803 protein-coding genes, 6 tRNA genes, 1 other RNA gene and 9 pseudogenes (1 of these 819 only partly in view) are annotated in these 872,097 nt (G+C 68.4%); 397 read left to right on the top strand and 422 right to left on the bottom strand.

What is annotated here, in order from left to right; genetic code table 11:
- Positions 1 to 33: 33 nt before the first annotated feature.
- From ugpA to GXN78_RS20500, 5 genes are all read left to right on the top strand, one after another.
- Positions 34 to 915, top strand: a complete 882-nt coding sequence (ugpA, locus tag GXN78_RS20520) for a sn-glycerol-3-phosphate ABC transporter permease UgpA (protein ID WP_106556561.1) — start codon at positions 34 to 36, stop codon at positions 913 to 915.
- 63 nt (positions 916 to 978) lie between these two features.
- Positions 979 to 1,827: a sn-glycerol-3-phosphate ABC transporter permease UgpE gene (gene ugpE / locus GXN78_RS20515; RefSeq protein WP_106556562.1), complete on the top strand. Its 849-nt coding sequence runs from the start codon at positions 979 to 981 to the stop codon at positions 1,825 to 1,827.
- A 22-nt stretch (positions 1,828 to 1,849) separates the two neighbouring features.
- Positions 1,850 to 2,857 carry a sn-glycerol-3-phosphate import ATP-binding protein UgpC gene (locus GXN78_RS20510; RefSeq protein ID WP_106556563.1) on the top strand — a complete coding sequence of 336 codons (1,008 nt, stop codon included), beginning with the start codon at positions 1,850 to 1,852 and terminating at the stop codon, positions 2,855 to 2,857.
- Entirely contained in the window at positions 2,854 to 3,594 is a 741-nt protein-coding gene (ugpQ, locus tag GXN78_RS20505; protein WP_106556564.1) for a glycerophosphodiester phosphodiesterase, read from the top strand. Before GXN78_RS20510 ends, ugpQ begins: the two co-directional genes overlap by 4 nt.
- A gap of 115 nt (positions 3,595 to 3,709) precedes the next feature.
- Positions 3,710 to 6,115, top strand: coding sequence for a DUF3772 domain-containing protein (locus GXN78_RS20500; protein ID WP_239142834.1), 2,406 nt, complete (start codon positions 3,710 to 3,712; stop codon positions 6,113 to 6,115).
- A 21-nt stretch (positions 6,116 to 6,136) separates the two neighbouring features.
- Here GXN78_RS20500 and GXN78_RS20495 read toward each other — a convergent pair whose 3' ends face one another.
- On the bottom strand, positions 6,137 to 6,415 hold the full coding sequence (locus GXN78_RS20495; protein WP_106556566.1) for a hypothetical protein: 279 nt from the start codon (positions 6,413 to 6,415) through the stop codon (positions 6,137 to 6,139).
- Positions 6,416 to 6,495: 80 nt separating this feature from the next.
- Here GXN78_RS20495 and hemA point away from each other — a divergent pair, with 80 nt between their 5' ends.
- From hemA to GXN78_RS20460, 7 genes are all read left to right on the top strand, one after another.
- Positions 6,496 to 7,767 (top strand): glutamyl-tRNA reductase, encoded by a 1,272-nt coding sequence (gene hemA, locus GXN78_RS20490; protein WP_106556567.1) that lies wholly within the window; start codon positions 6,496 to 6,498, stop codon positions 7,765 to 7,767.
- Between the two features lie 81 nt (positions 7,768 to 7,848).
- Entirely contained in the window at positions 7,849 to 8,937 is a 1,089-nt protein-coding gene (gene prfA / locus GXN78_RS20485; RefSeq protein ID WP_106556568.1) for a peptide chain release factor 1, read from the top strand.
- Positions 8,934 to 9,794, top strand: a complete 861-nt coding sequence (prmC, locus tag GXN78_RS20480; protein ID WP_239142782.1) for a peptide chain release factor N(5)-glutamine methyltransferase — start codon at positions 8,934 to 8,936, stop codon at positions 9,792 to 9,794. The genes prfA and prmC overlap by 4 nt, the downstream gene beginning before the upstream one ends.
- A gap of 29 nt (positions 9,795 to 9,823) precedes the next feature.
- Entirely contained in the window at positions 9,824 to 10,150 is a 327-nt protein-coding gene (grxD, locus tag GXN78_RS20475; protein ID WP_068680044.1) for a Grx4 family monothiol glutaredoxin, read from the top strand.
- Positions 10,151 to 10,287: 137 nt separating this feature from the next.
- Complete coding sequence (locus GXN78_RS20470) at positions 10,288 to 10,782, top strand: cupin domain-containing protein (RefSeq protein WP_106556570.1); 495 nt, start codon at positions 10,288 to 10,290, stop codon at positions 10,780 to 10,782.
- Positions 10,783 to 10,881: 99 nt separating this feature from the next.
- The gene (locus tag GXN78_RS20465) at positions 10,882 to 11,889 is read left to right on the top strand and encodes an AAA family ATPase (protein WP_106556571.1); all 1,008 of its coding nucleotides are present in this window, start codon (positions 10,882 to 10,884) and stop codon (positions 11,887 to 11,889) included.
- A 127-nt stretch (positions 11,890 to 12,016) separates the two neighbouring features.
- Positions 12,017 to 13,330 carry a hemolysin family protein gene (locus GXN78_RS20460; protein ID WP_106556603.1) on the top strand — a complete coding sequence of 438 codons (1,314 nt, stop codon included), beginning with the start codon at positions 12,017 to 12,019 and terminating at the stop codon, positions 13,328 to 13,330.
- A gap of 3 nt (positions 13,331 to 13,333) precedes the next feature.
- On the opposite strand, the gene GXN78_RS20455 is transcribed toward GXN78_RS20460, so the two are convergent.
- Together GXN78_RS20455 and GXN78_RS20450 are read right to left on the bottom strand one after the other, a co-directional pair.
- Complete coding sequence (locus GXN78_RS20455) at positions 13,334 to 13,978, bottom strand: lytic transglycosylase domain-containing protein (RefSeq protein ID WP_106556572.1); 645 nt, start codon at positions 13,976 to 13,978, stop codon at positions 13,334 to 13,336.
- Positions 13,975 to 15,720, bottom strand: a complete 1,746-nt coding sequence (locus GXN78_RS20450; protein ID WP_106556573.1) for a proline--tRNA ligase — start codon at positions 15,718 to 15,720, stop codon at positions 13,975 to 13,977. The genes GXN78_RS20455 and GXN78_RS20450 overlap by 4 nt, the downstream gene beginning before the upstream one ends.
- 123 nt (positions 15,721 to 15,843) lie before the next feature.
- On the opposite strand from GXN78_RS20450, the gene GXN78_RS20445 reads away from it, so the two are divergent.
- Positions 15,844 to 16,503: an RNA pyrophosphohydrolase gene (locus tag GXN78_RS20445; RefSeq protein ID WP_106556574.1), complete on the top strand. Its 660-nt coding sequence runs from the start codon at positions 15,844 to 15,846 to the stop codon at positions 16,501 to 16,503.
- Positions 16,490 to 17,044 (top strand): CNP1-like family protein, encoded by a 555-nt coding sequence (locus GXN78_RS20440; RefSeq protein WP_239142781.1) that lies wholly within the window; start codon positions 16,490 to 16,492, stop codon positions 17,042 to 17,044. The genes GXN78_RS20445 and GXN78_RS20440 overlap by 14 nt, the downstream gene beginning before the upstream one ends.
- Positions 17,045 to 17,048: 4 nt before the next feature.
- Here the strand turns inward: GXN78_RS20440 and proB are convergent, their stop codons facing one another.
- From proB to rplU, 4 genes are all read right to left on the bottom strand, one after another.
- Positions 17,049 to 18,179 carry a glutamate 5-kinase gene (gene proB / locus GXN78_RS20435; RefSeq protein WP_106556576.1) on the bottom strand — a complete coding sequence of 377 codons (1,131 nt, stop codon included), beginning with the start codon at positions 18,177 to 18,179 and terminating at the stop codon, positions 17,049 to 17,051.
- Between the two features lie 16 nt (positions 18,180 to 18,195).
- Positions 18,196 to 19,248 (bottom strand): Obg family GTPase CgtA, encoded by a 1,053-nt coding sequence (cgtA, locus tag GXN78_RS20430; protein WP_106556577.1) that lies wholly within the window; start codon positions 19,246 to 19,248, stop codon positions 18,196 to 18,198.
- A 68-nt stretch (positions 19,249 to 19,316) separates the two neighbouring features.
- Complete coding sequence (rpmA, locus tag GXN78_RS20425) at positions 19,317 to 19,574, bottom strand: 50S ribosomal protein L27 (protein ID WP_106556578.1); 258 nt, start codon at positions 19,572 to 19,574, stop codon at positions 19,317 to 19,319.
- 12 nt (positions 19,575 to 19,586) lie between these two features.
- Positions 19,587 to 19,898, bottom strand: coding sequence for a 50S ribosomal protein L21 (gene rplU, locus GXN78_RS20420; RefSeq protein WP_106556579.1), 312 nt, complete (start codon positions 19,896 to 19,898; stop codon positions 19,587 to 19,589).
- Positions 19,899 to 20,082: 184 nt separating this feature from the next.
- Here rplU and GXN78_RS20415 point away from each other — a divergent pair, with 184 nt between their 5' ends.
- The 6 genes from GXN78_RS20415 (at position 20,083) to GXN78_RS20390 (ending at position 23,066) form a co-directional block, all read left to right on the top strand.
- On the top strand, positions 20,083 to 21,075 hold the full coding sequence (locus GXN78_RS20415) for a polyprenyl synthetase family protein (protein ID WP_106556580.1): 993 nt from the start codon (positions 20,083 to 20,085) through the stop codon (positions 21,073 to 21,075).
- A gap of 52 nt (positions 21,076 to 21,127) precedes the next feature.
- Positions 21,128 to 21,204 (top strand) — tRNA-Pro (locus tag GXN78_RS20410).
- A 202-nt stretch (positions 21,205 to 21,406) separates the two neighbouring features.
- Positions 21,407 to 21,820 (top strand): DUF3574 domain-containing protein, encoded by a 414-nt coding sequence (locus tag GXN78_RS20405; RefSeq protein WP_106556581.1) that lies wholly within the window; start codon positions 21,407 to 21,409, stop codon positions 21,818 to 21,820.
- A gap of 45 nt (positions 21,821 to 21,865) precedes the next feature.
- A complete protein-coding gene (locus tag GXN78_RS20400) occupies positions 21,866 to 22,165 on the top strand; it encodes a DUF2277 domain-containing protein (RefSeq protein WP_106556582.1) in 300 nt (99 codons plus the stop codon).
- Between the two features lie 64 nt (positions 22,166 to 22,229).
- The gene (locus tag GXN78_RS20395) at positions 22,230 to 22,637 is read left to right on the top strand and encodes a PaaI family thioesterase (RefSeq protein ID WP_106556583.1); all 408 of its coding nucleotides are present in this window, start codon (positions 22,230 to 22,232) and stop codon (positions 22,635 to 22,637) included.
- A 15-nt stretch (positions 22,638 to 22,652) separates the two neighbouring features.
- Complete coding sequence (locus GXN78_RS20390; protein ID WP_204162237.1) at positions 22,653 to 23,066, top strand: GFA family protein; 414 nt, start codon at positions 22,653 to 22,655, stop codon at positions 23,064 to 23,066.
- An 18-nt stretch (positions 23,067 to 23,084) separates the two neighbouring features.
- Here the strand turns inward: GXN78_RS20390 and GXN78_RS20385 are convergent, their stop codons facing one another.
- The gene (locus GXN78_RS20385; RefSeq protein ID WP_106556584.1) at positions 23,085 to 23,294 is read right to left on the bottom strand and encodes a hypothetical protein; all 210 of its coding nucleotides are present in this window, start codon (positions 23,292 to 23,294) and stop codon (positions 23,085 to 23,087) included.
- A 189-nt stretch (positions 23,295 to 23,483) separates the two neighbouring features.
- Between GXN78_RS20385 and pbpC the strand changes: the two genes are divergently transcribed.
- The 9 genes from pbpC to GXN78_RS20340 all read left to right on the top strand — a co-directional run bounded on the left by pbpC (position 23,484) and on the right by GXN78_RS20340 (position 34,414).
- Positions 23,484 to 25,712 (top strand): penicillin-binding protein 1C, encoded by a 2,229-nt coding sequence (gene pbpC / locus GXN78_RS20380; protein ID WP_106556585.1) that lies wholly within the window; start codon positions 23,484 to 23,486, stop codon positions 25,710 to 25,712.
- A 74-nt stretch (positions 25,713 to 25,786) separates the two neighbouring features.
- Positions 25,787 to 26,620, top strand: a complete 834-nt coding sequence (locus GXN78_RS20375) for a MurR/RpiR family transcriptional regulator (protein WP_106556605.1) — start codon at positions 25,787 to 25,789, stop codon at positions 26,618 to 26,620.
- A 167-nt stretch (positions 26,621 to 26,787) separates the two neighbouring features.
- Entirely contained in the window at positions 26,788 to 26,979 is a 192-nt protein-coding gene (locus GXN78_RS20370; RefSeq protein ID WP_146163033.1) for a hypothetical protein, read from the top strand.
- 42 nt (positions 26,980 to 27,021) lie between these two features.
- Complete coding sequence (locus GXN78_RS20365) at positions 27,022 to 29,280, top strand: phospholipase C, phosphocholine-specific (protein ID WP_106556586.1); 2,259 nt, start codon at positions 27,022 to 27,024, stop codon at positions 29,278 to 29,280.
- 82 nt (positions 29,281 to 29,362) lie between these two features.
- Positions 29,363 to 30,112 (top strand): aspartate/glutamate racemase family protein, encoded by a 750-nt coding sequence (locus tag GXN78_RS20360; RefSeq protein WP_106556587.1) that lies wholly within the window; start codon positions 29,363 to 29,365, stop codon positions 30,110 to 30,112.
- Positions 30,096 to 30,983, top strand: coding sequence for a LysR substrate-binding domain-containing protein (locus GXN78_RS20355; protein ID WP_106556588.1), 888 nt, complete (start codon positions 30,096 to 30,098; stop codon positions 30,981 to 30,983). The genes GXN78_RS20360 and GXN78_RS20355 overlap by 17 nt, the downstream gene beginning before the upstream one ends.
- 121 nt (positions 30,984 to 31,104) lie before the next feature.
- Positions 31,105 to 32,259: a mandelate racemase/muconate lactonizing enzyme family protein gene (locus tag GXN78_RS20350; RefSeq protein ID WP_106556589.1), complete on the top strand. Its 1,155-nt coding sequence runs from the start codon at positions 31,105 to 31,107 to the stop codon at positions 32,257 to 32,259.
- A gap of 38 nt (positions 32,260 to 32,297) precedes the next feature.
- Positions 32,298 to 33,281 (top strand): tripartite tricarboxylate transporter substrate-binding protein, encoded by a 984-nt coding sequence (locus GXN78_RS20345; protein ID WP_106556590.1) that lies wholly within the window; start codon positions 32,298 to 32,300, stop codon positions 33,279 to 33,281.
- Complete coding sequence (locus tag GXN78_RS20340; RefSeq protein WP_106556591.1) at positions 33,278 to 34,414, top strand: alpha-hydroxy acid oxidase; 1,137 nt, start codon at positions 33,278 to 33,280, stop codon at positions 34,412 to 34,414. The genes GXN78_RS20345 and GXN78_RS20340 overlap by 4 nt, the downstream gene beginning before the upstream one ends.
- Positions 34,415 to 34,494: 80 nt before the next feature.
- Here the strand turns inward: GXN78_RS20340 and GXN78_RS20335 are convergent, their stop codons facing one another.
- From GXN78_RS20335 to cynS, 10 genes are all read right to left on the bottom strand, one after another.
- Positions 34,495 to 36,231 (bottom strand): IS1634 family transposase, encoded by a 1,737-nt coding sequence (locus tag GXN78_RS20335; RefSeq protein WP_106561502.1) that lies wholly within the window; start codon positions 36,229 to 36,231, stop codon positions 34,495 to 34,497.
- 226 nt (positions 36,232 to 36,457) lie between these two features.
- Entirely contained in the window at positions 36,458 to 37,810 is a 1,353-nt protein-coding gene (gene deoA / locus GXN78_RS20330) for a thymidine phosphorylase (protein WP_106554957.1), read from the bottom strand.
- 1 nt (position 37,811) lies between these two features.
- Positions 37,812 to 38,591 (bottom strand): deoxyribose-phosphate aldolase, encoded by a 780-nt coding sequence (gene deoC, locus GXN78_RS20325; protein ID WP_106554958.1) that lies wholly within the window; start codon positions 38,589 to 38,591, stop codon positions 37,812 to 37,814.
- A gap of 146 nt (positions 38,592 to 38,737) precedes the next feature.
- Positions 38,738 to 39,166 (bottom strand): cytidine deaminase, encoded by a 429-nt coding sequence (locus GXN78_RS20320; protein ID WP_239142780.1) that lies wholly within the window; start codon positions 39,164 to 39,166, stop codon positions 38,738 to 38,740.
- 1 nt (position 39,167) lies between these two features.
- A complete protein-coding gene (locus GXN78_RS41970; RefSeq protein ID WP_275407575.1) occupies positions 39,168 to 39,629 on the bottom strand; it encodes an ABC transporter permease in 462 nt (153 codons plus the stop codon).
- Positions 39,512 to 40,114 carry a hypothetical protein gene (locus GXN78_RS41965; protein WP_275407574.1) on the bottom strand — a complete coding sequence of 201 codons (603 nt, stop codon included), beginning with the start codon at positions 40,112 to 40,114 and terminating at the stop codon, positions 39,512 to 39,514. The genes GXN78_RS41970 and GXN78_RS41965 overlap by 118 nt, the downstream gene beginning before the upstream one ends.
- Entirely contained in the window at positions 40,107 to 41,246 is a 1,140-nt protein-coding gene (locus GXN78_RS20310; protein ID WP_106554959.1) for an ABC transporter permease, read from the bottom strand. The genes GXN78_RS41965 and GXN78_RS20310 overlap by 8 nt, the downstream gene beginning before the upstream one ends.
- Before the next feature lie 58 nt (positions 41,247 to 41,304).
- Entirely contained in the window at positions 41,305 to 42,855 is a 1,551-nt protein-coding gene (locus GXN78_RS20305) for an ABC transporter ATP-binding protein (RefSeq protein ID WP_239142779.1), read from the bottom strand.
- Positions 42,852 to 43,823: a BMP family ABC transporter substrate-binding protein gene (locus tag GXN78_RS20300; RefSeq protein ID WP_106555121.1), complete on the bottom strand. Its 972-nt coding sequence runs from the start codon at positions 43,821 to 43,823 to the stop codon at positions 42,852 to 42,854. The genes GXN78_RS20305 and GXN78_RS20300 overlap by 4 nt, the downstream gene beginning before the upstream one ends.
- Before the next feature lie 158 nt (positions 43,824 to 43,981).
- Complete coding sequence (gene cynS / locus GXN78_RS20295) at positions 43,982 to 44,425, bottom strand: cyanase (protein WP_106554961.1); 444 nt, start codon at positions 44,423 to 44,425, stop codon at positions 43,982 to 43,984.
- 131 nt (positions 44,426 to 44,556) lie between these two features.
- Between cynS and GXN78_RS20290 the strand changes: the two genes are divergently transcribed.
- The 4 genes from GXN78_RS20290 (at position 44,557) to GXN78_RS20275 (ending at position 47,990) form a co-directional block, all read left to right on the top strand.
- Positions 44,557 to 45,714 (top strand): alpha-hydroxy acid oxidase, encoded by a 1,158-nt coding sequence (locus GXN78_RS20290; protein ID WP_106554962.1) that lies wholly within the window; start codon positions 44,557 to 44,559, stop codon positions 45,712 to 45,714.
- A 100-nt stretch (positions 45,715 to 45,814) separates the two neighbouring features.
- Positions 45,815 to 47,140 (top strand): MFS family transporter, encoded by a 1,326-nt coding sequence (locus GXN78_RS20285; protein WP_106554963.1) that lies wholly within the window; start codon positions 45,815 to 45,817, stop codon positions 47,138 to 47,140.
- 134 nt (positions 47,141 to 47,274) lie between these two features.
- A complete protein-coding gene (locus GXN78_RS20280) occupies positions 47,275 to 47,496 on the top strand; it encodes a DUF3606 domain-containing protein (protein ID WP_106554964.1) in 222 nt (73 codons plus the stop codon).
- Positions 47,497 to 47,552: 56 nt separating this feature from the next.
- The gene (locus GXN78_RS20275; RefSeq protein WP_106554965.1) at positions 47,553 to 47,990 is read left to right on the top strand and encodes a PPC domain-containing DNA-binding protein; all 438 of its coding nucleotides are present in this window, start codon (positions 47,553 to 47,555) and stop codon (positions 47,988 to 47,990) included.
- Between the two features lie 10 nt (positions 47,991 to 48,000).
- Here the strand turns inward: GXN78_RS20275 and GXN78_RS20270 are convergent, their stop codons facing one another.
- The 3 genes from GXN78_RS20270 to GXN78_RS20260 are packed head-to-tail and all read right to left on the bottom strand — an operon-like array spanning position 48,001 to position 51,060.
- Positions 48,001 to 49,242 carry an AI-2E family transporter gene (locus GXN78_RS20270; RefSeq protein WP_106554966.1) on the bottom strand — a complete coding sequence of 414 codons (1,242 nt, stop codon included), beginning with the start codon at positions 49,240 to 49,242 and terminating at the stop codon, positions 48,001 to 48,003.
- Entirely contained in the window at positions 49,239 to 49,988 is a 750-nt protein-coding gene (locus GXN78_RS20265) for a LytTR family DNA-binding domain-containing protein (RefSeq protein WP_106554967.1), read from the bottom strand. Before GXN78_RS20265 ends, GXN78_RS20270 begins: the two co-directional genes overlap by 4 nt.
- 7 nt (positions 49,989 to 49,995) lie before the next feature.
- Positions 49,996 to 51,060, bottom strand: coding sequence for a histidine kinase (locus tag GXN78_RS20260; RefSeq protein WP_106554968.1), 1,065 nt, complete (start codon positions 51,058 to 51,060; stop codon positions 49,996 to 49,998).
- Positions 51,061 to 51,109: 49 nt separating this feature from the next.
- On the opposite strand from GXN78_RS20260, the gene argH reads away from it, so the two are divergent.
- The 5 genes from argH to GXN78_RS20235 all read left to right on the top strand — a co-directional run bounded on the left by argH (position 51,110) and on the right by GXN78_RS20235 (position 57,470).
- The gene (gene argH, locus GXN78_RS20255) at positions 51,110 to 52,507 is read left to right on the top strand and encodes an argininosuccinate lyase (RefSeq protein WP_106554969.1); all 1,398 of its coding nucleotides are present in this window, start codon (positions 51,110 to 51,112) and stop codon (positions 52,505 to 52,507) included.
- 224 nt (positions 52,508 to 52,731) lie between these two features.
- Positions 52,732 to 53,616, top strand: coding sequence for a glycosyltransferase family 2 protein (locus GXN78_RS20250; RefSeq protein WP_106554970.1), 885 nt, complete (start codon positions 52,732 to 52,734; stop codon positions 53,614 to 53,616).
- 9 nt (positions 53,617 to 53,625) lie between these two features.
- On the top strand, positions 53,626 to 54,597 hold the full coding sequence (locus GXN78_RS20245) for a UDP-glucuronic acid decarboxylase family protein (protein WP_106554971.1): 972 nt from the start codon (positions 53,626 to 53,628) through the stop codon (positions 54,595 to 54,597).
- A 7-nt stretch (positions 54,598 to 54,604) separates the two neighbouring features.
- The gene (locus tag GXN78_RS20240; protein WP_106554972.1) at positions 54,605 to 55,978 is read left to right on the top strand and encodes a UDP-glucose/GDP-mannose dehydrogenase family protein; all 1,374 of its coding nucleotides are present in this window, start codon (positions 54,605 to 54,607) and stop codon (positions 55,976 to 55,978) included.
- Positions 55,979 to 56,003: 25 nt separating this feature from the next.
- Complete coding sequence (locus tag GXN78_RS20235; protein WP_106554973.1) at positions 56,004 to 57,470, top strand: rhomboid family intramembrane serine protease; 1,467 nt, start codon at positions 56,004 to 56,006, stop codon at positions 57,468 to 57,470.
- Between the two features lie 50 nt (positions 57,471 to 57,520).
- Here the strand turns inward: GXN78_RS20235 and GXN78_RS20230 are convergent, their stop codons facing one another.
- Entirely contained in the window at positions 57,521 to 58,813 is a 1,293-nt protein-coding gene (locus tag GXN78_RS20230) for a hypothetical protein (RefSeq protein ID WP_106554974.1), read from the bottom strand.
- Positions 58,814 to 58,897: 84 nt separating this feature from the next.
- Complete coding sequence (locus GXN78_RS20225) at positions 58,898 to 59,446, bottom strand: DUF3455 domain-containing protein (protein WP_106554975.1); 549 nt, start codon at positions 59,444 to 59,446, stop codon at positions 58,898 to 58,900.
- Between the two features lie 187 nt (positions 59,447 to 59,633).
- Here GXN78_RS20225 and GXN78_RS20220 point away from each other — a divergent pair, with 187 nt between their 5' ends.
- The 3 genes from GXN78_RS20220 (at position 59,634) to GXN78_RS20210 (ending at position 61,827) form a co-directional block, all read left to right on the top strand.
- Positions 59,634 to 60,209 (top strand): sigma-70 family RNA polymerase sigma factor, encoded by a 576-nt coding sequence (locus GXN78_RS20220; RefSeq protein WP_181360489.1) that lies wholly within the window; start codon positions 59,634 to 59,636, stop codon positions 60,207 to 60,209.
- 13 nt (positions 60,210 to 60,222) lie between these two features.
- Positions 60,223 to 60,975 (top strand): anti-sigma factor, encoded by a 753-nt coding sequence (locus GXN78_RS20215; RefSeq protein ID WP_106554977.1) that lies wholly within the window; start codon positions 60,223 to 60,225, stop codon positions 60,973 to 60,975.
- A gap of 126 nt (positions 60,976 to 61,101) precedes the next feature.
- Positions 61,102 to 61,827: an SGNH/GDSL hydrolase family protein gene (locus tag GXN78_RS20210; RefSeq protein WP_239142778.1), complete on the top strand. Its 726-nt coding sequence runs from the start codon at positions 61,102 to 61,104 to the stop codon at positions 61,825 to 61,827.
- Here the strand turns inward: GXN78_RS20210 and opgC are convergent.
- Positions 61,791 to 62,945 (bottom strand): OpgC domain-containing protein, encoded by a 1,155-nt coding sequence (gene opgC / locus GXN78_RS20205; protein ID WP_106554979.1) that lies wholly within the window; start codon positions 62,943 to 62,945, stop codon positions 61,791 to 61,793. The genes GXN78_RS20210 and opgC overlap by 37 nt on opposite strands.
- Positions 62,946 to 62,988: 43 nt before the next feature.
- Positions 62,989 to 64,230 (bottom strand): glycosyltransferase, encoded by a 1,242-nt coding sequence (locus GXN78_RS20200; protein ID WP_106554980.1) that lies wholly within the window; start codon positions 64,228 to 64,230, stop codon positions 62,989 to 62,991.
- Positions 64,231 to 64,316: 86 nt separating this feature from the next.
- Here GXN78_RS20200 and GXN78_RS20195 point away from each other — a divergent pair, with 86 nt between their 5' ends.
- The 9 genes from GXN78_RS20195 (at position 64,317) to GXN78_RS20155 (ending at position 78,691) form a co-directional block, all read left to right on the top strand.
- On the top strand, positions 64,317 to 70,286 hold the full coding sequence (locus tag GXN78_RS20195; RefSeq protein ID WP_106554981.1) for an MG2 domain-containing protein: 5,970 nt from the start codon (positions 64,317 to 64,319) through the stop codon (positions 70,284 to 70,286).
- A 251-nt stretch (positions 70,287 to 70,537) separates the two neighbouring features.
- Complete coding sequence (pilB, locus tag GXN78_RS20190; protein ID WP_106554982.1) at positions 70,538 to 72,271, top strand: type IV-A pilus assembly ATPase PilB; 1,734 nt, start codon at positions 70,538 to 70,540, stop codon at positions 72,269 to 72,271.
- A gap of 15 nt (positions 72,272 to 72,286) precedes the next feature.
- On the top strand, positions 72,287 to 73,510 hold the full coding sequence (locus tag GXN78_RS20185; protein WP_106554983.1) for a type II secretion system F family protein: 1,224 nt from the start codon (positions 72,287 to 72,289) through the stop codon (positions 73,508 to 73,510).
- Positions 73,510 to 74,475: an A24 family peptidase gene (locus tag GXN78_RS20180; protein ID WP_106554984.1), complete on the top strand. Its 966-nt coding sequence runs from the start codon at positions 73,510 to 73,512 to the stop codon at positions 74,473 to 74,475. The genes GXN78_RS20185 and GXN78_RS20180 overlap by 1 nt, the downstream gene beginning before the upstream one ends.
- Positions 74,433 to 75,071, top strand: a complete 639-nt coding sequence (coaE, locus tag GXN78_RS20175; RefSeq protein WP_106554985.1) for a dephospho-CoA kinase — start codon at positions 74,433 to 74,435, stop codon at positions 75,069 to 75,071. Before GXN78_RS20180 ends, coaE begins: the two co-directional genes overlap by 43 nt.
- Before the next feature lie 84 nt (positions 75,072 to 75,155).
- Entirely contained in the window at positions 75,156 to 76,649 is a 1,494-nt protein-coding gene (locus GXN78_RS20170) for an MBOAT family protein (protein WP_106554986.1), read from the top strand.
- An 8-nt stretch (positions 76,650 to 76,657) separates the two neighbouring features.
- On the top strand, positions 76,658 to 77,674 hold the full coding sequence (locus GXN78_RS20165) for an HAD family hydrolase (protein WP_106554987.1): 1,017 nt from the start codon (positions 76,658 to 76,660) through the stop codon (positions 77,672 to 77,674).
- Between the two features lie 37 nt (positions 77,675 to 77,711).
- On the top strand, positions 77,712 to 78,467 hold the full coding sequence (zapD, locus tag GXN78_RS20160) for a cell division protein ZapD (RefSeq protein ID WP_106554988.1): 756 nt from the start codon (positions 77,712 to 77,714) through the stop codon (positions 78,465 to 78,467).
- Positions 78,468 to 78,475: 8 nt separating this feature from the next.
- A complete protein-coding gene (locus GXN78_RS20155; RefSeq protein WP_106554989.1) occupies positions 78,476 to 78,691 on the top strand; it encodes a DNA gyrase inhibitor YacG in 216 nt (71 codons plus the stop codon).
- Here the strand turns inward: GXN78_RS20155 and mutT are convergent.
- From mutT to secA, 4 genes are read right to left on the bottom strand one after another with little or no spacing between them, the layout of a single operon-like run.
- Complete coding sequence (gene mutT / locus GXN78_RS20150) at positions 78,685 to 79,110, bottom strand: 8-oxo-dGTP diphosphatase MutT (RefSeq protein ID WP_106554990.1); 426 nt, start codon at positions 79,108 to 79,110, stop codon at positions 78,685 to 78,687. The genes GXN78_RS20155 and mutT overlap by 7 nt on opposite strands.
- Positions 79,111 to 79,118: 8 nt before the next feature.
- Entirely contained in the window at positions 79,119 to 79,988 is an 870-nt protein-coding gene (locus GXN78_RS20145) for an ATP-binding protein (protein ID WP_106554991.1), read from the bottom strand.
- Positions 79,985 to 81,214, bottom strand: coding sequence for a bifunctional glutamate N-acetyltransferase/amino-acid acetyltransferase ArgJ (gene argJ, locus GXN78_RS20140; RefSeq protein ID WP_106554992.1), 1,230 nt, complete (start codon positions 81,212 to 81,214; stop codon positions 79,985 to 79,987). The genes GXN78_RS20145 and argJ overlap by 4 nt, the downstream gene beginning before the upstream one ends.
- 22 nt (positions 81,215 to 81,236) lie before the next feature.
- Positions 81,237 to 84,020 (bottom strand): preprotein translocase subunit SecA, encoded by a 2,784-nt coding sequence (gene secA / locus GXN78_RS20135; RefSeq protein ID WP_106554993.1) that lies wholly within the window; start codon positions 84,018 to 84,020, stop codon positions 81,237 to 81,239.
- Between the two features lie 177 nt (positions 84,021 to 84,197).
- On the opposite strand from secA, the gene GXN78_RS20130 reads away from it, so the two are divergent.
- The 3 genes from GXN78_RS20130 to GXN78_RS20120 are packed head-to-tail and all read left to right on the top strand — an operon-like array spanning position 84,198 to position 86,202.
- Positions 84,198 to 84,503, top strand: coding sequence for a hypothetical protein (locus GXN78_RS20130; protein WP_106554994.1), 306 nt, complete (start codon positions 84,198 to 84,200; stop codon positions 84,501 to 84,503).
- 11 nt (positions 84,504 to 84,514) lie between these two features.
- Positions 84,515 to 85,348, top strand: coding sequence for an alpha/beta fold hydrolase (locus GXN78_RS20125; RefSeq protein ID WP_106554995.1), 834 nt, complete (start codon positions 84,515 to 84,517; stop codon positions 85,346 to 85,348).
- A gap of 8 nt (positions 85,349 to 85,356) precedes the next feature.
- On the top strand, positions 85,357 to 86,202 hold the full coding sequence (locus GXN78_RS20120) for a hypothetical protein (protein WP_239142777.1): 846 nt from the start codon (positions 85,357 to 85,359) through the stop codon (positions 86,200 to 86,202).
- Here GXN78_RS20120 and GXN78_RS20115 read toward each other — a convergent pair.
- The 10 genes from GXN78_RS20115 to petA (GXN78_RS20070) form a co-directional block, all read right to left on the bottom strand.
- Complete coding sequence (locus GXN78_RS20115) at positions 86,093 to 86,731, bottom strand: hypothetical protein (RefSeq protein ID WP_239142776.1); 639 nt, start codon at positions 86,729 to 86,731, stop codon at positions 86,093 to 86,095. The two genes, GXN78_RS20120 and GXN78_RS20115, sit on opposite strands and share 110 nt — an antisense overlap.
- Positions 86,732 to 86,762: 31 nt before the next feature.
- Entirely contained in the window at positions 86,763 to 87,521 is a 759-nt protein-coding gene (locus GXN78_RS20110) for a thioredoxin family protein (RefSeq protein ID WP_106554996.1), read from the bottom strand.
- Positions 87,518 to 88,213, bottom strand: a complete 696-nt coding sequence (locus GXN78_RS20105; protein ID WP_106554997.1) for a hypothetical protein — start codon at positions 88,211 to 88,213, stop codon at positions 87,518 to 87,520. The genes GXN78_RS20110 and GXN78_RS20105 overlap by 4 nt, the downstream gene beginning before the upstream one ends.
- A 46-nt stretch (positions 88,214 to 88,259) precedes the next feature.
- Positions 88,260 to 89,480, bottom strand: coding sequence for a helix-turn-helix domain-containing protein (locus GXN78_RS20100; protein ID WP_106554998.1), 1,221 nt, complete (start codon positions 89,478 to 89,480; stop codon positions 88,260 to 88,262).
- Positions 89,481 to 89,543: 63 nt separating this feature from the next.
- Positions 89,544 to 89,619, bottom strand: a tRNA-Thr gene (locus GXN78_RS20095).
- A 60-nt stretch (positions 89,620 to 89,679) separates the two neighbouring features.
- On the bottom strand, positions 89,680 to 90,252 hold the full coding sequence (locus tag GXN78_RS20090; RefSeq protein WP_106554999.1) for a ClpXP protease specificity-enhancing factor: 573 nt from the start codon (positions 90,250 to 90,252) through the stop codon (positions 89,680 to 89,682).
- Between the two features lie 27 nt (positions 90,253 to 90,279).
- Positions 90,280 to 90,891, bottom strand: coding sequence for a glutathione S-transferase N-terminal domain-containing protein (locus tag GXN78_RS20085; RefSeq protein ID WP_068684852.1), 612 nt, complete (start codon positions 90,889 to 90,891; stop codon positions 90,280 to 90,282).
- Between the two features lie 95 nt (positions 90,892 to 90,986).
- Entirely contained in the window at positions 90,987 to 91,742 is a 756-nt protein-coding gene (locus GXN78_RS20080; RefSeq protein ID WP_106555000.1) for a cytochrome c1, read from the bottom strand.
- Between the two features lie 20 nt (positions 91,743 to 91,762).
- Entirely contained in the window at positions 91,763 to 93,163 is a 1,401-nt protein-coding gene (locus tag GXN78_RS20075) for a cytochrome bc complex cytochrome b subunit (protein WP_106555001.1), read from the bottom strand.
- Positions 93,164 to 93,177: 14 nt separating this feature from the next.
- Positions 93,178 to 93,792, bottom strand: coding sequence for a ubiquinol-cytochrome c reductase iron-sulfur subunit (petA, locus tag GXN78_RS20070; RefSeq protein WP_106555002.1), 615 nt, complete (start codon positions 93,790 to 93,792; stop codon positions 93,178 to 93,180).
- A gap of 156 nt (positions 93,793 to 93,948) precedes the next feature.
- On the opposite strand from petA (GXN78_RS20070), the gene mscL reads away from it, so the two are divergent.
- Positions 93,949 to 94,377 carry a large conductance mechanosensitive channel protein MscL gene (gene mscL, locus GXN78_RS20065; RefSeq protein ID WP_106555003.1) on the top strand — a complete coding sequence of 143 codons (429 nt, stop codon included), beginning with the start codon at positions 93,949 to 93,951 and terminating at the stop codon, positions 94,375 to 94,377.
- Here the strand turns inward: mscL and pdxA are convergent.
- Both pdxA and GXN78_RS20055 read right to left on the bottom strand, forming a co-directional pair.
- Entirely contained in the window at positions 94,364 to 95,410 is a 1,047-nt protein-coding gene (pdxA, locus tag GXN78_RS20060) for a 4-hydroxythreonine-4-phosphate dehydrogenase PdxA (RefSeq protein WP_106555004.1), read from the bottom strand. The genes mscL and pdxA overlap by 14 nt on opposite strands.
- Positions 95,407 to 96,183: a Nif3-like dinuclear metal center hexameric protein gene (locus GXN78_RS20055; RefSeq protein WP_106555005.1), complete on the bottom strand. Its 777-nt coding sequence runs from the start codon at positions 96,181 to 96,183 to the stop codon at positions 95,407 to 95,409. The genes pdxA and GXN78_RS20055 overlap by 4 nt, the downstream gene beginning before the upstream one ends.
- Before the next feature lie 191 nt (positions 96,184 to 96,374).
- On the opposite strand from GXN78_RS20055, the gene GXN78_RS20050 reads away from it, so the two are divergent.
- Complete coding sequence (locus GXN78_RS20050) at positions 96,375 to 97,532, top strand: trypsin-like peptidase domain-containing protein (RefSeq protein WP_106555006.1); 1,158 nt, start codon at positions 96,375 to 96,377, stop codon at positions 97,530 to 97,532.
- A gap of 10 nt (positions 97,533 to 97,542) precedes the next feature.
- Here the strand turns inward: GXN78_RS20050 and tatC are convergent, their stop codons facing one another.
- The 41 genes from tatC to GXN78_RS19845 all read right to left on the bottom strand — a co-directional run bounded on the left by tatC (position 97,543) and on the right by GXN78_RS19845 (position 136,007).
- On the bottom strand, positions 97,543 to 98,346 hold the full coding sequence (gene tatC / locus GXN78_RS20045) for a twin-arginine translocase subunit TatC (RefSeq protein ID WP_106555007.1): 804 nt from the start codon (positions 98,344 to 98,346) through the stop codon (positions 97,543 to 97,545).
- A gap of 64 nt (positions 98,347 to 98,410) precedes the next feature.
- A complete protein-coding gene (gene tatB / locus GXN78_RS20040) occupies positions 98,411 to 98,869 on the bottom strand; it encodes a Sec-independent protein translocase protein TatB (RefSeq protein ID WP_106555008.1) in 459 nt (152 codons plus the stop codon).
- A gap of 13 nt (positions 98,870 to 98,882) precedes the next feature.
- Positions 98,883 to 99,122: a Sec-independent protein translocase subunit TatA gene (gene tatA / locus GXN78_RS20035; RefSeq protein ID WP_106555009.1), complete on the bottom strand. Its 240-nt coding sequence runs from the start codon at positions 99,120 to 99,122 to the stop codon at positions 98,883 to 98,885.
- Positions 99,123 to 99,189: 67 nt separating this feature from the next.
- Complete coding sequence (locus GXN78_RS20030) at positions 99,190 to 99,549, bottom strand: histidine triad nucleotide-binding protein (protein ID WP_106555010.1); 360 nt, start codon at positions 99,547 to 99,549, stop codon at positions 99,190 to 99,192.
- Positions 99,539 to 99,928 (bottom strand): hypothetical protein, encoded by a 390-nt coding sequence (locus GXN78_RS20025; protein ID WP_106555011.1) that lies wholly within the window; start codon positions 99,926 to 99,928, stop codon positions 99,539 to 99,541. Before GXN78_RS20025 ends, GXN78_RS20030 begins: the two co-directional genes overlap by 11 nt.
- 28 nt (positions 99,929 to 99,956) lie before the next feature.
- Entirely contained in the window at positions 99,957 to 100,319 is a 363-nt protein-coding gene (locus tag GXN78_RS20020; RefSeq protein ID WP_106555012.1) for a phosphoribosyl-ATP diphosphatase, read from the bottom strand.
- 83 nt (positions 100,320 to 100,402) lie between these two features.
- Entirely contained in the window at positions 100,403 to 100,804 is a 402-nt protein-coding gene (hisI, locus tag GXN78_RS20015) for a phosphoribosyl-AMP cyclohydrolase (RefSeq protein ID WP_106555123.1), read from the bottom strand.
- Positions 100,805 to 100,830: 26 nt separating this feature from the next.
- Positions 100,831 to 101,610 carry an imidazole glycerol phosphate synthase subunit HisF gene (hisF, locus tag GXN78_RS20010; RefSeq protein ID WP_106555013.1) on the bottom strand — a complete coding sequence of 260 codons (780 nt, stop codon included), beginning with the start codon at positions 101,608 to 101,610 and terminating at the stop codon, positions 100,831 to 100,833.
- 23 nt (positions 101,611 to 101,633) lie between these two features.
- Positions 101,634 to 102,476 carry a D-hexose-6-phosphate mutarotase gene (locus GXN78_RS20005; RefSeq protein ID WP_106555014.1) on the bottom strand — a complete coding sequence of 281 codons (843 nt, stop codon included), beginning with the start codon at positions 102,474 to 102,476 and terminating at the stop codon, positions 101,634 to 101,636.
- A gap of 101 nt (positions 102,477 to 102,577) precedes the next feature.
- The gene (locus GXN78_RS20000) at positions 102,578 to 104,926 is read right to left on the bottom strand and encodes an autotransporter outer membrane beta-barrel domain-containing protein (protein ID WP_239142775.1); all 2,349 of its coding nucleotides are present in this window, start codon (positions 104,924 to 104,926) and stop codon (positions 102,578 to 102,580) included.
- A gap of 393 nt (positions 104,927 to 105,319) precedes the next feature.
- A complete protein-coding gene (gene hisA, locus GXN78_RS19995; RefSeq protein ID WP_106555016.1) occupies positions 105,320 to 106,063 on the bottom strand; it encodes a 1-(5-phosphoribosyl)-5-[(5-phosphoribosylamino)methylideneamino]imidazole-4-carboxamide isomerase in 744 nt (247 codons plus the stop codon).
- Positions 106,064 to 106,115: 52 nt separating this feature from the next.
- Entirely contained in the window at positions 106,116 to 106,772 is a 657-nt protein-coding gene (gene hisH / locus GXN78_RS19990) for an imidazole glycerol phosphate synthase subunit HisH (RefSeq protein WP_106555124.1), read from the bottom strand.
- Positions 106,769 to 107,404: an imidazoleglycerol-phosphate dehydratase HisB gene (gene hisB / locus GXN78_RS19985; RefSeq protein WP_106555017.1), complete on the bottom strand. Its 636-nt coding sequence runs from the start codon at positions 107,402 to 107,404 to the stop codon at positions 106,769 to 106,771. Before hisB ends, hisH begins: the two co-directional genes overlap by 4 nt.
- Complete coding sequence (gene hisC / locus GXN78_RS19980) at positions 107,401 to 108,495, bottom strand: histidinol-phosphate transaminase (RefSeq protein ID WP_106555018.1); 1,095 nt, start codon at positions 108,493 to 108,495, stop codon at positions 107,401 to 107,403. The genes hisB and hisC overlap by 4 nt, the downstream gene beginning before the upstream one ends.
- A gap of 5 nt (positions 108,496 to 108,500) precedes the next feature.
- Positions 108,501 to 108,866 (bottom strand): hypothetical protein, encoded by a 366-nt coding sequence (locus GXN78_RS19975; RefSeq protein ID WP_106555019.1) that lies wholly within the window; start codon positions 108,864 to 108,866, stop codon positions 108,501 to 108,503.
- 10 nt (positions 108,867 to 108,876) lie between these two features.
- The gene (gene hisD, locus GXN78_RS19970; RefSeq protein ID WP_106555020.1) at positions 108,877 to 110,241 is read right to left on the bottom strand and encodes a histidinol dehydrogenase; all 1,365 of its coding nucleotides are present in this window, start codon (positions 110,239 to 110,241) and stop codon (positions 108,877 to 108,879) included.
- Positions 110,242 to 110,243: 2 nt separating this feature from the next.
- A complete protein-coding gene (hisG, locus tag GXN78_RS19965) occupies positions 110,244 to 110,885 on the bottom strand; it encodes an ATP phosphoribosyltransferase (RefSeq protein ID WP_106555021.1) in 642 nt (213 codons plus the stop codon).
- Positions 110,882 to 112,168, bottom strand: a complete 1,287-nt coding sequence (gene murA / locus GXN78_RS19960) for a UDP-N-acetylglucosamine 1-carboxyvinyltransferase (protein ID WP_106555022.1) — start codon at positions 112,166 to 112,168, stop codon at positions 110,882 to 110,884. Before murA ends, hisG begins: the two co-directional genes overlap by 4 nt.
- Before the next feature lie 19 nt (positions 112,169 to 112,187).
- Positions 112,188 to 112,430, bottom strand: coding sequence for a BolA family protein (locus GXN78_RS19955; RefSeq protein WP_106555023.1), 243 nt, complete (start codon positions 112,428 to 112,430; stop codon positions 112,188 to 112,190).
- 13 nt (positions 112,431 to 112,443) lie between these two features.
- Positions 112,444 to 113,208 (bottom strand): ABC transporter permease, encoded by a 765-nt coding sequence (locus tag GXN78_RS19950; RefSeq protein WP_106555125.1) that lies wholly within the window; start codon positions 113,206 to 113,208, stop codon positions 112,444 to 112,446.
- A complete protein-coding gene (locus GXN78_RS19945) occupies positions 113,208 to 114,155 on the bottom strand; it encodes an ABC transporter ATP-binding protein (protein ID WP_106555024.1) in 948 nt (315 codons plus the stop codon). Before GXN78_RS19945 ends, GXN78_RS19950 begins: the two co-directional genes overlap by 1 nt.
- A gap of 63 nt (positions 114,156 to 114,218) precedes the next feature.
- Positions 114,219 to 114,491 carry an STAS domain-containing protein gene (locus GXN78_RS19940; protein ID WP_106555025.1) on the bottom strand — a complete coding sequence of 91 codons (273 nt, stop codon included), beginning with the start codon at positions 114,489 to 114,491 and terminating at the stop codon, positions 114,219 to 114,221.
- A gap of 6 nt (positions 114,492 to 114,497) precedes the next feature.
- On the bottom strand, positions 114,498 to 115,148 hold the full coding sequence (locus GXN78_RS19935; protein ID WP_106555026.1) for an ABC transporter substrate-binding protein: 651 nt from the start codon (positions 115,146 to 115,148) through the stop codon (positions 114,498 to 114,500).
- A 124-nt stretch (positions 115,149 to 115,272) separates the two neighbouring features.
- Positions 115,273 to 116,019 (bottom strand): VacJ family lipoprotein, encoded by a 747-nt coding sequence (locus GXN78_RS19930; RefSeq protein ID WP_106555027.1) that lies wholly within the window; start codon positions 116,017 to 116,019, stop codon positions 115,273 to 115,275.
- Entirely contained in the window at positions 116,016 to 116,504 is a 489-nt protein-coding gene (mlaD, locus tag GXN78_RS19925; protein ID WP_106555028.1) for an outer membrane lipid asymmetry maintenance protein MlaD, read from the bottom strand. The genes GXN78_RS19930 and mlaD overlap by 4 nt, the downstream gene beginning before the upstream one ends.
- Before the next feature lie 16 nt (positions 116,505 to 116,520).
- Positions 116,521 to 117,303 (bottom strand): lipid asymmetry maintenance ABC transporter permease subunit MlaE, encoded by a 783-nt coding sequence (gene mlaE, locus GXN78_RS19920; protein WP_106555029.1) that lies wholly within the window; start codon positions 117,301 to 117,303, stop codon positions 116,521 to 116,523.
- Entirely contained in the window at positions 117,300 to 118,124 is an 825-nt protein-coding gene (locus GXN78_RS19915) for an ABC transporter ATP-binding protein (RefSeq protein WP_106555030.1), read from the bottom strand. The genes mlaE and GXN78_RS19915 overlap by 4 nt, the downstream gene beginning before the upstream one ends.
- 124 nt (positions 118,125 to 118,248) lie before the next feature.
- Positions 118,249 to 119,727 carry a glutamate synthase subunit beta gene (locus tag GXN78_RS19910; RefSeq protein ID WP_106555126.1) on the bottom strand — a complete coding sequence of 493 codons (1,479 nt, stop codon included), beginning with the start codon at positions 119,725 to 119,727 and terminating at the stop codon, positions 118,249 to 118,251.
- Positions 119,728 to 119,764: 37 nt separating this feature from the next.
- Complete coding sequence (locus GXN78_RS19905) at positions 119,765 to 124,507, bottom strand: glutamate synthase-related protein (RefSeq protein ID WP_106555031.1); 4,743 nt, start codon at positions 124,505 to 124,507, stop codon at positions 119,765 to 119,767.
- 186 nt (positions 124,508 to 124,693) lie between these two features.
- A complete protein-coding gene (locus tag GXN78_RS19900) occupies positions 124,694 to 125,386 on the bottom strand; it encodes a transposase (protein WP_106555032.1) in 693 nt (230 codons plus the stop codon).
- 8 nt (positions 125,387 to 125,394) lie between these two features.
- On the bottom strand, positions 125,395 to 126,261 hold the full coding sequence (locus GXN78_RS19895) for an SAM-dependent methyltransferase (protein ID WP_106555033.1): 867 nt from the start codon (positions 126,259 to 126,261) through the stop codon (positions 125,395 to 125,397).
- A complete protein-coding gene (locus GXN78_RS19890) occupies positions 126,258 to 126,833 on the bottom strand; it encodes a DUF1415 domain-containing protein (RefSeq protein WP_106555034.1) in 576 nt (191 codons plus the stop codon). The genes GXN78_RS19895 and GXN78_RS19890 overlap by 4 nt, the downstream gene beginning before the upstream one ends.
- Positions 126,830 to 128,095, bottom strand: coding sequence for an MFS transporter (locus GXN78_RS19885; RefSeq protein WP_106555035.1), 1,266 nt, complete (start codon positions 128,093 to 128,095; stop codon positions 126,830 to 126,832). Before GXN78_RS19885 ends, GXN78_RS19890 begins: the two co-directional genes overlap by 4 nt.
- Entirely contained in the window at positions 128,092 to 129,222 is a 1,131-nt protein-coding gene (locus GXN78_RS19880; protein ID WP_106555036.1) for a deoxyguanosinetriphosphate triphosphohydrolase, read from the bottom strand. Before GXN78_RS19880 ends, GXN78_RS19885 begins: the two co-directional genes overlap by 4 nt.
- A 16-nt stretch (positions 129,223 to 129,238) precedes the next feature.
- Positions 129,239 to 130,333, bottom strand: a complete 1,095-nt coding sequence (gene aroB / locus GXN78_RS19875; RefSeq protein ID WP_239142773.1) for a 3-dehydroquinate synthase — start codon at positions 130,331 to 130,333, stop codon at positions 129,239 to 129,241.
- A 43-nt stretch (positions 130,334 to 130,376) separates the two neighbouring features.
- Positions 130,377 to 130,922: a shikimate kinase gene (locus GXN78_RS19870; protein WP_106555038.1), complete on the bottom strand. Its 546-nt coding sequence runs from the start codon at positions 130,920 to 130,922 to the stop codon at positions 130,377 to 130,379.
- A 25-nt stretch (positions 130,923 to 130,947) separates the two neighbouring features.
- Positions 130,948 to 133,092, bottom strand: coding sequence for a type IV pilus secretin family protein (pilQ, locus tag GXN78_RS19865; protein WP_106555039.1), 2,145 nt, complete (start codon positions 133,090 to 133,092; stop codon positions 130,948 to 130,950).
- Positions 133,089 to 133,631, bottom strand: coding sequence for a pilus assembly protein PilP (locus GXN78_RS19860; RefSeq protein ID WP_106555040.1), 543 nt, complete (start codon positions 133,629 to 133,631; stop codon positions 133,089 to 133,091). Before GXN78_RS19860 ends, pilQ begins: the two co-directional genes overlap by 4 nt.
- Complete coding sequence (locus GXN78_RS19855) at positions 133,628 to 134,302, bottom strand: type 4a pilus biogenesis protein PilO (protein ID WP_106555041.1); 675 nt, start codon at positions 134,300 to 134,302, stop codon at positions 133,628 to 133,630. Before GXN78_RS19855 ends, GXN78_RS19860 begins: the two co-directional genes overlap by 4 nt.
- 8 nt (positions 134,303 to 134,310) lie before the next feature.
- Positions 134,311 to 134,931, bottom strand: a complete 621-nt coding sequence (locus GXN78_RS19850) for a PilN domain-containing protein (RefSeq protein ID WP_106555042.1) — start codon at positions 134,929 to 134,931, stop codon at positions 134,311 to 134,313.
- Positions 134,928 to 136,007: a pilus assembly protein PilM gene (locus tag GXN78_RS19845; RefSeq protein ID WP_106555043.1), complete on the bottom strand. Its 1,080-nt coding sequence runs from the start codon at positions 136,005 to 136,007 to the stop codon at positions 134,928 to 134,930. Before GXN78_RS19845 ends, GXN78_RS19850 begins: the two co-directional genes overlap by 4 nt.
- A gap of 243 nt (positions 136,008 to 136,250) precedes the next feature.
- On the opposite strand from GXN78_RS19845, the gene GXN78_RS19840 reads away from it, so the two are divergent.
- Positions 136,251 to 138,662: a penicillin-binding protein 1A gene (locus tag GXN78_RS19840; protein WP_106555044.1), complete on the top strand. Its 2,412-nt coding sequence runs from the start codon at positions 136,251 to 136,253 to the stop codon at positions 138,660 to 138,662.
- 6 nt (positions 138,663 to 138,668) lie between these two features.
- Here GXN78_RS19840 and cyaY read toward each other — a convergent pair whose 3' ends face one another.
- On the bottom strand, positions 138,669 to 139,001 hold the full coding sequence (gene cyaY / locus GXN78_RS19835) for an iron donor protein CyaY (RefSeq protein ID WP_106555045.1): 333 nt from the start codon (positions 138,999 to 139,001) through the stop codon (positions 138,669 to 138,671).
- A 260-nt stretch (positions 139,002 to 139,261) separates the two neighbouring features.
- Between cyaY and lysA the strand changes: the two genes are divergently transcribed.
- Complete coding sequence (lysA, locus tag GXN78_RS19830; RefSeq protein ID WP_106555047.1) at positions 139,262 to 140,545, top strand: diaminopimelate decarboxylase; 1,284 nt, start codon at positions 139,262 to 139,264, stop codon at positions 140,543 to 140,545.
- A 6-nt stretch (positions 140,546 to 140,551) separates the two neighbouring features.
- On the opposite strand, the gene GXN78_RS19825 is transcribed toward lysA, so the two are convergent.
- From GXN78_RS19825 to GXN78_RS19805, 5 genes are all read right to left on the bottom strand, one after another.
- On the bottom strand, positions 140,552 to 141,196 hold the full coding sequence (locus GXN78_RS19825) for a protein-methionine-sulfoxide reductase heme-binding subunit MsrQ (RefSeq protein WP_106555048.1): 645 nt from the start codon (positions 141,194 to 141,196) through the stop codon (positions 140,552 to 140,554).
- A gap of 7 nt (positions 141,197 to 141,203) precedes the next feature.
- A complete protein-coding gene (msrP, locus tag GXN78_RS19820) occupies positions 141,204 to 142,202 on the bottom strand; it encodes a protein-methionine-sulfoxide reductase catalytic subunit MsrP (protein ID WP_106555049.1) in 999 nt (332 codons plus the stop codon).
- A 116-nt stretch (positions 142,203 to 142,318) separates the two neighbouring features.
- Positions 142,319 to 143,635 carry a c-type cytochrome biogenesis protein CcsB gene (ccsB, locus tag GXN78_RS19815; RefSeq protein ID WP_106555050.1) on the bottom strand — a complete coding sequence of 439 codons (1,317 nt, stop codon included), beginning with the start codon at positions 143,633 to 143,635 and terminating at the stop codon, positions 142,319 to 142,321.
- Positions 143,632 to 145,767: a cytochrome c biogenesis protein ResB gene (locus tag GXN78_RS19810; RefSeq protein WP_106555051.1), complete on the bottom strand. Its 2,136-nt coding sequence runs from the start codon at positions 145,765 to 145,767 to the stop codon at positions 143,632 to 143,634. The genes ccsB and GXN78_RS19810 overlap by 4 nt, the downstream gene beginning before the upstream one ends.
- Positions 145,768 to 145,870: 103 nt before the next feature.
- Positions 145,871 to 146,548, bottom strand: coding sequence for a c-type cytochrome (locus tag GXN78_RS19805; protein ID WP_106555052.1), 678 nt, complete (start codon positions 146,546 to 146,548; stop codon positions 145,871 to 145,873).
- Between the two features lie 72 nt (positions 146,549 to 146,620).
- Between GXN78_RS19805 and yihA the strand changes: the two genes are divergently transcribed.
- Complete coding sequence (gene yihA, locus GXN78_RS19800) at positions 146,621 to 147,358, top strand: ribosome biogenesis GTP-binding protein YihA/YsxC (RefSeq protein WP_106555053.1); 738 nt, start codon at positions 146,621 to 146,623, stop codon at positions 147,356 to 147,358.
- The gene (locus GXN78_RS19795; protein WP_106555054.1) at positions 147,355 to 148,269 is read left to right on the top strand and encodes an alpha/beta hydrolase; all 915 of its coding nucleotides are present in this window, start codon (positions 147,355 to 147,357) and stop codon (positions 148,267 to 148,269) included. The genes yihA and GXN78_RS19795 overlap by 4 nt, the downstream gene beginning before the upstream one ends.
- Here GXN78_RS19795 and GXN78_RS19790 read toward each other — a convergent pair.
- Together GXN78_RS19790 and GXN78_RS19785 are read right to left on the bottom strand one after the other, a co-directional pair.
- Entirely contained in the window at positions 148,263 to 149,147 is an 885-nt protein-coding gene (locus GXN78_RS19790; protein ID WP_106555055.1) for a lipid A biosynthesis acyltransferase, read from the bottom strand. The two genes, GXN78_RS19795 and GXN78_RS19790, sit on opposite strands and share 7 nt — an antisense overlap.
- Positions 149,144 to 150,037: a lysophospholipid acyltransferase family protein gene (locus GXN78_RS19785; RefSeq protein WP_106555127.1), complete on the bottom strand. Its 894-nt coding sequence runs from the start codon at positions 150,035 to 150,037 to the stop codon at positions 149,144 to 149,146. The genes GXN78_RS19790 and GXN78_RS19785 overlap by 4 nt, the downstream gene beginning before the upstream one ends.
- A 183-nt stretch (positions 150,038 to 150,220) precedes the next feature.
- Here GXN78_RS19785 and metK point away from each other — a divergent pair, with 183 nt between their 5' ends.
- Complete coding sequence (metK, locus tag GXN78_RS19780; protein WP_106555056.1) at positions 150,221 to 151,402, top strand: methionine adenosyltransferase; 1,182 nt, start codon at positions 150,221 to 150,223, stop codon at positions 151,400 to 151,402.
- Between the two features lie 10 nt (positions 151,403 to 151,412).
- On the opposite strand, the gene GXN78_RS19775 is transcribed toward metK, so the two are convergent.
- The 5 genes from GXN78_RS19775 to GXN78_RS19755 all read right to left on the bottom strand — a co-directional run bounded on the left by GXN78_RS19775 (position 151,413) and on the right by GXN78_RS19755 (position 157,735).
- Entirely contained in the window at positions 151,413 to 152,066 is a 654-nt protein-coding gene (locus tag GXN78_RS19775; RefSeq protein WP_106555057.1) for a phosphoribosyltransferase, read from the bottom strand.
- Between the two features lie 28 nt (positions 152,067 to 152,094).
- Positions 152,095 to 154,212, bottom strand: a complete 2,118-nt coding sequence (locus GXN78_RS19770) for a TonB-dependent receptor (protein WP_106555058.1) — start codon at positions 154,210 to 154,212, stop codon at positions 152,095 to 152,097.
- Between the two features lie 74 nt (positions 154,213 to 154,286).
- On the bottom strand, positions 154,287 to 154,481 hold the full coding sequence (locus GXN78_RS19765; RefSeq protein ID WP_106555059.1) for a hypothetical protein: 195 nt from the start codon (positions 154,479 to 154,481) through the stop codon (positions 154,287 to 154,289).
- Positions 154,478 to 155,668 carry a PepSY domain-containing protein gene (locus GXN78_RS19760; RefSeq protein ID WP_106555060.1) on the bottom strand — a complete coding sequence of 397 codons (1,191 nt, stop codon included), beginning with the start codon at positions 155,666 to 155,668 and terminating at the stop codon, positions 154,478 to 154,480. The genes GXN78_RS19765 and GXN78_RS19760 overlap by 4 nt, the downstream gene beginning before the upstream one ends.
- 18 nt (positions 155,669 to 155,686) lie before the next feature.
- Positions 155,687 to 157,735 (bottom strand): TonB-dependent siderophore receptor, encoded by a 2,049-nt coding sequence (locus tag GXN78_RS19755; protein ID WP_239142772.1) that lies wholly within the window; start codon positions 157,733 to 157,735, stop codon positions 155,687 to 155,689.
- A gap of 214 nt (positions 157,736 to 157,949) precedes the next feature.
- Between GXN78_RS19755 and GXN78_RS19750 the strand changes: the two genes are divergently transcribed.
- The 3 genes from GXN78_RS19750 (at position 157,950) to GXN78_RS19740 (ending at position 160,511) form a co-directional block, all read left to right on the top strand.
- Positions 157,950 to 159,539 (top strand): phospholipase D family protein, encoded by a 1,590-nt coding sequence (locus tag GXN78_RS19750; RefSeq protein ID WP_106555062.1) that lies wholly within the window; start codon positions 157,950 to 157,952, stop codon positions 159,537 to 159,539.
- Between the two features lie 91 nt (positions 159,540 to 159,630).
- A complete protein-coding gene (locus tag GXN78_RS19745; protein ID WP_146162981.1) occupies positions 159,631 to 160,113 on the top strand; it encodes a hypothetical protein in 483 nt (160 codons plus the stop codon).
- Positions 160,086 to 160,511, top strand: coding sequence for a hypothetical protein (locus tag GXN78_RS19740; protein WP_164255561.1), 426 nt, complete (start codon positions 160,086 to 160,088; stop codon positions 160,509 to 160,511). The genes GXN78_RS19745 and GXN78_RS19740 overlap by 28 nt, the downstream gene beginning before the upstream one ends.
- Here the strand turns inward: GXN78_RS19740 and GXN78_RS19735 are convergent.
- Positions 160,474 to 160,992, bottom strand: a complete 519-nt coding sequence (locus GXN78_RS19735) for an Lrp/AsnC family transcriptional regulator (protein WP_106555064.1) — start codon at positions 160,990 to 160,992, stop codon at positions 160,474 to 160,476. The two genes, GXN78_RS19740 and GXN78_RS19735, sit on opposite strands and share 38 nt — an antisense overlap.
- Positions 160,993 to 161,119: 127 nt before the next feature.
- Between GXN78_RS19735 and GXN78_RS19730 the strand changes: the two genes are divergently transcribed.
- Positions 161,120 to 162,136 (top strand): 1-aminocyclopropane-1-carboxylate deaminase, encoded by a 1,017-nt coding sequence (locus GXN78_RS19730; RefSeq protein ID WP_106555129.1) that lies wholly within the window; start codon positions 161,120 to 161,122, stop codon positions 162,134 to 162,136.
- 42 nt (positions 162,137 to 162,178) lie between these two features.
- Here GXN78_RS19730 and GXN78_RS19725 read toward each other — a convergent pair whose 3' ends face one another.
- The 3 genes from GXN78_RS19725 to GXN78_RS19715 are packed head-to-tail and all read right to left on the bottom strand — an operon-like array spanning position 162,179 to position 164,492.
- On the bottom strand, positions 162,179 to 162,868 hold the full coding sequence (locus tag GXN78_RS19725) for an FCD domain-containing protein (RefSeq protein WP_106555065.1): 690 nt from the start codon (positions 162,866 to 162,868) through the stop codon (positions 162,179 to 162,181).
- Positions 162,869 to 162,872: 4 nt separating this feature from the next.
- Positions 162,873 to 163,415 carry a cupin domain-containing protein gene (locus tag GXN78_RS19720; protein WP_106555066.1) on the bottom strand — a complete coding sequence of 181 codons (543 nt, stop codon included), beginning with the start codon at positions 163,413 to 163,415 and terminating at the stop codon, positions 162,873 to 162,875.
- A gap of 12 nt (positions 163,416 to 163,427) precedes the next feature.
- Positions 163,428 to 164,492, bottom strand: a complete 1,065-nt coding sequence (locus GXN78_RS19715; RefSeq protein WP_164255559.1) for an alcohol dehydrogenase catalytic domain-containing protein — start codon at positions 164,490 to 164,492, stop codon at positions 163,428 to 163,430.
- A 177-nt stretch (positions 164,493 to 164,669) separates the two neighbouring features.
- On the opposite strand from GXN78_RS19715, the gene GXN78_RS19710 reads away from it, so the two are divergent.
- The gene (locus tag GXN78_RS19710; protein ID WP_106555068.1) at positions 164,670 to 166,286 is read left to right on the top strand and encodes a bifunctional 3-(3-hydroxy-phenyl)propionate/3-hydroxycinnamic acid hydroxylase; all 1,617 of its coding nucleotides are present in this window, start codon (positions 164,670 to 164,672) and stop codon (positions 166,284 to 166,286) included.
- Here the strand turns inward: GXN78_RS19710 and GXN78_RS19705 are convergent.
- On the bottom strand, positions 166,283 to 166,648 hold the full coding sequence (locus tag GXN78_RS19705) for a hypothetical protein (RefSeq protein ID WP_106555069.1): 366 nt from the start codon (positions 166,646 to 166,648) through the stop codon (positions 166,283 to 166,285). The two genes, GXN78_RS19710 and GXN78_RS19705, sit on opposite strands and share 4 nt — an antisense overlap.
- A gap of 278 nt (positions 166,649 to 166,926) precedes the next feature.
- On the opposite strand from GXN78_RS19705, the gene groES reads away from it, so the two are divergent.
- Positions 166,927 to 167,220, top strand: coding sequence for a co-chaperone GroES (groES, locus tag GXN78_RS19700; RefSeq protein WP_106555070.1), 294 nt, complete (start codon positions 166,927 to 166,929; stop codon positions 167,218 to 167,220).
- Between the two features lie 85 nt (positions 167,221 to 167,305).
- Positions 167,306 to 168,958 (top strand): chaperonin GroEL, encoded by a 1,653-nt coding sequence (groL, locus tag GXN78_RS19695; RefSeq protein WP_106555071.1) that lies wholly within the window; start codon positions 167,306 to 167,308, stop codon positions 168,956 to 168,958.
- A gap of 84 nt (positions 168,959 to 169,042) precedes the next feature.
- On the opposite strand, the gene GXN78_RS19690 is transcribed toward groL, so the two are convergent.
- From GXN78_RS19690 to tal, 3 genes are all read right to left on the bottom strand, one after another.
- Positions 169,043 to 169,381 (bottom strand): DUF805 domain-containing protein, encoded by a 339-nt coding sequence (locus GXN78_RS19690; protein WP_106555072.1) that lies wholly within the window; start codon positions 169,379 to 169,381, stop codon positions 169,043 to 169,045.
- 87 nt (positions 169,382 to 169,468) lie between these two features.
- Positions 169,469 to 171,016: a glucose-6-phosphate isomerase gene (gene pgi, locus GXN78_RS19685; protein ID WP_106555073.1), complete on the bottom strand. Its 1,548-nt coding sequence runs from the start codon at positions 171,014 to 171,016 to the stop codon at positions 169,469 to 169,471.
- Positions 171,013 to 171,966, bottom strand: a complete 954-nt coding sequence (gene tal / locus GXN78_RS19680; protein WP_106555074.1) for a transaldolase — start codon at positions 171,964 to 171,966, stop codon at positions 171,013 to 171,015. Before tal ends, pgi begins: the two co-directional genes overlap by 4 nt.
- A gap of 107 nt (positions 171,967 to 172,073) precedes the next feature.
- Here tal and GXN78_RS19675 point away from each other — a divergent pair, with 107 nt between their 5' ends.
- Positions 172,074 to 172,748, top strand: a complete 675-nt coding sequence (locus GXN78_RS19675) for a lipocalin family protein (protein ID WP_106555075.1) — start codon at positions 172,074 to 172,076, stop codon at positions 172,746 to 172,748.
- Here GXN78_RS19675 and GXN78_RS19670 read toward each other — a convergent pair.
- A complete protein-coding gene (locus tag GXN78_RS19670) occupies positions 172,694 to 173,359 on the bottom strand; it encodes an HAD family phosphatase (RefSeq protein WP_106555076.1) in 666 nt (221 codons plus the stop codon). The genes GXN78_RS19675 and GXN78_RS19670 overlap by 55 nt on opposite strands.
- Positions 173,360 to 173,498: 139 nt before the next feature.
- Between GXN78_RS19670 and zwf the strand changes: the two genes are divergently transcribed.
- On the top strand, positions 173,499 to 174,974 hold the full coding sequence (zwf, locus tag GXN78_RS19665) for a glucose-6-phosphate dehydrogenase (protein ID WP_106555077.1): 1,476 nt from the start codon (positions 173,499 to 173,501) through the stop codon (positions 174,972 to 174,974).
- A gap of 9 nt (positions 174,975 to 174,983) precedes the next feature.
- Here zwf and GXN78_RS19660 read toward each other — a convergent pair whose 3' ends face one another.
- The 8 genes from GXN78_RS19660 to GXN78_RS19625 form a co-directional block, all read right to left on the bottom strand.
- Positions 174,984 to 175,979, bottom strand: a complete 996-nt coding sequence (locus GXN78_RS19660; RefSeq protein WP_106555078.1) for a dipeptide ABC transporter ATP-binding protein — start codon at positions 175,977 to 175,979, stop codon at positions 174,984 to 174,986.
- Entirely contained in the window at positions 175,976 to 176,968 is a 993-nt protein-coding gene (locus GXN78_RS19655; protein WP_106555079.1) for an ABC transporter ATP-binding protein, read from the bottom strand. The genes GXN78_RS19660 and GXN78_RS19655 overlap by 4 nt, the downstream gene beginning before the upstream one ends.
- A 17-nt stretch (positions 176,969 to 176,985) precedes the next feature.
- Positions 176,986 to 177,897: an ABC transporter permease gene (locus GXN78_RS19650; RefSeq protein WP_106555080.1), complete on the bottom strand. Its 912-nt coding sequence runs from the start codon at positions 177,895 to 177,897 to the stop codon at positions 176,986 to 176,988.
- Positions 177,898 to 177,957: 60 nt separating this feature from the next.
- Positions 177,958 to 179,556 carry an ABC transporter substrate-binding protein gene (locus tag GXN78_RS19645; protein WP_106555081.1) on the bottom strand — a complete coding sequence of 533 codons (1,599 nt, stop codon included), beginning with the start codon at positions 179,554 to 179,556 and terminating at the stop codon, positions 177,958 to 177,960.
- Positions 179,557 to 179,581: 25 nt separating this feature from the next.
- On the bottom strand, positions 179,582 to 180,838 hold the full coding sequence (locus GXN78_RS19640; RefSeq protein ID WP_106555082.1) for a M20 aminoacylase family protein: 1,257 nt from the start codon (positions 180,836 to 180,838) through the stop codon (positions 179,582 to 179,584).
- Between the two features lie 2 nt (positions 180,839 to 180,840).
- A complete protein-coding gene (locus tag GXN78_RS19635; protein ID WP_106555083.1) occupies positions 180,841 to 181,821 on the bottom strand; it encodes an ABC transporter permease in 981 nt (326 codons plus the stop codon).
- A 116-nt stretch (positions 181,822 to 181,937) separates the two neighbouring features.
- A complete protein-coding gene (locus GXN78_RS19630; protein ID WP_106555084.1) occupies positions 181,938 to 183,524 on the bottom strand; it encodes an ABC transporter substrate-binding protein in 1,587 nt (528 codons plus the stop codon).
- 186 nt (positions 183,525 to 183,710) lie between these two features.
- Positions 183,711 to 184,952, bottom strand: a complete 1,242-nt coding sequence (locus GXN78_RS19625; RefSeq protein WP_106555085.1) for a porin — start codon at positions 184,950 to 184,952, stop codon at positions 183,711 to 183,713.
- 282 nt (positions 184,953 to 185,234) lie between these two features.
- On the opposite strand from GXN78_RS19625, the gene coq7 reads away from it, so the two are divergent.
- The gene (coq7, locus tag GXN78_RS19620; protein WP_106555130.1) at positions 185,235 to 185,864 is read left to right on the top strand and encodes a 2-polyprenyl-3-methyl-6-methoxy-1,4-benzoquinone monooxygenase; all 630 of its coding nucleotides are present in this window, start codon (positions 185,235 to 185,237) and stop codon (positions 185,862 to 185,864) included.
- 18 nt (positions 185,865 to 185,882) lie between these two features.
- Here the strand turns inward: coq7 and GXN78_RS19615 are convergent, their stop codons facing one another.
- Entirely contained in the window at positions 185,883 to 186,332 is a 450-nt protein-coding gene (locus tag GXN78_RS19615) for an OsmC family protein (RefSeq protein ID WP_106555086.1), read from the bottom strand.
- A 255-nt stretch (positions 186,333 to 186,587) separates the two neighbouring features.
- Between GXN78_RS19615 and ilvA the strand changes: the two genes are divergently transcribed.
- A complete protein-coding gene (gene ilvA, locus GXN78_RS19610; RefSeq protein WP_106555087.1) occupies positions 186,588 to 188,141 on the top strand; it encodes a threonine ammonia-lyase, biosynthetic in 1,554 nt (517 codons plus the stop codon).
- Between the two features lie 6 nt (positions 188,142 to 188,147).
- Here the strand turns inward: ilvA and GXN78_RS19605 are convergent, their stop codons facing one another.
- Positions 188,148 to 188,687, bottom strand: a complete 540-nt coding sequence (locus GXN78_RS19605) for a type II secretion system protein N (protein WP_106555088.1) — start codon at positions 188,685 to 188,687, stop codon at positions 188,148 to 188,150.
- Between the two features lie 65 nt (positions 188,688 to 188,752).
- On the opposite strand from GXN78_RS19605, the gene gspG reads away from it, so the two are divergent.
- From gspG to gspE, 10 genes are all read left to right on the top strand, one after another.
- Entirely contained in the window at positions 188,753 to 189,193 is a 441-nt protein-coding gene (gene gspG / locus GXN78_RS19600; RefSeq protein ID WP_106555131.1) for a type II secretion system major pseudopilin GspG, read from the top strand.
- Positions 189,168 to 189,674 carry a prepilin-type N-terminal cleavage/methylation domain-containing protein gene (locus GXN78_RS19595; protein ID WP_106555089.1) on the top strand — a complete coding sequence of 169 codons (507 nt, stop codon included), beginning with the start codon at positions 189,168 to 189,170 and terminating at the stop codon, positions 189,672 to 189,674. The genes gspG and GXN78_RS19595 overlap by 26 nt, the downstream gene beginning before the upstream one ends.
- Positions 189,675 to 189,732: 58 nt before the next feature.
- Positions 189,733 to 190,098, top strand: a complete 366-nt coding sequence (gspI, locus tag GXN78_RS19590; protein ID WP_106555090.1) for a type II secretion system minor pseudopilin GspI — start codon at positions 189,733 to 189,735, stop codon at positions 190,096 to 190,098.
- Positions 190,098 to 190,766 (top strand): prepilin-type N-terminal cleavage/methylation domain-containing protein, encoded by a 669-nt coding sequence (locus GXN78_RS19585; protein ID WP_106555091.1) that lies wholly within the window; start codon positions 190,098 to 190,100, stop codon positions 190,764 to 190,766. Before gspI ends, GXN78_RS19585 begins: the two co-directional genes overlap by 1 nt.
- On the top strand, positions 190,763 to 191,854 hold the full coding sequence (gene gspK, locus GXN78_RS19580; RefSeq protein WP_106555092.1) for a type II secretion system minor pseudopilin GspK: 1,092 nt from the start codon (positions 190,763 to 190,765) through the stop codon (positions 191,852 to 191,854). The genes GXN78_RS19585 and gspK overlap by 4 nt, the downstream gene beginning before the upstream one ends.
- Positions 191,855 to 191,983: 129 nt before the next feature.
- Positions 191,984 to 193,192: a type II secretion system protein GspL gene (gspL, locus tag GXN78_RS19575; protein WP_106555093.1), complete on the top strand. Its 1,209-nt coding sequence runs from the start codon at positions 191,984 to 191,986 to the stop codon at positions 193,190 to 193,192.
- Positions 193,189 to 193,758, top strand: coding sequence for a type II secretion system protein GspM (gspM, locus tag GXN78_RS19570; RefSeq protein WP_106555094.1), 570 nt, complete (start codon positions 193,189 to 193,191; stop codon positions 193,756 to 193,758). The genes gspL and gspM overlap by 4 nt, the downstream gene beginning before the upstream one ends.
- A 10-nt stretch (positions 193,759 to 193,768) precedes the next feature.
- Positions 193,769 to 194,569, top strand: a complete 801-nt coding sequence (gene gspN / locus GXN78_RS19565) for a type II secretion system protein N (RefSeq protein ID WP_106555095.1) — start codon at positions 193,769 to 193,771, stop codon at positions 194,567 to 194,569.
- Positions 194,570 to 194,571: 2 nt separating this feature from the next.
- Entirely contained in the window at positions 194,572 to 196,884 is a 2,313-nt protein-coding gene (gene gspD / locus GXN78_RS19560) for a type II secretion system secretin GspD (RefSeq protein ID WP_239142771.1), read from the top strand.
- A 10-nt stretch (positions 196,885 to 196,894) separates the two neighbouring features.
- Positions 196,895 to 198,316: a type II secretion system ATPase GspE gene (gspE, locus tag GXN78_RS19555; RefSeq protein WP_106555097.1), complete on the top strand. Its 1,422-nt coding sequence runs from the start codon at positions 196,895 to 196,897 to the stop codon at positions 198,314 to 198,316.
- 17 nt (positions 198,317 to 198,333) lie between these two features.
- Here gspE and GXN78_RS19550 read toward each other — a convergent pair whose 3' ends face one another.
- Positions 198,334 to 198,906, bottom strand: a complete 573-nt coding sequence (locus GXN78_RS19550; protein ID WP_106555098.1) for a hypothetical protein — start codon at positions 198,904 to 198,906, stop codon at positions 198,334 to 198,336.
- A 95-nt stretch (positions 198,907 to 199,001) separates the two neighbouring features.
- Between GXN78_RS19550 and gspF the strand changes: the two genes are divergently transcribed.
- The 3 genes from gspF to GXN78_RS19535 all read left to right on the top strand — a co-directional run bounded on the left by gspF (position 199,002) and on the right by GXN78_RS19535 (position 203,012).
- A complete protein-coding gene (gene gspF / locus GXN78_RS19545; protein ID WP_106555099.1) occupies positions 199,002 to 200,234 on the top strand; it encodes a type II secretion system inner membrane protein GspF in 1,233 nt (410 codons plus the stop codon).
- Between the two features lie 14 nt (positions 200,235 to 200,248).
- Positions 200,249 to 201,148, top strand: a complete 900-nt coding sequence (locus GXN78_RS19540) for a 5'-nucleotidase (protein WP_106555100.1) — start codon at positions 200,249 to 200,251, stop codon at positions 201,146 to 201,148.
- A gap of 106 nt (positions 201,149 to 201,254) precedes the next feature.
- Positions 201,255 to 203,012, top strand: a complete 1,758-nt coding sequence (locus GXN78_RS19535; protein WP_106555101.1) for an ABC transporter ATP-binding protein/permease — start codon at positions 201,255 to 201,257, stop codon at positions 203,010 to 203,012.
- Here GXN78_RS19535 and queC read toward each other — a convergent pair.
- From queC to GXN78_RS19510, 5 genes are all read right to left on the bottom strand, one after another.
- On the bottom strand, positions 202,991 to 203,692 hold the full coding sequence (gene queC / locus GXN78_RS19530) for a 7-cyano-7-deazaguanine synthase QueC (protein WP_106555102.1): 702 nt from the start codon (positions 203,690 to 203,692) through the stop codon (positions 202,991 to 202,993). The genes GXN78_RS19535 and queC overlap by 22 nt on opposite strands.
- A 25-nt stretch (positions 203,693 to 203,717) precedes the next feature.
- Positions 203,718 to 204,155: a TA system VapC family ribonuclease toxin gene (locus GXN78_RS19525; RefSeq protein WP_164255557.1), complete on the bottom strand. Its 438-nt coding sequence runs from the start codon at positions 204,153 to 204,155 to the stop codon at positions 203,718 to 203,720.
- A complete protein-coding gene (locus GXN78_RS19520; RefSeq protein ID WP_164255554.1) occupies positions 204,152 to 204,379 on the bottom strand; it encodes an antitoxin in 228 nt (75 codons plus the stop codon). The genes GXN78_RS19525 and GXN78_RS19520 overlap by 4 nt, the downstream gene beginning before the upstream one ends.
- Positions 204,380 to 204,452: 73 nt before the next feature.
- A complete protein-coding gene (locus GXN78_RS19515) occupies positions 204,453 to 204,920 on the bottom strand; it encodes a DUF1854 domain-containing protein (RefSeq protein ID WP_181360490.1) in 468 nt (155 codons plus the stop codon).
- Positions 204,920 to 207,190, bottom strand: coding sequence for an ABC transporter ATP-binding protein (locus GXN78_RS19510; RefSeq protein WP_106555105.1), 2,271 nt, complete (start codon positions 207,188 to 207,190; stop codon positions 204,920 to 204,922). Before GXN78_RS19510 ends, GXN78_RS19515 begins: the two co-directional genes overlap by 1 nt.
- Before the next feature lie 73 nt (positions 207,191 to 207,263).
- Here GXN78_RS19510 and cphA (GXN78_RS19505) point away from each other — a divergent pair, with 73 nt between their 5' ends.
- From cphA (GXN78_RS19505) to GXN78_RS19485, 5 genes are all read left to right on the top strand, one after another.
- The gene (cphA, locus tag GXN78_RS19505) at positions 207,264 to 209,558 is read left to right on the top strand and encodes a cyanophycin synthetase (RefSeq protein WP_106555132.1); all 2,295 of its coding nucleotides are present in this window, start codon (positions 207,264 to 207,266) and stop codon (positions 209,556 to 209,558) included.
- A 46-nt stretch (positions 209,559 to 209,604) separates the two neighbouring features.
- Complete coding sequence (cphA, locus tag GXN78_RS19500) at positions 209,605 to 212,172, top strand: cyanophycin synthetase (RefSeq protein ID WP_106555106.1); 2,568 nt, start codon at positions 209,605 to 209,607, stop codon at positions 212,170 to 212,172.
- A 171-nt stretch (positions 212,173 to 212,343) separates the two neighbouring features.
- On the top strand, positions 212,344 to 212,733 hold the full coding sequence (locus GXN78_RS19495; protein ID WP_106555107.1) for a hypothetical protein: 390 nt from the start codon (positions 212,344 to 212,346) through the stop codon (positions 212,731 to 212,733).
- 106 nt (positions 212,734 to 212,839) lie between these two features.
- Positions 212,840 to 213,091: a hypothetical protein gene (locus GXN78_RS19490; protein ID WP_106555108.1), complete on the top strand. Its 252-nt coding sequence runs from the start codon at positions 212,840 to 212,842 to the stop codon at positions 213,089 to 213,091.
- 31 nt (positions 213,092 to 213,122) lie between these two features.
- Entirely contained in the window at positions 213,123 to 214,640 is a 1,518-nt protein-coding gene (locus GXN78_RS19485; protein ID WP_106555109.1) for a CYTH and CHAD domain-containing protein, read from the top strand.
- 3 nt (positions 214,641 to 214,643) lie between these two features.
- Here GXN78_RS19485 and GXN78_RS19480 read toward each other — a convergent pair whose 3' ends face one another.
- The gene (locus tag GXN78_RS19480; RefSeq protein ID WP_106555110.1) at positions 214,644 to 215,612 is read right to left on the bottom strand and encodes an AraC family transcriptional regulator; all 969 of its coding nucleotides are present in this window, start codon (positions 215,610 to 215,612) and stop codon (positions 214,644 to 214,646) included.
- A gap of 142 nt (positions 215,613 to 215,754) precedes the next feature.
- On the opposite strand from GXN78_RS19480, the gene GXN78_RS19475 reads away from it, so the two are divergent.
- From GXN78_RS19475 to GXN78_RS19435, 9 genes are all read left to right on the top strand, one after another.
- Entirely contained in the window at positions 215,755 to 216,657 is a 903-nt protein-coding gene (locus GXN78_RS19475) for an NAD(P)H-binding protein (protein WP_106555111.1), read from the top strand.
- A 149-nt stretch (positions 216,658 to 216,806) separates the two neighbouring features.
- On the top strand, positions 216,807 to 217,157 hold the full coding sequence (locus GXN78_RS19470; RefSeq protein ID WP_106555112.1) for an alpha/beta hydrolase: 351 nt from the start codon (positions 216,807 to 216,809) through the stop codon (positions 217,155 to 217,157).
- A gap of 210 nt (positions 217,158 to 217,367) precedes the next feature.
- A complete protein-coding gene (gene glgB / locus GXN78_RS19465) occupies positions 217,368 to 219,257 on the top strand; it encodes a 1,4-alpha-glucan branching protein GlgB (RefSeq protein ID WP_106555113.1) in 1,890 nt (629 codons plus the stop codon).
- On the top strand, positions 219,250 to 221,295 hold the full coding sequence (locus tag GXN78_RS19460; RefSeq protein WP_106555114.1) for an alpha-1,4-glucan--maltose-1-phosphate maltosyltransferase: 2,046 nt from the start codon (positions 219,250 to 219,252) through the stop codon (positions 221,293 to 221,295). The genes glgB and GXN78_RS19460 overlap by 8 nt, the downstream gene beginning before the upstream one ends.
- 11 nt (positions 221,296 to 221,306) lie before the next feature.
- Complete coding sequence (treS, locus tag GXN78_RS19455) at positions 221,307 to 224,642, top strand: maltose alpha-D-glucosyltransferase (protein WP_106555115.1); 3,336 nt, start codon at positions 221,307 to 221,309, stop codon at positions 224,640 to 224,642.
- 41 nt (positions 224,643 to 224,683) lie between these two features.
- A complete protein-coding gene (locus GXN78_RS19450) occupies positions 224,684 to 225,394 on the top strand; it encodes a hypothetical protein (RefSeq protein WP_106555116.1) in 711 nt (236 codons plus the stop codon).
- Complete coding sequence (gene glgX, locus GXN78_RS19445) at positions 225,391 to 227,565, top strand: glycogen debranching protein GlgX (protein WP_106555117.1); 2,175 nt, start codon at positions 225,391 to 225,393, stop codon at positions 227,563 to 227,565. The genes GXN78_RS19450 and glgX overlap by 4 nt, the downstream gene beginning before the upstream one ends.
- The gene (treZ, locus tag GXN78_RS19440) at positions 227,562 to 229,412 is read left to right on the top strand and encodes a malto-oligosyltrehalose trehalohydrolase (RefSeq protein ID WP_106555118.1); all 1,851 of its coding nucleotides are present in this window, start codon (positions 227,562 to 227,564) and stop codon (positions 229,410 to 229,412) included. The genes glgX and treZ overlap by 4 nt, the downstream gene beginning before the upstream one ends.
- Complete coding sequence (locus GXN78_RS19435; RefSeq protein WP_181360491.1) at positions 229,405 to 234,534, top strand: malto-oligosyltrehalose synthase; 5,130 nt, start codon at positions 229,405 to 229,407, stop codon at positions 234,532 to 234,534. Before treZ ends, GXN78_RS19435 begins: the two co-directional genes overlap by 8 nt.
- Before the next feature lie 52 nt (positions 234,535 to 234,586).
- On the opposite strand, the gene GXN78_RS19430 is transcribed toward GXN78_RS19435, so the two are convergent.
- From GXN78_RS19430 to GXN78_RS19410, 5 genes are all read right to left on the bottom strand, one after another.
- A complete protein-coding gene (locus tag GXN78_RS19430) occupies positions 234,587 to 235,048 on the bottom strand; it encodes an autotransporter outer membrane beta-barrel domain-containing protein (RefSeq protein ID WP_343231023.1) in 462 nt (153 codons plus the stop codon).
- 375 nt (positions 235,049 to 235,423) lie between these two features.
- Positions 235,424 to 237,385 (bottom strand): autotransporter-associated beta strand repeat-containing protein, encoded by a 1,962-nt coding sequence (locus tag GXN78_RS19425; protein WP_164255550.1) that lies wholly within the window; start codon positions 237,383 to 237,385, stop codon positions 235,424 to 235,426.
- Entirely contained in the window at positions 237,357 to 238,832 is a 1,476-nt protein-coding gene (locus GXN78_RS19420; protein WP_164255548.1) for an autotransporter-associated beta strand repeat-containing protein, read from the bottom strand. Before GXN78_RS19420 ends, GXN78_RS19425 begins: the two co-directional genes overlap by 29 nt.
- Before the next feature lie 684 nt (positions 238,833 to 239,516).
- Positions 239,517 to 239,876, bottom strand: a complete 360-nt coding sequence (locus GXN78_RS19415; protein WP_164255546.1) for an ESPR domain-containing protein — start codon at positions 239,874 to 239,876, stop codon at positions 239,517 to 239,519.
- A gap of 241 nt (positions 239,877 to 240,117) precedes the next feature.
- Positions 240,118 to 240,315: a hypothetical protein gene (locus GXN78_RS19410; protein WP_106557437.1), complete on the bottom strand. Its 198-nt coding sequence runs from the start codon at positions 240,313 to 240,315 to the stop codon at positions 240,118 to 240,120.
- Between the two features lie 171 nt (positions 240,316 to 240,486).
- Here GXN78_RS19410 and GXN78_RS19405 point away from each other — a divergent pair, with 171 nt between their 5' ends.
- The 3 genes from GXN78_RS19405 to GXN78_RS19395 are packed head-to-tail and all read left to right on the top strand — an operon-like array spanning position 240,487 to position 242,332.
- Entirely contained in the window at positions 240,487 to 241,080 is a 594-nt protein-coding gene (locus GXN78_RS19405) for a cytochrome b (RefSeq protein ID WP_106557438.1), read from the top strand.
- Positions 241,077 to 241,637, top strand: a complete 561-nt coding sequence (locus GXN78_RS19400; RefSeq protein ID WP_106557439.1) for a YceI family protein — start codon at positions 241,077 to 241,079, stop codon at positions 241,635 to 241,637. Before GXN78_RS19405 ends, GXN78_RS19400 begins: the two co-directional genes overlap by 4 nt.
- Positions 241,637 to 242,332, top strand: a complete 696-nt coding sequence (locus GXN78_RS19395; RefSeq protein WP_106557440.1) for a YceI family protein — start codon at positions 241,637 to 241,639, stop codon at positions 242,330 to 242,332. Before GXN78_RS19400 ends, GXN78_RS19395 begins: the two co-directional genes overlap by 1 nt.
- Before the next feature lie 19 nt (positions 242,333 to 242,351).
- Here the strand turns inward: GXN78_RS19395 and GXN78_RS19390 are convergent, their stop codons facing one another.
- Together GXN78_RS19390 and GXN78_RS19385 are read right to left on the bottom strand one after the other, a co-directional pair.
- The gene (locus GXN78_RS19390; RefSeq protein ID WP_106557441.1) at positions 242,352 to 243,857 is read right to left on the bottom strand and encodes a tripartite tricarboxylate transporter permease; all 1,506 of its coding nucleotides are present in this window, start codon (positions 243,855 to 243,857) and stop codon (positions 242,352 to 242,354) included.
- Entirely contained in the window at positions 243,857 to 244,279 is a 423-nt protein-coding gene (locus GXN78_RS19385; RefSeq protein ID WP_181360564.1) for a tripartite tricarboxylate transporter TctB family protein, read from the bottom strand. The genes GXN78_RS19390 and GXN78_RS19385 overlap by 1 nt, the downstream gene beginning before the upstream one ends.
- 367 nt (positions 244,280 to 244,646) lie before the next feature.
- Between GXN78_RS19385 and GXN78_RS19380 the strand changes: the two genes are divergently transcribed.
- On the top strand, positions 244,647 to 251,075 hold the full coding sequence (locus GXN78_RS19380) for a non-ribosomal peptide synthetase (protein ID WP_164255544.1): 6,429 nt from the start codon (positions 244,647 to 244,649) through the stop codon (positions 251,073 to 251,075).
- 69 nt (positions 251,076 to 251,144) lie between these two features.
- Here GXN78_RS19380 and GXN78_RS19375 read toward each other — a convergent pair whose 3' ends face one another.
- Positions 251,145 to 252,437 carry an SUMF1/EgtB/PvdO family nonheme iron enzyme gene (locus GXN78_RS19375; RefSeq protein WP_106557443.1) on the bottom strand — a complete coding sequence of 431 codons (1,293 nt, stop codon included), beginning with the start codon at positions 252,435 to 252,437 and terminating at the stop codon, positions 251,145 to 251,147.
- A 153-nt stretch (positions 252,438 to 252,590) separates the two neighbouring features.
- Here GXN78_RS19375 and GXN78_RS19370 point away from each other — a divergent pair, with 153 nt between their 5' ends.
- From GXN78_RS19370 to GXN78_RS19360, 3 genes are read left to right on the top strand one after another with little or no spacing between them, the layout of a single operon-like run.
- On the top strand, positions 252,591 to 253,130 hold the full coding sequence (locus GXN78_RS19370) for a TRAP transporter small permease subunit (RefSeq protein ID WP_106557444.1): 540 nt from the start codon (positions 252,591 to 252,593) through the stop codon (positions 253,128 to 253,130).
- 36 nt (positions 253,131 to 253,166) lie between these two features.
- On the top strand, positions 253,167 to 254,711 hold the full coding sequence (locus GXN78_RS19365; RefSeq protein WP_106557445.1) for a TRAP transporter large permease subunit: 1,545 nt from the start codon (positions 253,167 to 253,169) through the stop codon (positions 254,709 to 254,711).
- The gene (locus GXN78_RS19360) at positions 254,708 to 255,175 is read left to right on the top strand and encodes a hypothetical protein (RefSeq protein ID WP_106557446.1); all 468 of its coding nucleotides are present in this window, start codon (positions 254,708 to 254,710) and stop codon (positions 255,173 to 255,175) included. The genes GXN78_RS19365 and GXN78_RS19360 overlap by 4 nt, the downstream gene beginning before the upstream one ends.
- 105 nt (positions 255,176 to 255,280) lie before the next feature.
- Here GXN78_RS19360 and GXN78_RS19355 read toward each other — a convergent pair.
- The 3 genes from GXN78_RS19355 to hrcA all read right to left on the bottom strand — a co-directional run bounded on the left by GXN78_RS19355 (position 255,281) and on the right by hrcA (position 256,535).
- Positions 255,281 to 255,357 (bottom strand) — tRNA-Arg (locus tag GXN78_RS19355).
- 61 nt (positions 255,358 to 255,418) lie between these two features.
- A tRNA-Ile gene (locus GXN78_RS19350) sits at positions 255,419 to 255,495 on the bottom strand.
- A gap of 35 nt (positions 255,496 to 255,530) precedes the next feature.
- Positions 255,531 to 256,535: a heat-inducible transcriptional repressor HrcA gene (gene hrcA, locus GXN78_RS19345; protein WP_106557447.1), complete on the bottom strand. Its 1,005-nt coding sequence runs from the start codon at positions 256,533 to 256,535 to the stop codon at positions 255,531 to 255,533.
- A 28-nt stretch (positions 256,536 to 256,563) separates the two neighbouring features.
- Here hrcA and GXN78_RS19340 point away from each other — a divergent pair, with 28 nt between their 5' ends.
- The 3 genes from GXN78_RS19340 (at position 256,564) to rapZ (ending at position 260,160) form a co-directional block, all read left to right on the top strand.
- The gene (locus GXN78_RS19340; RefSeq protein WP_106557448.1) at positions 256,564 to 257,460 is read left to right on the top strand and encodes an NAD kinase; all 897 of its coding nucleotides are present in this window, start codon (positions 256,564 to 256,566) and stop codon (positions 257,458 to 257,460) included.
- 142 nt (positions 257,461 to 257,602) lie between these two features.
- Entirely contained in the window at positions 257,603 to 259,285 is a 1,683-nt protein-coding gene (gene recN / locus GXN78_RS19335; protein WP_106557449.1) for a DNA repair protein RecN, read from the top strand.
- Positions 259,282 to 260,160, top strand: a complete 879-nt coding sequence (rapZ, locus tag GXN78_RS19330) for an RNase adapter RapZ (RefSeq protein WP_106557450.1) — start codon at positions 259,282 to 259,284, stop codon at positions 260,158 to 260,160. The genes recN and rapZ overlap by 4 nt, the downstream gene beginning before the upstream one ends.
- Here the strand turns inward: rapZ and mutY are convergent.
- The 3 genes from mutY to mutM form a co-directional block, all read right to left on the bottom strand.
- A complete protein-coding gene (gene mutY, locus GXN78_RS19325; RefSeq protein ID WP_106557537.1) occupies positions 260,157 to 261,194 on the bottom strand; it encodes an A/G-specific adenine glycosylase in 1,038 nt (345 codons plus the stop codon). The two genes, rapZ and mutY, sit on opposite strands and share 4 nt — an antisense overlap.
- Before the next feature lie 25 nt (positions 261,195 to 261,219).
- The gene (locus GXN78_RS19320; RefSeq protein WP_106557451.1) at positions 261,220 to 263,181 is read right to left on the bottom strand and encodes a dynamin family protein; all 1,962 of its coding nucleotides are present in this window, start codon (positions 263,179 to 263,181) and stop codon (positions 261,220 to 261,222) included.
- 71 nt (positions 263,182 to 263,252) lie between these two features.
- Positions 263,253 to 264,068: a bifunctional DNA-formamidopyrimidine glycosylase/DNA-(apurinic or apyrimidinic site) lyase gene (gene mutM, locus GXN78_RS19315; protein ID WP_106557538.1), complete on the bottom strand. Its 816-nt coding sequence runs from the start codon at positions 264,066 to 264,068 to the stop codon at positions 263,253 to 263,255.
- Positions 264,069 to 264,149: 81 nt separating this feature from the next.
- Here mutM and GXN78_RS19310 point away from each other — a divergent pair, with 81 nt between their 5' ends.
- The 8 genes from GXN78_RS19310 (at position 264,150) to GXN78_RS19275 (ending at position 270,478) form a co-directional block, all read left to right on the top strand.
- A complete protein-coding gene (locus tag GXN78_RS19310) occupies positions 264,150 to 265,973 on the top strand; it encodes a tetratricopeptide repeat protein (RefSeq protein ID WP_106557452.1) in 1,824 nt (607 codons plus the stop codon).
- Entirely contained in the window at positions 265,970 to 266,461 is a 492-nt protein-coding gene (locus tag GXN78_RS19305; protein WP_106557453.1) for a lipoprotein insertase outer membrane protein LolB, read from the top strand. The genes GXN78_RS19310 and GXN78_RS19305 overlap by 4 nt, the downstream gene beginning before the upstream one ends.
- On the top strand, positions 266,458 to 267,321 hold the full coding sequence (ispE, locus tag GXN78_RS19300; RefSeq protein WP_106557454.1) for a 4-(cytidine 5'-diphospho)-2-C-methyl-D-erythritol kinase: 864 nt from the start codon (positions 266,458 to 266,460) through the stop codon (positions 267,319 to 267,321). Before GXN78_RS19305 ends, ispE begins: the two co-directional genes overlap by 4 nt.
- A 69-nt stretch (positions 267,322 to 267,390) precedes the next feature.
- A tRNA-Gln gene (locus GXN78_RS19295) sits at positions 267,391 to 267,467 on the top strand.
- Between the two features lie 68 nt (positions 267,468 to 267,535).
- Positions 267,536 to 268,510: a ribose-phosphate pyrophosphokinase gene (locus GXN78_RS19290; RefSeq protein WP_106557455.1), complete on the top strand. Its 975-nt coding sequence runs from the start codon at positions 267,536 to 267,538 to the stop codon at positions 268,508 to 268,510.
- Positions 268,511 to 268,609: 99 nt separating this feature from the next.
- Complete coding sequence (locus tag GXN78_RS19285; RefSeq protein ID WP_106557456.1) at positions 268,610 to 269,272, top strand: 50S ribosomal protein L25/general stress protein Ctc; 663 nt, start codon at positions 268,610 to 268,612, stop codon at positions 269,270 to 269,272.
- 86 nt (positions 269,273 to 269,358) lie between these two features.
- Positions 269,359 to 269,991 (top strand): aminoacyl-tRNA hydrolase, encoded by a 633-nt coding sequence (gene pth, locus GXN78_RS19280; RefSeq protein WP_106557457.1) that lies wholly within the window; start codon positions 269,359 to 269,361, stop codon positions 269,989 to 269,991.
- A gap of 37 nt (positions 269,992 to 270,028) precedes the next feature.
- Complete coding sequence (locus GXN78_RS19275) at positions 270,029 to 270,478, top strand: hypothetical protein (protein ID WP_106557458.1); 450 nt, start codon at positions 270,029 to 270,031, stop codon at positions 270,476 to 270,478.
- Here GXN78_RS19275 and GXN78_RS19270 read toward each other — a convergent pair.
- A complete protein-coding gene (locus tag GXN78_RS19270) occupies positions 270,475 to 270,768 on the bottom strand; it encodes a YfhL family 4Fe-4S dicluster ferredoxin (protein WP_106557459.1) in 294 nt (97 codons plus the stop codon). The genes GXN78_RS19275 and GXN78_RS19270 overlap by 4 nt on opposite strands.
- A 63-nt stretch (positions 270,769 to 270,831) precedes the next feature.
- Between GXN78_RS19270 and GXN78_RS19265 the strand changes: the two genes are divergently transcribed.
- The 6 genes from GXN78_RS19265 (at position 270,832) to GXN78_RS19240 (ending at position 277,504) form a co-directional block, all read left to right on the top strand.
- Positions 270,832 to 271,782, top strand: coding sequence for an ABC transporter permease (locus tag GXN78_RS19265; RefSeq protein ID WP_106557460.1), 951 nt, complete (start codon positions 270,832 to 270,834; stop codon positions 271,780 to 271,782).
- Entirely contained in the window at positions 271,779 to 272,660 is an 882-nt protein-coding gene (locus GXN78_RS19260) for an ABC transporter permease (RefSeq protein ID WP_106557461.1), read from the top strand. Before GXN78_RS19265 ends, GXN78_RS19260 begins: the two co-directional genes overlap by 4 nt.
- A 12-nt stretch (positions 272,661 to 272,672) precedes the next feature.
- On the top strand, positions 272,673 to 273,659 hold the full coding sequence (locus GXN78_RS19255; RefSeq protein ID WP_106557462.1) for an ABC transporter ATP-binding protein: 987 nt from the start codon (positions 272,673 to 272,675) through the stop codon (positions 273,657 to 273,659).
- Positions 273,660 to 273,717: 58 nt separating this feature from the next.
- Positions 273,718 to 274,521: an ATP-binding cassette domain-containing protein gene (locus tag GXN78_RS19250; protein ID WP_106557463.1), complete on the top strand. Its 804-nt coding sequence runs from the start codon at positions 273,718 to 273,720 to the stop codon at positions 274,519 to 274,521.
- An 86-nt stretch (positions 274,522 to 274,607) separates the two neighbouring features.
- Entirely contained in the window at positions 274,608 to 276,101 is a 1,494-nt protein-coding gene (locus GXN78_RS19245; protein WP_106557464.1) for an ABC transporter substrate-binding protein, read from the top strand.
- The gene (locus tag GXN78_RS19240; protein WP_106557465.1) at positions 276,098 to 277,504 is read left to right on the top strand and encodes an amidase; all 1,407 of its coding nucleotides are present in this window, start codon (positions 276,098 to 276,100) and stop codon (positions 277,502 to 277,504) included. The genes GXN78_RS19245 and GXN78_RS19240 overlap by 4 nt, the downstream gene beginning before the upstream one ends.
- A 15-nt stretch (positions 277,505 to 277,519) precedes the next feature.
- On the opposite strand, the gene GXN78_RS19235 is transcribed toward GXN78_RS19240, so the two are convergent.
- On the bottom strand, positions 277,520 to 278,383 hold the full coding sequence (locus tag GXN78_RS19235) for a LysR family transcriptional regulator (protein ID WP_106557539.1): 864 nt from the start codon (positions 278,381 to 278,383) through the stop codon (positions 277,520 to 277,522).
- 111 nt (positions 278,384 to 278,494) lie between these two features.
- On the opposite strand from GXN78_RS19235, the gene GXN78_RS19230 reads away from it, so the two are divergent.
- A complete protein-coding gene (locus GXN78_RS19230) occupies positions 278,495 to 278,893 on the top strand; it encodes a tautomerase family protein (protein ID WP_106557466.1) in 399 nt (132 codons plus the stop codon).
- Positions 278,894 to 278,942: 49 nt separating this feature from the next.
- On the opposite strand, the gene GXN78_RS19225 is transcribed toward GXN78_RS19230, so the two are convergent.
- Positions 278,943 to 279,470 carry a hypothetical protein gene (locus GXN78_RS19225; RefSeq protein WP_106557467.1) on the bottom strand — a complete coding sequence of 176 codons (528 nt, stop codon included), beginning with the start codon at positions 279,468 to 279,470 and terminating at the stop codon, positions 278,943 to 278,945.
- A gap of 189 nt (positions 279,471 to 279,659) precedes the next feature.
- Here GXN78_RS19225 and GXN78_RS19220 point away from each other — a divergent pair, with 189 nt between their 5' ends.
- Positions 279,660 to 281,006: a tetratricopeptide repeat protein gene (locus GXN78_RS19220; protein WP_106557540.1), complete on the top strand. Its 1,347-nt coding sequence runs from the start codon at positions 279,660 to 279,662 to the stop codon at positions 281,004 to 281,006.
- 20 nt (positions 281,007 to 281,026) lie between these two features.
- Positions 281,027 to 281,653: a LysE family translocator gene (locus tag GXN78_RS19215; protein WP_106557468.1), complete on the top strand. Its 627-nt coding sequence runs from the start codon at positions 281,027 to 281,029 to the stop codon at positions 281,651 to 281,653.
- A 15-nt stretch (positions 281,654 to 281,668) separates the two neighbouring features.
- Here the strand turns inward: GXN78_RS19215 and GXN78_RS19210 are convergent, their stop codons facing one another.
- Positions 281,669 to 282,031, bottom strand: a complete 363-nt coding sequence (locus GXN78_RS19210; protein ID WP_106557469.1) for an SPW repeat protein — start codon at positions 282,029 to 282,031, stop codon at positions 281,669 to 281,671.
- 151 nt (positions 282,032 to 282,182) lie between these two features.
- Here GXN78_RS19210 and GXN78_RS19205 point away from each other — a divergent pair, with 151 nt between their 5' ends.
- Complete coding sequence (locus GXN78_RS19205; RefSeq protein WP_106557470.1) at positions 282,183 to 285,185, top strand: transglycosylase domain-containing protein; 3,003 nt, start codon at positions 282,183 to 282,185, stop codon at positions 285,183 to 285,185.
- A gap of 117 nt (positions 285,186 to 285,302) precedes the next feature.
- Here the strand turns inward: GXN78_RS19205 and GXN78_RS19200 are convergent, their stop codons facing one another.
- Positions 285,303 to 285,974: a histidine phosphatase family protein gene (locus GXN78_RS19200; RefSeq protein ID WP_106557471.1), complete on the bottom strand. Its 672-nt coding sequence runs from the start codon at positions 285,972 to 285,974 to the stop codon at positions 285,303 to 285,305.
- 81 nt (positions 285,975 to 286,055) lie between these two features.
- Here GXN78_RS19200 and GXN78_RS19195 point away from each other — a divergent pair, with 81 nt between their 5' ends.
- Complete coding sequence (locus tag GXN78_RS19195; RefSeq protein WP_181360565.1) at positions 286,056 to 286,766, top strand: alpha/beta fold hydrolase; 711 nt, start codon at positions 286,056 to 286,058, stop codon at positions 286,764 to 286,766.
- Here the strand turns inward: GXN78_RS19195 and pcp are convergent.
- The 9 genes from pcp to GXN78_RS19150 form a co-directional block, all read right to left on the bottom strand.
- Positions 286,763 to 287,413 carry a pyroglutamyl-peptidase I gene (gene pcp, locus GXN78_RS19190; RefSeq protein ID WP_239142769.1) on the bottom strand — a complete coding sequence of 217 codons (651 nt, stop codon included), beginning with the start codon at positions 287,411 to 287,413 and terminating at the stop codon, positions 286,763 to 286,765. The two genes, GXN78_RS19195 and pcp, sit on opposite strands and share 4 nt — an antisense overlap.
- Before the next feature lie 12 nt (positions 287,414 to 287,425).
- Positions 287,426 to 288,166, bottom strand: coding sequence for a 5-oxoprolinase subunit PxpA (gene pxpA / locus GXN78_RS19185; RefSeq protein WP_106557472.1), 741 nt, complete (start codon positions 288,164 to 288,166; stop codon positions 287,426 to 287,428).
- A complete protein-coding gene (locus tag GXN78_RS19180; RefSeq protein WP_239142768.1) occupies positions 288,156 to 289,160 on the bottom strand; it encodes a biotin-dependent carboxyltransferase family protein in 1,005 nt (334 codons plus the stop codon). Before GXN78_RS19180 ends, pxpA begins: the two co-directional genes overlap by 11 nt.
- 35 nt (positions 289,161 to 289,195) lie before the next feature.
- Positions 289,196 to 289,852: a 5-oxoprolinase subunit PxpB gene (gene pxpB, locus GXN78_RS19175; RefSeq protein WP_106557474.1), complete on the bottom strand. Its 657-nt coding sequence runs from the start codon at positions 289,850 to 289,852 to the stop codon at positions 289,196 to 289,198.
- On the bottom strand, positions 289,849 to 290,352 hold the full coding sequence (coaD, locus tag GXN78_RS19170; RefSeq protein ID WP_106557475.1) for a pantetheine-phosphate adenylyltransferase: 504 nt from the start codon (positions 290,350 to 290,352) through the stop codon (positions 289,849 to 289,851). Before coaD ends, pxpB begins: the two co-directional genes overlap by 4 nt.
- Before the next feature lie 36 nt (positions 290,353 to 290,388).
- On the bottom strand, positions 290,389 to 291,039 hold the full coding sequence (locus GXN78_RS19165) for an RsmD family RNA methyltransferase (RefSeq protein ID WP_106557543.1): 651 nt from the start codon (positions 291,037 to 291,039) through the stop codon (positions 290,389 to 290,391).
- Entirely contained in the window at positions 291,032 to 291,847 is an 816-nt protein-coding gene (locus GXN78_RS19160; protein WP_106557476.1) for a TIGR00266 family protein, read from the bottom strand. The genes GXN78_RS19165 and GXN78_RS19160 overlap by 8 nt, the downstream gene beginning before the upstream one ends.
- Before the next feature lie 61 nt (positions 291,848 to 291,908).
- A complete protein-coding gene (locus GXN78_RS19155; RefSeq protein ID WP_106557477.1) occupies positions 291,909 to 293,249 on the bottom strand; it encodes a pitrilysin family protein in 1,341 nt (446 codons plus the stop codon).
- A 20-nt stretch (positions 293,250 to 293,269) separates the two neighbouring features.
- Positions 293,270 to 294,733: a pitrilysin family protein gene (locus GXN78_RS19150; protein WP_106557478.1), complete on the bottom strand. Its 1,464-nt coding sequence runs from the start codon at positions 294,731 to 294,733 to the stop codon at positions 293,270 to 293,272.
- Positions 294,734 to 294,762: 29 nt separating this feature from the next.
- Here GXN78_RS19150 and ftsY point away from each other — a divergent pair, with 29 nt between their 5' ends.
- From ftsY to rpoH, 3 genes are all read left to right on the top strand, one after another.
- The gene (ftsY, locus tag GXN78_RS19145) at positions 294,763 to 295,944 is read left to right on the top strand and encodes a signal recognition particle-docking protein FtsY (RefSeq protein ID WP_164255542.1); all 1,182 of its coding nucleotides are present in this window, start codon (positions 294,763 to 294,765) and stop codon (positions 295,942 to 295,944) included.
- A gap of 61 nt (positions 295,945 to 296,005) precedes the next feature.
- Positions 296,006 to 296,467, top strand: coding sequence for an Mpo1-like protein (locus tag GXN78_RS19140; RefSeq protein WP_106557480.1), 462 nt, complete (start codon positions 296,006 to 296,008; stop codon positions 296,465 to 296,467).
- 161 nt (positions 296,468 to 296,628) lie between these two features.
- On the top strand, positions 296,629 to 297,564 hold the full coding sequence (gene rpoH, locus GXN78_RS19135; RefSeq protein WP_106557481.1) for an RNA polymerase sigma factor RpoH: 936 nt from the start codon (positions 296,629 to 296,631) through the stop codon (positions 297,562 to 297,564).
- A 55-nt stretch (positions 297,565 to 297,619) separates the two neighbouring features.
- Here rpoH and GXN78_RS19130 read toward each other — a convergent pair whose 3' ends face one another.
- The 6 genes from GXN78_RS19130 to GXN78_RS19105 are packed head-to-tail and all read right to left on the bottom strand — an operon-like array spanning position 297,620 to position 302,576.
- Positions 297,620 to 298,447, bottom strand: a complete 828-nt coding sequence (locus GXN78_RS19130; RefSeq protein WP_106557482.1) for a DNA alkylation repair protein — start codon at positions 298,445 to 298,447, stop codon at positions 297,620 to 297,622.
- Positions 298,448 to 298,460: 13 nt separating this feature from the next.
- Entirely contained in the window at positions 298,461 to 299,069 is a 609-nt protein-coding gene (locus GXN78_RS19125) for an SCO family protein (protein WP_181360566.1), read from the bottom strand.
- A gap of 8 nt (positions 299,070 to 299,077) precedes the next feature.
- Positions 299,078 to 299,983, bottom strand: a complete 906-nt coding sequence (cyoE, locus tag GXN78_RS19120; protein WP_106557484.1) for a heme o synthase — start codon at positions 299,981 to 299,983, stop codon at positions 299,078 to 299,080.
- Complete coding sequence (locus GXN78_RS19115) at positions 299,980 to 301,164, bottom strand: COX15/CtaA family protein (protein ID WP_106557485.1); 1,185 nt, start codon at positions 301,162 to 301,164, stop codon at positions 299,980 to 299,982. Before GXN78_RS19115 ends, cyoE begins: the two co-directional genes overlap by 4 nt.
- A 19-nt stretch (positions 301,165 to 301,183) precedes the next feature.
- A complete protein-coding gene (locus tag GXN78_RS19110) occupies positions 301,184 to 301,909 on the bottom strand; it encodes a hypothetical protein (protein WP_106557486.1) in 726 nt (241 codons plus the stop codon).
- A complete protein-coding gene (locus GXN78_RS19105; RefSeq protein WP_106557544.1) occupies positions 301,851 to 302,576 on the bottom strand; it encodes an SURF1 family protein in 726 nt (241 codons plus the stop codon). Before GXN78_RS19105 ends, GXN78_RS19110 begins: the two co-directional genes overlap by 59 nt.
- A 99-nt stretch (positions 302,577 to 302,675) precedes the next feature.
- On the opposite strand from GXN78_RS19105, the gene GXN78_RS19100 reads away from it, so the two are divergent.
- Positions 302,676 to 302,897: a twin transmembrane helix small protein gene (locus GXN78_RS19100; protein WP_181360567.1), complete on the top strand. Its 222-nt coding sequence runs from the start codon at positions 302,676 to 302,678 to the stop codon at positions 302,895 to 302,897.
- Positions 302,898 to 302,968: 71 nt separating this feature from the next.
- Here the strand turns inward: GXN78_RS19100 and GXN78_RS19095 are convergent, their stop codons facing one another.
- From GXN78_RS19095 to GXN78_RS19065, 8 genes are all read right to left on the bottom strand, one after another.
- Complete coding sequence (locus GXN78_RS19095) at positions 302,969 to 303,850, bottom strand: cytochrome c oxidase subunit 3 (protein WP_106557487.1); 882 nt, start codon at positions 303,848 to 303,850, stop codon at positions 302,969 to 302,971.
- Positions 303,851 to 303,903: 53 nt separating this feature from the next.
- On the bottom strand, positions 303,904 to 304,116 hold the full coding sequence (locus GXN78_RS19090) for a DUF2970 domain-containing protein (protein WP_106557488.1): 213 nt from the start codon (positions 304,114 to 304,116) through the stop codon (positions 303,904 to 303,906).
- A complete protein-coding gene (locus GXN78_RS19085) occupies positions 304,113 to 304,745 on the bottom strand; it encodes a cytochrome c oxidase assembly protein (RefSeq protein ID WP_106557489.1) in 633 nt (210 codons plus the stop codon). The genes GXN78_RS19090 and GXN78_RS19085 overlap by 4 nt, the downstream gene beginning before the upstream one ends.
- Positions 304,746 to 304,769: 24 nt before the next feature.
- Positions 304,770 to 304,880 (bottom strand): cytochrome oxidase small assembly protein, encoded by a 111-nt coding sequence (locus GXN78_RS41330; protein WP_219910073.1) that lies wholly within the window; start codon positions 304,878 to 304,880, stop codon positions 304,770 to 304,772.
- 13 nt (positions 304,881 to 304,893) lie between these two features.
- Positions 304,894 to 306,534, bottom strand: coding sequence for a cytochrome c oxidase subunit I (gene ctaD / locus GXN78_RS19080; protein ID WP_106557490.1), 1,641 nt, complete (start codon positions 306,532 to 306,534; stop codon positions 304,894 to 304,896).
- A 51-nt stretch (positions 306,535 to 306,585) separates the two neighbouring features.
- The gene (gene coxB, locus GXN78_RS19075) at positions 306,586 to 307,764 is read right to left on the bottom strand and encodes a cytochrome c oxidase subunit II (RefSeq protein ID WP_106557491.1); all 1,179 of its coding nucleotides are present in this window, start codon (positions 307,762 to 307,764) and stop codon (positions 306,586 to 306,588) included.
- A 65-nt stretch (positions 307,765 to 307,829) separates the two neighbouring features.
- Positions 307,830 to 308,306: a DUF2244 domain-containing protein gene (locus GXN78_RS19070; protein ID WP_106557492.1), complete on the bottom strand. Its 477-nt coding sequence runs from the start codon at positions 308,304 to 308,306 to the stop codon at positions 307,830 to 307,832.
- A gap of 144 nt (positions 308,307 to 308,450) precedes the next feature.
- Positions 308,451 to 309,368, bottom strand: coding sequence for a class I SAM-dependent methyltransferase (locus GXN78_RS19065; protein ID WP_106557493.1), 918 nt, complete (start codon positions 309,366 to 309,368; stop codon positions 308,451 to 308,453).
- 22 nt (positions 309,369 to 309,390) lie between these two features.
- On the opposite strand from GXN78_RS19065, the gene GXN78_RS19060 reads away from it, so the two are divergent.
- Both GXN78_RS19060 and GXN78_RS19055 read left to right on the top strand, forming a co-directional pair.
- The gene (locus GXN78_RS19060; protein ID WP_106557494.1) at positions 309,391 to 310,113 is read left to right on the top strand and encodes a ComF family protein; all 723 of its coding nucleotides are present in this window, start codon (positions 309,391 to 309,393) and stop codon (positions 310,111 to 310,113) included.
- A 14-nt stretch (positions 310,114 to 310,127) separates the two neighbouring features.
- The gene (locus tag GXN78_RS19055) at positions 310,128 to 310,589 is read left to right on the top strand and encodes a tRNA (cytidine(34)-2'-O)-methyltransferase (protein WP_106557495.1); all 462 of its coding nucleotides are present in this window, start codon (positions 310,128 to 310,130) and stop codon (positions 310,587 to 310,589) included.
- 16 nt (positions 310,590 to 310,605) lie between these two features.
- On the opposite strand, the gene GXN78_RS19050 is transcribed toward GXN78_RS19055, so the two are convergent.
- The 3 genes from GXN78_RS19050 to GXN78_RS19040 all read right to left on the bottom strand — a co-directional run bounded on the left by GXN78_RS19050 (position 310,606) and on the right by GXN78_RS19040 (position 312,686).
- Positions 310,606 to 311,499: a LysR substrate-binding domain-containing protein gene (locus GXN78_RS19050; RefSeq protein ID WP_106557496.1), complete on the bottom strand. Its 894-nt coding sequence runs from the start codon at positions 311,497 to 311,499 to the stop codon at positions 310,606 to 310,608.
- Positions 311,500 to 311,534: 35 nt separating this feature from the next.
- Positions 311,535 to 311,993 carry a MaoC family dehydratase gene (locus tag GXN78_RS19045; protein WP_106557497.1) on the bottom strand — a complete coding sequence of 153 codons (459 nt, stop codon included), beginning with the start codon at positions 311,991 to 311,993 and terminating at the stop codon, positions 311,535 to 311,537.
- A gap of 72 nt (positions 311,994 to 312,065) precedes the next feature.
- Positions 312,066 to 312,686, bottom strand: coding sequence for a ParA family protein (locus GXN78_RS19040; protein ID WP_106557498.1), 621 nt, complete (start codon positions 312,684 to 312,686; stop codon positions 312,066 to 312,068).
- Between the two features lie 84 nt (positions 312,687 to 312,770).
- Here GXN78_RS19040 and GXN78_RS19035 point away from each other — a divergent pair, with 84 nt between their 5' ends.
- On the top strand, positions 312,771 to 313,412 hold the full coding sequence (locus GXN78_RS19035) for an NAD(P)H-dependent oxidoreductase (RefSeq protein ID WP_106557499.1): 642 nt from the start codon (positions 312,771 to 312,773) through the stop codon (positions 313,410 to 313,412).
- Positions 313,412 to 315,262, top strand: coding sequence for a glutathione-regulated potassium-efflux system protein KefC (gene kefC, locus GXN78_RS19030; protein ID WP_106557500.1), 1,851 nt, complete (start codon positions 313,412 to 313,414; stop codon positions 315,260 to 315,262). Before GXN78_RS19035 ends, kefC begins: the two co-directional genes overlap by 1 nt.
- 25 nt (positions 315,263 to 315,287) lie before the next feature.
- Here the strand turns inward: kefC and GXN78_RS19025 are convergent, their stop codons facing one another.
- Entirely contained in the window at positions 315,288 to 316,154 is an 867-nt protein-coding gene (locus GXN78_RS19025; protein WP_106557501.1) for an amidohydrolase family protein, read from the bottom strand.
- Positions 316,155 to 316,270: 116 nt separating this feature from the next.
- Here GXN78_RS19025 and GXN78_RS19020 point away from each other — a divergent pair, with 116 nt between their 5' ends.
- The 7 genes from GXN78_RS19020 (at position 316,271) to GXN78_RS18990 (ending at position 324,729) form a co-directional block, all read left to right on the top strand.
- The gene (locus GXN78_RS19020) at positions 316,271 to 317,047 is read left to right on the top strand and encodes a crotonase/enoyl-CoA hydratase family protein (RefSeq protein ID WP_106557502.1); all 777 of its coding nucleotides are present in this window, start codon (positions 316,271 to 316,273) and stop codon (positions 317,045 to 317,047) included.
- Positions 317,044 to 318,912 (top strand): feruloyl-CoA synthase, encoded by a 1,869-nt coding sequence (locus tag GXN78_RS19015; protein WP_106557503.1) that lies wholly within the window; start codon positions 317,044 to 317,046, stop codon positions 318,910 to 318,912. The genes GXN78_RS19020 and GXN78_RS19015 overlap by 4 nt, the downstream gene beginning before the upstream one ends.
- Positions 318,909 to 319,673, top strand: coding sequence for an SDR family NAD(P)-dependent oxidoreductase (locus GXN78_RS19010; protein ID WP_106557504.1), 765 nt, complete (start codon positions 318,909 to 318,911; stop codon positions 319,671 to 319,673). Before GXN78_RS19015 ends, GXN78_RS19010 begins: the two co-directional genes overlap by 4 nt.
- 90 nt (positions 319,674 to 319,763) lie before the next feature.
- The gene (locus GXN78_RS19005; protein ID WP_106557505.1) at positions 319,764 to 320,753 is read left to right on the top strand and encodes a tripartite tricarboxylate transporter substrate-binding protein; all 990 of its coding nucleotides are present in this window, start codon (positions 319,764 to 319,766) and stop codon (positions 320,751 to 320,753) included.
- A gap of 38 nt (positions 320,754 to 320,791) precedes the next feature.
- Positions 320,792 to 322,471, top strand: a complete 1,680-nt coding sequence (locus GXN78_RS19000; protein WP_106557546.1) for a tannase/feruloyl esterase family alpha/beta hydrolase — start codon at positions 320,792 to 320,794, stop codon at positions 322,469 to 322,471.
- The gene (locus GXN78_RS18995; RefSeq protein WP_106557506.1) at positions 322,468 to 324,195 is read left to right on the top strand and encodes an acyl-CoA dehydrogenase family protein; all 1,728 of its coding nucleotides are present in this window, start codon (positions 322,468 to 322,470) and stop codon (positions 324,193 to 324,195) included. Before GXN78_RS19000 ends, GXN78_RS18995 begins: the two co-directional genes overlap by 4 nt.
- 48 nt (positions 324,196 to 324,243) lie before the next feature.
- The gene (locus GXN78_RS18990) at positions 324,244 to 324,729 is read left to right on the top strand and encodes a MarR family winged helix-turn-helix transcriptional regulator (protein WP_106557507.1); all 486 of its coding nucleotides are present in this window, start codon (positions 324,244 to 324,246) and stop codon (positions 324,727 to 324,729) included.
- A 124-nt stretch (positions 324,730 to 324,853) separates the two neighbouring features.
- Here the strand turns inward: GXN78_RS18990 and GXN78_RS18985 are convergent, their stop codons facing one another.
- The 5 genes from GXN78_RS18985 to GXN78_RS18965 form a co-directional block, all read right to left on the bottom strand.
- Positions 324,854 to 325,072: a hypothetical protein gene (locus GXN78_RS18985; RefSeq protein WP_106557508.1), complete on the bottom strand. Its 219-nt coding sequence runs from the start codon at positions 325,070 to 325,072 to the stop codon at positions 324,854 to 324,856.
- Between the two features lie 97 nt (positions 325,073 to 325,169).
- Positions 325,170 to 325,928 carry a sulfite exporter TauE/SafE family protein gene (locus GXN78_RS18980; protein WP_106557509.1) on the bottom strand — a complete coding sequence of 253 codons (759 nt, stop codon included), beginning with the start codon at positions 325,926 to 325,928 and terminating at the stop codon, positions 325,170 to 325,172.
- A 130-nt stretch (positions 325,929 to 326,058) separates the two neighbouring features.
- Entirely contained in the window at positions 326,059 to 327,096 is a 1,038-nt protein-coding gene (gene rtcA / locus GXN78_RS18975; RefSeq protein WP_106557547.1) for an RNA 3'-terminal phosphate cyclase, read from the bottom strand.
- Positions 327,097 to 327,136: 40 nt separating this feature from the next.
- Positions 327,137 to 327,535 (bottom strand): zinc-ribbon domain containing protein, encoded by a 399-nt coding sequence (locus tag GXN78_RS18970; protein ID WP_106557510.1) that lies wholly within the window; start codon positions 327,533 to 327,535, stop codon positions 327,137 to 327,139.
- A 35-nt stretch (positions 327,536 to 327,570) separates the two neighbouring features.
- Complete coding sequence (locus tag GXN78_RS18965; protein ID WP_106557511.1) at positions 327,571 to 328,797, bottom strand: RtcB family protein; 1,227 nt, start codon at positions 328,795 to 328,797, stop codon at positions 327,571 to 327,573.
- 217 nt (positions 328,798 to 329,014) lie between these two features.
- On the opposite strand from GXN78_RS18965, the gene rtcR reads away from it, so the two are divergent.
- Together rtcR and GXN78_RS18955 are read left to right on the top strand one after the other, a co-directional pair.
- Positions 329,015 to 330,616: an RNA repair transcriptional activator RtcR gene (gene rtcR / locus GXN78_RS18960; protein ID WP_106557512.1), complete on the top strand. Its 1,602-nt coding sequence runs from the start codon at positions 329,015 to 329,017 to the stop codon at positions 330,614 to 330,616.
- Positions 330,617 to 330,624: 8 nt separating this feature from the next.
- Positions 330,625 to 331,593 carry an ornithine cyclodeaminase family protein gene (locus GXN78_RS18955; protein WP_106557513.1) on the top strand — a complete coding sequence of 323 codons (969 nt, stop codon included), beginning with the start codon at positions 330,625 to 330,627 and terminating at the stop codon, positions 331,591 to 331,593.
- On the opposite strand, the gene GXN78_RS18950 is transcribed toward GXN78_RS18955, so the two are convergent.
- The 4 genes from GXN78_RS18950 to GXN78_RS18935 all read right to left on the bottom strand — a co-directional run bounded on the left by GXN78_RS18950 (position 331,565) and on the right by GXN78_RS18935 (position 335,241).
- Positions 331,565 to 332,563 carry a tripartite tricarboxylate transporter substrate binding protein gene (locus GXN78_RS18950; RefSeq protein ID WP_106557514.1) on the bottom strand — a complete coding sequence of 333 codons (999 nt, stop codon included), beginning with the start codon at positions 332,561 to 332,563 and terminating at the stop codon, positions 331,565 to 331,567. The two genes, GXN78_RS18955 and GXN78_RS18950, sit on opposite strands and share 29 nt — an antisense overlap.
- A gap of 94 nt (positions 332,564 to 332,657) precedes the next feature.
- Positions 332,658 to 333,863 carry a 3-oxoadipyl-CoA thiolase gene (gene pcaF, locus GXN78_RS18945; RefSeq protein ID WP_106557515.1) on the bottom strand — a complete coding sequence of 402 codons (1,206 nt, stop codon included), beginning with the start codon at positions 333,861 to 333,863 and terminating at the stop codon, positions 332,658 to 332,660.
- A 29-nt stretch (positions 333,864 to 333,892) separates the two neighbouring features.
- Positions 333,893 to 334,537 (bottom strand): 3-oxoacid CoA-transferase subunit B, encoded by a 645-nt coding sequence (locus GXN78_RS18940; protein ID WP_181360569.1) that lies wholly within the window; start codon positions 334,535 to 334,537, stop codon positions 333,893 to 333,895.
- A 2-nt stretch (positions 334,538 to 334,539) separates the two neighbouring features.
- The gene (locus GXN78_RS18935; protein WP_106557517.1) at positions 334,540 to 335,241 is read right to left on the bottom strand and encodes a 3-oxoacid CoA-transferase subunit A; all 702 of its coding nucleotides are present in this window, start codon (positions 335,239 to 335,241) and stop codon (positions 334,540 to 334,542) included.
- Positions 335,242 to 335,366: 125 nt separating this feature from the next.
- On the opposite strand from GXN78_RS18935, the gene GXN78_RS18930 reads away from it, so the two are divergent.
- The gene (locus tag GXN78_RS18930) at positions 335,367 to 336,149 is read left to right on the top strand and encodes an IclR family transcriptional regulator (RefSeq protein WP_106557518.1); all 783 of its coding nucleotides are present in this window, start codon (positions 335,367 to 335,369) and stop codon (positions 336,147 to 336,149) included.
- A 9-nt stretch (positions 336,150 to 336,158) separates the two neighbouring features.
- Here the strand turns inward: GXN78_RS18930 and GXN78_RS18925 are convergent, their stop codons facing one another.
- The 7 genes from GXN78_RS18925 to GXN78_RS18895 form a co-directional block, all read right to left on the bottom strand.
- Positions 336,159 to 336,548, bottom strand: coding sequence for a nuclear transport factor 2 family protein (locus tag GXN78_RS18925; protein ID WP_106557519.1), 390 nt, complete (start codon positions 336,546 to 336,548; stop codon positions 336,159 to 336,161).
- Positions 336,549 to 336,684: 136 nt separating this feature from the next.
- Entirely contained in the window at positions 336,685 to 337,050 is a 366-nt protein-coding gene (locus GXN78_RS18920; RefSeq protein WP_106557520.1) for an HU family DNA-binding protein, read from the bottom strand.
- Positions 337,051 to 337,185: 135 nt separating this feature from the next.
- A complete protein-coding gene (locus tag GXN78_RS18915) occupies positions 337,186 to 338,085 on the bottom strand; it encodes a DMT family transporter (protein WP_106557521.1) in 900 nt (299 codons plus the stop codon).
- Between the two features lie 133 nt (positions 338,086 to 338,218).
- Positions 338,219 to 339,817: an MFS transporter gene (locus GXN78_RS18910; RefSeq protein ID WP_106557522.1), complete on the bottom strand. Its 1,599-nt coding sequence runs from the start codon at positions 339,815 to 339,817 to the stop codon at positions 338,219 to 338,221.
- Between the two features lie 2 nt (positions 339,818 to 339,819).
- Positions 339,820 to 341,709, bottom strand: coding sequence for an amidohydrolase (locus tag GXN78_RS18905; protein ID WP_239142832.1), 1,890 nt, complete (start codon positions 341,707 to 341,709; stop codon positions 339,820 to 339,822).
- Between the two features lie 101 nt (positions 341,710 to 341,810).
- Positions 341,811 to 342,104: a XapX domain-containing protein gene (locus GXN78_RS18900; protein WP_106557524.1), complete on the bottom strand. Its 294-nt coding sequence runs from the start codon at positions 342,102 to 342,104 to the stop codon at positions 341,811 to 341,813.
- A gap of 20 nt (positions 342,105 to 342,124) precedes the next feature.
- Positions 342,125 to 342,778, bottom strand: a complete 654-nt coding sequence (locus tag GXN78_RS18895) for a hydrolase (protein ID WP_106557525.1) — start codon at positions 342,776 to 342,778, stop codon at positions 342,125 to 342,127.
- Positions 342,779 to 343,003: 225 nt separating this feature from the next.
- Here GXN78_RS18895 and GXN78_RS18890 point away from each other — a divergent pair, with 225 nt between their 5' ends.
- Entirely contained in the window at positions 343,004 to 343,918 is a 915-nt protein-coding gene (locus GXN78_RS18890; RefSeq protein WP_106557548.1) for a LysR family transcriptional regulator, read from the top strand.
- Here GXN78_RS18890 and GXN78_RS18885 read toward each other — a convergent pair.
- The gene (locus GXN78_RS18885) at positions 343,904 to 344,512 is read right to left on the bottom strand and encodes an alpha/beta hydrolase (RefSeq protein WP_181360568.1); all 609 of its coding nucleotides are present in this window, start codon (positions 344,510 to 344,512) and stop codon (positions 343,904 to 343,906) included. The two genes, GXN78_RS18890 and GXN78_RS18885, sit on opposite strands and share 15 nt — an antisense overlap.
- Positions 344,513 to 344,522: 10 nt before the next feature.
- Positions 344,523 to 345,374, bottom strand: coding sequence for a TauD/TfdA family dioxygenase (locus GXN78_RS18880; protein WP_204162263.1), 852 nt, complete (start codon positions 345,372 to 345,374; stop codon positions 344,523 to 344,525).
- Between the two features lie 185 nt (positions 345,375 to 345,559).
- Here GXN78_RS18880 and GXN78_RS18875 point away from each other — a divergent pair, with 185 nt between their 5' ends.
- The 3 genes from GXN78_RS18875 (at position 345,560) to GXN78_RS18865 (ending at position 348,830) form a co-directional block, all read left to right on the top strand.
- On the top strand, positions 345,560 to 346,591 hold the full coding sequence (locus tag GXN78_RS18875; RefSeq protein ID WP_106557527.1) for an AraC family transcriptional regulator: 1,032 nt from the start codon (positions 345,560 to 345,562) through the stop codon (positions 346,589 to 346,591).
- Positions 346,592 to 346,762: 171 nt separating this feature from the next.
- Entirely contained in the window at positions 346,763 to 347,836 is a 1,074-nt protein-coding gene (locus GXN78_RS18870; protein ID WP_106557528.1) for a 3-keto-5-aminohexanoate cleavage protein, read from the top strand.
- Between the two features lies 1 nt (position 347,837).
- Positions 347,838 to 348,830 carry a tripartite tricarboxylate transporter substrate binding protein gene (locus GXN78_RS18865; RefSeq protein ID WP_106557529.1) on the top strand — a complete coding sequence of 331 codons (993 nt, stop codon included), beginning with the start codon at positions 347,838 to 347,840 and terminating at the stop codon, positions 348,828 to 348,830.
- A gap of 4 nt (positions 348,831 to 348,834) precedes the next feature.
- On the opposite strand, the gene GXN78_RS18860 is transcribed toward GXN78_RS18865, so the two are convergent.
- The 3 genes from GXN78_RS18860 to GXN78_RS18850 all read right to left on the bottom strand — a co-directional run bounded on the left by GXN78_RS18860 (position 348,835) and on the right by GXN78_RS18850 (position 351,948).
- Positions 348,835 to 350,046, bottom strand: coding sequence for a CaiB/BaiF CoA-transferase family protein (locus GXN78_RS18860; RefSeq protein WP_106557530.1), 1,212 nt, complete (start codon positions 350,044 to 350,046; stop codon positions 348,835 to 348,837).
- A 25-nt stretch (positions 350,047 to 350,071) separates the two neighbouring features.
- Entirely contained in the window at positions 350,072 to 351,013 is a 942-nt protein-coding gene (locus tag GXN78_RS18855) for a tripartite tricarboxylate transporter substrate binding protein (RefSeq protein WP_239142831.1), read from the bottom strand.
- Positions 351,014 to 351,105: 92 nt separating this feature from the next.
- Positions 351,106 to 351,948 carry a TauD/TfdA family dioxygenase gene (locus tag GXN78_RS18850; protein ID WP_106557532.1) on the bottom strand — a complete coding sequence of 281 codons (843 nt, stop codon included), beginning with the start codon at positions 351,946 to 351,948 and terminating at the stop codon, positions 351,106 to 351,108.
- Between the two features lie 217 nt (positions 351,949 to 352,165).
- Between GXN78_RS18850 and GXN78_RS18845 the strand changes: the two genes are divergently transcribed.
- The gene (locus GXN78_RS18845; RefSeq protein WP_106557533.1) at positions 352,166 to 353,200 is read left to right on the top strand and encodes an AraC family transcriptional regulator; all 1,035 of its coding nucleotides are present in this window, start codon (positions 352,166 to 352,168) and stop codon (positions 353,198 to 353,200) included.
- Between the two features lie 3 nt (positions 353,201 to 353,203).
- On the opposite strand, the gene GXN78_RS18840 is transcribed toward GXN78_RS18845, so the two are convergent.
- The 3 genes from GXN78_RS18840 to GXN78_RS41960 form a co-directional block, all read right to left on the bottom strand.
- The gene (locus GXN78_RS18840) at positions 353,204 to 354,262 is read right to left on the bottom strand and encodes a 3-keto-5-aminohexanoate cleavage protein (protein ID WP_106557534.1); all 1,059 of its coding nucleotides are present in this window, start codon (positions 354,260 to 354,262) and stop codon (positions 353,204 to 353,206) included.
- 159 nt (positions 354,263 to 354,421) lie between these two features.
- Positions 354,422 to 355,369: a universal stress protein gene (locus GXN78_RS18835; protein ID WP_106557535.1), complete on the bottom strand. Its 948-nt coding sequence runs from the start codon at positions 355,367 to 355,369 to the stop codon at positions 354,422 to 354,424.
- Between the two features lie 111 nt (positions 355,370 to 355,480).
- Positions 355,481 to 355,603, bottom strand: a complete 123-nt coding sequence (locus tag GXN78_RS41960) for a hypothetical protein (RefSeq protein ID WP_258187007.1) — start codon at positions 355,601 to 355,603, stop codon at positions 355,481 to 355,483.
- Positions 355,604 to 355,835: 232 nt separating this feature from the next.
- Between GXN78_RS41960 and GXN78_RS18830 the strand changes: the two genes are divergently transcribed.
- The 11 genes from GXN78_RS18830 to GXN78_RS18780 all read left to right on the top strand — a co-directional run bounded on the left by GXN78_RS18830 (position 355,836) and on the right by GXN78_RS18780 (position 367,550).
- Positions 355,836 to 357,197 carry an IS1380 family transposase gene (locus GXN78_RS18830; protein WP_106561504.1) on the top strand — a complete coding sequence of 454 codons (1,362 nt, stop codon included), beginning with the start codon at positions 355,836 to 355,838 and terminating at the stop codon, positions 357,195 to 357,197.
- A gap of 365 nt (positions 357,198 to 357,562) precedes the next feature.
- Positions 357,563 to 357,826: a hypothetical protein gene (locus GXN78_RS18825; protein WP_106554782.1), complete on the top strand. Its 264-nt coding sequence runs from the start codon at positions 357,563 to 357,565 to the stop codon at positions 357,824 to 357,826.
- Positions 357,823 to 358,143, top strand: coding sequence for a type II toxin-antitoxin system RelE/ParE family toxin (locus tag GXN78_RS18820; RefSeq protein WP_106554783.1), 321 nt, complete (start codon positions 357,823 to 357,825; stop codon positions 358,141 to 358,143). Before GXN78_RS18825 ends, GXN78_RS18820 begins: the two co-directional genes overlap by 4 nt.
- Before the next feature lie 137 nt (positions 358,144 to 358,280).
- Positions 358,281 to 359,231, top strand: coding sequence for a MurR/RpiR family transcriptional regulator (locus GXN78_RS18815; RefSeq protein WP_106554784.1), 951 nt, complete (start codon positions 358,281 to 358,283; stop codon positions 359,229 to 359,231).
- Entirely contained in the window at positions 359,228 to 360,184 is a 957-nt protein-coding gene (locus GXN78_RS18810; protein WP_106554785.1) for an isoaspartyl peptidase/L-asparaginase, read from the top strand. The genes GXN78_RS18815 and GXN78_RS18810 overlap by 4 nt, the downstream gene beginning before the upstream one ends.
- Before the next feature lie 88 nt (positions 360,185 to 360,272).
- Positions 360,273 to 362,168, top strand: coding sequence for a dipeptide ABC transporter ATP-binding protein (locus GXN78_RS41955; RefSeq protein WP_106554786.1), 1,896 nt, complete (start codon positions 360,273 to 360,275; stop codon positions 362,166 to 362,168).
- Positions 362,169 to 362,208: 40 nt separating this feature from the next.
- Positions 362,209 to 363,744 carry a glutathione ABC transporter substrate-binding protein GsiB gene (gene gsiB, locus GXN78_RS18800; RefSeq protein ID WP_106554787.1) on the top strand — a complete coding sequence of 512 codons (1,536 nt, stop codon included), beginning with the start codon at positions 362,209 to 362,211 and terminating at the stop codon, positions 363,742 to 363,744.
- A 19-nt stretch (positions 363,745 to 363,763) separates the two neighbouring features.
- Positions 363,764 to 364,684: a glutathione ABC transporter permease GsiC gene (gene gsiC, locus GXN78_RS18795; protein WP_106554788.1), complete on the top strand. Its 921-nt coding sequence runs from the start codon at positions 363,764 to 363,766 to the stop codon at positions 364,682 to 364,684.
- A gap of 7 nt (positions 364,685 to 364,691) precedes the next feature.
- Positions 364,692 to 365,615: a glutathione ABC transporter permease GsiD gene (gsiD, locus tag GXN78_RS18790; RefSeq protein WP_106554789.1), complete on the top strand. Its 924-nt coding sequence runs from the start codon at positions 364,692 to 364,694 to the stop codon at positions 365,613 to 365,615.
- 28 nt (positions 365,616 to 365,643) lie between these two features.
- Positions 365,644 to 366,735, top strand: coding sequence for a P1 family peptidase (locus tag GXN78_RS18785; protein ID WP_106554790.1), 1,092 nt, complete (start codon positions 365,644 to 365,646; stop codon positions 366,733 to 366,735).
- Positions 366,732 to 367,550 carry a M55 family metallopeptidase gene (locus GXN78_RS18780; RefSeq protein WP_106554791.1) on the top strand — a complete coding sequence of 273 codons (819 nt, stop codon included), beginning with the start codon at positions 366,732 to 366,734 and terminating at the stop codon, positions 367,548 to 367,550. The genes GXN78_RS18785 and GXN78_RS18780 overlap by 4 nt, the downstream gene beginning before the upstream one ends.
- A gap of 36 nt (positions 367,551 to 367,586) precedes the next feature.
- Here GXN78_RS18780 and GXN78_RS41310 read toward each other — a convergent pair whose 3' ends face one another.
- The 3 genes from GXN78_RS41310 to GXN78_RS18765 all read right to left on the bottom strand — a co-directional run bounded on the left by GXN78_RS41310 (position 367,587) and on the right by GXN78_RS18765 (position 370,118).
- The gene (locus GXN78_RS41310) at positions 367,587 to 368,489 is read right to left on the bottom strand and encodes a transglutaminase-like domain-containing protein (protein WP_239142767.1); all 903 of its coding nucleotides are present in this window, start codon (positions 368,487 to 368,489) and stop codon (positions 367,587 to 367,589) included.
- Positions 368,490 to 368,570: 81 nt separating this feature from the next.
- Positions 368,571 to 368,864, bottom strand: coding sequence for an RHS repeat domain-containing protein (locus tag GXN78_RS18770; RefSeq protein WP_204162236.1), 294 nt, complete (start codon positions 368,862 to 368,864; stop codon positions 368,571 to 368,573).
- A gap of 120 nt (positions 368,865 to 368,984) precedes the next feature.
- The gene (locus tag GXN78_RS18765) at positions 368,985 to 370,118 is read right to left on the bottom strand and encodes a DJ-1/PfpI family protein (protein WP_106554793.1); all 1,134 of its coding nucleotides are present in this window, start codon (positions 370,116 to 370,118) and stop codon (positions 368,985 to 368,987) included.
- Between the two features lie 38 nt (positions 370,119 to 370,156).
- Here GXN78_RS18765 and GXN78_RS18760 point away from each other — a divergent pair, with 38 nt between their 5' ends.
- From GXN78_RS18760 to GXN78_RS18730, 7 genes are all read left to right on the top strand, one after another.
- Entirely contained in the window at positions 370,157 to 371,473 is a 1,317-nt protein-coding gene (locus GXN78_RS18760) for an AraC family transcriptional regulator (protein ID WP_239142766.1), read from the top strand.
- Positions 371,445 to 371,795, top strand: a complete 351-nt coding sequence (locus tag GXN78_RS18755; RefSeq protein ID WP_164255539.1) for an STAS domain-containing protein — start codon at positions 371,445 to 371,447, stop codon at positions 371,793 to 371,795. Before GXN78_RS18760 ends, GXN78_RS18755 begins: the two co-directional genes overlap by 29 nt.
- A 7-nt stretch (positions 371,796 to 371,802) precedes the next feature.
- Complete coding sequence (locus tag GXN78_RS18750; protein WP_106554796.1) at positions 371,803 to 372,246, top strand: ATP-binding protein; 444 nt, start codon at positions 371,803 to 371,805, stop codon at positions 372,244 to 372,246.
- Between the two features lie 85 nt (positions 372,247 to 372,331).
- Positions 372,332 to 372,970 carry a hypothetical protein gene (locus tag GXN78_RS18745; RefSeq protein WP_204162235.1) on the top strand — a complete coding sequence of 213 codons (639 nt, stop codon included), beginning with the start codon at positions 372,332 to 372,334 and terminating at the stop codon, positions 372,968 to 372,970.
- 103 nt (positions 372,971 to 373,073) lie between these two features.
- Positions 373,074 to 374,933, top strand: coding sequence for an OmpA family protein (locus GXN78_RS18740; protein WP_106554797.1), 1,860 nt, complete (start codon positions 373,074 to 373,076; stop codon positions 374,931 to 374,933).
- Positions 374,934 to 374,946: 13 nt separating this feature from the next.
- Entirely contained in the window at positions 374,947 to 375,441 is a 495-nt protein-coding gene (locus tag GXN78_RS18735) for a Rab family GTPase (RefSeq protein ID WP_106554798.1), read from the top strand.
- Positions 375,442 to 375,443: 2 nt separating this feature from the next.
- Positions 375,444 to 376,658 carry a SpoIIE family protein phosphatase gene (locus GXN78_RS18730; protein ID WP_106554799.1) on the top strand — a complete coding sequence of 405 codons (1,215 nt, stop codon included), beginning with the start codon at positions 375,444 to 375,446 and terminating at the stop codon, positions 376,656 to 376,658.
- 3 nt (positions 376,659 to 376,661) lie between these two features.
- On the opposite strand, the gene GXN78_RS18725 is transcribed toward GXN78_RS18730, so the two are convergent.
- The gene (locus tag GXN78_RS18725; protein WP_146162977.1) at positions 376,662 to 377,630 is read right to left on the bottom strand and encodes a GAF domain-containing protein; all 969 of its coding nucleotides are present in this window, start codon (positions 377,628 to 377,630) and stop codon (positions 376,662 to 376,664) included.
- Between the two features lie 149 nt (positions 377,631 to 377,779).
- Here GXN78_RS18725 and GXN78_RS18720 point away from each other — a divergent pair, with 149 nt between their 5' ends.
- The 19 genes from GXN78_RS18720 (at position 377,780) to GXN78_RS18630 (ending at position 396,404) form a co-directional block, all read left to right on the top strand.
- Positions 377,780 to 378,961: a CaiB/BaiF CoA-transferase family protein gene (locus tag GXN78_RS18720; RefSeq protein WP_106554801.1), complete on the top strand. Its 1,182-nt coding sequence runs from the start codon at positions 377,780 to 377,782 to the stop codon at positions 378,959 to 378,961.
- Between the two features lie 103 nt (positions 378,962 to 379,064).
- Complete coding sequence (locus tag GXN78_RS18715; RefSeq protein ID WP_106554802.1) at positions 379,065 to 380,078, top strand: AraC family transcriptional regulator; 1,014 nt, start codon at positions 379,065 to 379,067, stop codon at positions 380,076 to 380,078.
- A 449-nt stretch (positions 380,079 to 380,527) separates the two neighbouring features.
- Positions 380,528 to 382,030 carry an AMP-binding protein gene (locus GXN78_RS18710; RefSeq protein WP_106554803.1) on the top strand — a complete coding sequence of 501 codons (1,503 nt, stop codon included), beginning with the start codon at positions 380,528 to 380,530 and terminating at the stop codon, positions 382,028 to 382,030.
- Positions 382,031 to 382,134: 104 nt separating this feature from the next.
- The gene (locus tag GXN78_RS18705; RefSeq protein ID WP_258186952.1) at positions 382,135 to 382,533 is read left to right on the top strand and encodes a PaaI family thioesterase; all 399 of its coding nucleotides are present in this window, start codon (positions 382,135 to 382,137) and stop codon (positions 382,531 to 382,533) included.
- Entirely contained in the window at positions 382,530 to 383,495 is a 966-nt protein-coding gene (locus GXN78_RS18700) for a tripartite tricarboxylate transporter substrate binding protein (RefSeq protein WP_106554804.1), read from the top strand. Before GXN78_RS18705 ends, GXN78_RS18700 begins: the two co-directional genes overlap by 4 nt.
- A gap of 5 nt (positions 383,496 to 383,500) precedes the next feature.
- Positions 383,501 to 384,316 (top strand): SDR family oxidoreductase, encoded by an 816-nt coding sequence (locus GXN78_RS18695; protein ID WP_106554805.1) that lies wholly within the window; start codon positions 383,501 to 383,503, stop codon positions 384,314 to 384,316.
- The gene (locus GXN78_RS18690; RefSeq protein ID WP_106554806.1) at positions 384,313 to 384,747 is read left to right on the top strand and encodes a PaaI family thioesterase; all 435 of its coding nucleotides are present in this window, start codon (positions 384,313 to 384,315) and stop codon (positions 384,745 to 384,747) included. Before GXN78_RS18695 ends, GXN78_RS18690 begins: the two co-directional genes overlap by 4 nt.
- Positions 384,748 to 384,846: 99 nt before the next feature.
- A complete protein-coding gene (locus tag GXN78_RS18685) occupies positions 384,847 to 386,043 on the top strand; it encodes a lipid-transfer protein (protein WP_106554807.1) in 1,197 nt (398 codons plus the stop codon).
- Positions 386,040 to 386,483, top strand: a complete 444-nt coding sequence (locus tag GXN78_RS18680) for a MaoC family dehydratase N-terminal domain-containing protein (RefSeq protein ID WP_106554808.1) — start codon at positions 386,040 to 386,042, stop codon at positions 386,481 to 386,483. Before GXN78_RS18685 ends, GXN78_RS18680 begins: the two co-directional genes overlap by 4 nt.
- Before the next feature lie 333 nt (positions 386,484 to 386,816).
- Positions 386,817 to 387,245: a MaoC family dehydratase gene (locus tag GXN78_RS18675; RefSeq protein WP_106554809.1), complete on the top strand. Its 429-nt coding sequence runs from the start codon at positions 386,817 to 386,819 to the stop codon at positions 387,243 to 387,245.
- 22 nt (positions 387,246 to 387,267) lie between these two features.
- Complete coding sequence (locus tag GXN78_RS18670; protein ID WP_106554810.1) at positions 387,268 to 388,095, top strand: SDR family NAD(P)-dependent oxidoreductase; 828 nt, start codon at positions 387,268 to 387,270, stop codon at positions 388,093 to 388,095.
- Between the two features lie 17 nt (positions 388,096 to 388,112).
- Positions 388,113 to 389,246, top strand: coding sequence for an acyl-CoA dehydrogenase family protein (locus GXN78_RS18665; protein WP_106554811.1), 1,134 nt, complete (start codon positions 388,113 to 388,115; stop codon positions 389,244 to 389,246).
- Positions 389,243 to 390,922 (top strand): long-chain-fatty-acid--CoA ligase, encoded by a 1,680-nt coding sequence (locus GXN78_RS18660; RefSeq protein WP_239142764.1) that lies wholly within the window; start codon positions 389,243 to 389,245, stop codon positions 390,920 to 390,922. Before GXN78_RS18665 ends, GXN78_RS18660 begins: the two co-directional genes overlap by 4 nt.
- A complete protein-coding gene (locus tag GXN78_RS18655; RefSeq protein WP_106554812.1) occupies positions 390,919 to 391,722 on the top strand; it encodes an enoyl-CoA hydratase/isomerase family protein in 804 nt (267 codons plus the stop codon). Before GXN78_RS18660 ends, GXN78_RS18655 begins: the two co-directional genes overlap by 4 nt.
- A 14-nt stretch (positions 391,723 to 391,736) precedes the next feature.
- Positions 391,737 to 392,642, top strand: coding sequence for an SDR family NAD(P)-dependent oxidoreductase (locus GXN78_RS18650; protein WP_106554948.1), 906 nt, complete (start codon positions 391,737 to 391,739; stop codon positions 392,640 to 392,642).
- An 8-nt stretch (positions 392,643 to 392,650) separates the two neighbouring features.
- Positions 392,651 to 393,055 (top strand): OB-fold domain-containing protein, encoded by a 405-nt coding sequence (locus tag GXN78_RS18645; RefSeq protein WP_106554813.1) that lies wholly within the window; start codon positions 392,651 to 392,653, stop codon positions 393,053 to 393,055.
- On the top strand, positions 393,052 to 394,230 hold the full coding sequence (locus GXN78_RS18640; protein ID WP_106554814.1) for a thiolase: 1,179 nt from the start codon (positions 393,052 to 393,054) through the stop codon (positions 394,228 to 394,230). The genes GXN78_RS18645 and GXN78_RS18640 overlap by 4 nt, the downstream gene beginning before the upstream one ends.
- 10 nt (positions 394,231 to 394,240) lie before the next feature.
- The gene (locus tag GXN78_RS18635; protein WP_106554815.1) at positions 394,241 to 395,395 is read left to right on the top strand and encodes an acyl-CoA dehydrogenase family protein; all 1,155 of its coding nucleotides are present in this window, start codon (positions 394,241 to 394,243) and stop codon (positions 395,393 to 395,395) included.
- A 31-nt stretch (positions 395,396 to 395,426) separates the two neighbouring features.
- Complete coding sequence (locus GXN78_RS18630) at positions 395,427 to 396,404, top strand: tripartite tricarboxylate transporter substrate binding protein (RefSeq protein WP_106554816.1); 978 nt, start codon at positions 395,427 to 395,429, stop codon at positions 396,402 to 396,404.
- Between the two features lie 36 nt (positions 396,405 to 396,440).
- On the opposite strand, the gene GXN78_RS18625 is transcribed toward GXN78_RS18630, so the two are convergent.
- Positions 396,441 to 397,412 (bottom strand): LysR family transcriptional regulator, encoded by a 972-nt coding sequence (locus tag GXN78_RS18625; RefSeq protein ID WP_106554817.1) that lies wholly within the window; start codon positions 397,410 to 397,412, stop codon positions 396,441 to 396,443.
- A gap of 245 nt (positions 397,413 to 397,657) precedes the next feature.
- Between GXN78_RS18625 and paoA the strand changes: the two genes are divergently transcribed.
- Genes paoA through paoC form a run of 3 tightly spaced genes read left to right on the top strand, consistent with a single transcriptional unit; the run spans position 397,658 to position 401,480 of the window.
- Complete coding sequence (gene paoA, locus GXN78_RS18620; RefSeq protein ID WP_239142763.1) at positions 397,658 to 398,329, top strand: aldehyde dehydrogenase iron-sulfur subunit PaoA; 672 nt, start codon at positions 397,658 to 397,660, stop codon at positions 398,327 to 398,329.
- Positions 398,326 to 399,276: a xanthine dehydrogenase family protein subunit M gene (locus GXN78_RS18615; protein ID WP_106554818.1), complete on the top strand. Its 951-nt coding sequence runs from the start codon at positions 398,326 to 398,328 to the stop codon at positions 399,274 to 399,276. Before paoA ends, GXN78_RS18615 begins: the two co-directional genes overlap by 4 nt.
- 2 nt (positions 399,277 to 399,278) lie before the next feature.
- Positions 399,279 to 401,480, top strand: a complete 2,202-nt coding sequence (gene paoC / locus GXN78_RS18610) for an aldehyde oxidoreductase molybdenum-binding subunit PaoC (protein WP_106554819.1) — start codon at positions 399,279 to 399,281, stop codon at positions 401,478 to 401,480.
- Between the two features lie 595 nt (positions 401,481 to 402,075).
- Here paoC and GXN78_RS18605 read toward each other — a convergent pair.
- Positions 402,076 to 403,044 carry an AraC family transcriptional regulator gene (locus tag GXN78_RS18605; RefSeq protein ID WP_106554820.1) on the bottom strand — a complete coding sequence of 323 codons (969 nt, stop codon included), beginning with the start codon at positions 403,042 to 403,044 and terminating at the stop codon, positions 402,076 to 402,078.
- A gap of 111 nt (positions 403,045 to 403,155) precedes the next feature.
- The gene (locus GXN78_RS18600; RefSeq protein WP_106554821.1) at positions 403,156 to 404,067 is read right to left on the bottom strand and encodes a LysR family transcriptional regulator; all 912 of its coding nucleotides are present in this window, start codon (positions 404,065 to 404,067) and stop codon (positions 403,156 to 403,158) included.
- A gap of 106 nt (positions 404,068 to 404,173) precedes the next feature.
- Here GXN78_RS18600 and GXN78_RS18595 point away from each other — a divergent pair, with 106 nt between their 5' ends.
- The 4 genes from GXN78_RS18595 to GXN78_RS18580 are packed head-to-tail and all read left to right on the top strand — an operon-like array spanning position 404,174 to position 408,657.
- Positions 404,174 to 405,142: a tripartite tricarboxylate transporter substrate binding protein gene (locus GXN78_RS18595; protein ID WP_106554822.1), complete on the top strand. Its 969-nt coding sequence runs from the start codon at positions 404,174 to 404,176 to the stop codon at positions 405,140 to 405,142.
- A gap of 49 nt (positions 405,143 to 405,191) precedes the next feature.
- A complete protein-coding gene (locus GXN78_RS18590) occupies positions 405,192 to 406,562 on the top strand; it encodes an MmgE/PrpD family protein (RefSeq protein ID WP_106554823.1) in 1,371 nt (456 codons plus the stop codon).
- A 26-nt stretch (positions 406,563 to 406,588) separates the two neighbouring features.
- Entirely contained in the window at positions 406,589 to 407,671 is a 1,083-nt protein-coding gene (locus GXN78_RS18585; protein ID WP_106554824.1) for an isocitrate/isopropylmalate family dehydrogenase, read from the top strand.
- A 5-nt stretch (positions 407,672 to 407,676) separates the two neighbouring features.
- A complete protein-coding gene (locus GXN78_RS18580; RefSeq protein WP_106554825.1) occupies positions 407,677 to 408,657 on the top strand; it encodes a zinc-binding dehydrogenase in 981 nt (326 codons plus the stop codon).
- A 37-nt stretch (positions 408,658 to 408,694) separates the two neighbouring features.
- Here the strand turns inward: GXN78_RS18580 and GXN78_RS18575 are convergent, their stop codons facing one another.
- Genes GXN78_RS18575 through GXN78_RS18535 form a run of 9 tightly spaced genes read right to left on the bottom strand, consistent with a single transcriptional unit; the run spans position 408,695 to position 417,725 of the window.
- Positions 408,695 to 409,246: a nuclear transport factor 2 family protein gene (locus GXN78_RS18575; RefSeq protein ID WP_106554826.1), complete on the bottom strand. Its 552-nt coding sequence runs from the start codon at positions 409,244 to 409,246 to the stop codon at positions 408,695 to 408,697.
- On the bottom strand, positions 409,243 to 409,611 hold the full coding sequence (locus GXN78_RS18570) for a VOC family protein (protein WP_106554827.1): 369 nt from the start codon (positions 409,609 to 409,611) through the stop codon (positions 409,243 to 409,245). The genes GXN78_RS18575 and GXN78_RS18570 overlap by 4 nt, the downstream gene beginning before the upstream one ends.
- Positions 409,608 to 410,366 (bottom strand): glucose 1-dehydrogenase, encoded by a 759-nt coding sequence (locus GXN78_RS18565; protein ID WP_106554828.1) that lies wholly within the window; start codon positions 410,364 to 410,366, stop codon positions 409,608 to 409,610. The genes GXN78_RS18570 and GXN78_RS18565 overlap by 4 nt, the downstream gene beginning before the upstream one ends.
- A complete protein-coding gene (locus GXN78_RS18560) occupies positions 410,363 to 412,528 on the bottom strand; it encodes an acetate--CoA ligase family protein (protein WP_239142762.1) in 2,166 nt (721 codons plus the stop codon). Before GXN78_RS18560 ends, GXN78_RS18565 begins: the two co-directional genes overlap by 4 nt.
- Positions 412,529 to 412,537: 9 nt before the next feature.
- Positions 412,538 to 413,299, bottom strand: a complete 762-nt coding sequence (locus GXN78_RS18555; RefSeq protein ID WP_106554830.1) for an enoyl-CoA hydratase/isomerase family protein — start codon at positions 413,297 to 413,299, stop codon at positions 412,538 to 412,540.
- Positions 413,296 to 414,423, bottom strand: coding sequence for an acyl-CoA dehydrogenase family protein (locus GXN78_RS18550; RefSeq protein WP_106554831.1), 1,128 nt, complete (start codon positions 414,421 to 414,423; stop codon positions 413,296 to 413,298). The genes GXN78_RS18555 and GXN78_RS18550 overlap by 4 nt, the downstream gene beginning before the upstream one ends.
- A 3-nt stretch (positions 414,424 to 414,426) precedes the next feature.
- The gene (locus GXN78_RS18545) at positions 414,427 to 415,614 is read right to left on the bottom strand and encodes an acyl-CoA dehydrogenase family protein (RefSeq protein WP_106554832.1); all 1,188 of its coding nucleotides are present in this window, start codon (positions 415,612 to 415,614) and stop codon (positions 414,427 to 414,429) included.
- A gap of 26 nt (positions 415,615 to 415,640) precedes the next feature.
- Complete coding sequence (locus GXN78_RS18540) at positions 415,641 to 416,615, bottom strand: flavin reductase (RefSeq protein ID WP_106554833.1); 975 nt, start codon at positions 416,613 to 416,615, stop codon at positions 415,641 to 415,643.
- An 18-nt stretch (positions 416,616 to 416,633) separates the two neighbouring features.
- Positions 416,634 to 417,725: an LLM class flavin-dependent oxidoreductase gene (locus GXN78_RS18535; RefSeq protein ID WP_106554834.1), complete on the bottom strand. Its 1,092-nt coding sequence runs from the start codon at positions 417,723 to 417,725 to the stop codon at positions 416,634 to 416,636.
- 95 nt (positions 417,726 to 417,820) lie between these two features.
- Here GXN78_RS18535 and GXN78_RS18530 point away from each other — a divergent pair, with 95 nt between their 5' ends.
- The 5 genes from GXN78_RS18530 to GXN78_RS18515 all read left to right on the top strand — a co-directional run bounded on the left by GXN78_RS18530 (position 417,821) and on the right by GXN78_RS18515 (position 422,253).
- Positions 417,821 to 418,744: a LysR family transcriptional regulator gene (locus GXN78_RS18530; protein ID WP_106554835.1), complete on the top strand. Its 924-nt coding sequence runs from the start codon at positions 417,821 to 417,823 to the stop codon at positions 418,742 to 418,744.
- A 177-nt stretch (positions 418,745 to 418,921) separates the two neighbouring features.
- A complete protein-coding gene (locus GXN78_RS41305) occupies positions 418,922 to 419,155 on the top strand; it encodes an ESPR domain-containing protein (RefSeq protein ID WP_239142761.1) in 234 nt (77 codons plus the stop codon).
- The gene (locus tag GXN78_RS18525; protein ID WP_239142760.1) at positions 419,086 to 420,039 is read left to right on the top strand and encodes a filamentous hemagglutinin N-terminal domain-containing protein; all 954 of its coding nucleotides are present in this window, start codon (positions 419,086 to 419,088) and stop codon (positions 420,037 to 420,039) included. The genes GXN78_RS41305 and GXN78_RS18525 overlap by 70 nt, the downstream gene beginning before the upstream one ends.
- Positions 420,027 to 421,607, top strand: coding sequence for a DUF637 domain-containing protein (locus tag GXN78_RS18520; RefSeq protein ID WP_106554836.1), 1,581 nt, complete (start codon positions 420,027 to 420,029; stop codon positions 421,605 to 421,607). Before GXN78_RS18525 ends, GXN78_RS18520 begins: the two co-directional genes overlap by 13 nt.
- A gap of 1 nt (position 421,608) precedes the next feature.
- Complete coding sequence (locus GXN78_RS18515; RefSeq protein ID WP_146162978.1) at positions 421,609 to 422,253, top strand: Imm52 family immunity protein; 645 nt, start codon at positions 421,609 to 421,611, stop codon at positions 422,251 to 422,253.
- 423 nt (positions 422,254 to 422,676) lie between these two features.
- On the opposite strand, the gene GXN78_RS18510 is transcribed toward GXN78_RS18515, so the two are convergent.
- On the bottom strand, positions 422,677 to 423,561 hold the full coding sequence (locus GXN78_RS18510; RefSeq protein ID WP_106554837.1) for an SMP-30/gluconolactonase/LRE family protein: 885 nt from the start codon (positions 423,559 to 423,561) through the stop codon (positions 422,677 to 422,679).
- 131 nt (positions 423,562 to 423,692) lie between these two features.
- On the opposite strand from GXN78_RS18510, the gene GXN78_RS18505 reads away from it, so the two are divergent.
- The 3 genes from GXN78_RS18505 to GXN78_RS18495 all read left to right on the top strand — a co-directional run bounded on the left by GXN78_RS18505 (position 423,693) and on the right by GXN78_RS18495 (position 426,855).
- Entirely contained in the window at positions 423,693 to 424,919 is a 1,227-nt protein-coding gene (locus tag GXN78_RS18505; protein ID WP_106554838.1) for a CoA transferase, read from the top strand.
- A 159-nt stretch (positions 424,920 to 425,078) separates the two neighbouring features.
- Positions 425,079 to 426,038 carry a tripartite tricarboxylate transporter substrate binding protein gene (locus GXN78_RS18500; RefSeq protein WP_106554839.1) on the top strand — a complete coding sequence of 320 codons (960 nt, stop codon included), beginning with the start codon at positions 425,079 to 425,081 and terminating at the stop codon, positions 426,036 to 426,038.
- 64 nt (positions 426,039 to 426,102) lie between these two features.
- Positions 426,103 to 426,855: an alpha/beta hydrolase gene (locus GXN78_RS18495; RefSeq protein WP_106554950.1), complete on the top strand. Its 753-nt coding sequence runs from the start codon at positions 426,103 to 426,105 to the stop codon at positions 426,853 to 426,855.
- 28 nt (positions 426,856 to 426,883) lie between these two features.
- Here the strand turns inward: GXN78_RS18495 and GXN78_RS18490 are convergent, their stop codons facing one another.
- Positions 426,884 to 427,795 carry a LysR family transcriptional regulator gene (locus GXN78_RS18490; RefSeq protein ID WP_106554840.1) on the bottom strand — a complete coding sequence of 304 codons (912 nt, stop codon included), beginning with the start codon at positions 427,793 to 427,795 and terminating at the stop codon, positions 426,884 to 426,886.
- A gap of 118 nt (positions 427,796 to 427,913) precedes the next feature.
- Here GXN78_RS18490 and GXN78_RS18485 point away from each other — a divergent pair, with 118 nt between their 5' ends.
- Genes GXN78_RS18485 through GXN78_RS18475 form a run of 3 tightly spaced genes read left to right on the top strand, consistent with a single transcriptional unit; the run spans position 427,914 to position 431,093 of the window.
- On the top strand, positions 427,914 to 428,855 hold the full coding sequence (locus GXN78_RS18485; RefSeq protein ID WP_106554841.1) for a hydroxymethylglutaryl-CoA lyase: 942 nt from the start codon (positions 427,914 to 427,916) through the stop codon (positions 428,853 to 428,855).
- Positions 428,852 to 430,057 (top strand): CaiB/BaiF CoA-transferase family protein, encoded by a 1,206-nt coding sequence (locus GXN78_RS18480; protein ID WP_106554842.1) that lies wholly within the window; start codon positions 428,852 to 428,854, stop codon positions 430,055 to 430,057. The genes GXN78_RS18485 and GXN78_RS18480 overlap by 4 nt, the downstream gene beginning before the upstream one ends.
- A 46-nt stretch (positions 430,058 to 430,103) precedes the next feature.
- On the top strand, positions 430,104 to 431,093 hold the full coding sequence (locus tag GXN78_RS18475) for a tripartite tricarboxylate transporter substrate-binding protein (RefSeq protein ID WP_106554843.1): 990 nt from the start codon (positions 430,104 to 430,106) through the stop codon (positions 431,091 to 431,093).
- Between the two features lie 48 nt (positions 431,094 to 431,141).
- Here the strand turns inward: GXN78_RS18475 and GXN78_RS18470 are convergent, their stop codons facing one another.
- Positions 431,142 to 432,053, bottom strand: coding sequence for a LysR family transcriptional regulator (locus GXN78_RS18470; protein WP_106554951.1), 912 nt, complete (start codon positions 432,051 to 432,053; stop codon positions 431,142 to 431,144).
- A gap of 131 nt (positions 432,054 to 432,184) precedes the next feature.
- Here GXN78_RS18470 and GXN78_RS18465 point away from each other — a divergent pair, with 131 nt between their 5' ends.
- From GXN78_RS18465 to GXN78_RS18420, 10 genes are all read left to right on the top strand, one after another.
- Positions 432,185 to 433,138 carry a hydroxymethylglutaryl-CoA lyase gene (locus GXN78_RS18465; protein WP_106554844.1) on the top strand — a complete coding sequence of 318 codons (954 nt, stop codon included), beginning with the start codon at positions 432,185 to 432,187 and terminating at the stop codon, positions 433,136 to 433,138.
- 22 nt (positions 433,139 to 433,160) lie between these two features.
- Complete coding sequence (locus tag GXN78_RS18460; RefSeq protein WP_106554845.1) at positions 433,161 to 434,315, top strand: CaiB/BaiF CoA-transferase family protein; 1,155 nt, start codon at positions 433,161 to 433,163, stop codon at positions 434,313 to 434,315.
- 40 nt (positions 434,316 to 434,355) lie between these two features.
- Entirely contained in the window at positions 434,356 to 435,333 is a 978-nt protein-coding gene (locus GXN78_RS18455; protein WP_106554846.1) for a tripartite tricarboxylate transporter substrate binding protein, read from the top strand.
- A 32-nt stretch (positions 435,334 to 435,365) separates the two neighbouring features.
- Positions 435,366 to 436,460: a 4-hydroxyphenylpyruvate dioxygenase gene (hppD, locus tag GXN78_RS18450; protein WP_106554847.1), complete on the top strand. Its 1,095-nt coding sequence runs from the start codon at positions 435,366 to 435,368 to the stop codon at positions 436,458 to 436,460.
- Between the two features lie 234 nt (positions 436,461 to 436,694).
- Complete coding sequence (locus GXN78_RS18445; RefSeq protein WP_106554848.1) at positions 436,695 to 437,450, top strand: SDR family oxidoreductase; 756 nt, start codon at positions 436,695 to 436,697, stop codon at positions 437,448 to 437,450.
- A gap of 87 nt (positions 437,451 to 437,537) precedes the next feature.
- Positions 437,538 to 439,001, top strand: a complete 1,464-nt coding sequence (locus tag GXN78_RS18440) for an efflux transporter outer membrane subunit (protein ID WP_106554952.1) — start codon at positions 437,538 to 437,540, stop codon at positions 438,999 to 439,001.
- A complete protein-coding gene (locus tag GXN78_RS18435) occupies positions 438,998 to 440,566 on the top strand; it encodes an MFS transporter (RefSeq protein WP_204162234.1) in 1,569 nt (522 codons plus the stop codon). Before GXN78_RS18440 ends, GXN78_RS18435 begins: the two co-directional genes overlap by 4 nt.
- A gap of 6 nt (positions 440,567 to 440,572) precedes the next feature.
- Positions 440,573 to 441,646, top strand: coding sequence for an HlyD family secretion protein (locus tag GXN78_RS18430; RefSeq protein WP_106554849.1), 1,074 nt, complete (start codon positions 440,573 to 440,575; stop codon positions 441,644 to 441,646).
- Between the two features lie 24 nt (positions 441,647 to 441,670).
- A complete protein-coding gene (locus GXN78_RS18425; RefSeq protein ID WP_106554850.1) occupies positions 441,671 to 442,309 on the top strand; it encodes a TetR/AcrR family transcriptional regulator C-terminal domain-containing protein in 639 nt (212 codons plus the stop codon).
- Entirely contained in the window at positions 442,290 to 443,306 is a 1,017-nt protein-coding gene (locus tag GXN78_RS18420; protein WP_164255537.1) for a TetR/AcrR family transcriptional regulator C-terminal domain-containing protein, read from the top strand. Before GXN78_RS18425 ends, GXN78_RS18420 begins: the two co-directional genes overlap by 20 nt.
- 17 nt (positions 443,307 to 443,323) lie before the next feature.
- On the opposite strand, the gene GXN78_RS18415 is transcribed toward GXN78_RS18420, so the two are convergent.
- The 9 genes from GXN78_RS18415 to GXN78_RS41300 form a co-directional block, all read right to left on the bottom strand.
- Positions 443,324 to 444,286, bottom strand: a complete 963-nt coding sequence (locus GXN78_RS18415; RefSeq protein ID WP_164255535.1) for an ABC transporter substrate-binding protein — start codon at positions 444,284 to 444,286, stop codon at positions 443,324 to 443,326.
- Between the two features lie 211 nt (positions 444,287 to 444,497).
- Complete coding sequence (locus GXN78_RS18410; RefSeq protein WP_106554853.1) at positions 444,498 to 445,277, bottom strand: isocitrate lyase/phosphoenolpyruvate mutase family protein; 780 nt, start codon at positions 445,275 to 445,277, stop codon at positions 444,498 to 444,500.
- Between the two features lie 95 nt (positions 445,278 to 445,372).
- Positions 445,373 to 447,748, bottom strand: coding sequence for an ATP-binding protein (locus GXN78_RS18405; RefSeq protein ID WP_106554854.1), 2,376 nt, complete (start codon positions 447,746 to 447,748; stop codon positions 445,373 to 445,375).
- A 139-nt stretch (positions 447,749 to 447,887) separates the two neighbouring features.
- Positions 447,888 to 448,850, bottom strand: a complete 963-nt coding sequence (locus GXN78_RS18400; RefSeq protein ID WP_239142829.1) for a tripartite tricarboxylate transporter substrate-binding protein — start codon at positions 448,848 to 448,850, stop codon at positions 447,888 to 447,890.
- Between the two features lie 45 nt (positions 448,851 to 448,895).
- Positions 448,896 to 450,296, bottom strand: a complete 1,401-nt coding sequence (gene gorA, locus GXN78_RS18395) for a glutathione-disulfide reductase (RefSeq protein WP_106554856.1) — start codon at positions 450,294 to 450,296, stop codon at positions 448,896 to 448,898.
- 18 nt (positions 450,297 to 450,314) lie between these two features.
- Positions 450,315 to 451,583 carry a CoA transferase gene (locus tag GXN78_RS18390; RefSeq protein ID WP_106554857.1) on the bottom strand — a complete coding sequence of 423 codons (1,269 nt, stop codon included), beginning with the start codon at positions 451,581 to 451,583 and terminating at the stop codon, positions 450,315 to 450,317.
- A gap of 18 nt (positions 451,584 to 451,601) precedes the next feature.
- Positions 451,602 to 452,315, bottom strand: a complete 714-nt coding sequence (locus GXN78_RS18385; RefSeq protein WP_106554858.1) for a glutathione S-transferase N-terminal domain-containing protein — start codon at positions 452,313 to 452,315, stop codon at positions 451,602 to 451,604.
- Complete coding sequence (locus tag GXN78_RS18380; protein WP_106554859.1) at positions 452,312 to 452,947, bottom strand: 2-hydroxychromene-2-carboxylate isomerase; 636 nt, start codon at positions 452,945 to 452,947, stop codon at positions 452,312 to 452,314. Before GXN78_RS18380 ends, GXN78_RS18385 begins: the two co-directional genes overlap by 4 nt.
- Before the next feature lie 120 nt (positions 452,948 to 453,067).
- The gene (locus GXN78_RS41300; RefSeq protein WP_239142759.1) at positions 453,068 to 453,388 is read right to left on the bottom strand and encodes a hypothetical protein; all 321 of its coding nucleotides are present in this window, start codon (positions 453,386 to 453,388) and stop codon (positions 453,068 to 453,070) included.
- Between the two features lie 36 nt (positions 453,389 to 453,424).
- Between GXN78_RS41300 and GXN78_RS18375 the strand changes: the two genes are divergently transcribed.
- Positions 453,425 to 454,105, top strand: coding sequence for a LysR substrate-binding domain-containing protein (locus GXN78_RS18375; RefSeq protein ID WP_239142758.1), 681 nt, complete (start codon positions 453,425 to 453,427; stop codon positions 454,103 to 454,105).
- Positions 454,106 to 454,208: 103 nt separating this feature from the next.
- Positions 454,209 to 455,441: a CoA transferase gene (locus tag GXN78_RS18370; protein WP_106554861.1), complete on the top strand. Its 1,233-nt coding sequence runs from the start codon at positions 454,209 to 454,211 to the stop codon at positions 455,439 to 455,441.
- 71 nt (positions 455,442 to 455,512) lie between these two features.
- Here the strand turns inward: GXN78_RS18370 and GXN78_RS18365 are convergent, their stop codons facing one another.
- The 7 genes from GXN78_RS18365 to glmS all read right to left on the bottom strand — a co-directional run bounded on the left by GXN78_RS18365 (position 455,513) and on the right by glmS (position 462,334).
- Complete coding sequence (locus GXN78_RS18365) at positions 455,513 to 456,244, bottom strand: GntR family transcriptional regulator (protein WP_106554862.1); 732 nt, start codon at positions 456,242 to 456,244, stop codon at positions 455,513 to 455,515.
- A 40-nt stretch (positions 456,245 to 456,284) separates the two neighbouring features.
- Entirely contained in the window at positions 456,285 to 456,950 is a 666-nt protein-coding gene (locus GXN78_RS18360; RefSeq protein ID WP_106554863.1) for an amino acid ABC transporter permease, read from the bottom strand.
- Positions 456,951 to 456,956: 6 nt separating this feature from the next.
- Positions 456,957 to 457,637: an amino acid ABC transporter permease gene (locus tag GXN78_RS18355; RefSeq protein ID WP_106554864.1), complete on the bottom strand. Its 681-nt coding sequence runs from the start codon at positions 457,635 to 457,637 to the stop codon at positions 456,957 to 456,959.
- 24 nt (positions 457,638 to 457,661) lie between these two features.
- The gene (locus GXN78_RS18350) at positions 457,662 to 458,507 is read right to left on the bottom strand and encodes a transporter substrate-binding domain-containing protein (RefSeq protein ID WP_106554865.1); all 846 of its coding nucleotides are present in this window, start codon (positions 458,505 to 458,507) and stop codon (positions 457,662 to 457,664) included.
- Positions 458,508 to 458,541: 34 nt separating this feature from the next.
- Positions 458,542 to 459,483: an aminotransferase class IV gene (locus GXN78_RS18345; protein ID WP_106554866.1), complete on the bottom strand. Its 942-nt coding sequence runs from the start codon at positions 459,481 to 459,483 to the stop codon at positions 458,542 to 458,544.
- A 29-nt stretch (positions 459,484 to 459,512) separates the two neighbouring features.
- Positions 459,513 to 460,298, bottom strand: a complete 786-nt coding sequence (locus GXN78_RS18340; RefSeq protein WP_106554867.1) for an amino acid ABC transporter ATP-binding protein — start codon at positions 460,296 to 460,298, stop codon at positions 459,513 to 459,515.
- A gap of 155 nt (positions 460,299 to 460,453) precedes the next feature.
- On the bottom strand, positions 460,454 to 462,334 hold the full coding sequence (gene glmS, locus GXN78_RS18335; protein WP_106554868.1) for a glutamine--fructose-6-phosphate transaminase (isomerizing): 1,881 nt from the start codon (positions 462,332 to 462,334) through the stop codon (positions 460,454 to 460,456).
- 139 nt (positions 462,335 to 462,473) lie between these two features.
- Between glmS and GXN78_RS18330 the strand changes: the two genes are divergently transcribed.
- Positions 462,474 to 462,953, top strand: a complete 480-nt coding sequence (locus GXN78_RS18330) for an Lrp/AsnC family transcriptional regulator (protein ID WP_106554869.1) — start codon at positions 462,474 to 462,476, stop codon at positions 462,951 to 462,953.
- Here GXN78_RS18330 and glmU read toward each other — a convergent pair.
- Positions 462,950 to 464,383, bottom strand: a complete 1,434-nt coding sequence (gene glmU / locus GXN78_RS18325; protein ID WP_106554870.1) for a bifunctional UDP-N-acetylglucosamine diphosphorylase/glucosamine-1-phosphate N-acetyltransferase GlmU — start codon at positions 464,381 to 464,383, stop codon at positions 462,950 to 462,952. The two genes, GXN78_RS18330 and glmU, sit on opposite strands and share 4 nt — an antisense overlap.
- Here glmU and GXN78_RS18320 point away from each other — a divergent pair.
- Together GXN78_RS18320 and GXN78_RS18315 are read left to right on the top strand one after the other, a co-directional pair.
- Positions 464,382 to 465,266: a DUF6279 family lipoprotein gene (locus GXN78_RS18320; RefSeq protein ID WP_239142757.1), complete on the top strand. Its 885-nt coding sequence runs from the start codon at positions 464,382 to 464,384 to the stop codon at positions 465,264 to 465,266. The two genes, glmU and GXN78_RS18320, sit on opposite strands and share 2 nt — an antisense overlap.
- 67 nt (positions 465,267 to 465,333) lie before the next feature.
- Positions 465,334 to 466,266, top strand: a complete 933-nt coding sequence (locus GXN78_RS18315) for a hypothetical protein (RefSeq protein WP_106554872.1) — start codon at positions 465,334 to 465,336, stop codon at positions 466,264 to 466,266.
- Here GXN78_RS18315 and GXN78_RS18310 read toward each other — a convergent pair.
- Positions 466,251 to 467,552 carry a hypothetical protein gene (locus tag GXN78_RS18310; protein WP_106554873.1) on the bottom strand — a complete coding sequence of 434 codons (1,302 nt, stop codon included), beginning with the start codon at positions 467,550 to 467,552 and terminating at the stop codon, positions 466,251 to 466,253. The genes GXN78_RS18315 and GXN78_RS18310 overlap by 16 nt on opposite strands.
- Before the next feature lie 117 nt (positions 467,553 to 467,669).
- The gene (locus GXN78_RS18305; protein ID WP_106554954.1) at positions 467,670 to 468,371 is read right to left on the bottom strand and encodes a Crp/Fnr family transcriptional regulator; all 702 of its coding nucleotides are present in this window, start codon (positions 468,369 to 468,371) and stop codon (positions 467,670 to 467,672) included.
- 158 nt (positions 468,372 to 468,529) lie between these two features.
- On the opposite strand from GXN78_RS18305, the gene GXN78_RS18300 reads away from it, so the two are divergent.
- Positions 468,530 to 468,919: a BLUF domain-containing protein gene (locus GXN78_RS18300; RefSeq protein ID WP_106554874.1), complete on the top strand. Its 390-nt coding sequence runs from the start codon at positions 468,530 to 468,532 to the stop codon at positions 468,917 to 468,919.
- Between the two features lie 7 nt (positions 468,920 to 468,926).
- Here GXN78_RS18300 and GXN78_RS18295 read toward each other — a convergent pair whose 3' ends face one another.
- A complete protein-coding gene (locus GXN78_RS18295; RefSeq protein ID WP_106554875.1) occupies positions 468,927 to 469,262 on the bottom strand; it encodes a DUF2917 domain-containing protein in 336 nt (111 codons plus the stop codon).
- 149 nt (positions 469,263 to 469,411) lie between these two features.
- Between GXN78_RS18295 and GXN78_RS18290 the strand changes: the two genes are divergently transcribed.
- Complete coding sequence (locus tag GXN78_RS18290; protein WP_106554876.1) at positions 469,412 to 470,395, top strand: LysR substrate-binding domain-containing protein; 984 nt, start codon at positions 469,412 to 469,414, stop codon at positions 470,393 to 470,395.
- Between the two features lie 3 nt (positions 470,396 to 470,398).
- Here GXN78_RS18290 and GXN78_RS18285 read toward each other — a convergent pair whose 3' ends face one another.
- Complete coding sequence (locus tag GXN78_RS18285) at positions 470,399 to 471,016, bottom strand: 5-formyltetrahydrofolate cyclo-ligase (RefSeq protein WP_106554877.1); 618 nt, start codon at positions 471,014 to 471,016, stop codon at positions 470,399 to 470,401.
- A gap of 9 nt (positions 471,017 to 471,025) precedes the next feature.
- Here GXN78_RS18285 and GXN78_RS18280 point away from each other — a divergent pair, with 9 nt between their 5' ends.
- From GXN78_RS18280 to otsA, 7 genes are all read left to right on the top strand, one after another.
- Positions 471,026 to 473,047, top strand: a complete 2,022-nt coding sequence (locus GXN78_RS18280) for a lytic transglycosylase domain-containing protein (protein ID WP_106554878.1) — start codon at positions 471,026 to 471,028, stop codon at positions 473,045 to 473,047.
- Positions 473,047 to 473,604, top strand: coding sequence for an MgtC/SapB family protein (locus tag GXN78_RS18275; RefSeq protein ID WP_106554879.1), 558 nt, complete (start codon positions 473,047 to 473,049; stop codon positions 473,602 to 473,604). Before GXN78_RS18280 ends, GXN78_RS18275 begins: the two co-directional genes overlap by 1 nt.
- A 90-nt stretch (positions 473,605 to 473,694) precedes the next feature.
- Positions 473,695 to 474,378, top strand: a complete 684-nt coding sequence (locus GXN78_RS18270) for a glutathione S-transferase family protein (protein ID WP_106554880.1) — start codon at positions 473,695 to 473,697, stop codon at positions 474,376 to 474,378.
- A 42-nt stretch (positions 474,379 to 474,420) separates the two neighbouring features.
- A complete protein-coding gene (locus GXN78_RS18265) occupies positions 474,421 to 475,698 on the top strand; it encodes a multifunctional CCA addition/repair protein (RefSeq protein ID WP_106554881.1) in 1,278 nt (425 codons plus the stop codon).
- Between the two features lie 49 nt (positions 475,699 to 475,747).
- Complete coding sequence (otsB, locus tag GXN78_RS18260) at positions 475,748 to 476,509, top strand: trehalose-phosphatase (RefSeq protein WP_106554955.1); 762 nt, start codon at positions 475,748 to 475,750, stop codon at positions 476,507 to 476,509.
- Positions 476,506 to 478,452 carry a glycoside hydrolase family 15 protein gene (locus tag GXN78_RS18255; RefSeq protein ID WP_106554882.1) on the top strand — a complete coding sequence of 649 codons (1,947 nt, stop codon included), beginning with the start codon at positions 476,506 to 476,508 and terminating at the stop codon, positions 478,450 to 478,452. The genes otsB and GXN78_RS18255 overlap by 4 nt, the downstream gene beginning before the upstream one ends.
- 22 nt (positions 478,453 to 478,474) lie before the next feature.
- Positions 478,475 to 479,860 carry an alpha,alpha-trehalose-phosphate synthase (UDP-forming) gene (otsA, locus tag GXN78_RS18250; RefSeq protein ID WP_106554883.1) on the top strand — a complete coding sequence of 462 codons (1,386 nt, stop codon included), beginning with the start codon at positions 478,475 to 478,477 and terminating at the stop codon, positions 479,858 to 479,860.
- On the opposite strand, the gene GXN78_RS18245 is transcribed toward otsA, so the two are convergent.
- Entirely contained in the window at positions 479,857 to 480,174 is a 318-nt protein-coding gene (locus GXN78_RS18245) for a hypothetical protein (protein WP_106554884.1), read from the bottom strand. The genes otsA and GXN78_RS18245 overlap by 4 nt on opposite strands.
- Before the next feature lie 112 nt (positions 480,175 to 480,286).
- On the opposite strand from GXN78_RS18245, the pseudogene GXN78_RS18240 reads away from it, so the two are divergent.
- Positions 480,287 to 481,702: pseudogene (locus GXN78_RS18240) on the top strand (PLP-dependent aminotransferase family protein); the annotation flags it as partial.
- A 94-nt stretch (positions 481,703 to 481,796) separates the two neighbouring features.
- Here GXN78_RS18240 and GXN78_RS18235 read toward each other — a convergent pair.
- Positions 481,797 to 482,693 (bottom strand): LysR family transcriptional regulator, encoded by an 897-nt coding sequence (locus tag GXN78_RS18235; RefSeq protein ID WP_164255533.1) that lies wholly within the window; start codon positions 482,691 to 482,693, stop codon positions 481,797 to 481,799.
- Positions 482,694 to 482,816: 123 nt separating this feature from the next.
- On the opposite strand from GXN78_RS18235, the gene GXN78_RS18230 reads away from it, so the two are divergent.
- Positions 482,817 to 483,584 (top strand): SDR family oxidoreductase, encoded by a 768-nt coding sequence (locus GXN78_RS18230; protein ID WP_106554886.1) that lies wholly within the window; start codon positions 482,817 to 482,819, stop codon positions 483,582 to 483,584.
- Here GXN78_RS18230 and GXN78_RS18225 read toward each other — a convergent pair.
- Entirely contained in the window at positions 483,581 to 484,507 is a 927-nt protein-coding gene (locus GXN78_RS18225) for an ROK family protein (RefSeq protein ID WP_106554887.1), read from the bottom strand. The two genes, GXN78_RS18230 and GXN78_RS18225, sit on opposite strands and share 4 nt — an antisense overlap.
- A 4-nt stretch (positions 484,508 to 484,511) precedes the next feature.
- Positions 484,512 to 484,706: a DUF2905 domain-containing protein gene (locus GXN78_RS18220; protein ID WP_086924150.1), complete on the bottom strand. Its 195-nt coding sequence runs from the start codon at positions 484,704 to 484,706 to the stop codon at positions 484,512 to 484,514.
- A 104-nt stretch (positions 484,707 to 484,810) separates the two neighbouring features.
- On the opposite strand from GXN78_RS18220, the gene GXN78_RS18215 reads away from it, so the two are divergent.
- Positions 484,811 to 485,044, top strand: coding sequence for a hypothetical protein (locus GXN78_RS18215; RefSeq protein WP_106554888.1), 234 nt, complete (start codon positions 484,811 to 484,813; stop codon positions 485,042 to 485,044).
- A 22-nt stretch (positions 485,045 to 485,066) separates the two neighbouring features.
- On the opposite strand, the gene GXN78_RS18210 is transcribed toward GXN78_RS18215, so the two are convergent.
- Complete coding sequence (locus GXN78_RS18210; protein WP_164255531.1) at positions 485,067 to 485,975, bottom strand: helix-turn-helix transcriptional regulator; 909 nt, start codon at positions 485,973 to 485,975, stop codon at positions 485,067 to 485,069.
- Between the two features lie 178 nt (positions 485,976 to 486,153).
- On the opposite strand from GXN78_RS18210, the gene petA (GXN78_RS18205) reads away from it, so the two are divergent.
- On the top strand, positions 486,154 to 486,762 hold the full coding sequence (gene petA, locus GXN78_RS18205) for a ubiquinol-cytochrome c reductase iron-sulfur subunit (protein WP_106554890.1): 609 nt from the start codon (positions 486,154 to 486,156) through the stop codon (positions 486,760 to 486,762).
- A gap of 17 nt (positions 486,763 to 486,779) precedes the next feature.
- Here the strand turns inward: petA (GXN78_RS18205) and hisN are convergent, their stop codons facing one another.
- Positions 486,780 to 487,562: a histidinol-phosphatase gene (gene hisN / locus GXN78_RS18200; protein WP_106554891.1), complete on the bottom strand. Its 783-nt coding sequence runs from the start codon at positions 487,560 to 487,562 to the stop codon at positions 486,780 to 486,782.
- A 113-nt stretch (positions 487,563 to 487,675) separates the two neighbouring features.
- Between hisN and GXN78_RS18195 the strand changes: the two genes are divergently transcribed.
- Positions 487,676 to 488,062, top strand: a complete 387-nt coding sequence (locus GXN78_RS18195) for a DUF5329 family protein (RefSeq protein WP_106554892.1) — start codon at positions 487,676 to 487,678, stop codon at positions 488,060 to 488,062.
- On the opposite strand, the gene GXN78_RS18190 is transcribed toward GXN78_RS18195, so the two are convergent.
- Both GXN78_RS18190 and GXN78_RS18185 read right to left on the bottom strand, forming a co-directional pair.
- A complete protein-coding gene (locus GXN78_RS18190) occupies positions 488,063 to 488,947 on the bottom strand; it encodes a TauD/TfdA family dioxygenase (RefSeq protein WP_106554893.1) in 885 nt (294 codons plus the stop codon). It abuts the gene before it with no gap.
- A gap of 89 nt (positions 488,948 to 489,036) precedes the next feature.
- Entirely contained in the window at positions 489,037 to 490,134 is a 1,098-nt protein-coding gene (locus GXN78_RS18185; protein ID WP_106554894.1) for an SAM-dependent methyltransferase, read from the bottom strand.
- 20 nt (positions 490,135 to 490,154) lie between these two features.
- Here GXN78_RS18185 and GXN78_RS18180 point away from each other — a divergent pair, with 20 nt between their 5' ends.
- The 12 genes and pseudogenes from GXN78_RS18180 to GXN78_RS18135 all read left to right on the top strand — a co-directional run bounded on the left by GXN78_RS18180 (position 490,155) and on the right by GXN78_RS18135 (position 508,796).
- Entirely contained in the window at positions 490,155 to 490,946 is a 792-nt protein-coding gene (locus GXN78_RS18180; RefSeq protein ID WP_106554895.1) for an SDR family oxidoreductase, read from the top strand.
- Positions 490,943 to 491,335 (top strand): dihydroneopterin aldolase, encoded by a 393-nt coding sequence (locus GXN78_RS18175; RefSeq protein ID WP_106554896.1) that lies wholly within the window; start codon positions 490,943 to 490,945, stop codon positions 491,333 to 491,335. Before GXN78_RS18180 ends, GXN78_RS18175 begins: the two co-directional genes overlap by 4 nt.
- A complete protein-coding gene (gene ttcA, locus GXN78_RS18170) occupies positions 491,335 to 492,249 on the top strand; it encodes a tRNA 2-thiocytidine(32) synthetase TtcA (RefSeq protein ID WP_106554897.1) in 915 nt (304 codons plus the stop codon). The genes GXN78_RS18175 and ttcA overlap by 1 nt, the downstream gene beginning before the upstream one ends.
- Positions 492,250 to 492,283: 34 nt before the next feature.
- Complete coding sequence (locus GXN78_RS18165) at positions 492,284 to 492,919, top strand: DUF4136 domain-containing protein (protein WP_106554898.1); 636 nt, start codon at positions 492,284 to 492,286, stop codon at positions 492,917 to 492,919.
- A 31-nt stretch (positions 492,920 to 492,950) separates the two neighbouring features.
- On the top strand, positions 492,951 to 493,589 hold the full coding sequence (locus GXN78_RS18160) for a histidine phosphatase family protein (RefSeq protein ID WP_106554899.1): 639 nt from the start codon (positions 492,951 to 492,953) through the stop codon (positions 493,587 to 493,589).
- 371 nt (positions 493,590 to 493,960) lie between these two features.
- Positions 493,961 to 496,234 (top strand): annotated as a pseudogene (locus GXN78_RS41295) (amino acid adenylation domain-containing protein); the annotation flags it as partial.
- Positions 496,235 to 496,370: 136 nt separating this feature from the next.
- Positions 496,371 to 499,022, top strand: coding sequence for a type I polyketide synthase (locus GXN78_RS41290; protein ID WP_239142756.1), 2,652 nt, complete (start codon positions 496,371 to 496,373; stop codon positions 499,020 to 499,022).
- Positions 499,023 to 499,138: 116 nt separating this feature from the next.
- Positions 499,139 to 501,316 carry an aminotransferase class III-fold pyridoxal phosphate-dependent enzyme gene (locus GXN78_RS41285; RefSeq protein WP_239142755.1) on the top strand — a complete coding sequence of 726 codons (2,178 nt, stop codon included), beginning with the start codon at positions 499,139 to 499,141 and terminating at the stop codon, positions 501,314 to 501,316.
- Positions 501,313 to 506,325 (top strand): non-ribosomal peptide synthetase, encoded by a 5,013-nt coding sequence (locus GXN78_RS18150; protein ID WP_106554901.1) that lies wholly within the window; start codon positions 501,313 to 501,315, stop codon positions 506,323 to 506,325. Before GXN78_RS41285 ends, GXN78_RS18150 begins: the two co-directional genes overlap by 4 nt.
- An 11-nt stretch (positions 506,326 to 506,336) precedes the next feature.
- On the top strand, positions 506,337 to 507,053 hold the full coding sequence (locus GXN78_RS18145) for a 4'-phosphopantetheinyl transferase superfamily protein (protein ID WP_106554902.1): 717 nt from the start codon (positions 506,337 to 506,339) through the stop codon (positions 507,051 to 507,053).
- Complete coding sequence (locus tag GXN78_RS18140) at positions 507,050 to 507,856, top strand: alpha/beta hydrolase (RefSeq protein ID WP_106554903.1); 807 nt, start codon at positions 507,050 to 507,052, stop codon at positions 507,854 to 507,856. Before GXN78_RS18145 ends, GXN78_RS18140 begins: the two co-directional genes overlap by 4 nt.
- Positions 507,849 to 508,796 (top strand): alpha/beta hydrolase, encoded by a 948-nt coding sequence (locus GXN78_RS18135; RefSeq protein ID WP_164255529.1) that lies wholly within the window; start codon positions 507,849 to 507,851, stop codon positions 508,794 to 508,796. The genes GXN78_RS18140 and GXN78_RS18135 overlap by 8 nt, the downstream gene beginning before the upstream one ends.
- Here GXN78_RS18135 and GXN78_RS18130 read toward each other — a convergent pair.
- Positions 508,793 to 509,728: a LysR family transcriptional regulator gene (locus GXN78_RS18130; RefSeq protein WP_106554905.1), complete on the bottom strand. Its 936-nt coding sequence runs from the start codon at positions 509,726 to 509,728 to the stop codon at positions 508,793 to 508,795. The genes GXN78_RS18135 and GXN78_RS18130 overlap by 4 nt on opposite strands.
- Positions 509,729 to 509,826: 98 nt before the next feature.
- Here GXN78_RS18130 and GXN78_RS18125 point away from each other — a divergent pair, with 98 nt between their 5' ends.
- Positions 509,827 to 510,270 (top strand): VOC family protein, encoded by a 444-nt coding sequence (locus tag GXN78_RS18125; RefSeq protein ID WP_106554906.1) that lies wholly within the window; start codon positions 509,827 to 509,829, stop codon positions 510,268 to 510,270.
- Positions 510,271 to 510,427: 157 nt separating this feature from the next.
- On the opposite strand, the gene GXN78_RS18120 is transcribed toward GXN78_RS18125, so the two are convergent.
- Positions 510,428 to 513,583, bottom strand: coding sequence for an efflux RND transporter permease subunit (locus GXN78_RS18120; protein WP_106554907.1), 3,156 nt, complete (start codon positions 513,581 to 513,583; stop codon positions 510,428 to 510,430).
- A gap of 58 nt (positions 513,584 to 513,641) precedes the next feature.
- Positions 513,642 to 514,904: an efflux RND transporter periplasmic adaptor subunit gene (locus tag GXN78_RS18115; protein WP_106554908.1), complete on the bottom strand. Its 1,263-nt coding sequence runs from the start codon at positions 514,902 to 514,904 to the stop codon at positions 513,642 to 513,644.
- Between the two features lie 211 nt (positions 514,905 to 515,115).
- Here GXN78_RS18115 and GXN78_RS18110 point away from each other — a divergent pair, with 211 nt between their 5' ends.
- The 7 genes from GXN78_RS18110 (at position 515,116) to mdoH (ending at position 522,985) form a co-directional block, all read left to right on the top strand.
- On the top strand, positions 515,116 to 515,589 hold the full coding sequence (locus GXN78_RS18110) for a hypothetical protein (protein ID WP_239142754.1): 474 nt from the start codon (positions 515,116 to 515,118) through the stop codon (positions 515,587 to 515,589).
- Between the two features lie 89 nt (positions 515,590 to 515,678).
- The gene (gene miaB / locus GXN78_RS18105) at positions 515,679 to 517,058 is read left to right on the top strand and encodes a tRNA (N6-isopentenyl adenosine(37)-C2)-methylthiotransferase MiaB (RefSeq protein WP_106554909.1); all 1,380 of its coding nucleotides are present in this window, start codon (positions 515,679 to 515,681) and stop codon (positions 517,056 to 517,058) included.
- Positions 517,058 to 518,485, top strand: a complete 1,428-nt coding sequence (locus GXN78_RS18100; RefSeq protein WP_106554910.1) for an ATP-binding protein — start codon at positions 517,058 to 517,060, stop codon at positions 518,483 to 518,485. Before miaB ends, GXN78_RS18100 begins: the two co-directional genes overlap by 1 nt.
- 74 nt (positions 518,486 to 518,559) lie before the next feature.
- Positions 518,560 to 519,177, top strand: coding sequence for a hypothetical protein (locus tag GXN78_RS18095; protein WP_239142753.1), 618 nt, complete (start codon positions 518,560 to 518,562; stop codon positions 519,175 to 519,177).
- The gene (locus GXN78_RS18090; RefSeq protein ID WP_106554912.1) at positions 519,174 to 520,598 is read left to right on the top strand and encodes a sigma 54-interacting transcriptional regulator; all 1,425 of its coding nucleotides are present in this window, start codon (positions 519,174 to 519,176) and stop codon (positions 520,596 to 520,598) included. The genes GXN78_RS18095 and GXN78_RS18090 overlap by 4 nt, the downstream gene beginning before the upstream one ends.
- A gap of 181 nt (positions 520,599 to 520,779) precedes the next feature.
- A complete protein-coding gene (locus GXN78_RS18085; RefSeq protein ID WP_106554913.1) occupies positions 520,780 to 520,983 on the top strand; it encodes a hypothetical protein in 204 nt (67 codons plus the stop codon).
- 7 nt (positions 520,984 to 520,990) lie between these two features.
- Positions 520,991 to 522,985: a glucans biosynthesis glucosyltransferase MdoH gene (gene mdoH, locus GXN78_RS18080; RefSeq protein WP_106554914.1), complete on the top strand. Its 1,995-nt coding sequence runs from the start codon at positions 520,991 to 520,993 to the stop codon at positions 522,983 to 522,985.
- 80 nt (positions 522,986 to 523,065) lie between these two features.
- Here mdoH and ffh read toward each other — a convergent pair whose 3' ends face one another.
- The gene (gene ffh / locus GXN78_RS18075) at positions 523,066 to 524,454 is read right to left on the bottom strand and encodes a signal recognition particle protein (RefSeq protein WP_106554915.1); all 1,389 of its coding nucleotides are present in this window, start codon (positions 524,452 to 524,454) and stop codon (positions 523,066 to 523,068) included.
- An 88-nt stretch (positions 524,455 to 524,542) separates the two neighbouring features.
- Between ffh and ccsA the strand changes: the two genes are divergently transcribed.
- The 8 genes from ccsA (at position 524,543) to GXN78_RS18035 (ending at position 534,733) form a co-directional block, all read left to right on the top strand.
- Entirely contained in the window at positions 524,543 to 525,349 is an 807-nt protein-coding gene (ccsA, locus tag GXN78_RS18070; RefSeq protein ID WP_106554916.1) for a cytochrome c biogenesis protein CcsA, read from the top strand.
- A complete protein-coding gene (locus GXN78_RS18065; protein WP_106554917.1) occupies positions 525,346 to 525,594 on the top strand; it encodes a PP0621 family protein in 249 nt (82 codons plus the stop codon). The genes ccsA and GXN78_RS18065 overlap by 4 nt, the downstream gene beginning before the upstream one ends.
- A 14-nt stretch (positions 525,595 to 525,608) precedes the next feature.
- Positions 525,609 to 527,303, top strand: coding sequence for an ATP-binding protein (locus GXN78_RS18060; RefSeq protein WP_106554918.1), 1,695 nt, complete (start codon positions 525,609 to 525,611; stop codon positions 527,301 to 527,303).
- 4 nt (positions 527,304 to 527,307) lie between these two features.
- A complete protein-coding gene (locus tag GXN78_RS18055) occupies positions 527,308 to 528,825 on the top strand; it encodes a sigma-54 dependent transcriptional regulator (protein WP_106554919.1) in 1,518 nt (505 codons plus the stop codon).
- Positions 528,803 to 529,411, top strand: coding sequence for a 1,6-anhydro-N-acetylmuramyl-L-alanine amidase AmpD (gene ampD, locus GXN78_RS18050; RefSeq protein WP_106554920.1), 609 nt, complete (start codon positions 528,803 to 528,805; stop codon positions 529,409 to 529,411). Before GXN78_RS18055 ends, ampD begins: the two co-directional genes overlap by 23 nt.
- Positions 529,412 to 529,760: 349 nt before the next feature.
- Positions 529,761 to 532,682: a ribonucleoside-diphosphate reductase subunit alpha gene (locus tag GXN78_RS18045; RefSeq protein ID WP_106554921.1), complete on the top strand. Its 2,922-nt coding sequence runs from the start codon at positions 529,761 to 529,763 to the stop codon at positions 532,680 to 532,682.
- A 149-nt stretch (positions 532,683 to 532,831) separates the two neighbouring features.
- Complete coding sequence (locus tag GXN78_RS18040) at positions 532,832 to 534,061, top strand: ribonucleotide-diphosphate reductase subunit beta (protein WP_106554922.1); 1,230 nt, start codon at positions 532,832 to 532,834, stop codon at positions 534,059 to 534,061.
- A 195-nt stretch (positions 534,062 to 534,256) separates the two neighbouring features.
- Positions 534,257 to 534,733 carry a histone H1-like DNA-binding protein gene (locus GXN78_RS18035; RefSeq protein WP_102905180.1) on the top strand — a complete coding sequence of 159 codons (477 nt, stop codon included), beginning with the start codon at positions 534,257 to 534,259 and terminating at the stop codon, positions 534,731 to 534,733.
- A 70-nt stretch (positions 534,734 to 534,803) separates the two neighbouring features.
- Here the strand turns inward: GXN78_RS18035 and GXN78_RS18030 are convergent, their stop codons facing one another.
- From GXN78_RS18030 to GXN78_RS18000, 7 genes are all read right to left on the bottom strand, one after another.
- On the bottom strand, positions 534,804 to 535,706 hold the full coding sequence (locus GXN78_RS18030) for a carbohydrate kinase family protein (RefSeq protein WP_106554923.1): 903 nt from the start codon (positions 535,704 to 535,706) through the stop codon (positions 534,804 to 534,806).
- 45 nt (positions 535,707 to 535,751) lie between these two features.
- The gene (locus tag GXN78_RS18025; RefSeq protein WP_106554924.1) at positions 535,752 to 537,065 is read right to left on the bottom strand and encodes a DUF3426 domain-containing protein; all 1,314 of its coding nucleotides are present in this window, start codon (positions 537,063 to 537,065) and stop codon (positions 535,752 to 535,754) included.
- 43 nt (positions 537,066 to 537,108) lie between these two features.
- Positions 537,109 to 537,993, bottom strand: a complete 885-nt coding sequence (gene prmA, locus GXN78_RS18020) for a 50S ribosomal protein L11 methyltransferase (protein ID WP_106554925.1) — start codon at positions 537,991 to 537,993, stop codon at positions 537,109 to 537,111.
- Positions 537,994 to 538,006: 13 nt separating this feature from the next.
- A complete protein-coding gene (gene accC / locus GXN78_RS18015) occupies positions 538,007 to 539,356 on the bottom strand; it encodes an acetyl-CoA carboxylase biotin carboxylase subunit (protein WP_106554926.1) in 1,350 nt (449 codons plus the stop codon).
- Positions 539,357 to 539,358: 2 nt separating this feature from the next.
- Complete coding sequence (accB, locus tag GXN78_RS18010) at positions 539,359 to 539,826, bottom strand: acetyl-CoA carboxylase biotin carboxyl carrier protein (protein ID WP_106554927.1); 468 nt, start codon at positions 539,824 to 539,826, stop codon at positions 539,359 to 539,361.
- A gap of 133 nt (positions 539,827 to 539,959) precedes the next feature.
- Entirely contained in the window at positions 539,960 to 540,490 is a 531-nt protein-coding gene (locus GXN78_RS18005) for a TlpA disulfide reductase family protein (protein WP_106554928.1), read from the bottom strand.
- Positions 540,487 to 541,080 carry a hypothetical protein gene (locus GXN78_RS18000; protein ID WP_106554929.1) on the bottom strand — a complete coding sequence of 198 codons (594 nt, stop codon included), beginning with the start codon at positions 541,078 to 541,080 and terminating at the stop codon, positions 540,487 to 540,489. Before GXN78_RS18000 ends, GXN78_RS18005 begins: the two co-directional genes overlap by 4 nt.
- 66 nt (positions 541,081 to 541,146) lie before the next feature.
- Between GXN78_RS18000 and mpl the strand changes: the two genes are divergently transcribed.
- A complete protein-coding gene (mpl, locus tag GXN78_RS17995; RefSeq protein WP_106554930.1) occupies positions 541,147 to 542,559 on the top strand; it encodes a UDP-N-acetylmuramate:L-alanyl-gamma-D-glutamyl-meso-diaminopimelate ligase in 1,413 nt (470 codons plus the stop codon).
- Positions 542,560 to 542,563: 4 nt separating this feature from the next.
- Complete coding sequence (locus tag GXN78_RS17990) at positions 542,564 to 543,064, top strand: cupin domain-containing protein (protein WP_106554931.1); 501 nt, start codon at positions 542,564 to 542,566, stop codon at positions 543,062 to 543,064.
- 7 nt (positions 543,065 to 543,071) lie between these two features.
- On the opposite strand, the gene GXN78_RS17985 is transcribed toward GXN78_RS17990, so the two are convergent.
- The 3 genes from GXN78_RS17985 to rodA form a co-directional block, all read right to left on the bottom strand.
- Positions 543,072 to 544,190 (bottom strand): 3-deoxy-7-phosphoheptulonate synthase, encoded by a 1,119-nt coding sequence (locus GXN78_RS17985; protein WP_106554932.1) that lies wholly within the window; start codon positions 544,188 to 544,190, stop codon positions 543,072 to 543,074.
- Positions 544,191 to 544,405: 215 nt separating this feature from the next.
- Complete coding sequence (gene tldD, locus GXN78_RS17980) at positions 544,406 to 545,866, bottom strand: metalloprotease TldD (RefSeq protein ID WP_106554933.1); 1,461 nt, start codon at positions 545,864 to 545,866, stop codon at positions 544,406 to 544,408.
- Between the two features lie 33 nt (positions 545,867 to 545,899).
- The gene (rodA, locus tag GXN78_RS17975) at positions 545,900 to 547,057 is read right to left on the bottom strand and encodes a rod shape-determining protein RodA (protein WP_106554934.1); all 1,158 of its coding nucleotides are present in this window, start codon (positions 547,055 to 547,057) and stop codon (positions 545,900 to 545,902) included.
- An 88-nt stretch (positions 547,058 to 547,145) separates the two neighbouring features.
- On the opposite strand from rodA, the gene GXN78_RS17970 reads away from it, so the two are divergent.
- The 5 genes from GXN78_RS17970 to mtgA are packed head-to-tail and all read left to right on the top strand — an operon-like array spanning position 547,146 to position 552,304.
- A complete protein-coding gene (locus GXN78_RS17970; protein WP_106554935.1) occupies positions 547,146 to 547,742 on the top strand; it encodes a YqiA/YcfP family alpha/beta fold hydrolase in 597 nt (198 codons plus the stop codon).
- A 39-nt stretch (positions 547,743 to 547,781) separates the two neighbouring features.
- A complete protein-coding gene (locus tag GXN78_RS17965; RefSeq protein ID WP_106554936.1) occupies positions 547,782 to 549,842 on the top strand; it encodes an RNB domain-containing ribonuclease in 2,061 nt (686 codons plus the stop codon).
- Positions 549,839 to 550,705, top strand: a complete 867-nt coding sequence (locus GXN78_RS17960; protein ID WP_106554937.1) for a TonB C-terminal domain-containing protein — start codon at positions 549,839 to 549,841, stop codon at positions 550,703 to 550,705. Before GXN78_RS17965 ends, GXN78_RS17960 begins: the two co-directional genes overlap by 4 nt.
- Positions 550,706 to 550,715: 10 nt before the next feature.
- Positions 550,716 to 551,558 carry a shikimate dehydrogenase gene (aroE, locus tag GXN78_RS17955; RefSeq protein WP_106554938.1) on the top strand — a complete coding sequence of 281 codons (843 nt, stop codon included), beginning with the start codon at positions 550,716 to 550,718 and terminating at the stop codon, positions 551,556 to 551,558.
- The gene (gene mtgA, locus GXN78_RS17950) at positions 551,555 to 552,304 is read left to right on the top strand and encodes a monofunctional biosynthetic peptidoglycan transglycosylase (RefSeq protein ID WP_106554939.1); all 750 of its coding nucleotides are present in this window, start codon (positions 551,555 to 551,557) and stop codon (positions 552,302 to 552,304) included. Before aroE ends, mtgA begins: the two co-directional genes overlap by 4 nt.
- A 37-nt stretch (positions 552,305 to 552,341) precedes the next feature.
- Here mtgA and GXN78_RS17945 read toward each other — a convergent pair.
- A tRNA-Gly gene (locus tag GXN78_RS17945) sits at positions 552,342 to 552,417 on the bottom strand.
- 91 nt (positions 552,418 to 552,508) lie between these two features.
- Here GXN78_RS17945 and GXN78_RS17940 point away from each other — a divergent pair.
- The 4 genes from GXN78_RS17940 (at position 552,509) to GXN78_RS17925 (ending at position 556,077) form a co-directional block, all read left to right on the top strand.
- A complete protein-coding gene (locus GXN78_RS17940) occupies positions 552,509 to 553,294 on the top strand; it encodes a lysophospholipid acyltransferase family protein (protein ID WP_106554940.1) in 786 nt (261 codons plus the stop codon).
- Positions 553,295 to 554,365, top strand: coding sequence for a phosphatidate cytidylyltransferase (locus tag GXN78_RS17935; protein WP_106554941.1), 1,071 nt, complete (start codon positions 553,295 to 553,297; stop codon positions 554,363 to 554,365).
- 13 nt (positions 554,366 to 554,378) lie between these two features.
- Positions 554,379 to 554,927 carry a crossover junction endodeoxyribonuclease RuvC gene (ruvC, locus tag GXN78_RS17930; protein WP_106554942.1) on the top strand — a complete coding sequence of 183 codons (549 nt, stop codon included), beginning with the start codon at positions 554,379 to 554,381 and terminating at the stop codon, positions 554,925 to 554,927.
- A 112-nt stretch (positions 554,928 to 555,039) separates the two neighbouring features.
- Complete coding sequence (locus GXN78_RS17925; protein WP_146162979.1) at positions 555,040 to 556,077, top strand: transglutaminase family protein; 1,038 nt, start codon at positions 555,040 to 555,042, stop codon at positions 556,075 to 556,077.
- A gap of 281 nt (positions 556,078 to 556,358) precedes the next feature.
- Here the strand turns inward: GXN78_RS17925 and GXN78_RS17920 are convergent, their stop codons facing one another.
- The gene (locus GXN78_RS17920; RefSeq protein WP_164255526.1) at positions 556,359 to 556,961 is read right to left on the bottom strand and encodes a hypothetical protein; all 603 of its coding nucleotides are present in this window, start codon (positions 556,959 to 556,961) and stop codon (positions 556,359 to 556,361) included.
- Positions 556,962 to 557,109: 148 nt separating this feature from the next.
- A complete protein-coding gene (locus GXN78_RS17915) occupies positions 557,110 to 557,748 on the bottom strand; it encodes a hypothetical protein (protein WP_164255524.1) in 639 nt (212 codons plus the stop codon).
- A gap of 915 nt (positions 557,749 to 558,663) precedes the next feature.
- Here GXN78_RS17915 and GXN78_RS17910 point away from each other — a divergent pair.
- Positions 558,664 to 558,966 carry a hypothetical protein gene (locus GXN78_RS17910; RefSeq protein WP_146163102.1) on the top strand — a complete coding sequence of 101 codons (303 nt, stop codon included), beginning with the start codon at positions 558,664 to 558,666 and terminating at the stop codon, positions 558,964 to 558,966.
- Positions 558,967 to 559,092: 126 nt separating this feature from the next.
- On the opposite strand, the gene GXN78_RS17905 is transcribed toward GXN78_RS17910, so the two are convergent.
- From GXN78_RS17905 to GXN78_RS17770, 29 genes are all read right to left on the bottom strand, one after another.
- Entirely contained in the window at positions 559,093 to 559,353 is a 261-nt protein-coding gene (locus tag GXN78_RS17905) for an AbrB/MazE/SpoVT family DNA-binding domain-containing protein (RefSeq protein WP_106558528.1), read from the bottom strand.
- A gap of 33 nt (positions 559,354 to 559,386) precedes the next feature.
- Complete coding sequence (locus GXN78_RS40860) at positions 559,387 to 559,563, bottom strand: hypothetical protein (RefSeq protein ID WP_181360608.1); 177 nt, start codon at positions 559,561 to 559,563, stop codon at positions 559,387 to 559,389.
- Between the two features lie 13 nt (positions 559,564 to 559,576).
- On the bottom strand, positions 559,577 to 560,500 hold the full coding sequence (gene lpxC, locus GXN78_RS17900; RefSeq protein ID WP_181360609.1) for a UDP-3-O-acyl-N-acetylglucosamine deacetylase: 924 nt from the start codon (positions 560,498 to 560,500) through the stop codon (positions 559,577 to 559,579).
- Between the two features lie 79 nt (positions 560,501 to 560,579).
- Entirely contained in the window at positions 560,580 to 561,785 is a 1,206-nt protein-coding gene (ftsZ, locus tag GXN78_RS17895) for a cell division protein FtsZ (RefSeq protein WP_106558530.1), read from the bottom strand.
- A gap of 157 nt (positions 561,786 to 561,942) precedes the next feature.
- On the bottom strand, positions 561,943 to 563,172 hold the full coding sequence (gene ftsA, locus GXN78_RS17890; protein ID WP_106558531.1) for a cell division protein FtsA: 1,230 nt from the start codon (positions 563,170 to 563,172) through the stop codon (positions 561,943 to 561,945).
- 16 nt (positions 563,173 to 563,188) lie between these two features.
- Positions 563,189 to 563,980, bottom strand: a complete 792-nt coding sequence (locus GXN78_RS17885) for a cell division protein FtsQ/DivIB (RefSeq protein WP_106558532.1) — start codon at positions 563,978 to 563,980, stop codon at positions 563,189 to 563,191.
- Positions 563,980 to 564,939 (bottom strand): D-alanine--D-alanine ligase, encoded by a 960-nt coding sequence (locus tag GXN78_RS17880; protein ID WP_106558533.1) that lies wholly within the window; start codon positions 564,937 to 564,939, stop codon positions 563,980 to 563,982. Before GXN78_RS17880 ends, GXN78_RS17885 begins: the two co-directional genes overlap by 1 nt.
- A complete protein-coding gene (murC, locus tag GXN78_RS17875) occupies positions 564,936 to 566,369 on the bottom strand; it encodes a UDP-N-acetylmuramate--L-alanine ligase (protein ID WP_106558534.1) in 1,434 nt (477 codons plus the stop codon). Before murC ends, GXN78_RS17880 begins: the two co-directional genes overlap by 4 nt.
- Positions 566,366 to 567,430, bottom strand: a complete 1,065-nt coding sequence (gene murG / locus GXN78_RS17870) for an undecaprenyldiphospho-muramoylpentapeptide beta-N-acetylglucosaminyltransferase (RefSeq protein WP_106558535.1) — start codon at positions 567,428 to 567,430, stop codon at positions 566,366 to 566,368. Before murG ends, murC begins: the two co-directional genes overlap by 4 nt.
- Positions 567,427 to 568,725 carry a putative lipid II flippase FtsW gene (gene ftsW, locus GXN78_RS17865; RefSeq protein ID WP_106558536.1) on the bottom strand — a complete coding sequence of 433 codons (1,299 nt, stop codon included), beginning with the start codon at positions 568,723 to 568,725 and terminating at the stop codon, positions 567,427 to 567,429. Before ftsW ends, murG begins: the two co-directional genes overlap by 4 nt.
- 61 nt (positions 568,726 to 568,786) lie before the next feature.
- The gene (gene murD, locus GXN78_RS17860) at positions 568,787 to 570,598 is read right to left on the bottom strand and encodes a UDP-N-acetylmuramoyl-L-alanine--D-glutamate ligase (RefSeq protein ID WP_106558537.1); all 1,812 of its coding nucleotides are present in this window, start codon (positions 570,596 to 570,598) and stop codon (positions 568,787 to 568,789) included.
- A gap of 5 nt (positions 570,599 to 570,603) precedes the next feature.
- Positions 570,604 to 571,782 carry a phospho-N-acetylmuramoyl-pentapeptide-transferase gene (mraY, locus tag GXN78_RS17855; RefSeq protein WP_106558538.1) on the bottom strand — a complete coding sequence of 393 codons (1,179 nt, stop codon included), beginning with the start codon at positions 571,780 to 571,782 and terminating at the stop codon, positions 570,604 to 570,606.
- Between the two features lie 25 nt (positions 571,783 to 571,807).
- Positions 571,808 to 573,250, bottom strand: coding sequence for a UDP-N-acetylmuramoyl-tripeptide--D-alanyl-D-alanine ligase (murF, locus tag GXN78_RS17850; protein WP_106558539.1), 1,443 nt, complete (start codon positions 573,248 to 573,250; stop codon positions 571,808 to 571,810).
- Complete coding sequence (locus GXN78_RS17845) at positions 573,247 to 574,749, bottom strand: UDP-N-acetylmuramoyl-L-alanyl-D-glutamate--2,6-diaminopimelate ligase (protein ID WP_106558540.1); 1,503 nt, start codon at positions 574,747 to 574,749, stop codon at positions 573,247 to 573,249. The genes murF and GXN78_RS17845 overlap by 4 nt, the downstream gene beginning before the upstream one ends.
- On the bottom strand, positions 574,749 to 576,503 hold the full coding sequence (locus GXN78_RS17840; RefSeq protein ID WP_106558541.1) for a penicillin-binding protein 2: 1,755 nt from the start codon (positions 576,501 to 576,503) through the stop codon (positions 574,749 to 574,751). Before GXN78_RS17840 ends, GXN78_RS17845 begins: the two co-directional genes overlap by 1 nt.
- A gap of 55 nt (positions 576,504 to 576,558) precedes the next feature.
- Positions 576,559 to 576,915: a cell division protein FtsL gene (gene ftsL / locus GXN78_RS17835; protein WP_106558542.1), complete on the bottom strand. Its 357-nt coding sequence runs from the start codon at positions 576,913 to 576,915 to the stop codon at positions 576,559 to 576,561.
- Positions 576,916 to 576,917: 2 nt separating this feature from the next.
- On the bottom strand, positions 576,918 to 577,841 hold the full coding sequence (gene rsmH / locus GXN78_RS17830) for a 16S rRNA (cytosine(1402)-N(4))-methyltransferase RsmH (RefSeq protein ID WP_106558543.1): 924 nt from the start codon (positions 577,839 to 577,841) through the stop codon (positions 576,918 to 576,920).
- A gap of 8 nt (positions 577,842 to 577,849) precedes the next feature.
- On the bottom strand, positions 577,850 to 578,278 hold the full coding sequence (gene mraZ / locus GXN78_RS17825; protein ID WP_068683908.1) for a division/cell wall cluster transcriptional repressor MraZ: 429 nt from the start codon (positions 578,276 to 578,278) through the stop codon (positions 577,850 to 577,852).
- A 260-nt stretch (positions 578,279 to 578,538) separates the two neighbouring features.
- Positions 578,539 to 579,861: an ATP-dependent protease ATPase subunit HslU gene (gene hslU / locus GXN78_RS17820; protein ID WP_106558544.1), complete on the bottom strand. Its 1,323-nt coding sequence runs from the start codon at positions 579,859 to 579,861 to the stop codon at positions 578,539 to 578,541.
- Positions 579,862 to 579,878: 17 nt separating this feature from the next.
- Complete coding sequence (gene hslV / locus GXN78_RS17815) at positions 579,879 to 580,424, bottom strand: ATP-dependent protease subunit HslV (protein ID WP_106558545.1); 546 nt, start codon at positions 580,422 to 580,424, stop codon at positions 579,879 to 579,881.
- Between the two features lie 142 nt (positions 580,425 to 580,566).
- The gene (locus GXN78_RS17810; protein WP_106558546.1) at positions 580,567 to 582,156 is read right to left on the bottom strand and encodes an STAS domain-containing protein; all 1,590 of its coding nucleotides are present in this window, start codon (positions 582,154 to 582,156) and stop codon (positions 580,567 to 580,569) included.
- 32 nt (positions 582,157 to 582,188) lie between these two features.
- Positions 582,189 to 583,115 (bottom strand): RNA polymerase-binding protein DksA, encoded by a 927-nt coding sequence (dksA, locus tag GXN78_RS17805; protein WP_239142752.1) that lies wholly within the window; start codon positions 583,113 to 583,115, stop codon positions 582,189 to 582,191.
- A gap of 238 nt (positions 583,116 to 583,353) precedes the next feature.
- The gene (locus GXN78_RS17800; protein ID WP_106558548.1) at positions 583,354 to 584,400 is read right to left on the bottom strand and encodes a GTP-binding protein; all 1,047 of its coding nucleotides are present in this window, start codon (positions 584,398 to 584,400) and stop codon (positions 583,354 to 583,356) included.
- 99 nt (positions 584,401 to 584,499) lie between these two features.
- A complete protein-coding gene (locus GXN78_RS17795; protein ID WP_106558549.1) occupies positions 584,500 to 585,702 on the bottom strand; it encodes a class I SAM-dependent methyltransferase in 1,203 nt (400 codons plus the stop codon).
- Positions 585,699 to 586,694 carry a tyrosine recombinase XerC gene (locus tag GXN78_RS17790; protein WP_106558550.1) on the bottom strand — a complete coding sequence of 332 codons (996 nt, stop codon included), beginning with the start codon at positions 586,692 to 586,694 and terminating at the stop codon, positions 585,699 to 585,701. Before GXN78_RS17790 ends, GXN78_RS17795 begins: the two co-directional genes overlap by 4 nt.
- Positions 586,678 to 587,295, bottom strand: a complete 618-nt coding sequence (locus tag GXN78_RS17785) for a YdcF family protein (RefSeq protein WP_239142751.1) — start codon at positions 587,293 to 587,295, stop codon at positions 586,678 to 586,680. The genes GXN78_RS17790 and GXN78_RS17785 overlap by 17 nt, the downstream gene beginning before the upstream one ends.
- Positions 587,292 to 587,981, bottom strand: coding sequence for a DUF484 family protein (locus GXN78_RS17780; protein ID WP_106558551.1), 690 nt, complete (start codon positions 587,979 to 587,981; stop codon positions 587,292 to 587,294). The genes GXN78_RS17785 and GXN78_RS17780 overlap by 4 nt, the downstream gene beginning before the upstream one ends.
- A 7-nt stretch (positions 587,982 to 587,988) precedes the next feature.
- Positions 587,989 to 588,864, bottom strand: a complete 876-nt coding sequence (gene dapF, locus GXN78_RS17775) for a diaminopimelate epimerase (protein WP_106558552.1) — start codon at positions 588,862 to 588,864, stop codon at positions 587,989 to 587,991.
- A 31-nt stretch (positions 588,865 to 588,895) separates the two neighbouring features.
- Positions 588,896 to 589,519 (bottom strand): 2-hydroxychromene-2-carboxylate isomerase, encoded by a 624-nt coding sequence (locus GXN78_RS17770; protein ID WP_106558553.1) that lies wholly within the window; start codon positions 589,517 to 589,519, stop codon positions 588,896 to 588,898.
- Positions 589,520 to 589,540: 21 nt separating this feature from the next.
- Here GXN78_RS17770 and GXN78_RS17765 point away from each other — a divergent pair, with 21 nt between their 5' ends.
- Both GXN78_RS17765 and GXN78_RS17760 read left to right on the top strand, forming a co-directional pair.
- A complete protein-coding gene (locus GXN78_RS17765) occupies positions 589,541 to 591,088 on the top strand; it encodes an NAD(P)/FAD-dependent oxidoreductase (protein WP_106558554.1) in 1,548 nt (515 codons plus the stop codon).
- The gene (locus GXN78_RS17760; protein WP_106558555.1) at positions 591,088 to 591,978 is read left to right on the top strand and encodes a LysR family transcriptional regulator; all 891 of its coding nucleotides are present in this window, start codon (positions 591,088 to 591,090) and stop codon (positions 591,976 to 591,978) included. The genes GXN78_RS17765 and GXN78_RS17760 overlap by 1 nt, the downstream gene beginning before the upstream one ends.
- Here the strand turns inward: GXN78_RS17760 and GXN78_RS17755 are convergent.
- The 6 genes from GXN78_RS17755 to GXN78_RS17730 form a co-directional block, all read right to left on the bottom strand.
- Positions 591,966 to 592,955, bottom strand: a complete 990-nt coding sequence (locus tag GXN78_RS17755) for a tripartite tricarboxylate transporter substrate binding protein (RefSeq protein WP_106558556.1) — start codon at positions 592,953 to 592,955, stop codon at positions 591,966 to 591,968. The two genes, GXN78_RS17760 and GXN78_RS17755, sit on opposite strands and share 13 nt — an antisense overlap.
- Positions 592,956 to 593,002: 47 nt before the next feature.
- A complete protein-coding gene (locus GXN78_RS17750) occupies positions 593,003 to 593,815 on the bottom strand; it encodes an amidohydrolase family protein (RefSeq protein ID WP_106558557.1) in 813 nt (270 codons plus the stop codon).
- Entirely contained in the window at positions 593,808 to 594,683 is an 876-nt protein-coding gene (locus tag GXN78_RS17745; protein ID WP_106558558.1) for an isocitrate lyase/phosphoenolpyruvate mutase family protein, read from the bottom strand. Before GXN78_RS17745 ends, GXN78_RS17750 begins: the two co-directional genes overlap by 8 nt.
- A gap of 2 nt (positions 594,684 to 594,685) precedes the next feature.
- Positions 594,686 to 595,621: a tripartite tricarboxylate transporter substrate binding protein gene (locus GXN78_RS17740; RefSeq protein WP_239142827.1), complete on the bottom strand. Its 936-nt coding sequence runs from the start codon at positions 595,619 to 595,621 to the stop codon at positions 594,686 to 594,688.
- 176 nt (positions 595,622 to 595,797) lie between these two features.
- The gene (locus GXN78_RS17735) at positions 595,798 to 596,817 is read right to left on the bottom strand and encodes a tripartite tricarboxylate transporter substrate binding protein (RefSeq protein ID WP_106558560.1); all 1,020 of its coding nucleotides are present in this window, start codon (positions 596,815 to 596,817) and stop codon (positions 595,798 to 595,800) included.
- 106 nt (positions 596,818 to 596,923) lie between these two features.
- On the bottom strand, positions 596,924 to 597,613 hold the full coding sequence (locus GXN78_RS17730) for a hypothetical protein (protein WP_106558593.1): 690 nt from the start codon (positions 597,611 to 597,613) through the stop codon (positions 596,924 to 596,926).
- 152 nt (positions 597,614 to 597,765) lie between these two features.
- Between GXN78_RS17730 and GXN78_RS17725 the strand changes: the two genes are divergently transcribed.
- Positions 597,766 to 598,584 (top strand): alpha/beta hydrolase, encoded by an 819-nt coding sequence (locus GXN78_RS17725; RefSeq protein ID WP_106558561.1) that lies wholly within the window; start codon positions 597,766 to 597,768, stop codon positions 598,582 to 598,584.
- Here GXN78_RS17725 and GXN78_RS17720 read toward each other — a convergent pair.
- Both GXN78_RS17720 and GXN78_RS17715 read right to left on the bottom strand, forming a co-directional pair.
- Positions 598,576 to 599,880, bottom strand: coding sequence for a cyanate transporter (locus GXN78_RS17720; RefSeq protein ID WP_239142750.1), 1,305 nt, complete (start codon positions 599,878 to 599,880; stop codon positions 598,576 to 598,578). The genes GXN78_RS17725 and GXN78_RS17720 overlap by 9 nt on opposite strands.
- Positions 599,877 to 601,085, bottom strand: a complete 1,209-nt coding sequence (locus tag GXN78_RS17715; protein ID WP_106558563.1) for an amidohydrolase family protein — start codon at positions 601,083 to 601,085, stop codon at positions 599,877 to 599,879. The genes GXN78_RS17720 and GXN78_RS17715 overlap by 4 nt, the downstream gene beginning before the upstream one ends.
- Before the next feature lie 176 nt (positions 601,086 to 601,261).
- Between GXN78_RS17715 and GXN78_RS17710 the strand changes: the two genes are divergently transcribed.
- Positions 601,262 to 602,020: a GntR family transcriptional regulator gene (locus GXN78_RS17710; protein WP_106558564.1), complete on the top strand. Its 759-nt coding sequence runs from the start codon at positions 601,262 to 601,264 to the stop codon at positions 602,018 to 602,020.
- On the opposite strand, the gene corA is transcribed toward GXN78_RS17710, so the two are convergent.
- From corA to GXN78_RS17680, 6 genes are all read right to left on the bottom strand, one after another.
- Positions 602,017 to 602,994, bottom strand: coding sequence for a magnesium/cobalt transporter CorA (corA, locus tag GXN78_RS17705; protein ID WP_106558565.1), 978 nt, complete (start codon positions 602,992 to 602,994; stop codon positions 602,017 to 602,019). The genes GXN78_RS17710 and corA overlap by 4 nt on opposite strands.
- 80 nt (positions 602,995 to 603,074) lie before the next feature.
- Positions 603,075 to 603,851: a slipin family protein gene (locus tag GXN78_RS17700; protein WP_106558566.1), complete on the bottom strand. Its 777-nt coding sequence runs from the start codon at positions 603,849 to 603,851 to the stop codon at positions 603,075 to 603,077.
- Positions 603,852 to 603,862: 11 nt separating this feature from the next.
- On the bottom strand, positions 603,863 to 605,239 hold the full coding sequence (locus tag GXN78_RS17695; protein WP_106558567.1) for a nodulation protein NfeD: 1,377 nt from the start codon (positions 605,237 to 605,239) through the stop codon (positions 603,863 to 603,865).
- Positions 605,240 to 605,318: 79 nt separating this feature from the next.
- Positions 605,319 to 606,629: a dihydrolipoamide acetyltransferase family protein gene (locus GXN78_RS17690; RefSeq protein ID WP_106558568.1), complete on the bottom strand. Its 1,311-nt coding sequence runs from the start codon at positions 606,627 to 606,629 to the stop codon at positions 605,319 to 605,321.
- A gap of 4 nt (positions 606,630 to 606,633) precedes the next feature.
- Positions 606,634 to 607,647, bottom strand: coding sequence for an alpha-ketoacid dehydrogenase subunit beta (locus GXN78_RS17685; protein WP_106558569.1), 1,014 nt, complete (start codon positions 607,645 to 607,647; stop codon positions 606,634 to 606,636).
- Positions 607,648 to 607,651: 4 nt separating this feature from the next.
- The gene (locus GXN78_RS17680; RefSeq protein ID WP_106558570.1) at positions 607,652 to 608,902 is read right to left on the bottom strand and encodes a 3-methyl-2-oxobutanoate dehydrogenase (2-methylpropanoyl-transferring) subunit alpha; all 1,251 of its coding nucleotides are present in this window, start codon (positions 608,900 to 608,902) and stop codon (positions 607,652 to 607,654) included.
- 169 nt (positions 608,903 to 609,071) lie between these two features.
- Here GXN78_RS17680 and GXN78_RS17675 point away from each other — a divergent pair, with 169 nt between their 5' ends.
- On the top strand, positions 609,072 to 609,542 hold the full coding sequence (locus GXN78_RS17675; RefSeq protein ID WP_164255522.1) for a tetratricopeptide repeat protein: 471 nt from the start codon (positions 609,072 to 609,074) through the stop codon (positions 609,540 to 609,542).
- Positions 609,543 to 609,590: 48 nt separating this feature from the next.
- Here the strand turns inward: GXN78_RS17675 and GXN78_RS17670 are convergent, their stop codons facing one another.
- Positions 609,591 to 610,583, bottom strand: coding sequence for a tripartite tricarboxylate transporter substrate binding protein (locus GXN78_RS17670; RefSeq protein WP_106558572.1), 993 nt, complete (start codon positions 610,581 to 610,583; stop codon positions 609,591 to 609,593).
- Between the two features lie 133 nt (positions 610,584 to 610,716).
- On the opposite strand from GXN78_RS17670, the gene GXN78_RS17665 reads away from it, so the two are divergent.
- Entirely contained in the window at positions 610,717 to 612,381 is a 1,665-nt protein-coding gene (locus GXN78_RS17665) for an MBL fold metallo-hydrolase (protein ID WP_106558573.1), read from the top strand.
- Entirely contained in the window at positions 612,378 to 613,085 is a 708-nt protein-coding gene (locus GXN78_RS17660; protein WP_106558574.1) for an RNA pseudouridine synthase, read from the top strand. The genes GXN78_RS17665 and GXN78_RS17660 overlap by 4 nt, the downstream gene beginning before the upstream one ends.
- Before the next feature lie 10 nt (positions 613,086 to 613,095).
- On the opposite strand, the gene GXN78_RS17655 is transcribed toward GXN78_RS17660, so the two are convergent.
- Positions 613,096 to 614,124 carry an AraC family transcriptional regulator gene (locus GXN78_RS17655; RefSeq protein ID WP_106558594.1) on the bottom strand — a complete coding sequence of 343 codons (1,029 nt, stop codon included), beginning with the start codon at positions 614,122 to 614,124 and terminating at the stop codon, positions 613,096 to 613,098.
- A gap of 46 nt (positions 614,125 to 614,170) precedes the next feature.
- Between GXN78_RS17655 and GXN78_RS17650 the strand changes: the two genes are divergently transcribed.
- Positions 614,171 to 614,983 (top strand): methyltransferase domain-containing protein, encoded by an 813-nt coding sequence (locus GXN78_RS17650; protein ID WP_106558575.1) that lies wholly within the window; start codon positions 614,171 to 614,173, stop codon positions 614,981 to 614,983.
- Positions 614,984 to 614,993: 10 nt separating this feature from the next.
- Here the strand turns inward: GXN78_RS17650 and rnpB are convergent.
- An RNA gene (gene rnpB, locus GXN78_RS17645) (RNase P RNA component class A) lies at positions 614,994 to 615,320 on the bottom strand.
- Positions 615,321 to 615,410: 90 nt separating this feature from the next.
- Between rnpB and cysK the strand changes: the two genes are divergently transcribed.
- From cysK to GXN78_RS17620, 5 genes are all read left to right on the top strand, one after another.
- Complete coding sequence (gene cysK / locus GXN78_RS17640) at positions 615,411 to 616,331, top strand: cysteine synthase A (RefSeq protein WP_106558576.1); 921 nt, start codon at positions 615,411 to 615,413, stop codon at positions 616,329 to 616,331.
- Between the two features lie 117 nt (positions 616,332 to 616,448).
- Complete coding sequence (locus GXN78_RS17635) at positions 616,449 to 618,092, top strand: NAD(P)/FAD-dependent oxidoreductase (RefSeq protein ID WP_106558577.1); 1,644 nt, start codon at positions 616,449 to 616,451, stop codon at positions 618,090 to 618,092.
- A gap of 31 nt (positions 618,093 to 618,123) precedes the next feature.
- Positions 618,124 to 618,375 carry a type II toxin-antitoxin system ParD family antitoxin gene (locus GXN78_RS17630; RefSeq protein WP_106558578.1) on the top strand — a complete coding sequence of 84 codons (252 nt, stop codon included), beginning with the start codon at positions 618,124 to 618,126 and terminating at the stop codon, positions 618,373 to 618,375.
- Entirely contained in the window at positions 618,372 to 618,698 is a 327-nt protein-coding gene (locus GXN78_RS17625; RefSeq protein ID WP_106558579.1) for a type II toxin-antitoxin system RelE/ParE family toxin, read from the top strand. The genes GXN78_RS17630 and GXN78_RS17625 overlap by 4 nt, the downstream gene beginning before the upstream one ends.
- 168 nt (positions 618,699 to 618,866) lie before the next feature.
- Positions 618,867 to 619,679 (top strand): class I SAM-dependent methyltransferase, encoded by an 813-nt coding sequence (locus tag GXN78_RS17620; RefSeq protein WP_106558580.1) that lies wholly within the window; start codon positions 618,867 to 618,869, stop codon positions 619,677 to 619,679.
- A gap of 116 nt (positions 619,680 to 619,795) precedes the next feature.
- Here GXN78_RS17620 and htpX read toward each other — a convergent pair whose 3' ends face one another.
- Both htpX and GXN78_RS17610 read right to left on the bottom strand, forming a co-directional pair.
- Complete coding sequence (htpX, locus tag GXN78_RS17615) at positions 619,796 to 620,671, bottom strand: protease HtpX (protein ID WP_106558581.1); 876 nt, start codon at positions 620,669 to 620,671, stop codon at positions 619,796 to 619,798.
- Between the two features lie 175 nt (positions 620,672 to 620,846).
- The gene (locus tag GXN78_RS17610; RefSeq protein ID WP_106558582.1) at positions 620,847 to 621,647 is read right to left on the bottom strand and encodes an IclR family transcriptional regulator C-terminal domain-containing protein; all 801 of its coding nucleotides are present in this window, start codon (positions 621,645 to 621,647) and stop codon (positions 620,847 to 620,849) included.
- 86 nt (positions 621,648 to 621,733) lie between these two features.
- On the opposite strand from GXN78_RS17610, the gene GXN78_RS17605 reads away from it, so the two are divergent.
- Genes GXN78_RS17605 through GXN78_RS17585 form a run of 5 tightly spaced genes read left to right on the top strand, consistent with a single transcriptional unit; the run spans position 621,734 to position 626,456 of the window.
- On the top strand, positions 621,734 to 622,702 hold the full coding sequence (locus GXN78_RS17605) for a tripartite tricarboxylate transporter substrate binding protein (RefSeq protein ID WP_106558583.1): 969 nt from the start codon (positions 621,734 to 621,736) through the stop codon (positions 622,700 to 622,702).
- Between the two features lie 11 nt (positions 622,703 to 622,713).
- Entirely contained in the window at positions 622,714 to 623,955 is a 1,242-nt protein-coding gene (locus tag GXN78_RS17600; RefSeq protein ID WP_106558584.1) for an aromatic ring-hydroxylating dioxygenase subunit alpha, read from the top strand.
- A gap of 28 nt (positions 623,956 to 623,983) precedes the next feature.
- Positions 623,984 to 624,448 (top strand): nuclear transport factor 2 family protein, encoded by a 465-nt coding sequence (locus GXN78_RS17595; RefSeq protein WP_106558585.1) that lies wholly within the window; start codon positions 623,984 to 623,986, stop codon positions 624,446 to 624,448.
- Positions 624,445 to 625,425 carry a 4-hydroxythreonine-4-phosphate dehydrogenase PdxA gene (locus tag GXN78_RS17590; RefSeq protein ID WP_106558586.1) on the top strand — a complete coding sequence of 327 codons (981 nt, stop codon included), beginning with the start codon at positions 624,445 to 624,447 and terminating at the stop codon, positions 625,423 to 625,425. Before GXN78_RS17595 ends, GXN78_RS17590 begins: the two co-directional genes overlap by 4 nt.
- Positions 625,422 to 626,456 carry a 2Fe-2S iron-sulfur cluster-binding protein gene (locus GXN78_RS17585; RefSeq protein WP_106558587.1) on the top strand — a complete coding sequence of 345 codons (1,035 nt, stop codon included), beginning with the start codon at positions 625,422 to 625,424 and terminating at the stop codon, positions 626,454 to 626,456. Before GXN78_RS17590 ends, GXN78_RS17585 begins: the two co-directional genes overlap by 4 nt.
- On the opposite strand, the gene GXN78_RS17580 is transcribed toward GXN78_RS17585, so the two are convergent.
- The 3 genes from GXN78_RS17580 to pyrC are packed head-to-tail and all read right to left on the bottom strand — an operon-like array spanning position 626,428 to position 628,957.
- A complete protein-coding gene (locus tag GXN78_RS17580) occupies positions 626,428 to 627,192 on the bottom strand; it encodes a DUF3025 domain-containing protein (protein WP_106558588.1) in 765 nt (254 codons plus the stop codon). The genes GXN78_RS17585 and GXN78_RS17580 overlap by 29 nt on opposite strands.
- Positions 627,189 to 627,920, bottom strand: coding sequence for an NYN domain-containing protein (locus GXN78_RS17575; protein WP_239142749.1), 732 nt, complete (start codon positions 627,918 to 627,920; stop codon positions 627,189 to 627,191). Before GXN78_RS17575 ends, GXN78_RS17580 begins: the two co-directional genes overlap by 4 nt.
- A complete protein-coding gene (gene pyrC, locus GXN78_RS17570) occupies positions 627,917 to 628,957 on the bottom strand; it encodes a dihydroorotase (protein ID WP_106558596.1) in 1,041 nt (346 codons plus the stop codon). Before pyrC ends, GXN78_RS17575 begins: the two co-directional genes overlap by 4 nt.
- A 137-nt stretch (positions 628,958 to 629,094) precedes the next feature.
- Here pyrC and GXN78_RS17565 point away from each other — a divergent pair, with 137 nt between their 5' ends.
- On the top strand, positions 629,095 to 629,382 hold the full coding sequence (locus GXN78_RS17565; RefSeq protein WP_106558589.1) for a type II toxin-antitoxin system RelE/ParE family toxin: 288 nt from the start codon (positions 629,095 to 629,097) through the stop codon (positions 629,380 to 629,382).
- Between the two features lie 11 nt (positions 629,383 to 629,393).
- Entirely contained in the window at positions 629,394 to 629,711 is a 318-nt protein-coding gene (locus GXN78_RS17560) for an addiction module antidote protein (protein ID WP_106558590.1), read from the top strand.
- A gap of 234 nt (positions 629,712 to 629,945) precedes the next feature.
- Here GXN78_RS17560 and GXN78_RS17555 read toward each other — a convergent pair whose 3' ends face one another.
- Positions 629,946 to 632,201 carry an ATP-binding protein gene (locus GXN78_RS17555; protein ID WP_164255520.1) on the bottom strand — a complete coding sequence of 752 codons (2,256 nt, stop codon included), beginning with the start codon at positions 632,199 to 632,201 and terminating at the stop codon, positions 629,946 to 629,948.
- 165 nt (positions 632,202 to 632,366) lie between these two features.
- On the opposite strand from GXN78_RS17555, the gene GXN78_RS17550 reads away from it, so the two are divergent.
- The 3 genes from GXN78_RS17550 (at position 632,367) to GXN78_RS17540 (ending at position 639,080) form a co-directional block, all read left to right on the top strand.
- Complete coding sequence (locus GXN78_RS17550) at positions 632,367 to 633,116, top strand: response regulator (RefSeq protein ID WP_239142748.1); 750 nt, start codon at positions 632,367 to 632,369, stop codon at positions 633,114 to 633,116.
- Positions 633,117 to 633,224: 108 nt separating this feature from the next.
- Positions 633,225 to 634,208 (top strand): intradiol ring-cleavage dioxygenase, encoded by a 984-nt coding sequence (locus GXN78_RS17545; RefSeq protein ID WP_106560522.1) that lies wholly within the window; start codon positions 633,225 to 633,227, stop codon positions 634,206 to 634,208.
- A 72-nt stretch (positions 634,209 to 634,280) separates the two neighbouring features.
- Positions 634,281 to 639,080 (top strand): FkbM family methyltransferase, encoded by a 4,800-nt coding sequence (locus GXN78_RS17540; protein ID WP_106560523.1) that lies wholly within the window; start codon positions 634,281 to 634,283, stop codon positions 639,078 to 639,080.
- Positions 639,081 to 639,129: 49 nt separating this feature from the next.
- On the opposite strand, the gene GXN78_RS17535 is transcribed toward GXN78_RS17540, so the two are convergent.
- The 4 genes from GXN78_RS17535 to GXN78_RS17520 are packed head-to-tail and all read right to left on the bottom strand — an operon-like array spanning position 639,130 to position 643,116.
- Positions 639,130 to 640,356: a Glu/Leu/Phe/Val dehydrogenase dimerization domain-containing protein gene (locus GXN78_RS17535; protein WP_106560524.1), complete on the bottom strand. Its 1,227-nt coding sequence runs from the start codon at positions 640,354 to 640,356 to the stop codon at positions 639,130 to 639,132.
- Between the two features lie 43 nt (positions 640,357 to 640,399).
- Positions 640,400 to 641,194 (bottom strand): ABC transporter ATP-binding protein, encoded by a 795-nt coding sequence (locus GXN78_RS17530; protein WP_106560525.1) that lies wholly within the window; start codon positions 641,192 to 641,194, stop codon positions 640,400 to 640,402.
- Positions 641,194 to 642,123 carry an ABC transporter permease gene (locus GXN78_RS17525; protein WP_106560526.1) on the bottom strand — a complete coding sequence of 310 codons (930 nt, stop codon included), beginning with the start codon at positions 642,121 to 642,123 and terminating at the stop codon, positions 641,194 to 641,196. The genes GXN78_RS17530 and GXN78_RS17525 overlap by 1 nt, the downstream gene beginning before the upstream one ends.
- Before the next feature lie 15 nt (positions 642,124 to 642,138).
- Positions 642,139 to 643,116, bottom strand: a complete 978-nt coding sequence (locus GXN78_RS17520) for an ABC transporter substrate-binding protein (protein ID WP_106560527.1) — start codon at positions 643,114 to 643,116, stop codon at positions 642,139 to 642,141.
- A 201-nt stretch (positions 643,117 to 643,317) separates the two neighbouring features.
- On the opposite strand from GXN78_RS17520, the gene GXN78_RS17515 reads away from it, so the two are divergent.
- Positions 643,318 to 643,791, top strand: coding sequence for an Lrp/AsnC family transcriptional regulator (locus GXN78_RS17515; RefSeq protein WP_106560528.1), 474 nt, complete (start codon positions 643,318 to 643,320; stop codon positions 643,789 to 643,791).
- A 31-nt stretch (positions 643,792 to 643,822) separates the two neighbouring features.
- On the opposite strand, the gene GXN78_RS17510 is transcribed toward GXN78_RS17515, so the two are convergent.
- On the bottom strand, positions 643,823 to 645,283 hold the full coding sequence (locus GXN78_RS17510; RefSeq protein ID WP_106560529.1) for a cytochrome P450: 1,461 nt from the start codon (positions 645,281 to 645,283) through the stop codon (positions 643,823 to 643,825).
- 232 nt (positions 645,284 to 645,515) lie between these two features.
- Between GXN78_RS17510 and GXN78_RS17505 the strand changes: the two genes are divergently transcribed.
- Complete coding sequence (locus GXN78_RS17505) at positions 645,516 to 645,908, top strand: nuclear transport factor 2 family protein (protein WP_106560530.1); 393 nt, start codon at positions 645,516 to 645,518, stop codon at positions 645,906 to 645,908.
- Between the two features lie 87 nt (positions 645,909 to 645,995).
- Here GXN78_RS17505 and GXN78_RS17500 read toward each other — a convergent pair whose 3' ends face one another.
- The 3 genes and pseudogenes from GXN78_RS17500 to GXN78_RS17490 form a co-directional block, all read right to left on the bottom strand.
- Positions 645,996 to 646,613, bottom strand: a complete 618-nt coding sequence (locus tag GXN78_RS17500; protein WP_106560531.1) for a cold shock and DUF1294 domain-containing protein — start codon at positions 646,611 to 646,613, stop codon at positions 645,996 to 645,998.
- Positions 646,614 to 646,644: 31 nt separating this feature from the next.
- Positions 646,645 to 646,809, bottom strand: a pseudogene (locus tag GXN78_RS17495) (helix-turn-helix transcriptional regulator); the annotation flags it as partial.
- A gap of 65 nt (positions 646,810 to 646,874) precedes the next feature.
- Positions 646,875 to 647,018, bottom strand: a pseudogene (locus GXN78_RS17490) (type II toxin-antitoxin system RelE/ParE family toxin); the annotation flags it as partial.
- A gap of 103 nt (positions 647,019 to 647,121) precedes the next feature.
- On the opposite strand from GXN78_RS17490, the gene GXN78_RS17485 reads away from it, so the two are divergent.
- Positions 647,122 to 648,117 carry a hypothetical protein gene (locus tag GXN78_RS17485; protein WP_106560534.1) on the top strand — a complete coding sequence of 332 codons (996 nt, stop codon included), beginning with the start codon at positions 647,122 to 647,124 and terminating at the stop codon, positions 648,115 to 648,117.
- 32 nt (positions 648,118 to 648,149) lie between these two features.
- Positions 648,150 to 648,647 carry an NAD(P)H-dependent oxidoreductase gene (locus GXN78_RS17480; protein ID WP_106560545.1) on the top strand — a complete coding sequence of 166 codons (498 nt, stop codon included), beginning with the start codon at positions 648,150 to 648,152 and terminating at the stop codon, positions 648,645 to 648,647.
- 106 nt (positions 648,648 to 648,753) lie between these two features.
- Here the strand turns inward: GXN78_RS17480 and GXN78_RS17475 are convergent, their stop codons facing one another.
- Complete coding sequence (locus GXN78_RS17475; protein WP_106560535.1) at positions 648,754 to 649,743, bottom strand: LysR substrate-binding domain-containing protein; 990 nt, start codon at positions 649,741 to 649,743, stop codon at positions 648,754 to 648,756.
- 143 nt (positions 649,744 to 649,886) lie between these two features.
- Here GXN78_RS17475 and GXN78_RS17470 point away from each other — a divergent pair, with 143 nt between their 5' ends.
- Positions 649,887 to 650,873, top strand: coding sequence for a tripartite tricarboxylate transporter substrate binding protein (locus GXN78_RS17470; RefSeq protein WP_106560536.1), 987 nt, complete (start codon positions 649,887 to 649,889; stop codon positions 650,871 to 650,873).
- Positions 650,874 to 650,896: 23 nt separating this feature from the next.
- On the top strand, positions 650,897 to 652,312 hold the full coding sequence (locus GXN78_RS17465; RefSeq protein WP_239142826.1) for an amidohydrolase: 1,416 nt from the start codon (positions 650,897 to 650,899) through the stop codon (positions 652,310 to 652,312).
- A 66-nt stretch (positions 652,313 to 652,378) separates the two neighbouring features.
- Here the strand turns inward: GXN78_RS17465 and GXN78_RS17460 are convergent, their stop codons facing one another.
- The 3 genes from GXN78_RS17460 to GXN78_RS17450 all read right to left on the bottom strand — a co-directional run bounded on the left by GXN78_RS17460 (position 652,379) and on the right by GXN78_RS17450 (position 656,103).
- A complete protein-coding gene (locus GXN78_RS17460; RefSeq protein WP_106560537.1) occupies positions 652,379 to 653,113 on the bottom strand; it encodes an ABC transporter substrate-binding protein in 735 nt (244 codons plus the stop codon).
- An 18-nt stretch (positions 653,114 to 653,131) separates the two neighbouring features.
- On the bottom strand, positions 653,132 to 655,024 hold the full coding sequence (locus GXN78_RS17455; protein ID WP_181360685.1) for a HipA domain-containing protein: 1,893 nt from the start codon (positions 655,022 to 655,024) through the stop codon (positions 653,132 to 653,134).
- 131 nt (positions 655,025 to 655,155) lie between these two features.
- Positions 655,156 to 656,103: a LysR family transcriptional regulator gene (locus GXN78_RS17450; protein ID WP_239142747.1), complete on the bottom strand. Its 948-nt coding sequence runs from the start codon at positions 656,101 to 656,103 to the stop codon at positions 655,156 to 655,158.
- Between the two features lie 146 nt (positions 656,104 to 656,249).
- Between GXN78_RS17450 and GXN78_RS17445 the strand changes: the two genes are divergently transcribed.
- The 9 genes from GXN78_RS17445 to GXN78_RS17405 all read left to right on the top strand — a co-directional run bounded on the left by GXN78_RS17445 (position 656,250) and on the right by GXN78_RS17405 (position 667,155).
- Complete coding sequence (locus tag GXN78_RS17445; RefSeq protein WP_106560538.1) at positions 656,250 to 658,373, top strand: 3-hydroxyacyl-CoA dehydrogenase NAD-binding domain-containing protein; 2,124 nt, start codon at positions 656,250 to 656,252, stop codon at positions 658,371 to 658,373.
- A 23-nt stretch (positions 658,374 to 658,396) separates the two neighbouring features.
- The gene (locus tag GXN78_RS17440) at positions 658,397 to 659,587 is read left to right on the top strand and encodes an acetyl-CoA C-acyltransferase (protein ID WP_106560539.1); all 1,191 of its coding nucleotides are present in this window, start codon (positions 658,397 to 658,399) and stop codon (positions 659,585 to 659,587) included.
- Between the two features lie 11 nt (positions 659,588 to 659,598).
- Entirely contained in the window at positions 659,599 to 660,807 is a 1,209-nt protein-coding gene (locus GXN78_RS17435) for an acyl-CoA dehydrogenase family protein (protein ID WP_106560540.1), read from the top strand.
- A gap of 10 nt (positions 660,808 to 660,817) precedes the next feature.
- Positions 660,818 to 661,969, top strand: a complete 1,152-nt coding sequence (locus tag GXN78_RS17430) for an acyl-CoA dehydrogenase (RefSeq protein ID WP_106560541.1) — start codon at positions 660,818 to 660,820, stop codon at positions 661,967 to 661,969.
- Between the two features lie 71 nt (positions 661,970 to 662,040).
- Positions 662,041 to 663,987 (top strand): acyl-CoA synthetase, encoded by a 1,947-nt coding sequence (locus GXN78_RS17425; protein ID WP_106560542.1) that lies wholly within the window; start codon positions 662,041 to 662,043, stop codon positions 663,985 to 663,987.
- A gap of 42 nt (positions 663,988 to 664,029) precedes the next feature.
- Positions 664,030 to 665,025 (top strand): tripartite tricarboxylate transporter substrate binding protein, encoded by a 996-nt coding sequence (locus GXN78_RS17420; protein WP_106560543.1) that lies wholly within the window; start codon positions 664,030 to 664,032, stop codon positions 665,023 to 665,025.
- 10 nt (positions 665,026 to 665,035) lie between these two features.
- Positions 665,036 to 666,013, top strand: coding sequence for a nitronate monooxygenase family protein (locus GXN78_RS17415; RefSeq protein ID WP_106560544.1), 978 nt, complete (start codon positions 665,036 to 665,038; stop codon positions 666,011 to 666,013).
- Positions 666,014 to 666,089: 76 nt separating this feature from the next.
- Positions 666,090 to 666,569 (top strand): winged helix-turn-helix domain-containing protein, encoded by a 480-nt coding sequence (locus GXN78_RS17410; protein WP_164255518.1) that lies wholly within the window; start codon positions 666,090 to 666,092, stop codon positions 666,567 to 666,569.
- On the top strand, positions 666,547 to 667,155 hold the full coding sequence (locus tag GXN78_RS17405) for an IS630 family transposase (protein ID WP_164255517.1): 609 nt from the start codon (positions 666,547 to 666,549) through the stop codon (positions 667,153 to 667,155). The genes GXN78_RS17410 and GXN78_RS17405 overlap by 23 nt, the downstream gene beginning before the upstream one ends.
- A gap of 2 nt (positions 667,156 to 667,157) precedes the next feature.
- On the opposite strand, the gene GXN78_RS17400 is transcribed toward GXN78_RS17405, so the two are convergent.
- Positions 667,158 to 667,739 carry a TetR family transcriptional regulator gene (locus GXN78_RS17400; protein WP_239142746.1) on the bottom strand — a complete coding sequence of 194 codons (582 nt, stop codon included), beginning with the start codon at positions 667,737 to 667,739 and terminating at the stop codon, positions 667,158 to 667,160.
- A 96-nt stretch (positions 667,740 to 667,835) separates the two neighbouring features.
- On the opposite strand from GXN78_RS17400, the gene GXN78_RS17395 reads away from it, so the two are divergent.
- Positions 667,836 to 669,002 (top strand): FAD-dependent oxidoreductase, encoded by a 1,167-nt coding sequence (locus GXN78_RS17395; RefSeq protein ID WP_106561424.1) that lies wholly within the window; start codon positions 667,836 to 667,838, stop codon positions 669,000 to 669,002.
- Between the two features lie 12 nt (positions 669,003 to 669,014).
- On the opposite strand, the gene GXN78_RS17390 is transcribed toward GXN78_RS17395, so the two are convergent.
- On the bottom strand, positions 669,015 to 669,959 hold the full coding sequence (locus GXN78_RS17390) for a LysR family transcriptional regulator (protein ID WP_106561423.1): 945 nt from the start codon (positions 669,957 to 669,959) through the stop codon (positions 669,015 to 669,017).
- A gap of 89 nt (positions 669,960 to 670,048) precedes the next feature.
- On the opposite strand from GXN78_RS17390, the gene GXN78_RS17385 reads away from it, so the two are divergent.
- The 7 genes and pseudogenes from GXN78_RS17385 (at position 670,049) to GXN78_RS17355 (ending at position 676,560) form a co-directional block, all read left to right on the top strand.
- Positions 670,049 to 670,792, top strand: coding sequence for a dienelactone hydrolase family protein (locus tag GXN78_RS17385; RefSeq protein ID WP_106561422.1), 744 nt, complete (start codon positions 670,049 to 670,051; stop codon positions 670,790 to 670,792).
- Positions 670,793 to 670,826: 34 nt separating this feature from the next.
- Positions 670,827 to 671,405 carry a cupin domain-containing protein gene (locus GXN78_RS17380; RefSeq protein WP_164255514.1) on the top strand — a complete coding sequence of 193 codons (579 nt, stop codon included), beginning with the start codon at positions 670,827 to 670,829 and terminating at the stop codon, positions 671,403 to 671,405.
- Between the two features lie 38 nt (positions 671,406 to 671,443).
- Complete coding sequence (locus tag GXN78_RS17375) at positions 671,444 to 672,820, top strand: MFS transporter (protein WP_164255513.1); 1,377 nt, start codon at positions 671,444 to 671,446, stop codon at positions 672,818 to 672,820.
- The gene (locus GXN78_RS17370) at positions 672,817 to 673,551 is read left to right on the top strand and encodes a fumarylacetoacetate hydrolase family protein (protein ID WP_106561419.1); all 735 of its coding nucleotides are present in this window, start codon (positions 672,817 to 672,819) and stop codon (positions 673,549 to 673,551) included. The genes GXN78_RS17375 and GXN78_RS17370 overlap by 4 nt, the downstream gene beginning before the upstream one ends.
- Positions 673,552 to 673,645: 94 nt before the next feature.
- Positions 673,646 to 674,198 (top strand): annotated as a pseudogene (locus GXN78_RS17365) (TRAP transporter small permease).
- A complete protein-coding gene (locus GXN78_RS17360; protein WP_106560638.1) occupies positions 674,195 to 675,493 on the top strand; it encodes a TRAP transporter large permease in 1,299 nt (432 codons plus the stop codon). Before GXN78_RS17365 ends, GXN78_RS17360 begins: the two are co-directional and overlap by 4 nt.
- A gap of 32 nt (positions 675,494 to 675,525) precedes the next feature.
- Complete coding sequence (locus GXN78_RS17355; RefSeq protein ID WP_106560639.1) at positions 675,526 to 676,560, top strand: DctP family TRAP transporter solute-binding subunit; 1,035 nt, start codon at positions 675,526 to 675,528, stop codon at positions 676,558 to 676,560.
- Between the two features lie 81 nt (positions 676,561 to 676,641).
- Here the strand turns inward: GXN78_RS17355 and GXN78_RS17350 are convergent, their stop codons facing one another.
- The 7 genes from GXN78_RS17350 to GXN78_RS17320 form a co-directional block, all read right to left on the bottom strand.
- Positions 676,642 to 677,379 (bottom strand): amino acid ABC transporter ATP-binding protein, encoded by a 738-nt coding sequence (locus GXN78_RS17350; RefSeq protein ID WP_106560666.1) that lies wholly within the window; start codon positions 677,377 to 677,379, stop codon positions 676,642 to 676,644.
- Between the two features lie 30 nt (positions 677,380 to 677,409).
- Positions 677,410 to 678,081, bottom strand: coding sequence for an amino acid ABC transporter permease (locus GXN78_RS17345; RefSeq protein WP_106560640.1), 672 nt, complete (start codon positions 678,079 to 678,081; stop codon positions 677,410 to 677,412).
- Position 678,082: 1 nt separating this feature from the next.
- Positions 678,083 to 678,808 carry an amino acid ABC transporter permease gene (locus GXN78_RS17340; protein ID WP_106560641.1) on the bottom strand — a complete coding sequence of 242 codons (726 nt, stop codon included), beginning with the start codon at positions 678,806 to 678,808 and terminating at the stop codon, positions 678,083 to 678,085.
- Between the two features lie 96 nt (positions 678,809 to 678,904).
- Positions 678,905 to 679,807, bottom strand: coding sequence for a transporter substrate-binding domain-containing protein (locus GXN78_RS17335; protein WP_106560642.1), 903 nt, complete (start codon positions 679,805 to 679,807; stop codon positions 678,905 to 678,907).
- Positions 679,808 to 680,150: 343 nt separating this feature from the next.
- Entirely contained in the window at positions 680,151 to 681,134 is a 984-nt protein-coding gene (locus GXN78_RS17330) for a LysR substrate-binding domain-containing protein (RefSeq protein ID WP_106560643.1), read from the bottom strand.
- Positions 681,135 to 681,171: 37 nt separating this feature from the next.
- On the bottom strand, positions 681,172 to 682,110 hold the full coding sequence (locus GXN78_RS17325; RefSeq protein ID WP_106560644.1) for a 2-hydroxyacid dehydrogenase: 939 nt from the start codon (positions 682,108 to 682,110) through the stop codon (positions 681,172 to 681,174).
- 29 nt (positions 682,111 to 682,139) lie between these two features.
- The gene (locus GXN78_RS17320) at positions 682,140 to 683,975 is read right to left on the bottom strand and encodes an ABC transporter ATP-binding protein/permease (protein ID WP_106560645.1); all 1,836 of its coding nucleotides are present in this window, start codon (positions 683,973 to 683,975) and stop codon (positions 682,140 to 682,142) included.
- Positions 683,976 to 684,016: 41 nt separating this feature from the next.
- On the opposite strand from GXN78_RS17320, the gene GXN78_RS17315 reads away from it, so the two are divergent.
- A complete protein-coding gene (locus GXN78_RS17315; RefSeq protein ID WP_106560646.1) occupies positions 684,017 to 684,433 on the top strand; it encodes an acyl-CoA thioesterase in 417 nt (138 codons plus the stop codon).
- Between the two features lie 28 nt (positions 684,434 to 684,461).
- Here the strand turns inward: GXN78_RS17315 and GXN78_RS17310 are convergent, their stop codons facing one another.
- The 20 genes from GXN78_RS17310 to GXN78_RS17215 all read right to left on the bottom strand — a co-directional run bounded on the left by GXN78_RS17310 (position 684,462) and on the right by GXN78_RS17215 (position 707,444).
- Entirely contained in the window at positions 684,462 to 685,226 is a 765-nt protein-coding gene (locus GXN78_RS17310) for an enoyl-CoA hydratase (RefSeq protein ID WP_106560647.1), read from the bottom strand.
- A gap of 59 nt (positions 685,227 to 685,285) precedes the next feature.
- Positions 685,286 to 686,119, bottom strand: a complete 834-nt coding sequence (locus GXN78_RS17305) for a thioesterase family protein (protein WP_106560648.1) — start codon at positions 686,117 to 686,119, stop codon at positions 685,286 to 685,288.
- A gap of 24 nt (positions 686,120 to 686,143) precedes the next feature.
- Positions 686,144 to 687,049 carry an alpha/beta fold hydrolase gene (locus tag GXN78_RS17300; RefSeq protein ID WP_106560649.1) on the bottom strand — a complete coding sequence of 302 codons (906 nt, stop codon included), beginning with the start codon at positions 687,047 to 687,049 and terminating at the stop codon, positions 686,144 to 686,146.
- Positions 687,050 to 687,095: 46 nt separating this feature from the next.
- Positions 687,096 to 688,295 carry an acetyl-CoA C-acyltransferase gene (locus tag GXN78_RS17295; RefSeq protein WP_106560650.1) on the bottom strand — a complete coding sequence of 400 codons (1,200 nt, stop codon included), beginning with the start codon at positions 688,293 to 688,295 and terminating at the stop codon, positions 687,096 to 687,098.
- A gap of 10 nt (positions 688,296 to 688,305) precedes the next feature.
- The gene (locus GXN78_RS17290; protein WP_106560651.1) at positions 688,306 to 690,705 is read right to left on the bottom strand and encodes a 3-hydroxyacyl-CoA dehydrogenase/enoyl-CoA hydratase family protein; all 2,400 of its coding nucleotides are present in this window, start codon (positions 690,703 to 690,705) and stop codon (positions 688,306 to 688,308) included.
- Positions 690,706 to 690,728: 23 nt separating this feature from the next.
- Positions 690,729 to 691,160: a DUF2147 domain-containing protein gene (locus tag GXN78_RS17285; protein ID WP_106560667.1), complete on the bottom strand. Its 432-nt coding sequence runs from the start codon at positions 691,158 to 691,160 to the stop codon at positions 690,729 to 690,731.
- A 5-nt stretch (positions 691,161 to 691,165) separates the two neighbouring features.
- Complete coding sequence (locus GXN78_RS17280) at positions 691,166 to 692,962, bottom strand: acyl-CoA dehydrogenase C-terminal domain-containing protein (RefSeq protein WP_106560652.1); 1,797 nt, start codon at positions 692,960 to 692,962, stop codon at positions 691,166 to 691,168.
- 46 nt (positions 692,963 to 693,008) lie between these two features.
- Complete coding sequence (locus tag GXN78_RS17275; RefSeq protein ID WP_106560653.1) at positions 693,009 to 693,695, bottom strand: TetR/AcrR family transcriptional regulator; 687 nt, start codon at positions 693,693 to 693,695, stop codon at positions 693,009 to 693,011.
- A gap of 175 nt (positions 693,696 to 693,870) precedes the next feature.
- On the bottom strand, positions 693,871 to 695,349 hold the full coding sequence (locus GXN78_RS17270) for a glycosyltransferase family 87 protein (RefSeq protein ID WP_106560654.1): 1,479 nt from the start codon (positions 695,347 to 695,349) through the stop codon (positions 693,871 to 693,873).
- A gap of 21 nt (positions 695,350 to 695,370) precedes the next feature.
- Positions 695,371 to 696,804, bottom strand: a complete 1,434-nt coding sequence (locus GXN78_RS17265) for a UbiA family prenyltransferase (RefSeq protein WP_106560655.1) — start codon at positions 696,802 to 696,804, stop codon at positions 695,371 to 695,373.
- Between the two features lies 1 nt (position 696,805).
- On the bottom strand, positions 696,806 to 697,180 hold the full coding sequence (locus GXN78_RS17260; RefSeq protein WP_106560656.1) for an SMR family transporter: 375 nt from the start codon (positions 697,178 to 697,180) through the stop codon (positions 696,806 to 696,808).
- A gap of 155 nt (positions 697,181 to 697,335) precedes the next feature.
- Complete coding sequence (locus GXN78_RS17255) at positions 697,336 to 698,202, bottom strand: isocitrate lyase/phosphoenolpyruvate mutase family protein (protein WP_106560657.1); 867 nt, start codon at positions 698,200 to 698,202, stop codon at positions 697,336 to 697,338.
- Entirely contained in the window at positions 698,192 to 699,619 is a 1,428-nt protein-coding gene (locus GXN78_RS17250; RefSeq protein WP_106560658.1) for an FAD-dependent oxidoreductase, read from the bottom strand. The genes GXN78_RS17255 and GXN78_RS17250 overlap by 11 nt, the downstream gene beginning before the upstream one ends.
- Positions 699,616 to 700,230, bottom strand: a complete 615-nt coding sequence (locus GXN78_RS17245; protein WP_106560659.1) for a cysteine hydrolase — start codon at positions 700,228 to 700,230, stop codon at positions 699,616 to 699,618. Before GXN78_RS17245 ends, GXN78_RS17250 begins: the two co-directional genes overlap by 4 nt.
- The gene (locus GXN78_RS17240) at positions 700,227 to 702,287 is read right to left on the bottom strand and encodes a hydantoinase/oxoprolinase family protein (protein WP_106560660.1); all 2,061 of its coding nucleotides are present in this window, start codon (positions 702,285 to 702,287) and stop codon (positions 700,227 to 700,229) included. Before GXN78_RS17240 ends, GXN78_RS17245 begins: the two co-directional genes overlap by 4 nt.
- Positions 702,284 to 703,972, bottom strand: a complete 1,689-nt coding sequence (locus GXN78_RS17235) for a hydantoinase B/oxoprolinase family protein (protein WP_106560661.1) — start codon at positions 703,970 to 703,972, stop codon at positions 702,284 to 702,286. The genes GXN78_RS17240 and GXN78_RS17235 overlap by 4 nt, the downstream gene beginning before the upstream one ends.
- Positions 703,969 to 704,469 carry a 3-isopropylmalate dehydratase gene (locus GXN78_RS17230; RefSeq protein WP_106560662.1) on the bottom strand — a complete coding sequence of 167 codons (501 nt, stop codon included), beginning with the start codon at positions 704,467 to 704,469 and terminating at the stop codon, positions 703,969 to 703,971. Before GXN78_RS17230 ends, GXN78_RS17235 begins: the two co-directional genes overlap by 4 nt.
- The gene (locus GXN78_RS17225) at positions 704,466 to 705,740 is read right to left on the bottom strand and encodes a 3-isopropylmalate dehydratase large subunit (RefSeq protein WP_106560663.1); all 1,275 of its coding nucleotides are present in this window, start codon (positions 705,738 to 705,740) and stop codon (positions 704,466 to 704,468) included. The genes GXN78_RS17230 and GXN78_RS17225 overlap by 4 nt, the downstream gene beginning before the upstream one ends.
- Complete coding sequence (locus tag GXN78_RS17220; protein ID WP_106560664.1) at positions 705,737 to 706,696, bottom strand: tripartite tricarboxylate transporter substrate binding protein; 960 nt, start codon at positions 706,694 to 706,696, stop codon at positions 705,737 to 705,739. The genes GXN78_RS17225 and GXN78_RS17220 overlap by 4 nt, the downstream gene beginning before the upstream one ends.
- A gap of 37 nt (positions 706,697 to 706,733) precedes the next feature.
- Positions 706,734 to 707,444 carry an ABC transporter ATP-binding protein gene (locus GXN78_RS17215; protein WP_106560665.1) on the bottom strand — a complete coding sequence of 237 codons (711 nt, stop codon included), beginning with the start codon at positions 707,442 to 707,444 and terminating at the stop codon, positions 706,734 to 706,736.
- 428 nt (positions 707,445 to 707,872) lie between these two features.
- Here GXN78_RS17215 and GXN78_RS17210 point away from each other — a divergent pair, with 428 nt between their 5' ends.
- The gene (locus GXN78_RS17210) at positions 707,873 to 709,084 is read left to right on the top strand and encodes an IS110 family transposase (RefSeq protein ID WP_106561508.1); all 1,212 of its coding nucleotides are present in this window, start codon (positions 707,873 to 707,875) and stop codon (positions 709,082 to 709,084) included.
- Positions 709,085 to 709,095: 11 nt separating this feature from the next.
- Here the strand turns inward: GXN78_RS17210 and GXN78_RS17205 are convergent, their stop codons facing one another.
- From GXN78_RS17205 to GXN78_RS17185, 5 genes are read right to left on the bottom strand one after another with little or no spacing between them, the layout of a single operon-like run.
- Positions 709,096 to 709,863, bottom strand: a complete 768-nt coding sequence (locus GXN78_RS17205; RefSeq protein ID WP_106557422.1) for an ABC transporter ATP-binding protein — start codon at positions 709,861 to 709,863, stop codon at positions 709,096 to 709,098.
- Entirely contained in the window at positions 709,856 to 710,842 is a 987-nt protein-coding gene (locus GXN78_RS17200) for a branched-chain amino acid ABC transporter permease (RefSeq protein WP_106557421.1), read from the bottom strand. Before GXN78_RS17200 ends, GXN78_RS17205 begins: the two co-directional genes overlap by 8 nt.
- 58 nt (positions 710,843 to 710,900) lie before the next feature.
- On the bottom strand, positions 710,901 to 711,773 hold the full coding sequence (locus GXN78_RS17195) for a branched-chain amino acid ABC transporter permease (protein ID WP_106557420.1): 873 nt from the start codon (positions 711,771 to 711,773) through the stop codon (positions 710,901 to 710,903).
- A gap of 3 nt (positions 711,774 to 711,776) precedes the next feature.
- Positions 711,777 to 712,979, bottom strand: a complete 1,203-nt coding sequence (locus tag GXN78_RS17190) for an ABC transporter substrate-binding protein (RefSeq protein WP_106557419.1) — start codon at positions 712,977 to 712,979, stop codon at positions 711,777 to 711,779.
- Positions 712,980 to 713,002: 23 nt separating this feature from the next.
- Positions 713,003 to 713,785 carry a GntR family transcriptional regulator gene (locus GXN78_RS17185; protein WP_106557436.1) on the bottom strand — a complete coding sequence of 261 codons (783 nt, stop codon included), beginning with the start codon at positions 713,783 to 713,785 and terminating at the stop codon, positions 713,003 to 713,005.
- Positions 713,786 to 713,902: 117 nt separating this feature from the next.
- On the opposite strand from GXN78_RS17185, the gene GXN78_RS17180 reads away from it, so the two are divergent.
- Entirely contained in the window at positions 713,903 to 714,661 is a 759-nt protein-coding gene (locus tag GXN78_RS17180; protein WP_106557418.1) for a tetratricopeptide repeat protein, read from the top strand.
- A 9-nt stretch (positions 714,662 to 714,670) separates the two neighbouring features.
- Here the strand turns inward: GXN78_RS17180 and GXN78_RS17175 are convergent, their stop codons facing one another.
- The 6 genes from GXN78_RS17175 to GXN78_RS17150 form a co-directional block, all read right to left on the bottom strand.
- The gene (locus GXN78_RS17175) at positions 714,671 to 715,288 is read right to left on the bottom strand and encodes a response regulator transcription factor (RefSeq protein WP_106557417.1); all 618 of its coding nucleotides are present in this window, start codon (positions 715,286 to 715,288) and stop codon (positions 714,671 to 714,673) included.
- 19 nt (positions 715,289 to 715,307) lie between these two features.
- Complete coding sequence (locus GXN78_RS17170; protein ID WP_106557435.1) at positions 715,308 to 715,535, bottom strand: hypothetical protein; 228 nt, start codon at positions 715,533 to 715,535, stop codon at positions 715,308 to 715,310.
- 56 nt (positions 715,536 to 715,591) lie between these two features.
- Entirely contained in the window at positions 715,592 to 715,999 is a 408-nt protein-coding gene (locus tag GXN78_RS17165; RefSeq protein WP_106557416.1) for a response regulator, read from the bottom strand.
- Positions 716,000 to 716,085: 86 nt separating this feature from the next.
- On the bottom strand, positions 716,086 to 716,712 hold the full coding sequence (locus tag GXN78_RS17160; RefSeq protein ID WP_164255510.1) for a response regulator transcription factor: 627 nt from the start codon (positions 716,710 to 716,712) through the stop codon (positions 716,086 to 716,088).
- Positions 716,712 to 719,528, bottom strand: a complete 2,817-nt coding sequence (locus GXN78_RS17155) for a PAS domain S-box protein (RefSeq protein WP_146163069.1) — start codon at positions 719,526 to 719,528, stop codon at positions 716,712 to 716,714. Before GXN78_RS17155 ends, GXN78_RS17160 begins: the two co-directional genes overlap by 1 nt.
- 187 nt (positions 719,529 to 719,715) lie before the next feature.
- Entirely contained in the window at positions 719,716 to 720,654 is a 939-nt protein-coding gene (locus GXN78_RS17150; RefSeq protein WP_106557414.1) for a LysR family transcriptional regulator, read from the bottom strand.
- 111 nt (positions 720,655 to 720,765) lie between these two features.
- On the opposite strand from GXN78_RS17150, the gene GXN78_RS17145 reads away from it, so the two are divergent.
- On the top strand, positions 720,766 to 722,292 hold the full coding sequence (locus GXN78_RS17145) for a CoA-acylating methylmalonate-semialdehyde dehydrogenase (protein ID WP_106557413.1): 1,527 nt from the start codon (positions 720,766 to 720,768) through the stop codon (positions 722,290 to 722,292).
- Between the two features lie 43 nt (positions 722,293 to 722,335).
- Here the strand turns inward: GXN78_RS17145 and GXN78_RS17140 are convergent, their stop codons facing one another.
- Genes GXN78_RS17140 through GXN78_RS17130 form a run of 3 tightly spaced genes read right to left on the bottom strand, consistent with a single transcriptional unit; the run spans position 722,336 to position 724,684 of the window.
- Positions 722,336 to 723,184 carry a fumarylacetoacetate hydrolase family protein gene (locus tag GXN78_RS17140; protein WP_106557412.1) on the bottom strand — a complete coding sequence of 283 codons (849 nt, stop codon included), beginning with the start codon at positions 723,182 to 723,184 and terminating at the stop codon, positions 722,336 to 722,338.
- A 22-nt stretch (positions 723,185 to 723,206) separates the two neighbouring features.
- The gene (locus tag GXN78_RS17135) at positions 723,207 to 723,953 is read right to left on the bottom strand and encodes an SDR family NAD(P)-dependent oxidoreductase (protein ID WP_106557411.1); all 747 of its coding nucleotides are present in this window, start codon (positions 723,951 to 723,953) and stop codon (positions 723,207 to 723,209) included.
- The gene (locus GXN78_RS17130) at positions 723,950 to 724,684 is read right to left on the bottom strand and encodes an SDR family oxidoreductase (RefSeq protein WP_106557410.1); all 735 of its coding nucleotides are present in this window, start codon (positions 724,682 to 724,684) and stop codon (positions 723,950 to 723,952) included. The genes GXN78_RS17135 and GXN78_RS17130 overlap by 4 nt, the downstream gene beginning before the upstream one ends.
- A 128-nt stretch (positions 724,685 to 724,812) precedes the next feature.
- On the opposite strand from GXN78_RS17130, the gene GXN78_RS17125 reads away from it, so the two are divergent.
- Genes GXN78_RS17125 through GXN78_RS17100 form a run of 6 tightly spaced genes read left to right on the top strand, consistent with a single transcriptional unit; the run spans position 724,813 to position 731,131 of the window.
- Positions 724,813 to 725,547, top strand: a complete 735-nt coding sequence (locus GXN78_RS17125) for a FadR/GntR family transcriptional regulator (RefSeq protein WP_106557409.1) — start codon at positions 724,813 to 724,815, stop codon at positions 725,545 to 725,547.
- On the top strand, positions 725,544 to 726,530 hold the full coding sequence (locus GXN78_RS17120; protein WP_106557408.1) for a sialic acid TRAP transporter substrate-binding protein SiaP: 987 nt from the start codon (positions 725,544 to 725,546) through the stop codon (positions 726,528 to 726,530). Before GXN78_RS17125 ends, GXN78_RS17120 begins: the two co-directional genes overlap by 4 nt.
- 12 nt (positions 726,531 to 726,542) lie before the next feature.
- Positions 726,543 to 727,100 carry a TRAP transporter small permease gene (locus tag GXN78_RS17115; RefSeq protein WP_106557407.1) on the top strand — a complete coding sequence of 186 codons (558 nt, stop codon included), beginning with the start codon at positions 726,543 to 726,545 and terminating at the stop codon, positions 727,098 to 727,100.
- Positions 727,101 to 727,103: 3 nt separating this feature from the next.
- Positions 727,104 to 728,498, top strand: a complete 1,395-nt coding sequence (locus tag GXN78_RS17110) for a TRAP transporter large permease (protein ID WP_106557406.1) — start codon at positions 727,104 to 727,106, stop codon at positions 728,496 to 728,498.
- Between the two features lie 33 nt (positions 728,499 to 728,531).
- On the top strand, positions 728,532 to 730,058 hold the full coding sequence (locus GXN78_RS17105; protein ID WP_106557405.1) for an altronate dehydratase family protein: 1,527 nt from the start codon (positions 728,532 to 728,534) through the stop codon (positions 730,056 to 730,058).
- A gap of 14 nt (positions 730,059 to 730,072) precedes the next feature.
- Positions 730,073 to 731,131 carry a malate/lactate/ureidoglycolate dehydrogenase gene (locus GXN78_RS17100; RefSeq protein ID WP_106557404.1) on the top strand — a complete coding sequence of 353 codons (1,059 nt, stop codon included), beginning with the start codon at positions 730,073 to 730,075 and terminating at the stop codon, positions 731,129 to 731,131.
- A gap of 9 nt (positions 731,132 to 731,140) precedes the next feature.
- Here GXN78_RS17100 and GXN78_RS17095 read toward each other — a convergent pair whose 3' ends face one another.
- Both GXN78_RS17095 and GXN78_RS17090 read right to left on the bottom strand, forming a co-directional pair.
- Positions 731,141 to 732,676, bottom strand: coding sequence for an ATP-binding protein (locus GXN78_RS17095; protein ID WP_239142745.1), 1,536 nt, complete (start codon positions 732,674 to 732,676; stop codon positions 731,141 to 731,143).
- Positions 732,673 to 734,121 (bottom strand): ATPase domain-containing protein, encoded by a 1,449-nt coding sequence (locus GXN78_RS17090; RefSeq protein ID WP_106557433.1) that lies wholly within the window; start codon positions 734,119 to 734,121, stop codon positions 732,673 to 732,675. Before GXN78_RS17090 ends, GXN78_RS17095 begins: the two co-directional genes overlap by 4 nt.
- A gap of 279 nt (positions 734,122 to 734,400) precedes the next feature.
- On the opposite strand from GXN78_RS17090, the gene GXN78_RS17085 reads away from it, so the two are divergent.
- Positions 734,401 to 734,721, top strand: a complete 321-nt coding sequence (locus tag GXN78_RS17085; protein ID WP_106557402.1) for a hypothetical protein — start codon at positions 734,401 to 734,403, stop codon at positions 734,719 to 734,721.
- A 79-nt stretch (positions 734,722 to 734,800) separates the two neighbouring features.
- Positions 734,801 to 736,312 carry an NAD(P)-binding domain-containing protein gene (locus tag GXN78_RS17080; RefSeq protein WP_106557401.1) on the top strand — a complete coding sequence of 504 codons (1,512 nt, stop codon included), beginning with the start codon at positions 734,801 to 734,803 and terminating at the stop codon, positions 736,310 to 736,312.
- On the opposite strand, the gene GXN78_RS17075 is transcribed toward GXN78_RS17080, so the two are convergent.
- Positions 736,293 to 737,690 (bottom strand): PLP-dependent aminotransferase family protein, encoded by a 1,398-nt coding sequence (locus GXN78_RS17075; RefSeq protein ID WP_308812413.1) that lies wholly within the window; start codon positions 737,688 to 737,690, stop codon positions 736,293 to 736,295. The two genes, GXN78_RS17080 and GXN78_RS17075, sit on opposite strands and share 20 nt — an antisense overlap.
- A gap of 106 nt (positions 737,691 to 737,796) precedes the next feature.
- Here GXN78_RS17075 and GXN78_RS17070 point away from each other — a divergent pair, with 106 nt between their 5' ends.
- Positions 737,797 to 738,210, top strand: coding sequence for a cupin domain-containing protein (locus GXN78_RS17070; RefSeq protein ID WP_106557400.1), 414 nt, complete (start codon positions 737,797 to 737,799; stop codon positions 738,208 to 738,210).
- A gap of 14 nt (positions 738,211 to 738,224) precedes the next feature.
- Positions 738,225 to 738,680: a carboxymuconolactone decarboxylase family protein gene (locus GXN78_RS17065; protein WP_106557399.1), complete on the top strand. Its 456-nt coding sequence runs from the start codon at positions 738,225 to 738,227 to the stop codon at positions 738,678 to 738,680.
- Between the two features lie 22 nt (positions 738,681 to 738,702).
- Here the strand turns inward: GXN78_RS17065 and GXN78_RS17060 are convergent, their stop codons facing one another.
- Positions 738,703 to 739,131 carry a VOC family protein gene (locus GXN78_RS17060; RefSeq protein WP_106557398.1) on the bottom strand — a complete coding sequence of 143 codons (429 nt, stop codon included), beginning with the start codon at positions 739,129 to 739,131 and terminating at the stop codon, positions 738,703 to 738,705.
- 245 nt (positions 739,132 to 739,376) lie between these two features.
- On the opposite strand from GXN78_RS17060, the gene GXN78_RS17055 reads away from it, so the two are divergent.
- The 4 genes and pseudogenes from GXN78_RS17055 to GXN78_RS17045 all read left to right on the top strand — a co-directional run bounded on the left by GXN78_RS17055 (position 739,377) and on the right by GXN78_RS17045 (position 741,397).
- Positions 739,377 to 739,748 (top strand): nuclear transport factor 2 family protein, encoded by a 372-nt coding sequence (locus GXN78_RS17055; RefSeq protein ID WP_106557397.1) that lies wholly within the window; start codon positions 739,377 to 739,379, stop codon positions 739,746 to 739,748.
- 15 nt (positions 739,749 to 739,763) lie between these two features.
- Positions 739,764 to 740,000, top strand: a pseudogene (locus GXN78_RS41275) (alcohol dehydrogenase catalytic domain-containing protein); the annotation flags it as partial.
- A 358-nt stretch (positions 740,001 to 740,358) separates the two neighbouring features.
- Positions 740,359 to 740,694, top strand: coding sequence for a zinc-binding dehydrogenase (locus GXN78_RS41270; protein ID WP_239142744.1), 336 nt, complete (start codon positions 740,359 to 740,361; stop codon positions 740,692 to 740,694).
- A gap of 19 nt (positions 740,695 to 740,713) precedes the next feature.
- A complete protein-coding gene (locus GXN78_RS17045; protein ID WP_275407568.1) occupies positions 740,714 to 741,397 on the top strand; it encodes a YafY family protein in 684 nt (227 codons plus the stop codon).
- 64 nt (positions 741,398 to 741,461) lie between these two features.
- Here GXN78_RS17045 and GXN78_RS17040 read toward each other — a convergent pair whose 3' ends face one another.
- The 3 genes from GXN78_RS17040 to GXN78_RS17030 all read right to left on the bottom strand — a co-directional run bounded on the left by GXN78_RS17040 (position 741,462) and on the right by GXN78_RS17030 (position 744,237).
- Entirely contained in the window at positions 741,462 to 742,586 is a 1,125-nt protein-coding gene (locus GXN78_RS17040; RefSeq protein WP_106557395.1) for a hypothetical protein, read from the bottom strand.
- A 40-nt stretch (positions 742,587 to 742,626) separates the two neighbouring features.
- Positions 742,627 to 743,586: a hypothetical protein gene (locus tag GXN78_RS17035; protein ID WP_164255509.1), complete on the bottom strand. Its 960-nt coding sequence runs from the start codon at positions 743,584 to 743,586 to the stop codon at positions 742,627 to 742,629.
- Positions 743,587 to 743,922: 336 nt separating this feature from the next.
- Positions 743,923 to 744,237: a hypothetical protein gene (locus GXN78_RS17030; protein ID WP_164255507.1), complete on the bottom strand. Its 315-nt coding sequence runs from the start codon at positions 744,235 to 744,237 to the stop codon at positions 743,923 to 743,925.
- 595 nt (positions 744,238 to 744,832) lie between these two features.
- Here GXN78_RS17030 and ydiK point away from each other — a divergent pair.
- Together ydiK and GXN78_RS41265 are read left to right on the top strand one after the other, a co-directional pair.
- Positions 744,833 to 745,915 carry an AI-2E family transporter YdiK gene (gene ydiK, locus GXN78_RS17025; protein WP_106557392.1) on the top strand — a complete coding sequence of 361 codons (1,083 nt, stop codon included), beginning with the start codon at positions 744,833 to 744,835 and terminating at the stop codon, positions 745,913 to 745,915.
- A gap of 149 nt (positions 745,916 to 746,064) precedes the next feature.
- Entirely contained in the window at positions 746,065 to 749,778 is a 3,714-nt protein-coding gene (locus tag GXN78_RS41265; protein ID WP_164255505.1) for a patatin-like phospholipase family protein, read from the top strand.
- A gap of 7 nt (positions 749,779 to 749,785) precedes the next feature.
- On the opposite strand, the gene GXN78_RS17015 is transcribed toward GXN78_RS41265, so the two are convergent.
- On the bottom strand, positions 749,786 to 750,778 hold the full coding sequence (locus tag GXN78_RS17015; RefSeq protein ID WP_239142743.1) for a 4-hydroxythreonine-4-phosphate dehydrogenase PdxA: 993 nt from the start codon (positions 750,776 to 750,778) through the stop codon (positions 749,786 to 749,788).
- Between the two features lie 21 nt (positions 750,779 to 750,799).
- Complete coding sequence (locus tag GXN78_RS17010; protein ID WP_106557390.1) at positions 750,800 to 751,789, bottom strand: tripartite tricarboxylate transporter substrate binding protein; 990 nt, start codon at positions 751,787 to 751,789, stop codon at positions 750,800 to 750,802.
- A gap of 115 nt (positions 751,790 to 751,904) precedes the next feature.
- Here GXN78_RS17010 and GXN78_RS17005 point away from each other — a divergent pair, with 115 nt between their 5' ends.
- Positions 751,905 to 752,930, top strand: a complete 1,026-nt coding sequence (locus GXN78_RS17005) for a LysR family transcriptional regulator (protein WP_164255504.1) — start codon at positions 751,905 to 751,907, stop codon at positions 752,928 to 752,930.
- 14 nt (positions 752,931 to 752,944) lie between these two features.
- Here the strand turns inward: GXN78_RS17005 and GXN78_RS17000 are convergent, their stop codons facing one another.
- Positions 752,945 to 753,577, bottom strand: a complete 633-nt coding sequence (locus GXN78_RS17000; protein WP_106557389.1) for a LysE family translocator — start codon at positions 753,575 to 753,577, stop codon at positions 752,945 to 752,947.
- A 184-nt stretch (positions 753,578 to 753,761) separates the two neighbouring features.
- On the opposite strand from GXN78_RS17000, the gene fusA reads away from it, so the two are divergent.
- From fusA to GXN78_RS16985, 3 genes are all read left to right on the top strand, one after another.
- Positions 753,762 to 755,822, top strand: coding sequence for an elongation factor G (gene fusA / locus GXN78_RS16995; protein WP_106557388.1), 2,061 nt, complete (start codon positions 753,762 to 753,764; stop codon positions 755,820 to 755,822).
- Between the two features lie 126 nt (positions 755,823 to 755,948).
- A complete protein-coding gene (locus GXN78_RS16990) occupies positions 755,949 to 756,221 on the top strand; it encodes a hypothetical protein (RefSeq protein ID WP_106557430.1) in 273 nt (90 codons plus the stop codon).
- Positions 756,218 to 756,736, top strand: a complete 519-nt coding sequence (locus GXN78_RS16985) for a BON domain-containing protein (protein WP_106557387.1) — start codon at positions 756,218 to 756,220, stop codon at positions 756,734 to 756,736. Before GXN78_RS16990 ends, GXN78_RS16985 begins: the two co-directional genes overlap by 4 nt.
- Before the next feature lie 9 nt (positions 756,737 to 756,745).
- Here the strand turns inward: GXN78_RS16985 and slmA are convergent, their stop codons facing one another.
- Positions 756,746 to 757,408 carry a nucleoid occlusion factor SlmA gene (gene slmA, locus GXN78_RS16980; protein ID WP_106557386.1) on the bottom strand — a complete coding sequence of 221 codons (663 nt, stop codon included), beginning with the start codon at positions 757,406 to 757,408 and terminating at the stop codon, positions 756,746 to 756,748.
- A 121-nt stretch (positions 757,409 to 757,529) separates the two neighbouring features.
- On the opposite strand from slmA, the gene galE reads away from it, so the two are divergent.
- The gene (galE, locus tag GXN78_RS16975; protein ID WP_106557385.1) at positions 757,530 to 758,546 is read left to right on the top strand and encodes a UDP-glucose 4-epimerase GalE; all 1,017 of its coding nucleotides are present in this window, start codon (positions 757,530 to 757,532) and stop codon (positions 758,544 to 758,546) included.
- 104 nt (positions 758,547 to 758,650) lie between these two features.
- Here the strand turns inward: galE and argB are convergent, their stop codons facing one another.
- Both argB and GXN78_RS16965 read right to left on the bottom strand, forming a co-directional pair.
- Positions 758,651 to 759,544: an acetylglutamate kinase gene (gene argB, locus GXN78_RS16970; RefSeq protein ID WP_106557429.1), complete on the bottom strand. Its 894-nt coding sequence runs from the start codon at positions 759,542 to 759,544 to the stop codon at positions 758,651 to 758,653.
- A gap of 145 nt (positions 759,545 to 759,689) precedes the next feature.
- Entirely contained in the window at positions 759,690 to 760,727 is a 1,038-nt protein-coding gene (locus GXN78_RS16965) for a glycosyltransferase (RefSeq protein WP_164255502.1), read from the bottom strand.
- A 115-nt stretch (positions 760,728 to 760,842) separates the two neighbouring features.
- On the opposite strand from GXN78_RS16965, the gene GXN78_RS16960 reads away from it, so the two are divergent.
- Positions 760,843 to 761,610, top strand: coding sequence for a glycosyltransferase family 2 protein (locus GXN78_RS16960; protein ID WP_106557383.1), 768 nt, complete (start codon positions 760,843 to 760,845; stop codon positions 761,608 to 761,610).
- Here the strand turns inward: GXN78_RS16960 and GXN78_RS16955 are convergent, their stop codons facing one another.
- Genes GXN78_RS16955 through GXN78_RS16945 form a run of 3 tightly spaced genes read right to left on the bottom strand, consistent with a single transcriptional unit; the run spans position 761,611 to position 766,438 of the window.
- Complete coding sequence (locus tag GXN78_RS16955) at positions 761,611 to 762,591, bottom strand: glycosyltransferase (RefSeq protein ID WP_181360561.1); 981 nt, start codon at positions 762,589 to 762,591, stop codon at positions 761,611 to 761,613.
- Positions 762,591 to 764,456: a glycosyltransferase family 2 protein gene (locus tag GXN78_RS16950; RefSeq protein ID WP_106557381.1), complete on the bottom strand. Its 1,866-nt coding sequence runs from the start codon at positions 764,454 to 764,456 to the stop codon at positions 762,591 to 762,593. Before GXN78_RS16950 ends, GXN78_RS16955 begins: the two co-directional genes overlap by 1 nt.
- Positions 764,457 to 764,482: 26 nt before the next feature.
- Complete coding sequence (locus tag GXN78_RS16945) at positions 764,483 to 766,438, bottom strand: acyltransferase family protein (protein WP_343231022.1); 1,956 nt, start codon at positions 766,436 to 766,438, stop codon at positions 764,483 to 764,485.
- A gap of 229 nt (positions 766,439 to 766,667) precedes the next feature.
- Between GXN78_RS16945 and GXN78_RS16940 the strand changes: the two genes are divergently transcribed.
- Genes GXN78_RS16940 through GXN78_RS16930 form a run of 3 tightly spaced genes read left to right on the top strand, consistent with a single transcriptional unit; the run spans position 766,668 to position 769,649 of the window.
- Entirely contained in the window at positions 766,668 to 768,089 is a 1,422-nt protein-coding gene (locus tag GXN78_RS16940) for a mannose-1-phosphate guanylyltransferase/mannose-6-phosphate isomerase (protein WP_106557379.1), read from the top strand.
- Positions 768,086 to 768,889, top strand: a complete 804-nt coding sequence (locus GXN78_RS16935) for an ABC transporter permease (protein ID WP_106557378.1) — start codon at positions 768,086 to 768,088, stop codon at positions 768,887 to 768,889. Before GXN78_RS16940 ends, GXN78_RS16935 begins: the two co-directional genes overlap by 4 nt.
- Positions 768,890 to 768,896: 7 nt before the next feature.
- A complete protein-coding gene (locus tag GXN78_RS16930) occupies positions 768,897 to 769,649 on the top strand; it encodes an ABC transporter ATP-binding protein (RefSeq protein WP_106557377.1) in 753 nt (250 codons plus the stop codon).
- Here GXN78_RS16930 and GXN78_RS16925 read toward each other — a convergent pair.
- From GXN78_RS16925 to GXN78_RS16905, 5 genes are all read right to left on the bottom strand, one after another.
- Complete coding sequence (locus GXN78_RS16925) at positions 769,612 to 771,597, bottom strand: glycosyltransferase family 4 protein (protein ID WP_239142741.1); 1,986 nt, start codon at positions 771,595 to 771,597, stop codon at positions 769,612 to 769,614. The genes GXN78_RS16930 and GXN78_RS16925 overlap by 38 nt on opposite strands.
- A gap of 183 nt (positions 771,598 to 771,780) precedes the next feature.
- A complete protein-coding gene (locus tag GXN78_RS16920; protein ID WP_239142740.1) occupies positions 771,781 to 775,743 on the bottom strand; it encodes a glycosyltransferase in 3,963 nt (1,320 codons plus the stop codon).
- A 117-nt stretch (positions 775,744 to 775,860) separates the two neighbouring features.
- Positions 775,861 to 778,716 (bottom strand): glycosyltransferase, encoded by a 2,856-nt coding sequence (locus GXN78_RS16915; protein ID WP_146163068.1) that lies wholly within the window; start codon positions 778,714 to 778,716, stop codon positions 775,861 to 775,863.
- Positions 778,717 to 778,921: 205 nt separating this feature from the next.
- Positions 778,922 to 779,959 (bottom strand): GDP-mannose 4,6-dehydratase, encoded by a 1,038-nt coding sequence (gene gmd, locus GXN78_RS16910; protein WP_106557373.1) that lies wholly within the window; start codon positions 779,957 to 779,959, stop codon positions 778,922 to 778,924.
- Positions 779,960 to 780,177: 218 nt separating this feature from the next.
- Positions 780,178 to 780,738 carry a class I SAM-dependent methyltransferase gene (locus tag GXN78_RS16905; protein ID WP_239142739.1) on the bottom strand — a complete coding sequence of 187 codons (561 nt, stop codon included), beginning with the start codon at positions 780,736 to 780,738 and terminating at the stop codon, positions 780,178 to 780,180.
- Positions 780,739 to 781,309: 571 nt separating this feature from the next.
- Between GXN78_RS16905 and GXN78_RS16900 the strand changes: the two genes are divergently transcribed.
- The 8 genes from GXN78_RS16900 to GXN78_RS16865 all read left to right on the top strand — a co-directional run bounded on the left by GXN78_RS16900 (position 781,310) and on the right by GXN78_RS16865 (position 789,731).
- On the top strand, positions 781,310 to 782,308 hold the full coding sequence (locus GXN78_RS16900; protein WP_106557372.1) for an NAD-dependent 4,6-dehydratase LegB: 999 nt from the start codon (positions 781,310 to 781,312) through the stop codon (positions 782,306 to 782,308).
- 13 nt (positions 782,309 to 782,321) lie between these two features.
- The gene (locus GXN78_RS16895; RefSeq protein ID WP_106557371.1) at positions 782,322 to 783,035 is read left to right on the top strand and encodes a sugar phosphate nucleotidyltransferase; all 714 of its coding nucleotides are present in this window, start codon (positions 782,322 to 782,324) and stop codon (positions 783,033 to 783,035) included.
- A complete protein-coding gene (locus tag GXN78_RS16890; RefSeq protein ID WP_106557370.1) occupies positions 783,032 to 783,895 on the top strand; it encodes an NAD-dependent epimerase/dehydratase family protein in 864 nt (287 codons plus the stop codon). Before GXN78_RS16895 ends, GXN78_RS16890 begins: the two co-directional genes overlap by 4 nt.
- Entirely contained in the window at positions 783,882 to 784,826 is a 945-nt protein-coding gene (locus GXN78_RS16885; protein WP_106557369.1) for a glycosyltransferase family 2 protein, read from the top strand. Before GXN78_RS16890 ends, GXN78_RS16885 begins: the two co-directional genes overlap by 14 nt.
- A complete protein-coding gene (locus GXN78_RS16880) occupies positions 784,819 to 785,502 on the top strand; it encodes a class I SAM-dependent methyltransferase (protein ID WP_106557368.1) in 684 nt (227 codons plus the stop codon). Before GXN78_RS16885 ends, GXN78_RS16880 begins: the two co-directional genes overlap by 8 nt.
- The gene (locus GXN78_RS16875; protein ID WP_106557367.1) at positions 785,499 to 785,879 is read left to right on the top strand and encodes a GtrA family protein; all 381 of its coding nucleotides are present in this window, start codon (positions 785,499 to 785,501) and stop codon (positions 785,877 to 785,879) included. The genes GXN78_RS16880 and GXN78_RS16875 overlap by 4 nt, the downstream gene beginning before the upstream one ends.
- Before the next feature lie 130 nt (positions 785,880 to 786,009).
- A complete protein-coding gene (locus GXN78_RS16870; RefSeq protein WP_164255501.1) occupies positions 786,010 to 788,184 on the top strand; it encodes a YfhO family protein in 2,175 nt (724 codons plus the stop codon).
- A 344-nt stretch (positions 788,185 to 788,528) separates the two neighbouring features.
- The gene (locus GXN78_RS16865) at positions 788,529 to 789,731 is read left to right on the top strand and encodes an acyltransferase (RefSeq protein WP_164255499.1); all 1,203 of its coding nucleotides are present in this window, start codon (positions 788,529 to 788,531) and stop codon (positions 789,729 to 789,731) included.
- 34 nt (positions 789,732 to 789,765) lie between these two features.
- Here the strand turns inward: GXN78_RS16865 and GXN78_RS16860 are convergent, their stop codons facing one another.
- Complete coding sequence (locus GXN78_RS16860; RefSeq protein ID WP_106557364.1) at positions 789,766 to 790,464, bottom strand: class I SAM-dependent methyltransferase; 699 nt, start codon at positions 790,462 to 790,464, stop codon at positions 789,766 to 789,768.
- 487 nt (positions 790,465 to 790,951) lie between these two features.
- On the opposite strand from GXN78_RS16860, the gene GXN78_RS16855 reads away from it, so the two are divergent.
- Positions 790,952 to 791,998: a hypothetical protein gene (locus GXN78_RS16855; protein WP_106557363.1), complete on the top strand. Its 1,047-nt coding sequence runs from the start codon at positions 790,952 to 790,954 to the stop codon at positions 791,996 to 791,998.
- A gap of 175 nt (positions 791,999 to 792,173) precedes the next feature.
- Positions 792,174 to 792,935 (top strand): hypothetical protein, encoded by a 762-nt coding sequence (locus tag GXN78_RS16850; protein ID WP_146163067.1) that lies wholly within the window; start codon positions 792,174 to 792,176, stop codon positions 792,933 to 792,935.
- A 31-nt stretch (positions 792,936 to 792,966) separates the two neighbouring features.
- Here GXN78_RS16850 and GXN78_RS16845 read toward each other — a convergent pair whose 3' ends face one another.
- The 5 genes from GXN78_RS16845 to rfbB are packed head-to-tail and all read right to left on the bottom strand — an operon-like array spanning position 792,967 to position 797,455.
- On the bottom strand, positions 792,967 to 794,031 hold the full coding sequence (locus tag GXN78_RS16845; protein WP_106557361.1) for a class I SAM-dependent methyltransferase: 1,065 nt from the start codon (positions 794,029 to 794,031) through the stop codon (positions 792,967 to 792,969).
- 20 nt (positions 794,032 to 794,051) lie between these two features.
- Positions 794,052 to 794,600, bottom strand: coding sequence for a dTDP-4-dehydrorhamnose 3,5-epimerase (gene rfbC / locus GXN78_RS16840; protein ID WP_106557360.1), 549 nt, complete (start codon positions 794,598 to 794,600; stop codon positions 794,052 to 794,054).
- Positions 794,597 to 795,484 carry a glucose-1-phosphate thymidylyltransferase RfbA gene (rfbA, locus tag GXN78_RS16835; RefSeq protein WP_106557359.1) on the bottom strand — a complete coding sequence of 296 codons (888 nt, stop codon included), beginning with the start codon at positions 795,482 to 795,484 and terminating at the stop codon, positions 794,597 to 794,599. Before rfbA ends, rfbC begins: the two co-directional genes overlap by 4 nt.
- Before the next feature lie 22 nt (positions 795,485 to 795,506).
- On the bottom strand, positions 795,507 to 796,397 hold the full coding sequence (gene rfbD, locus GXN78_RS16830) for a dTDP-4-dehydrorhamnose reductase (protein ID WP_106557358.1): 891 nt from the start codon (positions 796,395 to 796,397) through the stop codon (positions 795,507 to 795,509).
- On the bottom strand, positions 796,394 to 797,455 hold the full coding sequence (gene rfbB, locus GXN78_RS16825; protein ID WP_106557357.1) for a dTDP-glucose 4,6-dehydratase: 1,062 nt from the start codon (positions 797,453 to 797,455) through the stop codon (positions 796,394 to 796,396). The genes rfbD and rfbB overlap by 4 nt, the downstream gene beginning before the upstream one ends.
- A 216-nt stretch (positions 797,456 to 797,671) precedes the next feature.
- Between rfbB and GXN78_RS16820 the strand changes: the two genes are divergently transcribed.
- The 6 genes from GXN78_RS16820 (at position 797,672) to GXN78_RS16795 (ending at position 804,220) form a co-directional block, all read left to right on the top strand.
- Positions 797,672 to 799,489, top strand: a complete 1,818-nt coding sequence (locus tag GXN78_RS16820; RefSeq protein ID WP_106557356.1) for a hypothetical protein — start codon at positions 797,672 to 797,674, stop codon at positions 799,487 to 799,489.
- A 77-nt stretch (positions 799,490 to 799,566) separates the two neighbouring features.
- A complete protein-coding gene (locus tag GXN78_RS16815) occupies positions 799,567 to 800,058 on the top strand; it encodes a phasin family protein (RefSeq protein ID WP_106557355.1) in 492 nt (163 codons plus the stop codon).
- Between the two features lie 114 nt (positions 800,059 to 800,172).
- Positions 800,173 to 800,847: a TetR/AcrR family transcriptional regulator gene (locus GXN78_RS16810; protein WP_106557354.1), complete on the top strand. Its 675-nt coding sequence runs from the start codon at positions 800,173 to 800,175 to the stop codon at positions 800,845 to 800,847.
- Positions 800,848 to 800,854: 7 nt separating this feature from the next.
- Complete coding sequence (locus tag GXN78_RS16805; protein WP_181360560.1) at positions 800,855 to 801,685, top strand: hypothetical protein; 831 nt, start codon at positions 800,855 to 800,857, stop codon at positions 801,683 to 801,685.
- An 819-nt stretch (positions 801,686 to 802,504) separates the two neighbouring features.
- Complete coding sequence (locus tag GXN78_RS16800; protein ID WP_146163066.1) at positions 802,505 to 803,815, top strand: site-specific integrase; 1,311 nt, start codon at positions 802,505 to 802,507, stop codon at positions 803,813 to 803,815.
- A 150-nt stretch (positions 803,816 to 803,965) separates the two neighbouring features.
- Entirely contained in the window at positions 803,966 to 804,220 is a 255-nt protein-coding gene (locus GXN78_RS16795) for an acyl-CoA-binding protein (RefSeq protein WP_106557352.1), read from the top strand.
- Positions 804,221 to 804,238: 18 nt separating this feature from the next.
- Here GXN78_RS16795 and GXN78_RS16790 read toward each other — a convergent pair whose 3' ends face one another.
- The 3 genes and pseudogenes from GXN78_RS16790 to GXN78_RS16780 form a co-directional block, all read right to left on the bottom strand.
- Complete coding sequence (locus GXN78_RS16790) at positions 804,239 to 804,583, bottom strand: polyhydroxyalkanoic acid system family protein (RefSeq protein WP_106557351.1); 345 nt, start codon at positions 804,581 to 804,583, stop codon at positions 804,239 to 804,241.
- The gene (locus tag GXN78_RS16785; protein ID WP_106557350.1) at positions 804,576 to 805,718 is read right to left on the bottom strand and encodes an aminopeptidase; all 1,143 of its coding nucleotides are present in this window, start codon (positions 805,716 to 805,718) and stop codon (positions 804,576 to 804,578) included. Before GXN78_RS16785 ends, GXN78_RS16790 begins: the two co-directional genes overlap by 8 nt.
- A 9-nt stretch (positions 805,719 to 805,727) precedes the next feature.
- A pseudogene (locus GXN78_RS16780) lies at positions 805,728 to 807,759 on the bottom strand (molybdopterin oxidoreductase family protein).
- Between the two features lie 75 nt (positions 807,760 to 807,834).
- Between GXN78_RS16780 and GXN78_RS16775 the strand changes: the two are divergent.
- Complete coding sequence (locus GXN78_RS16775) at positions 807,835 to 808,959, top strand: ABC transporter substrate-binding protein (RefSeq protein WP_106557348.1); 1,125 nt, start codon at positions 807,835 to 807,837, stop codon at positions 808,957 to 808,959.
- A 57-nt stretch (positions 808,960 to 809,016) separates the two neighbouring features.
- Here GXN78_RS16775 and GXN78_RS16770 read toward each other — a convergent pair whose 3' ends face one another.
- From GXN78_RS16770 to GXN78_RS16760, 3 genes are read right to left on the bottom strand one after another with little or no spacing between them, the layout of a single operon-like run.
- On the bottom strand, positions 809,017 to 810,108 hold the full coding sequence (locus GXN78_RS16770) for a M14 family metallopeptidase (RefSeq protein WP_106557347.1): 1,092 nt from the start codon (positions 810,106 to 810,108) through the stop codon (positions 809,017 to 809,019).
- Entirely contained in the window at positions 810,105 to 811,319 is a 1,215-nt protein-coding gene (locus tag GXN78_RS16765; RefSeq protein ID WP_106557346.1) for a M20 aminoacylase family protein, read from the bottom strand. The genes GXN78_RS16770 and GXN78_RS16765 overlap by 4 nt, the downstream gene beginning before the upstream one ends.
- A 55-nt stretch (positions 811,320 to 811,374) precedes the next feature.
- Positions 811,375 to 812,592, bottom strand: coding sequence for a glycerophosphodiester phosphodiesterase (locus GXN78_RS16760; RefSeq protein ID WP_106557345.1), 1,218 nt, complete (start codon positions 812,590 to 812,592; stop codon positions 811,375 to 811,377).
- A gap of 93 nt (positions 812,593 to 812,685) precedes the next feature.
- Here GXN78_RS16760 and argE point away from each other — a divergent pair, with 93 nt between their 5' ends.
- Both argE and GXN78_RS16750 read left to right on the top strand, forming a co-directional pair.
- A complete protein-coding gene (gene argE, locus GXN78_RS16755) occupies positions 812,686 to 813,897 on the top strand; it encodes an acetylornithine deacetylase (protein WP_106557427.1) in 1,212 nt (403 codons plus the stop codon).
- Positions 813,898 to 813,986: 89 nt separating this feature from the next.
- A complete protein-coding gene (locus tag GXN78_RS16750) occupies positions 813,987 to 815,114 on the top strand; it encodes a DUF445 domain-containing protein (protein WP_239142738.1) in 1,128 nt (375 codons plus the stop codon).
- Between the two features lie 41 nt (positions 815,115 to 815,155).
- Here the strand turns inward: GXN78_RS16750 and GXN78_RS16745 are convergent, their stop codons facing one another.
- From GXN78_RS16745 to GXN78_RS16735, 3 genes are read right to left on the bottom strand one after another with little or no spacing between them, the layout of a single operon-like run.
- The gene (locus GXN78_RS16745) at positions 815,156 to 816,004 is read right to left on the bottom strand and encodes an ABC transporter permease (protein ID WP_106557344.1); all 849 of its coding nucleotides are present in this window, start codon (positions 816,002 to 816,004) and stop codon (positions 815,156 to 815,158) included.
- A gap of 11 nt (positions 816,005 to 816,015) precedes the next feature.
- Positions 816,016 to 816,951, bottom strand: a complete 936-nt coding sequence (locus tag GXN78_RS16740) for an ATP-binding cassette domain-containing protein (RefSeq protein WP_106557425.1) — start codon at positions 816,949 to 816,951, stop codon at positions 816,016 to 816,018.
- 37 nt (positions 816,952 to 816,988) lie between these two features.
- Positions 816,989 to 817,873, bottom strand: coding sequence for a LysR family transcriptional regulator (locus GXN78_RS16735; RefSeq protein WP_106557343.1), 885 nt, complete (start codon positions 817,871 to 817,873; stop codon positions 816,989 to 816,991).
- A gap of 107 nt (positions 817,874 to 817,980) precedes the next feature.
- Here GXN78_RS16735 and GXN78_RS16730 point away from each other — a divergent pair, with 107 nt between their 5' ends.
- Positions 817,981 to 818,616: a glutathione S-transferase gene (locus tag GXN78_RS16730; RefSeq protein ID WP_106557342.1), complete on the top strand. Its 636-nt coding sequence runs from the start codon at positions 817,981 to 817,983 to the stop codon at positions 818,614 to 818,616.
- Positions 818,613 to 819,569: a pyridoxamine 5'-phosphate oxidase family protein gene (locus tag GXN78_RS16725; protein ID WP_106557341.1), complete on the top strand. Its 957-nt coding sequence runs from the start codon at positions 818,613 to 818,615 to the stop codon at positions 819,567 to 819,569. The genes GXN78_RS16730 and GXN78_RS16725 overlap by 4 nt, the downstream gene beginning before the upstream one ends.
- A gap of 85 nt (positions 819,570 to 819,654) precedes the next feature.
- Here the strand turns inward: GXN78_RS16725 and GXN78_RS16720 are convergent, their stop codons facing one another.
- Positions 819,655 to 820,812 (bottom strand): cytochrome P450, encoded by a 1,158-nt coding sequence (locus GXN78_RS16720; protein ID WP_106557424.1) that lies wholly within the window; start codon positions 820,810 to 820,812, stop codon positions 819,655 to 819,657.
- Between the two features lie 51 nt (positions 820,813 to 820,863).
- Between GXN78_RS16720 and GXN78_RS16715 the strand changes: the two genes are divergently transcribed.
- The gene (locus GXN78_RS16715; RefSeq protein ID WP_106557340.1) at positions 820,864 to 821,550 is read left to right on the top strand and encodes a helix-turn-helix transcriptional regulator; all 687 of its coding nucleotides are present in this window, start codon (positions 820,864 to 820,866) and stop codon (positions 821,548 to 821,550) included.
- 15 nt (positions 821,551 to 821,565) lie between these two features.
- Here GXN78_RS16715 and GXN78_RS16710 read toward each other — a convergent pair whose 3' ends face one another.
- From GXN78_RS16710 to GXN78_RS16675, 8 genes are all read right to left on the bottom strand, one after another.
- On the bottom strand, positions 821,566 to 822,561 hold the full coding sequence (locus GXN78_RS16710) for a tripartite tricarboxylate transporter substrate-binding protein (RefSeq protein WP_106557339.1): 996 nt from the start codon (positions 822,559 to 822,561) through the stop codon (positions 821,566 to 821,568).
- 119 nt (positions 822,562 to 822,680) lie between these two features.
- Positions 822,681 to 824,198: an AMP nucleosidase gene (locus GXN78_RS16705; protein ID WP_106557338.1), complete on the bottom strand. Its 1,518-nt coding sequence runs from the start codon at positions 824,196 to 824,198 to the stop codon at positions 822,681 to 822,683.
- A 46-nt stretch (positions 824,199 to 824,244) separates the two neighbouring features.
- Positions 824,245 to 825,603: a glutathione-disulfide reductase gene (gene gorA, locus GXN78_RS16700; RefSeq protein ID WP_106557337.1), complete on the bottom strand. Its 1,359-nt coding sequence runs from the start codon at positions 825,601 to 825,603 to the stop codon at positions 824,245 to 824,247.
- A gap of 73 nt (positions 825,604 to 825,676) precedes the next feature.
- Positions 825,677 to 827,665 carry a DUF6600 domain-containing protein gene (locus GXN78_RS16695; RefSeq protein WP_106557336.1) on the bottom strand — a complete coding sequence of 663 codons (1,989 nt, stop codon included), beginning with the start codon at positions 827,663 to 827,665 and terminating at the stop codon, positions 825,677 to 825,679.
- Between the two features lie 126 nt (positions 827,666 to 827,791).
- Positions 827,792 to 828,745, bottom strand: a complete 954-nt coding sequence (locus GXN78_RS16690; protein ID WP_239142737.1) for a PHB depolymerase family esterase — start codon at positions 828,743 to 828,745, stop codon at positions 827,792 to 827,794.
- Between the two features lie 58 nt (positions 828,746 to 828,803).
- A complete protein-coding gene (locus tag GXN78_RS16685; RefSeq protein ID WP_106557334.1) occupies positions 828,804 to 830,777 on the bottom strand; it encodes a TRAP transporter large permease subunit in 1,974 nt (657 codons plus the stop codon).
- Entirely contained in the window at positions 830,774 to 831,394 is a 621-nt protein-coding gene (locus GXN78_RS16680) for a TRAP transporter small permease subunit (protein WP_106557333.1), read from the bottom strand. The genes GXN78_RS16685 and GXN78_RS16680 overlap by 4 nt, the downstream gene beginning before the upstream one ends.
- Before the next feature lie 68 nt (positions 831,395 to 831,462).
- A complete protein-coding gene (locus tag GXN78_RS16675) occupies positions 831,463 to 832,578 on the bottom strand; it encodes a TRAP transporter substrate-binding protein (RefSeq protein WP_106557332.1) in 1,116 nt (371 codons plus the stop codon).
- 172 nt (positions 832,579 to 832,750) lie between these two features.
- On the opposite strand from GXN78_RS16675, the gene GXN78_RS16670 reads away from it, so the two are divergent.
- Positions 832,751 to 833,215 carry a rhodanese-like domain-containing protein gene (locus tag GXN78_RS16670; protein ID WP_106557331.1) on the top strand — a complete coding sequence of 155 codons (465 nt, stop codon included), beginning with the start codon at positions 832,751 to 832,753 and terminating at the stop codon, positions 833,213 to 833,215.
- Positions 833,216 to 833,647: 432 nt separating this feature from the next.
- Here the strand turns inward: GXN78_RS16670 and lysM are convergent, their stop codons facing one another.
- Entirely contained in the window at positions 833,648 to 834,112 is a 465-nt protein-coding gene (gene lysM / locus GXN78_RS16665) for a peptidoglycan-binding protein LysM (protein WP_106557329.1), read from the bottom strand.
- 118 nt (positions 834,113 to 834,230) lie between these two features.
- Here lysM and GXN78_RS16660 point away from each other — a divergent pair, with 118 nt between their 5' ends.
- The 6 genes from GXN78_RS16660 (at position 834,231) to GXN78_RS16635 (ending at position 840,972) form a co-directional block, all read left to right on the top strand.
- Positions 834,231 to 835,004, top strand: a complete 774-nt coding sequence (locus GXN78_RS16660) for a type III pantothenate kinase (RefSeq protein ID WP_106557423.1) — start codon at positions 834,231 to 834,233, stop codon at positions 835,002 to 835,004.
- A gap of 26 nt (positions 835,005 to 835,030) precedes the next feature.
- Positions 835,031 to 836,677 (top strand): hypothetical protein, encoded by a 1,647-nt coding sequence (locus GXN78_RS16655; RefSeq protein ID WP_239142736.1) that lies wholly within the window; start codon positions 835,031 to 835,033, stop codon positions 836,675 to 836,677.
- Between the two features lie 172 nt (positions 836,678 to 836,849).
- A complete protein-coding gene (locus GXN78_RS16650; RefSeq protein ID WP_106560593.1) occupies positions 836,850 to 837,614 on the top strand; it encodes an MHYT domain-containing protein in 765 nt (254 codons plus the stop codon).
- Between the two features lie 46 nt (positions 837,615 to 837,660).
- Positions 837,661 to 838,953 carry an acyl-CoA dehydrogenase family protein gene (locus tag GXN78_RS16645; RefSeq protein ID WP_164255497.1) on the top strand — a complete coding sequence of 431 codons (1,293 nt, stop codon included), beginning with the start codon at positions 837,661 to 837,663 and terminating at the stop codon, positions 838,951 to 838,953.
- A gap of 5 nt (positions 838,954 to 838,958) precedes the next feature.
- Positions 838,959 to 839,447 (top strand): tripartite tricarboxylate transporter TctB family protein, encoded by a 489-nt coding sequence (locus GXN78_RS16640; RefSeq protein ID WP_106560591.1) that lies wholly within the window; start codon positions 838,959 to 838,961, stop codon positions 839,445 to 839,447.
- Between the two features lie 13 nt (positions 839,448 to 839,460).
- Positions 839,461 to 840,972, top strand: coding sequence for a tripartite tricarboxylate transporter permease (locus tag GXN78_RS16635; RefSeq protein ID WP_106560590.1), 1,512 nt, complete (start codon positions 839,461 to 839,463; stop codon positions 840,970 to 840,972).
- Between the two features lie 57 nt (positions 840,973 to 841,029).
- On the opposite strand, the gene GXN78_RS16630 is transcribed toward GXN78_RS16635, so the two are convergent.
- The 4 genes from GXN78_RS16630 to GXN78_RS16615 all read right to left on the bottom strand — a co-directional run bounded on the left by GXN78_RS16630 (position 841,030) and on the right by GXN78_RS16615 (position 843,628).
- Entirely contained in the window at positions 841,030 to 841,275 is a 246-nt protein-coding gene (locus GXN78_RS16630) for a hypothetical protein (protein WP_106560589.1), read from the bottom strand.
- Positions 841,275 to 841,802, bottom strand: a complete 528-nt coding sequence (locus GXN78_RS16625) for a helix-turn-helix domain-containing protein (RefSeq protein WP_164255495.1) — start codon at positions 841,800 to 841,802, stop codon at positions 841,275 to 841,277. The genes GXN78_RS16630 and GXN78_RS16625 overlap by 1 nt, the downstream gene beginning before the upstream one ends.
- Before the next feature lie 222 nt (positions 841,803 to 842,024).
- Positions 842,025 to 842,882, bottom strand: a complete 858-nt coding sequence (locus GXN78_RS16620; RefSeq protein ID WP_106560598.1) for an alpha/beta hydrolase — start codon at positions 842,880 to 842,882, stop codon at positions 842,025 to 842,027.
- A gap of 35 nt (positions 842,883 to 842,917) precedes the next feature.
- Entirely contained in the window at positions 842,918 to 843,628 is a 711-nt protein-coding gene (locus GXN78_RS16615; protein WP_106560587.1) for a TetR/AcrR family transcriptional regulator, read from the bottom strand.
- Between the two features lie 171 nt (positions 843,629 to 843,799).
- Here GXN78_RS16615 and GXN78_RS16610 point away from each other — a divergent pair, with 171 nt between their 5' ends.
- From GXN78_RS16610 to GXN78_RS16545, 15 genes and pseudogenes are all read left to right on the top strand, one after another.
- The gene (locus GXN78_RS16610; RefSeq protein WP_106560586.1) at positions 843,800 to 844,666 is read left to right on the top strand and encodes a fumarylacetoacetate hydrolase family protein; all 867 of its coding nucleotides are present in this window, start codon (positions 843,800 to 843,802) and stop codon (positions 844,664 to 844,666) included.
- A gap of 12 nt (positions 844,667 to 844,678) precedes the next feature.
- A complete protein-coding gene (locus GXN78_RS16605) occupies positions 844,679 to 845,476 on the top strand; it encodes an alpha/beta hydrolase (protein WP_106560585.1) in 798 nt (265 codons plus the stop codon).
- A 4-nt stretch (positions 845,477 to 845,480) separates the two neighbouring features.
- Positions 845,481 to 846,770 (top strand): amidohydrolase family protein, encoded by a 1,290-nt coding sequence (locus GXN78_RS16600; RefSeq protein WP_106560584.1) that lies wholly within the window; start codon positions 845,481 to 845,483, stop codon positions 846,768 to 846,770.
- Between the two features lie 9 nt (positions 846,771 to 846,779).
- Positions 846,780 to 848,063, top strand: coding sequence for an amidohydrolase family protein (locus tag GXN78_RS16595; protein ID WP_106560583.1), 1,284 nt, complete (start codon positions 846,780 to 846,782; stop codon positions 848,061 to 848,063).
- Positions 848,060 to 849,007, top strand: a complete 948-nt coding sequence (locus tag GXN78_RS16590; protein ID WP_106560582.1) for a branched-chain amino acid ABC transporter permease — start codon at positions 848,060 to 848,062, stop codon at positions 849,005 to 849,007. Before GXN78_RS16595 ends, GXN78_RS16590 begins: the two co-directional genes overlap by 4 nt.
- Positions 849,004 to 850,143: a branched-chain amino acid ABC transporter permease gene (locus GXN78_RS16585; protein ID WP_204162232.1), complete on the top strand. Its 1,140-nt coding sequence runs from the start codon at positions 849,004 to 849,006 to the stop codon at positions 850,141 to 850,143. The genes GXN78_RS16590 and GXN78_RS16585 overlap by 4 nt, the downstream gene beginning before the upstream one ends.
- The gene (locus GXN78_RS16580) at positions 850,140 to 851,393 is read left to right on the top strand and encodes an ABC transporter substrate-binding protein (protein ID WP_204162231.1); all 1,254 of its coding nucleotides are present in this window, start codon (positions 850,140 to 850,142) and stop codon (positions 851,391 to 851,393) included. The genes GXN78_RS16585 and GXN78_RS16580 overlap by 4 nt, the downstream gene beginning before the upstream one ends.
- Before the next feature lie 13 nt (positions 851,394 to 851,406).
- The gene (locus GXN78_RS16575) at positions 851,407 to 852,228 is read left to right on the top strand and encodes an ABC transporter ATP-binding protein (RefSeq protein WP_204162230.1); all 822 of its coding nucleotides are present in this window, start codon (positions 851,407 to 851,409) and stop codon (positions 852,226 to 852,228) included.
- A pseudogene (locus GXN78_RS41950) lies at positions 852,228 to 852,728 on the top strand (ATP-binding cassette domain-containing protein); the annotation flags it as partial. The gene GXN78_RS16575 and the pseudogene GXN78_RS41950, both read left to right, overlap by 1 nt.
- Positions 852,729 to 853,277: 549 nt before the next feature.
- Entirely contained in the window at positions 853,278 to 854,510 is a 1,233-nt protein-coding gene (locus GXN78_RS40845) for a Tm-1-like ATP-binding domain-containing protein (RefSeq protein WP_239142825.1), read from the top strand.
- 5 nt (positions 854,511 to 854,515) lie between these two features.
- Positions 854,516 to 855,346 (top strand): phosphoenolpyruvate hydrolase family protein, encoded by an 831-nt coding sequence (locus GXN78_RS16565; protein ID WP_106560579.1) that lies wholly within the window; start codon positions 854,516 to 854,518, stop codon positions 855,344 to 855,346.
- Positions 855,347 to 855,360: 14 nt separating this feature from the next.
- Positions 855,361 to 857,058 carry a flotillin domain-containing protein gene (locus GXN78_RS16560; protein ID WP_106560578.1) on the top strand — a complete coding sequence of 566 codons (1,698 nt, stop codon included), beginning with the start codon at positions 855,361 to 855,363 and terminating at the stop codon, positions 857,056 to 857,058.
- Between the two features lie 3 nt (positions 857,059 to 857,061).
- Positions 857,062 to 857,502, top strand: coding sequence for an SRPBCC family protein (locus GXN78_RS16555; protein ID WP_106560577.1), 441 nt, complete (start codon positions 857,062 to 857,064; stop codon positions 857,500 to 857,502).
- Positions 857,502 to 858,959 (top strand): SRPBCC family protein, encoded by a 1,458-nt coding sequence (locus GXN78_RS16550; protein ID WP_106560576.1) that lies wholly within the window; start codon positions 857,502 to 857,504, stop codon positions 858,957 to 858,959. The genes GXN78_RS16555 and GXN78_RS16550 overlap by 1 nt, the downstream gene beginning before the upstream one ends.
- Positions 858,960 to 858,981: 22 nt before the next feature.
- Entirely contained in the window at positions 858,982 to 859,359 is a 378-nt protein-coding gene (locus tag GXN78_RS16545) for a VOC family protein (protein ID WP_106560575.1), read from the top strand.
- Between the two features lie 21 nt (positions 859,360 to 859,380).
- Here the strand turns inward: GXN78_RS16545 and GXN78_RS16540 are convergent, their stop codons facing one another.
- The 8 genes from GXN78_RS16540 to GXN78_RS16505 all read right to left on the bottom strand — a co-directional run bounded on the left by GXN78_RS16540 (position 859,381) and on the right by GXN78_RS16505 (position 867,780).
- Positions 859,381 to 860,208 (bottom strand): HDOD domain-containing protein, encoded by an 828-nt coding sequence (locus GXN78_RS16540; protein WP_106560574.1) that lies wholly within the window; start codon positions 860,206 to 860,208, stop codon positions 859,381 to 859,383.
- A gap of 74 nt (positions 860,209 to 860,282) precedes the next feature.
- Positions 860,283 to 861,455: an ABC transporter substrate-binding protein gene (locus GXN78_RS16535; protein WP_106560573.1), complete on the bottom strand. Its 1,173-nt coding sequence runs from the start codon at positions 861,453 to 861,455 to the stop codon at positions 860,283 to 860,285.
- 26 nt (positions 861,456 to 861,481) lie between these two features.
- Entirely contained in the window at positions 861,482 to 863,338 is a 1,857-nt protein-coding gene (locus tag GXN78_RS16530) for an AMP-binding protein (protein WP_106560595.1), read from the bottom strand.
- Positions 863,339 to 863,343: 5 nt separating this feature from the next.
- A complete protein-coding gene (locus tag GXN78_RS16525) occupies positions 863,344 to 864,123 on the bottom strand; it encodes an ABC transporter ATP-binding protein (RefSeq protein WP_106560572.1) in 780 nt (259 codons plus the stop codon).
- Positions 864,120 to 864,938 carry an ABC transporter ATP-binding protein gene (locus tag GXN78_RS16520; RefSeq protein WP_106560571.1) on the bottom strand — a complete coding sequence of 273 codons (819 nt, stop codon included), beginning with the start codon at positions 864,936 to 864,938 and terminating at the stop codon, positions 864,120 to 864,122. The genes GXN78_RS16525 and GXN78_RS16520 overlap by 4 nt, the downstream gene beginning before the upstream one ends.
- Positions 864,935 to 866,011 carry a branched-chain amino acid ABC transporter permease gene (locus tag GXN78_RS16515; RefSeq protein WP_106560570.1) on the bottom strand — a complete coding sequence of 359 codons (1,077 nt, stop codon included), beginning with the start codon at positions 866,009 to 866,011 and terminating at the stop codon, positions 864,935 to 864,937. Before GXN78_RS16515 ends, GXN78_RS16520 begins: the two co-directional genes overlap by 4 nt.
- Positions 866,011 to 866,889, bottom strand: coding sequence for a branched-chain amino acid ABC transporter permease (locus GXN78_RS16510; RefSeq protein WP_106560569.1), 879 nt, complete (start codon positions 866,887 to 866,889; stop codon positions 866,011 to 866,013). The genes GXN78_RS16515 and GXN78_RS16510 overlap by 1 nt, the downstream gene beginning before the upstream one ends.
- Positions 866,890 to 866,982: 93 nt before the next feature.
- Positions 866,983 to 867,780 (bottom strand): AraC family transcriptional regulator, encoded by a 798-nt coding sequence (locus GXN78_RS16505; RefSeq protein ID WP_308812453.1) that lies wholly within the window; start codon positions 867,778 to 867,780, stop codon positions 866,983 to 866,985.
- Between the two features lie 216 nt (positions 867,781 to 867,996).
- Between GXN78_RS16505 and GXN78_RS16500 the strand changes: the two are divergent.
- The 4 genes and pseudogenes from GXN78_RS16500 to GXN78_RS16490 all read left to right on the top strand — a co-directional run.
- Positions 867,997 to 869,112: pseudogene (locus tag GXN78_RS16500) on the top strand (glycerophosphodiester phosphodiesterase); the annotation flags it as partial.
- Positions 869,113 to 869,191: 79 nt separating this feature from the next.
- A protein-coding gene (locus GXN78_RS16495; protein WP_106561507.1) for an IS3 family transposase occupies positions 869,192 to 870,753 on the top strand; the annotation gives its coding sequence in 2 pieces (ribosomal slippage) (positions 869,192 to 869,630 and positions 869,630 to 870,753; 1,563 coding nt in all).
- 17 nt (positions 870,754 to 870,770) lie between these two features.
- Positions 870,771 to 870,905 (top strand): hypothetical protein, encoded by a 135-nt coding sequence (locus GXN78_RS41945; RefSeq protein WP_258187070.1) that lies wholly within the window; start codon positions 870,771 to 870,773, stop codon positions 870,903 to 870,905.
- Positions 870,902 to 871,264, top strand: coding sequence for a hypothetical protein (locus GXN78_RS16490; protein ID WP_146163116.1), 363 nt, complete (start codon positions 870,902 to 870,904; stop codon positions 871,262 to 871,264). The genes GXN78_RS41945 and GXN78_RS16490 overlap by 4 nt, the downstream gene beginning before the upstream one ends.
- A 49-nt stretch (positions 871,265 to 871,313) precedes the next feature.
- Here the strand turns inward: GXN78_RS16490 and GXN78_RS16485 are convergent, their stop codons facing one another.
- On the bottom strand, positions 871,314 to 872,097 hold the 3' portion of the coding sequence (locus GXN78_RS16485) for a hypothetical protein (RefSeq protein WP_106559030.1). The gene runs 137 nt beyond the window's last position; the window shows 784 of its 921 coding nt (coding positions 138–921); its start codon lies beyond the right edge, outside the window; it ends in the stop codon at positions 871,314 to 871,316.

The raw sequence follows: 872,097 nt of genomic DNA, 5'->3' as shown, positions 1-872,097 counted from the left end.
GCGGGCGTTTCGTTTTTTAGGGTTTGGAGGGATATGGAGAAACGCGTTCTTTTCCGGTCGGCCTGGCTGCCCTGGCTGCTGGTCGCGCCGCAGATGGCGGTGATCCTGGTGTTCTTCTTCTGGCCGGCAAGCCAGGCCATCTGGCAATCGCTGCAGTCGGAAGACGCCTTCGGCACCTCCACCGCCTTCGTCGGCCTGGAGAACTTCCAGACCCTGTTCGACGATCCGGCCTACGTCGAATCCTTCAAGGTCACGGCGCTCTTTTCAGTGCTGGTGGCCGGCAGCGGCATCGCGCTGTCGCTGATGCTGGCCGTCTTCGCCGACCGCATCCTGCGAGGCGGCCTGGTCTACAAGACCTTCCTGATCATTCCCTACGCCGTGGCGCCGGCCATTGCGGGCGTGCTGTGGGTGTTCATGTTCTCGCCCAGCATCGGGGTGGTGTCGTACTTTCTGCGCTACATCGGTGTGGACTGGAACCATCTGCTCAACTCCAACCAGGCGCTGACGCTGATCGTGGTGGCCGCCGTGTGGAAGCAGATCTCCTACAACTTCCTGTTCTTCCTGGCGGGCCTGCAGTCCATCCCCAAGGCACTGATCGAGGCCGCCTCCATCGACGGCGCCGGGCCGCTGCGGCGCTTCGTCACCATCCAGTTCCCGCTGCTGTCGCCCACCACCTTCTTCCTGCTGGTGATCAACATCGTCTACGCCTTCTTCGACACCTTCGCGATCGTGCATGCGACGACCGAAGGCGGGCCGGGGCGCGACACCGCGATCCTGGTCTACAAGGTGTGGCACGACGGCTTCAAGGCGCTGGACCTGGGCGGCTCGGCCGCGCAGTCCGTGGTGCTGATGGTGATCGTCGTCGTGCTGACGGTGATCCAGTTCCGCTACGTTGAAAAGAAGGTCCAGTACTGATGGCCGCCAATTCCGTCGCAGATTCCGTCGCCCCTTCCCTCCCCTTTCCCCAGAGGCAACGCCATGGTTGAACGCCGCCCCGGCCTCACCGTCCTGTCGCATGTGGTGCTGATCCTGGGCATCGCCATCGTGGCCTTCCCCATCTACCTGGCCTTCGTCGCCTCTACGCACACGCGCGACGCGATCCTGCAGGTGCCCATGCCGCTCCTGCCGGGCGGCCACATGGTCGAGAACTACACCGCAGCCTTGCTGGGCGCCGACACCCAGGGCGCGCGCGTGGTGGTGGGCCGCATGATGTGGATCAGCCTGGTCACGGCGCTGGTCATCAGCATCGGCAAGATCGCGATCTCGCTGCTGTCGGCCTTCGCCATCGTGTACTTCCGCTTCCCGTTCAAGAAGATCGTCTTCTGGATGATCTTCGTGACCCTGATGCTGCCGGTGGAGGTGCGCATCCTGCCCACCTACAAGGTGCTGGCAGACCTCAACATGCTCAACACCTACGCGGGGCTGACGGTGCCGCTGATCGCGTCGGCCACCGCCACGTTCCTGTTCCGCCAGTTCTTCCTGAGCGTGCCCGACGAGCTGGTGGAAGCGGCACGCATGGACGGCGCCGGGCCGATGCGTTTCTTCAAGGACATCCTGGTGCCGCTGTCGCAGACCTCGATCGCGGCGCTGTTCGTGATCCAGTTCATCTACGGCTGGAATCAATACCTGTGGCCGCTCCTGGCCACCACCAGCGAGGACATGTACCCGGTGGTGATCGGCATCAAGCGAATGATCGCTTCGGGCGACGCCGCGGTGGACTGGAACCTGGTGATGGCCACGGCCATCCTGGCGCTGGTGCCGCCGGCGATCGTGGTGGTGCTGATGCAGCGCTGGTTCGTCAAGGGCCTCGTGGATACCGAGAAATAACCGACAAAGAAGCAACGACGCAATGGCTGCCATCTCTCTTCGCAACGTCATCAAGCGCTACGGCCACGGGGCCAAGGCCAACCAAGTCATCCACGGCGTCTCGGCCGACGTCAAGGACGGCGAATTCGTCGTCATCGTCGGTCCCTCGGGCTGCGGCAAATCCACGCTCCTGCGCATGGTCGCGGGCCTGGAGGAAATCAGCGCGGGCGAGATCGCCATCGGCAACCGCGTGGTGAACGACATCGAACCGGCCCGGCGCGACATCGCGATGGTGTTCCAGAACTACGCGCTCTACCCGCACATGTCGAACTTCGACAACATGGCCTATGGGCTCAAGATCGCGAAGGTGCCCAAGGAGGAGATCAAGGCGCGCGTGGACAAGGCCGCCAAGATCCTCGAGCTCGGCCACCTGCTCGATCGCAAGCCGCGCGAACTTTCCGGCGGCCAGCGCCAGCGCGTGGCCATGGGCCGTGCGATCGTGCGGCAGCCGCAGGTCTTCCTGTTCGACGAGCCACTGTCCAACCTGGACGCCAAGCTGCGCGCACAAACCCGCCTGGAGATCCAGAAGCTGCACCGCGAGCTGGGCATCACCTCGCTCTTCGTCACCCACGACCAGGTCGAGGCGATGACGCTGGCGCAGCGCATCATCGTGATGAACGCCGGCGTGATGGACCAGTTCGGCACGCCCGAGGAGGTGTATGCGCGCCCCGCCACCACCTTCGTCGCCAGTTTCATCGGCTCGCCACCGATGAACCTGCTCAAGCACGCGCCGGGCGTGCGCCCCGGGATGATCCTCGGCATCCGTCCGGAGCACCTCACGCTCGACGCGAGCGGCTGGTCGGTGCAGGTCGAGTATGTCGAGCTGCTGGGCGCCGAGCGGCTGATCTACGGCCGCGTCGGCGACGAGCAGCTGGTGGTGCGTGCCGACGAAAGCCAGCCGGCGCCGGTGGCCGGCGACACGGTGAAGATCGCGGCGCGGCAGGACAAGCTGCACTGGTTCGACGCCGGCTCCGGCAAGCGCGCCGCATGAAACCCTGGCCCTACCCTTTCTGGATCGCGCATCGCGGCGCCGGCAGGCTGGCCCCGGAAAACACCCTCGCCGCATTCCGCCTGGGCGCCGATCACGGCTATCGCATGTTCGAGTGCGATGCCAAGCTCAGCGCCGACGGCGTGCCCTTCCTGCTGCACGACAGCACCCTGGAGCGCACCAGCAACGGCCATGGCATCGCGGGCGAGCAGCCGTGGAGCGCGCTCGCCCAGCTCGATGCCGGCGGCTGGCACTCGCGCCGCTACGCCGGCGAGCCGATGCCCACACTCGAAGCGCTGATCCGCTTCTGCCTGGCCAATCGCCATCTGCTCGACATCGAGATCAAGCCCACGCCCGGCATCGAGCGGCGCACCGGCGAGGCGGTCGCGAAGCTGGCGGGCAGGCTCTGGACGGCCACCGATCTTGCGCCGCCCTTCCTCACCTCCTTCTCGCCCAAATCCCTCGAGGGCGCACACTCGGCACAGCCCGGCCTGCCGCGCGGACTGCTGCTCGATACCTTGTGGGACGGCTGGCTGGCCACCGCGCGCCGGCTGGACTGCGCGGCGATCGTCTGCAACTACGCGCTGTGGGACACCGCCATCGTGGCCCAGGTGCATGCCGCCGGCATGCGCGCGCTGAGCTACACCGTCAACGACGAATCGGTGGCCCGCTGGCTGACCGGGCTCGGCACCGACGGCGTCGTTACCGACCGCGTCGACCGCTTCAGCCCCGGCGCGTGATCGCGCGGCGCCCGGGCCCGCGCCCGCGGCCTTCTATGATCGGCTCATGAGACGCAGGGCCGTTCCCAAGGCGAATAGCACCGCAGCCGCAGGCGAAGGTACTTCAGTGAGCTGGATGCCCCGTCTCGCGGCCCTGCTGCTGGCCGCCGTCCTCGGCAGCGCCGTCTTCGCGCAGGGCGCCGCCGCGCCGGCGGAAGCGACGGTGGCCGAGCTGCGGACCCGTCTCGACACCGTTCCCACCTCGGTCGAGAGCAACGCCGAGGTGCGCGAACTGCTCGACCGCATCAACGCGATCGGCACCCAGGCGGACAAGTTCGTCGCCTCGCGCAACACCCGGCTCAGCGACCTCAACGCGCGCCTGGGCGAACTGGGCAATCCGCCGGCCGCCGGCGCGCCGCCCGAAGACCCCGACATCACCGCCCAGCGCGCCGCCCTGCTGAAGGAACGCAACGCGCTCGACGCCGACATCCGCCTGGCGCGCCTCATCACCGTCGATGCGCAGCAGCGCGGCAGCGAGCTGCTCGCCAAGCGCCGCAAGCTGTTCGAGGCCCAGCTCACCGAGCGCGCGCCCTCGCCGCTGGGCCGCCAGTTCTGGTTCGACATCAGCGACGCCTGGCCCGCCGACGTGGAGCGCCTCGCGAGCCTGCGCGACGAGCTGCGGGCCGGCGTCGACATCGCTCTGCAGCCGGCGCACCGCATATCGGTGCTGGCCAGCCTGGCCGCGGCATTGCTGCTCGCGCTCCTGGGCAACTGGGCGGCCGAGCACGGTCTGGTGCGGCTGGCCGCGCGCGTGCTGCCGTCCGGCCGGCTGCGCCGCTCGCTGCTGGTGATTGCGGTCGTGGGTGTCAACGTGGTGCTGATCGCGCTGGCGGCGCAGGGCGTGTTCGCCACGCTCGACCGCCACGGAATCCTCGGGCCGCAGATCCGGAAGCTCGGCCAGGCGGTGGTGCAGTCCATCATCTTCATCGCCTTCGTGGTCGGCCTCGGCCGGGCTCTGCTTTCCAATCGCCGGCCGTCGTGGCGGCTCCCGCCGATCCCCAACACGATGGCCCGGCGCCTCGCCCCCTTCCCCTGGCTCACGGCCCTGATCGCGGTGCTGGTCTGGGTGCCGAGCCAGATCAACGCGATCGTGGACGCGAGTTTCGCGGCGGTGGTCGCCACCCACGTGGTCACCGCGCTGGCGCTGACGGCACTGATCGCCACGATGCTGCTGCGCCTGCACGAACCCGCCGGCGCCGCCCCTGCCGATGCCGCCGCCAAGGAGGGGGCCGAGCTGCCGCCCGCCGAGCCCGAGCGCCCGCTGTGGATCAGCTTCCTGCTGAGCGCCGTGGCACTGGCGGCGATCGTGATCTGGGTGCTGGTGGGCATCGGCTATGTCGCGCTGGCCAGCTTCCTGGCCAACCAGCTGACCTGGACCGGCATCGTCGCCTCGGCCTTCTACCTGCTCTTCAAGTTCGCCGACGACCTGTTCATGGCCACGGTGGCCTCGAAGAGCGGCCTCGGCCAGAAGCTGCAGAAGAGCTTCGGCTTCGCGCCGCGCACGCTGGACCAGGCGGCGGTGGCGCTCTCGGGCCTGGCGCGGGTCGCGCTCTTCTTCTACATGCTGATCGCGCTGGCCACGCCGCTGGGCACCAGCCCGGGCGAGGTGTTCCAGCGCAGCGGCCAGTTCGGAACCGGCGTCAAGGTCGGCGAGTTCCAGCTGGTGCCGGGCGCGATCTTCACCGCCGTCGCGGTGCTGGCCGTCGGCTTCCTCGCGCTGCGCGTGTTCAAGAAATGGCTGGGGGCACGCTACCTGCCGGAGACCTCGCTCGAGCCCGGCATGCAGAGCTCGATCACCACGCTGCTCGGCTACGTGGGCGGCATCGTGGTGATCGCGGTGGCGATGTCGGCGCTGGGCATCGGCGTCGAGCGCATCGCCTGGGTGGCCAGCGCGCTGTCGGTGGGCATCGGCTTCGGCCTGCAGGCGATCGTTCAGAACTTCATCTCGGGGCTGATCCTGCTGGCCGAGCAGCCGGTCAAGGTCGGCGATTGGGTGGTGCTGGGCACGACCGAGGGCGACGTGCGGCGCATCAACGTGCGTGCCACCGAGATCCAGCTGGCCGACCGCTCCACGCTGATCGTGCCGAACTCGGAGTTCATCACCAAGACCGTGCGCAACATGACCCTCACCAACGCCGAGGGCCGCCTGCTGATTCGCCTGCCGATGCCGCTGTCGACCGACGCCAAGCTGGCGCGCGACCTGATGCTGTCGGCCTGCGCCGACCATGGCGGCGTGCTGGTCGCGCCCGCGCCCTCGGTCTCGCTCGAGGGCATCGAGAACGGCATGCTGATCTTCCAGGCCATCGCCTTCGTGCAGAGCCCGCGCCTGGCCGGCGGGGTGCGCAGCGATGTGCTGTTCACAATGCTGGAGCGCTTCAAGCAGGCCGGCCTGCCGCTGGCGGCGCCGACCGTGGTGGTGTCGCAGACCGAGCTGCCGGCACCGCCCGCGCCGGCACCGCCGACGCCGCCGCTGACCGCGTGAGCGCGCCGGCGCCCTCGGCTATCAGCCGCGCCAGCCGCGCAGCAGCCACCACTGCGCGCTGCCGCAGACCACGACCAGCGCGGCATAGGTCGCCATGCGCCCGTCGCGGCCGAACCAGGCCAGGCCGGCCACCAGCACAAGCAGCCCGGCGGCAAAAGTGACCGCCACTTGCACCCAGAGGCTCACCGCCGCGCTGCGCCTGTGCAGGGCGAGGCGGAACAGCAGGGCGAGAACGAGGGCCACGAAGAAGGCCGGCGCCGCGAAGTTGAGCAAATGGATCAGCAGGTCGAGCGCGGACATGAGAGGCAAGGGAGTGGCGGTCCGGGGTCATCCGTAGAGCGGAGGACTGCTACCGGCCGCGGATTTTATAATCCCCCGTTATGTCAGTCTGGGCCCTCGGCTTGAACCACACGACCGCGCCGCTCGATCTGCGCGGTCGCTTCGCGTTCGCCATCGACCAGATCGCGCCCACGCTGCACAGCCTGCGCAGCTCCTTCGGCGCCCACCGGCATCCCGATGTCGAGGCGGCCATCATCTCGACCTGCAACCGCACCGAGATCTACTGCGCCGCCGACCACCTGGCCCTCGACCACACGGTCGACTGGCTGGCCCAGAGCGGCGGCGTGGCACCGGCCTTGCTCCGCTCCCACGCCTACACCCTGCACGACGACAACGCGGCGCGCCACGCCTTCCGGGTCGCCAGCGGGCTCGATTCGATGGTGCTGGGCGAGGCCCAGATCCTTGGCCAGATGAAGGACGCCGTGCGCGTTGCCGAGACCGCCGGCTCGCTCGGCAGCACGCTGAACCAGCTGTTCCAGCGCTCCTTCGCGGTCGCCAAGGAAGTGCGCACCGCCACCGAGATCGGCGCCCATTCCATCAGCATGGCCGCCGCCGCCGTGCGCCTGGCGGCCCAGCTGTTCGAGGACCTGAAGCAGACGCGCGTGCTCTTCGTCGGTGCCGGCGAGATGATCGACCTGGCCGTGACGCACTTCGCGGCCAAGGAGCCCAAGTCCATCGTCATCGCCAACCGCACGCTGGAGCGCGGCGAGAAACTGGCCTCGCGCTTCGGCGGCGAGGCGATGCGGCTGGCCGAGCTGCCGGGGCGCCTGGCGGAATTCGACATCGTGGTGAGCTGCACCGCCAGCACGCTGCCGCTGATCGGGCTGGGCGCGGTGGAGCGTGCGCTCAAGCTGCGCAAGCACCGCCCGATGTTCATGGTCGACCTGGCCGTGCCGCGCGACATCGAGCCCGAGGTCAAGGCGCTCGAAGACATCTATCTCTACACCGTCGACGACCTGGCCCAGGTGGTCCAGCAGGGCCATGCCAGCCGCCAGGCCGCGGTGGCCGAGGCCGAGGTGATCATCGACGCCGGCGTGCGCAGCTTCATGCACTGGCTCGACCAGCGCGGCAGCGTGCCGCTGATCCAGCAGCTCAACGCCCAGGCCGACGAGTGGCGCGCCGCGGAGCTGGCCCGCGCGCGCAAGCTGCTGGCCAAGGGCGAGCCGGTCGAGGCGGTGCTGGAGGCCCTGTCCCGCGGGCTCACGCAGAAGATGCTGCACGGCGCCATGGCCGAGCTGCATGCCGGCGACACCACGGCGCGCGAGCACACGGCGCAGGCCATCTCGCGGCTGTTCCTGCGCAAAGAGCGTTAGCGGCGCCCGGGGCGCGCTGCCCTCCTCCCCGCTCCTGCCGCATCGCGGCACGGCTCCCTTCCCCGATTTCCCGTTCTTTCCGTGAAACCCTTCCTGCGTCAACAACTCGAGCGCTTTGCGCAACGCCTCGGCGAGCTGGACTTCCTGCTCTCGCGCGAGGACATCATGTCGGACATGACGCAATACCGAAGCATCTCGCGCGAGCATGCCGAGGTGACACAGGTGGCGGGCCGCTACCAGCGCTACCTGCAGCGCGAGTCGGACCTGGCGGCCGCGCGCGAAATGCTGGACGACCCGGACATGGCCGAGATGGCCCGGGAAGAGATCGCCGGCGCCGAGGCCGAGCTGGTCTCGCTCGAGGACGAGCTGCAGCGCCTGCTGCTGCCCAAGGACCCGGAGGACACGCGCAACGCCTTTCTCGAGATCCGCGCCGGCACCGGCGGCGACGAATCTGCGCTCTTCGCCGGCGACCTGCTGCGCATGTACACGCGCCATGCGGAGCGCGCCGGCTGGCGCTGCGAGATCGTGAGCGCCAGCGAGAGCGAGCTGGGTGGCTTCAAGGAAGTGGTGGTGCGCGTGGTCGGCAACGAGGTCTTCGGGCAGCTGCGCTTCGAGTCCGGCGGCCACCGGGTGCAGCGCGTGCCCGCGACCGAGACCCAGGGCCGCATCCACACCAGCGCCTGCACGGTGGCCGTGCTGGCCGAGCCGGACGAGGCGCAGGCGGTGCAGATCAACCCGGCCGACCTTCGCATCGACACCTACCGCGCCAGCGGCGCCGGCGGCCAGCACATCAACAAGACCGATTCGGCGGTGCGCATCACGCACATTCCCACCGGCATCGTGGCCGAGTGCCAGGACGACCGCAGCCAGCACCGCAACAAGGCCAAGGCGCTGCAGGTGCTGTCGGCCCGCATCCAGGAGAAGGAGCGCAGCGAGCGCGCCGCCGAGGATGCGGCGCTGCGCAAGGGCCTGATCGGCAGCGGGGACCGTAGCGACCGCATCCGCACCTACAACTTCCCGCAGGGGCGGCTCACCGACCACCGCATCAACCTCACGCTCTACAAGCTGCAGACGATCATGGAAGGCGACCTGCGCGAGGTGCTGGACGCCCTGCGCGCGGCGCGCGAGGCCGAGCAGTTGGCCGAGCTGGAAGCCAGCCTGCCGGCATGAGCATGAAGCCCGAGCACGGCCGCTCGCCATCGACCGCGGCGCAGATGCTGGCCGCGGCCGCCGCGCTGGGCGTGGAGCGGCTCGACGCCCAGCTCTTGCTGCTGCATGTGCTGGGCCGGCCCTCGGGTGATCGCGCCTGGCTGCTGGCGCACGACACCGACATCCTCGCCGACGCCGTCTGGCCAGCTTTCGCCCGGCTGTGCGCCCGCCGCGTGGCCGGCGAGCCGGTGGCCTATCTGGTGGGCGAGAAGGAATTCCACGGCCTCGGCCTGCAGGTCGACGCCCGCGTGCTGGTGCCCCGGCCCGACACCGAGACCCTGGTCGAGTGGGCACTGCAATGCCTGCAGGGCCGCACGGCGCCCTCGGTGCTCGATCTGGGTACCGGAAGCGGCGCGATCGCGCTGGCGATCCGGCATGCCCGCCCCGATGCGCGGGTTGCAGCAGTCGACCGCAGCGCCGCGGCCCTGGCCGTGGCCCGCGCCAACGCGCAGCGCCTGGGGCTGGCCGTCCGGTTCGCCGAGGCCGACTGGCTGGAAAGCGCCGACACGGACCTGGACCTGGTCGTTTCCAACCCACCCTACGTCGCCGCCAGCGACCCGCACCTCGCCGCCCTGCGCCACGAGCCCCTGAGCGCGCTGGTGTCGGGGGCGGACGGGCTGGACGACATCCGCCGCATCGTCGACGACGCGCCCGCGCACCTGCGCGAAGAGGGCTGGCTGCTGCTCGAGCACGGCTACGACCAGGCGGCAGCGGTGCGCGCCCTGCTGGCGCGCCGCGGCTTCGCCGAGGTGCAAAGCCGCGACGACCTGGCAGGCATCGCGCGCTGCTCGGGCGGGATCTGGCGCGCGGTGAAATAATCCGCCCAACTCATTTTTTGGAGAGGCCCATGTCCGAAGTCCAGCAGCGCATCGACGATCTCGTCAAGACCAACGATCTCGTGCTCTTCATGAAGGGCAACGCCAGTTTCCCGATGTGCGGCTTTTCGGGCCGCGCGATCCAGATCCTCAAGGCGGTGGGCGTCGACACCCGCACGCTCAAGACCGTCAATGTGCTCGAGGACGAAGGCATCCGCCAGGGCATCAAGGAATACAGCAACTGGCCGACCATCCCGCAGCTGTACGTCAAGGGCGAGTTCGTCGGCGGCTCGGACATCCTGATGGAGATGTACGAATCGGGCGAGCTGCAGCAAATGCTGAACGGCAGTCCCGCCTGAATGTTGCTCGCCCCCAGGTTGCCCGCACTTCGTGTCGGGCGCCCACCCCCTACCGGGGGCAACACCAGCGGCCCGGCAAAGCCGGTTCCGCGGTGTTTCACCAACGGGCCTGGCTTCGCCGGCCATGAGGGCGCATCGTGAGCCACGAACATTCCGATCATGATCACAACGACGCCGCATGGAAGCACGACGGCGTGCGGGTGATCCCCGGCAACCAGCTCGACACCAACACCGCGCAGACGCCGGGCATGAACCGCGCCGCGGCCATCAACTTCGCGCGCGTCGGCGCGCAGAAGCTCTGGGCCGGCACGGTGACCATCCACCCCGATGCGAAGACCGGCGCCCATCACCACGGCCACCTGGAATCCGTGATCTACGTGGTGCGCGGGCGCGCCCGCATGCGCTGGGGCGAGCAGCTCGAGTTCACCGCCGAGGCCGGGCCGGGCGACTTCATCTACGTGCCGCCCTACGTCCCGCACCAGGAAATCAACGCCAGCCCGACCGAGGCCCTCGAGTGCGTGCTGTGCCGCAGCGACGGCGAGGCGGTGGCCGTCAACCTCGACATCGAGCCGGTCGAGAAGCCGGAATCGGTGCTGTGGGTCGACCCGACCCATCCCAAAGGCGGCGTCTGAGGCCTCGTTTCAAAAGCCTCCGAAGCGAGAAAACATAGACAAGCGCCGACACCGGGCACGGCTTATGCTGTGCCAAAGTGTGTGCTATCGGAGGTGTCCATGGATTCCCGCCCATCCCGCGACCTGGTTCCAGCATCCACGTCGTCCTTCCGGCTGCCGGTGGCGCACTTGCGCAGCGTGTTCCGCACGCACGATGTCGAGCGCAAGCTCGCCAAGCTCCCCGAACGCGACCACGAACACCTGCGGACCACCTACGAGCGCATGCTCGAGCGCGGCCCCGAGCGCTTCCAGGTCAAGCCCAGCGGCGTGCCCGAGATGGCCGCCCTCTACGCCGAGCTGCCCAACTTCACCGACGTGCTCGACGACGTGCGGCGTCATGTCGCGCTGGCGCAGGACAGCCGCGACGGCCTGGAGGTCACGCCCATGCTGCTGCTCGGCCCGCCCGGCATCGGCAAGACCCATTTCGCCAAGCGGCTGGCCGAGCTGCTGGGTACCGGCATGTCGCTGGTGCCGATGAGCTCGATGACCGCCGGCTGGCTGCTCTCGGGCGCCTCCTCGCAGTGGAAGGGCGCCAAGCCCGGCAAGGTGTTCGAGGCCCTGGTCGACGGCCAGTACGCCAATCCGGTGATGGTGATCGACGAGATCGACAAGGCCGGAGCCGACGTGCAGTACGACCCGCTGGGCGCGCTCTACAGCCTGCTGGAGCACGACACCGCCCATGCCTTCGTCGACGAGTTCGCCGAGGTGCCGATCGACGCCAGCCAGGTGATCTGGGTGACGACGGCGAACGACGTGCGCGGCATTCCCGAGCCGATCCTCAACCGGATGAACGTGTTCGAGATCGACGCCCCCTCGCCCGAGGCGGCGCGGCAGATCGCGCGCCAGCTCTATGCCTCGATCCGCGAGGGTCACGACTGGGGCCGCCGGCTGGCCGAGGAGCCTTCGGCCGACGTGCTCGACCAGCTGGCCACGATGGCGCCACGCGAGATGCGGCGCGCGCTGATGACCGGCTTCGGCAATGCGCGCCTGGCCGGGCGCGATGAGGTGCACGTCGAGGACCTGCCACGCACCGGCCCGGGCCGCAGCCGGATCGGCTTCGTGCAGTAGCGCAGGCGGCGCGGCGGCAGCGCCGGGTGCGGCTCACTGGAGTACCTTCGCCTGCGGCTACGGTGCTATGAGCCTTCGGAGCGGCCGTGCGGCTCATGGCACCATGTCGGTCTTCCCCGACCGACCCATGACGCTGACCCAAAGCCTTCTCATCATCGCCCTCCTAATCGCGACCAGCGCCTTCTTCTCGCTGGCCGAGATCTCGCTGGCCGCCTCGCGCCGCCTGCGGCTACGGCAGATGGCCGACGAAGGCGATGCGCGCGCTGAGCGCGTGCTGCGCATCCAGGAACAGCCGGGCCACTACTTCACCGTGGTCCAGATCGGACTCAATGCGGTGGCCATCCTGGGTGGCGTGGTCGGCGAAGGCTCGCTCAGCCCCTACTTCGCGCGGCTCTTCGAGCTCTGGTTCACGGTCCAGACGGCGCAGACCGCCGCCTTCCTGGCTTCCTTCGTCACCATCATCGCGGTGTTCCTGGTGTTCGCCGATCTGTTCCCCAAGCGCCTGGGCATGAACGACCCCGAGCGCCTGGCGATGCGCATGGTCGGGCCGATGCAGGTGCTGATCACCGTGATGAAGCCACTGGTCTGGCTGTTCACCCACTGCACCGACCTGCTCTTCAAGCTGCTGGGCTTGCCCATGCAGCGCGACGACAAGATCACCTCGGCCGACATCCTCGCCATGACCGAGGCCGGCGCCCGCGCCGGTATCCTGGCCGTGCGCGAGCAGCAGGTGATCGCCAACGTGTTCGAGCTCGACACGCGCCTGGTCAGCAGCGTGATGACCTCGCGCGATCGCATCGCCTGGTTCCAGAAGGACGACCCCGAGGCGGTGCTGCGCGCCCGCATCGTGGCCGAACCCTTCTCGGCCTACCCGGTGTGCGAGGGCGACATCGACCATGTGCTGGGCTACGTGGACGCCAAGGACATGTTCCAGCGCGTGCTCAGCGGCCAGCCCCTGGCCTTCGGCCAGGGCCTGCCGCTGCACAAGGCGCTGATCATCCCCGACCGGCTCTCGCTCACCGAGGTGCTGGAGCAGTTCCAGCAGGCGCACGAGGACTTCGCGATCATCGTCAACGAATACGCGCTGGTGGTGGGCGTGATCACGCTCAACGACGTGATGAGCACGGTCATGGGCGACCTGGTCGGCGTGCAGGACGAGGAGCAGCAGATCGTCCGGCGCGACGAGAACTCATGGCTGATCGACGGCGTGACGCCGATCCAGGACGTGCAGCGCGCCCTCGACATCGACGAGCTGCCGCATGCCGACGAGTACGAAACGCTGGCTGGCTTCCTGATGGTGATGCTGCGCCGCATGCCCAAGCGCACCGACACCGTGAGCTGGGGCGGCTTCACCTTCGAGGTGATGGACGTGGACAGCCACCGCATCGACCAGGTGATGGTGACGCGCGGCGGCGCCGTGGCGGCCACGCCGGTGGCCTAGTGGCTAGCCGCTGTCGTCGCGCCGGTCGTTGAAGGCCCAGAGCCGCTGGTTGGAGAACACCGCATTCGGGTACGGCGCACGGCCGCGGCTGCCGTTGTAGCGCCCCAGCGTCATGAACAGGTCGCCGGCCTCGCGATCGAGGTAGTGGCGCAGGATCACGCAGCCGAAGCGCAGGTTGGTCTGCATGTGGAACAGCTTGGAGGAATCGCCGTCGCCGATCACGCGGGTCCAGAAGGGCATGACTTGCATGAGGCCGCGCGCGCCCGCGCTCGACACGGCGAACTTTCGGAAATTGCTTTCGACCTGGACGAGACCCAGCACCAGGCTGACGTCCAAACCCGCACGCCTGCTCTCGTACCAGACGGTCTGCAGAAACTCGAGGCGTTCCTGATGCCCGGGAATCTTCTTCTTCAGGCGCTCGCTCATCTCACCCAGCCAGCGGAGGAAGGCGAGGCGCGAGGCGGTATTGCTGAACTCGGGCTTTGGCGGAGCGCTGCTCCGTACGGCAGAGATCAGAGCGTTGCGCACCGAATCGATCAGCGGCTCCTCGATCTGCGCGCCGGCATGGGCCGTGCGCGGCAGCAGCGAGAACGGCAGCGTTCCGGCGGCGGCGCCCGCCAGGAGGCACGAGCGCCGGGAAAGGCTCATGCGGCCAGTTTTCCCTTGATGAAGGCTGCGACCTCGGCCACGGGCACCTTGGTCGCCGCCGTGTCGCGGCGGTGCTGGTACTCGAACTGGCCGTCCTTCAGGCCGCGGTCGGAGATGACCACGCGGTGCGGCACGCCGATCAGCTCCCAGTCGGCAAACATGGCGCCGGGGCGCTCGCCGCGGTCGTCGAGCAGCACATCGGCACCGGCGGCCAGCAGCTCGCCGTAGAGCGCCTCGGCCGCCTGCTGAACCTCCGCGCTGCGGTCCATGCCGATCGGGCACAGCACCACGGTGAAGGGTGCGATGGCGTCGGGCCAGATGATCCCGCGCTCGTCGTTGTTCTGCTCGATCGCGGCCGCGGGCAGGCGCGAGATGCCGATGCCGTAGCAGCCCATCTCGAGGAACTGCGGCTTGCCGGCCTCGTCGAGGAAGGTGGCGTTCATCGGTTTGCTGTACTTGGTGCCGAGCACGAACACATGGCCGATCTCGATGCCGCGCTCGATCGCCAGCACGCCCTTGCCGTCGGGCGAGAGGTCGCCGGCCACGACGTTGCGCAGGTCGGCCACCAGCTCGGGCTCGGGCAGGTCGCGGCCCCAGTTGACGCCGGTCATGTGAAAGTCGACCTCGTTGGCGCCGGTGATCCAGTCGGCCATCACCGCCACCTCGCGGTCAGCCACCAGCTTCACGGGCTTCTTCAGGGCGAGCGGGCCGAGGTAGCCGGGCTTGCAGCCGAAGTGCTCGTCGATCTCGGCGCTGGTCGCGAAGCGGAAGCCCTGGTCCAGGCCCGGCACCTTGCTCACCTTGATCTCGTTCATATCGTGATCGCCGCGCACCAGCAGCAGCCAGACCTGGGAGCTCTCGACCTGGCCGTCGGCGCCGAGCTTGTCGGTGGCCAGCACCAGGGACTTGACGCTGGTCGAAAGCGGCACGCTCAGCAACTCGGCAACCTCCTCGCAGGTGGCCTTGCCCGGCGTGGGGGTCTTGGCCAGCGCCTGGGCCGCCGCGGGCCGCGGGCCGGCAGGGGCCAGCGCCTCGGCCTTCTCCATGTTGGCCGCGTAATCGCTGCCGGGGCAGTAGACGATCGCGTCCTCGCCGGTGGCGGCGATCACCTGGAATTCCTGGCTGACGTCGCCGCCGATCGCACCGCTGTCCGCGGCCACCGCGCGGTAGCGCAGGCCGAAGCGGTCGAAGATCTTGCGGTAGGCGTCCGCCATGACCTGGTAGCTGGCCTTGGCGCTTTCGAGGTCGCGGTCGAAGCTGTAGGCGTCCTTCATGATGAACTCGCGCCCACGCATCAGGCCGAAGCGCGGACGGCGCTCGTCGCGGAACTTGGTCTGGATCTGGTAGAGGTTCTTGGGCAGCTGCTTGTAGCTGCGGATCTCCTGGCGGGCGATGTCGGTGACGACCTCCTCGCTGGTCGGCTGCACGACGAAGCCGCGCTCGTGCCGGTCCTTGATACGCAGCAGCTCGGGGCCGTAAGCCTGGAAGCGGCCGCTCTCCTCCCACAGCTCGGCCGGCTGGACCACCGGCATGGCAAGCTCGACGGCGCCGGCGCGGTTCATCTCCTCGCGCACGATGGCCTCGACCTTGCGGATCACGCGCAGCCCCATGGGCATGTACGTGTAGATGCCGGTGCCCAGCTTCTTGATCATGCCGGCGCGCATCATGAGCCGGTGGCTCGCGACTTCGGCGTCAGCCGGCGCTTCCTTGAGGGTGGAGATAAAGAATCGGGAAGCTTTCATCGGTCGCGCAGAAAAGGAATCCAGGTAGGGGAGGAACGCCCGGCGGCGCCCCGGAACCGGTCGCTTTGCCGAGGGCGACCCGGCATGCATAATCGACTCAGTTCAAAAAATTGGGGTTTGATTATGCTCGACCGCGACGGCTTCAGGCCCAACGTCGGCATCATCCTGCTCAACCAGAAGAACCAGGTTTTCTGGGGCAAGCGCATCCGGACCCATTCCTGGCAGTTCCCGCAAGGCGGCATCGATCGCGGCGAGAGTCCCGAACAGGCCATGTTCCGGGAGCTGCACGAAGAAGTCGGACTCCATCCGGAGCATGTGCGCATCGTGGCCCGTACCCGCGACTGGTTGCGCTACGAGGTGCCGGACCGGTTCATTCGCCGTGACGCACGGGGTCACTACAAGGGCCAGAAGCAGATCTGGTACTTGCTGCAGCTGACCGGCCACGACTGGGACCTGAACCTGCGCGCCACCGACCACCCCGAATTCGACGCCTGGCGCTGGCACGACTACTGGGTCCCGCTTGACGTGGTGGTCGAGTTCAAGCGCGGCGTCTATGAAATGGCGCTGACCGAACTGGCCCGCTACCTGCCCCGGCAGGACTTCCGCAACCGTTTCCTGCGCAGCAACGTGCGCGCTCGCGAGTTCGAGCGCCATCCGCCCGGCGCAGGCCATGAAACCCACTTCGAATTGCCTCCCGGGGCGAGCTTCGACCCGAATCCCAATGCCCCTCATCCCGCATCCGACCCGTCTTCGACCAACGACCCTCTTCATGCGCCGCGCTAAGCCGGCTCTTGTGCTCGCCCTGGCGGGCGTCCTGGCCGCCTGCGGCTCGACCCCCAGGGACACCGACAACCCGGACTGGGCCCAGGCCGGGATGCCGCCACCGCCCAAGGTGACCGCCCAGGCCGACGAATGGAAAGAGGCCGAGGTGCCGCCGCCCCCCGCCTTCAGCGAGAGCCGGCTGATTCAGATCGAGATGCCGCCCTACTCGACGCTCAAGTTCGGCGTCGACCCGGCCACCCTCAGCGTCACGGGCGACGGCGTGGTCCGTTACGTGGTGGTGGCCAGCAGCAAGACGGGCGGCGGTGGCACCAATGCCTTCTACGAAGGGATCCGCTGCGCCTCGGAGGAGGTCAGGCAATACGCGCGCTACAGCCAAGGGGCTTGGCAAGTCGTGAAAACAGCGGAATGGAAGCGCATCGACGACCGCACGCGCTATGCCAGGGAGCTGTCACGGCAGGGCGTCTGCCGCGACCACGCGCCGCGCGCCTCGGTGCGTGAGATGCTCCAGCAGATGAAGAACCCGCTGCGCGAGCTCCCCTGAGACTTCAGACGGGCATCAGGACCATGTTGTCCCGGTGCACCATTTCCGGCTCAGCCGCGTAGCCCAGCAGACGCTCGAACTCGGCCGAGGGCTTGCGGCACAGCAGTCGCGCCTCGGCGCTGGAGTAGTTGGCCAGCCCGCGGGCCAGCTCGATGCCCGCGGCGTCCCGAACGGCGATCACGTCCCCGCGCGAGAACTCGCCCTCGACCCCGGTCATGCCGATCGGAAGCAGGCTCTTGCCCTCGCCCCGCACCTTGGCGGCGGCGCCGGCGTCCACCGTGACCGAGCCGCGCATCTGCAGGTGATCGGCCATCCAGCGCTTGCGCGCCTGATGCTTGGCAGTCTGCGCCACCAGCAGGGTGCCAATGGACTCGCCGCGCGTCAGGCGCAGCAGGGCATCGGGCTCGCGGCCCCAGGCGATCACGGTCGAAGCGCCCGACCCCGCGGCGCGCTTGGCGGCCAGGATCTTGGTGATCATGCCTCCGCGGCCGATGCTGCTGCCCGCGCCGCCGGCCATGGCTTCCAGCGCGGGATCGCCCGCGGCCGCCTCGTGCACGAAGCACGCGTCCGGGTCCTTGCGCGGGTCGGCGGTGTAGAGGCCCTTCTGGTCGGTCAGGATCACCAGCGCATCGGCCTCCACCAGGTTGGCGACCAGCGCGCCCAGGGTGTCGTTGTCGCCGAACTTGATCTCGTCGTTGACCACCGTGTCGTTCTCGTTGATGACCGGCACCACGCCGAGCGCGAGCAGGGTCACCAGCGTGGAGCGGGCATTCAGGTAGCGCTCGCGGTCGGCCAGGTCGGCATGGGTGAGCAGCACCTGGGCGCTGCCCAGTCCGTTCTCGCGCAGCTTGGTCTCGTAGATCTGGGCCAGGCCCATCTGCCCGACCGCTGCCGCGGCCTGCAACTCGTGAACCTCGTGCGGGCGCGTGCGCCAGCCCAGGCGCTTCATGCCCTCGGCGATGGCGCCGCTTGAGACCATCACCACCTCACGGCCATCGCGCACCAGGGCCGCGAGCTGGCGGCACCACTCGCCGATGGCCTGGTCGTCCAGGCCCCGGCCTTCGTTGGTGACCAAGCTGGAACCGACCTTGACCACGAGGCGGCGGGCATCGCGCAGGACGGTAGAGGTAGTCATCGGCGTGGAAGTCCTGTCAGGCGAAACGCGGATCGATCTCGGCGGGAGGCTGCTCCGCCACCTGCTGCGCCTTGACATGCTGGTAGACCGACTGCACCAGCGTCTCGCAGCCTTCACGGGTCAGCGCAGAGATCTCGAACACGGGACCCTTGAAGCGCAGACGCTTGACGAAATCCTTCACCTTCGCGGCCCGCTCCTCGACCGGAATCATGTCCAGCTTGTTGAGCACCAGCCAGCGCGGTTTCTCGTAGAGCGCCGGGTCGTACTTCTTGAGTTCGCCGACGATGGCCTTGGCCTGCGCAACCGGATCGGTATCGTCGAAAGGCGCAAGGTCCACCACGTGCAGCAGCAGGCGGGTGCGCTGCAGATGGCGCAGGAACTGGTGGCCCAGGCCGGCGCCCTCGGAGGCGCCTTCGATCAGGCCCGGCAAATCGGCAATCACGAAACTCTGCTCCGGCCCCACCCGCACCACGCCCAGGTTCGGGTGCAGCGTGGTGAAGGGGTAGTCTGCAATGCGCGGGCGCGCGTTCGACACCGCGCTGATGAGGGTGGACTTGCCCGCATTGGGCATGCCCAGCAGGCCGACGTCGGCCAGCACCTTGAGTTCCAGCTTGAGGCTCTTGCGCTCGCCAGCCCAGCCCGGCGTCTTCTGGCGCGGCGCGCGGTTGATGGCGCTCTTGAAGCGCAGGTTGCCGAAGCCGCCGTCTCCACCCTTGGCGATGATGGTGACCTCGCCCGGAGTCAGCAGTTCGAACAGGACTTCGCCGGTCTCGACATCGCTGATGATGGTGCCCACCGGCATCTTGAGCGTGATGTCGTCGCCGGCCGCGCCGAACATGTCCGAGCCCATGCCGTGCTGGCCGCGCCTGGCCTCGTGGCGGCGCGAGAAGCGGAAGTCCACCAGCGTGTTGAGGTTGGGGTCGGCCACCGCGAAGACATGGCCGCCGCGGCCGCCGTCGCCGCCATCGGGGCCGCCGAATTCCTTGTACTTCTCATGGCGGAACGACACGCAGCCGTTGCCGCCATCGCCGGCGGCGATGTCGATGAAGGCTTCGTCGACGAACTTCATGAGATGTCCAGTTTACAAATGAAGAAGCCCCGGCAAAGCGGGGCTTCGAGCGGATCGAAGTGACGGGCTCAGGCCGGCGTCACGTTGACCGTTTGCTTGTTGAGCGCGCCCTTAACACCGAAGGACACATGGCCGTCCACCAGGGCGAACAGCGTGTGGTCCTTGCCCACGCCGACGTTGGTGCCGGGGTGGAACTGGGTGCCGCGCTGGCGCACGATGATCGAGCCTGCGCTGATCAGTTCGCCGCCGAAAGCCTTCACGCCGAGCATCTTGGGCTTGGAATCGCGCCCGTTTCGCGTAGAGCCGCCGCCTTTTTTCTGTGCCATGGTGTCAGCTCCTTAGCCGGCGATCGCGCCGATTTGCAGCTCGGTGAACTGCTGGCGATGGCCTTGACGTTTCTGATAGTGCTTGCGACGGCGCATCTTGAAGATGCGGACCTTGTCGTGCTTGCCATGCGACAGCACGGTGGCTGTGACCGTTGCACCGGACACCAGGGGCGTACCGACCTTGAGAGCGCTGCCGTCGCCGACTGCGAGCACTTGGTCGATCACGATTTCCTGGCCTACGTCCGCAGCAATCTGTTCTACTTTAATTTTCTCGCCGGAAGCAACGCGATACTGCTTGCCGCCGGTTTTTATGACCGCGTACATGTAAACCTCTTGAGGAAGATGGCTCCGCGGCGAATTCCGCAGAGCCCAAGATTCTAGCACGGCGGGCGGTTTCTGCCATTGACGCGGGCCCGCAGGGGCGTCCGAGGCACCTGGCTCCCTATAATCTGCGCGTTCCGGCCCCGGCCGGCCGTACTTTCCCAAGCAGCGCACGAGCGCCTTCGCCTTGTCAGTTCCCCCCGCCGATAACTCCCCCGCCGCCGCCGTGCTCAGCCTGATCGCCGAGGACATGGCCGGGGTCGATCTCGTGATCGCCCGCCGCCTCGACACCGGCGTCCCGCTGGTGCGCCAAGTGTCGCAGTACATCATCTCGGCCGGCGGCAAGCGGCTGCGCCCGGCGCTGCTGCTGCTCATGGCGGGCGCCCTGGGGTACCGCGGGGAACAGCGCTTCAACCTGGCTGCGGTGGTGGAGTTCATCCATACCGCGACCCTGCTGCACGACGACGTGGTCGACGAATCCACGCTGCGGCGCGGCCGCCCCACCGCCAACGAGTCCTTCGGCAACCCCGCCAGCGTGTTGGTCGGCGACTTTCTCTATTCCCGGGCCTTCCAGATGATGCTGGACGCCCACGACATCCGCGTCATGGAGATCCTGGCCGACGCCACCAACGTGATCGCCGAGGGCGAGGTGCTGCAGCTGATGAACATGCATGACGCCTCGCTCGACGAGGAGGCCTATCTGCGCGTGATCCGCTCGAAGACAGCCAAGCTGTTCGAGGCCAGCACCCGCCTGGCCGCGGTGCTCGCCGGCGCCACGCCGGAAACGGAAGAAGCCTGCGCCGCGTACGGCCAGGCCCTCGGCACCGCCTTCCAGGTGATCGATGACGTGCTCGACTACGCCGGCGATGCCAACGAGACCGGCAAGAACGTCGGCGACGACCTGCGCGAAGGCAAGACCACCCTGCCGCTGATCCTCGCCATGCAGCGGGGCACGGCGGCACAGCGCGATCTCATTCGCGCCGCCATCGAGGCCGGCGACACGACGCAGCTGCCGCAGATCGTCGCCATCGTGCGCGAAACCGGCGCGCTCGACGCCACGCGCGAGGCCGCCGCGGCCGAGGCGCAGCGCGCGATCGATGCACTCGCCGGCTTCCCCGTGAATCCGCACTCCGCGGGTTTGCTACAATTAGCGGCTCAGTTGCTGGAGCGACGCGCCTGATACCTCACGATGTGAGGCCACCAAGGTCGAATCTTTTTCTCGCAACCACCATCGGGGTGTAGCTTAGCCTGGTAGAGCGCTACGTTCGGGACGTAGAGGCCGGAGGTTCGAATCCTCTCACCCCGACCAGATTGATTGCTGAATCCGCCACATCGGCGCGGACTTCGGCAGAGGCAGCGGAGGCGCAGTTACGATGCGTCGAATCCACGACTCCCGCCCAGCATGACGAACGTCTCCTCCCCAAAGAAGATCGCGGCTTCGCCTGTCGTCAACGCGAAGACGCGCGCCTTCGACAAACTGCTGCGGCCGGTCTGAAGGCCTCGCGAGTGTCATGCGCATCGCCCGCATCACGCTTGTCGCCAGCCTCCTCGCCTTGCTCGCCGGCTGCGCGCCCATGCAGCGCAGCGGCTGCGAAGACGGAGAACAGGCACTCGTCCACGACACGCTGTACTTCGGCACCGGCAAGCCGCGCGGCGGCGTGGTGACGCCCGCGGAATGGAGCGAATTCCTGAAGAGCACCGTCACGCCGCGATTCCCGCAAGGCCTGACCGTGTCGCCCGCCTCCGGCCAATGGCGCGGCGCCGACGGCGCGATCGTCCAGGAGGCCTCGCAGGTGCTTCAGCTCATCCATCCCGACGACGCGGCCAGCGAGAAGGCGGTGCAGGCGCTCGTGGCCGCGTACAAGGCGCAGTTCCAGCAGGAAGCCGTCCTGCGCGTCAAGGCGCGAACCTGCGTATCCTTCTAGCCTTCGCCGCAGACCCCGCCGATCCATCCATTCCATGGAGCGACCATGTGCCGAAACATCAAGACCCTCTTCAATTTCGAACCGCCCGCGACGGATGAGGAAATACGGTCCGCATCGCTGCAGTTCGTGCGCAAGCTCAGCGGCTTCAACAGCCCCTCGAAGCTCAACCAGGAGGCCTTCCAGCGCGCCGTGGAAGATGTCGCGAGCGCGGCGCGGGTGCTGATCGATTCGTTGGTGACGACGGCCGATCCGCGCGACCGCGAGATCGAAGCCGAGCGAGCGCGGGCCAAGTCGGCGAACCGATTCGGAACGCAGCCTTACAGGCCCCTCGAGGCAGACGCATGAGTGATCAAAGCGCTTCTCGTGCATCGAAGCGCTGCCACCGAATGAACACGAAGAAGGCCGCCCCATGACCATCCCTTCCGTCGAAGCCGTCCAGCAAATCCTGGACCCGATATTTCCCGGCCTCATGGGCGTTCGCCTCCTGACGCTCGATCCGGAGCGCGTGATCGCGGAGCTGGTCGTGCGCCCTGACCTCTGCACCGCCGGCGGCATCCTGCACGGCGGCGCCTACATGGCCTTCGCCGACACCCTCGGCGCGGTCGGCACCATCGTCAACATGCCGCAGGGGAAGCGGACGACGACCACCGACTCCAGCACCAAGTTCATTGGAAGTGCGCGCGTCGACACCACGGTCACCGGCGAGAGCATCGCCCTGCACCGAGGCCGGACCACGATGGTGTGGCAGACCACGGTCCGTTCTGCCGAAGGCAAGCTGTGCGCCGTCGTCACGCAGACGCAGCTCATCCTGGACTAAGCAAAGGAGCAACCCGTGTCGAATCCCTCCGTTCTGGAAGGCGGCTGCCAGTGCGGCGCGGTCCGCTACCGCATCAGCGGCGATCCCGTCATGGCGGCACTGTGCCATTGCTCGATGTGCCGCCGCGCGAATGCGGCACCAGCCGTGGCCTGGGCCATGTATGCCGAATCGCAGGTGGCCTTTCCCGCGGGCCCACCGACCGTCTATGAATCGTCGCCGGGCGCGCGCCGCGGCTTCTGCGCCCGCTGCGGAACGCAGATCAGCTTCACGGCCGACTACATCCCCGGGCTCATCGACATCACCATCGGCAGCCTCGACGACCCGGCGCGCGTGGCACCGAGCTTGCACTACTGGGAGTCGAAGCGCCTGCCCTGGGTGCATTTCGCCGACGACCTGCCGCACTATCCGGAGTTTCCGCCCCAGGAATAGCGCGCAGGGCGCCCACCCTCAATAGCGGTTGGGATTGTTCGGGCGGCTGTCGTAGCGATTCGGCACGCCGTCGTTGTCGCGGTCGCGGTCGTACCGGTTGGGCACGCCGTCGCGATCGCGATCCGCGTAGCCGGCATGCGGCGGCGGCCGGCCGCTGTCGTAAGGCACCGCCACGCAGCCAGCCAGGGCGGCGGATGCGGCGATCAGCAGGGCAGCAAGTGTTTTCATGCGTTCTCCTTGATACACGATGTGCCTCCACGATGCCCGGTGCGGGGCTGCCGCCAACCGCCACCCGCGCCCGTTCGAAAGTAGGTCCAGACCGCGTTCGCATGCCGGGCATGCATCTTTTGCCCAACGCATGCCAACCCCTCGCGACAAAGCACCGCGGTATGCCGCCTGTGGCAAGCTAGCGGCCCCATGCCGCGCACCCGAAACGCCCTCCTGGCGCTGAGCCTGCTTGCCGCCCTGGCCGGCCCGGCACGGGCGCTGCCGGCCTTCGAGGAGGTGAAGCGCGACTTCCGCCCCTCCGACATCCAGGTGCTCGACCGCGACGGCGAGTTGCTGCAGCGCGTGCGCACCGACGCCCGCGTGCGTCGCGGCCGGTGGGTCGCGCTGGCCGAGGTCTCGCCGGCCCTGCGCACCGCCATGCTGCTCAGCGAGGACAAGCGCTTCTACGAGCACAGCGGCGTCGACTGGCGCGCGGTCTCGGCCGCTGCCTGGGGCAATCTGTGGAACACGCGCACGCGCGGCGCCTCCACGATCACCATGCAGCTCGCCGGCCTGCTCGATGACGAGCTGCGCCGCGGCAGCGGCGGGCGCGACCTGGCGCAGAAGCTGGGGCAGACCGTGGCGGCGCAGCAGCTCGAGCGCCAGTGGCGCAAGGATCAGATCCTCGAGGCCTACCTCAACACCGTGCCTTTCCGCGGTGAGCTGGTCGGCATCGATGCGTTGTCGCGCACGCTCTTCGGCAAAGCGCCGCACGGGCTGGATGCGCGCGAGGCGGCGGTGGCGGCCGCGCTGGTGCGTGCGCCCAACGCGAAGCCGGCGCTGGTCGCGCAACGCGCTTGCGAGGTGATGCGCGCCATGGAGGCAGACACCAGGATGGATTGCGAGGCGCTGGACATGTTCGCGAGCGCGGCCTTGCAACGCAGGGCCTTCGAGGCGAGCGAAGGCATCGCGCCGCATCTGGCGCGGCGGGCGTTGAGGGAGGCCGAGGCCTCGTCGAGCGCTCGCGCCCTCACCCCCGCCCTCTCCCGGAGGGAGAGGGAGCAAGACGGGGACATCCGCACCACGCTGCGGGCGCCACTGCAACGCTTTGCGCTCACGACCCTGCAGCGCCACCTGAAGGAGCTGCGCGGCCGCAATGTCGAGGACGGCGCAGCGGTGGTGCTCGACAACGCCAGCGGAGAGGTGCTGGCCTGGATCGGCTCCTCCGGAACGCTGAGCCGCGCAGCCGAGGTCGACGGCGTGCTCGCGCAACGCCAGCCGGGCTCCACGCTCAAGCCGTTGCTCTATGCGCAGGCGATCGCCGAGCGACGGCTTACCGCGGCCTCGCTGCTCGACGATTCCTCGGCCCAGATCAGCACCGCCAGCGGCCTCTACATCCCGCAGAACTACGACCGGCAGTTCAAGGGCCATGTCTCGGTACGCACCGCGCTCGCGGCCTCGCTCAACGTGCCGGCGGTGCGCACGCTGGTGATGGTGTCGCCCGAGGCGTTCGCGCGGCAGTTGCGCGCGGCGGGGCTGGGGCTGGCGCAGAACGGGGACTACTACGGGTATAGCCTGGCTCTGGGGAGCGCGGAGGTGTCGCTGCTGGGGTTGGCGAATGCGTATCGGACGTTGGCGAATGGGGAGAGGTTTGGGGAGACGCGCATCCTGCGAGCGCCCACACCCTCACCCCAACCCTCTCCCGCAAGCGGGAGAGGGAGTGAAGCGCGCGCGTTCGATCCGCGGGCGAGCTTCATCGTGGGCGACATCCTCAGCGATGCCAACGCCCGCGCCCCCACCTTCGGCCTCGACAGCGTGCTCGGCACCCGCTTCTGGAGCGCGGTAAAGACCGGCACCAGCAAGGACATGCGCGACAACTGGGCCGTGGGCTGGTCCGAGCGCTACACCGTGGGCGTGTGGGTGGGCAACGCGAGCGGCGCGCCGATGTGGGATGTGAGCGGCACCAGCGGCGCCGCGCCCGTGTGGGCCGAGCTGATGGGCTTCCTGCACCGCCGCGAAGCCAGCCGCGCGCCGGCGCCGCCGACGGGCGTGGTGCGTGCGTACGTGCGCTTCGGCGACGACCTCGAGGCGGCGCGCGACGAATGGTTCATCGCCGGCACCGAGCAGGCCCGCTTCGAGCTGCCGGCCGCCGCGGCCGTTGCCGAGCCGGCGCCGCGCATCACCGCGCCGACGGACGGCACCATCATCGCGCTGGACCCCGACATCCCCCCACGCCACCAGCGCGTGCGCTTCGAGGCGCAAGGCAGCGGCCTCGCCTGGCGCATCGACGGCAAGCCCTTCGCGCGCGGCGCCAGCGCCCAGTGGCTGCCCTGGCCCGGCCGGCATGTGGTGGAGCTGCTCGACGCGCGCGGCCGCGTGGTGGACCAGGTCAAGCTCGAGGTGCGCGGCGCCGGCGTGAAGAGCGCAGCGGCCAAGTAAGCTCTGCGCCCATGAAGCAGCAGCCTTCCCGAAAGCCGGCCAGGACCGAAGCGCCGCACGGCCAGATCTCGGCCGTGCTGGCGCGCATCGAAACGCTCTGGCCCTCGCTCGGACCGGTCGGTCGGCGCATCGCCGAGTTCATCGTCACGCACCCGCAGGACGTGGTTCACATGTCGGTCAGCGAGGTGGCGGAGCGCACGGGTTCGAGCGAAGGTAGCATCGTCGGCTTCTGCAAGAACCTCGGCGCCACCGGCTTCCAGCAGATCAAGATCACGCTGGCGCAGGAGATCGTGCAGCCGGTGCAGTTCATCCACGAGGACCTGGAGCCCGGCGACAAGGCCGAAGCCACCATCCGCAAGATCTTCCAGAGCAACGTGCAGACCCTGCACGACACCCAGGCCGCGCTGGACGTCAAGGCGATGGAGAAGGCGGTGCGGCTGATCAAGAAGGCGAAACGCGTCGAGATCTACGGCATCGGCAGCGCCGCGACCATCGCCGAGGACGCGCACTACCGCATGCTGCGCATCGGCCTCGATGCCAAAGTGGTGGTCGACTCGCACGTGCAGGCGATCAGCGCCTCGCTCACCGGCCGGGACGTGGCGGTGCTGACGATCTCGCATTCCGGCAGCACGCACGAGACGGTGACGGCCACGCGCCTGGCCAAGGAGGCGGGCGCCACGACCATCTGCATCACGAACCTCGGCAAGTCGCCGATCCAGGCCTTCTGCGATGTGCTGCTCTTCACCATGGCGCGCGAGACCAGCTTCCGCACCGAGGCCATGACCAGCCGTCTCGCGCAGCTGGCCATCATCGATGCGCTGATCGCCTGCCTCGCGCTCTCGGACTACGAACGCTCGGTCCGGACGCTGCGCCAGACCTTCGACGTGCTCTCTCTCAAGCGCTACTGAGCGAAGCGCCTGCGCCGCAGCGCCGCCGGGGCGTCTGCGCGCCTGGGCACACCCTCCCCCTTGAATTGAACGAATCTCAAGTTCTATCCGCCCATTCATTGAGCAAACTTCATTTTCTTGTCATCTCCGATTCCTAAGCTCTTCGAGTGCAACCAAGGAATCCCACCATGACACCTCACCTTTTTATCCGCGGTCTTTGTGCCGCCGCGCTCCTGCTCAGCCTCGCAGCCTGCGGCGGCGGCTCCGATGGCGGTTCGCTGGGCGCGCCGGCGGCAAGCAGCCAGACAACGGCAACGCAGAAGGCCGACGGCTCGACGGACGACCCGTCCTCATCGACATCCACGAGCTGGGCGCCCTGAACCTTCCATCCCCTTCTCGCCCCTCCTCATCGAGCTGAAACCATGACCACGAACATTCCCCCACGACGCGACTTCCTCCGCAAGACCGCCGGCACCCTGGGTGCCGCGACCGCGCTCACCGTGCTGCCGCCCTCGATCCGTCGCGCACTGGCGGTCGAGGCGCACAACAAGCACCGCAGCATCGAGGACGTCCAGCACATCGTCATCCTGATGCAGGAGAACCGCAGCTTCGACCACTACTTCGGCACCATGCGCGGCGTGCGCGGCTTCGGCGACCGCTTCCCGATTCCGCTGGCGAGCGGCAAGTCGGTATATTTCCAACCCAACCCCACCGGCGGCGCGGAGATCCAGCCCTTTCGCCGCGATTCCAGGACCGGCAGGGCGCTGATCGGATCCGGCACGCCGCACAATTTTCCCGATCAGCAGGCGGCGTGGAACCAGGGGAAGATGAATCGCTGGATTCAGTTCAAGAACCAGGCGACCATGGGCTACTTCCTGCGCGAGGACATTCCATTCCAGTTCGCGCTGGCCGACGCCTTCACGATCTGCGACGGCTATCACTGTTCCATCCTCACCGGCACCGACCCGAACCGCATCGTGTTCTGGTCGGGATCCAACTTCAACCCGGAACTGCGCAAGCTGGGCATCAACAGCACGCACACTGATTCCGAGCCCGTCAACTCGCGCTGCTGGCCCAACCCATCCAGATGGGTCGCGGACAGGGCGCAGCAGGCAGACGGGTCGGGTCAGATCGATCCCGCAACGGGTACCTACAACTACAAGTACGTCAACAACGCCTTCAAATGGGCGACGTTGCCGGACGTCCTGCAAAAGGCGGGCATCAGCTGGCACATCTACCAGAACATGAACAACAACTGGACGGGGGCCATGCACGGATGCCTGGCCTTCCAGAGTTTCCGCACCGCGCAGCCGGGTTCGCCGATCTATGAGCACGGCCTGACGGGCGGCCCCGCGACGGCTGACGGCGCTGTCAATTTCCTCGCCCAGCTCAAGCAGGACGTGATCAACGACACCCTGCCGCAGGTCTCGTGGGTGCTGCCTACGCAGGCCCTCGCCGAGCATCCCGGCAGCAGCGAAGGCACTGCGGGCGCCGCCGACTTCATTTCGGACGTGCTGGACGCGCTGACGTCCAATCCGAAAGTCTGGAGCAAGACCGTCCTTTTCGTGACCTTCGACGAGAACGACGGCTTCTTCGACCATTTGGCGATGCCGGCAGTGCCGTCGTATGACGCCAATGGCAACCTGATGGGCAAGTCCACCGTGGCGCTGGACGGCGAGTATTTCGACGCCTCCGTGGGCAACTACCTGAACGTCAACGACACCACCAGCGGCAAGATTCGCCCGTGGGGCCTGAGTTCGCGCGTGCCGATGTACGTGGTGTCGCCGTGGAGCAAGGGCGGCTGGGTCGATTCGCAGGTGTTCGACCACACCTCCGTGGGCATGTTCCTGGAGCAGCGTTTCGGCATCACGGTGGACGCCATCAGCCCGTGGCACCGCGCAGTCTGCGGCGACCTCACCTCCTGCTTCGACTTCGTCAACCCGAACGACCCGGTCTTCCCCAAACTGCCCGACACGAGCAACTTCCCCGCGATCAATGCGGCGCAGAGGCTGCTGCCCACGGCCCCCATCACCACTGCGCCCGCCACGCCGCAGCCGCTGTTCCAGGAGACCGGCGTGCGCCCGTCGCGGGCGCTCCCCTACGAGCTGCACACCAGCGCGCGGGTGGAGTCGCGCGGCATGCTCTCGCTGGTGTTCGCCAACAGCGGCAAGCAGGGTGCGGTCTTCCACGTCTACGACAAGCTGCACCTGGACCGCATCCCGCGCCGCTATACCGTGGAGGCCGGCAAGACGCTCACCGACACCTGGAACACGGGCCTCTCCGACAGCGGCAAGTACGAGCTATGGGTCTACGGCCCCAACGGCTTCGTGCGCAGCTTCAAGGGCGATGCGCTGTTCCACGACACCGCGGACTTCCAGCCCGAGATCCAGATCGGCTACCAGGCCCACAGCGGCGATCTCCACCTGAGGGTGCGCAACAGCGGCAAGGAGGCCGGCAGCGTGACGATCACGTCCAACGCCTACCGCGACGATGGCCCGTGGACGATGAAGAAGATCAAGCCGGGCGAGACCGAGGCGCAGCACTGGAACCTCAAGAAGAGCGGCGACTGGTACGACTTCACCGTCACTTCCAGGAACTTCGAGCGCCGCTTCGCCGGCCGCGTCGAGACCGGCAAGCCGGGCGTCAGCGATCCCGCCATGGCGCTGCACCTGCAGGGCTGAAGCCGAGGCTCCAGGGGCCGCTGCCGCTTGCCGCACAATCCGGCGCTCGAGCCAACTCGAGCATTCATCCGGAGACATCGACATGAAGACAAGCACCCTGGGCCTCATCGTGCCGCCGGCCGCAGGCCTCGTTCCGATCGACGGACAGGCGCTCTACGGCGGGCGCGACGTGCGCTTCATCGCGCGCGGCCTCGGCATCCCGGGCATCTCGCCCGAAGGCTTCGACACCGTGGTGGACCGCATCCTCGCGCTCGCGGCCGAGCTGCGCGACGCCGGCGCCGAAGCCATCTCGCTGATGGGCACCTCGCTGAGCTTCTACCGCGGCCTGGCATTCACCGACGCACTGCGCGAGCGCATGCAGGAGGCCACCGGCCTGCCCTGCACCACCATGAGCCACGCGATCGTCGACAGCCTGCGCGCGCTCGGCATCCGGCGCGTCGCAGTGGCCACCGCCTACATCGACACCCTCAACCAGCGGCTGGTGGATTACCTGGCGAGCTGCGGCATCACGGTGACGCACATCGAGGGCCTCTCCATCACCGGCGTCGAAGCCGTCGGCCAGGTGCCGGGAGAAACGCTGATGGCGCTGGCCGAGCGCACCGTGGCTGCCGACCGCTCGGCCCAGGGCTTGCTGATCTCCTGCGGCGGCCTGCTGACCTTGGACCTCCACGTGCCGCTGGAGCGCCAGCTCGGCATTCCCGTCACCTCGAGCTCGCCCGCCGGCTTCTGGGACCTGATGCGCACCGGCGGGCTCGACCCCGCCTCGCCCGGCCACGGCCGCCTGTTCGCACCCGAGTCCGCGCCCGAGTCCGCGCTTGAACGAGCCGCTTGACCTCGCCACGCTGCGCGTGATCGTCGCGGCGGCGGAGCTCGGCTCCATCAGCGCCGCCGGCGACCGCCTGCAGCTCGCCGTGGCGGCCGCGAGCGCGCGCATCACCGCGCTCGAGGAGGCGCTGGGCCTGCGCGTCTTCGAGCGCTCCTCGCGCGGCGTGCGGCTCACGCCCGCCGGCCAGATGCTGGTGCGGCGCGGCCGCGAGATCCTGGTCGACATGGACCGCCTGTCGGTCGACCTGCACGACTACGCCAAGGGCCTGCAAGGCCACGTGCGGCTGGCGGCCAACACCTCGGCCATGCTGGAAGTGCTGCCGGCCAAGCTCGACCGCATGGCGCGCGAGCATCCGCTGATCCGCATCGATGTGGTGGAGCACGGCAGCCTGGACATCCCGCTGCTGCTGCTCGAAGGGCGAGCCGACCTCGGCATCGTGGACATGGCGCATGCCCCGCACGGCATCACCCTGACCGACTGCTTCTCCGACACGCTGGTGCTGGTGGTGCCGGCCGGCCACGCGTTGGCCGGCGCCGCGCCGCTGGCGCTGGAGCAGGCGCTGGACGAGCAGTTCATCGCCCTGCACGACGGCACCGCGCTCTCCAGCCGGCTCATGCGCTCGGCCTCGCAGGCCGGCAAGGCGCTGAAGATCCGCATGCAGATGCGCAGCTTCGACGCCGTCTGCCGCATGGTCGCGGGCGGCCTGGGCGTCGCCGTGCTGCCGCTGCAGGCGATAGGCCCGCAACTCGCCAGCCTGCCGCTGGCCGCGGTGCCGCTCACCGACGCCTGGGCCGCACGCACGCACCGCATCGCGCTGCGCAGCGGGGTCGAGCCCTCGCCGGCCACGCTGACGCTGATCGACTTCCTGCTGCGCTGACCGCCCGCCCGCTCCGGGCAAACCCTTGATTTCGTGCTTCGCGAAAGCAGGCTTCGCGCAGGATGCTTGTGAGCGCCGGGACGGCCTTCCTACACTGCGCCCAACCCTGGAGACACGCCCCATGAAGATCACCCGCGTCGCGGCCACGCCCCTGCACCTGCCGGTTTCGGTGGAGGCGGCGGGCCGCAGCAAGACCACCTCGCTCTCGCTGTGCCTGGTCGACGTCGAGACCGACGAAGGCCTGGTCGGCACCGGCATGACCGCCATCACCGAGGAGGAGGTGATCGCCTCGGTGGTCAACGACATCGCCGCCCATGCGCTCGTCGGCATGGACCCGCTGCGCCACGAGCAGATCTGGGAGCGGCTCTACTGGCTGCTCACGCCGCGCGGCCAGTCGGGCTATGCGAGCCATGCCATCGCCGCGCTCGACCTTGCCCTGTGGGACCTGAAGGGCAAGGCCCTGGGCCAGCCCTGCTGGCGCCTGCTGGGCGGCGCGCGCGCCGAGGTGCCGGTGTACGCCACCTTCGGCTTCGCCTTCTTCGAGCGCGACGAGCTGGCCGCGGCGGCGCAGAGCTGGGTCGAGCGCGGCTTCAAGCGCCTGAAGATGACGGTGGGCCACCATGGCCTGGCGCGGCGCGACGAGCCGCGCCCGCTGGACGCGCTGATCGCCGAGGACGTGCAGCGCATCCGCGCCGTGCGCGAAGCGGTGGGGCCCGAGGTGCAGCTCTACATCGACGCCAACTGCAGCCTCGACTACTTTCACGCGCTCTCGCTGGCGCAGCGCATCGAGGAGTACGGCATCAGCTTCTTCGAGGAGCCGGTGTCGCAGAACGACATCCCCAACCTGGTGAAGCTGCGGCAGAAGACCTCGATCCCGCTCGCCGCGGGGCAGAACGAAGGCCAGGCCAGCCGCTTCCGCGACATGCTGGTGGCGCAGGCGGTGGACGTGGTGCAGCCCAATGCCTGCATCACCGGCGGCTTCACGCAATGCATGCGCATCGCCGGCATGGCCTCGGCCTTCAACGCGCGCTTCGCCAACGGCGGTGCCTGGCCGCACCACAACATGCACCTGCATGCGGGGCTGGCCAACGGCTCGCTGGTGGAGTACCACTCGGTGGCGGTGGACTGCTGCAAGCTGGTCTTCGATGACCTGCCGGTGCCGAGCCAGGGCGTGCTCGCGCTGCCCGAGAAGCCGGGCCTGGGCTTCGAGCCCAACCGCAAGCGCGTGGCCGAGCTCGCGAAGCGGCCCGGCTCCCGCGGCGCCGGCAAAGCCTGAGAACTCACGAGCGACAACAAGATTCCGGAGACAAGACGATGAAGCCATTCACTCCTCACCGCCGCGCGCTGCTCGCACTGGCCGCCACCCTGCTGGCCGGCCACGCAGGCCTCGCCGCGGCACAAGGCGCCTACCCCGACCGCCCGATCCGCCTGCTGGTGGGCTACTCCGCCGGCGGCGGCGTCGATGCAATGGCGCGGCTCATCGCGCCGCGCCTGTCGGCCCTCTTGGGCCAGCAGGTGGTGGTGGAGAACCGCGCCGGCGCCGCGGGCGTGATCGCGGGCGACGCGGTGGCCAAGGCCGCGCCCGACGGCTACACGCTGCTGCTGGGCGACAGCTCGACGCTGATTGCGAAGTACATGCAGGCCAAGCTCACGTTCGACCCGGTCAAAAGCTTCGTGCCGGTGGCGGGCCTGTTCAAGTCACCGCTGCTGATCGTGGCCGGCAACGACTTCCCTGCCACCAATCCGCGCGAGCTGGTGGCGGCGCTCAAGGCCAGGCCCGGCTTCTATTCCTTCGCCACTTCGGGCGTGGGCACGGTGCAGCACCTGGGCTTCGAGATGATGAAGGGCCAGTCGGGCACCTTCGCGCTGCACATCCCCTACCGCGGCGCGGCGCAGATCGTGCCCGACGTGATCAGCGGCCAGGTGCCGCTCGGCGTGGTCAGCGCGACCGCCGGCCTGGCGCAGGCCAAGGCCGGCAAGCTGCGCGCGCTGGCGATGATGAGCAACGACAAGCTCCCGGGCGCCGAAAACGTGGCCGCCCTTTCGACCGCGGTGCCCGGCATCGACGTGGCACCGCGCCTCTTCCTGCTGGCACCCGCCGGCACGCCCGATGCCATCGTCGACAAGCTGGGCGAGGCGGCGCGCAGCGCCATGAGCGCACCGGACCTCCCGCAGGCAGCGGCGCTGCAGGGCGCCGTGCCGGACTTCATGCCCTCCGCTGCGCTGGCCACGGCGATGGCGCAGGAATCGGCGCGCTGGGGCAAGCTGATCAGCGAACAGAAGATCTCGGCCCAGTGAGCGTCATCACGAACATCGAGGACCTGCGCGTCCTCGCGAAGAAGCGCGTGCCGCGGATGTTCTACGACTACGTGGACTCCGGCTCCTGGACCGAGGGCACCTACCGCGCCAACGCCGCCGACTTCGGCCGCCTCCAGCTGCGCCAGCGCGTGGCGGTGAACATCGAGCAGCGCAGCACGCGCACGACGATGGCCGGCATCGAGGTCGCGATGCCGGTGGCCATCGCGCCCACCGGCATGACGGGCATGCAGCATGCCGACGGCGAGATCCTGGCGGCCAGAGCGGCGGAGAAGTTCGGCATCCCCTTCACGCTCTCGACCATGAGCATCTGCTCCATCGAGGACATCGCGGCGGCCACGAGCCGGCCCTTCTGGTTCCAGCTCTACGTGATGCGCGACCGCGACTTCATGGCGCGCCTGATCGACCGCGCCAAGGCCGCAAACTGCTCGGCCCTGGTGCTCACGCTCGACCTGCAGATCATCGGCCAGCGTCACAAGGACTTGCGCAACGGCCTGTCGGTGCCGCCGAAGCTGAGCCTGGCCAATCTCGCGAACATGGCGAGCAAGCCGCGCTGGTGCCTGGGCATGCTGGGCACGAAGCGACGCAACTTCGGCAACGTGTTCGGGCATGTGAAGGGCATCGAGACCATGCGCTCGCTGTCGGAGTGGACCAACCGGCAATTCGATCCCACCCTCTCATGGGCGGACATCGACTGGATCCGCAAGCGCTGGGGCGGCAGGCTGATCCTCAAGGGGATCCAGGACGTGGAGGACGCACGGCTGGCCGTGGATTCGGGCGCCGATGCGCTGATCGTCTCCAACCACGGCGGCCGCCAGCTCGACGGCGCGCCCTCCTCCATCTCGGCGCTGCCCGCGATCGCCGAGGCCGTGGGCCACCGGATCGAGGTGCACATGGACGGTGGCATCCGCAGCGGGCAGGACGTGCTGAAGGCGCGGGCCCTCGGCGCCCGCGGCGTCTACATCGGCCGCTCGATGCTCTACGGGCTGGGTGCGATGGGCGAGGCCGGGGTGACGCGGGCCCTGCAGATCCTCCATCGCGAGCTGGACCTCACGATGGCCTTCTGCGGGCACACCGATATCGAGAAGGTGGACGGGCGGGTGCTGTTGGCCTAGGCCGAGATTCCCCCAAGCGCGAAGCGCGTTTGCCTTTGCACGACAAGGACTTGGCGTGAGATCGGGGTTCCGACTTCTGTCTACAGGCGGATCTGCTGGATGAGGTCGAGCGCGCGCTGCTGCTTGGCGTTGGGCGTGGTGAGGACCTCGAAGGTCGGCGCCTCGGGGCCGGCCTGTGGGGCTCGGCAGGTATTGCGCGCGATGGTGGCGAGCTCGGCCATCAGGGTGGAGAAGCTGTGCACGGGCGTGCCGTCGTCCAGGGTGTGGCGGGCTGCCTTGGCCAGCGCCGCCTTGGAACGCGTGGCCGGCGCCACCGGGTCACGCGTGGCCTTGGCGCGCCGGTCGGTGTCGGCGAACATCAGCGGCGCCCAAGCCTCGCGCATGTGCCACTCGACGTAGTAGGCCAGCATGCACAGGAAGATGTGAGCCCGTACCCGATCGGCGGTGCGGTGGTGGATCGGGCGCACCTTTAGGTCGATCGTCTTGAGCGAGCGGAACGCGCGCTCGACGTTGGCGAGCGCCTTGTAGTTGCGCACGCAGTCGGCCGAGTCCATCTGTGTGGGCGGCACCGACGTACGGATGATGTAAATGCCGTCCAGCGCCGCCTCGGCGGCAATGGCGTCTGTCTTGCGCGCGAAGGTAAAGGCGGTGTCGCCGATGGCCAACTCGAAGTGCTTGGCCATCTTGTACTGGTTGATCACCTTGCCCACGCGCAAGCCGATCTCATCCTTCCCGGCGAGCTTGCCCGCGTCCACGCGGGCCTTGATCTTCTCGAGGTTGGCCTCGGTGGCCGCCAGTAACTCCTCGCGCTTGTGCGTGCGCAGCTTGGCAAGCTCCGGATTGCGGCATGCCACCAGGCGCTCGCCCGGATAGTCCGGCGAGCTCAGCTCGAGCAGATTGCGCTCGTCGAACAGGTCCAGTTGCAGCTGCCCTTGCTCGACCAGCGCGCGGATCGAGACGCTCTTCAGCGCCGTGATCCAGGCGATGCCGTCGCTCTCGCGCATCTCGTCAATGGCCTTGTTCGAGATCATTCCGCGGTCGCCCACCATCACCAGCTGCTCGATGCCGAAGTCCTCGCGCAGCCGCTTGACCTCGGGCATCAAGGTCTGGCTGTCGGCGACGTTGCCCTCGTGCACCGACACGGCCAGCGGGCAGCCGCGCGCATCGGTGAGCAGGCCGTAGTTGACCTGCAGCAGGCCCTTCTTGCCATCGCGGCTGTAGCCAAGCTTGGCCAGCGGACAGCAACTGCCCTCGAAGTAGCTGGAGGACAGGTCGTACAGCACCAGGCCACCGGGGCTCAGATGGCGCGAGGCGAGCTTCTTCTGGATGCGATCCTGGCGCTCGAGCAGCCAGTCCATCGCCGCATACAGATCATCCTCATCGGCGTCGGCGACACCGAAGTCCTCGGCCAGTGTCGTGGTGTGCCACCAGCGCGTGGTGGCGAGCTTCGTGTGCGGGGCGACGATGCGCGCGGCCACCATGGCCAGCACCAGCGCACGCTCGGCGCAGGGCTTGGAGGCCAGCAGCGAGGCCATCTCCAGGCTGGCCATCGCGGCGCCTGCTGCCTGCACATGGCCGTGGGGACGCGAGCGCGTGATCTGGAACGCCGAGGACACGGGCACGAAGGTCTCGCCCTGCAGCGAGCGCCGGATGATCTCGATGAGCTCATCGGGCAGGTGCGACAGGTTGCCCAGGGTCTCGTTCTTGACCTTGCCGTCCTCGCGGTAGCTGCGGCGCAGCAGATGGGTGCGATAGACCTGGTCCTTGTAGGTGCGCGTCGTAGTGACGACATGAGCGGTACCGGTTCGGGCTGCCATGGAAACAACTCTAGTCACATATCATCAAACTTCAAGTCAATTTAGTGACTACATGTATCATCCAAAAAAATCCTCCAGAGAGGAGGATTCATCAGCAGCGACAAGCACTTGCCGTAGTTGGAGTAACTACAGAGGGCGGGAACTTCGGCCTAGGCAGCGCCGGCCCGCACATGGGTCAGCGAGACTTACCCGGCAGCCCCACGCGGCCGCAGGGGTGAGGGTTGAATCAGACGGAACGCGGCGATGGTGCCTGCGTGATCTCTTCGCAGATCACCGGGCCGGGCGCAGGAAGCGCCGCGGGCCCTCGCGGGTTCTCGTCGATGTGCATGGCGGCCTGCAGCGCGGCGACGGCCGCCTCGGCATCGCCCTGGCTGGCAGCATGCACGCGCGCGAGCGGCTGGCCCTTCCGGACGCTGGCTCCCAGCGGCAGCACCTGCGTGAGCCCGACGCGCGTATCGATGCGATCGCCGGCGCGACGCCGTCCGCCGCCCAGCGCAACGATGGCCAGCCCGATGGCGCGCACATCCGTCGCCGCCAGCACACCGTCCTGCAGTGCCGGCACATCGCATTGCACGGGCGCAGCCGGCAGCTGCTGCACGGCCTGCCGCAGGTCGCCCGCCCCGCCCAGGCCTGCCACCATGCGCGCAAAGCGCTCGGCAGCCGCGCCGCTGTCGAGCGCACGCAGGGCCTGCGCCCGGGCCTCGGGCATGCCGGCCGCGAGGCCGCCCAGGCATAGCAGCCGCGCCGCCAATGCCAGGGTCACTTCGAGCAGACGCGGTTCGCGCTCGACGCCGCTCAGGAAATCGATCGCCTCCCGCACTTCGACCGCGTTGCCCGCGCTGTGGCCCAGCACTTGATTCATGTCGGTGATCAGCGCCTGCGCCGGCAGGCCGGCACCCGATGCCACTGCCACCAGGCTGCCGGCCAGCGCGCGTGCGTCGTCGAGCCCCGGCATGAAGGCGCCGTTGCCGACCTTGACGTCGAGCACCAGCCCCTGCAGGCCGGCCGCGAGCTTCTTGGAGAGGATGCTGGCGGTGATCAAGGGCACCGATTCGACCGTGGCCGTCACGTCGCGAATCGCATAGAGCCGTTTGTCGGCGGGCGCCAGCGTGGGGCCGGCGCCGACGATGGCGCAGCCGGCGTCGCGCAGCACCGCGAGCAGCGTCTCGCGCGACGGCTCGACGCCGTAGCCGGGAAGCGATTCGAGCTTGTCCAGCGTGCCGCCGGTATGGCCCAGGCCGCGGCCGGAGATCATCGGCACCACGCCGCCGCAGGCCGCGACGATCGGCGCCAGCATCAGGCTCACTTTGTCGCCCACGCCGCCGGTGGAATGCTTGTCGAGCACGGGGCCCGGCATGTCGGGCCAGCGCAGCACTTCGCCGGAATGCGTCATGGCGCGGGTCAGGGCCACGCATTCGCCGGGATCCATGCCGTTGAGCAGGATCGCCATCGACAGCGCCGCCGCCTGGCCCTCGCTCCAGCTGCCGTCGATCAGGCCGCGCACGAAGGCCTCGATCTGCGCCGGCGCGAGCGCATGGCGGTCGCGCTTGGCGCGGATGACCTCGGCCGGCAGCAGCATCTCAATAGTCCCCTGGCGCGGATGGCTTGCCGGCGCTGCCCTGCTGCAACAGCACCGCCTCGATGTCGGCCAGCAAGCTGCTGGCGCCGAAGCGCAGGCGCGTCGGCGTGAGAGCCGGCTCGCCCAGCAGCTCGCGCACCAGCGCGATGTAGACCGCCGCATCGGCCACCGTGCGCACGCCGCCCGAGGCCTTGAAGCCAACGGCGTCCCGCCGCGCATGGGCGGCGATGGTCTCGAGCATCAGGCGCGCGGCCTCCGGGGTTGCGCCCGTGCCCGTCTTGCCGGTGCTGGTCTTGAGGAAGTCGACGCCGGCGTCAAGCCCGATGCTGCAGGCCTGGCGGATCAGCTCGGGCGCCGGCAGCTCGCCGGATTCGATGATGAGCTTGAGCGTCTTGCCCACGCATGCCGCGCGCACGGCCGCGACCAGCGCCGCAGGGCCGGCCGCATCGCCCGCAGCGAGCGCGCGCCAGGGCAGCACCAGGTCCACCTCGTCGCCACCGGCATCGAGGATGGCCTGCGTCTCGCGCAAGGCGCGCCCGGTGTCGAGCGCGCCGTCCGGAAAGTTGGCCACGGCCGCGACCCGGATCGATGCCGGCAGCGCGGCCCTGGCCTGCGCCACGAAGCGCGGCCACACGCACAGCGCAGCCGGCGAGCCCGCCGGGCCTTGCGCCTTGGCGCACAGGGCATCGATGGCGGCCGCATCGTCGTTGTCGTCGAGGCTGGTCAGGTCCAGGCAGGCCAGTGCGAGGCGGGCGTCGCGAATCATGTCTTGCGGGCTCATGGTCTAGTGTGCTGTCCCGCGAATAGCTCCACATGAAATCGCGCCTTTCGCGCCATGGCGGCGTTGCAAATCCTCGCGATACCTTCGGGTATCGCTGCGGTTTGCGCCTTGCCCTGGCACGAAATGCATCGATTTCATTTGTGGAGCTATTTGCGGGACAGCACACCGGGAAGATGCATCGGGCCGAAGCTCGCGGGCAGCAACTCGCCCAGGGTATAGCGGCCACGCACCGCTTGCAGGTCGGCAGCCCATACCGGCGTGTCGTCATCCGCGAACTCGCGCAGCTTCTGGCGGCAGCCACCGCACGGGGTGACGGGCGCATCGGCCACGCCGACCACCACCGCCGCCAGCACCCGCGTGCCACCGGCCAGCACCAGGTGCGCGAGCGCCGATGCCTCGGCGCACTGGCCCTGCGGGTAGGCCGCGTTCTCGATGTTGCAGCCCGCGTGGACACGGCCGTGTTCGTCCAGCAGCGCGGCACCCACCGCGAACTTCGAATAAGGCGCATAGGCGCGCTCGCGGGCGGCGCGTGCCGCGTCGATCAACTGCGCCATCGAGGTCTGCGAAACGGCCACGTCATCGCTCCTTCACATACGGGATGCCCAGCGCCTTGGGCGCTCGCGCCTTGCCGACGAAGCCGGCCAGCAGCACCACCGTCAGCACGTAGGGCAAGGCCTGGATCGCCTGCACCGGCACGGCGCCGACCAGCGGCAACGCAACGCCTTGCAGCCGGATCGACACCGCATCCAGAAAGCCGAACAGCAGGCAGGCCAGGAAGGCGCCGACCGGATGCCACTTGCCGAAGATCATGGCGGCCAGCGCCATGTAGCCGCGGCCGGCCGTCATGTGCGGCATGAATGCAGGATTCTGCGCCAGCACCAGGTAGCTGCCGGCCAGCGAGCACAGCACGCCGTTCAGCATCAGCGCGCGATAGCGCAGCGCGGTGATGGAGACGCCCGCCGCATCGACCATGGCCGGGTTCTCGCCGGTGGCGCGCAGGCGCAGGCCGAAGCGCGTGCGGAACAGCAGCCACCACACGGCCGGCACCAGGGCGATGGCCAGGGCACCAGCACCCGCTTCCGAACCTCAGCAGCGCACCGACGGCGAGCAGGCTCGCCTCGCCGGCGTCGCCCCACGGCGCGGATCGCCATGTCGGGCAGCGGGGGCGTCTGGCCGCCCTGCTGGAACCAGGCGATGCCCAGCACTACCGTCAGGCCCGCGGCCGTCATCGTGATGGCCATGCCCATCACGACCTGGTCGCCGCGATGGGTCACGCAGCCGAAGCCCTGCAGCAGCGACAGCGCCACGCCGACGAGGAGCGACACCGCCAGGGCCAGCGCCAGCGAGCCGCTCAGCGCGGCGACGCTGCCGGCGGCGAAGGCGCAGGAAAGCATCTTGCCTTCGAGGCCGAGATCGATCACGCCCGAGCGCTCGGCCAGCGTGCCGGCCAGCGCGCACAGGATCAGCGGCGTCGCCACGCGCAGGGTCGAGGCGAGCAGCGTGCCGAGCGCGACTTCATCCATCGCTGCTCCCTTGCGCTGCAGCAGCGCGCGGCGCACGGCGCGTCGCGCGCCACAGCCGCGCCAGCGTCGGCGCGGCCACCTGCGACAGCGCACCGGAGAACAGCACGATCAGCCCCTGCAGCGTGAACACCATGTCGCGGCTGAAGCCGGGGATCTCGAAGGCCAGCTCCGAGCCGCCCTGGTAGAGCGCGCCGAACAGCAGCGCCGCCAGCACGATGCCCACCGGGTGGTTGCGCCCGATCAGCGAGACCGCGATGCCGGCGAAGCCCGCGCCCACCACGTACTCCAGCAGCAGCCGGCCGTGCACGCCCGCGATCTCGTTGATGCCCACCAGCCCGGCCAGCGCCCCCGACAGCGCCATCGACACCATGATCTGCACCCGCGGCCGCATGCCGCCGTAGTGCGCCGCCTCCGGCGCATGGCCGACGGCGCGGATGGCGTAGCCGGCCTGCGAGCGCCACAGCAGCAGGTACACCGCCACGGCACTGGCCAGCGCCAGCAGCACGCTCAGGTTGAGCGGCGAGGCCGGCCACTCGATGCCGATGGCGGCGAGCGCCTCGTGCATGCCGGGCACGCGCGCCGAGGGCGCGAAGGCGCGGCTCTCCACCGTCATGTTGCCGGGCTCCTTGAGCACGTCGACCAGCAGGTAGGCCAAGAGCGCCGAGGCGATGAAGTTGAACATGATGGTGGTGATCACCACGTGGCTGCCGCGCCAGGCCTGCAGCGCCGCCGGCACCGCGGCCCAGGCCATGCCGAACAGCATGGCGGCGCCGATCATCAGCGGCACCATGGCCCAGCCCGGCAGGTACTCGTCGAAGGCCAGGGCCGCCAGCGCGGTGCCCAGGCCGCCCATCATGGCCTGGCCTTCGCCGCCGATGTTGAAGAGGCCCGCATGGAAGGCGACCGCGACCGCCAGGCCGGTGAAGACGAAGGTGGTCGCGTAATACAGCGTGTAGCTCAGGCCCATGCGGCTGCCGAAGGCGCCCTCCACCAGCAGCGCGAGCGCCTGCCAGGGGTCGTAGCCGACCACGGCGACCACGATGCCGCAGGCCAGCAGGGCCAGCGCGAGGTTGACCAGCGGCAGGACCAGGAGGTCGATCCAGCGCGGCAGCTCGGCGGCGGACGAGCTCACCAGGCAAGCTCCGCGCCATGCGCTGCGGTGCTATTCGACTTGGGAGCGGTGCGGCGTCTCATTCCACGGCGACCTCGTCCCCGGCGCCGCACATCAGGCGGCCCAGCGTGGTCTCGTCGCACAGCGCGACCGGGCGCTCGCCGACGATGCGGCCAACCGCCATCACTAGCACGCGGTCGGCCAGGGCCAGGATCTCGTCGAGCTCGGAGGACACGACCAGTACGGCGCCGCCGCCAGCGGCCATGGCGCGCAGGCGGCCGTGGATGAACTCGATGGCACCGATGTCGACCCCGCGCGTCGGCTGGCCCACCAGCAGCACGCGCGGCTTGGGCGCGGCCTCGCGCGCCAGCACCAGCTTCTGCTGGTTGCCGCCTGAGAACTTCGCGCTGCCGAGGCGCGCATTGCGCGGGCGCACGTCGTACTCGTCCATCATCTGCGCGGTGTCGGCCTGCATGGCCGCGTGCCGCATCCAGCCGTGGCGGTTGTAGCGCGGCCGGCGCTGGTAGCCGAGCACGGCCGATTCCCAGGCCGCGAAGGGCAGCACCAGGCCGCGCCGGTGACGGTCTTCCGGCACATGGGCAAGGCCGGCCTCGCGCGCGGCCTCGGGGTCGAGCCAATGCTGCGGTGTGAAGGTCTGCGCCCCCAGCGCCAGCGTGCCGGCCTGCGGCACCAGCATGCCCGACAGCACCTCCAGCAGCTCGCTCTGGCCGTTGCCCGAGACGCCCGCGATGCCGACGATCTCGCCCGCGCGCAGCTGCAGCGAGACATCGGCCAGCCGCGGCGTGCCTTGCGCGTCGCGCCAGCCCAGGCCGCGCGCATCGAGCAGCGGCGCTCCGCTCGCCGCCTGCGCGGCACCGGCCACCCGCCCCGTCTGCACACGGCGCCCCACCATGGCCTGCGCGAGCGCGTCGACGCTGGTGTCGGCGATGGCGCAGTCCAGCACCACGGCGCCCGCGCGCATCACCGTCACGGCGTCGCACAGCGCCATGATCTCCTTGAGCTTGTGCGTGATCATCAGCACCGTGGTGCCGCGCGCGCGCAGGGCGCGCAGCGTGTCGAAGAGCTGCTCGGTCTCCTGCGGCGTGAGCACCGCGGTCGGCTCGTCGAGGATCAGGATGCGCGCGCCGCGAAAAAGCGTCTTGAGGATCTCCAGCCGCTGCCGCTCCCCCACCGGCAACTGCTCGACCGGCAGGTCCAGCCGCACCTGCAAGCCGCTGCCCTGCATCAGCGCCTCCAGGCGCGTGCGCACCTGCGCGCGGGCGCTCGGCAGCCGCCAGTGCGGCTCGGCGCCGAGCAGGATGTTGTCGAGTGCGGAAAAGGGTTCGACCAGCATGAAGTGCTGGTGCACCATGCCGATGCCCAGGGCAATGGCGTCGTTCGAGCCGCGGATCTGCACGGGCTTGCCTTCGATCTCGATCTCGCCGCTGTCGGCCTGGTAGAAGCCGTAGAGGATCGACATCAGCGTGCTCTTGCCGGCGCCGTTCTCGCCCACCACGCCATGCACGGTGCCGGCCGGCACGTTCAGCGTGACTTCGCGGTTGGCGTGGACCGCGCCGAAGCGCTTGTCGATGCGCGTCATGCGCACCGCGGGCGCGGGCCTCTCGCTCAAAGCTTGCAGCTGTTGTCGGCCATGTAGTCGACCACCTTGATCTTGCCGGCAATGATGTCGGCCTTGGCGGCGTCGACCTTGGCTTTCATGTCGGCGCTCACGAGCTTGGCGTTGTGCTCGTCCAGCGCGTAGTCGACCCCGCCTTCCTTCAGGCCCAGTGCGGTGACCCCAGGCGTCGGCTTCTTCGCGGCGTTGTACACCGCCACGTCGACGCGCTTGACCATCGAGGTCAGCATGGTGCCGGGCTGCATGTGGTTCTGGTTGCTGTCGACGCCGATGGCCAGCTTGCCCGCATCCTTGGCGGCCTGGTAGACGCCCGAGCCGGTGCCGCCGGCGGCGGCGAAGACCACGTCGACGCCCTTGGCGAACTGCGCCTTGGCCAGCTCGCTGCCGCGCGTCGGGTCGCTCCAGGCGGCGGGCGTGGTGCCGGTCATGACCGAGCTCAGCTCGACCTTCGGGTTGGCGTACTTCGCACCCTGCTCGTAGCCGCACTGGAACTTGCGGATCAGCGGGATGTCCATCCCGCCCACGAAGCCGACCTTGCCGCTCTTGCTGGCCAGCGCCGCCATCATGCCGACGAGGAAGCTGCCCTCGTGCTCCTTGAACACGATCGATTCGACATTGGGCAGCTTGACCACCGAATCGATGATCGCGAAGTTGAGCTTGGGGAATTCCTTGGCCACCTTCTCTAGGCTGCTGCCCTGCGAGAAGCCGATGCCGATCACCGGGTTGGCGCCGCGTCCCGCCATGCGCCGCATGGCCTGCTCGCGCTGTGCCTCGTTGGCGATCTCGAAGTCGAGATAGGGCTTGCCGCTTTCCTTCTTCCACATCTCGGCGCCGCGGTAGGCCGCCTCGTTGAAGGACTTGTCGAACTTGCCGCCCATGTCGTAGACGATGGCGGGCTCGGCGCCTGCGAGGGTGGCGGCGCAGGCCGCGAGAGCGAGGACGAGGGCCTTGTCGAGTTTCATGGTGCGCATCCCCAGCAATCCGGCTGTTAAGAATTTCTGCCGCGTTGCACCTCTGCCGTCGAGGCCCGCCGCAGGCCCCCAAGGAGCCCCGGGGCAGGATAGCAAGACTTGCGCCGAGTCAAACCGGGGAGCACCCTATGCGCCGCTCCCTGCCCGGTTCAGTAGGTCTTGTAGGGCAGGAACTTCCCGGACAGCACCACGTTCACCCGATCGCCCTTCGGATCGGCCTGCCGCTGGATGTCCATGCTGAAGTCGATCGCGCTCATGATCCCGTCGCCGAATTCCTCGTGGATCAGCTCCTTGATGGTGGTGCCGTAGACGTTCACGATCTCGTACCAGCGGTAGATCAGCGGATCGGTGGGCACCGCCGAGGGCAGCGAGCCCTTGTAGGGCACCACCTGCAGCCACTTCTGCTCCTCGGCCGTGAGGCCGAAGATCTCGCCGACGATGGCGGCCTGCTTCTCGTCGAGCGTCATCTGGCCGAGGCAGGCGGCCGTGGTCCATTCCTTCGAGAGGCCGACCTGCTCGGCGACCTCGGCCCACTGGATGCCCTTGGCCACCTTGGCGGTGACGATCTTCTCGGTGACGTCGTTGCGATTCATGCGCATGCTCCTGTTGGAAGTGGGGAAGGACGCGTCGCGCCGTCCATGTGCCGGAGGCAAGCAACAGGCGTGCCGACTTGGTGCGCCGCGATAATCGGGCACCCAGCGCACCCCAAAGAAGGAGACCCCGAGTGCCCGACCTTTCCCAGATCACCTGCATCGAAGACCTGCGAGTGATCGCCCAGTCGCGCGTGCCGCGCATGTTCTACGACTACGCCGACTCCGGCGCCTGGACCGAGGGCACCTACCGCGCGAACGAGGCCGACTTCCACAAGATCAAGCTGCGCCAGCGCGTGGCCGTCAACATGGAAGGCCGCTCGACGAGGAGCACCATGATCGGCCAGGAAGTCGCGATGCCGGTGGCCATCGCGCCCACCGGCCTCACGGGCATGCAGCACGCCGACGGCGAGATCCTGGGCGCGCGAGCGGCCAAGGCCTTCGGCGTTCCCTTCACGCTGTCGACCATGAGCATCTGCTCGCTGGAAGACATCGCTGAAAGCACCGACCGCCATCCCTTCTGGTTCCAGCTCTACGTGATGCGCGACCGCGAGTTCATCGAGCGGCTGATCGAGCGCGCCAAGGCCGCCAACGTCTCGGCACTGCAGCTCACGCTGGACCTGCAGATCCTGGGCCAGCGGCACAAGGACATCAAGAACGGGCTAACGGCGCCGCCCAAGCCCACGCTGAAGAACCTGATCAACCTCGCGACCAAGCCGCGCTGGTGCCTGGGCATGCTGGGCACGAAGCGGCGCAGCTTCGGCAACATCGTGGGCCATGCCAAGGGGGTGGGGGACCTGTCCTCGCTGTCCTCCTGGACGGCCGAGCAGTTCGATCCGGCGCTGAGCTGGGCCGATGTGGAATGGATCAAGAAGCTCTGGGGCGGGCCGCTGATCCTCAAGGGCATCATGGACGTGGAAGACGCGCGCCTGGCCGCTTCCAGCGGCGCCGATGCGCTGATCGTGTCGAACCACGGCGGCCGCCAGCTCGACGGCGCGCCCTCCTCCATCGAGGCGCTGCCGGCGATCGCCGAGGCGGTGGGCACGGAGATCGAGGTCTGGATGGACGGCGGCATCCGCAGCGGCCAGGACGTGCTGAAGGCGCGTGCGCTCGGCGCGCGCGGCACGCTGATCGGGCGCAGCTTCCTCTACGCGCTGGGCGCCTTCGGCGAGGCCGGGGTGACGCGGGCGCTGCAGATCATTCAGAAGGAACTCGACATCACGATGGCCTTCTGCGGGCGCACGCAGATCGACGAGGTGGATTCGAGCATCCTGCTGCCGGGCACCTTCTAGACCCGGGTCGAGGTGCGGGTAAGTCCTCATCCGACAGCGTGATTGAGCGCTGCGGCACAGAATCGATCGGGCCATAACAACACTCCAAGACCCGATCATCATGAGTGCAGTCACGCCCGTTTCCGGCCTACCCCAGCAGCCCACACCCCACTACACCCCCGAAGAAAAACGCCGCAGGATCTTCGCCATCGTCGGCGCCTCCTCCGGCAACCTGGTCGAGTGGTTCGACTTCTACGTCTACGCCTTCTCGGCGATCTACTTCGCCTCCTCCTTCTTCCCCAAGTCCGATCCCACCGTTCAGCTGCTGAACACCGCCGGCGTGTTCGCGGCCGGCTTCCTGATGCGGCCGATCGGCGGCTGGCTGTTCGGCCGCATCGCCGACCGCAAGGGCCGCAAGACCTCGATGGTGATCTCGGTCACGATGATGTGCGCCGGCTCGCTGGCCATCGCCTGCCTGCCGACCTACGACAGCATCGGGGCCTGGGCGCCGGCGCTGCTGCTGGTCGCGCGGCTGTTCCAGGGCCTCTCGGTGGGCGGCGAGTACGGCACCACCGCAACCTACATGAGCGAGGTGGCGCTCAAGGGGCAGCGTGGTTTCTTCTCTTCCTTCCAGTACGTCACGCTGATCGGCGGCCAGCTGCTCGCGGTGCTGGTCATCGTGCTCCTCGAGCAGCTGCTGAGCGAGGCCGAGCTCAAGGCCTGGGGCTGGCGCATCCCCTTCGTGATCGGTGCCCTCACCGCCGTGGTGGCGATGCAGCTGCGCCGCCAGCTGCACGAGACCTCGAGCTCCGAGAGCCGCGGCAACCAGGAGGCCGGCACCCTCGCGGGGCTGTTCCGCCACCACAAGGCGGCCTTCTTCACGGTGCTGGGCTTCACAGCGGGCGGCTCGCTGATCTTCTACACCTTCACGACCTACATGCAGAAGTACCTGGTCAACACGGTGAAGCTGCCGATCAAGACCACCAGCTACGTGATGACCTGCGCCCTGTTCGTCTACATGTGCCTGCAGCCCGTTTTCGGCGCGCTGTCGGACCGCATCGGCCGGCGCAACAACATGCTGCTGTTCGGTGCGCTGGGGGCTCTTTCGACGGTGCCCATCCTCACGGCGCTGCAGCACGTGACGAACCCGGTGGCGGCCTTCGCGCTCATCATCCTGGCGCTGGCGATCGTGAGCTTCTACACCTCGATCAGCGGCATCGTGAAGGCCGAGATGTTCCCGCCCGAGGTGCGCGCCCTCGGCGTGGGCCTGGCCTATGCGGTGGCCAATGCGATCTTCGGCGGCTCGGCCGAGTACGTCGCGCTGGGGCTCAAGGCGATGGGGCACGAGTCGGCCTTCTTCTGGTACGTCACGGCGATGATGGCGATCGCCTTCGTCGTGAGCTGGCGGCTGCCGCGGCAGGCGAGCTACCTGCATCACGACCATTGAATTCTTCCGGTTGCGATGGCCGTCCCCGGTTCAAGTAGGAATTCTCGCTGCACCGGTTGCGCCTCGCGCCGACATGGTTTCCCATGCCGTGTCCTAGCTTGGCAAGCAGCCCGACCCATTTAAAGGACCCCCATATGCCGCAGCATGAAGCCTCGTCACAAGCCGAAAGCATCGACGTCAGTTCCGCCAGCGCGGTGGAAGATCTTGCCAAGCGATTCGACGCAACACCCCAGCAGATCCGGGAAGCGGTCAAGGCCGTTGGAAGCCGCATCGCGGACGTGGAGCTTCACTTGAAGGGAACTCGCAGTTCGAGCAACGAACAACGGGTGGACAGCAAGCCTGAAGGCCTGACATGAAACCGGGGCGCACTCGGCGTACCCGCCCGGTCCATGGCCTCACAGGAGATCGATCGATGAAAGCCAAGATGCTCAATGAAGCCCCAGAGCGCACCATTGCGCTCATCTTCGAAAAGGGCGACGACGTCGTCCCCATCCTCGAGCGGTTCGCGAAAGAGCATGCGTTGTCGGCCAGCCGCTTCAGCGCGATCGGCGCGTTGCAGGGCGCGGTTCTCGGGTACTTCGATTGGGAGCGAAAGGACTACGACCGAATACCCGTGAAAGAGCAAGTCGAGGTGCTCTCTCTCAACGGCGATATCGCGTTGGATGGCGATGCGCCGAAGGTCCATGCCCATGCCGTCCTTGGGCGGCGCGACGGCAGCACGATCGGCGGCCACTTGCTGCAGGCTACTGTGCGCCCGACGCTCGAAGTGTTGCTGATCGAGTCGCCAGGCTATCTGCGCAAGACGTGCAACCGCGAGACGGGGTTGGCACTGATCGACATCGACGCCTGAGGCGAGAACCCTAGTCGCCCAGCAGTTCCCCAATCGGCTGCAGATCCTCCACCCGATCGCAGACAGCCTTCACGACCATCATGATCGGGATGCCCAAGAGCAGCCCCCAGATGCCCCAGAGCCAGCCCCAGAAGATCACGCCCACGAACACGGCCACCGGGTTCATGCGGCTGGTGCGGCTGGTGAGCCAGGGCACCAGCAGGTTGCCCACGAGGGTGTGGATCAGCAGCGAGGCACCGCCGACCAGCAGGGCCAACTGAATGCTGTTGAACTGCAGGAAGGCCACCAGGCCGGCGGCGGCCATCATGATCACCGAGCCGATGTAGGGGATGAGATTGGTCACCCCGGCGAGGATGCCCCACACGGCCGCGTTTTCCAGGCCGATGGCCCAGAAGGCCAGGCCGGTCGCGACGCCGACCACCGCGCTGGTGAGGATCTGCACCAGCAGGTAGCGCTCGATCTGCTTGGTGATGTCGTCCAGCACGTTCACCGTGATCCTCTTCTTCTGCAGGCCAGGCCCCGTGATCTTTACCAGCTTGCGCCTGAAGGTGTCGCCCGAGCCGAGCGCGAAGTAGGTCAGGAAGGCCACCAGCGTGAGCTGCCCGATGGCGCCGATCAGGCCCACCGTGCCGCTCACGAGGTAGTCGCGCACGTTGAAGGGCGGCCGCTCGATGACCACGCGCGCCACGCCGCGGCGCGAGGCCACCCTGGCGGAGTTCTCGTCCGCCGCCTGCTCGAGCTGCTGGGCGGCCTTCTGCACGGTGTCGAGCGCGCTGGGGTCGCTTGCCCGGCTGCCGCTGCGCATCGCCACGCGCAGCTTCTGCGCCGCGACCGGCAGCGAATCGAGCAGCTCGGTGGCGCTGCCGGAGAGCGAGTAGCCAGTCCAGCCGACCCCACCGCCGAGCCCGAGCAGGATCACGGCAGCACCGATCCAGCGGGAGATCCTCCAGCGCTCGAGCAGGCCGACCAGCGGCTCGAGCGCGTAGGTCAGCAGCAGGCTCAGCATCAGCGGGACGAACACGGCCTTGGCCCAATGCAGCGTGAACACCACCGCGAGCACGCTGAGCACGACCAGCGCGGCGCTGCGCACGTCGACCGGCATCTGCAGCAGCACGCGCTCCGGCTCGGGCGCAGGGGCGGACGGCTCCGGCTCCAGCGTCGGCTCCTGCCTCGGCTTCGGCTCGGGCTCAGGCTCCGGCTCCGGAGGAGCCTGGGGCCGCTCGACCTTGTTCTGCTCAGCGCCGTCGTTCATCGCGGATCCTTGAGCACCTCGCGCACCGCCGCCAGCTGGCGGCGCGACACCACCACCGGCTCCGGAATGCCGTCGAGCCGCAAGGCCCAGCCCTCGGCGTCCTCGCCGTCGTCGTACTTCTCGAGCGCGCGGATCGCCTGGCGCGCCACCAGCGCATTGCGGTGCACGCGCACGAAGCGTGCCGGATAGCGCTCCTCGAACTCGGCCAGCGACCCATCGTAGATATGGCTGCGCGCCGCGGTGCGCACCGTGAGGTACTTGAACTCCGACTTGAGATAGACCACCTCGGACAGCAGCACCCGCTCGGTGCGGCCGCGATCCTGGATCAGCAGCACCTCCTGCGGCACCTCGGTCATCGGGCCGCGCCGCTCCCGCAGCGACCGCTCCGCCTTCTGCAACGCCTGCTGCAGCCGCTCGGCCCGCACCGGCTTGGTCAGGTAGTCGACCGCCTCGAGCTCGAAGGCCGTCACGGCATGGGCCGCGTGGGCGGTGACGAACACCACCGCCGGCGCACCGGCGCGCTGGCGCAGGCTGCGCGCCAGCTCGATGCCGTCGATGCCGGGCATGTGGATGTCGAGCAGCACCAGGTCGAGGTCGGCCGTGAGCAGTTGCGCCTGGGCGTCGGCGCCGTTTGAGGCCTCGGCCACCACCTCGGCCCCCGGCGCGTGGCACTCGGCCAGCAGCGTGCGCAGCCGCGACCGGGCCAGCGTTTCGTCGTCGACGATCAGGGTGCGCAGAAGATTCATGGACTCCTCAAGTTCCGACAGGAATGGCGATGCGCACGCGATAGGCCTTCTGGTCCATGCCGGCGCTGAACTGCGCCTGCACATCGTGCAGCAGGCGCAGCCGGTCGCGCACGTTGGCCAGGGCGATGCCGTGGCCGCGCGGCAGGGGCTCGTCGGCCCAGCGCAGCGGCGGCAGGCTGTTGACCACCTCGATCACCGCCATGCTGCCGCGGCGCTCGGTGCGGATGCGGATCTTCGCGCCCTCCGGGCTGGGCTCGACGCCATGCTTGACCGCGTTCTCGACCAGCGGCTGCAGCAGCAAGGGCGGCAGGCGCGCACCGTTGGCCGCGGGGTCGATGTCCCAGCGGATGCGCAGGCGGTCGCCGAAGCGCACCTGCTCGATCGCCAGGTAGCGCTCGGCCAGCGCGATCTCGTCGGCCAGGGTGACCGATTCGCCCGCATCGGCCAGGGCGTGCCGGAACAGCTCGCTCAGGTCTTCCAGCATGGCCTCGGCCTTGGCCGGCTCCTCGCGCACGAGCGCGATGGCGCTGTTCAGCGTGTTGAAGAGAAAGTGCGGGCGGATGCGCGACTGCAGCTCTTCCAGCCGCGCCGTCGTGGCCGCCGGCGTCTGGCCGCGCGCCCGCAGCACCAGCGCGGCCATTACCAGTGACGCGAACATCGCGCCGGCCAGGGCGCTCGCGATCCAGGGCGCGCTGGCAAGCACGCCCGTCAGCCGCAGCAGGCCGCAGCCATAAAGCGCGGACAGCGCCCCCAGCACGATGCCGGCGCCGTACTGCCCGGCGCGCGGCAGGCGGCCCAGCAGCTTCTTGAGCCAGCAGGCCGCGAGCAGCCACAGCAGCGTGGCCGGCAAGGCGCCGCCGGTCACGGTGGCCAGCAGCATCAGCCACTCGGCCGGTGTGGGCGCCTGGAACAGCGTGACGACCGCCACCACCGACTCGACGAACATCACGGTGCGCAGCACCACGCCGATCTGGCAGGCATCGAAGAGCGCGGCACCGGCACGTGCCGGCGCGCGGGCCCGTGCCGGGGACGGCGCCTGGGGGGTGGTCGATAAAATCGATGGGCTGCGCATCAAGCAAATCGGGTGCAAACCCATTATTGCCTCCCAACCGGTTCACCCCATGACCCACAACCAACTCGACAAGAAATCCGAAGCCTGGTCCGCCCTGTTCTCCGAACCGATGAGCGACCTGGTGAAGCGCTACACCGCGAGCGTCTTCTTCGACAAGCGGCTGTGGCAGGCCGACATCCAGGGCTCGCTCGCGCATGCGGGCATGCTGGCGGCGCAGGGCGTCATCGGCGCCGACGACCACGCCGCCATCGAGCGCGGCATGGCGCAGATCCGCGGCGAGATCGAGTCCGGCGCCTTCGACTGGAAGCTCGACCTCGAGGACGTGCACCTGAACATCGAGGCCCGCCTCACCCAGCTGGTCGGCGATGCCGGCAAGCGCCTGCACACCGGCCGCAGCCGCAACGACCAGGTGGCCACCGACGTGCGGCTCTGGCTGCGCGGCGAGATCGACCTGATCGGCGGGCTGCTGGTCGACCTGCAGAAGTCGCTGGTGGCCATCGCCGAGAAGAACGCCGAGGTGATCCTGCCGGGCTTCACGCACCTGCAGGTGGCGCAGCCGGTGAGCTTCGGCCACCACATGCTGGCCTACGTCGAGATGTTCTCGCGCGATGCCGAGCGCATGGCCGACGTGCGCGGCCGCGTCAACCGACTGCCGCTCGGCGCCGCGGCGCTGGCCGGCACCAGCTACCCGCTGGACCGCGAGCTGGTGGCCCGCACGCTGGGCATGGACGGGGTGTGCGAGAACAGCCTGGACGCGGTGAGCGACCGCGACTTCGCGATCGAATTCAGCGCCGCTGCCTCGCTCGCGATGGTGCACATCAGCCGGCTCAGCGAGGAGCTGGTGCTCTGGACCAGCCAGGCCTTCGGCTTCATCGACATCGCCGACCGCTTCTGCACGGGCAGCTCGATCATGCCGCAGAAGAAGAACCCGGACGTGCCCGAGCTCGCGCGCGGCAAGACCGGCCGCGTGGTGGGCCACCTGATGGGACTGATCACGCTCATGAAGGGCCAGCCGCTGGCCTACAACAAGGACAACCAGGAGGACAAGGAGCCGCTGTTCGACACCGTCGACACGCTCAAGGACACGCTGCGCATCTTTGCCGAGATGGTGGGCGGCATCACGGTCAAGGCCGAGGCGATGGAGAACGCCGCGCTGCGCGGCTACGCCACCGCCACCGACCTGGCCGACTATCTGGTGAAGAAGGGCCTGCCCTTCCGCGACGCGCACGAGACCGTGGCGCACGCGGTCAAGGCCGCGATCTCGCACAAGGTGGACCTGTCGGAGCTGCCGCTGTCGGTGCTGCAGACCTTCCATCCGAAGATCGAGAAAGACGTCTACGACGTGCTGAGCCTGCGGGGTTCGCTGTATGCGCGCAACATTCTGGGCGGCACGGCGCCGGCCCAGGTGCGCAAGCAGATCGCCCGCCATCGCGCCAGGCTCGGCTGAGAAATATTTGGGGTTTACCCCGAATAGCTGCTAAAACCCTTTCCGGCTCTTGCTCAGGCGCTATCGATTGAATAGCGCTTTCCCCAGCAGGTACGACCTATGGCAGGGCTCTACGCCGTAAGTTTTGTGGCCAGTTGTAAAACTGTAGTGCTAAAGTTTGGCATTGCATTGCAGCAAAGTGCCCGGCAACCTGTGTTGCCGAAGCACCCCAGCCGCCCGAATCCATGGAAAAAGCCCCCTGCGTCGTCGTCATCCTGACCTTCAATTCCGCCTCGATCATCCGGGAGACCGTGTCGCAGGCGAAGAAGGTGAGCCCCAAGGTCTTCGCGGTCGACTCGCATTCGTCCGACAGCACCGTCGCCATCCTCGAGGAACTGGGCTGCACCGTGGTGCAGCGGCCCTTCTCCAACTACAGCGACCAGCGCAACTGGGCGATCTCGCAAGTCGAGGCCGCCTACGGCTGGCAGCTGCACCTGGATGCCGACGAGGTGCTGGACGAACAGGCGGTGGGCGAAATCCGCGCCCTGCTCGCCGGCACGCCGCGCTTCGACGCCTACATGCTGCGCCGGCGCGACTACTTCATGGGCAAGATGCTGCGCTTCTCGGGCGTCAACCCCTGGCACCTGCGGCTGTTCCGCTCGGGCGCCGGGCGCTGCGAGGCGCGGCTCTACGACCAGCACTTCATCAGCAGCGCCACGCCGGGGCGCCTGCAGGGCTTCATGCACGACAAGAACTCGGCGCGGCTCACCGACTGGATCAACAGCCACAACCGCTGGAGCGACGCCGAAGCCAAGGAGAAGCTGGGCCCGCGCATGGCCGCCGACAACGTGCTCCAGCCGCGGCTGATGGGTGACGCGCGCGAGCGCACGCGCTTCATCAAGGAGCTCTACTACAAGCTGCCGACCGGCCTGCGCTCGCTCAGCTATTTCGTCTACCGCTACGTCTTCCGGCTCGGCTTCCTGGATGGCACCACCGGCTTCTACTTCGCGTTCTTCCAGGCACTGTGGTTCCGCATGCTGGTCGACGCGAAGATGTACGAGCAACGCTCAGCGCAGCGCCCGCCGGCCGAACTGAAGGCCACCACCCACCCGATTCCCCCTATGGAGTGAACTCGCAACATGCGGCAATACAACGCTTCCAAGAAGGTCCTGGTCACCGGCGGCGCCGGCTTCCTCGGCAGCCATCTGTGCGACCGGCTCATCGAGCACGGCCACGACGTCCTGTGCGTGGACAACTTCTTCACCGGCACCAAGCGCAACATCGAGCACCTGCTGGGCCACCCGCGCTTCGAGCTGATGCGGCACGACGTGACCTTCCCGCTCTACGTGGAGGTGGACGAGATCTTCAACCTGGCCTGCCCGGCCTCGCCCATCCACTACCAGCACGACCCGGTGCAGACCACCAAGACCAGCGTGCATGGCGCCATCAACATGCTGGGCCTGGCCAAGCGGGTGCGCGCGAAGATCCTGCAGGCCTCCACCAGCGAGGTCTACGGCGACCCCGAGATCCATCCGCAGGTCGAGGCCTACTGGGGCCGCGTCAACCCGATCGGCATCCGCAGCTGCTACGACGAGGGCAAGCGCTGCGCCGAGACGCTGTTCTTCGACTATTACCGCCAGCACAAGCTGCGCATCAAGGTCGTGCGCATCTTCAACACCTACGGTCCGCGCATGCACATGAACGACGGGCGCGTGGTGTCCAACTTCATCGTGCAGGCGCTCAAGGGCGAGGACATCACCATCTACGGCGACGGCCAGCAGACGCGCAGCTTCTGCTACGTGGACGACCTGGTGGAGGCGATGCTGCGCATGATGGGTACCGGCGACGAGGTGCCCGGCCCGATCAACATCGGCAACCCGGGCGAGTTCTCGATGCTGGAGCTCGCCAACAAGGTGATCGAACTGACCGGCTCCAAGAGCCAGCTGATGCGCATGCCGCTGCCGGCGGACGACCCCAAGCAGCGCCGCCCCGACATCACCCTGGCCCAGCAGGAGCTCGACGGCTGGGCGCCGAAGACCCAGCTCGAGGAAGGCCTGAAGAAGACCATCGCCTACTTCGACAAGGCGCTGTCCGAAACCACCGCAGACTGAACAACGCATGAACGTCACCATCATCGGTACCGGCTATGTCGGGCTCGTCACCGGCGCCTGTCTCGCCGACATCGGCAACAACATGCTGTGCGTGGACGTCGATGCGCGCAAGATCGACACCCTCAACGCGGGCGGCATCCCGATCTACGAGCCGGGCCTGGGCGATCTGGTCGAGTCGAACATGGCGGCGAAGCGCCTCGCCTTCTCGACCGACATCGAGGCCTCGGTGGCGCACGGCGACGTGCAGTTCATCGCCGTAGGCACCCCGCCCGACGAGGACGGCAGCGCCGACCTGCAATACGTGCTGGCGGCGGCGCGCAACATCGGCAAGTACATGAACGGCTTCAAGGTCGTGGTCGACAAGTCGACGGTGCCGGTGGGCACGGCCGACAAGGTTGCGGCCGTGATCCAGGAAGAGCTCGACAAGCGCGGCCGCTCCGACCTGCGCTTCTCGGTGGTGAGCAACCCCGAGTTCCTCAAGGAAGGCGCGGCGATCGAGGACTTCATGCGGCCCGACCGCATCGTCATCGGCTACAGCGACGACGAGGACGGCCGCGAGGCGCTGGCCGCGATGCGCAAGCTCTACGCGCCCTTCAACCGCAACCACGAGCGCACCCGCGTGATGGACGTGCGCTCCGCCGAGTTCACCAAGTACGCGGCCAACGCGATGCTCGCCACCCGCATCAGCTTCATGAACGAGCTGGCCAACCTGGCCGACCGCGTGGGCGCCGACATCGAGGCGGTGCGCCAGGGCATCGGCTCCGACCCGCGCATCGGCTACAGCTTTCTCTACGCGGGCACGGGCTACGGCGGCAGCTGCTTCCCCAAGGACATCCAGGCGCTCACGCGCATCGCGCGCGACAACGGGCAGGCGTTGCGGGTGCTGGAGTCGGTCGAGGCGGTCAACGACGAGCAGAAGCGCGTGCTGACGCAGAAGGTGCTCGACCGCTTCGGCCCCGACCTCAGCGACCGCAGCTTCGCGCTGTGGGGCTTGGCCTTCAAGCCCAACACCGACGACATGCGCGAGGCCCCGAGCCGAGTGGTGCTCGATGCGCTGCTGCGTGCCGGTGCGCGCGTGGTGGCGCACGACCCGATCGCGGTCGACGAGACCCGGCGCGTGCTGCAGCTGGACTTCGCCGATGCGCCGGCGCTGCTGGAGCGCATCAGCTTCTCCTCGGCCAAGGACCCGATGGAAGTGCTGGCCGACGCAGACGCGCTGATCATTGTCACGGAGTGGAAGGCCTACCGCAGCCCCAACCTGGAGCGGCTCAAGGCGCTGATGAAGTCGCCGGTGATCTTCGACGGCCGCAACCTCTACGAGCCCGGCGTGATGAAGGAAGCCGGCGTCATCTACCAGGGCATCGGGCGCAACAGCCGCTGAGCACGCTGCCTTAGCGTCCGGCAGCGTGTTCTACGCAATCCCTCTCGAGAGCCGGCCGAGCTGGCGCAACCCGCCCTGGGTGACGGTGCTGCTCATCCTGGTGAACATGCTGGTCTTCTGGGGACCGCAGCGCGCGGAAGACGCGGCGCAGGAGCGGGCCGCGCAGTTCTACCTTCAGAGCGGCCTGCCGAAGCTGGAGCTGCCGCCCTTCGTGGCCTGGCTGCAGGAGACCGGCTCGCCGCGCGCGACTGTGGCCCGGCGGCTGCTGGCGCGCGAGCGCTACGGCGAGCTGCTCGAAGGCCTGCAGCAGGAGCAGGCCTTCCTGCGCAAGCTGCACGCCGACCAGATCATCAAGCCCGCCCAAGCTCAGTACGCGGACTGGAAGCGCGAGCGGCAGCGCTACGAGGCCCAGCTGCCGGCGCCCTTCACCACCCGCTGGGCGCAGGACCACAACCCGGACGCCGAATCCAAACCCTGGACTTGGCTCACATCGGCCTTCTTGCACGGCAGCACCAGCCACCTGCTGGGCAACATGCTCTTCCTCTTCCTGTTCGGCTTCTCGGTCGAGCTGGCGCTGGGCCGCAGCCTCTACCTGGGCTTCTACCTGCTGGGCGCGGCCGGCGCCTCGGCGCTGGCGGCGTGGGCCTATGCGGGTCAGGGCGGCTACGGGCTGGGCGCCTCGGGCGCGGTGTCGGCGCTGATGGGCATGTACGCGGTGATGTATCGCCTCCGGCGCATCCGCTTCTTCTACCAGCTCTTCTTCTACTTCAACTACGTCACCGCGCCGGCGCTGATCCTGCTGCCGGCCTGGATCGCCAACGAACTGCTGCAGCATCTCGTCGGCGGCAAGGGCATCGCCTACATGGCGCACCTGGGCGGGCTGTTGACCGGCGCGCTGCTGATGGCGATCGCGATGCGGTGGCGCCGGCTGCGCCTGCCCGAAGCGCCGGCCGAGAAGGCGCCGGACCCATTCGAGCAGCATGTGACCGCGGCGCGGCGCCTGGCCGGCGAGATGAAGTTCGAGCAGGCCTGCACTCAGTGGCGCGCCGCCGCGAAGCTGCGCCCCGGGGATGCGGACACGCTGCGCGCCTGGTTCAACACCGCCAAGCTCTGGCCCGCCGGGGAAGACTTCCATCGCGCAGCGCACCGCATCTTCCAGCTCCGGCCGCAGGACCCCGCCACGCTGGAACTGCAGCATGCGAGCTACAAGACCTACCTCGACCACGCCAAGCCGGGTGCGCGCCTGCGGCCCGAGGACATGGCGCGGCTGGCGCGCCGCTTCACGCGCGCGCAGCAGTTCGCCGATGCGGAGCGCCTGTGCCAGGCGCTGATGAAGACGGCGCCGGAACATCCGGAGCTGGCCGAGACCGTGGCGCTGTGCGCCAACGGCCTGCTGCAGGCCGGGCGGCGCGACCAGGCGCTGGGCTGGCTGCCGCACCTGCTGCGGCTGGCGCCCGAGGCCATGGTGACGCGAATGCTTCAGAAGGCCTGAGCGGCCTTGTCCTCTTCCCGACTTGCTCCCTCTCCCCCTGGGAGAGGGAGTCAGACCACCTCGCGCATGAGCCAGCGCACTTCCTGCGTCTGCTCGCTGTCCGGATAGCGCCGTTCGAGCGTCTTCAGGATCGGCCGCGCCATGTCGCGCCGGTCCAGCCCCTGCACCAGCACCCGCGCCGCCAACTCGTAGGCCTGCGGAATCGCCGCATGCCCGCGGAAGCGCTTGTCGAAGCCGGTCAGCAGCGCGAGCGCGGCTTTCGCCTCGCCGTTGCGCCACTCGGCGCGTGCCAACGCGATGGTCGTCGCGGGATCGTCGAGCACGAAGCCGGCGTCCTTCTCGCCGCAGGCCTTGTAGACCTTCAGCGCCTCCGACGGGAGATCGCGCGCGGCGAGCATGCCGATCAGCCGCCGCCCATGGTCCAGCAGGGTGGCCGTCTTGTCGGGTGCCAGCAGCAGCACGCGGTGGTAGCGCCGCTGCGCGGCCAGGTCGTCCGGCTTGGTGCGCTGCTCCTCGTAGGCCAGCGCCAGCGCGCCGGCCACGTCGCCGTCGGTCACCATCTGCGCCACCAGCGCATCGGTCTGCTGCTGCGCGATCTGGGCCGGGGTTCGGGTGTCGATCGCACGCTCGTCGGCACCGGCACCGGGCAGCAGGTCGATGCCGAGCGCCGCATGGTTCTGGTACATCACGTAGCCCAGCAGGCTGGCCATGACCCAGCCGAAATAGATCATCACGAAATTGAAGAGCGGCAGCGCGATCCAGCCCTTGAAGACGGGCAGCAGCATGACCAGCGCCAGCTGCGCGCCGGAATTCAGCAGGAACAGGAAGAGGCACAGCAGCACGTAGGGCCAGCCGATGGCGCGCAGGGTCTCCCACACCAGGCCCGGGTTCAGCGCCTGCCAGAAGCTGCCCGACTGCACCAGGACCATGGTCGTGGCCGGCAGCGTGAACGAGAGCACGAAGATCGCGATGTAGCCGAGTGCCGGATTCAAGGCGCCGATGAGGCCGCCCACCATGCCCTGCAGCACCAGCAGCGCGAACAGCTTCCAGGGCAGGTTCGTCCACTCCTCGTCCAGCATGCGCGGAAAATCGGCGGCCCGCACGATGCCGCGCGCGCCGAGCGCCATCACCTTGAAGCCGTAGCGGCTGGCCGCGAGCACGATGCCCAGCTCGACCAGCAGCAGCGTCAGCGCTTGCGGCAGGAAGAAGAACAGGTGGATGAGCAGGCTGGCGCCCGCGAGCAGCAGCGCATAGCCGAGCGGCTGCAGCTGGAAAGGGAAGGCGAAGAAGGTGTTCAGGCGATGCCAGAACGGGCGGGGTGCGGGACTTCCGGGCTCTTGCATGGACGCTCCAACGAGGAGCGCCCAGTATATGTTTCAAGTTGTTGCACAACGGCCACGCACTGCGTCGCCGCCGTGCAGGACCGCTCACATCGCTCGATAAAAAATGTAGTCGGCCTGGTACTTCACCACCTGTTTCCGGCCCATCGAGTCTGCGCCACAGGCCATGGCCGGCGCCGTCCCGCCCTGGGTGGCCACGCGCTGGATGTAGCTCACGCCCTGCATCGCGCCGCTGCCCATGGCCGGGTTGGCCTTCACCAGCTGGTAGGGGATGTTGGCGCTGCCATTGGGCGCGACCGCGACCTGGGTGCCCGTGAGCTTGGAGCCGTCCATGCTTTCCCAGGTGGCCGGCGGGCCGTAGTACTTGCCGACCTGCTTGCCGCCGCGGTCCATGAGGCGGGCGTCGGGGCCGACGAAGACCCATTCGTGCTGCCCGGGGGCGTTGGCCTTGGCGCGGCATTCGTAGGTGATGTCGCCGGCGCCGACCGTCTCCATCGCGACCCGGTGGCCGGCGGGCACCTTGACGGCATCGGGGAGGCTGGCCTGGGAGTACGCCATGGGCTTGTTCATGCCCATGCCGGAGCAGGCGGCGAGGCTGGCGGCGGCCGCGAGGAGGCCGAGGTTGCGCAAGGTCATGGTCTGTTCCTTTCGTGTCGATTCGGATGCTGAGGTGCTTGGCGGACGCTGTTGTTCGCAGACTGGCGGCCTCCATCCCCGGTACGCGGCGGGGGCGCGATCGGATTCAGCGATCGGCAGCGCCTGAATCCGCCGGCCGCCTTGCGCCGTATCGCCTGTGTGACGACCGATGCTCCACAATCCGCGCATGCCCGAAGCCAGCCCCGACGCCGAACTGATGGCGCTGATCGACCGCATCGGCCGCCGGGACGAGACCGCCCTGCGCCTGCTTTACGAGCGCACCTCGCCCAAGCTCTTCGGCCTGGCGATGCGGGTGGTGCGCCAGCGCGAATGGGCCGAGGACGTGCTGCAGGAATCCTTCCTCACCATCTGGCGCGTCGCCGGCGACTACCGCAGCACGCTGAGCCCGCCGATGGCCTGGCTGGGGCTGATCGTGCGCAGCCGCTCGCTGGACTTCCTGCGGCGCCGGACCGCCGACCGCGCCCAGCTCACCCAGGAATTCGACGAACTGATGGCCGAGACCTTCGAGTCCGATGCCGCGAACCCGATGGACACCGCCGATGCCAGCGAGCAGGCCCGCGCCCTGCACCAGTGCCTGAGCCGGCTCGAGGGCCGGCAGCGCGAGGTGCTGAGCCTGGCCTACCTGCGCGAACTCAGCCACGGCGAGCTGGCCGAGCAGCTCAAGCTGCCGCTGGGCACGGTCAAGACCTGGATCCGGCGTGGGCTGGACAAGCTGCGCATCTGCATGCAGCAGTTGGCGTGAAGGCAGCTTCGCAATGAATCTTTCCGCCCATCCCGAACTGCTGGAGATGCTGGCCGCGAGCCACGCGCTGGGCACCCTGCGCGGCGGCGCGCGCAGGCGCTTCGAAGTCCTGGCGCGCGAGCAGGCGCCGGTGCGGGCCGCCGCGCTGGTCTGGCAGAGCCGGCTCGCCAGCATGGCCGAGCTGCAGTCGCCGGTGGTGCCGGATGCGGCCGTGTGGACCCGCATCCGTAACCTGATCGCCGCCGAGCAGGAGCAGGAAGCCATCGCACGCCAGCGCACCACGCTGCCGCCCGAGACGCCCGCGCGCGGCGGCTGGCTGCGCAGCCTCGCGCTGTGGCGCAGCGCCGCAGCCGCCGGCGCACTCGCTACCGTGGTGGCCGCCTTCGTCGGCCTCAACCTGAGCGAGCAACTGCGCAATGCGCCGGCCGTGCAGTATGTGGCCGTGCTGTCGGACGATCAGGCCGCGGCCTCGATGCTCGTGACTTTCGACCCGAAGAAGCGCCAGCTGGTGCTGCAGCGCGTCGGCGGCTACCGCGAGGGCGAGGACAAGTCGCTGCAGCTGTGGGCGCTGCCGCCCGGCGGCGCGCCGCGTTCGCTGGGCGTGCTGGGCCGCGACCCGGCGCTCAGGCTGACTGCGCAGGAAGCCGACGTGCGTTCGGTGCCGGCGCTGGCCATCAGCCTCGAGCCCAAGGGCGGCGTTCCCAGCGAGCGCGGGCCGACCGGGCCGGTGCTGTTCAAGGGCGCGCTGATCGAGAAGACCCTTTGAGGGCCGTTAACATCCTGCGACGCATCGGCGGGGACTCGACCGCATGATGAGGTCGAAGGTCTTCTCTCGAATTTCATGCTTGTGATGAACGTTGCTCCCGCCTCCGGGGCGGCTCGCCGGACCCTGTTGCCGATCGCACTCTTCATTGCGGCGTGCGCTTCGCAGGCCGAACCCGTCGGGGTCGACGCCGCCCCCTCCCCCGCCTACCTCGCAGCGCAGACACGCTGGCGCAGCGAGCTCTCGGCCTTCGATGCCGCCGACCGGCAGCAGTGGCCCAGCGAGGGCGGCGTGGTCTTCGTCGGCAGTTCCACCATCCGCTTCTGGACCCGCCTCGCGCAGGACTTCCCGCAACTGCCGGTGGTCATCAACCGCGGCTTCGGCGGCTCGACCATGGCCGACTGCAGCTTCTTCGCGCGCGAGCTGGTGCTGCGCTACAAGCCGCGCCATGTCCTGGTCTACGCCGGCGACAACGACCTGGCCGAGGGCCGCACGCCGATCCAGATCCTGGAAAGCTTCGCGCAGTTCGCCAACACCGTGCGCGCCGAGCTGCCCGAGGCGCGCATCAGCTACATCTCGATCAAGCCCAGCCCCTCGCGCGAGAAGCTGCTGCCGCGGATGCGCGAGACCAACGACATCATTGCCGCCTATCTGCGGCGGCTGCCGAACAGCGACTACATCGATGTCTTCACGCCCATGATGGGCACGGACGGGCGCGCGCGGCCCGAGCTGTTCCGCGGCGACCAACTGCATCTCAACGACGAGGGCTATCGGCTGTGGCGCTCGGTCATCGGCGCGCAGCTGGCGCGGCCCGTGGATCAGACCGAGCTGTCAATCGCGCCGGTGTCGCGGTAGCCGTCCCGACTGCGCCGCCGCTCGCCCCACCAGAGCGCCACCCGGGCCACGCCATAGAGCCCCGCGAACACCACGGCCAGCAGCAGCAGATCGCCCCACCAGGGCCGCGCGGTCTGGCTGTCGCCGTAGAACGCCAGCACCAGCAGTACCGCGACCAGGTGCGCGCAGAACACCGGCAGCGAGGCCGAGCCCATGGCCTCCAGCGCGTGCAGGCGCGGCAGGCGCCGCATGAGCGCCGGCCCGAAGCGCACGGTGACGATGCCCAGCACCACCAGGTTGAGGATGCGCAGCGGCCCGAGCTGCCACTTGTCGAACAGCAGGTTCATCTCCTCGTCGCCGCCGAAGGGCGCCTGGCCATTGATGCCATGGTGCCGCCACCAGAGCCCGTAGAGCGCAGCCCCCACCGCCAGCGCCACCAGCAACGTAGGAAAGCGGAAGGGCTCGGCATCGGGCGCATGCCGGCTGGCGCCCATCCACAGCCCCGCGAACCACAGGAACTGCCAGGCGAAGGCATTGAAGGCGCCCATCTCGCGGAAGGGCACGGGCATGTGCAGGTGGTGCACCGCCAGCCCGTACAGCCATTCGCTGAAGCCGAACTGGGCCAGCCCCCACAGCGCCGCGCTGGCAGCCATCACGCCGGTCCAGCCGTGGCGCAGCGCGAAGGCGAGCACCCAGGGGCTCATCAGCATGAAGAAGATGTACATCGGCAGGATGTCGAGCAGCGCCGGCTCGTACACCAGCAGCAGCGAGTAGCCGAAGCCCTCGAGCGGATGCGCGAGGTAGAAGGACAGCAGGTTCTTCACGGCCGGCTGATCGATGCGCAGCCCCACCCGCGTGATGATGGTGAAGAGGAACAGCAGCGTCGCCGCCTGCGCCAGGTAGACCTTGAGCGCACGCTGCCAGAAGGCACGGCGCATCGCATCGACGCCGCGGCTGTCGCTGATGCGGGTGTAGACCAGGCCGGCGACGAAGGCCGAGAGCAGCACGAAGCCTTCGGCTGCCGAGACGAAGCCGAAGGGCTGCCCCAGCGGATCGGTGAACCGCGTGGGCAGGTGGGTGAAGGTCATCAGCACGAGCATCAGCCCGCGCAGTGCGTCGATTTCCCAGTAGCGCTTCATGGGGGCTCGGCACCCGGCGTATGCGGCGGGGCCGCTTTCGGTGCTACGCCAGCTTGCGGATGGCGTCGATCACGACCTCGCTGTACTTCTTCCAGGTGTAGCTGGCCGCATGCTGCACGGCGGCCTCGCTCATGGCCGGGAGTTCCTGCCGGTTCTGGTTGAACCAGGCGAGCTTCTCGGCGATCTTCTCGGGCGAGCGGATCGGCACCAGGAAGCCGGTCTTGCCCTCGATCACAAGGTCGTCGCCGCCGGTGTTGGGCGTGATCACGATCGGCAGGCCCTGGCTCATCGCCTCCTGCATCACCAGCGCGCGGCCTTCGTAGAGCGAGGGCAGGCAGAACACGTCGCAGCTGCGCATCAGGGCCAGCACCTCGGCATGGGGGCGCCCCTTCTCGAGGGTGAAGTCGGCGTACTGGCCGCGGTAGAAGGCAGGCTCGTTCAACAGCGAGCCCATCACGACCAGCTCGATGTTCTCGCCCTTGAGCAGGTGCATGGCCTGGAACAGGTCGCCCAGGCCCTTGCGCTGCCCCATCGAGCCCACGAAGAGCACGCGCAGCGGCTTCGAGGGGTCGACCACCTTGCGCGCGGGCGCGATCGGCGGCAACGGCGAGCCGAAGGGCGACAGCACCCGGGTCTTCTGCCCGGCCCAGGCGGGCAGGGAGTCGGCCACGAATCGGCTGGGCACCACCACCAGGTCGGCCAGCTCCAGCTCGCGCGCCTTGCGCTCCAGCTTGGCCGGCGAATCGGCCATGCCGCCGCCCAGTGCATGGGCCCAGGCCGGCAGGCGCTGGACCTCCTCTTCCATCAGCTTGCGGCCGACCTCCCAGTACGAGATGGGCAGGTCGTACACGCATTTCAGGCCCAGGTCCTTGGCGGCCCGGAAGGTGTCGAGCGCGGAGTCCTCGTAGGTGTAGACGGCGCCGAGGCCGAGGCGCCGGTGCAGCCTTGGCAGGGCGCGGGCGCTGAAGCGGTCGAAGTCCTGCAGCACGCCGTCGATGGAGGCGAAGCCCTGCTCGTGGCGCAGCCAGTAGTTCCAGCCGGCCCGGGAGCAGACGGCCCGCGCCAGCTCGCGCCAGGGGTGCTGAAGGATCTTCTCGCGCGGGATGTTGAAGCGCCGCCGCAGCAGGTCACGGCTCAGGCCCTGGGGCACCAGTTTCAGGGCCATGTTGTCAGGCTCGACCGCCAGGGTGGTCGTGAAACGCGCGAGCATTCCGGCGGCCTCCAGCCCGTCGAGCATGGCGCGCACGTTCTGGTTGCCTGCGGGGTGGCTGAACAGCAGTTTCATATCGATCGATCATAGTGGACGCCTGTGGCGCTCCAGAGTTGCGCTACCCTGCGCACCCGAAGGAGAAGCCCTTGAAAACGAGAACAATGACGCGGACCTTTGCAGTCGCCGCCCTGACCCTTTTTTGCAGCCTCGGCGCCCATGCGCTGCAGATCGCCAGCCTCACGCCGCAGGGTGAGGTGGCCCGGATCCGGCAAGTGGTCGCGAAGTTCGACCAGGCGGCCGTCAACTTCGGCGACCCCAAGGCGCCCGCCCCGCTCGCCGTCAGCTGCAGCGACGCGCAGGCCGGCAAGGGCACGGGCCGGTGGACCGGCGAGAAGCAGTGGGTCTGGGACTTCGAGAACGACCTGCCGCCGGGCGTGCGCTGCACGGTCACGCGGATCGCGGGCTTCAAGTCGGCCTCGGGGGCGGACCTGACGGGGCCGGAGCGCTACCAGTTCTCGAGCGGCGGCCCCTTCGTGCGCAACTGGCAGCCCAGCTACGGCAAGATCGACGAAGAGCAGCAGTTCATGCTGGAGCTCAACGGCCCGGCCACGCTGGAGAGCGTGCGCGACAACATCTGGTGCCAGGCCGACGGCGTGGGCGAGCGCATCCCGGTGCGCCTGGTCGAGGGTGCGCAGCGCCAGGCCCTGCTCAAGGCCTTCGGCCGCGACAAGGAAGCCGAGAAGGCGCCGCTGCGCTTCGTCACGCTGCAGTGCAATCGCCGGCTGAGCCCGGGCGGGCGTCTGCAGCTGGTGTACGGCAAGGGCGTGGCCACGCCCTCCGGCGTGGCCAATGCGGTCGAGCGGCGCCTCAACTTCGAGGTGCGCGAGCCCTTCGCGGTCTCCTTCAGCTGCGAGCGCGAGAACGCGCAGTCGGCCTGCCTGCCGCTCAAGCCGATGGTGCTGCAGTTCAACGCGCCGGTGGCGCGCAAGCTGGCGGCACAGATCACCCTGCAGGGCGGGGGCAAGACTCTCAAGCCCAGGTTCGACGACGAGAACACGTCCAAGGACGAGGACGCGGTGGTCGATTCGGTGAGCTTCCCGCCGCCCTTCGCGGAGCAGACGCCCTTCACCATCACGCTGCCGGCCAAGTTCGAGGATGCTTCGGGCCGCGCCCTGGCCTCGCCCGACAGCTTTCCGCTGAAGGTCGCGACCGGCGCCATGCCGCCGCTGGCCAAGTTCGCGGCCTCGCCCTTCGGCGTGATCGAGCGCCTGGCCGAGCCCGGCGGCACGGCGCTGATGCCGGTCACGGTGCGGCGCGTCGAGCCGGCGCTGCAGGTGCAGGCGCTGACGCCTGGCAAGGTCAGCGACATGAATCCGCGGACCGACGCGGAAATCATCGCCTGGTTCCGCAAGGTGCGGCGCTACGACAGCAACTACACCCTCTCGCGCACGCAGGCGGCGCGCGACGTCAAGGGCGCGCTGCCCAAGGTGATCGACAAGGACGACCGCGACAGCGTCCAGACCCGCATGGTGTCGCTGCTCGGCGGTCAGTCGGGCGTGAAGACCCTCGACATGCCCCAGGCCGAAGGCGGCGACCCCCGGCCCTTCGAGGTGATCGGCATCCCGCTCACGCCGGGCTTCCACGTGCTGGAGATCGCCTCGCAGAAGCTGGGCGACACGCTGCTGGACGAGCGCTACGGCGCCGGCCGCACGATGTACGTGCGCACCACGGCGCTGGCCACCAACCTGGCGGTGCATTTCAAGCTGGGCCGCGAGAACGCGCTCGCCTGGGTCACGACGCTGGACAAGGGCAAGGTGGTGGCCCATGCCGCTGTGCGCGTTTCGGACTGCAACGGCAAGGAGGTCGCGTCGGGCACCACCGACGCGCGCGGGCTGGTGCAGCTGGCGGGCATCCCGCCCAGCCCGCCGAGCTGCTCCAGCGAGGAGGACTACAGCAGCGACGCCTGGTTCGTCAGCGCCCGCGCCAAGGACGAGGCCGGCGTGGAAGACCTCGCCTTCACCTGGAGCGACTGGCAGCGCGGCATCGAGCCCTGGCGCTTCAACGTGCCCACCAGCCTGGAGCCGGAGCCCGACCGCGTGGCCCACACCATCTTCGACCGCACGCTGCTGCGCGCCGGCGAGACGGTGTCGATGAAGCACCTGATCCGCACCCAGACCCGCGAAGGCTTCGGCCTGCCGAAGACGCTGCCCGACACCCTGATCGTGACGCACGTGGGCAGCGGCCAGCAGTACACCCAGCCGCTCCAATGGCGCAAGACCGCGACCGGCGGCCAGAGCGGCGAGAACACCTTCGCGATCCCGCCGGCAGCCAAGCTCGGCCTCTACCAGGTCGAGCTGCGCAACGGCAAGGACGCCAGCGCCGGCGATGGCGAGGACGGCGGCCGGCGCAGCTACGGCACCGGCCAGTTCCGCGTCGAGGAATTCCGCCTGCCGGTGCTCGAGGGCCGCATCGCGCCGGCCGAGAAGAAGCCGCTGGTGGCCGCGACCTCGCTGCCCACCGACGTGCAGATCAACTACGTGGCTGGCGGCGGCGCGGTCCACCTGCCGGTGCGCGTGTCGGCGGCGGTGCGGGCCAAGAGCCTCGCCTTCGCCGACTTCGACAGCTTCAGCTTCGCGCCGCCACGCAAGGACGGGACGGCCGCGGCCGACGCCGAGGAGGCGGATTCGGCCTCGCAGGAGCTGCGCGTGGTGGCCGACAAGCTGCCGCTCACGCTCGACAAGGACGGCGCGGGCAAGCTCACCATCGAGAAGATCCCGCTGGCCAAGGCGACGCCGCGCGAGCTGCTGCTCGAAGCCACCTACGCCGATCCCAACGGCGAGGTGCAGACGCTGCGCAGCGTGCAGGCGCTGTGGCCCGCGGCCGTGATCGCCGGCGTCAAGACCGAGGGCTGGGTCTCGACAGGCCAGAAGCTGAAGTTCCAGGCCCTGGCCCTGGACCTCGCCGGCAAGCCGCAGGAAGGCGTGACGCTCAACGTGCGCGCCATCGCGCGCATCACCGCCACCAGCCGCAAGCGCATGGTGGGCGGCTTCTACACCTACGACAACAAGACCGAGGTGAAGGAGATCGGCACGGTCTGCAGCGGCAAGAGCGATGCGCGCGGCCTGCTGCTGTGCGAGGCCGAGCTCAAGGAGTCCGGCCAGGTCGAGCTGATCGCCAGCGCCACCGACAAGGATGGGCGCGACAGCCGCGCCGCGAGCTCGGTCTACGTCACCCGGCAGGGTGAGCTGTGGTTCGGCGGAGAGGACCACGACCGCATCGACGTCTTGCCCGAGAAGAAGAACTACCAGCCCGGCGAGACCGCCCGCTTCCAGGTGCGCAGCCCCTTCCGCTTCGCGACCGCGCTGGTGTCGGTCGAGCGCGAGGGCGTGATCGAGACGCAGGTCGTGCGGCTGGACGGCAAGGACCCGACGGTCACGCTGCAGGTCAAGCCCGAATGGGGCCCCAACGCGTACGTGAGCGTGCTCGCGCTGCGCGGGCGGCTGCGCGAGGTGCCGTGGTACAGCTTCTTCACCTGGGGCTTCAAGGCGCCGCGCGAATGGTGGACCGCCTTCTGGTACGAGGGCAAGGAGTACGTGGCGCCGACCGCGCTCGTCGACCTCAGCAAGCCGGCCTTCCGGCTCGGGCTGGCCGAGATCCGCGTCGGCACGCAGGCCCACCAGCTCGACGTGAAGGTGGCGAGCGACAAGCCCAGCTACCCGGTGCGCGGCAAGGCGCTGGTCACGATCTCGGCCAAGCTGCCGGATGGCAAGCCCGCCGCGGGCGCCGAGGTGGCGCTGGCGGCGGTCGACCAAGCCCTGCTGGAGCTGATGCCCAACGACAGCTGGAAGCTGCTCGAGGCCATGCTGCAGCGGCGCAGCTGGGGCGTCTCCACCTCCACCGCGCAGATGGAGATCGTGGGCCGCCGGCACTACGGCCGCAAGGCGGTGCCGGCCGGCGGCGGCGGGGGCAAGGGCCAGACACGCGAGCTGCTCGACACGCTGCTGTTGTGGAATCCGGCCGTGGTGCTGGACGCCAATGGCCAGGCGACGGTGACGGTGCCGCTCAACGATGCGCTGACCACCTTCAAAATCGTCGCGGTGGCGGATGCCGGCACGGGCCTGTTCGGCACCGGCCAGGCCTCGATCCAGGCCACGCAAGATCTGCAGATCGTCAGCGGCCTGCCGCCGCTGGTGAGGGAGGACGATCAGTTCCGCGCCCAGATCACCTTGCGCAACACCACCCAGAAAGCCATGAAGGTGGAGGCGGCACCACGCGCCACGCTGTTGAAGCTGGAACCGCAGATAGTCGACGTTCCGGCCGGCGCGGCCCGCGAGCTGGCCTGGATGGTGACCGCGCCGGCCCAGCTTGCGCAGACGCGTGCCGAGGCCCTCCTGTGGGAGATCGAGGCCAAGGACCAGATCGGCGGCGCGCGCGACGCGCTCAAGGTGCGCCAGCGCATCGTGCCGGCCGTGCCGCTTACGGTGCAGCAGGCCACGCTGGTGCAGTTGGACGGCCCCTTCACCCTCGACGTCGCGCCGCCGGCGGACGCCCTGCCCGGCCGCGGCGGGCTCAGGCTCTCGCTGCAGCCGCGGCTGGCCGAGGGCCTGACCGGGGTTCGCGACTGGTTCGCCGCCTACCCTTACGCCTGCCTGGAACAGAAGACCAGCAAGTCCATCGGCCTGCGCGACGGCAAGGCCTGGCAGACCGTGGCCGCACAGTTGCCCAGCTACCTGGACGGCGACGGCCTGGCCAGCTACTTCCCGCCGCGCGACGGCGAGGCCAACCGCGGCAGCGACATCCTGACGGCCTACCTGCTCGCGGCCACCCACGAGGCGGCCGCGCTCGATGCGGCCTTCGCCCTGCCCGACGCGGCGCGGGCGCCGATGGAACAGGGCCTGATCGCCTTCGTCGAAGGCCGCATCCAGCGCGAGTTCTGGAGCCCGCGCAAGGACCTGGACGTGCGCAAGCTCGCGGCCCTGGAAGCGCTCTCGCGCTACGGCAAGGTGCAGGGCCGCATGACCAGCAGCATCGCCATCGCGCCCAACCAGTGGCCGACCGGCGCGGTGCTCGACTGGATCAACATCCTCAAGCGCGTGCCGGACGTGCCGCAGCGCCAGCAGCGGCTCGAGGAAGCGAACAACGTGCTGAAGGCGCGCCTGAGCTACCAGGGCACCAAGTTGATCTTCAGCACCGAGCGCGACGACTACTGGTGGTGGCTGATGGCCAATGGCGACGTCAACACCGCGCGCCTGCTGCTCACCGTGCTGGACGACCCGGCGTGGAAGGACGACATCGGCCGGCTCGCCGTCGGCTTCATCGGCCGCCAGCAGAACGGCGCCTGGCACACCACCACCGCCAACCTCTGGGGCGGCCTGGCGCTCGAGAAGTTCTCGAAGCAGTTCGAGAGCGCACCGGTCGCAGGCGTCACCGCGGCCAACCTGGGCGGCACCAAGGCCCAGGTGGACTGGAGCAAGGTCGAGCGCATCAAGGCCAGCGACCCGGCCGGCGCGCCGAACCAGCGCACTGCCTTCGGCGCGCCCGCCGCACCCGGCAACCTGCGCAACAACAGCATGTTCCTGCCCTGGCCGGCGGCGGCCCCGGCCGCACGCGATACGCTGCTGGTCACGCAGAGCGGCAGTGGCAAGCCGTGGCTCACGCTGCAGTCCATCGCGGCGGTCCAGCTGAAGGCGCCTTTCGCGGCCGGGTATGCGATCAAGAAGACCGTCACGCCGGTCGAGCAGGCGATCCAGGGCGTCTACACGCGCGGCGACGTGCTGCGCGTCAGCCTGGAGGTCAATGCCAGCGCCGACATGACCTGGGTCGCGATCACCGACCCGATCCCGGGCGGCGCCACCATCCTGGGCAGCGGGCTGGGCCGCGACTCGCAGATCGCGACCCAGGGCGAGAAGCGCTCGGGCACCGGCTGGCCGGCCTTCGAGGAGCGCAGTTTCGAGGCCTTCCGCAGCTACTACGAGTACCTCCCCAAGGGCGTGGTCAAGATGGAGTACACGGTGCGGTTGAACAACGTGGGCGAGTTCGCGTTGCCGCCCAGCCGGGTCGAGGCCTTGTATGCGCCGGAGATGTTCGGGGAACTCCCGAACGAGCGTGTGAAAGTGCAGGCGGCCAGATAGCGGGGCGCGAGCACTCGCCTCGAACGACGAAGCGGCAGCCCGGTTTAGGCCTAAACTGGCGCCTCGTTTCGAGCGCTGAAAGTCGAGAATTTTCAGCAGGAGCCATTCACCCGAAGGCATTCATTTCGACGCGTCTTTCCGGCTGCAAGTGCAAAATGCTCCGCACCCTGGGCCGGCGGCGCGGTTTACAGCCCCTGGGTGATCGGCGATGATCGTGACGCACTTTTTCACGTCTTGTTACATTCCACTGAATGGCTGCCGCTGAACCTCTCATCAAAGAAAGCTCGTCCATCGCCCTGCCCGGCCTGGCGCGCGCCTTGATCTCCGCCGGCAAGCTGCCGGCGAAGACCGCGGAGGAGATCTACCAGAAGTCGCTCAGTGGGCGCAGCAGCTTTATTGCCGAGCTGACCGGCACCGGCGCCGTCTCGGCGGCCGATCTCGCCCATACCCTGTCGAGCGCCTTCGGCGCCCCCCTGCTCGACCTCGATGCAATCGATCAGCAGCGCCTGCCCAAGGACCTGCTGGACTCGAAGTTGTGCCAGGCCTACCGGGTCGTGGTGCTGAGCAAGCGGAACAATCGTCTCATTGTTGCAACAGCCGACCCCTCCGATCAGCAGGCGGCGGAAAAAATAAAGTTCGCCTCGCAAATGGGCGTGGACTGGGTCGTCGCCGAGTACGACAAGCTCTCCCGCATGATCGAGGCGGCGGCGGCCAGTGCCGCCGAAACCATCGACAGCATCGTCGGCGCCGAGTTCGAGTTCGACGACTCCTCGATCGCCGAAAGCGCCGACGCGAGCGAAGCGGCGGTCGCCGAGGTCGAGGACGCACCGGTCGTCCGCTTCCTGCACAAGATGCTGCTCGACGCCTTCAGCATGCGCGCATCGGACATCCACTTCGAGCCCTACGAGCACCAGTACCGGGTGCGCTTCCGGGTCGACGGCGAGCTGCGCGAGATCGCGGCGCCGCCCACCGTCATCAAGGACAAGCTGGCCTCGCGCATCAAGGTGATCTCGCGCCTGGACATCTCCGAGAAGCGCGTGCCGCAGGACGGCCGCATGAAGCTCAAGATCGGCCCCGACCGGGTGATCGACTTTCGCGTCAGCACCCTGCCCACGCTGTTCGGCGAGAAGATCGTGGTGCGTATCCTCGACCCGAGCAGCGCACGCCTGGGCATCGACGCCCTGGGCTACGACCCCGACGAGAAGGAGCGGCTGCTGCAGGCCATCGGCCGCCCCTACGGCATGGTGCTGGTCACCGGGCCGACGGGCTCGGGCAAGACGGTGTCGCTCTACACCTGCCTGAACCTGCTGAACAAGCCGGGCGTCAACATCGCCACGGCCGAGGATCCATCCGAAATCAACCTGCCCGGCGTCAACCAGGTCAACGTCAACGACAAGGCAGGCCTGACCTTCGCGACCGCGCTGCGCGCCTTCCTGCGCCAGGATCCGGACATCATCATGGTCGGCGAAATCCGCGACCTGGAAACCGCCGACATCTCGATCAAGGCCGCGCAGACCGGCCACCTGGTGCTCTCCACCCTGCACACCAATGACGCCCCGACCACGCTGACTCGGATGCGCAACATGGGCATCGCGCCCTTCAACATCGCCTCCAGCGTGATCCTGATCACCGCGCAGCGGCTGGCGCGCCGCCTGTGCACCGTGTGCAAGGCGCCGACCGAGGTGCCCAGGGAAGCCCTGCTCGAAGCCGGCTTCAAGGACCGCGAGATCGACGGCACCTGGAAGCCCTACAAGCCCGTCGGCTGCTCGGCCTGCAACGGCGGCTACAAGGGCCGCGTCGGCATCTACCAGGTGATGCCGATCTCCGAGGAAATCCAGCAAATCATCCTGCGCGACGGAAGCGCGCTCGATATCGCCAAGCAGTCCGAAGCCGAGGGCGTGCGCTCCCTGCGCCAGTCCGGACTCCGGAAGGTCATGCAGGGCCTGACTTCGCTCGAAGAAGTGCTCGCGGTCACCAACGAATAGAGAAGCGGACATCGAATGGCAACGGCAGCAGCATCCCGGGCAACGCTCAAGGAATTCGTCTTCGAATGGGAAGGCAAGGACCGCAACGGCAAGGTGGTGCGCGGAGAGATCCGCGCCGCCGGAGAGAACCAGGTCCAGGCCGCGCTGCGGCGCCAGGGCGTGCTGGCCTCGAAGATCAAGAAGCGGCGCATGCGCTCCGGCAAGGCCATCAAGCCCAAGGACATCGCCATCTTCACGCGCCAGCTGGCGACCATGATGAAGGCGGGCGTCCCACTGCTGCAGGCTTTCGACATCGTGGGCCGCGGCAACGCGAACCCGAGCGTGGCCAAGCTGCTCAACGACGTCCGCAGCGACGTGGAGACCGGCACCTCGCTGTCTTCCGCCTTCCGCAAGTTCCCCAGGTACTTCGACAGCCTCTACTGCAACCTGGTGGAAGCCGGGGAGGCCGCGGGTATCCTGGAAGAACTGCTCGACCGCCTGGCCACCTACATGGAGAAGACGGAGGCCATCAAGTCGAAGATCAAGTCGGCGCTGATGTACCCGACCTCGGTGGTGGTGGTGGCCTTCGTGGTGGTGGCGATCATCATGATCTTCGTGATCCCGGCCTTCAAGCAGGTGTTCACCTCCTTCGGCGCCGACCTGCCGGCGCCGACGCTCTTCGTCATGGCCCTGAGCGAGTTCTTTGTCGCCTACTGGTGGCTGATTTTCGGCGTGATCGGCGGCGGCCTCTACTTCTTCTTCCAGGCCTGGAAGCGCAACGAGAAGGTCCAGCGCTTCATGGACCGCCTGCTGCTGCGCGTGCCGATCTTCGGCACGCTGATCGACAAGTCGTGCGTCGCGCGCTGGACCCGCACGCTGGCCACCATGTTCGCCGCCGGCGTGCCGCTGGTCGAGGCGCTCGACTCGGTGGGCGGCGCCTCGGGCAACACGGTGTACAGCGATGCCACGGTCAAGATCCAGCAGGAGGTCTCGACCGGCACCAGCCTGACCATGGCCATGACCAACGCCAACCTCTTCCCCTCGATGGTGCTGCAGATGACCGCCATCGGCGAGGAGTCCGGTTCCATCGACCACATGCTGGGCAAGGCGGCCGACTTCTACGAGTCGGAGGTCGATGACATGGTCGCGGGCCTGTCGAGCCTGATGGAGCCGATCATCATCGTGTTCCTCGGCGTGATCATCGGCGGCATCGTGGTCTCGATGTACCTGCCCATCTTCAAGCTCGGCCAGGTCGTCTGATGCTGCCGTCGCAGGGGGTCGACGCCGCGCTGGCCGGCGTGCTGGGGCTGCTCGTCGGCAGTTTCCTCAACGTGGTGATCTACCGCACGCCGATCATGATGTACCGGCAGTGGCTGGGCGAGGCCGTGGGCAACCTAATGAGGGTCGATGGCGTGCCTTCGCTGTGGAGCCTGGTGTTCGGCCCGAAGACGAACACGCCCCCCCCGCTCGAGGCAGCCGTCGGCGAAGCGGCCAAGGCGGTCGAAGCCCTGCCCCCGTTCAGCCTGGCGCGTCCGGCCTCGCGCTGCGGACACTGCGGCCACGCGATCCGCTGGTACGAAAACGTGCCGGTGCTCAGCTATCTCTTCCTGCGCGGACGCTGCAGCGCCTGCAAGGCATCGATCAGCCCGCGCTACCCGCTGGTGGAACTGGTCATGGGGGCGCTGTTCGCGCTGTGCGCCTGGCGCCACGGACTGTCGCCGACCGCGGCACTGTGGGCCGCCTTCGCCGCGCTCCTGGTCTGCCAGTTCCTGATCGACCTGGACACGCAGTACCTGCCCGACTCGCTCAACTATGCCCTGCTCTGGCTGGGCCTCATCGGCGCGGCGGCGGGCCTGACACGCGTGCCGCTGGCGTCCGCGGTCTGGGGCGCCGTGTTCGGCTACCTGAGCCTGTGGCTGGTCTACCACGCTTACCGCCTCGCCACCGGCAAGGAGGGCATGGGCTATGGCGACTTCAAGCTCCTGGCGGCGTTGGGCGCCTGGCTGGGCGCCGACTACCTCATCGCCATCGTGCTGGTGTCGTCCCTGGTGGGCGCCATCCTCGGCAGCCTGCTGCTGCTGATCGGCAAGCTGGCCCACAAGGACGTTCCCATCTCCTTCGGCCCCTTCCTGGCGGGCGCCGGGCTCGTGTGCCTCGTCGCCGGGCCCGATACTGTGCGGCAATGGATCCCCTTCGCCTTTCCCCTGGGCGCACTGACGTCCTGAGCCTGCGCATCGGCCTGACCGGCGGCATCGGCAGCGGCAAGAGCACGGTCGCGTCCATCCTGGTCGCGGACGGCGCCACGCTGATCGACACCGACGCCATCGCGCGCGCCATCACCCAGCCGCAAGGCGCCGCGATGCCGGCGATCGCGGCCGCCTTCGGCCCCTCGGTCGTCGCTGCGGACGGCAGCATGGACCGCGCGCGGATGCGTGCGCTGGCGTTCGCCGACCCCGCGGCCAAGCAGCGGCTCGAGGCCATTCTTCACCCCGCGATCGGCGCCGAGTGCGAGGCCCAGGCGGCCGCTGCCGGCCCGGGCCTGATCGTCTTCGACGTGCCCCTGCTGGTCGAATCGAGGCGCTGGCGCGCGCTGGTCGACCGCGTGCTGGTGGTCGACGCCACCGAAGAGACCCAGCTGCAGCGCGTGATCGCCCGCTCGGGCTGGACCCCCGAGGCGGTGCGCGCCGTCATCGCCCAGCAGGCGCAGCGCAGCGCGCGGCGCGCAGCCGCCGACGCGGTGATCTTCAACGAAACGCTCTCGCTCGAGGAACTCGCGCTGGAAGTCCGCGCTCTGTCCTGGCACCCGGCTGCCCAGCGATAATGCGGGGTTTGCTGCCCCGGCGGCGGATCCCCCACCGAACAGAAGAAGGCGGCGCGCGAGGCCAGCGTGCACGCCCCCTCCGAGATGCTTTTCAATTCGCACGCGTTTCTCTTTGTCTTTTTTCCGATCGTCCTGTTCGGCTTCTTCCTGATCGGTCAACGCAACGCGCGCGCCGCGGCCGGCTTCCTGGCCCTCGCCTCGCTCTTCTTCTACGGCTGGTGGAGCGTCAAGGCGATGCCGCTCCTGATCGCCTCGATCTGCATCAACTACTGGTTCGGCCTGCGCCTCACGCCCGGGCCGGGCCGCGACGACGCCCAGCGCAAGCGCCTGCTGATCGTCGCCCTGGTGGTCAACCTCGGCGTGCTGGCGGTCTTCAAGTACGCGAACTTCTTCGTGTCGAACGTCAACGAGGGGCTGGCGGCGAGCGGCTTCTCGCCCATCCCGATGCTGCACATCGCGCTGCCGATCGGGATTTCCTTCTACACCTTCACGCAGATCGCCTTCCTGGTCGACTGCTGGCAGGGCAAGGTGCATGAGCGCAGCTTCGTGCATTACGCGCTCTTCGTCACCTACTTCCCGCACCTGATCGCGGGCCCGGTCCTGCACCACGCGCAGATGATGCCGCAGTTCGCCAACCCGGAGACCTACAAGGCCGACCCGCGCAAGGTGGCGCTGGGCCTGGCGATCTTCAGCTTCGGCCTGGCCAAGAAGCTGCTGATCGCCGACCCGATGGGCCAGTACTCCGACCTGATGTTCAACGGGGCGCACAGCGGCCTCGCGCCCACGCTCTACACGGCGTGGTTCGGCGTGCTCGCCTACACGCTGCAGATCTACTTCGACTTCTCGGGCTATTCGGACATGGCGGTCGGCCTGTCGATGTGCCTGGGCGTGCAGCTGCCGCTCAACTTCCGCTCGCCCTACAAGTCGACCAACATCATCGAGTTCTGGCGCCGCTGGCACATCTCGCTGTCGACCTTCCTGCGCGACTACCTCTATGTGCCGCTGGGCGGCAACCGCAAGGGCGAGGCCAGGCGCTACCTGAACCTGTTCCTCACCATGCTGCTGGGCGGGCTCTGGCACGGCGCGGCCTGGACCTTCGTGATCTGGGGCGCGCTGCACGGTGCCTACCTGATGGTCAACCACCTCTGGAACGCCAAGGTGCGGCGCAACGTTCCGGCGGGGCCCATCGCACGCGTGTTCGGCTGGCTGCTCACCTTCCTCTGCGTGATGATTGCCTGGGTGGTCTTCCGCGCCGACGGCATGCACACGGCGGTGGCGGTCTACAAGGGCATGCTGGGCCTGCACGGCGCGCCGCCCACCGCCTTCAGCGAGATGGGCCTGGTGCCCTACCGCAAGTCCGAGTTCTTCAGGACGATGCTGATAGGCGTGCTGATCTGCCTGGCCTTCCCGCCCACCATCTCGCTCGAGCGCTGGGTGCCCCATCCGCAGGCCGTGGCCGGCAGCCGGGTGCTGGCCCTGGGCTCGACCGTGCTGATTGCCGCCGGCAGCTTCCTGATGTTCGCCTGGGCGGTGTCGAAGCTGGGCGGCTACAGCCCCTTCCTGTACTTCCAATTCTGAAAACCGCCATGACGCTCGCAAAAGTCTGGCTCCGCATCTTCGTCACCGGCTACGTGGCCGTGTTCGTGATGTGGCTCGTCTCGCTCACCAGTCTCCCGCCCTATGGCGACCTGACCCGCATCGGCCACCTGGCGGAAGAGGATTTCGGCTGGACCAAGCCGGCCCCCACGGTCGCCCCCGCCTACCTGAAGGCCGCGCCGGTCGACCAGGCTGACATCCTGGTCATCGGCGACAGTTTTTCGATGACGCTCTACTGGCAGTCCTCGCTGGCGAAGGCCGGCTACCGCGTCGCCACCACCTACTGGGGCCAGTACGGCACGGTGATGTGCAAGGATTTCGACCAGTGGATCCAGCGCGCGGGCTTCAAGGGGAAGCTGATCATCTTCGAAAGCGTAGAGCGCCTGCTCGACGAGCGGACGGTGAGTGGCCAGACCTGCGAGAAGGTCATCAAGCCCTTCTCATCCCAGCTCGAGCCTTTCGTGAAGCCCGCCGAGCTTCCGGGCCCCGATGCCCTGCCGAACTGGAGCGCGCGCTTCGACACCGGCCCGGCCGCCTACTACAACTCCTGGCGCGCGAGGAACTCGGCTGTCGATCTCCTGTTCAACAAGAACACCTGGGTCCGGCCGCTGCCGGACGGCTGCAAGTACTTCTCCCACCGCGAGTGCAACAAGCTGCCGGTCTTCGTCGACGACGAGGGCAACGGCCCGCTGACCACGGGCACGCTGGACCGGATCAAGGGCTTTGCCGCGCAGCACCAGGCCATCCCGCAGCTGTGGATGGTGATCCCCAACAAGACCACCGTCTTCCTCAGACCCGACTTCTCGAAGGACTTCGTTCACGGCTTCCGCGAGGCGAAGCTCGGGCCCGACCTCTACGCCTTCGCGCGCGAAAAGGGCCACCAGATGCAGGACTTCTATTTCTCGAACGACACCCACCTGTCCATGCACGGACAGCTGGCGCTGGGCGAGTACATGCTGGGCGTGGTGCGCGAAGTGCTGCCCGTCCCACAGACGAAGGCGCCGTGAGAGGCTTATCATCCCGCGACGGGAAACCCACAGACACGTGATCCTCTACGAATACCCCTTCAACGAGCGCATCCGGACCTACCTGCGGCTGGAGCACCTGTTCCGCCGCCTCGGTGAACTGGTCCCTGCCGACTCGGCCCTGTCCCATCACTACGCGCTGGTGACGATCTTCGAGATCATGGACGTGGCCGCACGCGCCGACCTGAAGGCCGACGTGATGCGCGACCTCGACAAGCACAAGAACGTCTTCAACAGCTATCGCGGCAACCCCGCGATTTCCGAGGCCGTGCTGGACCAGGTGGTCGGCAAGCTCGAAACCAACTTCGCGACGCTCAACACGATTGCCGGCAAGGCCGGCCAGGCGCTGACCGAGAACGAGTGGCTCATGAGCATCCGCAGCCGCGCCAGCATTCCCGGCGGCACCTGCGAGTTCGACCTGCCCGCCTACTACGCCTGGCAGCACCGCCAGGCCCACGAGCGCCGGGCCGATCTGGAACGCTGGTCCTCCACGCTCGCGCCGCTGGCTGAATCGATCTACCTGCTGCTGAAGCTGCTGCGCGACACCGACGTGCCCTACAAGGTGATCGCGACGAACGGCCAGTTCCAGCAGAACTTGCCGCAGGGCCGCAGCTTCCAGCTGCTGCGGCTGCGCATCGATCCGCGGCTGGGGCTCATCCCCGAGATCAGCGGCAACCGGCTCATGGTGTCGGTGCGGCTGATGCGGCACGAGGCCGACGACCGGCTACACCAGAGCGCGGAGGACACGCCCTTCGAGCTCACCCTCTGCGCCTGAGTGTTTCGATGAGCACGAGCAGGAAGACGGCTGCCGGCGAGCGCATCGTGCGCTGCCCTGCGTGCGGCAAAGACAGCGTCTACGGGCCGAGCAACCCCTATCGCCCCTTCTGCAGCGCGCGCTGCAAGGGCATCGATCTCGGCGCCTGGGCCACCGAGGAATTCCGCATGCCGGCGGATGCCCCGCCCGACGACGAGGCCTTCGGCGACCCCAAGCTTCAGTAGGCGGCCCCGGGCAGGCCGCGCTCCTGCGCCAGCCAGTCGAGCACCGGCAGCGCACCCGGCAGCACGGGCGTCACCGACAGCGGCAGTTGTTGCCAGCGCATCGCCTGGCCCTCGCGCATCTCGAACTCGCCTTGCCACGCACGCACCTTGCACCAGTGCAGGCGCACCAGTGCGTGCGGGTAGTCGTGCTCGGTGGTCTTCCAGACCTCGGCGGCATCGATGGTGATGCCGAGCTCCTCGTGCAGTTCGCGCCGCAGCGCCTGCTCGATCGATTCGCCGCTCTCGATCTTGCCGCCCGGGAATTCCCAGTAGCCGGCATAGGGCTTGCCTTCGGGGCGGGTGGACAGCAGCAGCGCCTCGTCCTGCTCGCGGATCAGGATTCCGACCGCCACCTCGGTGTGCTTGCGTGCGTCCGCCACGGCCGTGCTCAGTGCCGCCCGGCGTAGTCGCGCGCGAACTGGTAGGCCACGCGGCCGCTGCGCGAGCCGCGCTCCAGCGCCCAGACCAGCGCCTCGGCGCGCGCACCTTCGATGGTCTTGGCATCGGCGCCGAAGGAAGACAGCCACTGCGCGACGATCGCCAGGTACTCGTTCTGGCTGAAGGGATAGAAGCTCACCCAGAGGCCGAAGCGCTCCGACAGAGAGATCTTCTCCTCGATCACCTCGCCGGGATGAACCTCGCCGTCCTCGGTGTGGGTGTAGCTGAGGTTGTCCTTCATGTACTCGGGCAGCAGGTGGCGCCGGTTGCTGGTCGCATAGATCAGCACGTTGGGCGTGGCCGCGGCCACCGAGCCGTCGAGGATGGACTTGAGCGCCTTGTAGCCCGGCTCGCCCTCGTCGAAGCTCAAGTCGTCGCTGAAGACGATGAACTTCTCGGGCCGCTGCGACACCACCTCGACGATGTCGGGCAGGTCGGTCAGCTCGGCCTTGTCGACCTCGATCAGTCGCAGCCCCTGCGGTGCATAGGCGTGCAGGCAGGCGCGGATCAGGGAAGACTTGCCGGTGCCGCGAGCACCGGTCAGCAGCACGTTGTTGGCCGGCTTGCCCTCGACGAACTGGCGGGTGTTGCGCTCGATCTTTTCCTTCTGGACGTCGATTTCCTTCAGCGCATCGAGCGGCATGGGCGCCAAGTGGCGCACCGGCTCCAGCGTGCCATGCCCCGAGCTGCGGCGGCGGTAGCGCCAGGCAATCGAGGCGTTCCAGTCGGCGGGGGCGGACAGCGGCTGGGGAAGGATGGATTCGATGCGGCCGATCAACTGCTCGGCACGCTCGATCAACTTTTCGAACTTCTCATTCATGACCTGTAGTCGGCGTTGATGGACACATAGTCGTGGCTCAGGTCGCAGGTCCACACGGTGTCGGCGGCTTCACCGCGGCCGAGCGCGATGCGCACGGTGATCTCGCTCTGCTTCATCACGCGCTGGCCATCTTCCTCGCGGTAGGACGGATTGCGCCCGCCCTTGACGGCCACATGCACGTCGTCGAGGTAGAGATCGATGCCCGTCTGATCCAGGTCGGAGATCCCGGCATACCCGACTGCCGCCAGGATGCGGCCGAGGTTCGGGTCGCTCGCGTAGAACGCCGTCTTGACCAGCGGCGAATGCGCGACCGCATAGGCCACCTGCCGGCATTCGGCAGCGTCGCGGCCGCCCTCCACGCGCACGGTGATGAACTTGGTCGCGCCCTCGCCGTCGCGCACGATGGCTTGGGCCAGCTGGCGCGCGACCGCCTGCATCGCCTCGACCAGCGCACGGCCCTCGGCCGAGTCCAGCGAGTCGATGGTGGCATGCGCGGCCTGCTGCGTCGCGATCACCACGAAGGAGTCGTTGGTCGAGGTGTCGCCGTCGATGGTCACGCGGTTGAAGGAGGCCTCGGCCAGCGCCTTGGCCAAGGGCTGGATCAGGGCCGGCGCGATCTTCGCGTCAGTCGCCATGAAGCCCAGCATGGTCGCCATGTTGGGCCGGATCATGCCGGCGCCCTTGCTGATGCCGGTGACGGTGACGGTGGCTCCGCCGATCTGCAGCTGCCGGCTGAAAGCCTTGGGCACGGTGTCGGTGGTCATGATGCCCTCGGCCGCACGCGCCCAGTGGGCGGGTTGCGCATCGGCCAGCGCGGCCGGCAGGCCGGCCTCGATGCGGTCGATGGGCAGCGGCTCCATGATCACGCCGGTCGAGAAGGGCAGGATCTGCTCCGGCGCCACGTTGAGCTTGCGGGCCAGCGCGATGCAGGTGGCGCGCGTGCGTGCCAGCCCGTCCTCGCCGGTGCCGGCGTTCGCGTTGCCGGTGTTGATCAGCATCGCGCGGATGCCGAAGTCCTTCTGCAGGTGCTCGCGGCAGACCTGCACCGGCGCGGCGCAGAAGCGGTTCTGCGTGAAGACGCCGCCGACCGCGGCGCCCTCGTCGATCAGCACCACCGTCAGGTCCTTGCGGTTGGCCTTGCGCACGCCCGCTTCGGCCACGCCGATGCGAACGCCGGGCACCGCGTGCAGCGCGGCGGGATCGGGAGCGGAAAGATTCACGGGCATGGCGGGGGTTTCCGTTCGGCTATCAGGTGAGCTTGCCGTGGCAATGCTTGAATTTCTTGCCGCTGCCGCAGGGGCAGGGATCGTTGCGGCCCACGCGCGCGAAGGCAGCGGCGCCGGTCGCATGGCCGGTGGCGATCGCCGCCAGGCGGCGCTGGCTTTCCTCGTCGACGCGGACTTCGACCTCGCCGGTCTCGGTCGGCGCGCTGTAGGTGATGTTGGCCAGGTTCTCGCCGCGGCTTTCCATCGCCTCGGCGGCCTGCTCCAGCTGCTCGGTGGACTGAACGCGCACCGTCATCAGCTGGCGTGTGACTTCGTTCTTCACCGAATCGAGCAGCTGGCCGAAGAGCTCGAAGGCCTCGCGCTTGTATTCCTGCTTGGGCTGCTTCTGCGCATAGCCGCGCAGGTGGATGCCCTGGCGAAGGTAGTCCAGCGAGGCCAGATGCTCGCGCCAATGCGTGTCGATGCTCTGCAGCAGCACCATGCGCTCGAACTGCGTGAAGTTCTCCTGGCCGATCAGCGCCACCTTGGCGTTGAAGGCCTCGTTGGCCGCAGCGATCACTTTCTCGACGACGTCATCGTCGGTCATGGCAGTGGCGGCCTCCACTTCCTTCTGCAGCGGGAGGTCGATAGTCCATTCGCCGGACAGCGTCTTCTCGAGGCTGGCCAGGTCCCACTGCTCCTCGACCGATTCGGCCGGCACGTACTGGCGGACCAGGTCGGTGAAGCAGCCCTCGCGCAGGGCCTCGATCTGCGCCGTCAGGTCGCCGGCGTCGAGGATGTCGTTGCGCTGCTGGTAGATCACCTTGCGCTGGTCGTTCGACACGTCGTCGTACTCGAGCAGTTGCTTGCGGATGTCGAAGTTGCGCGCCTCGACCTTGCGCTGCGCGCTCTCGATGCTGCGGGTGACGATGCCGGCCTCGATCGCCTCGCCGTCCGGCATCTTGAGGCGGTCCATGATGGCCTTGACGCGGTCGCCCGCGAAGATGCGCATCAGCGGATCGTCCAGGCTCAGGTAGAAGCGCGAGGAGCCGGGGTCGCCCTGGCGGCCCGAGCGGCCGCGCAGCTGGTTGTCGATGCGCCGCGACTCGTGGCGCTCGGTGGCGATGATGCGCAGGCCGCCGACCGACTTGACGAACTCGTGGTCCTTGTCCCACTCCGCGCGCAGGCGCGCGATCTCGGCGGCCTTGGCCGAGGGGTCGAGTTCCTCGTTCGCCTCGACCGTTTCGATCACCTTTTCGACGTTGCCGCCGAGCACGATGTCGGTGCCGCGACCCGCCATGTTGGTCGCGATGGTGATCATCTTGGTCCGCCCCGCCTGCGCCACGATGTCGGCTTCGCGCGCGTGCTGCTTGGCGTTGAGCACCTGGTGCGGCAGGTCGGCCTTGACGAGCAGGCCGTCGATGATCTCGGAGTTCTCGATCGAGGAGGTGCCCACCAGCACCGGCTGGCCGCGCTCGTAGCACTCGCGGATGTCCTGGATGGCGGCCTCGTACTTCTCGCGCGTGGTCTTGTAGACGCGGTCGAGCTGGTCATCGCGCTTGCTCGGACGGTTGGGCGGAATGATCACGGTCTCCAGGCCGTAGATCTCCTGGAACTCGTAGGCCTCGGTGTCGGCCGTGCCGGTCATGCCGGCGAGCTTGGCGTAGAGGCGGAAGTAGTTCTGGAAGGTGATCGAAGCGAGGGTCTGGTTCTCGGCCTGGATCTCCACGCCTTCCTTGGCTTCCACGGCCTGGTGCAGGCCGTCGCTCCAGCGCCGGCCCGTCATCAGCCGGCCGGTGAATTCGTCGACGATCACGACCTCGCCCTGCTGCACCACGTAGTGCTGGTCGCGGTGGTAGAGATGCCGCGCGCGCAGCGCGGCATTGAGGTGATGCATCAGCGTGATGTTGGCCGGATCGTAGAGCGAGGCACCGTCGGGCAGCAGCTTGAACTCGGAGAGCACCTGCTCCGCCTTCTCGTGGCCGTCCTCGGTCAGGAACACCTGGTGCGTCTTCTCGTCGACCGTGAAGTCGCCCGGCTTGGTGACGCCCTCGCCGGTGCGCGGGTCGGCCTCGCCCTCCTGACGGGTGAGCAGCGGCACGACCTTGTTGATCGCCAGATACAGATCGGTGTGGTCCTCGGCCTGGCCGCTGATGATCAGCGGGGTGCGCGCCTCGTCGATCAGGATCGAGTCCACTTCGTCGACGATGGCGTAGTTCAGCCCGCGCTGCACCCGGTCCTGCGTCTCGTAGACCATGTTGTCGCGCAGGTAGTCGAAGCCGTACTCGTTGTTGGTGCCGTAGGTGATGTCGCTGCCGTAAGCCTGCTGCTTCTCCTCGCGCGGCATCTGCGGCAGGTTGATGCCGACCGTGAGCCCGAGGAAGTTGTAGAGGCGGCCCATCCAGCGCGCGTCGCGGTTGGCGAGGTAGTCGTTCACCGTCACCACATGCACGCCCTTGCCGGTCAGCGCATTCAGGTACACGGGGAGCGTGGCGGTCAGCGTCTTGCCTTCGCCGGTGCGCATCTCGGAGATCTTGCCGTAGTGCAGCGCCATGCCGCCGAGCAGCTGCACGTCGAAGTGGCGCATCTTCATCACGCGCTTGGAGCCCTCGCGCACGACGGCGAAGGCTTCGGGCAGCAGGTCGTCCAGCGTCTCGCCACGCGTCACGCGGTCCTTGAATTCCTGCGTCTTGGCCTGCAGCGCCTCGTCGCTGAGCTTTTCGAAGTCCGGCTCGAGCGCATTGATGCGCTCGACCGTCTTGCGATACTGCTTGAGGAGCCGGTCGTTGCGACTGCCGAAGATCTGGGTCAGGAAGTTGGTGGCCATGCGAGCGGGTCGACAGCGACCCCATGGCATGCGGGTCCGCGACCGAAATTCCTAAGATAGTGAAAGCAGGTGGGCGCGCCTGGCGCAAAATCAACACGCCAAATGGCACGCGCCCCGCCGGCACGAATGCCGGCAAACCGGGCATTTTAGCCGCGTTGCCATTTCCACTACCTAGTCATGAACCGTCGTTTGCACCCCGTCACCTTGCAGCAGGCTGCCGAGGATTCGCCCACGCTGGCGAGCCTGATCGCGCGGGCGCGCGACGCCTCCGAACGGCTTCAGGCGATCCAGGAACTGATCCCGCCCGAGATGCGCGCCGCGGTCCAGGCCGGGCCGGTGGAAGGGGACAGCTGGTGCCTGCTGGTGCGGGGCAGCGCCGCGGCGGCCAAGCTGCGGCAGCTGGTGCCTGCGCTGCAGGCGCGATTGAAGTCCAGAGGGTGGCCTGACGTGACCCTGCGCCTGAAAGTCCACACCCGCCATTGAGAAGCAGAACCTTGTCATCCAGAGTCTCTCGCATTGCACTATCGGCTTCGGCAGCTGCCATCGGCAGCATTGCGGCCTACTGGGCCCTCCTGGCGGCACGCCAAGGCCACATCCTGTTCAACGCCCGCAAGCACCCCGTCGTCCACCTGTCCGACGACTTCTCCACGTACTCGCACACCGTGCCGGGCGGGATGGTCCGGGGGTACGTCTACCACCCGCATGGCGAGGAGGCGCTGCAGGACCTGTTCATCTACTTCGCGGGCCGCGGCGAGGACGTTCGCGCCACGGCGCAGGCGCTGCACTGGCTTCCGGAAGGCTTCGGCTTTGCCGCAATCAACTATCGCGGGGTGGCCGACTCCGAGGGACACCCTTCCGAACTCGCCTCCGTGCAGGACGCGAGCCAGTTCGCCAATCACTTGCGCCGAGCCCTCCCGCACGCCCGCCTGCACGTCGTCGGCCGGAGCCTGGGCACGGGCGTGGCCATCCAGTTGGCGGCGCGACAGGAGATCGCGAGCCTGCAGCTGGTCACGCCCTACGACTCGATGCTGGAGGTGGCGAAGCGGCGCTTCCCGCTGGTTCCGCTTTCCCTGTTGCTGCGGCACCAGTTCAACTCCCTGGCGCACAGCAAGGAGGTCGCGGCGAAAACCCAGGTCCTCCTGGCCGAGCAGGACGATGTCGTGCTGCCGGAGCGCTCGCAGAAGCTCATCGCTGCCTGGCCGACGCCCATCAGCGTGCAGACCATCGCCGGCTCCGACCACCACAACATCATGGGCCTCGAGGCGACCTGGCTCCATCTCGTCGACTTCGCCCTGACGGCCATCCTCCCGGAGCCGAAGGCGGCTTGAGTTCCACCATGCTGCGTCGTCCGTCGCTCTCGCATCGCGAATGGGCACTGCTGGTTCTGCTCGCCTTGCTGCTGGCGGCCGCCTTCGTCGGACCTGATCTGCCCACCCCTGAACCGGCTGCCGCGCCCTTTGCCGACGACCGTGCCTGGTACGGGCTGCCGAACGCGATGGACGTGCTGAGCAATCTGGCCTTCGCGGCGATCGGCATCTGGGGCCTGCTCCAGCTGTACCGGCTGGACCGGACACGGGAGGCCGCCCAGGACACTGTGCCGCCGCCCGCGGCGACAAGGCAGGCGAGCGACAACGCACTCGATTGCGCCTGGCTGTTCTTCGCGGGCCTGATCCTCACCGCCGCCGGGTCGGCCTTCTATCACCTGCATCCCGACAGCCTGCGGCTGGCCGCGGATCGTGCCGGCATGGCCATCGCGTTCGCCGGCATCGTGGGCGTTGCGGTCTGCGACCGGGTGAGCACGCGCGCCGGCTGGCCGGCGGCCTGGTTCACTTTGGCCGGCGGCTTGCTGGCGGTGGGCGTCTTTCACGAGACCGGCAACGTGCTGCCATGGGCGTTGGTCCAGTTCGGCGGCATGGTGCTGCTCCTGGCGCTGGCGCTTGCCAAGCCGATGGGCAGCGGCATCGGGTTCAAGCCCGGTTGGGTGATCTTCTTCTACGGCCTGGCCAAGCTGTTCGAGCTTTCGGACCACGCAATCTTCGAGGCGACGCACGCGCTGATCTCGGGTCACACCCTCAAGCATCTGACTGCGGCGCTCGCGGCACTTCCCGTGCTGCACGCGGTTCGGGCAATGGGAAAGCGGCCTTTGCGACAGGATCCGGGCACACCCGCCATGACCGCCTGAGAAAGCCGCGGCAAATCCCGGTGGCGATCACGCCGGTGACAGCGAGCATCGCCGCGGTGTGGACGCCGACGGCCGCGAACGCCAGGGCCAGCGAACCCGCTGCGCCGACCTCCCCGGCCGACGCGTCGCCCAGGCAGAGCGGGATCAGCGCCGGCACCAGCATCAAGCCGGCACCGTGCGCGGTGGACATCATGAAGGACCAGAGCGCCAGTCCCGCATGTCCCGCCGGCGCGCGCGCCCGCTGGGGTGTGTGGCCCGACATGTGAAGCAGCGCGGCGACGATCAAAAGCCCGCCCGCCACCGCTTGCAGCACCACGCGATCCATCGACAGGCCGAAGGCCACCGCGGCCGCCACCAGCGCGACCGACGCGGCGTGCCCGAGCGCGATGGGCACCAGCGCCCGCAGCGCTTGCGCCCGATCGCGCGAACGCACGCCCCAGGCGGCAGCCCACATCCAGCCGGTGGCAGGATTCAGCCCGTGGAGGGCGCCGGCTCCTGCGACCGCCAGCCATGGCCAGAGGCTTGCCACGACATGTGCTCCGGCTCAGGCCGCGCGCCCGTCAATCGTGCACGCAGCACGAATGGGCGGCCGGCTTCGCCGCCGGTTCCGGCTCGTAGCGGTCGTGGTGGCGCACCCAATCCATCTTGTAGGGTCCGTCGCCCTCGTCGCGGCCCTTGGGCGTGAGGTCCAGCATGTTGTAGGTGCCCATCATCACTTCCACGCCACGCCCGTAGGTCGAGTAGGTGTGGAAGATTTCGCCCGCATCGTCCTTGTAGAACACGCTGATGCCGGGCCACTCCTCCGACGCCATCGGCCACTCGCCGTAGTTGTAGTGGAGCTTGCCCCGCGCCACCTCCTCCGGCGTGAAGCTGACACCGAAGTCGTGGTTGAAGTCGGTGCCATGCGAGGACACCCACTTGAACTGCCAGCCCATGCGCCGGCGAAAGCGCTCGATCTCTGCCAGCGGTGCGCGCGACATGGCCACGAAGCTGACGTCGCGATACGCCAGGTGCACGTTCATGCCGTCGGCGTGGTCGGCCATGAACGAGCAGCTCGGACAACCCTGCTCCCACCCCGGCGCGAGCATGAAGTGCTGCACCAGCAGCTGCCGGCGGTCTCCGAACAGCTCGGCCAGCGTGCGCCGGCCCTCGGGGGCTTCGAAGACGTAGTCCGCCTCGACACGCTCCCACGGCAGCGCGCGGCGTTCGCGCGCAATCTGATCGCGCAGGCGCGTCAGTTCTTTTTCGCGCGCCAGCAGGGTCTTGCGCTGCGCAATCCACTGCGCCTTCGACACGACGGGATGGTTCACTGTGTTCATGACGGGCTCCTGTCGTTGTTCGATGCGCTTCTGGGGCGCCGCACGGCGCGGACCTTTCCGCTCGCGCCGCCGCCGGCATAGAAGAGATCGGCCCCGTCGGACTCGAGCCCGCTGACGCCGGCGCCGCGCGGCATCTCCAGCCGCTCGAGCACAGCGCCGCTGGCCGGGTCGATGCGGCGGATGTCGCTCTCGTCTCCTTCCCACGTTCCATGCCACAGCTCGCCATCGACCCAGGTCACGCCTGTGACGAAGCGGTTGGACTCGATGGTGCGAATCACAGCACCGGTCGTGGGGTCGATCTGGTGGATCTTGCGGTCGCGGTACTGCCCCACCCACAGGCTGCCCTCGGCCCAGGTGAGCCCCGAGTCGCTCCCGCTGCCCGGCGCCGGGATCGACGCCACCACTTCGCCGGTGGCCGGATCGATCTTGTCGATGCGCGACTCGGCGATCTGGTAGAGGTGCTTGCCGTCGAAGGCGGTGCCGGCGTCGCCGGCGCAGGCCAGCGTGCGCGTGGGCTCGCCGCTTTCGGGGTCGAAGGCGATCAGCCTCGCGCCGGTGGCGGCCCAGACGCGCTGGCCGTCATGGGTCACGCCGGCCACCTGGTCGACTCCGGGAAAGGGACCGTACTCGCGGACGATCTCGGCCGCATGCACCGCGACCTGGGGTCTGCCCTTGCTTGTCTTGCTGCTCATCGCTGCTCCTTGTGGTGCGCCTCGGGATCGGCGCCTGGAGACAACTCTATTCAATCGGCAGCGCAGCAGGGAGTAACAAGATCGTCGTGAATCCGGCGAGCGGCGGGGCCAGCCAGCGCTGGGCCCGGGCCCGGCCGATGGAGCGCACGCGCCCCTCCGACTCGAGCTCGACCAGCGCGCGCTGGACGGTGCGCTGGCTGGCCCCCAGGGCCAAGGCCAGGGCCGAAGTCGACCAGGCCGCGCCATCGGAGAGCAGCGCCACCAGCGAAGCCTGCTCGCCGTCGATGGGCGGCGCGAGCACGACGACGGCGCGCTCGTCGCGTGGCCTGAGGACGAAGCCGCGCTGCGTCGACTCGATGTGCGCGAGCGTCCCGACGAGTGCGCGCAGGCGGCCGATTTCGACCCGCAGGCGCGCCCGATGCGTCTCGTCGGGGTACTGGGTGCGGAATGCGCAGGCAATCAAGGCTTCGCGATCCACATCCCCGGGCCACGCCTCGGCGAGCGCGCGCGCCAACGCGAACAGCACTGGCCGCCGCGCCAGCAGCCGCCATTCGGCATCGGCACCCAGGCCGCGCCGGCAGGCGTCGACCACCAGCGCGCCGGAGTCCAGGAGCGCGGCCACCTCGTCGAGGCGCAGCGCCTGCTCGCCGCCGGCGAAGAGGCGCCGCGCGGCAGGACGATCGAGCACCGCGCTCGCCTCCGCCACCTCGGCCTGGAGCGCCGGCACGCGTGCGCGATCGGCCGCTTCCTGCGCGCGGGCGAGCGCCGCCTGGGCCGGGCCGGTGCGCAGCGAGCGCAGCGCCAGCTCGGCCGTGCTCAACTCGGCCACCGCCGCCAGCGACGGCGGCAGGCCGCGCGCATCGAGGCCTGCCAACGCAGCCGCGGCTTCGTCGAGACGACCGAGCAGCAGCAGCCGGCGCGCCGCAATCAGCCGTGCCTGCAGCGCGTTGGCGTGATCGCCGCGTGCCTCGAGCGTGGCCGCAGCGGCCGCCAGCGAGCGCGGCGAGCCGCCGAGGTCGCGCATGGCCAGCGCCACCTCGGCCTCGGCAACGAGACAACGGGCGCGCGCCAGTTCCTCGTGGGCGCCGAAGCCGCGGGCGGCGCGCCGCAAGAGCTCGCGCGCTCTCGGATGCTCGCCGAGCTGGGCCATCGCAATGCCGCGCAGGGCCAGCGCCGGGGGGTCCTCGCGCAGGGCGACACGCTTGAGGGCGCCGAGCGCGTCGCCGGCAGCGAGGGCGCGCGCGGAGGCGGCGATGAGGGAATCCATGGCGACAGGCTACCAGCGCGCCGATGTCGCGCGCCGCCTTGCCGAGATGGGGGAGATGTTCGATGGTGCCGCTTGTCGGAATCGAACTGACGACCTACCGCTTACAAGGCGGTTGCTCTACCAACTGAGCTAAAGCGGCACGGGAATGGGCGTTGATTCTAACTTCGCCCCTGCACGCGCCGCTCCCCTGCTCCTGCGGCTACTTGATGCGCTTGAGCGAAGGACGCGAGCCGCCGCTGCCCGGCGGGCGGGGCGGATCCTCGGGGTCGGTCGGCGTGGACGCGGTGGTTGCCGTGCTGTCCTCCGTCGCGCCTTCGCCGCTGATCAGGTGCACCACTTTGCCGGGATCGGCTTCCGCGCCGCGGGAGGCATCACGCAGCGGCAGGCGCGCCGCGGGCGCTGCCGCACCGCCGGAGGTGCTGCCCGCATCGGCCGACGTCGCGCTCGGCGCTGGCGCGGGAAAGGCCATGCCCTGGCCGTTCTCGCGCGCATAGATCGCGATCACGCGGCCCACCGGCACGCTGATCTCGCGCGCGGTGCCGGCGAAGCGGGCCTTGAACTCGATGAAGTCGTTGCCCAGCTTGAGCGAACTGGTCGCATCGAAGCTGATGTTCAGCACGATCTCGCCGTTCTTCACGTACTCGCGCGGCACCTGCACGGTGTCGTCGACCTGCACCGCCACGTAGGGGGTGAAGCCGTTGTCCGTGCACCACTCGTAAAGCGCCCGGATCAGGTAGGGGCGGGTCGAAGAGGACTCCAGCGCATTGATCATGAAAAAAGCAGCAGCAGCATTCGGCGTTTACTTGCGCATGACCTTTTCGGAAGGCGTCAGCGCCTCGATGTAGGCGGGGCGCGAGAAGATGCGCTCGGCGTACTTCAGGAGCGGGGCGGCGTTCTTGCTCAGGTCGATGCCATAGTAATCCAGGCGCCAGAGCAGCGGCGCAATGGCGACATCCAGCATCGAGAAATTGTCGCCAAGCATGTATTTGTTCTTGAGGAACACGGGCGCGAGCTGGGTCAGGCGGTCGCGGATGTGCGAGCGGGCCTTTTCCAGCGCCTTCTCGTTGCCCTTGGCGCTGCGGTTCTCGAGCGTGGACACGTGCACGAACAGTTCCTTCTCGAAGTTGAGCAGGAACAGGCGCACGCGGGCGCGGTCGACCGGGTCGCCGGGCATCAGTTGCGGATGCGGGAAGCGCTCGTCGATGTACTCGTTGATGATGTTCGACTCGTACAGGATCAGGTCGCGCTCGACCAGGATCGGCACCTGGCCGTACGGGTTCATCACGCTGATGTCCTCGGGCTTGTTGTAGAGATCGACGTCGCGAATCTCGAAGTCCATGCCTTTTTCAAACAGCACGAAGCGGCAACGATGGGAGAAGGGGCAGGTCGTTCCTGAATACAAGACCATCATGGCTTAAGGCTCCTAAAAACTAAAAAGAGTGGGTAGCTCTCGGCAACCCACTCCGCAAGGACGCGCGCCGGCAAAGGCCGGCCGCGTTCCGTCCGTTACTTCACGTCTTTCCAATACGAGGCGTTGAGACGCCACACGAAGACGAGTGCCAACACCAGGAACAGCAGGACCCAGACGCCGACGCGGATGCGGGTGTTCTGCGCCGGCTCGGCCATCCACTGCAGGTAGGCCACGAGGTCGCCCATGGCCTGATCGAACTGAAGCGGCGTCATGGTGCCGGGCGAGACCTGCTCCCAACCCTTGAAGACCTCGGTCGCGTGACCGTGGGCTTCGACCTTGTCGAACACCGGGCGGCGATCGCCCTGCAGTTCCCACAGCGCATGGGGCATGCCGACGCTCGGGAACACCAGGTTGTTCCAACCGGTCGCCTTGGTGTCGTCGCGGTAGAAGGTGCGCAGGTAGGTGTACAGATAATCCGCCCCGGTGCCGCCGTGGCCGGCGCGCGAGCGCGCGACCAGCGTGAGGTCGGGCGGGACGCCGCCGAACCAGGCCTTGGCCTGGGCCGGGTCGAGGTTGGCCTTCATGGTCTCGCCGACCTTGTCGGTCGTGAACAGCAGGTTGTCCTTGATCTGCTGCTCGGTGATGCCGATGTCCTGCAGCCGGTTGTAGCGCATGAACGCCGCCGAATGGCAATTGAGGCAGTAGTTGACGAACAGCTTGGCGCCGTTTTGCAGGGCGGCCAGGTCGTTGGTCTTGTTCGGCGCCTTGTCCCAGGCGATGCCGCCCTCGGCGGCATGCGTGCCGGCCACGATGCCGAGCGCTGCGATCAACGTGAGGATCAGTTTCTTCATTGTTGTGTGCTCCGGCTCTCTCAGTGCGCGTGGAAGGTCACGCGCTCGGGCACCGGCTTGAATTCGCCGAGGCGGCTCCACCACGGCATCAGCAGGAAGAAACCGAAATAGAAGAGCGTACCGACCTGCGACACGCGCTCGCCGGTCGGCGAGGGCGGCTGGACGCCGAGGTAGGCGAGGACCACGAAGTTGATGACGAACAGGCCGTACAGGTACCAGTGCCAGGTCGGGCGGTAGCGGATCGAGCGCACCGGGCTGTGGTCCAGCCAGGGCAGGAAGAACAGGATGATGACCGCGCCTCCCATCACCACCACACCCCAGAACTTGGCGTCGATCGTCAGCATCATGGCGGCGACGCCGACGGCGACGATCACGATGACGGCCTTGAAGACCGCGGCGAGGTGCGCCTTCCAGACGCCGAAGGCAGCACCCGCGACCACGCAGGCGATCAGCGCATACATCATCTCGCTGGTGATGGCGCGCAGCATCGAGTAGTAGGGCGTGAAGTACCAGACCGGCGCGATGTGGTTCGGCGTCTTCAGCGAATCGGCCGGGATGAAGTTGTTGTACTCCAGGAAGTAGCCGCCGGCCTCGGGCGCGAAGAAGATCACGGCCGAGAAGATGGTGAGGAACACCACCACGCCGAAGATGTCGTGCACCGTGTAGTAGGGATGCGAAGGAATGCCGTCCAGCGGATGGCCGTCAGGGCCGCGCTTGGCCTTGATCTCGATGCCGTCCGGGTTGTTCGAGCCCACCTCGTGCAGCGCGATCAGGTGCGCGACCACCAGGCCGAGCAGCACCAGCGGCACCGCGATCACGTGGAAGCTGAAGAAGCGGTTGAGCGTGGCGTCGCTCACCACGTAGTCGCCGCGGATCAAGAGCGCCAGGTCGGGGCCGACGAAGGGGATGGCGGAGAACAGGTTGACGATCACCTGCGCGCCCCAGTAGCTCATCTGGCCCCAGGGCAGCAGATAGCCCATGAAGGCTTCGGCCATCAGGCACAGGAAGATGGCGCAGCCGAAGATCCAGATCAGCTCGCGCGGCTTGCGGTAGCTGCCGTAGATCAGGCCGCGGAACATGTGCAGGTACACCACGATGAAGAAGGCCGAGGCCCCCGTCGAGTGCATGTAGCGGATCAGCCAGCCCCAGGGCACGTCGCGCATGATGTACTCGACCGAGGCGAAGGCCAGCGTCGCGTCGGGCTTGTAGTGCATCACGAGGAAGATGCCGGTCACGATCTGGATCACGAGGACCAGCATCGCCAGCGAGCCGAAGATGTACCAGAAGTTGAAGTTCTTCGGCGCGTAGTACTGGCCCCACTGGTCGTTCCAGAGCTTGGTCAGCGGGAAGCGGTTGTCGACCCAGTTCAGCAGCTTGTCGCCGGCGGGGGCGTTGGGCGAGATTTCCTTGAATTCAGCCATGTTCCTTTTGCTCCTCAGGCCTTCTTGTCTTCGCCGATCAGAAGGCGCGTGTCGGAGAGGTACATGTGCGGGGGCACCGGCAGGTTGTCGGGCGCGGGCTTGTTCTTGAAGACGCGGCCGGCCAGGTCGAAGGTCGAGCCGTGGCAGGGGCAGAGGAAGCCGCCTTCCCAGTTGTCGGGCACCGAAGGCTGCGGGCCGGGTTGGAGCTTGTCGATGGGCGAGCAGCCGAGGTGGGTGCAGATGCCCACGACCACCAGGACCTCGGGCTTGATCGAGCGCGCCCCATTGCGCGCGTATTCGGGCGTGAACTCGTCGGGGTTGCGCTTGGACTGCGGATCGGCGAGCTGGCCGTCCAGCTTGGCCAGTTCGGCGACCTGGGCCGGCGAGCGCTTGAGGATCCACACCGGCTTGCCGCGCCATTCGACGGTCATCTTCTCGCCGGGCTGAAGACCACCGATGTCCACCTCGACGGGTGCGCCGGCGGCCTTGGCTTTTTCAGAAGGCTGGAAGGTGCTGACGAACGGGATGGCGGTGGCCACTCCGCCCACTGCGCCGGCACAGCCTGATGCGATCAACCACGTCCGCTTGCTGCTGTCGATCCGCTGGCGGCCGACGGAGATGTCACTCATGGGGGTCCTCAATCTTCTTCGCTGGGGGCTTGGGGGTCAGCCGGCGATTGTAGCGGAGCGTCACAAGCCGATTCAACGCGAGCGCGAGGCGTGGCCGCGAGCCACGCGCCCCTCTATACTGACCCGGACCAACAACAAGCACGCGAGGTAGGCCTCATGAGTTTTCTTAAGGAATTTCGCGAGTTCGCCGTCAAGGGCAACGTGGTCGACCTGGCAGTCGGCGTGATCATCGGCGCCGCTTTCGGCAAGATCGTCGACTCGATCGTCGCCGACATCATCATGCCGATCGTGGGCCTGGTGTTCGGCAGGCTCGACTTCTCGAACCTCTATGTGGTGCTGGGCACGATACCGCCGAACGTGGCAAACAACCTGGCAGACCTCAAGAAGGCCGGCGTGCCGGTGCTGGCCTACGGCAACTTCATCACCATCGTGGTCAACTTCGTGATCCTCGCCTTCATCATCTTCATGATGGTCAAGCAGATCAACAAACTGCGCAGGACGCAGGAGGAAGCACCCGCGCCGGCTGCGCCGCCCGAGGACATCGTGCTGCTGCGCGAGATCCGCGACAGCCTCAAGCGCCCCTGAACGCCAGCGCGCGCGCCATCCGGATCGCCTCGATCAGGCTGGACGCGTCGGCCCGCCCGCTGCCGGCGATGTCGAAGGCGGTGCCGTGATCGGGGCTGGTGCGCACCAGCGGCAAGCCCAGCGTCACGTTCACGCCCTTCTCCACGCCCAGGTACTTGACGGGGATCAGGCCCTGGTCGTGGTACATCGCGACGACCACGTCGAATTCGCCGGCGCGCTGCGCGGTGGCGCGGGCGCGCATGAAGACGGTGTCGGGCGCATGCGGTCCATCGGCGTCGATGCCCTGCGCGCGCGCGGCCGCGATGGCCGGCGCGATGATCTCGCGCTCTTCCGTGCCGAACAGGCCGCCCTCCCCTGCATGCGGATTCAGGCCGGCGACGCCGATCCTCGGCGCGCGCCCCAGCAGCGCCGACAGCGAATCGTGCGTGATGCGCAGTGTCTGCAGCACGCCCTCGAGGCTGACGGCCTCGATCGCCGCACGCAAGGACATATGGATGCTCACGAGCACGGTGCGCAGCTCGTCGTTGGCCAGCATCATGCGCACCGGCACGTCCGCCAGCGGCCGGCCCAGGTGGGCCGCGGCCTCGGCCTGCAGCAGCTCGGTGTGACCGGGGAAGGGATAGCCGGCTGCCGCCAGCGCCTCCTTGTGCAGCGGCGCGGTCACGATGCCCGCCACTTCGCCGCGCAGGGCGGCGCGCGCCGCCCAGACCACGCAGTCGCCGGCGATGCGGCCGGCGACCGCACTGATCGCACCGGGCGCGATCGCCTCGCCGGGTGGGGCCACGACCTGCACAACGGGAATGCAGTGCGGCGGCACGGCGAGCGCCTCGGCCGGCGCCTCGATCAGCGCGACCGGCAGCGCGGGCCGTCCCGGCGCCTCGAGCGCCTGCGCCGCCCGGCGCACGAGCCCCAGGTCGCCGGCCACGAAGCAGCCCCGCGCGAGCTCGGGCGCGTCGCGAAAGGCACGCGCGATGATCTCGGGGCCGATGCCCGCGGGATCGCCCAGGGTGATGGCGAGGGCCTGGCTCTTCACGCCGGGTTGTCGATGTCGATGAACTGATGCGCGAGGCCCAGCTGCGCGGCCACATGATCTGCCACCGCGGGCGCGCCGTAGCGCTCGGTCGCATGGTGGCCGCAGGCCAGGAAAGCCACGCCCATCTCGCGCGCATAGTGGGCCTGGGGCTCCGAGATCTCGCCGGTGATGAAGGCGTCCGCGCCGGCAGCGATCGCGGCCTCGAAGTAGCCCTGCGCCCCGCCGGTGCACCAGGCGATGTTGCGGATGGGCCGCGGCTTCGGCACGTCGACCAGCGTGATCTTCTTGCCCAGCGCCTGCTCCACGTGCGCGGCCAGCGCACGGGCGTGGTCGAAGCTCTCGCCATTGCCGGGCGCGCCGAGGAAGCCGATCTCCTGCTCGCCGAAGCGGCCGGTCGAGCCCGCGTGTGCGACCAGGCCCAGCTTCAGCCCGAGCTGGGCGTTGTTGCCGAGCTCGGGATGGGCATCCAGCGGCAGGTGGTAGGCGAACAGGCTCACGTCGTCGCCGAGCAGCAGGCCCAGCCGCTGCTTCATCCAGCCGGTCACGCGGCCGTCCTGGCCGCGCCAGAACAGGCCGTGGTGGACGAAGATCGCGTCGGCTTCGGCATGGATGGCGGCCTCGATCAGCGCGCGGCTCGCGGTCACGCCGGAGACGATCTTGCGCACCGAGGTGCGGCCCTCGACCTGCAGGCCGTTGGGTCCGTAGTCCTTGAAGCGCTCGGGCGCGAGCAGCAGGTCGAAGGCGTGCAACAGCTCGTGTCGGGTGGTGCTCATCGCGCCATTGTGGACCCGCTCGCGGCCAGGGGCGCGCAATCGTCAGGGTTTCCCCTAGATGGACAGGAGCCGGAATAGCCCCGCCGCGCGCAGGCGCACCGGAACGGCCCGGACCTTGAGGGACAATGCAACTCCTCGACGCCGGCTTTGCACGGCAACGCTGCAACCCTCCTTCTCCTCCCTGCTTTTTCATGAAACGCACCTGGCTGCTGTTCGCCCAAGCCGTGACCGTGATGCTCGCGGCCTATTTCGTCGTCGCCACGCTCAAGCCCGAATGGATCGGCCGGCGCGCCACATCGCTGGGCGGCGTTGTGTCGGTGATCGAGGCGCCGGCGTCCAACCCCTCGGCGATGACACCCGGCAGCCTGAGCGCGGCTGCCAAGAAGGCCTCCCCGGCCGTGGTCAGCATCAACACCAGCAAGGCGGCGCGGCGCAGCCCGCGCAGCGACGACCCGTGGTTCCGCTTCTTCTTCGGCGACCAGGGCGACCAGCCGCAAATCGGGCTGGGCAGCGGCGTGATCGTGAGCGCCGACGGCTACATCCTCACCAACAACCATGTGGTGGAGGGCGCCGACGAGATCGACGTCACGCTCAACGACAGCCGCCACGCACGCGGCAAGGTGATCGGCACCGACCCCGACACCGACCTCGCGGTGCTCAAGATCGAGCTCGACAAGCTGCCCGTGGTCGTGCTGGGCAACTCGGACAACCTGCAGGTGGGCGACCAGGTGCTGGCCATCGGCAATCCCTTCGGCGTCGGCCAGACCGTGACCAGCGGCATCGTCTCGGCGCTGGGGCGCAACCAGCTGGGCATCAACACCTTCGAGAACTTCATCCAGACCGATGCCGCCATCAACCCCGGCAACTCGGGCGGCGCGCTGATCGACGTGAACGGCAACCTCGAGGGCATCAACACCGCGATCTACTCGCGCTCGGGCGGCAGCATGGGCATCGGCTTCGCCATCCCGGTCTCCACCGCCAAGCAGGTGCTGGAAGACATCGTCAAGGAGGGCAAGGTCACGCGCGGCTGGATCGGCGTCGAGCCGAACGACCTCTCGCCGGAGCTGGCGGAGACCTTCGGCGTCAAGGCCCGCAAGGGCGTGATCATCACCGGCGTGCTGCAGAACGGCCCGGCCGCGCGGGCGGGCGTCCGCCCCGGGGACGTGATCACCGGCGTCGGCGAGAAGCAGATCGGCAACGTGCAGGAGCTGCTGACGGCGGTCGCGGGGCTCAAGCCCGGCGGCGCCACGCGCTTCGCGCTTCAACGCGGCAGCGACAAGATGGAGCTGGACGTCACGCCGGGCCTTCGGCCCCGCAGTCCGGTGCGCCGCGCGCCGCAGACCGAGTAGTCGACGCCGGTCAGGGCTGCGGCGAGTCGGCGCTTTCGCTTTCGTCGGGTGCCTTGCTGTGCTTGACGAAGTAGCGCGCGGCGACGATGCCGACTTCATAGAGCACACACATCGGGATCGCCAACGCGAGCTGCGAGACCACGTCGGGCGGCGTGAGCACCGCCGCCACCACGAAGGCCAGCACGATGAAGTAGCCGCGGAAGCTCTTCAGCTTCTCGATGGTGACCATTTCGAAGCGCACGAGCAGCATCACGACGATCGGCACCTGGAAAGCCACGCCGAACGCAAGATAGAGCGACAAGATGGCTTCGACGTACGACGCGATGTCAGGCGTGGCCGCCACCGCCTCAGGCGTGAATTTCTGGATGAAGCCGAACATCTTGTCGAGCACGAAGAACTGCACGAAGGCGATGCCGGCATAGGCCAGGAAGCTGCCGAAGATGATGAGCGGCAGCGCGAACTTCTTTTCGTGGCTGTAGAGGCCGGGCGCGACGAACATCCAGGCTTGATACATGAGCCAGGGGAGGGTCAGCAGCACCGCCGCCATCATCAGCGCCTTCAGCGGCACGAAGAAGGGCGAGAACACGCCCACCGCGATCAGCTTGGCATCGGGCGGCATGTGGGAGCGGATCGGCACCGCGATCAGGTCGATCAGGCCGCTCGGGCCGGGCCAGATCGCCAGCAGGACGCCTGCGATCGCGAGCCCGTAGACGCAGTAGAGCAGGCGGTCGCGCAGCTCCATCAGGTGCGCGACGAAAGGCTGCTCGGTGCCGGCCAGCTCGTCTTCTTTATTCTTGTCGGGGGAATCGGCCATGTGGGGGCGCTGCGGGCGAAGTTGGGGGGGCGCGCTGCGCGCGGCCGGAACGAGCGGACGGCTCTCAGTTGATCTTGTGCGGGCGGTAACGGGCCACGCGCGCTGCGCCCGAAAGCGCCCGAGTGCGGACGCCGTTGCGTGCCTTGTACCACTGCGGCATGGCGCCCTGCTTCAGGCGCCACTTCTTGCGGGGGTGCTTGTACTCGGGGTAGCTCGGTGTCGGCTCGGTCAGCTCGGAGCTGGTTTGGCCGACTTCGGAGAACTGCTTCTCGAACTCGCTGGCGCCGGTCTGAATGCTGTGCTCGACGTCACGGGCGGCATCCTGGACCGTGTCCTTCATCTTGCGCAATTCGTCGAGGTCCATCGAGCGATTGACCTCGGCCTTGACGTCGTTCACGTAGCGCTGGGCCTTGCCCAGCAGCGTGCCGACGGTGCGCGCCACCCGCGGCAGCTTTTCGGGGCCAATCACGATCAGCGCGACGGCGCCGATCAACGCCAGTTTCGAGATGCCGAGGTCGATCACGGAGGCAGCGTGCTCAGGACTTCTGGCGCGCTTCGACGTCGATGGTCGACTTGTCGGCGTTGCTGGCGTTGGCGCTTACCTGGGGATTGGGGGTGGCGGGCGTCTCGGGCGTCGAGCCGTCCTTCATGCCGTCCTTGAAGCCCTTGACGGCGCCGCCCAGGTCGGAGCCCATGTTGCGCAGCTTCTTGGTGCCGAAAATCATCACGACGACGAGCAGCACGATCAGCCAGTGCCAGATGGAAAGTGAACCCATGGATTACTCCTGAAGAATGTTCGATTTTAGTCGGCGCGAGAGGCGGCCTCCGGCGCAGAACGGAATATCAACCCTTGAGCCAGGGGCGGGGTCCGCCCATGACATGGACATGGAGATGGTGAACCTCCTGCCCGCCCTCGGCGCCCGTGTTCACAACGATTCGGTAGCCGCCCTGCGGATAGGGCCGGCAGCCCTGCTCGAGGGCCAGCTTGGGGGCCAGGGTCATGATTCGGCCGAGCAGCGCCGAGTCTTCCGGCGTGACCTGGGCCATCGAGGGAATGTGGCACTTGGGCACCAGCATGAAGTGCACGGGCGCCCAGGGCGCGATGTCGTGGAAGCCGAACAGCTCGTCGTCCTCGTAGACCTTGCGCGAGGGGATCTGGCCCGCAACGATTTTGCAGAAGATGCAGTTCGGATCAGAGGACATTCGAAGGCTCCATGGAACGGCCCGCATTCATGCGCACCATCCCCTTGACGATGCGATAGAGGAACCACAGTGAAATCAGCGCCCAGGCGATCCAGCCGGGCAGCAGCAACAGCAGCCAGAGCCAGGAGGTCAGGATGTAGGCCAGGCCGGCCCACAGCACCGAGCGGATGCGCCAGCTGAAATGCGAGGCCTGCCAGGTGCCGGCGGCATCGTCGCGCTTGACCAGGTCGATGACCAGCGCGATCAGCAGCAGTGCGATGGAGGCTTGCGTACCGGGCAGCACGGCGCCTACGGCGACGACCAGATGCAGGATGTAACTGATCCAGCCCCAGGTCTTGAGCGACGAATCGGGCTCGACGGTCACGATGTCGTTGGGCATGGCGTCCTCTCAGTCTCGGTCGTTGGACTCAATCGTTGGAAACTTCGCGGTCCTGCGCCTTGCGCAGGGCCTTTTCCTCGATGCCGCTGGTGCCTGCGCGCCGCTCCAGCTCGGCGACCACGTCGCGCGGCGAGAAGCCGTAGTGGGCCAGGGCCACCATGCTGTGGAACCAGAGATCGGCCACTTCGTTCACTATTTTCGTGCGTTCGCCGCCGTGGTCGGCGTCCTTGGCGGCCATCACCACCTCGGTGGCCTCCTCTCCGATCTTCTTGAGGAAGGCGTCGGGGCCGCGGTGCAGCAGGCGCGCGACATAGCTCTTGTCGGGATCGCCGCCGTGGACGGGCAGACGGCTCTCGATCACGGCGGCCAGGCGGGCCAGTGCGTCTTCCATCGGATGTTGCGGGGCGTCAGTGCTCAAAAGGCGACCTTCGCCTTCGGCTGCGGTGCGAGCACCTTCGGTTGGCCGTGCGGTGCTCATCGGGGTGAGGCGGAGTAGATCATTGCGGGGTCCTTCAGGACCGGTTCGGTCACGGTCCACCGGCCGTTCTCGTACTTGCTGAAGAAGCAGCTGTGGCGGCCGGTGTGGCAGGCGATGCCGGGCTCGTGGCCGGTCTGCGTGACCTCGAGCAGCAGGACGTCGTTGTCGCAGTCCATGCGGATCTGGTGCACGGTCTGCACATGGCCCGACTCCTCGCCCTTGAACCAGAGTTTGCCGCGCGAGCGGCTGAAGTACACGGCGCGGCCCAGCGCGGCCGTCTTTTCCAGGGCCTCGCGGTTCATCCAGGCGAACATCAGCACGTCCTTGCTGCCCTGTTCCTGCGCGATCACCGGCACCAGGCCGTTCGCGTCCCACTTCACTTCGTCCAGCCAGTTCATCTTGGTCATTGTCGGGGATGTTTGTTTCACATCCGCACGGGAATCCCGCGCGCCGCCATGCAGGCCTTGGCCTCGCCGACGGTGTATTCGCCGTAGTGGAAGATGCTGGCCGCCAGCACTGCGTCGGCGCCGCCGGTCTGGATGCCGTCGGCCAGATGGTCCAGGTTGCCGACGCCGCCCGAGGCGATCACCGGCACGCTCACCGCGTCGCTCACCGCCCGTGTCAGCGCGAGGTCGAAGCCGCTCTTGGTGCCGTCGCGGTCCATGCTTGTCAGGAGGATCTCGCCGGCGCCGCGGCGCGCCATCTCCACCGCCCACTGCACCGCGTCCAGGCCGGTGTTCTTGCGGCCGCCGTGGCTGTAGACGTCCCAGCCCTCGCCGCGCCGGCCCGCGTCCTCGGCGGAACGGCGCTTGGCGTCGATCGCGACCACGATGCACTGGGCGCCGTACTTGCGCGAGGCGTCCTCGATGACCTGCGGATTCGCGATGGCGGCCGAGTTGAAGCTGGTCTTGTCGGCGCCCGCATTGAGCAGCCGGCGCACGTCCTCGACGGTGCGCACGCCGCCGCCGACCGTCAGCGGGATGAAGACCTGCGAGGCGACGGCCTCGATGATGGGCAGGATCAGGTCGCGGCCGTCGCTGGTGGCCGTGATGTCCAGGAAGGTCAGCTCGTCGGCGCCCTGGGCGTTGTAGCGCGCCGCGATCTCGACCGGATCGCCGGCATCGCGCAGTTCGACGAAGTTGACGCCCTTGACGACGCGGCCGCCGGTGACGTCGAGGCAGGGAATGATGCGCTTGGCAAGCATGTGGGTTCAGCTCGGGAAGGAGTTCAGAGGACGGTGAGCAGCTGCCAGCCTTGCCAGCTGCCGCCGGGCGCCAGCAGCACCTGCTCGTCGATGCGCGCGGCCTCGACGCAGAGCATGTGGCGCCAGCCGTCGTCGGGCAGGTCCGCCAACTGGGCGCTCAATTCGGGGCCGGGGTTCCAGACCACCGTTTCGGTGCAGCTCGCGCTCTGCGCGATCTCGAGCGTGCCGGAAGGCTGCACCAGGTGCAGCGGGCGGGCCGGCGCCGCGTAGACGCTGTCGAATTCGGTGCCGAAGCGAAGCGCGGGCGCGAGGTCGACATGGCGGTCGTCGCGCACTGCGTCCCAGCGGTTGGCGCCCTGCAGGCCTTCGAGCGTCGCCTGGTCGATATCGTCCACGCGCAGGTAGCTGTGCAGTGCGGCGGCGAAGGACCAGGGCGCACCGCCGGTGTTGTCGATGGTGAGCGCGATGCGCAGCGAATGCGGGGCCAGGGTCACCGCCAGCTTGGCGTGGAAGGCATGCGGCCAGATCGCGCGCGTGGCCTCGTCGTCGTGCAGCGCGAGGACCAGGGTGTCGGCCTTGCCGGCGGCGCCGGCCGGGTCGGCTCGCCAGGCGACGTTGCGCACGAAACCGTGCTTGGGCAGCGGTCCGCGCTGGTTGAACTGGGGCCAGCAGAGGGGCACGCCGCCGCGGATCGCGCTCTGGCCGTCGAAACGCGCTTCCGGGCTGAGGTACAGGCGCTCGGTGCCATCCGCCGTGGTCCAGGACAGCACATGGGCGCCGTGCAGCGCTACGGTGCAGGCGCCGCCCTCAGGCAGGGCGAGGCGCAGCGCGGGCTGGCCGTGGAAATCGAGCTCTTGGAGAGACATGGCCCCATTCTAGGTTTTGGCGTGCGACCGCCGAGGGGCACCACGGATGCTGAAGTGTCGCCAGCATCGAGCGCGTCAAGCGCGTCAAGCGCGCCTTCAACCTACCATCGCACCCGCAGCCCCGCCGAGGCGTTGAGCTGCGACTTCACGCGGGTGTCGCCTCCTGTTGCCCACAGCTTGCCGAGCTCGCCGTAGAGGCTGGTCGATTCGCTCAGGCCCAGCGTGAAGCCTGCGGCGAGTTCGGCGGAGGTGCTGCCGTTGCTGCTGACAATGGTCGTGATGGCAGCCGGGGTGATGAAGCGCGTGGCGTCATCGCCACCTCCGGTACGGTACAGGTTCACGCGCGCATAGGGTTGCAGCCGACCTGCGCTCGTGCTTATGTCGCCCTTCACGCGCACGCCCACGCGGGCGAGCCAGCTGACGTCGCTCTCCTGGTGCATGCGCGTGGCCGCGAGGTGGACGTCGTCGAATTCGACGTCCTGGTGCACCAGTTGCGCCTGTGGCTCGATCTGCCAGCCTTCGCCAAGCGCGAAGGACTGGCCGATCTCCAGCGAAGCACTCAGGCTGCTGGCCTTGCCCTTGGTGCGCAGGGCGGTCTGGGGCTTGACCTCGTAGCGGTGGCGGCCCAGTTGCAGCACGGCGTCGAGATAGAAGCCGTTGTCGATGCCATAGGTGGCATAGCCGCCCAGGTACTGGCTGCGCAGGTCGTTGCTGCCGACGGCCAGGTTGGCGATGCCGCGGGCGAAACCCTTGACCTGGAACTCGCCGTCGAGCTGGCCGACGTAGGCGCCGGCGCGCCAGTGGGCGTCGGTCCACAGGTCGGTGCCGGCCTGCAGGCCGCTCAGGCGGCCATCGCTTTGCGGGCTGACGGTGCCGCTTTGCTGGATGTTCTGGCGGGTGCTAAGGACGCGGCCCCAGGCGCGGCGCTCGCCGGTGGTGGGCGTTGTCGCGCTGCCTTGGGCGCCGGCAGCTGTCTTGACGTCATCGTCGCCGATGCGCTGGTGCAGGTTGCCGAGCATGGCCATGTTGCCCTGGCGCAGGTGCCCGGGCAGGGCTGCGAAGAGAGGCACTTCGGCTCGGTAGGTAGGCACCTCGATGGGTGGCGCCGGTGGTGCCGGCGGGCCGGGCGGAATGATGGTGCTGGTGGAGCGCAGGTACCAGTTCTCTCCGGCGCCTGCAGCATCGCCGGCCTGCAGGCTGTATTCGTAGGCACCCGCATCCACATGGCCGCCCTGCAGGGCGAAGGCGTCCTTGGTGCTCTGCGCGGTGGTAGTGGCGCCGTTGAGGGCGCTCACGAGCTCGATGCCGTTGCCGGTGGTGAGGGCACCCAGGCCGCCGAGGTTGACGACCTGCACGGTCGTGTGGCCACTGGCGACTGCACTTGGGCCGCTGAGGATGAGCCGGTCACTCGCGCTGGCGCTGCCGTCCAGGAAGGTGCCCAGGCGCAGGAGGCCGTTGTTGCCCACGTAGGGGCCGGTGACGGTGAGGGTAGTCCCAGGAGCAGCGCCGATGAGCGAGACGGTGCCGGCGTTGGTGAGCGCGGCGATGCCTTGGCTGAAGCCGGCGAGATCGAGCGTGGCGCCCGCGGCGACGCTGTGGGCCGAGGCCGGGCTGAAGGTGTTGGGCGCACCAGCACGCAAGGTGCCTTCGGTGACGGCAGTGGCCCCGGTGTACGTGTTGGCGCCCGAGAGGATGAGGGTGCCGCTGCCGATCTTGCTCAGGTCGCCAGGGCCCGTGATGGCGCCGGAGAGCGTGGCGGTGAAGGGGCCGGTATCGATGAAGGGATCGACGGCGTCGGTGAAGGCGATGGGGTTGGCCAGGGTGAGGCCATCGGCGGCGAAGAGCAGGATGGTGCCTTCGTGCATGGCGAGTTCGCCGGTGCCCAGGGCGCGGTCGTTGCCGACGGCGAGGCGGCCTTGCTTGAGGTTGGTGCCGCCGCTGTAGCTGTTCTCGCCGGTGAGGATGAGGGTTGCGGACCCGGTCTTGGTCAAGGCCCCCGCGCCGCTGACGACGCCGGTCGCCGCAAGATCGCTGTAGGTCTGCAAGGTGCCCCCGCCCGCCTCGAGGTCAATGTTTCGCCCGGTGGCGAAGGCACCGGTGGTGCGCAGGCCGCCGCCATTGAACCTCAGCGCACCCGATGCCTCCCCCAAGCTGGCATCAGCTGCAACGGCCAGCACCCCGGCGTTGAGCCGCGTGCCTCCTCTGTAGGTGTTGGCACCCTTCAGGATGGTCGTGTCGCCGCTGTAGGTGTTGTCGCCGGCGAGGGTCAAGGTACCGGCACCATCCTTGAACAGAGCGCCCGGCAAGAAGTCATCCGAGATCACACCGGTGGAGGTCAGGTCGGCGTCGGTCTCGATGCTGCCTCCGGACCATCCGAGGAAGATGTCACGCGAGGTGGTGACGGCCGCCGTGTTCCGCAGCGTGCCGCCCAGAAGGCTTGCCTCGCGCACTGGCGTTCTCGGGGGCGGCGACCCAGGCGCCCAGTGCGGAGTTCCAAAGGCTGCGATGCGTTCTGTTCATGAGGGGAATTCACGGGTCGTTCAGGGACCCACGCGCGCGGCGCGCACGTGGCGGGCAATGCCACTTGAGCGTGCGCCGTGCGCCCCCGTACACACGCCGGAAGCTCAGGCCGCAGTTCGTGAAACCCGGAGGAATCAGCGGCCGAGGAATGCTAGGAATTTCTGGAAGCGCAGTCGTACTGACGCAACAAAAAGCGAGAAATGACTCGCAGGCCAGTGCACCGATGCCCGAACACCGGCGCATGCAGAAAAAGAAAAACGGCACGCCTCCCTAGGCGTGCCTTGCCAAGCGCGTGGCGAAGTGCGCGACGCTTTGGCGCAGGACTACTGTTCGGCCAGCTCGTCGGCTCGCGCCTGCGCGGCCGCGAAGTCCAGGTCGCCCGAATAGATCGCACGCCCGCAGATCACGCCCTCGATGCCATCGGCCTCGACGGCGCAGAGCTTGTCGATGTCGGCCATGTTCGACAGCCCGCCCGACGCGATCACCGGAATGGTGAGTGCCTGTGCCAGCTTCACCGTCGCATCGATGTTGATGCCCGAGAGCATGCCGTCGCGGCCGATGTCGGTGTAGATGATCGACTCGACGCCGTAGTCCTCGAACTTCTTGCCCAGGTCAGCCACCTCGTGGCCGGTGAGCTTGCTCCAGCCGTCGGTGGCGACCTTGCCGTCCTTGGCGTCGAGGCCGACGATGATGTGGCCGCCGAAGGCGCTGCACGCGTCCTTCAAAAAGCCGGGATTCTTGACCGCGGCGGTGCCGATGATCACGTAGCGCAGGCCGTCGTCGATGTAGCGCTCGATGGTATCGAGGTCGCGGATGCCGCCGCCCAGCTGCACGGGGATGTCGTCGCCCACCTCCCGCAGGATCGCCTTGATCGCGGCGTGGTTCTGCGGCTTGCCCGCGAAGGCGCCGTTCAGGTCGACCAGGTGCAGCCGCCGCGCACCGGCCTCGATCCACTGGCGCGCCATGGCGGCCGGGTCTTCACTGAAGATGGTGGACTGGGCCATGTCGCCTTGCTTGAGGCGAACGCAGTGGCCATCCTTGAGGTCAATCGCGGGAATAAGGAGCATGGTGCGGGATTTGCGCAGGGCGCGAGCGATGAAGCGCAGCGAAAAAACTGCTTCAGGGATTCCAGTGGAGAAAGTTTCGGTACAGCTGCAACCCATGGTCCGCGCTCTTCTCGGGGTGGAACTGGGTCGCAAAAATATTATCGCGTGCAATGGCGGCGGTAAAGCGCTCGCCGTATTCCGCCTCGCCCGCGCTGTGGAGGGCATCGGCCGGCCGGGCGTAGAAACTGTGCACGAAATAGAAGTAACTGCCGTCCGGCACCCCCGCCCACACAGGGTGCGGCCGGGTCTGCAGCACCTGGTTCCAGCCCATCTGGGGAACCTTGTAGCGGCTGCCGTCGGGCTGGGTGCGGCCGGCCAGCTCGAACTTGAGCACCCGGCCGGGGATCAGGCCCAGGCCCTCGGTCGGGCCCTCGTCGCTGGCCGAAAGCAGCATCTGCATGCCCACGCAGACGCCGAAGAGGGGCTTGGAAGCCGCCGCCTCCAGCACCGACTCTTGCAGGCCGGAGTCGCGCAGCTCGCGCATGCAGTCGGGCATGGCGCCCTGGCCCGGCAGCACCACGCGGGTGGCGCGGCGCACCACCTCGGGGTCGGCGGTCACGAAGACCTCCACCCCGACCTGGTCGGCCGCATGCTGCACCGCCTGCGAGACGGAGCGCAGGTTGCCCATGCCGTAGTCGACGACGGCGACCGTGTTTTTGCTGCTGCTCAGAGGGAACCCTTGGTCGAAGGAATGACGCCGGCCGAGCGCGGATCGAGCTCGAGCGCGGCCCGCAGTGCGCGCGCGAAGGCCTTGAAGACGGTCTCGCACTGGTGGTGCGCATTGACGCCCTTGAGGTTGTCGATGTGCAGGGTGACGAAGGCGTGGTTGGCGAAGCCCTGGAAGAACTCGTAGGTGAGCTGGCTGTCGAAGCCGCCGATCATGCCGCTGGTGAAGGGCACATGCATCACCAGGCCGGGCCGGCCGGAGAAATCGATCACCACGCGGCTGAGCGCCTCGTCCAGCGGCACGTAGGCATGGCCGTAGCGGCGGATGCCCTTCTTGTCGCCGACGGCCTTGGAGACGGCCTGGCCGAGGGTGATGCCCACGTCCTCCACCGTGTGGTGGCCGTCGATGTGCAGGTCGCCCTGGCAGTCGATCTCGAGGTCGATCAGGCCGTGGCGGGCGATCTGGTCCAGCATGTGGTCGAAGAAGCCGATGCCGGTCGAGAGCTTCGAGCGGCCGCTGCCGTCGAGGTTGACCGAGACCGTGATCTTCGTCTCGGCCGTGTTGCGCGTGACGGAAGCGGTCCGCGCGCCAGCAGCGGCGGAGACGACGGGTTCGGGGGCCGAGGGGGTGTTCATAGCGAGGCTTCGAGGACCGCGAGCATCCGGGCATTCTCGTCGGCGGTTCCGACGGTCAGGCGCAGGCAGTTCGCGAGCAATGGGTGCATTTTAGAAACGTTCTTGATCAGCACTCCGCGCGCCTTCATGCCCTCGAAGGTCCTGGCGGCATCCGGCACCCGCACCAGGATCATGTTGGCGTCGCTGGGCCAGCTCTTGACCGCCGGGAGGCGGGCCAGCGCCCGGGCGATGCGGGCGCGCTCAGCGCGAATTTGGGCCGCCTGCTCCGCGAACACCTCGGCATGCTCGAGCGCGAATAGCGCGCACTCGCAGTTCAGCACGCTGATGTTGTAGGGCGGGCGAACCTTGTCCACCTCGGCGATCAGCGCCTGGGGCCCGATCAGGTAGCCCAGCCGCACGCCCGCCAGCCCGAACTTGCTGAGCGTGCGCATCAGCAGCACATGGCCGTGGCGCGCGACGCGGTCGATGTAGCTGCGGGCCGCGAAAGGCTGGTAGGCCTCGTCGATCACGACCAGGCCGCCCTGGACGCCCTGGGCCTCGATGATCTTCTCGATCACGGCGTCGTCCCACAGGTTGGCGGTCGGGTTGTTGGGATAGGCCAGGTAGACGATGGCCGGCTTCTCGCGCGCGATGGCCGCGAGCATGGCGGCCTCGTCGAGCTCGAAATCGGCCGTGAGCGGCACGCCGACGAAGCGCAGGCCCTGCAGCCGGGCGCTCATCGCGTACATCACGAAGCCAGGCTCGGGCGCGAGCACGGCGGCCCGGGGAAGGTCGCAGGCCATGGCGAGCAGCGAAATCAGCTCGTCCGAGCCGTTGCCGAGCATCAGGCCGAAGCCTTCCGGCACGCCGGCGTAGGCCGCCAGCGCGCGCTGCAGGTCGGCGCCGCGCGGGCCGGGATAGCGGTTCAGCGCCAGCGCACCCAGGCGCTCGCCCAGCGCGGCCTGCAGCGCGGGCGACAGGCCGTGAGGGTTCTCCATGGCGTCGAGCTTGAGCAGGCCACGCGCGTCCTGCACGGCGTAGGCATGCATGGACTGGACGTCGGCGCGGATGCGGCCCAGGGCGCGGGTGGTGTCGTCGGAAGCGGAAGTCATTCGATTCAAGGACAGCGGTAGCTGTTGCGCAGGGCGGCGGAGATCACCAGTTGCACCGGCATGTCGGCCTCGTAGCTGTCGGCGTTGCGTGTCAGCTCGGTCTGGTAGAGCGTGCGCGCCATCGCGGGCTCGAGCCGGCGGCCGCTGACGCAGAACAGCGGCTTCTGTCCGGCGCGCTGCTCAGCCTCGCTGGCTTCGCGCAGGCCCTCGACCACGCCGACCAGGTAGTAGTTTGCGTAAAGCTTGCCGTCCTTCTCGTTGGCTTCGAGCAAGCGCAGTTCGCGGATGCTCATGGCCTGGCAGGCGGCACCGGCGGCCGCCAGGCCCAGGAGGACCATGCAGCGGACGGACCGGAGCGTCAGGATCGCCATGTCCGCCCCCTTAACGCAGACGCATGCGGGCGGCCTCGGCGTGCGCCGGCAGGCCCTCCCCTTCGGCCAGGGTCACAGCGATGCGGCCCAGCGGCTGCGCGCCGGCCTCGCTGACCTCGATCAGGCTGGATCGCTTCTGGAAATCGTAGACGCCCAGCGGCGAGCTGAAGCGCGCGGTGCCGCTGGTGGGCAGCACGTGGTTGGGGCCGGCGCAGTAGTCGCCCAGGCTTTCGCTGGTGTAGGCGCCGAGGAAGATCGCTCCGGCATGCCGGAGCAGCGGCTCCCAGCGATGCGGCTCGCGGCTGCTGACCTCCACGTGCTCGGGCGCGATGCGGTTGCTGATAGCGCAGGCCTCTTCCATGCTCTTGGTGTGGATCAGCGCGCCACGGCCATTGAGCGAGGCGGCGATGATCGCGGCACGCGGCATCGTGGGCAGCAGGCGGTCGATCTCCTGCTGCACTTGCTCGATGTAGGCGGCGTCGGGACACAGCAGGATGCTCTGAGCGAGCTCGTCGTGCTCGGCCTGGCTGAAGAGATCCATCGCAACCCACTCGGGCGGCGTGCTGCCGTCGGCCAGGACCAGGATTTCGCTCGGGCCGGCGATCATGTCGATGCCCACGGTGCCGAACACGCGACGCTTGGCGGCCGCCACGTAGGCATTGCCGGGGCCGGTGATCTTGTCGACGGCCGGGAGGGTGGCGGTGCCGTAGGCCAGCGCGGCCACGGCCTGCGCGCCGCCGATGGTGAAGGCGCGCGTCACGCCGGCGACGTGGGCGGCGGCGAGCACGAGAACATTGCGCTCGCCCTTGGCGGATGCCTCGTTGCCCGAGCCCCCGGTGGCGACGCTTCCCTTGGCCGGCGTCGGGACGGCCATGATGATCTCGGCCACGCCGGCCACGTGCGCGGGAATCGCGTTCATCAACAGGCTGGACGGATACGCCGCCTTGCCGCCCGGTACATAGATGCCCACGCGATCCAGCGGCGTGACCTTCTGGCCCAACAGCGTGCCGTCGGCGTCGCGGTAGCTCCAGCTCTCGCCGCTGGCCTTCTTTTGTGCCTCGTGGTAGCTGCGGATCCGCTCGGCCGCCATGCGCAACGCGTCGCGCTGCACTGCGGGGAGCGAATCGAAGGCGGCCTTGAAGTCCGCTTGCGTGAGCTCCAGCTGCTGCACCGACCCGGCCTCCAGGCCATCGAAGCGCCGCGTGTACTCGAGCACCGCCGCATCGCCGCGCCGGCGCACATCGGCCAGGATGTCGGCCACCACCTGCTCGATCGCGGCATCGGTGTCGGCCGACCAATGCAGCCGCGCCTGGAAATCGGCTTCGAAGCCGGTAGAGGCGGTCGACAGGCGTGCGGGAGTGGCTTTCACGTTCATTTTCAGGCGGAGGGGATGGCTGAGGCGAAGGCGTCGATGATGTGCCGGATCGGCGCCTGCTTGAGCTTGAGCGCGGCCTGGTTGACCACCAGGCGCGCGCTGATGTCCATGATGCGCTCGACCTCGACCAGGTGGTTGGCCTTGAGCGTGTTGCCGGTCGACACGAGGTCGACGATGGCATCGGCCAGGCCGGTGAGCGGCGCCAGTTCCATGCTGCCGTAGAGCTTGATCAGGTCCACGTGCACGCCCTTGCTGGCGAAGAACTCGCGCGCCAGGCCGACGTACTTGGTCGCGACCTTGATGCGCGAGCCCTGGCGCACGGCCGAGGCGTAGTCGTAGTCGGCGCGCACCGCCACGCTCAGCCGGCAGGCGGCGATGCGCAGGTCCAGCGGCTGGTACAAGCCCTGATTGCCGTGCTCGAGCAGCACGTCCAGGCCGGTCACGCCCAGGTCGGCGCCGCCGTACTGCACGTAAGTGGGCACGTCCGAGGCGCGCACCAGCACGACGCGCACCTCGGGGCGGGAGGTCGCGAGGATGAGCTTGCGCGATTTCTCGGGGTCCTCGCTGACCTCGATGCCGGCCGCCGCCAGCAGCGGCAGCGTCTCGTCGAAGATGCGTCCCTTGGACAGCGCGAGCGTGATCACGGCTGGTACTCCGCCGGGCCGGCCACGCGCTCGATGTCGGCGCCCAGGCCGCGCAGCTTGCTTTCCATGCGGTCGTAGCCGCGGTCCAGGTGGTAGATGCGGTCGACCAAGGTCTCGCCCTCGGCCACCAGGCCGGCAATCACCAGGCTGGCGGAGGCGCGCAGGTCCGTCGCCATCACGGTGGCGCCGGAGAGCTGGTGCACCCCCTCGATCACCGCCACCTTGCCGTCGGTCTGGATCTTGGCACCCAGGCGCAGCATCTCGTCCACGTGCATGAAGCGGTTCTCGAAGATCGTTTCGGTCACGGTCGAGGTGCCGTCGGCGATCACGTTGAGCGCCATGAACTGGGCCTGCATGTCGGTCGGGAAGCCCGGGTACTCGGTGGTGCGGAAGCTCTGCGCCTTCAGGCGGCCGTGGCTGCGCACGCGGATGCCCTCCTCCACTGCATCCACTTCCACGCCGGCCTCGCGCAGCTTCTCGATCACGGCGTCGAGGTGGTCGGCGCGGCCGTGGCGCAGCAGCACCTCGCCGCCGGTGGCGGCCACGGCGCAGAGGAAGGTGCCGGCCTCGATGCGGTCGGCCACCACGCGGTGGTTGCAGCCCTGGAGCTTCTCCACGCCCTGGATGCGGATGCGGCTGGTGCCGTGGCCTTCGATCTTCGCGCCCATCTCGATCAGCATCTCGGCCAGGTCGGTGATCTCGGGTTCCTGCGCGGCGTTCTCCAGCACGGTCTCGCCCTCGGCCAGCGCAGCGGCCATCAGGAAGTTCTCGGTGCCGGTGACGGTCACCATGTCGGTGGTAATGCGCGCGCCGTGCAGGCGCCGGCGACCGCCGCCGATGCTCGCCACCATGTAGCCGTGCTCGACGACGATCTCGGCGCCCATGGCCTGCAGGCCCTTGATGTGCTGGTCGACCGGGCGCGAGCCGATGGCGCAGCCGCCGGGCAGGGAGACCCGGGCCTTGCCGAAGCGGGCCAGCAGCGGCCCGAGCGCGAGCACCGAAGCTCGCATCGTCTTCACCAGCTCGTAGGGTGCCTCGGGCGTGTGCAGCGGGCCGGCGTCGAGGCGCACGGTGCCGTTGTCGTCGCGCTCGGCCGCCACGCCCATGTTGCGCAGCAGCTTGAGCATGGTCGAGACGTCGTTGAGCCGCGGCACGTTGTGCAGGGTGACCGGGCGGTCGCTCAAGAGCGCCGCGCACAGCTCCGGCAGGGCCGCGTTCTTCGCGCCGGAAATGAGCACTTCGCCGCGGAGCTGGCGCCCGCCGCGAATCAAGAGTTTGTCCATGAAAGATCCAGCGAGCGAACTAGGAGTTTTGAGCCGCCCATTCGGCGGGCGTGTAGGTCTTCATCGAGAGCGCATGCACTTCGTCCGTGTGCATTTTGGCACCGAGGGTGGCGTAGACGCGCTGGTGTCGCTGGATCGCGCGCTTGCCCTCGAACTCGGTGGACACGATGGTGGCATACCAGTGGCGGCCATCGCCCTCGAGCGTGATGTGCTCGCAGGGCAGGCCGGCCTGGATGATGGATTGCAGCTCTTCGGCAGTCATGTCGTGGAAGGGTTCAGCCCCGGATCTTGTAGCCGATGCGCAGCAGGTGGATGGCGATCGCGCTCACCACCAGCCAGGCGCCGCCGACGATGGCCAGGCTCACCCAGGGCGAGATGTCGCTGACCCCGAAGAAGCCATAGCGGAAGCCGTCGATCATGTAGAAGAAGGGGTTCAGGTGGCTCACCGTCTGCCAGAAGGCCGGCAGCGAATGGATGGAATAGAACACGCCCGAGAGGAAGGTCATGGGCATGATCAGGAAGTTCTGGAACACGGCCATCTGGTCGAACTTCTCGGCCCAGAGCCCGGCGATCAGGCCCAGCGTGCCGAGGATCGCGGCACCCAGAAAGGCGAAGACCACGATCCACAGCGGTGCGACGAAGCCGGGCACGGCGAAGAAGGCCGTCACCGCGAACACACCCAAGCCCACCACCAGCCCGCGCACCACGGAGGAACCGACGTAGGCCAGGAACCACCCCCAGTGCGACAGGGGCGTGAGCAGGATGAAGACCAGGTTGCCCATGATCTTGCTCTGGATGATCGAGGACGAACTGTTCGCGAAGGCGTTCTGCAGCACGCTCATCATCACCAGGCCGGGCACCAGGAAGGCGGTGTAGCTGACCGAGCCGTAGACGGTGACGCGGCCCTCCAGCACATGGCCGAAGACCATCAGGTAGAGCAGCGCGGTGAGCACCGGTGCGCCCACGGTCTGGAAGCCGACCTTCCAGAAGCGCAGCGTTTCCTTGTAGAGGAGTGCACGCCAGCCGAGTGCATGAACCATCATCGCGCGACCTCCAGGGGTGTCTGCTCACCCGCCATGAGGTCGATGAACACGTCCTCCAGATCAGCCTTGCGCATCTCCACGTCTTCCACGTCGAGACCGGCCTCGCGAATGGCGGCCAGCAACTGCTCGACCTCACGCGCGTTCTGCGCCGGCAACTGCACGATGCGCCCCGTGATTCGCGCATGCTGGGCCAGCTCCCAGGGCAGCATGCCGTCGGTCTTGAAGCGCAGCACGTTGCTGGCGGCCGAGCGCAGCAGCTCGCTGGTGCGGTCCAGCGCGATCACGCGGCCCTGCTTGAGCATCGCGATGCGGTTGCACAGCGCCTCGGCCTCTTCGAGGTAGTGCGTGGTCAGGAGCACGGTGCTGCCCTGCTTGTTGAGCTTGGCGACGAACTGCCACAGGGTCTGCCGCAGCTCGACGTCGACGCCGGCGGTGGGCTCGTCCAGCACGATGACCGGCGGCTTGTGCACCAGCGCCTGCGCCACCAGTACGCGCCGCTTCATGCCGCCGGAGAGCTGGCGCATGTTGGCGCCGGCCTTGTCGGCCAGGCCCAGGCTGCTCAGAAGTTCGTCGATCCAGTCGTCGTTGTTCTTGATGCCGAAGTAGCCCGACTGGATGCGCAACGATTCGCGCACGTTGAAGAAGGGATCGAAGACCAGCTCCTGCGGCACCACGCCGAGCGTCCGGCGTGCCTGCCCGTATTCGCGCTGGACGTCGAAGCCGTGGACGCTGATGGTGCCCGCGCTCGGCCTGGACAGGCCGGCCAGCATGCTGATCAGCGTGGTCTTGCCGGCGCCGTTGGGGCCCAGAAGACCGAAGAACTCGCCCTCCTCGATCTGGAACGTGACCCCGTCGACGGCACGCAGCCCGGGTTTTCCCTGGGCACGCTGTTGGCGCGAGGCAGGATAGGTCTTGGAGACCGATTGGAAGGAGATCGCAGGCATGGGAGCCCGCGATTTTAGGGCCCTGCCGTTTTTCCGCTTCCGGGCGCGATAAAGGCCCGCCGATCAGGGCGCAGCGGGAAGAAGCCCTGCCACGCCGTACAGCGACGCGAGTTCGCGCAGCCGCGGCGGCAGCCCCTTCACCGCGAAGCCGCGGCCCAGTGCGCTGGCTTCGCGCCGGCATTCGAGCAGCACCGCGAGAGCCGACGAATCGAACTGCGCGAGCGCGCTGGCATCGACCACCATGGACGAGGCGGCCTGCCCCGCGAGCCCCTGGCGCAGCATGAGCACGCAGGCCGGCGCTTCGTCATGCGTGAGCTTGGGCGGCAGGACCAGCATCGGGCTTCAGCTCTTGCCGTTGCGCTTGTTGCGCTCCGTCAGCGCAGCGATCAGGCCGTCGATGCCCTTGGCGTTGATCTCCTGCGCGAACTGGCTGCGGTAGGTATCGACCAGCCACACGCCCAGCACGTTGAGGTTGTAGATCTTCCAGCCGCCCGCTTCGCCGGGCGTCTTCTCGAGCCGGTAGTCGAGCTGCACCGGGTCGCCGCTGCCGCGGACTTCCGTGCGCACCAGCACTTCCTTGTCGTCAGGCGAGCCGCGGAAGGGACGCACGACCACGCTCTGGTCGCTGACCTGGTCGAGCGCGCCGGCATAGGTGCGCACCAGCAGCTTCTTGAACTCTTCCTGCAGGCGCTGCTGCTGCTCGGGAGTGGCCTGGCGCCATGCCGGACCGACGGCGGAGGCGGTCATGCGCTGGAAGTTGACGTTCGGCATGATCTTGGTGTCGACCAGGACCATGATCTTGCTGACGTCGCCGGCCTTGATCGACTTGTCGGCCTTAATGGTCTCGAGCACGTCGGTCGACAGCCGCTTGACCAGCGCGTCCGGCGTCTCGTCGGCGGCGTGGACCGGCCGCACGAAGGCGGCGGCGCCCGCGAGCAGCAGGCCGGCCAGCATCAGGCGTCCGACGGAGCGTCGTTGCAGGATCTGATTCATCGATGATTCCCTTGTTGAAAGTTTCGGATCTTTGCGACCCGTGGCGAATTGGAGCCGAGGCCTGTGAACGGCGTTCCCGCTCCCGTGCAAAGCGCGCAACGGGATGCAAGCGCCGGATGCATGGTCAATTGCCCTCGTTCGGCAGGTCCCCGTCATGCACCTCGTTCTTTCGGCGCTGCAGGTAGGCATCGCGCGTGAACGTGTACTTGTCGAGCGCCGCGTTGTCGAGCAGCTGGCTCGCACGCAGGAAGTTCGAGCGCGCGTCGATCACGCGAACAAAGTAGAGCGAGTTGCGCCACGGGACGTCGTGGATCTGGTTGAGCAGGTCGCCCTGCCGATCGACCGTCAGGGCAGCCGTGTCGCGCACAGTCGAGGAACCCAGCAGCGGCAGCACCAGGTACGGGCCGCTCGGTACGCCCCAGCGCCCCAGGGTCTGGCCGAAGTCTTCGGAGTGGCGGTCGATGCCGGCCTCGGTGGCGACATCCAGCAGCCCGCCGAGTCCGAAGACGGTGTTGACGTTCACGCGCATGAAGGTCTGGGCACTGTGCTCCAGCTTGAGCTGCAACACGCTGTTGGCAAAACTCCACACATCGGACAGGTTGCCGAAGAAGTTGTTGACCCCCGTGCGCACGAAGGAAGGCAAGGCCCGGCGATAGGCCGTTGCAGCCGGCACCAGCACGGCGTCGTCCACGACGTCGTTGAAACGCATGACCCCGCGGTTGAGGGGTTCGAACGGGTCGGCCGGATTGGCCTTGGGCCCGGAGGCGCAGCCGGTGGCCAGCGCCAGCGCCGCAATGGCGCCCAGGCCGCGCACGGCCGAGGCAGTGCCGCGCAGCGTGCGCGGCAGATCATGGGGGAATCGTGGTTTCATTTCTTGTTGCTGCTGCCCGATGGCGTGCTGCCGTCAGCCGCCTTGCTGTAGAGAAACTGTCCGATCAGGTTCTCCAGCACGACCGCCGACTGCGTCGCTGTGATGGTGTCACCGGCTTGAAGGGTCTTCTCCTCGGCGCCCGCCTCGATCCCGATGTACTGCTCGCCGAGCAAGCCGCTGGTCAGGATCTTGAGGGAGCTGTCCTTGGGGAAACTGTAACGGCTCTGCAACGCGAGCGTGACGCTGGCCTGGAAATTCTTGTCGTCGAACGTGATCGATTCGACACGGCCGACCACCACGCCCGCGCTCTTGACTGCGGTCTGCGGCTTGAGCCCGCCGATGTTGTCGAAGCGGGCGCTGACGGAGTAAGTCTTCTGGAAGTTCAAGCTCAGCAGATTGGCGGACTGCAGCGCGAGGAACAGCAGCGCTGCCGCGCCGATGAGCACGAACAGGCCGACCCAGACGTCATTCTTGGAACGTTGCATGGAGTGCCTTTGTTTTCTAGATACTGAACATCATGGCGGTGAGCAGGAAGTCGAGCCCCAGCACCGCGAGAGAGGCGACGACCACCGTGCGGGTGGTCGCACGCGAAACGCCCTCGGGTGTCGGCTGGGCCACGAAGCCCTGCAGCAGTGCGATGAAGGTGACGGTGAAGCCGAAGACGATGCTCTTGACCACGCCGTTGCCCACGTCGCGCCAGACATCGACGCCGCCCTGCATCTGGCCCCAGAAGGCGCCCGGGTCGACGCCCAGCATCAGCACGCCGACGACCCAGCCGCCGATCACGCCGACCGCGCTGAACACGGCCGCCAAGAGCGGCATGGTGATCACGCCGGCCCAGAAGCGCGGCGCCAGGATGCGCTGCACCGGGTCGACCGCCATCATCTCCATGGCGCTGAGCTGCTCGCCGGCTTTCATGAGGCCGATCTCCGCAGTCAGCGAGGTGCCCGCGCGGCCCGCGAAGAGCAGGGCCGAGACCACGGGGCCGAGCTCGCGCACCAGGCTCAGCGCCACCAGCAGGCCCAGCGCTTCGGAGGAGCCATAGCGCTGCAGCGTGTAATAGCCCTGCAGCCCGAGCACGAAGCCGACGAAGAGGCCGGAGACCGCGATGATGGCCAGCGAGTAGTTGCCGAGAAAGTGGATCTGGTCGCGCACCAGGCCGAAGCGGCGCAGGCTGCGCGCGCCGCGCAGCGTGAGGCGCAGGAACAGGCGCGCGCCCATGCCGAGATCGCTCAGCTTGGAGCGCGCGGCGAACCCCAGATCGGCAGGCCGATACCAGCTCATCCTCGTTCCCCATGCGCGTTGTTGCCGAAGTCCTGCTCCACCGGGACGCCCGGGTAGTGGAAATGCACCGGCCCGTCGGGCAGCGCATTGACGAACTGGTGGACCAGCGGATCGCCGCTCGCGCGCACCTCCTCGGGCCGGCCCTGTGCGGCGATGCCGCCGTTGGCCAGGATGATCACGTGGTCGGCAATGCGGAAGGTCTCTTCCAGATCGTGCGACACCACGACGCTGGTCAGTCCCAGCGTGTCGTTGAGCTGGCGGATCAGGCGCGCCGCAGTGCCCAACGAAATCGGGTCGAGGCCGGCGAAGGGCTCGTCGTACATGACCAGGTCGGGGTCGAGCGCGATCGCCCGGGCCAGCGCCACGCGTCGGGCCATGCCGCCGGAGACCTCGCTGGGCATCAGCTGGCGTGCGCCGCGCAGGCCGACGGCGTCGAGCTTCATGAGCACGATGTCGCGCACCAGCGCCTCGGACAACTGCGTGTGCTCGCGCAGCGGGAAAGCGACGTTGTCGAACACGCTCATGTCGGTGAACAGCGCACCGAACTGGAACAGCATGCCCATGCGGCGACGCGCGGCATAGAGTGCGTCGCTGCCCAGCTTGCCGATGTCCTGGCCGTCGAACAGCACCTCGCCGCGCTGCGCGCGCACCTGGCCGCCGACCAGGCGCAGCACGGTGGTCTTGCCGCCGCCGGAAGCACCCATGAGCGCCGTCACCTTGCCGCGGGGCACGGTGAAGGAGACGCCGTCGAGGATCGCCCGCTCGCCGTAGCCGAAGCGGACATCGCGAAATTCAACCAGTGAGGACTCGGGTGGGTTCATGGACAACAGAAAAGCCGGGGCGCCTGAGGCATCCCCGGCTCGCGGTAGCCATCCATGATAAATGAAGCACAGGATGTGCCCATCCACCGAAGTAAGGGGCTAATCTCCGCCTAATTCAGCGCACTCAACGAGGCAGGTCGCTGTAGCCCATGAGAAACTCGTCGACCGCGCGCGCTGCCTGGCGGCCTTCGCGGATTGCCCACACCACCAGCGACTGGCCGCGGCGGATGTCGCCGGCGGCGAACACCTTGGGCACGTTGGTCGCATAACCACCGACGAAGTCGAGGCTGGCCTTGGCGTTGCCGCGGGCGTCCTTCTCGACCCCAAAGGCATCCAGCACGCCGGCGACGGGGCTCACGAAGCCCATGGCCAGCAGCACCAGGTCGGCCTTCAGCACCGTCTCGGAGCCGGGGACCTCGACCATCTTGCCGTCCTTCCACTCGACGCGCACGGTCTTGAGGCCGGTGACCTTGCCCTTCTCGCCGATGAATTCCTTGGTGGAGATCGCGAACTCGCGCTCGCAGCCCTCTTCGTGGCTGGAACTGGTGCGCAGCTTGTAGGGCCAGTAGGGCCAGGTCATCGGCCGGTTTTCTTCTTCCGGCGGCTGCGGCATCAGCTCGAACTGGGTGACGCTGGCGGCGCCATGGCGGTTGCTGGTGCCCACACAGTCGGAGCCGGTATCGCCGCCGCCGATCACGATCACGTGCTTGCCATCCGCGCGGATCTGGCCCTTGACCTTGTCGCCTGCGTTGATCTTGTTCTGCTGCGGCAGGAATTCCATCGCGAAATGGATGCCGTCGAGATCGCGCCCCGGCACCGGGAGGTCGCGCGACTGCTCGGCGCCGCCGGTGAGCACTACGGCGTCGAATTCCTTGTCGAGCTGCTCGGGCGTCACCGTCTCCTTGGCCCAGTTGGTGACCTTGGAGCCCTTGCCCAGCGGGTCCTTGGCGGCGCCGACCACCACGCCGGTGCGGAACACCACGCCCTCGGCCTTCATCTGCTCGACGCGGCGGTCGATGTGCGTCTTCTCCATCTTGAAGTCGGGGATGCCGTAGCGCAGCAGGCCGCCGATACGGTCGTTCTTCTCGAACAGGGTGACGTCGTGGCCGACGCGGGCGAGCTGCTGCGCGGCCGCCATGCCGGCCGGGCCGGAGCCCACCACCGCGACTTTCTTGCCGGTCTTGTGCTTGGCCGGACGCGGCACGACCCACTCTTCCTGCCAGGCGCGGTTGACGATCGCGTGCTCGATGGACTTGATGCCGACCGGATCGTCGTTCACGTTGAGCACGCATGCTGCTTCGCAGGGCGCGGGGCAGATGCGGCCGGTGAACTCGGGGAAGTTGTTGGTCGAGTCCAGCACCGCGAAGGCGCTCTGCCAGTCGTTGCGGTAGACCAGGTCGTTGAAGTCCGGAATGATGTTGTTGACCGGACAGCCGCTATTGCAGAAGGGCGTGCCGCAGTCCATGCAGCGCGCGCCTTGCACCTTGGCCTGCTGCGCATCGAGGCCGATGACGAATTCCTTGTGATGCTTGACGCGCTCCTCGACGGGCTTGTAGCCCTCCTCGATGCGCTCATGCTCCATGAAGCCGGTGATCTTTCCCATCGTGATGTCCTGGTTCTTTTCTTCGTTCAAGCGGCGCTCAGGCCGCCACCGCCGGCTTCGTCATCGCGTGCGGCTCGAGGCCCACGTGCGCGTTGTTGCCGCTGCTGGTGAGCTCGACCTTGCGGTCGTGGATCTCGGCCAGCGCGCGCTTGTACTCGTTCGGGAAGACCTTGACGAAGCGCGTGCGCGCCACGGCCCAGGTGTCGAGCAGCTCGCGCGCGCGCTTGCTGCCGGTCCAGCGGTGGTGGTCTTCCAGCAGCTTTTTGAGCCTGGCCTCGTCGGTCTCGCCCTCGTGCCAGATCTTGCGATGCACGCTGGCGGTCTGCTCGGCCGAGGTCAGCACCTTGTCGAGCGAAACCATCGCCAGGTTGCAGCGCGAGGCGAACTGGCCGTCCTCGTCGTAGACGAAGGCGACGCCGCCGCTCATGCCGGCCGCGAAGTTGCGCCCGGTCTTGCCCAGCACCACCACCGTGCCGCCGGTCATGTACTCGCAGCCATGATCGCCCGTGCCTTCGACCACGGCGGTGGCGCCCGACAGGCGCACCGCGAAGCGCTCGCCCGCGACGCCGCTCAGGAAGGCCTCGCCGGTGGTCGCGCCGTAGAGCGCGGTGTTGCCGACGATGGTGTTGCGCGTGGCCTCGCCGCGGAAGTCCAGGCTGGGGCGCACCACCACGCGGCCGCCCGAGAGGCCCTTGCCGGTGTAGTCGTTGGCGTCGCCGATCAGGTAGAGCGTGATGCCGCGCGCCAGGAAGGCACCGAAGGACTGGCCGCCCGTGCCCTCGAGCTGGATGCGGATCGAATCGTCGGGCAGGCCCTGCGGATGCACCTTGGTCAGCGCGCCCGAGAGCATGGCGCCCACCGAGCGGTTGACGTTGCGCGCCACCTCGATGAACTGCACCTTCTCGCCCTTCTCGATGGCCGGACGCGACTTCTCGATGAGCTTGTTGTCCAGGCTCTTCGCGAGGCCGTGGTCCTGCGCCTCGACGTGGAAGCGCGGCACCTCGGCCGGCACGTTGGGCTGCGCGAACAGGCGGCTGAAGTCCAGGCCACGGGCTTTCCAGTGCTCGATGCCCTTGCGGGTGTCGAGCAGGTCGGCGCGGCCGATCAGGTCGTCGAACTTGCGGATGCCCAGCTGCGCCATGATCTGGCGCACTTCTTCCGCGACGAAGAAGAAGTAGTTCACCACGTGCTCGGGCCTGCCCGAGAACTTCTTGCGCAGCACCGGATCCTGCGTTGCGACGCCGACCGGGCAGGTGTTGAGGTGGCACTTGCGCATCATGATGCAGCCCTCGACCACCAGCGGCGCGGTCGCGAAGCCGAACTCGTCGGCGCCCAGCAGCGCGCCGATGGCGACGTCGCGGCCGGTCTTCATCTGGCCGTCGGCCTGCACGCGGATGCGGCCGCGCAGGCGGTTGAGCACCAGGGTCTGCTGGGTCTCGGCCAGGCCGATTTCCCACGGGCTGCCCGCATGCTTGATCGATGACCAGGGCGAGGCGCCGGTCCCGCCGTCATGGCCGGCGATCACGACGTGGTCGCTCTTGCACTTGGCGACGCCCGCCGCGATGGTGCCCACGCCGACCTCGCTCACCAGCTTGACGCTGACGCTGGCATGCGGCGCGACGTTCTTCAGGTCGTGGATCAGCTGCGCCAGGTCTTCGATGGAGTAGATGTCGTGGTGCGGCGGGGGCGAGATCAGGCCCACGCCGGGCACCGAGTAGCGCAGCTGGCCGATGTAGTTGGAGACCTTGCCGCCGGGCAGCTGGCCGCCTTCGCCAGGCTTGGCGCCCTGCGCCATCTTGATCTGCAGCTGGTCGGCCGAAGAGAGGTACTCGGCCGTGACGCCGAAGCGGCCGGAGGCCACCTGCTTGATCTTCGAGCGCAGGGAGTCGCCGTCTTCCAGCGGCAGGTCGACCTCGACGTTGGCCTCGCCGATTACGCTCTTGAGCGTGTCGCCCTGCTTGATGGGGATGCCCTTGAGCTCGTTGCGGTAGCGCGCCGGGTCCTCGCCGCCCTCACCGGTGTTGCTCTTGCCGCCGATGCGGTTCATCGCCACCGCCAGCGTCGAGTGCGCCTCGGTGCTGATCGAGCCCAGCGACATGGCGCCGGTGGCGAAGCGCTTGACGATCTCGCTTGCGGGTTCGACCTCGTCCACGGAAATCGCCTTGGCCGGGTCGATGCGGAACTCGAACAGCCCGCGCAGCGTGAGGTGGCGCCGGTTCTGGTCGTTGATGAGCTGCGCGTATTCCTTGTAGGTGTTGAAGTTGTTGGCGCGCGTGCTGTGCTGCAGCTTGGCGATGGCGTCCGGCGTCCACATGTGCTCCTCGCCGCGGGTGCGCCAGGCGTATTCGCCGCCGGCATCCAGCATGTGGGCGAGCACCGGGTCGTCGCCGAAGGCCGCCTTGTGCATGCGGATGGCTTCCTGCGCGATCTCGAACACGCCGATGCCCTCGACGCGGCTGGCGGTTCCGGTGAAGTACTTGCCCACGGTGTCGCTGTTGAGGCCGATGGCCTCGAAGAGCTGGGCGCCGCAGTAGCTCATGTAGGTGCTGACACCCATCTTCGACATGATCTTGGACAGACCCTTGCCGATCGCCTTGACGTAGTTGTAGATCGCCTTTTCGGCGCCGAGGTCGCCGGACAGGTCCTCGTGCATCGCGGCCAGCGTTTCCATCGCGAGGTACGGATGGACCGCCTCGGCGCCGTAGCCGGCGAGCACGCCGAAGTGATGCACCTCGCGCGCCGAACCGGTCTCGACCACCAGGCCGGCGGTGGTGCGCAGGCCCTCGCGCACCAGGTACTGGTGGATGGCCGAGAGCGCGAGCAGCGCGGGGATGGCGATCTGCGTGGCGCTGACCGCGCGGTCGCTCACGATCAGGATGTTGTGGCCGCCCTTGATCGCATCGACCGCCTCGGCGCACAGCGAGGCGAGCTTGGCTTCCACGCCCTCCTCGCCCCAGGCGAGCGGGTAGGTGATGTCCAGCGTGTAGCTCTTGAACTTGCCCTGCGTGTAGGTGCCGATGTCGCGCAGCTTCGCCATATCGGCGAAGTCGAGGATGGGCTGGCTCACCTCCAGCCGCATCGGCGGGTTGACCTGGTTGATGTCCAGCAGGTTCGGCTTCGGGCCGATGAAGGACACGAGCGACATCACGATCGCCTCGCGGATCGGGTCGATGGGCGGGTTCGTGACCTGCGCGAACAGCTGCTTGAAGTAGTTGTAGAGCGGCTTGTTCTTGTTGGACAGCACGGCCAGCGGGCTGTCGTTGCCCATGGAGCCGATGCCCTCCTCGCCGGCGGCGGCCATCGGGCTCATCAGGAACTTGATGTCTTCCTGCGTGTAGCCGAAGGCCTGCTGGCGGTCGAGCAGCGCGACCTGGCTCAGCGGCGGCTGCACGGCCTCGGCCTCGACGCTGTCGAGCTTGATGCGCAGGTTCTCGATCCACTGCTTGTAGGGCTTGCTGTTGGCGAGGGTGGCCTTGACCTCCTCGTCGTCGATCATGCGGCCCTGCTCCAGGTCGATGAGGAACATCTTGCCGGGCTGCAGGCGCCACTTGCGAACGATCTTCTGCTCGGGCACCGGCAGCACGCCGGACTCGGAGGCCATGATGACCAGGTCGTCGTCGGTCACGCAGTAGCGCGAGGGGCGCAGGCCGTTGCGGTCGAGCGTGGCGCCGATCTGGCGGCCGTCGGTGAAGACGATCGAGGCCGGGCCGTCCCAGGGCTCCAGCATGGCCGCGTGGTATTCGTAGAAGGCGCGGCGGCGCGGGTCCATGGTCGCGTGCTGCTCCCAGGGCTCGGGGATCATCATCATCACGGCCTGGCTGATCGGGTAGCCGGCCATGGTGAGCAGTTCGAGGCAGTTGTCGAAGGTGGCGGTGTCCGACTGGTCGGCGAAGCTGATCGGGTAGAGCTTCTGCAGGTCGGTGCCCAGCACCGGCGAGGACATCACGCCCTCGCGCGCCTTCATCCAGTTGTAGTTGCCCTTGACGGTGTTGATCTCGCCGTTGTGGGCGACGTAGCGGTACGGGTGGGCCAGCGGCCACTCGGGGAAGGTGTTGGTCGAGAAGCGCTGGTGCACCAGGCCCAGGGCCGAGATGCAGCGCTTGTCCTGGAGGTCGAGGTAGTAGGTGCCGACCTGGTCGGCCAGCAGCAGGCCCTTGTAGACCACCGTGCGGCTCGACATGCTGGGGACGTAGTACTCCTTGCTGTGCTTGAGCTTTAGGCGCTGGATGGCGGCACTGGCGGTCTTGCGGATCACGTAGAGCTTGCGCTCCAGGGCGTCCTGCACGATGACGTCGTTGCCGCGGCCGATGAAGATCTGGCGCAGCAGCGGCTCCTTCTTGCGCACGGCCGGCGACATCGGCATCTCGCGGTTGACCGGGACGTCGCGCCAGCCCAGCAGCACCTGGCCTTCGGCCTTGACGGCGCGCTCCAGTTCCTGCTCGCAGGCTTCGCGCGAGGCGTGCTCCTTGGGCAGGAAGACCATGCCGACGCCGTATTCGCCGGGCGGCGGGAGCGCGACGCCCTGTTTGGCCATCTCATCGCGGTAAAGGACGTCGGGCAGCTGGATCAGGATGCCGGCCCCGTCGCCCATCAGCTTGTCAGCGCCCACTGCGCCGCGATGGTCGAGATTCTCGAGAATCTTCAAGCCCTGGAGGACGATCGAATGGCTCTTCTCGCCCTTGATGTGGGCCACGAAGCCGACACCGCACGAATCGTGCTCGTCGGCGGCGGAATAAAGACCGTGTTGTTGGAGATGCTCGATCTCGGCAGCCGTCGTCATGGGCGCGCTCCTTCAGTTTTTCGCAGGGAGGGGAAGGATATTGCGTTGCACAAATAATGCCAAGTGTTTTATTTGGGGTCAGATTCTCATTAAATCTTGAGTCTTTGGCTCGGATAAAAAATAGGGACATATTAAAAATGCCGCAGAGGCGCCATCCTTTCATACACCGTGAGCGCAGCTGTTCTGTCAGCCTCGGTCGGAGGGAGGACGCCCGGGCCGCGCCTTCAGGACCCGTCGCGACGTGTTCTTCTGCAGCGCCTCGAGGAAGTCCCGATCGCCCGCCGCCCATCCGTGCAGCGTGGCCTCGGTGAGCAGGGTCTGATCGGCACCTGCCACGCCGCCACGCACCATCTCGGCGTAGGCGGCCTCGCGGGCGAAGGGCGTGTTGCCCAGCGACCAGTAGAGCGGGTGCGGCGTCAAGAGCTTGTCGTGCCGCAGCCCGGCGTAGTGCGCATGGCTGGACCAGGGATAGTCGCGGGCCTCGGCGACCATGCCGGCGCGCACCGGGTTGAGGTCGATGTAGGCCATGCAGGTCAGCAGGTAGCGCTCGGTCTGGATCAGCGTGGACTTGTAGCGGCCTTCCCACAGGGTGCCGGTGCGCCCGTGCCGGTCGTTGAAGTAGCGCACGTAGCGCCGGCCCACGGCCTGCATCCACAACGGGAGCCCGTCCGCGCTCGCCGGCGTGGCAAGCAGGTGGTAGTGGTTGTCCATCAGCACGTAGGCATGCAGCGCGATGCCGAAGCGCGCCGCGTTCTCGCCCAGCAGCGCCAGCACCATCTCGCGGTCGACGTTGTCGACGAAGATGGCCTGGCGGTTGTTGCCGCGCTGTATCACGTGGTGCGGCTGCTCGGCCAGCGTGAGACGTGGAAGGCGGGCCATGGCGAGGATCAGCCCGGGCGGAAGCGCGTCTCCAGCAGCGCCTCCAGCCCGAACTGGGCGAGCAGTTCCTGGAGCCGGGCCGCGGCGCTGGCTTTGCGCTGGCCGGTACGGCGCGCAATGATCAGCTCGTTCTTCAAACTGTGCTCCCAACCCACCAGCTCGGTGACAGTGACCTGGTAACCGTTGGCCTCCAGATAGAGGCAGCGCAGGACGTTGGTGAGCTGGCTGCCGATCTCGCGCGTGTGCAGGGGATGGCGCCAGAGTTCGGCCAGGGGCGTGCGCGAGAGCGACAGCGCCTTGGTCTGGCGCAGGCAGGCCGCGACCTCGGCCTGGCAACAGGGCACCAGCACCATGAAGCGTGCCTGCTTCGCGAGTCCGAATGCGATGGCGTCGTCGGTGGCGGTGTCGCAGGCATGCAACGCGGTCACCACGTCGACCTGGGCCGGCAGCTCTGCCGCGTCGGCGGATTCGGCCGCGCTGATATTGAGGAAGACCATGCGGTCGAAGCCCAGCCGCCTCGCCAGCGCGCGCGATTTGTCGACCAGGTCGGCCCGCGTTTCGATGCCGTACACCCGCCCCCCGCCGCGCGGGCCGAAGAACAGGTCGTAGAGGATGAAGCCGAGATAGGACTTGCCGGCGCCGTGGTCGGCCAGGCTGGCGTGCGCGCCCTCCTCCGGCAGCTCGAGCAGCAGCTTCTCGATGAACTGGAACAGGTGGTAGACCTGCTTGAGCTTGCGGCGCGAGTCCTGGTTGAGCCGCCCTTCGCGCGTGAGGATGTGCAGTTCCTTCAGCAGCTCCATCGACTGGCCCGGGCGCAGGACCTCCTGCAGTTCGGCTTCGGCCTTCGAGGCCTTGGCGACGGCCTTTCCGTTCATCGCGGCGCTCCGCCCGGCCCGACGTCCAGGGCCGACCAGCCCTCGGCGCCGAGCTGCTGCAGGATCTGCATGTTGCGCCCGAAGATGGCCTGCGCATCGGGAAAGGCCTCGACGGCGCGGCTCACGCTGTCCTCGCGCAACAGGTGCAACGTCGGGTAGGGGGCGCGATTGGTCGCATTCGTGATGTCTTCGGGCTCGGTTCCGGCGAACTGGAAACGCGGATGGAAGCTGGCCAGCTGGAACTCGCCCTCGAAGCCCGCACGCGCCAGGCGGCGCTCGGCACGGGCGGTGAAATCGTTGAAGTCCAGGAAGTCGGCCAAGGTGTTGGGTGCGATCAGGAGGGTGGTGTCGCGCTCGGAAGCGCCGCAGGCCGCCAGCGCGCGCGCCTCGTCGAGCAGGGCGTCGATCAAGCCGCCCTGCTCGTCCTGCAGGTACAGCGCATAGTGGATCTGGCCTCGCGCATGCACGGCCTTGGCGAAGGGGCAGAGGTTGAGGCCGATCACGGCACGCTCGATCCAGCGCTGCGTGTCCGCCCGTGCTTGCTCGGCAGTGATGAGAGGATGGTTGTTCATGTCGCGGTGCCCGTACGGGATCTTGCGGGCGCCACGCGCGCCGCCAGCGCCAGGCCCGCCATGGAGCAGGCGAGGGTCACGACCCAGGTCCATTGCCAGCCCCCGGCCCGATGGGCAATCCAGGCGACCACCGGCGGGGCGATGAACTGGCCGAGCGAGGAGGCCTGCTGCATCATCCCCACGGTCGTCGAGACCGTCGAGGGACCTGGCGCAAGCCGGATGGAAAGCATGAAGAGCGTCGCCGGAATCATTCCGCCGGCCAGCGAGAACAGGCACACGGCGAGGTAACGCAGCGCGGGCGGCAGGCTCGCGGCGCTCCCGGCCGGGCCGATCTGGGCAAAGGCCGCGACGCTGCCCAGCGCCATCGCGACGAAACCCCAGCGCAGCAGGCGCTCGGGCGCGACGCCGTGCTGCAGGAAGCGGCCGCCGCTGACGTTGCCGACGATGTTCATCGCGGCGGCGAGCGCGGTCAACGCCGCGTTCCAGGCGGCCGGCACGCCGGCGTCGGCATAGATCGCGGGCAGAAAACCGATCACGGCCATCCATTGCGAGGAATAGACGGCGAAGGCCGATGCCAGTGTCCAGGGGCCGCTGGAGCGGGCCGTATCGAACAAGCGCGCCGACCAGCGCGAAGACGAAGGCGTTCCCGGCGCGACGGGTGGCCGCCTGTCCGCCGGCACGACGAGCAGCACCCACAGCGCCACGGCAGCCGAGACCAGGGACAACACCCACCACCAGCCCGGCCAACCGCCCCAGGCGATCAAGGCCGGACCGAGCAGGAGCGCCAGCGCCACGCCCAAGGGCATGTAGGCGCCCCAGAGGCCGAGGGCCTTCTTCTCTGCGCTCGGCGGCGCGAGCGAGCGGATCAGCCCGGGCCCGGGCATCACCGCCAGCAGGAAGCCCAGGCCTTCGAGCGCGCGCAGGGCGAACAGCCAGCGAACGGCGCTGGGGCCGGCATCGGCCGTGCTCCCGACGAGGCCGCCGAGCACGCTCGCAACGGTCACCACGGTCAGGCCTGTCAGCATGCTGCGCCGCAAGCCGATGGCGTCGGCCATCAGGCCGAACACGATGCCCAGGCACATGCCCGCGACCTGCACCAGCGACAGCAGGAATCCCGCTTCGACCAGGTCGATGCCCAGCGTCGCCTGCAGCGCCGGCACTGCCGGCGGCAGCTTGCCCAGGTGCAGGGCCGCGGCCACGCCGGCCAGCACCACGGCCAGCGCGGCGGCGGGGATGCGTGCATGCGAAGACATGGCGCTCATTCGCTCCACGGCCGTCCCGTGATGCGTTCGTGCTCGCGGATCGCGAAGCGGTCCGTCATGCCGGCGATGTAGTCGGCCACCGCGCGATGTCGATCGTCGCGTTGCGCATAGGACGCCGGCATCTGCTGCGCATCGTCGATGTAGGCCGCGAACAGCTCGCGCACCACATCCTTCGCCCGGCTCGTGGTTTGCATGACGCGCGGATGCCGATAGAGGTTGCTGAAGAGAAACTGCTTCAGCTCGGTGGACTGGGCGCGCATGGTCTCGCTGAAGAGCACCAGTGGCGCGGCACGGCGCACCGCGTCCGCATCGGCGGGCGCCGTCGCCTCGAGCGCGCTGTGCGTGGCGTCGATCACGTCGTAAACCTGAGCGCTCAGCATGCGGCGGATGGCTTCGTAGAGCACGCGCCGGCCCTGCAGCTGCGGATGCTCGTCGAGCGTCTCGCGCAGGTAGCGGCTGAACAGCGCGACCTCGCCCAGCCGTTCGAGGCCGATGAGCCCCGAGCGCACGCCGTCGTCGATGTCATGCGCGTTGTAGGCGATCTCATCGGCGAGGTTGCACAGCTGTGCCTCGAGACTCGGCTGCGTGCGATCGCGGAAACGCCGCCCTACCCCGCCCGGCTCGGCTGTCTCCAGGCGCTCGGCATTGGCGCGCGAGCAATGCTTGAGGATGCCCTCGCGCGTCTCGAAGCTCAGGTTGAGCCCGTCGTACTGTGGATAGCGATGCTCGAGCGCATCCACCACCCGCAGGCTCTGCAGGTTGTGCTCGAAGCCGCCGTGTTCCGCCATGCAGGCATCCAGCGCGTCCTGCCCCGCATGGCCGAAGGGCGTGTGGCCCAGGTCGTGCGCCAGTGCAATGGCTTCCACCAGGTCCTCGTTGAGGCGCAACGAGCGCGCAATGGAGCGGCCGAGCTGGGCGACCTCGAGGGAATGCGTGAGGCGGGTGCGGAACAGATCGCCCTCGTGGTTGAGGAAAACCTGGGTCTTGTAGACCAGTCGCCGGAAGGCCGTGGAATGAACGATGCGGTCGCGGTCTCGCTGGAAGGCGTCGCGCGTGGGGGCCGGCGTCTCGGCATGGCGCCGGCCGCGGGACTGCGCCGGATGGCTGGCGTAGCGTGCCAGGCTCATCGCCCTGCTGCCCGATTCAGTCCGCACAGCACTGCGCCAGCACCTCGCGCACCACGGCGTCAGGGGCGCTGCGCATGACGGCCGAGCCGGGCTTGTCGATCACCACGAAGCGGATCTCGCCGGCTTCCGATTTCTTGTCGATGCGCATCAGCTCTAGGTAGCGCTCGGCGCCGAGCGCGGGGGCGGTCACCGGCAGGCCCGCCCGCTCGACCAGCGCCGACAGCCGCTGGACAAAGGCCGCATCGACGCCGCCGAGGCGTTGCGACAGATGGGCAGCCAGGATCATGCCGCATCCGACCGCTTCGCCGTGCAGCCAGCGGCCGTAGCCCATGCCGGCCTCGATGGCATGGCCGAAGGTGTGGCCGAAGTTCAGGATCGCCCGCAAGCCGGTCTCGCGCTCGTCCTGCCCTACGACCGCGGCCTTGATCTCGCAGCTGCGCCGGACCGCATGCGCCAGCGCCGCCGGGTCTCGGCCCACCAGCGCTTCGATGTTCGCCTCGATCCAGTCGAAGAAAGCCATGTCGTAGATCGGGCCGTACTTGATGATTTCGGCCAGGCCCGCGCTGAGCTCGCGCGGCGGCAGCGTGGCCAGCGTGGAGAGGTCGCACAGCACGAGGCGCGGCTGGTAGAAGGCGCCGATCATGTTCTTGCCGAGCGGATGGTTGATCGCCGTCTTGCCGCCCACGGACGAATCGACCTGCGCGAGCAGCGTGGTGGGCACCTGGACGAAGGGCACGCCGCGCATGTAGCTGGCTGCGGCGAATCCGGTCATGTCGCCCACCACCCCGCCACCGAGGGCGAAGAGCACCGTCTTGCGGTCACAGCCATGACTCAGCAAGGCGTCGAAGATCAGGTTCAGCGTCGGCCAGTCCTTGTGCGTCTCGCCGTCGGGCAGTTCCAGCAGATGCACGGCCCGGAAGCGGCCGGCCAGCGTCCGGCGCAGGGCTTCGCCATAGAGCGGCGCCACGGTGGTGTTGGTGACGATCAGGGCCGTGGCGGCTGCGGGCACGGCATCGAAATGAGTTGAGTCGCCGAGCAGGTCGCTGCCAATCAGGATCGGATAGCTGCGCTCGCCGAGCTGGATCTCGACGCATTCGGGGGAGGCGGACACTCGCATGGCTCCGAGTTTAGGCGCACGGCGCCCAGACCCCGGCTCAGCCCGGCGGATCGCTTTGGGAGCCGGGGGGTATGAGGCCGGCCAGCTCCAGCTGCATCACGATGATGTTCACCAGCATCGCGACCGAAGGCCGGCCGGTCTCGACCACGTCGTGGGCGGCCTCGCGGTAAAGCGGATCGCGGGCGCTGTAGAGCTCGTGCAGGCGGCCCAGCGGATCGGCCACCTGCAGCAGCGGCCGCTTGACATCGTGGCGAAGGCGCCTGAACAGGTCCTCGGGCGAGGAGCGCAGGTAAATCACGTGGAAGTTCGTATGCAGCTGGACCCGATTGGCCTCGCGCAGCACGGAACCGCCACCGGTCGACACGATGCCCTGGGCCGACGCCGCGAGCTCGGTGATCACGGTCTGCTCGAGGTCGCGGAAGCTCTGCTCTCCCTCGCGCTCGAAGTAGTCGCGGATGGAACAGCCAATGCGCCGCTCGATCAGGTCATCGCTGTCGATGAAGGGGAGCTGGAGCCGTTGGGCCAGGCGCCGGCCCACCGCGGATTTTCCGGCGCCGGGCAGACCGACGAGTGCGACCGCCACGCGGTGCTGCGAACGCCCGCGCGCTTCAGCGCGCGGCGTTACGGTCGGTAATCATCTTCGGGGTGATAAAGACGAGCATTTCGGTCTTGTTGGCAACGCGATTGCGTGTGCGGAACAGCGCCCCGACATAGGGCACTTCACCCAGCACCGGCACGCGCGATTCGTCGCTGGTTTCGGTGAGCTCGAAGATACCACCGATAACCACGGTTCCGCCGTTCTCGACCAGCACCTCGGTCTGCACGTGCTTGGTGTTGATAGCGAAGCCCGCGGTCGTCGCCTGGCCGACCGTGTCCTTGTTGACGTCCAGTGTCAGGATGATGTTGCCCTCGGGCGTGATCTGCGGCGTGACTTCGAGCTTGAGGTTGGCCTTGCGGAAGGCGATCGAGGTGGCACCGCTGGAGGTGGCGACCTGGTAGGGCAGTTCCGTACCCTGCTCGATCAGCGCCTTGGTCTGGTCGGCCGTCACCACGCGGGGGCTGGACACCACCTTGCCCTTGCCGTCGGCTTCGAGGGCCGAGATTTCCAGATTCAGCATGCGCGAGAAGCTGGAGTTGAAGAGCGAGATGGCGAAGGTTCCCGGCGCGTTGCCGTTGCCGGACACGCCGGTCGAGGGCAGGTTCACGAAATTCGAGTTCGTGAAGGTGGTGAGCGCGCTGGCCGGGGTGGTCGCGGTGGCCGCCGTCACGACGGGGATCGCACCGATGTTGCCGAACACCGGGCGGCCGTTGTTGGAGCCCACCGAGCCGCCGGCGAGGCCGCCGCCCAAACGGACGCCCAGGTTTTTGCCGAAGGTGTCCGAAGCCTCGACGATGCGCGCCTCGATCAGGACCTGACGCACCGGCACGTCGAGTTTCTGGATCAGCTCGGCGACCTGCTGGAGGCGGGAGGGGATGTCCGACACGAAGAGCTGGTTGGTGCGCGATTCGGCGATCACGCTGCCGCGCGGGCTCAGGATGCGGGTGGTGGTGCCGGAGCCGCCGCCGCTGGCCTGGCCGGTGCCCGTGAGGCCCTGCGCGATCGTGACCGCCTTGGTGTAGTTCAGCTGGAAAGACTGGGTGCGCAGCGGCTCCAGGTTCTGGATCGCGGCTTGCGCCTCGAACTCGAGCTTTTCCTTGGCGTTGATCTCGTCCTTGGGCGCGATCCACAGCACGCTGCCGTTCTTGCGCATGCCCAGGTTCTTCGCCTGCATGATGATGTCCAGGGCCTGGTCCCAAGGCACGTCCTTCAGGCGAAGGGTCAGCGCGCCGGTCACCGAATCCGAGGTCACGATGTTGAAGTTGGTGAAATCGGCGATCACCTGCAGCAGGGAGCGGATCTCGATGTTCTGGAAGTTCAGCGACAGCTTCTCGCCGGTGTAGCCCACGCCTTGGGTCAGCTTGGTCGGGTCGACCTTGCGCTGGCGCACCTCGACCACGAACTGGTTCTCGCTCTGGTAGGCGCTGTGCTCCCAGTCGCCCTTGGGCTCGATGGTCATGCGCACGCGGTCGCCGGCCTGCTGGGTCGTCACGGTCTGCACGGGGGTGCCGAAGTCCGAGACGTCGAGGCGGCGGCGCAGGCCTTCGGGCAAGGTCGACTTGGTGAATTCCACCACCAGGTTGCGGCCTTGCTGACGGATGTCGACGCCCACCTGGTTGTTGGCTAGGTCGACCACCACACGGCCGGTGTTGTCCGAACCCAGGCGGAAATCGACGTCGCGCAGCGGCAGGGTGTCGCGGTTGCGGTTCTCGGCGAAAGCCTGCGGGGTCGAGGCGACCAGCGCGGCACCGGGAACTGGCTCCAGCGACACCAGGAGCGACTTGCCCTGGATCTCGGCCTTGTACGCCGTGGCCTGCTTGAGGTTCAGCACCAGGCGCGTACGCTCACCGGCCTGCACCACATTGATGGAGCGAAGGTTGCCCTGGTTGACGTCGATCGCCGAGCGGCCGATGGCATTCGTCACGCCCGGGAAGTCGAGCGCGATGCGCGCCGGCGTCTGGATGGCGAAGCCCGTGGGCGCCGCGGCCAGCGGTTGACTCAGGTCGATCCGGATGACTTCGGCGCCCGATTGCATCGAGGTGGTGACCGACTCGATCGCGTTCTGCGCATGTGCCGCCGCGACCGCGCCGAGCGCGAGCAGGCTGACACCGACCACGCGCAGCCACTGCGCGAACCTTGAATTCTTGGGTTTCATTTCGACCTCTCTTGCAACTGCAGCGTCGCCACGCGTTCGATCCATTCACCGGCGGCGTCCTGCACGATTTCACGCAAGCCGAGTTCGGTTTCGCTGATACGGGTGATGCGCCCGTAGTTGAGTCCCAGATAGTTCCCCACCCGAACCTGGTAGAGAAGCTTGTCGACGGTGACCAGGGCCACCGGCTGTCCATTGCGGTTCATGCTGCCCACCATGGCCATCGAATCGAGCGGGAAAGCCTCCAGCGCTTCCTTGCGGCGTGCCAGCTCCGGCGCGATGAGGCCCGAAGTGCTCGGCTGGGCCGAATCACGGCGCAGGGCCTGCGTGAGCTTCTGCATGTTGAAGGGCTCGAACGCGTTGCCTTCGGTGTAGGCCTGGGGCGTGAACTTCTTGGGCTCCGTGATGGGCGGCACGGTGGGGCGCACCTGCGCCCGCTGCTCGGCCATCCACTGCTGAAGTTCATCCTGTTCAGAGCCGATGCAGCCGCTCAGGCCGACGGCCGCTGCACCGATGCACAGCACAAAGGCAAGCCTGCTCATTTCTTTTGTGCTCCCGCCGCGGCGCGCTTCTGCGCCGCCTGCTCTTCCTCGTCCAGATAGCGGAAGGTCCGCGCCGTGGCGTCCATCGTCAGGACGCCGTCTTTACCGGGCGTGACGGCCAGGTTGTTCAAAGTCACGATGCGCGAGAGATTGGCGACGTCTGCGGCGAAGGCACCCATGTCGTGGTAGCGCCCTGTGACGCGCACGGCGATCGGCAGCTCCGCGTAGTAGTCCTTCACGACGATCTGCCCCGGACGGAACAGCTCGAACTGCAGACTGCGGCCGAGGCCGGCCTGGTTGATGTCGGAGAGCAAGGCATCCATCTCGGCCTTGCTCGGCAGTTGCTTTTCGAGCAGCGTCACGTACTGCTGCACCTGCTCGCGCTGCTTCTTGAGCAGCTCGAGATTGGCGGCCTGCCCCACCTTCTTCTGGTAGTCGGCCCGGAGCGTGATTTCCTTGGCCCGCTCGGCCTCGAGCTCATCGTTCGAATTGGTGAGCCAGACGAACCAAAGGGCCACCAGGACCAGAGCAGTGACCACCACGCACAGCGCGTAGCGCGGCATCGGTGGCCAGACCGAAGGATCGTTCGGATTCAGCCCCCGGAACTGGTCGCCGAAGCGCTGCAGGGCGGCGCCGATGTCGATGTTGGAGGATGCGCGTTGGGTTGCCATGATGACGCTCAGCCTTTGCCTGCGGCCGATGTCGCCGCGCCTGCGCCGGTCGCGGCCTTCTGCGCATCGGTGGGCCGCTTGAGCCCGATGCGCATCGTGAAGTTCGCCACGCGACGCTGGTCGCGCGCGCTCAGGTTGACATTGCCGGAAGTAATTTCGATCAGCTCCGGCTTGACCAGCCAAGGGCTGTTGTTGCCCAGGTTGCGCAGCAGTTCCGAGACCCGCTCGTTGGACTGCGCTTGGCCGAGAAGCGTGACGGTCTGGTTGTCCTGCTTCATGCTCGTCAGGTAGACGCCATCGGGCAGTTGCCGCACGAGTTCGTTGAGCAGGTGCACGGGCATGTTGCGGTCGCCCTGCAGGTCCTCGACGGCCTGCTGGCGGGCGCGCAAGGCGGCGATTTCGGCCTGCAAGGTAGAAATTTCCTTGATCTCGGCCTCGAGTTTCTTGATCTCGGCCTGGAGGAAGCTGTTCTTGCCCTGCTGACTGGAGATCTGGGCCTGGTACCAGAGATAGGCGCCGCCCGCGATCAGGAAGCCCGCCACGGCCGAGGCACCGAGGGTGGCATAGAAGGTTTCGCGCCGGCGCTTGCGTGCAGCTTCCCGGTGCGGGAGCAGGTTGATCAGGATCACTGCAGGAACCTCCGCATGGCAAGCCCGCACGAGGTCAGGTATGAGGGTGCCTCGCGCCGGACCTTCTTCTCGCGGATGCCGCTGCCGATCTCCATGCCGTCGAAGGGATTGACCAGCGAGCAGGCGAAGGAGGTCTGCCGCGTCACGGCACTGGTAAGGCCCGGCAGCGCGGCCGAGCCGCCGGCCAGCAGCACGTAGTCGACGCGGTTGTGCGGCGTACTGGTGAAGAAGAACTGGAGCGCCCGCGCGATTTCCTGCGCGATGCTCGCCACGAAGGGCTTGAGCACGCCCGAGCCGTAGTCGTCCGGCAGGTCGCCGCTGCGCTTCTTGGTCTCCGCCTCTTCGGCGGAAAAGCCGTACTGCCGCACGATCAGCTGCGTGAGCTGGGCGCCACCGAAGGCCTGGTCACGGTCGTAGAGCACTTCCTGGTTGCGCAGCACCTGCATGCTGGTGGTGAAGGCGCCCACTTCAAACAGGGCCACCACCGCGTCGCGGCCCTGGCCGGGCAGTTGCTCGATCAGCCGCGCCGTCGCCAGTCGCGAGGCATAGGACTCGACATCGAGAATCACGGCCTTGAGGCCGGCGGCTTCGGCCAGGCCCTGGCGGTCTTGGACCTTTTCCTTGCGCGAGGCGGCGATCAGGACCTCGACATCGCCCGCCGCGCTGGCACTCTGGCCGATGACGCAGAAATCCAGGCTGACCTCGTCGAGCGAGAAGGGGATGTATTGATTGGCCTCGGACTCGACCTGGATCTCGAGCTCCTGCTCGCTCATGCCCCCAGGCAGGACAATCTTCTTCGTGATGACAGCCGAGGGTGGCAGGGCCAAGGCAGCGTTCTTGGTTCGGCTGCCGCTCTTGCGCACGGCACGACGGACCGCCTCGGCCACTTCATCGAATTTCTCGACGTTGCCATCGGTGATCCAGCCGCGCTCCAGTGGCTCGATCGCGCAACGTTCCAGAATCAACTTGCCGCTGGCGTCGCGGCCGAGCTCGACCAGCTTGACACTGGAGGAGCTGACGTCCAACCCGAGCAGAGGCGCGGGTTGACGGCTAAACAGCGATCCCAAAGCAGCCAAGTTATATCCCGTTGTGTTTGTAACGATTGGAAATATTTGCGTGTGGTTGCATGCTATCAGGACGTGTAGCGCCAACCAAGCGCCTTGGCCCCAACTGTGGCACCAAGCGTTGTCAAAAGGGAACGTAACAGCGCCGATTCACAACTTACGTCACAAATGCGAGTACTTGGGTTTTATCTGGCTTCAATGAGCCGCCCGGAGGGGCTCGCTTTTTATAATTGCGGCTGACTTCACCCTCGCTTCATGCCCGAAAAAACTCGCCCCAACGGGCCCGCCAAGACTCCCCCGCCTCCTCAGCGCCCTGCCTGGCTGACTTGGCTTCTGCGCTTCGTGATGTGGGGACTGGGCATCGCCGCGGCCGGTGCGGTGTCCATGATCTGCGTGGTCGCCGTGGCCCTGGCCGTGGCCTATCCGAACCTGCCGGACATCTCCGAGCTGGCGGACTACCGGCCCAAGCTGCCGCTCCGGGTGTTCTCCTCCGAAGGCATCCTGATCGGCGAGTTCGGCGAGGAGCGCCGCAACCTGACGCCCATCGCGACCATCCCCAAAGTGATGAAGGACGCCGTGCTGGCCGCCGAAGACACCCGCTTCTACGATCACGGCGGGGTCGACTACAAGGGCTTGCTGCGCGCCGGAATTGCGAACATGAACCGCGTGAAGAGCCAGGGCGCCTCCACCATCACCATGCAGGTGGCGCGCAACGTCTATCTGAGTTCCGAGAAGACGCTGACCCGCAAGATCTACGAGGTCCTGCTCACCTTCAAGCTCGAGCACCTGCTCAGCAAGGACCAGATTTTTGAGATCTACCTCAACCAGATCTATCTGGGCAATCGCGCGTACGGCTTCGCGGCCGCCTCGGAAGCCTATTTCGGCAAGCCGCTCAAGGACATCAGCATCGCCCAGGCTGCGATGCTCGCCGGCCTGCCGAAGGCGCCGGGCGCGAACAATCCGGTCAACAATCCGACGCGTGCGCGCGGGCGCCAGCTCTATGTGATAGACCGCATGCAGGAAGCCGGCTTCATCACCGCCGAACAGGCGGCCGAGGCCAAGAAGGAAGAGCTGCACTTGCGCGACGGCGCCGACCCCACGCGTCTGCATGCCGAATACGTGGCGGAGACCGTGCGCCAGCTGATGTACGCGCAGTACGGCGACAGCACCTACACCCGCGGCCTCAAGGTCTACACCACACTGGTGGCTGCCGACCAGGCGGCAGCCTACAAGGCGCTGCGCAAGGGCATCATGGACTACGAGCGCCGCCAGATCTACCGCGGCCCCGAGAAGTTCGTCGACCTGCCCAACGATCCCAAGGAAGTGGACGAGGCCGTCGATGACGCGCTGGCCGAGCATCCCGACAACGGCGACGTGATGTCGGCCGTGGTGCTCAAGGCCAACGCCAAGGAAATCAACGCCGTGCGTGCCAACGGCGACACCGTGCAGATCATCGGCGAGGGGCTGCGCCCGGCGCAGTCGGGCCTGTCGGACAAGGCACCGCCCAACATCAAGATCCGCCGCGGCGCGGTGATCCGCGTCGTCAAAACGCCGAAGAACACTTGGGAGATCACCCAACTGCCCGAGGTCGAGGGTGCCTTCATTGCGCTCGATCCACGCGATGGCGCCGTCAAGGCCATGATCGGCGGCTTCGACTTCGACAAGAACAAGTTCAACCACGTGACGCAGGCCTGGCGCCAGCCGGGCTCGAGCTTCAAGCCCTTCATCTACTCGGCGGCACTGGAGAAGGGCTTCACGCCCGCGACGGTGGTCAACGACGCGCCGCTGTTCTTCGACGCCGGCACCACCGGCGGCCAGCCTTGGGAACCCAAGAACTACGACGGCAACTTCGAGGGCCCGATGTCCCTGCGCCGCGCGCTCGCCAAGTCCAAGAACATGGTGTCTATCCGCGTGCTGCAGTCGATCGGCACGCGCTACGCGCAGGACTGGATCGGCAACTTCGGCTTCGAGCGCGAGAAGCATCCGGCCTACCTGCCGATGGCGCTGGGTGCCGGCGCGGTCACACCGATGCAGATGGCAACCGCGTACTCGGTGTTCGCGAACGGCGGGTATCGCGTCAATCCCTACCTCGTGACGCGCATCACCGATCACAAGGACAAGGTGCTCGTGGAAACGCAGCCGCCGCTGCTCAACGAGACCATGCGCGCCATCCCGCAGCGCAACGCCTTCATCATGGACAGCCTGTTGCAGGAGGTGGCCCGCAGCGGCACCGCCGCCAAGGCGCAGGCCACGCTGAAGCGCCCCGATCTGTACGGCAAGACCGGCACCACCAACGACTCGCTGGACGCCTGGTTCGCCGGCTTCCAGCCGACGATGGCGGCGGTGGCCTGGATGGGCTACGACACGCCGCGCAAGCTCGGCGACCGCGAGACCGGCGGCGGCCTGAGCCTGCCGATCTGGATCAGCTACATGGAGACCGCCATCAAGGGCGTGCCGGTGACGGAGCTGACTGCCACGGCCCCGTCCGGCGTGGTCAACGTGGGCGGCGAGTGGTACTACGACGACTATGCGCCGGGCCGCGGTGTCGCGAATCTCGGCGTCGAGGCCGGCCCGACGCAGCCGGTCGAGGCGATTTCTGGCGCGCCGATCGGTGCGCCGCCGCCGCCGGAAGAGCGCAACCGCATCCTCGAGCTCTTCCGCAACTGATCGCCTTCAGCCGGCCGAGAACTGCAGCGGCAGACCGGCCTGCGCGCTCGCCTCGCGCGACAGCTGGCCGAAGAACTCCTCGCGGGTCTTCGTATCCACCCACGCGCGGCCGTCATGCCGGTAGTGGTAGCCGCCGGAGCGCGCGGCCAGCCAGATCTCCTGCAAGGGCTTCTGCAGATTGATGATCAACTGGCTGCCGTTGCGGAAGGTGATGGTGATCATGCCCCCCACGCGCTGGTTGTCGATATCGGCATCGGTCGCATCGTTGATGCGGTCGCAGCCGCGTTCGATGGCGGCCAGCACGGCCTCGGCGCAGTCCATGTACTCGGGATCGGTCATTACAATTTCGTCATGCTGAATGTTCGTCAAATTCTAGTGAGCGCGATTGGCCTCGCGCTCGTCGGGGTCGCACTGGTGGGCTGCGGCCAGAAGGGTGCGCTCTACCTGCCTACGGATCCGGCCGCGAAGAATCGCGCCACGCTCCCGGGCCTGCTCATGCCCGGCTCGGGCAGTGCAGATGATGCTACGAGTTCCGGGGGAGCGGCCGCGCCCGCCCCTGCCGCCGCCAGCAGTGCGCCCGCGACCAGCGAAGGAACGAAGTGACGAACCCCGAACGCCTCCCCGGGCATCCCCACATTGCCTACCGGAACGGCACGCTGCACGTCGAGGGCGTGGCGTTGCGAGACGTGGCCCGCGAGCACGGCACGCCGCTTTTCGTCTATTCGAAGCAATGGATGCTCGACGCGCTGGCCGCCTACCAGCGCGGCTTCGAAGGGCGCGACGCGCTGGTCTGCTATGCCATCAAGGCCAACTCCTCGCTGGGCGTGCTGCGCGTCTTCGCCGCGGCGGGCTGCGGCTTCGACATTGTCTCCGGCGGCGAGCTCGCGCGCGTGCTCGCGGCGGGCGCCGATCCGGCCAAGGTGATCTTCTCCGGTGTGGGCAAGACGAAGCAGGAGATGCGGCAGGCGCTGGCGGCCGGCATCGGCTGCTTCAACGTGGAGAGCGAAGCGGAGATCGACGTCCTCAACGCGGTCGCGCTCGAAACGGGGCACCGTGCCGCGATCAGCGTGCGCATCAATCCCAACGTCGATCCGAAGACGCACCCCTATATCTCCACCGGCCTGAAGGGCAACAAGTTCGGCATCGCGCATGACCGCGCGCTCGCCATCTACCGACATGCCGCGTCGCTGAAGGGCCTGCAGGTGGTCGGCATCGACTGCCACATCGGCTCGCAGATCACCGAGGCCGCGCCCTACCTCGAGGCGCTGGAGCGGGTGCTCGACCTGGTCGAGGCTATCGAGAAGGCCGGCATCGCGCTGCATCACCTGGACTTCGGCGGCGGCCTGGGCATCGACTACAACGGCGACACGCCGCCCGCGGCCGATGCGCTGTGGCAGCAGCTGCTCGCGCGCCTCGACGCACGTGGCTTCGGCAAGCGCCGGCTGATCGTCGAACCCGGACGTTCGCTGGTGGGCAATGCCGGCGTCTGCGTGACGGAAGTGCTCTACACCAAGCCGGGCGAGGCCAAGAACTTCTGCATCGTCGATGCGGCCATGAACGACCTGCCGCGGCCCGCGATGTACCAGGCCTTCCATCGGATCGTCCCCATCGCCCCGTGCCAGGGCGAGGCCGTGAGCTACGACGTCGTCGGGCCGGTCTGCGAGAGCGGCGACTGGCTCGGCCGCGACCGCGCGCTCGACGTGCAGGCCGGAGACCTGCTGGCGGTGCTGTCGGCCGGTGCCTATTCGATGGCGATGGCCAGCAACTACAACACCCGCGGCCGCGCGGCCGAGCTGCTGGTCAGCGGCAACGGCGCCACGCTGATCCGCCGCCGCGAGAGCATCGAGGACCAGCTGCGCAGCGAGCAGTTCGACGGCGGCTGAGCGCCCTCACTTGCTCAGCTGCACCCGCCCGGCCGGTACGGGCCGCGGCGCTCTCTTGTTCCGCGCGAAGTTCCAGACCCGCCAGCCCAGCAGCGCCGCGATGATGGCGGCATAGACGAAGACTTCGGCGAAGTCGTTCTTCCCCGCCCGCATCCAGAAGAAATGCAGCAGGCCCAGGCCGGCGATCACATAGACCAGCTTGTGCAGCGTCTGCCAGCGCTTCGCGCCCAGCGCCTTGATCGCGCGGTTGAACGAAGTGGCCGCGAGCGGCGTGAGCAGCACGAAGGCCGTGAAGCCCACCAGGATGAAGGGTCGCTTGGCGATGTCCTTGGCGATCTCCTGAATGTCGAAGCCCATGTCGAACAGGCTGTAGCTCAGCAGGTGGACCACCACGTAGAAATACGCGAACAAGCCCAGCATGCGGCGAAAGCGCGCCAATGCGTTGGTCTTCGTCATCACGCGCAGCGGGGTGACCGCCAGCACGATGCAGATGAAGCGCAGCGTCCAGTCGCCGGTCGAGCGGATCAGGTACTCGGCCGGATTGGCGCCCAGTCCGTCGGTGAACGCGCCCCAGGCCAGCCAGGCAAAGGGCAGCAGGCACAGCACGAACACCGCCGGCTTGGCGGCCGGGTGAAGCAACAGCTTGTTCATGATGGGCTCAATAGAACTTCTTCAGGTCCATGCCGGCGTAGAGCTGGCCGACCTGCGCCTCGTAGCCGTTGAACATCAGCGTCTTGTGGCGCTTGGCGAACAACCCGCTGCCGTCGCCGATGCGCCGCTCGGTCGCCTGGCTCCAGCGCGGATGGTCGACGTTGGGATTGACGTTGGAGTAGAAGCCGTACTCCTGCGCCGCCGCCTTGTTCCAGGCCGTCCCCGGCTCCTTCTCGACGAAGCGGATCTTGACGATCGACTTGGCGCTCTTGAAGCCGTACTTCCACGGCACCACGATGCGCACCGGCGCGCCGTTCTGGTTGGGCAGCACCTCGCCGTACATGCCGAAGGTGAGCAGCGTCAACGGATGCATCGCCTCGTCCATGCGCAGCCCTTCGGCGTAGGGCCAATCGAGGACGCGCGAGCCGACGAAGGGCATGGTCTTCGGGTCGGCCAGCGTGACGAACTCGACGTACTTGGCATTGCCCTGCGGCTCGACCCGCTTGATGAGTTCGGCCAGCGAGTAGCCAACCCACGGGATCACCATCGACCAGCCCTCGACGCAGCGCAGGCGGTAAATGCGTTCCTCCTGTGCGCTGAGCTTGATCAGGTCCTCGATCGAGTACTTGCCAGGCTTCTTGACCAGCCCCTCGACCTCGACGGTCCAGGGCCGGGTCTTCAGCGTGCCGGCGTTCTTGACCGGATCGCCCTTGTCGGTGCCGAACTCGTAGAAGTTGTTGTAGCTGGTGGCGTCCTTGTGTTCGGTGAGCTTCTCCATGGTCTGCGCACCGGCCACCGCCGACTTCTCGCCTTTCAACGCAGCCAGCTTGCCCGGCGCGGCGGCCTGGGCCAGTGCCTCACGCCCGGCCCAGGAGGCGATGGCCGCGCCGGCGACGCCGCTGGCCAGCAGCTTGAGCATGTCGCGCCGCCCTTCGTAGGCCGCGCGCGGTGTGATCTCGCTCGGATGCGGATGGATGAAACCCTGGTCCTTGGATCGAATCAACATGAATCGCCTTTCGCGTGTTTTGTCGTACTGGGATCTATTCGTTCCCAATGCTGATTCGGTTACGCACCGGGCGTTCAATCGGTTTCACCCGGCCACCGCCCCGTGGCAGGCGCGCGCTACAGGGTCCCGTAGCTGTGCAGGCCGCTCAGGAACATGTTGACGCCCAGGAAGGCGAAGGTGGTCACCGCCAGCCCACCCAGCGCCCACCAGGCCGCCACGGTGCCGCGCAGGCCCTTGACCAGGCGCATGTGCAGCCAGGCCGCGTAGTTGAGCCAGACGATCAGCGCCCAGGTTTCCTTCGGGTCCCAGCTCCAGTAGCCGCCCCAGGCATCGGCCGCCCACAGCGCACCCAGCACGGTGGCGATGGTGAAGAAGGCGAAGCCCACGGTGATGGACTTGTACATCACGTCGTCCAGCACCTCGTTGGCCGGCAGCCGTGCCGCGATGCGCTTGCGGCCCAGCAGGATGCCGGCGGCGATCAGCGCCGAGATGGCCGCGTAGACGAACCAGTAGCTGCCGCCGGCCTCCTGCACCCGCTGGCGGAAGGCCACCGGCACGAAGCACAGCGCCACGCCCAAGAGCCACATCGGCGTGAGCTTGTACCAGCGCGTCTCCTGCGCCTGCTCCTTGATGAGGTAGGCGAAGGCGACCATTGCCGCCAGCGCGAAGGTGCCGTAGCCGATGAAGTTGGCCGGCACGTGCAGCTTCATCCACCAGCTTTGCAGGGCCGGCACCAGCGGCTGGATCTCGTGGGCCTCGCGTACCAGCGTGTACCAGAGCAGGAAGCCGACCGCGGCGCTCACCACCAGCATCACGAAGGCGCCCAGCGCGCGCGTGCCGTAGCGCGATTCGAAGTACAGGTAGAAGGCCGCCGTCAGCCAGCAGAACAGCACGAAGACTTCGTAGAGGTTGCTGACCGGGATGTGGCCGATGTCCGGACCCAGCTGGTGGCTTTCGTACCAGCGCACCATGGAGCCGATCAGCGCCATCGTGACCGCCGCCCAGGCCAGGCGCGAGCCGATCAGGTCCATGGCGTCGGCCTGACGGCCGCCGAAGAAGCCGATCCAGTAGAACAGCGTGCTCATGAAGAAGAGCACGCTCATCCAGAGGATGGCCGACTGGCTGGACAGGAAGTACTTGAGCCAGAACACGGTGTCGGCGCGCGCCAGGTCGCCCTGGTAGGAGACGATGCCCAGCAGCGCCGCCGCGGCCACCACGATGGCCAGCACGCGCAGCGGCCGCCAGAACCAGCCCAGCCAGATGGCGAAGGGCACGGTCGCCAAAAGGATGACCTTCTCGTAGATGTCCATCGCGCCCGCATAGCGCGAGAAGGCGAAGAGGCCACCGGCCACGACCAGCGCGGCGAACACCCAGTCGAAGGCGTTGCGGCGCGAGAACCAGCTCTCGTTGAGCGTGAGGGTGGTGGTGTTCATGATCCACTGTCCTTCCTGAGGGCGAGCAGCCTGTCTTTCAGGCGCTCGAATTCGCGGTCGCTGTCGATGGTCTTGCGGTTGACCGAGTAGGCCATGGTGGCCGCCGTGCCGCCGGCGCCCGCGTCCTTCGCGAGCCACACCCAGAGCCTGCGCTCGCGGACGTACAGCATGGCAAAAATGCCCACGATCAGCAACAGGCAGCCCAGGTAGACGATGTTCTTGCCGGGGGCACGGGCGACCTGGAACACGCTGGCCTGCACCTGTTTGAAGTCGGTCATCATCATCGCCACCGGCGCGGGGTAGAAGTAGGCGTCGCTGGCGGCCAGCACCGCCTGCGTCAGGAAGGCCTGTGCCTTCTCGTCGGCCGGCAGCGCCGCCAAGCCTGCCTGCTCGCGGCTGAGGTTCAGCACCTCGAACAGCACGTCGTTGAGGATGCGCACCAGCACGGCGCCGGCCCGCTCCCGGTCGGCCTCGGGCACGTTGGCCTCCATGAATTCGGCGATCGCCTGCCAGCCGCCGCTGCTCACCGCGTCGGCCTTGGCGCGCTCGGCGCCCGCGAACAGCGCGAGTGCGCGGCCGGCCGAGATGCGCAGCTGCCCGGCCAGCTCGGGCCGCTTGGGATCGATGCTGCGCGCGATGTAGCGCTCGATGGCACGCGTGCGGATGTCGGCGTCGGCCAGGGCCGCGCGCATGCGCACGAAGCCGTCCATCGAGCCCTGCTCGTCGGCCGGCACGCGCAGATAGCGGAAGGGCTCCTCCGGCCGCTCGCGCATGCCGAGCAGGAACACCGGCTGGCCGTCGCCGGTATCGACCGGCACCATGTAGTTCTGGTACTCGCGGGCCTGGCCGGCGGCGTCGCGCAGCTTGTAGCCGATGCTCGGGCCGATGTTGCGCAGCACCTTGGGCTTGTTGGTCTTGTTGGCCGCACCCAGGCGCGACTCGATGTCGTTGCGCAGGTCGACCTTGCGCACGTCGGCGCCGCTCGTCATGGCGCCGGCATCGCCGAAGTTCTCGACGTTGATCACGCGCAGCGCCGTGTACTCCAGCGTCAGCCGCTCGCTGCCGTTGGTGATCTCCGAGCTGTTGCCGATGATGCCCTCGATCTCGAAGGGCTTGGATGCGGCCGCCATCGGCACGGCCTTGAGCTTCACGCTGGAGCCGCCATCGTCGAAGCTGGACTGGTAGATCTCGATGCCCTTGTAGCTGGCCGGATGATTCACCTCGATGCGCGCCGGCACTTGCTGGCCGGTCGCGCGGTCATGCAGCACCACCTCGCTGGCGAACAGCTTGGGCATGCCGGTCGAGTAGTAGTCGACGATGAACTTCTTCAGCTCGATGGAGAAGGGCAGGTCCTGCAGCAGCACGCCATCGGCCTGGTTCAGGATGGCGACGCTGCCCTGGCCGCCCTCGGGCACGAGGATGTTGCCGCGGAAGGTGGGATTGTTGGGTGACAGGCGATGCTGCGGCGCCACATCGGCGATCAGCCCGCCGCCGGTGTAGACGCTCTTGCCGTTGAACCAGGTCTGGGCGCGCACCACGAGGTCACCGTCGAGCAAGCCGCCCAGGCACACCAGCACGATGGCGCCGTGCGCCGCGATGTAACCGAGCTTGTGGGCGCCGCCCGCGCGCGCAGCCACCATCCAGCCGTCGCCATCGCGGTGCTGCAGCTTGACCTTCCAGCCGCCGCCCGCGAGCAGCTGTCCGATGCGGTTGGCCGCGCCGTCCGGCGACTCGTCGAGCCGGGTCTCGGCGCGCTGGCCGAAGGCACGCAGGCTCTGGACGCGGATGCTCTCCTTGAAGTTCTTCAGGTCGGCAAGGATGCGCGGCGTGTTGCGCGCGATGCACAGCGAGGTGCTGATCACCAGGAAGGCCAGGATCAGCAGGAACCACCAGGCGCTGTAGATGGAATCGAGCTGCGCCGCGCGGAACACCTCGGCCCAGAAGGGGCCGAACTGGTTGACGTAATTGTTGACCGCCTCGCGCTGCTTGAGCACGGTGCCGATGATGGAGGCGATGCAGATGACCGTCAGCAGCGCGATCGCAAAGCGCATCGACGACAGCAGTTCCACCGCCGCGCGGACCGCGTGGGGACCGCGGCGCACGCGTAGACCGTGGGTGGAGACTGCTGACATGGAAGCGATCGGTGGAAAGCAAAAAGGCGGGCCATCCTCGCTGGATCGGCCCGCCCTGTTGGGGTTTTTTATCGGCGGTTAGTTCACGCTGGCGCCGGGGGCATCAACGCAGGCCGGCTATGTAGTCGGAAACGGCCTTGATCTCGCGGTCGTTGAGCTTGGCGGCCACGCCGGTCATCTGCAGGCTGTTCTGGCGGGTGCCGTCGCGGAACTGGTTGAGCTGGACCGTGGTGTAGTCGGCATGCTGGCCGCCCAGGCGCGGGTACTGGGCCGGGATACCGGCGCCGTTCGGGCTGTGGCAGCCGGCGCAGGCGGGGATCTGGCGCTCGCCGATGCCGCCGCGGTAGATCTTCTCGCCCAGGGCGACCAGGTCCTTCTCTTTCGAGAAGCCGGTTTTGACCTTCTTGGAGCCGACGAACCAGGCGACGTTGCGCATGTCCTCTTCGGACAGGGCCGCGGCCAGCGGCTTCATGATCGCGCTCTTGCGCTTGCCGGACTTGAAGTCCTGCAGCTGCTTGAGGATGTATTCGGGGTGCTGTTGCGCCAGCTTGGGGTTGGCCGCGATGGCCGAGTTGCCGTCGGCGTTGTGGCACGAGGCGCAGCTCTGACTGTTGGCCGGGGTGTTGTTGAAGATGGTGTCGCCCTTGGCCGGATCGGGCTTGGCGGCCTTGGCGGGGGCCGCGGCGGCAGCGGGCTTGCTTGCCGGATCGTCGGCCGCGAAGCTGGCGCTGGCGGCGGCGCCCATGAGGGCTGCAAGCAGGAGACGGGCAAACAACTTCATATCGGGGGCTCTGGATTTATGGCGCAAAACCGCGCGATTCTACAATGGCGCCCCGCAACCGAGGCTCCACCCATGACCACCCCGAGCCGCAAGCCGGCCGCCCCTTTCTCCCGCCCGGCAGTTGCCGTGGACGGCGCGGCCGCCGAACGCATCCGCATCGCACGCGGCTGGCTGCATACCGCCCACTTCCTCACCAGCGCACCGCAGCTGGAGCACCTGCCCTCCCTCGAGTTGCCGGAGATCGCCTTCGTCGGGCGCTCGAACGCCGGCAAGTCGACCGCCATCAACACCCTCACCCAGCAGACCCGCCTGGCCTTCGCCTCCAAGACGCCCGGCCGCACCCAGCACATCAACCTGTTCGGTGTCGGCAAGCAGAAAGTGGACGACGCGGTGCTGGCCGACCTGCCGGGCTACGGCTACGCGGCCGTGCCGCGCGAAGCCAAGCTGCGCTGGCAGCGCGTCATGGGCAACTACCTGATGACGCGCGAGAGCCTGCGCGGCGTGGTGCTGATGTGCGACCCGCGCCACGGCCTCACCGAGCTCGACGAGATCCTGCTGGAAGTGATCCGCCCGCGGGTCGAGCAAGGCCTGAAGTTCCTCGTGCTGCTGACCAAGGCCGACAAGCTCACGCGCTCGGACGGCGCCAAGGCGCTGTCCATCGTGCGACTGCAGGCCGGCGGCGGCGAGGTCAAACTGTTCTCGGCCTTGAAACAACAGGGAGTGGACGAGGCGGCGGAACTGCTGTGGCGCTGGGCCCATCCGCAGGACGAACCGCCCGCAGAACCGAAAGAAGGAGACAGCCCGCCATGATCCAGACCTTTGCCCGCGCACTGCCCAACGGCACCACGCTCAGCTGCCGTGCTGCCGGCGAGCCCGGCCGCCCCTTGATGGTGTTCCTGCACGGCTTTCCGGAAGCCGCGTTCATCTGGGACGAGCTGCTCGCGCATTTCAGCCAGCCGGAGCACGGCGGATACCGCTGCGTGGCGCCGAACCTGCGCGGCTTCGAGAAGTCGAGCGCCCCCACCGAGGTGTCGGCCTATCGCGCGCACCTGCTGATCCAGGACATCGAGCAGCTCGCCCAAAGCGAGCGTGACGATGGCCGCATCGAGGTGCTGGTCGCGCACGACTGGGGCGGCGCCTTCGGCTGGGGCTACGGCAACCAGCATGGCGACAAGCTGGGCCGCCTGGTCATCATCAACTCGCCGCATCCGGGCACCTTCATGCGCGAGCTGCGCAGCAACCCGGCCCAGCAGGCCGCGAGCGCCTACATGAACTTCCTCGCGCGGCCCGACGCCGAAGCGCTGATGTCGGCCGACGACTACAAGCGCATGTGGCTCTCGTTCACGCAGATGAAGGCGGGGCCGGAGGGCTATGGCTGGCTGACCGAGGACATCAAGGCCAAGTACCGCGAGGTGTGGGACCACGGCCTCACCGGCGCCTTGAACCTCTACCGCGTGACGCCGATGAAGCCGGCCATCCCCGGCAAGCCTCCCGCCGAGATCCCCGAGCTGCCACGGGAGCGGCTGGTGGTGGAGGTGCCCACCTTCGTCTTCTGGGCCCTGGACGACGCGGCGCTCCTGCCAGGGCTGCTCGAAGGCCTGGAGGACTACGTGCCGAAGCTCGATCTGAAGAAAGTGCCCGACGCCACACACTGGATCGTGCACGAGCAGCCGGAGTTCGTGGCGCGCGAGATCGAGGCCTTCCTGCAGCGGACTCAGTAGACCGGCGCCGCGCCCTCGGGGCGCGTCTTGAAGCGCCGGTGCACCCAGTAGTACTGCGAGGGCATGGTGTCGATGTAGCCCTGCAGGCGCTGGTTCATCAGCGCTGTGTCGGCCACCACGTCCTCGGTCGGGAAGTCCTGCCAGGCCGGCAACACCTCGATCTCGTAGCCGGTGGGCGTGAGCTTCGAGACGATCGGCACCACCTTGGCCCGCCCCAGCCGGGCGAAGCGCGATAGCGAGGGCACGGTGGCCGCCGGCACGCCGTAGAAGGGCACGAAGACGGTCTGGTCGCGGCCGAAGTCCATGTCGGGCAGCAGGTACAGCAGGCCGCCCTTGCGCAACCCCGCAATGATCGGCTTGATGCCGTCGACCCGGTTGAGCGTGATCACGTTGCCGAAGCGCTTGCGGCCCTCGCGGATCCACTCGTCCACCATCGGATCGCGCTGCGTGGTGTAGATGGTGGTGGAGGGCCGCGCCGTGTGCATGGTCAGCGCGGTGGCCGCCGCATCGAGGCCGTAGAAGTGCGGCGCGAAGAGGATCATCGGCTCCTTGCCGTTGGCGATCTCGTCGATCTCCTCCGGCGAGCCCTTCACCTGCAGCCGCGCGGCCACGGTTTCTTCGGGCGCATGCCAGAGCCAGCTGCGGTCCAGCCACGACTGCGCCACGTAGACGAAGGTCTCGCGCGCGATGCGCCGCCGCTCGGCCGGCGACTTGTCCGGGAAGCACAGCGCCAGGTTGGCGTCGACCACGCGCCGGCGCGGCGCGGCGACGGCGTGCAGCACGTGGCCCAGGGCGGTGCCGAAGCCGCGCGCCAGCGGCAGCGGCACATGGGCCAGGGTGCGCATGAAGACGATGCCGAGACGGGAAAACACGCTCATCGCGCGGCCTCCGCCTCGGCCACCGCGGCTGCTTCGCCGCGCGGCTGCTTGTAGCGCGCGTAGTCCCAGACGTACTGGCCCGGCAGCGCGCGGATCAGCGCCGCGATGCCCTCATTCATCGCGGCAGCAGCGGCTTCCGGCGTGGCCTTCGGGTCGCCCAGGGCGGTGCCGTCGAAAGGCATCAGACGGATCGCATAGCCCGCGCCGCGCGGCAGCCGCTCGCACACGCCGAAGAAGACGCGCGCCCCGGTTTGCTGCGCCAGACGAGGCAGCAGGGTCATGGTGTAGGCCGGCCGGCCGAGGAAGGGCGCCCAGACGCCCTGCCCCAGCGGCGGGACCTGGTCCGGCAGGATGCCGGTGTAGCCGCCCGCCCGCAACGTGCGAATCAACCCGCGCACGCCGGCGACGCTGGTGGGCAGCGTCTGCAGGCCGCGCCGCTCGCGCGAGCCGGCACCGATCAGCTCGGCCATCCATTTCTTGCGCGCTGGCCGGAACAGGGCCGTGATCGGGCCGTAGGCGTCGACGAAGCGCTCGCCGAGCGCCTGCCCCAGGATCTCCCAGCAGCCGACATGCGGCGAGGCGACGATCACGCCCTTGCGCGCCGCCAGCGCCGCCTCCAGTTCGGCCGCACCCTCCCATCGCACGATGCGAGGCAGCACGCTCTCGCCCTGCGGCCGGGCCCACAGCCAGGGCAGCTCGGCCGCCATGGCGCCGGCGGCGCCGATGGCCGGGCGGTACTGCGCGGGCGTGAAGCCGGCGCCCTCGGCGTTGTCCTTGAAGCGCTGGCGATAGGTGGGCGAGCCCCACCACACCAGCCAGCCCAGGCAGCGGCCGGCGGCATGCATCCAGCGCAGCGGCACATGGGCGAGCAATCGAAACAGAAGGATCATCCGGTTGGAGGGGGTGAATACCAGGACGCGCACGCGGGCTATCGCGCGGCTCGAATACAATCGAAATTGTCGCTGAGTTATGGAACTACTTGCAGGGCGACGTTAAACATCACTGCTAAAGCGTTCGCCGCACTCCAAATGGATTGGCAACGCGCCTATTCAACTGCTTGGAGTTTCATCAACATGGCGAACGACTTTCTCTTCACTTCCGAATCGGTCTCCGAAGGCCATCCCGACAAGGTCGCGGACCAGATCTCGGATGCCATCCTCGACGCGATCTTCGCCCAGGACCCGCGCAGCCGCGTGGCCGCCGAGACGCTCACCAACACCGGCCTCGTGGTGCTCGCCGGCGAGATCACGACCAACGCACATGTCGACTACATCCAGGTCGCGCGCGACACCATCAAGCGCATCGGCTACGACAACACCGACTACGGCATCGACTACAAGGGCTGCGCCGTGATGGTCTGCTACGACAAGCAGTCCAACGACATCGCCCAGGGCGTGGACCACGCGAGCGACGACCACCTCAACACCGGCGCCGGCGACCAGGGCCTGATGTTCGGCTATGCCTGCGACGAGACGCCCGAGCTGATGCCCGCGCCGATCTACTACGCCCACCGCCTGGTCGAGCGCCAGGCCCAGCTGCGCAAGGACGGCCGCCTGCCCTTCCTGCGCCCCGATGCCAAGAGCCAGGTGACCATGCGCTACGTGGACGGCAAGCCGCACAGCATCGACACCGTGGTGCTCTCCACCCAGCACCACCCCGACCAGAGCGAGACGCCGACCAAGATGAAGGCCTCGTTCAACGAAGCCATCATCGAGGAGATCATCAAGCCGGTGCTCCCCAAGGAATGGCTGAAGGACACCAAGTACCTGATCAACCCGACCGGCCGCTTCGTCATCGGCGGCCCGCAGGGCGACTGCGGCCTGACGGGCCGCAAGATCATCGTCGACACCTACGGCGGCGCCTGCCCGCACGGCGGCGGCGCTTTCTCGGGCAAGGACCCGAGCAAGGTGGACCGCTCGGCCGCCTATGCCGCGCGCTACGTGGCCAAGAACATCGTGGCCGCGGGCCTGGCGCGCCAGTGCCAAATCCAGGTCGCCTACGCGATCGGCGTGGCACGCCCGATGAACGTGACGGTCTACACCGAAGGCACCGGCGTGATCTCCGATGCCAAGCTCGCGGAGCTGGTGCAGGAGCATTTCGACCTGCGTCCCAAGGGCATCATCCAGATGCTGGACCTGCTGCGCCCGATCTACGGCAAGACCGCGGCCTACGGCCACTTCGGCCGCGAAGAGCCGGAGTTCACCTGGGAAGACACGAGCAAGGCCGCGGCGCTGCGAGCCGCTGCCGGGCTGTAAGCCCACCCCTTCAATCGGGCTGGGCGCCCTCGCCCTGCAGCAGCCCGCGCACCTCTTCGTCGCTGGTCTGCCCGAAGTCCTCGTACCAGAGGCCGACCGCACGGAAGGGCTCGGGCAAGTGGACGCAGACCACCTCGTCGGCCACCGTGTTCAGCAGCTGCACGGCCTCCCTCGAGCCGACGGGGACCGCCACCACGATCCGCTGCGGCTGCATCGCGCGCACCGCGAGCGCGGCCGCATGCATGCTGGCGCCGGTGGCGAGGCCGTCGTCGACCAGGATGGCAATGCGCCCGGCCAGCGCCAGCGGGGCGCGCTCGCCGCGGTAGAGCCGCTCGCGGCGCGCCAGCTCGTCCTGCTCGCGTTGGACCACCTTCTCCACTTCGGCGTCGGACACGGGCCACATGCGCGGGATATCGGACATCACGCGCACGCCGCCGGGCCCGATCGCGCCCATCGCGAGTTCCTCCTGGCCGGGGAAGCCGAGCTTGCGCACCACCAGCACGTCGAGCGGTGCCTCCAAGGCCTGGGCGACCTCCCAGGCCACCGGCACGCCACCGCGCGGCAGCGCCAGCACCACCACCTCGGGCCGGCCGCGCCAGGCCGCCAGCGCCTTCGCGAGCACCCGGCCCGCATCGTGTCGATCCCTGAATTCCACCTGAGCCATTTGCGCTCCTCGTCGTGGCAGTCGCAACTCAGAAACGATACGCCGCTCCCATGCCGAGCGTCCAGCTGCGCCCCGGGGCGGGCTCGAAGTAGCGCGCATTGCCCTCGTTGACGATCACCGAGCCGATGTAGCGCCGGTCGAACAGGTTGTCCACGCGCAGGAAGGCATTGAAGTCCCATTGCGCCCAGCGCTTGACGTAGCCCGCGTAAAGCGCCGCCACCGCATAGCCCGGCGCGCCGGCGGTGTTGCGGTCGTTGGCTTCGATGTGGCCGAGCGCGCGCAGCTCGGCGCCGGCGCGCCAGCCCTCGGGCGGCACCCAGCCGAAGGAGGCGTAGAGCGCGTGCTCGGCAATGCCGGGGATGCGGTTGCCCGCCGCCACCGTGCTGCCCGTGCCGCAGGGCGAAGGCGAGCAGAAGGCATCGCGGTAGCGCGCGTCGAGCCAGGTGTAGGCCAGCTGCGTGCGCCAGTGATCGGCGGTCTCGTGCTGCCAGGCAAGCTCGAAGCCGTCGCGCTTCGTGCGGCCGGCGTTCTGGAAGGTGGAACGGCCGCCGACGTTGGTGTTGGTCACGATCTCGTCGCGCGTGCGGGTTTGGAACAGGGCCGCGGTGAGCAGGCCGCCCGCCAGGCGCGCCTTGGCGCCGACCTCGACGCTGGTGTTAACCGAAGGCTGCAGTCCGAAGTTGAGCCCGCCGATGCCGTCGGGCCGGTAGGACAGCTCGTTGAGCGTGGGCGTCTCGAAGCCGCGCCCGGCCGAAGCGTAGAGCGCCAGGTCGGACGTGGCCTGGTAGCGCAGCGAGGCCACCGGCAGGGTCTTGCCGTAGCGCGCGCTGCCGCTGTCGTCGCGGTTGGGGCCTCCGATGTAGAGGTCGTGCGAAGAAAAGCGCACGTTGCTGCGGCGCAGGCCGGCTTCCAGCGTCCATGCGTCGGCAAAGCGCCAGCTGCCCTGCACATAGGGATCGAGATTGCGCACTTCGTTGCGCTCGTCGCGGCGCAGCCGGCCCTGCACGCCCAGGGCCAGCGGCGCGGCGGCCCGGCCGAAGAAGTTCTCGAAGCCGCGGCGCTCTTCGCGCAGGTTGTCGTAGGCCAGGCCGGCGACCAGGTCGAAGGGCCGGTCGGCCAACTGCAGCTTCGCGCTCCAGCGCAGGTCCACGCCGCCGTAATCGCGCGCCAGGTCGATCACCCCGCCGGCATGCAGCGGGTTCAGTTGCGCCGAGGGCGGGATGGACTGGAACTGCACGGTGCTGCGCTGGCCGCCGTAGACCATCAGGCGCAGCGTGTTGGTCGCATCGATGCGGCGCTCGTAGCTGAGGCCGAGCTGCTGCTGGTCCACCGTCTTGCGCGTGTCGAACTGCGTCGCCAGGTCGGCGCCCCGCGGGTTGATGGCGTACTGCTGCACCGACAGCCCCAGCGGATCCTGGGCGTAGACATGCACGCTGTTGAAGACGAGCGTGAGCTTGCTGCCGTCGTCCAGCCGGAAGCCCAGCTTGCCGTTCTGGATCTCGCGGTCCGCCGCGCTGTGCTCGCGCCAGCCGTCGGTGTGGAAGCGGCTGGCGCTCAGGGTGTAGTCGACGGCGCCGGCGGAGCCGCCGAGCTTGCTGCCGACGCGCCAGGTGCCGAAGCTGCCGCCGGCCCCCGAGAAGCCCAGGGTCGGCGGCCCCTCGCCGTCCTCGGTGAAGACCTGCACCACGCCGCCCGAGGAATTGCCGTAGAGCGCCGAGAAAGGCCCGCGCAGGATCTCGACGCGGTCGGCCGAGCCGATGTCGATGTTGGAAGTCTGGCCCTGGCCATCGGGCAGCGTGGCCGGGATGCCGTCCACGTACAGGCGCACGCCACGCACGCCGAAGGTGGAGCGCGCGCCGAAGCCGCGGATGGACAGCTGCAGGTCCTGCGCATAGTTCTGGCGGTTCTGGACCTGCAGCCCCGGCACCGAGCCCAGGCTCTCGGAGAGGTTCACACCCAGGCGCGCATCGCGCATTTCGCTGCCCTCGACCCGGTCGACCGAACCCGGCACGTCGAAAGGCCGAATTTCGCCACGCGGGGTGGAAACGGTGACCTCCCGCAACGTGGGCGCGGATGGGGCGTCCTGCGCAGGGGCGGCGCAGGAAGCGGCGGCGAGCAGGCCGGCCGTGGCGAGGCGGGATTTCATCGCGGCGATTCTGCGGCCACCCGCTGACCCGCCGCGGCGGGCAAGACCCTATGGCGCAGGGCGCGCCATTGAAACTAGGAACGCCTCGGCACGCGCCGCCAGCCGTACCAGAAGCCAATCACCGTGGGGATGCCGAGCGCGACCCAGGCCACCGCATCGCCCAGGCCGCCGTCGCTGAACAGCGCCGACACCAGTCCGACGGAGGTGAGCACACCCAGCACGATCGGCCAGCCCCACAGGTGCCAGAAAGAATGGCGCACCTTCGTCATGACCCCGCCTTGGCGGTCACGGCCGGCCGCGCGATCGGCGCCGCCGGCGCGCCCTTGGCGGAAGCTTCCCCTGGCGCCGCGGCAGGCACGGCCTTGCCGCGCTTGAGCCACAAGTAGAGGCCGCTGCCCAGCACGATGATGGTGGCGATGTCCAGCAGCGCCCAGAGGATCTGCATCGGCATGCCGCCGTAGTCGCCGAAGTGCAGCGGCTGCGAGACCAGCAGGGCCGTGAGATACCAGGGCAGTTGCGGACTGGCAGTCACCTGGGCAGTCTTGGCATCGACCAGCACCGGCTGCAGCAGGCGCGAGGTGAAAGGCTCGTTGCCGCGCAGGAAGACCGTGTTGTGGTGCGGGCTCGAGAAGGCCGTGCCCGGGAAGGCGATGAAGCTGACCTTCATCCCCGGCGCGCGCTCGAGCGCAACATCGAGCGAGCGCTGCACCGAGCCGCGCTCGGCCTTCGGCGTCTCGGGCTGGCCCTTGTAGGGAGCAAGCAGCGCGCTCAGCTGGTCGTACTGCCAATACTTGATCACCAGGTCGGCCCAGGTGTTGATCATGCCGGTGGCGCCCACCGTGAAGGCCCACACCAAGGTCACGATGCCCAGCAGGTTGTGCAGGTCCAGCCACTTGAGGCGCGGCCGGCGCTCGCGCCGCACGGTGCCGAAGTCCAGCTTGCGCATGAAGGGCGCGTAGAGCACCACACCGCTGACGATGGCCACCAGCAGCAGCAGGCCCATGAAGCCCAGGAACAGCTTGCCGGGCAGGCCGGCGAACAGGTCCACGTGCAGCTTGAGCATCACCCACATGAAGCCCTCGTCGAACTTGGGCTGCGCCAGCACCTGGCCGGTGCGCGCGTCGACCGCCACCGACTTGAAGTCGTCGGTGGGCGCCGGCGTGGGCGTGAGGGTGACGAACCAGAGGCCGTCGTCGTCCTCGGGCTGCGACACGAACTGCACCACGCGCTCGGGATGCAGCGCATGCGCCGTCGCGATCACGCGGTCGAGGCTGGCGCGCGGCGTGCCGGCCGGCATCTTCGGCGCGTCGACCTCGGTGCCCAGCAGGTGGCCGATCTCGTGGTGGAAGATCAGCGGCAGCCCGGTGATGCACAGCAGCAGCATGAAGACCGTGCAGATCAGACTGCTCCACTTGTGCACCCAGGCCCAGGCCTTGATTCTTCGGCTGTTGCTCATCGCGGGGATTCCTCGGGTCTAGAAGCGGTAGGTGGCGCTGGCCACGACGTTGCGGCGCGTGCCCCACCAGCAGTCGCCGCGCGCGAGGCAGGTGCTGAAATACTCCTTGTCCGTCGCGTTGTTGATGTTGAGCGCATAGCGCCACTTCGCGGTCTCGTAGGCGAACACCAGGTCCAGCAGCGTCACGCTGGGGATGCGGGGGCCGTAGCCGCCGAAGGACACGTCGCGGAAGGAGCCCATGTAGCGCACGCCCGCGCCGGCCGAGAAGCCCGGCACGCCTGCGATCGCGAAGCGGTACTTGGTCCACACCGCGGCCTGGTGGCGCGGCAGGCCTTCGATCTGCGGGTCGAGGTCGGTGTAGTTGTAGTGCGCCGTCACGTCGAGGTTGGGCGTGATCGAGCCCCTGGCCTCGAGCTCGAGGCCGCGGGTCTTGGTCTGGCCGAGCTGCGTATAGACGTTGGGGATCGGCTGTGCGATCTGATTCTTCTCGCGCAGGTCGTACGCGGCGGCGCTGAATGCCATGCTGCGCCCGACCGGCTCGTACTTCACGCCGACCTCCCACTGCTCGCCTTGCAGGGGCCTGAACACCTGTCCTTGCTGCGGCGACTGGGGCGTGAAGGATTCGGCGTAGCTGACGTAAGGCGACCAGCCGGAGGGGAAGGCGTAGAGCACGCCGAAACGCTTGCTGGTCGCGCTGTTCGTGGCGTCCTCGCCGCCCTCGGCGCCCGAGACCACACGGTCGCGCCGCAGGCCGGCGATGAAGTTCCAGCGGTCCAGCTTGATCTGGTCCTGAATGTAGACGCCGGTCGCGCGCTGCTTGGTACGGGGGAACGCCACGCGCTCGGGCTCGACCCTGTTGCCGTACAGCGGTGCATAGGCGTCGATCTCGCTGTAGGTGGTGGCGCCCCAGACGTTCTCGCGCTGGTGCGAGTAGTCGGCGCCGATCAGCAGCGTGTGCTTCAGCGCGCCGGTGGCGAAATGGCTTTCGAGATGGTTGTCCAGCGTGTCGATGCGGTTGCGCGTGAGGTAGCTGTCGAGGAAGCGGCCGATGCGGCGCTTGAAGATCGGGTCAGCGCCCCAGCCGCCGGCGATCGAGAAGGAATCGCCGTAGTGGTAGCTGTTGTCGTTCTCGTTCTCCGAGTGGCGGAAGTTCTGGCGGAAGGTGAAGTTCTCGTTGAACTTGTGCTCGAACAGCCAGCCGAAGGTCTTGCGCTCGCTGTCGTAATGGTCGCCGGGCTCGCCGATGAAGCGGCGGGTCGGCAGGCGGCCGTTCGGGTTCGGCAGGATCGTGCCCTCCCACGGGAAGAACTGCGAGGTCGTGCCGCTCTTGTCCTTCTGGTAGAGGCCTTGCAGCGTGAGCGAGGTGGCCGCATTCGGGCGCCAGGTCAGCGAGGGCGCGATAAGCCGGCGGTCGTCCGGCACGAAGTCGACCTGGGTATCGGCCTCGCGCGCGACCGCGATCAGGCGGTACGACCACTGGCCGTCGGCCGTCAGCGGGCCGGTCAGGTCGGCCTGGAGCTGGCGGCGGTTCCAGCTGCCCAGCTGCACGCCCACTTCACGCTGGGCCTCCTGCAGCGGCCGCTTGCTCACCATGTTGACGATGCCGGCCGCGGTGCCCGACCCGAACAGCATGCCCGAGGGCCCGCGCAGCACTTCGAGGCGCTCCAGCGTGTAGGGCTCGGTGCGGGTGGTGCTGGTGTAGTAGCCGTAGGCCTGGCGCAGGCCGTCGAGGTAGACGTCGGGATAGGCGCCGCGCACGCGGACCGAGTCGGTGCGCGCATCGAGGCCGTAGGCGTCGGAGCGAACGCCGGCCGCGTAGTTGAGCGCGTCCTGCAGGTTGGTGGCGCCCTGGTCGACGATCTGGTCGCGCGTGACCACCGTTACCGCCTGCGGCGTCTCCGCCAGCGGGGTGTCGGTCTTGGTCGCGGTGGCGGCGTTCTTGGCACGGTAGCCGATCACCGGGGTGGTGGCGGTCTCTTTCTCCGCGTTCGCATCGACGCGCACCTCGGGCAGAGCGCCGCCGCTGCTCGTTTGCGCAAACACCGTCGATGAAGCGGTAATGGCCATGTACCCTGCCAAAAGCGATGCGGCCTTTCGCCGCCCGGAAAAGCTGGAAGTCAATTCTCCGACCCAATTGTTGTTGAGAGTGATTCGCATTCTAGTAGTTAATTGTTCTACTTTGAAACCATTTCCCCTCGATTCGCCTGCGTTTTTGGCCGTTGCCGCCGCAACTACGACGCGCTTCGATGCGTCCTCCTTGCGGCGCAGCGCGATGACTCCCATGGCCACCGTCCTTGTCTGCACCTTGCCGTTGCTCCAGCGCTGCGCCGCGATCGCCCTCGCCTGTTTTGCCGCCGGCTGCGCCAGCCTGCCGCCGCTCGAAGCGCTGGCGCCCGAGGCGGCGATCCCGGCCTCAACGGCCACCGAGCTCGGCCGCGTGACCGCCTCCATCCGCGGCGCGGCCGACGCGCTCTCTGCCGTGCGCCCGCTGCCGCAGGCCAACTTCGCCCTGGACGCCAGGCTCGAGCTGATTCGCCGCGCCCAGGCTTCGCTGGACGTGCAGACCTACCAGCTCGGCAACGACAAGACCGGCCGGCTGATCCTGCGCGAGCTGCGCGACGCGGCCCGCCGCGGCGTGCGCGTGCGCCTGCTGCTGGACGACTTCTACACCGCCGGCCTCGACCCCCTGCTGCTGGCGCTGGCGGCCGAACCGAAGGCGCAGGTGCGCCTCTTCAATCCCTTCGCGAACGGGCGCGAGCACATGGCCACGCGCTGGCTCGACTTCTTTACCGACTTCCGGCGGCTCAACCACCGCATGCACAACAAGCTGTTCATCGCCGATGGCGCCCTCGCGATCGCGGGCGGCCGCAACCTGGCGGACGAGTACTTCCTGCGCAGCGAGCTCGCGAACTTCATCGACTTCGAGCTGCTGATGGCCGGCCCGGTGGTGCCCGAGTCCGCGCGCTTCTTCGACAGCTACTGGAACAGCGACGTGGTCTATCCGCTGCAGCGGGTGGTGCGCTCGGCGCAGCCCCAGGAAGCGCTGGTTGCCGCCTTCGACGCCGCCACCTCCGAGCGCGAGGCGCCGCGGCCCGAGGCGCCGCCCGACACCGACGTCTTCGGCGAGCCGCGCCTGGCCGCGCAGCTGGCCCGCGGCGAGCTGCACTGGATGCGCGCCGACGCCCACGCGCTCGCCGACAGCCCCAACAAGGCGCTGGGCACCCGCCCGCCCGGCACCTGGACGCTGGCCCAGCAGTTCCACACGACGCTGGGCAATACGGCGCAATCGCAGGTGCTGGTGATATCGCCCTATTTCATTCCCGGCGACGAAGGCATGGCGCGCATCCGCGCCGCCCGCGCGCGCGGCATCCGCATCACGGTGGTCACCAACTCGCTGGCCGACAGCGACGAGCCGCTGGTCAACATCAACTACAACCGCTACCGCGTCGCGATGCTGCAGGAAGGCGTGGAGCTGCTCGAGGTCAGCACCCGCCAGCTCAAGCGCAGCGCGCAGATGCGCCGCCTGCTGCGCCAGGCGCGCGGTCGGCTGCATGCCAAGCTGGCCCTCCTCGACCGCGAATGGGTGCTGCTGGGCTCGATGAACCTCGACCCCCGCTCGGAGCGGCTCAACACCGAGTTCGGCGTGAAGGTGCGCAGCTTCGAGCTCGCGCAGGCCCTGCTGTTCGCCTATTCGCTGGACCATCTGGAAGGCGTCTACCGCGTGGTCCTCAAGCCCGACGGCCGGAACGTGCAATGGGTGGGCACCGGCGACGAGGTGAACGAGGTGCTCGACGACGAGCCCGACTCGAGTCTCCTCACGCGCTTGCAGCTGCTGTTGTTCTCATGGTTCGTCCCGACGGACCAGCTCTAAAAAAACCCGCCCGCTCGCCGATATCCATCAGACAAGGCTGCCTCTGCCCGGAGGCGGCCTGCCCTGCTCGCCCACGTTGCGAAGATCGAAGATGGATATTTCTCGTTCGAAGGCTTCGGCCTCGTTGGACCTGCATGGCCTGCGCCGCCAGGCCGACACCTGGATGATGGGCGCGCTCGCCCTGGGCTGCCTGGTCGCGGTCGCCCTCGGCTTCGTTCAGGGCCTTGCGGGGCTGGCGCTCGCGTGCGCGGGCATGCTCCTGGCCGCCGGGCTGCTGCTCTACACGGCTGCGCGCGGCACCCTGCTCGCGCGCTGTGCCTTCCCGGTGCTGCTGATGGGCGCGGTCGCCCTGCAGATCCAGCTCGGCATGGGGCGCATCGAATACCATTTCGGCGTCTTCGTCACCCTCGCCTTCCTGCTGCTCTACCGCGACTGGAAGCCGCTGGCCATCGGTGCCGGCGCCATCGCCCTGCACCACATCGCCTTCGACCGGCTGCAGGCCCTGGGCTTCCGGTCTACTGCACCACCGAGCCGGACTTCGCCATCGTGCTCCTGCACGCGGGCTACGTCGTAGTGCAGACCGGCTTCGAGATCGTGATCGGCGAGCGCATGCGCCGCGACGCAGTCCAGGGCCATGAGCTGCTGCAGCTGGTGAGCCGCCTGGACCAGGGCGAGCGTCTGGCACTGGACGGCGCGGCGCTGGAAGCGCGCTCGCCCGCCGTCTCCGCCGTCGAGCGCGTGACCGGGCTGATGGCCGAGCTCAATGCCTCCACCGCCGGGCAGGGCGACAGCATCGGCCAGGTGAACCAGGCCATCGCCCGGCTCGACGAGATGACGCAGCAGAACGCCGGCCTGGTCGAGCAGTCGGCCGCTGCCTCCCAGTCGCTGCGCGAGCAGGCGGCCGGACTGGACGAGGTGGTGAAGGTGTTCCTGATCACAGGGGGATCTGCGTCGTCGAGAGCACCTGCTTGAGCACGATGAAGGACCGGATCTGCCGCACGCCCGGCAGGTAGAGCAGTTGCTCTGCGTGCAGGCGGTTGAAGCTCTCGCCGTCGCGCGTGCGCACGAGCATGAAGTAGTCGAACTCGCCGGTCACGACATGGCATTCCATGCAGCCGGAGATCTTCGCCGCCGCCTTCTCGAAGGCGCTGAAGGACTCCGGCGTCGAGCGGTCGAGCACCACGCCGATCATCACCAGCATGCCGGCGCCGAGCGCCTGGGGATTCAGCAGCGCCACGGTCGCATCGATCAGCCCCGCGCGCTTGAGGCGATCGACCCGGCGCAGGCAGGCCGGCGGGCTCAGGTGGACCTTGTCGGCCAGCGCCACGTTGGAGATGGACGCGTCGGTTTGCAGCGCCCGCAGGATCGCCTTGTCGGTGCGATCGAGCGCGGGCGAGGGCGAGCCAGGCGCCTCAGGGCGAGGACGAACTTTTGTTGCACGGGATGTGGACATTGTGCAATTAGACCCTTCATGAATCGATCGTCGATGCTCGATCGTGCGTGAGTGGATCGATATTCGCAACCCTGTGAACGCGCCTTTTTCCTACGATGCAGTCGTCACCACATCGAGGATCACCGCCATGCAACTGAAGCGCTTCCCCCGCCATCCCCTGACCTTCGGCCCGTCGCCGATCCAGCCGCTGAAGCGCCTGAGCGCGCACCTGGGCGGCAAGGTCGAGCTCTACGCCAAGCGCGAGGATTGCAACAGCGGCCTGGCCTTCGGCGGCAACAAGACGCGCAAGCTGGAGTACCTGATCCCCGAGGCGCTCGCGCAGGGCTGCGACACGCTGGTGTCCATCGGCGGCATCCAGTCCAACCAGACGCGCCAGGTCGCCGCCGTCGCGGCCCACCTGGGCATGAAGTGCGTGCTGGTGCAGGAGAACTGGGTCAACTACTCGGACGCCGTCTACGACCGCGTGGGCAACATCGAGATGTCGCGCATCCTGGGCGCCGACGTGCGGCTGGACGCGGCCGGCTTCGACATCGGCATTCGGCCGAGCTGGGAGCAGGCCATGGAAGACGTGCGCAGCGCCGGAGGCAAACCCTTCCCCATCCCCGCGGGCTGCTCCGAGCATCCCTACGGCGGCCTGGGCTTCGTCGGCTTCGCCGAGGAGGTGCGCGAACAGGAGGCCGCGCTCGGCTTCAAGTTCGACTACATCGTGGTCTGCTCCGTCACCGGCAGCACGCAGGCCGGCATGGTGGTCGGCTTCGCGGCCGACGGGCGCGCGCAACGGGTCATCGGCATCGACGCATCCGCCAAGCCGGAGCAGACGCGCGAACAGATCCTGCGCATTGCGCGCAACACCGCCGCACTGGTGGAACTGGGCCAGGACATCAAGGACGAGGACGTGGTGCTCGACACCCGCTACGGCGGCCCCGAATACGGCCTGCCCAACGAGGGTACGCTGGAAGCCATCCGCCTGTGCGCGCGCCAGGAAGGCATGCTGACCGACCCGGTGTACGAGGGCAAGTCCATGCACGGGATGATCGACAAGGTGCGCCGCGGGGAGTTCGAGCCCGGCTCGAAGGTGCTCTATGCGCACCTGGGTGGCGTGCCGGCGCTGAATGCCTACAGCTTCCTGTTCCGCAACGGCTGAGGTGCGCTCACTCGCCGCCGGGTGAGGCGTGCGAACAGGCCATCAGGCCTCGGCTGCAATCAAAGCCGACTGCACGTTGCGCTGCGTGCTTAGGATGTGTTCCTCCAGCAGCGCACACGCGGTGTCGGCGTCGCGCCGCAGGGTCGCCTCCATGATCTTCCGGTGCTCGTTCGATTTGCGGCGCGCCGCCTCGCGAAAACGCGCCGAGAAGCGCCGGTAGCGCTCGGCCTGGTCGAACAGGCTCGCGCTCCAGGCACGTTGGCGCTCCGAGGGACAGGACGCGATCAGCGCGAGATGAAAGGCCCGGTGCAGCTCGCTCCAGCTGTCGTCCAGGACCACCGGCCCATCGCCGAGGCGCGACTCCGCCTTCTCCAGGCGGTGGTAGGCGGCCAGGATCGCAGCCTCCCAGGCGTCGTCGCCATGCGCGATCGCTTCGCGCAGCGCCGGCACGTCCAGCATCACCCGCATGCGGGTGATGTCGGCCAGGTCCTCGGCGGAGATCGCCGCGACGCGAAAGCCCCGGCGCTCGTCGGCGCGCACCAGGCCTTCCTGCGCAAGCCGGCTCAGGGCCTCGCGCAAGGGGCTGCTGGAGAAGCCATAGGCGTTCTGCAGTTCATCGAGCTTGAGCTTCGCGCCGGCGGCGTGGGTCCCCGCCAGCACATCCTGGCGCAGGCGCCCGAAAGCCTGTTCGACGAGGGTGGGGGTGTAGTCCGTCGCTTCGCTGCCGTGCATGGCGCTAGCTCCTTCGCGGAGCGCCGACCAGCACGAAGAGCATCGTCGCCGGCCGGTCGGACAGGTTGCGCCACGCATGCCGGTTGCCGTGCTGCACGACCACGTCGTGGCGGCGCAGCGGCACCTGCACGCCGTCGTCGAGCTCCAGCGTGATCTCGCCGTCCAACACGATGTCGTAGTCGATGCTGTCGGTGGTGTGCATGCCCGGGTGCTCGGGCTCGAACTTCTCGGCCAGGCCCGGAACCCGCTGCGCGAACTCGGCGCCGAACGCGGCCGCATCGAAGTCGGCACGCATCATCACGGCGTCGGGCGGGAACACGACCGTCATCAGCCGGGTGCCGCCGGCACCGGGCACGAAACCCACGTCCACCGTGCGATCGGCCGGCGCGCCGGCGCCGACGGTATCGGAAGCCTCTGTCGCCCAGAGGAGCGCGTTGGCGAAGCCCGGCACGGTTTCGAACGCGCCTGCACGCGGCGCCGGCCCGTCCGACATCACGACCGCCTTGCCATCCGGGCCCGTGCCCGTCACCACTCGTCGGATCTTCATGGCGGGCCTCGCTCAGGGGTTGATGACGAAGTTGCTGAAGCCGCCGTTGCGCGTCGCGATGCCCGAGATCGCCTCGTTCACGCGGTCCAGCGGATAGCAGACATGCTCGAAGACCGACAGGTCCAGCGTGCCGGCCTCGGCCATGTCGGCCATGTCCTGGCCTTCGCCCGCGGTGAACCAGGCCGAGCCCTCGATGCTCTGCTGCTCGTCCATCATGGTGTGCAGGTCCATCCCGACCATGCCGGCGATGGCGCCGATGTTGAAGGCGCGGCCGCCGCGCTTGAGCGCACGGACGCCCTGCTGCATGGTCTCGTGCGGCGCACCCGGGCCGAGCGCGTCGATGAAGGTGTCCACGCCCAAGCCGTCGGTGCGCGCCTTGGCCCATGCGTCGATGGCCTCGCCGTTCGCGTTCGAGAACACCTCGATGCGATCCGGCGCCAGCGCCTTCACGCGCTCCAGCAGCGCCTGGTTGCGCCCGGTGCCGAGGATGTGCGTGGCGCCCATGGCCAGGCCGAACAGCGCGCCGCCGAGGCCCAGCGTGCCGCTGATGCCGTTGATCAGCACGCTGCGGCCCGGCCCCACCTTGGCCTTGCGCATGGCCGAGTACATCGTGCCCAGGTAGCCGAAGCGCGCCGCCTGGTTGAAGCTGACGTTGTCGGGCAGCTTCACCAGCGCGTACTGCGGCGCGATCATGTACTCGGAGAGGCCGCCGTACGGGTAGTTCTTGTAGAGCTTGAGCGAGTTCTGCGAGAAGCCGAAGTAGCCGCTGAAGGCGTAGTGCGTGCAGTTGATCAGGTCGCCGTTGCGGCAGGCGCGGCAGCCGCCGCAGTACAGGCTCGGGTTCACGTACACGCGGTCGCCGGGCTTCCAGGTGTGGACGTGCGAGCCGACCGCCGTCACTTCGCCGGCCGGGTCCAGCCCGAAGACCGCTGGCAGCGGCGGCAGCGGCAGCTCGGGGAACCAGGTGGTCCAGTTCGCCAGGATGTTGCCCAGGTTCGGCACGATGCCGCAGGCATGCACCCGCACCTGCACGTCGTTGGCGGCGGGCTGGGGGATGGGCAGCTGCTCGATCTCCATCGGGGCGCCGACCTTGTGCAGTCGCGCGGCTCATCATCGGCATGGAGTCTCGCCGGCATCTTCGATTTTTGTGCATTTTTCAGCAGCAGCCCGCCGGCCCGGCATCGGAGGAACCCGCCGGTGCGCAAATTATTATTTTATGCACAATTTTCCATTTCTGCATTCGGAGAGCGCCCAATGAATCCCATTCCCGGCCCACCCGTGGAGGTGGCCATCGTCGGCTTCGGCCCCGTCGGCGCCACGCTGGCGGCACTGCTGGGCCGGCGCGGCCGGCGCGTGGCCGTGTTCGACAAGTCGGAGCAGATCTATCCGCTGCCGCGCGCCTTCGCCCTGGACCACGAGGCGATGCGCACCTTCCAGGAGATCGGCATCGCCGGGGCACTGGCGCCGCACATGACGCCCTACCGCCCCACGATCTACCAAGGCGCGGACGGCGAGCCGATCCAGCACTTCGACATGGGGCCCTCGCCCTACCCGCTGGCCTGGGCACCGTCCTATACCTTCAACCAGCCGGCCCTCGAGGCGTCGCTGCGCCGTGCCGTGGGGCTGATGCCCTCCGTGTCGGTCCACCTGGGCCATGAAGTCGGCTTCATCGAGGACGAGGGCGAGCAGGTGCGGCTGTCCGTGCGCGCGCCGGACGGCAGCTCGGGCGAGGTCCGCGCGCGCTACGTGATCGCCTGCGACGGTGGAACCAGCCCCGCGCGCAAGCAGCTCGGGCTGCAGCTCAGGAGCCTGGACTTCGACGAGCCCTGGGTGGTGATCGACATGCACATCGACGAGGACGTGCTCGAGCGCCTGCCGGCCACCAATATCCAGTACTGCAACCCGGCCCGGCCCTGCACCTATGTGGTGGGGCCCGGCACGCACCGGCGCTGGGAGTTCCTGCTGCTGCCGCACGAGACGGGGCAGCGCGACATGCCGCACGAGGCGATCTGGAAGCTGCTGGCGCCCTGGCTGGCCCCGCACGAGGCGCGCATCTGGCGCGCCGCGACCTATCGCTTCCACGCCGTGGTCCTCGACCCCTGGCGCCGGGGACGCGTGCTGCTCGCCGGCGATGCGGCGCACCAGATGCCGCCTTTCCTCGCCCAGGGCATGTGCCAGGGCCTGCGCGACGCGACCAACCTGGCCTGGAAGCTGGACTGGGTGCTGCGCGGCAAAGCCCCCGAGTCGCTGCTGGACAGCTACGGGACGGAGCGCGGCCCGCAGGTCGAGGAAACCACCCGCACCGTCAAGCGCCTGGGCCAGATCATCTGCGAGCGCGATCCCGCGCGCGCCGCGCAGCGCGACCAGGGCCTGCGGGCGCAGCAAGGCGGCGAGGTCCGGGTGCAGCTGCGGCAAAGCCTGCTGCCCGGCGTGCGCCACGGCCTGGTCGAACCCGGCCACGACGCCGCCGGGACGCCGTTCCCGCAGGCGGTGGGCAGGGTCGGCGCCCATGGCGCCGCGGAGATGATGGACGACCTGCTGCCCCGGGGCTTCTTGTTGTTCCTGCGCGAGGCACCCGCGCCGGCTCAGCTCCAGGCGCTGCAAAGCGGCTTGGATGCACTCGATGCCAAGGCCGTGTGCCTGCACGACGCCAATGGCATCGAGGGCCTGCTCGGCTTGGCCGAGGCCGACGGCGTGCTCGCCCGCTGGTTCGAGGCGCAGGGCTGCGGCGCGGCGCTGGTGCGTCCCGACCACATCGTCTACGGTGTGGCTGCGGACATCGGCGGCGCCGCAGAGCTGCTGGAGTGGGCGCGCCAGTCGGCCGGCTTGCGAGAGCCTTGTTCGCTGTCGGCCGACGCCGCTTCGGGTTAGGAGGCGAGCGGGTCTTGTTCGGCGTACTCCCGGTCGAGCAGGCCGCCGGTCGCCTTGAACCAGCAGATCGAGTCGTGCGCGGCGACGACTGCCAGCTTGATCTGCTCGGACGCACCTGGGTCGGCCAAAGCCGCCCACTTGGCGCTATCGGCCGCCTGTTCGAGCTCGAACACGGCCTCGCGTTGACCGGGGACAGCGTCGCCTTCCACTGCGGGCCGCGTTTTCGCAAACTTCCGCCGAAACTCCGCGACGACCGCCACGAGAACGGGGGATGCCATGCCGCCGGTCGCCAGCACAGCTTCAGCCGCGGTCAATCGGCTGTCGAGCTGGAGGCAAACCTGTTGCGCAATCGCTGTCGTCATGATGGTCTCCCGGTGAGGCCGGCCGCCCCTCTGAAAAACAGCTCTGCGGCCCGCCCTCCGAAAGTTAGGTGGCGCGTTCACGAATGTCCAGTGGTCGCTCCTCAAGAACCGACAACTGCAAGCGCGCCGCGCCCTCGCCCGCTTGAAAGCGTCAGAATTGCCCTTATCATTAGCACTCGCTGAAGAGGAGTGCTAACAACACCCGCTTCCAGTGGCAGGGCAGGTGGCCATCAGGCCGCAGCCCAAAACCGAACCCCGTTTCTTATCCAGGAGATGCAATGAAACTTCGTCCTTTGCACGATCGCGTGATCGTCAAGCGCATTGAAAGCGAAACCAAGACCGCCTCGGGCATCGTGATCCCCGACAACGCCGCCGAAAAGCCCGACCAGGGTGAAGTGCTGGCCGTCGGTCCTGGCAAGAAGACCGACAAGGGCGAGCTGGCTCCCATGAGCGTCAAGGTCGGCGACCGCGTCCTGTTCGGCAAGTACAGCGGCCAGACCGTCAAGGTCGACGGCGACGAGCTGCTGGTCATGAAGGAAGACGACCTGTTCGCGGTCGTTGAAGCGAAGTGATTTTGCGGGACAGACCAGGCGAGCGCGAAGCGATCGCTGCTCTGTCCCCAACTGACTGGATCATCATTTTTTTCGGAGATATCTCATGGCAGCAAAAGACGTAGTCTTCGGCGGCGAAGCCCGCGCACGCATGGTCGAAGGCGTGAACATCCTGGCCAACGCGGTCAAGGTGACCCTGGGCCCCAAGGGCCGCAACGTGGTGCTCGAGCGCTCCTTCGGCGCCCCCACCGTGACCAAGGACGGCGTGTCGGTCGCCAAGGAAATCGAGCTCAAGGACAAGCTCCAGAACATGGGCGCCCAGCTCGTGAAGGAAGTGGCCTCCAAGACCTCGGACAACGCCGGTGACGGCACCACCACCGCGACCGTGCTGGCCCAGGCCATCGTTCGCGAAGGCTTCAAGTACGTGGCCGCGGGCATGAACCCGATGGACCTGAAGCGCGGCATCGACAAGGCGGTCACCGCCCTGGTCGAAGAGCTGAAGAAGGCTTCGAAGGCCACCACCACCTCGAAGGAAATCGCGCAGGTCGGCTCGATCTCGGCCAACAGCGACGAGACCATCGGCAAGATCATCGCTGACGCGATGGACAAGGTCGGCAAGGAAGGCGTGATCACCGTCGAAGACGGCAAGTCGCTCGACAGCGAACTGGAAGTCGTCGAGGGCATGCAGTTCGACCGCGGCTACCTGTCGCCCTACTTCATCAACAACCCCGAAAAGCAAAGCGCGATCCTCGAGAACCCGTTCGTGCTGCTGTTCGACAAGAAGATCAGCAACATCCGCGACCTGCTGCCCACGCTGGAGCAAGTGGCCAAGGCCGGCCGTCCGCTGCTGATCATCGCGGAAGAAGTCGAAGGCGAAGCCCTGGCGACGCTGGTGGTCAACACCATCCGCGGCATCCTGAAGGTCGTGGCCGTCAAGGCGCCTGGCTTCGGCGACCGCCGCAAGGCCATGCTGGAAGACATCGCCATCCTGACGGGCGGCAAGGTCATCGCCGAAGAAGTGGGCCTGACCCTCGAGAAGGTGACGCTGGCTGACCTCGGCCAGGCCAAGCGCATCGAAGTGGGCAAGGAAAACACCATCCTCATCGACGGCGCCGGCGCTGCAGGCGACATCGAAGCCCGCGTGAAGCAGATCCGCGTGCAGATCGAGGAAGCCACCAGCGACTACGACCGCGAGAAGCTGCAAGAGCGCGTGGCCAAGCTGGCCGGCGGCGTGGCGGTGATCAAGGTCGGTGCCGCCACCGAAGTCGAGATGAAGGAAAAGAAGGCCCGCGTCGAAGACGCCCTGCACGCCACCCGCGCGGCAGTGGAAGAAGGCGTGGTGGCCGGCGGCGGCGTGGCGCTGCTGCGCGCCAAGCAGGCCCTGGGCGACAAGGTCAAGGGCGACAACGCTGACCAGGACGCCGGCATCCGCCTGGTGCTCAAGGCCATCGAAGCGCCGCTGCGCGAGATCGTGTTCAACGCCGGCGGCGAAGCCAGCGTGGTGGTGAACGCGGTGCTGGCCGGCAAGGGCAACTACGGCTTCAATGCGCAGAACGACACCTACGGCGACATGCTCGAGATGGGCATCCTGGACCCGACCAAGGTGACCCGCACGGCGCTGCAGAACGCCGCTTCCGTGTCTTCGCTGCTGCTGACGACCGAAGCCATGGTCGCCGAAGCGCCGAAGGACGAAGCGCCTGGCGGCGGCGGCATGCCCGACATGGGCGGCATGGGTGGCATGGGCGGCATGGGCATGTAATCAGCCCGGCGCTTCAGCCAACAAAAAACCCCGCGGTGCGAGCCGCGGGGTTTTTTCATTTGGGGCGATTGAAGGCGTCGGGCCTCAGGCCACGGCGAGCGGCGGTGCGCCGTATTCGTTGCTCTCGGGCTGGCTCGGCTGCACCGCGAAGTACAGCAGCACCAGGTTCACCAGCGGGATCAGGCCCAGCAACAGCCACCACCCGCTCTTGCCGATGTCGTGCAGGCGGCGCGCGCCGGCCGACAGCATCGGCAGCAGGAAGGCAAGGATGACGAGGCCATAGACGATCTCGTGAATGAAGCCGGCCACGATCGCGACGATCACATAGGCCAGCACGAACCACCAGTACTCGGACCGCGAGGCGCGGCCGCTGAAGTCCACGTACTTGCTGAAGCAGGTCTTGACGGCTTCTTGAAAATTCATCGAACAGCTCCTCTTGATAGTTCCCACGGGAAAACTCCCGCGGCCATCATAAAGGGCGGTCCGCCGGCTTTTGATGACGACGTGCGTCTAGCGCAACCGGGCCAGCAGGCCGGCGGTGGAGGCATCCAGCCCCGCGGTGTCACCCGAAGCCAGCCGCGGCTCGATGTCCTTGGCCAGCACCTTGCCGAGCTCCACGCCCCACTGGTCGAAACTGTTGATGCCCCACAGCGCGCCGCTGGTGAACACCCGGTGCTCGTACATCGCGAGGAAGGCGCCCAGAGCCTCCGGGTTCAGCTGGTCGAAGACGAAGAAGCTGCTCGGCCGGTTGCCCGGGAAGTTGCGGTGACCGCCCGCGTCCTGCTTGCCGACCATCAAGGCCTGGGCCTGCGCGAGCGCATTGGCCAGCAGCTTGGGGTGGTGGCCTTCCAGGTCGTGCGCCGGCTCGCGCACGGCAATGAACTCCAGCGGGATCACGTCCGTGCCCTGGTGCAGCATCTGGAAATAGGCATGCTGCCCGTTGGTGCCAGGCTCGCCCCACAGCACCGGCGAGGTGCCCAGCGGCAGTGCGGCGCCGCTGGCGTCGACCTGCTTGCCGTTGCTCTCCATCTCGAGCTGCTGCAGGTAGGCCGGCAGGCGCTGCAGCGCGCTGTGATACGGCGCGATGCTGCGGCTGGTGAAGCGGTGGAAGTTGCGGTACCAGACGTCGAGCAGCCCCAGGCGCACAGGCAGGTTCTGCACCAGCGGGGCGGTTCGAAAATGCTCGTCCATCGCGTGGGCGCCGGCCAGCAGGCGGCGGAAGCCCTCGGGGCCGATGGCCAGCGCGATCGGCAGCCCGATGGAAGACCACAGCGAATAGCGCCCGCCCACCCAATCCCAGAAGCCGAAGGTGGTCTCGATGCCGAAGGCGCGCGCCGCCTCGACGTTGGTGGTGAGCGCGGCGAAATGGTGGGCGATGTCGACGTTGCCGGACTGCTCGAACCAGCGCTTGGCCGAGTGCGCGTTGGCCATGGTCTCGGCCGTGGTGAAGGTCTTGGAGGCGACCAGGAACAGCGTGTGCTCGGGCGCCAGGCCGCGCAGCACCCCGGCGAGTTCGTGGCCGTCGACGTTGGAGACGAAATGGAAGCGCTTGCCCGGCGCCACGTAGGCATCGAGGGCGCGCACCACCATCTGGGGCCCCAGGTCCGAGCCACCGATGCCGATGTTGACGACGTCGGTGATGGTGTGGTCGGCGCGCACCCGCTCGGCATAGGCCAGCATGGCGTCGAGCGTGGCGTGCACCTGGGCCAGTTCGCCCGCCAGCGAGGGCGGCACGGTCATCGAGGCCGGCGCACGCAGCAGCGTGTGGAGCACGGCGCGGTCTTCGGTGGCATTGATGTGCTCGCCCGCGAACATGGCGTCGCGATGCGCCTCGAGGCCGGCCTCGCGGGCCAGCGCCAGCAGCAGTTCCTCGGTCTTCGCGTCGATCAGGTTCTTGGACAGATCGGCGAAGAGATGCGGCGCGGACTGGCTGAAGGCTCCGAAGCGCTGCGGATCGGCGGCAAAGGCCTCACGCAGGTCGAAGCCGCGGCCGGCCGTGTCGTAATGCGCCTGGAGCCGGCCCCACGCCGGCGTGCGATCGCAGCGTGTTCGTGTCATGCGACCTCCTCCATCAGTTTTTCCAGCTTGACCGCGTCGGCCGCGAAGGCGCGGATGCCCTCGGCCAGCTTCTCGGTGGCCATCGCGTCCTCATTGAGGGCGAAGCGAAAGGCCGGCTCGTCGAGCACCAGCTTCGGGATGTCGAGCGCCCGCGCGGGGTCCGCGTCCAGCGCGTGCGCCAGCGGGGCCTCACTGGCGGCGAGCTCGCCCAGCAGCTCGGGGCTGATGGTGAGCAGGTCGCAGCCCGCCAGCGCCGCGATCTGGCCCATGTTGCGGAAGCTCGCGCCCATCACCTCGGTGCGGATGCCGTGCTTCTTGTAGTAGTCGAAGATCTGGCGCACCGACTGGACGCCGGGGTCGTTGGCGCCCGCGCGGGCCGCTTCGTCCCAGGCGCTGCCGGCCGCCTTCTTGTGCCAATCGTAGATGCGGCCGACGAAGGGCGAGATCAGCTGCACGCCCGCCGCACCGCAGGCCACCGCCTGGGCAAAGGAGAAGAGCAGCGTGAGGTTGGTGTGGATGCCCTTCTGCTCCAGCTGGCGCGCCGCCTCGATGCCTTCCCAGGTGGCGGCGATCTTGATCAGCACGCGCTTCTCGGTGTCGACGTCCTCGGCACGGTAGAGCGCCACGATGCGCTCGGCCCGCGCCACGGTGGCGGCGGTGTCGAAGCTGAGGCGCGCATCCACCTCGGTGGAGACCCGGCCCGGGATGAGCGACAGGATCTCGGTGCCGAAGCGCACCAGCAGGCGGTCGATGATCTCGTCGGTCGCCAACTGGCCATGCTTCTTCACCGCCTCGTCGAGCAGCGGCCGGTACTCGGCCTTCTGCACCGCCTTGAGGATGAGGGACGGATTGGTGGTCGCGTCCTGGGGCTTGAACTGGGCCAGTTGGCGGAAATCGCCGGTGTCGGCCACCACGGTGGTCCACTGTCGGAGGGCATCGAGTTGGTTCATGCGGCCATTATCCCGCCGCAAAACTACAGTTCGTGTGGTCCCTGGCTGACGGAGCCGGCGAGCGCCCGCGGCTACGGTCGGACTTCGACCGAATCGAAGGAATGCCCATGCCCCGCCGCCAACTGCCTGCCTCGCGACCCCGCGTCGTCTTCGACGACCGCGTCCACAGCGCGTCGATCGGGACCCTTGCCACGGCCTTTTGCGTCGGCGGCGTGCTGACGCTGCTGGCCTTCAACACCGCCCGAACCGCCCGCACCGCGCGTCTGGCCGGCCCGGCCGACGGAGCGCCGCTGATGCGCGCGCCGCTGCAGGTGGTCGCCCCGGTCGACCTGCAACGCTACGTGGGCCTGTGGCACGAGCAGGCGCGCCTGCCGAACCGTTTCGAGAGACGCTGCGCCGGTCCGGTCACGGCCGAATACACGCTGAAGGAGGATGGCAGCGGCCTGCAGGTGCTGAACCGCTGCATCCTGCCGGACGGCCGCTTCGACGAGTCGAGCGGCGTGGCGCGCGTCGCGCCGGTCGCCGGGCAGCCCGGCGCCGGCCGGCTCGAGGTGTGCTTCGCACCGGAGTGGCTGCGCTGGCTGCCCCTGGTCTGGGGCGATTACTGGATCCTCAGGCTCGACCGGGACTATCAGGTCGCGCTGGTCGGCACGCCGGACCGCAAGTGCCTATGGGTGCTGTCGCGCGCGCCGCGGCTGGAGGACGCTGCGCTGCAGGCCGAGCTCGACTACGCGCGCTCGCTGGGCTTCGAAGTCGACAAGGTCGAGCGCACCGGCAGATAGGGCGCCAGCTGCGCCGGCAGCGCGCTCGGCGCCTCGCAGTGGATGGCCTGCCAGCCGAGCGACCGCGCGGCCAACACGTTGGCGGCCGAGTCGTCGATGAACACCGTCTCTGAGGCTTGCAGGCCGTAGCGCGCGGCGAGCAGCTCGTAGATCTCGGGCTGCGGCTTGATTATGCGAACGTCGCCCGAGAAGATGCCGCCGTCGAACCAGTCGAAGAAGGCATGGCGCTGCTCGAGCACGCGCGCATAGGGCACCGGCATGTTCGACAGGTAGAAGAGTCTGAGCGCCTCGCCGGCGTCGCGGCGCGCGCGCAGCTCGCCCAGCAGCTCGATGGTGACTGCGATCGGCTCCAGGCGCTCGCCCATCGGCGCGAGCGTGGTGCTGAGCCGCTCCGCCGGCAGCGACAGGCGCAGCGCCATGCGCCCGATGGCGTCCTCCAGGCTGTGCGTGCCGCGGTCGAAGCCCAGCCAGTCCTCGTGATGGAACATCTCGCGCGCCAGGGCGTGCGCGGCCTGCGCCGTGGGCGTGTGCGGCGCCAGCACCGCATGCACCAGCGACACCGGCTCCCAGCTCAGCAGCACCGCGCCGAGATCGAACACAACGTTCTTCATGCCTGCTCGTTCAAAAACAAAAAGGTCCCCGGGGACCGGCCCGAAGCTTAAGCGAAGTCGCCGGCGCGACAGCGTCCGTTAACATTCGCAGGCGGGCTTCAAGCGCGAAACATCACCACGACAACACGGGTTTTTATCCATGAGTTTCGATCTCGTCCTCTTTGGCGGTACCGGCGACCTCGCGTGGCGCAAGCTGATGCCGGCACTGTTCCAGGCCTTTCGCCACGGCAGCCTGCCCGAGGACGGCCGCATCATCGGCGTGGCGCGCGACGAGCTGTCCGACGACGGCTACCGCGAGCTGATCCAGTCGCGCTTCGCGGCGGTCGAGGGTGCCAAGCGGCCGAGCCCTGAGGAGTTCAAGAAGTTCGCCTCGATGCTGTACTACCTGCGCATGGACCTGTCGAGGGCGCAGGACTACGCGAAGCTCGCCGACCTGCTCAAGCAGCGCGACGCGAGCACGGTCGTGATGTACCTCGCCACCGCGCCGGCTCTTTTCACGCAGGTGGTGGAGCAGATCGCCGCGGCCGGGCTCAACGGCCCCAAGACGCGCGTGGTGCTCGAGAAGCCGCTCGGCCACGACCTGGCCTCCAACCGCGCCATCAACAAGGCGGTGTGCAAGGTGCTCGCCGAGCACCAGGTGTTCCGCATCGACCACTACCTGGGCAAGCCCTCGGTGCAGAACCTGTTCGCGATGCGCTTCGGCAACGCGCTGTTCGAGCCGATCTGGCGCCGCGAGCACATCGCCAACATCGAGATCACGATCGCCGAAGACCTGGGTGTCGAGAAGCGCGGCGCCTTCTACGACCAGACCGGCGCGCTGCGCGACATGGTGCAGAACCACGCGCTGCAGCTGGTCTGCGCCATCGGCATGGAGCCGCCGATCAACGCCCATGCCGACGCCATCCGCGACGAAAAGCTCAAGGTGCTGCGCGCGCTCAAGCCGTGGACGGCGGAATCCATCGGGCTGCACGCGATCCGCGGGCAGTACGCCGCCGGCACGGCCTACGGCGAGCGCGTGCAGGGCTACCGCGACGAGCCGGGCGTCGACCCCGAAAGCCGCACCGAGACCTTCGTCGCGCTGCGCACCGAGATCGCCAACTGGCGCTGGGCCGGCGTGCCGCTCTACATCCGCACCGGCAAGCGGCTGGCCTCGCGCGATGCGCACATCACGGTCAACTTCAAGCCGACGCCGCACGCGATTTTCCGGGCGCCGACCAACGCCTTCAACAAGCTGGTGATCAACCTGCAGCCCAGGGACGGGCTGGAGCTGCACATGCTCGCGCAGGCGCAGGACGGCCGCCACCGCAGCGGCAACGGTCCCCGCTACGCCGGGCCGCAGCTGGCACCGGTGCAGCTGGACCTCGACTTCGACAAGCGTTTCGGCTCCGAGCGCGTGGGCGCCTACGAACGCCTGCTGCTCGATGTGATCGACGGCCGGCTCAACCTCTTCGTGCGCAGCGACGAGCAGGAAGAAGCCTGGCGCTGGGTCGAGCCGCTGATCGACAGCTGGGCCTCGGACGGGCCGCCGCGCCCTTACGCAGCGGGCACCTGGGGGCCCAGCGCATCGAGCGCGATGATTGCGCGCGATGGGTTTGCGTGGAGCGAAGAGCAGTAGGTACCGCTCTCAGATCCTGCCTTCCTCCACGGCGTGGCAGGCCACCTGCACGCCGCGCAGCATCTGCAGCGGCGGACGCTCGGCCTTGCAGCGCGCATTGGCATGCGGGCAGCGCGGATGGAATGTGCAGCCGGTCGGCGGGTTGAGCGGGTTGGGGACCTCGCCCTGCACCGGGATGCGCGCATCGCCCGCGTGCTTCATCTTGGGGATGGCCTCCAGCAGCATGCGGGTGTAGGGGTGCTGCGGCGCCTCGAAGAGCTTGGCCTTGTCGGCCACCTCCACCAGCCGCCCGAGGTACATCACGCCGACCTGGTCGGCCACATGGCGCACCACGGCGAGGTTGTGCGAGATGAAGAGATAGGTCAGGCCGCGCTCGCGCTGCAGGTCCTTCATGATGTTAAGGACTTGGGCCTGCACGCTGACGTCCAGCGCAGAGGTGGGCTCATCGCACACCAGGAACTCGGGCTGAGTGGCCAGGGCCCGGGCGATGGAGATGCGCTGGCGCTGGCCGCCGGAGAACTGGTGGGGGTACTTGACCATGTCCAGCGGGCTCAGGCCGACGGACTGCAGCAACTCGCCGACGCGCGCCTTCAGCGCGGGGCCTTCCTTCAGGATCTCGTGCTCGCGCAGGGGCTCGCCGACGATGTCCTCCACCAGCCAGCGCGGGTTGAGGCTGGCATAGGGGTCCTGGAAGATCATCTGGATGCGGCGGCGCAGCTTGCGGCCCTCGGCACTCTTGAAGGCGGCATGGGCGTCCTGGCCATCGAAGTGCATGCCGCCGCGGGTGGGCTCGTACAGGCCCACGAGCAGGCGCGCGACGGTGCTCTTACCGCAGCCGGATTCGCCGACCAGGGCCAGGGTCTTGCCGCGCTCGATGGAGAAGCTCACGCCGTCCACCGCGCGCAGCAGCAGCCGCGGCTTGCGTTCGAGCACGCGGTTGAGCCAGGGCGGGGAGACGTCGAAGACCTTGGCCAGATCGTTGGCCTGGACCAATTCACTACTCATGCTGCGATCCCATCGACCGATGACGTGCTGTGCGCATCGTGCAACCAACAGGCGGCCCGGGTCGCGCCGGCGTTGAGCAGGTCGGGCCGCTCGACCAGGCAGCGGTCGAAGACGCGCGGGCAGCGCGGGTTGTAGGCGCAACCGCGCGGAATGGCGTTCAGGCGCGGCATGGCGCCGTCGATCTGGTTGAGGCGTTCGCGGTCCATCGTCATGTCGGGGATGGCGGCCATCAGGCCCGAGGTGTAGGGATGCGCGGGCTGGTGGATCACCTCCTGCACCGGGCCGATCTCGGCGATGCGGCCTGCGTACATCACGGCCACGCGGTCGCAGGTCTCGGCAATCACGCCCATGTCATGGGTGATCAGCATCACCGCCGCGCCGCGCTCTTTGCAGATGCGCTTGAGCAGCGTGATGATCTGCGCCTGGATCGAAACGTCCAGCGCGGTGGTCGGCTCATCCGCCACGATCAGCTTGGGCTCCGCGGCCAGGGCCAGGGCAATCACCACCCGCTGGCGCATGCCACCGGAGAACTGGTGCGGAAAGTGATCGATGCGCTGCGCGGCGCCGGGGATGCCGGTGTCCTGCAGCAAGCCAATGGCGCGTCGGCGCGCTTCCTCCTCTCCCACGGGCAGGTGGGTGCGGATGGTCTCGGTCAGCTGCCGGCCGATGGTGTAGAGCGGATTCAGGGAGGTCAGCGGATCCTGGAAGATGGCGCCGATCTTGCGCCCGCGGATGTGGCGCATGGCCTCATGGCCCAGGTTGTCGATGCGCTGGCCCTCCAGCACGATCTGCCCGGCGGCCACGCGCCCGGGCGGCTCCAAGAGGCCGATGATGGCCGCGCCGGTCAAGGACTTGCCCGCGCCCGACTCGCCCACCACGCCCAGAATCTCGCCCGGCGCGATCTCGAAGCTGATGTCGTCCAGCGCGCGCAGCGTGCCGCGGCGGTGCGGGAATTCGACCATCAGGTTGCGGACTTGCAGAAGACTCATTCGGTGTGCTCCTGGCTTCAGCGCAGTCGGGGGTTGAGGGCGTCGCGCAGCCAGTCGCCCAGGAGGTTCACGCTCAGCGCGATCAGGATCAGCATCAGGCCGGGGAAGACGGTGATCCACCATTCGCCCGAGAACAGGTAGTCGTTGCCGACGCGGATCAAGGTGCCCAGCGAAGGCGAGGTCGGCGGCACGCCCACGCCCAGGAAGGACAGCGTCGCCTCGGTGATGATCGCGGTCGCGACCTGGATGGTGGCCAGCACCAGCACCGGCCCCAGCACGTTGGGCAACACGTGCCGGCGCATGATGCGAAGCGGTGCGACGCCCGTCACGCGCGCGGCCTGCACGTACTCCTTGTTGCGCTCGACCATGGTCGAACCGCGCACGGTGCGCGCGTACTGCACCCAGCCGGTGAGCGAGATCGAGATGATCAGCACGCTGAAGGCGACCGTGTCGTGCGCATTGGGGAACAGCGCGCGCCCCACGCCGGCGATCAGCAGCGCGACCAGGATGGGCGGGAAGGACAGCATCACGTCGCACACGCGCATCAGGAAGGCATCGAGCCATCCGCCCCAGAAGCCGGCCAGCAGCCCCAGCAGCACGCCGACCATGACCGACAGCACCACCGAAACCATGCCGACGACCAGCGAGATGCGTGCGCCGTAGATCAGCGCCGACAGGATGTCGCGGCCCTGGTCGTCGGTGCCCAGCAGGTACTTGGTCGTGCCCTCGGCCTCCCAGGCGGGCGGCAGGCGCGCATCGCCGAGCTCGAGCGCGGCAAGGTCGAAGGGGTTGTGCGGCGATACCCATCCGGCGAAGACCGAACAGAAGACGCAGACGAAGGCGATTGCCGCCGCGAGCATCGCGACCGGCGAGGTGCGGAAACTGTGGCCGATGTCGCTGTCTAGCCAGCGGGCCAGTGTCTTTTTCATCGGGAGGCCTAAAAAGCGGGCCTGCATCGCAGGCCCCCGGAGTCATGTGCCGTCAAGCCCTCAGGGCTTGGCGGGGCCCTGGATGCTCATCCACTTGAAGGGCATGAAGTTGTCGGCCCGCTGCGTCAGCGCGACCTTCTTGCTCACGCCCCAGGCCAGCGACTGCTGGTGCAACGGCAGGTGGCCGATTTCGTCCGCATGGATCTTGAAGGCTTCCTGGATCATCGCCATGCGTTCCGTCTTGTCGGTGCTCGACTTGATCTTTCCGATCAGTTCGTCGAGCTTGGGATTGCAGTACGAGCCGAGGTTGAACTGGCCGTCGCCCGTCTTGTCGTCGGGGCAGCGCATCAGCGCGTCGAGCGCGTTGTGCGAGTCGTAGGTGGTCGGCGTCCAGCCGAGCAGATAGAAGCTGGTGTCGCGGCGCAGGATCTTGGGGAAATACGTGCCCTTGGTCTCGGCCGCGAGATTGATCTTCACGCCGATCCGCGCGAGGTTCGCGGCCACCGATTGGCAGATCTGCCCGTCGTTGACGTAGCGGTCGTTGGGGCAGTTCATCGTCACCTCGAAGCCGCTCGGGTAGCCGGCGTCCGCCAGCAGCTTCTTGGCGCCCTCGACGTCCTGCGGCAGGCGCTTGTCCTGCGCCTCGGTCCAGCCATTGATGCCGGGGCCCACCATCAGTCCCGTGGGCCGCGAGGCGCCGCGCATCACCGTGCGCTGGATCCCCGTGATGTCGATGGCCTGGTAGAAGGCCTGGCGCACGCGCTTGTCCTTGAAGGGGTTCTTGCCCTTGACGCTCGAGTACAGCAGCTCGTCGCGCTTCTGGTCCATGCCCAGGAAGATGGTGCGCAGCTCGGGGCCGACCACCACCTGCGCGTTCGGGCTGGCATTGATGCGCGCGATGTCCTGCACCGGCACCGGCTCCATCACGTCGATCTCGCCCGACATCAGTGCCGCCACGCGCGTCGCCGAATTGGCGATGGGGGTGAAGATCACCTCCTGCACGTTGCCGTCGATCTTGCCCCAGTAGGTGTTGTTGCGCACGAAGACGGTGCGCACATTGGGCTGGCGCTCGCGCACGCGGAAGGGCCCGGTGCCGTTTGCCTTGAACGAGGCGGTGTTCTCGATGCCCTTGCGGCGGTCGACGGGCTTCTCGGCCTTGTTCTCCTCGCACCACTTCTTGCTCATGATCGCGAGGTCCGACAACACGTCCGGCAGGATCGGGAACGGCCCCTTGGTCTCGATGTCGACCGCATGGTCGTTGACCTTTCGCACTTCCTTGATGTCGTTCACCTTGGCCTTCACGTCCGAGCCGTCGCCGGCCGCACGCGTGATGCTGAAGAGGACGTCATCGGCGGTGAATGGCGTGCCGTCGTGAAACTTGACGTTCTTACGCAGCTCGAAGCGCCACACCGTCGGCGATGTCTGCCGCCAGGAGGTGGCCAGCGATGGCGCGAGGCTCAGGTCCTTGTTGCGATCGGTCAGCGCGTCGTACACGTTGAGATCGACCGAGAGCTGCAGCGACTCGTTGAGCGAGTGCGGATCGAGCGAAAGCGCATCACCCTGATTCGCGACGCGGATCGTCTGCGCGCCCGCGGGGAGGCAGAGCGCGCCCAGCGCGGACATGACGGCCATCGCGGCCAGCTTGTTTCTCAGGTTCATGGAAGCACTCCTCGGTTGAAAACGTTCAGGACGCCGCGGATGCAACCACGCTCTTGGCGGGCCGGTCCACGGCGTTCAGGGGCATGCCCTGCTCGATCAGGCCGGCATGCAGGGCGGCGCCGAGCGGCAGGATCTCGTCATTGAAGTCGTAGCGGCTGTTGTGCAGGAATGCGCCGCCGCGAGCGTCCTGGCCGATGCGCATGTAAGCGCCGGCCTTCTTCTGCAGCATGAAGGAGAAATCTTCGGCGCCCATGCTCGGCTCCATGTTGCGCTCGACGTTGTGCGCGCCCACCAGGGACTGCGCGACGTCGCCGGCGAACAAGGCCTCGGGCGCGGTGTTGATGGTGGCGGGGTAGATGCGCTCGAACTTGACCTGCGCCGTCGCGCCGAAGCCGGCCGCGACCGCGGAGCACAGTTCCACCAGCCGCTGCTCGACCTGCGCCTGCACGCGGATGCTGAAGGTGCGCACCGTACCCACCAGCGTCGCCTTGCCGGGCACCACGCTCATGGCGCCGAGGTCGCCGGCCTGCACCGCGCAGATGCTGATCACGGCCGCGTCGATGGGTCGCACATTGCGCGAGACGATGGTCTGCACGGCTGTGATGATGTGGGCCGACACCAGCACCGGGTCGACCGTGAGGTAAGCATGCGCGCCGTGGCCGCCCTTGCCCGTGATCTCGATGGTGATGCGGTCGGCCGCCGCCATCATCGCGCCGCGGTTGATGCCCACCGTGCCGGCGGGCAGGCCGGGCCAGTTGTGCATTGCGTAGACCGCGCTGACCGGGAAGCGGTCGAACAGACCGTCCTCGATCATCGCGCGCGCGCCGGCGAAGCCTTCCTCGCCGGGCTGGAAGATCAGCACGGCGGTGCCGTCGAAGTCGCGCGTCTCGGCCAGGTAGCGCGCGGCGCCGACCAGCATGGCGGTGTGGCCGTCGTGGCCGCAGCCGTGCATCAGGCCCTTCTTCGCGGAGCGCCAGTTGAAGTCGTTGTCCTCGCACATCGGCAAGGCGTCCATGTCGGCGCGCAGGCCGATCATGCGGCCGCTGGCCGTGGAGCGGCCGCGGATCACGCCGACCACGCCGGTCTTGCCGATGCCCGGATGGATCTCGTCGACGCCGCAGGCCCGCAGCGACTCCTGCACGCGGCCGGAGGTATAGATCTCCTCGAAGCCGAGCTCCGGGTGGGCATGCAGGTCGCGCCGGAAGGCGGTGATCTCGGGATGGAAGCGCGCGATGTGCGCGAAGGCCCGTCCGGAAGCCTGGAAGCGGGGGCTGCTGTCCATCGTCAATGCCCTCCCGCCCTGCCGATGCGCAGCCGCGGGTCGACCACGAAGTACAGCAGGTCCACGACCAGGTTGATGACGACGAAGATCAGCGCGATCAGGCACAGGTAGGCGGCCATCACCGGGATGTCGGCGAAGGTCACGGCCTGGATGAAGAGCAGGCCCATGCCGGGCCACTGGAAGACCGACTCGGTGATGATGGCAAAAGCGATCAGGCCGCCGAGCTGCAGGCCGGTGATGGTCATCACCGGCACCAGCGTGTTCTTGAGCGCATGGCCGAAGTGGATGGCCCGGTCCGACAGGCCGCGGGCGCGTGCGAACTTGATGTAGTCGGTGCGCAACACCTCCAGCATCTCGGCGCGCACCAGCCGCATGATCAGCGTGAGCTGGAAGATGGCGAGCGTGATGGCCGGCAGCACGATGTGCATCCAGCCGTCGGCGCGCAGCAAGCCGGTGCTCCACCAGCCCAGTTGCACCGTCTCGCCGCGACCGAAGCTGGGGAACCAGCCGAGCAGCACGGCGAAGACCAGGATCAGCAGGATGCCGATCAGGAAGGTGGGCAGCGAGACGCCCAGCAGCGAGATCGTCATGAACACCTGGCTCATGAAGGTGCCGCGCCGCAGCGCCGTGTAGACGCCCATCGGGATGCCGACCGCGAGCGCGAGGAAGGCGGCGACGAGTGCCAGCTCGAGCGTCGCCGGGAAGCGCTCGCCGATCAGGCGCGAGACCTTGCTGCCCTGGCGCAGGCTCAGGCCGAACTCGCCCTGCGAGGCGTTGACCAGGAAGTGCCAGAACTGCACGAAGAAGGGTTTGTCCAGCCCGAGGCCGGAGCGCAGTTCGCGGATCTGCTCGGGCGTCGCATCCTGGCCGAGCAGGAACACGACCGGATCGCCCACGTACTGGAACAGGAGAAAGGCGATGAAGGCAACCGCGACCATGACGATCACGGCCTGGATCAGGCGGCGCAGTACGAAAGCAATCATTCAGCAGAGCACGTGTTCAAGAATGCTAGCAGAGCAAGCCGCATGCCCAAGAGGTGGTTCCCCGGGTTGCGGCGCGCCCGGGGCTCGACAGAAATGCGGCAGGCTCTGGGCGCGGATCAGTTCACCTTGATGAGGCGCCAATCGAGCCGGTTATCGGCGCGATGGACCACCTCGATGTTCTTCTTCATCGCCCAGGGGATGATCTGGTTGTGCAGCGGGATGTGCGACACGTCGTCGTTCTGCAACTGCAGCGCCTCGGTCAGCAGGCGGTCGCGCACCGGGATGTCGGTCTCCGTCTTTACGCGGTCGACGAGCTGGTCCATCTTCGGATTGCTGTAGCGCCCGACGTTGTAGTTGCCGTCGCCGCCGCCGCCCACCGAGCGCGTGAGCGACTGCAGGCTGTAGAGCGCGTCGAAGGTCGGCACGCCCCAGCCGAGCATGTAGATGCTGGCCTCGAAGCGCTGGATCATCGGGAAGTAGGTCACCAGCGGCAGCGTGCGCAACTTGGCCTTGATGCCGACGCGCGCCCACATGGCGGTCACCGCCTGGCAAATTTCCTCGTCGTTGATGTAGCGGTTGTTCGGGCATGCGAAATCGACCTCGAAGCCGCCGGGATAGCCGGCGTCCGCCAGCAGCTTCTTGGCAGCCTCGACGTCATAGGGATGGCGCTTGTGCACCCCTTCGCTCCAGCCGTTGACCTGTGGTGCCACCAGGGCGCCGGTGGGCTGGCTCAGGCCGCGCATGGTCACGCGGGTCAGGCTCGCGATGTCGATGGCCTGGTACAGCGCCATGCGAACACGCTGGTCCTTCAGCGGATTCTTGCCCTTGACGCTGGAGCCGGGCAACTCGTCGCGGAACTGGTCCATGCCGAAGAAGATGGTGCGGTTCTCGATGCCGTCGACGACCTTCAGGTTGCCGCTCTGCCGCAGACGGCCCAAGTCCTGCGGGCTGGGGTCGAGCACGAAGTCGACCTCGCCGGAAAGCAGCGCCGCCGCGCGCGTGGCTTCCTGCTTGATCGGGGTGTAGACCACCTCGGTCACGTTCGAATCGTTCTTGCCCCAGTAGTGCGGGTTCTTCACCAGCACCAGGCGCTGGTCCGGCAGCCATTCCTTGACCATGAAGGCGCCGGTGCCCATGGCATTGCGATGGGCGTAGCTTTCCTCGGGGGTCTTGATGTCCTTCGGCTCGACGGACTTGTTCTTATCCGCCCAGGCCTTGCTCATGATGCGAAGCTCGGTCAGCTGGTTCAGCAGCACCGGATTGGGGCCCTTGAGCAGGATATCGACCGTGTTCTCGTCGATCTTGACCACCTTGTCGATGCCCTGGGCATAGACCGCGTAATTGGAGGTCTTGGCCATTGCGCGCGTCAGCGAATACACGACGTCATCGGCTGTGAGCGCAGACCCGTCGCTGAACTTGACGCCGCTGCGCAGGGTGAACCGCACCTGCGTCGGGGACACATTCTTCCAGCTGCTCGCCAGTTGGGCCTCGGGCTTGAAGGTCTTGCTGTTGTAGTAGACCAACGAGTCGTAGATGGCCGCATGCACACCATTGCCCAGGGCATTGTTCTGCGAGTGGATGTCGAGCGTGGGGATGTCGCTCGCACTCGACCATTTGAAGGTCTTGGCATGCACCACAGGGGTCGCCAACGCGGCGGCCGCGAGGGCGAGGGCAATGGGAAACAGTACGCGCTTGGAACCCATGGTTAACCTTCCGTCACAAGTCAAAACGCGGACTATGCAACACCCGCGCCAGCTTGAGAGACGGGAGAACGCTGACCCAAGGGATATCCCTGTTCGCGAAAGCCCGGAAAAGAAAAAAGCCGCCCGACTTTCGTCGGGCGGCTTTCAAGAACTTCCCATTCAAAGCTGGCTTACGCCAGCTTCAGATCAGAAAGCGTGACGGATACCGAAGTCGTAACCCGTCGAGGTCTTCGGCAGGTAGGCCGCGCCGCCGGAGGTCGTCACGAAGGACGGGCCACCCAGGGTCAAGCCAGCGCCGTTCTTGTTGCGGATGCGAGCCACCGTCGCGTACAGGGCCGTACGCTTCGACAGGTTGTGCACGTAGCCGATGGCGAACTTGTTGGCCTTCGGATCGTCGGTCGTGGTGAACAGCGTGGCCGGCAGGTTGAAGTCGTACTTGACAGCAGAGTACGCAACACGGATCAGGCCGGGGCCGACGGGCACGGTCGCGCCGAGAAGCCAACCCTTCAGGTCCACGTCGGTCGGCTGGGCGATGAACGAGTTGTCGGTGTCGACTTCGTTCTTGGCCTTCGACAATTCACCGAAGAGCTTCACGACGCCGAAGTCGTACGAAGCGCCCAGGTTGAAGGTCTTCACGTTGGTCGTGGTGCCGACGAAGAAGTTGTCGCCGATGGTGCTTTGACCGTAAGCGGCAGCCACGTCCAGCGGGCCGTTGGCGTAACCGAAGCGGCCGCCGACGTAACGACCGGTGCGCTGGGTGTTCAGCGCGGTCGGCGTCAGAGTGCCCGGATCGAACTTGTCACGCTCGTGGAAGGCGTACATCACTTGGCCATAGAAGCCACCGAGGTTCGGGGGCAGGAAATAGCCGATGGAGTTGCTGGCACGAACGTAGTTGCTGCCGGTCACGTTGGTGAAGCCGGGGACGCTCGTGGTGCCGCCGCCGAGCCAAGTACCGAAGCCGGTGTTCGCGGTGCTGATCAGGTTGGTGCCGACGCCGTTGGTGCCGAAGGGGTCGAACACGGTGTCGTTCCAGAACGTCGGGGTGTAGTCACGGCCCAGACGGAGTTCACCGAAACCACCCGACAGGCTCACGGTCGAGCGACGGGCGAAGGTCGCAACGCCTTGCTGGCCGTCGTCGTTGGAGATCGGGGCTTCGAGCCAGAAGCTGGCTGCCAGGCCACCACCGAGGTCTTCCGTACCGCGGAAGCCCAGACGGCTGGAGTTGTAACCCGAGTTCGCCAGAACGGTGCGCTTGACCTTGATGCTGTCAACCAGGAAGGGGTTGGTCAGGGACGGGATCGCGAGATCCGACTTGTTCGAGTAGCTGCTGACAGAAGCGTCAACCACGCCGAACAGCGTCACGGACGACTGCGCCGAGGCAACACCGGCAACAGCCAGAGCAGCCAGGGCAACTAGAGATTTTTTCATTGCAAGTTTCTCCAAGGTTAAACATAGGGCTCCGGTGCGAAGGGCTCACCGTGACTGGCACTTCTGTGCACCCACCGGACCCCGGGCCAACCTCCTTTTGGGAAGTTGTCGCTATTGCACCAGAGCGGCTTCGTCTGGGCAAAACAAATCGCCCGAAAACACAGCCGGCTCCGCCGTTTCGTTGCAGTAGTGCAACAAAGCACTAACTGCCTGCAAGATCTCGCGATATGAAACAAGACCTGCTGTGCAAGTGACCTATTGCGCATCGGTTCCAATCGCCCCATGACCTTCTCGCTCGACGCCGTCCTCGGCACCGCGGATGCAGCCCTGCGCACCCTGTTTGCCAAGCCCCATGCGACGCGCGCCGCGCCGCTGCCGGACAGCTCGGACAGGGAGCTGAGCGAAGGCGAGCGCCGGGAAGCCGGGGCGTTGATGCGCGTGAATCATGTCGGGGAGGTTTGTGCCCAGGCCTTGTATACAGCGCAGGCGGCCGTCACGCGCGATCCCAAGCTGCGGGCGCACTTCGACGAGGCTGCACGCGAGGAAACCGATCACCTCGCCTGGACGCAGCAGCGGCTCGAGGAACTGGGTGCACACCCGTCGGTGCTCAATCCGCTCTGGTATCTGGGCGCATTCGGGCTTGGCCTCGTGGCCGGCCGGCTCGGCGACCCGCTGAGCCTGGGTTTCGTGGCAGAGACCGAGCGGCAGGTCGAGGCCCATCTGGATGGCCACCTCGACCGTCTTCCCGCAGGCGATACGGCCTCGCGGGCGGTAGTCAATCAGATGAAGCTGGACGAGGCGCGCCATGCGGCGCAGGCCTGGAGCGCCGGCGCACAGGAACTGCCGGCGCCGGCCAAGGCCCTGATGCGCTTGGCCTCGCGCGTGATGACCACGGTCGCCCACCGCATCTGAGCGACGCCGGGGTCGCGCTCAGGCTTCGATCAGGTCGAAGCTGGTCGTGATCTCGGCCGTCTTGGCCAGCATGACGCTGGCCGAGCAGTAGGTATCGTGGCTCAGGGCGATCGCGCGCTCGACCGCTGCGGCCGGAATGCCCTTGCCTGCCACGGTGAAGTGCATGTGGATCTTGGTGAAGACCTTCGGATCTTTCTCTGCCCGCTCGCTGCTCAGCTTGACACTGACGCGCTCGACTTGGTGCCGGCCGCGCTTGAGGATCAGGACCACGTCGTAGGCGGTGCAGCCGCCGGTGCCGGCCAGCACGGTTTCCATCGGCCGGGCCGCCAGGTTCTGCCCACCGTTCTCCGGCTTCGACGGGTCCGGCGCGCCATCCATCATCAGGACATGGCCGCTGCCGGTCTCGGCGACGAAGCCCATGGCCGATCGCGCCCCCGCGTTGCCGGTCCAGCTCACTGTGCATTCCATCCTTGCAGACTCCAGAAGTCGCGACGCACGGCAAGAAAAATCACGTCGGCGTCGATTTGTGTTGGAAAAGAGTCACTCGCTTGTTGCATTGCAACAATGAGTCGGTATACTTTATTTCATCGCACACGAACTCGTGTGCACCGGTTGTCTCCTCCACCCTCCCAATTGGTGGATTTAGCCCCGAGCCGCAAGGCCCGGGGCTTTTTTCTTGCCCGCGCCTGCGGGCAAGGATGGCAGGCCTATGATCGCGGCCCTATGTCCACACCGCCCGCTCCGCTTTCGCCCGCCGACTACCTGAAGAAGATCCTCACGGCCCGTGTCTACGATGTGGCGGTGGAGTCCGCGCTCGAGCCGGCGCAGGCCCTGAGCGCGCGGCTCGGCAACACGGTGCTGCTCAAGCGCGAGGACCAGCAGGAGGTCTTCAGCTTCAAGCTGCGCGGAGCCTACAACAAGATGGCGCACCTGAGCCCGGAGCAGCTCTCCAAGGGCGTGATCTGCGCATCGGCCGGCAACCATGCCCAGGGCGTCGCGCTCAGCGCCCGCAAGCTCGGCGCGCGCGCTGTGGTGGTGATGCCCGTGACCACGCCGCAGCTCAAGATCGACGCCGTGCGCGGGCTCGGCGGCGAAGTGCAGCTGCACGGCGACAGCTACTCCGACGCGTATGGCTACGCGCTGGAACAGCAGAAGCTGCACGGCCTCACCTTCGTTCACCCCTTCGACGACCCCGATGTCATCGCTGGCCAGGGGACGATCGCGATGGAGATCCTGCGCCAGCACCAGGGCCCGCTCGATGCGGTCTTCGTCGCCATCGGTGGCGGCGGGCTGATCTCGGGCGTTGCCAACTACATCAAGGCCGTTCGGCCCGAGATCAAGGTGATTGGCGTCCAGATGAACGACTCCGACGCGATGATGCGCTCCGTCGCCGCGCGCGAACGGGTGACGCTGCCCGACGTAGGCCTTTTCTCCGACGGCACCGCGGTCAAGCTGGTCGGCGAGGAGACCTTCCGGATCTCACGCGAACTGGTGGACGAATTCATCACCGTCGACACCGACGCCGTCTGCGCAGGCATCAAGGACGTGTTCATCGACACACGCAGCATCGTCGAGCCCGCCGGAGCGCTGGCAGTGGCAGCGATCAAGCAATACGTCGAGTCGCACGGCACGCAGGGCCAGACCTACGCGGCCATCCTGTGCGGCGCGAACATGAACTTCGACCGGCTGCGTTTTGTCGCCGAGCGCGCCGAGGTGGGCGAGGAGCGCGAAGCCCTGTTCGCGGTCACCATCCCCGAGGAGCGCGGCAGCTTCCGGCGCTTCTGCGAGCTGATCGGCCAATTGCCGGGCGCCTCGCGCAGCGTGACCGAGTTCAACTATCGGATCAGCGACGCCAAGGAGGCGCATGTGTTCGTGGGTCTGACCACCCAGACGCGCGGCGAGTCGAAGACCATAATGGAGACCTTCCTCGCCCACGGCTACGGCTGCATCGACCTCACGCACAACGAGCTCGCCAAGGAGCACATCCGCCATCTGGTGGGCGGCCGAAGCAACCTGGCGCACGACGAGCGGCTGCTGCGCTTCGTGTTCCCCGAGCGGCCCGGCGCGCTGCTCAAGTTCCTGAGCCTGATGCGGCCGACTTGGAACATCAGCCTCTTCCACTATCGCAACCAGGGCGCCGACTACGGCCGCATCCTGGTCGGGCTGCAGGTTCCGGCGGTCGACCACGCGGCTTTCGAGGAATTCCTGCGGACGCTCGCCTATCCCTTCGTGGAGGAAACCGGCAACCCGGTCTACCGGCTGTTCCTGCAGGCCTAGAGGCCTTTAGCGCCGGACGCCGCCCCGTGGAGGTGGCGGCGGCGCCACCACGGGCGGGGGAGCGTCGGCCGCGGCCGGCGGCGGTGCATTGACGGCCAGCGGCTGCGTCGGCAGTTGCAGCGTGAAGGCCGGCGCCGCGTCGACGCTCGCGCCGAGCGAGGCGGCACGGGCGCTGACCGAATGCAGCACATAGCCATCGGCCACCTTGGCGCCGACGCGGAAGGGCCGCGGCGGCTTGCCGTCCACGACGATCAGCGCCGCCCCCTGTTGATCGGCGTCGGCCACCACGCCCAGCAGTTGGAAGCGGCTGGCGGCGTCCGGTGTGGCCACGACCGCGGCCTGGCTCGGCACCGCTCCCAGCATCTGCGCGACCGCTGCCGGATCCACGCTTGCCGCAGCGTTGCTGCTCAGCGCGGGCGGCGCGACGGCATCCGACGGTGACATCAGCCGCAGCCCCCAGAACACGACACTCGCGGCGGCCAGCGCCCACAGGGCGGTCGTCGCGGTGGCCGAAGGCCAGCGGGCGGGGGCGTAGGAAGCTGACATGGGGCCGGATTATCATGCAGCACAAGCGCCAACGCGCATTCTTCCCAGTCCCTCCTCCCACCTTCATGCCCTTTCCTCACCGCCCTCTCGCGCGCGCCGTGCAGCGCGGCTTCACGCTGATCGAACTGATGGTCGTGCTGGTCATCATCGGCGTGCTCGCAGCCCTGATCGTGCCGAACGTGATCGAGCGTGCCGACGACGCGCGCGTGACCGCCGCGCGGACCGACGTCAACAACCTGATGCAGGCGCTCAAGCTCTACCGCCTCGACAACCAGCGCTACCCGACGGCCGAGCAGGGCCTGCAGGCACTGCTTGCGCGCCCGACCACGGGACCGGCCGCACCCAACTGGAAGCCTTACGTCGAAAAGCTGCCCAACGATCCCTGGGGCCGTCCCTACCAGTACATGAACCCCGGCCTGAAGGGCGAGATCGACGTGTTCTCGCTCGGCGCCGACAGCCAGCCCGGCGGCGAAGGCAAGAATGCCGACATCGGCAGCTGGCAATAGGCGCGTCGCTCCCCGCTGCCTGGGCGCCCGCCACCGCCACGCCGGCGGCTTCACCCTGATCGAGCTGCTGGTGGTGATCGCGATCATCGCGATCGCCACCGCGGGCGTCGGACTCGCGCTGCGCGACACGGGCCAGGAAAGCCTGGACCGCGAAGCCGAGCGCCTTTCGGCCCTGCTCGAAGCGGCGCGCGCCCAGTCGCGCGCCAGCGGCATGGCGGTGCGCTGGCGCGTCACACCGCAAGAGGCGGCCAACTTCAGCTTCGACGGCCTGCCGTCCGGCACCTTGCCCACCCAATGGCTTTCCGCCGGCATCACGGCGCAGCCGCTGATGGCGGACGGCTCGCCGGTCGCGGCGCTGCAGTTGGGCCCCGATCCGATCATCGCGGCGCAGCAGGTTCTGCTCACGGCGGAGGGCCCGCCGGCGCGCACCCTGCGCATCGCGACCGATGGCCTGCGGCCCTTCGCGGTGGCTTCGCCATGAGACGCCAGGCGGCCGCCAAGTCGAACAGCACCGCAGCGCATAGCGCGGAGCTTGTCCAATGAAGCGCAGCGCAAGCCGCGGCTTCACCCTAGTCGAGGTGCTGGTCGCGCTCGGCATCATCGCGATCGCACTGGCGGCTGGCACCCAGGCCACAAACGCGCTCACCCGCAATGGACAGCGCCAGTCGGACCTGCTGCTGGCCCAGCTTTGTGCAGAAAACGAGCTGATCAAGGCCCGCCTCGCGCGCCAGATGCCCGCGATCGGCGATGCCGGCTTGGTCTGCACCCAGGCCAACAACAGCTTCGCCGTCACCGTCTCGACCACGCCCACGCTGAACCCGAACTTCCGCCGCGTCGACGTGCAGGTGCGCGACGCGTTCGATGCGCCAGTGCTGCGCCTCTCCACCGTCGTAGGACGCTTCTGATGGCAACGACGCGCGCCACCCGCGGCTTTACGCTGATCGAACTGCTGGTGGCGATCGCCATCATGGCGCTGCTTGCGCTGGTCAGCTGGCAAGGCCTCGAAGGTATGGCGCGCGCCCAGTCCATCAACCGCGAGCGCAGCGACGCCGTGCTCACGCTGCAAACCACGCTGTCGCAATGGACGGCCGACCTCGACGCCACGGTGGCTCTGTCGCAGACGCGCCCCATCGACTGGGACGGCCGTGTGCTGCGCCTCACGCGGCGCAGCACCGACACGGCCCTGCCCGCGGTCTACGTGGTGGCCTGGACCCTGCGGGCCGATGCGACCGGCACGGCACGCTGGTACCGCTGGCAATCGCCCGGCTTCACGACGCGCCCCGAATGGCAGCAGGCCTGGGACCGCGCCGCCGCCTGGGCCCAGGACGGCGGCGGCAGCACCAACGAACTGCGCGGAACCGAACTCGGCCTGGTGCCGCTGGAAGCCTGGCAGCTCTTCTACTTTCGCAACGACGCGTGGGGTCCGGCCGTCGGCGCCGCCGCACTCGGCACCAACACGCCGCTGCCCGATGGCGTGCGCCTCGTGCTGAGCCTGCCGCCCGGCCCGGCGCTCGCCGGCCTGCTCACGCGCGACTGGGTCCGACCCACCGCCTCGGCGGCCAAATCCTCATGAAGCCGCCTGCCCGCACCGCATCACGACGCTCCCGCGGCGCGGCGCTGCTGACGGCCATGCTCACCGTCACGCTGGTCGCCACCTTCGCCGCGGCGGCGCTCTGGCAGCAATGGCGCGCCGTCGAAATCGAGGCTGCCGAGCGCGGACGGGTGCAATCGTCGTGGGTGCTGATCGGCGCGCTCGACTGGTCGCGCCTGATACTGCGCGAGGATGCCCGCGCCACCACGGCCGCCGGCGGCGGCGCGGACCACCTGGCCGAGCCCTGGGCCGTGCCACTGGAGGAAGCCAAGCTGTCGAGCTTCCTCGCGGCCGAGAAGAACATCGCCAGCGATGCGCTCGAAGGGCTGCCCGAGGCTTTTCTGCAGGGCCGCATCGTCGACGCCCAATCCAAGATGAACGTGATGAACCTGGTGGTGAACGGCGTCCCGGTGCCGGCCGAGATCGCCGCCTTCACCAAGCTGTTCGAGCTGCTGGGGCTACCCGCGCAGGAGGTGCCGGTGCTTGCGGCCCAGCTCAGGCGCGCCCTGCCCCCGGCTGCTGCCACGGGTACGGGTACGGGCACGGGAACCACCACCGGTACCACCACCACTACGACCACTACCGGCACCGGCACCACCACCGGCGCGCAGGCCACCACGGACAGCTCGGCATCCGGCCCGCTGCTGCCGCAGCGCACCGCCCAACTGGTCTGGCTGGGGCTGTCGCCGTCCACCGTCGCTGCGCTGGAGCCCTACGTCACCATCCTGCCCGAGCGCATGCCGCTCAACATCAACACCGCCAGCGCCGAAGCGATGGCCGCCAGCGTGCCCTCGCTCGACCTGGCGACGGCCAAGCGCGTGGTCGCGCAGCGCGCGTCGCGCTACTTCCGCACCCTGGAAGACGCCAACAAGGTCATCGCCCAAGGCTCAGGCCAATTCAACAGCACCCAGCACGCCGTGGCGACTCGCTTTTTCGAAGTGCAAGGCCGGCTGCGGCTGGACAATGCCTGGGTCGAGGAGCACTCGCTGCTCCAACGCGACAACCTCGAGCTTCGCATCGTCTGGCGCGAACGTGGTGCCGGCGCCACGTCGACGGCGCCGAAGTCTTGAAGCGGAAACCTTTGGTCACGCTTATCGGATTAAATGCGTCGAAGCGCCCACGCCGCGTGCTGAAGACGCTATCAAGTTTGTAGCGAGAGATGTGAACCATCCTCCTACAATGGCGACCCCCTATTCATCATGGCCCTGCTGCTCGTCACCGCCCCTCTTCCCCCTGCGCCTGCCGGCGGCGACTACGGCTGGGCGCTGTGGTCCAGCGACGGCCGCAAGCTGCGCTCCCAGGGCAGCGCGCCGCCGGCCCTGCTGCCGAGCGGCGACGAGCTGACCCTGGGCGTGCCGGCGGCCGCACTGTCCTGGCACCAGCTCACGCTGCCGCAAGGCAGCATGAGCGGCAACGTGCGCCTGCGCTCGGTGCTCAATGGTCTGCTCGAAGACCGGCTGCTCGACGATCCCGAGCAACTGCACTTCTCGCTGGAGCCCGACGCCCGCGCGGGCGTTCCCGTGTGGGTGGCCGCCTGCAATCGGCTTTGGCTGCGCGGCGTGGTGCAGGCGCTCGAGGGCGCGGGCCGCCGCGTCACCCGCATCGTTCCGGAGTTCACGCCGCAGCCGGCGGGCGCGCCGCCCATGATCTTCGCCATCGGCGAGCCCGGTACCGCCCAGCTGGTGGTCTGCGACACCGAAGGCGTCACCCCTTTGCCGCTCGATGCCGCCGGCGCCGCGCTGGTCGGCACGGTGCCCGAAGGCACAGCCATGCTGGCCGAGCCGGCCGTGGCCGAGCTCGCGGAAAGCTTGCTCGGCCGCCGCGTGCCGATCGTCAAGCCGGCCGCGCGCTGGCTGCAGGCCAGCCGCTCGCCCTGGGACCTCGCGCAGTTCGATCTCGCCTCCACTGGCCGTGCCCGCGCAAGCAAGAAGCTGGCGGCGATCTGGCGCGCGGCGTGGCACGGCCCCGAATGGCGGCTCGCGCGCTGGGGCGCGCTGGTGCTGGTGCTGACGCAGCTCATCGGCCTCAACGCCTGGGCCTGGAAGGAGCGCAGCGCGCTCGACAGCAAGCGGGCCGCAGTGAACAACATCCTGAAGCAGACCTTCCCCTCGGTGCAGCTGGTGGTCGATGCACCGGCCCAGATGGTGCGCGAGGTGGCGACGCTGCAGCAGGCCACGGGCGGCGTGTCCGCGATCGACCTCGAGCCCATGCTCGGCGCCGTCGCCACCAGCCTGCCGCCGGGCCGGGTCCCCAGCGCCATCGACTACACCGCCGGCCAGCTGCGCCTGCGCGGGCTGGGTCTGCAGCCCTCGGAGGCCGGCAACGTCGCGGCCACCCTGTCGGCTCGCGGCTACAGCGCCCGCAGCGAGGGCGACCTGCTGCTGGTCCAGGCGGAGGCACCGCGATGAACTGGATCGAAACGCTCGAAGCGCGCTGGCAGGCCTGGTGGCCCGAGCTGGAATCGCGCGAACAGCGACTGATCGGCGCGGCAGCCGCGCTGGTGCTGCTGGCCCTGCTGTGGTGGGTGGGGCTGGCCCCGGCCCTGCGCACCCTGTCCGCGGCACCGGCGGAGCACGCCAAGCTCGACGCCCAGCTGCAGCAGATGACCACCCTGCAGACCCAGGCCAAGGCGCTGCAAGCCCAGCCCCGCGCCAGCCGCGACGACGCGGTACGCGCACTCGAAAGCTCGGTGCGCCAAAGCCTCGGGCCCAACGCGCAGTTGCAACCCGCTGCCTCGGGCGAAGGCGTCACGGTCGCCGTGCGCACGGTACCGGCCGACACCCTGGCCCAGTGGCTTGGGCAGGCCCGCAGCAACGCGCGTGCCGTGCCGCGCGAGGCGCACCTCGCGCGCACCGCGCAAGGCGCACCCGACGCGCCGGCGGCGGGCGGCGCTGCCGCGGCGCGCGCCAGGAACGGCGAGCGCCCTGCCGTGCGCTGGGACGGCACGCTGGTCATGGGCCTGCCGGCCCGTTGAGCAATTTTCGATGGCCACGCGAAGCGACCCCTCCGCCCCCCGTGCCGCCACCGGTCGCGGCTGGGCATTGCTGGGCGTGCTGCTGGGCGCGCTGCTGGCGTTCGCGCTCTATGCGCCGGCGCGCTGGCTGGCCGCGGGCCTGGCGAGCTGGAGCGACGGCCATCTGCAGCTGGTCAACGCGCGCGGCACGGTCTGGAACGGCACCGCAGGCGTCGTGTTCGCCAGCGGCGCGGGCGGCGTCGAATCGATCTCCCTGCCGGGCACGCTTGCCTGGACCCTGCGCCCGCGCTGGGACGGCGTCGCTGCGGCGCTCGATATCCCCTGCTGCGCCCCCCAGCCGCTGCAATTCAGAGCCCGGCCGCGCCCCAGCGGGCTACAGCTGGCGTGGGAGGACGGCCGCTCGCGCTGGCCGGCCGCCCTGCTCAGCGGCTTCGGCGCGCCCTGGAACACGCTCAAGCCCGAGGGCGTGCTCGATGTGTCGATGCAGGCCTTCGCGATGCAGTTCAGCGGCCCGCAGCTGCGGCTGGCCGGCCGCGCCACGCTCGACGCCACCGACATCTCCTCCAGCCTGTCGACGCTCAAGCCGATGGGCAGCTACCGCATCACCCTCGAAGGCGGGCCCTCGCCCACCTTGCTGCTGACCACGCGCGAGGGCAGTCTGCAGCTCAATGGCAGCGGCCGATGGAACGGCCGCGCCCTGCGTTTCGACGGCGAGGCCAGCGCCGCGCCGGGGCGCGAGGACGCACTGTCGAACTTGTTGAACATCATCGGGCGACGCGAGGGCGCGCGCTCGATCATCACTCTGGGTTGACCATGAAATCACCATCCCACAGCGCCATGCGCCTCTGCACCGTCGCCCTCGCGGTGCATCTGCTGGCCGCCGCCTGCATGCCGGCCGCCTTCGCGCAGGAAGCCGCCCCGCCGCCGCGCCGCGGCGAGCCGATCACGCTGAATTTCACCAACGCCGAGATCGAATCGGTGGCGCGCACCATGGCCGTGGTGACCGGACGCGACGTGGTGGTCGACCCGCGCGTCAAGGGCACGATCAACCTGCAGACCGACCGCCCGATCTCGCCCAACGCCGCCTTCAACCAGTTCGCCGCCGCGCTGCGCCTGCAGGGCTTCGCGATCGTGCAGTCCGAGGGGCTCTACAAGGTGGTGCCCGAGGCCGACGCCAAGTTGCAGAGCAACGCGGTGACCACCTCGACGTCCGCCACCGCCAGCCTCTCCGGCAACCAGATCGTCACCCAGGTCTTCAAGCTCAACTACGAATCGGCGAACAACCTGCTGCCGGTTCTGCGCCCGCTGATCGCGCCCAACAACACGATCAACGTGAATCCGGGCAACAACTCGCTGGTGGTCACCGACTACGCCGAGAACATGCGCCGGCTGGCGCGCATCATCGCGGCGCTGGACGTGCCCAATGCCTCCGAGGTCGAGGTCATCCCCCTCAAGTATTCGGTCGCGACCGACCTCGTGCCGGTGATCACGCGGCTGGCCGAGGGCGGCTCCGCCACCGGGCCGGGGCAGCCCGCCGCCGCGCCTGGCACTGCCGATGCCTCCTTCCGCACCACCCTGCTGGCCGAGCCGCGCAGCAACGCGATCATCCTGCGCGCGGCCAACCCGGCGCGCTCGCAGCTGATCCGCACGCTGATCGCCCGCCTCGACCGCCCGCCCGTCGACACCGGCAACGGCGCCGCCGGCAACATCTACGTGGTCTACCTCAAGAACGCCGACGCGGTGCGCATGGCCACCACGCTGCGCGCCGCCCTCGCAAGTGCACAGGCCGGCAACCTGAGTGCCCAGGGCACCGCCGGCGCGACCCCGGTCGCCGCCGGGGGGCAGCAACAGCAGCAGCAACAGCAGCAGCTCAGCCAGCTGGCCGGCGCGGGAGGCGGGCTGAGCGGCGCCACGACGCCGGTCAGCACCACCCCGCCGCCTTCCACCGGCGGGCAGATCCAGGCCGATCCGGCCACCAACTCGCTGATCATCAGCGCGCCCGATCCGCTCTACCGGCAGCTCCGCGCGGTGATCGACCGGCTCGACAGCCGCCGCGCGCAGGTGCTGATCGAAAGCCTGATCGTCGAGGTCAACGCCGACAAGGCGGCCGAGTTCGGCATCCAGTGGCAGACCGGCATCGGCAGCAGCGGCGACCGCAACGTCGGCGTGATCGGCACCAACTCGAGCTTGGGCGGCGCCAACATCATCGACCTGGCGGTCGGCCTCGCGACCCGCAACACGGCGACCCGGCCCTCCAGCGGCTTCAACTTCGGCATCGGCCACCGATACGGCGACAACGGCCAGTACGTGCTGGGCTTCCTGGCCCGCTTCCTGGCCAGCAACGGCGAGGGCAACGTGCTGTCCACGCCCAACCTCCTGACGCTGGACAACGAGGAAGCCAAGATCGTGGTCGGCCAGAACGTGCCCTTCGTCACCGGCCAGTACACCAACACCGGCAGCAACACCAACACCGTCAACCCCTTCCAGACCATCGAGCGCAAGGACGTGGGCTTGACGCTGCGTGTGCGTCCGCAGATCAGCGAGACCGGCACGGTCAAGATGCAGATCTTCCAGGAGGTCTCCAGCGTGGTCGCCTCCACCGTGAACAATGTCAACGGCCCGACCACGACCAAGCGCTCGATCGAGTCGAACGTGCTGGTCGACGATGGCAACATCATCGTGCTGGGCGGCCTCCTGTCCGACGAGTACTCGAACTCCCAGGAGAAGATTCCCGGCCTGGGCGACGTGCCGGTGCTGGGCAACCTGTTCAAGAGCGAGGTGCGCAGCCGCAGGAAGACCAACCTGATGGTGTTCCTGCGTCCCTCGGTCGTGCGCGACCAGCTCTCCGGCGACGCTATCACCGCCGACCGCTACGACGCGCTGCGAGCGTTGCAGCAGACTCAGCAGCCGGCGACCGACAACCCGATGCTCAACTCGGTGCGCGATTCGGCGATCCTTCCGCCGCTCCCGACCATCAGGCAGGGCGACCCCACGCGCCGCATCGAGGGCACCCAGCTGATCCCGCCGCCGCTGCCGCCGCAGCATGTGCCGTTGCCGCCGGGCGGTTCGCTCAAGGGCGCGCTCCCGCCCACCGCCGACCCCTCCACGCAGCGCGAACTGCCCTGAGGTCCGAGCCATGCGCTATCCCCTGCCCTATGCCTTCGCGCGCGGCCAGCAGCTGCTGCTGGAAGAAGCGGACGACGGCGCCCTCACCCTCTGGATGCCGCAGACGCCGCCCAAGAGCGCGCTCAGCGAAGTGGTGCGCAAGTACCCGGTCAAGGCCTTCGAGCCGCTGACCCCCGTCGAGTTGGCCCAGCGCATCTCGGCCGCCTACGCAAAGGGCGAATCGAACGCCGCCGCGGTGGTGAGCGAGGTGCAGAGCGATGCCGACCTGTCGCGCATGATGCAGGAGCTGCCGGCGGTCGAAGACTTGCTGGAAAGCGCCGGCGACGCGCCCATCATCCGCATGCTCAACGCGCTGCTCACGCAGGCGGCGCGCGACGGCGCCAGCGACATCCACATCGAGCCCTACGAGCGCACGTCATCGGTGCGCTTTCGCATCGACGGCACCCTGCGCGAGGTGGTGCAGCCCAACCGGGCGCTGCATGCGGCGCTGATCTCGCGACTGAAGATCATGGCCGACCTCGACATCGCCGAGAAGCGCTTGCCGCAGGACGGGCGCATCAGCCTGCGCATCGGCACGCGCGCGGTCGACGTGCGGGTCTCGACCCTGCCCTCGGCGCATGGCGAGCGCGCCGTGCTTCGCCTCCTGGACAAGTCCGAGAGCAAGCTCACGCTGGAATCGGTCGGCATGCAGGGCGACACGCTGGCGCGCTTCCTGCACCTGATCAATCAGCCGCACGGCATCATCCTGGTCACCGGCCCGACCGGTTCCGGCAAGACCACCACCCTCTATGCCGCGCTGGGTCGCCTGGACAGCGCCCACAGCAACATCATGACGGTCGAGGACCCGATCGAGTACGAGCTGCCCGGCGTCGGCCAGACCCAGGTCAACGCAAAGATCGACCTCACCTTCGCCAAGGCCCTTCGCGCCATCCTGCGGCAGGACCCGGACGTGATCATGATCGGCGAGATCCGCGACTTCGAGACCGCGCAGATCGCGATCCAGGCCTCGCTCACCGGCCACCTCGTGCTGGCCACATTGCACACCAACGATTCGGTCAGCGCGGTGACGCGGCTGACCGACATGGGGGTAGAGCCCTTCCTGCTGAGCTCGTCATTGCTGGGCGTGCTGGCGCAGCGCCTGGTGCGCCGCCTCTGCCCCGTGTGCGCCGTGCCCACCGCGGCCGGCGACGAGGCCGGGCCCGTGGGCTGCGAGACCTGCGGCCAGACCGGCTACCAGGGCCGCACAGGCATCTTCGAGCTGCTGGTCGCCGACGACACGATCCGCTCGCTGGTGCACAACCGCGCGCCCGAGAGCCAGCTCTTCGTGGCGGCCGAGCGCGGCGGCCTGCGCTCGATGCGCGAGGACGGGGAGCGGCTGGTCAAGTCCGGCGTGACCTCGCGGGCCGAGCTGCTGCGGGTGACGCGGGACTGATCCCGCATCCCTGCGCTTCACTCCAGCACGACCAGGTTGCGCGTCTGCGCATCCGTCTCCACGGCACGCACGCGGCCGGCGTTGTCGAACAGCACCTGGAACTCGCTGAAGCTGCCCAGCCACATGCGCCAGATCGGCGCGTCGAGGTTCGGGTTCTCGCTGCTGATGGGGTAGCCCACCGACATTGCGACCTGCTCGCGCGTCATGCCCTTGGTCACGCGCGCCGACTTGATGGCCTCGCGGATCTTGGGCGGGAAGCCCGCGATGCGGGCCGCCGGATCCTCCGTCACCACGTAGCGCTTGGCGAAGGCGCCCAGGTCCAGGTCGCGGCTGTAGTCGTTGCCGATGTCCTGCTTCTTGCCGTCGATCAGCACATTGACACGCTGCCGGCCATAGCCCGTCACGCGCGTCGGCGTGCCGACCGGGATGATGCGTTTGCCGCTCTCGGCGTAGTTGCTGTCGCTGATCCAGCTGCCGTCGGTGCGCAGGTTGCAGCAGAGAAAGCCATCGAAAGCGGGCTGGGCAGCGGCGGGCAGCGACAGCGCGCCCAGCAGCGCGGCGACGGCAAGAGCGGAAGTACGAAGCGGCATGAAGACTCCTCGGTTTGCTGTTGTGAAGGCCGCGTGACGAAAAGGCAGCGCCAAACGTCGACAATGCGGACTCGCGCATTTTGCCGCCAGTCCCCATGCCCGCCTATTCGTTCGAAGCCATAGACCAACAGGGCCAGCCCCGCAAGGGCGTGCTCGAAGCCGACACCGCGCGCAGCGCGCGCGGCCTGCTGCGGGCGCAAGCCCTGATCCCGCTGTCGGTGACGGTGGTCGGCAGCGCCGAGGGCGGCCCCGCCGCCTCGGGCGGCTGGCTCCGCTTCCTGGGCGGCAGGCGCATCTTCAATTCCACCACCCTTGCGGTCTGGACCCGGCAGCTCGCGGGGCTGGTCTCCTCGGGCCTGCCGCTGGAACGCGCGCTCACCGCACTGACCGACGAAGCCGAGACCGAGGAGCAGCGCAACCTGGTCGCCTCGCTCCGGGCGGACGTCAACGCGGGCTCGCCCTTCGGCCGCGCGCTATCGCAACATCCGCGCGAGTTCTCCCCCATCTACACCGCGGTGATCGGCGCCGGCGAGCAGAGCGGCAACCTCGGCCTGGTGCTGGAGCGCCTGGCCGACGACCTGGAGCAGCGCCAGGCGCTGCAGCAGAAGCTGGTCGGCGCGGCCCTATACCCCGCGATCGTGACCCTGGTCGCGATCGTGATCGTGGTCTTCCTGGTCAGCTACGTCGTGCCCCAGGTGGCCAACGTCTTCGCCGGCACCAAGCGCGCGCTGCCGATCCTGACCGTGATCATGCTGAAGATGAGCGACTTCGTCCGCAACTACGGCTGGCTGATGCTGGGCGTCGTCGTGCTGGCGGCGATCGGCATGCGCATGGCACTGGCGCGCGCCGCCTTCCGCGAGCGCTTCGATGCCACCTGGCTCGAACTGCCGCTGGTGGGCCGCCTCTCGCGCGGCTACAACGCGGCGCGCTTCGCCAGCACGCTGGCCATGCTGGCCACCGCCGGCGTGCCGATCCTGCGCGCGCTTCAGGCCGCCTCCGAGACGCTGGGCAACCGCGCGATGCGCGCCGATGCGCTCGATGCGCTGGTGCTGGTGCGCGAAGGTGCGCCGCTGGCCTCGGCGCTGGCGCAGAAGAAGCGCTTCCCCGGCATCGTCTCGATGTTCGCGCGCCTGGGCGAGCAGACCGGCACCCTGCCCCTGATGCTGCAGCGCGCCGCTACCCAGCTGGGCGCCGAGGTGCAGCGCCGCGCGATGCACCTGGCCACCATCCTCGAGCCCCTGCTGATCGTCGCGATGGGCGCGGTGGTCATGCTGATCGTGCTGGCGGTGCTGATGCCGATCATCCAGCTGAACCAGTTCGTCAAGTAGTCGGGTCCTCAACCATGCCGGTCTCCCTGGACGACAAGCTGGTGGTCGCGATCTCGTCCCGCGCCCTGTTCAATCTGGAAGAAGAGAACCGCCTATTCGATGCCGGCGACCCCGACGCCTACATGCGCCTGCAGCTCGAGCGCCTCGACGTGCCGGCCGCACCCGGCATCGCCTATTCGATGATCCGCAAGCTGCTGCGCTTCAACGACGACGGCGTCCAGCGCGTCGAGGTCGTGATCCTGTCGCGCAACGACCCGGTGTCCGGCATGCGCATCTTCAACTCGGGCGCCGCGGCGGAGCTGCGCGTGCAGCGCGGCGTGTTCACGCAAGGGCGACCTCCCTACCGCTACCTCCGGCCGCTCAACGCCGACATCTTCCTGTCGGCCAACGCATCGGACGTGCGCGAGGCGCTGGTCGCCGGCTTTCCCGCCGCGCACGTGCGGGTCGATGGGGCCTTGGCCAGCGCGCTTCACCCCGACGAGGTCCGGATCGCCTTCGACGGCGATGCGGTCCTTTTCTCCGACGAGGCGGAAAAGGTGTACCAGATGGAAGGCCTGGATGCCTTCCAGGCGCACGAGACCAGCAAGGCCGCGGTGCCGCTGGGTGCCGGACCGTTCAAGCCCTTCCTCGTGGCCCTGCACCGCCTGCAGCAGGCTTCGAGCACCGGCATGCGGGTGCGCACCGCGCTGGTGACGGCGCGCGGCGCTCCCTCCCATCGCCGCGCGATCCAGACGCTGATGGACTGGAACATCCGCGTCGACGAAGCCATGTTTCTCGCCGGACTGTCCAAGGGCGAATTCCTGCGCGAGTTCGAGCCCGACTTCTTCTTCGACGACCAGACCGGCCATGTCGATTCAGCCGCACGGCATGTGCCGGCGGGGCATGTGTCCAGCGGGATCAGCAATCCGCGCTGAGCTTCGGTACGAGCGGCGTTTCAGACCCGCCTAAGAAAGCGGCCGGCGCCGGCGCTACGATGGCCTGGAAGGCGCTGCTTCCAGCCCCAATCCAGGCCCCACGTCCATGAACGATCCCGCCCACTCCACGAGCATGCTCGTCACGCTGCGCCGCATCGGGGCGCTTGCCGCGCCCTACTTCCGCTCCGAGGACCGATGGAAGGCACGCGGCCTGCTTCTCGTGATCATTGCGCTCAACCTCGGCACGGTCTACATGGCGGTGCTCAACAACCAGTGGTTCGGCCGCTTCTACAACGCGCTCGAGAACCGCGACCAGGCGGTGTTCTGGCGCGAGCTGGGCTTCTTCTGCTGGATCGCCTTCGGCGCCATCACCATCGGCATCCTGAAGTTCTACCTGACCCAACTGCTGCAGATCCGCTGGCGCGCCTGGATGACGCGCAGCTACCTCACCCGCTGGATCGCCGATCGCACCTTCTACCGGCTCGAACTCGCGCGCTATGCCGGTGACAACAACCACTCGCCTGACAACCCCGACCAGCGCATCCAGGAAGACCTGCAGATGTTCACCGACTACACGGTCACGCTGTCGATGGGGCTGCTCAACGCGGTGGTCACGCTGGTGAGCTTCATCGGCATCCTGTGGGGCCTGAGCGGCGTCGTCGACTTCCAGCTTAGCGGCAGCACCTACCAGGTCGCGGGCTCGATGGTCTGGCTCGCGCTCGCCTACTGCGTGGTCGGCACCGTCATCACCCACTACATCGGCCGGCCGCTGATCGGCACCAACTTCAGGCAGCAGCGCTTCGAAGCCGACTTCCGGCATCACCTGGTGCGGGTGCGCGAGTACAGCGAGGCGATCGCGCTGGACCGCGGCGAGCGCGTCGAGCACGCCCAGCTGGAGCAGCGCTTCGGCGCGGTGCTGCGCAATTACCTGACGCTGATCAAGCAGCAGAAGAACCTGGTCTCCTTCACGCTCTCCTTCAGCCAGGCGGCCGCCGTGTTCCCCTTCATCATCGCCGCGCCGCGCTTCTTCGGCGGCGCCTTCCCGCTCGGGCAGCTGATGCAGATCGTCACCGCCTTCGACAAGGTGCAGACGCAGCTGAGCTGGTTCATCGACAACTACGACCGCGTCGCCATCTGGCGCGCCACCGCCGACCGTCTCACCAGCTTCGACGACGCCATGCGTGCCCATGCAACGCCCGATGGCGCGCTGGTGCATGACAGCGCGAGCTCGCTGCACACCCAGGATCTCGACATCGCGCTGCCCAACGGCACCCCGCTGCTCGCGAAGACCGCGCTGAGCGTCAATCCGGGCGACCACGTTTTGCTGCAAGGTCCTTCGGGAAGCGGCAAGTCGACGCTGTTCCGTTCCTTCGCCGGCATCTGGCCCTTCGCGCACGGCAAGGTCTCGATGCCGGAGAACGCGATGTTCATTCCGCAGCGACCCTATGTGCCCGACGGCAAGCTGCGCGACGCACTGGCCTATCCGCAGTCCGCGAGCGACTACACCGACGCGCAGCTGAAGCAGGCGCTCGAGGACGCCCTCCTTCCCGGGCTCACCGACCGGCTCGACGATGCCGACGCCTGGAGCCAGAAGCTCTCCGGCGGCGAGCAGCAGCGGCTGGCGATCGCGCGCGTGCTGCTGAAGAAGCCGGCCTGGCTGTTCGCCGACGAGGCGACCAGCGCGCTCGATGCGCAGGCCGAGGAGACGCTCTACAAGCGCCTGGCCGAGGGCGTGCGCGCGGCCGGCGGGGCCATGGTGTCCATCGCCCACCGCGCGTCCGCCGCTGCCTTCCACGACAAGCGCTGGACCCTGGTGCCGCAGCCCGAAGGCGCGAGCGCGCGCTACCGGCTCGAAGCGGCGTAGCGCTCCCAGCCGCGGGCGCGCAGCTCGCAGGCCGGGCAGTGGCCGCAGCCGTAGCCCCAGGGATGGCGCTGGCCGCGATCGCCGAGGTAGCAGGTGTGGGTGTCCTCGATGATCAGCTCGACCAGCGCATCGCCGCCCAGCCGCTGCGCCATCGCCCAGGTCGCGGCCTTGTCGATCCACATCAGCGGCGTCTCGATCACGAAGCGCCGGTCCATGCCCAGCGAGAGCGCGAGCTGCATCGCTTTCATGGTGTCGTCGCGGCAGTCGGGGTAGCCCGAGAAGTCGGTCTCGCAGACGCCGGTGACGATCACCGCCAGCCCGCGCCGGTAGGCCAGCGCGCCGGCCAATGTGAGGAACAGCAGGTTGCGGCCCGGCACGAAGGTGTTGGGCAGGCCGTTGGCCTGCATCTCGAAGGCGATGTCCTGCGTCAGGGAGGACTCGCTGATCCGGCCCAGCACGTCGACGTTGATCAGGTGGTCCTCGCCCAGCCGCGCCGCCCAGTGCGGGAAGCGCTCGCGCAGATGCGCCAGCACGGTGCGCCGCGCTTCGAGCTCGATGCTGTGGCGCTGGCCGTAGTCGAAGCCGATGGTCTCGACGCGCTCGTACTTGTCGAGCGCCTCGGCCAGGCAGGTGGTGGAGTCCTGGCCGCCGGAGAAGAGAACGAGTGCGGTGGTGTGCATGGCGTGATCGGCGTGCTGGGCTTGGCTAGGCGGGCAGGTGCAAATAGCGCTCGCGCTCTTGAGCGGTCGCCAGCAGCTGTGCAATGCCTCCGTCGAAGGTCACAAGCTTGGATTGGTTGCGCATCGCCAGTGTGAGCAACCAAGCATCGGTGATCTGGCGGTGCCCGCGCAGTCCCCCGGTGCATAAGCCCAGCACCGCCTCGATCCCGAAATCCAGCGACAGGAAACGGTGTCGAGGATGTGCGGTGTTGCGAAGCAGCACCTCGGCAATTTCGCCTACTCTCAGCGCCTGACCTGAAAAGGCCGGTTGCGAGATGATGCGAACAAAAGCAGCCTGCGTCAGGGCGCTGGTGGCCCAGCCATGGCGGGCGTGAGCCTTGAACCAGCGAATCATGCGTTCGTGGTGCTCATGCGCCGGCCAGCCCAGGGCAATCAGGGCATTGGCATCGAGCAAATAGCTCAAGACTCGTCTTCCAGCAGTTCCTTGACCTGCCGTGCCGTGACTCTCGGCGCGTCGGCGGGCAGGTCGAAGACCCAGACGCCCGACTCTTTTCGTACCGGCAGGCGCTCGCCGCTGCCTCGCCGGATCAACTCCGAAATGGCTTGTCCGAGTTTCAACGCACGCGCCTGTGCATAAGCCTGCGCTGCGGCAAAAGCGTCGTCCTCCAAAGTGATGGTGGTTCGCATATTTGATGCCGTTTCTGTGATTTGATGCAGTTTATCGCATTTGATGCATCCACCAGGCGTGGATTCCGTGGGGCTACAGGAACCGTTCCAGCAGCTTGCGCGACGCCCGATCCAGCGCCTTCGCATCCGGAATGCGGAACTGCACCCCGTGCGCGCTCGCGATCAGCAGCGCGCCGCCTTCGAGCCGGCGGATGTCCTCCTCGGCCTTGAGCACGAACCGGGTATCGCCGCGGTCGGTGCTCACGGTCCAGGTGCTGGGCACGCCGAAGCTCGAGACCTCGTGCAGCTTCAGGAGCCTCGGCGCGAAGTCGCGCGCAGCGAGGTCTTCGGCAAGCAGCGCGCGCGTCGGCTCGGGCAGGTCGGCCACGCGGTCGATCCACAGCAGCTCGCGGCCTTCGCTGCCGACCAGCGACAGGCCCTCGCCGGGCGCACTGAGCGGGAAGGCACGCACGGGCACCACGCCGACGTGACGTACTCCTTCGGCCTCGATCAGGACGAGGTGGCCGAAGGCATCGCGTTCCAGCTTGAAACTGCTGCTCATCATGCCTCTCCCGCCGGATGCGCCGCATGCCCGCCGAAGGCCAGCGCGGCACCGGCCCGCTCGTCCGCGGAGCCGGGGCTCTCGTCATCGGCCTGGCGCAGCTGCGCCTGGTAGAGCCGCCAGTAGGCGCCCTGCTTCTCCATCAGCGCGTCGTGCGGCCCGACCTCGACGACCTCGCCGCGGTCCATCACCACCAGCCGGTCGGCCTTGCGCAAGGTCGAGAGCCGGTGCGCGATGGCGATGGTGGTGCGGCCCTGCACCAGGTTGTCCAGCGCCTTCTGGATCTCCTTCTCGGTCTCGGTGTCCACCGCGGAAGTTGCCTCGTCGAGGATCAGGATGCGCGGGTCGATCAGGAGCGCGCGCGCGATGCTGATGCGCTGGCGCTCGCCGCCCGACAGCCCCTGCCCGCGCTCGCCCACCAGCGAGTCGTAGCCGTGCGGCAGGCGCAGGATGAAGTCGTGCGCATGGGCGGCGCGCGCCGCGGCCACGATCTCCTCGCGCGTCGCTTGGGGCTTGCCGTAGGCGATGTTCTGGGCGATGGTGCCGAAGAAGAGGAAAGGCTCCTGCAGCACCAGCCCCACGTGGCGCCGGTAGTCGGCCACGGCGAAGCGGCGGATGTCGGTGCCGTCGACCAGGATGGCGCCGTCGGTCACGTCGTAGAAGCGGCAGATCAGGTTGACCAGCGTGCTCTTGCCGGAGCCGCTATGGCCCACCAGGCCGATCATCTCGCCCGGCTCGATCACGAGGTCCAGGTCGCGGATCACGGCGCGGCTGCCGTAGCGGAAGCCCACGTCGCGCATCTGGATGCGGCCCTGCACGCGCTCGATCTTCACCGGGTCGGCCGGCTCGGGCACGTTGCTCACGTGGTCGAGGATGTCGAAGATGCGCTTGGCCCCGGCCGCTGCCTTCTGCGTGACCGAGACGATGCGGCTCATCGAATCCAGCCGCGTGTAGAAGCGCCCGATGTAGGCGATGAAGGCGGTCAGCACACCCACCGTGATGTTGTGGCGCGCTACCTGCCAGATGCCGAAGGCCCAGACCACCAGCAGGCCGATCTCGGTCAAGAGCGACACGCTGGGCGTGAACAGCGACCAGGTCTTGTTGAGCTTGTCGTTGACCTGCAGGTTGTAGAGGTTGGCAGCGTGGAAGCGGCCGGCCTCGCGCTTCTCCTGCGCAAAGGCCTTGACCACCCGGATGCCGGGGATGGTGTCGGCCAGCACGTTGGTCACCTCGCTCCAGACGCGATCGATCTTTTCGAAGCCGGTGCGCAGCCGGTCGCGCACCACGTGGATCATCCAGGCGATGAAGGGCAGCGGCACCAGCGTGACTACCGCCAGCAGCGGGTTGATGGAGACCAGGATGATGGCGGTCATCGCGATCATCAGCACGTCGGTCAGGAAGTCCAGGGCGTGCAGCGACAGGAACACGTTGATGCGGTCGGTCTCCGAGCCGATGCGCGCCATCAGGTCGCCGGTGCGCTTGCCGCCGAAGTAGTCGAGCGGCAAGGTCAGCAAGTGTTCGTAGGTGGTGGTGCGCAGGTCGGCGCCGATGCGCTCCGAGACCAGCGCCAGCAGGTAGGTGCGGGCCCAGCCCAGCGCCCAGCCGGCAAGCGCCGCGATCAGCAGCAGGCCCAGGAAGAGCGCGACCTTCTCGACCGCGATCTGCTGCCCGTTCTGGAACGGGATCAGGATGTCGTCCATCAGCGGGATGGTCAGGTAGGGCGGCACCAGGGTGGCAGCGGTCGAGGCCAGCGTGAGCAGAAACCCGGCGATCAGCTGCTTGCGGTAGGGCCGGGCGAAGCGGCCCAGGCGCAGCAGCACCCAGGTGGAGGGCGGGGTCTGGAGCTCGGGCTCGGCCAGGGGGCCATCGTCGGCGTCGGCTTCTGTCGCGGGCGCGACACCGGCAGCCTGCAGGCCGAAGAGCTTCTGCAGCCGCAGCGCCGCAGCCTGGTGTGAAAGGGTGTAACGCCAGCGGGCCAGCCGGCCGCGGTCGTCCTGCAGGTCCAGGGTGCCGATGCCGGCATGGTCGGCCAGCTGCAGTTCCAGCCCCGGATGGGCCAGCGGCCATTCGGCCCAGGCGCCCTCGGCGTCCCTGGCCAGCAGGCGCCGATCGGTCAGCGCGAGCAGTCCGGTGCTAAACCGAAGTTCTCCATCGAGGTCAACCGGGACCGTCGCCAGCACGTTTTCGGCAGTTCCGAGCCGGCTTTTCAGGGCAACCGAAGCCTCCTCTTCTTCGCCCTCCGGGGCCTCGACTGGATCGTGATGTTGCATTGTGTTTCTGTGTCTCTGGCCCGTCGCGGGCCGCCTCATGGCGCTCGCCGGGCGCCGATTCTGACCGATGGCCATGGGCGCGCTTGAGGGCGCCGCCGTGCTCGGCCAAAGCACAACGAACGTTTGCATGACCCGTTTCGACGACATCCGCCTGCTGCGCGTCAACTATCTGCGCGGCCCGAACCTCTGGACCTACCGGCCCGTGCTCGAAGTCTGGCTCGACCTCGGCGCCCTGGAGGACTTCCCTTCCAACAAGATCTCCGGCTTCACCGAGCGCCTGACCACGCTGCTGCCGGCCCTGATCGAGCACCACTGCGGCGTCGGCGAGCGCGGCGGCTTCATCCAGCGCCTGAACGAAGGCACCTGGGCCGGTCATGTGCTCGAACATGTGGTGATCGAGCTGCTCAACCTGGCCGGCATGCCCACCGGCTTCGGCCAGACCCGCAGCACCTCGCAGCACGGCGTCTACCGCATGGTGTTCCGGGCGCGCGACGAGCAGGTCGCCCGGGTCGCGCTGGCCGAGGGCCATCGCCTGCTCATGGCGACCATCAACAACGCCCCCTTCGACGCCGCCGACGTGCAGCGCGCGGTCGACGCGGTCAAGGCCAAGGTCGAGGATTGCTACCTCGGCCCGAGCACCGCCTGCATCGTCGGCGCCGCCACCGATCGCGGCATTCCGCACATGCGGCTGAACAGCGGCAACCTGGTGCAGCTGGGCTACGGTGCCAACCAGCAGCGCATCTGGACCGCCGAGACCGACTACACCAGCGCCATCGGCGAGTCCATCGCCAGCGACAAGGAGCTCACCAAGACCCTGCTGTCCGGCTGCGGCGTGCCGGTGCCCGAAGGCCAGGTGGTCGCCAGCGCCCAGGAGGCCTGGGAAGCCGCCGAGGACATCGGCCTGCCGGTGGTGGTCAAGCCTTCCGACGCCAACCACGGCCGCGGCGTCTCGCTCGAGCTGAACACCCGCGAGGAGGTCGAGGCCGCCTTCGCGGTGGCCGAGCCCGAGGGCAGCGACGTCATGGTCGAGCGCTTCATCCGCGGTCATGAGCACCGCCTGCTGGTGGTGGGCGGCCAAGTGGTGGCCGCCGCCCGCGGCGAGATCATCACCGTGACCGCCGATGGCCAGGCCACTGTCGCGCAGCTGATCGACAGCCAGCTCAACAGCGACCCGCGGCGCGGCGTCGAGGAAGAATTCCCGCTCGACTTCCTGAACGTCGCGACCGACCCCAAGCTGCAGCTCGAGCTCAAGCGCCAGGACCTGGACGCCGCGGCCGTGCCCGAGGCCGGCCGCGTCATCACCATCCAGCGCAACGGCAACATGGCCATCGACTGCACCGACCAGGTCCACCCCGAGGTCGCGCATGCCGCCGTGCTGGCCGCGCGCGTGGTCGGCCTGGACATCGCCGGCGTCGACCTGGTGGCGCAGGACATCGCCCGCCCGCTGGGAGCGCAGGGCGGTGCCATCGTCGAAGTGAACGCCGGCCCCGGCCTGCTGATGCACCTGAAGCCCGCCGTGGGCTCGCCGCGCCCGGTGGGCCGCGCGATCTGCGACCACCTGTTCCCCGACGACGCACCCGGCCGCATCCCGGTGGTGGGCGTGTCCGGCTCGCGCGGCACCGCCGTGCTGGCGCGCCTGGTCGCCTGGCTCGTGGGCCTGGGCGGCCGCCATACCGGCCTGGCCTGCCGCGACGGCCTGTTCCTCGAGCGCCGGCGCGTCGATGCACGCGACAGCGCCAACTGGGACGCCGGCCGCCGCCTGCTGATGAACCGCGCCGTGCAGGCCGTGGTGATCGAGAACGGCGCCGAAACCATCCTGCGTCACGGCCTGGCCTATGACCGCTGCGAGGTCGGCATCGTGACCGATCTGGAAGGCGCCGAGGACCTGGCCGAGTTCGACATCACCGAGAGCGACCAGATGGTCAAGGTGCTGCGCACCCAGGTCGACGTGGTGCTGGCCGAAGGCACGGCCGTGCTCAACGCCGCAGACCCGCGCGTTGCAGGCCTCGCGCCGCTGTGCGACGGCGACGTGATCCTCTACTCGGCCGACCCGCAGGCCGAGGCGTTGTCCAAGCACCAGCAGGCGGGCGGCAAGGCCGTCCTCGTGCGGCAGGACCGCGTGGTGCTGGCCAACGGCAGCAGCGAATCCTTCCTGCCCGGGCTGGGGCGCCTGACCATCTGGCGTGCCACCCATGCGGGCGTGGGCCTCGAAAGCCTGCTGGCCGCGGTCGCCGCCGCCTGGGCCATGGGCATTCCGCTGAGCCTGATCGGCGCCGGCGTCGAAGCCTTCGAAGCCGACCTGCAGGCCGCGCTCGCCTCGCTGCAGCTGTCGCAGACCCTTCTTTCGCCCGAACAACAACTGGCTTGACCGGCAACGCCCGGTCCTTCCGCATCGCCCCCTCAGTCTCAACGCCATGGACGTCAAACGCATTCGCGCGCTGCGCGGGCCCAATCTCTGGAGCCGCCACACCTGCATCGAGGCCATCGTCACCTGTAGCGGCGACGAGAACGCCGTCGGGCGGCTGCCCGGCTTCGAAAGCCGCCTGCGCGCCCTCTTCCCCACCATCGGCGAGCTGCACCCGATCGTGCTCGGCCAGCCGCTGGCGCTGGCCCATGTGCTGGAGAACGCCGCCGTCGCGCTGCAGGCCCAGGCCGGCTGCGCGGTGAACTTCGGCCATACCGCGCGTACGGTCGATGAAGGCGTCTACCAGGTCACCTTCCAGTACAGCGAGGAGGCCGTCGGCCGGCGTGCGCTGGAACTGGCCGAGCAGTTGATCGCCGCCGCGCAGAACGGCAACGGCTTCGACGCCACCGCCGCCATCACCGAGCTGCGCGACCTCGACGAATCCGAGCGCCTCGGCCCGAGCACCGGCTCGATCGTCGATGCCGCCGTGGCGCGCGGCATCCCCTACCGCCGCCTCACCAGCGGCAGCCTGGTGCAGTTCGGCTGGGGCTCGAAGCAGCGCCGCATCCAGGCCGCAGAAGTCGACAGCACCAGCGGCGTGGCAGAGTCGATCGCGCAGGACAAGGAGCTCACCAAGCAGCTGCTCAACGCGGCCGGCGTGCCGGTGCCCCTGGGCCGCCCGGTCACGAGCGTCGACGACGGCTGGGCTGCGGCGCAGGAAGTCGGCTTGCCGGTGGTGGTGAAGCCGCAGGACGGCAACCAGGGCAAGGGCGTCACCGTCAACATCAGCACGCGCGAGCAGCTGAGCGCCGCCTACGACTCGGCCGCAGCCTACGGCGAGGTGATGGTCGAGAAGTTCCTGCCGGGCTTCGACTTCCGCCTGCTGGTGGTCGGCGACCGGCTGATCGCCGCCGCCCGCCGCGATCCGCCGCAGGTGATCGGCGATGGCAGGCAGACGGTGCGCCAGCTGGTCGACCTGGTCAACCTGGACCCGCGCCGCGGCGAAGGCCATGCGACCTCGTTGACCAAGATCCGGCTGGACGACATCGCCATCGGCCGCCTCGAGGCGCAGGGCCTCGCGCCCGACAGCGTGCCCGCGCTGGGCCAGCGCGTGGTGCTGCGCAACAACGCCAACCTCTCCACCGGCGGCACTGCCACCGACGTGACCGACACCGTGCACCCCGAGGTGGCGGCGCGCGCCGTCGATGCGGCCCAGATGGTCGGCCTGCACATCTGCGGCGTCGACATGGTCTGCGAGAACGTGCTGCGCCCGCTCGAGGAGCAGCACGGCGGCGTGGTCGAGGTCAACGCCGCGCCCGGCCTGCGCATGCACATCTCGCCCTCCTTCGGCCGCGGCCGCGCGGTCGGCGAGGCGGTGATGGACACCCTCTTCGCGCCCGGCGACGACGGCCGCATCCCCGTGGTGGCCGTGACCGGCACCAACGGCAAGACCACCACCGCGCGCCTCATCAACCATCTGCTCGCCGGCAGCGGCCTGCGCACCGGCATGACCAACACCGACGGCGTGTACGTCGACGGCCGCCAGACCGACAGCGGCGACTGCAGCGGCCCCAAGAGCGCGCGCAACGTGCTGCTGCATCCCGATGTCGATGCCGCCGTCTTCGAGGTGGCGCGCGGCGGCGTGCTGCGCGAGGGCCTGGGCTTCGACCGCTGCCAGGTCGCGGTGGTCACCAACATCGGCAGCGGCGACCACCTGGGCCTCAACTACATCACGACGGTGGAAGACCTCGCGGTGCTCAAGCGCGTGATCGTGCGCAACGTGGCGCCCGACGGCTATGCGGTGCTCAACGCCGCCGACCCCAACGTGGCGGCGATGGCCACCAGCTGCCCCGGCAGCGTGATCTTCTTCACCCACGACCGGCAACACCCGGTGATGGCCACCCATCGCGCCCAGGGCAAGCGCACCGTCTACGTCGACCAGGACACGCTGGTCGCGGCCGAGGGCTCGTGGCGCGAGCGCATTGCGCTGCGCGACGTGCAGATCACGCGGAACGGCACCATCGGCTTCCAGGTCGACAACGTGATGGCCGCCGTGGCCGCCGCCTGGGCCGTGGGCCTGGACTGGGACAGCATCCGCCGCGGCCTCGCCAGCTTCAAGAACGACGCGGCCGGCGTGCCGGGCCGCTTCAACGTGATGGACTACCGCGGCGCCACCGTGATCGCCGACTATGGCCACAACACCGACGCCATGCGCGCCCTGGTGGCCGCGGTCGACACCATGCCCGCGAAGAAGCGCTCGGTCGTGATCAGCGGCGCCGGCGACCGCCGCGACTGCGACATCCGCGACCAGACCGCCATCCTCGGCCAGGCCTTCGACGACGTCATCCTCTACCAGGATGCCGCCCAGCGCGGCCGCGCCGACGGCGAGGTCATGGCCCTGCTGCGCCAGGGCCTCGAAGGCGCCACCCGCACGCGCAGCATCGACGAGATCCGCGGCGAGTTCATCGCCATCGACACCGCGCTCGCGCGGCTGCAGCCGGGCGACCTGTCGCTGATCCTGGTCGACCAGGTCGAGGAAGCGCTCGCTCACCTGGCCAAGCGCATCGCCGAAGCCTGAGGGGCGAAGGCCGGGCCGGTTCGGGCCCCGCCCTGCCAGACCCGTCCGACATGAAGCCGCGGCCCGGGTGCCGGGCGGCGAGCCGCGCTGTCCCACAGCCCGGGCTCCTCGGGCCTTGGACACTGCCCCACCGGACGGCGCACGCTGCGCCGCCCCGAAAGGAGTGCCTTCATGAACAGGACCATTCGTTCCACCCTCGCGCTGGTGCTTGCCGCCAGCGGCCTCGCGGCACCGGCCTTGACCAGTGCCCAGGGCACAGACCCCACCTACCTGCGCGAACGCGCCGTCTGCGACAGTGGCCTGCAGGACCGCAGCGCCTGCCTGCGCGAAGCCGGCGCCGCACGCTACGAAGCCAACCGCGGCGGTTTGACCAGCGCCGCACCGACGACCTACGAGCAGAACGCGCTCGCCCGCTGCGCGCTGCAGCCTCCGGCCGATCGCTCCGCTTGCGAGGCCCGGATGCGCGGCACCGGCATGACCTCGGTCGAGGGCAGCGTGCTGGGCGGCGGCTTGATCCGCGAGACCGTGACGCCGATAGCGGTGCCGGCGCAGGTTCAGTGAGCCAACCCGTCAAGCGAGAACCAAAGACCTACGCTGTCACACGACTGTCACAAAAGGGTAAGTAGGGATGGCTATAGTTCCGGGTCCATTAGGAGGAACCCAGCCCATGAACGCCATCAAGGTCGCCCGCCGCTTCATCGAGACGGACCCGGCCAACGAATCGGCCCAGATTCTCGCCCGCCTGGTCCTGGCCCTCGAGTCCGAGCGGAGCTTCGAGCTGGTCACGCTCTATGCGCTCGACTATAAGAGCTTCCAGCTGGCGATGGACATCTTGAAGGAATGGCGTCTGGACCGCTACTACGCGAGCAAGTCCAAGCTGTTCGACTTGTCGCTGCAAGTCAGCGAGCTGCCGGGCTGAGCGCGTCGCATCCGGGGTGGCGTCAGAAGACGTGACCGAATTCGAGCTCAAGTTCCAGGTCGACCCCCAGCACCGGGCTGCCGTCGAAAGCGCGGTGGCGCGCGGCAACTCGCGGCGGGAACGCCTTCAGGCGCGCTACTACGACACCGCGGACGGCGCCCTGGCGGCGAAGCGCATCGTCCTGCGCATCCGCAAGGAAGGCCGCCGCTGGGTACAGACCGCCAAGGCGCCGGGCGGCAACGCGCTGGAGCGCCATGAGCACAACGTCGAGATCGAGACCGCCAAGGCCAGCGACGTGCCGCTGCCGCGGCTGGAGCGCCATGCCGGCACGCCCGTCGGCGCGCTGATCGACAAGGCGCTGCGGACCGCCGGCCAGGCGCCGGCCGAAGTCCTGCTCATGCCGACCTACGGCACCGACATCCGCCGCACCACGCGCGAGATGCGCACCGGCGATGCGCGGGTGGAACTCGCGTTCGACCGCGGCGAGGTGCGCGCGGGCGATCGCTCCCATCCCGTGTGCGAGCTCGAGATCGAACTCAAGAGCGGCAGCCCGCAGTCCTTGCTCGAGCTGGCGCGGCGCTGGCGCATGCGCTATGGGCTCTCGCTGGACACCGTGTCCAAGGCCGCGCGCGGCGAACGCCTGGCGAAGGGCATCGAGTACGGCGAAGCGGTCAAGGCAGAGCCGCCCTCGGTGGACGAGGACATGGACGGGCCGCAAGTCTTCCGCGCGGTGATCGGCGCCTGTTTGGCACAGATGCTGCCCAATGCCAGCGAAGTGGCGGCCGGCAGCCCCGACCCCGAGCATGTGCATCAGTTGCGCGTCGGCATCCGCCGCCTGCGCACGGCGCTGCGCGAGATGGCCGATTTCGCGCCGGCCATCGATCCCGCCTGGGAGCCCGCCCTGGTCGACGCCTTCCGCGCGTTGGGCCGCCAGCGCGACCGCGAGCACCTGCAGAAGACCGTGCAACCGCAGATCGAAGCGGTCGGCGGCCCGCCGGTGGCCTGGCCCGAGCCGGCCGAGCCCGAGCCGGCACCGGCCGCCGTGGTGCGCGAGCAGGCCTTCCAGCTGGTGCTGATGAGCCTGATCGCCGCCTCGCTGCCGCCCGAGGAACAAGCTGCCGACGCGCCGCCCCCGGAGCAGCAGCAAGACGCCGAGCCGGCCCGCAAGCCGCTGCGCGCGCGCCTCGCGAAGCTGCATCGCCAGGTGGTGCGCGACGGCCGGCACTTCGAGGCGCTGGAGCCCGAGGCGCAGCACCGCGTCCGCAAGCGGCTCAAGCGCCTGCGCTACCTGGGCGAGTTCGTCGCGCCGATCTTCGGGGAGGGCCGCGCCGCGCGCTACCTGAAGGAACTGAAGCCGGCCCAGGATGCTCTGGGCGAGCACAACGACGCGGCGGTGGCGATCGACGCCTACCGCGAGGCGGCGAGCCAGGACGGCAGCGCCTGGTTTGCCGTCGGCTGGCTCTCGGCGCGGCAGCCGCAAAACGCGCTCGAATGCCGCGCGGCGCTGGACAAGATCGCGCAGGCGCGGCGGTTCTGGAAGGGCTCGTAGCCTTCAGAATGCACCCGGCACGACAACCCGCCCGCGCCGCGCCGCGCCCGGCGAGATGCCGACATAGCGCTTGAACGACCGGCTGAACGCCGCCTCCGACTGGTACCCCAGCTGGCTGGCCAGCTCCACCGGACGCGCGTTCTTCTCCTGCAGCAGCGTGAGCGCGATGTGCATGCGCCAGCGCGCCACGTACTGCATCGCCGGCTCGCCGACCAAAGCCGTGAAGCGGGCCGCGAAGGCAGAGCGCGACATCGCGGCCTCGGCCGCCAGCGAGGCCACCGTCCACGGCCGCGCCGGCTCGCGGTGGATGAGCGAGATGGCGCGGCCGATCTGCCGATCCTGCAGCGCGCCGAGCCAGCCGGTGCGCGCGGCCGGATCGCGCGCCATCCATGAGCGGATGGCCTGGATCACGAGGATGTCGGCCAGCCGGGTGATCACGGTCTCGCCGCCCGGTCGCAGGGCTTTGGCCTCGGCCGCCATGAAGCGCAGCGTGCTGCCCAGCCATTCGGCCTCCGGCGAGCGCTCGGCGTCCATGCGGATCACGGCCGGCAGCAGGCGGACCAGGCGCTGCGCCGCCGGATGGTCGAAGCGCACCGCCCCACACACCAGGCCGGTGGCCGCGCCCCCGCCGCCATGGCGCAGCACTTCGTAGCGTTCGCTGAGCTGCTCGCGCGGCAGGTCGAAGAGCCCGGCTGCCTCCGCGCCCGGCTCGCTCACCAGCCGATGACCGGCGCCGTGCGGCACCAGCGCGAACTCGCCCGGCGCGAGCCGTTGCGGCTCGAGGCCTTCGACCTCGAGCCAGCAGGGGCCGGCCGTCACCACATGGAACATCAGGCAGCCCTCCATCGGCGGCAGCGCCAGCCCCCAGGGCGCGCTGAACTCGGAGCGGCAGTAGAAGACGCCGTTCATGCGCAGGAAATGCAGGGCTTCGCCCAGGGGGTCTACGGGGATGAAGGCGTCGGCGATCTGCATGGGGCGAGTATGGGCGGCTCCATACTCATCGTCCAGGCCGATTGGACGAGTGAGCATTGATTAGCGCTTTTTGAACATTGATAAGCCTCTATGGGCCGACGATAGTAGACGCCATGTCCCACCCACTCCAGGAGTACCGATCATGACCACCACCCCTCTCCTTACCGTCATGGGCGCCACCGGCCACACCGGCGGCAAGATCGCCCGGCGCCTGCTGGCCCCTGGCGCCCGGGTCCGCGCCATCGGCCGCAATCCTGACAAGCTGGCCGCGCTGGCGAGCGCCGGTGCCGAGGTGCTGGCCGGCGACAGCCGCGACGCGGCCTTCCTCGCGCAGGCCTTCGGCGGCGCCGATGCGGTCTACACCCTGCTCGCCACCGATCGCCAGGCGCCCGACTACGCGGCCCGGCAGGACGAGGAAGGCGAAGTGATCGCCGCCGCCCTGCGCGCCAGCGGCGTGCGCCGCGTCGTCGCGCTCAGCAGCTTGGGCGCGGACGTGCCCGAGGGCACGGGCGTGATCGCCGGCCTGCATCGCCAGGAGCAGCGCCTGCGGAAGATCGCCGGCATCGACCTGCTGCTGCTGCGCCCGGCCTCCTTCTTCGAGAACCTCCACGACTCGCTCGGCACGATCAAGGGAGCGGGCATGCTGGCCGACACCGTCGCCCCCGACTTGGCCGTGCCCATGATCGCGACCGACGACATCGCCGCGGTCGCTGCCCAGGCCCTGCTGGCGCGCGACTGGACCGGCGTCGCGGTGCGCGAGCTGCTGGGCCAGCGCGACATCAGCCATCGCGAAGTCGCGCACCTGATCGGTGAAGCCATCGGCCAACCGGCGCTGCCCTATGTGCAGTTGCCCGAGGCCGACATGGGCGAAGCGCTCGTCGGCGCCGGCCTGTCGCCCAGCTTCGTGGCGCTCTATCTGGAGATGACGCGCGCCTTCAACGAGGAGCGGGTCGGCTCCCGCGAAGGCCGCACGCCCGCGAATACGACGCCCACCCGCTTCGAGGACTTCGTCCCCGAACTCGGCGCCGCCTACCGGCAGATCTGAATACGGCCGGATACCCCACGTCCCAAAAGTTCCGCTTCATTGTTTCCAGCGTGTGAACACCGTGATTCGATTTCTCCGGGTTTCCACCTAGTTTTCCGCGGCAGACTGCGTACCCGAACCATCCAAAGCCACTGAAGAAGGAACGAAAAATGAAGACCTCCAAGATCATCGCCGCCGCCGCCCTGTCGCTGCTCGCCGCCGCCGGCGCCCAAGCCGAAACCTATGAAGGCGTGCAAGCGCCCGTGTCGACCTTCAGCCGCGCCGAAGTGAACGCCCAAGCCACCGAAGCCGCCCGCGCCGCCAACCCCTATGCCGACGGCGCCGCTGCCGGCGTTGCACCGGTGATTGCCAGCGTGCGTGACCGCGCCGCCGTCGAGGCCGAGGCCGTTGCCGCCGCCCACGACGGGACGCAGAGCCTGGACCGCAAGGCCTTCGTGAACAGCGTGATCCCGTCGCAATACAAGATCGAGCGCAGCAACACGCGCCAAGCCGGCCTGTAATCACCGGCGGATTCGTCCAAAAAATCGGGCCTTGCGCAAGCGGGGCCCGATTTTTTTTGCTCGCAAGGACCAAGACGCGTCGCTGTCCGACAGGCCGAAAGGCACAGGGTGCTTGCCGCGGCGCTGCTACGCCTCTACAAAGAGCGGTCCAGGCCCGTCCGGCCGTGCTGTTCGCACGGCCGTGGGGTCGAACGCCCAAGGACGTCCGCAGTGCCCATCACCACCACCGCCTTCAGTGCCCAGGACCGCTACTTCTTCGGCGAGGGCACGCACTCCCGTCTCTACGATCAACTGGGCTGCCACCTGCGCGCCGACGGCGGTGCCCGCTTCGCGGTCTGGGCGCCGAACGCCGCATCGGTCTCGGTGGTCGGGGACTGGAACGGCTGGAACGGCGACGCCCATCCGCTGGAGCCGCACGAAGACACCGGCATCTGGACCGGCTCCGCCTGCGAGGTCGAGCCCGGCCAAGCCTACAAGTACCGCATCCGCTCGCGCCACAACGGCTACCAGGTCGACAAGGCCGATCCCTTCGCCTTCTTCTGCGAGCCGCCGCCGGCCACCGCCTCGCGCGCCTGGTCCCTCGACTACACCTGGGGCGACGGCGACTGGATGACCAACCGCGGCCCGCGCAACGCGCTGGACGCGCCCATGTCGATCTACGAGATGCACCTGGGCTCCTGGCAGCGCCGCGACGGGCGCTTCATCGGCTATCGCGAGCTCGCGCCCCTGCTGGCGGACTACATGCACGAGATGGGCTTCACGCATGTGGAGCTGATGCCCGTCACCGAGCACCCGTTCTACGGCTCCTGGGGCTACCAGACCACCGCGTACTTCGCGCCCACCTCGCGCTACGGCACGCCGCAGGACTTCATGTACTTCGTCGACCACCTGCACCAGCGCGGCATCGGCGTGCTGCTGGACTGGGTGCCCTCGCACTTTCCCACCGACGAGCACGGCCTCGGCTATTTCGACGGCACCCATCTCTACGAGCATGAAGACCCGCGGCAGGGCTTCCACCCGGACTGGAAGTCCAGCATCTTCAACTACGGTCGCCACGAGGTGCGCAGCTTCCTCATCTCTTCCGGCCTCTTCTGGCTGGAGAAGTACCACCTGGACGGCCTGCGCGTCGATGCGGTCGCTTCCATGCTCTACCTCGACTACGGCCGCGCGCACGGCGAGTGGATTCCCAATCGCCACGGCGGCCGCGAGAACCTGGAAGCCATCGAGTTCCTGCAGACCCTCAACCGCACCGTCTACCGCGAGCACCCCGACACCCTCACCATCGCCGAGGAATCCACCGCCTGGCCGCGCGTCTCGCGCCCCACCGACATGGACGGCCTGGGCTTCGGCATGAAGTGGAACATGGGCTGGATGCACGACAGCCTGGCCTACATGCACGAGGACCCGGTGCACCGCCGGTATCACCACCACCAGCTGACCTTCTCGCTGGTCTACGCCTTCAGCGAGAACTTCGTGCTGCCGCTCTCGCACGACGAGGTGGTGTACGGCAAGGGTTCGCTGCTCGGCAAGATGCCGGGCGACAACTGGCAGCAGTTCGCCAACCTGCGCGCGCTCTTCGGCTTCATGTGGGGGCATCCGGGCAAAAAGCTCCTGTTCATGGGCGGCGAGTTCGGCCAGCGCCGCGAATGGACGCACGACGGCGAGCTCGAATGGTGGGTCGCCGCGCTCGAGGACCACGCGGGGCTGCAGCGCTACGTGGCCCAGCTCAACCACGTCTACCGCGCCACGCCCGCGCTGTACGAGCTGGACTTCTCCGGCGCCGGCTTCGAATGGGTCGCCGCCGACGATGCCGAGCGCAGCGTGTTCGCCTTCCTGCGCAAGCCGCGCGAAGGGGCGCCCGTGCTGATCGTGAGCAACATGACGCCGGTGCCGCGCACCAACTACCTGCTGGGCGTGCCCAGGGCGGGCTTCTGGCGCGAGCGCCTCAACAGCGATGCCAGCGAGTTCGGCGGCGCAGGCTGGGGCAACTTCGGCGGGGTCGAGGCCTCGCCGGTGCGCGCCCATGGCCGCATGCACTCGCTGTGCCTGACGCTGCCTCCGCTCTCCACCCTGATCCTGGAGCACGACCCCCATGCCTAAGGCCGCCACATCGCCTGCCCCGAAGATCGAACGCGCGGACGGCGAGGACGGCCGCGTGCGCGCCGTCATCGATGCCGTGCTGCCCAACGTCGACGGCGGCCGCTTTGCCGTCAAGCGCGTGGCCGGCGAGACCCTGCGCGTGCACGCGCACTGCTTCGCCGACGGCCACGACGTGCTGCGCGTGTTCCTGCGCTGGCGCCCCGAAGCCGACACCGACTGGACCGAGCTGCCCATGAAGCCGCTGGGCAACGACGTCTGGGAGGCCGAGTTCGTCCCGCCCGCCATGGGCCGCTACCGCTACACCGTCACCGCCTGGGTCGATGCCTTCGAGTCCTGGCGCCACGACATGGCACGCCGCATCGACCCAGAGGACATCCGCATCGCCTCGCAGGTGGGCGCGCAGGAAATCGCCGCCGCGGCCGGGCGCGCGAAGGGCGCCGATGCCCAGGCGCTGGCCCGCTGGAGCAGCGAGCTGAAGACCGCGGCGATCGAGAACACCATGGAAGCGCCCGCCCTCAAGGCCTTCGCGCTGGACGAGGCCCTGTGCACCCTGGCCGAGCGCTATCCCGACCGCCGCCTGGCCACGCAGCACCCGGTGGAGCTTCCGCTGGTCGCCGACCGCGAGCGCGCCCGCTTCAGCACCTGGTACGAGCTCTTCCCGCGCTCCACCGCGCCCGAGGGCGACCGGCACGGCACCTTCAAGGACGTGGAGGCGCGCCTGCCGGCCATCGCGGCCATGGGCTTCGACGTGCTCTACTTCCCGCCCATCCATCCGGTCGGCCGCATCCAGCGCAAGGGCAAGAACAACGCGCTCGCCGCGCAGCCCGGCGACGTGGGCAGCCCCTGGGCCATCGGCGCCGAGGAAGGCGGCCACAAGTCCATCCTGCCCGAGCTGGGCACCCGCGAGGACTTCCAGCACCTGCGAACCGAGGCGCAGCGCCATGGCCTGGAGATCGCGCTCGACATCGCCTTCCAGTGCGCGCCCGACCATCCCTACGTCAAGGCCCATCCCAGCTGGTTCCGCTGGCGGCCCGACGGCACCGTGCAATACGCCGAGAACCCGCCGAAGAAGTACCAGGACATCTATCCCTTCAACTTCGAGACCGAGGACTGGCAGGGCCTCTGGACCGAACTCAAGAGCGTGTTCGAGCACTGGATCGGCGAGGGCGTGAAGATTTTCCGCGTGGACAACCCGCACACCAAGGCCTTCCCCTTCTGGGAATGGGCGATCACCGAGCTCAAGCGCGATCACCCCGACGTGCTGTTCCTGGCGGAGGCCTTCACCCGGCCCAAGGTGATGCACCGGCTGGCCAAGCTGGGCTACTCACAGTCCTACACCTACTTCACCTGGCGCAACACCAAGCACGAGCTCACCGAATACTTCACCGAGCTCTCGCAGGGCCCCGGCAGCGAGTACTTCCGCCCCAACGTGTGGCCCAACACGCCCGACATCCTGCACGAGCGGCTGCAGGGCGGCGAGACCGCCGTCTTCATGGCCCGCCTGGTGCTCGCCGGCACGCTGGCCGCGAGCTACGGCATCTACGGCCCCGCCTTCGAGCTGCGCGAGCACCTGCCGCGCGAGCAGGGCAGCGAGGAATACCTCGACTCCGAGAAGTACCAGCTGCGACGCTGGAACCACGACGACCCGCAAAGCCTCGCGCCCTTCATCTCCCGCGTCAACCACATCCGGCGCGAGAACCCGGCCCTGCATGCGGACCGCGGCCTGCGCTTCTTCACCATCGACAACGACGAGCTGCTCGCGTATGCCAAGCGCTCCGACGACGGCAGCAACGTGATCGTGACAGTGGTGAACCTCGACCCGCACAATGTGCAGTCCGGCTGGCTCGAGCTGGACCTGGCTTTCATCGACTGCGACTCCGCGCACCCCTTCCAGATGCACGATCTGCTGAGCAACCAGCGCTTCCTCTGGCAGGGTGGCCGTCATTTCATCCGGCTCGACCCGCACAGCGTGCCGGCACATGTCTTCGTTGTGCGGCGGCGGGTGCGCGACGAACGCGACTTCGACTACTTCCTGTGAGGCTGGCACCCATGAATGCACCGGTATCGCACCTGCTCCTCGAGACCGTCGAAATCGACAGCAGCGACGATCCGCAGTGGTACCGCGATGCCGTCATCTACCAGCTCAACGTCAAGGCCTTCTTCGACTCCAACGACGACGGCTACGGCGACTTCAAGGGCGTCACCGCCAAGCTCGACTACGTGAAGGACCTGGGCGTCAACACCATCTGGCTGATGCCCTTCTACCCCTCGCCGCTGCGCGATGACGGCTACGACATCGCCGGCTACGAGGACGTGCACCCGCACTACGGAACGCTCGCCGACTTCAAGATCATGCTCGACGAGGCCCACAAGCGGGGCCTGCGCGTGATCACCGAGCTGGTCATCAACCACACCTCCAGCGACCATCCGTGGTTCCAGGCCGCGCGCCGCGCGCCGCCGGGCTCGCCCGAGCGCGAGTTCTACGTCTGGAGCGACACCGACCAGCTCTACCAGGGCACCCGCATCATCTTCACCGACACCGAGACCTCCAACTGGGCCTGGGACCCGGTGGCCAAGGCCTACTACTGGCACCGCTTCTTCAGCCACCAGCCCGACCTCAACTTCAACAACCCGCAGGTGCTGGAGGCGGTGTTCAAGACCATGCGCTTCTGGCTGGACATGGGCGTGGACGGCTTCCGCCTCGACGCCATCCCCTACCTCTGCGAGCGCGACGGCACCAGCAACGAGAACCTGCCCGAGACCCACGTGGTGATCAAGCAGCTGCGCGCCGCCATCGACGCGCAGTACAAGAACCGCTTCCTGCTGGCCGAGGCCAATATGTGGCCCGAGGACGTGCGCGAGTACTTCGGCGACGCCGACGAATGCCACATGGCCTACCACTTCCCCCTGATGCCGCGCATGTACATGGCGATCGCGCAGGAGGACCGCCACCCGATCGTCGAGATCATCCAGCAGACGCCCGAGATCCCCGAGGGCTGCCAGTGGGCCATCTTCCTGCGCAACCACGACGAGCTGACGCTGGAGATGGTGACCAGCAAGGAGCGCGACTACATGTACCTCATGTACGCCGCCGACATTCGCGCCCGCATCAACGTCGGCATCCGGCGCCGGCTCGCGCCGCTGATGGAAAACGACATGGACCGGCTCAAGCTGATGAACGCCATGCTGCTGTCGATGCCGGGCTCGCCCATCATCTACTACGGCGACGAGATCGGCATGGGCGACAACTTCTTCGTGGGCGACCGCAACGGCGTGCGCACGCCGATGCAATGGAGCCCCGACCGCAACGCCGGCTTCTCGCGCGCCGATCCGCAGCGCCTCTACCTGCAGCCGATCATGGACCCCATGTACGGCTACGAAGCCCTGAACGTCGAGGCGCAGGCGCGCGACGCCAGCTCGCTGCTGAACTGGACGCGCCGCATGCTCGCCGTGCGCAAGACCAGCCATGCCTTCGGCCGCGGCAGGCGCGTGTTCCTGCGGCCCGGCAACCGCAAGATCCTCGCCTACCTCAGCGAATACGAGGACGACACCATCCTCACCGTGTTCAATCTCTCGCGTGCCGCGCAGCCGGTGGAGCTCGACCTCTCCGCCCACAAGGGCCGCGTCCCGGTCGAGATGCTGGGCCGCACCTCCTTCCCGCCGATCGGCGAGCTGCCCTACCTGCTGACCCTGCCCTCCTACGGCTTCTACTGGTTCCGGCTCGCGCAGGATGCCGAGATGCCCAGCTGGCACCAGGAAGGCGTGGGCCTGCAGGACCGGCCGACGCTGGTGCTCTTCGACGGCTGGACCAGCTTCTTCCGCGACCGCGTGATGCCGTGGCGCATCGGCATGGCCGAACGCATGCGCACGCAGTTCGAGATCGACACGCTGCCGCGCTTCATGGAGATCCAGCGCTGGTACGGCGCAAAGGGCTCGGCCGTCGCGCGCGCGCGCCTGGTGGACCATGCGGTGTGGGAGAGCGACGGCTTCAGCTGGATGCTGCCTTTGGTCTCGCTGGACGGGCCTGCGGAGGAGTCGACCTACTTTGTCCCGCTCGCACTGGCCTGGGAGGAACAGGACGAAGACCGCCTCAACCGCCTCATGCAGGCCGGCGTCGCCAAGGTGCGGCAGCAGGCCAATGTCGGCGTCATGGCCGATGCCTTCTACGACGAGGCCTTCTGTCGCGCCATGGTGCGCGCCGTGCGCGGCGGCATGGAACTGCCGGCCGCCAAGGGGCGCCTGCGCTTCACGCCCACAGAGGCCTTCCGCCGCATCGAAGGCGACCTCGACGCGATGCCGGTCGGCCGCCCCGGCGCGCAGAGCAGCAACACCGTCGTGACCTTCGACGAGACGCTGTTCCTCAAGGCCTACCGCCGCGTGCGCGACGGCATCAATCCCGAGGTGGAGATGGGCCGCTTCCTCACCAGCGTGGCGCGCTACCCGCACTGCGTGCCGGTGCTGGGCGCGCTCGAATACATCGGCGACGACGGCCGCATCGCGACCCTGGCGATGGTGCAGCGCTACGTGACCAACCAGGGCGACGGCTGGGTCTACACCCTGGGCTACGTCGAGCGCTTCCTCGAGGAACTGCGCACCGCGGCCGATACGCTCGGCGCCGTCGCGCCGGCAGAAGCGCATGGCGGCTTCAGCGTGCTGATGCAGGTGCTCGGCCGCCGCACCGCGGAGCTGCATCTTGCGCTCGCGCAACGCACCGGCGATCCGGCCTTCGACCCCGAGCCCCTGGCGTCCGAGGACATCGAGGCCATGCGCGAGCATGCGAGCGCCGACGTCGCGACCACCCTGGCCCTGCTGCGCGAGCGCCTGCCGCAGCTGCCGGCACCCGCGCAGGAAGACGCGCAGGCGCTGCTCGCACAGGAGAGCCGGCTTGCGGCACGCGCCACCGCGGCGATCGAGAACGGCCACGGCCTGAAGACCCGCTTCCACGGCGACTACCACCTGGGCCAGGTGCTGGTGAGCGACAACGATTTCGTCATCATCGACTTCGAGGGCGAGCCCACGCGCACCTTCGAGGAGCGCCGCGCCAAGGGCTCGCCGCTGCGCGACGTGGCGGGCATGCTGCGCTCCTTCAACTACGCGCGCTGGTCGGCGCTCAAGCGCGTCGCGCAGAACGCCGACGAGCTGCAGCGCCTGGCGCTGCCCGTGCGCGACTGGGAGACGACGAGCCGGGAGGCCTTCCTCTCCGCCTACCTCGGGACCATGAAGGAAGGCGCGCCCGCGATCCCTGTCGACCTGCAACTGCTGGACTTGTTCGAACTTGAAAAGGCGCTGTACGAGCTGCGCTACGAACTGAACAATCGCACCGACTGGGTCCAGGTCCCGCTGCAGGGCCTGCTGGCGCTGACGGGCCGCGACACCACATCCTGACCACGCCCGCCGCGCGCGCCCGGGCCAACGGAGAAAGCATCATGGAAAGCTTCGGAATCCACCTGGAGCCCTTGCGGGCCATCCTGTTTCAGATCGGCGCCTTCCTGCCACGGCTGCTCTTCGCGATGGTGGTCGTGGTCGCCGGCTGGCTCCTCGCCAAGCTGGCGCGCTTCACCGTCGTGAAAGGGCTGCACGCCATCAACTTCAACGTGCTCACCGAGCGCGCCGGCCTCGACGGCTTCCTGCGCCAGGGCGGCATGCGCGGCGACACCACCAGCCTGTTCGGTGTGCTGGTGTACTGGCTGGTGATCCTGGCCTCGCTGCTGATCGCCTTCAACGGCATGGGCCTCACCTACATCGCCGACCTGATCGGCAAGGTGCTGTGGTTCGTGCCCAACGTCTTCGTCGCGCTGCTGGTGCTCGCCTTCGGCTCCTACTTCGCGCGCTTCGTCGGCGACACGGTCACCGCCTACGGCCGCAACGTCAAGCTGCAGGACGCCGTCTTCCTGGGCAAGCTGGCGCAGTACGCCATCATGGTCTTCGTGGTGCTGATCGCGCTCGACCAGATCAAGGTCGGCGGCGACATCGTGCGCGAGAGCTTCCTGGTCATCCTGGCCGGCATCGTGTTCGCCCTGGCCCTGGCCTTCGGCCTCGGCGGCAAGGACTGGGCGGCCGAGCGCATCGAGCAGTGGTGGCCGCGCGAACACAAGGACCCGGCCGAGCACATCGAGGAGCGCAAGTTCCGCCGATGAAGACCAACGAGCTGATCACAGCGGTCTGGCCCGGCCGGCCCTATCCACCCGGCGCCCACTGGGATGGCGAGGGCGTCAATTTCGCCCTCTTCTCGCAGCACGCGCAGAAGGTGGAGCTGTGCATCTTCGACGAGAAGGGGCGCCACGAGCGCCACCGCATCGTCATGCGCGAGCGCACCGACGACATCTGGCACTGCTACCTGCCCGAGGCCCGGCCCGGCCTGGCCTACGGCTATCGCGTGCATGGCCCCTACAAACCCGAGGAAGGGCACCGCTTCAACCCGCACAAGCTGCTGATCGACCCCTACGCCAAGGACCTGGTCGGCCAGCTGCGCTGGAGCGACGCGCTGTACGGCTACACCGTCGGCAGCAAGCGGGGGGACCTGTCCTTCGACCGGCGCGACAGCGCGCCGCTGATGCCCAAGGGCCGGGTGCTGGAGCCGGCCTTCACCTGGGGCAACGACCGCCGGCCGCAGATTGCATGGCGGGACATGGTGATCTACGAGATGCACGTGCGCGGCTTCACCATGACGCATCCGGACGTGCCGCCGCAACTGCGCGGCACCTACGCCGGGCTCTGCTCCGCGCCCGTCGTCGACTACCTCAAGCGCCTCGGCGTCACCACCGTCGAGCTGCTGCCGGTCCATGCCTACCTCAACGACCACCGCCTCGCGGAGAAGGGCCTGCAGAACTACTGGGGCTACAACTCCCTGTGCTACTTCGCGCCCGAAATGCGCTACAGCGCTTCGCTCAAGGTCAAGGAATTCAAGACCATGGTGAAGACGCTGCACACCGCCGGCATCGAGGTGATCCTCGACGTGGTCTACAACCACAGCTGCGAGGGCAACCAGATGGGCCCGACGCTGTCGCTGCGCGGCGTGGACAACGCCTCCTACTACATCACCAACGCCGAGAACCGCCGCTTCTACGACGACTTCACCGGCTGCGGCAACACCGTCAACCTCGAGCATCCGCGCGCCCTGCAGCTGGTGATGGATTCGCTGCGCTACTGGGTGGAGGAGATGCATGTCGACGGCTTCCGCTTCGACCTCGCGGCGGCGCTGGCGCGCGAGTCGGGCAAGGTGGAGAATCTGGGCGGCTTCTTCGACGCCATCCGCCAGGACCCCACGCTCAACCGCGTGAAGCTGATCGCCGAGCCCTGGGACCTGGGGCACGGCGGCTACCACGTGGGCAACTTTCCCTACGGCTGGGCCGAATGGAACGACCGCTACCGCGACGGCGCGCGCGCCTTCTGGAAGGGCGACAACAGCACCCTGGGCGAGCTCGGGCAGCGCCTCACCGGCTCGCAGGATCTCTACGGCTGGTCGGGCAAGCGGCCCGACGCGAGCATCAACTTCGTGACCGCCCACGACGGCTTCACGCTGCAGGACCTGGTCTCCTACAACGAGAAGCACAACGAGGCCAATGCTGAGGACAACCGCGACGGCCACAACAACAACCTCTCGTGGAACTGCGGGGTCGAAGGGCCGACGGACGATCCCAAGATCCTCGCGCTGCGCGAGCGGCAGAAGCGCAACCTGCTCGCCACCGTGCTGCTGTCGCAGGGCGTGCCGATGCTGCTGGCCGGCGACGAGCGCGGGCACACGCAGGTGGGCAACAACAACGGCTACTGCCAGGACAACGAGCTGTCCTGGCTGGACTGGCGTCCCGACGCAGGCAGCGAGGCCCTGACCACCTTCGTGCAGCGCCTGATCACGCTGCGCCGGGCCCACCCCACCTTTCGCCGCCGCAACTTCTTCCACGGCAAGCCGATGGAGGGCAGCGGCGTCAACGACGTGTGCTGGCTGCGGCCCGACGGCCACGAGATGACGCCGGAGGACTGGAACGACTCCAACGCCCGCAGCTTGGCCATGGTGATCTCGGGCCTGGGCATCACGGACCGCGGGCCGCGCGGCGAGGCGCTGCGCGACGACGACTTCCTGCTGCTCTTCAACGCGCACCACGAGGCCCTCGAATTCAAGCTGCCGGTCGAGCACGGCGGGTGGCGGCTCCTGCTCGACACGGCCACCGGCGTGCTGCCGCCCGAGGACAACCTGTGCGACCTGCCGCAGGCCTGGGCGCAGAACAGCTATCCGCTGCAGTCCCGCTCCTTCGCGCTGATGAGCCGCCCGACGCAGCCGCCGCCCAAGCCGCGGGAGGAGCCCGAGTGAATCAGGCGCACGACATGCCTTTCGGCGCCAGCCTGATGGAAGGCGGCGGCGTGCGCTTCGCGCTGTGGGCGCCGGCCGTCGAGCAGGTCGTGCTGGAGCTCGGCGCGGCGCCCTCTTCACACCCGATGCGGCGCGACACCGGAGGCTGGCATCGGATGGAGCTGCGCGACGCGCGGCCCGGCGACGCCTACCGCTTCCGGCTGCCCGACGGCCTGCGCGTGCCCGACCCGGCCTCGCGCTTCAATCCCGACGATGTGCATGGTGCGAGCCGCGTGGTCGATCCGATGGCCCGCGCCTGGCAGCACGAGGACTGGCGCGGCCGCCCCTGGGAAGAGGCCGTGCTCTACGAACTGCACGTCGGCACCTTCACCGCCGAAGGCACGTTCGCCGCTGCCCAGGCCCGGCTGCGCGCCCTGGCCCAATTGGGCATCACCGCGATCGAGCTCATGCCGCTGGCCGATTTTCCGGGCCGGCGCAACTGGGGCTATGACGGCGCCCTGCTCTTCGCGCCCGATGCGAGCTACGGCACGCCCGAAGAACTCAAGGCGCTGGTCGACGCCGCCCACGGCCTCGGCCTGATGGTGCTGATCGACGTGGTCTACAACCACTTCGGGCCGGAGGGCAACTACCTGCATGCCTACTGCCCGCAGTTCTTCAACGCCAGGCACCAGACGCCCTGGGGCGCGGCCATCAACTACGACGGCGAGGGCGCGCGCACAGTGCGCGACTTCTTCATCCACAACGCGCTCTACTGGGTCGAGGAGTTCCGCTTCGACGGCCTGCGCATGGACGCGATCCATGCGATCCGCGACGACTCGGCCCAGCACATCGTCCACGAGATCTGCCACGCGCTGCATGCCGGCCCCGGCCAGGAACGCCATGTGCACGTGGTGCTCGAGAACGATGCCAACCAGGCCTCCTTCCTCGCCCGCGACCCGCGCGGCCTCCCGCTGTGCGGCACGGCCCAATGGAACGACGACCTGCACCACGCAGCCCATGTGCTGGCCACCGGCGAGACCGACGGCTACTACACCGACTTCGCCGACGACCCGGTGGCGCAGTTCGGCCGTGCGCTGGCGCAGGGCTTCGTCTACCAGGGCCAGCCCTCGGCCTTCCGCGGCGGCAAGCGGCACGGCGAGGACGCCAGCCGTCTGCCGCTGGGCGCCTTCGTCTCCTACCTGCAGACCCATGACCAGGTCGGCAACCGCGCCTTCGGCGAGCGCATCCAGGCGATCGGCGAGCCTGCGTTGATACGCGCCGCCTGGACCTGCCTCGTGTTCTCTCCGCATGTGCCGATGTTCTTCATGGGCGAGGAGTTCGAGGCCTCCACGCCCTTCCAGTACTTCTGCGACTTCGGGCCCGAGCTGGCCGCCGCGGTGTCCAATGGCCGGCGCGAGGAGTTCGGCCGCTTCAAGGCCTTCGCCGACGAAGCGGCCCGCGCGCGCATACCCGATCCGAATGCCGAATCGACCTTCCTGGCCTCCAAGCTGCGCTGGGAGGAATGCGACGATCCCCTGCACGAGGCCTGGCGCGTCCAGCTGGGCGAGATGCTGGCGCTGCGACGGCAGCGGCTGGTGCCGCTCTTCGCCGGCCAGCGCGGCCCGGGGCGCTTCGAGGCCGAAGGCGGCCTGCTGCGCGTCGAGTGGACGCTGGCCGACACCACGCGCGGCCTGGACGGGCCACGCCTGCACCTCCTCGCCCACTTCGGCGAGGCGCCGGTCGACGGCGTCGCGCCGCCGCCGGGCGAGCCCTTCTACATCAATGCAGTCGAGCGTGACGACGCCGGCGCGCTGCGCCTGGCGCGCGGCGCCGTCTTCGTGACGCTGCAGGAGCCCGGTCTTGCCTGAAGGCGCGCACGGCGGCGCATCGGAAGCGATCGCCCGGCTCTGCGCACACTTCGGCATCGCGCTCGACTACCACGACATGTGGGGTGTACATCGCCCGGTGCCACGCGAGACCCTGCTCGCGCTGCTGGCCGAGTTCGGCGTGCGCCTGGACGACAGCGCGCAGGCCGACGAACTGCTGGAGGCCGCGCGCCGTGCGAGCTGGTCCCGCGGCCTGCCGCCCGTGCAGGTGATCCGGGCCTCGGACGCCGGCTGGACACTGCCCTTGCGCATGCCGGCGTCGATGTCGCGCCTGCGCTGGCAGCTCTGCGAAGAGAACGGCGCGCATCATCAGGGCGAGCTCGACGCGCACGCGCTGCCGGAGACGGCCGGTATCGAGATCGACGGCGAGCGCTGGTGCGAACGCCAGCTGCCCTTCGCACGAAGCCTGCCGATGGGCTACCACCGCCTTCGCATCGAAGGGCTCGAGGGCGAGACCCTCCTCATCAGCGCGCCCGAGCGCTGCTGGCGCCCGGCCGCACTGCGCGACGGGGCCCGGGCCTGGGGCCCGGCGCTGCAGCTCTACGCGCTGCGCTCGCACCGCAACTGGGGCATCGGCGACTTCGGCGATCTGGTGCAGCTGCTCACGCAGATGGCGCCGCGCGGCGCCGACATCGTGGGCCTCAATCCGCTGCATGCGCTGTTCCCGCACAACCCGGCGCATGCGAGCCCGTACAGCCCGTCGTCGCGGCGCTGGCTCAACGTGCTCTACATCGACGTCGAGGCGGTGCCGGGCTTCGCCGGCTGCGAGGCCGCGCGACGGTTGGTGGCCTCGCTCGAATTCCAGACCCGGCTCGCGGCACTGCGCGAGCTGCCGCTGGTGGACCATGCCGGCGTCGCGCGCGCGAAGTTCGAGGTGCTGGAGCTGCTGTTCGCGCACTTCTGCGTCAGCCACTTGTCGGAGGACAGCGAAAGTGCCAAGGATGACAGCGGCGCCGCCTTCCTGGCCTTCGTCGCGCAGGGCGGCGAGTCGCTGCGGCGCCATGCGCTGTTCGAGGCGCTGCAGGCGCACTTCCACGCGGCCGACCCGTCGATCTGGGGCTGGCCGCTCTGGCCCGAGGACCATCGCGACCCCACCAGCCCCGCGGTCGAGGCCTTCGCGCAGCAGCATGCCGGGCGCGTGCAGTTCCACCAGTACCTCCAGTGGCTGGCTGCCGGTCAGCTGGCGCGCGCCAATGCGCACTGCAAGGCGCTGGGACTGGGCATCGGCCTGTACCTCGACCTCGCGGTGTCGAGCGACCGGGGCGGCTCCGATGTCTGGAGCGAAGGCGCGCTGTTCGCCGCCGATGCGAGCGTGGGTGCGCCGCCGGACGACTTCAATCCGGGCGGCCAGGGCTGGGGGCTTCCGCCGCTGCGGCCCGACCGCCTGCGCGCCGGGCGCTACCGCTTCTTCATCGACACGCTGCGCGCCAACATGCGCCATGCCGGAGCCCTGCGCGTCGACCACGTGATGGGGCTGATGCGCCTGTTCTGGATTCCCGCGGGGCGCAGCGCGCGAGAGGGCGGCTACGTGCACTACCCGCTGGAAGAGATGCTGGCCATCGTCGCGCTCGAAAGCCAGCGCCACCGCTGCCTGGTGATCGGCGAGGACCTCGGCACCGTCGCGCCCGAGGTGCGCGAGGCGCTGGCGCGCTTCGACGTGCTGTCCTACCGGCTGCTCTTCTTCGAGCGCGAGGGCGACGGCGCCTTCAAGCCCGCTGCCGCCTATCCCGCGCAGGCCCTCGCCGCGGTAGGCACACACGACCTGCCGACGCTGGCCGGTTGGTGGGCCGGCGAGGACCTGCGCCTGCGCCTGCAGCTCGGCCTGATCCCCGACGAGGCGCGGCTCGAGCAGCAGTTGCTCGATCGCGCGCGCCACCGCGTGCAGCTGCTGCTGGCGGTGCGGCACGCGGGCCTGCTGAGCGCCGAGGAGGTCGCGCAGGCGACCAGCGAGGCGCAGCTCGCGCCGCGCACCATCGAGGCCGTGCATGCCTTCCTGGCCGAGGCGCCCGCCCTGCTCATGATGGTGCAGCTCGAGGACGTGCTGGGCGTCGTCGAGCAGGCCAACATGCCCGGCACCGTCAGCGAGCAGCCCAACTGGCAGCGCAAGCTGCCGGCCGACCTGCAGGCGCTGGCCGCCAGCACGGAGATGGATTCGCTCGGCCGCACGCTGGCCCGCCTGCGGCCGCGCACGAACCCCGCCGCCCAGGCGCAGCACGCGCCGATGCAGACGCGCATCCCGCGCGCCACCTACCGGCTCCAGTTCCACAAGGGCTTCGGCTTCGACGATGCGATCCGCGTGCTGCCCTACCTCGCGCGCCTGGGCATCAGCCACGTCTATTGCTCACCGATCCAGCGCGCCCGCGCGGGCAGCATGCACGGCTACGACGTGGTGGCGCACGACCAAGTCAACCCCGAGCTCGGCGGACGCGAGGGCTTCGAGCGCTTCGTCGCGGCGCTGCGCGCGCAGGGCATGGGCCAGCTGCTGGACCTGGTGCCCAACCACATGGGCGTGATGGGCGCCGACAACGCCTGGTGGATGGACGTGCTGGAGAACGGCCCCGCCTCGCTTTACGCCCAGCACTTCGACATCGACTGGCAGCCGCTCAACCCCGAACTCGCGGGCAAGGTGCTGGTGCCGGTGCTGGGCGACCACTACGGCGACGTGCTCACCAGCGGCGAGCTGGCGCTGCGCTTCGAGGAAGGCAGCGGCAGCCTGGCGGTGTACTACTTCGAGCACCGCTTTCCGCTCGCGCCCGAGAGCTATCCGCGGGTGCTCGGCGGCGCCGCGGCGCAGCTCGAGGAGGCGCAGCTTGCGGCCCAGCTGGCGGGCATCTCTTCCGCCTTCGGCCGGCTGCTGGGGCGCGATGCGAGCGACGACCACGCCAGAGCCGAGCAGGCGCGCGACAAGGAGCTGCTCAAGACCCAGCTGGCGCAGCTCGCGGCGCGCCAACCGGCCGTCGCGCGCGCCATCGTCGCGCGCGTGGCCGAGCTCAACCTGCCGAGCGCGCGCGACGAGCTGCATGCGCTGATCGAGGCCCAGGCCTGGCGGCTCGCGTACTGGCGCGTGGCCGGGGACGACATCAACTACCGGCGCTTCTTCGATATCAACTCGCTGGCCGGGCTGCGCATGGAGCATGAGGCGGTGTTCGAGGCCACGCAGTCCTTCGCGCTCGACCTGGCAGCCTCGGGCCAGGTCAGCGGGCTGCGCATCGACCACCCGGACGGCCTCTACGACCCCGCACGCTATTTCCGCCAGCTGCAGGAAGGCTATGCGCGGCGCGCTGGCCAGGTGTTGGCCGAGCGCGATGCCGACGGGCGCCCCCCGCGGCCGCTCTACGTGGTGGCGGAGAAGATCAAGGCCGAGGACGAGGAAGTCCCCGAAGACTGGGCGGTGCACGGCACCACCGGCTACCGCTTCGCCAACGTGGCGAACGGCGTGCTGATCGACACCGGCGCGGCGGAGAAGTTCGAGAAGATCTGGCGCAACTTCACCGGCGTGCGCGACAGCTTCCAGGCGCTGGCGCGCGCCGGCAAGCGCGACATCATGCGCAGCGCGCTGGCCTCGGAGCTGACCGTGCTGTCGACCGAGCTGCTGCGCATTGCACGCGCCGATCGGCGCACGCGCGACTACACCTTCAACGCGCTGCAGCGCGCGCTGGGCGAGGTCGCGGCCTGCCTGCCGGTCTACCGCACCTACATCATCGAGGCGCCCTCCGCGCAGGACGAGCGCTTCATCACCTGGGCCGCTCGCGAGGCGCAGCGCAACAGCCGGGAGGCGGACCTCACGATCTACGACTTCGTGCAGCAGACCCTGCTCGGCCGCGCCGTGCCCGGTGCCGACGAGGCGCTGCAGCGCAGGGCGCTGCACCTGGCGATCCGCTTCCAGCAGTTCAGCGCGCCGGTCACGGCCAAGGGCGTGGAGGACACCGCCTTCTACCGCTACTTTCCGTTGAGCGCGCTCAACGAAGTGGGCGGCGAGCCGGCGCGCTTCGGCATGACGGTGGACGAGTTCCACGCGGCCGGCACCGACCGCGCGCGGCATTGGCCGCACACGATGCTGGCCAGCTCCACCCACGACAACAAGCGCTCCGAGGACGTGCGCTGCCGCATCGACGTGCTGTCCGAGATGCCTGGCACCTGGCGCCTGGCGCTGCGGCGCTGGCGCGCACTGACGCGCGGGATTCGCCGAAGGCTGGAAGCCGGCGGCGCGCCCTCGGGCGCCCCCTCGGCCACGGACGAATACCTGCTCTACCAGACCTTGCTCGGCACCCTTCCCGCCGACGGCCTGGACGACAGCACCCGCGAGGCCTACATCGAGCGCATCGTGCGCTACATGCAGAAGGCGGCGCGCGAGGCGAAGCTCCATACGCGCTGGACCAATCCCGACGAGGCCTACGAGCAGGCGCTGGAAGGCTTCGTGCGCGCGGTGCTGAGTTCGCGGGCCGACCCGCGCTTCGTCGACGAGCTGCAGACGCTGGCCCGCACGCTGGCCTGGTTCGGCGCGCTCGACAGCCTGTCGCTCATGCTGCTGAAGTTCGCTTCGCCGGGCGTGCCTGACGTCTACCAGGGCAACGAGCTGATGGACCTGAGCCTGGTCGATCCCGACAACCGGCGGCCGGTGGACTACGCACTGCGCGTGCGCTGCCTGGACGAGCTCGAGGCGATGGCGCAGGCTGACGACCTGCCGGCCCGCGTCGCCGCGCTGGTGCCCGCTGCCGCCGGCGATGGACGCGCCAAGCTATGGGTCTGCTGGCGCATGCTGTCGCTGCGGCGCGAGCAGCCCGCGCTGTTCCGCGAAGGCGACTACCGGGGACTGCAGGCCGAGGGCGCGAAGGCCGCGCACGTGGTCGCTTTCGCGCGGCGGCATGAGGATCAGATGCTGGTGCTGATCGCGGCGCGCTTGTTCAGTTCGCTCGCAGCGTCGGGGGAGGCGCCGGTGGGCGAGCTGTGGGGCGACACGGTCGTGCGCCTGCCGGAGGTCGCCGAGGGCATGCGCTTCGAGAACGTGTTGACCGGGGAGATGCTCGCGGTGCATGAGGGCGTGATCCGCGTCTCGGCTGCGTTCGCCCATTTTCCGGGTGCGGCGTTGCGGGCGAAGACCTGACGGAATCGCTGCTCAACCGGCGCTTGCACGGCCCGTTCCATTCACGAAACTGCTACCAGCGCACTCGCAGGCCCGCCGAGGCATTGAGCTGCGACTTCACGCGGGTGTCTCCTCCCGATGCCCACAGCTTGCCGAGCTCGCCGTAGAGGCTGGTCGATTCGCTCAGGCGCAGCGTGAAGCCTGCGGCCAGCTCGGTGGAGGTGCTGCCGGTGCTGCTGGCGATGGCCGTGCTGGCGGCCGCGTTGATGAAGCGGGTGCTGTCGTTGCCGCCCGAGGCGCGGTACAGGTTCACCCGCGCATAGGGCTGCAGGCGGCCTGCACGCGTGGCGATGTCGCCCTTCACGCGCACGCCCACGCGGGCGAGCCAGTTGCCATCGCGCTCCTGGCGCACGCGGGCGCCGGTGATGTCGACGTCGTCGAGGTCCAGGCGCTGGTGCACCAGTTGGACCTGGGGCTGGATCTGCCAGCCTTCGCCGAGCGCGAAGGACTGGCCGATCTCCAAGGAAGTGCTCAGGCACTGCCCTTACCCCGCGCTTGGTGCGCAGGGTGGTCTGCGGCTTGACCTCGTAGCGGTGGCGTCCCGCCTGCAGCACGGCATCGGCGTAAGCCGCTGTCGTTTGCTGTAGGTAGCGTAACCACCCAGGTAGCTGCGCAGGTCGTTGCTGCCGACAGCAGGTTGTCGATACCGCAGGCGAAGCCCGCCCGACAGAGCTCGCCGTCAGGCTGGCTGAAAGCCGACGTAGAGGCAAAGCGCGCCAGTTGAGGGCGGTCCACAGGTCGGTGTTGCCGGCCGCGAAAGGCGCTGAGCGGCCATCGCTTTGAGGGCTGACGGTTCCGGCTTGCTGGATGTTGAGGCTAGTGCTGAGGACGCGGCTGAGCGCGGTGGCGCTCACCAGTTGGGGGTTGCAGCGCCGCCAGCGGGCGCCGGCAGCCGCGTCTTCACATCGTCGTCGCCGATGCGCTGATGCAGGTTGCCGAGAACGTGGCCAGGTTGCCTGGCGCAGCTGCTCGGAGCGGGAGGCTGCTGAAGAGGCACTTTCGAAAAGCACGGTAAAGTGGAAGGGCGCCTGGATGGGGCCGCAGTTGGAACCGAAGCGGTGGGGAAGGCGGAACCGCGGGTGCTGGAAGGTTCCCCGGGCGCCGGCAGGACCGGGGTGCCCGGGGAGGTACCCAGGCGGGGCCGGCGGCGGCATGATCGTGCTGGTGGGCGCAGATGCACCAGTTCTCTCCTGTACCCGCAGCATCGCCAGCCTGCAGGCGGTATTCGTGAGCGCCCGCGTACGCTGGCCGCCCTGCAGCGCGAAGGCATCGCGCCAATTGCTCTGCGCAAAGTAGTGGTGGCGGCGCCATTGAGGGCACTGACAGGCTCGATGCCGTTGCCGCTGGTGAGGGCACCCAGGCCGCCGAGATTGACGACCTGCACGGTCGTGTTTCCGCTGGCGGTGGCGCTCGGGCCGCTGAGGACAAGCCGGTCGCTCTCGCTGGCGCTGTCGCCCAGGAAGGTGCCCAGGCGCAGGAGGCCGTTGTTGCCCACGTAGGGGCCGGTGACGGTGAGGGTGGTGCCAGGCGTGCTGCCGATGAGGGAGACAGTGCCGCTGTTGGTGAGGCCGGCCACGCTCTGGCTCAAGCCGGCGAGGTCGAGCGTGGCCCCGGAGGCGACGCTGTGGGCCGAGGCCGCGCTGAAGGTGTTGGAAACACCAGCGCGCAAGGTGCCTTCGGTGACGGCAGTGGCGCCGGTGTAGGTGTTGGCGCCCGAGAGGATGAGGGTGCCGCTGCCGATCTTGCTCAGATCGCCAGGCCCGGTGATGGCGCCGGTGAGGGTGGCGGTGAAGGGGCCGGTGTCGACGATGGGATCGACAGCATCGGTGAAGGCAATGGCGTTGTCCAGGGTGAGCCCATCGGCGGCGAAGCGCAGCATGGTGCCTTCGTGCATGGCGAGCTCCCCGGTGCCGAGAGCGCGGTTGTTGCGCACGGCGACACGGCCCTCCTTGAGGTCGGTGCCGCCGCTGTAGGTGTTCTCGCCGGCAAGGGTCAGGGTACCGGTGCCGGTCTTGGTGAGAGCACCAGCTCCGCCGACCACGCCTTGATGAGTCAGCGTCGTGCTCACGAGCGTGTCGATCGTGCCGCCCTGCGAATCGAGCGTGGTAGCACGATTCATTGTGATATCAGCGGTGGTCTGCAAAGTGCCCCCGCCGAACGCAAGACCGCCAGCCGCGTCGCCGAGGTTGGCATTGCTGGAAACGGAGAGCACGCCCGCGTTGAGGCGCGTACCGCCCAAGTAGCTGTTGTCGGCGGTCAGAACAGTGGTCCCGGTGCCGGTCTGGCTGAGCCCGCCCGCGCCGCTGATCGTGTCGCCGAGCGTCAGCGCGTTGGAGCGGTTGATGGCCAGCGTGCCGTTGGTGTCGATCGGCCCCGCGATCGAGCCGAACGTGCCGCCGTTGCCGAGCTGCAGCGTGCTGTCCGCCGCGATGGTCGTGCTCGCCGGAGCGAGGTCCCCGTCAATGATCCACGTTCCGCCGCCTTGCCCGACCAGCTTGCCGGCGAACTGAATGCCATCAGTCACCGCGTTCGAAAGCAGTTGCTGGCCTGATCCATCCAGCACCAGGCTCGATGCCGTGTTGGCGCCCATGTCCAGATTGCCTTGCAGCGACGAGCCGGTGAACAGCGTTGCCGTGTTGACGAAGCCCGTGCGATCGGGATCGAACACGACGCGCCCGACCAGGGCGCCCTTGTTGACAAGCGTCGCGTCACCGCCATCGATGTAGACGGAGCCCGCCCTGATGGAGGAAGGAAGGTCTTGGCTCCGGATCGTCGAATTGACATCATTGACCACAGTGCCGCCGTTGAGCATAAGGACGCCAATGACCTCGCCAGTGATGGTTCCACCAGCTTCGTTGACGACTGTGACAGGCCCCCCGCACACCGATGCCATTGCCTCCCTGGATCAGGCCGCCGGTATTGGTGACAGCCCCGGCCCCACCCTCCAGCGTCACGCCAGCACCATCTCCAATGATGGTCCCGGTCGCGGAGTTGTTGACTGTGCCACCACGCACCGCAACCGCGACGCCTGGCCCGGCGGGATTGCTCGCCGCGATCGCACCGGAATTGTTGAGCGTGCCCTGATTGCTGACGAACACCGCGTTGTCGATATGAACGCCGGCATCGACCTGAAGCGTGGCATTCCGATTGGCGCTGTTGTCGACCGTGATGTCTCCGGAGCCAGCCGCGCCGGTCGTTGCGAGCTCGAGCGTACCGCCGGCGACGGTGGTGCCACCGGTGTGGCCGTTGGCTCGCGTCAGCTTCAGCGTTCCGGTCCCGGTCTTGGTCAGGATGCCGCTGCCGGTGATGGTGTTGGCGAAGGTGGCGTCACCGGACTGATCGATCCGCAGCGCAGCGTTGTTGGTGATGGTGCCGCTGCCGAAGTTTCCGGCGCTGCCGACCAGCGTGCCGGCGCTGATGGTGGTGCCGCCCATAAACGTGTTGGCACCCGACAGCACCAGCGTGCCTGCGCCTTCCTTCCTCAAGGAACCGAACTTGGTCAGCGCCTGACCGACGCTGAAGGTCGCGTCGCCCTCGACGATGTCGAAGCCCCCGCCGTCCGACCCCCAAATGACGAAGCGCGACGTGGACGTGAAAGCTGTGCCGGTGACTTGCAAAGTGCCGCCGTCGAAGGCGAGCGGGCCGAATGCGCCCAGATTGGCATCGGAAGACACCGACACCTTGCCGCCCCACAGGCTGGTCCCGCCGCTGTAGGTGTTGACCCCGGCAAGGGTCAAGGTGCCGGCACCGGTCTTGGCCAGGCTACCCGTCCCCGAGATGACGCCGGTGGCGGTCAAGTCGGCATCGGTCTGGAAGCCGGCCCCGTTTCCGATCGTGATGGCCCGCGCCGTCGCGACGGCCGCCGTGTTCTGCAATATGCCGGCATCGAGTGTCAGGGTGCCCGACACCGCGCCGAGGTTGTGGTCTGCGGCGATCGACAGCGTACCGCCGGTGACCCTGGTACCGCCGCTGTAGGTGTTGGCTCCCGAGAGAACCAGGCGTCCATCGCCGCCCTTGACCAGGCCGATGCTGCCGGCATTGGCACCGGTGCCGCCGGAGCCGGTCTGGTCGGCGATGGCATCGGCGAAGGTCTGTGTGGCGCCGCCGCCGGGCACGAAGGTGAGTGTGCTGCTGCCCTGCATGAAGATGCCGGCGCCGAAGGCCGAACCGGCTTGAGCGCCATTGCCGCCGCTCGCGCCGCCCGTCACGCTGTTGCCGCGCACCTCGGTGTTGCCGCCGATGGTGAGCGCCCTCTCCATGACGAAGATGGTTCAGCTCGCGGCACCGCTGCCGCCTGTCGACAGTAGATCCGCCAGCCCCAAACCTCGGACGCCAGCGACCAGGGCTGGCATTAGCTGCCGGCGCCTCCCGCTGCAAAACCATCACCCGCCCCGCCGACGGTGCCGCCGCCGCCTCCTCCTCCAAAGCCACCCTGGCTCTGTTTTGATGGCCACCGCTGCCTCCCGCCGGTGCCACGCCACCGTTTCCGCCAGAGACGCGGTTGCCAAAACCCCCCGCCGCCGCTCGCCAAGCCCCACCAAGTCGGTGCCGCTGACGCCCGAAGACCGCCCGCCCCACTGGTCCTCCGCCATTGCCGCCAACCAGAGCCACGCTACGGAGCCATCGTCGAACAAGCCGCCGCCGCCATCACCCTGAACGGTTGCCGTCTCCCGCTTCCGCCGCTACCATTGCCGCCGCATCCGCCTCCCGCCATTACTGGCGCGTTATTGGGGTCATGCGCCGATACCAAGGCCACCGACGATCGCAGCGTTATTGTCGACGCATTTAATCATTGCCGTCACCGTTCAGGCTGGCCGTGGCCTGGTGGCCTGAAACACTGCACTACTCGCGCAGCCCAGGCCGCTGCTCCCGAATTGCGTCGTCCCCCTGCCCCCCCTGGGCCCGCAGGCGGTTCTGCATCAGTCGCAACCCATTGACGGTGGTCAAACCGAGCCACGAAGAAGCCCCCGGAACTGGCCAGCGCCATCAAGCACGAAGCGCTGGCCGTACAAGCCCTGTCCGTTGATGGTTACGTCGCGCTCCAGCACCGGCAGATGTCCGCTCAACGTGATGGAGGCCGTGAGATCGATGACCGCATCGTTGCCTGTGATGCAGGCGGCCAGCTCGGCTGTGCTGCCTGCGGTACATGCATGGGCGGCGGGCATGCCGCCGCACAAGATGGCGGCGGTCAACGCGCAAGCCCTCGCGACACGACTGCGCTTGCCTCGCGCACGGGCATTCTCCGGAGCAGCCACCCAGGCGCCCAGCGCTCGGTTCCAAAGGCTGCGATGTGTTCTGTTCATGGGGGAGGTCTCGGTCGTTCAAGGACCCACGCGGGCGAGCCGCACGTGGCAGGCAATGCCGCCTCGAGCCGTGGCCATGCTCTTCGAACGCCGGAGCCGTTCTTCGACAAAGCGCATGGAACCCCGGAGGGCTCGGCGACCGTCGAATGCTAGAAATGCCTTGGGGCGGCGTCAGGCGAATGCGACAAAAAGCGAGAATTGGCTCTCGTTCATCGCTGCCCCCCTCCCGCTCACGACCGCCTCAGCGCCCCTGGTTCAGGCGGCTGAGCCCCAGGTCGGTCAGCATGCAGGTGCCTTGGCGGTCGGTGGTCACCAGGCCGTTGGAGCGCAGGCGGCTGGAAACCTTGATGGTCTCGGTGGGGTGCCGCTTGGCAATGGCGTCGCGCAGCGCTTCGAGCGTGCGCCACTGTTCGTCGTTGAGCTGGATCTTCTTCGTCATGCTTCCGGGGGTCCTCGGGGCAGGAGTGTCGCGCGCAGGCATGCCAGGCGCCTCCTTCAGAAGTGCTCTTGTCAAACGAGCCGAATCTGGTTATAGACACGGCAAAAAAACCAAGGCCCGTCGACGCCGGCAGCCCTTGTACGCAGGCGGCACAGCCGGTACAAGCGCAGCATGCGGCCCAAACCCAGCTCCATCGACGCCCGCCGCCGTGCCGGGCCGGCGCCTGCCGCCTGGAACGGCGGCGTCAAGTTCTTCCACTGGCTGATTGCGCTGCTGATCCTCGTCCAGTTCGCGCTCGGCTGGCTGGCGGTCGGCTGGCGGCTCTCCCCGACCAAGCTGGATCTCTTCGTCTGGCACAAGTCAATCGGCGTGCTGGTGCTCGCGCTGGTGTTGCTGCGCCTCGCGTGGCGGCTGCTCGCGCCGCCGGCACCCGCCCTGCCCGCGCACATGCCCGCGTGGGAACGCATCGCGGCGCACGCCAGCCACGTGCTGCTCTATGTGCTGATGCTCGCGCTGCCGCTCAGCGGCTGGGTCGTGCAGTCCACCTCCGGCATGCCCTTCCGCATCTTTTGGCAATGGCCGCTGCCGGTGATCGCGGCAGCCGACAAGGCCGCGACCGATCTTGCGGCGATCGTGCATCTCTCGCTGGGCATCGCCCTCGCCGCCCTGCTCGTCGTGCACATCGGCGCGGCGCTGCGGCATCACTTCATCCAGCGCGACGAGGTGCTCACGCAGATGCTGCCCACCAGGAGACGCGCTTCATGACCCGCCTGGCCTGCCTCACCCTGCTGCTCGCCTCGGCCGCGCTGGCGCCCGCCTTCGCCGCCGACTGGAAGATGGACCCGGCCGCGAGCCGGCTCGATTTCGCCGCGACCTTCGAGGGAACCCCGGCACCGGGCGTGTTCAAGAACTTCGAGGTGCGGCTGGACTTCGACCCCGAGCGTCCGGCCGACGGCCGCCTCGAGGTTCGCATCGGCGTCGCGAGCGCCGACATGGCGAACGCGGACATCAACAAGGCCATCGCCGGTCCCGAATGGTTCGACTTCGCGCGCCATCCGCAGGCCGAGTTCCGCACCACCGAGATCCGCCGCGTGCAGGGCAACAGCTACCTCGCGCGCGGCACGCTGAGCCTGAAGGGGGTGCATCAGGCCGTCGAGGTGCCCTTCAGCTGGAGCGGTGCGGCCGATGGCGCGAGCATGCAGGGCGAGTTCATCGTGAAGCGGCTGCCCTTCGGCATCGGCACCGGCGAGTGGGCGGCGACGAACGTCATCGGCCTTGACGTGACCATCAAATTCCGCATCCGACTCCGCAAGGCCTCCTGATGCCGCGGCGAGCTCTCTGCGCCCTCGCCCTGCTGGCCACGCTGCTCGCGGCCTGTACGCCGCCACTGCGCGAGGCCGCGCCCCAGGCGCCCGCCACGGCTCCGGCCGAATTCCCGCGGGCGTTCTACGAGCAGGCGCTGTCGCGCGGGCAGCCGGTCTATCGCATCGAGCCCGCGCGCTCGCTGGTCGCCATCACCGTGCGCCGCGGCGGATCGCTGGCGCGGCTGGGGCACGACCACGTCGTCGCCAGCCGCGGCGTGCAGGGCCTGGTCGCACTCGGGGACGGCCGCGCCGACGTGTACCTGCCGCTGGCCGAGCTCTCGGTCGACGAGCCGGCGCTGCGCGCCGAGGCGGGCCTGGACACCCAGCCCGGCGAGGCCGACATCGCGGCGACGCGCACCAACATGCTCGACAAGGTGCTGGAGGTGCAGCGCTTTCCCTTCGCGCTGATCGGTGTGAAGACACGCGCCGACGCGCGGCTGGATGTGGCCATCACGCTGCACGGCCAGACCCGCCACTTCGAGGTGCCGGCGCGAGTCGCTGCGGGACGCGGCGAGATGCGGGTCAGCGGCGAGCTGGAATTCGACCAGTCCGAATTCGGCATCGTGCCCTTCTCGGTGCTGGGCGGCGCCATCCAGGTGCAGGACCGCCTGAGCCTGCGCTTCGACCTGCATGCCACGGAGACCGCGCCGTGATTCATGTGTCGACAGGTCCCTATACCACCGGCTGCTGCAGGGCGCTCCTCTTCCGGGCCTGGAGGAAGAACGCGAGCACCTGCCAGGTGACGAAGACGCCGATCAAGGCCAGCAAGGTGCCGCTGATGGGCCGCGTGAAGAACATCGTGAAGCTCCCGCGGCTCAGCAGCAGCGCGCGACGGAAGTTCTCTTCCAGCATCGGGCCGAGGATGAAGCCGAGCATCAGCGGCGCGGCATCCAGCTCCAGCCGCATGAACATGTAGCCGATGAAGCCGAACCCGGCCGTGATGAAGACGTCCTCCAGGTTGTTGTTCACGCTGTAGGTGCCGATGCAGCAGAAGAACAGGATCGAAGGGAACAGCACGCTGTAGGGGATCTTGAACACCGACAGCCAGTAGCGAACCAGCGGCACGTTCAGCACCAGCAGGAAGACGTTGCCCACCCACATGCTGGCCACCAGGCCCCAGAACAGGTCGGGGTGGCTGGCGATCATGTTCGGCCCCGGCTGGATGCCCTTGATGACGAAGGCCGCCAGCATCAGTGCCATCACCGGGTTCTCGGGGATGCCGATGCTCATCAGCGGAATGAAGCTGGTGCGCGCTGCCGCTTCGTCGGCCGCGGCCTGGCCGGCCACGCCTTCGATGCAGCCGGTGCCGATCTCGTGCTTGTACTTGCTGACCTTCTTGTCGAGCGCATACGCGGCGAACTGGGCGATGGTCGGGCCGCCGCCGGGCAGGATGCCCAGGAAGGAGCCGATCGCCCCGCCGCGCAGGGCGCTGGGGAGGATCCGCTTGAACTCCTGCCAGGTCGGGATCAGGTGGATCTTGCCGTTGAAGGGCGAGCGCTCCTCGCGGGCGTCGAGGTTCTTTGTGATCTCGGCAATGCCGAAGCAGCCCAGCGCGATGCTCACGATGCCGACGCCGTCTATCAGGAAGGGCAGGTCCATGGTGAAGCGCGCGGTGCCGCTGTTCACGTCGGTCCCGATCTGGCCCAGCAGCACGCCGATCAGGCACATGGCCAGGCCGTTGAGCAAGCTGCCGGTGGTGACGAAGCTCACGCACACGAAGCCCACCAGCATCATGGCGCAGTAATCCGCGGGCCCGAACAGGAAGGCCACTTCGCCCAGCATGGGTGCCATCCACGCGAGCACCACGATGGCGATCGTGCCGCCGATGAAGCTGGAGACGCCGGCGGTGAACAGGGCCAGGCCGGTCTTGCCTTTCAGCGTCATCGCGTAGCCGTCGATGCAGGCCACGATGCTGCTGGCGTGCGGGATCTTCATCGTGATGGCGCTCACGCTGTCCCCGTACTGCGCGCCGTAGTAGATGCCGGCCAGCATGATGAGCGCGCCGCCGGTCGGGATGGAATAGGTCAGCGGCAGCAGCAGGCTGATGGTGGCCAGCGGCCCCAGGCCGGGCAGCAGGCCGACGAGCGTGCCCACCGTGCAGCCGAGGGCGCAGAACATCAGGTTCTGAATGGTCAGGGCGTGCGAGAAGCCGAACGCCAGGTTGTGCAGGACGTCCATCAGTAGAGCGGCAGGTTCAGGCCGAGGAGTTTTTGAAGCACCAGGGCCATGGTGACCAGGCCGGCGGCGATCTTGACGTTGCGCCACCACGAATAGGAGGTGCCGGCCAAGGTGGAGAAGAACACCATGAAGACGATGCCCGCGATCATGTTCACGACCATCGAGATCACCGCGAATCCGCAGAGGCTCCCAATGATGATGGCGATGTTCTTGAAGTTGAGGTCCAGGTGCACGCGCTCGACGAAGCGCGAGCGGATCACGGTCGCCAGGCCGATCAGGAAGAGCAGGAAGCTCACCAGGGCCGGGAACAGCCCGGGCCCGGCGCGGCTGAAATCACCGATCGGGTAACGCAAGGATTGCAGGCCGAAGGCGAGCGAGATCGCGATGAGGAAAAGTCCTCTGGAAAGATTTCGGTTGTTCATGGGCTAGCTGCGTGTTGTCTCCGGTTCTCGGCGGCAACCCATGCGTGAGAACAGGGCGCCGTGCGTTCATGCGCCCGGCCGGGAACTGCCGGGCGGTCCGATGCTCGTGCGCCGGCACTGAACGGAATCTGACCTGCCGGTGCGGGGAAATACGTACCGGGACGCGGGGTTGGCGCGCATGAGGCGGGGTCTGACGAGGTCGCTCGACGGCGTTTTCTCCGAGATGGTTTTAACGTTTTCACCTACTCATCAACCTCGCAAAACGTGTCAAAACCGTGATCGGAGGGAGTGCAGCGAATCCGGCGAACACGGTCATGCATGCACGCCTGTTGCTTGCGCGCGTCTCGTTGCATTCCCGAGGTTTCTCTTGACGATTTCTCCTGCCTTCGCTCCCAGGCCTTCGAACGAGCAGCGCGAACGCCGGCTGCCCCTGTCGGCGCAACTGAGGCTGTGGCTGCTGGACCAGATCGACGCGGGCGTGCAGGACGCCTACCACATCTCGGGCGCACTGGAGTTCCGGGGGCGGCTCGACGAAGAAGCCCTGAGGCACAGCCTCGATGCCCTGATGGCGCGGCACGACGTGCTGCGCGCCACTGTCATGGAGATCGACGGCCGGGCGATGCAGCGCATTCCGCCCGCGCTGCGTTTCGCATGGCGCACGGAGGATCTTCGCCACCTGTCGGGCCCGGCCCTGGAGGCCGAACGCCACCGCCAGATCGAGGAGGAATGCGGCGCACGCTTCGACCTGCGCGCCGGTCCGCTGATCCGCGGCCGTCTGTTGCGCATCGCCGCCGACCGCCACACGCTCGTGCTGGCGCTGCATCACATGGTGACCGACGGCTTGTCGACGGCGATCCTGATGCGCGATGTCGCCGCCTTCTACACCGCCTTCGTCCAGGGACTCCCCGACCCGCTGCCGCCGCTGCAGGCGCAGTACGCGGACCACGTGCAGGAGGAGCGCGAACGCGCCTCGTCGAGCACGCGCCAGACCCGGCTCGACTTCTGGCGGCGCCAGCTGCAGGGCGCGCCCGAGCTGCTCGAGCTGCCCACCGATCGCCCCCGCCCGCCGCTGCAGAGCCACGCGGGGGACCGGGTCGACATGGTGTTCCCAGCGCCCCTGCTCGAGGCCCTGCGCGCCTGGGCCCGGCGCCGCGACGCCACCTTGCCGATGGTGCTGCACGCGGGGCTGTCGGTCCTGCTCGCGCGCCTGAGCGGCCAAGGCGACATCGTGATCGGCATGCCGGTGGCCAACCGGCGCCGCGCGGCCTATCGGCAGCTGATGGGCTTCTTCGTCAACACCATCGCGCTGCGCGTCGACCTCGCCGACAACCCGAGCGCCGCCGAGCTGGTGGAGCGCGTGCGCGGCGTCGCGCAGGCCGCCTACCTGCGGCAGGACGTGCCTTTCGAGCAGATCGTCGAAACGGTCCAGCCCGCGCGCAATCCGAGCCACAGCCCGATCTTCCAGGTGCTGCTGGTGATGCACAACTTCGACACCGAAGTCATCGAGCTGCCGGACGCAACCCTGCAGCTGGTCGAGGTCCCGCCCCAGAGCGTGCCCTGGGACCTGGCGGTGGTCCTGCGCGAGACGGCCGAGGGAATGGTGGGCCGCTTCGCCTATGCCACCGGGCTGTTCGACCGCGAGACGGTGCAGCGCTGGACCGGCTACTTCCTGCGTCTGCTCGGCGCCATGGCCAGCGACGAAACCCGGCGCGTCGCCGACCTCGAGATGCTCGACGATGCGGAACGCGCGCTGCTGCTCGGCGGCTTCGGCGATGCGCCGGCGCCGCTGCCCGTGCAGCCGCGGGTGCACGCCCTGTTCGAGGCACAGGCGGCGCGCACGCCCGAGGCCCTCGCTCTGGTCGACGAGCAGCGCAGCTGGCGCTACGCGGAGCTCGAGCGCGAGGCGAATCGGCTGGCGCAACGGCTGCGCGCCGCCGGCGTGGTCGCGGACGACCGCGTGGCCCTGTTCGTGGCCCGCGGCGCCGAGCTGGTGATCGCGATGCTGGCCGTGCTCAAGAGCGGCGGCGCCTACGTCCCGCTGGACCCGGCCGATCCGCCGGAGCGCATCGCCCGCATGCTGGGCGACGCGAAGCCGCGCGTCGTGTTGACGCAGGAACGGCTGCGCAGCGTGCTGCCGCCCTTGCGCGCGCGGCTCATGCTGCTGGAGGCCGAGGCCAAGGCCCCGGAGATCTCGCCCTCGAAGGACCCGCCTGCCGCAGCTGCGCGGGATCCCCTGGCCTACGTGATCTATACCTCCGGCTCTACCGGAGATCCGAAGGGCGTGGCGATGCCGCACTCGGCACTGGTCAACTTCATCGAGTGGCAGGCCCGCCAACGGCCGCAGCGCAGCGCCCCGCGCACTCTGCAATACGTGGCGATCGGCTTCGACGTCGCGTTCCAGGAGATCTTCACCACGCTGTGCGCCGGCGGCACGCTGGTGACGGTGCGCGAAAGCACGCGCCGCGACATGGGTGCGCTGCTGCGCCTGCTGCGCGAGCAGCACATCGAGCGCTTGATCCTTCCCTTCATCTCGCTGCAGCACCTGGCGGAAGAGGCCGCGGTGACGAAGGCGCCGCTGCCCGCGCTGCGCGAGGTGATCACCGGCGGCGAGCAACTACGCATCGGCACCGAGATCCGCGACCTGTTCAAGCGCCTGGGCGACTGCCGGCTGCAGAACCAGTACGGCCCGACCGAGTACCCGGTGGCCACCGCGCTGGACCTGGACGGTCCGCCCGAGGGCTGGCCGCTGCTGCCGCCCATCGGGCGCCCCATCGCGAACACCCGCGTTCGCGTGCTGGACGCGCAGCGCCGGCTGCAGCCGATCGGCGTCAAGGGCGAGATCTACCTCGGCGGCGCCGGCATGGCGCGCGGCTACCTGCTTCAGCCGGGGATCACCAGCGCCAGCTTCGTGGCCGACCCCTTCGACGCCCGGCCCGGAGCGCGCCTCTACAAGACCGGCGACATCGGCCGCTGGCGCGCCGACGGCCTCCTCGAATACCTGAGCCGCGAGGACGACCAGGTGAAGCTGCGCGGCTTTCGCATCGAGCTGGGCGAGATCGAGGCGCAGATCGGACGCCATCCCGCGGTCGGCGACGTCGCCGTGGTGCTGCGCGAGGACAGGCCGGGGGACAAGCGCCTGGTCGCCTACGTGGCGAAAGCGCCCGGATCGCCCCACGACGAAAACAACCTGGTCAAGCGCCTGCGCACGCACCTGCGCCACCTGCTGCCGGACTACATGCTGCCGGGCGCCTACGTCGTGCTGCCCGCCCTGCCCCTGACCGCCAGCGGCAAGCTCGACCGCCGCGCACTGCCGCCGCCGCAGGCACACGCGGGCCGCGAGCGGGTGATGCCGCGCCATCGCACCGAAGAAATGATCTGGGAGATCTGGCGCGACGTGCTGCACAGCACGGCCTTCGGCGTGGAAGACAGCTTCTTCGAACTGGGCGGCCATTCGCTCATGACCATGCAGGTGGCGTCGCGCGTGCGCGAGCGGCTCGACCTCGACATGCCGCTGGCCACGCTCTTCGAGCACGTCACCATCGCCGAGCTCGCAGCGTGGATCGACCATCAGCTGGCCGGCAAGCCCTCGGCGGCGCTGGCCTCGATCCCGCGCGTGCCACGCGGCGGCCCGCTGCCGGTGTCGCTGTCGCAGCGGCGCATGTGGGTGATCCAGCAGTTCGATCCGGCCTCGGTGGCCTACAACGTGGCCGTCACGCTGCGCCTGCGCGGCCCGCTCGACCGCGATCTGCTGCAGCGCGCACTCGATGCACTGGTCGAACGCCACGAAGGCCTGCGCACCCACTTCGTGCTGCACGAGGACGAGCCGGCGCAGGTCATCGCGCCGGCTGCCGGCGCGGCGATCGACCGCGTCGATCTTCGGATGCTGCCGTCCGGCGAGCGCGTGGCCGCGGCGCGGTCGGTCCTGCGCGACCGGGTGGCGACGCCTTTCGAGCTCACGAAGGCGCCGCTGCACCATGCGACGCTGGTGCTGCTCGGCGATGAAGACCACGTGCTGCTGTGGCTCCTGCACCATGCCATCACCGACAACTGGTCGGTGGCGATCCTGATGCGCGAGCTGCTGGAGGTGTACGCGAGTCTGAAGGCGGGCCATGCACCGGAGCTGCCCGCGCTGCGCATCGAGTACGCCGACTACGCCGCCTGGCAGCGCTCGCCCGAGGCGGTGGCGCAGCGCCACCACGAGATGGACTACTGGGTCGGGCGCTTGCGCGGCCTGCAGCGGCTCGACCTGCCGACCGACTACCCGCGGCCGCAGCTGCCCACCTTCCGCGGCAGCCTGGTCGCGGCGACCCTGCCGCAGACGCTGCGCGAGCACCTACACGACTTCTGCGGCCGGCACGGGACGACGCCCTTCGTCGTCCTGCTCGCGGCGTTCAAGCTGATGCTGGCCCGGCACGCGAACAGCAGCGACATCGCGGTCGGCACGCCCATCGCCAACCGGCACCGCCTCGCCACCGAACAGCTGGTCGGCACCCTGGTCAACACGCTGGTGATGCGCACCGACCTGTCGGGCGACCCGGACTTCGTCGAGCTCGTGCAGCGCGTGCGCAAGACGGCGCTGGATGCCTATGCCCACCAGGATGCGCCCTTCGACGAGCTCGTCGAGGTGCTGGGGCAGGACCGCGTCGCGCAACCCGAAGGGCTGGTGCGCACGCTCTTCAACGTGCTCAACGCGCCGCTCGGACGGCTGACCCCGGTCGAGTTCAGCGCCGAGGAATTCGAGCTGGAGCACACCGCCGCGCAGTTCGACCTGTCGATGCACGTCGACACCGAATTCGGCCATCGCATCTACCTCGAATACTCGACCGACCTGTATGCGCGGGAGAGTGCGCAGCGGATGCTCGAGAGCTACCTGGCGCTGGTCGAGGACGCCCTGGCCGATTCCGCGCGTCCCCTGTCGCGCTACTCCATGGTGACGCCGGCGCAATTGGCCTTGCTGCGCGATGGATGGAATGCCACGCAGCACCCGCTGCCGCCGCAGCTGCTGGTGCATCGGCATCTGCGCGTCGGCGAAGCCGGGCTGCGCGACCGCGTCGCGGTGGTCGATGCCGCCGGCCGCGCCACGGGCTACGGCCAGCTCGAGGCCCGCTCGAACGTGCTGGCGCATGCCCTGCGCGCACGCGGCATCGGCCGCGGCCACCGCGTCGGGTTGTGTGTCGCGCGCGATGCGGGCATGGTCGCGGCGCAGCTCGGCGTGCTGAAGTCGGGCGCAGCCTACGTGCCGCTGGACCCGGCCTTTCCGGTCGAGCGGCTGCGCTACATGGCGTCCGACGGGGCGCTGTCTGCCATCCTGGTGCCGCCGGAGCTGGCGCCTCCCTTCGCGGATGCCGGCGTGCCGCTGGTGGATCCGCACGATCCGGCCTTCATCGCGGGCGCCTCGAGCGAGCCCTTGCCGCCCGACGCCGCGCGCGACGCCAGGCCGATCGATGCCGCCTACATGATCTACACCTCCGGATCGACCGGCAAACCCAAGGCGGTGGCCGTTCCGCATCGGGCGGTGGTCAACTTGCTGGCCGCGATGGCGCGCACGCCGGGGCTGCTCGAGACCGATCGGCTGCTGGCCGTCACCACGCTCTCCTTCGACATCGCGGTGCTGGAGCTGCTCCTGCCGCTGGCGGTCGGTGCGCAGATCGTCATCGCCGACCGCGAGCAGGTGAGTGACCCGGCGCAGTTGCACGCGCTGCTGGAGCGCCATGGCGTGACGGTGATGCAGGCCACGCCTTCGGCCTGGCGTTCGCTGATCGAGGCCGGCTGGACCGGTGCGGCCGGCTTCCGCGCCCTGATCGGCGGCGAGCCGCTTCAGCCGGCGCTGGCCGACCAGCTGATGGAGCGCACGGCCGCGCTGTGGAACATGTACGGCCCGACCGAGACCACTGTCTGGTCCACTTGCTGGCAGGTGCAATCGCCGCGAGAGGGCATCTCGATCGGCCGTCCGATCGCCAACACCTCCGTGTGGATTCTCGACGCCAACGGCCAGCCTTGTCCGATCGGGGTGCCGGGCGAGGCCTGCATCGGCGGCTTGGGCGTGGCCCTCGGCTACCACGGGCGCGAGGCCCTGAGCGCGGAGCGCTTCGTGCCTGATCCGTGGGGCGACGAGCCCGGCGCGAGGCTGTACCGCACCGGCGACCTTTGCCGCTGGCGTCACGACGGCGTGCTCGAGCACATGGGGCGGCTCGACCACCAGGTCAAGGTGAGGGGTTTCCGCATCGAGCTGGGCGAGATCGAATCGGTGCTGCTCGGCCATCCGGCGGTGGCGCAATGCGTCGTCGTCACGCGGGCCGAGCGCGAGGACGATGTGCGGCTGGTGGGCTACGTGGTGCTGCGCGAGGGCGACGGCAAGGGCAAGGGCAAGGGCGAGGGCGAGGGCGATGGCAGCGGCGATACGAAAGCCCTGCGCGAGCACCTGCGCTCGCAACTGCCCGAATACATGGTGCCGCAGCACCTGGTGGCCTTGCCTGCGCTGCCCCTGCTGCCCAACGGCAAGATCGATCGCGGCGCGCTGCCGGCGCCTGACATCGAGGTGGCCCGCCCGGCGTCGCTTGTGTGGCTGGCGCCCAAGACCGACGAGGAAAAAGTCATCGCTGCCATCTGGGCGGAGCTGTTGGGAATCGACCGCGTTGCGGCCACCGACAACTTCTTCGACCTGGGCGGACATTCGCTGCTGGCGATGCGCGCGGTCATCGCGGCGGAGAAACGGCTGGGGTGGCGGATCGCGCCGCGACGGCTGGTGTTCGAGACGCTGCGGCAGGTCGCGAATCCGGAGCATGGGAAGCGGTGATCCAACACCCTCTGCCATCTGCATAGGTGCCGATCCCGGTTCCCCAGCGCGCGCCTGCCGAGGCGGCAATCAGAACGCGCAGGTGCGAAATCCGAAGAACCCGTCGTCCCGCTCCGGCCAGGCAAAGCCGCGGCGCTTGGGTGAACGCAGGCGCGCGCGGGTCGCAGCAGAAGCGCCGCGCAGCACGCGCGCCGTGCCGAAAGCAGGCTGCGGGTCGAACTCGGTGCCCGCGCTCCAGGGATCGGCGCGGAAGTCGGGCCAAGGCTGCAGGGTGCCCGCGGTCCACTCGTGCACGTCGGCCCAGCGGAAGCCGCGCCGCGCGGCCTGGTGCGCGGCGATCTCCCATTCGACCTCGGTCGCGAGACGGCGCCCGGCCCAGCGCGCCCAGGCGTCGGCCTCCCACCAGCTCACATGCACCACGCTCTGGTTGCCGGCCGCGCGCATCGGGCGGCCGAAGCGCTGCTGCAGCACCGAGCCGCCGCTGCCGCGGCGCGCCGCGCCGATCTGCTCCACATGGCGCGGGCCGCGCCGGCCCTCGGTCTGGGCCGCGAGCCAGGCGAGCCCGCCCGGCAGCCAGAATTCTTCGCGGTCGTAGCCACCGTCGTCGACGAACTCCACGTACTGGCTCCAGGTGACGGGCTGGGCATCGATCTCGAATTCCGGCACCTCCAGCGTGCGCCGGCCGCGCTCCTGCGCGAAGGCGAAGCCGGCCTCGTCGAAACCGAGCGTCCATGCGGTGGCCGGCAGCACCAGCGGCTCGTGCTCCACCGGCGCGGGCCGCGCCTCGATGCCCAACGGCAGGCCGAGGGTCTGCGCCATCACCACCAGCTGCTCGCCGCGCAGGTCTTCGTGGAACAGCGCCAGCCGATAGAAGTAAAGGCCGGCATCGGTCTCGACCGCATGCTCCAGCAGTTCCAGCGTGCTCTCCAGCGTGTCGAGCAGGTAGGCCTTGGTTTGCTCGAGGTCGGGCAGCTCCAGCGACCAGCGCTGCTTCGCCTCGACCTGCGCCGGGTTCCACCAGCCGTCGGCCTCCGGCTCGATGGCGGCCAGGCGCGTGGGCCGCACCGGGCATTCGGCACCGAAGGCACGCTGCGTGTTGCGCGCGATCCACCACTCGGCGAACCAGCCGATGTGGCCGGCCAGCCAGAGCGGCGGATCGATGTCCTCCTGCCGCGGCACGGCCAGTGTTCCCGAGCCCAGTGCCTGCTCGTAGAGCGACAGCAGGTGCAGCGTGTGGTTGCGCGCGTCGATCAGGGCCAGCGAGAGCAGCTCGCGGCCTGCGCGGCGCATCTCGGGCGAATCGATGGAATGAGGCAGGCCGGAAGCGCCGAAAGGCGTGCCGGACGGCGGGCTCGAAGGCATCGGCCATTATGGCCACGCGCGCGATGCGGAGGGACTTCCCCGGGTAAACCCGCCGCTCGCCTTCGGCCGGCGTTCGGCAGCGGCGCGGTAACATTGCCGGCTTTGCGCCGACCCTACCCGACTGGCGTCGAAACCACCCCAAAGAGACATACCTTGTCCGCATTCCTCAAGTTCGCGCTGGCCATGGACTGGATCAGCGCACAGCTCGGCAAGCTGGCGGCCTGGGCCGTGCTCGCCGCCTCCTTGATCTCCGCCGGCAATGCCTTCGTGCGCTATGGCCTGGACTTCAGCTCCAACGCCTGGCTCGAGATCCAGTGGTATCTGTTCGCCGCCACCGTGATGCTCGGTGCGCCGCTGGTACTGAAGCTCAATGAGCACGTGCGGGTGGACATCATCTACGGCAAGCTCAAGCGCCACGGGCCGGTGTATGTCGATCTCTTCGGCCTGATCTTCTTCCTGCTGCCCGTGATGGGCCTGCTGTTCTGGCTCACGCTCCCCTTCTTCCTCGGCATGCTGAGGAGCGGCGAGATGTCCGGAAACATTGGTGGCCTAATCCGCTGGCCGGCCGCGCTGATGATGCCCGTGGGCTTCGGCGCCGTGTTCCTGCAGGGCGTGGCCGAGGTGATCAAGCGCATTGCCTACCTGCGCGGCCTGATCGAGATGGACACGCACTACGAGAAGCCGGTGCAGTAAGCACCACCCCAACCGCACCGCTTCCCAGGATAAGAAATGCAGATGGAAAATTTCGCCCCGATCATGTTCGCGGGGCTGGTGGTGATCATGCTGATCGGCTTCCCGGTGGCGTTCTCGCTGTCGGCGCTGGGCCTCCTCAGCGGCTTCATCGCGATCGAGATGGGCTGGTTCCCGCCGGGCTTCATGGCCAACCTGCCGCTCAACGTGTTCGGCATCCTGTCCAACGAGACGCTGCTGGCCATCCCCTTCTTCACGCTGATGGGCGCGGTGCTCGAGAAGTGCGGCCTGGCCGAGGACATGCTCGACTCCATGGGCCAGCTCTTCGGTCCGGTGCGCGGCGGCCTGGGCTACTCGGTGATCATCGTGGGCTTCATCCTCGGCGCCATCACCGGCACCGTGGCCGGCCAGGTGATCGCGATGGCGATGATCTCGCTGCCGGTGATGATGCGCTACGGCTACAACATGCGCTACTCCGCCGGCGTGCTCGCGGCCTCGGGGACCATCACGCAGCTGGTGCCGCCCTCGCTGGTGCTGATCGTGATGGCCGACCAGCTCGGCACCGACGTGGGCCAGATGTACAAGGGCGCCTGGGGGCCGTCGATCCTGCAGGTGCTGATCTTCGCGATCTACACCTTCCTGATCTCGCGCATCCGCCCGAGCTACGTGCCGGGCGTGCCGGCCTCGGCGCGTACGCTGGAGGGCTGGGCGCTGTGGGGCAAGTGCCTGCGCGGCATCATCCCCTCGGCGATCCTGATCTTCGCGGTGCTGGGCTCGATGGGCGGTCTGCCCTTCATGGACCACGCGATCGCGACGCCGACCGAAGCCGGCGCGATGGGTGCGGTGGGCTCGCTGATCCTGGCCGCCATCCACCGGCGGCTGAACTGGCCGATGCTCAAGGAGGCAATGAACGGCACCATGCGGCTCACCGCCATGGTGGTCTTCATCCTGATCGGCTCGCGCGTGTTCTCGCTGGTGTTCCAGGGCGTCGACGGCGCCAAGTGGATCGAGCACTTGCTCTCGGGCCTGCCGGGCGGGCAGATCGGCTTCCTGATCGCGGTCAACGTCTTCGTCTTCTTCCTGGCCTTCTTCCTGGACTTCTTCGAGATCGCCTTCATCATCCTGCCGATGCTCGGGCCGGTCGCTGCCAAGCTGGGCATCGACATGGTGTGGTTCGGCGTGCTGCTGTGCGTGAACATGCAGACCTCGTTCATGCACCCGCCCTTCGGCTTCGCGCTGTTCTATCTGCGCGGCATCGCCGACACGCTGTTCAAGAACGGCGCGCTGCCGCGCAAGATCGAGTCTCGCGACATCTACCTGGGCGCCATTCCCTGGGTCGGGCTACAGCTGCTGCTGGTGGCGATCGTGATCTTCTTCCCGCAGACCGTCACCGTGTTCCTCGACAAAAAGGTCGAGGTCGACATCGACAAGGTCAAGCTGGAGATGCCGGCCGATCTGCAAAGCCCCGACAGCGGCGGCATCAACATGGACGACCCCTTCGGCAACAAGAAATCCACCGAGCCGGACGCGCTGCCGATGCCGGAGCCCGAAGCGCCGGCGCCCGGGACCGACAGCAAGCAGTGAGCGCACCCGAGGCCGACGCAGGTGGGCCGCTCGAGAGCCCCGCCTATCCGCCTTTGGTGCGGATCCTGGCGGTGGTGCTGATCGTCGACCTGATCGGATTCGGGCTGTGGAGCCTGCCTGCGCTGCGAAGCGCCGAGTGGTCGACGCCGGGCCTGTTGTTGTTCGGCGGCGCCGCGGTCTGCATCGCGTGGGTCGGCTACTGGATCGTCTACAGCCGCACGCGGCTCGAAGGCGACGTGCTCACGCAGACCTGGCTGTGGAACAAGCGCGAAAGCGCAGCGAACGTGGCGCAGCTCAAGCTGGTGCACTGGCCTTGGGTCGACCGCATCATCGCGCCCCGCCTGCTGGTGCGGCGCCGCAACGGCGCCGTCACGTGGTTCCATTCGGCCGACGCGCGTCTTCTGACCGGCTTTGCGGAACGCGTGGCCTTGCGCCTCGCCTCGGACCGACGCCATTCTTCATAGCAGCGGCCGCCCAGATGGAACTGGCGCGGCCCCCCAAAAGTCCCCACGCAAAGAAAAACGGCTTAGAGGGATAAGCCTCTAAGCCGTTGATTCACAGTGAAAAAGTGGTGCGGCTGGCAGGATTCGAACCCACGACCCCTTGGTTCGTAGCCAAGTACTCTATCCAACTGAGCTACAGCCGCACAGCTTGCGAGTATAGCATGCTCGCGAGGCCTCTTCGCCGGAGGTCATGCAAACATGCAGTGGTAGGCCGTGCTGGGATTGAACCAGCGACCAACGGATTATGAGTCCGCTGCTCTAACCAGCTGAGCTAACGGCCCACGCAGTCGGGATTCTAGTGGCGCGCCGCCCCGCCCTATTTGCGGTGACTCAGCGCGTTGGTGACCAGCTTCGACGTGATGTCGACGATCTGGATCATGCGGTCGTAGGGCATGCGTGTCGGCCCGATCACGCCGAGCGTTCCGACCACCTCGCCGTCCACCTCGTAATTCGCGCTCACGATCGAGAGATCGTCGAAGGGCACGACCTGGCTTTCCCCGCCGATGAAGATGCGCACGCCCTCGGCCTTGCTCGAGACGTCGAGCAGGCGCAGCAACTGCGCCTTCTGCTCGAAGAGCTCGAAGGCGCGGCGCAGGTGGCTCATGTCGCTGGAGAAATCGGTGACCGACAGCAGGTTGCGCTCGCCGGCGATCACCACTTCGTCCTGCGCCTCCGTGAGCACCTCGGAGCTGACCTGCACCGCCGCCTGCATGAGCGCCGCGATCTCGCCGCGCAGTTGCTCCATCTCGGACTGCAGCCGGTCGCGCACCTGCTCGATCGAAAGGCCCGCGAAGTGCGCGTTGATGTAATTCGAAGCCTCCACCAGTTGCGACTGCGAATAGTCGACCTCGGGAAAGATCACCCGGTTCTGCACATCGCCGTCGGGCGAGACGATGATCACCAGCAGGCGGCGCTCCGACAGGCGCAAGAACTCGATCTGCCGGAATGCCGAGGCACGGCGCGGCGCCATCACGACGCCGACGAACTGCGACAGGTTCGACAGCAGATTGGCGGCATTGGCGATCACCTTCTGCGGCTGATCGGGCGGCAGGCTGGGCGCTGCGAAATGCTCGCGCTGCGCGGTCAGCATGGTGTCGACGAACAGCCGATAGCCACGCGCCGTCGGAATGCGACCGGCCGAGGTGTGAGGACTGACGATGAGCCCGAGCCCTTCGAGGTCGGACATCACATTGCGAATGGTCGCAGGCGACAGCTCGAGTCCCGAGGCACGGGAGAGCGTACGGGAACCCACAGGCTGCCCTTCGGCGATGTACCGCTCGACCAATGTCTTGAGCAGCAACTTGGCGCGGTCGTCCAGCATTGAAAGATTTTAGTGTTGTAATTTACAGATGACATCCAGCTTCCGGCGCGTCGCATTGATCGGCAAGTACCAGGCTTCCGGCGCGCGCGTGCCGGCCGGTGCGCTGGACGAGGTCATGGAAGGCATCGGCGCCTTTCTCGAATCTCAGGGCTGCGAGGTCTTCGTCGAGCAGGCGGACGAAGGCGAGCGGGCGCGGACCCGTTACGCCGCCCTGTCGGTCGACGAGATCGGCCGGCGATGCGACCTGGGCCTGGTGGTCGGCGGCGACGGAACCATGCTCGGCATCGGGCGCCAGCTCGCCTGCTACGGCCTGCCGCTGATCGGCATCAACCGCGGGCGGCTGGGGTTCATCACCGACATCGCGCTGAACGACTACCAGAGCGTGCTGATCCCGATGCTGGCCGGCGAGTACGAGGAAGACCATCGCAGCCTGATGCAGGCGAATGTGGTGCGCAAGGGCGTCTCGGTGTTCGATGCGCTCGCCATGAACGACGTGGTCGTCAACCGCGGCGCCACCTCGGGCATGGTGGAGCTGCGGGTTTCGGTGGGCCATCACTTCGTCGCCAATCACCGCGCCGACGGCATGATCATCGCCTCGCCCACCGGCTCGACCGCATATGCGCTGTCCGCCGGCGGCCCGCTGCTGCATCCAGCGGTGCCGGGCTGGGTGATGGTGCCGATCGCACCCCACTCGCTCTCCAACCGCCCGATCCTGCTGCCGGACGCGGACGAAGTCTCGATCGAGCTGGTCGGCGGCCGTGATGCGAGCGCCAATTTCGACATGCAATCGCTGGCGACCATGGCCATCGGCGACCAGATCGTGGTGCGGCGCTCCGAGTACCGTGTGCGCTTCCTGCATCCCCGGGGCTGGAGCTATTTCGACACGCTACGCAAGAAACTGCACTGGAACGAAGGAGGTTCCTGATCCATGAGCCGCACGGCCGCCCCGAACGCGAATAGCACCGTAGCCGAAGGCGAAGGTACTCCGATGAGCCCGCACGCTCGACCTGTTCGTCGCCCCTCGCGGGCGCCCTCCGAGCCCTTCGGCATTCTGGGCGGGCATTGACATGGCGCTGCGTCGCATCGCCTTGCGCGATTTCGTGATCGTGCGCGCGCTCGAACTCGATCTGGCCGCCGGCTTTACCGTGCTCACCGGCGAAACCGGCGCCGGCAAGTCGATCCTGATCGACGCGCTCCAGCTGGCGCTCGGCAATCGCGCAGACGCCGGTGCGGTGCGCGAAGGCGCCGACCGCCTCGACGTCAGTGCCGAATTCGATGCCGATCCGGCCCTCGCGGCCTGGCTGGACGAAGGCGGCTTCGAAGCCGGCGATGCGCTGCTGATGCGCCGGACGGTCGATGTCCAAGGTCGCAGCCGCGGCTGGATCAACGGCAGCCCCGCCACCGCGACCCAGTTGCGCGAACTCGGCGACCGGCTGCTGGACATCCACGGCCAGCATGCATGGCAAAGCCTGACGCGCCCCGAGGCCGTGCGCGGATTGCTCGACGCCTATGCCGGCGCCGACGATGCAGCACTCGCGCAAGCCTGGCAAAGCTGGCGCCAAGTCATCGCGGCGCTGGACAAGGCACGCTCGGCCCAGGACTCGCTGCAGCGCGAGCGCGAGCGTCTCCAGTGGCAGGTGAGCGAGGTCATGAAGCTCGCGCCGGGCGTCGACGAATGGGACGAGCTCTCGGCCAGCCACACCCGCATCTCCAACGCCCAAGCGCTCATCGATGCGGCCGAGGGTGCCTGCAGCGCGCTGGAAGACGACGAGAGCGGCGCGCTCGCCGCGCTGAGCCGGGCCGTCACGCTCCTGCAGAACTGCGAGCACATCGAGCCGGCTTTCAAGGAGCTGGGCGAGGTGCTGGCCTCGAGCGTGGCCCAGGCCTCCGACGCCGCGCACTCCCTGCACGGCTATCTGCGCCAGGCCGACACGGACCCGGAACGGCTCGCCGAGCAGGACGAGCGGATGGGCCTCTGGATGTCGTTGGCCCGCCGCTACAAGCGCACGCCGGCCGAGCTGCCCGCCCTGCTGGCCGGCTGGCAAGCCGAGCTGCAGACGCTGGACGCACAGAGCGACTTGGAGGCGCTGGAACGCGCCGAGCAGGCCGCGCAGCAGGCCTACATGAAGGAGGCCAGAGCCCTGGGCAAGACGCGCAAGCAGGCCGCCCCGCGGCTGGCACAGGCAGTGACACTGGCCATGCAGGGCCTGGGTATGCAAGGCGGCCGCTTCGAAGTCGTTCTGGAAGCGCTGGCCGAACCCGCCCGGCACGGGCTCGAGGACATCGCCTTCCTGGTCGCGGGCCATCCGGGCAGCACGGCGCGGGCGATCGGCAAGGTGGCTTCGGGCGGCGAGCTCTCGCGCATTGCGCTGGCGATCGCCGTCACCACAAGCCAGCTCGGCACCGCGCAGACGCTGATCTTCGACGAGGTCGATGCCGGTGTCGGTGGCGCCGTGGCGGAGACCGTCGGCCGCCTCATGAACCAATTGGGCCGAGACCGGCAGGTGCTGGCCGTCACCCACTTGCCGCAGGTAGCCGCCTGTGCCGACCACCATCTGCTGGTCGCCAAGCAGCAGACCAGCGCCAGGACCAAAGACGGCATCCGCACGGAAAGCAGCGTGTCGGTGCTCGACGACGACACCCGCACCCGCGAGATCGCACGCATGCTGGGCGGCGAGCGCATGTCGCAGACCTCGCTCGCGCACGCGCGCGAAATGCTGGGCAAGAAGGCGCCGGAGACCTCGTCATGAGCCTTGAACTCGTGCTGATCACCGGCATGTCCGGCTCGGGCAAGTCCGTTGCCCTGCACGCGCTGGAAGATGCGGGCTACTACTGCGTCGACAACCTGCCGCCCGAGCTGCTCATGCCCTTCGTCGCCCTGCAGCGCGAGCAGCAGGCAGAACGTGTGGCGATCGCGATGGACGTGCGCAGCGGCGTCTCGCTGCCGCTGGTGCCGCAGCAGCTGGACCGGCTGCGGCAAGAGGGCGTGTCGCTGCGCTCGCTGTTCCTGGACTCGACCACCGACGCGCTGGTGCGCCGCTATTCGGAGACTCGGCGGCGCCATCCCCTGTCGCGCCACGATGGCCGCACCGATGCGCCGGAGCAGCAGCGCGTGCTGGTGCAGGCCATCGAGCTCGAACGCGAGCTGCTGGCCGAGCTGCGCGACGGCGCCGACGTCATCGACACCAGCATCATCCGGCCGGCGCAGCTGCAAAGCTACATCAAGGCGCTGATCGCGGCGCCCGAGAGCGCGCTCACGCTGGTCTTCGAATCCTTCGCCTTCAAGCGTGGCGTGCCGCTCGATGCCGACTACGTGTTCGACGTGCGCATGCTTCCCAATCCGCACTACGTGCCCGCGCTGCGGCCATTGACCGGCCGCGACGCGCCCGTGATCGAGTGGCTGCGCGAGCACGACGATGTCGCGCGCATGTACGGCGACATCGAGCAGTTCCTTCTTCGTTGGCTCGATGCATTGGCGCGCGACCATCGCAGCTACGTGACCGTGGCGATCGGCTGCACTGGCGGCCAGCACCGCTCGGTGTTCCTGGTGGAGCAGTTGGCCCGCGGCTTCAGCACGCGCTGGGCCGCGCTCAAGCGGCATCGCGAGCTGGACGCCCTGGGTTAGTCGCCGGCGACCAGCAGCTTGCGCACCGGCGCCGGCAGGCCGAGCGCCGACCATTCGACGGCGGCGAACCAATTGCCCGACTCGGTCGGCGGGCGCTCGGCCGCACACGCCACCGACACCGGGTGCAAGTGCAGGTCCTTGTGCGTGAGCACGTGCAGGAAAGCCGGGGCATCCTCCGCGGTACGGCGCGCATCGGGCGCCAGCTCGTCCAGCAGCAAAGCGCGGCTCTCATAGACCGGCAGGCAGTAGAGCCCGGCCCAGATGCCGCGCGAAGGGCGCTTCTCGAGCCAGACGCGCCCCTTCGAATCGAGTGCCTTCAGCATCCACAGGGACTGCGCGCTGCGACGCAGCTTGCGTGTCTTGACCGGAAAGCGCTCGGGTGCGCCCTCGCGCCGGCCCACGCACAGCGCGCTGACCGGGCAGATCATGCAGCTGGGCTTGCGCGGCAGGCACACGGTGGCGCCGAGGTCCATGAGGCCCTGCGTGTAGCCGGCGATGGCGCGCCGCTGGGCCGCCGGCGGAAGCAGCTCCGTCGCCAGCGCCCACAGGGCCTTCTCCTGCGCGGCGGACGCCAGGTCGCCTTCGAAGCCCAGCACCCGCGTCAGCACCCGCTTCACGTTGCCATCGAGGATCGCGACCCGCTCGCCGAAACAGAAGGCGGCGATGGCGGCGGCGGTCGAACGGCCGATGCCCGGCAGCGTCTGCAGCTCGGCGGCCGTGCGCGGGAAAGATCCGCCGAAGCGCGCGACCACGTCCTGGGCGCAGCGGTGCATGTTGCGCGCGCGGCTGTAGTAGCCCAGGCCGCTCCACAGGCCCAGCACTTCGTCCTCGGTGCCAGCGGCCAGCGTCTGCACGGTGGGAAAGCGCTCGAGGAAGAGGGCGAAGTAGCCCAGCACGGTCGAAACCTGGGTCTGCTGGAGCATGACCTCCGACAGCCAGACGCAATACGGATCCTGGGTGTTCTGCCATGGAAGCTCGCTGCGGCCGTGGCTGCGCTGCCAGTCGACGACGCGCGCGGCGAAATCCGCCGGCAGCCGCTGGGCCGCCGGTTCCAGATCTTCAGGCAGCACTGAGTTCGCTGCGCGCCGCAGCCGCGGAGGGCGCCTCGTTGCTCGTGAGCAGCGCCGTGAACTCCCGCAGGCGCACGTGCAGCTCGGCCAGCCCGGCCTCCTGGGTGGCGAGCTCGGCCAGGCGCTCGTCGAGGTTGCCCGCGGCGCCCTGGATGCGCTCGACCGCCTCGATGCGCTTGGTGAAATTGCGGCGGCGCTCCTTGAGCTGCGCGTCGAGCTGCGCGCCGGCGCCCTTGCTCCAGCGTTCCACCTCGGTCATGGCCGCCTCGTTGACCACCCGCAGCCGACTCGCCAGCGCACGCACCAGCTTGTCGCAGAAGTCGGGCTGCGCCAGCTTCAGCAGGTTGCCGATGCCGAGGTAGTGGATGTGGCTGTTCTCGATCTGGCTCAGCTGCTCCTGGAAACCCGTCAAATCAGGCTCGGCCGGCGCCTGCAGCGCGAAGCCGTGCTCGGCGTTGAGCTGGCGGAACGTGGCGTGCAGCATCGACTGGATCTCGGCGGTGGTCGCCTGCACCTCGCGCAAGTTGTTGCGCAGCGCGTCGAAGGTCGCACCGTAGACCTTGCGCACGTTGAACTTGATGCCGGGCCGCTTGAGCGAGGCCGACAGGCGGGCCATGTCGGCCTTGAGCGCGGTGCTGCCCAGCACCGCGTACACCTCGCGCAGCAACTTGCCCTGTACCGAGCGCAGCGCCAGGATGCGCGTGTTGCTACCCTCGAACTCGGCCTGCTCCTGCTCGATGCGGGTGCGCATGTGGCGAATGACCGAGACGTTCTTGCCGCGCAGGCCCTGCAGCTCGAGCGCCTGTTCCGACAGGTCGCGCTGGCGCACCTTCAGGATGCGCGCCGCCTCGGCCTGGAGGGCCGAGATGCCGGCGTCCACCGCCAGCCGCAGCATGCGCTCGCGCTTGCCGAGCAGGCCCTCGCCCAGCACGGACTCGAGCGCGGGCAGCCGGCTCGCCTGCAGCAGCGGCACGTCGCGGCGGATCTTGGCCTGCAGACCCTTCTGCGCCGATACCGGGAGGACCTGCGTGAGCGGTACGCCCAGCAGTTCGGCCGCGCCCTTGCGCTGGCGCTGGATCTGGGCATCGATCTGGGCCGGCGTGCTCAGCGTGTCCCACATGGTGTCGATCTTGTTGAGCACCACGATGCGCGTTTCGCCCGGATCGCCCTCGGTGATCAGGTGCTCGCGCCAGATCGCGAGATCGGAACGGGTCACGCCTGTGTCCGCACCGAGGATGAAGACCACGGCGTGGGCCTGCGGAATCAGGCTCACCGTCAGCTCGGGCTCGGCGCCGATCGCGTTGAGACCGGGGGTGTCGAGGATCACCAGCCCCTGCTCGAGCAGGGGGTGCGGCATGTTCAGCAGGGCATGGCGCCAGCGCGGGATCTCGACCTGGCCCTCGGCGTCGGGCACGGGATTGTCGTCCGGCGATTCGTCGCTCCAGAAGCCCAGCGAACGCGCCTCGGCCAACGGCACGCGCCGGACCTCGGCCACCTTGTTCATGGTCTGCGAGAGCTGCTCGGCGTCTTCGACGTCGATCGGGATCTCGGTCCAGTGCCCGGCCTTGTCGCGCCAATGGGCGAGCGAATGCGGCTCGAGCCGGGTTTCGATGGGCAGCAGCCGCAGGCAAGGGAGGAAGGAGGTGTCGTAGCCCAGCTCCGTGGGGCACATCGTCGTGCGGCCTGCGCTGGCCGGCATGATGCGGCGGCCGTAGGCGGCGAAGAAGATCGCGTTGATCAGCTCCGACTTGCCGCGCGAGAACTCGGCCACGAAGGCAACCATGACCTTGCTGGTGCGCATCTGCGACTCAAGCTCGCGCAGGCGCTCGGCCACGCTCTGGTCCAGCAGTTCGTTCTCATCCAGCCAGCGCGACAGCCACTTGAGGCGGTGCGCGAAGTTGCGTCGCCAGGCGCCATGCTGGTCGAATTGCTGATTGAAGGAACGGGTCAAGGGCGTGTAAGGGTTGCTTACAAAATATTAGCACCCACATGGCGCTGGCGTGGCAGTAGTCTGCCGGGCTTTCAGTACTTTTGGCACGTCGGGCAAAAATAAGTCGAGCGCTGACCCTGCCGCACCTGCCGCACCGGGGCGCCGCATACCCGGCAAGGCTCGCCGGCGCGGCCGTAGACGGCCGCCTCCAGCTGGAAGTAGCCACTCTGCCCGTCGACATTGGAGAAATCGCGCAGCGTGCTGCCGCCGCGCTCGACCGCTCTGGCGAGAATCTCCCGCACTGCCGCGTGCAGCCGCAACGCGCGCGGGCGGCTGATGCGGGAAGCGGAGACGCTCGGACGAATGCCGGCCAGGAACAGCGCCTCGGAGGCGTAGATGTTGCCGACGCCCACCACCACGTCGCCGGCCAGCAACACCTGCTTGATCTGTGCCTTGCGGCGCCTGAGGCCCGCATGGAAGCGATCGGCATCGAAGGACGCCTCCAGCGGCTCCATCCCCAGGCCACCCAGCAGCTTGATCGCCAGGGGCGACGTTTCGTCCTCCACGTACACCACTGCGCCGAAACGCCGCGGGTCGTTGAGCCGCAGGGTGCCGAGGCTGGTCACCAGGTCGAAATGATCGTGAACGCCGGGCGCGGGCAGGCGGGTGTCGAAGCGCAGGCTGCCGGACATGCCCAGGTGCATCAGCAGCAGGCCTGCGTCCATATCGACCAGAAGATATTTGCCGCGCCTGCGCACGGCGCGCACCGTGCGGCCCACCAGTACCGCGGGCTCCACTGACAGGGCCCAGCGCAGCGGCTTGCCGAGCCGCACCGCTTCGATGCGCGCACCCGCGATGCGCTCGGCGAAACCGCGCCGCGTGACTTCGACTTCGGGTAGTTCAGGCATGGAGGAAGGCTGACACGAAAACAAGGCGAGATCGAAGCCCCGCGCGGCCATCGCTCGAAAACCTTGGATTATTATGGCTCGATGATCCCCTCGCTCCGCCGATCCCGCCTTGCGGCGGCCGCGCTCTTGGCCCTTGTTTCCTTGGCTGCGCAAGCGCAGCCCAACACGCCCGCCCCCGCGGCACCGACCAGCCCCGCGCCCCTCATCGAACCGGCAGCACCGCCCGTGACGACCGCTGCCGCCAGCGTCCCGCGCGAAGAGAAAGCGCAGCCCTCGGCGATGACGGCCGAGCTCTTCTACGAAGTGTTGATGGGCGAGCTGACGGCGCGCTCCGGCGACCCCGGTTCGGGCTATGCGCTGGTGCTGGATGCCGCACGCCGCTCGCGCGACCCCAAGCTGTTCCAGCGTGCCGTGGAAATCGCGCTCCAGGCGCGTTCCGGCGATGCCGCCCTGGCCGCATCGCGTGCCTGGAAGGAAAGCCTGCCCCAGTCGCGCGATGCGCGCCGCTTCGAGCTGCAGATCCTGATCGCGCTGAACCGCATCTCCGAAACCGTCGAGCCGCTCAAGGCCGAACTGGCGTCCACGCCCCAGGTGGAGCGGCCCTTCCTGATGGCCATCATCGCGCGCAACTACGCCCGGGCCACCGACAAGAAGCTTGCCGTTTCGGTCGTCGAACAGGCGCTGGCGGACGACCTCAAGAGCCCAGCCACCGGCGGCGCAGCCTGGGCCACCGTGGGCCGCCTGCGGCTGGCGGCGGGCGACGCAGCCGGGGCGCTGGAAGCCGCGCGGAAGGGCCAGGAGATCGACCCCTCCGCGGATGGCCCGGCCATGCTGGCCCTCGAATTGGTGGACCCCGCCCTGCCCGAGGCCGAAGCGCTGGTCAAGCGCTACTTGGCCGGCCCCAAGGTCCTGCCCGAGATGCGCATCGCCTATGCGCGCGTGCTGGTGGAAGGCCGCCGCTACACCGATGCGAGCGCGGAACTCGCCGCGCTGACCGCGGCACGCCCCGAATTGCCCGAGCCCTGGCTGCTGCTGGGCAGCCTGCAGACCCAGGCACGGCAGGATGCGGCGGCCGAAACCTCCCTCAAGCGCTATGTCGCGATGGCCGACACGCAGCCCGATGCCGAAGCGCGCGGCCGCGGCCAGACCCAGGCCTTCCTGCTGCTGGCGCAACTGGCGGAACGCCGCAAGGACTTCGTGGGCGCCGAGCACTGGCTGTCGCGCATCGACAGCACCGAAGACCTGGTGGGTGCGCAAACGCGGCGCGCGGCGCTGCTGGCCCGCCAGGGCAAGCTGCCCCAGGCCCGGGAGCTGGTCCGGGCCCTGCCAGAGCGCACCGAGGACGACAAAAAGCAGAAGTTCATGGCCGAAGTCCAGTTGCTGCGCGATGCCAAGCAGTACCAGGCCGCCTACGACATGCTGTCGCAGGCCAGCTCGGCCAAGCCCGAGGACACGGACCTGATCTACGACAAGGCCATGGTGGCCGAAAAGCTGAATCGTCTCGACGAGATGGAACGCCTGCTGCGCCGCCTGATCGAGCTCAAGCCCGACAACCAGAACGCCTACAACGCGCTCGGCTACTCGCTGGCCGATCGCAAGATCCGGCTCGAGGAGGCGCGCACGCTGATCAAGAAGGCCGTGCAGTTGGCGCCCGAGGATCCGTTCATCGCCGACAGCCTGGGTTGGGTCGAGTTCCGGCTCGGCAACACCGACGAAGCCATGCGCATTCTCGAGGCCGCGTACAAGCGCAGGCCCGACCCCGAGATCGGGGCGCACCTGGGCGAGGTGCTCTGGGCCAAGGGCCAGCGCGATCGCGCTATGTCGATCTGGAAGGAAGCTTTCCTGACCGATGCGGACAACGAGACGCTGCAGGAGACGCTCAAACGCCTGCGCGTGAAGCTTTGAAGCGTCGCCTTGCCCTCTGTGCCGGCTGGGCCGGCCTGCTGCTGGCCGCGGGCTGCGCCAGCCCCGCAGGCCCGCCGGGCGCGGCCGCCGGTGAGGCCTGGAGCGGGCGGCTTTCGCTGCGCGTCGACAGCGAGCCGGTACAGACCTTCTCGGCACTGTTCGAGCTGCGCGGCGCCCCGCAGGCCGGCGAGCTCATCCTCACGAGCCCGATCGGCAATACCTTGGCCCAGCTGCACTGGGCGCCGGGCGAGGCCTTGCTGAGGAACGGCAGCCAGACGAGGCGCTTCGAGTCGGTCGACGCGCTGATCGAAGCCGCCACCGGCGCCGTGATCCCGGTCGGCGCACTGTTCGGCTGGCTGGCCGGCCGCGAAGAACGGGTGCCCGGCTGGCGGCCGGATCTGTCCCAGGTCGGCGCCGGCCGGCTGCAGGCCACGCGCGATTCGCCACAGCCGCGGGCGGATCTGCGCATCGTCTTCGAACGCGCATGAAGGCGCTCTACGACCTTCTGGCGCCGGCCAAGCTCAATCTCTTCCTGCACATCACCGGCCGGCGTGCGGACGGCTACCACCTGCTGCAGTCGGTGTTCATGCTGATCGATTGGTGCGACACCCTGCATGTGGAAAAGCGCAGCGACGGCCAGCTCACGCGGGAGGACCTCACAACCCCCCTGCCGCCCGATGACCTCGTGCTGCGCGCTGCGAAGGCGCTCCAGGTTTTTTCGGGAACGACGCAGGGCGCCCATATCGGCATCGCCAAGCAGGTTCCGGCGCAGGCCGGCATGGGGGGCGGCTCCTCAGACGCAGCCACCTGCCTGCTGGCGCTCAACCGCCTGTGGGGCCTGAACCTGCCGCTATCCGAACTGGCGCAGATCGGCGTCGCGCTGGGCGCCGACGTGCCCTTTTTCCTCCGCGGGCGCAACGCCTGGGTGGAAGGCATCGGCGAGCAGATCACGCCGATCGAGCTGCCGCAGGGGCGCTTCGCCGTCGTCAAGCCGCCGGAAGGGCTGGATACCCGTCTTATTTTTGCAGCGCCGGATCTTCAACGCGCAACACCTGCTGCTATAATTTCTGGCTTTGCTGCATGCGCTGAACAAGACGGGGGCGAGATCAAGAGTCTCGGCTTCGGTCGCAACGATCTGCAGCCGGTTGCTGAGAGGCTCTGTCCCGCCGTCACCGATGCCATTGCCTGGCTCGGTCGCCAAGGACTCCAGGCTCGCATGACCGGTTCGGGAAGTTCGGTGTTCGCGGCAATGCCGCATGACGTAGAACTTGCCGGTGCGCCCTCGGGCTGGCAGGTTCGCAAATGCAGCAATCTGGCCATCCACCCCCTCGTGGGTTGGGCGGTCTAGAAGGTCAGAGCGCTTTTGTGGTCTGATGCGACATATATCGGTGGGTGGCTTCTGGCCGCCAACCTGTGTAGGGGAGTCGCCAAGCTGGTTAAGGCACTGGATTTTGATTCCAGCATGCAAAGGTTCGAATCCTTTCTCCCCTGCCAAATCCTCACATTCACGAGAGTATTGGCGGCCCCTCAAACGGGCCATTTCCTTTTTTGCCGGGACGCTCATGCAGGCTCACCATCCTGATTTCATGGTTTTCACCGGCAATGCCAACCCGGGCCTTGCCGCCGAGATCGCGCAGAACCTCGGCACCTCGCTGGGTGCCGCCCGCGTCGGCCGCTTCTCCGACGGCGAAGTCACTGTCGAGATCAATCAGAACGTGCGTGCGCGCGACGTGTTCGTGGTCCAGTCCACCTGCGCGCCGACCAACGAGAACCTGATGGAGCTGCTCATCATGGTCGACGCGCTCAAGCGCGCCTCGGCCGAGCGCATCAGTGCCGTCATCCCCTACTTCGGCTATGCGCGCCAGGACCGCCGTCCGCGCTCGAGCCGGGTGCCGATCTCGGCCAAGGTGGTGGCCAACCTGCTCGAAACCGTGGGCGTGGCCCGTGTGCTGACCATGGACCTGCACGCCGACCAGATCCAGGGCTTCTTCGACATCCCAGTCGACAACATCTACGCCTCGCCCGTGCTGCTCGGCGACCTGCGCCTGAAGAACTACGAAGACCTGATCGTGGTCTCGCCCGACGTCGGCGGCGTGGTGCGCGCCCGCGCACTGGCCAAGCAGCTCGACTGCGACCTCGCCATCATCGACAAGCGCCGCCCTCGCGCCAACGTGAGCGAGGTCATGCACGTGATCGGCGAGATCGACGGCCGCAATTGCGTGATCATGGACGACATGATCGACACGGCCGGCACACTGGTGAAGGCGGCCGAAGTGCTGAAAGAACGCGGCGCCAAGAAGGTCTACGCCTATTGCACGCACCCGATCTTCTCGGGCCCCGCCATCGAGCGCATCGCCAAGGGCAGCGCGCTCGACGAAGTCGTCGTGACCAACACGATCCCGCTCAACGACGGCGCAACGGGCTGCACCAAGATCCGCCAGCTCTCCGTGGCGCCGCTGATCGCAGAGACGATCCAGCGCATCGCCAAGGGCGAGTCGGTCATGAGTTTGTTCTCGGACCAGGAGAACCTCTTCTGAGGGTTCTCCTGGCCTGAGCAAGAAGCCGGGCGCCCTCCGCGGCGCCCTTTTTGAAACCGGAGTCGCACTGGTCGCGGTCGACTTCCACAGGAGTGAGTCATGAAATTCGTCGCTTACGAGCGCGCCAAGCAGGGCACGGGTGCGAGCCGCCGTCTCCGCATTTCGGGCAAGACGCCCGGTATCGTCTACGGGGGCGACGGCCAGCCCCAGCTGATCGAACTCGATCACAACGCGCTGTGGCATGCCCTCAAGAAGGAAGCCTTCCACTCGTCCATCCTCGAGATGGAACTGGCCGGCGCCACCAGCAAGGTGCTGCTGCGCGACGTGCAGTACCACCCCTTCCGCCCGCTGGTGCAGCACGTGGACTTCCAGCGCGTCGATGCCCGCACGCGCATGACCGTCAAGGTGCCGCTGCACTTCAAGGGCGAGGAAGAGTCCACCGCCGTCAAGCTGGACCACAACCTCGTGAACCACGTGATGACCGAGCTCGAAGTCAACTGCCTGCCCGCTGACCTGCCCGAGTTCATTGAAGTGGACCTCACCGGCCTGACCAAGAACGCGACGCTGCACGTCAGCGACATCAAGCTGCCCAAGGGCCTGAAGTACATCAGCCACGGCAGGGGCAACCCGGTGGTGGTGTCGGCCGTGTCGCCGCTGGTGGCCGAAGAAGCCGCGCCGGCGGAAGGTGCTGTCGAAGGCGCCCCGGCCGCTGCCAAGACGGACGCCAAAGCACCCGCCAAGGCGCCCGCGAAGAAGAAGTAATCGCGCCTCGCGCCTGCTTCGCCACCACGGCCCGCCTCGCGCGGGCCGTTTTATTTTGGCGAGCGGCGACCCGATAATCCCGCCCCATGATCAAGTTGTTCGTCGGCCTCGGCAATCCCGGTCCCGAGTACGAAGCCACGCGGCACAACGCGGGCTTCTGGTGGATCGACGCGTTGGCGCGCGAGCGCAAGCTCACGCTGGCGCCGGAGCGCAGCTACCACGGGCTGGTGGCCCGCATGCAGGTGGGCGGCCAGCCGGTGTGGCTGCTCGAGCCGCAGACCTTCATGAACTTGTCGGGCAAGTCGGTGGCCGCGCTGGCCCGCTTCTTCAAGATCGAGCCCCACGAGATCCTGGTGGTGCATGACGAGCTCGACGTGGTGCCGGGTCAGGCCAAGCTCAAGCGCGGCGGCAGCCATGCCGGGCACAACGGCCTGCGCGACATCCATGCGCAACTGGGCACCGGCGACTACTGGCGGCTGCGCCTGGGCATCGGCCATCCGGGCGTGAAGTCCGAGGTGATCGGCTGGGTGCTGAAGAAGCCCCTGAAAGAACAGCGCGAGGCGATCGAGGACGCGATCGCCCGCACGCTGCACGCCTTCCCGGCCCTGGTCGCCGGCGAAATGGACAAGGCGACCCTGCTCATCCATACGAGCAAGCCGTCGCGTCCCAAGCCGCCGCGGCGCGAGCCGGGCGAAGGCGAACCGCCCGCTCCGGCCTGAGCGCAACCCTCGAAGCCCAAGGGAGAGAGAAAGAAGAATGAAGAACTCGACATCCAAAATCGCCATCCTGGCGATGGCGCCCTGCGCCTTGTGGGCCTCGCCTGCTGCCGCGGCCGGCACCGCCGCCTGGCGCTGCGGCAATACCTACTCCGACCAGCCTTGTCCGGAAGGCAAGCCGCTCGCTCTCGACGATGCGCGCGATGCCACCCAAAAACGTGACGCGGATCGCACGACCCGCGAGGCCCTGGCCGCCGGCGACAGGCTGGAACGCGAGCGCCTGCGCCAGGAAAAGGCCCAGGCCGGCCGCCACCCCACGCTCATCGACAGCCGGCCTGCGGCGCCCAAGCCGGAGGCCGACAGCGCCAAGAAAAAGAAGAAGGGCAAGAAGGAGCCCGACTACTTCAGCGCCCACGACCCCGTGGCCACGGCGAAGAAGAAAGCGGAGAAGGCAGAAAAAGCCGGCCGCCGCAGCGCAGACAAAAGCTAGGCCTGCGCGGCCGCGGGCGGCTTGCCTTCAGCGCCGGCCGCCTTGGCCGCAGTCAGCCGCTCGAACTTCTGCCACAGGGTCTCTTGGGACTCGAGGTGGGCCGGGTTCTTGGGAATGCAAGCCACGGGACAAATCTGCACGCACTGCGGCTCGGCGAAGTGGCCCACGCATTCGGTGCACTTGTGCGGGTCGATCTCGTAGATCTCCTCGCCCATGTAGATCGCATCGTTGGGGCACTCGGGCTCGCAGACGTCGCAGTTGATGCATTCGTCGGTGATCATGAGGGCCATGGGCCGCATTATCGGCCCCGGGCATGGTCATTGCGTCTGTCGGGTTATGCTGCGGCCCGCCCCATGAGCCTCTTTCTGTTCAAGCGCTTCGTGACGCTGATCGCCACGCTGATCGGCGCCTCCGTCATCGTCTTCCTCGTGCTCGAGATCCTGCCCGGCAATGCCGCGCAGATGCTCATGGGCCCCGACGCCTCGCCCGACGCGGTGGCGGCCCTGGCCACCAAGCTGGGCCTGGACCAGCCCGCCTGGACCCGCTACTGGCACTGGATCGGCGGCCTGCTCACCGGAAACCTCGGCGACAGCTACGCCTACAGCACCCCCGTGGTCGAGCTGGTCCTCGAGCGGCTGGCGCTGACCGTGCCCCTGGCCCTGCTCGCAATGGCCTTCACCACTGTGCTCGCGCTGCTCGTGGGCGTGACCGCCGCGGCGCGCCACAACAAGCTGGGCGACGTCGGCCTGATGGGGCTGACGCAGGTGGGCATCGCCATCCCCAACTTCTGGTTCGCCATCCTGCTGATCCTGGTCTTCTCGGTGCAGCTGCAGTGGTTCTCGGCCGGCGGCTTCGAGGGCTGGGACGACGGCGTGCTCGCCGGCCTCAAGGCGCTGCTGCTGCCCGCCCTCTCACTCGCGGTGGTACAGGCCGCGATCCTGGCGCGCATCACCCGCTCGGCGGTGCTGGAGGTGATGCGCGAGGACTTCGTCCGCACCGCGCGCGCCAAAGGCGTCTCGCAGCGCGCCGTGCTGTGGACCCATGTGCTGCGCAACGCGCTGATCCCGGTGATCACCGTCATGGGCATGCAGTTCTCCGAGCTGCTGGCCGGCACCATCGTGGTGGAGAACGTGTTCTACCTGCCGGGCCTCGGCCGTCTGATCTTCCAGGCCATCAGCAACCGCGACCTGATCGTGGTGCGCAACTGCGTGATGCTGCTGGCGGCGATGGTCGTCATCGTCAACTTCGTGGTCGATGTGCTCTATGCGGTCATCGACCCTCGCATCAAGGCCTCCGACATATGAGCGCCGTTCCCAGCACCGTGCCCAGCGCGGCAGCCTTCAAGGTGCCAGGCTTCTGGCGCCGCGCCCTCCACCACCGCAGCTTCGTCATCGGCGGCGTTCTCACGCTGCTGCTGGTCCTCGCCGCCGCCGTCTCCCTGGTCTGGACGCCCTGGTCGCCCTACGAGATGAACATGGCCGACAAGCTCAAGCCGCCCACCGGCGCGCACTGGCTGGGCACCGACACCTTCGGCCGCGACGTGGCCTCGCTGCTGCTGGTGGGCGCGCGTGCGTCCATCCTGGTGGGCGTGATCGCGGTCGGCATCGGCCTGGTGGTGGGCACGGCGCTGGGCCTGCTGGCGGCCGCGCGGCGCGGCTGGGTGGAAGAAGCCATCATGCGCTTCGCCGATTTCTCGATGGCCTTCCCCGCCATCCTCTCGGCCATCATGATGACGGCGGTGTTCGGCGCCGGCATCGTCAACGCGATCATCGCGATCGGCATCTACAACATCCCGACCTTCGCGCGCATCACGCGGGCCTCGGCCAACGCGATCTGGTCGCGCGAGTATGTGGCCGCCGCGCGCGCCTGCGGCAAGGGGGCGTTCGCGATCACGATGCAGCATGTGCTACCCAACATCTCGGCGGTGCTGATCGTGCAGTCCACCATCCGCTTCGCGATCGCGATCCTGGCCGAGGCCGCCCTCTCCTACCTGGGCCTGGGCACGCAGCCCCCGCAGCCTTCGTGGGGCCGCATGCTCAGCGAGGCCCAGACCATGATGTTCCAGGCCCCCTTGCTCGCCGTGTTCCCGGGCATGGCGATCGCGCTCGCCGTGCTCGGCCTCAACCTGCTCGGCGACGGCCTGCGCGACCTGCTCGACCCGCGCCTCGCACGCGCCCGCTGACCCTTGCCCTCCATGCCCTTGCTCGAAGTCGACGATCTCCATGTCCAGCTGCAGACGCAGCGCGGCCCCGCCGAGGCCGTGCGCGGCATCGGCTTCACGCTCGAGCGCGGCGAGACGCTCGGCATCGTCGGCGAATCGGGCTGCGGCAAGTCGATCACGGTGCAGTCGCTGATGGGCCTGCTGCCTTCGACCGCCAAGGTCACGGGCAGCATCCGCTTCGACGGCACCGAGCTCGTGGGCCTGCCCGAGCGCGCAATGTGCGACATCCGCGGCAACCGCATCGGCATGATCTTCCAGGAGCCGATGACGGCGCTGAACCCGCTCCACACCATCGCGCGCCAGGTCGGTGAGCCGCTGCGGCTGCATCGCGGCCTGTCGCGCGCCGAAGCCCGCAAGGAGGCGCTGGCCCTGCTGGAGCGCGTCGGCATCCCCGACGCGGCCTCGCGCCTCGATGCCTACCCCCACCAGTTCTCGGGCGGGCAGCGCCAGCGCATCGGCATCGCGATGGCACTGGCCTGCGGGCCCGACCTGCTGATCGCCGACGAGCCCACCACCGCGCTCGACGTGACCATCCAGAAGCAGATCCTCGAGCTGATCCAGGGCCTGGTGGACGAACGCGGCATGGCGCTGATCCTGATCTCGCACGACCTGGGCGTGATCGCGCAGAACGTCTCGAAGATGCTGGTCATGTATGGCGGCAGCGTGGTCGAGAGCGGGCCCACGGCGGCCGTCTTCGCCGAGCGCGCCCACCCCTACACGCAGGGCCTGTTCGCCGCCCGGCCGGCGCTCGGCGCGGAGCGCGGGCAGAAACTGTCCACCATCCGCGGCAGCGTGCCCGATCTGGTCGACCTGCCGGGCGGCTGTCCCTTCGCCGGGCGCTGCCGCTTCACCATCGACGACTGCCACGCGACGCGGCCGCCGCCCACGCCCATGCCGCACGGGCACGAGGTTCGCTGCATTCGCCTTGGCGAAGTGCTCGCCGAAGGGACATTGGCATGAGCCGCCGGGCCGCTCCCAAGCCGAATGGCACTGCAGCGCGTAGCGCGGAGGTTTTCCAGTGACGCCATTGCTCGAAGTCGACAATCTGGTGCGCCACTACAACCTGCCGCGCGAGCGCCTCTTCGGCCCGCCGCCCACGGTCAAGGCGCTCAACGGCGTGAGCTTCAGCCTGCAGCCCGGGCGCAGCATGGGCATCGTCGGCGAGTCGGGCTCAGGCAAGTCGACCATCGCCCGCCTGGTGATGGCGCTCGACACGCCGACGGCCGGCACGGTGAAGCTCCTCGGCCGCAACCTCCATGCCCTGCCCAGGCACGAGCTGCGCGCCGCGCGCCGCGATGTGCAGATGGTGTTCCAGGACCCCTACGGCTCGCTGGACCCGCGCCAGACCGTGGCGCGCATCGTCGCCGAGCCGCTGGAAGCGCTGGCCGAAACCACCCGCGCCGAGCAGCGCGAGCGCGCCGGCGAATCGCTGGCCGCCGTGGGCCTGCGCAGCGGCGACCTCGACAAGTACCCGCACGAGTTCTCCGGCGGCCAGCGCCAGCGCATCGCTATCGCCCGCGCGCTGATCACGCGTCCCAAGCTCATCGTGGCCGACGAGCCGGTGAGCGCGCTCGACGTTTCGGTGCAGGCGCAAGTACTGAACCTGATGCAGGAGCTGCAGCAGAAGTTCGGCATCAGCTACCTGCTGATCAGCCACGACCTTGCGGTGGTGAACCACCTGTGCGACGAGGTCTGCGTGCTGCACCGCGGCCTGGTCGTCGAGCGCGGCGCGCCGCAGCAGCTGTTCGCGCATGCGGAGCACCCGTACACGCAGGCCCTGCTCGCGGCGGTGCCGCGCGCCGAGCCCACGGCGCTCGCCTGAGCAGGTGCTTCCCCCGAGCACGCGCCGCCCACGCATGATGTAACGTCGTATTTCCCCTTCTCAGCTTTTTGCCTGGAGCCTCGACCATGTTGAAACGCCGCACCCTCCTGACCACCGCCGCACTCGTCACCGTGCCGCTCGCCCTGCCGCAGGCGGCGCTGGCGCAGGGCCGCAAGGACGCGTTGGTGATTGGCATGACGCTCGAGCCGCCGGGCCTGGACCCGACCACCGGCGCGGCGTCCGCCATCGCGGAAATCACCCACTACAACATCTACGAGACGCTGACGAAGATCAACGCCGACGGCAAGGTGACGCCACTCCTGGCCGAAAGCTGGGAGGTCTCGCCCGACCTCAAGACCTACACCTTCAAGCTGCGCCGCGGCGTGAAGTTCCAGAATGGCGAGCCGTTCAACGCGCAGGCCGTCAAGTTCTCGTTCGATCGCGCCGGCGCCGAGAAAAGCACCAACAAGGACAAGCGAACCTTTGCCAACCTGAGCACGCAGGTGGTCGACGACACCACCGTGGTGCTGATCAACAAGGAGATCGATCCGGACCTGCCCTTTCTACTGGGGCAGGCGACCGCCATCATCGTCGAGCCCAAGAGCGTGGACACCAACGCCACGAAGCCCGTCGGCACCGGCCCGTACAAGCTCGACAGCTGGGCCAAGGGCTCCTCGGTCGTCGTGAGCAAGTGGGACGGCTATCGCAATCCGGGCGAGGCCAAGCTCCGGCGCGTCACTTTCCGATTCATTTCCGACACCGCCGCGCAGGCGGCAGCGCTGATGGCGGGCGATGTCGACGTGTTCAAGCCCATCGGCACGCGCGCGGTAGCGCAGTTCAAGAACAATCCGCAGTTCCAGGTCATCCAGGGCGGCTCTCGCGCCAAGACCATCCTGGCGATCAACAGCAAGAAAAAGCCGCTCAGCGATGTGCGCGTGCGCCGCGCCATCCTCGCCGCCATCGACCGCAAGGCGGTGATCGAGGGCGCTGCAGACGGCTTCGGCACGCCCATCGGCAGCCACTACGTGCCCGGCGCCCCCGGCTATGTGGATACCACCGCCATCAACCCTTACGACGTCGAGAAGGCCAAGAAACTCCTGGCCGAAGCGGGCGTGAAAACGCCGCTCGAACTCACGATGACGCTGCCGCCACCGCCCTATGCGCGCCAAGGCGGGGAAGTGATCGCGGCCGAGCTTGCCAAGATCGGCATCAACGTGAAGATCCAGAACGTCGAATGGGCGCAATGGCTCAGCAACACCTACGGTGGCGCACACGACTACGACCTCACCATCGTGTCGCACGTCGAACCCTTCGATCTGGGCAACTATGCCAAGCCGGACTACTACTGGGGCTACGACTCCAAGGAGTTCACGGCGCTCTACGCCAAGATCAAGAGCACCGCCAACGCGGCCGAGCGCAACAAGCTCCTGGGGGATGCGCAGAAGCTGCTGGCCACCGACGCAGCGAACGGATTCCTCTACCAGCCCCAATTTCCCAGCGTCGCCAAGAAGGGCGTCAAGGGGCTCTGGAAGGAAAGCCCGATCTTCGTCAACGACCTTGCGGCGCTGTCCTGGTCGTGAGCAAGGCGCTTCACGACCTGTCGGCACGGGAACTGCTCGACGCCTACCGCGACGCCAGCCTCTCGCCGGTCGAGGCCACGCAGGCGGTGCTCGACCACATCGCGCGCTGGGAACCGAAGCTGCAGGCCACCTGGCTGCTGCGTCCCGAGGCCGCGCTCGAGCAGGCGCGCGCCTCCGAGGCGCGCTGGCGACGCGGCGAGCCGCAGGGCCTGCTCGATGGCGTGCCGACCACGATCAAGGAAAACATCGCCACGCAGGGCGACCCGATGCCTGCCGGCACGGCCGCGGTCGAGCTTCGGCCGGCCGCCGCCGACGCACCGCCGGCCGCGCGGCTGAAGGAAGCAGGCGCGGTGATCTTCTCGAAGACCACCATGCCCGACTACGGCATGCTGTCCTCCGGCCTCTCGAGCTTCCACACGCTGGCGCGCAATCCCTGGGACCTGACGAAGACGCCGGGTGGTTCGAGCGCCGGCGCCGGCGCCGCCGCGGCGGCCGGCTACGGGCCGCTGCACATCGGCACCGACATCGGCGGCTCGCTCAGGCTGCCGGCCAGCTGGTGCGGCATCTTCACGCTCAAGCCCAGCCTGGGCCGCATCCCGATCGACCCGCCCTACATGGGCCGCGCCGCCGGTCCGATGACGCGCAGCGTCGCCGATGCCGCGCTCATGATGCAGGTGCTGGCCCAGCCCGACGCGCGCGACAGCATGAGCCTGCCGGCGCAGGACATCGCCTGGTCGTCCTTCGACGTCGGCGCGGAGCATCTGCGCGGCCTGCGCATCGGCCTGCTGCTCGACGCGGGCTGCGGCCTGGCGGTCGACGCCGAGATCCGTGCGGCCGTCGAGGAGGCGGCCCGCTTGTTCGAGCGGGCCGGCGCCGTCGTCGAGATCCTGCAGCCCTTCATGTCGCAGGCCATGCTCGACGGCATGGACCACCTCTGGCGCATGCGCTCGCTGGTGGACATCAATGCCCTGCCGGCGGAGCGGCGTGCCAAGGTGCTGCCCTACATCCGCGCATGGGCCGAGAGCGCGGCCGGCTTCGGCGGCGAGCATGTGTTCCGGGCCTTCAGCCAGTTCCACGCGACCCGCTTGGCGGCCGTGGCAGCCTGCGCGCAATACGACTACGTGATCTCGCCCACCGCGCCCAACCTGCCGTCGGACGCCGAGCTGCCATCGCCCACCAACGATCCCCTGCGGCCGCTGGAGCACATCGGCTTCACCGTACCCTTCAACATGTCGGAGCAGCCTGCGGCGTCGATCAATTGCGGCTACAGCCGCGCAGGCCTGCCGATCGGCCTGCAGATCGCGGGCCATCGCTTCGACGACCTGGGCGTGCTGAAGGTCTCGCGCGCCTTCGAGCTGATCCGCGGGCCGCAACGGCCCTGGCCGCAGCCGCCCGGTGCCTGAAGCGCGTCTCGCAGCTCAAACGAGCTGCGAGGCCAGCAGCTCGCGCGCACGCGTCACGAACGCCGACTCGCCGCGCCGCGGCGGCAGGAACTGGAAGGCCACGCGCGGCAGCGCAGGCAGCCCATGCGGCAGTGCCAGGCGCGCCACGCCCTCGCACAGGGAGGATTCGTTGAGGCAGGCCACGCCCAGTCCCGCGGCCAAGGCCGACTGAAGACCTGCGACGCCCGAAGCGACATGCGCCACGGTGAAGGGCACGCGCCGTTGCTTCAGCAGCTTGACCGTGAACTGGTGCAGCGAGCAGGTGTCGGGCAGGACCAGCAGCCGCAGCGGCTCGCCGCGCACGGGGCGCAGGCCCGTCGCCCCCATCCAGGCCAGCGATTCGCGGCGCAGCGCCGGCGCCTTCGATGAAGCAGAGTCGCCTTGTCCCGTGATGCGCATCGACAGGCCCACGTCGAACTGACCCTGCGCATAGCCCGCCTCGATCGCGCCGCTCTTCATGACGCTCACATGCAGCCGCACCTGCGGGTAGCGCTCGCCGAGGCGGCCCAGCAGCCGCGCCAGCTCGCCCGGCCTGAAATAGTCGGTCACCGCCAGGCGAAGCTCGCCCTGCAGCGTGTCGCCCCGCAGGTCGCGCAGCGCCTCGTCCGCGAGCGCCAGCAGGCGTTGCGCATGCCCCAGAAGCCGCGTGCCGGCGACGGTGGGCGCCACGCCGGCCTTGCTGCGCGTCAGCAGCGACTGGCCGGCGCGCTCCTCGAGCTTGCGCATCTGTTCGCTGACGGCGGATTGCGACAGGAACACCTGCGGCGCGGCCGCGGTGAGGCTGCCCGCCTCGACAACGGCGACAAAAGTTCTGAGCTGCTCCAGGTCGAAGGTCTGCATGGCCGCATCCATCCATTCGATAAACCGATGGCATCCATCATATCTTCCCGCTTTGCCGATGGACTACAACTTTCCACAATGAAGTCCTCAACGATTCGAAAGGAAAGCGCCATGCCCCATATCGTGATTCACCTCTCCGGCCAGCCCGACGCCCAACTCACCCGCCGCGTGGTCGATACCGTCGCCGAACTGACCCAGGGCGTGCTGGGCAAGAAGCTGCCGGTGATCGCCACCACCGTGCAGTACATCGCGGACGACGCCTGGTTCATCGGCGGCCGGTCGCTGGCCGAGCTCGGCAAGTCGGCCTTCCACCTGGACATCAGCATCACCGACGAGACCAACACCAAGGCGGAGAAAGCGCGCTACCTGCGCGAGATCTACGGCGCGATGGCGGCGCTGCGGAAGAACCTCCACGAGGTCTCGTACGTGCATCTGATCGACGCGCGCGCCGCAGCCTACGGCTACGGCGGGTTCACGCAGGAGTACCGCCACCAGCAGGCGGGGGTCTAGAAGCCAGCCGCGTTCCGAAGCGCTTGACACGGCCTCACCTCCGCGGTCGCTACCCGAGCAACCCCAGCACCCGGCCTTCGCCCACGAACGATTCGGCCACCAGCATCCGGAATGCCGTGTCGCGCGGGAAGCGCTGCAATGCGATCGCCGGTTTCAGGAACTCGACGTGAAGCGTTTGCGCCATTCCGCGACGAAACGCTTGACCCGGCGCCACGACCCAGCGTGCCGAAAAGCCTTCGTTGTCCACCACGAGCACGCAGCGGTGCTCGCCCACGGGGATCGGCAAGTCTTCGGACGGGAGCTGGGGCGCGCGCAGCGTGAGCTCGACGAGCGCATGGGGGTGGAAAGTGCTGCCGGGTTCGAAACCCGCGGGCTCTGCAGCCAGCGGGCGCCGCAGCTTGGCAATGAGCCAGGCGATGACGTTGCCGATGATTGGCAGCCATAGCAGCATCAACAAGGTGCCGACGTCGCGGGCCGTCGAACCGGGCTCGGACAGCTGTCGCAGCAGTGCGCCCCCCACGGCCACGCACAGCAGCGCAATGACGATGAACCTGCGCTTGGCCTGAATGCCGCTCATGGCGCCGTGTTGCTCACGTCTTCAGTCGCCGCCTTGTGGTGGGCGGACCTTGTCAGAACCCGCTCGGGCTCCTTTCTGTCGAGACGCAGCAGGAATGTCCTTTTCATGGGTGATCGTAGCGCGTCAGCGCTCCGCCACGATGTCAGCGGCTCACAGGACAAGGTGCAGATCCTGGGCAAAAATGCGCCCATGCAAGACAGCTTGGGCAACCCGATCACCCTGACCGATCCAGCCAGCCAGCGCGCGGTCAACGAGTTCGTCGAGGGCTTCATTGCCTGCGAGGCGCGCGCCGCCGACGTGCTCGCGGCGGCGGAGGACGACAACCCCCTCGTGCAGGCCTACTGCGCGACGCTGCACCTGTTCGCCGAGTCGCGCGATGCAGCCGCCAACGCGCGTCCCTTCATCGAACGCGCACAGGCCGGCGCCTCGCGCACCAGCCCGCGCGAGCGGCGCTACATCGAGGCCATCGCGGCCTGGGCCGAGGGCGACATCGCGCGTGCGATCGCCCTGCATCACGAGCAGGCCCACGAGCATCCGCGCGACCTGGCCTCGCTCAAGCTGGGCCAGTACCACTGCTTCAACATCGGCGACTGCCCCGGCATGCTGCGGCTCGCGCTGGCGGCGCTGCCTACCGCCGCCGACGTGGCCTATCTGCACGGCATGGCGGCCTTCGGCTACGAGCAATGCCACCGGATGCGCGAGGCCGAGGCCAGCGCGCGCCGCGCGATCGCGATGGAGCGCAAGGAGCCCTGGGCCCACCATGCGCTCGGCCACGTGATGCTGACCGAGGGCCGGCTCGCCGAGGGCCTGGACTTCATGCGGGGCGTGAGCGACAGCTGGGTCGGCCTCAACTCCTTCATGGTCACCCACAACTGGTGGCACGTGGCGCTGTTCCTGATCGACCTGGGCCGCGACGCGGAAGCGCTCGCGGTCTACGACGAGCAGGTGTGGGGCGTGGTCAAGGACTACTCGCAGGACCAGATCGGCGCCGTGTCGCTGCTGGCACGCCTCGAGCTCGCGGGCATCGACGTCGGCGAGCGCTGGCAGGCGCTGGCAAGCTACCTGGGGCAGCGGCTCGACGACCACGTGCTGCCCTTCCTCGATCTGCAATACCTCTACGGCCTGGCGCGCGCCGGCCGGCCCGAGGCCGAGCGCCTGCTTCGCAATATCGAGGCCTTCGCGCCACAGGCGGCGCCTTCGACGCGGGCCGCCTGGCAGCGCGTCGCCGTGCCGGCTGCACGCGGCCTCCTGGCCCACGCGCGCGGCGACGCCGCCGGCGCCATCGAAGGGTTGGGCCTGGCGCTGCCGCGCCTGGTGGAAATCGGCGGCAGCCATGCGCAGCGCGACCTCTTCGAGCAGCTGTACCTCGATGCACTGATCGCCAGCGGCACCTCGACGGCGCTGGCGAGCGCCCAGGGGCTCCTGCAGCAGCAGGTCAATGCCCAGCCGGAGTCGCTGCGCCTGCGGCGCCAGGCCGACGCGGTCTATGCGGCACTGCGACTGCCGCAACTGGTGTCAAATGCCACCAACCCCTGATCTCCCGAGGAGCCCATCCCGTGTCCATTGAAATCTGGCTTGCCTTCGTCGCCGCGTCCGCGGTGCTGCTGATCATTCCCGGCCCGACCATCCTCACTGTCATCAGCTACTCGATGGCGCACGGCCGCCGCGCCAACGTGCCGCTGGTGGCGGCCGTGGCGCTGGGCGATTCGACCGCTTTGCTGGTCTCCCTGCTCGGCCTCGGTGCGCTGCTGGCGGCCTCGGCCTTCTGGTTCACGGTGGTGAAGTGGGTCGGCGGCCTGTACCTGCTGTACCTCGGCATCAAGCTGCTCAGGGCCGGCGTGTCCTCCACCGAGCTGGCGGCGCCGGCCGTGCCGGGCTCGCGCTGGCGGCTGTTCGCCAACACCTGGCTGGTGACCGCCCTCAACCCCAAGGGCATCGTGTTCTTCGTGGCCTTCCTGCCGCAGTTCATCCGGCCGGGCGAGGACGTCTCGCGCCAGCTCTGGATCCTCGCCCTCACCTTCGTGGCGATGGCGACGCTCAACGCCACGCTGTATGCGGTGTTCGCTGCCGCGGCGCGGCGTCTGTTGAGCTCGCCGCGCGCGCAGCGGCGCTTCCACCTGGCGGGCGGCTCGCTGCTCTCGGCCGCAGGCGTGTGGGCGCTGCTGGCCAAGCGCCCCGCCTAGAAGCGCGGACCGCGCTCAGTGCGCGGCGCGGTGCCACCAGCGGCTGTATTCCTCGTCGGTCAACAGCGTCCACGCCGCCAGCACCAGCACCACCAGACCCGTGATGACCGCGGCGAGCATGGCGTCGGCGTTGCCGTTGAAGCGCAGCACCCAAGGCGACGCCATCAGCCACAGGCCGAGCGCCGCTTCGGTCCACTCCTCCCAGGCGCGGGGAAGCAGCATGGCGCCGAGCGCGGCAGCGATCAGCGCGACGCCGACGATCACCGCATTGGGCATCGCGGCCGCCTCGCCGTTGTAGCCCAGGATCCAGGGCGAAAGAAGCAGCCAGGCACCCAGCGCCCCATTCACAGGGTCTTGCCAATGTTTCACTTGGAACATGGTTCATACCTCCTGCCGGCAGGAAGGCCGGTTCTGCTTGGAGCCTTGCACGGCGCTGCGGGTTCCGGGCTGCCCGTTCCCCCAAACAGCCCGCGAAAGGAGCATCATCCGGACTGAAGAACCCGGGTACGGGCTCACAGCGAGGCAGGTCGTGGCAAGGCTCAGGACGGTCTTCTGGCTCGGTGCGGGGCTCGCCGCGATGGCCGCGCTCGTCGCCGTCACCGTGGACGAGCTCAGGACTTCGAGGCTGCAGTCGGCCTTTTGGCGCGACTTGGGGCGCGATGCGCACTTCAGCATGGAGGCCGGCCCCAGCGACACCATCCGCTTCCCGCATTCGGGGCCCTACGACGCTCGGCTCGGCTACCGCCAGCTGCCTGAGTTCATCGAGCGTCTGCAGGCGCGCGGCTACGAGGTGACGCAGCAGGCCCGCATGTCGCCGCGGTTGATCGAGCTGCACGAACACGGCCTCTACGGCCCCTACCGCGACAAGAACCAGGCGGGCCTGACGGTGCGCGACTGCCGCGCCCGCATCCTGTCGCAATCGCGCGTCCCCCAACGCGTGTACGAGCGTTTCGAGCAGGTCCCGCCGCTGCTGGTGGACGCGCTGCTCTTCGTCGAGGACCGCCACCTGCTGGACGCGCAGCCGGCCCAGCGCAATCCCGCGGTCGACCCGGAGCGCTTCGCGAAGGCGACGCTGGAGCAGTTGCACCGGGCGGTCGGCGCGCGGCAATCGGCTTCCGGCGGCAGCACCCTGGCCACCCAGATCGAGAAGTACCGCCACTCGCCCCAGGGCCGCACCGTGTCGATCGGCGACAAGCTGCGCCAGATGGCGTCGGCCTCGCTGCGCGCCTACCAGGAAGGCGAGGACACGCAGGCGCGGCGGCGCCAGGTGGTGGTCGACTACCTCGACACCGTGCCGCTGGCCGCGCGGCCGGGATTCGGCGAGGTGCACGGCCTCGGCGACGGCCTGTGGGCCTGGTACGGCCGCGACGTGCGCGAGGTCAACCGGCTGCTGTCCGACAACGCGGAGGGATCCCCGCCGTCCGACGAGGTGCTGCGGCGCCAGGCCGAGGCCTTCAAGCAGGCGCTGTCGCTGATGATCGCGCAGCGCCGGCCCTCGCAGCACCTGCTGGACAACGGCGAGAGCCTGGCCCGGCTCACCGACAGCTACCTGCGGCTGATGGCCGAGGCGGGCGTGATCGCGCCCTCCCTGCGCGATGCGGCGCTGCAAGTCTCCCTGCAGCGGCAGGCCGGGCGGCCCGCGACGCCGCGGCCCGATTTCGTCGAGCGCAAGGGCTTGAACGCCATGCGCGGCGAAGTGTCTGCCCTGCTCGGCGTGCCGCGCGCCTACGACCTCGAGCGGCTCGACCTCGAGGTGGACGGCAGCATGGACAGCGAGGCGCAGGCGATCGCGGCGCGGGCGCTGGCCGCACTGCGCACGCCGGCGGGCGCGAAGGCGGCGGGCCTGTACGGCCATCACCTGCTCGACCCGGGCAACGACCCGCGCCACCTGGTCTACAGCTTCACGCTGTACGAGCGCGGCGCGCTCGCCAACCTGCCGCGCATCCAGGCCGACAACATCGACCAGCCCTTCGACGTGAACCAGGGCGCGCGTCTGGACCTCGGCTCCACCGCCAAGCTGCGTACGCTGGTGAGCTACCTCGAACTCGTCGCCGAGCTGCACGAGCGCTGGGCCGGGCGCGATGCATCCGCCATCGCCGCATGGCCGCCGAGCAAGCGCGATCCGCTGGGCACCTGGGCACGCGACTACCTGCTGCGCAGCCGGGACCACAGCCTTGCTCCGATGCTGGAGGCGGCCATGCAGCGCCGCTACTCGGCGGGCGAGGGCGAAGCCTTCTTCACCGGCGGCGGCCTGCACAGCTTCAGCAATTTCGATCGCACGCGCGGCGGGCCGATGACGGTGCAGGAAGCCTTCAGGCACTCGGTCAACCTGGTGTTCATCCGCGTGATGCGCGACATCGTGCGCCACCGGATGTACGGCGACGAGGCCGCCGGGCGCAGCATGCTGGAAGACCCTTCCGACCCGGGCCGGCGGGAGATGCTGGTGCTCTTCGCCGACCGCGAGGGCTCGGCGTATCTGACGCGCTTCCACCGGAAGTACGCGGGCAAGTCGCCGGCCGAGGCCGAAGCGCTGCTGCTGAAGGGCGTGCGCCCCTCGGCGCCTCGCCTCGCGAGCGTGCTGTTCACCCTCGAGCCCGAGGCCAGCGAGGCGCAGCTCGAGGACCTGCTCACGCAGCGCCTGGGACGCGGGGCCAGTTCGCCGCGCGCGCTGCGCACGATGCACAAGACCTACCCGGGCCTGTCGCTGGCCGATCGCGGCTACGTGGCGCGCGTGCATCCGCTGGAGCTCTGGCTGGTCGGCTACCTGCGGCGCCACCCCGGCGCGACGCTGACCGAGGCACTGGACGCGAGCGTGCAGGTACGGCAGGACGCCTACGCCTGGCTCTTCAGGACGCGCCACAAGAATGCGCAGGATCGGCGCATCCGCGAGTTGATCGAGCGCGACGCCTTCGCCCAGATCCATCGCTCATGGCAGCGCCTGGGCTATCCCTTCGCCTCGCTGACGCCCTCGTACGCCAGCGCGATCGGCGCCTCGGGCGACCGGCCGGCGGCGCTGGCCGAGCTGATGGGCATCCTGGCCAACGACGGCAGGCGGCTGCCGCAACAGCGTGTGAGCGTGCTGCACTTCGCGCGCGACATGCCCTACGAGACGCGGCTGGAGCAGCGCGGCGCGGCATCGCAGCAACTGCTCGCGCCGGAGGTGGCGCAGGCCGCCCGCCGCGCGCTGCTCGACGTGGTGAACAACGGGACCGCACGCCGCCTCAAGGATGCAGTCCGGGATGCGAAGGGGCAGCCCCTCGAGATCGCCGGCAAGACCGGCACCGGCGACCACCGCTTCCAGGTCATCGGACGCGGCGGACGCGTGATCGCCGAGCGCAAGGTCGAACGCACGGCCACCTTCGTCTTCACGCTTGGCGACCGCTACTTCGGCACGCTCGTGGCCTACGTGCGCGAGCCGCACGCGGCGCACTACCGCTTCACCAGTGCGCTGCCGGTGCAGCTGCTGAAGTCGATGGCGCCGCAGCTGCTGCCGGTGCTCCAGCGCGAGGGCTGCGCCGCCGATCGCGGCTGACTGGAGTACCTTCGCCTTCGGCTACGGTGCTATGAGCCTTCGGAACGGCCGTGCGGCTCACTGGAGTACCTTCGCCTTCGGCTACGGTGCTATTCGCCTTGGGAGCGGCCCGGCGGCTCATGACTTGCGCAGGTGCCGCCCCTGGTCGTAGCTGGGCTGGGCCGGCAGGCCGTCGAGGTGCGCCGTGTCGGCCCAGTCGACGATCTCGATCTGCGCAGGCCTCGCGGCGTCGGCGATGCGGATGCGGTTGAAGCCTGCATTGGGAATCGCGCTCTGGCGCGGTCCGTTGAGGCCGAGGCCCTTCACCGTGCGCCAGACCATGTCGAGCACGCCCCCGTGCGTCACCACCATCACGGTCTGCTGCTGGTGCGCGGCCGCGATGCGGCCCAGCGCTTCGATGACGCGTGCATGAAACTCGCGCGGCGACTCGCCCTCGGGCATGCGATGGTCCTCGTTGAACTTGAGCCAGTCTTCCCAGGCGCGCGGGTGCAGGCGCTGGATCTCGTCGGCATTCATGCCTTCGACGATGCCGAAGTTCTGCTCGCGCAGCGCCACCGAGCCGACGATCTCGAGCCCGAGCTGCTGTGCGGCCGGCGCGGCCGTCTGCTGCGCGCGCATGAGGTCGCTGCTGACGAGGTGCTGGACCGATTCGCGCGCGAGTCGCAGACCGAGCCGGCGTGCCTGCTCGTGGCCGGTGTCGTTGAGGGGAACGTCGATGTGGCCCTGGAAGCGCAGCTCGCGATTCCAGTCGGTTTCGCCGTGGCGGATCAGGATGAGTTCGGTGGACATGGAGTGAGGCTATTGTCCTCGCAATACATGTCAGGGCAGCGGCATCGGGGCGGCGGCGCGCTGATCGCGGAGAATCGGCCCATGCCCCGTCTTGTCCTGTTGCCCGGCCTCGCCTGCGACGAGCGCCTCTGGGAAGCCCAGTTGCCCGCCCTGCCCTCCGGCATCGACGTCCGCGTGAGCGACGCCCACATGCGCCACGAGCGCATCGAGGCCATGGCCGCGGCCGTGCTGAGCGAGCATGAGGGCCCGCTGATCCTCTGCGGCGCCTCGATGGGCGGCATGATCGCGATGGAGGCCGCGCGCCAGGCGCCCGAGCGCATCGCGGGCCTCGCGCTGCTGGGCACCAACCCGCGGCCCGAGACGCCCGAGATGTACGAGCTGCGCACCTCGGCGATCGAGCTCTTCGAGCACGGCGAGGCGCGCGACGTGATCCAGTTCAATGCGGGCTTCGCCTTCCATCCCGAACAGGCGGGCGATGCGGCACTGGTGCAGCGCTACGTGGAGCTGGTGCTCGATGCGGGCGCGCAGCAGCTCATCAGGCAGAACCGCGCGCTGATGGAGCGGCCCGACCAGCGTCCGTCGCTCGCGTCGCTGCGCTGCCCGGTGCTCGTGATCTGCGGCGACGGCGATCGCCTGACGCCGCCCGAATGCTCGCAGGAGATCGCAGAACTGGTGCCGCAGGCCGAGCTGGTGTGGATCCAGACCTGCGGCCACATGCTGACCATGGAGAAGCCCGCAGAGGTCAACGCCGCGCTGATGCCGTGGCTGCAGCGGCACCTGCAGTCGCGTTAGCTCAACTGGCCGCCGGTCTCGCGCACATCCTCGCGCACCACGAGCGCCGTGGCCACTGCGATGCGCAGCGCGGCGATCACTGTGTCGAGCGCCATGCTCGGCACCCCGGGAAAGCGCGCCGCCTGCTCGGGCAGGTAGGGAATGTGAATGAACCCGCCGCGCACGCCCGCTGCCACCGGCCGCGTCACGATTCGGTGCATGAGGCCGAAGAAGAGATGGTTGCACACGAAGGTGCCGGCGCTGTTCGACACCGCGGCAGGAATGCCGCTCGCTCGCAGGTCGCGCACCATGGCCTTGATCGGCAGCGTGGAGAAATAAGCCGCCGGCGCGCCAGCGACCACCGGCACGTCGATGGGCTGGCAGCCCGCGTTGTCGCAGATGCGGCCGTCATCGACGTTGATCGCCACGCGCTCCGGCGTGATCTCGCTGCGCCCGCCGGCCTGGCCGATGCCGATGACCAGCTGCGGTTGCAGCTCGTCGATGGCCGCATCGAGCTCGCGCAGCGCGGCGCCGAAGACGCAGGGGATGCGGCGTGCATGCACCGCGGCGCCTTCGCAGCGCCAGCCTTCGAGCGCGCTCACTGCCTCCCATGAGGGATTGAGCGCTTCCTTGTCGAAGGGCTCGAAGCCCGTCAGCAGCACGTTCACGACGAAGCGTGCTCAGGCCGTCGCGGCGACCGTGATGCCTTCGCTCTCGAGGCGCTCGCGGATGCGGCGCGCAAAGGCCAGAGCATGCGCGCCGTCTCCATGCAGGCAGACGGTCTGCGCGTTGACTTTCACCACCGTGCCATCGATCGCGGTCACGCGGTGATCGCGCACCAGCGACAACGTCTGCGCCAGCGACTGCTCTTCGTCCTCGATCAGGGCGCCGGGCCGGCTGCGCGGCACCAGGCTGCCGTCGGGCATGTAGCCGCGGTCGGCGAACACCTCCTCGACCGGCTTCAGGCCCGCGCGTTCGGCGGCGCCGATCATCCCGCTGCCGGCGAGGCCGAAGAAGCGCAGGCCGGGGTCGAAGCGCCGCACGGCCTCGCACAGGGCCTCGGCCAGCGCCGGTTCCTTCACCGCCTGGTTGTAGAGCGCGCCGTGCGGCTTGACATGCGCCAGCGTGCCGCCCTCGGCCTTGACGATGGCGGCGAGCGCGCCGACCTGGTAGAGCACGCCCGCAACGACCTCCTCGGGCGGCAGCTGCATCTCGCTGCGGCCGAAGTTCTCGCGGTCCGGAAAGCTGGGATGCGCGCCGATCGCGACGCCGTTGTCGAGGGCCCAGCGCACGCACTGGCGCATGGTCTTCGCATCGCCCGCATGCCAGCCGCAGGCGATGTTGGCCGAGCTCACGAGCTTGAGCAGCGCCTCGTCGTTGTCGCAGCCTTCGCCGAGGTCGGCGTTGAGGTCAATCCGCATGGTGGCTTTCTCCTTCGGCCGGATTGTGCGCCGGCAGCGGCCAGCCCGCAGCCGCCAGGGATTGCCCGAGCTGCGCGAGGTAGCGCCGCTGCTCGGCCCAGGCCTGCAGGGCGGCCGCGGCATCGACTTCCGCAAGGCGCAGGCGGCCGTTGAGCGGCGCCCGCGCGAGCTTCCAGAGATCGGCGCGGATCACCACGCCGATGCGCGGATAGCCGCCGGTGGTCTGGGCATCGCCCATCAGGATGATCGGCTGCCCCGAGGGCGGCACCTGGATCGTGCCGGGGATCACGGCCGAGGACAGCATGTCGGCATTGCGCTTGCGCTTGAGTTCGGGGCCCTCGAGGCGAATGCCCATGCGATTGCTCTGCGGCGTGATGCGCCAGGCTGCGCCCCACAGCTGTTCACGCGCGGCGAGCGTGAACTGCTCGAACTCGGGGCCGGGCATGACGCGCAGGACGGCGGCGCCGTCCTTGTCCTGCTCCCAGTCGGGCGCACGCAGGCCGAAGGCACGCCGCGCCAGGCGCACCGCATCGAGGCTCGGCACGCCCAAGGGGAGGCGATCCCCCTTCTTGAGCGCGCGCCCCAGGTGGCCGCCGAAGCCGGCCTTGAGATCGGTGCTGCGCGAGCCGATGACCGGCGGCACGTCGATGCCGCCGGCAACGGCGAGCCAACTGCGCAGGCCCGCCTTCGCGCTCCATTCGTTCGCAGGTCCGAGCCGCAGCACCTGGCCCGGCTGCACCGGAACGCTCCAGCAGGGCCACAGCGGCGCACCATCGAGCCGCGCGCCGAAGTCATCGCCGGTCAGCGCGATGCGGGTGGGTGCCTCGAAGCGGATCTCGCACCCGCCCAGGGTGAGCTCGAGCCCGGCCGCGTTGTCGCAGTTGCCCACCAGCCGATTCGCCAGCGTGAGCCCGAGTGCGTCGAGCGCACCGCCCGGACAGATGCCTTGCTGCCGGTGCCCGTAACGGCCCAGGTCCTGCACGGAAGCCAGCAAGCCGGGACGCAAGACCGTGAGAGCGCCCTCCGCCCTCACAGCTCGGCGCTTTCGACGACGAAGCGCACGCGGTCGCCCGGACGCAGCAGGGTGGGCTCGGCGGCGCGCGGATCGAAGAGCTCGAGCGGCGTGCGGCCGATCAGCTGCCAGCCGCCCGGCGAGACCAGCGGATAGATGCCGGTCTGCGCACCGCCGATGCCGACCGAACGGGCCGGCACCGCGACCCGGGGTTCGGCACGCCGTGGCGTCGCCAGTTCCGGCGGCAGCCCGCCCAGGAAGCCGAAGCCCGGCAGGAAGCCCAGCAGATAGACCACGTACTCGGCCTCGCTGTGGCGCCGCACCACCTCGGCCGGCGCGAGCCCGGTGTGGGCCGCCACCTCGGCCAGGTCGGGGCCGGCCTCGCCGCCATAGGCGACCGGGATGCGGATCTCGCGCCCTTCGATCGCCATGCCCGCGAGCTGCGGCCAGGCCGACAACACCTGCATCTCGAGCTCGGCCGCATCGACCTCTTCGGGATCGAAGAGCAGGCTCAGGTTGTTCATGCCCGGCAGCACCTCGCGCACGCCGCGCCACTGCAGGGCCTCGTTCGTCAGTGCCCAGATCTGCTGCTGCTGCGCCAGCGTCGCGGGCGCCGGCAGCTCGCACAGCAATGCCGCGTCGCCCAAAGCGTGCAGGCGCGGCCCCGGGCTCATTCGCGGCCCAGACTGCGTACCTTGGCCATGAGGCTGTCCTGCACGTTGCGCGAAACGAACTTGTCGACCTCGCCGCCGAGCACTGCGATCTCGCGCACGAAGGTGCTGGAGATGAACTGGTATTTGTCGCTGGGCGTGAGGAACACGGTCTCGACCTCGGGCATCAGCGAGCGGTTCATGCCGGCGAGCTGGAACTCGTAGTCGAAGTCGGTCACGGCGCGAAGGCCGCGCACCATGGCCTTGCCGCCGCGCGCCACGACGAAGTCGCGCAACAGGCCCGAAAAGCTCTCCACCGTGACCTGATCGCTGAAAGGCGCCACCGCCTTGCGCGCCATGTCCATGCGCTCCTGCAGCGTGAACATCGCCTTCTTGTGATGGCCCGCGGCCACCGCCACGATGACCTTCGAGAACAGCTGGGTCGCTCGTCGCACCACGTCTTCGTGGCCGAGCGTCATGGGGTCGAAAGTGCCGGGGTACACCGCGATCACATTGCTGGACATGGTTGCTTCCTCCTGGTGCGGCCTGCTTCGGCCGGATTATGCAGTGCTGTCAGTCGCAAGTATCAAGAGATGTGCATGGACCGCGCCGGCCTTGAGATATCGGAACACGCCGAGCCCGAGGGCGGCCAGTTCCTCGTCGGCCCACCGGCGCGCCGCTTCGAGGTAGACCACCCCCTCGGGCCGTAGCGCGCGCGCCGCGGCGCGCAGGGCGGGCTCGTAGAGGGCCGTGTTCTCGAATGGTGGGTCGAGGAACACGGCATGCAGGCTGCCCGCCGCCGCACGTTCGAGGGCGGTGACGCCATTGCCGCGTTCGATGCGCACCGCGGCCGCCTCCAGCTTTGTCTTCAACGCCTGCAGTTGCGCGACCAGCGCCGCGTCCTGCTCGCACAGCAGCACGGAGGCCGCGCCGCGCGAGGCCGCCTCGAAGCCGAGCGCCCCGGTGCCCGCGAAGGCATCGATGCAGTGCCAGTCCAGCAACTCCCCGCCACTGACCCCCGCCAGACTGGCGAGCCAGTTGAACAGCGTCTCGCGCACGCGGTCGGGCGTGGGGCGCAAGCCGGGCTTGTCGGCCACGGCGAGGCGAGTGCGCTTCCATTGGCCGCCGATGATGCGGACCTCGTTGCGGCGCGCCTCGGCTGGCCTCGGTGCCGCCTTCGCACTGCTGCGCGCCGGTGCCCGCTTATTCATCGTCGCCGCCGAGAACGCCGCCCAGCAGCCCGCCGGCACCGAAGCCGCCCAGCACCGAGCCCTCTTCGCGCGAACCGCCGCGTTGCGGTGCCGCCGCGAACACGCGCGAGGCGAGGCGCGAGAAGGGCAGGCTCTGCAGCCAGACGGTGCCGGGGCCGCCGAGCTTGGCGAAGAACAGGCCCTCGCCGCCGAACAGGGCGGTCTTGATCTTGCCGACGTACTCGATCTCGAAATTGACGTTCGGGGTGAAGGCCACCACGCAGCCGGTGTCCACCATCAGCATCTGGCCCGGCGCCAGCTCGCGCTCGACCACCGTGCCGCCGGCGTGCACGAAGGCCAGGCCGTCGCCGTCGAGCTTCTGCATGATGAAGCCCTCGCCGCCGAAGAAGCCGACCGAGAGCTTGCGCTGGAAGGCGATGCCCAGGCTCACGCCGCGCGCGGCGCAGAGAAACGCATCCTTCTGGCAGATCAGCGTGCCGCCCAGCGCTTTCAGGTCCATCGGCAGGATCTTGCCGGGATAGGGCGCGGCGAAGGCCACGCGGCGCTTGTCCTGCGCGTTGTTGGTGTAGACGGTGGTGAAGAGCGATTCGCCCGTGACCAGCCGCTTGCCCGCGCCCAGCAGCTTGCCGAACAGGCCACCGCCCTGCTGCGCCGAGCCGTCGCCGAACACCGTGTCCATGGCGATGCCGCCGTCCATGAACATCAGGCTGCCGGCCTCGCCGATGGCCGCCTCGCCGGGGTCCAGTTCGACTTCGACGAACTGCATCTCGGCGCCGCGGATCTCGTAGTCCACCACATCCATCGCCATCTTGTCGCTCCTCGTGTTGCGCTGTAAGGCGAGGATGGTAGCCAAGCGGCGATGCGCAGTCTTAGGGCTTGCCGCCGACGACCACCGTCACCATGCGAGCGGGCTGCAGCTTGCGCGCGAAGGCGGCCTTGACGTCCGCCGCCGTGACCGCGTTCATGCGCGCGGTCCAGGTCTCGAGGTAGTCGAGCGGCAGGTCGTTCCACGCGATGTTCGACACGTTGCCGAGCAGCTTGCGATTGCTGTCGAGCAGGAGCGGAAAGCCGCCGATCAGGTTGTCCTTGGCGGCCTTGAGCTCGGCCTCGGTGGGCCCTTCGGCGACGAAGCTGGCGAGCACCTCGCGCGAGACCTTCACCGCCTCGGCCGCCTGGTCGGGCCGGGTCTGGAACCCGATGCGGAAGGAGCCCGCGTGCAGGCCCGGCGAGAAGCTGCTGTAGACGCTGTAGGCCAGGCCGCGCTTCTCGCGCACCTGCTCGGTCAGGCGCGAGACGAAGCCGCCGCCGCCCAGGATGTAGTTGCCGAGGGTGAGGGCGAAATGATCCGGATCGCTACGCGGGTAGCCGGGCTGGCCGATCCAGACATGGGCCTGCGCCGAATCGAAAGGCAGGCGCTCGTCCTTGGGCGCGGTAAGGGGAACGACATCGGGCACCGGCGGCAGCGCGGCGCAGCCGCCCGCCGGTGAAGGCAGGCGCGACAGCAGCGTGTTCGCGATGGTTTCCGCCTGCACGCGCGTGACCGCGCCGACGATGCTGAGCTTGGCGCGGCAAGGCAGGATCAGCTGCTCGTAGCGCTGCCGCATCGCGGCGGTGTCGATGCGCGCCAGGGTGGCCTCGGTCGTATCCTGCCCGTAGGGATGGTCGCCGAACACGTCCTGCGAGAAGGTGCGCGCCGCCAGGGTCGCGGGCTTGGTGTTGGATTCGCGGATCGAGGCGTTGATGCGCTCGCGCTCGCGCTGCCAGACGTCCTCGGGGAAGGCCGGCTCGCCGATCTCGCGCGCCGCGAGCTGCACCGCCTTGTGCAACAGCGTCGGCTCGGACAGCGTGCGCAGCGAGAAGCTCATGCGGTCGGCGCCGGCGCTGGCGTCGAAGTTGGCGCCCAGATCGGCCCAGGCTTCGCCCAACGCGTTCTGGTCCATGGCTGGATCGCTCCCATTCGCGCGGATTCCTTTTTCGACCATGCCGGCCGTCACGCCGGCCAGGCCAGACCGCGCCGGTGGATCGCGCCGGCTGCCGGCGTCGAAATCGATCTGCACGTCGACGATGGGCAAGGCGTCGGTGGAAGCCAGGTAGATCTTGGCGCCGCTGGGCAGCGTCCAGTGCTCGATCGGCACGGCCGCCTGCGCCGCAGCGCCGGCCAGCGCCAGTGCGAGGCACAGCAGGGTTCGGGTGTTCTTGAAGCTCAGCATGGTGGGGCCGCTCCCGGTCTTCAACGCAGGTCGCCCGCAGGCGCCGCGAAGCCGCGCGCGCGGCGTTGGGGGTCGGGCGGCAGCGGCCGCAGGATGGCAGCCGTCAGCTGGTCGTCGCCGAAGTACTTCGCGGCCACCGCCTGCACTTCTTCGGCCGTCACCTTCTGCAGGCGCGCGATGATGCGCGCGCTGGCGTCGAGCGGCAGGCCCTGAATCCAGTGGCTGCCGAGCTCGCGTGCCTGGGCCATCACCGAATCGAGCTTGTAGGTCTCGCTGGCCGTCCATTGGGTCTTGACGCGGGCCAGTTCGGCGGCGCCGATGCCCTCGCGGGCGATCTTCGCCACCTGCTCGCGCAGCGCGGCCTCGACCACCTCCGGCGTCTTGCCGGCGGCAGGCACCCCATCCAGTACGAAAAGCTGCGGGCCGCGGCCGACGAAGCCCGCATACGCGCCGGCCGAGTCGGCCACGCGGCCCGGGCCCTGCGTGAGCGCGCGGTCGAGCCGCGCACCGGGATAGCCGTCGAGCACGGCGGACAGCACCGTGAGCGCATAGACATCGCTCGCGCCGTCGAACTGGTCGGTCGCGGGGATCTGCGGCGAGCGGAATGCCAGCGAGACGTAGGCCTGCTCGGCCGGCGCCTTGAATTCGATGCGCCGGATGCCGCGCTGCGCCGGCTCGATGCGCGGCTTGCGCTCGGGCACGGCACGGGCGGGAATGCGGCCGTAGTACTTCTCGGCCAGGGCGCGCACGCGCTCCACATCGACGTCGCCGGCGATCACCACCGCCGCGTTGGCGGGCACGTACCAGCGCTGGAAGAAGGCACGCGCGTCGGCCGGCGTCATCGCGTCGAGGTCGCTCATCCAGCCGACGATGGGACGGTGGTAGGCCGAGGCGGTGAAGATGGCGGCGTTCTGCTGCTCGCCCAGCAGGGCGCGCGGCTGGTCGTCGGTGCGCAGGCGGCGCTCTTCCTTGACGACTTCGATCTCGCGCTTGAATTCGTCGTCCGGCCACTGGTTGCTGGCGAAGCGGTCGGACTCCAGCACCATCACCTGCTCCAGCTTGTCGGCCGGGATCTGCTGGTAGTAGCCGGTGTAGTCGCGCGTGGTGAAGGCGTTCTCGCGCCCGCCCAGCGCCGCGACGCGGCGCGAGAACTCCCCGGGTTTCAGCGCCTTGCTGCCCTTGAACATCATGTGCTCGAGCACATGCGCCACGCCCGAGGTGCCGTCGACCTCGTCGAAGGAGCCGACCCGCACCCAGAGCATCTGAACCGCCGTCGGCGCGCGCCGGTCGGGCTTGACGATGAGCGTCATGCCGTTGGCGAGGGTGAATTGACGGGCCTGGACCGGCTGGGCGGCCGCAGAAGCGGCGGCGGCGGGAGCGTCCGGCGGAGGTGTCTGGGCCAGAGCGGCTCCGGCCCAGGGCGCCATCAGCACCGAGGCCAGCACCGCACCAGACGCAGCGCGGCGTGGCGAGGGGTGTTTCATAGAATGGGTCGGATTGTAAAAACCCCCCGATGTTCAGTTTCTTCAAGAAAAAGCCGCCAGCCGACAGCGACACACCGGCCGCCGCGCCGGCCGAGACGCCCGTGGAGCCGCCGGCGCCCGCCCGGTCGCTGCTCTCGCCGTCCAGTTGGTTCGGCGGCAAGACGGCCGAAGCGACGCCGCCGCGGCTGCTCCTGCCCTGCGGCGCCGGCAGCCCCCTGTCGATGTCCCTCGTCCCCGCCGCCGAGACGCCGGTGGCGGTGCCGGTGCCACCGTCACCGCCGCCGCCTGCGCCCGTGGAAGTCCCGCCTCCCGAGCGCGGCGGCTGGCTCGGCAAGCTCAAGACAGGCCTGCGCAAGACCGGCAACAGCATCACCGCCGCCTTCGTCAACGCCCAGATCGACGACACCCTCTACGAAGAGCTCGAAGAGGCCCTGCTGATGGCCGACACAGGCGTCAAGGCCACCGAATACCTCCTGGAAGACCTGCGCCGCCGCGTGCGCAGCAACATGGCGACCGAGGCTTCGCAGGTCAAGGTGCTGCTGGCCGACGCCATTGCGGACCTGCTGCGGCCGCTCGAGAAGGAGCTGGTGATCGGCAAGCACACGCCCACCGTGGTCATGGTGGCGGGCGTCAACGGCGCCGGCAAGACCACCTCGATCGGCAAGCTGACCAAGCACTTGTCCAACGAGGGCGCCTCGGTCCTGCTGGCGGCGGCCGACACCTTCCGGGCCGCGGCGCGCGAGCAGCTGCTGGTCTGGGCCGACCGCAACACGGTCGAGATCGTGAGCCAGGAGGGCGGCGACCCGGCGGCCGTGAGCTTCGACGCGGTCAATGCCGGCAAGGCGCGCGGCAAGGATGTGGTGCTGGTCGACACCGCCGGTCGCCTGCCGACTCAGCTGCACCTGATGGACGAACTCAAGAAGATCAAGCGGGTGGTCACGCGCGCCGACGCCACGGCGCCGCACGAGCTGCTGCTGGTCATCGATGGGAACACCGGCCAGAATGCCCTGGCACAGGTCAGGGCCTTCGACGAGGCGCTGGGCCTGACGGGCCTTGTCATCACCAAGCTGGACGGCACGGCCAAAGGCGGCGTGCTCTGCGCGATCGCGCGCGAGCGGCCGATTCCGGTGTATTTCATCGGCGTCGGCGAGAAGCTGGAAGACCTGGAGACCTTCAAGGCGCGGGAATTCGCCCAGGCCCTGATGGGATAGCGCCGGCGCCGGTGCTTCTGGCATCATCTTCATGGGCCGCAGAGCCCGCCAGGAGACAGCCATGCACAGCGCCGCCACGCCCCTGCCGGGCACCGATCGCAAGGTCGACCGCCTGCTCGCCCACTACGGCGAGAGCCACCAGAACCCGACCAACGAGGCGATCCACATGATCGCCATCCCGGCGATCATGCTGAGCATCGTCGGCCTGCTGTATGCCCTGCATCCGTGGGTGGCCTACGCCTTCGTGGCCGCCAGCGGGGTCTATTACCTGATGCTGCGCTCCGCGAGCTTCTTGATCGCGATGGGGGTCTGCATCGTCGTGGCACTGGCTGCCGTGCACGCGATGGGAGACCTTGTGCTCCCGATCTCCGCCACCATCTTCGTGGTGGCCTGGATCTTCCAGTTCGTCGGCCACAAGATCGAGGGCAAGAAACCTTCCTTCTTCGAAGACATCCAGTACCTGTGGGTCGGGCCGCTGTTCGTGCTGTCCAGGCTTTTCCTGCGCCTGGGCATCCGCTGGTAACCGCTGCTTTCCGGGCCGCAGACCCGGCGCCGTCCTATTGCGTGGAAAGGGCGCGGGGATAGGCTGTGCCTATCAACCCTATTGAAACTCCGGGGGAACCCTTAGCTTAGCACTCCGTCCAACCGAGTGCTAATATGCCTCTGAACGAAGGAGTTTGCCCAATGACAGCAATGTCCGGAGCCCCCGCCAACCAGCTCGCCGTCGCCAATCCCTGGTCGATGGTGCCCTCGCTGGGTAACCTGGACGCCTACATTTCCGCAGCCAACCGCCTCCCCCTGCTGACGCAGGAGGAAGAGCAGCGCTACGCGCGCCGGCTGCGCGACACCAATGATCTGGAAGCCGCCGGTGCGCTGGTGCTCTCGCACCTGCGCCTCGTGATCTCGATTTCCCGCCAGTACCTGGGTTACGGGCTGCCGCACGGCGACCTGATCCAGGAAGGCAATGTCGGCCTCATGAAGGCCGTCAAGCGCTTCGACCCCGACCAGGGCGTGCGGCTGGTGAGCTACGCCATGCACTGGATCAAGGCCGAGATCCACGAGTACATCCTGAAGAACTGGCGCATGGTCAAGGTCGCGACGACCAAGGCCCAGCGCAAACTGTTCTTCAACCTGCGCTCGATGAAGCAGGGCTTCAAGGCCGACTCGGCCGACGGCGACACGCACCGCGACACGCTGAGCGCGAACGAGGTCTCCCAGGTGGCGACCCGGCTGAACGTGAAGCCCGAGGAAGTGCTCGAGATGGAAACGCGCATGTCGGGCGGCGACGTGCTGCTCGACCCCAGCCCCTCGGACGACGGCGACGATGGCTTCGGCCCCATCGCCTACCTGGCCGACGCCTCGCAGGAGCCCACCGCGCAGATCGAATCGCGTCAGCGCGATCGCCTGTCGACCGATGGCATCTCCACGGCCCTGGCGACGCTGGACGACCGCAGCCGCCGCATCGTCGAAGAGCGCTGGCTCAAGGTCAACGACGACGGCTCGGGCGGCATGACGCTGCATGAGCTGGCCGCGGTCTATGGCGTGAGCGCCGAGCGCATCCGCCAGATCGAGGTTGCGGCCATGAAGAAGATGAAGAAGGCGCTGGCGGAATTCGCCTGAGCCTCGGTCTCCTCCCCATCGAAGCCCGGCGTCGTCCGGGCTTTTTTCTTTGGGCTCAGCGCTTGTCCAGTGTCCGGAGCGCCCGCCGGACGATGTACGCGGTCTGCGGCACGCCCCTGCCCTCGTCGAGCCAGCGAGCGCAGGTCTGCTCGACCCACTCGGGCTGCGTCCGGCTGGCATCGTTGAGCCAGTTGGCGACCGAGTTCTGAACATAGCGGCTGGGATCGGCCCGCAAGGGTTCCAGCAGCGGCAGGCCCAGCCATGGCTCGGCCTTGAGCCGCTCGATCTGCGCGCACCAGACCCCGCGCGGCCGCGTGAGCTCGCTGGCGAAGCGGCGGATGTTCGGGTCGGCGTCCGCCGCCCAGGGCGCCAGCAGTACCAGGGCCTCGTCGAGCGAGGCGATGATGGCCTCGCGCACCGCCATCCACGCCATCTCGCGCACACCGAAGTGCGCGTCGGCGGCAAAGCGACGCACCGCCTGCAGCTGCGCCGGCAGCGGCAGGCCCGAGAGCGTGACCCATTGCGTGGCCCAGCTGCGCGCCACGTCGCTGGGATGCGTGGCGAGGCGATGCGCCACCGCGTCGCGCTCGACGTGGAGCGCCGTGAGGTCGTAAAGCGCCCGCGCGATATGTCCGTGGCGCTGCATGGGCTTGAAGGCGGACAGCATGGCGAGGGTGTCGACCAGCCGCTCGCTCTCCGGATCGAGACCCAGCTGCCCCGCCACGCTGCGTGCCAGCCGCGGCAGCTCCAGCGCCATGAATTCGTTGAGGTTGACGGTCTCCAGCAGGCCCTCGTTGAGCGCCTCCAGCACTTCCGGGGGTATCAGCGCGATGCGGAAGGCACCCTTGCGCTGCCGCAGATGGTCGACGCTCACGGGAGCCATCGGCGCCGGCGCTTCAGTCGGACTTCAGCAAGGCTCTGAGATCCGACACCATCGCCGGCACGCCGGCGCCGTAGCGGGCGTAGAGCCGAAGCCGGCCTTCGGTGTCGTAGACGAAGCTGGCGGCCGAGTGGTCCATCGAATAGCTGGTCGGCGTCTTGCCCTCGACCTTCTTGTAGTAGGCCTTGTAGTCCTTCGCCAGCGCGGGCAGTTGCTCCGGCGTCGGGATCAGCGCGACGAAGGCCGGGTCGAAGGCGCCCATGTAGGCCTTCATCACGGTGGGCGTGTCGCGCTCCGGATCGACGGTGACGAAGAGCACCTGCAGCTTGTCACCGTCGCTGCCCAGCTGCTGCTTCACCTGCGCCATCTCGGTCATGGTGGTCGGGCAGACGTCGGGGCACTGCGCATAGCCGAAGAACATCACGACGACCTTGCCCTTGAAGTCGGCCAGCGTGCGCTGCCTGCCGTCGGCATCGGCCAGGGTAAAACCCTTGGCATAGTCGGCGCCGGTGATGTCCACGGCATTGAAGCTGGGCTTCCTGTCCGTGCAGGCCGCGAGGCCCGTGCCGGCGACAGCCGCCAGCCCGGTCCAGGCCAGCAGTCGAAGTGCGTGCCGCTTGTTCATGGGTTCATTCATCGCAGGTAGTGGTCGATCAGCAGCGCGGCAAAGAGCACGCTCAGGTGGATCAGCGAGAAGCGAAAGGTCTTGCGCGCCAGCGTATCCGAGTACTTGCGCCACAGCGCGAAGGCATAGCCGGTGAAGCCGATGCTCACGGCCACCGCGACCGCCAGGTAGAGCCAGCCGCTCATGCCGTAGATGAAGGGCATGAGGCAGGCGGCGAAGAGGATGAAGGTGTAGAGCAGCACCTGCAGCCGCGTGAACTCGTTGCCGTGCGTCACCGGCAGCATGGGCAGGCCCGCCTTGCGGTAGTCCTCCACACGATAAAGCGCGAGCGCCCAGAAATGCGGCGGCGTCCACAGGAAGATGATGAGGAAAAGGATCAGCGCCTCGGGCCCGACATCGCCCGTCATCGCGGCCCAGCCCAGCACCGGCGGCATCGCACCGGAGGCGCCGCCGATCACGATGTTCTGCGGCGTCAGCGGCTTGAGGATCACGGTGTAGATCACGGCGTAGCCGACGAAGGTCGCGAAAGTGAGCCACATGGTGAGCGGATTCACCGTAAACCACAGCAGCGCCGAGCCGGCCGCGCACAGTCCCGCCGAGAACAGCAGGGCTTGCCGGTCGCTGAGCTCGCCGCGCGCGGTGGGCCGCCAGGCGGTGCGCTTCATCTTGGCGTCGATGCCCTTCTCGACCAGGCAGTTGAAGGCCGCGGCGGCGCCGGCCACCAGCCAGATGCCGATGCAGGCCACCACGATGCGTTGCAGCGCGGCCAGGCTGGGCAGGCCGGGCACGGCCAGCACCATGCCGATGAGGGCGCAGAACACGATCAGCTGCACCACGCGCGGCTTGGTCAGCGCGTAGAACTGGCGCAGCACGTTGGCGGTGCTGTGGCTGTGGACCGAGGCTGGCGTGGTCATGCAGCCTCCATCCCGCGGCGGCGCTCTTGCGCAGCGGCGGACACGGCGCTTCGCGCGCCCCGGCTTTCGCACAGCGTCCAGGTCAGCACCACCGCGAGCGCCGCGGCGCCGCCGGTATGGAGCACGGCCGCCACCAGCGGCCAGCCCAGCAGCGCATTGCCCAGGCCGGTCGCCAGTTGCAGCAGCGCCAGCCCCGCCAGCCATCGGGCCTGCGGGCGCAACGGTGCGACGCGGCGCAGCTGCCACACGAGCAGGCCGATCGCGACGAAGACTAGGTAAGCCATAAGGCGGTGCACGTAGTGGATGGCCGTCAGCGCCGTGAAGTCGATGGGCGCGCCGCCCGCGCCCTCGCCCAGCGAGCGCCAGATGTGGAAGCCCTGGGCAAAGTTCATCGGCGGCCACCAGCTGCCCTGGCAGGTCGGGAACTGGGTGCAGGCGAGCACCGCGTAGTTGGTGCTGACCCAGCCGCCGAGTGCGATCTGCAAGAGCAGCAAGACCGTCACCACGATCAGCAGCGTGCGCAGCGCCGAAGGGATGGCCGTGGGCAGCCGCTCTGCCGCCGCCTGCCGGTAGCGCACGGCCTGGATGCACAGCAGCGCCAGCAACACGACGGCACCCAGCAGGTGCAGGGTGACGATGGCGGGGTACAGCTTCCAGGTCACGGTCAGCGCACCGAAGGCGCCTTGCAGGCAAACCCACACCAGCGTGGCAGCCGGCCACCAGGCGCTCAGCGGCTTCTCGCGCGCATGTTCCGCATGCCGCTGGTTCCGCCGCGCCACCCAGGTGGACACCGCCAGCACCAGGATCAGGAAGCCGACGCCCGTGGCCAGGTAGCGATGCACCATCTCCACCCAGGCCTTGCTGTGCGTCACCGGGCCGGTGGGCTGCGCGGCCTGCGCCGTCGCGATGTCGTGGCGCGCGCCGATGGGGCTCGCGTTGCCGTAGCAGCCGGGCCAGTCGGGGCAGCCCAGGCCTGAATCCGTCAGGCGCGTGAAGGCGCCGAACAGCGTGAGATCGAAGGTCAGGAACAGCGTGAGCACGGTCAGTACGTGCAGGCGCCGGGCCGCGCCATGGCCGGCGCTGCGGCGCCAGACCCAGAGCAGCGGCCCGAGGGCGAGCAGCACCCCCACCGCCAGCAGCCAGGCGATGGGGGTCAGGTCGTAGAGCGAGTTCGTGTCCATGCCGTGCGGAGTGCCGCTGCTAGCGGCCGGGCTCGTCCCAGGAGGCCGAGGCGCGCAGGAGGCGCTCGAGGTCGCGCTTGGCGCGGGCCGCGCCGGCGGTGTCCATGCGGGCGGGGAAGCGCATCATCCAGTTGCCCATGGGATCGACCACATAGAAGTGCTCCGCCAGTGCATGGCCGGATTCGGGAGCCAGCCATTGCGCCAGCTGCGCCGGCGGCACCCGCAGCACGGTCGCGCCTTGCAGGCCAGTGTTCAGGCGCGCGGGCACAGGCGCCGTGTCGCTCACCAGCCAGACGCGGTCGAGCCGATCCTTCTCGCGGCCCAGGCTCTCGCGCAGCTGGCGCTGCAGGTAGAGCTGCTGCTCGCACAGCGCATCGCAGCCGGCATCGGCCACTGCGACCAGCAGCCACTGGCCCTTGAGCGTGGAGAGGCGCACCGGCGCGCCTTCACGCGTGGCTGCCATCAGCTCGGGCATGGTGCGCTGCGGGTCGATCAGCTCGCCGTAGACGCGCCGCCCCTCGGGCCGGATCACGTAGTAGGTGAAGTACGAGGCAATCACGGGCGCCGCACAGCACAGCATGACCAGGATCATCTTCCAGCGGCCGAGCACGGTGCGCCGGCCCTCGGCACCATCGAGCGCCTGGCGCGGCGAGGGCATCGAATGCACCGTCAGCCCGAGCGGCTCGTCAGCCACGGCGGAGGCGCCGCGCGCTGCGGAAGGGGGCGATGAGTTGAAACCAGACATAAAGGATGACGACGAGGGCGGCGAGCCCGAACCACTGGAACGCATAGCCGTAGTGCTTCTCGATGCCCAGCGCCGGGACCGGCCAGTCGCGCTGCAAGCCCTCGGACGCCGGGCCGGTCTGCAGCAGCGAGACATCGGTCCGCAGGGGCAGCCCGGTCTGGGCGCGGAACGCTTCGAGATCGAGATTCTGCCGGATGGGCGAAGACCCCGGCGCCGCGGCGGGCGGCGGGCTTTCCCTGCCCAGTTCGAGCAGGTGCGCAGGCGGCGGTGCGACCCGGGCGACCAGTTCGACCAGGCCGCCCGGCGTCTCGACCGGGGCGAGCTGCGCGCGGTCGGTGAAATTGCGCTGCACCCAGCCGCGCTGCACCAGCACGGTCTGGTTGCTGCCTTCGATGGCAAAGGGCGTGAGCACGTAGAAGCCGGGCAGCCCATGCATCTGGCGGTTGTCCAGGTAGACCGTGTGCGGCGCCAGCCAGAGCCCGTGCAGCCGCACCGGCCGATGCATGGCGGAAGTCGCCGGGTCGAGCGCGAGGAAGTCATCCTGCTCGAGCGGCGGCAGGGTCTTCTGCGCCTCGATCTCGGCCTGCAGCGCCTCCTTCTGGGCGGCACGCGACAGCTGCCATCGCCCCAGCGAAATCGTCGCTGCGAGCATGACCAGCGCTGCCATGGTGATCAGCCAGAAGCGTCCGCCGCGCACGCGCCGCGCGGCGGGTGCCAAGCCATCGTTCACGCCATGGGCCGGCCGCTGCGGCCGATAATCGGAGTCATGAAATACCTTGTCGCCCTGGCCTTCATCGGCATCCTGGCGAGCCTCGGTGTCGCGCTGTTCTTCATGCTGAGGGATGGGCGCGAGGGCCGCGCCAAGAGCGGCGGGATGGCGCGCGCTCTCACCGTTCGGATCGGGCTCTCGGTGCTTTTGTTCCTGTGCCTGCTGCTGGCCTGGAAGCTCGGCTACATCCAGCCGGGCGGACTGCCCGTCGGCAAGTAGGTCGTGCTCGTTCCACAGACGCCATGAAAAAAGCGCCTTACGGCGCTTTTTCTTTGTGCCGTCGTGCAAGCTCAAAGCCAGTAGACCAGGAAGTACAGGCCGAGCCACACCACGTCGACGAAGTGCCAGTACCAGGCCGCGCCCTCGAAGCCGAAGTGGCGCTCCGGCGTGAAATGGCCGCTGCGCAGGCGCAGGGTGATGAACAGCAGCATCAACATGCCGATGAACACGTGCAGGCCGTGGAAACCGGTCAGCATGAAGAAGGTGGAGCCGTAGGCGCCGGAGCTGAGCTTGAGGTTCAGGTCGGTGTAGAGGTGGTAGTACTCGTAGCCCTGCACGCTGAGGAAGGTCAAGCCCAGCGCCACGGTGAGCCACATGAAGCGGATCGCCTGGGCGCGGTGGTTGGCGCGCAGCGCGTGGTGGGCGATGGTCAGCGTGACGCCCGAACTCAACAGCAGCGCGGTGTTGATGGTCGGCAGCCAGAAGGGTCCGACGGTCTGGAAGGGCTCGACGATGTCGGCCGGGGAACCGGTCACGCCGGCCGCGACGGTCGGCCACACGGCCTTGAAGTCGGGCCACAGCAGGGCGTTGTCCAGACTGCCGAGCGCGGGCAGCGCGTGGGTGCGGGCCCACCACAGCGCGGTGAAGAACGCACCGAAGAACATCACCTCGGAGAAGATGAACCAGCTCATGCTCCAACGGAAGGAGAGGTCCACCTTGTGGCCGTACTGGCCGCTCTCGCTCTCGCCGATGGCGCGGCGGAACCAGACGAAGAGCGTGGCCAGCCACCACACCATGCCCACCAGCAGCGACCAGGCGCCCCACTGGTGGCCGTTGATCCATTGGGCAGCGCCGAAGATCACGAAGAGCAGGCCGATCGACGCCATGACCGGGTACGGCGATGGCGAGGGCACGAAGTAGTAGGGCGTGGTGCCGTGGGTGCTTGAACTCATATCAGGTCCTGGTTCTCTTCTCTCGATTCAAATCTGTGGGGCACTTGTCTCTGTCAGGGCGCGACGACGAACTTCACCAGCAGGATCAGGCCGACCACGAAGAGCACGGCGGCGACCAGCCCCACGGCCACGACGTGCAGCGGCGTGAGCTTGGCGATGTCTTCCTGGTAGTCGCTGTTCTTGCGCACGCCGAAGAAGCCCCAGGCCACCGCCTTGACGGTACGCCACAGGGAGCCTTTCTTGGGCGGCGTCTCGGCCATGATCATGAGCGCGGCTCCGCGGCAGGCGCGGGCGTGGCGGTGTTGGCGGCCACGGGCGCCGGTGGCGTCTTGCCGCCGACCTCGAAGAAGGTGTACGACAGCGTGATCGTCTTGACGTCCTTGGAGATCTTCGGATCGATCACGAAGGCGACCGGCCACTGCTTCTTCTCGCCCGCATCGAGCGTGTACTGGTTGAAGCAGAAGCACTCGAGCTTGTTGAAGTACGGCGCGGCCTGCTGCGGCGCGTAGCTCGGGATGGCTTGCGCGGCCATGCGGCGGTTCTGCACGTTCTGGAACTCGTACATCACCGTGTTGAGCTGGCCCGGATGGACCTGCATCGAGCGCTGCGCAGGCTTGAAGTCCCAGAGGCCGCGCACGTTGGCGTCGAACTCGACCGTGATGGTGCGGCTGGTGTCGACCTGCGTGTTGTCGGGCAGCCGGACGTTCTTGCCGCCGCTGGCGCCGCCCGGCACCTCGAGCTCTGAAAGCGCCAGGATGTTGATGCCGGTCATCTCGCAGATGGCGCGGTACAGCGGCACCAGCGCATAGCCGAAGGCGAACATGCCGGCCGCGACCACGGCCAGCTTGCCCACCATGCGGACGTTCTCGCGCCGGATGCGTTGACCGATGCCCATGTTCGCTTCGCCCCGTGCGCGGACTCAGTGTCCGATCCAGACCATTCGGACGACGAAGCCGATGAAGAACAGCACCGCGATGGAGGCCAGCGTGAGCCCCATGCGTCGGTTGTTCCTCTTCTGTTCAGGCGTCATCGCGTGCATCCTCTCAGCCGATCACTTTGGTGGCGGTGGCGTCCAGCTTGGGCGGGGTCTCGAAGGTGTGGAAGGGCGCCGGCGACGGCACTTCCCACTCCAGGCCCTCGGCCGCTTCCCAGGGCTTCTGCGAAGCCTTCTCGCCCTTGCCCATCATCGTGGGCAGCACGATGAAGAAGAAGAAGTAGACCTGTGCCAGACCGAAGGCGAAGGCGCCGACCGAGGCCAGGGCGTTGAAATCGGCGAACTGCATCGGGTAGTCGGCATAGCGGCGCGGCATGCCGGCCAGGCCCAGGAAGTGCATCGGGAAGAAGGTGATGTTGAAGGAGATCAGCGACCACCAGAAGTGGATCTTGCCGCGCGCCTCGTTGTACATCACGCCGGTCCACTTGGGCGCCCAGTAGTAGTAGCCCGCGAACATGGCGTAGAGCGAGCCGGCCACCAGCACGTAGTGGAAGTGTGCGACGACGTAGTAGGTGTCCTGCAGCTGCGTGTCGATCGGCGCGATCGCCAGGATCAGGCCGGTGAAGCCGCCCATGGTGAACACGAAGATGAAGCCCACCGCGAAGAGCATCGGGGTCTCGAAGGTCATCGAGCCCTGCCACATGGTGGCGATCCAGTTGAAGATTTTCACCGCCGTCGGCACTGCGATCAGCATGGTCGCGTACATGAAGAAGAGCTGGCCGGTCAACGGCATGCCGGTGGTGAACATGTGGTGTGCCCACACGATGAAGGACAGGATCGCGATCGAGGAGGTCGCATACACCATCGAGGCGTAGCCGAACAGGCGCTTGCGCGAGAAGGCCGGCACGATCTGGCTGATGATGCCGAAGGCCGGCAGGATCATGATGTAGACCTCGGGGTGGCCGAAGAACCAGAAGATGTGCTGGTACATCACCGGGTCGCCGCCGCCGGCGGGGCTGAAGAAGCTGGTGCCGAAGTGGCGGTCGGTCAGCGTCATCGTGATGGCGCCGGCAAGCACGGGCATCACGGCGATCAGCAGGTAGGCGGTGATGAGCCAGGTCCAGCAGAACATCGGCATCTTCATCAGCGTCATGCCGGGGGCGCGCATGTTGAGGATGGTGACGATGATGTTGATCGAGCCCATGATGGACGAGGCGCCCATGATGTGCATCGCGAAGATGCCGGCGTCCATCGAGGGGCCCATCTGCAGCGTCAGCGGCGCGTAGAGCGTCCAGCCGGCCGCGGGCGCGCCGCCCGGCATGAAGAAGGAGCCCACCAGCATCAGGGCCGCGGGGATCAGCAGCCAGAAGCTGAAGTTGTTCATCCGCGCGAAGGCCATGTCGGAGGCGCCGATCTGCATCGGAATCATCCAGTTCGCGAAGCCCACGAAGGCCGGCATGATCGCGCCGAACACCATGATCAGGCCGTGCATGGTGGTGAACTGGTTGAACAGTTCCGGGTTCACGACTTGCAGGCCGGGCTGGAACAGCTCGGCACGAATCAGCAGCGCGAGGATGCCGCCCACCATCAGCATGGTGAAGGAGAACAGCAAATACAGCGTGCCGATGTCCTTATGGTTGGTGGCGAACACCCAGCGGCGCCAGCCGGTCGGCGCGCCGTGGTGGTGATCGTCGTGGGCATGGTCGCCGTGGCCGGGGGCGTGGCCGTGGGGATCGATGACTGCGCTCATTGTGTTATTCCTTGCAAACTCTTCGTCGTGGCGTCGTGGGGCAGCGTCGGCTTACTTGCCGCGCTGCGCCAGCACCTCGGCCGGCTGCACCAGCTGGCCCGTCTTGTTCGACCAGCTGTTCTTGGTGAAGCTCACCACGGCCGCGATGTCGGTGTCGCTCAGCTGCTTCCAGGCGGGCATGGCGCCGTTGTTCGCGCCGTTGAGCACGATGTGGATCTGCTTGTTGTGGTCGGCGTCCACCACGATCGCCGAGCCGTCCAGCGGCTTGATCGGGCCCGCGCCCTTGCCGTTGGCCTGGTGGCAGGCCGCGCAGTTGGCCGCATAGACCTTCTCGCCGCGTGCCAGGATATCGGGCAGGGTCCAGACCTTGGTCGGGTCGTCCTGCTTGGCCGCCGCCTCCTTGCGCTTGGCATCGACCCAGGCGGTGTAGTCGCCCTTGGAAACCACCTTGACGTGGATCGGCATGTAGGCGTGCTCCTTGCCGCAGAGCTCCTGGCACTGGCCGTAGTAGTCGCCCACCTTCTCGGCGCGGAACCATGTGTCGCGCACGAAGCCGGGAATGGCGTCCTGCTTGACGCCCAGCTGCGGCACGGCGAAGGCGTGGATCACGTCGTTGGCGGTGGTGATGATGCGGACCTTGGTGTCGACCGGCACCACCATCGGGTTGTCGACCTTCAGAAGGTAGTCGTCCGGCACATCGCCCTTGGCGCCGGCGTCCGACAAGGCGCGGTGCGAGCTGTCCAGCGTGGAGATGAAGGCCAGGCCCTCGCCCTCGCCCTTGATGTAGTCGTAGCCCCACTTCCACTGGTAGCCGGTGGTCTTGATCGTGAGGTCGGCGTTGGTGGTGTCCTTCTGGGCCACCAGCACCTTGGTGGCCGGCAGTGCCATCAGGATCACGATGATGAAGGGCACGATGGTCCAGAGGACTTCGACCACCACCGATTCATGGAAGTTGGCCGCCTTGTGGCCCACCGACTTGCGGTGCTTCCAGATCGAATAGAACATCACCGCAAAGACGGCGATGAAGATCACCGTGCACAGGACCAGCATCACGGTGTGCAGGAAGTGCTGCTCTTCCGCGATCTTGGTGACGCCCACGGGCAGGTTCAGCTGGCGCACCGACGGGCCGCCGGCCAGATCGTTGACTGCATGCGCCGCGCCGCCCCACATCGCGCCGGCCGCCAGCAGCAGATTCGCCGGCCATTTCTTGTTGCACCAATTGCTCTTCATCGTGTTCACTTCTTCAATTTTCAAGTAACCCACCGGTCCCCACGGTGCCGCAGCGCGCCGCGCCTTCAGGCGCCGCGCAATGCCATGCGAATCTCGCGCGCCAGCGCCGCGCGCAGCTCCGGACGCACATAGCGCCCCACCCTGACCGAACGACCCTGTCCCGAGACCTCGATCAGCGACCGGTCGCTGAGCTGCGGCTCGACCCGCACCTGGTGCGGCAAGAATTCAGTGCGCTCGTAGTGCCCGCCGTTTTCGAGCTCGACCACCAGCCGGCCACCCTGCAGCGCGATACGCTCGCCGTCGGCGGCGTGGCGCGCATACAGCAGGAAGGCGAAGCCGACGGCGCCCAGCTCGAGCCAGGCGAAGGGCAACACCAGCAGCGCGCCATGCAGCCAGAAGACGGTTCCGATGCCCAGCGAGATCACGCACAAGGATGCGTAGAGCCAGCCGAGCTGGCTCGGCGTGACCGAGCAGTTGCGCTTCAGGAACCAGTGGATGTTCTGGCCTGAAACGGTGGCAAAACGAAACACGGAATTCGACACGGGCGAGCGAGTTCAGCAAATCGGTGCGTCGATCGCCGTCAAACCCATGTCCGACAGGCCTCGATCACGGGACAATACCCGGAGTTCACGCAACGGCGGATTGTAGCGGGTGATCCGAACGGCTCTGCGGCCCTCGCCTCGGGCTCAGCCACCCGGTCGCCCGCCGCGCTGGAGCATCGAACGCATTTCGCGCAGCGAGACTGCGCTTTCGGCCGCCAGGGCCACGCGCGGCGCCGGCTTGAAGGCATGGCCGTAGATGATCTCGAAGGTCAGCGCGATCCGCCCCGCCCCTTCCGCGGACAGCGCCACGTCGGGCAGCGCGCGGCGCAGGTTGCGGTGCCAGGTCCGGCCGCGCAGCGCGGGAAAGCGCGCCCGATGGAGGTTGCGCCCCAACGTGCGCAGCTCGGCCAACGCGGCCTCGGCACTGGGCCAGGTGAGCACGATGCGCTCCATGTCCATCACCGGCTCCGCGAAGCCGGCATGCACCAGCATGTCGCCCCAGTCGTGCATGTCGGTGAACTCGTGGCTGGCCGGCGGCCAGCCCTGGCGCTCGTGCAGCACGCGCAGCTCGCGCACCGTGTCGGGGCCGAAGCAGGAGAACATCAGGAAGCCGTCGGTCGCCACCAGCCGGTGCCAGCGCGCGATCAGGGCCTGCGGGTCGGCCGCCATGTGCAGCGCCATGTTGGCCCACAGCAGGTCCACGCCCTCCTCGGGCGGCGCATCGAAGCTCGGGCGCGCGCCTTGCCAGCGCCGAGCGCTCCACCAGGGCGCGGCGAGCGCCTCGCGGGTGGGCGCGAGCAGCGCCGGTTCCGGCTCGATCACGAAGGCCGCGGCGTCGCGGTAACGGCGCGCGAGCAGCGCATGCGCCTCCATGCCGCCGCGCAGGGGAGACCAGTCGGCCCAATGGCTCGGCTGGGTCTTGATCCACTGCAGCCGGTCTTCCATGCGCCGGCCGATCTCCTCGTGCAGCCAGGGTGCGCTGCCCTCGGGCACGAGGCGGCTCCACCGCGCGGCGGCCGCCGCATCGATGGTCGGCGGTCGCTGGGGGGGATCGGTGGCCATGGGGCGCTCAGTATATTGAGGCATGTCCAACCCCTGGCGCGGGCGCCCTTCTCTGCTCTCTTCCCTGCTCGAACGCGTGCCGAGCCAGTGCGCCGTGTGCCGGGCCTGGCCCTCGCGGCCGGTGTGCGACGCCTGCGTGACGCGCTTCGCGCCGCCCGCAGCACGCTGCCTCGGCTGTGCCCTGCCGGTGCCGCAGGGGGTGCCCCGCTGCGGCGAGTGCCTCGCCCATCCGCCGCCGCTGGACGCCTGCCTGGCGGCCTGTGCCTATGCCTGGCCCTGGCCGGATTGCATCGCGCAGTTCAAGTTCCAGGGCCGCGCGGGCTGGGCCGCACCGCTGGCGACCCTGCTGCGCAGCGCCCCCTGGGTCGAGCCGGCCCTGGAGCAGGCCGACCTGGTGCTGCCGATGCCGCTGGCCCCGGGCCGGCTGCGCGAGCGCGGCTTCAACCAGGCGCACGAGCTGGCGCGCCGGCTCGCTCCACAGAAGACCGATGCCCGGCTGCTGCTGCGCACCCGGGAGACCCCGGCGCAAAGCGGCCTTGCGCGCACCGAGCGGCTGCGCAACCTGCAGGGCGCCTTCGCGCTGGAGCCGCTGCGCGCCGAGGCGGTGCGCGGGCGGCGCATCGTGCTGGTGGACGACGTGATGACCAGCGGCGCCTCGCTGTTCTCGGCGGCGCAGGTGGTGCGCACCGGCGGGGCCGCGCACATCACCGCGCTCGTGCTGGCGCGGACCGATCCGCCCGCATGAAGACAATCGGGCCCATGTTCCACATCGTCCTGGTCGAACCCGAAATCCCGCCCAACACCGGCAACGTGATCCGGCTGGCTGCCAACACCGGCTGCACCCTGCACCTGGTGGAGCCGCTGGGCTTCTCGATGGACGACCGGCTGCTGCGGCGCGCCGGCCTCGACTATCACGAGTACGCCGAGGTCCGGCGCCACGCAGGCTGGGAAACACTGCTGGCCGCCGAGGAGCCGTCGCCCGAACGCCTGTTCGCGCTCACCACACGAGGCACGCGCACCGTCCACGAGGTCGATTTCCGTCCCGGCGACTGGCTGGTCTTCGGTTCGGAAACGCGCGGCCTGGCGCCGGAACTGCGCGAACGCTTCCCGCCGCCGCAGCGCCTGCGCCTGCCGATGCGCGAAGGCCAGCGCAGCCTGAACCTGTCGAACGCAGTGGCGGTGACGGTGTTCGAGGCGTGGCGGCAGAACGGCTTCGCCTGAGGCGTTCTGCCGCCGCTCAGGATGCGGCGCCCGGCAAGGGACTGTCCAGAAAATCCAGGAAGGCCCGCGTGCGCGCCGGCATCAGTTTGCGGCTGGGGAGCGCCGCGCAGATCGTGAAGCGCCCGGCGACCCACTCGGGCAGCAGCCGCACCAGCTCGCCGCGGGCCAACTGGGCTGCCACCAGCGCGCTCGCGAGCGCGGCAATCCCGGCGCCCTCCAGCGCTGCCTGGCAGAGCAGCTCGAAGCTGGCCGACTGCAGCGCCACCGGCATCTCGACCTCGACCGCCGATGCCGCCCCCTGGCGCGGCTGGAGACGCAGGCGGCGCACGCCGGGAAAGCGCAGGCAGGCATGGTCCGCCAGCGCCTCGGGCCGGCCCGGCATGCCGGCACGGCGCAGGTAGGCGGGCGAAGCACACAGGATGGTCTCGGTACGGGCCAGCGGCCGCACCGCCAGGTTCAGGTCGCAGCCGTCTTCCAGCAGCAGCAGGCCCAGGTCGAAGGCGGCCACCAGCTGCTGCGGCAGCGGATCGGTCGCGATGTCCAGCGCCAGCCGGGGATGCAGCGCGCGCCACGGCGCGATGCGCGGTGCGAGCACATGGGCCGCGAGCGCCGGCGCCGACACGATGCGCAGCGTGCCCTGCAGCTCGCGCGTGCCGGCGGCCGCCACGGCCTCGGCCTCGTCGATGCCCTGCAGGATGGCGCGCAGGCTCCCCAGGTAGGCACGCCCCGCCTCGGTGAGGCGGATGCTGCGCGTGCTGCGCTGCATCAGCCGCGCGCCCAGGTGCGCCTCCAGGTCGCCCACCAGCCGGGTGACGGCCGCCGGCGACAGCGCCAGCGCCCGCGCGGCCGCCGCGAAGCCGCCCTCGTCGATCACGCGCTGGAAGACGCGCATGGAAAGCAATCGGTCCATGCCGCCCCTACGCGCCGGGCGGCCCGGTGGATTCGTCAGCGGTAGCGGCGCACCACCGATTCGGCCACGCAGGCCGGCTTGGGCGCGCCCTCGAGCTCGATGGTGGTTTCCCAGACCATCTGGACGCCCTCGCCCTCGATCGGTTCGCAGCTCAGCAGCTTCATGCGGCCGCGCAGCCGGCCGCCCACCGGCACCGGCGTCATGAAGCGCACGCGGTTGAGCCCATAGTTCACGCCCATGCGTGACTCGACCACCTCGAAGGCCGTCTCGTAGAAGCGCGGCAGCAGCGACAGGGTCAGGAAGCCATGCGCGATCGGCCCGCCGAAGGGCCCGGCCTTGGCGCGCTCCACGTCCACGTGGATCCACTGGTGGTCGCCGGTGGCCTCGGCGAACTGGTTGACCTGCTCCTGCGTGACGGTGGTCCAGTCGCTCACCGCGACTTCCTGGCCGACGCAGGCGGCGAGATCCTGAAGGGTCTGGAATGTCTTCTTCATGCTTTCACTGTATCGGGCCGCAAGCGCCGCGGCTGTAGCTGCCGCGACAAGGCGGCTGCGGGTAAACCTCAGTCAGGCTTCGAGCCACTGCTGGATCGGCTGCCACTGCTCGAGGTCGCGCTGCACCCGGCCCGGCGCGATGTCGAAGAGCGTCAGCCCCCGCGCGGCCAGCTGCACGTAGTTCTGCGTGTCGCGCAGCTCGCCCAGCACCGGCACGCCCAGCCCGGCGACGAACTCGCGCAGGCGCTCGGCCGCCAGTGTGCGGCCGTCGACGCGCATGCCGACGACGCCGACCTGTGTCTTGCCGAGATGGCGGTTGGCCAGCAGCTTGTCGAGGAAGTCGCGCGTGGCGTAGATGTCGAAGATGCTGGGCTGCAGCGGCACCAGCACCTTGTCGGCCAGCGGCACCACCTCCTTGAGGCGCGAGCCGTGCAGGCCGGCCGGCGTGTCGATCACCGCATGGGTGGTGCCGCGCGGGGGCCGCACCACGTTGCCGTCTTCCGAGGCCTCCCAGGTCCTGATCTCGCGCGCGGCCGGCGTGCGCAGCCCGAGCCACAGGCGCGAGGACTGCTGCCGGTCGATGTCGCCCAGCATCACCGCATGGCCACGGCTCGCGAAATAGCCCGCAATGTTGGTCGCGAGCGTGGATTTGCCGACCCCACCCTTGGGATTGGCGACCAGGACCACCGGCATGACAGGCTCCTTCCAGGCTGAAGAGACAAGGCGCCATGGTAGCCACGCCCGCCGGCCGTCCGAGTTGCGCTATGTTCGCGGACCATGACAACGACAACCACCGGCCCCGGCAGTTCCGCAGGGGGGATCTACCTGCTCGCCGCCCATCCCCATTGGCGCGATTCGCGCATCAACTGGCAGCTGCTGCAGGCCGCACGCGGCCTGCCCGGCGTCGAGGTCAACGACCTCTATGCCAGCTACCCGGACTTCGCGATCGACGTGCAGGCCGAGCAGGCCCGCCTGGCACGCGCCGAGCTGCTGGTGCTGCTGCACCCGATCCAGTGGTATTCGATGCCCGCGCTGCAGAAGCTCTGGCTCGACGAGGTGCTGAGCTACGGCTGGGCCTACGGCGGCGGCACGGCGCTGCAGGGCAAGGACTGCTGGCTGGTCGCCACCACCGGCGGGCCCGAGCGCAGCTACCACCCGCAAAGCTACAACCGCTACTTCTTCGACGCCTTCCTGCCGCCCTACGAGCAGACCGCCGCCCTGTGCGGCATGCGCTTTCTGCCGCCGCTGCTCTTGCACGGCGCGCGCAGCGCCAGCCCCGAGATGCTGGCGGCGCACGTCGAGGTCTTCAGCCAGCGCCTCTCGAGCTACCCCGACTGGCCCGAGATGGAGGACATCGCCGAGTGTGTCGCCTGCGAGGTGCCGGCCACCGACCGGCCGCACGAAGCCGAGGAGGCCTGATGGAACACGCACCGGCCTGGCTCGTCAATTCCCTCATCTACCTGGGCGCCGCCGTGCTGGTGGTGCCGCTGTCGAAGGCGCTCGGCCTGGGCTCGATCATCGGCTACCTCGCGGCCGGCATCGTCATCGGCCCCTGGGGCCTGGGCCTGGTGACCAACGTCGTGGACATCCTGCACTTCGCCGAGTTCGGCGTGGTGCTGATGCTGTTCCTGGTCGGCCTCGAGCTGGAGCCCAAGCGCCTGTGGAGCCTGCGCCGGCCGATCTTCGGTTGGGGCTCGGCCCAGGTCCTGGGCTGCGCGGTCGTGCTCTTCCTGGCCGGCTGGGCCGGCGGCGCGAGCTGGCGCGTGGCCCTGGTCGCGGCGCTGGGCCTGGCGCTGTCCTCCACCGCCATCGCGCTGCAGGTGCTGGGCGAGCGCAACCTGCTGCCGACGCCGAGCGGGCAGGCCGGCTTCTCGATCCTGCTGTTCCAGGACGTGGCAGCGATCCCGATCCTCGCGCTGCTGCCCCTGCTGGCCGTCGGTTCCGATACGGGGCCCGCCCTCACCGGCGCCGACCGGGCGCTCGAGGGTCTGAAGATCGTCGCGGTGGTCGGCGGCATCGTGCTGGGCGGCCGCCTGGTGCTGCGTCCCCTGCTGCGCTGGATCGCACGCAGCGACACGCCCGAGATCTTCACCGCCGCCTCCCTGCTGCTGGTGGTGGCGATCGCCGCGCTGATGCAGTTCGTCGGCCTGTCGATGGCGCTGGGCGCCTTCCTCGCCGGCGTGCTGCTGGCCGAGAGCGAGTACCGGCGCGAACTGGAGACCGACATCGAGCCCTTCAAGGGCCTGCTGCTGGGCCTGTTCTTCATCGCGGTCGGGATGAGCATCGACTTCGGCGTGCTGCTGGCCAGCCCGGGGCTGATGGCGCTGGTCGTGCTCGGCTTCATGCTGTTGAAGGCGGTGGTGATCTTCACGCTGGCGAAGCTGATGGGCCTGCCCTACCAGCAGCGGCCGGTGTTCACGCTGCTGCTGGCGCAGGGCGGCGAGTTCGCCTTCGTCGTCTTCCAGGCGGCCGGGCCGCAGGTGCTGCCGGCCGGCGTGGCCTCTTTCCTGATCGGCGCGGTGGCGCTGTCGATGCTCTTGTCGCCGCTGCTGCTGGTGGCGCTCGACAAGTGGGTGCTGCCGCGTTACAGCGCCGGCCAGCCGGTCACGATGGAGGAAATCTCCGAGCAGCAGGACGCCAAGGTGCTGATCTGCGGCTTCGGCCGCTACGGCCAGATCCTCGGGCGCATGCTCAGCGCCCAAGGCCTGAAACTGACCGTGCTGGACCACGACCCCGACACCATCGAGAACCTGCGCGAGTTCGGCTTCCGGGTCTTCTACGGCGACGCCACGCGGCTGGACCTGCTGCGCACCGCCGGCGCCGGCACTGCCAAGGTGCTGGTGGTGGCGGTCGACGACGTGGAGCAGTCGCTCGCCATCGTGGACATGGCGCGCGAGCATTTCCCGAACGCGCGCATCATCGCCCGCGCACGCAACGTGGGGCATCTCTACCAGCTGCTGGACCGCAAGGTGGAATTCATCGAGCGCGAGCTCTTCGAGTCCTCGCTGCGCAGCGCCCGCTCGGTGCTGGAGGGCCTGGGCTGGCCGGCTTACGAGGCGCGCGAGGCCGCGATGCGCTTCCGCCGCCGCAACATCGAGCTCATGCACGAGCTCTATCCGCACTACAAGGACCGCGCCAAGCTGATCGCGGTCTCGAAGGAAGGCCGTCAGCAGTTCCAGGACCAGATCGCACGCGAGCGCGACGAGCGCAAGCGGCGCTCGGGGCAGGACTGGAATCTGGCGGCGGAAGAGGAGGAGCCCGTTCCGTGAAGGGCCGTCCGCCGCCGGTATCGGCTCAGGCGTCCAGCTTCAGCAGCCGGACCGCATTGCCCTTCAAGATGCCCGGCATCACCTCGGGCTTGAAGCCGGCCTCCTCGAAGTCCTTCATCCAGCGGTCCGGCGTGATCAGCGGGTAGTCGCTGCCGAACAGGATGCGGTCCTTCAGCAGCGTGTTGGCGTACTGCACCAGCTGCTTCGGGAAGTACTTCGGGCTCCAGCCCGACAGGTCGATCCAGACATTGGGCTTGTGCGTGGCCACGCTCAGCGCCTCGTCTTGCCAGGGGAAGCTGGGGTGCGCCATCACGATCTGCATGTCGGGGAAGTCGATCGCCACGTCGTCCAGGTGCATCGGGTTGCTGTATTCCAGCCTGAGGCCGCCGCCGCAGCGCATGCCCGAGCCGATGCCGCTGTGGCCGGTGTGGAAGACGGCCGGCAGACCATGCTCGGCGATCACCTCGTAGATCGGCCAGGCCATCTTGTCGTAGGGGTGGTAGCCCTGCACCGTCGGATGGAACTTGAAGCCCTTGACGCCGTGCTCCTCGATCAGCCGCCTCGCCTCGCGCGCCCCCATCTTCCCCTTGTGAGGATCGATGCTGGCGAAGGCGATCATGATGTCGCTGTTCTTCTGCGCCGCCTCGGCGATCTCCTCGTTCGGGATGCGGCGCCGGCCCAGGTTCGACTCCGCGTCGACCATGAACATCACCAGCCCGATCTTGCGTTCGCGGTAGTAGTCGATGCTTTCCTGGATCGTCGGGCGCCGGCTCGACCTGAAATACTTGTCGGCCGCGCGGTCGTACTCCTCGCCGTAGTTGTCGAAGGGATTCCAGCAGCTCACTTCGGCGTGCGTGTGGGTGTCGATCGCGATCAGGTTGCGGTGGTCCATGGGGCTTGTCTCCAGGCTGCTAGCGACTAAGGGTAAGTCCGGGTGCCGAGCCCGTAGTCTCGGCTTGAATTAGTTATTTTCCATAACCATAATCGATCCTAACCGGGAGCGCAACCATGACCACCACCACAGACCTTCAACTCGAAATCCGCGACGAGATCGCCATCATCCGCCTGACGCGCGCCGCCAAGCGCAATGCACTGTCGGATTCCCTCATCCTCGCCCTGCGCGACACCTTCCAGAACCTGCCTTCCACCGTGCGCGCGGCGGTCATCGACGGCGAGGGCCCGCATTTCTGCGCCGGCCTCGATCTCTCCGAGCTGAAGGAGCGCGATGCCGGCCAGGGCCTGCAGCACTCGCGCCTCTGGCACGCGGCGCTCGATGTCATCCAAAGCGGCCCGGTGCCGGTGATCGCGGCACTGCACGGCGCGGTGGTGGGCGGCGGGCTGGAGCTGGCGAGCGCCTGCCACATCCGCGTGGCCGACAGCACCACCTTCTACGCACTGCCCGAGGGCTCGCGCGGCATCTTCGTCGGCGGCGGCGGCTCGGTGCGGATCCCCAAGCTGATCGGCACCGCGCGCATGATGGACATGATGATGACCGGCCGCGTCTACGACGCCGAGGCCGGCGAGCGCGCCGGCTTCGCGCAGTACCTGGTGGCCGAGGGCCGCTCTTTCGAAAAGGCGCTCGAGCTCGCGCAGAAGGTGGCCGGCAATGCGCCCCTGACCAATTACGCGCTGATGCATGCGCTGCCGCGCATCAGCGAGCAGCCGGCCGATCATGGCTTCTTCACCGAAGCGCTGATCTCCGGCATCGTCCAGGCCGCACCCGAGGCCAAGGAACGCGTGCGCGCCTTCCTCGAAGGCCGCGCCAACAAGGTGACAAAGGAATGAACACCCCGGTCCGCTATCGCCCCCTCGCCTTCGGCGTGACGCGGGCCGTCCTGCGCGAAGGCGCGCCCGGCACGCGTTACCTGCGGGCCGAAGCCCAGCTCGCGCCCTATGCCGAGCGCATGACCGACCGCCTGTGCCACTGGGCCGAGGCCGCGCCCGATCGCACCTTCATCGCCCGCCGCGAGCGCCTGCCCGGCGGCGGCACGGGCGACTGGATTCGCGTGAGCTACGCCGAGGCGCACCGGCAGGCCCGCAGCATCGGCCAGGCCCTGCTCGAGCGCGGCCTGGGCCCCGAGCGCCCGGTCGCGATCCTCAGCGAGAACGGCATCGAGCATGCGCTCATGGCCCTGGGCTGCCTCTACGCCGGCGTGCCCTACTGCCCGGTCTCGCCGCCCTATTCGCTGGTGAGCCAGGACTTCGACAAGCTGCGCCATGTGCTGGATACGCTGACCCCCGGCCTGGTGTTCGCCGCCGACGCCCAGCGCTTCGAGCGCGCCATCAGTGCCACCGTGCCCGCCGACATCGAGCTGGTGCTCGGCGAGGGCGAGATCGAGGGCCGCCCCGCCACGAGCCTCGCGCAGCTGGCCGCCACCCCGGCGACCCCCGCCATCGACGCCGCGATGCAGGCCACCGGCCCCGACACCATCACCAAGTTCCTCTTCACCTCGGGCTCGACCAAGCTGCCCAAGGCGGTGATCAACACGCACCGCATGTGGTGCGCCAACCAGCAGCAGTTGCGCCAGTCGATCCCGGCCCTGGGCGAGGAGCCGCCGGTGCTGGTCGACTGGCTGCCCTGGAACCACACCTTCGGCGGCAACCACAACGTGGGCATCGTGCTGGACAACGGCGGCACGCTCTACATCGACGACGGCAAGCCCACCTCTGCCGGCATGGCCGAGACGCTGCGCAACCTGCGCGAGATCGCGCCCACCATCTACTTCAACGTGCCGACCGGCTTCGAGGCCATCGCGCACGCCATGGAAAGCGACGCAGTGCTGCGCCGCAACCTGTTGTCGCGCGTGAAGATGTTCTTCTACTCGGGCGCCGCCCTCGCGCAGCCGGTGTGGGACAGCCTGCACCGCACGCAGGAGGCCGAAGTCGGCGAGCGCATCGTGATGGGCACCGGCCTGGGGATGACCGAATCGGGCCCCTTCGCGCTCTACGTCACCGGCCCCGAAGTCAAGTCGGGCGACCTGGGCCTGCCGGCGGCCGGCATCGAGATCAAGCTGATCGACACCGACGGCAAGACCGAGGTGCGTTACCGCGGCCCCAACATCACGCCGGGCTACTGGCGCGCACCCGAGGCCACGGCCGAAGCCTTCGACGAGGAAGGCTTCTTCTGCACCGGCGACGCGGTGAACTGGATTGACGAAAACAACATCCACCGCGGGCTGCGCTTCGACGGCCGCATCGCGGAAGACTTCAAGCTCGCCACCGGCACCTTCGTGAGCGTGGGCCCGCTGCGCGCGAAGATCATCGCGGCTGGCGCGCCCTACGTGCAGGACGCGGTGCTGACCGGGATCAACCTCAAGGAGGTCGGCGCGCTGATCTTCCCGACGCAGAAGGTCCGGGAACTGGCCGGCCTCGCTGCCGATGCCGGCATGCGCGAGGTCGTCGAGAGCGCACCGGTGCAAGCCCACTTCCAGCGCGTGCTGGACGAGCTTGCCAAGTCCGCCACCGGGAGCGCCAACCGCATCGCGCGCCTGCACCTGGAGCACGAGCCGCCCTCGATCGATCGGGGCGAAGTCACCGACAAGGGCTCCATCAACCAGCGCTCCGTGCTCAAGCACCGCGCCGATACCGTGGAGGCTTTCCACGCCGGCAGCCTGCCGTTCACGCTCAAACCCCAAGGAGACAAGCCATGAAGATCGAAGGACAAGCCGCGCTGGTCACCGGCGGCGCATCGGGCCTGGGCGAGGCGACCGCGCGCGAGCTCGCGCGCCTGGGTGCCAAGGTGGCGGTGCTGGACGTGAACGCCGCGCTGGCCGAGAAGGTCGCAGCCGATATCGGCGGCATCGCGTGCGCTTGCGACATCACCAACACCGACAGCGTGAACGCCGCGCTGGACAAAGCCGCCGCCGCGCACGGCCCAGCCCGCATCCTGATGAACGTCGCTGGCATCGGCAGCGCCAAGCGCATCGTCGGCAAGGATGGCAACCCGGCGCCGCTGGAAGACTTCGTGCGCGTGGTCAACGTCAACCTGATCGGTGCCTACAACATCAGCCGCCTCTACGCGGCGCAGTGCGCGAAGCTCGACCCGCTGGAAGGCGGCGAGCGCGGCGCGATGATGTTCACCGCCTCGGTCGCGGCCTTCGACGGCCAGGTCGGCCAGCAGGCCTACAGCGCCTCCAAGGGCGGGCTGGTGGGCATGACGCTGCCGATGGCGCGCGACCTCGCGCAACACGGCATTCGCGTCTGCACCATCGCGCCGGGCCTGTTCGCCACGCCCCTGCTGAAGGAGCTGCCCGAACCCGTGCAGCAGTCGCTGGCCGCCTCGATCCCCTTCCCGCCGCGCCTGGGCAAGCCCTCGGAGTTCGCCGAGCTGGCCTGCCACTTCGTGACCAACGGCCACTTGAACGGCGAGGTGATCCGCCTCGACGGCGCCTTGCGCATGGCGCCGCGCTGAAGACGGGACATCCAAACATCCGGACACAGGGGACGCGAAGGTTTTGCGTCCTCGGCACCCGCATTCCGAATTCATCAAGGAGACATCGCCATGCAACACCGTCGCCACTTCCTGCATACCCTGGGCAGCGCCGCCGTCCTCGGCGGCCTGTCGCCCCTCTCGGCCCTGGCGCAGGGGCTGGACCAGGTCAAGATCATGTACGGCTTTCCGGCGGGCAGCGCCGGCGACAGCGTGGCCCGCCGCGTGGCCGAGAAGCTGGGCGGCACGGCCTACAGCAAGAACCCCGGCTTCGTCGAGAACAAGCCCGGCGCGGGCGGCCGCATCGCGGTCGAGACGCTGAAGAACTCGCCGGCCGATGGCTCGGTGCTCACGCTGGCCCCGGTGTCGGCGCTGGCGGTCTATCCCTACATCTATCCCAAGCTCGCCTACAAGCCCGAGGACGTCGCCCCGGTGTCCATCGGCGCGATCATGTTCCACGGCCTGGCGGTGGGGCCGGCGGTGCCGGCCGAGGTGAAGACGCTCAAGGACTTCCTCGCCTGGGCCAAGGCCAACCCGGCGCAGGCCAGCTACGGCTCGCCCGGTGCGGGCTCGATGCCGCACCTGCTGGGCGCGCTGCTCGGCCTGCGTGCGGGCGTGGAGCTCAAGCACGTGCCCTACCGCGGCACCGTGCCCAGCATCACCGACCTGGTGGGCGGCCAGATCGCCGCGGCCATGAACCCCAGCGGCGACTACCTGCAGTACATGAAGACCGGCCGCGTGCGCGTGCTGGCCACCTCCGGGCGCAAGCGCTCGCCCTATCTGCCCGATGTGCCCACCTTCACCGAACTCGGCTACCCGGACGTGACCTCGGAAGAGTGGTTCGGCTTCTACGCCCCCGCCAAGACGCCGACCGCCACCATCGCGTCCGCCAACGCCGCGATCACCGCCGCGCTGAAGGACAAGTCGGTGATCGACGCCCTGGCCCTGGTCGGCCTGGTGGCGAACGGCAGCACGCCGCAGGAAATGGCGGCTGACCAGAAGGCGGAGTACGAGCGCTGGGGACCGCTGGTCAAGCAAATCGGCTTCACCGCAGAGTCATGATCACCGGCGGCGCTCTCGTAGGCACGCTGCGCCTGGGCATGCTGGGCTTGGCCGCGGCGCTGGTGGCCTGCACCTCCTCCGGCCCCGGCGCGCGTATACCGCAGTTGTCGGCGGCACAGCCGGGCCCCTTGCTGTCCTGCACCGAGCTCGCCGCCAAGGCCGCCCGGCCGGACACGGTCTACACCAGCGCGGTGGAAGTCGCCGCCGGCCCCGTCACCATCGGAACCTCCAGCGTGCCCGCGCCGGCGCATTGCCTGGTGCAGGGCCGCATGAACGAGCGCGTGAGCGCGGTGGACGGCCAGCGCTATGCCATCGGCTTCGAGATGCGCCTGCCGCGCGCCTGGAACGGCCGCTTCTTCTACCAGGCCAATGGCGGGCTGGACGGCGCGGTGGTGCCGGCCATGGGCGGCATCGGCGGCGGCGGACCCGCGAGCACCGCCTTGCAGATGGGCTTCGCCGTCATCAGCTCCGACGCCGGCCACGCGGGCTCGATGGGCCCGCGCTTCGGCCTCGATCCGCAGGCGCGGCAGGACTACGGCTACAACGCCGTCGCCCAGCTCACGCCCACGGCCAAGAACCTGATCGCGCAGGCCTACGGCCGCGGCCCGGACCGCTCCTACATCGGCGGCTGCTCCAACGGCGGCCGGCATGCGATGGTGGCGGCCGCCCGCTCGGCGCCGCAGTACGACGGCGTCCTCGCCGGCAATCCCGGCTTCCAGTTGCCGAAGGCGGCGGTGGCGCAGCTCTACGGCGCACAGCAGTACGCCAAGGTGGCGAGCGCTTCGACGAGCGCCGGCCAGCCCGATCTGCAGAGCGCCTTCACGCCCGCGGAGCTGCAGCTGGTGGCCCGCCGCGTGCTCGCGCGCTGCGATGCGCTCGACGGGCTGGCCGATGGCATCGTCTCCGACGTGAAGGCCTGCCAGGCCCGCTTTCGCATCGACACCGACGTGCCCACCTGCACCGGCGCGCGCGACGGCAGCTGCCTCGCCCCGGCGCAGAAGAGCGCGCTGGCCAACGTCTTCGCCGGTGCGCGCAACAGCGGCGGCAAGCCGATCTACAGCAGCTTTCCCTTCGACGCCGGCATCTCGGGCGCCAACTGGCGCGAATGGAAATTCGCGAGCCCGCCGACACGCGACGCGGGTGCGGTGGCCTTCATCTTCAGCACGCCGCCGCTGGCCGAGCGGCCGGCCGGCCTGTCCTTCGCGCTGGGCTTCGACATGGACCGCGATGCGCCCCTGATCGAGGCCGCCAGCGGCGTCTACCGCGAGTCGGCGATGGCCTTCATGGCTCCCCCGGAGGCGACGAAGCTGGACCCGCTGCGCCAGCGCGGCGCGAAGATGATCGTCTACCACGGCACCAGCGACCCGGTGTTCTCCTCCGACGACACGGCCGCCTGGTACGAGCGCCTGCAGGCCACCCACGGCGGCGATGCCCCTTCGTTCGCGCGCTACTTCCCGGTGCCGGGCATGAACCATTGCGCGGGCGGCCCCGCCACCGACCAGTTCGACATGCTGAGCGCCCTGGTGGACTGGGTCGAGCAGGGCCGGGCGCCACAGTCCGTCACCGCCAGCGCGCGCGGCCCGGGCGCCGCCGTGGTCAATGCCGAGGTACCGGCCGACTGGTCGCCGCGCCGCACCCGCCCGCTGTGCCCCTACCCGCGTGTCGCGACCTACACCGGCGGCGATCCCGAGGCCGCTTCCAGCTTCGCCTGCCGATGAACTACCAGCCCCGTCCCGACGATCAGCGCTTCCTGCTCGACACCGTGCTCGGCGCCACGCCGCGCCTGCGCGCGCTCGGCCCCTTCGCCGAATTCGACGATGCCTTGCAGGCCCAGGTGCTGGACGAGGCCGGCAAGTTCGTGGCCGAGGTGATCGCCCCGCTGAACCGCACGGGCGACGAGACGGGCTGCCGCTTCGCCAACGGCGAGGTGCACACGCCGCCCGGCTTCCGCGAGGCCTACGCGGGCCTGGTCGAAGGCGGCTGGCTCGCGCTCTCCGCGGCGCCGGAAGACGGGGGGCAGGGCCTGCCGGCCGTCCTCGAGGCCATCCTCTTCGAATGGCTCAGCGCCGCCAACCACGGCCTCACGATGGCGCCCGGCCTGCTGCATGGCGCTTATGAATGCATCAAGCACCACGGCAGCGAGGCGCTCAAGGCTGGCTACCTGCCGAAGATCGCGAGCGGCGAGTGGCTGGCCACCATGTGCCTGACTGAAGCCCATGCCGGCAGCGACCTGGGCCAGGTTCGCACGCGTGCCCTGCCGCAGCCGGATGGCAGCTTCCGGGTCAGCGGCGGCAAGATCTTCATCTCCGGCGGCGAACACGACCTGACGCCCAACATCGTGCACCTGGTGCTGTGCCGGCTGCCCGACGCGCCGGCCGGGCCCAAGGGCCTGTCGCTGCTCCTCGTGCCCAAGCTGCTGCCGGACGGCGCTCACAACGCGGTGCACTGCGAGCGCATCGAGGAAAAGATGGGTTTGCACGGCAGCCCCACCTGCGCGATGCGCTTCGACGGTGCCATCGGCTGGCTGGTCGGCGAGGCGAACCGCGGCTTGGCCGCGATGTTCGTGATGATGAATGCGGCGCGCCTGCATGTGGCGCTGCAGGGCATCGGCCTGCTGGACGCGGCCTGGCAGAAGGCCGACGCCTACGCCCGCGAACGCCGCCAGATGCGCGCACCCGGCCCGGTGCCGGCCAGCCGCGGCGCCGAGGCCGCCGACCTGATCTCCGAGCACCCGGCGGTGCGGCGCATCCTCGAGACCCAGCGCGCCTGGATCGACGGCGCCCGCCTGCTGGCCTACCGCACCGCGCTGCAGCTGGACATCGCGCGCCACGATGCCGACCCCGCGCGCCGCGAGCGCGCCGAGCGGGCGTGCGCGCTCGTCACGCCGGTGCTGAAGGCCGCCTGCACGCAGCAGGCCTTCGATGGCGCCAGCGCCTGCCTGCAGGTCTTCGGCGGCCACGGCTACGTGCGCGAATGGGGCATCGAGCAGGTGCTGCGCGACGCCCGTGTGACCATGATCTACGAGGGCACCAACGAAATCCAGGCCATCGACCTGGTCGTGCGCAAGCTGCTGCCCGACGGCGGCGCCGGCATGGCGAGCCTGCTGATCGAGCTGCGCGACGAGCTCGATGCCTCCCGCGAGTTCGACGCCGAGGTGCAGCGCCGCTTCGCGCAGCTGCGTTACCTCGGCACCACGATCGCCCTGGCGGCGCAGCGCGATCCCGCGCTCGCACACGAGGTGGCCGACGACTACCTGAGGGTGGTGGCGATCGCCCTGCTGGCCTGGGCCTGGGCGCGCATCGGCAACGCCGCGCCGGAGACCTCGCGCTGGACGGCGCCTGCGGCGGCCTTTCGCCGCTTCGTGCTGCCGGAGTTCGAGATGCGGCTGGGCATGGTCAAGCGCGCCTGCGAGGCTGTCATGTCGCCCGGCGCCGCAGCGTAGGGGGCACGCCCCTACGCCGGCCGCGCAAACGCAGTTACCCTCGGAGCCATGCCAGCCCCGCGCAAGAAAGCCGCCGTCCCCTCCGTCTCCGTCCCGCCGTCGCGTCCCGACCGGCTCGACACCCGCGTCCTCGAAGCCCTGGTGGGCTACAACGCCCGGCGCGCCTGGCTGGCGGTGAGCACGGTGTTCGCGGAGCGCATGGCGGTCTACGGGCTCAAGCAGGTGGACTTTTCCGTGCTCTCGCTGCTAGCGCACAACCCCGGCGCAACCTCGCGCCAGCTCTGCGCCACCCTGGACATCCTGCCGCCCAACCTGGTCAGCCTGATCTCCGCGATGGACAGCCGCGGCCTGATCGAACGGCGCCCCCATCCCTACGACGGCCGCGCCATCGGCCTGTACCTGACGCCGGCCGGCGAATCGCTGGTACACGAGGCCGAGCGAACCGTGGTCGAGCTGGAAGCAGAGGCCAGCGCCAAGCTCACGGCGCGCGAGCGCGAGACGCTGATCCGGCTGCTGCAGAAGATCTACCACTGACCGGAATGCGCGCCCGGCGGCAAGCCGGGGCGAGCAGATTGGAAGGCAGGTCGTCAGGAAAAGACTCGCCAGGGCGAGCGCGATCGCAGAGTCCATCGCCGTCAGGTGAATTCGTGCGACGGCCTCACCAGAATTTCCACCAGGGCGCGGAAGCGGAGGAACGCGCCGGAGGCAGCGGCTGCAGGCCGGTGTCGCGAATGCGGCGGCGCTGCTCGGCCTCGAGGGCCTGCGCCATGCGATGCGCCAGCTGGTCGCCCTGCATGGCGCGGATGCGCCACTCGGCAGCCAAGCTTTGCAGCTCGGAATCCTCGAGCTTGGCGGGCGTCGTCATCGATTCGGACATGCGTGAAATTTTGCACACGCGACGAGGACGCGGCAATCGTAGATCTTTGCATTACACGGCGAATTAGGCCTATGTCAAAAGCTGTGGCGCCCACTTGTCATGGCATGAATCCGTCCCAGCTGAGCTTGAGTCCGGTCAGGAGCATGCCGAGGTACACGAAGCGGTAGAACCAGACTGCATCGATGCGGCGCGCGATGCGGATACCGACCCAAACGCCCAGCGGCGCGATCGGCAGCAGCACCAGCGAGGTCGCCATGTTGCGCCAGTCGAGCAGGCCGAGCCAGGCGTAGGGAAGCCACTTGCTCAGGTTCACCACGAAGAAGAAATAGGCGAGCGTCGCGGTGTAGGCCACCGGCGTGAGGCGCAGCGGGATCACATAGGCATTGACCGGCGGGCCGCCCGCATGCGCGATGAAGCTGGTGAAGCCGCCGATGGTCGTCAAAACGGCACCGGTGGTTTTAGAAGGCGGCGGCGCGTCCGCCCGAGGCGGGAAAAGCAGCCGCTGCGCCAGGAACAGCAGCGTGAAGACGCCGACGATGCCCGCCACCGTGTGCGCGGGCAGCGCCCGGAACAGCACTGTGCCGACCACCGTGCCCACCAAGCCGAAGGGAATCAGGAAATACAGCAGCGATCGATCGAAGTCGCGGCGGAAGGCGGCGAGGCCCAGCAGGTCCATCAGGAGCAACACCGGCATCAGGATCGCCGCCGCTTGCGGCACGGTGACCGCCAGCGCCAGCATGGGCACCGCCAGCGAGCCGAAGCCGGCGCCGAAGCCGCTCTTGCTGACGCCGAGCATGAGCACGGCAGGAACCGCGACCGCATAGAAATGCCAGTCGCTGATGATGGGAAGAGCCATGGGATGCGGAAAGGACGAGCCCGCCGCCAGGAGCGGGCCACCGAGCGTAGCAGGAAGCGGCGTCGCGATGCCCGCTCCGGAGCCCCTCGGCGGCGGGGTCTGCGCGAACGCGGAGCCGCCGGCGCAGCGTTCAGACCGGCGCCACCTGCACCGTCGTCGCGCGGGCGCCTTGCCCGATCGCGAAGCGCACCGGCAGGAAGCGCTCGATCACCGCGCAGTTGGTGCGCGTGTGTTCCGTCAGCTCGCTGCAGCTGAACGCGGCGGCCTGCCCGTTCTGCCACGTCGCCAGGGCCAGCAGCAGCGCCAGCTGGTCCGCCAGGTGCGGCCCGGTCGCCGCCTCGCTCTTCTGGAAGGCGCGCACTTCTTTCACGAGCCGGTGCGCCACCTGCTCGGCGGACAGCGCCTTCTCGCCGAAGCTCGTGAAGACCTCCGTGACATGCTCGTAGGCCAGCGTCGCCATCAGCGCATTGCCCGGCCCCTCGTTCTGCCGCGTGCCGCCGCTGCGCAGTTGCTCGCCGGACCAGCCCATCGCGCTGCCGAGCGCGTCGAGTTCGCGCGCCGCGACATGCCGCGGCAGGCCGGGCGCGAGGCACTCGGCATGCGCGTGCTGCAGCGCGCCGCGTGCGCCCAGGTCGAAGGGCTTCAGCCCGCCGGCCGCGGGCACGAGCATCGCGTCCACCGCGCCGCCGCCGGCCGGGTAGAAGCCGCAGCGATGCAGCGTCAGCTGCAGATCGGCTCCCATGCGGCGCACCAGCGGCGCATAGGCGCGCTCCAGGAAGTGGAAGGGCGGCGCCATGGGGTTGTGCGTGCCGCCGGCTAGCGCGATGCGGCTCGGTCCATCGGCCAGCAGCAGCGCGGGCAGCACGGTCTGCAGCACCAGCATGCAGCTGCCCGCGCTGGCCACGGCGAAGCGGTAGTCGCCTGCGCGCACCGGGCCGGGCACGAAGCGCAAGGACTGCGAGCCCAGCTCCGCGCCTTCGACCCGTGCGCCGCTGACCTCTGCCGCCGCGTTCACGCAGGCCAGGTGCTGGCGCATCAGGCCCGGCTTGGGCCGGCGTGCACGGATGTTGTCGATGGCCAGGACCTGGCCGGTCGCCATGGCCAGCGCGAGACCGGTGCGCAGAATCTGGCCGCCGCCTTCGCCTTGCGAGCCGTCGAGTTCGATCATCTTTTCTTCTGTCTTCATCTTCTTGTCGTTCGAATGCAGATCAGGTCGCCTGCCTGCCCAGCGCCTTGGCGGCAGCATAGGCCGCGGCACGTTCCCGCTGTTCGCGAAGCGCACGACGGCAGGCACGGCAGCGCACCGCCGTGCTGTCGATATGGCCGTGGGCCACCTCGTACCACCACTTCTGCTGCTTGGCCGTCCAGACCTCCTCGATGCCGCAGTCGCGGCAGGTGAAGGCCAGGTCGACATAGAAGGCGGGCAAGAGCCCGTAGGTGTTGTTGTGGCGTGCGAGCACCTCCTGGTCGCCCAGCTCCATGCCGGCAGGCCGCGCACCGGCGGCGAGATGCCGCACATCCTGCCCGCGCAGCTGCGCCGCCAGCTTCCCGGCACGGTCGAGGCGCCTCTCCTTGATCTCGGCGCGCCGCTGCTTGTTGCTTTTCATGATCGTCCTGCCGGGCGCAGGCCCCTGCCCTCGTCCTATCCTTTCACACACACCACCTGCTTGAGCGTGTACACCACCTCCACCAGGTCCTTCTGCGCCTCCATCACCGCGTCGATGTCCTTGTAGGCCATCGGGATCTCATCGATCACGTCGGCGTCCTTGCGGCATTCCACGCCCTGGGTCGCGGCGATCTGGTCGGCCACGGTGTAGAGCTTCTTCGCCTTGGTGCGGCTCATCTTGCGGCCGGCGCCGTGGCTGCAGCTCATGAAGCTCTCCGGGTTGCCCTTGCCGCGCACGATGTAGCTCTTGGCGCCCATGCTGCCGGGAATGATCCCCAGCTCGCCGGCCTTCGCGCTCACCGCGCCCTTGCGGGTCACGAGCACCTCCTGGCCGAAGTGCGTCTCGCGCTGCACGTAGTTGTGGTGGCAGTTCACCGCTTCCACGTGCGCCTCGAAGGCCTTGCCGATCACCTTGCGCGCGGCCGCGACCACGCGCTGCATCATCACCTCGCGGTTGGCGCGCGCGAACTTCTGGGCCCAGCCCACGGCGCGCACGTAGTCGCCGAAGTACCTGGCCCCTTCCTCGAAGTACGCGAGATCCTGGTCGGGCAGGTTGCGCTGGTGCTGTTCGGCGTCCTTCTTCGCGAGCTCGATGAAGTGGGTGCCGATGGCATTGCCCACGCCGCGCGAACCCGAATGCAGCATGAACCACACCGAACCCGCTTCGTCCAGGCAGACCTCGATGAAATGGTTGCCCGTGCCCAGCGTACCCAGGTGCTTGTGGTTGTTGGTGTTCTTCAGGCGCGGGTAGTCCCCGCAGATGGCCTCGAACTCGTCGACCAGATGGGCCCAGGCGGCATCGGTCTCGTCGGGTGGGGTCTCCCACGAACCCTTGTCGCGGCCCATGCGCTTGGGGTTGCTGCCGTGCGGCACGGCCTTCTCGATCGCGGAGCGCAGCGGGCCCAGGTTGTCGGGCAGGTCGTTGGCGTGCAGCGTTGTCTTGCACGCCATCATTCCGCAGCCGATGTCCACGCCCACCGCGGCCGGGATGATGGCCTTGAAGGTCGGGATCACCGAGCCCACGGTCGCGCCGATGCCGTAGTGCACGTCGGGCATGGCCGCGATGTGCTTGAACACGATGGGCAGGCGCGCGGCGTTCTCGAGCTGTCGCTGTGCCTCGTCCTCGACCGGCACGCCGCGGGTCCACATCTTCACCGGCACGCCGTTCTCGACGGGATGCACTTCGTAGTTCTTTTCTTGCATGACTTTTCCTGCGTTCGGGAGGGTGCCGATTGCACCCTCCCCGACTCGCGCCACAACGGCGCTTGCCGTCCTGTTTGCGAAGAGTGTGCCAAGTCGGCACGACGGACCTCAGACCGGATCAAGTCCTTGATGGCCAAGGTCTTTTTGCCTGGCCGGCACCGAAGTCCTCTGCGCATGGGCCCTCGTTCACTAGAATATTAGCTAACTATTTATCCAGATGAAATCCATCGTCGTCATCGGCTTCCTCGGCACACAGCTCGACGCCGGCCAGGCCGCGGGCCGTTGGGAGAAGTGGCGCCCCACCGTGTCGCTCGCGCAGCACGAGGACATGGCAGTCGCGCGCCTGGAGCTGCTCTACACACCGCGGCACCAGGCACTGGCCGAGCGGGTCCAGGCCGACATCGCCACCGTCTCGTCCGAGACCACGGTCCGGCTCGTCCCGCTCGAACTCGAGGACCCGTGGGATTTCGGCGAGGTCTACACCGGCTTGTACGACTGGGCCCGCGCCTACCCCTTCGACACCGAGCGCGAGCAGTACTGGGCGCACATCACCACCGGCACCCATGTCGCGCAGATCTGCATGTTCCTGCTGGCGGAATCGCGCGTGATCCCCGGCGTGCTGGTCCAGACCTCGCCGCCCAAACGGCAGCGCGAGGGCGACCCCGGCAAGTACGTGCTGATCGACCTCGACCTCTCGCGCTACGACGCGATGGCGCGCCGATTCGACGCCGAGCAGCGCGATGCTGTCGCCTTCCTGAAGAGCGGCATCGCCACGCGCAATGCGCGCTTCAACGCGCTCATCGACGAGATCGAGCGCGTGGCCGTGCGCTCGCGCGCGCCGATCCTGCTCGCCGGCCCCACGGGCGCGGGCAAGTCCTTCCTGGCGCGGCGCATGTTCGAGCTCAAGCAGTCGCGCCACCAGACCACGGGCCCCTTCGTCGAGGTGAACTGCGCCACGCTGCGCGGCGACGGCGCGGCCTCCACGCTCTTCGGCCACAAGAAGGGCGCGTTCACCGGCGCCGCGGGCGACCGCGCAGGCCTGCTGCGCACCGCTCACCAAGGCGTGCTGTTCCTCGACGAGATCGGTGAACTCGGCCTCGACGAGCAGGCCATGCTGCTCAAGGCCATCGAAGAGAAGCGCTTCTTCCCGGTGGGCGCCGACAAGGAGGTGGCGAGCGACTTCCAGCTCATCGCCGGCACCAACCGCGACCTGCGCAGCGACGTGGCCGAGGGGCGCTTTCGCGAAGACCTCTTCGCGCGCATCAACCTCTGGACCTACGACCTGCCCGGCCTCGCGCAGCGCCCCGAGGACATCGAGCCCAACATCGACCACCTGCTGGCCCTGCACGCGGCCGAGAACCACCGCGTCGCGCGCTTCAACGCCGAGGCGCGCGCCGCCTACCTGCGCTTCGCGCGCAACCCCGAGGCGCACTGGAGCGGCAATTTCCGCGACCTCTCGGCCAGCGTGACGCGGCTGGCGACGCTGGCCGACGGCGGGCGCATCACGACCGCGCTGGTCGATGCCGAGATCGCGCGGCTGCGCTGGCTCTGGAAGCGCGGCACGCCCGCCGGCGGGCCTGAGGCGGTCGAGCTCGGCAGCCTGCTCAGCCCCGAACGCGAGGCCGAGCTGGATCTCTTCGACCGCCTGCAGCTCGAGGCGGTGCTGCGCGTTTGCCGCGGCGCGCGCACGCTCTCGGACGCCGGCCGCCAGCTGTTCCAGGCCTCGCGCGCGCAGCGCTCGGTGGTCAATGACGCCGACCGCCTGCGCAAGTACCTGGCCAAGTACGGGCTCCAATGGAGCCAGTTGTCACCCCCTTGAGGCCTGCCATGCAGCATTTCGACGCCGACGCCACCCGATCCGCCCTGGATTTCGCCCGCCTGATCCCCGCCCTGCGCGCAGCCTTCGCGGGCGAAGCCACGGTCCCGCCGCGCCACGTGCACGCGGTCGAGGCGGGCAGCGACCGCGGCACGGTGCTGATCATGCCGGCCTGGAGCGAGGCGGGCTTTCTCGGCATCAAGACCATCAACATCTTTCCCGGCAACGGCACACGCGGGCTGCCGGGGCTGCACGCGACCTACATGCTCTACGACGCGCACACCGGCGTGCCGCTGGCGATGATGGACGGCAACGAGATCACGGCGCACCGGACGGCGGCGGCCTCGGCGCTCGGGGCGTCCTTTCTTGCGCGAAGGGATGCACGGCGCCTGCTCGTGCTGGGCACCGGCCGCGTCGCACGGCTGCTGCCGGCCGCGCATGCGGGCGCGCGTGCGATCGACGAGGTGTGGATCTGGAATCACCGCCCCGAAGGTGCGGAGGCCCTGGCGGCGCAGTGGCGCGGCGAAGGCTGGAACGCGCGTGCCGCGACCGACCTGGAGGCCGCCGTGCGCAGCGCCGACATCGTGAGCTGCGCGACGCTCGCCACCTCGCCGCTGGTCAAGGGCGAGTGGCTCGCGCCGGGGTCACACCTGGACCTGATCGGCAGTTTCACGCCGCAGATGCGCGAGGCGGACCCGGCCTGCTTTGCCGGAGCTCAGACCTTCGTCGATACCGAGGAGGCGCTGCAGAAGGCCGGCGATCTGCTCGATGCGATCGCCACCGGCACGTTGGCGCGCGATGCGGTGCGGGCCACGCTCGCCGACCTGTGCAAAGGCGTGCGCGGCGGCCGAGCGAGCGCCACGGAGCGCACCGTCTTCAAGGCCGTCGGCAGCGCGCTCGAGGATCTCGCAGCCGCCACGCTGGTGTGGCAGGCCGCGGATCAGGGCGCGATCAATCCAGCGAGACGTTCGCCTTCCTGATCACATCGCCGAAGCGCTGCGTCTCGCTCTTCACGAACTGGCTGAACTGGTCGCGCGTGGTCGGGAAGGGCTCGTAGCCGAAGCTCTTGAACTTCTCCTGCACGTCGGCTTCGGCCAGCCCCTTCTCGATGTCGCGCTTGATCTTGTCGGTCACTGCCGGGGGCAGGCCCTGCGGCACCGCGATCGCATTCCAGCCTGTCACCTCGAAGCCCTTGGGCCCGCCGGATTCGGCCACCGTCGGCACGTCCGGGAAAGCAGATACGCGCTGAGGCGCCGCCGCCGCCAGGAACTTCAGCTTGCCGGCGCGGTACAGCGGGCCGGCGGTGGCGCTCGTGCCCAGCGCGAAGGCGAGCTCGCCGGTGGACACCGAGGTGTAGAGCTGCGTCGTCTCCTTGTAGATCACGTGCTCCATCTGCGTGCCGGTGGCCGACTCGAACAGCTCCGAGCCCAGGTGCACCGGGTTGCCCACCGACCAGGAGCCGTAGTTGAGCTTGCCCGGATTGGCCTTGGCATCGGCGATCAGGTCGCCCACCGTCTTGTACTTGCTGTTGGTGGGCACGGTGAAGAAGAAGTAGGCCTTGAACAGCGGCAGCAGCGCGTCGAAGTCCTTGGCCGGGTCGTAGGGCAGCTTCTTGAACAGCGCCGGATAGGCCGCGAGGTGCACGTTGTCGAGCACCAGCAGGTCGTGCCCGTCCTTGGCGCCGCGCTTCCAGGCATCGATGGCAATGAAGCCGTTGCCGCCCGGGCGGTTCTCGACCACCACCGGCTGGCCCCAGGCGCGCGAGAGCTTGTCGGCCACCAGGCGCGCGACGCCGTCGGGTCCGCCGCCCACCGGGAAGGGCGTGATGATGCGCACCGGCTTGGTTGGGAACTGCTGGGCGCTCGCGGTGGCGGGCAGCAGGCCGCCCGCGGCCAGGGCCAGCGCGAGTGCCGTCAGGCCGCGGCGCGACATGAGGGATCTGAAGGACATGAAGAGTCTCCGTTATTGAAAATTCTTGAGCTGCGCGCAGCAGCCCCTGCCGCTACCGGCCGCTCCGGCAGCGGCACGCGCCGGGCGGGCCCGGTCAGACGCGTTCGAGGATCACCGCGATGCCTTGCCCCACGCCGATGCACATGGTGCACAGCGCATAGCGGCCGCCGCCCTTGTGCAGCTGGTTGACCGCGGTGGTCGCCAGCCGCGCGCCGCTGGCGCCCAGCGGATGGCCCAGCGCGATCGCGCCGCCGTTGATGTTGACGCGCGCATCGTCGTCCTTCAGGCCCAGAAGCCGCAGCACCGCGAGGCCCTGCGCAGCGAAGGCCTCGTTGAGCTCGATCACGTCGATCTGGTCGAGCTTCAGGCCGGTGAGCTTCAGCACCTTCTCGGTGGCCGGCGCCGGGCCGATGCCCATCACGCGCGGCGGCACGCCGGCGGTGGCCATGCCGACCACGCGGGCGCGCGGCGTCAGGCCGTGCTTCGCCGCGCTCGCCTCGTCGGCCAGCAGCAGCGCGCAGGCGCCGTCGTTCACGCCGCTGGCGTTGCCGGCCGTCACCGTGCCGTCGGGGCGCACCACGCCCTTGAGCTTGGCCAGGGCCTCCAGGCTGGTGTCGCGCGGATGCTCGTCCTTGTCGACGACGATCGCATCGCCCTTCTTCTGCGGCACGCTGACCGGCACGATCTCGGCATCGAAGAAGCCCGACTTCTGCGCCGCCACGGCGCGCTGCTGCGAGGCCAGCGCCATGCGGTCCTGCGCCTCACGCTCGATCTTGTGGTCGGTGGCGACGTTCTCTGCCGTCTCGGGCATGGAGTCGACGCCGTACTGCGCCTTCATCAGCTTGTTGACGAAGCGCCAGCCGATGGTGGTGTCGTACACCGCGTTGTTGCGGCTGAAGGCGCTCTCGGCCTTGGGCATCACGAAGGGGGCGCGGCTCATGCTCTCCACGCCGCCCGCGATCATCAGGCCCGCCTCGCCGGCCTTGATGGCGCGCGCCGCGCTGCCGAGCGCGTCGAGGCCCGAGCCGCACAGGCGGTTGATGGTGCCGCCGCCGACTTCGAGCGGCAGCCCCGCCAGCAGCGCCGACATGCGCGCCACGTTGCGGTTGTCCTCGCCGGCCTGGTTGGCACAGCCGTAGAGCACGTCGGCCACGGCCTGCCAGTCGACGTTCTTGTTGCGCTCCATCAGCGCCTTGATCGGCACGGCGCCCAGGTCATCGGCGCGCACGCCGGAGAGGGAACCGCCGTAGCGGCCGAAGGGGGTGCGAACGGCGTCGCAGATGAAGGCTTGGGTGGTCATGGTGTGTGTCTCTCAGGGATGTTTCCGTCTCAGGCAGCGATCGGCAGCCCGACCAGCTTCTCGAGCTCCGCATGCTCGAGGCCCTCGACCTTGTCGATCAGCTTCAGGCCCGCCGGCGTGCACTCGATCGTGGCGAGGTCGGAGTACACGCGCTTCACGCAGCCGATGCCGGTCAGCGGGTAGGTGCACTGCGCGACGATCTTGCTCTCGCCCTTCTTGGTGAGCAAGTCCATCATCACCCAGGTCTGCTTCGCACCGATGGCCAGGTCCATCGCGCCGCCGACGGCGGGGATGGCCCCCTCCTCGCCCGTGCTCCAGTTGGCCAGGTCGCCGGTGGCCGACACCTGGAAGGCGCCCAGCACGCAGATGTCGAGGTGGCCGCCGCGCATCATGGCGAAGCTGTCGGCATGGTGGAAGTAGGCGCCACCCGGCAGCAGCGTGACGGGCTGCTTGCCGGCGTTGATGAGGTCGTAGTCTTCCTGCCCCGCGGCAGGTGCCGCGCCCATGCCGAGGATGCCGTTCTCGCTGTGCAGGATGACTTCGCGGCCGGCCGGCAGGTGGTTGGCGACCAGCGTGGGCTGGCCGATGCCGAGGTTGACGACGGCGCCGTCGAAGATGTCCTGCGCCACGCGCGCGGCGAGCTGGTCCTTGGTGCGGCGTTGATAGTTGCTCATGGTCATGCTGCCTTCTTGAAGCCGCCGGCTTGCGTGGCCACGCGGTCGATCTTGACGATGTTGCTGACGAAGATGCCCGGGGTGACGACCGTCTCGGGGTCCATCTGGCCCAGTTCGACGATCTCGTGCACGGTGGCGATGGTGCGGTCGGACGCCATGGCCATCACCGGGCCGAAGTTGCGCGCCGCCTTGCGGTAGGTGAGGTTGCCCCAGCGGTCGCCCTGCTCGGCCTTGATCAGCGCGACGTCGCCGCGGATCGGGTACTCCAGCACGTATTGCTTGCCGTCGATGATGCGCGTCTCGCGCTCGCCGGCCAGCTGCGTGCCGTAGCCCGTGGGGCAGAAGAAGGCGCCGACGCCCGCGCCGGCGGCGCGGATGCGCTCGGCCAGGTTGCCCTGCGGCACCAGCTCGAGCTCCAGCTTGCCGGAACGGTAGAGCTCGTCGAACACATAGCTGTCGGCCTGGCGCGGGAAGCTGCAGATGATCTTGCGCACCCGCCCGGCCTTCAGCAGCGCAGCCAGGCCGGTGTCGCCGTTGCCGGCGTTGTTGTTGACGACGGTGAGCTCCTTGGCGCCCTGCTCGATCAGGCCGTCGATGAGCTCGTTGGGAATGCCGGCGGTGCCAAAGCCGCCGATGAGGACCGTGGCGCCGTCGGGGATGCCGGCCATGGCATCGGCGATCGAGCGGGCGATCTTGTTGATCATGGAATCTGTCTCCGGAGTAAGGGAAAAGCCGAAGGCCTCGGCTTCAGGCGTGGAGCACAATGTTCTGGTTTGTTCGTATCTTGAACATGTGTTCGTATAATGAATTCTAGAGAAAATCGCTCCTCATGGCAACCCTGAACAAACCCGCCGCCCCCACGCCCGGCGACAGCTACGTCCAGTCCTTCGCGCGCGGGCTGCAGGTCATCCGCTCCTTCAGCGAGCGAGCGCCGCGCCAGACGCTCAGCGAGGTCGCGGCCGCAACCGGGCTGACGCGGGCGGGCGCGCGGCGCATCCTGCTCACGCTGCAGACGCTGGGCTATGTGGACTTCGACGGCAAGCTGTTCGCGCTGACCCCGCGCATCCTCGACCTGGGCTTTGCCTACCTGTCGTCGATGCCGATCTGGAACCGCGCCGAGCCGGTGATGGAGGCGCTCGTGCAGCAGGTGCAGGAGTCCTGCTCGGCCGCGGTGCTCGACGACACCGACATCGTCTACGTGATGCGCGTTTCCACCCACAAGATCATGCGCATCAGCCTGGGCGTGGGCTCGCGCCTGCCGGCCTGGTGCACGTCGATGGGCCGGCTGCTGCTGGCCGACCTGGACGACGAGGCGCTGCGCGCGCGCCTCGAGACTTCGAACGTCGAGCCCCTCACGCGCCACACGCTGACCGACATCGACACGCTCGTCGCCAAGGTGCTGCAGGCGCGGCGGCAGCGCTGGTGCCTGGTGAACCAGGAGCTGGAAGAGGGCCTGATCTCGATCGCCGCGCCCATCGTGGACCGGGGCGGGCGCATGGTGGCGGCGCTCAACATCAGCGGGCAGGCCAACCGGACCAGCGCGAAGGTGATGCAGGAAACGATGCTGCCGGCGCTGGTGGAGGCGGCGCAGGAGATCTCGCGCCTGCTCTGATCGGGCAGGCTACTGGTTCGCCTGCAGCATCGCCGCCATCTTCTGGTGAATCAGGTTGATGGCCTTCAGCGGACGGATCATGACCTTGAAATCGACGATCCGCCCCTGGTCGTCCCACCGGATCATGTCGACGCCGTTGACGGCGATGCCCTCGATCTCGACCTGGAACTCCAGCACCGCGTCGCGCTCGCCGACGAGCTCGCGCACGTAGCGGAAGGACGGGTTGAAGAAGACGTGGAAGGCGGCGGACAGGTACTGCAGCGTCACGGCCTTCCCGGATTGTGGCGTGTGCACGACCGGGGAGTGGAAGACGACCTCGTTCGCGAAGAGCGCGTCCAGGCCCTTGGCATTGCGGGTGCGCACGAGTTCATGCCAGGTGGCGAGCGGAGTCTGTGTCATCGGCAACCTCCGGGAGTTGTGTCGTCTCGCGCGAGCATAGCCGACCCGCCCTGCGAGGGGCGCCAAGAAAAAGCCGCCCAGGGGCGGCTTCTTTTCAGCATCGCCGGCCCTGCGCAGGACCGGCCATCGCCGTGGCTTACTTCTTCTTGGCAGCGGCCTTCTTCGGCGCAGCAGCCTTCTTCGCGGCAGGCTTGGCCGCAGCCTTCTCGGCCTTGCGCTTGGCGGCCTTCGGGTCGATGGCGGCCTTGAAGGCGGCGCCCGGCACGAACTTCGGCACCTTGGTCGCGGCGATCTTGATCTTCGTGCCTGCCTGGGGGTTGAAGCCGGAGCGCGCGGCGCGGGCGACCTGCTTGAAAGTGCCGAAGCCGACGATCTGGACGGGGTCGTCCTTCTTCACGGCGTTGACGATGGCGTTGGTGACTGTTTCGAGGACGCGCGCGGCTTCGGCCTTGCTCAGCGTGTGGGCGGTGGCGATCTTCTCGACCAGTTCGATTCGGTTCATTCAGGATTCCTTGGATTGAGACACGCCGCGTTGCCAGCAGCGGCCCCGGCCGATGCCGGGGCGGGCGGAGTGTACTGGCTCCGAAGGGAGGGCCCTGGCAGGCAGCCCCAAGAGGACTGGCGAAAAGCGGTCCTCTCAGGCTTGCGGGAAGGCCTTGGTCCGATTCAAGGACCACCCGAGCGTCATTCCGGCAGCGGCAATCACGATGGCCGCCGAGCCGACGAGTTGCAGCGGCTTGAGCCGGTGGTCGAAGGCGACGAAGTCCACCACCATGGCGACGATCGGGTAGAGGAAGGACAGCGCGCCCACCGAGTGCGTCGGCAGCTTCTGGATCGCGCCGTACAGGAGCGCGAACACCAGGCCGGTGTACACCGCGCCCATCACCACGTAGTCGCCCCAGACGCGGTAGTCGGAGGGAAGATGCCTCAGGTCCGCAAAGGGCGCGATCATGAGGGTGCCGACCAGGACATGGATCAACGCGATGAGGTGCGGCGGCGTGTCGTCGAGCTTCTTGGTCACGATCGCCGAGATGGCGTAGAAGAACGCCGCACCGAGCGCCATCAACACGCCGGAAATGTAGGCCGAGTCCGGGCCGGCATAGGCCGCCGCGGACGGCCTGGCCTGCACGATGAGCAGCACGCCCGCGAACGCGATGCCAAGCCACGCGAGCTTGGCGGCGGTGATGCGCTCGGCAAAAAAGATGGCGCCGAGGCCGATCAGAATGAAGGGCTGCGTGTTGTAGACGGCGATGGCGACGGAGATCGAGGCCCGCGAGAAGGAGGCGAAGATCAGAAGCCAGTTGAGGACGATGGCCACGCCGCCGAGGGCGGCCCAGCCGACCTGCCTGAGCGTGAGCTTGCCGCGCAACGACCCCGTGAACGCACAAACCACGAGCAGCGTCGCCGCTCCGAAGACGCAGCGCCAAAACAGCAGCTCGGTGACCGGCTGCCCCGAGTAGACGACGAACCAGCCGATGGTTCCGGAGATCAGCATGGCCGCCATCATCTGGAGCGTGCCGGCGACTTTGTTGTTCATGCGGGAGGGGGTGGGGCTTTGGTCAGGGGCGAGCGCCCGTATTGTCGCCTCGGGTCCGACCCCTGCCGCCAACCTTTACTTCACCGCCCCGCAGCCCGTCTGCCTTTGCGGGCGCCCTGGCGACCCGCCCGGTTCACAGCGCCAGGAAATGATGCACCTCGGGCTTGCCGGGCCCGATGTGGAAGCGCAACACCTCGCTCTGCAGATCGGCGTCGGCCTGCGACACCCGATGGTGCTGTCGCAGGTGCTCCGCCCACGACTCGACGAGGAACCACTCCATCACCCGCTCGGGATCGGAGGTGTGCTCGTGGATGCCCCAGGCATAGGCGCCGTCGCGGCGGCGCTCCAGCGACAGGCGCTTCACGGCCTCGAGGAATGCCGGCCGGTCGTCCTTGCGGATGCGGTACTCGACCTGGATCATCACCGGCCCGCGGTCGTGCGGCACGGGTTCGGCCAACAGCGGCTCGGGCCAGTGGTTGGAGGGCTGCAGGTCGGCTTCGCCCTTGGGCAGCTTCACGCGGTGGAACAGCAAGCCCGCCACCACCAGCCCCAGCGCGCCTGCGACGAGCGTGCCCGGCACGCCGACCGCTTGCGCCACCAGGCCCCAGCCCAGGCTGCCCGCAGCCATCGCGCCATTGAACACGGTGAGATACACCGCCAGCCCGCGGCCGCGGACCCAGTTGGGCAGGATGGACTGCGCCACGCCGTTGAGCGTCGTCAACGCCACGATCCAGCCCAGCCCCAGCAGCAGCAGCAGCGCCACGGCCAGCCACTTCGGCGGCGAGAAGACCAGGCTCCCCATCACGGCGGCGGTGAGCAAGGCGGCCAGCAGCAGCATGGCGTCTGCGTCGAGCCGGGCGCGCAGCCGCGGCATCACCAATGCGCCGCCGATGGCACCCGCGCCCACCGCGCCCAGCAGCACGCCGTAGAAGTCGGCGCCACCGGCGAGCATCTGGCGCGCCACCAGCGGCAGCAGCGCCCACACCGAGCTCGCGAACACGAAGAATACCGCCGCGCGCAGCAGCACCACGTGCAGCTCGCGGCTGGCGCGGGTGTAGCGCAGTCCCGCGCGGAAGGCGCCGAGGAAGTTCTCCGAAAGCGCGCTGTCGGCGGCCGCTGGCCGCTTCCACCACAGCAGCGCCGCGATCACGAACACGTAGCTCAGCACGTCCAAGCCGTAGGTCGCCGCCGCGCCGAAGCCGGCAAGGATCAGGCCGCCCGCCGCCGGCCCGATCGAGCGCGCGATGTTGATGCCCAGCGAGTTCAAGGCCACCGCGCCCTTGAGCTCCGTGCGCGGCACCAGCTCGGGCACGATCGCCTGCCAGGTCGGCCCCATCAGCGCCGCGCCGATGCCCCCGGCGAAGGTCAGCGCGATGAGGTACTCCACCGTCAGCGCGCCCGTGTGCGAGAGCACCAGCAGCGTGCCACTGACGGCCGCTAGCACCAGTTGCACGAAGATCAGGAAGCGGCGCCGGTCGAGGATGTCCGAGAGCACCCCCGCCGGGATGGCCAGCAGGAAGACGGGCAAGGTGGCGGCCGTCTGAATCAGCGCGACCGCGGTCGGGCTGGCCGACAAGTCCGTCACCAGCCACGAGCTCGCGACGTCGCGCATGAAGCTGCCGATGTTGCCGAGCACCGTGGCGGCCCAGAGCACCGCGAAGACCGGCTGGCGCAGCGGCGCGAAGGCGCCCGGCTGGGCGACCGCTTTGGCAGCAGGCTGGGTTTCAGGCATGGTCACACCGCCCAGCAGGCGCAGCCGAGCGCGCCCCAGAAGCTCTTGAGGTCGGACGCCGGCACTTTGCTGGCCCAGGCCGACGCGTGGCTGTGGCCATGAATGCCGCAGCCGTTCGCGCAACTGCAGGCCACGGCCGCGCGGCGCAGCGCCGACTGCATGGAGGTGCCTTCCTTCTCGCCCCAGCCGCCATAGCCGCCGTAGCGGCGCACCGGCGACCAATCGGGCATGGCCAGCGGCGGCGCACCCTCGTCGTGCGGTTCGAAGGCGCCCGCGGCATAGACCACCTTGCCGCCCACCATCGTGAGCAGCGCCGTCGTGTCGGCGATCTCCGACTCGGCACACGCGAAGAAGTCGCGGTCCGGTATGACCAAGTCGGCGAACTGGCCCACCGCGATCTGCCCCTTCTTGCCTTCTTCGTTGGAGAACCAGGTCACCTTCTCGGTCCACATCCGCAGCGCCGCCTCGCGGTCGAGCAAGTTGCGCTGCGGGGTGATCTGCAGGCCGCCGACGGTCTTGCCGGTGATCAGCCAGGACAACGACACCCACGGGTTGTAGGAGGCGACGCGGGTCGCATCGGTGCCGGCGGAGACCTTCACGCCCTCCTCCAGCATGCGCTTGACCGGCGGGGTGGCCTCGGCCGCCGCGGCACCGTAGCGCTCGACGAAGTACTCGCCCTGGTAAGCCATGCGGTGCTGCACCGCCACCCCGCCGCCGAGCGCGGCGATGCGGTCGATGGATTTCTCCGAGATGGTCTCGGCATGGTCGAAGAACCAGTTCAGGCCCGCGAGCGGAATGTCCTGGTTCACCTTCTCGAAGACATCGAGCGCGCGGGTGATGGTCTCGTCGTAGGTGGCGTGCATGCGCCAGGGCCAGCGGTTCTGCGCCAGGATGCGAATCACCTCTTCCAGCTCGCCCTCCATCTCGGGCGCCATGTCGGGCCGCGGCTGGCGGAAGTCCTCGAAGTCGGCCGCCGAAAAGACCAGCATTTCGCCCGCGCCGTTGTGGCGGAAGTAGTCGTCGCCCTGCTTGTACTTCGAGCTCGCCGTCCAGTTCAGGAAGTCCTGCTTCTCCTGCTTGCCCTTCCGCGTGAACAGGTTGTAGGCCAGGCGGATGGTGAGCTGGCCCGCATCGGCGAGCTGCTGGATGACCTGGTAGTCCTCGGGGTAGTTCTGGAAGCCGCCGCCGGCGTCGATGGCGCCGGTCACGCCCAGGCGGTTGAGCTCGCGCATGAAGTGGCGGGTGGAATTGAGTTGGTACTCGATCGGCAGCTTCGGCCCCTTGGCAAGGGTGGCGTAGAGGATGGCCGCGTTGGGCTTGGCCAGCAGCAGGCCGGTGGGGTTGCCGTTGGCATCCCGCGTGATCTCGCCGCCGGGCGGCTGCGGCGTGTCCTTGGTGTAGCCCACGGCGCGCAGCGCGGCGGCGTTGAGCAGCGCGCGGTCGTAGAGGTGAAGGATGAACACCGGCGTGTCGGGCGCCACCGCGTTGAGCTCCTCGATGGTGGGCAGGCGTTTCTCCGTGAACTGGTGCTCGGTGAAGCCGCCGACGACGCGCACCCACTGGGGGGCCGGTGTGATCGCCACTTGGCGCTTCAGCATCGCCATCGCATCGGCCAGGCTGCGCACGCCGTCCCAGCGCAGCTCGAGGTTGAAGTTGAGCCCGCCGCGGATGATGTGGATGTGGTTGTCGATGAGGCCGGGCAGCACGGGCCGGCCCATGAGGTCGATGACGCGGGTGTGGTGCCCGGCAAGCGGCAGGATGTCTTCCGAGCGGCCTACGCCGATGAAGCGGCCATCCCGGATGGCCACGGCGCCGGCGCTGGGGTTGGCGCGGTCCAGTGTCGTGATGCGGCCGTTGTGCAGGATCAGGTCGGGGGTCTGGATGTCGGACATGGCAGGCTTGATCGAGTCGGTGGTTTGCGCAAGGCCCGGGGCGGCCAGCGCCGCGCCGAGCGCGCCGAGGAAGCGGCGGCGTCCCGGATCGGAAGATGATGTCATGAGCTTCGCTCTTCGGACGAATGGGCCTTGGACGTGTTCGCTGCCAGCGGCTGCGCGCATTTCGGCAGCTCGCCGAACATGTGCGGCTTCACTTGGTGGTGCAGCCACGAGGTGCTCACCCTATCGCGGTCGAAGACCTGCTTCACCAGTGGCGGGATTTGCTCGCCGAGCAGGATTCCCAGGAGTCCCACCAGGGCGATCACCGGCGGGGCCGGCGAGCGCACCTGGAAGAGCGCATAAATCACGCCGACCAGCAGGCCCAGCGCAAGAGAAACGACGTAGGGCTTCATGGCCGGCACTCTTCCCGCGATCAGCCTTCGTGCGCGCCGAACATGGTCTTGGCGTAGGTCACGCCCAGGCCATAGGCGCCGCCGACCTTCTTCGCGATGCCGGTGGTGAGCTCGTAGGTCTCGCCACGGGCCCAGTCGCGCTGCAGCTCCAGCAGGTACTGCAGCGAGGTCATCGGCTGCGCGCCGGCCTGCACCATGCGCTCCATGGCGCGGTTGTGCGCCTCGGCCGAAACATCGCCGCAGGCGTCCGCGATGACGAACACCTCGAAGCCCTGGTCGAGCGCCGACAGCGCCGGGCCCACGATGCACACGCTGGTCCACAGGCCCGCCAGCACGATGCGCGGCTTGCCGATCTCGTTCACGCGCTCGATCACGGCGGCGTCTTCCCAGGTATTCATCGAGGTGCGGTCGAGCATCGCCTGGCCCGGGAAGGCGTCGGTGATCTCGCTGAACATCGGGCCCGAGAAGCTCTTCTCGGCCACCGTCGTGAGGATGGTCGACACCTTGAAGCCCGCGGCCGCCTGCGCCACCAGCGCCGCGTTGTTGCGCAGGTTCACCGCGTCGATCGAATGGGTGGCGAAGGCCATCTGCGACTGGAAGTCGATCATCACCAGCATGTGGTCGGCGGGCTTGAGCAGCCGGGCGCCGGCGGTGGGGGTTGCTTTGACGGTCATGGGAAGCTCCTTCAGTAGGTGGGTCGGTTGCGTGGGTTCAGGGGGCGGAGGAATTGAATTCGATTAAATTCACAATCTGCTTCCAGAGACATTTCTCCTTGGCATGGACGCAATCATGGCGGCCTCCTGGCCGGTTGTTGACGAAACTTTTGGCTTCTAATGATCGAAGTTTTCGAACATCGGTTTTTCGACCCGCTTCCGACCCGTAAACCCCAGGACGCTCACGTGCTCAAGCTCACCCTCGAAGCCATCGAACTCGTCGACGCCATCGCGCGCCACGGCTCCTTTGCCGCCGCCGCCGCGCGACTCAACAAGGTGCCCTCCACCATCTCGTACGCGGTAGGCAAGCTCGAGGAGCAGCTCGGCATGCTGCTGTTCGAGCGCAACGGCCCGCGCGTCACTCTCACCTCCGCGGGGGACGAGATGCTGAAGGAAGGCCGCTGGCTGCTCGGCGCCGCGAGCGACCTCGAATCGCGCATGCGGCAGATCGCCACCGGTTACGAGTCGGAGTTGCGGCTGGTGCATGACTCGCTCATCCCCACCCAGGCGCTGATCAACGACATCCGCGCCTTCGAGGATCTGCGCTGCGGCACCCGGCTGCGCATCGGCTGCGAAGCCCTGACCGGCGCCTGGGAGGCCCTGCGCGAAGGCCGCGCCGACATCGTCATCGCCGCGGGCGAGGGCCCGGCCGGCGGCGGCTACCAGGCGGTGACCGTGGGCAGCCTCGACTTCGCCTTCTGCGTGGCGCCCACCCATCCCCTCACTCGCCTGGGCCGGCCGCTGCAGCGCGGCGATCTGCTCGACTGCAATGCCATCGTGGTGGGCGACAGCGCCCGCTCGCTGTCTGACCGCACCGTGGGCCTGCTCGCAGGACAGCCGCGCATCACCGTGCCCAGCATGGCCGCGAAGATCGCCTGCCAGGTCGAGGGCCTGGGCCACGGCCACCTGCCGCGCGCCTGCATCGCCGGCGAGCTGGCGCGCGGAACGCTGGTGGAACTGCCCACCGAGGAGTCGCGCCCGTCCGAGTCGTTCTGGCTCGCGTGGAAGACGGGCGCCGAAGGGCGGGCGCTGCGCTGGTGGCGGGAGCGGCTGAACCGCTCGCTCGTGCCCGCGCTGCTGCCGCGATCAGGACTCCAGTGACCGGATGAGCTGTTCGGCCAACGGCCATTCGCCAAAGCCTGACGCCGGGTTGATATGGCCCAGCGCGCCCACGTCGACCAGCTCGCTGCCCCAGTCGCTCGCCATCTGCGTGACGCGATCGAGCGTGGCCAGCGGGTCATTGGTGCTGGCCGCCACGATGCTCCGAAAGGGCAGCGCGTGCCGGGGCACGGGCAGCCAGCCGTTCGCCTGCAGGGCATCAGGCGTCGGATAGCCCGCGGGAAGCGGCGACTCGAAATCCGGCGGCGCCGCCAACAACACACCCTCGAGCCCTCGGGTGTGCTCTTGCGCCCAGTGCACCATCATGAGGGCGCCGGCACTGTGAGCGACGACGATGAGGGGACCTTCGATGATCTCGATGGCCCGCTGGACCGCCGCAACGCGCGCCGCGCAACTCAGCTTGTCGGTCTCCAGCGGAGGCACGGAGACGACCTGGCGTACCGACGACAGCTTGCGTTCCAGGTGCGTTTGCCAGTGGTCCTCGACATGGTCGCGCAGGCCGGGAACGATCAGGATCGTGGCTTGTCGTGTGGTGCTCACGGGTGCTTTTCTTTCCTCGGGGTTCGTGTCGCTCATGCCGGCCGTTTCAGTACGGCGCGTCACCGACGATGGCCGTGCGCTCCATCTTGCGGTGGCACGGCGGGTAGTCCATCACTGCGTAATGCTGGGTGGAGCGGTTGTCCCAGAACGCAACGCTGTTCTTCTTCCAACGAAAGCGCACCTGGTATTCGGGGATGAGGGCCTGGCTGACGAGGAAGTTGAGCAGGTGACTGGCGCCCGGCGACTTGTCCAGGCCGAAGCGCACGTTGTCCGGCGTATTGAAATTGGTGAAATGCGTCGTGAAGCTGCCATTGACGAACAGCACCTTCTCGCCGGTTTCGGGATGGATGCGGACCACGGGATGCTCGGCGTCCGGGAACTGCGCCTTCAGCGCCAGGCGCTTTTCGATGGGCATGGCGGCGCCAAAGCTCGCCTCGATGCTGTGGCGCGCGCGCAGAGGCGCAATCTTCGCCTTGACATCCTCGGGCAGCTGCCGATACGCCTCCACCATGTTGACCCACATCGTGTCGCCGCCCACAGGCGGGCATTCGACACAGCGCAGCACGCAGCCAAGCGGCGGCTTCTCGCGCCAGGTGGCATCGGTGTGCCAGGAGTTCTCGTGACGTTCGGGCGGACTCTCGGGGGTCTTGTAGATCTGGATCAGCCCCGGATGGTCGGGGTGACTGCCCACCACCGGGTGGTCCTCCAGCTCGCCGAAGCGCCGCGCAAAGGCCACGTGCTGGGCGCGCGTGATGTCCTGGTCGCGAAAGAACACGACGCGATGCTTCAACAGCAGCGCCCGGATCTCGGCCATCAGCAGGTCATCTTCTGCCGCCGCGCCCAGGTCGACGTTGCCGAGCTCGGCGCCGATCGAACAGGTGAGTGGCTCGACGTGGATCGAGTGGCCCAGGGAGGTCGCGCGGACCACGGCGGGCGCCGGTTTGAGTTCTTGCGTCATGAGCCTTGTCTCCTGTTGTCGAACGGGCCGTTGATGCTTCGGAGTGTGGTTGCGCCGGCATGCCCCCGCTTGACATTGCATGACTGGCACTTATCCTTCGGTGCCACTTCTTCCCCCGCTCTCCGATGTCGTCACTGGTCCGCGCTGCGAGCCTCACCAACTACAGCGAGGTCGCCCGTGCCGGTGGCCTGGATCCCGTTCGGATGCTTCTCGATGCGGGGCTCAGCCCGAACGTACTGCGCGAGCCGGACCTCATGATCCCGGTCGAACGCGTCGGCCAACTGCTCCAGGCGTCTGCAACCCTGTCGGGCAACGAGAGCTTCGGTCTGTGCATGGCAGAGTCGCGACTGCTGTCCAACCTGGGTGCGGTGGGCATGCTGATCCGCGACCAGACCACGTTGCGCGACTCGCTGGCCGTGCTGGTGCGCTACCAGGTGCTGCTCAATGGTTCGCTGTCGCTGATGATCGAAGAGAGCGCCGGCGTGGTCGTTCTCCGCGAGCAGCTGAAGGCCGGCAACCCGCAGCAGCCCACGCGCCAAAGAATCGAGCTGGCGCTCGGCGTGATGCTGCGGTTGATGCGTCAGTTTCTGGGGGCCGACTGGCAGCCGCGGCGCGTGTGCTTCGAGCACCCGGCGCCGCACGATGCCAGTGTGCATCACCGGGTATTCGGCCCTTGCGTCGAGTTCGACTCCGACTTCAACTGCATCGTCTGCGCGAAGACCGATCTCGATGCCCGCAACCCGTCCGCCGATCCGGCGATGGCGCGCTACGCGCAGCAGTTGCTGGACGCGTCGGTCGAGCCGCAGAGGCCGACCATGCTCGAGGACGTGCGGCGCACGATCCTTCTGCTGCTGCCCAGCGGGCGCTGCACCATCGAACAGGTGGCCGAGCACCTGGGCGTGGCGTGCCGCACGGTCCAGCGCAGGCTGGCGGAACAGGGGCAGGACTTCTCCTCGATGGTGAACGAGATCCGCAAGGAACTCGCCACGCGTCATGTCATCGAGAGCGATCGTCCTTTGACCGAGGTGGCGATGCTCCTCGGCTTTTCCGCGCCGAGCGCACTCTCGCGCTGGTATCAGGCGCAATTCGGTTGCAGCGCCAAAGAGAGCCGGGCCGCACGCGCCGCCCGGCAGCCCGAGCAGCGCGGAACGCGATGACCTTGCGCGTCGCGCAGGCATAGCCGGCACCGCCCGGAAGGGGCGCACCGATGTCATGAAAAGCCAAGTACGAGGCATGCAAGGTCAAGCATGGGCAGCGATGCCGGGGAGATGATTTGCGGCGTCGGTTCACCCCGGTGTTCACATTTCAAAACTTGGAGACCCATCATCATGAACTTCCTCGACGGCCACCTGTATCCCGAGAACCAGCAGCCCCTCATCATTACGGCCGCTCCTTATGCGCCGGGCTGGATTCCCTCGGACTTCCCGGAAGATATCCCGATCACCATGGAGGAGCAGATCCAGAAGGCGGTGGATTGCTACGAAGCCGGCGCCACCGTGCTGCATCTGCATGTGCGTGAAGCCGACGGCAAGGGCAGCAAGCGCCTGTCCATGTTCAATGAGCTGATCGCGGGTGTGCGCAAGGCGGTGCCCGAGATGGTGATTCAGGTGGGTGGTTCCATCAGCTTCGCGCCGGAAGACGATGGCTCGGCCGCCAAGTGGCTGAGCGACGACACGCGGCACATGCTGGCCGAACTCGATCCGAAGCCCGACCAGGTGACTGTCACCGTCAACACGACGCAGATGAATGTGACGGAGCATGCGGGCATCGATGACTTCAAGGGCGTTTCGCGCGGCTTCCCGCACCTCTATGCAACCTACAAGGACATGATCGTTCCCTCGAATCCCAGCTGGGCCGAGGAGCACATCCGTCGCCTGTCGGCCGCCGGAATCCAAAGTGCGTTCCAGTGCTACAACATCAACAGCTTCGAGACGATCGAGCGGATGATTCGCCGCGGCGTCTACAAGGGCCCGCTGGTGATGAACTGGGTGGCCATCAGCGGCGGCATGGACCAGGCGAACATCTACAACCTGGCGAACTTTCTGCGCGCCGCGCCCGATGGCTCGGTGATCACGGTGGAGAGCTCGGTGCTCAACGTCCTGCCCGTGAACATGATCGGCATGGCCCTGGGCCTGCACGTGCGCTGCGGCATCGAAGACGTGCTCTGGAACCAGACGCGCACGGGCAAGATGAGCTCCGTCGAGCAGATCAAGCAACTGGTGCGCATCGCCGGCGAATTCGGCCGCCCCATCGCGACGGCGCAACAGGCACGGGACATCTTGAAGCTCGACGTCTTCTACGAGACCGCGGACGAGACGCTTCGGGAAAACGGCTTCGCGCCCAACCGCAACGGCGGCACCCAGGGCTTCCTGCGCAAGCCATCTGAGCCTCGGGTGAATTGACATGATTTCAAAATTCCTGACACGACGAAGTCTCACGATCGCTGCCCTGTCCTGGGTGGCAGCACTTTCGCCTGCGCTGGCACAGCAATGGCCCGACAAGCCCATCCGACTCGTCGTGCCGGCGCCGCCGGGTGGCGTGTCCGACCTGGTGGCTCGATTGCTCGCCGAACAACTGCGGCCGAACCTCGGCCAGACCATTCTGGTGGACAACAAGCCAGGCGCTTCGGGCGTGGTGGCGGAGCGGGCCGTGATGGCGGCGCCCGCCGATGGCTACACCTGGATGGTGGGGCCGTCGAGCGTCATGTCCGACGTACCCCTGGTCGTGAAGACGCCGTACGACGTGCTCAAGACCTTCACCTATGTCGCAGAAGCCAGCAGCATGATCCACGTGCTGGTCGCCAATTCGAGCTTTCCGCCCAACAACGTCAAGGAGATGCTCGACCATGCCAGGCGCAACCCCAAATCGGTCAGCGTAGCGAACCACGGTGCCGGCACGCGTTCCAATCTCATGGGCGAAATGCTGAAGGAAAAGAGCGGCAACGACATGCTGATCGTTCCGTACAAGGGTTCGGCGCCCATCCTGGTCGACCTGATGGGAAACCAGGTTCAGATGACCTTCGAAGTCGTGAGCAACGTCGTCCCGCACATCAGGAGCGGCAAGCTCAAGGCCTATGCGGTCTCCTCGTCGACGCGCTCGCAGCATCTGCCCGATGTTCCGAGTTTCGGCGAACTGGGCTTGCCCGATTTCGTTCTTCCGCATGCGAGCGTCGGTGTCTTCGTCTTGAGCAGCACGCCCAAGCCGATCGTCGATCGAATCCAGAGCGAGATGGCGAAGGTGATCCGCACGTCCAAGTTCCGCGAAGCACTGACTGCGCAGGGCCTGGATTTTCCGCAGGATGCCTCGCTGGATCAGCTTCGGCAAACGCTGGCGGCAACCACGGCCCATAACCAGGCCATCGTCAAGAAGCTCCAGCTCAAGATCAGCCCCGAGTGAGCCGCTACAGAACGCCGCCCTGCCGGAGCGCGGCAATGGCCTGTGCGTCCATGCCCAGCAGGTCGCCGAGCACGCGTTCGGTGTCCTGCGCGAGCAGCGGCGGCGCGGCACGCACGGGCATGCGCTGGCCGTCGAAGCGGTACGGAGGCGCCAGCACCTGCACGCGGCCGGTCTCGGGGTTGGGAAGCTCGGCCAGCAAGCCGGCCTCTGCCGTGCGCTGCGACTGCAGGGCCTCCAGCAGGCCCAGGACCTCGCCGCAGGGAATGCCGGCCGCCGTCAGGCGCGCCAGCAGAAGCTCACGCGGGCGGCGGGCCAGCTCGGCGCGCAGTTCGGGCAGCAGTGCATGGCGGTTCTGCGACCGGGCCAGGTTCGTGACGAAGCGCTCGTCGGTCGCCAGGTCGTCCCGTTCCAGCACCTCGGTGCAGAAGCGCTGGAACTGCGCGTTGTTGCCCACCGTGATGACCAGCGGGCCGTCGGCCGCATCGAACACGCCATAGGGCACGATGGAAGGGTGTGCGTTGCCGTACTTGGGCGGATCGTTGCCCATGAGCAGCGCCTCCATGCCGTAGTAGGCGGTGATCATCAGGCCGCAGTCGTACAGGGCCATCTCGACATGCCGTCCCTGTCCCGTGCGCTGGCGATCGAACAGGGCTGCCAGGATCGCCTGCGCCGAGTACATGCCGGTGAACATGTCCACCGCCGCCACCCCGAACTTCAGCGGGCCCTGCCCTTCCTCGCCGTTCAGCGCCATCAGGCCGGCCTCGCCCTGCACCACCAGGTCGTAGCCCGGGCGCGCGGCCTCGGGGCCATCGGTGCGGTAGCCGGTGATGGAGCAGTACACGAGGGCCGGGTTGATGGGTTTCAGCGACTCGTAATCCAGCCCCATCTTCGCGATGCCGCCGAACTTGAAGTTCTGGATCACCACGTCGCTCTTCGCGGCCAGCTCGCGCACAAGGCGCTGGCCCTCGGGCTTTTGCAGATCCACGCCCACCGACTGCTTGTTGCGGTTGGCGCTGTTGAAGTAGGCCGTGTTGCGCGAGCCCACGCGCAGGCCCCAGTCGCGCGTGTCGTCGCCGCGGGCGGGATGCTCGATCTTGATGACCTCCGCGCCCAGGTCGCCCAGCGCCTGCGCGCACATGGGGCCGGCCAGAACGCGCGACAGATCCAGCACACGCACGCCGGCGAGCGGAAGGCGGGATTCGCGGGTCGCGCTCATCGCATGCTCCTCAATGGACACCGCTTCACTCCGGCTTGTAGTCGATGGATTTCAGCAGTGCGGACTGCTGCTCATACGCCTGCTTCAATTCCGCCATCATCTCTTCCGAAGTCTCGGAGCCGCCCTGCTCCATGCCCATTTCCTTGAGGCGATTCTGCACCTCGGCTCGCTTGAAATGGGCCAGCGTCAACTCGCGCATTTTCTGCTGGACTGCCGCGGGAGCATCCGGGCGGGACCACACGGCGAACCAGCCTGCCTGCGCGAGCTGTGGGTAGCCGAGTTCCTTGAAGGTGGGCACCTCCGGCAACGCGGCGATGCGGGTGGGGTAGTTCACCGCAATCGCCTTGATCTTGCCGCTCTTGATCAACGGCAACGAGGTGGCCAGCCCATCGAACATCAGGGGCACATGGCCGCCCATGAGATCGGTCAATGCCGGGGGAGAGCCCTTGTAGCCCACATGATTCATCTGCATCTGCGTGAGCTTCCCGAGCAGCATGCCCGAGGTGTGACCCTTCATGCCCGCCGCGTAGGACGCGAAACTAAGCCCGTCCTTTTGCGATTTGCCGTACGCCACGACCTGCTGCAGGTTGGCGACAGGCAGATCCTTGTTGGCGACCAGCACCAGCCCGGTCCGGCTGAGCTGGGCCAACGGCTTCAGGTCCGCAAAGGGCTGATAGTGGACCTTGTAGGCCAGTGGGGTTTCGCTCACGGCGCCGCCCTGGATGACCAGGAGGGTGTGGCCGTCCTTGCCGTTGGACATCAGATCGCCGATTGCCAGCGCACCGGCGGCACCGGGCTTGGATTCCACGATGACCGGCTTGCCCAGTTCCTGCTGCATGCCCTCCGCCAGCAGCCGCGCCAACGCGTCGGCGCTGCCGCCGGCAGGTCCGGCCACCACCAGGCGAATCGGCTTGGTGGGCCAGGCCGGCTGGGCCTGGACCTCGGCCGTCCAACCCAGAACACCCATGCCGACCGCCAAGGCGAATCCGCGCCACCAGAAGTAGTCCTGTTTCTTCACGTTCATCTCTGTCTCCTTTGTTGATTGCTGCGCATGCGCGCTTAGAAAGGCTTGTCGCCGATGATGGCCGTGCGCTCCATTTTTCGGGGCGCCGGCCAGTAGTCCTGGACCGCGTAGTGCTGCGTGCAGCGGTTGTCCCACATGGCCACGCTGTTGGGCTTCCAGCGGAACCGGACCTGGTACTCGGGAATGGCCGCCTGGCTGGTCAGGTAATTGAGCAGCATGCTGGCGCCCGGTGTCTTGTCCTGGCCGAAGCGCACGTTGCCCGGCGTGTGGTAGTTCGCAAAGTGGGTTGCGAACCCACAGACGTACAGGATCTTCTCCCCGGTTTCCGGATGGGTGCGCACCACGGGATGCTCCACCATCGGATGCTCCATCCCGAGCGCCCGGCGCTTTTCTTCCGGCATGGCGGCGCCGAACGAATGCTCGATGCTGCACTTCACCTTCAGGCCATCGATCTTCTTCTTGATGTCGTCCGGCAGGTTGCCGTAAGCCTGCACCATGTCGACCCAGATAGTGTCGCCTCCCACCGGCGGGCATTCGATGCAGCGCAGCACACCCCCCATGGGCGGTGCGTCGCGCCACTGCCCATCGGTGTGAAAGCTGTTCTCGTAGTTTTCGCGCTTGTCGCTGCGATAGATCTGAACCAGCCCCGGATGGTCCGGGTCGCTGCCGGCCACGGGATGGTCTTCCAGTTCACCGAAGTGGCGGGCAAAGGCCACATGCTCGGCCCGCGTGATTTCCTGGTCACGAAAAAACAGCACCTTGTGCTGCAGCAGCAAGGCCTTGATTTCATGGGCCAGACGGGCGTCGCGCGACGCATCGCCCAGGTGCACACCCGATACTTCCGCACCGATGGTGCACGTCAGCTTTTCGACTTTCATTGCCTGCTCCTTGTCTCCAGGAAGTCCACCGCGGCAGGTCTTGCGATGCATTCATCCTGTGCCTGCCGATGGAGCAATTCTCGAACCGCAAGGCGCCAACCGGCTTGACCGATCACGACAGGCGCTTACCCAGTCGCGCCGAGGCTTCGCCGCAGCTGCCAAGGCCTCTGGTACTAACACCATTGACCAACTTGCACAGCATTGATAGACGTCAGGCATGACGCCCCGCATCCGAAGCATCAGTCTCAACAAGTACTCGAAAGTCGCGCAGGAGCTCGGCATCGATCCGTTGAGCATGCTCCGCCAGGTGGGCCTGGACCACAGCTGCCTGAACTCGCCCGACCTGCTGGTGCCAGAGACGGCCTTCGCTCAGCTGCTGGAGGCTTCTTCCGCGCAAACCGGCAACGCATCGCTCGGGTTGCTCATGGGTTCGTACTGGCGGCTGTCGGACTTTGGGCAAATCAGCCTGCTTCTGCAGCATCAGCCAAGCCTGGCCACCCTTCTGCAGACGCTCAAGGACTACCACCACCTGATCAGCACCACCATCACCACGGAAACCGTGACGCAGGGGCGGCTTTCGATCATTCAGTTGCACCTGGACACCGAGAGGGAGACGCCGGGACGCCACCCCATGGAGCTGGGCATCACGGCCTTGCTGAGCCTGTGCCGCCACCAACTGGGCAAAGGCTGGAAGCCCGTCGGCGTGCATTTCTCGCACGCTGCGCCCAGCAGCATGGCCCTTCACCGCCGGGTGCTCGGCAGCGAGATCGTGTTCGCCTCGGACTTCGACGGCATCGTGCTGTCCACCGAAGACCTGCAGCTTCTCGATCCGGAGCACGACAGCGGCATGGAGGCGCATGCCCGGCATCTGATGGACCTCCACGCGCCCGGCAGATCTCCCAAGCCCATCGAGCAGCAGGTACGCAGCGCCATCCAGTCGCTGTTGCCGCATGGACGCCATGGCATCGCCCAAGTGGCCAGCGCGCTGGGCTGCACATCGCGCTCCCTTCAGCGCCAGCTGGAGAACAGCCGAACCAGCTTTCAGGACACCCTGGACGCCGTGCGCAGCCAGGCCGCCGTCCGCGCACTGCAGAACCCGCAGCTCTCGATCGGCGAGGCCGCCGCACTTGCCGGCTTTGCGGAAAACAGCTCTTTCACGCGGTGGTTCAGCAAGCAGTTCCAGCAAAGCCCGAGCGGCTGGCGCCAGCAGTATCTTCCTGGGCGTAGCGCAGACGAGGCTCGACAGGCCTAGCGTTCAGGCGGCCTTGCGCAGGAAGCCCTGGTTGCCGCCGTTGCGGTTGGGGGCAAAGCCGTTGGCCTGCAGGCTTTCTTCCACGGTGTCGTAGAACACGCCGATCTTGCTGATTTCGCGCGCCTGCCTGGCCGTGGCGATCTCGCGGCCGAAATCGCGGGACATGCGCACCAGCTGCTCGATCTGCGACACCGTGCTCGCCTTGGCCGTGCGCGACTGGTTCCACAGGACGTCCTCGGTGCCGCAGCGCACATGCAGGCCCATGGCGATGCCCATCATGTTGATCGGCAGCACGTTGCGCACCGAGCTTTCGACCGTCAGCACCGCACCGTCGGGCACGGCGCGCAGCATGTTGGCCAGGTTGTAGATGTTGGGCGCATCCATGCCGCCGCTGATGGCGACCCAGTTCATGACCAGCGGGCCCTTGTAGACACCGCGGCGCATCAGCCGCTCCACCGATTCGAAGCTGTTGATGTTGTAGCACTGGAAGGCGCTCTGGATGCCGGCCGCGCTCAGGCGGCGGATGTGCTCCTCCACCCAGCCGGGCTGGGAGGGCACCGTCATTTCCTTGTAGGCATTGAAGATGGCGGGAATCTCCCGGGAGGTGCCTTTGAAATCAGCCAGCTCCGCATGCTCGGTCACGTTCATCTGCGAGGTGTTCACCGTCACCGTGACCTGATCGGGCTTGGGGTCGAGCTCGGCCAGCATGTGGCGGGTGTCGTCGCTCAGCCACTTGGCGGCAGCGCCTTCCGACTCCGGCGCAAAGCTGATCGAGCCGCCCACCTGGATCACCATCTCGGGCACGGCCTTGCGCACGCCGGCGATCAGCTCGTTGAACTTGGACAGGCGCTTGCTGCCCTTGCCGTCGAGCTCGCGCACGTGCAGGTGCAGCACGGTGGCGCCGGCGTTGTAGCAATCCACCGCCTTCTGGATCTGTGCTTGCATCGTGACGGGGATGTCCTCGGGAAAGTCGGAGGGCAGCCAGCCCGGCGCATAGGGAGCGGCCGTGATGATGAGCGGCGGCTGGTTCTCGGGGAACAGGTGTCCGTCGAGGAAATTCATTGCATGTCTCCAGTGGGTAGTGGGCTACCTCGGACATCCGGCGTGTGCGGCGTGAGATTCCGAGGGCGCATTCACTGTAGGACGGGCAGGCAGAAGGCCGTTTGCCGGATCACGCCGCCCATTTGGCATTTCGCGCCAACCCGCCGGCCGAGCGCTGCATCACCCACCCAGCGATCGCATCGCCCGCGGGTTCTGTTCGAGCCGACGCACGGCGGCGGCCCGCGTTGCAGGCTGAAAGTCATGAGGGACCACGAGAACATCGATGGAGGCACGGCGCAGGACTCGCTGTGCCACGCTTCCGAAGACGAAGTCCGACAAGGCGGAGGCCGAATGCTTCCCCACCACGATGAGCTCGGCGCCGCTGTGCTCCTGCTGCACGATGACCTGGCGCGCGGGGTCGCCATGCCGGATTGCCGAGTAGACGCGGTTGCGGCGCGCATCGGTCGAATCGGTCAGCCGGAACATCCTGTCCCTGGCGTACCGCCTGCATTCCTGCCGGTACGCCTTGATGGCCTGATCCGAGACCTCTGCATAGCGGAGCTTCCCCTCGTTGGCAGTGCTGATGGCGTGGAACAGCTCTACCTGCGCGGACCTGCCGAGCGCGAAGGCTGCCGCGATCAAATTGTGCGAGGCCTCCGAGAAGTCCACCGCGACGAGCAAGCGTCCATAGGCAGCTTGTGCCGGTCCGGCTTCCGGGTTCACCACCAGGACGGGTCGGCGCGCCGCCCGGAGAAGCCGCTCCACGGGCTGGCCACGCAAGAAGGACAGCACCGAGCGTACCCGGCTCAGACCCGCAACGACCAGGTCGGCACATCGCGCCGCGCTCGCGACATCCTCGTCGGTGTTCGAGGTCCGGCTCACGGTGCGGACGCTGATCGCATGGCGCTGGCCGAGCTGCAGCGCGTGGTGGGACAGCCGGCATGCGGCGTCGGGGCAAGGGAGGTCCCCGCCCGGCGCCGCATACATGAGCTTCAGCGTCGCGTCATGCTCGGCGGCAAGTTGCGCTGCACGGGAGAGGACGGCGTCCGTGCTGGCAGAGAAATCGGTGATGGCGAGAATCGAGTCAAGGTCGGCGAGCGTGCGCTCGCCGTGAATCGTTGCATGCATTGACGCACTCCATTCGTGCGGCGCCTGTGCTTGAGGGCGGCCGCGAACGCGCGGGACTTGTGCCCGGCGGTGAATGGTTGCGCTGAAGAGGGAAGGAGCGGACCGCCGGGCTCAGAGATGTGCTGGCGTTTGCTTGCGACGCACCGCCATGACCTCGCGTGCCCGGACGAATGCTGCTGCAAGGAGCAGTGCCGCTGTTGCGGCGTGGGCCAGGATGAGGGTGGTGGTCAGCATGCGGCCAGTCTAGGGTGCGAGTCTGGATCGGGCAAGCAATGACCTCAGGGCTCTTGCCAGATAGCGGCCGCCATGCATCGAGACACCGTCAATACGTATCCCTGGATCCGTGAGCTCACGAGCGAAAGTGATTCACCCTGCGGGTGCGGGCGATTCGAGGTAGTTTGGTAAACGCGAGACAGGTGCAGGGCGTTCATGCTGCTGTTGCAAACGCAGTATCCGATTCCCTTCAATGCGCCCCTTCATCGTCAAGCAACTCGACTACGACCTCACCCCGGTAGCCGGTCTGGCGCTGGTGGGTCATCATCTGAATCGACTCGCACCGGTATTCAAGCAGCTCGATGACGCCTTGCCCGTTCGAAATGGCGTTGCCAACAGCGACATTCTGCGCAGCTACCTGGGCCTGCTGGTACAGGGCAAGAGCGACTTCGATGCGATCGAGAACTTCCGCGGCGATGCCTTCTTCAAGCAGGCGCTGGGCATCAAGCTGTTGCCCTCCAGCCCGACGCTGCGCCAGCGCATGGACGCCCGCGCGGACGAACTGTTTGACTTCCTGCCGACGCTGATCGAGACGCTGCTGTACGGCGCGCGAGTCGACTATGGCGTCTTGCCTTGCGGCTGGCTGGCGCTGGACGTGGACACCTTCGCCATGAACAACGGCGGCACTGCCAAGGACGGCGTAGGTCGTACCTACACGGGGGTCGATGGCTACTGCCCGCTGGCCGCGTACCTGGGCTCGCACGGGTTCTGCCTTGAGTTGGCGCTGCGCCCCGGCGTGCAGCATTCGGCGTCGGAGACGCAATTCAACTTCGAGCGTGTGATCCCGATGGCGCAGCGCCTGAGTGCGGCGGGTCCGAAGGCGCCGATCCTGGCGCGCCTGGATTCCGGCTTCGACTCGGCGGCGCTGATGCGCGAGATCGAGTCGTACAACCGTGCAGGTGTGCCGCAGCTGGACTGGCTGATCAAGTGGAACCCGCGCACGACCAACGTGGCGGCGCTGGCCGAGCGGCTTGAGGCCGACGCCACCACGCTCTGGGAGCATCCCCGCGCGGGCAAACGTGTGACGCTGTGGGAACAGGCGCTGGAGATCGAAGGCATCGAGCGGCCGCTGCGCCGCGTGCTGCGCCTGACCGAGCGCACCATCGATGCGCAGGGCCAGTTGTTGATCGAGCCCAAGCTCACGTTGGATGGCTGGACCACGAGCCTGAGCGCCAAACAGTTCGATGGGAAGGCCATCATCGCGCTGTACGCCGACCACGGCACGCACGAGCAGTTCCACTCCGAATTCAAGACCGACCTCGATCTGGAGCGGCTGCCCTCGGGCAAGTTCAGTACCAACTACCTGGTGTGCGAGCTCGCCGCGCTGGCCATGAATATCCTGCGCCTGATGGGCCAGGCCGGGCTGCTGGGGTCCGATGCGCCCGTGCGCCATGCGGCCAAACGCAGGCGCATCAAGACGGTGATGCAGGAACTCATCTACCGCGCCGGCCGTCTCATCGAGCATGGCCGGCGCATCATCCTCGGGCTGGGCGCCAACGATCGCGCGGCCAAGGCCTTCCAGCGGCTGCACGGCGAACTGCTGACCAGCTGCTGAGCGCAGCCGGCCTATCACCGGCCTCATTCACGCACTCACGAATCCAGAAAATCGCATCCGAGCGAGGTTGCGGCGTGGGCCAGTCGCACCCATCTCAACGCAAGTCGATCGCCGAGTCGTGATGGCGACGACTTCATCGCGTCGATCTCGGCACCGCCAAGCATCGGGCAGTCGAATGGCTCGGTCACAGTGCGACAAAGCACCCGGGATCGGTCCGCAGAGCATTGGGGCTCACGGATTCAGGGTATCGGTAAAGGCATGGACGTGGTGAACTCTTGTGCCGAGTCGAGTTGATAAGCGCCCGGGCGGTATCGGTCCGCGGCCACAGGCTTGCCAAAATTTGCCAAGCGCCATAAGCTTGTCTCATGAGCACCATGAACGTATCCCTGCCCGAAGCCATGAAGTCGTTCGTGGATGAGCAAGTGGTCGAACGGGGCTATGGCACGAGCAGCGAATATGTGCGCGAGCTCATCCGCAAGGACCAACAGAGGCTTCAACTGCGCAGCCTGCTTCTCCAAGGAGGCCTTTCGGCGCCCGCCGCGGCGGCAGACGACGCTTACTTCGATGGCCTGCGCAAGAGGGTGCGCGACGCGGGCAAGAAGGCAGCCAGGGCCGGCGGCAAAAGGTGAAGGCGAAAACAGTCGTCCCGCGAGAAGAGGCCAACCGAGACATTGACGACGCCATCGCCTACTACCTGGGAGAGGGCACGGAAAGTGCCGCACTCGGCTTGATCGATGAGCTTGAACGTGCCTACGTTCATATCAGCCGGCACCCCGGCACGGGCTCCACGCGCTACGCGCATGAGCTCGACTTGCCAGGGCTGCGCTGTTGGCCATTGACTCGCTTCCCGCATTTGGTCTTTTACTTCGAGCGGTCAGACTGCATTGATGTTTGGCGCGTCCTCCACGGACGGCGCGACATACCTGCATGGATGCAGGCGTCGTAAATCGGCTCCTGACCGGCACAGAGGCGTTGGCCCGCAGCTTGCTAAACACCAAGCAATGATTGAAAATTTACTTTCCTCGCACCACTATGTAATTTTATTTACATCGCCTGCACCGTGAACGGGCGAGCCCCCACCGCATGCCGGCTTCCTCCGCAGCCACTACCGTCCCGCAGCGCATCGCCCAGGCGCTGCCGCAACTGACGCGTTCGCACCGCCAGGTGGCCGACTACGTGCTCGAGCGCCCGCTGCAGGTCGCCACCCTGCCGATCGACGAGCTGGCCGCCACCGTCGGCGTGTCGGTGGCCACCGCCAACCGCTTCGCCCGGGCCCTGGGCTTCGACGGCTATGCGAGCTTCCGCGCCGAGCTGGTGCGCGGCTTCGAGCCGCTGGTGGCGCCGGTGGAGCGGCTGCGCGGCAACCTCGCCCGCCCTTCGACGGTGGCGGAGGTGTTCGCGATGGCGCTGGAGGAAAGCCAGGGCAACATCGGCGCGACGCGCCAGGCCCTGGACCCCGCCTCCTGCGAAGCGGCGGTGGCGCGCGTGCTCGGCGCCCGCACCGTCTTCATCGCCGGCTTCGGCGCCAGCGCCTGGCTGGCCGGGCTGCTGCACCACGGCCTGGATGCCTACTGCGGCGACGTGCGCCTGCTGTCATCGGTCAGCGGCGTCACGCACGGCGCACGTGCCCTGTCGCGCGGCGGCCCGCAAGACCTCCTGGTGGCGCTGACCTTCCCGCGCTACCTGACCGACACCGTGGCACTCACCGGCCTCGCGCGCAGTCAGGGCATCGGCGTGCTGGCGCTGACCGACCGGCCCAGCTCGCCGATCGCGCCGCTGGCCGACGTGGCCCTCTACGCGCAGACCGAAACCCGCTATCGTCCCAACTGCGAGACCAGCGTTCTGGCGCTGATCGAGGCCCTGACCAGCGCCGTGGCCCTGCGCGCCCCGCAGGCCTACCAAGCCGCGAGCAAGGTGGTCCATGCCGTGATGCCATGGCTGCACGGCGCGCAGGACCTGCGGGCCGCGAGCACGCCGAAGATCAAGCAAAGGCCGGTGCCGCGCGCGCCGGCCGGAAAGAAGAAGACCCGATGAGAACGACGCCCGTCATTGCCATCCACGGCGGCGCCGGCACGATCAGTGCCGCGGCGCTGGACGCCGGCGCGGCCCAGGCCTACCACGAGGCGCTGCGCGCCATCGTGCAGGCCGGCCAGGCGCTGCTGCTGCGCGGCGGCTCCGCGCTCGACGCGGCCTGCCTCGCCGTCGAGATGCTGGAGGACTGCCCGCTCTTCAATGCCGGCCACGGCGCCGTCTTCACCCACGCCGGCACGCACGAGCTCGACGCGGCCGTGATGAACGGCGCCGACCTGCGCGCCGGCGCGGTCGCCTGCGTCAGCCGCATCCGCCGCCCGGTGCGCGCCGCCCGCGCGGTGATGGAGGACGGCGCCCACGTGCTGCTGGTCGGCGCTGGTGCCGAGGACTTCGCGCGCGAGCGTGGGCTGGAGATGGTCGATCCCTCGTACTTCTCCACCGAGGCGCGCCGCGCCCAGCTGGTGCGCGCGCAGGCCGCCGGCCGCGTCGCGCTCGACCACGACGGCACGGCCAACGCCGCCGCGCCGCTGGACGAAGGCCGCAAGTTCGGCACCGTCGGCGCCGTGGCGCTCGACCTGCAGGGCCACCTGGCGGCCGCCACCTCCACCGGCGGCATGACCAACAAGCGCGCCGGCCGTGTCGGCGATTCGCCGCTGATCGGCGCCGGCACCTATGCCGACGACAAGCGCGCCGCCGTGTCCTGCACCGGCAGCGGCGAGATGTTCATCCGCGCGGCCGCGGCCTACGACGTCTGCGCGCGCATGCGCTATGCGGGCCAGTCGCTGGCGCAGGCGGCGCAGGCGGTGGTGATGCAGTCGCTGCCGGCGATCGGCGGCAGCGGCGGGCTGATCGCGATCGATCGCAACGGCAACGTCTGCATGCCCTTCAACACCGAGGGCATGTACCGCGGCCATGCCCGGGGCACGGAGGCGCCGCAGACGGCGATTCATCGATGAGGCGTCCAGTGCCCTCACCCCAGCCCTCTCCCAGAGGGAGAGGGAGCAAGTCCGCATCGCTGCAGCGCGCATGCACGGAGCTTGCCTTATGAGCGCTGTCACTCTGCCCTCTTCTGCCGGCGCTGCCTTGCAGCTGTCCGAGCAGCGCGTGCTCGAGGTCGATGGCCTTACCGTGCGCTTCGCGACTTCCGAGCGCACCGTCGACGCGGTGCGCAAACTGAGCTTCCACGTCGAGCGCGGCGAAACGCTGGCCATCGTGGGCGAGTCGGGTTCGGGCAAGTCCGTCACCTCGCTCGCGCTGATGCGGCTGGTCGAATACGGCGGCGGCCGCATCCTCGACGGCCGCATGGTCTTCAAGCGCCGTGACGGCCGCGTGCTCGACCTGGCGAAGGCATCGGACGCCACGATGCGCGGCATTCGCGGCGCCGACATCGCGATGATCTTCCAGGAGCCGATGACCTCGCTCAACCCGGTGTTCACCGCCGGCGACCAGATCGCGGAGGCCATCGCCATCCACCAGGCCAAGGACCGCGCTGCCGCGCGCGCCGAGGCGCTGCGCATGCTGGAGCTGGTGCGCATTCCCGAGGCGCGCAGCGTGCTGCAGCGCTACCCGCACCAGCTCTCCGGCGGCATGCGCCAGCGCGTGATGATCGCGATGGCGCTGTCCTGCCGGCCTTCTCTGCTGATCGCCGACGAGCCCACCACCGCGCTCGACGTCACCATCCAGGCCCAGATCCTGCAGCTGATCCGCGAGCTGCAGTCCGAGATGCACATGGGCGTGGTCTTCATCACCCACGACATGGGCGTGGTGGCCGAGGTGGCCGACCGCGTGCTCGTGATGTACCGCGGCGACAAGGCCGAGGCCGGCCCGTCGGAGCAGGTGTTCGCGGCCCCGCAGCACCCCTACACGCGCGCCCTGCTCTCCGCCGTGCCGCAGCTGGGCGCGATGCGCGGCACCGAGCTGCCGGCGCGCTTCGAGCTGCTGCAGGTCGACGCGGCCGGCGTCAGCGTGAGCGACCGCAGCCCGCAGGACACGGTGCGCCGCGACGCCCCGCCGATCCTGCGCGTGAAGGACCTGGTGACGCGCTTCGACCTCAAGAGCGGCCTGTTCGGCCGCGTCACGCGCCGGGTGCATGCGGTGGAAGGCATCAGCTTCGACCTGCATGCCGGCGAGACGCTGGCGCTGGTGGGCGAGTCGGGCTGCGGCAAGTCGACCACCGGCCGCTCGCTGCTGCGCCTGGTCGACAGCCAGGGCGGCGAGATCGAGTTCAAGGGCCGCAATGTGCTGGCGCTGCCGCAGGGCGAGCTGCAGGCGCTGCGGCGCGACATCCAGTTCATCTTCCAGGACCCCTTCGCCTCGCTGGACCCGCGCCTCACCGTGGGCTTCTCGATCATGGAGCCGCTCTTGGTGCACCGCGTCGCCAGCGGCGCCGCGGCGCAGGCGCGGGTGCGCTGGCTGCTCGAAAAAGTGGGCCTGCCGGCCGACTACGCGCAGCGCTACCCGCACGAGTTCTCCGGCGGCCAGCGCCAGCGCATCGCGATCGCCCGCGCGCTGGCGCTCGACCCCAAGGTGGTGGTGGCCGACGAGTCGGTCTCGGCGCTGGACGTGTCGATCCAGGCCCAGATCGTCAACCTCATGCTCGACCTGCAGCGCGAGCTGGGCGTGGCCTTCCTCTTCATCTCGCACGACATGGCGGTGGTGGAGCGCATCAGCCACCGCGTGGCCGTGATGTTCCTGGGCCAGATCGTCGAGATCGGCCCGCGGCGCGCCATCTTCGAGAACCCGCAGCATGCCTACACGAAGCGGCTGATGGCCGCGGTGCCGGTGGCCGACCCGGCGCGGCGCACGCAGAAGCGCCCGCTGCTGCAGGGCGAGGTGCCGAGCCCGGTGCATCCCGTGGACTACCAGCCCACGGTGGCGCCGCTGGTCGAGGTCGGCCCGGGCCATTTCGTGGCGCGGCATCCGATCGCCGGCGCCTTCTGATTTTTTCTTTCCCACCCAGCGACGTCAAAGGAGTCTTCGCATGAACAAGCGTCTTACCCGAATCGCAGCCGCCCTCGCGCTGGCCGGCCTCGCCATGTCGGCACAGGCCGCCAAGGACGTGGTCGTGGCCGTGCAATCCAATTTCACCACCACCGATCCCTACGACGCCAACGACACGCTCTCGCAGGCGGTTGCCAAGTCCTTCTACCAGGGCCTGTACGGCTTCGACAAGGACATGAAGATGGTGCCGGTGCTGGCCACCGGCCACACCGTCAGCAAGGACGGGCTGGTCTACACCGTCAAGCTGCGCACCGGCGTGCAGTTCCACGACGGCACGCCCTTCAATGCCGAGGCGGTGAAGGCGACCTTCGACCGCGTGACCAATCCGGACAACAAGCTCAAGCGCTACAACCTCTACAAGAACATCGCCAAGACCGAGGCGGTCGACGCGACCACGGTGCGCTTCACGCTCAGCGAACCCTTCTCGCCCTTCATCAACACGCTTGCGCACCCCTCGGGCGTGATCATCTCGCCGGCCGCCTTGACCAAGTACGGCAGCAAGGGCATCGCGCAGAACCCCGTGGGCACCGGCCCCTTCAAGTTCGTCGAGTGGAAGGCCACCGACTACCTGAAGGTCGCCAAGTTCGACGGCTACTGGAAGAAGGGCTATCCGAAGGTCGACACGATCACCTTCCGCCCGGTGGTCGACAACAACACGCGCGCCGCGATGATGCAGACCAACGAGGCGCACTTCGCCTTCCCGATGCCGCCCGAAGCGGCCGCAACGCTGCAGGGCAAGCCCAGCCTCGAGGTGAACACCTCGCCCTCGATCATTCATCGCTACATCTCGATGAACACGCAGCAGAAGCCCTTCGACAACCCGAAGGTGCGCGAGGCGATCAACTATGCGATCAACAAGGAGGCGCTGGTCAAGGTGGCGTTCTCGGGCTACGCCATTCCGGCCGAGGGCGTGCTGCCCAAGGGCATCGAGGGTGCGGCCAAGCTCGGCCCCTGGCCCTACAACCCGGCCAAGGCGCGCGAGCTGCTGAAGGAGGCCGGCTACCCGAACGGCTTCGAGAGCACGCTCTGGTCGGCCTACAACTATACGACCGCGCAGAAGGTGATCCAGTTCGTGCAGCAGCAGCTGGCGCAGGTCGGCGTCAAGGTGCAGGTGCTGGCGCTCGAGGCCGGCCAGCGCGTCGAACGCGTCGAGAGCGCACAAGACCCGGCCACCGCCCCGGTGCGCATGTACTACGTGGGCTGGTCCTCGTCGACCGGCGAGGCCGACTGGGCGATGCGTCCGCTGCTGGCCTCCGAGTCCTTCCCGCCCAAGCTCTTCAACACCGCCTACTACAAGAACGACGAAGTCGACGCCGACATCAAGAAGGCGCTGGTGACCACCGATCCCGCCGCCAAGGCCAAGATCTACGCCGACGCGCAGCAGCGCATCTGGAAGGACGCGCCCTGGGCTTTCCTGGTCACCGAGCAGCTGCTGTCGGTGCGTGCGCGCAACCTCGCGGGCTTCTACGTGATCCCGGACGGCAGCTTCAACTTCGACGACGTTGAACTGAAGTGATCCTGCACACGGCCAGTCCATGACCCAGTATGTTCTAAAGCGCCTGCTGGGCCTGCTCCCGACACTGCTCATCGTGGCGGTGCTGGTGTTCCTGTTCGTCCACATGCTGCCCGGCGACCCGGCGCGGCTGGCGGCCGGACCGGACGCCAGCCCCGAGACGGTGGCGCTGGTGCGCGCGGACCTCGGCCTCGACAAGCCGTTGCCGCAGCAGTTCCTGAACTTCTTCACCAACATGCTGCAGGGCGACTTCGGCCGCTCGCTGCGCTCCAAGCGGCCGGTCTCCACCGAGATCGCCGAGCGCTTCATGCCCACGCTGCTGCTCACCCTCACCAGCATGGCCTGGGCGGTGGTCTTCGGCATGGCGATCGGGATCACGTCGGCGGTGTATCGCAACCAGTGGCCCGACCGGGTCGGCATGACGCTGGCGGTCTCGGGCATCTCCTTCCCGGCCTTCGCGCTGGGCATGCTGCTGATGCAGATCTTCTCGGTGCAGCTCGGCTGGCTGCCCACGGTGGGCGCCGACTCGTGGCGCCACTACATCCTGCCCTCGATCACGCTGGGCGCCGCGGTGGCAGCGGTGATGGCGCGCTTCACCCGCGCCTCCTTCGTCGAGGTGATCCAGGAGGATTTCGTGCGCACCGCGCGCGCCAAGGGCGTGTCGGAGAAATGGGTGGTGCTCAAGCACTGCCTGCGCAACGCGCTGATCCCGGTGGTCACGATGATGGGCCTGCAGTTCGGCTTCCTGCTGGGCGGCTCGATCGTGGTCGAGGCGGTGTTCAATTGGCCCGGCCTCGGGCGCCTGCTGGTGGACGCGGTCGACATGCGCGACTACCCGATCATCCAGACGCTGGTGCTGCTCTTCTCGCTGGAGTTCATCCTGATCAACCTGGTGGTGGACGTGCTCTACGGCTTCATCAACCCCACCATCCGCTACAAGTGAGCAGGCGATGAGCACCCCTCCCGCTGAACCCATCCCCGCCGTGGCCGAGCAGCCGGTCGCCGCGATCGCCGCCTCCTCGCGCGTGCGCACGCCGTGGACCGAGTTCTGGCGCAAGTTCCGCATGCAGCACGTCGCGATGGGCGCCGGCGTCTTCGTGCTGCTGCTGGTGGTCATCGCCATCCTCGCACCCTGGATCGTGCCCTACGACGCCGAGAATTTCTTCGACTACGACAAGCTCAACACCGGCCCCTCGGCCGCCCACTGGTTCGGCGTCGATCCGCTGGGCCGCGACATCTTCAGCCGCATCCTGATGGGCGCGCGCATCTCGCTGGCCACCGGCTTCCTGTCGGTGGTGCTGGGCGCCATCATCGGCACCGTGCTGGGCCTGCTGGCCGGCTACTACGGCGGCTGGTGGGACCGCATCGTGATGCGCATCTCCGACGTGCTCTTCGCTTTCCCCGGCATCCTGCTGGCGCTGGGCGTGGTGGCCATCCTCGGCAGCAGCATGACCAACGTGGTGGTGGCGGTCTCGGTCTTCAGCGTGCCGGCCTTCGCACGGCTGGTGCGCGGCAACACGCTGGCGCTGAAGAACCTCACCTACATCGAGGCCACGCGCAGCATCGGCGCGAGCGACCGCACCATCCTGCTGCGGCACATCCTGCCAGGCACCATCTCCTCCATCGTCGTGTACTTCACGATGCGCCTGGGCACTTCGATCATCACGGCGGCCAGCCTCAGCTTCCTCGGCATGGGCGCGCAGCCGCCGATGCCCGAATGGGGCGCGATGCTCAACGAAGCGCGCGCGGACATGGTCAACGCGCCGCACGTGGCGCTGTTCCCGTCGCTGGCGATCTTCTTCACGGTGCTGGCCTTCAATTTGCTCGGGGATGGGCTGCGGGACGCGCTCGACCCCAAGATCGACCGGGTATGAGGCTCATCGTCGAACCCCGGGTGCGGTGATGCTGGTTCCAGTCGTGCCGCACATCGGCGCCTTGCCCTCGGGCAAGCGCGACGCCATCACCGACGTGGCCGGCGTCACGGTCGGGCATTGCACGCTCGACGAGGGCGAGGTCCAGACGGGGGTGACGGTGGTGTGCCCGCATGCGGGCGACCCCTTCCAACAGCGGGTGCCGGCGGGCGTCGCGGTGCTCAACGGCTTCGGCAAGAGCGTGGGGCTGGTGCAGGTCGAGGAACTCGGCGTGCTCGAAACGCCGATCGCGCTGACCAACACCTTCTCGGTGCCGGCCATGGCCGAAGCGCAGATCCGCGACTGCATCGCGATGAACCCCGAATGCGGGCGCAGCCTGCCCAGCGTCAACCCGCTGGTCTTCGAGTGCAACGACGGCTTTCTCAACGACATGCAGCGCATGGCCGTTCGCGGGCACCACTACCTCGAGGCCTGGGCCGCGGCCGGCGAAGCGGTGGCGCAGGGCTCGGTCGGCGCAGGGCGCGGCATGTCCAGCTTCGCGCTCAAGGGCGGCATCGGCACGGCCTCGCGGCGCGTGTCGGCACCGGGCGCCGGGCTGCACACGGTGGGCGCGCTGGTGCTCGCCAACTACGGCCTGCTGCCCAACCTGGTGATCGCCGGCCGCGCGGTCGGCGCGCGACTGGCGACCCAGCTGGCCGGTGCGGCGCCGGCGGCCGAACCTGAGAAGGGCTCGATCATCATGCTGATCGCCACCGACGCGCCGCTGGACGCGCGCCAGCTGCGCCGCCTTGCGCTGCGCGCGGGCGCCGGCCTGGCGCGCACCGGCTCGGTCTTCGGCCACGGCAGCGGCGACATCGCGCTGGCCTTCTCCACCGCCTACACGCTGCCGCAGCGGCGCGAGCAGCCGATGCCGGCGGTCGCGCTGTTGCACGACGCGCTGCTCGACGGCCTGTTCCAGGCCGCGGCCGACAGCGTGGAGCAGGCCATCCTGCATGCGCTGTGGCGGGCCGAGTCCATCACCGGGCGCGACGGCCACGTGCGCCCGGCCCTCACCGAACTGCTGCGCGACTGGCCTGCCGATGCCTTCGCGCCACCCAACGACCTGCACGACACGCACCCATGAAGATCCTGATCTCCGTCGACATCGAAGGCGTGGCCGGCGTCTTTCATTCCCAGCAAGTGCGCGCCGGCAATTCCGAGTACGAGCGCGCGCGCCGGCTGATGACCGAGGAGGCCAACGCCGCCATCGCGGGCGCCTTCGACGGCGGCGCCACCGAGGTCTGGGTCAACGACTCGCACGGCGACTTCCGCAACATGCCACCGGACCTGCTCGACGCGCGCGCCCAGGTGATCCAGGGCAAGCCGCGCACCCTGAGCATGGTGGCGGGCGTGGAGCTCGGCGTGGACGGCGTGTGCATGGTCGGCTACCACTCGCGCGCTGGCGGCGCGGGCATCCTGGCCCACACCATCAACAGCTTCGCCTTCGCCGGCATCGAGATCGGCGGCCAGGCCCTGGGCGAGGCCGGCCTCTACGGCGCGCTGGCCGGCGAATACGGCGTGCCGGTGCTGATGGCGAGCGGCGACGACGTCTTCATCGCAGAGAACCGGGCGCTGTTCCCGCACGCGACCTTCGTTCAGACCAAGCGCGCCACGGGCCAGACCAGCGGGGTCTCGCTGTCGCCGGCCCGGTCCTGCGCGGCGATCCGCGAAGGCGTGGCCGCGGGCCTGGCCGAGCATGGGAAGGCCCGCCCGCTGGTGCTGGAGAAGCCCTTGGCCGTCACCCTGCACACCCAGACGCCCGCGCTGGCCGACCTGTTCTGCCAGTGGCCAGCCTTCGAGCGCAGCACACCGACCGAGCTCCGCTTCGCCGCGGCCTCGGTGGAAGCGGCGGTGCGCATGCTCAACTGCTGTTCGGCGATGTCGGCGATGCTGCGCTGACGTTACCTGGCGACTTCGGCGATCGGGCGCCCGCCATCACGCTTCGAGCCGCGACAGCAGCGCCTTCAGGTCAGCCGGGTGGGTGTGGACGATCGCGAAGCGGCCGGGAATTCGGTGGCTGGCCCAGATGCACAGGAGTTCGTCGAGTGGCTCGCTGCTCACGAAGTAGCGGGTGGCCTCGACGCCGGAGGCGCGCAGGAGCTCGACCATCAAGGTGGCTTGGTCGTGGGCGGTGGCTTGGTTGTCGAGGACGGCGCCGAGCGCTCCTTTTTGCGATCCGAAGACAGGGTAGTACTCGATGGTGTTGCGAACGTACTGGTAGATGAGGTCGGGGTGGTGGCGCAGCGACCGGCCGAGCTCGGCGATGGAGGCGGGGCCCAAGGCGTTGCCATCGCCGGAGATCTTCATGACCGATGTCGTGGTGGATGCCGAGGTCGAGGTCTTGTTGGTCTTGGGGGCCGCGGTGACGCCTTGATTGACATTGGCCGGAAGCACCCTGGCCTTCAGCACGCGCTGGGCGTCGGCGAAGGTGACCGGGGGCATGTTGGCGCGCAGGACGCCGGGGGCGGGGGCGAACTCGCCGGCGCCGGCAGCGCCGGGTGCAGTGGCGCTGCGGGTGGAGACTCCGGACTCCTTGGCACCGTCCTTGACGGCCTCTCGCCGTACAGGGTCCTTCGCCGTGGGCAGATCGTCCGGCAGGTAGCGCAGGGCGGGTTGGCCGCTCGCGAAGTTCAATGAGCTGCCCCATCCCGCGGTGGCATTGGTGGACGAACGCTGGCTGATGTTGGGCTTGGCATTGGCACTGGCAACGCCGAGGGCGACGGACGGCGGTGCCGCCTTGCGAGCCGCACCGCTCTGAATCTGCGCAGCAGCGATGCCGCCTGCAAGCGATGTGGCAACGGCCACGACAACGGCGCAGGCGCGCGCGAGCTTGGACATGGGAACTCCCCCAGTGTTTTGATGGAAAAGAAAACGAGCAGCCCTGCCCTCCCGGGCCGGACCTGCAACGGCGCGCTGACGCTACGGCGAGGTGATCACCACCGAGGTGCGATTGCCCGCGGGGTCGTAGCTGTAGGTGATCGTGGTGGCGGAGGCACCGTTGCTGTAGACGGTGCTGGCAAGTCGGCCCAGGGCGTCATACGTGAAGCTCACGGAGCCGGCATAAGCGGGAAGGCCGGCGAGCGTGGCGGCGCACAGGCAAGCGGCGAAGACTGTGCGGAACGGAATCCGGATCGATACACGGCGATCGGCTGGCATCGATACGCGCGATCTCGATGCGTGCGCTGGCGATGCAGCGGGATTTTTCTTCTTCATGGGGCCCCTGGCTTCTTGATGTGGCGCGGACTGTAGCCGAGCCAGGAGCTATCAAATACTCGTTTTTTGTCGCGCAATATTTGCGCGCAGTGGACCCGCAGAGCTGGCCAAGACCGATGCTCAGCCCGCGCAGCCAGTACCCGTCCCCGGGTACTCCATCTCCAGCATCACCCGGTCCCGCCGCGCGTCGCCATAGCGCTCGGCGATCTCGCACAGCGTGCGATCCAGCTGCTGCACCGGCTTCAGCCCCGGCGAAAGCGGCAGCCGCGGCGACCCGTCGGCCGAGGGCTGCGCGACCAGCACCAGCCCGCTCTTCAGCCTCACCGGGCCCGATGCCGACGCCGCCTCCACGTTCACGCGCCCCGTGCGCGACCAGGCATCCGCGGCCAGCGCGAGGGCGATGTCGTCCATGCCGTCCTGCACCTCGGCGTGCCGGCGCTCGACGCGCCAGAACATGGCCTTGTCGAGCACGTAGGTCCAGGCCCGGCGGGCATCGAGGTGGAAGGAGGCGCTGTCGTGCTCCGGACCCCACGAAGACACGCCGAGCTCGGCCGCGACGCTCTGGGCCCTCGTCCGGCCGCCCATCGCCTCCACCAGCGCGAGCAGCGTCGGCACCGAGGCGGTAACGCCCGTGGTGGTGGCGACGCCGCGGTCGATCGCATAGCGCTGGTTCGGCACGTAGGTGGCGTCCGGGTGACGCCGAAGCAGCGTGCCGCGGTCGTACCAGTGGCCCGTGAAACGCCGGCCGTCGAGCAGGCCGGCCTGGCCGACCACCCGCACCCCCGAGCACACGCCGATCACGCGCGCGCCCAGCCGCGCCTGGCGCTGCAGCCAGCCCGTCACGGCGGGGTCGTCGTCGGTTCTCATCGCTGGGACGATCACGTAGTCGGCGCCCGCGGGATGCATCCGGTCGAAGCCGGCCAGGTCCTGCGCGCCATCGACTTCCAGCGCGGGATACAGGCTCACCCGGCCCGCCCGCGGCGCCACGACCCGCACCTCGGCCACGCCGGCACGCTGGAGCACCGCGTGCGGCAGCAGCAGGTCGGTCATCTCGGTGCCCTCGTTCAGGGCGAGGATCGCGACCACCGGCCGGCCCGCCCCGCGCGGCTTCAAGGCCTCGATAAAGGCCTGCTTCTCGCGCGCGACCCTGGCCGCATCATCCTGCGCCGGCGGCTGCGGCGCGCCCGCCCCGCAGCCTGCCAGCCCCAACGCTGCAATACTTGCCCCGATCAGCGCCCGCACCCACTTCGACATGGCCGCCCCTCCGTAACCGCGATGTCCTGAGCCTACGAATGCCCACCCTGCCCCGCAAGGACGAAGAAGCCGCGCTTTCTGCCAGCGACATCGTGCTGGTCGCCTTCGACGGCGTCGAGGCGATCGACGTCGCCGGCCCGGCCAGCGTCTTCAGCAAGGCCGAGCAGATGCGTCCCGGCAGCTACCGCCTGCACATCGCATCGCCGGCCGGCGGCACCGTATCGACCAACGGCGGGCTGAGCTTTGCCGGCACCTGCACGCTGCAGCAGCTGCCCGCCGCGATCGACACGCTGATCGTCGCCGGCGGCGACGAGCCGGGGGTGCGGGCGGCGATCGTCGAGCAGCGCATCGGGGCCTGGCTCGCCCAGGTCGCGCCGCAGGTCCGCCGCATCGCGAGCGTGTGTACCGGGGCCTTCGCACTCGCCGCGGCCGGCCTGCTCGACGGCCGCGAGGCCACCACGCACTGGCGCGCCTGCGACCAGCTGCAGGCGCTGCGGCCGCAGGTGCGCGTGCGGCACGAGCGCATCTACGTGCACGATGGCCCGGTGTGGACCTCGGCCGGCGTCACCACCGGCATCGAGCTCGCGCTCGCGCTGGTCGAGGACGACCTGGGCCATGCGGTGGCGATGGAGATCGCCCGCACGCTGGCGCTGCCGATGCTGCGCGGCGCGGGGGAGCCGCAGCTGAGCCCGACCCTGCAGGCCCAGGCCTCGGCCAGCCATCGCCTGCGCGAGCTGGTGGCCTGGATCGGCACGCATCCGCAGGAGGAGCTGTCGGTCGAGGTGCTGGCGGCTCGCGTGCAGATGAGCCCGCGCAACTTCGGCCGCGCCTTCGCCGCCCAGGCCGGCTGTACCCCGGCGCGCTTCGTCGAGCAGACCCGGGTGGCCGCTGCCGCGCAGCTGCTGCGGCGCACGCGCTGGACGCAGGACCGGATCGCGAGCCGCAGCGGCTTCGGCTCGGTGGATGCCCTGCAGAACGCGCCGTGCGGCAGAACAGGCTCCACTGCCGAGTGGCCAGAACGGTGGCGAGCACGGGCGCCGGGCGGCATCCTGAAGGGGAACCAGGCCGCCTGCGCCCGCCCCCGCGGGCCTCGCAAAGGGAGAGGGAGCAAGACCGGTCTGCGCGAAGGAGGGAGCGTGTACCGCGCAGTCACGCTTATCGACGCCACCGTCCTTTGCGCGTATCCTACAAAAGTTCCTGCTTGTCGATCGCAGGACGCTCACCATCCCGCGCTCCAGCCCAGAGAACCGCGCGGGTGCAGCGATCCTGGCGCCGGGGGGCGACTGCCGGTTCAACGCTCATCGATACATCCAATACGGAGGTGGCATGGAGCTAAGGACGGAGCAACTGGCTGAGGGCATCGAGAAAATCAGCCTGATCGGGCGCCTGGACAGCGCCGGCACACAAGAGATCGACATGCGCTTCGCCGCGCTGGTCGCGACCCGGAAGCTTCTCGCCGTGGTCGACATGTCCGAGGTGTCGTTCCTGGCGTCCATCGGCATTCGCGCCCTGATCACCAACGCGAGAGCCCAGCGGCAGCGCGGCGGCGAGATGGCCTTGGCGGGCCCGCAGCCGCTGGTGGCGGATGTGCTCAAGGTTGCGGGAATCGACACGATCATCCCGCTCTACCCCGACGTCGATACCGCCTTCAGCGCGCTGAAGGCGGGAGCCGAGTGAGGCCCTGATGTCCTCCAGCGACAGGGAGCCCCAGGCCTCCCTGATCGTCGGTTCCGAGCTGTGCGAGCTTTCGCGCGTGAGCGCGTGGGTGCAGGACTGGGCGCAGCGCCAGCGGCTTCCGGCCCGCACCACACAGCAGCTCGACTTGTGCTCGACCGAGGCGCTGACCAACATCATGACCCACGGCAGCAGCGACGCGGCTGCGCACGCCAGCATCCTCCTGCGCCTCGGGTGGCAGGGCGAGGCCGTGGCCCTGGTGGTCGAGGACGAGGGAAGCCCCTTCGACCCGCTGCAGGCCCCGCAACCGATGCATGCGAGCAGCCTCGACGATGCGCACGTGGGCGGCTGGGGCATCCCCATCGTTCGCCGCTTCTCCGACGGCATGCACTACCGCCGCGAAGACGGCCGCAATCGCCTGACGCTTCTTTTCCGGCCGACGGCGCCGCCCTGAGCGAAGGCCCGCCACACCAGCCATCCCGCGGGCGCCGTCCCCCCCGGCGCCACTTCCACAAAGCACCACTACGAGGAAACACACCATGGGAACCGCAGCCAAACCCCTCCCCACCATCGACACGCAGAGCGCAATGGCCGCGCGCGCGGCCCTGGCCACCCAGCCCAACGGCCCCAATGGCACGGGCGATGCCTCGGGCGCCTCGGGGGTCGACAAGATGCGCGAGTTGCTGTTCGGCAACCAGATGCAGGACTACGACAAGCGCTTCTCGGTCCTCGAAGACCGTTTCGCGCAAAGGATGCGCGACATGGAATCGGAGTCCTCCCGCAGCCTGACCAACCTCGAAGCGACGATCAAGAAGCAGCTCGAATCGGTCGCCGGCCAGTTCCGCGAGGAAAAGGACCTGCGCGCCGACGCCGACAAGGACATGGAGCGCAGCCTGCGGGAGCAGACCCAGGCGCTGGAAAAGCGCCTCGCCCAGCTCTCCGACCAGCTCGCGCGCCAGGGGCGCGACTTCACCGACAGCCTGGGCCATGAGGTCCAGGGCCTGCGCGACGAGATGCGGCGGCGCCAGGACGACACCCGCGCCACCATCGAGCGGATGTTCGCCGAGCTCAGCAACGTCAAGACCGATCGCAACCTGCTCGCGGGACTGTTCGTCGAGATCGCCAAATGCTTGAACCAGGACGCGTCGCCCAAGGGCGGCAACGGCGCGAGCGCGTGAGCCGCACGGCCGCTCCGAAGGCGAACAGCACCGCAGCCGTAGGCGAAGGTGCTTCAGTGACCCGCGCGCCCCCGCGGCGGGCCGCAAGGGCGGAGGAGGCCGCGTGACAGCGCGCCTGCCGCTGGCTGCGACCAGCGGTGCCCCCGAAGAAGATCCGAACCGCCGGCTCGCCGGCCTGCTGCTGGAGCTGGCCCGCTGCGTCAACCCCGACGTGGTCCTGCCGCTGCCGGTGCCGACCCGCCCGGCGGCCGATCCCCGCATGGAGGCGCTGCGCGACGTGCTGCTCGAACGCGAGCAGGTGGCGCTGGCGCGGCTGCAGCGCAAGTTCGACGACCCGCGCGAGTTCGCCGACGCGGTGGGCGCGGTGCTGCCCGCCGCCTTCGAGCTGGCGGCGCAGGACGAGCGCCTCGGCCAGGTGATCGCCCCCACGGTCGAGAAGGCCACCCAGGCCTCGATCCGGAAGAATCCGGACACCATGGTCGACATCCTGTACCCCGTCATGGGGCCGGCGATCCGCAAGGCCATCGCCGAGACGCTCGAAGGCAAGCTGCAGTCGCTAAACCAGGCGCTCAAGCACAGCCTGTCGTGGCGCGGCATGACGTGGCGCCTGGAGGCCTGGCGCAGCGGCAGCGCCTTCGCCGACGTGGTGCTCAAGCACACCGCCGTGTTCCGCGTCGAGCACCTGTTCCTGGTGCATCGCAAGACGGGCCTGCTGCTGGCGCACGAGGCCGCCGACGACGCGACCTCGCGCGACCCGCAGCTGGTGTCGGCCATGCTCTCCGCGATCCAGGATTTCGTGCGCGACTCCTTCGACGAATCCGCCCAGGGCGGCGCCAAGGGCCGCAGCATCGACAGCCTGCGCCTGGGCGACCTGCTGCTGTGGTGCGAGGAAGGGCCGTCGGCTTTTCTGGCGGCGGTGATCCACGGCAACCCGCCCCCGGCGCTGCGCGTGTCACTGGGGGAGACGCTGGGCGCCATCCATGACGAATGGCGCACGGCGCTCGATGAATTCGAAGGCGACACCGCACCCTTCGAGCAAACCGGCCAGGAGCGGCTGCGGCCAACGCTGTGGTCCCAGTCGGCCGAGTCCAGGGGAAGGCTGTCGCCGCTGCTCTGGGCCGTCCCCCTCGTCCTGCTGCTGTTGCTGGGCTACTGGCTCGGGCAACGGCTGGTCGAGGAACGGCGCGTCGACAACTACGTGGCGGCGCTGCGAGACGAGCCCGGCATCGTCGTGATGGGCGCCGACCGCCAAGACGGCAAGTGGCGGGTGTCCGGGCTGCGCGACCCGCTGGCCGCGCGGCCGGAAACCTTGCTGGCGCCGGCGAAGCTGGACCCATCGCGCGTCGTCGGCCGCTGGGAACCCTACCAGGCGCTGCATCCGGCCATCATGCTGAAGCGCCTGCAGGCGACCCTGAATCCGCCCCCGACCGTCAGCCTCTCGCAGGACGCGAACGGCATTCGCGCCGACGGCAGCGCCCCCCAGCACTGGATGGACAAGGCGCGGGCCTTCGTGAACAGCCTGCCCGCCGGCGCCCCGCAGGTGGATCTCAGCGCCCTCAAGGACATCCAGGACCCGGACTACAACCGCCTGCGCGATGCCCTCCAGGCCCACGTCATCCCCTTCGAGAACAACGCACCGCGGCCCACCGCCGAGCAGGGGATCGAGCTCGACACCATCGCGGCCGAGCTGCGCGAGCTGGTGCGGGTGGCCCGCGGCCTGGGCTTCTCCGTCAAGGTCACGATCGTCGGCCACGCCGATGCGACCGGCAAGGACACCGCCAACCTGGCCTTGAGCCTGGGACGCGCCGAGGTCGTGCGCTCCATGCTGCGGGCCCGCGGCATCGACCCGACCTTGCTCTCGGTGCGCGGCGCCGGCCCGCTGGAGCCGCTGCGGCCCGGCGCCAGCGCGGACGAGCTGTCGATGAACCGGCGCGTGTCCTTCGTCGTCGGCACCAGCGATTGAGGCCTGCCAACCCATGCTGCAAAAGAAGATCTGCCTGCTCGGTGCCTTCGGCGTCGGAAAGACCAGCCTGGTGCGCCGCTTCGTCGACACCATCTTCTCGGACGCCTACCTCACCACGGTCGGCGTGAAGATCGACAAGAAGATGCTGACCGTCGGCACCGAGCCGTTCGCGCTCATCCTGTGGGACATCGCCGGCGAGGACGAGATGTCGGCGGTGCGGCTGAGCTACCTGCGCGGCGCGGCCGGCTACCTGCTGGTGGTGGACGGCACGCGCCCCGAAACCCTCGAGACCGCCGCGTCGATCCAGACGCGCGTCAACGCCGAGGTCGGCAGCATCCCCTTCCTCGCCCTGCTCAACAAGGCGGACCTGGTGGAGGATTGGGCCCTCCCGGCGCCGCGGCTGGAGGCGCTGGAGGGTGCGGGCTGGACCTTCCGCCGCACCAGCGCCAAGACCGGCGAGGGCGTCGAGGCGAGCTTCGAGGACCTGGCGGCGCTGCTCGCGCGATAGCCATGCTGGACCTGCCGGCGCAGATTTCCGACTCGCTCATGCTGCTGGTCCATGGGCAGCACGCGCTCGCGCACCTGGCCGTCGACGACGCGCAGAAGCTGGTGCATGCCGGCGGCGACCTGGCGCACTACGGCCTGGCCGACGTCCAGCCCGGCGATTCCGCCTGCGACCGGATTTCCTTCCTTGAAGGCCTGTTGCCGCTGGCAGAAAACCCTTTCCTCCTGCGTTCCATGGAGATGCCCAGCGGGCGGGTCGCCGACGTGCATTTGTTCGCCGATGGCAGCACCGTCTGGATCGTCCTGCTCGACGTGACGATGGAGCACGACGAGGCCCAGCGGGTGCAGCAGAAGGCCTACGACATGACCCTGCTCAGCCAGCGCGAGGCCCGGCTGATCGAGCAGCTCGAGGCGGCCAACCAGGAACTGAGGCGCGCCCACAGCGAGCTCGCGGCGTCGCGCGAAGCCCTGCAGCGCACCCACGACCGCCTGCAGCAGGAGCTGCGCGACGCCGAGCGCTACGTTCGCTCCATCCTGCCGGCGCCGCTGTCGGAGCCCCTCGCCATCGACTGGCGCTTCGTGCCCTCGACCGAGCTGGGCGGCGATTCCTTCGGCTACCACTGGATCGACGACGAGCACTTCGCGCTCTACCTGATCGACGTCTGCGGCCACGGCGTGGGCGCCGCCCTGCTCTCGGTCGCGGTCGCCGACACGCTGCGCTCGGAGGCCCTGCCGCGCACCGACTTCCGCCGGCCCGCGGAGGTGCTCGCCGCGCTCAACCAGGCCTACCAGATGGAGCGCCACGGCGAGCTGTTCTGCACCGTCTGGTACGGCGTCTATCACCGGGCCACCGGGAGCCTGCGCTATGCCTCGGCCGGCCACCCGCCGGCCATGCTGGTGAGTGGGCCGCCCGAGGCCGCCGGGGACTGCGTGCCCTTGAAGGCCAGCGGCCCCAGCATCGGCATCTCGCCCACCGCCCGCTATGGCGACGAGCACTGCAGCCTGCAATCGCCGGCCCGCCTGTTCGTGTTCAGCGACGGGACCTACGAGATCACCCGGCCGGACGGGTCCATGCTGGCGTTCTCCGACTTCGCCGCGGTGCTCGCGCAGCCGGTGCGCGACGGGCAGTCCGAGCTCGACAGGCTGCTGGACTTCGCGCGGGAGATGCACGGGCCCGGCGTGCTCGAGGACGACTTCACCATCATCGAGATGGCGCTGTGAGCTCTAGAGATACAGCGCCACCACCTCGACCACTTCATCCCCCCACACCACCGGTATTGCCAACAGCGCCCAGGACCCGATCGCCGTCGCGGCGGCTGCGGGCGCGCCCGGCTCCGACGCCGGAAAGTCGTTGATCGCCGGCATCGCGCTGCGCCAGGCCTCGACGATCGATCCCGCCGTCACCGAAGCGGATGCCGACGCCGGCAACGTCGCCTCGATCAGCGAGGCCCCGCCATGCAGCTCGCTGAAGGCGTAGACGCGCCGCAGCAGCGCCCCCGCCGCATCGGGCACCCAGCGCTCGATGCGACGAGCCAGCGGCAGCTTCGCATCGGCCAGAAAGCTCAGGACATGGCTGTCCTCCAGCTTCGAGCCTGCGGGGATGGCCAGGCCCCGCAGAAGGCCCGCCTCGGCCGCTTCCTGCGCGCGCAGGAAACGCCCGGGCACGGCCGGCAGGTTCTCCAGGAACACCGCTTCGCCGCGCTGCCAGGCCGCGCCCGGCAGGCCGACCCCGCGCGGCAGGTAGGTATCGCGCGAGGCCGACTCGAAGGCTTGCGCGTTCGCTCCGAAAAAGGCGCCATCGACCAGGCGCATGTCGCTGGTGATGCGCGCGTCGTGGTGCCAGAGCTCGAGACCGCTGGCCGCATCGGCCACGGCATCGGGCCCGCAGAAGATCACGAGCACCGAACTGAGGCTGTCATGCACGAAAAGCGGCAGCGCGACGGCGCAGGCCAGGCCGGCGTCGCGCGCGGCGGACACGCGGCGAAAGTTCGAGCCTTCGAAGCGGGGCAGAAGAACCGGCCGGCCCTCGTCCCAGGCCCGGCCCGGCAGGCCTTCGCCCCGGCCGAAGCACATCTCGCGGCTGATGGCAGCGAATCGCCTCGCGGGCCCGAACGCACCGCCTCCGAACTCGAGCAGCGTGCCGTCTTCGCTCGGCAACCAGACTTCGGCGGCCTTGATGAATGTGGAACTCATGATGCGTGCCTGCGTGGGAAAGCCGTTCAAAGCAAGTTGCAAGCCATGACCGCTTGGGCCGGCCTGAGAGGCTGTGACGCTTTTCGCCAATCGCCGCGACCGGTGCCGCCATTGCCGCGGTCCTGTGCGCCGCCTAGATTGCAGGCCTCATGACCTCTTCTCCTGAATCCGCAGAAAGCACCCCCACCGGCGCCCCGCTCGCCGGCGTGCGCGTGCTCGACCTCACCCGCCTGCTGCCGGGCCCGCTCGGCACCATGCACCTCGCCGACCTCGGCGCCGACGTGCTCAAGATCGAGGACACCGGCGCCGGCGACTACGCCAGCCCCGCGGTGCGCGCGCTCGTCAACCGCAACAAGCGCGCGATCCGCATCGACCTCAAGCACCCCGAAGGCGTGGCCACGCTGCTGCGCCTGTGCCGGCAAGCCGACGTGCTGGTCGAAGGCTTCCGGCCCGGCGTGATGCAGCGGCTGGGCGTGGGCTACGAGGCCGTGGCGGCCGTCAACCCGCGCATCGTCTACTGCAGCATCAGCGGCTTCGGCCAGGCCGGGCCGCTGCGCGACTCGCCGGGACACGACCTCAACTACGCGGCGCTGGCCGGCGTGGCCGAGCAGATCGGCAACGCCGCAGGGCCCGCCCTGTCGAACCTGCCCGTGGCCGACCTGCTGGGCGGCACCATGACGGCGGTGGCGGGCATTCTTGCCGCGCTCTTCGACGCCGCGCGCACCGGCCGTGGACGGCACGTCGACATCGCCATGGCCGATGGCGTGCTCGCCCACGCGGTGCTGCCGCTGGCCGGGCTGCACCAGCACGGAAAGGTGCCGCAGATCGGCCACAGCGCGCTGACGGGTGCGCTCGCCTGCTACGGCTTCTACCGCACGGCCGACGGGCGGCAGGTGGCCGTCGGTGCGCTGGAGCCGAAGTTCTGGGAGGCGCTGTGCCGCAGGCTCGAGCGCCCCGACCTCGTTCCCCTGCACCGCAGCGGCGACGCGGCGACCGAAGAAAGCGTGCGCGCGGCGCTGGCCGCCCTCTTCGGTGCACAGCCGCTCGCGCATTGGCGCGAGCTGTTCCGCGACGGCGCCGGCTGCGTCACGCCGGTGCTGCGCATCGACGAGACGCTGGCGCATCCGCACTTTCGCGCGCGCGGCATGCGCATCGCGGCCGACGATGCGGCCTCGCCGCAGCTCGGTTGCCCCATCAAGATGACCGGCTTCGAGCCTTCAGCGCCGCGGCCCGCGCCGCGCGCCGGGGAACACACCGACGAGATCCTGCGCCAGGCCGGACTCGACGCGCCCGCCGTGGCCGCGCTGCGGGCCGCGGGCGCCATCGGGTGAAGCGGCCTTCGCTGCGTACCGCCTTGCAGCGGCGCGGCGGCGGACCGAGCCCGAGCGGGCGCTGCCTACAATCCGGGCGGCCGGGCCGCGGCGGCCGCCATCGATGACGCTCACCCACCACACCGTTGCCATCCAGCAGGTGCACAGCATCCTGATGGGCGCGCGCCATCGCGGGCTCGACGAGGCCCCGCTGCTGGCGCGGGCGGGCATCGCCCCCCCGCTGCTGGAGTCGCCGCTGGCGCGCATTTCGCAGCGCCAGTACGCGCTGCTGATCCGCGCCCTGCGGCGCGAGCTGCGCGACGAGCTCTGGGGCCTGCTGAGCCATCCGCTGCCGCCCGGCAGCTTCGGCCAGTGCATGCGCCAGCTGGTGCGCTGCGCCACGCTCGGCGAGGCCCTGCGCGACGGGTTCGCCTGGTACCACCTGCTGCTGCACGACTTCGTGCCGCGCCTCACCGTGAGCCAGGGCCGCGCGCACCTGCAGTTCGTGCTGCGGCGCGCTTCCGATGCGCAGCTGGACTATGCGGTGAAGGCCTTCATGCTGCTGGCTTTCAACGCCTTGTCCTGGCTGGTGGCGCGCCGCATCCCGCTGCTGGAGGTCGACTACACGGCCGAGCAAATGAGCTCGGACACCTCGCGCGTCTACCAGGTGCCGATCCGCTACGGCCAGCCGCACGTCGGCCTGTGGTTCGACGCGCGCTGGCTGGCGCTGCCGGTCGTGCAATCGCCGCAGAGCCTGCGCGAGTTCCTGGCCGGCTCGCCCGCCAACCTGATCGTGCGGTACCGCGACACCAGCAGCCTCACCGAGCGCATCCGCCGGCTGCTGCGCAAGCAGCTGGGCAGCGAGCTGCCCTCGCTGGAGGAAGTCGGCGAGGCGCTCGCCGTGACGCCGCAGACGCTGCGCCGGCGCCTGCGCGACGAGGGCCGCGGCTTCCAGCAGATCAAGGACGAGCTGCGGCGCGATGCGGCGATCGAGTACCTGCTGCACACGCCGCTGCCGCTGCTGGAGATCGCCAACCGCGTGGGCTTCTCGGAGGCGAGCACCTTTCATCGGGCGTTCAAGCAGTGGACGGGCGTGGCGCCGGGGGAGTACCGGCTGGCGCACGGGCCGGAGCGCTGAGATTTTGGGGCTGTTCGCATGACCAACAGAGTGCGAATGGCGGATGCGGAGTGAATGCCGAGGCTTTAATCGCGTAGGGGCGCGGAGGCGTGCGGTATGCCCGGTGCCCTCACCCCAGCCCTCTCCCAGAGGGAGAGGGAGCAAGGCAGGGACACGCTCCCGCTCCGGGCACAGCCCCCCTTCGCGCAGGCCGGTCTTACTCCCTCTCCCTCTGGGAGAGGGCCGGGGTGAGGGCACCGGCCCTCCGAAGTGCACGCAACCCTCGCACACCCCCAAGCCCGGCATGCGGTGCGTGCATCCAACGACAGGCCCTTCGCCCTTCCATACGGACTTGGTCACGAACAAGCACTTGGACGCTTTCGCCAAGCCCTTTGGCGCTTCCTGCCATGGGTCCGCGCCGCAACGCGACCTAAGCTTTGCCCCATCTTCCACAAGCCCGCGGCCCCATCGTGTATCTCACCCAAGGACTGCATCGCGCACTGCAGCGCAAGCCCGACCAGACGGCGCTCACCCATGTCGCCGACACCGGCACGCGCCGCCATACGCATGCCCAACTGGCGAGCGGCGTCGCCCGGCAGGCGGCCGCGCTGGCACGCCGCGGCATCGGCCCCGGCGACCGCGTGGCGCTGCTCGCGCCCAACAGCGACCAGCTGGTCAGTGCCATCCTCGCCTGCTGGTGGCTGGGTGCCGTCGCCTGCCCGCTGAACATCCGCTGGAGCACGCCCGAGCTCGCCTACGCGCTGCAGGACAGCGAAGCCTCGCTGCTGCTCGCCGACGATGCGCTGGCCGCGATCGCACCGGCCGGCAAAACCACGCTGCTTCGCCTGCCCACGCTGGAAGAAGAAGGCAGCACGCTCGCGCCCTTGCCCGACACGCGCACCGGCGGCGACGCGCTCGCCGCCATCCTCTACACCGGCGGCACCACCGGCCGCTCCAAGGGCGTGATGCTGAGCCACGCCAACTTCTGGACCGCCTCGATGACCCGCGGCGCCGAGCTGAACAACGCCCCGGATTCGGTCTCGCTGCTGGTCGCCCCGCTGTTCCACGTCGCCGGCCTCGGCCGCCTGGTGGGCCAGCTGATCGTCGGCGGCAGCTGCGTGACGATGGCGCAGTTCCGCCCCGCCTCGGTGATCGACGCGGTCGAGGAGCACCGCATCGGCGACATCATCGTGGTGCCGAGCATGCTGCAGTCGCTGCTCGACGACCCCGCCTTCACGCCCGGGCGCGTGCAGAGCCTGACACGCATCGCCTTCGGTGCGGCGCCAATGCCGCCTGACCTGCTGGACCGCGCGCTGGCCGCCTGGCCGCAGGCCGAGTTCTTCCAGGCCTACGGCCTCACCGAGACCGCAGGCGCGGTATGCATCAACCTGCCGGCCAACCACCGGCCCGAGGCGCGCGCGCTCGGCCGGCTGAACTCCGTCGGCCGCGCCGGCCTGGGCGCCGAGATCATCGTCGCGGACGAGCACGGCCGCGAGCTGCCGCGCGGCGAGGTGGGCGAAGTGCTGGCGCGCGGGCCGATGGTCATGCAGGGCTACTGGCGCAATCCCGAAGCGACGGCCGCCGCGCTGCACGACGGCTGGCTGCACACCGGCGACGCCGGCCGCATGCTGCCCGACGGGCATCTCTTCATCGTCGACCGCCTCAAGGACATGATCATCAGCGGCGGCGAGAACGTGTACTGCGCCGAGGTCGAGGCCGCGCTGCGCAGCCATCCGCAGGTCAGGCTGGCGGCGGTCGTCGGCGTGCCGGATGCGCGCTGGGGCGAGGCGGTGCACGCCGCGGTGGTGATGGCCGACGATGCCGCCGCCGATGCCGACGCGCTGCGCGCCTGGTGCCGCGAGCGCCTGGCCGGCTACAAGTGCCCGCGCGGCATCAGCTTCGTGCGCGAGCTGCCGATGTCGGCCGCCGGCAAGGTGCTGAAGAACGTGCTGCGCGAGCAGGTGCGGGCATGAGACGCACGGCCGCTCCGAAGGCGAATAGCACCGTAGCCGCAGGCGAAGGTACTCCACTTATTCTGCCGGTCGCCGGCGGAGACCGACGCAACGTCTTCAGTCGCGTGCCCTTCATGCGGCTCCTGGACGCGCGTCGCGAATTCGCCGAAGCGGGCCGTGCGCGCGTCGTGATCGACGAGCGGCCGGAGCTCGGCAACGTGATCGGCGCGGTGCATGGCGGCGTGCTGGTCACGCTGCTCGACGTGGTGATGGCCAGCGCGGCCGTGTCGGTGTTCGACTTCGCGCGCACCGCCGTCACGCTCGACCTCAACACCAGCTTCCTCGAACCGGGCCGCGGCCGGCTCAGCGCCGACGGCGAGGTGCTGCACCACGACGACAGCGTCGCCTGGTGCCGCGCCGCCGTCACCGATGCCACCGGCCGCCTGGTCGCGCAGGCCCAGGGATCCTTCCGCTACCTGCCGCTGCCGCAGGCTGCTTCCAACACTCAGGAGACGACACCATGATGAAGATGCATCGCCGCGCGGCCCTGGCCGCATTGGCCGCCTGCGCGCTGGCCGCGCCGCTGGCGCAGGCCGCCGACCCCTACCCGAGCAAGCCGATCCAGCTCGTGCTGCCATTTCCGCCGGGCGGCTCCTTCGACCCGATCTTCCGCACGCTGGCCGAGGCCGCCTCGAAGGACCTGGGCCAGCCCATCGTGCTGATGCACAAGCCGGGCGCGGGCGGCGTCACCGGCACCGCATCGCTGGCGACCATGAACGAGGCCGACGGCTACACGATCGCGGTGATGCACAACTCGGTGATCCGCGCGCCGCTGGTGCAGAAGGTGACCTGGGATCCGCTCAAGGACTTCACCTACCTGATCGGGCTGGCCGGCCTCACCACCGGCATCGTGGTGGCCACCGACGCGCCCTGGAAGTCGCTGCCCGAGCTGCTGGCCGACGCCAGGAAGCGCCCCGGCGCGATCAGCTGGGGCAACGTCGGTGCGATCAGCATCAACCGCATCTACGCCGAGCGGCTCGCCAGGCAGGCAGGCACCTCCTTCAACCTGGTGCCCTACAAGGGCGGCAGCGAAGCTTTCCAGGCGGTGATCGGGCGCCACCTCGACGTCTACGGCGACCCCGGCTTCGGGCCCCAGGTCCAGGGCGGCAAGGTGCGCGTGCTCGCCACCTTCACCGCGGAGCGCCTGAAGCGCTACGACGCGCCGACCGTGAAGGAGCTGGGTCATGACCTGGTGATCGAGTCGCCGGTGGGGCTGGTCGCGCCGAAGAACCTCGATCCGAAGATCGCCGCCAGGCTGCACGCGGCCTTCAGCAAGGCTGCGGCAGACCCGGCCTACCTCCAGCAGCTGGAGCTGTTCGACATGCAACCCAAGCTGATGACCGGCGAGAGCTATGCCGACTACGCCCGTGCGCAGTTCGAGCGCGAGCGGAAGATGCTGGCCGAGATCGGCTTCAAGCCGGAGTGACGCTCATGGACTTCTCTGCCTTCGACTTCCAGGGCCATCATGTGTTCGCCGCCGGCGGCTCCAGCGGCATCAACTTCGGCATCGCGCAGGCCTTCGCCCGTGCCGGTGCGCGCGTCACGGTGCTCAGCCGCTCGGCCGACAAGGTGGCCAGCGCCGCGCAGCAGCTCGAAGCGCTGGGCACCGAGGCGCTCGGCATCCCCGCCGACGTGCGCCAGCCCGAGGCGCTGGAACGCGCCTTCGCGCAGGCCGCGGAACGCTTCGGCCCCATCGACGTGCTGGTCTCGGGCGCCGCGGGCAACTTCCTGGCCAGCGCGCTCGACATGTCGCCCAACGCCTTCAAGACGGTGGTCGACATCGACCTGCTGGGCAGCTTCAACGTGGCGCGGCTGGCGCATGCGCACCTGCGCCAACCCGGCGCCTGCGTGATCCAGATCTCGGCCGGGCAGGCCTTCATCCCCACACCCTTTCAGGCGCACGTGTGCGCGGCGAAGGCGGGCGTCGACATGCTGACGCAGGTGCTGGCGCTGGAATGGGGGCCGCGGGGCATTCGCATCAACTCCATCGTGCCCGGCCCGATCGCCGACACCGAGGGGCTGAAGCGCCTCGCGCCGACCGAGGACACGATGAAGGCGATGGCGCAGCGCGTGCCGCTCAAGCGCCTCGGCCGCATCGAGGACATCAGCCGCATGGCGATGCTGCTGGCCAGCGACTGGGGCTCGTACATCACCGGCGCGGTGATTCCCGTGGATGGCGGGCTGGCCTTGACCGGGCCGCGCGACTTCACGGCGGCGGCGGCCGCGTCGAAGCGGGAGACGGCATGAGCCTTCACCTGGCAAGCACGCAGCGGGAGGAAAGCGACAAGCCGCGCAGCGGCCCGCAGCGCTACGTGCCCTTCTCGGAGCACCTGGGCCTGCGGGTCGAACGCGCCGAGGGCGGCGAATCGCTGGTGTCGGTGGAACTGCGCCCCGAGCTCCTGAACAACCACGACAGCGGCCACGGCGGCGTGTTGATGACTTTGCTCGACAGTGCGATGGCGCATGCCGCGCTTTCGCGCGTGGCCTACGCGCGCGAGGTCGTCACCGTCGACATGCACATCGCCTTCATGCGGCCCACCAGCGGACGTCTGCAGGCGCAAGGGTGCGCCACGGGCGGCGGGCGTTCGGTGTGCTTCTGTGAGGCCACCATCATCGACGCCGGCGGCGAGGTGGCGGCGCGCGCCATGGGCACCTTCCGCTACCGCGATCCGGCGTGAGCATTTCGGCCAATCGTTTTGGACCGATCCGCGATTGTTGAACCCCGCGCGGCAGCCGAGACTTCTCTTCATCGTCACACGTCTCATCCAGGAGCTTCCATGACACTTCAACAGCGCCCCGTCCATGTGGTCGGCGTGGGCATGATCCCCTTCACCAAGCCCGGCGCGAGCGACCCGTACACCGTGATGGGTGCGCGCGCGGCGAAGCTCGCGCTCGACGATGCCGGCGTGGACTACGCGCTCGTGCAGCAAGCCTACGTGGGCTACGTCTACGGCGACTCCACGGCCGGGCAGGCGGCGATCTACGGCGTCGGCCTCACGGGCATCCCGGTCTTCAACCTCAACAACAACTGCTCGACCGGCTCCAGCGCGCTGTTCCTCGCGCGCCAGGCGGTCGAGAGCGGCGTGGTCGAATGCGCGATCGCGCTGGGCTTCGAGCAGATGCAGCCCGGCGCGCTGAAGGGCGCGTACGACGACCGGCCCTCGCCGATGGGGCGCTTCGCGGAGGTGATGACGCAGAAGCAGGGCTTCGTCCCCGAAGCGCCGCGCGCCGCGCAGTTCTTCGGCGGCGCCGGCCGCGACTACATGGCGCAGCACGGCATCCGCCGCGACACCTTCGGCCGCATCTCGGTGAAGGCGCGCCAGCATGCGGCGCGCAACCCGCTGGCGGTGTTCCGCCAGACGCTGACGCTGGACGAAGTGATGGCCGCGCCGCTGGTGTTCGATCCGCTCACGCGCTTCCAGTGCTGCCCGCCGACCTGCGGTGCGGCCGCGGCGATCGTGTGCTCGGCCGAGTTCGCGAAGAAGCATGACCTGGACATGCGCGTCGTGATCGCTGCGCAGGCGATGACCACCGACACGCCCTCCACTTTCGAGAGCGGGGACATGCGCAAGCTGGTGGGCTACGACATGACCGCCGCCGCGGCGAAGCAGGTGTACGAAGCCGCCGGTATCGGCCCCGAGGAGCTCGACGTGGTGGAGCTGCACGACTGCTTCACCGCCAACGAACTGATCACCTACGAGGCGCTGGGCCTCACGCCCGAGGGCACGGCGGAGCGCTTCATCGTCGAGGGCGAGAACACTTATGGCGGCCGGGTGGTGACCAACCCCTCCGGTGGCCTGCTCTCCAAAGGCCATCCGCTAGGCGCCACCGGCCTGGCCCAATGCGCGGAGCTGGTGTGGCAACTGCGCGGGCAGGCCGAGCAGCGCCAAGTCGAGGGAGCACGGCTTGCGTTGCAGCACAACCTGGGGCTCGGCGGCGCCTGCGTCGTCACGCTCTACCAGAGCCAGCGATGATCGATCGCCGCCACATCGGCCACACGCTGCCGCCTTTCCAGGTGCCGGTGGAGGCGGGCCGCCTGCGCTTCTTCGCCAAGGCCACCGGGCAGACCGACCCGGTCTACATCGACGAAGCCGCGGCGCGCGACGCGGGGCATCCGGGCCTGCCGGTGCCGCCCATCTTTCTCTTCTGCCTGGAGATGGAAGCGCCCAACCCGGCGGCGATCCGCGAGCTGCTGGGCATGGACTACCGCACGCTGCTGCATGGCGAGCAGGGCTTCACGTACCACGCAATGGCGTATGCGGGCGACACGCTGCGCTACGAGCAGCGCATCGCGGACATCTACGACAAGAAGGGCGGCGCGCTCGAGTTCGTGGTGCGGCAGACGCGTGTGAGCAATCAGCGCGATGAGCTGGTGGCGGAGCTGCGTTGCGTGACGGTGGTGCGCAATGGCTGATATGGCTTCGATCCCAGCGGGGTTCAGAAATGCTTGGCGGCTGGGGCGGGATCGGGCCGGCGGGGCATGCTGCTCCGTTCGTGTCCCCCGTCGGCCTGCGGCCGCCTCCTCCTTTACCTCACTGCGCAGCACGCCCCACCGTCCCGATCCTTCGAGCGCCGGGAGTGCTCAGTGCCCGAGAGCGCGCGGCGCGTCCAGGCCGAGGGTGGTGGATGGCCAACGCAGCGAAGTAAAGGAGGAGCAGCGGGCGCAGCCCGCTGCGGGGGACATGAGCGGAGTTGGCCACCCGCCGCCCTCGGCCCGCCCCCGCACTCAACTCAAAGGCCTTACGCAATGACGATATCTGCCCTTCCAAACTGGGACGCCCTAGAGCAAGGCGACACCCTCCCCCCGCTGGAACTGCCGCCCATCACCCGCCTCGCACTGGCGCTGTACTGCGGCGCCTCCGGCGACCACAACCCCATCCACGTGGACACGGACTTCGCCCAATCCGCCGGCATGCCCGACGTGTTCGCGCACGGCATGTTGTCGGCCGCCTGGCTGGGCCGGCTGCTGACGAACTGGGTTCCCCAGTCTTCGATCCGTTCGCTGGACATTCGCTTCGCCGCCATCACCCACGTGGGCGAGCGCATCACCTGCACGGGCAAGGTCCACGAGAAGTTCGAGCACGAGGGCCAGCGCTGCGTGCGGCTGCAGATCGCGACGGCCAACCAGGACGGCATCACCAAGCTGAGCGGCGAGGCAATCGTCGCCTGGCACTGACACAGGACAAGGAAAGACACCCATGAACCGCAAACTCGACAACAAGGTCGCCATCGTCTCCGGCTCCGGCCGCGGCATCGGGCGCGAGATCGCGCTCAAGCTGGCGAGCGAAGGGGCCCGCGTCGTCATCAACGACCTCGACGCCGAACCGGCCGCACAGACCGTTGCCGAGATCGTGGCCGCGGGCGGCAGCGCCATCGCCTGCGCCGGCAGCGTGACGGACAGCGGCTTTGCCGACCGCTTCGTGCAAACGGCTGTCGATGCTTACGGCGGCCTGGACATCATCGTCAACAACGCCGGCTACACCTGGGACAGCGTGGTGCAGAAGATGAGCGACGAGCAGTGGGAGGCCATGCTCGCCGTGCACCTCACGGCACCCTTCCGCATCCTGCGCGCGGCTTCCAACTTCATCCGCGACGCGGCCAAGCGCGAGGCCGACGAAGGCCGTGAAGTGTTCCGCAAGGTGGTCAACATCTCCTCCACCTCCGGCGTCTACGGCAACGCCGGCCAGGCCAACTACGCGGCGGCCAAGGCCGGCATCAACGGCCTGACGAAGGCGATGGCCAAGGAATGGGGGCGCTACAAGGTCAACGTCAACAGCGTCGCCTTCGGGCTGATCAAGACCCGGCTGACCGAAGCGGATGCCAGCGCCGGCGCCAGCATCGACATCGAGGGCCGGCAGATCAAGGTGGGCGTCAACCCGCAGATCCTGAAGAACGCCGAGGCGCTGATCCCGCTGGGCCGCGGCGGCACGCCGGAAGAAGCGGCCGGGGCCGTGTACATGTTCTGCATCCCCGAGTCGAACTACGTCAGCGGACAGGTGCTGGTCTGCGGAGGCGGCCGCCCGTGAACGCCAGCCGGCCGTGGATGACCGAGGAGCTGCAGATGCTGCGCGACAGCGCGCGCCGCTTCTTCGAGCGCGAATGCGTTCCCCACGAGATGCGCTGGCGCGCGCAGCAGCACGCCGACCGCGACATCTGGACGAAGGCGGGCCAGGCCGGCCTGCTGTGCGCCAGCATCCCCGAGGAATACGGCGGCGGCGGCGGCAGCTTCCTGCACGAGGCGGTGATCTGCGAGGAGCAGATGCGCGCCATGGCGCAGGGCTTCAGCAACAACGTGCACAGCGGCATCGTCGCCCACTACCTGCTGGCCTACGGCACCGAAGAACAGAAGCGCCGCTGGCTGCCGCGCATGGCCACCGGCGAGCTGGTGGCGGCCATCGCGATGACCGAGCCCGGCGCCGGCACCGACCTGCAGCGCATCAAGACCCAGGCGCGGCGCGATGGCGAGCAGTGGCGCATCAGCGGCAGCAAGACCTTCATCACCAACGGCATGCACGCCGGGCTGGTCTGCGTCGCCGCGAAGACGGACGCGGCAGGCGGTGCCAAGGGGATTTCGCTGCTGATGGTGGAGGCCGAAGGCACGGCGGGCTTTCGCCGGGGGCCGCTGCTGGACAAGATGGGCCAGAAGACGCTGGACACCACCGAGCTCTTCTTCGACGACGTGCGCGTGCCCGCAGAGAACCTGCTGGGCGGCGAGGAAGGCGGCGGCTTCGCGCAGCTCATGAACCAGCTGCCGCGCGAGCGCATGCTGATCGCCGTCGGCACCGTGGCGAGCATGCAGCGCGCGATCGACGACACGCTCGAGTACGTGCGAGACCGCCAGGTGTTCGGCCAGCCGCTGCTGAAGATGCAGAACACCCGCTTCAAGCTGGCCGAGTGCGAGACGCAGGCGCAGGTGGCGCGCGCCTTCGTGGACGACTGCATCGCGCGCCTGATGCGCGGCGAGCTCGACGTGCCGACCGCCGCCATGGCCAAGTGGTGGACCACCGACGCCTGCTGCCGCATCGTCGACGAATGCCTGCAGCTGCACGGCGGCTACGGCTTCATGAACGAGTACCCGATCGCGCGGCTCTACGCCGACGTGCGCGTCGGCCGCATCTACGGCGGCGCCAACGAGGTGATGAAGGAAATCATCGCCCGGGCCATGGAGAAGCAATGATGATGGCCGAGGGCGAACGTCCGCATTTCCGCTTCTGGCCCAAGGGCGTTGCGCGCGAGCTGGTCGTGCCGCAGGCGACGCTGCCGGAAGTCCTCGAGCTCGCGGCGCGGCGCTATCCGGACAAAGCCGCGATCGTCTACTGCGGCAGCGTGGTCCGCTATGGCGAGCTCCAGCGCCGCGTGGCCGCAATGTCCGCCTGGCTGCGCGACACGCTCGTGCTGCAGCGCGGCGACCGCGTGCTGGTGGCGAGCCAGAACTGCCCGCAGTTCGTGATCGCCTGCTACGCGATCCTGCGCGCGGGTGGCGTGGTGGTGCCGGTCAACCCCATGAGCAAGGCCCAGGAGGTGCGCTACTACGCCGAGAACAGCGGCGCGCGCATCGCCTTCGTGGCGCAGGAGCTGCTGGAGCACTTCGAGGCGGGCCTGTTCGATCGCATCGTCGTGCATGCCTACAGCGAGGCGGTGGGGGACAACGGCACCGACGAGATCCCGGATTGGGTGCTTGCGCCGCTGCGTCCGATCTCGCGCGCGGACTGCACGGGCTGGGACAAGGTGCCGGCAGCCTGCGACGGCATCGATGCGGAAGTTCGCCCCGCAGACCTCGCCATCCTTCCCTACACCTCCGGCACCACCGGCCACCCCAAGGGCTGCATGCACACGCACCAGACGGTGATCGCCTCGCTGGCGGCCTCGCACGTCTGGAAGGGCCTGCATTGCGAGACGGTGGTGCTTGCGGTCGCGCCGCTGTTCCACATGCTCGGGCTGCAGAACGGCATGAACATGCCGATCTTCCTGGGCGGCACCTCGGTGATGCTGCCGCGCTGGAATCCGGCCGTTGCAGCGCGCCTCATCGAGCGCCACCGCGTGACCGCGTGGACGGCCCCGCCGGCAATGATCCTGGACTTCTTCGCGGAGCCCGAGGTGGCCCAACGCGACATCTCCAGCCTGACCCTGCTCTCCGGCGGCGCGGCGGCGATGCCGGAAGCGGTGGCGGCGATGATGCAGCAGCGCTGGGGCATCACCTACAACGAGGGCTACGGCCTGACGGAGACCGCCTCATTCCTGCAGGCCAATCCGCTTGCGCGCGGCAAGCGCCAGTGCCTGGGCATCCCGGCCCAGGGGGTGGACACCCGCATCGTGGACCCGCAGACGCTGCAGGAGCTTGCGCAGGGCGAGGTGGGCGAGCTGGTCACCCACGCGCCGCAGAACACCGTGGGCTACTGGCGCAACCCGCAGGCCGACCGCGAAGCCTTCTTCGAGCTGGAGGGCAAGCGCTTCTTCCGTACCGGCGACCTCGCCTACATGGACGAGGAAGGCTACTTCTTCATGCGCGACCGCCTCAAGCGGATGCTCAACACCTCGGGCTACAAGGTCTGGCCGGCCGAGGTGGAGAACATGCTGTACGAGCACCCGGCCATCCACGAGGCCTGCATCATCGGCGTGCCCGACACGAGGCAGGGCGAGGCGGTGAAGGCGATCGTCTCCCTCAAGCCCGGCTTCCGCGGCGAAGTTCAGGCCCAGGACATCGTCGATTGGGCGCGCGGCCGCATGGCGGTCTACAAGGCGCCCCGCTTCGTGGAATTCATGGATGCCCTGCCCAAGTCGGGCACCGGCAAGATCCTCTGGCGCGAGCTGCAGGAGCAGCATCGCGCCGCGGCAAGGAAGGAATCCGAATGAGCGAAACCAGCCCCGTTCACTACGAACGCCGCGGCACCACGGCCGTCGTGACCCTCGACGACCCTGCCACCCGCAACTCGCTCACCCCCGACCTGAAGGAGGGCCTGGCGGCCGCCATCGCACGGGTCAAGTCGGACAGCGGCGTGCGCGCGGTGGTGATCACCGGCGCCAACGGCGCCTTCTGCGCGGGCGGCGACCTGCGCGGCATTGCCGCCGCCGGCACGCTCGAAAGCGACGGCTTGCGCGCCCGCATGCAGAGCGCGAACGCGATCTTCCGCGAGCTGCTGTCCCTGGACCGCCCCGTCATCGCCGCGGTGGACGGTGCGGCCTACGGTGCCGGCTTCAGCCTGGCGCTGGCGGCGGACTTCGTGCTGGTGACGCCGCGTGCCCGCTTCTGCATGGTCTTCATGCGGGTCGGGGTCATCCCGGACTGCGGCGCCACCTACACGCTGCCGCGCATCGTCGGCGCGCAGCGCGCCCGCGAGCTGTTCCTCTCGGCCAGGGAGGTGGACGCGGCGGAGGCACTGGCGCTCGGCATTGCCATGGAGCAGCACGAGCAGGCCGCGCTGCTGCCGCGGGCGCTGGCGCTGGCGGACAGCTTTGCCGGCGCCTCGCCGCTGGCCGTGGGCCTGGTCAAGCGCATCGCGCTCGACGCGGGCGCCATGGAAGCCGCCTTCGCGGCCGAGGCCGACGGCCAGGCGCTGTGCTTCCAGACCACGCTGCATCGCAAGGCGCTGCAGCGGTTCTTCGACAAGGAGCCGCCGGCCTTCCAGTGGCCGGCGCGCACGGACAAGGAGTGAAAGACATGAGCAGGATGGTGGAGAACAAGGTGGTCGTCGTCACCGGTGCCGGCGGCGGCATCGGCCGCGACATGGCGCTGGCCATGGCGCGCGAAGGCGCGAAGGTGGTGGTCAACGACATCGGCGCCTCGGTCGGCGGCGAAGGCAAGGACGAAGGCCCGGCGCAGGCCGTGGTCCGCGAGATCGAGGCCTTCGGCGGGCAGGCCGTGGCCAGCACCGACAGCGTGTCGGAACAGGCGGGCGCGGCACGCATCGTCGGCACGGCCGTGGAGGCCTTCGGCCGCATCGACGTCGTGGTCAACAACGCCGGCATCCTGCGCGACCGCTTCTTTCACAAGATGAGCGCGGAGGAGTGGGATGCGGTCATCAAGGTGCATCTCTACGGCAGCTTCTATGTGAGCCGCGCCGCCGCCCCGCACTTCAAGGAGCAGGAAAGCGGCTGCTTCGTGCACATGACCTCCACCTCCGGCCTGATCGGCAATTTCGGCCAGGCCAACTACAGCGCCGCGAAGCTCGGCGTTGCCGCGCTGTCCAAGTCCATCGCGCTCGACATGCAGAAGTTCAACGTGCGCTCCAACTGCATCTCGCCCTTTGCCTGGAGCCGGATGATCGGCTCCATCCCGACCGAGACGCCCGAGGAGCAGGCGCGCGTCGACCGCCTGAAGCAAATGACGCCCGCCAAGATCGCGCCGCTGGCCGTGTGCCTGGCCAGCGATGCCGCGAAGGACGTCAACGGCCAGATCTTCGCGGTGCGCAACAACGAGATCTTCCTGATGAGCCAGCCGCGGCCGGTGCGCTCGGTGCACCGCAGCGAGGGCTGGAGCCCACAGACCGTGGCCAGCCATGCGCTGCCCGCCTTGAAGGCGAGCTTCTACGAGCTCGAGCGTTCCGGCGACGTGTTCAGCTGGGACCCGATCTGAGGACGCCCATGACGACGCAAACCATCGAGGAAGGCGCCACCGGCGTGCAGACCTTTCACCAGCGCGAGCTGGACGCCGGCCGCCTCCTGCTGCAGTGCTGCGGCGCGTGCAGCCGCCACGTGTACTACCCGCGCGAGGGCTGCCCGCACTGCGGCAGCACCGCGCTGGAGTGGAAAAGCTTCAACGGCCTCGGCACCGTGCATGCCGTGACGACCGTGCGGCGCAAGCCCGCCGACGGAGGCGATCTCAACGTCAGCCTGATCGATCTCGATGAAGGCGTGCGGCTCATGAGCCGCGTGGACAACCTGGCGCCCGATGCGGTGCGCATCGGGCAGCGCGTGCAGGCGCGGGTGCAGGTGAAGGACGGCCGGGGGCTGGTGCTCTTCGATGCCATCGAAGGAGGCACCCGATGAGCAGCGGACTGAAGGATCTGCGCGGCAGCGCCGCGATCGCCGGCGTTGCCACCTTCGGCTGCGGCGAGACGCCCGGCTTCACCGACATGGAACTGCTGGCGCGCTCGGCGCACGCCGCCGTGGCCGACGCAGGGCTGACGATGCACGACATCGACGGCCTGTGCACCGCCAGCGCCTCCGCCGCGATGTGGGCCCTGCCGGTGGTCGAGTACCTGGGCCTCAACCCGCGCTACATCGACGGCACCATGCTGGGCGGCAGCAGCTTCATCGCGCACCTTCTGCCCGCGATGCACGCCATTCGTTCCGGCCAGTGCAGCGCGGTGCTCGTCTGCTACGGCAGCGCGCAGCGCAGCGCCGCCTTCGGCCGGCGCGAGATCGTGGCGGCGCGCCGCTTTCTCGACCCGCAGCCCTACGAGCATCCCTACGAGCCGATGCTACCGGTGTCGGCCTACGCGCTGGCCGCCTCGCGCCACATGCACGAGTTCGGCACCACGCGCGAGCAGCTCGCCGACGTGGCCGTGGCCGCGCGTGCGTGGGCCCGGCTCAACCCGGAAGCCTTCATGCGCGAGGCGCTCACGCGCGAGCAGGTGCTGGCCTCCCGCATGGTGTCGGACCCGCTGACCGTGCGCGACTGCTGCCTGGTCACCGACGGCGGCGGCGCGTACGTGCTGGTGAGCGCCGAGCGCGCGCGGGACCTGCCGAAGAAGCCGGTCTATGTGCTGGGCAATGGGACGGCGGTGTGGAACCGGCAGATCTCGTCGATGAAGGATCTCACCGTCACGGCGGCCAGCCAGTCGGGACGCGAGGCCTTCGCGATGGCGGGGCTGACGCCCAAGGACATCGACGTGGTGCAGCTCTACGACGCCTTCACCATCAACACGCTGCTCTTCCTGGAAGACCTGGGCTTCTGCCCGAAGGGCGAGGCCGGCCGTTTCGTGGCCGACGGCGCCATCGCGCCCGGCGGGCGCTTGCCGGTCAACACCAACGGCGGCGGACTCTCGTGCGTGCATCCCGGCATGTACGGCATCTTCGCGCTCATCGAGGCCGTGCGGCAGCTGCGCGGCGACTGCGGCGAGCGGCAGGTGAAGAACGCGCACACCGCCATCGCGCATGGCAACGGCGGCATGCTGTCCAGCCAGGCCACCGCCATTCTCGGCACCGCCGACGCCCTTTGAGGAATCGACCATGATCCGCGACCCCGAAACCCTCGAAGCCCTGCTCGACGCCGTCAACCGCTTCGTGCGCGAGCGGCTGGTGCCCGCCGAAGCACAGGTGGCCGAGACCGACGAGATCCCCGACGACATCGTGCGCGGGATGAAGGAACTGGGCCTCTTCGGCCTGACCGTGCCCGAGGCCTACGGTGGCCTGGGCGTGACGATGGAAGAAGAGGTGATGGTGATGCTGGCCATGGGCCAGACCTCGCCCTGCTTCCGTTCGCTCTTCGGCACCACGGTGGGCATCGGCTCGCAGGGCATCCTCTTCGACGGCACCGAAGCGCAGAAGAAGAAGTACCTGCCGCGGCTCGCGACGGGCGAATTGATCGCCTCCTTCGCCCTGACCGAGCCCGAGGCCGGCTCCGACGCGGCCTCGCTGCGCACGACTGCTATCCGCGAGGGCGATCACTACATCGTCAACGGCACCAAGCGCTTCATCACCAACGCACCGCATGCCGGCATCTTCACGCTGATGGCGCGCACCGACCCCGAGGACAAGGGCGCCAGCGGCGTCTCGGCCTTTATCGTGGAGGCCGACACGCCGGGCATCACCATCGGCAAGAAGGACCGCAAGATGGGCCAGCGCGGCGCCCACACGGCGGATGTGATCTTCGAGAACTGCAAGGTGCCCGCTGCACAGCTGATCGGCGGCCGCGAGGGCCAGGGCTTCAAGACGGCGATGAAGGTGCTGGAGAAGGGCCGCATCCACATCGCCGCCATCTGCGTCGGCGCGGCCGAGCGCATGCTGCGCGACGCGCTGAACTACGCGGTGGAGCGCAGGCAGTTCGGCCAGCCCATCGCCGAGTTCCAGCTGGTGCAGGCGATGCTGGCCGACAGCCAGGCGGAGATCTACGCCGCCCGCTGCATGGTGATCGATGCGGCGCGCCGGCGCGACGAGGGCCGCGAGGTGTCGACGGAAGCATCGTGCTGCAAGCTGTTCGCCTCCGAGATGTGCGGCCGCGTGGCGGACCGCGCGGTGCAGATCTTCGGCGGCGCGGGCTACATCGCCGACTACGGCATCGAGCGCTTCTATCGTGACGTGCGCCTGTTCCGGCTGTACGAGGGCACGACGCAGATTCAGCAGATCGTCATCGCCCGCAATCTGGTGCGCGAAGCGATGCGTTGAGTTTTTCCCACCATCAAGAGGAGACAAGCCCGTGAAGAAGACATCGATGATGCGCAGGCTCTGCGTGGCCGCCGGCCTGGCGGCGCTGCTCGCCGCACCGGCCGCGGCGCAAGGCCCCTACCCCAGCCAGCCGCTGAAGCTGATCGTGCCCTACCCCGCCGGCGGCGCCACCGACACCCTGGCGCGCACGATCGGGCAGAAGCTGCAGGAAGCCTGGGGCCAGCCCGCGCTGGTGGAGAACCGGCCCGGCGCCGGCGGCACCATCGGCAACGGCTTCGTCGCCAAGGCGCCGGCCGACGGCCACACGGTGCTGATCGGCATCACGGCGCTGATCCAGCAGCAGTCGCTGATGGAGAAGCTGCCCTACGATCCGCTGAAGGACCTGGTGCCCGTCACCATGATCGCGCGCAGCCCGAGCATGCTGGCGGTGCCGCTCGACTCACCCGCGAAGGATCTGAAGGGCTTCATCGCGATGGTGAAGGCCAGTCCCGGCAAGTACAACTTCGGCAGCTACGGCGCCGGCACCTCCTCGCACATCCAGGGCGCGCTGCTGAACATGCAGGCCGGCATCGACCTGGTGCACGTGCCCTTCCAGGGCGCCGCGCCGCTGGTCACCAACCTGGTCGGCGGGCAGCTGGCGTCGGCCTTCATCGACAGTGCCAGCGCCCGGCCGCATCTCAAGTCCATGCGTCCGCTGGCGGTGACCGGCACACAGCGCATGCCCGGGCTGCCGGACGTGCCCACCTTCGCCGAGCTGGGCTACCAGTCCTTCGATCCCTACGGCTGGTTCGGCGTGTTCCTGCCGGCAGCGACGCCGGCGCCGGTGGTGCAGAAGCTGTCGGACGAGATCGACCGCATCCTGCGCCTGCCGGAGGTCACGGCCAAGATCGAGGCGCTGGGGCTGCAGGTGGGGGGTGGCAAGCCGGAAGAGTTCCAGAAGGTGGTGCGGACGGATGCGGCGATCTACGCGAGGATCATCAAGGACGCGAACATCCGCCTGGCGCCCTGATTGGCCTTGATCGCGCAGGGGTGCGGAGGGCGCCCTTCAATTCCGCCGAAGCGCCTTGCGCCCCTTCGCCTCCGCCGCCGTCAACTCCTTGGCCGACAGCACGAAGTCCTTGTTGTCCACCAGCCGACTCACCGCATGCTCGATGAAAGCGCGCGCACGGGCCGGCTGGGCCGGCCGGCTTCCGTAATAGACGAACACGCTGGAGTGGTCGGACACATGCGGCGTCAGCAAGGGCACCAGCCGGCCCGAACGGATGTGCGGCGCCGCGGTGATGCCGGTGAGCAGGCCCAGCACCTGCCCGGCCAGCACGGCGCGGGTCTCCACCTCCTCTTCGTTGGTGCAAAGCGCGGGCACGACCTCGTACAGGACCGGGCTCTCGCCGACCTTGACGCGCCACGGCATCAGCTTCCCGCTGACGGGATAGCGAAAGACGCTGCAGCGGTGTGACGCGAGCTGGTTGAGGTTGTCTGGCGCGCCATGGCGCCGCAGGTACTCCGGGGCAGCGCAGATGATCAACTGCAGCGGGAACAGGCGACGCGCCACCACGCCTTCGGCCGGCGACAGGCCGATGCGAAAGCCCACGTCGACGCGGTCTTCCACCCAGTTGCCGATGCGATCGTCCAGCTGCACGTCGGGCTGCACGTCCGGATGCTCGCCGCAAAAGCCCTCCAGGACGGCCCACAGCACCGGCAGGAAGGTCGACCGAGGGCCGACGATGCGCAGCGGCCCGGCGATCTCGTCCTTCGCGCGGCGCGCCATGTGCATGGCGCGCTGAAGGCCGGCCAAGGCCGGCTCGGCCGCCTCGAGGAACTGCTGCCCCTCGTCGGTGAGCGACATGTTGCGCGTGGTGCGGTGGAACAGGCGGATGCCGAGGTGCTGCTCCAGCTGCGCCAGCGCCTGGCTCGCCGCCTGCGGCGTGATGCCCTGCGCGGCAGCGGCCTGCCGCAGGCTGCCCAGCTCGGCGGTCTTGGCGAAGGTGGTGATGGAACGCAGCTCGTTGATCGGCACTTCGGGTTCTCCTGGGGCGATGGGATTATCAAGCGCAGCTTGCCGATGCTTCAAGGAAATGTCGCCTAGTTCGATGCCAATGTGCGACCTAGAGTCGGAGGAGTCCGTCCTGGTCCCGTTCGCCCGCAGGTAGGGGTTTTCCGACCGGAACGTTGGACGAAGGCACGCGCTCCGGCCGCATTCGGCGCCGGACGATCCTCACGGCCATTCAGGCAACCCACACATCCCACGATGAGGTGACCCACATGGAACAACAAGACGACAAGAACCGCTCCTGCTGCGCCCCGATGTCGCGACGCGAGCTGCTGGCCGCCGGCGCGGCTTCGGCGACGGCGGTCGCGGTCCCTTCGGCCGCCACCGCGCAGGCCAGGCCGCCCGCGGCACCGGCCGCCGCGGGCTCGATACCGACGGCCCGAGTCGCCCTGAAGGTGAACGGCAAAACGCACCGGCTCGAGCTCGACACGCGCACCACCCTGCTCGACACCCTGCGCGAACACCTGCACCTGACCGGCACCAAGAAGGGCTGCGACCACGGCCAGTGCGGCGCCTGCACCGTGATCGTCGACGGGCGGCGGCTCAATTCCTGCCTGACGCTGGCCGTGATGCACGACGGCGCGAGCGTGACGACGATCGAGGGCCTGGGCAGCACGGATCGCATGCACCCCATGCAGGCCGCCTTCGTGAAGCACGACGGCTACCAGTGCGGCTACTGCACGCCCGGGCAGATCTGCTCGGCGGTCGCCGTGCTCGACGAGATCCGCCTGGGCATCCCGAGCCACGCCAGCGCCGACCTGACGGCCCGTCCCCTGCTGTCGGCCGACGAGCTGCGCGAGCGCATGAGCGGCAACATCTGCCGCTGCGGCGCGTACTCCAACATCGTCGACGCGATCACCGAGGTCGCAGGAGGCAAGGCATGATCCCCTTCACCTACGAACGCGCCCGCACCCCGGCCGAAGCCGCCGCGGCCGTCGCGCGCAACCCGGGCGCCCGCTTCATCGCCGGCGGCACCAACCTGCTCGACCTGATGAAGCTGCAGATCGAGACCCCGACGCACCTGGTGGATGTGAACGGCCTCGCGCTCGACAAGATCGAGCCGGCGGCCGACGGCGGCCTGCGCATCGGCGCGCTGGTGCGCAACACCGACCTGGCCGCGGACCTGCGCGTGCGCCGCGACTACGGCGTGCTCTCGCGCGCCTTGCTGGCCGGCGCCTCGGGCCAGCTGCGCAACCGGGCGACCACGGCCGGCAACCTGCTGCAGCGCACGCGCTGCCCCTACTTCTACGACACGAACCAGCCGTGCAACAAGCGCCAGCCGGGCACCGGCTGCAGCGCGATCGGCGGCGTGAGCCGGCAGCACGCGGTGATCGGCTCGAGCACCGACTGCATCGCGACGCACCCGAGCGACATGGCGGTGGCGATGCGCGTGCTCGACGCCATGGTCGAGACCGTGCGGCCCGACGGGCAGATGCGCCGGATCCCGATCGTCGACTTCCACAAGCTGCCCGGCAATACGCCGCAGCTCGAGACGGCGCTCGAACGCGGCGAGCTGATCACGGCGGTGAGCCTGCCGAAGCCGGCCGGCGGCACGCAGCTCTATCGCAAGGTGCGCGACCGCGCCTCCTACGCCTTCGCGCTGGTCTCGGTGGCCGCGATCGTGCAGCGGCACGGATCGGGCCATGTCGCGCTCGGCGGCGTGGCGCACAAGCCCTGGCGCGTGGAGGCGGCGGAGGCCGACATGCCGAGGGGCGCCAAGGCCGTGACGGCGCGCCTGCTCGAGGGCGCGCGGCCGACGCCGGACAACGCCTTCAAGGTGCAGTTGGCGGAGCGCACGCTCCAGGCGGTTCTGATGCAAGCAAAGGCCTGATCATGAAGTTCGACACCCCCGCCACCACCAATCCGATCGACCAGCTGAAGGTCGTCGGCAAGCCGACCGACCGCATCGACGGACCGCTCAAGACCACCGGGCGCGCGCGCTATGCCTACGAGCATCACGACGAAGTGCCGGGAGCTGCCTACGGTTTCGTCGTCGGTTCCGGCATCGCCAAGGGCCGCATCGCCTCGATGGACCTGAGCGCCGCGCGCGCGGCGCCCGGCGTGCTCGCGATCGTTACCGCCGACAACGCCGGCACGCTGGGCAAGGGCAACTTCAACACGGCCAAGCTGCTCGCCGGCCCCGGGGTCGACCACTACCACCAGGCCGTTGCGCTGGTGGTGGCCGAAAGCTTCGAGCAGGCGCGCGCGGCCGCCCAGCTGCTGCGCGTGGAGTACGCCGCCTCGCCGGGCGTCTTCGACCTCGCCGGGGCGAAGGACACGGCCTCCGTGCCCCGGGGAAGCCGCATACCCGACACCCGCGTCGGCGACTTCGCCGGCAGCTTCGCTGCGGCGCCGGTCCAGCTCGATGCAAGCTACAGCACGCCCGACCAGGCACACGCGATGATGGAGCCGCACGCCAGCATCGCGGCGTGGGAAGGCGACCGGCTGACGGTCTGGACCTCGAACCAGATGATCGACTGGAGCACCGGCGACCTTGCCAAGACGCTGGGCATTCCGAAGAGCCAGGTTCGCCTGGTCTCGCGCTTCATCGGCGGCGGCTTCGGCGGCAAGTTGTTCGTGCGCGCCGACGTGGTGCTCGCGGCGCTCGGCGCACGGGCGGCCGGGCGGCCGGTGAAGGTCGCGCTCGCCCGCCCCTTGATGTTCAACAACACCGTCCACCGGCCGGCGACGCTCCAGCGCATCCGCATCGGTGCCGGCCGCGACGGCAGGATCACCGCCATCGGCCACGAGAGCTGGTCCGGCGACCTGCCGGGCGGCAAGCCGGAGATGGCCGTCGCCCAGACGCGGCTGCTCTATGCCGGTGCACACCGCCTTACGGCCACGCGGCTGGCGGTGCTCGACATGTCCGAAGGCAACGCGATGCGCGCACCCGGCGAAGCGCCGGGCATGATGGCCCTGGAGATCGCAATGGACGAGATGGCCGAGAAGCTCGGCCTCGACCCGGTTGAATTCCGCGTGCTCAACGACACGCAGGTCGATCCGGAGAAGCCCGAGCGCGCGTTCTCCCAGCGCCGGCTCGTCGAATGCCTGCGCCTCGGCGCCGAGCGCTTCGGCTGGAACCGCCGCGAGGCGCAACCGGGCCGGGTGCGCGAGGGGCGCTGGCTGGTCGGCATGGGTGCCGCGGCGGCCTTCCGCAACAACCAGGTCACGAAGTCCGCCGCCCGCGTGCGCCTCGACCGCCGCGGCATCGTCACTGTCGAAACGGACATGACGGACATCGGCACCGGCAGCTACACGATCATTGCCCAGACCGCGGCCGAGATGATGGGTGTGCCGCTGGAGCGGGTCGTGGTGCGGCTGGGCGATTCGAGCTTCCCGGTTTCGGCGGGCTCGGGCGGCCAGTGGGGCGCCAACAGCTCGACTGCCGGCGTCTATGCGGCCTGCGTCAAGCTGCGCGAGGCCATCGCGCAGAAGCTCGGTCTTGCGCCGGGCGATGCCAGCTTCTCGGACGGCATGGTGCGTGCCGGGAACCGCTCGGTCTCGCTCGCGGAAGCGGCGCGCAGCGGCGAGCTCGTGGCCGAGGACGCCATCGAGTTCGGCGACCTCGGCAAGAAGTACCAGCAGTCGACCTTCGGCGCGCACTTCGTCGAAGTCGGCGTGGATGCCCTGACCGGCGAGATTCGCGTGCGGCGCATGCTCGCGGTGTGCGCCGCGGGCCGCATCCTCAACCCGAAGTCGGCGCGCAGCCAGGTGATCGGCGCGATGACGATGGGCGTGGGCGCGGCGCTGATGGAGGAACTCGCCGTCGACAAGCGCCGGGGCTTCTTCGTGAACCACGACCTCGCCGGCTACGAGGTGCCGGTGCATGCCGACATCCCGCACCAGGAGGTGGTCTTCCTCGACGAGACCGACCCCATCTCCTCGCCGATGAAGGCCAAGGGCGTGGGGGAGCTGGGGATCTGCGGCGTGGGTGCGGCGGTGGCGAATGCGATCTACAACGCCACCGGCGTGCGGGTGCGCGACTATCCGATCACGCTGGACAAGCTGCTGGAGCGGTTGCCTGCTTCGGCGTGATCGACCGTTACCGCCGGGCGTTGATGCACGGGGCCTGACGAAGCCGTGCGGGTGCGCTAGCGGCGGTGACGCAAGCTCTGCGCGCCGCGGAAGGCGGTCTACGGTCCGGGCTCATACTGGGGCGGTCGTCGCTTCGCGCCGACTCCGCTGCGGTGCTCGCCGCCCCAGAAATCGCCCGGCCCGCAGACCACCTTCCGCGGAGGAGACGGTGGGGTTGATCTGAAGTCCGACCCGGACCCCGGCCCCGGCCTCACACACCCAGCGTTCTGGGGTGTTTGGATGTTCGGGGAAACCGGCACAACGTATCCGGCAAAGGTGCCCGTGGGTCCGCTGCGGCGCGCCTCTGTGGCGCCGAGGAGCGGAGCGTCGCCGGCCGCACGCCTGCCGAAGGACAGGCGTGCTTCGTTGTCTGACTTGCCGCAGCTGTTTGAACGTAGTGAACGAAGTGAACGGAGTGAGTTCTGCGGCAGGCCGGCGACGCGAGCACCGCAGGGAAGTCGGCGCGAAGCGACGACCGCCACAGTGGCGCGCCGCAGCGGACCCGCGGGCACCTTTGCAGCGCGCTATCGCAACATTCGCCGCAGACTCAGCCGCGTCACCCGCTCACGCGCCCCAGCTGCAGCTCCCGCAGCCGCTTCACATCGCGCGCCGGCGGCGAGCCGAAGAAGCGGCTGTACTCCCGGTTGAACTGCGACTGGCTTTCATAGCCCACGCGATGCCCCGCGGTCGCGGCGTCCACGTGTTCGCTGATCATGATGCGCCGCGCCTCCTGCAGCCGCAGCTGCTTCTGGAACTGCAGCGGGCTCATCGCGGTGACCGCCTTGAAATGGTGGTGCAGCGAGGACACGCTCATGTGCACCTCGTCCGCCAGCGCTTCGACACGCAGCGGCTCCTGGAAGCGCCGCGAGAGCACGCTGATGGCCTGCGTGATGCGCTGGCTGTGGCTGTCCACGATAGCCATCTGGGCCAGGCGCCAGCCATCGGGCGACTTCAGCAGCCGGTACAGGATCTCGCGCACGATCAGCGGCGCCAGCGCGGGCACGTCCTCGGGCGAGGCCAGCAGCTTGACCAGGCGCAGCACCGGGTCCAGCACGGCGGTGGAGAGTTCGCCGGTGTAGATCCCGCGCGAGGAGGCGCGCGCGGGCGCGGCTTCGCCGAAGCGGAACTCCAGCGCCGCGGCGGCAATGTCCTTGACGTCGAAGCTCAGCTTCAGGCCCAGGTAGGGGGCCTCCGGCGAGGCGTCGATCACCTGGCCGGACACCGGCAGGTTCTGCGCGACCACCAGGTACTGGCTGGTGTCGTAGATGTAGACCTCGTCGGCCAGCAGCACCCGCTTGCTGCCCTGCGCCAGCACGCAGAAGGCCGGGTCGTAGACCGCGTGCACCGGATGCTGCATCTGCGAGGCCCGGGCGAGCGCCAGACGGGGGACCGCCGTCGGATGGACGCCGTCGGCACCGCCGGTGAGCCGGTCGATCAACGCGGCGAGCTCGGCCCGCATCACGGTGACCTGCAACTGATCGGACGATCGGTCGTCCTGCGGTGCTTTCTGGAGGGATGTCAGCATGCGCCGAAGCTTAAAGCTTTGCTGCCGCTTGTCTCGTCTTGGGCTTTCGCGTTGCAGGATCGTGCAAACATGCGCAAGGATCCTGCAAGGCGTTAGGCCCCGGGGAAAGGTCTATTTGCGCATCGGCTTCACCTTGGTGCGCCCCGCACGCGCCAGCACCTCGGCAAAAGCGGCGGCCGCAGGAGAAAGGCTGCGGCCGGTCCGGCGGACGATGCCCAGCGTGCGGCTGATCGCGGGCTTCTCCAGCCGCACGCCCACCACCGATGCCGCGCTGCGGGGCAGCGTCAGCTGCGGAACCACCGCAATGCCCAGTCCGCTCTCCACGATCCCGATCAGCGTCGAGACGTGGCGCACCTCGCAAATCGGACGGGGCAGCGGCGGCAGCTCGGCGAGCGCCTGGTCGATGAACAGGCGATTGCGGCTCGCGTGCGACACGCGCGCCAGGGGATAGGCCGCAAGCTCATCCCAGCCTACGGAGCGGCGCTTCGCGAGCGGATGCCCCGCCGGGCAGGCCAGCACGTAGGGCTCCTTCAGCAGCGGGGTGAATTCGACATCCGGGTCCTGCATGCCGATGTAGTTCAGCGCGAAGTCGGCTTCTCCCCGCTTCACGCTCTCCAGCACCTCGTCCGCGCCCTCCTCGATGATGCGCACCAGCACGCGCGGGTGGCGCTTGCGGAAGTCGTGGATCACCGGCGGCAGAAAGTGATGGACCGTGGAGAGCACGCAGCCGACCGTCACATCACCCGCCTCCAGCTCCGCGGCGTCCCGCAGGCTGAGGACGGAGCGGTCCAGGCCCTCCACCAGCCCGCGGACCTGCCCCAGGAAGCGCTGCCCCAGCACCGTCAGTTCGACGCTGCGCGTGGTCCGGTCGAACAGGCGCACGCCGAGCAAGTCTTCCAGATGCGAGATGCGGCGCGAGAGCGCGGGCTGCGACAGGTGCAGCGCACGCGCCGCCGCCGCGAAGCTTTGCAGCTCCCCCACGGTGACGAAGGCGCGCAGGTCCGCGAGCGACGGCTTGATCATGGCAATCCATTCATGCAGCGAGTGCAATAAAACCCCAGAAGAATGCAATTTACTGCAACGTGCCGCGGGGAGAAGATGCGCGCACAACAACGAAGGAGACATCACCATGCAACGCCGCCATCTGCTGCAGGCCGCATCGGCGGCCATCGCAGCGCCGCACCTGGCCTTCGCGCAGGGCTACCCCGCGAAGCCGATCCGCTACATCGTCCCGGTCGCCGCCGGCGGCGGCAACGACATGATCGCCCGCGTCGTCGCCGAGCGCTGGGGCCGGCTGCTGGGCCAGAGCTTCGTCGTCGACAACCAGAGCGGCGGCGGCGGCGTGGTGGCCTGCCAGACCACCGCGCGCGCCGCGCCGGACGGGTACACGCTGATGCAGGGCTACGTCGCGACCCACGGCACCACGCCCGCGACACGGCGCGTCAGCTACGACGCGATCAAGGACTTCACCCCGATCGGCATGATCGGCGCCACGCCCAACGTGCTGGCGGTCAACGCGGAAGTGCCGGCGAAGAACGTCAAGGAGTTCATCGACTACGTCAAGCGCAGCCCCGGCAAGGTGAGCTACGGCTCGGCCGGCGCGGGCTCGCTCACGCACCTGACGATGGAGCTCTTCAAGCAGGAGACCGGCGCGTTCATGCTGCACATCCCGTACCGCGGCATCGCGCCGGCCATCAACGACCTGCTCGGCGGCCAGACGCAAGCCATGTTCCCCGGCCTCGCGGCGGCCCTGCCGCACCTCCGCTCGGGCCGCATGCGCGCGCTGGCCGTCACCGGCAAGCAGCGCAGCGCGCAGCTGAAGGACGTGCCCACCATGGAGGAGATCGGCTTCAAGGGCTTCGACGCCATGCAGTGGTACGGCTCCGTCGGGCCGGCCGGCCTGCCCGCGGACATCGTGGCGCGCCTCAACGAGACGCAGGTGGCGGTGCTGAAGGCGCCCGACCTCGCCGAGAAGCTTTCCGCCGAGGCCGTCGAGCCCTGGCCGATGACGCCAGAGCAGTTCGGCCAGTACATCGGTGCCGAGATCGCACGCTGGACCGCGCTGGCCAAGGCACGCAACATCCGCCTCGACGAGTGATCCTCGCCGGCGCCTCATTCACCACCCTCAGCAACCAGAGAAGATCCCCGTGGCTCGCAATACGAACGTTCCTGCCGACCTGTCGGCACCTCCGATCACCGCCATCCTCGCCAAATTCGTCACCGGCCATCCCTCACGCGGATGGAGCGACGCGGTGGAGCGCGAGGCGCATCGCACCTTCTACAACTGGCTCGGCTGCGCGATCGGCGCGGCGCGCCACGAAGCGGCCGATGCGGCCCTGGCCGCCGTGCAGCTGCTGCAGCCGGCGCCGCAGGCGACCGTGCTGGGCCGGCCGGAGAAGATCGACATGGCCAGCGCGGCGCTGGTCAACGGCATCACCTCCCACACCTTCGACTTCGACGACACCCACCTGAAGACGATCATCCATCCCGCCGGCCCGGTCGCCTCGGCCGTGCTGGCACTGGCCGAGCGCAACGGCGCCGCCGGGCGGGACGTGATCGATGCGCTGGTGCTGGGCATCGACGTGGCCTGCCGCATCGGCAACGCCATGTACCCGGACCACTACGACCGCGGCTGGCACATCACCGGCTCCACCGGCATGCTCGGCGCGGCGGCCGGCTGCGCGCGCCTGCTGCGGCTGGACGAAGCGCAGACGGCCATGGCGCTCGGCATCGCGGCCTCGCAGCCGGTCGGCCTGCGCGAGCAGTTCGGCACGATGACCAAGCCCTTCCATCCCGGCGCCGCCGCGCGCGCGGGGCTGATGTCCGCGCTGCTGGCGAGCCAGGGCTTCACCGCCAGCGCCCGCGCGCTGGAGGCGCCGCGCGGTTTCGTGCAGGTGGCCTCGGACAAGCGCGCCTGGAACGAAGTGACCGACGAGCTGGGCGAGCGCTTCGAGATCTCCTTCAACACCTACAAACCCTTTGCCTGCGGCATCGTGATCCATCCCAGCATCGACGCCTGCGTGCGGCTGGGCGCGCAGGGCGTCACGCCCGAGCAGGTGGAACGCATCGAGCTGCGCGTGCACTCGCTGGTGCTGGAGCTCACCGGCAAGAAGGAGCCGAAGGACGGCCTGCAGGGCAAGTTCAGCGTCTACCACGGCTGCGCGGTGGGTCTAATCCACGGCCGCGCGGCGGAGGAGGAGTTCTCCGACGCGGTGGTCAACGACCCGCAGGTCGTGGCCCTGCGCAACAAGGTGCAGGCCAGCGTCGACGACAGCATCGACGAAGCGGCGGCCCATGTGACGGCGGTGCTGCACGATGGGCGCCGCGTCGAGGTTCACGTGGACCACGCCATCGGATCGCTGCAGAACCCTCTGACCGATGCGCAGTTGGAGGCCAAGTTCGGCTCGCTCGCGGTGCCGGTGCTGGGCCAGGCCCGCTCGGACGAGATCACGAAGACCTGCCGGACGCTGGCCTCGCTGCCCGACGTGCGCGCCCTCACGGCGCTGTGCGGCGCGTGACCCCTCCCACTTCCACCGGACCCCAAGTGACGACCACCCTCGCACCCCTTCGCATCGGCATCCTGAACGGCGACGACATCGGCCACGAGATCGTGCCCGCCGCCGTGGACATCGCCCGCGCCGCGGCCGAACTGCACGGCGTCCAGATCGACTGGCGCCCTCTGCCCATCGGCGCGCGCGCCCTCGAGACGCACGGCCACACGCTGCCGCCCGAAACCATGGAGGGCCTCCAGTCGCTGGACGGCTGGATCCTCGGACCCATCGGGCATCGCGCCTATCCCAAGGGGCCCAGCGCGATCAACCCGCACCCGATCCTGCGCAAGCAGTTCAACCTGTTCGCCAACGTCCGCCCGACGCGCTCCTACCCCGATATCGGCTGCCTGCACGAGGGGGTGGACCTGGTGATCGTGCGCGAGAACAACGAGGGCTTTCAGCCGGACCGCAACATGGTCGCCGGCTCGGGCGAGTTCCGCCCGACCGACGAGGTGACGCTCTCGGTGCGCGTGATCACGCGCACGGGCAGCCGGCGCGTCGCGCGCGCGGCCTTCGAGCTCGCGCGCCAGCGGCGCAAGCACCTCACCTACGTCCACAAGGACACCGTGTTCAAGCTCGGCTGCGGCATGTTCGTGGAGGAGTGCCGCAAGCTCGCGGCCGAGTACCCCGACGTGCGCGTCGACGACGTGATCGTCGACACCTTCGCGATGCGGCTGGTGCGCGATCCGCAGAACTTCGACGTGGTGGTGACGACCAACATGTTCGGCGACATCCTCTCCGACGAGGCGGCCGGGCTGGTGGGCGGCCTGGGCATGGCGCCGGGGCTGTGCATCGGCGACGGCGACGTGGCGATGGCACAGGCCACGCATGGCTCGGCCCCCGACATCGCGAGCCGTGGCATCGCCAACCCCTACGCCATGATCGAATCCACGCGCATGCTCTTCGAGTGGCTGGGCCACAGCCGCGGCAACGAAGGCGCGGTGCGCATGGGCGCGTCGATGTCGCGGGCGACCACGGCGGCGCTGGCCGACCCGCGCGCCCGCACGGGCGACATCCGCGGCAGCGGCAACACCGCGGCCTTCACGCAGGCCGTGCTGCGCAACCTGCAGAGCTAGCGGCCATGCAGTCCTATCGGATGCAGATGGCCGAGACGGGCACCGCGCTGGCGCTGCGCGATGTCCCCGCGCCGACGCCGGGCCCGCATCAGCTGCTGGTGCGCCTGCACGCCGCGGCGCTGAACCGTGGGGAGTTCCTGCCGGGGCATGGCCCACAAGGCCAACCCGGCAGCTGGAAGGCGATCGGCGGCGAGGGCGCGGGTGTGGTCGTGGCCGCCGGCGCCGAGGCGAGCGGCTTCCAGCCGGGCGACCGCGTCATGGGCCGCTGCGCGGGCGCCTTCTCGGAATACGCACTGATGGAGGCGGCGGAGGCCATGGCGATGCCGGAGAGCCTCGCGTGGGAGCAGGCGGCCGGCATTCCGCTGACCTTCCTGGTGGCCTTCGACATGCTGGTGCTGCAAGGCCGGCTGAAGCCGGGCGAATGGCTGCTCGTCAACGGCGTGTCCTCCGGCGTGGGCGTGGCCTCGCTGCAGCTGGGCAAGGCCCTGGGCGCGCGCGTCATCGGCACCTCGGGCTCGCGCGACAAGCTGGCCGCACTCGAGCCGCTCGGCCTGGACGTCGCGCTGTGTACCCGCGAGCCGGACTTTGCGCCGGCGGTGATGGAGGCGACCGGCCGGCACGGCGCCGACCTGGTCGTCAACACGGTCGGCGGCTCGGTGTTCGCGGAGAACGTGCGCGCGATGGCCTTCGAAGGGCGGCTGGCCACCGTGGGCTACGTCGACGGCGTGCTGCACGCCGACATCGACCTCGCGGCCCTGCATGCCAGGCGCCTCACCTTCTTCGGCGTCTCCAACAAGCTGCGCACCCTGGAACAACGAGCGGCCGCGATCCCGCGTTTCGTCGCCGAGGTCCTGCCTCACTTTGCGGCGGGACGCATCCAGCCGCAGATCGACCAGGTGATGGACTTCGCGCGGCTGCCGGAGGCCAAGGCCCGCATGGAAGCCGGCGCGCATATCGGAAAGATCATCGTGCGCATGCCGGCCTGATCTCCGTCGCCGGCGAAAAACTGCTCGCGCTTGCGGATCAGCAGGTCATCTGTGCAGCGGCGCGCACTTCGCGCAGCAGCGCATACACCGCATCGTCCGGCGCCGCACGCCCCACGGGCTGGCGCTTGCCGAACAGGGCCTCGTCGCCGAGCGCGAGCTCCGGGCGCTGCCGCTCCTCGATCCAGTCGTACACCACGGTCCGCGCGGCGACGCGCCACTCGCCGCGGCGACGCTCGAAGCGGTCCACGTAGCGGCCGCACAGGAGGGTCTGCACCGTCGCGCCGGCCGGGGCCTGCAGCGCCAGGAAAGAGCTCTCCACCGCGGCGAGCTCGCCATGCAGCTCGATGCAGATGTTCGACACCTGGTGCACGCGCCGGCCGCCGCCGCGCAGGCGTTGCAGGGCCTGCTCGATGAAGCCGGCGGCGCTGCCGTTCCAGGCGCCGTGGCAGTCGGTGGCGTCCTCCCAGTAGGCGGAACGCAGCGCAGCCTCGTCGGCGCGGTCGATGCCGCGGCAGTAGCGGTACAAGCACTCGCGGATGGCCTCGCGGTCGAGCAAGGCCTGCAGCTGCTCTTGCGCTGCCGAGCTCATGGCGCCGGCGTGGCCGCGCGCTTGAACAGCTGCACGACGTTGCCTTCCGGGTCGCGCAGCGACAGGACCGCGCCGTGCGCGCCCATGTCGCGGATGCCGAGCACCTCTCCCCCCGCGCCGGCGATGCGTTCCTGCGCCGCGGCGAAGTCCTCCACCTCGAACACCATCACGAGCCCGGAGGTCGCAGGCGCCGCCTCTTCCCTGCAGGCGAGCGCCACGCTGGTGTTGCCCACGCTGTACTGGAACCAGCGCTCCTGGTCGCGGAACTTGAGCTGCAGCCCCAGCGCGGATTCGTAGAAGGCGTGCAGCTCGGCCGGCCGTTCGGCCACCACGTACACGTTCTGCAGACGCTTGGGGCCGCTCACAGCGAGGTCTCCGACGCGCCGCCGTCGAGGCGCAGCACATCCGCATTGATGAAGCGCGAGCCGTCACCGGCCAGGAAGCAGATCGCGTCGGCGATGTCTTCCACCGTCCCGAGCCGGCCGAGCGGCGTGCGCGCGATGCGCTTGGCATCGAGCTCGGCATTGCGGTGCTTGGCCGTGCCCTCGGTCGGCACCGCGCCCGGCGCCACCGCGTTGACGCGGATGCGGCGCGCGCCCAGGTCGGCGGCCGCGGCGCGGGTGATGCCGAGCACGCCGGCCTTCAACCCGCTGTACACCACCGACCGCGCCGGCGACTTGAAGGCGGCGATGGACGCCACGTTGACGATCGAGCCACCGCGCTCCGGATCCATCGCCTCGGCGGCGGCCTGGATGCCCCAGATCACCGACTTGAAGCCGATCTCCACCATCCGGTCCATCACCTCCGGCGTGATCTCGGCCAGCGGCTGGTAGCGCACCCAGGCCGCGTTGTTGACCATCACGTCCAGCCGCCCCGCCTCGCGCGCGAAGCGCAATACCGCTTCGCGCATGCCCTCGCGGGTCGAGACGTCGCCCGGCATCGCGACCGCCTTGCCGCCGAGGCGGCGGATCTCGGCGACGGTGTCTTCCACGAACTCCGGCTTGAGGTCGTTCACACCGACGGTGGCGCCCAGCCGGGCCATTTCGAGCGCGGTGGCGCGGCCGATGCCGTGGCCGGCGCCGCTGATGAAGGCCGCGCGGCCTTCCAGGGATGCATTCATGGTTTGCCTTTCGTTTCCGGCACCAGCAGTGCATCGAGCGCGAAGGCGCCCTGCCCTTCATCCAGCACCACCAGCGGATTTATGTCGATCTCCGCGACGGCATCCGCATGCCGCACGGCAAAGCGCGAGAGGCTCGCCACCGCACGCGCGGCGGCTTGCACGTCTGCACGCGGCCGGCCGCGTGCGCCATCGAGCAGGGCGAAGGCCTTGAGCGAGCGCAGCATCGCGACCGCCTGCGACTCGCTCACCGGCGCCACCTGCAGGGCGACATCCTTGAGCACCTCGGCGAAGATGCCGCCCAGGCCCACCATCACCACCGGGCCGAAGACCGGATCTTTCTTGGTCCCGAGGATCAGCTCGGTGCCGCCGCGCGCCATCTGCGCCACCAGCACGCCGTCGATGCGGGCCCGTGGCGCCTTCTGCACGACGCGCGCCAGCAGGCTGTCGTAGTCGTCCAGCAGCTGCGGCTCCGATCCCACGCCGACGACGACGCCGCCGACCTCGGTCTTGTGCGCAATGTCGGGCGAGACGATCTTGAGCACGACCGGGAAGCCGATCTCGCGCGCCGCCGCCAGCGCCGCGTCGCGGCTCGATGCCGTGATCTCCCGGAGCACGAGAAGCCCCGCCTGCGCGAGCGCGGCCTTGGCGCTCGCCTCGTTCGCAAAGGCTTCGGCGGACAGCGCGGCCTTCGCTTCCGGCGCCGTCTCCGTTTGAACGGCCTCGCTCCGCGTGCCGAGCCGCACCAGCGCCGCCAGCGTCGCGCAGGCCGCATCGATGGTCTCCACGGTCGGGAAGCCCATCCCGTGCAGCTGCGCCGCCACTTCGCGCGGCGGCTTGCAGCACAACAGGACGAGGCGCGAGGGATGGTCCCGGCGCAGCTGCTCCAGCGCGGCGATGTAGACGTCGCGCAGCCGCGGCAGCTGGAAGGCATAGGCGGACTGCAGGATCAGGGCATCGCAGGACTCGTCGTCCGCCACCGCCGACAGCGCCTGCACCAGCAGCTCCGGCCGGCTCGACACCTGGGCCGTCATGTCGACCGGATTCACGGCCGATGCGAAGGGCAGCGCGGCGACGATACGCTCCTGCGTGCGCGCCGAGAGCTTCGGCAAGGCCAGGCCGTGCATGCTGGCCGCATCGGCCATCAGCACGCCGAAGCCGCCCGAGGCGGTCATCAACGCGGTGCGGTTGCCCTTCGGCGCGCGGTCCGCGCCGACCACCGCGATCGCGTGGCCCACTTCCAGCAACTGCTCGATGCTGGGCACCCGCAGGGCGCCGCCGTTGCGCAGCACCACGTCGAACACGGCGTCGGAGCCCGCCAGCGCGCCGGTGTGCGATGCAGCCGCCTCGCTGCCCGCGGCGGAAACGCCGACCTTCAGCACCACCAGGGGTTTGCCGGCCTCGCGCGCCATCGCCATGGCGCGCAGCAGCTTGGCGCCGTCTCGGCAGGTTTCCATGCAGCACAGGATCACCGAGGTGCCGGGGTCGCGCGCCAGCGAGGCGATGGCATCGGCGATGTCGACGTCGCATTCGTTGCCGGTGGTGAGCAGTCTGCTGATGCCGATGCCGCGCTCGGCCGCCAGCCGCATGGTGTAGCTGCCGAGGTTGCCGCTCTGCGACACGATGCCCACCGGCCCCGCGGCGGGCAAGGCCGACTCCAGCGCCACGGAGAAGGTGGCGATGCTCTTCTCGGGCACGCCGATCGAGCCCAGGCAGTTGGGGCCGACGACGCGCATGCCCGACGCTCGGGCCACTTCGCCGATGGCGCGCTGCAGCCGGGCGCCCTCCTCGCCCATCTCGGAGAAGCCCGCGGTGAGGATGACCGCCGCGCGCACGCCGCGAGCAGCGCAGTCCTGCACGACCTCCAGCACGCCGCCGGGCGGCACCGCCACAACGGCCAGCTCGGGCACTTCCGGCAGATCGCCCACGCCGGCGTAGGCGCGCAGCGACTGGACCTTGCCGGCCTTGCGGTTGATGGGGTAGATCGCACCGGCGTAGCCGTACTTCTGCAGGAACTGCAGCGGCCGGCCGCCGATCTTGGTCACGTCGTCCGAGGCGCCGAAGATGGCGATCGAGCGCGGCCGGAACAGCGCGTCGAGACCCCTTCCCACTTCGGCTACTTCAGCCACTTCAGTCACTGGCGCCACCTTGTCGAGTTCAGCCACGCCCATGGTTCATTGCCCCTTGTAGACCGGCTTGCGCTTTTCCAGGAAAGCCTGGCGGGCCTCCTTCGCGTCGTCGGTCTTCGACAAGGCCATGGTGAAGTTCTGCTCGAAGCGGTAGCCGTCGCGCTGCGGCATCAGGTCCATCATGTTCGCGGCCTGCTTGGCATAGGCGATGGCGACCGGGCTCTTCGACGCGATGTCCTGCGCGATCTGCATCGCGAGGGGCATCAACTGCTCGGCGGGAACCACTTCGTCCAGCACGCCGCGGCGGTACATCTCCGCCGCCGGCACCCGCATGCCGGTGAAGAACATGCGGCGGGTGAAGGAGCGCCCCACCATGGTCCTGAGCATCGACACGCCACCGGCCAGGCCCACGTTGATCTCGGGCATCGCGAAGCTCGCGTCCTCGGAGGCGAGGAAGATGTCGCAGGCGGCCATCAGGCCCATGCCGGCGCCCAGCGCGGGGCCGTTGACGGCCGCGATCACCGGCTTGGCGCACTCGCGGATCGCGTTGCCGGTCTCGCGCGTCAGGCGGTTGTGGCCGAGGAAGTCGCCGGCCTTGTCTGGGTCGGGACGGTCCTTGAGGTCGGCGCCGGAGCAGAAGAACTTGCCGGTGCCGGTGAGGATGGCGGCGCGGATGTCGCTGCGCTCGGAGATCTCGTCGAAGACCTCGATCAGGCGCCGCCGCGTTTCGCGGGCCAGCGCGTTCACCGGCGGCTTGTCCAGCCGCACCACGGCGACGTATTCGGAAACTTCGAGGCTGACGCTCATCGTGAACTCCTGGAAACGTGGGGGGTGCCGAGGTCGCGCAGCGCGCCCTCGGGGTCCTGTGGCGCGAGCAGGCGCGTGGCATGCGCGAGGCGGTCGCCGTAGCGGAACTCGGAAGCGAGCAGGCGCTGGGCCATGCGGGTGGCCAGCACTTCCTCGCTCACGCCCATGCCGCCGTGCATCTGGATCGCGGCTTCGGCGCAGGCCCTGGCGGTCTCGGCCAGCGACACCTTCATCAACGCCAGCGTGCGGCGCAGGCCGGCGGCATCGGTTTCATGCTCGTGAAAGGCGTGCATCAGCTGCCCCCTCGCGCCGAGGTAGCGCACGTACATGTCGGCCGCGCGGTGGCGCAGCACCTGAAAGGACGAGAGCGCGACGCCGAACTGGCGCCGCTCCTTGAGATGGTTGACGGTCTGCTCGATGAGCGTGGCAAGCGCTGCCACGGTATCGGCTGCCGTCAGCAGAAGGGCCGCGTCCTGGGCACGCAGCAAGGCATCCTGCGCCTCGGCACCGCGCGCGAGGCAGGCACTGGCGGGCACGGCGAGCTGCACCAGCCTGAAGTCCTCTGTGTGCCGGCCTTCCATGGTGCGGTAGGCGGCGGCAGGCGCGACGCGCTCGGCGTCGACGAGGAAGATCGCCGTCTCCTGCGTGCCCTGCAGCACGGCGGGCACCAGGTAGTGGGTGGCGGCCCGCGAGACGTCGACGCCCAGCGCGTCGCCTGTCAGCGCAAAGCCGATGTCGAGCTGCTGCGCCTGCACGGCGATCTCGTCCAGCGGCGCGGCCAGCGCCGTGAGCGGCGCGATCCTGGCGCTGCCCTCGCACACGGCCTGCAGCCAGCGCGCGGCGGCTTCGGGCTGCGCTGCCTGCAGCAGGAGGGGCGCGATGGCACAGGCCTCCACCACCGGCAGGTGCAGGCCGTGCGTGGCGAGGCCCTCGACGATGGAGGCGAGATCGGCCAGCGTGCCGCCTGCTCCGTCGAGTTCCTCGGGCACCAGCGTGCAGGCCCAGCCCATCTCGGCGATCGGGTCGGTGTCCGCGAAGTCGTGCGCCGCGGCGTGGTCCTGGGCGAAGCGGCTGGCTGCGTCGAGCAGCATGCCGGGGAACAGGGGATTGAATGAGGTGGGCACAGGTCAGGCTCCGAGCAGTTCGTGGGCGACGACGTTGCGCTGCACTTCGGAAGTGCCGCCCGCGATCGTTCTTGCCCGCGTGAACAGGTAGTTCTGCACCCAGGTCGCGCCGGGCTCGCCCTCGCCCTCGTCGACGAGGAAGCGATGCGCCGCATCCGGCCCGACCGCGTCGAGCGCGATGGTGGTCAGCCGCTGCGCGACATCGCTGCACAAGAGCTTGAGCGTCGAGGGCTGCGCACCGAGCGGGCGCTGGTGCATCAGGTCGTCGGTGGCGTTGGCCAGTACGGCGCGCGCGCCTTTCAGGTCGGCCTCGGCCAGCAGCAGCCGGTAGCGCAGGCTGCCGAAATCCCGGCGCCCGGCGCTGTCCCTGGCGGCCTCGTCCACCACACGGGTGACCTGCCTTCTCACCAGCTCCAGCCGGGAGACGCTCGCGGGCGGCAGGCGCTCGCGCTCGAGCAGGTACTTGGCGCAGGTCCAGCCCTTGCCCTCCTCGCCGATCAGGTTGGCGGCGGGGACGCGCACCTCGTCGAAGAACACCTCGTTGAGGTGGTGCCAGCCGTCGATGGTGCGGATGGGGCGCACCGTGATGCCGGGCGTGCCCATCGGCACCAGGATCAGCGAGATGCCCTCCTGCTTCTTCGCCTCCTTCGAGGTGCGCACCAGCATGTAGATCATGCTGGCCTCGTGGGCATGCGAGGTCCAGATCTTCTGGCCGTTGACCACGTAGTCGTCGCCGTCGCGCCGGGCGCTGGTGCTGAGCGAGGCCAGGTCCGAGCCCGAGCCCGGCTCCGAGTAGCCCTGGCACCACCAGTCGGAGCCATCCAGGATGCGCGGCAGGAGGCGCGCCTTCTGCTCGGGCGTGCCGAAGCGGATGATGACCGGGCCGATGTGGCCGAGGCCGTGGTGGTAGAGCGGCGGGCACTCCGCCTCCGCCATCACCTCCTCGAAGATCAGCCGCTGCTTCAGGTCCCAGCCGGTGCCGCCGTACTCCTTGGGCCAGCTGGGCGCGCCCCAACCCTTGGCGTGCAGGACCTGGTGCCAGCCCAGGTACTCGCGCTTGGTGACCTTCTGGCCCGCGGCCACCACGGCGCGGATTTCCGGCGGGCAGGCGCTGCGGGCGAAGTCTTCCAGCTCGCGGCGAAAGGCGGCGTAGGCATCCGCCTCGGCGCCGGGGGCGTCGGTGTTCGACATGTGGTCTCCTGTCAAAGTGTTTTTGTCTATCGGGCCTCGGCCGGGGCGGCGTCCGCGCCGGCCTGCAGCTCGCCGCCCTTGCGCAGCTTGTCAATCAGCTCGTCGAGCGCGGCGGCGGCGCCGTCCGCGTCGCGTGCCCGCAGGCAGTGCACGACCTTGCGCCGCAGCGGGAAGAGGTCCGGCCGCGGCCGCACCGGGACGTGCGTCATGCGTTCGCGCAAGATGGTGGTCATCGTCTGTGCCATCAGCGTGAGGGCCTCGTTGTGCCCGGCCGTTGCGATGGCGGAGAAGAAGCGGCTGGCCGAGTCGATGCGCTGCGCAAGCGTGTCGGTGGCCTGGTGCGCTTCTATGACGTCGACAGCGGCCTCGATCGCGTCGATCTCGCCGTCGCTGGCGCGCTCGCAGGCCAGCCGCAGCAGCGTGCCGTACAGCGTGCGGTAGGCCTCGTCGATGTCGGGCGAGCCGAGCCGCCCCTGGACCACCAGGTTGCGCAGCGACTCCGCCAGCATCATGTAGGCGCCCTTGTAGAACACCAGGGCCTGGTCGGTCGGGCCGCTGCTCATGTGCCTGACTTCCCCGATGAAGACATGGTGATCGCCGGCCTCGTGGCGGGCGTAGACGCTGCATTCGAAGCTGGCCAGGCAGTCCTCGATGACGGGCATGCCCAGCGGCCCCGCGTGCCAGGCCACGCCCTCGAACTTGTCCGCGATCTTGCTGGAGGCGAAGCGGCCCGACAGCGCATCCTGCCGCTGCGACAGGATGTTGATGGCGAAGCCCTCGGCCTCGGCGAAGGTCGCCATCAGCCGGCTCTCCTTGCGCAGGCTGAACAGCACCAGCGGCGGCTCCAGCGAGACGGAGCTGAAGGAATTGCAGGTCAGGCCCGCGGGCGTCCCGTCGGCCGCGCGCGTGGTGATGACGGCCACGCCGGTCGGAAAGCAGCCGAGCAGCTGCCGGAACAGTGCCGGCTCGATGCCATCGCGTTGCAAGGTCGTGCGAGTCATGGCGTACGCCTTGGCGCCTCAGGCAGCGGCTGTCTCGATGACCGGCTGGGCCACGTGAGGCGGGTCGTTGGCGATCTCCCGCTGCACGGCGGGCATGATCACCTTGGCCCACAGCTCCAGGTGCTTCAGCATCGTGGGGTGGTCGAAGTCGCCCATCTGCGTCTGGAAGCAGTAGTGCACGGGCTTGATGGCGCGGATCTCGCGCACCACCCGCTCGATCACCGTGTCCACCGGGCCCACGGGCAGGAGGGCACGCATTTCGTCGAGGGTCGGCTCGCCGTCCACCATCGTCTCGGCCACCTGGTAGTCCTCGCCGATCTGCGCCGTGCGGCGCTTCAGGCTGAGGGCCACGCGGCGCTGGTAGCGGGCGCAATCGAGGTAGCGGTCGACCTCGGCCTTGTTGTCGCTGGCGTAGGCCGCACGCAGCACGCCGACCGGCACCTGGGCCGGGTCCTTGCCTTCACCCAGGGCTACCTTATCGATCAGGGCGCGGGTGGCCTGCAGCTTCTCGACGCCGCCGTCGCCGCCGGAGACGAACACGTGGTGGCCGCCACGCACGGCGCGGGCCAGGAAGGTCGGGTCCACGCTGGTCACCCACAGCGGCGGCATCGGCTGCTGCACCGCGCGCTGGCTGATCGCGCTCTCGGGCTGCTGGTAGAACTGGCCGTCGTAGGCGAACTTCGGCTCCTTCAGGCCCAGCTCCAGCATGTCCAGCATCTCCAGCGTGCGCTGCTTGGAGGTTTCCAGCGAAACGCCGAAGCGCTCGAACTCGAAGTGCTGGTAGCCGGAGCCGATGCCCAGGTTCAGGCGGCCGTCGGACAGCTGGTCCACCATCGCCACGTCGGCGATCAGGCGGGCCGGGGTGTACAGCGGTGCGACGACAATGCCGGTGCCCAGGCGAATGTTGCGGGTGACGGCGGCGCAGTGCGCGATCATCGTGAGCGGCGACGAGCACATGCCGTAGTTGCTGAAATGATGCTCTGCGAACCACGCGCCGCCGAAGCCCAGTTCGTCCGCCAGCCGCGTCTGCTCCACGGCGTCGCGCAGGATCTGATGGGAGGTCTTATGTTTGTTTCGCTGCTGCATCAGAATGAAGATTCCGAAATCCATGGCCGGGCTCCTTGTTGGTTGCGTGCGGTCGATGGTAGGAGTGGGGTGCCTCTCCTGTTCGCCACGCCGCGTACACCTTCTTTGCGTTTTCTGAAATGAAGGCCCTCGACTCGCTGCGGATCTTCGTGACGACGCTGCGCAAGGGCAGCCTCTCGGCCGCGGCGCGCAGCCTCAGCCTGTCGCCCGCCACCATTTCGCGCCGCATCAGCGCGCTGGAAGATGAGCTCGGGGTTCAGCTGGTCGACCGCACCAGCCGCAATCTCAAAGTCACCGAGGCGGGCAAGGCCTTCCTGGCGCGGGCGGAGGTGGTGCTGGAGGCGATGGCGGAGGCAGAAGAGGCGGCGCGCAGCTCCAAGCTACTGCCCGAGGGCCGGCTGCGCATCCACTCGCGCACGCAGATCGGCCTGCGCGTGATCGCGCCCCTGCTGCCGCGCTTCGCCCAGCGCCATCCGGACATCCAGCTCGAGTTCGAACTCTCCGAACACCCGGTGAACCTGGTGGAGCAGGATTTCGACATCGACATCCGCACCGGGGAGTCGAACGATTCGAGCTTCGTGATCAAGCGGCTGCTCAGCAGCGACGAAGTGCTGGTGGCCAGCCCGTCTTTCATGAAGGTGCACAAGCGCATCCACCATCCGCGCGACCTCACGCAGGTTCGCTGCCTCACCTACCGCCGAGAGCACGAGGCCACGACCTGGAAGTACATCGACGAACAGGGGGAACAGCAGGTGCTGGTGATCCAGGGCGTGCTGAGCTCGAACAACGGCGAGCTGCTGCGGCTGGCCGCGATCGGCGGGATGGGGATTGCGCTGCTGTCGGAACCCACCGTGCGCAGCTGCATCCAGGACGGCACGCTGGTGCGGCTCCTGCCCGAGCACCGGTTTGCGGTGCGGGCCTTCTCCAACGGGATCTACGCGGTGTTTCGCCAGAGCCGCACGCTGCCGTTGAAGGTGCGCGCCTTTGTCGACTTCATGGCCGATGCGCTGCGCGAGGGCGACGCGCTAGCCCAAAAGAACTAAGAAGTCGATCGGCCCAAGCCGTAGGGCCGCGCATTCGATCAGGCAAATCTGGTGTTTTCTGACGCCGCCGCTATTGCGGAGGTGCGCACCAGAATCCGGCCCTTCAAAAACAAGAAGGGTCGATGTGATGAATGCCAGGGGAGGCTTCCTTCTGACGCCCAGGCCGGAAGGAAGAACATGAACAAGCACCTTCACAGGGTGGTCTTCAATGCTGTGCGCGGCCTGCGCGTGGTGGTGCAGGAAACGGCCAGGAGCGCGGGCAAGGCAACGGGGACAACGCCCGCGATCGCGGCGGGCGCTCTTTTTGGCGTGCTGGTGGCGCTACCCGGCCAAGCCAGATCGTGGGCGCGCCGGGCGTGGCGCCTGGCCTGCGGCCCACGGTGCTGGTGGCGCCCAACGGCGTGCCCCTGATCAACATCCAGACCCCCTCGGCCGCGGGTGTCTCGCGCAACCTCTACCACCAGTTCGACGTCCAGCGGGGCGGCGTCATCCTCAACAACAGCCGCAGCGATGTGCAGACGCAATTGGGCGGCTGGGTGCAGGCCAATCCCTATCTTGCGACCGGGCCGGCGCGGATCATCCTCAACGAAGTGGTCAGCGGCAAGCCGACGCAGCTGCGCGGGGCCATCGAGGTGGGCGGGCAGCGGGCCGAGGTCATCGTCGCCAACCCCGCGGGCATCGCCGTCGATGGCGGCTCCTTCATCAACGCCAGCCGTGCCACGCTCACCACCGGAGCGCCGCAGCTCAATGCTGCCGGCGGGCTGGACGGCTACGTGGTGCGCGGCGGCACCGTCAGCATCGATGGGGCGGGCCTGGATGCCAGGAGCACCGACTACGCGGCCATCCTCGCGCGCGCCATCAAGGTCAATGCGGGCCTCTGGGCCAACGAGCTCAAGGTGGTGACCGGCGCGAATCAGGTCTCGGCCGATCAAGGGCAGATCAGCCCGACCACCGGCACCGGCACCGCGCCCGTCTTCGCGCTGGATTCGTCGCTGCTCGGGGGTATGTACGCGGGCAAGATCACCCTGATCGGCACGGAACATGGCGTCGGTGCGCGCAATGCGGGCACGATCATGGCCGCGGACGGCTCGGGGCCGCTGGGCGGTGTCGGCGAACTGGTCGTCACTGCGGCCGGGCGGCTGGAGAACATCGGGACGATGCAGGCCGCGAGGCGTGCCGACATCGCGGCCCAGAGCCTCGCCAACAGCGGCCGCATCACGAGCGGCGGGGACCTCAAGATCGCCACCCAGGGCACGCTGGCCAATGCGGGCACCAGAGCGGCATGGGGCCGGTGACGGCGCTGGTGGTGACCCTGGTAGTGGGCGTCGCGACGGCAGGTGCGGGCACGTCCGTGATGGGCGCTGCCGGCGCAGCCGCCTATCCCGCGACGACCGCGGCCATCCAGGCCGGCATCACGACGATGGTGAGCAGGGCGACCCTCTCGCTGGCCAACAACGATGGCGACTTGGGCAAGGTGCTCGAGGAGCTGAGCAGCAGCGAGGGCATCAAGGCCATTGCCACGTCCATGGTGACGGCGGGCGTGATTCAGGGTCTCAATGACGCCGTTGGTTTGGGCGCTCCGTCAGCGGATCTGAGCTGGCAGCAACAACTGGGCCGCAACGTCGCGGACGGCACAGCCAGTGCCGTGGTGCGCAGCGCCATCAACGGAACGCCCCTCGAAGACGAACTTCGGTATGGCTTGGCGAACGCGCTGCTGACGACCGCGGCCACGCAAAGCGCCAATGCGATTGCCTTGAACACGGGAGAGGGTTCCGCACTCAACCGCTTCACGTCCGAACTCGCGCACGCGATCGCGGGATGCGCCGTCGGTGCAGGTCGTGCGAGCGCGACCGGGGGCGCGACCGGCGACGGGTGCGCGGCCGGTGCTGTAGGTGCCGTCGCTGGGCACCTGTTCGCGCAATTCGTCGGTGAGGGCGTTCCCCTGGATCAAACCGTACAGTTCAGCCGCCTGATGGGTAGCGTGGCAGCGGCCATTGCCGGTGGTGACGAGCGGGGCATCTATATCGGGGCTTCAGCCGGCGAGAACGCAGCGGAGAACAATTTCGGCTACCTGCTCACGCTCGCGCCGCGCGTGAGCAACTATCTCGAGCGCGCCGTCCGCTTGGGCGCGAGCGCTCTGAGTTCGGCAGAGACCACGTTGGTCGAGCGTTGTATTGGTTCGGCGGCTTGCAACGCGCTCCTGCCAGTGGGCGCCGCAGCGACCTGGGCCATCGGTGCTCAGATGGCGGCGCACCAGCCATCGCTTGCGGATCAGATCCCGACGGGGTATGGCGCAGGCGGCGTTCGGGTTTTGGATGGGTCTACCAGCACGTCGGCGGATGTCATGCAAGGGTCGAACATCACGACGACGCCTGGAACTGTAGTAGGTAGTTTGGGGCCGCCCGGATTCAACGTTGCAGAGCCATGGCTGACAGATACGTCGACCTCACTGCCGAACAACGGTCCGCTGGGTGGCTCGATCATGATGAGCCAAACTGGCTGGGTTCAGGTGAATGAGTCAATGTCTCCGCAGGCGCGTGCCTATCAAACGCAAATTACAGGCGTATCGGGCCAAGCGTATGTCGTGAGCGGCGTGAAGTTCGATGGTGTCGGCAGCAATGGAATCTTGCTTGATGCGAAAGGAAGTGGCTATGCCAACTTCGTCTTGGGCAATGGAGAATTTGCCCCTTGGTTCGCAGGCGAGCAAAGCCTTGTCGAACAGGCAAGGCGGCAGGTTGAAGCAGCGAACGGCACGCCAATTCAGTGGAGTGTTGCAGAGCCATCGGCGGCAATAGCGATGCAAAATCTACTTAGCGATCGTGGGATCAAGGGGATCAACGTTGTGCACGTCCCACCAAAATAACGTGACTGAAGGAAAGCAGATGGAGTCTTTTTTTGCCTGCGCATACTGGGGGGCTCGGCGGGAAGAACTTACCGCATGTGTGGCGCGTACACAGCAGTGCCTAGCTTCGCTGGCTCAAGTGAGTGACGATTTTTCTACTTGGCGTGCCAAGGGGATGACCCGCAAAGCCGCACTGAGCAATCCGCCTATCACTTCGGAATCCTTGGACGTGCTGAAGGAACTCTTCGTCAAAGGGCTCAACCACAAGGACATCGGAGGCGAGGTGATTGAACATTTGGGTTTCGAGATGGGAATATGGAACGGCCTATCTGCTCATCGCGTTGCATCGCTTGGTATTTGTTGCGGTATGCATTCGACAGTCTCGGGGTTGAGCAATTCAGTGGTGCTTAGCCTGCCGATGAGCTTTGATGTGAGCTCCACGGAGGCGGTTGCGAAACTGATGGTGGCTCTGGTTGGTCCATGGGATCCGGAATGGGCCGTCGTTTTCTCTCGAGTGGCACGCGATGCCCAGCAAGAGCACGGCCCGTTCCTTGACAGAGCCCTATACGTGCGGTCAGGAGTAGAGCTTCCGCCGGATCTTCCATTGAATGCCGTAGCCCGCGACCTGGAGCGCGGGCGCCTTGTGATGCCTGCCGCGCTGACCTGATGCCGTGAATCGGTGAGGCCAAAGCGCGCCGCGTTCAGTGGATGCCGGCTTGATCATCTATCGATCCTGACTGCTGTGTTCTTTACCGCAGCATGAGAGATGAAACTCGAACGTCAAGGAAGTCCCAGGATGGCGAACGTGCCCGAACCGCAGGTAAGAAAGTGAATTCTCGCGGAGCCTGGCGCGCGCCACGCTCGACGCGACGGACATCAGCTGCGAAGCAGCGGCGACACGACGCTTCGCGCAGAGTACCGCGGAGGGCTTGATTCTTGAAAGCGGGAGCCAAGCCATCGGCGCAGCTGGAGCATTTGTCGATGGCAGCCGGACATCGCGTCTGCTCACACGTTCACGGCGGGACAAGTGTTGGGACTCAATTGCGAGTGGCCTTATGCGGCGCAACTGCCGACCATCAGAGTACCGACTCTAGTGTCCGTCCGCGAACCGATGCGGCGCAACACCCCCCGCAGGCAACCCCCTCACCTCGAACAGCCCACCATCCTGCACCCGCTCTCCCGCAAGGTGCGTGCTCCTGGAGATCGACGTGACATAGGCGACATCGAAGCGCAGACCACCGAAGCACAGGCTGGTCGGGTAGGTCGCCGGCAACTCGACCATGCAGTCCAACCGGCCGTCGGGCGCAAAGCGGGCCATCTTCCCAATGCGTGGCAGCACCGTCCACACGAAGCCCTGCGCGTCCACGGTCGCGCCGTCGGGGCCGGATCCGAAGTCCTCGGTCTGCGCGAAAACGCGCCGGTTGGCGAGCGGCGCGTCGGGCGCGTAGTCATAGGCCCAGATCGTGCGCACCGTGCTGTCGGCCACATACAGCGTGCGGCCATCCAGGCCGAAGCAGGGTCCGTTGGTCAGCCCGAAGCCGTCGGCGATCTTCTCCACCGAGCGGTCCGGCCGCAGCCGGTACACGCCGCCGAGGATGGCGTCGCCCGGCTGGCGGTTGATGTGCATGGTGCCTGCGACGAAGTTGCCCCAGGGGTCGCACTTGCCGTCGTTGAGGCGCACGTCCGGGTGGTCGACGTCGATGCTCGCAATCACCTCCAACTCGCGCGTGGCGAAGTCGTAGCGGGCAAAACCGTTCTTCAGCGCCGCGACCACGGCACCGCTCTCGCAGGGCGCGATCGAGCCGACCGGCGCGGGCAGGCTGTGCTGCTCGATCGCCCCGGTGGCGGGCCGCATGCGCCGCAGCGTGCCCGCCAGCGAGTCGATCCAGCAGAGGGCGCCCGCGGGCGCGTCCCAGCAGGGGCTCTCGCCCAGCAGGTCCTTCGTGTCTCCAATTCTTCGAATCTCGATGGCCATGGTGATGCTTCGGTGTTCGCGTGTTGCGCCGCAGTGTGGCAACGATCCGGCGCCTGCAGCGCCGCGCCGTGCAAAGCAGCTTTGCAGTTGCCGGTTTCCCGGTGCCGCCGCGGGCTCCTAGAGTCCCGCGGATGAACGAACGAGCCGCACCTCCCCCGCCGCCCCTGCAGGGCATCCGCGTCATCGAACTCGGCAACTACATCGCGGGCCCGGGCACCGCGATGACGCTCGGCGACCTCGGTGCCGAGGTGGTGAAGATCGAGTCGATGGAAGGCGACATGGCGCGCCACACCGGCCACTTCGGCCACGCCATGCTGCGGGCCTACAACCGCAGCAAGAAGTCGATCGCCCTCGACCTGCGCCAGCCGCGCGGCAAGGAGATCGCGCGGCGCCTGATCGCGGGCGCCGACGTGCTGGTGCAGAACCTGCGGCCCGGCGCCGCCGAGGCGCTGGGCCTGGGCGCCGAGGCCCTGCGCGCGCAGCACCCCGGACTGGTCCACGTGTCGATCGCCGGCTTCCCCGCCGAGGCGCCTTCGCGGGACCGGCCCGGCTACGACATCGCGGCGCAGGCGGAGAGCGGGATGATGTCCGTCACCGGCGAGCCCGGGGGCCTGCCGCAGAAGGTGGGCGCCACCATCATCGACGCGGCGACCGTGCAGGTGGCGGCGCAGGCCACGCTGGCCGCGCTGTTCCGGCGCGAGCGCACGGGCCTCGGCGAGACCATCCGCGTCTCGCTGCTGGAGGTGGCGCTGAACCTGCAGTTGCCGAACTGGAGCGACTACCTGGTGCGCGGCGTGGAGCCCACCCGCAGCGGCGACGGCCAGCCGATGAACGCCCCGGCGGCGGACATCTTTCGCACGCGCGACGGGATGGTGGTGGTCTCGGCCTACGTGCAATCGCACTGGGTGCGGCTGTGCGAGGCGATCGGCTGCCCCGAGCTGGCGGCGGATGCGCGCTTTCTCACCAACGAGCTGCGGGTGGCCAACCGCCCGGCGATGAAGGAGGTGGTGAGCGCGCGCCTGTCGCACTGCAGCACGCAGGAGTGCGTGGCGCTGCTCACGCGCAACAACATCGTGGTGGGCGTGGTGCGCAGCTACAGCGAGGCCCTGGCGGGCGAGGACTTCCGTTCGAGCCGCATGGTCATCGACGTGGCGCCGAACGGCGAGCGGCCGGGCTATCCCAGCTTCGGCCTACCCTATGAGCTGTGCGACACACCGCGCCGGCCGACCCAGGCCGCGCCGGCGCACGGGGCGCATACCGAAGAGGTTCTGCGCGGGGCGGGCTTCGGGGAGGAAGAGATCGCGGCGCTGCATGCGGAGGGCGTGGTCAAGGCAGAGCCGGCGGGTGCCCCACGGTGAAGGCGCGCGCGTCCGGCCCGCGTGCACGGCATACAAAGCAGCTTTTCATTCCTTGCACGCCGGCTCGCCCTGCCCCGCCCTAGACTGGCCCGGCGCGTCGGTCCCGGTCGGGCATACCGCCGCAACGCAGGCCCTATGAGAGTCAATCAGGAGACAAAAGTGAGCTACAGGAAATTCATCTCCGGCGTGCTGTTCGGACTGTTCGCGACACTGGGCCCGGCCCAGGCGCAGCAGCCCATCCGCATCGTCGTCCCCTTCGCCGCAGGCGGCGGCACCGACCAGTACGTGCGCATCCTCGCGGCCGAACTCACCAAGCGCGGCACGCAGGTCATCGTGGACAACAAGCCGGGTGCCAGCGGCATCGTCGCCGCGGACTACGTGGCGCGCTCCCGCCCGGACGGCAACACGGTGCTGGTGTCGTCGCTGGGCACGCTGGCCAACAACACCATCCTGTACGAGAAGCTGCCCTACGACCCCAAGAAGGACTTCGCGCCTGTCACGCAGATCGCCTACCAGCCGGCGATCATCGTCGGGCGGGCCGACCTGCCCTACAAGAACATCCGCGAGATGGTGGACTATGCCAAGGCCAACCCCGGCAAGATCAACCGGGGTTCGCCCGGCGCGGCCATCCTGACCAACCTCGCGCCCCTGAGCTTCGAGAAGAACAACGGCTTCAGCACGACCCACATCCCCTTCAATGGCGATGCCCCCGCGGTCCAGGCACTGCTGAGCGGCGAGATCGACATCCACGGCACCTCCATCACGGGCTCGCTGCCCCATGTGCGCAGCGGCAAGCTCCGGGTCCTGGGCGTGATGGACAGCAAGAGGATGCCCCAGGTGCCGGACGCACCGACCTTCAAGGAACTGGGCTACGACCTCGAGGCCACCCTGTGGTACTCGCTCTCGGTGCCCGCCGGCACGCCGAAGGAAGCGATCGAGCGGCTGAACCGCGCCGTCAACCAGGTGATCGCCGACCCGGAGTTCGTCGAGCGCGCCCGGGCCGTCGGCATGGAGCCGCGCGGCGGCAGCCCGGAGGATCTCGCGAAGTTCGTCAACACCGAGTTCAATCGCTGGGTGCCGCTGTTGCAGAGCCTGAACCTGCCGAAGCAGGCGCACTGAGGAAGCGTCCGGGCCCAGGTCGGGTAGTCTCGCCCCCATCGACATTGAGATGGAGGCGGTGGACATGTACCTGGAACGAGGCGGCGAAGGCCCGGACCTGCTGCTCATGCTGCATGGGATGGGCGCGACGGGGGCTGTGTGGTCGCCCTTATGCGCAGGGGCCGGCAGTCGCTGGGCGGGCCGGTGGATCGCGCTGGACTTGCCCGGCCACGGGCAATCCGATCGCCAGGATGCCTACGCCATCGGGCAGACCGCCGCGGCGGTGGCACGCGCCGCGCTGCCGCACGTCGATCCCGCAGGCCGGCTCGTGGTGCTCGGACACTCGCTGGGCGGCGTGATCGGTCTTGCCCTGGCCACCGGCTGGTTCGGCCTCACGCCGCACCGCGTCTTCGCAGCCGGCATCAAGATCGCGTGGAGCGACGATGAGCTCCGCCGCATGGAGACCCTGGCATCCCAGCCCGCCAAGAACTTCTCCACGGAAGAAGAAGCGTGGGAGCGGTACCTGAAGGTCTCGGGCCTCGCAGGGATCGCCGACGCAGCGGCCCCCGTGGTCGCGCGGGGCATCCAACGCAGCACCGAGGGGTGGCGTCTCGCGATGGATCCTCGCGCCCATGGCGTCGGCAAGCCGCCGATGTCGGAGCTGATGGCGCTGGCCCGCTGCCCGGTCCATCTGGGCCGCGGGCGCGATGACGCGCTGGTCACGATGGAGCAGATGCGCGCGCTCGATCCCGAGGCCTCGGACCTGGGGCCGCACGGCCACAACGTGATGGTCGAAGCGCCCGCGCGGGTGTGGGACTGGGTCGCTTCGTTCACCTGAAGCCAGTGCGACCGAGGCCATCGCCGGGTCATCGGGAGCCGGGATTGCCTCTCGCCACCAAGTGCTCCATCAATGCGCGCGCGGCAAGCGAGAGCTGATCGACTTCGCGAAAGCACACCACGAACCGGCGCTCGGCCCAGGCTTCGGCCAGCGGGATGACAGCCAGCCCATCGCTGGCGCCTTGTCGTTCGACCACCTCCCGCGGTACCAGGCTGATGGCCAGGCCCGCGCGCACCACGTGCAGCGCGGCCTCGAAGTTGCTGACGACGATGCGGTGGACCAGCGTGCGCCCCAGTTGTGCGGCGGCACGTTGCAGCATGACCTGCAAGGCGCTGTTGACCCGCAGGCCGACGTGCTCGTGATCGAGCGTCTGCTCGAAGCGCAGGCTCTTGCGCCTGGCCAGCGGGTGCCCGGGCGGCACCACGATGCACAAGTGGTCGCTTCGGTAGGGCCGCGCCTGCAGCGATCCGAGCTCGACCGCATCCCAGCACACGCCCAGGGACGCCATGCCCTCGTGCACGCCGCGCACGACCTCGGGGCTGATCCGCTCCTCCACGTCCACCTGGATGGTGCGATGCGCCCGCATGTTCAGGAAGGCGGCCACGTCGCCGGCCAAAGACTCGGTCATCGCGGAAATGCTGGCCAGCATGCGCACTTGACCGTGCGCGCCCGCCACGTAGCTTTCCATGTCGCGCTCGATGCGCGCCGCGCCGTCGAGCATGCTGCGCGCGTGCTCCAGCAGCGTCTGGCCCGCTGGCGTCGGCACCACTCCGTGGCGCTTGCGTACCAGTAGCGGCGTGCGCACCTGGTGCTCGAGCTGCGCCAATCGCTTGCTGATGGCCGAGCCGACGATGCTTGCGCGCTCTCCCGCACGGGACATGTTGCCGGTCTCGCAGACGGCCACGAAGAGACGCAGGGTGGTGAGGTCGAAGTCGCGCAAGATATTCCGGTTCGGAACTCTGATGTTCCTAAATAGCGAAGATTTGTCGTGTGGGAAATTCTAGACTTGCCGGTCCGATCAACGCAATGGCGCCCACGCCACCGAGGAGACCCGCTTGATGCCATCTTCCCCCCTGCCCCGCCAGGTCTCGATCCGCGAGACGGGCCTGCGCGACGGCCTGCAAAGCATCGCCCGCGTCGTGCCCACGGCCGCCAAGCTCGAATGGGTTTGCGACGCCTACGCCGCCGGCCAACGCGAGATCGAGGTCGGCTCCTTCGTGCCGCCCCGGCTGCTGCCGCAACTGGCCGACACGGCCGACGTGCTCGCTTTTGCAAGGACCTTGCCGGGCCTCAAGGCCTCGGTACTGGTGCCCAACTTCAAGGGCGCCGAGCGCGCGATGGACTGCGAAGCCGAGTTCATGCTGTTGCCCCTATCGGCCAGCCACGCCCACAGCCTCGCCAACCAGCGCAAGACGCCCGACGAGGTGGTGCAGGACTTCGCGCGCATTCGCGAGGCGCGCGACGCACGGGGCTCGAAGACCTTGATCGAGGTCGGCATCAGCACCGCCTTCGGCTGCACGATCCAGGGGCGGGTCGACCCGGCGGAGGTCGTGCGCCTCGTCAAGGCCGTGCTGGACGCCGGCGCCGACGCGGTGAGCCTGGCCGACACGGTGGGCTACGCCGACCCGGCGATGGTGCGCTCGCTCTTCGAGTTGGTGCTGCCGGTCGCGGGCGACAAGTTGAACTGCGGGCATTTCCACGACACGCGCGGCATGGGCATGGCCAACGTGTATGCCGCGCTCGAACTCGGCATCAGCCGCTTCGACGCATGCCTGGGCGGCATTGGCGGCTGCCCGCATGCGCCGGGCGCGAGCGGCAACGTCGCCACCGAAGACCTGGCCTACATGCTGGCCAGCATGGGCATCGAGACGGGGCAGGATTTCGACGCGCTGCTCGAGCTTCGCAAGAAGGTGGCGAACTGGCTGGAAGGTGAAAGCCTGCACGGCACGCTCTGGCGCGCCGGCCTTCCCAAAACCATGAAGCAGGAACAGCCCGCATGAGCGAAGAAAGCCATGAGCTTGCGCAGCCCTTGAAGGGCCTGCGCGTCGTCGAGTTCACCCACATGGTGATGGGCCCCACCTGCGGCATGGTGCTGGCGGATCTGGGCGCAGAGGTCATCAAGATCGAACCGGTGAACGGCGATCACAGCCGCCGGCTGCTGGGTGCGGGGTCCGGCTTCTTTCCGATGTTCAACCGCAACAAGAAGAGCATCGGCATCGATCTGCACAGCGCCGAGGGAGCAGAAACGGCCCGGCGCCTGGCCGCGACGGCCGACGTGGTGGCCGAGAACTTCAAGCCGGGCACCATGGCCAAGTACGGCCTGGACTACGCTGCCCTGTCCAAGGTGAACCCGCGCATCATCTACGCCAGCCACAAGGGCTTTCTGCCGGGCCCGTACGACCATCGCACCGCCCTCGACGAAGTCGTGCAGATGATGGGAGGCCTGGCCTACATGACCGGCAGGCCGGGCGACCCGCTGCGGGCCGGCACCAGCGTCAACGACATCATGGGCGGCCTGTTCGGCGCCATCGCCGTCCTGGGCGCCCTCATCCAGCGCGGCATCAGCGGCCGCGGCATGGAAGTGCAGTCCGCCCTGTACGAGAACAACGTGTTCCTGATGGGCCAGCACATGCTGCAGTTCGCGATGACGGGCAAGCACCCGGCACCCATGCCGGCACGCGACAACCCCTGGGCCGTGTACGACGTGTTCACCGTCAAGGACGGCGAGCAGATCTTCCTGGCTGCCGTGAGCGATGCGCAGTGGTCGGCTTTCTGCGACGCGCTCGGCTTTGCCGACCTGAAGGCGCAGCCGGAGCTGTCCACCAACAACGAGCGCATCGCGCACCGGCCGCGGCTGCTCGAGACCATCGGCAAGCGCATCGCCCATCGCAGCGCGGCAGAGCTGGCGCAGGCCATGGAGAAGGCCGGCCTGCCCTTCGCGCCGATCCGCCGGCCCGAGGAGCTCTACGACGACGAGCACCTGCTCGCGACCGGCGGCCTGGCCGACATGCAGCTGCCCGACGGCCCGAAGGCAGGGCAGACCGTCAAGACCACGCTCTTCCCCATCACCTTGCAGGGCCGGCGCCTGGGCGTGCGAATGAGTCCGCCCAAACTGGGCGAGCACACCGCAGGGCTGCTGAAGGAAATGGGCTACAGCGAAGCCGACGTGGAAGGCCTACGATCCCGAAACGTCGTGGCATGAATCACCGCTCTCGCGGACCTGCATCCAAGACGGAAGGAGACAAAACATGATTTCGAGACAGAACTTCTCGCGCCGCTCGATCCTGTCGGGCTCGGTGGCCGCCGCCCTCGCGATGGGTGCGTGGCCTCTTGCCGCGCGCGCCCAATCCGGCACGGTGCGCTTCATCCTGCCCAACGCCACCGGATCCGGCGTGGACACGATCACGCGGGCAGCGCAGCCCGCGCTTTCCAAGGCCTTCAACGCCTCGGTGGTCGTCGACAACCAGCCCGGCGCGGGCGGCGTGGTCGGGCTGCAGGCGCTCGCGCGCTCCGCACCCGATGGGAACACGCTGTCGATCGTCTCGAACAACGTCGTGATCTTCCCCAGCGTGCTCAAGTCGCTGCCCTTCGACATGCCGGGCGACTTCACACCCATTGCCGTGGTCGGCGCCACGCCGATGGTGCTGGTGGTCAACCCGTCCAAGGTGCAGGCGACCAACAGCAAGGAGTTCATTGCGCTGCTCAAGAGCAAGCCGGGCGCGCTCAACTTCGCCTCGGGAGGCAACGGCACCATCCTGCACCTTGCGACCGAGCTGTTCCTGGAGCAGGCCGGCGTGAGCGCCAAGCACATCCCCTACAAAGGCGTGGGCCCGATGGTGACCGACCTCATCGGCGGACAGGTCGAGTTCGGCACCGCCGCCCTGCCCAGCGTCCAGGCGCACATCAAGAGCGGCGCGCTGCGGGCGATCGGCGTTCTCACGGCACAGCGCACGCCGGCCGCACCGGAGATCCCCACCTTCGCCGAGCAGGGGCTGCCGAATTTCGTGGTGGACGCCTGGTTCGCCGTCATCGGCCCCAAGGGCCTGAGTCCCGCCCACGTGAAGAAGGCGCACGATGCGGTGGTCGCCGCTTTCGACGATCCTGCCGTGCGGGAGGCGATGACCAAGCAGGGCAACACGATTTCCATCGGCACACCCGAGCAGGCGCAGGCGACATTCCGCAGCGAGCTGGCGAAGTACGCGGCGCTGGTCAAGAAGGCGGGCATCGAGCCGCAGTGACGCCGTTGGCGCCCGCGGTCGCGGTCGCGGTCGCAGCGATGGGATCGATCACTTGGCACGCGCAGAGGCCAATCCCTCCAGATGCGCGAGCAGCAGCTTCGCCGCCGGCGACAGCTTCTCCGCATCGCGAAAGCACAATGCGAATCTTCGCTTGGCCCACGCGTCGGACAGCTGCACCACCTTCACGCCGAAGCTCTCCGCGACCGGCTCTGCAACCTCGCGCGGCACCACCGCGATGCCGAGGTTCGCGCGCACGCAGCGCAGCGATGCGTCGAAGGTGCTGACCACCGCGCGGTAGCTGATCGGGTGGCCGATGATGGCCGCCGCGCGTGCCAGCATCGTGTGCACCGCGGTGGACGCGGGCAGGCCCACGTGGTCGAACCCCAGCGTTTGCTCGAACGAACAGCGGCTGCGTCGCGCGATCGGATGCGAAGGGTGCGCCACGATGGCGAGGTGGTCGTGGCGGTAGCCGCGCGTCTGCAGCCCCTCCAGGTCGGCGGCATCCCAGCACACACCCACCGGCGCCACGCCTTCGCGCAAGCCGCGCACCAAGTCGCGGCTGATCGCCTCCTCGATGTCGATGCGAATGTCCCGGTGCGCGGGCACCTGCAGGAAGTTCGCGATGTCGTCCGGCAGGAATTCCGCGATGGAGGACACTGTGGCCAGCACGCGGACCTGGCCCTGGATGCCCTTGCCGTAAGCCGCCATGTCACGCGCCACGCGATCCGCGCCGGCCAGGATCGCGCGCGCGTGCTCCAGGAGGATTTCCCCGGCGGCCGTCGGAATCACGCCGCGCCGGCGCCGTTCGAGCAGCACGTTGCCGACCGAGTCCTCGAGCTGCAGAAGCCGCTTGCTGATCGCGGAAGCCACGATGTTGTGGATCTCGGCGGCACGGGCGATGTTGCGGGTCTCGCACACCGTCAGGAACAGGCGCAGGGTGGTCAGGTCGAGATCGCGCATGGATGTCTTCGCTTCGTGGCATTCCAACATGGAACGCCCGTCGTTCCAATCTACCGCTTTCCTGATGTGTTGGGAATCCCTAAAGTCTCCTCATGGCGCCGCACCGTGCGCCACAGCCAGGAGACAAGTTGATGATTTCTTCCAGCAGCCGGCTGCCGCGCAGCGCTGTCATTCGCGAAGTGGGCCTGCGCGATGGCCTGCAAAGCATCGCAACCATCCTTGCGAGCGAGCACAAGCGTGAATGGATTCGCGCCGCCTACGACGCCGGGCAGCGCGAGATCGAGGTCGGCTCCTTCGTCCCGGCGCGCCTGCTGCCGCAGCTGGCCGACACGGTCGAGCTCGTGGCCTTCGCGAAAACGCTGCCCGGTCTCTTCGTGTCGGTGCTGGTTCCCAATCTGCGCGGTGCGGAGAACGCCATCGCTGCCGAAGCGGACCTGATGATCGTGCCGCTGTCCGCGAGCCACGCACACAGCCTGGCCAACCTGCGCAAGACGCCCGACGATGTGGTCGCCGAGGTGGGAAGAATCCGCGCCGCCCGCGACGCCGCCGGATCGAAGACGCTGATCGAAGGCGGTGTCGGCACCGCCTTCGGCTGCACGATCCAGGGCCGTGTGGAGAAGAGCGAAGTGCTGCGCCTGATGCAGGCCTTGCTCGACGCCGGCGCCGACCGCGTGAGCATCGCCGACACGGTCGGCTATGCCGATCCGGGCATGGTGCGCGACCTGTTCGAGGACGCCGTGAAGATCGCCGGCGACCGCTTCTGGTGCGGCCACTTCCACGACACGCGCGGGCTCGGCCTGGCCAACGTCTATGCCGCGCTCGAAGGCGGCGTGGCCCGCTTCGATGCCTGCCTCGCCGGCATCGGCGGCTGCCCGCACGCGCCGGGCGCGAGCGGCAACGTCTCGACCGAAGACCTCGCCTACATGCTCGGCAGCATGGGCATCGCCACCGGCGTCGACATCGGGCGGTTGCTGGCCCTGCGCGCCCGGGTGGCGCAATGGCTCGCCGGCGAAACCCTGCACGGCTCGCTGTGGCAGGCCGGCCTGCCCAAGACTTTCGGCCTCGCACAAGCCGTGGCCGCTTAATCCTCACGGAAACAACCACCTCATGACAACCACCGAACGACCCCTCCCCCTCGCAGGCGTCCGCGTCCTCGAGTTCACCCACATGGTCATGGGCCCGACCTGCGGGATGATCCTGGCCGACCTCGGCGCCGAAGTGATCAAGGTCGAGCCTCCGGGCGGCGACAAGACGCGCAAGCTGCCCGGCCTGGGCATCGGCTTCTTCCGCTCCTTCAACCGCAACAAGAAGAGCGTGGTCATCGACATCGGCACCGACGAGGGCCGCGCCACGGCCGCGGAACTGGCCGGCGAATGCGACGTCGTGCTGGAGAACTTTCGCCCGGGCCTGATGGCCGGCTTCGGGCTCGACTACGAGACGCTGTCGAAGAAGTATCCGAAGCTCATCTACGTCACGCACAAGGGCTTCCTGCCCGGCCCCTACGAGAACCGGCTCGCGCTCGACGAGGTAGTGCAGATGATGGGCGGACTCTCCTACATGACCGGCCCCGAGGGCCGGCCGCTGCGCGCGGGCACCTCGGTCAACGACATCATGGGCGGCATGTTCGGCGCCATCGGCGTGCTGGCCGCGCTGCGCGAACGCGAGCGCACCGCCAAGGGCCAGGAGGTGCAGAGCGCGCTGTTCGAGAACTGCGTGTTCCTGTCGTCCCAGCACATGCAGCAGTTCGCCATGACGGGCGAGGCGCCGCCGCCGATGCCCTCGCGCGTGTCGGCCTGGAGCGTGTACGACGTGTTCACGCTGGCGGGCGGCGAGCAGCTCTTCATCGGCGCGGTGAGCGACAAGCAGTTCCTCACGCTGTGCCGAGTGATCGAGGCGCCCGAGCTCGCCGCCGATCCGGCGCTGGCCACCAACGCGCTGCGGGTCGCGGTGCGCCCGGCCCTGCTGCAGCGGCTGGCCGAATACCTCAGGCACCACCGCGTCGAGGAGCTGTCGCCCAAGCTCGAGGCCGCGGGCATTCCCTACGCACCCATCATGCGGCCCGACCAGCTCATGAGCGACCCGCACCTGAAGGCCAGCGGCGGCCTCGTGCCGATGGAAACCGACGACGGCAGCATGACCGACGTGGTGCTCCTTCCCCTGCTGATGGGCGGGCGCCGCCCCGGTGTGCGCAGTGCCCTGCCGGGCGTCGGCCAGCACACCGAGGAGGTGCTCTCGGGGCTCAAGAGCCACGCTCCCGCCTGACATCCGCAACCCGCAACCGCAACTCAAAGAGACAAACGAGATGCCCCACGCAATCCAACGACGCGGCGTCGCTGCATTCTTCGCCACGCTGGCCCTCTTCGGCACCGGCGCCATGGCTCAAGCTTCGGACAAGCCGCTTCGCGTCGTCCTGCCGGTGGGCGCCGGCTCCGGTGTCGACACCATCATGCGGGCCGCGGCCCCCTCGCTGACCAAAGCCCTGGGCGGCCAGGGCGTGGTGATCGAGAACCTGCCCGGTGCCGGCGGCATCACGGGCGCATCGGTGATCGTCCGCGCGCCCGCCGACGGGCAGACGATCGGCGTGGTGTCGAACAACCATGTCGTGAACCCCAGCGTGTTCAAGAAGATGCCCTTCGATGCCGTCAACGACATCACGCCCATCTCGGTGGTGGGCGCCACGCCTTTCGTGCTGGTCGTCAACCCCAAGGTGCCGGCGAAGAACGCGAAGGAACTGCAGGCGATGCTCAAGGCCAAGCCCGAGGCCTACAACTACGCGTCCTCCGGCAACGGCACCATCCTGCACCTGGCCGCCGCGATGTTCCTCGACGCGGCGGGCGCGGAGGCGCGCCACATCCCCTACAAGGGGGTCGGCCCGATGGTGGCCGACATCATCGGCGGGCAGGTCGAGATGGGCGTGCTCGCGGTGCCCGCCGTGCAGGGGCAGCTCAAGGCCGGATCGCTGCGGGCCATCGGCGTGATGGGCAAGACGCGCGTGCCCTCGCTGCCCGATGTGCCCACCCTGGCCGAGCAGGGCTTCCCGGCGGTCGACATCGGCGGATGGTTCGCCGTGGTCGGCCCCGCCAAGCTCCCGCCTGCCGAGGTCAAGCGCCTGCATGCCGCAGTCGTCGCCGCCTTCGCGACACCCGAGACCAAGGACGCGATGGCCAAGCAGGAGAACATCATCCACCCGATGACGCCCGAGGCCTCGCTGCAGTTCTTCAAGACGGAACAGGAGCGCTATGCAGCGCTGGTCAAGAAGGCCAGCATTACGGCTGACTGATCGCACACATCCCAACCCTTCACGGAGCGCCCATGACCGATCTGTTCGAAAACCCGATGGGGCTGCAGGGCTTCGAGTTCGTCGAATTCGCCTCGCCCACACCCAATACGCTGGAACCCTTTTTCGAGCAGCTCGGCTTCGCACAAGTCGCCAAGCACCGCTCGAAAGATGTGGTGCTCTACCGCCAGGGCGACATCAACTTCATCGTCAACCGCGAACCGAACAGCCCTGCGGCCTACTTCGCCGCGGAGCACGGCCCCTCGGCCTGCGGCATGGCCTTTCGCGTGAAGGACTCGCACCGGGCCTACGCGCGGGCGCTCGAGCTGGGCGCCCAGCCGGTCGAGATCGCGACCGGGCCGATGGAGCTGCGCCTGCCCGCGATCAAGGGCATCGGCGGCGCGCCGCTCTACCTCATCGACCGCTTCGAGGACGGCAAGTCGATCTACGACATCGACTTCGAGTTCATCGAGGGCGCGGACCGGCATCCTGCGGGCCATGGCCTCAGGGTGATCGACCACCTGACGCACAACGTCTACCGCGGCCGCATGGGCTACTGGGCCAATTTCTACGAGAAGCTCTTCAACTTCCGCGAGATCCGCTACTTCGACATCCAGGGCGAGTACACCGGCCTGACCTCCAAGGCCCTGACGGCGCCGGACGGCAAGATCCGCATCCCGCTGAACGAGGAATCCTCCAAGGGCTCGGGCCAGATCGAGGAGTTCCTCATGAAGTTCAACGGCGAAGGCATCCAGCACATCGCACTGCTGAGCGACAACCTGATCGACACCATCGACCAGCTGGGGCTTGCCGGCGTGCCGCTGATGACCGCCCCCAACGACATCTACTACGAGATGCTGGAGACGCGGCTGCCCGGCCACGGCCAGCCCGTGCCCGAACTGCAGGCAAGGGGCATCCTGCTGGACGGCAGCACCGAGGGCGGACGGCCGCGCCTGCTGCTGCAGATCTTCTCGCAGACGGCGTTCGGCAGCCCGGTCTTCTTCGAGTTCATCCAGCGCAAGGGCGACGATGGTTTCGGCGAAGGCAACTTCAAGGCGCTGTTCCAGTCGATCGAGCGCGACCAGGTGCGCCGCGGCGTGCTGAAGGCCGATGGACCGGCGACGCCATGAACTGTGACATCGACCAGTCGCTTTCGCAGAACGCGCGCTTTGCAGCAGCCGCATCGGGGCCCGAAGCGCGCTATCCCTGGAGCCTCTGAGGGCAAGCGGCGCTTGATTGGTGCCCGCCGGGAAACACCGCGGGCACCTCTGCGTGCCTACCGGCGGCAGTCGCGCAAAACTACGATCTGTTCCGGCGCCAACCCTGCAACCCAACGCCCCTTCGGGGCCCCGGAAAGACCCATCATGAAGATCGTCGTCATCGGAGGCACCGGCCTCATCGGCAGCAAGCTCGTCAGCAACCTGCGCGCGCTCGACCACGAAGCCATCGCCGCGTCGCCCGCGTCCGGCGTCGACACCATCACGGGCGAGGGCCTGGCCGAGGTGCTTGCCGGCACCCAGGTCGTGGTCGACGTCGCCAACTCGCCCTCCTTCGAGGACAAGGCCGTGCTCGAGTTCTTCCAGACCTCCGGGCGCAACCTGCTGGCCGCCGAGGAGAAGGCAGGCGTCAAGCACCACGTTGCCCTCTCCGTGGTGGGCACGGACCGTCTCGCCGAAAGCGGCTACTTCCGCGGCAAGATCGCGCAGGAGAAGCTGATCCGGGAATCGAAGATCCCCTACACCATCGTCCACTCCACCCAGTTCTTCGAGTTCCTGGGCGGGATCGCGCAGTCGGGAACCGAGGGGAACACAGTGCGCCTGTCGCCCGCCTTCGTGCAGCCGATCGCCTCGGACGACGTGGCTGCCGCCATGGCCGAGTTCACGCTGGGCGCCCCCCGCAACGGCGTGGTCGAGATCGCGGGGCCCGAGCGCGTGCGCCTGTCGGAGCTGGTCCAGCGCTACCTTTCGAAGACGAAGGACCCGCGCACCGTCGTGCCGGATGTGCATTCGCGCTACTTCGGCGCCGAGCTCAAGGACGACACGCTCGTGCCAGGCAAGAACCCGCGCATCGGCAAGCTCGACTTCGATGCGTGGTTCGCGCTGCCGAAGCCGGCACGCTGAACGGCGCTGCCCTCCCGCTGAAGAACCACCTCCGGTCGCACTGCTGGACAAGGTCGATGGGCCGGGCTTCCCCTTCCAAGGACCATGATGACCTCACAACCCGCGCTCTCCAGACTCCGCCTGCGCGCGGGCGTGGCATTGTGCGTTGCCCTGCTGTCGTCCGGCTGCACGGTGGGCCCGGAGTTCGTGAGGCCCGAGAACGGACTGAACGAGATCGCATTGAGCCCCAGGGCGGACTACGCCGGTGCCGCACAGCCTTCCGGATCCGAGGTTCCGTCTCAATGGTGGAACCTGTTCAACGACCCGCTGCTGACCGAGCTGCAAGGGCGTGCGCAATCCGCCAATCTCGATCTGCAAGTCGCGGCCACCCGCATCGAGCAGGCCCGTGCGCAGCTGGGCATTGCTTCGGCGGAGCGGCTGCCCAGCGTGGGGGCAGGCGCCAGCTACTCGCGCGAGGCACTCAGCGAACACGGCAAGTTCGCCGCGCTCGGCGCACCGACCACGCCCAGCGACTTTTGGCAGCTGGGCTTCGATGCCAGCTGGGAGATCGATCTGTGGGGCCGCATCCGGCGTGCGCGCGAAGGGGCAGCGGCCACGCTGGACGCGGCGGTGTACGAGCGCGAAGCGACGCGCGTGAGCCTCGCGGCCGAAGTGGCTCGAAGCTATCTGCAGCTGCGCGGAACGCAGGCGCAGCTGGACATCGCGCAACAGAATCGAGTCGTCGCCGAACGCACGCTCGGCCTGGCCGACAGCCGTGAGCGCAACGGGGTCGCCACGCGCTTCGAGACCTCGTCGGCACGCGCGCAGCTGGCGACGATCAAGGCCCTGGTGCCCGAGCTGATCCAGCGCCGCAATGCCCAGACGAACGCGCTTGCATCGTTGCTCGGCGAGCCGCCGCGCGCCGTCGATGCGCAGCTGCGCAACGCCCTGCCCTTGCCCACGCTGCCGAGCGATGTGCCGGTCGGTGTCCCGTCCGAGCTGGCGCGCAGGCGGCCGGACATCCTGCGCGCCGAAGCGCAGCTCCATGCCGCGACGGCCGCCATCGGCGTCGCGAAGGCCGAGTTCTATCCGCGCATCAGCCTGAGAGGCCGCGTGGGCGTCGAAGCCTTCGAGTTCGGCGATCTCGGCAGCTGGGACTCGCGGTTCTTCTCGGTGGGGCCGACGGTGTTCCTCCCCATCTTCCAGGGCGGCAGGCTGACCCAGCGGCTGGCGCTGAACGAGGCGCAGCAAAAAGCCGCCGCCCTTGCCTACAGGCAGACGGTGCTGCGCGCCTGGCACGAAGTGGACAACGCGCTGGATGCCTGGGCGGCCCAGCAGCATCAGCATGCCGAGTTGCGAGTCTCGTACGAGCAGAGCAGCGAGGCGCTGCGGGTTGCCGAGCGCGGATATCAAGAGGGCGCGGCCGACTACCTGAGCGTGCTGACCGCGCAGCGCAACCTGCTGGCCAGCCAGACCAGCCTGAATGCCAGCGCGACAGGCGCCACGCTCACCCTCGTCAACCTCTACAAGTCGCTGGGCGGCGGCTGGGACCCGGCGGAGGCCAGGCCATGACCAGCACCACCTTGCCGGCGCGACCCGGCTCGCCCATTGCCGACGCCGCACCTGCCAAGCCCTCCGCCCTGCGTCCCATGGCCGGACTGCTCGGCATCTTCCTGGCCGCGATGATGTCGGGGCTGAACAATCGCGTCGGCGCGCTGGCGCTGGCCGACGTGCGCGGCGCCCTCGGCTTCGGCGTGGACGACGCGTCCTGGCTCTCCACCGCCTACACCGCCGGCGAACTGATCGCGATGCCGTTTGCGGCATGGTTCGCCGTCACCTTGTCGGTGCGCCGCTTTCACCTGTGGATGCTCGGCACCTGCACGGTGCTGGCCGTGCTGCTGCCCTTCGTCGAGGACTTGAACCTGCTGCTGGCCCTGCGCTTCCTGCAAGGCATCGGCAGCGGCACCCTGATCCCGATCCTGATGATGGCGGCCCTGAAGTTCCTGCCGCCGAACATTCGCCTGCATGGACTGGCGCTCTATGCGATGACCGCCACCTTCGCGCCCAACCTCTCGATCTGGCTGGCAGGCCAATGGACGGATGGCATCGCCGACTGGCGCTGGGTGTACTGGCAGATCGTTCCGGTGGCGGTCGTCGCCGGACTGCTCGTGAAGTGGGGACTGTCGCGCGATGCGATCCAGATGGAGCGCTTCGGGCAGGCCAACTGGCTCGGCATGGCCATCGGCATCCCGGCCCTGTGCCTGATCACGGTCGCGCTCGACCAGGGCGCGCGCCTCGACTGGTTCAACTCGCCCTTGATCACGGTAGCGCTGCTGGGCGGCTTCATCCTTCTGTTCGTCTACCTGTTGACCGAGTGGCATCACCCTTCGCCCTTCCTCAAGCTGCAGATCCTCGGGCGCCGCAACCTGGCGCTGGGCTGCACCCTCTTCGTCCTGCTGCTGGTGGTGCTGCTGTCCGGCTCGCTGTTGCCGGCCGCCTACCTGGGGCAGGCCCAGGGCTACCGTTCCATGCAGACGGCGCCGATCGGCCTGATCGTGGCCTTGCCGCAACTGGTGCTCGGATCGGCAGTGGCCGTGCTGCTGTATCAGAAGTGGGTCGATGCGCGGCTGGTGTTCTCGCTCGGGCTGGCCCTCATTGCGTTGGCATGCCTCGCCGGATCGCGGCTGACCTCCGACTGGATCTGGGAACAGTTCGCCGTCGCACAGGCCTTGCAGGCCTTCGGCCAACCGATGGCCGTGGTGTCGATGCTTTTCTTGATCACCAGCGTCGTGCAGCCCGAGGAAGGGCCTTACATATCCGGCACGATCAACGCACTGCGCGCCTTCGGCTCCTTGCTCGGCGCCGCCGTGGTCGGGCAGTTCACGACGGTGCGTGCGCGCTTCCATGCCGAGATGCTGCTGGACCACGCGGGCCTGGTCGGCAACTCGCTGCCGAATCCGCCGGACCCGTCCCAGCTGATGAGCGTGATCGGCCCGCAATCGCTGGTGCTGTCGATCGCCGATGCCTACCGCGTGCTCGGCGTTCTGGCGCTGCTGATGATTCCGCTCGTGCTGCGCCTGGCCCGTATCCCCGCGCCCGACCTGGGCGCTGCATCTCCCACTTCTTCCAACGGATGAACCGCCATGGCATTGCCGAAGACAGCCAGGATCACCAGTGCCGCACTGCTGCTCGCAGTCGTGATCGGCGGCGCGCTCTACCTGAACCGCCCCGCCTCCAGCGCCTCCACGCAGTCCACGGATGACGCCTACGTGCAAGCCGACTTCACGACCGTGGCGCCCCAGGTGTCGGGAACGGTGGAGAAGGTCCTGATCGAAGACAACCAGCCCGTGAAGGCCGGCGACTTGCTCGCCACCATCGACGACCGTGATTTCGTCGTTGCCGTGAGCGCGGCGAAGGCCCAGGTCGAAGGCGCCAAGGCAAACATCGCCGGGCTGCAGGCGCGCCTGATCCTCCAGGAATCGGCGATCCGCCAGGCACAAGCCGCCGTGGAGGCGAACGACGCTTCGTTCAAGCTGGCCAAGACGAACCAGGCGCGCTATCGCAACCTCGCCGCAGACGGATCGGGCACCGTGCAGGCCCTGCAACAGGCCGAAGCGCAGTTGAGCATCCAGCTGGCGGCACGAGAGAAGGACCTGGCGGGACTGCAGGCTGCCCGTCAGCAGACCGGCGTTCTCAGGGCCGACCTCGAGAAGGCCAAGGCGGCACTTTCGCAGACGCAGTCTGCGCAGGACGCCGCGGAGCTCAAGCTTTCCTATACGCGCATCACGGCGCCGGTCGACGGGACGATCGGGCACAAATCGGTGCGCGTCGGGGCCTTCGTGAGCGCGGGAAAGCCGTTGCTCGCAATCGTTCCGCTCGACGCGGTCTACGTCGCCGCCAACTTCCGCGAGACGCAGCTGGCGCGCGTGCAGGCCGGCCACGCCGTGGACATCGAAGTCGATGCCTTGCCGGGCGAGGTGCTGAAAGGCGTGGTGGAAAGCCTGGGACCGGCCAGCGGCGCCAGCTACTCCGCCGTGGCGCCCCACAACGCCACGGGCAACTTCACGAAGATCGTGCAGCGGCTTCCCGTTCGCATCCGCATCGATCCCGGTCAAGCCGCGGTGGCCAAGCTGAGGGTCGGCATGTCCGTCACGCCGAAGATCCATGTCGATCAACGGCGCGGCTCGGCACCGGCGTGGACAGCACCCAACCTCTGACCCCAAGCCGAAAGGAGCGCCTCCATGTCCATGGTCCAGCCATCGGTCGCCGAGAACCGGCGATACACCATCCTGAGCGAAGTGGCAGATGCTCTTCGGGCCGCGGACAGCGGCGTCAGGAGCATCGAGGCCGTCATCGCCACGACCGATCTCGGCGCCCAGGAGATCGCCGACGCGTTCGGCAACAACCAAGGCCTCGTCATTGCCCTGGCAGAGATGCTCGCGGCCTCGATGCTGGAGCCGCTCGAGGGCCCCACGACGGCGGCGTCTTTCCGGCCCAAACTCATTGCATTCGGCCATCGAGTCACGAACGTGTACTCGGCCGCGCAGCTGAAGCGCCTTTATCGAATCGCGCTCACCGACGTCATCCGGAACACCGGCATCGGCCGTGACTTCTACAAGCACGGCCCGGGCTTGCTGACGGCCGAGCTGGCCCGCTTCTTCGAAGCTGCACGGGGGGCCGGCATCGTGCTGGAAGAAGACAGCCACGCGCTGGCGAGTCACCTCCTGGCGCTGCTCAGGGCCAGCTTCGACCTTTCCGACACCTTTCCTTCCGACGTGTCGAAGGACTCGTCCCATGACCAGGGCGATGTCTCGCAGATCGTCGACCTGTTCTGTGCCGGCATTCACACAGGAGCCGAGAATGCGCATGTCGCTCACTAAGCTGATCAGGGCCTTGGCGTCGAACACGGATCCCGTTCCGCGCGGCACCACCGATGGTCGTTCGCACGTCCCCGGCGTCCCGGACGAACTGGCGATGGAGATCGACGCCGACGGTTCGCCGATCACCGTCCATGAAGGCCATTGGTACGTCTGCTTCGTCCCTGGCCTGCAACGGCAATGGTGGCATCGCTTCACCAATCCCAAGCACAAGCACGTCTTCGCGATGCGGCTGGTCGACGACGACACATGGCTGCTCCTGGAACCGTGGTGGACACGGATGATGGTCAACGTCCTGACGCTCGACGAAGCCATCAAGTTCCTCCGCTGGGGCGCCGTCGGCAACATCCTCAAGGTGCGCGAGGCGATTCCGGGACAAGGCAGCCAGGCGCGCGGCTGGTCGAACTGCGCGGTGCTGGTTTCCTTGCTGCTCGGCCGCTCCTACTGGACGTGGACGCCCAACGGGCTCTATCGGCGACTCCTGGCCGAGGCCGGCACGGAGCCGGTCGACCTGTCGCAATTCCTGTGCGACCACTTCGAGCGCGTGGCGAACAAGAATGCCGACAAGGCCTTGAAGCTGCTCCCCAGGCGAGGCGACGAGCCGCTGGAGGAAGTCCTGCTGGCTCTTGGCACCGGCGTCATGAGCGCCATGACGTCTTCGTCGGCGATCAGCCTGTACAAGGCGGCGGTGTCCGATTCCAACCGATTCAAGGACGCCGCGGGCGCCTACTGGACCTTCGGGCCGCAGCGGGCGATCGACCGCATCTGCGAGGTGCTGGAGGATGCAAGGCGCCGCGGCGAAGTCGGCTTCGACGATTGCAGGCTTGCAGCGCGCCGGTTCGTGTCGATGCTGCGGGGGGATCTGCTGCTGGAGATCGTCTTCGGACTGCGGGCGTCGCCCAGTCCCATCGAGATTCACGTCCATGCATCGTCCGTCGTGGCAACGTTCCTGCGCGGCGCTTGTGCGACGGGCAGATTGCAGCGTCTGCGTGTCGCATAGCTGCGTGTTTCCGGGCCTCACTCCACCAGAACATCGGCCCGCAGGAGCAGTTCCCGCCGCAGGGTCAGCCCGATCGCCTTGGCGGTCTTGAGGTTGATGACCAGTTCGAAGGTCGTGGGTTGCTCGACAGGCAAATCCCGGGGGTGCGCACCTCCCAGTATCTTGCCGACGTAGCTCGCTGCCCGGTAGAACTGCTCCGCCAGGTTCGGGCCGTAGCTCATCAAGCCACCGGCCTGAACGGGTTCCCGGGTCGAGAACAGCGTGGGCAGATGTTGCTGGACGGCGAGTTCGGCGATCCGCCGCGCCTGTGAGAAAAACAGCCCGTCGCCAGGCACGATGAGCGCCTGCGCGCGGCTCTTCCTGATCGCACCGAAAGCAGCCTCGATCTGGCCGGCGCTCGCCACCTGCATGGGAAGGACCCGCACGGCCTCCCGCGCCGCCGTCTGGATGTTCTTCAAGTAGACAGCGTGGCCCGGATGACCGGGATTCACCAGCACGGCGACCGTCGAGAGGCTGGTGATCGCCTCGCGCAGAAACTCCAGGTACTTGTAGCTGAGGTCGGCACCGACGCTCGACACGCCGGTCACGTTGCCTCCCGGCCGCGACAGGCTCTGAACAAAGCCGAAGACGAGCGGATCGCCGCTCGCCGCGAAGACGATGGGCAAGGTGGTCGTGGCTTGCCGGACGACCTGGATGGCAGCGGGCCCCGCGGCCACCATGACGTCCAGCTTCTGCTCCAGCAACGCCGCCGCGAGATCGGGAAGACGCTCGTAGGCGCTTTCTGCCCACCGGGCCTCGATGGCGATGTCTTTGCCCTCGACGTACCCCAGGTCGCGCAGGCCTGCCCGAAGCCGATTGAGCCGGTCGCTCGCGATGCGCGCCGAGCTGGTGTCCAGGTATCCGATGCGCATCAGCTTCGACGATGGCCGTTGCGCGAAGGAGGCGCGCGGGGCACAGGCAGCACCCATCGCGAGCGTCAAGAGGATTCTTCTGAGGCTGTCCACTCCGTCTGTATCCTTGCTCTCCGCCACGGGAGTGGGGGCAAGTATCGTGCGTTGCCAGCCTTCGCGCCAGCGCTCGGCGTCGACCTGAGCGCACGAGTTCGGGCATCGACGCCGCGACCGTCGCGGGCGGGAAGCTACGACTGGGACGACGACTGAGCGCAAGCGTGCGCCGCGCGAGATCCGGCAATCAGGCCCAGATGCCCTTGTCGTCGTGCCGGCGGAACGCATCGGCAGCAGCCTCGAGCCGCTTCAGCAGGAGCCGGAACAGAAACGGCCCGACGCTGAGCCTCGCCACGCCCAGCCCGGCGAGCTCGGAAATCGCGATGCTTTCCGGTCCGTACAGGATGTTCGTCGGGCCGAGAGCGACGTACTGGCGTATGGCCGATGCGTCCGACAAGAAGATCGGGTAGACGCAATCGGCACCGGCATCGAGGTACTTCCGCGCGCGCTTCAGGCCCTCCTCCAGAGGGCCTTGGCGATAGTGCACGTCGATGCGCGCGTTGATGACCGGGTCGAAGCCACGGGCACGCGCCGCTGCCTTGATGGAGGCAATGCGTTCCGCGTGCCGATCGGCGTCGACCAGAGCGCCGGCACGATGATCGGTGTCTTCGAGGTTGGCCCCGCAGGCGCCTGCGCCGGCAAGCCGATCGACGAATTCCTGCGGCGACAGTCCGTAGCCATCCTCCAGGTCGGCCGTGACCGGCAGCGTCACGGCGTCAGTAATGCGTCGAAGCGCACCGAACGCGACATCGGGTGGAAGATGGCCGTGATCCTCGTACCCGTTCACGGGCGCAAGCGCCGCGCTGGCGGTGGCAATCGCGCGCATGCCGGCGGCTTCGACGACGCGGGCGCTCTCGGGGTCCCAAACGTTGGCCAAGAGCAGAGGATCGCCCGGAACATGCAGCTTGCGCAGCTTCTCGGCGTCCGCGGCAAGGTCGTGTCCACCAGATTTCGTTTGACCGGTCATGGTGCAAGCTCGTCGTCAGTGATGGTGAAGTCCCCCGCGGCCCCGCGAGGAATGGCATCCACAAGAATAGCGACTCGGCCGAAAAATCCAAGGAACTAGGTGTCGCCCCTTCCAGCCCGGGGCGCGAACACCCTGGCCAGGCCGGTCGCGAGGTCGCGCGCCGAAAGCGGCTTCTGCAGGACTTCGTCGGCCACGATCGCCGAGACGCCTTCCGGCGCCACGCCACGCGCATCGCCCGAAGCGCTTTCACCCGCCTTCCCCGCCGTCGCTCCCAGGTAGCCGCTCATCAGCACGACGGGCATGGTGCTGCGCATGCCACGCACTTCGCGGATCAGCGCGGAGCCCGACATTTCCGGCATGCGCTCGTCGGTGACGAGAGCATCGAAGTGCTCGGGGTCGGCACGAAACGCCGCGAGCGCAGCCGTACTCGAGCTGAAGCCGATGGGCACATAGCCCAGCTCCGCCAGGATGCGGGTCGCAAGCTGCATCAACGGCTCTTCGTCGTCGACGACCAGCACGCGCTGGCCGTCGCCGCGTGCCAGGCTCGGTTCCTTTTCTTCGTCTGGCTCCGCCGCGTCCCCGGAGCGCGGCATGTAGACGATGAACGTGCTGCCGATGCCGGGCGTGCTCGCGACGTCGATCGCGCCGCCGAGCTCGGTGACGATGCCGTGCACGAGCGACAGTCCCAGGCCAGTACCGGTGCCCACTTCCTTGGTGGTGAAGAAGGGGTCGAAGATGCGATCGATGATCTCCGGCGCCATGCCGGCGCCGGTATCCGCGACCGTCAGCACGACATACTCTCCCGGCCCGCGCGCACCGATCGTCCCGACGCGAGGCACCTCGACGCGCTCGATGGCGAGCTCGATACGCAAGGTTCCGCCGGCCGGCATGGCCTGGATGGCATTGGTCGCAAGATTGGCCACCACCTGGTGCACCTGTGTCGCGTCGCCGAGTACCGCCGCGGGCCCCGCGTGCAGCCTGGCCTGCACGGCCACGCTCGGCGGCAACTTCCCCGAAACCAGGTCGAGCACTTCGCGTACCACCCGCTCGACATGGACCGGCACACGCTCGCCGACCGCACTGCGGCTGAAGGCCAGCAAGCGCTCGACGAGCGCGCGCCCGCGCTCGCCGGCGACCATGATGCTGTCGAGGTCGCGCGCGAGGCGGCTCCCCTTGGGCGCGTCGCGCAGCGCCATCTCGCCGTAGCCGAGGATCGCGCCGAGGATGTTGTTGAAGTCGTGCGCGATTCCGCCCGCCAGCGTTCCCATCGACTCGAGCTGTTGCGCCTGGCGCAGCTTGCGTTCCATTGTCTTCAGCTCTTGCTCGGCCAGCTTGCGCGCCGTGATGTCGGTGGTCGAGCCGGTCCACCGGATGACCTTGCCGGCGTCGTCGCGCCTGCAGATGGCCTGGAGGCTGTGCCAGCGGGCCTCGCCGCGGACGATGTAGCGCACCTCCATGGCGAGCCGGTCGCCGGTTCCGGCGAACAACGCCTCCCGCGCAGCTTCCCATCGCGTGAAATCCTCCGGGTGCATGTTGATGCGTGCCCTGTACTCGTCCCTGTTCACCCACTTGGTTCCAGGCGGATACCCGCTCAGTTCGTACGCTCTCGGCGAGACCACATACTTGTTGGTGGGGACTTGCCAATCCCAGTATCCCGACTCGCTCGCAGCCATTGCGAGCTCGTAGCGTTGCTCGGATTCGCGCAGCGCCTCTTCGGCGCGCTTGCGCTCCGTCACGTCCCGCACCGTGCCGGTCCAGCGAACGACAGCGCCGGAAGGATCGCGCGCTGCGATGCCGGTCAGGTGCACCCAACGCGTCTCCCCGTTCCGGATGACTCGGGGCTCGACGTCGTAGCGCACCGTCTTGCCGGCGAAGTGTTCCGTGAACGCCCGCAGCAACAGCGGGCGATCCTCGGGGTGAAACGGAATCCGTGCGACAAGGTCATCGCGACCGGCGAAGCGCGTGCCGGGCGCAAAGCCATAGATCTCCAGCAAGCGCGGCGAGGTGTAGATGGCGTCGTCGGCGACGATCCAGTCCCAGAAACCATCGTCGCTCGCCCCCATGGCACGCGCGTAGCGCTCCTGGTCGCGCAGTGCCCTGGCTCGTCGGGAGCTCCCCCACCCCACGATCCATCCCACGACGGAGAACGTGATGAAGCGGGGCAGATCGAGAAAGCCGCCGAGCAACGGATAGGTCACTGCAATCAGCTGGGGGAGCGTGAACGTGGCCAGCACTGCAGCCACGAGTCCGGGGCCGGCGCCGCCGAACCACGCCGCGGCGATCACGGCAAACATGAACAAGCCCGCAAGACTGAGAATCGGACCGGCGGGCGAGAGGTACACCAGCACTGCGAGCAGCACCCACGCGGGCGCCAGCGCATACCGCAGCGCGCCTGCCTGCATCACTCGCTCTTCGAGCGAAGCAGTCTTGGCCGGCGACAGCTCCTTGCGGGTCAACAGCTTGGGGCGCACCCTTCTTGCTCCGAGGCTGCGCGCTGCCTCCGAAGACCGTGGGAGGCCGCGCCTGAAGCGTCCCTGCAGGACGAGAATCGGGGCAGCATACACCCGCGCAGGCTGCCTGACTCGACCCGCCCGAGGGCTTTTCACCACCTCAGTCGAGATAGACGTGCGCCCTCTGGATGATGGGCGTCCAGCGCTCGATCTCGCGCGCGAGTTGCTTTTGCAATCCGGCGGGCGACGCGCGGTCCGGCGACACCGGCAGCGCGCCGAGCCTGGCCATCGCTTCCTCGAAGCCCTTGTCAACCAATGCGGCGCGCAGCGCTCCAGCCAAGCGGTCCACGATCTCCTTGGGCGTGGCCTTGGGGGCGTACACGCCATGCCACACCGCAATCCGAAACTCGCTCAAGCCTTGCTCGGACAAGGTAGGGACCTCTGCCAGCGTCGGGAGGCGCTCAGCGGTCGTCGCCCCGTAGGCTTTCACGAGGCCCCCGCGAATGGGCTGCGTCGTGGTCGTCACCTGGTCGCAGAGAAGGTCGACGTGGCCTCCCATCAGATCGGTGAGCGCCGGAGCCGCACCCTTGTACGACACCGACGTCATCGCGACGTCGAGCCGGCTCATCAGCAGCAGTCCGCACAGATGCGAGGCGGTGCCCATTCCGGCATTGGCGATGTTGACCTGGCGCTGCTGCACCTTGAGATACGGTTGCAGTTCCTTGAAGCCTGCAGGCTTCAGATCCTTGCGTCCCACAAGGGTCATGGGAACGTCGACCACCTCACCGACGTAGGCGAAATCCTTGAGCGGATTGAAGCGCAGATTGCGCGACAGCGCGGGCAAGGTCGACATGCCGATGTTGTGGATCAGAAGCGTGTAGCCGTCGGGCTCGGCGCGCTGCACGGCCTCGCTGCCGACGATGCCGCCGGAACTGGCCTTGTTCTCGACGATCACCGATTGGCCGAGCGTGCGCCCCATTGCCAGCGCCAGGCTGCGGGCCACCACATCCGTGGGGCCGCCTGGAGAGAACGGCACCACGAGGATCACCGGCTTGCTCGGATAGGTCTGAGCATTTGCGACGACACAGGCGCCGAGAACGGCGGTCGCGATCAATCTCTTCATCATGTCTTGTCTCCTGGAGTTGCCGAAGCCTCGAGCATTCCGGGCCTAGTCGACGGTGGCAGCGGCAGCCATCGACGGCGCAGCAGGAACGGCCATTCGGAGAGTGACCAGTTCCTCCGCGACGGTGGGGTGCACCGCGACGGTCGCGTCGAAGTCCGATTTGGTGAGGCCGCCGCGGATCGCGACCGCCATGAGTTGGATCAGCTCCGCCGCATCCGTGCCGAGCAGATGGGCGGCCACGACCCGGCCACTGTCGCCGTCCACCAGCAGCTTGATGAGCATCCGATCCTTTCGCCGGCTCAACGCAGAGGCCAGCGGAACGAAAGACGACCGATAGACCTGCAGCCGTGGATAGAGCTCGCGCGCCTGCTGTTCGGACGGCCCCACAGTGCCGATCTCGGGAGTCGAGAAGACGGCGGTCGGCACGTTCCGATGGTCCACAGGCGCTGTTCGGCTGCCAAAGAGCAGCTCTGCCACTGCCTGCCCCTCGCGGAGGGCGACCGGCGTAAGGTTGACGCGGTTCGTGACATCGCCGACCGCGAAGATGCCCGGAATTCTGGTGCGAGAGTCCTGATCGACTGGAATCGCACCCGCGCCATCGAGCGAGACACCGGCCGCTTCGAGCCCGAGGCCATCGGTGTTCGGCCTGCGTCCCGTGGCGGCAAGCACCCGATCGGCGGCCAGGCTGCGGCCATCCGCAAGGCGGATCTGAAAGCCCTCGCCGGCCGCATCGACGCGCGAAACGACTGCGTTCAACTCCACCCGGATGCCGCGCTCCACCAACGCCTGGTGCAGGCTGCGCTGCAGATCTTCATCGAAGCCGCGCAACAGCTGACTGCCGCGATGCACGAGGGTGGTCGAGACACCGAGGCCCGCCAGCAGCCCGGCCACCTCGACAGCGATATAGCCTCCACCCATGACGCAGAAGCTGCGTGGCAGTGCCGGCAGTTCGAACAGATCATCGGAGCTCAGCAGGTGCTCGGCGCCGGGAAATTCGGGTCGCACCGCTCGAGCGCCGGTCGCGACCAGAATGTGCCGGGCTCGAATCAGACGGCCGCTGCGCAGGCGGATCGTGTGCGCATCGACGAGGCAAGCGTGCTCCTGGCACAGGACCACGCCCGAGGCCTCGAGGTTTCCACGATACAGCGACTCGAGCCGGGCCACTTCGCCCTGCGTGTTGCCGATCAGGGTTTTCCAATCGAAGTGCCGCCCGGCGTGACTCCAGCCGAAGCCGGACGCCGCATCGAAGGTCTCCGCAAAGCGGCTTGCGACCACCAGCAGCTTCTTCGGAACGCATCCGCGTATCACGCAGGTGCCCCCGACGCGGTCGGATTCGGCGATGGCGACTGCAGCGCCATGGCCTGCGGCAATGCGCGCCGCGCGAACGCCGCCGGAACCAGCGCCGATGACGAACAGGTCCACATCGAGGATCGAGGTCTTTGTCATGGTGTGCAAGCCCTCGGTTCAGGCGCCGGTCGCAGATGCCGACGCGAGCCTGTCGAGCATGGGGTCTTGCACCAGAACACCCTCTTCATGCAGGAGCGCTATCTCCTCCGCACTGAGGCCGAGATGCTTGCGCAGCAGCGCCTCGTTGTGCTCGCCAAGTCGATCGGCGCGCAGTTCATGCGCGATCGGCCATGCGGAGAACTTCACCGGCATGCCCGGCACGTCAAACGTTCCGAGTGCCCGGTCATGCACGCGGCGCACGGTGCCGCGTTCGCGCAGATGCGGATGTGCCATGGCTTCGTTCAGCGTGAGCACCGGCGCAACCGGGATGCGGTTCTCTTCCAGTTTCGCGACGGCCGCGTCCCGCGATGGAAATCCCGCAAGCCAGCGCTCCAGGATGTCCTTCAACGCCTCGTTGTTGTCGCGGCGCAGGGAAGCGGTGGCGAAGCGCGGATCGGCGAGCAGTTCGGGCGTCCCGAGGACGCTGACGAAGGCCTTCCACTGGTGGGGCAGGGTCGCGATGCTCACGTAGCTGCCGTCCGAGCAGCGGAAGATGCCCGTCGGCCCGCCATCGGGGTGCTGCGATCCGGTGCGCCGGGGCGTGTAGTTCTTCCTCAGTGCCACCCGCGGCACCGCGACCTCGTGCATGTGGAAGTAGGTGTCCAGCAGGGTGGCTTCAACGTGCTGTCCCTCGCCGGTGCGCTCGCGGTGCAGCAGTGCGAAGCCGACCGCCATCGCCGCAGCGAGGCCCGTGGACGTGTCGCCGATCGCCATCGTGATCAGCGCCGGATCCCCTTGCGGCGCTCCGATCAGGTCGGTGATTCCGGCATAGGCCTGCGCGATGTAGTCGTAGCCCGGCTTTTGGCTCAGAGGCCCGCTCTGGCCCGCCAGCGAGATCGAGCACATCACAAGGCGTGGGTTGATCCGCCGCAGGTCTTCGTAGCCCAGGCCTGCGCGTTGCATGACGCCGGGCGAGAAGTTCTCGACCAGCACGTCGAACTCGGTCGCGAGGCGCTTGATCAGCGCGCGGCCTTTCGGATTCTTGAAATCGAGCGCCAGGCTCTTCTTCGAATGGTTGTGCTGAAAGAAGTAGGTGCTCTGCGTGTCGCCCTTGAGCTCGGGTCGGGTGGTGCGAAGTCCTCCCACACGGGTCCGGTCGCCGAAAGGAGCGAGTTCGAGCTTGACCACCTCGGCACCGAGCTCGGCCATGATCCGGGTACAGGTCGGGCCCGCCACGATCTGCGTGAGATCGAGGACACGGAAGCCCTTGAGCATGGGTGATGTCATGTCGTCGTGCCTTTTCGGTCAGTGCTTGTCGAACTGCGCGCTTCCGAACAGGTTGTTCCAGCGCTCGCCGTCAGGCTTGGCGCCGGAGCGGTCGACTTTCTCTTCGAGCACGGCCAGGCCGCGCTGCACCGCAGGCCGCCCGCGGACTTCGAGGTACCAGCGCTTCAGGTGGGGATAGTCCTCGATGTCCTGCCCTTGCCACTTGTAGGCGCGCAGCCAGGGATAAGTGGCCATGTCGGCGATCGAATAGGCCGCCCCGCCGAGGAACGCCGCCTCGGACAGCCGCTTGTCGATCACGCGGTAAAGCCGGGTGGCCTCGTTCGTGTAGCGATCGACTGCATAGGGAATGGTCTCGGGCGCGTACTTCCGGAAGTGATGGGCTTGCCCCAGCATCGGGCCGACGCCGCCCATCTGGAACATGAGCCACTGGATGACTTCGCAGCGCTGGCGAACGCCGGCGGGCAGAAAGCTTTCCCCCGCGGCGCCCGCTTTCTCGGCGAGGTACATCATGATTGCGCCGGATTCGAACAGTGCGATGGGCTCACCGTCGGGCCCATGCGGATCCACGATGGCCGGGATCTTGTTGTTGGGGCTGATCGCAAGAAACTCCGGCTGGAACTGTTCGCCTTTGCCGATGTGCACCGGAATCACGCGGTACGGGACGCCAAGCTCCTCCAGCAGAATCGACACCTTGTAGCCGTTTGGCGTGCTCCAGAAGTAGAGGTCGATCATGCCCGGTCCTCCGTGCCGACCGGCTGCGAGGCACCCAGGCGCTCCAGTTCCTCGTCGACGAATTCCATGCGGTCCTTGCCCCAGAACATCGCATCGCCCACGAAGATGCTGGGCACTCCGAACACGCCACGCTGGATGCCGCGGTCGGTGCTTGCGGCCACCTCGGCCGCGATCTCGTCACTGGCCGCCAGGTGCTCGAACCAGTCCGGTTCGACCCCCAGACTCTCGACGATCGGCCGCAAGCCGGCGAACTCTGTGACAGAGGCGTCGCCGCGCTCCCAATAGGCGTCGAACACCGCCTCGACGAACTGGATTTCGAGCGACTGTCGGCGCATGGCAAGCGATCCGCGCAGGATGCGGCTCGACTTGATCGGGAACTGCCGCGGGATCTGGAAGGGCAGCCGGTACTTCGCAGCCCAGCGCATGAGGTCGGCCTTGCGGTAGCGCAACTTTTCCTTCGGCTCCTTCATGAGCTCGTAGTTGTTCGAGCGGAAGACATAACCGACGTTGTAGGGGTGAAGCACCAGGGTCGCGCCGTGGCGCTCGAGGATGGGCTTGATCAACTTGATCGCGAAGTAGGTATTCGTGCTGCCCGCGTCCCAATACATCTCGACTTGCTTGCTGCTGTTCATGGTTCGGTTTCCGGCCGTTCAAGGCGTCCATCTGTTCGTGTGAGGGCAGTCTAGGAAGACGCCTCGATAAGCGAAAATATGGAATCAACATTGCGGTATAAGGGCGATCTATAGCCCCCTCTACCCCTCGTCGCTGGGCAGCAGCGCCCAAGCGTTCCCCTTGCAAAGGTGATCAGGATGGAAATCCGCCAGCTGCGGTACTTTGTTCGGATCGTCGAACTCGGCAGCTTGTCGCGCGCGGCGCGCGACCTCCACATTGCGCAGCCCGCGCTGAGCCAGCAGCTCGCGAACCTCGAAGGCGAGCTTGGCGTTCGACTGCTCGCGCGCTCGGTGCGAGGCGTCACGCCTACCGAAGCGGGACAGGTCTTCTACAGTCGCGCGCAAAGCATGCTGCGCCAAATGGAGCGCCTCAAATCCGATGTGCAGCACGTGGGCAGTCAACCCACCGGCGAGGTCTCCATCGGCATGCCGACCAGCGTGGCCAATGTGCTGGCCGCACCGCTTGTCGCAGCCACGCGCGATCGCCATCCGGGTGTTCGCCTCCAGGTGATCGAAGCTCTGAGCGGTCATTTGAAAGAGCTGGTGGCAAACGGACGCGTGGAGATGGCCTTGCTCTTCGATTACGAGCGTGCCGCGCCTTCGCGCACGGACGCGGTTCGCGTCAAGAGCGGTCCGCTGCGGGTCACGCCGGTGCTCGAGGAGGAACTCTTCCTGCTGACCGCCGGAAAGCGTCGCTTCGGCCGGCCGGTCACGATGGCGCAAGCGGCGGGTTACGACTTCGTGCTGCCGGGCAGTGCCAATGCCACGAGGCAGTTCATCGACCGCTTGTTCCGCGACGCCGCGCTGCCCCTGAACGTCGTCGCGGAGCTCGACTCGCTGGCGACGATCAAATCGGTGGTGTCGACCGGCCTGGGGGCGACCATCCTCTCGGCCTCGTCTCTGCTCGGGGCGACCAGGCACGATGGCGTCAGCGCGCATCGCATCTCCGACCGCGAGCTTTGGCGCGAGGTATCCCTGTGCACCTATGACATCGTTCCGCTGAGCGCAGCTGCGGAGTGCTTGTGGAACCTCATCGTCGAGGTGAGCGCGTCACTGATGCGCACCGGTGCCTGGACAGGCGCCAAGCCGGCGAGGCAAGGCCAGGCGACAGAGCCATAAGTTCGAGCGATACCCGCAGGCCCATCCCCTATTACCGGCTCGCGAACGCTTCTTCCTAGACTGCGTGCTTCATCGACACCTGCGCCAGCACTACGGCATTTCCATGAAGAAGATTCTCGAAGGGATCATCGTCCTCGACCTCACCCGGTTTCTGTCCGGACCGCAGGCCACGCTCCTCCTTGCCGGGATGGGCGCGGAGGTCATCAAGATCGACGAGCCCAAGGGTGGCGACCCGACAGCCTTCGCGCCGCCGTTCGCCGGCCCGCAGGGCGTGTCCTTTGAAAGAAGGACCGACCAGGATATGGGCTTGGCTTACCTCAAGCGAGCCCGCTCGAAGCAGTCGATCACGCTGGACCTGAAATCCCCGCGTGGCCGCGAGATCTTCCTGGCGATGGTGGCGCGGGCCGACGTGGTCATCGAGAACTTCAGCGTCGGTGTTTCGGATCGGTTGGAGATCGGGTACGAGAAGTTGCGCGAAGCGAATCCGTCGATCGTCTACTGCGCGCTGACCGGCTACGGTTCGACCGGGCCCGACCGGTCGCTGAAGGCCTACGACCCGATGATCCAGGCAGCCGTCGGAATGATGAGCATCACAGGCCAGGCGGGTGCCGGGCCGATGAAGGCGGGTTCCCCCATCTCGGACACCATTGCCGGCGTGTTCGCGGCCAGTGGCGTCGTCGCAGCCCTGCTCCACCGCGAGCGCACGGGCGAAGGCCAGGCTGTCGATGTCTCGATGGCCGACTGTCTGTTCTCGCTGATTTTCGACGAGCCGCTGGACTGCTATCGCGAACTGGGCCTCGATCACCAGCAGGGAAGCCGCATCATGCGTTTCTCGCCCTTCAATGCCTATCCCACCCTCGATGGCTGGGTCGTGGCCGGCGCGGCGACGCAGGAGGACTGGATCGCGCTGCTGAAGATCGTCGATCGCCTCGACCTCCTCGACCATCCCGGTTTCAGCCGCCTTGCTTGGCGCCTCGAGAACAACGAGCAGGTCGATGCGGTGGTGGCGGAGTGGACCGGCCGGCGAAGCACACTCGAAGTGGTCGCTGCCTTGGGCGCAGGCAAGGTACCGTGCAGTCCGGTTCGAGAAATCGATCAAGTCATGGATTGGCCGCACTTGCAGGAGCGGCGGATGGTCGATCGGGTCTTCAATCCGTTGGCACAAAGCTTCGTAAAGGGCCTGGCCCCCGGATTCCCGCTGAAGTTCAGTCGAACGCCGGGCGGATACGATGCGCCCGCGCCGCAGCCGGGCGAGCACACGACGGAGGTATTGCGGCGCCTCGCGGGCGTCGAGGCAGCCGACATGGCGGAACTGCGTCGAGGCGGGGTCATTTAGGGGCTGCAGCGCTCGATCCTGGATTGGAGAGAGAAGAAGCGACGTGTCGTGTCGTGTCGTGTCGTGTCGACTCAATGATGCTTCAACGGAATGACCGACTCTGACGAGGCCAAAGCCACTGCCCCCGAAGACATCGGCGATTCCGTCTCGAACTGGATCGTCGCGAGGCCACGATCGAGATGCGCGTCCAGCTCGGCAAGCATCTCTTCCAGACTTTCGCCCAAGGCACATTCAAGGAACTTGTGGTGGTTTTCCTCGAAGTCCACCTTGGGCGCATGCGCGATCTGGCAGATGGCGAAACCCAACTGCGTCTTCTGGGTCATCTGCTGCCAGAAGGCGGGCATCAGGTGGTTGCCGCAGCGCTCGTACACGAGGCCGTGGAAGTGCGCCTCCGCCCGAATCTCCTCGGACAGATCGTCACCCTTGACCGCCTCGATCATCTGGTCGAAGCGGTGTTGCAGCTCGGTCCTGAAGGACTGATCCCGTTGCGGCCAGATGCGGATGTAGGCCTGGCGCTCCATCACGCGGCGCATCTCGTAGACGTCACGCAGCACGCTGGCATTGACCTCGGCGACAAAGGTGCCCGCGTAGGGCCGATTGACGGCCAGCCCGCTCTCGATCAACTCCCGAATCGCTTCGCGCAGGAGGCCGCGGCTCACTGCCAGGTCGGCCGCCAGGCGACTCTCGATCAGCTGAGTTCCCGGCGCCACCTGGCCGGACAGGATGGCGCGGCGCAGGGTCTCCGCGACCTGGTCACGCCGCGTGAGGGTCGGGACGGGTGCGAACTTGGGAATGCTGCTCATGGTGGTGCGCCGATTGTCCTTCGGATCTCGGCCGATGTGCTCAAGCGCGAAGCGCGAATCGTTTTTCCAGCCGCGAGGCCAGGTACGAACCCGGATAGATCAGCAGGAAGTAGATGATGCCGACCGCTGTCAGGATTTCCAGCGGCCGGTAGAACGCGGCCGACAGCGCCCGACCCTGGTACATCAGCTCCTGCACTGCGATGACCGATGCGATGGAAGTGTTCTTGGCCAACTCGATGCCGCGGTTGGTGAAGGCCGGCAGCATCCGCGCGAAAACCTGCGGCACGATGACGCGCCGCATCAGCTGCTGGCGGCTCATCCCCAATGCCCTGGCACCTTCCCACTGACCGTTGGGCACCGAGGCCATGCCGCCCCGGAAGATCTCCGAGCAGTAGGCCGACGCGTTCAGGACCAGGCCGCACAGTGCGGCGACGATGGGCGTCAGCTGCTGGCCGGTGAGGATGGGAAAGGCGTAGAAGAACCAGATCAGCTGGATCATGACCGGCGTGTTGCGGAACAGCTCGACATACGAGCGTCCGATGCCGACGGCAAGCCTGTTGTGCGAGCCGGTGGCCAGCGCGATGAAGAAGCCGATCAGCATCGAGACCGGGAATGCGATGAGCCAGAGCAGCGCCGTCATCGCGACGCCCTTCAGCAAGACAGGGTAGTTCTGCAGAACCGGCGTGAAGTCCCAGGAGAATTCCATGTTGGCTCACCGCGCGGTTTGATAGCTGGCGCGCGAAAGACGCGATTCGAGCAGATGGGCGAGCATGCTCAGGGCCAGCAAGGTGATGAAGAAGATGCCCGCCACGAAGGTGTAGACCTCCAGGGGGCGGAAGGTGATGGAATTGACCTGCATCGCCTGGTAGAGCAGATCCGAGTAGGCCAGCGTCGAGGCGAGCGCCGTCGTCTTGATCAGCTCGAACGAACGCTCCATGAAGGGCGGCAGCATGCGTTGCAGTGCCTGAGGCAGGACGACGCGCCGCAAGACCTTGTGAGGTTTCATGCCCAGCGCACGGGCGCCCTCCCACTGCCCTCGCTCCACCGAGATCACACCGCCCCGAAACACCTCGGCGTAGAAAGCGCCGGACTGCGTGGACAGCGCAATGATGGCCGCCGCGTAGGGGTCCAGGCTCACGCCCAGGATCACCGGCAGTGCATAGAACGCCCAGAAGAAGTGCACCAGCGGCGGCGTGTTTCGGTAGAACTCGGTGAACCAGAGGGCCGGATACGCCAGCCAGCGCAGTTTCGACAGCCGCATCGTGGCCAGCAGCGCCCCGATGACGACGCCCATGAGGATCGCCACCGCGGCGATCCGCATCGTGCCCAGCGCGCCCTCCAGCAACATCTGGCGATAGGCCCAGACCGCGCCGAAATCCCAGTCGTAGTTCATGTCGACCGCCGTTGCCGCGCTCGACTACTTTTCGAGGGTTTCCTTGGTGACGCCGGGCAGCTTGTCCGGATCGAGGCCCTTGGTCTTGAGGTATTGCGCGTACAGCGCCTGCGTCTGGCCCGACGCGTACATCTTCTTGAATTGCTCGTCGAGCATGTCGCGGAAGGACGCGTCCTGCTCACGGCGAACGCCGGCGCTGGTGGGAATGGCCACCACGGGCTGGGGAATCTGCACACTGCCCTTTTTGATCTTCGAGTAGGCGATCACCAGCACGGAGTGGTAGAAGCCAATCGCATCCACCCGGCCCGCATTGAACGCTGCCACCGTCTCGTCGGTGTTGGTAAAGCGTTCGATCTTGGCGTTCGGCAGACGCTTGGTGAGGTCGCGGTCGGTCGCCGTTCCCAGTGCCACACCCACACGTACGTTCGGCTTGTTCAGGTCTTCCCAGTTCTTGGCGACCAGACCCTCCTTGGCCAGGATGCCCTGCGCGTACCACAGCAGCGGCGTGGTGGGGAAGTCGATGGCGCGCTTGCGTTCCTCGGTCGCGTCCAGAACGAACATGACATCGATCTGGCCGGACTGCAGGCCTGCGACGCTGTTGCCCCACGTCGTCTCGACCGGAACCATCTTCACGCCGAGGTTCTTCGCAATCTGCTCGCCCACGAGCACGCCCACGCCGGACCACTGGCCCGAGACGGGATCCCGGTAGTACCAGGGATCGCCAGACGCCACGCCGATGCGCAGCTCGCCGGTCTGCTTGACCTTCTGCAGCGTTTGCGCGTGAGACGAGGTGCCGGCCAGCAGGCCCAGGCAAGTCAGGCAGACAAGGAATCCGCGGCGAAATGCCGCAAAGCGAGACAGGACGTTCATTGGTAGCTCCTGGAAAGATCGAGTTGAAAGGGAGTCAGGCGGCGGCCTTTTGAGGGGCCGCGATGTATTGCTGATAGAGGTCTGCGAGGCGTTCCGTCAACGGGCCCATTCCGGCACCGGGCAACTTGCGCCCGTCGATCGCCGACACCGGCGTGATGCCGCCGAGGGTTCCGGTGACGAAGGCCTCGTCGGCCGCGTAGACCTCGGCCAGCGTGTAGTCGCCCTCGCGGACAGCGATGCCGGCTTCGCGCGCCAGGCGCAAGATCGTCGCGCGCGTGATCCCGTTGAAGCAGTAGCGACCCGACGAGGTCCACAGCGCCCCGTCGCGCACCACGAAGAAGTTCGTGGAGTTGCAGCTGGAGACGAAGCCATTCGTGTCGAGCATCAGGGCCTCGTCCGCGCCGACGTTGATGGCTTGAATCAGCGCTTGGATGAAGTTCAGCCGGCTGTGGGAGTTCAGCCGCAGGTCGAACACATCCGGCGTGCTGCATCGAATGGTGGATGTGTGCAGCGTGAGCCCGCGCTTTTTGGCTTCGGCATCGACCACCTTGTGTTCGGCGACGCAAACGACGGTCGCCTTGCCCAGGATAAAGCGCGGATCCTGATTGGGTGTCTTCTTCACGCCCCGAGTCACCATCAGGCGTGCGTGCGCACCGTCCTGCATCTTGTTGACCTCGAAGGTCTTCAGGATCACGTCCTTGACCTCCTGCTTGCTCAGGCCGATGTCCATGGCGATGACATTGGCCCCCTCGAACAGGCGGTCGACGTGTGCATCGAAGGAGACGACCCGGCCTTTCACGAGACGAACGCCCTCCCAGACCCCGTCGCCGCAGACGTACCCGGCATCGAAGACGGACACGCGCGCTTCAGACCTTGGAACGAATTCGCCATTGACGTAGACGAGGACCTTCTCGTTGCGGTCGTCGGCCTGGTAGGCCTGCGAACTTGTCTTGGATGCTTGTGGGGAGAGTTGCATGGGTGACTTCAATGAGATGAGGGGTCGGATCAGAAGCTGAAGGCCGTGAACCGTTCGAGAAAGCGTTGGGTGTGCTCCTTCTTCGGGTGCTTGAGCACTTCGTCGGGCGTCCCGGTCTCGTAGAACTGGCCATCGGCCAGGAAGAGAACCTTGTTGGCGTAGTGGTAGGCGAACCCAAGTTCATGGGTCACCAGAAGCATGGTGCGGCCCTCTTGGGCCAAGTCCTTGATGACGTTCAGCACTTCGCCGACGAGTTCGGGATCGAGGGACGACGTGGGCTCGTCGAACAGCAGGACCTCCGGCTCCATCGCCAATGCTCGGGCGATGGCGACGCGCTGCTGCTGTCCACCCGACAGCCGGGCCGGGTAGGCGTCGGCCTTATGGGCCATGCCGACCTTCTCGAGCTGGGCCATGGACCGCTCTCGCGCCTCCTTGGACCCGACGCCGAGCACGGTCACGAGGCCCTCCATCACGTTGCCGACGACCGTCATGTGGGGGAACAGGTTGAACTGCTGGAAGACCATGCCAACCTCCTTGCGCAGCTCCGAGAGCTGGCCTTGCGAGTAGCTCATGCCTTCGCCCTTCGGGTGCTTGCCGGTGGGTTTGCCGATGAGCTTTCCCTTGAGTTCAACGCGACCCGTGGTCGGCAGTTCCATGAAGTTCAGGCAGCGCAGAAAGGTGCTCTTGCCGGAACCGCTGGACCCCAAGATGGCGACGCGATCCCCGGGTTGAACGTCGAAGTCGATCCCCTTCAGGACATGGTGATCGCCAAACCACTTGTGCAAGCCGCTGATGCGAATGATCGGATGTGTCATGGGGCCTCGGTTCACGATGGACGGATCTTGTTGGATTGTTCGACAATCGACAATCGGGTTTACCCGAGCAGATTCCGTGCCAGACATATCCGGCCGAGCGTACTTCTAGAGATTTATTCGTCTGGAGAAGAAGAGCCGCCCTCGAAGCGCGCCCCCTACTCCACCGTCACACTCTTCGCCAGATTCCTGGGCTTGTCCACGTCCGTCCCCCGCGCACAAGCCGTGTGATAGGCCAGCAGCTGCAGCGGCACCACATGCAGCATCGGCGACAGCGCCCCGTAGTGCTCGGGCATGCGGATCACGTGCAGGTCCTCGCCGCTCTCGATGTGGGTGTCGCCGTCGGCCAGCACGTAGAGCACGCCGCCGCGCGCGCGCACTTCCTGCAGATTGCTCTTGAGCTTTTCCAGGAGCGCATCGTTGGGCGCCACCGCCACCACCGGCATCTCGCTGGTCACCAGCGCCAGCGGGCCGTGCTTGAGCTCGCCGGCGGCGTAGGCCTCGGCGTGGATGTAAGTCACTTCCTTGAGCTTGAGCGCACCCTCCAGCGCAATGGGGTAGTGCAAGCCGCGGCCGAGGAAGAGCGCGTTCTCCTTGCGTGCGAAGTCCTCGGCCCAGCTGATGATCTGCGGCTCCAGCGCCAGCACCGACTGCAGCGCGACGGGCAGGTGCCGCATCTCCTTCAGGTAGCGCGCCTCGTCGGCTTCGCCGAGGCGCTCCTTGGCCTGCGCCAGTGCGAGCGTCAGCAGGAACAGGCCCGCCAGCTGCGTGGTGAAAGCCTTGGTGGAAGCCACGCCGATCTCGACGCCGGCGCGCGTGATGTAGGCCAGCTTGCATTCGCGCACCATCGCGCTGGTCGCGACGTTGCAGATGGTCAGCGTGTGCTCCATGCCCAGCGAGCGCGCATGCTTGAGCGCGGCCAGCGTGTCGGCCGTTTCGCCGGACTGACTGATGGTCACGACCAGGGTCTTCGGGTCGGGCACGGAGTCGCGGTAGCGGTACTCGCTCGCGATCTCGACCTGGGTCGGGATCTTCGCGATGCCCTCCAGCCAGTACTTGGCGGTGCAGCCGCTGTAGTAGCTGGTGCCGCAGGCCAGGATCAGCACCTTGTCGATCTCCTTGAAGACGCGCCAGGCAGCAGCGCCCGGCATGCCGTCCTGGCCGACGCCGTCGAAGAGCTCGGGCACGATGCCTTCGATGCCCTCCAGCGTGTCGGCAATGGCGCGCGGCTGCTCGAAGATTTCCTTCTGCATGTAGTGGCGATACGGGCCCAGTTCGGCGGCGCCGCTGTGCGCGAGCACGGTGCGCACGGGCCGTTCGGCCGGCTTGTGGGCCCGGTCCAGGATCCAGTAGCGGCCGGGCTGGATGTCGACCAGGTCGCCCTCGTCCAGGTAGACGATCTGGTCGGTCACGCCGGCCAGCGCCATCGCGTCGCTGGCCAGGAAGTTCTCGCCGCCCTCCTGTCCCACGCCGAGGATCAGCGGCGAACCGGCGCGCGCGCCGACGACGCGGTGCGGCTCGTCGCGGCAGATCGCCGCGATCGCGTAGGCGCCCTGCAGCTGCAGCACGCTGGCCTTCAGCGCCTCGAACAGGTCGCCGTCGTAGTGGCTGTCGATCAGGTGGGCGATGACCTCGGTGTCGGTCTGGCTCGCGAACACGTAGCCCTTGGCCTGCAGCTTCGCGCGCAGAGCCTCGTGGTTCTCGATGATGCCGTTGTGCACCAGCGCCACGCGGCTGGGGCGGGTGGATTCGGCACCGGCGCCGGGGCCATGGCTGAAGTGCGGGTGCGCGTTGTGCACGGCCGGCGCGCCGTGCGTGGCCCAGCGCGTGTGGGCGATGCCGGTGCTGCCTTCGATGCGGTCGTCGCGCACCTGGGCCAGCAGGTCAGCCACCCGGGCGGTGGTGCGGGCGCGCTCGAGGCCGCCCGCATGCACGGCCACGCCGCAGGAGTCGTAGCCGCGGTATTCGAGGCGCTGCAAGCCCTGCACGAGGATGGGAACGATGTTGCGGCCGGAGACGGCGCCGACGATGCCACACATGGGATGAGCTCCTGCTGATTGGGAAGTCCGAGGATGGTAGGCAGGCTGATGTGAAATTTGCAGTCAAATTTCGACGAATTCAGCCTTTGCATTTCATCATGATAGACGTGAGCAATAATATTTCACTACACTTGTCCACATGAAATTCTCGGACATGGATACCGTCGGCCTACAGCTACTCGATGCGCTCCAGCAAGACGCCTCCCAGAGCAACCAGTCTTTGGCCGAGCGCTTCGGCCTGTCGCCCGCCACCTGCCTGCGGCGCGTGCGTCGGCTGCGCGAGGCGGGCTGGATCGCGCGCGAGGTCGCGATCCTCGACCCCGAGCGCGTGGGCGCCCTGCTCACCGCGGTGATCGAGATTTCGCTGGACCGCCAGGATGCCGCTGCACTCGAGGCCTTCGAGGCGCGGGTCGTCGCCGACGAGGCGGTGCAGCAGTGCTACCGCGTCTCGCCCGGCCCGGACTTCGTGCTGATCGCCACCGTGCGCGACATGCCCGGCTACCAGGCGCTCGCGCAGCGCCTGTTCACCACCGATGCCAATGTGCGCAACGTGAAGGCCTTCTTCAGCGTCAAGCGCGCGAAGTTCGACCCGCGCGTGCCGCTGTCGCCGGCGTCCTAGTCCTTCGGCGCCTTTTGGGGCCGCTTCCAGTTTGCGTAGCTCACCTGGCGGCCCCGTGCGATGGTCAGCACGCCCGGCTCGGTGCTTTTGGTCACGGTCGAGCCGCCCCCCACCGTGCCGCCGGCGCCGATGGTGACCGGCGCCACCAGCACGCAGTTGCTGCCCACGTGCACGTCGTCGCCGATCACGGTGCGGTGCTTGTTGGCGCCGTCGTAGTTGGCCGTGATGCTGCCGGCGCCGTAGTTGACGCGCGCGCCCACGCTGGCGTCGCCCAGGTAGGCCAAATGATTGGCCTTGGCGCCGGCGGCCAGCGTGGAGTTCTTGACCTCGACGAAGTTGCCGATGTGCACCTCGGCGCCCAGCCGCGCGCCGGGCCGCAGCCGTGCGAAGGGGCCGACGAGCGCGCCGACGCCGACCGTCACGCCGGTCTTCTCGCCGTCGATGTGGGTGAAGGGATGGATCACCGCGCCGGTCTCGATGCGCGCGTTGGCGATCACGCAGTTGGCGCCCACGCGCACGCCGGCGCCCAGCGAAACCGCACCCTCGAAGACGCAGTTGACGTCGATCTCCACGTCCGACTCGCAGGCCAGGGTGCCGCGCACGTCGATGCGCGCCGGGTCGGCCAGGCGCACGCCCTGCGCCATCAGCGCCTCGGCCTGGCGCCGCTGGTAGGCGCGCTCGAGCGCCGCCAGCTGCGCCGGCGTGTTGACGCCGGCCACCTCCAGCGGGTCTTCGATGCGGTGCGCCACGACGGGCACGCCGTCGACGGTGGCCAGGCCCACCACGTCGGTCAGGTAGTACTCGCCCTGGGCGTTCTTGTTGTCCAGCCGCGCCAGCCAGGGCCTGAGCAGCGCGGAGGGCACCGCCATCACGCCGCTGTAGGTCTCGCGGATGGTGCGCTGGGCCTCGCTCGCGTCCTTCTCTTCCACGATCGCCTGGACCTCGCCTTCGCCCTCGGCGGCGGGCGCGCGCACGATGCGGCCGTAGCCGGTCGGGTCCTCGACGCGGATGGTGAGCAGCGCGAGCCGGCGGCCGCCGCTCTGCGCGATCAGCGAGCGCAGGGTGGCGTCGCCGATCAGGGGCACGTCGCCCGAGAGCACCACCACCGTGCCGTCGTCGGGCAGGAGCGGCGCGGCCTGCTGCATCGCGTGGCCGGTGCCCAGCTGCGGCACCTGGCGCGCAAATTGCGGGACCACACCCGCCGCACCCTCGCCGAGCGCGGCCTCGACATCGGTGGCGCCGTGGCCGGTGACCACCACCACCTTGCGCGCGCCGATGCGCGCGGCCGTGTCCACGACGTGCGCCACCAGCGCGCGGCCACCCAAACGATGCAACACTTTGGGCAGGCTGCTTTTCATGCGCGTGCCCTTGCCGGCCGCCATGATGACGACATCGACCGGTTCCTGGTTGTCCTGCGGAGTCTTGTTCATGCCACTTTCTCGAATGCGTTGGGTCAGGCTGGCGCGAATTATCGGCGTGCTGCTCGCGGCCGCGGCGCTCGCGGCCTGCAGCACGCTCAAGCTGGCCTACAACAACTTCCCCGAGCTGAGCTACTGGTGGCTGGACGGCTACCTGGATTTCGACGGCGCGCAGACCCCGCGGGTGCGCGACGACCTGGCCGAGCTGCTGGCCTGGCACCGCCGCCATGAGCTGCCGCGCCTGGTCGAGCTGCTGCGCGGGGCCCAGGCACTGGCGCCCGAGGACATCACGCCCCAGCAGGCCTGCGCGTTCGCCGACCAGATCCGCGAGCGGCTGCTGGCAGTCGCCGTGCAGGCCGAAGGCCCGGGCACCGGGCTGGCCCTGAGCCTGGGCGAAGCCCAGCTGCAGCAGCTCGAACGCAAGTACGCAAAAAACAACGCCGAGTACCGCAAGGAGTGGCTGGAGCGCGGCCCGGCGCGCTGGCAGGAGAAGCGCTACGAGCGCATCGTCGAGCGCAACGAGGACTTCTACGGCCGCCTCGAGCCGACCCAGCGCGAGCTGCTCAAGCAGCAGGTGGCGCAGTCGGGCTTCGACCCCCCGGCCTTCGATGCCGAGCGCCGCAGGCGCCAGCAGGAGGTGCTGGCGCTGCTACGCCGCTTCCAGGCCGAGCGAACGCCGCCGGCCGAGGCGCGGGCGGCCATCCATGCCTACGTGCTGCGCATCGCCGACCCGCCGCCGGGCCCGTGGCGCGAGCGGCAGCAGGCGTTGCAGCAGGAGGGCTGCCGAAACCTGGCCGCCCTGCACAACAGCACCAGCGCGGCCCAGCGCGAGCAGGCGGTGCGCCGCCTGCAGGCCTACGAACGCGAGCTCGGCGAACTGTTTGCAGCGCACTGAGACCGATGTCACGCGAACATGTAGAACATTTGTTTACACTCAGCCGCAACGCTCTGACCACGCTTCCATGAACATCACGCTCTGTACGCTCTTCGAGAAAAACTACCACTACGGCGTGGCGGCGCTGGCGAACTCGCTGATCGCCGCCGGCTACCAGGGCGAGTTGTGGGTGGGCTACCGCGGCGCCCTGCCGGGCTGGATCGTCGACGCGCCGGCCTTCGATCGCGCCAGCGGCCGGCTGAAGGTCGCGCCCCAGCTCACGCTGTGCATGCTGGAGCTGGACACGCCGCTGCACTTCACCTACTACAAGCCCACCTTCATCCGCGAGATGCTGGAAAAGCACGCCCCGCAGGCCGACATCTGCGCGTATATCGACCCGGACATCGTCGTGAAGTGCGACTGGCCGTCGCTCGCCGGCTGGTTCACCGAAGATGGCATCTCGCTGGCCGAGGACGTCAACTGGTGCTTCCCGGCGCGGCATCCCAAGCGCCTGCTGTGGGCCCGCTTCTTCGCACCGCACGGCGCCACGCCGCGGCGCGGGCTGGACCGCTACTACAACGCGGGCTTCATCGCAGTCTCGCGCGCGCACTTCGAGTTCCTGGACCTGTGGCGCCGACTGTGCGACCTGGTGGTCGACTACAACAAGGGCGCCAAGCAACTGAAGGCCGGCGGCTCGGCCGAGCTCTTCCACTCGACGGACCAGGACGCGCTGAACTTCGCCTTGACGGTGTGCGAGGCGCCCCTGAACACCGCGGGCCCCGAGGCGATGGACTTCGCGCCCGGCGGCTATTACCTCTCGCACGCCATCGGCTCGGTCAAGCCCTGGCATGGCGGCTTCATCAGCCAGGCCCTGCGCGGGCGGCCGCCATCGGCCGCGAGCAAGTGGTACTGGCGCTACGCCAACGCGCCGATCCGCGTGTATTCGGACGGCGAGTTGCGCAAGAGCACGCTGGCGCTGAAGATCGCGGCGGCGATCGGGCGGGTCTACAAGCGCGCCTGAGCGTCCTCGGGTGGTTTGTCTTTGCGCCACTCCACCCAGCGCACCGCCAGCAGCGCGTACTGGTAGCCGAAGTTGGCCAGGCTGGTCGCGATGCCGAACCACAGCACCGAGCGCAGGTCGCTCACGCCCACCAGCCACAGGTAGAGCACCTGGGTGATCAGCGTCACCGCGATGCTGTAGGTCTGCCCAGCAGTCGCACCGCGCACCGACAGGGTGCGGAAGGCAAAGCCCGAGGCGTTCATCACGATGGAAGCCAGGAAGACCATCCACACCAGCGGCGTCATGCTCTCGTACTGCTTGCCGAGCAGCAGGATCCAGTACTGCGGGAACAAGAAGGACGTCAGCAGCACCGCGCCCCCCATCGCGAAATAGGCGAGATGGGCCTGCGCCACGATCTTGCCCAGCCGAGGGCCCATGGGCGCGCGCGCGATGGCCGGGAACAGCAGCACGTTGGTCACGCGGTCCACCACCATCAGCACCATGGCGAGCCGGCCGAAAGCGCCCACCTCGGCCAGCATGCTGGCGGTGCCGAACAGCGACACCAGGAACACCGTGATCACGCCCTGCACCTGGTAGAACACGCCCGGCAGCACCAGCGGCTTGGCGATGCGCAGGATCTCGGCATCCACCTTCTTCGAGTCACCGGCGTCGAGGTGCGCGTCCACGATCTGCTGCGTGCGGAAGGTCTTGCGGTAGAACATCACGCTGACGAAGCTGGCCGCGGCCGTCGCGGCCACGATGCCGACCATCGACCAGGAGGTGATCGGCAGCAGCAGCACCGCCCCCACGAAGATGATGCGCACGCTGTGCGAGTAGAAGGCGATGCGGTTCAGCGTGTTGATCTGGCTGAGGATCAGCAGCACCGTGCTGCAGTAATGCTCCCGCAGGGTGAGCAGCACCACCGCCAGCATCAGCAGCGAGCCCGCCAGGTAGGGCGCGCCGGACCAGCCGTGCTGCTGCGAGCTGTAGAACCAGTAGGGCCCGATGACGGCCAGCCCCAGCCCCAGCAGCACCCAGCGCTTGCGGAAGACCTGGTGGCACACGCCCACCACCCAGGGCTGTTCGTTGGCGCGCTGGCCCACGATGGGCATGGTGCAGTGGGCCAGACCCAGGTCGCTGATCCCCAGGATCAGGGTCATGCAGGCGATCAGGAAGGTATAGGCGGCGTACTGGTCCTTGGGCAGCACGTTGACGATCAGCAGGCCGGCGATGCCGCCGATGGCCACGCCGAAGGTTTCGACGCTGCCGACCAGGGCGATCTGGCGCAGACGAGGGAGGAGCTTCACGGATGAGCGGCGACGGTCAATGGGGTTGGCCGGCGGCTGCCGGGTCGGGCTTCGTCCGCGCGGGCGGACAGGCCTCTACGATACGCGATGGGCGTGACGGGTCGGCTCACGGACCGATCAGATCAGCGGGGTGGGCTGCAGCGGCCGCTCGAAGTAGTCGCCCAGCGCCTGCAGCGCATGCGGCTCGAGGATGCGCAGCCAGCCGGCATCGAGCTTGTACAGGCGCAGCTGCTGCAGCCGCCTCAAGGTCTTGTTGGTATGCACCAGAGACAGGCCCAGCGCATCGGCGATGTGCTGCTGGTTGAAGGGGAACTGGACCCAGCCGTCGCGCGCCATGCCGACGCGCTCGGCGCGCCGGTAAAGATGCATCAAGAGCATCGCCACCCGCTCGGCCGCGTTGCGGCGGCCGGCGGTCACGAGGTTGTCGTCCACCATCTTCTCCTCGCGCGCCGCGAGCCAGGTGATGTGGTAGCCCAGCTTCGGCTGGGCATGGAACAGCTCCCACAGGCGCTCGCGGGCGAAGGTGCAGAGCGTGACGTCGGTCACCGCCTCGACGCCGTGCGTGTGGCTGTCGGCAAACTCGTCCTGCAAGCCCATGAAGTCGCCCGGCAACAAGAAGCCCAGGATCTGGCGCCGCCCGTCGCTCAGCGTCTTGTAGCGGAAGGCCCAGCCGGAATAGATCGTGTAGAGCTGCGGGCTGGGTCGGTCTTCCTCGATCACCGGCCGGCCGGCCTCGACGCTGCGCGTGCCGGTGCGAAAGGCCTCGAGGAGGCGCAGGTCCTCGGCGGAGATGGGAAGGAAGGCGGGGTTGCAGCGCAGCAGGCAGCGGTCGCAGGGATTCGGACCGGTCGGCGGGTGACTGAGCGCTGGATAGTCAAGGGTCACCTTCGGACTATAGGCGTGCGATCTGTGTCTTTTCACATTTCGCGCGCCGCAGGGCGCTCCTACACTGCGGGCGCCCCCCGATTCCGAAGCGAATGACAGAACTCCACGAGATCCTCTACTTCAGCCAGCTGGCGCCGAACCAGCCCACCGACGTCGTGGGCCAGATCGTGGCCCGGGCACGCGCCCGCAACGCGATGGAGGGGATCACGGGGCTGCTGGTCTTCGACGGCATGCGCTTCTGCCAGCACTTCGAGGGCCCGCGCCGGAACGTGCTGCAACTGATGGAACGGCTCGAAGCCGATCCCAGGCACGTGCAGATGCGGGTGGTGTACGAGGGCGAGCTCTTGCAGCGCCGCTACCACGCCTTCGACCTGGGCCTCGCCCAGGTCGAGGACAGCGAGGACATCGCCGTCGTCCAGCAGTTCGATGGGGTGGAGGCGCTGGCGCGCTTCATGGCGCTGCGCCCCCGCCTGGACATCTGATCCAGGTTCAAGCCCGCTCGGCGGCCGACGCGAGGTCCCAGCTGTAGGTGGCGCCGTGGCTGTCCCACGGCTCCATCACGATGCGCTCGCCGGCCTCGACCCGCAGCGTCTCGCCCGGTGCCAGCACCAGGTCTTCGCTGCCCCATTGGTCGGTGGCATCGCGTGTGACCCAGACCCGGCCCTGGCGCACGCGCAGAATGCTCGCGCCGGAAGCCTTGAGACTGGTCGCCTCGCCTGCGCCCAGCTGCCATGCACCGCGGCGAACGGCCGGCGGTACGGCGGCCGGACGCTGGGTCAGGACCGGGGACGACGGGAACGTGGAGGTGGTGCAGACGGCGGACATACGAGGCTCCTAAAGAGGGGGTTTCTCCATCAGCGCAATTTCGCGCTTCGGGAATGAATGATCTGCCTTGCCTCGTTCGCGGTCCAATGAAAACGCGGTACCCTACTGATTCCGATTTCGCATCAATCCGGACCCCACGGATTCAGCCCATGCAGCATTCTCAGACCCACCTGCGCTCCCGCCCGATCTCGGCCGGCCACCTGCGCGCCTTCGAGGCCGTGGCCCGCCACCTGAACTTTCGCGCCGCGGCCGAGGAGATGGCGCTGACCCAGTCCGCGGTCAGCCGGCAGATCCAGTCGCTGGAAGAAGAGGTGGGCGTGGGCCTGTTCCTGCGCCACACGCGCGCGGTCGAGCTCACCAGCGCGGGCGCTCAGCTGCTGCTGGCGGTGCAGCAGGCGCTGCCGCGCATCGACGGCGCGGTGCGGCAGATCCGGCAGAGCGCGGGACGCAAGAGCGTCTCGCTCACCACCTTCGCCTCGTTCGCCTCGATGTGGCTGATCCCGCGGCTGGAGGCCTTCCAGCGCGACAACCCCGACATCGACATCCGCATCGACGCCTCCGACACCGCGCTCGACATGGACCTCGCGGACATCGACATCGCCCTGCGCTACGGCCCGGGCGAGAACATGCCGGCCGGATCGATCCGCCTGTTCGGCGAGAACCTGACGCCGGTGGCCAGCCCCTGGCTGATCAAGAGCAACCCGCCGATCAAGACGCCGGCCGACATCGCGCGCTTCACCTTGATCGAGGCCGGCGACGCGCACCGCAGCCACCTGGAATGGCTGACCTGGCGGCGCTGGTTCGAGGTGAACGACCTGCAGCGCGCGCAGCCCAAGCGCTGGCTCTATTTCAACTACGCCTACCAGATGGTGCAGGCCGCACTCACCGGCCAGGGCCTGGTGCTGGCGCGCAGCTCGCTGATCGCCGAGAGCCTGGCCAACGGCGACCTGGTGGAGGTGCTGCCGCAGCACCGCATGGACTCGCCGATGGCCTACTGGCTGATCGTCGGCCCGCGCAGCACGCAGCGGCCCGAGATCCAGGCCTTTCGCGATTGGCTGGAGGCGCAGGCGGCCACCACGCGGGAGACCATCGGGGAGGTGCCCGATCCGGACACCGTGGATCAGATGGACTGAAGCTCAGCCCACCGGCCAGACCACGCCGTTGTCGTTGAGGATCGCGTCCAAGGGCAGGTCGTGCGGCTCCGGCTCGAAGTCATCGAGGAAGCCGTTGGTGAAGCCCAGCCCGACCGTGAAGGGCCGCGGCTCGAGCGCCGCCAGGGTGCGGTCGTAGAAGCCCCCGCCATAGCCCAGCCGAAAGCCGCCGGCGCTGTAGCCCACGCAGGGCACGAACAGCAGCGTGGGCACGATCAGCTCGGTGTCCTTGGGCTTGGGGATGTCGTAGGCGTCCGGCTCCATCGGACAGCCCGGATGCCAGGCGTGGAAAGTCAGTGTCTTGTGCACCCGGTCCATCACCGGCAGGCCGATGCGGCGGCGCTGCGGCTCGCCCTGCAGCTCGCCGTCTTCCTTCCAGCGGTGCAGCGCGGGCAGCGGATCGAACTCGCCCTTGATCGGCCAGTAGGCGCCGATCACCGTGTCGGGCCGGCCCACCAGCCAGATGCGCATCACGCGCTGCAGCAGATCGGCGCGCGCCTGGCGGTCGGGCATGGCAAGCCGCTGCTCGATCAGTGCGGAACGTAGCTGTTGCTTGAGAAAGTTGGCAGTTGCCGAGGTGTCGGCACCCTTTGACTTGTCCATAATCCCCCGATGCAGTTAGCAAGCATTTTGGCACCTGCGCGCGGCCGTCTGCGCGCCCCCTTCCCCACTCTCCTTCTTTCGCTCGCCTTCGCCGCCACTGCGCTGCTGCAGCAGGCCCGCGCGCAGAACGGAAGCGACGATGTCATCACGCAGATGAAACAGGCCACGCAGCGCGGCGACAAGGCGCGTCTCGCCGCCCTGCTGCCGCAGGCGCGCGGCCACCTGCTCGAACCCTGGGCCGCCTATTGGGAGCTCAGAGCCCGCCTTGGCGAAGCCAGCGCTTCGGAGGTGCAGGACTTCCTCTCGCGCTACGCCGGCACCTACCAGGAGGACCGCCTGCGCAACGACTGGCTCGTCCTGCTCGGCCAGCGCCGCGACTGGGACGGCTTCGCGACGCTGCACCCGGCCTTCCGCATGAACGACGACGCTCAGGTGCGCTGCTACGCGGTGCTGGTCGAGGCGCTGCGCTCGGGCACGCCCACCGCCGCCCAGGCCGCGGAGGTGCGCCGCAACTGGCTCGGCCAGCGCGAGCTCGACGACGGCTGCCTCACGGCGGCCGACCGCATGATCTCGGCGCGCATGATGTCGCCCAACGACGCCTGGAAGAAGGCGCGCTTCGCGATCGAGGCCAACCGGCCGCAGGCCGCGCGCGCTGCGGTGCTGCTGGCCGCGCCCGATGCGGTGCCGCAGTTCGACGAGCTCAACGCCAGCATGGCGAAGTTCCTGGCCGGCCGCGGCATCGCCCCCGGCAAGGCGCGGCGCGAGCTGGTGGTGCTGGCGCTGATCAAGATGGTCATCGCCGATCCGGACATGGCCGCCTCCCAGCTCGAGAGCAAATGGAGCGTGATGCTCTCGCCCGAGGAGCGCAACTGGGTGTGGGGCGCGATCGGCCGCCAATACGCGGTGAAGCTCTCGCCGGCGGCCAGCGGCGCCTTCGCCAACGTCACCAAGAACGCCGACCTGTCCGACGACATGCTGGCCTGGAAGGCCCGCGCCGCCCTGCGCACCGGCAACTGGAAGGAAGTGCGCGCCGCCATCGCCGGCATGGCCGAATCGACCCAGGAAGACCCGACCTGGGTGTACTGGAAGGCGCGCGCCCTGCACGCGCAGGGTGGCGACGAGCGCCGGGCCGAGGCGCGCACGCTGTTCGAGAGCATCGCCGGCACGCGCGGCTTCTACGAGCTGCTGGCGCTCGAGGAGCTGGGCCAGCGCGCCAGCGCGCCCACCCGCCCCGCGCCGCTCACGCCCGAGGAGAAGGCGGCGGCACGCAGCAACCCCGCGCTCGCCCGCGCGCTCTACGCCATCGAGATCGGCCTGCGCTCCGAGGGCGTGCGCGAGTGGAACTACGCGACCAACCTGCACGACAAGGGCGGCATGGGCGACCGCGAGCTGCTGGCCGCCGCCGACGTTGCCTGCCAGCGCGAGATCTGGGACCGTTGCATCAACACCAGCGAACGCACCAAGGGCATGATCGACGTCGAGCAGCGCTTCCCCATGCCCTTCCGCGAGACGGTGGTTGCCAAGAGCGAGGAGATCGGCCTCGACCCCGCTTACGTCTACGGCCTGATCCGCCAGGAAAGCCGCTTCATCATGGACGCGCGCTCCGGCGTCGGCGCCTCGGGCCTGATGCAGGTGATGCCTGCCACCGCGCGCTGGACCGCGCGCAAGATCGGCCTGTCGGGCTTCACGCCCGGGCAGATCAACGACCGCGACACCAACATCACCATCGGCACCAACTACCTCAAGCTGGCGCTCGACGACTTCGACGGCTCCATGGCCCTGGCCGCGGCGGCCTACAACGCCGGCCCGGGCCGGCCGCGCAACTGGCGCAACGGCCCCGTGATGGAGGCCGCGATCTGGGCCGAGAACGTGCCCTTTAACGAGACCCGCGACTACGTCAAGAAGGTGCTGGCCAACACCACCAACTATGCGGCCCTGATCAGCGGCCGGCCGCAGTCGCTCAAGGACCGCCTCGGCACCGTGGGCCCGCGCGACGCCGCCGAGCCGGAGCCCAACAAGGATCTGCCCTGATGTGGTGGGACCAGGTCGCCGCCACGTTCGCCTCCGAATTCTCGGATGTGGACGACGTCGCCCAGGTCACCCGCATCCTCATTCGCCTGGTGCTGGCCTCGGTGCTGGGCTTCGCGCTGGGCTTCGAGCGCGAGCAGCAGGGCAAGGCAGCCGGCGTGCGCACGCACATGCTGGTGGCCGTGGGCTCCGCCCTCTTCGTGCTCGTTCCGCAGCAGGCCGGCATCGAGCCGGCCGACATGAGCCGCGTGATCCAGGGCCTGGTGGCGGGCGTCGGCTTCCTCTGCGCCGGCACCATCCTCAAGCAGGGCCGCGACGAGCAGCACGTGCAGGGTCTCACCACCGCAGCCGGCCTGTGGATGACGGCCGCCATCGGCATGGCCTGCGGCCTGGGCCGCGAGCTGACGGCGGTGCTCAGTGCGCTTCTGGCGCTGGCCGTGCTCTCGCTGGTGCCGCATGTGGTGAAGGCCATCGAGCGCGTCGTCGGTCCGCCGTCGGGCGGCAACGGCAAGCGCGTGATCGTGCCGCCCGGCAGCGACGACGACACGACCCAGCGCTGAGCATCAATCCCGCGCGCCTTCGGCATCAATCGCGCGGCGGCCGGGCGCTAGCATCGCAGGCTTTCCCTTCAAGAACCCCCGGAGGTCGCGATGCTCAAGCTCTATATCGGCAACAAGAATTACTCGTCCTGGTCGATGCGCCCCTGGGTGCTCATGAAGCAGGCCGGCATCGCCTTCGAGGAGGTGATGGTGCCCTTCGATACCTTCGATGCCGACTCGCACTTCAAGAAGACCATCGAGGCCCTCAACCCGGCCGGCCGGGTGCCCGTGCTGGTCGACGGCGAGATCGTCATCTACGACACGCTGGCGATCTGCGAATACCTCGCCGAGACCCACCCCGACAAGAAGCTCTGGCCGCGCGACAAGGCCCTGCGAGCCCACGCGCGCAGCGTCTGCGCCGAGATGCACGCGGGCTTCGGCGCGCTGCGCACCCACTGCGGCATGAACATCGAGGCCGACCTGCGCGTGCAGGGCAAGATCGTCCTGCGCGACCAGCCGCAGGTTCGCGCCGACCTCGCGCGCATCGTGCAGATGTGGAGCGGCCTGCTGGAGGCCCACGGCGGGCCGATGCTCTTCGGCGAATTCAGCATCGCGGATGCCTACTTCGCCCCGGTCGGCGTGCGCATCAAGACCTTCGGCCTGCCGGTGCCCGCCGAAATCGCGGCCTACATCGAGTGCGTGCAGCAGTTGCCCGGCGTCAAGGCCTGGATCGACGAGGCACTGGTCGAGAAGCGCTTCGTGGTCATGGACGAACCGTACCGCATCGAAGGCTGAGACCGCGCCCCTGCATGACGCCCAGCACCTAAACTGCGGCGCATGCAAACCTACCTCGTCGGCGGCGCCATTCGCGATGCCCTGCTGGGCCGGCCCGGCAGCGACCGAGACTGGGTCGTAGTCGGCGCCACGCCCGAAGAGATGGCCGCGCAGGGCTATCTGCCGGTGGGCCGCGACTTCCCCGTCTTCCTGCACCCCGTGACGCGCGAGGAATACGCGCTGGCGCGTACCGAGCGCAAGAGCGCGCCCGGCTACCGCGGCTTCGTCCTCCATGCCTCGCCGGAAGTCACGCTGGAGCAGGACCTCGCGCGGCGCGACCTCACGGTCAATGCCATTGCGCTGCCCGCCGACCGGGCCGAACCCACGCCCGACCTCGGCCACCTGGTCGATCCCTTCCACGGCCGGCAAGACCTGCAGCACAAGGTGCTGCGCCACGTGACCGATGCCTTCCGCGAGGACCCGGTGCGCATCCTGCGCGTCGCGCGCTTCGCCGCCCGCTTCGCCGACTTCAGCATCGCGCCCGAAACCCTGGCGCTGATGCGCGAGATGGTCGCCGCCGGCGAGGCCGACGCGCTGGTGCCCGAGCGCGTCTGGCAGGAACTCGCGCGCGGCCTGATGGAAGCCAGGCCCTCGCGCATGTTCGAGCTGCTGCGCGAATGCGGTGCGCTCGCCGTGCTGCTGCCCGAGGTGGACCGCCTCTGGGGCATTCCCCAGCCCGAGGCCCATCATCCCGAGGTCGATACCGGCCGGCACCTGATGCTGGTGCTGGACATGGCGGCACGCCTGGATGCGCCGCTCCCGGTGCGCTTCGCCTGCCTGGTGCACGACCTCGGCAAGGGCACCACGCCCGCCGAGGTGCTGCCGCGCCACATCGGCCACGAGCAGCGCAGCGTGGACCTGCTGCGCGCGGTCTGCGAGCGCTGGCGCGTGCCGGTGGAGCTGCGCGAGCTGGCCGAGGTGGTGGCGCGCGAGCACGGCAACATCCACCGCAGCGCCGGACTCGGCGCGCAGGCGCTGGTGCGGCTGCTCGAACGCTGCGACGCCTTTCGCAAGCCGGGGCGCTTCGAGCAGGCGCTGCTGGCCTGCGAATGCGATGCTAGGGGACGGCTGGGGATGGACGAGCGGCCCTATCCGGAACGCGAGCGGCTGCTGGCGGCACTGGCGGCGGCGCAGTCGGTGCAGACCGAAGCGATCGCCCGTGAAGCGCAGCAGGCCGGCGCCACGGGGCCCCGGATCGGCGAGGCGATCGCGCGTGCGAGGGTGGCAGCGGTCGCCGCCATGCAGCCGCCGTCCGTCGGCATAGAGACAAAAACCGATTGACGGATTTGGCCGACGTGCTCGGCCGCCCGAGTCTGCTATGGTTTTCCCCATGCAGACGCCTCCACGCCTCACGCACGACGCTGCGCTCTTCCTCGACTTCGACGGCACGCTGGTAGCGATCGCCGAAACTCCCGAGGCGATCGAGGTGCCCAGCGCACTGGTCCCACTGCTCAGCGACCTGCGCGACCTGCTGGGCGGCGCGCTGGCAGTGGTGTCGGGCCGGCAGATCGACGTGCTCGACCGCTTCCTTGCCCCCCTGCGCCTGCCGGCCGCCGGCGAGCACGGCGTGCAGCGCCGCAGTGCGGAAGGGGAGATGCAAGAATCACGACCGCCCGATCTCACAGACGTGCTGGACACGGCCAACGAGCTGGCCCGTGTCTACGAGGGCCTGCTGGTGGAGCGCAAGCACGCGGCCATCGCCCTGCACTACCGGCTCGCGCCCCAATTGGAGGCCGTGTGCCGCGACGCGCTGCTGCGCACCATCACGGACCAGCCGCAGTTGGAGCTGATGCACGGCAAGTTCGTGTTCGAGGTCAAGCCGGCCGGCATCAACAAGGGAATCGCGATCGACGCCTTCATGCGGGAGGCGCCCTTCGTCGGCCGCACGCCGGTCTTCGCCGGCGACGACACCACCGACGAAAGCGGCTTTGCGGTGGTGCAGCCGCGCGGCGGCGTGGCGATCAAGGTCGGATCGGGCCCCAGCCTGGCGCTGCACCGGCTGGATTCCCCGCTCGCCGTGTTCGAATGGCTGGTCGAGGCACGCAAACTGCTGGCCGAATCGCCATCCGATCCCAAAGGAAAACCCGCATGACGAAAAACCCCCGAGAGGTGACGACGACGGAGGATGAACTGAAGCAGAAGGAAAACCGGGCCGGCGACTCGATCGCCGGCGCCGCGAGCGCCAGCGACAAGCCCGCTGCCCACCCGGAAGCCGTCACCCAGCCGGCCGCGCGCGGCGGCTTCGGCCCGCCGGCCGAGCCCTCGCTCAACGTCGGCGTGATCGGCAACTGCTCCTTCAGCGCGCTGATCGACGCGCGCGGCCGCGTGGTCTGGTGCTGCCTGCCGCGCTTCGACGGCGAGCCGGTGTTCAATGCCCTGCTCCACACGGGCGAGGACGCGAGCGCCTGGGCCATCGAGATCGAGGACTTCGCCTCCAGCAAGCAGTGGTACGAGCCGAACACCGCGGTGCTGCGCACCCAGCTCTTCGACAGCGCAGGCCAGGGCCTGGAAATCACCGACTTCGCGCCGCGCTTCCACAGCCGTTCGCGCTACTTCCGGCCGCTCACCATCGTGCGCCGGGTGAAGCCGATCCAGGGCACGCCACGCATCCGCGTCTCGCTGGCGCCGCGCTTCCAGTGGGGCAGCACGCCGCCGCAGATCACGCGCGGCAGCAACCACATCCGCTACGTGGGCCCGGACTTCGCGCTGCGCCTCAACATGGACGCCCCGGTCTCGCACGTGCTCTCGAAGCAGCCCTTCGTGCTGTCGCGCGAGCACAACTTCGTGCTCGGCGCCGACGAGACGCTGATGGACGGCATCGCCGACACGGCGCGCCATTTCGAGCAGGAGACCATCGCCTACTGGCGCACCTGGAGCAAGCGGCTCGCAATTCCCTTCGAGTGGCAGGACGCGGTGATCCGCGCGGCCATCACTCTCAAGCTGTCCCTGTACGAGGACACGGGCGCCATCGTGGCCGCCATGACCACCAGCATCCCCGAAGCGCCGGGCAGCGAGCGCAACTGGGACTACCGCTTCTGCTGGCTGCGCGATGCCTTCTTCGTGGTGCGGGCGCTCAACAGCCTGTCCGAGGTCGGCACCATGGAGGACTACCTGCGCTGGCTGGCCAACGTGGTGATCGGCTCGCACGGCCAGCACATCCAGCCGCTCTACGGCATCGGCCTGGAGCGCGAGCTGCCCGAGTCCTTCGTCGAGGGGCTGAGCGGCTACCGCGGCATGGGCCCGGTGCGGGTGGGCAACCAGGCGCAGGAGCATTTCCAGCACGACGTCTACGGCAACATCGTGCTGGGCGCCTCGCAGGCCTTCCACGACCACCGGCTGCTCAGCCGCGGCGGCGTGGCCGAGTTCCCGCACCTGGAGGCGGTGGGCGAGCAGGCCATCCGCGTCTACGGCACGCCCGACGCCGGCATGTGGGAGCTGCGCACGCGCGCCCGCGTGCACACCAGCTCGGCGCTGATGAGCTGGGCCGCCTGCGACCGGCTCGCCAAGGTGGCGCGCACGCTGGGGCTGCCGGAGCGCGCGGCCTACTGGCACGACCATTCCTCGCGCATGCGCGAGGAGATCCTCGCCAAGTCCTGGTGCGAGGAGCGCCAGGCCTTTGCCGAGAGCTTCGGCGGGCACGAGCTCGACGCCAGCATCCTGCTGATGACCGAAGTCGGCCTGATCGACGCGCGCGACCCGCGCTTCATCTCCACCGTCGAGGCCATGGAGAAGTCGCTGTGCGACGGCCCCTACATGCGTCGCTACGAGGCGGCCGACGACTTCGGCAAGCCCGAGACCGCCTTCAACATCTGCACCTTCTGGCGCATCGACGCGCTGGCCAAGATCGGCCGCAAGGCCGAGGCGCGCCAGATCTTCGAAACCATGCTGGCCGCGCGCAACCCGCTGGGCCTGCTGTCGGAGGACACCCATCCGGTCACGGGCGAGATGTGGGGCAACTTCCCGCAGACCTATTCGATGGTGGGGATCATCAACGCGGCGGTGCGTCTGTCGGCGCCGTGGGACTCGTGCATCTGAGCGCGAGAAGAACAAGGAGCTCATGAGTCGTCTCGTCGTCATTTCCAATCGCGTCGCCGACCCCCGCAAGCCGGCCGCCGGCGGCCTGGCCGTCGCCCTGGGCGAGAGCCTGCAGCAGACCGGCGGCCTGTGGTTCGGGTGGAGCGGCAACATCGTCGAGGACGGCCCCACCGGCGAAGGCGAGCTGCGCATCCAGCCGGCCGGCAAGGTCACGCTCGCCACCATCGACCTGAGCCGCGAGGACCACGACAGCTACTACCTGGGCTACAGCAACGACGTGCTGTGGCCGGTGTTCCACGACCGGCTGGACCTGGCGAACTTCGATGCCGGCTTCATCGGCGGCTACCGGCGCGTGAACCAGCTGTTCGCGCGCAAGCTGCTGCCGCTCCTGAAGCCGGACGACATCATCTGGATCCACGACTACCACCTGATCCCGCTGGCGGCCGAGCTGCGCGGCATGGGTTGCCGCCAGCGCATCGGCTTCTTCCTGCACATCCCGCTGCCGCCGCACATCATCATGGCGGCGATCCCGCAGCACGAGTGGCTGATGCGCTCCCTGTTCGCCTACGACCTGATCGGCTTCCAGGCCCGGCAGGACGTGCAGCACTTCGAGCAGTACGTGCGCAACGAGGCCAACGGCGAGTTCGTGGGACGCGACCTGTACCGCGCCTACGGCCAGACGGTGCGCTGCAGCGCCTTCCCGATCGGCATCGACGTCGACGAGTTCGCGGCGCTCACCCACGCCAAGGAATCGCGCGACATGTTCGAGACCATGCGGCGCGAATACTCCAGCCGGCGCCTGCTGCTGGGCATCGACCGGCTGGACTATTCCAAGGGCATCCCGAACCGGGTGCGCTCCTTCCGCGAACTGCTGGCCAACTACCCCGAGAACCGCCGCAGCGCGACGCTGATCCAGATCGCCTCGCCCACCCGCGAGACGGTGGATGCCTACGCCGACATCCGGCGCGAGCTCGAGTCGCTGTGCGGCGCCATCAACGGCGACTACGGCGAGCTCGACTGGATGCCGGTGCGCTACATCCACCGCATGGTGGCGCGCAAGCGCGTGCCGGGCCTGTGCCGCGCGGCAGCGGTCGGGCTGGTGACGCCCCTGCGCGACGGCATGAACCTGGTGGCCAAGGAATACATCGCAGCCCAGGACCCGGCCGATCCGGGCGTGCTGGTGCTGTCGCGTTTTGCCGGCGCGGCCGAGCAGCTGAAGGAAGCCCTGCTGGTCAACCCCTACGACACCCACGGCACCGCCGAAACGGTGCAGCAGGCGCTGCAGATGCCGCTGGAGGAGCGGCGCGAGCGCCACCAGATGCTGCTGTCGCACATCCGCGCGCAGGATGTGCACTGGTGGCGGCGCACCTTCCTCGATGCGCTGCGCGAGGCGGAGAGCGTGCGTTAGGCGAGCAGCAGGCGCAACAGCCGCGCCACGGGCGAAGGGCGTAGCGCCGTGACCGGCGCCGGCTGCGGCAGGCCACGGATCTGCGCCGGCGTGAGCGCCTCGACCTCGACCCAGCCGCCGCGCTCGGCGACATAGGCCTCGCCCTCCTCGTAGTCGTTCTTCACGGTGAACGCGGTCTCACCGAACCATGACGGCGGCGAGACCACGCGCACGCTTCCTTCCAGCACCATCAGAGCCGCACCGGCATCGAGGGCGAGGCGCAGCGACTGGCCGGGCTGGAGCCGGGTGGGGGAAGAAAAATCGGTGGATCTCATGGCGGACCTCGGTGTTGAGTGGGTGCTGAAATCGTAGGCAGCGAGCCGCCCGCAAAACAGACACAGCCAGGGTTGTTTGAAGCAGAACAGCCCACCCCGCGCGGCGTCTGTTATGGTGGTTTTCGCCGCCATCTGCATCTGTTGCGGCCCCCCGTCCTTCCCGGAGGATCGCCCCATGGACTCCACCCCGCTCTACCGCCAGCTGGCCGCGCACTACCTCGACGCGATCCGCGCCGGCTCGCTCAAGCCGGGCGACAAGCTGCCCTCGCTGCGCCACCTGATGCGGCAGCACGGCATCAGCCTGTCGACCGCGCTGCAGCTGTGCCGCTCGATGGAAAGCGAAGGCTGGGTCGAGGCGCGCGAGCGCTCGGGCTACTTCGTGCGCCGGCCGCGGCGCCTCTCGATGGCGCCCATGGACGAGCCCGCGGCCGACCGGGCGCCCGACCCGGCGCAGTACGTGGGCATCCACGCCAAGGTGTCGGACTTCGTGGCGCGCCGCCGGCAGGTGTCCGACAAGCTCGACCTCTCCATCGCACGCGGCGCGCCGGAGCTCTACCCCGCCGAGGCGCTGCGCAACGCCATGACGCGCGCGCTGCGCCAGCGCCCCGAGATGCTGGCGGTGGCTGCGCCGCTCAAGGGCCGTCTCCAGTTTCGCGAGGTGCTCGCGCAGCGCAGTCTGCGCGTGGGCATGACGCTCTCGCCGGAGGACATCCTGGTGACCAACGGCTGCATCGAGGCGCTGAACCTCGCGCTGCGCGCGGTCGCGCAGCCGGGCGACACGGTGGCGGTGGAGTCCCCCACTTTCTATGGCCTGCTGCAGGTGCTCGAGAGCCTGGGGCTGCAGGCGCTGGAGATCCCGACGAGCCCGCAGACCGGCCTCTCGATCGAGGCCCTGGACCTCGCCATCCGCACCTACGACAACATCAAGGCGGTGGTGGTGGTGCCGCATCTGCAGAACCCGCTGGGCAGCGTGATGCCCGACACCCACAAGGTGCGGCTCGCGCAGCTGTGCGAGCAGCACGCGATCCCGCTGATCGAGGACGACACCTACAGCGAGCTGATCGACGCGCCGATGCCGCCACGCGCGCTCAAGTCCTTCGACGCATCGGGCAACGTGATCCACTGCGCCTCGCTGCACAAGATCCTCGCGCCCGGCCTGCGGCTGGGCTGGATGACGGCCGGGCGCTGGCAGGCGCGAGTGGAGATGCTCAAATTCGCGCAGACCCGCAACAACGAGGCGCTCTCGCAGGCCGCGGCCGGCGAGTTCATGGCCACCGGCGGCTACGAGCGCCACCTGCGGCACCTGCGCCAATGCTTGAAGACGCAGCGCGAGCAGACCGCCGATGCGATCGCCGGCTTCTTTCCGCCGGGCACGCGCATCAACCTGCCGCCCGGCGGACTGCAGCTGTGGGTCGAGCTGCCCGAACGGCTGTCCTCGTGGCGGGTCTTCGAGACGGCCCTAGCCGAGCGCATCGTGGTGGCGCCCGGCACGCTGTTCTCGAACTCTTCGCGCTTCGACCACTACCTGCGCATCAACTGCGGCTGGCCCTATGGCGAGGCGGTGGACGGGGCGTTGCGGCGGCTGGGCGCCATCGCCACCGATCTTTGCCGCGCAGGCGCTGCTAGTGCAGCGAGGGCGCCAGTGTCTGCGCCAGCCAGTCCAGCACGGCCTGCACCCGCTTGGACAGGTTCCGCCGGTGCGGATAAAGCAGCGTCACCGGCATCGGCTCACCCGTCGCCTGCGGCATGACCTCCTCCAGCAGCCCCTGCTCGATCAGCGGCTGCAGGCCCAGCACCGGCGCCTGGATCAGGCCCAGGCCCGCGAGGCAGGCGGCTTCGTAGGCCTCCGAGCTGTTCACCGTGATCTGCCCACCCATGGGCTGGAAGCGGTAGCGCTCGCCGTCGTGGTACTCCCACCCCGGCGGCTGGCCGCCGAGCGTGGGCGAGTAGTGAACCAGCCGATGCCCCGCCAGGTCCTCCAGCGTCCGCGGAATGCCCTGCGCGCGCAGGTAGCCGGGGCTCGCGCAGTTGATCAGCCGCAGCCGCCCCAGCGGACGCGCCACCAGGCCCGACTCGCGCAGCGCGCCGATGCGCAGCACGCAATCGAAGCCCTCGTGCACCGGATCCACCAGCCGGTCGGTGGTGCTGATCTCCAGCGCCAGCTGCGGATGGACGGCGAAGAACTCGGGCAGGCGCGGGATCACGATGCTGCGCGCGATGCCCACCGGCAGGTCGACGCGCAGCCGCCCGCGCAGGGCGCTGGGCGCCTGCTGGAACATGGACTGCAACTCCTCCGCGTCCGCCAGCAGTTCCTTGCAGCGCTCCAGGAACTGCTCGCCGTCCTGCGTCAGGCGCACGCTGCGGGTGGTCCGGTGCAGCAGCCGGGTGCCGAGTTGCGCCTCCAGCTGCTGCACGGCGGTGGAGACGCGCGCCTTGGGATGGCCGAGCTGGTCGGCGGCGCGGGTGAAGCTGGCCAGTTCGGCCACTTTGACAAAGATGCGAAGCGTGTCGAGGTCCATCGGTGAAGGGCGCTTGATTGTTCTCCTCACCTGAACAGTCATCTCTTTTTCAGGCAGTTTATCGGCTCATTGTTCTTCCCTAAAGTCCACTCCACCGACCCACTCTCTTTCAAAGGAAGCGACATGAACACCAGCACCACCCCCATCGCCTTGATCACCGGCGGCAGCCGCGGCCTGGGCAAGAACACCGCGCTGAAGCTGGCCGAGCGCGGCGTCGACATCATCCTGACTTACCGCAGCGGCGCCGAAGAGGCCCAGCAGGTCGTCCAGCAGATCGAGGCGTTGGGCCGCCGCGCCGTGGCGCTGCCCCTCGACGTCGCCGACAGCCGAGGCTTCGCGGACTTCGCCGCACAGGTGAAGGCCGCACTGGCGCAGCACTGGCAGCGCGAGCGCTTCGACTACCTGGTCAACAACGCCGGCATCGGCCTGCGCGCGAGCTTCGAGGAGACCAGCGAGGAACAGTTCGACCAGCTGATGAACATCCAGCTCAAGGGGCCCTTCTTCCTCACGCAAAAGCTGCTGCCGCTGATCGCCGACGGCGGGCGCATCCTCAACGTATCGACCGGCCTCGCGCGCTTCGCGCTCCCGGGCTATGCCGCCTACGCGGCGATGAAGGGCGGCATCGAGGTGCTGACGCGCTACCAGGCCAAGGAGCTGGGCGCGCGCGGCATCGCGGTGAACGTGGTGGCGCCGGGCGCGATCGAGACCGACTTCGGCGGCGGGCTGACGCGCGACAACGCGCAGGTCAACAGCTTTGTCGCCTCCCAGACGGCGCTGGGCCGAGCGGGGCTGCCGGACGACATCGGCGGGGCGATCTCTTCGCTGCTGCAGCCTGAGAACCGCTGGATCACCGGGCAGCGCATCGAGGTCTCGGGCGGGATGTTCCTTTAATCGAGCAGCGCAAGCGCAGCGAAGTCGCCGACCTTGTCGCCCAAGCCCGCAGGCACCAACACCGCGCCGCCTGTCAGCGGCACGAGCTTGCCGTCGATCTCGGCCTGCAGGCGCGGCAGCAGGAAATCGCGGTTGTGCCAGAAGACGCTGCCGCCCAGGCTGATGCGCTCGAGGTCGAGCGTGGCGATCAGGTTGAAGAGCATGCGGCCCATCACCCGGCACGCTGCCTCGGTGGTGGCCAGCGCCTTCGGCTCGCCGGCCGCGGCGGCGGCGAACAGTTCCGGCGGCGGACGGCCGAAGCGGCGGGCGATCGCGTTGCCCGCGGCCAGGGCCTCGACATCGCCGACGTTGCCGCAGCCGCACAGCGCATGGCTGTCGTCGTCGGATACGAAGCTGTGGCCCGCATGGCCCGCATTGCCGTTCTTGCCGTGCAGGATGCGGCCGTCGACGCACAGGCCGACCCCGACGCCGGTGCTCCAGGTGACATAGGCGCAGTGGTCCGTGCCCTGCAGCGCGCCCCAGGTGCGCTCGGCCTCGAGGGCGGCGACGGCGTCGTTCTCGACCCGGACATGGCGGAAGCGCTGTTTGAGCGGCGCCTCGACGGTGGCCGTCATCCAGTCGTTGGGCAGGCCGCGCGCCGGGCCCGCGATGCCGCCGCAGATGTTGGGCGTGGCCAGCTCGACCAGCCCGTCGCGCAGCACGAAAGGGCCGGCCGAGGAGACGCCGACGCGCTCGACCGAGGCGGGAGCGATGCCCTGCTCGGCGCAGATCTCGTCGACGAGCCGCAGGATCTGCTGCGCCACTGCGTCGTTGTTGCCGGTCTTGGCGGTGGGTTCGGTGCGGCGGCCGATCAGGGGCGAGGCGCTGTCGGCCGACAGGCTCACGGCCACCTTGGTGCCGCCGATATCGACACAGGCTCTCATGGGGTCAGATCCATCGTGCAATCAGGGCCGCGATCAGGCTGAGCACGACGGTGCTTCCGATCGGCAGCTGCCATTCGCGCCCGAAGGCACGAAACTCAAAGTCGCCGGGCAGGCGCCCGAAGCCGAAGCGCCGCAGCCATTGCGTCAGGCCGCTCATCAGGAGCAGCGCGAGCACGACGACGATCAGCCAGCGAATCATGCGGACAGTCTAGCGCCCGGACCCGCAAGGTGTCGCAAAACTGCAAGACCCGAAGGGCCCCTGCGCGGAACATCGATCACTCGACCCGACGCAAGGAGATGAGCATGTTCGACGAGGCGCTTCGCGCCGGCCTGGCCGGCCTGCTGCTGGTGCTGGCTGCTGCCGGCATCGCCGCCTGCGACATGCGGGCCACCATCCGCTCGGCCGCCCTCGCGGCCGAGGCGTGGAGCGACAGCGGCAAGGTGCTCGCCTGGCCGCTTCCACGCGAGCCGCTGGATCGGCAGGCGGCCACGCCGGTCGAAAGAAGCGCAGGCACGCCGCGCGCCGGGGCCCTTTGAGCCCCGTGCGGCGCTCAGCCTCTCAGGCCGCCAGCCGCAGGGCTTCGGCCTCGCCGGCCGCCGGCAGCATGATCATTCGCTGCGCAAAGACCGAACGCAGGGCAGACGCAGGACCGCCGCCCTCGCGCAGCTGGCGCGGCGTGACGCCGGCGGTCTCGGAGAAGGCGCGTGTCATATGGGCCTGGTCGGCATAGCCTTGCTCCGCCGCCACATGGGCCAGCGGCGTCCCCTCGGCGATCGCGCAGGCCGCGCGCTGGAAGCGCACCAGCCGCGCGTAGCCGGCCGGCGCGACGCCCAGCCAGTGACGGAAGTCGCGCTCCAGCTGGCGCCGGCTCACGCGATGCTGGCCGGCCAGTTCGTCGACCGAGAGCTCCGGCGCCTCGAGGAGCGACATCGCCGCCGCCGCCACGCGCTCGGCCTGCCAGCCCAGCGGGCGGCGCTCGCCGATGCGGGTCTCGAGCCAGCGCCCGAAGACCGCGCAGCGCTCGGGCCCGGACGGGGCATCGACCAGCGCGCCGTGCAGCATCGCCTCCTGCCATGCCGGCACGATCTCGCGCAGCGGCAGGCGCTCGTTGCACAGGCGGTCCCAGGGCCGGCCGAAGGCGCGCAGCAGGCCCAGCGGCGTCAGCATGGCGATCGCCAGTTGTCCGCGGCCCTGCGTCTGGAAGTTCACGGCCTGCGTGCGCAGGGCCGAGACCATCACGCGCAACGCGCCGCCGTCGCCGGCGCTGCGGCAGTCCAGCCGCTCGTCGCAGTAGGCCGTGACCATGAAGAGCTCATGCGGCAGCCCCCGGTGTACGCCACCCCCGCGGGCCTCGACGTCGACCAGGCCCAGCGAGGCCACATGCCGTGTCGGCAGGGCGGCGGCGGCGCAGGCATGCGCCACATGGAAGCGCTTGGCGGGCGCGGCGTGGATCGCGTAGACGGACATCGAAGCCTCCCACGAAAAACATGAAGGGGAGCTTCCATTGTTCGGTGCGCGGCGCCAGCCGTCCCGGGGCCTTTGTCCCGTCCGGACCGCCTGCGGCGCCATGGGGGCTGTGGGGACCGGGACCTGTGTCCCGGGCGAGCTTAAGGATCGCCTAAGCATCGGTGTCGATAGTGAAGCGATGAGCGCGATCCGCGAATTCGTCCACCAGGTCCACGAGGGCGCCGTGCCCGATGCGACGCGGCGCCGGCTGCTGCGCACGGCCACCGGCGTCGTCGGCGGTGCCGGCCTGCTGGCAGCGGCCTATCCCTTCGTCGCCAGCCTGGAGCCCTCCGAACGTGCCAGGGCGTTCGGCGGGCCGGTGCAGGTCGACCTCGCCACGCTGACGGTGGGCGAACTGCGCACCGTGGAATGGCGCGGCAAGCCGGTCTGGCTGATGCGCCGCAGCGACGAGATGGTGCGGGCACTCCGCTGGCCCGACCCGGAGCTGGCGGACCCGCAGTCCAAACGGTCCGAGCAACCGGCGTCGTGCGCCAATCCCACCCGCTCGGAACGGGCGGATCTCTTCGTCGCGATCGGCATCTGCACGCACCTGGGCTGCATGCCGACACTGCGGCTGGACGACGCCGCATTGAACGCGGAGCTTCACGCGCCCGGCGGGTTCGTGTGCCCTTGCCACGGCTCGCGCTACGACCTGGCGGGCCGGGTCGTGAAGAACGTGCCGGCCCCCACCAACCTGGAGATTCCGGACTATGCGTTCACGGGCGCGTCGACGCTGCGGATCGGCTGAGCCGCGCGATCGGCTCGCTACGGATTGAGGATCGCCAGCGCCTCTTGGTGCAACGCAGGCGTGGCCGCGGCGATCACGCGCCCGTCGGAGCCCAGCCCCAGCGGCCGGCCCGCCCAGTCGGTGATGACGCCGCCCGCGGCCTCGATCAGGCCGGCGGGGCCCAGGTAGTCGTAAGGCTGCAGGCCGGTCTCCACCACCAGGTCGACGGTGCCGCCGGCCAGCTGGGCGTAGCTGTAGCAGTCGCCGCCGAAACGGCGCATGGCGCAGCGCCGGCTCAGCCGGTCGAAGGCCTGCCAGTCGGCGGCGCCGAAGATGTCGGGCGAGGTGGTGAAGATGCGCGCCGCCTCGACGGCACTGCAGGCGCTCACGCGCACCGCCTGGCCGTTGCGCTGCGCGCCCAGGCCGGGCTGGCCGACCCAGCGCTCGTCCAGCACCGGCATGTCGACCATGCCCAGTTCGACGCGGCCGCCGCGCACCAGCCCGATCAACGTGCCCCACAGCGGTGAACCGGTGATGAAGCTGCGCGTGCCGTCGATCGGGTCCAACACCCAGACGCTGGCGGCGTCCAGGCGCTCCAGGCCGTGCTCCTCGCCGTAGATGCCATCGGCGGGGCGTTCCCGGCCGAGGATCTCGCGCATGGCGGCCTCGGCCGCGCGGTCGGCCTGCGTGACCGGGCTTTCATCGGCCTTGGCGATCACCTCCAGCGGCGTGCGGAACAGGCGCAGCGAATGGGAGGCAGCGGCATCGGCAAGGGCGTTGGCGATGCGCAGGTTGTCTTGGGGTGTGGCGGGGGAGCTCATGGCGCGCGAACGGAAAAGAAGATCAGATTAAACCTGACGCCAGGGCGCCCCGGCGCCCCACGCAGCGCGCCACCGGTCCCCGATTAGGATGACCAGTTCCCGGAGCCCATGCCATGAACCTGATTCGATTCCTGCAACGCCTGCTGGCCACGACGGCCGTCGCACTCTGCGTGGCCGGCCTGGCGTACGCCACGCCGTCGCCCTCCGAGCAGAAGGTCATCGAGACGCTGATCGAGCGCGTCGCCGACCACAAGTCGATGAAGTTCATGCGCAACGGCGAAGAGCATGACGCGGCGGAAGCCGCACGCCACTTGCGCGCCAAGTACGACCACTTCAAGGACAAGATCGTGACCGCGGAGGACTTCATCCGGCTCTGCGGCACGCGCTCGGAAGTGACGAAGGTCCCCTACAAGGTCCGCACCGCGAACAAGGGCACGCGCAACTCCGCCGACTTCCTGCACGAGGAGCTTCGCCAGGTGAGGCGACAGGCCAAGGTCTGATCAGAACGGCGCATCACCCTCGACAGTGGTGCGGTGGAGCTTGCGCCGCAGGTGGTCGGGCGTGCCCGCCGCGAGGTGCATCAGCGAACGGTTGTCCCAGAACACCAGGTCGTGCGGCGCCCAGCGGTGGCGGTACACGTACTCGGGCTTGACGCTGTGCGCGAACAGCTCGGCCAGCAGCGCATCGCCCTCCTCCTGCGGCAGGCCGACGATGCGGGTCGTGAAGTGCTCGCTGACGAAAAGCGCCTTGCGGCCGGTCTCCGGATGGATGCGCACCACCGGCTGCACGGCCGGCGCGACCTGGTCGATCTGCGCCTGCGACAGCTTGGGGCGCCAGGGGTTCTTCGCGCGCAGTTCCTCGTACTTCGCGAGGTAGCTGTGCTCGGCCTTCAGCGGCACGATGCGCTGCTGCAGCGCGGGCGCAAGGCCTTCCCAGGCCAGGTGCTGGTCTGCGAACAGCGTGTCGCCGCCCTCGCTGGGCAGCTCCTGTGCATGCAGCAGCGAGCCCAGGCTGGGCTTGGGCTTGTACGACAGATCGGAGTGCCAGTAGGCGCCGGCATCGCCCAGGCCCAGCGGCTCGCCGTCGGGCTTCTTGATGTTGGAGACGATCAGGATCTCCGGATGGCCCGCCAGATGGAACTGGTGCAGCACATGGATCTCGAGCGGGCCGAAGCGGCGGCTGAAGGCGATGTGCGCTTCAGGCGTGACGCGCTGGTCGCGGAAGACCAGCACATGGTGGTCCAGGTGCGCGCGGTGGAGGCGCGCGAAGTCGACGGCGTTGATGGGCTTGCCGATGTCCAGGCCGAGCACCTCGGCGCCGACCGGTGCGTCGAAGCGGCGGATCTCGAAGTCCTGGGGTGGCGTGGTGTCAGGCGAGGCAGTCATTCGAACGATTCATCGAGGAGCCGACCACTGTAGGAGCATGGCCGGCGATTGCCAAGAAACCGTTCGTTGCTAGCTTATGGCTCGCTGCATCACAGCGTGTGGCTGCGGTCGCCCTCGGCGAAACCCAGGGCCTCCCAGCCCTCGCCGACCGCGAAGCCGATCACCTTGAACAACTCGCCCATCTCGTGCTCGTGGATCAGCCGCGCGGCGAGCGTGCGCTCGGCCAGCGATGCCGATTCCATCATCGGCAGGATGCCGGCATTGAGCAGGAACCTCGCCTGGCTGGTGTAGCCGAGCACCGCCAGGCCGGCGTCCTGCCCGGCCAGCGCGATGCCGGTGAAATCGACATGGGCCGTGATGTCCTTGGCGCCGACATCGGCCAGCGGATCGGCGTCGGCCAGGTGGCCGCGGTGGCACATCACGGTGCCCATGTGGCGCTGGGGGTGGTAGTACTCGGCCTCGGGAAAGCCGTAGTCGATGAAGAAGGCGGCGCCCTGCTGCAGGCGCTCCGCCAGGGTGGCGATGAAGGCGCGGGCCTGCGGGTGGATCTCGGTCAGGTAGTCGTGCGCGCCGGCGATCTCGAAGGGCGGGCGCAGCTCGGTCGGGCGGTCGTTCCAGCCGAAGCCCTCGCCTTGCCGCACGACGCCGCGCTCGAACCACTGCCCGCCGCGACGCGCCAGCAGCTGCACGGGCATGGCGTCGAGCACCTCGTTGCCCACCACCACGCCGCGCATGTGTGCCGGCAGCTCGGACAGCCACTCGACCTTGGCGTGCCAGGACGCGAGCGCCTGCTGCTGGCGCTCGCGCAGCGTGCCCGACAGGTCGACGATGCGGTAGCGAGCGACGCGCTCGCCCAGCGCCTCGAGCAGCTGCGCGGCCAGCGCGCCCGAGCCGGCGCCGAACTCCCAGATCTCGTCCGTGCCGGTGCGCTCCAGCGCCTCGGCCAGCTGCAGCGCCAGCGTGCGGCCGAACAGCGGCGTGAGCTCGGGCGCGGTGACGAAGTCGCTGCCCGATTCGGGCATGTGGCCGAACTTGCGGCTCGCGTTGGCGTAATAGCCCAGCCCCGGCGCGTACAAGGCCAGGGCCATGAAGCGGTCGAAGGGCAGCCAGCCGCCGTCGCGCTGCAGGGCGGCGTCGATAATCCGGGTCAGGGGGTTGGCGCGCGCGGCGCCCGGCTCCACGTTCATAAGACAGGAAATCTATCAGCATGCGCGAATCCCCCCCACGCCCCGGCGTGCTCGTGACCGGCGGCGGCCGACGGCTCGGCGCCGCGCTCTGCGAAGCCTTCGCGCGCGCAGGCTGGCCGGTGTGGTGCCAGTACCGCGCCTCGCGCGAGGAAGCCAAGGCCCTGTGCGCGCGGCTGCGCGGCGAAGGGCTGCAGGCCACGGCGGTCGAGGCGGATATCGGCAGCGCCGCGGGCCGGCGCGCACTGCTCGAGTGCATCGAGGGTCCGCTGGCCTGCATCGTCAACAACGCCTCGGCCTTCGAGCCCGACACCGGGCTGGACTTCGACGAGGAAGGCGCCCTGCGCCAGATCGGCGTGAACCTGATCGCGCCGCTGGACTTTGCGCGCCTGCTGGCGCAGCGCGCGGTGGCGGGCGACGGCATCGACCGCTGCGCGATCCACATCCTCGACCAGAAGGTCTACAACCTGAACCCCGACTATTTCTCCTACACGGTGTCCAAGCTGGCGCTGGAGCGCGCGGTGGCGCTGCAGGCGCAGTCGCTGGCGCCGGCCGTGCGCGTGTGCGGCGTGGCGCCGGGCATCCTCTACCCGAGCGGGCCTCAGGACCCGGCCAACTTCCAGCAGGCGGCGCGCGCCAACCCGATGCGCCGGCCCATCGACCCGGCCGACGTCGCGCGTGCCTGCGTCTTCCTCGCCGGCACGCCCAGCGTGACCGGCACCACCCTCAGCGTGGACAACGGCCAGCACCTGGTGCCCCTGCCGCGCGACATCATGTTCGTCGTCGACGAACTGCTGAAAGCCCCGAAGCCATGAGCCACCATGCATCCATCGACCCGCTGCTGAGCACCTGCCGGCGCCTCTTCCTGCGCGACTACGAGGTCTGGATCAACATCGGCGTGCACGAGTTCGAGAAGCGCGCCGAGCAGCGCGTCATCATCAACGTCGACCTCTACGTGCCGCTGGATGTCTCCACGCCCAAGGCCGACGAGCTCGACGAGGTGGTCGACTACGACTTCATCCGCCGCACCGTCGCCACGCGCCTGTCCAAGGGCCACATCCACTTGCAGGAAACGCTGTGCGACGACATCCTCGACCAGGTGCTGATGCATCCCAAGGTGCAGGCGGCGCGGGTGTCCACGGCCAAGCCCGATGTGTATCCCGATTGCGCGGCAGTCGGGGTCGAAGTTTTCAGGAGCAAGTGATGAGCGCTGTATGGATCGACGACGAGGCCCCTTCGTCCGCCGGCAATGGCCTGAAGATCGAGCGCGAGACCCACAAGCTCGAGAAGCGCCTGTGCCGCGAGGTCGGCCGCGCGATCTTCGACTACAACATGATCGAAGAGGGCGACAAGGTCATGGTCTGCGTCTCGGGCGGCAAGGACAGCTATGCGCTGCTCGACATCCTGCTCAAGCTGCGCGCCCGCGCGCCGGTGCACTTCGACATCGTCGCGGTCAACCTCGACCAGAAGCAGCCCGGCTTCCCCGAAGAGGTGCTGCCCACCTACCTGAAGGCGCTGGGCGTGCCCTTTCACATCGAGGAGCAGGACACCTACTCGATCGTCAAGCGCGTCATTCCGGAAGGCAAGACCACCTGCGGCCTGTGCAGCCGGCTGCGCCGCGGCATCCTCTACCGCGTGGCCGACGAGCTGGGCGCCACCAAGGTCGCGCTGGGCCACCACCGCGACGACATGCTGCAGACCTTCTTTCTCAACATGTTCTTCGCCGCCAAGCTCAAGTCCATGCCGCCCAAGCTGGTGAGCGACGACGGCCGCCACATCGTCATCCGGCCGCTGGCCTACGTGGCCGAGAAAGACCTGGTGCGCTGGGCCCAGCACCGCGCCTTCCCCATCATTCCCTGCACCCTCTGCGGCAGCCAGGAGAACCTGCAGCGAAAGCAGGTCGGCGAGATGCTGCGCGAGTGGGAGCGCAAGCACCCGGGGCGCATCGAGAACATGTTCAACGCGCTGCAGAACGTGGTGCCCTCGCACCTGCTGGACGGAACGTCGTTCGACTTCAAGGGTCTCAGGACGACCGGCGTGGCCGACGAGGAAGGCGACAAGGCCTTCGACCCGCCGGACTTCCCGCCGCCTTCGCCCCTTCGCGTCGTGCAGCTTTAGACCGGAGGCGGCGGCCCTCGACGAGGAGATTCGCATGAAACACGTCCTTGCCGTCCTCGCGCTGTGCACCGGGCTTGCCGGCTGCGCCACCCGCTGGGTGGTCGACAGCGATGTCCGCAGCTTCTCGAGCCTCGGCGCCGTGCCGGCCGGCGCCACCTACCGCTTCGAGCGCCTGCCCTCGCAGCAGGCCGGCGAGGCGCAGCAACAGCAGCTGGAGGCGATGGCCGGCGCTGCGCTCGAACGCGTGGGCCTGCGCCGCGACGACGCCAGCCCGCAGTACACGGCGCAGATCGCCGCCCGCGTGACGGCCGAGCTCTCGCCCTGGGCCGACCCCTGGTACTACCACGGCGCCTGGGGCCCGGGCTACTACCGCATGCGGCCCTGGGGCTACGGGGCCGGGGGCTGGTATGGGCGCGGCTGGCATGGCGGCGGCTGGTACGGGTCGGCCTTCCCGCCGGCCAACCCCTGGTATGCGCGCGAGGTCAGCATCGTGCTGCGCGAGCTGCCCTCCAACCGCGTGGTCTACGAAACCCACGCGCGCAACGACGGCCCCTACACCGCGAGCGGGGCGGTGCTGCCGGTGATGTTCCAGGCCGCGCTGCAGGGCTTCCCGAACCCGCCGGTGGGCGAACGCCGCGTGGACATCGAGATCCCCACCGCGAAGAACTGAGCGCCCAGGGTTTCCCCCTAGAATTTTCCCGATGGAGCTCACCCGACTCATCGCCGTGCGCCACGGCGAAACCGCCTGGAACGTCGACACCCGCATCCAGGGCCAGCTCGACATCGCGCTCAACGACACCGGCCTGTGGCAGGCCCGGCGCGTCGGGGAGGCGCTGGCGGACGAGCCCATCGCTGCCATCTATGCCAGCGACTTGGCGCGCGCCTGGCAGACCGCGCTCGAGATCGCCCGCCCGCTCGGCATCGAGGTGCAGGCCGAGCCCGGGCTGCGCGAGCGGGCCTTCGGCCACTTCGAGGGCCGCACCTTCGCCGACATCGACGCCTCGCTGCCCGATCAGGCCCGGCTGTGGCGCACACGCGACCCGCAGTTCGCGCCGGAGGGCGGTGAGTCACTGCTCACCTTCAGGGAACGGGTGACAGGCATCGCGGGAGAGCTGGCGCAGCGGCACCCGGGCGAGCTGGTGGTGCTGGTGGCGCACGGCGGCGTCATGGACGTTCTCTATCGCGCCGCCACCGGCCAGGAACTGCAGGCCCCGCGAACGTGGCACCTGGGCAACGCCGCCATCAACCGCCTTCTCTGGACCCCCCAGGGCTTCACGCTCGTTGGCTGGGGCGATACGGGACATCTCGATCAGGGCTCGCTGGACGAAGCAACGGCCTGAACTGCTACCTCGCCCCGAGGCGCCTTGAAAATAGAACTTTTCTATGAGTTCCTACCCATTTCGAGGCATTGTCAGTAGCCCGTTTGTATTCAAATTGTAAAAAGGCGTGCAGAATCGTCACCGCACGAGCTTCTGGCTGACACGCCAACCGCAACCAAATGCGTCGAGGTGTTGCAGAGCTTTCCAAACGGCATAGGCAACCGGCATGGCTTTCGTAAGGTGGCGTTACACGCGACCCGAGAGCAATATCGGCCCCCTAGCGGTTTGAATGCTTTGTGATTAACTTACCGCAGGAAACGGAACCATGTGTCGCCGAACAGACGTGGCGGCATCGATACACATACGGGGTTACGAAGGGCAAGGCCTGTTCAATGCGGAGTCAACAGTACATGGAGCAAGAACCTCTCCCCTCATCGACCGAGCTTGCCGCGCTTTCACTGGCCGACCTGTTCGCCCCCCGTTCCAGCAAGCCCGCGCAGGCCGCGGTGCAGGTTTCCAGCCTCGACATCCCGCAGGCGCTGGCCTCGCGCTGGTCAACGGAGGCCCAGCAAGGCGGCTATCTGCCCGACACGCTCTTCGCCGCGGCCTGGGTGCTGCTGCAATCCCGCTGGCTTGGCACGCCGACGGTGGAATTCCACGAGGCGCTGGGCACCGGGGCCTCGGCCCGGCTCGAACTGCACTGCGATGGAGATCACTCGGCCTGGCAATGGATCGCTCAGGTCGACCGCGCGCGCCGGGACGCCCGGCCGGCCGCGGCCTCCGCGCCCCCTTTTGCGCACTGGCTGCGCGAAGGCGCTGCCCATGACGCTGGCGCCACGGTCATGCTCCAGCTGGGCTTCCAGGCCCCGGCCTCGCTGCGCCTGACCGGTGCCGCCGCGCTGATGGACAGCGCGATCGAGATCAGCCTGCTGCTGGCGTTGGCCGATGCCGCCACCGACCTGCTCGACCACCCCGAGGCCCGCCTGCGCGAGATCCGCACCCTGCCGGCGGCCGACCGCCAGCGGCAGCTCGATGAATGGAACGCCGCGCCAGGCGTCTTCGACCCGGCGCTGACCGTCCACGCCCTGTTCGAGCGCCAGGTGGCCGCTCGCGGCGACGCGGTCGCGCTGATCGGCGAAACCGGCGCGCTGAGCTATCGAGCGCTCGACCAGGAGGCCGAGCGCCTGGCCCGCCGCCTGCAGGCCCGCGGCGTGCGCGCCGGCGACACGGTGGGCGTGCTCCTCGACCGCTCGAGCGCCGCCGTGGTGGCACTGCTCGGCATCCTGAAGGCGGGCGCGGCCTATGTGCCGGTGCAGCCCGATTTCCCGGCCGAGCGCATCGCCTTCATGCTGGCGCATTCCGATGTAGTCCTGGTCCTGACGCAGGCCGCCTACAAGGCGCTGGTGCCCGCCGAGCGGCCGCTGCTGGCCATCGACAAACAGAGCCCGGGCGCCGAAGCCGCGCTGCCGCCCTTCGCGCCGGCTGCCGCGGACGGCGAATCGGTCGCCTATGTGATGTACACCTCCGGCTCGACCGGCACGCCCAAGGGCATCGAGATCTGCCATCGCTCGATCCTGCGGCTGGTGGTGGACGCGAACTATGTCGAGCTACCGCCCGGCGAGGCCATGCTGCATGCGGCGCCGCTGGGCTTCGATGCCTCGACGCTGGAGATCTGGGGCCCGCTCCTGAACGGCGGCATCTGCGTGGTGCATGACGAGAAGGTGCCCAGCGGCGCCGGCCTCGCGCGCACCATCGCCCGGCACGAGGTGAAGACCGCCTGGCTCACGGCCGGCCTCTTCAACGCCGTGGTCGACGACGACCCGGCCCAACTCGCCGGCCTGCGCCAGCTGCTGACCGGCGGCGAGGCGCTGTCGGTGCCGCATGTGCGGCGCGCGCTGGAAACCCTGCCGGGCACCACGCTGATCAACGGCTACGGCCCGACCGAGTGCACCACCTTCGCGGCCACCCACCGCATTCCGCGCGACCTGCCGGCCGATGCGCGCTCGGTGCCCATCGGCCGCCCCATCAACGAGACTGCGCTGCGCGTGCTGAGCCCTTCGATGGCGCTGCTGCCCGCAGGCCTGGTCGGCGAGCTGTGCATCGGCGGTCGCGGCGTGGCACGCGGCTACCTGCAGAGCCCCGAGCTCACGGCCGCGCGCTTCGTGGCCGACCCCTACGCCCCCGGCGAGCGCCTCTACCGCACCGGCGACCAGGTGCGCTGGCTGCCGGACGGCACCATCGAATACATCGGCCGCATCGACGGCCAGGTGAAGATCCGCGGCCACCGCATCGAGACCGGCGAGATCGAGGCCGCGCTGCTGGCCCACCCCGCCCTCAAGTCCTGCGCCGTCGTGCCCCAGAAGGACCCGGCCGGCCGCCTGCGCCTGGTCGCCTATCTAGTGGCGCGCAGCACGGAGCTGCCCTGGAGCGCGCTGCGCCAGCACCTGGCCGAGCACCTGCCCGAGGCCATGATCCCGTCGGCGGCCGTGTGGCTCGCGCAGCTGCCCGTCACCACCAACGGCAAGCTGGACCGGCGCGCCCTGCCTGAGCCGGCGCGCCAGCGCCCCGAGCTCGCGCAGCCTTACGCCGAAGCACGCAACGAGGCGGAGCGCCGCGTCTGCGCCGCCTTCGCCCGCGTGCTGGGCATCGACCCCATCGGGCGCGACGACAACTTCTTCGACCTGGGCGGCGATTCGCTGCTGGTGCTGCGGGTGCTCAAAGGAGCTGCAGCAGGGCAGCGCGCGCCGCCTCACGACCACCCTGTTCTTCCGCCAGCCCACGCCGGCTGCGCTGGCCGCCGACATGCAGGCCGCCGAGGTGCCGGTGCCGGTGCCCGCCGAACCTGCGCCCGCCCGCCCTGTTGCCCGCAACGACAGCGAAGCCGTCGCCCTGATCGCGATGGCCGGCCGCTTCCCGGGCGCCGCGGACGTCGAGCAGTTCTGGGACAACCTCATGGCCGGTCGCGAGTCGATCAGCTTCTTCGACGATGCGATGCTGGACGCCGGCGTCAGCGCCGCGCTGCGCGCCGACCCGCTGTATGTGCGCGCCCGCGGCGTGCTCGACGGCATCGAAAACTTCGACGCCGCCTTCTTCGGCATCAACCCCAAGGAAGCCGAGCTGATGGACCCGCAGCAGCGGGTCTTCCTCGAGATCTGCTGGGAATGCCTGGAGCGCGGCGGCTACGCGCCCGACCAGGCGCCCGGCCCGGTCGGCGTGTACGCCGGCATGTACAACGCCACCTACTTCCAGCGCCACGTGGCCACGCGGCCCGACCTGGTCGAGATGGTGGGCGACTTCCAGGTGATGCTGGCCAACGAGAAGGACTACATCACCACCCGCGTGGCGAACAAGCTCAACCTCACCGGCCCGGCCGTCAGCGTGCACACCGCCTGCTCGACCTCGCTGGTGGCGGTGGCCCAGGCCTTCCATGCGCTGCGCACCGGCCAGTGCCGCATGGCGCTGGCCGGCGGCGCCTCGGTGACCTGCCCGCCACGCAGCGGCTATCTCTACAACGAGGGCTCGATGCTCTCGCCCGACGGCCACACGCGCAGCTTCGATGCCAAGGCCAAGGGCACCGTCTTCAGCGACGGCGCGACGGTGGTGCTGCTCAAGCGCCTGTCCGACGCGATTGCCGACGGCGACACCATCTATGCCGTGCTGCGCGGCGCGGCCGTCAACAACGACGGCGGCGCCAAGGCCAGCTTCACCGCGCCCAGCGTGGACGGCCAGGCGGCGGTGATCGAGGCCGCGCTGGCGCAGTCCGGCGTGCCCGCGCGCAGCATCTCCTACGTCGAGACGCACGGCACCGCGACGCCTATGGGCGACCCGATCGAGGTCGAGGGCCTGGTGCGCGCCTATGCGGCGCACACGGCCGACAAGGGCTTCTGCACCATCGGCTCGCTCAAGAGCAACGTCGGCCACATGGTCACCGCCGCCGGCGCGGCGGGGCTGATCAAGACCGCGCTCGCACTGCACAGCGAGGCGATCCCGGCCAGCCTGCACTACGAGGCGCCGAACCCGGCCATCGACTTCGACGCCACGCCCTTCAGCGTCAACAGCCAGCTGCGCCCCTGGCCGCGCGAGGCCGCGCCGCGGCGCGCGGGCGTCAGCAGCTTCGGCGTGGGCGGCACCAATGCGCACGTGATCGTGGAAGAGGCGCCGCTGCGCGAGCCCTCCGACCCCGCCAGCGGCCCGCAGCTGCTGATGCTGTCGGCCCGCTCGCCGGCCGCGCTCGCGACCGCCGCGGCCCAGCTGGCCGAGCATCTCGACGCCCACCGCGATCTCTCGCTGGCCGATGTCGCCCACACGCTGCGCGTCGGCCGCAAGGCCTTCGCCCAGCGCGCCTGCGTGGTCGCCGGCTCCATCGACGAAGCCGTGGCCGCCTTGCGCACCGCAGATTCCCCGGCGCGTGCCGGCGCCGCCGCGCCGGCCTGGATGCCGCAGCCGGTCTTCATGTTCCCCGGCCAGGGCGCGCAGTACGCCGGCATGGGCCTCGCGCTGCATGCAGCCGAACCGGTGTTCCGCGCCGCCTTCGACGAGTGCCTCGCGGCCTTTGAAGGCGTGCTGGACTACGACCTGCGCGAGCGCATCGCCTCGAACGACGCCGCCGCGCTGTCGCCCACCTCGGTCACTCAGCCCGCCACCTTCGCGCTCGAATACGCGCTGGCCCGCCAGCTGATGTCGCTGGGCGTGACGCCCGTCGCGATGATCGGCCACAGCGTGGGCGAATTCGCCGCCGCCGTGCTGGCCGGCGTGATGCGCCTGGAAGACGCGGCCCGCCTCGTCGCACGCCGCGGCGCGCTGATGCAGGCGCAGCCGGCGGGCATCATGCTCTCCGTCCGCATGGCCGCCGCCGAGCTGCTGCCGCTCCTGCCCGAAGGCATCTCGCTGGCCGCCGACAACGGCCCCGCGGTCTCCGTCGCCGCCGGCCCGGCCGAAGCCATCGAGCAGCTGCGCGCCGCGTTGGAAGCCAAGGGCATCGTCGCCAAGGCGCTGCAGACCTCGCATGCCTTCCACTCCGCGATGATGGAACCGGCCGTCGCGCCCTTCGAGGCGCTGGTGGGCGAACTCGCGCTGTCGGCGCCGCGCCTGCCGATCTATTCGACCCTCACCGGCCGCCTGCTGACGGCCGAGGAAGCGACCGACCCGCGCTACTGGGCCCGCCACCTGCGCGAGACGGTGCGCTTCTCGCCCGCCGTGCGCGAGGTGCTGGCCCAGCTCGCGCATCCGCTCTTCATCGAACTCGGCCCGCGCAACACCCTGGCCACGCTGGTGCGCCAGCATGCGACCAAGGCCCAGCCCGCGCCCGCCGTCTCGCTCTTGGCCGACCAGCCCGCGAGCGAATGCGCCGCCTGGCGCCTGGCCGCCGGCCGGCTCTGGGCGCAGGGCGCCGAGATCGATCTTTCGCCGCTGGACCGGCGCGCGCGCAAGCACCGCGTGCGCCTGCCCACCTGAAACTGCCGCCTTCGAGCGCAAGCAGCTTCTCCCCGACATCGCATCGCCGGCACCGGTCGCGCTTGCGGCGTTTACCTCCCCCCGCCGTTCCGCCCTCACCGATCCCGGAGTTGTCCATGACTGTTGCTGTTGCAGCCGCCACATCCGCGCCGCCCGCCCGCCGCGCCTCGCTCGTCACCCGCCTGCGCGAGCTGTTCGAGAATCTCTCCGGTGCCGACATGGCCGAGGTCGACGGGTCCGCGCCCTTCGTCGAGATCGGGCTGGACTCGCTCACGCTCACGCAGGCCGCGCTGCAGGTCAAGAAGACCTTCAAGGTCAACCTGACCTTCCGCCAGCTGATGGAGAGCTATCGCAGCTTCGACGCGCTGGCCGAGTTCCTCGATGCCACCCTGCCGCCCGAGGCAGCACCCGCGGCGCCGGTCGCCGCGGCGATGCCCGCGGCCGTGGCGCCGCAGCAGGCGGTGGCGGCCGTGCCGGCGGCAGCGATGCCGGCCCTGCAGGCGGTGCAGGTCCTGCAGCCCGTGCCGATGGCCGCGGCGCCCGGCGGCAGCCTGGTCCAGCAGGTCATCGCGCAACAGATGCAACTGATGCAACAGCAACTCGTATTGCTGTCGGCGGCGCCGACGGTGCCGGTCAGCCTGGGGCTGCCGGTCCCGGCGGTGGAGCAACCCACGCCCATGGCCACCGCCGCGGCCACGGCGTCCAACACCACGCCCGAACCGGCGGCCGAGGAGCCGGTCCCGGCGCCGAAGTACGACGTCAAGAAGGCCTTCGGCGCCATCGCGCGCATCCACACGCAGAGCAAGGAGCCCACCGAGCGCCAGAAGGCGCGGCTGGCCGCCTTCATGCGCCGCTACGTGGAGCGCACGAAGAAGAGCAAGGCCTTCACCGAGCACAACCGGGCGCACATGGCCGACCCGCGCGTGGTCAACGGCTTCCGCCCGGCCACCAAGGAGATCACCTACCAGATCGTGATCGAGCGCTCCAAGGGCTCGCGGATGTGGGACATCGACGGCAACGAGTACGTCGACACGCTCAACGGCTTCGGCATGAATCTCTTCGGCTGGACGCCGGACTTCATCAACGAGGCGGTGAAGAAGCAGCTCGAGCTGGGCTACGAGATCGGCCCGCAGCATCCGCTGGCCGCCGACGTGACGAGGCTCCTGTGCGAGCTCACCGGCTTCGACCGCGCGGGCCTGTGCAACACCGGCTCCGAGGCCGTGATGGCGGCGCTGCGCATCGCGCGCACCGTGACCGGCCGCAGCACGGTGGTGCTGTTCACCGGCTCCTACCACGGCACCTTCGACGAGGTGCTGGTGCGCGCCGGCCGCAGCGCCAAGGGCATGTCGGCCGCGCCCGGCGTGCTGCAGGGCATGTTCGGCGACGTGCGCGTGCTGGACTACGGCACGCCCGAGGCGCTGGAGTTCATCCGCGCCAACGCCGACGACCTGGCCGCGGTGCTGGTCGAGCCGGTGCAGAGCCGCCGGCCCGACTTCCAGCCGCGCGAGTTCCTGCGCGAGGTGCGCGCCATCACCGAGAAGTCCGAGACCTGCCTGATCTTCGACGAGGTCATCACCGGCTTCCGCTGCGACCTGGGCGGAGCGCAGGCGCTGTTCGGCATCCGCGCCGACCTCGCCACCTACGGCAAGGTGCTGGGCGGCGGCATGCCCGTCGGCGTGATCGCCGGCAAGCGCACCTACATGGATGCGCTGGACGGCGGCCCCTGGCAGTACGGCGACGACTCGGTGCCCACCGTGGGCGTGACCTACTTCGCCGGCACCTTCGTGCGCCATCCGCTGGCGCTGGCCGCCTCCAAGGCCGCGCTGGAACACCTCAAGCAGGACAACAACAAGCTGCAGACCCAGCTCAACCTGCACACCGCGGCCATGGCCGACGAGCTCACGGCCTTCTGCCGCGAGGTCGGCGCGCCGCTGGAGATCCGCTACTTCTCGTCGCTGTGGCGCGTGAGCTGGCTGGAAGACCATCCGCTGCAGGACCTGCTGTTCGCGATGATGCGCAGCCGCGGCGTCCACATCCTGGACAACTTCCCCTGCTTCATGACCACCGCGCATTCGCAGCAGGACATCGCGACCATCAAGTCGGCCTTCAAGGAATCGATCGCCGAGATGCAGGAAGCCGAGCTGCTCCCGCGCCGCGCCGCGCCGAAGATGGCCCTGGATCCGGCGCATCCTCCTACGCCGAATGCACGCCTCGGACGGGACAAAGACGGGCAGCCCGCCTGGTTCGTGCCCGACCCCAAGGCCCAAGGCAAGTTCACCAAGTACCAAGCATGAGCAACGCTGCCGTCGCCACCCTGTCCCACGAGGACGCCGCCGAGGACTTCGATCCCTTTGCCTCGGGCCTGATCGAGCGCATCGTTCCGACGACCGAGGCGCAGCGCGAGGTCTGGCTCGGCGATCGCCTCAGCCCCGAGTCCTCGCTGGCCTACAACGAGTCGATGCGCCTGCGCCTGAAGGGCGCGCTGGACACGGCCGCGCTGACGCTGGCGCTGGACCGGCTGGTCGCGCGCCACGAGTCGCTGCGCGCCACCATCTCGCCGGACGGCACCCAGCTGCTGATCGGCGAGCCGGCCCCGGTCGCGCTGGTGGAGCATGACCTGGGCACGCTCGATCCGGCCGCCCAGAAGCGCCGCCTGGAGGACGACGGCGTGGCCGTGGTGCTGGAGCGCTTCGACCTGGAGCACGGCCCGCTGTTTCGCGCCGCGCTCTACCGCCTCTCGTCCATCGACCATGTGCTGGTGCTGAGCGCCCACCACGCGATCTGCGACGGCTGGTCCTGGGGCGTGATCAGCCAGGACCTGGGCGCGCTCTATGCCGAGCAGACCGGCGCCGGGCCGGCGCTGGAGCAGGCCGCCCAATATTCCGACTACGCCACCTGGGAGGTCCAGGAGGCCAACAGCCCCGAGATGGACGCCCACATCGGCTACTGGCTCGCGCGCTACGCCGGCGGCAGCCTGCCGGTGCTGGAGCTGCCGCTGGACCGCCCGCGTCCGCCGGTGCGCACCTTCAACGCCTACCGCATCGACCAGGTGCTGGACCAGGACCTGATCGAAGGCCTGCGCAAGTTCGGCGCCAAGACCGGCACCAGCCTCTTCGCCACCATGTTCAGCGCCTTCGCGGCCATGCTGCACCGCCTGACGGCGCAGGACGACCTGGTGGTCGGCATCGCCGCCGCTGGCCAGATGCCGAGCGACATGCCCTCGCTGGTGGGCCACTGCGTCAACCTGCTGCCGATCCGCGTCGCGGTCGATGCGCAGGCCCCCTTCGACAAGCTGGCGCGCGCCTGCGGCAGCACCCTGCTCGACGCCTTCGAGCACCAGACCCTGGGCTACGGCGCGCTGCTCAAGAAGCTGCCGGTGCCACGCGACCCCAGCCGCCTGCCGCTGGTGAACGTGCTGTTCAACGTCGACCGCGATGCGGCGCCCAACGACGGCAACTTCCCCGAGCTCAAGGTCGAGCAGAGCACCATCGGCCGGCGCTACGAGAACTTCGAGCTGTTCCTGAACATCACGCCCGTGGTGGGCGGCATGCAGATGGAGGCCCAATACAACGCCGACCTCTACGACGACGCGACCGTGCGCCGCTGGCTGGGCATGTACGAGCAGCTGCTGCGCCACGTGGTGCGCCAGCCTTCGCAGCCCGTGGGCCGGCTCGCGCTGTTGTCGGACGAGCAGGCGCACGCGCTGGCGGCCCTGCAGCCGGCGCCGACGCCGATCGAAGGCGCGCCGCTGATGCATGCGGGCTTCCTGGCGCATGCGGCCTCGCAGCCCGCGCGCCCCGCGCTGCGCGACGGCGCCCAGCGCCTGAACTACCGCGAGCTCGACGAGCGCGCCAACCGCCTGGCCCATGCGCTGCGTGCACGCGGCATGGGCCGCGGCGATCGCGTCGGCCTGTGCCTGGACCGCGGCTTCGACATGTTCGTGGCCCTGCTCGCGGTGCTCAAGAGCGGCGCGGCCTATGTGCCGCTGGACCCGGCCTTCCCGCAGGCCCGGCTCGACTACTACGCCGAGGATGCGAAGCTCGGCCTGCTGCTGACCTCGTCCACCATCGCCGCCGCGCCGAAGGCTTGGCGCGAGGATGCGGCCGACCGCGTGCTGCTGCTCGACCGCGACACGGCCTGGCTCCAGCAGCCCGCCACGGCGCTGCCGCCCGGCCCGCAGGATGCGCAGGCCGAAGACACGGCCTACGTGATCTACACCTCCGGCTCCACCGGCAAGCCCAAGGGCGTGTGCGTGCCGCACCGCGCGGTCGCCAACCTGATGCAGACCATGCAGCGCGAGCCCGGCATCGGCCCGGATGACCGGCTCGCCGCCGTCACCACCCTGTCCTTCGACATGGCGGTGCCCGAGGTCATGCTGCCGCTGGCCGCCGGCGCCGAGATCGTGATCGTGCAGCGCGAGGTCGCGATGGACGGCAACCGCCTGCGCGCCACGCTCGAATCCGAAGCCATCACCATCCTGCAGGCCACGCCCGGCATGTGGCGCCTGCTGCTCGATGCGCAGTGGTCCGGCCCGCGCGGCTTCCGCGCCTGGATCGGCGCCGAGCCGGTGCCGGCCGAGCTCTCGCTCGAGCTGATGGACCGCACCAGCGAGCTGTGGAACCTCTACGGCCCGACCGAGACCACTGTGTGGTCCACCGTCTGGCGCATGGAGCGCCCGATCGTGGCGGCGCGCGGCGTCTCCATCGGCAAGCCGATGGCCAACACCGGCGTCTGGATCCTCGACGCCAACCTGCAGCCCTGCCCCATCGGCGTGCCGGGCGAGATCTGCATCAGCGGCCTGGGCGTGACCCTGGGCTACCTGGAGCGCCCCGAGCTGACGGCCGAGCGCTTCGTCACCACGTCGATCGATGGCGTGCAAACGCTGATCTACCGCAGCGGCGACCGTGGCCGCTGGCGCAACGACGGCCTGCTGGAGCACATGGGCCGCTTCGACTTCCAGGTGAAGGTGCGGGGCTACCGCATCGAGCTGGGCGAGATCGAGGCCCGCTGCAACGAGCTCGAGGGCGTGGCGCGCAGCGTGGTGATCACGCGCGAGGACCAGCCGGGCGACGTGCGCCTGGTGGCTTACCTGGCGCCTTCGCCGGGCGCCACCGTGGACCTGGCCGCAGTCGACCGCCACCTGCGCAGCCGCCTGCCGCAGTACATGGTGCCGCAGCACGTGGTGCCGCTGGACGCCATCCCGCTGCTGCCCAATGGCAAGGTGGACCGCAAGGCCCTGCCCAAGCCCAGCGCCACGCACCAGGATGCGGGCGAGCGCCTCGCTCCGCGCAACGAGCGCGAGGCGCTGGTGCTGCAGACCATGGAGCGCGTGCTCAACCTGCCAGGCCTGGGCATCCGCGACGACTTCTTCTCGCTGGGCGGCCACTCGCTGCTGGCGGCGCGGCTGACGACGCTGCTGAGCCGCGAGTTGAATTTGACGGTGCCGCTGCGCCTGCTCTTCGAGGCGCCGACCGCCGAGCGCCTGGCCGCCGCCATCGAGGGCCTGAACGGCAGCAACGCGCCGCGCAGCGCGCCGATCGCGCACAGGGCCGATCGCCGCAGCGCGCCGCTCACGCCGATGCAGGAGCGCATCCGCTTCGTCGAGGAGCTGCACCCGGGCCGGGCGACCTACAACGCGCCCTCGGCGCACCGCCTCGGCGGGCCGCTGGACGTGCAGAAGTTCAAGGCCGCGCTGGCGATGATCATCGAGCGCCAGCCCTCGCTGCGCACCGCCATCGGACCCGACCCGGCCACCGGCGAGCCCGCCGCGCTGATCGCGAGCAAGGTGAACTACGAGCTGCCCGTCTTCGACCTGGGCACGCTGCCGGAAGACCAGCGCGAGGCCGAGCTGGTCGAGCGCATGCACGCGCTGGCCGAGCGGCCGATCGACATCCACCAGGCGCCCATGTTCCACGCGGCGCTGTTCCGCATCGCCGAGAACGACCACGCCTTCGTGTTCGTGCCGCACCACCTGGTCTGGGACGGCTGGTCCTTCGACGTGCTGCAGAGCGAGCTCTCGACCATCTACGGCGCCCTGGTGCGCGGCGAGCAGCACGGCCTGCCGCCGCTGGCCGTGACCCACGGCGACTACGCCGACTGGTATGCAAAGTGGCTGACCGAGCCCGAGTTCGAGTCGCAGCTGCGCTACTGGAAGGACCGCTTCGCCAACTCGCCCACGCCCAAGGCTCCGCGCACCGACATGCCGCGCAAGGCCGGCATGAGCGGCCAGGGCGGCGCGCACTGGATCAACGTCGACAAAGCGCTCACCGAGCGGCTGCGCGAGATCGGCCAGCGCAACGACGTCACGCTCAACATGCTGACGCTGGGCATCTACATCCTGATGATGAGCAGCATCATCGACAGCCGCGCCATCGTCATCGCGACGCCGGTGCGCGGCCGCGAGGCGCCCGAGCTGGAGCCGGTGATGGGCTTCTTCAACAACGTGCTGCCGCTGTCCTTCCAGGTCGATTCGACCCTGCGCTTCGGCGAGTTCATGCGCTACGTCAAGCAGGAGCTGATCGCGGTGATGAGCCACCAGCAGATTCCCTTCGAGCGCCTCGTGAGCGAGCCCGAATTCGTGGAGCGTGCCCAGGGCGTGGGGCTGTACCAGGCGCTGTTCTCCTTCCAGGACGCCCGCGAGCGGCCGCGCGACATCGGCGGCCTCGCGCACCGGCAGATGCACCTGCCGCAGCGCGGCGCCACCGACGACCTCGGCATCTGGCTGATGGACAAGCCCCAGGGCCTCGAAGGCGCCGTGGTCTACAACGCCGACATCTACCAGCGCGAGACCGGCGCCGCCTTCAAGGAGCGCTACATGGAGCTGCTGCGCCAGGTGGCCCAGCAGCCCGACGCGACGCTGGCGGCGATCTCCTCGCCGGAAGGCTCGGACAGCGCGGTCTACCTGCAGCGCCTGGCTGCCGGCGCGGCACCGGCGCCCAGTGCGGCCGAGACCGTGGCTGCGCGGCCGGCGCAGGCAGAGCCGGTGCTGCTCCTGCCGGAGCAGGCCAAGCTGGCGCAGATCTGGGCCAGCGCGCTGGCCGTCGACGTCAACGACATCCGCGCCAACGACAACTTCTTCGACCTTGGCGGCGACTCGCTGCTGGCGATGCGCGTGGTGCAGCAGGCCGAGCAGGTGATGGGCTTCCGCGTGGAGCCGCGGCGCTATGTGTTCGAGAGCCTGGGGCAGCTGGCCTCGGCCGCAGCGGGAACGGCGATCGAGGCGACCTCCGCCGAGGCCGCCGACAGCGGCGCCAAGCGCGGCGGGCTGCTCGGCCGCGTGCTGGGCTGGGGCCGCAAGGGCTGAAGGAAAGCGCCATGACGACCGTGCAGCTCCCCTCCTCCATGCACTGCCGCCTGTGGCAGGTGGACCTGGACGCCACGCCGGCGCCGCAGGCCGTGGCTTCGCTCTCGGAAGCGGAATGGGAGCGCGCACGGCGCTTCGTCTTCAAGCGCGATCGCAACCGCTTCATCGCGGCCCATGCGGCGCTGCGCGAGACGCTCTCCGCGCAATGCGGCATCCCGGCCTCGATGCTGGAGTTCGCGCTGGGCCCCTTCGGCAAGCCGAGCCTGGTCGAGCACGGCGGGCTGCGCTTCAACCTCAGCCACAGCCAGTCGCTGGGCCTGATCGCGGTCTGCGACGATGCCGAGGTGGGCGCCGACGTCGAGCTGCTGCGTCCGATGCCCGACGCCGAGGCCCTGGCCGAGACCTACTTCACCGCCGCCGAGCGGCGTGCGCTGGGGGCGCTGCCAGCCGAGGCGCGCGACCGCGCCTTCCTCTGCTGCTGGACGCGCAAGGAGGCCTGCCTCAAGGCCACCGGCATGGGCTTGTCGGTGGACACGCGCAGCTTCGAGGTGGGCGTCGCGCCCGATGCGCGCGAAGTGAAGATCGACGCGGCGGACGGCGTTGCGCGCCTCGCGCTGTCCTCTTTCCACGATGTCCAGGGAGCGCTGTGCGCCGTGGCTCGCGTGCTGGCCTGCGGGCCGGCTGCGGCGGCGTGCCGGCCCCTGGTCGACAACGAGATCTACGCATGACCCCGATGCTCTTCGGCCCGGCCTCCAGGCAGCTGTTCGGGCTCTTCCACGCACCCGAGCGCGACGGCAAGCTCGCGGTGCTGATCTGCATGCCCCTGGGCCAGGAGGCCGTGCGTGGGCACCGGCTGTTCCGCGTGCTGTCCGACCGGCTCGCGCGGGCCGGCGTGGCGGTGCTGCGCTTCGACTACCACGGCAGCGGCGACTCGCCCGGCGAGGACACCGACGGCGACCTCGAGGGCTGGCGGCGCGACGTCTGCACCGCGCATGAGGAGCTGCGACGCCGCACCGGCGCCCGGCGCATCATCTGGCTCGGCGCGCGCCTGGGCGCGACGCTGGCGGTGATGGCGGCCAAGAGCGGCCGCTGCGATCCGGCGCGGCTCATCCTGTGGGACCCGATCGTGGACGGCGCGCGCTACCTCGAGACACTGCGCGCCGGCCATGTCGATGCGCTGGAGCGTTCCTTCTGCGTGCCCGATCCGGCCTGGCGGCGCCAGCTGGCCCGGGACGCCGATGCCTTCACCGAAGAGATCTTCGGCTTCGGCGTGTCGCCGCTGATGCGCGATCAGATGCGCGCGCTCGCGCCGGCCACCTTGCAGCTCACCGCGCTGCACGAGACAGTCGTCCTGGCCGATGCCGAGGACCATGCGGCTCAACAATGGGCGGCCCAGGAGACGGCCCGCCATATGCCGGTGCGGGCTTCGGCCTTCGCGCATCCCCTGATATGGACGTCCGATCCGCACCCCAATAATGCGATGGTTCCCACGGAGGCGCTGCAGAGACTGCTGGCGGCAATACATGAGTGACTACAAAGAGACACCTGTCCAGTTCGGGCCCGACGGCTCGCTGATCGGCATCATCACCACGCCGGCCGAAGGGCCGCTCGCGCCGGTGGCCTGCCTGATGCTCAACATGGGCGCCAACCACCGCATCGGGCCACGGCGCATCAACGTCAAGCTCGCGCGCGAGATGGCGGGGCGCGGCATCAGCTGCATCCGCATGGACCTCGCGGGCCTGGGCGACAGCGGCCCGGCCAGTGGCTCCGAGCACTTCCTCACGCAGGCGGTGCTGGACCTGCAGGCGGCCATGAACCTGATCCAGACCATGCTGGGCGTGCGCCGCTTCATCGTGATCGGCCTGTGCTCCGGCGCGACCAACGGCCTGTCGCTGGCGGTGGCCGACTCCCGCGTGGTGGGCCTGCTGATGTTCGACGGCTATGCCTTCCCCGGCCGGCGCGCGCAGCTGGAGCGGCAATTCCGCCGCGCGCTGGCAGCGCCCACCAACCCGGCCGTGATCGGCAAGACGGCGCGCTGGCTGCAGCGCAAGTTCTCCGCCAAGGCGGCAGCGGCGGCTGCGCCGCACATCTTCGAGCCCGATCCGCCGGAGGTCACGGCCGCGGTGTTCCGCCGCTCGATGACGCAGGTCGCGGAGCGCAACGTTGCAGTGCTGCTGTTCTACACCGGCACCATGCACGTGACCGACCGCAAGCGCGACCAGCTCGGCCCCTTCGCGAACGAGGCCTTCACGCAGCGCTTCGAGTACCGCTTCATCGGCGAGATCGACCACAGCCTGACCTCGATGGAATCGCAGCGGATCTTCATGGAGGTGGTGTGCGACTGGGCGCTGCGCGTGTCGCAGGGCGCGGTAGCGGCCTCGGCGCCGCATGCCGCGGCCGCGGCACGCAGCGGCGGGCAGTTCGCCAGCAGCAGGCCGGCGGTGGCGTTGCAGCGGGATCCGGTGATCTAGGCGCCCGGGCCCGGCCGCTCTTTGCGGCGCTTGCCCTCGGCCGAGGTGCCGGCAGGCGTTCCCCTGAATTCGTAGGCGGCGCAGATCTGCTTCTCAAGCAGGCCGGCCGGTCCGGTCAGCGGCCGGCTGCCGCGATTCACCAGCCCGATGTCGCGATAAAAAGTGTGGCGGCCCAGGTCGATCGCGCGGACCGATGCGGGCCAGCGCCGGTGCGTGGCGGTCTGCGGCACCAGGGCCATGCCGACGCCCTTGGCGACCAGGGCCACGATGGCGTCCAGCTCGTCAAGCTCGCAGATGTCGTGCACGTCCACGTGCGCCGCGCGCAGGAAGCGATCGACCTGCCGGCCGCCGAAGGACGAGCGGTCGTAGCGCACGAATGGATGGCGGGACAGCAGCGCCGCCCAGTCGTCGCCTTCGACCCGCCGCGGAACCAGCAGTCTGAAGGGCTCGTGGGCCAGCGTGGTCCAGCGCAGGTCGCTTTGCAGCGCGAAGGGCGGGCGGATGATGACCGCCATGTCGATGTCGCCGGCATCCACGCGGTTGAGCAGCTCCATCGACACCCCGGGCAGCACGCGCGTACGGCAGCTCGGGGCCTGCCGGTGGAAGGCCGCCAGCGCTTCGGCCAACAGCAGACGCTGCGCGGACGCGATCGCGCCGATGTGGAGCACCTCTGCCGCGCGCGAGGCGGCGTGGTGCGAGCCCAGCTGGCCGTAGAGCCCGATCAGCTCCGTGGCCTGCGCCAGCGTCTCGTGGCCCATCGCATTCAGGCGCGCCGAGCGGCCGGTGCGGTCGAAGAGCACGAAGCCGAGTTCCGTCTCCAGCCGCTGCATCTGGGCGCTGACTGCCGCCTGCGTCAGGCCGATCTTCTGGCCGGCGGCGGCGAAGGTGCCTTCGCGGGCTACGGCAATGAGGGTCTTCAGCTCGCGGATCATTCACAAATTCTGTTGATGCTTCGGGCAAATATATATTGATTTTCTTTCTTCTCTTTCGCCCCTAGGATCACGCATCCTCCTCCACACCAGCCCGCGCGATGCTCACGCCGACCACCAACCCCGCCCTGCTGTCCCCGTTCCACCTCGCCTTCCCGGTGCATGACCTGGTGCTGGCCCGCCGGTTCTACGGCGAGCTGCTGGGCTGCCCCGAAGGCCGCAGTGCGGAGGACTGGGTGGACTTCAACTTCTACGGCCACCAGATCGTGGCCCACCTCGCGCCGGGCGAGACCGGCGCGTCGCAGCGCAATGCGGTCGACGGGCACGGCGTGCCGGTGCGGCATTTCGGCATCGTGCTGCCGATGCCCGACTGGGAGGCGATGGCGGCTCGGCTGAAGGCGCACGGCGTCGAATTCGTGATCGAGCCGTACATCCGCTTCAAGGGCGAGCCGGGCGAGCAGGCGACGATGTTCTTCCTCGACCCCTCGGGCAATGCGCTGGAGCTCAAGGCCTTCGCCGATATCGGGCGGTTGTTCGCGAAGTGAAGCAGGCGACGAGTCTGTCGGGAGGAGACTGGGCCGGATGAGCCAGGACCAGCGCGTAGCAGCGGGCATTTGACTTCGCGCTGTGGCTGATCGACGGGTCGGTGCCCTCACCCCCGCCCTCTCCCAGAGGGAGAGGGAGTCAGACCGGAATGCGCGCTCAGGCGGCAGATCCAGCCGCAGCGTGCCCGACCTTCTCCCCCGGCAGCTCCTGCATCGGCCCGCTCCCGCTGTAGCGGTCCAGCGCCAGGTAGATGGCCGGCGTGATGTAGAGCGTGATCACCTGCGAGAACAGCAGCCCGCCGACCACCGCCACGCCCAGCGGCTGGCGCAGCTCGGCGCCGGCGCCCAGCCCCAGCGCGAGGGGCAGCGCGCCCATCAGGGCGGCCAAGGTGGTCATCAGGATCGGGCGGAAGCGCAGGCGGCAGGCCTCGCGGATCGCGTCGACCGGCTGCATGGCCTGGGTGCGCTGCGCATCCAGCGCGAAGTCGATCATCATGATCGCGTTCTTCTTGACGATGCCGATCAAAAGCAGGATGCCGATGGTCGCGATCAGCGTCAGGTCGAAGCCGAAAAGCTTGAGCGAGAGCAGCGCTCCCACGGCCGCCGAGGGCAGCCCCGCGAGGATGGTGAGCGGGTGGATGTAGCTCTCGTAGAGCACGCCCAGCAGCACATAGATGACCAGCACCGCCAGCACCAGCAGCACCGCCTGGCTGGCCTGCGAGCTCTGGAACACGGCCGCGTCGCCGCCGTAGCTGGTGATGATCGAGGGCGGGACCTTGAGCTCGGCCTTGAAGCGATCGATCTTCGCCGTCGCGTTGCCCAAAGGCACCTCGGGCGCCAGGTTGAAGGACACCGTCACGGCCTGCAGCTGGCCCTGGTGGTTGACCGAGGTCGGGCCGACGGTGCGCTTGACGGTCGAGAAGGCCGACAGCGGTACGAGCTGCCCGGCCTTGTTGCGCACCGACAGGCGCGACATGTCTTCCTCGAAGCGGCGGTCGTCGTCGGCCGCCGAGAGGATCACCTGGTAAGTGTTGCTGGGCGCGTAGATGCTGCCGATCTGGCGGTCGCCGTAGGCGTTGTAGAGCGCGGTGCGCAGATCGCCGACGGCGACGCCGAGCACGCCGGCCTTGTCGCGATCGATCTCCAGCGTGGCCTGCAGGCCGCGGTTCTGCGAGTCGCTGGTGACGTCTCGGAACTCCGGCTCGGCGCGCATGCGCTCCATCAGCTTCTCGGCCCACTCGGTGATGGCGCCGGCGTTCACGCTCTGCAGGGTGTACTGGAAGCGCGCCTTGCTCTGCCGGCCGCCCAGGCGCAGGTTCTGCACCGGCTGCATGTAGACGGCGACGCCGGGGATCTCGCGGAAGCGCCTGCGCAGCTGCTCCAGCACCTGCGGCATGCGCGGCCGCTCGGCGCGCGGCTTGAGCACCGCGAACAGGCGGCCGGCGTTCTGCGTGGCGGTGGGGCCGCCGACGCCGATGAAGGAGTTGACGTAGGCCACGCTCGGGTCGGCCATCAGCGCATCGGCGACGCGGTCCTGCAGGACCTTCATCGCGGGGAACGAGATGTCCTCGGCGGCCTCGGTCGTGATCTGGATCTGGCCGATGTCCTCCTCGGGGAAGAAGCCCTTCGGGATGCTGATGAACATCCAGGCCGTGAGCGCGAAGGTCGCGGCCGCCAGGCCCAGCATGAGATTGCGGTGGTGCAGCGTCCAGTCGAGCGTGCGCATGTAGTTGCCGTGCACCCAGCGGTAGCCGCGCTCGAAGCCGCGGCCGATCGCGGTGCCGGGCTCGGGATGCGTTTCCTCGTGGTCCTCGGCCACGCCGCCTTCACGCGGCTGGTGCCGCAGGAGCCGGCTCGCGAGCATCGGCACCAGGGTGAGCGAGACCACGGCCGACACCATCACCGCCAGGCCCACCACCACGGCGAATTCGTGGAACAGCAGGCCGATCACGCCGGGCATGAAGAAGATCGGGATGAACACCGCCACCAGCGAGATCGAGATCGACACGATGGTGAAGCCCACCTCGCGCGAGCCGCGCAGCGCGGCCGCCATCGGCTCCATGCCCTTCTCGACGTAGCGCATGATGTTTTCCAGCACCACGATGGCGTCGTCCACCACCAGGCCTACCGCCAGCGTGATGCCCAGCAGCGAGACGTTGTCCAGGCTGTAGCCGAAGGCGTAGAGCAGCGCCACGGCGCCGATCAGCGAGATGGGGATGGTGGCCGCGGGAATCAGCGTGGCGACCACGCGGTGCAGAAACAGGAAGATCACCAGCACCACCAGCAGCACGGTGCCCATCAGAGTGAGCTGCACGTCGTGCACCGCCTCGCGGATCGAGATCGAGCGGTCATTCACCATGTTGATCTCGACCGACTGCGGCAGCTCGTCGCGGAAGCGCGGCATCAGCGCGCGCACCGCGTCGACCACCTGCACCGTGTTGGCATTGGGCTGGCGCAGCACGGCCAGCGAGATCGAGCTCTCGCCGTTGAAGCTGCTGGCAGTCTTGACGGACTCGAAGCTGTCCTCGATGGTGGCCACCTCGTCCAGCCGCACCGGGGCGCCGTTGCGCTGGCCGACGATCACCTTGGCGAAGTCGGCCGCCTTGAGCATCTGCTCGTTGGCCTGGATGGTGAGCGTCTGGCGCGGGCCGTCGAGCACGCCCACGGGGGTGTTCGCATTGGCCAGGCGCACCGCGTTGGCCAGCTCGTCGAGGGTGATGTTGCGGGCGTTGAGCAGGTCGGCATCGGCCTTGACGCGCACCGCGAAGGCCTTGCGGCCGTAGACGGCGACCTGGGCCACGCCGTCGATGGTGGAGAGCGTGGGCGAGATCAGGTTCTCGGCATAGTCGTTGAGTTCCGACGGCGTCATCGAGGGCGAGACCAGCGAGATGAAGAGCACCGGCGCATCCGCCGGGTTGACCTTGCGGTACGAGGGCATCTGCGTCAGCTCGACCGGCAGCTGGCGCTGCGCGCGCAGCAGCGCCGCCTGCACGTCGACCGCGGCGGCATCGATGTCGCGGCTGCTGACGAATTCCAGCGTGATCGAGCTCACGCCCTGGGTGTTGACCGAGCTGATGGTCGAAAGGCCGGGGATGGTGGAGAACTGCTTCTCCAGCGGCAGCGCGACCGAGGAGGCCATCGTGTCGGGACTGGCGCCCGGCAGCTGCGCATTGACGTTGATGACCGGCGTATTGTAGCTGGGCAGTGCCGCGACCGGGATCTGGAAGTAGGCGAAGATGCCCGCCACCACCGCGGCGGCCGAGAGCAGCACCGTCATCGCGGGACGACGGATGCAGAGCTCGGAGATGTTCATTGGATAACCTCCGCCCTGCGGGCTGCGGTGCTATTCGCCTTCGGAGCGGCCGTGCGGCTCACGTCCGCTCCCGCTCCGCGACCACGCTGGCGTTGCCGGGCGTGGCGGAGGCCGCGCTGCCCGGCGTCGCCTCAGGCGCATTGCCGTTGGGGCGCTGTTGCGGCGGGGCGGCGCTGTCGAGCCGCACCTTGCCGCCCGGACGCACGTTCTGCTTGCCCTCGATCACCACCTGCTCGCCGGGCTCGACGCCGCGCACCGCGACCTGCGTGCCGAAGGTGTGCAAGGTCTCGACCTTGCGGCGCGCGGCCCTGTGCTCGGCGTCGACCACGTAGACCGAGTTGCCCTCGGCCAGCATCATGACGGCGGCTGCGGGGATGACGGTGGCGCCCTCTAGGCTGCGCACGGTCACGCGAGTCTCGACGAACTGGCCGGGCCACAGGGCCTGGTCGGCGTTGTCGAACACCGCCTTGGCGCGCACGGTGCCGATCATCGGGTCGACCGTGTTGTCGACGAAGTTCAGCGTGCCCTTCATCGGCGTCTTGCGTCCGCTCACCAGCGCCTCGACCGGCGTGTGCGAGCGCGCGGCGGCCAGCAGGTCCTGGAGCTTGCCTTCGGGCACCGGGAAGCTCACTGCGATCGGGTCGAGCTGGGTGATGGTCACCAGCGTCAGGGTGGGCTGGACCAGGGTGCCCGGATAGATGTTGACCGCGCCGATGCGCCCGGCGATCGGTGCGCGCAGCGTGGCGTAGCCCAGCGCCACCTGCGCCGACTGCACCGCCGCCTTGTCGGCGGCGACTGCGGCGCGCTGGGCCTCCAACTGCGACAGCGTCGCGTCGGCGGCGGCCTTGGCGATGAAGTTCTGCGCCACCAGCTCCTGGCTGCGGCGGTACTGGCGCTCCAGGTCGGCCATCATGGCCTCGTCCTTCTGCTGCTGGGCGCGGGCCTTGGCGAGGTTGGCCTGGTCGGGGCGGTCGTCGAGCGTGAAGAGCAACTGGCCTTGCTTGACGAACTGGCCTTCCTTCACATGCACCTCGCGCACGGTGTTCGTCACCTGCGGGCGCAGTTCCACGCTGTTGAGCGACACCACGCTGCCGTTGACCTGCACGGTGACCGGCACGTCCTGCTTCTGCGCCGCCGCGAGCGTGACCAGGGCCGCTGCGCCGGCGCCCGGCCCGGCGCCCTTGCCGGGCGCGGCGGTGCTGCCGGCGGTGGGTGCGCCCGTCTGTGCCACGCCCTGGGTCCTGTTCCCGGCCCAGCGCCAGGCGCCGGCCGCGGTCAGGATCAGCACACCCGCGAGGGCGAGGACGAGTTTCTTGTTCATGAGCGCTTTTGGATGGGGTAGAAAGCCGGCCACGGTTCATCGAGGCGCACTTTTGCCTGACAACAGCTATTGGATCAGGGGTGTGGGACTGCCGTCCATCGGTGCCGTAAAGATAAGTAAAGCGAATATGAAGCACCGCACGGAAGGCGCTCCGTTCGCCGCGGCGTGTGGGAGGCGGCCGCTAGAATCGCCGCTGCCCCACAGCCTCTGGATGAACACCATGAACCGCTGCAACCCTCCCTGGCTTGCTCTCATTTTGGTAGCACTGTGCGCCGTTCTGGCGCCCGCTGCCGCGCAGGAGCCGGCCCAGACCCAGAACGAGGCCGCGCTCGGCGGCCGCAACTTTCCCATCGGCACCCTGCGCGGGCGCTTCATGGTCGTGAATTCGCCCGAGATCCAGCTCGACGGCCAGCCCGAGCGGCTCTCGCCCGGTGCCCGCATCCGCAGCGCCCAGCAGATGCTGGTGATGCCGTCCAACCTCACCGGCCAGAACCTGCTGGTCAACTACAAGCGCGACGCCGCCGGCATGGTGAGCGAGGTCTGGATCCTCACGCCCGAGGAAGCCCAGGCCAAGCGCGAGTCGGCCGAGAAGCCGCTACTGAACTTCTGGCCCTTCGTGGCCGACACCGGCCCGCGCGACGACGGCAAGACGCCGTTCGACCAGCTGCCCCGCTACGGCCAGTAATCCTCGAATCCGGTGACCGGACGCGGAGGGGCGCCTGCCCTTCACGTCCGGCGTTCCGCTTTCCGACGGCCCTCCAAGGAGCCCACCCCATGCCCCCCAAAGTTTTCATCAAGACCTTCGGCTGCCAGATGAACGAGTACGACTCGGACAAGATGGCCGACGTGCTGCACGCCGCCGAGGGCTACGAGCCCACCACCAACGTGGAAGAGGCCGACCTGATCCTCTTCAACACCTGCTCGGTGCGCGAGAAGGCGCAGGAGAAGGTGTTCTCCGACCTCGGCCGCGTGAAGCACCTCAAGGCGCGCGGCGTGAAGATCGGCATCGGCGGCTGCGTGGCCAGCCAGGAAGGCGCGGCCATCATCGCGCGCGCGCCCTACGTCGACGTGGTCTTCGGCCCCCAGACCCTGCACCGCCTGCCTGAGCTGCTGCACGAGCGCGAGCGTGCGGGCCAGCCGCAGGTGGACATCAGCTTCCCCGAGATCGAGAAGTTCGACCACCTGCCGCCGGCACGGGTCGAGGGCGCGACCGCCTTCGTATCGATCATGGAAGGCTGCTCCAAGTACTGCAGCTACTGCGTGGTGCCCTACACCCGCGGCGAAGAGGTGAACCGGCCGCTGGACGACGTGCTGGTCGAGATCGCCGGCCTGGCCGACCAGGGCGTGCGCGAGGTCACGCTGCTGGGCCAGAACGTCAATGCTTACCGCGGCCGCATGGGCAGCACGGGCGACGGGGCCGAGATCGCCGATTTCGCGCTGCTCATCGAGTACATCGCGGAGATTCCCGGCATCGAGCGCATCCGCTACACGACCAGCCACCCCAACGAATTCACCCCGCGGCTGATCGAGGCCTATGCCCGCGTGCCCAAGCTGGTGAGCCACCTGCACCTGCCGGTGCAGCACGGCAGCGACCGCATCCTGATGGCGATGAAGCGCGGCTACACGGCGATGGAATACAAGAGCACGGTGCGCAAGCTGCGCGCCATCCGCCCCGGCCTCTCGCTCTCCAGCGACTTCATCGTCGGCTTCCCGGGCGAGACCGACGCCGACTTCGACAAGATGATGAAGCTGATCGACGAGCTGGAATTCGACAACAGCTTCAGCTTCATCTTCAGCCCGCGCCCCGGCACGCCGGCGGCGCAGTTGCACGACGACACGCCGCATGCGGTCAAGCTCGCGCGGCTGCAAAGGCTGCAGGCGGTAATCGACGCCAATGTCAAGCGCTTCGGCCAGGCCCTCGTGGGTACGGCCCAGCGTGTGCTGGTCGAAGGCCGCTCGCGCAAGGACGCCAACGAGCTGATGGGCCGCACCGAGTGCAACCGCGTGGTCAACTTCGAAGGCGATCCGCGACTGGTCGGCCAAATGATCGACGTGCGCATCACCCGCTCGCTGGCCTACTCCCTGCGCGGCGAGGTGCCGACCGCCGAATCGACCCCGTCGCCGGCCGCCCCGGCCGCGCTGGCCTCGGCCTGATGGCGGGCCTGAAGTCGGCGCGCGGCTCGTTCCAACAACTGCTGCTGTTCGCGTTCCTGCTGATCACCGCGCTGCTGGTGGGCGTGGCCCTGCGCTCGGTGTTCCAGTACGACGTGCTGATGACGCAGAGCCGCAATGCCGCGGGCCGCGCGCTCACGCTCTCGGGCGCGGCGCAGTCCCTGGCCGAGCGCAGCGCCGCCATGGAGCGCGCCGGGCGCCAGTCGTTGGTGCTCAACGACGCGGTGCTGCGCCGCCGCTTCGACGACGCAGCGCGCGACGCCAACCACGCCCTCGACCGCCTGGGCGCGAACGGCCTGCCCTCCACCGGCCTCGACCTGTGGCGCGGCCAGCTGGCCGTGATCGAAGGGCTGATGAGCGGTGCGCCGGAAACCGCGCTCGCGCGCGAAAGCTCGATGGCGATGCAGTTCCGCGACCTCGACGCGCTCAACACCAACATCGCACAGCAGGCCCAGATCCTGATCGAGACGCAGAACAACGCGCTGGCGCAGCGCATCGAGAACGCGCGCCGGCGGCTGATGCGCGAGGTGCTGGCCGCCAGCGCGGTGGCAGTGGCGCTCGCGCTGGCTTTCGGCGTCTGGCTGGCACGGCCCTTCAAGCGGCTGCAGCGCGCCATCGTCGGGCTGGGCGAGAACCGGCTGGACGAGCCGATCGACATCCGCGGCGCGGCCGACGTGCGCCGCATCTCGCAGCAGCTCGAGTGGCTGCGGCTGCGGCTGACCGAGCTGGACGCCGACAAGGCGCGCTTCCTGCGCCACGTCTCGCATGAGCTCAAGACCCCGCTGGCCGCGTTGCGCGAAGGCGTGTCGCTGCTGGAGGACGGCGTGACCGGCGCCTTGAACCCGGCGCAGCGCGAGGTGGCGCAGATCCTGCAGCAGAACACCGTCGCGCTGCAGGGCCAGATCGAGGCGTTGCTGCGCTTCAACGCGGCGGCCTTCGAGGCGCGCGAGCTGCGTCGCCAGCGCACGCCGCTGCTGCCGCTGATCGAGGAGCAGATCGAGGCCCAGCGCCTGCAATGGCAGGCCAACGGGCTGGCGGTGCGGGCCGAGGGCGAGCCGCTCGCGGTGGTGGTGGACCCGGTGAAGCTGGGCACGGCGCTGGCCAACCTGCTGTCCAACGCCATCCGTTATTCGGCCCGCGGCGGCACCATCGCGATCACCGTGTCGAGCACGCCGGACACCGCCAGCATCGAGATCCAGGACGCGGGCCCGGGCATCGCCGAGGGCGACCGCGACCGCATCTTCGAGCCTTTCTACCGCGGCGAGCGCCAACCCCAGCATGCCGTCAAGGGCACCGGGATCGGGCTGTCGATCGTGCAGGAGTACATTGCAGCTCATGGCGGCCGCATCACGCTGCTGCCCGAGGGACCCGGGGCGCGCTTTCGCATCGAGCTGCCGCGCTCCGCCTGACCACCGCCCCCGCTTCAAGCGTTTTTCTCCGACCCATGTTCTTCAGTTCGATCGCTCGCAGATCCGCATTCGCCATGACCGTGGTCGTCATGCCGCTGCTGCCGCCGCACGCGCCGCGCCGTCCGGCCGCCGGCACGACGCAGGAGCCGTCGACCGGTGCTCTACCCCCGCCGCCGCCCCCGCCGCCGGCATCGTGCAGCCGGTGGAAGCCGGGATGGCGCCGGCACGTGGTGAGCCTGTCTTCACGCTCCGCGCGTCCCGTGGCCGCCCTGCTCGTGTACGCCGACAAGGTGCGTCCATTGGGCGGCAACGAACTCGCCAACGAGATTTCGCGCCTGGGCGAGCCGGGCGAGCAGCCCTTGGTGCAGATGCAGCTGGCGATGCTGCTGGCGCAGACCCGCTCTCCGGCCGATCTCGCGCGCGCGCTCGGCCTGCTGCAGCGTGTGATCGCCAACCCGGCGAACGAGGCCCAGGCGCTGCATCCGCTGGCCCGACTTCTGGCCGCGCGCTACCAGGAGCAGCGCCGCGTCGAGGACGACCGCGAGCGCCAGGCGCAGCAGCTGCGCGACAGCCAGCGCCGCATCGACCAGCTGACCGACCGGATCGAGGCGCTGCGGGCGATCGAGCGCAGCTTCTCGCGTCCCAACAACCCGCCGCCCGTCGCGCCGGCGGCACCCAAGCCTGCACCATGAACACCGCCCCTGGCTCCGCGAAGGACCCGCCCGGCGCCCGCCTGCTGGTGGTCGACGATGACGCGGACATGCTGCGCCTGTTGTCGATGCGGCTCACGGGGGCCGGCTATCAGGTCACGGCCGTGACATCGGCCGAATCGGCGCTGACGCAGCTCGAGATCGAACATCCCCAGCTGGTGCTGAGCGACGTGCGCCTGCCCGGCCGCGACGGCCTTCAGCTCTTCGACGAGATCCGCAAGCGCCATCCCACGCTGCCGGTGATCCTGCTGACCGCGCACGGCACCATCCCCGACGCGGTCGAGGCCACCGCGCGCGGCGTCTTCACCTACCTCACCAAGCCCTACGACGCGCGCGAGCTGCTCGACAAGATCGCGCAGGCCCTGGCGCTGGGCGCGCCCGCACCCAGCAGCGGCAAGGTCGGCGACGAGAGCTGGCGCTCGGAGATCGTGAGCCGCAGCAACCGCATGGCCGAGCTGCTGGCCGAGGCCCGGATGGTGGCCAAGTCGGACGCCAGCGTGCTGCTGCGCGGCGACAGCGGCGCCGGCAAGGAGCTGCTGGCCCGCGCCATCCACCGCGCCAGCGCGCGCGCCGACAAGCCCTTCGTGGCGGTCAACTGCGGCGCCATCCCGGAGGCGCTGCTGGAGTCGGAGCTGTTCGGTCATATGAAGGGCGCCTTCACCGACGCGGTCGCCAATCACAAGGGCCTGTTCCAGCAGGCCGACGGCGGCACCCTGCTGCTCGACGAGATCGGCGACATGCCGCCGGCCCTGCAGGTCAAGCTCCTGCGGGTGCTGCAAGAGCACGCGGTACGGCCGGTCGGATCGACCCAGTCGATCGAGGTCGATGTGCGGATCATCTCCGCCACCCACCGCGACCTCGATGCCGCGATGGAGGCCGGGCAGTTCCGCGAAGACCTCTACTACCGTCTCAATGTCGTGACACTCCAGCTGCCGCCCCTGTCGGCGCGGCGCGAGGACATTCCGCTACTGGCCAACCATTTCCTGCACCGGCTTTCGAGCAAGTACGGCAAGCGCCTGTCGGGCTTCGCGCCGGAGGCGCTGAAGGCACTGACCATGGCGTCTTGGCCGGGCAACGTGCGCCAGCTGTTCAACGTGGTCGAGCAGGTCTGCGCCCTGTCGAGCTCGCCGCTGATCCCGCTGGCGCTGGTGCAGCGGGCGCTGCGCTCGCCCAGCGTCGAAGTCCAGACCTATGCCGAGGCCAAGCAGCGCTTCGAGCGCGAATACCTGGTCGGCCTGCTCAAGCTGACCGACGGCAACGTGGCCGACGCGGCACGCCTGGCGGACCGCAACCGCACGGAGTTCTATCGCCTGCTACAGAAGAACGGGCTCACTGCCGGGCACTTCAAATCCGATGCCGTGTCGCCGGGCGGCGATGCTGTCGCCGAAGAGCGACGGCCCTAAGTGCTTGATTTCGTTGGGAATTAACCGCCCGTTCACAAGCCTTGTCGGGATTCGGCGACAAATTCGGGGGTTTTGGAGGCCTTTAGACCTCAAAAGCCGATCCCGGCGCCGCGAAATCGCGCTAAGCGATTGATCTGAAAGGGTTTTTCCAGGCTGGCACGGGGTTTGCCCTTATGAGGGCATGACAGCACTTACCAGCCCATCTTTCGCACTGCGTCCGCAGCGCGACGGCCTGCGTCAAAAGCAGTTTTCCCTCTCGCGGTCCCGTGCCGCGGGTCATCCGCCGGCCGGCCTGGCCAGCGCCGGCGGTGCGGCACCGGACTGCGTCTTCAAGCGCTTTCCGGCAATCGGCGACACGCCTTCCGTCGACAAGCAACGGGGGTGAGTCGCACATGAAGCCCAACGATTTCTCCCAGCTCAACGTTCTCACCGAAGCGGATTTCTCCCGCCGCAGCCTGCTCCGTGAAGAACGCCACCCTAACTCGGTCACCGCGCCGCCGATCAACCGCGGCTCGATGACCCCCCGCCCCTGGCGCGGCTTCTGGAACAGCATCGGCACGGCCCTGCTGGTCAAGCTCGGCGCCGGCGGCAAGGCAGCGGCGGTTGCGTCGCGCGCACCGCAGGCCCCCCAGGCCTGGCAGAGCGCGGCCCAGCGGCGGCGCATGGCCTTCTTGGCGCTCACCGTGGTCAGCACGGTCATCGCCTCGACGCTGTTCGCCGGCGTGCAGCCCGACTACGACAATCTCTGGCTCCAATACAGCCAGATCGCCCTCTACGGCCTGCTCTCGGGCTGGGTGGTGACGGGCTTCGTGACCGCGCTGATGGGCTTCTATGTCTCGGTGCGCGGCGACAAGCACGCGCTGTCGGCCAAGCAAGTGGCCGACCATCCGATGAACCCGGAAGCACGCACGGCGATCATCATGCCGATCTGCAACGAAGACGTGGCCACGGTGTTCGCCGGCCTGCGCGCCACCTGCGAATCGGTGGCGGCAACCGGCCATGCGAGGCAGTTCGACGTCTTCGTGCTGTCCGACAGCTACACGCCCGAGGTCGCCGCCGCCGAGCGCGCCGCCTGGGAAGAGCTGCGCGCCGCGCTGGCCGACAGCCCGAACCAGCCGCAGGTCGAGGTCTACTACCGCCTGCGCAAGCGCCGCACCCACCGCAAGGCCGGCAATGTGGCCGACTTCTGCCGCCGCTGGGGCAAGGACTACCGCTACATGGTGGTGCTCGACGCCGACAGCGTGATGAGCGGCGACTGCCTGACCTCGATGGTCAAGCTGATGGAAGCCAACCCCAGCGCCGGCATCATCCAGACCGCGACGCAGGCCATCGGCCACGTCACGCTGCACGCCCGCGCCCAGCAGTTCGCCTCGCGCGTGACGGGCCGCCTGTTCACGCTGGGCATGCAGTTCTGGCAGCTCGGCGAGTCGCACTACTGGGGCCACAACGCGATCATCCGCGTCGAGCCCTTCATGGAGCACTGCGCGCTGGCGCCGATCAAGGGCACCGGCGGCATGTCGGGCGGCATCATGTCGCACGACTTCGTCGAGGCCGCGCTGATGCGCCGCGCCGGCTACCACGTGTGGCTGGTGGCCGACCTGGTCGGCAGCTACGAGCAACAGCCACCGGACCTGCTGGCCGAGCTGCAGCGCGACCGCCGCTGGTGCCAGGGCAACCTGCAGAACGCCCGCCTGATGGCCGAGCCCGGCCTGCACCCGGTGCATCGCGCGATGTTCATGACCGGCACCATGGCCTATGCATCCGCGCCGCTGTGGCTGGCCTTCCTGACGCTGGGCACCGCCCTGTGGCTCACCGGCTCGAGCGTGATGGCGCACTGGATGGTGATGCCGATGGAACTGGCCGGCCTGTGGCTGTGGACGCTGTGCCTCCTGTTCCTGCCGCGCATCCTGGGCATCGTGGCCGTGGTGATGCGCCGCGAGCAGCGCCAGTACGGCGGCGTCGGCGGCCTGCTCAAGAGCGCCGCGCTGGAAAGCGCGCTGGCCATCGTGCAGGCCCCCGTGCGCATGCTGGCCCACTCGTTGTTCGTGGTGGTGGCGCTCACCGGCATCAAGCTGGACTGGAAGTCGCCGCCGCGGGAAGCCGCTGCCGTGCCGTGGCGCATCGCCTTCACCCAGCTGGCGCCGATGACGCTGGTGATCGCCGTGCTGGCGGTGGGCATCGCGCTGATCGATGCCGGCGCGCTGGCCTGGCTGATGCCGGTGGGCCTGCCGCTGCTGCTGGCGATCCCGCTGACCGTGCTGACCAGCCAGATCGCGCTGGGCAATGCGATGCGCGACCGGGGCTTCCTGGTCATTCCGGAAGAGTCGCGTTCGCCGGCGGTGCTGCGCAGGGCGTGGATGCACGCGGTGCGGTTGGCACGCGCCTGACGGTTCGCCGCCCATGAAAAAGCCCGCTCATCGAGCGGGCTTTTTTCTTTCTCACTTGCCTTTCGGCGGAGGAAGCGAAGTCAGAATCGCGGCATGCCGCCGCCGCCTCCACCCATGCCGGGCAGGCCCTTCATGCCGCCCATGCGCTTCATCATCTTCATCAGGCCGCCGCCCTTCATCTTCTTCATCATCTGCTGCATCTGCTCGAACTCGTTGAGCAGCCGGTTCACCTCCTGAACCTGCACCCCCGCGCCGGCCGCGATGCGCCGCTTGCGCGTCGCCTTGAGCAGCTCCGGCTTGCGCCGCTCCAGCGGCGTCATGCTGTTGATGATGCCCTCCTTGCGCCGGATGTCGCGCTCGGCGCGGCTCATGTCGGCGTCGGTGGCCTTGGCGGCGAGCTGCGTCGGCAGCTTGTCCATGATGCTGGAGAGTCCGCCCATCTGCTTCATCTGCTGCAGCTGGCCGAGAAAGTCGTTGAGGTCGAAGCCGGCGCCGCTCTTGACCTTGGCCGCCAGCTTCTGCGCCGCCGCCACATCGACGCCGGCCGTGACCTGCTCGACCAGCGCGACGATGTCGCCCATGCCGAGGATGCGGCCGGCATGGCGCTCGGCATCAAACACCTCCAGGCCGTCGATCTTCTCGCTGACGCCGGCGAACTTGATCGGCACGCCCGTGACTTGGCGCACCGACAGCGCCGCGCCGCCGCGCGAATCGCCGTCGGTCTTGGTGAGGATGATGCCGGTGAGCGGCAGCGCTTCCTTGAAGGCCTTGGCGGTGTTGATCGCATCCTGGCCCTGCATCGCGTCGACCACGAACAGGGTCTCGACCGGGTTCAGCGCCGCGTGCAGCTGCTGGATCTCGTTCATCAGCACCTCGTCGATGGCGAGGCGGCCGGCGGTGTCGACCAGCAGCACGTCGAAGAAATGGCGCTTGGCGTGATCGAGCGCGGCGCGGGCGATGTCCAGCGGCTTCTGCTCCGGCGTGCTCGGGAACCACTCGGCGCCGGCCTGCTTCGTGACGGTCTTGAGCTGCTCGATGGCCGCCGGCCGGTAGACGTCGCCCGAGACGGTGAGCACCTTTTTCTTGCGCTTCTCGATGAGATGCTTGGCGAGCTTGGCGGTGGTGGTGGTCTTGCCGGCGCCCTGCAGGCCGGCCATCAGGATCACGGCGGGCGGCTGGGCCACCAGGTTGATGTCGACCACACCCTCGCCCATGGTGGCGGCGAGCTCGCGGTTGACGATGCCCACCAGCGCCTGGCCGGGCTTGAGCGAGCCCAGCACCTCCTGACCCATCGCCTTGTCCTTGACGCGGGCGACGAAATCGCGCACCACGGGCAGCGCGACGTCGGCCTCGAGCAAGGCCATGCGGACCTCGCGCAGCATGTCCTGCACATTGCTTTCGGTGATGCGGGCCTGGCCGCTGACCTGCTTGACGAGGCGTGAGAATTTTTCGGTGAGGGCGCTGGCCATGGTGCTTCCCGCGGGCGGGACCGGTAGGTGGGGAGTGGGGGCGCCTTCGCGAAGGATCACGCAAGAGCGAGACGCTAAACTCCGACCGATGATTTTAGCGATCCCCTCCCCACTCGGCGTGGCGCTGGGCATCGCCACCGCCGCCGCCTACGCCGCGACCGCTGCCGCGGCCTCCTGGCTCGGACGGCCTTCCACGCAATGGATGCTGGGTCTGGCCTGGGTGCTGCACGCGTGCGTGCTCGCCTGGTCGCTGGCCGGGGGCGATCCGCGCTTCGGCTTCGCTCCCGCCCTGTCCGTCACCGCCTGGCTGGTGATGACGGTCTACGCGATCGAGAGCCGCCTGTATCCGCAGCTCAAGGTGCGGCGCATGCTCGCGGGCCTGGGCGCGGCGGCCGTGCTGCTGGCGCTGGTCTTTCCGGGCACGCCGCTGCATGTGTCGGCCTCGCCCTGGCTGCCGCTGCACCTGGCACTGGGCATTGCCTCCTACGGCCTGTTCGGCGCGGCGGTGATTCACGCCTGGATCATGACCCGCGCCGAGAAGCAGATCCGGCTGGCGGCCGAGCCGCAGGCCGGCGTGCCTCTGCTCACCATGGAGCGCCTGACCTTCCGATTCGTGACCGCCGGCTTCGTGCTGCTGTCGGCCACCCTTCTTGCGGGCCTGCTGTTCAGCGAGCAGTTGTACGGTGCCAGCGCACGCAGCTGGAAATGGGACCACAAGACGGTGTTCTCGGTGCTGGCGTGGATCAGCTTCGCGGTGCTGCTGATCGGACGCGCGCGCTTCGGCTGGCGCGGGCGCACCGCAAGGCGAGTGCTCTACGCCGGCGCGGCCCTGTTGCTGCTGGCCTATGTGGGCTCGCGCTTCGTGCTCGAGGTGGTGCTGGGACGCGTGACATGAAATACCTGCTGGTCCTCGCGGTCATCCTGGTGGCGGTCTGGCTCTGGCGCAAGGCCCGGCGCGAAGAGCTGCAGTCGCGCACGCCGCCGCCGTCACCCCCGCCTGCACCGGGCGCCATCGCGCCGCCGCAAGCCATGCTGCGCTGCGCGCATTGCGGACTGCACCTGCCGGCCGCGGACGCGGTGCGCGGCACGGACGGTGCGGCCTACTGCAGTACGGCGCACCGCCAGGCCGCCACACGCTGAGTGGGCCACCACCGATGAGCACCTTCCTCTGGTCGCGTGCCGAGCCCGGGACCGACTGGACGCCGCTCGACCGGGCGGCCGGCCGCGAAAGCTCGGCCCTGCTGCGCCTGTGGCGCGGCTTCATGACCGCGCGCTGCTTCATCGCCGTCGTGCTGCTGCTGCTGCAGGCCATCGTCTTCGCGCTCGGGCAAGCCCCGCAGCCTATCGTGGTGGCGCTGACGGGCAGCTACCTGGTCGTCACCGTGCTGACCGCGCGCTACTCGCTTTTCCAGCCGCCGGTGCGGCGCTTCGGCACGGCCTGGCTATCCAGCATCGGCGTCGACCTGGTGGTCTTCAGCACGCTGCAACTGCTGCAGGTGGGCAGCATCAACTACACGCCGCTGTTCGCCTTGCCGGTGCTGATGGGGGCGGTACTGGGCACCGGCACCGTCGGGCTGGGCACCACCGCCATCGTCACGCTGCTGCTGCTGGCGCACGCCGGCTGGTACTGGCTGCAGCAGCAGGCCGAGCCCTCGGCGCGCTTCGTGCAGGCGGCGCTGACCGGCACCGGCCTGTTCGTGGTGGCGCTGCTGGCGCACGAGCTGGCGCGGCGGCTGATGCGCGAGGAGGCGCTGGCGCAGAGCAACCGCGGTGCGGCGCAGATGCATGCCCTGGTGAACGACCTGGTGATCGAGACGCTCAGCGAGGGCGTGCTGGTGGTCGACGCCCAGGGCCAGGTGCACGCGGCCAACCCGGCGGCCGACGCGATTCTCGGGCAGGGCCTGGCGCAGCTCGCGCTGCCCTTCGCCCTGGGCGCGAACCCCGCCTGGGCGCCGCTGGCAGCGATCGCGCGCAGCACCTTCGCGCGCCGCACATCGCAGGCGCGCGAGATCCCGATCGCGCAGACCCAGGGCGCGCCGCGCGAGGTGCGCGTGCGCACGCGCCTCACGCGCGCTGCCGAGCGCGGCATCGACAGCCTGTGCGTGATGTTCCTCCAGGACCTGCGCGAACTGGAGGCGCGCATCCGCACCGAGAAGCTGGCGGCCATGGGGCGCATGTCGGCGGCGGTCGCGCACGAGATCCGCAACCCCTTGGCCGCGATCACACAGGCCAGTGCGCTGCTGAGCGAGGACCTGGTCGATCCGGCCCACCGCCGACTGACGAACATGGTCCAGCAAAACGCCCAGCGCCTGGCGCGCATCGTCGACGACGTGCTCGACGTCGCCCGCGCCCGGCAGCAGCGCGTGCTGCCGATGGGCGAGCAGCTGGTGCTCGATCCGACCGTGCGCACGCTGGCCGAGGAATGGGTTCGGCAAACGCAGCGCCAGGGCGTGCTGCTGGTGCTGGAAGCCCCCGGCCGCGTGGTGCGCTTCGACATCGAGCACCTGCGGCGCATCCTCGTGAATCTGCTCGACAACGCCGCGCGCTACGCCGGCGCGCGCGAAGGCTCGATCCAGGTCACGACACGGCTGAATGCCGCCGGCCGCGCCAGCCTGCAGGTGTGGAGCGACGGCGCGCCGCTCGAGCCCGCGGTGCAGCGCCATCTGTTCGAGCCCTTCTTCTCGTCCGAGAGCCGCTCCAGCGGCCTCGGCCTCTACCTGTGCCGCGAGCTGTGCGAACGCCACGGCGCGACCATCGGCTACGAGCGCCGCACCCTCGCCGCAGGCGGGCCGGAGGGCAACGAATTCGCGATCGTCTTCATGCCGGGCGAAGGCGGGCTGACACAATAGCGCCGTGAGCAGCTCCAATCCGTCCGCACAGCGCCCTGCACAGATCCTGGTCGTCGATGACGAGCCCGACCTGCGCACGCTCTACGAGCTCACGCTGCTGCGCGAAGGCTACCGCGTCGAGGCAGCCGGCAGCGTGTCGGAGGCGCGCGAGCATCTGGACGCGGGCCGCTTCGATGCCGTGATCACCGACATGCGCCTGCCCGACGGGCTGGGCATGGAGATCCTGCAGCGCATCCAGCAGGAGCAGCGCAGCGAGCGCTGCGTGGTGATGACCGCCTACGGTTCGGCCGAGAACGCGGTCGAGGCCCTGAAGGCGGGCGCCTTCGACTACCTCACCAAGCCGGTGGACCTGAAGCAGTTCCGCACCGTCGTGGCCTCGGCGGTGCAGGCGCAGGCCGCGCCCGCGCGGCCGGTGCGCCAGGCGGAGGACAGCGGCAGCAAGCTCGCCGCGATCACCAGCAACGCCGGCATCGCGGCGCTCGAACGGCTGGTCGGCGGCTCCGAGCCGATGCGCCTGGTCAAGTCCCGCATCGCCAAGGTGGCGCGCGGCATGGCGCCGGTGCTGGTGCGCGGCGAGTCCGGCACCGGCAAGGAACTGGCGGCGCGCGCGGTGCATGCGTGCAGCCAGCGCAGCGACGGCCCCTTCGTCGCCGTCAACTGCGGCGCCATCCCCGAGAACCTGCTCGAGGCCGAGTTCTTCGGCGCCAGAAAAGGCTCGTACACCGGCTCCTCGCAGGACCGCGACGGCTATTTCCAGGCCGCGCGCGGCGGCACGCTCTTCCTCGACGAAATCGGCGACCTGCCGCTGGCGATGCAGTCCAAGCTGCTGCGCGCGATCCAGGAGCGCAGCGTGCGGCCGATCGGCTCGACCCAGGAAGACGCCGTCGACGTGCGCATCGTGAGCGCCACGCACAAGGATCTGCAGGCCGAGGTGCAGGCCGGCCGCTTCCGGCAGGACCTGTTCTATCGCCTGAACGTGATCGAGATCGCGGTGCCTGCGCTGCGCGAGCGCCGCGAGGATCTGCCGGCACTCTGCGAGGCCCTGCTGGCGCGCATTGCGCGCGACGCCGGCATGCCGATCCCCGCGCTGTCGGCCGAGGTGCTGCAGCGGCTGTCGCAGCATCCCTTGCACGGCAACGTGCGCGAGCTCGAGAACCTGCTGCACCGCGCCGTCGCCTTGAGCGATGGCGACGTGCTGCACATCGATGTCTCGAGCCCCGCGGCTCAACTCGAGCCGGCGGGCGCGCCGCCTGCCACGGCAACGCAGGCGCCGGCCGAGCCGCAGCAGCCTGCGCTTCCCGCGGCCAGGCCCGCCGCCGCGGTGCCGAGCGATCTGCAAAGCTATCTGGACCAGCAGGAGCGCGAGATCCTCGTTCGCGCGCTGCAGGAAAGCGGATTCAACCGCACCGCCGCCGCGGCGCGGCTGGGCCTGAGCCTGCGGCAGATCCGCTATCGCATCGCGCGCCTGGGCATCGCGACGCCGGGCGGCGACGACCCCCATGGCAACGGACCCGACGACTGACAACACCAGCGCTGTCCTCTGGCAGGACGGCTGGTACCGCTTCGCCCGGCCGCTGCGCTCGCCGAACTTCGGGCCGCGGCCTGCCGGTGCGCAGATCGACCTGATCGTGCTGCATTCCATCAGCCTGCCGCCGGGCCGCTATGGCGGCGACGAGGTGCAGCAGCTCTTCATGAACCAGTTGGACTGGGACGCGCATCCCTACTTCGGCACCATCCGCGGCCTCGAGGTCTCGGCCCATTTCTATGTGCGACGCAACGGCGAGCTCTGGCAGTTCGTGAGCTGCGACGACCGCGCCTGGCATGCCGGCCCATCGTCCTGGCGCGGCCGCGCCAACTGCAACGACGATTCGATCGGCATCGAGCTCGAAGGCCTGGAGGGCGAGCATTTCGAGCTTGCGCAATACGAAACCCTGGCCAGTCTCTGCCCGGCCATCGCGCAGCGCTACGCGATCGCCTTCATCGCCGGCCACGAGCACATTGCGCCGGGCCGCAAGGCCGATCCCGGCAGCGGCTTCAACTGGCCGTTGCTGCAACAGCAGCTGGCATGGGCGCCCGCGATGTTCCCGGACACAACTGTTGCCCCCTGATTTTTTTCAATCGTCGCTGCGGCACTGATGCGCCGGCGCCACGGTCGAGCCATCGCCGCTTTTGCTTTCGCCCCGCGCAGCAACCATGCGCCTTTCAGGCCCAAAAACGCGCGCAAGGCGCATGAACAGCGGCGCCCGCTAAGGTGGCTCAGTAACGACGCGGCAAACCCGCCGATCGCAAGGCGTCCACAGGGGATGGATACCGTTGAACTACAAGGAAAACACTATATCTAGTGGGTTGAACCCCCCTTGGACCCCAGATATAGTGTGCCCTGCCCCGTGCTTCATGCCGAGCAACCGGCCCGATGCGGCACCGCCGCCCCAACAAGAATTGCCAACAGAGGATCGAATGCAAACTGCCCTGAACCATCCCGCCACCTCCCGCGCCGTAACCTCGACGCCGCAACACCCCAGCGACAAGGCCGGCTCGCCCGCCGGCAACGCGCTCGCCAACTACCAGATCATCCGCCGCAACGGCGCTGTCGTTCCCTTCGAGCCCAACAAGATCGCGATCGCGATGATGAAGGCCTTCCTCGCGGTGCACGGCACGCAGGGCGCGGCCTCCGCCAGCGTGCGCGAGACGGTCGACACCCTGACCCAGGGCGTGGTGCGCGCCATGCTGCGCTCGCGTCCGGGCGGCGGCACCTTCCACATCGAGGACGTGCAGGATCAGGTCGAGCTGGGCCTGATGCGCGGCGGCCACCACGAGATCGCGCGCGCCTACGTGCTGTACCGCGAGCGCCGCTCACAGGAGCGCTCCAAGCAGGGCGAGCAGGACTCCCCGATCGCCGTCTCCACGCTGCATGTGCTCGACCGCGGCGAGCGCGTCGCTCTGGACCTCAACGAGCTCAAGGGCCTGATCGAATCCGCCTGCGCCGGCCTGGGCGAGAGCATCACGGCCGGCCCGATCGTGGCCGAGACCATGCGCAACCTCTACGACGGCGTGCCGCTGGACGAGGTCTACAAGGCCTCGATCCTGGCCGCCCGCACGCTGATCGAGAAGGACCCCGACTACACCTTCGCCACCGCACGCCTGCTGCTGCACACGATCTTCAAGGAAGTCATCGGCCGCGAAGTGCCGGCCGCCGAGCGCGCCCAGGCCTACGCCGACAGCTTCCCGCTGTTCATCAAGAAGGGCGTGGACAACGAGCTGCTCGACGAGAAGCTGCAGCAGTACGACTTGGCCCGCCTGGGCGCCGCGCTCAAGCCCGAGCGCGATCTGCAGTTCGACTACCTCGGCCTGCAGACCCTGTACGACCGCTACTTCCTGCACGTGCGCAAGACCCGCATCGAGCTGCCGCAGGCCTTCTTCATGCGCGTGGCCATGGGCCTGGCGCTGAACGAGATCGATCGCGAGGCGCGCGCCATCGAGTTCTACGAGGTGCTGTCCTCCTTCGACTTCATGTCCAGCACGCCCACCCTGTTCAACAGCGGCACGCTGCGCTCGCAGCTCTCCAGCTGCTACCTGACCACCGTGCCCGACGACCTGGACGGCATCTACGAGTCGATCAAGGAAAACGCCCTGCTCTCCAAGTTCGCCGGCGGCCTGGGCAACGACTGGACCCGCGTGCGCGCGCTGGGCAGCCACATCAAGGGCACCAACGGCGAGTCGCAGGGCGTGGTGCCCTTCCTCAAGGTGGTGAACGACACCGCGGTCGCGGTCAACCAGGGCGGCAAGCGCAAGGGCGCGGTCTGCACTTACCTGGAAAGCTGGCACCTCGACATCGAGGAGTTCCTGGAGCTGCGCAAGAACACCGGCGACGACCGCCGCCGCACGCACGACATGAACACGGCCAACTGGATTCCCGACCTGTTCATGCGCCGCGTGATGGAAAAGGGCAACTGGACGCTGTTCTCGCCCTCCAGCGTGCCGGACCTGCACGACAAGTTCGGAGCCGACTTCGAGACCGCCTACGTCGCCTATGAAGAGAAGGCCGCGCGCGGCGAGATCAAGCCCAGCCGCACGCTCCAGGCCACCGATCTCTGGCGCAAGATGCTCACGATGCTGTTCGAGACCGGCCATCCCTGGATCACCTTCAAGGACGCCTGCAACGTGCGCTCGCCCCAGCAGCACGTCGGCGTGGTCCACTCGTCCAACCTCTGCACCGAGATCACGCTCAACACCAGCGACACCGAGACCGCCGTCTGCAACCTGGGCTCGGTCAACCTGCTGCAGCATCTGAAGGACGGCAAGGTCGACCAGGAGAAGCTGCAGCGCACCGTGTCGACCGCGATGCGCATGCTCGACAACGTGATCGACATCAACTACTACGCCGTCAAGAAGGCGCGCGACTCCAACCTGCGCCACCGCCCGGTCGGCCTGGGCCTGATGGGCTTCCAGGACGCGCTGTACGAGCTGCGCATCCCCTACGCCTCGCAAGAGGCCGTGCAGTTCGCCGACGAATCGATGGAAGCGATCTGCTACCACGCCTACTGGGCCTCGACCGAGCTGGCCCGCGAGCGCGGCCGCTACTCGAGCTACAAGGGCTCGCTGTGGGACAAGGGCGTGCTGCCGCCCGACACGCTGGATCTGCTCGAGAAGGCGCGCGGCGGCTACGTCGAGCTGGACCGCTCGGCCACGCTGGACTGGGACGCGCTGCGCCAGAAGATCAAGGCCGACGGCATGCGCAATTCCAACTGCGTGGCCATCGCGCCGACCGCCACCATCTCCAACATCATCGGCGTGGACGCCTCGATCGAGCCCTGCTTCGGCAACCTCTCGGTCAAGTCGAACCTCTCCGGCGAGTTCACCGTCATCAACCACTACCTGGTGCGCGACCTCAAGCGCCTGGGCCTGTGGGACGACGTGATGGTGATGGACCTCAAGCACTTCGACGGCTCGCTGCGCCCGATCGACCGCGTGCCGCAGGACGTGAAGGCGCTCTACGCGACCGCATTCGAGATCGAAACCACCTGGCTGGTCGAGGCCGCCGCGCGTCGCCAGAAGTGGATCGACCAGGCGCAGTCGCTGAACATCTACATGGCCGGCGCCTCGGGCAAGAAGCTCGACGACACCTACAAGCTCGCATGGCTGCGCGGGCTGAAGACCACCTACTACCTGCGCACGCAGAGCGCCACGCACGCCGAGAAGTCGACCGTGCAATCGGGCCGGCTCAACGCGGTGTCCTCGGGTTCGAACGATGCATCTTCGTCGGGCATGAGCGCGCTCGAAGCGGCCGCGGCGGCTGCGCGCGCGCAGCTCGGCGCGATGCCTGCGACCGACATCGCCTTCTGCGGCGTCGACGATCCGACGTGCGAAGCGTGCCAGTGATGTCGGCGTGAAGACGCATCGATTCGCGGCATCGCCCGACAAACTGCGATGCATGCGAACAACATAACGGCAACATAAACAGAGCGCGATGTGAAGAGCACTTTGCAACTCACATCGTTGCTCACATAATTTGAGCATTGGATTTTTCTATGTTGACCTGGGACGAAGAAGTCAAGCCCTCCTTGCCAAAGGATCTGCAACAAGGCATGCGGCAACCATCGATCAGCGACGCGCAAGCCAGCCGCTCGCTGGAGCACCCGACTTCGCAAACAGCGCCCACCCTCGCTTCGGTTCCCCGCACGCTCGATGACGGCGCCGTGCCGCGCGCTGCACAGCAGGCCGCGCCCGCGCAGCCGGCCGCACGCCGCGTGAAGGCCGCCGACAAGCGCATCATCAACGGCCAGACCGACGTCAATCAGCTGGTTCCGTTCAAGTACAAGTGGGCCTGGGAGAAGTACCTCGCCACCTGCGCCAACCACTGGATGCCGCAGGAAGTGAACATGACGCGCGATATCGCGCTCTGGAAAGACCCGAACGGCCTGACCGAGGACGAGCGCCGCATCGTCAAGCGCAACCTCGGCTTCTTCGTGACGGCCGATTCGCTGGCCGCCAACAACATCGTGCTGGGCACCTACCGCCACATCACGGCGCCCGAATGCCGCCAGTTCCTGCTGCGCCAGGCTTTCGAGGAAGCGATCCACACGCACGCCTACCAGTACATCGTCGAGTCGCTGGGCCTGGACGAGAGCGAGATCTTCAACGCCTACAACGAGGTGCCGTCGATCCGCGAGAAGGACCAGTTCCTGATCCCCTTCATCGACGCCATCAGCGACCCGAACTTCCACACCGGCACGCACGAGAACGACCAGACGCTGCTCAAGTCGCTGATCGTCTTCGCCTGCCTGATGGAAGGCCTGTTCTTCTACGTCGGCTTCACGCAGATCCTCGCGCTGGGCCGCCAGAACAAGATGACCGGTGCTGCCGAGCAGTACCAATACATCCTGCGCGACGAGTCGATGCACTGCAATTTCGGCATCGACCTGATCAACCAGCTGAAGCTCGAGAACCCCCACCTCTGGACCGCGGAGTTCAAGGCGGAGATCAAGGCCCTCTTCCTGAAGGCCGTCGAGCTCGAGTACCGCTATGCCGAAGACACCATGCCCCGCGGCGTGCTCGGCATGAACGCCTCCATGTTCAAGGGCTACCTGCGCTACATCGCCAACCGGCGCGCGCAGCAGATCGGCCTGGAAACGCTCTTCCCGAACGAGGAAAATCCCTTCCCCTGGATGAGCGAGATGATTGACCTGAAGAAGGAGCGCAACTTCTTCGAGACCCGCGTGATCGAGTATCAGTCGGGTGGTGCGCTCTCCTGGGATTGAATTGTTCCGACAAGAAAAGTGAATTCAAGAATAGCCCTCATCACGACCAAGCACCGGAGAGTGCGGCGGCGGTGAAGGCGCAGGTGTTCATGGCGCTGGAGCTCGATCCAACGCCATGAATCGCTTCACGCTACCAACATGCGTGGAGTGCTTCAAAAGGTTGATTTTTTCAACTTGATCAAGGAGAAAAGAGAAATGGCAACTGCAAAGAAAGCGCCGGCTAAGAAAGCCGCAGCAAAGAAGGCTCCGGCCAAAAAGGTCGCTGCTGCCAAGAAGGCACCGGCCAAGAAGGTCGCAGCGAAGAAGGCTCCTGCCAAGAAGGTAGCGGCCAAGAAGGCGCCGGCGAAGAAGGCCGCAGCGAAGAAGGCTCCTGCCAAGAAGGTAGCGGCCAAGAAGGCGCCGGCGAAGAAGGCCGCTGCCAAGAAGGCTCCTGCCAAGAAGGCAGCAGCCAAGAAGGCGCCGGCGAAGAAGGCCGCTGCCAAGAAGGCTCCTGCGAAAAAGGCGCCGGCGAAAAAGGCCGCGGCCAAGAAGCCCGCCGCCAAGAAAGCAGCGAAGAAGCCTGCTGCCAAGAAGGCCGCGAAAGCGCCCGCCGCTGCTGCGCCTGCGCCTGCAGCGCAAACGACGCTGAACCCCCAGGCAGCCTGGCCGTTCCCGACGGCCAGCAAGCCCTGAGTCGCTCAGCAGCCTTGAAGGCAAAAGCCCGGCACTTCGGTGCCGGGCTTTTTTTATTGCGGACTGGAGTTCAGAGGCCGAGCGCCTGGCGATCCACCTGGTAGTTCTGCGGGCCCCGCTGCGCGATCTTGAGCGCACCGAGGCGGTTGCCCAGGGCGGCACAGCGCGCGAGCGCCCAGCCTTGCTCCAGCCCGTACAGCAGGGCACCGCGCCAGGCGTCGCCGCAGCCCGTGGGCTCGATCACCGCGGTGGGCTTGACGGCCAGCACATGCTCGCGCTCGCCCCGGATCCACACCTCGCAGCCCTCGGCCGCGAGGGTGATGACCAGGCCCTGCACGCGATCGGAGATCTCGGCGAAGCTCCAGCCCGTGCGCTGCGAGAGCATCTTGCCCTCGTAGTCGTTGACGACGACCCAACTCGCCAGCTCCACGAAATGCCGCAGCTCCTCGCCGTCGAACATCGGCAGGCCCTGGCCGGGATCGAAGACGAAGGGGATGTTCGCCGCCTTGAACTGTTCGGCGTGCTGCAGCATCGCCTCGCGCCCGTCGGGCGCCACGATGCCGAGCCGGATGTCGTCGCGCGCCGTCACGCGCGTGATGTGCGCCTGCTGCATCGCGCCGGGGTGGAAGGCCGTGATCTGGTTGTTGTCGCGGTCGTTCATGATCATCGCCTGCGCGGTGAAGCTGTCGTCGACCTGCCGCACGAATTCCGTGCTGATGCCGAGCGAGCGCAGCCGCTCCAGGTAGTCGCCGCCGTCGCTGCCGACCGTGGCCATCGGCAGCGCCCGGCCGCCCAGCGCGTTGAGGCTGTAGGCGATGTTGCCGGCACAGCCCCCGAAATCGCGCCGCAGGCCAGGGACCAGAAAGGACACGTTGAGGATGTGCAGCTGATCAGGAAGGATCTGATCGGCGAACCGGCCCTCGAAAGTCATGATCGTGTCGAACGCGAGAGAACCGCAAATCACTGCTGCCATGAATGAACCACTGGTTGGTTTGAGAAAGAAAAAGAGGCGCTGGCTTCAGGGATAGAAGGCCAGCAGATGGAACCCGGCGACCGGCGGCAGCGCCGCAGCCTCGGGGCCGCCGAGCGCCAACGGCAGCGATGCAGCGCGCTCGGCACGGGCCGGCAGCACGGAGGGCGCGCCGAACTCCGACGGCATGAGCACGCGCCGCACCACGGCGCGCTCCTGCGTGTCGAGCAGGGACAACTCGACGGCCGGCATCGCGAGCGGCACGGGCGCGGCATTGCGCAAGGTGAAGTTCAGCCTGTAGGCGTCGCCGACCTTCTCGCGCGCGAAGGAGGCGCCGTCGATCGTGATGTCGCCGATCTGCCGCAGGGCCGAGAGCTCGCAGCCCGTCAGCCCGCACACGGCCGCGAGCACCGGGCGCATCGAGGGCTGGCGCGCCGCGATCAGGTCGCGCTCCTGGTGCAGCACCTGCACGACCAGGAGGACCGCAGCCAGTGCGGCCACCCCGACCAGCGCACGTCGCACGCCGACGCGCTCCCAGAATGCAGCGCCCTCGGCGGCAGTAACGAAGCGGGGCAGGCGCCGCGGGATGTCGGGCACGGGTTCGTGCTCGCTGGCCGCGAGCACGACGGGGGCCGACTCGCGCGCAGCGCGCTCTTCGCCGCGGGCCTTGGCTCGGGCGATCTTGGCGGACTTGGCACGCGCGCGCCGCAAGGCCTTCTGCAGCTGCACGTTGGCAGCGTCGTCTTCGGCCGTGATCGCCGGTGCAGCCTTCGTCTCGAGCCGCGCCGGCTCCGCTCGCCGCGCCTCGCGACCGATGGGTGGCGAGGCCGGCAGGCTCAGGTCGATATTCGGGAAGGGCGGCAAGGAAGGGTACGGCGGCACCACATGCGGATCCGCCTCGACCATCGACGCAGAAGTCTCGGGCCAGGGCTCGTCGGTGACGACGCCGGCAAAAGGCAGCGGATCGGACTTCGCCCGCGCTTTGGGTTTCCTGGGGGCTTCGGGTGGCAGCGGCTCGGCGACCCGTGGCTCGGCGATCTGCGGTTCGGCTGGCGGCGGCTCGGTCTCGTGCTCGTCGTCGAGGAAGTCCGTCTCATCCACGTCGTGCAACGAGTCTTCCGAAGGCAGCGCGACCTCCTCCTGCTCGGGCATGGTGGGGGACGGCGCGCTCGCTGGCGTTTCGATCGGCGCCGCGGGCGCCCTGGACTCCGGCGCCGGCTCGGGCGTCTCCTGCAGCGCAAGGGTCGCATCGAAGACTTCGCTGCAGCGCCCGCAGCGCACCCAGCCATCGGAGATGCGAAGCTGGTCCCTCACCACCTTGAAGGTGGTGCCGCAGGCGGGGCAGCGGGTGACCAGGCTCATGAGGCGCCGATTGTAGGGTTGCGACCTCCGGCAGGAGGAGGGTCTAGACCCGCGCGGTCATCAGGATCCAACCGTCCTCGGCGTCGCTGACCTCCAGCGCCGCATAGGGCGCATAGGCCAGCTTCAGCTCATCGGCCTGGCGCTGGAGGATGCCGGCCAGCACGAGCGAGCCGCCGGGCGCCACGTGCTCGCACAACAGGGGCGCCAGCACCTTGAGCGGGGTGGCGAGGATATTCGCCAGCACGATGTCGTAGCGGCCCTGGGCGAGTTCGCTCAGCCCGGCCTTCAGCTGGACACGATTGGCCTCGGCGTTGAGGCGGGTCGCGTCGACCGCGGCTTCGTCGATGTCGACGGCATCGATCTCCGCGGCGCCGAACTTGGCCGCGCCGATCGCCAGGATGCCGGAGCCGCAGCCGTAGTCCAGCACACGCTTGCCGGCCGTCTTCGCGCCCGACGCGATCCAGCGCAGGCACATGCGCGTGGTCGGGTGCGTGCCGGTGCCGAAGGCCAGGCCCGGATCCAGCCGAATCACCTGCTGCGCCCCGGCCGGGGGCTCATGCCAGGTGGGCACGATCCAGAACTCCGGCGTGATCTCGACCGGCGCGAACTGCGATTGGGTGAGCCGCACCCAGTCCTGCTCGGGCACGTCCACCAGGCCCTGCAGCTGGCAGCCGTCGAAGAAGTCCTGCGCCGCCAATACCGTCGCAGCCTCGCGCGCCTGCGCCTCGTCGGCGAACAGGGCAATCACGCGGGAGCGCTGCCAACCCTCTTTCGGCGGCGGCATGCCCGGCTCGCCGAAGAGCGCCTGCTCGGCGTCGGTCTGAGCGTCGGCGTCCTCGACCGAGACGCTCAGCGCATCCAGGGCCTCGAGCGCGTCGCTGACGGTCTCGACGCGGTCCTCCGGAACGAGCAGGCGGAGTTCGAACATGGGGCAGCCCCGTTCAGCGTTTGTGGGCCGCGAGCCACTCTTCGAGGTAGTGGATGTTGGTGCCGCCACTCATGAACTTGGCGTCGACCATCAGCTCGCGGTGCAGCGGGATGTTGGTCTGGATGCCCTCCACCACCGTCTCGCTGAGCGCCGTTCGCATGCGCGCGAGCGCCTGCTCGCGGGTGTCGCCATGCACGATGATCTTGCCGACCATCGAGTCGTAGTTGGGCGGCACGAAGTAGTTGGTATAGATGTGGGAATCCACCCGCACGCCCGGCCCGCCCGGCGGATGCCACATCGTGATGCGGCCCGGCGACGGCGTGAACTTGTACGGATCCTCGGCGTTGATGCGGCACTCGATCGCATGGCCGCGCATCTCGATCTGGCGCTGCGTGAACGGCAGCCGCTCGCCGGCCGCCACCATGATCTGCGTCTTCACGATGTCGATGCCGGTGGTGAACTCGGTGACAGGGTGCTCCACCTGCACGCGCGTGTTCATCTCGATGAAGTAGAACTCGCCGTTCTCATAGAGAAACTCGAAGGTGCCGGCGCCGCGGTAGCCGATCTTCTTGCATGCCATGGCGCAGCGCTCGCCGATCTTCTCGATCAGCTTGCGCGGGATGCCCGGCGCGGGCGATTCCTCGATCACCTTCTGGTGGCGCCGCTGCATGGAGCAGTCGCGCTCGCCCAGGTAGACCGCGTTCTTGTGCTTGTCGGCCAGCACCTGGATCTCGATGTGGCGCGGGTTCTGGAGAAACTTCTCCATGTAGACCGAGGGATTGTTGAAGGCCGCCGCGGCCTCCGCCTTGGTCATCTGGATCGCGTTGACCAGCGCTGCCTCGGTGTGCACCACGCGCATGCCGCGGCCGCCGCCACCGCCTGCCGCCTTGATGATGACCGGGTAGCCGATGGCGCGCGCGATGCGCTTGTTGATGGCGGCGTCGTCGGACAGTTCGCCCTCCGAGCCGGGCACGCAGGGCACGCCGGCCTTGATCATGGCCTGCTTGGCCGACACCTTGTCGCCCATGATCCGGATCGACTCGGGGCTGGGGCCGATGAACTGGAAGCCGCTCTGCTCGACGCGCTCGGCGAAGTTGGCGTTTTCGCTCAGGAAGCCGTAGCCGGGATGGATGGCCTCGGAGTCCGTCACTTCGGCGGCCGAGATGATCGCCGGCATGTTCAGGTAGCTCTGGGAAGACGGCGCCGGGCCGATGCACACCGCCTCTTCGGCCAGCTTCACGTACTTGGCTTCCCGATCGGCCTCGGAATAGACCATGACGGCCTTGATGCCCAGTTCACTGCAAGCCCGCTGGATACGAAGTGCAATCTCCCCGCGATTGGCAACGAGAATCTTCTTGAACATGGTCACTCGATGATGAACAGCGGCTGGCCGTATTCGACCGCCTGACCGTTTTCGCCGAGGATTTGTGTGACGGTGCCGGACTTGTCGGCCTCGATTTCGTTGAGGATCTTCATCGCCTCGATGATGCAGATCGTGTCGCCCTCCTTCACCTGGCTGCCCACTTCGACGAAGGCCGGGGCGCCGGGGCTGGAGGAGCGGTAGAAGGTGCCGACCATGGGCGACTTCACCACGTGGCCGGATGGCGCGGCTTCCACGGGAGCCGCCGGAGCCGGCGCCGCGGCGATGGCGCCCGCGGGTGCCGCGACACCGACGCCCGGAGCCGGAGCCGGCATGGCCTGCACATACTGCACCGGCGCTGCGATTCCGCCTTTTACGATGCGGACCTTGCCTTCGGTTTCGGTGATTTCCAGTTCGGAAATATTCGATTCGGACACCAGATCGATCAGTGTCTTGAGCTTGCGCAGATCCATGGGACTCCAGCGCCGGGGTTGCCGGCTATGAGGATTTATTTGGCCTGAAAATCGGTGTACTTCTGTGTACTTCGGTGTACTTCGGCGTTCAGCCGCCAACTACCCGATAAGGGGACCGAATTCTAGCCGTGAACTATGCCCGCCGCCACGCTTGGAGGTCGGCCGGTTCGATCTTGCCCATTTTACGCGCCGTGATCGCGCCACCGGCATCCAACACGATGCTGAACGGCAGTCCGCCGGCCGTGTTCCCCAGGTTTTTGACCAGTTCGGTCCCTTGCAAGCCCGCCAGCCCGATGGGATAGCTGACTGGCGTCTTGGCCAGGAATTTGCGCACGGCGCTGGGTTGATCGATGGCTAATCCGACGACTTGCCAGCCGTTGGCGGCATTTTCGCGAAAGAAGGCATCGATCATCGGCATCTCCTCGATGCAGGGCGGGCACCAGGTGGCCCAGAAGTTGATCAGCACGCGCTTGCCACGAAGTTGCTCGAAGACCAGTTCCCCGCCCTCCGGCCGCTCGAAGCGCTGGGCCCAGAAAGCGGCATCGAGCCGCTCGCCGCCCCCATTGGCGCGCCGGTGCCAGACCGCGCCGCCGAATCCGGCGATCGCCGCCACTGCGGCCACACCCCCATAGAGCCAGCCCCGGCGCGTAGGCTTGGCAGTCATTCATTTTCCTTTTCGATCAGCCGCCTCAGCGCGGCCAGATTGCCCCGCGGCACACGGCCCTGAGTGTCGGGCTTGAGGGCGCCGCGCAGGTCGTCGAGGTCGTAGATCAGGAGGTGCACCCCGATCTCTTCGCCGAGGGCGCGGCTCGCCACATGAATGCTGAGCGCCTCGACCTGCTCGCCATGAAAGCCGGTCACCATGCGCGGCTCGTAGTCGACATGGTGGTCGATGAGCGTGATTTCGGCCGACTTCGGGTCGTCGCAGAACAGCTGGATATAGATGTCCGACAGCCGGGTCGCCGTGCCGTGCCAGACGGCGCCGCCGATATGGGGGCGGTACTCGGCCATGTGCTCCATCCATTCGAGCGCCAGCACGCGCAGGGCATGCAGTTCCTTCGGCTGGGTGTCGGCGCAAAAGAGCTGGATGTAGTCGCGCACCTCGTTCTCGACCTCGTCGTTGTGCGGCAACGGCGTGCGCGCGGGCAGGCCCAGGTCGCGCAGCGCGCGGCGCTTGGCCGGGCCGTACTCCAGCCCCTCCTCGACGATGAGGCGCGCGGCGGCGGCGGCGATTTCCTGTTTGGGCACATCCATCGGGCCATTTTGCCCAAAGGAAGGCGTGCGCAGAAGAGCGATCTCGGGCATCCCTAGAATCGACCGATGCACATTCACATCCTCGGCATCTGCGGCACCTTCATGGGCGGGCTGGCCGCACTGGCGCGCGAGGCCGGGCACCGGGTCACCGGCTGCGATGCCGGCGTCTACCCGCCGATGAGCGACCAGTTGCGCGCCCTCGGCATCGAGCTGATCGAAGGCTTCGGCGCCGACCAGATGGCACTGCAGCCCGACGTCTTCGTCATCGGCAACGTGGTGTCGCGGGTCCGGCTCGCCGACGGCGCGCCCAAGTTCCCGCTGATGGAAGCGATCCTCGACGCCGGTGTCCCCTACACCAGCGGCCCCCAGTGGCTGGCGGAGCAGGTGCTGCAGGGCCGGCATGTGCTGGCCGTTGCCGGCACCCACGGCAAGACCACCACCACCTCCATGCTGGCCTGGATCCTCGAGCGCGCCGGCCGCTCGCCGGGCTTCCTGGTGGGCGGGGTGCCGCTGGACTTCGGCGTCTCGGCCCGGCTGGGAAGCGGTGCGCAGAAGCTCTTCGTGATCGAGGCCGACGAGTACGACACCGCCTTCTTCGACAAACGCAGCAAGTTCGTCCACTACCGTCCGCGCACCGCGATCCTCAACAACCTGGAATACGACCACGCCGACATCTTCGACGACCTGGCGGCGATCGAGCGGCAGTTCCACCACCTGGTGCGCACGGTCCCCGCCAGCGGCCGGGTGGTCGTCAATGCAACCGAGGACAGCCTGCGGCGCGTGCTGACCCAGGGCTGCTGGAGCGAGCTGGCCCGCTTCGGTACCGGCGGCGAATGGCAGGCGCGGGGGACGCACGACGCCTTCGACGTCCTGCGGCAAGGCGAGGCCGTCGGCCGGGTCGAATGGCCGCTGTCCGGCCTGCACAACCAGATGAACGCGCTGGCCGCCATCGCCGCGGCCGAGCATGTGGGCGTGGTGCCGGCCGAGGCGGCGGCGGCGCTGGCGAGATTTCGCAACGTGCGCCGGCGCATGGAAGTGCGCGGCACGGTCGAGCGGGCCGGCAGGCCGATCACGGTCTACGACGATTTCGCACACCACCCGACCGCCATCCGCACCACGCTCGATGGCCTGCGCAACAAGCTCGACGCCGGCGGCCATCGGGGCGAGCGCATCCTCGCCGCCTTCGAGCCGCGCAGCAACACGATGAAGCTGGGCACCATGGCTGCCCAGCTGCCCTGGTGCCTGGAGCAGGCCGACCTCGCCTTCTGCCACAGCGGCGGGCTGGACTGGGACGCGGCGGGCGCGCTCGCGCCGATGGGCGAACGCGCACGGGTGGCCGGCGCAATCGAGCCCCTGGTGGCCCAGATCGTGGCCACAGCGCAGCCCGGCGACCACATCGTCTGCATGAGCAACGGCGGCTTCGGCGGCGTGCACGAGAAGCTTCTTTCAGCCCTGCGCGCGACAGGCGCGGCAAAATGAGCGGATGCGCGCGCAGCAGCTCATCGACACCCTGAAGCTGGCGCCCCATCCCGAGGGCGGCTGGTACCGCGAGCTGTTCCGCTCCGAGGCACAGGTGTCGCCGGACGATGGCCGGCCGGTGCGCCAGGCGCTCACGACCATCTATTTCCTGCTGCAAGCCGGCCAGTATTCACGCTGGCACCGGGTGCTCTCCGACGAAGTCTGGGTTTACCTCGAAGGTGCCCCGCTCTCGCTCTGGACCAGCGATGCTGCGCTGCGCACGCCGCCTGCACATGTCCGGCTGGGGCCGGTCGACGTGCATGGCACGCATCCGCAGCACACCGTGACGGCAGGGCGCTGGCAGGCAGCCAGGCCGCTGCTGACGCCAGCCAGCGCCGACTACACGCTGGTGCATTGCACCGTCGGCCCCGGCTTCGACTTCAATGACTTCTCGTTCATGCAGCCCGACGGCGAAGAGGCGGCGCTGCTGCGCCACCACTGGCCTGCGCTGGTCGAGCTGATCTGACCGGGCCTCAGCCCCGGCGCGCCTTGACCGCCTGCGACAGCAGCTCCAGCACGTGCGCCGAATCGTCCCAGCCCAGGCAGGCATCGGTGATGCTCTTGCCGTATTCGAGGTTGGCGGCGTTGTCCTTGCCGGCGCTGAATTTCTGGGCACCGGCAGTCAGGTGGCTCTCGACCATCAAGCCGAAGATGCTGCGGCTACCGTGCGCAATTTGCGCCGCAATGTCCTTCGCCACGTCGACCTGCTTCTGGTGCTGCTTGCTGCTGTTGGCATGGCTGCAGTCCACCATCAGCGTCGGCGGCAGCTTGGTGGCCTCCAGGTCCTTGCAGGCGGTGGCCACGCTGGCGGCGTCGTAGTTGGGTGCCTTGCCGCCGCGCAGGATCACGTGGCAGTCCTTGTTGCCGTTGGTCTGCACGATCGCAACCTGGCCGTTCTTGTGCACCGAGAGGAAGTGATGGCCGCGCGCCGCCGCCTGGATCGCATCCGTGGCGATGCGGATGTTGCCGTCGGTGCCGTTCTTGAAGCCGATCGGCGCCGACAGGCCCGAGGCCAGCTCGCGATGCACCTGGCTCTCGGTGGTGCGCGCACCGATCGCGCCCCAGGAGATCAGGTCGCCGATGTACTGCGGCGAGATCACATCGAGGAATTCGCTGCCGGCCGGCAGCCCGAGGCGGTTGATCTCGATCAGCAGCTGGCGCGCGATGCGCAGCCCTTCGTCGATGCGGTAGCTCTCGTCGAGGTAGGGGTCGTTGATCAGCCCCTTCCAGCCCACCGTGGTGCGCGGCTTCTCGAAGTAGACGCGCATCACGATCTCCAGCGTACCGGCGTACTTCTCGCGCTCGGCCTTCAGGCGCCGGGCGTACTCGAGCGCGGCGACCGGGTCGTGGATCGAGCAGGGGCCCATCACCACCAGCAGGCGGTCGTCCTTGCCGCTCATGATGTTGTGGATGGCGTGGCGGGTGCCGGTGATGAGCGTCTCGACCGGCGTGCCGCGAATCGGGAAGAAGCGGATCAGATGTTCGGGAGGCGGGAGCACGGTGATGTCCTTGATGCGTTCGTCGTCGGTTCGGCTGGTTTTTTCGACGCTCGCATACCAGTTCTCGGTGGCGGGGAGATTGCTCGTGCTCATGGTCGTTCCTTCAAGGGGTGTGAATCATCGGGGCATAAAAAAACCGCCGGGGCTCGGGGCGCCGGCGGTTTTGGGAGGTGTTCAGTGTGCTTTACGCGCTCGCCTCTCGTCCGCCGGAGTCCGGGAACCAAAAGTACGAAAAGAAAAACGCGACGCGCGAAGACATAGGGGCCGAATGTAGCACAGCAAAACGAGGCAACCGCTGCGCGAAGGCCTCAGGCTGTGCCGCCGACCGTCAAGCCATCGATGCGCAACGTGGGCTGGCCCACGCCGACCGGCACGCTCTGGCCCTCCTTGCCGCAGGTGCCCACGCCGGAATCGAGCGCCATGTCGTTGCCGATCATGGTGACGCGCGTCAGCGCATCGGGGCCGTTGCCGACCAGGGTCGCGCCCTTCACCGGGTACTGGATCTTGCCGTTCTCCACCCAGTAGGCCTCACTGGCCGAGAACACGAACTTGCCGCTGGTGATGTCGACCTGGCCGCCGCCGAAGTTGGTGGCGTAGAGGCCCTTCTTGATGCTGGCCACGATCTCCGCGGGCACCTTGTCGCCGCCCAGCATGTAAGTGTTGGTCATGCGCGGCATCGGCACGTGCGCATAGCTCTCGCGGCGGCCGTTGCCGGTGGGCTTGACCTTCATCAGCCGCGCATTGAGCGAGTCCTGGATGTAGCCCTTGAGGATGCCGTCCTCGATCAGCACGTTGCGCTGGGTGGCGTTGCCCTCGTCGTCGACATTGAGCGAGCCGCGGCGGTCGGCGATGGTGCCGTCGTCCAGCACCGTCACGCCCTTGGCGGCCACGCGTTCGCCGATGCGGCCCGAGAAGGCGCTCGACCCCTTGCGGTTGAAGTCGCCCTCCAGCCCGTGGCCGATGGCTTCGTGCAGCAGGATGCCGGGCCAGCCCGGGCCCAGCACCACGGTCATCTCGCCCGCGGGTGCCGGACGCGAATCGAGGTTGACGAGCGCCTGCTTGACCGCTTGGTCGACGAATTCGGCAATGCGCGCCTCGTCGAAGTAGGCGAGGCCGAAGCGCCCGCCGCCGCCGCCCGAGCCCACCTCGCGCCGGCCGTTCTGCTCGGCGATCACCGTGACCGACAGGCGCACCAGCGGCCGCACGTCGGCGGCCAGGGTGCCGTCGGCGCGCGCTACCAGCACCACGTCGTACTCGCTCGCCAGCCCGGCCATCACCTGGGCGACCCGCGGATCGCGCGAGCGCGCAAGCTTCTCGACCTTGCCCAGTAGCTCGACCTTGGCGGCGCTGTCGAGCGTCGAGATCGGGTCCACGCCACCGTAGAGCGTGCGGCTGGTCGCGACCTTGCGCGTCGGCGCCTTGACCCGGCCGTTGCGTCCCGCGGCGGAAATGGTGCGGACGGTGCGCGCCGCATCGAGGAGCGATGCCTCGGAAATGTCATCCGAATAGGCGAAGGCCGTCTTCTCGCCGCTGACCGCGCGCACGCCCACGCCCTGGTCGATGCTGAAGCTGCCGGTCTTGACGATGCCCTCCTCCAGGCTCCAGCCCTCGCTGCGGGTGTACTGGAAGTAGAGGTCGGCGTCGTCCACCTTGTGGGCGGTGATCTCCGCCAGGGCGCGCAGCAGGTGCGATTCGTCCAGGCCGAAGGGCGTGAGCAGGAGCTGCTGCGCCGTGGCGAGGCGCTCGAGGGTGGGTTCGCGGGAAATCATCGGAGGATTCTAGGCTCGCCCCCCGAATGGCGCTCAGCTTTGCATCAGTCGCTTGGCGCGCGCGATCGACATCAGGATGCCCAGCCCCAGCCCCAGCGTCACCATCGCGGTGCCCCCATAGCTGATGAAGGGCAAGGGCACCCCCACCACCGGCAGGATCCCGCTGACCATGCCCATGTTCACGAAGGCATAGGTGAAGAAGATCATGGTCACCGCACCGGCCAGCAGGCGCGAGAACAGCGTGGGCGCGTCCAGCGCGATCGCCAGGCCACGGAAGATCAGGAAGATGAAGCCGGCGATCAGCGCCAGATTCCCGGCCAGGCCGAACTCCTCGGAGTAGGCAGCGAAGATGAAGTCGGTGGTGCGCTCGGGAATGAACTCCAGGTGCGTCTGCGTGCCCTGCATGAAGCCCTTGCCGCCGATCCCGCCGGAGCCGATGGCGATCATGCCTTGGATGATGTGGAAGCCCTTGCCCAGCGGGTCTTTGGTCGGGTCGAGCAGCGTGCAGATGCGCTGCTTCTGGTAGTCGTGCAGGATTCGCCAGTCGAGGCCGTCGGCGCACAGCTGCGACTCGAAGCCCACGATCAGCGCCACCGCGATCAGCCCGATGATGACGGGCGGCACGATCAGCTTCCACGACAGGCCGGCGAAGAAGATCACCGACATGCCGGCCGCCAGCACCAGCAGCGCGGTGCCCAGGTCAGGCTGCTTCATGATCAGCCCGACCGGCACCGCCAGCAGCACTGTCGCCACCACGTAGTCGAGGGTGCGCAGCTGCCCTTCGCGGCGCTGGAACCACCAGGCCAGCATCAGCGGCATGGCGATCTTCAGGATCTCGCTCGGCTGGATGACCACGCCCACGTTGATCCAGCGCGTCGCGCCCTTCTTCGTGATGCCGAACAGCATCACCGCCACCAGCAGCGACACGCCCAGCACATAGACCGGCACGGCGAAGAACATCAGCCGCTGCGGCGGCACCTGCGCCACCACGAACATGATGAAGCCGGCCAGCAGCATGTTGCGGCCGTGGTCCATGAAGCGCGTGCCGTGGTCGTAACCCGACGAGTACATGGTCAGCAGCCCGGCGCAGGCCAGCAACAGCACGGCGAAGGCGAGAAAGCCATCGAAGCCCTGGAACACGGGCGCGATGCGACGCGCGAGGGACGGCTGGTGGAACACGGCGGCGGACATGGGCGCGGATTATCCGCTCGCGGCCGCAATCCTCCAGCTTCACGGACAATCGCCGAGCATCGGTCCGTCCTCGATTTAAGACTAAGGCATGACTTCCGCGCCCACCACCCACCTGCTGTACCTCCACGGCTTCCGTTCCTCGCCGCAATCGACCAAGGCCCGGCAGGTGGCACAGCGCGTCCGGGAGCGGCACCCGCAGCTGCATTGGTGGTGCCCGCAGCTGCCGCCGTCGCCGCACGAAGCGATCGAGCTCGTCATGCGCGGCATCGCGCAGTGGCCGCGCGACACGATGGCGGTGGTCGGCTCCTCGCTGGGCGGCTTCTACGCCACCTACGTCGCCGGCATGACCCGTTGCCGCGCCGTGCTGCTGAACCCGGCCGTCCACCCGGCGCGCGACCTGGCGAAGCACATCGGCGAGCAGACCTCCTGGCACGACCCGGCCGAGCACTTCCATTTCCGGCCCGAGTACATCGACGAGTTGCGCGCCCTCGGCGTGGGCCCGCTGGCGCGGCCGGAACGCGTCTTCGCCGTCATCGCCAAGGGCGACGAGCTGCTGGACTGGCGGGAGATGTCGGCGCGCTACCCCGAAAGCCGCATCAAGCTGCTGGAAGGCAGCGACCACGCCCTGTCCGATTTCGAGCGCCACCACCTGGACGAGGTGATGGCCTTCATCGACCCCGCCTAGGCGGCTACGCGCGCGGCGGCGCATGGGACAATCCGCCCCATGTTTGTTTTGTTCGAAGAAGCCGGCAAGTACCTGGGCGGACGCGTGCTGTCGGAGGCGGAGGCCTCGGCACAGGTCGAGCTCGATTCCGGCAAGCGGGTCAAGGTCAAGGCCGCCAACATCGTGCTGCGCTTCGAGAAGCCGGCGCCGGCCCAGTTGCTGGACGAGGCGCGCGCCCTCGCCGCCGGCATGGACCTCGACCTGGCCTGGGAATTCGCCCCCGAGGGGGAGTTTGCTTTTATCGAGTTGGCCGCCGACTACTTCCAGGCCCAGCCCACGCTGGCCCAGCAGGCCGCCTCGCTGCTGGCGCTGTTCGAGGCGCCGCACTACTTCCGCCGCGCCGGCAAGGGCCGCTTCAAGAAGGCGCCGGCCGAGATCGTGCAGCAGGCGCTGGCCGCCATCGAGAAGAAGAGGCAGGTCCAGGCCCAGATCACCGAATGGGCCGCGCAGCTCGGCGCCGGCGAGTGCCCGGCGCCGGTGCGAGAGCAGCTCTACAAGATCCTCTTCAAGCCCGACAAGAACGCGCCCGAGTACAAGGCCGTGGTCGAGGCCGCGCGCGCCACGCAGCGCCCGCCCCTCGACTTGCTGCAGCAAGCGGGCGCGATCGACTCGCCCTACCAGTTCCACTGGCGGCGTTTCCTGTTCGAGAACTTCCCCAAGGGCACCGCCTTCCCGGCGCTCAAGGCCCCAGCCATCGCCGACGAACTGCCGCTGGCCGAGGTGCAGGCCTTTTCGGTCGACGACTCGCAAACCACCGAGATCGACGACGCGCTCTCGGTCACGGGCCTCGGCAGCGGCACGGTGCGCGTCGGCATCCACATCGCCGCGCCGGGCCTGGCGCTAGCGCCGGGCGGCCCCATCGACCAGGTCGCGCGCGCGCGCATGTCCACCGTCTACATGCCGGGCCACAAGATCACCATGTTGCCCGACGAGGTGGTCGAGACCTACACCCTGCAGGAAGGGCGCGACTGCCCGGCCGTCTCGCTCTACGCGGACTTCGACGAGGCCACGCTGGCACTGAAGACCACCGAGACCCGCCTCGAGCGCGTGCCCATCGTGGCCAACCTGCGCCACGACCAGCTCGATGGCTTCATCACGCAGGCCTGGCTCGAGGACGGCACGGTCGACAACGCGGGCACGCCCGAGGTCGCCAAGCGGCTGCGCCAGCCGCTGTCCTTCCTGTTCCGCCTCGCCAAGCAGCTGAAGGCGCAACGCGAAGTGGTGCGCGGCAAGCCCGAGAGCTTCAACCGGCCCGACTACAACTTCCGCCTGCCCGACGCCCAGGGCGAGCCCACCGGCGACGAGCGGGTGCAGATCACGACCCGCCAGCGCGGCGCGCCGCTGGACCTGATCGTGTCGGAAGCGATGATCCTGGCCAACAGCAGCTGGGGCGGCTGGCTCGGCGAGCTCGGCGTGCCCGCGCTCTACCGCAGCCAGGCCAGCCTGGCGCCGGGCATCAAGGTGCGCATGGGGACCCGCGCCCTGCCGCATGCCGGCCTGGGCGTGAAGAGCTATGCCTGGAGCACCTCGCCGCTGCGTCGCTACACCGACCTGGTGAACCAGTGGCAGATCATCGCGGCCGCGCGCCACGGCAAGACCGCCGCGCTGGCAGCGCCCTTCAAGCCGAAGGATGCCGACCTGTTCTCCATCCTCTCAGGCTTCGATGCCGCCTATGCCGCCTACAACGCGCACCAGGGCGGCATGGAGCGCTTCTGGACGCTCAAGTACCTGGAGCAGGAAAACATCACCGATCTCGAGGCGACGCTGATCAAGGACGTGCCCAACGGCGCCTTGGCGCGCGCTGATACGCTGCCTCTGGTGTTCCAGGTTACGGGTACGCAAGGCCTTGCGCGCGGGGCGCGTGTGCGCGTCAAGCTCGGCGAGGTCGACGAGATCGCGCTCGACGTGCACGGCACCGTCATCGAGCGCCTCGACACGGCGCCGGCCGAGGCGGCTGTGGAAGACGAAGGCGACGAAGAAGAAGTCGCCGGACCGATCGCCATCGCGGTGGACCTGGCCGACAGCGACGAGGCGGCGCCACCGGAGAAGATCCCCGCATGAACCTGCGCGACCTGAGCAGCCTGCAAATCGCGCTCGGCATCTCGGTCGCCGCGCATGCCCTGCTGCTCGCGTTCCGCTTTGCCGACCCCGAGTCCTTCAACCGGGTCTTCACCGAGACGCCGCTCGAAGTCATCCTGGTCAACGCCAAGAGCAACGAGCGGCCCGAAAAGGCCCAGGCCATCGCCCAGAGCTCGCTGGCCGGCGGCGGCGACCTCGAGCGCGGCCGCGCCACCAGCCCGCTGCCGCCCTCCACCTTCACCGCCATCGGCGACTCGATGGAAGACGCCCAGCGTCAGGTCGAGGCCATGCAAGCCCAGCAGATGCTGCTGCTGGCGCAGATCAAGCAACAGCTCGCCGCGATGCCGCTGCCCGATCCGCGGCACCAGGGCAATCCCAGCGAGGCCAAGGCGCGCGAGGAAAGACGCCGCCAGCTGATCGAGTTGCTGGCCGAGATCGAGCGCCGGGTGAACGAAGAGAACGCGCGGCCCAAGAAGCGCTACCTCAGCCCCGCGACGCGCGAGGCCACCTATGCCGTCTACGTCGATGCGCTGCGCCGCAAGATCGAGGCGCGAGGCACCGAGAACTTCCCCGAGCTCTCGGGCAGGAAGCTCTACGGCGAGCTCACGATGCTGGTGACCGTCAACTTCGACGGCGCGATCCTCGGCACCGAGGTCGTCGAGGGCTCGGGCAACACGACCCTGGACCGGCGCGCGCAGGCCATCGTGCGCAGCATCGGCAACTTCGGCAAGTTCACCGACGCGATGCGGCGGCAGACCGACCAGATCGTGCTGCCCTCACGTTTCAAGTTCACCCGCGACGAGACGCTCGAGACGCAGGTCTCCTCGTCGTCGTCCAAACAATAAGCCGGACGCCATGGACCTCTATTGCGTGATGGGCAACCCGGTCGAGCACAGCCGCTCGCCCTGGATTCATGCGCGCTTCGGCGAGCTCACCGGCCAGGTGCTGGACTACAGCCGCCGCCTGGTGCCGCTGGACGGCTTCGAGGCCGCGGTGGCCGCCTTTCGCGCCGAGACCAGCGGCACGGCGCGCGGCTGCAACGTCACCGTGCCCTTCAAGTTCGAGGCCGCGGCGCTAGCGCAGCACCTGAGCCCACGGGCCATGCTGGCGCGCGCGGTCAACACGCTGCGCTTCGACGAGGACGGCATCCACGGCGACAACACCGACGGCGCCGGCCTCGTCGCCGACATCACGCAGCACGCCGGGGTGCCGCTGGCCGGCAGCGAGCTGCTCTTGCTGGGCGCCGGCGGCGCCGCGGCCGGCGTGCTGGGCCCGCTGCTGGAAGCCGGCCCGCGCCGCGTGGTGGTGGCCAACCGCACGCTGGCCAAGGCCATCGACCTCGTGCGACGCCATGCAGCGCTGGCGCTGCAGCATGGCATTGCGCTGGAGGCGCACGAACTGCAGTCGGTGTCCGGCGAGTTCGATGTGGTGGTGAACGGCACCGCCTCCAGCCTCGCCGGCGGCGAGGTGCCGGTGTCGGCCCGCGTGCTCAAGCGCGGCGCGCTGGCCGTCGACATGATGTACGGGCCGGCCGCCGCGGGCTTCATGGACTGGGCCCGCGAACACGGCGCCGTGCCGCGCGACGGGCTGGGCATGCTGGTCGAACAGGCGGCCGAATCCTTCGCGCTCTGGCGCGGCGTGCGGCCGCCTTCAGGGCAGGTGCTGGCCGAGCTGCGCGCGGTTGTCGACGGCAAGTGAAGGCCATCCTGCGCTGGGTGCTGTGCCTGCTGTTCGCGGCAGTGGCGCTCGAAGTCTTCTTCATCGGCCGCATCGCCGCGATGGCGGTGATCGATCCGCAGTCCACCGCCTTCCAGCGTTCCGAAGCCTGGCAGCTCGCGACCGAGGGGCGCAGCAACGGCGAGCGTGGCTGGAAACAAGAGTGGGTGCCCTACTCGCAGATCGCCGACAGCCTGAAGCGCGCGGTGATCGCCAGCGAGGACGGCGAATTCATCTATCACAACGGCGTCGAATGGGAGGCCGTCGAGCGCGCGCGCCAACGCAATGCGAGGGCCGAGCAGATCGCTGCCCGGCGTGCGGCGCAGATGCGCGCACGCGGCAAGGAGCCGCGGCCGGTGCAGCTGCGCGGCGGCTCGACCATCACGCAGCAGCTGGCGAAGAACCTGCTGCTGTCGGGCGAGCGCACGCTGCTGCGCAAAGGCCAGGAGCTGCTGCTTTCGGTCGCGCTGGAGCTGCTGCTGGACAAGCAGCGCATCCTCGAGATCTACCTCAACAGCGTGGAGTGGGGTGAGGGCATCTTCGGCGCAGAGGCGGCCGCGCAGCACTACTTCAAGAAGCCGGCCTCCCGGCTCGGCGCGCATGAGGCGGCGAAACTGGCGGTGATGCTGCCGAGCCCGAAGTTCTTCGAGCGGCGGTCCGGATCGGCCTACCTCGCGGGCCGCACGGCCACGATCGTGGCGCGCATGCCATCGGCCGAGCTGCCCTGATCTGCAGGGGCAGCGCGCGCATCGAAGTGGGGGGATCTGGAGCGGGAAAAGAGTCTCGAACTCTCGACCTCAACCTTGGCAAGGTTGCGCTCTACCAACTGAGCTATTCCCGCGTTTGAAGGGTCCGAATCATAACGGATTCGCGAGACCTCTTCGGCCGCGGCAGGAGAAAAACCTGCATGCGCGGCCCGTATCATCGCCGCCATGCTTGCAAAGTTCACGGGGTGGGTGCTGCTGGGCCTGATCCGGCTCCTCACCGGTGCCCAGGCGCGCTGGTGGGGCTGCCCGCCCAAGGCCGAGCAGCGCATCTACTTCGCCAATCACCAGAGCCATCTTGATCTGGTGATGATCTGGGCCGCGCTGCCCGAGGAGCTGCGCAGCATCACGCGGCCGATCGCGGCGCGCGACTACTGGGCCACGACGCCCTTCAAGCGCTGGATCACCACCGAGGTGTTCAATGCGATCTACGTGGAGCGCAGCGGCAGCGCGCCCGTGCCGGCACCCGCACCTGCGCCGGCCGCGCCCCGCGAGCGCATCGAGCCCGTGTTCGAAGAAGCGATGCCGGTCGTCGCGCCTGAACCGGTCGACGCCATGCAGGGCGAGCTGCTACTGGCATCGCCACCGGCCGATGCGCCACCCGCGCCAGAGCCGGGCAGCGCCGAAGCGCTGCTGCCGCTGCAGCCGCTGATCGAGGCGCTGCAGAGCGGCGACTCGATCATCATCTTTCCCGAGGGCACGCGCGGCAACACCGGCGAGCCGCAGAAATTCAAGTCGGGCCTTTACACGCTGGCGCAGATGTTCCCCGAGGCCGTACTGGTGCCGGCCTGGATCGACAACGTGCAGCGCGTGATGCCCAAGGGCGAGGTGGTGCCGGTGCCGATCCTCTGCTCGGTCACCTTCGGTGAGCCGGTGCGCCTCGAGGAGAGCGAAGAGCGCCGCCCTTTCCTCGACCGCGCGCGCGAAGCGGTGATCGCATTGCGGTATGTGTAGATGAACGAATACCTCCGCCAGCTCTCGCCCACCCACCAGGTCGCGGCCCTGTTCTTCATCGTCTTCGGTCTGCTCGTGATGGTGAGCATCGTGGCCTTCCTGCTGAGCTTCCGCGAGCGCCGCAACCCGCGGCACGACGAGCGCTGGCAGCGCGAGCTGGCGCATTTCCGCCGGCTGCTGGGCACCACCTGGTTCATGGCGGTGATCTTCTGGATCGGCTGGGCCCTGGGCGAGACGGTGGCCACCGTGCTGTTCGCGCTGATCTCCTTCTTCGCGTTGCGCGAGTTCATCACGCTGTCGCCGACGCGGCGCGGCGACCATCGCAGCCTGATCCTGGCCTTCTTCGTGGTGCTGCCGATCCAGTTCTGGCTGGTGGCGACGGCCCGCTTCGACCTCTTCACCGTGTTCATCCCGGTCTACGTCTTCCTCGCCATCCCGGTGGTGAGCGCGCTGGCCGACGACCCCAACCACTTCCTCGAACGCAACGCCAAGCTGCAGTGGGGCATCATGGTCTGCGTCTACGGCATGAGCCATGTGCCGGCGCTGCTGCTGCTCACCTTCCCCGGCTACGAGGGCAAGAGCGCCTTTCTCGTGTTCTTCCTGGTCTTCGTCGTGCAGACCTGCGTGCTGGTGCAGCACCTGATTGCGCGGCGCGGCAGCCTGCCCGGCGAAGAAGCGGCCGCGGAAGACGCCGAAGCATCCGGCGGGCGCCTGCAGCGCGTCGGCGACTGGCTCTTCAGGGACGCGCCTGCCGCGCCGCATGTGAGCCGCAGCTTCAACTGGCGCAGCTGGGCCATCGGCATGGCGATCGCGAGCGTGGTGGGCGCGCTGTTCTCCTTTATCACGCCCTTCCGCTTCGGCCAGGCGCTGGCCGTCTCCCTGCTCGCCTGCGTGGCCGGCTCGATGGGCCACCTGGTGATGAAAGCGCTCAAGCGCGACCGCGGCATTCCCAACTGGGGCCGGCGCGGCGTGGGCGTGACCGGGGCCAACGGCTTGCTGGACCGCGTCGACGCACTGTGCTTCGCGGCCCCGGTGTTCTTCCATTCGGTACGCTGGTACTTCGGTGCCTGAGGCGCGGCCTGGCATGCGCATCCTCGGCATCGACCCCGGCCTGCAGACCACCGGCTTCGGCTTGGTGGACATGGACGGCCATGCGCTGCGCTACGTCGCCAGTGGCACCATCAGCACCCGCAGCGTGTCGCAAGGCGAGCTGCCGGCGCGGCTCAAGGTGCTTTTCGACGGCATCGGCGAGATCGTGGCCCGCTACAAGCCCGACGCAGCGGCGGTGGAGATCGTGTTCGTCAACGTCAATCCGCAATCCACCCTGCTGCTCGGGCAGGCGCGCGGCGCCTGCCTCACGGCGCTGGTGACGAACGCCCTGCCCGTGGCCGAGTACACCGCCCTGCAGATGAAGCAGGCCGTCGCCGGCCACGGCCGCGCCGCCAAGGCGCAGGTGCAGGAGATGGTGCGGCGCCTGCTGCAGTTGCCCGGCGTGCCGGGCAGCGATGCGGCCGACGCGCTGGGCATCGCGATCACCCATGCGCATGTGGGCAGCTCGATGGCGCGGATCGGGCAGGCGGCGGTGCTGACGCGCAGCACCAGCGGGATGTATCGGAAGGGGCGGACGCGCTAGAGCGGCTGCTGAAGCGGACCGCCGCGTTCGCATAGGGATTGACCCTCAGGTGACGGCTCGCACGGCGATATATCCTCCGCGCCGTCACACACGCTTACACAGAACAAGAACGGTGAAAACCTTCGTCAGTACCGCCATGCGGGCGGCACTGCCATGGGTATTGCTGATGCTGCTCATGGCATCGCACGCCCACGCGCAGCGCCTTGCTCCCGCGTCCTACGACTCCGACCTCAAGACGGTTCGGGCACTGCTTCAGCAGCCCGAGTCGCGGATGGACCTTGGTGTCATCAAGCTGACGGTCGATCGGATGATCGATCCATCCGTCGACGTGGCGGCCACCACGAAGCAGATCGATCAACTGGCCGAAGAGATCCGGGCCACCTTTCCACTTGGCGCCTCGAACCTGGTGAAGTTCAAGGCGCTGCGCGACTACCTGTACCGGCCGCCCCTGCTCAGCGGGCGCCAACCGTTTCTCTACAACCTTGAAGACGACCGCAGCCCCCGGGCCAAGCTGCTGCCGGTGTACCTGAACACGCGCCGCGGCAACTGCATTTCCATGCCCACGCTGTTCGTGATCCTGGGCCAGAAGCTTGGGATTCCCGTGGCCCTGGCCTCGGCACCCGAGCACCTCTACCTGAAGTTCCGAGGCGACAACGGCCAGTGGTACGGCGTCGAAGCGACCAATGGCGGTGGCTGGGCCGATGACGAGTGGCAGCGCAAGACCTTCCCCTCGATCACGCCCGAGTCCATTGCGAACGGCGTCTACCTGCAGCCCCTGACCCGAAAGGAAGCGGCCGTCGCCACCATCGGTTCGGTGCTGGAGCACTACCAAGCCCAGAACACCGATGAAGCCGACGAGGCGCGCATCAAGTTGGCCATGCTGCTGGTCGAGCACTATCCCAAGGACATGGGGGCCATCGTCAATGCCTACCTGGGCTACAGGGGCCTGCGGCAGCGGCAGTTCATCGACAAGTACCCCCGGCCATTCGATATCCCGGTGAGCCTGCGGCCCCGGTTCGAACAGTTGAGTGATGGCTGGCAGTACTGGGGCCACAAGGCCAAGGCGCTTGGCTTCAAGGCGCCGACCGCCGAAGAGCAAGCCGCGTACCGCGAGCGGATCAAACGGGCCAAGGCTGGCATGGACCGTTGATGCATTGAACTCGTAGAACGAATTTCAACCAAGGAGGAACGCAATGAGCAACTAGGTGAGAAGGCTCGGCGCCGCGGCAGCGCTGTTGATCGGACTGATGAATGTCGCCCATGCCGTCTACGTGGACGGCAATCCATTGAGCTACACGGACCCGGAAGGTTTGGTCAAAGAGATCCGGAATCCGAGAGACCTCGTCACGCTAGACCGAAGTTCCCCGAAGCGGCGGACGAGATTCCCTTGTGACTCAAGCACTTGCTTGAGTTGGCGAGGAAGTTTTCTGTCTACGGTTTGATGTTTTGCACGAGCGCGAGCGCGCGCAGGTGCAGCGGCTGCGCGTTGGTGAGGAGCTCGAAGGTGGGCGCCTCGGGGCCAGCCTGTGGGGTTCGGCAGGTATTGCGCACGATGGTGGCGAGCTCGGCCATCAGGGTAGAGAAGCTGTGCACGGGCGTGCCGTCGTCCAGGGTGTGGCGCGCTGCCTTGGCCAGCGCCGCCTTGGAGCGCGTAGCCGGTGCCACGGGGTCACGCGTGGCCTTGGCGAGCTGCTCGGTGTCGGCGAACATCAGCGGCGCCCAAGCCTCGCGCATGTGCCACTCGACGTAGTAGGCCAGCATGCACAGGAAGATGTGCGCGCGCACCCGATCGGCGGTGCGATGGTGGATCGGACGCACCTTCAGGTCGATGGTCAAGCAGCGGAACGCGCCGTCGACGTTAGCCAACGACTTGGCCGTGACGCACCTGCAGTCGGCCAGTCCATCTGCGCCGCGCTCACCGCGACCGGATGATGCAGGTGCCATCCAGCGCCGCCTCGGCGTCAATGGCGTCTGTCTTGCCGCGCGAAGGTGAAGTGCGTTCTCGCCGATGGCCAGCGTGAAGGGCTTGGCCATCTTGTACTGGTTGACCACCTACGCCCCCGCGCAGACGCCGCCCGGCCGGCGTGAAGCCGCCATCCCCGAGCCTGCTTCTGGAGGTTGCGCCTCGGTGGCCACGAAAAGTTCCTCACGCTTGTACGTGCGCAGCGACCAGCTCTGGGTTTCACCAGCACGCCACCAGGCGCTCGCCGGGATAGTCCGGCGAGCTGAGCAGAAGTGGGTTGCGCTCGTCGAACAAGCCCAACTGCGGGTGGCCCTGCTCGACCAGCGCGCGAATCGGACGCTCTTCAATGCACTGATCCATCCAGCCTTCGGTCTCGCGCAGCTCCTGGATCGCCCAGGAGGCGCGCCGCGGTCGCCCACCATCACCAGTTGCTCGACGCCGATCGCGACGCTGCCGCTGGACCGCCTGCGGCAAAGTCGGCTGTCGGCGACATTGGCCTCGTGCACCGATTCGGCTGCCGGGGGCCGCGGCCCCGGTGAGCAGGCCGTAGTTGACCTGCAGCATGCCCTTCTCACCGTCGCGGCTGTAGCCGACTACCCCAGCGGGCGGCAGCTGCCCTCGCGTAGCGGAGGACAGGTCGGCGGGCACCAGGGCGCCAGCGCTCAGATGGCGCGGACCCCAAGAACGCTTCTGGATGCGATCCTGGCGCTCGAGCAGCCGTCCATCGCCCGCATACAGGTCGTCCTCGTCGGCCTGTGCGATGCTCAAGCCCTCGGCCAGTGTCGTGGTGTGCCACCAGCGGGTGGTGGCGAGCTTCGTGTGCGGGGCGACGTGCGCCGCGACCACCATCGCCAGCACCAGGTCGCGTTCGCGGCAGCGACGCGGAGGCCAGCAGCGCGGCCATCTCCAGGCTGGCCATCGCAGGCGCTTGCCGCCTGCACACGGCCGTGGGGGCGCACGCGTGATCTGGAACGCCGTGGCCACGGGCACAAGGACTCGCCCTGCGCGAACGCCGGATGATCTCGATGAGTTCATCGGGCAGGTGCGACAGGTTGCCCACGCCCTCGTTCTTGACTTTGCCGTCCTCGCGGTAGCTGCGCCGCAGCAGATGGGTCCGATAGACCTGGTCCATGGAGGTGCGCGTCGTAGTGACGAGTTGACGCAGCGCGTGAACGGGCTGCCATGGGCGCAATCGCCATTGCACCATCGGTTGTCAAGTTCGCCAACTGCGATGCCGCATCCAAAAAATCCCCCGGCATCAGCCGACAAGCACTTGTCGCCGTTGGAGTGCCTACAGAGGTGGGGCTTCGGGCTGAACCGGCGGCATGGGCGGCGGTGGAGGTGGGGGTGGCATGGGAAGGTGGTGGTGCGAGGGCGGGCGCTTCGTTGTCGCCTGGGCGTGCAGGCGGTAGTTCCGCTTGCCAGCCCGACTCGGCGCTCGTATGTCGAGGGGGCGCTTGCCGGGCCGAGAACTTTAGCAATGGCTCCGGGGTTGGCAGATCGGCCGATGGAACCTTGAACGGGGTATCTACGCAATGCAAACCGGGAGCGACAGTCGATGAACTCACGGGGGCGTTCAAACACAATCAGGTAGGCGTGACGACCGCTGGCGAGATTCGGGCATCGGGTGGTCGTTTGACGCTGGATGGCAGGCCGGGCAATCCTAACCACGCGACGGTCGACGGGTTAACCCCCGCGCAACTTGAGCGGCTCTTCACGCCGACGATATCTAACCCTGTGCCACCCAACATGCGCAGGTGAAAGGAGCAAGAAGTGGAACAAGCTCGCATCTCTGTGGACTTCAACGAAATGCTGGCACCTGATCTGGTACTGCTATCGAAGACGGATATACGAACGAACTCCGCCGGCGAAACAATATTGCTTCGTGAGGGATTGCAGGTGCATGTCTACGAGGCCGACTCCGATGCAGACGGCAAACCCAACAATTTGATTGCTGACGGAGCAGTGGAGCGAAATGTAAGCAGTGCAAGCTGGGCCGTCGCGGCGAAATGGTGCTGTCGAATCAACAAGGATGGAATACGACATGAGGTGGAGAGGCAATCCGGGGCAGCCTGATAGCTCGCTGCGCCCCGTGAAACGTGTTTCCGACCGGAATGGACATCGCCTCCATCGACGAGGTCTATGCCAAGGGCGACGCGAGCTCGCGAACCCGTATGACCAGCAGGTTGGTATCGAGCGCGGTCACTTCCTGGTGCCGGAGCGGTGCTTCTCGCGCATGTGCTCGGCGATGCTGGTGTCCATGTCTTCCACAGAGAGCGCCCGCTTGGGACGGGCGAGAAGGCCACGCAAATCCTTGATGGAGGTCGAGGGCTGTCGCTTCAGAACGATGGTGTTGTCATCCACCACCGTCACCAGAAGCCGGTCGCCTGCTTTCAGGCCCAGCCGCGCTCTCGCAGCGCTCGGCAGCGTCATCAGGCCCTTCGAGCCGAGCGTGGTCTGCACGGTGCTTCTTACAAAAAGGTAGAGGACTTCGATTCAGAGCGCCCGCTCGGCGATCAGCACCGCAAAGAACCCAAAGGCCGCCAGCAGCGTCCACTTGAGCACGATCCAGCCGAAGCGCTTGTACTTGGCCTGCCCGGTCCCGGCATAGAAGGCGAAGGAAACGCCGGCCACCAGCAGGAGCAGCAGGATGGCCCAGCGGAACAGCAGCATTGCCGGGGGATGCCTACCAGGCCCGCGCGACTTCGGCGAAGCCGGCCGGCGCCTGGCGCTGGTCGTCGAAGCTGACGATCTCGTAAGCGTCTTTCTGGGCCAGCAATTCGCGCAGCAGCTTGTTGTTGAGCGCATGGCCCGAGCGGAAGGCGCTGTAGGCCGCGAGCAGCGGGCGGCCGATGACGTAGAGGTCGCCCATGGCGTCGAGGATCTTGTGCTTGACGAACTCGTCGTCGTAGCGCAGCCCGCCGGCATTGAGCACCTTGGTGTCGTCCATCACGATCGCGTTGTCGAGCCCGCCGCCCAGCGCCAGCCCCTTGGAGCGCATGTACTCGACCTCCTTGGTGAAGCCGAAGGTGCGCGCGCGCGCGATGTCGCGGCTGTAGGAGCCCGAGCCCAGGTCGAATTCGAAGCGCTGGCCGCTGGCGTTGACCACGCGGTGGTCGAAGTCGATCTCGAAGCTCAGCTTGTAGCCGTGGTAGGGCACGAGGCGCGCCCACTTGAGGTCGTGGCCTTCGCCCTCGCGCACCTCGACCGGCTTCGTGACCTTGATGAAGCGGCGCGGCGCATCCTGCAGCACGATGCCCGCGCTCTGCAGCAGGAACACGAAGGACGAGGCGGAACCGTCGAGGATCGGCACCTCGTCGGCGGTGATGTCGATCTGCAGGTTGTCGATGCCCAGGCCCGCGCAGGCCGACATCAGGTGTTCGACCGTCTGCACCTTGGCCCCGTTGGTGGACACGGTGGAGGCCAGCCGCGTGTCGGTCACGGCCTCGGCGCGCATGAGGATGTCCACCGGCTCGGGCAGGTCGACGCGGCGGAACACGATGCCGGCATCGATGGGCGCCGGCCGGAGCGTCAGCTCGACGCGCTGGCCGCTGTGCAGCCCCACGCCGACCGCGCGGGTGATGGATTTCAGGGTTCGTTGTTGGAGCACGGCAGCGATTTTAGGAGCGCGAGGCATCCGGCGCGCCGTGCGCCTCGCTATCTCCGCAATAGCCACCATGTCGGACCGATCAGTCTGCCTGCCTGCGCAGGAAGGCCGGGATCTCGATGTCGTCCATCCCGCCCGTCGACAGCGCGTCCACCTTGGCCGCGGCCATGGTGCGGTTGGTCCGCCACACGCTGGGCACGGCCATGCCGTCGTAGTTGGGCTGGCTGGGGTGGCCCTGCACGGTGCCGCCGAGCGTCGGCACGCCGAACGGGATGTTGTCGGTGCCGGTGCGGATCACTTCCAGCGTCGGCGCCTGGCGGCGCGCGTCCTGGCGCGACAGGCCGGTGGCGACCACGGTCACGCGCATCTCGTCGCCCAGGCTGTCGTCGTAGGCGGCACCGTAGATCACGTGCGCGTCTTCCGCCGCGAAGGCGCGGATGGTGGTCATGGCCAGCTTCGATTCGCTCAGCTTCAGCGAATTCTTCGACGCCGTCACCAGCACCAGCACGCCCTTGGCGCCCGAGAGGTCGATGCCTTCGAGCAGCGGGCAGGCCACGGCCTGTTCCGCCGCGATGCGCGCGCGGTCCGGGCCCGAGGCCGCGGCAGTGCCCATCATGGCCTTGCCCGGCTCGCCCATCACGGTGCGCACGTCCTCGAAGTCGACGTTCACGCCGCCGTACTCGTTGATGATCTCCGAGATCCCGCCCACGGCGTTCTTCAGCACGTCGTTGGCATGCGCGAAGGCCTCGTCCTGCGTGACATCCTCGCCCAGCACGTCGAGCAGCTTCTCGTTGAGCACCACGATCAGCGAGTCGACGTTCGCTTCCAGCTCGGTCAGGCCGGCGTCGGCATTGGTCATGCGGCGGCCACCTTCCCAGTCGAAGGGCTTGGTGACCACGCCCACCGTGAGGATGCCCATCTCCTTGGCCACGCGCGCGATCACCGGCGCCGCGCCGGTGCCGGTGCCGCCGCCCATGCCGGCCGTGATGAACAGCATGTGGGCGCCGTTGATCGCGCCGCGGATGTCGTCGACCGCCGCTTCCGCCGCGTCGCGGCCCTTCTCGGGCTTGCTGCCCGCGCCCAGCCCGTTGGTGCCGAGCTGGATGGTCTTGTGCGCGTTGCTGCGCTGGAGCGCCTGCGCATCGGTGTTCGCGCAGATGAACTCGACGCCCTGTACGCGGCGCTCGATCATGTGCGAGACCGCGTTGCCGCCGCCGCCGCCCACGCCGATCACCTTGATCTGGGTGCCTTGGTTGAACTCTTCGATTTCGATCATTTCGATGGCCATTTCTGACTCCTTGAATTTGCAGTTGCCTTGTTTGTACGAATGTGTTGTTTTGAGGGTCACCGTCTGCCCTCCCAAGGCGGTCCGGTGCGCCGCCATCGCTCGTTGAAATGTCGAGGGGGACTTCCCCGCACGAGCCAAAGTGGTGTGCTGTCCATCTTCAGAAGTTCCCCACGATGAAGTCCTTGAAGCGGCCGAAGGCGGTCTTTACGGAGCCGTTCTTCTGGGCGACCTTGAAGCCGCGCAGCCGTGCATAGCGCGCCTCCTCCAGCAGGCCCATCACGGTCGCTGCGCGCGGCTGCGCGACCATGTCCGACAGGGCGCTCGAATACTTGGGGATGCCGCGGCGCACCGGCTTGAGGAAGATGTCCTCGCCCAGCTCGACCATCCCTGGCATCACCGCGCTGCCGCCGGTCAGCACCACGCCGGAGGACAGCACCTCCTCGTAGCCCGACTCGCGCACCACCTGCTGCACCAGCGAGAAGATCTCTTCCACTCGCGGCTCGATCACGCCGGCCAGCGCCTGCTTGCTGAGCATGCGCGGCCCGCGATCGCCGAGCCCGGGCACTTCGACCTGCGTGTCGGGATCGGCCAGCAGCTGCTTGGCATAGCCGTTCTCGACCTTGATGTCCTCGGCGTCCTTGGTGGGCGTTCGCAGCGCCATCGCGATGTCGCTGGTAATGAGGTCGCCCGCGATCGGGATCACCGCCGTGTGGCGGATCGCGCCGTTGGTGAAGATGGCCACGTCGGTGGTGCCGGCGCCGATGTCCACCAGCACCACGCCCAGCTCGCGCTCGTCCTCGGTCAGCACCGCCTGGCTGGAAGCGAGCGGGTTGAGCATCAGCTGGTCGACTTCGAGCCCGCAGCGGCGCACGCACTTGATGATGTTCTCGGCCGCGCTCTGCGCGCCGGTGACGATGTGCACCTTGGCTTCGAGCCGCATGCCGCTCATGCCGATCGGCTCCTTCACGTCCTGGCCGTCGATCACGAACTCTTGCGGCTCGACCAGCAGCAGGCGCTGGTCGCTGGAGATGTTGATCGCGCGCGCGGTCTCCACCACGCGCGCCACGTCGGCCTGCGTGACTTCCTTGTCCTTGACCGCCACCATGCCGCTCGAATTGATGCCGCGGATGTGGCTGCCCGTGATGCCGGTGTAGACGCGGCTGATCTTGCAGTCGGCCATCAGCTCCGCTTCCTTGAGCGCCTGCTGGATGCTCTGCACCGTGGCGTCGATGTTCACCACCACGCCGCGCTTGAGCCCGTTGCTGGGCGCGATGCCCAGCCCCGCCAGCTTGAGCTCGCCGGTGGGCAGCACCTCGGCCACCACCGCCATCACCTTGGCGGTTCCGATGTCGAGTCCGACGACCAGGTCTTTGTATTCCTTGGACATGAATTTCCTCTGCTCTCTATTTCTTCCTGGGCGGTGGCGGCTCTGTCGTGACCGTGGTGACGCCGCGCAACCGCAGTGCATAGCCTTCGTTGTGCCGCAGGTCGGCGCCTTCGACGGCGGAGACGCTGCGCCCGTACTGTTTGGCGACCGGCGCCACCGTGACCAGGAAGCGCTGCGTGCGGGCCGCCACTTCCTCGCTGCGCCCGCGGCCCAGCTCGAGCACCGCCCCGCTGTCCAGCACCACACTCCAGCTGCCGCGGCTCGACAGCTTCAGTTGATCGATCGCCAGTTCGTAGGGCGAGAACAGCGGCTGCAGCACGCGGTACATGCCCAACACCTGGCCGGCCTGCTCGGGCGGGCCGCCGAGGCGCGGCAGGTCGTCGTCCACCTCCGCGACGTTGGCGTCGAAGACCTCGCCGAAGCCGTTGATCAGCCGCGAATCGGCTTCGTCGCCCCAGTGCGCCACTGGCGCATGCTCGGTCAGCGTCGCGCGCAGCTTGTTGGGGAACTCGCGCCGCACCACCGCCTTGCGCACCCAGGGCACGGATTCGAAGGCCGCGCGCGCCTTCGCCAGGTCGACGGTGAAGAAGTTGCCGGCCAGCTGCGGCGCGACGTTGGCGCGCAGCGTGACCGCGTTGTTGTGCGTGACCTCGCCGTCCACCTTGATGCCGGCGAGCGGGAAGAAGGGCTGGCGCAGCACCCACCAGGCACCCGCCGCCAGCAGCACGAGCGCGAACAACGCGTACACCAGGGTCGCGGTCACGTTCATGAGCTTGACGTCGAAGGGCACGGGGATGCTGTCGGCCATCAGACCTCCGCCCTTGAATCCAGCGTGGCGGAAGCGAGCACGCGCAAGCACAAATCCTCGTAGGAGATGCCGGCAGCGCGCGCCGACATGGGCACCAGCGAATGGGTGGTCATGCCCGGCGAGGTGTTCATCTCCAGCAGGAAGGGCTTGCGGTCGCTGGCGCGGATCATCAGGTCGGCACGGCCCCAGCCGCGGCAGCCGAGCTGGTGGTAGGCGGCCAGCGAGATGCGCCGGATCTCCTGCTCCTCGGCCTCGGGCAAGCCGCTCGGGCAGTGGTACTTCACGTCGTCGGTGAAGTACTTGTTCTGGTAGTCGTAGGCGCCCTCGGGCGCGGCGATGCGCACCACCGGCAGCGCCTGCGCGTTCAGGCCGTTGCCCAGCACGGCGCAGGTGACTTCCTCGCCCTCGATGAACTCCTCGCACAGCACGTCGGTGTCGTAGCCGACGGCGAGCGTCACGGCATCCTGCATCTCGGAATAGCCCATGACCTTGGTCACGCCGATGGAGGAGCCCTCGCGCGGCGGCTTGACGATCAGCGGCAGGCCCAGCACGTCGGGCACGGCCATGATCTGCTCGCGGCTCTGCTGGTCGAAGGCCAGACGCGCATAGCGCGGCGTCGGCAGGCCGTCGGCCTGCCAGATGCGCTTGGTCATGACCTTGTCCATGGCCACGGCCGAGGCCATGACGCCGGAGCCGGTGTAGGGGATGCCCAGCAGCTCCAGCGCGCCCTGCACCGTGCCGTCCTCGCCGTGGCGGCCGTGCAGCACCACGAAGCAGCGCGCGAAGCCCTCGTGCTTGAGCTCGACCAGCTCGCGCTCGGCCGGGTCGAAGGCATGCGCATCGACGCCGCCCGAGCGCAGCGCTTCGAGCACGCCGGTGCCCGACATGATGGAAATCTCGCGCTCCGCCGAGGTGCCGCCGAACAGCACCGCGACCTTGCCGAAGTCTTGCGGGTTCACAGGGACCTCCCTGAAGAAGAAACCGAACCGCCCTGCTCGACCACCTTGGCCGGCACGGCGCCGATGGAGCCCGCGCCCATGCAGATCACGACGTCGCCGTCGTGCGCGTTGTCCAGGATCGCCTGCGGCATGCCGGCGATGTCGTCGACGAAGACCGGCTCGACCTTGCCCGCAACGCGGATCGCCCGCGCCAGCGAGCGGCCGTCGGCCGCCACGATGGGCGCCTCGCCCGCGGCGTAGACCTCGCCGAGCAGCACCGCATCGGCGCCGCCGATGACCTTGACGAAGTCCTCGAAGCAGTCGCGCGTGCGGGTGTAGCGGTGCGGCTGGAAGGCCAGCACCAGGCGGCGGCCCGGAAAGGCGCCGCGCGCGGCGGCGATGGTGGCCGCCATCTCGACCGGGTGGTGGCCGTAGTCGTCGATCAGCGTGAAGCTGCCCAGGCCGAGGGCGCCGCGCAGCTTGACGTCGCCGTAGCGCTGGAAGCGCCGGCCCACGCCCTTGAAGTCGGCCAGGCCGCGCTGCACCGCCTCGTCGGGCACGTTGAGCTCGACCGCCACCGCGATCACCGCCAACGCGTTGCGCACGTTGTGCTCGCCCGGCAGGTTGAGCACGATGTCGAGGTCGGGCAAGGTGACGCCGTTGCGCCGCTGCGCGGTGAAGTGCATCTGCTGGCCGACCGCGCGCACGTTCACGGCCCGCACCTGCGCGTCTTCGCCGAAGCCGTAGCTGGTGACCGGGCACGAGACCTCGGTCACGATCTCGCGCACCGCGGGGTCGTCGGTGCACAGGATCGCCACGCCGTAGAAGGGCATGCGGTGCAGAAAATCGACGAAGGCCTTCTTGAGCTTCGCGAAGTCGTGCCCGTAGGTCTCCATGTGGTCGGCGTCGATGTTCGTGACCACCGCCATGACCGGCAGCAGGTTCAGGAAGGAGGCGTCGGATTCGTCGGCCTCCACCACGATGTAGTCGCCGCTGCCCAGCTGCGCATTGGCGCCGGCGCTGTTGAGCCGGCCGCCGATGACGAAGGTCGGGTCCAGCCCGGCGGCGGCGAGCACGCTGGCCACGAGGCTGGTGGTGGTGGTCTTGCCGTGCGTGCCGGCAATGGCGACGCCCTGCTTGAGCCGCATCAGCTCGGCCAGCATCAGCGCGCGCGGCACCACGGGGATGCGCTTCTCGCGTGCCGCCACCACCTCGGGGTTGTCGCCCTGCACGGCCGTGGAGGTGACGACCGCGTCGGCGCCCGCGATGTGGGCCGCGTCGTGGCCGACGAAGGTGCCGATGCCCAGGCCCGCGAGCCGCTTGAGCGTGGCGCTGTCGGCCAGGTCGGAGCCGGTGATCTTGTAGCCGAGGTTGAGCAGCACCTCGGCGATGCCGCTCATGCCGGAGCCGCCGACACCGACAAAGTGAATGTGGCGAATGGCGTGCTTCATTTCGCAAGCTCCTCGCACGCGCGGACCAGGACGTCGACCGCCTCGGTCTTCTGCATCGTCTTGGCCTTCACGGCACGTTCCATGAGCGCGGGGCGCCCGGTCTTCTGTAGCAAATCGGCCAGCAATTCGGGAGTCAATTCGGTTTGTTGAACGAGCCAGCCCCCGCCCGCGTCGACGAGGAAGCGGGCGTTGGTGGTCTGGTGGTCGTCCACGGCGGAAGGGAAAGGCACGAACAGCGCAGCCGCGCCGACGGCCGCGATCTCGGTGACGGTGCTCGCACCGGCACGCGCGACGATCAGATCGGCGTCGGCATAGGCACTTGCGGCGTCTTCGATGAAAGGGGTGAGCTCGCCCTCGACGCCGGCAGCGGCGTAGTTGGAGCGCAGCTCGTCGATCTGCTTGGCGCCGCTCTGGTGCAAGACGCTCGGGCGCTGCTCGGGCGCGATGCGGGCCAGCGCCTTCGGCACCACCGCGTTGAGCGCCTTCGCGCCCAGGCTGCCGCCCACCACCAGCAGCTTGAGCGGGCCGCTGCGGCCGGCGAAGCGGGTGGCCGGGTCGGGCTGCGACACGAAGGCCGCGCGCAGCGGATTGCCGACCCATTGCGCCTTCTTCATCACGTTCGGGAAGGCGGTGAAGACGCGGTCGGCAACGCCGGCCAGGATCTTGTTGGCGAGCCCGGCCACCGAGTTCTGCTCGTGCAGCACCAGCGGCTTGTTCAGCAGCACGCTCATCATGCCGCCGGGGAAAGTGATGTAGCCACCCAGTCCCAGCACCACGTCGGGCCGCACGCGGCGCACCACGGCCAGGCTCTGCCAGAAGGCGCGCAAGAGGCGCATGGGCAGCAGGGCCAGCGTGAGCGGCCCCTTGCCGCGCACGCCGCCGAACTGCACGGGTTCGAAGGCGAAGCCGCGCGGCGGCACCAGCTTCTCTTCCATGCTGCCGGGCGCGCCCAGCCAGTGCACGCGCCAGCCGCGCTCGCGCAGGGCTTCGGCCACGGCGAGGCCCGGGAAGATGTGGCCACCCGTGCCGCCTGCCATGACGAGTGCGGTCCTGCTGCTCATACGCGGCCTCCGCGCATGAGCACACGGTTCTCGTAGTCGATGCGAAGCACGATCGCCAGCGCGATCACGTTCATCAGGATGGCCGAGCCGCCGAAGCTCATCAGCGGCAGGGTCAGCCCCTTGGTCGGCAGCGCGCCCAGGTTCACGCCCATGTTGATGAAAGCCTGGAAGCCGATCCAGATGCCCACGCCCTGCGCCACCAGGCCGGCGAACACGCGGTCCAGCGCGATCGCCTGGCGGCCGATGTGCATGATGCGGCGGGTGAGCCAGAGGAACAGGCCGATGGCCAGCAGCACGCCGACCAGGCCGAACTCCTCGCCGATCACCGCCATCAGGAAGTCGGTGTGGGCCTCGGGCAGCCAGTGCAGCTTCTCGACGCTGCCGCCCAGGCCGACGCCGAAGATCTCGCCGCGGCCGATGGCGATCAGCGAATGCGAGAGCTGGTAGCCCTTGCCCAGCGCATGCTCCTCGCTCCACGGGTCGAGGTAGGCGAAGATGCGCTCGCGCCGCCACGGGCTGGAGGCCACGATGGTGCCGAAGGCCACCACCACCAGCGCCGCGATCAGGAAGAACATGCGCGCATTGACGCCGCCCAGGAACAGGATGCCCATCGCGATCACCGCGATCACCATGAAGGCGCCCATGTCGGGTTCGGCCATCACCAGCATTCCGACCACGACCACCGCCACGCCCATCGGCAACACGGCGCGGAAGAAGCGCTCCTTGATTTCCATCTTGCGCACCATGTAGCTGGCGGCGTAGAGGATCATCGCGAGCTTGGCCAGCTCCGAGGGCTGGAAGCGCATGAAGCCCATCGGCAGCCAGCGGCGCGCGCCGTTGACGTTGATGCCGATGTGCGGGATCAGCACCGCGACCAGCAGCAGCAGCGAGGCCACGAAGAGCCAGGGCGCGGCGCGCTCCCAGGTGCGCATCGGCACCTGGAAGGCCAGCAGCGCGGCCACGAAGGCGATCACGATCGAGGCGACGTGCCGCGTGAGGAAGTAGCTGGCGCTGTAGCCGGCGCGCGCGAAGCGCGGGTTGTCGGGCAGCGCGATCGAGGCCGAGTAGACCATCACCAGCCCCCAGGCCAGCAGCGCGACCGTGACCCAGGCCAGCGCCTGGTCGAAGCCCAGCACGCGCACCGGCGCGGCCTTGGTCTGCGTCATGCCGGCATTGCCCAGGCGCACCGGCAGGTGCATGGGCAAGGCGTCCATGCTGGTCTTGGCGCGACTGAACCAGCCCTCCCAGAAGCGGGGGCTCTTGTTGGGCGTGGCGGCGGCGGCGTTCGCGCTCATAAGGCGACCTCCGCGCTACGCGCTGCGGTGTGAGCCCCCTTCGGAGCGGCCGTGCGGGGGCTCATCTATCGCTCTCCCCGCCCGACGGCGCGTCGCCGTCGATGCCCACGTCGCGCGGCGACTCGGCCCAGTCCTGCACGGCCTCGCAGAACACGGCGGCGCGGTGCGCGTAGTCCTTGAACATGTCGAAGCTGGCGCAGGCCGGCGACAGCAGCACCGCATCGCCGGGACGGGCGCGGCCGGCCGCGGCCTTCACCGCCTCTTCCATCGAGGCGGCGTGCAGCAGCGGCACGCCGGTGGAGGCGAGCGCGGCCTCGATCAGCGGTGCGTCGCGGCCGATCAGCACCACGGCGCGCGCGTACTGACGCACGGGTGCCGCCAGCGGCGCGAAGTCCTGGCCCTTGCCCTCGCCGCCGAGGATCACGACCACGCGGCGCTCCTCGCCGAGGCCGCTCAGGGCCGCAACCGTCGCGCCGACGTTCGTGCCCTTGCTGTCGTCGAAGAACTCGACCTCGTCCACGATGGTGACCGGCTCCACGCGGTGCGACTCGCCGCGGTATTCGCGCAGGCCGTAGAGCATGGGCCCGAGCTGGCAGCCCGCGGCGGTGGCGAGCGCAAGCGCCGCCAGTGCATTGAGCGCGTTGTGCCGGCCGCGGATGCGCAGGGCATCGGCGGGCATCAGGCGCTGGATGTGAATCTCTTCCTCCTCGACCGCGGCGCCGCGCTTGCGCTTTTGCGTCTCGTCGGCTTCCAGGGCACGCACCAGCCAGGCCATGCCGTGGACGCGCTCGATGCCGTAGTCGCCCGGTCGCAGGGGCATGCCGGCGCCGAAGGTCAGGACCGAGCGGGGCGACTGGCCCTTGGCCAGCTTGACGGGGACCGGCTTCATCGCCATCACCGCCTCGTCCTCGCGGTTGAGCACCATGACGCTTTTCGTGCCGAAGATGCGCGCCTTGGCAGCGGCATAGGCGGCCATGTCGCCGTGCCAGTCGAGGTGGTCCTGCGTCACGTTCAGCACGGTCGCGGCGGTCGGCTCGAAACCCTGCACGCCGTCGAGCTGGAAGCTGGAGAGCTCGAGCACCCACACCTCGGGCAGCGTGCCGGTATCGATGTGCGCGGCGAGCGTGTCCAGCAGGGTGGGCCCGATGTTGCCGGCCACTGCCACCGTCTTGCCGGCGCGCGCGACCAGCTGGCCTGTCAGCGCGGTGACGGTGGTCTTGCCGTTGGTGCCGGTCACGGCCAGCACGGCGGGCCGGTAGCCCTGGGGCGCCGGCGGAACGGGCACGGGCGGAGGCGGCGGGGCCTCGGCATCGTCGTCGTCTTCGACGGCGGCGGATTCCGGCACGGGGGCAAGTTGCGGCTCGTTGGCGGCCAGCGCTTCCTCGGGCTGCTGCGCTTCCGGCACTTCCGGCACTTCCGGCACTTCCAGCACTTCCAGCACTTCCAGCACATCGGCAGGCTGCAGCGCCTCCAGCGTCAGCTGCGCCTCCGGCTCGGCCGGCGGTGCAGCTTCTTCTGCACGCTCGACCACGCGCAAGTCCGCCAGCGCGCGCGCGAAGAGATCCAGCTCGCCACCCACCGGCAAGCCCACGGCCTTGGCGGCGTCGACCACCACCGCCACCGAGGCGGGCGACAAGCCTGGCGAGCGATACACCGCGCGCACCGCCGTGCCTTCGACCAGCGCGGCCGAGAAGGGGCCGCCGACGAAGACCGCATCGGGCAGTTCGGCACGCAGGGCTTCGAGCTGCGGCGGCGCCTCGCGGGTGTCGGCCACCGTGAGCTTTGCTCCATGGCGCGCGCACCAGCGCGCCATCGCCAGGCCCGAGGCGCCCAGGCCCAGGATCAGCACGTGTTGGTCTTGAAGATGCCGCATGGATGTCACCGCAGCTTCAGGGTCGACAGGCCCACCAGGCACAGCAGCATGGTGATGATCCAGAAGCGCACCACGACCTGCGTCTCGCGCCAGCCGCTCTTCTCGAAGTGGTGGTGCAGCGGCGCCATCTTGAGCACGCGCCGCCCTTCGCCGAAGCGCTTCTTGGTGTACTTGAAGTAGGTCACCTGCGCCATCACCGAGATCGCCTCGACCACGAAGATGCCGCCCATGACGAAGAACACGATCTCCTGGCGCACGATGACCGCGATGGTGCCGAGCGCGCCGCCCAGCGCGAGCGCGCCGACGTCGCCCATGAAGACCTGCGCCGGATGGGTGTTGAACCAGAGGAAGGCCAGGCCCGCACCGGCCATCGCCGAGCAGAACACCAGCAGCTCGCCCGAGCCCGGGATGTGCGGGAACAGCAGGTAGCGCGAATAGACCGCGCTGCCGGTGACGTAGGCGAACACGCCCAGCGCCGAACCCACCATCACCACCGGCATGATCGCCAGGCCGTCGAGGCCGTCGGTCAGGTTCACCGCGTTGCTGGCGCCCACGATCACCAGGTAGGTCAGGATCACGAAGCCGATGCCGCCCAGCGGATAGCTCACTTCCTTGAAGAAGGGCACCAGCAGGTTGATCTTGGGCGGGAAGTCCAGGTCGAAGCCCGAGCCCACCCAGGTGTAGAACAGCTCGAGCACGCGCCAGTTGGAGCTCTCGGAGATGCTGAAGAGCAGGTAGAAGGCCGCGACCAGGCCGACGACCGACTGCCAGATGTACTTCTCGCGCGAACGCATGCCCTCGGGGTCTTTTCTCACCACCTTGCGCCAGTCGTCGACCCAGCCGATGGCGCCGAAGCCCAACGTGACCCACAGCACGATCCAGACGAAGCGGTTGGACAGGTCGAACCACAGCAAGGTGGCGAAGGCGATCGAGAACAGCACCAGCACGCCGCCCATGGTGGGCGTGCCGCTCTTGCTCAGGTGCGTCTCCATGGCGTAGCCGCGCACCGGCTGGCCGATCTTGAGCGCGGCCAGCCGGCGGATCACGTAGGGCCCGGCACCCAGGCCGAGCAGCAGCGCGCTCAGCGCCGCCATCAGCGCGCGGAAGGTGAGGTACTGGAAGATGCGCAGGAAGCCCAGCTCCGGCGAGAGCGTCTGCAGCCATTGGGCAAGACTCATCAGCATGATGCGAACGTGCGCGGCGCATGGATCATGGCCGGCCCTCCTTGTTGTTGTCCTGGCGTGCGGAAGCGGCAGCGATGGCCTGGACCACGCGCTCCATCCGCATGAAGCGCGAGCCCTTGACCAGCACGCTGGCGATGCGCGGCAGCTGCGCCAGCACTGCGGCATCGAGCGCGTCGATGTCGCCGAAGTGCCGCGCCTCGGCGCCGCCGGCGCGCGAGAAGGCGGTGATGGCGTGGACCGATGCGTCGCCCAGCGCGAACAGCGACTCGATGCCGCGCTCGGCCGCCCAGGCGCCGACCTCGGCATGGAATTGCGGGCCGCGGTCGCCGACCTCGCCCATGTCGCCCAGCACCAGCAGGCGCGGGCCCGGCAGGCCGCTGAGCACGTCGACGGCGGCGCGCACGGAATCGGGGTTGGCGTTGTAGCTGTCGTCGACCACGGTGATGGCGCGGCCGTCCGCCAGCAGCAGCTCGCTCGCCCGGGAGCGCCCCTTGACGGGTTCGAACGCGGCGAGGCCTTCGGCGATCTTTTCGACTGACACCCCGCAGGCCAGCGCGCAGGCGATGGCCGCCAGCGCGTTCACCACGTTGTGGCGCCCGGCGATGCGCACGGTGGAGCGGATCTCGCCGAGCGGGGTGCGCGCCTCGAACTCCCAGGCGCCGTGCTTCCACTCGGCGCGGCCGAGCGCAATGTCGGCGTTGGGCTGCTCGCCGAAGCTCAGGCAGCGCCGCGGCGCTCCCTCGTGCGCCATCTCGTTCCACAGCGAGGTGAAGGCGTCGCCGTAGGGGAAGACGGCCGTGCCGCTGTCCGGCAGCGCGGCGAACACGGCGCCGTTCTCGCGGGCCACTGCCTCGACCGTGGCCATGAACTCCTGGTGCTCGCGCTGTGCGTTGTTGACCAGGCCGATGGTGGGGCGGGCGATCGCCGCCAGTCGCGCGATCTCGCCCGGATGGTTCATGCCCAGCTCGACCACTGCCAGCTGGTGGCGCTCACGCAGGCGCAGCAGGGTCAGCGGCAGGCCGATCTCGTTGTTGAGGTTGCCGATGGTGGCCAGCGCCCGGTCCACACCCGCGGCCCGCAGGATGGAGGCGATCATCTGCGTGACGGTCGTCTTGCCGTTGCTGCCGGTGACCGCGACCAGCGGCAGGTCGAACTGGGAACGCCAGCCCGCGGCCAGGGCGCCCAGGGCGGCCAGGGTGTCGGGCACTTCCAGGCCCGAAAGCCCGGCGGCCTCCAGCCCGCGGTGCGCGATGGCGGCGACGGCGCCGCGCGCGCGTGCATCGGCCAGGAAGTCGTTGGCGTCGAAGCGCTCGCCCTTCAGCGCGACGAACAGGTCGCCGGCCGCGAGGGTGCGGGTGTCGGTGTGCACGCGCGAGATGGCCACGTCCGGATCGCCGACCAGGCGGGCGCCGGGAATCCAGGCGAGCGCCTTGCGGAGCGTCATCATGGGAGCTTCTTCAGCGCTCATGCTGCTCCCCTCCTTTGCGTCAACGCATCGATGGCATGCGCTCGGTCGGAGAAGGCGATGCGCTCGCCGGCAATCTCCTGCCAGGCCTCGTGGCCGCGGCCGGCCAGCAGCACGACGTCGTCGGGCGCGGCCTGGGCCAGGGTCTGGCGGATCGCCTCGGCGCGGTCGGGCTCGACCTGGGCGGCCTCGGGGCGTGCCAGCCCCAGCAGGATCTGGCTGATGATGGCGCCGGGCTTCTCGCTGCGCGGGTTGTCGCTGGTCAGCACCACGCGGTCGGCCTGCTTCTCGGCCACTGCGGCCATCATCGGCCGCTTGGCGCGGTCGCGGTCGCCGCCGCAGCCGAACATGCACCAGAGCTGCCCGCCGCGCTGGCGCGCCAGCGGGCGCAGGCCGGCCAGCGCCTTGTCCAGCGCATCGGGCGTGTGGGCGTAGTCGACCACGGCCAGCGGGCGGCCCGGCAGGCTCACGCGCTCCATGCGGCCCGGCACGCTGTCCAGCCGGGCGCAGGCCGCCACCGCCTGCGCGAGCGTGAGGCCCAGCGCACGCAGGGTGCCGAGCACGCCCAGCAGGTTGGCCACGTTGTACTGGCCGATCAGCTGCGTCGACAGCCGCTCGGGCGCGGCGCCCCGCTCCACCACGGTGAACTGCAGGCCCTCGGCGTCGTAGCCGATGTCCTGTGCCGCCAAGCGGGCCGGCGCGCCGGCGGCGGAGACGGTCCAGATGTCCGGAGCGCCCTCGCCGCGCTCGACCAGGTTGGCCACCAGGCTCGCGCCATGCACGTCGTCGACGTTGACCACCGCGGCGCGCAGGCCCGGCCAGCGGAACAGCTCGGCCTTGGCCTGCCAGTAGGCATCCATGCTGCCGTGGTAGTCCAGGTGGTCCTGGGTGAAGTTGGTGAACACCGCGACCGCGATGCGCGCGCCGTCGAGGCGGCGCTCGGCGATGCCGATCGAGGAGGCCTCGATCGCGCAGGCGCCGAAGCCGCGCTGCGCGAAGGCGCGCAGCTCGCGCTGCAGCATCACCGGGTCGGGCGTGGTGAGGCCGGTGTAGGTGAGATCGGGCGGCACGCCGATGCCGAGCGTGCCCATCACGGCGCAGGGCCGAGTGGCGTCGTGCGCCGCCAGCGCCTGCGCCAGCCACCAGGCGGTGGAGGTCTTGCCGTTGGTGCCGGTGACGGCGAGCACGTCCAGACGCGACGACGGGTCCTCGTGGAAGGCGGCGGCGATCGGCCCGGTGGCAGCCTTCAGGCCGGCGTAGCGAGCGATGCGTTCATCGCCCTCGTCGAAGCCAAAAGCCTCGGCGCCCTCCGCCTCGATGAGGCAGGCTGCGGCGCCCTGGGCCAGCGCGGCCGCGACGTGGCGTCGGCCGTCGGTGGCCGCGCCCGGCCAGGCGACGAAGCCGTCGCCCGCGCCCACCGGGCGGCTGTCGGCATGCAGCACGCCGCGCACGCGGGACTTCAGCCAGCCCGCGGCCTCGAGGGGATTGTGGAGCGCCAGCATCAGAAGCTCTCCTCCACGCCGTTGGTCACGACCAGCGGTTTGACTGCCAGGTCCGGCGGCACGTTCATCATGCGCAGCGTCTGCTGCACCACCTCGCTGAACACGGGCGCCGCCACCAGGCCGCCGAAGTACTGGCCGGCGCTCGGCTCGTCGATCATCACCGCCACGATGATGCGCGGCTTCTCGATCGGCGCCATGCCGGTGAACCAGGAGCGGTACTTGTTGCTGGCGTAGCCCCTGCCGACCTGCTTGTGCGCGGTGCCCGACTTGCCGCCCACCGAATAGCCGATGGTCTGCGCGCGCTGGCCCGTGCCGCCGGGGCCCGCGGCCATCTGCAGCATCTTGCGCACTGCCAGCGCGTTCTGAGACGAGAACACCTTCACGCCCACCGCCGGATCGGGATTCTTGAGGATGGTGGCGGGAATGATGGCGCCGTCGTGCGCGAAGGCGGTGTAGGAATGCGCCATCTGGAACAGCGAGGCCGACAGGCCGTAGCCATAGGCCATGGTGGCCTGCTCGACCGGCTTCCAGCTCTTCCACGGACGCAGCCGTCCGGTCACGGCGCCGGGGAACTGGAGCTGCGGCTTCTGGCCGTAGCCGAGCGCGGTGTAGGTGTCCCACATCTCGTGCGGCGTCATCTTCTGGGCGATCTTGAGCGCGCCCACGTTGCTGGACTTCTGGATCACGCCCTCGACCGTCAGCAGGCCGTAGTTGTGGGTGTCGCTGATGGTGAAGCCGCCGATGCTGAAGCGCCCCGGGGAGGTGTCGATCGGCGTCTGCGGCTTGATGCGGCCGGCCTCCAGCGCCATCGCCACCGTGATGGGCTTCATGGTCGATCCGGGCTCGAAGGTGTCAGTGAGCGCGCGGTTGCGCAACTGCTCGCCGGTGAGGTTCTGCCGCTTGTCGGGCACGTAGCTCGGATAGTTGGCCAGCGCCAGCACTTCGCCGGTGATGGCGTCCAGCACCACCACGCTGCCGGCCTTGGCCTTGTTGGCCGTGACCGCGTCGCGCAGCTTCTGGTAGGCGAAGAACTGCACCTTGCTGTCCACGGAGAGCTGGATGTCCTTGCCGTCCACGGGCGGCACCTGCTCGCCGATGCCCTCGACCACACGGCCGAGGCGGTCCTTGATCACGCGCTTCGAGCCGGCGCGGCCGGCCAGGTCGTTGTTGAAGGCGAGCTCGATGCCTTCCTGGCCCTTGTCCTCGACATTGGTGAAGCCCACCACGTGCGCGGCCGCCTCGCCCTCGGGATACTGGCGCTTGTATTCCTTGCGCTGGTAGAGGCCCTTGATGTTGAGCTCGGCGATCTGCTTGGCGATGGGCTCGTCGACCTGGCGCTGGATCCAGACGAAGGTCTTGTCCTCGTCCTCCAGCTTCTTGTCGAAGTCCTTCTGCGCCATGCCCAGCAGCTTCGCCGCCTGGCGCAGCTTGGCCTTGACCTCGGGGTCGTCGCGCTCGATATCTTCGGGAATGGCCCAGATGCTGGGCGCCACCACGCTGGAGGCGAGCAGCAGGCCGTTGCGGTCCAGGATGCGGCCGCGGTTGGCAGGCAGCTCCAGCGTGCGGGCGAAGCGCACCTCGCCCTGGCGCTGGAAGAAGGCGTTGCCGAACACCTGCACATAGGCCGCGCGGCCGGCCAGCACCAGGAAGCCGAACGCAATGCCGGCGACGATGAACTTGCTGCGCCAGACGGGCGTCTTGCTCGCCAGCAGCGGGCTGGTGGTGTATTGGACGCTGCGGCTGCGGCGGCTCATGGAGTACCTCCGCCTTCGGCTACGGCGCTATTCGCCTTGGGAGCGGCCCTGCGGCTCATGGAGCGCTCCTCCGCGCCGGCGCTGCGGCGGGACGTGCTGCAGGCGTTGCGGGCGCGGCCGCGGGCGCAGCCACCGCCGGGATCACCGTGCCGTCGGCACGCACGTACTGCGTGATGGCCGGCGTGGTGGTGCGCATCTTCAGCTGCTCCTTGGCCAGCCGCTCCACCCGCAGCGGCGTGGCCTGTGCGCGCTTCTCCACCTCCAGCCGGTCGCGCTCGAGCTCCAGCCTGCGCGTCTCTTGCTGCACGCGGTGCAGCTCGGTGAAGAGCTGGCGCGACAGGTACTGCGTGTGCACCAGGTAGATCGCCGAGGCCAGCACGGCCAGGAGCAGGAGAAGATTGAGGCGCACCACGGTCAGACTTCCTCGGTGCGCTCGGCCACGCGCAGGATCGCGCTGCGGGCCCGGGGGTTGGCGTCCACCTCGGCCTGCGTCGGCTTGATGCGCGCGACGGCGCGCAGCTTCATCGCGCGCGGCGCGGCGAAGGGCGCGCGGCGGTCGTAGACCTCGCGCGAATGCCTGGCGATGAACTGCTTCACGATGCGGTCTTCCAGCGAATGGAAGCTGATCACCGCGAGCCGGCCCTGGGGTTGCAGCACGGAAAGACTCGCTTCTAGCGCCTGTTGCAGCTCTTCAAGCTCGGCGTTGATGAAAATCCGAAGAGCCTGAAATGTGCGCGTTGCAGGGTTCTGGCCCGGCTCGCGGGTTTTGACCGTGCCAGCCACGAGCTCGGCCAGCTCGGCGGTGGTTGAAATTGGGCCCCGTTCCTGTCGGCGAGCTGCAATCGCCTTTGCAATCTGAACAGCAAACCGTTCCTCGCCATAGTCACGAATCACCTCCGCCATCTGCTGTATTTCGGCCGTTGCCAGCCACTCAGCCACGCTCTGGCCGCGCGTGGTGTCCATGCGCATGTCGAGCGGGCCGTCGAAACGAAAAGAAAAACCCCGTACGGGGTTGTCGATCTGAGGGGAGCTCACGCCGAGATCCATCAGCACGCCGGCGACGCTGCGCGGCGGCAGTTCCCCCAGGTGGTCGAAGCTCTGGTGCCGGATGGAAAAACGCGCATCCTCGATGCGCGCTGCCTCGGCCACCGCTTCCGCGTCCTTGTCGAACGCGATCAGCCGGCCGGCCTCGGACAGTCTTTCCAGGATGGCCCGGGAGTGACCGCCGCGCCCGAAGGTGGCATCGACGTAGGTGCCGGGTCCGGGCGCGGTGCCGGGAAGGAGGGCTTCCACCGCCTCCTTCAACAGCACGGTCGTATGGCTCCATGGCGCTTGCACGGGCGGCCTCAGAACGAGAAGTCCTGGAACACATCGGGCATTTCGCCCTGGGTGGCCTCGGCCTCCTTGGCGTCGTAGGTGGCCTTGTCCCAGAGCTCGAAGTGGTTGCCCATGCCGAGCAGCAGCGCATCCCGCGTGATGCCGGCGGCCGCACGCAGTTCGGGGGAGATCAGCACGCGACCGGTGCCGTCCATGTCCACGTCCATCGCATTGCCCAGGAAGACGCGCTTCCACCACTGTGCCGACATCGGGAGCGCCGCGATGCGCTCGCGGAATTTCTCCCACTCCGGACGCGGGAACACCATCAGGCAGCCGTGGGGGTGCTTGGTGATCGTGAGCTGGCCGGCGGCGGTCGCGCTCAGGACGTCACGATGCCGGGTCGGCACGGAAAGCCGCCCCTTGGCATCCAGACTGAGCGATGAAGCCCCTTGAAACACGACCGCGAAACCCCTGTTTTGGAAGGCACCGCGCACCTCGGCGAGGCACGAACGGACACTTTTTCCCACTTAACTGCACTTTTTTGCACTGTAGCAGGAAACACCTACCCCGCAACCGGGCGCCGCGGCTATTTTTTGTAATGGAATCAACGACTTAGCGGTGTTTTTGAAGCCTCAAAGACACCGAATTCCGTTGCAAATGAAGCACTTAGCTCACGCAATGAATGTGTTGCGTGAACCGTCCCAGTGCAAAAGCCCGATCAGAGGATGAATCGGGAAAGGTCTTCGTCGTGACTTAGTGCCGAGAGGCGTGCGTCCACGTAGGCGGCGTCGATGTGCACCGTCTGGCCTTCGAGCCTGGCGGCGTCGAAGCTCACTTCGTCGAGCAGCCGCTCCATCACGGTCGAGAGGCGCCGGGCGCCGATGTTCTCGGTGCGCTCGTTGACCTCGTAGGCAATGCTGGCCAGCCGGGTGATGCCGTCGGCCGCGAACCCCAGCGTCACGCCTTCGGTGGCCAGCAGCGCCTGGTACTGCTTGACCAGCGAGGCCCGGGTCTGGGTCAGGATGCTCTCGAAGTCCGCAATCGACAGCGACTGCAGCTCGACGCGGATCGGGAAGCGGCCCTGCAGCTCCGGGATCAGGTCGCTGGGCTTGCTCAGGTGGAAGGCGCCGCTGGCGATGAAGAGGATGTGGTCGGTGCGCACCACGCCGTACTTGGTGCTCACCGCCGTGCCCTCGACCAGCGGCAACAGGTCGCGCTGCACGCCCTGACGCGAGACATCGGCGCCCTGGGTCTCGCTGCGGGTGGCGACCTTGTCGATCTCGTCGATGAAGACGATGCCGTTCTGCTCGGCGTTGTTGATCGCCTGGGCGCGGATCTCGTCCTCGTTGAGCAGCTTGGCGGCCTCCTCGTCGACCAGAAGGCGCATGGCCTCGCCGATCTTGAGCTTGCGCGTCTTGCGCCGGCCCTGGGTCAGCTGGCCGAACATGCCGCGCAGCTGCTCGGTCATGTCCTCCATGCCGGCGGGGCCCATGATCTCGAGCGGGGCGCGCTGCTCGGCCAGCTCGATATCGATTTCCTTGTCGTCGAGCTGGTGTTCGCGCAGCTTCTTGCGGAAAGCCTGGCGGGTGGCATTGTTGCTGTCGGCGCTCGCGCCGTCGGCCGTGCGGGCCGGGGGCAGCAGCACGTCGAGGATGCGCTCCTCGGCGCCGTCCTCGGCGCGCATGCGCACCTTGGCGCTCTCGCTCTCGCGCGTCTGCTTGACGGCGATCTCGGCCAAGTCGCGGACGATGGAGTCCACGTCCTTGCCCACGTAGCCCACCTCGGTGAACTTGGTGGCCTCGACCTTGATGAAGGGCGCATCGGCCAGTCGCGCGAGCCGGCGCGCGATCTCGGTCTTGCCCACGCCGGTGGGGCCGATCATGAGGATGTTCTTGGGCGTGATCTCGGCGCGCAGCTTTTCGTCGACCTGCTGGCGGCGCCAGCGGTTGCGCAGCGCAATGGCCACGGCGCGCTTGGCGTCGGGCTGGCCGACGATGTGGTTGTCGAGTTCGGAGACGATTTCCTGTGGGGTCATGGGCATGGGGCGACTCACTGTGCTCACAGGGTTTCGATGGTGTGATGCATGTTGGTGTAAATGCAGAGCTCGCCCGCGATCTCGAGCGACTTCTTCACGATGTCGGCGGCGCTCAGCTCGGTGTGGTCGAGCAGGGCCTTGGCCGCGGCCTGGGCGTAGGCGCCGCCGGAGCCGATCGCGATGATGCCGTTCTCGGGCTCCAGCACGTCGCCGTTGCCGGTGATGATCAGCGAGCTGTGGGCGTCGGCCACGGCCAGCATCGCCTCCAGGCGGCGCAGCACGCGGTCAGTGCGCCAGTCCTTGGTCAGCTCGATGGCGGCGCGCGCCAGGTGGCCCTGGTGCTTCTCGAGCTTGCCCTCGAAGCGCTCGAAGAGTGTGAAGGCATCGGCCGTGGCGCCGGCGAAGCCGGCGAGCACCTTGCCCTGGTAGAGCCGGCGCACCTTGCGCGCGCTGCCCTTGATGACGATGTTGCCCAGCGTGACCTGGCCGTCGCCGCCGATCGCGACCTGGTCGCCGTTCGGGGACTTGCGGCGCACGCTGATGATCGTGGTTCCGTGAAATTGTTCCATCGAAGCAATATGGCGATGGCCCGCACGAATGCAAGCCGGAAAGCGGAAAGCAGGCCGCAGACAGAATAGCGCGTTGCGGTGGCCTCTTCCGCCAGGAGGCCAACGCACGGCGCGGGATGGGCCCGCGCGCTGGGGGGCAGGCTCAGTTTGCCCGGACGCCCACTTCGGCGTGGTCCGCGATCCCGATCACGCTGAAGAAGGCCGCAACGAGGCGGTGTGCATCGACGAAGGCGACGCGCTGGCCGCGCGCATCGCGGGCAGTGACCCAGTTCAGCAGCGAGCCGGCCGCCTGGAAATCGATGCGCACCAGCGCGGCGCAGGAAATGCTCAGGCCCTGCGCATCGGCGAGCTCGGCATCGAGGCGCTCCCAGGTCGCGAGCGATTCGCCGGTGAGCTCCCCCGCCAGCGAGCCGTGGCCCGCCGCGGCGGCCGTCGGTGCGGCGTCGGCGCCTATCAGCTCGTCGTCGTGGCCCGAGATCGAGAATCCGGAAGACACCGACGGCCGGGGCGTCGCCGGCGGCGGCTCGAGCTCGCCGAAGTCGCCCTTGGGGTCTTCCCAGGGCGGCGGCGAGACCTCGTAGGTGATGCAGTAGTTGAGCGCCAGCAGCTCGAACTCGTCGGCCCGATGCATGACGCGCAGGGCCGCCATGTGCAGCTGCCACCAGGCGGCGTCGACCCGGCGTTCGTTGACGGGGGTGGCCTCGGTGAGCACGATCAGCAGCCGGTCGGCGCCGGCGAAGCGCAGTTGCACCGGCGAGTCGGCCCAGTGGTTGAACAGCGCGCGCAGCGGGCCGGCGGCATCGGCCTCGATGGCGTCGATCGCGCTCCAGTCCAGCTTCCAGGAGGGGCCGGCCGCGGCCAGGGCGCGCGTCAGGGCGAGCAGGTTTTCGCGCTTGAGCACCGGCGGGCTGGCCCAGTCGGCGCCGCCGGCCGGCGGCGGTTCGGGCGCGGGGGTGGCCGCCGCCACGACCTGGGCGTGGCGCGCCACCGCGCGCAGCGAGATCCATTCGGGCGAGGCCCGCTTGGTGCGCTGCGCATAGCGCACCGCGGCGGCCGAGAATTTCTCGTTGTCGCCAATGGCACGGTAGAAGTCGAACAGGGCGCGCCAGGTGTCGTCGTGGTCGGCGCTCGAGGCTTCAGGCGCCAGCGCCTGCAGCAGGATGGCCTCGGTGCCGGCATCGTCGCCGTGGGCGAAGCGGATCGCGGCCTCCTCGATGCAGCCGTCGGAGACGGAGGGCACGGCGGCCGGGCCGGCGGCGCCCTGGGGCGGCGGCACGCCCGGCTCGGTGTCGGCATAGGCGCGCGCGTGCTGGGCCGCCATGTCGCCGCCGGGGCCCGCCTTGCCATTCTCGGCGGCCTCGCCGCCGGGGCCGCGGTTCTTCCACCACTGCTGCGACATCTGCTCTTCGATCTCGGCGATCTTCTTGAGCGTGAGCGCGCGGCCTTCGGTCTTGCCGGAGGTGCTGCTGATGTTGAAGGAGGACGGCGTGGCCGCCGGGTCGCGCCCGCCGGCCGCCTCGCGCTGGCGCAGCTTGCGCAGCATGTCGAACTCGCGGCGGCGCACGAAGTCGTTGCGCTGCCGCCGCTCGATCATTTCCTTGAGCATCTCGCGGCTATAGCCGTTCTCGAGCTGCGAGGACTCCTCGGCGTCGAGCTCGGACCAATCCTTGAGGGGATTGCGAACGAACTTCGCCACCTTGGACAGCAGGCGCCCGGTATCTTCCTTGGCCATGCGCGGCAACTCCCCTCGATCCCGTCCGGCGCTCAGTCGCCGTACATTTTTTGCTTGAGCTCGCGGCGCTGCTGCGCTTCGAGCGACAGCGTGGCGGTCGGGCGGGCCAGCAGGCGGCCGACGCCGATGGGCTCGCCGGTCTCGTCGCAGTAGCCGTAGTCGCCGTTGTCGATGCGCTGGATCGACTGCTCGATCTTCTTGAGCAGCTTGCGCTCGCGGTCGCGGGTGCGCAGCTCCAGCGCGTGCTCTTCCTCGATGGTGGCGCGGTCGGCCGGGTCGGGCACCACCACGGTGTCCTCGCGCAGATGCTCGGTGGTCTCGCCGGCGTTCTCGAGGATGCCGCGCTTCAACGCCTGCAGCTTGAGACGGAAGAAGGCCATCTGCTTGTCGTTCATGTACTCCGCGTCGGGCATCGCGATCACCTCGGCGTCGCTGAGCTCCTCGGCCGACTTGGTCTTCCAGTTGTTCGCCAGCTTGGGGTCTTTCTTGACGGCGATGGGCGGCGGCGGCACCAGGGCGGTGTCCGCGACCTGCACGAAGCTGGACTTGGCCGCGGTGGAGGCCACCGATTGCGGCATGGAGGGCACGGTCAGTTGCGACAGCCGCGTCACGCGCCCGCCGCGTGCGGGAGCGGGTGCCGTGGAGGGTGGATTGCTGGTGGAGTCGGTCGGAGTGGTCATGGCAGTTTTCGCCGCAGTGGTGGAGGCCGTGGGCGCCTTTTTAACGGGAATCGATGTAGCAGGTGCGGCGGCGTGGGTGCCGGCCGCCTTGGTTGATGGAGAAGCGCCTGCACCCGCCGCCTTGGCCTTGCTCTCGGCAGGGGGCTTCGGCGGCGCGGCAGGCCTCGCGGGCGTGGACGCGGAAACCTTCTTCGCGGCGGGCGCAGCCTGCTTGGCAACCGCCGTCTTCTTGACGGCGGGTTGGGACACGGGCGTTGCCTTGGCGACTGGTTTATTCACGGTGACTGGCTCCTTCGACGAACTGGTACGCGCCCAGGGGTTATACCCCCGAAAGCGGGCCGAAAACGTGCACAGCTCTATGCCGAAAGTCACACATCGTCCCGGGAAGGACAGTGCCTGGCGTCCGGAACAGGCGCGCGATTGTATAGAGAACTCGAAGGGATGGGAGTGCGCGCCGGTACCGGGTGTTCCCTGCCCCGGCCGCCGGCGCCCGGGCGGGCTCAGGGCGAACGGGGTCTCAGACCAGGCACTGCTCCAGGCCCTGCTCCAGGATCTCGCGCGGCAGGTCGATGCCGATGAACACCATGCGGCTGTTGCGCTTCTCGTCCGGGCCCCAGGCGGGCCCGAGGTCGCTGCCCATCAGCTGGTGCACGCCCTGGAAGATCACCTTGCGCTCGGTGCCCTGCATGTGCAGCACGCCCTTGTAGCGCAGCATGCGCGGGCCGTAGATGTTGACGATGGCGCCCAGGAAGTCCTCCAGGCGGGCCGGATCGAACGGCCGGTCGGCGCGGAAGACGAAGCTCTTCACGTCGTCGTCGTGGCGATGGTGGTGGCCCTGGCCCTCGTGCTTGTGCGAGGGGTGGTCGCAGTCCTCGCCGTGCGCATGGTCGTGGTCGTGCTCCTCTTCCTCCTTCAGGAAGTCCGGGTCGATGTCCAGCTTGGCATTGAGGTTGAATCCGCGCAGGTCGAACACGTCCTTCAGCGGCACGTCGCCGAAATGCACCTTCTGCTGCGGGGCGCGCGGGTTCATGTGCTTGAGGCGGTGGATCAGCGCCTCGGTCTCCTCGGCCGCCACCAGGTCGCTCTTGCTGATGAAGATCTGGTCGGCAAAGCCCACCTGGCGGCGTGCCTCCTGGCGGTCGTCGAGCTGCTGCGGCGCATGCTTGGCGTCCACCAGCGTGAGGATCGAGTCGAGCAGGTAGCTCTCGGCGATCTCGTCGTCCATGAAGAAGGTCTGGGCCACCGGGCCCGGGTCGGCCAGGCCCGTGGTCTCGATCACCACGCGGTCGAAGTCGAGCAGCCCCTTGCGCTTCTTGGCGGCCAGCAGCTGCAGGGCCTCGCGCAGGTCTTCGCGGATGGTGCAGCAGATGCAGCCGTTGCTCATCTGCACGATCTGCTCCTTGGACTCGGTGACCAGGATGTCGTTGTCGATGTTCTCCTCGCCGAACTCGTTCTCGATCACGGCGATCTTCTGCCCATGCGCCTCGCTCAGGATGCGCTTGAGCAGCGTGGTCTTGCCGGAGCCGAGGAAGCCGGTGAGGATGGTGGCGGGAATCAGGGCCATGGATGCTCCGGGAATAGGGACAGGGGAAGGCGGGAAGTTTAGCCACGCGCCCGGGGCCACGTTCCGGCAGGGGCAAAAGGCCACGAGAGCCTGAGCGGCCTATTTGCGCACCACCACCAGGCCCTTCAAGTACTCGCCCTCCGGGAACTCGATGGTCATCGGGTGGTCCGGCGCCGCGCCCAGGCGCTCGCTGATGTAGCCGTCCACGCCGGCGTCGATGCCGGCCGAGGCCACGATCTTGTGGAACAGGTCGGCGCCGATGCCGCCCGAGCAGGAGAAGGTCAGCAGCACGCCGCCCGGCTCGAGCAGCTTCAGGGCCAGCCGGTTGAGGTCCTTGTAGGCCCGCGCCGCGCGCTCGGCGTGGGCCACGGTGGGGGCGAACTTGGGCGGGTCGAGCACGATGGCGTCGAAACTGCGGCCCTCGTCGAGGAAGCGGCGCAGGCTGGCGTTGACGTCGGCATCGAGGAACTCCGTGCGGGCCCCTTCGAAGCCATTGAGGGCCACGTGGGCCCGCGCACGCTCCAGCGCCGGAAGCGAGGAGTCGATGGACAGCAGCTCCGCCCCCTCCAACGCGCCCGCCGCCTTCAGCCCGGCCAGCGCCGCCACCGTGAAGCCGCCCGTGTAGCAGAAGCAGTTGAGCACGCGCCGGAAGCGCCGGTGCCGCGCCAGCTCGGCGAAGCGCCGGCGGCTGTCGCGCTGGTCGAGGTAGAAGCCGGTCTTGTGGCCGGTGGCGATGTCCAGCGTGAGCTGCCAGTCGTGCTCGCGGATGGCGAGTTCGGTGGGCCCGCTGCCGCGCAGCCAGCCGGCCACGGGCGGCAGGCCCTCGCGCTCGCGGCCGCTCGCATCGGAGCGCTCGTAGAGTTTCGTGAGGCCGGTGGCCGCCAGCAGCGCATCGGCCAGCACGGGCTTCCAGCGCTCGGCGCCGGCCGAAAGAAATTGCGCCACCAGCGTGTCGCCGTAGCGGTCGACGATCAGCCCCGGCAGGCCGTCGGCCTCGCCATGGACCAGGCGCACACCCTCGCTGGGCAGTTCGAAGCGATCCCGAGCCGCCACCGCGCTCGAAACCCGCGACGCCATGAAGGCCGCGTCGATGCGCTGCTTCTCGTCGAAGCTCCAGGCCCGCGCGCGGATCTTCGAATGCGGGCTGAAGGCCGCCCAGGCCAGGAAGCGGCCGTCCTCGGCCTCGATGCGCACCGTCTCGCCGGCGTCGCCGCCGCCCTTGGAGATGGCCGATTCGAAGACCCAGGGGTGGCGGCGCAGGAGCGAGCGCTCCTTGCCGGGGCGAAGGCGCAGGACTTTCATTTGCTCTTGTTCTTGACGATCTTGGGGACGGCTTCCTCGCGAGCCTTGGCCCGGGGATGCGCCGCATCGTAGGCCTTGGCCAGATGCTGGAAATCCAGGCGCGTGTAGATCTGCGTGGTCGAGATGCTGGCATGGCCCAGCAGCTCCTGCACGGCGCGCAGGTCGCTGCTGGATTGCAGCACATGGCTGGCGAAGGAATGGCGCAGCATGTGCGGATGCACCGGCGCGGCCAGGCCGGCCTTCAGGCTGCGCTGGCGCAGCTGGCGCCAGACCGCCTGGGAGGACATGCGCACGCCGGTGCGGCCGATGAAGAGCGCCGCGGCGCCGGCCGGATCGCGCAGTTGCGCGGCCGGCAGCGCCGCGCAGTCCTCGCGCCGTGCGATCCAGGCTGCCAGCGCCTCGGCCGCTTTGGCGCCTACCGGCACGGTGCGCCGCTTGCTGCCCTTGCCGAGCACGCTGGCCTCCCGCGCATCGAGGTCCACCCAGCCGCGCGCGGTGTTGCTCGCGCGCAGGTCCAGGCCGGTCAGCTCGCTGACCCGCAAGCCGCAGCCGTAGAGCAGCTCCACGATGGCGCGGTCGCGCGCCTCGGTCCAGGGATCGGCCTCGTCATCGTGCAGCTCGGCGAGCTGTACCGCCTCGTCGACCGCCAGCGCCTTGGGCAGCGGCCGCCCGGCTTTGGGCGCGTGGACGTCCTGCACGGGGTTCGAACCGATCCGCCCCTCGTGGCCCAGCCAGCGGTAGAAGCCGCGCCAGCAGGAGAGCACCAGCGCAATGCCGCGCGACTCGCGGCCCGCGCTGTGCAATTGCGCCATCCAGCGGCGCACATGCGCGGTCTGCACCTGGTCCAGCGCCAGCCCCGCGGCCTGGGCCTTCTCGACCAGCGTCTTCAGGTGGATCGCATAGAGCTCGACGCTGCGCTCCGCCAATCGGCGCTCGACCCGCACGTGCTCGAGGTATTTCTCGACGAGCGGCGATTCAGTGGAAGTATCCATTGACGGCATTGTTCACGATGGCCAGCGGCTCGCGCAACGCGCCCCGGAAGGCCATGCCCCAGCGTTGCCAGCAGGTGGTGGGCGCGGCGGCGTACTGCACCTCGAACCGCCGGTCGAAGCCGGTGGCCCGCGCCAGGCGCTCGACGCGCCACAGGTGATACGGCTCGGAGACGACGATCACGCGCTTCACGCCCGCGGCTTCGAGCAAGGGCCGCGACATCGACAGGTTCTCGCGCGTGGACTGCGACACCGGCTCCAGCAGCAGCGGGCCCGCATAGCCCGAGGCACGCGCATGCTGCTGCATCACCTCGGCCTCGATGCGTCCGTCTTCCCTGTCGACCCCGCCCGAGAAAACGAGCTGGCGTACCAGCCCCGCACGCGCCAGCGCAATGGCGGCATCGACGCGCCCGGTGAGGCAGGGGTTGGGCCGGCCGTCGCGGTACGCCCGGTTCCCGAGCACCAGCGCCACATCGGCCGCCTGCCCAGGCGGATGCGCGAGCCGCTCGCGCGCATGCAGCCAGATCGTGCCGTGGATCGCGACATAGCCCAGCAGCAGCACCAGCAGCGCGCCGGGCAGCGCGCGCCGCAGCCGCGCAATCAAGCGCGCAGCCGCGACAGCGCTGCGGAGGCCAGCTCGGCGATGCGCTCCAGGAAGTCGGTGCCCATTTCCGCGTTGAAGCGATGCGCATCGGGCGATGCCAGTACCAGCAGGCCGAAGGCCGGCGCCTCGGGCTCGGGCCGCAGCGGGATCAGCGCGATCGACACCGCCGCCTGCGGCTCGGCCAGCCAGCTGGCGACCTCGAAGCCAGCGTTGAGGCCGCAGTAAGGCGCGGTCAGCGAAGTGGCCAGCGCCTTCATGTCCTCGCTCACCTGCTGTGCATAGGGTTCGTGGAGGTAGCTGCTGTCGCAGTCCCAGACCTTGATCGTGACCTGCGGCACCACGAACAGCGTCTGCAGATCGCCCGCGATGCGCGTGGGCAGCGCCCGCGGATCGCGCATGGTCAAGAGGCCTCGCGTCCAGCGCTGCAGGCGGTCGGCAGTGACCACGTTCTCGGTGCCGTGGCGCACCATGTCCATCACCCGATGCTCCAGCGCCTTGATCTTCTCGCGCAGCATCTCGGCCTGGCGCTCCTGCAGGCTGACGGCGCGGTTGCCGTGCGGGCTGGTGAGCTGCACCTGCGCCAGCAGCTGCGCATGGCGTTCGAAGAAGTCGGGCGTGTTCGAGAGGTAGTTGGCGATGTCGTCTTCGGTGATGGGGTTCATGGCGTCTTTGTGATTGGATTTCATGGCGCTTTCATCGGGCATCGGGGACCTCGATCTCGCCCTCGAACACGGTGACGGCGGGGCCGGTCATCAGCACCGGGGCGCCGTCGCCGGCCCACTCGATGGTCAGCAGCCCGCCATGGGTCTGAACGTCGACGCGCGCATCGAGCCGCCCGAGCCGGATGCCCGCCACCACCGCGGCGCAGGCGCCGGTGCCGCAGGCCAGGGTCTCGCCGGCGCCGCGCTCGAACACGCGCAGGCGCACGTGGCTGCGATCGACGACCTGCATGAAGCCCGCATTGACGCGCTGCGGAAAGCGCGGATGGTGCTCGATCGCCGGGCCCTGCTTCGCCACCGGCGCGGTATCGACATCGGGCACGATCTGCACCGCGTGCGGATTGCCCATGGAGAGCACCGCCAGCGACACCTTGGCGCTTTCGGCGTGCGTGCCCAGCGTGAGATGCCAGGTGTGCCAGCCGTTGTCGTGCTGCGGGTCGAGCCCGGCGGTGTCGAAGGGCACGCGCTGCGGCTCGAAGATGGGGGCGCCCATGTCCACCGTCACGCGGCCGTCGTCGCCCATCCTGGGCTCGATCACGCCCGACAGCGTCTGCACCCGCACCTGCTCCTTGTCGGTCAGGCCCTGCTCGCGCACGAAGCGCATGAAGCACCGCGCGCCGTTGCCGCACTGCTCGACCTCGCCGCCGTCGGCGTTGTGGATCACGTACTGGAAGTCGACGCCTTCGGCCGGCGCGGGCCGCACGCTGAGGATCTGGTCAGCGCCGACCCCGAAATGGCGGTCGGCCAGGAAGCGGTACTGCGCCGCGTCGAGGCCCAGCGCGCCGCGGGTCTCGTCCAGCACGACGAAGTCGTTGCCGGCGCCCTGCATCTTGGTGAAGCGGATTCGCATCGGGGGATTATCTGCCGCGCCGGGCTTTCGATCAGCGGCGCAGCCGGTCGAGCGCCCGGTCCAGGAAGGCCAGCCGGTCCTGCCCCCAGAAGCGCTCGCCATCGAGGATGTAGGTCGGCGCCCCAAACACGCCCTGCTCCACCGCCTCGGCGCTGTTGGCGCGGTACGTGGCCTGCGTCTCTGCGCCCTGCTCCAGCGCCTGCAGCGCCGCCCCGTCATAGCCGTTCTCGTCCGCCACCGCGATGCGCACCGCGGCATCCGAGGTGTCGCGCTCCTCGGCCCACAGCGCGCGCAGCAGCGCATGCGAGAGCGGCTGCGCGTCCAGCCCCTGCAGTTGGGCGGCGATCACCATCCAGCCGGCGTACTTGTTCCAATCCGGATCGGACGGTTTGCCCTTGGGATAGTGCGCCGGTTCCAGCACCAGCGGCATGCCCAGGTACTCCCGCCAGCGCGCGAGCTCGAGCGCGTGGTAGCTGCGGCGCGCCTGCGGCCGGGTCTTCAGCGGAATGCCGCCGGTCTGCGGCACCACCGCCTGGAAGTCGTAGGGCTTGAGCGTGAGGCGCACGTGGTGGCGCCGCACGATGTCCTGCAATTGCGGGCCGCCGAGGTAGGCCCAGGGCGAGGAGAGGCTGTAGTAGCAGTCGAGGGCGATCATCTTCTGGATTATCTTCAGGCCATGCCTGACGACGAACTCCCTTCGGCCGCGCTGCCGCCGGTGCCCCCCCAGTTCACCACCAGCCCGCGCGACGCGGCGGCGCTCGAGGCCCTCGCCCGCCAGGCGCGCGCCGACCTCGAACGCATCAACGTCCCGCCGCCCGCCTGGATGCTCCCGGCCGAATCCGCCACCGAGGCCTCGCCGGTGCTCGACGTGCTGGTGGCCGGCGCCGGCATGTGCGGCCAGACCGCCGCCTTCGCGCTGCGCCGCGAGGGCCTGACGAATATCCGCGTGATCGACCGCGCCGCACGCGGCGAGGAAGGCCCCTGGGGCACCTATGCGCGCATGCTGACGCTGCGCAGCCCCAAGCAGGTCGGCGGGCCGGAGCTGGGCGTGCCTTCGCTCTCTTTCCGCGCCTGGTACGAAGCGCAGCACGGCGACGAGGGCTGGCAGGCGCTGCACAAGATCGGCCGCATCGACTGGCGCGACTACCTGCTGTGGGTGCGCGACACCGCCGGCCTGGCGGTGGACAACGGCGTCAGCCTGCACTCGGTCGCGCACGACGAAGGCGGCCGCCTGCTTTCGATCGCGCTGGAAGGCCCCGGCGGCCGGCGCGAGACCGTGCGCGCACGCCAGCTGGTGCTGGCGCTGGGCCGCGACGGCAGCGGCGCGCCGCGCTGGCCCGACTTCCCGGCGCTGCGGCGCGACGACCCGCTGGCCGCCGGCCGGGTGTTCCATTCGGCCGACGCGATCGACTTCGCTGCCCTCGAGGGCCGGCGCATCGGCGTGCTGGGCGCCGGCGCCTCGGCCTTCGACAACGCGGGCTGCGCGCTGGAGGCCGGCGCCGCCCAGGTGCAGCTGTTCGCGCGCCGGCCGCAGCTGCCGCAGGTCAACAAGAGCAAGGCCGCCTCCAGCCACGGCTTCCTGCGCGGCTTCGAGGGGCTGGACGATCCGCGCAAGTGGCGCGTCTACACCTACATCTTCGACGAGCAGGTGCCGCCGCCCTGGGAGAGCGTGCGCCGCTGCGACGCGCACGAAGCATTCACGCTGCGCGTGGGCACGCCCTGGCTGGACGTGGCGCCCGACGAGGACGGCGTGACGGTCACCCTGCCCGACGGCGGCAGCGAGCGCTTCGATGCGGTGATCTTCGGCACCGGCTTCGACGTCGACCTGCTCGACCGGCCGGAGATCGCGCGCTACACGCCGCTGATCGATACCTGGGCCCGCCACGTGCCGCCCGAGGAGGCGCGGCGCTATCCCGAGCCGGCGCGCTTTCCCTACCTGGGCGCGGGCTTCGAGCTGCGCTCCCATGCGCCCGGCGCGCCGGACGCGGCCGCCGCGCTCTCGCGCATGCGCCTCTTCAACTGGGGCGCCACGATGAGCCACGGCGCGCTGGCGGGCGACATCCCCGGCCTCGCGATCGGCGCCACCCGCCTGGCCCAGGCGATCGCGCGCGACCTGTTCGTGGAAGATGCCGACCGCCACTGGGCGCGGCTGCAGGCGCACGACGAGCCGGAGCTGGCGGCGACACGCTGGTACGTTCCGCCGGACCGGCGCGAAAGGCCCTGATGGACACCCGCCAGATGCGCTGCATCCTTGCCATCAGCGAGGCCGGCAGCCTCACGCGCGCGGCCGAGCGGCTGGGCCTGGCGCAGCCGGCCCTCACGCAGACGCTGAACCGGCTGGAGCGCGAGATCGGCACGTCCCTGTTCACCCGCACGCGGCGCGGCGCCACGCTGACCGAGGCCGGCCTCGCGATCGTGGACGACGTGCGCGCCAGCCTGGCCCATGGCGACGCGGCGGCCGATCGGGCGCGGGCCATCGCCGCGGGCCGCGCGGGCAGGCTGACCGTGGGCTTCGTGACCCATGCCATCTACGAGGTGCTGCCGCGCGCGCTGCGCCTGCTGCGCGCCGAGCATCCGCAGCTGGAGGTGGTGCTGCGCGAGATGAGCAATGCCGAGCAGGTCGACGCGCTGGCAGGCGGGCGCATCGATGTCGCGCTCCTGCATCCGCCGGTTTCCATCGATGCCCATGTCCATGAGCTGCGGCTGGGCGAGGAGCCGATGGTGGCGGCGCTGCCGGCCGCCTACGAGGTGGCGGAAGACGGCCGCGTCTCCCTGGCCGAGATCGCGCGGCACGGCCTGGTGTGGTTTCCGGAGCAGCAGATCCCGGCGCTGCGCAGCCAGCTGCTGGGCGCAATCCGGCGCGCGGGGCATCAGGTGCAGGTGGTGCAGGACGCGAACCGCACGCTCACCGTGCTGGCCTGCGTGGCCGCCGGGCTGGGCTGGTCGCTGCTGCCGCGCTCGGTGCGTGCGCTGCGCCACGAAGGCGTGCGCTATGCCGAGGTGCGCGACGGCGCCGACCTGCCCGCCTTCGAGCTGGCGGCGATGTGGCTGGCGCGCTCGCGGCCGACCTTTGCCGACGCCTTCGCCGGCAAGCTGTCGCTTCAGTCGAGCTGAAGCTTGTTCTCCTTCGCGAGGCGGCTCCACTTGGCGAGCTCCGCGCGGCGGAAGGCGTCGAGCTCGGCCGGGCCGCTGCCGATCACCTCGGCACCCAGCGCTTCCAGCCGCTGCCGCACCTCCGTGTCCTTGAGCGTCGCGGCGATCTCCTTCGACAGCCGCTCGACCACCGCGGCCGGCGTGGCAGCCGGCACGAAGATCGCGTTCCACTCGTACATCTCGTAGCCCGGCAGGCCCGACTCCGCGATGGTCGGCACCTCGGGCAGCGCGGGCGAGCGCGTCCGGCCGCCGATCGCGAGCGGCCGCAGCTTGCCGCCCTGGATGTAGGGCATGCCCGAGCCCAGGCTGGCGAAGAATACCGGCACCTGGCCCGCCATCACGTCCGTGAGCGCGGGGCCGCCGCCCTTGTAGGCAACGTGCATCATGCGCGTCTTCGCCATCGAATCGAAGAGCTCGGCGGCCAGGTGCGGCGAGGAGCCGTTGCCGGAGGAGGCGTAGTTGATCTCGCCCGGCCGCGCCTTCGCCTGCGCGATCAGGTCCTTCACGCTCTGGATCGGCGCGCCGGGGTGCACCACCAGGATGTTGGGCACCTTGACCAGCAGAGACACCGGCGCGAAGTCGCGCAGCGTGTCGAAGGGCATCTTGCTGCGCAGCGCCGGGTTCTGCGCATGGTTGGAGGCGTCCAGCATCACGGTGTAGCCGTCGGCCGGGCTCTTGGCGACCAGCTCGCCGCCGATCGCGCCGCCGGCACCACCGCGGTTGTCGATCACCACCGGCTGCCCCAGGCGCGCCGAGAGCTTTGGGCCGATGATGCGCGCCACCGCGTCGACGGTGCCGCCGGGCGGATAGGTCACGACCAGGCGGACCGGCTTGGCCGGCCAGGACTGCGCGTGCACGGCGGCGGCGGTGAGCAGCAGTCCGGCGGCGGCGGCAAGGACGCGAGAGGTGGCGCGCGCGAGGCGCGTGGAATGGAACATCGATGTCTCCTTCGGGCGCCCTGGGGGGCGCCTCTTGTCTTGAAAGATCAGGCGAAGCGGAACAGCGCCGCGGGCGTGTCCACCAGGATGCGGCGGCGCGCCTCGGCATCGGGCACCCAGTCGGCCAGCACCGCCCGGGTGGAAGCGAAATCGGCGAGATGCTGGTGCTGCGTATGCGGCCAGTCGCTGCCCCACAGGAGGCGGTCCGCACCCAGCGCCTGCAGCAGGGCCAGGGCCGCGGCGCAGGCGGCGTTGCCGCGTGAATCAGGCCAGCTGCGGTAAGCGGCGGCAAGCTTGACCCACACGCGCCCGGTCTCGGCGCTTCGCAGCAGCCAGGCGAAGCCTTCGTCGTCGCCGGGCACCGGGCCGGGCCGGCCGAAGTGGTCCACCACCAGCTTGCAGCCGGCGTCCAGCAGCGGCTGGCCAGCCACCGGCAGGTCGCGCGATTCGCGATGCAGTTCCACATGCCAGTCGAGGGCGCGCACGCGCTCGAACAGGCGCTGCCACTCAGCCTGCGCGAAGTCGGGGATAGGCAGGCCCACGAGGTTGAGCCGGATGCCGCGCACGCCCTCCCGGTCCAGGGATGCCAACGCGGCCTCGTCCAGCGTCGGCTCGATGATCACCACGCCGCGCAGGCGCTGCGGGCTGGTGCGCAGCGCGTCGAGCAGGAAGCTGTTGTCGGTGCCCAGGAAGCTCGGCTGCACCAGCACCCCGTGCGAGACCGCATGCGCGTCGAGCAGTGCGAAGTAGTCGGGCAGCAGCGCGTCGAAGTCCGGCGCGTGGCGGTGTACCGGCGCCAGCGGCAGGCCGCGCCGGAACACGTGGGCATGGCTGTCGATCGCGGTGATCGCCTCAGGCATAGCGCTGCTCCAGTGCATCGAAGTCCTTCTTGCGCACCAGCGCCTGCCGCTCGGCAAAGGTCGCGACCAGACCGCTCGCCTCCTCGAGCCGGCCGCCGTCGCGCAGGGCCTGCAACGCCAGCGTCATGCCGCGCACCGCGCCCTGCAGCGCGGCGTTGGCATAGAGCACGAGGCCGAAGCCCATGGCGCCGAGCTCGGCCGCGTCCAACGTCGGCGTCTTGCCGCCGATCACCACGTTGACCAGCTGCGGGCAGGCCAACTCGCGCGGGATGCGGCGCAGCGCCTCCAGCGACTCGGGCGCCTCGACGAAGGTGATGTCGGCCCCGGCCTCGGAGTAGGCCGCGGCGCGGGCGAGCGCGGCATCGAGGCCCTCGACCGCGGCGGCATCGGTGCGCGCGATCACCAGGAAGTCGGCATGTGCTCGCGCATCGACGGCGGCCTTGACCTTGCCCACCATCTCGCTTTGCGCGATCACGCCCTTGCCTTCGAAGTGCCCGCACTTCTTGGGGCTCACCTGGTCTTCCAGCTGGATCGCGTTGGCGCCGGCGCGCTCCAGGGTGCGCACCGTGTGCTGCACGTTGAGCGCATTGCCGAAGCCGGTGTCGGCGTCGACGATGAGGGGCAGCTTCACCGCATCGCGCAGCGCCGCCGTGTGCTGGGCCAGATCGCCCAGGTGGACGAAGCCCAGGTCGGGGATGCCGTAGAAGGTGTTCGTCAGGCCGGCGCCGCTCAGGTAGACGGCCTCGAAGCCCAGCTCCTCGATCACGCGCGCGGCCAGCGCATTGGCCGCGCCGGGCACCAGCAGCCCGCGCCGGGCTTCGACCTTCTGCCGCAGCAGCGTTCCGGGATGTGTGGCTGGAGCGCTCATCCTCATTCGTCCTTCATGCCGGTGGCCTTGACGACCGCGCCCAGGCGCGCGCGCTCGGCATCGACGAACTGCACGAAGGAGGCGCGCGCGCCGCCGATCGGCTCGATGCCCAGCCCCTTGAGCCGCTCGGCGATGGCCGGCGTCTTCATGGCCGCGTCGATGGCGGCGCTCATCTTCTCGAGCACCGGCTCGGGCGTGCCGTGCGGCGCATGCACGCCGGCCCAGTGGGCGATGCGCACCTCCGGGAAGCCCTGCTCCGCGGCCGTGGGCAGCTCGGGATAGGCCGAGATGCGCGTGGTCCAGGTGTTGGCCAGCGCCTTCAGCTTGCCGCTCTTGAGATAGGGCAGCGCGACGATGCTGGCCTCGGACGTGGCCTCGACCTGCTTGCCGAGCACCGCGGTGATCGATTCCGAGCCGCTCTTGTAGGGCACCACGTCGAGCTTGGCGCCGTACTTCGTCTCCAGCATGCCCTCCACGAAATGCGGGGTGCTGCCGGTGCCGGCGGTGGCCCAGTGGAAGCCGGCGCCGGTCTTCGACGCGGCGATGAATTCCTTCAGGTCCTTGTAGGGCGCATCGGCCGGCACCAGGATCACCGATGGCGCAAGGCCGATCATGTTCACCGGCACCAGGTCGCTGTCCTTGTAGGGCAGGCTCTTCTTGATCATGCTGTTGGAGATCACGCCGGCTGCGCTCACGAGGAAGGTGTAGCCGTCGGGCGCGCTCTTGGCGACGATGTCAGCGCCCAGCGTGGCGCCGGCACCTGGCTTGTTGTCGACCACGATGGGCTGCCCGAGTGCCTTGGAGGCACCCTCGGCGGCGGCACGCGCCATCAGGTCGTTGGCACCGCCGGCCGCGAAGGGCACGACCAGGCGGATCGGCTTGGCGGGCCAGGTCTGCGCGGATGCGGTGGCGGTGGCGCCGGCCAGGGCGGCGAGCAGGACGAGGCTGGAGGAAAGATGCACGGCGATGTCTCCGGGGGGTGGGTCTGATGGGATTCCCCTCGAACGGGGGCTGGCCCAAGTATCGAGACGCATCGCTCCCGACGGAACGCCGTTGCCCGTTGATTTTGCATAAGCGCGGCTTATGGCCACGCCGCCGCCGCACGCTGGGAGAGCTAGGTCTCGGAGCGGATGCCGCGCATGAGGATCACCCCGCCGAGCTGCGAGGTGTCGGTGCGCATGCGATAGGCGAGCGCCTGCGGCGTGCCGGCCTGGCTTTGCCAGCCCGCCTTGAGCAGCTGGGCCTGGACCTCCGGGGCGTTGAGCACCTCGCTCATCGCGGCGTTGAGCTTCATCACCGCAGCCTTGGGCAGGCTGGCCGGCGCCGCGAGGGCCGTCCAGATCTCCAGGTCGGCGCCGCGCACGCTGGCCTCGCGCAGCGTGGGCAGTTCGCTGAAGAGCGGGCTGCGCAGCGGCGAGGTGACGCCGATGGCCTTGAACTTGCCCGAAGCCACATGCGGCTTGGCGAGGCCGGGCGGCAGCAGCGCCAGCTGGATCTTGCCGGCCAGCATCGCCTCGATCACCTGCGGGTTGCCGTTGAAGGGCACGTGCTGGGGCGCGATGCTGGTGCGGGTCTTGAGCAGTTCCATGCCCAGGTGGCCCACCGTGCCCACGCCCGGCGTGCCGTACTTACCCTTGTCGCCCAGGTTGCGCGCCCACAGCAGCAGTTCGGTCGGCGTCTTGCCGATGGCGTCGCCGGAGGTCGCCAGCACCAGCGGGGCGGTGCCGATCAGGCCCACGGGCGCGAAGTCCTTTTCGGGGTCGAAGGGCGTGGCCGGGTTGAGCAGCTTGGCGATCGTGAGGTTGCCGTTGATCAGGGCGCCGATGGTGTGCTCGTCCTGCGCCTTCGCCACCAGGCCGGCCGCGACGTTGCCGCTGGCGCCGGGCTTGTTCTCCACCACCACCGGCTGGCCCAGCAGCTTGGCGAGCGGCTCGGCAATGGCCCGCGCCGCCAGGTCGGGCGAGGCGCCGGCCGGAAAGCCGACCAGCACACGCACGGGCTGGGTCGGCCAGGTGCCCGGCGCGGCACCGGCGCGCGCGGTGCGCGCTGCGGGCGCCGGGGTCTGCTGGGCCCACGCGGCGGTGCCGCACAGCGAGGCGGCGACGCTCTGGAGCAAGCGGCGTTTGGTGATCATGGCGAGATGGGGAATGTTGCAAATATTGGTAACTGGAAGTTACGCAAACCTTTGCTGCAGCGCAAGACAACCAAATGCCTCATCGGCCCGGCGGGCCGGCCCGGCTTCAGCCGGAGCGCAGCGAGAGCCGCACCGTATCGCCCTCGACCGCCACCGCATAGCCCAGCCCATCGGCCAGCGCCTGCAGCGCGACGGCATCGATGGCCAGCTTGCGCGGGGCGCGCAGGGCGCCCGCCATCGACGGCATCGACTCGGCCAGGCCGGCGTCGCCATGGGTCGCGACGAAGCGCAGGCCCTCGGGCCCGTCGGCCTCGATGCGCAGGGCGCCGAGCCGCTCGGTGGCGTCATGCAGGTAGCCCAGCGCGCCCAGCACCATGTAGCGCAGGGCCGCGCCCTCCGGGAAGCGCGGCTCGTCGGGCGTGCCGGTGACCAGGTTCTCGTCCACGTGCAGCCCGATGCCATGGAGCTCGAAGGCCGCGCGCATCAGCGAGGAACAGCGCTGCACCAGGGCGCTGCGCGTGATGCCGTCGTCGCTCGCGGCCAGCTCCCAGTCGCGCAGCGAGCGCACGCCGTCGGCCAGGGCGTCGACCTGCTCGGAGATCGATTCGAGCGGCTCCTCCGAGAGGCCTTCGTCGGCCGACGCCGCGGCCGCACGGTGCTTGAGCAGCAGCAGGCTCATGCGGATCACCGACAGCGGCGCGGCCATGTCGTGCCGCAGCGCCGGCAGGGCGCGCGTGAGCAGCTCGTGCCGCACTCCGGCGACGATCCAGCTGCTGGCTCCGGGTGAGGCTTTCACTTTCAATCGAATGGCTTCCGCGAGAAAAGGGGTTGCGAAGTATGGGCGCGCACCGGCGCGCGGCCATGTAGGAGAGGGCCTCCTGCGCCGGCGCGCGCGGGCGCTGCCATCTGGAAGAATGAACCACGGCTCCAACGGCCGAAAGTGAGAGCATGAACGACGACCCCCAGTACCAGTACGTGCAAGGGCAGGCGCGCCCCGGCTTCCCGGCCTTGCTCGCCGACTACGAGGCCCGCAGCCGCGCCGCCGCGGCTGCCGTCGACGGCGTGCTCGACCTGCCTTACGGCCCGCACGCGCGCCAGACCTTCGACTTCTTCCCGGCGCGCGGCAGGCCGCGCGGCACGCTGGCCTATTTCCACGCCGGCTACTGGCAGTCGCGGGACAAGTCGGGCTTCCGCTTCATCGCGCCCGCCTATGCGCGGGCCGGCGTCCATGTCGCGCTGGTCAACTACCCGCTGTGCCCGGAGGTCTCGGTGGCCGCCCTGGTCGAGGCAGCACGGGCCTGCGTGCCGGCGATCCGCGCGCAGGCCGGCGGCGACGGCGCGCTGGTGCTCGCCGGCCATTCGGCGGGTGCGCACATCGCGGTCGAGCTGGCGCTGGCGCAGCAGCCCGGCGCGACGCCGATCGCAGGTGTGGCAGCGCTGAGCGGCATCTACGACCTGGCCCCGCTGGTGGCGACCACGCTCAACGACAAGCTGCAACTCGACGCCGCCAGCGCGAAGGCCTGCTCGCCCCTGCACCGCGTGCGCGCCGAAGCGGCGCCGGCGCTGATCGTGGTGGGTGGCGCGGAAACGCCGGCCTTCGTGGCGCAGAGCCGGGAGTTCCACGCGGCGTGGGGTGCCGCGGGCAATCGCTCTGCGCTGCACGTCGAGCCCGGGGCGGATCACTTCAGCCTGCTGGAAGCCTTTGCATCGCCGGGCAGTGCACTGTTCGGAGAAGTTCTGGGGCTGCTCGGAAACGGGCTAGGATGAGGGCACCGGGCCTATCCACGTAGACGTACCGCGAGCAAAGAGCCCCCGCGTCGCCTGCCCATAGCGCCGAGGCGCGAAGCAGGCCGTCATCGGAATCAGCGCCAACGCCACCACCGCGAGGTACACCCAGGCCGCGCCGAAGCCGCCGCTCATCGCGCGCACCCAGCCGGTGGCGAAAGGCGCCAGTGCCGCGATCATGAAGCCGAAGCACTGCATGAAGGCGGCCAGCGCGCCGGCCTCCGCCGGGTCGGGCCGGTGATCGAGCGCGAGCACCATGCACAGCGAGAAGCCGCCGCCGAGACCGAAGCCCAGCAGCACGACCACGCCCGCGGCCGCCGGCAGTTCCCAGAACAGGCCGCCGAAGCCGGCGATCTGCATCAGCAGCAGCACCGCGAGCCAGGGACGCAGGTCGCGCCGGCCGCGCGCCAGCGCCGGCATCACGAGGGCCGCCAGCACCTGCGCCGCGGTCATCAACGCGAGCAACGCGCCCGCCTCCTGGTTGCTCCAGCCCCGCTGCGCAAAGGCCGGCGGCAGCCAGGCGACCAGGCTGGTGTAGCCGCCGTTCAGAAGCCCGAAATAAAGGGCCAGCAGCCAGGCGCGCCGACTGCGCAGGGACTGCGGCAGCCAGCCGCCATCCATGCGTCCGGCGCTCGCCGGCGCCGAGGCGGCACGGCCGGCCAGCAGCCAGGCCAGCAGCGCCGCCAACGCGGGCAAGGCCCAGATCGCCAGCCCCGCGTGCCAGTCGCCGGCCCAGCGCGCCACCCAGGGCGCGCCCAGGGCGCCGAGCCCGCCGCCGCCCATGAGCGCGGCCGAGTAAAAACCCATGGCCAGGCCCATGCCTACCGGGTAGGCCCGCTTGATGATCGCGGGCATCAGCGCCTGCACCAGCCCCACGCCCAGGCCCGCGAGCGCGGCGCTGCCGAAGAGCAGCGCTGCCGCGCTCGAGAAACCGCGGCTCGCGCAGGCCAGCGCAATCGCGGCCAGGCCCAGCAGCAGCGCGGCGCGCTCGCCGAACCATCGGCCCAGCGCTACGCCGGCCAGCGACATCGGCCCCATGGCCAGCATCGGCAGCACGGTGAGCATCGCGGCGTCGCGGAAATCGAGGCCGGTGGCGGCGCGGATCTCGCCCAGCAGCGGACTGCTGGCCGTGAGGAAGGCGCGCAAATTGAGCGCGACCGCCACGATCACCAGAGCGAAGCCGATGCCGGCACCTTGGCGCGCGCAGGCGCCGATCATCAGAGCACCGGCGCCTTCGGCTGCGGTGCTATTCGACTTGGGAGCGGCCCGGCGTCTCATGCCGCCACTGCGCCGGGCAGCAACGCACCCTCGCGCGCCACGACGCGCCCGCCCGACACCACCAGCCGCCGCGGCGGCCGCGCGACCACGGCCTGCGCGACGGTCTGCGCCTCGACCAGCACCAGGTCGGCGCGGCAGCCGGGCGCCAGGCCGTAGGCCTCGAAGCCGCAGCCGCGCGCGCCCGCCTCGGTCACGCAGTCGAGCGCGACCGCGAGCTCGTCGTCGCGCCGCAGGTTGTAGCGCAGGCCGATCAGCATCGCGCGCTCCAGCATGTCGGGGCTGCCGTAGGGCGACCAGGTGTCGCGGATGCCGTCGTTGCCGCCCAGCACCGTGACGCCGGCGCGCCGGCAGGCCAGGAGCGGCGGCACGGCGCGCGCGGCCGGCGCGCTGGTGATCAGCGCCACGCCCAGCTTCGCCATGCGCGCCAACAGCGCCTCGCATTCGCGCTCGGGCAGATCGCCCAGGCAGAAGCCGTGGCTGATCGCGACCCGGCCCTGCAGGCCCAGCGCGGCCGTGCGATCGAGGATGAGTTCCAGCGAGAAGGCCCCCATCGCGCCGGGCTCGTGCAGGTGGATGTCGAGCGGCCGGCCGTGGCGCTGCGCGATCTCGAAGAGCAGGTCCAGCGAACGCACCGGATCGCCATCGATCGCGCACGGGTCCAGGCCGCCCAGCACGTCGGCGCCCCGCGCCAGGGCCTCATCCAGTAGTTCGGCCGTACCGGGGCGGCCGAGCAGGCCCGACTGCGGAAAGGCCACGATCTGGATCTGCTGCACTTGCTGCATCGCATCGCGGGTGCGCAGCACGCCTTCGAGATGGCGCAGGCCGGCCTCGGTGTCGATGTCCACATGGGTGCGCAGGCGCGTGGTGCCCAGCGCCAGGAAGGCCTTGGCCAGCGCCAGCGACTGCGCCGCCGCATCGTGGCCGCTGGCCCGGCGGAAGGCGCGCTCGTTGTCGATGCGGTCGACCAGGCGCGGGCCGACCTCGTTGCGATACCAGTCCAGGCCCCACAGCGTCTTGTCCAGGTGGGTGTGGCCCTCGACCAGGCCGGGCAGCAGCAGGGCGCCGCCGCCCTCCTCCACCACGCAGCCCGCCGCGGCTTCGAGCGCGGGGCCGAGGGCGGCGATGCGGCCGTCCTGCACCAGCAGGTCGACGGCGGCAGCGCCCAGGGGGCGCACATTGCGAAGCAGCAGCGGGGCTGGGGACATGGCGGATCCGAAGAGAAAGAAGAAACAGACTGGGCAAAGAGATTGGTCAACTATTCTTATATTTTTGGTTAACCAAACGCATGGTAAAGATTGGCCATCGCTTCGTCAATCCCGGCCAAAGCCGCGCGGCGGGATAGCGCCGGTTAATATTTCCGGCACGCCTTCCCCGCTCTTTCATGCCCACTGCCCGCAGCCGCACGTCCACCGCATCTTCCGCCTCCAGCGCACGCGCCGCACGCGACGTGCCGGCCGAGGCACCCGCCGACTCCATCAGCGTGGACGAGCGCGTCTACGCAGCCGTCTCGAAAGCCCTGCTGAGCGGCAAGCTGCGCCCCGGCACGCCGCTGCGCGAACGGGCCCTGGCCGAGGCGCTGGGCTGCACGCGCGGCGCCATCCGCAAGGTGCTGGCACGGCTGGGCATGGAAAAGAGGCTGGTGCTGGAGCACAACCGAGGCGCCTTCGTGCCCAACCCCTCGATCGAGGACATGCGCGGCATCTACCGCGCGCGCCGCATCGTCGAGGCGGGGGTGGTCACGACGCTGTTCGGCCAGTTGTCGCGCGAGCAAAGCGCGGCGCTGCGCAAGCACGTGCAGGCCGAGCAGCGGGCCTTCAAGGAAGGGCGGCGCGAAGACGCGATCCGCCAGGCGGGCGAGTTCCACCTGCTGCTCGCGCGCATGACGGGCAGCGAGGAGCTGCTGTCCTATCTCCAGCGGCTGATCGCCAACACCGAGCTCTACAAGGCGCTGTACGACACGGCAGAGGCCGCGAGCTGCGCGCCGCGGGAGCACGAGCAGATCATCGAGGCGCTCTCGGGCGCCTCGCTCGCGCGCGCGCTGGCCGTGGCCCTGGAGCACCTCGACGAGCTGGAGCAGCGCGTGATCGCCGGTGCCGGCGCCGCGCAGCAGGCGCCGGACCTGGCCAGCCTCTTCGCCTAAACCCAGCCCGCGCGCCGGAAACGGTAGTACAGGAAGGCGCAGAAGCTCCCGATCAGGCCCAGCGCGGCCCAGTAGCCGTAGCGCCACTTCAGCTCCGGCATGTGCTCGAAGTTCATACCCCAGATACCGGCGAAGGCGGTACACACGGCGAAGATGGCCGCCCAGGCCGCGAAGCGCTTGGTGACCTCGTTGTCCTCGATCGTGACCATCGAGAGGTTGACGCTGATGGCGGTGCCGATGGTGTCGCGCATCGAGTCGATGGTGTTGTGGATGCGGCCCAGGTGGTCGACCACGTCGCGGAAGTAGTCCTGCGAGCCGGCGCAGATCTGCGGCACGCGCCCGCCGTGCAGCTTGCCGGTGCCTTCGAGCAGCGGTGCGACGGCGTGCTTGAGCAGCGTGAGGCGCTGCTTGAGCTGATAGAGCTGCTTGATGTTCTCGCGCGCCGAACCCTTGGTGAAGATGCGCTGCTCGATGGCCTCGAGCTCGACCTCGAAGGCGTCGATGACGGGGAAGTAACGGTCGACCACCGCGTCCATCAGCGCATAGAGCACGAAACCCGGCCCGTTCTTCAGCAGCTCGGGCTCGCGCTCGCAACGCTCGCGCACCTCGACGAAGCCGTGCTCGCTGCGGTTGCGCACGGAGACCACGTAGTTGCGGCCGACGAAGACATCGACTTCGCCCAGGGAGAGCTCAGCGGGCGTCCCGCCCCGGCCCAATTCCACCAGATGCATCACCACGAACAGCGAGTCCGCGTACTCCTCGACCTTGGGCCGCTGGTGGCCGTGCTGTGCATCCTCGACTGCCAGCGGATGCAGCCCGAACTCCTCCTGCACCTCCGCGAGTTCCGCGGGCGTGGGGTCGCGCAGCGCGACCCAGACGAAGCAGCCGGGCAGCGAGACGTAGTCGCTGATATCGGAAACGGGGATGTCGGCCAGCTTGGTGCCGTTCTCGTAGACGACGCAGTTGATGAGCATGCGAAGGGACCGGGCGGTGGGGACGCGGCATCTTGCCACGCGCAGGGGCTGCTGGCCGTGGATGCGCCCGAGCCCCTCGATCACTCCCCAGGCTTCTTCCGCAGCCACTGCAACAGCGGCCCCACGATATCCAGCGGCAGCGGAAAGATGATGGTCGAGTTCTTGTCCGCCGCAATCACCGTCAGTGTCTCCAGATAGCGCAGCTGCAGCGCCTGCGGCTCGCGCGCCAGGATCTCGGCCGCCTCCGCCAGCTTGACCGAGGCCTGCAGCTCGCCCTCCGCATGGATCACCTTGGCCCTGCGCTCGCGCTCGGCCTCGGCCTGGCGCGCGATCGCGCGCACCATGTTGTCGTTGAGGTCCACGTGCTTGATCTCGACATTGGTCACCTTGATGCCCCAGGCGTCGGTCTGCGACTCCAGCGTCTTCTGGATGTCGAGGTTGAGGCGCTCGCGCTCGGCCAGCAGGTCGTCGAGCTCGTGCTTGCCGAGCACTGCGCGCAGCGTGGTCTGCGCGAGCTGGCTGGTGGCCTCGAAGTACTTCTCGACCTGGATGATGGCCTTCTCGGCATCGACCACGCGGAAGTACAGCACCGCGTTCACCTTCACCGAAACGTTGTCGCGCGTGATCACGTCCTGGCTCGGGATGTCCAGCACCATCACGCGCAGCCCCACGCGCACCATCTGCTGGATGCCGGGGATCAGGATCACCAGCCCCGGGCCCTTGACCTTCCAGAAGCGGCCGAGCTGGAACACCACGCCGCGCTCGTACTCGCGCAGGATGCGCAGCGAGGCGGCAATGATCAGGACCGCGAACACCACGACCAGGATGGTGAGTGCGACGCTCAGATTGAAGAACATGTTCAGTGGACTCAGGCCCTCGCGGCCGCCGCCTCCTGGCCCTCGGGCGCCACCTGCAAGGCGCTGCCCTGCACGCCGCTCACACGGACGCGGCGGCCCGCATACAGGTCGCCCGTGCCGGTCACGCGCCAGTAGTCGCCCTGGATCTGGGCCCAGCCCTCGCCGTCGGCGAACTCGACCAGCTCGCCCGTGGTGCCCACCAGGGTCGTGACGCCGCTGACTACCGGGCGATGCCTCGCCTTGGCCGCCATGCCGGCGACCACGATGATGAAGAGCGCCGAGACCGCACTGCTCAGCGCGACCACCCACAGCGGCACGCCGAAGCCCGGCGCGTCGTTGTCGATCAGCAGCACGGCGCCGAAGGCGAAGGCGGCGATGCCGCCCAGCCCCAGCACGCCGAAGCTGGGCAGGAAGGCCTCGGCGACAAGGAAGGCCACGCCCAACAGGATCAGCGCCAGGCCCGCGTAGTTGACGGGCAGCATCTGCAGGCCGAAGAGCGCGAGCGTCAGGCAGATCGCCCCCACCACGCCGGGCAGCACGAAGCCGGGGCTGGAGAACTCGAACAGCAGGCCGTAGATGCCGATCATCAGCAGGATCAGCGCCAGGCTGGGCTCGGTGATCACCGACAGCAGGCGGCTGCGCCAGTCGGCCTCGAACACCAGCAGCTGCGCGCGCTGCGTGGCGAGGCGCACGGTGCCGCGGTCCATCTCCACGTCGCGGCCGTTGACCTGCATCAGCAGGTCGGCCACGTCCTGCGCCACGATGTTGACCACCCGCTTCTGCAACGCCTCCTGCGCCGACAGGCTGACCGACTCGCGCACCGCCTGCTCGGCCCATTCGGCATTGCGATGGCGCAGCTGCGCGAGGCTGCGGATGTAGGCCGAGGCGTCGGACAGGCGCTTGGCGGTCATTGCATCGGGCGCGGATTCCGTGCCCTTCTCCTTCTTGTCATCGGGCTTCGCATCCGGCCGCCCCGGCGTCGGCATGCCGATCGCGACCGGTGTCGCGGCGCCCAGGTTGGAGGCGGGCGCCATCGCCGCAATGTGGCTGGCGTAGAGGATGTAGGTGCCGGCGCTGGCGGCACGCGCGCCGCTGGGCGCCACGAAGGTCGCGACCGGCACGGGGGAGGCGAGGATGTCCTTGACGATGCTGCGCATCGAGGCGTCGAGGCCGCCGGGCGTGTCGAGCTGCAGCACGGCGAGGCGCGCGCCCTTCTGGGCAGCGAGGGCGAGACCGCGGCGCACATAGTCGGCGGAGGCGGGGCCGATGGCGCCATCGAGCTGCATCAGGACCACGATGCGGGTTGCGGGGGCGGGGGGTGGCGCCGCTGGAGACACGGCTTCAGCGCTGGCCGCCGCTGCCGCATGAGCCAGGAGGACCAGTCCCATCAACCATGCTCTGGTGGACCCCATGCGGCGGATTCTAGGAGTGGGCTGCGGCGATGTCACACGCTCGCAAACCCTCGCGTTACTCGACGAACAGCAGAGCCGGGGACTCGAGCACGGCCCGTACCGCCTGCACGAACCCGGCCGCGTACTGGCCGTCGATGACGCGGTGATCGAAGGAGCAGGACAGGTTCATCATGCTGCGGGGCAGCATCGCGCCGTCGCGCATGACCGGCCGCAGCACGATGCGGTTGACGCCCACGATCGCCACCTCGGGCAGGTTGATGATCGGCGTGGAGGCGATGCCGCCCAGGGCCCCCAGGCTGGTGATGGTGATGGTCGAGCCGCTCAGCTCGTCGCGCGTGGCATGGCCGGCGCGTGCGGCAGCGGCCAGGCGGGCGATCTCGGCCGCACTGGACCACGGGTCGAGCGCCTCGGCATGCCGCAGCACCGGCACCATGAGGCCCGCCTCGGTCTGGGTGGCGATGCCCACGTGCACGGCGCCATGGCGCGTGAGCACGCCGGCCTCGTCGTCGAAGCGGGCGTTGGCCTGTGGATAGCGCTGCACCGCCAGCACCAGGGCACGCACCAGCAAGGGCAGCAGCGTCAGGTGCGGGCGCTCGCCCTCCCACCGTTCGTTGAGCTGCACGCGCAGGCGCTCCACGTCGCTGACGTCGACTTCCTCGACATAGGTGAAATGCGGGATGCGGCGCGCCGATTCCTGCATGCGCTGCGCGATGCGGCGGCGCACGCCGGTGATGGGCACGGCCTCTTCGTCGTGGCGCTCGACGCCGCGCGGTGCGCTCGCCGGGGGCTGCTGCGACTCACGCTGTGCGCCGGGATGGCGGACCTGCCAGGCGTCGAGGTCGGCCTGCACGATGCGGCCGGCGGTGCCGCTGGCGGGTATCTGCCGCAGGTCGATGCCGAGCTCCCACGCGCGGCGACGCACGGCGGGCGAGGCGATGGGGCGCTCGCCCGGCTGGGCGGGCGCGGGCTTGACGGCTGAAGCGGCGGGCGGGCGCGCCGGTGTTGGCGCCGGTGTTGGCGCCGGTGCCGCCACAGGTACGGCTGCAGGCGCAGGCGCAGGCGGAGGCGGAGGCGCGAGCGTCGGCCCAGCCGTCTGCGTGCCAGGCACCTCCACGTTGCCGCCCCCTTCCACCTCGATGCGAATCAGCTCCGCACCCACGGCGATCAGTTGCCCCACCGTACCGCCCAGCGAGAGCACCTTGCCGGCGACCGGCGAGGGCAGCTCGACGGTGGCTTTGTCGGTCATCACGTCGGCCAGCACCTGGTCTTCTGCCACCGTCTCGCCCGGCTGGACCCACCAGGCGACCAGTTCCACCTCGGCGATGCCCTCGCCGATGTCCGGCACCTTGATCGCAAGCTCGCCCATTCGCTCAGTCCTCCATCACGCGCCGGAAGGCGGCGCCGACGCGCGCCGGGCCGGGGAAGTAGGCCCACTCCTGCGCATGCGGGTAGGGCGTGTCCCAGCCCGCCACGCGCTCGATCGGCGCCTCGAGGTGGTAGAAGCAGTGCTCCTGCACCAGCGCCGTCAGCTCGGCGCCGAAGCCGCTGGTGCGCGTGGCCTCATGCACGATCGCGCAGCGGCCGGTCTTCTTCACCGAGGCGACCAGCGTGGGCAGGTCCAGCGGCCACAGGCTGCGCAGGTCGATGATCTCGACGTCGATGCCGGTCTCGCGCGCCGCCGCCTCGCAGACGAAGACCATCGTGCCGTAGGTGATGGCCGTGAGCGCGCTGCCGGGCCGGAACACCGTGGCCGACTCCAGCGGCACCGTGTAGTAGCCCTCGGGCACCTCGCCCAGCGGATGCTGGGACCAGGGCACCAGCGGCTGGTCGTGATGGCCGTCGAAGGGGCCGTTGTAGAGGCGCTTGGGCTCCAGGAAGATGACCGGGTCGTCGTTCTCGATCGAGGCGATCAGCAGGCCCTTGGCATCGCGCGGGTTCGAAGGCATCACCGTGCGCAGCCCGCAGACATGAGTGAACAGCACCTCCGGGCTCTGGCTGTGCGTCTGGCCGCCGTAGATGCCGCCGCCGCAGGGCATGCGGATGGTGATGGGCGCGAAGAAGTCGCCGGCCGAGCGGTAACGCAGGCGCGCCGCCTCCGACACGATCTGGTCGTAGGCCGGGTAGAAGTAGTCGGCGAACTGCACCTCCACCACCGGGCGCAGGCCGTAGGCGCCCATGCCGATGGCCGAGCCGACGATGCCGCCTTCGGAGATCGGCGCATCGAAAACGCGCGAGCGGCCGTACTTGGCCTGCAGGCCCTCGGTGACGCGGAACACGCCGCCGAAATAGCCCACGTCCTGGCCGTAGATCACGACGTTGTCGTCGCGCGCGAGCATCAGGTCCATGGCCGAGCGCAGCGCCTGGATCATGGTCATGGCGGGCATGGCTTCAACCCTTCTGGAACTGCGAGAGCTGCCGGCGCTGCTCCTGCAAGTGCGGCGGCATCGTCTGGTAGACATCCTCGAACATCGCCGCCGGGCCGAAGAGGTGGCCGTCGGCCAGCGAGCCGTAGCGCTCGGCCTCCTTCATCGCCGCGCTCACCTGGGCTTCGAGTTCCGACTGGGTCTTCTGGTGTTCCTCTTCCGACCAGGCGCCGATGCCGCGCAGGTGCTGCGCCAGCCGCGCGATCGGATCGCCCAGCGGGAAGTGCTGCCAGTCGTCGGCCGGCCGGTAGCGCGAGGGGTCGTCGGAGGTGGAATGCGCGCCGGCCCGGTAGGTGATCCACTCGATCAGCGTCGGCCCCAGGTTGCCGCGCGCGCGCTCGGCTGCCCAGCGCGAGGCCGCCAGCACGGCGAGGAAGTCGTTGCCGTCCACGCGCAGCGAGGCGATGCCGCAGCCGACGCCGCGCGCAGCGAAGGTCGTGGCCTCGCCGCCCGCGATGGCCTGGAAGGTGGAGATCGCCCACTGGTTGTTGACCACGTTGAGGATCACCGGCGCGCGGTACACGTGCGCGAAGGTCAATGCAGTGTGGAAGTCGGATTCGGCGGTGGCACCGTCGCCGATCCAGGCCGAGGCGATGCGCGTGTCGCCCTTGATGGCCGAGGCCATGCCCCAGCCCACCGCCTGGATGAACTGCGTGGCCAGGTTGCCCGAGATCGAGAAGAAGCCGGCGCGCTTCATCGAATAGCACACCGGCAACTGCCGCCCCTTGAGCGGGTCGCGCTCGTTGGACATCAGCTCGCAGATCATGTCCACCATCGGCACGTCGTCGCGCGCGAGCAGCAGGCCCTGCTGGCGGTAGGTGGGAAAGCACATGTCGCCCTGCACGAGCGCCAGCGCGTGGCCGGTGGCGATGGCTTCCTCGCCCAGGCACTGCATGTAGAAGGAGATCTTCTTCTGCCGCTGCGCGATCAGCATGCGGGCATCGAAGATGCGCGTCTTCATCATCGCGACCAGCCCGCGGCGCAGCAGCGCGGCATCGGCCTCGGGCACCCAGGGGCCGACCGCCCGGCCCTGCTCGTCGAGCACCCGCACCAGCGTGTAGGCCAGGTCGCTGGTATCGGCCGGCACGGCCTCGACCGGCGGCCGCCGCACCTCGCCGGCACGCGAGAGATGCAGGTAGGAGAAGTCGGTCTCGTGGCCCGGCCGCCCGGTGGGCTCCGGTACATGCAGACGAAGAGGGGATGCGCCCTGGCTCATCGCGTTGTCTCCGAGCTCGTTGTTGTCGCTTGCAAGGCAAAGCCTAGCGAAATTCGCGCGTCCGCGCAGCCGGGCAAGTGCGCGAAGTCTCCATTGACACCCGGCAGTCCGAGGAATCGAATTCCTGGTTGGAGGCGGGCGCGGGAGCACTGCTGCGGAGGCACTCATCATGCGCGAGAAGATTTCCTGGCGACGCTGGCTTGTCTCCGGCTTCAGCCGCGACGGCCAGCGCCACGGGCGGGGCCGAGGCGCAGGGCGGCGACGGTCCAGGAACTGGACCCGATGGCCCGGCCAGACCGCCGTCAAGGCCGAGCAATGGTCAGAGGCCGTCGGGCACCTCGACAAGGCGATCCGCACCGACCCCAAGAATGCCGATGCCTGGAACCTGCTGGGCTTCGCCTATCGCCACATGGGCCAGATGGACAAGTCCTTCCAGCACTACGAGAAGGCGCTGGAGCTCAACCCCCGGCACCGCGACGCGCACGAGTACGTAGGCGAGGCCTATCTGCAGGTGGGCCAGCTCGAGGGCGCGGAGAAGCACCTGAAGGCGCTGGACAAGCTCTGCTGGTTCCCGTGCGAGCAGTACACGGAGCTGAAGGAGAAGATCGAAAAGTTCAAGCGGACGCGCGTCGGCGGATAGCGTCGCCTGCATTGCTCCCTTGGAGGATGCGCACCCGTCGAATGGAGCTCAGTCGATGCTGACCTTCGCCGCCTTCGCCACCTCGGCCCACTTCACACGGTTGGCATGCACCGTCTGCTTGAACTGTGCCGGCGTCTCGATGCGCACCGTATTGCCCTGCCCCTCGAACTTCTCGCGAATCTCGGGCTGCTCCAGCACCGCGCGGATGGCGGTGTTGAGCTTCTCGACGATGCGCGCATCGGTGCCCTTCGGGGCGAACACGCCGAACCAGATCGAGCTGTCGAAGCCCTGCGTGCCCGCGATGCCGCTGGAGGCGATGGTCGGCACCTCCCGGACGGCCGCCACCGGCTTGGCGGTGGTCACGCCCAGCAGCCGCACCTTGCCCGCCTTGTACTGCGGCAGCACGGTCTGCACCTGGTTCATGATGCAGCAGGTCTCGCCGCGCACCACCGAGGTGATGGCCTCCGGCCCGCCCTTGTAGGGCACGTGGATCATGTCCAGGCCCAGGCGCGAGTTGAACTCGGCAAAGGCCATGTGCGTGCCGGCGCCGTTGCCGGTGGAGGCGTAGTTGTACTTGCCGGGATTCGCCTTGACCAGATCGACGAACTCCTTGAGCGTCTTGACGTCGATCACGTCCGGGTTGATGGTGAGCACGTTCGACACGTCCAGCACCGGCGCCACGGGCACGAAGTCGGCCTCCACGTCGAAGCTCAGTTTCTTGTAGAGCGCGGCGTTGCTGCCGTGGGTGGCGGCGGTGCCGAAGGCCAGGGTGTAGCCGTCCGGCTTGGCGCGCGCCACGAATTCACTGGCGATGTTGCCGGCGGCGCCGGATTTGTAGTCGATCACCACCGGCTGGCCGAGCTTCTGCGAGAGCGGCTCCTGGATGGTGCGGGCCACCACGTCCACGCCAGATCCGGCCGGGAAGCCCATGATCAGCGTGACGGGCTGCTGCGGCCAGTCGGCCTGGCCCCAGGCCAGCGGCGCCGCCAGCGCGAGGCCGGCGAAGGCAAGGAAAGGGCGGCGGAAAAGAGAAGCGGGCATGGCGGTCCTTGAAAGCAGAGAGGGAGCGAAAGCGCATTTTGGCGCGCGCCTCATTCGCAATGGCATCGAAGCTTATGCAGCAGCAACCATGCCATCGTGCAGCCCGTCGCCCGCCTCCCGATAATGACGGCCCATGGTCCGCCCCACGCAACAACTCCATCCCCCGCGCGAGCCCGCCGCCGTGCTGCCCGCCGCCACCGTGCTGCTCCTGCGCGACACGCCCGAAGGCCTCGAGGTGCTGATGACGCGGCGTTCCGCCAGCGCCAGCTTCGCACCCGGTGCCTACGTGTTTCCGGGCGGGCGCATCGAGGAGGCGGACGCCGTGGCCCAGGCCGTGGCAACGCGCCGGCCCACGCAGAGCGATCTGCAGCTCACCCAATCGGTCGCCGCGGTGCGCGAATGCTTCGAGGAGCTCGGCGTGCTGCTCGCCCGGCATCCGGACGGCTGCCCGGTCGACCCTTCTGTGGTCGCGGCCATGGACCGCAGCACCACCTCCGCGGTCGCGCTGGCGGAACAGTGCGCGGCACGCGGCCTGCTTCTTGCGACCGACCAGGTCTACACCCTCGCCCACTGGATCACCGACCGCGACCTGCCCAAGCGCTTCGACGTGCCCTTCCTGGTCGCGCGCATGCCCGAGGGCCAGACGCCCACGGCCGACGAGGCCGAGCAGTTCGAGCCCTGCTGGGTGCGGCCGGCCGACGCGCTGGCGCGGCACCAGGCCGGCGGCTTCTTCATGATCTTCCCGACGCTGCGAACCCTGGAGCGGCTGGCCGCCTACGCGACGGTCGACGCGGTGCTCGAGGCCTGCGCCAAGCGCGACGGCGGCGAAGGGCCGCTGTGGACCAGCTGCCCGCGCGCCGGCCTGCTGCGCGGCAAGGAAGCGCGCTACATGGAGCACGAGTCGCCCTTCGGCGAGCTGACCCTGGTCTGCCCCGACGGCCAGATCGTGCACGAGCTCGGCTGGCAGACCGAGGCGCCGGTGGCGCTGCTGAAGAACCTGCGGCGCCTCACGGCGCCCAACCCCGGCGCCATGACCGGCCCCGGCACCAACAGCTACATCGTGGGCGATGCGGCCACGGGCTACATCGTGATCGACCCGGGGCCCAACGATGCCGCGCACCTGGAGCGGCTGTACCAGGCCACCGGCGGCGACATCCGCCTGATCGTCTGCACCCATTCGCACCCCGACCATTCGCCGGGCGCGGCGCCGCTGCAGGCGATGTGCCCGGCTGCCTCGAAGCCGCCCATCCTCGGCCTGGCCTCGGCGCCGACCGCGCGTCCGCACTCCCACTTCGTGCCCGAGCGCGTGCTGCAGGACGGCGAGCGCCTGCTGCTGCAGGACGGCCAGGGCACGACGCACACGCTGCGCGCGGTGCACACGCCCGGCCATGCGGCCAATCACCTGTGCCTGGTGCTGGAGGAAGACGGCTTGCTCTTCTCCGGCGACCATGTGCTCAACGGCAGCACCACGGTGGTCGATCCGCCCGACGGCAACATGAACGCCTACCTCGACTCGCTCGACCGGCTCGACGCCGTCTGCGCCGAAGGCGGCATCCGCTTCATCCTGCCGGCGCACGGCTACGTGCTGGGCGAGGCGCGCGCCGCCATTGCCCACCTGAAGGCGCACCGCCTGAAGCGCGAGGCCAAGATCGCCGCCGCGATGCAGCGCCTGCCGCAGGGCACGCCCGAGGACTGGCTGCCGCTCGCCTACGACGACGTGCCGCAGCGCCTGTGGCCGGTGGCCGCGCGCTCGCTCGCGGCGCACATCGAGCGCATTCGACAGCGCCCGCCGCAATGAACGAATCCGACGAAGGCATCCGCCTGGCCAAGCGCGTCGCCGCGCTGGCCGGCTGTTCGCGGCGCGAGGCCGAGCTGCTGATCGAGAACGGCGCGGTCCGCGTCGATGGTCAGCCGGCGCTGCTGCCGCAGTCGCGCGTGCAGCCGCACCAGCAGGTCGAGATCGAGGCAGGCGCGCGGCCCGAGCCCGTGGTGCCCGTCACGCTGCTGCTGCACAAGCCGGCCGGCACCGCGATCGAGCAGGCGCATCGCCTGCTGGTGCCCGCGAACCATCACGCGCCCGAGCGCGCGGGGCTGCGCTTCCTGCCGCGCCACGTGGCGGCGCAGCGCTGCATGTCGCCGCTGGAGACGGCGGCCAGCGGCCTGGTCGTCTTCACGCAGGAATGGCGCATCGAGCGCAAGCTGCACGAGGACGCGGCGCTGCTGGAGCACGAGCTGATCGTCGACGTGGCCGGCCCGGTCGGGCCGGAGGCGCTGGCGCGGCTGGACCGGGCGCCCGCGCGCGTCAGCGTGAGCCAGCAGGCCGAGGGGCACACCGGCCTGCGCTTCGCCGTCAAGGGCCTGCAGCCGGGGCAGATTGCGCAGCAATGCCAGGCCGCCGGCCTGAGGCTGCTGGGCATTCGGCGCCTGCGCATCGGCCGTGTGGCGCTGTCGGGGCTGCTGGCGGGCCAATGGCGCTATCTCTTGCCGCACGAGCGCTTCTGAACTTCTTGCCTCACCCCGCCCCACGCAGGCGCCATGCGGAAGGCGCCATGCCGACGCACTTCTTGAACGCGCGGCTGAAGGCCGCCTCCGATTCGTAGCCGACGGCCTCCGCGACCGCAGCGACCTTCCTCGCACCGGGCTCGGCGAGCAGGCGGCTTGCCAGTTGCATGCGCCATTGCGTGAGGTACTGCATCGGCGCCTGGCCGACGAAATGCGCAAAGCGCTCGGCCAGCACCGAGCGCGAGCTGCCGGCCTGCGCGGCGAGCGCCTCCAGCGTCCAGTGCCTGGCCGGCGACGCGTGCAGCAGCGCCAGCGTGCGCGCGACCAGCGGATCGTGCAGCCCGGCCAGCCAGCCGGCTGACGCGCCACCTACCGTTTCGAGGTAGCGCCGCACCACCTCGACGAACATCAACTCGGCCAGGCGCAGCCGCACGCCCCGGCCGCCGGACGAGGGCTCGCGCAACTCGCACAGCGCGAACTCGATCAGGTGGCCCATGCGATCGTCCGGCCGCATGGCGCTGCGCAGATGGATCATCGGCGGCAGCGCATCGAGCACCGGGTTGAGGGGCCTGCGGTCGCAGCCGAGGAAGCCGCAGATGAACTGCGCCCGCTCGGCGCCCTCCCCGCCTTCGCTCACGACCGAGGGCATTTCGCCGGCCGCCATGCTGCGGAAGAAATCCACCGCTTCCTCGGGGCCGTAGGCGGCGGGCGTGTCGGGCGAATCGGCGAGGAAGTAGGCGTCGCCGTGGGGCACGACCAGCACGTCCCCGGCCTCGAAGCGCTCGGGCTCCGCATCGCGCAGCCCCGCCCAGCAGCCGCCTTGCGTGACCACGTGGTAGGAGACCAGGTGCTGCGAATCGGGCAACGCGACACGGCGAAACGCATCCGCCTTGGGCGCCCATGACATCCAGGGCGCACGCGCATCGACGAGAAACAGCATGGAGCCGGTGAGGCGCACGCAGCGCAGAACGTCGGACAGGACGTCGAAGCCGGACGCCGCAGCAAGCGATCCGGACGCCGGGTCATGGTTCGCGCTCATGGCCTGGCGGATGCTACACGCAGCGATTGCACCGAAGAGGAACGCCATGAGCAAGATCTTCACGCCGCCCACCGAAGACGCCCCGCGCTCGCCGGCCGAGGTGTACGAGACGCAATTCGTCCCGGCGCTGTTCCGACACTGGGGGCCGGTGCTGTGCGAGGCCGCGCACATCGGGCCGCGCCAGCGCGTGCTCGATGTGGCCTGCGGCACCGGCGCGCTGACCGTGGCGGTGGCCGGGCGCGTCTCGCCCGGCGGCGCGGTGCTCGGGCTGGACATCAATCCCGAGATGCTGGCGGTAGCCCGGCGCAAGCATCCCGAAATCGAATGGAACGAGGGCCGCGCCGAATCGCTGCCCTTCGCCGGCGCGAGCTTCGACGCGGTCGTGAGCCAGTTCGGCCTGATGTTCTTCGACGATCGCGTGGCGGCGCTGCGCGAGATGCAGCGCGTGCTGCGGCCCGGTGGTCGCCTGGCCGTGGCGGTGTGCGATGCGCTCGAGCGCTCACCGGGCTATGCGGCGCTGGCCGCCCTGCTCGACCGGCTGTTCGGCCGGCGCGTCGGCAATGCCTTCCGTGCGCCCTTCGTACTGGGGGACGCGGCCACGCTGCAAGCGCTGTGCGCCGACGCGGGAATCGACGAGGCAAGCGTCGCGCAACACGAGGGCACGGTGCGCTTCGATTCGATCGATGCCCTGGTGTCGACCGAGCGCGCCTGCGTGTGGACGCTCGGCGGCCTGCTCGACGACGACCAGTTCGAAAGCCTGCGGCGCGAGGCGCAGGAAGCATTCAAGCCCTTCGTCGACGCCGGCGGTAAGGTCGCCTTCGCGATGCCGGCGCTGCTGATCACCGCGCAGAAGCGATGAAGCAAGAAAAGTGTGAAGCGCGCCTGTAAGCCGGATTCTGTGCGTTGGAGTTTCCCCCAACGTGACCGCCATTACTCTGGGCCGTTCGTCGCCGAACGGCTCGGTGCCACCTACCCGCCAGCTCTGCGGAACCACATCGACGCTGGCCTACTTGGTGTTGCTGCGCGCAGAGATTGCCCGTTTCACCCGGCCGGGTTGCCCCGGCCGACTCGTCTCTGTTGCTCTGATCCTCACCTCGCGGTGGAGAGCCGTTAGCTCCTGCGCTGTCCTGTGCAGTCCGGACTTTCCTCCAGTGCGCCCTTTCGGGACTTGCACCAGCGGCGGTCCGGCGCGCTTCACGGGCGTGATTATCTTCGCCCCGGGGACAGATCACTCCGGCTCCCCCAGAATGGCCGCTTTTGCCGACCGGCCATCCCAAGGAGATCGAATGAAAGTCCAGAACATCCTGCAGACCATCGGCGGCACGCCGCACGTGCGCATCCAGCGCCTGTTCGGCCATGCGACGCAAGAGGTGTGGATCAAGTGCGAGCGCGCCAACCCCGGCGGCTCCATCAAGGACCGCATCGCGCTGGCGATGGTCGAGGACGCCGAGCGCACCGGTGCGCTGAAGCCCGGCGGGACCATCGTCGAGCCCACCTCGGGCAACACCGGCATCGGCCTGGCGATGGTCGCTGCGGTCAAGGGCTACAAGCTGGTCCTGGTAATGCCCGACAGCATGTCGGTCGAGCGCCGGCGGCTGATGCTGGCCTACGGCGCCAGCTTCGACCTGACGCCGCGCGAGAAGGGCATGAAAGGCTCGATCGCGCGCGCCGAGGAAATCGTGGCCGGCACGCCCGGCGCCTGGATGCCGCAGCAGTTCGAAAACCCCGCCAACGTCGAGGTCCATGCGCGCACCACGGCCGAGGAGATCGCGGCGGATTTCCCCGAAGGCATCGATGCGCTGATCACGGGCGTGGGCACCGGCGGCCACATCACGGGCTGCGCGCAGGTGCTGAAGAAGAAGTGGCCGAAGCTGAAGGTCTTCGCGGTGGAGCCGGTGGCCTCGCCCGTGATCTCGGGCGGCACGCCTTCGCCGCATCCGATCCAGGGCATCGGCGCCGGCTTCATTCCGAAGAACCTCGACACGGAGCTGCTCGACGGCGTGATCCAGGTCGACGCCGAGCCGGCACGCGAGATGGCGCGGCGCTGCGCCGCCGAGGAAGGCATGCTCGTGGGCATCTCCTCCGGCGCCACACTCACCGCGATCGCGCAGAAGCTGCCGGAGCTGGCGCGCGATGCGGTGGTGCTGGGGTTCAACTACGACACGGGGGAGCGGTATCTGTCGGTGGAGGGGTTCTTGCCGGCGTAGCAACGATCACCGCGCGTCATCGCGCATGGACATGGTCAAGGGCTCGCTCCTGAGCTGCGGAATTTACAATCGCAGCCCCTCAAGCGCCACCTGCCCGATCACCACGGGCCGCCCGCCATGATCCGCGTCTCCGAACTCAAGCTCCCCCTTGACCATGCGCCCGATGCGCTGCCCGCGCTGGTCGCGTCCACGCTGGGCATCGCGCCCGGCGACATCGCTTCGCACACCGTCTTCAAGCGCAGCTTCGATGCCCGCAAGGCCGAGCTGCTGACGGTGTACATCGTCGACGTGGCGCTGGCCGATGCGCAGGCCGAGGCCGCGGTGCTGGCAAAGCATGCCGGTCGCCCGCATGTGCAGCCCGCGCCGGACATGGCCTACCGCCTGCCCGTGCGCGCCGACGAGACATCCCAGCGCCCGGTGGTCGTGGGCTTCGGCCCCTGCGGCATCTTCTGCGCGCTGATGCTGGCGCAGATGGGCTTCAAGCCCATCGTGCTGGAGCGCGGCAAGACCGTGCGCCAGCGCACCAAGGACACCTGGGGCCTGTGGCGCAAGAGCGTGCTCGACCCCGAGTCGAACGTGCAGTTCGGCGAAGGCGGCGCCGGCACCTTCTCCGACGGCAAGCTCTACAGCCAGATCAAGGATCCGCGCTTCCTCGGCCGCAAGGTGATGGAGGAGCTCGTCAAGGCCGGCGCGCCGCCGGAGATCCTCTACGTCGCCCACCCGCACATCGGCACCTTCAAGCTGGTGAAGGTGGTGGAGAACATCCGCGAGCAGATCGTCGCCCTGGGCGGCGAGGTCCGCTTCGAGCAGCGCGTGACCGACGTGCATATCGAGAACGGGCATCTGCGCGGCCTCACCGTGCTCGACCAGCGCACCGGCACCAGCAGCGAGCTGCGCACCGACCATGTCGTGATGGCGCTGGGCCACAGCGCGCGCGACAGCTTCGAGATGCTGCATGCGCGCGGGGTACACATCGAGGCCAAGCCCTTCTCGATCGGCTTCCGCGTCGAGCATCCGCAGGGCCTGATCGACCGCGCGCGCTGGGGCCGGCATGCCGGCCATCCGCTGCTGGGCGCGGCCGACTACAAGCTGGTGCACCACGCGAGCAACGGCCGCTCGGTCTACAGCTTCTGCATGTGCCCGGGCGGCACGGTGGTCGCGGCGACGAGCGAGCCCGGCCGCGTGGTCACCAACGGCATGAGCCAGTACTCGCGCAACGAGCGCAACGCAAACGCGGGCATCGTGGTGGGCATCGATCCGCGCGACTACCCCGGCTGGGAGGACGGCCGCATCGGATCGCCCCTGGCAGGCATCGCGCTGCAGCGCGCGCTGGAGTCCAACGCCTTCGTGCTCGGCGGCGGCGACTACCGCGCACCGGGCCAGCGGGTCGGCGACTTCGTGGCCGGCAAGCCCTCGAGCGCGCTGGGCAGCGTCGAGCCCTCGTACAAGCCGGGCGTGACGCCGGGCGACCTGCATGCCGCCCTGCCCACCTATGCCATCGAGGCCATGCGCGAGGCCTTCCCGGCCTTCGGACGCAAGATCAAGGGCTTCGACCTGCACGACGCGGTGCTGACCGGCGTCGAGACGCGCACGTCATCGCCGATCAGGATCACACGTGGCGAGGATCTCCAGAGCCTGAATGTGCGCGGGCTCTATCCCGCGGGCGAAGGAGCGAGCTACGCGGGCGGCATCCTCTCGGCGGGCGTGGACGGCATCAAGGTCGCGGAGGCGGTGGCGCGCGGAATCGTCGACGATTCTTGACAACTATTGATAGTGGCATCAAGATTTCCCCATGAGCACCAACACCATGAGTTTTGCGCTGCCCGAGGCCTTGCGCAGCTACGTTGATCGGCGGGTACGCTCTGGCGCCTATGGGAACACGAGCGAGTACCTTCGGGAGCTGATTCGCAAGGATCAGGAGGAACAGGCGAGAAAGCAACTGCGCGAGCTGATCCAGGAAGGGCTCGAGTCGGGCAAAGGGCGCTTGGTCACTCCAAAGGTCGCCGCTGAGCTGAAGGAACGAGCGCTGGGACGCTCGCGTTGAAGCGGGCGAAGCCCAGGCCGCTGGCGGAGCAAGATCTTGTCGAAACCGCCCAGTACTACGTACAGGCGGGCGATCGTGCCCTTGGCGCGCGCTTCTTCGATGCGGCACTGGATGCACTGGAGGCGATCCAACGCATGCCAGCCATGGGATCGCCGCGGCTTGGGAGGCTGTGCGACATACCACGACTTCGCGCGTGGCGCGTCACAGGCTTTCCGGTGCAGTGGTTCTACTTCGAAGCGGGTGATCATCTCGACGTCGTTCGCCTGCTCGGCGAGCGTCAAGACACTGCTGCCATCCTTCGTGGCGAGCTGAACGAGCAGTAAGCTGATCAGGCCGCGATGCCCCTGGCGCGACGTTGACGAGGGTGGCATGCGCGGCCACCATAGCGCATCGTCACCGATGCCCAACCAGGCGGCGGCCTCATCGAAGAGACTTGGCACGCTCAGGAATGAGGGTCAAGGGCGCCCGTTCAGCGCTTTCAAGGAGATCTCATGGCCGAGAGCGACAAGGTCTTCGCGGGCTCGATCCCGAAGTTCTACGACATGCTGATGGTCCCCCTGATCTTCGAGGCCTATGCCGGCGACCTGGCGGCGCTTGCCGCTGCTTCCTCGCCCGGCTCGGTGCTTGAAACGGCGGCCGGCAGCGGCGTGGTCACGCGGGCGCTTGCGCCAAGGCTCAGAGCCGACGCATCCTACGTGGTGACGGACCTCAACCAACCCATGCTCGACTATGCCGCCACCCGGCAGAGGCCCGATAGCCGTATCGAATGGCGGCAAGCGGATGCGATCGACCTGCCGTTCGAAGATGCCTCGTTCGACGTCGTTTGCTGCCAGTTCGGCGCGATGTTTTTCCCCAACCGGATCGCCGGCTACGCCGAGGCGCGTCGCGTGCTGAGGCCAGGCGGGCGATTTGTCTTCAATGTTTGGGACCGCATCGAAGAGAACGCCTTTGCCGACGAGGTCACCAACGCCGTCGCCGCGGTGTTTCCGCACGACCCTCCGCGATTCCTCGCCCGCACGCCGCACGGCTATCACGACATCGCACGGATCCGCGAGGAATTGAGCCGCGCAGGATTCGTCGACATCGAGATCGAGACGAGCGAAAAGGTGAGTCGCGCGCCCTCGGCACGCGACGCCGCCACCGCCTACTGCCAGGGGACGCCGCTACGCAACGAAATCGAGGCGCGCGACGCCGGCTTGCTTCAACTCGCGACGGACCGCGCGACGGAGGCAATCGCCAGCCGCCATGGCGAAGGCCCGGTGGCCGGCAAGATTCAGGCGCATGTGATCGTGGCGGCGGGATAGCGAAGGGCCCGGCGCAAGGGGGCTATCCGCTCACCAACGCCAACTCGCTGACGGGCCTCGACCCAACGAAAAAGGGGCCGGTAGACCGGCCCCTTTTTCTTCATGCGCGTCGGCAATCAGCCCTGGGCGTTCTGCAGCGCCGCGATGCGCTCCTCGATCGGCGGGTGCGTGGCAAACAACTTGCCGATGCTGCCCGTGATGCCCATCGCTTCCACCGCCTTCGGCAGCTCGCCGGGCGTCAGGCCGCCCAGGCGGGCGAGCGCGTTCACCATCGGCTGCTTGCGGCCCATCAGCTGGGCCGCGCCGGCGTCGGCGCGGAACTCGCGCTGGCGCGAGAACCAGGCCACCACGATCGCGGCCGCGAAGCCCAGCACGATGTCGAGCACCACGGTGGTGATCATGTAGCCGATGCCGGGGCCCGCGTTGTTGTCGCTTCCCCGGCGCAGGAAGCCGTCGACCGCATAGCCGATCACGCGCGAGAGGAAAACCACGAAGGTGTTCATCACGCCCTGGATCAGCGTCATCGTCACCATGTCGCCGTTGGCCACGTGCGCCACCTCGTGGCCGATCACGGCCTCGACCTCCTCGCGCGTCATGTTGGCGAGCAGGCCGGTAGACACGGCCACCAGCGACGAGTTCTTGAAGGCGCCGGTGGCGAAGGCATTGGGGTCGCCCTCGAAGATGCCGACCTCGGGCATGCCGATGCCGGCCTTGTCGGCGAACTTGCGCACGGTCTGCACGATCCAGGCCTCGTCGGGCGACTGCGGCTCGTTGATGATGCGCACGCCGGCCGTCCACTTGGCCATGGGCTTGCTGATGAGCAGCGAGATGATCGCGCCGCCGAAGCCCATCACCAGCGCAAAGCCCAGCAGGGCCGTCAGGTTGAGCCCGTTGGCGGTGAGGTAGCGGTTGACGCCGAGCAGACTGGCAACGACGCCCAGCACCGCGACCACCATCACGTTGGTCAGGACAAACAGAAGGATGCGTTTCAAGCTGATTTCTCCGTGGGGTTCAGGCGAAGCACTCGCCGTGGCGAGCAAATGAGGCCCGGCGAGGGGGTTTTCAAGCGCGGCACGGCGGATCGTTGTGGTGGTTCTGCCCTGCGGCGCCAGGCCTCGGATCGATCATAGGAGCAAAAGTTCGCACGTCCGGAACACGCCACTACGCTCACTCGGGATAAAGCCGGCCCGCCAGCGTAGCGCTGGCCTTGCGCAGCGCCGGGAGAAAAGCGTCCCGGAATTCGACGAAGCTCATGCGCTCGGCGCGCACCGCGATGCTCATCGCGGCCACCATCGCGCCCGTGCGGTCGTGCACCGGCACGGCCATGGAGCGCACGCCCAGCTCGAGCTCGCCGTCGTTGCCGGCGTAGCCCTCCTCGCGGCAGCGTGCGAGCAGGGCCAGCACCGGCTTCAGCTCGTACACGGTGCGCGCGGTGAGCGGCTGCCGCGGCATCGCGCGCACGCGCCGTTCGGCCTCCGCCGGCGGCAGGCTCGCGAGCAGCACGCGCCCCAACGCCGAGCAATACGCCGGCAGGCGCGAGCCGATGCCCAGCCCCGTGCTGAGGCTGCGCCGCGCGGTGGAGCGGGCGATGATGATCGCGTCGTCGCCCAAGAGCTTGCCCAGCGAGGCCGACTCGCGGGTGCGCTCCGACAGCGCGTCCAGCAGCGGCTGCGCCAGCGAAGGCGTGGCCCGCGAGGCCAGGTAGGCATGCGCCACCAAGAGCGCCTTCGGCAGCATCCAGAAGCGCTTGCCGTCGCTGTCGAGGTAGCCCAGCGCCTGCAGGGTCAGCAGCGAGCGCCGCGCCGAGGCCGGCGAGCAGCCGGTGAGCCGCGCCACCTCCGACACGGTGAGCCGGCTGTGCTGGCGCCCGAAGCAGGTCAGCACCTCCAGGCCCTTCTGCAGCGAGGCGACGAAATTCTTGTCGGGCTGGTCCACGCTTACCTGGGGAGCGGCTTCGTTTTTGCGCATAGCGCAAATCTAGCTTGTTCGCCATGCCCCCGGGGCGGACACTTCCCCCTACCCCGATGAACGTCTGCCACGGAGACAAGACACCCATGCTGAATTCCTTCGCGCGGCGCCTCTGCGCCGCCTGCCTGGCCGGCGCCTGCCTGCTCGGCCCCGCCTCGGCGCAGAGCCCGCAAGCGCTGAAGCTCGTCGTGCCCTTCCCGGCCGGCGGCACCGCCGACATCCTGCCGCGCGTGGTGGCCGAGAAGCTGCGCGCGCAGTACCCCGGCGGCGTGCTGATCGACAACCGCACCGGCGCGGGCGGCAACATCGGCGCCGAGCTGGTGTTCCGCTCGGAGCCCGACGGCAACACCCTGCTGGTCTCGCCGCCGGCGCCGATCGCGATCAACCAGCATCTCTACAAGAAGCTCTCCTTCGATCCCGCGAAATGGGTGCCCGTCACGGTGCTCGCGACGGTGCCCAACGTGCTGGTGGTCAGCCCCAAGCTGCCGGTGAAGAACGTGCAGGAGTTCATCGCCTACGCCAAGGCCAACCCCGGCAAGCTCAGCTACGGCTCGCAGGGCAACGGCACCACCTCGCACCTGACGGCCAGCCTGTTCATGCAGCTGACCGGCGTGGAGATGGTCCACATCCCCTACAAGGGCACGGCGCCCGCGCTGGTGGACCTGGTGGGCGGCCAGATCGACGTGTTCTTCGACAACCTGAGCTCTTCGCTTCCCTTCCACCAGGCCGGCAAGCTGCGCATCCTGGGCGTGGCCGACGAGCAGCGCTCGCATGCCCTGCCCGAGGTGCCCACCTTCGCCGAGCAGAAGCTGCCCGCCATGAACGCCGTGACCTGGTTCGCTGTCGTGGCGCCGCCCGGCACGCCCGCGGACAAGGTCGCCTCCACGCAGAAGGCGATCGCCGATGCGCTGGCATTGCCTGACGTGAAGCAGAAGTTCGCCGAACAGGGCGCCGAGCCGCGCGGCTGGGACGCCGCCCGCACCGGCAAGTTCCTGCAGGCCGAGTCCGCGAAATGGAACAAGGTCATCAAGAGCGCCAAGGTCAGCCTCGATTGACATCACGAAACATGAACGACATCGCATCCCAACCGATCCACTGGGCCGGCCCCGGCCTCACGCGCATCCCCTTCGCGCTCTACAGCGACGCGCAGACCGCGGCCGACGAGCAGGCCCGCATCTTCCGCGGCGAGGTCTGGAACTACCTGTGCCTCGAAGCCGAGCTGCCCGATGCCGGCAGCTACCGCACCACCTTCGCCGGCGAGACGCCGGTGGTGGTGGTACGTGACGAAGACGGCGAGATCTACGCCTTCGAGAACCGCTGCGCCCACCGCGGCGCGCTGATCGCGCTGGAGAAATCGGGCCGCGCCGAGAACTTCCAGTGCGTCTACCACGCCTGGAGCTACAACCGCCAGGGCGACCTGACCGGCGTGGCCTTCGAGAAAGGCGTCAAGGGCCAGGGCGGCATGCCGCCGGATTTCTGCAAGGAGGCCCATGGCCCGCGCAAGCTGCGCATCGCCACCTTCTGCGGACTGGTCTTCGGCAGCTTCAGCGAGGACGTGCCCGGCATCGAGGACTACCTGGGCGAGGAGATATGCGCGCGCATCGAGCGCGTGCTGCACAAGCCGGTGGAGGTCATCGGCCGCTTCACGCAGGCGCTGCCCAACAACTGGAAGCTCTACGTGGAGAACGTGAAGGACAGCTACCACGCGAGCCTGCTGCACCTGTTCTTCACCACCTTCGAGCTCAACCGCCTGTCGCAGAAGGGCGGCGTGATCGTCGACGAGAGCGGCGGCCACCATGTGAGCTACTCGATGATCGATCCGGCCGCGGAGAAAGACGCCTCGTACAAGGAACAGGCGCTGCGCTCCGACAACGACCGCTATCGCCTGAAGGACCCGAGCCTGCTCGCCGGCTTCAAGGAATACGAGGACGGCGTGACGCTGCAGATCCTCTCGGTCTTCCCCGGGTTCGTGCTGCAGCAGATCCAGAACTGCCTGGCCGTGCGCCAGGTGCTGCCCAAGGGCGTGGCGCGCACCGAGCTCAATTGGACCTACCTGGGCTATGCCGACGACACGGCCGAAGAGCGCCGCGTACGCCTGAAGCAGTCGAACCTGATCGGGCCCGCCGGCTTCATCTCGATGGAGGACGGCGCGGTGGGCGGCTTCGTGCAGCGCGGAATTGCCGGCGCGCACGACCATGAGGCGGTGGTCGAGATGGGCGGCGACGGCGCCGAGTCGAGCGAAGGCCGCGCCACCGAGGCTTCGGTGCGCGGCTTCTGGAAAGCCTACCGCCATCACATGGGCGCCTGAGCAGGCGCGACGACGAGAGAGACACACGATGATCGACCTGCTGGCGCTGTGCGCCTTCAACGCGGCCTACGCCCACACCATCGACAGCGATGCGCTGGAGCAGTGGCCGGACTACTTCACCGAAGACTGCCACTACCGCATCACGCATGTGGAGAACGAGCGGGAGGGCCTGGCCGCCGGCATCGTCTATGCCGACTCGCGCGCGATGCTGCAAGACCGCATCGCGGCCCTGCGCGAAGCGAACATCTACGAGCGGCAGCGCTATCGGCATCTGCTGGGCATTCCCTTGCTCGAGCAAGCCAGCGCCGACGGCGCCGAGGCGCGCACGCCCTTCATCGTGGCGCGCATCATGGCCACCGGCCAGACGGAAGTCTTCGCCACCGGCGTGTACCAGGACCACTTCGTCCAGCAAGACGGGCAGCTGAAACTGCAGTCGCGCGTGGCCGTGTGCGACAGCACGGTGACCGACACGCTGCTGGCCCTGCCGCTGTGAACACTGCGACAACGACGACACGGGCCCGCCGTCTCGCGCTCGCCGCGGGCGATCCTAACGGCATCGGGCCCGAGATTGCACTGAAGGCGCTGGCGGCGCTGCCGGCCGATGCGCGCGAGCGCATCACCCTCTTCGGGCCACGCAGCGTGCTCGAGCGCGCGGCGGCGCAGCTGGGCCTCGCAGCGATGCTGCCGGCGCTGGGTCTGGTCGATGCTGGCCAGTTGCCGGCCCACGCTGCGCAGCCGGGCCGCATCGAGGCCGCGGCCGGCGCTTCGGCGGTGGCGTCGGCGAGCGCGGCGATCGAGGCGTGCCAGCGCGGCGAATTCGATGCCGTGGTGGCCTGCCCTCATCACGAGACCGCGATCCGCCAAGCCGGCATCGCCTTCAGCGGCTACCCCTCGCTGGTGGCGCGCGTCTGCGGCCAGGCGGAGGACAGCGTGTTCCTGATGCTGGTCGGCGGTGGCCTGCGCATCGTGCATGCGACGCTGCACGAGAGCGTGCGCCAGGCCCTGGGCCGGCTGCAGCCCGAACTGATCGCCGCCGCGGTGCGCGCCGGTGTGCGGGCCTGTGCATTGCTGGGGGTGCCGGACCCGTCGATCGGCGTGTTCGGCATCAATCCGCACGCCTCCGAGGACGGGCTGTTCGGGCCCGAGGACGAGGCCTGTGTCGAGCCGGCCGTTCGCGCGTTGCGCGCCGAAGGCCTTCGTGTCGACGGCCCACAGGGCGCCGACGTGCTGCTGGCGCAGCGCCGACACGAGCTCTACGTCGCGATGCTGCATGACCAGGGGCATATCCCCATCAAGCTGCTGGCGCCGCACGCCGCCAGCGCGCTCTCCATCGGCGCCGAGGTGCTGCTGTCCAGCGTGGGCCATGGCAGCGCGATGGACATTGCGGGGCGCGGCATCGCGGACCCGGGCGCAGTGCTGCGCACCATTCACCTCTTGTCGGGCCTGGGTCCGGGAGACACCACACCATGAGCCATCGCGTCGCCATCGCCGGCAGTGACATCGCCTTCGACTGCGCGGAGAACCAGAGCGTGCTCGACGCCGCCCTGCGCGCCGGCATCGAGCTGCCCTACTCCTGCCGCAAGGGCGTGTGCGGAAACTGCGCCGGCGGCATTGCGCAGGGCGAGGTCGCCGGCCTCGAGGGCGCCTCGATCCGCAACGAGAGCTGCACGCCGGAGCAGGTGCTCTACTGCATGTGCACGCCGGCGAGCGATCTGCAGATCCAGCCGGTGTCCTGGCATCGCATCGACCCCGGCGCGCGCAAGCGCTTCACGGCCAAGGTCTTTCGCAATCAGCTGGCTGCGCCCGATGTGTCCGTGCTTCAGTTGCGGCTGCCGGCGGGCCAGCGCGCGAAGTTCCACGCGGGGCAGTACCTGCAGCTCGCGGTGGGCGACGGCAGCACGCGCTGCTATTCGATGGCCAATGCGCCGCACGAGAGCGACGCGCTGACCCTGCACATCCGCCATGTGCAAGGGGGCGCCTTCAGCGCCCGCGTGCCGGCGCTGCAACAGGGAGACCTGCTCGATGTCGAACTGCCCTTCGGCGCCGTGACGCTGGACGCCGCCTCGCCGCGGCCCATCGTCTTCGTGGCCGGCGGCACCGGCTTCGCACCCATCAAGTCCATCCTCGACGACATGGCGAAGCGCCGCATCGAGCGGCCGATCACGCTGATCTGGGGCGCGCGCCGCGCGGAAGGCATCTACCTGCGATCGGCAGTGGCGAAGTGGCAGCGGCAATGGCCGGGGTCTTTCCGGTTCCTCGCGGCCTTGAGCGAAGAAGGCGGCGACGCCGAGGACGCCTTCGCGGGCCGCGTGGACCAGGCCTTGCAGGCCCACTGCCCCGAACTCGCGGGGCACGAGCTCTACTGCTGCGGCTCGCCCGGCATGGTGCACGCGGTGCGCGAGCTGGCGCTGCAGAAGCTCGGGCTGGACGCCGCCGACTTCCATGCCGATGTGTTCGTCGATGGGCCGGCGCTCAGTGCTGCGGAGGCCGTGCCGGCCTGAAGACCGCCGGGTCGTCGTAGAACTCCGGCGCCTCGTTGGCGGGCCACCAGCCCGGCACGCCCAGCACGGGCAGCGGCGCCAAGGGCTTGCCGGCCAGGTGATCGGGTTCCAGCGCGGCCGCGATCGCCGCATCGTCGATCGCGATCGAGCGGACCGCGCCCGGTGCCCACAGCACATGCGCCGTGAGCGCCTTGCGCGGCGAAACGAGCTTTTCGAGCAGCGCATGGCCGAAGACCAGCAAGCGGGCCTCGCGCCACAGCGCGCGTTCGCGCATGAAGAGGCGCGGCCAATCGCGCGCCAGCAGCGCCGCCCACAACGCAGCCGGCGCATCGAGCACCGCTCCGTTCTCGTCGAAGAGGGTCAGCGCATCGCGCAGGGGCCCGCGCGTGGCACCGATGCCGGCACGCGCGATCTCGGCCGCCTGCAATTCGTTGAGGCGCCGCTTGGCGCGCGGGAAATGCAGCCACGCCAGGCCGTTGAAAAGGTCATGCAGGTTGTCGCGCGTGGGCACCTGCGCGGTGCGGAAGATGAAGGCCTCATAGGCTTCGCCGGGCGGCGCGGCATCGGCCTGCACAAAGCGCAGGGGCCCGGCCGGCAGTCCGACGTCCGCGCCCTGGCCCGACAGCACGGCGGCCACGCCGGCGCCTCGTGCCAGCGGCGCCGTCATCGCCGCGGCCCGCGGCGCATAGGGCGCCAGCCAGGGCCGTGCCGGGTCGAAGCCCGCGGGCAGGTTCACGACGCGGCGGGTCCGACGTACTGCACCTTGTTCGGCGTCTTCTCCGGCGTCAGCAGGAACAGCTCGGGAAATTTCTTGAACAGCTTGGGCGAGCTCGCGCTCTTGCCCAGCAGCTTGGCGCCGCGCAGGCGCTCGGCCGCCTGGTTGAGCTCGAGCTTCGCGCCGCCGGCGAGCTCGGGCACCGCATCGAGGATGCGCAGCACATCCTCGGGCAGCACCACGGGGGCCGGCGCAGGCGCTTGCGCCTTGGTGCGCCGCGGCGCGCGCGCGGGACGCTTGGCGGCAGCGGGCCGCGCCGCGGACTGGTGCTGCAGATCGATGAAGCTGTCGTAGACCCCAACGGTCTCATCGCCCGTCTTGCCCTGCTGGCCGATGCCGCAGACGCGGCAGCCCTTCTCGCGCAGGCGAATCACCAGCGGCGCAAAGTCGGAATCGGAGGACACCAGCACCACCAGCTCGGGGCGCTCGGCCACCACCAAGTCCATCGCGTCGACCGCCAGCGCGATGTCGGTGGAGTTCTTGCCGGAGGCCAGGTTGACCATCGGCCGCACCGAGAGCCGCTTGAAGAGCGCCTGCTGCTTGAGCGCGGTCTCGGCGTTGCAGTAGGCGCGGCGCACGTGGATGGCGCCCTGGTCGGCGAGCGTGCGCTGCACGGCCTGCTCGATGACGTCGGCCGAGACGTTGTCGGCGTCGATCAGCAGCATCACGCGGCGGCCGGCGGTGCTCACAGCAGCCTCCACGCGACGGTCTCGCCGCCGCGCAGCGGCTTGAGCGTCGCCTCGCCAAAAGGCACGGTCTCCGGCACGGTCCAGCTCTCGCGCTGCAAAGTCACGGTGTCGCTGTTGCGCGGCAGGCCATAGAAGTCGGGGCCGTGAAAGCTGGCGAAGCCTTCGAGCTTGTCCAGCGCGCCGGCGTTGTCGAAGGCCTCGGCATAGAGCTCCAGCGCCGTGAGCGCGGTGTAGCAGCCGGCGCAACCCAGCGCATGTTCCTTGAGGTGCGCGGGGTGCGGCGCGCTGTCGGTGCCGAGGAAAAAGCGCGAGCTGCCGCTGGTGGCAGCCTCGACCAGGGCCACGCGATGGGTCTCGCGCTTGAGCACCGGCAGGCAGTAATAGTGCGGCCGGATGCCGCCGGTGAAGATCGCGTTGCGGTTGTAGAGCAGGTGGTGCGCGGTGATCGTGGCGGCGGTGAAGCGGTCCGCATCGCGCACGTAGTGGGCGCCCTCCTTCGTCGTCAGGTGCTCGAACACGATCTTCAGCTCGGGGAAGTCCCGGCGCAGCGGGATCATCACGCGCTCGATGAAGATGGCCTCGCGGTCGAACAGGTCGACCGAGGGGTCGGTCACCTCGCCATGCACCAGCAGCAGCAGGCCGTGCTTCTGCATGGCTTCGAGCGTCGGGTAGGTCTTGCGGATGTCGGTGACGCCGGCATCGCTGTTGGTGGTGGCGCCCGCGGGGTACAGCTTGAGGGCGCATACGCCCGCCGCGGCCGCTCGCCCGATCTCCTCCGGCGGCAGCTTGTCGGTCAGGTACAGCGACATCACCGGCTCGAAGTCCAGGCCCTCCGGCACGGCGGCGCGGATGCGGCCGCGGTAGGCCTTGGCCTGCTCGGCGGTGGTCACCGGGGGGCGCAGGTTGGGCATGATCAACGCGCGGCCGAACTGGCGGGCCGAATGCGGCACCACCGCTTGCAGGGCCGCGCCGTCGCGCACATGCAGGTGCCAGTCGTCGGGGCGGATGAGGGTGAGGGTCTGGGCGGGGCTGGTCATGGCGTGCATTGTCCCATTGGGGTCCGAGAAGACAGCGAGTCTGAACAATTGTTGCCGCCTGCTCAGAAAGGCCGTGCGGCGCACTTACGATGCCCCGCCTTCCCGTCAATATTTGTATCCCATGGGATACACTACCCATGCGCATACATGTCACCGAGATTTATCTTCAATGGATCAACACTCTCAAGGACCGCGCAGGCCGCGCTCGGATCCAAGTGCGAGTGGATCGATTGGCACACGGCAACCCAGGCCAGTGTCGCTACCTGAGCGGCGGCGTGTCCGAGTTGAAGATCGATTTCGGTCCCGGATACCGTGTCTACTACACCGAGAGAGATGGCGAGTTGATCATTCTTCTCGCCGGTGGCGACAAATCGACCCAGCAACGTGACATCGAGGCAGCCATCGCGCTTGCCAGGAATCTTTAGGAGCAAGCCGCATGGCCAGAACACCCGCCAAGTCCGCCGCGAAGGTCAAGACCGTCCCATACGATGTGGCCGAGCAGTTGCGCACGCCCGAGGAGATGGCCGCCTACCTCGACGCCTGGCTCGCCGAGGCGCCAGATGACGCGGCGGGCATCGCGCGCGCATTGGGCGACATCGCCCGTGCCAAAGGCATGTCCCAGGTGGCACGCGACACTGGCCTGAGCCGCGAAAGCCTCTACAAGGCCTTGGGCGAAAACGGCAACCCAAGCTTTGCCACCTTCCTCAAGGTCGCTCGGGCATTGGGAATGCGGCTGCACGCGGAAGCGGCGTGAGGCCGCGCCAGGTCAGCAAGCCTCACCACGCCCAAGCTTGAACACACTGACCATCTGCGCCAACCCGCCGGCCTGCTCACTGAAGTCAGAGGCTGTGAATGAAATCCGGCGCGCCCGAGCAGACCGTCCAGGGGACTCAATCAAGGCGCAAAGCGCAGCCGTAGCTCGGGCTATGGCGAGCATTTGCAACGGCAGGGTGGGGTCGCCTGGGCGGGATGAGCGGGCGTGGCGGATTTATTCACAGCCCCTCAGGTGTAGGCCAGAGGAAGCCGCACCTGCGCCACCAGCCCCGCGCTGCCCGCGCTTGAGCTGCACCTCGCCCCCCCCATGCGCGCGCGCGATCGAGCGGCACACCGCCAGGCCCAGTCCGCTGCCCTGCGCCCGAGGCCCCGCGCAGCGGCGCGCGCGCAGAAGGGGCTCGAAGACCCGCTTCCAGCTCGACCTCCGGCAGTCCGGGGCCGCTGTCGCTGACCCGGCCACCGCGTTCTGCTCGTCGACGAAGAGCCGCACGCGCGCCTGCTCGCCATACTTCACCGCGTTCTCGATCAGGTTGTCGAGCAGCCGGCGCACGCCGATCGCATCGACATCGACCGCGGCTTCCTCGCTGCGCTCCAGGCGCACGTTCTTGCCGACGAAGGTCGCGTCGTCGACCACGTCCTTGAGCAGGGTGGAGAGGTCCAGGCGCTCGCGCGACCCCGGCTCCGAGGCATCGCGGGTGAAGGCCAGCACCGAGCTGATCATCCGCTCCATCTCCTCCACGTCCTGCAGCATGCCGGCGCGCACGTCGTCGGGCACGTCCTCGATGCGGAAGCGCATGCGCGTGAGCGGCGTGCGCAGGTCGTGGCTGATGGCGCCGATCATCGCGGTGCGGTCGGCGACGAAGCTGCTCAGCCGGCTCTGCATGAGGTTGAAGGCCTGCGCCGCACGGCCGATCTCCGCCGGGCCCCGCAGCGCGAGCACCGGCGCTGCCGGCTCGCGGCCGAGGCGCTCGGCCGCGCGCGCGAAGCCGGCGATCGGCCTCACCAGCCGGCGCGAGAACAGCCAGCCCGCGGGCACGACCACGGCCGCGGCGATCAGGAACCACAGCAGCACGCGGCGCTGCCAGGCGTTCGGGAAGGGCTCGGGCACGGGCTGAACCGTGGCCCAGTTGCCGTCGCCGACCCACATCGCGGCGATGAAGTCGCCCTCGACGAAGGGTGCCGGCGCCAGCCCGAACAGGCCGCGCGGCGGCGGGGTGACGGCCATGCCCTTCTCCTCGGCCAAGGGCCGCTCGACGGGCCGCACCGCCGGGACGCGCGGCAGGGCGGCAGGGGTCGATGGCGCGGGCGGAGCAACGGCGGCAGGAGGAACGGTCGCGGCGGGCGCGGCCGGCGTCGCGCTCTCGCGAACTGCCGGTTCCGGCGTGTTGGCAGCCACGGACCGGGCCGCGCGCGGCGCTGGCGGTGTCGGAGGCAGGACGGCAGGCGCCCGCGGCGACACGCTGCCCAGCCCTGAAGGCGCAGGTCCCGGCGGCGGCGACATCGTGGGCCGCTCGCCGGATGGCGGGGCAGCAGCCCGGTCGCCACCCGGAGATGGCGGCGGCGCGCCCACGGAGGGCGCAGTGCCCCCCGGTGCCGGGCCCGGCGCGGGAACGCCCTGGGGAGCGGCCCCTGCGACCGGCGCATCTGGCGCTCGTGCCCCCGCTGGCGCGTCCGCCGCGAACCCGGGTGCAGGTGCAGGCCCGGACCCAGGCGCCGGCGCGGATCCAGGTGCGGGTGCAGACCCAGACCCAGGCGCGGGCGCGGGTGTCGTTGCAGGTGCAGCCCCGCCCGTGCCGCATCCGTCGGCCCGGCCTGCGAGCCCCATCGCCTGCCGCGCGCGAAGGCGCGGCGGTGGTACCGGCATCGGCGCACCGCCACCTCCCCGGTCCGCCGAACGGCCGCCGAAAGGCGACATGCCCCCGCCCCCGACCGAAGCCGCCACCGCCCGGCCGCCCGACCCACCAGGCCCCCGGCCCGCCTGGGCGACCTGGAAGTCCGCCAGCATGAAGCCCCCGCGAAAGTCGCCCAGCGCCTGCGCGAACTCGCGCCGGGGCGCCGGCGCTTCGGGCAGGTCGCCCTGCGCGCGCGGCGACGCACGCGCAGTACCGGCAAAGGGCAGCGGCGTGTAGAAGTAGAGCCGCACCTCGGATTCGCTGCGCCCCAGCAGCTGCGCCAGCTCGTGGCGGGAGCGTTCGGAGGTCAGCCAGCCGGGACCGGTGGGCTCCGGCGGGCCGGCCTGCAGCTCGCGCTGCAGGCTTCGCGTGCCGCGCACCTCCGGGCCGTTCCCGGCCAGCACGCGGGCGATGTCATGGAGCTCCCATTGACGCTGCGGCTCCGGCGGCAGCAGCATCGTCAATCCCAGCGTCACGAGTTGCGCGATCACCAGCCCGCCCAGCAGCAGCCCCATGATCTGAAGGGCGAGCGGGGGACCGGACCAGCGGCGAGCGGCGCCTGCACCTGTCATGTTCATGCGCCGATGCTGGCATGGACGCAGGGGGATGTCACGCATGGGCCTCGCAGTGTGGGCGCGCCGCCTTGCCCGGAAATTTCAACGTGTTGCGCTTCATTGCAACGGCCGGTCGGGCGCCCCCGCGCGAGCACCGACAATAGCGGCTGTCCTCCACCCTGCCCGACCGTGAATCTCAGCACCCGCATCCTCATCGTCGACGATGACGCCGGCATCCGCGGCCTGGTGTCCTCCTTCCTGGAAAAACACGGCTACCAGGTCGACACCGCCGGGGACGTCCCCGAGATGCGCAGCAAGCTGGCGCAGAACACCTACGCGCTGATCGTGCTCGACGTGATGATGCCGGGCGAGGACGGCCTCTCCGCCCTGCGGGAACTGCAGAGGATCGGCGGGCCACCGGTCATCATGCTGTCGGCGGTGGGCACCGACATCGACCGCATCGTGGGCCTGGAGATCGGCGCCGAGGACTACCTGGCCAAGCCCTGCAATCCGCGGGAGCTGCTGGCGCGCATCCGCACCGTGCTGCGCCGCGCTTCGGCGCCGCCGGCCACCGCACCGCCCGCGCCTGCTGTCGCCCCCGCCCCTGCCGGCGAGGCCAGCGACACGCTGCACTTCGCCGGCTGGCGCATCGACCTGACCGAGCGGGTGCTGTACGACCCGGCGAACGCGGTCGTCGGCCTGTCGGACGGCGAGTTCCGCCTGCTGCGCGCCTTCACCCAGCATCCGCGGCGAGTGCTGCAGCGCGAGCAGCTGATGGACTACGCGCTCGGCACCGACAGCGACTCCTACGACCGGGCGATCGATGTCCAGGTCAGCCGCCTGCGGCGCAAGCTCAGCTTCGGCGAAGCGCGCGCGGACCTGATCCGCACAGTGCGCAACGAGGGCTACATGTTCGTGCCCGCCGTCACGCGCGGCTGACCAGCCAGGCCCTGGCCGCCCACGTCGCAACAAAGCCGCAAAGCGGCGAAATCCGTCGGCAACATCGCGGCTCGAAGCTCGGGGCTCCACCTCACAAACGGAGCCACAGTGTCAGTCCACGACTTCCCCCCCAAGCGCGAACACCACAACAGCGCACTCCGCGAACCGGCGCACGGCCACCACCTGGCCGACGACCTTCCCCTGATCGCCGCGCAACTGCTTCAGCGCCGCAAGGCGCTGGCCTGGCTGGGCGCCTCGGCGGCCGGCTCGGCGCTCACCCTGGCCGGCTGCGGCGGCGGGGGCTCGGGCGGCGGCAGCCTGACCAGCGCGGCGACCACCACCGCCGCAAGCACCACCGCCGCCGCGACCACGGCCAGCACCTCCAGCTCGAGCGGCTCCACGAGCACGACGACGACCACCAGCACATCGAGCAGCAGCTGCACCGCCGTGGCCGGCGAGACCGCGGGCCCCTACCCGGCCGACGGCACCAACACGTCGTCCGGCGCGACCTCCGACGTGCTCACCGCCAGCGGCATCGTGCGCAGCGACATCCGCAGCAGCTTCATCAGCTCGACGACGCAGGCGCAGGGCGTGCTGACCACGCTGACGCTCACGCTGGTCAACACCAATTCGAGCTGCGCGCCGCTGTCGGGCTATGCGATCTACCTGTGGCACTGCGACCGCGACGGCAACTACTCGCTGTACACGGCCGCGGCCGAAAGCTACCTGCGCGGCGTGCAGGTGACCGACGCCAACGGCCAGGTCACCTTCACCACCATCTTCCCCGGCTGCTATTCGGGCCGCTGGCCGCACATCCACTTCGAGGTGTTCGCGAGCCAGGCCGCGGCCACCACCGGCCGCAACGCGGTGCTGACCTCGCAGCTGGCGCTGCCCAGCGCCGCGTGCAGCGCGGTCTACCCCTACGCCACCGGCTACACCTCGAGCGTGAACAACTTCGCCAACGTCTCGCTGACGACCGACAACGTGTTCAGCGACAACACCGCGGCACAGCTCGCCGCGATGACGCCCGCCATGAGCGGCAGCGTGTCGGCCGGCTACACCGGGACCGCGACGATCGGCATCGCGCGCTAGCGCCGGCGCCAGGCCCGTCCTGCCCGGCGCCGCCATCGAAGCGCCGGGCCCCCTCGTTCACCCCTCTCCCTCATGCCCTTTGTCTCCTACGCCCAGAATTTCGAAGACGTGATGCTCTGGCGCGCGCTGGGCCACGTTCGCGACGGCTTCTTCATCGACGTCGGCGCCTGGTCGCCCGAACTGGATTCGGTGACGCTGGCCTTCAGCCAGCGCGGCTGGCGCGGCATCAACGTCGAGCCCAATGCGCACTACCACGCGCAGCTCGTCGAGCGGCGGCCGCTCGACGTCAACCTTCGGGTGGCCGTCGGCGACCACTGCGGCCGCGTCCGCATGCGCTTCGTCGAGGACACGGGGCTGTCGACAGCCGTCGCGGAGATCGCCGAGGACCACCGGGCGGCGGGATGGACGGTGCAAGAGGAAGAGGTCGAGCTCACGACCCTGCAGGCCCTCTGGCGGGATCAGGTGCCGGCCGGCCAGCCGGTGCATTTCCTGAAGGTCGATGTCGAGGGATTCGAGCAGGCCGTGCTCGCCGGGAACGACTGGCAGCGCCATCGGCCCTGGGTCGTCGTCGTCGAGGCGACGCGCCCGCTCTCGCGCATCGAGAGCCACGCGGCCTGGGAGCCCGTGCTGCGCGAAGCGGGCTACACGCATTGCTATGCCGACGGCCTCAACCGCTACTACGTCGCCCAGGAGCATGCCGAGCTGGCCAAGGCCTTCGAGTACCCGCCGTGCGTCTTCGACGACTTCGTGCCCGCGGCGCTCGTGCGTGCGCAAGCTGCGCAGGGGGGCGTCGACGCGCAGCTGGCCCAGGCACGCCAAGCTGCCGAAACGGCGGAAGACCGGCGCGCCGGCTCGGAGCAGCAGGCGCGGGAGGCGGACCGCCGGGCGCGTGCGCTGGCGGGCGAGCTGCGCGGGGCGATCCGAACCAGGGACGGCATGCTGCTCGATGCCCGGCAACGCGCGGCGGCGGCGGATCACCAGGTTCGGGCCGTGCTGGGCTCCACCTCCTGGCGCGCGACCGCGCCATTGCGCAGGGCCGCGGCCCTGCTGCCTGCCGCCCCGCGCCGGCATGCGCGACGCGCGTTGAAGGCGGCCTGGTGGCTGCTGACGCCCACGCGCCTGCCGCAGCGCCTGCGCTTCCTTCGCGAGAGAAGTGCCGCGAGCGGCCGAGCCCGCGTCCTCCAGCCGGCCCCCGCGAGCCTGGCGACTTCGGCCCTGCCCGCGCCCTGCAGCCCCTATGCGCGCTGGATCAGCGACAGCGAGACCCGCTCCGACGCGGTGGAACTGCCGGCGAGCGATCGGCCTCTGGTGAGCTTCCTGATCCACGCGACCGAGGAGACCCTGTCGCGAACGCTGGGGTCGATCCAGCGCCAGCCGCACGGCGCCTGGGAGATCGTGCTGTGCCGGTCCCGGACGCTGCATGGCGAACGGGTCGCGCGCATCGATCGATGGGCGCGGACGGACCCGCGCATCACGATCGCCCACGCGTGCGACCATGGCCGGGCCTCCTGCCTGCAGGCCGGGCTGGAAGCCGCGCGGGGGCGCTTCGTCGCCGTCGTCGACGGCGGCGACCTGCTGGCGCCGCACGCGCTCAACGAGCTGGCCGCCGTGCTGGACCGCCTGCCCGACGCGGACATCCTCTACAGCGACGAAGACCTGCAGGACGGCGCGCACGCCCGCACGGCGCCCTTCTTCAAGCCGGGCTGGTCGCCCGACCTCCTCTACGCCTTCAACTACTTCGGCCGCCTGACGCTGCTGCGGCGCGAGCTCGTGCTGGCCGCGGGCGGCATCGACCCGGCCGCGGGCGCGGCCATCGAATGGGACCTCCACCTGCGGGTCAGCGATCTGGCCAAGCAGATCCACCGCGTGCCGAAGGTCCTGTGCCACCGCGGGCCGGACAACCATTGCGACCGCCCCGCGGCCTCGACGCAGGCGGCCGCCGACCATCGCGTCACCATCGCGAAATACTGGCGCCGGCACGGCTTCGAAGCGGTCGCCGAGACGCAGGCGGATGGAACCCAGCGCGCGATGTGGCCGCTCGAGCACATGCCGCTCGTGTCGATCGTGATCCCCACCCGGGACAAGTCGCAGCTCCTGCGGATGTGCATCGACGGCCTGCTCACGGGCACCGACTACGCCCGCAAGGAAATCGTCATCGTCGACACCGGCTCCGTCGAAGCGGAGACGCTGGCCTACTACGGCGAGCTGGCGGCCTTTGCCGAAGTGCGCATCGTGCGCTTCGAGAAGCCGTTCAACTACTCGGCGGCCTGCAACTACGGCGCCTCGTGCGCGCGCGGCGAGCTGCTGCTGTTCCTCAACAACGACATCGAGGTCGTCGCGCGCGACTGGCTGCGGGAGATGGTGCGCTTTGCGCAGCGCCCGGGCGTCGGCGTGGTGGGCGCGAAGCTGGTCTTCCCGTCGCTGGAACTCCAGCACGCGGGCGTCGGCATCGGCCCGCATCTCTGCGCGCTCATGTACCGCAGCGGCGGCGGGCAGCCCTGGGGCGTCTACGGCTCGCCGGACCATCCGCGCAACTGGCTGGCGATCATGGGCGCTTGCCAGATGGTGCGCCGCGACGCCTTCGAGCGCGTCGGGGGCTTCGACGAGTCCTACCTCATCGCGATGAGCGACGTCGCCCTGTGCCTGCGCATCTGGCGGGCGGGCTTGCGGATCGCCTACGCGGCGCACGCCCCGCTGATCCATCACGAGGGCGCGACACGGGGCAACACCAATCCGGCCGAGGACATGCGCCGCATGGCCGACGACATCCGCGCGTTGGGCATCGACGAGGACCCATACCTTCATCCCGAGCTGGACGGCAGTCTCGCGATTCCGGCGCTGAGGATCGACGGCGCGCGCGGTGCGCGCCAGGTGCTGCAAGGCCACATCGAGGAACAGGGTTCGTTCCCCTTGCTTGCGGCCGAGCTGGATCTTTGCGACGACGGCGCCTGCCTCGAAGCCGCCGGCCTGCCGCGCGAATCGGTGCTCTGGGCGCCGCAGGCGGCGCACCGCGTGCACGACAAGTGGTCCGCCGCGCGCTGGTGCCTCGATCTCCTGCGCACACGGGCGGACCTGCGCTTGCGGTTTCCCGATGCGCTGTCCGGCGGTGCCGAAGGCGGCTTCGCCCGCTGGCTGATGGACGAAGGGCGCGTGCGCTTCGGCCTGCCGGAGGGCTTTGCCGAGGCCGTCCGGCTGCTGTTCTCGGAAGACATCGCCGCCGCCGCGCGCCAGCTCTTCCTGTTCCGCGAAGACGTCCGCGCGCAGATGCCGCATGGCCTGACGCCCGCGGGCCGGCATGACCTGTTCCGATGGTTCATGCAGCACGGCCGCCGCGAAACCCGCTTGCGGCTGGAGGAAGTGTGGTGGCTGTTCTGGCAAGCGGCGGAGAACCCCGCGCAGGAACTGATGAGCGCCTATCGCTTCGCGCCAACGTGGCAGCGGCTGTACCCCGACGCCCTGACCGTCTTCGGACGCCAGGCCTTCGCGGCCTGGTTCGCCGCGACCTACCGCGCCAAGGGCGACTGGACCGATCCCGCCCGCTGGCCCCTGGCGCTGGCGCCCGCGAGCCAGCTGCGCCTGGCCTACCACGCCCGGGAGCATTGGCGCAGCCGGCACCCCGCAGCGCTCCACGACAGGGACCAGGCCCTCGCGTTGATCGAATGGCTGCAGTCGGACGAGTCCCTGCAGGCGCCCGAGGTCCGCGCCTGGTGCAGCACGCTGGACAAGGCCGCCGTTGCCACCGCGCTGGTCACGCCGGGTGCGAACGTGATCGGGCATTTCTGCTATCCCTCGGGCCTGCGGGTGTCGGTGGAGGCGGTGGCCGAGGGCCTTCGACGGGTGGGGGTGGAGACCTCGTTGCGGGACCTGCGCACGGACCCGAAGGACGACCCGCATCGTCTGCAGTTCGACGGCCTCGAGGAGCACGACATCACCGTCCTCCACACGCAGCCGGAGCCCTACTTCCGCGACATCTACCGCCGGGCCGACCTCGCCGAGCGCCCGCGGCGCGGCAGCTACCGCATCGCCTACTGGTACTGGGAGTTCGACTCCATTCCCGAGGCCTGGCTGGCCCCGGCCACGCGCATCGACGAGGTGTGGACCGCGACCGAGTTCGTGGCCAAGGGCCTGCGCGAGCGCCTGTCCATTCCGGTGCGAACGCTGTTCCCCGGCGTCGAGCTCGGCCGCTACAGCCGCCGCGACCGCGAATACTTCGGCATCGAGCGCGGCAAGTTCAGCTTTCTCTTCACCTTCCACATGATGAGCGTGATGGAAAGGAAGAACCCGCTGGGACTGATCCGCGCCTTCAAGCAGGCCTTCCGCGCGAACGAAGACGTCCAGCTGGTCCTCAAGACCTCCTTCGGCGACCGGCACCCGGCACAGATGCAGGCGCTGCGCGAGGCTGCCGCCGGCGCCAACATCAAGGTCATCGACGCGGTGTACAGCCCGGACGAGGTGCTGTCGCTGATGGATGCCTGCGATGCTTATGTGTCGCTCCATCGCAGCGAGGGCCTCGGCCTCACCCTGGCGGAAGCGATGCTGATGGGCAAGCCCGTGATCGCGACGGAGTTCTCGGGCAACCTGGACTTCATGGACGGGAACAACAGCCTGCTCGTCCCTTGCAAGCGCGTGAAGCTGGGGCGGGCGATCCCGCCCTACGACGCCGACTCGGAATGGGCCGAGCCCTCGATCGAGCATGCGGCGCGGCTCATGCGGCGCGTCTACGAGGACCCGACATGGGCGGGAGAGATCGCTCGCCGCGGCAAGAAGGACGCACAGGCGAAGCTGTCGCTGGAGGCCGCGGGACAGCGGATCGCGCAGCGCCTCGCGGAGATCAAGGCGCAGTGGCGCGGCGCGAGCGTCGTGGCCGGGTGAAGGCGCATCCGGCGCCGACAAGCCGCGCGGCCACGGACGCTCGCGCGCCTCAGCCGATCTGCGTCAACGCGTTCTCGAACGCGGTGCGGGCGATGCCGGTGCGTTCGCTGGAGCGCGCATGGCAGCGCTCCAGCGCCGCGGCCACGGTGGCCGAGACGTCGCCGAAGATCGCTTCGTCCGAAATCTCGACATCGCCCTGCATCAGGAACGCGAACGCGCGCGCCATGCCGCAATTGGCGATGAAGTCGGGAATCACCGCGACACGCGAATCGGCGTGCTCGTAGATCGGGCCGTAGAAGATCTCGCGATCGGCAAAGGGCACGTTGGCACCGCTGGACACGACTTCCAGTCCGCCTTCGATCAGCTGCTCGACCTGGTGCTGCGTCACCAGGCGCGACCCGGCGCAAGGCAGGAAGATGTCGGCCCCGACGCTCCACACCCGGCGATCGATCTCCTCGAAGGTCAGCATGCCCTTGGCGGCGAGCTGGTTGCCCTTCTTCTCGAGGAACAGCGTGCGGATCTGCTCGAAGCTGAAGCCCTCGGGGTCGAGCAGCCCACCTTCGCGGTCGATGATGCCGACCACGCGCGCGCCGGCCTGCGCGAGGTAGTAGGCCGCGGTCGAGCCGACGTTGCCCCAGCCCTGCACGATGACGCGCTTGCCTGCCACCTGGCCACCGTAGAGCCGAAAGAAGTGCAACACCGATTCGGCCACGCCCCAGCCCGTGATCAGGTCGGCCACCAGGACCTTGCGTGCCGGCTCGGGCGTGTAGCGCGGGTCCTCCACCACTTTGGCCACGCCCATGCGCAGCTGGCCGACCTTCTGGATGCGCTCGCTGTCGCTCGGCACGAAGTGGCCGTTGACCACGCCCTCCTGCGGATGCCAGAGGCCATAGCTCTCGGTGATCGGGATCACCTCGTGCACCTCGTCGACGTTCAGGTCGCCGCCGGTGCCGTAGTAGGTCTTGAGCAGCGGCGTCACGGCCTTGTACCAGCGCTTGAGCACGTCGTTCTTGCGCGGATCGGCCGGGTCGAAGTCGATGCCCGACTTGGCGCCGCCGATGGCGGGACCGGACACGCTGAACTTGACCTCCATCGTCTTGGCCAGCGACTCGACCTCGCGCCGGTCCAGGCCCGGGCGCATGCGCGTGCCGCCGCCGGCAGCGCCGCCGCGCAGGGAATTGATGACGACCCAGCCCTTGGCGGGCGTCTCGGCGTCGTGCCATTCGAAGACGATCTCGGGCGCCTTGTTCTCGAAACGGGTCAGCAGTTCTTTCATCTCGGTCTTTCAGGATTCGGTGGATTCTTTGGTTTCGGTGCGTTCAGGCGAGCAGCAGCTTGTCGTCGTCGAGCTTCTCGCCGCGGGTCTTCTCGAACATGTGCAGCAGGTCGGGCACGTCCATGCGGGCGCGCTCGGAGCCCTCGACGTCGAGGATCACGCGGCCTTCGTGCAGCATCACCGTGCGCGTGCCGTAGTCGAGCGCCTGGCGCATGCTGTGCGTGACCATCATGGCCGTCAGCTTGCCGGCCTCGACGATCTTCGCGGTGAGTTCGAGCACGAAGGCGGCGGTCTTCGGATCGAGCGCCGCGGTGTGCTCGTCGAGCAGCAGGATGCGCGACGGCTGCAGCGATGCCATCAGCAGGCTCACGGCCTGGCGCTGTCCGCCCGAGAGCAGACCCATGCGGTCGGCCAGGCGGTTCTCGAGCCCGAGCTCGAGGATGCTGAGCTTCTCGCGGAAAAGCTCGCGCAGCTTGCGCGTCAGCGAAAAGCCGAAGCCGCGGCGCGCGCCGCGCTTCCACGCCAGCGCCATGTTCTCCTCGATCGTCAGCGCTTCGCAGGTGCCGGCCATCGGGTCCTGGAAGACGCGTGCGACCAGGTCGGAGCGCTGCCAGGCCGAGCGGCGGGTGACCTCGCTCTCGTCGATGTGGATGCTGCCGCGGTCGACCATCAGGTCCCCGCTGATCGCATTGAGGAAGGTCGACTTGCCGGCCCCGTTGGAGCCGATGACGGTGACGAACTGCCCCGTGGGGATGCTCAGGTCCAGCCCGCGCAGCACGCGGTTCTCGATCGGCGTGCCGGGGTTGAAGGTGATTTCCAGGCCTTTGGCGCGCAGCATTACTTGGCCTCCTTGACGGCGACTGACGGGTTGGTGCGCACGCCGGGCCACAGGCCGGCCAGCTTGCGCTTGTAGGCGGGCACGAGCAGCGCGAAGGCGACCAGCACTGCAGTCACCAGGTTCAGGTCCTGGGCCTGCAGGCCGATGAAGTCGCTGTTGAGCGCCAGCGCGATGAAGAAGCGGTAGAGCACCGCGCCGAGCACGCAGGCCAGCGTCGTGACGACCAGGCTGCGGGCCGGCAGGATGGTCTCGCCGATGATCACCGCGGCCAGGCCGACGACGATGGTGCCGATGCCCATGGAGATGTCCGCCCCGCCCTGCGACTGCACGAAGAGCGCGCCGGCCAGCGCGACCAGCCCGTTGGACAGCGCCAGGCCCCACACCGTGAGCCGGTCGGTCGAGATGCCCTGCGCCCGTGCCATGCGCGGGTTGCCGCCGGTGGCGCGCATCGCGAGGCCCGTCTCCGAGGCGAAGAACAGGTCGATCAGCACCTTGACGGCGGCCACGATCGCCAGCAGCACCAGGGGCTTGAGCCAGTAGTCGGGCAGGCTGCCGAACTGGAGCAGGCTGAACACCGTGGGGTCGTCGATCAGCGCCACGTTGGGCTTGCCCATGATGCGCAGGTTGACCGAGTACAGCGCGATCATCACCAGGATGCTCGCGAGCAGTTGCATGATGCGCAGCCGCACGTTGAGCCAGGCGGTGAGGTAGCCCGACATGGCGCCGGCAAGAATCGCCGCCGCCGTCGCGGCAAACGGGTTCCAGCCCGCGACGATCAGCGCCGCAGCCACGGCGCCGCCGAGCGGGAAGCTGCCGTCCACCGTCAGGTCGGGAAAATTGATGATGCGGAACGAGAGGTACACGCCCAGCGCGACCAGCCCGAATATCAGGCCGATCTCGATGGCACCCAGGGAAGCAATGAGCGACATGTCCGATGCGCCCGCTTACTTGACCACCACCTGGGCCGACTTGAGCAGCTCGTCCGACAGCGTCACGCCCTGCTTCAGCGCGGCACCCGGATTGACGTGCAGCTCGAAGGTCTTGCTGGTCTGCGAAGCGATGGTGCCGGGCGCCTGGCCCTGGAGGATGCGCACGACGATCTTGCCGGTCTGCTGGCCGATGTCGTAGTAGTTCAGGCCCAGCGCCGCCACGGCACCGCGCTTGACCGCGTCGGTGTCCGCCGCGACCACCGGGATCTTCGCCTGCTGGGCCACCTTGACGATGCCCTCGAAGGCCGACATCACGTTGTTGTCGGTGGGCGCATAGATCACGTCGACCTTGCCGACCAGGCTCTGCGCGGCACTGGCCACGTCGACGGTGCGCGCGGCGGCGCCCTCCACCAGCGTCATGCCGGCGGCCGGCACGGCCTTCTTCAGCGCGTCGACGATCGCCACCGAATTCGCTTCGCCCGGGCTGTAGATCACGCCGACGCGCTTCGCGTTGGGGAGCACCCGCTTGATGAGCTCGAGGTGCTTGTCCAGCGGCGAGAGATCGGACACGCCGGTGACGTTGGTGCCCGAGGCCTCCCAGGTCTTGACCAGCTTGGCGGCGACCGGGTCGGTCACGGCGCTGTAGACGACCGGGATGTCCTTGCTCGCGGCGACCACGGCCTGCGCCGACGGCGTGGCGATGGCGACGATCACGTCCGGCCGCTCGCCCACGTACTTGCGGGCGATCTGCGCCGCGGTGCCGTTGTTGCCCTGTGCGGACTGGTACTGGAATTTCAGGTTCTTGCCGGCTTCGAAGCCGGCGGACTTCAGTTCGTCCTTGACGCCGTCACGCACGGCATCGAGCGCCTTGTGTTCGACGATCGCCGTGACCGCCACCGACTTCTCGGCGGCGAGGGCGGGCGCGGCGATGGCCGTCGCGGCTGCGGCAGCAATGAGGGCCAGGGAGGAACGCAGGAAAGAATGTTGCACCATGAAGTCCTTGTGAGAAATAGTCGGCGTGGTTCAATTGAGAAAGCCACTCCGGCGGGAAACCTGTTTGATCCCCATCGCCGAGCCGCTTTCCAGGTGGAGAAGTGTGAACTTCTGCACAAAAAATCTGCTTTCATCCCGCATGAGGAGGAACCCTCAGGCAAGCAACATAATTTCTCCATGTGACCCGAACAGGAGACGAACTTGCACGACATCGAACTCGACCGTACCGACCGCAAGATGCTGGCGTTCCTGCAGGAGCATGGGCGCGCGTCCAACCTGGAGCTGGCCGCGGCCGTCGGCCTGTCGCCGGCGCAATGCCATCGGCGCCACCGGCGGCTGGAGGAAGCCGGCTTCATCGCACGCTATGAGACGCGCCTGGACCCCGCGCGCCTCGACCTGCACGTGGTGGCCTTCATCCTCGTCGCGATGGAGAAAGGGCACATTCGCGACCTGTCGAAGTTCACCGACGTCGTGATCGACATGCCGGAGGTGCTGGAGTGCTACTCCATCACCGGCGACTACGACTTCGTGATGAAGGTCATCGCCCGCGACCTGAAGGCGCTGTCGCGCTTTCTGATCGACAAGCTGATGCGCTTGCCTGGCGTGGACGGCGTGCGGTCCAGCGTTTGCCTGGACGAGTTCAAGTGCACGAGTTCGCTGCCATTGCCGGAATGAGGCTGCCGGCGCTCGCCGGCGGATCCTTGTCCTAGCCGGGCTTTGCTCGGGCGCCCGTCGTCAGCCGCATGCGCAAGCCGACCGGGTGCATCGTGAACTCCAGGATCTCCTCGGGCGGTGTGCCGTCCGGCGTCGACACGTCGAGCAGCTGGAAATCGCGCGCGAGCATGCTCAGGACCAGGTTGATCTCGAGCATGGCCAGATACCGCCCCGGGCAGAGTCTCGGGCCAGCGCCGAACGGCATCGATACGCGCTTGGGCGAGTGAACCGAGCCGGCGTTGTCCGCGAGCCATCGCTCGGGCCGGAACTCGCTCGCGGCTTCGACGACGGACTCGTCGACAGCGGCAGGTCGCATCGCGAGGAACAGCCGTGTTTTCTTCGGAATGCGAACTTCCTGGATCGCCGTGTCTTCGATGGCATCGAGGATCAAGAGCGGCGCGACGGGCCGAAGGCGCATCGCTTCGCTGGCGCAGGCTTCGGCATACCGAAGCGATCTGAGCTGCTCGACGGACTGTGCGACAGGCTCCTCTTTCAGGATGGCGCGAGCTTCGTCGACAAGACGGCGCCATACCGCCGGGTGCTGGTGAAGAAGATAGATGGTCCAGGCGAGCGTGTTGGCGGTGGTGTCTTCCGAAGCACTGAGCATGGTGAAGACATTGCCGGTGATGTCGGCTTCACTCAGCGCGCTGCCGTCGGCGTCCCGCGCGGCGAGCATGGCTTCGAGCAGGTCGGTGGGCTGCTCCCGTCTCGCCGGGTCCTGCCGCAGGCGCTCACGCGCCTGCTCGACGATGTCCTTGATGACCCGATGGATCGCGGCGATGTGCCTGTCGTAGGCAATGTCCGATGGCAGACGGAAGTAGCGCCAGTACGGAAACGGCAGGTTCATCCGGCGAAACAGCATCGGGAACATGTGCTTCAGGTGCTCGTGCAGGTCGCTTCTTTCGTCTTCGATGGTGTTGATGTCGATGCCGAAGGAGATGCCGGATGCCGCGTCCACCGAATACCGCATCAGTTCGGCCTGCAGGTTCATGACTGTGGACGCGTGCGCGGCGGCTATCCACCGATTGCGCAGGCGCTTGGTCACGCGAACGAGGGATGGCATGTAGTTGCGCAAGTGCTCGGGGTCGAAGCCCGTCATGACCATGCGGCGTTGGCGGCGCCACTCGTCACCCTCGGCGGCGAACACGCCGTACGCGGCGGATTCCCGCGCGATGGCGGCGAAATTGGCGGGCCGGCTCCAGGTCTCGGGACGGGCTCGCAAGACGGCCGCGATGTCCTCTGCCTTGGTGATGACGACCACGTCCTGCTTCGCCATCTTGAGGCGGTAGATGTCGCCGTAGGTCTTGGCCCAGCCCTCGAGCTGAAGGTGCAGCCGAGGGACCTTCATTTGCAGAAGATTGCCCGCCACGGGCCACTGTCTCGGGCCCGGCAGCTCGTCGATCGAGGTGGGCCGCTGCGCTTTGGTGGTCGGGCGCTCGGAGACAGAACTCATCCCTTTTCTCCTCGGCTTGGCGCGACGGCGATGTTGTGGACCCCAAAGCGTCGTGCATCGTACGCCGCCGCCTCCCGGGCGGCAATCCGGAAGAATCTCGCCGCCTCAGGCGGCTGAATCCGAAGCCACAGGCCCGGCGTATACGGGGTTCGCTCCTGCGGTGTCGAGGGCACATTGAAGCCGTTCAACCGCAGGCATGGACTTTGAAATCCCACTCCCATGGAGGACTGTCATGAGCACACCGACCCAAGTCGTACAACAGGCCTACGCCGCCTTCGGGCGCGGCGATATCGAGGGCATCCTGGCATTGCTGACGGACGACGTCGACTGGCGTTTCCTGGCCAGCGCAGGCATCCCCTATGCAGGCCGTTACACCGGCAAGCAACAGGTGCAAGCGTGGTTCGGCAAGGTGGCCGAGTCGGACGACATCCAGAAGTTCGAGCCGCGCGAATTCCTCGAAGGGCCTGACCACGTCACCGTTCTTGGCTGGGAGCAGACCCGGCCGCGGCCCAGCGGCAAGGTCTTCGAAAGCGAGTGGGTGCACGTCTTCACGTTCAAGGACGGCAAGATCAGCCGCTGGATCGGGACGCTCGACACGGCCGCCCATGTCGCGGCTGGACGATAGGTATCGGTTCGCGGGTTAGGCGTCACTTCTTTCGCCTGATGATGAAGGCGTTCTCGACATACCTCATCGCCAATGATCGCGCCGGCGTCAGTGCTGCGCCCATATGGACCGGCCGATCGGCGAGGAGAGTATGGCAAACGCAGCGGCGTTCACCACGACTGTGCCCCAGAAGACTGACCTGAACTCTGCCTTCGTGGACTTGTGTCGCAGGAGCTGCTGAGCGAGCAACGCCCCTGGCCAGCCACCCGCCAAAGCAAGGAAATGAAGCGTACTTTCCTGCGTGCGCCGTGCGTTCTGTCGGGCAGCCGACTTGTCCAGTGCGTAGGCGAAGAACGTGATGAGGCTCACTCCCGCGTAGGCAACGGCGATGACGAGGGGTGGTTTCCAGAGAACGCTGACGACGACGTACAAGACCAAGAACAGAGGGATCGCGAACAGCGTGGCCGTACCCCGCTGCGCTGAGGATTCCTGGTGTCGTGGCGACGAAGTGCGCGTCGCCTTGACCGGTTCAACGTTCCTCGCGCGCTTCTTGCCTTGAGGTCCGAGTTCCACCTCGAAGGACATGAGCTGTCCGACCTGCGGACGCCCAGCTCGCGCTCGAAATGCCTTGACGTGAACGAAGATGTCTTCGCCGCCCTGCGCGGGCTCGAGGAACCCGAAGCCTCGTTCGTCGTTCCAGGTCTTCAATGTGCCTTCGAATCGCATAGAGGTCTTGGCGTCTGGCGGCCCAGGCAAGTCACACGCCTTTCTGAGGCACCAGCTTGACTTGAAGCTCGCAGCCAACGGCTTGCGCGTAGCGCTTCAACGTGGCAAGTGAGGGGGCATGCTTACCAGCCGATTCGAGGCGAGAGATGGCGCTCTTGGTCGTGCCCATGCGCTCGGCGACAGCATCTTGCGTGAGATGTTCGGCCACGTCGTAGGACGAGGTCTTCGTTCTGGACGAACTCTTGGCGACTCTTGGCATAGCTACTCCACGAAATTGCGCGCAAGGTGAATGGCTCTGGCGATGTCCTTCTGTTGTGTGGACTTGTCGCCGCCGACGAGAAGAAGCAGGAGCCTTGTTCCTCTTTGCGAGTAGTAGACCCGATAACCGGGTCCGACATCAATTTTGTAGCCTACGGGCGACAGAACGTCGAGCTTGAGGCGCACGGCCAGCCTTGCCAGCGCCGCCTTTCGCCGGCATCATCCGCGCCGCAGAGGAAGGAGACCGCCGATGAAAACGTGGATTCGCCATGCCGCCGCCCTGGCAACCCTTGCCGCCGCTGCCGCCGTGCAGGCGGCAGGCACCGTGGGCAACACGCTGCCGCCCGGCTTCCCTTCGATCGAGGACACCTCGCTCGCCAGGCCGCTCATCGGCTTCGGTGCCGCCGGCGCGGTGACGCGAACGCCGGTCATCCTCATCCACGGCAACAACGACACGCCATTTGCCACCGCGTGCAGCCCCTTCGGGCGCATCCAGGCGCTGGCGCAGTTCCTCGCGGACAACGGCTATTCCACCAGCGAGCTCTGGGGCCTGGGCTACCAGGGCGACCAGTGCGACCTGGCCGCCGACCAGACGCGCCGCTCGAGCATCGCCCACACCAACGCGGCCAACGTGCCCGACCTGCGCCGCTTCGTGCGTGCGGTGATGGACTTCACGGGCGCGAAGCGCGTGGACATCGTCGCCCACAGCCTGGGCGTGACGCTGGCGCGCGAATGGATGCGGCAGGACGAGGCGCATGACGTGGTGCGTCGCCTGGTGGCCATCGACGGCCCCAACCACGGCATCATCAATTGCTCCCCGGACCCCGCGAACTACTTCCAGGCGCCGGCGGCGGGCGGCTTCACGCCGTCCAGCGAGGTGTGCCAGGAGCTGGGCTCGCCCGACACGCCCTTCCTGCGCCTGCTGAACGGCCGCCACGGCGGCCGCGAGAACGACGGGCCCACGCGCGTGCTGGTCATCCGCAACGGCGACGCCAGCTTCGTCTACTTCCCGGTTCAAGACGGCGTGATCGCACCGGTGCCTGCCGTCGACTCCTTCGGCAAGCCGAATGACTTCTCGAAGAGCGCCAGCCTGCGCGGCGCGCGCGAGCTCGTGCTCACGGGGCAAGGCGCCTACGACGCCATCCTGCGCACCGGCCACCTCGGCATCCTGAATTCGCCGCAGACCTGGCAGGCCACGCTCGACTTCCTCACCGACCGGCCCAGGGGCAAGGACAAGGACGACTGAGCGCCCGGGATCGTGCCGCTATGCTGGGCGGCATGAATCCCAAGACGCTGCTCGTGGTCTATCACACGATGACCGGCGGCACCGCGCAGATGGCGCAGGCCGCGGCCGAGGGCGCACGCGGCGAACCCGGCGTGCAGGTGCGTCTTCTGCGCGCGCCGGACGCGCAGCCCGAGGATGTGCTGGGCGCGGACGGCTACGTGTTCGCCACGCCCGAGAACCTCGCCGCGATGGCCGGGCTGATGAAGGACTTCTTCGACCGCTGCTACTACGCCGCACTCGATCGCGTGAACGGCCGGCCCTACGCCACGCTGATCTGCGCCGGCAGCGACGGCCAGAATGCCGCGCGGCAGCTCGAACGCATCGCCACCGGCTGGCGCCTGAACGCCATCGCGCCTGCGTTGATCGTCTGCACCCATGCGCAGACGCCCGAGGCGATCGCGCGGCCCAAGCAGATCGGCGCGGACGATCTCGCGCAATGCCGCGAGCTCGGCGCCGCGCTCGCGGCGGGGCTGGCGCTGGGCGTGTTCTGACGACCGATACCCGGGCACCGATGCCGAGCTGTCACCCATGTCCTCGCACATGCGTCACCTATGTCTCCGGTCTGTACATCTTGGAGGGGCAGGGAGTCATACCGGCCTACGCGCGCGCCAGCTCGCTCGAGGCGCTGTCGCCGAGCGCCAGCCCGTCGAGCGAATGGAAGAGCCGCCGGCTCGCCGGATCGTCGGAGCCGAGCGCGCGGTAAACCACTGCCCTGAAGCATTCGATGAAGCATCGGGCGGCCGCGCTCATCGGGTCGCCGCGGCGCGAGATCAGGCTCACGGTCGCTTCGTTCATGCGCTCGGTCAGCGGCAGCACGCACAGCTGCTCGCGGACGGCGACCGCCTCCACCAGGGGCCAGGGCATCAGCGTCAGCATGTCGGTGCTGCGCAGCAGGCTGATGACGATCACCGTCGAATGGGCGACGTGGATGGTCGGCGCGCCCTCGCGCAGATAGCGGGCGAACGGGTCGTCCTGCAGGTCTTCCGCGTCATCGCCGGGCGTCGAGTTCAGCAGCCATTGCGCATCGCGCAGATCGGCCAGCGACCGGGCCTGGGCGAGCGGATGGCCCTCGCGCCCCACCACCGCCGAGCTGGTGCGGAACAGCGGAACATGCGCCATGTCCTCATGGGTGGACGCCGGGCCGGCGCGGCCGATGCAGAAGTCCAGCGTGCCGTCGCGCAGCTTCGGGATCGAGACCGTCTGCACGCTTTCCATCAGCTCCAGGCGCACCGTCGGCATGCGCTGCTGGAACAGCTTGACCACATCGCCCAGGCAGGTCAGCGCGATCCACGAGTTCACGCCGATGCGCAGCGGCGCCCGCCCGCGGCCCGACAGCTGCGCCATCTCTTCCTCGGCACGCGCCAGCTGGCCCACCACCAGCCTCGCGTGCACCAGCAGCGCGCGGCCGGCTTCGGTGAAGGTCACGCCCTTGGCCTCGCGCGTGATGAGCAGCGTGCCGAGGTCTTCCTCGAGTTCGCGCACCGCCTTGGTCACCGCGGCCGGCGACAGGCCGGCGGCACGCGACGCGGCGCGGATGCTGCCGTGGTCGCCGATGGCGCAGAGGGCCTTGAGCTGATGGATCTTCATGCGAGTCCCGGTGAAACGAGGAGCATGGCCGCCATTGTCGGACCCGGCAACCGGCGCTCAACAGCAACACCGTGACAGGGCTATTGCGCGCGGTCGGCAAATCCTAGGATCGAGCCAGATCCACCCCACCCTGCCGCCCGACCATGGCCCATCGCCGATCCCGACTCCCGCGCCTCCTCGCGGCCCTGCTCGCGGGCGCCGCCGCGACCCTGGCCGCCGCCCAGGACGATTACCCCTCGCGCCCGATCACGCTGGTCGTCGGCTACTCCGCCGGCGGCTCGACCGACAGCGTGGCGCGGCCCTTCGCCGAGGTGTTCGGCCGCGTGCTGAAGGCCCGCGTGGTGGTCGAGAACTTCGCCGGCGCCGGCGGCGCGATGGGCGCGCTGAAGGTGGTCACCGCGAAGCCGGACGGCTACACGCTGCTCATGGGCGGCAACGGCGAGCTGATCGCGACCAAGGTGATGAACCCGAAGCAGCCCTACGACGGCCTCAAGGACTTCGCGCCGATCGGCGTGGTCAACCACCAGGGCGGCATGCTGCTGGCGTCACGCCAGTCCGGCGTCAAGACCACCGACCAGTTCATTCAGCTGCTGCGCAAGAACCCCGGCAAGTACAACTACGGCAGCTCGGGCAACGGCTCGATGTTCCACTTCGCCGGCGAGCTGGTGCGCGAGCGCACCGGCACCCAGGTCACCCACGTGCCCTACCGCGGCGTGCCGGCGCTGGGCAACGACCTGGCCGGCGGCGCGGTCGAGTTCGGCTACATGGGCACCGGGCCGGCCAAGCCGCTGATCGACGCGGGCGTGGTGGTGCCGATCGCGGTGACCAGCGGCACGCGGGCGCCGATCTATCCGAACGTGCCGGCGCTGGCCGAGCACCCGGAACTCAAGGGCTACGACCTGACCGGCTGGTTCGCGCTGATGGCGCCGAAGGGGGTGCCCGAGTCTGTGATGGCAAAGCTCAAGGCGGCGCTGAAGGAAACCCTGAAGGACGCCCGACTGCGCCAGACCTTCAACGACCTGGGCGGCCTGCCGATGATCGAGGACGAGGACCTGCCCAGGCTGATGCGCGAGGAAGACGCGCGCTACCGCAAGTTCGTCGCAACCGCCAACCTGGAGACGCAGAAGTGAAGCCCGCATCCGCCGTCGCCGAAATCGCCGCCGCCGTCGAGGCGCGCCGCCGCCCCTACATCGAGATCGCCGACCGCATCTGGGGCCTGGCCGAGATGCGCTACCGCGAGTTCGAATCGGCCGAGCTGCATGCCGCGGCGCTGGAGGCCGAGGGCTTCCGCGTCACGCGCGGCGTGGCCGGGATGCCCACGGCCTTCGTCGCCGAGGCCGGCAGCGGCGGCCCGATGATCGGCTTCCTCGGCGAGTACGACGCGCTCGCGGGACTGAACCAGGCCAGCGGCGCGCTGGAGTGCCGGCCCGATCCGGAGCGCGCGTTCAACCAGGGCCACGGCTGCGGCCACCACCTGCTGGGCACGGCGGCGCACCTGGCCGCGGTGGTTGCGCGCGACCACCTGCGGCGCCATGAGCTGCCCGGCACCGTCCGCTTCTACGGCTGCCCGGCCGAGGAGGCCGCGGCCGGCAAGACCTTCATGGCACGCGCCGGGCTGTTCGACGACCTCGATGCCGCGCTGTCCTGGCACCCGTCCGTGGCCAACTCGGTGTTCATGAACGCCACGCTGGCCAACGTGCAGGCCCACTTCCGCTTCCACGGCAAGTCGGCGCATGCGGCGCTGGCGCCTCACCTGGGGCGCAGCGCGCTCGACGCGGCCGAGCTGATGAACGTCGGCGTCAACTACCTGCGCGAGCACATGCCCGATCAGGCGCGCGTGCACTTCGCCTACATCGACTCGGGCGGGCCGTCGACCAATGTGATCCCGGCGTTTGCCGAAGTGCTCTACACGGTGCGGGCCTCCCGCATCGACGAAGCGCTGGCACTGTTCGCGCGCGTCGAGCAGGTGGCGCGTGGCGCGGCGATGATGACCGGCACCACGGTCGAGATGGTGTTCGATAAGGCCGTGTCCAACGTGCTGCACAACGACGCGCTCGACCGGGTGATGGCCGAGCAGATGGAGGCCGTGGGCGCGCTGGAGGTCAGCGAGGAGGAGCGCAGCTTCGCTGCGAAGATGCAGTCCACGCTCTCGGCCGAGGAGCTCGCCAGCAGCGCCAAGCATTTCGCGGCGGCGCTGCGCGACCCGCAGCCCATCGCCACCGGCATCCAGCCCTACCGACCCGAGGCCGCGCGGCCGGTGACCGGCTCCACCGACATGGGCGACGTGAGCTGGGCCGCGCCGACCACCCAGTGCCTCACGGCCTGCTTTGCGTGGGGCACGGCCTTCCACTCGTGGCAGATGGTCTCGCAGGGCAAGACCTCGCTGGCCCACAAGGGGATGCTGCTGGCCGCCAAGTGCCTCGCGGCCACCGGCGTCGCGCTCGCCGGGCGGCCCGAGGTGCTGTGCGAGGCGGAGCGCGAGCTGCGCGCCAAGCGGGGTGGGGCGCCCTATCGCAGCCCGATCCCGGAGGATGTGATGCCGCCGCCGGCGCGCGACGTGAAGGTGTGAGAGGCAGGCCGGGCGGGGCGTGGCCAGGACATGCCGTGCGCCTGCGTGGGTACGCCCGGCCGAACCCTAGGCCGCCAGCGCGACGATCGCGCCCTTGATCCCGTGGCGCTGCAACGCGGCACTCACGAAGCCGCTGGACTTCATGGACTCGACGAAGGCCGACAGGGCAGCTGCGGCCGGCTCTCCTCGGCTGATCGGCACCCCCATCGCCTGCCGGATCTCCATGAAGCGGCCGGGCAGCAGGCGCAGCCCGCCCAGGCGCGCCGCATCGGATTCGAGCTGCTGCTTCACGCCGGCAGCGACGTCGGCGTTTTCGGAGAGAAAACTGTCGACAACGGCGGGCGAGGTCGGCGCGCGTTCGATGCCGGCCGCCTTCAACTCGCGCGTGAGGTACAGGTCGTAGGCACTGCCCTTCCCGACCATGACGCGCACGCCGGCCCGGTCGACCTCGTCGTTCGAGGCGATCGGCGAGCCTTCCCTGACGAGGTAGGCACCCTCGATCAGCACATAAGGTGCCGTGAAGCGGATGCCCTGTCCGCGCAGCGGGTCCACGGCAAAGAAGCCGATGTCGGCCTGCTCGGCGGTCACGGCCTCGACGGACTTCCCGGCGGTGTCGAACACCACCAGTTCGAGCGGAACGCCCAGCTGCGCGGCGAAGGCGCGCGCCAGGTCGATCGACACCCCCTCGGGCTCGCCGGTTCCGGCACTCCGCTTCGCCAGGATGGGATTGCCGAGATTGATGGATGCGCGCAGGACGCCCGTGGGCGTGAAGGCTTTGACGATGGCTGGGTCTATGGGCATGGGCAGGTCCGGTAGGTGTCAGGTCTTGAGGATGCCGCTGATTTTCTTGAAGTTGCGCAAGACTACTCGAAGGCCGCAACGCGCCCCCGGCAGAGATCCAGCGTCCTCGCGACGATGGCCTGCGCATCGGCCCTTCAGCGCGAGGGCCGGCGGAATGCTCAGCGCGTCGAGTCCCTGCCGCAGACGCTGCAGCACATCGTCGATGGCGGTCTGCGCATCCGTTGCCCGCAGCCCTGCGATGCTGCCGAGTGCCACGAAGTCCGCTCGCCGCAGCCGCTCGTCCTTGCCGTTGAGCTTCAGCGCCATGCGGTCATGCTCCAGACCGGGAAAGGCACGCGTGGTCAGCGCGTCGTAGACGGGCGCGAGGCGAACTGCGCTGAACGCCGTCTCGCCGCCGCGTGCGCTCTTGAGAAGCGCCAGGTTCTTCAGGTGCATGTCGCCGTCGCCGATGAGCCAGGCGAACAGGACGCGGCGAAGCAGCAGCAGCAGGTCTTCCTCGGGGGCCGTGGACAAGACGCGAACGGCCCGTGCGACGCGTTCGAGGATCCCGGTGTACTTTGCCTCGGGCTCGAGATCCAGCACCGAGCACATGTCCTCCATGGCCAGCCAACGCGTATCGCCCGGCTGGTCGCGGATGTCGAAGCGCTCGACGAGGAGGGCCGCAGACATGCCGTCCGGCATGCGAACCAGCGCGGTCTCCGGTGCGGGAAGCCCGCAGGCGCGCGCGAGCGCCAGGCCGATCCACTCGATGAGCGGCAATGCTTCGAAGGCGCCCTTTCCCGCGGGCTTGAGGATGTGCGTGAAGGGCAGCGTCACGCTGGGCACCAGCTTTCCGTCCGCGTCCAGATGCATGGGGGCCTTGATCTGCACGCCGGAGAGGCGCGGCGTCTCGGCGTTCGCGAAGAGCGCGGCCAGCCGGTGCTCGAAGTCCCGCTCGACGGCGCTCCTGCCGGGACCGGCGTAGGCGCCCGTGAAGAGCCCGTCGCGGGTGAAGGCAGCGAGCTTGTGGGTCAGGATGTCCGCGGGCAAGGTCGACAACTCGTCCACCGTCGCGGCGACGGTGATGTTCGACATGTAGCGCTTGCCTGAACGCAGCAGGGCGCGTTCGTCGCGGCGGCCCTTCAGAACCGACTCGAGCCAGCCCTCGGGCAGCAGGGAGACGATGAAGGGCGGCAGTTTTCCCGGCACGGTTTGCCGCACGACGGGCGGCAGCCGCGCGCCCTCCTGGGTCGCCGACCAGCGCCATTCGAAACCATCGTGCGCGAGCGTGCCGATGGGCAGTCCGTGCCAGGCCACGAGAAGATCGAAGGCAGCCTCGTTCCGGACGGCCACGGCCGTGGGGCGACGCAACAGGAACTTCTGTGCCGCCTCGGCTTCGCGATACCACTCGTTCTCGCGCGCAAGCGCCCAGACGGCGTCGCTGGCCCCCTTGGCATCGCCGTACTCCTCGATGAGCCGCGCCGAAAGCGCCTCGCGCATGGCCGCGTCGATGGACATCGCGTGCTCGCTGCGCCGACGGAAAGCCTCGAGGAAGCGCTGCCGCACGGCAGAGACTTGAACGCTGAACTCGCCGAGACTGTCGGCGATCGAGGCGCTAGCGACCGAAGGGTTCGCCGGCGCCTTGTTCTGGATGATTTCCAGGGCGCGGATGCGGGTGCGCTGAACCCGCTGGCCGGACAGGTAGAGGCGGCCGTCGCGGGTGGGGCCGAGCAGGATGGCGCTCGCGCCGGACAAATAGGCCTTCGGGTACAGGTAGCGCGCGATACGCACGGCGTGCGCGAGGACGGTTTGATCGACGTCGTCGCCCGCGTCGGCATAGATGCCTCGCATGAGCTGGACGAGCTTGCCCGTCTCGGCCTGGTAGTGGCTGCGCGTCTTGTCGATGGTCTCGCCGACGAGGTGGAGGGGCACGTCTAACTTTTCCGTGTTTCAGATACGGGAAAGTTGGCATTTCAGGCTGGGATATGCAAATTTTCTAACTTTCGCGTACTTGAAATACGGAAAAGTTAGTCAAAAGACGCCAGCAAGGCCTCAATTCCGCGCTAACTCGGCAGAGACCGGGCTGCCGCAGGTGTTTGCACCGCACCGGGTCCGCCCGTCGAACCCGCCCGCGCCCGCTCCAGGATGAACTCGATGAAGGTCCGGGTCGCCCGCGTGTGCTGCCGGTTGGGCATGTAGAGCATGAACATCTGCGTGCCGAAGATGCTCAGGCGCCAGTCGTCCAGCGTGGTCAGCACCTCGCCGCGGCGCACATCCTCCTGCACCACGTAGTCGGGCACCAGCCCGATGCCCAGGCCGGCCAGGACGGCCTGGCGCAGGAACAGGAAGTTCTCGGAGATCAGCGTGGGCTCCAGCACCACCTCGCGCCGCTCCTCGCCCTGGTAGGCCGAGATGCGCAGCTGCTTGCCGATCACCGCGGCGGTGACCACCGGCGCACCGCTGAGCTGATCGAGCTGCGTGGGCAGCCCGTGCTCCTGCGCGTAGGCGCGCGAGGCGCAGGCCACGTAGCGCACCGGCCCCAGCGCGCGGGCCACCAGGTTCTGCGGCGGCTCGGGGATCACGCGGATGGCGATGTCGACCTCGTCGCGCAGCAGGTCCTCGATGCGGTTCTCGAACAGCACGTCGAGCACGATGCCGGGGTAGAGGCGCTTGAAGTCGATCAGCCAGTCCGACATCACCAATTGCCCGTAGCCGCTGGGCACGCTGAGCCGCACCCGGCCCACCAGCCCCTCGCCCAGCGCCGTGGCCGACTCGCGCGCGGCCTGCAGCTCGTTCTGGATGGCAAGGCCATGCTGGTAGAGCCGCTGCCCGATCTCGGTGGCCTCGGCGCGGCGCGTTGTGCGGCGCACCAGCTGGGCGCCGACCGAGCGCTCGAGCTGGTTGAGGTGGTAGCTCACGTTGGCGCGGCTCATCTTGAGCCGGCGCGCGGCCTCGCTCAGGTTGCCGGCATCGAGGATCTCGACCAACAGGGTGAGGGATTGCAAGTCCATGGAGATCGGCGCATTGTGTCAAAAATTCTTTGACAGTCTGTCAACCAGCCATGCAATTGTCAAAGCGACGTGGCTGTCCAAGAATGCGAGGTTCCCCCCAAGCCCCAGCGAACCGGCGCAGGTTCGCCCCCCAGGAGACACCCAGCATGGCCACGAACGCCTCCCCCGAACTCGTCACCTTCCAGCGCCAGGCCGATGTGCTGGTCGTGACCATCGACAACCCGCCCGTCAACGCGCTCGGCGTGGACGTGCGCCGGGGCCTGGTGGCCGCCATCGACGCGGCGGAGGCCGACGGTGCCGCAGCCGCGGTGCTGATCGTCGGCGCCGGACGCAACTTCATCGCCGGTGCCGACATCCGCGAATTCGGCAAGCCGCCGCAACAGCCTTCGCTGCCCGAGGTCTGCGCCCGCATCGAGAACTGCAGCAAGCCGGTGGTCGCCGCGATCCACGGCGCCGCGCTCGGCGGCGGACTGGAAATTGCGCTGTCGGCGCACTACCGCCTGGCCGTGCCTTCCGCCAAGCTGGGCTTGCCCGAGGTGCAGCTGGGCCTGATCCCCGGCTCCGGCGGCACCCAGCGCGCGCCGCGCCTGATCGGCGTGAAGGCCGCGCTGGACCTGATGCTGAGCGGCCGCCATTCCGGCGCCAAGGAAGCGCTGGCCCTGGGCCTGGTCGATCGCCTGGGCGAAGGCGCCGATGCGCTGGCCGAAGGGCTGGCCTATGCGAAGGAGCTGGCCGCGGGCAAGGCGCCGGTGCGCCGCACGCGTGACGCGAGCGCCGCGCTCGCCGACAAGGACGCCCAGCGCGCGGCACTGGAAGCTGGCCACGCCGACACCGCGAAGAAGAGCCGCGGCCTGTTCTCGCCGATGAAGATCGTCGAAGCCACCGAGGCTGCGCTCTCGCTGCCCTTCGACGAGGGCATGGCGCTGGAGCGCAAGCTCTTCCTGCAGTGCATCGACAGCCCGCAGCGCGCCGGCCTGATCCATGCCTTCTTCGCCGAGCGTGAAGTGCTCAAAGCCCCCGAGACCAAGGCCGCGAAGCCGCGCGCCATTGAATCCTGCGGCATCGTCGGCGGCGGCACCATGGGCGCGGGCATCGCGGTCGCGATGCTCGATGCCGGCCTGCCGGTGACCATGATCGAGCGCGACGAGCCCAGCCTCGCGCGCGGCCGCGCCCACGTCGAGAAGGTCTACGACGGCCTGATCCAGAAGGGCCGCATGACGGCCGAGGCCAAGACGGCGGTGATGGCGCGCTTCTCGGGCTCGACCGCCTACGACGCGCTCGCGAAGGCCGACCTGGTGGTGGAGGCCGTGTTCGAGGACATGGCAGTCAAGAAGGCCGTCTTCGCCGAGCTCGACCGCGTGTGCAAGCCCGGCGCGGTGCTCGCCACCAACACCTCCTACCTCGACATCGACGAGATCGCGGCCAGCATCTCGCGCCCCGGCGACGTGCTGGGCCTGCACTTCTTCTCGCCGGCCAACATCATGAAGCTGCTGGAGATCGTGGTGCCGGCGAAGGTCAGCGCCGACGTCGTTGCCACCGGCTTCGAGCTGGCGAAGAAGCTGAAGAAGACGCCGGTGCGCGCCGGCGTGTGCGACGGCTTCATCGGCAACCGCATCCTCGCGGTGTACCGCCAGGCGGCCGACCACATGATGGAAGACGGCGCCTCGCCCTACCAGATCGACAAGGCGGTGCGCGACTTCGGCTACCCGATGGGCCCGTTCCAGGTGTCCGACCTGGCCGGCGGCGACATCGGCTGGGCCACGCGCAAACGCAAGGCCGCCACCCGCGACCCGAAGGCGCGCTACGTGCAGATCGCCGACCGCATCTGCGAGCGCGGCTGGTTCGGCCAGAAGACCGGCCGCGGCTACTACCTGTACCCCGAGGGCGCACGCACCGGCACGCCGGACCCGGAGGTGGAGGCCATCATCGACGCCGAGCGCCTGCGCGCCGGCATCGCGCCGCGCAGCTTCAGCGACGAGGAGATCATGCGCCGCTACATGGCCGCGATGATCAACGAGGGCGCCAACGTCGTGCACCAGCGCATCGCGCTGCGCCCGCTGGACGTGGACGTGACCTTCCTCTACGGCTACGGCTTCCCGCGCCACCGCGGCGGGCCGATGAAGTACGCCGACACGGTGGGCCTGCCGAAGGTGCTGGCCGACATCCGCGAGTTCGCCAAGGAAGACCCGCTGTTCTGGAAGCCCTCGCCGCTGCTGGCCGAGCTGGTGGAACGCAGCGCCGATTTCTCGAGCCTCAATCAACCCGAGTAAGCCCCGATCAGGAGACATTCATCATGCGCGAAGCCGTCATCGTTTCCACCGCCCGCACCCCGCTCACCAAGGCGCACCGCGGCGAATTCAACATCACGCCCGGCCCCACGCTGGCCGCCTTCGCGGTGCGCGCCGCGGTGGAGCGCTCGGGGCTGGACCCGGCGCAGATCGAGGACGCCATCCTCGGCTGCGGCTACCCCGAGGGCACCACCGGCCGCAACGTGGCGCGCCAGACTATCGTGCGCGCCGGCCTGCCGATCAGCATCGCGGGCACCACGGTCAACCGCTTCTGCGCCTCGGGCCTGCAGGCCATCGCGATCGCGGCGGGCCGCATCGTGGTCGAGGGTGCGCCAGTCATGATCGCGGGCGGCGTGGAGAGCATCTCGCAAATCCGCAGCCGCAGCGCCACCGACAGCGGTGACTCCGGCATGGACCCGTGGATCGTCGAGCACAAGCCCGCGCTCTACCTGTCGATGATCGAGACCGCCGACATCGTGGCCAAGCGCTACAACATCAGCCGCGAGGCGCAGGACCGCTTCTCGGCCGAGAGCCAGCGCAAGACCGAGGAGGCGCAACTCGCCGGCCGCTACAAGGAAGAGATCGTGGCCTGCACCACCACCATGGCCGTGACCGACAAGGAGACCAAGCAGGTCAGCCACAAGGAAGCGACGATCGACGTCGACACCTGCAACCGCCGCGGCACCACCTACGAGGCGCTGGCCAAGCTCGAGCCCGTGATGGGCGCCGGCAAGTTCGTCACCGCCGGCAATGCCTCGCAACTTTCCGACGGTGCCTCGGCCTGCGTGCTGATGGAAGCCAAGGACGCGGAGCGCGCCAACCTCAAGCCCCTGGGCGCCTTTCGCGGCCTGGCGCTGGCCGGCTGCGAGCCCGACGAGATGGGCATCGGCCCGGTGTTCGCGGTGCCGAAACTGCTGGCGCGCAACGGCCTGAAGGTCGACGATATCGACCTCTGGGAACTCAACGAGGCCTTTGCCTCGCAGTCCATCTACTGCCAGGAGAAGCTCGGCATTCCGTCCGAGCGGCTCAATGTCGACGGCGGCGCGATCTCCATCGGCCACCCCTTCGGCATGACGGGTGCGCGGCTCGCGGGCCACGTGCTGATCGAGGGTAAGCGGCGCGGCGCGAAGTACGCCGTGGTCACCATGTGCATTGCAGGGGGCATGGGCGCCGCCGGCCTGTTCGAAATCTTCTGAGGAGACCGGCGATGGACCTCAACTTCACTCCCGAAGAACAAGCCTTCCGCGACGAGGTGCGCAGCTTCCTCGCCGACAAGCTGCCGAAGCGCCTCTCCGACAAGGTGGCCACCGGCAAGCACCTCGCCAAGGCCGACATGGAGGAATGGCACGCCATCCTCAACGCGCGCGGCTGGCTCGCGAACCATTGGCCCGAGCAGTACGGCGGCCCGGGCTGGACCGCGGTCGAAAAGTTCATCTTCGAGAACGAATGTGCGCTGGCCCATGCGCCGCGCATCGTGCCCTTCGGTGTGAACATGCTGGGGCCGGTGATGATCAAGTACGGCAACGAGGAGCAGAAGCGCCGCTGGCTGCCGCGCATCCTCGACGGCTCGGACTGGTGGTGCCAGGGCTACTCGGAACCGGGCGCGGGCTCGGACCTCGCCTCGGTCAAGACCTCGGCCGTGCGCGGCGTCGATGCAGAGGGCCCGCACTACATCGTCAACGGCCAGAAGACCTGGACCACGCTGGGCCAGCACGCCAACATGATCTTCTGCCTGGTGCGGACCAACCGCGAAGCGAAGAAGCAGGAGGGCATCAGCTTCCTGCTGATCGACATGACCTCGCCGGGCGTCGTGGTGCGGCCGATCATCACGCTGGACGGCGACCACGAGGTCAACGAAGTCTTCTTCTCCGACGTGCGCGTGCCGGCCGAGAACCTGGTGGGCGAGGAGGACAAGGGCTGGACCTGCGCCAAGTATTTGCTGACCTACGAGCGCACCAACATCGCGGGCGTGGGCTTCTCGGTGGCGGCGATGGAGCAGCTCAAGGCCATCGCGGCGAAGCAGACGAAGAACGGCAAGCCGCTTTCGGAAGACCCGGCGTTTGCGGCGCGCATGGCGCGCGTCGAGATCGACCTGGAGAACATGAAGACCACCAACCTGCGCGTGATCGCGGCGGTGGCGGGCGGCGGCGTGCCGGGAGCCGAGAGCTCGATGCTCAAGATCCGCGGGACCGAGATCCGGCAGGAAATCTCTTCGCTGATCCGGCGCGCAATGGGCCCGTATGCGCGTCCCTACGTCGAAGCGGCGCTGGAGGACGGCTTCAGCGGCGTGCCGATCGGCCCGGCCGAGGCAGCGCCCGCCGCGGCCAAGTACTTCAACAACCGCAAGCTGTCGATCTTCGGCGGCTCCAACGAAATCCAAAAAAACATCATCTCCAAGATGATCCTCGGACTGTGAGGGCAAGACCATGAACTTCGAACACACCGAAGACCGGCGCATGCTCGCCGACAGCCTCAACCGCTTCATCGCCGAGCAGTACGCCTTCGAGGCGCGCGACCGCATCGCGAAGTCGGAGCACGGCTTCAGCACCAAGATCTGGGAGCAGTTCGCCGAGCTGGGCGTGATCGGCGCGCTGTTCCGCGAAGAGGATGGCGGCTTCGGCGGCGGCGGCTTCGACGTGGCCGTGGTCTTCGAGGCGCTGGGCCGCGGCCTGGTGGTCGAGCCGGTGCTGGGCGCGGTGATGGCCGGCGAAGCCATTGCCGCCGCGGGCAGCGAGGCGCAGAAGGAACAGCTGGCCGGCATCATCGCGGGCAGCACCGTCGCGGCGCTGGCGCACGACGAGCCCGGCACGCACTACGAACTCGCGCATGTGCAGACCCGCGCCGAGCGCAGCGGCGACGGCTGGCTGCTCAATGGCGCCAAGGCCGTGGTGCCGCAGGGCGAGCAGGCGGACCTGTTCGTGGTCTCGGCCCGCACCGGCGGCGCGGACGACGACGAGTCCGGCATCTCGCTCTTCCTGGTGCCGGCGAAGACCAAGGGCCTGTACGTGCGCGGCTGCCCCGCGATCGACGGCGGCCGCGTGGCCGAAGTCGTGTTCGACGGCCTGAAGCTGGAAGGCGATGCACTGCTGGGCAGCGAAGGCCAGGGCTATCCGGCGCTGGAGCGCGCCGTCGGCCGCGGCCTGCTCGCCCTGTGCGCCGAGAGCCTGGGCGCGATGGAAGCGGCCAAGGCGGCGACGCTCGAATACCTGCGCACGCGCAAGCAGTTCGGCCTGCTGATCGGCAGCTTCCAGGCGCTGCAGCACCGCATGGCCGACCTGCTGCTCGAAGTGGAGCAGGCGCGCTCGGCCGTGATCAATGCCGCGGCTGCAATCGACGGCACGGACCGCGTGGCGCGCGAGCGCGCGCTCTCGGCCGCCAAGGCTAGCATCGGGCGCATCGGCACGCTGGTGGCCGAGGAAAGCGTGCAGATGCACGGCGGCATCGGCATGACCTGGGAGCTGCCGCTGGCCCACTATGCCAAGCGGCTGGTGATGATCGACCACCAACTGGGCGACGAGGACCATCATCTGCAGCGCTTCGCTGCGCTCGGCCGGCAAGCCCTCGCCGCCGCGCGCTGAGGTATCGACAATGGGCGATGCGCGCCGCGGGTGAGCCCGGCGCGCATCGGCCCACGCCAGAACGAGGAGACATGCCCATGAGCACGAGCGAGACACGCGCTACGGCCGCGCCCTTCAGCGCGTCCTTCCCCATCCGCAGCATCGAGGACGTGCGCCGGCTCGAAGCGAAGCCGCTCGCCGAGGCGCTGACGGTGCGCAGCACCTACGAGATCTTTCGCAATTCGGCCGCGGCCTTCGCCGACAAGACGGCGCTGACCTTGCTGCGCAGCGGCGACCCGGCCGACGAGCCGATCCGCTGGTCCTACGCGCAGCTGCTGGCAGGCATCCACCAGACCGCGAACCTGCTGCACAAGCTGGGCGTCGGACCCGAGGACGCGGTGGCTATCCTGCTGCCCGGCTGCCTCGACTACCACCTGGCCCTGTGGGGAGGCGCCGCGGCAGGCATCGCGCAGCCGCTCAATCCGCTGCTCACCGACGAAAAGCTGGTCTCGTTGATGACGGCCGGTCGCGCCAAGGTGCTGATCGCCTGGGGCGCGGACGACGATGCGGGCATGTGGTCCAAAGCCATGCGCCTGCGCAGCCAGGTGCCCACGCTGACCACCGTGCTGCGCGTGGCGCCGCACGACGAGGCGCCGGGCGCCGCGGGCGCGCTGCCCGAAGGCGTGCTCGACTTCGCCAAGGAGCGCGCGCGCGAGCCCGACGACCGCCTGGTGAGCGGCCGCGATATCCAACCCGGCGACATCGCCGCCTACTTCCACACCGGCGGCACCACCGGCGCGCCCAAGCTGGCGCGCCACAGTCATGGCGCCCAGGTCTTCACCGCCTTCGCCAGCGTGAACATGACCGGCCAGGGGCCCGACGACATCACGATCAACGGCTACCCGCTGTTCCACGTGGCGGGCGTGCTGCCGGCCTCGCTGGCCTCGCTCTCGGCCGGGGTGGAGGTGATCATTCCCACCACCACCCTGCTGCGCAACAAGGAGGTGATGGCGAACTACTGGAAGCTGGTGCAGAAGCACAGGCCGACCTCGCTGTCGGCCGTGCCCACGGTGCTGGCGGCGCTGGCCAACGTGCCGCTAGCCGGCGCCGACATCTCCTCCATCCACTACTGCCGCACCGGCGCCGCGGTGCTGCCGCCGGAGCTGGCGGCGCGTTTCGAGCGCCTGTTCGGCCTGCACGTGCACGAGAGCCTGGGCATGACCGAGATGGCCGGCATTTCCACCATCACGCCGCCCGGCGTGATCGGGCCGCCGGGCTGCGTGGGCCTGCGCCTGCCCTGGTCGCAGGTCCGCATCGTGGCGCTCGACGCGCACGGCAATGCCAGCGACCGCGAGCTGCCGCCCGGCGAGCAGGGCATGGTGCTCTTCAAGTCGCCCAACCTGTTCTCCGGCTTCGTCGATCCGGCGGACAACGCGAAGGCCTTCACCGCCGACGGCTGGCTGGCCACCGGCGACCTGGGCTGGCTCGACACGGAGGAGCGCCTCAACCTCAGCGGGCGCTCCAAGGACCTGATCATCCGCAGCGGCCACAACATCGACCCCAAGACCATCGAGGATGCGCTGGGCGCGCATCCCGCGGTGCAGCTGTGCGCCGCGGTCGGCGCGCCCGATGCCTACGCGGGCGAGCTGCCGGTGGCCTTCGCCACCCTGGTGCCGGGCGCGAAGGCGACCGAGGCCGAGCTGCTGGCCTTCACCGCGGAGCGCGTGGACGAGGCACCGGCCAAGCCCAAGGCGGTGGTGGTGATCGAGCAGATGCCGATGACCAATGTCGGCAAGATCTTCAAGCCCGACCTGCGCGCCCTGGCCGCGCGCCACGTGGCCGAGGCGCTGGTCGAGGAGGCCTGGGCCGACCTCGACCTGCCCGGCGCCGCGCGGCCGACGGTGCAGGCGCAGGGAGAAAAGGCGCTCACGGTGACCATCGACGCCGCCGCGACGGGGCCGGCCGTGCAGGCACTGCGGGTCCGGCTGCAGGACGCCCTCGGGCGCCTGCCGCTCAAGGTGCAGGTGGTCGTGCAGTAAGCGGCCGCCCGCCTGATCTTTTCATTCCAACGAGAGACAACCATGCCCATCCAGGACTTCACCCGCCGACGGTGCCTCGCCGCCGCGGCCTCGGCCATCGCCCTGTGCGCCGGCGCCCCCGCGCTCGCCCAGACCTACCCCGCCAAGCCAATCAAGATGGTCGTGCCCTTCGCGGCGGGCGGCGGCACCGACGTGCTGGCGCGCGTCATCGGCGAGAAGCTCGCGGCCAGCATGGGCCAGCCGGTGGTCATCGACAACAAGCCCGGCGCGGCCGGCATCATCGGCACCGACGCGGTGGCCAAGGCCGCGCCCGACGGCTACACGATCGTGCTGTCGATCTCCAACTCGCTGCTGACCAACCAATTCCTCTACGAGAAGCTGCCCTACAACCCGGAGCGCGACCTGACGATGGTCTACCAGGTGGCGATGGGCCCGCTGGTGCTGGTGGTGCATCCCAGCGTCTCCGCCAGCACCGGGCCCGAGATGCTCAAGTACGTGGCCGCCAACAAGGGCAAGATCGCCTATGGCTCCTACGGGGTGGGCGCCTACCCGCACCTGGCCGGCGCGCACATGAGCGCGACGCAGAACGCCGACATGAACCACGTCGCCTACAAGGGTGAGGCGCCGATGATCGCGGACCTGATCGGCGGCCAGATCCAGATGGCCTACGCCAGCTCGCTGCAGGCCAAGCCGCAGATCGAGGCCGGCAAGCTCAAGGCCATCGGCGTGACCGGCGAGCGCCGCCTCTCCTCGCTGCCCAACGTGCCCACGCTGGCCGAGCAGGGGCTGAAGGACGAGGCCTATCGGCTCACCGGCTGGCTGGCCGTCGCAGTGCCGGCGAAGACCCCCGAGCCCATCGTCAAGCGCCTGGCCGACGAGATCCGAAAGGCGACCCAGCAGCCCGATGTGCAGCAGAAGGTGGCAGCCATGGGCTTCGAGCTGAAGGACAGCTCGCCGGAGGCCTTCGCCGCGGCGTACAAGAAGGAACGGCCGGTGTGGGAGAAGCTGATCAAGCAGCCCGGCGCCAAACTCGAATAAGGACCACGGCATGAAGACCCGCATCACCGAGCTGCTCGGCATCCGCTACCCCATCATCCAGGGCGGCATGCAATGGGTGGGCCGCGCCGAGCTGGCGGCGGCGGTGTCCAACGCCGGCGGCCTGGGCATCCTGACGGCGCTGACCCAGCAGACGCCCGAGGCGCTGCGCGAGGAGATCGCCCGCACGCGGACGATGACGGACCGGCCCTTCGGCGTGAACCTCACGATCCTGCCGGCCGTGAAGCCGCCGCCCTATGCGCAGTACGTGCAGGCCATCCTCGACGGCGGCATCCGCATCGTCGAGACAGCCGGCAACAGCCCGCGCGACTTCATCGACCAGTTCAAGGCGCAGGGCGTGAAGATCGTGCACAAGTGCACCACGGTGCGCCATGCGCTCTCGGCCGAGCGCAACGGCGTGGACGCGGTCTCGATCGACGGCTTCGAATGCGCGGGCCATCCGGGCGAGGACGACGTGCCGGGCCTGGTGCTGCTGCCGATCGCGGCACGCGCGCTGCGCATCCCGATCATCGCCTCGGGCGGCATCGCCGACGGGCGCGGCATGGCGGCTGCGCTGGCGCTGGGCGCCGAGGGCGTGAACATGGGCACGCGCTTCTGCGTCACGCAGGAGGCGCCGATCCACTACAACATCAAGCAGGCGCTGGTCGCGGCCTCGGAGCGCGACACCAAGCTGATGTTCCGCACCCTGAAGAACACGGCGCGGGTGTTCCGCAACGCCATCTCGGAAGAAGTGGTGGCCACCGAGAACCGCCCCGGCGGCTGCCAGTTCGAGGACATCCGCCCGCTGGTGGCCGGCGTGCGCGGGCGCGCGGCGCTGGAGGCCGGCGAGGTCAACGGCGGCGTGATCTCGGCTGGGCAGTGCATCGGCCTGATCGACGACGTGCCGACCTGCGCCGAGCTGATCGAGCGCATGGTGCGCGAATGCCGCGAGCACCTGGACCGGGCGCGCGGCTACTTCGACTCGCCCTGACCCGACGCGGACTCATACCAACTCGCGTTCAATAGATTAGATATCATGTCATTCCACGAACTTCAAGGAGTCGTGGATGAAGACATTGATCGTGGGTGATAGGCCGACTGTTGAGCGCCTGGCGGAGCGGCTCAAGCGAGCCGGCAGTCATGCGGAGTACCAGCGCATCCAGTGCGTGCTCATCCGTGCGACGCTGGGCAGTTCAGCCGCGCAGATCGCCGAGTTGCTGGGCTGGTCCACAGCGACGGTGCATGTCTTGCACTCGCGCTGGTCGAAGGAGGGAGATGCCATCTTCGAGCTGCGCGGGCGTGGCGGCAGGCATCACCAACACCTCAGCCCAGAGCAAGAGCAGCAACTTCTGGCGCCATTCGTCAAGCGTGCCGAGGCGGGCGGCATGCTGACGGTGGCGGAGATCCAGCAGGCCTACCAGGAACAACTGGGCAAGCAGGTGGCCCCCTCTACGGTCTACCGACTTCTGGATCGCCACGGTTGGCGCAAGGTGGTGCCGCGCCCACGGCACCCCAGCAGCAGACGTGGCGGCGCAGGCCGCCTTTAAAAAACTGCGCCGCACGGTACGCCAAGAGGTCGAGCGCCAGGCTGAACGTGGGCGCCAAGTGCGCCTGATGTTCCAGGACGAAGGCCGATTCGGCTTGTTGGGCAGCCCTCGGCGCTGCTGGCACCTCACGGCACACGCCCGGTGGTCGGTGCGCGACTGGAGCGCAAGTACATCTACGCCTTCAGCGCCGTCAGCCCGCACGACGGCGTGCTGGACAGCCCTCGTGCTGCCCTGGGTCAGCGCCGAGACAATGTCGCTGTTCCTGAGCGAGGTCGCGCAGCGCCACGCCGCGGAATTCATCGTGATGGTCATGGATCAAGCAGGCTGGCACATCGCCGGTGATCTCGCCGTGCCGCAGAACATGCGCGTGATCTTCCTGCCCCCGTACAGCCCGGAGCTGAACCCCGCCGAGCACTTGTGGGAGTCGCTGCGCGAGGACTGCTTCGCCAACCACGTCTTCGCCAATCTGGACGCCGTCGAGAGCACCCTGACCAACGGACTCGTCGCCCTCGAATCCAATCCTACGCGAACCCATTCAATGACCGGGTTCAAATGGATAACTTCTATATCTTTGAACGCGAGTTAGTATCAGGCGTCGAACAGATAGGACTGCACGGTCGCCCCGATGCGGCGGACGATCTCCGGGCGCTTGAGCGCGACCACCGGCGGCAGTTTCAGCACGTAGCGGCACAGGGCGAAGCCCAGCACCTGGCTGGCGATCAAGCCGGCGCGCGCGGCCGCGCCGGCGCGCGAGTCGCCGCTCAGGCGCGCGATCAGGGGCGCCATCTGCGACGAGAACAGCGCCTGCATGCGCGCCGCCGCGGCCTCGTTGGTCGACGCGGTGCGCAGCAGCGCCATCAGCGTCTCGTCATCCTCCCACCGATCCAAAAAGTGCGACACCAGCGCGGCGCCCAGCGCATCGCTCGGCACGCCGGCCAAGTCCGGCAGGCGCAGGTCGAAATCGGCCGCCGCGGCAAACAGCCCTTCCTTGTTGCCGAAGTAGCGCATCACCATCGCGGGATCGATCTCGGCCGCGTTCGCCACGGCGCGGATGGTGGTGGCCTGGTAGCCCACGGCCGCGAACTGGGCACGCGCGGCCGCGAGGATGGTCGCCTTGGTCGCGTCGGAGCGCCGGGCGGGGGAGGATGGGGTCAGGTTCAGCCATGTCAACAAGTATAGGCCAACAGTTGTTGACAAACGGATCGGTCCTGGTCAGAATTGCCAACAAGCGTTGACCAACACTTGTTGACTTTACAGGAGACCCTCATGTCCGACCCGCGCATCCCCTCGTCTTCCTCCTTCGACACCGACGTGCTGATCGTCGGCGCAGGACCGGCCGGCCTCACGCTGGCGACCGCGCTCGCCGCCCGCGGCGCGAACTTCATGCTGATCGACCGGCAGGCCGAGGGTGCCAACACCTCGCGCGCCGCGGTGGTCCACGCCCACACGCTGGAGGCCCTCGAGCCGCTGCAGGTCGCGGCGCGGCTGGTCGAGCGCGGCGTGCAGGCGCAGCGCTTCACGATCCGCGACCGCGACCGCGTGCTGGTGCCGATCGGCTTCGACCAGCTGCCGACGCGCTATCCCTACACGCTGATGGTTTCGCAGGCGGTCACCGAAAGCGTGCTGCTCGAACGGCTGCGCGAGCTCGGCGGCCAGGTGCTGCGCCCGCGCGTGCTGACCGCCCTGCGCCAGGACGCCACCGGCGCCACTGCCACGCTCGACGACGGCCGGCAAGTGCGGGCGCGCTACGTGGTGGGCACCGACGGGATGCACAGCACGGTGCGCGAGCAGGCGGGCATCGGCTTTACCGGCGGCAGCTACGGCGAGTCCTTCCTGCTGGCCGACGTTCGCCTGACGGGCGGCGTGCCGCACGACGAGGTGATCCTCTACTTCTCGCCCGCGGGCATGGTTGTGGTGGCGCCCCTGCCGGGCGGTGCGCACCGCATCGTCGCGACGGTGGCGAATGCGCCGGAGCACCCCGACGCCGGTTACCTGCAGGCCCTGCTGGACGCGCGCGGCCCGGCGAGCGAGCGGGCAGTGGTCCGCGAGGTGCTGTGGGGTTCGCGCTTCAGGGTTCATCACCGGCTGGCCGATGCCTACCGCGCCGGGCGCGTGCTGCTGGCCGGCGATGCCGCCCATGTGCACAGCCCCGCCGGCGGCCAGGGCATGAACGTCGGCATCGTCGATGCGATCACCCTGGCCGATGCACTGAGCCAGGCGCTGGCCGGCAACGACGCCGCACTCGATGCCTACGGCACGATGCGGCGCCCCGTTGCGGGCCAGGTGATCGCGCTGGCCGATCGCCTCACGCGCATGGCGACGGCCCGGCCCGCTCTGCGGGCGGCGCGCAACCTTCTGCTGCGCACGCTGTCGCGACTGCCGATGGTCCGCCGGCAGCTGGCGTGGCGCCTCTCGGGCCTGGTCTACCGATAGGGCCGCAGCAGGTCAGTCGACGGCCTCTTTGAAGCCTTGGGGGCCGGTCTCGAAGACCTCTTGCATCGCCCGCGGCAGCAGCGCCCGCAGCCAGCGCGATGCCGCATCGTCATGGAAGCGCTCGTGCCAGAACTGCTCGATCAGCAGCTTCGGCAGCCGGATCGGCAGCGGATGCATGCGCACCGCCGCCACCGGGAGCATCAGCTCTGCCAGCGGCCGGGGAATGGTGGCGATCATGTCGCTGGCCGCCACGATGGTGGGCAAGGCGAGGAAGTGCGGCACGCGCGCACCGATGGAATCGAGCAGCCCCATGCGCTGCAGCGCGGCCTCGACGGCGTGGTGCCCGGTGCCCTGGGCCTGGGCCACGGCGTGGCGCTCGCGCGTGAAGTCCTGCAGCTTCATCCGCTCGCGGATGCGCGGATGTGTGGCGCTGGCGATGCACACGTACTCGCTGCGAAAGAAGGACTTGTGCAGCAGGCTCGCCCGCAGCGCGGGGCTGAAGCCGATGGCCACGTCCGCCGCACCGTCCCGCAGCGCGCTGACGACGGATTCGGTGGGCAGCTGAATGGCGCGAAAGCCCACGGCAGGCGCCTCGCGCCGGCACAGGCCGAGGATGCGCGGAAGGATGATCGCCTCGGCGATGTCCGTCATCACGATCGTGAACTCGCGGCGGCTCGACGCGGGGTCGAATTCGCCGCGGATGTCGAGCCCCTGCTCGAGCAGGGCCAGGGCCTGGCTGATGCGGCGAGCGATGGTCTCGGCCAGGGGCGTGGGCATGACGCCGCCGGGGCAGCGCACGAAGATGCGGTCGCCGAAATGCGCACGCAGATCCCGCAAGGCATGGCTGACGGTGGGCTGCGAAACACCCAGCGCCTCGGCCGCGCGCGAGACGTTGCGGCACTCCCAGATGGCCCGGAAGACACGAAGCCGGTTGAGGTCGAGTGCCTGCTTATTCATCCAACGAATAGTACAGACTAAACCATTCGCATTGCGTGGCGAGGGGTCTGGAACGAATACTTGCCGCAACGAAATCCGGAACCGAGACCATGAGACCCACTCCCCTTCAACAGCACGTCCTCCTGCAGGAAGACGCACGCGAGAGATTCACGATCCACGTCCATCAGCCGGACGCTGCGGACGCGACCCACGCCGTGGTGCTGCTCCCCGCCATCGCCGGCGTGAACGCGTACGTCGCGGGCCGCGCCGCACAGCTCGCGCGCGCCGGCTACCTGGTCGCCGTCGTCGACTACTTCAGCCGCAGCGCGTCGCAGCCGGACCTGTCCACGCCCGAGCGCATCGATGCCGCCGTGGCGGCCGTCGATGACCATCGCGTGCTGGGCGATGTCCGCCATGTGCTCGATTGGCTCGGCGAACGCGGCATCGATCGCCGGCACGCAGGCGTGCTGGGCTTCTGCATCGGCGGCAGCTACGCCGTGCTCGCGGCAAGCGAGGCGGACGGCCCCGCCTGCGCGGTCGCGTACTACGGGCAGCTGCGCCGCTCGCGCCCGAAAGCGCTGGACCCCATCGGCGTGGCGGCGCGCCTGCAGGCGCCGCTGCTGGGGCACTTCGGCGACATGGACAGGCTGATCGGCAAGGACGAGTTGGCCGACTTCTCGGCGCAGCTGCGCGAAGCCCAGCGGCACCATGAGCTCCACACCTATGCGGGCGCGCCCCACGCGTTCGACGAATGGTTCCGCCCTGCCGTCTTCCGCCCCGTCGCCGCCGCCGAGGCCTGGAGAAGAAGCCTGGTCTTCCTCGACTGGCATCTGCGCGGACGCCTGCCCGATTGACGCATTTTTTTCAACGACCCCAGGAGACACATTCATGAGCGCACAACTCAACACCGAAGACCACGCCCCGGAAACCACGTCGACCGTCGATCGCACCGAGTGGGCACGGTTCATGACCGATGACGAGTACTACCCCTTCCTCGTCAAGAAGAACCTGCGCGCGGCCATCTGGCGCTGGAACGATCTCGAGCCCCGTCTCGAGCAGGTGCTGCGCGACCCGCTGCGCCGCGCCGACCGCCGCTTCATCGCGCTGGTCAACAGCGACACCGGCGAAGCGGGCGGCGTGTTCCCGTCGATCTTTCTCGGCATCCAGATCTTCGGCCCCGGCGAGCACATCGCCGCCCACCGGCACAACTCCTACGCCCTCTATCACATCATCCAGGGCGAGGGCTATTCGGTGCTGGACGGGCAGCGCTTCGACTGGAAGCGCGGCGACACCTTCGGCTGCCCGCCGATGGCCAGCCACGAGCACATCAACACCGGCAGCGAGCCGGCCATCCAGTACGTCATCCAGGACATGCCGGCGCGCGCGATGGACCGCAACCTGATCTGGGAGGAGCCCATCGGCCGCACCTTCCACATGGTCGAGGGCAAGGCGCCGCACCAGGACTGATCGCTGCCTCGTCCCGACACCTACACACGGAGCACAAGATGCCTTCGACCCCTACTGTCGACGCAGCGACGGCGATCGACCAGGCGCCCTTCGGCCGCGCCCAGAAACGTATCGTCTTCCTCTGCGCATTGATCGCGATGCTGGACGGCTTCGACACCCAGGTCGTTGCCTTCGTGGCGCCGGTGCTGGCCGCCCAATGGGGCCTGCCGGTCTCGTCCTTCGGCCCGGTGTTCGGCGCCGGCCTGGCCGGGCTGATGCTCGGCGCGCTGGTCTTCGGCCCGGCAGCGGATCGCTTCGGGCGCCGCCGCGTGATCATGGCCACGACCGCGATCTTCGGCGCGTTCACCCTGCTGACGCCCTGGGCGGATTCGCTCACGACGCTGATGATCCTGCGGCTGCTGACGGGCCTCGGCCTGGGCGGCGCCATGCCCAACATCATTGCGCTGACCGCCGAGTACGCCCCGGCGCGTTCGCGCGCGACGCTGATCAGCCTGATGTTCTGCGGCTTCCCGCTGGGTGCCGTGCTCGGCGGCTTCCTGGCGGCGCGGATGATCCCCTCGCTCGGATGGGAATCGACCTTCTGGCTGGGCGGCGCGCTGCCTTTGCTGCTGCTGCCTGCGCTCTTCGTCTGGCTGCCGGAGTCCATCCGGCTGCTGGCCGCGCGGCGGACGCCCGACGCCACGCTGCGGGCGCTGCTGATCCCGATCCTCGGCGCGGAGCGCGCCGCGCAGGTGCATTTCAAGAGGAGCGAGGCGCAGCCCCAGAAAGGCATGAGCGTCCTGCAGCTCTTCGGTGGCCAGCGCACGGCGCAGACCCTGCTGCTGTGGGCGGTGTTCTTCATGAACCTGCTGGTGCTGTACTTCCTCGTCAACTGGTTGCCCGCTCTGCTGCGGCAGGCCGGCGTGCCGCTGGACAAGGCCATCGTGTCCACGGCGCTGCTCAATCTCGGCGGCATTGCAGGCGCCTTGATGTTCGCGCGCCTGATCGATCGGCTGGGCCCGTACCGGGTGCTCCTCGCCGCGTACGTCGCGGCAGGCCTGGCGACCTTCGCCATCGGCCGCATGACGCAGGCGGAGTTCCCCGCGCTGATGGCGATGGTCTGCGTCGCCGGCTTCTGCGTGATCGGCGCCCAGATCAGCATCAACGCGCTGGCGTCCAGCCTCTATGCCACCGAGATTCGCTCGACCGGCGTGGGCTGGGCCCTGGGCGTGGGGCGGCGGGCTCGATCGTCGGGGCCCGTGGTGGGCGGCATGCTGGTCGGCACCGGCGTGGCCCTGGAATCCCTCTTCGCCGTGGCTGCGCTCCCCGCGTGGCTGGCCGCTGTCGCGATCGCGCTGCTGGCTCGCCGGACGATGCGCCGTCGCGAAGCGGTGCCCGAAGCGGGCGCGCGCCCGGCGGCGGGAGCGCTTGAATGAGCGCCTATGTGCTGCCCCCGCCGCCCGCGACGGCCGTGCCCGTTGCAGGCAGCGACCTGCTCTTTCCGGTGCGCCGTGTCTACTGTGTCGGGCGCAACTACGCGGCGCATGCCCGCGAGATGGGCTTCTCGGATCGCGAGCCGCCCTTCTTCTTCTGCAAGCCCACGGACGCGATCGTCCCCATCCGCGAAGGGACGACGGCCGAGATCCCCTATCCCGCCTGCACCACGGACTTCCAGCACGAGATCGAGCTCGTCGTCGCCATCGGCAGGCGCGGCAGCGACATCCCGGTGGGCGAGGCGCTCGATCACGTCTTCGGCTATGCGGTCGGTCTCGACATGACCCGGCGCGACCTCCAGATCCGGATGCGCGAGCAAGGCAGGCCGTGGGAAATCGGAAAGTCCTTCGACGGCTCGGCACTGGTCGGCGAAATCCGGGCCGCCGCCGCCATCGGCCACCCCGAGCGCGCGCGCATCCGGGTCGACGTGGACGGCCAGACACGCCAGGACAGCGACATCGACCAGTTGATCTGGAACGTCGCGGAGACCATCGCGCACCTGTCCGGCTGGTTCGAGCTGCATCCGGGCGACCTCGTCTACACGGGAACGCCGGCCGGCGTGGGGCCCGTGCAAGCCGGACAGACGATGATCGGCGTGGTGGAGGGACTGGGCGAGCTTCGGGTGCACGTCGGTGCCGGGCTGCAGAACCCGACACCGAGCGCCCGGCCATGAGCACGGAACGCGGCTAAGGAAAGCCCCATAGGGAAACCGTTATCGATCGTTACGATCGGAGCTTGCCGAATCCCGGCCGCTGCGCCGTTTCCCGATGTCTTCCCCCGAGTCCGGCCCCTTGCTGGACGCCGCCAGCCCCTGCCCCGAGATCGAAGCCGCCGACGAGCCTTCCGACCCGCGTGCCCCTGGGCATCGAGGATTGGGCCACGGTGATCATCATGGGCCTCCTGGCCTGCATCACCTTCGCCAACGTGCTGGTGCGCTACTTCACCGACTCCTCCTTCGCCTGGACCGAGGAGTTCTCGGTAGTCCTGATGATCTTGCTGGCGATGGTCGCGGGCTCGGCCGCGGTGGCGCGCGACCGCCACATCCGCATCGAATACTTCGCGGAAAGCGGCTCCATGGGCCGGCGCAAACGGCTCGCGCAGTTCGGCGCGCTGATGGTGGCCGCGCTCTTCTTCCTGATCGCGGCGCTGAGCGTGCGCGTGGTGTGGGACGACTACCGCTTCGAGGAGACCTCGCCGGGCATCGGCGTGCCGCAGTGGTGGTATTCGGTCTGGCTGCCGATCGTCTGCTTCGCGATCGGGCTGCGCGCGGTGGGCCTGTTCATCCGGCGCAGCCGCGAGCGGCACGCCGAGGGCGAATGATCCCGGCGCTGCTCTTCGCCGCCTTCATCCTGATGATGCTGGTCGGCGTGCCGATCGGCGCGGCGCTGGGCCTTGCGGGTGCGGTCGCCATCGGGCTGGCCAATGCCGATGCCCAGTGGTTCGGCCTGCTGGCGGTGCCGCAGAACTTCTATGCCGGCCTGGGCAAGTACCCGCTGCTGGCAATCCCGATGTTCGTGCTGGTGGGCTCGATCTTCGACCGCTCGGGCGTGGCGCTGCGCCTGGTCAACTTCGCCGTGGCGATCGTCGGACGCGGGCCCGGCATGCTGCCGCTGGTGGCGATCGTGGTGGCGATGTTCCTCGGCGGCATCTCGGGCTCGGGCCCGGCCAATGCGGCGGCGGTGGGCGCGGTGATGATCGGTGCGATGTCGCGCGCCGGCTATCCGGCCGCCTACTCGGCCAGCGTGGTCGGCGCTGCGGCCGCCACCGACATCCTGATCCCGCCCTCGGTGGCCTTCATCGTCTACTCGGTGCTGGTGCCCGGCGCCTCGGTGCCGGCGCTGTTCGCGGCCGGCATGGTGCCGGGCGTGCTGGCCGGCCTGGCGCTGATCGTGCCGGCCGTGTGGATGGCGCGCAAGCACCGCATGGGCGCGCTCGAGGCCTCGCTGCCGCGCCCGCCCTTCTGGAAGAGTTTCCGCGAGGCGATCTGGGGCCTGGCGGCGCCGGTGCTCATTCTCGGCGGCATGCGCGCCGGCTGGTTCACGCCCACCGAGGCGGCGGTGGTCGCAGTGTTCTACGGGCTCTTCGTCGGCATGGCGGTGCATCGCACGATCCGCGTGCGCGACCTGTTCGTGATCCTGCGCGAGTCGGGCGAGCTCTCGGCGGTGATCCTGCTGGTGGTTTCGCTGGCGGGCATCTTTGCCTATTCGCTGTCGACGCTGGGCGTGATCGATCCGGTGACGCGCGCGATCGTGAACTCGGGGCTGGGCGAGTACGGCGTGCTGTCGCTGCTGATCCTGCTGCTGATCACGGTGGGCATGTTCCTCGACGGCGTGTCGATCTTCCTGATCTTCGTGCCGCTCTTGTGGCCGATCGTTCAGCATTACCAGTGGGACCCGGTATGGTTCGGCGTGATCCTCACGCTCAAGGTGGCGCTGGGCCAGTTCACGCCGCCGCTGGCGGTGAACCTGATGGTGTCCTGCCGCATTGCCGGCGTGCGCATGGAAGAGACCGTGCGCTGGGTGGGCTGGATGCTGTTTGCGATGTTCCTCGTGATGGTGGCCGTGATCGCGTGGCCGCAGCTCGCGCTGTGGCTGCCGCATACGCTGGGCTATTGATTTTTTCGCTTCGTTCCAAAGGAGACAGACCCATGAAATTCCGTCGTTCCCTGCTCGGCCTGCTGGCCCTCGCCGCCACGCTGGGCAGCTTCTCGGTCTCCGCGCCGGCGCAAGGCTACAAGGCCGAGTACAAGATGTCGCTGGTGCTGGGCCCGGCCACGCCCTGGGGCCAGGCCGGCAAGATCTGGGCCGACCTGGTGAAGGAGCGCACGCAGGGCCGAATCAACATCAAGCTCTACCCCGGCGTCTCGCTGATCCAGGGCGACCAGACGCGCGAGTTCAGCGCGCTGCGCCAGGGCGTGATCGACATGGCGGTGGGCTCGACCATCAACTGGTCGCCGCAGGTCAAGCAGCTCAACCTGTTCTCGCTGCCCTTCCTCATGCCCGACTACGCGGCCGTCGATGCGCTGACGCAGGGCGAGGTGGGCAAGGACATATTCAACACGCTGGACAAGGCCGGCGTGGTGCCGCTGGCCTGGGGCGAGAACGGCTACCGCGAGATCACCAACTCCAAGCGCGCGATCAAGTCGCCTGAAGACCTGAAGGGCATGAAGATCCGCGTGGTGGGCTCGCCCATCTTCTCCGACATGTTCAGCACGCTGGGCGCCAACCCGACGCAGATGAGCTGGGCCGATGCGCAGCCCGCGCTGGCGAGCGGCGCGGTGGACGGGCAGGAGAACCCGCTGTTCCTCTTCACTGTGCTCAAGATGCACACGGTGGGGCAGAAGTTCGTAACGACCTGGGGCTACATGGCGGACCCGCTGGTGTTCGTGGTCAACAAGGACATCTGGGCGTCGTGGACCCCGGCCGACCAGGCGATCGTGCGGCAGGCCGCGATCGACGCCGGCAAGCAGGAGATCGAGCTGGCGCGCAAGGGACTGGTGGAGGCCGACAAGCCGGTGCTGAAGGACATCGCGGGAATGGGCGTGACGGTCACGCAGCTCACGCCGGAAGAGCGCGAGGCCTTCGTGAAGGCGACGCGGCCTGTGTATGCGAAGTGGAAGCCACAGATCGGTGCGGAACTGGTGACGAAGGCTGAGCAGGCGATTGCTGCTCGGAAGAAGTAACGAGCGTTCTACCGCTGGGGGTCCCCACCCGGAAAGCAAAAAGCCCCGCACTGCGGGGCTTTCTGTTGAAGAACACAAGACTCAGTGCTGCAGGATCTTGTTGAGAAAGTCCCGGGTCCGCGCCTGCCGGTTCTCCGGGTGCGCGAAGAACTCGTCCTTCGAGCAGTCTTCGAGGATGCGCCCACCCACATCGATGAAGATCACCCGGCTCGCCACCTTGCGCGCGAAGCCCATCTCGTGCGTGACCACCATCATGGTCATGCCTTCCTTGGCCAGCGCCACCATCACGTCCAGCACCTCGCCCACCATTTCCGGGTCCAGCGCAGATGTGGGCTCGTCGAACAGCATCACGATCGGGTCCATGCTCAGCGCGCGAGCGATCGCCACGCGCTGCTGCTGACCGCCCGAGAGCTGGCCCGGGAACTTGTCCTTGTGCGCCATCAGGCCCACGCGGTCGAGCATCTTCAGACCGCGCACCTTGGCTTCGTCCTGCGAGCGGCCCAGCACCTTGATCTGCGCGATGGTGAGGTTCTCCGTCACCGACAGGTGCGGGAACAGCTCGAAGTGCTGGAACACCATGCCCACCCTGGAGCGCAGCTTCGGCAGGTTGGTCTTGGGGTCGTGCAGCGGCGTGCCGTTGACCGTGATCTCGCCCTTCTGGAAGGGCTCGAGCGCGTTCACCGTCTTGATCAGCGTGGACTTGCCCGAGCCCGAGGGCCCGCATACCACCACCACATCGCCCTTGGCGATGCTGACCGAGCAGTCGTTGAGCACCTGCACCGGGCCGTACCACTTGGAGACGTTCTTGATTTCGATCATTTTGTCGGCCATGACTTTGCCTTTCGATGTTCAGCGGATGATGGCGATCTTCTTGTGAAGACGCTTGACCATGTAGGAGAGCGCGTAGCAGATGATGAAGTACAGCACCGCCGCCAGCAGGTAGGACTCGATGGGCCGGCCGAAATTCTTGCCGGCCGTCTCGAAGCCCTTCAACAGGTCGTAGGCGCCGATGGCATACACCAGCGAGGTGTCCTGGAACAGGATGATGGTCTGCGTCAGCAGCACCGGCAGCATGTTGCGGAAGGCCTGCGGCAGGATCACCAGCGTCATGTTCTGCTTGTAGGTCATGCCCACCGCCTGCGCGGCGTGGACCTGGCCGCGCGGGATCGACTGGATGCCCGCGCGCATGATCTCGCTGAAGTAGGCCGCCTCGAAAGCCACGAAGGTGATGATGGCCGAGATCTCGGCGCCGATCGGCCGGCCGATGAGGAAGGGCACCAGCAGGAAGAACCACAGGATCACCATCACCAGCGGAATGCTGCGCATGCCGTTGACGTAGATCGCCGCGGGCGTGTCCAGCCACTTCTTGCCCGACAGCCGCATCAGCGCCAGCAGCGTGCCGAAGAGAATGCCGCCCAGCGTCGCGACGACCGTGAGGAAGAGACTGAAATACAGGCCCTTCAACAGGAAGCCGGTGATGACGTTCCAGTTGTAGAAGGAGAAGTCGAGGTTCGTCAGCATGTCAGTGCCCTCCCCCGCCGGCCTGGGCAATGAAGCCCGGCACCCGCGTCCGCTTCTCGATCGAGGCCATGATGCGGTTGATCGCGAAGGCCGAGATGATGTAGAGCACCGTCACGGCCAGGTACATCTCCATCGGCCGGGCGGTCTCTTCGCCGGCCTGCATCGCGAACTGCGTCATCTCGGCGATCGACACCGCGAAGGCCACCGACGAGTTCTTGAAGATGTTCATCGACTCGCTGGTCAGCGGCGGAATGATGATGCGATAGGCCATCGGCAGCAGCACGTAGCGGTAGTACTGCGGCGTGGTGAAGCCCACCGCCATGCCGGCGTAGCGCTGCCCGCGCGGCAGGGCCTGGATGCCGGAGCGCAACTGCTCCGCGATCCGCGACGAGGTGAAGAAGCCCAGCGCCAGCACCACCAGCACGAAGGGCGGCACGTCGCGCATGACCGGGAACAGCGCCGGCACCACGTGGTACCAGAGGAAGATCTGCACCAGCAGCGGAATGTTGCGGAACAGCTCGACCCAGGCATTGCCCAAGCGCACCCAGCCCGGGCTGTTGGGCAGCGTGCGGATCACGCCGACGATGGAGCCGAGGAGCAGCGCCACCACCAAGGCCGAGAGGGCGACGGACACCGTCCAGCCCCATGCGGAGAGCAGCCATTGCCAATATGTCGGGTCCTTGCCCCCCGGGTCCTGCAGGAAGACCTGCCAATCCCAACTTCCCATCGGGACCTCCTCAGTCGTTGTTGCTTGAAGAAAAAGAGAAACCTGAAAACAAACGCCCGCCGCAAAGGGCGGGCGTTTCGACTCAGCCCACGAGCATCACTTCTTGGCGTAGTCTTCCATCGGCTTGTCGTTGGGGGCCGCCCACGCGGCCTTGGTGGCTTCAGACAGCGGCAGGCCGACCTTGGTGTTGGTCGGCGGGATCGGCTGGTTGAACCACTTGTCGTAGAGCTTGGCCAGCGAGCCGTCCTTGATCTGGTTCTTGATGCTGTCGTCGACCGCCTTCTTGAAAGCTGGGTCGTCCTTGCGCATCATGCAGGCGATCGGCTCGACCGACAGGGGCTCGCCGACGACCTTGAAGCCGGCCGGGTTCTTGGACTTGGAGATGTTGCCGGCCAGGATCTGGCCATCCATCACGAAGGCATCGGCACGGCCCGATTCGAGCAGCAGGAAGCTGTCGGCGTGGTCCTTGCCCATGACTTCCTTGAAGTCGATGCCCTGGGCGCGCTCGTTCTTGCGCAGGGTCTGCACGGAGGTCGTGCCGGTGGTGGTGGCCACGCTCTTGCCGTTGAGGTCCGCGACCTTGGTGATGCCGGAGTCGGCCTTGACGGCGATGCGCACTTCCTCGACGTAGGTGGTGATCGCGAAGGCCACGTCCTTCTGGCGGGTGGCGTTGTTGGTGGTCGAGCCGCATTCGAGGTCGACGGTGCCGTTCTGCACCAGGGGAATGCGGTTCTGCGAGGTCACCAGCTGTTCCTTCACTTCCAGCTTGGGCAGGCCCAGCTGCTTTTGCACGTCGCTCAGGATCTTGCGGGCCATCTCGGTGTGGAAGCCGACGTACTTGCCGTCGCCGATGGTGTAGGCCAGCGCGCCGGACGAGTCGCGTACCCCCATCGTGACGCTGCCGCTGGCCTTGATCTTGGCCAGGGTGTCAGTGGCTTGGGCCATTGCGCCTCCCGCGGCGAGCGCCATCACGGCCAGCGCCAATACTTGCTTCTTCATAAGGAAAACTCCTGTGACTGAGAGATACACAAATTCTAGACACCCGCATTCTGCGGCATACCCGGGCCAACCCGGTGCGCCGCGCACCGCCTGCGATCACGCGGAGTGTGCAGCAGTTCCGAGGCGGTGCACCGTGTTGCAAAGCGCTTCATGGGATTAGCTATAGCAGCCTTTGTGCCCGAAAAAAAGCACGCGCCTGGCGCGTGCTCTCCGAAGCCTGGGACAGCAGAAAACGTGCGGCCCGACTGTAGGGGTGCCCCCTACCCAAGGCAAATGCCCTTTGCGGCGGTCGGCATGCCGGGGCGTCATAGATTTGTGCAGCGCACAAAGAAAGGGGTCTTGCTCAAGCAGCGGGTTGGGTGCCGACGAGGTAGGCCCACAGCGCGTCGGCCGTGCCCTTGTTGCTGCGCACCGTGGCGCCCTCCCCCTTGGCGGTACGCGAGCCGGGCTTGCCCGGCGCCGCGGCGGCCGGCCGCTCGCGGTAGGCGCGGATCTCCATGGTGGCCTCGAGCTTCTCGATCTCGGGCGGCAGCGCGCTCACCAGCGTGCGCGCCCGCACCTCCTTGCGCACCGCGCTCTGCGGCAGGAAGGCGATGCCGTGCCCTTCGAGCGCCATCACCTTGAGACCCTCGGCCATGTCGGTCTCGTAGACGCGGTCGAGATGGATGGCGGTGTGCGATTCCTTCAGCAGCTGGTCGACCACCCGGCCCAGGTAGGCCCCGGGGGCATAGCCCAGGTAGGGCAGCGGCTGGCCGGGGCGGCCCGGCAGCCGATAGCGCGGCGCACCCTCGGCATCGGGCTTGACCCAGGGCGCGACCACTTCCTCGCCGAGGCTCACCATCTCGTAGCGGGTGGCGTCCAGCGGCAGCGGCTGCGAGGGGTGGTGGTAGGCGATCAGCAGGTCGCAGCTGCCTTCCACCAGGCGCAGCACGGCATCGTGCACGTTGAGGGCGATGAGCCGGCTCTTCAGCGGCCCGAACTGCTCGCGCAGGCTGGTGACCCAGGCCGGGAAGAAGGTAAAGGCGAGGGTGTGCGGCACGGCCACCTCGATCACGTCCTGCGCCGCGGCCGAATGGCCGCGCAGCATGGCGCGCGTGCTCTGCAGGGCTTGCAGCATCTCGATGGCCTGGCCGTAGAGCGTCTGGCCGGCGGGCGTGAGGCGGGTGGGGTAGGAGCTGCGGTCGACCAGGTCGGTGCCGGCCCAGCCTTCGAGCGCCTGGATGCGGCGCGAGAAGGCCGGCTGGGTCACGTGGCGCAGCTGGGCCGAGCGGCTGAAGCTGCGTGTCTCTGCAAGGCTGACGAAGTCCTCAAGCCACTTGGTTTCCATGGGCGACGATTATGTCTGCGCCATGACGTGGCCATTTCTAGATGGGCGACACCACGCCGCGCCCCGCGAAGTGCCCTTCTGCGTTGGCCATGAAGCGGTCCACCGAGGCCTGCGTGGCCTCGGGCGACCAGCCGGCCACGTGCGGCGTGAGCAGCACGTTGTCGAGCCCGATCAGCGGCTCGGGGCGCTTGGGCTCGCTCTCGTAGACGTCGAGCCCGGCGCCGGCGATGCGGCCCTCGCGCAGCGCGGCCGCGAGCGCTTCGGTGTCGACCACGCTGCCGCGCGAGATGTTGACCACGTAGCCCCGCGGCCCGAGCGCGTCGAGGATGCCGGCATCGACCAGGTGCCGCGTGCCGGGACCGCCCGGCGTGGCGACCATCAGCACGTCGGCCCAGGCGGCCAGCGCCTGCAGGCTGTCGAAGTAGCGGTGCGCGGCGCCCTCGCGCGGCTTGCGGTTGTGGTAGCCGACTTCCATGTCGAAGCCGGCGGCGCGCTTCGCGATCTTCTGGCCGATGGTGCCCAGGCCCAGGATGCCCAGGCGCTTGCCCGAGACGTTGGGCGGCTGCGGGATCGCCTCGCGCCACACGCCCTCCCGGCACTGCCGGTCGAGCGTGCGGATGCCGCGCACGATGCCGATCAGCAGGCCGAAGGCATGGTCGGCCACGCAGTCGTCGTTGGTGCCGGCGCCGTTGGCGAGCGCGATGCCGCGCGAGCGCGCCGCCGAGAGTGGCAGGCCTTCGTAGCCCGCGCCCATCGCGCAGATCAGCTCGACCTTCGGCATCGCGGCCAGCTCCTCGGGCGTGAGTCCGATCACGCCGATCGTCAGCACCGCGCGGAAGCGGGCGCCCTGCGCCGCGATGGCGGCCGCGCGTTCGGCCGCGGTGGGCGCGTAGCGCATGTCGTAGACGGCGGCAATCTGGGCCTGGTGCGCGCTCGACAGGCTGTTGAGCACCAGGAGGGGAATCTTGTCGGGCATCGTCCGATCTCCGGAAAAAGCGGTGGGAATCAAAGAACGGGCTCGGCAGCCTCGATCTGCTGCAGGGCCCACATCTGGGCATAGCGCGCCTCCCTGGCGAGCAGCTGCGCATGGGTGCCACGCTCGACGATCACGCCGCCCTCGAGCACCAGGATCTCGTGCGCGTCGACCACGGTCGAGAGCCGGTGCGCGATCACCAGGGTGGTCTTGTTCTGCGCCGCGCTCTTGAGCTCGGACTGGATCGCGCGCTCGTTGGCCGAGTCCAGCGCCGAAGTGGCCTCGTCGAAGATCAGGATCGGCGGGTTCTTCAGCAGCGTGCGCGCGATCGCCACCCGCTGCTTCTCGCCGCCCGAGAGCTTGAGGCCGCGCTCGCCGACGGCCGTCTCGTAGCCCTTGGGCGTGGCGGCGATGAAGTCGTGGATGCGCGCCGCCCGCGCCGCCTGCTCGACTTCGGCACGGCTCGCGCCCGGGCGGCCATAGGCGATGTTGTATTCGATGGTGTCGTTGAAGAGCACCGTGTCCTGCGGCACGATACCGATGGCCTGGCGCACGCTGGCCTGCGTCACCTCGCGGATGTCCTCGCCGCCGATGAGGATGCGGCCCTGCTGGACGTCGTAGAAGCGGTACAGGAGCCGCGCCAGGGTTGACTTACCCGAGCCGGAAGGCCCGACCACCGCCACCGTCTTGCCCGCGGGGATCTCGAAGCTCACGTGCTTCAGAATCGGCCGCGCGGCCTCGTAGGCAAAGCTCACATCCTCGAAACGCACGCTGGCATCGCGCCCAGCCAGCGGCAGCGCGCCCGGCGCGTCGCGCACCTCGCGCTCCTTCTCCATCAGCACGAACATCTTGTCCAGGTCCGTGAGGCTCTGCTTGATCTCGCGGTAGATCACGCCCAGGAAGTTGAGCGGGATGTACAGCTGGATCATGAAGGCGTTGACCATCACCAGGTCGCCCAGCGTCATGCGGCCCTCGACCACGCCCGAGGTGGCGCGCCACAGCATCAGCACCAGGCTCACCGCAATCAGCATCTGCTGGCCGGTGTTCAGCAGGCTCAGCGTGTTCTGGCTCTTGATGGCGGCGCGGCGGTAGCGGTCCAGGCTGGCGTCGTAGCGCCCGGCCTCGAACTCCTCGTTGTTGAAATACTTGACCGTCTCGTAGTTCAGCAACGAGTCGATGGCGCGGCTCTGCGCCACCGAGTCGAGCTCGTTCATGGTCTTGCGAAACTGCGTGCGCCACTCGGTCACGGTGACGGTGAAGAGGATGTAGAGCACCAGCGCGCATCCGGTGATCCAGACGAAGAGCGCATCGAACTTGACGCCCAGGATGGTGAGCACCAGCGCGAGCTCGATGATGGTCGGCACGATGCTGTAGAGCGACATCGAAATCAGCGAATGCACGCCGCGCGTGCCGCGCTCGATGTCGCGCGTCATGCCGCCGGTCTGCCGCTCCAGGTGGAAGCGCAGCGACAGCGCATGCAGGTGGCGGAACACCTCCAGCGAGATGCTGCGCGCCGCCCCCTCGGTCGCCTTGGCAAACACCAGCTCGCGCAGCTCGCCGAACAGCGAGGTCGAGAAGCGCAGCAGCCCGTAGGCCACCAGCAGCGCGATCGGCACCACCAGCAGCGCCTGCGCCATGTCGGGCCTGGGCGTCATGGTGTCGACCAGGTTCTTCAGCAGCACCGGCACGCCGACGTTGGCGACCTTGGCGCCCACCATGAAGAGCAGTGCGGCCAGCACGCGCCACTTGTATCGCCAGAGGTACGGGAAGAGCCGGCGCAGGGTCGCCCAGTCGGAGCGATCGGCGCGCGCGGGCTCGCTGGACGAGGCGTGGTGGGCAGAGGAAAGGGTTTCGCCGCTACGGCGCATGAGGAGACAATCGTGGCTGTTGCTTTTCCCGGATTGTGCCCATGTCTGCCTCCTCGAACGTCACTGCCCCCCTCAAGAGCCTGCCCGCCGACATGGAACTCGTGCTCAAGGTGATCCCGCTGCCGGCCGACGTCAACGCCAACGGCGACATCTTCGGCGGCTGGGTGATGGCCCAGTGCGACCTCGCCGGCTCCGTCATCCCGGCGCGCTACGCCAAGGGCCGCATGGCCACGGTCGCCGTCAACGAGTTCGTCTTCAAGCAGCCGGTGCGGCTGGGCGACATCCTGTCCTTCTATTCGAAACTGGTGCGGATCGGCCGGACCTCGGTGACGGTCACGGTGGAGGTCTTCGCGGAGCGCCACCAGGCGCAGGGCGAGTACATCAAGGTGACGCAGGCCACCTTCACCTATGTGGCGATCGACGACAACGGGAGGCCGCGGGCGATCGTCAAGGAGTGATTGCGCGGCGCGTGATCGCGACCAAGTATCAGAGCTTCGAGAAATCCGGCTTCCGCTTCTCCATGAACGCCGTGAAGGCCTCCCGCGCCGCCGGCTCGCGCAGCATGCGGCCGAAGCTCTGGCCTTCCTCGCCCATGCGCTCCAGCAGAGCCGGCTGCTGCGCCATCTTCATCAGCCGCTTGATCTCGATCAGCGCCGACAGGGGCTTGGCCGCCAGCTTGCGCGCCTGGGCCTGGGCGATGGAATTGGCCTCGGTGGGCGGGACCACGCGGTTGACCAGGCCGACTTCGAGCGCCGCCTCGGCCATGAAGGGCTCGCCCAGCAGCAGCGCCTCGGCTGCGCGGTGGTAGCCGAACATCTGCGGCACCAGCAGGCTGGACGCCGCCTCGGGGCACAGGCCCAGGTTGACGAAGGGCATCGAGAAGGCCGCGTTGTCGCCCGCATAGACCAGGTCGCAATGGAACAGCATCGTGGTGCCGATGCCCACCGCCGGGCCGCACACGGCCGCCACGACCGGCTTCGGAAAGGTCGCGATGCCCTGCAGGAAGCGGAACACCGGCGACTCCGGCGTCGAGGGCGGCGCGTTGAGGAAGTCGCCGATGTCGTTGCCGGCGCTGAAGATGGTGGCATCGCCCTGGATCAGCACGGCGTGCACCGTGCCGTCTTCGGCGGCCTTCGCCAGCGCGTCGGCCAGCTCGGCATACATCGCGCGGGTGATGGAGTTCTTCTTGTCGAGCCGGTTGAAGGTCAGGGTCATCACGCCGGCTTCGGTGTGGACGAGGATGTCGCTCATGGAAGGTCCTTGCTGCAAAGAAGTGGAAGAAGTGGAAGAAGTGTCGGGCCTCGCGGCCGTCACTCCTTGAAGTAGACGATCTGGTTCGAGGTCGCCAGCAGCGCACCGGCCTCGCTCCACAGCTGCGCGGCTTGGTCGAAGTAGCCGTTGCGGAACTGCTGGCCGGTGGCGCGGCCCAGCAGGTAGCCGTCGCTCACCTCGGCGAGCTGCGCGGCGTCGACATGGAAGTAGGTGGTGATCGACACCGTGCCGATCGGCACCGGCTTGGCGCGGCGCAGCCACACGCGCGGATAGAAGCAGTCGCACAGCGCCGCCAGCGCCGCGAAATCGAGCGGGCGCGCCGGCGCGTCGCGCAGCCACATGCGGGTCTCGCTGTGGTCGCCGCTGCCGTCCCAGCGCGTCGGGATCGTGCCGCTGATCGGGCGCATCTCGTAGCGGTCCAGCCACGCCACCTTGCCCGGGCCGATGCTTAGACGCTCGACCTCGATGGGCGGCGGCACCTCGGGCATCGGCAGGTCGCTGGCGCCCCAGGTGTCGCGCCGCAGGGCCGTGACCGCGGTGCCCGTGCTCACCACTTGCGGCCTGCCCTCGGCATCGGCCTGCGACATCTGGATCGTCCAGTGCTGGGTCGAGCGGTTGGTGCGCACCGGCACGGCCAGGAGCTCGAAGGGGCCGGCCTCCAGTGCCACGGCGTAGTTCACCGTCAACGCCACCGGTGCGCCGAGCAGTTCGGGATGCTTGAGCAACGACTGCAGCATCACGGCCGCGGTCGTGCCGCCGAAGGGCCCGACCATGTTCCAGTAGTCGGCGCTGGTGGCGCCGGTGAACAGGCCGGCGCGAAGGTCGCTGTGCGCGAGCGCCAGGGCGTGGTCCAGGGGATGTGTGCTCATCATCGCAGTGTGCTCCGTCGCTGCGGCTCAGGCAGTCGTGTGCGTGACGCCCGCTGCCGGCGACGCGGTCAGCGCCGCGAGCCGGTGCAGGCTGTCGGCCAGGCGCGGCCACAGGTTGAGGCTGAACTGCTCGCGGAAGAAGCCGAAATGCCCGATGCGCCGGGCCTGCACATCGGCCGGCGCGATGCGCTGCACTGCCTTCGGCGCACTCGCGTAGAAGCTCAGAAGGCTCTCGGTGCCTTCCAGCGTCATCAGCTCGTCGTCGGTGATCGACAGCGCCAGCACCGGGAAACGCACGCGCCCGTAGCTGCGCGCGGCCGCCTCGCCCTCGGCGCCCACGCTGTAGCGCGGGTCCAGGCACCAGCGCCGCCACTGCAGGATCACGCCGCGCGGCAGGTCGCCCACCTTGCGCAGCTTGCGGCCCGGGAAGTAGCCCCACAGGCGCGTGGCCAGCGGCACCAGCACGAACCAGAAGTACAGGACGGTGCGCTTGAGCCGCGGCGCGTTCTCGCGCCAGTAGCCGCTGCCCGCCGCGATGCTGACCAGGCCGTCGACCTGCTGCGGCCGCTGCAGGAAGCCCGGCAGCTGCGCGCCCAGGCTGTGGCCCAAGAGGTAGAGCGGGCGGTCGGGCCGCGCGGCCTTGGCGGCATCGATCACGGCCTCGTAGTCGCGCGCCCAGTCGAACAGGTCGGCCTCGAAGCCGCGCAGCGAGGCGGTGGCGCCGCCCGGCCGCGAGTCGCCCGAGCCACGATAGTCGAAGGTCCAGACGTCGACGCCCTCCTGCGCCAGCCAGCGCGCGAAGGGCTCGTAGAAGGCCTGGCGCACGCCCATCGCGCCGCCGATCACCACACTCGCGCGCTGCGGGCCGACGGCTTCGTAGCGGCGCAGCGCGAGCGGGGTGCCGTCCTCCAGGGTCAGGGTCTTCTGTTGCATGCCGTTGTCTCCTTGTCTTGCGTGGCGGCCTGCGTGGCGCGTGCGATCAGACCCGTTCGAAGATGCCGGCAGCGCCCTGGCCCATGCCCACGCACATGGTGACCATGCCGTACTTGAGCTTCTTGCGTTGCAGCGCGTGCACCACGGTGGCCGAGCGGATGGCGCCGGTCGCGCCGAGCGGGTGGCCCAGCGCGATCGCGCCGCCCATCGGGTTGACCTTGGCCGGATCCAGGCCCAGGGTGTTGATCACCGCCAACGATTGCGCGGCGAAGGCTTCGTTGAGCTCGAACCAGTCGATCGCGTCCTGCGTGAGCCCGGCGTAGCGCAGCGCCGCCGGAATCGCCTCGATCGGGCCGATGCCCATGATGTGCGGCGGCACGCCCTTGCTCGCGAAGCTCACGAAGCGCGCCAGGGGCTTGAGGTCGAACTGCTTGCAGGCCTTCTCGCTCGCCAGGATCAGCGCGCCGGCGCCGTCGGAGGTCTGCGAGCTGTTGCCGGCGGTGACGGTGCCGCGGGCGGCGAACACGGTGCGCAGCTTGGCGAGGCCTTCGAGGCTGGTGTCGGGGCGTGCGCCTTCGTCGAGCGACACGGTGCGGGTCTTGGCGATGGCCTCGCCGCTGTCCAGCTCGGGCGTGCGATCGGTCACCTCGATCGGCGCGATCTCGTCGGCGAACTCGCCGGCCTGCTGCGCGGCCAGCGCACGCTGGTGCGACTGCAGCGCGAAGGCGTCCTGCGCCTCGCGGCTGACCTTCCACTGCTGCGCCACCTTCTCGGCGGTGAGGCCCATGCCGTAGGCGATGCCGACGTCGCCGTCGCGCTCGAAGATCGAGGGCGACAGCGATGGCGAGTTGCCCATCATCGGCACCATGCTCATGCTCTCGACGCCGGCGGCGATCATCACCTCGGCCTCGCCGACGCGGATGCGGTCGGCCGCCATCTGCACGGCCGAGAGCCCCGAGGCGCAGAAGCGGTTGACGGTGATGCCGCCGATGCTGGTGGGCAGGCCCGCGAGCACGGCGCCGATGCGGGCGACGTTGAGGCCTTGCTGCGCTTCGGGGATGGCGCAACCGCAGACGATGTCCTCGATGGCCTTCGGATCGAGGCCCGGCACGGCGGCCAGCGCGGCCTTGAGCGTGGCCGCGAGCAGGTCGTCGGGGCGGGTGTTGCGGAAGAAGCCGCGGTGCGAGCGGCCGATGGGGGTGCGGGTGGCGGAGACGATGTAGGCGTCTTGGAGTTGCTTGCTCATCGGAGTTCTTTCAGTTGCGCAGCGGCTTGCCGGTGGAGAGCATCCCCATGACCCGCTCCTGCGTCCTGGGATGAAGAATCAGCGAGCAGAAGGCCTTGCGCTCCAGCGCCATCAGGTACTCCTCGCTCACCAGGCTGCCGGCATCGACATCGCCGCCGGTGACCACGTTCGCGATCAGCCCGGCGATGTGGAAGTCGTGCGCGCTGATGAAGCCGCCGTCGCGCATGTTGACCAGCTGTCCCTTGATCGTGGCGGCACCGCTGCGCCCGGCGACCTTGAACAGCCGCCGCATCGGGGCTCGCCAGCCGGCGTCCGCCATCGCCTTGGCCTGCTGCAGCGCGACGTAGAGCAGCTCGTCCTTGTTGGGCACGATCACGTCGCTGTCCAGCAGGTAGCCCAGTTTCTTCGATTCCAGCGCGCTGGTGCCGACCTTGGCCATGGCCGCGGCGGTGAAGCCCTCGGTCAGGAAGGGCAGCAGGTCGCTGCCGGTCGAGGCCGCCGCGTTCTCGGCCGCGCGGCGCGCGATGTAGGTCAGGCCGCCGGCACCCGGCACCAGGCCCACGCCGACCTCGACCAGGCCGATGTAGCTTTCCATCGCCGCGACGCGCTTCGCCGAATAGACGGCCAGCTCGCAACCGCCGCCCAGCGCCATGCCGCGCACGGCCGACACCACCGGCACGCCGGCGTAGCGGATCTTGAGCATCACCTTCTGCAGCTCTTCCTCCGCCCCCTCGACCGCACCGATGCCGGCGACCACGAAGGCCGGCAGCATGGCCTGCAGGTCGGCGCCGACCGAGAACATCTCGTCGGGCGACCAGATCACCATCGCTTTGTATTCGCGCTCGGCCAGCTCGACGCCGGCCGCCAGCGCGTCGGCCACGTCGGGACTGATGGCGTGCATCTTCGAATGGATGCTGGCGATCAGCACCTCGCCGTCCAGCGTCCACAGGCGCACGTCGCCCTCGTCCTGGATCGTGGTGCCGGCCAGGTTCGCGTCGGCCGCGTTGCTGCCCAGCACACTCTCGGGAAAGAGCTGGCGCTCATGTACCGGCAGGCGGCGCTGCGGGACGAAGCTGCTCTGCGACGCACTCCACGAGCCCTCGGGCGTGTGCACGCCGCCGGCCTCGGCCACCGGGCCTTCGAAGACCCACTTCGGCAGCGGCGCCTTCGACAGCGCCTCGCCGGCGTCGATGTCTTCCTGGATCCACTTCGCGACCTGCGCCCAGCCTGCTTCCTGCCAGAGCTCGAAGGGGCCCTGCTTCATGCCGAAGCCCCAGCGCATCGCGAAGTCCACGTCGCGGGCGCTCTCGGCAATGGTCGCCAGATGCACGGCCGCGTAGTGGAAGCTGTCGCGCAGGATGGCCCAGAGGAAGCGGCCCTGCGCGCCCTCGCTCTCGCGCAGCAGCTTCAGTCGCTGGGCCGCCGGCTTCTTGAGCATGCGGCCGTAGACCTCGTCGGCCTTCTCGCCTGAGGGCACGTAATCCCCCTTGGCCAAGTCGAAGCGCAGGATGTCGCGACCGGCCTTCTTGAAGAAACCGGCCTTGGTCTTCTGCCCCAGGTTGCCCAACTCCAGCAGCTTGGCGAGCACGGGCGGCGTCGCGAATTTGGCGTAGAAGGGGTCGGTCTCGGTGCTCAGGTTGTCCTGCAGCGTCTTCACCACGTGGGCCAGGGTGTCCAGCCCCACCACGTCGGCGGTACGGAAGGTGCCCGAGCTCGCGCGGCCCAGCTTCTTGCCGGTGAGGTCGTCCACCACGTCGGGCGTGAGGCCGAACTTCTCCACTTCCGTCAGGGTCGCCAGCATGCCGGCAATGCCGACGCGGTTGGCGATGAAGTTGGGCGTGTCGTGTGCGCGCACCACGCCCTTGCCGAGCGTGCTGGTGACGAAGGCCTCGAGCTGGTCCAGCACCTGCGGCTCGGTGGTCGGCGTATTGATCAGCTCGACCAGGAACATGTAGCGCGGCGGGTTGAAGAAGTGAATGCCGCAGAAGCGCGGCTTGAGCGCCTCGGGCAGCGCCTCGCTCAGCTTGGTGATCGACAGGCCCGAGGTGTTCGAGGCCAGGATCGCGTGCTTGGCCACATGGGCCGCGATCTTCTTGTAGAGATCGAGCTTCCAGTCCATGCGCTCGGCAATGGCTTCGATCACCAGGTCGCATTCGCCGAGCTTCGCGAGGTCGTCCTCGTAGTTGGCCTGCTCGATCAGCTCGGCGTCGGCCACGTCGCCCAAGGGCGCGGGCTTGAGCTTCTTGAGGTTGTCGATCGCGCGCGTCACGATGCCGTTCTTCGGACCATCCTTGGCCGCCAGGTCGAACAACACGACCGGCACGCGCACGTTGACGAGATGGGCCGCGATCTGCGCGCCCATCACGCCGGCGCCGAGCACGGCGACCTTCTTCACTTCAAATCTGGACATTGAATTTCCAACAAATAGATGTCTTACTGGACGCGGACCCAAGTCTGCGTGCGACCGATGCCCAGCACCGAGCCGCGCACTTCCAGCTTCTTGCCGCCGTCGATGGGCGTGAGGCGCAGCGTGTAGCTCTTGCCGTTCTCGGGGTCGAGGATCTTTCCGTCTTCCCAGACCTCTTTGCCGTCGGCCTTCTTCGCGCCGCGGATGATCTCCAGGCCGACCAGCGGCTTGCCCTTGCGGTCGTCGGTGCATTCGTCGCACACCGCGTCCTGTTTCGCGTCCTTGCGCAGCAGCTTCTCGATGCGGCCGCTGAGCACGCCGCCCGAGTCGCCGATGCGGATCTGCGACTTGGCCTCGCTGGTCTTGTCGTCGATGCTCTGCCAGACGCCGACGGGGGTCATCTGCGCCAGGGCCGAGCCGGCCCACGCCAGGGCGATGGTTGCAAGAAGGCGCTTCATGGCGATCAAGCCAGGGCGGCGTCGGTGTTCATGAGCGGCGCGGCGCCGGCGCGCGCGGTGCGCATCAGCGTCGCGGTCTCTGGAAAGAGCTTGGCGAAGTAGAAGCGCGCGGTCTGCAGCTTGGCCTGATAGAAGGGGTCGGCGTTGCCGGCCGCGATCGCGGCGAGCGCCACGCGCGCCTGCAGCGCGAACAGGTAGCCGAACACGAAGTGGCCCGCCACGCGCAGGTAGTCCACCGCCGCGGCGCCGACTTCGTCGGGGTTCTGGAAGCCGCGGAAGCCCAGCTCGGTCGTGAACTTGGTGAGCTGCTCGCCCAGCACGGCGATGGGCGTGATGAACTCGCTCATCTTCTCGTTCACGCCCTCTTCCTCCACCAGCTTGGCCACCAGCTTGCCGAACTTCTTGAGCGTGGCGCCGTTGTTGCCCAGTACCTTGCGGCCCAGCAGGTCCAGCGACTGGATGGTGTTGGTGCCCTCGTAGATCATGTTGATGCGGTTGTCCCGCACGAACTGCTCCATGCCCCATTCCTTGATGAAGCCGTGGCCGCCGAAGACCTGCATGCAGGCGTTGGTCGAGATGTGGCCGTTGTCGGTGATGAAGGCCTTCACGATCGGAGTGAGCAGCGCGACCAGCTCGCCCGAATCCTTGCGCACCTTCTCGTCGGGATGGTGGTGTTCCTTGTCCAGAAGCAGCGTGCAGAAGATCTGCAGCGCGCGGCCGCCTTCGGCATAGGCCTTGGCCGTCATCAGCATCTTGCGCACGTCGGGGTGCACGATGATCGGATCGGCGTCCTTGTCCTTGGCCTTCACGCCCGACAGCGAGCGCATCTGCACGCGGTCCTTGGCGTAGGCCAGCGCGTTCTGGAAGGCCACCTCGGTCAGGCCCAGCGACTGGTTGCCCACGCCCAGGCGCGCCGCGTTCATCATCACGAACATCGCGGCCAGGCCCTTGTTGGGCTCGCCCACCAGCGTGCCGGCGGCGGCTTCGAGCACGATCTGCGCGGTGGCGTTGCCGTGGATGCCCATCTTGTGCTCCAGGCCGCCGCAGTAGATGCCGTTGCGGCTGCCGAGCGAGCCGTCGGGCTTGACGTTGAACTTGGGCACCACGAACAGACTGATGCCCTTGCTGCCCTTGGGCGCGTCCGGCAGGCGGGCCAGCACCAGGTGAATGATGTTCTCGGCCATGTCGTGCTCGCCGGCCGAGATGAAGATCTTGTTGCCGGTGAGCTTGTAGCTGCCGTCGGGCTGCGGCTCGGCCTTGGTGCGCAAGAGGCCCAGGTCGGTGCCGCAGTGCGGCTCGGTCAGGCACATGGTGCCGGTCCATTCGCCGCTGGTGAGCTTGGGCAGGTAGGTCTTCTTCTGCTCTTCGGTACCGTGCGCCACCAGCGCCTCATAGGCGCCGTGCGAGAGCCCGGGGTACATCGTCCAGGCCTGGTTGGCCGAGTTGAGCATCTCGTAGATGCACTGGTTCACCACGAAGGGCAGGCCCTGGCCGCCGTACTGCGGATCGCAGGACAGCGCCGCCCAGCCGCCCTCGACGTACTTGGCATAGGCTTCCTTGAAGCCCTTGGGGGTCTTCACCTCGTGCGTGCTCTTGTCAAGCACGCAGCCCTCCTCGTCGCCCGAGATGTTGAGCGGGAAGGTGACCTCGGCGGCGAACTTGCCGCCCTCCTCCAGCACCGCGTTGATGGTGTCGGCGTCGACTTCGGCGTGCTTGGGCAGTGCCTTGAATTCGTCGGTGACCTTGAGCACTTCGTGCATCACGAACTGCATGTCGCGAAGGGGCGGGGTGTAGGCGGGCATGGAAAGGTCTCCGGAAAAAAATGAAGAGAAAAAAAAGAAGTCGTGTTCAGCGCACCGGCTTGAGCCGGCGCGTCGCCGCTGCGGCGGGGCCGGAAGCGGCCAGCGCCTCCGGCGTGGCGCAGCGCGCGAGGATGTTGTCGAAGCCGGCGTTGGCGCGGGCCAGCGAATCGGGCGAGCGCAGGAAGCGCGCCTCGTAGTGCAGCGCCAGGATCAGCGCGTGGATCTCGAAGGAGATCTGCTTGGCATCGGCCTCGGCGTGCAACTGGCCTTCTTCCTGCGCCTGCAGCACGGCGCGCAGCATCGCAGCCAGCCAGATGTTCACCGACTCGGCCAGCGCATCGCGCACCGGCCCCGGCCGGTCGTCGAACTCCACCGCGCCGCTGATGTAGATGCAGCCCGAGTCGATCTCGGCCGAGGTGCGCTTCATCCAGTTGGCGAAGAGCGCACGCAGTCGCGGCAGGCCGCGCGGCGCCTGCAGGGCCGGGTAGAACACCTCCTGCTCGAAGCGCGTGTGGTACTCGCGCACCACCGAGATCTGCAATTCCTCGCGCGAGCCGAAATGGGCGAACACGCCCGACTTGCTCATGCCCGTGACCTCGGCCAGCGCGCCGATGGACAGGCCCTCGAGCCCGATCTGGGCGGCCAGGTTCAGCGCCGCATCGACGATGACGGCTTTGGTCTGCTGGCCTTTCTGGGGCGCACGGGTGGCCTTGCGAGGCGCGGCGGCGGGCATGGTGCGGGGCGATGGAATAAAACGAACGGTCGTTCTATTTTGCAGGCCTTTTACTTTCCGCTCGATGAAAGCCCGACAGCGGAGGAAGGTTATCGGCCGCGCGCGGCAGCCCTCGCGCGCGCGGGCGCGCCGACCGGAGGCGCCCCGGTCGCCGGACTGTGCGCGCGTTCCAGGCTCAGGCCAGACGGCCCAGTCCGCTGACCGGCGCTTCGCGGTGATCGGCCTGCACCCCGGCCGGCGCACGCACCTCCAGCCATGACACGCGGTACAGCAGCCCCAGCACCATCACCGCCCCGAAGAACTGGTAGGACTGCAGCACGTTCCACCGCGTCGCGGCGAGCAGGTTGGTCGCGCCCACGAAGGATTCGCTGGACAGCACGAACGCGATCCACAGGAAGGGCACGGTCCACGCGCCCCATGCCTGCCGCCGCAGCGCGGCGGGAAAGAGCACGGCGAAGACCGGCAGCAGCATGCCGTAGTGGTGGTCCCACGCGATCGGCGACGCCAGCGTCAGGCTCAGCATGACCAGCGACAAATCCACCGCGCTCGGGCGCTTGCCCAGCTTCCAGAGCAGCACCACGCCGAGGATCAGGGCCGAAGACACCGTGGTTACCGCGTAGACGACCGGATGGAAGGGCGGGAAATCGGTGCCTGACCAGACGAGCCCGGCCCCCTGCAGGTTCACGCCGTTGGCGAGCAGCCGGTGCATCAGGCCGTTGAGGGACTGGTTGATGAAGTAGCTCTCCCCGTGCTTGCTCAGAAAGGACACGACGGGCATGTAGTCGAAGAAGTTGCGAGGCCCGTAGACCGCGATCGCCAGCAGGGCGCAAGCGCCTGTGACCCAGGTCGCGGTCCAGGCGAACTTCCATTGCCGACGCAGCAGCGCCCAGAGGATGACGACGACCCACTGCGGCTTGATGATGCAGCACAGGGCCATCGCCAGGCCGGAGAGCCGGGGCTGGTTGCGCTGCCAGGCCAGCAGCGCGAGGCCGGCGGCCAGCGTCATGGCGGTCTGGATCTGGCCGTGGTATTCGGAGCGCAGGATCGGATAGAACAGTGCGACCGTCAGCAGGCTCAGGCCCGCCATCACGCCGGCGGAGACCGGCGGAAACTGCAGCGCCTCGCGGCCGGACGACTCCTGCACCGCGCCCATGAAGAGCTTGAAGAACACGACTCCGATGGCGACGAGGCTGAGCCGGGACAGGATCTTGAAGATCGCGACCACCGTGTCCGGCGCCAGGCCGAAGAGCCACTGCGGCAAGTCCAGCGGCAGCAGCGCCGTGAGCGGGTACTGGAACTTCACGTGCTGCACGAAGAAGACCGACGGGTACAGCGGCTGGTCCGGATGCTCCCGCAGGAAGGCGGAGGCGCGCAGCATCGGCATCCACGAGTCGTCGCCGTTGTGGAAGGACAGCACGAATTTCAGGTAGCCCAGCGAGCTCTCGCGCGGCTCGCCGACGGCGAGCGCGACGATGGCGCTCGCCACCAGGCCGCTCAGCAGGAAGACCAGCCACAGGCGCCACGCGGCACTCAGCCGTTGCGCCTGCGCCGAGCGCCGCGGCAAGCCGGGGATACTCGGCTGGTGGCGCCACAGCGCGAACAGGAGCAGCGTGCAGAGAACGGTCGCGGCCGCGACCAGGATCAGGATCTTCATGGCGGTGTCGAGGGGAAAAAGCTAGTGCGCCATCCAGAGCGCGAGGGCACCGAGGCCGACCGCCAGGCGGCTGACCCAGTCGCGCGCGGCGAAGACCACTGGGTCGTCGTGCAGCGCGCCGCGCACGGCCTTGAGCCAGATGCGCACGGTCCAGAACAGGAACAGCGGGATCAGCGCCCACAGGTATTCGGGATCGCCGTAGCGCGCGAGCATCTGCCGGTCCTGCAGGTAGAGGCTCAGCAGCAGCGCCGACATCTGCCCGGCAGCGACGCCCGTGCACAGCACGAAAGTCGCATCGCCGGGGACGTAGCCCCGATCGCGCTTGAGCTGCCCGGCGTCGCCGCCGGCGGCACCGGCGGCAGTGAGTTCCACATAGCGCTTGGCCAGCGCCAGGCTCAGGAAGATGAAGAGGGAGAAGGAGAGGATCCAGAAGGAGAGCGGCTGCCCCGTCGCCTGGGTGCCGGCCGCCACGCGGATGGTGTAGAGCGCGGCCAGCGCGAACACGTCCACCACCGCGCGCCGCTTGAGGAACACCGAGTAGGCGGTGGTCAGCGCCGCATAGAACAGCAGCACGCCCACGAAGGATGCGGGCAGCAGCGCGGCCGACAAGGTCAGCGACGCGATGGCCAGCGTGACCGACATCGCGAGCCCGGCGCTGGGCGAGATGTCGCCGGCGGCGAAGGGTCGTCGTCGCTTGCGGTGGTGGCGGCGGTCCGACTCGAGGTCGAGCAGGTCGTTGAGCACGTAGATGCCCGAGGCCATGAGGCCGAAGGCCAGGAAGGCGAGCGTCGCATCGACCACCAGTGCCTGCGTCAGGTCGTGCAGCACCGGCATCAGCGGCAGGAAGACCAGCAGGTTCTTCAGCCACTGGTGCGCGCGTAGCCCGTAGAGATAGCGGCCGAGGCCGACGCGCTTGGGCTTGATCACCGCCTCCACCTCGGTCAGGCCGGCCGCGCGGCGTGCCAGCGCGCCGGAGCGGCTGACCACGACGGCCGCCTCCGCGCCTTGCCAGACCTTCAGGTCGGCGGGGTGGTCGCCGGCGTAGCTGAAGGCCTTGCCGCCGGTATCGGCCAGGATGGCGGCCAGCTTGTTCGCGCCCTTGACGTTGCGCTCGCCGTCGGAGGCCAGCACGGCATCGAAGAGGCCCAGGTGCTCGGCCACCCGCCGCGCCACCTTGCCGTCGCTGGCCGTGGCCAGGATGGTGCGGCGGCCCGCTTCGCGGGCGCGGCGCACGAAGTCGAGCACCTCGGGCCGGTATGGCAAGGTGCTCACGTCCAGGCTCGTGCGCTGGGCCACCTCGCGCTTGAGCGCGGCGCGCCCCCGCAGCAGCCAGAGCGGCAGCTGCAGCAGCGCGCTCGGCGAGACGCGCACCAGCTTGAGCAGCGACTCGTGCAGCGAATCGGTCGCGATCAGCGTGCCGTCAAGGTCGACGTAGAGCGGAAGGGGAGGCGCCATGTCAACTCCTCGCCAGCACGACGACACCGACCAGGATGATGGCGATGCCCAGCACCCGCGGGCCGGTCAAGGCCTCGCCGAAGAGCTGCCAGGCCAGCAGCGCGGCGATCACGTAGCCCATGGACAGCATGGGGTAGGCGAGCGTGACGTCCACCCGCGTCAGCGCCAGGACCCAGAGGCCCGCGCTGACGAAATAGCAGCACAGGCCGACAAGGATCCAGGGCTGGGTTGCCGCGTTCCACCCGGCCGCGAACAGCGATGCGCCGCTGCCGAACGCCACCGTCCCGAGCGACTTGGCGCCGGCCTTGAGCATCAGCTGCGCTGCCGAATTCAGCAGCACGCCGGCGAAGATGATCGAGAACGTGGGGAAGGTCATTTGAAACTTGAGGTCTTTTTGGTTACCACAAGTATCATGCCTTCGTATTACAACTTTCCACTTCATCGTCGAAGGGAAATCGACGAAAAGTTGGCGTTCAGTCGGGAGAAACGCGCCGGCCGGCACGGAAGTCCGGCGGGAGGCAGTTCCCTGCCCTATTCGTAGCGCTTGCCGAGCGCCATCAGCGCCGGCGTGCCGATCACCGCGTTGAGGCCATCGAAGTCCAGCATCCGGTCGCGCCAAGGCTGGGTCGTGCGGTGCTGGTGCAGGCTCCCGTAGTAGCCCTGCAGGGTGTGGACCACCGCCCGCGCCGTGCCGCCCGGGAAGATCGCGATGCGGAAGCCGTGCGCCTGGAGCGCATCCGCATGCTGCACCGGCGTCTTGCCGCCTTCGACCATGTTGGCCAGCAGCGGGATCCGGTCCGCGAAGCGCTTGCAGGCCACCGCCATCTGCTCGGGCGAGCGCAGCGCCTCGATGAAGAGCGCATCCACGCCGCAGGCCAGGTAGGCCTCGGCCCGGTCGAGCGCGGCCTCCAGGCCCTCGACCGCGAGGGCGTCGGTGCGCGCGAGGATCAGCGTTTGCTCGGAGGTGCGCGCATCGAGCGCGGCCTTCAGCTTGCCGGCCATCTCGCGCTCGGACACCACGCTCTTGCCGTCCAGGTGGCCGCAGCGCTTGGGAAAGCCCTGGTCCTCCAGCTGGATCATCGCGGCGCCCGCGCGCTCGAAGCCGCGCACCGTGCGCTGGGTGTTGAGCGCGTTGCCGAAGCCGGTGTCGGCATCCACGATCACCGGCAGCGCGACGCGCTCGCAGATGCGCGCCAGCGTGTCGGCCACCTCGGTGAAAGTGGTGAGCCCGACGTCGGAGCGGCCCAGCCGCGTGTAGGCGATCGAGGCGCCCGAGAGGTACAGCGCCTCGAAGCCGGCCTGCTCGGCCACCAGCGCGCTCAGGGCGTCGTAGACGCCAGGCGCGAGCACGATGGCGCGCGAGGCCAGCCGTGTCTTGAGGGAAATGTCATTCGCCATGGTCGTTCCTTCCTTTGTCGACGAGCGCCGCCGCCGTGCGCGCCGCGATGGCGCCGCCGGCGACCGCGCTCAGGAGCCCGTTGCCCGAGAGATAACCCCAGACCGCATCGCCCGAGACGCCGCCGGCCGCGCCGCCCGCGGCCAGCAGATTGGGCAAGGCGCTGCCATCCGCGCGCAGCACCCGCATGTCGGGCGCGACGTCGAGGCCGCCCTGGGTGTGGAACAGCGCGCCCGTGACCTTGACCGCGAAGTACGGCGCAGCGAGAGCGCGCTGGAACACGCGGCCGTCCGGCTGCGGATCGATACGGTGCAAGGCGTCGAGCGTGGCCTGCAGCGCCGCCGCATTGCAGCCGATGCACGCGGCCAGTTGCGCCACGGTGTCGCAGCGGCGCAAGGCACCGGCCGCTTCGGCTTCGCGGAAATCGGGGAACTCGCGCGCCAGCGCCAGCAGCGGCGCATCGAACACGTTCCAGGCGACGCCACCCGGCTGGGCCAGCACCTTCACCGCGGCCTCGGAATAGCCCTGGGTCTCGTCGTGGAAGCGCCGGCCCTCGCGGTTGAGCTGCACGCCGCCCTCCATCATCACGGCCCACGACATCAACGCGCCCTGCGGCGTGACCCAGGAGCCGTGGCCCTGGTAGCCGCCCAGGTCGCGCAGCCGCGCGCCCAGCGCCCGGCCCCAGAGGATGGCGCTGCCGTCGTTGCCCACATGCCCGCCGAAGGTGGCCTCGGCCATCTCGGGCAGCAGCTCGCGCACCATCGCCGTGTTGCCGCCGAAGCCGTTGCAGGCGAGCAGCAGGGCCTCGCAGGCGATGCGCTCTTCGCGGCCGTCGGGCCGGCGGACGCCGAGGCCGATCAGGCGGTCGGCGTCGTCGAGCCACAGCGTCTCGGCCAGCGCCTGCGTCAGCACCGGAATGCCGGCTGCGTCCGCCGCCGCCTGCAAGGCCGCCATCAGCGCGGCGCCGGTCTTCTGCGGCAGGCTGTGCATGCGATGCACGCCATGGCCCGGGTACAGGAAGCCGTCGAGCAGCGTCCACTGCAGCCCGTGGCGCGCCTGCAGCGCATCGAGCGCCGGGCCGATGGCCTCGGTGTAGGCCCGCACCAGCGCCGGTGCCGCGCGGCCGTGGGCCTTGGCCTGGATGTCGGCGGCGAAGCGCTCGGGGCTGTCGTCGACGCCGCGCTCGCGCTGCACGCGCGTGCCGGGCGCGGGAATGAAGCCGGAAGACAACGCCGTCGACCCGCTCGGCTGTTCATCGCGCTCCAGCACCACGCAGTCGATGCCGGCGTCATGCAGCATCAGCGCCGCCGTCAACCCGCAGGCGCCCGCGCCGACGATCGCGACAGGGGCCTGCGCCTCGGCGTCGATCCGCGGCGCGCGCTGCACGCGGCGCAGCGGCGCCTCGGTTTTTTGCGTCATGCGAGCCGCTGCACGAAGTCCGCGCAGTCCATCACCTCGGCCACGTTGCGCATGTCGGCCAGCGAGGTCTGGTGCCGTTCCTCGCCGAAGGCCGCGCACCCATCGGCCAGCACCAGCGTGCGGTAGTCGCGCATGTGGGCATCGCGCACCGTGCTGGCGACGCCGCCGTTGGTGACGATGCCGCACACGGCGACGGTCTCGATGCCCGCGCGGCGCAGCACCCAGTCGAGCTGGGTGTTGAAGAAGGCCGAGTACGCGACCTTGCAGACCGTGACGTCGACCAGGCCCGCGAGCCCGTCGACGTTGGCCTGCCCCCAGCTGCCGGGCGCGAAGTCGCCCTTGCGCAGAAAGGGCCGCAGGGCCAGGAGGTGCGGCGAGACCATGGGCCCGCCGTCCGCCCCGGGCCATAGCGTGAACTGACTCGCGGCGACCATGCCGCCGCCGGCCTTGAGCGCGCGCGCCACGGTCGCCACGCGCGCCGGCAGCGGGGCCGCCGCCGGGTTGCTGTCGCCGCCGCGCGCATAGGCGCCCTTCGGGTCCAGGAAGTCGTTCTGCAGGTCGATGACGACCAGCGCGGTCTTCGCGGCCGCGATGCGTGCATCCCCGCTCATGCCAGCCTCACCAGCAGGTTGCCGAAGGCATCGACCTCGGCCTGGAAGCCGGGCTCGAGCCACACGGTGGTGTCGGCCTGCTCCAGGATCGCCGGCCCTTCGATGCGCGTGCCCACCGGCAACGCCAGCCGCGCGTAGCGCACCGCCTCGTGCCAGTGCCCCTGATGAAACACGCGCTGCGTGCCCAGAGGCGCCACGCTGCCCTCGCCTTCCGGCGCCAGCACGGCCAAGTCGAACTTGGGTCGCACGCCGATGCGCGCATAGCGCAAGTTCATCACGCGGATGCCGATGCCTTCGAGCACGCGACCGAAAGCGGAGGCATAGGCGGCCTCGAACGCGCCGCAGATGCTCTCACGCGTCAGCGCTTCGGCGCCGGGCAGCGGCACCGGCAGCGTGTGGGTCTGGCCGGCGTAGAGCATGTCGAGCGCAACGACTTCGCGTACCTGCTCGAAACGCACGCCGGCCGAGTCGAGGCGCTGCTGACACCCCTCGGCCAGCTCGGCGACGCGCTGCCGCAGGGCGTCGACGTCGAGGTCGTCCAGCGGCCGGTTGAGGGTCTGCACCGCGTCGTGCCGCATGTCGGCGATCACGCAGCCCAGCGCCGAGGTGACGCCCGGATAACGCGGCACGATGCCGATGGCCACGCCGACCTCGCGCATCATCGCGCACACATGCAGCGCGCCGCCGCCACCGAAGGGCATGTAGGCGAAGCGGCGCGGATCGTGCCCGCGCTCGATCGACACCAGCCGGATCGCACCGGCCATGCGCGCGTTCGCGACCGTGAGGATGGCCTCCGCCGCGGCATGCGCGTCCAGCCCCAGCGGCTTCGCCACATGGGTCTCGATCGCCTCGCGCGCCTTGCCGGCATCCAGTGCAGCCAGCAGCCCGCCGCCCAGCGGCCGGTCGGCCGCGATGCGGCCCAGCAGCACATTGGCATCGGTCACCGTGGGCCGCAGGTTGCCGCGGCCGTAGCAGGCCGGCCCGGGCACGCTGCCGGCCGACTCGGGCCCCACCTGCAGCATGCCGCTGGCATCCACCGAGGCGATGGAGCCGCCGCCGGCGCCGATGGTCTCGATCTGGATCATCGGCGAGCGGATCACCATGCCGAAGTCGATCGCGGTCTGCGCCGCCAGCGCGGCCTCGCCGTTGGCGATCAGCGAGACGTCGAAGGAGGTGCCGCCCATGTCGCCGGTGATCGCGTTCGGGAAGCCCGCGGCGCGCGCGATCTCGGCGCAGGCGATCACGCCGGCCGCCGGCCCCGAGAGCGCGGTGCGCACCGGCAGCTCGCCGGCGGTGGCGCGCGACATCACGCCGCCGTTGCTCTGCACCACCAGCAGCTCGCCGCTGAAGCCCTGGCCGCGCAGGTCGGATTCGAGCCGTTCGAGGTAGTTGCCCACCACCGGCTGCAGCGCGGCATTGAGGGTGGCGGTGGAGCAGCGCTCGAACTCGCGGATCTCGGGCAGCACCTCGGCGGCGGAAGTCACATGCGCATTCGGCCAGAGCTCGCGTACCGCGGCGACCGCGCGCCGCTCGTTCTCGGGATTGGCGTAGGTGTTGATGAAGAAGACGCAGATCGCCTCGCAGCCCTCGGCCAGCAGCGTGCGCGCCTCTTCGCGCACCTGGTCGAGGTCGACCGGCGTGTGGATGCTGCCGTCGGCCAGCACGCGCTCGTCCACCTCGCGCCGCAGCCGGCGCGGCACCACCGGCACGAAGCTGCCGCGCAGGCCCCAGGTCTGCGGCCGGTCGCGGCGGCGCATCTCCAGCACGTCGCGAAAGCCCTGCGTGGTGAGGATGCCGGTCTTCGCGACCTTGCGTTCGAGCAAGGCGTTGGTGCCGACGGTGGTGCCGTGCACGATGGTCGCGATGGCCGCGGCCGAATCGGCCACGCGCGCCACGCCGTTCATGAAGCCGCGCGCTTCCTCGCCGCGGGTCGAGGGCACCTTGACGATGCGGGCCGTGCCCTCGGCCTCGTCGAGCACGAACAGGTCGGTGAAGGTGCCGCCCACGTCGACGCCAACCACCAGCGCGCCGCCGGCTTTCTGATTTGCTGCTGTCATTCGCTTTCTTTCCGGCCGGTGGCTTCGGCGCTCACATAGCCCATGTCCCGGTCGCGTTCGCGCTGCTCGGGCCGGCGCTCGGCCGGCGCGCCCCAGCCGCCGCCGCCCGGCGTCTCCAGGCGCACGCGCTCGCCGCGCGCGAGGCGGATGCCGCGCATCTTCGACACCATGGGCGGCACGTGCCAGGTGCCCTCGTTCTCGTAGCGGAAGACGTTCAGCGCGCCCGGGCCGCCGCCCGCGATGCCCTTGGGCGGCGAGCTGCCGCGCTCGCCGAAGACGAAGACCTCCGCGTCCTTCTCCAGCAGCTCGATCTCGTAGACCGCGCCCAGGCCGCCGCGGTGCTGGCCGTCGCCGCCCGAATCGGCGCGCAGCGACCATTCGGTGAAGCGCACCGGGTACGCGGCCTCCAGGATCTCCAGCGGCGGAATGGTCGCGGTGGAGATCGGCGCATTGCCGTGCGACAACCCATCGCCGCCCGAATGCGCCCCGTGGCCGCCGCCGAAGAAGCTGAACATCACCCAGCGCTGGCCCTCGCGCCCCGCGTCGCTGCGGTGGCCCGCGATCGACAGCGCATTGATGGTGCCGTAGGCCTGCGCCACCGCGCGCTTCGGATCGGCCTGCGCGGCGGCGCTGAAGATCACGTCGATCATGCGCAGGATCGTTTCCGTGTAGCCGCCCATCGGGCGCGGCCGCTCGGCACTGATCACCAGGCGGTCGGGGATCTCGAAGTCCACCGCGTCCAGCACGCCGGCATTGGCCGGCACGTCGGGGAACAGGTGCTTGAGCGCGACGTAGCAGGCCGCCACCGCGGTGGCCCGCGAGATGTTGACCGGCCCCGCGCACTGCGGCGAGCTGCGCGAGAAGTCCAGCCGCAGCCGGTCGCCCGCCACCGTCATGTCGAGCGCGATGGTGAGCGGCTCGGGGGTGATGCCGTCGTTGTCCAGCAGGTCCTCGAAGCTGTAGCGGCCGTCGGGCAGCGAGGCGATGTGCGAGCGCATCAGCTTCAGCGCGCGGCCGCGCAGCTCGCCCATGGCCTGCAGCACCAGGGCATCGCCGTACTCGTCGAGCAGGCCGTGCAGCCGCCTGGCGCCCAGGTCGAGCGCGGCCAGCTGGCCGTTGAGGTCGCCCCACAGGCTCTCGGGCAGGCGGGTGTTGGCGCGCAGGATGGCGAGCACGTCGGGGTCGAGCTGGCCTGCGCGCACGATGCGCACCGGCGGGATCTGCACCGCCTCCTGCCAGCACTCGGTGGCGGCTGGGTTGTAGTTGCCGGGCACCGCGCCGCCCACGTCGTGCCAGTGCGCGGCCGAGGCCATGTGGCAGTAGAGCTTGCCGTGGCGGAAGAAAGGCCGCACCAGCTTGAAGTCGTTGGCGTGGGTGCCGCCGTCGTAGGCGTCGTTGCTGATCCAGATGTCGCCGTCCTGCATGCCGCCGCGCGCAGCTGCCACCTTCGCCGTCGCGCGCACCGCGAAGGCCATGGCGCCGACGAACACCGGCAGGCCCGACTTGCCCTGCACCAGCGTGTCGCCGGACTGCGCGTCGTACAGGCCGTGGCAGGCGTCGTGCGCCTCGGCAATGATGGGGTTGAAGGCGCTGCGGTAGAGCGTGGCGTCCATCTCGTCGGCCACCTGTTCGAGGCGGCCGCGGAGCACGGCGAGGGTAACGGGGTCGAGGGTGGGGTCGCTCATGTCGAAGCCTTGTCGGGTTGGTCCTTGAAGCGCCGGCGCAGCTGCGCGAGCAGGCCTCCGGCACGCACCATCTCCATCAGGAAAGCCGGCACCGGCTCGCAGGCGAGCACGCGGCCATCGGCGCTGCGCACGGCCGGCCGGTCCACATCCAGGGAGACCTGCTCATCCTCCTGCAGCGATTCGGCCTCGGCGCAGGTCAAGAGCAGCAGCCCGAGGTTGAAGGCGTTGCGGAAGTACAGGCCGCTGTACGAGGGCGCGATCACCGCCGCCACGCCCAGCTGCACCAGCACCGCCGCGGCCTGCTCGCGCGAGGAGCCGATGCCGAAGTTGGGCCCGGCCACGATCACGTCGCCCGGCCGCACCTCGCGCGCAAACTCCGGGCGCACGGCTTCGAGGCAGTGCTTCGCGATGACGTCGATGCCGTGCTTCATCGCATGGCCGGGGGCGAGCGCATCGGTGTCGATGTCGGCGGGGAGGCGCCAGACGCGATGGGTCATGCGAGCACCTCCCGCGGATCGGTCACGCACCCGCGCAGCGCCGACGCGGCCACGGTGTAGGGCGAGCCCAGGTACACCTGCGCATTCGGCGAGCCCATGCGGCCCTTGAAGTTGCGCGCGGTGGTGGAGATCACGGTGACGTCGCCCAGCGGGTCGCCATAGCCGGAGCAGGCGCCGCAGGCCGTCGGGTACAGCTCGGCACCGGCCTCCAGCAGGACCTGCAGCACGCCCTCCTCGCGCGCACGGTCCTGGTCGCGCAGGCTGGCGGGCGCCACGATCAGGCGCACGCCGGGCGCGACCTTGCGCCCGCGCAGCACCTGCGCCGCGGCGCGCAGGTCATCCAGCTTGGCACCGGTGCAGGCGCCGATGTAGGCCACGTCCACCGGCGTGCCGGCATCGCGGCTGACGCCGTGCGCATTGGCCGGGCTGTGCGGCGCGGCGACCTGCGGCTCCAGTGCAGCGGCGTCGAAGCGGTGCAGCTCGAAGGCCGCATCGGCATCGGTGAACCAGGGCGCGGTGTCCACCGCCGGCACGCCGGCCTCGGCCAGGAAGGCGGCGGTGGTTGCATCGGGTGCGATCAGCCCGGCCTGCGCGCCCAGCTCGGCGCTCATGTTCGACAGCGTCATGCGCTCCTGCATCGACAGCGCCGTCACCGCCGGTCCGCAGAACTCCACCGCCTGGTAGCGTCCGCCGTTCATGCCGAAGCGGCCGATCATCGACAGCATCATGTCCTTGGCCGTGACGCCGGCCGGCAGGGCGCCGTCCCACCACAGGCGGATGGTCTCGGGCACGCGCAGCCAGATCTGCCCGGTGACGACCACGCCCAGCATCTCGGTGCTGCCCACGCCGAACATGTAGGCACCGAAGGCCCCGCCGGTGGGCGAATGCGAATCGCCGCCCACGCACAGCATGCCGGGCCGGATGTGGCCATGCTGCGGCACCACCACGTGGCAGATGCCCTGGCTGTCGTAGACATGGGGCAGCGCCTGGTCGCGCGCCCAGTCGCGCGCGATGCGCACGATGCGGCGCGAATCCTCGTCGCGCTCGGGCACGTAGTGGTCCATCACCAGCACCACGCGCGACTTGTCCCAGAGCTCGGCGCCCAGCTCCTCGAGCATGGGCTGCAGCCGGCGCGGACCGGAGGAGTCGTGGAACATCGCGAGGTCCACGCCGCAGCTCACGATCTCGCCGACCGCCACCTGCGCGCGGCCGCAGGCGCGGGCGATCAGCTTCTGCGCCAGCGTCTGCGGCGCACGGGCGGCGGCGGTCATTCCGGCTTCGCTCCGGAGAATTTCACGACCTTGCCCCAGCGCACGATCTCGCTCTGCACGAAGGCCGAGAACTGCTCGGGCGCATTGCCCACGGGGATCGCGCCCTCGGTCTCCAGGCGCCTGCGCATCTCGGGTTGCGCGATGGCCTGCCGGGCGGCATCGCTGATGCGCTTCGCCAGCTCGGGCGGCAGGCCGCCCGGGCCGAAGAGGCCGAACCAGGCGCTGGACTCGTAGCCGGGCAGCGTCTCGGCGATGGCCTGCACCTCGGGCAGCGAAGGCAGGCGCTTCGCCGTGGTCACGCCCAGCGCCTTGAGCTTGCCGGCCTTGATGTGTGCCTGCACATTGCCCACCGCCGCGAACATCAGCTGCACCTGGCCGGCCAGCACGTCCTGCACGGCGGGCGCGGTGCCGCGGTAGGGAATGTTCACGATGAAGGTGTTCGACTGCATCTTGAAGGCATCGCCCGCCATGTGCAGCGAGGAGCCGATGCCGCCGATCGCGAAATTGAGCTGGCCCGGCTTGGCCTTGGCCAGCGCGATCAGCTCGCGCACGTTGTTGGCCGGCACCGAGGGATGTGCCACCAGCACCGATGGCGAGGTCGCGACGCAGGTCAGCGCGCTGAAGTCCTTCACCGGGTCGAAGGGGAGCTGAGGGTAGAGCGTGGCGTTGATCGCGTGGCTGGTGAAGCTCATCAGCAGCGTGTTGCCGTCGGGCGCCGCCTTGGCCACCGCCTCGGCGGCGATGTTGCCGCCGGCGCCGGGCCGGTTCTCGACGATCACCGGGCGGTTCAGCACCGGCCCCATGCTGGCGGCCAGGGTGCGCGCCAGCGTGTCGGTGGAACCGCCGGCAGGTGCGCCGACCAGGATGCGTACCGGCGCGCCGCCGATCTGGGCGCGCGCGGCGCCGGCCGCCAGCACGGCGGCGGCGGACGCGATGAGGAGATCTCGACGTTTCATGGCTTTCCTTGTCTCTTCGTTGGTGAGCGCAAGGCGCTCAAAGTCCCAGGTAGGCGCGCCGCAGCTCGTCGCTCGCGAGCAGCGCCTGCGGCTCGCCGGAGAAGCGCACGCTGCCGTTCTCCAGCACATAGGCGCGGTCGGCGATCTCCAGCGACTGGCCCACGTTCTGCTCGACCAGCAGCACCGCGAGGCCGTCGTCGCGCAACTGGCGGATCAGGGAGAACATCTCTTCCACCAGCAGCGGCGACAGGCCCAGCGAGGGCTCGTCGAGGATCAGCAGCACCGGCTCGGCCATCAGGCCGCGGCCGATGGCGAGCATCTGCTGCTCGCCGCCGCTCATGGTCCCGGCCTGCTGGGCGAGGCGCTCCTTCAGGCGCGGGAAGATCGCGAACACGCGCTCGAGGTTGAGCGCGCGGCGCTCGCGGGCGCGGGTGAAGGAGCCGAGCTCCAGGTTCTCCAGCACGCTGAGGTTGGGGAACACCTTGCGCCCTTCGGGCACCTGGATCAGCCCGGCCTTCACCACCTCGCGGTAGTGGGCGCCGCTCAGGTCCTGCCCGTCGAAGCGCACCGAGCCGCCCCACGCCGGGCAGAGGCCGCAGACCATCTTGTTGAGCGTGGACTTGCCGGCGCCGTTGCTGCCCAGCAGCGCCACCATCTCGCCGGCGCGCACCTCGAGGTCGACGCCGCGCAGCACCTCGGTGCGGCCGTAGCCGCCGCGCAGGCTCTTGATGTCGAGCAGCACCGTCATGGGAGTACCTTCGCCTTCGGCTACGGTGCTATTCGCCTTGGGAGCGGCCCGGCGGCTCACTGGACTACCCTCCGTTCAAAGCGTGGCTTACGCACCGTGCTGCGCAGGGTTGTCCACGGCGGCGGGCGTCGCTTGCGACGAACGCACGCCGCGGTGGGCAACCCGTGTTCAGCGGTGCGGAGTTGCTTGTTGACGCGCTCGGCTGGGCAGAGAGATGTTTCGTTGCGACTTCCGTGCCCTTGGGTTGACTGCTTCGGCGGCTGGCCTCTCGAAGGCTCGCATGAGACCTGCAGCCCCCAAGGTGCCGGAAGACCCAGACGGGCTACAGGATGTAGCGCCAAGGTTGATCGCCAGGAGCGCCTATCAGTGAGCGACCCGCGTGGGCTTCCGACACGGCAAGTCATACCGCAACTTGCAGGAGTTTGTCCATGACCAAGTACTTTGCCGGGCTGGATTGGGCCAGCCGAACCCATGCCGTGTGCGTCGTCGACGAGCGCGGCACCGTGCGATGCGAATTCGAAGTCAGCCACGACGCAGCCGGACTGGCCGAGCTGTGCCGGCGCCTGAAGGCCGCGCGCGTCACAGCCGTGGCGATCGAGCGGCCCTCGGGGCTGGTGGTCGATGCGCTGCTGGAGGCTGGCTTGCAGGTGGTGCCGATCCATCCCAATGTCGTGAAGGCCACTCGGCCGCGCTACCGCAGCCACGGCGGCAAGAGCGACGCCACTGACGCCTACCTGCTGGCGGACTTGCTGCGCACCGACGGCCATCGCTTCAAGCCGCTCGCGCCCCAAAGCGACGAGATCCGCACCCTGCGCGCCCTGGTGCGCGGGCGCGATGACCTGGTCGCCACCCGCGTGCAGCTGGCCAACCAACTGCGCGAGTTGCTTCAGTCGTTCTGGCCGGGCGCCGCCGAGGTGTTCGCCGATGTGGATTCGCCGATCGCGCTGGCCTTCATCCAGCGCTATCCCACACCCGAGTCGGCCAGCCGGCTGGGCCCCAAGCGCATGGCTGCCTTCTGTGCCCAGCACGCTTACAGCGGCCGCCGCGCGCCCGAGGAATTGCTCCAGCGGCTGCACCAGGCTGCTGCTGTCGCATTGGGCGAGCTCGAGATCGAAGCCAAGGGCGAGCTGGCATGCAGCCTCGCGCGCGTGCTCGAGCGCCTCGTCGAACAGATCCGCCTGCTGACCAGCCGTATCGAGCACGCCGTCGCCTCCAGCGAAGATGGCCAGATCATCATGAGCTTCCCGCGCGCCGGACGCATCTGCGCAGCCCAGATCCTGGCCGAGATCGGCAGCGTGCGCGAGCGCTTCGACAATGTCGAACGTCTCACCGCCGAAGCCGGCGTGACTCCGATTACCTACGAGTCCGGCAAAAGCAAGGCAGTGGCGTTTCGATGGGCCTGCAACCATCGCCTGCGCGCCGCCATCACCTGCCTGGCCGACAACTCGCGCCACGCCAGCGCCTGGGCCGCGCAGGTCTATCAAAAGGCCCGCGCTCGCGGCTGTGATCATCCGCACGCCATCCGCATCCTCGCGCGCGCCTGGCTGCGCGTGATCTGGCGCGCTTGGCAGAACCACCAGCCCTACGACGTGCAGCGACACACCGCCGCCATGCTCCACCTCGCCGCAACTGGGGGTTGACACAGGATGTCTCATGCTGCGACCTCCACCGGCGCGCTGGCCTTGCGCAGGCGCGCCGCCGTGCCATGGCCCAGATAGGCCTCGACCACCTGCTCGTTCGAGGTGACCTGCTGCGGATTGCCCTCGGCGATCAGCCGCCCCTGCGCCAGCACCCACACGTGCTCGGCGAGATGCATCACGGCCTGCATCACGTGCTCGATCATCAGCACGGTCACGCCGCTGTCGGCGATGCCGCGCACCACCGGCATCATCTCGGCGATCTCCTGCGGATTGAGGCCGGCCAGCACCTCGTCGAGCAGCAGCAGGCGGGGCCGGGTGGCGAGCGCGCGCGCCAGCTCCAGGCGCTTGCGGCCGGCGACGGTGAGGTCGGAGGCCGGCTTGTCCAGCTGCGACGCCAGGCCCACCCATTGCGCCACGTGCTCGGCCTGCGCCAGCGCCTGCGCACGCCCACGCACGTGCAGGTGCGCGCCGACCGCGATGTTCTCGCGCACCGTCTGCGCAGCGAAAGGCTTCACGATCTGGAAGGTGCGCGTCATGCCCAGCAGCGCGTTGCGGTGCGGCTCGCGCCCGGTGATGTCCTGGCCGGCGAAGCGCACCGTGCCGCTGTCGGGCCTGAGGAAGCCCGACATCAGCGCGAACAGCGTGGTCTTGCCGGCGCCGTTGGGCCCGATCAGCGCACACAGTCGCCCCTCGGGCACGGCCAGGCTCACGTCCTGCACCGCCTTCAGCCCGCCGAAGGAGCGCGAGATGCCGGACAGCTGCAGCAGCGGCTCAGCCATGGCGGCCCCCCTTCCACAGCTGCCGTGCAGACTGCCCCAGACCGGCGATGCCGCGCGGCAGGAAGATCACGATCAGCACCAGCACCACGCCGTAGATCACCATGTTGATGCCCGGCAGCTCGCCGAACAGGTTGCGCGTGAGGTCGGCCAGCACATGCAGCACCACCGCGCCCAGCACCGGCCCCCACAGCGTGCCCATGCCGCCCACGATGGCCGCGACCAGCGCCTCCACCGAGGTGGAGGCGCCATAGGCAATGCCCGGATCGATGTACTGGAACACCTGCACGTAGAAGGCCCCGGCCGCGCCCATGAAGGCGCCCGACAGGCCGATGGCCGCGAGCTTGATGCGAAAGGGATTGACCCCCACCGCGCGCGCCGCGTCCTCGTTGTCGCGCACCGCCTGCAGGTAGGCGCCGAAGCGGCTGCGGCGCAGCCACCAGCTCAGGAGCAGCGCGGCGACCACGAAGCCCAGCACCAGCCACAGGTAGCCGCTGCGCGAGCCGAACTGCAGGTTGGCCGCGGACTCGCGCAGCGGCACCATCAGCCCGACGCCGCCGCCGGTGAAGGGCACCGACAGCGCGATGATGCGGAAGACCTCCGCGAAGGCCAGCGTGACCAGCGCGAAGTACGAGCCCTTGAGCCCGTAGCGGAAGCTCAGCGCACCGACGAAGAGGCCGGCCAGCGCGGCGCCTAAGATGGCCAGCGCCAGCGCGGCCCAGGCATTGATGCCGCCCTGCAGCTGCGCAATGGCCTGGATGTAGGCCCCGGTCCCGAAGAAGAGCGCATGCCCGAAGGAGAACTGCCCGCCGAAGCCGCCGAGGATGTTCCAGGCCTGCGCCAGCAGGGTGGCGTAGAGCGCCATCATCACGAAATTGAGCACCGTACCTGAGCGGGTGAAGAGCGGCACGCAGGCCACCAGCACCGCGAACAGCGCGATCAGCGCGAGCTGGCGCCCGCCTTGCTTGCCGATTTCACTCATTAGGCAACCTCCGCGCTGCGCGCTGCGGTGCTATTCGACTTGGGAGCGGCCCGGCGTCTCATGCTCGCGCCCCGAACATGCCCTCGGGCCGAAACAGCACCACGCCGATGAAGATCGCGAAGATGCCGATCTGCCCCAGCGACTCGCCGAGGTACAGCCCGCCCAGCGACTCCACCACGCCCACCAGCAGGCCGCCGACCAGCGCGCCGACGAAGCTGCCCATGCCGCCCAGCACGACGATGGTGAAGGCCACGAGCACGAAGCCGCCGCCCACCTGCGGGTTCACGTAGTACGCAGGCAGCAGGAAGCAGGCCGCAGCGCCCAGGCAGGCCAGCCCGATGCCGAAGCTCATGGCGTAGACGTGGTCGACGTCGATGCCCATCAGCTTGGCGCCCTCCTTCTCCTTGGCCACCGCGCGGATGGCGCGTCCCAGATCGGTGCGGCCCATGATCCAGAACAGCAGCGCCGACACCACCAGCGCACCCGCGAAGGCCACCAGCTTCGGCACCGCGATCATCGCGGGGCCGATGGCGACCGTGCTGAGCGAGTAGGCCGTGTCGATATTGCGCGTGTCGGACTTGAAGAAGATCAGCGCCAGGTTCTCCATCACGATCGCGATGCCCAGCGTGGCCAGCAGGATGTTCTCGTCCTTGCCGTGGCCGGCGCGGTTGATCACGATGCGCTGCAGGCCGTAGCCCAGCGCGAACATGCCGGGCACCACGACGGGCAGCGCGAGATAGGGATCGATGCCCAGGCGCTCCTTGAGGAAGTACACCGCGTACAGCGCCAGCATCAGGCAGGCGCCGTGCGCGAAGTTGATGATGTGCAGCACGCCGTAGATCAGCGTGAGGCCGAGCGCGATCAGCGCGTAGACGGCGCCGGTCGTGAGGCCGTTGAGCACGGAGGGGAAGAGGATGCCGAAGTCGAGCATTCCTCACGCCTTCAGCGGAAACACCGGATCCACCTCCCGGTAGTCCCGCGGAATGATCACCTTGATGTCGTTCTTCACCACCTGCGTCATCAGAGGCTGCGCCCCCTCGTTCTGCCCGTTGACGAAGCGCGTCGGCCCGTACGGCATCATGTGATCGGAGAACTTGCTCTTCTCCAGCGCATCGATGAGCGCCGCGCGCTCCGCCGACTTCGCGCGCTCCAGCGCATCGGCCAGCAGCCACATCGCGGTGTAGGTCATGAACACCTCGTAGCTGAAGAACTGCCCCTTGGCCTCCACCCGCTTGCGCAGCTCGTGCGAGCGCTTGTCCTTCGGGTTGAACCAGTGGTTGCAGTCGATGATGCCGTTGGCCGCGTCCGGGAACTCCTTCACGAACTTGTAGCTCGAGGCCGCGCCGCCCAGCACCGAGAAGATGGCCTTGGGCGCCACCTTCTGCTGCTGCATGGTGCGCACCAGCAGCGCGTACTCGTTGTAGTAGTTGGCGGGGATCACGATGTCGGGGTTGACCGACTTCATGCGCAGCACGATGTTGTTGAAGTCGCGCGTCGGGTTGGCGTGCTTCACCACTTCCTTCACGTCGAAGCCGTAGCCCGGCAGCTCGCGCGACAGCAGCTGCGCGGTGCCGGCGCCGAACAGCGACTCCTCGTGGATGATCATCACCGTCTTGGCCGGGCTGCCCGCGGCCTTGTTGAGCACCAGCAGGTTGGCCATCGCCACCTCGGTGGACTTCTTGTAGCCGGGGCCGAAGCGGAAGGTGTTCTTCAGGCCGCGCTCGACGATCTGGTCGGCCACGCCCACGTCCACCACGTGCGGCAGGTTGTACTTGGCCGCGGCCTGCGTGGTCGCCAGGCAGATCGCGGAGGCGTAGGCGCCGACGATGGCCGCGACGCCTGCCTCGTTCATCTTCTCGACCTCGGCGGTGCCGGCCTGCGGCTGCGACTGCGCGTCGCCCAGCAGCGCCTCGATCTGCGCGCCGCCCAGCGACTTGATGCCGCCCGCCTTGTTGATGTCCTCGATGGCCAGCTGCGCGCCCAGCCGGCATTGCTGGCCCGAATAGGCGAGCGCCCCGGTCACCGGATGCAGCACGCCGACCTTGACGGTCTTCGGCTGCGCGCCGGCCACGAGCGGGAAGGCGACGGCGGAGGCCATCGCGGCGGACTGCGACATGAAGCGGCGGCGATTCGGCATGGGCTTTTTCCTTTTCTCTCTGCTTAGTTGAAAGGGGCTGACACGTCCTTGCTGACCCACACCTTGGCGTCGATGCTGCCCACGCGGGACAGCTGCATCTCGTAGGCGTAGCGGTCGGGCCGGTAGAAGCCGTGCAGCCACTGCACGGGCCGCTCGTCCTGGTCGTAGACCAGGCGGCGCACCGCCAGCAGGGCCGAGCCGACCGAGACCTCGAGATGCTCGGCCAGCACGTTGTCGGCCAGGCGTGCGGAAATGGTCTGGTGCGCGCGGCCGACCTTGACGCCGGCCTCCTCCAGCAGCACCAGGATCGGCTTCTTGGCGAGCTCGCGGCGGCCGAAGCGCCGCCCCACGTCGCCCGGCACGTAGGTGGTGATGTGCGACAGCGGCCCCTCGCGCGTCGAGCGCACGCGTACCGCCTTCTGCACCGCATCACCCAGCTGGAGATGCAGCGCCTCGGCCACCTGGCTGGAGGCACACACGGTCGCCACGTCGATCACCTTGACCGACGTGCGCAGGCCCATGGTGACCAGGTTCTCCAGCAGGCCGTGCAGGTTGGCACGGGTCTGGCTTTCTCCCTCGCGCGGCTCGGCCGCCGCGGCCGGCGGCACCGGGCGGGTGCGGCGCCCGGGGTTGCGCGAGATCAGGCCTTCGGACGACAGGCGCTCCAGCGCGCGCCGCACCGTGACGCGCGCAACGCCGAACTGCTCCATCAGCGACAGCTCGCCCGGCACGCCGTCGGCGAAGCGCCCTTCGTCCAGCTGCTCGCGCAGCACCAGGTAGATCTGGTGGTACTTGGGCAAGGGCATCTGCGACATGGACGGCATCGTTGAACACTTCGAATGTTCTGTCAATGGGACATTTCAAGGCCGCCATTCGACGAAGCTCCCGCCGGCCCGGCGCTTCCGCTAAGCTCTGCGCGATCCATGATCAAAGTGCTGCTGGCGCCGGCCATGGCCCTCATCGTTCTTGCCTCGGGCTGCGCGAGCGGCCCGGGCACGGGCCCGCAGCCGCCCATTGCGCAGGCGGCGCAGGCGGCGCAGGCCGAGGACCTGGCCGACTTCGAGAAGGCCGGCCTGCTGGTCAAGCAGCGCAAGCCCGCGGAGGGCCTGCAGGTGCTCGACGGCCTGATCGGCCGCTTCGAGGCCCGCTACCGCGACAGCAAGGCGCGCATCTACAGCGCACGCACGCAGGCCGAAAGCCTCCACTACATGGTCCAGGCGGCGAACGATCGCCGGAGCGCGATCGACGTCGGCCCGACCTGGAGCCACGCCGAGTACCTCAAGGGCTATGCGCTGGTGGAGCTCCAGCGCATCCCCGACGCGCGCCGCGCGCTCGAACGCGCGATCGAGCTCGCGCCGGCCAACGCCCAGTTCCGCTCCGAGCTCGGCCACACCTACCAGATCGACAAGAGCTGGACGAAGGCGCTCGAGGTCTTCACCGAGGCCGAGCGCGCGACCGCCTTCTCCCTGGACGACGAGCGGGTCCGCCACCAGACCCGCGCCCTGCGCGGCCAGGGCTTCGCGCTGATCGAGATGGGCCGCCTGGAAGAGGCCGAGGCGCGCTACCGGCGCTGCCTTGCGCTCGATGCGAACGACCAGGTGGCGCAGATGGAGCTGCGGCTCATCGAGAGCCTGCGTGCGCGCGGCCGCATGACGCTGCCGGGGCGGCCGACGCCGCTGTGAGATGGGCCGTCACTGCCAATTCGGGTGCAATGAGCTGATGAGCTTGTTGCAGTCGCCGCGCGTCAGGACGGCAAGCGCATTCCTCTCGCGGGGGGTCAGGTCCCGCAGCACGAAGGAATCGGCCAGGTCCTCCGCCATCCGCGGCGAAAGGTAGCGTTCCGAGCGGGCGGCGGCGACCAGCGCGGCGCGGATCTCGGCGGGCGGGGCCGTCTTCTCGACAAATCCGCTGGCGCCCCACCGGATCGCCTCCCGCAGCATGTGCGGCGAATTCATGTCGCTGATGAGCACGACGCGCACTCCGGCCGCCATCATGCGGAGCAATTGCATGAAAGCGCGCAGCCCTTGCGGACCGAGGGCCGGGTCCACCAGCGCGATGCAGTCCCCGGCCTCCATGCAGCAGGCGAGCAAACGGTCCGTGGTGGGCGCCGAGCACCCGAAAGCCAGGCCCTCGATGCCGCTCACGAGCGATTCGAGGCTGCACAGAAGCGCGGGCGAGGCGACGCCGATGATGACCGTCACTGCGCGGTCGGCCTCCGCCGCGTCTTGTTCGTCCGCAAGCGACGCAAGGAGCGCCGGATGCTGGAACGACACCCCGCCACCCGGGATTTCGGCAGATCGATCGTTCATCGCCTTGCTCCTGCGTTGTTCAGCTTTGCACCTGGCACGAGGCCTGCACGCTGGGCCACCCGTATTCGCGCCCCGTCAGTGCGCGCGCAAGAAGATAGTTGTTCAGCGCCCGTGCGCTCAAGCCGTCCATGTGCACCGTGCCGCTGGCATCGCAGGGAAACGACAGGGCGCGGCCCGTGCCGCTGAGAGAGGGAAAGCGCAGCTCGAAGGCGGACTGTGCAACGGATGAATCGGGGGCGGCGTGCATGGCGGTGTCGTCTTGGTTCATTGCAATGAAGCGGCCAGGAAACAAGGTCTTGCACCTCAGGCAGGATCGCATTCGCGCAGGGCGGTCTCGATGCAGGCGAGGAGGTCTTCCGGACGGAAGGGCTTGGTGAGAAAGCAGGTCACGCCCGTCTCCAAGGCGCGCACGCACGCCTGTTCGTCGGAGTAGGCGGTGATCAGGATCGTGGGAATCGGGGTGCCGGAGGAGGCCAGGTGGCTGTACAGCTCGAGCCCGGTCATCCCCGGCATGCGCATGTCGGCGACGAGGCACCGGATGGCGCAGGTGCCCTTCGATTGCAGGAAGCTCTCGGCCGAGTCGAAGGTGGCGGAGGACAAGCCGGCGGAGTCGAGCAGGTCCTTCGTGGTGTCGCGAACCGACGCATCGTCGTCCACGATCGCTACGGTCGGTTGGTTGGGCATTTGGATTTTTTGGTGGGTCTTGAGCATTGGCGCAAGACTAGGCCGATCGCGCGCGCAAGACCATTGCACATGCGTCGCGCGCTCTACGACTTTGGTTTAGGCGCCTAGCCCACCTAGGGTTTCGAATCGGAAAGGCCGAGCGTGTCCGCGAAGCGCACGAGCTGCGCCAGGGACGTCGTCTGCATCTTGCGCATGATCTGCCCGCGATGGACCTTGACGGTGGCCTCGCTGATGCCCAGGTCGGCCGCGATCTGCTTGTTCACGCGCCCGGCACTCACCAGCGCCATGACCTCGCGCTCCCGCTGGGTGAGCGCGGCGTAGCGTTGCCGCAGCGCCGCAACGAGCGCCGTCTCGCGGCGCTGCGCGCGGTGCCGCTCGATCGCGGCATCGATCGCATCGAGCAGCTCCTGGTCGCGGAAGGGCTTGCTCAGGAACTCGACGGCGCCGGCCTTCATGGCGCGCACCGTCATCGGAATGTCGCCGTGCCCGGTGATGAAGATCACCGGCAGGTCGACGCCCGCCCGCGGGAGCTCTTCCTGGAAGCTCAATCCGCTGGCGCCGGGCAGCCGCACGTCGAGCACCAGGCAGCCGGGCGCGTCCGGGCGCTGCGCCTGCATGAACGCCTGCGTCGAGGCGAAAACCCGCACGTCCATGCCGACGGAGGCGAGGAGATCCTGGAGCGCCTCGCGCATCGCCAGGTCGTCGTCGACCACGAAAACGACGGGCCGCTCGGTTGCCACTACGGCTCCCGTTGCCCGACCGGCAGCGAAAACTGGAACACGGCGCCGTGGGGCAGGTTCGGCGCGGTCCAGAGCTGGCCGCCGTGGGCCTCGATGATCGAGCGGCTGATCGACAGCCCCATGCCGATGCCCTGCGCCTTGGAGGTATGGAAGGGCTCGAAGAGCTTGTCCGAGATGTCGGACGCGATGCCGGGGCCCGTGTCGCGCACCTCGACGCACACCCCGCCCTCCGCTTCGCTCGCGCCGATGACCAGCTGTCGCGGGCGATCGCCGGGCGCGCTCATGGCCTCGATGGCGTTGACGATCAGGTTGACGACCACCTGCTGGAGCTGCACCCTGTCGCCCCACACGGGCGACAGGCCCTCGGCCAGCGTGCTCTCGAGCGCGATGTCGTTGCGGCGCATCTGGTCGCGAGTGAACGCAATCACGTCGAGGATGATCTGGTTGAGGTCGACGCGGTCCCGCCGCGGCGGCTGGCGCATGACCAGGGCGCGGATGCGGTCGATGACCTCGCTCGCGCGCTTGCCGTCCCTGGCAATGCGCTCGAGCGAACGCTGCGCCTTTTCGATCTCGGGCGGCTGGGCCGCGAGCCAGCGCGCGCAGGATCCGGCGCTCGCGGCCATGGCCCCCAGCGGCTGGTTGACCTCGTGCGCGATCGAGGCCGCGAGCACGCCGAGCGTGGTCACGCGGTTGACCCGCGCAAGCGCTGCCTGCGCCTCGCGCAGGGCCTCCGACGCGAGGATGTGGTGCGTGAGGTCGCGCGTGATCACGAGCGCAGCCTCCGGGCGCTCCGAGCCGAGCCGCAGCGGCGAGTAGGACACCGACAGGTAGATGCGCCCCAGTTCGGTCGTGGACCATTCCGCGAAGGTGAACTGCTCCCCGTCAAAACAGCGGTCGAGGCTCGGCTTCACGGCGCGCTCGAAGAAGTCGCTCCCGAGTACATCGGCGACATGCGTGCCGACGATCGCCTCCGCCGGCGTCCTCCAAGTGCGGCCGTAGACCTCGTTGACCCTTTGATAACGGTAGTCCCGGCCGATCACGGCCACGCCATCGGAGGCGCTCTCGAACACCTGCCGCGTCAAATACTCGCTTTCGCGCAGACTGCGGAAGATGAGAAGACTGGTGAGCGCGTCGGACAGCCGATGCCCGATCTCCTCGAACAGCCGCCTCTCCTGCGCCGTCCAGGTGCGCGGGCGTGAGCACTGGTGCAGCCCGAAGAGGTAAGGCTGATCGCCCTTGGGGTACAGCGCCATGGCGAGCACGGACCGGATGCTGAAACGCTCCGCGAGCTGCGCCGACACCTGGAGCTCCCAGCCAGGACCGAAGGGCACGGCACCGCCCGCAGCGCGCGCCGTCCGGAACACCGTGGCGACTTCCGCATCGAGGGGCAGCTCGGCGCCGAGCCTGAATGCGCCGGGAAACTCGGGCCGCGTCTGTTCCATGACCATGCGCCATGAGTCAGCCTCCGGATCGCACGGATAGGTGAGCCATGCCCGGTCGCAGGCAAAGATGTCGAGGACCACATCGAGCACATCGCTCATCATCTTCTCGAGGTCGTTGGTCCCCTGCATCGCGCGGTTGACGCGGTTCATGCTTTCCAGGAATCCCAGGTGCGCGCGCAGCGCCTCTTCGGCGCGCTTGCGCTCGGTGATGTCGCGCCCGACGCCCCGGTAGCCCGTGAAGCGCCCCGCCTCGTCGAACATCGGCAGCCCCGATACCGACACATGGCGTATGCCGCCGTCGGACGTCGCCCGGGCGAGCTCGAAGTCGCGGAACGGGACATGGGCATCGAGCGCTGCGCGGTGCTGGCGCCAGGCCTCCTCGTCCGGCTCCAGATAGGGCACTTCCCACCGCGTCTTGCCGATTTCCGAGCCCGCCGCCGGCGCGCGGTCGAACCTGGCGGAGTACTCCTGCCGGGTGAAGCGATGCTCGGCGTCGCTCTCCCAGTACACGTCGAAAGAGAACTTCACCAGCGTGCGAAAGCGCTCCTCGCTCTCGCGCAACGCCTCCTCGGCGTGCTTGCGCTCGGTGATGTCCTCGCACGCCACGAGCAGCACCGGCCCGCTGCGCAGCACGACCGCGTTGGCCGACTCCCGGACCCACAGCAGCGTGCCGTCCTTGCGGACCTTGCGCGCCTTCCAGCGCATCACGCGCCCCGGCTGCCGGAAAGCCTCCTCGGCATTTCCCTGGACGAATTCCCGATCGGCTTCGTGGAACACGTTCAGCACCGGCTGGCCGACCAGCTGGCTCACGCGCCAACCCAGCTGCTCTGCGCCGACGGGATTCACCGACAGGATCGCGCCGGCCGCATCGATGATGAAGTACATCGTGGGATTCGCCTCGAAGGCAGCGCGCCACTGCTCCTCGAGATCCTGCCGGGCCTCCTCGGCCCGTTTGTGCTGGGTGATGTCGGTATTGGTCGCAAGGATCGCCACCGGCTCGCCCCGCTCGTTTCGCTGCAATGCCAGGCGGCTCTCCACGACCACCGGCGTTCCGTTTCGCCGGTGATGCACCAGCTCGCCTTCCCAGCGTCCAGTGCGCAGCACCTGCGATTCGATCTGCTCGAGCGGCACGGCAGAGAGGGTCTTCAGCAGCTCGGGCGCGGACTGGCCGAGCGCCTCTTCGGCCGTCCATCCATACATCTGCTCGGCGCCGCGGTTCCAGTAGGTGATCGATGCTTCCATGTCGCGCACGATCATGGCGTCGTGCGTGAGATCCAGCAGGTCGGCGTGCTCGCGCAGCAAGGCTTCGGCCCGCCGCTCGAAAGGCCGACACGGCGGGCGCGGCAGCGTTTCCTCATCCTTGCGTTTCGTCATGAGCGACTCCTGGGCGTCGCGGCCTGTGAGCCGCAGCACGTCGCGCAGCGCCGGTGGTAGGGCCGGCTCCTCCTTGGACAGTGGCGATCGCCATTCTGAACGCCATCGTGGCTGCTGTCATGGCGCAGCGCAGCGCACGGCGACTGCAGGCGACATGGGTTCATTCCGTGGGCAGGAAATTCGTGGTTCAAGCCGCAAAGCCATCCTTCAGCGCCTCCCTCAGCCACGCCACGAACACCGTCACCGCCCGCGGCACATGGCTGGCGTAGGGGCGCACGGCATAGAGCTGGCCGGCGAAGGCGCCCACCGGCGTCCACTGCGGCAGCACCTGCACCAGCTTGCCGGCCTGCAGTGCGGCCTGGGCGCTGAAGTCGGGCACCAGCGCGATGCCGAGTCCGGCCAGTGCCGCGTCGCGCAGGGCCTCGCTGTTGTTGGCGGCAAAGGGGCCGGCGACCGGGATAGTCACGCGCTCGGCGGCGCGGCGCCCGTTCGACGATTCCAGCGTCCAGGCCGGCGTGTCCTGCGCGCGCGGGTAGTGCAGGCAGTCGTGCTGCGACAGCTCTTGCGGCGTCTGCAGCGCGGGGCGGCGGCGCAGGTAGGCGCGGCTCGCGACCAGTACCGAGCGCGTGGCGCACAGCTGCCAGGCCACGTGCGTATCGGGCACCGAGGCCGCATGCCGGATCGCGAGGTCGAAGCCTTCCACCGCCAGCGCGCTCAGCCGGTCCGAGAGATCCAGCGCCAGCCGCACTTCCGGGTTGGCGCGCAGGAAGTCCGCGACCCGCGGCACCAGCTGCTGGCGCGCGAAGGCCACCGGCGCCGTCACCCGCAAGAGGCCGCGCGGCACGCCGGCCAGGTCGCGCACGCCGGCGAAGCTGTGGGCGATCTGCTCGAAGGGTGCGCGCGTGTCGTCCACCAGCCGCTGGCCGGCCTCGGTCAGGCGCACGCTGCGGGTGGTGCGGCGCACCAGCGGCACGCCCGCCGCGCGCTCCAGCTCGGCAATGCGCTGGCTCATCGCGGCCTTGCTCACGCCCAGCCGGGCGGCCGCTGCCGTGTAGCTGCCCTGCTGCGCCAGCACGGTCAGCCAGTGGAGATGGGTCCAGAGCAGCTCGATATTTTTGGCATCCATGGGGTGGATTGTTCACGATAGCGAACAATCAGTTCAACCCTGGCGCCTTGGCAGAAGGCGTGGCCCTTCCTAGACTCGCGGAACTTCCAGCACCCGCAACAGGACCTCGCCATGACCAAGCAGCCCTCCGCCCCCACCCCCCTCGCGCACTTCATCGGCGGCCAGCGCGCCGGCGGCGCCTCCGAGCGCGCGCAGGACGTCTTCAACCCCGCCACGGGTGCCGTCACCGGCCGCGTCGCGCTGGCCGGCCGCGCCGACGTGGATGCGGCCGTCGCCGCCGCCCGCGCCGCCTTCCCGGCCTGGGCCGACACGCCGCCGATCCGCCGCGCGCGGGTGATGTTCAAGTTCCTGGAGCTGCTCAACAAGCACCGCGACGAGCTGGCGCAGCTGATCACCGCCGAGCACGGCAAGGTCTTCACCGACGCGCAGGGCGAGGTCACGCGCGGCATCGACATCGTCGAGTTCGCCTGCGGCATCCCGCAACTGCTCAAGGGCGACTACACCGACCAGGTCTCCACCGGCATCGACAACTGGACGCTGCGCCAGCCGCTGGGCGTGGTGGCGGGCATCACGCCCTTCAACTTCCCGGTGATGGTGCCGATGTGGATGTTCCCGGTCGCGATCGCGGCGGGCAACACCTTCATCCTCAAGCCCAGCCCGATCGACCCCAGCCCCTCGCTGCGCATCGCCGAGCTGCTGAAGGAAGCGGGCCTGCCCGACGGCGTGTTCAACGTGGTCCAGGGCGACAAGGAGGCGGTCGACGCGCTCCTGGAGCACCCGGACGTCAAGGCCATCAGCTTCGTCGGCTCCACCCCGATCGCCAACTACATCTACGAGACCGGCGCGCACCACGGCAAGCGGGTGCAGGCGCTGGGCGGCGCCAAGAACCACATGGTGGTCATGCCCGATGCCGACCTGGAGCAGGCGGTCGACGCGCTGATCGGCGCCGGCTACGGCTCGGCCGGCGAGCGCTGCATGGCGATCAGCGTGGCGGTGCTGGTGGGCGACGTGGCCGACAAGCTGGTGCCGATGCTGGCCGAGCGCGCCCGCACGCTGAAGGTGCGCAACGGCACGAACCTCGAGGCCGAGATGGGCCCGATCGTCACCCGCGCGGCGCACGAGCGCATCACCGGCTACATCGCGCAGGGCGAGAAGGAAGGCGCGAAGCTGGTCTTCGACGGCCGGCAGTTCGACACGGCGCAAGTCGGCGACGGATGCGACAACGGCTTCTGGATGGGCGGCACGCTGTTCGACCACGTCACGCCCGAGATGCGCATCTACAAGGAAGAGATCTTCGGTCCGGTGCTCTCCTGCGTGCGCGTGCCCGACCTGAAGGAGGCTGTCGACCTCATCAACGCCCACGAGTTCGGCAACGGCGTGGCCTGCTTCACCCGCGACGGCAACGTGGCGCGCGAGTTCTCGCGGCGCATCGAGGTGGGCATGGTGGGCATCAACGTGCCGATCCCGGTGCCCATGGCCTGGCACGGCTTCGGCGGCTGGAAGCGTTCGCTCTTCGGCGACATGAACGCCTACGGCGAGGAAGGGGTGCGCTTCTACACGCGGCAGAAGTCGATCATGCAGCGCTGGCCGGAGAGCACGCCCATGGGGGCTGAGTTCGTGATGCCGACTGCCAAATAAGAAACGGCGGCCGCCGGGCCGCCGTTCCTGCGGGGACCCGCCTTCAGGCCTTGAAGGCGACCACTTCCTGGCGCTGTTCGCCCAGGCCTTCGATGCCCAGCGTCATCACGTCGCCCTTCTTGAGGTAGAGCGGCGGCTTCATGCCCAGCCCCACGCCGGGCGGGGTGCCGGTGGTGATCACGTCGCCGGGCATCAGGGTCATGAACTGGCTCACGTAGCTCACGATCTTGGCCACGTTGAAGATCATGGTCTTGGTGCTGCCGGTCTGCATGCGCTTGCCGTTGAGGTCGAGCCACATCGACAGCTTCTGGGGGTTGGCCACCTCGTCGCGCGTCACCAGCCAGGGGCCGATGGGGCCGAAGGTGTCGCAGCCCTTGCCCTTGTCCCAGGTGCCGCCGCGCTCGATCTGGTATTCGCGCTCGCTCACGTCGTTGATCACGCAGTAGCCGGCCACGAAGTCGAGCGCGCTCTTCTGCGAGACGTAGCGCGCGGTCGCGCCGATCACCACGCCCAGCTCCACTTCCCAGTCGCTCTTAACCGAGCCCTTGGGCAGCATGACCGGATCGTTCGGGCCCTGGATGCAGCTGATGGCCTTCGTGAAGACCACCGGCTCGGCCGGGATCGGCAAGCCCGACTCGGCCGCGTGGTCGGCGTAGTTGAGGCCGATGGCGATGAACTTGCCCACGCCCGCGACCGGGCAGCCGAAGCGCGGCTTGCCCCTGACCAGCGGCAGCTTCTCGAGCTTCTGCTTGCGCAGCTTGGCGAGCGCGGCGTCGCCGAGCTGCTCGGGGCCGATGTCCTTGACGACCGCGCTCAGGTCGCGCAGCTGGCCGTTGTCGTCGATGAGGCCGGGCTTCTCCTTGCCGGGGTTGCCGTAGCGAACGAGTTTCATGAGGTCCTTTCTTCTTGCAAGACTAGTAGGTGGAGCGGCCGCCCGAGAGGTCGAACACGGCGCCCGTGGAAAAAGAGCAATCTTCGGTGCAAAGCCAGCCTACCAGGGCGGCGACCTCCTCCACCGTGCCGAAGCGGCCCATCGGGATCTTCGAGAGCATGAAGGCGATGTGCTCCGGCGTCATCTGGTCGAAGATCGCCGTCTTCACCGCCGCCGGCGTCACGCAGTTGACGCGCACGCCGGTGTCGGCCAGTTCCTTGCCCAGCGACTTGGTCAGCGCGATCACCGCCGCCTTGCTCGCGCTGTAGGCGCTGGCATTGGGGTTGCCCTCCTTGCCGGCGACCGAGGCGATGTTGACGATGCGCCCATAGCCCTGCCTGCGCATCTGCGGCACCACCTCGCGGCAGCAGAGGAAGAGCCCGTTGAGGTTGACGTCCATCACCTCGCGCCAGGCATCGGCCGGGTAGTCCCACAGCTTGACGTTGGGCCCGGTGATGCCTGCGCTGTTGACCAGCGCATCGATGCGCCCGGCCTGCGCCAGCGTGGCTGCCACCGCCTCGGCCACCGAAGACTGCTGCGCCACGTCGACCCTCAGCGCCGAGGCCCGGGGCCCCAGCGCCCAGGCCGCCTTCTCGGCCGCGCCGGCATCGCGGTCCCACAGCGTGACGCTGCCGCCCGATTCGATCAGCCGCTGGGCGATGCCGCGGCCCAGCCCGGTCGCGCCGCCGGTCACGACCGCATGCCGCTCCCGGAAGTCGAGCTGGTTCATATGGTGAAGCCGCCGTCGGCCGCGTAGGCCTGGCCGGTGACGAACTGCGACTCGTCGCTCGCGAGGAAGAGCACCAGCGGCGCGATCTCCTCGGCCTGCGCGAGGCGCCCCATGGGCTGGCGCGCGATGAAGGCCTTGCGCGCCTCGACCGGGTCGGCGTTGGCGTTGATCCGATCGGCCAGCGAAGGTGTATCGACCGTGCCCGGGCACACCGCATTGCAGCGGATGCCCTGGCCCACGTAGTCGGCCGCGACGCTCTTGGTCAGCCCCAGCACCGCCGCCTTGGTGGTGCCGTAGACGCAGCGGTTGGGCAGGCCCTTGATGCTGGAGCACACGCTGGCCATGTTGATGATGCTGCCGCGGCCGGCCGCCAGCATGCCCGGCAGCACCGCCTGGATCATCCAGAACTGGGCGCGCACGTTGAGGCGGAAGGCGAAGTCCAGGTCGTCGTCGCTGGCCTGCAGCGCGGCGCCGTTGTGCACCACGCCCGCGCAGTTGAAGAGGATGTCGAGCGCAGGCAGCGTCTTCGTGAAGGCGTCGATCGCCGCCTTGTCGAGCACGTCGAGCCTGGCGGCCGTGATGTTGGCCACGCCCGCGAAGCGCTCCAGGAGCTTGTCGTTGATGTCGGTCGCCCAGACCTGCGCGCCCTCGGCGGCGAGTGCGAGCGCGCTGGCATGGCCGATGCCCTGCCCGGCCGCGGTGACGAGCGCGGTCTTGCCCTTGAGTCTCATGGGATGTCCTTCTCGCTGATGGATGGAGCCGCGATGCGGCGTTCAGGGTTAGGCCCGATGGCTGCCTCGCGTAGCGCCTCGTATTCTGAATTGGCCTGACCACTTGGCCAATCCAGGACAACCCCTAAGTGCCGCTCCAGACCCTCGAACCGAGACGCCTCTACCGCCAGATCGCCGACCAGCTCAGCGCGCTGATCGCGAAGGGCGAGTTCGCGGTGGGCGCGCGCCTGCCGGCCGAGCGCGACCTGGCCAAGCAGCTGGGCGTGAGCCGGCCCTCGGTGCGCGAGGCGCTCATCGCGCTCGAGGTCGAGGGCTGGGTCGAGGTGCGCACCGGCTCCGGCGTCTATGTGCGGGGCCGGGCGCAGCACGCCGCCGCGCCGGTGGCCAGCACCGAGTGGGGCCCGCTGGAGCTGATCCGCGCGCGCCGCGTGGTCGAGGGCGAGACCGCGGCCATCGCGGCCGTCACGGCTAAGCGCAAGGACATCGAGGCGATGACGCGCGCCATCGCGCTCATGCGCGAGCTGGCCGAGCGCAACGTGATGCCGCTGGACGGCGACCGCGCCTTCCACCTGGCGATCGTCGAGTGCTGCGGCAACGTGGTGCTGTCGGAGACGGTGCAGGGCTTCTGGGACTCGCGCCGCGGCCCGATCTTCACGCGCCTGGGCGGCTATTTCGAGAGCGTGAAGTCCTGGCGTTCGGCCATCGCCGAGCACGAGGCGATCCGCGACGCCATCGCCGCGCACGACGCCGAGGGCGCGCGCAACGCGATGCATGCGCACATGGACAAGTCGCACCAGCGCTTCAGCGCCAGCTGGCGCCGGGCCAACCTCTTCTTTCAACCACCGACGGAGACAAAACGATGAATACCAAGCGTTTCGCACTGAAGACGATCGCCGCCTGCGTTCTCGCCGCGGGCGCCCTCGGCATCGCGCAGGCCCAGACCAAGCTCAAGTGGGCGCACGTGTACGAGACCTCGGAGCCCTTCCACAAGTACTCGGTGTGGGCGGGGGAAGAGATCAAGAAGCGCACCAACGGCAAGTACGAGGTGCAGGTCTTCCCGGCCTCCAGCCTGGGCAAGGAGGCCGACATCAACCAGGGCCTGACGCTGGGCACCGTGGACATCATCCTCTCGGGCGCGAGCTTCGCGGGGCGCACCTACGCGCCGCTGGCGGTGTCGTACTTTCCCTTCATCTTCCGCGACGCGGAGCACCAGCTGAAATACGCCACAAGCGACGTGTTCAAGGAACTGGCCAAGGGCTACGACGACAAGAGCGGCAACCACATCACGGCGCTGACCTACTACGGCGCGCGCCACGTCACCTCGAGCGCGGCCCGGCCGGTGGCCAAGCCCGAGGACATGAAGGGCCTGAAGATCCGCGTGCCCGATGCGCCGGCCTACCTGGCCTTCCCCAAGGCGCTGGGCGCCAACCCGACGCCGATCGCCTTCGCCGAGGTGTACCTGGCGCTGCAGAACGGCACCGTGGATGCGCAGGAGAACCCGCTGCCGACCATCGAGGCCAAGAAGTTCTTCGAAGTGCAGAAGAACATCTCGCTGACCGGGCACATCGTCGATTCGCTGCTGACCATCGTCTCGGGGCAGCTGTGGGGCAAGCTCTCGGCGGACGAGAAGAAGATCTTCACCGAGGTGATGCAGGAGGCGGCGGAGAAGACCGGGCGCGAGATCATCGCCTCGGAGGCGCGGCTGGTGGAGGAGTTCAAGAAGAAGGGGAACAACGTGATGACGGTGGACAAGGGGGCGTTCCGGGAGGCGGTGTTGAAGAGCACCAAGCCGACGGATCATGGGTACAGGCAGCAGGACTACGACCGCATCACTGCGATCAAGTGAGTCCGGCTCCCCATGACCGATCAGAAAATCATCGACGACGAAGGCCACTTCCACGCCCAGGACGAAGTGGTCGACCTCTCCGGCACCATCGCCGAGGGCTGGGCCGCGCTCGCGCTCTTCTGGCTGCTCGGCCTCACGGTCTTCTACCAGTTCGTCACCCGCTACGTCATGAACGACTCGGCCGCCTGGACCGAGGAGATCGCGCGCTACATGCTCGTCGGCGTGGTCTTCATCGGCGCGGCCATCGGCGTGTCGAAGAACAACCAGATCCAGGTCGACTTCTTCTACCGCTACCTGCCCGGCGCGGTCGGCCGCTGGCTCTCGCGCGCGGTCGACGTGCTGCGCATCGGCTTCTTTGCCGCGGCGGTGGTCATGACCGTGCAGATGATGATGAAGATCGGCAACCAGACCCGCATGACCATCGTCGACCTGCCGATGAACCTGGTCTACGGCCTGTGCCTGCTCGGCTTCGCGGCCATGGCCTGGCGCTCGCTGCAGGTGGCGCGGGTGCACTGGCGCCGCGGCTACAGCGTGCTGGAGCGGCCCGAATCGACACTGGAAGACCGCTGACCCATGCTCAAGATCTTCTTCCTGATCTTCATGGCCGGCGGCATCCCCGTCGCCATCGCCATGGCCGGCGCCTCGCTGGTCTACATCCTCACGTCGGGGAGCCTGCCGCCCTTCGTCGTCATCCACCGCATGGTCAGCGGCATCGACAGCTTCCCGTTGTTGGCTGTGCCCTTCTTCATCCTGGCCGGCAACCTGATGAACAACGCCGGCATCACCACCCGCATCTACAACTTCGCGCTCGCGCTGGTGGGCTGGCTCAAGGGCGGCCTGGGGCATGTGAATGTGCTGGGCTCGGTGATCTTCGCGGGCATGAGCGGCACCGCCATCGCGGACGCGGCCGGCCTCGGCACCATCGAGATCAAGGCGATGAAGGAGCACGGCTACGCGACCGAGTTCGCGGTGGGCGTGACGGCCGCCTCGGCCACGCTGGGGCCGATCATCCCGCCGAGCCTGCCCTTCGTGATCTACGGGATGATGGCCAACGTCTCGGTGGGCGCCCTCTTCCTCGCGGGCATCCTGCCGGGCGCGATGATGGCGCTCTTGATGATGTTCACCGTCGGCTGGTACGCCCACCGCAACAAGTGGGGCGGCGACGTCAAGTTCTCCAGCACGCGGCTCTTCAAGGCGCTGTGCGAGCTGGCGGTGGTGATCGGCTGGCCGCTGCTGCTGTGGGCGGCGGTGACCCGCCTGGGCGCGCCGGCGCAGATCACGGTCTTCGTCGGCCTGGGCCTGCTCTTCGTGCTCGACCGGATCTTCGCCTTCGAGGCGCTGCTGCCCATCATGACACCGGTGCTGCTGATCGGCGGCATGAGCACCGGGCTCTTCACGCCCACCGAGGGTGCCATCGCGGCCTGCGTGTGGGCCATGATCCTCGGCTTCGCGTGGTACCGCACGCTCTCGTGGAAGATGTTCGTCAAGGTCTGCCTCGACACCATCGAGACCACCTCCACCGTGCTCTTCATCGTCGCCGCCGCCTCCATCTTCGGCTGGATGCTGACGGCCACCGGCGTCACCACCGACATCGCGAACTGGGTGCTGGGCTTCACCAAGGAGGCCTGGGTCTTCCTGCTGCTGGCCAACCTGCTGATGCTCTTCGTCGGCTGCTTCCTGGAGCCGACCGCGGCCATCACCATCCTCGTGCCCATCCTGCTGCCCATCGCGACGCAGCTGGGCGTGGACCCGATCCACTTCGGCCTGGTGATGGTGCTCAACCTGATGATCGGCCTGCTGCATCCGCCCATGGGCATGGTGCTCTTCGTGCTGGCGCGGGTGGCGGGCCTGAGCTTCGAGCGCACCACGATGGCGATCCTGCCGTGGCTGGTGCCGCTGCTGCTCAGCCTGGCCATCATCACCTACATGCCCAAGTTGGTACTCTGGCTGCCGAAAATGTTCTTCTGAAAATCTTCTGAATTCCCGACGCAGGACCCCACGATGAACCCCTTCATTCGCCTCCACCCCGCCGACGACGTCGTGATCGCCCGCGGCCAGCTGGTCGGCGGCACGTCCATCGAAGGCGTGACCACCCGCGGTCTGATCCCGCCCGGCCACAAGGTGGCGGTGCGCGCCATCGCCCAGGGCGAGCCGGTGCGCCGCTACAACCAGATCATCGGCTTCGCGAGCCGTCCCATCGCGCCCGGCGAGCACGTGCACACGCACAACCTCGACATGGGCCCGGACAAGGGCCACTTCGATCGCGACTACGCCTTCGGGGCCGACGTCAAGGCGCCTCCGCCGCGGCGCGAGGCCACCTTCATGGGCATCCAGCGCGCCGACGGCCGGGTGGCCACGCGCAACTACATCGGCGTGCTGACCAGCGTGAACTGCTCGGCCACCGCGGCGCGCGCCATCGCCGATCACTTCTCGCGCCAGACCAATCCGCAGGCGCTCGCGCCCTACCCCATGGTCGACGGCGTGGTCGCGCTCACGCACGGCACCGGCTGCGGCATGGACACCCAGGGCATGGGCATGCAGCTGCTGGAACGCACGCTCACCGGCTATGCCACGCACCCCAACTTCGCGGCTGTGCTGGTGGTGGGCCTGGGCTGCGAGGCCAACCAGATCAACGCCTGGCTCGCCACCGGCAACCTGCGCGAGGGCGAGAACCTGCGCGTCTTCAACATCCAGGACACGGGCGGCACGCGCAAGACGGTGGAGAAAGGCGTTGCGCTCATCAACGAGATGCTGCCGCGCGCCAACGCCGTGAAGCGCGAGCCCTGCAGCGCCGCGCACATCACTATCGGCCTGCAGTGCGGCGGCTCCGACGGCTACTCGGGCATCAGCGCCAACCCGGCGCTGGGCGCGGCGGTGGACCTGCTGGTGGCGCACGGCGGCACCGCCATCCTCTCGGAGACGCCCGAGATCTACGGCGCCGAGCATCTGCTTACGCGCCGCGCCGTCAAGCGCGAGGTGGGCGAGAAGCTGGTCGAGCGCATTCGCTGGTGGGAGCACTACACCGCCATCAACGAAGGCGAGATGAACAACAACCCCTCGCCCGGCAACAAGGCGGGCGGGCTCACCACCATCCTCGAGAAGAGCCTGGGCGCGGTGGCCAAGGGCGGCACCAGCAACCTCGAAGCCGTGTACGAGTACGCCGAGCCGGTCAAGGCGCACGGCTTCGTCTACATGGACACGCCGGGCTATGACCCGGTGAGCGCCACCGGCCAGGTGGCGGGCGGCGCCAACATGATCTGCTTCACCACCGGCCGCGGCTCGGCCTACGGCTGCGCGCCCTCCCCCTCGCTCAAGCTCGCGACCAACTCGGCGTTGTGGCAGCGGCAGGAAGAAGACATGGACATCAACTGCGGCGAGATCGTCGAAGGCAGCGTGTCGATCCAGGAGATGGGGCAGCGCATCTTCGAGCTGGTACTGGCGACCGCGTCGGGGGAGGCGAGCAAGAGCGAGAAGCATGGGTATGGGCAGAACGAGTTCGTGCCTTGGCAGGTCGGTGCGGTGATGTGACGGAGCTTCTTCAAATGCCTCAGACCCTCCAAGCCGCGACGCTTCGCACCCAGATCACCTCCATCATCGCCGGCACCGGCAGCACCCCGGCCGAAGCCGAGCAGGTCGCCGCCAACCTCGTGCTCGCCAACCTCAGCGGCCATGACTCCCACGGCGTCGGCATGGTCCCGCGCTACGTCGACGCCGCGGCCGAGGGCGGCCTGAAGCCCAACGCCGGCGTCAAGGTCAAGCTCGACACCGGCCCCATGCTCTCCCTCGACGGCCAGCGCGGCTACGGCCAGATCGTCGGCGTGCAGGCCATGCAAATGGCGATCGAGCGCGCGAAGCAGCACGGCAGCTGCGTCCTGTCGCTGGCCAACGCCCACCACCTGGGCCGCATCGGGCACTTCGCCGAAATGGCGACGGCGCAGGGCCTGGTCTCCATGCACTTCGTCAACGTGCTCTCGCGCCCGGTGGTCGCGCCCTGGGGCGGCGGCGACGGGCGCTTCGGCACCAACCCGTGCTGCATCGGCATTCCGCTGAAGGGTGCCGAGCCCTTCATCCTCGACTACGCCACCAGCCGCGTCGCCCAAGGCAAGATGCGCGTCGCCCACAACAAGGGCGAGCGCGTGCCGCCCGGCTACCTGATCGACGAGCACGGCGCGCCCACCGACGACCCCGGCGTGGTCGTGGTGCCGCAGGGCAACGGCCTCTTCGGCGCGCTGATGACCTTCGGCGAGCACAAGGGCTACGGCATGGCCGTGGCCTGCGAGCTGCTGGGTGGCGCGCTCACCGGCGGCGGCACCTGGCACCGCCAGGCCGACACGGCGCGCACGGTGCTCAACGGCATGCTGGCCATCGTGATCGACCCGGGCAAGCTGGGCACGCAGGCCAGCTTCGAGCAGGAGGCGCGCGCCTTCGTCGACTGGCTGCGGCAAAGCCCGCCGGGCCAGGGCTTCGACGGCGTGCAGATCGCCGGCGAGCCCGAGCGCAAGGCCCGCGCAGCGCGCGAGCGCGAAGGCATCTGGATCGACGACGCGACCTGGAGCGAGATCGTGGCGGCGGGGGCGAAGGTGGGCGTGGCGATCGGCTGATCCGATCGCCTACAGCACCGCCATGAACTCGCCCAGGTTCAGCGGCTTGATCAGGTGGTGGTCGAAGCCCGCCGCCGCGATGCGGTCGCGGTAGCCCTGCTGCCCCCAGCCCGTCAGCGCAATCAGCTTCAGCTCCGCGCCCCGGGGCCCGGCGCGCAGGTGGCGCGCGAGCTCGCAGCCGTCCATGCCCGGCATGCCGATGTCGAGCACGGCGATGTCGATGTCGTGCTCCCGCGCCAGCTGCAGCGCCTCTTCGCCGCCGTAGGCCACCAGCGCGGTCGCGCCCATCGACGCCAGCAGCTCGGCGAGGGTGTCGGCCGCATCGCGGTTGTCGTCGACGACCAGGATCGTGCCCTCGAGGGAAGGCGCCCACCCGTCCTGCGACATGCGCGTGCGCCGGCCGGGCGCGGCCGCGCTCTTGGCCAGGGGCAGGCGCACGGTGAAGGTGGCGCCGCGGCCCAGGCCTTCGCTCGCGGCCTCGACGCTGCCGCCCTGCAGCTCCACCAGGCTCTTCACCAGCGTCAGGCCGATGCCCAGCCCGCCCTGCGCCTCGCGTGCCGTGCCGCTCACCTGCACGAACATCTCGAAGATCGACTTCAGCATCTCCGGCGCCAGGCCGGTGCCGGTGTCGCTCACCGACACGACGGCCTGCCGCCCCTCCTGACGCGCAGTCACCGTCACCCGGCCGCCCGCGGGCGTGTACTTGGCCGCGTTGTTCATCAGGTTCGAGAACACCTGCGTGAGGCGCACCGCATCGCCGCGCACCACCAGCGGATCGCCCGCGACGTCGACCGTGAGCGAATGCCCGGCGCGCTCGAACAGCGGCCGGCTCAGCTCGACCGCGTCGTCGATCACCGCGTCGAGCAGCACCGGGCCCAGGTGCAGCTCGATCTTGCCGCGCGTGATGCGCGAGACCTCCATCAGGTCGTTCACCAGGCGCACCATGTGCTCGACCTGGCGGTTCATGAGCTCGTAGTACTTTCCGGCCTCTTCCGGCCCGGGCTTCTTGCGCTGCAGCAGCGACAAGGCGGTGCCCAGCGGCGCCAGCGGATTGCGCAGCTCGTGGGCCAGCGTGGCGAGGAACTCGGTCTTGCGCTGGTCGGCGTCGCGCAGCCCTTCCAGCAGGTTGCGCAGCTCGTACTGCCGGCGGCGCGAGCGCAGGGCGGTGCGCACCGCGCTCACCAGCGAGGCCACGCGCATCGGCCGCTCGATCACCGTGACGTTGGCGAACTCGTCCATGGCGCTGGCGATGGCGCGCGAATCCGCCCCCTGGCGCGCCAGCACCAGCACCGGCACGTCGGACCAGGGCGGCTGCGCGGCCAGCGCGCCGGTGAGCACGGCCAGCGCCGGGCCGGCGAGCACCTCTTCGGCCAGCATGATGGCGCCGGCGCCGCGCAGCAGCTCATCCACCAGCGAGCCCATGTCGTCGCACACCTGCGAGACGAAATGCGCGCGCTCCAGCACGGTGCTCGCCATCCCGGCGTCCCTCGAGGTCGCCGTCCGCAGGAGGATGCGCTCTTCGAGATCGGGCGGCAGCGCGCTCACGATGGCGACCGAACCCCGTCGATCGGGACGGGCACGCCCGTCAGGATGCCCCGGAAGTTGCGCAGCGGCGCCCCGACATGGATGCCCTGCGCATTCAGCGAGAAGGAGCGGATGGTCCGCTCGTGCGCGCCGCCGCGCTTCTTGAGCACCGAGATCGCCTGCCTCACCTCGCCCCCGTCCTCGAAGTAGCGCAGCAGCACCACCGAGTCGGCCAGGTAGCTCGCATCGACCGGCGTCTGCATCTGCATGCCGATGAGGCCGTGCTGAGCGCCCACCAGCATGGTGGCCACGCCGTTCTGCCCGAGGTAGGTCAGCAGTTCGTGGAGCTGGACGATCAGGAAGCGCTCGTCGGGCATGGCGTTGAGGTAGCCGTTGAGGCTGTCGATCACCACCATCGTCGCCTCGTGCTGCTCGACCGCCTCGCGGATCTCGTGGACGAACTCGCCGGGCGACAGCTCCGCCGGGTCGACCTGGCGCACGCGGATGTGTCCGGAGTCGATGTACGGCCCCAGGTCCATGCCCAGGCCCTCGCAGCGCGTGCGCAGGGTGTTGATGCTCTCGTCGAAGATGAAGAGCGCCGCGCATTCGCCACGCTTCGCCGCGGTGATCGCGAACTGCACCGCCACGCTCGACTTGCCCGTGCCGGGCGCGCCCACGAACAGCGTGCTGGTGCCCTTCTCGATGCCGCCGCCCAGCAGGTCGTCGAGCGCCACCAGGCCGCTGGGGATTCGCGTCTGCGTCATCGGCGGCGTGTGTTCCGAGGCCACCAGCCGAGGGAACACATGCAACCCGCCGCGCGCGATCTTGTAGTCGTGGTAGCCGCCGCGGAACTCCTTGCCGCGGTACTTGGTGACCACCAGCCGGCGGCGCGACGCGCCGTAGTCGGGGTTGAGCTGCTCCAGCCGGATCACCGCATGCGCGATGCTCTGCACCTGCAGGTCCTGGTCGGCGGCCGTCAGGTCGTCGAGCAGCAGCACCGTGCACTGCCGGCCGGTGAAGAACTGCTTGAGCGCGAGGATCTGCCGGCGGTAGCGCAGCGACCCGCCCGCCAGCAGGCGCAACTCGGACAGCGAGTCGAACACCACCCGGGTGGGCTTGATCTTGTCGACGTCGGCCAGGATCCGGAGCGTCTTCTCGCCGAGCTCGATCTCGGAGGGGTGGAACATCGTGTACTGGTCGTCCGGCTCCAGCGCGTCCTGCGCGGGCAGCATCTCGCGCACCTCGATGCCCTTCAGGTCCCAGCCGTGGGACTCGGCCACGCCCTGCAGTTCGTGCGCCGTTTCGGAAAGGGTGACGTACAGCACCGGCTCGCCGTGCACCACGCCCTCGCGCAGGAACTGGATCGCCACCGTGGTCTTGCCCGCGCCGGGCGCGCCCTCCAGAAGATAGAGCCGGTGGGCCGTGAGGCCGCCGCCCAGGACATCGTCGAGCCCGGGGACGCCCATCTTCAACAGCACGGGCTCCTGCGCCTTGTTGCCACCGCCCGTGGGCGGGATCCTTGCCTTCATTTTTCCAGCCCCCGAAAACGTTCTACGAAAGAGTTAAGGAGTCGCTGAATGTAAGGCCTGTAAAGCGGCCGCGCTGTAGGGAGTCATCCCCTCTTCGGACCGCCCGGGCCCGTGTTCACCGGGCTTTTATCGTCCGGCTGGGGGATGACGCACGGGCCGCCGGCGCGCCCAATCGGCCCAGGCGGTCATGGGTTCGGCCGTCAAGGGAGCAATGTCATGAAGTCACCTCTTTCCGTACCCGCGCTGGCCCTGAGCTGCGCGCTGCTCGCCGCCTGCAACACGCAGCCCGGCATCCTCTACACCACCGAAGGCAACGAGTTCGACGTGATGAGCCTCACCGATGCCCAGGGCAACTGCGAGGGCCTCGCCCGCGTGGCCTACCTGACCTGGTGGGGCGTCGAGACCCTAAAAGGCTGCTGGGCGCGCGAGCGCGGCGAGATCGTCGGGCGCTTTCCCGGGCTGGAGGACAGGCGGGTGCCCCTGGGCGCGTTCCAGCGCACCGAGCTGGCGGAGTACCGCGGCGCCTCGCTGCACTGAGGCCCGCGCGGCGGGCCATTGCAAGGGCCGGCGTTTTGGACGGACACTCGCGTCGAGAATGAGTCATGGAGGAAAAACGATGCGACGTGTCGCCGTCATCGGGTCCGGGCCGGGCGGGCTGGTCGCCGCGCGCTACCTGCAATCGGAAGGCTTCGCGCCCGTGCTCTTCGAGCAGGCGGCAACGCCGGGCGGCCAGTGGAGCGGCAACGCCAGCTGCAGCGGCGTATGGCCGTCCATGCGCACGAACACGAGCCGCGTGCTCACGCAATTCAGCGACCTGCCGCACGCGCCGGGGCTGGCCACCTACCCTTCCAATCGCGAGATCGGCGACTACCTGTTGCGCTATGCGGCCCAATTCGACCTGACGGCGCAGACGCGTCTGCGGACGGCCGTGCGCGAAATCCGGGCCGTGCCCGGCGGATGGGCCGTGCGGCACGATGCGCAAGAGGAAGTGTTCGAGAAAGTCGTGGTCGCGAGCGGACGCTTCCAGCATGCGTGCATCCCCGAGGTGCCGGGCCTGGCGTCGTTCTCGGGCAGCGCCGGCGTGGCGCATACCTTCGCGTACAAGGACCCGGAGCGGTACCGCGGCAAGCGCGTGCTCGTGGCGGGCTGCGCCATCAGCGCGCTGGAGATTGCCAGCGACCTCTGCATGCTCGGTGCGGCGCGCGTCGTGGTGTGCCAGCGGCGGCAGCGCTACGTGCTTCCGAAGCTGATGGCCGGCGTCCCGTCGGACCATCGCGTGTTCTCGCGCTACCAGGCGCTGGCCGAGGAGTCGCTGCCGCGCAGCGAGTTCGGCGCATTGTTGAAGGAGCTGGTGGTGGGCGCGGTAGGCAGTCCCGAACAGTACGGCGCACCCAAGCCCGCCGACAGCATCTTCGAGGCGGGCCTGACGCTGAGCCAGCACTACCTGCCCCTGGTCGCCGAGGGCCGCATCGAGGTGCGCCCGTGGTTCGACCGGGTCGACGGCACGCAGGTCAGCTTCAGCGACGGACGGGCAGAGCCCTTCGACGGCATTCTCTTCGGCACGGGCTTCGAGATGAGCCTGCCTTTTTTGAGCGAAGCGATCCGCCGCACGCTCAACCTGGATGCGCAGCACATCGAGCTCTACAAGCACACCTTCCATCCGGAGCTGCCGGGGCTTGCCTTCGTCGGCATGTGGGATCAGTCCGGGCCAATGTTTCCGCCGGTCGAATTGCAGGCGCGGTGGCTCGCTTATGTGTGGGGCGGCGCCGTGGCATCGCCGACGCCTGATGAGATGCAGCTCGGCATTGCCGAATGTCGCGCCCGCCGCGGCGAGCCGCAGAAGACGAAGATGAACCTGGTGGCGTTGCTGTTCGCGCGCGCCGCGGGCGTGGAGCCGGAGCTGGAGCGCTGGCCTGAGCTTCAGCGTGCGCTGCTGTTCGGGCCGCTTGCGCCTGTTTCGTTTCGCCTGCAAGGGCGCGATGCGCTGCCGGACGCGGCGAGCCGCTTCGCCGGCGAGGCGATGGCCTTCGGGTGCGTGCAGTCCTCGCAGTTCTGCGATTCCGAGTTGGAGAAGCTGCGGCGACTGGGCAGCGTCGCGGAGCCGGCGCTCACGAAAACCGCTGTATGAGTTGACCCAGGCGCCGGCAAGCCGTCGCCTGCTGGGCTTCGATGGCGGTTGCGACACCGAGAAGCAACCCCGAACGCGCCGTACCGGGCGCGCCGTACCAGACCGACAGCGGCGCCGGGGCCATGCCATAGGCATACGCTTCGCGGGCGATCGCCTTGTCGTCGGCACCGTCCGGCAACTGAAGCACGACGGCCAGTCCGGCGGCGTAGCCATGCAGGCCTTCGGCCTCCAGGTTGGCGAGCAATGCGCTGCTCCGTGCCGCATAGACGCGTTTCATCCGTCGCAGATGCCGCAGGTAGTGCCCGTCTCGCATGAATTCCGTCGTCGCCGTCTGCACGGCCGGACCGGGAGCGGGCGCAAGGCAAGCCATGACATCGTCGAAGCGGGCGACGAGCGAGAGAGGCGCCACGACGAAGCCGAGGCGCAGCGTGGGGCTGATGGTTTTGCTGAACGATCCGATATGGATCACGCGCCCGGACCGGTCCTGCGCTGCCAGGGCGGGCGCGGCGCGGCGCTTCAGTTGCAGCTCGCCCAGGTAGTCGTCTTCGATGATCCAGGCGTGCGCGCGCCTTGCCCAATCGAGCAGTCGAAGCCTGCGCGCGAGCGACAAGGTCGGACCCAGGGGTGCCTGCTGGCCCGGCGTCACCAGCGCCAGGGCTGCATCGGGTGCGCGCGCCTCCCCATGGGCAACGTCGATGCCCTCTTCGTCGACGGGGATGGGCACCGTCGAAAGGCGCGAGATCTGGAGCGCTCTGCGGGTCGGAAGAAAGCCGGGGTTCTCGACCCATGCAGCACGCCCTTCGGCGCGGAGGGCCTGCAGGGTGGCACCCAGCGCGCCCGAAAAGCCTGCCGTGATGAAGATCTGCGAGGGCCGGCACTCGATACCGCGCGACAGTGCCAGGTGGGCCGCAATCTCGCGCCTCAACTCGTGCTCGCCGCGAGGGTCGTGATAGAAGGCGGGCGCTTCCACCTCGTCACGCGCCGCACGCGCGCGAATGCGTCCGAAGAGCGCGACGGGGAAGCAGTCGGAGGCCGGTACGCCCATCTGGAACACCGCAGGCCCGGGCACGAAATGCTGGTACAGGTCGGATTGCAGATCGGTCTCGATCGACCGCTGCTCCTTCACGGCGCGCTTGACCGGCTGGCCCGCCACGCGGGTGCCGGCGGGCCGTGACGAGACGATCAACTGCGCATCGGCCAACCGCTCGTACGCCGTCTTGACAGTGCCGCGCGCAACGCCCAGTTGCGCAGCGAGGTCGAGCCACGACGGCAGCCTGGCGCCCGGTGCGAGCACCCCGCTGGCGATCGCGCCGGAGATTCCGATGCTGATCTGCTCGGCCAGGGAGGTGTTGGCCGTGCGGTCCAGAACGATCTTCAAGCCACTGTCCATCGTGGCATGGTACATCCGGATCATGCGTTTTCAGGTCTTTTTTCTGAACCGGCCGGAGCGCACCATCGAGGCTCCCAAGCAAGGAAACCGACCCATGAAACTCCAACGCCTTCTTCTCCCCCTCCTCTTCGCCACCGGCGTGGCCTTTGCCGGAGCCGCGGCTGCGCACGGCACCGGCGACACGGTGAAGCCGAACTTCGACCGGCCCATCACCAACATTCCCGGCAAGTCGCTCATCGCGCTGGAAGTGCTGTACCCGCCGGGCGGTGCTTCGCTGCCGCACGTCCATTCGAAGTCTGCGTTCATCTATGCCTACGTGGTCTCGGGCAGCATCGCCAGCAAGGTCAACGACGGCCCCGAGCGCGTCTACAAGGCCGGGGAAAGCTTCCACGAGGATCCGGGCTCGCGCCACCCCGTGAGCCGCAACGCCAGCAAGACGAAGCCCGCCAAGCTGCTCGCCGTGTTCGTCGTGGACAGCGGCGACCACCCTCTCACCACCAACGAATGACACAGGAGCAAACCATGAGACTGGACTACACCAAAGCATCTCCGGGCGGCGTCAAGGCCTTCGGCAGCGTGTACGGCTACATCACCCAATCGGGCCTCGAGGACGTCCTCGTCGAGCTCATGTACCTGCGCATCAGCCAGATCAACGGCTGCGCGTATTGCCTGGACATGCACACCCGCGACCTCTCGAAGAAGGGGGTGTCGGTTCAGAAGCTCGCGCTGGTGCAGGCGTGGCAGGAAGCCGGCGACCTCTTCAGCGAACGGGAACGCGCGGCGCTCGCGTGGGCCGAATCGGTGACGCGCGTGGCCGACACGCACGTGCCGGACGACGCTTTCGAGGCCGCCGCGTCCGTGTTCAGCGAAAAGGAACTCGCCGACCTGACCATGGCGATCGGCCTGATGAACGCTTTCAACCGCTTGGCGATCAGCTTCCGCCGCGGGCCGGAGCCTGCGCAGGCGGCCAAGGGCTGAGGCCCGCGCGCGATGCGCAGGATCAGAACGTGACCTTGACCGAGGGCGCGCTGCGCTGGGCCTCGCCGTGGAACACGGCCTCGATGTTGTTGCCGTCGGGGTCCAGGACGAAGCACGCGTAGTACCCCGGGTGATACGGCCGCTCGCCCGGTGCGCCGTTGTCCCTGCCGCCATGCGCGAGCACGGCCTTGTAGAACGCATCGACCATCGCCTTGTCCTGGGCCTGGAAAGCCAGGTGGTGGCGCCCGGTCAGCTGGCCGTTGGCGGCCTTGCTGCTGGCGGTCGAAACGAAGAGCTCATCGGCCCAGAAATAGTCCTCGCCACTGCCGGCCATCGGGATCTTCAACACTTCGAAGGCAGCCTCGTAGAAGGCTCGACTTGCGGCGAGGTCCTTCACGACCAGCTGGAGGTGATCGATCAAGCGGCCGCGGTGCAACTCCTGTGTTTCCATGCATATGCTCCTTTGGATTGGATAGCCTTTCGCATGAAGGGCACTTCGTCTGTCAGCGTGGTTCGACAACGTCGACCCCGCCATAGCGACTCAGGCATTCTTGGCTCTGTTGATGGGTCATCTCACGCAGGAGGCGATCTGAGCACCGCCCCCGTCGCCAGGATGCCGTCAAAGAAAGAATGGTGACAAAATCTGTCACTATGCCGACCTACATTGGGCTTCCAACTCAACTGAAGGAAAGCACCATGAACACTAGCAAGGCATTTGAGATCGCTCAGATCTACGCCAAAGCGCTCGCGAACAAGGACGTCGAGACCATCGTCTCTATCTCGGCCGAGGAGGTCGTCTGCACCTCGCCCATCGGTCAGACCACCGGTCTCGAGCGCTTCCGCGCCTTCCAGGAAGGCTTTACCAAGATGCTCACGAACCTGACCGTCCTCGCCGTCTACGGCGACGACCAGCAGGCCGTCGTGGTTTACCTCGCCGAGACGCACCCGGTGCCTCGCTCGCTCGTGGCGGAGCTCGTCAAGGTCAAGGACGGCAAACTTGCATCGACCGATGTGATCTACGACGCCACGCCCTTCGCTGCCTTCATGAAAACGGTTCAGCCTCACTGAACGAACGGGCCGGTGATGAAGCGAGTTCAATACGACAGGTATGGCGGCCCCGAGGCGATGCGCCTGACAGAGTTCGACCTGGGAACCCCTGGCGAGGGGGAGGTGGCCGTCAGGGTCAAGTTTGCAGCCATCAATCCCATCGACTGGAAAGTGCGCAACGGCGATCTCAAGATGGTCACGGGAAAGTCCTTCCCACGCGCGCTGGGGTCTGACTTCTCCGGGACCGTGATGGCCGTCGGCCCGGGCGTCACTCGCTTCAAGCCTGGAGATGCCGTGTTCGGCCTTGCACGACTCAAGGAGAGCGGCGCGTGCGGCCATGCAGTGCTCACCGACGCGAGCTTTCTGGCGATGAAGCCTGACAGCGTTTCCTTCGAGGACGCCGCCTGCCTCGGCACTCCTGGCGTCACCGCCTGGAATGGTCTGTTCGACAAGGCTGGACTGAAGCCTGGCGCACATGTCTTCATCAACGGCTGCACCGGGGCCGTTGGCGAAACAGCCGTTCAGCTTGCACGGATGACAGGGGCCAAGGTCTCGGGCAGCTGCAGCGCCGAGGCAATGCCACGCGCCCATGCGCTGGGTGTCGCGCGCCTACGACTATCGGACAACCGACTTGGCAAAGATCAGCGAGCGCTTCGATGTTGTTTACGATACCGCGGCCACCATGACGACCGCCGTCGGTCTCGGGATGCTTCGCGACGGAGGCGTGTACCTCGACATCAATCCGACGCTGGGCAAGTTCATGCGTTCCATGTTCGATCGCAGGCTGAAACCAATCATCTGCAAGGCGAAAGCGGACATTCTCGATGGCTTGGCGCGTGCTGCAGCGGAAGGAAAACTCCGGCTCCCGGTAGCCAAGACCGTGCCGCTGAGCGACGCCATGCGACTTCTCCACGAGCTTGAACAGGGGCACAAGCTGGCCGGGAAAGGCCTCGTTGTGATGGATTGACGTGTCCCGCAGCCAGCGATTGTTCGACCTCATGCAGGTGCTGCGCCGACACCGTGGAACGGTGTCCGGCGAAGTGCTTGCCAGCGAGTCGGGCGTGTCGCTGCGCACGATACGGCGCGACATCGCCACGCTGCAGTCGCTCGGAGCGGAGATCGACGGTGCCCCAGGCGTCGGCTACATCCTGAGACCGGGATTTCTTCTACCCCCACTGTCGTTCACCGAGGAAGAGCTCCAGGCTCTGGTCGCGGGCGCACAGTGGGTGAGCCGCCAGACGGACGATGCGCTCGCCTTGGCCGCTCAGAATGCGCTCGCCAAGATTGGCGGTGTACTTCCCTCCGATATGCGGAGGATGCTGGACGACGACACGCTCTACATCGCCCGAAAGCGAGAAGACACGTCAGGGCTCGACCTGGCAAGGGTCCGACAGGCAATGCGCGAGCAGTGCAAGATGCGCATCGGCTACACCGATCAGGCCGGGGTAGTTTCGGAGCGAATCATCTGGCCAATCATGCTGGGCTTCGTTGAGTCGCGGCGGTTCATCGCGGGATGGTGCGAACTGCGCCAGGACTTCCGTCTGTTCCGTGCCGACCGCATCGTGAAGATGGATTTCCTGCAAGAGCGCTACATCCGAAATCGTCGCCAGATGGTCAAGGAATGGCGCGCTCAGGTCGATCGCGAGCGCAATCGCCGCAAAGGCGCCTAGACGGCGCCTGGCGAGCACTACCGCCGCGCGCGGGCGGGCGGCCATCGGCATTGAGCGTGCGCGCCTAGCGCCCCGTGCCCTTGGCCCTCGCAACTTTCTGCGCGATCTCCTGCGCAGCCGATTGAAGGCTCTTGTTCCCCGGGTACTGCGCCGCATACTGGTTGGACGCAGCGACCAGCCCGCTCGCCGGCGAGCCGAGGCGCGCGCTCGACAGCAGCGAGGACGCCTCGGACGTCAACAGATAGGCCGTGATCTTGCGCGGATCGGTGCCGGGCAGGCCGAGCCTGTCCACGATCGCGCGGTCAGGATCGATCCCGTGGATGCGGCTTTCGAGCTGCGCGGTGGCGCGCAGCCAGTTGGCGTACCGCACCGCATCCGTGAGCCCGAATTCGCCGGTGGCCGACGGGAAGCGCGGCTCGGTCCGGCTCAGCAGCTCGATGATCTCGCCGAGCGCGTGGGCGGAGTAGCCGTTCAGCACCTTCGGGTTGTCGTTGACCGCATGCGCCAGGATGTCGGCCGCATAGGCATTCGACGAGGCGCGGACGGTGGAAAGCAACTCGTCCTGCACGCGCGCGGGCGCCAGCGGCGCCATGTGCGCCAGTTCCCCGTAGTAGTCGTCCCGGCCGAGGATCTGCTTGTCGAACGCATCTTTCAGCAACGCATCGGAGCCCGGCAGATAGCCCAGGCGCGAGAAGCTCAGCACGGCCGATCGCGCCACCTGCCTGTTGGCGTCGCCCATCAGGCCACGCAGGTCCAGCAGGAGTTCGGCATTGAACCCGGTCGGGTCGTCCGGCGCATACAGGCGAGCCAGGATGCGGGCCAGCGCGACCTTTTCATCGTCGCTGAGCCCGCGCTGCAACAAGGCACGCGCGGCCAATGCCGACTGGGTGGTGAGCGGCACTCCCTGGGCGAAGATCCGGTCGAGCTCGTTGCGGCCCGCGATGCCGGGCTTGGGGACATAGGCGACCAGCGGGTTGTGAGGGTCCGGGCTGTTCCTGGCGATGGTGATCGCCGCCGCATACCTGCCGGCGGCTGCTGCTGCGGACGCGTCTTGCTCGGCGCCGCGGGATGCAGGCGCGGGCGCCTCCTGCCGCGGCACCGTCGATGCGAGATGCTGCCATCCGAACACCACCCACACGACCCCGGCCAGGGCAAGGCCTGCGATTGCGAGGACTCCGGCCTTCTTCATGATGCGTGCTTGCTTGCGTGCCTGCCTGCCTGCCTCGACTTCAGCTCCAGCCCTTCATCTTGTCGAACAGCTTGGAGGGCAGGATCACGTCGCTCTTGAGGTCGCGATTGCGGTCCAGCCAGAGCTGCGGCACCGGATAGACCGAGCCCATGCCTTCGTCGTCGGCGGTCTTTTCATACACATTGATGATGAAGGTGTCGCAGCGGTACAGGCCCCGCTGGGCCACACGCCCCCAGACCATGGGCTGGGCGCTCGTGTAGTGCTGGCCGTAGGTGTAGTCGGCGCCGATCAGGTAGGCCTGGAAGGCGCGCTTGACCAGCGCCATCCGGGCACCGATGTCCTCGAAGTCGGCGGGCTGCAGGCAGGCCGTCTTGAAGCATTTGTTGAGCAGGTGGTTCGGGTTGTTGGGCGAGGCCGTGCCCCAGTAGGCGGAGCGCGCCTTGAAGCTGGCCAGCGATTCGTAGAGGATGGCGTTGCTGCCCTCGTCCAGCACCTCGACCACGCTGCTGCCGTCGAACATGCCGGTGTGCCCCAGCGAGCCCAGCCCGGAGATCGCCAGGTCGCGCCCGACCACATCGCCGGCGAGCTGGGGGTCGCCGATGACTACGTCCGCACCGATGTTCCACAGCGCCCTGCCGCTGCCGTAGATGACCAGGTTGCCGTCGTCCTGCGCCGCGAGGTAGGCGCCCGGGTTGCCGGAGGTTTGCGAGTTCCAGACCGGCGTGCCGGTGCCGGTGTAGACGACGAGGTTGCCATCGCCTTGCATCGGCGCGAACGCGCCCGGATTGCCGTAGGTGTGGCTGTGCCAGCGCGCGGCCCAGTCGGTGGTGCGGTAGTAGACCAAGTTGCCGTCGCCCTGCATGACCAGGAGATAGCGGCCGTTGTCGGAGCTGATGGACTGGCCTGGGGACAGGGTTGTGTTGGGGGCGAGGATGCCGGCGGTGGTGGCGCAGGCGAGGGCTAGCAGGAGGGCTGCGGGGGCTTGGGACCACTTTGTCATCACAACCTCCCTTCGGGCTGGAAGCCCGCGATGCGGTGCAATGTGCCGGCGCTGGGTGGGAAACGAGCGCTGGCTCGGCCCGCTTGGGATTGCAGATGCTGTTGACATGGCCTGCTTGGGGCGGCCCTGCGCCGCTGGCTTGGCGGGCGGTCCTCTTCGAGCGCTGCGTGCAAGTGGGGCGAGCATTGTTCCGCAATGGCCGGGGAGGCACAAGCGGGGGGCTCGGTCGGCCCGCATGGCGCGCGCCGTCTTCCTCACCCAGGCGCGCTGATGGCGGACACCGCAGGCAGTGGATGGAGCGCACCCTATCCTGGCGGTTGCGGTGGTCGCGCCCTGTCAGCTGATGGGGCGATGGTCTGCGGCACGCCGACAGTGGGCGGCGAGCGTCATGCAGGCGGCGGCCAGGTCACCCAGCTCCGCCATAAGGAAGCCCAGGCTCTCAAGGCTGTCGGCGCCGATGCTGCCATCTTCGATGGGGACTGCCGAATGGGCTAGCAGGCCTATGGCGCCTAGGCCCTGGTGGATTGTGGACATCGTGGCTTCTGCGTCCTCGGCGACGGATCGCAGCAGCCCGGGCGAAGCACGATTGGCGTCGACGGCGCCGTTGTCGGAGATGGGAAGGCGCGGAAGGTGCGCCAGCAATTGGCGCATGGGGAGCATGGGCTCGGCGCGGATGATGGGAGCGGTCGACATGGGCCCAGTGTGCCGGGAGAACCATAGAGCGCCAGAGACTATAGTACGTGCCGCGTTGAGATGCCTCTGCAGCGAATCAGCTGATTCCGACTGATCTCGGACTCCAGCGCCATCGCGTGGATGACAACTTGAGACTGCTTACGGTTCGGCCTTCCTGGTCGAACGCTGCCGCCGAAACGAAAGCCGCTCAAGACCGCATGAGCCAGGGAATGGCGAGTACAACGCGCGATGCGAGCGATCTGACTTGGTCGATGAAATCCAATTGCTTCTCCTGGTTGTATTTGTTCGTGCCTGCCTTGCGACAGCCCGGGCATTCTGGGCAGCGGCTGTATCGACCACAAGGTTGGGCGCCCTAGAACGCGACTCGGCCGCTGGTCGAAGTGCCAACAAGTACCGATCTCGCTTGAAGATTTTTGTCGGTGAGTGCGCCCCAAGGCCCTGCGGTGAGCATCGCCGGCAAGCAAGCACCGCAAAGGCCGCACCGCACCACAGGCCGCACAATGCGCCCATCGCCCGTGCGCACACTGCTGCGAGCCGCACTCGCCCTCGATCCATGTCCGTCCCCCGCCCCGACCTAGCCAAGACAACTTTCGGCGTACTCACGCTGGCCCTCCTCATCGCCTCCTCCCTCTGGATCCTCCGCCCCTTCCTGGGCGCCACGATCTGGGCCGCGATGGTGGTGGTGGCGACCTGGCCCGCCTTCCTCTGGATCCAGGCGCGCCTGTGGAGGCGGCGCAGCCTCGCGGTGCTGGCGATGGTGGTGATCCTGCTGCTGCTGTTCGTGCTGCCGCTCACGCTGGCGATCTCGACCATCGCCTCCAATGCGGAGGAAGTCGTCACCTGGGTGCGCAAGCTGATCAGCCAGGGCCCGCCCACGCTGCCCGGCTGGGTGCAGCGCCTGCCGCTGGTCGGGTCGCGGCTGACGGAGGCCTGGAACGAGCTGGTGGCCGCAGGCGTGTCGGGGCTGGAGGCCCAGGTCACGCCCTATATCCGGCAGGTCACCTCGTTCGTGCTCGCACAGGCCGGCGTGCTGGGGGCGCTGACGCTGCAGTTCCTGCTGACGGTGGTGATCGCTGGGATGATGTACGCAGGCGGCGAGTCGGCGGCCGAGGTGGTGCGGCGCTTCGGCTTCAAGCTGGGCGGGCAGCGCGGGGAAGATGCCGTGGTGCTGGCCGGCAAAGCCATCCGCGGCGTGGCGCTGGGGGTGGGGGTGACCGCGATCGTCCAGGCGGTGGTGGGCGGCATCGGGCTGGCGATCGCGGGGGTGCCGTTCGCGGCACTGCTCACGGCGGTGATGTTCATGCTGTGCCTCGTGCAGGCCGGGCCGACGCTGGTGCTGGCGCCGGCGACCATCTGGGTGTTCTGGAGCGGCAACACGGGCTGGGGCATTTTCCTGCTGGTGTGGACCATCATCGTGGGGACGATGGACAACTTCCTGCGCCCGCTACTGATCCGCCGCGGCGCCGACCTGCCGCTGGTGCTGATCTTCGCGGGGGTGATCGGCGGGCTGCTGGGCTTCGGGCTGGTCGGGATCTTCGTGGGGCCGGTGATGCTGGCCGTGTCGTACACGCTGGTCGACGCCTGGCTGCGCGACGAGGAGCCGCTGCCGGTCGAGGCCGATGCCGCGCAGCAGTAGGCAGGCCGGGGCGTAGCGGCATTCTTCTCTCCTCCACGCGAGTGAGATTCGGGCTTTCAAGCGCGCAGGGCAGCTGAGATACTCGGCGCGCGCCTGCGCTCGAACTGACAACGACTCCTGCCAGGCCGCCACCCTGGAGGGAAGCACCCGTGAGCAAGCTGCTTGAGCAAGTCACGGCCCGCCGCCGGGCCCTGGGCATTCGCAACCTTCCCGCAGACGGCTCGGCCCTCTGGGGCCTGGCGCTGTCGGGCGGCGGCATTCGCAGCGCGACCTTCTGCTTCGGGCTGCTGCGCAGCCTGGCGCGCAACCGGCTGTTGCTGCGCTTCGATCTGCTGTCGACGGTATCGGGCGGCGGGTACATCGGCAGCATGCTGGGGCGGCTGTTCTCGCGCGGCACGCGGCGCACGGACATGTTCCGGGTGCAGCAGGCGCTCGGCGAAATACAGGCCGGCTGGTTCGTCTGGTGGCTCCGCGCGAACGGGCGCTACCTGATCCCGCGCGGCATGCGCGACACGCTGTTCGTGGCGTCCCTCTTCTTCCGCAACCTGGTCGCGATCCACTTCGAGTTCGCGCTGATCGTGCTGGCCATTACGCTAGTGCTCGACGTGGTGATCCTGCATGCCTGGCAGGGATTGGCGGCGCTGGGCGCGGCCGCCTCCGACCCGGTGTTCGCGCTGCTGCAAGACCTGCCCGCCTGGGCGCCGCTGTGGATTCCGGTGGTGTGGCTGGCGCTGCCGCTGGTCTTCATGGTGGGCGCCTGGCGGGCGGCGGCCTACTGGGCCATCCCGTGGGTGGACGCGACCCCGCGGCGCTGGCTGATCGCTGCCTGGCTGGGAAGCCTGGCCTTGACCTGCGGGCTGTGCTGGTGGTACTTGCAGTTCGAAGGCAGCCATCGACCGGTGGGGCAGGTGCTCAGGAGCACCTTGCTCGTCATGACCATTGCACTGCTGGCACTGTGGCTTGCGGCGATGCCGGTGGCAGCCAACTTCCTGTGGCGCTCCAAGGACCAGGGAGGCCTGCGCTCCGAAGCCGCACGCACCTATGTGACGCGGGCGCTGGCCAAGACCTTCGAGCTGTTCAGCGCCATCGTGTTGGTGGGTCTGATCGACCGCTGCGCATGGTTCCTGGCCTTCGAGCTGGAGCCGCTCACCGAGACGGGCCAGGGCGTGGCGGGCCTGTGGCTGGCCATTGCCGCGGCCGTGATCCGCGCGGTGCTGCCGCTGGCCTCGAAGCTGCTGCCCTCGAGCCCGGGCACGAGCGTGGTGCTGGCTGTGGGGCGCTTGCTGGGCTATGCGCTGGTGTTCCTGCTGTGCGTGTGGTGGGCTTCGCTGGCGCACAAGATGGTGCTGGGCGCGCTCTTCACGCCCGAAGGGATTTCCTACGGCAGCGGGTGGCTGGCTTGCCTGATGCTCGCCGTGCCGGTGCTCGGCTTCCTGCTGTTGACGGGGCAGAACGTCGAATTCCTCAACGTCTCGTCGCTGCATGCCTTCTACAAGGCGCGCATCGTGCGCAGCTACCTGGGCGCGGCGAACGGCGCGCGGTTCACCAGCGACGCTGCCGTGCCGCCGCTCATGGCGCTGGATCGTGTGCCGCAGGTGCTGCGCACCGACCACAAGATCGCTTCGGTCGACGACGTCCATGCCGACGACGACATCGCGCTGGACGCCTACCGGCCGCAGGCCCAGGGCGGGCCCATCCATATCCTCAACGTGTGCATCAACCAGACGCGCGATCCGCGCGGCGGGTTGTTCAACCAGGACCGCCGCGGGCTGGCGCTGTCGGTCGCATCCGGCGGGCTGCGCAAGGCTTCGCAGGGCGAGTGGGAAGACCTCACCGGCCCGGGGGCGTTGACGCTGGGTAACTGGGCGGCGATCTCCGGCGCCGCGGTGGCGCCGGGCCTGGGCGGGCGCACGCGCGGCGGCATCTCCGCGCTCGCCACTTTCGCCGGGGTGCGGCTGGGCTATTGGTGGGACCGAGAGGCGCGCACGGGATGCACCACGACGCCGTACCGCTTGGGGGCCAAGTCGCGCGGCGTGCTCAACGAGACCTTCGGGGTCTTCAAGGGCACGGACAAGGACGACTGGTTCCTGACCGACGGCGGGCATTTCGAGAACACGGCAGCTTATGTGCTGCTCGCCGAGCGCGCGCAAGTCATCGTGATCGCCGACTGCGGGGCGGACCCTCAGTTCCGCTTCGAGGACCTCGAGAACCTGGTGCGCAAGGGGCGCATCGACTTGCAGGCGGAGATCCTGTTCCAGAAGCCGAAGGCCAGCAAGACAGCCGCAGCGGCGGCCGCTGCCCCGCGGCGCTTCAGGACCGCGCGGCCGGCGGCTCCGACGGCTCCCCGGCCCGCGGCGCTGGAGCGCTTCGGTTCGCTGGACGATCTGGAATCGGCGACGAGCAGCGCTTGCCTCGCGCTGGCGAAGGTGCAGTACGCGGATGCGGGCGCAAGCACCGGCATCCTGATCGTGATCAAGCCGAATGTGTGCGCGGGGCTGCCGGTCGACCTGATGAACTTTAAGCGGCAATACCCGGAGTTTCCGCAGCAGGCGACGTCGGACCAGTTCTTCTCCGAAGCGCAGTGGGAAAGCTACTTTCATCTGGGCAGCTTCCTGGGCCAGCACCTGGACCGCGTGTTCATCGAAGCGCTGCTGGCGAATGCAGACGCATGGTTCGAGGACGACGAGTGCTCGCCATTTGTTGCAGCGAAGGCGGCTGCGCCCGCCGCCGGCACCTCAACGCCGGCCGGCAACGGACGCGTCGGAACGCGCATTGCCTCGGCGGCAAGCGGTGTGACGGCCGTGGGCGCAACACTCAGCCTGAGCGCTGCAGCGACGGTGGGGGTGGCGGCGTGGCAGGCCATCGAGTCGACCAAGAGCAGCTACACCCGGCAGAGCACGGACGAGCGTGGCGCGATGAAGGAGCTCACGGACCTGTGGACCAAGGCCGCGGCGGCCAAGGACGAAGAGAGGCCGGCGGCAGCGAACACGCTGGCCGCCGCATTGCTGCGCACGGCGGACAGCCTTTGCCCGGCCGGCGGCGCCGACTGGTTCGCGCGCTCCGACCTGGCGGTGCGCATCGACAGCGCGGCGCGCGAACTCTGCGCGGCGATCCCCGGCAACAAGCCCGCCGCCTGTGGCGCGCTGCTGAACGCGGCGCAAGGCCGGGATGCGGGCAGCCGCACGACCTGCCTCGCGCCGGGGCCGGAGGTGATCAGCGTCAAGCCGCCGCCGCGCTACTGGATCTACGACTACACGGGGGCGGGCAACGCCACGAACGCCCATCCTTGCGACCCCGTGGTGGCCCAGCGCGAAGACGCACAGCGGCAGGCGTTGAACATGGGCGCGCTGCCGCGGCCGGAGTGCAGCTTCGCAGGGCGCTTCTCGGGCCTGCTGGACAGCTTGCCGCCTGCTGCGGCCGGCACCAGCCCGGGCTCGCCGGCGCCTGGCGGGGGGCCGTGCAACGACATCACCCTCTTCCGGCAGATCTACCGGCCGGAGCAACGCGCAACCGCGGAGGGCTATGCCGCAGACTGGGGACGCCTCGGCGCGAAGCTCGCACCGATCGAGGACGTGGTGGCGACGGCGCACTCACGCGGCTTCGCCAGCCCGCCCGTGGTGTCGAAAACCACGGTGCGATTTCATGATCTCGATGCCGTGACGTGCGCTCGCGCCTTGGCGGGTGCAGTCAAGCAAGGTGGCTGGGCCGTGGAACCGCTGCCGGCTCAATATCGCCCGAGGGCAAGGACGGTCGAGGTCTGGTTCGTGCCCCCGCCGCCCGCACCGAGCCAGCCGCCTGCTGCGGCGCCGCCATCGGTCAAGGCGGCACCGCCGCCGGTCAGGGAATCACAGACGCCGAAGTGAGCAGGCGTCAACCTGGCCGGGCCATCTCCACGCACAGGTCGAAGGCGCGTTGCAGGCCCTCGACGTTTGCCACGCCCTTGCCGGCGATGTCGAAGGCGCTGCCGCTCGCCGATGTCGCCACCGGCACGGGCAGGCCGCCGTGCAGGGTCACGCCCTGCTCGAAGCCCATGAGCTTCATCGCGATCTGGCCTTGGTCGTGGTACATCGAGACGACAGCGTCGAAGTCGCCGCGTCGGGCGCCGATGAAGACGGTGTCGGGCGAGTAAGGGCCGCGCGCATCGATGCCCTGCGACTGCAAGGCGCGCACGGCGGGCTCGATAATGTCGATCTCCTCGCGGCCGATGGAGCCGCCATCGCCGGCATGCGGGTTGAGGCCCGAGACGGCAATGCGCGGCGCCTTGACGCCGGCACTGACCAGCGCGTCGCGGATGATGTGCACGGCGTCCTGCACGGCCGGGCCGGTGATGAGCGATGCGACCTCCTTCAGCGGCACGTGCGAGGTGACGCGCGAGGTCCACAGGCTGCCGGTGATGTTGAACTCGCAGACGAAGCCCGGCACCTCGAAGCGCTCCTGCATGTAGCGCAGCTCGTCTTCGTGTTCGAGACCGCCCAGTCGCAACGAGTGCTTGTTGAGCGGCGCGAAGACGATGCCCTGGACCTGCTTGCGCCGCACCGCCTCGGTGGCGAGCTGCATGGCTTCGAAGGAGGCACGGCCCGAATGCACATTCGATTCGCCGAGCACGGGCGGACGGCCCTGCATCGTGTTCTGCACCAGCAGGCTCACGCGTCCGGGCTCGAAGCGCAGCGCGTCGAGGCTGTCGAGCCGCAAGGGGTTCAGACGCAGGTCGGCAATGCGTTCGCCGCTTTCCAGCACCAGCGGATCGGCAATCAGCAGCAGTTCGGCCGCGTCGAGGTTCTGCGCGCGGGCGAGCAGCTTGACGGCCATTTCGGGGCCGATGCCGCTGGGGTCGCCGAGCAGCAGCGCGATTCTGGGTTTCATCGACATCCTTTGCTTCTCTTTTCATTCGGCCCGCATGCCGGTGTCGCGCACCAGCTTGCCGTAGCGCTCGAACTCGCTGCGGTTCATCTCGGCGAAGGGCTCGATGCCCATGGCCGTGATCTCGCCGCCCAGCCCCTTGATGCGCTCCTGCACCTCGGGCATCTTCAGGCTCTGGGACAGCTCGGCGGCAAGGCGCTCGACGGCGGCGCGCGGCGTGCCGGCGGTGACGAAGAGGCCATACCAGGTGTTGACGTCGGCGCCCTGCACGCCGGCTTCGGCCAGCGTGGGGACGTCCGGCAGCTCGGCCATGCGCCTGGGCGCGGCGATGGCCAGCGGACGGAGCTTGCCGTTGCGGATCTGGCCCATGGCCGAGGAGGTGCTGTCGAACATCATCTCGACCTGGCCGCCGATGATGTCCACGTGCGCCTGCGAGCTGCCGCGGTAGGGCACGTGGATGGCCTTGGTGCCGGTGACCAGCGCGAAGGCCTCGCCAGCCACGTGCTGGGTGCTGCCGATGCCCGACGACGCATAGCGCAGGGCGCCGGGCTTGGCGCGCATGGCGGCGACCAGTTCCTTCACATCCCGGTAGGGCGAGTTGGCGGGCACCACCAGCACGTTGGGCATGACGGCCACCAGGCCGACGGGCTGCAGGTCCTTGAGCGGGTCGTACTTGAGCTTGAGCAGGTGCGGCGCCACCGCCTGGCCGGTGTTGGTGGCCAGCAGCAGCGTGCTGCCGTCGGCCTGGGCGCGCGCGGTGAGCTCGGCCGCGATGGTGTTGGAGGCGCCGGGGCGGTTCTCGACCACGACGGGCTGCTTGAGCGCGGGGCTGAACTTGTCGGCCAGCATGCGCGCCAGGATGTCGGTGCCGCCGCCGGGCGAGGCGCCGACCAGGATGCGCAGGGGCTTGTCGGGGTAGATGGCGTCGGCCATCGCCGCATGCGGGGCGGCGATCAGGCTCGCGGCGGCCAGGCCGCAGAAGGCGGCGCGGCGCAACTGGCGCTGGAAGGTCATGGGGCTTGTCTCCGTTGTCGTGGTCGTCGTAGTACTGGCTCGATGAGGACCAGCTTAGGGATGCTCGCCATTCCAATCCAATCGAATGTTCTGAAGAATTCATATACGCACGTATATGGCCCAGCCAGCCCCGATCTCCCGCCCTGGCGCCTGCTGCGCGGCTGCGCGCGCGCAATGGGTGCTGCTGGCGCTGCTGGACCAGCACCGCAACCTCGGCCGTGCCGCGGCGGCGATGAGCATCAGCCAGCCGGCCGCGACCAAGCTGCTGCAGCAGCTGGAAGAGACCTTCGCGGTGCCGCTCTTCACCCGCGTGGCGCGCGGCATGACGCCCACGCCCTACGGCGAGGCGCTGGTGCGCCATGCCCGCTGGGTGCTGACGGACTTCGATGCGGTGTGCCAGGAGGTGGAGGCGCTGCGCTCGGGGCTGAGCGGCGCGCTGCGCATCGGCAGCGTGCCGGGGGCGGTGCCCGAGCTGCTGGCACCGGCGCTGGTGGCCTATCAGAAGCAGCACGAGCGCGTGGCGGTGAGCGTGGTGGTGGACACGAGCGACGTGATGCTGCGCCAGCTCGCGCGCGGGGAGGTCGACCTGATGCTGGGGCGGCTCACCGAGGACCACAGCGCGGAGGCCTTCGACTGCGCGCCGTTGCTGGGCGAGCCGCAGGTGGTGGTGGTGCGCAAGGGGCATCCGCTCTGCCGGCGCAAGGCGCTCGCGTTGCGCGACCTGGTCGACTGGCCCTGGCTGCTGCAGCCGCCGGGCTCGCCGCAGCGCGGGCGCTTCGAGGCGGCGCTGCGCGAAGCGGGCATCCAGCAGCGGCTGAAGGTCACCGAGACGGCCTCGCCGATCGCGATGACGGCGCTGCTGGAGCATTCGGACATGGCGGCCGTGATGCCGGCTTCGCAGGCGGCGCACTACGGGCGGCTGGGCCTGCTGCGGGTGCTGCCGGTGGAGCTGCCGATCCGCGTGCCGCCGATCTACCTGATCACGCGCCGGGCGCACAGCCTGTCGCCGGCGGCTGCGGCCTTCATTGCGCTGCTGCGGCCTTCGAACTTGAGGGGGGCTGAACCACCCTCACCCCAGCCCTCTCCCGCCAGCGGGAGAGGGAGGAATACCAGACCGCTCTCCTCGGCGCGCGAAAGTTAAGGGAGGAATGCCGCTCAGCTTGCGCTGCGGCGGTAGAAGGCGAGCGAGCCGGCCAGGGCCAGCAGGGCGCCGCCGCAGCAGCGGTCCAGCCACAGCACGGCGCGCCGGCGCAGCAGCTTGACGGCGCGCGCGCCGATCACGGCATAGGCCAGCATCACGGAGAAGTCCAGGCCCGCGAACACGATGCCGATGGCCGCGTACTGCGGCCACTGCGGCGCGCTGGGGTCGATGAACTGCGGCATCAGCGCGGAGCAGAACAGGTAGCCCTTGGGGTTGGTCACGGCCACGAGGAAGGACTTGGCGAAGATGGCGCGCGGGCTGCCACGGCCGTCGGCCGCACCCTGCTGCGAGAGATCGAGCCCGCCCTGCGAGCGCAGCAGGCGAAAGCCCAGCCAGGCCAGGTAGGCCGCGCCCACCCACTTGAGCACCGAGAACCAGAACTCCGAGGCGGCCAGCAACGCGCCCAGGCCCACCGCCACGGCGCCCACCAGCACGAAGTCGGAGGCAACCGCGCCCAGCATGCCGGGCAGCGCGCGGCGCACGCCGAAGCGCGAACCGTTGGCCAGGGCCAGGAGCACGGTGGGGCCGGGGGTGGCGATGGCGATCAGCGCCACGAGCGCGAAGACGAGCAGGGTCGGGGTGTTCATGCTGGGGAGCTCCTCGGGTCGGGCGAGCATGATATTCCTCGGGCCGCCGGCACGGCGAGCCGCCCGCTCAGGTTGTCCGCCTTGCGCCGGGCTGGGCAATCCCTTACCCTGGACCGCCAACCGGGCGGCGCTTGCGTTCCCATCGGCCGCCCGCAGCGCCACGCAAGGCGCAAAGGAGATGTCCATGCCAAGCCGATCGAACGGCCTCGTGGCCGAAATGGAAGCGGTGCGAACCCTGGCGTTCGTCGGTCCGTCCGCCGCGGGCAAGACCACGCTGGCCGAGGCCCTGCTGCTCAAATCCGGCGCCATCGGTGCGCCGGGCAGCGTGGAGCGCGGCAGCACGGTGAGCGACTTCGACCCGCTCGAGCGGCGAATGCAGCACTCGCTCAATTCCTCGGTGATGCACCTCCCGCATGCAGGCACGCGCATCCACCTTCTCGACACACCCGGCGGCGCCGACTTCCTCGGCCAGAGCCTGCCGGCGCTGGAGGCGGTGGAGACGGCGGCCGTGGTGATCAACGCGGCGACCGGCATCGAGCAGATGGCGGTGCGCATGATGGAGCATGCGGCGGCACGCAATCTGGCACGCATGGTGATCGTCAACAAGATCGACTCGCAGGGCGTGGACATGGCGGGGCTGCTGGCGCAGATCCAGGCCACCTTCGGCCGCGAGTGCCTGCCGGTCAACCTGCCCGACGACGGCGGCACGAAGGTGCTCGATTGCTTTTACAACCGCGAAGGCGGCTGCAAGATGGGCGACGTGGAATCGGCGCACCGCGCGCTGGTCGAGCAGGTGGTGGAGGTGGATGCGGCCTTCGTCGACCGCTATCTCGAGGAGGGCGACGTCGACCCGAGCGAGCTGCATGCGCCGCTGGAGCAGGCGCTGCGCGAGGGGCACCTGATCCCGGTGTGCTTCGTCTCGGCGCGCAACGGGGCCGGGCTCGGCGAGCTGCTGGACGTGATCGTCAAGCTGCTGCCCGATCCGACCGAGGCCAATCCGCCGGCCTTCCTGGTCGGCGAGGGCGAGGACGCCAAGCCGATGGAGGCGAAGCCCGATCCCTCGGCGCACGTGCTGGCGCATGTGTTCAAGGTCACGGTCGATCCGTACGTGGGCAAGATGGGCATCTTCCGGGTGCACCAGGGCACCCTCACACGCGACAGCCAGCTCTTCATCGGCGACGGCCGCAAGCCTTTCAAGGTGAACCACCTGTTCATGCTGCAGGGCAAGGAATACACGGAGGTGTCGCGCGCGCTGCCGGGCGACATCGTGGCGGTGGCGAAGGTGGAGGACATCCACTTCGACGCCGTGCTGCACGACGCGGCCGAGGACGACCACGTCCACCTCGCGGCGCTGGACTTCCCCATTCCCGTGCACGGCCTTGCGATCGAGCCGCAGCGGCACGGCGACGAGCAACGGCTGTGGGAGATCCTGGGCAAGCTGGTCGACGAAGACCCGTGCCTGCGCGTGGAGCATGTGGCTGCCACTAACGAGACCATTGTCTACGGCCTGGGCGAGCTGCACCTGCGCGTGCTGCTGGAGCGGCTGCGCGACGTGTACCGCTTCGAGGTCAACACGCGGCCGCCGCGCATCGCCTACCGCGAGACGGTGACGGCGCCGGCCGAGGGCCACCATCGCCACAAGAAGCAGACCGGCGGCGCCGGCCAGTTCGGCGAGGTCTTCCTGCGCGTGGAGCCGCTGGCGCGCGGCACGGGCTTCGAGTTCAAGGACGAGGTCAAGGGCGGGGCGATTCCGTACCAGTTCATCCCGGCCGTCGAGAAGGGCGTGCGCGAGGTGCTGGAGCACGGCGCGATCGCGGGCTACCCGGTGGTGGACGTGCGGGTGACGGTCTACGACGGCAAGAGCCACAGCGTGGACAGCAAGGACATCGCCTTCGCCACCGCGGGGCGCAAGGCCTTCATCGCGGCCATTCAGGAGGCGCGGCCGATCGTGCTGGAGCCGGTGGTGAAGATCGACATCGCCGCGCCCGACGGCGCAATCGGCGACATCACCGGCGACCTGTCGTCGCGGCGCGGGCTGGTCACCGGCACCGCCAACGCGGCGGCGGGGACGGTGCTGGTGCGCGGCCAGGTACCGATGTCGGAACTTTCGGGCTACCAGTCGCGGCTCAATGCGATGACCAGCGGCCAGGGGCGCTACACCATCGAGCTGTCGCACTACGAGGCGGTGCCGCCCACGACGCAGCAGCAGCTGACGTCGCAGCACAAGGTGCGCGACACGGAGTGAGGCGACGCGCCCCTGCCCCTTCAAAGGGGTGGATGGCGGCGCGATCTTCGTTGCGTATTCGAAACCCGCCTACACCGGGTTAGGCGCGCCGCGCCTATGAAGGAGGCGCTGGAACGAGGAGTCCTCATGGAACTGAAATCGTGGCTCGCAAAGCTCAAGGAAGCGGACGCGCGCCGGCCCGACCTGCCGGGCGAACACCTGATCGTGCTGGCGACAGGGGTGCTGCTGCTGATGGCGACCGGGCGCAGCCGCTCGCTGATCGGCCGGGCGCTGGTCGCCGCCGCGGCCGGCGCCTTCATCGGCCGCGCGGCCAGCGGCACGGGCGGCGTGGCGCGGCTGGCGGCCCTGCTGGAGGAGTTTCGCGGCGCCCGGCGGCCGCAACAAGGAGAGCCCCGATGATCCTGAAGCAAGAGTTGCTGCTTCGCCTTCTACGTTTGAACTGCGCATTTCTGGTGGCGGGCGCCATCGTGATGGCGCTGGCGGCCTGCAGCGAGAGCGAGAAGGCAGAAACCCGGAAGAGCGTCGATACCGCGGTCGAGAAGACGGAAGATGCAACCGTCGCTGCCGCGCGCAAGGCCGCCGACCTGGCGGAGAAGGCCCGCGACAACACGGTGAACTACTTCAAGTCGCCGGACGTGAAGGAAGACATCGACGCAGCCAAGCAGGCCCTGAAGAACGCCGGCAGCGGGCTGGGCGTGTCAGCCAACGACACGGCGGTCACCGCCTCGGTGTCGGCCGCGATCGCGCGAGACCCGGAACTCGGTCCGCGGCAGATCGAGGTGGCGTCGAAGTCCGGTGCGGTGAAGCTGAGTGGCTCGGCGCCGAGCGCCGAGGCGAAGTCGCGCGCCGAGCAGATCGCGCGCACGGTGAGCGGCGTCGACTCGGTCGACAACCGGCTCACGGTGACGAACTGAATCAGCGCCTCAGAGCATCAGCGCCACGGCGGCTTCGAGATGCTCCGAGGGCTGGCGCCGGAAGCCCGAGCGCGCGAAGCGCTGCAGGCGCCCCACGACGAAGGCCGTGAGCGCGGAAGCGCGCACCTGCGCATCGACGCTGGGCGTGGCCGAGCCCTCGGCCGCGGCCGCGCCGCGCAGGGCCTGGCGCAGGGTGGCCTCGATCTTGTCGAAGAACTGGTTCATGCGGTTTTGCAGGCGCTCGTTCTCGTAGACCAGCGCGTCGCCGACCATCACGCGGGTCATGCCCGGGTTCTTCTCTGCGAACTGGACAAGCATGGCGATGATGCGCGCGGCCTGCTCCTGGCCCGGCGCGGAGCGCTCGGTGATCTGGTTGATGAGGGTGAAGACGCTCTGCTCGATGAAGTCGATCAGGCCCTCGAACATCTGCGCCTTGCTGGCGAAGTGGCGGTACAGCGCGGCCTCGCTCACCTCGAGCCGGGCGGCCAGGGCCGCGGTCGTGACGCGCTCGGCGCCGGGCTGCTCCAGCATGGCGGCCAGGGCCTGGAGAATCTGCACGCGCCGCTCGCCCGGCTTGGGACGTTTGCGCGTCGGCGCTGCTGCTGCCACCGGCTCGGAACTCACGGAACTCAGCGGCGCGCCTGGGGCGCTCGTCTCGTCATCGTTCTGCATGGGCACGTGCAAAATGTAAAAAAATGATTCTCGCACAGCGACGTGAGCGCGTGCCAACCGGACATCCACTGTACGTCGCGCAGAATCAACGGGATTTTTTAACGATTGGCGAGAAAGAACGATGAGCCCAACGATTCTGGTGACCGGCGGGGCCGGCTTCATCGGCAGCCACACCTGCGTGGCGCTGGCGGCGGCAGGCTATGTGCCGCTGATCCTCGACAACCTCGGCAACAGCGACGTGCGCGTGCTCGACCGGCTGGCCCGGATCATCGGCACGGCGCCGCGTTTCGTCGAGGGCGACGTGCGCGACCGCGCCCTGCTCGACCGTGTGTTCCGCGAGGAGACGATCGGCGGCGTGATCCATTTCGCCGGCCTCAAGGCGGTGGGCGACTCGGTGGCGGACCCGATCACCTACTACCAGAACAATGTGCACGGCAGCTTCGTGCTGACCGAGGCGATGCAGGCGGCGGGCGTGCGCACGCTGATCTTCTCTTCCTCGGCCACGGTGTACGGCGACCCGGACAGTTCGCCGATCCCCGAGAGCGCGGCGCTGCGGCCGGCCAATCCCTATGGCCGGTCGAAGCTGATGGTGGAAGACGCGCTGCGCGACCTGCACCGTGCGCACCCGGCCTGGCGCATCGCGCTCCTGCGCTACTTCAACCCGGTGGGCGCGCACGAGAGCGGGCTGATCGGGGAGCACCCACAGGGCAAGCCCAACAACCTGATGCCCTTCGTGAGCCAGGTGGCGGTCGGGCTGCGCGACAAGCTCTCGGTACACGGCGGCGACTACCCGACGCCGGACGGCACCGGCGTGCGCGACTACGTACACGTGATGGATCTGGCCGAGGGGCACGTGGCGGCACTGCGCCATGCCGAGAAGCAGCCGGGCCTGGTCACGCTGAACCTGGGCACGGGCCAGGGCGCCTCGGTGCTCGACGTGGTGAAGGCCTTCGAGCGTGCCAGCGGCAAGACCATTGCCTACGAGATCGGGCCGCGGCGACCGGGCGACGTGCCGGCCTACTGGGGCGACCCGGCGCTCGCCGAGTCGCTGCTGGGCTGGCGCGCGCGGCGCGGGCTGGACCAGATGTGCGAGGACAGCTGGCGGTGGCAGGAGGGGAATCCGAAGGGCTATACCTGAAAGCCTGACGGCCGCCAGCTGAACGGCCCGGGCTCTTTTCACTGGAAATTCCGATTTCCAGGAATTACCCTGAAAAGCCTTTCAGGACAATAACTTAGAGACCCTCAACGGGCCCGGATCATGGTCCCGTAGGCCTGGTCCGTGAGGATTTCCAGCAGCATCGCATGCGGCACCCGCCCGTCGATGATGTGCACCGCGTTGACGCCGCTCTTGGCCGCATCGAGCGCGCCCTCGATCTTCGGCAGCATGCCGCCGGAGATGGTGCCGTCGGCGAACAGGTCGTCGATCTCGCGGGCGCTGAGGTTGGTGAGCAGCTTGCCATCCTTGTCGAGCACGCCGGGCGTGTTGGTCAGCAGCATCAGCTTCTCGGCCTTGAGCACGATGGCCAGCTTGCCGGCCACCACGTCGGCGTTGATGTTGTAGCTCTCGTTCTCCTCGCCGAAGCCGATCGGGCTCACGACGGGGATGAAGGCGTCGTCCTGCAGCGCCTTCACCACGCCCGGATCGATGGCGACGATGTCGCCCACTTGGCCGACGTCGTGCTCGATGTTCGGGTCGTTGCGGTCCGCCATCTTGAGCTTCTGGGCGCGGATCAGGCCGCCATCGCGGCCGGTCAGGCCGACCGCCTTGCCGCCGGCCTGGTTGATCAGGCCCACGATGTCTTGCTGCACCTCGCCGGCCAGCACCCACTCGACGACTTCCATGGTCTCGGCGTCGGTCACGCGCATGCCCTGGATGAAGTGGCCCTTCTTGCCGAGCCGGTTGAGCGCCGCCTCGATCTGCGGGCCGCCGCCGTGGACCACCACGGGGTTCATGCCGACCAGCTTGAGCAGCACCACGTCTTCCGCGAAGTCGGCCTGCAGGGCCGGGTCGGTCATGGCGTTGCCGCCGTACTTGATGACGATGGTCTTGCCGTGGAACTTGCGGATGTAGGGCAGCGCCTGGGCCAGGATCTCGGCCTTGTCGCGGGGGGGAATATTGAGGACAGGATCGGTCATGGTGCTCACGCTGAAAGACGACGGGATTTTGCCGGCAAATTCGGGAAACACCGCGGAACCGGCTTTGCCGGGCCGCTGGTGTTGCCCCCGGTGAGGGGGTGGGCGGCTACACGAAGTGAGCCAACCTGGGGGAGAGCTTAGCTGCTCAGGGACGGAGCCAGCGCGGCACCTTGAAGCGCACGATCATGAAGTAGGCCAGGACGTAGGTGGCGATGAACAGCGCGCTGAAGGCCATCAGAACCGGCGTGTTGTTCCAGAACAGCACGGCCGGCACCACGGTGAGGGCCGCGAAGATCCACAGGTAGGGCGAGGTGCGGTTGTTGCGCGCCAGGAGCTGGCGGGCCTCATCGTCGGCGAAGGCGACGCGCACGATGCGGCGGAAGATCAGCTGGTGGAAATGCAGCGCGTCCGGATCGCCCGGCGATTGGCCGCGCACGAAGCGGCGGTAGACCGAGAACACCGTCTCCCAGACCGGATAGATCAGCAGCAGCATCGGGAACCACGGCGAAACCACGCGGTGCCGCTGCACCAGGGTGACCGCGGCCAGCGCGATCACCATGCCCCAGACATAGGCCCCGCCGTCGCCGGCGAAGATCTTGCCGCGCGGGTAGTTCCAGATGAGGAAGCCCGCCGTCGCGCCGACCAGGCAGATCACCATGGCGGCGAGCTGCCGATCGCCCACCTGCAGCGCCACGTGAGAGATCGCCAGGCAGACCAGGATGGCCACCGTGCCGGCCAGGCCGTTATAGCCGTCGATGATGTTGAAGGCGTGCGGCAGGCCGCCGATGGCGACGACCGCGAACAGCATGGCGGCGTAGGGCCAGGCCTGCAGCCAGCCGTCGACAAAGGGAACGCCGGTGCGCGCCACGCCGAGCTTGAGCAGCCAGCACAGCAGGAGCGCCGAGCCGATGGTGATGCCGAGCCGGTAGCGCACCGAGACGCGCTGGGTCAGGTCTTCGACGATGCCGGCGAGCACCGCCGGCGCGATGCACAGCAGCGCGATGCCGGAAACCTTGATCGGCCAGTTGACGTTGAAGGGGTCGGAAGGCAGCCCCGCCACCAGCCAGGCGACGCCGGTGCCCAGCAGCATGCCGGCACCGCCGAGCCGAGGCACATGGCCCTTGTGGAAGCGCTGCGGCATGTCGTGGCCGTAGCGCCGCGCATGGCGGCGCGCACGCCGCATGAACAGCTGCACGGCGATGGCGGAGAGGAGGAAGCTGATGACGATCAGGGGTAAGCATGGGCGTGAGGCGGGAACCCAGGAGCCTGCTCCTAGAATCCCCGGGCGAAATTAGACCATGCCCTCATCCCCACCCTCCCCGCCCGCCGTCACCGTCTCGATCGTGAGCCATGGTCAGCTCGAACTCATCCGCCCGCTGCTGGACCAGCTCGACCGCTTCAGCCGCGCCGCGACGGCCAAGGTGCTGCTCACGCTGAACATCCCCGAGCCCGATGCGCTGGCGGGCGGGCGCTGGGGCTTTCCAATCGAGCGCATCGAGAACGGCAGCCCGATGGGCTTCGGCGCCAACCACAACCAGGCCTTCGCGCGCTGCGAGACGCCGTGGTTCCTGGTGCTCAACCCCGACATCCGCTTCGACGCCGACGTGCTGGCGCCGCTGGTCGAATTCGCGCCGGCAGACGCGGGCCTGCTGGCGCCGCGCATCCTGGAGCCCGGCAAGACCACGCCGGAGCAGCACCGCGCGATCATCACGCCGCGCGAGATCCTCACGCGGCGGCGTCCGGGCTATGCGATCCCTGCCGAGCCGGCCTGGATTCCGGGCCTGTTCATGCTGTTCCGCAGCGAGGCGTACCGGCAGATCGGCGGCTTCGACGAGCGCTTCTTCATGTACGGCGAGGACTTCGACATCTGCGCGCGCCTGCGGCTGGCCGGCTGGAAGCTGTCGATCGCGGAGCATCTGCAGACTCGGCACGATGCGCAGCGCGCGAGCCACAGCAGCAAGCGGCACCTGTACTGGCACCTGACGAGCCTGCTGAAGGTGTGGAGCTCGGCGGCGTTCTGGCGCTACCGCCGGCTGGATGAGGCGTCGCGCGCCGGCAACCGCTAGTCAGCCGCGTTCCAGCAGATCCTGCGCGATGGCCTGCTTGCCGCGGCCGAAGCGCTCGTAGCGGCCGCTCGCGGCCTCGCGCAGCACCGGCAGCAGGCGCGCCAGGCGCGAGCCCGGCAGTTCGGCCCGGAAGCGCTGGTGCGCCACCTTGCCGCGCTGGGCGCTCACGATGGGCTCGGGGACCAGGCCCCGCAGCGCCAGCAGGCGATCGAGCAGCGCCTGCGCACGGCGCCAGCGCTGCATGTGCTTGCTGCCGCGCGTCTCCATGGCCTTGGCGAGCTTGTCGGCCAAGGTGGGCCGCTTGGCGCCGATCTGGTTGCTGCCGTGCTGGCGGTAGTCGATCAGGGCGTCGGGCAGCACGTCCATGCGGCCGGTGGCGGCGGCCAGCGCGGCCAGCCATTCGTCATGCACCCACTCGTCGGAAAAAGGCAGCGCCGACGCGAGCAGGCTGCGGCGGAACATGGTGGTCGCCCCGGTCACGAGGTTGCGCCGCAGGAACACGTCGAAGGCGCGGCCCTGGGCGATGGCCTCGAGCTCTCCGGGCTGCACTTCCAGCGCGTGGAACAGCGTGTCGCCCAGGGGCCGGAGCTCGCCGTCGACGAGCCGGGCATCGGTGTGCAGCAGCAGCAGCTCCGGCTGGGCCTCGAAGCGGGCCGCCATGCGTGCGAGGCGGCCCGGATGCCAGACGTCGTCCTGGTCGCTGAGGGCGATCAGCTCGTGCCGGCAGGCGCGTATCGCCTGCTCGAAGTTGCGCGTGACGCCGAGGGCCGGCTTGTTCTCGAAGACGGTGAGCGCGACGCTGGAGTCGACGCCGCAGGCCGCCATGGCCTGGCGCACGACGGCCACGCTGTCGTCGCTGGAGCCGTCATCGGACAGCACGATCTCGCGCGGCAGCGGGTCCTGCGTGCAGATGCTCTGCACCTGCGCCGGCAGGTAGCGCGCGCCGTTGCGCGTGCACAGCGCGACGGAGACTGCTGCCATCACCCGAGCGCTTCGACGCGCGGCGGCCAGGCGTAGCCGAAGTCGTCGCTGTCGACGGTCAGGTTCGGGCTGTAGGCAGGGTCATGCCGAATCACGTCGGCCCAGCGCTCCTTCATATAGGCGATTTCCCGCTCGAAGCGCTCGCGCTTGTGCGGAGCGACGTCCTCTCCCCGCGTCGCGGATTCGTGGTGCACGAGCTGCGCATACGGCGTCCACACGTTGCGAAAACCGGCTTCCCGCAGGCGCAGGCAGAAGTCCACGTCGTTGAAGGCCACTTGCAGATTGACCTCGTCGAGCCCGCCCACCTGCAGGTACGTCGCCTTGCGAATCACCAGGCAGGCTGCCGTCACGGCAGAGAAAGTCTGGATCAGCGCGGCGCGCCCGGCATAGCCGTTCAGCCCGGCCGGCAGGCCCTTGTGCGCATGCAAGGCCAGGTTGTCCTGGGCGAGCACGACGCCGCCGTGCTGCAAGGTCATGTCGGGGTACCACAGCCGCGCGCCAACCGCGCCGACGCCGGGCTGGAGCGCCAGGCTCACCATTTCGGACAGCCATTCGGGCGAGATCACTTCGATGTCGTTGTTGACCAGCGCGATGACTTCGCCCCGAGCCACCGCAACCGCCGCGTTGTTGAGCGCCGAATAGTTGAAATCGCGCTCGTCGCGCAGCACCCGGATGTTCGGTTTCTGCGAGATGGCCCGGAAATAGTCGAGGGCCGCAGGATCGTCCGACCCGTTGTCGACGAGGATGATTTCGTAGGGCGAATAGGTGGTCTTTGCGACGATCGATTCGATGCACTGGCGCACCAGCTTCAGCGCATTGCGGGTCGGAATGATCAGCGACACCAGCGGCGGCGCCTCCGGCAATGCGTAGCGTGCGCGGTATCCGATGCCGATGTACTCGGCCTTCGCTTCGACGCCCTGACGCTCGAAGTGCTCGTTCAGCGCCCGCTCGCCGGCCACGGCAGCGTAGGGTTTGGCCTTCATCGAGCGCGCAGTGCTGGCGCCGTGCACGCGCCAGTGATAGAGCACCCTCGGCACATGCCGAATCTGGTCGGCACGGACGCGCTCGACGCAACGCAGCACCAGGTCCCAATCCTGCGATCCCTCGAGGCCCACGCGAAAACCGCCGACCGCGCGCACCAGGTCGGTGGCCAGAACGCCCAGGTGGCTGAAGGTGTTCTGCGAACGGAACAGGTCGATGTTCCAGTCCGGCTTGAAGTACGGGTCGAATCGTCGACCCGCCTCGTCGATCTTGTCCTCGTCCGAGTAGATGAGCTGCACGTCCGGATGCGCAACGATGCACTCGGCCACGCAGAACAGCGCGTGCGCGGGAAGCAGGTCGTCGTGGTCCATGAGCGCGATCCACGATCCGGTCGCCAGTTCCAGCGCGCTGTTGGAGGCGGCCGAGATGTGGCCATTCTCCGGGCGCAGGACGACCTTGATTCGCGCATCGCGCTCGCTGTAGTCGCGCAGGAGCTCGCGCACCTCGACCGAAGGCGATGCGTCGTCGGCGATGCACAGCTCCCAGTTCGGATAGAGCTGTTCGCGCACCGACTCGATCGCGGCGCGCAGCCAGGCGGGATCGGGGTTGTAGCTGGGCATGAGCACCGAGATCAGCGGCCCCTCCCGCATGGCGCTCACGCGTTCGGCGATTCTTGCCCGGGCTTCGGGCGAAAGGGTGTCATGCATGCGCACCCAGTTGGCGTAGTCGCTTCGCGGCCAGGTCCGCCGACGCATTTCCCACACGACGCCGCGCCATCCGGCCCTGCGGAAGACGCGCCACGCCTGCGGAACCCGCGTCATCAGTCGCGGGCCGTGCCGGACGGCCAGTTGGGCGAGTCGGAGGAATCGGGTGAGGCGCTTCATGGGATGCTGGTGCTGGGCAAAGCCGCTTACTTGCGCGCCTCGAGGGCGGGATCGAGGAAGGTGGCCGACTGCCGGACATACGCCGCCCGAAGGTGCGTCGCGTCCTTGTAGATCGGGGCGCCGTCCGGAGTGGTTCGCAGGCACTGGCCCTCCGGCGTGCACAGGGCCGCCACGGGGTCGATGACCTTCGCGCCGCCCCGCTCCGCCACCTGTCGCAGCCGCTCGCGGAGTTGTTGCTGGCTCGGCGACACCGGCGCCCTCGGACTGACCGGCGTCGCATGCATCACACCGAGCCGGTTGCCTGCGACGCGCGTGCGCGGCTCGAAGTCGGGGCCGACGGGTATGGTCAGCTGCAGATAGACCTCCTTGCCGGCCGCGCGCAGCAATCGAATGAACAACTCCAGCGACTCCATCGAGCGCGGAATGCCGTCACCGCCGCGCAGCGGATGGCGCCCCTTGACGTCCAGGTAGTAGTAGTTGTCGGGCGGAGGCGCGGCCGGGCTGGGCGCGGCGTCGCCGATGTCGAAATAGCAGGTCCAGCAGCCGCCGATCACGACCACGTCGACTTGCGAACCGAGCGCGAAGCGCTGCGTGCGGTCGAAACGCTCGCCGCACACCGGATCACGGTCTTCCAGCACATGCGGGATCGGCGGGCAGGCGCCGCGCGTGGCGAAGAACATCGTGCCGACCGAATCGGGCCGCTTTTCGGCCAGTTCGACCGCGCGCGCACCGAACTGCTCGATATGGCTGTCGCCCATCAGCAGCACGTGGGGCCGACCCTCGCCGACGCGGTAGATGGTCTCGCCCTCGACCTTGACCGTGCGCATGCCGTCCGGGTAGGCCCAATCGGCGCTTGCCGCCATGACGTCCTGCAGGCCGGGATCGTCGTTGCGCGAGGGGAGCACGCGCCCAAGGGCCAGCGCTCCCACGAAGGCCACGAGGACCATGCTCCCCGCGAGGCCGCGCACGACGGATGCGCCTTGGTGCCTGCGAAGCCGCAGCTCGACGTAGCGGTAGGTGACCCAGGCCAAAGCGATCGCCGCAACGACCGCCGCAATGCGCACGATGCGCGTCGGATCGCTCCCGTTCTCCAGTACGCGCGCATAGGCCAGCAAGGGCCAGTGCCAGAGGTAAAGCGGATAGCTGATCAGCCCGAACCAGACTGCGATGCGCGATCCGAGCAGCCGCCGATTGATCCAGGCGCCGGGTCCGGCCGAAATGCACAGGCAGGCGCCGAGCACGGGCAGAAGCGCCCACCACCCCGGAAAGGCCTTGGTGCGCTGGATGAGCAGCACCCCGAGAACGATCAGCAGGAGCCCGCCCACGCTGCGCAGCTCGCGCCTGTACCAGTTGCGATGCGGCTCGCGTCGCAGCGCGTTCCATGCCAGCAAGGCGCCGGCCCCCAGCTCCCACATGCGCGGCAGCGGCGAATAGAAGGTGGCGGTGGGATGGCGATGGACCGCGTACACATTGAGCAGGAAGGACAGCCCCGTCGCCACCCACATCCAGGTGCCGAGATGGCGCCCCTGCCCGCCCCTGAAGCGCCAGGCCAGGCCGAGAAACACGGGCCAGAAGATGTAGAACTGCTCTTCCACCGCCAGCGACCACAGGTGCAGCAGCGGCTTGCCCTCGGCGGTGGTGTCGAAGTAGCCAGCCTCGTTCCACAGCGCCAGGTTGACCACGAAGCCGGCGCTCGCCAGCAGGTGCTTGCCGAGCTGGCGGAACTCGTCCGCGAGCAGTGCATACCAGCCGAAAGCGAGGGTCGCGGCCACCACGACCAGCAGGGCCGGGAAGATGCGCCGGATGCGCCGCGCATAGAACTCGCGGTAGCTGAAGCCCGCTCCGGCCAGGCTGCCGAAGATGATCGTGGAAATCAGGTAACCAGAAATGACAAAAAAGATGTCGACGCCGATGAACCCGCCCTTGACCCAGTGCGGAAAGGCGTGGAAGCCCACGACCGAGAGCACCGCGATCGCGCGCAGGCCATCGATGTCCGGCCGGTACTTTGGGTGGGCGAGGTGGGACTGTTCTTCTTGTGGGGCATGCGGGCGCGGTCTGGGGGCGGGGCGGATCGGCCGGCGACTCGGGCGTCGCGGGCAAGCGCGTGATTATCTTCGCAACGTGATGCCGCCTTCGCGCACCGCCCGTCGCGTCGGATTGCCGTCCGGCCTGGGCCGGTAAAATCGCCCCCTCTCAAAGAGAAGGACAAAAATGCGATTGCTTTCTGTGGTGCTCTCGGGAGGTTCCGGCTCCAGACTCTGGCCAGTCTCCCGTCAGGCCCTGCCCAAGCCCTTCATGAAGCTGGGCGGCTCCACCCTGCTGCAACAGGCGATCGAGCGCGGGCAGGCCTGCGGCACCGGCGACCTGATGGTCGTCACCAACAAGGACCACCAGTTCCTGACCAAGGACGTGCTGCGCCAGATGAGCGATCCGCCGTCGGCCACCTACCTGCTCGAGCCCAAGGGCCGCAACACGGCGCCGGCCATCGCGCTGGCCGCCCTGCAGTGCGAGCGCCAGTTCAGCGGCGACACGGTGATGCTGGTGCTCTCGGCCGACCACCTGGTGCCCGACGTCGAGGCCTTCGTCGCCAGCGCGAGCGAGGCCTTCCGGCTGGCGCAGGAAGGCGCGCTGGTGCTGTTCGGCATCGCGCCGACCGCGCCGGACACCGGCTTCGGCTACGTGGAGGTCGAGCGCGTCTCGCGCGAGAGCCAGCTCGCCAAGCGCTTCGTCGAGAAGCCGGACCTGGCCACCGCGCAGGAATACCTGGCGACGGGGCGCTACTACTGGAACAGCGGCATGTTCTGCTTCACCGCCTCCGCCATCGTCTCCGCGCTGGAGCGGCACGCGCCCGACGTGATGAACGCCGCGCGCCATGCGCTGGACACGGCACAGACCAAGGGCGACGCGATCAGCTTCGACCTGCACGCCTTCGGCCTGCAGCCCGACATCAGCATCGACTACGCGGTGATGGAGCATGCCGACAACGTGCGTGTCGTGCCTGCGAGGTTCGCCTGGAGCGACGTCGGCTCCTGGCCGGCCGTCGCCAAGGCGCAGCCTTCGGATGCCAGCGGCAACACTTTCCCCGACGATCACGTCGTGGCGGTGGACACCACGGGCACCCACATCCAGATCGAGAGCCACGGCCCCAAGATCGTCGCGGCGCTGGGCCTGCGCGACCTGGTGATCGTCGACACGCCCGACGCGCTGCTGGTGGCCCACAAGGACAGCGCGCAACACGTCAAGAAGGTGGTCGACATCCTCAAGGCGCGCAAGCACGAGACGGTGGCGCTGCCCGCAACCGTCCATCGCCCCTGGGGGACCTACGCCTCGCTCAAGGAAGAGGACGGCTACAAGGTCAAGCGCATCACCGTGAAGCCGGGCGAGGCGCTGTCGCTGCAGTACCACCACCAGCGCGCGGAGCACTGGGTGGTGGTGCAGGGCACGGCCATGGTCCAGATCGGCGACGTGGAGCACCGGACGCTGCCCGGCGAATACCGCTACATCCCGCTCAAGGAGAAGCATCGCTTGACCAACATCGGACAGGATGAACTGGTCCTCATCGAAGTCCAGTGCGGTGCCTACCTCGGCGAAGACGACATCGTTCGCCTGGTGGACACCTACGGACGCGTATGAGCCAAGCCCACTCCAATCTTCATCGCAGCGCGTGGTCCGACTGGTGGGAGGGCACCCGTCGCACCGACATCTGGTGGACGCTGGCCTGGTTCGACATCGTGCTGCGCTACCGCCGCTCGATGCTCGGGCCGCTGTGGCTGACCCTCAGCATGGGCGCCATGATCGGCGGCATGGGACCGCTGTACAGCTCGCTGTTCGGCACCGAGCTGTCGAAGTTCTTCCCGCACCTGGCACTGGGCATCATCTTCTGGACTTTCTTCTCCAGCATGGTGACGGACTCGTGCAACGCCTTCATCGGGTCCAGCAACTACCTCAAGCAAGGCTACTTCCCGATCAGCCTGTTTGTCTGGCGCAGCATGGCGCGCAACCTGATCCAGTTCGCGCATCAGATCGTGCTCTACGTGCCGGTGGCGCTGTGGGCGGGCATCTCGCTGTCGTGGCCGGCCTGGCTCTTCGTGCCGGCCTTCCTGTTGCTGATGGTCAACGCCCAGGCCCTCGGCCTGGCGCTCGGGCTGGTGTGCACGCGTTTTCGCGACGTCACCCAGATCGTCACCAGCGTGATGCAGATGCTGATGTTCCTGACGCCCGTCTTCTGGCTGCCCGAGAGCCTGCCGGGGCGCGCGCAGTACATCCTCTACAACCCCTTCGCGCAGATGCTCGAGCTGGTGCGCGCGCCCCTCATGGGCGGCGTGGCCGATGCCCACAACTGGTGGGGCATCATGGTGTGGACGACGCTGAGCGTGGTGGCTTCGAGCCTGCTCTTCGCCCGGTACCGCCGCCGCGTCGTTTATTGGCTCTAAGAGAACAATGGCTTTCATCTCCCTCAAGAACGTCTCGGTCAACTTCCCCATCTACGGCGCCGGCGCCGCCTCTCTGAAGAAGACGCTGGCCGCCTCCGTCACCGGGGGCCGCTTCGGCAAGGAGACCGGCGTCAACGTCGTACAGGCGCTGAGCAACATCAACCTGGAGCTCAAGAGCGGCGACAGGCTGGGCCTGGTCGGCCACAACGGCGCGGGCAAGTCGACGCTGCTGCGCGCGCTGGCGGGCGTCTACGAGCCCTCCTCGGGCGAGTTCGTCCGCGAGGGGAGTGTGTCCAGCCTGATCGACCCGGCGCTGGGCATCGAGCACGACGCCACCGGCATCGAGAACATCATGCTGCGCGGACTGGTGATGGGCATGAGCAAGAAGCAAATCGACGCGCTCACGCCCGAGATCTGCGAGTTCAGCGGGCTGGGCGAATACGTCAACATGCCGGTGCGCACCTACTCCACCGGCATGCTGATGCGGCTGGCCTTCTCGATCTCGACCAGCGTGCAGGCCGACATCCTGCTGATGGACGAGTGGCTCTCGGTCGGCGACGCCGAGTTCACCGAGAAGGCCGAGCAGCGGATGAAGGACGTGGTGGCCAAGTCCGGCATCCTGGTGCTGGCCTCGCACTCGCCCGCTTTGATCGCAAAGGAGTGCAACCGGGTGATCCACCTGGAGCACGGGCGGATCGTCGAGCAGGCGGCCAGCGAGCCCGTCAGCCTGCCGAGCGCGAACGCCGTCGCAGCGACTTGATCTCTTCCAGGCGGGCGGCGATCCGGCGGCCCGCCGCCTCCAGCGACAGGTTGGCCTCGGCGCTGGCCTTGCCGCGCGCCCCCACCTCTTTCGCCCAGGCCTGGTTGTCGTAGACGCGGCGCATGAGTTCGGCGGCGTGCTGCTCCGAGGGCTCGGCCCACTCCAGGTCGGCGTCGTAGGGCGGGATGGGCTTGCCCAGCTTCACGAGCTTGTAGGGCACGAGCAGGCTGTTGCTGTCGTCCATGAAGTCCACGTTGCCCGAGAAGTTGGTGGCGATCACCGGCTTGCCCATCAGCATGGCCTCGGCCATGGTGAGGCCCAGGCCCTCGCTGCGGTGCAGCGAGACGTAGGCGTCGCAGGCGTCCATGAGGGACAGCACCTCGTCGGGGTTGTAGACTTGGTCGATGATGGTGACGTTGGCGCCGGCGGCGGCATCGCGCAGTTCCTGCATCTGCGCAGGGTGGCGGTCGCCGAAGGAGGTCTTCAGCACGAGCCGCACCGCCTCCTCCTCGCGGAACGCTTCCTTGAACGCGCGTATCAGGCCAAGCGGATTCTTTCGCTCCATCACGCTCATCATGTGGAAGGTGAAGAGGAAGGTGAACGGCTCTTCGCTCAACCCGAAATACGCCTTGCTGCGCCGCTCGTAGGGCGCCAGCTTGACGCCGGGGAACATCGTGCGCACCGGCACCGAAAGCTTCTCGCGCAAGCCCTTGGCGACGAATTCGGTGGCCGTCCAGACCTCATCGACACCCTGCGCGTGCGCCACCCATGCGTCGGGAATCGTGTCGAACTCCCAGTACCAGTAGGCGATCCGGTACGTGCGAGGCTTGCGCTCGAACAGTTGAGCGCGCGCATAGGCTCTGTCGAAGAAAGGCTCTGGCTGCGTATGAATGACCGTGACGTCGTAGGACTCCGCACCACGAAAATCAACGTGATGGGGATCGTCCTTGGCATCAGTCCTGACGTCGCGCAGAGACGCAGAAACGCCCACCGATGCCATCGCTTGAACCATCGATTCGACGGAGACGCGAAGACCCGACGGATAGCAGAAATGGCCGATGACATTGACGCCGGGCTTGGCAAGTTCTGCACTGACGGATTGAAGATCCAGCTTGCTGCACCAATTGCGAAGCGCTTCAGGCAAGCCCCCATTGGGGACAGCCAGCCATTCCAGCAACGCGCGAGCGCCGGCTCCGCTGGCAAATGCGTCCGGATGCGCTCGCTGCCATGGGTCTCGTGCCCAATAGCCGACGCGAATCTGCTGCGCGGGCGTATGCCAATCGGGCCAAGAGGACGCGTCCGTCCAGGGGCCTGAGGCGCCGTAGTCGGCGGCAAACCAAGCTGCGAAAGCGCTGCGGCCGAATACCGTCATGCCCTCCGGATACTGGCGCTGCCAACGCGGGGTGAAGGCGTAGGCCAGCATGAGTTCACGCTCGGGGTTCTGCGCAGCCTCGAGAAACAGCCACCAGATTTCTTCCGAGCGCAAACTGGCGTCGCTCATGCCCCATCGCATGAACCAGCGAATCAGGCTGTGCATCCCAGCGGGCGTCAGGCCATGTGGCAGCACGGATCGAGCGACATCGTTCGCCAGAAAGACCTGCCGTGCCCGATCGGACAAGCCGGCTGCGAGCGCGTCGGAAAGATGCTGAGCCGCAATCTCGCTGAGGCCCAACTCGACGGTACCGGCCTGGCGAAGCCAAGCATCCAGCCCGCCCGCCTTCCTGTGGGTCAATGCGGCAGGAAAGCGAGCGCGAAGGTCGCTGCGCTTGCGCCACAGGTCGATCAAGAAGCGCGCCGCCGACCAACGGTCCACCACCTCCGAGGGCGTAGGTGGCGCCCACAGCATGGCGCCCGCATGCACGCCAGCTGCTTGCAAAACCTTCGCATCGTCAAACAGATCAAGCACTTCAGCAGGCAACACGTTCGCGCCGCGTTGCCGCAACGTCACGCGTGTCCGCTCCTGTTCGATGAAAAGCGCCAATTCCGAGGCACGAGCCTCGGCGGCCGCACGGTCACGCAGGTATCTCAGGCGCTGTTGCGTGCGCCAAGGGGTGGCGATCCACCATATTCCCTTGGCGACTCTTCTCACGTGTCGGTTGATCGCGTTTTGCTGCATGGATGGACCGATCCCTCAAGCTGCCTTGCTCATCGGTTTCGCGGCCCTGCGCACCGTCTTGATTTCCTCCAGGCGGGCGGCGATCCGGCGGCCCGCCGCCTCCAGCGACAGGTTGGCCTCGGCGCTGGCCTTGCCGCGCGCCCCCACCTCTTTCGCCCAGGCCTGGTTGTCGTAGACGCGGCGCATGAGTTCGGCGGCGTGCTGCTCCGAGGGCTCGGCCCACTCCAGGTCGGCGTCGTAGGGCGGGATGGGCTTGCCCAGCTTCACGAGCTTGTAGGGCACGAGCAGGCTGTTGCTGTCGTCCATGAAGTCCACGTTGCCCGAGAAGTTGGTGGCGATCACCGGCTTGCCCATCAGCATGGCCTCGGCCATGGTGAGGCCCAGGCCCTCGCTGCGGTGCAGCGAGACGTAGGCGTCGCAGGCGTCCATGAGGGACAGCACCTCGTCGGGGTTGTAGACTTGGTCGATGATGGTGACGTTGGCGCCGGCGGCGGCATCGCGCAGTTCCTGCATCTGCGCAGGGTGGCGGTCGCCGAAGGAGGTCTTCAGCACGAGCCGCACCGCCTCCTCCTCGCGGAACGCTTCCTTGAACGCGCGTATCAGGCCAAGCGGATTCTTTCGCTCCATCACGCTCATCATGTGGAAGGTGAAGAGGAAGGTGAACGGCTCTTCGCTCAACCCGAAATACGCCTTGCTGCGCCGCTCGTAGGGCGCCAGCTTGACGCCGGGGAACATCGTGCGCACCGGCACCGAAAGCTTCTCGCGCAAGCCCTTGGCGACGAATTCGGTGGCCGTCCAGACCTCATCGACACCCTGCGCGTGCGCCACCCATGCGTCGGGAATCGTGTCGAACTCCCAGTACCAGTAGGCGATCCGGTACGTGCGAGGCTTGCGCTCGTTCACATCGCTACGGTGATGTGCGACGTCGAAGAAGGGCTCGGGCTGGACGTGAATGATGGTGGTATCGAAGTCCTCGAAATCGGTGTACAGGGCGTGCTTCGGATCGTCTTTTGGATCGGTTCTGACATCGCGCAGAGAAGTCCGAACACCCACGCGATGCAAGCCTTCCACCATGGCCTCCACGGACACCCGCAGCCCCGAGGGATAGGCAAAGTGGCCGACGACATTGACGCCCACCGCAACGAGATCCGCTGCCACCTCCGGTTTTTCGAGCGCCGACAGCCAGTCACGCACTTCGCCGGGCGTTGCCTCCGCCGATTGCAGCCATTCGATCAGGGCAACAGCCCGATCCACGTCCTCGAGCGCTCGTGGATGCTCGAGCCGCCATTGCTCGCGAGCATGGTAGGCAGCGCGGAGCTGACGGGCAGGCGAATGATCGACCGGCCATTGCTCGGGATCGGTCCAGGCGTCAGCCACGCGATACGTGGACTTGAGCCATGCCGCAAATTCACCTCGCCCAAAGATCGTCAGGCCATCGGGATACATCTCCTGCCAGGCCGGCGTGAACGAGTAGGCCCGGACGACCTCGAGCGCCGGCTGCTCGGCGCTCAGCCAGAGCAGCCACCAGATCTCTTCCAGTCGCAATCCGCCTTCGCGACGCCCATGCTGCGTGAACCAACGAAGCAGGTGGCGTTGACCACATGGGAGCAAGCCATGCGGCAGAACATCTCTGATGTCCTCGTTGAACAGGAAGAACTGGCGCGCGCGGGCAGAGATATCCGCCGACAGCAATTGACGCAGCCAGGACAAATTCGAGGGGGAAAGCTCCAGTTGCTTCACGCCTTCGCTGGACAGCCAGCGGAAGAATGCGCCGTCCGCGCCATCGGACAGGGCCATCGGGAATTTCCCTCGGAGATCAGGTCGTGCGCGCAACAGATCGAGGCACCAACGCGCAGCGGACCAGATGTCCGATATGGCGTGTGCCGGCTGAGGTACCCAGAGAACATCTTCCCGGGGCTGCTTCGCGGCGTCCAGACAGACTCCATCGTTCGACAAATCGAGCGGTGGCGAGAAAGGCAGTGGCGAACCGAATGAACGAATATCGGCCAGCAGGCTTTCGCGCACCGTGGGCGCCGAACCTATGCGCAGCGTCGGTATGGCAAGCATGCCATCGAGCTCCGGATGAAGATACGGATCTTCGTCGATGCCCAACGCACGAATATCGTCCGCAATTCGCTGCACGTCCAGGCTCGGGTTGGTGTTGCCGCGCGTTGCGCCTTCGTGGTGAACGAGACAGGCATGTGGCGCGTAGGCGATCCGGTATCCAGCGCGCCAAGCACGCAAGCAGAGTGCAACGTCGCTCATCGCAACCTTGTAGGCCTCGTCGAATCCTCCCACGAGCCGGAAGACGTCGCGACGCACCAGCTGACAGGCCCCCATGATCGCCAGCCAATTTCGAGGGTGGTCAGCAGAACCGAACAGGCCCCATCCTTGATTCTCGGCAGAGCGATACATGAGGCCGCACAAGTGGATGCCGATGCCTACCCCGCCATGCTGCAATTCCCGCGAGGGATAGGTCAGCTTCGTTCCCACCACACCGACGCCCGGGCGCATTGCGAAGCGAACCATTTCCTGGAGCCAGTCGCGGGCTATCACCTCGATGTCGTTGTTGAGAAAAAGCAGCAGTTCGCCGTGTGCAAAGGATGCACCATAGTTGCAAGCGGCTGAATAGTTGAACTTCCTGTTGAAGTGGACGATGCGTATCTCGGGATGGCGACGAAGCTCCTCATAGTAGGACTGCGTCTGTTCTTCGATCGAACCGGTGTCGACAATGACGATCTGCTTGTTCGAATAGTCGGTGCGGTTCAGCAAGCCCTCGATGCACATGCGGAGCAGTTCGACCTTGTCCTTGGTTGGGATCACGATGGATACCTGCGGCGGTTCATCGATCGCCCAAGTGGCACGAAATGTGCCATCGGGTTGGGCTTCAACGAGCGGCGCAGCCACACCGAGCGACACCCAGAACTTGCGCAGCGCTTCACGATGCTCCGCCGATGCCGCGGAGTCTGGCGCGGGACGATCCTTGAGGCTGGCATGAGAGCGATGGCACAGCACCTTGGGGAGCCTGCTGATCTTTCGGGCAAGCTGGCTGCTCCGCAGATGAAGATCCCACTCGGCACCAGCGCCCATTTGCACGTCCAGACCTCCGACGGCGCCGAACAGTTGCCGACGCACAAGGGTCAGCCGTCCAAAGTAATTGAAGCTATAGAGCAGTTCGGGTGACCAGCGCGGTTTGAAATATGGTTCCCCCCGAGCACCCGCACGACTGAGACGGTCCTCGTCGCTATACAAGACATCGATGTCCGGCGCGCAGTCCAATGCGCATGCGATTTCATTGAGTGCAGGCCGAACCAGAATATCTCCAGCATCAACGATGGCGAAAAACTGGCCGCTTGCCCTGGCAGCACAGGCTGCGAGTTCGTCCAAGACAGTGGTGCCGGCAGCCTGAACCTGGATCACGCGAGGATCCGGCCCCGAGGGCCCGGCGAGCTCTTCTGCCAGATCTCTCCCGCCATCCCGTATCGCTACGATTGCCTCCCATCTTCCGCAGGTCTGCATGCGGATGGACTCCAAGGTTTTCAAGGCGGCGGTCCGATCGCTGGATGCGGACAACAGAAAGCTGACCAAAGGTCCGCCCTCCTCGCCTGCCTGGGTACTTGTCCAGCTTTCGTGCTGCAAGATCCATTCACCATAGGCATCCGTCTCTGCCTCGCGCACGACATGCATCGCCTGGGCCGCTCGCTCCTTCAGAAATCGCAGTCTCGCTGGCATGCGCCACGGCGTGACGACCCACCAGGCGGCTTTCGCCGCCCTGCGAAGTTGAAAGCGCCACGCGGCCGGCAGGCTGGCGCCGGCCTTGCGCACGGGCGCAGTGATACGCCACGAGTACGAATTGACGACTGTCTGCCACTCGTGCTGCGCATTCTCGGCGGCCAGCGTCGCTGCCTTGAGTGCCGAGCGCAGCGCAGAGGAATCCTCGCCTGGCAGAAGACTCCTCGCTTCCAGTTTTCTTTGCAAGTCGGATGCTCGCTGCTCCGCGGCGGCCAGCCGCTCATCTTTGGACCTTTGATCAATCATCGAGGGGATATATAGAGGGGGAGACGAACGGCAACAGGCAACGTCAACGCGCCGAAGTCATGCGCAAGGGCTGAGTGAACCTTCATACGGATCCCCAGCCAGGCGTCGCAGCGTTTGCCGGCACAACGCTTCTTGCCGCTCCAGCCATGTTTCATCGGCGACCTTGAGGGCCTGGGCGCACAGCGCCGCTGCGGCTGCGCTCGAGTAGTTCTCCTGAACAAAGGCCCAGCCCGCCGTGCGCATCCGAGCCCAAAGGGCCTCGTCCGAGTAAACACGCACGACCTCGTCTGCAAATGCTTTCGGATCATCGGCTACTCGCAAATGGCCCGACTCAGGCGATCCGATGCCCTCAGCAGCGATCGTGCTGGCAATGCTCGGAACCCCATGAGCCAATGCCATCACCAGCTTGCCCTTGATGCCCGCTCCATATCGCAGCGGAGCGACAAACACTCTTGACGCCGCAAAGAAGGGCTTGAGGTCCTCCACATAGCCCGTGACAACGACACGCTCGTTCGCCATTGCAACGACTTCCGGCGGCGGCTTGTTGCCGACGACCAGGAGCTTCGCATGGGTCGGGAGCTGTTTCGCAAGCGCCGGCCATATCGAAGCCATGAAGAACTTGATCGAATCGACGTTGGGCTCATGAGGAAAGTTGCCCAGAAACATGACATCGCTGCGATCCGAGAAGCCGCGATCGTCCTGCTCGATGTCGGACAACCAAGGCAGCACGATCATGTTGCGCAGCGGCCGCGGCATGGCCGCTTGAACAACCTGCTTCTCGACTTCGGTATGCACGAACGCGGCATCCGCGCGGGCAAACATCGCCAGTTCGCGAGTTTTCGTGACCGCTGCCTTGAACATGCCGCTGGCATTCCCATTGGTAGATGCGGCCCGCGATTCGCGCAGGTAGTGCAGATCCACGTTCGCAAAAAGGATCCGCGTCGCCGGCCACAACTCCCGTACCTTTGCATAGACCTCCTCGGCCACGTTGTAGCGATAGAGCAGGGCGTAGTCGAATGCATGCGAAACTGCGGAGACAGCGCTCATATCGGGAGAAAACGGCAGGTAGTGACAGCAAACACCGCGGCGCTGAAGGGGGGCCATGGCTTTCTCGCCATAGTAGGGATGATGCAGAGGGAAGAAGCTCTCACCAAACCCCATTTCCCTGTAGGTCCGCATCACCTCGTCGGTCACGATGGAGCCGGAATCCTTGTCGGGACGCGGCGTCAAGGCATCGACGACGAGCATATTCTTCGCGGAACGCCAAGAGGCCGCTATTGCCGAGTTTGTACCGGGCTGAGGATGGGCATGAAGGTCCGAAGAGAACCTTTGGCTGAACTTCTTCAGATTTTCGACTTGGTAGGCCTTGATGCCTCTCGACGTATCGCGGCCGTGTGTCACGCCCTCGTAGTGGATGACCCTCGAGAACGGCAGGTACCAAACCTCGTACCCTGCACGTCGCAAGCGAAAAGCAAGATCCGCATCCTCGCAGTAGGCTGGCCGATACAGCCCGTCAAAACCGCCTAGCTCATCCCAGACCGCCCTGCGCACAGCAATGGATGCCCCCGAAATGAAGTCGGCCTGACGCGCGTGACAGTATTGGGGACGATTCGAATCATCGCCACGACCATAGTTGTGCGCAGACCCGTCACGCCAGAAGATGCCTCCAGCCTCCTGCAACGTTCCGTCGTCGTTCAAGAGCTTTGAGCCCGTCAGGCCCGCCCTGGGGAACAGCGAGAAGCCGTCGATGAGTTCGTCAAGCCAACCAGGCACGACGCGGGTATCGCTGTTGAGCAAAACAACAAACTCGCCACGCGACTGCTGGACCGAAGAGTTGCAGCATTCGAGAAATCCGCCGTTGGCCTCGCGGCGCACATAGCGGATCCACGGTATCCGCGCGAGCAGGGCCGTTTGAGTGTCTTCCGGCGAGGCATCGTCTGCAACGATGATTTCAACGGAGTGCCTGGATTCGTGCTGCACGAGCGAATCAAGGCATCCCAGCAGGAAGTGCGTTTGCCCATAGACCGGAATGATGATGGAGACCTTGGGTGAGGCCTGTTCGACGAAAAGTCTTGGCCTTCGTGCCGCCATACGGTCGACACTGCATTCGACCATTGTGGGCGTGCCACGATCAGCAAAGTCGAAGCCTTGGCCGGCGAAATAGGCCTTTCCTGCCATCAGTTCGCGGTGCACGATATCGTCGGGCAGCGCAAAGGGCTTGGTCGGGTCTGACCAGCGAAAACTGGAGGGTTCGCCGTCGGGCAGCGTTCTTCCTTCGAATCGCCCGTTTTCCAACCAATGGGCCAGAGGATTCATTCCGGAGGCCCTGACATCCGCGTGCAACGCGATATAGGCGCGCATCGAGACATTCGGCGACGGCTCGGCCAGCGTCCGATGGCCACTGACCAAATAGTGGATGACGGGATCCATGCCGCTCGCCTCGACCACCGGGTTCGCGCAACGATAATGCGCGGCGTCGAACAACCCGGTCTCCTCGATCGCCTGCAGCAATGCGTCCAATCTTTCCGGATCGAACGGCGGTCCTCCTATGTCGCGCCCTTCGTTCCGCCCGCACCTCAGGTAGTGCGACACAGCATCGGCTGCGTCTCCGACGTCCCCGTTGATGCTTACGTACTCCACCGGATCAAATCGGGCCGAGGGCTGTCGAGCGGCCCGAAGGCCAAACCTCACGAAATGGTCCAGCGGTGAGAGGTCGCTTGCAGCGACATCCGGATACGCCCTCTGATAAAACCCAGGGTCGAATAACTCGGCCTCGCGCAGTGCCCGCGCAGTCCGAGCTTCCTCTGAGTTCGCACCCGCCTCTGACGCAGAGGTCAATCGGGCATTGCCGGACAATCCGAAACGGCGCTTGATTCGTGCCCATATCGCGATTCTGCGATCGATACCCTTCAATTTCTCCCTCCTCTGTTTTCGATCGCCAGCTACGCAGCTTGGCGCATTCGTATTAATAATGTTGCCTCGTATTGGAGGAGTCACCCCTCAATGTTCAAGCAGCTTCGAATGCATCGACAGCCGAAGTCTGCGCCATCATTCGCATTTACCGAAACGCGCTCGGGGGCACTTCAAATAACCGAATCATCCGCAATCGCGATCACGCTTAAAAGGAATGACCTTGCGTGTTGTGCTTCAGGTCCGCCTCAACCATCATGGTGCAAAGTTGCTCCAACGTGGTCTTCGGCTCCCATCCCAGCTTCTCCTTGGCGCGAGCCGGATTCCCGATCAGCAAATCGACTTCCGCAGGGCGGTAGAATTTTGGATTAACTCGAACCAAGATTTTCCCAGTGCGAACGTCAACTCCAACTTCGTTTTGCTCTTCCCCTTCAAAGCGAAGCTCATAGCCTGCAGCCTTGAAAGCGAGGTCCACGAAATGTCGCACCGTCTCGGTGCGATTGGTAGCAAGCACAAAGGTATCCGGCTCGTCCGCCTGGAGCATCCGCCACATTCCCTCGACGTACTCCTTTGCAAAGCCCCAATCCCGCTTTGCACCCAAATTCCCAAGCTCGAGAACTTCCAGCTTGCCGAGCTTGATTTTTGCGACAGCGTCGGTGATCTTCCGGGTGACAAACTCTCTGCCACGAAGCGGACTTTCATGGTTGAAAAGAATTCCGCTACAGCCAAAAATGTCGTAGCTTTCCCGATAATTGATAGTCATCCAGTGAGCGAATAGCTTGGCAACGCCATAAGGGCTCCGAGGATAAAACGGTGTATCTTCGACTTGGGGGATGGCTTGAACCTTTCCGAACATTTCGGAGGTGGAGGCCTGATAGAAACGGATACTTCTGTCGGTAAGGCGAATAGCCTCCAACAGATGAAGCGCGCCCATGCCTGTGATCTGGGCAGTCGCATCGGGCTGATTGAAGCTGACCCCGACGAAGCTTTGGGCGGCAAGGTTGTACACCTCGTGCGGCTTGGCCTCCTTGATCAAGGTGAGCGAGCTTCCCAGGTCCGTCAGGTCATGCTCGACCAGCTTGAGGTCCGGGTGGTTCTGGATGCCCAACTCCTCCATTCGCCAAAAGTTGACCGAGCTCGTTCGCCGGAAGGTGCCATGCACCACATAGCCCTTGCTCAGGAGAAGTTCAGCCAAGTAGGCTCCGTCTTGGCCGGTAATACCGGTGACCACTGCGTGCTTTTTCATCTGCTTGAAGTTTGGTGTTGAGGCGTACAGGCCGAGATTGTGCCGCACTGGTCAGGTCGAGCGACCCCAGCACGACGCGCGACGCTGCCTCTTGCAGCGCCGCAAGCCCAGGATGCAGGCAACCCTACCACGGGACGAGCGTCGCTTTTGTGCCACTCGTAACACTGCTTACAAGGCACCGGCTCGCTCCAGCCGCCGATCCTAGCCCTGAGCCGAACTTAGCTGGCCGGGGGCTTGAAGGCTTCGAACACCAAGGAGTAAGGGCCAACGATGCCTTGCTCGGGCTCGTGAAGATTCCAGGCAGCCGGCCTGAAGCCGATCTTCGCGAGCTGCACCAGCATCTCCAGCCCGAAGATCGTCCAGACAAGAATTCCCTGATCCGGCCTGACTGGATCTCCATGAAACAGCTTGTCCGCCAGATACACGACCTCCCCCCCGATCAACGCCGCCCTGCGATCATCCAGCGACGCGTGGCCGTCGAAGGGAACGGTGAAGATGTGCCTCCCGCCCGGCTTGAGCACCCGAAAGATCTCCCGGTGGGCTTCATACGGTTCCGGCATGTGCTCCAGGACGTCGCTCGAAAGTACAAGATCAAGGACTTCATCCCCGAACGACAGCCGCTGGAGATCCTCGTGGCGACGGCCGGCGACGAGATCTCCAGGGGCATATTCGTCGCCAAAGTATTCGGAGCAAAAGTAGTCGCGGCCGAGAGAAAGGGTCTTGTGTACAGCCCCAGTCGTCTCAGTGTTGTAGACCGCCAGCCCTGAAGGCAGGGACAAGGCCCCCGCCAGAGGCGTCGCATATCGTTGGCGGAGAACGTGCGCAATCTGTCGCTGACGATTGAATGACCCACATTCGGAACAGAAACCAGATTCGCGGAGGTTGTCAGTAAATCGCTCAAAAAGAACTTTGCGCCCACACACCGGACACGTCCCGCTCAGCACCCCCTTCCTCAGCTCCCTCTCAAGACCGGGCGCCGGGGCCGGGTGCGCCGCAAATGGGAACGCTCCGATCGCCCCGTAACGCGGGCTGGATGTGAACAGGAGCTGCAGCGACTGTTTGATCAAAGTTGGCTCTCGATGAAGGGGCGCTCAGAGTCTACCGATGAGGCCGGAGAAGAAGGATCCGGACGCACCCTAGCGCACGACGAATCCCCAAGCCCCTCACCCTCGGCGATAATGCGCCGCTCGTCAGACAGAGGATGCAGCGCACATGTACGTCTGCTGCGCCGCGCTGCCACCGAAGCGGCCGACGCCGCTCTGTCGCGGTCCTGACATCAAGCCCGCATGCACCGTTCGACGGACCATTTTGCATGCGAAGCAATCCAACCCTCTACTATTGATTCGAATCATGCGCCTCAAAGGGAAAAAAGTACTTGTAACCGGTGCGGATGGGTTTATCGGCAGCCACTTGGTAGAAGCTTTGATCGAGCATGGCTGCGATGTCCGCGCCTTTGTCTACTACAACTCATTCAACAGCTGGGGCTGGCTGGACTCCCTGCCACAGTCAATAGTGCGTGGACTCGATGTTTTTTCAGGAGACATCCGAGACCCCAATGGTGTTCTCGAGGCAATGAAAGGTTGCGATGTCGTCTTTCACTTGGCGGCGCTCATTGCAATCCCTTTTTCATATCATTCGCCCGACTCATACGTTGACACCAATGTCAAGGGCACGCTCAATGTTCTTCAAGCTGCCAAGCGACTTGATGTAGAACGTTGTTTGGTGACCTCGACATCCGAGGTATACGGCACGGCACAATATGCGCCGATCGACGAAAAGCACCCATTTCAAGGGCAGTCGCCTTATAGTGCGACGAAGATTGGAGCAGATCGACTGGCCGAGTCGTTCTACAGGTCGTTCGGAACACCCGTTGTGATCGTACGACCTTTCAATACCTACGGCCCTCGCCAATCGGCGCGCGCAGTTATTCCAACCATCATCACCCAGCTCATGCTAGGCGAAAAAGAACTACGCCTCGGCAGTCTGACCCCCACGCGCGATTTCAACTTTGTCAAGGACACGGCACAAGGCTTCCTTGCGTTGGCGGAGGCCGACTCGACGGTCGGCAAAGAAATCAATATAGCCACCGGCAAGGAATATCCAATTGGCCGGGTGGCGGAGATCCTGGTTGATGAACTCAATCCGGACGCGCGCATCATCACCGATGACCAGCGCCTTCGACCTGACGCTTCCGAGGTCTTCCGCTTGATGGGCGATAACACGTTGATCACGTCGTTGACCCAATGGCGGCCGCAATACGAGCTCGAGGATGGACTGCGCGCAACGATCGATTGGTTCAAACAGCCCGACAACCTGTCTCGTTACAAGGCTTGGTTGTACAACGTTTAAGGAGGCAATTGCCATGCGCGCAGTGATCTTGGCCGGCGGCAAGGGTACGCGGCTTCGGCCCTACACCACCCTGATCCCGAAACCGCTAGTTCCGCTCGGCGGAAAGTATTCGATCCTCGAGATCATCATCATGCAACTCAAGCGCTCGGGGTTTACGCATATAACGCTTGCGGTCAACCACCTTTCGCAGTTGATCATGGCCTACTTCGGCGACGGCTCGCGGCTCGGTGTGAAGCTCGACTATTCGCTTGAGGACGGAGAACTGAGCACCATCGGACCGCTCACCCTCATCAAGGATCTTCCGGAAAATTTTCTCGTGATGAACGGCGACATCCTTTGCGACCTAGATTACAGGAAGTTCTTTGAATCGCATGTTGACTCCAGGAGTCAGATCTCGGTTTCCTCGTACAGGCGCCAAGTAAAGATCGACTTCGGCGTGCTTCGGCATGATGCCAATGGCCGACTGACCGAGTTCCAGGAAAAGCCGTCTTTTGATTTCGACGTGAGCATGGGGATCTACTGCATCAATCGCTCGGTGATCGGGGGACTTGCAACAGGTGTCAAGTATGGTTTCGACAACCTCATGATGGACGGCCTGAAGAATCATCAAGGCATCGACATCCGTCCCTTCGATGGCTACTGGCTCGATATCGGGCGCCCCGACGACTACGAGTTCGCCGATGAGAACTTTGACGAACTCTCCGCCAAGCTGGGCATCGATCGATGAAGACAGTCTTGCTCACGGGGGCGAACGGCGCGCTCGGCCGAGCCGTCTATTCCCGACTCAGCGCCGACCCCGACTGCAACGTCGTGATAGCGGGCAGGCAGCAACACGGCCATCCGCTTGACTTGAGGAAATCGCCGGACTTCAAGTCTTTGCTTGAGAAGACGCGTCCGCACTGGATCCTCCATCTTGCAGCCACCTTCTTGAACGAGTTCGAAGAAGCCTACGCAGTCAATGTGGAAGCAAGCCGGCTCCTTCTGGAAGCAGTTCAGGAGCTTGGGGCCGAATGCCGCGTCGTCCTAGTCGGCTCGGCGGCCGAGTACGGCCCAGTACGTCCCGAAGAGAACCCGATTCGCGAGGATCGCGCCCTCGGCCCGATGTCCGTCTATGGCCTCAGCAAAGCATGGCAGACGCAGCTGGCGCATCTTTATGCGAGCCGCGGCGTGGACGTCATGGTCGCCCGGCTCTTCAACCTGGCCGCCCCCGGCTTGTCCGAGCGCCTGTTCGTCGGGCGGGTGCAAAAGCAGATTCAGGAAGTTCTCGATGGCAAGAGGACCGAACTCGAACTCGGCCCGTTGACGGCCACCAGAGACTACGTGGGTGCCGATGAAGCGGTCGAGCAATTGATTGCCATCGCTGAGCGCGGGCAAGCCGGCCAGGTCTACAACGTAGCGAGCGGCACGCCCATCACGATGCGCGAGCTGCTTCGCAACATGCTCGCCGCCGACAGACTGGAGCACGTGCCGGTGCGTGAAGCCGTGGCGCTCAGCAATCGGGCAGGCTTCGACGTGCCCGCAATCTATGCTGATCTCACGAAGACACGGCAACTCCTGCAGCGAAGAACTCAAAGTGTCGCAAACTAAACTCACCGTTCTCACGCCGGTCTTCAATGAAGAGCAGGTAATCGGGCATTTTCACCAGCGCACCTCGGCTGTGCTAGATGGCTTGGACGATGTCACTGCAACGATCGTCTACGTGGTGGACCGCTGCACTGACAACACGCTCGAGGTTCTCCGCGGAATCGTTGCCGCCGATTCGCGCGCCCGGGTCATTGCCTTGTCTTCGCGCTTCGGCCATCAGATGTCGCTGCTAGCCGGCATCGAACATTCACTCGAATCGGATGCCATCATCATGATGGACAGCGACTTGCAGCATCCACCGGAGTTGATTCCTCAATTGCTCAGTCAATTCCGCTTGGGGAACGACGTCGTCTACACGATCCGGCGGGACACCGAAGATGCCAGCCTCCTGCGGAAGAAGGCTGGCGACATGTTCTATTACGCACTGGGCAAGATATCGCAGGTACCGATCAATCCCAATGCGGCGGACTTTCGGCTGATTTCGAACCGCGTCGCGCGGGCGCTCGCAGGCAGCTTCAGAGAACGCAACATGTTCTTGCGCGGCCTTTTCTCCTGGATGGGATTCAATCAGGCGGGTGTCGAGTACACCGCCGAGAAGCGATTCGCTGGCCACTCCAAGTACTCTCTCACGCGCATGGTCAAGCTCGCCATGGCGGGCATCCTGTCGTTCAGCACCAAGCCGTTGCAACTGAGCATCTTTGTCGGCGCATCGTTTGCACTGCTGGCCTTTCTGCTGATCGTCGCCTCAGTCGTGAAGTACTTCCTCGTCCAATCCGTTCCGGACGGCTGGACGACGCTTGTCGTGTTGCTGCTCCTTTTCAGCGGCATCCAACTTATCGTCCTCGGCATCATGGGTGCCTACGTCGGCGGCATCTACGAGGAAGTCAAGGGGCGACCGCACTACATCGTAGAAGAGGTAATTTCCCATGAGTAACAAGGTCGACTTTGACGACTACACCAACAACTACAACGAGTTGCTGCGCGAAAGCACCGGATTCTTCTCGGCCAACGAGGAGTACTTTGCACGCTACAAGATCGAACTCGTTCGAAAGATGGTCAATCGCAAGCCCGGACGCATTCTGGAGTATGGATGCGGTATCGGTCGGAACATTCCGTTCCTCCGCACCGCCTTTCCAAGCGCACACGTCGAAGGCTCCGACATCTCGCAAGCAAGCCTGGAGATCGCACGTCGTGACAATCCCGACACCCATTTCTTCGTTGAACGTGACGAAGCACACCTGACCGAGCCGGTAGATTTGATTTTCGTGGCTGGCGTGTTTCACCACATTCCGGTGGCCCAGCGGGCAGGCGTGACGCGCAAGCTCTTCGACCGCCTCGCACCGGGCGGCGAGCTGTTTGTCTTCGAGCACAACCCATTCAATCCGGTGACACGGCGCATCGTGGACAACTGTCCGTATGACGAAGACGCGGTACTTCTAAAGCCGACCGAACTCAAGTCACTCATCAAGGGCGCGTCGCTAAGCGTCGAAGGCGCGGGGTACTGCCTCTTTGTACCGCCGAGGCTGTCTGCACTCACCTGGCTGGAAAACGTGCTTGGCTGGTTGCCCCTGGGTGGGCAATACTGGGTGAGAGGCCTTCGGCCCACATGAGGCAGTTTTTTCGCTTCCTGACCGTCGGTGTTCTCAATACGGTCTTTGGCTACTGCATCATCTTCGCGTGCATGTACGGTGCAGGCGCGTCGCCGGAGCTCAGCAACGTCATCGGTTATGGGGTCGGCCTGACGACTTCCTACCTGTTGAACCGACACTACACCTTCAGAAGCACACAACGGCACCGCGGCGAGATCATCCGCTTCCTCGTCGTTTTTGCCGCCGCGTACGCCGCCAATTTTGTCGCGCTTCTCCTGTTCATACGACAACTGGGCATTCATGAAGGCCTCAGCCAGATTTTGGCCGGAGCGGTCTATGTGCTCGCTTCCTATGCAATGAACAAGCTCTATGTCTTCAGGAATGCCGATGCCGGCTGAGCACGGAGAACAAGGCGGAATACCGAGATCCAGCAGAGCATCGAGCATCGCAGCTCTCCTGGTATTGGCAGCGCTCTGGGCCTTCTTTCTGCGCGGAGCGTTCACCCCCGATCGCTCGTTTGCGCTACTGATGGACAACGAGTTCTTCATCGGCGCCGTGCTGTCGTCGATCTCTGCGTCCATTGCGCACGGCGACTGGCCGCTTCGCATGGATACCGTGCTCGGCGGCGTGCCACTCTACAACTTTCCGCAGTTGTCGCCACTCTACCCGTTGTACTTTGCATCGCTTCCTATTTTTCGGACGCCGACTGAGGTTGTCCATTCGATGCACTGGATCACGCTGGGTCACCTGCTGATTCTGCAGATCAACACCTACGTGTTCCTGAGAGTCATCGGTGCTTCGCGCATTGCGGCCGTCGCCGGCGCCGGACTGTTCGCATTCAGTGCGAACAGCTTGACATACGCGGCCTGGCTGAACATTACCGCGCCCTACGCCTGGTTCCCCCTCTACTTGGCCGGGCTCGTCGGCATCTTTCGATTTCCTGGACGGCCCAGTTTCGTTGCCATGGCCTTGGTGAGCATCGTGCTCCTGGCACTGGCCTCCCCAGCCCAACCGTTAATCCACGCCATCTTGCTATCGGTGATTTTCGTGATTGCGCACTGGGCAAGCATCGGGCTGGCCGAGGGATGGCAGCGGACGAAGCATCCACTCGCCCTGCTGATCGCGGTCGGTGTGCTGGCTTGCATGCTCGTCTCTCCGGTGCTCATGCCGGCAGCCCTCGAATTCAAGGGCATGATCCGCTGGATCGGCCCCTTTCCTCCCGTGGTTGGGAATGCACCCATTCCCTTCACCGCCTTCCAGATCGACCAGTTGTCCATTCGGGATCTTGCCGGCGTACTCTTCCGGCAAGAAGGCGCTGCCGTCGGCAGCCCTTATGTCGGAGTGATCGCGCTTGCCCTGGCCGGCGTCGCAGCGGTCTCTTGCTTCGGCTCGTGGATCACAAAAGCACTCGTCTTCATCGCGATCTACTCGATCATTTCCTCGACGGGAAGCAACCTCGGGCTGGCACACGTGAACTATCTCGTCCCCATCCTGAACAAGATTCGCGAGCCAAGCCGATTCCTCGTCTTGTTCCAGTTCGCGATCGCCGCCCTCGCGGCCCTCGGTATCGATCAGTTGCGCCGCAGAGCATCCGCAGACGCCGAGACGTCCACGCCAGCTCGAAGGCTCGGGCAACTCGCTTCACTTTGGATCGTCGCGGCGCTGGGAACGGCGTTGCTGCTGCTGACTGACGGGCGAGTCATTTCGCCGGTGCCGCCGTGGGCGTCGATCCTGTTTCTGCTTCTGCTGATCGCGATCACCCTGTGGTCGAGCCGCAAGCCCTCGCGACTGTCAAATCTCCTCATCGGTGCGCTGTGGGCTTCTGGCGCCCTCCTGCTTCTCGCCGCCGATGTTCGCTGGACTCCGGCGCCCCTCTACACCAGTACCTACAACACCGGTGGCGGACGCCAACTCGACAAGGTATTCGACCGACTCGCGCAACTCGATCCGCAACGCCAGTACCGAGTGATCTTCGACGGAAGCATCGACAAGCAGATGGCGTCCATGCTGGCATCGTACAAGGGCATCCGCACCTTGAATGCGTACTTCAATCCGGCGCCGTACCGGCAGTTCGAGGAGCTCTACTACCATGGCCCCCGGTCAATCAACTATTTTCAGGCGCTCGGTGCACGTTATCTGATCTGCGATTCCTGCAAGGAAGACGCGATTCGTGGCTATTCGTTTCTGGAAAGCGTCGACGCATTGAGCATCTACGAAGCCAAGCAGGCCCTGCCGCATAGCCAGATGCTGACTGCCGTGGACGGGACGTATGCGAGTCTTGGCGACTTCGCCGCGAAGCTCACGAACGCAGATCTGTCTCAAGGGCTGCTGTATGTGCGGGCCGAGGACATCGATGTCGCCGGCCCGCCACCGCAAACCAGGTGCGAGGCCCGTGAAACTCGGCGCTCCGACAGTCGAATGAGCATGGTGACGCGATGCCCGACCAAAGGCGTGTTGATTGTGAACGAGTTCTTCGACGAGGCGTGGAAAGCGGCCATAGACGGCGACCGAGCCCGAATTCTTCGCGTCAACGGTAGCCAGATGGCGGTTGCACTGCCACCCGGGCAGCACGAGATCGAATTTCGGTATCGACCAAAGAGCTTTCTGTTCTCAATTCCCATTGCGATCCTGGCCCTGGTGACCTGTGCCGTCCTTATCGCGCTGCGCCGGAGAGCACGGAGATCCATTCAGTCGATCGCGTGAGTCCTCGCACTCGGTTCTGATTTCTGCAAGACGATTAGCACTTGAATCAGCCGTTGCCTATCACGAGGCGTCGACTTGTATAAACGGACGGGTAGGTGCCTGGATCTCACGCGCGAGGCATCTGAATCGCAGGGTGTGCATGGCGCTGATTGGCGCTTGCCGAGCGGCGCTGTGAACGCGCACCAGCTGAACGCTCGACAAAATTCGATCACGACAACTTCACTAGACGATGATCGGTTCGCGAGCAGATGTGATAATTTCGCCTGCGTGAGCGACTTCAGCAGTGCCCGCATCTTCTCCGTGCCACCGCACGCACTTCATCATTTATTCGAGCGCATCTCCACTTGGAAAAAGACCAGTCTGCTGACGGATTGCGAGGGTGGGCAGCGTTGAATGTGTTTGCCTCGCACTTCTTGTTGGCGTTGTTTCCCCTGGGTTTCGTTCACTTCTTTCCTTGGGTTGCGCAATCCGGAGCGAAGGCGAGCCACTTCGACGGCATGCTGTCGGCGCCATTTCTCTCGATTCTGTGGAACGGCAGATTTCCCGTCTCAGTTTTCTTCGTGCTGAGTGGCTACGTCCTTACGAACGCCTTCGTAGACCTGCGTGACATCGATGCTCTTAGATCCAAAGTGGCCCGTCGCTATTTCAGATTGGGCATCCCGGTCTTCTTCAGCGTCATGCTGGCATACTCGCTGATGAAGCTCGGCGCCTATCACTCTGTCGAGACCGTTCAGGTCACATCGTCGGCGTGGCTGGCAAGCCAGATTCTTCAGGGTCCACCGGACTTGGGGGCAGCTCTCAAAGAAGGACTCTATGAATCCATCTTCACCATCAAGCATGCCTACAACCCCGCACTGTGGACGATGCGCATCGAGTTTTTTGGCTCGATGCTCATATTCTCGTACAGGGCTCTGGCTTGGCCGGGCAGGCGCGAGATCGTCGCAGCGGCGATCTACGTGGCGTTGGTGTTCTTCCTTGACCCAATGCTCTGGCCACTCTACTTAGCGTTCCTGCTTGGCAGCCATATAGGTGACATGCCGCGCCCGAAAACCGCAATCCATGCTTGGGCGGCCGCAGTGGTCGGCATTGCCCTAGGCAGCGTCGACCAGTCAGCTATTTTTGCGTGGTTTCATTTGATGCCGCTCGAGTTCGAAACTCGCTCGGCTTTGTACTCGGTGCTCGGCGGAGCACTGTTGGTCTATGGAGTGCGTGGAGGCGCATTCAAGCGGCTCTTGCTAGGCAGGGTGTCCCAGTTTTTGGGGCGTGTTTCCTACTCACTGTATTTGGTCCATCTCCCGATCATCTTCTCGGTCGGATGCGGGTTGTTCAATTGGATGCACAGCGAAAAGGGCTTTGCGCGCGAGAGCGCAGCGGCAATGTCTCTGGCGTTGACGACGATGTGCGTGATCGCGGTCGCGTGGATATTTGAACGCTTGGTCGATAGCCCCGCCATTCGCTTTTCAAAGGCCATCTTTCGGCCATCGCCAATCGCGCGGCTGCGCAAGCGAGGCTCGACCTCGGATGTTGCCGAACCAACGCCACGTTGAAGGGCACCTTGCTGGTTGCATCCAACGCAGCCGATCAGGTCTTAAAGGCCGCGAAGGCTATGGCCGTCGGGTATTCGACTGCATGCGTCGTGACCCTGCAAAAGCCCGCGTTCATGATAAATGTCCAGGCATCTGCACCAAACTCTGTCTGCACGATCAGGTCATCTGTGGCCGTTGCAGCATCGCCATGAAAGCTCTTCGGCAAACCAGTCCGATCGCGACTCATCCTGCCAACGATGATCGGCACCGTGAAGCAAAGGGCGCCTGTAGTCTTGAGAACGCGCCGACACTCCTCGAGGCCATGTACCGGATTGGGTACGTGCTCCAATGTGTCTGAATGGACCACGATGTCGAAGCTCTCATCCGGGTAGGGGAGAGCGTGCATGTCGACCTCGGGATACTTCCCGAACACATAACCGCCGAACCCTCGAATCGTAGGCGTGAGCGATCCGGCCTCATTCAATTCGAGAATGCGCAGCGTACGACCAGTGGGGGTGTCTATCGCCTCCTGGAGCGTGCCACTCATGCATAGGCACGAGAGAATGGCGCGGGCCAAAGCAATGGATCGCAGGTTCGCCCCGCATCGCGTGCATTGCTCGCCTTGCTGGCGATCTATGTAATCCGCCTCGCGTCTGGAGATCTGCCATTCATCGATCAATCCCTGCCAGAGAATCGAGCGAGCAGAAAACTCCGCGCCGCCGCACACGCTGCACATCAAATTATGTCGAATCATCCGCCGAGCTTAGCTGCAAAGGAGAAAGTTGGTCCCAGCGGCAGTTGGATCGATCAAAATTGGCCGAGACGTCCCTTGTCGGCTTGGTTCATCCAAACCCAATGCGTGGGCGCGACTGCGCTCCTGGTTCCGGCCTTGGGCCCCGGCGACGCGCTGACGCGCTGGAGCGCGGCTTGCGCTGCCTGGGATCGGGCTAGGGAGGACGTTACTTTTCGCTCTCTCACCTGGGAGGGCACTGGAGTGAACGTCTTGAGCCGCATCTGCAAACGACCATCTAGCCCCTGCTGGCCGCCGGGGCCAGTCAGCGCGAGATCGAACGCGTGGCGGGGATCGACCGCAGCGCAAGCTGTGGGGCATATTCATGCACCCCAAGTGCAGACCGAATCAAGCCGCGCTCGTAGAAGGCCCGACGCCTCAGAATCATGACGCAGGGGTCGCGGAATTCGAACGCCAATGGCATGCTGCGCGTCTGCACTATCCTCGCTGGATGCTCAAGAGCCTCGCCAAGACCATGCTGCGCCCGTTCTGGGCGCGGGCGCGAACCCGCTTCGAACAGATCGCCCAGACTAGCAGCGCCGCGAACGCTGCGCGTTTGGGACAGCTGGAGCAACAACTCACCGTGCAGAACGCGGAGATCGACGGCCTCAAGACCCAACTCAACGCCGTAGCGGCTGAGCTCCACCACACGCGCTTTGACACCTTCTCGCCCGACCCCAGCTTCGACCAGGTCGACTCAGCCGCGCCCTTTCTTGAGTTCTCGAACTGCCAGGCCGAGGACTTCTATCACCCCCGGTTCATGCAGCTATGCAAGCTGATCGGCGAGCGCCCGCGCTTCCACCGCAAGCAATGGGAGTGGGTGTTCGTGCTGCACAAGCTGCTGGAGTCCGGTGCCGTCTCGCCCGGCGCGCGCGGGCTGGTGTTCGGTGTGGGGCGGGAACCCTTGCCCGCGGCTTTCGCCGGCATGGGCGCGAACATCACCGCCACGGATGCCCCGCTGGATCTGCCGATGACGGCTGCCTGGTCGTCCACGAACCAGCACAGCACGGCGCTGGCCGGACTGAGCTACCCGGCCATCGTTCCCGACGACAAGCTCGCCCAGCATGTCACGCACGCCTACTGCGACATGACCGCGATCGGCCCCGAATTCACGGGCTACGACTTCAACTGGTCGTCCTGCTGCTTCGAGCACCTGGGCTCGCTCGAGGCGGGCATGCAGTTCGTGGTGAACGCAGTGGAGAAGACGCTGCACCCGAGCGGCGTGGCCGTGCACACCACCGAGTTCAACGCTTCGTCCAACGAGGCCACGGTCGAAACCGGCGAGACGGTGATCTACCGTCGGCGCGACATGGAGGAGTTGGTCCGCAGGCTACGAGAGCGCGGGCACGAGGTCGAAGAGTTCAGGATTGGCCCCATGGCGCACGTCCTGGACTATCACGTCGATGTGCCGCCCTACATGGGCAACATTCATCTGAAGCTGCTGCTCGCGGGCTACGCCTGCACGTCGGTGGGGATCGTGGTGCGGCGCGGGGCCTAGCGCGCTTTTTTTGGCACCAGGCTAGCGTCGGTCGGCGTATCGCTCGAAGGGCACCGGCAGTCCTTAGAGGTCGATGGTGGCGGGCACATGAAATCCGAGTAAGCTGCCACACCGTCGATCGCTTCTCGGGTAGCGCCCAGGGGGGCCGAACAACAACAATACCTTGGACCCCGCAATGACGCCTACAGACACAAGCAGCAACTCCCTGCTTGCAAACCCTCGTCTCGGCCTTCGCCTTGCGGACTGCCACTTTTATCACACGATGGAGGTCCCCGGTCATGGCATCGTCCAGGGCGACTGGGACCTTCGCAACGGCTTGACGGAATATCTCGGCGGCTTCGACTTTGCTGGCAAGCGCGCTTTGGAAATCGGCCCCGCGAGCGGATTCCTGACTTTCGAAATGGAGCGCCGCGGTGCCCAGGTGTTTTCCGTAGAAGTGCAGGACGACCCGGGTTGGGACTTCGTTCCATATCCATCCGCTGTGCTCGAGCCACTGTTTGGCCCACGCCACCAGGTAATGCATCGGCTGAAGAACTCGTGGTGGTTTAATCACGCCGCCTACAACTCGAAAGCGCAGCTCGCCTATGCGGATGCGTACAACCTGCCAGCCGCCATTGACGACTTCGACGTTGCGGTCATGGGTTCGCTGCTGCTGCACACCCGAGCTCCGCTGCAGATCGTCGAGCAATGCGCGAATCGCGCGAAGTCACTGATCATCACAGACCTCTACTTCCCCGAGCTCGAGGGCTCGCCGATCTGTCGGCTCGTGCCCAATGCAGAGAACAACCGATGGGACACTTGGTGGGAGTTCAGCACCGATTTTCTCGTGCATTTCCTCGGGGCGATGGGATTCAAATCCGCCAAGGTCTCGACACACACCCAGCCCCACCTGGGCCGCGCTTATGAGTTGTTCACGATTGTCGCGACGCGGGCTTGAGCCAGACCACTGACGAGTAGGCGATCGCTATCTAGGCGAACAGTCGACCGAGCCATCGGAACGGTGTCATGAGCCTCCACAATCGAGAGCCCGTCAAAGCGGCGAGTTCACGCTTGGCTTCCGAAGAGCTCGCCGATGCAGCGGCCAAGGCCTTCTCGGCCGACTCCGCACGACTCGCGCTTTCAACAAGACTCCGCTGCAATGCTTCTTGCTCCGACGCTTGTTGCTGCCGCTCCGCATCCAGACGCAGCGCCCAGGCAGTGCGTTCATCAAACTCGGACTGGAGCTTCACATGCGTGGCGGCGAGTTCCTTGTGTTCGCGGTCCAATCCCGATGCCCATCGCATCACGTCCTGCTGAACGCTGTACAGATCGCTCCCGTCCTCGATGAACAGGTTGGGCTTCACCACGGGCAACATGTCTTCACTCGCCGCACACACCGCGACGAAGTACATGCTTTTTTCTGGATTGAAGGTCTTGGAATGAGCGCGCCCCTGCTCCAGGAGCAGCGCCTCGTAGTGGCCTGCGGCTGAATCGACCGGCAGCAAGGCGGAGGCCGTGAGAAAGCGCTGACCAAAATAGCGAACTGCGCCAAAGTGCCGATGCAGCAACGCATCTAGTTCATCGAAGTAGAGCTCTTTGACGTGAAACTCGTTCACATAGTTTCGATCGTCGGAATAGACCTGCTTGTTGGGCGACGAAATGACCAGGATGCCGCTTGGCTTGAGAACACGCCGCAGTTCCCCAAGCATCTGCTCTTGCTCTGCAAGATGCTCCAATGTCTCGAATGAGACCAGCACATCGACACTGGCGTCGTCCACGGGTACGCGCGTCGCGCTACCTTGAATGAAGCGCAAGTTCGCTTGAGCGGAATAGTTGCGGCTCGCGTGGTTCACGGCGTCCTGCGAAATATCGACTCCGATCACGGATTCGGCCACTTGGGCAAGCAACGCAGATCCATATCCTTCCCCGCACGCGATATCGAGCACCGTGCGGCCACGGCACAGGGCTTGAGCCCAACAGTAGCGGTGCATGTGCTCATAGCGGATCTCGCCGCCTTCCGAAGGAATGAACCGTTCGCCCGTAAATTCAAGCATGCAGTTGTTCTCGATGTAACTCAGTCAAACAGGTCGGCAGAGCGGAATGCAACGGCGGCCGCGTCCTTGACCGACAACTGAGGTTCCATGCCGATATCCTGCCAACGAATGTTCAAGGTGGTGTCGTTCCAGGCGATTGAGCGTTCATGCTCGGGTGCGTAGTAGCTCGTCGTCTTGTAGAGAAAGTCGGCCGACTCGCTGGTCACCATGAAGCCATGCGCAAAACCCTCAGGCACCCACAACTGCTTGTGATTCTCTTCGGTGAGCTCCACGCCCACCCATTGCCCGAAGGTCGGCGATGACTTGCGGATGTCCACCGCGACATCGAAAACCGCGCCACGCACCACGCGCACCAGCTTCCCTTGCGGCTGCTGAATCTGGTAGTGCAGCCCGCGCAGCACGCCCTTCACCGACCGCGAATGGTTGTCCTGCAGGAACTCCACGTGCCGGCCGACCGCCTCATCGAAGGCCTTGCCGTTGAAGCTCTCGTAGAAGAACCCGCGCGCATCGCCAAACACCTTCGGCTCGATCACGAGCACATCGGGAATTGAAGTACGCGTGACCTTCACGACCGCACCCCGTCCGTCAGCAGGTGGTTCAGGTACTTGCCGTAACCGCTCTTCTCCAGCGGCTTCGCGAGGGCCGCGAGCTGCTCGGCGTCGATAAAGCCGTGGCGCCATGCGATTTCCTCGGGGCACGCGATCTTGAGTCCTTGCCGATGCTCCAGCGTAGCGATGAACTGCCCGGCTTCGAGCAGGCTTTCGTGCGTGCCCGTGTCCAGCCAGGCATAGCCCCGCTGCATGATCTGCACATTGAGCTGGCCGCGCTCCAGGTAGGCTTGGTTGACAGCAGTGATCTCCAGCTCGCCGCGCGCGCTTGGCTTCACCGCCTTGGCGATATCGACGACCTGGTTGTCGTAGAAGTAGAGGCCGGTCACCGCATAGCTGCTCTTTGGCTTGGCGGGCTTTTCCTCGATGCTGCTGGCCTTGCCCTTGGCATCGAACGCGACCACGCCATAGCGCTCCGGGTCATGCACGTGATAGGCGAAGACCGTTGCACCCTTCTGCTTGGCGTCCGCATCGGAAAGCAGGTGCACGAGGTCGTGGCCGTAAAAGATGTTGTCGCCCAGCACCAGGGCGCTCGGCGCATTCCCCACGAACTTGTCACCAATGATGAACGCCTGCGCCAGCCCGTCCGGGCTCGGCTGCACCGCATACTGGATGTTGATGCCCCACTGGCTCCCATCGCCCAGCAATTGCTGGAAGCGCGGTGTGTCCTGCGGCGTGCTGATGACCAGGATGTCGCGCATGCCGCCCAGCATCAGCGTGCTGAGGGGGTAGTAGATCATCGGCTTGTCGTACACCGGCAGCAGCTGCTTGCTGAGCGCCAGCGTGGCCGGATGCAGGCGTGTGCCGGAGCCTCCGGCGAGGATGATGCCTTTGCGTTGCGTCATGGGTTCTTCTTCCGGTGGTGGTTCAGAGCGTCTCGTGCAGCATGCGCGCGACGCCGGTCTGCCAGGACGGCAGGCTGAGGCCGAAGGCGGACCGCAGCTTGAGGGTACTCAGGCGCGAATTGTGCGGCCGCGCAGCCGGCGTGGGGAAGGCGCTGGTCGGCACGGGGTCGACCATGGCAGGCCCGGCCTTCAGCGCGACGCCGGTCGCCTCGGCTTGCTCGAGCACGAAGCGCGCATAGCCGTGCCAGGTGGTCTCGCCCGCGGCCGCCAGGTGATACAGCCCGGCCTTGGCCGGATCGCGCAGGGTGTCGCGGATCGCATGGGCCGTCACGTCGGCCAGCAGCTCGGCGCCGGTCGGCGCGCCGAACTGGTCGTCGATCACGGTGAGCCGCTCGCGCTCCCTGGCCAGCCGCAGCATGGTCTTGGCGAAGTTGCCGCCGCGCGCGGCATAGACCCAGCTGGTGCGAAAGATCAGGTGCTTCGGGCAATGCGCGGCGATCAGCTGCTCGCCCTCGAGCTTGGTGCGGCCGTAAGCGCTGAGGGGCCCGGTGGCATCGTCTTCCTGCCAGGGGCGCTCGCCGCTGCCGTCGAACACGTAGTCGGTGGAGTAGTGCACCATCAGCGCGCCGACCTGCTGCGCGGCCTGCGCGATGGCGCCGGGCGCGGTCGCATTCAGCGTGCGCGCGAGCTCGGGCTCGCTCTCGGCCTTGTCGACGGCGGTGTGGGCGGCGGCATTGACGATCACGTCGGGCCGAAGCGTCAGCACCGTCTGCGCCAACTGCTCCGGATGCCGCAGGTCGCCCGCGAAATCGGTGCTCGCGGAGCCCAGCGCCACCAGTTCGCCGAGCGGCGCCAGGCTGCGCTGCAGCTCCCAGCCCACCTGCCCCGTCTTGCCGAGCAGCAACAGCTTCATGCGGCCTCGTACTGCTTCTTCACCCAGTCGCGGTAGGCGCCGCTTTGCACGTTGTGCACCCAGGCCGCGTTGTCCAGGTACCACTCGACGGTCTTGCGGATGCCGGTGTCGAAGGTTTCGGCCGGCTTCCAGCCCAGCTCGCGCTCGAGCTTGCGCGCGTCGATGGCGTAGCGGCGGTCGTGGCCGGGGCGGTCGGTGACGAAGCTGATTTGTTCCTTGTAGCTGCGGCCGTCGAGGCGCGGGCGCAGCTCGTCCAGCAGTGCGCAGACGGTGTGGACGATTTCGATATTGGGCTTCTCGTTCCAGCCGCCCACGTTGTAGGTCTCGCCGAGCCGGCCGGCCTCGAGCACGCGGCGGATGGCGCCGCAGTGATCCTTCACGTAGAGCCAGTCGCGCACCTGCATGCCATCGCCGTACACCGGCAGCGGCTTGCCGGCGAGCGCGTTGACGATCATCAGCGGGATCAGCTTCTCGGGGAAGTGGAAGGGGCCGTAGTTGTTCGAGCAGTTGGTGGTGAGCACCGGCAGGCCGTAGGTGTGGTGCCAGGCGCGCACCAGGTGATCGCTCGCGGCCTTGCTGGCCGAGTAGGGGCTGTTGGGCTCGTACTTGTTCTCTTCGGTGAAGGCCGGGTCGCTCGCCGAGAGCGAGCCGTAGACCTCGTCGGTCGAGACGTGGAGCAAGCGGAAGGCTGCCTTCTGCTCTGCCGGCAAACCACCCCAGTAGCCCCGCACCGATTCGACCAGGCGGAAGGTGCCGAGCACGTTGGTCTGGACGAAGTCCTCGGGCCCGTGGATCGAGCGGTCCACATGCGACTCGGCCGCGAAGTTGAGCACGGCGCGCGGCTGGTGTTCGGCCAGCAGCCGGTCGACCAAGGCGCTGTCGCCGATGTCGCCCTGCACGAAGATGTGCTTCGGGTTGTTGTCGAGCGAAGCCAGCGTCTCGAGATTGCCGGCGTACGTCAGCTTGTCGAGGTTGACGATGGGCTCATCGCTTTGAGCCAGCCAATCGAGAACGAAGTTGGCGCCGATGAAGCCGGCGCCGCCGGTAACCAGGATCATGCAGTCTCCCGTTGTGCAATGTGAAAAGGCCGTCTTGCGCCGGCAACCGGGGATTATCCCATCGCAAGGTTTTCGAATTTCCGGCGCGCGCAGGGCGAGACGGTCGGGCGGTCACATTCCGACCCCGTGCATCTCGCCGTTGGTGAAGCCCGGGTAAAGCCTGGAACTCCCTCGACCGGGGCCGGGTCCGTGTGGGGTTGTCGAGGTAACAAAAAAATGACAGGCGCCGCACGCTTCCGCGAAATTGTCTTCATGGACGACTTCTTTCGCTCGTCGGACAACACGCTGCAATCGCATCCCGCAAACCGCCGATTCCTGTGCCGGGCCTTCGGCCTGCAGGCCAGGCGCCTCGACATCCCCATTCGGGAGATGTTCCCACGCTCCGAAGGCAGCGAACTCGACGTCGCGGCGATGATGGGCGTTCTGTCCCTGCCCCGCCGCTCGGAAGGCTGGGCGCAGGCGAGCATCGCCGATCTGGAACCGCTGGCTGAGGCGGGGCTGATGCCGCGGTTCGACCCCGGCACGCTGGTGATCGGCTGGGGCCTGTCGCCGTCACTCATGCATGCCATCGACCGGGGCGGCGCATCGTTCATCGATCTCGAGATCGCACCGATCCGCTTCGCTTCGCATCTGGCGTTCTGCGCCCGCACCAACGATCGCCTGATCGAAGCGGCGCTCGCCGCCTGGCGCATCGAAGAGGAAAGCTACTGGAACGAAGCGGGCGTTCTGCAGGGCTATTTTTCGCGGCGAAGCGCTCCCTTCCTGTTCAGCCGGAATCTCCGCGTCGGGCTGTTCTGCGGACAGACCGCCATCGACCTGGCACTGGTCAGGGACGGCAAGATCGCCCGCCCGCTCGATGCGCTCGAAGAAGCCCGGGAGCTTGCCGGGCGGGTGGACCTCCTCGTGATCAAGCCCCATCCCTACGAGCCCGACCTGCGGCACCTCGTGGAACTCGCGGCCCAGATACCCAATGCAGCCTGGACGGACGAGAACACCTATGCGCTGCTGTGCGCGGACAACCTGGAATTCGTTTGCGGCCTTTCGTCCGGCGCGCTGCTCGAGGCGAACTATTTCATCAAGCCGTCACGGCACCTGATCGCGCCGGACCGCCACAACCGCAGCCGCGTGCCTGCCGCCTGTTCGGACTGGGCTTTCGTCGGTCCGGGCATCGCGTCGCTGGAAGGGCTGGCCAGGATCTGCGCAGGCTCGGGCACGGTCCCCCCGCGCCCGTCCCGCTTTCCGGACGATGCGCTGGACCGGGTGTTCGGAACCCGCTGGGGCCTGGACGCACACAGCGCCGGACTGCGCGCGCTGCCCACCCTGGCGCTCGACCGCATCCATGAGTTCCACAGCGGCCAGGCCGCGACGGGATGGCTCAGTTTTGGCTGGCACCTGCCGGAGGGCACAGGCGTCTGGACCGCGGGCGAGCGCGCCTGCATCGTCATCCCGCTCGATGCTGCCCACCTGGACGACGCGCCCGAACAGCTGCTCATCTGCATCGAGGGCCTGCTTTTTGTAGGAACCTCTCCACGCAACCCCATCGTTCGGGCGTGGATCAACGGCCAGCGGGCCCACCTTCAAGTGGCGGAAGGCACCCCCGGAAAGGCCGACGCGCGCTTCAACCTGTACGCTCGATTTCATGAGGCCAGGAAGACGCCCGCGCTCGTGCTCGAGTTCGAGATCACCGATCCGCAGCGGCCGTGCGACATGGGGCTCGGCGACGATACCCGCCGGCTGGGATTCCACCTGCAGCGAATTTCCATGCGGCCGAATCCTGCCCCGGGTGTCGTGGAGAAAGCCCCTGCACGCGTCCCCCACGCTTCGCACGGGAGGCGGGCCGGCCGGCACGCGGTCAGCCTGTACATGGCGGCGGCCTGTCTGGGCTTGCTGGGCGCCGCGATGCTCCCGGCGGGCACCGGCAGGCCCGGACCCTCGACGGCCGACGCGTCACGGTGGGATCAGATCAAGCACGCCGTCGCTTCCGGCGCGGCGCTGGTCCGCGACGACCTTCATCATCTTCTGCACCACGGCTGACGCAGATGAGCATCCGGCTCTAAAAGCCGCGGAGTTCGTGCTCTAAAGTCGCCCCATTCGCATCCGGAGGTCAACCCATGGAAAAGCCAACCGACAAGCCCGACGACAAGTCCGATCGCATCAAGGACTCCGCCCAACAAATCTGGCTGGCCGGCCTCGGCGCCTTCGCCAAGATGCAGCAGGAAGGCAGTAAGGCCTTCGAGGCGCTGGTCAAGGACGGTATCGGTGTGCAAAAGAAAACCCAGCAAGCCGCCGAGGAGACCCTGGCCCAGGCCCAGGCCCGCATGACCGGCTTCGCGAGTGATTTCGGCAACCGGGCCGCGGGCGGCTGGGGCAAGCTGGAATCCATCTTCGAGGACCGCGTGGCGCGCGCGCTTGAAAAACTCGGCATCCCCTCGGCGGAGGAGGTCGCGGCGCTGCAGGCGCGCGTCGAGGCGCTCGAAGCCCAACTCAAGCACAAGGACGGCGCCGCCCGCCCCGCGCGCACCCCGCGCAAGACGGCCGCTCGCCATCCGGCCGAAGCCGCGGCGAAGCCTTCGCGGCGACGCAAGCCGAGCGGCGACGCCTGACCCCTGGCGCCCCGATGGCGGACGCCGGCGATCCCGCCGCAGTGCAGCAACCCCCCCGCGGCCCGGGACTTGCGCTAGAGTCGCCTGCAGAGACAAACCGGGGGCTACGAGCACATGGCCAAGAAAGCGCCACGGCGCACCGCGCAACGCATCCTCGAAGCCGCATTGGACCTGTTCAACCGGTTCGGGGAGCCGAACGTCTCGACCACGCTGGTGGCGGGCGAGCTCAACATCAGCCCCGGCAACCTCTACTACCACTACCCCGCCAAGGACGAGCTGATCAACCGGCTCTACGAAGGCTACGAGACCGAGCTCAACGAGCTGCTCCACGCCAGCGAAGGCGTGCACGACGTGGAGGACGCCTGGTTCTTCATGCACAGCCTGTTCGAGCTGATCTGGCGCTACCGCTTCCTGTACCGCGACCTCAACGACCTGCTGTCCAAGAACCGGCGCCTGGAGACGCAGTTCCAACTGGTGCTGCAGAACAAGGCGCGCGCCATCCGGACTCTGCTCGCCGGCATGAGCCGGGCCGGCCACCTGGACATCGACGCACGCGAGGTCGACCCGCTGGCCCAGAGCATGGTGGTGGTGCTGACCTACTGGCTGAGCTACGAGTACGTGCGCAATCCGCGGGAGGCGCTGGAGCCCGGCCATGCCCAGGGTGCCCTGTTGCGCGGCGCGCACCACACACTGCATCTGCTCGCTCCCTATCTCGCCGCCGAACAACGGCGGCATTTGCTGACACTGAGCAACGCCTACGCAGGCGAAGATCAGGCGGCAACCGTCTGAACACCGCATGGCCCATCCCGACCTTCAACCTTTCTCACTACTGTCCTCCGACACGGTGCCGGGCTTGGAGCCCTGGGCTGCGATGCCCTATCGGGACGCGCCGCGCTTCGACGCCGCCACGGTGCTGCAGCAGTGGCGGCGACTGCATGTCGGCCACGGGATGCCGCCGCCCGCACCCGGCCCGCTGGCCGAGGGCTGGGCGCTCTACCACAGCGGCGAGTTCGAGCGGGCCGCCAACCTGGGCTTGCGGCATGGCCGCGAAGGCATGGTGCTGGCGAACCAGGCCACGGCCATCTATGCCAACTACCTGGAACCGCGCGAGGCATGCCGGCAGGCCATGTTCAAGCAGGTCGCCGAGCGCGCGGCAGCCCAGGTCGAAGACGAACCGGAGAACTGGCAGGCCCTGTACTGGCAGGCCTACGCCCTGGGCCGCTACAGCCAGGGGATCAGCGTGGCGAGGGCGCTGGCGCAGGGCCTGGGCTCGAAGGTCAAGGGTGCGCTCGAGCGCGTGATCGCGCTCCAGCCGCGGCATGCCGCCGCCCACGTGGCGCTGGCCGCTTTTCACGCGGAGGTGATCGACAAGGTCGGGGCGCTGGTGGGGCGCATGACCTACGGCGTGCGGGCAGAAACCGCGGTCGAGCTGTTCCAGCACGGCCTGGAGCTCCACCCGAACTCGCCCGGCGCGCTGATGGAATACGCCCGCGGCCTGCTGATGCTGGAAGGCGAGGCACGCACGGCCGAGGCCACCGGCCTCTACGAACGGGCCGCGGCCATCGAGCCGGTCGATGCGCGCGAGCGCCTGGACGTCGAACTGGCACGCGCCGGGCTATCGGAATAGACCTCTACGAGCTTCCCGCCGGTCTGACCTGTCGATGCATCTTCGATTGCACGCCTCTCGAAGACTTCGTCCTCTCAATCGCATGCCCACAATGGCGCCAGCCAGCCGGGGGTTAGCCTTTCACAGATGCGTGATCGGCGTCAAACGCACATCTTTGGTCAGCATAGCCAAGTGGATTCACGCGTTCTTGTTGGCCGGCGCCACACATTCTTCCAGCCCACGCGCTGACTGAGCTGCAGATCCCACCGGGATGTTCGGTCAAGCTTGCGCGCCGGACATGATGAGTGTCGCGCCCCACCAATACTTGGCGCGCGCCTTCAGCCGCGGTCGAATGTGACCCAAATTTCACCAGCAGCCCACGAATACGGTTGATACAGGCCGCGCGTTGCACGAGGGCACGGTCATTGCGCTTTGCTGATCGATGGACATTATGAATTATCGAATTGGCGAAAAGCGCTGCGCAAATGCGGCCACAACCACCGAGGGTCGACTGCCTGGACCTCCAAGACGTCTAAACGACCGTCCAAGCTTCATGGAGGATAGATACAACAGGCGAGGTCTGTGTCAATCGCTCGACTACATACTTCTGAAAAATAGGAGCAATTGCACTCTACATGCCAGTTCATTCGCGAGCATTGACGTGTCACCCCTTTCACGTCGCTCCAAATATGGCAATTCTCGACAGGGCCAACAGCGCATGCTCAGTTCATTTCTTCCATCCATGCCACGATTTCGCCCCACCGCGTTTAACCTGCCGCATTAAATTAAATTTAACGGCCCAATCGGCGGCCAACGCGCACAGAAGTCAAGCTTCATCAATTGAATTTGAATCGTGACGCTTCGCCCAAAATAAAGCAAAACCTTTGCAAATTTATTCGTCACAGGCAGGCAAGTCGATTTCTGATCAATTTATTTCTCCATTGCGTCTCAAAGATCACCTATCCATTGAAAAGGAATGCGGCGACCTCCGCGACTTTCATTCGAACACTTCGCCGCCACCCCAAAGTACTCATATTTCATTACATGCGCGGGTTGTGTAAAAAATATTTCAAGATTCGTCAGGTGCCCCAGAGAATCGGGTGCAAGGATGATGACAAGGACATGAGGATGCAGAGCCAAGAAGAGATCATGCACGCAGCGCGTCTATGGCGAGAAAAGGATCGTGAACGGCGCGTGCACAGTGACGTCGGCGCCCCCAGTCAAAGCAGCGCCGCCGAATACAAACAGGAAGTAGTGCGCTTGAGAAAGGGTGCTCATACACCCGGCCAGGTGTGGATGCGTGCCGCTGAGACCACTAGCATTGGCACGTGGACGCGCCGACGGGCAGCAATTAAACATTGCATACGCGAATTGGTCGATTGGACATTGGCGCGGCTTGAACAGTCCCAGCGCACTGGCCATGACACCACTCCGGACTGGTCACGTCACCTTGAACGCCTCGCCTTCTGGCTCACGGTGGCGCACCAGGAACCGACCGGAACTCCGTTCTTGCCGAAAAAGCGCAAAACGAAGGCTCGCGGGCTTACGAGGCTGCCAATCAACTGGCAGCAAATACTGGTCGAGCGTATGCCCAATTATTGCGAACCTGTTGCGATCGCCGCCATTGCTGGATGCCGACCTGCCGAACTCGCGCTTGGCGTTAAAATTGAAGTGAAGGACAATCATTTGGTTTTGACAATCCTTGGCGCGAAGGTTACGAAAAAGTCGGGTCAAGAATGGCGAAAACTTGGTTGGAGCTTGCCCTCGCAATCGAAACTGGTCTCCCTTTTGGCCCGAAGCGCGGAGGCCGCGGGGGGCTCCAAGACGGTCCAAGTCAAAAGCCCCCTAGCCTTTTCTACGGCCATTCGAGACGCAGGCCGTCGGGCCTGGCCAAAGCACAAGCCCGAGTTGACCGCCTACAGTCTGCGCCACGCGGCGTCCTCTGAATTCAAGAACGAGTGGGGCGATGTCGATCAAGTCAGCAAGGCGCTAGGCCATTGCGCCAATAAGACCAAAGGAAGCTACGGGCGTGCTCGGTTCAACAAGGGTGGCGTTCTTCCCGACACTGTCGACGCCGCTCGAAATGTCCGAAACAAGATGCGTCAAGAACGCAACCTAGATGCTCCAACGTCGCCCACCCCCTTCGGCTAGTGGCTCCGGTTCTTCAAGGAACAGCTTGGTCCGCGACAACAATATGAATTGTTGAGGATCCGGGGGCGCCTCAGAATCAAGCTCATTGTTTCCAGAGAGGGAGCATCGGAATGCTCATCTAAGATGTCGGTTTCCGTCTCATCCTCTCTCATGTCCGACCTGAATACCCTCTTCGAAGCCGCCCAAGCCAACTCCAAACTGCTCGCCGAGCGTCCGGACAACCCGACGCTGCTCAAGATCTACGGTCTGTTCAAGCAGGCGACGCAGGGCGACAACGCCGAGAAGAAGCCCAGCTTCAGCGACATCGTCGCGCGCGCCAAGTGGGACGCCTGGACGGCCCAGAAGGGCCTCGGCGCCGACGAGGCCAAGCAGAAGTACATCGACCTGATCGAGTCGCTGCGCTGAGCAGCAGCCCCCGCGGACTTACAACCAGTCCTTGTCGTTGTAGGCGTCGTCGTCTTCGTCCTCGCCGTCTTTGCGCTCGCCCAGCAGGTCGTCCAGCTTCTGCCGCAAGCGCTGCTCGATCTGCCCGCTGAAGCCGGCGAACAGGCCGGCCAGCGTCGCCTGCAGCCTGAAGCTGTCGCCGCTGACTTCGACGCTGCCGTCGATGCCTGCGCGGCTGAAGCGGCCGAGGTCGCGGGTGGGGCCTTCCTCGTAGCTGCATTCCAGCCCGTACTCCTGCTCGACCTGGCGGACCCATTTGCGCGCGATGGCGCGCGCCGCGTCGATGCCGAGTTGATGGCTGCGTTCTATATGGATGTCAGGCACCGGGCCCTCCCTGTCGGCTTGGGTGATGGGGTTCTTCGATCGGCCTGCGGGCCGCGGGCGCCGCGGCGTCCCCGGGCCGCAGCGCCGACATTCTCTCGTCCTTGGGCAGCGCGGCCAGGCGCTTGACGGCTGCATAGAAGCGCGGCCAATCCCGGCCTTCGCGCTCGAACAGCGCCTCGAAGCCCGGCACGAGCTCGTCGTACGCGGCCTGCGCGCCGAACAGCGCGTTATTGGCGCGCGCCACCCAGCCGTCGTAGGCGCCCTGCCGCGGGCCGCTCCAGCCGGCGCGCATGGCGGCGTAGCGCTGGCGGAAGTCTTCCATCGCGGCCTTCTTTTGCGCATCGACCGCCGCCCAGTCCTGGGCCTGCGCCTCCTTCGAGGTGTAGATGTCCTTCAGCACCTGGCGCGTGTGCGCCGTGAGGGCGCGGAACTGCTGGCGCCGGCCGTCGAACTGGGCGTATTCGAGCCGCGCCGGCTCGCCGGCCTGGGACTGCAGCCAGCGGGCCCCGCCGATGCGCTCCACCGCAGTCGCGAAGGACTCGTTGAACATGGTGTCCCCGGCCACGTACAGCACCTGGTGGGCCAGCTCGTGGAACACGATGCGGGCCAGCTCGCCCTCCGGATAGCCGATGAAGGTGGACAGCAGCGGGTCGCCGCCGGCCCAGTTCATCCAGCCCAGCGTGGAGTAAGCCGGCACCGGGTAGGCGACCGTTTCCAGGCCCTCGGCGCTCAGGGCGGCCGCCTCTGCGCGGGCGGCGGCCTCGTCGTAGTAGCCGCGGTAGCCGACGCAGCCTGCAACCGGGAAGCACCAGGTCTTGAGGGTGAGCGAATGGGCGGGCGCCGCCACCACGTTCCAGATCGCGGCGGGCCGGTGCAGGTCGGCGTAGGCCTTGTAGCTCGGGTTGTCGGGCAGGGCCAGCTCGGCGACCGCGAAGCGGCGGATGCGCTGCGTGAGCTCCAGCTTGGCCTTGAGCGCGTCGGAGGCGGCCGGGTCCTGCAGCCACTCGGGCACCGGCCGCGCCGCGCGCATGAGCGCCAGGTGGCCGCTGGCCGACTGCCAGTAATAGCCGAGGTCGGCGCAGCCAGCCAGGGCCAACACGGCCGTGGCCGCGAAGACCGCGCGCCTCGAGCTCATGCCGGCGCCTCAGGCATCAGGGGCCACCTCGACCAGGCAGTCGTAGAAGGTGGGCCCGCGGCCGATGTCGGTCAGCCGCTGGCTGGTGAGCTGGTTGACGTTGGTGCCGTCCACCCCGAGCTTGCGCCACCAGATGCCCAGGCCATGCACCACGCCGGGCCGGGCGCGGCGCGAGACCTCGGCGCGGCAGCGGTGCTCGCCGCGGCGGTTGAAGACGCGCACCATCGCGCCGTCGACGATGCCGCGCGCGGCGGCATCGGCTTCGTGGATTTCCAGCAGCGGCTCGCCCTCGATCGCGCGCAGGCTCCTGACGTTGACGAAGCTCGAGTTGAGGAAGTTGCGCGCCGGCGGCGAGATCATCGCCAGCGGAAACTCCGTCGAGCTGCCGGCCGGCTCGTAGTTGGGCAGGTGGTCGGGCAGGCCGTCCTGGCCCTGCGCCGCGAGGCGCGCGCTGAAGAACTCGCAGCGGCCCGAGGGTGTGGGGAAGCCGCCTTCGGCGAAAGGCGCGTCGGGCAGCTTCAGGCTGCTGAAGCCCTGCGCCTGCAGTTCCTCGACATCGATCGTGCCGGGGGCGAAGGCGCTGCGGCACAAGGTCTCGTCGTCGTCGGAGAAGCAGGGCTCGTCGAAGCCCATGCGGCGCGCGAGCTCGCGGAACACCCAGGCATTGCTGCGCGCCTCGCCGCGCGGCGCCAGCGCCGGCCGGTTCAGCAGCACGTCGGTGTGGCCGTAGCTGGTGTGGATGTCCCAGTGCTCCAGCTGGGTGGTGGCCGGCAGCACGTAGTCGGCATAGTCGGCGGTGTCGGTCTGAAACTGCTCCAGCACCACGGTGAACAGGTCCTCGCGCGCGAAGCCGGCCACCACCTTGCCCGACTCGGGCGCGACCGCCACCGGGTTGCTGTTGTAGACCACCAGCGCGCGGACCGGATTCACCGTGTCGAGCAAGGCATCGCCGATGGTGCTCATGTTGATGGTGCGCGGGCGCCGGCCGGCCAGCAGGTCGGGCCGCTGCAGCGCGGCGCGGTCCATCGGGAACTGGCCCGAGCTGCTCAGCAGCAGCCCGCCCGCGCGCTCGCGCCAAGCCCCGACCAGCGCAGGCAGGCAGGCGATGGCGCGCGCCGCGTTGCCGCCGCCGCGCACCCGCTGCATGCCGTAGTTGAGGCGGATCGCCGCCGGCCGGCTGGTGCCGTAGGCGCGTGCCAGCGCCACGATCTGCGCCTCGGGCACGCCGCAGACCGCGGCCGCGCGCGCCGGCGGCCATTGCAGGGCGCGCTCGCGCAGCGGCTCCCAGCCCAGGGTGTGGCGCTCGATGTAGTCGTGGTCCAGCCAGTCGTTGACGATCAGCTCGTGGATGAGGGCGAAGGCCAGGGCCGCGTCGGTGCCCGGCAGCAGCGCGATGTGCTCGTCGCACTTGTCGGCGGTCTCGGTCCGGCGCGGGTCGATGCACACCAGCTTGGCGCCGGCGCGCTTGGCAGCCTGCGCATGGCGCCAGAAATGCAGGTTGCTCGCGATCGAGTTGCTGCCCCAGATCAGGATCAGCTTCGCGTCGGCGAAAAACTGGACCCGCATGCCGACCTTGCCGCCCAAGGTAAAACTTAAGGCCTCACCCCCTGCCGTCGAGCAGATGGTGCGGTCCAGCAGTGACGCACCCATCTTGTGGAAAAAGCGACGATCCATCGACTCGCCCTGCACCAAACCCATGGTTCCGGCATAGCTGTAGGGCAGAATCGATTCTGACGAATTGTTACGGCTTAACACGTTCAGGCGTTCGGCGATGTCGGACAGGGCCGCATCCCAGCTCACCGGCTCGAAGCGGCCGCTGCCCTTGGGGCCGACTCGCTTCAGGGGCTGCAGCAGGCGCTCGGCGTGGTCGTTGCGCTCGATGTAGCGCGAGACCTTCGTGCACAGCACGCCGGCCGTGTGCGGATGTGCCGGGTTGCCCTGCAGCTTGACGGCCTTGCCGTCCTGCACGGTGGTCACGAGGGAGCAGGTGTCGGGGGCAGTCGTGGGGACAGGCGCCGAGCACCTGGGTCGGGGAAGTCATGGGATGGGCGGGCCGGAAGCGAGAAGACCGGTCAAGTCTAAGTTCTGCGCGCAGCGGCGCTCTGGAGTTTTCACGATGATCCATCGCAGGCATTTTTCGATAGCGGCCGGTGCCGCGACACTCGGTGGCTTCAACCTTGCGAGGGCCCAGAGCGAAGCGCCCATCATGCTCGGCCAGTCGGCGCCTTTCAGCGGGCCGGCGGCGCAGCTGGGCATCCAGTTCCACCAGGGCGCCAAGCTGTACCTCGACCAGTACAACGCGACGCCCGGTCACCGCGACGTGCAGATCAAGTTCCTGGACGACGGCTACGAGCCTGATCGCTGCGCCGCCAACACGAAGAAGCTGATCGACGACGATGCGTTCGCGCTCTTCGGCTACATCGGCACGCCCACCAGCCTGGCGGCCCTGCCGCTGGCGGTGAGTGCGAAGGTGCCCTTCATTGCCCCCTTCACCGGTGCGATGGCGCTGCGCGAGCCCTTCCACCGCAACGTGTTCCACCTGCGCGCCTCGTACAACGACGAGACGGCGCTGATCGTGAAGCAGCTCACCCACCTGGGCCTGAAGAAGATCGCGGTCTTCTATCAGAACGACGCCTACGGCAAGGCCGGCCTGGACGGCGTGACCTTGGCGCTGTCGCAGCTCGACCTGAAGCCGGCCGCCCTGGCCACGGTGGAGCGCAACACGGTCGACGTTGCCGCGGCGGTGAAGACCATCGTGGCCACCAGGCCCGATGCCGTGGTCCAGGTCAGCGCCTACAGGTCCTGCGCCGCTTTCATCCGCGAGGCGCGCAAGGCGGGCTATGGCGGCACCTTCTACAACGTGTCCTTCGTCGGCACGCAGGCCCTGGCCGACGAGTTGGGCAAGGATGGTGCCGGGGTGGTCGTCACCCAGGTCGTGCCCTCCCCCTACTACGCCGCGAACGGGATCACGCGCGAGTTCAACGAGGCGGTGAAGAAGAGCGGCGGCTCGGTTCAGTCCAACTTCTCCAGCATGGAGGGCTACCTAGCCGCGAAGGTGCTGACCGAAGGCCTGCGCCGTGCGCCCGGCAAGCTCACGCGCGAGGGCCTGATCGCGGGGCTGGAAAGCATCGACCGGCAGCAGTTCGGTGGCTTCGAAGTCTCTTTCTCGCCACGCAACCACGTGGCATCGAAGTTCGTGGAGCTGTCGATGATCACCGGGGATGGCCGCATCCGGACTTGAGGGAAGCTAGGGCCTGTTAACGCTATGCAAGGGGTCCTTGCATAGCGTTAACAGGCCCTAGTCCAGGCCGTCGACCGCCTGGAACATCGCCTGGCGCGCCTGGCTGATCACCTGCCCGCGCCAGGCATCGGTGTCGCTGTAGAAGGCCGCGAACATGCGCGCGCGGATGGCCTCGGCCAGCTCGGCCGGCGCCTGGGGGTGGCGGTGCAGCCAGTGGTCCCCGCGCAGCGCGGCCGTCACTTCCAGCATGGGCTCGGTACCGTACTCCAGCGCGATCGAGGTGTGCTCGGCCTGGGGGCATTCGTCGTCCAGGGCGTAGCACATCAGCCCGGTCAGGAAGGCCGAGGTCGAGGAGCCGTCGTACATCGAAGTCACCGGCGCCGCTGAGTTGCCCCACCAGGCATTCGCCCGCGCATAGGCGGCCTTGTCGTCCCGGCCGGCGAAGATGCGCTCGCCGATGCCGTTGGGCCCGAGGCCGGTATGCAGGTCGATCCAGCCAAGGCGACTCGCCCGGCCTGCATGGGTGCGCAGCACCTCGCGCACGGTCCTGTTGCTCCATGTCGGCGCCTGGCCTCCATAGAACAGGCCGTCGGCGAACTCGTACTGGCCGCGCGACACGGCGGCCTGGTAGAAGACAACGCCTTCGCGCGCGATGAGACTGTCGATGGCGGCCTGGTTGGCCGCCGACGGCGGCCATTGCTCGGGCAGCAGCAGCGCATGCAGGCTGGCATAGGCCTCGTTCACCGGCGGCGGCTTCGAGAAGTCGAGGAAGTTGCGGTTCAGGTCCACGTTCTCGTGCGTCACGCGCCGCCCGTGCGAGAAGCCGTGCGGATTGAGCGCATGCACGTACAGCACCGCCACGCCCTGATCCCGCGCCTTCTCGCGCCACTCGGCGTCGTACAGCGCGAACACCTGCACGCCGCTGCCGCAATGGCCCTCGACGCCATGGCAGCCGCTGCTCACGATCAGCACGCTTGCGGCATTCGCGTCGCCATCGAGCGCCACGTCGACCGCGAGCTCCTCGCCGTCGCGGCCCCGCAGCGGATGCACATGGGACTGCACGGCCAGGCCCGCGCTCGCGCATCCCTCGAGAAACTTGCGGCGGGCCTGTGCGTAGCGCGGCGCAAAAGCCTCGCCGACGCCGATCATGCGGCGCTTCCGTCGGCAAGCTTCGGGCTATTCAGGAACTCCTCGGCCAGCCGCACCCAGCAGGTTGCGCCCAGCGGGATCAGCTCGTCGTTGAAGTCGTAGCTGGCGTTGTGCAGCATGCAGGGCCCGCCGCCGTGGTGCAGCTCGCGGTGGCTGCCGTCGCCGTTGCCGATGAAGGCATAGGCGCCGGGCCGGGCCAGCAGCATGAAGGCAAAGTCCTCGGCCGTCATCGCCGGCTCCTGCACCAGCACGTTCTCCTCGCCGACGATGCCGGCCATCACGCGGCGCGCGAAGTCGGCCTCGGCCGCGGTGTTGATGGTGGGCGGGTAGTTGCGGTGGAAGTGGAAGTCGCACTCGGCGTCGTGCGCCGCGCTCACGTGCTCGGCGATCTTCTTCATGCGCGCCTCGATCAGGTCCAGCACCTCCAGCGTGAAGGTGCGCACCGTGCCCCTGAGCTCGCAGCAATCGGGGATCACGTTGCTGGCCTCGCCGCCGTGGATCATGGTGACCGAGATCACGCCGGCCTCGGTCGGCTTCTTGTTGCGGGTGATGATGGTCTGGAAGGCCTGCACCATTTCGCAGGCGATCGGCACCGGGTCGATGCCCGTGTGCGGCAGTGCCGCATGGCCGCCCTTGCCCCGGACGGTGATGGTGAATTCGTTGCTCGAGGCCATCGCCGGCCCGGGGCTGACGGCGAACTGGCCGGCCTTCATGCCGGGCCAGTTGTGCATGCCGAACACGGCCTCCATCGGGAACTGCTCGAAGAGGCCCTCCTTGACCATCTCGCGCGCCCCGCCGCCGCCCTCCTCGGCCGGCTGGAAGATCAGGTAGACCGTGCCGTCGAAGTTGCGGTTTTTCGCCAGGTGCTGCGCCGCCGCCAGCAGCATCGCGGTGTGGCCGTCGTGGCCGCAGGCGTGCATCTTGCCGGGGTGCTTGCTGGCATGGGCGAAGGTGTTGAGCTCGGTGACCGGCAGCGCGTCCATGTCGGCGCGCAGGCCGACGGCGCGGGGACTGCTGCCGTTCTTCACGATGCCGATCACGCCGGTGGTGGCCAGGCCGCGGTGGATGGGGATGCCCCATTCAGTGAGCTTGGCCGCCACCACGTCGGCGGTGCGCTGCTCCTGGAAGCAGAGTTCGGGATGGGCATGCAGGTCACGTCGGACGGTGGCGATGCCGCCCGCCTGGGTGACCAGGGAGTCGATGAGTTTCATGGGGAAGAGTCTAGGCTTAGCAAGAAGTACTCGCAAAGCCCGTGCCTCCCCCTATTCAACGGCCGTTTTCCTTCAGCCAGGTGCGTCGCGCGGCCAGCGCCGTGTCGGTGAAATCGGTAAACACCCCGTCGACGCCGAGCCGGTAGAAGGCCAGGTACTCGTTGGTGCCGTCGCCCTTGTAGTCGGAGGCCAGCCGGCGCGACTCGTTGCGGAAGGTGAAGGGGTGCACCAGCAGGCCCAGCTTGTGCGCCTCGGCCACCAGGTTGGTCGGGGCCATGGAGGTGGCGTCGGCGTCGTTGACCTTGCCGTCGCGGTTGACGTCCACCGGCTTGCCGTCGGCGCCGACCGTTCCCTTGATGCTCACGATGTAGCGCTTCCACGGGCCGATGGCGTCGGCATAGGTCTTGATCTCGGCGAGGCCGGCGGGCGTGACCATCACGTCGAAGTTGCGGCGGTCGCCGGCCTTGGTCCACTCGTAGGGCCGGTCCACCGGCACGGCGTAGGTCATCTTGCCGGTCGCCATGTCGATGCCGTCGCCGTCGATCAGCTGGACCAGCCGCGTCTTCAGGCCCTTGCTCTTCATGTACTTGAGGCTGCCCGGCTCGAAGGACTGCACCAGAACCGGCGCGCCGCGGCTGTTCCAGCCGGCGGCCTCGAGCATGGCGATCAGCTTGTCCTCCATCGGCAGCCCGAGGTCGCGGAAATAGGTCGGGTTCTTGGTCTCGGGGTAGATGCCGATGGTGCGGCCGGTCTCGCGCGACTTGGCCTTGGCCAGGTCGATCACCTCCTGGAAGGTCGGCACCTTGTACTGGCCGTTGAACTGCTGCGGCCGCTCGGCGTCGGTGGAGATGGCGCCCAGGCGCTTGATCTCGGCCAGCGTGAAGTCGTTGCTGAACCAGCCGGTCTGGGTCTCGCCGTCGACCTGGATGGTCTTCTTGCGCGCGGCGAACTCGGGGCGCTTCGCCACGTCGGTGCTGATCGCCAGGTTGGGGTCGTGGCGGGTGATCAGCACGCCGTCCTTGGTGGAGACCAGGTCCATCTCGATCATGTCGGCGCCCAGCTCGATGGCCCGGGCATAGGCCTCCAGCGTCTCTTCCGGCAGATAGCCCGAGGCGCCGCGGTGCGCCACCACCAGCGGCGGCTGGCCGTCGAGGGTGGGCAGCTTGGCCGAGGGGCCGGCGCCGGGCATGCTGCAGGCGGCAAGGGCGAGGGCAGCGCCGGCAGTCAGCATGTGCTTCGCGGTCTGGGATAGCTTCAAGGTGTTGTTCTCCATCCGGTTGAAAAAAGGCGCAGCCTAGCCGCTCCGGGTGACAGTTTGACTGCGTTGCAGTGCGCCGATGCAGGACTTTCCAGGACAATGGCCCGCATGCCGTCCCACCCTCTCTCCACCCGCAGCCTGGAGTTCGCGCAGACGCTGGTGCGCATGAATACCGTGAGCACCCACAGCAACCTGGAGCTGATCGACTTCGCGCGCGACCACCTGGCCGGCCTGGGCGTGCGCAGCCGCCTCACCTACAACGCCGACAAGACCAAGGCCAACCTGTTCGCCACCCTCGGCGCGGGCAAGCCGGCCGGCGTGATCGTCTCGGGCCACACCGACACCGTGCCCTGGGACGGACAGGCCTGGAGCGTGGACCCGCTGTCCGCCCTGGTCCAGGATTGGCCGCAGGACGAGCACGACGGCGAGGCCATGCAGGTCGAGCCCCGCCTCTACGGCCGCGGCTCGGCCGACATGAAGAGCTTCATCGCCATCGCGCTGGCCAATGCCGAGCGCTTCGTCGAGAGCGACTCGCCCTTCGCGGTGCACTTCGCCTTCAGCTACGACGAGGAGGTGGGCTGCTTCGGCGTGCGCGAGCTCATCGCCGACATGAAGGACCAGGGCATCCGGCCGCTGGCCTGCATCGTCGGCGAGCCCACGATGATGGTGCCGGCCATCGCGCACAAGGGCGTCTATCGCTACCGCTGCTGCGTGCGCGGCAAGGAGGCGCATTCCTCGCTCACGCCGCGCTCCGTCAACGCGATCGAGATGGCGGCGCGCCTCGTCGGCAAGCTGCGCGACATGGCCGAGGGCTTCGAGCGCGACGAGCCGCGCTACGCCGGCTTCGACGTGCCTTACAGCACGGCCAGCGTCGGCCAGTTCCACGGCGGCATCGCCGACAACGTGGTGCCGCGCGACGCCGAGTTCCGCTACGAGTTCCGCGACCTGCCCACCGCCGACGCCCAGAAGATGCAAAGGGAGATGCGCCTGCATGCCAACCGTCTCGAGGCCGGCATGAAGAAGATCGCGCCCGAGGCCGGCTTCAGCTTCGAGACCATCTGCGAGATCCCCAGCTTCCTGACCACGGCCGACGACGCGGTAACCCGCCTCGCCCAGCGGCTTTCCGGGGAAGAGCGAACCACGCTGGTCGCCTTCGGCACCGAGGCCGGCATCTTCAAGCAGGCCGGCATCCCGACGGTGGTGTGCGGCCCCGGCAGCATCACCCAGGCGCACCAGCCCGACGAGTACGTCACGCTGGCCCAACTCGCACGCTGCGAGCAGTTCCTGCAGGGGCTCGCGGCGATCCGGGAGATCCGCTGAAGCGCGTCGCCCTCGGCCTGCTCGGCGCCGCCGCCCTGCTGTACGCGGCGGCGACGGCGCTGGCGGCGCAGCATCCGGCTTGGGGCTACGTGGCCGCCTTTGCCGAAGCCGCGATGGTGGGCGCCATCGCCGACTGGTTCGCGGTGGTCGCACTGTTCCGCCATCCGCTGGGGCTGCCCATTCCGCACACCGCGATCATCCCGTCCAACAAGGACCGCATCGGCGCCCGGCTGGCCGGCTTCATCTGCAACAACTTCCTGAGCACTCAGCAGGTGCTGGCCAAGCTCGAGCAGCTCGATCCGGCCGCGCGGCTGGCCCACTGGCTGGCGCAGCCCGCGCATGCGGCCACCCTTGGCGGGCACCTGGCGGCCGCGGCGCGCTATGGCCTGGTGGCCTTCGACGACGCGCGCGTGCGCGAATTCATGGGCCGCGCGGCGGCGGCCGGCCTGGCCCAGCTCGACATGGCGCGACTGGCGGGGCAGGCCCTGGATGCGCTGACGGCCCATGGGAGGCATCAAGCCCTGCTGGACGACCTGCTCGCCCAGGTTGCCGCCGCGGTCGAAGGCGAGGAAGTGCAGGTGCAGATCACCGAGGCGATCGCTCGCGAAATCCGGGCCTTGCGCTACGTCGGACTGGACCAGGTCACGGCCCGGATGGCCACGCGCAAGGTGGTCTCGGCGGCCGCGCGCACGGTGGCCGAGATGGTGGGCGATCCCGCGCATCCGATGCGGCAGCGCTTCGACGCGTACATGCAGGAGTTCGTCCACAAGCTCAAGACCGACCCCGAGTTCCAGCGCCGCGGCGAGGCGATTCGCGCGGAGCTGCAGGCGCATCCGGCCATCGGCGAATACCTGCACGGGCTGTGGAGCGAGCTGCTGGGCTGGCTGCATGAAGACCTGGCGAAGAGCGACTCGGCGATCCGGCAGCGGATCGTCGCGATGGCGGGCACGCTCGGCGCGCGCCTGGAAGCCGACGAGGCGATGCGGCGCTGGATCAACGAGCAGATCGTGGATGCGGCGCCGCGGACGATCGAGCGCTATCGGGAAGACATCCGGCGCTACATCGTGGAGCGCGTGGGGCAGTGGAACGCCGAGGAGATGAGCGTGGAGTTGGAGAAGCACATCGGGCGGGATCTGCAGTTCATCCGGGTCAACGGGACGCTGGTGGGCGGGTTGGTGGGGCTGCTCATTCATTCGATCACGCAGGCGCTGGCCTGACTTCACTCCCTCCCCCGCTGGGGGAGGGAGCAAATCCGGGATCAAGCCCGGAACCGTTTGCGCGTCAACCCGAGCGCCACCCAGAAAGCCGCCACCGTGTAGACCCCCAGCACGATCGCAGGCCACCACCACTCCTGCGGCCACTGGTCCATGAACAACGGCCGCACCAGCGCCACGGCATTCGCGAGCGGCAGCCAGTTCGCGATGCGGTGCACCATATCCGGCAGCTGCTCCAGCGGAAAGAACACGCCCGACAGGAACATCATCGGCGTCATGAAGAGCGTGAAGTAGTAGGTGAAGAAGTCGTAGCCCTTCGCCAGCGCGTTGAAGATCAGCGCGATGCACGAGAAGGTCACGCCCACCCCGGCCAGCACGAACCACGCGACCAGCAGCTTGGGGCTGTGGCTGATGCCCAGCCCCAGCATCACGAACAGGATGGCGGTGGTGGTGAAGATGGCCTTGAAAGCGGCCCACAGCATCTCGGCCAGCACCACGTCGTCCAGCCCCACCGGCGCGTTCATGATGCCGTCCCAGGTCTTCTGCACGTGCATGCGCGAGAAGGCTGAATAAAGCGCCTCGAAGGAGGCGGCGTTCATCGAGCTCATGCAGATAGACCCGCTGGCAAGGAACAGGATGTAGGGCACCTGCGTGCCTTCCACCGACACCTGCCCCACCAGCGCCCCCATGCCATAGCCGAAGGCCACCAGCCAGATCAGCGGCTCGGCGATGTTGCCGATCAGGCTGGGGATCGCAAGCTTGCGCCACACCAGCAGGTTGCGCAGGAACACCGGCCACCAGCGCATCGAGAGCTCGGGCGGACGCCACACCGAGGGCGCGGGCGGCGGCACGGAGCTGGAAGGAACCGGCAATGAAGAAGATGAATTCGCCATGGCTGTAGCCCTCAACCGTCTTCCCGAATTTGCCGGCCCGTGAGCTTGAGGAACAGGTCCTCCAGGTTCGCAGGCCGATGGAAGGTGCGCAGGCCCTTGTGGCCATCGAGCGCGTTCAGCAGGCCGCGCGCATCCTGCGTGTAGAAGAACACCGTCTCGCCGCTGACCTCGACGCGCGCGGCGTAGTCCTTAAGCGGCGACTGCGCCAGCCCCAGTGCGCCGTTGCCGTAGACCTCGACCACGTCGGGCTCGAGATGCTCGGCGATCAAATCGCGCGGCCGGCCTTCCGCGATCTTGCGGCCGTGGTCGATCACGATCAGCCGCGAGCACAGCCGCTCGGCTTCGTCCATGAAGTGCGTGGTCAGCAGGATCGACTTGCCCTGCTGCAGCAGCAGTTGCAGGCGCTCCCACATCAAGTGGCGCGCCTGCGGGTCCAGGCCGGTGGTGGGCTCGTCGAGCATCAGGAGCTTCGGGTCGTTGACCAGCGCGCGCGCCAGCGACAGCCGGCGCCGCATGCCGCCCGACAGCTCGCCCGGCCGGACGTCGGCCTTGTGCGACAGCGAAGCGAACTCCAGCAGCTGCGGAATGCGCGGCGTGATCTCGCGTCGGCTCATGCCGAAGTAGCGCGCATAGACCATCAGGTTCTCGGCGCAGCTGAAGTCAGGGTCGAGCGTGTCGAACTGGCTCACTACGCCGAGCTGCGCCTTGATCGCGCGCGCATCGCGCGGCATCGAAAGCCCGCCCAGCGCCTCGATGCTGCCGCCGTCGGCCGCGGTGAGCCCCAGGCACATGCGGATGGTCGTGGTCTTGCCGGCGCCGTTGGGGCCGATCACGCCCAGGCATTCGCCCGGCGCAATGGTGAACGAAAGGTCGTCGACCACGGTGGTCGCACCGTAGCGCTTGTGGAGGTGATTCGCTTGGAAAAGAGGGGCGGAAGGGCTGGGCACCGGGGCATTGTGGCGCAAGGGGTGCAGCCCTGCGGTCTCAGAGGTGGAGGCCCTGGAATTCGGTCTTCATCCAGTCGATGAAAGCCCGCGTGCGCGCCGGCAGCAGGCGCGCATGCGGGTAGATCACGCTCACCGGCCGCGGCGCCAGCTCGAAGTCCTCGAGCACGATGCGAAGCCGCCCCGCCCGCACCAGCGGCAGCACCTGGTACGAAAAGAAGAAGCCGAAGCCCATGCCCGCGGCGCAGGCCTCTACCGCGGGCGCGATGTGGTTGAACTCCAGGTTGCCGCGGGCCGCGACTGCGAAGTTGCGGCCGTTCTCGCGGAAATGCACCGGTGCGCCCGGGTGGATGCGCACGCAGTTGGCCTCGAGCAAGTCGCGCGGATGCCGGGGCGTTCCGTGGGCGCGCAGGTAGTCCGGGCTCGCGACGGCCACGCGGCGGATGGTGCCGAGCTGCTGGGCCACGAGCGAGGAGTCCTCCAGCGGGCTGATGCGGATGCCGACGTCGATGCCCTCTTCTAGCAGGTTCACCGTGCGGTCGTGCAGCAGCACGCTGCAGCGCATCTTGTCGTACCGCTGGAGGAAGCGCACGATCGCCGGCGCCACGTACATGTGGCCGAAGAGCACCGGCGCGGTAACGGTGAGCTGCCCGGCGGGCTCGGCCGACTCCAGCGTGAGCGCGCGATCGGCCGCGTCGGCCGCGGCCAGCACCTCTCGCGCGCTCTGCAAATACTGGCGGCCTTCCTCGGTCAGCGAAATGCGCCGCGTGGTGCGATGGAACAGCCGAACGCCGAGGTGTGCCTCCAACGCGGCCAGCGAGCGAACCACCGCCGGCAGCGAGCTCTCCAGCGAATCTGCGGCCTTGGTCAGGCTGCCCTGGTCGGCGATCTGGACGAAGGTCTGCATGGCTTTGAGGCGGTCCATGGAACGATTAGACCGTATTTCGCAGCAGTGAAATTCAGATTGCGCCATTACTCCGAATGCCGGCTCAAAGAACAATCGTCTTCATCCATCCCAACCGGAGAACACCGATGCCTGCCGCCCGCCCCATCACCGTCTACAACTCGTCCATCTCCGGCCACTGCCATCGCGTGCGGCTGTTCCTTTCGCTGCTGGACCAGCCCTTCGAAACCGTCGAGGTCGACCTGCGCGCCGGCGAACAGCGCCGGCCCGAGTTCCTGCGCCGCAACGCCTTCGGCCAGGTCCCGGTGATCGAGGACGGCGAGGTGACGCTGGCCGACTCCAACGCGATACTCCTGTACCTCAACGAGCGCTATGCATCCGACCCCGCGCGCTGGATGCCGCGCGACGCGCTGGGCGCGGCGCGCGTGCAGCGCTGGCTCTCGGTGGCGGCCGGCCCGCTGGCACAGGGCCCGTCGATGGCGCGCGTGATCGTGCTCTTCGGCCTGGCCACCGATCCGTCCGACGTGATCGCGCGCTCGCACAACCTGCTGCGGGTGATGGAAGTGGAGTTGGCCCAGCAGCCCTTCCTCGCGGGCGACAGCGTGACGCTGGCCGATATCGCGAACTACAGCTACGTGGCCCACGTTCCCGAAGGCAACGTGTCGCTGGAGCCCTATTCGCAGGTGCGCCAGTGGCTGCGGCGCATCGAGGCCCTGCCCGGCTTCGTGCCGATGGCCGCCTCGCCGATCGGGCTGGCCGCATGAACGCGGTCGCCTGGCATGAAGGCGAGCGCGCCTTGCAGGCGCGTGCCGGCATCGCCGAACGCATGGCCGAGATCGGGCCGCGCGTGCTGCGCGACCACATGCCGGAGCAACACCGCAGCTTCTTCGCGCAGCTGCCTTTCCTGATCGCGGGAAGCCTGGACGGCGAAGGCCGGGCCTGGGCCAGCGTGCTGGCCGCTGCGCCCGGCTTCGCGCACTCGCCCGACCCGCGGCATCTGCGCGTCGATGCACTGCCCCTGGCCAACGATCCGCTGGCGGCAGCGCTGGCGGTCGGCGCACCCCTCGGGCTGCTCGGCATCGAGCCGCATACGCGGCGGCGCAACCGGATGAACGGAACGGTCGAGGCGCTCGATGCAAGCGGCTTCTCCGTGGAGGTGGGTCAGAGCTTCGGCAACTGCCCGAGGTACATCCAGGCCCGCGAACCACTGTTCGTCGGAGGCTCGGCGGCCGCGGGCTTCGGACCGCGCGTGCGGGGCCTGGACGCGGCAGGCCGGCGCATGGTGCGCGCGGCCGATACCTTCTTCATCGCGACGGCGCATCCTTCGGCCGGCCTTGCACGCTCGCGGGCCGAAGGCGTCGATGTCTCGCACCGCGGCGGACGGTCGGGATTCGTGGGGGTCGAGGGCGAAGGCACGCTTATCGCGCCGGACTTCAACGGCAACACCTTCTTCAACACGCTGGGCAACATCGCGCTGAATCCGGTGGCTGGCCTGCTCTTCGTGGACTTCGAGACAGGCGACCTGCTGCAGCTGTCGGTGAAGGCCGAGGTGCTGTGGGGCGGGCCGGAGGTCGACGCCTTCGAGGGCGCGGAACGCCTGCTGCGCATGGAGGTGCTGGCGGCGCAGCACGCGCCGGCGGCGCTGCCGCTGCGGTTCGGGGCAGCAAGCCTCTCGCCCTTTCTCGAAGCCACCGGGCGATGGGCCGATATGGCTTGATGTCTTGCTCTCCCTCTAGGGACGGACCCCGCTTTACTCCCTCTCCCAGAGGGAGAGGGAACAAGTCCTGTCTGCCCCTCTCCCCCTACCGGAAGATGGGAATGCGGGCATTGACCGAGGCCCGATAGTCCCAGCCGCGCTGGCGCAGCGCCGCGACGTCCAGCCCACGCGTCAGCAAGGCCTCGACACCGCCCACTGCCAGCGCGCAGGCCAGTGCTTGACCAGGGCAGCGGTGGGGGCCGTGTCCGAATCCGAGCATGCGCCGATCCTCGCGCTCGAGCATGAAGCGCTCGGCCTGCGCGTTCAGCAGCGGATCGCGGTTCGCCGCTCCCATCACCAGCAGCACCGCATCGCCCGCTTCGAGCCGCGTACCCGCCACGGTGGTGGGCTCGGCGACGAAGCGGCGGGTGTTCTGGACCGAGGGGTCGTGGCGCGCCGTTTCCTCCACCAGAGCCACGATCCATTCCGCGCGCGCGGCGATTGCATCTGCCAGGCCCGGCTCGCGCGCCAGCGCCACCAGGCTGTTGCCCATCAGCCCGGCCGTGGCCTCGCAGGTCTGCGACAACAGGCCGACGAGGTTGGCCAGCAGCGCGCGCGACGCATCGCCGGGTGCCTGCGCGCGCACCGCTGCCAGCAAGCTGCCCTCGCGCGCCGGCCGCGCCGCCACCAGGGCCTCGAAGCGCGCCATCAGCGCGGCCGCGGCTTCGCTGGCGGCGTGCAACTGGGCCTCGGTGGACAGCGGCGAGAGGCAGGCGACGAAATCGCGCGTCCAGTTCGCAAGCAGCGGCAGCGCCTCGTCGGCAAATCCCAGCAGGTGGCTCACGCCCGCGACCGGCCAGGCAAAGCATGCCTCGTCCAGGGTGGGCGCCGGGAACTGCGCCGTGATGCGCGGCATGGCCGAGCGCAGGCCGCCGAGATCGAGCCCGCCCAGCGCGCGCTGCAGCACCGGCTTGTGGGCGTCGTGCGTCGCGCCATCGTTCATGCGCACCAGCCGGCCGAAGACTTCGCCGGCCGGCGTTCCCGCGATGGCCCGCGGCACCGGCTCGGCCGCCGGGCGCACGCGCAGCGCGGGGTGGGCGAAGGCCTCCTGCAGCACCTCGGCGCGGCTCGCGACCCAGAGGCGCAGGCGCTCGTCGCGCGCGAGCGCCGGGCCCTCGCGCAGCCGCGCGTACCAGGGATAGGGGTAGTGATGGCTGACGGCCGCGATGGCGTCGGCGGGCGGGTCGATGTGCTCTTGTTCCATGCCCGCAGTGTCGCCCTTCGCGCGCGCCCACACTTCGCTTAGCATCGAATCATGGATGCACCGAGCGCCGACACCCACCTCGCGCGCCTGGCCGGCGCGATCGCCGAGCCGGCCCGCGCCCGCATGCTGTGCTGCCTGCTGGACGGCCATGCCCGCACCGCGACCGAGCTGGCGGCCGTCGGCGAGGTCGCAGCCTCGACGGCCAGCGCTCACCTGGCGCGGCTCAAGGAGCAGCGGCTGGTGGAATCCGTCGCGCAGGGCAAGCACCGCTACTTCCGCCTCGCCGGCAACGAGGTCGCCGCGGTGCTCGAAGGACTGCTGGTGGTGGCCGGCGCGCCGCGCGGCGAGTTCCAGCCCAGCACCCCGAGCCGATTGCGCGCCGCGCGCACCTGCTATGACCACATGGCCGGCACGGCCGGCGTCGCACTGCACGACCGGCTGCATGCCCAGGGCTGGCTCGAGACCGAGGGCGATGCCTACGAACTCACCGCGGAGGGCGCGGTGGCGCTGGAAAGCCTGGGTCTGGACATCGAGAGCGCACGCCGTTCGCGCCGCCGCTTCGCCTGCGCCTGTCTCGACTGGAGCGAGCGGCGTCCGCACCTGGGCGGCGCGCTGGGCGCGGCCTGCCTGCAGCTGTCGCTGCGCCGCGGCTGGGTGCGCCAGGCGCTCGACGGCCGCGCGCTCACGCTCACGTCCAAGGCGCAGCGCGAGATGCCGGAGCTCTTCGGGCTGGCCTGAGCGCGCCGCGCTGGTTCAGGTCTTGAGTTTGAGGATGTAGGTCAGCACGCCCGCCATGGACTGATCCAGCTCGAGGAAGGACTGGAAGTCCTTGCCCTCCATCCAGTAGCTGTCCCAGTTGCTGCGCTTGAGGGCCTTCTGCCACGCGTCGGTGGCCACCCCGCGCCGCACGGCTTCGAGCAGCACGGCCTGGCGCGCTGCGGGCACGGCCTTGCCGGTGAAAACGCCGCGCCAGTTGGCGAGGTCGGCATCGACGCCCTGCTGCCGCACCGAGGGCACCCCCATGAAGGCATTCCTCGAGGACACACCAATCGCACGCAGCTTGCCGCTGGCAATGTGCTCGCTGAACTCGCTGTAGCCGGAGATGCCGGCAATGGCCTTGCCCGACTCGACGGCCGACACCACCTGCGCGCCGCCCGCGAAGGGCTGGTAGACCAGCGCGGCGGTATTGCCGGTTGCGCGCGACAGGATGCCGGCGAACATGTGGTCGATTCCGCCCGCAGACCCGCCGGCAATGGCGGCATTGGCCGGATCGCTGCGCATCTTCGCGATCAGGTCCTTCGCGGTCATGATCGGCGAGTCGCCCTTGACCACCACCACTTCATAGTCGCTGGTCAGCCGCGCGACGGGCGCGATGCGGCTCATGTCGACCGCGGGCTTCTGCAGCGCGACGGCGCCGACCATGACCATGCCGCTCATCAACAGGGTGTCGGGGTCGGCGTCGTACTTCTCGACGTAGCGCGCCAGGCCGATGGTGCCGCCCTTGCCGCCGATGTTCTCGTATTCGATCTGCCCCACCGCGCCGGCGGCCACCATGGCGGCGCCGAGGGCGCGGCCGGTCTGGTCCCAGCCGCCGCCCTCGTTGGCGGGGATGACGATGCGCAGCTTCGGCAGGCTCGCAGCTGCGGCCGGGGCCGGACGTGTCGCCTGAGCCGAGGCCACGGCCGGCAAGACGCCGGCGGCTGTGGCAGCGAGCCACGAGGTGAAGAGGCGCCGCGTGGTCTGGACCATGATGTCTCCCGAAGTTTCGATCGTGGAAATCGTATCCAGGCATCTCTGCCTCAGGCCCGTGCCTGTGGCACGAAAACGTCGGGCGGGGTTCAGGAATTCACGAAACCGCGTGCCGGCAGCTACTGAAACGCCACCTCGGCAAAGCTGCGCAGCTTGCGGCTGTGCAGCCGGCTCGATCCTTCGCGGCGCAGCACGTCGATCGCGGCCATGCCGATGCGCAGGTGCTGCTCGACGCGCTCGCGGTAGAAGTGGTTGGCCATGCCCGGCAGCTTGATCTCGCCGTGCAGCGGCTTGTCGCTCACGCACAGCAGGGTGCCGTAAGGCACGCGGAAGCGGAATCCGTTGGCCGCGATGGTGGCGCTCTCCATGTCCAGCGCCACCGCCCGGCTCTGGCTGAAGCGGCGCTGCGGCTGGTTGCCGGGCAGCAACTCCCAGTTGCGGTTGTCGGTGCTCGCCACGGTGCCCGTGCGCATGATCTTCTTGAGCTGGGTGCCCTGCATGCCGGTGACATCGGCCACCGCCTTCTCGAGCGCGAGCTGGATTTCCGACAGCGCCGGGATCGGCACCCACAGCGGCAGCTCCTCGTCGAGCACATGGTCCTCGCGCACGTAGGCATGGGCCAGCACGTAGTCGCCCAGCTGCTGCCCCTGGCGCAGGCCGGCGCAGTGGCCCAGCATCATCCAGGCGTGCGGCCGCAGCACGGCCACGTGGTCGGTGATGGTCTTGGCGTTGGCCGGGCCCACGCCGATGTTGACCATGGTGATGCCGCTGCAGTCCTCGCGCACCAGGTGGTAGGCCGGCATCTGCGGCAGGCGCCCGGGCGGCGTGCCCTGGCTGCCGTCGAGCATCGAGCCGTAGAAGGTGCTCGAGCCCGCCGCCAACCCGCGCCGGCGCGTCACCACGTTGCCGGGCTCGATGAAAGCGATGTATTCGCTGCTCTCGTCGGCCATGGCCTCGCGGCCCAGGCGCACGAACTCGTCGATGTAGAACTGGTAGTTGGTGAAGAGCACGAAGTTCTGGAACCACTCGGGCGCGGTGCCGGTGTAGTGGCGCAGCCGGTGTAGCGAGTAATCCACCCGCGCCGCAGTGAAGAGCGACAGGGGCTGCGCCTCGCCCGGCCGGGCCTCGAAGGTGCCGTTGGCGATGCCGTCGTCCATCGCGCCGAGGTCGGGCAGGTCGAAGACGTCGCGCATCAGGGCGCGCCGCTCCGGGCTCAGGTCGCCCTCGATATGCTCGTTCTCGGCGAAGGAGAAGTGGATCGGGATCGGCTGGGTGCTGGTGCCGATCTCGAGCTCGACCTCGTGGTTCTCCAGCAGCAGGCGGAATTGCTCGCGGTAGTAGCGCTCGAACAAGTCGGGCCGCGTCAGCGTGGTTTCATAGCGGCCCGGGCCGGCCACGAAGCCGTAGCTGAGCCAGGCGTTGGCCACCGGGGTGCGGCGCGAGACGGTGTGCGTGTGCACCCGCACGAAGGGGTAGCAGGCCCGCACCCGGCCCGGCATGCTCTCGCCGGCGACAAAGCGCTGCATCGCGTCGCGCAGGTGCGTGAGGCCGCTGTCGTAGATCAGCCGCACCTGCTCGAGCGCGGCAACGGGGTCGGTGAAGCGGGCCGGGGCGATGAAGGTGGGCATGTAGGGCATTCAGCGATTGTGCAGCTTGCCGCCGATGCCCGACGCGACAGCCGGCCTACCCGGGCATCGGTTCCCGCATGGTCACGAACTCCTCCGCCACCGTTGGATGGATGCCGATGGTGCTGTCGAACACCCGCTTGGTCGCGCCCGCGCGCATCGCGACCGCGAAGCCCTGCACCACCTCGCCGGCATCGGGCCCCACCATGTGCAGGCCCACCACGCGGTCGGTGTCGCGCTCGACCACCAGCTTCATGAAGGTGCGCTCGCCGCTTTGCGAGAGCGTGTGGCGCAGGGCCTTGAACTCGCTCGAGAACACCCGGACCTTGCCGAACTTCGCGCGCGCCTCGGCCTCGGTGTAGCCGCAGGTGCCGATGTTGGGGTGGGTGAAGACGGCCGTGGGCGTGAACTCGTAGTCGAGCTCGCGCGGCCCCTGGCCGAACAGGGTGTCCACCACCACCATGGCCTCGGCCAGCGCCACCGGCGTGAGCTGCTGCTTCGTCGACACGTCGCCCACCGCGTAGACCGAGGGCACGGAGCTGCGGTAGTGCGCGTCGACCACCACGCCGCCGCGCTCGTCGAGCGCCACACCCGCGGCTTGCAGGCCCAGGCCTTCCGTGTTGGGCACGCGGCCGGTGGCATAGAGGATGACGTCGGCCTCCACGCGCTGGCCGCGCGAGAGCAACGCGCACAGGCCGCTGTCCAGGCGCGTGATCATGTCGATCTCGCTGTTGAAGCGGATGTCGACGCCGGCGCGGCCCATCTCCTTGGCCAGGAACTGGCGAAGGTCCTCGTCGAAGCCGTTGAGGAGGTGCGGCCCGCGGTACAGCTGCGTGACCTGCGCGCCGAGGCCTTTGAAGATGGAGGCGAACTCGCAGGCGATGTAGCCGCCTCCGACCACCAGCAGGCGCTTGGGAAAGGGGTCGAGGTCGAACATCGCGTCCGACACCACGACGTGCTCGCGCCCCTTGAGCTCAGGCACGAAGGGCATGCCGCCGGTGGCCACCAGGATGTGGCGCGCCGTGTGCTTCTTCTTGCCGACCTGAACCGTGTGGGCGTCGGCCAGGCTCGCCCAGCCCTGGATCAGCGTGACGCCCGCACCTTCGAGCAGGCTGCGGTAGACGCCGTTGAGGCGCGCGATCTCCCTGGCACGGTTGGCCTTGAGCCGGCTCCAGTCGAAGCGCGGCGCGCCGTCGAGCGTCCAGCCGTAGCCGGCCGCCTCCTCGAAGGATTCCGCATAGCCGGCCGCGTAGCTGTAGAGCTTCTTGGGAATGCAGCCGACGTTGACGCAGGTGCCGCCCAGTTCGGCGCATTCCGCGACCGCCACGCGGGCCCCGCGTTGGGCCGCCATGCGTGCCGCGCGCACCCCGCCGCTGCCGCCGCCGATCACGAAGAGGTCGAAGTCGAATGTGCGCATGGAAGGGCCGCTCCTTGCGGCCGACTGTAGCCGGCCGCGAGAAGGGCTGCTGCGCGCCGCGCCCGAGGCGGGATCAGGGCCGGTCGTTCTGCTGGGAGGGATCCCTAGGCGCGATGCGCTGCATCTGCTGGGCCCGCGCATCGGCGCCACGCTGCTGCATCTGCTGGATCTGCTGCTGCGCGCGCTGCTGCTGGTTCTCCTGCGCCTGGCGCATTGCATTGTGCTGCTGCGTCTGAAGCTGCTGGGCCTGTTGCTGGGCCTGCTGTTGCGCCTGCATCTGCTGCTGCCGCAGCGTCTGTTGTTGCTGCTGCATCTGCTGCATTTGCTGGATCTGCTGCAACTGCTGGGCCTGCGCCGCTTGCACCGCCCGTTGCTGCATCTCTTGCTGGGCGCGCAGGCCCTGCTGCTGCTGTTGCAGCTGGAGTTGCTGCTGGGCCTGGGCCTGCGCGGCGCGTTGCTGCATCTGTTGCACCTGCTGGGCCTGCTGCATCTGCTGCAGCTGCTGGGCTTGCGCCGCCTGGGCTGCACGCTGCTGCAGCTCCTGCTGCGCACGCACGCCCTGCTGCTGTTGCAGCTGGAGCTGCTGCTGTTGCTGGGCCTGGACGGCTCGCTGCTGGAACTGCAACTGCTGCTGGACCTGCTGAGCCTGTTGCGCCTGCTGCGCCTGCTGCAGCTGCCGCGCCTGCATCTCCTGGATCTGCCGTGGCCGCAGGTCGGGCGGCGGCAGCGCCGCGGCCGAGCGCCCGACGCCGCCGAAGTGCCGCTCGCCGCGCGGCGAGATCGGCACGGCCGTGGTGATCGGCAGCTGTGCGACGCGATCCTCGGGCACGCGCAGGAAGTCGCGGCGGGCGATCGGCCCGCGGCCGAAGATGTCGATCGGCACCAGCGAGAGCGCGCCGGGGGTGTTGCGGTTCAGGTAGTCGGCGCGCGCGAGCTGCCGCTGGTGCGCGATGGCGCGGTTGACCGCGTCGATGTAGTGCTGGCTGGCGCGAAAGCCAGGCCGCCAGGGCTCGCCGGGCGCAAGCGGAAACCAGCCCACGCCCGGACGGCCGCCGGCCACCACATTCGCATGGCCGCCGCCGCCCACGAAGCCGACCAGCGCCGGCGCATACACCGGCCGCGCGGTCGACCGTCCCGGCACCCAGCCCCAGCGCGGTCCGATGCGCGCCCAGCGGCCGTAGTGCGACGTCGCGAAACCCCAGGGCGCGGCGTCGATCCAGGTCCAGCCCCAAGGCTGGATGTCAGCCCACTGGCCGTCGCGGTAAGGGGCCCAGTCGGCATCGACGCTGCGCGGAACCCAGACGTTGCCGTAGGTGGGGTCGTTCTGCCACTCGCCGTAGCGGTCGAGCTGCTGGTAGCCGAGCATGTCGCGCGGGACATAGCGCGCCGAGATCGACTGGTCTTCCAGCCGGTCGCGCTCCGCCACCCAGCGGTCGAAGGCGTTGTCGCCGGCGCGCACCGCGGCGCCGCTCACGGCCGCCAGCTGACGCCCCGAGACGGTGAGCTGCTGATGGGCGCCCAGCGCCACCGATTCCCCGTTCTCGCCGAAGAGCGCGACTCCGCCGGCAGCGACCGCCACACGCGTGGTGCCGGCGGCCGGGTCGACCTCCATGCGGTAGTCGCCGGGAGCGTCGACCACCATCGCGAGGTTGGCGGTGCCGATCTCCAGGCGCTGGCCGGCCGGGGCCTCGCGCACGCGCAGCTGCAGGCGGCCCTGGGTCGCGGTGAAGCGGGCGCTGTCGTCGTCGAGCTCGTTGACCACCAGCTGCGTCTGATCGTCCAGGCGCAGGGCGGTCGAATCGACGTAGAGCTCGGCGCGGGCGTTGCGGTCGGTCCAGAGGCGGTCGCCGGTGGTGATCGGCCGGTTGGGCACCGCGTCGTACCAGCTGTCGTCGCCGGCCGGCGAGAAGCTGACGGTGCCCTGTTGCTCGTTGATGCGGGCCACGCGCCCCGGCGGATCCTGCTGCGCCCAGGCTGCGGCGCCGGCGGCGAGCAGCAGCACCAGGCCCAGCAGCCAGCCGGCGGCGCGGCGGATGGCGTGTGGATGGGTGCGATGTTTCATGATCGGTCCTCGTGTCCAGACCCTGCAACGCGCCAGCACGGACCGGCGCTGGCATCTGCTTTGCAAAGCTTTGGAACTACTTTGGAACTATCCCGCGTACGGCGCAACCGCGTGTAAGCAAGGGACTTATCGCAGCCTCGGATGGCTGAGGAAGAAGCGCAGCATCTCGGCGCTGGCATCCGGCCCGGTGGGGTCGGTGAAGGAGCCGTCGGCGCTGCCGCCGGCCCAGGCATGGCCGGCACCATGCAGCAGCCAATGTTCGACCGCGATGCCGCCGCGGGTATCGGCATAGGTCCAACGGGTGAAGGCGCGACCGCCCTCGGAGCGCCCGCGCATCTCGTGCGCGGGCGGATGCTCGCCGCCCGCCAGCAGCCCCGCCACCGCATCCGCCGCCACCTGCTCTCCGTTGCGCGGATGCACCGTCTCGTCGGCATCGCCGTGAAAGACGATGGTCGGGCACTTCGGAAGCACCGGGCCGTTGGCCGTGGACTTGCCGGGGCCGTTCTTCATCGCACCCATGGCGGAGACGAGGTTATCCGCCGCGCCTCCCGGCAGGCCCGAGTGCACGCCGACGGCGGCGAACAGTTCGGGATGGACGCGCCCCAGGATGTCGGCCATCGAGCCGCCGGCGGACAGGCCGGCCACGTAGACGCGCGCCGGATCGGCGCCGTGCTCGCGCATCACCGCCTGCGTGAGCGCAGCCAGCAGCGCGGGCTCGCCTCGCCCGGCCTGCTGGTGCTGCGGCAGGAACCAGTTCCAGCATTTGCCCGCGTTGTGCTTCTGGGTCTGCGTCGGATAGAGCACGAGGAAGCCGAGCTCGCCAGCGAGCCGGTTCATCTGCGTGCCGGTGGCGAAGTCCTCCGGGTCCTGGGTGCAGCCGTGCAGCATCAGCAGCAAGGGGCGGGGCCTGCCCGTGCCGCGGCCCGGCACGAAGAGCTTGTAGTCCACGCTGCGGTGCTGGTGCTCGAAATGGCCGTCGAGCCACTGGTCCGGCTCCATGGGCGGCAGCAGGCCGATGCGCCGCAAGGCGCGCGGCACGGCGCGCATCCAGCGCGCCAGTCGTTCGAGCAAGGTTGTCACGTCGAGTATGGGCAAAAGGGGCCGATTGTCGGCCCTCGCCTTCGCCCCGCCGGCCTACTTACTTGTAGAGCAGCTGCGGCAGCCACAGCCCGATCTGCGGCCAGATGTAAAGCAGCAGGATCGCCAGCACCTGGATGCCCATGAAGGGCAGCATGCCGAGGAAGATCTGGTTGAGCGTCACATGCGGCGGGCTCACGCCCTTCAGGTAAAAGGCCGCCATCGCCACGGGCGGCGACAGGAAGGCCGTCTGCAGGTTCATGGCCACGAGCAGCCCGAAGAACAGTGGATCGACGCCGAAGTTGTCCAGGAGCGGGATGAAGATCGGCATGAAGATCACGATGATCTCGGTCCACTCCAGCGGCCAGCCCAGGATGAAGATGATCACCTGGCTCAGCACCAGGAACTGCACCTTCGAGAGGTTCATGCTCAACACCCACTCCTCGACCAGCTGCTGGCCGCCGAGCAGCGCGAAGGCCGCCGAGAAGATGGCCGAGCCCACGAACAGCCAGCACACCATGGCCGAGGTCTTGGCCGTGAGGAACACCGACTCCTTGAGCACGCCCAGCGTCAGCCGGCGGTAGGCAGCCGCCAGCAGAAAGCCTCCGAGGGCGCCCATGGCGGCGGCCTCCGTGGGCGTGGCCAGGCCCAGCACGATGGACCCGAGCACGGCCAGGATCATGATCATCAGCGGGAAGAACGAGGCCAGCAGCATCTTGAAGATCTCGAGCCGCGCGAAGCTCAGGAACAGATAGAACAGCGCGACGATGGCGCCGATTACCGCGAAGCAGACCCACCACCAGGTGGGCGCCGGCCGGATGGAGGCGCCATCCGCGGCTGGCGCGGCACCAGGCTCCCCCGCGGGCGCGGGGGCGGCGCTGCCGGGCGGCACCTGCGCGGCGCTCTCGCCTGCTCCCGGGGGCTCCTGCACGCCACCCGCGCCGGGGGGCTCGGCGAGCCCGCCTTCGCCCTCGCTCGGCGGCTCCTGCAAGCCACCTTGGTTTTCGGCCGGCAGCTCCTGCACGCCGCCCGAGGCCGCCTCGGGCGCGCTGCGCCCGGCGCCGATCTCCTGAATGTCGTACCGCGCCGCCGCCGCCACGGTGGTCACGGCCTCGTAGCTCGTGACGGCCAGCAGCGCGAAGAGCAGGCCGGGCAGCAGCACGATGCCGAGCTGCCGCAGCAGGAAGCCGGTGGGGACATCGGCATTGCGGCGGCCCTTGAGCGCACCGGCCAGGCCGGCGAGCGCATGGCGATCGGAATCGGCGGTGAGCCGCTGCGTCAACGGCGGCAGCGCCACCGCGCGGTCGGCGGCCGACAACGGGGGTGCCCAGGCCGGCTTGAGCTTGGCCACCAGGATCACGTAGACCACGTAGAGCGAGGCCAGCATCAACCCCGGAAAGAAAGCGCCCGCGTAAAGCTGCACCACCGACACGCCGGCGGTGGCGCCGTAGACGATCAGCAGCACCGAGGGCGGGATCAGGATGCCGAGGCAGCCGCCCGCCGTGATCGAGCCCGCGGCCAAGGGGATGCTGTAGCCAGCGCGCAGCATGGCCGGCAGCGCCAGCAGGCCCATCAGCGTCACGACCGCGCCGACGATACCGGTGGCGGTGGCGAAGATGGTGCAGGTCACCAGCGTGGCCACCGCCAGCGCGCCGGGCAACCGCGCCAGCGCGAGGTGCAAGCTCTTGAACAGCGTCTCGATCAGGTTGGCCCGCTCCACCAGGTAGCCCATGAAGACGAACAGCGGCACCGCGATGAGCACGTCGTTCGCCATCGTCTTGTAGGCTGCCTGCACCATCAGGTCGAGCGTGTGCGTGGTGTTCCGGTCGTAGGCGAACCAGGTGAAGATCATGCCCATGCCCATCAGCGTGAAGGCGGTGGGAAAGCCCAGCATGATCGCGACCACGACCAGCGACAGCATCAGCAGGCCGAGGTGGCCGTTGGTGATGGTCTCCACGCGCAGCAGCATGATCCCCGCCGCGGCGACGATCAGCACCATGAAGGACAGGCCGAACCAGAGCTCGCGGCGGATCATGGCTTCGCCTCCTTCGAGACGACCACCTGGTCCAGGGCGCGGATGTCGGCATCGTCGACATGCACCATCTCCTTGAGCTTCTCGACGTCCACTTCCTCGACGTCCTGCTCGCGCGAGGGCCACTCGCCGTCGCGGATGCACTGCACGCAGCGCACGATCTCGACGATGCCCTGCAGCAGCAGGGTGAGGCCGGCGAGCGGGATCACGTACTTGAAGGGATAGAGCGGGATCGGATCGGCGGAGAAGGTCTGCTCGCGGATCGAGAGCGACTCGCCGGCGTAGACCCAGCCGGCCCAGGTCAGCGCGACGATGCCCGGCAGAAAGAAGAGGACGTAGAGCGTCAGGTCGATGGTCGCCTGCGTGCGCGGCCGGAAGAAGCCGTAGAGCACGTCACCGCGCACATGGCCGTTCTTGGCGAGCGTGTAGGCGCCGGCGGTCATGAACAAGGTGCCGTACAGCATGATCTGCAGATCGAGCACCCAGGCGTGAGGCCGGTTGAGCACGTAGCGGCAGAACACCTCCCAGCTGATCAGCACGGTGAGCAGCACCGCGCACCAGGCGAAGGTCTTGCCGATCCAGGTCGAGAAGCGATCGACCCCCAACAGAATGGATTGCATGAAGATTCCTGCAGAGCCTCGAAAAAAGAGGGGCACCCCCGGTGCCCCTCGCTGGTGGAACCTGGATCTCAGGACTTCTTGGTCTGGCGGCCGAAGTAGTGGTTGTAGGCCATCTTGAAGTCGACGGTGTAGTCGTTGTACCACTGGCCCGCGCGCTCCGCGAAAGCCTTCTGCGAATCGAGCACCTTCTTGAACGACGGGTTCTCGGTCGCCTTCTTGGCCACCGTCTTGTCCCACGAGGCCAGCTGTGCGCGCAGGATCGCGTCGGGCGTCTTGTAGAACTTGACGCCGGCCTTCTTGAGCTCGACGTAGTCCGCCGAATTGCGCTCGATCGCCTTCCAGCTCATGTCGGCGCTGGCCGCCTGTACGCCGTATTCGATGATCGCCTTCAGCTCGGGCGGCAGGGCATTGAGCTTGGCCCGGTTGAACAAAATCTCGAACTGCTCTCCCGACTGGTGGAAGCTCTGCAGCATGCAGTTCTTGGCGACGTCGGGGAAGCCGAGCACGCGGTCGCTGGAGGCGTTGTTGAACTCGGCCGCGTCGATCAGCCCGCGGTCCAAGGCCGGCACGATCTCCCCGCCCGGCAGCGGATTGACCGCCGTGCCCATGTCGGTGAAGACGTCCACCGCCAGGCCCACGGTGCGGAACTTCAGGCCCTTCATGTCCTCGACCTTGGCCACCGGCTTCTTGAACCAGCCCAGCGGCTGGGTCGGCATCGGGCCGTAAAGATAGGAAGCGACGTCGAGGTTGAGGCCCTTGTAGATCTCCTCCAGCAGCGCCTTGCCGCCGCCGTAGTTGTGCCAGGCGAGCACCATGTTGGCGTCCATCCCGTAGCCGGGGCCCGAGCCCCACAGCGCGAGGGCCGAGTTCTTCCCGTACCAGTAGGCCACCACGCCGTGGCCGCCATCGAGCGTGCCCTTGGCCACGGCATCCAGCAGCTGGAAGGCCGGCACCACGGAGCCGGCCGGCAGCACTTCTATCTTGAGACGGCCGCCCGCCATGTCATTGACCTTCTTGGCGAAGTCCTGTGCGTATTCGTGGAAGATATCCTTCGCGGGCCAGGTGCTCTGGAAGCGGAACGACGTGGTCTGCGCCATGCTGACCATGGGCGCGGACATGGCGCCGGCCGCCACGGCTGCGCCCTTGAGCAGGCTGCGGCGGCGGTTCGGTTTGGTGTCTGACATTGCGTGTGTCTCCGTAGGTGTGACTGGAAAACCCCAGACTTCCATCTTTGGACATGTGAACAAGCGTGACAAAGAGGGTTTTCACGAACTGGTGAAAAATCATCGATCGGGCCGGGCGCACCCCTACGCACTAACCCTGAACTCCTAGCGACTTTGAAGGAAAGAAAGCCTTATGACTCAAGCAGTCCAGATCCCGGCGGGCGCAGGCAACGCACCGGCCGGTGAACAGCAGGCCGTCCGGCCCGCCGAGGGCTATGCCGGCGACGTGCTGCCCGAACTGGCCCATGCCTGGATGACGAACGGCGAGGCCGTCGTGGTCGACGTGCGCAGCGACGCCGAGCGCGAGTGGGTGGGCTATGTGCCCGGCGCCATCGGCCTGGCGTGGAAGCAATGGCCGGGCATGGCCTTCAACCCCGGCTTCGACACCGGCCTGCGCGCTGGCGTGCCGGCCGGCAAGAAGGCGCTGATGCTGTGCCGCAGCGGCGTGCGCTCGATCGCGGCCGCCCGGCGGGCTACGGAGCTGGGCTTCGAGGCCTACAACATCCTCGAGGGCTTCGAGGGCGATGCCGACGCGGAAGGCCACCGCGGCCGCAAGGGCGGCTGGCGCTTGCGCGGGCTGCCTTGGAAGCAGAACTAGCGGCTCAGGCTCCCGCGGCGGCGGGAACCTCGATGCGATACGAGGAGATCAGGATCGCGTGATGCATCGGATCAGGCGCCGGCACCACTGGCGCCTCGCGCCGGGAGTTCTTCCGCGCTGACGAAGCATTTCTTGACCGAGAGGCCTCTAGAGCGAAGACTGGCAAGCGTCTGCTCCGCCATTTGCTCCCACTCTGCATAGGTGGCTTCGAACTTCTCCGGATCTGCTGCGTTGGCTTTGACCTTCGTCCACTCCAGCGCTGTGCCAGCCAACGCCGACGTGAACGGTTGAAGGCGGCTTTCCGGGCCTCAACCAAGGTGGCAGCGTGTGCTTGGATTTCATGGTCTTCGCAAAGAGACTCGTGGAGCGGCGCGGGACCCACGCACCCTTTCGACGCTCGGCAGCGCACCCGGACGAGGGTGCGCGTCGAGGCTACTTCTGCGGCGGAATCCTGAGCTTCTGCCCCGGGTAGATCTTGTCCGGATGCGTCAGCATCGGCTTGTTGGCCTCGAAGATCGCGTTGTACTTGTTGGCGTCGCCGTAGTACTTCTTTGAAATGGCCGAGAGGGTGTCGCCCTTCACCACGTCGTGGTACTGCGCCGGGTCGGCCGCGGGCGCGACCAGCTGGTTGTCGACCTTGGTCACGTTGGACACGTTGCCGGCCGCGAGCGAGGCCTTCTCGCTGGCTTCCTGCGAGGGCGCGTTGCCCTTGAGCGTCACCAGCCCCTCGGCGGCGACGTAGCTCACTTCGAGGCCGGTCAGGCCGAGGTTCTGGGTCTCGATATAAGTCTTGATGGCGTCACCCGCCACCTTGTTGGCATCGGGCTCCGCGGCTTGGGCGGACGAGCCTCCGAACAGTTTTTCGCCCGCTTCCTTGATGAAACTCAGCAATCCCATGGGGTTCTCCTTGTGCCGTTTGAGGGAAGGCCACTGTAATGGCAGGACGTGACGGCCACGCGTAGGCCGCGGTCGCGATTGCAACCATCCGGGAAGACAAATCGCAATAATGCCGCGCATGGCATTCCTCGCGATCGACATCGGCAACACCCGGCTCAAGTGGTCGCTCTACGATGCGGCCCGGCCGGGCGCATCGCTGCTGGCCCACGGCGCCGAGTTCCTGGACCACATCGAACGGCTGGCCGACGGGCCCTGGGCCGACCTGCCCGCCCCCGCCTCGATGCTGGGCTGCGTGGTGGCCGGCGATGCCGTGCGACGACGGGCGGAGGAACAACTGACCGAGCGCTTCGACTGCGCCGCGCGCTGGGTGGTATCCAGCGCCGCCGAGGCTGGGATCGTCAACGGCTACGACCACCCCACGCGGCTGGGCGCCGACCGCTGGGTCGCGATGATCGGTGCGCGCCACCGCATGCTCGCCGAGGGCCCGGCGCGGCCGATGGTGGTGGTGATGATCGGCACCGCGGTCACGGTGGAGGCGGTGGACGTGCACGGCAAGTTCCTGGGCGGCCTGATCCTGCCCGGCCACGGCATCATGCTGCGCGCTCTCGAGTCGGGCACGGCGGGCCTGCATGTGCCGACCGGCGACGTGTGCGAATTCCCCACCAACACCAGCGATGCGCTGACCAGCGGCGGCACCTATGCCATCGCCGGCGCGATCGAGCGCATGGTCCAGCATGTGCGCGCCCATTGCGGCGCCGAGCCGGCCTGCTACATGACGGGCGGCGCGGCCTGGAAGATGGCGCCGAGCATGAACGGGAACTTCGAGCAGGTGGACAGCCTGATCATGGATGGGTTGCTGGTGATCGCGCAGGAGCGCTTGCTGGCGTCTTGAGCAATACAAGGAGTCCAGAGTGCCACGTGCCTTCGCCGCTGCCCTGCTCTCTTGCGTGCTCGCCCTCGGCGCCTGCACCGCCCCGGCCCTTGCGCACCGCCGCCGCCCCGCCCACCCGCCCGCGGCCTGGGGCCGCCCGAGGTGCTGGTCGCGCCTCCTCCTTCTCCGGCGTCCATGGCCTCGCCGTCGACCGCCAGGGCCGGCTGCTCGCCGGCACGGTGGTCGGCAACCAGCTGTGGCAAGTCGACCGCAGCACCGGCGCCGCGCGGGTGCTGATCGATGCGCCCGACGGCCAGTCCGACGACATCGCGATCGGCCCCAGGGGCGAACTCGCCTGGACCAATTACCTGATGGGCCAGGTGCGCCTGCGCGAGAACGACGGCGCGCCGATGCGCGTGCTCGCCAAGGACCTGCCCGGCATCAACTCGCTCGACTTCGACCGCCGCAACGGCAAGCTCTACGCCTCGCAGGTCTTCCTCGGCGACGCGCTGTGGGAGATCGACGTGGCCGGCCAGAAGCCGCCACGCCTGATCAAGAAGGACATGGGCGGCTTCAACGGCTTCGAGGTCGGACCGGACGGCCTGCTCTACGGCCCGCTGTGGTTCAAGGGCCAGGTGGTGAAGATCGACCCGGCGGACGGCCGGCTCACGGTGATCGCCGAGGGCTTCCAGATTCCGGCCGCGGCCAATCTGGACGGCAAGGGCAACCTGTGGGTGGTCGACACCCGCAGCGGCGAACTGGTGCGCGTCGAGCTGGCCAGCGGCCGCAAGACGGTCGCCAGGCAGTTCAAGCCCTCCATCGACAACCTCGCGATCGCGCCCGAGGGGACGATCTACGTCTCGAACATGGCCGACAACTCGGTCGAGGCCTTCGAGCCGGAGACCGGCACCTCGCGCCTGCTGACCGGCGGCAAGCTCGCCGTGCCGGCCGGCCTCAAGATCGACGGCGACACGCTTTTCGTGGCCGACATCTTCGGCTTCCGCCAGGTCGACGCCCAGACCGGCGAAGTGCGCGACATCTTCCGCATGCAGCGCGATCCGGAGTTGGAATACCCCTTCGGCGTGGGCCTGTCGGCATCGACGATCGCGCTGTCCTCCTGGTTCACCGGCTCGGTGCAGTTGGTGGATCGCAAGAGCTTCAAGACCACCGCGGTGCTGCACGGCCTGAAGGCCCCGGCGGACGCGATCCCGATGCCCGACGGCAGCCTGGTCTATGCCGAGCTCGCCACCGGCAGCGTGACCCGCGCGAGCGGTCCGAAGTTCGAGAACCGGCAGCTGATCGCCAGCGGCCTGGGCGGACCGGTGCAGATGGTGCTCGGCCGCGACGGCGCGCTGTACCTCACCGAGGCCGCGGGCAAGCTCACGCGCATCCCGCTGGATGCCAGCGCGCCGTTGCGCGTCGTCGCCGACGGGCTGGCGCTGCCCGAAGGTCTGGCCCAGACGCCCTGGGGCAGCTTCATCGTCGCGGAGAGCGCGGCGCGGCGGCTGGTCGAGATCGATCTTGCGAACGGCACGCGCCGCACCGTGGCCGAGAACCTGCCGATCGGCCTGCCCGGCGGGCCGGGCATGCCGCCGCCCTATGTGCCGACCGGCGTGGCGGTGGGCGGCGACGGCAGCATCTACCTCTCGGCCGACCGCAACAACGGGCTCTACAGGATTCGGCCACAGCGCTGATCACGGCCTCCAAAAGCGGAACAAAGTCACACTTGCACCCGCCTTTGAGTAACAAGCGCTTAATTTACTTGCGGCAACGTATGTAACAGACTCGTGACGCCTTCGGGCATCACGCCGGCCTTCCCGCCCAGGCGGCCGGTCCTTTCTCCATTCGTCGGAAAGGAAAGAAGTCATGGACCCTCTCGTCGGTCAAGTGCTGAACCCCAGCTACGCCATCGGCACCGCTGTGCTGTCGTATGTGATCTCCTTCTTCGGCTCGCTGCTCGCCCTGTTGTGCACGCGCAAGATGGTGCGCAGCGACGGCAGCGTGGACTTCGCGATGCTCGCCGGCGGCGCGGTGGCCCTGGGCGGCATCGGCATCTGGTCGATGCACTTCATCGGCATGGTGGCCTATCGCCTGCCGGTGCCCGTCGCCTACAACCTGCCGCTGACGGTGGTGTCGCTGGTGGCGGCGATCGTCATTTCCGGCCTGGCGCTCTACCTCGCGGGCGGCAAGCGCTTCAACAGCAAGGGCTGGGTCATGGGCAGCCTGCTCGCCGGGCTGGGCGTTTGCGTGATGCACTACATGGGCATGTACGCGATGAGCCTGCGCGCGGCGATGAGCCTGGACTGGGGCATCGTGGCCGGCTCGGTGGCCATCGCGATCATCGCGGCGGCCTCAGCGCTGTGGCTGGCCTTCAACCTGACCGAGCTGACGCACCAGGTGGTCGCCGCCGCCGTGATGGGCGTGGCGGTCTGTTCGATGCACTACGTGGGCATGACGGCGGCCACCATGGTGTGCACCGCGCCCACGCCGCCCGGCAGCCTGAGCTTCGGCGGCAGCAACCTCGGCCTGGGCGTGTTCGGCACGGCCGGCGCGGTGCTGATCTTCATCCTCTGGGTGGTAACCGGGCGCGCGCTGGACGAGCCCAAGGGCGTCACCCCCCGCCACGCATAGCCACTTGGCGCAAGCGGCGCGCCGCAGGGCACGCCTAGAGTCGGGCATGCAGTACACCCACGAGCACCTCGAGATCCAGAAGACGCTGCGGCGCTTCATCGACGAGGAGATCAACCCGCATGTCGACGAATGGGAGGCGGCGGAGAGCTTCCCCGCGCACGAGGTGTTCGGAAAGCTCGGCGCGCTCGGCCTGCTGGGGCTCAACAAGCCCGAAGACTACGGCGGTGCCGGCCTCGACTACTCCTACGCGATGGCGATGGCCGAAGCCCTGGGCCATGTGCGCTGCGGCGGCGTGCCGATGGCCATCGGCGTGCAGACCGACATGTGCACGCCGGCGCTGGCGCGCTTCGGCAGCGACGCGCTCCGGCGCGAGTTCCTGGCCCCGGCGATCGCGGGCCGGACCGTGGGCTGCATCGGCGTCAGCGAGCCCGGCGCCGGCAGCGACGTGGCGGGCCTCAGGAGCCGCGCGCGCAAGGACGGCGACGACTACCTCATCAGCGGCCAGAAGATGTGGATCACCAACAGCCTGCAGGCCGACTGGATGTGCATGCTGGTGAACACCGGCGACGGGCCGAGCGCAGCGGGCGACAGTCCTCACCGCAACAAGTCGCTGGTCATCGTGCCGATGGACAGCCCGGGCATCGAGCGCGCGAAGAAGATCCGCAAGATCGGCATGCATTCGAGCGACACCGGCCTGATCTACTTCGACGAGGTGCGCGTGCCGCAACGCTATCGCATCGGCGAGGAGGGCCAGGGCTTCGTCTACCAGATGCAGCAGTTCCAGGAGGAGCGCCTGTGGTGCGCCGCCAGCTCGCTCGAGCCCATGGAGGACTGCATCCGCGAGACCATCGCATGGGCGCAGGAGCGCCGTCTCTTCGGCGGCACCCTGGCCGACCAGCAGTGGGTGCAGTTCAAGCTGGCCGAGCTGCAGACCGAGGTCGAGGCGCTGCGCGCGCTGACCTACCGCGCCTGCGACCTGCATGTGCAGGGCGAGGACGTGACCGCGCTGGCCTCGATGGCCAAGCTCAAGTGCGGCCGCCTCACGCGCGAGGTGGCCGACACCTGCCTGCAGTTCTGGGGCGGGATGGGCTTCACCTGGGAGAACCGCGCGTCGCGGCTGTACCGGGATGGGCGGTTTGCGTCGATCGGGGGCGGGGCGGATGAGGTGATGCTGGGGATCCTCGCGAGACGTGGGGGATCGCAAAGCGGCCGCCTCGCGACTGACCCCTGCCTCGCTCCCTCTCCCCCTCGCTCCCCGCTACGTGGAAGTCCGTACAGCACTGGTCAGCCAGCAGTCAGCCGCCGCGAACGACCCTCGAAGGCTCCAAAACGAGGGTAGAGACAATGCGTATCAAGAGTCAGGCCGACTTCTATTCGGGAGTCATGTTCACGGCGGTGGGCGGCGCTTTCGCCATCGGCTCCACCAGCTACAACATCGGAGACGGCGCCCGCATGGGTCCCGGCTATTTCCCGCTCATGCTGGGAATCCTGCTGGCGATCCTCGGAGCCGCCATCATGTTCGAAGGGCTGGTTGTCGAAACGGACGACGGCGAGAAGATCGGCAAGTGGGCCTGGAAGCCCCTCGCCTACGTGCTCGGCGCCAATCTCGCCTTCGGCGTGCTGCTCGGCGGCCTGCCCTCCATCGGGCTGCCGGCCATGGGCATGATCCTCGCGATCTATGCGCTGACCATCATCTCCAGCATGGCCGGCGCGCATTTCAAGCTGCGTGACGTGCTGGTCCTCGCGACCATCCTGGCGGCCGGCAGCTACGTGGCCTTCATCTGGGCGCTCAAGCTCCAGATCCAGGTCTGGCCCACCTTCATTTCGGGCTGAGGACGAGAACGCCATGGACCTGATCCACAACCTGGCGACCGGCTTCGGCGTCGCCTTCACCTTCACCAACCTGCTCTATTGCCTGGTCGGCTGCATCCTGGGCACGCTGATCGGCGTGCTGCCGGGCATCGGCCCGGTCGCCACCATCGCCATGCTGCTGCCGGCGACCTACGCGCTGCCGCCGGTGTCGGCGCTGATCATGCTGGCGGGCATCTACTACGGCGCCCAGTACGGCGGCTCCACCACCGCCATCCTGGTCAACCTGCCAGGGGAATCGTCCTCGGTGGTGACTTGTATCGACGGCTACCAGATGGCAAGGCAGGGCCGCGCCGGCCCCGCGCTCGCGGCGGCCGGCCTGGGCTCCTTCTTCGCCGGCTGCGTGGGCACGCTGATCCTGGCCGCCTTCGCGCCGCCGCTGACCGAGCTGGCCTTCAAGTTCGGCCCGGCCGAGTACTTCTCGCTGATGATCCTGGGCCTGATCGGCGCGGTGGTGCTGGCTTCCGGCTCGCTGCTCAAGGCAGTGGCGATGATCGTTCTGGGCCTGCTGCTGGGCATCGTCGGCACCGACGTGAACTCGGGCGTGGCGCGCTTCAGCTTCGACATCCCGGAGCTGACCGACGGCATCGGCTTCGTGGTGATCGCCATGGGCGTTTTCGGCTACGGCGAGATCATCGGCAACCTCTCGCAGCCCGATGACGAGCGAGAAGTGTTCACCAACAAGGTCAAGGGCTTGTGGCCGACGAAGGAGGACTTCAAGAACATGGCGCCCGCGGTGCTGCGCGGCACCACGCTGGGCTCGGCGCTGGGCATCCTGCCTGGCGGCGGCGCGCTGCTGGCGGCCTTCGCGGCCTATGCGCTCGAGAAGAAGATCAAGATGCGCCCCGGCGAAATCGCCTTCGGCAAGGGCAACATCCGCGGCGTGGCCTCGCCCGAATCGGCGAACAACGCCGGCGCGCAGACTTCCTTCATCCCGCTGCTGACGCTGGGCATCCCGCCCAACGCCGTGATGGCGCTGATGGTCGGCGCGATGACCATCCACAACATCCAGCCCGGCCCGCAGGTGATGACCAGCAACCCGGAACTGTTCTGGGGCCTGATCGCCTCGATGTGGATCGGCAACGCGATGCTGATCATCCTGAACCTGCCGCTGATCGGCATGTGGATCAAGCTGCTGATGGTGCCCTACAAGTTCCTGTTCCCGGCCATCGTGCTGTTCTGCGCGATCGGCGTGTACTCGACCAACAACAACACCTTCGACGTGTGGATGGTCGCGATCTTCGGCTTCATCGGCTACCTCTTCCTCAAGCTGCGCACCGAGCCGGCGCCGCTGCTGCTGGGCTTCATCCTGGGGCCGATGATGGAAGAGAACCTGCGCCGCGCGCTGCTGCTGTCGCGCGGGACCTGGAGCGTGTTCGTGACGCGGCCGCTGTCGGCCGGCTTGCTGGTCGCGGCGGCGCTGCTGCTGGGGATCGTGCTGCTGCCTTCGATCAAGGCGAAGCGGCAGGAGGCGTTCGTGGAGGATTGACCTTGCCGCGAAAATCAAGGGCCAGCCTCGGCCATGCCCTTGGCTAGTACGCTCTGGTCATCCTCGTGTGAAGCCCCAGGCCGCAGCGAGGCTGGCGGCAAACTGGTTGCAGTGCGAGGCGGACAGAATTCGCCGAACTTCGACGAGGACTTGCTTGCCCCAGTGCGCCTGAATGAGCCCCGCATGCGAAAGATCCAAGAAGACACTTCGCAGGTACTCGGGAATCAGGACGTTGGCATCCAGGTACACCAGCGGCACCCGCCCAGGCGCGACCAAGGCCGCGCGCTGCCTGGCTGCCGCCATCAGGAGGTCTTCACCCAGGGACGCTTGGGCTTGGCGCGTGCGGCATTGAGCTCTCTCGCCCTCTGTTCCGTGGTGATGCTGTCCATTTCCAGGAACGCAGCTTCGCGCGAAGCGCGCATTTCACCTTGAACCCGATCGACTTCCTTCCGTGGAATTCGGCGATGGCCGGATTGCGTTCGCTCGACGCCCTGGAAAGTGCCCGCATCAGCAAGGCGAGCCACGTAGGGCCTGCTCACATTGAGCCGATCCGCGGCTTGCTGTGTAGTGAGCATTTCGGGACTTTCGGCGCCGAGCTCAGCAGTTGACGCGGGTCTGACGCGAAGGATGACGGCGGTCGGTTCTTGCGGGTCGACCGCATACTCGACAACGAAGCGGCGATCTGGTTCCCCCTTGGGTCGGATCCGAACCGTCTGAACAGTGAGCAAGCCTTGCTTCTTGAGGTCCTCTAGAAAAAGGTGGCTTTGCTGGCCACGATGCAGGGCCTCTCGGATGGTGGTCGCCTTGCTGCGCGATAGGCCCGTCTGCATGGACTTTCGGGCCGCGCTCGGCGGCCCTCGCTTTGCCGTTCGCTGAGAGCTCTTGAGCGCTTCAAGCACAGCGGACTCCAGGGTGCCGATATGGGGCCTACCTGGTACTGGTTGTGCCGTGGTGTGCTTCGCTCCTGCGTTGCCGGGCGCTTTCAGGGTCGTCATGGGATGAGGGTACCAAATTCCCGTAAATTCGCAAATATCGAAATCAGATGCCCTCGATCACCCCAGGCCCAGCAGCTCCAGCGCGAGCCGGTATGTCCGCGAGCTCGGGTCAGCGAGCTCGTGCAGCACATCCATGTGGTTGCGCGCGGGCACGCGTTCCGCCGCAGTGACACGCAGACCCCAGGCACGTCCGATCAGCTCAACCTGGCGAAGGAACTCCTCGCTTTCATCGCCGCCGACCACTGTCACCAGCGAGCCCTGCAAAGGCGCGGGCATGCCCGCGGGGCTGAGCCGCAGCGCTGTCGCAGCAGTCAGGCCGATATCGGCGGCCAGGAAGGGCGCGTGCCGCAGCGGTTCGAGCTCGTACAGGCCGGAAATCGACAGCGCCGATTTGACGAGGTCCGCAGGCAAATCCGGCGCGACCGCCTTCCAGTCGCAGGCCAGCAGCATCGTCGCCAGGTGCCCGCCGGCGGAATGGCCGGCCACCACGATGCGCCCGGGCTCGCCGCCATACCCGCTCGCGTTCCGATGAACCCAGGCCAGGGCCCGCACCAATTGCAGCACGATGTGTTCGATCGTGACCGCGGGGCACAGCGCGTAGTTGGCCAGCGCCACCATCGCGCCCGCATCGGCGAAGGGCGGCGCCACGAAGCTCTGGTCGCGCTTGTCGAGCGCGCGCCAGTAGCCGCCGTGGATATAGACCAGCACCGGTGCGCCGGGCCGCCCGGCAGGCAGCACGTCGAGGCGCTCGCTGCGGTCTTCGCCGTAGGCGAGATCGAGCACCCATCCCGGTCGCTCGTAGGCCCGGGCCGAGGCCTCGGCCCAGTGCGCAAGGATGGCCGGATGCTCGGGAATGCGCGCGCGGTTGTTGTATTGCGCGTCGTACCAGGCGGGCGGTGGCGTGGCTTCGGACATCTTCAGGCGCAACTCCGGCCGAACTTCGGCCGCATTCAACGTCGCTTCGCGGCGGCCGCCGCCGGCACCCGTGCACCGTTCGGCTTCGGGCGGCCGCGCGGCGCGGGCTTCTGCTCCGATTCGCGCAGCGCCGCGTCGATCAGCGCGTCGGCCATCCACAGCGCGGTGCGCTCCACTTCGCGATCGCGCAGGCCCCAGATGTCCTTCAGGATCACGTAGGGCTCGATGCCGTAGACCACCGAGAGGGCATGGTGCAGGCGCTTGCGCACGTCCGGCCGCAGCTGAGGCACCAGCGGCTCGATCGCATGCTCGAGGATGCGCACGCGGTGCCCGCGCCGGTACGGCTCCTCCTCCAGCAGCCCGGCGCGCTCCAGCCCCCACTGCTCGAGCGACAGCTGCGCCGCGGCGCGCAGCTGCGCCTCGAACTCCTTGAAGCGCGGGAAGGTCTGCAGGAACAGCTCGTGCACGCGCTCGCGGCCGCTGGGGTTGTCGGAAGCCAGCTTGCGCACCGGCCCCAGCGAGCTGTCGATGACGGCGGTGACCAGTGCGCTGCGGCTCGGGAAATATCGGTACGCGGTGGCGCGCGAGACCTTCGAGCGCGCCGCGGCCTCCGCCACCGACGGGATGTGACCGCTCTGCCGGATGATGTCCATGGCGGTGTCGAGCAACAGCTTGAAGGTGGCCGCCTTGACGCCGCGCTCGGGCGGCACCGGCGGTTCGCTCAGCTTGTGCTTCAGTCGCGCCATGGGGTTATTACGGAGTGCCGAAGGGCCGGGCTTGCTTGTGAAAATCCGAGGTCGGCACGTATGATGCACCGATCCCGATTTGAGACGCAAGTCTCAAAAACGACAGTTCCCTGATCTCGCGGCGGCCGGCACGAGCGGCAATGACCACGAGACGAGACGGAGACAAAGGCGATGCGCTTGGCCAGCTGGAGTTGGGGTGGACGCGAGCACGTGGGCACGATCTCTGCCGACGGGCGCGAAGCCACGCCACTCGCACTGCGCGACGCCTCGCTCGGCACCCTGCCCTTGATCCAGGCGCTCGCGCGTGGCGAACCCTTGCCCTCGCCTTCCGGCGCGCGGCTGCCGGTCGAAGTTCTCACGCTGCGCTCACCGCTGCCGCGCCCGCTGCGCAGCCTGTTCTGCATCGGCCGCAACTACCGCGCGCATGCGAGCGAACTCGCCGGCACCGTGTTCCGCGAGTCCATGCCGCAGAGCGACCCGTGGCCCATCGTCTTCGGCAAGCTGGGCGAATGCGTGGTCGGCCCGCGCGACGTGGTGCGCCTGCCCTCGCCCGCCACCTCGGTGCAGATCGACTACGAGTCGGAGCTGGCCGTGGTCATCGGCCGCGGCGGGCGCGACATCCCGCGCTCGCGCGCCATGGACCATGTGTTCGGCTACACCGTGGTCAACGACGTGACCGCGCGTGACGTGCAGATGCGCCACCAGCAATGGGAGCTGGGCAAGAGCTTCGACACCTTCTGCCCGATGGGGCCGTGGATCGTCACGGGCGACGAACTCGACGGCCGCGCCACCCGCGTGCGCGGCTGGGTCAACGGCGCGCTGCGCCAGGACGGCCAGACGAAGGACATGATCTTCGACATCCCCACGCTGATCGAGACCTGCTCGCGCGGCATCACCCTGTATCCGGGCGACGTGATCGCCACCGGCACGCCGGCCGGCGTGGGCATGGGGCAGACGCCGCCGCAGTGGCTGAAGTCCGGCGACGTGGTGCGCATCGAGGTCGATGGCGTGGGCGTCATCGAGAACCCCTTCGAGTAGGCCGATCCGACGATGTCATTCCAACTGATCGACCGTGTCGCGGTGGAAGACGAAGGGGATGGCCCGGATGTGGTCTGCGTGCACGGCCTGGGCGGCAGCTCCAACAGCTTCACGCCGCTGATGCCGGCGCTGGCGCGGCACCACGTGGTGCGCGTGGACCTGCCGGGCAGCGGCCGTTCGCAGCGGGCCGAGGGCGAGCTCTCGATCGAGCGCTACGTGGAGGCGCTGCTGCGCGTCTGCGATCGCCTGGGCATCGCGCGCGCCCACTGGGTGGGGCATTCGATGGGCACCATCGTCTGCCAGCACATCGCCGCTGCGCATCCGAAGCTGGTGGCCAGCGTGGCACTCTTCGGCCCACTGATCGCGCCGCCGGATGCCGCGCGCACGGCGATGAAGGCGCGCGCCGCCAAGGCCCGCGAGGGCGCGGCCGGCATGCACGAGATCACGCAAGGGCTGCTCCAGGCTGCGATCTCCGCCGACACGCGCCGACGCCTGCCGCTCGCCGTCGCCTTCGTGCGCGAGAGCCTGATGCGGCAGGACGGCGAGGCCTACGCGCGCAGCTGCGAGGCCCTGGCCGGCGCGCAGGGCGCGGCGGTGGACCGCATCGAGGCGCCGGTGCTGCTGGTCACCGGCGACGAGGACGGCGTGGCGCCCCCGCAGTCGGTGCGCGCCATGGCCGACCGGCTGTACAACGCGGCCAGCAAGCGCGTGGTGGTCCTGTCGCGCTGCGGCCACTGGACGCCGGTCGAGCGACCCGAGGAATGCCAGCGCGAGCTGAGCGACTTCCTGGCCGCCCACGCAAGGAGCTGAACCGATGGCCGATGTGATGTTCACCAACGTCCGCATCTTCGACGGCGGCGGCGAAGCGCCCTTCACCGGCGACGTGCTGGTGCAGGGCAAGCGCATCGCGCGCGTCGTCAAGACGGGCTACGGCCAGCACGCGGCGCCGGTGATGGGCGCGCAGCTGATCGACGGCGCCGGCGCCTTCCTGATGCCCGGCATGGTGGAGGCGCACACGCACTTCTCCTGGAACGATCAGCCCAGCCTGGACGCCATCCAGCGCATGCCGCCGGAGGAGCACATCCTGTGGTGCGCCGAGGTCGCGAAGCGCTATTTGGACATGGGCTGGACCAGCTGCGTCGGCGCCGCGGCAGCCAAGCCGCGGCTGGACGTGGTGATCCGCAACGCAATCAACGACGGCACCATCGTCGGCCCGCGCTACCTCGCGGCCAGCCAGGAAATCACCGTGCCCGGCGGCCTGGGCGACACCACGCAGCCGCACCTGCCGCAGCCCGAGTTCGCCTTCGGCGCGGTGGTGAGCGGCGCCGAGGAAATGCGCCGCTGCGTGCGGATGTTCGCCAAGTACGGCGTCGATTCGCTGAAGATCAATCTCTCGGGCGAGTCGATCACCGGCATGCCCAGCGAGATGAGCCAGTTCACCGAGGAAGAGGTCACGGTGTGCGTGCAGGAGGCCAAGGCCTGGGGCAAGCGGGTGGCGGCGCATGCGCGCTCGACCTGGTCGATCAAGCAGTGCGTGAAGCAGGGCATCGAGGTGATCTACCACGCCAGCTTCACCGACGAAGAGGCACTGGACCTGCTCGAGGAACACAAGTTCGAGCACTTCATCGCACCGGGCCTGGCCTGGCTGATCAACACCTGCCACCACGCGAGCGAATGGGGGCTGACGCCGGAGGTGACGCGGCGCATGGGCTACCACCGCGAACTGGAGGCCGCCGTCGAGAGCATGCGGGCGATGCGCAAGCGGGGCATTCGCATCCTGCCGGGTGGCGACTACGGCTTTGCGTGGACGCCGCATGGGACCAATGCGAAAGACCTGGAGTACTTCGTCAAGTACGTGGGGATGAGCACGATGGAGGCGCTGCTGTCGGCTACCGCGTGGGGCGGGCCGATGATGCGCATGGGCAAGGTGCTGGGCTACGTGCGCGAAGGGTACCTGGCCGACCTGCTGCTGGTCGACGGCGATCCGCTGGCGGACATCACGGTGCTGCAGGACAAGACGCGGATCCTGGCGGTGATGAAGGATGGGGAGTTCCACCGTGCGCCGCCCGTGCGGCGGTCCCACATGACACGCTGGGCCGCCTAGGAGAAGTTCATGAGCGATGTCGTCTTCACCAACGTCCGCATTCTCGACGGCACCGGCCAGAACCCCTACACGGGCAGCGTGCTGGTGCGCGGCAACCGCATCCGCCAGGTGGGCCGCAGCACCGCGCCGATCGCACCCGGCGGCGCGATGGTGGTCGACGGCGCCGGCGCCACGCTGATGCCGGGCATGTGCGAGGCCCACACGCACTTCTCCTGGAACGACGCGGCCACGCTCTCGGCGATCCAGCGCATGCCGCTGGAGGAACACGTGCTGTGGTGCGCCAAGGTCGCCAGGCGCTACCTCGAAGCCGGCTTCACCTCCTGCGTCGGCGCCGCCTGCGCCAAGCCGCGGCTGGACGTGGTGATCCGCAACGCCATCAACGCCGGCCAGATCCCCGGCCCGCGCTACCTGGCCGCGAGCCAGGAGATCACCGTCCCCGGCGGCCTGGGCGACGAGACCCTGCCGCACCTGCCCTTCCCCGAGTTCAGCTTCGGCGTCAACGTGAACTGCGCGGACGAGATGCGCAAGGTCGTGCGCATGTTCCTCAAGTACGGCGTCGACTCGATCAAGCTCAACCTCTCGGGCGACAACTTCACGCCCGACTCGCCGGCCGAGACCACCTGGATGAGCGACGCCGAGGTGGCCGCCGCGATGGAGGAGGTCCGCGTGCGCGGCAAGCGCGGCACCGCGCACGCCCGCTCGGCGGCCTCGGTCAAGCAGGCGCTGCGCCACGGCATCGACGTGATCTACCACGCCAGCTTCACCGACGAGGAAACGCTGGACATGCTGGAAGCGGCCAAGGACCGCGTCTTCGTCGCCCCCGGCATCGCCATCCTCTACGCCATGCTGCACGAGGCCGAGCCCTACGGCATCACGCATGAGAAGGCGGTGGCGATGGGCTACCAGATCGAGTGGGACGCCGCCCTCGAATCGCTCAAGGCCATGCACCGCCGCGGCGTGCGCGTGCTGCCGGGCGGCGACTACGGCTTCGCCTTCACCCCGCACTGCCAGAACGCGCGCGACCTGGAGTTCTTCGTGCGCTACCTGGGCTTCACGCCGATGGAGGCGATCCGCTGCGCCACGCTCTACGGCGGCCAGATCATGAAGCGCGGCGACGAGCTGGGCACCATCCAGGACGGCTACCTGGCCGACCTGCTGCTGGTGGATGGCGATCCGCTGGCCAACCTCGCGATCCTGCGAGACCCGAAGCGCATCCTCGCGGTGATGAAGGACGGCGAGTTCGCCAAGGCGCCGGAGATCGCGTCGCAGCGGGCCTGGGAGCGGGCTGCATGAGCCGCAGGGCGCGCTGGCTCGTGTGGCTGCTCGTCGGCGGCCCCATCCTCGCGTTCTCGCTCTGGGCGCTGTTCGACAACGCCCGCCTCTACCTGGTCACCCTGCTCAACAGCATCACCCTCGCCTCGCTCTATTTCATCGTGGCCAGCGGCTTCACGCTGGTCTTCGGGCTGATGCGCAACGTCAACCTCGCGCACGGCTCGCTGTACCTGCTCGGCGGCTATGTGGGCTACGTGGTCGCGAACCACACCGGCTGGTGGATCCTCGCGGTGGCGGCCGGCTTCGCCGCGGCGGCCGTCGCCGGGCTGCTGATCCAGTGGCTGATCCTGCGCCACATGCAGGGCGAGGAACTGCGCCAGACGCTGGTGACCATCGGCCTGTCGATCGTGATCGCGGACGTGCTGCTGTGGATCTTCACCGGCCAGGTGCACCAGATGGAGGCGCCGTCCTGGCTTCAGGGGCCGATCCGCGACATCCCGCTGATCCGCGCGTTCTCCACCTACCGGCTCAGCCTGCTCGGCTTCGGCCTGCTGATCGGCTTCGGGCTGTGGTGGCTGCTGAACCGCACGCGCGTGGGCGCGATGATCCGCGCCGGCGTGGACGACCGCGCGATGCTCTCCGCCGCCGGCGTCAACGTGAACCGCGTGTTCGCCATCACCTTCATGCTGGGCGCCGGGCTGGCCGGCTTCGGCGGCGTGATCGGCGCGGTCGAGCTGTCGATGGTGCCGGGCGAGGACATCCGGCTGCTGCTCGCCTCGCTGATCGTGGTGATCGTCGGCGGCATGGGCAGCGTGGTCGGCGCCGCGATCGGCGCGGTGATCCTCGGCCTCGCGGAGACCTACGGGCTCGCCTACGCGCCGACCTACAGCGTCGTCTTCACCTTCGGCATCCTGATCCTGGTGCTGGCCTTCCGGCCGCGCGGGATCATGGGGAGGGCGACATGAGCGCAGCCAAGTGGCGAAGGGCAATGAACGGGCGCGGCGCGTCCGCCGCGGCACCACCGCTGCACCCGGTGCCGGCCACGGCCGCGAGGGTGGCTCCCTCGCAACCCGCGCGCCTCGCGCCGCGCTGGTTCGATTCGCTGCGCGCGCACCTCGGCCCGCATCACATCGTCGTGCTCGCCGCCCTGCTGGTCCTCCCCTTCGTCGCCTCGCCCTTCCTCACCTTCCAGGTCGCGGCCCAGTCGCTGGTGCTCGGGCTGATCGCGCTGTCCCTCAGCTTCCTCGCCGGCTACGGCGGCATGGTGTCGCTGGCGCAGATGACGGTGGCCGGCATCGCCGGCTATGCGCTCGCGGTGCTCGGCACCAGCAGCAGCGCCGACATCAGCCTGGGCTGGCCGTGGTGGGCCGCGGTGCCCTTCGCGCTCCTGATCGCGACGCTGGCGGCGACGCTGATCGGCTGGCTGTCGGTGCGCACCGAGGGCATCTACACCATCATGATCACGCTGGCGATCGGCGTCGCCTTCTACTACCTGGTGCTGCAGAACTACAGCCTCTTCAACGGCTTCCAGGGCCTGCGCGAGCTGAAGGCGCCGACCGTGCTCGGCATCGCCTGGCGCGACCCGGTTCCCTTCTACTTCCTGGCGCTGGCCTGCTCGCTCGGCGGCTACCTGGGGGTGCACTGGATCGTGCGCACGCCCTTCGGCATCGCGCTGCAGGGCATCCGCGACAACCCGCGGCGCATGCGGGCGCTGGGCTTCCACGTCGTCGCGCACCGCGTGGCCGCCTATGCACTGGCCGGCGCGATCGCGGCGGTCGGCGGCATCCTGCTCGCCTGGTACAACGCGCTGATGTCGCCGGGCTCGGTCGGCACCTCCTGGCTGATCAACATCCTGGTGATCGCGGTGCTCGGCGGCCTGCGGCGCCCGATCGGCGCCTTCCTCGGCGCGCTCGTCTTCGTGCTGCTGCAGACCTTCGCCATCGACCTGATCGACCGCGAGCGCTTCAACCTCGTGATCGGCGGCGTGTTCCTCGCCATCGTGCTGTTTTCCCCCGACGGCCTGCTCGGACTGTGGGCGATGCTGCGCGCGCGCCTCGGCCCGAAGCCAGGCTTGATTTCCAACCAAAGGAGACAACCGTGAACGTGAACAAGCGACTCTGGGTTCGTTCGATGGTGGGTGCGGCCGCGGTGGCGGCGCTGGCGGGCGGCGCTTGGGCGCAGGGCCAGCCGGTGAAGATCGGCCTGCTGGCCACGCTCGAGGGGCCGTTCGCGGCCGGCGGCGCGGACGGCATGCGCGGCGCCGAGCTGGCGGTCAAGCAGCGTGGCGGCGTGGTGGCGGGCCGCAAGATCGAGGTCATCAAGGCCAGTTCGGACGCCAAGCCCGACGTCGCGGTCAACGCGACGCGCAAGCTGGTGGAGCAGGACAAGGTCGACATCATGGTAGGCCCGCTGTCGGGCGGCGAGGGCATCGCGGTCAAGGACTACTCCAAGACCCAGCCGCAGGTGACCTTCATCAACGGCGGCTCGGGCGCGCAGGCGACCACGCTGGTCAACCCGAGCCCGAACTTCTTCCGCTTCAACACCGAGGGTGCGCAATGGATGATGGGCCTGGGCAAGGCCGCGATGGCCAAGGGCTACAAGCGCACGATGGTGATCGCCGAGGACTACGCCTTCCCCTACTCGCAGGTGCAGGGCTTCATGGCCGAGTACTGCAAGGCCGGCGGCAAGGTCCCGGAGAAGGCCTGGGTGCCGCTGGGCGGCAAGGACTACTCGTCGGTGATCGCGAAGATCCCGAAGGATGTCGACGCGCTGCTGGTCGTGCTCGGCGGCGCCGACGCGGTGAACTTCCTCACCCAGTACGAGAACTCGGGCGGCGACAAGCCGATACTGGGCGGCTCCATCACCGTGAGCCAGGACGTGCTGAACTACAAGGGCAAGCGCCGCGAGTCGCTGGTGGGCACGCTGTCGGCCGGGCCGCTGGCCGACGCCTACGACGGCGCGGACTGGAAGGCCTTCGTTGCCGACTATCAGAAGAACTATCCCGTCTCGGCCGGCGGCTTCCCGAGCCCCAGCCTGTTCGCCTTCGTCTACTACGTCAACATGAAGGCGGCGCTCGACGGGCTGGACTCGGTGAAGGGCGACCTCTCCGGCAACCAGGCCAAGTACCGCGAGGCGCTGTCGAAGATGACGCTGAAGACGCCCAACGGCGACGTCAAGCTCGACGCCAACCGCCAGGCGATCGGCACCACCTTCGTCACCGAGGTGGTGAAGGACGCGCAGGGCAACCTCTTCAACAAGGTGCACAGCAAGGTCGACAACGTCAACCAGCTGCTGGGCATGAGCCCGGACGAGTTCAAGATCGGCTCGCGGGACGTGCCGAGCTGCCCCTGAGCGAAGGGCACCGGTGGCCTCCGTCGCGTCCATCACCCGGATACCGGCACAGCGGCCGGCGCCAGGCCGGGGCGCGCCGGCGCCGCTCGCCTCCAGCGACGCGCTGGTGCTGCGCGGCGTGACGCGCACCTTCGGCGCGCTGCGGGCGGTGGACGACATCTCGCTCTCGGTGGCCGCGGGGCAGAAGTACGCGGTGCTGGGCTCGAACGGCGCCGGCAAGACCACGCTCTTCAACGCCATCACCGGCGACTTCCCGCCCACCGCCGGGCGGATCCATTTCTTCGGCGAGGACATCACCGGGCTGCCGCCGCACGAGCGCATCCGCAAGGGCCTGCGGCGCACCTACCAGTCCTCGCTGCTGTTTCGCGAGCTGACCGTGCGCGACAACCTCTTCCTCGCCGTGCGCGGCGTCGCCAACGGCCGCTTCAGCTGCTGGCGGCCGGGGGCCGGCGATGCGTCCATGGTCGCGACGCAGGACCTGCTGGAGCGCGCGCGCCTGGCCCATATCGCGGAAGAACGCGTCGCCAACCTGGCGCACGGCCAGCAGCGCCAGCTGGAGATCGGCATGGCGCTGGCCGGTGCGCCGCGCCTGATCCTGTTCGACGAGCCGGCGGCCGGCCTGTCGCCGGCCGAACGCCGCGAGCTGGTGGCGCTGCTGCGCTCGCTGCCGGCGCACATGAGCTTCGTGCTGATCGAGCACGACCTCGACATCGCCCTGCGCGTGGTCGACCGCGTCACCGTGATGCACAACGGGCGCGAGCTTCGCACGGGCAGTCCCGCCGAGATCGAGAACGACGCGCAAGTGCAGGCGATCTACATGGGGAGCCGGCACTGATGGCCTGGTTCCGCCGCACCGATCGCGACTCCCCGGACAGCAGCGCCGCGCCGGCGCTGGTGATCGAGGCGCTCGACGTGTTCTACGGCCGCGCGCACGCGCTGCAGGGAGTGAGCCTCAGCCTGGAGCGCGGCGTGCTCGGCATCGTCGGGCGCAACGGCATGGGCAAGACCACGCTGTGCAACGCCATCACCGGCCTGGTGCCGGCCCGCGGCAGCATCCGGCTCGCGGGCGAGGAGATCCTCGGCCTGGCGCCGCACGAGATCACGCGGCGCGGCATCGCCTACGTGCCGCAGGGCCGCCGCGTGTGGCCCTCGCTCTCGGTCGACGAGACGCTGCGCCTGGTCGCCGGCCACAAGCGCGATCTCGACCGCATCTACGCGATGTTCCCCCGCCTGGCGGAGCGCCGCGGCCACGGCGGCGCGCAGCTGTCGGGCGGCGAGCAGCAGATGCTGGCGATCGGCCGCGCGCTGCTGCTGAGCCCGAAGCTGCTGGTGATGGACGAGCCCACCGAGGGCCTGGCGCCGATCATCGTCGAGCAGGTGGCGCAGTCGCTGCGCACGCTCGCGGCCGAGGGCCGGATCGCGGTGCTGCTGATCGAGCAGAACCTGGGCGTCGCGATCTCGGTGGCCGATCGCATCGGGGTGATGGTCAACGGGCGAATCACGCAGGAGATGCCGGCGGCGCAACTGGCCGGCGACCGCGAGCTGCAGGAGCGACTGCTGGGGGTGCGCTCGAACGGGCATGACGAGGAGATGGCCAAGCCCGCCGCGGCCGGCGAGGCGGGGGGGGCGGCGCCCATGCAGGTCTTCACCGTGCGGCGCGCGCATGGCGAGGGCGCGCCTACGCTCGACGACCTGGCGCCGGGTACGGTGCGTGGGTTGACGCGCTGGAATGCGGGCGCCGCGGCGGCGCCGGTGGTGGATATCGTGCGCGCGGGGTCGACGGCCTTGCCCTCACCCCAGCCCGCTCCCGCGAGCGGGAGAGGGAGTGCGGGCGCGGAGCTTGCGGGCGAAGACCGCCATGCCGGACGGCTCTTCGACTTTCCGGTGGCTGCGGGCAGCACCCGTGCTGCCTATGTGGCGGGCACCTTCGACACCAAGGGACGCGAGCTGTTCTTCCTGCGCCAGTGCCTGGAGCGGCTGGGCCTGCGCGTGGTCACGGTGGACCTCTCGACCTCCGGCCGCACCTCGCCGGCCAGCGTGCATCCGCGCGAGGTGGCGCGCCACCATCCGCAGGGCGAAACAGCGGTCTTCAGCGGCGACCGCGGCAGCGCGACCGCCGCCATGGCGCAGGCCTTCGAGGCCTTCGTGCGCACGCGGCGCGACCTGGGCGGCATCATCGCCGCCGGCGGCTCGGGCAACACCTCGATGGCCACGCAGGGCATGCGCGCGCTGCCCATCGGCGTGCCCAAGATGATGGTCTCGACCATGGCCAGCGGCGACACGCGGCCCTACGTGGGACCGAGCGACATCTGCATGATGTATTCGGTGACCGACGTGCAGGGCATCCATCGCATCAGCGAGCGCGTGCTGGCCAATGCGGCGCATGCGCTGGCGGGGATGATTGCGCATCCGCCGCTCGTGTCGGCCGAGAGCAAGCCGGCGCTCGGCCTCACCATGTTCGGCGTGACCACGCCCTGCGTGCAGATGGTCGCCAAGCGGCTGGAGGAGGCCTGGGACTGCCTGGTCTTCCATGCCACGGGCGTGGGCGGCCAGTCGATGGAGAAGCTGGCCGACTCGGGCCTGCTCGCCGGCGTGATCGACGTCACGACCACCGAGATCGCCGACGAGATCGCGGGCGGCGTGCTCTCCGCCGGCCCCATGCGCCTGGACGTGTTCGCACGCCACGCCCTGCCCTACGTGGGCTCCTGCGGCGCGCTGGACATGGTGAACTTCGGCGCCTGGGACAGCGTGCCCGAGCGCTTCCGCGCGCGCAAGCTCTACCGCCACAACCCGACGGTGACGCTGATGCGCACCACGCCTGCGGAGTGCGAGGCGATCGGCCGCTTCATCGCCGCCAAGCTCAACGCCATGCGCGGGCCGATGCGTTTCCTGATTCCCGAGGGCGGCGTGTCGGCGATCGACCGCCCCGGCCAGCCCTTCCACGACCCCGAGGCCGACCGCGCGCTGTTCGCCGCCATCGAGCAGTCCTTCCGGCCCGGCGCGGATCGCAAGCTGCAGCGCCTGCCCCTGCACATCAACGACGAGGCCTTCGCCGACGCGCTGGTCGGCGCCTGGCACGAGCTCTCGACGACCACCCCGCGCGCACGACGCGCCTGACGCCCATGCCCCGCATCGCCCGCACCACTTTGCTCGAACGCTTCCGCGCCAAGATCGCCGCCGGCCGGCCGATCGTCGGCGGCGGCGCCGGCACAGGCCTGTCGGCCAAATGCGAGGAGGCCGGCGGTATCGACCTGATCGTGATCTACAACTCCGGCCGCTACCGCATGGCCGGCCGCGGCTCGCTCGCCGGCCTCCTGGCCTACGGCAATGCCAACGAGATCGTCTGCGAGATGGCGCACGAGGTGCTGCCGGTGGTGAAGCACACGCCGGTGCTGGCGGGCGTCAACGGCACTGATCCCTTCATGATCCCGGAGGAGTTTCTGCGGCGGCTGGTATCACTCGGCTTCTCCGGCGTGCAGAACTTTCCGACCGTGGGGCTGATCGACGGCACCTTCCGCGCCAACCTGGAGGAGACCGGCATGGGCTACGGGCTGGAGGTCGAACTGATCGCGCGTGCCCATGCAATGAACCTGCTGACCACGCCCTATGTGTTCAGCGAAGCCGACGCGCGCGCCATGGCCGCGGCCGGGGCGGACATCATCGTGTGCCACATGGGCCTCACCACCGGCGGGGCCATCGGCGCGGAGACGGCGCTCACGCTGGACGACTGCGTGGCGCGCATCGACGCCTGGGCGGCAGCGGCGCATGCGGTGAACCCGGAGGCCATCGTGCTGTGCCACGGCGGACCCATCGCCACGCCCGATGACGCGCGGCATGTGCTGTCGCGCTGCCCCGCCTGCCACGGCTTCTACGGCGCCAGCTCGATGGAGCGGCTGCCTACCGAGATTGCGCTGACCGAGACCACGCGGCGCTTCGTTCAGATCACGCGATAACTGGAGACGACGCTATGTCAGGTTCTCAATTCGGCAGCTTCATCCTCGGCCTGATCGTCGTCGCGATCGTGGTCGCGCTCGCCGTCTGGCTGCTCCACTGGCTCTACCTGCGCAGCTCGAAGGAGCGCGCCTTCGTGCGCACCGGCCTGGGCGGGCAGAAGGTGGTGCTCGACGGCGGCGCCTTCGTGCTGCCCATCGTGCACGACGTGATCCCGGTCAACATGAACACGCTGCGGCTCGAGGTGAGCCGCGGCCGCGACAAGGCGCTCATCACCAAGGACCGCATGCGGGTGGACGTGATCGCCGAGTTCTACGTGCGCGTGGCCGCCCATCCCGATGCCGTGGCCGCAGCCGCGCAGACCCTGGGCCTGCGCACCATGGAGCCCGAGCAGCTCAAGGAGCTGGTCGAGGGCAAGTTCGTCGACGCCCTGCGCACCGCCGCCGCCGAGATGACCATGGAGGAGCTGCACGAGAAGCGCGGCGCCTACGTGAAGCGGGTGCGCGAATCGGTGGCCGAGGACCTGACCAAGAACGGCCTGGAGCTGGAGGCCGCCTCGCTCACGCAACTGGACCAGACCGGCATGGAGTTCTTCAACCCCAGCAACGCCTTCGACGCCGAGGGCCTGACGCGCCTGACCGAGCAGATCGAGCACCGCAAGAAGCAGCGCAACGACGTGGAGCAGGACACGCTCATCGCCATCCGCAACAAGAACCTGGAGGCCGAGAAGCTCTCGCTGGAGATCGATCGCGAGGGCGAGCATGCCCGCCTCTCGCAGCAGCGCGAGGTGGAGATCGCGCGCGCCCGCCAGCGCGCCGAGCTGGCGACCGAGCGTGCCCAGCGCGAGCAGGACGCCGAAGGCGCGCAGATCGCGGCCAAGCAGAGCATCGACGCCGCCCGCATCCGGGCCGAGCAGACCATCGAGGAGGAGCGCATCGCCAAGGAGCGCGCGATCCAGGGTGCCGAGATCGAGCGCCGGCTGTCGCTGGAGCTGGCCGAGCAGCAGCGAGCGATCGCGGTGGCGCGCGAGAGCAAGGCGCAGAGCGAGGCCCAGGCCGAGGCCGAGTCCGCGCGCGCGCTGGCCGTCTCGGCGGAGGAGAAGGTGTTCACCGCGCGCGAGGTGGAGATGGCCGAGCGCAAGAAGGCCATCGAGCTGATCTCCGCGGCCCAGGCCGCCGAGCGCGACGCCCTGCGGCTGACTTCTGCGGCGCAGGCCGAGAAGGAGGCCAGCGCCGACCGCGGCGCCGCGCTGCGCGCCCAGGCCGAGGCGGATGCCGACGCCGACAAGATCAAGTCGATGGCGATGCGCGTGCGCGCCGAGATCGAGGCCGAAGCGCAGCGCATGATGAACGAGGCGCACAACATGCTGTCGCCCGAGGCCCGCATGTCGGCGCTGCGCATGAAGCTGGTGGAGAAGGCCGAGGCCATCATCCGCGAGTCGGTGCGGCCGATGGAGCGCATCGAGGGCATCAAGATCCTGCACGTGGAGGGGCTGGGCGGCGGCGGTCACGGTGGCGTGTCCAACGGCGAGTCGAACGGCGGCTTTGCGGACGGCCTGGTGAACTCGGCGCTGCGCTTCCGCGCGCAGGCGCCGCTGGTGGACCAGCTGCTGCGCGAGATCGGCATCGAGGGCGGCGACATCCAGCGCCTGGTGGGCGAGCCCGCGGGGACACAGGCGGCACTGCCTTCGGGCGGCCCAAAGAAGAAGGAATGACGGATGGTGCAGGTTTATGTCTCCAGCGTCATCGATGCCAGCGCCGACACCGTGTGGTCGCGCATCCGCGACTTCAACGGCATGCCGCAATGGCACCCGTCGATCGCGGACAGCCGCATCGAGAACGGGCAGCCGGCGGACCGCGTGGGCTGCATCCGCCAGTTCCACACGAAGGACGGCGGCACCATCCGCGAGCGGCTGCTGGCGCTGTCGGACTACGAATACAGCTGCAGCTACGAGATCCTGGAGAGCCCGATGGGGGTGGCGAACTACATCGCCACGCTCAAGCTCACGCCGGTGACGGACGGGGCGCGCTGCTTCGCGGAGTGGAGCGCGGAGTTCGAGTGCGAGGAGGGGCGCGAGCGCGAGCTAGCCGAGACGATCGGCCAGGGGGTTTTCCAGGGCGGTTTCGATGCGCTGAAGCGCCATTTCGGCCACCGCTGATGCTGCAGCGCGTCGTCCGCTCGACCATCATCGACGCGCCGATCGAGCGCGTCTGGGCGGTGCTGCGCGACTTCAACAGCCACGACCAGTGGCACGAGGTGGTGGAGGCCAGCCGCATCGAGGGCGGCGAACGCAGCGACCAGGTGGGCTGCGTGCGCAGCTTCACGCTGCGGGACGGCAACCGCATCCGCGAGCAGTTGCTGACGCTGTCGGACCGCGAGCACAGGAGCACCTACTGCATCGTCGAGGCGACGGTGCCGCTGCAGCGCTACGTGGCCACCGTCACGCTGAAGCCGGTGACCGACGGCAACCGCACCTTCTGGCATTGGGAATCGAGCTTTGCCACGCCGCCCGGCCGGGAGCGCGAGCTGCGCGACATGGTGGCGCAGGGGGTGTACGAGGCGGGCTTCGAGAACCTGCGACGCTACCTGCGCCAGGGCAGCGACCTGCGCGCGAGCGGCACGGCCGAGGCGATGCCCGCCGCCCTGCCCCTGCCCACGCGCCGCGTGGTGGTCGAGCGCCATGGTGGGCCCGAGATGCTGCGAGCGCAGGAGGGCGAGGCCCCGGCGCCGCGCGCGGGGGAGGTGCGCATCCGGCAGCGCGCCATCGGCGTCAACTTCATCGACATCTACCTGCGGCGCGGCTGGATTCCCTCGGCCCTGCCGCTGGTGCCGGGCATGGAGGCCGCGGGCAGCGTGCTCGATGTCGGGCCGGAGGTGGGCGGGCTGCTGCCGGGCGATCGTGTGGCGTACCTGGGCCCGCTGCCCGGCGCCTACTGCGGCGTGCGCTGCGTACCGGCCGAATGGGTGGTGCGGCTGCCCGCGGCCATCGAGGATGAGGTGGCCGCGCTGCTGCTCAAGGGCATCACCGCCGATTACCTGTTGCGCGACCTGGGCCGCGTGCAGCGCGGCACGCGGCTGCTGGTGCATGCGGCGGCCGGCGGCGTGGGCCTGCTGGTGTGCGCCTGGGCGCGCCGGCTGGGCGCGACGGTGCTGGGCACGGTGTCCAGCGAGGAGAAGGCCCGCGTCGCGCGCGAGCATGGCTGCGAGCATGTGATCGTGACGCGCGACTACCGCTTCGCCGATGCCGTGCAGCGCGCCTGCGGCGGCGCCGATGTGCTGATCGACGGGCTCGGCGATGCGGCCCGCGACGAGAACCTGGCGGCCCTGGCCCGCCGCGGCCACTGGATCAGCCTGGGCCAGGCCAGCGGCCCGCTGGCGCCGCTGCCACCCGATGCGCTGGTCGCCAAGTCGCTGAGCTTCTCGCGGCCGGTGGTGTTCGACTACGTGGCGACCCAGTCGCAGCTGGCCGAGCGGGCGCAGCGGGTGTGGGATGCACTGGCCGACGGCAGCATCAGGCTGCCGCCGATCGAACGCCATTCGCTCGAAGCCGCGGCGCAGGCGCACGCGCGGCTCGAATCGCGCGCCACCCTCGGCGCGCTGGTGCTGCTGCCCTGAACAACCCGGAAGGAGCCATTCCATGATCGTCGGCATGAACCACTTCACCGTGACCGCGGAGGACGAGAAGAAGACGCTGGACTTCTACACCGGCCTGCTCGGGCTGCGGGTCGGCCCCCGGCCCGACCTCGGCTTCGCCGGCGCCTGGCTCTACGGCGAGGGATCGCAGGCGCTGGTGCACCTCTACTTCGGCCGCCCCGTGCCGGCGCAGCGCACGGGCGTGATCGACCACATGGCCTTCACGGCGCGCGACCTGCGGGCGGTGAGGGCGCGCTTCGACGAGAGCGGCACGAAGTACGAGCTGCGGCAGCAGGCCGGCGCGGGGACCTGGCAGCTGTTCTGCCATGACCCGAATGGGGCGAAGGTGGAGCTGGACTTCGATGCGAGCGAGCAGCCTTAGCGGCAGCACTGGCGCCTGGTTTCAGGCAATCATCAGCTCGAGATCCGCCGCCAACTCGGCCGGCGTCGGCATCTGCTGCAGCTTCTCGCGCGAAAGCCCCAGGGCATCGACCACCTCACCAGGCCAGCCCGGGCCTTCCGGGTCTTCCTGGCGGTCCACCGCCACCCGCCACACCGCCAGGTGCACGATGCCGGACAAGGGATCGAAGGGCTGCACGCTCAGGGGCCGCGCGAAGCCGCCCAGCGCGGTGACGAACTCGTCGGAGAAATTCCAGCGCGAAGCCAGCCGGGCGCTGACGTCGCCGAAGTGATAGCCGAGGGCCTGCTCTTCCGCGCCCAGCCGCTTCACGGTGTCGATCGGGCAGGAGGCATTGAGCGGCCCCATCTCCTCGGGCATGACGATGCACATGATCAGGTGGCCGATCGCATGCATGCTGCCCACGGTGAAGGCGAGGTTCGGATCGACGGCGCGGGACTCGGCGGCCAGGTGCCGGGCGGCGGAGGCGACGCGCAGGCTGTGGCGCCAGAAGCCCGGCAGGTCCACGTGCGGGACCTTCTTGAAGGTCCCCGTGAGGTTGGAGCTGATCACCAGGGTCCGGATCGCCGACAGGCCGAGCATCCGGATCGCCTCCTCCATCGTGGAGATCTTCCGGCGCACGCCGTAGAACGGCGAATTGGCCAGGCGCAGCATCTTGGCCGTCAGCACTTGGTCGACGTCGATCTTGCGGGCCACTTGCGACAGCGTCGCGTTGTCGTTGCTCAGGACCTCGATCAGGTCACGAACCACCTTCGGGACCGAGGGCAGCGAATGGTTCTCGGCAAACAGCTCGTCCAGGCTTGCTGCGGTCATGCTCGGTGCTGGGATTAATTCTTTCGGGGGCCTCCATTCTCCTACACCGCAGGGGCGCCCCGCCGCGGCCCCCCTCAAGGCGCCACGTAATCCGACATCACCTTCCACTTCCCATCCACGATCTGCGACAGCCGCGACAAATCGTTGCCCAGCCGCTTGGTGGCGGTATAGGTGCTCTTCGGCGCGCCGAACATGTCGGGCTCGAAGGTCATCGTGTCCATCGACTTGACGAAGCTGTCGGTCGTGAGGTTGGGCCCGGCCTTCTGCGCGGCCTTGATGAAGGCGTCGATGATGGTGTAGCCGTAGACCGAGAACACCGTCGGGTCCTCGTTGAACTTGGTCTTGTACTTGTTGGCCCAGAACCGCATCGGCTGAGAGGCCTCGTCCAGGTACGGATGCTGCGCCGTGTGGGTGGCGTAGATGCCGTCCATGGCCTTGCCGCCCAGCTTGTGGATGAGGTCGGTGTAGGCCGCGCTGGAGCCGAGGAAGGTCGGGTTGAAGCCGGTCTTGCGCGCCTCGCCCACGGTGCCGATGGTCTCGCGGATGATGGTGCCCAGCACCACCAGGTCGCAGTTGGCGGCCTTCATCTTCGCGACCTGTGAGGAGAAGTCGGTGGCGCCGCGCTTGTACGAGGTCTTCTCGACCACCTCCATGCCCAGGGTCTTGAGCCCGGCCTCGGCGCCGCGCTCCACCTCGAGGCCGAACTCGTCGTCCTGGTAGATGGTGCACACCTTCTTGGCACCCTTGTCCTTGACCAGCTTGGGCAAGGTCAGCCGCATCTGGTCGAAGTAGGTGGCGGCAAAGGAGTACTTGAGCCTGTGGTGCGGCTCGTACATCTCGCGCGCCGCAGTGATGGGCAGGAAATTGACCACGTTCTTCTCGAACTGCACCGGCATGGCCGCCATGTTCTGGGCAGTGCCGAGGTGGCCGGCCATGATGAAGATCTTGTCCTGGTTGACCAGCTTCTGCGCCGCCAGCACCGCCTTCTTCGGGTCGTAGCCCGAATCCTCCACGAAGAGCTTGAGCTTGCGGCCGTTGACGTTGCCCTGCTCGTTGAGCTCGTCCACCCGCAGCTGCATGCCGTTGCGCGACTGCTTGCCATAGCCGGCCAGCGGGCCGGATAAATCCTGGATGGTGCCGATGCGGATCTCGTCCTTGGTAACGCCTTGCGACTGCGCGCCGGCCACGCCGGAACTCAGTGCAAGACCGGCCATCGCGGCCAGCGGGATCAGAGCCTGGATCTTCATAGCGTGGTCTCCTCGGTTGCAAAAAACTAGGCGTACATGGCGTCGATGCGTTCGGAGTACTTCGTCTGCACGAGCTTGCGCTTGAGCTTCATGGTGGGGGTGAGCTCCTCGTCCTCGGCGCTCAGCTGGGTCTCGAGCAGGAAGAACTTCTTGATCTGCTCGACGCGGGCGAACTTCGCGTTGACGCGGTCGATCTCGCCCTGGATCAGGCCCTGCACTTCCTGTGCGCGCGTGAGGCTCTGGTAGTTGCTGAAGGGCACGTCGTGGTCCTGCGCGAATTTCTCGACGTTCTCCTGGTCGATCATGACGATCACCGTCAGGTAGGGCCTGGCATCGCCGATCACCACGGCGTCGGTGATGTAGGGGCTGAACTTGAGCTCGTTCTCCAGCTCGCTGGGCGTGATGTTCTTGCCGCCTGCCGTGATGATGATGTCCTTCATCCGGTCGGTAATGCGGAAATACCCGTCCTCGTCCATGCTGCCGACGTCGCCGGTGTGCAGCCAGCCCTCGGCATCGATCGCCTCGGCGGTCTTCTCCGGCAGGTTGAGGTAGCCCATGAAGACGTTGGCGCCGCGCACCAGGATCTCGCCGGTGGCCGCATCGATGCGCACCTCGTTGTAGCCCGCGGCCGGGCCGATGGAGCCGGGCTTGATGCGCCCGGCCGGCACGCCGGTGGCGGCGCCGCAGGTCTCGGTCATGCCCCAGACCTCGAGCATGGGCACGCCCAGCGCCAGATACCACTTGACCAGCTCGGGCGAGATCGGCGCCGCGCCGGTGACCAGGAAGCGCGAGCGGTGGATGCCGATCAGCTTGCGCACGTTGTCCAGCGCCAGCCAGCGCGCCAGCCGGAACTTGAAGCGCAATGCAGCGCCCACCGGCCGGCCCGCCAGCACGCGCTCCGCAATGGCGCTGCCGACGCCGATGCTCCAGCCGTAGGCGGCCTGCTGCAGGCCGCTGGCCTCCTTCAGGGCGATCATCACGCCCGAGTAGAACTTCTCCCAGACGCGCGGCACGGCGGTGAAGACGGTGGGCGCGATCTCGCGCACGTTCTCGGGCACGGTCTCGGGGTTCTCGACGAAGTTGAGGATGGCGCCGGTGTACATCGCGAAGTACTCGCCGCCCAGGCGCTCGGCGATGTGGCACAGGGGCAGGAAGCACATGCGCTCGTCGCGCTCGTCCTGCGCGACCAGCGTGTTGTAGCCACGCACGGTGTGGACCAGGCCACGGTGGCAGTGCATGGCGCCCTTCGGCTTGCCGGTGGTGCCCGAGGTGTAGACCAGGATCGCGAGCTGCTCGGGGCGGCAGGCGGCGATGCGCCGCTCGAGCTCCTGCGGGTGGGCCTGCAGGTGCTCGCGGCCGAGGGCGCGCAGGGCCTCCAGGCTGATGACGCCGGGGTCGTCCAGATCGCGCAGGCCCTCCATGTCGAACACGATCACCTTGCGCAGCAACGGCAGCCGGGCGCGCACCTCCAGCGCCTTGTCGAGCTGCTCGTCGTCCTCGACGAAGAGCACGGTGCTGCGCGAGTCCTCGCAGAGGTAGTGCACCTGGGAGGCGGCATCGGTCGGGTAGATGCCGTTGGCCACGCCGCCGCAGCTGAGCACGGCGAGGTCGGCCAGCACCCATTCGACCACCGTGTTGGCGAGGATGGAGGCGCACTCGCCGGGCGCGAAGCCGAGCGCCATCAGGCCGCCGGCGATCTCGCGCACCGCCTCGGCGGTCTGGCGCCAGCTCCAGCTGCGCCAGATGCCGAATTCCTTCTGCCGCATCCAGACGCCGTCACCGCGCGCGGCGACGGCGTTCCAGAAGACGGCGGGGATGGTGTCGCCGGGCACGACGATGTCGTTGCACGGCTGGATGTGGGCGGTGTCCCAGAGTCCCTGCATGGCCTTCACCTCCAGGTCTTCTTTTTCTTCCAGCGCCGCTCGCCGCGCACGCCCTCGTCCTTGAGGCCGAGGTAGAACTCCTTGATGTCCTCCTTCTCGCGCAGGCGCTCGCAGGTGTCTTCCATCACGATGCGGCCGTTCTCCAGGACGTAGCCGTAGTCGGCCGCGTTGAGGGCCATGTTGGCGTTCTGCTCGACCAGCAGGATGGTGGTGCCGCGCTCGCGGTTGATGCGCACGACGATCTCGAAGATCTCGCGCGTGAGCTTGGGCGAGAGGCCGAGGCTGGGCTCGTCGAGCAGGATCAGCTTGGGCGCGGCCATGATGGCGCGCGAAATGGCGAGCATCTGCTGCTGGCCGCCGGAGAGCAGGCCGGCGTGCTGCGTGGCGCGCTCGCGCAGGATGGGGAAGTAGCTGTAGACGGTTTCGATGTCGCGCGCCACGCCGTCGCGGTCGCTGCGGGTGTAGGCGCCCATCAGCAGGTTGTCCCGCACCGACAACAGCGGGAACACCTCGCGGCCCTCGGGCACGTGGCAAAGGCCCTGCTGGACGATGTGGGCCGGGTCCTGGGCCGTGATGTTGCGCCCCTCGAATTCGATGCTGCCCTTGCGCGGATCGATGATGCCGGAGATGGTCTTGAGGATGGTGGTCTTGCCGGCGCCGTTGGAGCCGAGCACGGTGGCGATCTCGCCCTGGCGCACCTTGAGGCTGACGCCGCGGATGGCCTTGATGGGGCCGTAGGCGCTTTCGACATTGAGCAACTGGAGGACGGTGTTGTCGTCGCTCATGACGCCCCCCGCCTCAAACTGCTCAAGTCATCCACCGTCCCCAGATACGCCTCGACCACGCGCACATCCGACTGCACCTCACGAGGAGACCCCGAAGCCAGCGCCTCCCCCATGTTCATCGCCAGCACCCGGTCCGACACCTTGGACACCAACGACATGTCGTGCTCCACCATCAGCACCGAGATGCCGAGCTCCTGCTGGATGTCCTGGATCCAGAAGGCCATGTCGGCCGTCTCCTCGACGTTGAGGCCGGACGAAGGCTCGTCGAGCAGCAGCAGCTTCGGCTCGGTGCATAGCGCCCGCGCCAGCTCCACCACCTTGCGCACGCCGTAGGGCAGGCCCGCCACCATCGCGTCGCGGTGGTGCTGCAGGTCCAGCAATTCGATCACCCGTTCGGCCTTCTCGCGCGCCTCGATCTCGGCGCGCCGCGTGCCGGGGGTGAAGAAGACCTCGCTCCAGAAACCGGTGCGGCGGTGCGTGTGGCGGCCGATCAGCAGGTTGTGCAGCACCGTGGCATGCTCGAAGAGCTCGATGTTCTGGAAGGTCCGCGCGATGCCCAGCGCGGCGATCTCGTGCGGCGCATGCTCGGTCAGCACGATCGGCGCGCCACCCTCGCCATGCCACAGGATCTCGCCCGTGGTCGGCGTGTAGATGCGGCTGATCAGGTTGAAGACCGTCGTCTTGCCGGCGCCGTTGGGCCCGATCAGCGTGAACACCTCGCCGCGCCGCACTTCGAAGCTCACCTTGTTGACCGCGAGCACGCCGCCGAAGCGCACGCTCAGGTCCTTGGCTGAGAGGAGCACATCGGAGCTCATCTCAAGCGATCCGACTTGGTGAAGGCCTTCTGCCGCTTGAACAGCCCCTTGCGGTAGAACGGAAAGAGCTGCAGGTAGGTGCGCACCTTGAGCCAGCGCCCGTACAGCCCCAGCGGCTCGAAGAGCACGAAGCCGATCAGCACCAGCCCGTAGACCAGCCCCTGCAGCCCCGGCGCCTGGCCGATCACCGGCGGCAGCCAGTCCTTGCCCAGCGAGATGAGCTGAGGCATCGCGATCAGGAAGATCGCGCCCAGGAAGGCGCCGTGCACCGAGCCCAGCCCGCCGATCACCACCATCAGCAGCAAGTCGATGGACTGCAGGATGTTGAACTGGTCCGGCGAGATGAAGCTGAGCTTGTGCGCATAGAGCGCCCCGCCCAGCCCCGCCAGCGCGGCCGAGATGGCGAAGGACATGGTCTTGTAGCGCGCGAGGTGGATGCCCATGCTTTGCGCCGAGATCTCCGAGTCGCGAATCGCAACGAAGGCGCGGCCGGTGGGCGAGCGCAACAGGTTGAGGATCGCGAAGGTGCACAGCACCGCGACCAGCAGGCACACGATGTAGAAGCTCTCGCCCGAGCTGATGTCCAGCCCGAAGAGCTTGGGCGACTTCACGTGCAGCCCGGAGTTGCCGCCGGTCACGCGCTCCCAGCGCGCGAAGACCTCCTCCACGATGAAGCCGAAGGCCAGGGTCGCGATGCCCAGGTAGATGCCCTTCACCCGCAGCGCCGGCAGCCCCACCACCACGCCGACCGCGGCCGACAGCGCCGCTGCCGCCGCCAGCGCGAGGGGAAAGGGCACGCCCGCGTTGGCCAGCACCGCCTGCGTGTAGGCGCCGGTGCCCAGGAAGGCCGCATGCCCGATCGAGAATTGCCCGGTGAAGCCGGCCAGCAGCATCAGCCCCAGGCCGACGATGCCGTAGATCAGCACGAAGGTCAGCTGCGCCAGCCAGTACTCGGGCAGCAGCCAGGGCGCGGCGATCAGCAGCGCGACCAGCAGGCCATACCAGAACACGTGGCCGCCGTGCTTGGCCAGGGCGATGTCCTGCGCGTAGCTGGTCTTGAAGATGTAGCGCATCAGACTTTCTTCCGCAGCTTCTCGCCGAACAGGCCGTTGGGCTTCACCATCAGCATCACCAGCACCACGATGTAGGGCGCCGTGTCCTTGAAGCCGTCGGGCAGGTAGAAGCCCGCGAAAGATTCGACGATGCCGATCACCAGCCCGCCGACGATCGCGCCCGGCAGGCTGCCGAAGCCGCCCACCACCGCCGCCGGGAAGGCCTTGAGCCCGATGAAGCCCATGTTGGCGTGCACGAAGGTGATGGGCGCGAGCAGCATGCCCGCGATGGCTGCCACCGCGGCCGCCAGCCCCCACACCAGCCCATTGAGCCGCTTGACCGGGATGCCCATGTAGTAGGCCGCCAGCTGGTTCTGCGAAGAGGCCTGCATCGCGATGCCCAGCTTGCTGTAGCGGAACATCGCGTAGAGCAGCCCGCACAGGATGGCGGTGGCGACGATGATCACCGCCTGCTCCACGTTGACCACCAGCGCGCCGAGCTTCCAGATCTCGTCCTTGTAGGGCACGGCGAGCGAGTGCGTGTCGGTGCCGATGCCGGGGATCATGGTGATCAGCCCGCGCGCCACGTAGCCGATGCCGATGGTCAGCATCACGATCGAGAACTGCGGCTGGCCCAGGATGGGCCGGATCACCACCAGTTCGAGCAGCACGCCGAAGGCGGCCATTGCCAGGATGGCCAGCAGCGCCGCCAGCCAGAAGGGCAGCCCCACCATCGACATGCCCGCGAAGGCGCAGAAAGCGCCCAGCATCATCAGCTCGCCCTGGGCGAAGCTCACCGTCTCGGTGGCCTTGTAGATCAGCACGAACCCCAGCGCGATCAGGCCGTAGATGCAGCCTTGCGCAATGCCTGAGAGCAGGAGTTGGAGGATTTGAAGCAACGGGGCCTCGGATGGGATTGGCGGTTTATATCGGCCGCCCGCCCCGCGGCGCAGAGGGTTGTCCCGCATGCCGGGGCGGCGCCGGGCCGCGCCTCAGCGATGGACCGCGAGGCGGCGCGAGCCGGCGAGGATGTCGCTGGGGCGCAGGCCGTAGACCTGGCGGATCGAGTGGCTGAAATGGGTGGAGTCGGGGTAGCCGGTGTCGAGCGCGATGTCGGTGAGGCTGGCCGCCTGGTCCACGTGGTAGAGCAGGCTGCGCGCGCGCTTCCAGGCGCGGAAGGCGCGGAAGGTGACGCCGGTTTGCTGCTTGAACAGATGGAGGAAGCGCGAGAAGGACAGGCCGACCGCGGCGGCGCATTCGTCGGCCGGGCTGGGCGCGGCGGGGTCGGCGTTGATGCGATCGATCACCTCGCGGATGCGGGCGTCCAACAGGGGCGGTGGCAGCGCAGCACCAAAGAAGAGTTCGTCGAAATCGGGGAAGCCCGCCGGGCCTGCACGGCTCGCGAGCGCGAGCAGCTGCACATGCCCGTCGCGGACGCGCTGCGCGAAGGCGGGTGCTTCGACCGGCCCGCAGTGGCGCAGGAACGACGGCAAGCGCGCCGGGTCGACCGACTCCGATTCGAGCAGAAGGTTGAGGACCAGCGGGTGCTCGGTCGCCACCTGGTGCGACACGCGGGCCGGCACCACCAGCGACTCGCCGCTCTGCCACGCCCCGCCAGCCACGCGCATGCGCAGCGGTCCGCCGGTGGGGGAGACATAGATCCCGTGGCCGCCCAGGCTGCGGTGCGAAGTGGCGCCCAACAGGCCGGCGTAGAACACGCGCGTGGGGCCGAGCCACATCAGCCGCCCGTCGCTGCCGCGCAGCGCTGTCTTCGATTGCCGGGTTGCCACGATGCGCTTCCTTCTTTGCCGGGCGCGGGGCCGGGCCGGCATCGCGCCGAACCATCGTAGCGACGCGTGCGGGCCTTACGCGTGCGGCAACGCAGGGGGTTTCCCCTAGCCCGCGCGCCCACCCACGCCGCAGCGGAGCCGGGCGGGCCTCGCTTCACTCAGTTGTCACGAAGCCCGCATACCGTCCATCCGCCACATCACGAGGAGAACCTTTTTATGAATCGCCCGAAGAGCCTCTGTTCCGCCCTGCTGGCCCTGGGTCTGCTGCTGACGGCCGCCGCGCCTGCCGCCGCGCACGACGAGGGCGCCCGCCGCCGCGCCGACAACGCACCGCTGGTGATCGGCCACCGCGGCGGCGCCAACGGCTACCTGCCCGAGCACACGCTGGAAGCCTATGCCCTCGGCATCGAGCTGGGTGCCGACTACATCGAGCCCGACCTGGTCGCCACCAAGGACGGCCACCTGATCGCGCGCCACGAGCCCAACCTGATCGACACCACGAACGTCAAGAGCCTGCCGCAGTTCGCCGACCGCCGGAAGACGGTGATGCTCGACGGCGTTGCCACCGAAGGCTTCTTTGCCAGCGACTTCACGCTGGCCGAGATCAAGCAGCTGCGCGCCGTCCAGTCCTTTCCGGAGCGCGACCAGTCCTTCAACGGCAAGTTCCAGATCCCGACGCTGGTCGAGGTGATCGAGCTCGCCAAGCGCAAGTCGCGCGAGGAAGACCGCCGCATCGGCATCTATCCCGAGACCAAGCACCCGACCTACCACCAGAGCATCGGCCTGCCGCTGGAAGACCGGCTGCTGCGCGTGTTGAGCGCAGCCGGCTGGAACCATCGCAACGCGCCGGTCTTCATCCAGTCTTTCGAGACGGCCAACCTGCGCTACCTGCGCACCAAGACCAGCGTGCGCCTGATCCAGCTGGTGGACGCCAACGACGTCAAGCCCGACGGCTCGCTCGACTTCAGCAAGCCCTATGACAAGCCCTACGACTGGGTGGTGTCGAACCGCGACGGCCTGTTCGCGGATCTGCTGACGCCGCGCGGCCTGCAAGAGGTGAAGGGCTATGCGGACGGCATCGGCCCCTGGAAGCCGTACCTGATCCCCAGCGCCTGCAAGTCGGTGCAGAACGGCGCCTGCGTGGACGTGACGGGCGACGGCGTGGTCGACGAGCGCGACCGCGTGCTGCTGCCGCCGACGAAGGTGATCGCCAACGCGCACAAGCTGGGGCTGCTGGTGCACCCCTACACCTTCCGCAGCGAGCAGAAGCGGCTGACGGGCAGCTTCGAGGGCAACGCGGTCAACGAGTACCTCGCGTTCTACGAGGCCGGCGTGGATGGGCTCCCCCCGCGTCACAATAGTTGTCGCCTCGATAGAACCAAGAACCTGGGGGCGGCGATGAAGGACAGTAGTGGCTCGATATGGACAAGCATTCAAGGACAGGGCGGTGGCACGGTTGCTGCCGCCGGAGTGCGCAGCGGTAGAAGTGGTTGCGCGGGAAGTTGGCATTGGAGCGGGAACGCTGGAGCGCTGGCGCGAGGAGGCGCAGTCCAGGCCCGCCCGAGGGCGGGCCTGGACTGCGCGCGCGCGGCTTGAGGCGGTGATCACCACGGCGGCGATGGACGAGGCCGGCAAGAGCGCTTGGTGCCGCGAGCACGGGGTCTACCCCGGAGAGTTGGACAAGTGGCACGCCAGCGCTACGGCAGCGCTGGCCGAACCCGAGGAAGCACGGGCCAGCCCGCAGGCCACGCGACAAGACAGGAAGCGCATCAAGGAGCTCGAACGAGACCTGCTGCGCAAGGACCGGGCCCTGGCCGAGACGGCGGCGCTGCTGGTACTTTCAAAAAAAGTCGCGGCGATCTTCAACAAAGGCGAGGACGAATGATCGGCCTCGAAGATCGCCAGGCGCTGGCCCGAGACATCGACGTTGCCCATGCCGCCGGTGCGCGGCTGCGCACGGCTTGCGCGACCGCAGGTATCGAGTTGCGCACCCTGCAGCGCTGGAAGATCGGTGAGGGCCTCGTGACGGGCGATGGCAGGCCGCAGGCCGTGCGCCCCGTGCCAAGCCATGCCTTGAGCGTTGCCGAGCGTGCGCAGCTGCTTGGCGTGGCCAACGAGCCGCGCTTCGCCGCAGTGCCGCCGGCGCGTATCGTGCCCATGCTGGCCGACGAGGGCATCTACCTGGCCAGCGAGTCCAGCTTCAGCCGCGTGCTGCGTGCGCACGGGCAGAATACCCGCCGTGGCCGCGCCAAGGCGCCCAAGGCCTCGCGCCCGCCCACCACGCACATCGCCACGGCACCACGCGAGGTCTGGTGCTGGGACATGACCTACCTGCCGGCCACCGTGATCGGGCGTTGGTTCCACCTGTACCTGATTCTGGATCTGTACAGCCGCAAGATCGTGGGTTCGGAGGTGCATGACACGGATGACTCCGACCATGCCGCGCATCTGGTGCGTCGCACGGCGCTGGCCGAGAGCATCGCGACACTCGACTCCAAGCCCGTGCTGCATGGCGACAACGGCTCGACGCTCAAGGCCACCACGGTGCTGGCGATGCTCAAATGGTTGGGCGTGAAGCCGTCGTACTCGCGACCCCGCGTGAGCGATGACAACGCCTACGCCGAGGCGCTGTTCCGCACGGCCAAGTACCGTCCGGAATTCCCGTCCAAGGGCTTCGCTGATCTCGAGCAGGCACGCACCTGGGCAGCCGGCTTCGTGCGTTGGTACAACCATGACCATCGCCACAGCGGCATTCGCTACGTCAGCCCGGCCCAACGTCATGCCGGCGACGACCACGCCATCCTGGCCGCTCGCCACGCGCTGTACACCCGCGCTCGTGAGATCAACCCGGCTCGCTGGTCTGGCCGCACTCGCAACTGGTCGCCCATCGGCGCCGTGACGCTCAACCCCGAACGCGACTCGATTGTTCAGACCCATTCGCGAGCATTAGATATACAGCCGCTGGCTGCATAAACCAGGCGACTACTACCTTGACGCGCGCCGGGCTGTTCAGCGACTTCGCGGACACGGCGGTCGCGGCGCGTGCGATGTTTCTGCTCAAGCACGATTCGGACTATGCGCGCTGCCTGGTCAATGCGCGGCGCTGCGAGAGGAACAACGATTGATGATCGGCGCGGGGCGCATCGTCCGGTTGCTGGGCGTCCTGCTGGCGGCCGGGGCGCTGGCGCAACCGGCCTGGGCCGAGGGCGGGCTGCCCGGCTCGCCGCAGGCCATCGGGCAAGTGCCGAGCGACGCGGTCCCGTCGCCGGGCGGTGATGCGACAGCGACGGCCGCCCAGGCGTCGAGCCTCGGCGGTGCCGTCTTCAACCCCTTCGCCAAAGCGGCGGCGATGCCGACCGCGGCACGCCAGCCCGCCGCCGCGAGGCCAACAGCGCCCGAAGGACCCAGCTACACGCTGGGACTTTTCGTCGCGCTGGCCTGCGCTGCGGCAGTCGGATGGCTCACTTGGAGAGCAGTGGGCTGAGTTGCTCGGTCGCCCTCCACCCCGGTCTTGCGTGATCCGAGGCAAAGGTTCAAAGCATCGCGGCCCCGGCGAATGAATCGGCCCCCAACGCGCCGTTCGCTTCCCTCAGTTGTCTGCTACACGCTCGCGCTGTTGGTGGCAATAGACTGTTCCGCCTGGCTTTCATATCAATCATTGCCAGGGACTCATTCGAGAGCCTTTCGCGCATGTTCCAAGCTTGCTTGTTGACCACTGACAAGCTAAGGGCGTCATGTGGCGTCAGCCCCTGATCGAAGACCACATCGGCAAGTTCGTACGGGAGTCGAAGGTCGTGTCTATTCACCACGACCGCGTACATGCCACTTCTCATGGCGGCAGCGATGAGAAGCTTTCTATTGCGATCAAGAGCTTTGATCATGCGTTCGTGGTAGGGATCGGGGAAGTGAGTCTGACGAATATCGAGCTGCTGCAAATACTTGTTGTGTTCAACTGCTTCGGTCAGTGCCGTCAGCACCCCATCGTTGTAGCGTGTGTAATCTTGAATTTTCGTAGGTTCGAACGAAACCCTCAGGAGGGTCTCGCTATCCTTCAGCAGTGCCGCCAACGCGACCAACTTCTCGGGTCCGGTTGGATTTGCACTCAAATTCAGGGACTGCAAGCGACTTTTCTTTTCCCGCAGCTTGGCGAGCAACACCACCGTTGTTTTGACCCGAAGCTCGTTCCCGCTGAGATCTAACTCCCGAAGATCGCCCATCTCAGCCACTGGAAGAATCTCGATGTGCACGCCTTTGTTGTAATCCAAGTTGGCCCCAAGCCCGCAGCAGCTCAGAGACAGCGCCATCAAAGGAGGCTGC

It is taken from the genome of Variovorax sp. WS11 (genome assembly GCF_010499245.1).
GTDB lineage: Bacteria > Pseudomonadota > Gammaproteobacteria > Burkholderiales > Burkholderiaceae_C > Variovorax.
This window is presented reverse-complemented; position numbering and strand designations above follow the sequence as displayed.

What these genes read in the sequence shown, in the direction of transcription:
- GXN78_RS17055 (WP_106557397.1), top strand. Translation starts at nt 739,377, where the DNA reads ATGAACACTAGCAAGGCATTTGAGATCGCTCAGATCTACGCCAAAGCG.
- GXN78_RS20220 (WP_181360489.1), top strand. Translation starts at nt 59,634, where the DNA reads ATGCCCGAAGCCAGCCCCGACGCCGAACTGATGGCGCTGATCGACCGC.
- GXN78_RS17360 (WP_106560638.1), top strand. Translation starts at nt 674,195, where the DNA reads ATGATCCCGGCGCTGCTCTTCGCCGCCTTCATCCTGATGATGCTGGTC.
- GXN78_RS19935 (WP_106555026.1), bottom strand. Translation starts at nt 115,148, where the DNA reads ATGAATCAGATCCTGCAACGACGCTCCGTCGGACGCCTGATGCTGGCC.
- GXN78_RS17770 (WP_106558553.1), bottom strand. Translation starts at nt 589,519, where the DNA reads ATGATCGCCCTCGACTGCTACTACAGCCTCTCCTCGCCCTGGGCCTAC.
- GXN78_RS16815 (WP_106557355.1), top strand. Translation starts at nt 799,567, where the DNA reads ATGGAAAAGCCAACCGACAAGCCCGACGACAAGTCCGATCGCATCAAG.
- GXN78_RS16610 (WP_106560586.1), top strand. Translation starts at nt 843,800, where the DNA reads ATGCGCTTGGCCAGCTGGAGTTGGGGTGGACGCGAGCACGTGGGCACG.
- GXN78_RS18320 (WP_239142757.1), top strand. Translation starts at nt 464,382, where the DNA reads ATGCCACTTTCTCGAATGCGTTGGGTCAGGCTGGCGCGAATTATCGGC.
- GXN78_RS17485 (WP_106560534.1), top strand. Translation starts at nt 647,122, where the DNA reads ATGAAAACGTGGATTCGCCATGCCGCCGCCCTGGCAACCCTTGCCGCC.
- GXN78_RS19705 (WP_106555069.1), bottom strand. Translation starts at nt 166,648, where the DNA reads ATGACGACAGCGATTGCGCAACAGGTTTGCCTCCAGCTCGACAGCCGA.
- GXN78_RS16965 (WP_164255502.1), bottom strand. Translation starts at nt 760,727, where the DNA reads ATGCGGCGTGCGCGCCGCCATGCGCGGCGCTACGGCCACGACATGCCG.
- gorA (WP_106554856.1), bottom strand. Translation starts at nt 450,296, where the DNA reads ATGACAAAGACCTCGATCCTCGATGTGGACCTGTTCGTCATCGGCGCT.
- GXN78_RS20395 (WP_106556583.1), top strand. Translation starts at nt 22,230, where the DNA reads ATGACCATCCCTTCCGTCGAAGCCGTCCAGCAAATCCTGGACCCGATA.
- GXN78_RS18475 (WP_106554843.1), top strand. Translation starts at nt 430,104, where the DNA reads ATGATTTCGAGACAGAACTTCTCGCGCCGCTCGATCCTGTCGGGCTCG.
- GXN78_RS17970 (WP_106554935.1), top strand. Translation starts at nt 547,146, where the DNA reads ATGACTTCCGCGCCCACCACCCACCTGCTGTACCTCCACGGCTTCCGT.
- GXN78_RS16955 (WP_181360561.1), bottom strand. Translation starts at nt 762,591, where the DNA reads ATGGCAGCAGTCTCCGTCGCGCTGTGCACGCGCAACGGCGCGCGCTAC.
- GXN78_RS17450 (WP_239142747.1), bottom strand. Translation starts at nt 656,103, where the DNA reads ATGGACTTGCAATCCCTCACCCTGTTGGTCGAGATCCTCGATGCCGGC.
- GXN78_RS16515 (WP_106560570.1), bottom strand. Translation starts at nt 866,011, where the DNA reads ATGCGCTACATCTTCAAGACCAGCTACGCGCAGGACATCGCCCTGGCC.
- GXN78_RS16705 (WP_106557338.1), bottom strand. Translation starts at nt 824,198, where the DNA reads ATGCCCTACATGCCCACCTTCATCGCCCCGGCCCGCTTCACCGACCCC.
- GXN78_RS20450 (WP_106556573.1), bottom strand. Translation starts at nt 15,720, where the DNA reads ATGAAAGCTTCCCGATTCTTTATCTCCACCCTCAAGGAAGCGCCGGCT.
- GXN78_RS17540 (WP_106560523.1), top strand. Translation starts at nt 634,281, where the DNA reads ATGCCCTTTGTCTCCTACGCCCAGAATTTCGAAGACGTGATGCTCTGG.
- GXN78_RS20215 (WP_106554977.1), top strand. Translation starts at nt 60,223, where the DNA reads ATGAATCTTTCCGCCCATCCCGAACTGCTGGAGATGCTGGCCGCGAGC.
- GXN78_RS19805 (WP_106555052.1), bottom strand. Translation starts at nt 146,548, where the DNA reads ATGAAGTTGTTTGCCCGTCTCCTGCTTGCAGCCCTCATGGGCGCCGCC.
- GXN78_RS20165 (WP_106554987.1), top strand. Translation starts at nt 76,658, where the DNA reads ATGACGCTCGCAAAAGTCTGGCTCCGCATCTTCGTCACCGGCTACGTG.
- GXN78_RS17560 (WP_106558590.1), top strand. Translation starts at nt 629,394, where the DNA reads ATGGCCAGAACACCCGCCAAGTCCGCCGCGAAGGTCAAGACCGTCCCA.
- GXN78_RS18695 (WP_106554805.1), top strand. Translation starts at nt 383,501, where the DNA reads ATGGACTTCTCTGCCTTCGACTTCCAGGGCCATCATGTGTTCGCCGCC.
- GXN78_RS20365 (WP_106556586.1), top strand. Translation starts at nt 27,022, where the DNA reads ATGACCACGAACATTCCCCCACGACGCGACTTCCTCCGCAAGACCGCC.
- gsiB (WP_106554787.1), top strand. Translation starts at nt 362,209, where the DNA reads ATGAACAAGCGTCTTACCCGAATCGCAGCCGCCCTCGCGCTGGCCGGC.
- GXN78_RS20020 (WP_106555012.1), bottom strand. Translation starts at nt 100,319, where the DNA reads ATGGAAGACGCACTGGCCCGCCTGGCCGCCGTGATCGAGAGCCGTCTG.
- GXN78_RS19650 (WP_106555080.1), bottom strand. Translation starts at nt 177,897, where the DNA reads ATGAAAAAGACACTGGCCCGCTGGCTAGACAGCGACATCGGCCACAGT.
- GXN78_RS16605 (WP_106560585.1), top strand. Translation starts at nt 844,679, where the DNA reads ATGTCATTCCAACTGATCGACCGTGTCGCGGTGGAAGACGAAGGGGAT.
- GXN78_RS17630 (WP_106558578.1), top strand. Translation starts at nt 618,124, where the DNA reads ATGAGCACCAACACCATGAGTTTTGCGCTGCCCGAGGCCTTGCGCAGC.
- GXN78_RS17425 (WP_106560542.1), top strand. Translation starts at nt 662,041, where the DNA reads ATGCCCATGAGCACGAGCGAGACACGCGCTACGGCCGCGCCCTTCAGC.
- pth (WP_106557457.1), top strand. Translation starts at nt 269,359, where the DNA reads ATGATCAAGTTGTTCGTCGGCCTCGGCAATCCCGGTCCCGAGTACGAA.
- GXN78_RS16960 (WP_106557383.1), top strand. Translation starts at nt 760,843, where the DNA reads ATGCCCTCATCCCCACCCTCCCCGCCCGCCGTCACCGTCTCGATCGTG.
- GXN78_RS19225 (WP_106557467.1), bottom strand. Translation starts at nt 279,470, where the DNA reads ATGAGCGGCATTCAGGCCAAGCGCAGGTTCATCGTCATTGCGCTGCTG.
- GXN78_RS17235 (WP_106560661.1), bottom strand. Translation starts at nt 703,972, where the DNA reads ATGAGCGACCCCACCCTCGACCCCGTTACCCTCGCCGTGCTCCGCGGC.
- GXN78_RS17280 (WP_106560652.1), bottom strand. Translation starts at nt 692,962, where the DNA reads ATGCCCGCCTACACCCCGCCCCTTCGCGACATGCAGTTCGTGATGCAC.
- GXN78_RS18665 (WP_106554811.1), top strand. Translation starts at nt 388,113, where the DNA reads ATGACCGAGGAGCTGCAGATGCTGCGCGACAGCGCGCGCCGCTTCTTC.
- GXN78_RS16555 (WP_106560577.1), top strand. Translation starts at nt 857,062, where the DNA reads ATGGTGCAGGTTTATGTCTCCAGCGTCATCGATGCCAGCGCCGACACC.
- hisN (WP_106554891.1), bottom strand. Translation starts at nt 487,562, where the DNA reads ATGAGCTCCCCCGCCACACCCCAAGACAACCTGCGCATCGCCAACGCC.
- GXN78_RS16525 (WP_106560572.1), bottom strand. Translation starts at nt 864,123, where the DNA reads ATGAGCGACGACAACACCGTCCTCCAGTTGCTCAATGTCGAAAGCGCC.
- GXN78_RS16875 (WP_106557367.1), top strand. Translation starts at nt 785,499, where the DNA reads ATGAGGCAGTTTTTTCGCTTCCTGACCGTCGGTGTTCTCAATACGGTC.
- GXN78_RS19670 (WP_106555076.1), bottom strand. Translation starts at nt 173,359, where the DNA reads ATGAAGAACGTTGTGTTCGATCTCGGCGCGGTGCTGCTGAGCTGGGAG.
- GXN78_RS19200 (WP_106557471.1), bottom strand. Translation starts at nt 285,974, where the DNA reads ATGTCCACCGAACTCATCCTGATCCGCCACGGCGAAACCGACTGGAAT.
- GXN78_RS17700 (WP_106558566.1), bottom strand. Translation starts at nt 603,851, where the DNA reads ATGTTCTTCAATCTGAGCGTCGCACTCACCATCCTGGTCGTGGTGTTC.
- GXN78_RS18400 (WP_239142829.1), bottom strand. Translation starts at nt 448,850, where the DNA reads ATGAAGAGATTGATCGCGACCGCCGTTCTCGGCGCCTGTGTCGTCGCA.
- GXN78_RS19000 (WP_106557546.1), top strand. Translation starts at nt 320,792, where the DNA reads ATGCTGGGCTTGGCCGCGGCGCTGGTGGCCTGCACCTCCTCCGGCCCC.
- gmd (WP_106557373.1), bottom strand. Translation starts at nt 779,959, where the DNA reads ATGAAAAAGCACGCAGTGGTCACCGGTATTACCGGCCAAGACGGAGCC.
- GXN78_RS18225 (WP_106554887.1), bottom strand. Translation starts at nt 484,507, where the DNA reads ATGAGAGCCTGTGTCGATATCGGCGGCACCAAGGTGGCCGTGAGCCTG.
- GXN78_RS18485 (WP_106554841.1), top strand. Translation starts at nt 427,914, where the DNA reads ATGCCATCTTCCCCCCTGCCCCGCCAGGTCTCGATCCGCGAGACGGGC.
- GXN78_RS19470 (WP_106555112.1), top strand. Translation starts at nt 216,807, where the DNA reads ATGAAGACCTCCAAGATCATCGCCGCCGCCGCCCTGTCGCTGCTCGCC.
- GXN78_RS18420 (WP_164255537.1), top strand. Translation starts at nt 442,290, where the DNA reads ATGCGCATGTCGCTCACTAAGCTGATCAGGGCCTTGGCGTCGAACACG.
- GXN78_RS20080 (WP_106555000.1), bottom strand. Translation starts at nt 91,742, where the DNA reads ATGAAGAAACTGATCCTCACGTTGATCGCAGCGCTCGGCATCGTGGCC.
- GXN78_RS19210 (WP_106557469.1), bottom strand. Translation starts at nt 282,031, where the DNA reads ATGTTCCAAGTGAAACATTGGCAAGACCCTGTGAATGGGGCGCTGGGT.
- GXN78_RS16930 (WP_106557377.1), top strand. Translation starts at nt 768,897, where the DNA reads ATGGCTTTCATCTCCCTCAAGAACGTCTCGGTCAACTTCCCCATCTAC.
- GXN78_RS18970 (WP_106557510.1), bottom strand. Translation starts at nt 327,535, where the DNA reads ATGAAAAGCAACAAGCAGCGGCGCGCCGAGATCAAGGAGAGGCGCCTC.
- petA (WP_106555002.1), bottom strand. Translation starts at nt 93,792, where the DNA reads ATGAGTGACATCTCCGTCGGCCGCCAGCGGATCGACAGCAGCAAGCGG.
- GXN78_RS16795 (WP_106557352.1), top strand. Translation starts at nt 803,966, where the DNA reads ATGTCCGACCTGAATACCCTCTTCGAAGCCGCCCAAGCCAACTCCAAA.
- GXN78_RS20005 (WP_106555014.1), bottom strand. Translation starts at nt 102,476, where the DNA reads ATGTCTCTCCAAGAGCTCGATTTCCACGGCCAGCCCGCGCTGCGCCTC.
- GXN78_RS19095 (WP_106557487.1), bottom strand. Translation starts at nt 303,850, where the DNA reads ATGAGTTCAAGCACCCACGGCACCACGCCCTACTACTTCGTGCCCTCG.
- GXN78_RS16785 (WP_106557350.1), bottom strand. Translation starts at nt 805,718, where the DNA reads ATGAGCTCGAGGCGCGCGGTCTTCGCGGCCACGGCCGTGTTGGCCCTG.
- GXN78_RS18815 (WP_106554784.1), top strand. Translation starts at nt 358,281, where the DNA reads ATGCCGGCTTCCTCCGCAGCCACTACCGTCCCGCAGCGCATCGCCCAG.
- mpl (WP_106554930.1), top strand. Translation starts at nt 541,147, where the DNA reads ATGCACATTCACATCCTCGGCATCTGCGGCACCTTCATGGGCGGGCTG.
- gspN (WP_106555095.1), top strand. Translation starts at nt 193,769, where the DNA reads ATGGCCACGCGAAGCGACCCCTCCGCCCCCCGTGCCGCCACCGGTCGC.
- mraY (WP_106558538.1), bottom strand. Translation starts at nt 571,782, where the DNA reads ATGCTGATGAGTCTTGCCCAATGGCTGCAGACGCTCTCGCCGGAGCTG.
- petA (WP_106554890.1), top strand. Translation starts at nt 486,154, where the DNA reads ATGAGCGCGATCCGCGAATTCGTCCACCAGGTCCACGAGGGCGCCGTG.
- GXN78_RS18830 (WP_106561504.1), top strand. Translation starts at nt 355,836, where the DNA reads ATGCGCCCCTTCATCGTCAAGCAACTCGACTACGACCTCACCCCGGTA.
- ugpA (WP_106556561.1), top strand. Translation starts at nt 34, where the DNA reads ATGGAGAAACGCGTTCTTTTCCGGTCGGCCTGGCTGCCCTGGCTGCTG.
- GXN78_RS16765 (WP_106557346.1), bottom strand. Translation starts at nt 811,319, where the DNA reads ATGAAACTCATCGACTCCCTGGTCACCCAGGCGGGCGGCATCGCCACC.
- GXN78_RS18000 (WP_106554929.1), bottom strand. Translation starts at nt 541,080, where the DNA reads ATGGATGTGCCCAAACAGGAAATCGCCGCCGCCGCCGCGCGCCTCATC.
- GXN78_RS18025 (WP_106554924.1), bottom strand. Translation starts at nt 537,065, where the DNA reads ATGAGCCTGGTCACCCGCTGCCCCGCCTGCGGCACCACCTTCAAGGTG.
- GXN78_RS18460 (WP_106554845.1), top strand. Translation starts at nt 433,161, where the DNA reads ATGACAACCACCGAACGACCCCTCCCCCTCGCAGGCGTCCGCGTCCTC.
- slmA (WP_106557386.1), bottom strand. Translation starts at nt 757,408, where the DNA reads ATGCAGAACGATGACGAGACGAGCGCCCCAGGCGCGCCGCTGAGTTCC.
- GXN78_RS19195 (WP_181360565.1), top strand. Translation starts at nt 286,056, where the DNA reads ATGCCCCGTCTTGTCCTGTTGCCCGGCCTCGCCTGCGACGAGCGCCTC.
- GXN78_RS17555 (WP_164255520.1), bottom strand. Translation starts at nt 632,201, where the DNA reads ATGAACATGACAGGTGCAGGCGCCGCTCGCCGCTGGTCCGGTCCCCCG.
- GXN78_RS19055 (WP_106557495.1), top strand. Translation starts at nt 310,128, where the DNA reads ATGTTCCACATCGTCCTGGTCGAACCCGAAATCCCGCCCAACACCGGC.
- GXN78_RS20145 (WP_106554991.1), bottom strand. Translation starts at nt 79,988, where the DNA reads ATGAATGAGAAGTTCGAAAAGTTGATCGAGCGTGCCGAGCAGTTGATC.
- cphA (WP_106555106.1), top strand. Translation starts at nt 209,605, where the DNA reads ATGGACGTCAAACGCATTCGCGCGCTGCGCGGGCCCAATCTCTGGAGC.
- ttcA (WP_106554897.1), top strand. Translation starts at nt 491,335, where the DNA reads ATGAGCGCTGTATGGATCGACGACGAGGCCCCTTCGTCCGCCGGCAAT.
- GXN78_RS17690 (WP_106558568.1), bottom strand. Translation starts at nt 606,629, where the DNA reads ATGGGCGAGCTTGCGATCAAGGTGCCGGACATCGGCGAGGGCATCGCC.
- rpmA (WP_106556578.1), bottom strand. Translation starts at nt 19,574, where the DNA reads ATGGCACAGAAAAAAGGCGGCGGCTCTACGCGAAACGGGCGCGATTCC.
- gsiC (WP_106554788.1), top strand. Translation starts at nt 363,764, where the DNA reads ATGACCCAGTATGTTCTAAAGCGCCTGCTGGGCCTGCTCCCGACACTG.
- GXN78_RS17145 (WP_106557413.1), top strand. Translation starts at nt 720,766, where the DNA reads ATGACCAAGCAGCCCTCCGCCCCCACCCCCCTCGCGCACTTCATCGGC.
- pbpC (WP_106556585.1), top strand. Translation starts at nt 23,484, where the DNA reads ATGCCGCGCACCCGAAACGCCCTCCTGGCGCTGAGCCTGCTTGCCGCC.
- cysK (WP_106558576.1), top strand. Translation starts at nt 615,411, where the DNA reads ATGAAAGTCCAGAACATCCTGCAGACCATCGGCGGCACGCCGCACGTG.
- cphA (WP_106555132.1), top strand. Translation starts at nt 207,264, where the DNA reads ATGGGCGCGCTTGAGGGCGCCGCCGTGCTCGGCCAAAGCACAACGAAC.
- GXN78_RS18195 (WP_106554892.1), top strand. Translation starts at nt 487,676, where the DNA reads ATGAACCTGATTCGATTCCTGCAACGCCTGCTGGCCACGACGGCCGTC.
- GXN78_RS18410 (WP_106554853.1), bottom strand. Translation starts at nt 445,277, where the DNA reads ATGACCGGTCAAACGAAATCTGGTGGACACGACCTTGCCGCGGACGCC.
- GXN78_RS20360 (WP_106556587.1), top strand. Translation starts at nt 29,363, where the DNA reads ATGAAGACAAGCACCCTGGGCCTCATCGTGCCGCCGGCCGCAGGCCTC.
- tatC (WP_106555007.1), bottom strand. Translation starts at nt 98,346, where the DNA reads ATGGCCGATTCCCCCGACAAGAATAAAGAAGACGAGCTGGCCGGCACC.
- GXN78_RS18035 (WP_102905180.1), top strand. Translation starts at nt 534,257, where the DNA reads ATGGCAACTGCAAAGAAAGCGCCGGCTAAGAAAGCCGCAGCAAAGAAG.
- GXN78_RS18510 (WP_106554837.1), bottom strand. Translation starts at nt 423,561, where the DNA reads ATGGCCATCGAGATTCGAAGAATTGGAGACACGAAGGACCTGCTGGGC.
- GXN78_RS18140 (WP_106554903.1), top strand. Translation starts at nt 507,050, where the DNA reads ATGACCCCGATGCTCTTCGGCCCGGCCTCCAGGCAGCTGTTCGGGCTC.
- GXN78_RS17380 (WP_164255514.1), top strand. Translation starts at nt 670,827, where the DNA reads ATGAGCGCACAACTCAACACCGAAGACCACGCCCCGGAAACCACGTCG.
- zwf (WP_106555077.1), top strand. Translation starts at nt 173,499, where the DNA reads ATGAGTTTCGATCTCGTCCTCTTTGGCGGTACCGGCGACCTCGCGTGG.
- GXN78_RS19720 (WP_106555066.1), bottom strand. Translation starts at nt 163,415, where the DNA reads ATGAAGATCCGACGAGTGGTGACGGGCACGGGCCCGGATGGCAAGGCG.
- GXN78_RS19130 (WP_106557482.1), bottom strand. Translation starts at nt 298,447, where the DNA reads ATGGCTCCCGTGAGCGTCGACCATCTGCGGCAGCGCAAGGGTGCCTTC.
- GXN78_RS17460 (WP_106560537.1), bottom strand. Translation starts at nt 653,113, where the DNA reads ATGCCCATAGACCCAGCCATCGTCAAAGCCTTCACGCCCACGGGCGTC.
- GXN78_RS20025 (WP_106555011.1), bottom strand. Translation starts at nt 99,928, where the DNA reads ATGCCCAACGACATCGTGACCGTCGAGCCCGATTCGTCGCTCAAGACC.
- ugpE (WP_106556562.1), top strand. Translation starts at nt 979, where the DNA reads ATGGTTGAACGCCGCCCCGGCCTCACCGTCCTGTCGCATGTGGTGCTG.
- GXN78_RS17120 (WP_106557408.1), top strand. Translation starts at nt 725,544, where the DNA reads ATGAATACCAAGCGTTTCGCACTGAAGACGATCGCCGCCTGCGTTCTC.
- proB (WP_106556576.1), bottom strand. Translation starts at nt 18,179, where the DNA reads ATGACTACCTCTACCGTCCTGCGCGATGCCCGCCGCCTCGTGGTCAAG.
- GXN78_RS19245 (WP_106557464.1), top strand. Translation starts at nt 274,608, where the DNA reads ATGTTGAAACGCCGCACCCTCCTGACCACCGCCGCACTCGTCACCGTG.
- GXN78_RS17965 (WP_106554936.1), top strand. Translation starts at nt 547,782, where the DNA reads ATGTTTGTTTTGTTCGAAGAAGCCGGCAAGTACCTGGGCGGACGCGTG.
- GXN78_RS17695 (WP_106558567.1), bottom strand. Translation starts at nt 605,239, where the DNA reads ATGGGACTGGTCCTCCTGGCTCATGCGGCAGCGGCGGCCAGCGCTGAA.
- GXN78_RS17175 (WP_106557417.1), bottom strand. Translation starts at nt 715,288, where the DNA reads ATGAACGATCGATCTGCCGAAATCCCGGGTGGCGGGGTGTCGTTCCAG.
- GXN78_RS18730 (WP_106554799.1), top strand. Translation starts at nt 375,444, where the DNA reads ATGCTGGACCTGCCGGCGCAGATTTCCGACTCGCTCATGCTGCTGGTC.
- GXN78_RS19260 (WP_106557461.1), top strand. Translation starts at nt 271,779, where the DNA reads ATGAGCGCCGTTCCCAGCACCGTGCCCAGCGCGGCAGCCTTCAAGGTG.
- GXN78_RS41285 (WP_239142755.1), top strand. Translation starts at nt 499,139, where the DNA reads ATGACTGTTGCTGTTGCAGCCGCCACATCCGCGCCGCCCGCCCGCCGC.
- GXN78_RS18365 (WP_106554862.1), bottom strand. Translation starts at nt 456,244, where the DNA reads ATGAGCAGCATTCCCAAGTTCGCACCCGTCCCGACCCTCACGCGGCGT.
- GXN78_RS17435 (WP_106560540.1), top strand. Translation starts at nt 659,599, where the DNA reads ATGGACCTCAACTTCACTCCCGAAGAACAAGCCTTCCGCGACGAGGTG.
- GXN78_RS16520 (WP_106560571.1), bottom strand. Translation starts at nt 864,938, where the DNA reads ATGAGCTCCGATGTGCTCCTCTCAGCCAAGGACCTGAGCGTGCGCTTC.
- GXN78_RS18360 (WP_106554863.1), bottom strand. Translation starts at nt 456,950, where the DNA reads ATGGAATTCTCCTGGGACTTCACGCCGGTTCTGCAGAACTACCCTGTC.
- GXN78_RS17415 (WP_106560544.1), top strand. Translation starts at nt 665,036, where the DNA reads ATGAAGACCCGCATCACCGAGCTGCTCGGCATCCGCTACCCCATCATC.
- GXN78_RS17605 (WP_106558583.1), top strand. Translation starts at nt 621,734, where the DNA reads ATGCTGAATTCCTTCGCGCGGCGCCTCTGCGCCGCCTGCCTGGCCGGC.
- coxB (WP_106557491.1), bottom strand. Translation starts at nt 307,764, where the DNA reads ATGAAGAGCAATTGGTGCAACAAGAAATGGCCGGCGAATCTGCTGCTG.
- GXN78_RS18045 (WP_106554921.1), top strand. Translation starts at nt 529,761, where the DNA reads ATGCAAACTGCCCTGAACCATCCCGCCACCTCCCGCGCCGTAACCTCG.
- GXN78_RS19765 (WP_106555059.1), bottom strand. Translation starts at nt 154,481, where the DNA reads ATGACGAAGGTGCGCCATTCTTTCTGGCACCTGTGGGGCTGGCCGATC.
- GXN78_RS17810 (WP_106558546.1), bottom strand. Translation starts at nt 582,156, where the DNA reads ATGGCCAAGGAAGATACCGGGCGCCTGCTGTCCAAGGTGGCGAAGTTC.
- GXN78_RS19040 (WP_106557498.1), bottom strand. Translation starts at nt 312,686, where the DNA reads ATGCCGGTGGTCCTGGTCGCCAATCCCAAGGGTGGGGTCGGCAAATCC.
- GXN78_RS20460 (WP_106556603.1), top strand. Translation starts at nt 12,017, where the DNA reads ATGACGCTGACCCAAAGCCTTCTCATCATCGCCCTCCTAATCGCGACC.
- GXN78_RS20075 (WP_106555001.1), bottom strand. Translation starts at nt 93,163, where the DNA reads ATGGCTGAATTCAAGGAAATCTCGCCCAACGCCCCCGCCGGCGACAAG.
- GXN78_RS18575 (WP_106554826.1), bottom strand. Translation starts at nt 409,246, where the DNA reads ATGAGCTCGGCAGCGCAAGAGCAGCTGCAGGCCTTGCTCGACCGCGAG.
- GXN78_RS18870 (WP_106557528.1), top strand. Translation starts at nt 346,763, where the DNA reads ATGAACTTCCTCGACGGCCACCTGTATCCCGAGAACCAGCAGCCCCTC.
- GXN78_RS18210 (WP_164255531.1), bottom strand. Translation starts at nt 485,975, where the DNA reads ATGTCCGTCTACGCGATCCACGCCGCGCCCGCCAAGCGCTTCCATGTG.
- GXN78_RS18285 (WP_106554877.1), bottom strand. Translation starts at nt 471,016, where the DNA reads ATGGACAAGTCAAAGGGTGCCGACACCTCGGCAACTGCCAACTTTCTC.
- GXN78_RS17715 (WP_106558563.1), bottom strand. Translation starts at nt 601,085, where the DNA reads ATGTCCCCAGCCCCGCTGCTGCTTCGCAATGTGCGCCCCCTGGGCGCT.
- GXN78_RS17265 (WP_106560655.1), bottom strand. Translation starts at nt 696,804, where the DNA reads ATGGCGCCTCCCCTTCCGCTCTACGTCGACCTTGACGGCACGCTGATC.
- GXN78_RS19905 (WP_106555031.1), bottom strand. Translation starts at nt 124,507, where the DNA reads ATGACGACGGCTGCCGAGATCGAGCATCTCCAACAACACGGTCTTTAT.
- GXN78_RS19410 (WP_106557437.1), bottom strand. Translation starts at nt 240,315, where the DNA reads ATGACGAAGAAGATCCAGCTCAACGACGAACAGTGGCGCACGCTCGAA.
- GXN78_RS16890 (WP_106557370.1), top strand. Translation starts at nt 783,032, where the DNA reads ATGAAGACAGTCTTGCTCACGGGGGCGAACGGCGCGCTCGGCCGAGCC.
- GXN78_RS19710 (WP_106555068.1), top strand. Translation starts at nt 164,670, where the DNA reads ATGAATCCCATTCCCGGCCCACCCGTGGAGGTGGCCATCGTCGGCTTC.
- GXN78_RS18135 (WP_164255529.1), top strand. Translation starts at nt 507,849, where the DNA reads ATGAGTGACTACAAAGAGACACCTGTCCAGTTCGGGCCCGACGGCTCG.
- GXN78_RS16540 (WP_106560574.1), bottom strand. Translation starts at nt 860,208, where the DNA reads ATGACCGCAGCAAGCCTGGACGAGCTGTTTGCCGAGAACCATTCGCTG.
- hisI (WP_106555123.1), bottom strand. Translation starts at nt 100,804, where the DNA reads ATGAACTGGCTGGACGAAGTGAAGTGGGACGCGAACGGCCTGGTGCCG.
- gspK (WP_106555092.1), top strand. Translation starts at nt 190,763, where the DNA reads ATGAAGCCGCCTGCCCGCACCGCATCACGACGCTCCCGCGGCGCGGCG.
- GXN78_RS17520 (WP_106560527.1), bottom strand. Translation starts at nt 643,116, where the DNA reads ATGGTGCAACATTCTTTCCTGCGTTCCTCCCTGGCCCTCATTGCTGCC.
- GXN78_RS16895 (WP_106557371.1), top strand. Translation starts at nt 782,322, where the DNA reads ATGCGCGCAGTGATCTTGGCCGGCGGCAAGGGTACGCGGCTTCGGCCC.
- GXN78_RS17530 (WP_106560525.1), bottom strand. Translation starts at nt 641,194, where the DNA reads ATGCTGCGCGCCAAAGGCCTGGAAATCACCTTCAACCCCGGCACGCCG.
- rtcR (WP_106557512.1), top strand. Translation starts at nt 329,015, where the DNA reads ATGAAATCCATCGTCGTCATCGGCTTCCTCGGCACACAGCTCGACGCC.
- GXN78_RS19035 (WP_106557499.1), top strand. Translation starts at nt 312,771, where the DNA reads ATGACAACGACAACCACCGGCCCCGGCAGTTCCGCAGGGGGGATCTAC.
- GXN78_RS41290 (WP_239142756.1), top strand. Translation starts at nt 496,371, where the DNA reads ATGCAGGCCGCCGAGGTGCCGGTGCCGGTGCCCGCCGAACCTGCGCCC.
- GXN78_RS18990 (WP_106557507.1), top strand. Translation starts at nt 324,244, where the DNA reads ATGCCAGCCCCGCGCAAGAAAGCCGCCGTCCCCTCCGTCTCCGTCCCG.
- deoC (WP_106554958.1), bottom strand. Translation starts at nt 38,591, where the DNA reads ATGAGCCCGCAAGACATGATTCGCGACGCCCGCCTCGCACTGGCCTGC.
- GXN78_RS17500 (WP_106560531.1), bottom strand. Translation starts at nt 646,613, where the DNA reads ATGCGATTCGAAGGCACATTGAAGACCTGGAACGACGAACGAGGCTTC.
- GXN78_RS18520 (WP_106554836.1), top strand. Translation starts at nt 420,027, where the DNA reads ATGGGGCCGGTGACGGCGCTGGTGGTGACCCTGGTAGTGGGCGTCGCG.
- GXN78_RS18235 (WP_164255533.1), bottom strand. Translation starts at nt 482,693, where the DNA reads ATGGACCTCGACACGCTTCGCATCTTTGTCAAAGTGGCCGAACTGGCC.
- GXN78_RS19790 (WP_106555055.1), bottom strand. Translation starts at nt 149,147, where the DNA reads ATGAGCGTGTTTTCCCGTCTCGGCATCGTCTTCATGCGCACCCTGGCC.
- GXN78_RS18110 (WP_239142754.1), top strand. Translation starts at nt 515,116, where the DNA reads ATGAACACCATGAACCGCTGCAACCCTCCCTGGCTTGCTCTCATTTTG.
- GXN78_RS17750 (WP_106558557.1), bottom strand. Translation starts at nt 593,815, where the DNA reads ATGCCTGAGGCGATCACCGCGATCGACAGCCATGCCCACGTGTTCCGG.
- argJ (WP_106554992.1), bottom strand. Translation starts at nt 81,214, where the DNA reads ATGCCCGTGAATCTTTCCGCTCCCGATCCCGCCGCGCTGCACGCGGTG.
- GXN78_RS19955 (WP_106555023.1), bottom strand. Translation starts at nt 112,430, where the DNA reads ATGACTGCCGAAGAGCTGCAATCCATCATCCAGGCCGGCCTGCCCTGC.
- GXN78_RS17760 (WP_106558555.1), top strand. Translation starts at nt 591,088, where the DNA reads ATGGACACCCGCCAGATGCGCTGCATCCTTGCCATCAGCGAGGCCGGC.
- gspL (WP_106555093.1), top strand. Translation starts at nt 191,984, where the DNA reads ATGGCCCTGCTGCTCGTCACCGCCCCTCTTCCCCCTGCGCCTGCCGGC.
- GXN78_RS19060 (WP_106557494.1), top strand. Translation starts at nt 309,391, where the DNA reads ATGTCCAACCCCTGGCGCGGGCGCCCTTCTCTGCTCTCTTCCCTGCTC.
- GXN78_RS17065 (WP_106557399.1), top strand. Translation starts at nt 738,225, where the DNA reads ATGAGACTGGACTACACCAAAGCATCTCCGGGCGGCGTCAAGGCCTTC.
- GXN78_RS16695 (WP_106557336.1), bottom strand. Translation starts at nt 827,665, where the DNA reads ATGAAACATCGCACCCATCCACACGCCATCCGCCGCGCCGCCGGCTGG.
- argH (WP_106554969.1), top strand. Translation starts at nt 51,110, where the DNA reads ATGACCCACAACCAACTCGACAAGAAATCCGAAGCCTGGTCCGCCCTG.
- paoA (WP_239142763.1), top strand. Translation starts at nt 397,658, where the DNA reads ATGGAACAACAAGACGACAAGAACCGCTCCTGCTGCGCCCCGATGTCG.
- GXN78_RS17100 (WP_106557404.1), top strand. Translation starts at nt 730,073, where the DNA reads ATGCCTCAGACCCTCCAAGCCGCGACGCTTCGCACCCAGATCACCTCC.
- hisF (WP_106555013.1), bottom strand. Translation starts at nt 101,610, where the DNA reads ATGCTTGCCAAGCGCATCATTCCCTGCCTCGACGTCACCGGCGGCCGC.
- GXN78_RS16730 (WP_106557342.1), top strand. Translation starts at nt 817,981, where the DNA reads ATGCCTGCCGCCCGCCCCATCACCGTCTACAACTCGTCCATCTCCGGC.
- GXN78_RS20270 (WP_106554966.1), bottom strand. Translation starts at nt 49,242, where the DNA reads ATGAACGACGGCGCTGAGCAGAACAAGGTCGAGCGGCCCCAGGCTCCT.
- GXN78_RS19385 (WP_181360564.1), bottom strand. Translation starts at nt 244,279, where the DNA reads ATGAACAACCGAAATCTTTCCAGAGGACTTTTCCTCATCGCGATCTCG.
- GXN78_RS20245 (WP_106554971.1), top strand. Translation starts at nt 53,626, where the DNA reads ATGCGGCAATACAACGCTTCCAAGAAGGTCCTGGTCACCGGCGGCGCC.
- GXN78_RS18780 (WP_106554791.1), top strand. Translation starts at nt 366,732, where the DNA reads ATGAAGATCCTGATCTCCGTCGACATCGAAGGCGTGGCCGGCGTCTTT.
- GXN78_RS18860 (WP_106557530.1), bottom strand. Translation starts at nt 350,046, where the DNA reads ATGAGCGCGACCCGCGAATCCCGCCTTCCGCTCGCCGGCGTGCGTGTG.
- GXN78_RS16675 (WP_106557332.1), bottom strand. Translation starts at nt 832,578, where the DNA reads ATGTCAGACACCAAACCGAACCGCCGCCGCAGCCTGCTCAAGGGCGCA.
- argB (WP_106557429.1), bottom strand. Translation starts at nt 759,544, where the DNA reads ATGACCGATCCTGTCCTCAATATTCCCCCCCGCGACAAGGCCGAGATC.
- GXN78_RS18245 (WP_106554884.1), bottom strand. Translation starts at nt 480,174, where the DNA reads ATGAGATCCACCGATTTTTCTTCCCCCACCCGGCTCCAGCCCGGCCAG.
- GXN78_RS19045 (WP_106557497.1), bottom strand. Translation starts at nt 311,993, where the DNA reads ATGAAGAAGACATTCCAGACCCTTCAGGATCTCGCCGCCTGCGTCGGC.
- GXN78_RS19855 (WP_106555041.1), bottom strand. Translation starts at nt 134,302, where the DNA reads ATGGCAACCCAACGCGCATCCTCCAACATCGACATCGGCGCCGCCCTG.
- GXN78_RS18910 (WP_106557522.1), bottom strand. Translation starts at nt 339,817, where the DNA reads ATGCCTGAAACCCAGCCTGCTGCCAAAGCGGTCGCCCAGCCGGGCGCC.
- glgX (WP_106555117.1), top strand. Translation starts at nt 225,391, where the DNA reads ATGAAGACCAACGAGCTGATCACAGCGGTCTGGCCCGGCCGGCCCTAT.
- GXN78_RS17370 (WP_106561419.1), top strand. Translation starts at nt 672,817, where the DNA reads ATGAGCGCCTATGTGCTGCCCCCGCCGCCCGCGACGGCCGTGCCCGTT.
- GXN78_RS19745 (WP_146162981.1), top strand. Translation starts at nt 159,631, where the DNA reads ATGGATATTTCTCGTTCGAAGGCTTCGGCCTCGTTGGACCTGCATGGC.
- GXN78_RS17255 (WP_106560657.1), bottom strand. Translation starts at nt 698,202, where the DNA reads ATGGCGAATGACATTTCCCTCAAGACACGGCTGGCCTCGCGCGCCATC.
- GXN78_RS16775 (WP_106557348.1), top strand. Translation starts at nt 807,835, where the DNA reads ATGATCCATCGCAGGCATTTTTCGATAGCGGCCGGTGCCGCGACACTC.
- GXN78_RS18445 (WP_106554848.1), top strand. Translation starts at nt 436,695, where the DNA reads ATGAAGATCGTCGTCATCGGAGGCACCGGCCTCATCGGCAGCAAGCTC.
- gorA (WP_106557337.1), bottom strand. Translation starts at nt 825,603, where the DNA reads ATGCGCACATTCGACTTCGACCTCTTCGTGATCGGCGGCGGCAGCGGC.
- GXN78_RS17845 (WP_106558540.1), bottom strand. Translation starts at nt 574,749, where the DNA reads ATGCTGGCGCTCCACAATCCCCTCGAGGCCGCGGGCTGGCTGAAGTCC.
- GXN78_RS19735 (WP_106555064.1), bottom strand. Translation starts at nt 160,992, where the DNA reads ATGTCCACATCCCGTGCAACAAAAGTTCGTCCTCGCCCTGAGGCGCCT.
- GXN78_RS17430 (WP_106560541.1), top strand. Translation starts at nt 660,818, where the DNA reads ATGAACTTCGAACACACCGAAGACCGGCGCATGCTCGCCGACAGCCTC.
- GXN78_RS19010 (WP_106557504.1), top strand. Translation starts at nt 318,909, where the DNA reads ATGAAGATCGAAGGACAAGCCGCGCTGGTCACCGGCGGCGCATCGGGC.
- GXN78_RS17030 (WP_164255507.1), bottom strand. Translation starts at nt 744,237, where the DNA reads ATGCGCCAATTGCTGGCGCACCTTCCGCGCCTTCCCATCTCCGACAAC.
- accB (WP_106554927.1), bottom strand. Translation starts at nt 539,826, where the DNA reads ATGGATCTGCGCAAGCTCAAGACACTGATCGATCTGGTGTCCGAATCG.
- prmA (WP_106554925.1), bottom strand. Translation starts at nt 537,993, where the DNA reads ATGTTCGAACTCCGCCTGCTCGTTCCGGAGGACCGCGTCGAGACCGTC.
- GXN78_RS18845 (WP_106557533.1), top strand. Translation starts at nt 352,166, where the DNA reads ATGACGCCCCGCATCCGAAGCATCAGTCTCAACAAGTACTCGAAAGTC.
- GXN78_RS19895 (WP_106555033.1), bottom strand. Translation starts at nt 126,261, where the DNA reads ATGAACGGAAAGGCCGTCGCCAAGGCCTCGAAGGCCGAAGCCGAACTG.
- GXN78_RS17115 (WP_106557407.1), top strand. Translation starts at nt 726,543, where the DNA reads ATGACCGATCAGAAAATCATCGACGACGAAGGCCACTTCCACGCCCAG.
- GXN78_RS16545 (WP_106560575.1), top strand. Translation starts at nt 858,982, where the DNA reads ATGATCGTCGGCATGAACCACTTCACCGTGACCGCGGAGGACGAGAAG.
- gspD (WP_239142771.1), top strand. Translation starts at nt 194,572, where the DNA reads ATGAAATCACCATCCCACAGCGCCATGCGCCTCTGCACCGTCGCCCTC.
- GXN78_RS17245 (WP_106560659.1), bottom strand. Translation starts at nt 700,230, where the DNA reads ATGAGCGGGGATGCACGCATCGCGGCCGCGAAGACCGCGCTGGTCGTC.
- GXN78_RS16990 (WP_106557430.1), top strand. Translation starts at nt 755,949, where the DNA reads ATGGAACTGAAATCGTGGCTCGCAAAGCTCAAGGAAGCGGACGCGCGC.
- GXN78_RS18440 (WP_106554952.1), top strand. Translation starts at nt 437,538, where the DNA reads ATGACCTCACAACCCGCGCTCTCCAGACTCCGCCTGCGCGCGGGCGTG.
- GXN78_RS18930 (WP_106557518.1), top strand. Translation starts at nt 335,367, where the DNA reads ATGGCAACCCTGAACAAACCCGCCGCCCCCACGCCCGGCGACAGCTAC.
- GXN78_RS19675 (WP_106555075.1), top strand. Translation starts at nt 172,074, where the DNA reads ATGCCCCGCCGCCAACTGCCTGCCTCGCGACCCCGCGTCGTCTTCGAC.
- GXN78_RS17985 (WP_106554932.1), bottom strand. Translation starts at nt 544,190, where the DNA reads ATGAGCACGAGCAATCTCCCCGCCACCGAGAACTGGTATGCGAGCGTC.
- queC (WP_106555102.1), bottom strand. Translation starts at nt 203,692, where the DNA reads ATGCACACCACCGCACTCGTTCTCTTCTCCGGCGGCCAGGACTCCACC.
- GXN78_RS19425 (WP_164255550.1), bottom strand. Translation starts at nt 237,385, where the DNA reads ATGCTCAACGGCGGCACTGTGGTCAATGATGTCAATTCGACGATCCGG.
- GXN78_RS18825 (WP_106554782.1), top strand. Translation starts at nt 357,563, where the DNA reads ATGAGCACCATGAACGTATCCCTGCCCGAAGCCATGAAGTCGTTCGTG.
- GXN78_RS17000 (WP_106557389.1), bottom strand. Translation starts at nt 753,577, where the DNA reads ATGAACACCCCGACCCTGCTCGTCTTCGCGCTCGTGGCGCTGATCGCC.
- ctaD (WP_106557490.1), bottom strand. Translation starts at nt 306,534, where the DNA reads ATGAGCGCAGTCATCGATCCCCACGGCCACGCCCCCGGCCACGGCGAC.
- GXN78_RS18875 (WP_106557527.1), top strand. Translation starts at nt 345,560, where the DNA reads ATGTCGTCACTGGTCCGCGCTGCGAGCCTCACCAACTACAGCGAGGTC.
- GXN78_RS17840 (WP_106558541.1), bottom strand. Translation starts at nt 576,503, where the DNA reads ATGAGCCGCCGCAGCCGCAGCGTCCAATACACCACCAGCCCGCTGCTG.
- tatA (WP_106555009.1), bottom strand. Translation starts at nt 99,122, where the DNA reads ATGGGTTCACTTTCCATCTGGCACTGGCTGATCGTGCTGCTCGTCGTC.
- GXN78_RS41330 (WP_219910073.1), bottom strand. Translation starts at nt 304,880, where the DNA reads ATGACGCCTGAACAGAAGAGGAACAACCGACGCATGGGGCTCACGCTG.
- GXN78_RS18580 (WP_106554825.1), top strand. Translation starts at nt 407,677, where the DNA reads ATGCAGTCCTATCGGATGCAGATGGCCGAGACGGGCACCGCGCTGGCG.
- rtcA (WP_106557547.1), bottom strand. Translation starts at nt 327,096, where the DNA reads ATGATCGAACTCGACGGCTCGCAAGGCGAAGGCGGCGGCCAGATTCTG.
- GXN78_RS20260 (WP_106554968.1), bottom strand. Translation starts at nt 51,060, where the DNA reads ATGCGCAGCCCATCGATTTTATCGACCACCCCCCAGGCGCCGTCCCCG.
- GXN78_RS19025 (WP_106557501.1), bottom strand. Translation starts at nt 316,154, where the DNA reads ATGGACCACCGCAACCTGATCGCGATCGACACCCACACGCACGCCGAA.
- GXN78_RS19290 (WP_106557455.1), top strand. Translation starts at nt 267,536, where the DNA reads ATGCAGGCTCACCATCCTGATTTCATGGTTTTCACCGGCAATGCCAAC.
- GXN78_RS17505 (WP_106560530.1), top strand. Translation starts at nt 645,516, where the DNA reads ATGAGCACACCGACCCAAGTCGTACAACAGGCCTACGCCGCCTTCGGG.
- GXN78_RS17480 (WP_106560545.1), top strand. Translation starts at nt 648,150, where the DNA reads ATGAATCCCAAGACGCTGCTCGTGGTCTATCACACGATGACCGGCGGC.
- GXN78_RS17310 (WP_106560647.1), bottom strand. Translation starts at nt 685,226, where the DNA reads ATGAGCGACATCCTCGTCCACACCGAAGCCGGCGTGATGACCCTGACC.
- GXN78_RS19615 (WP_106555086.1), bottom strand. Translation starts at nt 186,332, where the DNA reads ATGGAATGCACAGTGAGCTGGACCGGCAACGCGGGGGCGCGATCGGCC.
- gspI (WP_106555090.1), top strand. Translation starts at nt 189,733, where the DNA reads ATGAAGCGCAGCGCAAGCCGCGGCTTCACCCTAGTCGAGGTGCTGGTC.
- GXN78_RS17610 (WP_106558582.1), bottom strand. Translation starts at nt 621,647, where the DNA reads ATGCGCAAAAACGAAGCCGCTCCCCAGGTAAGCGTGGACCAGCCCGAC.
- GXN78_RS17190 (WP_106557419.1), bottom strand. Translation starts at nt 712,979, where the DNA reads ATGCCGAATCGCCGCCGCTTCATGTCGCAGTCCGCCGCGATGGCCTCC.
- hslV (WP_106558545.1), bottom strand. Translation starts at nt 580,424, where the DNA reads ATGGAACAATTTCACGGAACCACGATCATCAGCGTGCGCCGCAAGTCC.
- GXN78_RS20240 (WP_106554972.1), top strand. Translation starts at nt 54,605, where the DNA reads ATGAACGTCACCATCATCGGTACCGGCTATGTCGGGCTCGTCACCGGC.
- opgC (WP_106554979.1), bottom strand. Translation starts at nt 62,945, where the DNA reads ATGAAGCGCTACTGGGAAATCGACGCACTGCGCGGGCTGATGCTCGTG.
- argE (WP_106557427.1), top strand. Translation starts at nt 812,686, where the DNA reads ATGCCGTCCCACCCTCTCTCCACCCGCAGCCTGGAGTTCGCGCAGACG.
- ruvC (WP_106554942.1), top strand. Translation starts at nt 554,379, where the DNA reads ATGCGCATCCTCGGCATCGACCCCGGCCTGCAGACCACCGGCTTCGGC.
- GXN78_RS20370 (WP_146163033.1), top strand. Translation starts at nt 26,788, where the DNA reads ATGACACCTCACCTTTTTATCCGCGGTCTTTGTGCCGCCGCGCTCCTG.
- GXN78_RS17140 (WP_106557412.1), bottom strand. Translation starts at nt 723,184, where the DNA reads ATGAAACTCGTTCGCTACGGCAACCCCGGCAAGGAGAAGCCCGGCCTC.
- GXN78_RS18555 (WP_106554830.1), bottom strand. Translation starts at nt 413,299, where the DNA reads ATGAGCGTCAGCCTCGAAGTTTCCGAATACGTCGCCGTGGTGCGGCTG.
- GXN78_RS41955 (WP_106554786.1), top strand. Translation starts at nt 360,273, where the DNA reads ATGAGCGCTGTCACTCTGCCCTCTTCTGCCGGCGCTGCCTTGCAGCTG.
- corA (WP_106558565.1), bottom strand. Translation starts at nt 602,994, where the DNA reads ATGCTCATCAACTGCGTCGTCTACGAGAACGGCACCAAGCTGGCCGAC.
- GXN78_RS18600 (WP_106554821.1), bottom strand. Translation starts at nt 404,067, where the DNA reads ATGATCAAGCCGTCGCTCGCGGACCTGCGCGCCTTCGTCACCGTGGGG.
- GXN78_RS20265 (WP_106554967.1), bottom strand. Translation starts at nt 49,988, where the DNA reads ATGAATCTTCTGCGCACCCTGATCGTCGACGACGAAACGCTGGCCCGG.
- GXN78_RS18130 (WP_106554905.1), bottom strand. Translation starts at nt 509,728, where the DNA reads ATGATCCGCGAGCTGAAGACCCTCATTGCCGTAGCCCGCGAAGGCACC.
- GXN78_RS18680 (WP_106554808.1), top strand. Translation starts at nt 386,040, where the DNA reads ATGATCGATCGCCGCCACATCGGCCACACGCTGCCGCCTTTCCAGGTG.
- hisB (WP_106555017.1), bottom strand. Translation starts at nt 107,404, where the DNA reads ATGAACACCCCCTCGGCCCCCGAACCCGTCGTCTCCGCCGCTGCTGGC.
- GXN78_RS16845 (WP_106557361.1), bottom strand. Translation starts at nt 794,031, where the DNA reads ATGCTTGAATTTACGGGCGAACGGTTCATTCCTTCGGAAGGCGGCGAG.
- rodA (WP_106554934.1), bottom strand. Translation starts at nt 547,057, where the DNA reads ATGTCCGCCGCCGTGTTCCACCAGCCGTCCCTCGCGCGTCGCATCGCG.
- GXN78_RS20280 (WP_106554964.1), top strand. Translation starts at nt 47,275, where the DNA reads ATGCCGCAGCATGAAGCCTCGTCACAAGCCGAAAGCATCGACGTCAGT.
- deoA (WP_106554957.1), bottom strand. Translation starts at nt 37,810, where the DNA reads ATGCTGCTGCCGGCCGAGGTCATCCGCGCCAAGCGCGACCGCCATGCG.
- GXN78_RS17165 (WP_106557416.1), bottom strand. Translation starts at nt 715,999, where the DNA reads ATGCTCAAGACCCACCAAAAAATCCAAATGCCCAACCAACCGACCGTA.
- GXN78_RS19755 (WP_239142772.1), bottom strand. Translation starts at nt 157,735, where the DNA reads ATGGCCATTACCGCTTCATCGACGGTGTTTGCGCAAACGAGCAGCGGC.
- GXN78_RS17315 (WP_106560646.1), top strand. Translation starts at nt 684,017, where the DNA reads ATGTCTGCCTCCTCGAACGTCACTGCCCCCCTCAAGAGCCTGCCCGCC.
- glmU (WP_106554870.1), bottom strand. Translation starts at nt 464,383, where the DNA reads ATGAACAAGACTCCGCAGGACAACCAGGAACCGGTCGATGTCGTCATC.
- GXN78_RS18900 (WP_106557524.1), bottom strand. Translation starts at nt 342,104, where the DNA reads ATGAAGCCCTACGTCGTTTCTCTTGCGCTGGGCCTGCTGGTCGGCGTG.
- GXN78_RS19400 (WP_106557439.1), top strand. Translation starts at nt 241,077, where the DNA reads ATGACCCGCCTGGCCTGCCTCACCCTGCTGCTCGCCTCGGCCGCGCTG.
- GXN78_RS20195 (WP_106554981.1), top strand. Translation starts at nt 64,317, where the DNA reads ATGACGCGGACCTTTGCAGTCGCCGCCCTGACCCTTTTTTGCAGCCTC.
- GXN78_RS18350 (WP_106554865.1), bottom strand. Translation starts at nt 458,507, where the DNA reads ATGAACGTCCTGTCTCGCTTTGCGGCATTTCGCCGCGGATTCCTTGTC.
- cynS (WP_106554961.1), bottom strand. Translation starts at nt 44,425, where the DNA reads ATGAATCGCAACGACGTCACCGAGAAGATCGTCACCGCCAAGGTGGCC.
- GXN78_RS18345 (WP_106554866.1), bottom strand. Translation starts at nt 459,483, where the DNA reads ATGCAACTCTCCCCACAAGCATCCAAGACAAGTTCGCAGGCCTACCAG.
- murA (WP_106555022.1), bottom strand. Translation starts at nt 112,168, where the DNA reads ATGGACAAACTCTTGATTCGCGGCGGGCGCCAGCTCCGCGGCGAAGTG.
- GXN78_RS18645 (WP_106554813.1), top strand. Translation starts at nt 392,651, where the DNA reads ATGACGACGCAAACCATCGAGGAAGGCGCCACCGGCGTGCAGACCTTT.
- GXN78_RS16940 (WP_106557379.1), top strand. Translation starts at nt 766,668, where the DNA reads ATGCGATTGCTTTCTGTGGTGCTCTCGGGAGGTTCCGGCTCCAGACTC.
- GXN78_RS18435 (WP_204162234.1), top strand. Translation starts at nt 438,998, where the DNA reads ATGACCAGCACCACCTTGCCGGCGCGACCCGGCTCGCCCATTGCCGAC.
- GXN78_RS18505 (WP_106554838.1), top strand. Translation starts at nt 423,693, where the DNA reads ATGAACGAACGAGCCGCACCTCCCCCGCCGCCCCTGCAGGGCATCCGC.
- GXN78_RS20170 (WP_106554986.1), top strand. Translation starts at nt 75,156, where the DNA reads ATGCTTTTCAATTCGCACGCGTTTCTCTTTGTCTTTTTTCCGATCGTC.
- GXN78_RS19930 (WP_106555027.1), bottom strand. Translation starts at nt 116,019, where the DNA reads ATGAAACCACGATTCCCCCATGATCTGCCGCGCACGCTGCGCGGCACT.
- GXN78_RS16625 (WP_164255495.1), bottom strand. Translation starts at nt 841,802, where the DNA reads ATGCAGACGGGCCTATCGCGCAGCAAGGCGACCACCATCCGAGAGGCC.
- GXN78_RS16685 (WP_106557334.1), bottom strand. Translation starts at nt 830,777, where the DNA reads ATGATCCGCCGCGAGCTCTGGTTCGGCCTGTCCTTCATGGTGCTGATC.
- GXN78_RS19085 (WP_106557489.1), bottom strand. Translation starts at nt 304,745, where the DNA reads ATGGGCATCGGTCAACGCATCCGGCGCGAGAACGTCCGCATGGTGGGC.
- GXN78_RS17680 (WP_106558570.1), bottom strand. Translation starts at nt 608,902, where the DNA reads ATGAGCCAGGGCGCATCCCCTCTTCGTCTGCATGTACCGGAGCCCACC.
- GXN78_RS18840 (WP_106557534.1), bottom strand. Translation starts at nt 354,262, where the DNA reads ATGAATTTCCTCGACGGACACCTGTTCCCCGAGAACCAGCCGCCGCTC.
- pilQ (WP_106555039.1), bottom strand. Translation starts at nt 133,092, where the DNA reads ATGAAACCCAAGAATTCAAGGTTCGCGCAGTGGCTGCGCGTGGTCGGT.
- GXN78_RS17735 (WP_106558560.1), bottom strand. Translation starts at nt 596,817, where the DNA reads ATGATCACCAAACGCCGCTTGCTCCAGAGCGTCGCCGCCTCGCTGTGC.
- GXN78_RS17665 (WP_106558573.1), top strand. Translation starts at nt 610,717, where the DNA reads ATGGTCCGCCCCACGCAACAACTCCATCCCCCGCGCGAGCCCGCCGCC.
- hrcA (WP_106557447.1), bottom strand. Translation starts at nt 256,535, where the DNA reads ATGCTGGACGACCGCGCCAAGTTGCTGCTCAAGACATTGGTCGAGCGG.
- GXN78_RS18115 (WP_106554908.1), bottom strand. Translation starts at nt 514,904, where the DNA reads ATGAACAAGAAACTCGTCCTCGCCCTCGCGGGTGTGCTGATCCTGACC.
- pyrC (WP_106558596.1), bottom strand. Translation starts at nt 628,957, where the DNA reads ATGACCAGCCCCGCCCAGACCCTCACCCTCATCCGCCCCGACGACTGG.
- GXN78_RS17170 (WP_106557435.1), bottom strand. Translation starts at nt 715,535, where the DNA reads ATGCACGCCGCCCCCGATTCATCCGTTGCACAGTCCGCCTTCGAGCTG.
- GXN78_RS19005 (WP_106557505.1), top strand. Translation starts at nt 319,764, where the DNA reads ATGCAACACCGTCGCCACTTCCTGCATACCCTGGGCAGCGCCGCCGTC.
- mlaE (WP_106555029.1), bottom strand. Translation starts at nt 117,303, where the DNA reads ATGAGCTGGTATCGGCCTGCCGATCTGGGGTTCGCCGCGCGCTCCAAG.
- ftsY (WP_164255542.1), top strand. Translation starts at nt 294,763, where the DNA reads ATGTTCAGTTTCTTCAAGAAAAAGCCGCCAGCCGACAGCGACACACCG.
- GXN78_RS19285 (WP_106557456.1), top strand. Translation starts at nt 268,610, where the DNA reads ATGAAATTCGTCGCTTACGAGCGCGCCAAGCAGGGCACGGGTGCGAGC.
- GXN78_RS19405 (WP_106557438.1), top strand. Translation starts at nt 240,487, where the DNA reads ATGCGGCCCAAACCCAGCTCCATCGACGCCCGCCGCCGTGCCGGGCCG.
- rfbA (WP_106557359.1), bottom strand. Translation starts at nt 795,484, where the DNA reads ATGACGCAACGCAAAGGCATCATCCTCGCCGGAGGCTCCGGCACACGC.
- GXN78_RS18230 (WP_106554886.1), top strand. Translation starts at nt 482,817, where the DNA reads ATGAACACCAGCACCACCCCCATCGCCTTGATCACCGGCGGCAGCCGC.
- GXN78_RS19275 (WP_106557458.1), top strand. Translation starts at nt 270,029, where the DNA reads ATGAAGAACTCGACATCCAAAATCGCCATCCTGGCGATGGCGCCCTGC.
- GXN78_RS17585 (WP_106558587.1), top strand. Translation starts at nt 625,422, where the DNA reads ATGAGCCATCGCGTCGCCATCGCCGGCAGTGACATCGCCTTCGACTGC.
- GXN78_RS17260 (WP_106560656.1), bottom strand. Translation starts at nt 697,180, where the DNA reads ATGACCTTCCCCACGTTCTCGATCATCTTCGCCGGCGTGCTGCTGAAT.
- GXN78_RS17220 (WP_106560664.1), bottom strand. Translation starts at nt 706,696, where the DNA reads ATGAAACGTCGAGATCTCCTCATCGCGTCCGCCGCCGCCGTGCTGGCG.
- GXN78_RS20285 (WP_106554963.1), top strand. Translation starts at nt 45,815, where the DNA reads ATGAGTGCAGTCACGCCCGTTTCCGGCCTACCCCAGCAGCCCACACCC.
- GXN78_RS17275 (WP_106560653.1), bottom strand. Translation starts at nt 693,695, where the DNA reads ATGCCCGCCGCCGCGCCTCGCAAGGCCACCCGTGCGCCCCAGAAAGGC.
- GXN78_RS16935 (WP_106557378.1), top strand. Translation starts at nt 768,086, where the DNA reads ATGAGCCAAGCCCACTCCAATCTTCATCGCAGCGCGTGGTCCGACTGG.
- GXN78_RS19150 (WP_106557478.1), bottom strand. Translation starts at nt 294,733, where the DNA reads ATGAAACACCCCTCGCCACGCCGCGCTGCGTCTGGTGCGGTGCTGGCC.
- GXN78_RS17290 (WP_106560651.1), bottom strand. Translation starts at nt 690,705, where the DNA reads ATGTCCAGATTTGAAGTGAAGAAGGTCGCCGTGCTCGGCGCCGGCGTG.
- GXN78_RS19625 (WP_106555085.1), bottom strand. Translation starts at nt 184,952, where the DNA reads ATGAAAAAATCTCTAGTTGCCCTGGCTGCTCTGGCTGTTGCCGGTGTT.
- ftsZ (WP_106558530.1), bottom strand. Translation starts at nt 561,785, where the DNA reads ATGGCCATCGAAATGATCGAAATCGAAGAGTTCAACCAAGGCACCCAG.
- GXN78_RS20085 (WP_068684852.1), bottom strand. Translation starts at nt 90,891, where the DNA reads ATGATGGTCTTGTATTCAGGAACGACCTGCCCCTTCTCCCATCGTTGC.
- GXN78_RS18685 (WP_106554807.1), top strand. Translation starts at nt 384,847, where the DNA reads ATGACACTTCAACAGCGCCCCGTCCATGTGGTCGGCGTGGGCATGATC.
- GXN78_RS18300 (WP_106554874.1), top strand. Translation starts at nt 468,530, where the DNA reads ATGACAGAACTCCACGAGATCCTCTACTTCAGCCAGCTGGCGCCGAAC.
- GXN78_RS16640 (WP_106560591.1), top strand. Translation starts at nt 838,959, where the DNA reads ATGCGTATCAAGAGTCAGGCCGACTTCTATTCGGGAGTCATGTTCACG.
- GXN78_RS18385 (WP_106554858.1), bottom strand. Translation starts at nt 452,315, where the DNA reads ATGATCGACCTCTACTTCTGGAGCACGCCAAACGGCTACAAGGTGTCG.
- lysM (WP_106557329.1), bottom strand. Translation starts at nt 834,112, where the DNA reads ATGGGATTGCTGAGTTTCATCAAGGAAGCGGGCGAAAAACTGTTCGGA.
- GXN78_RS18165 (WP_106554898.1), top strand. Translation starts at nt 492,284, where the DNA reads ATGAAACACGTCCTTGCCGTCCTCGCGCTGTGCACCGGGCTTGCCGGC.
- GXN78_RS20230 (WP_106554974.1), bottom strand. Translation starts at nt 58,813, where the DNA reads ATGCAAGAGCCCGGAAGTCCCGCACCCCGCCCGTTCTGGCATCGCCTG.
- GXN78_RS18660 (WP_239142764.1), top strand. Translation starts at nt 389,243, where the DNA reads ATGATGATGGCCGAGGGCGAACGTCCGCATTTCCGCTTCTGGCCCAAG.
- GXN78_RS19105 (WP_106557544.1), bottom strand. Translation starts at nt 302,576, where the DNA reads ATGGCAGCGCTGGTCATGCTCGCAGCGACGATTTCGCTGGGGCGATGG.
- GXN78_RS19140 (WP_106557480.1), top strand. Translation starts at nt 296,006, where the DNA reads ATGCACAGCGCCGCCACGCCCCTGCCGGGCACCGATCGCAAGGTCGAC.
- GXN78_RS17475 (WP_106560535.1), bottom strand. Translation starts at nt 649,743, where the DNA reads ATGAAGATCCATCAGCTCAAGGCCCTCTGCGCCATCGGCGACCACGGC.
- ampD (WP_106554920.1), top strand. Translation starts at nt 528,803, where the DNA reads ATGGCAACGGACCCGACGACTGACAACACCAGCGCTGTCCTCTGGCAG.
- GXN78_RS19510 (WP_106555105.1), bottom strand. Translation starts at nt 207,190, where the DNA reads ATGCAACATCACGATCCAGTCGAGGCCCCGGAGGGCGAAGAAGAGGAG.
- GXN78_RS19065 (WP_106557493.1), bottom strand. Translation starts at nt 309,368, where the DNA reads ATGGCCACCGATCCCCCCCAGCGACCGCCGACCATCGATGCGGCGGCC.
- ilvA (WP_106555087.1), top strand. Translation starts at nt 186,588, where the DNA reads ATGTCCACACCGCCCGCTCCGCTTTCGCCCGCCGACTACCTGAAGAAG.
- GXN78_RS17670 (WP_106558572.1), bottom strand. Translation starts at nt 610,583, where the DNA reads ATGCCCGCTTCTCTTTTCCGCCGCCCTTTCCTTGCCTTCGCCGGCCTC.
- GXN78_RS19230 (WP_106557466.1), top strand. Translation starts at nt 278,495, where the DNA reads ATGCCCCATATCGTGATTCACCTCTCCGGCCAGCCCGACGCCCAACTC.
- GXN78_RS16660 (WP_106557423.1), top strand. Translation starts at nt 834,231, where the DNA reads ATGGCATTCCTCGCGATCGACATCGGCAACACCCGGCTCAAGTGGTCG.
- GXN78_RS16900 (WP_106557372.1), top strand. Translation starts at nt 781,310, where the DNA reads ATGCGCCTCAAAGGGAAAAAAGTACTTGTAACCGGTGCGGATGGGTTT.
- GXN78_RS18785 (WP_106554790.1), top strand. Translation starts at nt 365,644, where the DNA reads ATGCTGGTTCCAGTCGTGCCGCACATCGGCGCCTTGCCCTCGGGCAAG.
- gspM (WP_106555094.1), top strand. Translation starts at nt 193,189, where the DNA reads ATGAACTGGATCGAAACGCTCGAAGCGCGCTGGCAGGCCTGGTGGCCC.
- GXN78_RS18885 (WP_181360568.1), bottom strand. Translation starts at nt 344,512, where the DNA reads ATGAGCGACACGAACCCCGAGGAAAGAAAAGCACCCGTGAGCACCACA.
- coaE (WP_106554985.1), top strand. Translation starts at nt 74,433, where the DNA reads ATGGATCCCCTTCGCCTTTCCCCTGGGCGCACTGACGTCCTGAGCCTG.
- GXN78_RS41310 (WP_239142767.1), bottom strand. Translation starts at nt 368,489, where the DNA reads ATGTCCAAGCTCGCGCGCGCCTGCGCCGTTGTCGTGGCCGTTGCCACA.
- GXN78_RS19730 (WP_106555129.1), top strand. Translation starts at nt 161,120, where the DNA reads ATGCAACTGAAGCGCTTCCCCCGCCATCCCCTGACCTTCGGCCCGTCG.
- GXN78_RS18190 (WP_106554893.1), bottom strand. Translation starts at nt 488,947, where the DNA reads ATGACTGCCTCGCCTGACACCACGCCACCCCAGGACTTCGAGATCCGC.
- GXN78_RS19375 (WP_106557443.1), bottom strand. Translation starts at nt 252,437, where the DNA reads ATGCCTTCGAGCCCGCCGTCCGGCACGCCTTTCGGCGCTTCCGGCCTG.
- GXN78_RS16680 (WP_106557333.1), bottom strand. Translation starts at nt 831,394, where the DNA reads ATGCAATCCATTCTGTTGGGGGTCGATCGCTTCTCGACCTGGATCGGC.
- GXN78_RS17535 (WP_106560524.1), bottom strand. Translation starts at nt 640,356, where the DNA reads ATGAAAGAACTGCTGACCCGTTTCGAGAACAAGGCGCCCGAGATCGTC.
- GXN78_RS19760 (WP_106555060.1), bottom strand. Translation starts at nt 155,668, where the DNA reads ATGAGCAACAGCCGAAGAATCAAGGCCTGGGCCTGGGTGCACAAGTGG.
- GXN78_RS16725 (WP_106557341.1), top strand. Translation starts at nt 818,613, where the DNA reads ATGAACGCGGTCGCCTGGCATGAAGGCGAGCGCGCCTTGCAGGCGCGT.
- groES (WP_106555070.1), top strand. Translation starts at nt 166,927, where the DNA reads ATGAAACTTCGTCCTTTGCACGATCGCGTGATCGTCAAGCGCATTGAA.
- GXN78_RS18060 (WP_106554918.1), top strand. Translation starts at nt 525,609, where the DNA reads ATGAGCACCTTCCTCTGGTCGCGTGCCGAGCCCGGGACCGACTGGACG.
- GXN78_RS20090 (WP_106554999.1), bottom strand. Translation starts at nt 90,252, where the DNA reads ATGATCAATGCGCTGGAGTCCTCTTCGACCCGCCCCTACCTGATCCGG.
- GXN78_RS20130 (WP_106554994.1), top strand. Translation starts at nt 84,198, where the DNA reads ATGAACCGTCGTTTGCACCCCGTCACCTTGCAGCAGGCTGCCGAGGAT.
- GXN78_RS19090 (WP_106557488.1), bottom strand. Translation starts at nt 304,116, where the DNA reads ATGATCATGGCCGAGACGCCGCCCAAGAAAGGCTCCCTGTGGCGTACC.
- GXN78_RS18965 (WP_106557511.1), bottom strand. Translation starts at nt 328,797, where the DNA reads ATGCAAGAAAAGAACTACGAAGTGCATCCCGTCGAGAACGGCGTGCCG.
- GXN78_RS18480 (WP_106554842.1), top strand. Translation starts at nt 428,852, where the DNA reads ATGAGCGAAGAAAGCCATGAGCTTGCGCAGCCCTTGAAGGGCCTGCGC.
- GXN78_RS18635 (WP_106554815.1), top strand. Translation starts at nt 394,241, where the DNA reads ATGATCCGCGACCCCGAAACCCTCGAAGCCCTGCTCGACGCCGTCAAC.
- GXN78_RS17010 (WP_106557390.1), bottom strand. Translation starts at nt 751,789, where the DNA reads ATGACCTTCCAGCGCCAGTTGCGCCGCGCCGCCTTCTGCGGCCTGGCC.
- GXN78_RS18735 (WP_106554798.1), top strand. Translation starts at nt 374,947, where the DNA reads ATGCTGCAAAAGAAGATCTGCCTGCTCGGTGCCTTCGGCGTCGGAAAG.
- GXN78_RS19420 (WP_164255548.1), bottom strand. Translation starts at nt 238,832, where the DNA reads ATGGAGAGGGCGCTCACCATCGGCGGCAACACCGAGGTGCGCGGCAAC.
- prmC (WP_239142782.1), top strand. Translation starts at nt 8,934, where the DNA reads ATGAGCATGAAGCCCGAGCACGGCCGCTCGCCATCGACCGCGGCGCAG.
- GXN78_RS17135 (WP_106557411.1), bottom strand. Translation starts at nt 723,953, where the DNA reads ATGAACCAGCTCGACTTCCGGGAGCGGCATGCGGTCGTGACCGGCGGC.
- GXN78_RS17330 (WP_106560643.1), bottom strand. Translation starts at nt 681,134, where the DNA reads ATGGAAACCAAGTGGCTTGAGGACTTCGTCAGCCTTGCAGAGACACGC.
- GXN78_RS18605 (WP_106554820.1), bottom strand. Translation starts at nt 403,044, where the DNA reads ATGCTGACATCCCTCCAGAAAGCACCGCAGGACGACCGATCGTCCGAT.
- groL (WP_106555071.1), top strand. Translation starts at nt 167,306, where the DNA reads ATGGCAGCAAAAGACGTAGTCTTCGGCGGCGAAGCCCGCGCACGCATG.
- GXN78_RS18650 (WP_106554948.1), top strand. Translation starts at nt 391,737, where the DNA reads ATGGTGGAGAACAAGGTGGTCGTCGTCACCGGTGCCGGCGGCGGCATC.
- GXN78_RS17090 (WP_106557433.1), bottom strand. Translation starts at nt 734,121, where the DNA reads ATGGGCGTCCCCGGGCTCGACGATGTCCTGGGCGGCGGCCTCACGGCC.
- GXN78_RS17225 (WP_106560663.1), bottom strand. Translation starts at nt 705,740, where the DNA reads ATGACCGCCGCCGCCCGTGCGCCGCAGACGCTGGCGCAGAAGCTGATC.
- GXN78_RS17990 (WP_106554931.1), top strand. Translation starts at nt 542,564, where the DNA reads ATGCGCGCGCAGCAGCTCATCGACACCCTGAAGCTGGCGCCCCATCCC.
- GXN78_RS18330 (WP_106554869.1), top strand. Translation starts at nt 462,474, where the DNA reads ATGAAATTCTCGGACATGGATACCGTCGGCCTACAGCTACTCGATGCG.
- GXN78_RS19450 (WP_106555116.1), top strand. Translation starts at nt 224,684, where the DNA reads ATGGAAAGCTTCGGAATCCACCTGGAGCCCTTGCGGGCCATCCTGTTT.
- GXN78_RS16670 (WP_106557331.1), top strand. Translation starts at nt 832,751, where the DNA reads ATGACTCAAGCAGTCCAGATCCCGGCGGGCGCAGGCAACGCACCGGCC.
- galE (WP_106557385.1), top strand. Translation starts at nt 757,530, where the DNA reads ATGAGCCCAACGATTCTGGTGACCGGCGGGGCCGGCTTCATCGGCAGC.
- GXN78_RS17745 (WP_106558558.1), bottom strand. Translation starts at nt 594,683, where the DNA reads ATGAGCGCTCCAGCCACACATCCCGGAACGCTGCTGCGGCAGAAGGTC.
- pilB (WP_106554982.1), top strand. Translation starts at nt 70,538, where the DNA reads ATGGCTGCCGCTGAACCTCTCATCAAAGAAAGCTCGTCCATCGCCCTG.
- GXN78_RS18470 (WP_106554951.1), bottom strand. Translation starts at nt 432,053, where the DNA reads ATGCGCGATCTCGACCTGACCACCCTGCGCCTGTTCCTGACGGTGTGC.
- GXN78_RS19050 (WP_106557496.1), bottom strand. Translation starts at nt 311,499, where the DNA reads ATGGACCGATTGCTTTCCATGCGCGTCTTCCAGCGCGTGATCGACGAG.
- treS (WP_106555115.1), top strand. Translation starts at nt 221,307, where the DNA reads ATGAATGCACCGGTATCGCACCTGCTCCTCGAGACCGTCGAAATCGAC.
- GXN78_RS16820 (WP_106557356.1), top strand. Translation starts at nt 797,672, where the DNA reads ATGACAGGCGCCGCACGCTTCCGCGAAATTGTCTTCATGGACGACTTC.
- GXN78_RS17005 (WP_164255504.1), top strand. Translation starts at nt 751,905, where the DNA reads ATGGCCCAGCCAGCCCCGATCTCCCGCCCTGGCGCCTGCTGCGCGGCT.
- GXN78_RS17510 (WP_106560529.1), bottom strand. Translation starts at nt 645,283, where the DNA reads ATGAGTTCTGTCTCCGAGCGCCCGACCACCAAAGCGCAGCGGCCCACC.
- GXN78_RS17155 (WP_146163069.1), bottom strand. Translation starts at nt 719,528, where the DNA reads ATGACGAAACGCAAGGATGAGGAAACGCTGCCGCGCCCGCCGTGTCGG.
- GXN78_RS18955 (WP_106557513.1), top strand. Translation starts at nt 330,625, where the DNA reads ATGCAGCATTTCGACGCCGACGCCACCCGATCCGCCCTGGATTTCGCC.
- GXN78_RS16880 (WP_106557368.1), top strand. Translation starts at nt 784,819, where the DNA reads ATGAGTAACAAGGTCGACTTTGACGACTACACCAACAACTACAACGAG.
- GXN78_RS19635 (WP_106555083.1), bottom strand. Translation starts at nt 181,821, where the DNA reads ATGATTGCTTTCGTACTGCGCCGCCTGATCCAGGCCGTGATCGTCATG.
- GXN78_RS19715 (WP_164255559.1), bottom strand. Translation starts at nt 164,492, where the DNA reads ATGGAGATCGAGCAGCTGCCCATCCCCCAGCCCGCCGCCAACGACGTG.
- GXN78_RS17470 (WP_106560536.1), top strand. Translation starts at nt 649,887, where the DNA reads ATGGCCCATCGCCGATCCCGACTCCCGCGCCTCCTCGCGGCCCTGCTC.
- GXN78_RS18640 (WP_106554814.1), top strand. Translation starts at nt 393,052, where the DNA reads ATGAGCAGCGGACTGAAGGATCTGCGCGGCAGCGCCGCGATCGCCGGC.
- GXN78_RS18355 (WP_106554864.1), bottom strand. Translation starts at nt 457,637, where the DNA reads ATGAACTACGACTGGGATTTCGGCGCGGTCTGGGCCTATCGCCAGATG.
- GXN78_RS18530 (WP_106554835.1), top strand. Translation starts at nt 417,821, where the DNA reads ATGAAGGCCCTCGACTCGCTGCGGATCTTCGTGACGACGCTGCGCAAG.
- GXN78_RS16590 (WP_106560582.1), top strand. Translation starts at nt 848,060, where the DNA reads ATGAGCCGCAGGGCGCGCTGGCTCGTGTGGCTGCTCGTCGGCGGCCCC.
- GXN78_RS18615 (WP_106554818.1), top strand. Translation starts at nt 398,326, where the DNA reads ATGATCCCCTTCACCTACGAACGCGCCCGCACCCCGGCCGAAGCCGCC.
- GXN78_RS19840 (WP_106555044.1), top strand. Translation starts at nt 136,251, where the DNA reads ATGCCCGAAAAAACTCGCCCCAACGGGCCCGCCAAGACTCCCCCGCCT.
- GXN78_RS17350 (WP_106560666.1), bottom strand. Translation starts at nt 677,379, where the DNA reads ATGATCGAAATCAAGAACGTCTCCAAGTGGTACGGCCCGGTGCAGGTG.
- GXN78_RS17885 (WP_106558532.1), bottom strand. Translation starts at nt 563,980, where the DNA reads ATGGCCGACAGCATCCCCGTGCCCTTCGACGTCAAGCTCATGAACGTG.
- yihA (WP_106555053.1), top strand. Translation starts at nt 146,621, where the DNA reads ATGACCACCCCGAGCCGCAAGCCGGCCGCCCCTTTCTCCCGCCCGGCA.
- gsiD (WP_106554789.1), top strand. Translation starts at nt 364,692, where the DNA reads ATGAGCACCCCTCCCGCTGAACCCATCCCCGCCGTGGCCGAGCAGCCG.
- GXN78_RS19785 (WP_106555127.1), bottom strand. Translation starts at nt 150,037, where the DNA reads ATGATCCTTCTGTTTCGATTGCTCGCCCATGTGCCGCTGCGCTGGATG.
- GXN78_RS17655 (WP_106558594.1), bottom strand. Translation starts at nt 614,124, where the DNA reads ATGAGCGCGAACCATGACCCGGCGTCCGGATCGCTTGCTGCGGCGTCC.
- GXN78_RS16535 (WP_106560573.1), bottom strand. Translation starts at nt 861,455, where the DNA reads ATGAAGATCCAGGCTCTGATCCCGCTGGCCGCGATGGCCGGTCTTGCA.
- GXN78_RS16550 (WP_106560576.1), top strand. Translation starts at nt 857,502, where the DNA reads ATGCTGCAGCGCGTCGTCCGCTCGACCATCATCGACGCGCCGATCGAG.
- GXN78_RS17410 (WP_164255518.1), top strand. Translation starts at nt 666,090, where the DNA reads ATGAAGACATTGATCGTGGGTGATAGGCCGACTGTTGAGCGCCTGGCG.
- GXN78_RS19775 (WP_106555057.1), bottom strand. Translation starts at nt 152,066, where the DNA reads ATGGCTCAGGTGGAATTCAGGGATCGACACGATGCGGGCCGGGTGCTC.
- GXN78_RS18120 (WP_106554907.1), bottom strand. Translation starts at nt 513,583, where the DNA reads ATGAACATCTCCGAGCTCTGCATCCGTCGTCCCGCGATGACGGTGCTG.
- GXN78_RS16530 (WP_106560595.1), bottom strand. Translation starts at nt 863,338, where the DNA reads ATGCAGGGACTCTGGGACACCGCCCACATCCAGCCGTGCAACGACATC.
- GXN78_RS17725 (WP_106558561.1), top strand. Translation starts at nt 597,766, where the DNA reads ATGAACGACGACCCCCAGTACCAGTACGTGCAAGGGCAGGCGCGCCCC.
- GXN78_RS17395 (WP_106561424.1), top strand. Translation starts at nt 667,836, where the DNA reads ATGTCCGACCCGCGCATCCCCTCGTCTTCCTCCTTCGACACCGACGTG.
- paoC (WP_106554819.1), top strand. Translation starts at nt 399,279, where the DNA reads ATGAAGTTCGACACCCCCGCCACCACCAATCCGATCGACCAGCTGAAG.
- GXN78_RS19860 (WP_106555040.1), bottom strand. Translation starts at nt 133,631, where the DNA reads ATGAGCAGGCTTGCCTTTGTGCTGTGCATCGGTGCAGCGGCCGTCGGC.
- GXN78_RS18255 (WP_106554882.1), top strand. Translation starts at nt 476,506, where the DNA reads ATGACGAAAAACCCCCGAGAGGTGACGACGACGGAGGATGAACTGAAG.
- GXN78_RS18655 (WP_106554812.1), top strand. Translation starts at nt 390,919, where the DNA reads ATGAGCGAAACCAGCCCCGTTCACTACGAACGCCGCGGCACCACGGCC.
- GXN78_RS16620 (WP_106560598.1), bottom strand. Translation starts at nt 842,882, where the DNA reads ATGTCCGAAGCCACGCCACCGCCCGCCTGGTACGACGCGCAATACAAC.
- GXN78_RS18940 (WP_181360569.1), bottom strand. Translation starts at nt 334,537, where the DNA reads ATGAGCAACTATCAACGCCGCACCAAGGACCAGCTCGCCGCGCGCGTG.
- GXN78_RS17320 (WP_106560645.1), bottom strand. Translation starts at nt 683,975, where the DNA reads ATGCGCCGTAGCGGCGAAACCCTTTCCTCTGCCCACCACGCCTCGTCC.
- GXN78_RS19020 (WP_106557502.1), top strand. Translation starts at nt 316,271, where the DNA reads ATGACCACCACCACAGACCTTCAACTCGAAATCCGCGACGAGATCGCC.
- GXN78_RS19915 (WP_106555030.1), bottom strand. Translation starts at nt 118,124, where the DNA reads ATGAACCCACCCGAGTCCTCACTGGTTGAATTTCGCGATGTCCGCTTC.
- GXN78_RS17015 (WP_239142743.1), bottom strand. Translation starts at nt 750,778, where the DNA reads ATGAAACCCAGAATCGCGCTGCTGCTCGGCGACCCCAGCGGCATCGGC.
- GXN78_RS19015 (WP_106557503.1), top strand. Translation starts at nt 317,044, where the DNA reads ATGAACACCCCGGTCCGCTATCGCCCCCTCGCCTTCGGCGTGACGCGG.
- pxpB (WP_106557474.1), bottom strand. Translation starts at nt 289,852, where the DNA reads ATGAGCCCGGGGCCGCGCCTGCACGCTTTGGGCGACGCGGCATTGCTG.
- GXN78_RS17305 (WP_106560648.1), bottom strand. Translation starts at nt 686,119, where the DNA reads ATGATGAGCACACATCCCCTGGACCACGCCCTGGCGCTCGCGCACAGC.
- GXN78_RS19540 (WP_106555100.1), top strand. Translation starts at nt 200,249, where the DNA reads ATGCCGGTCTCCCTGGACGACAAGCTGGTGGTCGCGATCTCGTCCCGC.
- GXN78_RS19270 (WP_106557459.1), bottom strand. Translation starts at nt 270,768, where the DNA reads ATGGCCCTCATGATCACCGACGAATGCATCAACTGCGACGTCTGCGAG.
- GXN78_RS18290 (WP_106554876.1), top strand. Translation starts at nt 469,412, where the DNA reads ATGCAGCATTCTCAGACCCACCTGCGCTCCCGCCCGATCTCGGCCGGC.
- hisD (WP_106555020.1), bottom strand. Translation starts at nt 110,241, where the DNA reads ATGAACGTGAAAGCCACTCCCGCACGCCTGTCGACCGCCTCTACCGGC.
- GXN78_RS18220 (WP_086924150.1), bottom strand. Translation starts at nt 484,706, where the DNA reads ATGATTCGCTGGCTGATCGTCGTCGTGCTCGCGCTGCTCCTGATGAGC.
- GXN78_RS19725 (WP_106555065.1), bottom strand. Translation starts at nt 162,868, where the DNA reads ATGCACGGCAGCGAAGCGACGGACTACACCCCCACCCTCGTCGAACAG.
- GXN78_RS17650 (WP_106558575.1), top strand. Translation starts at nt 614,171, where the DNA reads ATGAGCAAGATCTTCACGCCGCCCACCGAAGACGCCCCGCGCTCGCCG.
- GXN78_RS20400 (WP_106556582.1), top strand. Translation starts at nt 21,866, where the DNA reads ATGTGCCGAAACATCAAGACCCTCTTCAATTTCGAACCGCCCGCGACG.
- GXN78_RS18770 (WP_204162236.1), bottom strand. Translation starts at nt 368,864, where the DNA reads ATGAAGAAGAAAAATCCCGCTGCATCGCCAGCGCACGCATCGAGATCG.
- GXN78_RS19890 (WP_106555034.1), bottom strand. Translation starts at nt 126,833, where the DNA reads ATGAACAACCATCCTCTCATCACTGCCGAGCAAGCACGGGCGGACACG.
- rpoH (WP_106557481.1), top strand. Translation starts at nt 296,629, where the DNA reads ATGACAGCAATGTCCGGAGCCCCCGCCAACCAGCTCGCCGTCGCCAAT.
- aroE (WP_106554938.1), top strand. Translation starts at nt 550,716, where the DNA reads ATGGACCTCTATTGCGTGATGGGCAACCCGGTCGAGCACAGCCGCTCG.
- GXN78_RS18030 (WP_106554923.1), bottom strand. Translation starts at nt 535,706, where the DNA reads ATGGCAGCAGTGATTTGCGGTTCTCTCGCGTTCGACACGATCATGACT.
- GXN78_RS41965 (WP_275407574.1), bottom strand. Translation starts at nt 40,114, where the DNA reads ATGGATGAAGTCGCGCTCGGCACGCTGCTCGCCTCGACCCTGCGCGTG.
- fusA (WP_106557388.1), top strand. Translation starts at nt 753,762, where the DNA reads ATGCCAAGCCGATCGAACGGCCTCGTGGCCGAAATGGAAGCGGTGCGA.
- GXN78_RS18690 (WP_106554806.1), top strand. Translation starts at nt 384,313, where the DNA reads ATGAGCCTTCACCTGGCAAGCACGCAGCGGGAGGAAAGCGACAAGCCG.
- GXN78_RS19220 (WP_106557540.1), top strand. Translation starts at nt 279,660, where the DNA reads ATGCAAGACAGCTTGGGCAACCCGATCACCCTGACCGATCCAGCCAGC.
- GXN78_RS17345 (WP_106560640.1), bottom strand. Translation starts at nt 678,081, where the DNA reads ATGCTGACGAACCTCGACTTCTCCTTCTACAACTGGAACGTCATCACC.
- GXN78_RS18540 (WP_106554833.1), bottom strand. Translation starts at nt 416,615, where the DNA reads ATGACTCGCACGACCTTGCAACGCGATGGCATCGAGCCGGCACTGTTC.
- gspG (WP_106555131.1), top strand. Translation starts at nt 188,753, where the DNA reads ATGCCCTTTCCTCACCGCCCTCTCGCGCGCGCCGTGCAGCGCGGCTTC.
- GXN78_RS17130 (WP_106557410.1), bottom strand. Translation starts at nt 724,684, where the DNA reads ATGAGACTCAAGGGCAAGACCGCGCTCGTCACCGCGGCCGGGCAGGGC.
- GXN78_RS16560 (WP_106560578.1), top strand. Translation starts at nt 855,361, where the DNA reads ATGTCAGGTTCTCAATTCGGCAGCTTCATCCTCGGCCTGATCGTCGTC.
- rfbB (WP_106557357.1), bottom strand. Translation starts at nt 797,455, where the DNA reads ATGATCCTGGTTACCGGCGGCGCCGGCTTCATCGGCGCCAACTTCGTT.
- GXN78_RS18430 (WP_106554849.1), top strand. Translation starts at nt 440,573, where the DNA reads ATGGCATTGCCGAAGACAGCCAGGATCACCAGTGCCGCACTGCTGCTC.
- GXN78_RS18270 (WP_106554880.1), top strand. Translation starts at nt 473,695, where the DNA reads ATGCTCAAGCTCTATATCGGCAACAAGAATTACTCGTCCTGGTCGATG.
- GXN78_RS20250 (WP_106554970.1), top strand. Translation starts at nt 52,732, where the DNA reads ATGGAAAAAGCCCCCTGCGTCGTCGTCATCCTGACCTTCAATTCCGCC.
- GXN78_RS40860 (WP_181360608.1), bottom strand. Translation starts at nt 559,563, where the DNA reads ATGCTGCTGTTCCGCTGGGCCATCCTGCTGCTCCTGCTGGTGGCCGGC.
- GXN78_RS16855 (WP_106557363.1), top strand. Translation starts at nt 790,952, where the DNA reads ATGCTCAAGAGCCTCGCCAAGACCATGCTGCGCCCGTTCTGGGCGCGG.
- hisA (WP_106555016.1), bottom strand. Translation starts at nt 106,063, where the DNA reads ATGCTCCTTATTCCCGCGATTGACCTCAAGGATGGCCACTGCGTTCGC.
- GXN78_RS16630 (WP_106560589.1), bottom strand. Translation starts at nt 841,275, where the DNA reads ATGGCGGCAGCCAGGCAGCGCGCGGCCTTGGTCGCGCCTGGGCGGGTG.
- GXN78_RS18160 (WP_106554899.1), top strand. Translation starts at nt 492,951, where the DNA reads ATGGAGCTCACCCGACTCATCGCCGTGCGCCACGGCGAAACCGCCTGG.
- GXN78_RS20405 (WP_106556581.1), top strand. Translation starts at nt 21,407, where the DNA reads ATGCGCATCGCCCGCATCACGCTTGTCGCCAGCCTCCTCGCCTTGCTC.
- GXN78_RS18295 (WP_106554875.1), bottom strand. Translation starts at nt 469,262, where the DNA reads ATGTCCGCCGTCTGCACCACCTCCACGTTCCCGTCGTCCCCGGTCCTG.
- GXN78_RS18985 (WP_106557508.1), bottom strand. Translation starts at nt 325,072, where the DNA reads ATGTCCGAATCGATGACGACGCCCGCCAAGCTCGAGGATTCCGAGCTG.
- ccsB (WP_106555050.1), bottom strand. Translation starts at nt 143,635, where the DNA reads ATGAACACCACCACCCTCACGCTCAACGAGAGCTGGTTCTCGCGCCGC.
- GXN78_RS19340 (WP_106557448.1), top strand. Translation starts at nt 256,564, where the DNA reads ATGACATCCAGCTTCCGGCGCGTCGCATTGATCGGCAAGTACCAGGCT.
- GXN78_RS17325 (WP_106560644.1), bottom strand. Translation starts at nt 682,110, where the DNA reads ATGCCCGACAAGATTCCCCTCCTGGTGCTCAACAGCCTGTCGAGCGCG.
- GXN78_RS19255 (WP_106557462.1), top strand. Translation starts at nt 272,673, where the DNA reads ATGCCCTTGCTCGAAGTCGACGATCTCCATGTCCAGCTGCAGACGCAG.
- murD (WP_106558537.1), bottom strand. Translation starts at nt 570,598, where the DNA reads ATGCGGCATCTTCAAGACCAACACGTGCTGATCCTGGGCCTGGGCGCC.
- GXN78_RS17070 (WP_106557400.1), top strand. Translation starts at nt 737,797, where the DNA reads ATGAAACTCCAACGCCTTCTTCTCCCCCTCCTCTTCGCCACCGGCGTG.
- GXN78_RS19520 (WP_164255554.1), bottom strand. Translation starts at nt 204,379, where the DNA reads ATGCGAACCACCATCACTTTGGAGGACGACGCTTTTGCCGCAGCGCAG.
- recN (WP_106557449.1), top strand. Translation starts at nt 257,603, where the DNA reads ATGGCGCTGCGTCGCATCGCCTTGCGCGATTTCGTGATCGTGCGCGCG.
- GXN78_RS18905 (WP_239142832.1), bottom strand. Translation starts at nt 341,709, where the DNA reads ATGTCCGACATCCAGACCCCCGACCTGATCCTGCACAACGGCCGCATC.
- GXN78_RS17085 (WP_106557402.1), top strand. Translation starts at nt 734,401, where the DNA reads ATGAAGTCACCTCTTTCCGTACCCGCGCTGGCCCTGAGCTGCGCGCTG.
- GXN78_RS20300 (WP_106555121.1), bottom strand. Translation starts at nt 43,823, where the DNA reads ATGAAACTCGACAAGGCCCTCGTCCTCGCTCTCGCGGCCTGCGCCGCC.
- GXN78_RS18850 (WP_106557532.1), bottom strand. Translation starts at nt 351,948, where the DNA reads ATGAAAGTCGAAAAGCTGACGTGCACCATCGGTGCGGAAGTATCGGGT.
- GXN78_RS16645 (WP_164255497.1), top strand. Translation starts at nt 837,661, where the DNA reads ATGCAGTACACCCACGAGCACCTCGAGATCCAGAAGACGCTGCGGCGC.
- GXN78_RS18090 (WP_106554912.1), top strand. Translation starts at nt 519,174, where the DNA reads ATGAACACCGCCCCTGGCTCCGCGAAGGACCCGCCCGGCGCCCGCCTG.
- GXN78_RS18935 (WP_106557517.1), bottom strand. Translation starts at nt 335,241, where the DNA reads ATGATCAACAAGATCGCCCGCTCGATCGCCGATGCCATGGCCGGCATC.
- dapF (WP_106558552.1), bottom strand. Translation starts at nt 588,864, where the DNA reads ATGCGAATCCGCTTCACCAAGATGCAGGGCGCCGGCAACGACTTCGTC.
- GXN78_RS19515 (WP_181360490.1), bottom strand. Translation starts at nt 204,920, where the DNA reads ATGAGCAGCAGTTTCAAGCTGGAACGCGATGCCTTCGGCCACCTCGTC.
- miaB (WP_106554909.1), top strand. Translation starts at nt 515,679, where the DNA reads ATGCCCCCCAAAGTTTTCATCAAGACCTTCGGCTGCCAGATGAACGAG.
- GXN78_RS19950 (WP_106555125.1), bottom strand. Translation starts at nt 113,208, where the DNA reads ATGGTTCATGCACTCGGCTGGCGTGCACTCCTCTACAAGGAAACGCTG.
- GXN78_RS17385 (WP_106561422.1), top strand. Translation starts at nt 670,049, where the DNA reads ATGAGACCCACTCCCCTTCAACAGCACGTCCTCCTGCAGGAAGACGCA.
- GXN78_RS17195 (WP_106557420.1), bottom strand. Translation starts at nt 711,773, where the DNA reads ATGCTCGACTTCGGCATCCTCTTCCCCTCCGTGCTCAACGGCCTCACG.
- GXN78_RS19310 (WP_106557452.1), top strand. Translation starts at nt 264,150, where the DNA reads ATGATCCCCTCGCTCCGCCGATCCCGCCTTGCGGCGGCCGCGCTCTTG.
- GXN78_RS18855 (WP_239142831.1), bottom strand. Translation starts at nt 351,013, where the DNA reads ATGGGTGTTCTGGGTTGGACGGCCGAGGTCCAGGCCCAGCCGGCCTGG.
- GXN78_RS16715 (WP_106557340.1), top strand. Translation starts at nt 820,864, where the DNA reads ATGGATGCACCGAGCGCCGACACCCACCTCGCGCGCCTGGCCGGCGCG.
- GXN78_RS18040 (WP_106554922.1), top strand. Translation starts at nt 532,832, where the DNA reads ATGTTGACCTGGGACGAAGAAGTCAAGCCCTCCTTGCCAAAGGATCTG.
- GXN78_RS17340 (WP_106560641.1), bottom strand. Translation starts at nt 678,808, where the DNA reads ATGGGAAGTTGGGATTGGCAGGTCTTCCTGCAGGACCCGGGGGGCAAG.
- ftsW (WP_106558536.1), bottom strand. Translation starts at nt 568,725, where the DNA reads ATGAGCGCGAACGCCGCCGCCGCCACGCCCAACAAGAGCCCCCGCTTC.
- GXN78_RS18765 (WP_106554793.1), bottom strand. Translation starts at nt 370,118, where the DNA reads ATGTCGAAGTGGGTGCGGGCGCTGATCGGGGCAAGTATTGCAGCGTTG.
- GXN78_RS19810 (WP_106555051.1), bottom strand. Translation starts at nt 145,767, where the DNA reads ATGTCAGCAGTCTCCACCCACGGTCTACGCGTGCGCCGCGGTCCCCAC.
- GXN78_RS16565 (WP_106560579.1), top strand. Translation starts at nt 854,516, where the DNA reads ATGCCCCGCATCGCCCGCACCACTTTGCTCGAACGCTTCCGCGCCAAG.
- GXN78_RS20155 (WP_106554989.1), top strand. Translation starts at nt 78,476, where the DNA reads ATGAGCACGAGCAGGAAGACGGCTGCCGGCGAGCGCATCGTGCGCTGC.
- GXN78_RS17200 (WP_106557421.1), bottom strand. Translation starts at nt 710,842, where the DNA reads ATGAGTGAAATCGGCAAGCAAGGCGGGCGCCAGCTCGCGCTGATCGCG.
- GXN78_RS17940 (WP_106554940.1), top strand. Translation starts at nt 552,509, where the DNA reads ATGCTTGCAAAGTTCACGGGGTGGGTGCTGCTGGGCCTGATCCGGCTC.
- GXN78_RS19490 (WP_106555108.1), top strand. Translation starts at nt 212,840, where the DNA reads ATGAACGCCATCAAGGTCGCCCGCCGCTTCATCGAGACGGACCCGGCC.
- GXN78_RS16595 (WP_106560583.1), top strand. Translation starts at nt 846,780, where the DNA reads ATGAGCGATGTCGTCTTCACCAACGTCCGCATTCTCGACGGCACCGGC.
- GXN78_RS17795 (WP_106558549.1), bottom strand. Translation starts at nt 585,702, where the DNA reads ATGAAAGTCCTGCGCCTTCGCCCCGGCAAGGAGCGCTCGCTCCTGCGC.
- GXN78_RS18920 (WP_106557520.1), bottom strand. Translation starts at nt 337,050, where the DNA reads ATGAACCGAATCGAACTGGTCGAGAAGATCGCCACCGCCCACACGCTG.
- GXN78_RS19605 (WP_106555088.1), bottom strand. Translation starts at nt 188,687, where the DNA reads ATGTCAGCTTCCTACGCCCCCGCCCGCTGGCCTTCGGCCACCGCGACG.
- GXN78_RS17375 (WP_164255513.1), top strand. Translation starts at nt 671,444, where the DNA reads ATGCCTTCGACCCCTACTGTCGACGCAGCGACGGCGATCGACCAGGCG.
- hslU (WP_106558544.1), bottom strand. Translation starts at nt 579,861, where the DNA reads ATGCCCATGACCCCACAGGAAATCGTCTCCGAACTCGACAACCACATC.
- GXN78_RS17920 (WP_164255526.1), bottom strand. Translation starts at nt 556,961, where the DNA reads ATGGCCAAGCCCTTCACGCTGGCCATCGGCGAGAACGCACTTCACCTT.
- GXN78_RS18715 (WP_106554802.1), top strand. Translation starts at nt 379,065, where the DNA reads ATGACGCTCACCCACCACACCGTTGCCATCCAGCAGGTGCACAGCATC.
- GXN78_RS18835 (WP_106557535.1), bottom strand. Translation starts at nt 355,369, where the DNA reads ATGCATGCAACGATTCACGGCGAGCGCACGCTCGCCGACCTTGACTCG.
- pcaF (WP_106557515.1), bottom strand. Translation starts at nt 333,863, where the DNA reads ATGACCACCCAAGCCTTCATCTGCGACGCCGTTCGCACCCCCTTCGGC.
- GXN78_RS16810 (WP_106557354.1), top strand. Translation starts at nt 800,173, where the DNA reads ATGGCCAAGAAAGCGCCACGGCGCACCGCGCAACGCATCCTCGAAGCC.
- cyaY (WP_106555045.1), bottom strand. Translation starts at nt 139,001, where the DNA reads ATGACCGATCCCGAGTACATGGACTGCGCCGAGGCCGTGCTGGCCGCC.
- GXN78_RS16850 (WP_146163067.1), top strand. Translation starts at nt 792,174, where the DNA reads ATGACGCCTACAGACACAAGCAGCAACTCCCTGCTTGCAAACCCTCGT.
- GXN78_RS20335 (WP_106561502.1), bottom strand. Translation starts at nt 36,231, where the DNA reads ATGGCAGCCCGAACCGGTACCGCTCATGTCGTCACTACGACGCGCACC.
- GXN78_RS20350 (WP_106556589.1), top strand. Translation starts at nt 31,105, where the DNA reads ATGAAGATCACCCGCGTCGCGGCCACGCCCCTGCACCTGCCGGTTTCG.
- GXN78_RS19265 (WP_106557460.1), top strand. Translation starts at nt 270,832, where the DNA reads ATGAGCCTCTTTCTGTTCAAGCGCTTCGTGACGCTGATCGCCACGCTG.
- GXN78_RS20120 (WP_239142777.1), top strand. Translation starts at nt 85,357, where the DNA reads ATGCTGCGTCGTCCGTCGCTCTCGCATCGCGAATGGGCACTGCTGGTT.
- GXN78_RS17060 (WP_106557398.1), bottom strand. Translation starts at nt 739,131, where the DNA reads ATGGAAACACAGGAGTTGCACCGCGGCCGCTTGATCGATCACCTCCAG.
- GXN78_RS17720 (WP_239142750.1), bottom strand. Translation starts at nt 599,880, where the DNA reads ATGAGACGCCGGGCCGCTCCCAAGTCGAATAGCACCGCAGCCGAAGGC.
- GXN78_RS18185 (WP_106554894.1), bottom strand. Translation starts at nt 490,134, where the DNA reads ATGAACGTGGAGCCGGGCGCCGCGCGCGCCAACCCCCTGACCCGGATT.
- GXN78_RS20445 (WP_106556574.1), top strand. Translation starts at nt 15,844, where the DNA reads ATGCTCGACCGCGACGGCTTCAGGCCCAACGTCGGCATCATCCTGCTC.
- GXN78_RS16615 (WP_106560587.1), bottom strand. Translation starts at nt 843,628, where the DNA reads ATGGCGCGACTGAAGCACAAGCTGAGCGAACCGCCGGTGCCGCCCGAG.
- GXN78_RS19110 (WP_106557486.1), bottom strand. Translation starts at nt 301,909, where the DNA reads ATGTCTGGTTTCAACTCATCGCCCCCTTCCGCAGCGCGCGGCGCCTCC.
- GXN78_RS16720 (WP_106557424.1), bottom strand. Translation starts at nt 820,812, where the DNA reads ATGGAACAAGAGCACATCGACCCGCCCGCCGACGCCATCGCGGCCGTC.
- GXN78_RS18145 (WP_106554902.1), top strand. Translation starts at nt 506,337, where the DNA reads ATGACGACCGTGCAGCTCCCCTCCTCCATGCACTGCCGCCTGTGGCAG.
- cyoE (WP_106557484.1), bottom strand. Translation starts at nt 299,983, where the DNA reads ATGACCACGCCAGCCTCGGTCCACAGCCACAGCACCGCCAACGTGCTG.
- GXN78_RS16950 (WP_106557381.1), bottom strand. Translation starts at nt 764,456, where the DNA reads ATGAAGCGCCTCACCCGATTCCTCCGACTCGCCCAACTGGCCGTCCGG.
- GXN78_RS18895 (WP_106557525.1), bottom strand. Translation starts at nt 342,778, where the DNA reads ATGACCGTCAAAGCAACCCCCACCGCCGGCGCCCGGCTGCTCAAGCCC.
- GXN78_RS20455 (WP_106556572.1), bottom strand. Translation starts at nt 13,978, where the DNA reads ATGAGCCTTTCCCGGCGCTCGTGCCTCCTGGCGGGCGCCGCCGCCGGA.
- GXN78_RS17635 (WP_106558577.1), top strand. Translation starts at nt 616,449, where the DNA reads ATGATCCGCGTCTCCGAACTCAAGCTCCCCCTTGACCATGCGCCCGAT.
- msrP (WP_106555049.1), bottom strand. Translation starts at nt 142,202, where the DNA reads ATGTTGATTCGATCCAAGGACCAGGGTTTCATCCATCCGCATCCGAGC.
- GXN78_RS18675 (WP_106554809.1), top strand. Translation starts at nt 386,817, where the DNA reads ATGACGATATCTGCCCTTCCAAACTGGGACGCCCTAGAGCAAGGCGAC.
- GXN78_RS18950 (WP_106557514.1), bottom strand. Translation starts at nt 332,563, where the DNA reads ATGTCCTTCAGATCCCTCATGTCGCGCCGCGGCCTGACGGCACTCGCG.
- GXN78_RS20465 (WP_106556571.1), top strand. Translation starts at nt 10,882, where the DNA reads ATGGATTCCCGCCCATCCCGCGACCTGGTTCCAGCATCCACGTCGTCC.
- GXN78_RS19660 (WP_106555078.1), bottom strand. Translation starts at nt 175,979, where the DNA reads ATGAGTAGTGAATTGGTCCAGGCCAACGATCTGGCCAAGGTCTTCGAC.
- GXN78_RS18545 (WP_106554832.1), bottom strand. Translation starts at nt 415,614, where the DNA reads ATGTCGAACACCGACGCCCCCGGCGCCGAGGCGGATGCCTACGCCGCC.
- GXN78_RS17335 (WP_106560642.1), bottom strand. Translation starts at nt 679,807, where the DNA reads ATGAAGAAGCAAGTATTGGCGCTGGCCGTGATGGCGCTCGCCGCGGGA.
- GXN78_RS17210 (WP_106561508.1), top strand. Translation starts at nt 707,873, where the DNA reads ATGACCAAGTACTTTGCCGGGCTGGATTGGGCCAGCCGAACCCATGCC.
- GXN78_RS18065 (WP_106554917.1), top strand. Translation starts at nt 525,346, where the DNA reads ATGAAATACCTGCTGGTCCTCGCGGTCATCCTGGTGGCGGTCTGGCTC.
- GXN78_RS19655 (WP_106555079.1), bottom strand. Translation starts at nt 176,968, where the DNA reads ATGAGTCTTCTGCAAGTCCGCAACCTGATGGTCGAATTCCCGCACCGC.
- GXN78_RS20510 (WP_106556563.1), top strand. Translation starts at nt 1,850, where the DNA reads ATGGCTGCCATCTCTCTTCGCAACGTCATCAAGCGCTACGGCCACGGG.
- ffh (WP_106554915.1), bottom strand. Translation starts at nt 524,454, where the DNA reads ATGGCCAGCGCCCTCACCGAAAAATTCTCACGCCTCGTCAAGCAGGTC.
- GXN78_RS18925 (WP_106557519.1), bottom strand. Translation starts at nt 336,548, where the DNA reads ATGACACAGACTCCGCTCGCCACCTGGCATGAACTCGTGCGCACCCGC.
- GXN78_RS16985 (WP_106557387.1), top strand. Translation starts at nt 756,218, where the DNA reads ATGATCCTGAAGCAAGAGTTGCTGCTTCGCCTTCTACGTTTGAACTGC.
- GXN78_RS19585 (WP_106555091.1), top strand. Translation starts at nt 190,098, where the DNA reads ATGGCAACGACGCGCGCCACCCGCGGCTTTACGCTGATCGAACTGCTG.
- GXN78_RS17230 (WP_106560662.1), bottom strand. Translation starts at nt 704,469, where the DNA reads ATGACCCATCGCGTCTGGCGCCTCCCCGCCGACATCGACACCGATGCG.
- GXN78_RS18745 (WP_204162235.1), top strand. Translation starts at nt 372,332, where the DNA reads ATGGGAACCGCAGCCAAACCCCTCCCCACCATCGACACGCAGAGCGCA.
- GXN78_RS17035 (WP_164255509.1), bottom strand. Translation starts at nt 743,586, where the DNA reads ATGACAAAGTGGTCCCAAGCCCCCGCAGCCCTCCTGCTAGCCCTCGCC.
- GXN78_RS18125 (WP_106554906.1), top strand. Translation starts at nt 509,827, where the DNA reads ATGCTCACGCCGACCACCAACCCCGCCCTGCTGTCCCCGTTCCACCTC.
- GXN78_RS18750 (WP_106554796.1), top strand. Translation starts at nt 371,803, where the DNA reads ATGTCCTCCAGCGACAGGGAGCCCCAGGCCTCCCTGATCGTCGGTTCC.
- GXN78_RS20225 (WP_106554975.1), bottom strand. Translation starts at nt 59,446, where the DNA reads ATGACCTTGCGCAACCTCGGCCTCCTCGCGGCCGCCGCCAGCCTCGCC.
- GXN78_RS17960 (WP_106554937.1), top strand. Translation starts at nt 549,839, where the DNA reads ATGAACCTGCGCGACCTGAGCAGCCTGCAAATCGCGCTCGGCATCTCG.
- GXN78_RS16805 (WP_181360560.1), top strand. Translation starts at nt 800,855, where the DNA reads ATGGCCCATCCCGACCTTCAACCTTTCTCACTACTGTCCTCCGACACG.
- GXN78_RS19945 (WP_106555024.1), bottom strand. Translation starts at nt 114,155, where the DNA reads ATGCCTGCGATCTCCTTCCAATCGGTCTCCAAGACCTATCCTGCCTCG.
- ccsA (WP_106554916.1), top strand. Translation starts at nt 524,543, where the DNA reads ATGATTTTAGCGATCCCCTCCCCACTCGGCGTGGCGCTGGGCATCGCC.
- glmS (WP_106554868.1), bottom strand. Translation starts at nt 462,334, where the DNA reads ATGTGTGGCATCGTCGGCGCCGTCTCCGGCCGCAACATCGTTCCCATC.
- GXN78_RS18915 (WP_106557521.1), bottom strand. Translation starts at nt 338,085, where the DNA reads ATGAACAACAAAGTCGCCGGCACGCTCCAGATGATGGCGGCCATGCTG.
- GXN78_RS19690 (WP_106555072.1), bottom strand. Translation starts at nt 169,381, where the DNA reads ATGAATTTTCAAGAAGCCGTCAAGACCTGCTTCAGCAAGTACGTGGAC.
- GXN78_RS17685 (WP_106558569.1), bottom strand. Translation starts at nt 607,647, where the DNA reads ATGCCCGCCATGACCATGATCCAGGCGCTGCGCTCGGCCATGGACCTG.
- GXN78_RS18810 (WP_106554785.1), top strand. Translation starts at nt 359,228, where the DNA reads ATGAGAACGACGCCCGTCATTGCCATCCACGGCGGCGCCGGCACGATC.
- coq7 (WP_106555130.1), top strand. Translation starts at nt 185,235, where the DNA reads ATGACCTTCTCGCTCGACGCCGTCCTCGGCACCGCGGATGCAGCCCTG.
- GXN78_RS19365 (WP_106557445.1), top strand. Translation starts at nt 253,167, where the DNA reads ATGCAGATGGAAAATTTCGCCCCGATCATGTTCGCGGGGCTGGTGGTG.
- GXN78_RS17390 (WP_106561423.1), bottom strand. Translation starts at nt 669,959, where the DNA reads ATGAATAAGCAGGCACTCGACCTCAACCGGCTTCGTGTCTTCCGGGCC.
- GXN78_RS17205 (WP_106557422.1), bottom strand. Translation starts at nt 709,863, where the DNA reads ATGGCTGAGCCGCTGCTGCAGCTGTCCGGCATCTCGCGCTCCTTCGGC.
- grxD (WP_068680044.1), top strand. Translation starts at nt 9,824, where the DNA reads ATGTCCGAAGTCCAGCAGCGCATCGACGATCTCGTCAAGACCAACGAT.
- GXN78_RS20030 (WP_106555010.1), bottom strand. Translation starts at nt 99,549, where the DNA reads ATGTCCTCTGATCCGAACTGCATCTTCTGCAAAATCGTTGCGGGCCAG.
- accC (WP_106554926.1), bottom strand. Translation starts at nt 539,356, where the DNA reads ATGTTCAAGAAGATTCTCGTTGCCAATCGCGGGGAGATTGCACTTCGT.
- hppD (WP_106554847.1), top strand. Translation starts at nt 435,366, where the DNA reads ATGACCGATCTGTTCGAAAACCCGATGGGGCTGCAGGGCTTCGAGTTC.
- GXN78_RS18215 (WP_106554888.1), top strand. Translation starts at nt 484,811, where the DNA reads ATGTTCGACGAGGCGCTTCGCGCCGGCCTGGCCGGCCTGCTGCTGGTG.
- GXN78_RS17660 (WP_106558574.1), top strand. Translation starts at nt 612,378, where the DNA reads ATGAACGAATCCGACGAAGGCATCCGCCTGGCCAAGCGCGTCGCCGCG.
- GXN78_RS41305 (WP_239142761.1), top strand. Translation starts at nt 418,922, where the DNA reads ATGAACAAGCACCTTCACAGGGTGGTCTTCAATGCTGTGCGCGGCCTG.
- GXN78_RS19885 (WP_106555035.1), bottom strand. Translation starts at nt 128,095, where the DNA reads ATGAGCGCCATGTCTTCGCATGCACGCATCCCCGCCGCCGCGCTGGCC.
- GXN78_RS18700 (WP_106554804.1), top strand. Translation starts at nt 382,530, where the DNA reads ATGATGAAGATGCATCGCCGCGCGGCCCTGGCCGCATTGGCCGCCTGC.
- GXN78_RS19975 (WP_106555019.1), bottom strand. Translation starts at nt 108,866, where the DNA reads ATGGCGATCCTGACGCTCCGGTCCGTCCGCTGCATGGTCCTCCTGGGC.
- rplU (WP_106556579.1), bottom strand. Translation starts at nt 19,898, where the DNA reads ATGTACGCGGTCATAAAAACCGGCGGCAAGCAGTATCGCGTTGCTTCC.
- GXN78_RS18180 (WP_106554895.1), top strand. Translation starts at nt 490,155, where the DNA reads ATGCGCGAATCCCCCCCACGCCCCGGCGTGCTCGTGACCGGCGGCGGC.
- GXN78_RS17600 (WP_106558584.1), top strand. Translation starts at nt 622,714, where the DNA reads ATGAACGACATCGCATCCCAACCGATCCACTGGGCCGGCCCCGGCCTC.
- GXN78_RS19595 (WP_106555089.1), top strand. Translation starts at nt 189,168, where the DNA reads ATGCCGACATCGGCAGCTGGCAATAGGCGCGTCGCTCCCCGCTGCCTG.
- GXN78_RS19940 (WP_106555025.1), bottom strand. Translation starts at nt 114,491, where the DNA reads ATGCTGGTCCTGCCGCCCAAGCTCACGCATGACGAAGCGCCGGCCTGC.
- mlaD (WP_106555028.1), bottom strand. Translation starts at nt 116,504, where the DNA reads ATGCAACGTTCCAAGAATGACGTCTGGGTCGGCCTGTTCGTGCTCATC.
- GXN78_RS19630 (WP_106555084.1), bottom strand. Translation starts at nt 183,524, where the DNA reads ATGGGTTCCAAGCGCGTACTGTTTCCCATTGCCCTCGCCCTCGCGGCC.
- GXN78_RS19550 (WP_106555098.1), bottom strand. Translation starts at nt 198,906, where the DNA reads ATGCCGCTTCGTACTTCCGCTCTTGCCGTCGCCGCGCTGCTGGGCGCG.
- GXN78_RS17240 (WP_106560660.1), bottom strand. Translation starts at nt 702,287, where the DNA reads ATGACAGCAGCAAATCAGAAAGCCGGCGGCGCGCTGGTGGTTGGCGTC.
- rfbD (WP_106557358.1), bottom strand. Translation starts at nt 796,397, where the DNA reads ATGAAGCTGTTGCTGCTCGGCAAGACGGGGCAGGTGGGCTGGGAGCTG.
- GXN78_RS18455 (WP_106554846.1), top strand. Translation starts at nt 434,356, where the DNA reads ATGCCCCACGCAATCCAACGACGCGGCGTCGCTGCATTCTTCGCCACG.
- GXN78_RS18995 (WP_106557506.1), top strand. Translation starts at nt 322,468, where the DNA reads ATGAACTACCAGCCCCGTCCCGACGATCAGCGCTTCCTGCTCGACACC.
- GXN78_RS19480 (WP_106555110.1), bottom strand. Translation starts at nt 215,612, where the DNA reads ATGCAGATCGCCGACGCCTTCATCCCCGTAGACCCCCTGGGCGAAGCC.
- GXN78_RS17445 (WP_106560538.1), top strand. Translation starts at nt 656,250, where the DNA reads ATGGCCACGAACGCCTCCCCCGAACTCGTCACCTTCCAGCGCCAGGCC.
- GXN78_RS18280 (WP_106554878.1), top strand. Translation starts at nt 471,026, where the DNA reads ATGCAGTTAGCAAGCATTTTGGCACCTGCGCGCGGCCGTCTGCGCGCC.
- GXN78_RS19390 (WP_106557441.1), bottom strand. Translation starts at nt 243,857, where the DNA reads ATGGACGTCCTGCACAACCTGGCGTTCGGCTTCTCGCACGCCCTGACC.
- GXN78_RS19900 (WP_106555032.1), bottom strand. Translation starts at nt 125,386, where the DNA reads ATGGCCCGCCTTCCACGTCTCACGCTGGCCGAGCAGCCGCACCACGTG.
- metK (WP_106555056.1), top strand. Translation starts at nt 150,221, where the DNA reads ATGGCGAACGACTTTCTCTTCACTTCCGAATCGGTCTCCGAAGGCCAT.
- GXN78_RS17105 (WP_106557405.1), top strand. Translation starts at nt 728,532, where the DNA reads ATGAACCCCTTCATTCGCCTCCACCCCGCCGACGACGTCGTGATCGCC.
- GXN78_RS20185 (WP_106554983.1), top strand. Translation starts at nt 72,287, where the DNA reads ATGGCAACGGCAGCAGCATCCCGGGCAACGCTCAAGGAATTCGTCTTC.
- murC (WP_106558534.1), bottom strand. Translation starts at nt 566,369, where the DNA reads ATGAAGCACGCCATTCGCCACATTCACTTTGTCGGTGTCGGCGGCTCC.
- ydiK (WP_106557392.1), top strand. Translation starts at nt 744,833, where the DNA reads ATGTCCGTCCCCCGCCCCGACCTAGCCAAGACAACTTTCGGCGTACTC.
- GXN78_RS19395 (WP_106557440.1), top strand. Translation starts at nt 241,637, where the DNA reads ATGCCGCGGCGAGCTCTCTGCGCCCTCGCCCTGCTGGCCACGCTGCTC.
- GXN78_RS17080 (WP_106557401.1), top strand. Translation starts at nt 734,801, where the DNA reads ATGCGACGTGTCGCCGTCATCGGGTCCGGGCCGGGCGGGCTGGTCGCC.
- GXN78_RS20495 (WP_106556566.1), bottom strand. Translation starts at nt 6,415, where the DNA reads ATGTCCGCGCTCGACCTGCTGATCCATTTGCTCAACTTCGCGGCGCCG.
- GXN78_RS18150 (WP_106554901.1), top strand. Translation starts at nt 501,313, where the DNA reads ATGAGCAACGCTGCCGTCGCCACCCTGTCCCACGAGGACGCCGCCGAG.
- gspE (WP_106555097.1), top strand. Translation starts at nt 196,895, where the DNA reads ATGCGCTATCCCCTGCCCTATGCCTTCGCGCGCGGCCAGCAGCTGCTG.
- GXN78_RS17110 (WP_106557406.1), top strand. Translation starts at nt 727,104, where the DNA reads ATGCTCAAGATCTTCTTCCTGATCTTCATGGCCGGCGGCATCCCCGTC.
- GXN78_RS19640 (WP_106555082.1), bottom strand. Translation starts at nt 180,838, where the DNA reads ATGGACAGCAGCCCCCGCTTCCAGGCTTCCGGACGGGCCTTCGCGCAC.
- GXN78_RS19475 (WP_106555111.1), top strand. Translation starts at nt 215,755, where the DNA reads ATGACCACCACCCCTCTCCTTACCGTCATGGGCGCCACCGGCCACACC.
- GXN78_RS18370 (WP_106554861.1), top strand. Translation starts at nt 454,209, where the DNA reads ATGAAGAAGATTCTCGAAGGGATCATCGTCCTCGACCTCACCCGGTTT.
- ftsA (WP_106558531.1), bottom strand. Translation starts at nt 563,172, where the DNA reads ATGTCCAAGGAATACAAAGACCTGGTCGTCGGACTCGACATCGGAACC.
- GXN78_RS17525 (WP_106560526.1), bottom strand. Translation starts at nt 642,123, where the DNA reads ATGTCGCTCATTGCTTCCCTGGGTGCCATCGAGATCGGCCTGATATTC.
- GXN78_RS20200 (WP_106554980.1), bottom strand. Translation starts at nt 64,230, where the DNA reads ATGAAACTGCTGTTCAGCCACCCCGCAGGCAACCAGAACGTGCGCGCC.
- GXN78_RS18380 (WP_106554859.1), bottom strand. Translation starts at nt 452,947, where the DNA reads ATGAACAGCAGCAAGCAAGTCGAGATGTATTGGGACGCGGGCAGCACG.
- GXN78_RS20180 (WP_106554984.1), top strand. Translation starts at nt 73,510, where the DNA reads ATGCTGCCGTCGCAGGGGGTCGACGCCGCGCTGGCCGGCGTGCTGGGG.
- otsA (WP_106554883.1), top strand. Translation starts at nt 478,475, where the DNA reads ATGAGTCGTCTCGTCGTCATTTCCAATCGCGTCGCCGACCCCCGCAAG.
- tal (WP_106555074.1), bottom strand. Translation starts at nt 171,966, where the DNA reads ATGAACCAACTCGATGCCCTCCGACAGTGGACCACCGTGGTGGCCGAC.
- murF (WP_106558539.1), bottom strand. Translation starts at nt 573,250, where the DNA reads ATGAGCGCTGAAGAAGCTCCCATGATGACGCTCCGCAAGGCGCTCGCC.
- otsB (WP_106554955.1), top strand. Translation starts at nt 475,748, where the DNA reads ATGCAGACGCCTCCACGCCTCACGCACGACGCTGCGCTCTTCCTCGAC.
- GXN78_RS20500 (WP_239142834.1), top strand. Translation starts at nt 3,710, where the DNA reads ATGCCCCGTCTCGCGGCCCTGCTGCTGGCCGCCGTCCTCGGCAGCGCC.
- GXN78_RS19645 (WP_106555081.1), bottom strand. Translation starts at nt 179,556, where the DNA reads ATGAACCTGAGAAACAAGCTGGCCGCGATGGCCGTCATGTCCGCGCTG.
- GXN78_RS19770 (WP_106555058.1), bottom strand. Translation starts at nt 154,212, where the DNA reads ATGAAATCCCGCCTCGCCACGGCCGGCCTGCTCGCCGCCGCTTCCTGC.
- GXN78_RS17355 (WP_106560639.1), top strand. Translation starts at nt 675,526, where the DNA reads ATGAAATTCCGTCGTTCCCTGCTCGGCCTGCTGGCCCTCGCCGCCACG.
- GXN78_RS18760 (WP_239142766.1), top strand. Translation starts at nt 370,157, where the DNA reads ATGCCCACCCTGCCCCGCAAGGACGAAGAAGCCGCGCTTTCTGCCAGC.
- GXN78_RS17800 (WP_106558548.1), bottom strand. Translation starts at nt 584,400, where the DNA reads ATGGCCCTGATTCCCGCCACCATCCTCACCGGCTTCCTCGGCTCCGGC.
- GXN78_RS18755 (WP_164255539.1), top strand. Translation starts at nt 371,445, where the DNA reads ATGGAGCTAAGGACGGAGCAACTGGCTGAGGGCATCGAGAAAATCAGC.
- GXN78_RS18095 (WP_239142753.1), top strand. Translation starts at nt 518,560, where the DNA reads ATGACCGTGGTCGTCATGCCGCTGCTGCCGCCGCACGCGCCGCGCCGT.
- GXN78_RS19460 (WP_106555114.1), top strand. Translation starts at nt 219,250, where the DNA reads ATGCCTAAGGCCGCCACATCGCCTGCCCCGAAGATCGAACGCGCGGAC.
- GXN78_RS19165 (WP_106557543.1), bottom strand. Translation starts at nt 291,039, where the DNA reads ATGAATAAGCGGGCACCGGCGCGCAGCAGTGCGAAGGCGGCACCGAGG.
- rapZ (WP_106557450.1), top strand. Translation starts at nt 259,282, where the DNA reads ATGAGCCTTGAACTCGTGCTGATCACCGGCATGTCCGGCTCGGGCAAG.
- GXN78_RS20055 (WP_106555005.1), bottom strand. Translation starts at nt 96,183, where the DNA reads ATGAGCACCACCCGACACGAGCTGTTGCACGCCTTCGACCTGCTGCTC.
- GXN78_RS18390 (WP_106554857.1), bottom strand. Translation starts at nt 451,583, where the DNA reads ATGACATCACCCATGCTCAAGGGCTTCCGTGTCCTCGATCTCACGCAG.
- GXN78_RS19235 (WP_106557539.1), bottom strand. Translation starts at nt 278,383, where the DNA reads ATGCAGACCTTCGACCTGGAGCAGCTCAGAACTTTTGTCGCCGTTGTC.
- GXN78_RS20105 (WP_106554997.1), bottom strand. Translation starts at nt 88,213, where the DNA reads ATGAGCAGCAAGACAAGCAAGGGCAGACCCCAGGTCGCGGTGCATGCG.
- GXN78_RS17440 (WP_106560539.1), top strand. Translation starts at nt 658,397, where the DNA reads ATGCGCGAAGCCGTCATCGTTTCCACCGCCCGCACCCCGCTCACCAAG.
- GXN78_RS16585 (WP_204162232.1), top strand. Translation starts at nt 849,004, where the DNA reads ATGAGCGCAGCCAAGTGGCGAAGGGCAATGAACGGGCGCGGCGCGTCC.
- mscL (WP_106555003.1), top strand. Translation starts at nt 93,949, where the DNA reads ATGAGTTTTCTTAAGGAATTTCGCGAGTTCGCCGTCAAGGGCAACGTG.
- GXN78_RS17300 (WP_106560649.1), bottom strand. Translation starts at nt 687,049, where the DNA reads ATGCAACAGAAGACCCTGACCCTGGAGGACGGCACCCCGCTCGCGCTG.
- GXN78_RS18980 (WP_106557509.1), bottom strand. Translation starts at nt 325,928, where the DNA reads ATGGCTCTTCCCATCATCAGCGACTGGCATTTCTATGCGGTCGCGGTT.
- GXN78_RS17215 (WP_106560665.1), bottom strand. Translation starts at nt 707,444, where the DNA reads ATGACGGTGCTGCTCGACATCAAGAGCCTGCGCGGCGGCTACGGCCGC.
- ugpQ (WP_106556564.1), top strand. Translation starts at nt 2,854, where the DNA reads ATGAAACCCTGGCCCTACCCTTTCTGGATCGCGCATCGCGGCGCCGGC.
- GXN78_RS20385 (WP_106556584.1), bottom strand. Translation starts at nt 23,294, where the DNA reads ATGAAAACACTTGCTGCCCTGCTGATCGCCGCATCCGCCGCCCTGGCT.
- GXN78_RS19160 (WP_106557476.1), bottom strand. Translation starts at nt 291,847, where the DNA reads ATGGCGATGGATGTGGTGGACTACGAGATCCGCGGCGCCGAGATGCAG.
- hisC (WP_106555018.1), bottom strand. Translation starts at nt 108,495, where the DNA reads ATGACTTCCGCTTCCGACGACACCACCCGCGCCCTGGGCCGCATCCGC.
- GXN78_RS19535 (WP_106555101.1), top strand. Translation starts at nt 201,255, where the DNA reads ATGAACGATCCCGCCCACTCCACGAGCATGCTCGTCACGCTGCGCCGC.
- GXN78_RS18315 (WP_106554872.1), top strand. Translation starts at nt 465,334, where the DNA reads ATGAACATCACGCTCTGTACGCTCTTCGAGAAAAACTACCACTACGGC.
- GXN78_RS17185 (WP_106557436.1), bottom strand. Translation starts at nt 713,785, where the DNA reads ATGCCCTTGCCCAAGTACCACCAGATCTACCTGGTGCTGCGCGAGCAG.
- GXN78_RS16650 (WP_106560593.1), top strand. Translation starts at nt 836,850, where the DNA reads ATGGACCCTCTCGTCGGTCAAGTGCTGAACCCCAGCTACGCCATCGGC.
- GXN78_RS17270 (WP_106560654.1), bottom strand. Translation starts at nt 695,349, where the DNA reads ATGAAGATCCTGATCCTGGTCGCGGCCGCGACCGTTCTCTGCACGCTG.
- GXN78_RS20100 (WP_106554998.1), bottom strand. Translation starts at nt 89,480, where the DNA reads ATGGATTCCCTCATCGCCGCCTCCGCGCGCGCCCTCGCTGCCGGCGAC.
- GXN78_RS18670 (WP_106554810.1), top strand. Translation starts at nt 387,268, where the DNA reads ATGAACCGCAAACTCGACAACAAGGTCGCCATCGTCTCCGGCTCCGGC.
- GXN78_RS18425 (WP_106554850.1), top strand. Translation starts at nt 441,671, where the DNA reads ATGTCCATGGTCCAGCCATCGGTCGCCGAGAACCGGCGATACACCATC.
- GXN78_RS19750 (WP_106555062.1), top strand. Translation starts at nt 157,950, where the DNA reads ATGGCCACCGTCCTTGTCTGCACCTTGCCGTTGCTCCAGCGCTGCGCC.
- GXN78_RS20275 (WP_106554965.1), top strand. Translation starts at nt 47,553, where the DNA reads ATGAAAGCCAAGATGCTCAATGAAGCCCCAGAGCGCACCATTGCGCTC.
- cgtA (WP_106556577.1), bottom strand. Translation starts at nt 19,248, where the DNA reads ATGAAGTTCGTCGACGAAGCCTTCATCGACATCGCCGCCGGCGATGGC.
- GXN78_RS18005 (WP_106554928.1), bottom strand. Translation starts at nt 540,490, where the DNA reads ATGACTGCCAAGCCTACGCGCCGGGGCTGGCTCTATGGGGGTGTGGCC.
- GXN78_RS17755 (WP_106558556.1), bottom strand. Translation starts at nt 592,955, where the DNA reads ATGTTCCATTCCACGCGCCTCGCGCGCGCCACCTCTCGCGTCCTTGCC.
- GXN78_RS19125 (WP_181360566.1), bottom strand. Translation starts at nt 299,069, where the DNA reads ATGAACAAGCGGCACGCACTTCGACTGCTGGCCTGGACCGGGCTGGCG.
- ispE (WP_106557454.1), top strand. Translation starts at nt 266,458, where the DNA reads ATGAAGGCGCTCTACGACCTTCTGGCGCCGGCCAAGCTCAATCTCTTC.
- GXN78_RS41960 (WP_258187007.1), bottom strand. Translation starts at nt 355,603, where the DNA reads ATGCTGACCACCACCCTCATCCTGGCCCACGCCGCAACAGCGGCACTG.
- GXN78_RS16710 (WP_106557339.1), bottom strand. Translation starts at nt 822,561, where the DNA reads ATGGTCCAGACCACGCGGCGCCTCTTCACCTCGTGGCTCGCTGCCACA.
- GXN78_RS19910 (WP_106555126.1), bottom strand. Translation starts at nt 119,727, where the DNA reads ATGGGAAAGATCACCGGCTTCATGGAGCATGAGCGCATCGAGGAGGGC.
- GXN78_RS16770 (WP_106557347.1), bottom strand. Translation starts at nt 810,108, where the DNA reads ATGATCGGCGTCGGCGAGGCTTTTGCGCCGCGCTACGCACAGGCCCGC.
- GXN78_RS19415 (WP_164255546.1), bottom strand. Translation starts at nt 239,876, where the DNA reads ATGAACAGAACACATCGCAGCCTTTGGAACCGAGCGCTGGGCGCCTGG.
- GXN78_RS18100 (WP_106554910.1), top strand. Translation starts at nt 517,058, where the DNA reads ATGGCGGGCCTGAAGTCGGCGCGCGGCTCGTTCCAACAACTGCTGCTG.
- GXN78_RS18265 (WP_106554881.1), top strand. Translation starts at nt 474,421, where the DNA reads ATGCAAACCTACCTCGTCGGCGGCGCCATTCGCGATGCCCTGCTGGGC.
- GXN78_RS18085 (WP_106554913.1), top strand. Translation starts at nt 520,780, where the DNA reads ATGACAGCACTTACCAGCCCATCTTTCGCACTGCGTCCGCAGCGCGAC.
- GXN78_RS17675 (WP_164255522.1), top strand. Translation starts at nt 609,072, where the DNA reads ATGCGCGAGAAGATTTCCTGGCGACGCTGGCTTGTCTCCGGCTTCAGC.
- GXN78_RS20440 (WP_239142781.1), top strand. Translation starts at nt 16,490, where the DNA reads ATGCGCCGCGCTAAGCCGGCTCTTGTGCTCGCCCTGGCGGGCGTCCTG.
- tldD (WP_106554933.1), bottom strand. Translation starts at nt 545,866, where the DNA reads ATGATTTCCCGCGAACCCACCCTCGAGCGCCTCGCCACGGCGCAGCAG.
- GXN78_RS18340 (WP_106554867.1), bottom strand. Translation starts at nt 460,298, where the DNA reads ATGACACATCCGATCATTCGCATCAGCGGCTTGCACAAGTGGTTTGGC.
- pxpA (WP_106557472.1), bottom strand. Translation starts at nt 288,166, where the DNA reads ATGCGGATTGACCTCAACGCCGACCTCGGCGAAGGCTGCGACAACGAC.
- GXN78_RS20110 (WP_106554996.1), bottom strand. Translation starts at nt 87,521, where the DNA reads ATGAACACAGTGAACCATCCCGTCGTGTCGAAGGCGCAGTGGATTGCG.
- GXN78_RS17295 (WP_106560650.1), bottom strand. Translation starts at nt 688,295, where the DNA reads ATGAGCAAGCAACTCCAAGACGCCTACATCGTCTCCGCCACCCGCACC.
- GXN78_RS18275 (WP_106554879.1), top strand. Translation starts at nt 473,047, where the DNA reads ATGTGGTGGGACCAGGTCGCCGCCACGTTCGCCTCCGAATTCTCGGAT.
- GXN78_RS18175 (WP_106554896.1), top strand. Translation starts at nt 490,943, where the DNA reads ATGAGCCACCATGCATCCATCGACCCGCTGCTGAGCACCTGCCGGCGC.
- mutM (WP_106557538.1), bottom strand. Translation starts at nt 264,068, where the DNA reads ATGCCTGAACTACCCGAAGTCGAAGTCACGCGGCGCGGTTTCGCCGAG.
- GXN78_RS16600 (WP_106560584.1), top strand. Translation starts at nt 845,481, where the DNA reads ATGGCCGATGTGATGTTCACCAACGTCCGCATCTTCGACGGCGGCGGC.
- GXN78_RS18595 (WP_106554822.1), top strand. Translation starts at nt 404,174, where the DNA reads ATGCAACGCCGCCATCTGCTGCAGGCCGCATCGGCGGCCATCGCAGCG.
- GXN78_RS16735 (WP_106557343.1), bottom strand. Translation starts at nt 817,873, where the DNA reads ATGGACCGCCTCAAAGCCATGCAGACCTTCGTCCAGATCGCCGACCAG.
- GXN78_RS19115 (WP_106557485.1), bottom strand. Translation starts at nt 301,164, where the DNA reads ATGGACACGAACTCGCTCTACGACCTGACCCCCATCGCCTGGCTGCTG.
- GXN78_RS19880 (WP_106555036.1), bottom strand. Translation starts at nt 129,222, where the DNA reads ATGAGCCTGGCACGCTACGCCAGCCATCCGGCGCAGTCCCGCGGCCGG.
- GXN78_RS17710 (WP_106558564.1), top strand. Translation starts at nt 601,262, where the DNA reads ATGCCCACTGCCCGCAGCCGCACGTCCACCGCATCTTCCGCCTCCAGC.
- GXN78_RS18535 (WP_106554834.1), bottom strand. Translation starts at nt 417,725, where the DNA reads ATGGATTTCGGAATCTTCATTCTGATGCAGCAGCGAAACAAACATAAG.
- GXN78_RS17595 (WP_106558585.1), top strand. Translation starts at nt 623,984, where the DNA reads ATGATCGACCTGCTGGCGCTGTGCGCCTTCAACGCGGCCTACGCCCAC.
- GXN78_RS18725 (WP_146162977.1), bottom strand. Translation starts at nt 377,630, where the DNA reads ATGAGTTCCACATTCATCAAGGCCGCCGAAGTCTGGTTGCCGAGCGAA.
- GXN78_RS17565 (WP_106558589.1), top strand. Translation starts at nt 629,095, where the DNA reads ATGCGCATACATGTCACCGAGATTTATCTTCAATGGATCAACACTCTC.
- GXN78_RS17620 (WP_106558580.1), top strand. Translation starts at nt 618,867, where the DNA reads ATGGCCGAGAGCGACAAGGTCTTCGCGGGCTCGATCCCGAAGTTCTAC.
- GXN78_RS17765 (WP_106558554.1), top strand. Translation starts at nt 589,541, where the DNA reads ATGCCTGACGACGAACTCCCTTCGGCCGCGCTGCCGCCGGTGCCCCCC.
- GXN78_RS20345 (WP_106556590.1), top strand. Translation starts at nt 32,298, where the DNA reads ATGAAGCCATTCACTCCTCACCGCCGCGCGCTGCTCGCACTGGCCGCC.
- GXN78_RS17040 (WP_106557395.1), bottom strand. Translation starts at nt 742,586, where the DNA reads ATGAAGAAGGCCGGAGTCCTCGCAATCGCAGGCCTTGCCCTGGCCGGG.
- GXN78_RS19795 (WP_106555054.1), top strand. Translation starts at nt 147,355, where the DNA reads ATGATCCAGACCTTTGCCCGCGCACTGCCCAACGGCACCACGCTCAGC.
- GXN78_RS17780 (WP_106558551.1), bottom strand. Translation starts at nt 587,981, where the DNA reads ATGAAATCCAATCACAAAGACGCCATGAACCCCATCACCGAAGACGAC.
- GXN78_RS18495 (WP_106554950.1), top strand. Translation starts at nt 426,103, where the DNA reads ATGTACCTGGAACGAGGCGGCGAAGGCCCGGACCTGCTGCTCATGCTG.
- GXN78_RS18720 (WP_106554801.1), top strand. Translation starts at nt 377,780, where the DNA reads ATGACCTCTTCTCCTGAATCCGCAGAAAGCACCCCCACCGGCGCCCCG.
- GXN78_RS17250 (WP_106560658.1), bottom strand. Translation starts at nt 699,619, where the DNA reads ATGACGCAAAAAACCGAGGCGCCGCTGCGCCGCGTGCAGCGCGCGCCG.
- GXN78_RS18865 (WP_106557529.1), top strand. Translation starts at nt 347,838, where the DNA reads ATGATTTCAAAATTCCTGACACGACGAAGTCTCACGATCGCTGCCCTG.
- GXN78_RS16760 (WP_106557345.1), bottom strand. Translation starts at nt 812,592, where the DNA reads ATGGAGAACAACACCTTGAAGCTATCCCAGACCGCGAAGCACATGCTG.
- GXN78_RS17935 (WP_106554941.1), top strand. Translation starts at nt 553,295, where the DNA reads ATGAACGAATACCTCCGCCAGCTCTCGCCCACCCACCAGGTCGCGGCC.
- pgi (WP_106555073.1), bottom strand. Translation starts at nt 171,016, where the DNA reads ATGACACGAACACGCTGCGATCGCACGCCGGCGTGGGGCCGGCTCCAG.
- GXN78_RS16635 (WP_106560590.1), top strand. Translation starts at nt 839,461, where the DNA reads ATGGACCTGATCCACAACCTGGCGACCGGCTTCGGCGTCGCCTTCACC.
- GXN78_RS19155 (WP_106557477.1), bottom strand. Translation starts at nt 293,249, where the DNA reads ATGCTGAGCTTCAAGAACACCCGAACCCTGCTGTGCCTCGCACTGGCG.
- gspF (WP_106555099.1), top strand. Translation starts at nt 199,002, where the DNA reads ATGCCCGCCTATTCGTTCGAAGCCATAGACCAACAGGGCCAGCCCCGC.
- GXN78_RS17790 (WP_106558550.1), bottom strand. Translation starts at nt 586,694, where the DNA reads ATGGATACTTCCACTGAATCGCCGCTCGTCGAGAAATACCTCGAGCAC.
- GXN78_RS16860 (WP_106557364.1), bottom strand. Translation starts at nt 790,464, where the DNA reads ATGATTCGACATAATTTGATGTGCAGCGTGTGCGGCGGCGCGGAGTTT.
- murG (WP_106558535.1), bottom strand. Translation starts at nt 567,430, where the DNA reads ATGAGCAGCAGGACCGCACTCGTCATGGCAGGCGGCACGGGTGGCCAC.
- mdoH (WP_106554914.1), top strand. Translation starts at nt 520,991, where the DNA reads ATGAAGCCCAACGATTTCTCCCAGCTCAACGTTCTCACCGAAGCGGAT.
- GXN78_RS19495 (WP_106555107.1), top strand. Translation starts at nt 212,344, where the DNA reads ATGAACAGGACCATTCGTTCCACCCTCGCGCTGGTGCTTGCCGCCAGC.
- GXN78_RS16870 (WP_164255501.1), top strand. Translation starts at nt 786,010, where the DNA reads ATGGACAACGAGTTCTTCATCGGCGCCGTGCTGTCGTCGATCTCTGCG.
- GXN78_RS16745 (WP_106557344.1), bottom strand. Translation starts at nt 816,004, where the DNA reads ATGGCGAATTCATCTTCTTCATTGCCGGTTCCTTCCAGCTCCGTGCCG.
- GXN78_RS17180 (WP_106557418.1), top strand. Translation starts at nt 713,903, where the DNA reads ATGATCAAAGTGCTGCTGGCGCCGGCCATGGCCCTCATCGTTCTTGCC.
- secA (WP_106554993.1), bottom strand. Translation starts at nt 84,020, where the DNA reads ATGGCCACCAACTTCCTGACCCAGATCTTCGGCAGTCGCAACGACCGG.
- GXN78_RS19100 (WP_181360567.1), top strand. Translation starts at nt 302,676, where the DNA reads ATGAAATACCTTGTCGCCCTGGCCTTCATCGGCATCCTGGCGAGCCTC.
- GXN78_RS20050 (WP_106555006.1), top strand. Translation starts at nt 96,375, where the DNA reads ATGAAACGCACCTGGCTGCTGTTCGCCCAAGCCGTGACCGTGATGCTC.
- GXN78_RS18465 (WP_106554844.1), top strand. Translation starts at nt 432,185, where the DNA reads ATGATTTCTTCCAGCAGCCGGCTGCCGCGCAGCGCTGTCATTCGCGAA.
- kefC (WP_106557500.1), top strand. Translation starts at nt 313,412, where the DNA reads ATGGAACACGCACCGGCCTGGCTCGTCAATTCCCTCATCTACCTGGGC.
- GXN78_RS18565 (WP_106554828.1), bottom strand. Translation starts at nt 410,366, where the DNA reads ATGAATGCATCCCTGGAAGGCCGCGCGGCCTTCATCAGCGGCGCCGGC.
- GXN78_RS17150 (WP_106557414.1), bottom strand. Translation starts at nt 720,654, where the DNA reads ATGGATGCCAAAAATATCGAGCTGCTCTGGACCCATCTCCACTGGCTG.
- hemA (WP_106556567.1), top strand. Translation starts at nt 6,496, where the DNA reads ATGTCAGTCTGGGCCCTCGGCTTGAACCACACGACCGCGCCGCTCGAT.
- GXN78_RS19825 (WP_106555048.1), bottom strand. Translation starts at nt 141,196, where the DNA reads ATGAACAAGCTGTTGCTTCACCCGGCCGCCAAGCCGGCGGTGTTCGTG.
- coaD (WP_106557475.1), bottom strand. Translation starts at nt 290,352, where the DNA reads ATGTCCAGCAATGTGATCGCGGTGTACCCCGGCACTTTCGACCCCATG.
- GXN78_RS17420 (WP_106560543.1), top strand. Translation starts at nt 664,030, where the DNA reads ATGCCCATCCAGGACTTCACCCGCCGACGGTGCCTCGCCGCCGCGGCC.
- GXN78_RS17285 (WP_106560667.1), bottom strand. Translation starts at nt 691,160, where the DNA reads ATGAAGCGCCTTCTTGCAACCATCGCCCTGGCGTGGGCCGGCTCGGCC.